At 53.0% G+C, this 922,746-nt stretch carries 882 protein-coding genes, 8 tRNA genes, 3 rRNA genes, 1 other RNA gene, 15 pseudogenes, 4 riboswitches and 1 other annotated feature (2 of these 914 cut by a window edge); of the genes and pseudogenes, 342 read left to right on the plus strand and 567 right to left on the minus strand.

Annotation, left to right across the window (positions count from 1 at the left end; all coding sequences use genetic code 11):
- The 11 genes from pheT to araD (B1H56_RS07700) all read right to left on the minus strand — a co-directional run.
- A protein-coding gene (gene pheT, locus B1H56_RS07650) for a phenylalanine--tRNA ligase subunit beta (RefSeq protein ID WP_066521900.1) crosses the window boundary here: on the minus strand, positions 1 to 1,143 show its 5' portion. The gene continues 1,230 nt to the left of window position 1, outside the view; 1,143 of the gene's 2,373 nt are visible here — the first part of the coding sequence; the start codon lies at positions 1,141 to 1,143; its stop codon lies off the left edge, out of view.
- A gap of 79 nt (positions 1,144 to 1,222) precedes the next feature.
- Positions 1,223 to 2,239 carry a phenylalanine--tRNA ligase subunit alpha gene (gene pheS / locus B1H56_RS07655; RefSeq protein ID WP_066521899.1) on the minus strand — a complete coding sequence of 339 codons (1,017 nt, stop codon included), beginning with the start codon at positions 2,237 to 2,239 and terminating at the stop codon, positions 1,223 to 1,225.
- Between the two features lie 44 nt (positions 2,240 to 2,283).
- Positions 2,284 to 3,045, minus strand: coding sequence for a TrmH family RNA methyltransferase (locus B1H56_RS07660; protein ID WP_147554710.1), 762 nt, complete (start codon positions 3,043 to 3,045; stop codon positions 2,284 to 2,286).
- A 165-nt stretch (positions 3,046 to 3,210) separates the two neighbouring features.
- Complete coding sequence (gene rplT / locus B1H56_RS07665) at positions 3,211 to 3,570, minus strand: 50S ribosomal protein L20 (RefSeq protein ID WP_066521896.1); 360 nt, start codon at positions 3,568 to 3,570, stop codon at positions 3,211 to 3,213.
- A 27-nt stretch (positions 3,571 to 3,597) separates the two neighbouring features.
- On the minus strand, positions 3,598 to 3,795 hold the full coding sequence (gene rpmI / locus B1H56_RS07670; RefSeq protein WP_066521889.1) for a 50S ribosomal protein L35: 198 nt from the start codon (positions 3,793 to 3,795) through the stop codon (positions 3,598 to 3,600).
- A 45-nt stretch (positions 3,796 to 3,840) separates the two neighbouring features.
- A complete protein-coding gene (infC, locus tag B1H56_RS07675; protein WP_066521887.1) occupies positions 3,841 to 4,353 on the minus strand; it encodes a translation initiation factor IF-3 in 513 nt (170 codons plus the stop codon).
- Between the two features lie 199 nt (positions 4,354 to 4,552).
- Positions 4,553 to 4,678: a sequence feature (ribosomal protein L20 leader region), on the minus strand.
- A gap of 79 nt (positions 4,679 to 4,757) precedes the next feature.
- Positions 4,758 to 6,695, minus strand: a complete 1,938-nt coding sequence (gene thrS, locus B1H56_RS07680) for a threonine--tRNA ligase (protein WP_066521885.1) — start codon at positions 6,693 to 6,695, stop codon at positions 4,758 to 4,760.
- Positions 6,696 to 6,761: 66 nt separating this feature from the next.
- Positions 6,762 to 8,138 carry a GTP pyrophosphokinase gene (locus tag B1H56_RS07685; RefSeq protein WP_066521882.1) on the minus strand — a complete coding sequence of 459 codons (1,377 nt, stop codon included), beginning with the start codon at positions 8,136 to 8,138 and terminating at the stop codon, positions 6,762 to 6,764.
- Between the two features lie 54 nt (positions 8,139 to 8,192).
- Positions 8,193 to 9,377 (minus strand): NAD(+) synthase, encoded by a 1,185-nt coding sequence (gene nadE / locus B1H56_RS07690; RefSeq protein ID WP_066521879.1) that lies wholly within the window; start codon positions 9,375 to 9,377, stop codon positions 8,193 to 8,195.
- Positions 9,378 to 9,380: 3 nt separating this feature from the next.
- Entirely contained in the window at positions 9,381 to 10,376 is a 996-nt protein-coding gene (locus B1H56_RS07695; RefSeq protein ID WP_066521876.1) for a helix-turn-helix transcriptional regulator, read from the minus strand.
- Entirely contained in the window at positions 10,366 to 11,043 is a 678-nt protein-coding gene (gene araD, locus B1H56_RS07700) for an L-ribulose-5-phosphate 4-epimerase AraD (RefSeq protein ID WP_066521870.1), read from the minus strand. The genes B1H56_RS07695 and araD (B1H56_RS07700) overlap by 11 nt, the downstream gene beginning before the upstream one ends.
- A gap of 179 nt (positions 11,044 to 11,222) precedes the next feature.
- Between araD (B1H56_RS07700) and B1H56_RS07705 the strand changes: the two genes are divergently transcribed.
- Positions 11,223 to 12,431: an OFA family MFS transporter gene (locus B1H56_RS07705; RefSeq protein ID WP_066521867.1), complete on the plus strand. Its 1,209-nt coding sequence runs from the start codon at positions 11,223 to 11,225 to the stop codon at positions 12,429 to 12,431.
- A 65-nt stretch (positions 12,432 to 12,496) separates the two neighbouring features.
- On the opposite strand, the gene B1H56_RS07710 is transcribed toward B1H56_RS07705, so the two are convergent.
- Positions 12,497 to 12,901 carry a PaaI family thioesterase gene (locus B1H56_RS07710; protein ID WP_066521865.1) on the minus strand — a complete coding sequence of 135 codons (405 nt, stop codon included), beginning with the start codon at positions 12,899 to 12,901 and terminating at the stop codon, positions 12,497 to 12,499.
- A gap of 286 nt (positions 12,902 to 13,187) precedes the next feature.
- Here B1H56_RS07710 and deoC (B1H56_RS07715) point away from each other — a divergent pair, with 286 nt between their 5' ends.
- Entirely contained in the window at positions 13,188 to 13,895 is a 708-nt protein-coding gene (gene deoC, locus B1H56_RS07715; RefSeq protein WP_066521863.1) for a deoxyribose-phosphate aldolase, read from the plus strand.
- A gap of 111 nt (positions 13,896 to 14,006) precedes the next feature.
- Here the strand turns inward: deoC (B1H56_RS07715) and B1H56_RS07720 are convergent, their stop codons facing one another.
- The 8 genes from B1H56_RS07720 to B1H56_RS07755 all read right to left on the minus strand — a co-directional run bounded on the left by B1H56_RS07720 (position 14,007) and on the right by B1H56_RS07755 (position 21,799).
- Complete coding sequence (locus tag B1H56_RS07720; RefSeq protein ID WP_066521862.1) at positions 14,007 to 15,269, minus strand: O-acetylhomoserine aminocarboxypropyltransferase/cysteine synthase family protein; 1,263 nt, start codon at positions 15,267 to 15,269, stop codon at positions 14,007 to 14,009.
- A gap of 98 nt (positions 15,270 to 15,367) precedes the next feature.
- Positions 15,368 to 16,102 carry an elongation factor P 5-aminopentanone reductase gene (gene ymfI, locus B1H56_RS07725; protein WP_066521860.1) on the minus strand — a complete coding sequence of 245 codons (735 nt, stop codon included), beginning with the start codon at positions 16,100 to 16,102 and terminating at the stop codon, positions 15,368 to 15,370.
- A 76-nt stretch (positions 16,103 to 16,178) separates the two neighbouring features.
- The gene (locus B1H56_RS07730; protein WP_066521858.1) at positions 16,179 to 18,074 is read right to left on the minus strand and encodes a DUF2207 domain-containing protein; all 1,896 of its coding nucleotides are present in this window, start codon (positions 18,072 to 18,074) and stop codon (positions 16,179 to 16,181) included.
- A 60-nt stretch (positions 18,075 to 18,134) separates the two neighbouring features.
- Entirely contained in the window at positions 18,135 to 18,707 is a 573-nt protein-coding gene (locus tag B1H56_RS07735; protein ID WP_066521856.1) for a LemA family protein, read from the minus strand.
- 36 nt (positions 18,708 to 18,743) lie between these two features.
- The gene (locus B1H56_RS07740; protein WP_066521854.1) at positions 18,744 to 19,088 is read right to left on the minus strand and encodes a cupin domain-containing protein; all 345 of its coding nucleotides are present in this window, start codon (positions 19,086 to 19,088) and stop codon (positions 18,744 to 18,746) included.
- Between the two features lie 23 nt (positions 19,089 to 19,111).
- The gene (locus tag B1H56_RS07745; protein WP_066521853.1) at positions 19,112 to 20,389 is read right to left on the minus strand and encodes a homoserine dehydrogenase; all 1,278 of its coding nucleotides are present in this window, start codon (positions 20,387 to 20,389) and stop codon (positions 19,112 to 19,114) included.
- Between the two features lie 18 nt (positions 20,390 to 20,407).
- Positions 20,408 to 21,169 (minus strand): type III pantothenate kinase, encoded by a 762-nt coding sequence (locus B1H56_RS07750; RefSeq protein WP_066521851.1) that lies wholly within the window; start codon positions 21,167 to 21,169, stop codon positions 20,408 to 20,410.
- Between the two features lie 39 nt (positions 21,170 to 21,208).
- Positions 21,209 to 21,799: an ECF transporter S component gene (locus tag B1H56_RS07755; RefSeq protein ID WP_066521848.1), complete on the minus strand. Its 591-nt coding sequence runs from the start codon at positions 21,797 to 21,799 to the stop codon at positions 21,209 to 21,211.
- A gap of 130 nt (positions 21,800 to 21,929) precedes the next feature.
- On the opposite strand from B1H56_RS07755, the gene B1H56_RS07760 reads away from it, so the two are divergent.
- Positions 21,930 to 22,526 carry a TspO/MBR family protein gene (locus tag B1H56_RS07760; protein WP_066740046.1) on the plus strand — a complete coding sequence of 199 codons (597 nt, stop codon included), beginning with the start codon at positions 21,930 to 21,932 and terminating at the stop codon, positions 22,524 to 22,526.
- Between the two features lie 117 nt (positions 22,527 to 22,643).
- Here the strand turns inward: B1H56_RS07760 and B1H56_RS07765 are convergent, their stop codons facing one another.
- Positions 22,644 to 22,943, minus strand: coding sequence for a hypothetical protein (locus tag B1H56_RS07765; RefSeq protein WP_066521846.1), 300 nt, complete (start codon positions 22,941 to 22,943; stop codon positions 22,644 to 22,646).
- Positions 22,944 to 23,244: 301 nt separating this feature from the next.
- Here B1H56_RS07765 and B1H56_RS07770 point away from each other — a divergent pair, with 301 nt between their 5' ends.
- A complete protein-coding gene (locus tag B1H56_RS07770; RefSeq protein ID WP_066521844.1) occupies positions 23,245 to 24,627 on the plus strand; it encodes a glycine--tRNA ligase in 1,383 nt (460 codons plus the stop codon).
- Between the two features lie 132 nt (positions 24,628 to 24,759).
- Here the strand turns inward: B1H56_RS07770 and B1H56_RS07775 are convergent, their stop codons facing one another.
- From B1H56_RS07775 to B1H56_RS07805, 7 genes are all read right to left on the minus strand, one after another.
- Complete coding sequence (locus tag B1H56_RS07775) at positions 24,760 to 26,097, minus strand: hypothetical protein (RefSeq protein WP_066521841.1); 1,338 nt, start codon at positions 26,095 to 26,097, stop codon at positions 24,760 to 24,762.
- A gap of 2 nt (positions 26,098 to 26,099) precedes the next feature.
- Positions 26,100 to 27,071: an ABC transporter permease gene (locus B1H56_RS07780; protein WP_066740048.1), complete on the minus strand. Its 972-nt coding sequence runs from the start codon at positions 27,069 to 27,071 to the stop codon at positions 26,100 to 26,102.
- Positions 27,040 to 28,599, minus strand: a complete 1,560-nt coding sequence (locus B1H56_RS07785) for a sugar ABC transporter ATP-binding protein (protein WP_066521839.1) — start codon at positions 28,597 to 28,599, stop codon at positions 27,040 to 27,042. Before B1H56_RS07785 ends, B1H56_RS07780 begins: the two co-directional genes overlap by 32 nt.
- A gap of 64 nt (positions 28,600 to 28,663) precedes the next feature.
- Positions 28,664 to 29,650 carry a sugar ABC transporter substrate-binding protein gene (locus tag B1H56_RS07790; protein WP_066521836.1) on the minus strand — a complete coding sequence of 329 codons (987 nt, stop codon included), beginning with the start codon at positions 29,648 to 29,650 and terminating at the stop codon, positions 28,664 to 28,666.
- Positions 29,651 to 29,703: 53 nt separating this feature from the next.
- Positions 29,704 to 31,134 carry an aspartate aminotransferase family protein gene (locus B1H56_RS07795; protein ID WP_066521833.1) on the minus strand — a complete coding sequence of 477 codons (1,431 nt, stop codon included), beginning with the start codon at positions 31,132 to 31,134 and terminating at the stop codon, positions 29,704 to 29,706.
- 3 nt (positions 31,135 to 31,137) lie between these two features.
- A complete protein-coding gene (locus B1H56_RS07800) occupies positions 31,138 to 32,427 on the minus strand; it encodes an ArgE/DapE family deacylase (RefSeq protein ID WP_066521831.1) in 1,290 nt (429 codons plus the stop codon).
- A gap of 390 nt (positions 32,428 to 32,817) precedes the next feature.
- The gene (locus B1H56_RS07805) at positions 32,818 to 33,834 is read right to left on the minus strand and encodes a LacI family DNA-binding transcriptional regulator (RefSeq protein ID WP_066521828.1); all 1,017 of its coding nucleotides are present in this window, start codon (positions 33,832 to 33,834) and stop codon (positions 32,818 to 32,820) included.
- 350 nt (positions 33,835 to 34,184) lie between these two features.
- On the opposite strand from B1H56_RS07805, the gene cobT reads away from it, so the two are divergent.
- Both cobT and B1H56_RS07815 read left to right on the plus strand, forming a co-directional pair.
- A complete protein-coding gene (cobT, locus tag B1H56_RS07810) occupies positions 34,185 to 35,234 on the plus strand; it encodes a nicotinate-nucleotide--dimethylbenzimidazole phosphoribosyltransferase (protein WP_066521826.1) in 1,050 nt (349 codons plus the stop codon).
- Positions 35,235 to 35,241: 7 nt separating this feature from the next.
- Positions 35,242 to 35,733, plus strand: a complete 492-nt coding sequence (locus B1H56_RS07815) for a hypothetical protein (RefSeq protein WP_066521824.1) — start codon at positions 35,242 to 35,244, stop codon at positions 35,731 to 35,733.
- A gap of 155 nt (positions 35,734 to 35,888) precedes the next feature.
- Here the strand turns inward: B1H56_RS07815 and B1H56_RS15225 are convergent.
- The 4 genes and pseudogenes from B1H56_RS15225 to B1H56_RS07835 form a co-directional block, all read right to left on the minus strand.
- Positions 35,889 to 35,957, minus strand: a pseudogene (locus tag B1H56_RS15225) (IS200/IS605 family transposase); the annotation flags it as partial.
- Between the two features lie 178 nt (positions 35,958 to 36,135).
- On the minus strand, positions 36,136 to 38,151 hold the full coding sequence (locus tag B1H56_RS07825; protein ID WP_066521822.1) for a heavy metal translocating P-type ATPase: 2,016 nt from the start codon (positions 38,149 to 38,151) through the stop codon (positions 36,136 to 36,138).
- A 158-nt stretch (positions 38,152 to 38,309) separates the two neighbouring features.
- Positions 38,310 to 38,606, minus strand: a complete 297-nt coding sequence (locus B1H56_RS07830; RefSeq protein ID WP_066521821.1) for an ArsR/SmtB family transcription factor — start codon at positions 38,604 to 38,606, stop codon at positions 38,310 to 38,312.
- Positions 38,599 to 39,219, minus strand: a complete 621-nt coding sequence (locus B1H56_RS07835) for an NUDIX domain-containing protein (protein ID WP_242862040.1) — start codon at positions 39,217 to 39,219, stop codon at positions 38,599 to 38,601. Before B1H56_RS07835 ends, B1H56_RS07830 begins: the two co-directional genes overlap by 8 nt.
- 95 nt (positions 39,220 to 39,314) lie before the next feature.
- On the opposite strand from B1H56_RS07835, the gene B1H56_RS07840 reads away from it, so the two are divergent.
- The 3 genes from B1H56_RS07840 (at position 39,315) to B1H56_RS07850 (ending at position 43,302) form a co-directional block, all read left to right on the plus strand.
- Positions 39,315 to 41,516, plus strand: coding sequence for a bifunctional metallophosphatase/5'-nucleotidase (locus tag B1H56_RS07840; RefSeq protein ID WP_066521816.1), 2,202 nt, complete (start codon positions 39,315 to 39,317; stop codon positions 41,514 to 41,516).
- Positions 41,517 to 41,923: 407 nt separating this feature from the next.
- Positions 41,924 to 42,712, plus strand: coding sequence for an alpha/beta hydrolase (locus tag B1H56_RS07845; RefSeq protein ID WP_162938976.1), 789 nt, complete (start codon positions 41,924 to 41,926; stop codon positions 42,710 to 42,712).
- A 74-nt stretch (positions 42,713 to 42,786) separates the two neighbouring features.
- Positions 42,787 to 43,302 (plus strand): ferritin, encoded by a 516-nt coding sequence (locus B1H56_RS07850; RefSeq protein WP_066521813.1) that lies wholly within the window; start codon positions 42,787 to 42,789, stop codon positions 43,300 to 43,302.
- Positions 43,303 to 43,363: 61 nt separating this feature from the next.
- Here B1H56_RS07850 and B1H56_RS07855 read toward each other — a convergent pair whose 3' ends face one another.
- Positions 43,364 to 43,987 carry a TetR/AcrR family transcriptional regulator gene (locus B1H56_RS07855; protein WP_066521809.1) on the minus strand — a complete coding sequence of 208 codons (624 nt, stop codon included), beginning with the start codon at positions 43,985 to 43,987 and terminating at the stop codon, positions 43,364 to 43,366.
- 14 nt (positions 43,988 to 44,001) lie between these two features.
- Complete coding sequence (locus B1H56_RS07860; protein ID WP_066521806.1) at positions 44,002 to 45,399, minus strand: MATE family efflux transporter; 1,398 nt, start codon at positions 45,397 to 45,399, stop codon at positions 44,002 to 44,004.
- Positions 45,400 to 45,571: 172 nt separating this feature from the next.
- Between B1H56_RS07860 and B1H56_RS07865 the strand changes: the two genes are divergently transcribed.
- The 3 genes from B1H56_RS07865 (at position 45,572) to B1H56_RS07880 (ending at position 50,017) form a co-directional block, all read left to right on the plus strand.
- On the plus strand, positions 45,572 to 46,423 hold the full coding sequence (locus B1H56_RS07865; protein ID WP_066521804.1) for a sulfide/dihydroorotate dehydrogenase-like FAD/NAD-binding protein: 852 nt from the start codon (positions 45,572 to 45,574) through the stop codon (positions 46,421 to 46,423).
- Positions 46,424 to 46,425: 2 nt separating this feature from the next.
- A complete protein-coding gene (gltA, locus tag B1H56_RS07870; RefSeq protein ID WP_066521802.1) occupies positions 46,426 to 47,820 on the plus strand; it encodes an NADPH-dependent glutamate synthase in 1,395 nt (464 codons plus the stop codon).
- Between the two features lie 514 nt (positions 47,821 to 48,334).
- Positions 48,335 to 50,017 carry an outer membrane protein assembly factor BamB family protein gene (locus B1H56_RS07880; protein ID WP_082771185.1) on the plus strand — a complete coding sequence of 561 codons (1,683 nt, stop codon included), beginning with the start codon at positions 48,335 to 48,337 and terminating at the stop codon, positions 50,015 to 50,017.
- Between the two features lie 48 nt (positions 50,018 to 50,065).
- Here the strand turns inward: B1H56_RS07880 and B1H56_RS07885 are convergent, their stop codons facing one another.
- The 4 genes from B1H56_RS07885 to B1H56_RS07900 all read right to left on the minus strand — a co-directional run bounded on the left by B1H56_RS07885 (position 50,066) and on the right by B1H56_RS07900 (position 52,702).
- A complete protein-coding gene (locus B1H56_RS07885; protein ID WP_066521792.1) occupies positions 50,066 to 50,779 on the minus strand; it encodes a lysoplasmalogenase family protein in 714 nt (237 codons plus the stop codon).
- A 16-nt stretch (positions 50,780 to 50,795) separates the two neighbouring features.
- On the minus strand, positions 50,796 to 51,536 hold the full coding sequence (locus tag B1H56_RS07890; protein ID WP_066521786.1) for a cation:proton antiporter regulatory subunit: 741 nt from the start codon (positions 51,534 to 51,536) through the stop codon (positions 50,796 to 50,798).
- Positions 51,537 to 51,654: 118 nt separating this feature from the next.
- Positions 51,655 to 52,164, minus strand: a complete 510-nt coding sequence (locus tag B1H56_RS07895; RefSeq protein WP_066521784.1) for a DNA-deoxyinosine glycosylase — start codon at positions 52,162 to 52,164, stop codon at positions 51,655 to 51,657.
- A gap of 34 nt (positions 52,165 to 52,198) precedes the next feature.
- On the minus strand, positions 52,199 to 52,702 hold the full coding sequence (locus B1H56_RS07900) for a GNAT family N-acetyltransferase (protein ID WP_066521939.1): 504 nt from the start codon (positions 52,700 to 52,702) through the stop codon (positions 52,199 to 52,201).
- Positions 52,703 to 52,951: 249 nt separating this feature from the next.
- Between B1H56_RS07900 and B1H56_RS07905 the strand changes: the two genes are divergently transcribed.
- Genes B1H56_RS07905 through B1H56_RS07915 form a run of 3 tightly spaced genes read left to right on the plus strand, consistent with a single transcriptional unit; the run spans position 52,952 to position 55,416 of the window.
- Positions 52,952 to 54,046, plus strand: a complete 1,095-nt coding sequence (locus B1H56_RS07905) for a ligand-gated ion channel (RefSeq protein WP_066521781.1) — start codon at positions 52,952 to 52,954, stop codon at positions 54,044 to 54,046.
- Positions 54,047 to 54,059: 13 nt separating this feature from the next.
- Positions 54,060 to 54,848: an ion transporter gene (locus tag B1H56_RS07910; RefSeq protein WP_066521778.1), complete on the plus strand. Its 789-nt coding sequence runs from the start codon at positions 54,060 to 54,062 to the stop codon at positions 54,846 to 54,848.
- The gene (locus tag B1H56_RS07915) at positions 54,838 to 55,416 is read left to right on the plus strand and encodes an ECF transporter S component (protein WP_066521777.1); all 579 of its coding nucleotides are present in this window, start codon (positions 54,838 to 54,840) and stop codon (positions 55,414 to 55,416) included. Before B1H56_RS07910 ends, B1H56_RS07915 begins: the two co-directional genes overlap by 11 nt.
- 54 nt (positions 55,417 to 55,470) lie before the next feature.
- On the opposite strand, the gene xylB (B1H56_RS07920) is transcribed toward B1H56_RS07915, so the two are convergent.
- The 5 genes from xylB (B1H56_RS07920) to B1H56_RS07940 form a co-directional block, all read right to left on the minus strand.
- Positions 55,471 to 56,970 (minus strand): xylulokinase, encoded by a 1,500-nt coding sequence (gene xylB, locus B1H56_RS07920; protein WP_066521775.1) that lies wholly within the window; start codon positions 56,968 to 56,970, stop codon positions 55,471 to 55,473.
- A 14-nt stretch (positions 56,971 to 56,984) separates the two neighbouring features.
- Positions 56,985 to 57,818, minus strand: coding sequence for an HAD-IIA family hydrolase (locus B1H56_RS07925; protein WP_066521774.1), 834 nt, complete (start codon positions 57,816 to 57,818; stop codon positions 56,985 to 56,987).
- On the minus strand, positions 57,805 to 58,869 hold the full coding sequence (locus B1H56_RS07930; RefSeq protein WP_147554708.1) for an iron-containing alcohol dehydrogenase family protein: 1,065 nt from the start codon (positions 58,867 to 58,869) through the stop codon (positions 57,805 to 57,807). Before B1H56_RS07930 ends, B1H56_RS07925 begins: the two co-directional genes overlap by 14 nt.
- 66 nt (positions 58,870 to 58,935) lie before the next feature.
- Positions 58,936 to 59,907 carry a 6-phosphofructokinase gene (pfkA, locus tag B1H56_RS07935; RefSeq protein WP_066521771.1) on the minus strand — a complete coding sequence of 324 codons (972 nt, stop codon included), beginning with the start codon at positions 59,905 to 59,907 and terminating at the stop codon, positions 58,936 to 58,938.
- Between the two features lie 309 nt (positions 59,908 to 60,216).
- The gene (locus B1H56_RS07940; protein ID WP_066521769.1) at positions 60,217 to 63,663 is read right to left on the minus strand and encodes a DNA polymerase III subunit alpha; all 3,447 of its coding nucleotides are present in this window, start codon (positions 63,661 to 63,663) and stop codon (positions 60,217 to 60,219) included.
- Between the two features lie 194 nt (positions 63,664 to 63,857).
- On the opposite strand from B1H56_RS07940, the gene B1H56_RS07945 reads away from it, so the two are divergent.
- The 7 genes from B1H56_RS07945 to B1H56_RS07975 all read left to right on the plus strand — a co-directional run bounded on the left by B1H56_RS07945 (position 63,858) and on the right by B1H56_RS07975 (position 69,539).
- Positions 63,858 to 64,646, plus strand: coding sequence for a Cof-type HAD-IIB family hydrolase (locus B1H56_RS07945; protein WP_066521767.1), 789 nt, complete (start codon positions 63,858 to 63,860; stop codon positions 64,644 to 64,646).
- Between the two features lie 13 nt (positions 64,647 to 64,659).
- Positions 64,660 to 65,580, plus strand: a complete 921-nt coding sequence (gene hprK / locus B1H56_RS07950) for an HPr(Ser) kinase/phosphatase (protein ID WP_066521764.1) — start codon at positions 64,660 to 64,662, stop codon at positions 65,578 to 65,580.
- A complete protein-coding gene (murB, locus tag B1H56_RS07955) occupies positions 65,577 to 66,491 on the plus strand; it encodes a UDP-N-acetylmuramate dehydrogenase (RefSeq protein ID WP_066521762.1) in 915 nt (304 codons plus the stop codon). Before hprK ends, murB begins: the two co-directional genes overlap by 4 nt.
- A 1-nt stretch (position 66,492) precedes the next feature.
- On the plus strand, positions 66,493 to 67,197 hold the full coding sequence (locus B1H56_RS07960) for a PHP domain-containing protein (protein WP_066521760.1): 705 nt from the start codon (positions 66,493 to 66,495) through the stop codon (positions 67,195 to 67,197).
- A gap of 245 nt (positions 67,198 to 67,442) precedes the next feature.
- The gene (gene rapZ / locus B1H56_RS07965; protein ID WP_066521758.1) at positions 67,443 to 68,306 is read left to right on the plus strand and encodes an RNase adapter RapZ; all 864 of its coding nucleotides are present in this window, start codon (positions 67,443 to 67,445) and stop codon (positions 68,304 to 68,306) included.
- Positions 68,307 to 68,319: 13 nt separating this feature from the next.
- Positions 68,320 to 69,261 (plus strand): DNA-binding protein WhiA, encoded by a 942-nt coding sequence (gene whiA, locus B1H56_RS07970; protein ID WP_066521755.1) that lies wholly within the window; start codon positions 68,320 to 68,322, stop codon positions 69,259 to 69,261.
- A gap of 14 nt (positions 69,262 to 69,275) precedes the next feature.
- A complete protein-coding gene (locus tag B1H56_RS07975; protein ID WP_066521753.1) occupies positions 69,276 to 69,539 on the plus strand; it encodes an HPr family phosphocarrier protein in 264 nt (87 codons plus the stop codon).
- A gap of 111 nt (positions 69,540 to 69,650) precedes the next feature.
- On the opposite strand, the gene B1H56_RS07980 is transcribed toward B1H56_RS07975, so the two are convergent.
- The 17 genes from B1H56_RS07980 to B1H56_RS08060 all read right to left on the minus strand — a co-directional run bounded on the left by B1H56_RS07980 (position 69,651) and on the right by B1H56_RS08060 (position 88,496).
- A complete protein-coding gene (locus B1H56_RS07980) occupies positions 69,651 to 71,588 on the minus strand; it encodes a sensor domain-containing diguanylate cyclase (protein ID WP_242862041.1) in 1,938 nt (645 codons plus the stop codon).
- A 103-nt stretch (positions 71,589 to 71,691) separates the two neighbouring features.
- Positions 71,692 to 73,518 carry an excinuclease ABC subunit UvrC gene (uvrC, locus tag B1H56_RS07985; RefSeq protein WP_066521748.1) on the minus strand — a complete coding sequence of 609 codons (1,827 nt, stop codon included), beginning with the start codon at positions 73,516 to 73,518 and terminating at the stop codon, positions 71,692 to 71,694.
- A 159-nt stretch (positions 73,519 to 73,677) separates the two neighbouring features.
- The gene (locus B1H56_RS07990; RefSeq protein ID WP_407920118.1) at positions 73,678 to 74,808 is read right to left on the minus strand and encodes a penicillin-binding transpeptidase domain-containing protein; all 1,131 of its coding nucleotides are present in this window, start codon (positions 74,806 to 74,808) and stop codon (positions 73,678 to 73,680) included.
- A 248-nt stretch (positions 74,809 to 75,056) separates the two neighbouring features.
- Complete coding sequence (locus B1H56_RS07995) at positions 75,057 to 76,307, minus strand: FtsW/RodA/SpoVE family cell cycle protein (protein ID WP_066521742.1); 1,251 nt, start codon at positions 76,305 to 76,307, stop codon at positions 75,057 to 75,059.
- Positions 76,297 to 76,755, minus strand: coding sequence for an FHA domain-containing protein (locus tag B1H56_RS08000; RefSeq protein WP_066521738.1), 459 nt, complete (start codon positions 76,753 to 76,755; stop codon positions 76,297 to 76,299). The genes B1H56_RS07995 and B1H56_RS08000 overlap by 11 nt, the downstream gene beginning before the upstream one ends.
- Before the next feature lie 116 nt (positions 76,756 to 76,871).
- A complete protein-coding gene (locus B1H56_RS08005) occupies positions 76,872 to 77,414 on the minus strand; it encodes a hypothetical protein (protein WP_066521735.1) in 543 nt (180 codons plus the stop codon).
- Between the two features lie 11 nt (positions 77,415 to 77,425).
- A complete protein-coding gene (locus B1H56_RS08010) occupies positions 77,426 to 78,010 on the minus strand; it encodes a J domain-containing protein (RefSeq protein ID WP_121418987.1) in 585 nt (194 codons plus the stop codon).
- Positions 78,011 to 78,020: 10 nt separating this feature from the next.
- Positions 78,021 to 78,869, minus strand: coding sequence for a DUF5685 family protein (locus tag B1H56_RS08015; protein WP_066521724.1), 849 nt, complete (start codon positions 78,867 to 78,869; stop codon positions 78,021 to 78,023).
- Between the two features lie 107 nt (positions 78,870 to 78,976).
- Positions 78,977 to 79,978 (minus strand): tryptophan--tRNA ligase, encoded by a 1,002-nt coding sequence (gene trpS / locus B1H56_RS08020; RefSeq protein ID WP_066521721.1) that lies wholly within the window; start codon positions 79,976 to 79,978, stop codon positions 78,977 to 78,979.
- 5 nt (positions 79,979 to 79,983) lie between these two features.
- Positions 79,984 to 81,474, minus strand: coding sequence for a threonine synthase (gene thrC, locus B1H56_RS08025; protein WP_066521933.1), 1,491 nt, complete (start codon positions 81,472 to 81,474; stop codon positions 79,984 to 79,986).
- A 183-nt stretch (positions 81,475 to 81,657) separates the two neighbouring features.
- Positions 81,658 to 82,068, minus strand: a complete 411-nt coding sequence (locus B1H56_RS08030; RefSeq protein ID WP_066521720.1) for a hypothetical protein — start codon at positions 82,066 to 82,068, stop codon at positions 81,658 to 81,660.
- A 164-nt stretch (positions 82,069 to 82,232) separates the two neighbouring features.
- Positions 82,233 to 82,433 (minus strand): hypothetical protein, encoded by a 201-nt coding sequence (locus B1H56_RS08035; protein ID WP_066521718.1) that lies wholly within the window; start codon positions 82,431 to 82,433, stop codon positions 82,233 to 82,235.
- Between the two features lie 114 nt (positions 82,434 to 82,547).
- Complete coding sequence (gene gpmI / locus B1H56_RS08040) at positions 82,548 to 84,083, minus strand: 2,3-bisphosphoglycerate-independent phosphoglycerate mutase (protein WP_066521716.1); 1,536 nt, start codon at positions 84,081 to 84,083, stop codon at positions 82,548 to 82,550.
- A 71-nt stretch (positions 84,084 to 84,154) separates the two neighbouring features.
- The gene (tpiA, locus tag B1H56_RS08045) at positions 84,155 to 84,898 is read right to left on the minus strand and encodes a triose-phosphate isomerase (RefSeq protein WP_066521713.1); all 744 of its coding nucleotides are present in this window, start codon (positions 84,896 to 84,898) and stop codon (positions 84,155 to 84,157) included.
- A gap of 107 nt (positions 84,899 to 85,005) precedes the next feature.
- Positions 85,006 to 86,187, minus strand: a complete 1,182-nt coding sequence (locus B1H56_RS08050; protein ID WP_066521711.1) for a phosphoglycerate kinase — start codon at positions 86,185 to 86,187, stop codon at positions 85,006 to 85,008.
- 202 nt (positions 86,188 to 86,389) lie between these two features.
- Positions 86,390 to 88,006: a Na/Pi cotransporter family protein gene (locus B1H56_RS08055; RefSeq protein ID WP_066521706.1), complete on the minus strand. Its 1,617-nt coding sequence runs from the start codon at positions 88,004 to 88,006 to the stop codon at positions 86,390 to 86,392.
- Positions 88,007 to 88,031: 25 nt separating this feature from the next.
- Complete coding sequence (locus tag B1H56_RS08060; RefSeq protein WP_066521705.1) at positions 88,032 to 88,496, minus strand: tRNA (cytidine(34)-2'-O)-methyltransferase; 465 nt, start codon at positions 88,494 to 88,496, stop codon at positions 88,032 to 88,034.
- Positions 88,497 to 88,863: 367 nt separating this feature from the next.
- On the opposite strand from B1H56_RS08060, the gene B1H56_RS08065 reads away from it, so the two are divergent.
- The 3 genes from B1H56_RS08065 to B1H56_RS08075 all read left to right on the plus strand — a co-directional run bounded on the left by B1H56_RS08065 (position 88,864) and on the right by B1H56_RS08075 (position 92,035).
- A complete protein-coding gene (locus tag B1H56_RS08065; protein WP_066521704.1) occupies positions 88,864 to 89,238 on the plus strand; it encodes a BlaI/MecI/CopY family transcriptional regulator in 375 nt (124 codons plus the stop codon).
- A complete protein-coding gene (locus B1H56_RS08070; RefSeq protein WP_066521702.1) occupies positions 89,235 to 91,742 on the plus strand; it encodes a M56 family metallopeptidase in 2,508 nt (835 codons plus the stop codon). Before B1H56_RS08065 ends, B1H56_RS08070 begins: the two co-directional genes overlap by 4 nt.
- Positions 91,743 to 91,828: 86 nt before the next feature.
- Positions 91,829 to 92,035, plus strand: coding sequence for a (2Fe-2S)-binding protein (locus B1H56_RS08075; protein WP_242862042.1), 207 nt, complete (start codon positions 91,829 to 91,831; stop codon positions 92,033 to 92,035).
- Between the two features lie 241 nt (positions 92,036 to 92,276).
- On the opposite strand, the gene B1H56_RS08080 is transcribed toward B1H56_RS08075, so the two are convergent.
- Both B1H56_RS08080 and B1H56_RS08085 read right to left on the minus strand, forming a co-directional pair.
- Positions 92,277 to 93,125: an aldo/keto reductase gene (locus B1H56_RS08080; RefSeq protein WP_066521925.1), complete on the minus strand. Its 849-nt coding sequence runs from the start codon at positions 93,123 to 93,125 to the stop codon at positions 92,277 to 92,279.
- Positions 93,126 to 93,301: 176 nt separating this feature from the next.
- Positions 93,302 to 94,477, minus strand: a complete 1,176-nt coding sequence (locus tag B1H56_RS08085; protein WP_066521697.1) for an iron-containing alcohol dehydrogenase — start codon at positions 94,475 to 94,477, stop codon at positions 93,302 to 93,304.
- A gap of 135 nt (positions 94,478 to 94,612) precedes the next feature.
- Here B1H56_RS08085 and B1H56_RS08090 point away from each other — a divergent pair, with 135 nt between their 5' ends.
- Together B1H56_RS08090 and B1H56_RS14515 are read left to right on the plus strand one after the other, a co-directional pair.
- Complete coding sequence (locus tag B1H56_RS08090) at positions 94,613 to 95,044, plus strand: MerR family transcriptional regulator (RefSeq protein WP_066521695.1); 432 nt, start codon at positions 94,613 to 94,615, stop codon at positions 95,042 to 95,044.
- 121 nt (positions 95,045 to 95,165) lie between these two features.
- A complete protein-coding gene (locus B1H56_RS14515) occupies positions 95,166 to 95,339 on the plus strand; it encodes a hypothetical protein (RefSeq protein ID WP_156515149.1) in 174 nt (57 codons plus the stop codon).
- Between the two features lie 87 nt (positions 95,340 to 95,426).
- On the opposite strand, the gene B1H56_RS08095 is transcribed toward B1H56_RS14515, so the two are convergent.
- The 14 genes from B1H56_RS08095 to iorA form a co-directional block, all read right to left on the minus strand.
- Complete coding sequence (locus B1H56_RS08095) at positions 95,427 to 96,251, minus strand: Cof-type HAD-IIB family hydrolase (protein ID WP_066521690.1); 825 nt, start codon at positions 96,249 to 96,251, stop codon at positions 95,427 to 95,429.
- The gene (locus B1H56_RS08100; protein WP_066521688.1) at positions 96,239 to 97,414 is read right to left on the minus strand and encodes a pyridoxal phosphate-dependent aminotransferase; all 1,176 of its coding nucleotides are present in this window, start codon (positions 97,412 to 97,414) and stop codon (positions 96,239 to 96,241) included. Before B1H56_RS08100 ends, B1H56_RS08095 begins: the two co-directional genes overlap by 13 nt.
- Positions 97,411 to 97,911, minus strand: a complete 501-nt coding sequence (locus B1H56_RS08105; RefSeq protein WP_066521687.1) for an Lrp/AsnC family transcriptional regulator — start codon at positions 97,909 to 97,911, stop codon at positions 97,411 to 97,413. Before B1H56_RS08105 ends, B1H56_RS08100 begins: the two co-directional genes overlap by 4 nt.
- Positions 97,912 to 97,967: 56 nt before the next feature.
- A complete protein-coding gene (locus B1H56_RS14960) occupies positions 97,968 to 98,102 on the minus strand; it encodes a hypothetical protein (protein ID WP_258106643.1) in 135 nt (44 codons plus the stop codon).
- Positions 98,102 to 98,323 (minus strand): DUF2589 domain-containing protein, encoded by a 222-nt coding sequence (locus B1H56_RS08110; RefSeq protein WP_066521685.1) that lies wholly within the window; start codon positions 98,321 to 98,323, stop codon positions 98,102 to 98,104. Before B1H56_RS08110 ends, B1H56_RS14960 begins: the two co-directional genes overlap by 1 nt.
- A gap of 84 nt (positions 98,324 to 98,407) precedes the next feature.
- Complete coding sequence (locus B1H56_RS08115) at positions 98,408 to 99,343, minus strand: alpha/beta fold hydrolase (RefSeq protein WP_066521923.1); 936 nt, start codon at positions 99,341 to 99,343, stop codon at positions 98,408 to 98,410.
- A gap of 81 nt (positions 99,344 to 99,424) precedes the next feature.
- Positions 99,425 to 99,766 carry a DUF1667 domain-containing protein gene (locus B1H56_RS08120; RefSeq protein WP_066521683.1) on the minus strand — a complete coding sequence of 114 codons (342 nt, stop codon included), beginning with the start codon at positions 99,764 to 99,766 and terminating at the stop codon, positions 99,425 to 99,427.
- Positions 99,763 to 101,016, minus strand: a complete 1,254-nt coding sequence (locus B1H56_RS08125; RefSeq protein ID WP_066521680.1) for an NAD(P)/FAD-dependent oxidoreductase — start codon at positions 101,014 to 101,016, stop codon at positions 99,763 to 99,765. The genes B1H56_RS08120 and B1H56_RS08125 overlap by 4 nt, the downstream gene beginning before the upstream one ends.
- A 68-nt stretch (positions 101,017 to 101,084) precedes the next feature.
- Positions 101,085 to 102,518: an NAD(P)/FAD-dependent oxidoreductase gene (locus tag B1H56_RS08130; protein WP_066521678.1), complete on the minus strand. Its 1,434-nt coding sequence runs from the start codon at positions 102,516 to 102,518 to the stop codon at positions 101,085 to 101,087.
- Positions 102,519 to 102,719: 201 nt separating this feature from the next.
- Positions 102,720 to 104,207: a glycerol kinase GlpK gene (glpK, locus tag B1H56_RS08135; protein ID WP_066521676.1), complete on the minus strand. Its 1,488-nt coding sequence runs from the start codon at positions 104,205 to 104,207 to the stop codon at positions 102,720 to 102,722.
- Positions 104,208 to 104,377: 170 nt separating this feature from the next.
- Positions 104,378 to 104,920 carry a cysteine hydrolase family protein gene (locus tag B1H56_RS08140; RefSeq protein WP_066521674.1) on the minus strand — a complete coding sequence of 181 codons (543 nt, stop codon included), beginning with the start codon at positions 104,918 to 104,920 and terminating at the stop codon, positions 104,378 to 104,380.
- Between the two features lie 175 nt (positions 104,921 to 105,095).
- A complete protein-coding gene (locus B1H56_RS08145) occupies positions 105,096 to 106,367 on the minus strand; it encodes a phenylacetate--CoA ligase family protein (protein ID WP_066521673.1) in 1,272 nt (423 codons plus the stop codon).
- Positions 106,328 to 106,930, minus strand: a complete 603-nt coding sequence (locus B1H56_RS08150; RefSeq protein ID WP_066521671.1) for an indolepyruvate oxidoreductase subunit beta — start codon at positions 106,928 to 106,930, stop codon at positions 106,328 to 106,330. The genes B1H56_RS08145 and B1H56_RS08150 overlap by 40 nt, the downstream gene beginning before the upstream one ends.
- Positions 106,927 to 108,696: an indolepyruvate ferredoxin oxidoreductase subunit alpha gene (gene iorA / locus B1H56_RS08155; protein WP_082771229.1), complete on the minus strand. Its 1,770-nt coding sequence runs from the start codon at positions 108,694 to 108,696 to the stop codon at positions 106,927 to 106,929. Before iorA ends, B1H56_RS08150 begins: the two co-directional genes overlap by 4 nt.
- Before the next feature lie 150 nt (positions 108,697 to 108,846).
- On the opposite strand from iorA, the gene B1H56_RS08160 reads away from it, so the two are divergent.
- On the plus strand, positions 108,847 to 109,635 hold the full coding sequence (locus B1H56_RS08160; RefSeq protein ID WP_066521668.1) for an NYN domain-containing protein: 789 nt from the start codon (positions 108,847 to 108,849) through the stop codon (positions 109,633 to 109,635).
- A gap of 186 nt (positions 109,636 to 109,821) precedes the next feature.
- Here B1H56_RS08160 and msrB (B1H56_RS08165) read toward each other — a convergent pair whose 3' ends face one another.
- Positions 109,822 to 110,310: a peptide-methionine (R)-S-oxide reductase MsrB gene (gene msrB / locus B1H56_RS08165; protein ID WP_066521664.1), complete on the minus strand. Its 489-nt coding sequence runs from the start codon at positions 110,308 to 110,310 to the stop codon at positions 109,822 to 109,824.
- Positions 110,273 to 110,791: a peptide-methionine (S)-S-oxide reductase MsrA gene (gene msrA / locus B1H56_RS08170; protein ID WP_066521662.1), complete on the minus strand. Its 519-nt coding sequence runs from the start codon at positions 110,789 to 110,791 to the stop codon at positions 110,273 to 110,275. The genes msrB (B1H56_RS08165) and msrA overlap by 38 nt, the downstream gene beginning before the upstream one ends.
- Positions 110,792 to 111,054: 263 nt before the next feature.
- On the opposite strand from msrA, the gene B1H56_RS08175 reads away from it, so the two are divergent.
- Entirely contained in the window at positions 111,055 to 111,954 is a 900-nt protein-coding gene (locus tag B1H56_RS08175) for an InlB B-repeat-containing protein (RefSeq protein WP_066521657.1), read from the plus strand.
- Between the two features lie 260 nt (positions 111,955 to 112,214).
- On the opposite strand, the gene B1H56_RS08180 is transcribed toward B1H56_RS08175, so the two are convergent.
- The 12 genes from B1H56_RS08180 to B1H56_RS08235 all read right to left on the minus strand — a co-directional run bounded on the left by B1H56_RS08180 (position 112,215) and on the right by B1H56_RS08235 (position 125,538).
- Positions 112,215 to 114,371: a DUF7657 domain-containing protein gene (locus B1H56_RS08180; protein ID WP_066521654.1), complete on the minus strand. Its 2,157-nt coding sequence runs from the start codon at positions 114,369 to 114,371 to the stop codon at positions 112,215 to 112,217.
- Positions 114,372 to 114,614: 243 nt separating this feature from the next.
- Positions 114,615 to 115,556, minus strand: a complete 942-nt coding sequence (locus B1H56_RS08185; protein WP_066521646.1) for a glycosyltransferase family 2 protein — start codon at positions 115,554 to 115,556, stop codon at positions 114,615 to 114,617.
- A gap of 162 nt (positions 115,557 to 115,718) precedes the next feature.
- The gene (locus tag B1H56_RS08190) at positions 115,719 to 117,482 is read right to left on the minus strand and encodes a DUF6020 family protein (protein ID WP_147554706.1); all 1,764 of its coding nucleotides are present in this window, start codon (positions 117,480 to 117,482) and stop codon (positions 115,719 to 115,721) included.
- Positions 117,483 to 117,680: 198 nt separating this feature from the next.
- Positions 117,681 to 117,797, minus strand: a 5S ribosomal RNA gene (rrf, locus tag B1H56_RS08195).
- Between the two features lie 108 nt (positions 117,798 to 117,905).
- Positions 117,906 to 120,827: ribosomal RNA gene (locus tag B1H56_RS08200) — 23S ribosomal RNA — on the minus strand.
- Positions 120,828 to 121,221: 394 nt separating this feature from the next.
- Positions 121,222 to 121,298, minus strand: a tRNA-Ile gene (locus B1H56_RS08205).
- 42 nt (positions 121,299 to 121,340) lie between these two features.
- A tRNA-Ala gene (locus B1H56_RS08210) sits at positions 121,341 to 121,416 on the minus strand.
- A gap of 132 nt (positions 121,417 to 121,548) precedes the next feature.
- Positions 121,549 to 123,084, minus strand: a 16S ribosomal RNA gene (locus B1H56_RS08215).
- Together the 16S, 23S and 5S rRNA genes with 2 tRNA genes alongside form the textbook arrangement of a ribosomal RNA operon.
- Before the next feature lie 278 nt (positions 123,085 to 123,362).
- On the minus strand, positions 123,363 to 124,061 hold the full coding sequence (locus B1H56_RS08220; RefSeq protein WP_066523107.1) for a hypothetical protein: 699 nt from the start codon (positions 124,059 to 124,061) through the stop codon (positions 123,363 to 123,365).
- 219 nt (positions 124,062 to 124,280) lie between these two features.
- On the minus strand, positions 124,281 to 124,439 hold the full coding sequence (gene rd / locus B1H56_RS08225) for a rubredoxin (protein ID WP_066523108.1): 159 nt from the start codon (positions 124,437 to 124,439) through the stop codon (positions 124,281 to 124,283).
- A 48-nt stretch (positions 124,440 to 124,487) separates the two neighbouring features.
- A complete protein-coding gene (locus tag B1H56_RS08230; protein WP_066523109.1) occupies positions 124,488 to 124,694 on the minus strand; it encodes a DUF1858 domain-containing protein in 207 nt (68 codons plus the stop codon).
- Between the two features lie 109 nt (positions 124,695 to 124,803).
- Positions 124,804 to 125,538 (minus strand): PHP domain-containing protein, encoded by a 735-nt coding sequence (locus B1H56_RS08235; RefSeq protein WP_156468723.1) that lies wholly within the window; start codon positions 125,536 to 125,538, stop codon positions 124,804 to 124,806.
- A 59-nt stretch (positions 125,539 to 125,597) separates the two neighbouring features.
- Between B1H56_RS08235 and B1H56_RS08240 the strand changes: the two genes are divergently transcribed.
- Positions 125,598 to 126,617 (plus strand): lipoate--protein ligase, encoded by a 1,020-nt coding sequence (locus tag B1H56_RS08240; RefSeq protein WP_066740081.1) that lies wholly within the window; start codon positions 125,598 to 125,600, stop codon positions 126,615 to 126,617.
- 56 nt (positions 126,618 to 126,673) lie between these two features.
- Here B1H56_RS08240 and B1H56_RS14520 read toward each other — a convergent pair whose 3' ends face one another.
- The 6 genes from B1H56_RS14520 to B1H56_RS08265 form a co-directional block, all read right to left on the minus strand.
- Positions 126,674 to 126,832 carry a hypothetical protein gene (locus tag B1H56_RS14520; protein ID WP_162938977.1) on the minus strand — a complete coding sequence of 53 codons (159 nt, stop codon included), beginning with the start codon at positions 126,830 to 126,832 and terminating at the stop codon, positions 126,674 to 126,676.
- A gap of 98 nt (positions 126,833 to 126,930) precedes the next feature.
- Positions 126,931 to 130,266: a UvrD-helicase domain-containing protein gene (locus tag B1H56_RS08245; RefSeq protein WP_169797796.1), complete on the minus strand. Its 3,336-nt coding sequence runs from the start codon at positions 130,264 to 130,266 to the stop codon at positions 126,931 to 126,933.
- A 60-nt stretch (positions 130,267 to 130,326) separates the two neighbouring features.
- Positions 130,327 to 133,545: a PD-(D/E)XK nuclease family protein gene (locus tag B1H56_RS08250; protein WP_066523112.1), complete on the minus strand. Its 3,219-nt coding sequence runs from the start codon at positions 133,543 to 133,545 to the stop codon at positions 130,327 to 130,329.
- A 448-nt stretch (positions 133,546 to 133,993) separates the two neighbouring features.
- Entirely contained in the window at positions 133,994 to 134,227 is a 234-nt protein-coding gene (locus tag B1H56_RS08255; RefSeq protein WP_046442406.1) for a hypothetical protein, read from the minus strand.
- A 144-nt stretch (positions 134,228 to 134,371) separates the two neighbouring features.
- Entirely contained in the window at positions 134,372 to 134,869 is a 498-nt protein-coding gene (locus tag B1H56_RS08260) for a hypothetical protein (RefSeq protein WP_066523114.1), read from the minus strand.
- 7 nt (positions 134,870 to 134,876) lie between these two features.
- Complete coding sequence (locus B1H56_RS08265; RefSeq protein WP_066523115.1) at positions 134,877 to 135,728, minus strand: substrate-binding periplasmic protein; 852 nt, start codon at positions 135,726 to 135,728, stop codon at positions 134,877 to 134,879.
- A 274-nt stretch (positions 135,729 to 136,002) separates the two neighbouring features.
- On the opposite strand from B1H56_RS08265, the gene B1H56_RS08270 reads away from it, so the two are divergent.
- Positions 136,003 to 136,716, plus strand: coding sequence for an SGNH/GDSL hydrolase family protein (locus B1H56_RS08270; RefSeq protein ID WP_066523116.1), 714 nt, complete (start codon positions 136,003 to 136,005; stop codon positions 136,714 to 136,716).
- Positions 136,717 to 136,900: 184 nt separating this feature from the next.
- Here B1H56_RS08270 and ispE read toward each other — a convergent pair whose 3' ends face one another.
- Positions 136,901 to 137,758: a 4-(cytidine 5'-diphospho)-2-C-methyl-D-erythritol kinase gene (gene ispE / locus B1H56_RS08275; protein WP_066523117.1), complete on the minus strand. Its 858-nt coding sequence runs from the start codon at positions 137,756 to 137,758 to the stop codon at positions 136,901 to 136,903.
- 116 nt (positions 137,759 to 137,874) lie between these two features.
- Here ispE and B1H56_RS08280 point away from each other — a divergent pair, with 116 nt between their 5' ends.
- Together B1H56_RS08280 and B1H56_RS08285 are read left to right on the plus strand one after the other, a co-directional pair.
- The gene (locus tag B1H56_RS08280; RefSeq protein WP_066523118.1) at positions 137,875 to 138,732 is read left to right on the plus strand and encodes a class I SAM-dependent methyltransferase; all 858 of its coding nucleotides are present in this window, start codon (positions 137,875 to 137,877) and stop codon (positions 138,730 to 138,732) included.
- On the plus strand, positions 138,729 to 139,400 hold the full coding sequence (locus tag B1H56_RS08285) for an RluA family pseudouridine synthase (protein ID WP_066523120.1): 672 nt from the start codon (positions 138,729 to 138,731) through the stop codon (positions 139,398 to 139,400). Before B1H56_RS08280 ends, B1H56_RS08285 begins: the two co-directional genes overlap by 4 nt.
- Before the next feature lie 45 nt (positions 139,401 to 139,445).
- On the opposite strand, the gene B1H56_RS08290 is transcribed toward B1H56_RS08285, so the two are convergent.
- Entirely contained in the window at positions 139,446 to 140,354 is a 909-nt protein-coding gene (locus B1H56_RS08290) for a pseudouridine synthase (RefSeq protein WP_066523122.1), read from the minus strand.
- Between the two features lie 159 nt (positions 140,355 to 140,513).
- Between B1H56_RS08290 and B1H56_RS08295 the strand changes: the two genes are divergently transcribed.
- The 4 genes from B1H56_RS08295 (at position 140,514) to B1H56_RS08310 (ending at position 142,436) form a co-directional block, all read left to right on the plus strand.
- The gene (locus B1H56_RS08295) at positions 140,514 to 141,029 is read left to right on the plus strand and encodes a nitroreductase family protein (protein ID WP_066523123.1); all 516 of its coding nucleotides are present in this window, start codon (positions 140,514 to 140,516) and stop codon (positions 141,027 to 141,029) included.
- 105 nt (positions 141,030 to 141,134) lie between these two features.
- Positions 141,135 to 141,467, plus strand: coding sequence for a PadR family transcriptional regulator (locus B1H56_RS08300; protein ID WP_066523124.1), 333 nt, complete (start codon positions 141,135 to 141,137; stop codon positions 141,465 to 141,467).
- Entirely contained in the window at positions 141,464 to 141,997 is a 534-nt protein-coding gene (locus B1H56_RS08305) for a permease prefix domain 1-containing protein (protein ID WP_066523125.1), read from the plus strand. Before B1H56_RS08300 ends, B1H56_RS08305 begins: the two co-directional genes overlap by 4 nt.
- A 19-nt stretch (positions 141,998 to 142,016) precedes the next feature.
- Positions 142,017 to 142,436, plus strand: a complete 420-nt coding sequence (locus B1H56_RS08310; RefSeq protein ID WP_066523126.1) for a hypothetical protein — start codon at positions 142,017 to 142,019, stop codon at positions 142,434 to 142,436.
- A gap of 107 nt (positions 142,437 to 142,543) precedes the next feature.
- On the opposite strand, the gene B1H56_RS08315 is transcribed toward B1H56_RS08310, so the two are convergent.
- From B1H56_RS08315 to rsxC, 24 genes and pseudogenes are all read right to left on the minus strand, one after another.
- Positions 142,544 to 143,032, minus strand: coding sequence for a GNAT family N-acetyltransferase (locus B1H56_RS08315; RefSeq protein WP_066523130.1), 489 nt, complete (start codon positions 143,030 to 143,032; stop codon positions 142,544 to 142,546).
- Positions 143,029 to 144,408: a replicative DNA helicase gene (dnaB, locus tag B1H56_RS08320; protein ID WP_066523131.1), complete on the minus strand. Its 1,380-nt coding sequence runs from the start codon at positions 144,406 to 144,408 to the stop codon at positions 143,029 to 143,031. The genes B1H56_RS08315 and dnaB overlap by 4 nt, the downstream gene beginning before the upstream one ends.
- Positions 144,401 to 144,844, minus strand: coding sequence for a 50S ribosomal protein L9 (gene rplI / locus B1H56_RS08325; RefSeq protein WP_066523132.1), 444 nt, complete (start codon positions 144,842 to 144,844; stop codon positions 144,401 to 144,403). Before rplI ends, dnaB begins: the two co-directional genes overlap by 8 nt.
- A gap of 4 nt (positions 144,845 to 144,848) precedes the next feature.
- Complete coding sequence (locus B1H56_RS08330) at positions 144,849 to 146,804, minus strand: DHH family phosphoesterase (protein WP_066523133.1); 1,956 nt, start codon at positions 146,802 to 146,804, stop codon at positions 144,849 to 144,851.
- A gap of 257 nt (positions 146,805 to 147,061) precedes the next feature.
- Entirely contained in the window at positions 147,062 to 147,316 is a 255-nt protein-coding gene (rpmA, locus tag B1H56_RS08340) for a 50S ribosomal protein L27 (RefSeq protein WP_066523135.1), read from the minus strand.
- A gap of 35 nt (positions 147,317 to 147,351) precedes the next feature.
- On the minus strand, positions 147,352 to 147,948 hold the full coding sequence (gene rplU / locus B1H56_RS15160) for a 50S ribosomal protein L21 (protein ID WP_066523136.1): 597 nt from the start codon (positions 147,946 to 147,948) through the stop codon (positions 147,352 to 147,354).
- Between the two features lie 113 nt (positions 147,949 to 148,061).
- Entirely contained in the window at positions 148,062 to 149,591 is a 1,530-nt protein-coding gene (locus tag B1H56_RS08350) for an Rne/Rng family ribonuclease (RefSeq protein ID WP_066523137.1), read from the minus strand.
- An 18-nt stretch (positions 149,592 to 149,609) separates the two neighbouring features.
- Positions 149,610 to 150,275 (minus strand): TIGR03936 family radical SAM-associated protein, encoded by a 666-nt coding sequence (locus B1H56_RS08355; protein ID WP_066523138.1) that lies wholly within the window; start codon positions 150,273 to 150,275, stop codon positions 149,610 to 149,612.
- Positions 150,276 to 150,347: 72 nt separating this feature from the next.
- Entirely contained in the window at positions 150,348 to 152,159 is a 1,812-nt protein-coding gene (locus tag B1H56_RS08360; RefSeq protein ID WP_242862046.1) for a TIGR03960 family B12-binding radical SAM protein, read from the minus strand.
- Between the two features lie 161 nt (positions 152,160 to 152,320).
- A complete protein-coding gene (gene rodA, locus B1H56_RS08365) occupies positions 152,321 to 153,517 on the minus strand; it encodes a rod shape-determining protein RodA (protein WP_147554731.1) in 1,197 nt (398 codons plus the stop codon).
- A gap of 176 nt (positions 153,518 to 153,693) precedes the next feature.
- A complete protein-coding gene (gene minE, locus B1H56_RS08370; protein ID WP_066523145.1) occupies positions 153,694 to 153,981 on the minus strand; it encodes a cell division topological specificity factor MinE in 288 nt (95 codons plus the stop codon).
- A 15-nt stretch (positions 153,982 to 153,996) separates the two neighbouring features.
- A complete protein-coding gene (gene minD, locus B1H56_RS08375; RefSeq protein ID WP_066523146.1) occupies positions 153,997 to 154,788 on the minus strand; it encodes a septum site-determining protein MinD in 792 nt (263 codons plus the stop codon).
- A gap of 64 nt (positions 154,789 to 154,852) precedes the next feature.
- Positions 154,853 to 155,542, minus strand: coding sequence for a septum site-determining protein MinC (minC, locus tag B1H56_RS08380; RefSeq protein ID WP_066523148.1), 690 nt, complete (start codon positions 155,540 to 155,542; stop codon positions 154,853 to 154,855).
- Between the two features lie 108 nt (positions 155,543 to 155,650).
- Positions 155,651 to 158,215: a penicillin-binding transpeptidase domain-containing protein gene (locus tag B1H56_RS08385; RefSeq protein WP_066523149.1), complete on the minus strand. Its 2,565-nt coding sequence runs from the start codon at positions 158,213 to 158,215 to the stop codon at positions 155,651 to 155,653.
- 16 nt (positions 158,216 to 158,231) lie between these two features.
- Complete coding sequence (mreD, locus tag B1H56_RS08390) at positions 158,232 to 158,765, minus strand: rod shape-determining protein MreD (RefSeq protein ID WP_066523152.1); 534 nt, start codon at positions 158,763 to 158,765, stop codon at positions 158,232 to 158,234.
- 4 nt (positions 158,766 to 158,769) lie between these two features.
- Positions 158,770 to 159,711, minus strand: a complete 942-nt coding sequence (gene mreC, locus B1H56_RS08395; RefSeq protein ID WP_066523154.1) for a rod shape-determining protein MreC — start codon at positions 159,709 to 159,711, stop codon at positions 158,770 to 158,772.
- Between the two features lie 319 nt (positions 159,712 to 160,030).
- Positions 160,031 to 160,612 (minus strand): annotated as a pseudogene (locus B1H56_RS08400) (recombinase family protein); the annotation flags it as partial.
- A 103-nt stretch (positions 160,613 to 160,715) separates the two neighbouring features.
- Positions 160,716 to 161,303 carry a Maf family protein gene (locus B1H56_RS08405; RefSeq protein WP_242862161.1) on the minus strand — a complete coding sequence of 196 codons (588 nt, stop codon included), beginning with the start codon at positions 161,301 to 161,303 and terminating at the stop codon, positions 160,716 to 160,718.
- Positions 161,264 to 162,247 (minus strand): 4Fe-4S binding protein, encoded by a 984-nt coding sequence (locus tag B1H56_RS08410; protein ID WP_066523159.1) that lies wholly within the window; start codon positions 162,245 to 162,247, stop codon positions 161,264 to 161,266. The genes B1H56_RS08405 and B1H56_RS08410 overlap by 40 nt, the downstream gene beginning before the upstream one ends.
- 266 nt (positions 162,248 to 162,513) lie before the next feature.
- Complete coding sequence (gene rsxA / locus B1H56_RS08420) at positions 162,514 to 163,098, minus strand: electron transport complex subunit RsxA (protein ID WP_066523163.1); 585 nt, start codon at positions 163,096 to 163,098, stop codon at positions 162,514 to 162,516.
- Positions 163,098 to 163,757: an electron transport complex subunit RsxE gene (rsxE, locus tag B1H56_RS08425; RefSeq protein WP_066740147.1), complete on the minus strand. Its 660-nt coding sequence runs from the start codon at positions 163,755 to 163,757 to the stop codon at positions 163,098 to 163,100. Before rsxE ends, rsxA begins: the two co-directional genes overlap by 1 nt.
- 5 nt (positions 163,758 to 163,762) lie before the next feature.
- The gene (locus B1H56_RS08430; RefSeq protein WP_066523165.1) at positions 163,763 to 164,359 is read right to left on the minus strand and encodes an RnfABCDGE type electron transport complex subunit G; all 597 of its coding nucleotides are present in this window, start codon (positions 164,357 to 164,359) and stop codon (positions 163,763 to 163,765) included.
- Positions 164,352 to 165,296: an RnfABCDGE type electron transport complex subunit D gene (locus B1H56_RS08435; RefSeq protein ID WP_066523200.1), complete on the minus strand. Its 945-nt coding sequence runs from the start codon at positions 165,294 to 165,296 to the stop codon at positions 164,352 to 164,354. The genes B1H56_RS08430 and B1H56_RS08435 overlap by 8 nt, the downstream gene beginning before the upstream one ends.
- A gap of 79 nt (positions 165,297 to 165,375) precedes the next feature.
- Positions 165,376 to 166,761: an electron transport complex subunit RsxC gene (gene rsxC / locus B1H56_RS08440; protein WP_066523166.1), complete on the minus strand. Its 1,386-nt coding sequence runs from the start codon at positions 166,759 to 166,761 to the stop codon at positions 165,376 to 165,378.
- Positions 166,762 to 166,982: 221 nt separating this feature from the next.
- On the opposite strand from rsxC, the gene B1H56_RS08445 reads away from it, so the two are divergent.
- Positions 166,983 to 167,648: a TM7S3/TM198-like domain-containing protein gene (locus B1H56_RS08445; RefSeq protein ID WP_066523167.1), complete on the plus strand. Its 666-nt coding sequence runs from the start codon at positions 166,983 to 166,985 to the stop codon at positions 167,646 to 167,648.
- 164 nt (positions 167,649 to 167,812) lie between these two features.
- On the opposite strand, the gene B1H56_RS08450 is transcribed toward B1H56_RS08445, so the two are convergent.
- The gene (locus tag B1H56_RS08450) at positions 167,813 to 168,769 is read right to left on the minus strand and encodes a zinc dependent phospholipase C family protein (RefSeq protein WP_066523168.1); all 957 of its coding nucleotides are present in this window, start codon (positions 168,767 to 168,769) and stop codon (positions 167,813 to 167,815) included.
- 29 nt (positions 168,770 to 168,798) lie between these two features.
- Positions 168,799 to 169,332: a DNA-3-methyladenine glycosylase I gene (locus B1H56_RS08455; protein WP_066523169.1), complete on the minus strand. Its 534-nt coding sequence runs from the start codon at positions 169,330 to 169,332 to the stop codon at positions 168,799 to 168,801.
- An 83-nt stretch (positions 169,333 to 169,415) separates the two neighbouring features.
- Between B1H56_RS08455 and hisC the strand changes: the two genes are divergently transcribed.
- The 5 genes from hisC to B1H56_RS08475 all read left to right on the plus strand — a co-directional run bounded on the left by hisC (position 169,416) and on the right by B1H56_RS08475 (position 173,490).
- A complete protein-coding gene (gene hisC / locus B1H56_RS08460; RefSeq protein ID WP_066523171.1) occupies positions 169,416 to 170,507 on the plus strand; it encodes a histidinol-phosphate transaminase in 1,092 nt (363 codons plus the stop codon).
- Positions 170,498 to 171,319: a prephenate dehydrogenase gene (locus B1H56_RS08465; RefSeq protein ID WP_066523173.1), complete on the plus strand. Its 822-nt coding sequence runs from the start codon at positions 170,498 to 170,500 to the stop codon at positions 171,317 to 171,319. Before hisC ends, B1H56_RS08465 begins: the two co-directional genes overlap by 10 nt.
- A gap of 2 nt (positions 171,320 to 171,321) precedes the next feature.
- Positions 171,322 to 171,444, plus strand: a complete 123-nt coding sequence (locus B1H56_RS14965) for a hypothetical protein (protein ID WP_258106947.1) — start codon at positions 171,322 to 171,324, stop codon at positions 171,442 to 171,444.
- The gene (locus tag B1H56_RS08470; RefSeq protein WP_066523175.1) at positions 171,441 to 173,075 is read left to right on the plus strand and encodes a GGDEF domain-containing protein; all 1,635 of its coding nucleotides are present in this window, start codon (positions 171,441 to 171,443) and stop codon (positions 173,073 to 173,075) included. Before B1H56_RS14965 ends, B1H56_RS08470 begins: the two co-directional genes overlap by 4 nt.
- A gap of 121 nt (positions 173,076 to 173,196) precedes the next feature.
- Complete coding sequence (locus B1H56_RS08475) at positions 173,197 to 173,490, plus strand: hypothetical protein (RefSeq protein ID WP_147554732.1); 294 nt, start codon at positions 173,197 to 173,199, stop codon at positions 173,488 to 173,490.
- Positions 173,491 to 173,544: 54 nt separating this feature from the next.
- Here the strand turns inward: B1H56_RS08475 and B1H56_RS08480 are convergent, their stop codons facing one another.
- The gene (locus B1H56_RS08480) at positions 173,545 to 175,125 is read right to left on the minus strand and encodes a ClC family H(+)/Cl(-) exchange transporter (RefSeq protein WP_066523179.1); all 1,581 of its coding nucleotides are present in this window, start codon (positions 175,123 to 175,125) and stop codon (positions 173,545 to 173,547) included.
- A gap of 312 nt (positions 175,126 to 175,437) precedes the next feature.
- Between B1H56_RS08480 and B1H56_RS08485 the strand changes: the two genes are divergently transcribed.
- From B1H56_RS08485 to B1H56_RS08500, 4 genes are all read left to right on the plus strand, one after another.
- Positions 175,438 to 176,403 (plus strand): AAA family ATPase, encoded by a 966-nt coding sequence (locus B1H56_RS08485; protein WP_242862047.1) that lies wholly within the window; start codon positions 175,438 to 175,440, stop codon positions 176,401 to 176,403.
- Positions 176,400 to 177,383 carry a DUF58 domain-containing protein gene (locus tag B1H56_RS08490; RefSeq protein ID WP_066523181.1) on the plus strand — a complete coding sequence of 328 codons (984 nt, stop codon included), beginning with the start codon at positions 176,400 to 176,402 and terminating at the stop codon, positions 177,381 to 177,383. The genes B1H56_RS08485 and B1H56_RS08490 overlap by 4 nt, the downstream gene beginning before the upstream one ends.
- Positions 177,384 to 177,410: 27 nt before the next feature.
- Positions 177,411 to 179,855, plus strand: coding sequence for a transglutaminase TgpA family protein (locus B1H56_RS08495; protein WP_066523182.1), 2,445 nt, complete (start codon positions 177,411 to 177,413; stop codon positions 179,853 to 179,855).
- Positions 179,856 to 179,927: 72 nt separating this feature from the next.
- Positions 179,928 to 180,320: a MerR family transcriptional regulator gene (locus B1H56_RS08500; protein WP_066523183.1), complete on the plus strand. Its 393-nt coding sequence runs from the start codon at positions 179,928 to 179,930 to the stop codon at positions 180,318 to 180,320.
- 60 nt (positions 180,321 to 180,380) lie between these two features.
- Here the strand turns inward: B1H56_RS08500 and leuD are convergent, their stop codons facing one another.
- The 8 genes from leuD to ilvB all read right to left on the minus strand — a co-directional run bounded on the left by leuD (position 180,381) and on the right by ilvB (position 190,854).
- Complete coding sequence (gene leuD / locus B1H56_RS08505) at positions 180,381 to 180,872, minus strand: 3-isopropylmalate dehydratase small subunit (protein WP_066523184.1); 492 nt, start codon at positions 180,870 to 180,872, stop codon at positions 180,381 to 180,383.
- A gap of 13 nt (positions 180,873 to 180,885) precedes the next feature.
- The gene (gene leuC, locus B1H56_RS08510; RefSeq protein ID WP_066523203.1) at positions 180,886 to 182,142 is read right to left on the minus strand and encodes a 3-isopropylmalate dehydratase large subunit; all 1,257 of its coding nucleotides are present in this window, start codon (positions 182,140 to 182,142) and stop codon (positions 180,886 to 180,888) included.
- Between the two features lie 145 nt (positions 182,143 to 182,287).
- Positions 182,288 to 183,865 (minus strand): citramalate synthase, encoded by a 1,578-nt coding sequence (cimA, locus tag B1H56_RS08515; protein ID WP_066523186.1) that lies wholly within the window; start codon positions 183,863 to 183,865, stop codon positions 182,288 to 182,290.
- A 152-nt stretch (positions 183,866 to 184,017) separates the two neighbouring features.
- The gene (locus B1H56_RS08520; protein WP_066523188.1) at positions 184,018 to 185,523 is read right to left on the minus strand and encodes a 2-isopropylmalate synthase; all 1,506 of its coding nucleotides are present in this window, start codon (positions 185,521 to 185,523) and stop codon (positions 184,018 to 184,020) included.
- A 170-nt stretch (positions 185,524 to 185,693) separates the two neighbouring features.
- Entirely contained in the window at positions 185,694 to 187,343 is a 1,650-nt protein-coding gene (ilvD, locus tag B1H56_RS08525) for a dihydroxy-acid dehydratase (protein WP_066523190.1), read from the minus strand.
- A 139-nt stretch (positions 187,344 to 187,482) separates the two neighbouring features.
- Positions 187,483 to 188,472, minus strand: a complete 990-nt coding sequence (gene ilvC / locus B1H56_RS08530) for a ketol-acid reductoisomerase (protein ID WP_066523205.1) — start codon at positions 188,470 to 188,472, stop codon at positions 187,483 to 187,485.
- Between the two features lie 153 nt (positions 188,473 to 188,625).
- Positions 188,626 to 189,123, minus strand: coding sequence for an acetolactate synthase small subunit (ilvN, locus tag B1H56_RS08535; protein ID WP_066523207.1), 498 nt, complete (start codon positions 189,121 to 189,123; stop codon positions 188,626 to 188,628).
- 66 nt (positions 189,124 to 189,189) lie between these two features.
- Positions 189,190 to 190,854, minus strand: a complete 1,665-nt coding sequence (gene ilvB, locus B1H56_RS08540) for a biosynthetic-type acetolactate synthase large subunit (protein WP_066523192.1) — start codon at positions 190,852 to 190,854, stop codon at positions 189,190 to 189,192.
- A 341-nt stretch (positions 190,855 to 191,195) separates the two neighbouring features.
- Between ilvB and B1H56_RS08545 the strand changes: the two genes are divergently transcribed.
- A tRNA-Arg gene (locus B1H56_RS08545) sits at positions 191,196 to 191,272 on the plus strand.
- Between the two features lie 618 nt (positions 191,273 to 191,890).
- Here B1H56_RS08545 and B1H56_RS08550 read toward each other — a convergent pair.
- From B1H56_RS08550 to B1H56_RS08605, 12 genes are all read right to left on the minus strand, one after another.
- Positions 191,891 to 193,369 carry an L-fucose/L-arabinose isomerase family protein gene (locus tag B1H56_RS08550; RefSeq protein WP_066523194.1) on the minus strand — a complete coding sequence of 493 codons (1,479 nt, stop codon included), beginning with the start codon at positions 193,367 to 193,369 and terminating at the stop codon, positions 191,891 to 191,893.
- Positions 193,370 to 193,381: 12 nt separating this feature from the next.
- Positions 193,382 to 194,284, minus strand: coding sequence for an ROK family protein (locus B1H56_RS08555; RefSeq protein ID WP_162938978.1), 903 nt, complete (start codon positions 194,282 to 194,284; stop codon positions 193,382 to 193,384).
- A gap of 4 nt (positions 194,285 to 194,288) precedes the next feature.
- Positions 194,289 to 195,254: a transketolase family protein gene (locus tag B1H56_RS08560; RefSeq protein ID WP_066522872.1), complete on the minus strand. Its 966-nt coding sequence runs from the start codon at positions 195,252 to 195,254 to the stop codon at positions 194,289 to 194,291.
- Positions 195,255 to 195,264: 10 nt separating this feature from the next.
- Positions 195,265 to 196,107: a transketolase gene (locus tag B1H56_RS08565; protein WP_066740095.1), complete on the minus strand. Its 843-nt coding sequence runs from the start codon at positions 196,105 to 196,107 to the stop codon at positions 195,265 to 195,267.
- A gap of 20 nt (positions 196,108 to 196,127) precedes the next feature.
- The gene (locus B1H56_RS08570; RefSeq protein WP_066522284.1) at positions 196,128 to 196,586 is read right to left on the minus strand and encodes a VOC family protein; all 459 of its coding nucleotides are present in this window, start codon (positions 196,584 to 196,586) and stop codon (positions 196,128 to 196,130) included.
- On the minus strand, positions 196,559 to 197,677 hold the full coding sequence (locus tag B1H56_RS08575) for a PfkB family carbohydrate kinase (RefSeq protein WP_066522286.1): 1,119 nt from the start codon (positions 197,675 to 197,677) through the stop codon (positions 196,559 to 196,561). Before B1H56_RS08575 ends, B1H56_RS08570 begins: the two co-directional genes overlap by 28 nt.
- 80 nt (positions 197,678 to 197,757) lie before the next feature.
- Positions 197,758 to 198,618 carry a class II fructose-bisphosphate aldolase gene (locus B1H56_RS08580; RefSeq protein WP_066522288.1) on the minus strand — a complete coding sequence of 287 codons (861 nt, stop codon included), beginning with the start codon at positions 198,616 to 198,618 and terminating at the stop codon, positions 197,758 to 197,760.
- Positions 198,619 to 198,636: 18 nt separating this feature from the next.
- Positions 198,637 to 199,686: an NAD(P)-dependent alcohol dehydrogenase gene (locus tag B1H56_RS08585; protein WP_066522290.1), complete on the minus strand. Its 1,050-nt coding sequence runs from the start codon at positions 199,684 to 199,686 to the stop codon at positions 198,637 to 198,639.
- Between the two features lie 175 nt (positions 199,687 to 199,861).
- Entirely contained in the window at positions 199,862 to 200,959 is a 1,098-nt protein-coding gene (locus B1H56_RS08590) for a sugar ABC transporter substrate-binding protein (RefSeq protein WP_066522292.1), read from the minus strand.
- Positions 200,960 to 201,029: 70 nt separating this feature from the next.
- Positions 201,030 to 202,001, minus strand: a complete 972-nt coding sequence (locus tag B1H56_RS08595; RefSeq protein WP_066522300.1) for an ABC transporter permease — start codon at positions 201,999 to 202,001, stop codon at positions 201,030 to 201,032.
- Between the two features lie 19 nt (positions 202,002 to 202,020).
- Complete coding sequence (locus B1H56_RS08600; protein ID WP_066522303.1) at positions 202,021 to 203,523, minus strand: sugar ABC transporter ATP-binding protein; 1,503 nt, start codon at positions 203,521 to 203,523, stop codon at positions 202,021 to 202,023.
- Positions 203,524 to 203,551: 28 nt separating this feature from the next.
- Positions 203,552 to 204,316, minus strand: a complete 765-nt coding sequence (locus B1H56_RS08605) for a glucose 1-dehydrogenase (protein ID WP_066522306.1) — start codon at positions 204,314 to 204,316, stop codon at positions 203,552 to 203,554.
- A gap of 315 nt (positions 204,317 to 204,631) precedes the next feature.
- On the opposite strand from B1H56_RS08605, the gene B1H56_RS08610 reads away from it, so the two are divergent.
- The gene (locus B1H56_RS08610; RefSeq protein WP_066522309.1) at positions 204,632 to 204,997 is read left to right on the plus strand and encodes a helix-turn-helix domain-containing protein; all 366 of its coding nucleotides are present in this window, start codon (positions 204,632 to 204,634) and stop codon (positions 204,995 to 204,997) included.
- Between the two features lie 88 nt (positions 204,998 to 205,085).
- Here the strand turns inward: B1H56_RS08610 and B1H56_RS08615 are convergent, their stop codons facing one another.
- Together B1H56_RS08615 and B1H56_RS08620 are read right to left on the minus strand one after the other, a co-directional pair.
- Positions 205,086 to 206,351, minus strand: coding sequence for an L-rhamnose isomerase (locus tag B1H56_RS08615; protein WP_066522312.1), 1,266 nt, complete (start codon positions 206,349 to 206,351; stop codon positions 205,086 to 205,088).
- A 305-nt stretch (positions 206,352 to 206,656) separates the two neighbouring features.
- Positions 206,657 to 207,709, minus strand: a complete 1,053-nt coding sequence (locus B1H56_RS08620; RefSeq protein ID WP_207667485.1) for a LacI family DNA-binding transcriptional regulator — start codon at positions 207,707 to 207,709, stop codon at positions 206,657 to 206,659.
- A gap of 274 nt (positions 207,710 to 207,983) precedes the next feature.
- Between B1H56_RS08620 and B1H56_RS08625 the strand changes: the two genes are divergently transcribed.
- Positions 207,984 to 208,829, plus strand: a complete 846-nt coding sequence (locus tag B1H56_RS08625; protein ID WP_066522318.1) for a tyrosine-type recombinase/integrase — start codon at positions 207,984 to 207,986, stop codon at positions 208,827 to 208,829.
- A gap of 60 nt (positions 208,830 to 208,889) precedes the next feature.
- On the opposite strand, the gene B1H56_RS08630 is transcribed toward B1H56_RS08625, so the two are convergent.
- Positions 208,890 to 210,359: a carboxylesterase/lipase family protein gene (locus B1H56_RS08630; protein WP_162938980.1), complete on the minus strand. Its 1,470-nt coding sequence runs from the start codon at positions 210,357 to 210,359 to the stop codon at positions 208,890 to 208,892.
- Between the two features lie 314 nt (positions 210,360 to 210,673).
- Here B1H56_RS08630 and B1H56_RS08635 point away from each other — a divergent pair, with 314 nt between their 5' ends.
- From B1H56_RS08635 to B1H56_RS08645, 3 genes are all read left to right on the plus strand, one after another.
- Complete coding sequence (locus B1H56_RS08635) at positions 210,674 to 211,204, plus strand: CarD family transcriptional regulator (protein ID WP_066522332.1); 531 nt, start codon at positions 210,674 to 210,676, stop codon at positions 211,202 to 211,204.
- On the plus strand, positions 211,197 to 211,658 hold the full coding sequence (locus tag B1H56_RS08640) for a hypothetical protein (protein WP_066522338.1): 462 nt from the start codon (positions 211,197 to 211,199) through the stop codon (positions 211,656 to 211,658). The genes B1H56_RS08635 and B1H56_RS08640 overlap by 8 nt, the downstream gene beginning before the upstream one ends.
- Before the next feature lie 89 nt (positions 211,659 to 211,747).
- Positions 211,748 to 211,824, plus strand: a tRNA-Met gene (locus B1H56_RS08645).
- A 761-nt stretch (positions 211,825 to 212,585) separates the two neighbouring features.
- Here B1H56_RS08645 and B1H56_RS08655 read toward each other — a convergent pair.
- The 6 genes from B1H56_RS08655 to B1H56_RS14525 form a co-directional block, all read right to left on the minus strand.
- Positions 212,586 to 212,834 (minus strand): hypothetical protein, encoded by a 249-nt coding sequence (locus B1H56_RS08655; protein ID WP_066522342.1) that lies wholly within the window; start codon positions 212,832 to 212,834, stop codon positions 212,586 to 212,588.
- Positions 212,835 to 212,848: 14 nt separating this feature from the next.
- Positions 212,849 to 213,727: an Abi family protein gene (locus B1H56_RS08660; protein WP_066522346.1), complete on the minus strand. Its 879-nt coding sequence runs from the start codon at positions 213,725 to 213,727 to the stop codon at positions 212,849 to 212,851.
- Positions 213,728 to 214,007: 280 nt separating this feature from the next.
- Positions 214,008 to 214,286 (minus strand): phage holin family protein, encoded by a 279-nt coding sequence (locus tag B1H56_RS08665; protein ID WP_066522349.1) that lies wholly within the window; start codon positions 214,284 to 214,286, stop codon positions 214,008 to 214,010.
- 19 nt (positions 214,287 to 214,305) lie between these two features.
- On the minus strand, positions 214,306 to 215,127 hold the full coding sequence (locus B1H56_RS08670) for an N-acetylmuramoyl-L-alanine amidase (protein WP_066651297.1): 822 nt from the start codon (positions 215,125 to 215,127) through the stop codon (positions 214,306 to 214,308).
- 92 nt (positions 215,128 to 215,219) lie between these two features.
- Entirely contained in the window at positions 215,220 to 215,450 is a 231-nt protein-coding gene (locus tag B1H56_RS08675) for a phage distal tail protein domain-containing protein (protein ID WP_066522354.1), read from the minus strand.
- Entirely contained in the window at positions 215,447 to 215,650 is a 204-nt protein-coding gene (locus tag B1H56_RS14525) for a hypothetical protein (RefSeq protein WP_066522355.1), read from the minus strand. The genes B1H56_RS08675 and B1H56_RS14525 overlap by 4 nt, the downstream gene beginning before the upstream one ends.
- Between B1H56_RS14525 and B1H56_RS08680 the strand changes: the two genes are divergently transcribed.
- The 7 genes from B1H56_RS08680 (at position 215,616) to prfB (ending at position 223,947) form a co-directional block, all read left to right on the plus strand.
- Positions 215,616 to 216,194: an ATP-dependent Clp protease proteolytic subunit gene (locus B1H56_RS08680; RefSeq protein ID WP_278287622.1), complete on the plus strand. Its 579-nt coding sequence runs from the start codon at positions 215,616 to 215,618 to the stop codon at positions 216,192 to 216,194. The two genes, B1H56_RS14525 and B1H56_RS08680, sit on opposite strands and share 35 nt — an antisense overlap.
- Positions 216,191 to 216,880, plus strand: coding sequence for a phage major capsid protein (locus B1H56_RS08685; protein ID WP_066522368.1), 690 nt, complete (start codon positions 216,191 to 216,193; stop codon positions 216,878 to 216,880). Before B1H56_RS08680 ends, B1H56_RS08685 begins: the two co-directional genes overlap by 4 nt.
- Before the next feature lie 234 nt (positions 216,881 to 217,114).
- Positions 217,115 to 217,462 (plus strand): hypothetical protein, encoded by a 348-nt coding sequence (locus B1H56_RS08690; protein ID WP_066522371.1) that lies wholly within the window; start codon positions 217,115 to 217,117, stop codon positions 217,460 to 217,462.
- A 414-nt stretch (positions 217,463 to 217,876) separates the two neighbouring features.
- Positions 217,877 to 218,569: a hypothetical protein gene (locus tag B1H56_RS08695; protein ID WP_066522373.1), complete on the plus strand. Its 693-nt coding sequence runs from the start codon at positions 217,877 to 217,879 to the stop codon at positions 218,567 to 218,569.
- A gap of 610 nt (positions 218,570 to 219,179) precedes the next feature.
- Positions 219,180 to 220,583 (plus strand): amidophosphoribosyltransferase, encoded by a 1,404-nt coding sequence (locus tag B1H56_RS08700; RefSeq protein WP_066522375.1) that lies wholly within the window; start codon positions 219,180 to 219,182, stop codon positions 220,581 to 220,583.
- A gap of 267 nt (positions 220,584 to 220,850) precedes the next feature.
- Positions 220,851 to 222,515: a bifunctional diguanylate cyclase/phosphodiesterase gene (locus tag B1H56_RS08705; RefSeq protein WP_243108742.1), complete on the plus strand. Its 1,665-nt coding sequence runs from the start codon at positions 220,851 to 220,853 to the stop codon at positions 222,513 to 222,515.
- 328 nt (positions 222,516 to 222,843) lie between these two features.
- Positions 222,844 to 223,947 carry a peptide chain release factor 2 gene (gene prfB / locus B1H56_RS08710; protein WP_187161459.1) on the plus strand — a complete coding sequence of 368 codons (1,104 nt, stop codon included), beginning with the start codon at positions 222,844 to 222,846 and terminating at the stop codon, positions 223,945 to 223,947.
- Positions 223,948 to 224,220: 273 nt separating this feature from the next.
- On the opposite strand, the gene def is transcribed toward prfB, so the two are convergent.
- The 7 genes from def to secA all read right to left on the minus strand — a co-directional run bounded on the left by def (position 224,221) and on the right by secA (position 229,892).
- Positions 224,221 to 224,670, minus strand: a complete 450-nt coding sequence (def, locus tag B1H56_RS08715) for a peptide deformylase (protein WP_066522565.1) — start codon at positions 224,668 to 224,670, stop codon at positions 224,221 to 224,223.
- 82 nt (positions 224,671 to 224,752) lie between these two features.
- A complete protein-coding gene (locus B1H56_RS08720; protein WP_066522380.1) occupies positions 224,753 to 225,544 on the minus strand; it encodes a MerR family transcriptional regulator in 792 nt (263 codons plus the stop codon).
- Positions 225,545 to 225,625: 81 nt separating this feature from the next.
- On the minus strand, positions 225,626 to 226,051 hold the full coding sequence (locus B1H56_RS08725; RefSeq protein WP_066522383.1) for a hypothetical protein: 426 nt from the start codon (positions 226,049 to 226,051) through the stop codon (positions 225,626 to 225,628).
- Positions 226,041 to 226,250: a helix-turn-helix transcriptional regulator gene (locus tag B1H56_RS08730; protein ID WP_066522385.1), complete on the minus strand. Its 210-nt coding sequence runs from the start codon at positions 226,248 to 226,250 to the stop codon at positions 226,041 to 226,043. The genes B1H56_RS08725 and B1H56_RS08730 overlap by 11 nt, the downstream gene beginning before the upstream one ends.
- 136 nt (positions 226,251 to 226,386) lie before the next feature.
- Positions 226,387 to 226,599, minus strand: coding sequence for a hypothetical protein (locus B1H56_RS08735; RefSeq protein WP_066522387.1), 213 nt, complete (start codon positions 226,597 to 226,599; stop codon positions 226,387 to 226,389).
- Positions 226,600 to 226,749: 150 nt separating this feature from the next.
- Positions 226,750 to 227,025, minus strand: coding sequence for a hypothetical protein (locus B1H56_RS08740; RefSeq protein ID WP_066522390.1), 276 nt, complete (start codon positions 227,023 to 227,025; stop codon positions 226,750 to 226,752).
- A gap of 137 nt (positions 227,026 to 227,162) precedes the next feature.
- Positions 227,163 to 229,892: a preprotein translocase subunit SecA gene (gene secA / locus B1H56_RS08745; RefSeq protein WP_066522393.1), complete on the minus strand. Its 2,730-nt coding sequence runs from the start codon at positions 229,890 to 229,892 to the stop codon at positions 227,163 to 227,165.
- Between the two features lie 626 nt (positions 229,893 to 230,518).
- Here secA and hpf point away from each other — a divergent pair.
- From hpf to B1H56_RS08765, 4 genes are read left to right on the plus strand one after another with little or no spacing between them, the layout of a single operon-like run.
- The gene (hpf, locus tag B1H56_RS08750; protein WP_066522396.1) at positions 230,519 to 231,049 is read left to right on the plus strand and encodes a ribosome hibernation-promoting factor, HPF/YfiA family; all 531 of its coding nucleotides are present in this window, start codon (positions 230,519 to 230,521) and stop codon (positions 231,047 to 231,049) included.
- Between the two features lie 2 nt (positions 231,050 to 231,051).
- Complete coding sequence (locus B1H56_RS08755) at positions 231,052 to 231,249, plus strand: hypothetical protein (RefSeq protein WP_066522400.1); 198 nt, start codon at positions 231,052 to 231,054, stop codon at positions 231,247 to 231,249.
- A gap of 38 nt (positions 231,250 to 231,287) precedes the next feature.
- Positions 231,288 to 232,769 carry an AlkA N-terminal domain-containing protein gene (locus B1H56_RS08760; protein WP_066522402.1) on the plus strand — a complete coding sequence of 494 codons (1,482 nt, stop codon included), beginning with the start codon at positions 231,288 to 231,290 and terminating at the stop codon, positions 232,767 to 232,769.
- On the plus strand, positions 232,759 to 233,304 hold the full coding sequence (locus B1H56_RS08765) for a methylated-DNA--[protein]-cysteine S-methyltransferase (RefSeq protein ID WP_066522404.1): 546 nt from the start codon (positions 232,759 to 232,761) through the stop codon (positions 233,302 to 233,304). The genes B1H56_RS08760 and B1H56_RS08765 overlap by 11 nt, the downstream gene beginning before the upstream one ends.
- Positions 233,305 to 233,592: 288 nt before the next feature.
- Here B1H56_RS08765 and B1H56_RS08770 read toward each other — a convergent pair whose 3' ends face one another.
- The 4 genes from B1H56_RS08770 to B1H56_RS08785 all read right to left on the minus strand — a co-directional run bounded on the left by B1H56_RS08770 (position 233,593) and on the right by B1H56_RS08785 (position 238,335).
- Positions 233,593 to 234,240: a ComF family protein gene (locus B1H56_RS08770; RefSeq protein ID WP_147554714.1), complete on the minus strand. Its 648-nt coding sequence runs from the start codon at positions 234,238 to 234,240 to the stop codon at positions 233,593 to 233,595.
- Entirely contained in the window at positions 234,224 to 236,407 is a 2,184-nt protein-coding gene (gene recD2 / locus B1H56_RS08775; protein WP_066522414.1) for an SF1B family DNA helicase RecD2, read from the minus strand. The genes B1H56_RS08770 and recD2 overlap by 17 nt, the downstream gene beginning before the upstream one ends.
- Positions 236,404 to 237,576 (minus strand): methionine adenosyltransferase, encoded by a 1,173-nt coding sequence (gene metK / locus B1H56_RS08780; RefSeq protein WP_066522417.1) that lies wholly within the window; start codon positions 237,574 to 237,576, stop codon positions 236,404 to 236,406. The genes recD2 and metK overlap by 4 nt, the downstream gene beginning before the upstream one ends.
- A gap of 279 nt (positions 237,577 to 237,855) precedes the next feature.
- Positions 237,856 to 238,335, minus strand: a complete 480-nt coding sequence (locus B1H56_RS08785; protein ID WP_066522419.1) for a COG2426 family protein — start codon at positions 238,333 to 238,335, stop codon at positions 237,856 to 237,858.
- A gap of 107 nt (positions 238,336 to 238,442) precedes the next feature.
- Here B1H56_RS08785 and B1H56_RS08790 point away from each other — a divergent pair, with 107 nt between their 5' ends.
- Complete coding sequence (locus tag B1H56_RS08790) at positions 238,443 to 239,168, plus strand: tRNA 2-thiocytidine biosynthesis TtcA family protein (protein WP_066739882.1); 726 nt, start codon at positions 238,443 to 238,445, stop codon at positions 239,166 to 239,168.
- A gap of 58 nt (positions 239,169 to 239,226) precedes the next feature.
- On the opposite strand, the gene B1H56_RS08795 is transcribed toward B1H56_RS08790, so the two are convergent.
- From B1H56_RS08795 to mreB, 3 genes are all read right to left on the minus strand, one after another.
- The gene (locus B1H56_RS08795; RefSeq protein ID WP_066522422.1) at positions 239,227 to 240,312 is read right to left on the minus strand and encodes an LCP family protein; all 1,086 of its coding nucleotides are present in this window, start codon (positions 240,310 to 240,312) and stop codon (positions 239,227 to 239,229) included.
- Between the two features lie 195 nt (positions 240,313 to 240,507).
- Positions 240,508 to 241,593, minus strand: a complete 1,086-nt coding sequence (locus tag B1H56_RS08800; RefSeq protein WP_066522425.1) for an LCP family protein — start codon at positions 241,591 to 241,593, stop codon at positions 240,508 to 240,510.
- Between the two features lie 248 nt (positions 241,594 to 241,841).
- Positions 241,842 to 242,891: a rod shape-determining protein gene (gene mreB, locus B1H56_RS08805; RefSeq protein WP_066522428.1), complete on the minus strand. Its 1,050-nt coding sequence runs from the start codon at positions 242,889 to 242,891 to the stop codon at positions 241,842 to 241,844.
- A gap of 354 nt (positions 242,892 to 243,245) precedes the next feature.
- Between mreB and B1H56_RS08810 the strand changes: the two genes are divergently transcribed.
- Entirely contained in the window at positions 243,246 to 244,733 is a 1,488-nt protein-coding gene (locus B1H56_RS08810) for a phosphohexomutase domain-containing protein (protein WP_066522432.1), read from the plus strand.
- A gap of 161 nt (positions 244,734 to 244,894) precedes the next feature.
- On the opposite strand, the gene yfcE is transcribed toward B1H56_RS08810, so the two are convergent.
- The 8 genes from yfcE to B1H56_RS08850 form a co-directional block, all read right to left on the minus strand.
- On the minus strand, positions 244,895 to 245,440 hold the full coding sequence (gene yfcE, locus B1H56_RS08815) for a phosphodiesterase (RefSeq protein WP_066522434.1): 546 nt from the start codon (positions 245,438 to 245,440) through the stop codon (positions 244,895 to 244,897).
- 63 nt (positions 245,441 to 245,503) lie between these two features.
- Complete coding sequence (locus B1H56_RS08820) at positions 245,504 to 246,790, minus strand: hypothetical protein (RefSeq protein ID WP_066522442.1); 1,287 nt, start codon at positions 246,788 to 246,790, stop codon at positions 245,504 to 245,506.
- A gap of 79 nt (positions 246,791 to 246,869) precedes the next feature.
- Complete coding sequence (locus B1H56_RS08825) at positions 246,870 to 247,871, minus strand: ribose-phosphate diphosphokinase (protein WP_066522445.1); 1,002 nt, start codon at positions 247,869 to 247,871, stop codon at positions 246,870 to 246,872.
- A 74-nt stretch (positions 247,872 to 247,945) separates the two neighbouring features.
- On the minus strand, positions 247,946 to 248,776 hold the full coding sequence (locus B1H56_RS08830) for a PHP domain-containing protein (RefSeq protein ID WP_066522449.1): 831 nt from the start codon (positions 248,774 to 248,776) through the stop codon (positions 247,946 to 247,948).
- A 115-nt stretch (positions 248,777 to 248,891) separates the two neighbouring features.
- Positions 248,892 to 250,898, minus strand: a complete 2,007-nt coding sequence (ftsH, locus tag B1H56_RS08835; protein ID WP_066522452.1) for an ATP-dependent zinc metalloprotease FtsH — start codon at positions 250,896 to 250,898, stop codon at positions 248,892 to 248,894.
- 413 nt (positions 250,899 to 251,311) lie between these two features.
- Positions 251,312 to 251,860 (minus strand): hypoxanthine phosphoribosyltransferase, encoded by a 549-nt coding sequence (hpt, locus tag B1H56_RS08840; protein ID WP_066522454.1) that lies wholly within the window; start codon positions 251,858 to 251,860, stop codon positions 251,312 to 251,314.
- 1 nt (position 251,861) lies between these two features.
- The gene (gene tilS, locus B1H56_RS08845) at positions 251,862 to 253,268 is read right to left on the minus strand and encodes a tRNA lysidine(34) synthetase TilS (RefSeq protein ID WP_082771123.1); all 1,407 of its coding nucleotides are present in this window, start codon (positions 253,266 to 253,268) and stop codon (positions 251,862 to 251,864) included.
- A 203-nt stretch (positions 253,269 to 253,471) separates the two neighbouring features.
- Positions 253,472 to 254,362 (minus strand): LuxR C-terminal-related transcriptional regulator, encoded by an 891-nt coding sequence (locus B1H56_RS08850; RefSeq protein WP_147554715.1) that lies wholly within the window; start codon positions 254,360 to 254,362, stop codon positions 253,472 to 253,474.
- Between the two features lie 372 nt (positions 254,363 to 254,734).
- Here B1H56_RS08850 and B1H56_RS08855 point away from each other — a divergent pair, with 372 nt between their 5' ends.
- Both B1H56_RS08855 and B1H56_RS08860 read left to right on the plus strand, forming a co-directional pair.
- Positions 254,735 to 255,985: an oxidoreductase gene (locus B1H56_RS08855; RefSeq protein ID WP_066522471.1), complete on the plus strand. Its 1,251-nt coding sequence runs from the start codon at positions 254,735 to 254,737 to the stop codon at positions 255,983 to 255,985.
- A gap of 69 nt (positions 255,986 to 256,054) precedes the next feature.
- Positions 256,055 to 256,225, plus strand: coding sequence for a 4Fe-4S ferredoxin (locus B1H56_RS08860; protein ID WP_066522473.1), 171 nt, complete (start codon positions 256,055 to 256,057; stop codon positions 256,223 to 256,225).
- A gap of 382 nt (positions 256,226 to 256,607) precedes the next feature.
- Here B1H56_RS08860 and B1H56_RS08870 read toward each other — a convergent pair whose 3' ends face one another.
- Complete coding sequence (locus tag B1H56_RS08870; protein WP_066522477.1) at positions 256,608 to 258,056, minus strand: C40 family peptidase; 1,449 nt, start codon at positions 258,054 to 258,056, stop codon at positions 256,608 to 256,610.
- A gap of 243 nt (positions 258,057 to 258,299) precedes the next feature.
- Between B1H56_RS08870 and B1H56_RS08875 the strand changes: the two genes are divergently transcribed.
- Positions 258,300 to 260,678 carry a glycoside hydrolase family 3 C-terminal domain-containing protein gene (locus B1H56_RS08875; RefSeq protein ID WP_162938982.1) on the plus strand — a complete coding sequence of 793 codons (2,379 nt, stop codon included), beginning with the start codon at positions 258,300 to 258,302 and terminating at the stop codon, positions 260,676 to 260,678.
- A 213-nt stretch (positions 260,679 to 260,891) separates the two neighbouring features.
- On the plus strand, positions 260,892 to 261,425 hold the full coding sequence (locus B1H56_RS08880; protein ID WP_066522479.1) for a DUF2284 domain-containing protein: 534 nt from the start codon (positions 260,892 to 260,894) through the stop codon (positions 261,423 to 261,425).
- A 78-nt stretch (positions 261,426 to 261,503) separates the two neighbouring features.
- Here the strand turns inward: B1H56_RS08880 and B1H56_RS14970 are convergent, their stop codons facing one another.
- From B1H56_RS14970 to tsaA, 7 genes are all read right to left on the minus strand, one after another.
- Entirely contained in the window at positions 261,504 to 261,632 is a 129-nt protein-coding gene (locus B1H56_RS14970) for a hypothetical protein (RefSeq protein ID WP_258106493.1), read from the minus strand.
- Positions 261,633 to 261,645: 13 nt separating this feature from the next.
- The gene (locus B1H56_RS14530) at positions 261,646 to 261,813 is read right to left on the minus strand and encodes a hypothetical protein (RefSeq protein WP_156468713.1); all 168 of its coding nucleotides are present in this window, start codon (positions 261,811 to 261,813) and stop codon (positions 261,646 to 261,648) included.
- A 156-nt stretch (positions 261,814 to 261,969) separates the two neighbouring features.
- Complete coding sequence (locus B1H56_RS08885) at positions 261,970 to 262,782, minus strand: family 1 encapsulin nanocompartment shell protein (protein ID WP_066522483.1); 813 nt, start codon at positions 262,780 to 262,782, stop codon at positions 261,970 to 261,972.
- A 14-nt stretch (positions 262,783 to 262,796) separates the two neighbouring features.
- A complete protein-coding gene (locus B1H56_RS08890) occupies positions 262,797 to 263,147 on the minus strand; it encodes a demethoxyubiquinone hydroxylase family protein (protein WP_066522485.1) in 351 nt (116 codons plus the stop codon).
- A gap of 251 nt (positions 263,148 to 263,398) precedes the next feature.
- Positions 263,399 to 264,751: a UDP-N-acetylmuramoyl-tripeptide--D-alanyl-D-alanine ligase gene (locus B1H56_RS08895; RefSeq protein WP_066522489.1), complete on the minus strand. Its 1,353-nt coding sequence runs from the start codon at positions 264,749 to 264,751 to the stop codon at positions 263,399 to 263,401.
- 5 nt (positions 264,752 to 264,756) lie between these two features.
- Positions 264,757 to 265,794: a D-alanine--D-alanine ligase family protein gene (locus B1H56_RS08900; protein WP_320864343.1), complete on the minus strand. Its 1,038-nt coding sequence runs from the start codon at positions 265,792 to 265,794 to the stop codon at positions 264,757 to 264,759.
- A gap of 197 nt (positions 265,795 to 265,991) precedes the next feature.
- Positions 265,992 to 266,681: a tRNA (N6-threonylcarbamoyladenosine(37)-N6)-methyltransferase TrmO gene (gene tsaA / locus B1H56_RS08905; protein WP_066522492.1), complete on the minus strand. Its 690-nt coding sequence runs from the start codon at positions 266,679 to 266,681 to the stop codon at positions 265,992 to 265,994.
- A gap of 634 nt (positions 266,682 to 267,315) precedes the next feature.
- On the opposite strand from tsaA, the gene B1H56_RS08910 reads away from it, so the two are divergent.
- The 8 genes from B1H56_RS08910 to B1H56_RS08945 all read left to right on the plus strand — a co-directional run bounded on the left by B1H56_RS08910 (position 267,316) and on the right by B1H56_RS08945 (position 277,018).
- Positions 267,316 to 268,134 carry a ParA family protein gene (locus B1H56_RS08910; RefSeq protein WP_066522494.1) on the plus strand — a complete coding sequence of 273 codons (819 nt, stop codon included), beginning with the start codon at positions 267,316 to 267,318 and terminating at the stop codon, positions 268,132 to 268,134.
- Complete coding sequence (locus B1H56_RS08915) at positions 268,091 to 269,029, plus strand: ParB/RepB/Spo0J family partition protein (RefSeq protein ID WP_066522498.1); 939 nt, start codon at positions 268,091 to 268,093, stop codon at positions 269,027 to 269,029. Before B1H56_RS08910 ends, B1H56_RS08915 begins: the two co-directional genes overlap by 44 nt.
- A 404-nt stretch (positions 269,030 to 269,433) precedes the next feature.
- Positions 269,434 to 270,042 carry a hypothetical protein gene (locus B1H56_RS14535; protein ID WP_147554716.1) on the plus strand — a complete coding sequence of 203 codons (609 nt, stop codon included), beginning with the start codon at positions 269,434 to 269,436 and terminating at the stop codon, positions 270,040 to 270,042.
- A 79-nt stretch (positions 270,043 to 270,121) separates the two neighbouring features.
- Positions 270,122 to 274,546 (plus strand): VaFE repeat-containing surface-anchored protein, encoded by a 4,425-nt coding sequence (locus B1H56_RS08925; protein WP_066522503.1) that lies wholly within the window; start codon positions 270,122 to 270,124, stop codon positions 274,544 to 274,546.
- Positions 274,547 to 274,746: 200 nt separating this feature from the next.
- Positions 274,747 to 274,932, plus strand: coding sequence for an antitoxin VbhA family protein (locus B1H56_RS08930; RefSeq protein WP_066522506.1), 186 nt, complete (start codon positions 274,747 to 274,749; stop codon positions 274,930 to 274,932).
- 27 nt (positions 274,933 to 274,959) lie between these two features.
- Positions 274,960 to 275,670, plus strand: coding sequence for a Fic/DOC family protein (locus tag B1H56_RS08935; RefSeq protein ID WP_066522507.1), 711 nt, complete (start codon positions 274,960 to 274,962; stop codon positions 275,668 to 275,670).
- Positions 275,671 to 276,139: 469 nt separating this feature from the next.
- The gene (locus B1H56_RS08940; RefSeq protein WP_066522511.1) at positions 276,140 to 276,619 is read left to right on the plus strand and encodes a hypothetical protein; all 480 of its coding nucleotides are present in this window, start codon (positions 276,140 to 276,142) and stop codon (positions 276,617 to 276,619) included.
- Between the two features lie 27 nt (positions 276,620 to 276,646).
- The gene (locus B1H56_RS08945; RefSeq protein ID WP_046442529.1) at positions 276,647 to 277,018 is read left to right on the plus strand and encodes an LPD28 domain-containing protein; all 372 of its coding nucleotides are present in this window, start codon (positions 276,647 to 276,649) and stop codon (positions 277,016 to 277,018) included.
- 414 nt (positions 277,019 to 277,432) lie between these two features.
- Here B1H56_RS08945 and B1H56_RS14540 read toward each other — a convergent pair whose 3' ends face one another.
- Positions 277,433 to 277,606, minus strand: coding sequence for a hypothetical protein (locus B1H56_RS14540; RefSeq protein WP_156468715.1), 174 nt, complete (start codon positions 277,604 to 277,606; stop codon positions 277,433 to 277,435).
- A gap of 307 nt (positions 277,607 to 277,913) precedes the next feature.
- Here B1H56_RS14540 and B1H56_RS08950 point away from each other — a divergent pair, with 307 nt between their 5' ends.
- The 27 genes and pseudogenes from B1H56_RS08950 (at position 277,914) to B1H56_RS09080 (ending at position 304,469) form a co-directional block, all read left to right on the plus strand.
- Positions 277,914 to 278,213, plus strand: coding sequence for a TnpV protein (locus B1H56_RS08950; RefSeq protein ID WP_330383217.1), 300 nt, complete (start codon positions 277,914 to 277,916; stop codon positions 278,211 to 278,213).
- A gap of 1,706 nt (positions 278,214 to 279,919) precedes the next feature.
- Positions 279,920 to 283,279: pseudogene (locus B1H56_RS15165) on the plus strand (DEAD/DEAH box helicase family protein); the annotation flags it as partial.
- A gap of 47 nt (positions 283,280 to 283,326) precedes the next feature.
- Positions 283,327 to 285,447, plus strand: coding sequence for a recombinase family protein (locus B1H56_RS08960; protein WP_055173296.1), 2,121 nt, complete (start codon positions 283,327 to 283,329; stop codon positions 285,445 to 285,447).
- Positions 285,372 to 285,743, plus strand: coding sequence for a TnpV protein (locus tag B1H56_RS08965; RefSeq protein WP_066522516.1), 372 nt, complete (start codon positions 285,372 to 285,374; stop codon positions 285,741 to 285,743). The genes B1H56_RS08960 and B1H56_RS08965 overlap by 76 nt, the downstream gene beginning before the upstream one ends.
- Before the next feature lie 173 nt (positions 285,744 to 285,916).
- Positions 285,917 to 286,336, plus strand: a complete 420-nt coding sequence (locus B1H56_RS08970; protein ID WP_003864537.1) for a nuclear transport factor 2 family protein — start codon at positions 285,917 to 285,919, stop codon at positions 286,334 to 286,336.
- A gap of 258 nt (positions 286,337 to 286,594) precedes the next feature.
- A complete protein-coding gene (locus tag B1H56_RS14855) occupies positions 286,595 to 286,774 on the plus strand; it encodes a hypothetical protein (RefSeq protein ID WP_226845240.1) in 180 nt (59 codons plus the stop codon).
- On the plus strand, positions 286,761 to 287,783 hold the full coding sequence (locus B1H56_RS08975; protein ID WP_407920135.1) for an AAA family ATPase: 1,023 nt from the start codon (positions 286,761 to 286,763) through the stop codon (positions 287,781 to 287,783). Before B1H56_RS14855 ends, B1H56_RS08975 begins: the two co-directional genes overlap by 14 nt.
- Before the next feature lie 180 nt (positions 287,784 to 287,963).
- Positions 287,964 to 289,229 (plus strand): plasmid recombination protein, encoded by a 1,266-nt coding sequence (locus B1H56_RS08980; RefSeq protein ID WP_066522518.1) that lies wholly within the window; start codon positions 287,964 to 287,966, stop codon positions 289,227 to 289,229.
- A gap of 118 nt (positions 289,230 to 289,347) precedes the next feature.
- Positions 289,348 to 289,536, plus strand: a complete 189-nt coding sequence (locus tag B1H56_RS08985; RefSeq protein ID WP_055173307.1) for a transposase — start codon at positions 289,348 to 289,350, stop codon at positions 289,534 to 289,536.
- Positions 289,537 to 289,615: 79 nt separating this feature from the next.
- Entirely contained in the window at positions 289,616 to 291,187 is a 1,572-nt protein-coding gene (locus tag B1H56_RS08990; protein ID WP_066522524.1) for a helicase-related protein, read from the plus strand.
- 14 nt (positions 291,188 to 291,201) lie between these two features.
- On the plus strand, positions 291,202 to 292,206 hold the full coding sequence (locus B1H56_RS08995) for a DUF3991 and TOPRIM domain-containing protein (RefSeq protein ID WP_066522527.1): 1,005 nt from the start codon (positions 291,202 to 291,204) through the stop codon (positions 292,204 to 292,206).
- Positions 292,203 to 292,406, plus strand: a complete 204-nt coding sequence (locus tag B1H56_RS09000) for a DpnD/PcfM family protein (protein WP_066522530.1) — start codon at positions 292,203 to 292,205, stop codon at positions 292,404 to 292,406. The genes B1H56_RS08995 and B1H56_RS09000 overlap by 4 nt, the downstream gene beginning before the upstream one ends.
- The gene (locus B1H56_RS09005) at positions 292,403 to 292,759 is read left to right on the plus strand and encodes a DUF7768 domain-containing protein (protein WP_066522532.1); all 357 of its coding nucleotides are present in this window, start codon (positions 292,403 to 292,405) and stop codon (positions 292,757 to 292,759) included. The genes B1H56_RS09000 and B1H56_RS09005 overlap by 4 nt, the downstream gene beginning before the upstream one ends.
- A gap of 158 nt (positions 292,760 to 292,917) precedes the next feature.
- The gene (locus B1H56_RS09010; protein WP_066522534.1) at positions 292,918 to 293,688 is read left to right on the plus strand and encodes a Fic family protein; all 771 of its coding nucleotides are present in this window, start codon (positions 292,918 to 292,920) and stop codon (positions 293,686 to 293,688) included.
- Positions 293,689 to 293,722: 34 nt separating this feature from the next.
- Complete coding sequence (locus B1H56_RS15170; RefSeq protein ID WP_066739679.1) at positions 293,723 to 294,094, plus strand: plasmid mobilization protein; 372 nt, start codon at positions 293,723 to 293,725, stop codon at positions 294,092 to 294,094.
- Positions 294,094 to 295,521, plus strand: a complete 1,428-nt coding sequence (locus tag B1H56_RS09020; protein ID WP_066522539.1) for a relaxase/mobilization nuclease domain-containing protein — start codon at positions 294,094 to 294,096, stop codon at positions 295,519 to 295,521. The genes B1H56_RS15170 and B1H56_RS09020 overlap by 1 nt, the downstream gene beginning before the upstream one ends.
- Positions 295,463 to 296,266, plus strand: coding sequence for a PcfB family protein (locus tag B1H56_RS09025; protein ID WP_066522540.1), 804 nt, complete (start codon positions 295,463 to 295,465; stop codon positions 296,264 to 296,266). The genes B1H56_RS09020 and B1H56_RS09025 overlap by 59 nt, the downstream gene beginning before the upstream one ends.
- A 5-nt stretch (positions 296,267 to 296,271) precedes the next feature.
- A complete protein-coding gene (locus B1H56_RS09030) occupies positions 296,272 to 297,123 on the plus strand; it encodes a hypothetical protein (protein ID WP_066522541.1) in 852 nt (283 codons plus the stop codon).
- 4 nt (positions 297,124 to 297,127) lie between these two features.
- Positions 297,128 to 297,310, plus strand: coding sequence for a hypothetical protein (locus tag B1H56_RS09035; protein ID WP_066739682.1), 183 nt, complete (start codon positions 297,128 to 297,130; stop codon positions 297,308 to 297,310).
- A 60-nt stretch (positions 297,311 to 297,370) separates the two neighbouring features.
- A pseudogene (locus B1H56_RS09040) lies at positions 297,371 to 298,762 on the plus strand (VirD4-like conjugal transfer protein, CD1115 family); the annotation flags it as partial.
- A gap of 760 nt (positions 298,763 to 299,522) precedes the next feature.
- Positions 299,523 to 299,978: pseudogene (locus B1H56_RS09050) on the plus strand (type IV secretory system conjugative DNA transfer family protein); the annotation flags it as partial.
- A gap of 40 nt (positions 299,979 to 300,018) precedes the next feature.
- Positions 300,019 to 300,270, plus strand: a complete 252-nt coding sequence (locus B1H56_RS09055) for a glutamyl-tRNA amidotransferase (RefSeq protein ID WP_121418993.1) — start codon at positions 300,019 to 300,021, stop codon at positions 300,268 to 300,270.
- 5 nt (positions 300,271 to 300,275) lie between these two features.
- Positions 300,276 to 300,506 (plus strand): hypothetical protein, encoded by a 231-nt coding sequence (locus B1H56_RS09060; RefSeq protein ID WP_066522547.1) that lies wholly within the window; start codon positions 300,276 to 300,278, stop codon positions 300,504 to 300,506.
- Positions 300,507 to 300,524: 18 nt separating this feature from the next.
- Complete coding sequence (locus B1H56_RS09065; RefSeq protein ID WP_046442545.1) at positions 300,525 to 301,370, plus strand: VirB6/TrbL-like conjugal transfer protein, CD1112 family; 846 nt, start codon at positions 300,525 to 300,527, stop codon at positions 301,368 to 301,370.
- Between the two features lie 47 nt (positions 301,371 to 301,417).
- Positions 301,418 to 301,774 (plus strand): LPD28 domain-containing protein, encoded by a 357-nt coding sequence (locus B1H56_RS09070; protein ID WP_066522548.1) that lies wholly within the window; start codon positions 301,418 to 301,420, stop codon positions 301,772 to 301,774.
- 12 nt (positions 301,775 to 301,786) lie between these two features.
- Positions 301,787 to 302,128 (plus strand): PrgI family protein, encoded by a 342-nt coding sequence (locus B1H56_RS09075; RefSeq protein WP_066522549.1) that lies wholly within the window; start codon positions 301,787 to 301,789, stop codon positions 302,126 to 302,128.
- Positions 302,121 to 304,469, plus strand: coding sequence for a VirB4-like conjugal transfer ATPase, CD1110 family (locus B1H56_RS09080; RefSeq protein ID WP_066522551.1), 2,349 nt, complete (start codon positions 302,121 to 302,123; stop codon positions 304,467 to 304,469). The genes B1H56_RS09075 and B1H56_RS09080 overlap by 8 nt, the downstream gene beginning before the upstream one ends.
- Positions 304,470 to 304,523: 54 nt before the next feature.
- On the opposite strand, the pseudogene B1H56_RS15175 reads toward B1H56_RS09080, so the two are convergent.
- A pseudogene (locus B1H56_RS15175) lies at positions 304,524 to 304,703 on the minus strand (hypothetical protein); the annotation flags it as partial.
- 426 nt (positions 304,704 to 305,129) lie between these two features.
- Here B1H56_RS15175 and B1H56_RS09090 point away from each other — a divergent pair.
- The gene (locus B1H56_RS09090; protein ID WP_066522553.1) at positions 305,130 to 306,743 is read left to right on the plus strand and encodes a C40 family peptidase; all 1,614 of its coding nucleotides are present in this window, start codon (positions 305,130 to 305,132) and stop codon (positions 306,741 to 306,743) included.
- A gap of 12 nt (positions 306,744 to 306,755) precedes the next feature.
- Entirely contained in the window at positions 306,756 to 306,914 is a 159-nt protein-coding gene (locus B1H56_RS14545) for a hypothetical protein (protein WP_156468693.1), read from the plus strand.
- A gap of 27 nt (positions 306,915 to 306,941) precedes the next feature.
- Here the strand turns inward: B1H56_RS14545 and B1H56_RS15230 are convergent.
- A pseudogene (locus B1H56_RS15230) lies at positions 306,942 to 307,179 on the minus strand (transposase); the annotation flags it as partial.
- 483 nt (positions 307,180 to 307,662) lie between these two features.
- Between B1H56_RS15230 and B1H56_RS14550 the strand changes: the two are divergent.
- Positions 307,663 to 307,959 (plus strand): hypothetical protein, encoded by a 297-nt coding sequence (locus B1H56_RS14550; RefSeq protein ID WP_162938938.1) that lies wholly within the window; start codon positions 307,663 to 307,665, stop codon positions 307,957 to 307,959.
- Positions 307,960 to 308,069: 110 nt separating this feature from the next.
- Here the strand turns inward: B1H56_RS14550 and B1H56_RS09095 are convergent.
- Positions 308,070 to 308,168 (minus strand): annotated as a pseudogene (locus B1H56_RS09095) (IS200/IS605 family transposase); the annotation flags it as partial.
- A gap of 178 nt (positions 308,169 to 308,346) precedes the next feature.
- Between B1H56_RS09095 and B1H56_RS14555 the strand changes: the two are divergent.
- The 5 genes from B1H56_RS14555 (at position 308,347) to B1H56_RS09115 (ending at position 311,891) form a co-directional block, all read left to right on the plus strand.
- Positions 308,347 to 308,574, plus strand: a complete 228-nt coding sequence (locus B1H56_RS14555; protein ID WP_147554717.1) for a hypothetical protein — start codon at positions 308,347 to 308,349, stop codon at positions 308,572 to 308,574.
- A gap of 131 nt (positions 308,575 to 308,705) precedes the next feature.
- On the plus strand, positions 308,706 to 309,110 hold the full coding sequence (locus tag B1H56_RS15180) for an IS3 family transposase (protein ID WP_407920137.1): 405 nt from the start codon (positions 308,706 to 308,708) through the stop codon (positions 309,108 to 309,110).
- A 261-nt stretch (positions 309,111 to 309,371) separates the two neighbouring features.
- Complete coding sequence (locus B1H56_RS09105) at positions 309,372 to 309,617, plus strand: RNA polymerase sigma factor (protein ID WP_242861994.1); 246 nt, start codon at positions 309,372 to 309,374, stop codon at positions 309,615 to 309,617.
- Entirely contained in the window at positions 309,544 to 311,247 is a 1,704-nt protein-coding gene (locus tag B1H56_RS09110) for a hypothetical protein (protein ID WP_147554719.1), read from the plus strand. The genes B1H56_RS09105 and B1H56_RS09110 overlap by 74 nt, the downstream gene beginning before the upstream one ends.
- Positions 311,244 to 311,891 carry an InlB B-repeat-containing protein gene (locus tag B1H56_RS09115; RefSeq protein WP_066522560.1) on the plus strand — a complete coding sequence of 216 codons (648 nt, stop codon included), beginning with the start codon at positions 311,244 to 311,246 and terminating at the stop codon, positions 311,889 to 311,891. Before B1H56_RS09110 ends, B1H56_RS09115 begins: the two co-directional genes overlap by 4 nt.
- 127 nt (positions 311,892 to 312,018) lie before the next feature.
- Here the strand turns inward: B1H56_RS09115 and msrB (B1H56_RS09120) are convergent, their stop codons facing one another.
- Positions 312,019 to 313,131, minus strand: a complete 1,113-nt coding sequence (gene msrB / locus B1H56_RS09120; RefSeq protein ID WP_066522562.1) for a peptide-methionine (R)-S-oxide reductase MsrB — start codon at positions 313,129 to 313,131, stop codon at positions 312,019 to 312,021.
- A gap of 284 nt (positions 313,132 to 313,415) precedes the next feature.
- On the opposite strand from msrB (B1H56_RS09120), the gene B1H56_RS09125 reads away from it, so the two are divergent.
- Positions 313,416 to 314,627 carry an IS110 family RNA-guided transposase gene (locus tag B1H56_RS09125; protein WP_066523776.1) on the plus strand — a complete coding sequence of 404 codons (1,212 nt, stop codon included), beginning with the start codon at positions 313,416 to 313,418 and terminating at the stop codon, positions 314,625 to 314,627.
- Between the two features lie 135 nt (positions 314,628 to 314,762).
- Here the strand turns inward: B1H56_RS09125 and B1H56_RS09130 are convergent, their stop codons facing one another.
- From B1H56_RS09130 to B1H56_RS14565, 3 genes are read right to left on the minus strand one after another with little or no spacing between them, the layout of a single operon-like run.
- On the minus strand, positions 314,763 to 315,713 hold the full coding sequence (locus B1H56_RS09130) for a TlpA family protein disulfide reductase (RefSeq protein ID WP_330382398.1): 951 nt from the start codon (positions 315,711 to 315,713) through the stop codon (positions 314,763 to 314,765).
- Positions 315,710 to 316,612 carry a 4Fe-4S binding protein gene (locus tag B1H56_RS09135; protein WP_187161466.1) on the minus strand — a complete coding sequence of 301 codons (903 nt, stop codon included), beginning with the start codon at positions 316,610 to 316,612 and terminating at the stop codon, positions 315,710 to 315,712. Before B1H56_RS09135 ends, B1H56_RS09130 begins: the two co-directional genes overlap by 4 nt.
- A gap of 25 nt (positions 316,613 to 316,637) precedes the next feature.
- Complete coding sequence (locus B1H56_RS14565; RefSeq protein ID WP_162938984.1) at positions 316,638 to 316,790, minus strand: CD1871A family CXXC motif-containing protein; 153 nt, start codon at positions 316,788 to 316,790, stop codon at positions 316,638 to 316,640.
- A 141-nt stretch (positions 316,791 to 316,931) separates the two neighbouring features.
- On the opposite strand from B1H56_RS14565, the gene B1H56_RS09140 reads away from it, so the two are divergent.
- Both B1H56_RS09140 and B1H56_RS09145 read left to right on the plus strand, forming a co-directional pair.
- Complete coding sequence (locus B1H56_RS09140) at positions 316,932 to 317,609, plus strand: response regulator transcription factor (RefSeq protein WP_046442388.1); 678 nt, start codon at positions 316,932 to 316,934, stop codon at positions 317,607 to 317,609.
- Complete coding sequence (locus B1H56_RS09145) at positions 317,606 to 318,739, plus strand: sensor histidine kinase (RefSeq protein WP_066523565.1); 1,134 nt, start codon at positions 317,606 to 317,608, stop codon at positions 318,737 to 318,739. The genes B1H56_RS09140 and B1H56_RS09145 overlap by 4 nt, the downstream gene beginning before the upstream one ends.
- A gap of 150 nt (positions 318,740 to 318,889) precedes the next feature.
- Here B1H56_RS09145 and B1H56_RS15185 read toward each other — a convergent pair.
- Positions 318,890 to 319,078 (minus strand): annotated as a pseudogene (locus B1H56_RS15185) (TetR/AcrR family transcriptional regulator); the annotation flags it as partial.
- Positions 319,079 to 319,559: 481 nt separating this feature from the next.
- Between B1H56_RS15185 and bsh the strand changes: the two are divergent.
- Positions 319,560 to 320,537, plus strand: coding sequence for a choloylglycine hydrolase (gene bsh / locus B1H56_RS09155; protein ID WP_066523564.1), 978 nt, complete (start codon positions 319,560 to 319,562; stop codon positions 320,535 to 320,537).
- A 484-nt stretch (positions 320,538 to 321,021) separates the two neighbouring features.
- On the opposite strand, the gene B1H56_RS09160 is transcribed toward bsh, so the two are convergent.
- Complete coding sequence (locus tag B1H56_RS09160) at positions 321,022 to 322,410, minus strand: response regulator transcription factor (protein ID WP_243108743.1); 1,389 nt, start codon at positions 322,408 to 322,410, stop codon at positions 321,022 to 321,024.
- Positions 322,411 to 322,684: 274 nt separating this feature from the next.
- On the opposite strand from B1H56_RS09160, the gene B1H56_RS09165 reads away from it, so the two are divergent.
- The 15 genes from B1H56_RS09165 (at position 322,685) to B1H56_RS09230 (ending at position 334,506) form a co-directional block, all read left to right on the plus strand.
- Positions 322,685 to 323,239 carry an FHA domain-containing protein gene (locus tag B1H56_RS09165; RefSeq protein ID WP_059109319.1) on the plus strand — a complete coding sequence of 185 codons (555 nt, stop codon included), beginning with the start codon at positions 322,685 to 322,687 and terminating at the stop codon, positions 323,237 to 323,239.
- 3 nt (positions 323,240 to 323,242) lie between these two features.
- Positions 323,243 to 324,202, plus strand: a complete 960-nt coding sequence (locus tag B1H56_RS09170; RefSeq protein WP_066523562.1) for a PP2C family protein-serine/threonine phosphatase — start codon at positions 323,243 to 323,245, stop codon at positions 324,200 to 324,202.
- Positions 324,174 to 325,493, plus strand: coding sequence for a trypsin-like peptidase domain-containing protein (locus tag B1H56_RS09175; protein WP_066523560.1), 1,320 nt, complete (start codon positions 324,174 to 324,176; stop codon positions 325,491 to 325,493). Before B1H56_RS09170 ends, B1H56_RS09175 begins: the two co-directional genes overlap by 29 nt.
- A gap of 3 nt (positions 325,494 to 325,496) precedes the next feature.
- The gene (locus B1H56_RS09180) at positions 325,497 to 325,820 is read left to right on the plus strand and encodes a hypothetical protein (RefSeq protein ID WP_059109316.1); all 324 of its coding nucleotides are present in this window, start codon (positions 325,497 to 325,499) and stop codon (positions 325,818 to 325,820) included.
- Complete coding sequence (locus tag B1H56_RS09185; protein WP_066523558.1) at positions 325,817 to 327,997, plus strand: serine/threonine protein kinase; 2,181 nt, start codon at positions 325,817 to 325,819, stop codon at positions 327,995 to 327,997. Before B1H56_RS09180 ends, B1H56_RS09185 begins: the two co-directional genes overlap by 4 nt.
- A 31-nt stretch (positions 327,998 to 328,028) precedes the next feature.
- On the plus strand, positions 328,029 to 328,349 hold the full coding sequence (locus tag B1H56_RS09190) for a hypothetical protein (RefSeq protein ID WP_046442380.1): 321 nt from the start codon (positions 328,029 to 328,031) through the stop codon (positions 328,347 to 328,349).
- A 61-nt stretch (positions 328,350 to 328,410) separates the two neighbouring features.
- Positions 328,411 to 328,773: a hypothetical protein gene (locus B1H56_RS09195; protein ID WP_066523551.1), complete on the plus strand. Its 363-nt coding sequence runs from the start codon at positions 328,411 to 328,413 to the stop codon at positions 328,771 to 328,773.
- 40 nt (positions 328,774 to 328,813) lie between these two features.
- Positions 328,814 to 329,410 carry a radical SAM protein gene (locus B1H56_RS09200; RefSeq protein ID WP_197502994.1) on the plus strand — a complete coding sequence of 199 codons (597 nt, stop codon included), beginning with the start codon at positions 328,814 to 328,816 and terminating at the stop codon, positions 329,408 to 329,410.
- 29 nt (positions 329,411 to 329,439) lie between these two features.
- Positions 329,440 to 329,640 carry a transposase gene (locus tag B1H56_RS09205; RefSeq protein ID WP_160295573.1) on the plus strand — a complete coding sequence of 67 codons (201 nt, stop codon included), beginning with the start codon at positions 329,440 to 329,442 and terminating at the stop codon, positions 329,638 to 329,640.
- Between the two features lie 324 nt (positions 329,641 to 329,964).
- Positions 329,965 to 330,372 (plus strand): hypothetical protein, encoded by a 408-nt coding sequence (locus tag B1H56_RS09210; RefSeq protein ID WP_207667486.1) that lies wholly within the window; start codon positions 329,965 to 329,967, stop codon positions 330,370 to 330,372.
- A gap of 451 nt (positions 330,373 to 330,823) precedes the next feature.
- Complete coding sequence (locus B1H56_RS14570; RefSeq protein ID WP_156468699.1) at positions 330,824 to 330,985, plus strand: hypothetical protein; 162 nt, start codon at positions 330,824 to 330,826, stop codon at positions 330,983 to 330,985.
- Between the two features lie 516 nt (positions 330,986 to 331,501).
- Positions 331,502 to 331,864 carry a hypothetical protein gene (locus tag B1H56_RS09215; protein ID WP_066523547.1) on the plus strand — a complete coding sequence of 121 codons (363 nt, stop codon included), beginning with the start codon at positions 331,502 to 331,504 and terminating at the stop codon, positions 331,862 to 331,864.
- A gap of 17 nt (positions 331,865 to 331,881) precedes the next feature.
- Positions 331,882 to 332,679 carry a sensor histidine kinase gene (locus B1H56_RS09220; protein WP_066523545.1) on the plus strand — a complete coding sequence of 266 codons (798 nt, stop codon included), beginning with the start codon at positions 331,882 to 331,884 and terminating at the stop codon, positions 332,677 to 332,679.
- Between the two features lie 17 nt (positions 332,680 to 332,696).
- Positions 332,697 to 333,887: a hybrid sensor histidine kinase/response regulator gene (locus tag B1H56_RS09225; protein WP_147554747.1), complete on the plus strand. Its 1,191-nt coding sequence runs from the start codon at positions 332,697 to 332,699 to the stop codon at positions 333,885 to 333,887.
- A gap of 187 nt (positions 333,888 to 334,074) precedes the next feature.
- Positions 334,075 to 334,506 carry a sigma-70 RNA polymerase sigma factor region 4 domain-containing protein gene (locus B1H56_RS09230; protein WP_066523541.1) on the plus strand — a complete coding sequence of 144 codons (432 nt, stop codon included), beginning with the start codon at positions 334,075 to 334,077 and terminating at the stop codon, positions 334,504 to 334,506.
- Between the two features lie 697 nt (positions 334,507 to 335,203).
- Here the strand turns inward: B1H56_RS09230 and B1H56_RS09235 are convergent.
- Complete coding sequence (locus tag B1H56_RS09235) at positions 335,204 to 336,415, minus strand: IS110 family RNA-guided transposase (protein ID WP_066523776.1); 1,212 nt, start codon at positions 336,413 to 336,415, stop codon at positions 335,204 to 335,206.
- Between the two features lie 286 nt (positions 336,416 to 336,701).
- On the opposite strand from B1H56_RS09235, the gene B1H56_RS09240 reads away from it, so the two are divergent.
- A complete protein-coding gene (locus B1H56_RS09240) occupies positions 336,702 to 336,908 on the plus strand; it encodes a helix-turn-helix domain-containing protein (RefSeq protein ID WP_066523257.1) in 207 nt (68 codons plus the stop codon).
- A 3-nt stretch (positions 336,909 to 336,911) separates the two neighbouring features.
- The gene (locus tag B1H56_RS09245) at positions 336,912 to 338,351 is read left to right on the plus strand and encodes a site-specific integrase (RefSeq protein ID WP_066523256.1); all 1,440 of its coding nucleotides are present in this window, start codon (positions 336,912 to 336,914) and stop codon (positions 338,349 to 338,351) included.
- A gap of 170 nt (positions 338,352 to 338,521) precedes the next feature.
- Here the strand turns inward: B1H56_RS09245 and B1H56_RS09250 are convergent.
- Positions 338,522 to 338,597 (minus strand) — tRNA-Thr (locus B1H56_RS09250).
- 297 nt (positions 338,598 to 338,894) lie between these two features.
- Between B1H56_RS09250 and B1H56_RS14740 the strand changes: the two genes are divergently transcribed.
- The 3 genes from B1H56_RS14740 (at position 338,895) to B1H56_RS09265 (ending at position 340,176) form a co-directional block, all read left to right on the plus strand.
- The gene (locus tag B1H56_RS14740) at positions 338,895 to 339,299 is read left to right on the plus strand and encodes a DUF4190 domain-containing protein (RefSeq protein WP_197502988.1); all 405 of its coding nucleotides are present in this window, start codon (positions 338,895 to 338,897) and stop codon (positions 339,297 to 339,299) included.
- 18 nt (positions 339,300 to 339,317) lie between these two features.
- On the plus strand, positions 339,318 to 339,752 hold the full coding sequence (locus B1H56_RS09260) for a hypothetical protein (RefSeq protein ID WP_066523255.1): 435 nt from the start codon (positions 339,318 to 339,320) through the stop codon (positions 339,750 to 339,752).
- 145 nt (positions 339,753 to 339,897) lie between these two features.
- Positions 339,898 to 340,176 carry a GNAT family N-acetyltransferase gene (locus B1H56_RS09265; protein ID WP_066523254.1) on the plus strand — a complete coding sequence of 93 codons (279 nt, stop codon included), beginning with the start codon at positions 339,898 to 339,900 and terminating at the stop codon, positions 340,174 to 340,176.
- Positions 340,177 to 340,930: 754 nt separating this feature from the next.
- On the opposite strand, the gene B1H56_RS09270 is transcribed toward B1H56_RS09265, so the two are convergent.
- The 6 genes from B1H56_RS09270 to B1H56_RS09295 form a co-directional block, all read right to left on the minus strand.
- Positions 340,931 to 342,028, minus strand: coding sequence for a DEAD/DEAH box helicase (locus B1H56_RS09270; RefSeq protein WP_207667487.1), 1,098 nt, complete (start codon positions 342,026 to 342,028; stop codon positions 340,931 to 340,933).
- 225 nt (positions 342,029 to 342,253) lie between these two features.
- The gene (locus tag B1H56_RS09275; protein ID WP_066523252.1) at positions 342,254 to 343,276 is read right to left on the minus strand and encodes a zinc-dependent alcohol dehydrogenase; all 1,023 of its coding nucleotides are present in this window, start codon (positions 343,274 to 343,276) and stop codon (positions 342,254 to 342,256) included.
- Between the two features lie 12 nt (positions 343,277 to 343,288).
- The gene (locus tag B1H56_RS09280; protein ID WP_066739623.1) at positions 343,289 to 344,332 is read right to left on the minus strand and encodes an NAD(P)-dependent alcohol dehydrogenase; all 1,044 of its coding nucleotides are present in this window, start codon (positions 344,330 to 344,332) and stop codon (positions 343,289 to 343,291) included.
- Between the two features lie 55 nt (positions 344,333 to 344,387).
- Entirely contained in the window at positions 344,388 to 345,353 is a 966-nt protein-coding gene (locus B1H56_RS09285; RefSeq protein WP_066523251.1) for an ABC transporter permease, read from the minus strand.
- A gap of 14 nt (positions 345,354 to 345,367) precedes the next feature.
- The gene (locus tag B1H56_RS09290; protein WP_066523250.1) at positions 345,368 to 346,858 is read right to left on the minus strand and encodes a sugar ABC transporter ATP-binding protein; all 1,491 of its coding nucleotides are present in this window, start codon (positions 346,856 to 346,858) and stop codon (positions 345,368 to 345,370) included.
- Between the two features lie 93 nt (positions 346,859 to 346,951).
- Positions 346,952 to 348,115: a sugar ABC transporter substrate-binding protein gene (locus B1H56_RS09295; RefSeq protein WP_066523249.1), complete on the minus strand. Its 1,164-nt coding sequence runs from the start codon at positions 348,113 to 348,115 to the stop codon at positions 346,952 to 346,954.
- An 804-nt stretch (positions 348,116 to 348,919) separates the two neighbouring features.
- Between B1H56_RS09295 and B1H56_RS09300 the strand changes: the two genes are divergently transcribed.
- Positions 348,920 to 349,687, plus strand: a complete 768-nt coding sequence (locus tag B1H56_RS09300) for a GolD/DthD family dehydrogenase (RefSeq protein WP_066523248.1) — start codon at positions 348,920 to 348,922, stop codon at positions 349,685 to 349,687.
- 134 nt (positions 349,688 to 349,821) lie between these two features.
- Positions 349,822 to 350,538, plus strand: a complete 717-nt coding sequence (locus tag B1H56_RS09305) for a GntR family transcriptional regulator (RefSeq protein ID WP_066523247.1) — start codon at positions 349,822 to 349,824, stop codon at positions 350,536 to 350,538.
- Positions 350,539 to 350,635: 97 nt separating this feature from the next.
- Here the strand turns inward: B1H56_RS09305 and nifJ are convergent, their stop codons facing one another.
- Entirely contained in the window at positions 350,636 to 354,139 is a 3,504-nt protein-coding gene (gene nifJ / locus B1H56_RS09310; RefSeq protein WP_066523246.1) for a pyruvate:ferredoxin (flavodoxin) oxidoreductase, read from the minus strand.
- Positions 354,140 to 354,400: 261 nt separating this feature from the next.
- A riboswitch (THF riboswitch) is annotated at positions 354,401 to 354,496 on the plus strand.
- A gap of 104 nt (positions 354,497 to 354,600) precedes the next feature.
- Here nifJ and B1H56_RS09315 point away from each other — a divergent pair.
- Positions 354,601 to 355,155, plus strand: coding sequence for a folate family ECF transporter S component (locus tag B1H56_RS09315; RefSeq protein ID WP_066523245.1), 555 nt, complete (start codon positions 354,601 to 354,603; stop codon positions 355,153 to 355,155).
- Positions 355,156 to 355,377: 222 nt separating this feature from the next.
- Here the strand turns inward: B1H56_RS09315 and speE are convergent, their stop codons facing one another.
- Together speE and speD are read right to left on the minus strand one after the other, a co-directional pair.
- Positions 355,378 to 356,247 carry a polyamine aminopropyltransferase gene (speE, locus tag B1H56_RS09320; protein ID WP_066523244.1) on the minus strand — a complete coding sequence of 290 codons (870 nt, stop codon included), beginning with the start codon at positions 356,245 to 356,247 and terminating at the stop codon, positions 355,378 to 355,380.
- Positions 356,225 to 356,989 (minus strand): adenosylmethionine decarboxylase, encoded by a 765-nt coding sequence (speD, locus tag B1H56_RS09325; RefSeq protein ID WP_066523261.1) that lies wholly within the window; start codon positions 356,987 to 356,989, stop codon positions 356,225 to 356,227. Before speD ends, speE begins: the two co-directional genes overlap by 23 nt.
- A gap of 239 nt (positions 356,990 to 357,228) precedes the next feature.
- On the opposite strand from speD, the gene B1H56_RS09330 reads away from it, so the two are divergent.
- Positions 357,229 to 357,678 (plus strand): RrF2 family transcriptional regulator, encoded by a 450-nt coding sequence (locus B1H56_RS09330; RefSeq protein WP_066523243.1) that lies wholly within the window; start codon positions 357,229 to 357,231, stop codon positions 357,676 to 357,678.
- Between the two features lie 41 nt (positions 357,679 to 357,719).
- Entirely contained in the window at positions 357,720 to 361,358 is a 3,639-nt protein-coding gene (locus B1H56_RS09335; RefSeq protein ID WP_066523242.1) for an InlB B-repeat-containing protein, read from the plus strand.
- Between the two features lie 220 nt (positions 361,359 to 361,578).
- Here B1H56_RS09335 and B1H56_RS09340 read toward each other — a convergent pair whose 3' ends face one another.
- The 3 genes from B1H56_RS09340 to B1H56_RS09350 form a co-directional block, all read right to left on the minus strand.
- Positions 361,579 to 362,550 carry a polysaccharide deacetylase family protein gene (locus tag B1H56_RS09340; protein WP_066523241.1) on the minus strand — a complete coding sequence of 324 codons (972 nt, stop codon included), beginning with the start codon at positions 362,548 to 362,550 and terminating at the stop codon, positions 361,579 to 361,581.
- Positions 362,551 to 362,671: 121 nt separating this feature from the next.
- Positions 362,672 to 363,592, minus strand: a complete 921-nt coding sequence (locus tag B1H56_RS09345; protein ID WP_082771009.1) for a polysaccharide deacetylase family protein — start codon at positions 363,590 to 363,592, stop codon at positions 362,672 to 362,674.
- A gap of 153 nt (positions 363,593 to 363,745) precedes the next feature.
- Positions 363,746 to 365,338: a polysaccharide deacetylase family protein gene (locus B1H56_RS09350; protein ID WP_147554734.1), complete on the minus strand. Its 1,593-nt coding sequence runs from the start codon at positions 365,336 to 365,338 to the stop codon at positions 363,746 to 363,748.
- A gap of 238 nt (positions 365,339 to 365,576) precedes the next feature.
- Between B1H56_RS09350 and B1H56_RS09355 the strand changes: the two genes are divergently transcribed.
- A complete protein-coding gene (locus B1H56_RS09355; protein WP_066523238.1) occupies positions 365,577 to 366,503 on the plus strand; it encodes a DUF3089 domain-containing protein in 927 nt (308 codons plus the stop codon).
- Positions 366,504 to 366,555: 52 nt separating this feature from the next.
- On the opposite strand, the gene B1H56_RS09360 is transcribed toward B1H56_RS09355, so the two are convergent.
- Positions 366,556 to 368,346 carry a diguanylate cyclase domain-containing protein gene (locus B1H56_RS09360; protein ID WP_066523237.1) on the minus strand — a complete coding sequence of 597 codons (1,791 nt, stop codon included), beginning with the start codon at positions 368,344 to 368,346 and terminating at the stop codon, positions 366,556 to 366,558.
- Between the two features lie 249 nt (positions 368,347 to 368,595).
- Here B1H56_RS09360 and B1H56_RS09365 point away from each other — a divergent pair, with 249 nt between their 5' ends.
- Positions 368,596 to 368,775 (plus strand): ribbon-helix-helix domain-containing protein, encoded by a 180-nt coding sequence (locus tag B1H56_RS09365; protein WP_066523236.1) that lies wholly within the window; start codon positions 368,596 to 368,598, stop codon positions 368,773 to 368,775.
- A 53-nt stretch (positions 368,776 to 368,828) separates the two neighbouring features.
- Here the strand turns inward: B1H56_RS09365 and B1H56_RS09370 are convergent, their stop codons facing one another.
- Positions 368,829 to 370,901, minus strand: coding sequence for a sodium-translocating pyrophosphatase (locus B1H56_RS09370; RefSeq protein ID WP_066523235.1), 2,073 nt, complete (start codon positions 370,899 to 370,901; stop codon positions 368,829 to 368,831).
- 509 nt (positions 370,902 to 371,410) lie between these two features.
- Here B1H56_RS09370 and B1H56_RS09375 point away from each other — a divergent pair.
- The 3 genes from B1H56_RS09375 to B1H56_RS09385 all read left to right on the plus strand — a co-directional run bounded on the left by B1H56_RS09375 (position 371,411) and on the right by B1H56_RS09385 (position 373,723).
- On the plus strand, positions 371,411 to 371,782 hold the full coding sequence (locus tag B1H56_RS09375) for a GntR family transcriptional regulator (protein ID WP_082771008.1): 372 nt from the start codon (positions 371,411 to 371,413) through the stop codon (positions 371,780 to 371,782).
- Between the two features lie 187 nt (positions 371,783 to 371,969).
- Positions 371,970 to 373,454 carry a carboxylesterase/lipase family protein gene (locus tag B1H56_RS09380; RefSeq protein WP_066523234.1) on the plus strand — a complete coding sequence of 495 codons (1,485 nt, stop codon included), beginning with the start codon at positions 371,970 to 371,972 and terminating at the stop codon, positions 373,452 to 373,454.
- 35 nt (positions 373,455 to 373,489) lie between these two features.
- Entirely contained in the window at positions 373,490 to 373,723 is a 234-nt protein-coding gene (locus B1H56_RS09385) for an acyl carrier protein (RefSeq protein WP_066523233.1), read from the plus strand.
- Here B1H56_RS09385 and B1H56_RS14575 read toward each other — a convergent pair.
- The 9 genes from B1H56_RS14575 to mgtA all read right to left on the minus strand — a co-directional run bounded on the left by B1H56_RS14575 (position 373,704) and on the right by mgtA (position 384,017).
- A complete protein-coding gene (locus tag B1H56_RS14575; protein WP_162938986.1) occupies positions 373,704 to 373,910 on the minus strand; it encodes a hypothetical protein in 207 nt (68 codons plus the stop codon). The two genes, B1H56_RS09385 and B1H56_RS14575, sit on opposite strands and share 20 nt — an antisense overlap.
- 26 nt (positions 373,911 to 373,936) lie before the next feature.
- A complete protein-coding gene (locus B1H56_RS09390) occupies positions 373,937 to 374,791 on the minus strand; it encodes an ABC transporter permease (protein ID WP_066523232.1) in 855 nt (284 codons plus the stop codon).
- Positions 374,792 to 374,793: 2 nt separating this feature from the next.
- On the minus strand, positions 374,794 to 375,708 hold the full coding sequence (locus B1H56_RS09395; RefSeq protein WP_066523231.1) for an ABC transporter ATP-binding protein: 915 nt from the start codon (positions 375,706 to 375,708) through the stop codon (positions 374,794 to 374,796).
- Between the two features lie 117 nt (positions 375,709 to 375,825).
- On the minus strand, positions 375,826 to 376,527 hold the full coding sequence (locus B1H56_RS09400) for a DUF554 domain-containing protein (protein WP_066523230.1): 702 nt from the start codon (positions 376,525 to 376,527) through the stop codon (positions 375,826 to 375,828).
- Positions 376,528 to 376,646: 119 nt separating this feature from the next.
- On the minus strand, positions 376,647 to 377,054 hold the full coding sequence (locus B1H56_RS09405) for a DUF3021 family protein (protein WP_066523229.1): 408 nt from the start codon (positions 377,052 to 377,054) through the stop codon (positions 376,647 to 376,649).
- A 14-nt stretch (positions 377,055 to 377,068) separates the two neighbouring features.
- Positions 377,069 to 377,506 carry a LytTR family DNA-binding domain-containing protein gene (locus tag B1H56_RS09410; RefSeq protein WP_066523228.1) on the minus strand — a complete coding sequence of 146 codons (438 nt, stop codon included), beginning with the start codon at positions 377,504 to 377,506 and terminating at the stop codon, positions 377,069 to 377,071.
- Positions 377,507 to 377,600: 94 nt separating this feature from the next.
- Positions 377,601 to 380,816, minus strand: coding sequence for a UvrD-helicase domain-containing protein (locus B1H56_RS09415; protein ID WP_121418995.1), 3,216 nt, complete (start codon positions 380,814 to 380,816; stop codon positions 377,601 to 377,603).
- The gene (locus tag B1H56_RS09420) at positions 380,817 to 381,062 is read right to left on the minus strand and encodes a hypothetical protein (RefSeq protein ID WP_162938987.1); all 246 of its coding nucleotides are present in this window, start codon (positions 381,060 to 381,062) and stop codon (positions 380,817 to 380,819) included.
- A 273-nt stretch (positions 381,063 to 381,335) separates the two neighbouring features.
- The gene (gene mgtA, locus B1H56_RS09425; protein ID WP_066523225.1) at positions 381,336 to 384,017 is read right to left on the minus strand and encodes a magnesium-translocating P-type ATPase; all 2,682 of its coding nucleotides are present in this window, start codon (positions 384,015 to 384,017) and stop codon (positions 381,336 to 381,338) included.
- A gap of 193 nt (positions 384,018 to 384,210) precedes the next feature.
- A riboswitch (M-box (ykoK) riboswitch) is annotated at positions 384,211 to 384,370 on the minus strand.
- Between the two features lie 146 nt (positions 384,371 to 384,516).
- On the opposite strand from mgtA, the gene B1H56_RS09430 reads away from it, so the two are divergent.
- The 3 genes from B1H56_RS09430 to B1H56_RS09440 are packed head-to-tail and all read left to right on the plus strand — an operon-like array spanning position 384,517 to position 386,378.
- Positions 384,517 to 385,680, plus strand: coding sequence for an aminotransferase class I/II-fold pyridoxal phosphate-dependent enzyme (locus tag B1H56_RS09430; RefSeq protein WP_066523224.1), 1,164 nt, complete (start codon positions 384,517 to 384,519; stop codon positions 385,678 to 385,680).
- Positions 385,677 to 386,045, plus strand: a complete 369-nt coding sequence (locus B1H56_RS09435; protein ID WP_066523223.1) for an MmcQ/YjbR family DNA-binding protein — start codon at positions 385,677 to 385,679, stop codon at positions 386,043 to 386,045. Before B1H56_RS09430 ends, B1H56_RS09435 begins: the two co-directional genes overlap by 4 nt.
- 3 nt (positions 386,046 to 386,048) lie before the next feature.
- Complete coding sequence (locus tag B1H56_RS09440; RefSeq protein WP_066523222.1) at positions 386,049 to 386,378, plus strand: cupin domain-containing protein; 330 nt, start codon at positions 386,049 to 386,051, stop codon at positions 386,376 to 386,378.
- A 58-nt stretch (positions 386,379 to 386,436) separates the two neighbouring features.
- Here the strand turns inward: B1H56_RS09440 and B1H56_RS09445 are convergent, their stop codons facing one another.
- From B1H56_RS09445 to B1H56_RS09470, 6 genes are all read right to left on the minus strand, one after another.
- Positions 386,437 to 388,230 carry an autotransporter outer membrane beta-barrel domain-containing protein gene (locus B1H56_RS09445; RefSeq protein ID WP_066523221.1) on the minus strand — a complete coding sequence of 598 codons (1,794 nt, stop codon included), beginning with the start codon at positions 388,228 to 388,230 and terminating at the stop codon, positions 386,437 to 386,439.
- A 136-nt stretch (positions 388,231 to 388,366) separates the two neighbouring features.
- Positions 388,367 to 389,407, minus strand: a complete 1,041-nt coding sequence (locus B1H56_RS09450; RefSeq protein ID WP_066523220.1) for an NAD(P)H-dependent amine dehydrogenase family protein — start codon at positions 389,405 to 389,407, stop codon at positions 388,367 to 388,369.
- Between the two features lie 146 nt (positions 389,408 to 389,553).
- Positions 389,554 to 390,903, minus strand: coding sequence for an ABC transporter permease (locus tag B1H56_RS09455; RefSeq protein WP_066523219.1), 1,350 nt, complete (start codon positions 390,901 to 390,903; stop codon positions 389,554 to 389,556).
- Positions 390,890 to 392,566 carry a COG1361 S-layer family protein gene (locus B1H56_RS09460; protein WP_066523218.1) on the minus strand — a complete coding sequence of 559 codons (1,677 nt, stop codon included), beginning with the start codon at positions 392,564 to 392,566 and terminating at the stop codon, positions 390,890 to 390,892. Before B1H56_RS09460 ends, B1H56_RS09455 begins: the two co-directional genes overlap by 14 nt.
- Positions 392,563 to 393,315, minus strand: a complete 753-nt coding sequence (locus B1H56_RS09465; protein WP_082771007.1) for an ABC transporter ATP-binding protein — start codon at positions 393,313 to 393,315, stop codon at positions 392,563 to 392,565. Before B1H56_RS09465 ends, B1H56_RS09460 begins: the two co-directional genes overlap by 4 nt.
- 322 nt (positions 393,316 to 393,637) lie before the next feature.
- Positions 393,638 to 395,104 (minus strand): rhamnulokinase, encoded by a 1,467-nt coding sequence (locus B1H56_RS09470; RefSeq protein ID WP_066523217.1) that lies wholly within the window; start codon positions 395,102 to 395,104, stop codon positions 393,638 to 393,640.
- A gap of 209 nt (positions 395,105 to 395,313) precedes the next feature.
- Between B1H56_RS09470 and B1H56_RS09475 the strand changes: the two genes are divergently transcribed.
- On the plus strand, positions 395,314 to 396,306 hold the full coding sequence (locus tag B1H56_RS09475; protein ID WP_066523216.1) for an aldo/keto reductase: 993 nt from the start codon (positions 395,314 to 395,316) through the stop codon (positions 396,304 to 396,306).
- 84 nt (positions 396,307 to 396,390) lie between these two features.
- On the opposite strand, the gene B1H56_RS09480 is transcribed toward B1H56_RS09475, so the two are convergent.
- Positions 396,391 to 398,787: a cation-translocating P-type ATPase gene (locus B1H56_RS09480; protein ID WP_066523215.1), complete on the minus strand. Its 2,397-nt coding sequence runs from the start codon at positions 398,785 to 398,787 to the stop codon at positions 396,391 to 396,393.
- A gap of 143 nt (positions 398,788 to 398,930) precedes the next feature.
- Positions 398,931 to 399,959 (minus strand): aldose epimerase family protein, encoded by a 1,029-nt coding sequence (locus B1H56_RS09485; RefSeq protein ID WP_066523214.1) that lies wholly within the window; start codon positions 399,957 to 399,959, stop codon positions 398,931 to 398,933.
- A gap of 133 nt (positions 399,960 to 400,092) precedes the next feature.
- On the opposite strand from B1H56_RS09485, the gene B1H56_RS09490 reads away from it, so the two are divergent.
- Positions 400,093 to 400,169 (plus strand) — tRNA-Val (locus tag B1H56_RS09490).
- A gap of 161 nt (positions 400,170 to 400,330) precedes the next feature.
- Here the strand turns inward: B1H56_RS09490 and B1H56_RS09495 are convergent.
- From B1H56_RS09495 to B1H56_RS09720, 52 genes are all read right to left on the minus strand, one after another.
- Positions 400,331 to 400,615, minus strand: a complete 285-nt coding sequence (locus B1H56_RS09495; RefSeq protein WP_066739610.1) for a phage holin — start codon at positions 400,613 to 400,615, stop codon at positions 400,331 to 400,333.
- Between the two features lie 14 nt (positions 400,616 to 400,629).
- The gene (locus B1H56_RS09500) at positions 400,630 to 401,472 is read right to left on the minus strand and encodes an N-acetylmuramoyl-L-alanine amidase (protein ID WP_066523213.1); all 843 of its coding nucleotides are present in this window, start codon (positions 401,470 to 401,472) and stop codon (positions 400,630 to 400,632) included.
- A 102-nt stretch (positions 401,473 to 401,574) separates the two neighbouring features.
- Positions 401,575 to 401,844 carry a hypothetical protein gene (locus tag B1H56_RS09505; protein WP_066651227.1) on the minus strand — a complete coding sequence of 90 codons (270 nt, stop codon included), beginning with the start codon at positions 401,842 to 401,844 and terminating at the stop codon, positions 401,575 to 401,577.
- Entirely contained in the window at positions 401,841 to 403,091 is a 1,251-nt protein-coding gene (locus tag B1H56_RS09510; protein ID WP_066651218.1) for a tail fiber domain-containing protein, read from the minus strand. The genes B1H56_RS09505 and B1H56_RS09510 overlap by 4 nt, the downstream gene beginning before the upstream one ends.
- A gap of 1 nt (position 403,092) precedes the next feature.
- Complete coding sequence (locus B1H56_RS09515; protein ID WP_066523567.1) at positions 403,093 to 404,082, minus strand: hypothetical protein; 990 nt, start codon at positions 404,080 to 404,082, stop codon at positions 403,093 to 403,095.
- Between the two features lie 4 nt (positions 404,083 to 404,086).
- Entirely contained in the window at positions 404,087 to 405,688 is a 1,602-nt protein-coding gene (locus tag B1H56_RS09520; RefSeq protein ID WP_066523568.1) for a phage distal tail protein domain-containing protein, read from the minus strand.
- Positions 405,685 to 407,538, minus strand: coding sequence for a hypothetical protein (locus tag B1H56_RS09525; protein WP_121418996.1), 1,854 nt, complete (start codon positions 407,536 to 407,538; stop codon positions 405,685 to 405,687). Before B1H56_RS09525 ends, B1H56_RS09520 begins: the two co-directional genes overlap by 4 nt.
- On the minus strand, positions 407,529 to 408,707 hold the full coding sequence (locus tag B1H56_RS09530; RefSeq protein ID WP_121418997.1) for a phage tail tape measure protein: 1,179 nt from the start codon (positions 408,705 to 408,707) through the stop codon (positions 407,529 to 407,531). The genes B1H56_RS09525 and B1H56_RS09530 overlap by 10 nt, the downstream gene beginning before the upstream one ends.
- 351 nt (positions 408,708 to 409,058) lie before the next feature.
- Positions 409,059 to 409,667, minus strand: coding sequence for an SHOCT domain-containing protein (locus tag B1H56_RS09535; RefSeq protein ID WP_066523572.1), 609 nt, complete (start codon positions 409,665 to 409,667; stop codon positions 409,059 to 409,061).
- Between the two features lie 195 nt (positions 409,668 to 409,862).
- Positions 409,863 to 410,165: a hypothetical protein gene (locus B1H56_RS09540; RefSeq protein ID WP_066523576.1), complete on the minus strand. Its 303-nt coding sequence runs from the start codon at positions 410,163 to 410,165 to the stop codon at positions 409,863 to 409,865.
- A gap of 49 nt (positions 410,166 to 410,214) precedes the next feature.
- The gene (locus tag B1H56_RS14975; protein WP_278287608.1) at positions 410,215 to 410,349 is read right to left on the minus strand and encodes a hypothetical protein; all 135 of its coding nucleotides are present in this window, start codon (positions 410,347 to 410,349) and stop codon (positions 410,215 to 410,217) included.
- Positions 410,350 to 410,351: 2 nt separating this feature from the next.
- Positions 410,352 to 411,230 carry a major tail protein gene (locus tag B1H56_RS09545; protein ID WP_066523578.1) on the minus strand — a complete coding sequence of 293 codons (879 nt, stop codon included), beginning with the start codon at positions 411,228 to 411,230 and terminating at the stop codon, positions 410,352 to 410,354.
- Positions 411,231 to 411,632, minus strand: a complete 402-nt coding sequence (locus B1H56_RS09550) for a minor capsid protein (protein WP_066523579.1) — start codon at positions 411,630 to 411,632, stop codon at positions 411,231 to 411,233.
- Positions 411,629 to 411,961: a hypothetical protein gene (locus B1H56_RS09555; protein WP_066523584.1), complete on the minus strand. Its 333-nt coding sequence runs from the start codon at positions 411,959 to 411,961 to the stop codon at positions 411,629 to 411,631. Before B1H56_RS09555 ends, B1H56_RS09550 begins: the two co-directional genes overlap by 4 nt.
- A complete protein-coding gene (locus tag B1H56_RS09560) occupies positions 411,958 to 412,257 on the minus strand; it encodes a hypothetical protein (protein ID WP_066523585.1) in 300 nt (99 codons plus the stop codon). The genes B1H56_RS09555 and B1H56_RS09560 overlap by 4 nt, the downstream gene beginning before the upstream one ends.
- A complete protein-coding gene (locus B1H56_RS09565; RefSeq protein WP_330547090.1) occupies positions 412,244 to 412,672 on the minus strand; it encodes a DnaT-like ssDNA-binding protein in 429 nt (142 codons plus the stop codon). Before B1H56_RS09565 ends, B1H56_RS09560 begins: the two co-directional genes overlap by 14 nt.
- Positions 412,606 to 412,770 carry a hypothetical protein gene (locus tag B1H56_RS14580; protein WP_162938988.1) on the minus strand — a complete coding sequence of 55 codons (165 nt, stop codon included), beginning with the start codon at positions 412,768 to 412,770 and terminating at the stop codon, positions 412,606 to 412,608. The genes B1H56_RS09565 and B1H56_RS14580 overlap by 67 nt, the downstream gene beginning before the upstream one ends.
- 15 nt (positions 412,771 to 412,785) lie before the next feature.
- On the minus strand, positions 412,786 to 413,901 hold the full coding sequence (locus B1H56_RS09570) for a hypothetical protein (RefSeq protein ID WP_066523593.1): 1,116 nt from the start codon (positions 413,899 to 413,901) through the stop codon (positions 412,786 to 412,788).
- Between the two features lie 14 nt (positions 413,902 to 413,915).
- Positions 413,916 to 414,503 (minus strand): hypothetical protein, encoded by a 588-nt coding sequence (locus tag B1H56_RS09575; RefSeq protein ID WP_066523596.1) that lies wholly within the window; start codon positions 414,501 to 414,503, stop codon positions 413,916 to 413,918.
- 110 nt (positions 414,504 to 414,613) lie between these two features.
- Positions 414,614 to 414,838 (minus strand): hypothetical protein, encoded by a 225-nt coding sequence (locus B1H56_RS09580; protein ID WP_046442643.1) that lies wholly within the window; start codon positions 414,836 to 414,838, stop codon positions 414,614 to 414,616.
- Between the two features lie 45 nt (positions 414,839 to 414,883).
- A complete protein-coding gene (locus B1H56_RS14585; protein WP_162938989.1) occupies positions 414,884 to 415,057 on the minus strand; it encodes a hypothetical protein in 174 nt (57 codons plus the stop codon).
- On the minus strand, positions 415,044 to 416,507 hold the full coding sequence (locus B1H56_RS09585) for a phage minor capsid protein (protein WP_066523598.1): 1,464 nt from the start codon (positions 416,505 to 416,507) through the stop codon (positions 415,044 to 415,046). The genes B1H56_RS14585 and B1H56_RS09585 overlap by 14 nt, the downstream gene beginning before the upstream one ends.
- Positions 416,458 to 417,861 (minus strand): phage portal protein, encoded by a 1,404-nt coding sequence (locus B1H56_RS09590; RefSeq protein ID WP_066523600.1) that lies wholly within the window; start codon positions 417,859 to 417,861, stop codon positions 416,458 to 416,460. Before B1H56_RS09590 ends, B1H56_RS09585 begins: the two co-directional genes overlap by 50 nt.
- 174 nt (positions 417,862 to 418,035) lie before the next feature.
- Positions 418,036 to 419,394 carry a terminase gene (locus B1H56_RS09595; protein WP_066523602.1) on the minus strand — a complete coding sequence of 453 codons (1,359 nt, stop codon included), beginning with the start codon at positions 419,392 to 419,394 and terminating at the stop codon, positions 418,036 to 418,038.
- Entirely contained in the window at positions 419,384 to 419,764 is a 381-nt protein-coding gene (locus tag B1H56_RS09600) for a terminase small subunit (protein WP_066523605.1), read from the minus strand. The genes B1H56_RS09595 and B1H56_RS09600 overlap by 11 nt, the downstream gene beginning before the upstream one ends.
- A 4-nt stretch (positions 419,765 to 419,768) precedes the next feature.
- Positions 419,769 to 419,972 (minus strand): hypothetical protein, encoded by a 204-nt coding sequence (locus tag B1H56_RS09605; RefSeq protein WP_066523606.1) that lies wholly within the window; start codon positions 419,970 to 419,972, stop codon positions 419,769 to 419,771.
- Between the two features lie 555 nt (positions 419,973 to 420,527).
- Positions 420,528 to 420,608, minus strand: a transfer-messenger RNA (tmRNA) gene (gene ssrA, locus B1H56_RS09610).
- Between the two features lie 220 nt (positions 420,609 to 420,828).
- Positions 420,829 to 421,272: a sigma factor-like helix-turn-helix DNA-binding protein gene (locus tag B1H56_RS09615; RefSeq protein ID WP_066523607.1), complete on the minus strand. Its 444-nt coding sequence runs from the start codon at positions 421,270 to 421,272 to the stop codon at positions 420,829 to 420,831.
- An 85-nt stretch (positions 421,273 to 421,357) separates the two neighbouring features.
- On the minus strand, positions 421,358 to 421,651 hold the full coding sequence (locus B1H56_RS09620; RefSeq protein WP_066523608.1) for a hypothetical protein: 294 nt from the start codon (positions 421,649 to 421,651) through the stop codon (positions 421,358 to 421,360).
- 18 nt (positions 421,652 to 421,669) lie between these two features.
- Complete coding sequence (locus tag B1H56_RS14980) at positions 421,670 to 421,795, minus strand: hypothetical protein (protein WP_278288631.1); 126 nt, start codon at positions 421,793 to 421,795, stop codon at positions 421,670 to 421,672.
- Positions 421,796 to 421,863: 68 nt separating this feature from the next.
- On the minus strand, positions 421,864 to 422,682 hold the full coding sequence (locus B1H56_RS09625) for a DNA adenine methylase (RefSeq protein WP_066523774.1): 819 nt from the start codon (positions 422,680 to 422,682) through the stop codon (positions 421,864 to 421,866).
- A gap of 13 nt (positions 422,683 to 422,695) precedes the next feature.
- Positions 422,696 to 423,313, minus strand: coding sequence for a 3D domain-containing protein (locus tag B1H56_RS09630; RefSeq protein ID WP_066523773.1), 618 nt, complete (start codon positions 423,311 to 423,313; stop codon positions 422,696 to 422,698).
- Positions 423,314 to 423,499: a hypothetical protein gene (locus tag B1H56_RS09635; protein ID WP_066651212.1), complete on the minus strand. Its 186-nt coding sequence runs from the start codon at positions 423,497 to 423,499 to the stop codon at positions 423,314 to 423,316.
- Positions 423,496 to 423,684: a hypothetical protein gene (locus tag B1H56_RS09640; protein ID WP_066523752.1), complete on the minus strand. Its 189-nt coding sequence runs from the start codon at positions 423,682 to 423,684 to the stop codon at positions 423,496 to 423,498. Before B1H56_RS09640 ends, B1H56_RS09635 begins: the two co-directional genes overlap by 4 nt.
- Positions 423,681 to 423,893: a hypothetical protein gene (locus B1H56_RS09645; RefSeq protein ID WP_066523754.1), complete on the minus strand. Its 213-nt coding sequence runs from the start codon at positions 423,891 to 423,893 to the stop codon at positions 423,681 to 423,683. Before B1H56_RS09645 ends, B1H56_RS09640 begins: the two co-directional genes overlap by 4 nt.
- Positions 423,890 to 424,240 (minus strand): hypothetical protein, encoded by a 351-nt coding sequence (locus B1H56_RS09650; RefSeq protein WP_147554751.1) that lies wholly within the window; start codon positions 424,238 to 424,240, stop codon positions 423,890 to 423,892. The genes B1H56_RS09645 and B1H56_RS09650 overlap by 4 nt, the downstream gene beginning before the upstream one ends.
- Before the next feature lie 5 nt (positions 424,241 to 424,245).
- Positions 424,246 to 424,416 (minus strand): hypothetical protein, encoded by a 171-nt coding sequence (locus B1H56_RS14590; protein WP_156468679.1) that lies wholly within the window; start codon positions 424,414 to 424,416, stop codon positions 424,246 to 424,248.
- Positions 424,413 to 424,694 (minus strand): hypothetical protein, encoded by a 282-nt coding sequence (locus tag B1H56_RS09655; RefSeq protein WP_147554752.1) that lies wholly within the window; start codon positions 424,692 to 424,694, stop codon positions 424,413 to 424,415. Before B1H56_RS09655 ends, B1H56_RS14590 begins: the two co-directional genes overlap by 4 nt.
- A 64-nt stretch (positions 424,695 to 424,758) precedes the next feature.
- Positions 424,759 to 425,037 carry a hypothetical protein gene (locus tag B1H56_RS09660; RefSeq protein WP_066523758.1) on the minus strand — a complete coding sequence of 93 codons (279 nt, stop codon included), beginning with the start codon at positions 425,035 to 425,037 and terminating at the stop codon, positions 424,759 to 424,761.
- Positions 425,024 to 425,338 carry a putative PDDEXK endonuclease gene (locus B1H56_RS09665; RefSeq protein ID WP_066651263.1) on the minus strand — a complete coding sequence of 105 codons (315 nt, stop codon included), beginning with the start codon at positions 425,336 to 425,338 and terminating at the stop codon, positions 425,024 to 425,026. Before B1H56_RS09665 ends, B1H56_RS09660 begins: the two co-directional genes overlap by 14 nt.
- Before the next feature lie 62 nt (positions 425,339 to 425,400).
- Positions 425,401 to 426,555 carry a DnaB-like helicase C-terminal domain-containing protein gene (locus B1H56_RS09670; RefSeq protein WP_066523762.1) on the minus strand — a complete coding sequence of 385 codons (1,155 nt, stop codon included), beginning with the start codon at positions 426,553 to 426,555 and terminating at the stop codon, positions 425,401 to 425,403.
- Positions 426,556 to 426,860: 305 nt separating this feature from the next.
- Positions 426,861 to 427,208 carry a DUF6291 domain-containing protein gene (locus B1H56_RS09675; protein ID WP_162938990.1) on the minus strand — a complete coding sequence of 116 codons (348 nt, stop codon included), beginning with the start codon at positions 427,206 to 427,208 and terminating at the stop codon, positions 426,861 to 426,863.
- 8 nt (positions 427,209 to 427,216) lie between these two features.
- Positions 427,217 to 427,597, minus strand: coding sequence for a single-stranded DNA-binding protein (locus B1H56_RS09680; RefSeq protein ID WP_066523769.1), 381 nt, complete (start codon positions 427,595 to 427,597; stop codon positions 427,217 to 427,219).
- Positions 427,594 to 427,809, minus strand: coding sequence for a helix-turn-helix domain-containing protein (locus B1H56_RS09685; RefSeq protein WP_066523768.1), 216 nt, complete (start codon positions 427,807 to 427,809; stop codon positions 427,594 to 427,596). The genes B1H56_RS09680 and B1H56_RS09685 overlap by 4 nt, the downstream gene beginning before the upstream one ends.
- Complete coding sequence (locus B1H56_RS09690) at positions 427,806 to 428,126, minus strand: HNH endonuclease (RefSeq protein ID WP_066523766.1); 321 nt, start codon at positions 428,124 to 428,126, stop codon at positions 427,806 to 427,808. Before B1H56_RS09690 ends, B1H56_RS09685 begins: the two co-directional genes overlap by 4 nt.
- Positions 428,123 to 428,455 carry a hypothetical protein gene (locus tag B1H56_RS09695; protein ID WP_066523764.1) on the minus strand — a complete coding sequence of 111 codons (333 nt, stop codon included), beginning with the start codon at positions 428,453 to 428,455 and terminating at the stop codon, positions 428,123 to 428,125. Before B1H56_RS09695 ends, B1H56_RS09690 begins: the two co-directional genes overlap by 4 nt.
- Positions 428,452 to 429,162: an ERF family protein gene (locus B1H56_RS09700; RefSeq protein ID WP_066651236.1), complete on the minus strand. Its 711-nt coding sequence runs from the start codon at positions 429,160 to 429,162 to the stop codon at positions 428,452 to 428,454. Before B1H56_RS09700 ends, B1H56_RS09695 begins: the two co-directional genes overlap by 4 nt.
- Positions 429,162 to 429,563: a hypothetical protein gene (locus B1H56_RS09705; protein ID WP_066522568.1), complete on the minus strand. Its 402-nt coding sequence runs from the start codon at positions 429,561 to 429,563 to the stop codon at positions 429,162 to 429,164. The genes B1H56_RS09700 and B1H56_RS09705 overlap by 1 nt, the downstream gene beginning before the upstream one ends.
- A gap of 57 nt (positions 429,564 to 429,620) precedes the next feature.
- Positions 429,621 to 429,779: a hypothetical protein gene (locus B1H56_RS14595; RefSeq protein WP_156468688.1), complete on the minus strand. Its 159-nt coding sequence runs from the start codon at positions 429,777 to 429,779 to the stop codon at positions 429,621 to 429,623.
- On the minus strand, positions 429,776 to 430,066 hold the full coding sequence (locus B1H56_RS09710) for a hypothetical protein (protein WP_066522569.1): 291 nt from the start codon (positions 430,064 to 430,066) through the stop codon (positions 429,776 to 429,778). The genes B1H56_RS14595 and B1H56_RS09710 overlap by 4 nt, the downstream gene beginning before the upstream one ends.
- Positions 430,067 to 430,071: 5 nt before the next feature.
- Positions 430,072 to 430,566, minus strand: a complete 495-nt coding sequence (locus tag B1H56_RS09715) for a helix-turn-helix domain-containing protein (protein ID WP_082771006.1) — start codon at positions 430,564 to 430,566, stop codon at positions 430,072 to 430,074.
- The gene (locus B1H56_RS09720) at positions 430,563 to 430,742 is read right to left on the minus strand and encodes a hypothetical protein (RefSeq protein ID WP_046442466.1); all 180 of its coding nucleotides are present in this window, start codon (positions 430,740 to 430,742) and stop codon (positions 430,563 to 430,565) included. The genes B1H56_RS09715 and B1H56_RS09720 overlap by 4 nt, the downstream gene beginning before the upstream one ends.
- 145 nt (positions 430,743 to 430,887) lie before the next feature.
- On the opposite strand from B1H56_RS09720, the gene B1H56_RS09725 reads away from it, so the two are divergent.
- The 4 genes from B1H56_RS09725 to B1H56_RS09740 all read left to right on the plus strand — a co-directional run bounded on the left by B1H56_RS09725 (position 430,888) and on the right by B1H56_RS09740 (position 433,811).
- Positions 430,888 to 431,478: a hypothetical protein gene (locus tag B1H56_RS09725; RefSeq protein WP_066522572.1), complete on the plus strand. Its 591-nt coding sequence runs from the start codon at positions 430,888 to 430,890 to the stop codon at positions 431,476 to 431,478.
- Between the two features lie 323 nt (positions 431,479 to 431,801).
- Positions 431,802 to 432,128: a helix-turn-helix domain-containing protein gene (locus B1H56_RS09730; protein ID WP_066522574.1), complete on the plus strand. Its 327-nt coding sequence runs from the start codon at positions 431,802 to 431,804 to the stop codon at positions 432,126 to 432,128.
- Positions 432,129 to 432,192: 64 nt separating this feature from the next.
- Positions 432,193 to 432,681, plus strand: coding sequence for an ImmA/IrrE family metallo-endopeptidase (locus B1H56_RS09735; RefSeq protein ID WP_066522576.1), 489 nt, complete (start codon positions 432,193 to 432,195; stop codon positions 432,679 to 432,681).
- Complete coding sequence (locus B1H56_RS09740; protein WP_066522578.1) at positions 432,681 to 433,811, plus strand: tyrosine-type recombinase/integrase; 1,131 nt, start codon at positions 432,681 to 432,683, stop codon at positions 433,809 to 433,811. The genes B1H56_RS09735 and B1H56_RS09740 overlap by 1 nt, the downstream gene beginning before the upstream one ends.
- 303 nt (positions 433,812 to 434,114) lie before the next feature.
- Here the strand turns inward: B1H56_RS09740 and B1H56_RS14865 are convergent, their stop codons facing one another.
- Positions 434,115 to 435,566 (minus strand): LuxR C-terminal-related transcriptional regulator, encoded by a 1,452-nt coding sequence (locus B1H56_RS14865; protein WP_242861989.1) that lies wholly within the window; start codon positions 435,564 to 435,566, stop codon positions 434,115 to 434,117.
- A gap of 22 nt (positions 435,567 to 435,588) precedes the next feature.
- Positions 435,589 to 436,671, minus strand: coding sequence for a winged helix-turn-helix domain-containing protein (locus B1H56_RS14870; protein WP_242861990.1), 1,083 nt, complete (start codon positions 436,669 to 436,671; stop codon positions 435,589 to 435,591).
- A gap of 146 nt (positions 436,672 to 436,817) precedes the next feature.
- Here B1H56_RS14870 and B1H56_RS09750 point away from each other — a divergent pair, with 146 nt between their 5' ends.
- The 5 genes from B1H56_RS09750 (at position 436,818) to B1H56_RS09770 (ending at position 445,024) form a co-directional block, all read left to right on the plus strand.
- Complete coding sequence (locus tag B1H56_RS09750) at positions 436,818 to 437,108, plus strand: hypothetical protein (protein ID WP_066522583.1); 291 nt, start codon at positions 436,818 to 436,820, stop codon at positions 437,106 to 437,108.
- 60 nt (positions 437,109 to 437,168) lie between these two features.
- Positions 437,169 to 437,378 carry a hypothetical protein gene (locus B1H56_RS09755; protein WP_066522584.1) on the plus strand — a complete coding sequence of 70 codons (210 nt, stop codon included), beginning with the start codon at positions 437,169 to 437,171 and terminating at the stop codon, positions 437,376 to 437,378.
- Entirely contained in the window at positions 437,375 to 437,887 is a 513-nt protein-coding gene (locus B1H56_RS09760) for a hypothetical protein (RefSeq protein WP_156515129.1), read from the plus strand. Before B1H56_RS09755 ends, B1H56_RS09760 begins: the two co-directional genes overlap by 4 nt.
- A 191-nt stretch (positions 437,888 to 438,078) precedes the next feature.
- Positions 438,079 to 444,354, plus strand: coding sequence for an InlB B-repeat-containing protein (locus tag B1H56_RS09765; protein WP_066522587.1), 6,276 nt, complete (start codon positions 438,079 to 438,081; stop codon positions 444,352 to 444,354).
- Positions 444,355 to 444,616: 262 nt separating this feature from the next.
- Entirely contained in the window at positions 444,617 to 445,024 is a 408-nt protein-coding gene (locus B1H56_RS09770; protein WP_066522588.1) for a hypothetical protein, read from the plus strand.
- A gap of 70 nt (positions 445,025 to 445,094) precedes the next feature.
- Here the strand turns inward: B1H56_RS09770 and B1H56_RS09775 are convergent, their stop codons facing one another.
- The 36 genes from B1H56_RS09775 to B1H56_RS14600 form a co-directional block, all read right to left on the minus strand.
- Positions 445,095 to 445,691 carry an SIS domain-containing protein gene (locus B1H56_RS09775; RefSeq protein ID WP_242861991.1) on the minus strand — a complete coding sequence of 199 codons (597 nt, stop codon included), beginning with the start codon at positions 445,689 to 445,691 and terminating at the stop codon, positions 445,095 to 445,097.
- Positions 445,688 to 447,262 (minus strand): response regulator transcription factor, encoded by a 1,575-nt coding sequence (locus tag B1H56_RS09780; RefSeq protein ID WP_066522591.1) that lies wholly within the window; start codon positions 447,260 to 447,262, stop codon positions 445,688 to 445,690. Before B1H56_RS09780 ends, B1H56_RS09775 begins: the two co-directional genes overlap by 4 nt.
- Before the next feature lie 14 nt (positions 447,263 to 447,276).
- A complete protein-coding gene (locus B1H56_RS09785) occupies positions 447,277 to 448,755 on the minus strand; it encodes a sensor histidine kinase (protein ID WP_066522593.1) in 1,479 nt (492 codons plus the stop codon).
- Positions 448,752 to 449,486, minus strand: coding sequence for a sugar ABC transporter substrate-binding protein (locus B1H56_RS09790; protein ID WP_066522595.1), 735 nt, complete (start codon positions 449,484 to 449,486; stop codon positions 448,752 to 448,754). The genes B1H56_RS09785 and B1H56_RS09790 overlap by 4 nt, the downstream gene beginning before the upstream one ends.
- Positions 449,462 to 449,710 carry a hypothetical protein gene (locus B1H56_RS09795; protein WP_066522596.1) on the minus strand — a complete coding sequence of 83 codons (249 nt, stop codon included), beginning with the start codon at positions 449,708 to 449,710 and terminating at the stop codon, positions 449,462 to 449,464. The genes B1H56_RS09790 and B1H56_RS09795 overlap by 25 nt, the downstream gene beginning before the upstream one ends.
- Before the next feature lie 3 nt (positions 449,711 to 449,713).
- On the minus strand, positions 449,714 to 451,978 hold the full coding sequence (locus B1H56_RS09800) for a pyruvate formate lyase family protein (protein WP_066522597.1): 2,265 nt from the start codon (positions 451,976 to 451,978) through the stop codon (positions 449,714 to 449,716).
- Between the two features lie 17 nt (positions 451,979 to 451,995).
- Positions 451,996 to 452,877 carry a glycyl-radical enzyme activating protein gene (locus B1H56_RS09805; protein WP_066522599.1) on the minus strand — a complete coding sequence of 294 codons (882 nt, stop codon included), beginning with the start codon at positions 452,875 to 452,877 and terminating at the stop codon, positions 451,996 to 451,998.
- Positions 452,874 to 454,376, minus strand: coding sequence for a xylulokinase (xylB, locus tag B1H56_RS09810; protein ID WP_066522601.1), 1,503 nt, complete (start codon positions 454,374 to 454,376; stop codon positions 452,874 to 452,876). The genes B1H56_RS09805 and xylB (B1H56_RS09810) overlap by 4 nt, the downstream gene beginning before the upstream one ends.
- Positions 454,376 to 455,536, minus strand: a complete 1,161-nt coding sequence (locus B1H56_RS09815; protein ID WP_066522602.1) for a sugar ABC transporter permease — start codon at positions 455,534 to 455,536, stop codon at positions 454,376 to 454,378. The genes xylB (B1H56_RS09810) and B1H56_RS09815 overlap by 1 nt, the downstream gene beginning before the upstream one ends.
- Complete coding sequence (locus B1H56_RS09820) at positions 455,533 to 457,056, minus strand: xylose ABC transporter ATP-binding protein (RefSeq protein WP_066522604.1); 1,524 nt, start codon at positions 457,054 to 457,056, stop codon at positions 455,533 to 455,535. Before B1H56_RS09820 ends, B1H56_RS09815 begins: the two co-directional genes overlap by 4 nt.
- A 115-nt stretch (positions 457,057 to 457,171) precedes the next feature.
- Positions 457,172 to 458,320 (minus strand): sugar ABC transporter substrate-binding protein, encoded by a 1,149-nt coding sequence (locus B1H56_RS09825; protein ID WP_066522605.1) that lies wholly within the window; start codon positions 458,318 to 458,320, stop codon positions 457,172 to 457,174.
- Between the two features lie 50 nt (positions 458,321 to 458,370).
- Positions 458,371 to 459,051, minus strand: a complete 681-nt coding sequence (locus B1H56_RS09830; RefSeq protein WP_066522606.1) for a cyclase family protein — start codon at positions 459,049 to 459,051, stop codon at positions 458,371 to 458,373.
- Between the two features lie 458 nt (positions 459,052 to 459,509).
- Positions 459,510 to 460,076: a hypothetical protein gene (locus B1H56_RS09835; RefSeq protein ID WP_066522608.1), complete on the minus strand. Its 567-nt coding sequence runs from the start codon at positions 460,074 to 460,076 to the stop codon at positions 459,510 to 459,512.
- 70 nt (positions 460,077 to 460,146) lie between these two features.
- Positions 460,147 to 461,331 (minus strand): LCP family protein, encoded by a 1,185-nt coding sequence (locus B1H56_RS09840; protein WP_066522609.1) that lies wholly within the window; start codon positions 461,329 to 461,331, stop codon positions 460,147 to 460,149.
- The gene (srtB, locus tag B1H56_RS09845; RefSeq protein WP_066522610.1) at positions 461,324 to 462,130 is read right to left on the minus strand and encodes a class B sortase; all 807 of its coding nucleotides are present in this window, start codon (positions 462,128 to 462,130) and stop codon (positions 461,324 to 461,326) included. Before srtB (B1H56_RS09845) ends, B1H56_RS09840 begins: the two co-directional genes overlap by 8 nt.
- Before the next feature lie 10 nt (positions 462,131 to 462,140).
- Positions 462,141 to 463,442, minus strand: a complete 1,302-nt coding sequence (locus tag B1H56_RS09850) for a VanW family protein (RefSeq protein ID WP_066522611.1) — start codon at positions 463,440 to 463,442, stop codon at positions 462,141 to 462,143.
- 11 nt (positions 463,443 to 463,453) lie between these two features.
- Positions 463,454 to 464,344 carry a CpsD/CapB family tyrosine-protein kinase gene (locus B1H56_RS09855; protein ID WP_066522613.1) on the minus strand — a complete coding sequence of 297 codons (891 nt, stop codon included), beginning with the start codon at positions 464,342 to 464,344 and terminating at the stop codon, positions 463,454 to 463,456.
- A gap of 25 nt (positions 464,345 to 464,369) precedes the next feature.
- On the minus strand, positions 464,370 to 465,041 hold the full coding sequence (locus tag B1H56_RS09860; RefSeq protein WP_066522614.1) for a YveK family protein: 672 nt from the start codon (positions 465,039 to 465,041) through the stop codon (positions 464,370 to 464,372).
- A 23-nt stretch (positions 465,042 to 465,064) separates the two neighbouring features.
- Positions 465,065 to 465,766, minus strand: coding sequence for a tyrosine-protein phosphatase (locus B1H56_RS09865; protein WP_066522615.1), 702 nt, complete (start codon positions 465,764 to 465,766; stop codon positions 465,065 to 465,067).
- A 10-nt stretch (positions 465,767 to 465,776) separates the two neighbouring features.
- Complete coding sequence (locus B1H56_RS09870; protein ID WP_066522617.1) at positions 465,777 to 467,183, minus strand: MATE family efflux transporter; 1,407 nt, start codon at positions 467,181 to 467,183, stop codon at positions 465,777 to 465,779.
- Entirely contained in the window at positions 467,176 to 468,549 is a 1,374-nt protein-coding gene (locus B1H56_RS09875; RefSeq protein WP_066522618.1) for an O-antigen polymerase, read from the minus strand. Before B1H56_RS09875 ends, B1H56_RS09870 begins: the two co-directional genes overlap by 8 nt.
- Complete coding sequence (locus B1H56_RS09880; RefSeq protein ID WP_066522619.1) at positions 468,546 to 469,478, minus strand: WaaS/CpsH family glycosyltransferase; 933 nt, start codon at positions 469,476 to 469,478, stop codon at positions 468,546 to 468,548. Before B1H56_RS09880 ends, B1H56_RS09875 begins: the two co-directional genes overlap by 4 nt.
- Positions 469,475 to 470,485 carry an SDR family oxidoreductase gene (locus tag B1H56_RS09885; protein ID WP_066522620.1) on the minus strand — a complete coding sequence of 337 codons (1,011 nt, stop codon included), beginning with the start codon at positions 470,483 to 470,485 and terminating at the stop codon, positions 469,475 to 469,477. The genes B1H56_RS09880 and B1H56_RS09885 overlap by 4 nt, the downstream gene beginning before the upstream one ends.
- Positions 470,486 to 470,488: 3 nt before the next feature.
- Positions 470,489 to 471,811 carry a nucleotide sugar dehydrogenase gene (locus tag B1H56_RS09890; RefSeq protein WP_066522621.1) on the minus strand — a complete coding sequence of 441 codons (1,323 nt, stop codon included), beginning with the start codon at positions 471,809 to 471,811 and terminating at the stop codon, positions 470,489 to 470,491.
- Entirely contained in the window at positions 471,804 to 472,970 is a 1,167-nt protein-coding gene (locus tag B1H56_RS09895; RefSeq protein WP_066522623.1) for a glycosyltransferase family 4 protein, read from the minus strand. Before B1H56_RS09895 ends, B1H56_RS09890 begins: the two co-directional genes overlap by 8 nt.
- The gene (locus B1H56_RS09900; RefSeq protein ID WP_066739656.1) at positions 472,967 to 474,139 is read right to left on the minus strand and encodes a glycosyltransferase family 4 protein; all 1,173 of its coding nucleotides are present in this window, start codon (positions 474,137 to 474,139) and stop codon (positions 472,967 to 472,969) included. Before B1H56_RS09900 ends, B1H56_RS09895 begins: the two co-directional genes overlap by 4 nt.
- 21 nt (positions 474,140 to 474,160) lie before the next feature.
- Positions 474,161 to 474,394, minus strand: coding sequence for an acyl carrier protein (locus B1H56_RS09905; protein WP_066522624.1), 234 nt, complete (start codon positions 474,392 to 474,394; stop codon positions 474,161 to 474,163).
- A 13-nt stretch (positions 474,395 to 474,407) separates the two neighbouring features.
- Positions 474,408 to 475,982, minus strand: a complete 1,575-nt coding sequence (locus B1H56_RS09910) for an amino acid adenylation domain-containing protein (RefSeq protein ID WP_082771025.1) — start codon at positions 475,980 to 475,982, stop codon at positions 474,408 to 474,410.
- Positions 475,927 to 476,556, minus strand: a complete 630-nt coding sequence (locus B1H56_RS09915) for a NeuD/PglB/VioB family sugar acetyltransferase (protein WP_066522625.1) — start codon at positions 476,554 to 476,556, stop codon at positions 475,927 to 475,929. Before B1H56_RS09915 ends, B1H56_RS09910 begins: the two co-directional genes overlap by 56 nt.
- A 13-nt stretch (positions 476,557 to 476,569) precedes the next feature.
- The gene (locus B1H56_RS09920; protein WP_066522627.1) at positions 476,570 to 477,031 is read right to left on the minus strand and encodes a GNAT family N-acetyltransferase; all 462 of its coding nucleotides are present in this window, start codon (positions 477,029 to 477,031) and stop codon (positions 476,570 to 476,572) included.
- Complete coding sequence (locus B1H56_RS09925) at positions 477,021 to 477,644, minus strand: sugar transferase (RefSeq protein WP_066522628.1); 624 nt, start codon at positions 477,642 to 477,644, stop codon at positions 477,021 to 477,023. Before B1H56_RS09925 ends, B1H56_RS09920 begins: the two co-directional genes overlap by 11 nt.
- Positions 477,645 to 478,775 (minus strand): DegT/DnrJ/EryC1/StrS family aminotransferase, encoded by a 1,131-nt coding sequence (locus tag B1H56_RS09930; protein ID WP_066522629.1) that lies wholly within the window; start codon positions 478,773 to 478,775, stop codon positions 477,645 to 477,647.
- Positions 478,776 to 478,880: 105 nt separating this feature from the next.
- Positions 478,881 to 480,749 (minus strand): nucleoside-diphosphate sugar epimerase/dehydratase, encoded by a 1,869-nt coding sequence (locus B1H56_RS09935; RefSeq protein WP_066522631.1) that lies wholly within the window; start codon positions 480,747 to 480,749, stop codon positions 478,881 to 478,883.
- A 95-nt stretch (positions 480,750 to 480,844) separates the two neighbouring features.
- Positions 480,845 to 481,354: a transcription termination/antitermination NusG family protein gene (locus B1H56_RS09940; protein WP_066522634.1), complete on the minus strand. Its 510-nt coding sequence runs from the start codon at positions 481,352 to 481,354 to the stop codon at positions 480,845 to 480,847.
- 318 nt (positions 481,355 to 481,672) lie between these two features.
- Positions 481,673 to 482,275, minus strand: coding sequence for a recombinase family protein (locus B1H56_RS09945; protein WP_066522635.1), 603 nt, complete (start codon positions 482,273 to 482,275; stop codon positions 481,673 to 481,675).
- 218 nt (positions 482,276 to 482,493) lie between these two features.
- On the minus strand, positions 482,494 to 482,661 hold the full coding sequence (locus B1H56_RS14600; protein ID WP_156468692.1) for a hypothetical protein: 168 nt from the start codon (positions 482,659 to 482,661) through the stop codon (positions 482,494 to 482,496).
- A 134-nt stretch (positions 482,662 to 482,795) separates the two neighbouring features.
- Here B1H56_RS14600 and B1H56_RS09950 point away from each other — a divergent pair, with 134 nt between their 5' ends.
- The 4 genes from B1H56_RS09950 (at position 482,796) to B1H56_RS09965 (ending at position 484,823) form a co-directional block, all read left to right on the plus strand.
- A complete protein-coding gene (locus B1H56_RS09950; protein ID WP_066522637.1) occupies positions 482,796 to 483,149 on the plus strand; it encodes a cupin domain-containing protein in 354 nt (117 codons plus the stop codon).
- A gap of 174 nt (positions 483,150 to 483,323) precedes the next feature.
- On the plus strand, positions 483,324 to 483,515 hold the full coding sequence (locus B1H56_RS09955) for a ferredoxin (RefSeq protein WP_066522638.1): 192 nt from the start codon (positions 483,324 to 483,326) through the stop codon (positions 483,513 to 483,515).
- Positions 483,516 to 483,612: 97 nt separating this feature from the next.
- Positions 483,613 to 484,296 (plus strand): DUF2461 domain-containing protein, encoded by a 684-nt coding sequence (locus B1H56_RS09960; protein WP_066522640.1) that lies wholly within the window; start codon positions 483,613 to 483,615, stop codon positions 484,294 to 484,296.
- 89 nt (positions 484,297 to 484,385) lie between these two features.
- Entirely contained in the window at positions 484,386 to 484,823 is a 438-nt protein-coding gene (locus B1H56_RS09965) for an Hsp20/alpha crystallin family protein (protein ID WP_066522641.1), read from the plus strand.
- Positions 484,824 to 484,964: 141 nt separating this feature from the next.
- Here the strand turns inward: B1H56_RS09965 and B1H56_RS09970 are convergent, their stop codons facing one another.
- From B1H56_RS09970 to B1H56_RS10015, 10 genes are all read right to left on the minus strand, one after another.
- On the minus strand, positions 484,965 to 486,017 hold the full coding sequence (locus tag B1H56_RS09970; RefSeq protein WP_066522644.1) for an aldose 1-epimerase family protein: 1,053 nt from the start codon (positions 486,015 to 486,017) through the stop codon (positions 484,965 to 484,967).
- Positions 486,018 to 486,074: 57 nt separating this feature from the next.
- Complete coding sequence (locus tag B1H56_RS09975; RefSeq protein WP_066522645.1) at positions 486,075 to 487,607, minus strand: xylulokinase; 1,533 nt, start codon at positions 487,605 to 487,607, stop codon at positions 486,075 to 486,077.
- A 22-nt stretch (positions 487,608 to 487,629) separates the two neighbouring features.
- Positions 487,630 to 489,891: an extracellular solute-binding protein gene (locus tag B1H56_RS09980; RefSeq protein ID WP_147554721.1), complete on the minus strand. Its 2,262-nt coding sequence runs from the start codon at positions 489,889 to 489,891 to the stop codon at positions 487,630 to 487,632.
- Positions 489,892 to 489,922: 31 nt separating this feature from the next.
- Entirely contained in the window at positions 489,923 to 490,657 is a 735-nt protein-coding gene (deoC, locus tag B1H56_RS09985) for a deoxyribose-phosphate aldolase (RefSeq protein WP_066522647.1), read from the minus strand.
- Positions 490,658 to 490,778: 121 nt separating this feature from the next.
- Positions 490,779 to 491,462: a deoxyribose-phosphate aldolase gene (deoC, locus tag B1H56_RS09990; protein ID WP_066522648.1), complete on the minus strand. Its 684-nt coding sequence runs from the start codon at positions 491,460 to 491,462 to the stop codon at positions 490,779 to 490,781.
- Positions 491,463 to 491,478: 16 nt separating this feature from the next.
- Positions 491,479 to 492,246: a GolD/DthD family dehydrogenase gene (locus tag B1H56_RS09995; protein ID WP_066522650.1), complete on the minus strand. Its 768-nt coding sequence runs from the start codon at positions 492,244 to 492,246 to the stop codon at positions 491,479 to 491,481.
- 167 nt (positions 492,247 to 492,413) lie between these two features.
- A complete protein-coding gene (locus B1H56_RS10000; protein ID WP_066522651.1) occupies positions 492,414 to 493,952 on the minus strand; it encodes a sugar ABC transporter ATP-binding protein in 1,539 nt (512 codons plus the stop codon).
- A 73-nt stretch (positions 493,953 to 494,025) separates the two neighbouring features.
- Positions 494,026 to 495,141 (minus strand): sugar ABC transporter substrate-binding protein, encoded by a 1,116-nt coding sequence (locus B1H56_RS10005; protein WP_066522654.1) that lies wholly within the window; start codon positions 495,139 to 495,141, stop codon positions 494,026 to 494,028.
- 70 nt (positions 495,142 to 495,211) lie between these two features.
- The gene (locus B1H56_RS10010; RefSeq protein ID WP_066522655.1) at positions 495,212 to 496,210 is read right to left on the minus strand and encodes an ABC transporter permease; all 999 of its coding nucleotides are present in this window, start codon (positions 496,208 to 496,210) and stop codon (positions 495,212 to 495,214) included.
- Positions 496,211 to 496,298: 88 nt separating this feature from the next.
- Positions 496,299 to 497,078, minus strand: coding sequence for a glucose 1-dehydrogenase (locus B1H56_RS10015; protein WP_066522656.1), 780 nt, complete (start codon positions 497,076 to 497,078; stop codon positions 496,299 to 496,301).
- Positions 497,079 to 497,650: 572 nt separating this feature from the next.
- On the opposite strand from B1H56_RS10015, the gene B1H56_RS10020 reads away from it, so the two are divergent.
- Positions 497,651 to 498,436, plus strand: a complete 786-nt coding sequence (locus B1H56_RS10020; RefSeq protein ID WP_066522657.1) for an SDR family NAD(P)-dependent oxidoreductase — start codon at positions 497,651 to 497,653, stop codon at positions 498,434 to 498,436.
- A 270-nt stretch (positions 498,437 to 498,706) separates the two neighbouring features.
- Here the strand turns inward: B1H56_RS10020 and lepB (B1H56_RS10025) are convergent, their stop codons facing one another.
- From lepB (B1H56_RS10025) to rpsJ, 46 genes are all read right to left on the minus strand, one after another.
- A complete protein-coding gene (gene lepB / locus B1H56_RS10025) occupies positions 498,707 to 499,261 on the minus strand; it encodes a signal peptidase I (protein WP_066522658.1) in 555 nt (184 codons plus the stop codon).
- 134 nt (positions 499,262 to 499,395) lie between these two features.
- Positions 499,396 to 501,222 (minus strand): glutamine--fructose-6-phosphate transaminase (isomerizing), encoded by a 1,827-nt coding sequence (gene glmS / locus B1H56_RS10030; protein ID WP_066522660.1) that lies wholly within the window; start codon positions 501,220 to 501,222, stop codon positions 499,396 to 499,398.
- Positions 501,223 to 501,367: 145 nt separating this feature from the next.
- A complete protein-coding gene (gene glmM, locus B1H56_RS10035) occupies positions 501,368 to 502,714 on the minus strand; it encodes a phosphoglucosamine mutase (protein ID WP_066522661.1) in 1,347 nt (448 codons plus the stop codon).
- Between the two features lie 33 nt (positions 502,715 to 502,747).
- Entirely contained in the window at positions 502,748 to 503,686 is a 939-nt protein-coding gene (gene trxB / locus B1H56_RS10040) for a thioredoxin-disulfide reductase (protein ID WP_066522662.1), read from the minus strand.
- Between the two features lie 68 nt (positions 503,687 to 503,754).
- Entirely contained in the window at positions 503,755 to 504,330 is a 576-nt protein-coding gene (locus tag B1H56_RS10045) for a YcxB family protein (RefSeq protein WP_066522663.1), read from the minus strand.
- 403 nt (positions 504,331 to 504,733) lie between these two features.
- Positions 504,734 to 505,129: a 30S ribosomal protein S9 gene (rpsI, locus tag B1H56_RS10050; protein ID WP_066522664.1), complete on the minus strand. Its 396-nt coding sequence runs from the start codon at positions 505,127 to 505,129 to the stop codon at positions 504,734 to 504,736.
- A gap of 19 nt (positions 505,130 to 505,148) precedes the next feature.
- A complete protein-coding gene (rplM, locus tag B1H56_RS10055; protein ID WP_066522666.1) occupies positions 505,149 to 505,577 on the minus strand; it encodes a 50S ribosomal protein L13 in 429 nt (142 codons plus the stop codon).
- Between the two features lie 259 nt (positions 505,578 to 505,836).
- Positions 505,837 to 506,097, minus strand: coding sequence for a hypothetical protein (locus B1H56_RS10060; protein WP_066522667.1), 261 nt, complete (start codon positions 506,095 to 506,097; stop codon positions 505,837 to 505,839).
- Positions 506,094 to 506,399: a DUF2089 family protein gene (locus B1H56_RS10065; RefSeq protein ID WP_066522669.1), complete on the minus strand. Its 306-nt coding sequence runs from the start codon at positions 506,397 to 506,399 to the stop codon at positions 506,094 to 506,096. Before B1H56_RS10065 ends, B1H56_RS10060 begins: the two co-directional genes overlap by 4 nt.
- A gap of 146 nt (positions 506,400 to 506,545) precedes the next feature.
- Positions 506,546 to 507,031, minus strand: coding sequence for a GNAT family N-acetyltransferase (locus tag B1H56_RS10070; RefSeq protein ID WP_066522670.1), 486 nt, complete (start codon positions 507,029 to 507,031; stop codon positions 506,546 to 506,548).
- 93 nt (positions 507,032 to 507,124) lie between these two features.
- Complete coding sequence (gene truA / locus B1H56_RS10075; protein WP_066522672.1) at positions 507,125 to 507,883, minus strand: tRNA pseudouridine(38-40) synthase TruA; 759 nt, start codon at positions 507,881 to 507,883, stop codon at positions 507,125 to 507,127.
- A 16-nt stretch (positions 507,884 to 507,899) separates the two neighbouring features.
- Complete coding sequence (locus B1H56_RS10080) at positions 507,900 to 508,694, minus strand: energy-coupling factor transporter transmembrane component T family protein (protein ID WP_066522674.1); 795 nt, start codon at positions 508,692 to 508,694, stop codon at positions 507,900 to 507,902.
- Entirely contained in the window at positions 508,688 to 509,545 is an 858-nt protein-coding gene (locus B1H56_RS10085; RefSeq protein ID WP_066522675.1) for an energy-coupling factor transporter ATPase, read from the minus strand. Before B1H56_RS10085 ends, B1H56_RS10080 begins: the two co-directional genes overlap by 7 nt.
- Positions 509,536 to 510,375, minus strand: coding sequence for an energy-coupling factor transporter ATPase (locus tag B1H56_RS10090; protein ID WP_066522677.1), 840 nt, complete (start codon positions 510,373 to 510,375; stop codon positions 509,536 to 509,538). The genes B1H56_RS10085 and B1H56_RS10090 overlap by 10 nt, the downstream gene beginning before the upstream one ends.
- A 330-nt stretch (positions 510,376 to 510,705) precedes the next feature.
- The gene (gene rplQ / locus B1H56_RS10095) at positions 510,706 to 511,194 is read right to left on the minus strand and encodes a 50S ribosomal protein L17 (protein WP_066522678.1); all 489 of its coding nucleotides are present in this window, start codon (positions 511,192 to 511,194) and stop codon (positions 510,706 to 510,708) included.
- A 33-nt stretch (positions 511,195 to 511,227) separates the two neighbouring features.
- Complete coding sequence (locus tag B1H56_RS10100) at positions 511,228 to 512,172, minus strand: DNA-directed RNA polymerase subunit alpha (RefSeq protein WP_066522679.1); 945 nt, start codon at positions 512,170 to 512,172, stop codon at positions 511,228 to 511,230.
- 68 nt (positions 512,173 to 512,240) lie between these two features.
- A complete protein-coding gene (gene rpsD / locus B1H56_RS10105) occupies positions 512,241 to 512,867 on the minus strand; it encodes a 30S ribosomal protein S4 (protein WP_066522682.1) in 627 nt (208 codons plus the stop codon).
- A gap of 15 nt (positions 512,868 to 512,882) precedes the next feature.
- Complete coding sequence (rpsK, locus tag B1H56_RS10110; RefSeq protein WP_066522684.1) at positions 512,883 to 513,278, minus strand: 30S ribosomal protein S11; 396 nt, start codon at positions 513,276 to 513,278, stop codon at positions 512,883 to 512,885.
- Positions 513,279 to 513,291: 13 nt separating this feature from the next.
- A complete protein-coding gene (gene rpsM, locus B1H56_RS10115) occupies positions 513,292 to 513,660 on the minus strand; it encodes a 30S ribosomal protein S13 (RefSeq protein ID WP_066522685.1) in 369 nt (122 codons plus the stop codon).
- Between the two features lie 182 nt (positions 513,661 to 513,842).
- Positions 513,843 to 513,956: a 50S ribosomal protein L36 gene (gene rpmJ, locus B1H56_RS10120; RefSeq protein ID WP_046444730.1), complete on the minus strand. Its 114-nt coding sequence runs from the start codon at positions 513,954 to 513,956 to the stop codon at positions 513,843 to 513,845.
- A gap of 46 nt (positions 513,957 to 514,002) precedes the next feature.
- Positions 514,003 to 514,224, minus strand: coding sequence for a translation initiation factor IF-1 (infA, locus tag B1H56_RS10125; protein WP_046444729.1), 222 nt, complete (start codon positions 514,222 to 514,224; stop codon positions 514,003 to 514,005).
- Positions 514,225 to 514,226: 2 nt separating this feature from the next.
- Positions 514,227 to 514,511, minus strand: coding sequence for a KOW domain-containing RNA-binding protein (locus tag B1H56_RS10130; protein WP_242861992.1), 285 nt, complete (start codon positions 514,509 to 514,511; stop codon positions 514,227 to 514,229).
- A 15-nt stretch (positions 514,512 to 514,526) separates the two neighbouring features.
- A complete protein-coding gene (map, locus tag B1H56_RS10135) occupies positions 514,527 to 515,276 on the minus strand; it encodes a type I methionyl aminopeptidase (RefSeq protein ID WP_066522687.1) in 750 nt (249 codons plus the stop codon).
- Positions 515,273 to 515,896: an adenylate kinase gene (locus tag B1H56_RS10140; RefSeq protein ID WP_066522688.1), complete on the minus strand. Its 624-nt coding sequence runs from the start codon at positions 515,894 to 515,896 to the stop codon at positions 515,273 to 515,275. Before B1H56_RS10140 ends, map begins: the two co-directional genes overlap by 4 nt.
- An 88-nt stretch (positions 515,897 to 515,984) precedes the next feature.
- On the minus strand, positions 515,985 to 517,247 hold the full coding sequence (secY, locus tag B1H56_RS10145; RefSeq protein ID WP_066522689.1) for a preprotein translocase subunit SecY: 1,263 nt from the start codon (positions 517,245 to 517,247) through the stop codon (positions 515,985 to 515,987).
- Complete coding sequence (gene rplO / locus B1H56_RS10150) at positions 517,247 to 517,687, minus strand: 50S ribosomal protein L15 (RefSeq protein WP_066522690.1); 441 nt, start codon at positions 517,685 to 517,687, stop codon at positions 517,247 to 517,249. Before rplO ends, secY begins: the two co-directional genes overlap by 1 nt.
- A gap of 15 nt (positions 517,688 to 517,702) precedes the next feature.
- Positions 517,703 to 517,882 carry a 50S ribosomal protein L30 gene (gene rpmD / locus B1H56_RS10155; RefSeq protein WP_066522692.1) on the minus strand — a complete coding sequence of 60 codons (180 nt, stop codon included), beginning with the start codon at positions 517,880 to 517,882 and terminating at the stop codon, positions 517,703 to 517,705.
- A 17-nt stretch (positions 517,883 to 517,899) separates the two neighbouring features.
- The gene (gene rpsE, locus B1H56_RS10160; RefSeq protein ID WP_066522694.1) at positions 517,900 to 518,406 is read right to left on the minus strand and encodes a 30S ribosomal protein S5; all 507 of its coding nucleotides are present in this window, start codon (positions 518,404 to 518,406) and stop codon (positions 517,900 to 517,902) included.
- A gap of 18 nt (positions 518,407 to 518,424) precedes the next feature.
- Positions 518,425 to 518,793 (minus strand): 50S ribosomal protein L18, encoded by a 369-nt coding sequence (rplR, locus tag B1H56_RS10165; RefSeq protein ID WP_066522695.1) that lies wholly within the window; start codon positions 518,791 to 518,793, stop codon positions 518,425 to 518,427.
- Between the two features lie 15 nt (positions 518,794 to 518,808).
- The gene (gene rplF, locus B1H56_RS10170) at positions 518,809 to 519,345 is read right to left on the minus strand and encodes a 50S ribosomal protein L6 (RefSeq protein ID WP_066522696.1); all 537 of its coding nucleotides are present in this window, start codon (positions 519,343 to 519,345) and stop codon (positions 518,809 to 518,811) included.
- A 16-nt stretch (positions 519,346 to 519,361) separates the two neighbouring features.
- Positions 519,362 to 519,760: a 30S ribosomal protein S8 gene (rpsH, locus tag B1H56_RS10175; RefSeq protein WP_066522697.1), complete on the minus strand. Its 399-nt coding sequence runs from the start codon at positions 519,758 to 519,760 to the stop codon at positions 519,362 to 519,364.
- Positions 519,761 to 519,883: 123 nt separating this feature from the next.
- Positions 519,884 to 520,069, minus strand: a complete 186-nt coding sequence (locus tag B1H56_RS10180; protein WP_066522698.1) for a type Z 30S ribosomal protein S14 — start codon at positions 520,067 to 520,069, stop codon at positions 519,884 to 519,886.
- An 11-nt stretch (positions 520,070 to 520,080) separates the two neighbouring features.
- Positions 520,081 to 520,620, minus strand: coding sequence for a 50S ribosomal protein L5 (gene rplE, locus B1H56_RS10185; RefSeq protein ID WP_066522700.1), 540 nt, complete (start codon positions 520,618 to 520,620; stop codon positions 520,081 to 520,083).
- Positions 520,621 to 520,643: 23 nt separating this feature from the next.
- A complete protein-coding gene (rplX, locus tag B1H56_RS10190) occupies positions 520,644 to 520,958 on the minus strand; it encodes a 50S ribosomal protein L24 (RefSeq protein WP_066522701.1) in 315 nt (104 codons plus the stop codon).
- A gap of 15 nt (positions 520,959 to 520,973) precedes the next feature.
- A complete protein-coding gene (gene rplN / locus B1H56_RS10195) occupies positions 520,974 to 521,342 on the minus strand; it encodes a 50S ribosomal protein L14 (RefSeq protein ID WP_066522702.1) in 369 nt (122 codons plus the stop codon).
- Positions 521,343 to 521,408: 66 nt separating this feature from the next.
- Positions 521,409 to 521,672, minus strand: a complete 264-nt coding sequence (gene rpsQ, locus B1H56_RS10200) for a 30S ribosomal protein S17 (protein ID WP_066522703.1) — start codon at positions 521,670 to 521,672, stop codon at positions 521,409 to 521,411.
- A gap of 20 nt (positions 521,673 to 521,692) precedes the next feature.
- The gene (gene rpmC / locus B1H56_RS10205; protein ID WP_066522705.1) at positions 521,693 to 521,899 is read right to left on the minus strand and encodes a 50S ribosomal protein L29; all 207 of its coding nucleotides are present in this window, start codon (positions 521,897 to 521,899) and stop codon (positions 521,693 to 521,695) included.
- Positions 521,889 to 522,332 carry a 50S ribosomal protein L16 gene (rplP, locus tag B1H56_RS10210; RefSeq protein WP_066522706.1) on the minus strand — a complete coding sequence of 148 codons (444 nt, stop codon included), beginning with the start codon at positions 522,330 to 522,332 and terminating at the stop codon, positions 521,889 to 521,891. The genes rpmC and rplP overlap by 11 nt, the downstream gene beginning before the upstream one ends.
- A complete protein-coding gene (rpsC, locus tag B1H56_RS10215) occupies positions 522,310 to 523,011 on the minus strand; it encodes a 30S ribosomal protein S3 (RefSeq protein WP_066522708.1) in 702 nt (233 codons plus the stop codon). Before rpsC ends, rplP begins: the two co-directional genes overlap by 23 nt.
- 11 nt (positions 523,012 to 523,022) lie before the next feature.
- Complete coding sequence (gene rplV, locus B1H56_RS10220; RefSeq protein WP_066522710.1) at positions 523,023 to 523,409, minus strand: 50S ribosomal protein L22; 387 nt, start codon at positions 523,407 to 523,409, stop codon at positions 523,023 to 523,025.
- A gap of 21 nt (positions 523,410 to 523,430) precedes the next feature.
- Complete coding sequence (rpsS, locus tag B1H56_RS10225) at positions 523,431 to 523,703, minus strand: 30S ribosomal protein S19 (protein ID WP_066522712.1); 273 nt, start codon at positions 523,701 to 523,703, stop codon at positions 523,431 to 523,433.
- 22 nt (positions 523,704 to 523,725) lie between these two features.
- Positions 523,726 to 524,559: a 50S ribosomal protein L2 gene (rplB, locus tag B1H56_RS10230; protein WP_066522713.1), complete on the minus strand. Its 834-nt coding sequence runs from the start codon at positions 524,557 to 524,559 to the stop codon at positions 523,726 to 523,728.
- A gap of 25 nt (positions 524,560 to 524,584) precedes the next feature.
- The gene (gene rplW / locus B1H56_RS10235; RefSeq protein WP_066522714.1) at positions 524,585 to 524,881 is read right to left on the minus strand and encodes a 50S ribosomal protein L23; all 297 of its coding nucleotides are present in this window, start codon (positions 524,879 to 524,881) and stop codon (positions 524,585 to 524,587) included.
- On the minus strand, positions 524,881 to 525,501 hold the full coding sequence (gene rplD / locus B1H56_RS10240; RefSeq protein WP_066522715.1) for a 50S ribosomal protein L4: 621 nt from the start codon (positions 525,499 to 525,501) through the stop codon (positions 524,881 to 524,883). The genes rplW and rplD overlap by 1 nt, the downstream gene beginning before the upstream one ends.
- A gap of 26 nt (positions 525,502 to 525,527) precedes the next feature.
- Positions 525,528 to 526,157, minus strand: coding sequence for a 50S ribosomal protein L3 (gene rplC / locus B1H56_RS10245; protein WP_066522717.1), 630 nt, complete (start codon positions 526,155 to 526,157; stop codon positions 525,528 to 525,530).
- Positions 526,158 to 526,183: 26 nt separating this feature from the next.
- Positions 526,184 to 526,492: a 30S ribosomal protein S10 gene (rpsJ, locus tag B1H56_RS10250; protein ID WP_066522718.1), complete on the minus strand. Its 309-nt coding sequence runs from the start codon at positions 526,490 to 526,492 to the stop codon at positions 526,184 to 526,186.
- A gap of 491 nt (positions 526,493 to 526,983) precedes the next feature.
- Between rpsJ and B1H56_RS10255 the strand changes: the two genes are divergently transcribed.
- Together B1H56_RS10255 and B1H56_RS10260 are read left to right on the plus strand one after the other, a co-directional pair.
- The gene (locus B1H56_RS10255; protein WP_066522720.1) at positions 526,984 to 527,334 is read left to right on the plus strand and encodes a NifB/NifX family molybdenum-iron cluster-binding protein; all 351 of its coding nucleotides are present in this window, start codon (positions 526,984 to 526,986) and stop codon (positions 527,332 to 527,334) included.
- 243 nt (positions 527,335 to 527,577) lie between these two features.
- Positions 527,578 to 528,864, plus strand: a complete 1,287-nt coding sequence (locus B1H56_RS10260) for a hypothetical protein (protein ID WP_066522721.1) — start codon at positions 527,578 to 527,580, stop codon at positions 528,862 to 528,864.
- Between the two features lie 63 nt (positions 528,865 to 528,927).
- Here the strand turns inward: B1H56_RS10260 and B1H56_RS10265 are convergent, their stop codons facing one another.
- Positions 528,928 to 529,209 (minus strand): hypothetical protein, encoded by a 282-nt coding sequence (locus B1H56_RS10265; protein ID WP_066522723.1) that lies wholly within the window; start codon positions 529,207 to 529,209, stop codon positions 528,928 to 528,930.
- 191 nt (positions 529,210 to 529,400) lie between these two features.
- Between B1H56_RS10265 and B1H56_RS10270 the strand changes: the two genes are divergently transcribed.
- Positions 529,401 to 529,733, plus strand: a complete 333-nt coding sequence (locus B1H56_RS10270; RefSeq protein ID WP_066522725.1) for a helix-turn-helix domain-containing protein — start codon at positions 529,401 to 529,403, stop codon at positions 529,731 to 529,733.
- 337 nt (positions 529,734 to 530,070) lie between these two features.
- A complete protein-coding gene (locus tag B1H56_RS10280; protein WP_066522728.1) occupies positions 530,071 to 530,862 on the plus strand; it encodes a ZIP family metal transporter in 792 nt (263 codons plus the stop codon).
- A gap of 57 nt (positions 530,863 to 530,919) precedes the next feature.
- Here B1H56_RS10280 and B1H56_RS10285 read toward each other — a convergent pair whose 3' ends face one another.
- The 6 genes from B1H56_RS10285 to B1H56_RS10310 form a co-directional block, all read right to left on the minus strand.
- Positions 530,920 to 531,372, minus strand: a complete 453-nt coding sequence (locus B1H56_RS10285) for a hypothetical protein (RefSeq protein WP_066522729.1) — start codon at positions 531,370 to 531,372, stop codon at positions 530,920 to 530,922.
- 268 nt (positions 531,373 to 531,640) lie between these two features.
- Positions 531,641 to 532,852, minus strand: coding sequence for an elongation factor Tu (gene tuf, locus B1H56_RS10290; protein WP_066523778.1), 1,212 nt, complete (start codon positions 532,850 to 532,852; stop codon positions 531,641 to 531,643).
- Positions 532,853 to 532,996: 144 nt separating this feature from the next.
- A complete protein-coding gene (locus tag B1H56_RS10295; RefSeq protein WP_066519335.1) occupies positions 532,997 to 534,628 on the minus strand; it encodes a VanW family protein in 1,632 nt (543 codons plus the stop codon).
- A 246-nt stretch (positions 534,629 to 534,874) separates the two neighbouring features.
- Positions 534,875 to 536,773: a VanW family protein gene (locus tag B1H56_RS14985; protein WP_066519337.1), complete on the minus strand. Its 1,899-nt coding sequence runs from the start codon at positions 536,771 to 536,773 to the stop codon at positions 534,875 to 534,877.
- A gap of 29 nt (positions 536,774 to 536,802) precedes the next feature.
- Positions 536,803 to 537,195, minus strand: coding sequence for a secondary thiamine-phosphate synthase enzyme YjbQ (locus B1H56_RS10305; RefSeq protein ID WP_066519343.1), 393 nt, complete (start codon positions 537,193 to 537,195; stop codon positions 536,803 to 536,805).
- A complete protein-coding gene (locus B1H56_RS10310; RefSeq protein WP_330383173.1) occupies positions 537,192 to 537,833 on the minus strand; it encodes a redox-sensing transcriptional repressor Rex in 642 nt (213 codons plus the stop codon). Before B1H56_RS10310 ends, B1H56_RS10305 begins: the two co-directional genes overlap by 4 nt.
- Before the next feature lie 145 nt (positions 537,834 to 537,978).
- Here B1H56_RS10310 and B1H56_RS10315 point away from each other — a divergent pair, with 145 nt between their 5' ends.
- Positions 537,979 to 538,818, plus strand: a complete 840-nt coding sequence (locus tag B1H56_RS10315; RefSeq protein ID WP_082770997.1) for a prepilin-type N-terminal cleavage/methylation domain-containing protein — start codon at positions 537,979 to 537,981, stop codon at positions 538,816 to 538,818.
- A gap of 132 nt (positions 538,819 to 538,950) precedes the next feature.
- On the opposite strand, the gene B1H56_RS10320 is transcribed toward B1H56_RS10315, so the two are convergent.
- A complete protein-coding gene (locus B1H56_RS10320) occupies positions 538,951 to 539,454 on the minus strand; it encodes a DUF4190 domain-containing protein (protein ID WP_066519349.1) in 504 nt (167 codons plus the stop codon).
- Between the two features lie 133 nt (positions 539,455 to 539,587).
- On the opposite strand from B1H56_RS10320, the gene B1H56_RS14605 reads away from it, so the two are divergent.
- Positions 539,588 to 539,746, plus strand: a complete 159-nt coding sequence (locus B1H56_RS14605) for a hypothetical protein (RefSeq protein WP_156515113.1) — start codon at positions 539,588 to 539,590, stop codon at positions 539,744 to 539,746.
- Positions 539,747 to 539,831: 85 nt separating this feature from the next.
- On the opposite strand, the gene B1H56_RS10325 is transcribed toward B1H56_RS14605, so the two are convergent.
- The 33 genes from B1H56_RS10325 to argS all read right to left on the minus strand — a co-directional run bounded on the left by B1H56_RS10325 (position 539,832) and on the right by argS (position 573,448).
- Entirely contained in the window at positions 539,832 to 540,752 is a 921-nt protein-coding gene (locus B1H56_RS10325) for an AEC family transporter (RefSeq protein WP_066519356.1), read from the minus strand.
- A 203-nt stretch (positions 540,753 to 540,955) separates the two neighbouring features.
- Entirely contained in the window at positions 540,956 to 541,303 is a 348-nt protein-coding gene (locus B1H56_RS10330) for a cupin domain-containing protein (protein WP_242862004.1), read from the minus strand.
- A complete protein-coding gene (gene deoC / locus B1H56_RS10335; RefSeq protein ID WP_066519362.1) occupies positions 541,300 to 541,956 on the minus strand; it encodes a deoxyribose-phosphate aldolase in 657 nt (218 codons plus the stop codon). Before deoC (B1H56_RS10335) ends, B1H56_RS10330 begins: the two co-directional genes overlap by 4 nt.
- A 15-nt stretch (positions 541,957 to 541,971) precedes the next feature.
- The gene (rbsK, locus tag B1H56_RS10340) at positions 541,972 to 542,895 is read right to left on the minus strand and encodes a ribokinase (RefSeq protein ID WP_121419000.1); all 924 of its coding nucleotides are present in this window, start codon (positions 542,893 to 542,895) and stop codon (positions 541,972 to 541,974) included.
- Positions 542,896 to 542,906: 11 nt separating this feature from the next.
- Positions 542,907 to 544,460 (minus strand): xylulokinase, encoded by a 1,554-nt coding sequence (locus B1H56_RS10345; protein WP_242862160.1) that lies wholly within the window; start codon positions 544,458 to 544,460, stop codon positions 542,907 to 542,909.
- Positions 544,461 to 544,532: 72 nt separating this feature from the next.
- Positions 544,533 to 545,492 carry an ABC transporter permease gene (locus tag B1H56_RS10350; RefSeq protein WP_066519365.1) on the minus strand — a complete coding sequence of 320 codons (960 nt, stop codon included), beginning with the start codon at positions 545,490 to 545,492 and terminating at the stop codon, positions 544,533 to 544,535.
- 18 nt (positions 545,493 to 545,510) lie between these two features.
- Positions 545,511 to 547,016 carry a sugar ABC transporter ATP-binding protein gene (locus B1H56_RS10355; protein WP_066519367.1) on the minus strand — a complete coding sequence of 502 codons (1,506 nt, stop codon included), beginning with the start codon at positions 547,014 to 547,016 and terminating at the stop codon, positions 545,511 to 545,513.
- Positions 547,017 to 547,111: 95 nt separating this feature from the next.
- A complete protein-coding gene (locus B1H56_RS10360; protein ID WP_066520020.1) occupies positions 547,112 to 548,185 on the minus strand; it encodes an ABC transporter substrate-binding protein in 1,074 nt (357 codons plus the stop codon).
- Positions 548,186 to 548,362: 177 nt separating this feature from the next.
- Positions 548,363 to 549,391, minus strand: a complete 1,029-nt coding sequence (locus tag B1H56_RS10365; RefSeq protein WP_066519372.1) for a LacI family DNA-binding transcriptional regulator — start codon at positions 549,389 to 549,391, stop codon at positions 548,363 to 548,365.
- Positions 549,392 to 549,983: 592 nt separating this feature from the next.
- Positions 549,984 to 550,277 (minus strand): phage holin family protein, encoded by a 294-nt coding sequence (locus B1H56_RS10370; RefSeq protein ID WP_066519375.1) that lies wholly within the window; start codon positions 550,275 to 550,277, stop codon positions 549,984 to 549,986.
- An 86-nt stretch (positions 550,278 to 550,363) separates the two neighbouring features.
- A complete protein-coding gene (locus B1H56_RS10375) occupies positions 550,364 to 551,197 on the minus strand; it encodes an N-acetylmuramoyl-L-alanine amidase (RefSeq protein WP_066651125.1) in 834 nt (277 codons plus the stop codon).
- Positions 551,194 to 551,514, minus strand: a complete 321-nt coding sequence (locus B1H56_RS10380) for a hypothetical protein (protein ID WP_066519385.1) — start codon at positions 551,512 to 551,514, stop codon at positions 551,194 to 551,196. The genes B1H56_RS10375 and B1H56_RS10380 overlap by 4 nt, the downstream gene beginning before the upstream one ends.
- Positions 551,515 to 551,570: 56 nt before the next feature.
- The gene (locus B1H56_RS10385; RefSeq protein ID WP_066519389.1) at positions 551,571 to 553,088 is read right to left on the minus strand and encodes a phage tail protein; all 1,518 of its coding nucleotides are present in this window, start codon (positions 553,086 to 553,088) and stop codon (positions 551,571 to 551,573) included.
- Positions 553,089 to 553,097: 9 nt separating this feature from the next.
- Positions 553,098 to 554,231: a hypothetical protein gene (locus tag B1H56_RS10390; protein ID WP_066519392.1), complete on the minus strand. Its 1,134-nt coding sequence runs from the start codon at positions 554,229 to 554,231 to the stop codon at positions 553,098 to 553,100.
- A 10-nt stretch (positions 554,232 to 554,241) separates the two neighbouring features.
- Positions 554,242 to 554,703, minus strand: a complete 462-nt coding sequence (locus B1H56_RS10395; protein ID WP_066519399.1) for a hypothetical protein — start codon at positions 554,701 to 554,703, stop codon at positions 554,242 to 554,244.
- A gap of 45 nt (positions 554,704 to 554,748) precedes the next feature.
- Positions 554,749 to 555,483, minus strand: coding sequence for a hypothetical protein (locus tag B1H56_RS10400; protein WP_066519402.1), 735 nt, complete (start codon positions 555,481 to 555,483; stop codon positions 554,749 to 554,751).
- A gap of 15 nt (positions 555,484 to 555,498) precedes the next feature.
- Positions 555,499 to 557,433: a hypothetical protein gene (locus B1H56_RS10405; protein ID WP_066519408.1), complete on the minus strand. Its 1,935-nt coding sequence runs from the start codon at positions 557,431 to 557,433 to the stop codon at positions 555,499 to 555,501.
- Positions 557,434 to 557,498: 65 nt separating this feature from the next.
- Positions 557,499 to 558,101 (minus strand): hypothetical protein, encoded by a 603-nt coding sequence (locus B1H56_RS10410; protein ID WP_147554684.1) that lies wholly within the window; start codon positions 558,099 to 558,101, stop codon positions 557,499 to 557,501.
- 75 nt (positions 558,102 to 558,176) lie between these two features.
- Positions 558,177 to 559,202, minus strand: coding sequence for a phage major capsid protein (locus B1H56_RS10415; protein WP_066519410.1), 1,026 nt, complete (start codon positions 559,200 to 559,202; stop codon positions 558,177 to 558,179).
- 25 nt (positions 559,203 to 559,227) lie between these two features.
- Positions 559,228 to 559,614 carry a hypothetical protein gene (locus B1H56_RS10420; RefSeq protein ID WP_066519417.1) on the minus strand — a complete coding sequence of 129 codons (387 nt, stop codon included), beginning with the start codon at positions 559,612 to 559,614 and terminating at the stop codon, positions 559,228 to 559,230.
- A 1-nt stretch (position 559,615) separates the two neighbouring features.
- The gene (locus tag B1H56_RS14610; protein WP_156468706.1) at positions 559,616 to 559,756 is read right to left on the minus strand and encodes a hypothetical protein; all 141 of its coding nucleotides are present in this window, start codon (positions 559,754 to 559,756) and stop codon (positions 559,616 to 559,618) included.
- 62 nt (positions 559,757 to 559,818) lie between these two features.
- Positions 559,819 to 560,613 carry a hypothetical protein gene (locus tag B1H56_RS10425; protein ID WP_066519421.1) on the minus strand — a complete coding sequence of 265 codons (795 nt, stop codon included), beginning with the start codon at positions 560,611 to 560,613 and terminating at the stop codon, positions 559,819 to 559,821.
- Between the two features lie 280 nt (positions 560,614 to 560,893).
- On the minus strand, positions 560,894 to 561,079 hold the full coding sequence (locus B1H56_RS10435) for a hypothetical protein (protein ID WP_066519427.1): 186 nt from the start codon (positions 561,077 to 561,079) through the stop codon (positions 560,894 to 560,896).
- A gap of 323 nt (positions 561,080 to 561,402) precedes the next feature.
- Complete coding sequence (locus B1H56_RS10440) at positions 561,403 to 561,729, minus strand: hypothetical protein (RefSeq protein ID WP_066519428.1); 327 nt, start codon at positions 561,727 to 561,729, stop codon at positions 561,403 to 561,405.
- A 30-nt stretch (positions 561,730 to 561,759) separates the two neighbouring features.
- On the minus strand, positions 561,760 to 561,966 hold the full coding sequence (locus B1H56_RS10445; protein WP_066519429.1) for a hypothetical protein: 207 nt from the start codon (positions 561,964 to 561,966) through the stop codon (positions 561,760 to 561,762).
- Positions 561,967 to 561,985: 19 nt separating this feature from the next.
- Positions 561,986 to 565,348 carry an AAA family ATPase gene (locus B1H56_RS10450; RefSeq protein WP_066519431.1) on the minus strand — a complete coding sequence of 1,121 codons (3,363 nt, stop codon included), beginning with the start codon at positions 565,346 to 565,348 and terminating at the stop codon, positions 561,986 to 561,988.
- A 13-nt stretch (positions 565,349 to 565,361) separates the two neighbouring features.
- On the minus strand, positions 565,362 to 567,647 hold the full coding sequence (locus B1H56_RS14615) for a hypothetical protein (protein WP_162938993.1): 2,286 nt from the start codon (positions 567,645 to 567,647) through the stop codon (positions 565,362 to 565,364).
- Between the two features lie 164 nt (positions 567,648 to 567,811).
- Positions 567,812 to 567,973 (minus strand): hypothetical protein, encoded by a 162-nt coding sequence (locus tag B1H56_RS14620; protein WP_156468708.1) that lies wholly within the window; start codon positions 567,971 to 567,973, stop codon positions 567,812 to 567,814.
- Entirely contained in the window at positions 567,946 to 569,619 is a 1,674-nt protein-coding gene (locus tag B1H56_RS10460; protein ID WP_066519438.1) for a terminase large subunit, read from the minus strand. The genes B1H56_RS14620 and B1H56_RS10460 overlap by 28 nt, the downstream gene beginning before the upstream one ends.
- Entirely contained in the window at positions 569,616 to 569,990 is a 375-nt protein-coding gene (locus B1H56_RS10465; RefSeq protein WP_066739856.1) for a terminase small subunit, read from the minus strand. The genes B1H56_RS10460 and B1H56_RS10465 overlap by 4 nt, the downstream gene beginning before the upstream one ends.
- Positions 569,963 to 570,118, minus strand: a complete 156-nt coding sequence (locus tag B1H56_RS10470) for a hypothetical protein (RefSeq protein ID WP_156468709.1) — start codon at positions 570,116 to 570,118, stop codon at positions 569,963 to 569,965. Before B1H56_RS10470 ends, B1H56_RS10465 begins: the two co-directional genes overlap by 28 nt.
- Positions 570,119 to 570,310: 192 nt before the next feature.
- Positions 570,311 to 571,585 carry a serine--tRNA ligase gene (gene serS / locus B1H56_RS10475; protein WP_066519442.1) on the minus strand — a complete coding sequence of 425 codons (1,275 nt, stop codon included), beginning with the start codon at positions 571,583 to 571,585 and terminating at the stop codon, positions 570,311 to 570,313.
- Between the two features lie 171 nt (positions 571,586 to 571,756).
- Positions 571,757 to 573,448: an arginine--tRNA ligase gene (gene argS, locus B1H56_RS10480; RefSeq protein ID WP_066519445.1), complete on the minus strand. Its 1,692-nt coding sequence runs from the start codon at positions 573,446 to 573,448 to the stop codon at positions 571,757 to 571,759.
- A gap of 196 nt (positions 573,449 to 573,644) precedes the next feature.
- On the opposite strand from argS, the gene B1H56_RS10485 reads away from it, so the two are divergent.
- From B1H56_RS10485 to B1H56_RS14625, 4 genes are all read left to right on the plus strand, one after another.
- The gene (locus B1H56_RS10485; RefSeq protein WP_066519448.1) at positions 573,645 to 574,643 is read left to right on the plus strand and encodes an FAD:protein FMN transferase; all 999 of its coding nucleotides are present in this window, start codon (positions 573,645 to 573,647) and stop codon (positions 574,641 to 574,643) included.
- 61 nt (positions 574,644 to 574,704) lie between these two features.
- Positions 574,705 to 575,076 carry a NusG domain II-containing protein gene (locus B1H56_RS10490; RefSeq protein ID WP_066519451.1) on the plus strand — a complete coding sequence of 124 codons (372 nt, stop codon included), beginning with the start codon at positions 574,705 to 574,707 and terminating at the stop codon, positions 575,074 to 575,076.
- Positions 575,057 to 575,575: a Gx transporter family protein gene (locus tag B1H56_RS10495; RefSeq protein WP_066519453.1), complete on the plus strand. Its 519-nt coding sequence runs from the start codon at positions 575,057 to 575,059 to the stop codon at positions 575,573 to 575,575. The genes B1H56_RS10490 and B1H56_RS10495 overlap by 20 nt, the downstream gene beginning before the upstream one ends.
- An 88-nt stretch (positions 575,576 to 575,663) precedes the next feature.
- Entirely contained in the window at positions 575,664 to 575,837 is a 174-nt protein-coding gene (locus B1H56_RS14625) for a hypothetical protein (protein WP_156468710.1), read from the plus strand.
- Positions 575,838 to 575,992: 155 nt separating this feature from the next.
- Here B1H56_RS14625 and B1H56_RS10500 read toward each other — a convergent pair whose 3' ends face one another.
- Positions 575,993 to 576,712: a tyrosine-protein phosphatase gene (locus tag B1H56_RS10500; RefSeq protein ID WP_066519455.1), complete on the minus strand. Its 720-nt coding sequence runs from the start codon at positions 576,710 to 576,712 to the stop codon at positions 575,993 to 575,995.
- Positions 576,713 to 576,747: 35 nt separating this feature from the next.
- Between B1H56_RS10500 and B1H56_RS10505 the strand changes: the two genes are divergently transcribed.
- Positions 576,748 to 577,017: a DUF1294 domain-containing protein gene (locus tag B1H56_RS10505; protein WP_082771099.1), complete on the plus strand. Its 270-nt coding sequence runs from the start codon at positions 576,748 to 576,750 to the stop codon at positions 577,015 to 577,017.
- Between the two features lie 57 nt (positions 577,018 to 577,074).
- Here the strand turns inward: B1H56_RS10505 and B1H56_RS10510 are convergent, their stop codons facing one another.
- The 9 genes from B1H56_RS10510 to B1H56_RS10550 all read right to left on the minus strand — a co-directional run bounded on the left by B1H56_RS10510 (position 577,075) and on the right by B1H56_RS10550 (position 585,471).
- On the minus strand, positions 577,075 to 577,776 hold the full coding sequence (locus B1H56_RS10510; RefSeq protein ID WP_066519464.1) for a zinc metallopeptidase: 702 nt from the start codon (positions 577,774 to 577,776) through the stop codon (positions 577,075 to 577,077).
- A 54-nt stretch (positions 577,777 to 577,830) separates the two neighbouring features.
- Positions 577,831 to 577,971 (minus strand): hypothetical protein, encoded by a 141-nt coding sequence (locus B1H56_RS10515; protein ID WP_162938995.1) that lies wholly within the window; start codon positions 577,969 to 577,971, stop codon positions 577,831 to 577,833.
- Positions 577,972 to 578,141: 170 nt separating this feature from the next.
- Complete coding sequence (locus tag B1H56_RS10520; protein ID WP_066519470.1) at positions 578,142 to 578,930, minus strand: ABC transporter ATP-binding protein; 789 nt, start codon at positions 578,928 to 578,930, stop codon at positions 578,142 to 578,144.
- The gene (locus B1H56_RS10525; protein ID WP_066519471.1) at positions 578,927 to 579,946 is read right to left on the minus strand and encodes a FecCD family ABC transporter permease; all 1,020 of its coding nucleotides are present in this window, start codon (positions 579,944 to 579,946) and stop codon (positions 578,927 to 578,929) included. Before B1H56_RS10525 ends, B1H56_RS10520 begins: the two co-directional genes overlap by 4 nt.
- A gap of 3 nt (positions 579,947 to 579,949) precedes the next feature.
- Positions 579,950 to 581,137 (minus strand): ABC transporter substrate-binding protein, encoded by a 1,188-nt coding sequence (locus tag B1H56_RS10530; RefSeq protein ID WP_066519472.1) that lies wholly within the window; start codon positions 581,135 to 581,137, stop codon positions 579,950 to 579,952.
- 39 nt (positions 581,138 to 581,176) lie between these two features.
- On the minus strand, positions 581,177 to 582,331 hold the full coding sequence (locus B1H56_RS10535; protein WP_066519474.1) for a nitrogenase component 1: 1,155 nt from the start codon (positions 582,329 to 582,331) through the stop codon (positions 581,177 to 581,179).
- Between the two features lies 1 nt (position 582,332).
- Positions 582,333 to 583,628, minus strand: coding sequence for a nitrogenase component 1 (locus B1H56_RS10540; protein ID WP_066519482.1), 1,296 nt, complete (start codon positions 583,626 to 583,628; stop codon positions 582,333 to 582,335).
- On the minus strand, positions 583,621 to 584,394 hold the full coding sequence (locus B1H56_RS10545) for a nucleotide-binding protein (RefSeq protein WP_066519484.1): 774 nt from the start codon (positions 584,392 to 584,394) through the stop codon (positions 583,621 to 583,623). The genes B1H56_RS10540 and B1H56_RS10545 overlap by 8 nt, the downstream gene beginning before the upstream one ends.
- 258 nt (positions 584,395 to 584,652) lie before the next feature.
- Positions 584,653 to 585,471 (minus strand): histidinol-phosphatase HisJ family protein, encoded by an 819-nt coding sequence (locus B1H56_RS10550; protein WP_066519487.1) that lies wholly within the window; start codon positions 585,469 to 585,471, stop codon positions 584,653 to 584,655.
- A gap of 130 nt (positions 585,472 to 585,601) precedes the next feature.
- On the opposite strand from B1H56_RS10550, the gene B1H56_RS10555 reads away from it, so the two are divergent.
- From B1H56_RS10555 to B1H56_RS10590, 8 genes are all read left to right on the plus strand, one after another.
- Complete coding sequence (locus B1H56_RS10555) at positions 585,602 to 586,093, plus strand: QueT transporter family protein (RefSeq protein ID WP_066519490.1); 492 nt, start codon at positions 585,602 to 585,604, stop codon at positions 586,091 to 586,093.
- A gap of 106 nt (positions 586,094 to 586,199) precedes the next feature.
- Entirely contained in the window at positions 586,200 to 586,784 is a 585-nt protein-coding gene (locus B1H56_RS10560; protein WP_121419001.1) for an LOG family protein, read from the plus strand.
- Between the two features lie 223 nt (positions 586,785 to 587,007).
- The gene (locus B1H56_RS10565; protein WP_066519499.1) at positions 587,008 to 587,913 is read left to right on the plus strand and encodes a DUF7847 domain-containing protein; all 906 of its coding nucleotides are present in this window, start codon (positions 587,008 to 587,010) and stop codon (positions 587,911 to 587,913) included.
- 83 nt (positions 587,914 to 587,996) lie between these two features.
- Positions 587,997 to 588,269, plus strand: a complete 273-nt coding sequence (locus tag B1H56_RS10570) for an ACT domain-containing protein (protein ID WP_066519502.1) — start codon at positions 587,997 to 587,999, stop codon at positions 588,267 to 588,269.
- 31 nt (positions 588,270 to 588,300) lie between these two features.
- Entirely contained in the window at positions 588,301 to 589,653 is a 1,353-nt protein-coding gene (locus B1H56_RS10575; protein ID WP_066519504.1) for a PFL family protein, read from the plus strand.
- 376 nt (positions 589,654 to 590,029) lie between these two features.
- Positions 590,030 to 591,907: an oligoendopeptidase F gene (pepF, locus tag B1H56_RS10580; protein ID WP_066519505.1), complete on the plus strand. Its 1,878-nt coding sequence runs from the start codon at positions 590,030 to 590,032 to the stop codon at positions 591,905 to 591,907.
- Positions 591,908 to 592,087: 180 nt separating this feature from the next.
- The gene (locus B1H56_RS10585) at positions 592,088 to 592,720 is read left to right on the plus strand and encodes a GNAT family N-acetyltransferase (protein ID WP_066519507.1); all 633 of its coding nucleotides are present in this window, start codon (positions 592,088 to 592,090) and stop codon (positions 592,718 to 592,720) included.
- A 59-nt stretch (positions 592,721 to 592,779) separates the two neighbouring features.
- Positions 592,780 to 593,586, plus strand: a complete 807-nt coding sequence (locus B1H56_RS10590) for a sugar phosphate isomerase/epimerase family protein (RefSeq protein ID WP_066519509.1) — start codon at positions 592,780 to 592,782, stop codon at positions 593,584 to 593,586.
- A gap of 267 nt (positions 593,587 to 593,853) precedes the next feature.
- On the opposite strand, the gene B1H56_RS10595 is transcribed toward B1H56_RS10590, so the two are convergent.
- The 5 genes from B1H56_RS10595 to B1H56_RS10615 all read right to left on the minus strand — a co-directional run bounded on the left by B1H56_RS10595 (position 593,854) and on the right by B1H56_RS10615 (position 597,191).
- A complete protein-coding gene (locus B1H56_RS10595) occupies positions 593,854 to 594,561 on the minus strand; it encodes a DUF5131 family protein (RefSeq protein WP_066519511.1) in 708 nt (235 codons plus the stop codon).
- A gap of 121 nt (positions 594,562 to 594,682) precedes the next feature.
- The gene (locus B1H56_RS10600; RefSeq protein ID WP_066519513.1) at positions 594,683 to 595,297 is read right to left on the minus strand and encodes a TMEM175 family protein; all 615 of its coding nucleotides are present in this window, start codon (positions 595,295 to 595,297) and stop codon (positions 594,683 to 594,685) included.
- A 108-nt stretch (positions 595,298 to 595,405) separates the two neighbouring features.
- On the minus strand, positions 595,406 to 596,230 hold the full coding sequence (locus B1H56_RS10605) for a nucleotidyltransferase domain-containing protein (RefSeq protein ID WP_066519515.1): 825 nt from the start codon (positions 596,228 to 596,230) through the stop codon (positions 595,406 to 595,408).
- Positions 596,231 to 596,256: 26 nt separating this feature from the next.
- Positions 596,257 to 596,556 (minus strand): DUF6506 family protein, encoded by a 300-nt coding sequence (locus B1H56_RS10610; RefSeq protein WP_066519518.1) that lies wholly within the window; start codon positions 596,554 to 596,556, stop codon positions 596,257 to 596,259.
- Complete coding sequence (locus tag B1H56_RS10615; RefSeq protein WP_066519520.1) at positions 596,553 to 597,191, minus strand: GyrI-like domain-containing protein; 639 nt, start codon at positions 597,189 to 597,191, stop codon at positions 596,553 to 596,555. The genes B1H56_RS10610 and B1H56_RS10615 overlap by 4 nt, the downstream gene beginning before the upstream one ends.
- Positions 597,192 to 597,539: 348 nt before the next feature.
- Between B1H56_RS10615 and B1H56_RS10620 the strand changes: the two genes are divergently transcribed.
- Positions 597,540 to 599,387, plus strand: coding sequence for a flavin reductase (locus B1H56_RS10620; protein WP_066519522.1), 1,848 nt, complete (start codon positions 597,540 to 597,542; stop codon positions 599,385 to 599,387).
- A 127-nt stretch (positions 599,388 to 599,514) separates the two neighbouring features.
- On the opposite strand, the gene dut is transcribed toward B1H56_RS10620, so the two are convergent.
- The 3 genes from dut to nrdD are packed head-to-tail and all read right to left on the minus strand — an operon-like array spanning position 599,515 to position 602,634.
- Positions 599,515 to 599,961: a dUTP diphosphatase gene (gene dut / locus B1H56_RS10625; RefSeq protein WP_066519523.1), complete on the minus strand. Its 447-nt coding sequence runs from the start codon at positions 599,959 to 599,961 to the stop codon at positions 599,515 to 599,517.
- 15 nt (positions 599,962 to 599,976) lie between these two features.
- A complete protein-coding gene (gene nrdG, locus B1H56_RS10630; protein WP_066519524.1) occupies positions 599,977 to 600,504 on the minus strand; it encodes an anaerobic ribonucleoside-triphosphate reductase activating protein in 528 nt (175 codons plus the stop codon).
- Positions 600,505 to 600,507: 3 nt separating this feature from the next.
- The gene (gene nrdD, locus B1H56_RS10635) at positions 600,508 to 602,634 is read right to left on the minus strand and encodes an anaerobic ribonucleoside-triphosphate reductase (RefSeq protein ID WP_066519527.1); all 2,127 of its coding nucleotides are present in this window, start codon (positions 602,632 to 602,634) and stop codon (positions 600,508 to 600,510) included.
- A 422-nt stretch (positions 602,635 to 603,056) separates the two neighbouring features.
- Here nrdD and B1H56_RS10640 point away from each other — a divergent pair, with 422 nt between their 5' ends.
- On the plus strand, positions 603,057 to 604,619 hold the full coding sequence (locus B1H56_RS10640) for an ABC transporter permease (protein WP_066519529.1): 1,563 nt from the start codon (positions 603,057 to 603,059) through the stop codon (positions 604,617 to 604,619).
- Positions 604,620 to 604,655: 36 nt separating this feature from the next.
- Here the strand turns inward: B1H56_RS10640 and B1H56_RS10645 are convergent, their stop codons facing one another.
- The gene (locus B1H56_RS10645; RefSeq protein ID WP_066519531.1) at positions 604,656 to 606,149 is read right to left on the minus strand and encodes an L-fucose/L-arabinose isomerase family protein; all 1,494 of its coding nucleotides are present in this window, start codon (positions 606,147 to 606,149) and stop codon (positions 604,656 to 604,658) included.
- 36 nt (positions 606,150 to 606,185) lie between these two features.
- On the minus strand, positions 606,186 to 606,806 hold the full coding sequence (locus B1H56_RS10650) for a DUF4867 family protein (RefSeq protein WP_066519538.1): 621 nt from the start codon (positions 606,804 to 606,806) through the stop codon (positions 606,186 to 606,188).
- A gap of 219 nt (positions 606,807 to 607,025) precedes the next feature.
- Here B1H56_RS10650 and B1H56_RS10655 point away from each other — a divergent pair, with 219 nt between their 5' ends.
- From B1H56_RS10655 to B1H56_RS10665, 3 genes are all read left to right on the plus strand, one after another.
- A complete protein-coding gene (locus B1H56_RS10655; protein ID WP_066520027.1) occupies positions 607,026 to 608,045 on the plus strand; it encodes a LacI family DNA-binding transcriptional regulator in 1,020 nt (339 codons plus the stop codon).
- A gap of 298 nt (positions 608,046 to 608,343) precedes the next feature.
- Entirely contained in the window at positions 608,344 to 608,688 is a 345-nt protein-coding gene (locus B1H56_RS10660) for a PadR family transcriptional regulator (protein WP_066519539.1), read from the plus strand.
- Positions 608,675 to 608,908: a hypothetical protein gene (locus B1H56_RS10665; protein ID WP_066519541.1), complete on the plus strand. Its 234-nt coding sequence runs from the start codon at positions 608,675 to 608,677 to the stop codon at positions 608,906 to 608,908. Before B1H56_RS10660 ends, B1H56_RS10665 begins: the two co-directional genes overlap by 14 nt.
- Here B1H56_RS10665 and B1H56_RS10670 read toward each other — a convergent pair.
- A complete protein-coding gene (locus B1H56_RS10670) occupies positions 608,853 to 609,422 on the minus strand; it encodes a chromate transporter (protein ID WP_066519544.1) in 570 nt (189 codons plus the stop codon). The genes B1H56_RS10665 and B1H56_RS10670 overlap by 56 nt on opposite strands.
- On the minus strand, positions 609,406 to 609,984 hold the full coding sequence (locus B1H56_RS10675; protein WP_066519547.1) for a chromate transporter: 579 nt from the start codon (positions 609,982 to 609,984) through the stop codon (positions 609,406 to 609,408). Before B1H56_RS10675 ends, B1H56_RS10670 begins: the two co-directional genes overlap by 17 nt.
- 88 nt (positions 609,985 to 610,072) lie before the next feature.
- Between B1H56_RS10675 and B1H56_RS10680 the strand changes: the two genes are divergently transcribed.
- The 3 genes from B1H56_RS10680 to B1H56_RS10690 all read left to right on the plus strand — a co-directional run bounded on the left by B1H56_RS10680 (position 610,073) and on the right by B1H56_RS10690 (position 612,723).
- Positions 610,073 to 610,954 carry a LysR family transcriptional regulator gene (locus tag B1H56_RS10680; RefSeq protein WP_066519549.1) on the plus strand — a complete coding sequence of 294 codons (882 nt, stop codon included), beginning with the start codon at positions 610,073 to 610,075 and terminating at the stop codon, positions 610,952 to 610,954.
- Positions 610,955 to 611,080: 126 nt separating this feature from the next.
- Positions 611,081 to 611,944 carry an ATP-binding cassette domain-containing protein gene (locus B1H56_RS10685; protein ID WP_066519552.1) on the plus strand — a complete coding sequence of 288 codons (864 nt, stop codon included), beginning with the start codon at positions 611,081 to 611,083 and terminating at the stop codon, positions 611,942 to 611,944.
- Positions 611,941 to 612,723 carry an ABC transporter permease gene (locus tag B1H56_RS10690; RefSeq protein ID WP_066519554.1) on the plus strand — a complete coding sequence of 261 codons (783 nt, stop codon included), beginning with the start codon at positions 611,941 to 611,943 and terminating at the stop codon, positions 612,721 to 612,723. The genes B1H56_RS10685 and B1H56_RS10690 overlap by 4 nt, the downstream gene beginning before the upstream one ends.
- A 71-nt stretch (positions 612,724 to 612,794) precedes the next feature.
- Here the strand turns inward: B1H56_RS10690 and B1H56_RS10695 are convergent, their stop codons facing one another.
- A complete protein-coding gene (locus B1H56_RS10695) occupies positions 612,795 to 613,211 on the minus strand; it encodes a MerR family transcriptional regulator (RefSeq protein WP_066519562.1) in 417 nt (138 codons plus the stop codon).
- 123 nt (positions 613,212 to 613,334) lie between these two features.
- On the opposite strand from B1H56_RS10695, the gene B1H56_RS10700 reads away from it, so the two are divergent.
- The gene (locus B1H56_RS10700; RefSeq protein ID WP_082771100.1) at positions 613,335 to 614,183 is read left to right on the plus strand and encodes an aldo/keto reductase; all 849 of its coding nucleotides are present in this window, start codon (positions 613,335 to 613,337) and stop codon (positions 614,181 to 614,183) included.
- An 82-nt stretch (positions 614,184 to 614,265) separates the two neighbouring features.
- Here B1H56_RS10700 and B1H56_RS10705 read toward each other — a convergent pair whose 3' ends face one another.
- The 3 genes from B1H56_RS10705 to B1H56_RS10715 all read right to left on the minus strand — a co-directional run bounded on the left by B1H56_RS10705 (position 614,266) and on the right by B1H56_RS10715 (position 619,513).
- A complete protein-coding gene (locus B1H56_RS10705; RefSeq protein ID WP_066519567.1) occupies positions 614,266 to 614,967 on the minus strand; it encodes an MIP family channel protein in 702 nt (233 codons plus the stop codon).
- 54 nt (positions 614,968 to 615,021) lie between these two features.
- Positions 615,022 to 615,294 carry an HU family DNA-binding protein gene (locus B1H56_RS10710; protein ID WP_066519569.1) on the minus strand — a complete coding sequence of 91 codons (273 nt, stop codon included), beginning with the start codon at positions 615,292 to 615,294 and terminating at the stop codon, positions 615,022 to 615,024.
- 139 nt (positions 615,295 to 615,433) lie between these two features.
- Positions 615,434 to 619,513: an MSCRAMM family protein gene (locus B1H56_RS10715; RefSeq protein ID WP_207667488.1), complete on the minus strand. Its 4,080-nt coding sequence runs from the start codon at positions 619,511 to 619,513 to the stop codon at positions 615,434 to 615,436.
- A 126-nt stretch (positions 619,514 to 619,639) separates the two neighbouring features.
- Positions 619,640 to 619,723, minus strand: a riboswitch (cyclic di-GMP riboswitch).
- A 291-nt stretch (positions 619,724 to 620,014) separates the two neighbouring features.
- On the opposite strand from B1H56_RS10715, the gene B1H56_RS10720 reads away from it, so the two are divergent.
- From B1H56_RS10720 to B1H56_RS10735, 4 genes are all read left to right on the plus strand, one after another.
- Positions 620,015 to 620,695: a TetR/AcrR family transcriptional regulator gene (locus B1H56_RS10720; protein WP_066519573.1), complete on the plus strand. Its 681-nt coding sequence runs from the start codon at positions 620,015 to 620,017 to the stop codon at positions 620,693 to 620,695.
- A 13-nt stretch (positions 620,696 to 620,708) separates the two neighbouring features.
- On the plus strand, positions 620,709 to 621,305 hold the full coding sequence (locus B1H56_RS10725; protein ID WP_066519575.1) for a TetR/AcrR family transcriptional regulator: 597 nt from the start codon (positions 620,709 to 620,711) through the stop codon (positions 621,303 to 621,305).
- A 76-nt stretch (positions 621,306 to 621,381) separates the two neighbouring features.
- Positions 621,382 to 622,143 (plus strand): adenosylcobinamide-GDP ribazoletransferase, encoded by a 762-nt coding sequence (locus tag B1H56_RS10730; RefSeq protein WP_066519577.1) that lies wholly within the window; start codon positions 621,382 to 621,384, stop codon positions 622,141 to 622,143.
- A complete protein-coding gene (locus B1H56_RS10735) occupies positions 622,140 to 622,430 on the plus strand; it encodes a GIY-YIG nuclease family protein (protein ID WP_066519578.1) in 291 nt (96 codons plus the stop codon). Before B1H56_RS10730 ends, B1H56_RS10735 begins: the two co-directional genes overlap by 4 nt.
- A 291-nt stretch (positions 622,431 to 622,721) precedes the next feature.
- On the opposite strand, the gene B1H56_RS10740 is transcribed toward B1H56_RS10735, so the two are convergent.
- From B1H56_RS10740 to B1H56_RS10825, 18 genes are all read right to left on the minus strand, one after another.
- Positions 622,722 to 623,138 carry a hypothetical protein gene (locus B1H56_RS10740; RefSeq protein WP_066519581.1) on the minus strand — a complete coding sequence of 139 codons (417 nt, stop codon included), beginning with the start codon at positions 623,136 to 623,138 and terminating at the stop codon, positions 622,722 to 622,724.
- 27 nt (positions 623,139 to 623,165) lie between these two features.
- Entirely contained in the window at positions 623,166 to 623,603 is a 438-nt protein-coding gene (locus tag B1H56_RS10745; RefSeq protein ID WP_066519583.1) for a cell division protein SepF, read from the minus strand.
- A gap of 28 nt (positions 623,604 to 623,631) precedes the next feature.
- A complete protein-coding gene (locus B1H56_RS10750; RefSeq protein ID WP_121419002.1) occupies positions 623,632 to 624,816 on the minus strand; it encodes a C40 family peptidase in 1,185 nt (394 codons plus the stop codon).
- A 58-nt stretch (positions 624,817 to 624,874) separates the two neighbouring features.
- Positions 624,875 to 625,639 carry a class B sortase gene (gene srtB, locus B1H56_RS10755; protein WP_066739862.1) on the minus strand — a complete coding sequence of 255 codons (765 nt, stop codon included), beginning with the start codon at positions 625,637 to 625,639 and terminating at the stop codon, positions 624,875 to 624,877.
- Position 625,640: 1 nt separating this feature from the next.
- Positions 625,641 to 627,614 carry a bacterial Ig-like domain-containing protein gene (locus B1H56_RS10760; protein WP_162938996.1) on the minus strand — a complete coding sequence of 658 codons (1,974 nt, stop codon included), beginning with the start codon at positions 627,612 to 627,614 and terminating at the stop codon, positions 625,641 to 625,643.
- A 97-nt stretch (positions 627,615 to 627,711) separates the two neighbouring features.
- Complete coding sequence (locus B1H56_RS10765; protein ID WP_066519590.1) at positions 627,712 to 642,441, minus strand: DUF7601 domain-containing protein; 14,730 nt, start codon at positions 642,439 to 642,441, stop codon at positions 627,712 to 627,714.
- 123 nt (positions 642,442 to 642,564) lie between these two features.
- The gene (lepB, locus tag B1H56_RS10770) at positions 642,565 to 643,065 is read right to left on the minus strand and encodes a signal peptidase I (RefSeq protein ID WP_207667489.1); all 501 of its coding nucleotides are present in this window, start codon (positions 643,063 to 643,065) and stop codon (positions 642,565 to 642,567) included.
- 126 nt (positions 643,066 to 643,191) lie between these two features.
- Positions 643,192 to 643,902, minus strand: coding sequence for a hypothetical protein (locus B1H56_RS10775; RefSeq protein ID WP_066519591.1), 711 nt, complete (start codon positions 643,900 to 643,902; stop codon positions 643,192 to 643,194).
- 26 nt (positions 643,903 to 643,928) lie between these two features.
- Positions 643,929 to 645,032 carry a hypothetical protein gene (locus B1H56_RS10780; RefSeq protein WP_066519592.1) on the minus strand — a complete coding sequence of 368 codons (1,104 nt, stop codon included), beginning with the start codon at positions 645,030 to 645,032 and terminating at the stop codon, positions 643,929 to 643,931.
- The gene (locus B1H56_RS14630; RefSeq protein WP_156468711.1) at positions 645,032 to 645,190 is read right to left on the minus strand and encodes a hypothetical protein; all 159 of its coding nucleotides are present in this window, start codon (positions 645,188 to 645,190) and stop codon (positions 645,032 to 645,034) included. The genes B1H56_RS10780 and B1H56_RS14630 overlap by 1 nt, the downstream gene beginning before the upstream one ends.
- 12 nt (positions 645,191 to 645,202) lie before the next feature.
- Positions 645,203 to 646,165, minus strand: a complete 963-nt coding sequence (locus tag B1H56_RS10785; RefSeq protein ID WP_147554686.1) for a hypothetical protein — start codon at positions 646,163 to 646,165, stop codon at positions 645,203 to 645,205.
- Between the two features lie 26 nt (positions 646,166 to 646,191).
- Positions 646,192 to 646,905, minus strand: a complete 714-nt coding sequence (locus B1H56_RS10790) for a LytR/AlgR family response regulator transcription factor (protein WP_066519596.1) — start codon at positions 646,903 to 646,905, stop codon at positions 646,192 to 646,194.
- A gap of 20 nt (positions 646,906 to 646,925) precedes the next feature.
- Positions 646,926 to 647,345, minus strand: a complete 420-nt coding sequence (locus tag B1H56_RS10795; protein WP_066519599.1) for an RrF2 family transcriptional regulator — start codon at positions 647,343 to 647,345, stop codon at positions 646,926 to 646,928.
- 1,060 nt (positions 647,346 to 648,405) lie between these two features.
- On the minus strand, positions 648,406 to 650,301 hold the full coding sequence (locus tag B1H56_RS10805) for a DUF2207 domain-containing protein (protein ID WP_066519603.1): 1,896 nt from the start codon (positions 650,299 to 650,301) through the stop codon (positions 648,406 to 648,408).
- Between the two features lie 30 nt (positions 650,302 to 650,331).
- A complete protein-coding gene (locus B1H56_RS10810) occupies positions 650,332 to 650,607 on the minus strand; it encodes a hypothetical protein (RefSeq protein WP_147554687.1) in 276 nt (91 codons plus the stop codon).
- Positions 650,608 to 650,705: 98 nt separating this feature from the next.
- Positions 650,706 to 652,802 carry a M13 family metallopeptidase gene (locus B1H56_RS10815; RefSeq protein ID WP_066519607.1) on the minus strand — a complete coding sequence of 699 codons (2,097 nt, stop codon included), beginning with the start codon at positions 652,800 to 652,802 and terminating at the stop codon, positions 650,706 to 650,708.
- An 80-nt stretch (positions 652,803 to 652,882) separates the two neighbouring features.
- On the minus strand, positions 652,883 to 653,248 hold the full coding sequence (locus tag B1H56_RS14990) for a LytTR family DNA-binding domain-containing protein (RefSeq protein WP_082771105.1): 366 nt from the start codon (positions 653,246 to 653,248) through the stop codon (positions 652,883 to 652,885).
- A gap of 376 nt (positions 653,249 to 653,624) precedes the next feature.
- Positions 653,625 to 655,133, minus strand: coding sequence for a hypothetical protein (locus B1H56_RS10825; protein WP_066519612.1), 1,509 nt, complete (start codon positions 655,131 to 655,133; stop codon positions 653,625 to 653,627).
- 281 nt (positions 655,134 to 655,414) lie between these two features.
- Here B1H56_RS10825 and B1H56_RS10830 point away from each other — a divergent pair, with 281 nt between their 5' ends.
- On the plus strand, positions 655,415 to 657,349 hold the full coding sequence (locus B1H56_RS10830) for a sensor histidine kinase (RefSeq protein ID WP_066519615.1): 1,935 nt from the start codon (positions 655,415 to 655,417) through the stop codon (positions 657,347 to 657,349).
- Positions 657,350 to 657,372: 23 nt separating this feature from the next.
- On the opposite strand, the gene B1H56_RS10835 is transcribed toward B1H56_RS10830, so the two are convergent.
- The 5 genes from B1H56_RS10835 to B1H56_RS10855 all read right to left on the minus strand — a co-directional run bounded on the left by B1H56_RS10835 (position 657,373) and on the right by B1H56_RS10855 (position 661,634).
- A complete protein-coding gene (locus tag B1H56_RS10835; RefSeq protein WP_066519617.1) occupies positions 657,373 to 658,086 on the minus strand; it encodes a LytR/AlgR family response regulator transcription factor in 714 nt (237 codons plus the stop codon).
- 156 nt (positions 658,087 to 658,242) lie between these two features.
- Positions 658,243 to 659,634 (minus strand): ABC transporter ATP-binding protein, encoded by a 1,392-nt coding sequence (locus B1H56_RS10840; RefSeq protein ID WP_066519618.1) that lies wholly within the window; start codon positions 659,632 to 659,634, stop codon positions 658,243 to 658,245.
- On the minus strand, positions 659,631 to 660,329 hold the full coding sequence (locus B1H56_RS10845; protein ID WP_066519621.1) for an energy-coupling factor transporter transmembrane component T family protein: 699 nt from the start codon (positions 660,327 to 660,329) through the stop codon (positions 659,631 to 659,633). Before B1H56_RS10845 ends, B1H56_RS10840 begins: the two co-directional genes overlap by 4 nt.
- Complete coding sequence (locus B1H56_RS10850; RefSeq protein WP_066519629.1) at positions 660,330 to 660,932, minus strand: MptD family putative ECF transporter S component; 603 nt, start codon at positions 660,930 to 660,932, stop codon at positions 660,330 to 660,332. It lies immediately after the preceding gene.
- A gap of 81 nt (positions 660,933 to 661,013) precedes the next feature.
- Positions 661,014 to 661,634, minus strand: a complete 621-nt coding sequence (locus tag B1H56_RS10855) for a TetR/AcrR family transcriptional regulator (protein WP_066519631.1) — start codon at positions 661,632 to 661,634, stop codon at positions 661,014 to 661,016.
- A gap of 237 nt (positions 661,635 to 661,871) precedes the next feature.
- Here B1H56_RS10855 and B1H56_RS10860 point away from each other — a divergent pair, with 237 nt between their 5' ends.
- Together B1H56_RS10860 and B1H56_RS10865 are read left to right on the plus strand one after the other, a co-directional pair.
- Positions 661,872 to 662,189: a metal-sensing transcriptional repressor gene (locus tag B1H56_RS10860; RefSeq protein WP_066519634.1), complete on the plus strand. Its 318-nt coding sequence runs from the start codon at positions 661,872 to 661,874 to the stop codon at positions 662,187 to 662,189.
- 12 nt (positions 662,190 to 662,201) lie between these two features.
- Positions 662,202 to 664,805, plus strand: coding sequence for a heavy metal translocating P-type ATPase (locus B1H56_RS10865; protein WP_082771106.1), 2,604 nt, complete (start codon positions 662,202 to 662,204; stop codon positions 664,803 to 664,805).
- A gap of 217 nt (positions 664,806 to 665,022) precedes the next feature.
- On the opposite strand, the gene B1H56_RS10870 is transcribed toward B1H56_RS10865, so the two are convergent.
- The 7 genes from B1H56_RS10870 to B1H56_RS10900 form a co-directional block, all read right to left on the minus strand.
- On the minus strand, positions 665,023 to 665,658 hold the full coding sequence (locus tag B1H56_RS10870; RefSeq protein ID WP_066519635.1) for a class I SAM-dependent methyltransferase: 636 nt from the start codon (positions 665,656 to 665,658) through the stop codon (positions 665,023 to 665,025).
- 18 nt (positions 665,659 to 665,676) lie between these two features.
- The gene (locus tag B1H56_RS10875) at positions 665,677 to 666,195 is read right to left on the minus strand and encodes a flavodoxin (protein WP_066519636.1); all 519 of its coding nucleotides are present in this window, start codon (positions 666,193 to 666,195) and stop codon (positions 665,677 to 665,679) included.
- Positions 666,196 to 666,247: 52 nt separating this feature from the next.
- The gene (locus B1H56_RS10880; RefSeq protein ID WP_066519638.1) at positions 666,248 to 666,733 is read right to left on the minus strand and encodes a flavodoxin; all 486 of its coding nucleotides are present in this window, start codon (positions 666,731 to 666,733) and stop codon (positions 666,248 to 666,250) included.
- Entirely contained in the window at positions 666,730 to 666,978 is a 249-nt protein-coding gene (locus B1H56_RS10885; RefSeq protein ID WP_066519640.1) for a tautomerase family protein, read from the minus strand. The genes B1H56_RS10880 and B1H56_RS10885 overlap by 4 nt, the downstream gene beginning before the upstream one ends.
- On the minus strand, positions 666,979 to 667,407 hold the full coding sequence (locus tag B1H56_RS10890) for a cupin domain-containing protein (protein WP_066519641.1): 429 nt from the start codon (positions 667,405 to 667,407) through the stop codon (positions 666,979 to 666,981).
- An 18-nt stretch (positions 667,408 to 667,425) separates the two neighbouring features.
- Positions 667,426 to 668,598 carry an iron-containing alcohol dehydrogenase gene (locus B1H56_RS10895; RefSeq protein ID WP_066519648.1) on the minus strand — a complete coding sequence of 391 codons (1,173 nt, stop codon included), beginning with the start codon at positions 668,596 to 668,598 and terminating at the stop codon, positions 667,426 to 667,428.
- 200 nt (positions 668,599 to 668,798) lie between these two features.
- The gene (locus B1H56_RS10900) at positions 668,799 to 669,839 is read right to left on the minus strand and encodes an alcohol dehydrogenase (RefSeq protein WP_066520036.1); all 1,041 of its coding nucleotides are present in this window, start codon (positions 669,837 to 669,839) and stop codon (positions 668,799 to 668,801) included.
- Positions 669,840 to 669,967: 128 nt separating this feature from the next.
- Here B1H56_RS10900 and B1H56_RS10905 point away from each other — a divergent pair, with 128 nt between their 5' ends.
- A complete protein-coding gene (locus tag B1H56_RS10905) occupies positions 669,968 to 671,431 on the plus strand; it encodes a hypothetical protein (RefSeq protein WP_066519650.1) in 1,464 nt (487 codons plus the stop codon).
- Positions 671,432 to 671,485: 54 nt separating this feature from the next.
- Here B1H56_RS10905 and B1H56_RS10910 read toward each other — a convergent pair whose 3' ends face one another.
- The 17 genes from B1H56_RS10910 to B1H56_RS10995 form a co-directional block, all read right to left on the minus strand.
- Positions 671,486 to 672,781 (minus strand): ABC transporter permease, encoded by a 1,296-nt coding sequence (locus tag B1H56_RS10910; RefSeq protein ID WP_066519652.1) that lies wholly within the window; start codon positions 672,779 to 672,781, stop codon positions 671,486 to 671,488.
- Positions 672,768 to 674,240, minus strand: coding sequence for a COG1361 S-layer family protein (locus B1H56_RS10915; RefSeq protein ID WP_066519655.1), 1,473 nt, complete (start codon positions 674,238 to 674,240; stop codon positions 672,768 to 672,770). Before B1H56_RS10915 ends, B1H56_RS10910 begins: the two co-directional genes overlap by 14 nt.
- 111 nt (positions 674,241 to 674,351) lie before the next feature.
- Positions 674,352 to 675,230 carry an ABC transporter ATP-binding protein gene (locus B1H56_RS10920; protein WP_082771107.1) on the minus strand — a complete coding sequence of 293 codons (879 nt, stop codon included), beginning with the start codon at positions 675,228 to 675,230 and terminating at the stop codon, positions 674,352 to 674,354.
- A gap of 54 nt (positions 675,231 to 675,284) precedes the next feature.
- Positions 675,285 to 675,929, minus strand: a complete 645-nt coding sequence (locus tag B1H56_RS10925) for an ATP-binding cassette domain-containing protein (protein WP_066519657.1) — start codon at positions 675,927 to 675,929, stop codon at positions 675,285 to 675,287.
- The gene (locus tag B1H56_RS10930; protein ID WP_066519659.1) at positions 675,926 to 676,831 is read right to left on the minus strand and encodes a hypothetical protein; all 906 of its coding nucleotides are present in this window, start codon (positions 676,829 to 676,831) and stop codon (positions 675,926 to 675,928) included. Before B1H56_RS10930 ends, B1H56_RS10925 begins: the two co-directional genes overlap by 4 nt.
- A gap of 144 nt (positions 676,832 to 676,975) precedes the next feature.
- Entirely contained in the window at positions 676,976 to 677,797 is an 822-nt protein-coding gene (locus B1H56_RS10935; protein WP_147554688.1) for a hypothetical protein, read from the minus strand.
- 13 nt (positions 677,798 to 677,810) lie between these two features.
- Positions 677,811 to 679,448, minus strand: coding sequence for a DUF6034 family protein (locus B1H56_RS10940; RefSeq protein WP_066519664.1), 1,638 nt, complete (start codon positions 679,446 to 679,448; stop codon positions 677,811 to 677,813).
- Positions 679,449 to 679,474: 26 nt separating this feature from the next.
- The gene (locus B1H56_RS10945; RefSeq protein ID WP_066519666.1) at positions 679,475 to 681,016 is read right to left on the minus strand and encodes a DUF6034 family protein; all 1,542 of its coding nucleotides are present in this window, start codon (positions 681,014 to 681,016) and stop codon (positions 679,475 to 679,477) included.
- Positions 681,017 to 681,114: 98 nt separating this feature from the next.
- Positions 681,115 to 682,737 carry a DUF6034 family protein gene (locus B1H56_RS10950; protein ID WP_066519671.1) on the minus strand — a complete coding sequence of 541 codons (1,623 nt, stop codon included), beginning with the start codon at positions 682,735 to 682,737 and terminating at the stop codon, positions 681,115 to 681,117.
- A 350-nt stretch (positions 682,738 to 683,087) separates the two neighbouring features.
- Positions 683,088 to 683,636, minus strand: a complete 549-nt coding sequence (locus tag B1H56_RS10955; RefSeq protein ID WP_066519674.1) for a flavodoxin family protein — start codon at positions 683,634 to 683,636, stop codon at positions 683,088 to 683,090.
- A 117-nt stretch (positions 683,637 to 683,753) separates the two neighbouring features.
- Positions 683,754 to 685,268 carry a UDP-glucose--hexose-1-phosphate uridylyltransferase gene (locus B1H56_RS10960; RefSeq protein WP_242862021.1) on the minus strand — a complete coding sequence of 505 codons (1,515 nt, stop codon included), beginning with the start codon at positions 685,266 to 685,268 and terminating at the stop codon, positions 683,754 to 683,756.
- A 33-nt stretch (positions 685,269 to 685,301) separates the two neighbouring features.
- On the minus strand, positions 685,302 to 686,573 hold the full coding sequence (locus tag B1H56_RS10965) for a galactokinase (RefSeq protein WP_066519677.1): 1,272 nt from the start codon (positions 686,571 to 686,573) through the stop codon (positions 685,302 to 685,304).
- 376 nt (positions 686,574 to 686,949) lie between these two features.
- Positions 686,950 to 687,588: an ATP-binding cassette domain-containing protein gene (locus B1H56_RS10970; protein WP_066519679.1), complete on the minus strand. Its 639-nt coding sequence runs from the start codon at positions 687,586 to 687,588 to the stop codon at positions 686,950 to 686,952.
- A 10-nt stretch (positions 687,589 to 687,598) separates the two neighbouring features.
- The gene (locus tag B1H56_RS10975; RefSeq protein WP_066519680.1) at positions 687,599 to 688,966 is read right to left on the minus strand and encodes an ABC transporter permease; all 1,368 of its coding nucleotides are present in this window, start codon (positions 688,964 to 688,966) and stop codon (positions 687,599 to 687,601) included.
- Positions 688,967 to 688,970: 4 nt separating this feature from the next.
- Positions 688,971 to 690,476 (minus strand): ABC transporter permease, encoded by a 1,506-nt coding sequence (locus tag B1H56_RS10980; RefSeq protein WP_066519681.1) that lies wholly within the window; start codon positions 690,474 to 690,476, stop codon positions 688,971 to 688,973.
- A gap of 286 nt (positions 690,477 to 690,762) precedes the next feature.
- Positions 690,763 to 691,917 (minus strand): cation diffusion facilitator family transporter, encoded by a 1,155-nt coding sequence (locus tag B1H56_RS10990; RefSeq protein WP_066519690.1) that lies wholly within the window; start codon positions 691,915 to 691,917, stop codon positions 690,763 to 690,765.
- Positions 691,918 to 692,633: 716 nt separating this feature from the next.
- Positions 692,634 to 694,103 (minus strand): AcpB/EbpR/MafR family transcriptional regulator, encoded by a 1,470-nt coding sequence (locus B1H56_RS10995; RefSeq protein WP_162938998.1) that lies wholly within the window; start codon positions 694,101 to 694,103, stop codon positions 692,634 to 692,636.
- Positions 694,104 to 694,378: 275 nt separating this feature from the next.
- Between B1H56_RS10995 and B1H56_RS11000 the strand changes: the two genes are divergently transcribed.
- From B1H56_RS11000 to B1H56_RS11015, 4 genes are all read left to right on the plus strand, one after another.
- Entirely contained in the window at positions 694,379 to 695,494 is a 1,116-nt protein-coding gene (locus B1H56_RS11000) for a M20/M25/M40 family metallo-hydrolase (protein ID WP_066519697.1), read from the plus strand.
- 25 nt (positions 695,495 to 695,519) lie between these two features.
- On the plus strand, positions 695,520 to 696,368 hold the full coding sequence (locus tag B1H56_RS11005) for a YitT family protein (protein ID WP_066519699.1): 849 nt from the start codon (positions 695,520 to 695,522) through the stop codon (positions 696,366 to 696,368).
- Positions 696,365 to 697,528 carry a hypothetical protein gene (locus B1H56_RS11010; RefSeq protein WP_066519701.1) on the plus strand — a complete coding sequence of 388 codons (1,164 nt, stop codon included), beginning with the start codon at positions 696,365 to 696,367 and terminating at the stop codon, positions 697,526 to 697,528. The genes B1H56_RS11005 and B1H56_RS11010 overlap by 4 nt, the downstream gene beginning before the upstream one ends.
- 130 nt (positions 697,529 to 697,658) lie before the next feature.
- A complete protein-coding gene (locus B1H56_RS11015; RefSeq protein ID WP_147554689.1) occupies positions 697,659 to 697,952 on the plus strand; it encodes a hypothetical protein in 294 nt (97 codons plus the stop codon).
- 55 nt (positions 697,953 to 698,007) lie between these two features.
- On the opposite strand, the gene B1H56_RS11020 is transcribed toward B1H56_RS11015, so the two are convergent.
- Entirely contained in the window at positions 698,008 to 698,391 is a 384-nt protein-coding gene (locus tag B1H56_RS11020; RefSeq protein WP_066651127.1) for a helix-turn-helix domain-containing protein, read from the minus strand.
- A 218-nt stretch (positions 698,392 to 698,609) separates the two neighbouring features.
- Between B1H56_RS11020 and B1H56_RS11025 the strand changes: the two genes are divergently transcribed.
- Together B1H56_RS11025 and B1H56_RS11030 are read left to right on the plus strand one after the other, a co-directional pair.
- Positions 698,610 to 699,089, plus strand: coding sequence for an SLOG family protein (locus B1H56_RS11025; protein ID WP_066519713.1), 480 nt, complete (start codon positions 698,610 to 698,612; stop codon positions 699,087 to 699,089).
- A 30-nt stretch (positions 699,090 to 699,119) separates the two neighbouring features.
- Positions 699,120 to 699,362, plus strand: a complete 243-nt coding sequence (locus B1H56_RS11030; RefSeq protein WP_147554690.1) for a hypothetical protein — start codon at positions 699,120 to 699,122, stop codon at positions 699,360 to 699,362.
- Between the two features lie 80 nt (positions 699,363 to 699,442).
- Here the strand turns inward: B1H56_RS11030 and B1H56_RS11035 are convergent, their stop codons facing one another.
- From B1H56_RS11035 to B1H56_RS11050, 4 genes are all read right to left on the minus strand, one after another.
- Positions 699,443 to 700,189 carry a hypothetical protein gene (locus B1H56_RS11035; RefSeq protein WP_066519717.1) on the minus strand — a complete coding sequence of 249 codons (747 nt, stop codon included), beginning with the start codon at positions 700,187 to 700,189 and terminating at the stop codon, positions 699,443 to 699,445.
- A gap of 361 nt (positions 700,190 to 700,550) precedes the next feature.
- Positions 700,551 to 701,624, minus strand: coding sequence for a relaxase/mobilization nuclease domain-containing protein (locus B1H56_RS11040; RefSeq protein ID WP_066519719.1), 1,074 nt, complete (start codon positions 701,622 to 701,624; stop codon positions 700,551 to 700,553).
- Positions 701,612 to 701,917, minus strand: a complete 306-nt coding sequence (locus tag B1H56_RS11045; RefSeq protein WP_066519722.1) for a plasmid mobilization protein — start codon at positions 701,915 to 701,917, stop codon at positions 701,612 to 701,614. The genes B1H56_RS11040 and B1H56_RS11045 overlap by 13 nt, the downstream gene beginning before the upstream one ends.
- Before the next feature lie 174 nt (positions 701,918 to 702,091).
- Entirely contained in the window at positions 702,092 to 702,298 is a 207-nt protein-coding gene (locus B1H56_RS11050; protein ID WP_066519725.1) for a helix-turn-helix domain-containing protein, read from the minus strand.
- 244 nt (positions 702,299 to 702,542) lie between these two features.
- Here B1H56_RS11050 and B1H56_RS11055 point away from each other — a divergent pair, with 244 nt between their 5' ends.
- Together B1H56_RS11055 and B1H56_RS11060 are read left to right on the plus strand one after the other, a co-directional pair.
- Positions 702,543 to 703,685, plus strand: coding sequence for a DUF6076 domain-containing protein (locus B1H56_RS11055; protein ID WP_066519726.1), 1,143 nt, complete (start codon positions 702,543 to 702,545; stop codon positions 703,683 to 703,685).
- 4 nt (positions 703,686 to 703,689) lie between these two features.
- On the plus strand, positions 703,690 to 704,889 hold the full coding sequence (locus tag B1H56_RS11060) for a site-specific integrase (RefSeq protein WP_082771212.1): 1,200 nt from the start codon (positions 703,690 to 703,692) through the stop codon (positions 704,887 to 704,889).
- A 36-nt stretch (positions 704,890 to 704,925) separates the two neighbouring features.
- Here B1H56_RS11060 and B1H56_RS11065 read toward each other — a convergent pair whose 3' ends face one another.
- The 17 genes from B1H56_RS11065 to B1H56_RS11140 form a co-directional block, all read right to left on the minus strand.
- The gene (locus B1H56_RS11065) at positions 704,926 to 706,125 is read right to left on the minus strand and encodes a hypothetical protein (RefSeq protein ID WP_066519727.1); all 1,200 of its coding nucleotides are present in this window, start codon (positions 706,123 to 706,125) and stop codon (positions 704,926 to 704,928) included.
- A gap of 14 nt (positions 706,126 to 706,139) precedes the next feature.
- Complete coding sequence (locus B1H56_RS14745; protein ID WP_197502976.1) at positions 706,140 to 706,322, minus strand: hypothetical protein; 183 nt, start codon at positions 706,320 to 706,322, stop codon at positions 706,140 to 706,142.
- Positions 706,292 to 706,981 (minus strand): serine/threonine-protein kinase, encoded by a 690-nt coding sequence (locus tag B1H56_RS11070; protein WP_197502977.1) that lies wholly within the window; start codon positions 706,979 to 706,981, stop codon positions 706,292 to 706,294. The genes B1H56_RS14745 and B1H56_RS11070 overlap by 31 nt, the downstream gene beginning before the upstream one ends.
- Positions 706,982 to 706,991: 10 nt before the next feature.
- Positions 706,992 to 707,714, minus strand: coding sequence for a hypothetical protein (locus B1H56_RS11075; protein WP_066519728.1), 723 nt, complete (start codon positions 707,712 to 707,714; stop codon positions 706,992 to 706,994).
- Positions 707,715 to 707,863: 149 nt separating this feature from the next.
- A tRNA-Ser gene (locus B1H56_RS11080) sits at positions 707,864 to 707,957 on the minus strand.
- A gap of 65 nt (positions 707,958 to 708,022) precedes the next feature.
- Positions 708,023 to 708,113, minus strand: a tRNA-Ser gene (locus tag B1H56_RS11085).
- Between the two features lie 843 nt (positions 708,114 to 708,956).
- Positions 708,957 to 710,015 (minus strand): substrate-binding domain-containing protein, encoded by a 1,059-nt coding sequence (locus tag B1H56_RS11090; protein ID WP_066519730.1) that lies wholly within the window; start codon positions 710,013 to 710,015, stop codon positions 708,957 to 708,959.
- Complete coding sequence (locus B1H56_RS11095) at positions 710,012 to 711,025, minus strand: ABC transporter permease (protein ID WP_066519731.1); 1,014 nt, start codon at positions 711,023 to 711,025, stop codon at positions 710,012 to 710,014. Before B1H56_RS11095 ends, B1H56_RS11090 begins: the two co-directional genes overlap by 4 nt.
- A gap of 142 nt (positions 711,026 to 711,167) precedes the next feature.
- The gene (locus B1H56_RS11100; protein WP_066519732.1) at positions 711,168 to 712,400 is read right to left on the minus strand and encodes a M24 family metallopeptidase; all 1,233 of its coding nucleotides are present in this window, start codon (positions 712,398 to 712,400) and stop codon (positions 711,168 to 711,170) included.
- Between the two features lie 144 nt (positions 712,401 to 712,544).
- Positions 712,545 to 713,714 carry a sugar ABC transporter substrate-binding protein gene (locus B1H56_RS11105; RefSeq protein WP_066519733.1) on the minus strand — a complete coding sequence of 390 codons (1,170 nt, stop codon included), beginning with the start codon at positions 713,712 to 713,714 and terminating at the stop codon, positions 712,545 to 712,547.
- 50 nt (positions 713,715 to 713,764) lie between these two features.
- The gene (locus B1H56_RS11110) at positions 713,765 to 714,745 is read right to left on the minus strand and encodes an ABC transporter permease (RefSeq protein WP_066519734.1); all 981 of its coding nucleotides are present in this window, start codon (positions 714,743 to 714,745) and stop codon (positions 713,765 to 713,767) included.
- A 12-nt stretch (positions 714,746 to 714,757) separates the two neighbouring features.
- The gene (locus tag B1H56_RS11115; protein ID WP_066519736.1) at positions 714,758 to 715,717 is read right to left on the minus strand and encodes an ABC transporter permease; all 960 of its coding nucleotides are present in this window, start codon (positions 715,715 to 715,717) and stop codon (positions 714,758 to 714,760) included.
- Positions 715,714 to 717,240 carry a sugar ABC transporter ATP-binding protein gene (locus B1H56_RS11120; RefSeq protein WP_066519738.1) on the minus strand — a complete coding sequence of 509 codons (1,527 nt, stop codon included), beginning with the start codon at positions 717,238 to 717,240 and terminating at the stop codon, positions 715,714 to 715,716. The genes B1H56_RS11115 and B1H56_RS11120 overlap by 4 nt, the downstream gene beginning before the upstream one ends.
- Before the next feature lie 89 nt (positions 717,241 to 717,329).
- Positions 717,330 to 717,731, minus strand: a complete 402-nt coding sequence (locus B1H56_RS11125) for a hypothetical protein (protein WP_066519740.1) — start codon at positions 717,729 to 717,731, stop codon at positions 717,330 to 717,332.
- Positions 717,732 to 717,743: 12 nt separating this feature from the next.
- The gene (locus tag B1H56_RS11130) at positions 717,744 to 717,932 is read right to left on the minus strand and encodes a hypothetical protein (RefSeq protein WP_066519743.1); all 189 of its coding nucleotides are present in this window, start codon (positions 717,930 to 717,932) and stop codon (positions 717,744 to 717,746) included.
- Positions 717,933 to 718,003: 71 nt separating this feature from the next.
- Positions 718,004 to 718,405 carry a DUF302 domain-containing protein gene (locus B1H56_RS11135; protein WP_082771109.1) on the minus strand — a complete coding sequence of 134 codons (402 nt, stop codon included), beginning with the start codon at positions 718,403 to 718,405 and terminating at the stop codon, positions 718,004 to 718,006.
- Positions 718,406 to 718,476: 71 nt separating this feature from the next.
- Positions 718,477 to 719,937: a sugar ABC transporter ATP-binding protein gene (locus B1H56_RS11140; RefSeq protein ID WP_066519746.1), complete on the minus strand. Its 1,461-nt coding sequence runs from the start codon at positions 719,935 to 719,937 to the stop codon at positions 718,477 to 718,479.
- A 228-nt stretch (positions 719,938 to 720,165) separates the two neighbouring features.
- Between B1H56_RS11140 and B1H56_RS11145 the strand changes: the two genes are divergently transcribed.
- Entirely contained in the window at positions 720,166 to 720,981 is an 816-nt protein-coding gene (locus B1H56_RS11145; protein ID WP_066519748.1) for an AraC family transcriptional regulator, read from the plus strand.
- A gap of 41 nt (positions 720,982 to 721,022) precedes the next feature.
- Here the strand turns inward: B1H56_RS11145 and B1H56_RS11150 are convergent, their stop codons facing one another.
- Entirely contained in the window at positions 721,023 to 721,433 is a 411-nt protein-coding gene (locus B1H56_RS11150; protein ID WP_066519750.1) for a MarR family winged helix-turn-helix transcriptional regulator, read from the minus strand.
- A 228-nt stretch (positions 721,434 to 721,661) separates the two neighbouring features.
- Between B1H56_RS11150 and B1H56_RS11155 the strand changes: the two genes are divergently transcribed.
- Positions 721,662 to 723,077: an MATE family efflux transporter gene (locus tag B1H56_RS11155; protein ID WP_066519752.1), complete on the plus strand. Its 1,416-nt coding sequence runs from the start codon at positions 721,662 to 721,664 to the stop codon at positions 723,075 to 723,077.
- A 114-nt stretch (positions 723,078 to 723,191) separates the two neighbouring features.
- On the opposite strand, the gene B1H56_RS11160 is transcribed toward B1H56_RS11155, so the two are convergent.
- The 7 genes from B1H56_RS11160 to dnaA form a co-directional block, all read right to left on the minus strand.
- The gene (locus B1H56_RS11160) at positions 723,192 to 723,743 is read right to left on the minus strand and encodes a sugar O-acetyltransferase (protein ID WP_066520055.1); all 552 of its coding nucleotides are present in this window, start codon (positions 723,741 to 723,743) and stop codon (positions 723,192 to 723,194) included.
- A 311-nt stretch (positions 723,744 to 724,054) separates the two neighbouring features.
- Entirely contained in the window at positions 724,055 to 726,538 is a 2,484-nt protein-coding gene (gene gyrA, locus B1H56_RS11165; RefSeq protein ID WP_258106328.1) for a DNA gyrase subunit A, read from the minus strand.
- 235 nt (positions 726,539 to 726,773) lie between these two features.
- Positions 726,774 to 728,696: a DNA topoisomerase (ATP-hydrolyzing) subunit B gene (gene gyrB, locus B1H56_RS11170; protein ID WP_066519754.1), complete on the minus strand. Its 1,923-nt coding sequence runs from the start codon at positions 728,694 to 728,696 to the stop codon at positions 726,774 to 726,776.
- Between the two features lie 21 nt (positions 728,697 to 728,717).
- The gene (gene remB, locus B1H56_RS11175) at positions 728,718 to 728,987 is read right to left on the minus strand and encodes an extracellular matrix regulator RemB (protein ID WP_066519755.1); all 270 of its coding nucleotides are present in this window, start codon (positions 728,985 to 728,987) and stop codon (positions 728,718 to 728,720) included.
- Positions 728,988 to 729,216: 229 nt separating this feature from the next.
- Entirely contained in the window at positions 729,217 to 730,296 is a 1,080-nt protein-coding gene (gene recF, locus B1H56_RS11180; protein WP_066519756.1) for a DNA replication/repair protein RecF, read from the minus strand.
- A gap of 273 nt (positions 730,297 to 730,569) precedes the next feature.
- Positions 730,570 to 731,670 carry a DNA polymerase III subunit beta gene (dnaN, locus tag B1H56_RS11190; RefSeq protein ID WP_066519760.1) on the minus strand — a complete coding sequence of 367 codons (1,101 nt, stop codon included), beginning with the start codon at positions 731,668 to 731,670 and terminating at the stop codon, positions 730,570 to 730,572.
- Positions 731,671 to 731,893: 223 nt separating this feature from the next.
- A complete protein-coding gene (gene dnaA / locus B1H56_RS11195; RefSeq protein ID WP_066519761.1) occupies positions 731,894 to 733,294 on the minus strand; it encodes a chromosomal replication initiator protein DnaA in 1,401 nt (466 codons plus the stop codon).
- Positions 733,295 to 733,481: 187 nt separating this feature from the next.
- Here dnaA and B1H56_RS11200 point away from each other — a divergent pair, with 187 nt between their 5' ends.
- The 20 genes from B1H56_RS11200 to B1H56_RS11300 all read left to right on the plus strand — a co-directional run bounded on the left by B1H56_RS11200 (position 733,482) and on the right by B1H56_RS11300 (position 749,688).
- Positions 733,482 to 733,763, plus strand: a complete 282-nt coding sequence (locus B1H56_RS11200; protein ID WP_066519763.1) for a hypothetical protein — start codon at positions 733,482 to 733,484, stop codon at positions 733,761 to 733,763.
- Between the two features lie 19 nt (positions 733,764 to 733,782).
- The gene (gene rpmH / locus B1H56_RS11205; protein WP_066519766.1) at positions 733,783 to 733,917 is read left to right on the plus strand and encodes a 50S ribosomal protein L34; all 135 of its coding nucleotides are present in this window, start codon (positions 733,783 to 733,785) and stop codon (positions 733,915 to 733,917) included.
- A 12-nt stretch (positions 733,918 to 733,929) separates the two neighbouring features.
- Positions 733,930 to 734,259, plus strand: coding sequence for a ribonuclease P protein component (rnpA, locus tag B1H56_RS11210; RefSeq protein WP_162938999.1), 330 nt, complete (start codon positions 733,930 to 733,932; stop codon positions 734,257 to 734,259).
- Positions 734,260 to 734,305: 46 nt separating this feature from the next.
- Complete coding sequence (yidD, locus tag B1H56_RS11215; protein ID WP_066519774.1) at positions 734,306 to 734,515, plus strand: membrane protein insertion efficiency factor YidD; 210 nt, start codon at positions 734,306 to 734,308, stop codon at positions 734,513 to 734,515.
- 261 nt (positions 734,516 to 734,776) lie between these two features.
- Complete coding sequence (locus B1H56_RS11220) at positions 734,777 to 735,778, plus strand: YidC/Oxa1 family membrane protein insertase (protein WP_066519776.1); 1,002 nt, start codon at positions 734,777 to 734,779, stop codon at positions 735,776 to 735,778.
- A 17-nt stretch (positions 735,779 to 735,795) separates the two neighbouring features.
- A complete protein-coding gene (jag, locus tag B1H56_RS11225; protein ID WP_066519779.1) occupies positions 735,796 to 736,431 on the plus strand; it encodes an RNA-binding cell elongation regulator Jag/EloR in 636 nt (211 codons plus the stop codon).
- A 144-nt stretch (positions 736,432 to 736,575) separates the two neighbouring features.
- Entirely contained in the window at positions 736,576 to 737,931 is a 1,356-nt protein-coding gene (mnmE, locus tag B1H56_RS11230; RefSeq protein WP_066519780.1) for a tRNA uridine-5-carboxymethylaminomethyl(34) synthesis GTPase MnmE, read from the plus strand.
- A 248-nt stretch (positions 737,932 to 738,179) separates the two neighbouring features.
- Positions 738,180 to 740,054 carry a tRNA uridine-5-carboxymethylaminomethyl(34) synthesis enzyme MnmG gene (gene mnmG, locus B1H56_RS11235; RefSeq protein ID WP_066519781.1) on the plus strand — a complete coding sequence of 625 codons (1,875 nt, stop codon included), beginning with the start codon at positions 738,180 to 738,182 and terminating at the stop codon, positions 740,052 to 740,054.
- Between the two features lie 515 nt (positions 740,055 to 740,569).
- Positions 740,570 to 741,139, plus strand: coding sequence for a GNAT family N-acetyltransferase (locus tag B1H56_RS11240; protein ID WP_121419003.1), 570 nt, complete (start codon positions 740,570 to 740,572; stop codon positions 741,137 to 741,139).
- A 142-nt stretch (positions 741,140 to 741,281) separates the two neighbouring features.
- Entirely contained in the window at positions 741,282 to 741,872 is a 591-nt protein-coding gene (locus tag B1H56_RS11245; protein ID WP_066519790.1) for a DUF1349 domain-containing protein, read from the plus strand.
- A gap of 5 nt (positions 741,873 to 741,877) precedes the next feature.
- Positions 741,878 to 742,576, plus strand: a complete 699-nt coding sequence (gene rsmG / locus B1H56_RS11250) for a 16S rRNA (guanine(527)-N(7))-methyltransferase RsmG (protein ID WP_066519797.1) — start codon at positions 741,878 to 741,880, stop codon at positions 742,574 to 742,576.
- A 67-nt stretch (positions 742,577 to 742,643) separates the two neighbouring features.
- The gene (locus B1H56_RS11255) at positions 742,644 to 743,306 is read left to right on the plus strand and encodes an MmcQ/YjbR family DNA-binding protein (RefSeq protein WP_066519799.1); all 663 of its coding nucleotides are present in this window, start codon (positions 742,644 to 742,646) and stop codon (positions 743,304 to 743,306) included.
- 100 nt (positions 743,307 to 743,406) lie between these two features.
- The gene (locus B1H56_RS11260; protein WP_066519801.1) at positions 743,407 to 743,799 is read left to right on the plus strand and encodes a TFIIB-type zinc ribbon-containing protein; all 393 of its coding nucleotides are present in this window, start codon (positions 743,407 to 743,409) and stop codon (positions 743,797 to 743,799) included.
- 334 nt (positions 743,800 to 744,133) lie between these two features.
- On the plus strand, positions 744,134 to 744,901 hold the full coding sequence (locus B1H56_RS11270) for a ParA family protein (protein ID WP_066519805.1): 768 nt from the start codon (positions 744,134 to 744,136) through the stop codon (positions 744,899 to 744,901).
- A 13-nt stretch (positions 744,902 to 744,914) separates the two neighbouring features.
- Positions 744,915 to 745,775 carry a ParB/RepB/Spo0J family partition protein gene (locus B1H56_RS11275; protein WP_066519807.1) on the plus strand — a complete coding sequence of 287 codons (861 nt, stop codon included), beginning with the start codon at positions 744,915 to 744,917 and terminating at the stop codon, positions 745,773 to 745,775.
- A 35-nt stretch (positions 745,776 to 745,810) separates the two neighbouring features.
- On the plus strand, positions 745,811 to 746,755 hold the full coding sequence (locus B1H56_RS11280; protein WP_066519809.1) for a DUF2971 domain-containing protein: 945 nt from the start codon (positions 745,811 to 745,813) through the stop codon (positions 746,753 to 746,755).
- A 347-nt stretch (positions 746,756 to 747,102) separates the two neighbouring features.
- Complete coding sequence (locus tag B1H56_RS11285; RefSeq protein ID WP_066519810.1) at positions 747,103 to 747,474, plus strand: GntR family transcriptional regulator; 372 nt, start codon at positions 747,103 to 747,105, stop codon at positions 747,472 to 747,474.
- A gap of 32 nt (positions 747,475 to 747,506) precedes the next feature.
- Positions 747,507 to 748,364, plus strand: coding sequence for an ABC transporter ATP-binding protein (locus B1H56_RS11290; RefSeq protein ID WP_066519813.1), 858 nt, complete (start codon positions 747,507 to 747,509; stop codon positions 748,362 to 748,364).
- Entirely contained in the window at positions 748,361 to 749,002 is a 642-nt protein-coding gene (locus B1H56_RS11295; protein ID WP_066519815.1) for an ABC-2 transporter permease, read from the plus strand. The genes B1H56_RS11290 and B1H56_RS11295 overlap by 4 nt, the downstream gene beginning before the upstream one ends.
- A gap of 23 nt (positions 749,003 to 749,025) precedes the next feature.
- The gene (locus B1H56_RS11300; protein WP_066519817.1) at positions 749,026 to 749,688 is read left to right on the plus strand and encodes an ABC-2 transporter permease; all 663 of its coding nucleotides are present in this window, start codon (positions 749,026 to 749,028) and stop codon (positions 749,686 to 749,688) included.
- A gap of 49 nt (positions 749,689 to 749,737) precedes the next feature.
- On the opposite strand, the gene B1H56_RS11305 is transcribed toward B1H56_RS11300, so the two are convergent.
- From B1H56_RS11305 to B1H56_RS11325, 5 genes are all read right to left on the minus strand, one after another.
- Positions 749,738 to 751,930, minus strand: coding sequence for an ATP-dependent helicase (locus tag B1H56_RS11305; RefSeq protein WP_187161454.1), 2,193 nt, complete (start codon positions 751,928 to 751,930; stop codon positions 749,738 to 749,740).
- Between the two features lie 76 nt (positions 751,931 to 752,006).
- A complete protein-coding gene (locus B1H56_RS11310) occupies positions 752,007 to 753,416 on the minus strand; it encodes an MATE family efflux transporter (RefSeq protein WP_066519819.1) in 1,410 nt (469 codons plus the stop codon).
- Between the two features lie 11 nt (positions 753,417 to 753,427).
- Complete coding sequence (locus B1H56_RS11315) at positions 753,428 to 753,871, minus strand: MarR family winged helix-turn-helix transcriptional regulator (protein ID WP_066519821.1); 444 nt, start codon at positions 753,869 to 753,871, stop codon at positions 753,428 to 753,430.
- A gap of 148 nt (positions 753,872 to 754,019) precedes the next feature.
- Positions 754,020 to 754,724 carry a CvpA family protein gene (locus B1H56_RS11320; RefSeq protein WP_066519824.1) on the minus strand — a complete coding sequence of 235 codons (705 nt, stop codon included), beginning with the start codon at positions 754,722 to 754,724 and terminating at the stop codon, positions 754,020 to 754,022.
- A 12-nt stretch (positions 754,725 to 754,736) separates the two neighbouring features.
- A complete protein-coding gene (locus tag B1H56_RS11325) occupies positions 754,737 to 755,852 on the minus strand; it encodes a hypothetical protein (protein ID WP_066519826.1) in 1,116 nt (371 codons plus the stop codon).
- A 239-nt stretch (positions 755,853 to 756,091) separates the two neighbouring features.
- Between B1H56_RS11325 and dapF the strand changes: the two genes are divergently transcribed.
- From dapF to B1H56_RS11360, 7 genes are all read left to right on the plus strand, one after another.
- Positions 756,092 to 756,892 (plus strand): diaminopimelate epimerase, encoded by an 801-nt coding sequence (gene dapF, locus B1H56_RS11330; RefSeq protein ID WP_066519829.1) that lies wholly within the window; start codon positions 756,092 to 756,094, stop codon positions 756,890 to 756,892.
- Positions 756,893 to 757,067: 175 nt separating this feature from the next.
- Positions 757,068 to 758,435 carry a CCA tRNA nucleotidyltransferase gene (locus tag B1H56_RS11335; RefSeq protein ID WP_066519837.1) on the plus strand — a complete coding sequence of 456 codons (1,368 nt, stop codon included), beginning with the start codon at positions 757,068 to 757,070 and terminating at the stop codon, positions 758,433 to 758,435.
- A gap of 40 nt (positions 758,436 to 758,475) precedes the next feature.
- Positions 758,476 to 759,390, plus strand: coding sequence for an alpha/beta fold hydrolase (locus tag B1H56_RS11340; RefSeq protein ID WP_066519843.1), 915 nt, complete (start codon positions 758,476 to 758,478; stop codon positions 759,388 to 759,390).
- Positions 759,391 to 759,393: 3 nt separating this feature from the next.
- The gene (locus B1H56_RS11345; RefSeq protein ID WP_066519849.1) at positions 759,394 to 760,833 is read left to right on the plus strand and encodes a DnaD domain-containing protein; all 1,440 of its coding nucleotides are present in this window, start codon (positions 759,394 to 759,396) and stop codon (positions 760,831 to 760,833) included.
- Positions 760,823 to 761,740: an ATP-binding protein gene (locus B1H56_RS11350; RefSeq protein ID WP_066519859.1), complete on the plus strand. Its 918-nt coding sequence runs from the start codon at positions 760,823 to 760,825 to the stop codon at positions 761,738 to 761,740. The genes B1H56_RS11345 and B1H56_RS11350 overlap by 11 nt, the downstream gene beginning before the upstream one ends.
- On the plus strand, positions 761,689 to 761,958 hold the full coding sequence (locus B1H56_RS14995) for a thiamine pyrophosphate-binding protein (protein WP_207644461.1): 270 nt from the start codon (positions 761,689 to 761,691) through the stop codon (positions 761,956 to 761,958). Before B1H56_RS11350 ends, B1H56_RS14995 begins: the two co-directional genes overlap by 52 nt.
- Positions 761,959 to 762,176: 218 nt before the next feature.
- The gene (locus tag B1H56_RS11360; RefSeq protein ID WP_066519865.1) at positions 762,177 to 762,821 is read left to right on the plus strand and encodes a CDGSH iron-sulfur domain-containing protein; all 645 of its coding nucleotides are present in this window, start codon (positions 762,177 to 762,179) and stop codon (positions 762,819 to 762,821) included.
- 107 nt (positions 762,822 to 762,928) lie between these two features.
- Here the strand turns inward: B1H56_RS11360 and B1H56_RS14645 are convergent, their stop codons facing one another.
- Positions 762,929 to 763,120 (minus strand): hypothetical protein, encoded by a 192-nt coding sequence (locus B1H56_RS14645; RefSeq protein WP_147554691.1) that lies wholly within the window; start codon positions 763,118 to 763,120, stop codon positions 762,929 to 762,931.
- A gap of 292 nt (positions 763,121 to 763,412) precedes the next feature.
- Here B1H56_RS14645 and B1H56_RS11370 point away from each other — a divergent pair, with 292 nt between their 5' ends.
- The 3 genes from B1H56_RS11370 to B1H56_RS11380 are packed head-to-tail and all read left to right on the plus strand — an operon-like array spanning position 763,413 to position 765,797.
- Complete coding sequence (locus B1H56_RS11370) at positions 763,413 to 763,805, plus strand: Fur family transcriptional regulator (RefSeq protein ID WP_066519869.1); 393 nt, start codon at positions 763,413 to 763,415, stop codon at positions 763,803 to 763,805.
- A gap of 1 nt (position 763,806) precedes the next feature.
- Positions 763,807 to 764,349 (plus strand): rubrerythrin, encoded by a 543-nt coding sequence (gene rbr / locus B1H56_RS11375; RefSeq protein WP_066519872.1) that lies wholly within the window; start codon positions 763,807 to 763,809, stop codon positions 764,347 to 764,349.
- Positions 764,350 to 764,378: 29 nt separating this feature from the next.
- Complete coding sequence (locus B1H56_RS11380) at positions 764,379 to 765,797, plus strand: glutamate synthase-related protein (RefSeq protein WP_066519876.1); 1,419 nt, start codon at positions 764,379 to 764,381, stop codon at positions 765,795 to 765,797.
- A gap of 66 nt (positions 765,798 to 765,863) precedes the next feature.
- On the opposite strand, the gene B1H56_RS11385 is transcribed toward B1H56_RS11380, so the two are convergent.
- The gene (locus B1H56_RS11385) at positions 765,864 to 766,118 is read right to left on the minus strand and encodes a TfoX/Sxy family protein (protein WP_066519878.1); all 255 of its coding nucleotides are present in this window, start codon (positions 766,116 to 766,118) and stop codon (positions 765,864 to 765,866) included.
- Positions 766,119 to 766,267: 149 nt separating this feature from the next.
- Between B1H56_RS11385 and B1H56_RS11390 the strand changes: the two genes are divergently transcribed.
- Together B1H56_RS11390 and B1H56_RS11395 are read left to right on the plus strand one after the other, a co-directional pair.
- Positions 766,268 to 766,660, plus strand: a complete 393-nt coding sequence (locus B1H56_RS11390) for a hypothetical protein (protein ID WP_066519880.1) — start codon at positions 766,268 to 766,270, stop codon at positions 766,658 to 766,660.
- Positions 766,661 to 766,788: 128 nt separating this feature from the next.
- Complete coding sequence (locus tag B1H56_RS11395; RefSeq protein ID WP_066519882.1) at positions 766,789 to 767,616, plus strand: MerR family transcriptional regulator; 828 nt, start codon at positions 766,789 to 766,791, stop codon at positions 767,614 to 767,616.
- A gap of 52 nt (positions 767,617 to 767,668) precedes the next feature.
- On the opposite strand, the gene B1H56_RS11400 is transcribed toward B1H56_RS11395, so the two are convergent.
- The 4 genes from B1H56_RS11400 to B1H56_RS11415 all read right to left on the minus strand — a co-directional run bounded on the left by B1H56_RS11400 (position 767,669) and on the right by B1H56_RS11415 (position 770,955).
- On the minus strand, positions 767,669 to 768,676 hold the full coding sequence (locus B1H56_RS11400; protein WP_066739880.1) for a helix-turn-helix domain-containing protein: 1,008 nt from the start codon (positions 768,674 to 768,676) through the stop codon (positions 767,669 to 767,671).
- Between the two features lie 90 nt (positions 768,677 to 768,766).
- Positions 768,767 to 769,003, minus strand: coding sequence for a putative signal transducing protein (locus tag B1H56_RS11405; protein WP_066519896.1), 237 nt, complete (start codon positions 769,001 to 769,003; stop codon positions 768,767 to 768,769).
- Between the two features lie 23 nt (positions 769,004 to 769,026).
- Entirely contained in the window at positions 769,027 to 769,494 is a 468-nt protein-coding gene (locus tag B1H56_RS11410) for a zinc ribbon domain-containing protein (protein ID WP_207667490.1), read from the minus strand.
- A gap of 87 nt (positions 769,495 to 769,581) precedes the next feature.
- A complete protein-coding gene (locus B1H56_RS11415) occupies positions 769,582 to 770,955 on the minus strand; it encodes an MATE family efflux transporter (protein WP_066519903.1) in 1,374 nt (457 codons plus the stop codon).
- A 513-nt stretch (positions 770,956 to 771,468) separates the two neighbouring features.
- Between B1H56_RS11415 and B1H56_RS11420 the strand changes: the two genes are divergently transcribed.
- The 9 genes from B1H56_RS11420 to B1H56_RS11460 all read left to right on the plus strand — a co-directional run bounded on the left by B1H56_RS11420 (position 771,469) and on the right by B1H56_RS11460 (position 780,981).
- Entirely contained in the window at positions 771,469 to 772,317 is an 849-nt protein-coding gene (locus B1H56_RS11420; protein ID WP_066519904.1) for a MurR/RpiR family transcriptional regulator, read from the plus strand.
- Between the two features lie 151 nt (positions 772,318 to 772,468).
- Complete coding sequence (locus B1H56_RS11425; protein WP_066519907.1) at positions 772,469 to 773,488, plus strand: sugar ABC transporter substrate-binding protein; 1,020 nt, start codon at positions 772,469 to 772,471, stop codon at positions 773,486 to 773,488.
- Positions 773,489 to 773,570: 82 nt separating this feature from the next.
- Positions 773,571 to 775,079: a sugar ABC transporter ATP-binding protein gene (locus B1H56_RS11430; protein ID WP_066519909.1), complete on the plus strand. Its 1,509-nt coding sequence runs from the start codon at positions 773,571 to 773,573 to the stop codon at positions 775,077 to 775,079.
- Entirely contained in the window at positions 775,069 to 776,037 is a 969-nt protein-coding gene (locus B1H56_RS11435; RefSeq protein ID WP_066519911.1) for an ABC transporter permease, read from the plus strand. Before B1H56_RS11430 ends, B1H56_RS11435 begins: the two co-directional genes overlap by 11 nt.
- 31 nt (positions 776,038 to 776,068) lie before the next feature.
- Positions 776,069 to 776,773 carry an L-ribulose-5-phosphate 4-epimerase AraD gene (araD, locus tag B1H56_RS11440; protein ID WP_066519914.1) on the plus strand — a complete coding sequence of 235 codons (705 nt, stop codon included), beginning with the start codon at positions 776,069 to 776,071 and terminating at the stop codon, positions 776,771 to 776,773.
- Positions 776,770 to 777,369, plus strand: coding sequence for a KpsF/GutQ family sugar-phosphate isomerase (locus B1H56_RS11445; RefSeq protein ID WP_066519920.1), 600 nt, complete (start codon positions 776,770 to 776,772; stop codon positions 777,367 to 777,369). Before araD (B1H56_RS11440) ends, B1H56_RS11445 begins: the two co-directional genes overlap by 4 nt.
- Positions 777,370 to 777,423: 54 nt before the next feature.
- Entirely contained in the window at positions 777,424 to 778,584 is a 1,161-nt protein-coding gene (locus B1H56_RS11450; RefSeq protein ID WP_066519922.1) for a Gfo/Idh/MocA family protein, read from the plus strand.
- A gap of 106 nt (positions 778,585 to 778,690) precedes the next feature.
- Positions 778,691 to 780,355, plus strand: a complete 1,665-nt coding sequence (gene araB / locus B1H56_RS11455) for a ribulokinase (protein WP_066519924.1) — start codon at positions 778,691 to 778,693, stop codon at positions 780,353 to 780,355.
- Between the two features lie 17 nt (positions 780,356 to 780,372).
- Positions 780,373 to 780,981, plus strand: a complete 609-nt coding sequence (locus tag B1H56_RS11460; RefSeq protein ID WP_066519926.1) for a KpsF/GutQ family sugar-phosphate isomerase — start codon at positions 780,373 to 780,375, stop codon at positions 780,979 to 780,981.
- Between the two features lie 68 nt (positions 780,982 to 781,049).
- Here B1H56_RS11460 and B1H56_RS11465 read toward each other — a convergent pair whose 3' ends face one another.
- Positions 781,050 to 782,063 carry a hypothetical protein gene (locus B1H56_RS11465; protein ID WP_066519928.1) on the minus strand — a complete coding sequence of 338 codons (1,014 nt, stop codon included), beginning with the start codon at positions 782,061 to 782,063 and terminating at the stop codon, positions 781,050 to 781,052.
- Between the two features lie 367 nt (positions 782,064 to 782,430).
- Complete coding sequence (ychF, locus tag B1H56_RS11470) at positions 782,431 to 783,528, minus strand: redox-regulated ATPase YchF (protein ID WP_066519930.1); 1,098 nt, start codon at positions 783,526 to 783,528, stop codon at positions 782,431 to 782,433.
- 165 nt (positions 783,529 to 783,693) lie between these two features.
- Here ychF and B1H56_RS11475 point away from each other — a divergent pair, with 165 nt between their 5' ends.
- Positions 783,694 to 784,503 (plus strand): undecaprenyl-diphosphate phosphatase, encoded by an 810-nt coding sequence (locus tag B1H56_RS11475; RefSeq protein WP_066519932.1) that lies wholly within the window; start codon positions 783,694 to 783,696, stop codon positions 784,501 to 784,503.
- A gap of 430 nt (positions 784,504 to 784,933) precedes the next feature.
- On the opposite strand, the gene B1H56_RS11480 is transcribed toward B1H56_RS11475, so the two are convergent.
- Positions 784,934 to 785,347, minus strand: a complete 414-nt coding sequence (locus B1H56_RS11480; protein WP_066519933.1) for a hypothetical protein — start codon at positions 785,345 to 785,347, stop codon at positions 784,934 to 784,936.
- A 198-nt stretch (positions 785,348 to 785,545) separates the two neighbouring features.
- Between B1H56_RS11480 and B1H56_RS11485 the strand changes: the two genes are divergently transcribed.
- The 11 genes from B1H56_RS11485 (at position 785,546) to B1H56_RS11535 (ending at position 798,013) form a co-directional block, all read left to right on the plus strand.
- Positions 785,546 to 786,508 (plus strand): DUF1848 domain-containing protein, encoded by a 963-nt coding sequence (locus tag B1H56_RS11485; protein ID WP_066519936.1) that lies wholly within the window; start codon positions 785,546 to 785,548, stop codon positions 786,506 to 786,508.
- Positions 786,499 to 787,338 carry a prenyltransferase gene (locus tag B1H56_RS11490; protein WP_066519939.1) on the plus strand — a complete coding sequence of 280 codons (840 nt, stop codon included), beginning with the start codon at positions 786,499 to 786,501 and terminating at the stop codon, positions 787,336 to 787,338. Before B1H56_RS11485 ends, B1H56_RS11490 begins: the two co-directional genes overlap by 10 nt.
- A 104-nt stretch (positions 787,339 to 787,442) precedes the next feature.
- The gene (locus tag B1H56_RS11495) at positions 787,443 to 787,817 is read left to right on the plus strand and encodes a DUF488 domain-containing protein (RefSeq protein WP_082771115.1); all 375 of its coding nucleotides are present in this window, start codon (positions 787,443 to 787,445) and stop codon (positions 787,815 to 787,817) included.
- Entirely contained in the window at positions 787,814 to 788,164 is a 351-nt protein-coding gene (locus B1H56_RS11500) for a DsrE family protein (RefSeq protein ID WP_066519943.1), read from the plus strand. The genes B1H56_RS11495 and B1H56_RS11500 overlap by 4 nt, the downstream gene beginning before the upstream one ends.
- Before the next feature lie 241 nt (positions 788,165 to 788,405).
- On the plus strand, positions 788,406 to 788,861 hold the full coding sequence (locus tag B1H56_RS11505) for a TM2 domain-containing protein (protein WP_066519945.1): 456 nt from the start codon (positions 788,406 to 788,408) through the stop codon (positions 788,859 to 788,861).
- 164 nt (positions 788,862 to 789,025) lie between these two features.
- Positions 789,026 to 790,354 carry a DUF1015 domain-containing protein gene (locus B1H56_RS11510; protein WP_066519948.1) on the plus strand — a complete coding sequence of 443 codons (1,329 nt, stop codon included), beginning with the start codon at positions 789,026 to 789,028 and terminating at the stop codon, positions 790,352 to 790,354.
- A gap of 18 nt (positions 790,355 to 790,372) precedes the next feature.
- Positions 790,373 to 791,689, plus strand: coding sequence for an aspartate kinase (locus B1H56_RS11515; protein WP_066519952.1), 1,317 nt, complete (start codon positions 790,373 to 790,375; stop codon positions 791,687 to 791,689).
- Positions 791,690 to 791,767: 78 nt separating this feature from the next.
- The gene (locus tag B1H56_RS11520; protein ID WP_066519954.1) at positions 791,768 to 792,727 is read left to right on the plus strand and encodes an AEC family transporter; all 960 of its coding nucleotides are present in this window, start codon (positions 791,768 to 791,770) and stop codon (positions 792,725 to 792,727) included.
- Positions 792,728 to 793,054: 327 nt separating this feature from the next.
- Complete coding sequence (locus B1H56_RS11525; protein WP_066520068.1) at positions 793,055 to 796,765, plus strand: phosphoribosylformylglycinamidine synthase; 3,711 nt, start codon at positions 793,055 to 793,057, stop codon at positions 796,763 to 796,765.
- Between the two features lie 107 nt (positions 796,766 to 796,872).
- Positions 796,873 to 797,163, plus strand: a complete 291-nt coding sequence (locus B1H56_RS11530; RefSeq protein WP_066519956.1) for a hypothetical protein — start codon at positions 796,873 to 796,875, stop codon at positions 797,161 to 797,163.
- 160 nt (positions 797,164 to 797,323) lie between these two features.
- Complete coding sequence (locus B1H56_RS11535) at positions 797,324 to 798,013, plus strand: IS3 family transposase (RefSeq protein ID WP_121419005.1); 690 nt, start codon at positions 797,324 to 797,326, stop codon at positions 798,011 to 798,013.
- A 173-nt stretch (positions 798,014 to 798,186) separates the two neighbouring features.
- Here the strand turns inward: B1H56_RS11535 and B1H56_RS11540 are convergent, their stop codons facing one another.
- Entirely contained in the window at positions 798,187 to 798,588 is a 402-nt protein-coding gene (locus B1H56_RS11540; protein ID WP_066519958.1) for a pyridoxamine 5'-phosphate oxidase family protein, read from the minus strand.
- A gap of 220 nt (positions 798,589 to 798,808) precedes the next feature.
- On the opposite strand from B1H56_RS11540, the gene B1H56_RS15190 reads away from it, so the two are divergent.
- Positions 798,809 to 799,012, plus strand: a complete 204-nt coding sequence (locus B1H56_RS15190) for a winged helix-turn-helix transcriptional regulator (RefSeq protein ID WP_320864003.1) — start codon at positions 798,809 to 798,811, stop codon at positions 799,010 to 799,012.
- Here B1H56_RS15190 and B1H56_RS11550 read toward each other — a convergent pair.
- The 4 genes from B1H56_RS11550 to B1H56_RS11565 form a co-directional block, all read right to left on the minus strand.
- Entirely contained in the window at positions 799,003 to 800,334 is a 1,332-nt protein-coding gene (locus B1H56_RS11550) for an MATE family efflux transporter (RefSeq protein WP_066519960.1), read from the minus strand. The genes B1H56_RS15190 and B1H56_RS11550 overlap by 10 nt on opposite strands.
- Before the next feature lie 109 nt (positions 800,335 to 800,443).
- Complete coding sequence (locus tag B1H56_RS11555; protein ID WP_082771118.1) at positions 800,444 to 800,896, minus strand: MarR family winged helix-turn-helix transcriptional regulator; 453 nt, start codon at positions 800,894 to 800,896, stop codon at positions 800,444 to 800,446.
- Positions 800,897 to 801,034: 138 nt separating this feature from the next.
- Positions 801,035 to 802,042 carry an aldo/keto reductase gene (locus tag B1H56_RS11560; protein ID WP_066519965.1) on the minus strand — a complete coding sequence of 336 codons (1,008 nt, stop codon included), beginning with the start codon at positions 802,040 to 802,042 and terminating at the stop codon, positions 801,035 to 801,037.
- A 321-nt stretch (positions 802,043 to 802,363) separates the two neighbouring features.
- Positions 802,364 to 803,233: a D-psicose 3-epimerase gene (locus tag B1H56_RS11565; protein WP_066519968.1), complete on the minus strand. Its 870-nt coding sequence runs from the start codon at positions 803,231 to 803,233 to the stop codon at positions 802,364 to 802,366.
- 244 nt (positions 803,234 to 803,477) lie between these two features.
- Here B1H56_RS11565 and hxlB point away from each other — a divergent pair, with 244 nt between their 5' ends.
- The 8 genes and pseudogenes from hxlB (at position 803,478) to B1H56_RS11605 (ending at position 812,837) form a co-directional block, all read left to right on the plus strand.
- Entirely contained in the window at positions 803,478 to 804,053 is a 576-nt protein-coding gene (gene hxlB / locus B1H56_RS11570; RefSeq protein ID WP_242862024.1) for a 6-phospho-3-hexuloisomerase, read from the plus strand.
- A gap of 292 nt (positions 804,054 to 804,345) precedes the next feature.
- On the plus strand, positions 804,346 to 804,435 hold the full coding sequence (locus tag B1H56_RS15195; protein ID WP_066519970.1) for a K+-transporting ATPase, F subunit: 90 nt from the start codon (positions 804,346 to 804,348) through the stop codon (positions 804,433 to 804,435).
- On the plus strand, positions 804,432 to 806,123 hold the full coding sequence (kdpA, locus tag B1H56_RS11580) for a potassium-transporting ATPase subunit KdpA (protein ID WP_066519972.1): 1,692 nt from the start codon (positions 804,432 to 804,434) through the stop codon (positions 806,121 to 806,123). Before B1H56_RS15195 ends, kdpA begins: the two co-directional genes overlap by 4 nt.
- A gap of 13 nt (positions 806,124 to 806,136) precedes the next feature.
- On the plus strand, positions 806,137 to 808,194 hold the full coding sequence (gene kdpB, locus B1H56_RS11585) for a potassium-transporting ATPase subunit KdpB (RefSeq protein WP_066519978.1): 2,058 nt from the start codon (positions 806,137 to 806,139) through the stop codon (positions 808,192 to 808,194).
- Positions 808,195 to 808,284: 90 nt separating this feature from the next.
- Entirely contained in the window at positions 808,285 to 808,884 is a 600-nt protein-coding gene (kdpC, locus tag B1H56_RS11590) for a potassium-transporting ATPase subunit KdpC (RefSeq protein ID WP_066519979.1), read from the plus strand.
- A 21-nt stretch (positions 808,885 to 808,905) separates the two neighbouring features.
- Positions 808,906 to 810,513, plus strand: a pseudogene (locus B1H56_RS11595) (GAF domain-containing protein); the annotation flags it as partial.
- A 149-nt stretch (positions 810,514 to 810,662) separates the two neighbouring features.
- The gene (locus tag B1H56_RS11600; RefSeq protein WP_066519984.1) at positions 810,663 to 812,144 is read left to right on the plus strand and encodes a DUF4118 domain-containing protein; all 1,482 of its coding nucleotides are present in this window, start codon (positions 810,663 to 810,665) and stop codon (positions 812,142 to 812,144) included.
- Between the two features lie 6 nt (positions 812,145 to 812,150).
- Positions 812,151 to 812,837 (plus strand): response regulator, encoded by a 687-nt coding sequence (locus B1H56_RS11605; protein ID WP_066519992.1) that lies wholly within the window; start codon positions 812,151 to 812,153, stop codon positions 812,835 to 812,837.
- Positions 812,838 to 812,913: 76 nt separating this feature from the next.
- Here B1H56_RS11605 and B1H56_RS11610 read toward each other — a convergent pair whose 3' ends face one another.
- Positions 812,914 to 813,429: an O-acetyl-ADP-ribose deacetylase gene (locus tag B1H56_RS11610; RefSeq protein WP_066519994.1), complete on the minus strand. Its 516-nt coding sequence runs from the start codon at positions 813,427 to 813,429 to the stop codon at positions 812,914 to 812,916.
- Between the two features lies 1 nt (position 813,430).
- Complete coding sequence (locus B1H56_RS11615) at positions 813,431 to 814,030, minus strand: 4Fe-4S binding protein (protein ID WP_066519997.1); 600 nt, start codon at positions 814,028 to 814,030, stop codon at positions 813,431 to 813,433.
- A gap of 92 nt (positions 814,031 to 814,122) precedes the next feature.
- On the opposite strand from B1H56_RS11615, the gene B1H56_RS15000 reads away from it, so the two are divergent.
- From B1H56_RS15000 to B1H56_RS11625, 3 genes are read left to right on the plus strand one after another with little or no spacing between them, the layout of a single operon-like run.
- The gene (locus tag B1H56_RS15000) at positions 814,123 to 814,254 is read left to right on the plus strand and encodes a hypothetical protein (protein WP_279221297.1); all 132 of its coding nucleotides are present in this window, start codon (positions 814,123 to 814,125) and stop codon (positions 814,252 to 814,254) included.
- Complete coding sequence (fabV, locus tag B1H56_RS11620) at positions 814,244 to 815,413, plus strand: enoyl-ACP reductase FabV (RefSeq protein ID WP_066519999.1); 1,170 nt, start codon at positions 814,244 to 814,246, stop codon at positions 815,411 to 815,413. The genes B1H56_RS15000 and fabV overlap by 11 nt, the downstream gene beginning before the upstream one ends.
- Positions 815,414 to 815,433: 20 nt before the next feature.
- Complete coding sequence (locus tag B1H56_RS11625) at positions 815,434 to 816,111, plus strand: transaldolase family protein (RefSeq protein WP_066520001.1); 678 nt, start codon at positions 815,434 to 815,436, stop codon at positions 816,109 to 816,111.
- A 392-nt stretch (positions 816,112 to 816,503) separates the two neighbouring features.
- Here the strand turns inward: B1H56_RS11625 and B1H56_RS11630 are convergent, their stop codons facing one another.
- Entirely contained in the window at positions 816,504 to 817,370 is an 867-nt protein-coding gene (locus B1H56_RS11630) for a hypothetical protein (protein ID WP_066520003.1), read from the minus strand.
- A 188-nt stretch (positions 817,371 to 817,558) separates the two neighbouring features.
- On the opposite strand from B1H56_RS11630, the gene B1H56_RS11635 reads away from it, so the two are divergent.
- The 4 genes from B1H56_RS11635 to B1H56_RS11655 all read left to right on the plus strand — a co-directional run bounded on the left by B1H56_RS11635 (position 817,559) and on the right by B1H56_RS11655 (position 820,778).
- A complete protein-coding gene (locus tag B1H56_RS11635) occupies positions 817,559 to 818,212 on the plus strand; it encodes an HAD family hydrolase (RefSeq protein WP_066520006.1) in 654 nt (217 codons plus the stop codon).
- Positions 818,213 to 818,355: 143 nt separating this feature from the next.
- Complete coding sequence (locus tag B1H56_RS11640; RefSeq protein WP_066520008.1) at positions 818,356 to 819,129, plus strand: DeoR/GlpR family DNA-binding transcription regulator; 774 nt, start codon at positions 818,356 to 818,358, stop codon at positions 819,127 to 819,129.
- Between the two features lie 53 nt (positions 819,130 to 819,182).
- Positions 819,183 to 819,863 carry a deoxyribose-phosphate aldolase gene (deoC, locus tag B1H56_RS11645; protein WP_066523788.1) on the plus strand — a complete coding sequence of 227 codons (681 nt, stop codon included), beginning with the start codon at positions 819,183 to 819,185 and terminating at the stop codon, positions 819,861 to 819,863.
- 261 nt (positions 819,864 to 820,124) lie between these two features.
- Positions 820,125 to 820,778 (plus strand): HAD family hydrolase, encoded by a 654-nt coding sequence (locus tag B1H56_RS11655; protein WP_066523537.1) that lies wholly within the window; start codon positions 820,125 to 820,127, stop codon positions 820,776 to 820,778.
- Positions 820,779 to 820,922: 144 nt separating this feature from the next.
- On the opposite strand, the gene B1H56_RS11660 is transcribed toward B1H56_RS11655, so the two are convergent.
- Entirely contained in the window at positions 820,923 to 822,029 is a 1,107-nt protein-coding gene (locus B1H56_RS11660) for a Gfo/Idh/MocA family protein (RefSeq protein ID WP_066523536.1), read from the minus strand.
- A gap of 1,027 nt (positions 822,030 to 823,056) precedes the next feature.
- Between B1H56_RS11660 and B1H56_RS11665 the strand changes: the two genes are divergently transcribed.
- The 13 genes from B1H56_RS11665 (at position 823,057) to B1H56_RS11725 (ending at position 838,464) form a co-directional block, all read left to right on the plus strand.
- The gene (locus B1H56_RS11665; RefSeq protein ID WP_066523535.1) at positions 823,057 to 824,544 is read left to right on the plus strand and encodes a sugar ABC transporter ATP-binding protein; all 1,488 of its coding nucleotides are present in this window, start codon (positions 823,057 to 823,059) and stop codon (positions 824,542 to 824,544) included.
- Positions 824,541 to 825,617: an ABC transporter permease gene (locus B1H56_RS11670; RefSeq protein ID WP_066523534.1), complete on the plus strand. Its 1,077-nt coding sequence runs from the start codon at positions 824,541 to 824,543 to the stop codon at positions 825,615 to 825,617. Before B1H56_RS11665 ends, B1H56_RS11670 begins: the two co-directional genes overlap by 4 nt.
- Positions 825,618 to 825,733: 116 nt before the next feature.
- Positions 825,734 to 826,942 (plus strand): sugar ABC transporter substrate-binding protein, encoded by a 1,209-nt coding sequence (locus tag B1H56_RS11675; RefSeq protein WP_066523533.1) that lies wholly within the window; start codon positions 825,734 to 825,736, stop codon positions 826,940 to 826,942.
- Positions 826,943 to 827,652: 710 nt separating this feature from the next.
- Positions 827,653 to 828,642 carry a sugar phosphate isomerase/epimerase family protein gene (locus tag B1H56_RS11680; protein ID WP_066523532.1) on the plus strand — a complete coding sequence of 330 codons (990 nt, stop codon included), beginning with the start codon at positions 827,653 to 827,655 and terminating at the stop codon, positions 828,640 to 828,642.
- An 84-nt stretch (positions 828,643 to 828,726) separates the two neighbouring features.
- Positions 828,727 to 829,878, plus strand: coding sequence for a Gfo/Idh/MocA family protein (locus B1H56_RS11685; protein ID WP_066523527.1), 1,152 nt, complete (start codon positions 828,727 to 828,729; stop codon positions 829,876 to 829,878).
- Positions 829,879 to 829,995: 117 nt separating this feature from the next.
- Positions 829,996 to 830,841, plus strand: coding sequence for a sugar phosphate isomerase/epimerase family protein (locus B1H56_RS11690; RefSeq protein ID WP_066523526.1), 846 nt, complete (start codon positions 829,996 to 829,998; stop codon positions 830,839 to 830,841).
- Positions 830,842 to 831,108: 267 nt separating this feature from the next.
- The gene (locus B1H56_RS11695; RefSeq protein ID WP_082770986.1) at positions 831,109 to 831,216 is read left to right on the plus strand and encodes a LacI family DNA-binding transcriptional regulator; all 108 of its coding nucleotides are present in this window, start codon (positions 831,109 to 831,111) and stop codon (positions 831,214 to 831,216) included.
- A gap of 74 nt (positions 831,217 to 831,290) precedes the next feature.
- Complete coding sequence (locus B1H56_RS11700) at positions 831,291 to 832,160, plus strand: substrate-binding domain-containing protein (RefSeq protein ID WP_258106739.1); 870 nt, start codon at positions 831,291 to 831,293, stop codon at positions 832,158 to 832,160.
- 200 nt (positions 832,161 to 832,360) lie between these two features.
- Positions 832,361 to 833,254 (plus strand): sugar phosphate isomerase/epimerase family protein, encoded by an 894-nt coding sequence (locus B1H56_RS11705; protein WP_066523524.1) that lies wholly within the window; start codon positions 832,361 to 832,363, stop codon positions 833,252 to 833,254.
- A gap of 11 nt (positions 833,255 to 833,265) precedes the next feature.
- Positions 833,266 to 834,456, plus strand: coding sequence for a cupin domain-containing protein (locus B1H56_RS11710; protein WP_066523522.1), 1,191 nt, complete (start codon positions 833,266 to 833,268; stop codon positions 834,454 to 834,456).
- Between the two features lie 135 nt (positions 834,457 to 834,591).
- Positions 834,592 to 835,671, plus strand: a complete 1,080-nt coding sequence (locus B1H56_RS11715) for a zinc-dependent alcohol dehydrogenase (protein WP_066523521.1) — start codon at positions 834,592 to 834,594, stop codon at positions 835,669 to 835,671.
- Positions 835,672 to 835,888: 217 nt separating this feature from the next.
- Complete coding sequence (locus tag B1H56_RS11720) at positions 835,889 to 836,803, plus strand: class II fructose-bisphosphate aldolase (protein ID WP_066523520.1); 915 nt, start codon at positions 835,889 to 835,891, stop codon at positions 836,801 to 836,803.
- A gap of 179 nt (positions 836,804 to 836,982) precedes the next feature.
- Complete coding sequence (locus tag B1H56_RS11725) at positions 836,983 to 838,464, plus strand: FGGY-family carbohydrate kinase (protein WP_066523515.1); 1,482 nt, start codon at positions 836,983 to 836,985, stop codon at positions 838,462 to 838,464.
- 131 nt (positions 838,465 to 838,595) lie between these two features.
- Here B1H56_RS11725 and B1H56_RS11730 read toward each other — a convergent pair whose 3' ends face one another.
- A complete protein-coding gene (locus tag B1H56_RS11730) occupies positions 838,596 to 839,603 on the minus strand; it encodes a carbohydrate kinase family protein (RefSeq protein ID WP_066523514.1) in 1,008 nt (335 codons plus the stop codon).
- Positions 839,604 to 839,765: 162 nt separating this feature from the next.
- On the opposite strand from B1H56_RS11730, the gene B1H56_RS11735 reads away from it, so the two are divergent.
- From B1H56_RS11735 to B1H56_RS11745, 3 genes are all read left to right on the plus strand, one after another.
- On the plus strand, positions 839,766 to 840,689 hold the full coding sequence (locus tag B1H56_RS11735; RefSeq protein WP_066523513.1) for an AraC family transcriptional regulator: 924 nt from the start codon (positions 839,766 to 839,768) through the stop codon (positions 840,687 to 840,689).
- A gap of 127 nt (positions 840,690 to 840,816) precedes the next feature.
- Positions 840,817 to 841,848, plus strand: coding sequence for a TIM barrel protein (locus B1H56_RS11740; protein WP_066523512.1), 1,032 nt, complete (start codon positions 840,817 to 840,819; stop codon positions 841,846 to 841,848).
- A gap of 116 nt (positions 841,849 to 841,964) precedes the next feature.
- A complete protein-coding gene (locus B1H56_RS11745) occupies positions 841,965 to 843,113 on the plus strand; it encodes a mannitol dehydrogenase family protein (protein ID WP_162939002.1) in 1,149 nt (382 codons plus the stop codon).
- Between the two features lie 120 nt (positions 843,114 to 843,233).
- On the opposite strand, the gene B1H56_RS11750 is transcribed toward B1H56_RS11745, so the two are convergent.
- Entirely contained in the window at positions 843,234 to 843,416 is a 183-nt protein-coding gene (locus tag B1H56_RS11750; protein WP_066523510.1) for a hypothetical protein, read from the minus strand.
- A gap of 284 nt (positions 843,417 to 843,700) precedes the next feature.
- Between B1H56_RS11750 and B1H56_RS11755 the strand changes: the two genes are divergently transcribed.
- Positions 843,701 to 843,859, plus strand: a complete 159-nt coding sequence (locus tag B1H56_RS11755; RefSeq protein ID WP_330383170.1) for a hypothetical protein — start codon at positions 843,701 to 843,703, stop codon at positions 843,857 to 843,859.
- Positions 843,860 to 843,881: 22 nt separating this feature from the next.
- Here the strand turns inward: B1H56_RS11755 and B1H56_RS11760 are convergent.
- The 5 genes and pseudogenes from B1H56_RS11760 to B1H56_RS11790 all read right to left on the minus strand — a co-directional run bounded on the left by B1H56_RS11760 (position 843,882) and on the right by B1H56_RS11790 (position 852,215).
- A pseudogene (locus tag B1H56_RS11760) lies at positions 843,882 to 845,500 on the minus strand (recombinase family protein).
- Between the two features lie 111 nt (positions 845,501 to 845,611).
- The gene (locus tag B1H56_RS11765; RefSeq protein WP_066523509.1) at positions 845,612 to 845,833 is read right to left on the minus strand and encodes a tRNA wybutosine-synthesizing protein 3-like protein; all 222 of its coding nucleotides are present in this window, start codon (positions 845,831 to 845,833) and stop codon (positions 845,612 to 845,614) included.
- Between the two features lie 941 nt (positions 845,834 to 846,774).
- Positions 846,775 to 847,989 (minus strand): annotated as a pseudogene (locus tag B1H56_RS11780) (replication initiation factor domain-containing protein).
- A gap of 428 nt (positions 847,990 to 848,417) precedes the next feature.
- Positions 848,418 to 851,324: an immunoglobulin-like domain-containing protein gene (locus tag B1H56_RS14880; protein ID WP_066651186.1), complete on the minus strand. Its 2,907-nt coding sequence runs from the start codon at positions 851,322 to 851,324 to the stop codon at positions 848,418 to 848,420.
- A 282-nt stretch (positions 851,325 to 851,606) separates the two neighbouring features.
- Positions 851,607 to 852,215, minus strand: coding sequence for a recombinase family protein (locus B1H56_RS11790; protein WP_066520734.1), 609 nt, complete (start codon positions 852,213 to 852,215; stop codon positions 851,607 to 851,609).
- 346 nt (positions 852,216 to 852,561) lie between these two features.
- Here B1H56_RS11790 and B1H56_RS11795 point away from each other — a divergent pair.
- Both B1H56_RS11795 and B1H56_RS11800 read left to right on the plus strand, forming a co-directional pair.
- Positions 852,562 to 853,155 (plus strand): annotated as a pseudogene (locus tag B1H56_RS11795) (AzlC family ABC transporter permease); the annotation flags it as partial.
- Positions 853,152 to 853,484 (plus strand): branched-chain amino acid transporter permease, encoded by a 333-nt coding sequence (locus B1H56_RS11800; protein WP_066520736.1) that lies wholly within the window; start codon positions 853,152 to 853,154, stop codon positions 853,482 to 853,484. The pseudogene B1H56_RS11795 and the gene B1H56_RS11800, both read left to right, overlap by 4 nt.
- 29 nt (positions 853,485 to 853,513) lie before the next feature.
- Here B1H56_RS11800 and B1H56_RS11805 read toward each other — a convergent pair whose 3' ends face one another.
- Positions 853,514 to 854,125, minus strand: coding sequence for a TetR/AcrR family transcriptional regulator (locus B1H56_RS11805; protein ID WP_066520737.1), 612 nt, complete (start codon positions 854,123 to 854,125; stop codon positions 853,514 to 853,516).
- Positions 854,103 to 857,903, minus strand: coding sequence for an efflux RND transporter permease subunit (locus B1H56_RS11810; RefSeq protein WP_066520738.1), 3,801 nt, complete (start codon positions 857,901 to 857,903; stop codon positions 854,103 to 854,105). The genes B1H56_RS11805 and B1H56_RS11810 overlap by 23 nt, the downstream gene beginning before the upstream one ends.
- Before the next feature lie 228 nt (positions 857,904 to 858,131).
- Here B1H56_RS11810 and B1H56_RS11815 point away from each other — a divergent pair, with 228 nt between their 5' ends.
- Positions 858,132 to 858,632, plus strand: a complete 501-nt coding sequence (locus B1H56_RS11815; RefSeq protein ID WP_066520739.1) for a hypothetical protein — start codon at positions 858,132 to 858,134, stop codon at positions 858,630 to 858,632.
- Between the two features lie 148 nt (positions 858,633 to 858,780).
- Here the strand turns inward: B1H56_RS11815 and B1H56_RS11820 are convergent, their stop codons facing one another.
- The 4 genes from B1H56_RS11820 to B1H56_RS11835 form a co-directional block, all read right to left on the minus strand.
- Positions 858,781 to 859,116 (minus strand): P-II family nitrogen regulator, encoded by a 336-nt coding sequence (locus tag B1H56_RS11820; RefSeq protein ID WP_066520742.1) that lies wholly within the window; start codon positions 859,114 to 859,116, stop codon positions 858,781 to 858,783.
- Complete coding sequence (locus B1H56_RS11825) at positions 859,091 to 859,486, minus strand: hypothetical protein (protein WP_066520743.1); 396 nt, start codon at positions 859,484 to 859,486, stop codon at positions 859,091 to 859,093. Before B1H56_RS11825 ends, B1H56_RS11820 begins: the two co-directional genes overlap by 26 nt.
- A gap of 16 nt (positions 859,487 to 859,502) precedes the next feature.
- A complete protein-coding gene (locus B1H56_RS11830) occupies positions 859,503 to 861,026 on the minus strand; it encodes a DUF1538 domain-containing protein (RefSeq protein WP_066520744.1) in 1,524 nt (507 codons plus the stop codon).
- A gap of 259 nt (positions 861,027 to 861,285) precedes the next feature.
- Positions 861,286 to 862,266, minus strand: coding sequence for a Gfo/Idh/MocA family protein (locus tag B1H56_RS11835; RefSeq protein ID WP_066521198.1), 981 nt, complete (start codon positions 862,264 to 862,266; stop codon positions 861,286 to 861,288).
- A 235-nt stretch (positions 862,267 to 862,501) separates the two neighbouring features.
- Between B1H56_RS11835 and B1H56_RS11840 the strand changes: the two genes are divergently transcribed.
- The 16 genes and pseudogenes from B1H56_RS11840 (at position 862,502) to B1H56_RS11910 (ending at position 879,917) form a co-directional block, all read left to right on the plus strand.
- Entirely contained in the window at positions 862,502 to 863,734 is a 1,233-nt protein-coding gene (locus tag B1H56_RS11840) for an LL-diaminopimelate aminotransferase (RefSeq protein WP_066520746.1), read from the plus strand.
- Positions 863,735 to 863,751: 17 nt separating this feature from the next.
- Positions 863,752 to 864,822 carry a glycosyltransferase gene (locus B1H56_RS11845; RefSeq protein ID WP_066520755.1) on the plus strand — a complete coding sequence of 357 codons (1,071 nt, stop codon included), beginning with the start codon at positions 863,752 to 863,754 and terminating at the stop codon, positions 864,820 to 864,822.
- A 279-nt stretch (positions 864,823 to 865,101) separates the two neighbouring features.
- Complete coding sequence (locus tag B1H56_RS14655) at positions 865,102 to 865,740, plus strand: hypothetical protein (RefSeq protein WP_066520757.1); 639 nt, start codon at positions 865,102 to 865,104, stop codon at positions 865,738 to 865,740.
- A 145-nt stretch (positions 865,741 to 865,885) separates the two neighbouring features.
- Complete coding sequence (locus B1H56_RS11855) at positions 865,886 to 867,547, plus strand: AMP-binding protein (protein ID WP_066520761.1); 1,662 nt, start codon at positions 865,886 to 865,888, stop codon at positions 867,545 to 867,547.
- Between the two features lie 195 nt (positions 867,548 to 867,742).
- Entirely contained in the window at positions 867,743 to 868,003 is a 261-nt protein-coding gene (locus B1H56_RS11860) for an acyl carrier protein (protein WP_066739844.1), read from the plus strand.
- Positions 868,004 to 868,184: 181 nt separating this feature from the next.
- Complete coding sequence (locus B1H56_RS11865) at positions 868,185 to 869,225, plus strand: glycerol-3-phosphate dehydrogenase (RefSeq protein WP_066520764.1); 1,041 nt, start codon at positions 868,185 to 868,187, stop codon at positions 869,223 to 869,225.
- A complete protein-coding gene (locus B1H56_RS11870) occupies positions 869,222 to 870,379 on the plus strand; it encodes an MFS transporter (protein WP_066520767.1) in 1,158 nt (385 codons plus the stop codon). The genes B1H56_RS11865 and B1H56_RS11870 overlap by 4 nt, the downstream gene beginning before the upstream one ends.
- 169 nt (positions 870,380 to 870,548) lie before the next feature.
- On the plus strand, positions 870,549 to 871,091 hold the full coding sequence (locus B1H56_RS11875; RefSeq protein ID WP_066520773.1) for a DUF308 domain-containing protein: 543 nt from the start codon (positions 870,549 to 870,551) through the stop codon (positions 871,089 to 871,091).
- Positions 871,092 to 871,819: 728 nt separating this feature from the next.
- Positions 871,820 to 872,935, plus strand: coding sequence for an ROK family protein (locus tag B1H56_RS11880; protein WP_162939003.1), 1,116 nt, complete (start codon positions 871,820 to 871,822; stop codon positions 872,933 to 872,935).
- A 231-nt stretch (positions 872,936 to 873,166) separates the two neighbouring features.
- Complete coding sequence (locus tag B1H56_RS11885) at positions 873,167 to 874,261, plus strand: substrate-binding domain-containing protein (protein WP_066520779.1); 1,095 nt, start codon at positions 873,167 to 873,169, stop codon at positions 874,259 to 874,261.
- 115 nt (positions 874,262 to 874,376) lie between these two features.
- Positions 874,377 to 875,840, plus strand: coding sequence for a sugar ABC transporter ATP-binding protein (locus tag B1H56_RS11890; protein ID WP_066521206.1), 1,464 nt, complete (start codon positions 874,377 to 874,379; stop codon positions 875,838 to 875,840).
- Between the two features lie 17 nt (positions 875,841 to 875,857).
- Complete coding sequence (locus B1H56_RS11895; RefSeq protein WP_066739831.1) at positions 875,858 to 876,847, plus strand: ABC transporter permease; 990 nt, start codon at positions 875,858 to 875,860, stop codon at positions 876,845 to 876,847.
- Positions 876,848 to 876,869: 22 nt separating this feature from the next.
- The gene (locus B1H56_RS11900; protein ID WP_066520782.1) at positions 876,870 to 877,709 is read left to right on the plus strand and encodes a transketolase; all 840 of its coding nucleotides are present in this window, start codon (positions 876,870 to 876,872) and stop codon (positions 877,707 to 877,709) included.
- 92 nt (positions 877,710 to 877,801) lie between these two features.
- Positions 877,802 to 878,224: pseudogene (locus tag B1H56_RS15005) on the plus strand (transketolase family protein); the annotation flags it as partial.
- Positions 878,225 to 878,263: 39 nt separating this feature from the next.
- Positions 878,264 to 878,695: a transketolase C-terminal domain-containing protein gene (locus B1H56_RS15010; protein ID WP_278287604.1), complete on the plus strand. Its 432-nt coding sequence runs from the start codon at positions 878,264 to 878,266 to the stop codon at positions 878,693 to 878,695.
- A gap of 28 nt (positions 878,696 to 878,723) precedes the next feature.
- Positions 878,724 to 879,917 carry an RpiB/LacA/LacB family sugar-phosphate isomerase gene (locus B1H56_RS11910; RefSeq protein ID WP_082771092.1) on the plus strand — a complete coding sequence of 398 codons (1,194 nt, stop codon included), beginning with the start codon at positions 878,724 to 878,726 and terminating at the stop codon, positions 879,915 to 879,917.
- A gap of 278 nt (positions 879,918 to 880,195) precedes the next feature.
- Here B1H56_RS11910 and B1H56_RS11915 read toward each other — a convergent pair whose 3' ends face one another.
- Entirely contained in the window at positions 880,196 to 881,401 is a 1,206-nt protein-coding gene (locus tag B1H56_RS11915; protein ID WP_066520785.1) for an MFS transporter, read from the minus strand.
- A 170-nt stretch (positions 881,402 to 881,571) separates the two neighbouring features.
- On the opposite strand from B1H56_RS11915, the gene B1H56_RS11920 reads away from it, so the two are divergent.
- From B1H56_RS11920 to B1H56_RS11950, 6 genes are all read left to right on the plus strand, one after another.
- Positions 881,572 to 882,411 (plus strand): aldo/keto reductase, encoded by an 840-nt coding sequence (locus tag B1H56_RS11920; protein WP_197502983.1) that lies wholly within the window; start codon positions 881,572 to 881,574, stop codon positions 882,409 to 882,411.
- Positions 882,412 to 882,536: 125 nt separating this feature from the next.
- Entirely contained in the window at positions 882,537 to 883,481 is a 945-nt protein-coding gene (locus B1H56_RS11925; protein ID WP_066520791.1) for an NAD(P)-dependent oxidoreductase, read from the plus strand.
- A 137-nt stretch (positions 883,482 to 883,618) separates the two neighbouring features.
- Positions 883,619 to 885,772: a PTS sugar transporter subunit IIC/EAL domain-containing protein gene (locus tag B1H56_RS11930; RefSeq protein WP_066739829.1), complete on the plus strand. Its 2,154-nt coding sequence runs from the start codon at positions 883,619 to 883,621 to the stop codon at positions 885,770 to 885,772.
- 326 nt (positions 885,773 to 886,098) lie between these two features.
- Positions 886,099 to 886,635, plus strand: a complete 537-nt coding sequence (locus B1H56_RS11935) for a DUF1836 domain-containing protein (protein WP_066520795.1) — start codon at positions 886,099 to 886,101, stop codon at positions 886,633 to 886,635.
- A gap of 316 nt (positions 886,636 to 886,951) precedes the next feature.
- Positions 886,952 to 887,743 (plus strand): NfeD family protein, encoded by a 792-nt coding sequence (locus B1H56_RS11945; RefSeq protein WP_147554697.1) that lies wholly within the window; start codon positions 886,952 to 886,954, stop codon positions 887,741 to 887,743.
- A gap of 104 nt (positions 887,744 to 887,847) precedes the next feature.
- A complete protein-coding gene (locus B1H56_RS11950; protein WP_082771091.1) occupies positions 887,848 to 889,299 on the plus strand; it encodes a flotillin family protein in 1,452 nt (483 codons plus the stop codon).
- A 136-nt stretch (positions 889,300 to 889,435) separates the two neighbouring features.
- Here B1H56_RS11950 and B1H56_RS11955 read toward each other — a convergent pair whose 3' ends face one another.
- Positions 889,436 to 890,929 (minus strand): sugar ABC transporter ATP-binding protein, encoded by a 1,494-nt coding sequence (locus B1H56_RS11955; protein WP_066520814.1) that lies wholly within the window; start codon positions 890,927 to 890,929, stop codon positions 889,436 to 889,438.
- Between the two features lie 20 nt (positions 890,930 to 890,949).
- Positions 890,950 to 891,717: a DeoR/GlpR family DNA-binding transcription regulator gene (locus B1H56_RS11960; protein ID WP_066520815.1), complete on the minus strand. Its 768-nt coding sequence runs from the start codon at positions 891,715 to 891,717 to the stop codon at positions 890,950 to 890,952.
- A gap of 403 nt (positions 891,718 to 892,120) precedes the next feature.
- Between B1H56_RS11960 and B1H56_RS11965 the strand changes: the two genes are divergently transcribed.
- The 5 genes from B1H56_RS11965 to B1H56_RS11985 all read left to right on the plus strand — a co-directional run bounded on the left by B1H56_RS11965 (position 892,121) and on the right by B1H56_RS11985 (position 897,448).
- Positions 892,121 to 893,158 carry a substrate-binding domain-containing protein gene (locus tag B1H56_RS11965; RefSeq protein WP_066520817.1) on the plus strand — a complete coding sequence of 346 codons (1,038 nt, stop codon included), beginning with the start codon at positions 892,121 to 892,123 and terminating at the stop codon, positions 893,156 to 893,158.
- 81 nt (positions 893,159 to 893,239) lie between these two features.
- Positions 893,240 to 894,730: a sugar ABC transporter ATP-binding protein gene (locus B1H56_RS11970; protein ID WP_066521213.1), complete on the plus strand. Its 1,491-nt coding sequence runs from the start codon at positions 893,240 to 893,242 to the stop codon at positions 894,728 to 894,730.
- A 3-nt stretch (positions 894,731 to 894,733) separates the two neighbouring features.
- Positions 894,734 to 895,741 (plus strand): ABC transporter permease, encoded by a 1,008-nt coding sequence (locus B1H56_RS11975; RefSeq protein WP_066739827.1) that lies wholly within the window; start codon positions 894,734 to 894,736, stop codon positions 895,739 to 895,741.
- A 73-nt stretch (positions 895,742 to 895,814) separates the two neighbouring features.
- Entirely contained in the window at positions 895,815 to 896,288 is a 474-nt protein-coding gene (locus B1H56_RS11980) for a VOC family protein (protein WP_066520823.1), read from the plus strand.
- A 239-nt stretch (positions 896,289 to 896,527) separates the two neighbouring features.
- Positions 896,528 to 897,448 (plus strand): AraC family transcriptional regulator, encoded by a 921-nt coding sequence (locus B1H56_RS11985; RefSeq protein WP_162939005.1) that lies wholly within the window; start codon positions 896,528 to 896,530, stop codon positions 897,446 to 897,448.
- 56 nt (positions 897,449 to 897,504) lie between these two features.
- Here B1H56_RS11985 and B1H56_RS11990 read toward each other — a convergent pair whose 3' ends face one another.
- Positions 897,505 to 899,010 (minus strand): rhamnulokinase, encoded by a 1,506-nt coding sequence (locus B1H56_RS11990; protein WP_066520828.1) that lies wholly within the window; start codon positions 899,008 to 899,010, stop codon positions 897,505 to 897,507.
- Between the two features lie 261 nt (positions 899,011 to 899,271).
- On the opposite strand from B1H56_RS11990, the gene B1H56_RS11995 reads away from it, so the two are divergent.
- From B1H56_RS11995 to B1H56_RS12010, 5 genes are all read left to right on the plus strand, one after another.
- Positions 899,272 to 900,327, plus strand: a complete 1,056-nt coding sequence (locus B1H56_RS11995; RefSeq protein WP_066520832.1) for a transaldolase family protein — start codon at positions 899,272 to 899,274, stop codon at positions 900,325 to 900,327.
- Positions 900,328 to 900,489: 162 nt separating this feature from the next.
- Entirely contained in the window at positions 900,490 to 902,286 is a 1,797-nt protein-coding gene (locus B1H56_RS12000) for a M3 family metallopeptidase (protein WP_066520835.1), read from the plus strand.
- A gap of 167 nt (positions 902,287 to 902,453) precedes the next feature.
- Positions 902,454 to 902,606, plus strand: a complete 153-nt coding sequence (locus tag B1H56_RS14660) for a hypothetical protein (RefSeq protein WP_156468705.1) — start codon at positions 902,454 to 902,456, stop codon at positions 902,604 to 902,606.
- Positions 902,607 to 902,731: 125 nt separating this feature from the next.
- On the plus strand, positions 902,732 to 903,211 hold the full coding sequence (gene ybaK / locus B1H56_RS12005; RefSeq protein WP_066520838.1) for a Cys-tRNA(Pro) deacylase: 480 nt from the start codon (positions 902,732 to 902,734) through the stop codon (positions 903,209 to 903,211).
- Positions 903,212 to 903,245: 34 nt separating this feature from the next.
- Positions 903,246 to 903,695, plus strand: a complete 450-nt coding sequence (locus B1H56_RS12010) for an aminoacyl-tRNA deacylase (protein ID WP_066520841.1) — start codon at positions 903,246 to 903,248, stop codon at positions 903,693 to 903,695.
- Positions 903,696 to 903,978: 283 nt separating this feature from the next.
- On the opposite strand, the gene B1H56_RS12020 is transcribed toward B1H56_RS12010, so the two are convergent.
- The 6 genes and pseudogenes from B1H56_RS12020 to B1H56_RS12040 form a co-directional block, all read right to left on the minus strand.
- Positions 903,979 to 904,326 carry an arsenate reductase family protein gene (locus B1H56_RS12020; RefSeq protein ID WP_066520848.1) on the minus strand — a complete coding sequence of 116 codons (348 nt, stop codon included), beginning with the start codon at positions 904,324 to 904,326 and terminating at the stop codon, positions 903,979 to 903,981.
- Positions 904,326 to 904,877 (minus strand): GNAT family N-acetyltransferase, encoded by a 552-nt coding sequence (locus tag B1H56_RS15200; protein WP_258106738.1) that lies wholly within the window; start codon positions 904,875 to 904,877, stop codon positions 904,326 to 904,328. Before B1H56_RS15200 ends, B1H56_RS12020 begins: the two co-directional genes overlap by 1 nt.
- Before the next feature lie 36 nt (positions 904,878 to 904,913).
- Positions 904,914 to 905,405: pseudogene (locus B1H56_RS15205) on the minus strand (YbaK/EbsC family protein); the annotation flags it as partial.
- The gene (locus B1H56_RS12030) at positions 905,353 to 905,787 is read right to left on the minus strand and encodes a hypothetical protein (protein ID WP_066520851.1); all 435 of its coding nucleotides are present in this window, start codon (positions 905,785 to 905,787) and stop codon (positions 905,353 to 905,355) included. The gene B1H56_RS12030 and the pseudogene B1H56_RS15205, both read right to left, overlap by 53 nt.
- A 93-nt stretch (positions 905,788 to 905,880) precedes the next feature.
- Entirely contained in the window at positions 905,881 to 907,758 is a 1,878-nt protein-coding gene (locus B1H56_RS12035) for an ABC transporter ATP-binding protein (protein WP_066520854.1), read from the minus strand.
- Positions 907,755 to 910,064, minus strand: a complete 2,310-nt coding sequence (locus B1H56_RS12040; RefSeq protein WP_066520856.1) for an ABC transporter ATP-binding protein — start codon at positions 910,062 to 910,064, stop codon at positions 907,755 to 907,757. Before B1H56_RS12040 ends, B1H56_RS12035 begins: the two co-directional genes overlap by 4 nt.
- Positions 910,065 to 910,257: 193 nt before the next feature.
- Here B1H56_RS12040 and B1H56_RS12045 point away from each other — a divergent pair, with 193 nt between their 5' ends.
- The 4 genes from B1H56_RS12045 to B1H56_RS12060 all read left to right on the plus strand — a co-directional run bounded on the left by B1H56_RS12045 (position 910,258) and on the right by B1H56_RS12060 (position 914,984).
- Complete coding sequence (locus B1H56_RS12045; RefSeq protein WP_066520858.1) at positions 910,258 to 910,971, plus strand: TetR/AcrR family transcriptional regulator; 714 nt, start codon at positions 910,258 to 910,260, stop codon at positions 910,969 to 910,971.
- A 29-nt stretch (positions 910,972 to 911,000) separates the two neighbouring features.
- Positions 911,001 to 911,768, plus strand: coding sequence for a 4Fe-4S binding protein (locus B1H56_RS12050; protein ID WP_066520864.1), 768 nt, complete (start codon positions 911,001 to 911,003; stop codon positions 911,766 to 911,768).
- Positions 911,769 to 911,909: 141 nt separating this feature from the next.
- Positions 911,910 to 912,074, plus strand: a riboswitch (cobalamin riboswitch).
- Between the two features lie 154 nt (positions 912,075 to 912,228).
- Complete coding sequence (locus B1H56_RS12055) at positions 912,229 to 914,328, plus strand: ribonucleoside triphosphate reductase (protein WP_066520868.1); 2,100 nt, start codon at positions 912,229 to 912,231, stop codon at positions 914,326 to 914,328.
- Positions 914,325 to 914,984 carry an anaerobic ribonucleoside-triphosphate reductase activating protein gene (locus B1H56_RS12060; protein ID WP_066520869.1) on the plus strand — a complete coding sequence of 220 codons (660 nt, stop codon included), beginning with the start codon at positions 914,325 to 914,327 and terminating at the stop codon, positions 914,982 to 914,984. Before B1H56_RS12055 ends, B1H56_RS12060 begins: the two co-directional genes overlap by 4 nt.
- A 60-nt stretch (positions 914,985 to 915,044) precedes the next feature.
- Here the strand turns inward: B1H56_RS12060 and B1H56_RS12065 are convergent, their stop codons facing one another.
- The 3 genes from B1H56_RS12065 to B1H56_RS12075 all read right to left on the minus strand — a co-directional run bounded on the left by B1H56_RS12065 (position 915,045) and on the right by B1H56_RS12075 (position 918,592).
- Positions 915,045 to 917,546, minus strand: coding sequence for a transporter substrate-binding domain-containing diguanylate cyclase (locus B1H56_RS12065; protein ID WP_066520872.1), 2,502 nt, complete (start codon positions 917,544 to 917,546; stop codon positions 915,045 to 915,047).
- A 121-nt stretch (positions 917,547 to 917,667) separates the two neighbouring features.
- Entirely contained in the window at positions 917,668 to 918,144 is a 477-nt protein-coding gene (locus tag B1H56_RS12070) for an ImmA/IrrE family metallo-endopeptidase (protein ID WP_066520875.1), read from the minus strand.
- Positions 918,145 to 918,265: 121 nt separating this feature from the next.
- Positions 918,266 to 918,592, minus strand: a complete 327-nt coding sequence (locus B1H56_RS12075; RefSeq protein ID WP_066520878.1) for a helix-turn-helix transcriptional regulator — start codon at positions 918,590 to 918,592, stop codon at positions 918,266 to 918,268.
- 293 nt (positions 918,593 to 918,885) lie between these two features.
- Here B1H56_RS12075 and B1H56_RS12080 point away from each other — a divergent pair, with 293 nt between their 5' ends.
- Both B1H56_RS12080 and B1H56_RS12085 read left to right on the plus strand, forming a co-directional pair.
- Complete coding sequence (locus B1H56_RS12080; RefSeq protein WP_066520879.1) at positions 918,886 to 919,134, plus strand: hypothetical protein; 249 nt, start codon at positions 918,886 to 918,888, stop codon at positions 919,132 to 919,134.
- Positions 919,135 to 919,150: 16 nt separating this feature from the next.
- The gene (locus B1H56_RS12085) at positions 919,151 to 919,600 is read left to right on the plus strand and encodes a sigma-70 family RNA polymerase sigma factor (protein ID WP_066520882.1); all 450 of its coding nucleotides are present in this window, start codon (positions 919,151 to 919,153) and stop codon (positions 919,598 to 919,600) included.
- A 54-nt stretch (positions 919,601 to 919,654) separates the two neighbouring features.
- Here the strand turns inward: B1H56_RS12085 and B1H56_RS12090 are convergent, their stop codons facing one another.
- A complete protein-coding gene (locus tag B1H56_RS12090) occupies positions 919,655 to 919,864 on the minus strand; it encodes a hypothetical protein (RefSeq protein ID WP_066520885.1) in 210 nt (69 codons plus the stop codon).
- 196 nt (positions 919,865 to 920,060) lie between these two features.
- Between B1H56_RS12090 and B1H56_RS12095 the strand changes: the two genes are divergently transcribed.
- The 3 genes from B1H56_RS12095 to B1H56_RS12105 all read left to right on the plus strand — a co-directional run.
- Positions 920,061 to 921,383: a putative DNA modification/repair radical SAM protein gene (locus B1H56_RS12095; RefSeq protein ID WP_066520888.1), complete on the plus strand. Its 1,323-nt coding sequence runs from the start codon at positions 920,061 to 920,063 to the stop codon at positions 921,381 to 921,383.
- A 140-nt stretch (positions 921,384 to 921,523) separates the two neighbouring features.
- Positions 921,524 to 922,327, plus strand: a complete 804-nt coding sequence (locus B1H56_RS12100) for a TIGR03915 family putative DNA repair protein (protein WP_066520891.1) — start codon at positions 921,524 to 921,526, stop codon at positions 922,325 to 922,327.
- A 93-nt stretch (positions 922,328 to 922,420) separates the two neighbouring features.
- On the plus strand, positions 922,421 to 922,746 hold the 5' portion of the coding sequence (locus B1H56_RS12105) for a VOC family protein (protein ID WP_066520894.1). Its footprint extends 142 nt past the window's final position; 326 of the gene's 468 nt are visible here — the first part of the coding sequence; the start codon lies at positions 922,421 to 922,423; its stop codon lies off the right edge, out of view.

Genomic DNA, 922,746 nt, shown 5'->3' on the forward strand with positions numbered 1-922,746 from the left:
CTGCATGGCAAACATCGTCGTGACCGCATCCACTCCCTTGGAAAAGCGCATGGAGCTTTCCGTAGAAAGGCCCAGGCCGCGCGAGGTCTGGCGGATATTTCCATACATGAATTTGGCGGATTCAAATACGACCGTTTTCGTCTCGTCCGTAATTTCCGAATCGAGGCCGCCCATCACGCCCGCAACGCCGATCGGTCCTTCCTGATCGCAAATGAGCAGCATATTTTCCGTAAAGGTGCGCTCTTTATCGTCGAGCGTCTTCATTTTTTCGCCATTCTCCGCACGGCGGACGATGATCTCGCCGCCGCGGATTTTGGAGGCGTCGAACGCGTGCATCGGTTGTCCCGTTTCGAGCATGACAAAGTTTGTGATATCCACGATATTGTTGATCGGACGTATGCCCGCTTCGCGCAGGCGCAGCTTGATCCACTCGGGGGAAGGTTCGATCTTAACGTCCGTTACTGCCGCCGCAATGTAGCGCGTACACAGGTCCGGCGCCTTGATCTTGACACTGACCAGTTCCTCTGTTTTGGTTTCGTGTTCTTCGTATTTCACTTCCGGCAGGCGGAACGCCACCTGGTCGGCGGCGGACGCCTCGCGCGCCGTGCCGATCATCGAAAGGCAGTCGGGCCGGTTCGCGCCGACTTCAAAATCAATGACCGTCCCCGATAGGTGCAGCAGCTCGCGGATATCCATCCCCACCGCCGGCTCTCCTGCGAGGATCATGATACCGTTCACGCCTGCGCCCGGGTAGTCCTCTTCCTTTAAATTCAACTCCCCGCCCGAACACAGCATCCCAAACGATTCCACGCCCCGCAGCCTGCCCTTCTTGATCGGCCCCGCGGGAAGCATGGCCGGCGCTTTTGCAACCGGGACGCAGGCGCCTTCGAACACATTATCCGCGCCCGTAACGATTTGCAGGAGATCTTCGTCTCCCACGTCGATCATGCAAATCTGTAGCTTATCCGCATCCGGGTGCTTGGTGATCTTTTCGATCCTGCCAACTACCACGTTCCGGATATTCCCGCCAAGCTCGACAACCTCTTCCACGCCGTTTCCGGTCATAACCATTTTATCCGCCAATGTATACGGGTCTGATTTTACGTCTGCGTAATCGCAGATCCATCTATATGGTGCTAACATATACCTAATCCTCTTTCTATGGGTCTCGATACGGAAGCAGTCCGTGCGTTCCATATCGTCTCAAATCGATTCCCTACACTTAAACAAACTGCCCTAAAAACCGCGCGTCATTTTCGTACAACAGGCGGATATCCGTAATGCCATACTTTGTATTTGCCAGGCGGTCAATCCCGAGCCCAAAGGCAAATCCCGAATATTCATTTGCATCGAGGCCGCAGTTTTCAAGGACGACCGGATTCACAAGCCCGCATCCCAGAACCTCGATCATTCCCGCGCCCTTGCACGCGCCGCAGCCCTTGCCGCCGCACACCGTACACGTTACGTCCACCTCTGCGGACGGCTCGGTGAAGGGGAAAAAGCCGGGCCGGAATTTTGTCTTCACATGCTCGCCATAGAAATTGCGGATAAATGTGTTGATCGTCCCCTTAAGATCGGAAAAACGGATATTTTTATCTACAACGAGCCCTTCCATCTGCATAAAAACAGGCGAGTGCGTCGCATCTACATCGTCCGTCCGGAATACGCGGCCTGGGCACACCATGCGGATCGGCGGCTTTTGAGAAAGCATCGTGCGTACCTGTACCGGGGAAGTGTGCGTTCGCAGCACCACGTCCTCACTGACATAAAACGTATCCTGCATATCGCGGGCAGGATGGTTTTTGGGGATATTCAGCAGCTCGAAATTATATTCGTCAAGCTCTACCTCCGGTCCCTCGTTTACGTCAAAGCCCATACTGAGGAAGATATCCCGCACCTCGCGGTACACCTGCGTCAGCGGATGAAGAGCGCCAAGCGCCTGCTTTCTGCCGGGCAGCGTAATATCCACACGCTCCGCCGCCAGCTTTTCCGCGCTCTCTTCTTTAGAAATTTTCTCCATTGCCTGCGCCAGCGATTCTTCTACGGCCTTCCTTGCCACGTTGACCGCCTGCCCGAACGCCGGACGCTCTTCCTTTGGGAGCGTGCCCATTTGCTTCATCAGCATCGTGATCTCGCCTTTTTTACCGAGATACTTCACGCGAATGCCGTCAAGCTGTGCGCTCGACTGCGCCGAAGCCGTCTCGTCCTGCGCTTTTGCTACGATTTGCTCACATTCCATGTTTGTTTCCTCTCAAATTCAGAATACTATATAAATTGAATGATTTATCCTTTCAGTGCACGACGCACGTCATACATCATTATACCTGCCGCGACGCTTGCGTTCAAGCTTTCCGCCTGACCGTAAATGCGGATTTTGTAGAGTACGTCGCTTAAAACGGCCACCTCGTCCGATATCCCGCGCGCTTCATTGCCCACGACCACGCAGGCCGCCGTAATATCTTTGGGAAGCGCATCACCGCCCTGGAGCGAACCCGAGACGACCAGGACCCCCTCGTCTTTGAGCTCCGCGAGACGCTTTTTCAGGCCGCAAACTTCGATGGGCACATGAAAGGTGCTGCCCATGGCCGCACGCTGCGCCTTGGGGCCATAGAAATCCGCGCTGGTTTCCGAGATGAATACACCGTCCGCGCCCGCCGCATCCGCTGTGCGGATAATCGTACCCAGATTTTTAGGGTCGTTCACATCGTCCATCGCCACATAGAACTTTCCACTGAAATCGGGCAGGTTCTCCTGCTTTTTGAGGCAGGCAAGCTCTTTCGGCGGCGATTTTGTATCCGCAATTTGCTGTACTATTTCATATGGTACAGCTATTATTTTGGCATTATGCTGCTTCGCAAACCGCATAACAGCGCTGTTTTTATCCGAACTGACGATGCACTCGATCTCCTGTCCGGAGGAAATCGCCTCTTCGATGGTTTTCATGCCTTCGACGATATACAACCCCTGCTCATCCCGCGATTTTTTGCGTTTCAGGGACTTCAGCATCTTGACGTACTCATTGGAATGGCTCGTAATCTCTTTCACCACGCATTTCCTCCTGTTCCGAAATCAAATCCCATTAAAAGCCGCGCCCCACGACGGCAAGTCCCCGGCCGTGGGCCAGCACGGCAGCGGGCGCCGCTATAATCGCGCGGTAATAAAAGGGGGGATAGTACTTTAGCTTACTATCCCCATAACGCGCCTCTTTGTTTACGCCTGCACTTTTTTCTTTGCCGTTTCAGCAAGCTGCTTAAATGCAGGTTTGTCGTTGACAGCCATATCAGCCAGTACTTTTCTATTGAGATCGATCCCGTTTTGTCTGAGACCGTTCATAAACTGGGAATAGCTGATTCCGTTCTGCCGTGCTTCCGCATTGATCCGCACGATCCACAGCCGGCGCATGTCCCGCTTTTTGAGCTTGCGGCCGGTGTACGCATAGTGCATGGATTTCATAACCTGCTGTTTTGCGGATTTATATTGTTTGGATTTTGCTCCAAAATAACCTTTTGCGAGTTTAAATACTTTTCTGCGCTTTTTATGTGAGCTTACTGCCCTTTTTACTCTTGCCATTTCTAAAACCTCCTCGTTTCTTTCCGATTACTTATACGGGATCAGAACTCTTACGTTCTTCTGCTCTGCCGTGCTGATATAAGTACCCTTGCGGAGATTTCTCTTCCTCTTGGAGGATTTCTTATTCAATATGTGGCTTTTGTACGCTTTGGCTCTCTTAACTTTTCCCGATTTTGTGAGGCTGAATCTTTTTGCCGCGCCTCTGTGTGTCTTCATCTTAGGCATCTTGACGCCCTCCTTCTGTATAGAAACTTTTCGTTTGGCACTTTATTACTGCGCTTTTGGGGACAGGATCATAAACATACTCCGTCCTTCCATCTTCGCATTCTTTTCGACCGTGGCAACATCGCCGAGCATTTCAAGGAATAATGCCATCACCTGACGTCCCTGGTCCGTATGGGAAAGCTGACGGCCACGGAAACGGATGGAGATTTTTACTTTATCTCCCGCTTCCAAAAACTTTTTGACATTCTTGGCTTTGACTTCCATATCATGCTTGTCGATCGTGGCGGAAAGGCGCATTTCCTTTAAGGTGATAACCTTCTGGTTTTTCTTCGCTTCCTTCTGCCGTTTATTCTGTTCAAAGCGGTATTTGCCGTAATCCATGAGCTTGCACACGGGCGGCTTTGCCTTGGGCGAAATGTTGACAAGGTCAAGATCGGCCTCATCCGCCAGCTTCTGTGCTTCCCTCGAAGACATCACGCCAAGCTGGCTTCCATCTTCGGCAACTAACCTTACTTCCGGTTCTCTAATCTGCTCGTTGATGAGCGGTTCGTTTGCGATTGGTTTTCCCTCCTATCGTCGCAACCCGCCTTACTGGCGTTTGCTCCTCTTCCCCACAAACCCCACAGCCCTGCATAGCTTCAGTCGGCCGACCGCACTTCGGTTTTGCCTGCGCTCTTGGAACTTCACCTATTCGTTCGGGTTTTGCAGGGGTCCTTTTTCCCGGCTTTGTACTCCGGCGCCCCATTTGTCTTCTTATCCGCCAGTAAAAAAGCGGGCAGCATACGCTACCCGCAAAAATACCAACAAATACGCTATTTGCTCGTTATTTGACCATGCACACCCTTGCGTGCAGGTGAGAAGCGGGCAGCTTCTGCTTTGTTTTAGCTCTATTAATATACCACGCCTGTCCGTGCTGTGTCAAGCAATTTCTGGCAGTATGAACGGCTTTCCATGCCCGGCGGTCAGAAAATCACCTTGTCGCGGTCCTGCTGCACCGCCATCCCAAGAAAATCGTCCTGCGACATATTTCCGATCTCGCCTTCGCCGCGGCGGCGCACCGCAAAGGTTCCGTCCGCAATTTCCTTTTCCCCGGCAACCAGCATATAGGGAATACGTTCGTTCCTCGCTTCACGGATCTTGTAGCCGATCTTTTCCTGACGGTCGTCCACCGTAACGCGCAGGCCGGCGCTCCGGAGGCGCTGTGCGTATTCGTGGCAATAAGCCGCGGCCGCTTCCGTGATGTTTAAGAGCCGCACTTCCTCGCTCATCATCCACATCGGCAGCGCGCCCGCATATTTCTCAATCAGCATGGCAAGCGTACGCTCGTAACAGCCGATCGACGAACGGTGGATGATATACGGCGTTTTCTTCCGGCCGTCCTTATCCACATAAGTCATCTGGAACCGCTCCGCCAGCGAGAAATCGATTTGGATCGTAAAAAGAGTATCCTCCTTGCCGAACACATTTCTGAACTGGATATCGAGCTTTGGCCCATAAAACGCGGCCTCGCCTTCCTCTTCTGTATATTCGAGGCCGGTATGGTCGAGTATCTTTCTCATCGCGTCCTGTACGCGCTCCCATTCTTCCGCGTCGCCTACATATTTATCACGGTTGTTCGGATCCCACTTCGAGAAACGATAGGAAATATCATTTTCGATGCCAAGCACCTTCATATTATATTTAATCAGATCGAGGACGCCCATAAACTCGTCCTCAAGCTGTTCGGGCATACAGATGATGTGCCCTTCCGCAAGCGTGAACTGGCGCACCCGAATCAGGCCGTGCATTTCGCCCGACGCTTCGTTGCGGAATAATGTGGACGTCTCCCCATAGCGGATGGGAAGGTCTTTATACGAATGATGCTCCGCATTGTAGATCGTGTACTGGAACGGACAGGTCATCGGCCTCAACGCAAGTACTTCGTCGCCGCGTTCCTCGTCTCCCAGGATAAACATGCCGTCCTGATAGTGGTCCCAGTGTCCGGAAATCTTATAGAGGTCGCTTTTTGCCATGTATGGCGTTTTGGTCAGCACATAGCCGCGGCGTTCTTCTTCATCCTCTACAAAGCGCTGCAAAAGCTGGATCGTTTTCGCGCCCTTGGGCATCAAAAGCGGCAAGCCCTGACCCACAATTGGGCTGGTAGTGAAGTAATGGAGCTCGCGGCCAAGCTTGTTATGGTCTCGTTCTTCCGCCTCTTTTTGCTGCTTTAAATATGCGTCAAGCTCCTGTACGGACGGGAACGCGGTTCCATAAATGCGGTGCAGCATCTTGTTTTTTTCATTGCCGCGCCAATACGCCCCAGCCGTCCGCAGGAGCTTTGGGACCTTGACCTTGCCCGTGCTGACCGCATGCGGGCCTGCGCACAGGTCGGTAAAATCTCCCTGCCCGTAAAAGCTCAGCACCGCGTCCTCCGGGAGGTCCCCGATAAGTTCGACTTTATACGGCTCGTCTGCATCCTTCATCTTTTGGATCGCTTCCGCGCGCGGAAGGGTATATTTCTTGAGCGGTATATTCTCCGCCACGATCTTTTTCATTTCCTTTTCGATCTTGGCAAGGTCCTCGTTCGTGAACGGTTTTTCCGTATCAAAATCGTAATAGAAGCCGTTATCCGTCGCCGGTCCGATCGCAAGTTTTGCGTCCGGATACAGGCGTTTCACCGCCTGCGCGAGTACATGGGATGCCGTATGCCAAACTGCCTTCCTGCCTTCTTCGTCATCGAACGTCAGGATTTCGAGCGTCGTGCCGTCCGTCGGAACCGTGGTGAGTTCCGTTACCGTACCGTCCACTTTTGCCGCAACCGCGGTTTTGCCCAGTTTCTGACTCAGCTCTTTTGCAATCTCAAGAGCAGTCATTCCATCCTTGAATTCTTTGACGTTGCCGTCAGCCAGTTTGATTTTCATTGCCTTTCTGTCCTCTTTTTCTAATAATTATTATTCTTACATCTTACTTCCACCGGGGTGCTTTTGTCAATTTCGCGTTTCCAGGTTGACGCTGTTGTTGAGATACAGGAAATAGATGGATTTTTCCTTGTTCCAGTCCGGATTGTCCTTGATGATGTTGGCCACCGTCTTTTTAAGTGCGCGCGTCATTTCTATGATTCCCTCCTCGTGCAGCAGCGTGATGTCCGCATGGCGGCGGAACACATAACCCATTTCGCAGAGCAGGTCCGCTTTGATCTTCTTTGCCGTTTCCGCCGGGAACACCTCTTCGAGGCGGTGCAGCTGCGAATTTGCCGTCAGGCGGCCTTTATAATAGCGGATAAACGTCTCGAGCGCATCGATTTTGCTGCCGCGCTCGAGCTCGAACAAAATCATGCAGTAAAGGTGCCAATTGAAATCAACGTTCATCAGCTTCTGGATCGTCGTGCCCACCGTATCGATGAAGGGATCGCCCGTATTAAACTGATGCTCCAGCTGAAGCGATTCGCGAAAACTCAATTCCTCGCCGCTCATCGTCCCCGTGATATAGAACATTTCCGTCATGACGCGCCCGTAATCCTCCATCTGCGCAGCGTTATTGACGATAAAGATGTAATCCACGATGCTGTCGCAGCTGTCCTTGAACTGTACGACAAAGCCGAGGTCGTTTTTCATCTTCCGCGCTATGGTATCGTGGATCAGCTTGCTGATGATGTTCTGGATATTCTCCTTGCGGTAATGCAGCTTGGAGCTGTTGTCGCGTTTATAACGCTTATAGAGCACATGCAGCTGGTGGTCGACGAGGTTCAGGTTTTCCTTAATTGACACCATGTTCTCGATCACCTGCTGCTCCACCATAAAATAAGATGGGTTTTTGTAGATGATCTTATGCTCGATATCGCCCCAGAACATGTTGACCATAGACTTGATCTGCACCTCGAAATTGACGCGGATTTCTTCTTCCTCTCCCTTGTGGTCTTCATAGCGTGCGTCGATCTTATAGATGTCAAAGCCATTTTTCTGCTTGGCGGGCTGCTTTTCATTCAGCTTGAAGCGCATCTTGGGGAATTTTTCATTGTAATAAAAAATCTGGTCGTCCGTCTTGTTGAAAAGCTTGAGCATCAGCGAATAAACATAGGCCTCGTCGTCGTTGAATTTGCATTCGACGCGCAGGCCGATGATATCCTGGATATTGGCGACGATCTCCTCTTTTGTGGTGTGCAGCCGGTAATAGCTGTTGCGGATCAGTTTTTCACGCACGCTTTCCGGCTCTTTCACGCGGTAGGAAACGTTCAGCGTATATTCCGAATTTTTACACACGACTTCCTCCATCATGTGCTTTAAGTCGTGCGCAATATTCTTGTACTTGTATTGGATGGTCTCGTAATAACCGACCACTCCGTCCACATATTTAAAAATATCCATAGCTTACCCCTTTATCATAGAGCGTAAGAACCTCCGTGCCGCACACGGATACGCCTATTTTTTTATTTTTGTCAGGCAGTCTTTCAGGAGCGTCACCTGGAACCTGCTGTTCATCAGGTGCAGGAGAATGCGCTGGAAGGTTTCGTCCACCCGGCCTGAAACGACCACATCCATTTCAAGGTTGTGCGCAAGCCTGCCGTACGCTTCATTTACGCCGCCATCGCCCTCGGGCGCAAAGCGGTTGTACCGGGATATGGGCGTGTTGACCGTTTTTTTGATATCTTCGTAAAACGTATCCGCAAGGGCTCCGTCCGTCACGTAAAGCACATCCTGCTCCGGATGCGCGTTGATATAGCCGACCGTGGAACTCAGGACGCGCTCTTCCTCCACGCGCCCGATATGGATATGCGTGACCGGCTTCCTGCAGGAATATTCGTCCTTCAGGGACGCTGCCAGCGCGCGTTTGTGCATAGAGCAGGCATACGCCGCTTCGAGTTTTTCGCGCACTCCGTCCGGGATAATATATCCTTTCAGGTACGCGCAGATGTCCGCATAACGGATACCGAGCTCTTCCTCGTCCGTAGCTGAAATGCCCAGCCCCGCGGCAGGCTGTTTCATGAGGACCGCCTGCGGCGCGCCGTATGTCCTTGACATTTCATAAATATCGTCTTTTACAAGCTCCTGCAACGGATTGAAGTCGCTGCCCCCGTCGCCGTATTTGGTATAAAACCCGGTGATCGCCTCTGTCGCGTGATCCGTCCCCGCAACAAGCATGCCCTTCGCGAGCGCGTACTGGTACATCATCCGCAGCCGTGGCTGGAGATTCCCCAGCGTGTAAGCATCCTGCGAAAAGCCCTGTGCGCCTTTGAGGTCGCTGAGCGCGCCCGCATAGCCTCCCGCAATGGAGACCGTATCGCACATCGTCTGCGGATTCAGCCGCATGACCTGCCGCGCGCAGTCCTCAGCGTCCTTAAAATCGCTCTGTACGCCGTTCGGCAGGAGCACGATATACATCTGTTTGCTTTCCGCAGCGCACGCTTCCGCACACAGGGAAGCGCAAAGAAAGCTGTCTACCCCGCCGGACACGCCAAGCACCACGCCTTTTGCGTTCGCGCGGCTTAGGTACCGCCGGATGAAGTCCACCGTCTGAGCTTTCTTTGCCGCGATATATTCTTCCTGTTGCTGATGGTCCCGTTTGAAATCAGGAGAGATATCATTTAAAATCCGCCGCTGTTTCATCGCCTATTGTTCCTCCCTGTAAAGCGCGCTCATGCGCCTTATTTCCTCTTTCAGGTTCTGTTTCAGCCCTTCCGGCGCAAGCACCTCTGCCTGCGCGCCGAACGAAAGCAGCCAGCTTTTGATGTCCGGCGTAATAGCCGCCTTTTTTTCAAACAGCACCGCGCCGTTTTCATCCGCCAGCCGGTCGGCTTTGCGGGCATGATATTCCTTCACAAGCCGCGCCGCATCCCCCGTGAATCTGACCCGGATATCCGTGAGTTCCTCACCGGCAAGCTTATCGAACCTCGTTTTGCGGTAATCCTCATAAAAACGCCGGGGCACAGTGAACGTCTCCCCGAGCAGTTCCGCATCCTCGATCCGCGATACGCGCAGGTCGCGCACCGCACCCCGCAGGTGACAGAATCCAATGGTATGCCAGCACCCTTCACGCACCTCGAGCACATATGGGTCGAAGACCCGTTCCGCCGTCTCGCCCGAGGAAAAAGAATGATAGCGGAGCCGGAGGCTGCGCGACGTTTCGAGCGCTTCCTGCACAAGTGCAAGGATTTCCTCGTCCGTTTCGCTGTCTGCCGCAGCCTCGGGAACGATCTTTATCATCTTTTCCACATTCTCCATCGCGCTGCGCGAAAGCTCGGGCAGTTTGCCCAATATCCGCCGCACGATCTTCAGGGCATCCTTTGCCATGCCGAGAGACTCGTAGGTTTGCAGCACCTGCTGCGTAAAATACAGCGACACAACCTCAGCCATAGAAAAATCCATATCTGAAAGGGCATATTTATCCGCTTTGTACACGAGTTTTCCGTCATGCTCTTCCTCGTACACAAAAAAATTCTGCGAGATGTAGTCCATATCGCGCGCGACCATGCGCCGCGTTGCGTCGATATCCGCCATGCGCTTCAGGCTGTCGATGATCTCGTTTATGGTATATCCGCTCTTTCGCTGGGAGAGCAGCGAAAGGATGAAAAGCTGGCGTTCCGTGGAAGTGGATTTATTGCTCATTCTTCCCTCCCTGTTTTCTCTGGACGTGCTTATCGATCAGGTATTTGTTCATATCGGCGTCCGTGTTGAGGCGAAGCGTGTAGAATGCCATTTCCGCCACATACTCGAGGGCGACGGCATTGTCCACCGCGTCTGGGATATCCCTGCCCCACACGAAGGGGCCGTGGCTTTTGACGAGAACCGCAGGCGTTGTCATCGGATCCTTCAGGGTGAAGGCGTCCGCAATGATGCGCCCCGTATTTTTTTCATAATCCCTGGCGATCTCTTCCGGACGCATGGTGCGTGTGACAGGGATGTCATATTTAAAGTAGTCCGCATGCGTGGTGCCGAGGTTGGGAATGCTTTCCCCCGCCTGCGCAAACACCGTCGCCCACTTGGAGTGGGTGTGCGCGACGCTCATAACCTGCGGGAACGCCTTATAGATCTCAAGGTGCGTAAACAGGTCCGAAGAAGGCGTATGCGAGCCTTCGAGTATCTTTCCTTCCATATCGCACACGATAAGGTCGTCCGGCTTGATCTGCGCACTTGCGATACGGCGGGGTTTGATGACAATATAACCCGTGCGCTCGTCCTTGGCGGAAATATTTCCCCAGCGCAGGGTTACAAGGCCGTGCTTTGCCAGCTCCTGGTTTGCCTTGTATACTTCTATTTTAAGTCCTTCCAGCATTTTGTTTCTTATCCTCTTTCACAAAGCGGCTGTATTTTACGGCCATCCGGGAAACGGCCGCCGCCTCACACCTATTTTACATCCTGCCGTCAAAATCCACAAGTACAGCGTTGATTTTCGCAGTGAAATCGTATACTATTATGTTAATACATTAAAATCCGGTTTGGAGGACGTTTCCTATGGTAAAAAAACAGAATAAGGCATTGCCGCTCGTCGCGGGGGCGGTCATTCAGCTGTGCATCGGAATCATTTACATTTGGAGTATTTTCCAGCCTTCCGTCATGGAGTATTATGCGTGGAGCGCGGCGGACGCATCGGTCACTTTTTCCATCATGCTTGCCACCTTTGTGCTCGGCATCGTGTTCGGCGGACGGTTAGGCGACAAAAAAGGGCCCCGGCCCGTCGTATTCCTCGGCGGCCTCCTGTTTTGCGCGGGTATTTTTCTGTCCTCCCTCGTGCCGCAGGATATGCCCCAGTTGATCTGGCTGTTTTACGGCGGACTCGCGGGCTTTGGCGTAGGCGCGGCTTACACGTCTACCATATCATGCGCGCAAAAGTGGTTCATGGATAAAAAAGGCTTTGCAACAGGCGTGATCGTGTGTGCGTTCGGTGCGTCCACCGTCGTGTTCACTCCGGTCGCGAATACGCTCTTAAAAAGCGTAGGGGTCTCGCAGACCTTCCTCACGCTGTCCCTTATTTTCCTTGCCGTGATCCTGATTTTCGGGTGGTTTGTCAAAAATCCTTCCAAGGAATATATGGACCAGTTTGAAACGCGCCTTCCCGACCTTTCCGCACAAAAACAATACACGCCCGGCGAGGTCCTCAAAACGAAATATTATTACTTCATTTTCCTCAGCATGCTGCTTCTGACTCCCGCGTATTTCATCATCAATCCGCTGCTGAAATCACTGGGAGAACTGCGGAGCCTTACCGAGACTGCGGCCCTTGCCGGGGTCATGGCTACGGGTATGGCGTCCGCCGCGGGAAGACTGCTCGCCCCGTGGCTTTCCGACCGCCTCGGGCGCAGGAACGTGCTTTTCCTGCTTTATGGGATCACCCTCGTGAGCATCCTGCTGCTGACGTTTGCACAGAGTTATTTCTTTATTATATTGATCGCGCTCGTTTCCTTTGCCTTTGGCGGGAGTGCGGGCGTATACCCGGCTGTGACCGCCGATTATTTCGGTATCAGGAACAACGGTGTGAATTACGGGCTTGTGATGATCGCCTTTGCGGTCTCCGGGCTGCTTTTCCCCGCGATTGCAAAGGTGGTAACGCCGGACGGTATCCCCACGGCATGGACATTCCTCGTCCCCGCCATTGCCGCCGTAGCGGGTATTTTGGTAACGGTAGCCCTCAAGAAGGACAACGCCGGAAAATTGAAAGCCTGAGCCAGAAAATTGCCAAAAAAGGCAGGAAGCTATTTCTTCCTGCCTTTTTTGGCCGCAAATCAGGCTCAGAGCCCAAGGCTGCCGTTCTTGATAAAGCCCGAAACCGTCATGAAGGCCACCGGCGTGCCCAGGTCGTCCGTAATCTCGACCTCGTAAAGGCATGTTTTCCGCGTAAACGCGGTTTCCCTTGCCCGCGCGATCAGCGTCTTGCCCTTCGGGGGCCGCACATACGTGATATTATTGTTCAGGGACACCACGTTTCCGTGCTTGCAGTTCGCCGCGACTGCAAACGTAAAATCCGCAATGGTAAAAATCATCCCGCCCTGCACCACGTTGCCCGCATTGAGATGCTGCTCCACAATTTCCGCCGTACATTCGCAGGTTCCTGCATCTGCGCTTTTGATTTCAATCCCGAGCGCCTGCACGAACCTGTCCTGCCTGAAAAAACCTTTTACCCGTTCAATGTCCATAGCTGCCACCTCATTTTGATTATTCACACAAAAAAATTATACAACAAAATATCGAAAAATTCTTCTATTTATTCATTGACAATACATCGCTTCCCGGTCTATGATAATACTGTTTTACAACAGCCCAACGATATTTCGCAGACGGCGGACCGGTGCCGGGCGGGGCTTACGCAGAACATCCTATGGGGAACGGCGGTTTTCCGCAGCAGGTTCGTGCCGGGCCGTGCGGCAGGCTGCGAAATATCATCAAAAAATAAAACTGTTTGAATCATCGGAGGTTCACATTATGGTTTCTTTGGAGACGCTATCGGACATGATCGATATCACGGCAGTCGCCGCGGATACGCGCCTTGCGGACGTCGACCGCATTTGTGATATCGCGAAGGCGTATCACTGCGCTTCCACAATCACGCTGCCGTGCTATCTTGCGCGCACTATGAAAAATACGATCGGCTACGAGCTTCTTCACGGGTCTGTGACGGGATTCCCTTACGGCGGGGAGCTTACGTCCACAAAGGTTTATGAAGCAAAGCAGCTGGAGCTTTTGGGCGCCCAGGAGATCGATATGGTCATGAACATAGGAGCATTCCTTTCCGGAAACCTGAAATATACCAAGCAGGATATCACGGCGGTATGCGAGGCTGTGAAGGTTCCTGTTAAAGTCATTATCGAGACGGCCCTGCTTGACAATACTCAGATCGCCAAGGCATCCGAACTTGTCGCGGGCGCGGGCGCGCCCTGGGTTAAGAGCAGCACCGGCTTCCACGGCAAGCCTACGACGGCGGAAATCGTCCGTATCATGAAGGATGCGGCCGGGGAAGCTGTGAAAGTGAAGGCGGCAGGCGGTATCCGCGACCTCGATACGATGCTGGAAATGGCGGAAGCCGGTGCCGAACGGTTCGGCCTTGGCGTACGCAGCTGCGAAAGTATTTTTCTCGAGCTCGATAAACGGCTCGGGCGTGAAAACCTGATGGAATATATTACGGCCAGCTGACCGGGCCGGCGCACGTGCCCGCAGCCCCCCGCGTAAACGGCGGCTAATGCGGCTAATAATGAAGCGAAAAAAATGACCGGCCCTGTGCCGGTCATTTTTTTATTGCTTTTTTTACCGAATCGACGCAAAGCCCTTTGACAGGTCTTCGATGATATCGTCAATGTCTTCGATCCCCACCGAAAGGCGGATCATTCCCGGCGTGATGCCCGCGTTTGCAAGCTGTTCGTCCGAAAGCTGGCGGTGCGTTTCGCTCGCCGGATGCAGTACGCATGTTTTCACAGTCGCCACATGCACCACGTTGGAAGCCATCTCAAGGCTGTCCATAAACTTCACGGCCGCGTCCCTGCCCCCTTTCAGCGAGAAGGAAATAACGCCGCTCGCACCGTCAGGCAGGTACTTTTGCCCGAGGCTGTAATACTTGTCCCCTTTGAGGCCCGGATAATTCACAAATTCCACTTCCGGCTGTTCTGCGAGGAATTCCGCCGTTTCCTGCGCGTTTGCGCTGTGGCGCTCCATTCGCAGCGCAAGCGTTTCCAGCCCGAGGTTCAGGAGGAAAGCGGCATGTGCCGTGGGGCTCGCGCCGATATCACGCATGAGCTGTGTGCGCGCCTTGGTGATATAGGCCTGTCTGCCGAAGGTTTCCGTATACACAACGCCATGATAGCTCTCGTCCGGTTCGGTAAGACCCGGGTAGTCCTTCCAGTCAAAGGTGCCGCCGTCAATCAACACGCCGCCGAGCTGCACCGCATGTCCATCCATATATTTCGAGGTCGAATGCGTGACGATATCCGCACCAAACTCAAACGGCCTGCACAAAACCGGCGTTGCAAAAGTGTTGTCCACAACCAGCGGAACGCCGTGCCTGTGCGCAAGGTTTGCAAAGCGTTCGATATCGAACACGGAAATCGCCGGATTGGCGACCGTCTCACCGAAAACCAGTTTGGTGTTCGGGCGGAACGCTTTCTCGATTTCGTCATCCGGCGCATCCTGGTTCACGAACGTGCACTCGATCCCCAGTTTCTCCATCGTTACGCCGAACAGGTTGATCGTCCCGCCGTACACCTCGGAAGCGCACACCATATGATCGCCCGCGCCCATAATGTTGAGTACCGCGATCATATTCGCGGCCTGCCCGGAAGACGTGCACATTGCGCCCACGCCGCCTTCGAGCGCGGCCAGCTTTTCTTCCACATAGCCTGCCGTCGGGTTTGCGAGCCGCGTATAGAAATATCCCGCGGCCTTGAGGTCAAAAAGGTCCCCAATGTGCTCCGTGGAATCGTAGTTAAAGGTCGTGCTCTGGTAGATCGGGAGCGCGTGCGGTTCCCCGTCCTTTGGTTTCCAGCCTTCATGCAGGCATTTGGTCTTTATCTTCATGCTGTCCTACCTCCCAATAGCTAAAATATAAATGCTTATGGATAACGTGCGTCCGGCATGCCTCAGGGCCGTACGGAAGACACGTTTTCCTTTTTATCCTAGATGATGATCCCGCCGTTCGGGCTTATTACCTGTCCGGTGATAAAGCGTCCCCCCTCTCCCGCGAGGAACAGGACGGCACGGGCAATATCCTCCGGCGTCCCGATGCATCCGAGCGGCGCCTCTTCCGCCAGCTCCCGGCGCGCATTCCCGTCAACCCCTGCGATCATATCCGTTTCGACCACGCCGGGCGCGATGCAGTTGACCCGCACGCCGGAAGGCCCCACCTCCTTTGCCAGAGCTTTCGTGAAGCCGATCACCGCCGCTTTCGAGGCGGAATAGGGAACCTCGCATGATGCGCCCGCCATTCCCCAGATGGAGGAAAGGTTGACGATACATCCGCGTTTCGCGCTGATCATGCCTGGAAGCACGGCGCGCGTGCACAGGAACATGCTTTTCACATTGACGTCAAACATACGCTGCCATTCCGCTTCCGTAACGTCTGTAAATAACTTTTGCTGTGCGATGCCCGCATTGTTCACAAGCGCGGTCACACTGCCAAAGCGAGCCTCGGCTTTCCCGAGCATCTCCGAAACCTGCGCCGCATCCGATACGTCCGCACGGAAAACGTCCGCGCTTACGTGCATCCGGCGCAGTTCATCCAGAAGCCTCTCCGCTTCCTGCCCGCTCTTGTTATAATTTGCCGCAACGCACCAGCCCGCCTTGCCAAACGCGAGCGCACACGCCCTGCCGATCCCGCGCGACGCGCCGGTGATGAGCACAGTTCCGTTCATACCGCCACTCCAGAGTTATGATTATTTGTTTGCCGCAGCAGCCAGCGCGGCAAAGCGAGCCAAAAAGCGGATCGCGTCACCAGCTTCCGCCTCCTCCGCCAAAACCGCCGCCGGAAAAACCGCCGCCGGAGAAACCGCCGCCCCCGCCGATTCCGCCCCCGCCAAAACCGCTGCCGCCGGAGCTTTTGGTCGCCATCATATTTTGCTGCGTATAATACAGGCTGTTAGAGATCATGCTGGCGAACCATATTGTCGTAAATACGGAACCGTCGTAGCCATAATACCAGCTTGGCGGCTCGACGGCGATGCTTTCAAACTGCTTCGCCCACTTGTCCGTTACGCCCAGCACATACGCATAGGGCAGGATACTGTAAAAATATTTAGGATCGCTTTCTACCAGCATCTTAAGCTTGTCCGCCTCCACCGTTTCGATGAAATGCTTGAGGCCGAGTATCCTCCCCGACCACTGCGCGCCGCGTGCCGTCCGCCGGCGTATTTGCGTGGCAAGGATCACCATTACGACCGACGCCGCAATGGGCACGACGGTCCACATCCCGAAGCTGTCCATGCTGAACAGCGCCGTCACCCCGAAAAACAGTGCAAACAGGCTCACGTTCACGATCATCGAGCCTGTCTTGGTCGAGAGTTTCTCCGACTTCCATTTATTGACGTTCACGCACAGCATCAACGTAAACATGCCGCCGAACACCCATGCAACCGCTCCGGAAAAAACCGCCGCGAACCAATCGTAAGATTCGAGGTAATTGCTGAACGAGAACATCAGGACAGCGGGGAGCACGGCCGCTATGCTGGCAAATTTCTGCCGCCTCGTGGATTTTTTGGTGAAGACCAGGTTCTGTTCCATCTGATACTTATCCTTGATGCGGTCTTCCACAGCGGATATCGTGGCCGCAAACTTATACTGCATATCTTTGATACGCACGCTGTCCCTGCCCGCAAACATCTTATCGAACAGGATACGCTCGTAATCGTTTGCCGTATCCGGAAGGTCCTTCAGTTTCTGGAACAGTAGATTATTTTTATCCTCCTGATGAATCTCGAGGTTGCCCTGGTCCGCCCAGTAGATAAGCAGGGAGACCGCATCCTTATCTTCCACGACGCCGTCCACGATATAGCCTACATCCGCAGAGTTCATGCCCTCGGGCGGATAGAATTCAACGGTTTGTATCTCCTGCTTTCTTTTCCCTGCGGTCAAATACAGCACAATGACAACGGCAAGCACCGCAAGGCCGCCAGTAATCCACGGGAAAATCTCGCTGTGCGGGTCGCGCGCCCCCACGTAATATCCGTCCGGGAGTTCGAGGCGGATATTGACGCCTTCGTATGGGGCGATCTGCTGATCGATTTCTCCCGTGATCGTCGTCCCGTCCACCTGGTATTTGAGCGCGTCCATATTATATCCGGAGGTTCCGTAGGAACCCGTGGAAAAGCCTACGTTTGCCGCGTCGAATTCCTTTGGCATATTGATGGTAAAGGAAAAGTGCTCGATCGGGGCGGCCCAGGACGGCGCAATGAGGTTGAAGTAGAATTCATCGAATTCCGGGCGCCCATCGTCTCCCGGGTCGAACAGGTAGCTAAATCTATACACCTGCTTCCCCGTTAAATAAATGTCCGGATCGCCGAGCTTGATTATAAAGGTATCGCCGTCTTTTTTCGTGTCGTACTGCCCGTCCGCAAAGACGCCGCTGACGACCACCTGGTAGGTATCGTTATAAACTTCCCCGTTGTGCCTGCGGGAAATTTCCGCGCGTGTCGGGATATCAACGCGCAGGCCGTGCGCCGGGGTCAGCCAGTCGACGGTCATCGTATCTTCCACACTGTAGGTGTTGTTTTCGTGCACCGTGATCTCCCGGCGGTAGTCTTCGATGACATAATCCGCATCGGCGGCAAAGCCCGCCGCGGGAATCAGGAGGACCGTCAGGGCAACCAGGAGCAATAGAAATTTTTTCATAATCCCTCTTTAGCAAAATCGCAGCCGCTTAAGCGGCTGCGTATTTTGTTTCTGTTTTGTTTAGAACTGCACCTTTACGTTTTCGCGCTCCGCTGCGTTTTCCACCTCGTACATCGGCTGTTTCGTGAAGTTGAACTTCTTGGCGATCAGCCGCGTCGGGAAGGTCTCCAGCTTGGTGTTGAACATCCTCACGTTGGCGTTATAATATTTGCGCGCGTTTGCAAGGTCTGTTTCCACCATATTGAGCTGGTTCTGCAGGTCGAGGAAGTTCGTGTTTGCCTTCAGGTCCGGATATGCTTCCGCTACCGCGAACAAGCTGCGGAGCGTTCCGGAAAGGATGTTTTCATTCGCGAGGCGTTCTTCCGTCGTGGAGGAATTCGCCACGCTGTTGCGGGCCGCCGTTACCTCGTCGAGCGTGCCGCGCTCATGCGCCGCATAGCCCTTGACCGTCTCCACAAGGTTCGGAATCAGGTCAAACCTCTTTTTGAGGTATACATCGATTGTCGCAAACGCTTCTTCGATACTGTTCTTCATTTTGATAAAGTTATTGTAAGCAACAATGTACCAGATGACAATAATGACGGCGATCGCCGCCACAATACCGATCAAAATCCAAAGCCATGTCAGATCCATCAGATTTCTCCTTTCGGGAAAGTTCCCATGTGAGCGTTAACCTTTTACAATAATCGCGTGGAACACCAGTTCTCCGTCCCCCGTATTCCTGAGCCCGTGCATTTCCCCGTCGTAGCAAACCGTTACGTCGCCCGCTTTTACGGGCACGGCCCTTCCGTTGTCGTTATAATCTCCGCTGCCCTGCGTCAGGCAATATATCTCCGCCTCACCGTGGTGTGGATGGTCGCTTACCGTTGCGCCCGGCTCGAGTGTGATCGTCGTGAGCAGGGAAAGGTTGGGGCACAACTCCGCATCGCCCAGCCAAGACATAAGCTGCGCGCTGCCTTCGCCGTTTCCGCCGAGCTTATCCGCCTGTACCGCTTCATGTTTTCCAATAACCATTCTTTTTCCCCCTATGCTTAAAATTATTTTTCAACGCGGATGCAGTTCGGAACGCCGACCACCGCGTCAAGCTCCTTGATTTCTTCAATCGCCTGGCGCAGGTCTTTTTCATGCGCCTGGTGCGTCACCAGGATCAACGGAGCGCTCATGTCGCCCGGCTTCGCGCCTTTCTGGATCACGCTCTCGATGCTTACGCCGTGTTTGCCGAAAATTCCCGCGATTTTCGCGAGAACGCCCGGTTTATCCTGCACGTCCGTGCGGATAAAATATTCCGTGAGCCAGTTGTCATTGAATTTGACCCCGTCAGCCCCGTAGGTGTTCTCAAACGTCGCATAACGCGGATAATCTGCATTGTGCACCGCATATACCATATCCGATACGAGCGCGCTCGCCGTCGGGAAGTCGCCCGCTCCCTTGCCGTACCACATCATTTCGCCTACGGCGCTGCCATTGATAAAAATGGCGTTGAACGAGCCCTTGATGCTCGCGAGCGCATGGTCCTTGCGAATCATCGTCGGGTGCACGCGCACCTCGATACTGCCGTCCGCATCCTTTTTGCCGATGGCCAGCAGCTTTACCACATAACCGAGTTCCCGCCCAATGGCGATATCTGCCTTGGTGATCTTCGTAATCCCCTCGCAATAGATTTTATCCACAGGTACGCGCGCATGGAACGCCATCGACGCAAGGATGGACAGCTTATAACGCGCGTCGTAGCCTTCGACGTCGCTTTCCGGGTTTGCTTCCGCATACCCCAGCTCCTGCGCTTCCTTCAATACATCGGCAAAGTCGCGTCCCTCGTCGTCCATTTTGGTCAGGATATAATTTGTCGTCCCATTGACGATACCGTAAATCCGGTCGATGCTGTTGGCCTGCATGGAATCATTGAGCGCCCTCAGTATCGGGATCCCTCCGCCTACGGCCGCCTCGAAATAGAACCCTGCGCCGCTGCGCTTTGCCGCCGCTTCAAGGTCAGGCCAGTTCTGGGAAATCATGTCTTTGTTGGCGGAAACCACCGTTTTCCCCGCTTCGAGGGCTTTCAGGATGAATTCCTTGGATGGATGCTGGCCGCCCATGACTTCTGCTACAATGGATATCTCCGGATCGCTTACGATCTCGTCGATGTTCCCCGCTTTCTTCTCTTCCGGCACGTCTACCGCATAAGAGAGAGCCAGCGTTTTTTTGACCTCGAGCCGGATCCCGTCCTTATGCTCGATGTTCTTTCCTTCCTGTTCAATCAGCTGATAGATACCGCCGCCCACGGTACCCATGCCGAGAATTGCCACTTTTACGTTTTTCATAGCTGTAACTCCTTTTCCTCAGCAGTTTTTCATGTAAATTTTATTGAGACCGATCAGCGTAAGTGTCGGTATGATCTCGTCGATGCAGTTTGTCTCCTGCGCGATCAGCTCGGAAAAACCGCCTGTTGCCACAACCTTTGCGCCGCCCATTTCCGCCTGCATTTTTTCGACGATATACTGCACCTGCCCCACATAGCCGTAAATGATGCCCGACTGCATGGACGTGACCGTCGTTTTGTTAATCACCGTCTCCGGGCGTTTGAGCTCGATCCGCGGGAGCTTGGCCGTGTTTTCCGTGAGCGCATCGGACGCGATCCGCAGGCCCGGGCAGATCGCTCCGCCAAGGAAATCCCCTTTCGCAGAAATCGCCCCGAAACTCGTCGCCGTACCGAAATCGATGGTGATGACCGGCCCCCCGAACAGTTCGTACGCGCCTACCGCATTGACGATACGGTCCGTGCCAAGTTCCTTCGGATTATCGTATTTGATGTTGATGCCCGTTTTAATGCCCGGGCCGACAAACATCGGCTTTTTCTTGAAATACTCACGCGACATATGGTCGAGCGTGTAGTTAAGCGACGGAATTACTGAGGAAACGATGATCCCTTCAATATCCATCGGCGTATGCTCGAGGTAGCTGAAGAAATCGATCATCTGTATTCCGTACTGGTCGGACGTCGCGTCGATGTCCGTCGTCATGCGGAAGGAATGCACGAGCACATTTCCCTGGAACATCCCACATTTGATGTTGGTATTGCCAACATCCATCACAAATATCATCTGCTGCACAATCTCCTTTGGGCGCGCATGCCTGTGCGCTTATTCTGCCTGCGTCTGCTTTGCGGATGCGGCCTTGCCAAGCGCCGGCACCGCTTTTTTCAGTGCACGCACGATAGGCGGGCACAAAAGCGCCGCGACCACCGCTTCGATAATACCATTGAGCAGCGCCACCGAAAGGATGATGCCACTGGCCACAATGCCGGAAAAGAACGCATACAGGAACCCAAGGTACAGCACGGTGTTCGTGAGCGACCCCGCCACCGCCGCAGCCCCGATATTCACGAGCTCCTTTTTCGAGCGCACCGCGCGGTATACGAGCGTGACCACGAGAGGGATCAAAAGACGCGGGACGATGATGTTGACCATCAGCAGCACCGGATTCGCCGCGAGCAGCGTCGGACCGAATACATCGGACGGGATCTTTGCAATGCTTGTGACCGCAAAGAGCGCCGCGAGCGCAATGCCCGCTTTCCATCCGAGGGTAAGCGTACCGATGATTACCGGCAGGCACATCAGTGTAATCACGATGCCGAAAGGCGTCCCGATATAGCCGATAGGCGTGAAGCCGAAGATCAGGGTAACAGCGATTAAAATCGCTGTCAGGGTCAGCGTTCTTGTTTTTGTTTTCATGTTTACCTCCGCTCGAGTTCCGCATACCGCGGATACCCTACCTTAGTGAATTTTAATGGACCGCCAGTTTATCCGTGCGCTTCGCGGGTATCATTAAACTACGAATGCGATAGCGCCGGATGCGTTCCTAATGATTTATTATATCGCAGGCAGCCGCCACATTGCAAGGAATTATGAAAGGTTCCGGGATTCTTTTCCCGGCAGTAAAGGGGAAGACAGAGTTATGTTTGTAATGACTTATAAGATGGAAGAAGAAAAACACGAAAAAAACAGGCGTACCGCAAGGATCATAGCGGCAATTGCCGCCACGCTTGCGGGAGCGGTTTTCGCGAGCCTTGCCACGGACACATCGTCCGCATGGTATGAGGGGCTTGCACTTTCACCGCTCCAGCCTCCGCCGTGGGCATTTGCGGCGGTGTGGACGGTTTTATACGTTCTGATCGCGGTTTCGTTTGCCCTCGTAGTCTCGAAAAGGCGCGTGTGCGGCGCGGCAGTTATTGGTTATGTCGTGAACCTTATCCTGAACGCGCTGTGGTCGCCCATTTTTTTCCTGGCATATGCGCCCGGACCTGCGCTCGTGATTATGATCGCGCTGATTATAAACCTTGTGGTCCTGATGCGTAATGTTTCCGCCGTCAGCCGTCCCGCCTTCTATATGCTGGTCCCTTACATTGTGTGGCTTGGGATCGCGACGGTTCTCAACGTTTCGGTCATCGTTCTGAACTAACCGCTCTTTCGGAGGCGGTTTTCCGGATATCCGGAACAAAAGCCCTGCCTCTGGCAGGGCTTTTGCCTTAGCGGAATACGGCGCCCGCAAAGCTGCCCGCGCCGCCGGGAAGGACCGTCATTCCCCTTCTTTCCGGCGGCGCTCCAAATCCGCGCGGCGCAGCTCTTCCGTGTATTCTTCGTCCGGGATATTCTCCATATAGCAGCTCATTCCGCACTGCGGGCAGGAGAGCAAGCGGTCCGTTCCCTGCCGCGAGGCAAAAAATGTACGCATTCCGGGAACCTTGAACCGTGCGCCGCAATGCGGGCATTTAAAATGCCTCTTCGTTTGTATCCTGCAATAAAGCGCAATACACACGATGAAGACCGCAAGCGTCGAACATACCGTAATGATGCCAAACAATCCAATTCCGTTCATGGAATTCTCCTTATCGTATTTTTCCCTTAATCTTTATATAGTATAGCACAGCACAGGCCGCTTCGAAACGAGTGGGAAAAACTTCCGTTAAAAATATGCTTGAATTCCGTTCTTAAACTTGATATCATTATGCCAGAAACTGGATAGAGCGCGTTTTGCGGGTGTGGCGCCCCGCGTTGCTAAAACGCACAGAATGAAGGCGGGTTTTTTGAACCAATCAGGGTGGAACCGCGGAAGGTATTCTTTCGTCCCTATTCCAAGGGAACGAAAGATTTTTTTTATAAATTTTGGAGGGAAAACGATGGAAAAAACAATGGATAAAATCGTGGCGCTCGCAAAGGGGCGCGGTTTTGTGTATCCCGGCTCGGAGATTTACGGCGGACTTGCAAACTCGTGGGATTACGGCCCGCTCGGGGTGGAATTCAAAAACAACGTAAAGCGCGCGTGGTGGCAGAAATTCGTACAAGAGTGCCCATATAACGTGGGCCTCGACGCGGCGATCCTGATGAATCCCGAGGTGTGGGTCGCTTCCGGCCACGTAGGCGGCTTCAACGATCCGCTGATGGACTGCCGGAATTGCAAAGAGAGGTTTCGCGCGGATAAGCTGATCGAGGATTATGCAGCGGAAAACGGACTCGATATCGGCCCGGTGGAAGCCATGAGCAAAGAAGAGATGGAGGCGTTCATCGCGGAGCACATCGTGTGCCCTTCCTGTGGAGAAAAAGATTTTACGCCCATCCGCCAGTTCAACCTCATGTTCAAGACCTTCCAGGGTGTCAACGAGGACACGGCGGCGCAAATTTACCTGCGGCCCGAGACAGCGCAGGGCATTTTCGTCAATTTTAAAAACGTACTGCGCACGACGCGCCGCAAGATGCCCATGGGCATCGGCCAGATCGGAAAATCGTTCCGCAACGAAATCACGCCCGGGAACTTTATTTTCCGTATTCGTGAATTTGAACAGATGGAACTGGAATTCTTCTGCAATCCAAAAGAGGAATTTGAGTGGTTCAATTACTGGAAGGATACCTGCCACAATTGGCTTCTTTCCCTCGGCCTGAGCGACGAAAACCTGAAGCTGCGCGACCATGCGCCCGAGGAGCTTTCGCATTATTCCAACGCGACGACGGATATCGAATACCGCTTCCCCTTTGGCTGGGGCGAGCTGTGGGGCATTGCGGACAGGACGGACTTCGACCTCAAGGCGCACATGGGCCATTCCGGGGAAAGCCTCGAATACCTTGACCCGGTAACAAATGAAAAATATGTTCCCTACTGCATCGAGCCGTCGCTTGGCGCGGACCGTGTGGCGCTCGCATTCCTGTGCGAGGCATACGATGAGGAAACGCTGGAAAACGGCGATACGCGTACCGTAATGCATTTTCATCCGGCGCTTGCGCCCTTCAAGGCCGCGGTGCTGCCCCTGCAGAAAAAACTTTCGGAAACATCGGATAAGCTGTTCGCCGGCCTTGCGAAGCATTTCAATGTGGACTACGACCTCGCAGGCTCGATCGGCAAGCGTTACCGCCGGGAAGACGAGATCGGCACGCCGTATTGCGTGACGGTTGACTTTGAATCCCTCGAGGACGGCTGCGTGACCGTGCGTGACCGTGATACGATGGCTCAGGAACGCATTTCAATGGATTCGGTAAAGCAGTTTATCGAGGATAAGCTCGTATTTTAAATTATCTGCTGCAAAGGGCCGCGAAACGCGGCCCTTCTTTTTTTGAACAGAATAAAACGCACAGGCGCGCCGTTACGATCCCCCAACCGATGCGGCCTGCCCGTGCGTTTCCAAAAGATGAATAGATGTTTTTTATTTTATGTTGTCGTAATATCTGATTTGCTTTAATTTACAGAACTCCACCAGTTCCTTTTTCCAGTCGCCGTACGCCATCACGCTATGGTTGCTGAGAATGTTCCCGTAAAAGCTTTCAGGATCGCAGCGAAGCTTAATAAATGCCTGCGCCCATGTCCTTACTTCCGCAAGCTCTTCTTTCGGCTTCATAAACGCTTCCCCCTGTGCGAGATTCATCACATATGTCCCGTTTTCCCTGCCAAGCGTACCGAACGTAACTTCCCCTTCCCTGCAACAGAACATTGCGCATGCGCCGCGCCCCGCGCCCATATATTCATATTGGGGCACCCAGCTCACATCCCGATAGCTTCGTGCGAGCTTTGTGGGAATCACGCCGCAATTAATCAGACGTGCAGTACCGTTTCTTATGTCGATCATATTGACATCGCCAAAAAATGCCGGGGCTCCAGATAATGTCGAAAACAGAAAGGATGAAATACCGGCATTGACACTGCATTGACATCCTGTGGTAAAGCCTGCGTCGTTGAGAAGCGCGACCGCAAGGCAGCAGGATGTATAGGTATCCATAAATTCCCCTATACATTTCACCGAACAAAAATCAAGCGCATGTTCTTCCTTTATTTGCCGGAGGGCCAGGTATACATTTGCCGATTTCAGTAAAATTTTATCCGGCACCGTAACCATGCCAAAATTTTCCCTGACATACCCGCAGACCTCTTCCGCTTCGCTTTTCCGAATACTGCGGGCTTTTTCGAGCAATACCATCTGGTCGATCTGCTCCGTTTCGATTCCGAACAGCGCTTTGATCTGGTTGGCATCCCCCGTCGTTGGATAAGCGCTGATCGTCCGGCCGCCGATCATACCGAAACGGGCGCCTCGCATCACGCGGCTTACGCGGCACGCACGCGCATAAGCGCAAATATCCTCCATCACCGCAGCGTCTGCGGGCATACCGTAAAACAAGCGGTGCGGTATACCCATTTCGGTGAGCGCTCCATGGACTACGTTGGCTCCCACGGAAGAAAATGACGCTGCCTCCGGCACGCCCCACACTGCGGCCGGCACTCCGGCAGACGCCTGCAGGGCATCCACAACATGGTCCGCTAATATCCAGGTCCCGATCAGGTAAAGGATACAATCCACATTTTCTTCGCGGTATTTTCCGGCCTGTTTCGCTACCTCGCCGCGGCTGGTGGTGTAATTTTCCGCACCTTCCGCAACACGCATCCCCTTCTCCCGCAGAGCATCCTTTGCCTGCCGTAAAAATAATTTCGCGAGATCCGTCCGTTCTCCGTCGAGACTCACACATATCAATCCAATTTTCGGCGATTCCATGGTCAGGCTCCCTTTCTCCTCAATTTATCATAGATTACGGCAATAATAATGATCGCGCCCTGAATAACGTCCTGCAGCCAGTCCGCAAGTCCAAAAAGCACCATAGCGTTTAAGAGTACGCCAAGCAGGATAACGCCGATTACGGTCCCCGCGATATTGCCGTCGCCCCCCGTAAAGCTTGTCCCGCCGATGATAACTGCTGTCACAGCCTGGGTCTCAAGACCGACTGCAGCGGACGGAAGGCCCGAAAACATACGGGATGCAAGGATCACCCCTGCAAGTGCCGTCAACGCCGAGCAAATCCCAAAAGCGAAAACGGATGTCTTGACAACGCTGATTCCCGAAAATTTAGCCGCCTCCTGATTTCCGCCAATCGCGTATACATTGCGTCCCACATTGGTTTTTTTGAGGATAAACCAGCAAACGATAAATGCAATGATACAAATAATAATCGTATTTGAAAGCCCTGCCACATTGCCGTTGCCAAAGTTGATAAAATCACTTCCCATATCAATCGGGATCGGGTAACCGCCGTTTAGGGCCACTGCGAAACCACGCAGGATCGTCGTCATGCCAAGTGTAACCACAAAGGAATGTACCTTTGCAACGGATACGATTAGTCCATTGACGATCCCTACGCCTGCGCCAATTGCAACCGCAAGCATGATTGCCGGCGCTACAGGGATTCCCATGCTGATGAACAGCGCCACCGTCATCGTGGAAAACGCCGCAAGCGCTCCCTGCGAAAGGTCGATCCCTCCGGCAAGAATTACGAACGTCATCCCAAAGCCCGTGAGGAAAATGCTGTTGTTATTTACCAGTATCTGCATCAGGTTGCTGCCTGTAAGAAATACCGGGCGGAGAATTGAGGTGATGACCATTACGATAATGATGACTGAGATCAATCCCCCATAGGATGTCAAAAATTTCTTAAAACCGCCCTTACTGCGTTCGTTCTTCTTTACCATTTCCATGTTCCATTCCCCCTGCCGTATAATTCAGAATCCGGCTTACCGTTGTCTCTTTCCCGGCAAGCTCGCCTACGATCTCTCCATTGTTCAGGACGATCACGCGGTCGCACACAATCGGTATTTCTGCAACGTCCGATGAAAACAGGATCACTCCGACCCCACCGTCGCGCAGCTTGCGGATCAATTTATAGATCGTCGTTTTTGCGCCAACGTCAATGCCGCGCGTTGGTTCGTCGAGCATCAATATTTCTGGACCCGTGAGCAATGCCTTCGAGATGACACATTTTTGCTGGTTCCCACCCGACAGCCGTCCAACCCGCTGACCAAGCCCCGCAATTTTGATTGAAAGCTGCTCCACGCTTCGCTCCGCGTCTTGCTTTTCTTTTTTTGAGTTTACGATCCCCAGTTTCGCAATGCTCTGGCGGTAAGGCTGTGCAAGGGCAATATTATCCTTTACACTGCGCATGAGTACAAGTCCCTGCAATTTCCGGTCTTCCGGTACAGTGCTGATCCGGTATTTATAGGCGTCTTTCGGGCTTTTGATCTCCGCCTCCTGCCCTTTGACAAAAATTTTCCCTTCTGCAAATTTATCGATTCCAATCAGATTCCGGAGCAGCTCCGTCTTTCCCGCTCCTACCAGACCTGTAATTCCCAATACCTCTCCTTTTTTCAACACAAATGAAATCTCCGGGCCGCCCTCTTTCCGCTTCAGGCCCTTCACCTCTAAAACGGTCTTTTTTTCATTAATATTCCCCGCCTCCGCTTCGATCTCTTTTCTCAGCGTCTCCTGCGTTTGCAGCAGCCCTTCGCCCACCATCAGTGAAATGACTTCCCGCTGGTTGGTTTCCTCTTTCCTCTTCGAGTCGATCAGCATGCCGTCGCGCAGGATCGTAATCGTATCCGCAACTTCAAAGATTTCATCCATCAAATGAGAAATATAAATAATAGCTACGCCGCGTTCTTTCAGTCGGAAGATGATCTTTTGCAGCCGGATCACTTCTTCCCTGGAGAGCGACGACGTCGGTTCATCCATGATGATGACCCTCGCGTTTTCCGCCACTACCTTGATAATCGATACAATCTGCCGGTAAGAGATCGGCAGGCTGTCAAGCCTTGCCCGGGGATCGATATCGAATTCAAGATCATCAATGACCTCCTGCGCCTTGTCATACATTGTTTTCCAGTCAATGGCACCGCTCTTCGAGGTGCTGCGCGCACCCAGCATGATGTTTTCCGCCACAGAGATCGCCGGTACGAGCGCAAGTTCCTGCGGGATAATCGTTATGCCGTTTTTGCGGGCGATCTGGATATTGTAATCGTCCATCACTTTGCCGTCGATCTCAATTGTCCCGCCGTTTTTTTGATGGACGCCCATCAATACATTGACCAGCGTGGATTTTCCCGCGCCGTTTTCACCCATCAGCGCCAGTATTTCCCCCCGCCGGAGCTTGAGGTCGACCTTTTTTAAAACAGGTACGCCGGAAAAACCTTTTTCGATTCCCGTCATATTGACGATATAATTGTTTTCCATTCTGCTTCTCCCATTCCTTTGTCCTGGGCGGTACGCTGCACCGCCCAGGACGTCAAGTTCTTTTTTATAACTCCGTGGGAAGTTTATAATCTCCGTATTTTTCAAGGAACGCCGTCGCGTCTTCCTTGAATTCGGCAATGTTGTCCTTCGTGACGGGCAGTACCGGGATCGCTTCGATCTCCGGCGTTTCTTCGCCGTTGATCGCCCTGATCGTTTCATAGACCGACATATATCCCATCGCATAAGGGAACTGCGTCACTCCGCCCTTAATTGCCGAGCCCTGTTCGATCGCGGCTGCTACTTCGTCCTCAATGTCATAGCTGACGATGGCCACCTGATCCTGCATACCTGCCGTCGTAACCGCGGAAAGACAGCCGATGGCCGGGTCACCCTGCGAACAGAATATGCCTACCAGGTCCGGATAATTTGTTAGCATGGGAGTGATTTTATTGAGGGTATCTTCACGCGTCCCATCCTGCTCGATCGAGCCCACCAGTTCAAGATTGGAATCGGCAATCGAATCCTCAAAGCCTTTATACCGGTCGTCCATCGCAACCGAGCTGTAGTTGAATTTTGTCATCATAATTTTCCCGCCCTCCGGGATAAGCTGTTTCATCAGCTCGCCTGCCGCGTAGCCGCCGTTGTAATTATCGGATGTTACCGTAGAAGCTGCGAGGTCTGTTTTATCCGGAACCGTATCGACTGCCACCATCGGGATGTCCGCTTCCTGTGCACGGGAGAGGCAGCCCGTGATCGCCGAGCTGTCTACCGTCTCCAGCACCAGCCCCGAATAACCCTGGGAAATAAACGTCTGGGTAAGGCTCAACTCTTTCTCAATGTCGCGACCCGTATACTGGATATCTACCGTGACCCCGAAGGCTTCCCCGGCCGCCTCCATTCCTTTGGCCAGCTCCTGGAAGAAGGAAATGTTGGAATCGGCAGGCATCGCGCCGATCTTAATATCCTTAGTCCCTGCGCATCCTGCAAATACGCCGAGGCAAAGCAGCGCCGCCATTGCAACGAGCAGAATCCTTTTGACTGTTCTTTTCATGTGTTTGTCCTCCATTCTTATTTTAAATATATCTGGGATATATTCAGGCTCTGTTAAAATTTCGCTTCCGCCTCCGCAAGGCACCTGCCGAGCACCTCCGTCACGAGGTCAATATCCGCTTCCGTAATGACATACGGCGGCATAAAGGTCATCCTGTTCCCGTAGTAGCTTGAAAGATTGATGAGGACTCCATATTCCAGGGCGCGTTTCACGATGTATTCCGTCTCCTGCGCCGCGGGCTCCTTGGTCTTTCTGTCTTTCACGAGTTCGATGCCAAGCCCGAGACCGATACCTTCCACGCTTCCAATCAACGTATGTTCCTTTTGCAGCTGCTGCAGGTTTTCCTTGAAATATGCGCCCTTCTTTGCCGCCGCTTCGAGCAGATTTTGCTTTTTGATCTCACGGATCGTTGTCGTCGCCGCTTTGCAGCCAATCGCGCTTCCATGCCACGTTCCCATATGCTTATCGGGATGGCCGGCCCACGCTTCCATGATCTCCCGTTTCCCAAGAACCGCGGAAAGAGGCCACACGCCGCCCGAAAGTGCTTTTGAAGTTGTAATCAGGTCGGGCGTGACTCCATAGTGTTCAATGCACCACCACTTGCCCGTCCGACCCATGCCGATCGCGATTTCGTCCGCGACAAATACGATCCCGTATTCATCACAAATTTCGCGAATCCCTTTGAAATATTCCATGGGGGCATATACGCCGCCGCCGTGGAACTGCGCCGGCTCCACAATCAACGTAGACACAAGGTTTGTTTTCGTGCGTGGGTCGTAAAGGCCGTATTCCGGGGAACGAAACATTTCGCGAAACGCTTCAAGGCAGTAGAGATCGCAGGAAGGATACTCTTTGCCATAGGCGCACCGGTAACAGTACGGAAAAGGGATTCTGGTGATATCGTTTTTTATGGTGGGGACCTTTTCCCTGTAATATGCGCACGGCGTTGCGGAAAGTCCCGCCGACATCCTTCCGTGATAGGCGCCATAGAAGGAAATAATTCCATGCTGTGGGTCGGGCGTATAATATTCCGCGACCTGAAGCGCCAGCTCCACCGCCGCGCTTCCGCCCACCTCGCTATGCACCACCGCATTCCCCTTCATTTCGCCAGGCGCGATCCCCGCCAGTTCTTTTACAAATTCTGCGCGCGGGATGGTCGGCATATCCGCAACATGCATCATTTTTTTTGACTGTTTATAGACTTCATCGATTACGGCCTGCGGCGTATGCCCAAGGCAAGAGGCTGCGAAAGGTCCGTAGGTATCAATATATTCGTTCCCATCTACATCCCACTGCCGCACGCCAGACTGCCGTTCAAATACCGGTATCCTCTCTTCTCCGTCAAACGTCGCCCGCCAATAAGTCCCGCCGCCTTCATACTCGAAAAGGTCCTTTTTGATCCCGGCCGATTTTGGTCCCGGAACCTGGCGCAATTCCCCGCATTTTTTCCCCATACATTCGCTACAGCTTTCATTCGTACACACTTTTTATACTCCCTCCTTTTTCTCCTGCCACCCGCACCATTCGGTGATGAGCAGCAGCAATACCTTTGCCGCTTCGACCAGTTTCCCAATCTCCACATATTCATTCGGCGCATGCGCCATTGCGATATCTCCCGGCCCGAACATAATCCCCGGCACACCGAAATTATTTGCCAGTACACGCATATCCGTCCCCGCTTCAAATCCATTGATTTCAGGATCCCTCCCAAGCATTTCCCGGTAACAGCCTTCCGCTGTTTTCACAAAGGGATGATGCGGATCTGTCTCTGACGGCTCATAGCGCAGGCCAAACCATTCGACGCGCGGTTTATGGGTGAGAAGCCATTCGTCTCCTCGGCACGCCTCCCACACTGCGCCTTCCAAGGATTTGCATACATCCCGGCTCGCCTCTCCGGGTACATATTCGATGCAGCCCTCCAGTATGCACGTCTCCGGGACTCCACTTGTGAATTGCCCGCCCCGGAATATTCCGAGAGTCACCGGTGCGGACAGCGGATAGTCCCCGTACATCGGATGCTTGCTGCAGATTTCCCGGTGCCGCTTCCATTCCAGTTCTTCAAGCGCGCGCGCAATTTTCATGCCCTTCTCCACCGCGCTCACTCCCTGGTACTTGGTCCCCCCATGCGAGGCTTTCCCCTCGATATACACCCTCCAGAATGCAGCGCCGCGATGTGCGGGCTGTATTTGATTGGACGTTGGCTCCGGATATATGGCGGCATCAAAATCCGTATATCCCCTAAGTACGGATGCAACGGTGCCATTTCCTCCATTCTCCTCTCCCGGCACGCTCACGATCGTAAAATCTCCTTTCAGGACTATCCCCATATCCCTGATTATCTTTGCCGCGAAAAGCGCCATCGCAACACCGCTCTTCATATCGGATGCACCGCGCCCGTAAATCCTCCCGTTCCTAATAACGCTGTGAAACGGATCGCTGTCCCACTTCTCGCGCGGATATTCGTTCACGACATCCACATGCCCGTTTACCAGCAGGGATTTACCACCTCCTGTTCCATGAAGTCCGCCCACAACAACGGGCCGTCCGTTAAAACTCTCCCCCGTTTCCGAAAATAGGCTGCTCTCCCTCATTTCACGGTCGTCCGGTTCCCACATGTCAATATCCATGCCGATTTCAGTCATAATGCGGGAAACCTCCTGCTGTACCGCCCCTTCATTTCCGGTTACACTGGGAATATCGATCAATCTCCTGCAATACTGAATCAATTGCTCCTTGTTCTCTTCAACACTTTTCTCGATTTTTTCTTTTATTTGCATTGCGCCTGTAACTCTCCTTTACGTAAACGTTTACGTTGTGCTGAAAAAAATTGATAGGACACGTTTACTGTTTTTCTTTCTTTTTCTTACATGGAAAACCTTATGCCAACTTCCCGGGAATCCGGAAGATGTGTGTGACTCCAGCTGTTTTGTTCTCAGCTGTTCCAGCAACCAGGCCTCAGGCATCCGCAGAGATCGTCCACAGCGCCCTTGCTGTATTGCATGTTTGGATTATAGAACCCCTTGCCATAAAAGTCAAGCAATTTTTTTCGCAAAATGCAATTTAATTTATTTGTTTTTTCTTTTTTTCGCAATATAAACCATTCGCACACTATAAACTCATAGATTTATGCAATTTATCCATAAAATATTTCGTTTTGATTCGAGCTATTATTCTTGTATTATTCGTTCGGCCCGTGCACATGAATGATTCACGCGCAGTTTTGCCGGAAAGACAACAAGTCTCGCCTTCCCGCTGTATTTCCCTTCGATTCGTTCAATCAACATTTTCCCTGCAATTTCGCCCATCGTTTTAAGCGGCCTGTCGATCAGGGTCAGGCTTGGCTCCAAATAATCGGCAAAATCAAAATCATCGAACCCTATCAGGGAGACATCCTGCGGGATTTTGATATTAAGGTCCTTGAGTGCTTTATACGCACCGATACACATCAGGTTATTATGCGTGATTAACGCCGTTGGGCGCGGATTCTGCCCCATCAGCTGAACCGTGGCGGCGTATGCCTCCTCTTCATTGAAGAAACCCGAGGCAACATAATTAGGCAGCACTTCAAGGCCATGTTCTTCCATTGCGGCCATATATCCGTTCAGGCGTTCTTCCCCCGGCAGATTGGTCGTCGTACCATGGATCACGGCAATCCGTTTGTGTCCCAGACCTGCAAGATAATCCACCTGCATTTTCGCGCCCGCAAAGCTATCCATTGTGACGGTATCCGCCTCGATATTCTTTTGTTGTCGGTCAAGCGCGATGATATTGGAGCCAAAATTTTTAATTTTTCTTAGCGTTGTTTCCTGCGGATCGACAAAACTTGCGACAATTCCCGCCACTCTGTAACTCAAAAACAGATCGATCGCTTCCTGCTCCTGCCGGATATCTTCGTTGGTATTGCCGATGATAATATTATATCCGTTCTTCCGGCATACGGCTTCAAGTCCCTGATACATAGAGACAAAAAACGGATTTTCAAAATTTGAAATCAGAAAACCAATGGCTTTTGAACGTGAGGTGCGCAGGTTTTTTGCGTTAATATCACGAACATAAGCATATTTATCAAGCAATTCCAAAATTTTTTGCCGTTTTTCCTGGGAAACGCCTTCTTCTCCATTAATCACACGCGATATTGTGGCTACAGATACTCCGGCCTTTTTTGCGATTTCTTTCTGATTCACCAGAACACTCCTCTTGCGCCATGATATGAAATCAATTTTTTTCGCAATCGTTTTCTCTATTCTGTTTTGCTTTTTTATTTTTATTAAGCGTTTTATTATGTGGGGAATAATTTTTGCAAACCAGATTTACGTAAACGTTTAATCTTTGTTTTTATATTATCTCTTTTTTCCCCGCCTGTCAATTACTTTTTCCCAATTTCTAAAAATTCTCTTTCAAATTTTCTATTGGCTTAAAGGAAAAAGTTATGTCATACTATTATGGGAGAATTTTAAGCTGACAGGCAGAGTACAGGCGGCGGGTTTCATTCAGGCGGTCCGCCGCCGGATATGCAAAAGGAGAATAACAGAATATGGATTATACAGATATACTGCCTTTGGACGAAAGCGCTATGACCGCGGCTCGCGGGCGCGTGGATTCCCTTTCAAAGCCCCTTGGCAGTCTTGGGCAGCTCGAAGAATATGCCGTGAGGCTGGCCGGTATCCGCGGATTTATGGGAGGCACCCTTTCAAAACGTGCCGTGCTCGTATTCGCGGCGGACAACGGCATCTATAAGCAGGGCATCACTCCCGTCCCGCAGGAGGTCACTCCCATGCAGACCGTTAACATCGCAAACGGGATTGCCGGTGTGAACGCGCTGGCGGCACAGGCGGGCGCGGAAGTCTTCGTCTATAACGTAGGCGTCGCGCAGGAGCTGAAACGCAAAAACATCGTCGATGTGCTCGTAATGCACGGAACAAACGATATGACGCAAGGCCCTGCCATGACGCGCGCACAGTGTGAAGCGGCCATGAAAGCCGGTTACGAAGCCGCGGCGGCACAGGCGTCCTGCGATGTGATCGGCCTTGGGGAGATGGGCATTTGCAATACGTCCACCACGGCCGCCGTCGCGTCAGTTTTGCTGGGAAAGTCCGTTGCTGAGATGACCGGCAGGGGAGCCGGCATTACCGACGGGCAGTACCGCAAAAAGGTCGCCGCGATCGAAAGGGCAATCGCGGTAAACGGACCGGACGCGGAAAACCCCGTTGATGTGATCGCCAAAGTGGGCGGTCTCGATATTGCGGCCATGACGGGCGCATACCTCGCCTGTGCGCACTACAGGATCCCGGCCGTGATCGACGGATTTATTTCCGCCTGCGCGGCGCTGTGCGCAATGCGCATCGCCCCTGTGAGCGTATCTTACATGTTTGCGTCGCACAAAAGCGACGAACAGGGATATGCGGCGATTTCCGAAGCCCTCGGCCTTTCGCCCGCGCTTACGCTCGGGATGCGCCTCGGAGAAGGAAGCGGCTGTCCGCTGATGTTTTATATTCTGGAAGCGTCCCTGCGTATGCTGGAAGATATGGGAACTTTTGCGGAAGGCAGTATCGATTCCTCCGAATTTATCGATCTAAGGAAATAGGAGTGCCATGAAACGTGAAATCCGGCTGAACGTCCTGCGCAACTGGCGATTTGTACTTGAATGGGCGACATTTGTCAGTATTATCTGTATGATCGTGACGTTTGCGCTTACGGCAAGCGTCCTGCCCATGCCCGCTCCTCCCGCGGATGCTGATGGCCTCATTGCAAAATACGGAATGCGCACCGTATTGTTCATCCTGTTTGCCCTGGGCGGCGGCATATGCGGGTTGTTGTTCTTATTATCCCGCTTTCCACGCCTGTACAAATATCCGGTGAAGATCAACGCTGACAATGTGGAAATCCAATACCATATTGCGAAAATCGCGCTGTGCGCTGGACAACTGATTACCGTAGTCGTAACGTGCGTCCTGATGATGCGCGTATACAACCAGAACATCACAACCGATTCCGTCGACTTCCGGGATATGCTGATCCATTCCGGAATCGCGGGCGGCGTGGTATACATGGTCTATTTTTTAACCGCGCGCCATTATAGATAACCCGGAAGGCCGATATGAAAAAACCTAAAAAGGCATGATATAAGCCAGCATCTTTAGATGCTGGCTTTCTCTTCGTTCAAGCCACATTGCATTTGTTCTTATCTACCCCTGAAGGTACCTTCCATTTCCCGCACACCGACTTTATCTATTACCTGATCCTGCAAATACTGTTCCGCATATATTCTTCGATACTTTGGGGTAAATATAATATGATATTTACATATCCGTTTACTATACGCTAAACTTTTATCCGTTTGAAAAACTCCTTGCTGTAAGCTTTGCTTTCCGCCCGTCTAACGGATGGTTTTGTTTCGAACGTTTCTCGTTCTCAACTAGTTAAAACTGTAAAAAAAAGCGGTCTCTTCACAAGCAATTGAAGCACTCTCTTCTTCATTCGTTTATTTACGATCTCAGTGCGCGCAGGGCGTTTACAACGGCAATGAGCGTCACGCCCACGTCCGCAAATACCGCCCACCACATATCCGCAAACCCGGCAATTCCAAGCACCATGACAACCGCTTTGACCGCAAGGGCGAACACGATATTCTGCCATACGATCCGCCGGGTCTTTTTCGAGATACGCACCGCCCGGGGAACGGAAGACGGTTCATCCGTCATCAGCACGATATCCGCCGCTTCGATGGCCGCGTCGCTGCCCGCGCCGCCCATCGCGATCCCTACATCCGCCCGGGCGAGTACGGGCGCGTCGTTGATGCCGTCGCCCACAAACGCCGTACTGCCGTTTTTGGCCTGGATGTGTTCCAGCGCTTCTACCTTATCCTGAGGCAGCAGCTCACAATAGGCTTCGTCCACGCCCACCTGCCGCGCGATTGCGTTTCCAATATTTTGCGCGTCACCCGTGAGCATAGCAGTGCCGATCCCCATACCGCGCAGGCCTTTGACTGCATCCTGCGCGTCCGCCTTCACTTGATCCGCGATTAGCACGCTCCCCAGGAATTTGTTGTCTTCCGCCACATAGAGCACAGTTCCGGGCTGTTCCATTTTTTCATAGGCAATGCCCTCTCGCTCCATCAGTTTTGCGTTGCCCGCAAGGACCGTGCCTTCCTCCGTTTCGGCCTTTACGCCATGGCCGGGAATTTCCTCATAGCCCATGCGCGCGCACGGCTCCCCGCCATATGCCTGCAGCACCGAGCGCGCAATGGGATGCGAAGAATCCGCTTCCGCGCACGCCGCCGCTTCCAGCACCTCTTCGCACGTGAACCCGCCAGCCGGATGCACCTCCTTGACCGCAAATTCGCCCTTCGTAAGCGTACCTGTCTTGTCGAACACCACTTCCCGCACATTCGTAAGCGCTTCGAGATAGTTTGCGCCCTTGATCAAAATGCCCTTTTTCGACGCGCCGCCAATCCCGCTGAAATAGCTGAGCGGCACGGAAACCACAAGCGCGCACGGGCAGGAAATCACGAGAAACAGTAACGCACGGTAAATCCAAACGCTCCACGCGCCCGTCACAAGTGACGGAACGATTGCCACGATCAGCGCTGCCGCACACACGACGGGGGTATAATAGCGCGCGAACTTGGTGATAAATTTTTCAGCCCGCGCTTTCTTGTTGCCCGCATGTTCCACGAGATCAAGTATCTTTGCGGCAGTGGACTCCCCAAATTCCTTCTCCACGCGAAGCTCGATCGTACCGCCGCCGTTCACGCTGCCCGCAAGCGCTTCCGCACCCTCGGAGACGTCGCGCGGAAGGCTTTCACCTGTCAGCGCGCTGGTATTGAGGGCTGAACTGCCGGATACCACGATGCCGTCAAGCGGTACCTTTTCAAACGGCTTCACAACGATAACATCGCCCACAGCAACGGCGGCAGGGTCGACCCTCCGTACCTGCCCGCCTGCTTTCAGGTTGGCGTAATCGGGCCGGATATCCATCAGCTCGGTGATCGAACGGCGGCTTCTCTCCACCGCCATATCGGAAAGTGTTTCACCTACCATATAGAACAGCATGACTGCCGTTCCCTCGGCAAAATCTCCGCTGCCCGTATAGATCCCAAGTACAAATGCCCCAATGGTCGCGACAGTCATCAGGAAGTTTTCATCAAATACTTTGCCGCGCAGGATATTCTTTCCCGCCGCTGCCAGCACGTTCGCGCCAAGCACCAGATAGGCCGCAAAAAAAATCACAAAACTGACCCACAGGTCAAGTTCCATCACGCTTTGCAGAATATAGCCGAACACAAAGACCGCCACCCCGATGATAAGGCGCGTCAGATAGCTTTTCTTTCCTTCTTCCGCATGCGCATGGTCATGGCCGCACGCACACCCGTGCTCATGTTCATGCTCATGGCCGCAGCATCCATCTTCATGGTGCTCATGGCGGTCGCGGCGGTCATGGCCGCTGTGAGCTCCGCATGCGCATGCTTCATCCGCCTGAATGTGTACATGTTCGCGTTCCATTGCCGTCCTCCTTCATATGAATACATGTTCATTTGTTCATATGTATTATACCACATCCTCCCCGTTTGTAAACCCATTATTTGCTTTTTTCCGCAAAAATTTCCCCTCAACAAAAAAAGGCGGTGATCCGTCTTTTTTTTGTGATTTCAAAATGCCTTCTAATGCCTTACATGCTCGAGCACCTGGTCGATCACATGCAGGACGTGCTCGTCGTCGAGGCTGTAATAGACATTTTTCCCATCCTTGCGGTTTTTGATAAGGCGCGCAGCCTTGAGGTTCCTGAGCTGATGCGACACCGCGGATTGTTCCATCGCCAGCGCCTCGCACAAATGGGCCACGCACAGTTCCCGATTATGCAGCGCAAGCAATATGCGAAGGCGTGTCTGGTCGCTGAGCATTTTAAAGATCACGCTCATAGTTTCCAGTTCCCCGTCCGTCACCCTTCGTTCACTCATGAGCTTCCGCCTCCGTCCTGCCGGCCTCGCGCTGGAGCTGTTCAAGAATAATATATGCCTTGAGCACGCAGGCCACCGTTTTTGCATCTTTAAGCTCCCCCTTCAGACACATTTCTACTGCCCGCCCGAGCGGTATTTTTTCCACATTGATAAACTCGTCTTCGTCGAGGCACTGTTTTCCCTGTTCGATATTGACCGCGAGATACATATGTATGGATTCGTCGCAAAAGCCTACACTGGAATAAATTTCGCCAAGCGGCATCATGTCCGCCGCGATGATCCCCGTTTCCTCCCTTAGCTCGCGCAGCGCTCCATCATAAGCATCCTCCCCTTCCACGTCGAGCTTCCCGGCCGGAAGCTCGAGCATGGCTTCCTGAAACGGATAGCGGTACTGCCTTACAAAAAACAGGTTTAGGTCTCCGTCGACCGCACACACGCATACGCCGCCCTGGTGCCGCACAACCTCGCGCAGCGCTTCCTTTCCGTTTGGCAGGCGCACCCTGTCCTTCTGTACCTTGATAATTTTCCCGTCATATACCGTTTCCGAAGAAATCGCCGTCTCTTTCAGTTCCATCGTTTCCTCCCGCCGTTCTTTTTTTCTTAATCTTACCATGCCTTTTACCGAAAATCCAGCGACATGAAAATTGCATAGCGTACGCTTTTTTGATATAATGCAGGAAACGCTTCATCATTGAATATGGAGGCATTATGCGTCTTGATAAAGTGCCGGCCTTGCTGCTGGCGTTCCTGTTTTTTATTATGATGGTTCCCGGCCTTGCGTCCGCGGCTCCTGCGGTAGATGAGACCGTCATCAATATTTACCATACAAACGACGTCCACGGCCATGCCGTCGGCAACGAAACGTCTATCGGCTATGCGCGGCTCCGTACGATGCTGAAGGGAGACGAATCCGACGGCCGTCTTGTGTTCGACGCAGGCGACGCTTTTTCGGGTACGGCTTTTGCCAACCTCAGCGACGGCAAAAGCATCGCTGCCCTGATGGAGCAGGTCGGATATGACGCGATCACCCCCGGAAACCACGATTTCGATTACGGCAGCGAAACCTTACAGCGGCTTCTCTCGGATTCCGAGATCAACGGCCTTGCCATCAATATCCTCAAGGACGGGCAGCCCATGTTCGAGCCTTACCGTATCTTCCAGGAGAGCGGGATCAAAATCGGCGTGATCGGTATCGCGACGCCGCAGACGGCAGAGACGGCAGACCCGCGTGATCTTTCAGGCGTCACTTTCCTCGACGGAGAACCCCTTTTCACCTCGGTCCAGAGCGCGGTCAACGACCTGCGCGCACAAAATGTGAACGCCGTCATCGTACTTTCCAGCCTTGGCACGGCGGACAACGCGGGAACGAGCAGCGTGGATATTGCCACCGGCGTAAGCGGGATCGACCTTGTGATCGACGGACACTCCCACGATACTTACGCCAACGGTTATATTTCTTATCCCGGCTATATACAGGGCAGGACCCCCCTGATCGTTCAGGCCGGGAAAAATTTTGAAAACTTCGGGATCACCAGCCTCACCTTCGATTCCAAAAAAGTGTTGACCGGCGTGAACAGCCGCCTAGTCGACGCCGGGGAGGCTTCGGGTTTTTCGCCGGATAAGAACGTCGCAGAAACAATTATTGAATATGAAAAGGAACAGCAGCCTATCATGGGGGAAAAGATCGCCGCTACGCCTGTTTTCCTCAACGCGGAGCAGGCGTATATCCGCACTGGAAGCACGAATTTCGGGCAACTGTGCACGCAGGCAATGCTGGAGGATACGGGGGCCGATTTCGCGCTCGTGAACAGCGGCATCATTTCCGGATCCATTCCGGAGGGTCCGGTTTCCTTCGGTACCCTTTACAACGCCATCCCTTATGATAACCTTATCGTTACCACGGAAATGACGGGAGCGGAGCTTAAGACGATGCTCAACGCGCGTATGCTGATTGGAGAAAGCGCGTTTCCCCAATTCGCGGGTTTTGAGGTCACGGCACGGAAATATTTGAACGACGAGGGAAAATCTGCAGCGGTGGTCCAGACGCTTACGAAGAATGGGAAAGAGGTGGCAGATACCGACCGTTTCACCGTCGCCGTGATCGATTTTATCTATTACGGTGGGGACGGCTATGAATTTACCTCCCCCGTTTTAGAGGAAAGCTCCACACTGTTCAGCGTCGTTGCCGATTATCTGAACAGCAAATCTGATGAAGAGCTTCTCGCCCTTTCGGATGCCTCCAACCTTACGCTCTGGGAGGAAACCATCGATACGGACAATGTGATCGCCAAACTGGAAGCAAACGTACCGGAGGATGTGCATGTATTCCTTAACCAGACGACGGTTGTGCCGGAAAGCGTCGTTTACCCATTGATCGGACAGGACCGGAACCTGGTATTCACCATCAACGGCGAACGCCCTTATTCCTTCAGCTTTAACGGGCTCAGGCTTTCCGTGCCCATGAACATTAACCTCTCCGCCAGTGTTTCGCAGGAGCCGCCGCAGGGGAAACGCACCGCGTCGTCCGCGGATAAAAATGCGGTATTCCTCAACCTTGCTCGAAACGACGCCCTGCCCCCGGATACCAATATCAGTATTTATGTTGGCGACGTTTATCCGCCTGGATCCTTGGTGTACCTGTATTATTATGATATCAACCGGGATATCCTTCCCCTGAACGAAAGCGGAATCGAGGTGGATCAAGCAGGCAACGCGGCTTTTCCCGTAAACGCGGGGGTCACGTATCTTCTGAATTCAAGGCTGCTCAATGCCGCCACAATCTTTGAGAATCCAACGGCTGAGCACCCGTTTTTTCTTGGAGTTGCGGTTCTAGTCCTTGTATTCGCCGCATGGGTCATATTTTTCCTGATTACCAAAAAAGGAGCGCAGAAAAATAGGAAGCAGCAATAGGGCCGTTCATTGGGCCGTATGTTTTTTTGCTGAAATCCCAAATTCCGCGTATTCGGCGGCGCCGGGCTCCGTATAGTATAGGCCCTCCGTGAGCGCAAGTTGGCCTCTATCACAGAAAAACGGCCTTATTTCAACGATTGAATGCTACGTGACGTAAACGAAAACGCACAGGACGGGAGTGTACACCAGGCATCGTGAAGACAGTATTCAAGTGGATTGCAAAAGCGTTATCGACAGGGCTTTCTTTTGTGTTGCTTCTTTGGCCTTTTTCTCCCCGGCCCGCGTGCTGGTTTTTAAGGAACGTATTCCGCTTTGGTACTTATATACGGCCAAAGGACTATTCCACTCTTCGCGCGCGTGTCAAAATCACGCGCAGTCTCCGTTATGCTTCCTCCTGTCAGAAATGCGTGCTCGACGTAATTTCCCCCGTTGCGCCTGCGACGGGGCCGCTGCCCGTGGTGTTTTGGCTTCATGGGGGCGCATATATCGGGGGCGACAAAGCGGATGTGGAAGGCTACTGCGTTCAGGTCGCCGCGCAGGGGTACCATGTCTTGAACGTCAACTACCCCCTTGCGCCCGAAGCAAATTATCCGGCCGGGGTGCGTGCCGTGGCAGATGCCTGTTCTTTTGCCGCCGCCCGGGCGGACACCCTGGGGCTGGACCTTTCCCGCGTCTATTTTGCGGGCGATTCCGCCGGCGCGCAGATGTCCGCGCAGTTCGTAACGGCGCAAATCGATATGCAATATGCGCGGGATGCCCAAATCCCGCAGATCGTGCCCCGGGAGAGCATCCGCGGCGTCGGCCTTTTCTGCGGTCTTTACGACGTGGCGGCATATGCCGGGAATTTTGATTCGCACACCCCGGTCTCCTATGTCGTGAAACGTATCTTTTGGGGCGTGATCGGAGACGCAGAGTGGCGGCACGGACCGGAGCTTGAGGAGGCCTCCGTCCTGCGGCACATCCCGCCCTGCGGATTTCCGCCCGTTTTCCTGACAGACGGCAATATCGGCACCTTTACCGAACAGGGAATGGCTTATGCCGACGCGCTCCGCGCCTGCGGTACTCCTGTCGAAGACACCTTTTACCCGCGTTCCGTGACGCTCCTGCCTCATGAATACCAGTTCAATATGCGGCGGGCGGCAGCGCGGGACGCCTTCCGGCTTTTCATAGAATTTCTGGAGCGCACAAAAAAATAGTTTTCGTTTTTTCCCGTGTGGTATTATAATAATATCGAATCAAATTTACATTATTTTTAGGGGGTAAGTTTATTATGATTAGCAAAAAAATGGAAGACATGCTCAATGAACAGGTGAAAAACGAATTTTTTTCCGCCTATTTTTATCTCTCTATGGCCGCATGGTTTACGTCCAGGAACTTAAGCGGGTTTGCGAACTGGTATACCGTGCAGGCGCAGGAGGAACGCGACCATGCGACGATGCTGATGAATTATATTCTGCGCGTAGGCGGAAACGCGGAATTCCGCGCAATTGAAGCTCCCGATACGGACTTCAAATCTCCCATGGATGTTTTCGAGAAAACGCTGGCGCACGAGCAAAAGGTAACGGGCATGATTAATGACCTAATGGCGGGCGCACTCGATGAGCGCGACTTCAAAACGCAGCAGTTTCTGCAATGGTTCGTAAACGAACAGGTCGAGGAAGAAGAAAACGCAAACGGCCTGATCGAAAAGCTGAAGATCAGCGGCAACAGCGAAGCAGGCATCCTTTATATGGACAGCGAAGCGGCATCGCGGGTATACACTCCCGCGACGCAGGCCGCGAACTAAGAAATATCAAAAAACAGCGAAGCGCGGCTTCGCTGTTTTTTATTTTTTGTGCTTTTCCCGGTCAATTTTTTTCTTTCTTTGCCCGCCTTTTGCGCACCGTTTTCTTCACCTTGCTTTGCTTTTCCGCATAGGCGATAAACATATCGTATACAAGGGCCGACCGCCTGTCGATATCGCCCGCTCCATAGAGGGAAACGGCATTCAGCATCCCGAACAGCAGCTCGGAGAGCACAGTGCCTTCCTCCTCCGTAAGCTCCGTCCCACATTCGGAAAACACGCGGGTAATGAGTTCGATCAGAAGCTCCTGCACCTGCCGGCGGATGCCAAACAGCGTACGCTCGATATATTCCTTGTCCGACTCGAAATTTACAACCTGGTTGATTACATCCTGCGGCGTTTCCACCATGCGCGCGATAAAGCAGTAAATCGCCCCATAGAGCGCTTCCTTTGGTTCTTTGCCGAACACATTGCGCATAAAATCGTTCATGATCTGTTCGATTTCCCCGGCAAGCACCTGGGCGAGCAGCGCCTCCTTATCGTCGAAATGCGTATATACCGTTCCTACTGAAAGCCCACTGACCTCGGCGATCCGGCGCATGGAAAGGCTATCATAGCCTTCCTCATGGTAAATTTCAAGCGCCGCATTGATAATTTTTTGCGTAACATCCTCTATTTTCTTGGGCATAACCGATTCCTTCCTTATTGTTCCGCGCCGGGATCCAGGATTCCCAACACATATTCCTCTTTTGTTGTCCTGATAAAGCGAAATATCCTTACAGCCAGGATCGCGGCGATCATGCCGGAGATTATATCCGCCACAAGCGGGGACAGCATAATGCCGAAAAGTCCCAGTACATTGGCCAGCACGAGCACTGTGGGGATAAGGCATACGCCCTGCCGTGAAATAGACAGGATCAGCGCGCCGCCCGCCTTGCCGAACGCCTGGTGCGTCATCAGCATGATAAGCGTAAACGCCGTGATCGTAAAGCCTGCGGTGAACCACCTGAGCGCGGGTACACCGATTTCCATTACATATGCATCCGTGGTGAACAGCCCCATCAGCTGCGGTGCGAGGGTATAACACGCGAGCGTTACCAGCGCCCCGATGCAGAGCGCAACCGCAATGCCGAATTTCATCGCAGTTTTAAGGCGTTCAAATTTGTGCGCCCCGAAATTATATCCCGCCACAGGCTGGTAGCCCTGCGAAAAGCCAAACATCAGGGCAAACCCCAAAAACTGGATACGGTTCACAATGCCGAAAGCCGCTATTGCCGCATCTCCGTACGGCTTTGCGCATACGTTGATAACGGCGAATCCGATCGCCGCAAGAAGCTGCGTCAAAAACGTGGACGACCCGACGCGCACGATATACGAAACGATCTCCCGCTCGAACCTGAAGCCCTTCAACCGGAATTTTGCAACCGTCTTTTTCCGCCAGTAGTTGGACGACAGGATCGCGAATGAAACGGCCTGCGAAATCGCCGTCGCGACGGCAGCCCCCATAACGCCCATGTTGAAGGTGAAAATAAAGACTGGATCGAGAATCATATTGAGCACCGCGCCGATTACCATCCCCACCATGGACTGCACCGCGCTGCCTTCCGCACGCAGCAGGTTGTTAAAGGCCATATTGGTCAGCTGCACCGGCGAGGCAATGAGCAGAACCAGCGCGTAATCGAGTGCAAGATCGATAGTATCTCCCGACGCGCCGAGCGCAAGCAGGATCGGTTCGGCAAAGATTCCCCCGGCTACGGCGACAAGGATCCCCGACAAAAAGGAAAGGATGATGGTGGTAGTCGCCGTGCGCCCCGCTTTTGCCTTTTCCTGCGCGCCGAGAAGCCGCGAAAGATAGGCCGCGCCGCCCGCCGCAAACAGAATCGAGAGCGCCTGCGTAAGAAGCATGATCGGCATATAGACTGATACCGCCGCCGTACCGAAGTAGCCCTCCGGCGACATGCTGACAAAATAGGTGTCCGCCATGTTGTAGATCGCCATCACAACCATGCTGACAATGGCCGGAACTGCAAGTTTCACGATTGCGCCGGGTACCTTTGCCGTACCCATCATCTCCGCGCGCTTGTCTATTGTTTGCTCCATCTCGTTTCTCCCGCGTCATTTGCAAACTGAACGTGCGTTCATTTACATTTACAATATTATTATGCCCGTCTCCCGATGTCAACCGTTTATTTGACACTTGTAACTCCCCAGCCCTTTCGTTTATAATATTTAAGTACGAAAATTCAGACTATTATGTAATGGGGAGATCATTATGTTTAAAATTTTAAAGAAAGAAACACTGGCAAACGGCATCACCAAGATGGTCATCGATGCTCCGCTGATCGCCAAAAAGGCACAAAGCGGTCAGTTCCTTGTCCTGCGCACGCACGATAAGGGCGAACGTTTCCCGCTCACCATCGCGGATTTTGACCGTGAAGCCGGAACCGTAACCATCATCTTCGCACAGGTCGGCAGGTCCACCAAGCAATTGGGCGCCTTACCGGAAGGCGGGGAAATCCTCGACGTGGTCGGGCCGCTCGGGGTCGCTTCCCACTTCGACCCGTCCATCAAAAAAGCCGCGGTCATCGGCGGTGGGCTCGGCTGCGCGATCGCGCTTCCGCAGGCAAAGCATTTGAAGCAGATGGGCGTTTCCGTGGATATGATCGCCGGCTTTAAGACCAAGGATATCATCATCCTCGAAAAGGAAATGACAGCGGCTTCGGACAACCTTATCATCACGACGGACGACGGTTCGTTCGGGATGCACGGCTTTGTGACGGACGCCCTCAAAAAACAGATCGAGGACGGCGTAAAATACGATATCGTGGTCGCGATCGGCCCGATCCCAATGATGAAATTTGTCTCCCAACTGACCCGCGAATACGGCATCAAAACGATCGTCAGTATGAACCCGGTCATGATCGACGGCACGGGGATGTGCGGCGGCTGCCGGCTTACCGTGGGCGGCGAGACTAAATTTGCCTGCATTGATGGCCCGGACTTTGACGGACACCAGGTGGATTTTGACGCGGCGATGCGCCGCCTTTCCATGTATGACGGCATGAAAGAGCGCGAGGAAGACTGCAGGCTGATCCAAATGGCAGATAAGGCGGAGGACAAATAATCATGGAAAGAAATATGTCGCTTGAAAAGGTAAAAATGCCTGAACTTGATCCGAAGGTGCGCGCGACCAATTTTGAGGAAGTCGCGCTTGGATATACGCCCGAGATGGCACAGGAGGAAAGCAACAGGTGCCTTGAATGCAAGAATAAGCCGTGCGTATCCGGCTGTCCCGTACAGGTCAATATCCCCGAATTCATCCACGAAATCAAAGAAGGCAATTTTATGGCCGCATATCAGAAGATCGTGGAGACGAACGGCCTGCCCGCCGTATGCGGCAGGGTATGCCCGCAGGAAAGCCAGTGCGAAAAATATTGCGTGCGCGGCAAAAAGGGCGAACCCGTGGGGATCGGCCGCCTTGAACGTTTCGCAGCGGATTTCGCAATGAGCCAAGGCGCGCTCGGCGCAAAGGACGCCGCCCCCAAAAAAGGGAAAAAGGTTGCGGTTATCGGCAGCGGTCCGGCGGGGCTTACCTGTGCCTCTGACCTCGCCAAAAAGGGATACGACGTTACGGTATTTGAAGCCTTCCACACCGCAGGCGGCGTTCTGAAATATGGAATTCCTCAATTCCGTCTTCCCAAGGAGATTGTTGACCTCGAGATCAACGTTCTCAAGGAAATGGGGGTGGAAATCAAGCTGGATATGGTCATCGGCAAAATCCTTACCATCGACGAGCTTAAGGAAATGGGTTATGAGGCGATCTTTATTGGCAGCGGCGCGGGGCTGCCGTCTTTTATGAACATCCCCGGCGAAAATCTGAATGACGTTTATTCCGCAAATGAGTTCTTAACGCGCATCAACCTGATGCACGCTTACCAGTATCCATCCTACGATACGCCGATCAAGCCTTACCAGGGCGTGGCTGTCATCGGCGGCGGAAACGTGGCGATGGATGCGGCGCGCTGCGCGAAACGGCTTGGCGCAGGACATGTGTACATCGTATACCGCCGCAGTGAAGCGGAAATGCCTGCGCGCCTTGAAGAGGTGCATCACGCGAAGGAAGAAGGCATCGACTTCCGGTTGCTCGAAGCACCCGTCGAAATCCTCGGGGACGAGCATGGCAATGTTGTCGGTATGAAGGATGTGCGCATGGAGCTTGGAGAGCCTGACGCTTCCGGACGGCGGCGCCCCGTTGTCATAGAGGGCAGCGAATATGTTCTTCCGGTGGATGCGGTGATCGTTGCGATCGGGCAATCCCCCAATCCGATGATTAAAAATTCCACACCTGCCCTGAAGACACAGCCTTGGGGCGGCATCATCACCAACGAGGAGACGGGCGAGACTTCTATTCCCGGCGTTTATGCGGGCGGCGACGCCGTGACTGGCGCGGCGACGGTAATCCTTGCAATGGGTGCCGGCAAGACCGCCGCCAATAGCATAGATAAATATTTAAGTAAATAGTTTTTTGTTCCTAATTTGAAAACTGCGGCTTTTTGCCGCAGTTTTTTTATTCATTTCTGTGCATAAAAATTACTGTTCCACAAAAAAATATTGTTTTTTTCATTTTTTTTGCTTTTCCCTCTTGACATGCTGTTTTCCGCATAGCCGCGCGTTTTTCACATTTGTGGATAACTTGCCTTTCGCGCTTCGCCTCCATTCCCAAAAAACGCCTTCACATAGCCGTTTTTTGTATGGAAAGTTATCCACACTCTTCTGTGGATAACCTCATTTTCTCCCGGAAATATGCGGGTTTTCCGCCTGCGGAAAACGCCGGTGGATTTCTCAAAAAGCTGACCGGAATTTTTCCCGGGATTTACAGGAATCCAAATGTATATTTTTTAAAGTTTATGCATAATACGGCTGTTCCTTTTTTTGATGCGCGCCTTTGCCGGCAGAGTTTCCGACACAATACTTTATCCGCTTGGGTATTTGAGGTATAATAGCACCATAGTGCAGCAAAGGAGTTATAACACGCATGTCTCATCATTTTAAGCGTTACCACACTCACTCCAGGGGTTACCGGCCACGGCGGCACAGGGGCCGCCTGCGGGTCGGGCGATTGATCCTCCTGGTTCTGATTTTTGCCGCAATTATTTTCGGCATTGTTTTAGGCGTTATGTTCCTGACCAAGACCGGCTTTTTTGCGGAAAAAGACGCGTCCGCGTCCGTCCCTGCCGAGATTCCGGCAGGATACGAAGCGCCGGTCCAAACGGCGGAGGCGGAGGCGCTTCCCGCAGCCGTGGACGCGACGCAGCCCGCCGCATTCGGTCTTGCTTCCGAAATCGAGCAGGACGGCACGGCAGCAACCGGCTTTGCGCGGGCCAAAACAATCGCCTTCCCCATTGCAAGCGATTATACGCCGCTTTCCGGAGTTGTGACCGCAAATGGGAACAATTACCGGAACACCCGGAGTTACGGCGGTTTTTCCGCTGGCAGCAGCACGCTGGAAAAAGCATGGCCGCTGGAAGGAGGCCTTTCCGCTTCAGCTGCCCAGCCGCTTGCCGTCAGTTGGGACGACGATATGAGGCAGATGATGAACCTGTACCCGGAAAAATCCGCAAAAGAAGGACTGGTGGAGGTGCTCATACCGGGAAGCGGCGGAACGCTTTCCTTCGTGGACCTTGCCGATGGGAGCGCGACACGCGACCCCATTGTACTTGGCTTTACGCCCGGGAGCGCGATGTCCCTCGATCCGCGCGGTTATCCGCTCCTGTACATTGGCGGGAATGCAGAAAACGCCTGTATGAACATTTACAGCCTGATTAGCGGGGAGCTTCTTTATAAATACGGCGGCGAAAAAGATTCTTTTTCGCTGCTCGATTCACAGGAGGGCTTTTCCTGCGCACCATTGATCGCCGCTGACGCGGACGTCCTGGTCTGGGCGGGGGAAAACGGCCTCCTCTATACAATGAACCTGAATTCCGATTTCGACCGGGCGGCAGGCACCGTCTCTGTCAGCCCCGATACGCCTGTGAAATACCGTTACACAGCGACGGGAGGAGCAGACGGCGCTTCTTCCGCGAGCTTTGGCATCACAGGACTTGCGGCGTGGCGCAGTTACGCATTTATCACGGATGACGGCGGTTACATACAGTGTATCGATTTGAACACGATGACTCCCGTTTATGTGCAGAAAACGAAAGGCGGAATTGTCTCTTCCCCGCTGATCGAGGAAGCGGCTGACGGGATCTACCTCTATATCGGCAGCCGGGCGGCAGACGGCAGCACCGCTATCTGCAAGGTCAAGGGTCTCTCCGGTGAAATCATCTGGCAGCGCGATTTCCCCTGCGGCACGGAGGGCGGCGTCCTCTCGACCCCGGTACTGGGTAACGGCTCGCTTGGCAATATGGTCTTTTGCACAGTCGCGCAGGGAGAGGGCGAAAATGCGGTCGTCCTTGCGCTCACGACAGATACCGGCGAGATCAAATGGCAGCACGGCACAGGCCGGCCGTCCCCTCTCGCTCCCACGGCAGGATATTCGTCCGACGGAACCGGCTTCCTGCTTGCGGCGGGCGGTGGGAACGCAGCTTTGCTTGACGGCGGCTCCGGCGAGGTTCTTGCTTCGCTCGACGGACTGGATGGCGCGGACAGCGCTTCCGCTCCTATCACCTGGGGCAACACGGTAATCCTCGGGGGTGCGGGAATAATTGTTAAATAAGGAGCGCAAAAAAGCGGGATGCAAAGGCATCCCGCTTTTTATGGTATTTTATGCAAACGCAGGCTGCAGGCTGAGCGCGATCAGAAACGTTCCGATAAAGTAAGTGATGGAATTCCAGGCTGTGATTGCATTTTTCCTACTGTGATAATTCCAGATTCCAAGCAAAAGATCGGATATCCAGAATAGTATGGCGCCGGCGGCCATCAGCACATAGGAGGCAAGCCACGGGCCGACAGGCAGCATCCAGCCCCCCGGCGACGCTGCCGTAGGTACAATCGCCGTAACGACCGCTTTCGCCATCATCAGGGATAGCAGGACCATATAGACCGTAAGCGGCCCCTGCGCCCTCCCAAGCTGCCAATCCTGCTTTTTCATCAGGATCAACGCGGCTATGAGCAGGACCGCAGTGAGAATAAATTCAACAAAATCAACCCCCTGCACGGAGAACATGGAAGCAAGGAAAAACGCCTGCGCTCCTGCGAAAAACAGGATGCCGCAGTTAAATTTTTTTGCATCGAGCTGTATGAAACGAAGAAAATAGTCTCCTGCCAGCGCACAGATAAGTCCGCACAGAATGAGCGCCACCCCCGCGGTGACTTCCGCTCCCCACGAAAACACGCCCCACGCTCCTATGAGGCAGAAAATACTGCTGAGCGTCATTTTAAGCCCGGTAGCCCGTTGAAAGCTGCCGGCAAGGTCCTCCCGCACATAAAAACCGAGCAGTACAAAATAGGCTGCCGCAACGATAATCCATCCTGCCATGACAATACTCCTTTCCCTATTTAGCCTCCATCTCTTTCGGGCCTTCAATTTGCCGCCCGTCCTTCGTGACGGTAAACAGGTCCATGATTTGCTCCAGTTTTCCAAATACCACGAGTTTATCACCCTTTTCGATCTCCGTATCCCTGGTGATATAGTCAAGCACCTTGTTTGCCCGCTGGATCAGGATAATGCGCACTCCAAAATCCGCAACGAAATTGAGTTGCCCAAGCGTCTTTCCCCGGATGCGGTCCGGCACTACCGCGATGCTGATTCCCGCCACGACGCCTTTTGCGTACTGGTCGACTACGCTCACAATATTCACATTGCCGCGAAACATTAGCTTCCGGCCCATTTTTTCAATGATATCATTGAATTTCTGCCTGACTCCGGGCACGCGTTTAGCAATCATAAAGATGACGAAAATGATTGCCAGGATCACCGTAAGCGTCCAAAAATCCTCCTGAATGGCTTTAGGCAAATTCAATACGACGTTGACAAAGGCCGTAATGATCGTCACGGAAAAGATATATCCAAACAACATGATCGTGCGGGCCAGCCGGCGGCGCACGAGCTTATCCACTACAAGTTCGCTCTCCTTTGTGGTATAACCGCTGTTTGTAAGCAGAGAGATCACTTGAAATTTCGCTTTTTCCTCCGTCATGCCCGACATCCGGAACAGGATGGTAAAGACATCGATAATTAAAATATAGAGGACAGCCACCGCAAAAAACAATGAAATGGAAACTGAAAGGGTCATAATACTCCTCCTGCCGGCCAATTTTTTCAAACTTCGCCCTGTATGCCCCGGCCCCGCGGTTCCTTCGGCCGGTCAGTCGGCTTCCTCCGCAAAAACGGGCCCGCTTGTCGGCAACGCGCTATTTTTCCTGAAGCGCTTGCAGCACGACCGTCCATGCGGCAATAAGCTTTTCAAGCGACACTGCCGCGTTGGCCGGACTGGTGGACGGAAGACAGACGCTCTCCCTTCCCGTATCCGCAAGGCAATAGCGCGTATAATATTCATACGCTTTTTTTCCGTTTGTAAACACCGCACGAATCTTTGCCGCGCGAAAAATTTCCGAAAAATCATTGGGCTCCGGCTTCCTGATCGACGCATCCGAACTTCCCTTTATCTCGCACGATTTCAGCACGTCGAATACGGCGATCCCGTGCTTCAGCAGGAATTCCTTTTTCTGCGAAACTTCCTGCGGGCAGGGTTCGCGCAGCAGCGCAGCCAGGACCTCCCAGAAACGGTTGCGCGGATTTCCATAATAGAACGCAGTTTCCCGTGATTTCACCGAAGGGAACGTTCCGAGGATTAATATTTTAGAAGCTTCGTTCCATACAGGCATAAGGGGATGGCAAAGCTTTTCCGTTTTGCTTTTCATACCCTTTTATTATACCATGGCCGTGCGGATTCCGCTATTGCCTGAGCAGCGCATACATGCAGGAATCCTGTAAGGTTCCGTTTTTATAAACGCTGTTGCGCAGGATGCCTTCGAGGGTGAACCCCGCCTTTTCGAGCACGCGCCGCGAGCCCGTATTGCAGGCAAATGGTTCCGCAAAAATCCGCTCGATATCGTATTTGGCGAACACATAGCGGCACACCCGCATGACCGCCCCGCTCATAATCCCGCGGCCCCAAAACGGCTCGCCCAGCCAATAGCCGATCTCCGCGCTTTTTTTATACACATCACTCCCGAAGAAAACGCCGATGCTGCCTACTGCGCGCCCCTCCACGATGATTGCACGCGTCACCTGCCGTTCGCTGTTCTCCGCACATGAATGGATATACGCCTTTGCATCGTCCATCGTATAGGGATAGGGAAACGCATTCCTCAGGGCCGCCGCGATCTTTTCATTGTTTGCGTATTTCTGGACATACGCAACATCGCCCTCTTCCCACTTCCTCAAAACAAATTCCATCCTGCCACCCTCTTTTACGTTTTTTCCATCGTAACACCCGGCGCGGCCGCGCGTCAACCTAGAGTCCTCCCGCCGCTTTTTGACAATTTTTTGGTCTCCGAGTGATTGACAATCCCGGGCAATGTGACTAAAATAATATTTTGTAACCAATATATACTTGTTTTGTAATGTATTTTTTGTTTAATATCAAGGATCTTTGGATATACACTGGAAACGTTTTAATGCGCATTTGTTTTTTGGGGGGAGTATATGAAGCTGAAAGAAATGAAGGATTGGCAGAAAAATAAGCTTCTGTTCAGCGTAATTGCGATTCTGGTAATCGCGGGAATTTTCCTGAGTTTCACCTGCACCTCGCTGTATCAGGATAAGGCCGCCGAGGACGGTTACTGGTATGACGCGTTGGAGGTGCCGGAAGATCTGGCGCACGACGTTGACGAATTGGGAGCGGACGCAACCAGGGTTACAGTCGGTACCTATATCGAAAATCTGAAGGAAATCAATCTGAAAGCCTGCAACTTCCGCGTTGTCTTCCTTGTATGGTTTCGCTGGGAGGGCGACCCGGAACTCGATATGATGAACAATTTCCGCGTCTACAAGGGTTTCATGAATAAAATGGAGCCTGTAAAGGAACTGCATGACGGAGATCTCAACTATCAGCTGGTCCGCTGCGACGTAACAATCACCAAAAATTACTGGACGATCCGTTTTCCGCTGGAAAGCCACCAGCTTCGTATTTACATCGAATCGGACTATATGATTAACGACGTTGTATTCGTTCCCGATATCAAGGACAGCGGCCTCAACCAAAACCTAGGCATTTCCGGGTTTGACGTGATCCGTACTGCAACCGGATCCTACGCGATACGTTATGAAAATGCCCACGGCGATCCCGAAGTGCCCAAAGATGGCGTCCTGATTACATCCGAACACGTTACTGCAATGGAAATCAACCGGACGGACACAGGGCTTTACGTGAAATGCTTCATCGCCCTTGTCGGCACGCTTACCTGGGTATTGATTACACTGTTTATCTGCACCTACCACCATGTCGATCCGCTGGCCATGATCCCTGCCGCGCTTTTCGGCACGGTCGCCAATATCATGGTGGGCGCCAACCTGCTGCCTGACGCGCTGCAGATGGGGCTGTTGGAATTTGTCAACCTTTGGGGCGTAATGATGATTCTTATGTGTGCGATTGTGATTATCAACATCAATCGAATCCGCAAAAAATATGAAGACAGGGAATTTTCGCAACAGTACGGCCGGATCCTCTTTTATATCATCCTGGGACTGACACTGGCGGGGAATTTCCTCCTCCCCTTCTGCGCCTATATGCTCGTTTAGGAGGCGGGTACCTATGCTAAGAGAACAGCTTTACCGGATCGTCAGGAAGGCGGAGCCGGGAGACCGGCTGGGAAAAGCTTACGACATCTTTATCATGCTTGTGGCAATCGCGAGTATTGTCCCGCTGATGTTCAAGGAATCGAATGCCTTTCTCGACCGCCTCGACATCATCACGGTCTATATCCTGTTTTTCGATTATATTTTTCGTTGGATATCGTACGATTATATCAGCGGCCGAAAGTCTCCGCAGGCGTTTATTCTTTATCCTTTTACCCCATTCGCGATCATCGACCTCATATCCCTGCTGCCGTCGCTCGGCCTTATTGGGCAGGGATGGCGCATCCTGCGTATGCTGCGAATTTTCAAGGCATTTCATTATTCCGACAGCTTTACCTATATCATTAATGCCTTTAAAAAGGAAAAACGGACGCTTGGCTCCGTGCTTATCATTGCACTGGCATATATCTTCGTTTCTGCCCTCGCGATGTTCTCTTATGAACCCGAGACCTTCGATTCCTTTTTCGACGCTCTCTATTGGGCAACTACCGCACTCACGACAGTAGGTTATGGTGACGTTTATCCTCTTTCCGATGTCGGCAAGCTCATCAGTATGATTTCCTCCCTCTTCGGCGTGGCAGTAATTTCACTTCCGGCGGGCATCATCACCGCAAGCTTTGTTGAAGAGATCAATAAGGCCAAGGAAAAACGTGCCCGTGAAGGAAAACCGCCGCAGGATGACAATACGTCTATCGTAGAACGAGTGCTCGGCGCCGAGAAGGAGGAATCCGTCAATGAACAATAAAACACGCTACCTGACCGTAATGGCAATTGGCGTTGCCTTGAATATTATCCTCCATCAAACCGCCGCCCACCTTCAGCTTCCCATGTGGCTCGATATGACCGGAACCGCGCTCGCGGCCCTGATGCTCGAGCCTGCGGCCGGGCTGCTTGTGGGTCTCGCCAATAACTTCCGCATTGCCGTATTCGATTATACCGCAAGCTCCCTTTTTTATTATGCGGTCAGTGCCGCAGTCGCCCTGATCGTCGGCCTCAATATGCGCAGGAAGGGCAAAAGCCTCGCCAAGCGGATTATCTCGACAATTGTCCTTGCCACTGTCGTCTCGGCAGTCATTTCCACATTGCTTACCCTGTGGCGCACAGGCGGCACTTCCGAATCCACATGGGAGATGTTCTATTCCGGCATAGCATCCTCATGGGGCTGGCCGCAGGCCCTCTCCTGTTTCTTCGGTACCTTTGTCATTAAAATTTATGATGTTCTGGCATCGGCAGCGATTGTAACAGGGATGTATGCGCTGCTTCCTAAAAGTCTGCGGACACAGGAACCCCCGCTGCTGGACGTAAGTGGGTAAACAACAAAAAGGCCTTTCCTTTTGGGAAAGGCCTTTTTGTTTCCAAACGCTTATTTACTCCGCAGACATCTCAAACGTATCCTTAAGGTCATAATACAGCTTGTCATAGATTCTCTTTATCTTTTGATATTTCTCATGGCTGCCTGCGGCAGGCTCCACGATTTCCTTCACCGAGTGTACCTTTTCCGCATCGTCCAGGTTCTTGTAAATCCCCTCGCCCACGCCAGCCACGAGCGCGCCGCCATATGCGCCGCCTTCCGCCGCCCCCGCAAGGATCTTAACCGGAAGGTTGAAAATATCGGCAACGATCTGTTTCCACAGCTTGGAATTTGCTCCGCCGCCCGAAAGGATCACTTCCCTGATCTTAAGGTCCGGATTGGTGTTAAGGATCAGCTCATACATCTGGTATAGGCCAAAGGTTACGCCTTCCATGACCGCACGGGCCATATCCCCCTTGTTCGAGAGCAGGGACAGCCCATAAAACACGCCGCGCGCGTTCGGATCCGGATAAGGACACCGCTCGCCCGAAAGGTAGGGCAGGAAAACCACCCCGTTGGAGCCAATGCTCGACGCCTCCGCGCCTTCGTTGATTTCCTTGAACGGCTCTGCACTTTCCGCGTAGAACGTATTTTTATACCATTCCATCGATCCGGCGCACGAAAGCTGACAGCCAAACGCCATGTATTTCCCCGCCGCGTTATTGCAGAAGAACTGGAGTTTCCCCCCCTCGTTCTTTCCAAAGCTGTTCATCGCCGTCGCCACCACGCCGGAGGTACCCATTACAACGCCGAGCGTTCCCTCCTTGATGATGCCCATACCCGTATTCTGGATGACCGCATCTCCGCCGCCGCCATAAACCGGAAGCCCCTCCGGGATCCCCGTTTCCGCCGCCGCCTGCGCCGTCACATGGCCCGTTACTTCGTCGGATTCATATACCTTGGGAAAAATGGAACGGTCAAACCCAAGCTTCTCGATCAGGCCGTCTGCCCATTTGCGTTCCTTTACGTCGAAGAGTCCCGTGCCCGAAGCTTCGGAGGCGTCCGTCGCGATTTCGCCTGTCAGACAATAGCGGATATAATCCTTGGGCATCACAAATTTTGCGATGCGCGCAAAGTTCTCCGGCTCGTGCTTTTTGACCCACAGAATCTTGCCGCCCGTAAACCCGGTAAGCATCGTATTGTTCGTATAAGCAACCAGCCCGTCTATACCGCCCGCCGTTTCAATGATCTCTTCGCATTCCTTTCCCGTGCGCTGGTCGTTCCACAGGATCGCGTTGCGGACTACTTTATTATCTTTGTCAAGCGCCACAAGGCCGTGCATCTGTCCCGAAAGGCCGATTGCCACAATGTTTTCTTTCTCCACACCGTCAAGCAGCTCCTTGAACGCTTCCTTCGTGCCTTTCCACCAGTCCGCCGGCTCCTGCTCCGACCACGCTGGCTTAGGCGTATAAAGCGGGTAAGCTTTCGTTACCGAACGAATGACCTTCCCTTCCTCGTCTATAATCAGGCATTTCACACCGCTCGTCCCTACGTCGATTCCCATTAAATATTTCATCCTGGTATCCTCCTCTATTTGATTGCCGTATAGATATCATACACGCTGTCCAGGATATAATCCGGGGCAACGTCGCCGTCTTCAATGTCCTGATAGGTAATTTCGCCGGAAAGCACCGCTATGCCCACGATGCCGCCGTTCACCGCCGTTTTTACGTCCGTATACAGGCGGTCGCCCACCATCGCCGTTCTTTCCCGCGGGGTCCCTGTCTTTGCAAGGATATAATCCACCGTTTCCTTAAACGGCTTCCCCACAAATTTAGGTTCAACGCCCGTCGCGTGCGTAATCATGCACGCCATGGACCCGCAGTCCGGGCAAAACTTTCCGTCCTCGAGCGGGCAGACCCTGTCGATATTGGTCGCAAGGAAGGGCACGCCCCCGGTGATGAGACGCGAAATCGCATCCGCTTTTTCAAAATTAAAGGTCTTGTCAAAGCCAAGTACGGCAAAATCTGCCGTTTCCGTATCGGAAGGCAGCAGCGTAAAACCCGCTTTTACGAATTGCGCCTCAAGTTCAGGCGTTCCCGCAAGGTAAATCCGCCGTCCGCCGTGGGTTTTAAGATAGTGGATCATCACGTCGCCGGATGTCATGATGTTTTCACGCGTCATGCCCGTAAATCCAAGCCGCTCCAGCTTTTTGACATAATCCTCCGGTGCTTTGGAGGAATTATTGGTAAAAAAGTAAAACGGCACGCCGCTCTGCTGCATATATTCGATGTATTCCTTCGCTCCGGAGATCAGATTCTCCCCCAGATTGATGGTTCCGTCCATATCAAGGACAAAGCACTCGATATCGCGAAGCTCCGCCGCATTGGGGTTTACCCGCCCCCGCTTTTCACTGCCTGCCATTCGTTCCTCCGTAAACCGCATCGTAAATTTTTTTCAGGTACGCGCCGTCGTAGGAAATCTCGTCAAGGATGGTATACCTGTTTTTACGCGTCGTGCGCGCTGTGCGCATAACCTGCACGTAATCTTCATAGGTAAGCCCAAGCTCCTCAAATGTGGTCGGGAGCCCGGCCTGCCTGAGGTAATCGCGGATAAATTCATAATTCCCGCCGTAAAGGTATTCCACAAGGATGCTCGCCACCGCGGTCTGCAGCCCGTGCAGCGTCCCTTTCCCAGCCGCGTCGATCGCGTGGCTTAAAAGGTGCTCCGCGCCGCTTGACGGCCGCGTATTCCCCGTGATGTTCATGGCAAGCCCGGAAAGGACGACGGATTCCGCAAGCTGGGTGAGGAACGCCGTATCCCGGATATCCGGATGCGTATACTGCAGGATCGCGCGCACCGCCGTGCCCGAAATGATATAGGCAAAATCGTCCATTTTTGCTTTGCCCGCCTGGACCGCCCGCTCCCAGTCCCGCAGGGCCGTAATGTTGGAGACAAGGTCCCCAAGACCTGCAAGGATCAGCTTTTCGGGCGCCGTTTTGATGATGTCGAGGTCCATGATGATATAGGACGGTATTTTACAGTCGAGGCTGCGCACCGAATTATGGTCGCATTTCAGCACAGCGATCGGCGAAGCGACACCGTCATGGGAAATGGACGTCGGGACGCTGATAAAGGGCCTTTTTGACATCGAGGAAGCATATTTCCCCACATCGAGCACCTTGCCGCCGCCCATCGCGATGACCGCGTCGAAATCGCGGTTCACGATATAATAGGACTTTAAGAACGCCTCCCGCAGGGACCCGGCGTGAACAAATTCCCGCTTTACCTCTTTGCAGCAGCCCTCCAAAAACGCATAAACGTCCTGCCCGTAGAGCTCATCGACAATGCGGTCGACAATGAGCATCACGCGGTCCGTCGGTTTCAAAAATTCCTTAAGGCGCGGGTACAATATCCCGCTGCCTATTTTTACACTTTCCGGTACTGCGAACGTATTGATGGCATTCCACCTCACAAAAAAACTTACATAGTCAAAAAAGGCTTTTTCAAAGCCTTTTTCGATCTATTCTCTGAAGCTTGCTTACTGCATGTTCTCCGACATGATTTTGAATTCATCATAGAGGTCTTTGCGGAAAATCAATTCCTTGCTGAGCGCCTCGTCGATATCTTCGTCGATGATCTTGTTATCCCGGATTCCCACAACGCGGTTGCCGATCCCTTTCTCAAGCAGCTGCACCGCGCGCATACCCATACTGGTCGCACGCAGCCGGTCCGCCGCGGACGGGGTCCCGCCCCTCTGGATATAGCCGAGCACGATCGCCTTCGCGTCGAGCTTGGCTTTGGCGCGCATATAGTTCGCAACTGCTTCGCCCTTGCCCGCGCCTTCGGCGATGAGCACAATGCTGGTCATATTGCCCTTGATGCGGTTGCCGATGATCTTATCACAGATATAATCGATATCAAATTCAACTTCCGGGATGATGATATGCTCCGCGCCGCCCGCGATGCCCGCGTAAAGCGCGATATCCCCGCATTTATTGCCCATGACCTCGATGACGCCCACGCGCTCATGCGAATTCATGGTGTCGCGGATACGCGACATCTCGCCCACAACGCCGTTGACCGCCGTATCAAAACCGATGGTAAAGTCCGTATAGGCAAGGTCATTGTCGATCGTGCCCGGGATGCCGATGGTTGGAACGCCGAGATGCGAAAGCACTTTCGCCCCCTGGAACGACCCGTCGCCGCCGATCACAACCACGCCCGAAATATCGAACGCCTTGATGACCTGAAGCGCTTTCTGCTGGCCTTCCTGCGTTTTGAACTCCTCGCAGCGCGCCGTTTTCAGGATCGTACCGCCCTTTTCAACGATGCCGGCCACATCCTCCGTTTTGATGCGGTCCACACGGCCCTCAATGAGGCCTGCGTACCCTTTTGTGATCCCCATCACCGAGAAGCCCGCCGCATCGGCAGCCATTACTACCGAACGGATTCCCGCGTTCATGCCCGGCGTATCCCCGCCGCTTGTCAGTATTCCAATTCTTTTTTTCATAGCACAGTCACCATTTATTTAAACTTTCTTTTAAAATGCATTTGTCTTCGTGTGCGCGAGCACACGCTTATTCTATCCACCGCGGTTTCCTTTTCCATCCCCTGAAAAAACCGGGATTTATGCCGTTTTTCAAAACATCCGCAATCAATACGTATTCTAACAAAAAAATCAGAAAAAAACAATATAAAACGACCGAAATTGTAAAATGTATCACCGCTTTTTATCCTTTTTGCGGTTTTGTTCACCCCCGGCGTACAAAAAACGCCCCTCCGCCGCACGCGGCAGAAGGACGCCTAGTCCCTTTTTGCGCTATTTTACGACCACATTCTCCTTGCCAAGATACCGCTCGAGTTCTTCTACCAGCTCGGCCTTATAGGCCACGCTGCGCGCCCCGCACAGCTTATATTTCTGTCCGGTCTTTTCCACATAGACCACCGCGCTGCTCCCGCCCGGATAACGGCCCATGATGCGCATCAGCCCGTCGATATCGCAATTTTTATCCTGGGCGACCTTCACATACAGCTGCTTGCCCGCGAAAAAGGCATCGTCCGGCACGTAACGCGTGATCCTGCCCGCCAAAAGCTCGATTCCGTTTTGCCCCACCGTCACCTTGCCGCTCACGTTTACGATCGCATCCGTCTTCAAAAACGCCTCGGCTTCGGAATACACGTTGGGAAAAGCGATCATGTTCATCTGCGCGTACAGGTCCTCGAGCACAAAATTCGCCATCATCTTTTTTTGCCGGGTCGGACGCGCGCGCACTGAGGTCACGATCCCAAGCAGTTCCACCTCCCGGCCATCATATTCATACATCGTCATCTCGTCATCCGCAGTCTGCATGATGTCCGCAATGGAAACAGGACGATTTAAGAGCACGCCCGCAAGCTCGTCCAGGGGATGTCCGCTGATATAAAGGCCGGTCATTTCCTTTTCATAGGAAAGCTTTTCCGCTTCGCCGTACTCGGGGATATCCGGCAGCTGCACCGTAAGCGGGGCAAACTCCCCTTCCATGCTGTCGAAAAGCGACATCTGCCCGGTTGCCTGCCGCTTTTTGAGCTGCGTCGCATCTGCAAGCACCTGTTCGTACACGGCAATAAGCTGCGAGCGCCTGACCCCGAAGCAATCGAAACAGCCGGAGAGAATCATGCTTTCAAGGCGCTTTTTATTGAGCACGTCCGTATTTTTTTCCACAAAATCGGTAAAATCCTGATACCCCGTCCCGCGCCGCGTAATAACTTCGCCCACCGCTTCGCCGACATACGAAATAGCCGACAGCCCAAAACGAATGCAACCATTTTCCGTGGTGAAGTGCATGCCCGACTGGTTGACGTCCGGCGGCAATATCCTGATACCCTCGTTTTTGATGGTCTGGATATATTCGCCAAGCTTCTGCTTGTTTGCGATAAAGCTGTTGAGAAGCGCGGTCATGAATTCTACGGGATAGTAGCATTTGAGGTAGGCCGTTTGGTAGGCGACCACAGCGTACGCGCACGCATGAGATTTATTGAACGCGTAATTGGCAAACGCCATCATCTGGTCAAACAGTTCATTCGCTGTTTTTTCATCCATCCCGCGGCGCACGGCTCCGTCTACCGTGACAGTCCCGTTTTCCTCTTCGCCATGGATAAATACTTTCCGTTCCTTTTCCAGCACGCTTTGCTGTTTCTTGCTCATGGCGCGGCGCACAAGGTCGCTCCGGGCCATGGAATAGCCTGCCACGTCGCGCACGATACGCATGATCTGTTCCTGATAAACCATGCAGCCGTAGGTATCCCGGAGGATCGGCTCGAGCATTGGGTGCAGGTAATGCACGCTTTTCGGATTGTGCTTGCTGCGCACATAATCCGGGATGCTTTCCATCGGGCCCGGACGGAAGAGCGCGTTCGCCGCCATGATGTCGTCGAGGCACTCAGGCCGGAGCTCCTGCAGCAGCCGCCGCATGCCGCCGCTTTCAAACTGGAAGATCCCCAGCGTATCACCGGAGGACATCAGTTCGTAGACTTTTTTATCGTTGAGGTTAAGCTGATCGATATCGAGCTTTACGCCGTGGTTTTCTTCGATCATGCGGACCGCGTCGCGGATCACCGTCAGCGTCCGCAGGCCAAGGAAATCCATTTTCAAAAGCCCCATACTCTCAAGCTTTTTCATGGTATACTGCGTCATGACGCTCTCGTCTTTGGGATTCTTTTGCAGAGGCACGTAATCCGTAATGGGCGCGTCCGCAATGACTACGCCCGCGGCATGCGTGGACGCATGCCGCGCCATACCCTCGAGCCTGCGCGCTACGTCGATCACCTGCTTCGCATCCGGATTGTTTTCGTATTCCGCTTTCAGCTTCGGGTTGCGGTCGAGCGCCTTATCGATCGTCATCTTGAGTTCGAAGGGCACCATCTTGGCAATGCGATCCGCGTCCGCGATGCTCACGTTCATCACGCGCGCCACGTCGCGGATCACAAGACGGGCACCCATTGTGCCAAACGTGATGATCTGCGCCACATGGTCGCTGCCGTATTTTCGCGTCACATAATCGATGACTTCCTGCCGCCGTTCATAGCAGAAGTCGATGTCGATATCCGGCATGCTGATGCGCTCCGGGTTCAGGAACCGTTCAAACAGCAAATTGTACTGGATGGGATCGATGTTCGTAATTCCAAGGCTGTACGCGACAATGCTTCCCGCCGCGCTTCCGCGCCCCGGGCCGACCATGATGCCGTTTTTCTTGGCGAAATTTACAAAATCCCAGACAATGAGGAAGTAATCCGTAAAACCCATATTATCAATGGTGGAAAGCTCGTAATCGAAACGTTCCCTGATTTCATCCGCAGGGTCTTGATAGCGTTCCCGAAGTCCCGTCTCCGCAATATGCCGCAGGTATCCCCGGTTCGTATACCCTTCCGGTACTTTAAACTCGGGCAAGTGGTTATTGCCGAACTCAAATTCAAGGTTGCACTTGTCGGCGACCTCCCGCGTGTTGCTGACCGCCTCCGGCACATAAGAGAAAAGCTTGCTCATTTCCCTGGGGGATTTCAGGTAAAATTCCTCCGTCTCAAAGGCCATTTTGCTGGGCTGGTCGATGGTGGTGACAGTCTGGATGCACATCAGCACCTTTTGCGCGTAAGCGTCTTCCCGGTTTACATAATGTACGTCGTTGGTCGCGACCACCTTAACGGAAAGCTCGTCCGCAAGTTTTAAGATTAGCGGATTGATGCGCTGCTGTTCCGCGATTCCGTGGTCTTGCAGTTCAAGGTAAAAATCCCCGCCAAACATATCTTTCAGGCGCTGTGCCATACGCTTTGCGCCCTGGTAATCGTTCTGCATCAGCAGGCGCTGCACGTCGCCCGCAAGGCAGGCCGACAGGCATACGAGTCCTTCGCTGTGCGCCGCCAGCAGTTCGTAATCGATACGCGGCTTGTAGTAAAAACCTTCCAGCGAACCTGCCGAAACGAGCTTCATCAGGTTTTTATAGCCCGCCATATCCTTGCACAGCAGCACAAGATGCGCATATTCCCGCGAAAGGGAGGTCTTCTCAAAGCGGCTGCCCGGAGCCACATACACCTCGCACCCGATGATCGGCTTGACGCCCTCTTTTTTCGCCGCCTCGTAAAAATCAAGCGCGCCATACATTACGCCGTGGTCCGTAATGGCGAGCGCATCCATCCCGTGCTTCTTCGCACAGGCTACAAGGTCGCCGATCCGCCCCGCGCCGTCAAGCAGGCTGTATTCCGTATGGACATGCAAATGTGTAAAATCAATCATTTTGTGACTTTCCTCCGTCCGTGAAGCGCCGGATTTTCTTCACTTATTTTAGTATAACACGCCCCCTTTCCAATTTGTGTAAAAATTTCTTTAATGTTTCCACCCTGCCGCCGGGGGATTTTGCGCTTTCCAATCCCATGCGGTTATTGTATAATGGAAGTGTGATTTTACAGAAAAAGGAAGGCAGATTTTTTATGGCTTACAAGCTGATCGCACTTGATCTTGACGACACGTTGCTCGACTGTGAGAAACACATTTCCAAGAGGAACCGGGAGGCGCTTGCCGCCGCGCGCGCGAAAGGCGCGCATATTGTCCTCGCGTCCGGCAGAGCTTATGCCGGCGTAAGCGGATTCAACGAAGCTCTCGGCAACAGGGATTATACCATCGTCTGCGGCGGAGGACAGGTCGCCGACCCGGACGGGAAGGTGATCTATTCCGCATACCTCTCCCCCATTACCACAAAACAGGTGATGCGCTGGGCCGTGACGCACGGGGCGTATTTCCAGGTTTACACAGACGAGGGCTACTTTTTCCTTCAGAGGAACGACTATTCAGACTATTATGAAAAGCTGTGCGGTTACAGCGGGATCGAAGACCCGGACCTCATGAATAAGGAAATGATACTTGCGGCTAAAATATTGCTGATCGATACGGAAGAAAAGCTGGAAGAATACCGCAGCGAACTTTCCGCGATGTTTCCGGAACTGGTGATTAAGAAATCCCAGAGCGACTTCCTCGAGATCATGGATCCCACCGCAACCAAGGGCAACGCCCTCGAATATCTGGCGAAGAAACTGGGCATTGAGAGGCAGCAGGTGATGGCGGTCGGGGACAGCGAGATTGACGAGAGCATGCTCGAATGGGCGGGTCTCGGGATTGCTATGGAAAACGCATGCAGCGCCTGCAAGGAAGCTGCAAATGACGTAACCGCCTCCTGCAACGAGGACGGCGTCGCGCTCGCAATTGAAAAATATATCATATAAGGGTGGATACGAAATGAAACGTACGATCAAAATCACGGACCTCGCAAAGGCGATCAGCCTGAATATTGTCTATATGGGGACCCGTGACACGGCGGAAATCGATTCAAGCGACCTTAACCGGCCGGGGCTCCAGATGAGCGGATTCTTTGAATATTTTGCAGTCAACAGGATTCAGCTCTTTGGTATGGTGGAGATGACCTACCTGCAAACCCTGGACCCGGAAACTCGGCTGGAACGCCTTGACCGGTTCTTTTCCCATCCGATCCCGTGCGTATTGATCGGGCGCAACCTGACGCCTCCGGACGAATTCCTCGAATGTGCGCGCAAATACGACGTTCCGGTGCTGATGTCGGGCCTTACGACAACCAAGCTTTCACATAAAACGGCGATCTACCTCGACGCGCTGCTCGCACCTGTCATTTCCCGCCACGGCGGCCTGATGGACGTTTATGGCGTTGGGATGTTCATCACTGGGGACAGCGGCGTCGGCAAGAGCGAAACCGCGCTTGAGCTGGTAAAACGCGGCCACCGGTTTGTCGCGGACGACGTGGTGGAGATTCACAAGCTGTCCGACGATACGCTGATCGGCCAGTCGCCGGACATCATCCGGCACATGATGGAAATACGCGGGCTTGGAATCATCGACGTCTCGGTGCTGTACGGCATGGGTTCGATCCGCCGCGAAAAATCCATCGAGCTTGCAATCCATCTCGAACCGGGCGACGTGCGGGATATCGACCGTCTCGGCACGGCGGACAACCACATTACGCTCCTTGGCGTAAAGGTACCGCAGATCACGCTTCCGGTGCGTCCGGGCCGTAACCTTGCGATCGTTATGGAGGTCGCGGCCATGAACTTCCGTTTAAAAAGCATTGGACAGGGCGGCGGCGAATGGCTCGCCCAGAATATTATGGATGTGATTTCCCAGGCATGAATTCAGAACTCCTTACCGCCCGCTTTGTCTCCCTGCTCGGAGAAGCGGGCGTTCGCGAAAATGAACCGATGTCCGCACATACGACTTTTAAAACAGGCGGACCCGCGGACCTGATGCTCCTCCCCCGGACGGAGGAAGGGCTTGTTTCCGTTTTGCGCGTCCTGCGTGAAGAAGGAACCCCTTATGTCGTGATCGGCCGCGGCTCCAATCTCCTCGTCTCCGACGAGGGCATACGCGGTGCGGTCGTGAAGCTTGCCCAAGGTATGGACGATATCGACGTGCGGGAGGGCCGCATAATTGCCCAAACGGGCGCATCGCTCAAGGCGCTGTGCCTGGAATCGATCCGCGCGGGGCTTGCGGGGCTCGAGTTTGCGGGTGGCATTCCGGGAGCCTTAGGCGGCGCGGTATACATGAACGCCGGCGCATACGGCGGCGAGATGAAGGACCACATGACATCCGTGCGCGTGGTGGACCGTGCGCTTGGGATCCGGGAAATCCCCGCTGCGGAGATGGATTTTTCCTACCGCCACAGCGCGGCGATGGAAAAAGGATATATCGTGCTCGGCGCGGCATTTTCCCTGCCGGCGGGCGACCCGCAGCTGTCCTTAGATAAAATGAACGAATTCAACGCCCGGCGGCGCGAAAAACAGCCGCTCGCCTATCCAAGCGCAGGCAGCACCTTTAAACGCCCAAAGGGAAATTACGCGGGCACGCTGATCGAGTCCTGCGGACTCAAGGGCTTCAGCATCGGCGGAGCGCAGGTTTCGGAGAAACACGCCGGGTTTATCATTAATACAGGAAGCGCTTTTTCACGCGATATCTACGAGCTGATCTTGCATGTAAAAGAGGTCGTCTTACAGGAAACCGGCGTTGTACTCGAGCCGGAAGTGAAAATGCTTGGAGAGTTTTAAGGTGAAAATTATTGCGGATACACACACGCATACAGTGCACAGCCACGGTACGGGTACTGTGGAAGACAATGTAAAAGCCGCCATTGTCCTGGGGCTGAAACGAATCACCATCAGCGACCATGGCCCGCTCCATATGTGCTACAACATCAAGGATGTGGAGGCATACCTGCGGGATATCGAAAGAATGCGGGAGAAATACGCGGGGGACATCGAGGTGCTCGCAGGCGTGGAAATGAACCTGCTCTCCTCCGAGGGCGACGTTGATTTCCCGGAGCAATGGAAGGACCGTTTCGACGTATTCCTGATGGGATATCACAAGCTGGTGCGGTATAAGACGCTTGCCGACCGTATGAACATGATGTTTGTGAGGCGCAGTACGGAAAAGGCGGTAGAGCGCAATACGCGGGCCTATATGAAGGCGTTGGACCGTTACCCGATCGACATTATCGTACATCCGGGCTACGGCCTGCCTGTCGATCTCTCGCAGCTTGCCGAATATGCCGCAAAAAAAGGCGTCGTAATGGAGATCAACGCCAAGCATCCGGAATTTACGCCAGAGGAGCTTTCCGCCTGCGGCGAAACCGGGGTGAAATTTTCCATCGGCAGCGACGCGCACTCGCCCGGGCGCGTAGGCGATTTTCTGCCGGCCCTTCATAAGGCGCAGGCAGCAGGAATTACGGCGGAACAGATCGTCAATGCGGAATAAGACGGCTTTTTCCGCAATCGGGAAATGATCCCGCTAAAGCTTAATGCGGCGCAAACGAAGCGGTTTCGGCGGGCAAAGGATTCCTCTTGGTTTCCAAGATGCCTGACAGCGCACAGCGGGCAAGGAGGCGGGAATTGGGCCTTCGCACGGCTCAGGAAGTGAGTCTCGCGGGGAAAAGGAGAAATGCGCCTGGAAACTGTGAAGCGCACAGCGGGCAAGAAGGCGTCTTTCGACGTGGAGGTTTTATGAAGTTTACAATCGTAACAGGCTTATCCGGCGCCGGCAGGTCTTCGGCGCTCCGGCGGCTCGAGGACCTCGGGTATTATTGTGTGGATAATTTAATGCCCGAGCTGATTCCCCAGTTTGCGCGGCTGTGCATGGAAAGCACGCATATCCGGGACAAGGTTGCCGTCACAGTCGATACGCGCATGGGCGATTTTTTCGATTCAATTTATGCGACCATCGACGAATTGAAGACTATGGACCTCGATCTCGATATCCTGTTCCTTGACGCTTCGGACGCGGTTCTTGTAAAGCGCTTCAAGGAAGTACGCAGAAGCCACCCGGTTTCGGGAAGCGGCGAGATTTTGTCCGGTATTCACATGGAGCGGCGCAAGCTCCAGCAGCTTAAAGACATGGCGAACCATGTGGTGGACACCTCTTCCTATAACGTCATGAAGCTGAAAAAAATGATCGATACCATGTATTCGGGCGACCACGATACCCGTCTGCTGATTTCCATCATTTCGTTCGGTTATAAACGCGGGATTCCGCTGGATGCGGATATGGTGTTCGACATGCGTTTTATTGAAAATCCTTTTTATGTGGAAGGTATGCGCAGGCATTCCGGCCTTGACAAAGATGTGCGCGATTTTGTACTTTCCTTCGGCCAGACGCAGTTTTTCCTCGCGGAGCTGGTGAAGATGGTTGAAACGCTTGCGCCGAGCTTTGTGAGCGAGGACAAAAACCAGCTCGTTATCGGCATCGGCTGTACGGGCGGCATGCACCGCAGTGTCGCGGTCGCGGAAGAGCTGCATCGGCTTCTTTCCGAAAAGGGTATGCGGGTAACGCTCGAGCACCGCGACCTTACCCTGGAAAAAAACTGCTGACAGGGAGGGCGCTATGTCGTTTTCAATGGCCGCAAAAGATGAAATATGCACGCAGGCGGAGGAACGGGGCTGCTGTATTATCGCGGAGCTTTGTGCCATTACCCTTATTTGCGGAAACCTTTCCATTTCCCATGGCGGCGTGCGTATCAAATACAATACCGAGAGCATGACGGTAGCCAAGCGCATCTACGATACGGTAACGCGCATTTTAAAACTCGATTCCGCAGTCGAGATCAAGGATAACCTCCTTAAGAAAAAACACAGCTACACGATCGTTGTCGAGGACGCAGCTTTGCTGCTGACTGTGCTGGGCCTTGAAGGAAACCTGCTCACGGACGCCGTTCCCCCGGGGGAAATGCTGGACAAGGAATGCTGCCGGGCAGCGATTTTGCGGGGTGCGTTTCTCGGGGGCGGAACGGTCTCCAATCCCAAGAAAAATTACCACGCAGAATTTGTTACGAACTCTGAAGCGTTTGCAAAAGTGCTCCTTTCCATCCTTGAAAAAAACGAAATTCGGGCAAAAATAATTCACCGCCGGCAGAATTTTGTGGTATACTTAAATGAAGGAGACGGAATCGCCGCATTGCTTGCGATTATTGGCGCTTATTCTTCTATTCTGAATTTTGAAAATGTACGCGTGTTAAAAGAAATGCGCAATAATGTCAACCGGGCTGTAAATTGCGAGACGGCCAATATCAATAAAACCGTTAATGCTGCCATGACGCAGGTTATGAATATTCACAAAATAGAACGGACGATTGGCCTTAAGCACCTAAGCGATCCGTTGCGCGAGGCGGCGGAGCTCAGACTTGCCAACCCTGAGGCGACTCTCGGCGAGTTATGCGAGCTTGGCGGTACGACTAAATCGGGGATGAATCACCGGCTCCGCAAGATCAACGCGATTGCGCAAGAGCTTAATGAAGCGTTCCCGCGGCCAACCGACACTAAGCAATAAAGGGAGGATTTGAAATGATTTACAAAGAACTCATCATCAAGAACAATGACGGCCTTAAGGCCAAAGCAGCTGCCAGCTTCGTGCAGGTTGCAAACCAGTTCGATTCGCAGATCCTGATCGAATTTTCCAACAAAAAAATCAACGCGAAGAGCATTATGGGGCTTTTATCACTCGGGGTGAAAAAAGGCGAATCCATTTATGTATTCGCAAACGGCGGCGATGAAAAAGACGCCGTAGAGGCTCTTGCGGAGCTTGTAGAAAATAATTTTGGGGAATGAGTGTTTGATTAATTCAAAAAGCCAGCCTTAGGCTGGCTTTTTTTATATGCGGCGAAACAGTGCTCACGGCTCTGAGGCTGCCGCCTGTAAATTCAAGTATACCGCGGCGTCTTATCTTCCATTAAAAATAGTGAAGCCGTTCTTCCCCTGCTTCTTTGTCCGGTACAGGGCATAGTCGGCATTTTTATACAACGTTTCAAAATCCTTCCCCGCCCCGGGAGCAACGGCCACACCGATGCTGGTAGTGATCTCGCAAACACCGGCCTCCTCTACAGTCAGCGTCCGGTGCAGGGCCTTTACCAGCGCAGCTGCCTTCCGCTCTGCCGCATACCGGTCCGGAACCGGCATAAAGGCGACAAACTCATCCCCGCCGATGCGGCCGACGATGTCTCCGTTCCGGAACTGTGCCCGGAGGGCCTGCGAAAAGTCTATCAGTACGGTATCCCCCGCCGCGTGGCCAAAATGGTCGTTGATGCCTTTAAAGTTGTCTATATCCAATATAAAGAACGCAAACAGCTTCCGGGGCTGTTCCAGCAGCCTTGCACGAATCGTTTCCTGTGCGGCCACCTTATTGAGCAGACCCGTCAGGGAATCCTTCTGCATGCGGTCGTACAGGTAAAGCTCACGTTTTTTCTCTTCATCGATATTCTGCCGGTAAACCATCATCCGCACGGAATCATCCTCGTCCCAGTGGAAAAGCTGTGCGGTAATCCGCATCCAATAATAGGTTTCTCCGTCGGAGCGGATCATAAAATCATAGCGGAGGTTTTCCACACCTCTTTCATACGCGGCCAATACGGATTCCGGCAAAAAAGCATCAAGGTATCCCTGCCGGAATTCTTCCTTAATCTGCTTTTCGGCAATAACATGCAACGCCGCGTCATACGGTGTGTTTTCCGGCGCGCCCAAGCTCTCAAAGTAACGCTCTGTCGCCTCGCTTGCCGCCCTGTTGTGGGTAATATCTATTTCATAGATGTTTTCATAAAGCTGCTCTGTCGCCTTTTGGAACGCGTTCCTGTGCTCATGCTCCTTTGCCACCGCGAGTTCGCTGATCTTTTGATTGTATTTGCGGATCACGCTGGTGATGATAATCAGAACGGCGGCAATAATCGCGATAATAACCAGAAGCTCCTGGACAAATTGTCTGGCCAGCACCTGGTCCATAACCGTCGTGTCATAGTCAACAACCAAATGCCAGCCTAAATTTTCCACATAGACGCTTATCAGGTATCCGCTGCCCTTGGCAGAAGAATACCAAACGGCCTGCGTCTCGGCCTTGTTTTCAAGGATCTGCTCCTTAAGCTCTGGATAGGGGCAGGAACTGAACAGGTTTTCCGCCTGATATCCTGTCCGGCTGGTGGAAATTTCTACCGTTCCATTTCCATCAATGAGGGTAACCCCAATTCCGAATTTATCCTCATAGCTTTGAAAGAGCTCCTGCAGCTCACTCACACGAAACCCGACGCCCACTACGCCAATGGTTTCTCCGTCCGCTCCATAAATCCGGCAATTGATAAAAACGGTAATTTCATTTCCGGCTTTATCGACCTCGTCATTGTCAATATTAAGCGAATATTCTTCGTCCGATTGCAGGAAACGATAAAACCAGACATTCTCGGGGTCGCCCTCGGGCAGCATCCGGTCTAATCCATTGAAATTATAGTACCTTTTTGACTGCGCGGATGCGAGAAATACCGAATCATAGTCATACTTATCGCGGTAGGCGTTCAGGTAGGTGCGCATATCTTCGATGAAGCTGTCGTCGTTCATGCGCGCTTCCTCCTCCGCAAGAAATTTCTTCAGCAGGCTGTCGTTCGCCATTGTAAGCGAAATATTGACCGGTTTGATAAAGGTGGAATCGATCTGATGGTGGATCCCTTCGGAGGTAAGTGCGGCCACGCTCTCCACATCCTTATAGAAAATCCCCTGATTGGATTGATAGCTGATGATGGAGGTGGTCAGGAATCCCAAAACGATCACGACGCATACCAAAATATTGGTGCGCATCAGTACATTTTTTTCATTATGTGCTCCCCTTCCCTGCATCATACCTTTCCTTAAGTATACACCGGAAATCATATCGGCGCTATATTAAACGATCTCTATCCGGTATTATTTTAGCCTTGCACTGTGTTTTGCTTCAGGCAGGATTTCACCCTTCCGGATGGAAGTGCCGGTAAACTGCCTGCGCGACGTTTGCGGGCACGCCCTTTGCGTTCATCAGCTCCTCGCACGTCGCCGCCCTGACGTTCTTCACGCTGCCGAACGCCTTTAAAAGCGCCCGCTTACGCGTCTGCCCGATTCCTTCGATTTTATCCAGTTCACCCGTATGATGCCGTTTCTCGCGCAGTTTGCGGTGATAGGAAATGGCAAAATGGTGGGCCTCGTCGCGAATCCCCGTCACAAGCCGGAATTCCGGACTTCCCACCTGCAAAAGAATGCTCTCGTCCCGTCCGGGCACAAAGATTTCCTCCTGCTTTTTCGCAAGGCTGACGATCGGTATTTCCTCACATCCCAAAGAAAAAAGGGCGTCGCGCGCCGCGTGGAGCTGGCCCTTGCCGCCGTCGATAATAATCAGGTCCGGCATGGGCAGGAAGCTCTCATCCCCCTGCAACCCGCGTAAAAGCCGCCGCGTAAGCGCTTCGTTTAAGGAAGCAAAATCGTCCGCGCCTTCAAACGATTTAATGCGGAAACGGCGATTTTTCTTGCGGTCCGGTTTTCCGTCCGTGAACACCACCATGGAAGCGACGTTATCCGTCCCCTGGGTATTGGAAATATCATAGCATTCGATACGGCGAAGGTCCGCATCCAGATTGAGCGCCTTGGCAAGATTCCCTGCCGCAGCTTCGCGCTGCGCCTGCATGCCCTCTTTTATCTTGACCGCATCGCCCGCGTTTTTCTTCGCAAGCTCTGCGAGCTTGCGATTATCCCCGCGCGCCGCCTCTTTGATCGCCACTTTAGACCCCCGTTTTTCGCTGAGCCACTGCATGAGCAACTCTGCATCATCAGGCCGGGGCAAGGTATAGATATGCTTGGGAATTCCGCTTTTTTCCGCGTAATACTGCTGCAAAAATTCACCCATGAGTTCGGAAAGCGGTTCTCCCTCATAGTCGAAATAATATTTCTGTGCGTAATTGAGTTTTCCGTCGCGAAATAAGAAAGCCTGCACAACTGCTGTTTTGAGGCCTTTTTCCACAGCGAATATATCTTTGTCATCAAGGTTAGGAAATCCGGCGCGCTGTTTTTCACGGATGCGGTCGATAAGCGCAATGCGGTCGCGCAGCAGGGCCGCCTGCTCATAGTTCATACTCTCGGCGGCTTCGTTCATCTTACGTACGAGCTCCCTGCGTACCGTGAGATTATTTCCCGACACTACACTGATTACTTCCTTCACCAGCTCGCCGTATTCTTCCCGGCTGACTTTCCCGGTACACGGCCCGATACAGCGCCCCATCTCGTAATTGAGGCACGGCCTGTCGCCCCGCGCGATCATACGCGGAATATCATTTTTGCAGCTCCGCAGCGGATACAGGCGGTATACCTGGTCGAGTACGTCGCGGATGACATGCGCGGCGATAAACGGCCCGTAATATTTTGCGCCGTCTTCCTTCACGCTGCGCACCACCGTAACGCGCGGGAAGTCCTCGTTCAGGTCTACGCGCACATAGGGAAAGTGTTTATCGTCCTTCAAGAGGATATTATAATAAGGACGGTATTTCTTGATGAGGTTGCACTCGAGGATCAGCGCCTCCAGTTCCGTATCCGTAATGATATATTCAAAGTCCGCAATGTGGCTGACCATAGCCGCGACTTTCGGGTATTTCTGCGCTTCCCTGCGGAAATACTGGCTGACGCGGTTTTTCAGCACCCGCGCCTTGCCGACATAGATCACCTCTCCGTCCTTATCGCGCATGATGTATACGCCCGGACTTTGCGGCAGGTTTTTAATTTTTTTTTGCAGGGTTTCTGTTAATTCCATAATTCTATTATAACCCAGTTTCTTTTCCCCGCGGAAAAAATTCACATATCATTCAATAAATTTACAACAAAGCTTTGCGGGGGAAAGAGCGCCCGCCTGACCGGCGGAATAGGGCCGCAGGACGACAGGGAAAACGAGCCGGAGGCACGAACTGCGACGTCAGTAGCCCATCTCGATCGCATGCCCGAGGATCTCCCCGGCAAGCGGCGTCGCATATCTCGAACCGAAGCCCGCGCCTTCGCCGATCACCGCAATGGCAAGCGGATGCGCCGCGTCTTCTACAAAGCCGACAAACCACGAATGGTTCTTTACTTCGCCGTCTTCCACATATTCGGCCGTACCCGTTTTTCCGCACACCGTCGCATTCCCGATATTCGCGCTCGCCGCCGTACCGTGATCCACTGTATTCCTCATATACTCCGCGACCTGCGCCGCGATGTTTTGCGGCATAATCGTGCGGAATTCGGTGGGCGTATAGTGGAAGGAGCTGTTGCCGCCGTACCGCACGTCCTTCAGGGTGTTCGGCTGCATAACAATTCCGCCGTTCGCCACACCCGCAGAGATCATCATGTTGTGCATGGGCGTCACAAGGTCTTCGTATTGTCCGATCCCCGCCCATGCGAGGTCTCCCTTGTTGCCGGATACGTTGAGCTGGCTGTTATACAACGTGAAATCCGGAAACTGGAAATTGTAATTGTACCCGAATTTGTTCGCCGTCTCCAGCATTGCGTTGTCGCCAAGCTCTACCGCAAGCTGGCCGAAATAGATATTGCACGATTTCTCAAAAGCCGTCCCGAAATCCACATGGCCGTGCTCCGAGGTGCAGGTGACCTTCTGGCCTTCGATGATCGCCTCGCCCGTGCAGTCGGCCTCAAGGTCCGTGACCCCGTTTTCAAGCGCCGCAGCAGCCGTGAGTATTTTCATCGTCGAGCCCGGCGGATATAATCCCTGTGTCACGCGGTTAACAAATTTTGCTCCCGATTCCTCCGTGTCCTCCTTTGCCGTATAAGGATCGAAGGTCGGTTTGGAAACGCTGGCCAGTATCTCGCCCGTCTCGTAATTCATCAGCACCACCGCGCCCGGGTCGGCGTTCATGTGGTCGTAAATATATTCGCACAGCTCCGCGTCGATGGTGAGGTACACATCCCCGCCCTTCTGCCCGCTCTGTACGCTGTTGAGCTTATCTACCACGTTTTGATCGTATCCGTAAAGGTATTTCGCAAACAGGGTCTCCGCCCCGAGGGATTTCCCGTAAATATCGCCTACGGTATGGCTGACTGCACGGCGCATATCCTCGCTTTCCGCATATTTGCGTTCCCCGTTCTCAGTGTAGGCCAGCGGGATTCCGTTCCGGTCATAGATCGTTCCCGCGTTTTCGATATTTTTGGACGCTGAAATGCGCGGATTATACGGCGTCGTAAACCATTGGTCTCCATACACTACCGTAGAATACAAAAGATAGGAACCGAGCAGCACAAACAAACAGCAGAAAACGCCGAGCATGACGCGCATATTCTTTTTTAAGTTCGGTTTTTTCTTCATGCCACGCCGCCTCCCATCTCTTCCAGTTCGGCTTCCTCGTATTCGCCGTTTTTGAGGGCCACCCCCTCGATGATGCCAAGCTGCATCATGGCGGACAGCATCGAGCTGCCGCCCGAGCTTACGAAGGGCATCGTGATACCTGTAAGCGGAATCAGCTTAATCACGCCGCCGATAATAATAAAGCTTTGCAGCGACAGCATTGCCGTCGCACCGAATACGAGCAGCTTATCGAATTTCGTACGGGCATCCATCGCGATCAGAATACCACGGACAATGAACACAAGGTACAGGGCGATAATGCCGATTGCAACGATTATGCCGAATTCCTCGGCGATCGCCGCAAAAATATAGTCGGACGTACCCACAGGAATCACCTCCGGCATCCCGAGTCCAAGGCCGGTGCCAAGAAGCCCGCCGCTCGCAATCGCCAGCAGGCCCTGCACGATCTGGTAGCCCTTATCATTATAGGTTGCCCACGGGTCCTGCCACACTTCTACGCGCGTCCTCACATGGTCGAAAACCTTATAGGAAAGAAACGCGCCGCCCGCGAACGCCGCGGTTGCGCCAAGCGTAATCCCTATGCTGCCCGTTCCCACATAAAACACGATCAGGAAGGTGCCCGCGAAAAGGAGCGCCGCGCCGAGATCACGCGATAAAACGAGCAGGCCTACACACGCGATCGTAAAAACAAAATACGGCCACATGTCGCGTTTCCTGTCCCGCGAGGAGAGGAAGTACGCGGTCACGATCAGAAACAGTATTTTTGCGAATTCACTCGGCTGGAAGGAAAACGGGCCGATATTGATCCAGTTTTTAGCGCCGCCCACCCTGCTTGCAAAAATCAGGGTCATTCCAAGCATACCGACGGCAAGAATCATAAACACCCAGTTCAGTTTTCCAAAATCGTGCGATCTCTTGATGACCAGCATCGCGATTACCATGCACACATTGCCGATCAGGACCCAGATCAGCTGCTTCTGCGCTACTTCCGGATCGATACGGTACAAGATTACGATGCTGATGATGCATAGAAAATCGGCGATCAGGAGCGAAAACCGTTCGAGATGCTTGAAGATGCCCTTCAATACATTGTATTGCACGATAATAAACACGGCAAAAATAACGCCGAGAACCGCCGTCTCCATGTTGAACGCACCGCCCGAAAACGAAAGCAGAAACATTCCCGACAATAAAAACAATATCATGAAAGCGAGGATGATCCCCGCTCCGAATCTCTTAATTATCATGCTCTATCCTCGTCCTCTTAAAGTAGATGCGCAGCTCCACGTCGCCAAACGATACCGAGTCCCCCGTTTTCAGCTTGTGCGCGTTGACCGCCCTGCGCCCATTGATTTTGGTGGGCGCTTTTGCCGCAGGCTCAAGGTAATAATCGTCCCCGTCCTGGAAAATGGCTGCGTGGTTTTTTTTCACCGTCCTGTCCGGCAGGACGATATCGCAGCGCGAATCGCTGCCGATGGTGTTGTTTTCGCGCAGGCCGAAACGGTCGCCTATAAACTCGCGCGGCCCGCCGATAATCTTCATATAGCCGCCGAACTGGCTGATCTCCGTCATCACAAATTTCTTCTGCTGGTATTCTTTGTAGGAAATATAAATTACCGCAATGAGGATTACGAGCACCGCGGCAATAAACCAATACCGCAGGGCATATGCCGCAACTTCATAAGCCGATTCCATAAAGCACTTCCCTTCTTCCAGTCTGGTTGTCCGCGTCCTGAGACAGGCCGTTCAAAACGCTTCCTGCGCGCGCCGCGCCTGTTTTCCTCCCTGGCCGCCGGTCTTGCGTACGCCCGTCAAAACTCTCCCGTATTTAAAAGTTTATTCCTCAGGGCTCCGTAATACCATTGTGTAATTTTAGTAAAAAGCCAGTCGTAGAGCAGGAACGCGAGCTCCCCTGCGATCACAAGCCCCCACCACGGCACCGCGAACGGAAACTGCTCCGTCATCCATCCGCCCGTCTGGAAATAAATCAGGGCTGCAAATACATTGAAATACACCAGTTTTTTCAGCAGGTTAAGACTTCCCCTGCGGTCCGCATCTACAAAATATTTAAAAATCCCATAATGCCCAAAAAAGAACAAATACGGCAGCACGCCCGTTTTAACAGGCAGGATCAGGAAGCCCAAAAACACAACGCAGATAAATGAAATGACCGCCGCCGCGGGCATGCGCTCCACCATGATCCCCATAACAAACAGCGAGGAAATAAAATACATCGTGATGCGCAGGATGGGAAGCGTATCCGCCAAATATAATGCCAGCAGCGTAAACGCCGCAAACATGACCACAAGGCTCCCCTTGTTCGTCCTTTTTCCGTAACCCCTTGCTATTGCCATAATTTACCCTCTTAGATGTAACAGCACAACGCCGGCCGGCAGCACATTCCGCCCGCCACGCAACCGAGGCACAGGCACGTCGAGCAAATGCCCCACATCTTCCTTGAGCCGTCGCTTCCTTCGTTGTCCCCAAAATCCATATACATACCCGTCGCCTGCGTCATCGTACGCATCGCCTGCTCGTATTCCGCGTTGCCCGGCTCCATTTGGTAGGCGATATTAAAATGCTCCGCCGCGCCGTCATACCATCCGCGGCGGAACAAAATCACACCCATCAGGTAATGCCATTCCGCTGTGCGCCCGGACATGCGGTTCAGCATTGCTTCCGCATTGGCAAGCTCGCCGCGCTGGATCGCCATGCGCACAGCCGCAAACTGCGGCGAACTGCCGGCCTGGGTATAATTCCCCTGCTTTATTTTGGTAATCATCTCGTATGCCGCGTTGACCTGCTTTAACTTTTCGCTTGCGGCCGCTTGCTTTTCCGGGTCGTTCGCGAAGCGGTCCGGATGGTATTTCTTAACCAGCCTGCGGTATGCCGCCTTGATTTCTTCGTCTGTGGCGTTCTCGGACACGCCGAGCACTTCATATGGATTCATTCCGTATCCTTTATATCTTATTTTCTACCGGAGCGGTGAGCCTGCGCCCGTCTACAAGAACCGCATGCGTCTGCTCCCTGCATCCCAGATAGATGATATTTTCCAATAATTCCCTGTTCCGTTTCAGGTCCAGGCGGGAAAGCGCTTCCGCCGCCTGGGCCAGCGTATAATATAAACTCTGTTCGATCCGCTCACGCGCGGCCTTGTCCGGGCAGCCGTACCTGCAGGCGTAAACGTTATAATTCCCCCGTTTTACGTCTTCTTTCCAGTCCTCTGCCGCGTCGATGAGGTATATCCAGCGCCCGAGGCTGTAGCCAAGGTCGTACAGGATATGCGATTGCAGCACGTCCGCATCCGTCATGACCGTCCCGAGAAGCCGCGCATACGAATCCGCCGCGGCATCCGTATTCGGGGAATTCTCGCGTTCCAGCGCGACCAGCTCCGCGATCGTTTCATTCGCAACGCGCACCACGTTTTCATGCCGTTCCTTTGCCTTCGCATATGCTTTCTTCAGGAACAGCCGCGCAAAACGCATGCTCCGCCTGCCGTCGCGCACATGGTCTTCCGCGCTGTAGTATGCCATCAGGATATTGATATCAGCGGCATAACGGGCGGCGGGCGTAACGATCGCCGGATGCTTTTTCACCGGATGCAGCACGCACCGCTCCATCTGCGGCCCTCCCGCTTCCACGCGCAGGCCGTCCGCCAGCAGATATAAAAAAACGCTGTCGAAATTGAGCACCGCCGTCTTCCTGTATTCGCTTTTCAGCGCTTTGCACAGTCCGCAGTAGTACGCACGGTACACATTCAGCTCACGCACTTTCAGCTCTCCGGTGAGAGGCACGACATATCCAAACATAGAGTTATTATATCATCAAAAAATCGGCGTTTCCACTTTTCAAAAAAAAATGCGCTGTATTCGCGCATTTTTTAAAAGATTGTTCATAAATAAGGGTCTTCCTCCGCTTACAGCTTCCTGGGCGCGAGCCCGATCTTGCGTTGCACCTTAGAAAGCGTCTTGCGTGCCGCATAGGCGGCTTTTTCCGCATTTTCTGTCATCACGCTTTCAAGGAACGCTTTATCGCCGCGCACCTCCTGATAACGCTTTTGCAACGGCTCGAGCGCCGCAACCACAGCGTCCGTCACACCCTGCTTAAGCACGCCGTAGCCCTGCCCCGCGAAATCCTTTTCGCTCTCCGCGACCGTCTTTCCCGTGAGCACGGAATAAATGGTCAGCAGGTTGGAAACGCCCGGTTTTTCTTCCGCATAGCGAATCTCCCCATCCGAATCCGTCACCGCGCGCCGGAGCTTCCGCGCGATCGCGTCAGGCGGGTCGAGAAGCGAAATAAACGCATTCTCGTTCTCATCCGATTTAGACATCTTCTTTTCCGGCTCCTGCAGGCTCATGATCTTTGCCCCCGCCTTGGGAATATATGGTTCCGGTACCGTAAACACGCCGCCATAAATATTGTTGAAACGAATGGCGATATCGCGCGTGAGCTCAAGATGCTGTTTCTGGTCGACCCCGACAGGTACAAGGTCCGCCTGATAGAGCAGAATATCGGCCGCCATCAGCACCGGATAGGTGAACAGTCCGGCATTGATATTATCCCCCGCTTTCGCGCTTTTTTCCTTGAACTGCGTCATGCGGGAAAGCTCACCCATATAGGTAAAGCAGTTTAAAAGCCACGCAAGCTCCGCGTGGGCGCTTACGTGAGACTGCATATACAGCACATTCTTTTTCGGGTCGATTCCCGAAGCAATTAATATAGCCATGGTGTCCAGCGTGCGCCGGCGAAGCGTGGCCGGATCCTGCCGCACGGTGATCGCGTGAAGGTCCACCACACAGTAGTAGCAATCATATTCGTCCTGGAGCGCCACCCAGTTTTTTACCGCTCCAAGATAGTTCCCTAGCGTCAGGATGCCCGAAGGCTGGATACCGCTGAAGATCGTTTTCTTTCCGTCCATACGCTTTAGTCCCCCATCCGGCTGATAAATTTTTCCACCGCCGTTTTGAGCCCGGTCCGCTCTACGCAGTCCGGATGCAGCACCGGTTTTTCGTGCAGGCCGGCGATCTGCGGCGGGATCTGCGTTCCCGTGATCTGCGACAGCTGGCGCGCCGCCTCAAACGCATCCGGCACGTCCTGCCCGGATACGCAGCGAAGCACATCCTGCGTAAATTTATAGGGATTTGCCGTGGAAACTACGACGGCGGGCGCACCGTCGCCCGTCTGCCTCCTATATTTTTCGCCCACGCACCGCGCCACCGCCGTATGCGGATCAATGAGGTAGCCGTAGGTCTCGAAGACCGTTTTAATCGTTTGCGCCGTTTCCGTTTCGTCGCAGAAATCCGCCCAGAACGTCTCCCGGAGGCCCGCCTGCGTTTCGGCCGGGATCTCATACCTGCCGTTTTGTTTCAGCGCGTTCATCCATGCGCGTACCTGCACGTCGTCACGTCCGGCGACCTCGAACAGCAGCCGCTCGAGATTGCTTGAGATCAGGATGTCCATCGAGGGGGACATCGTCTTGTGGAAGGTCCTGTTTGCGTCATACACGCTTTTATTGAAGAAATCCGTGAGCACGTTGTTTCCGTTGGACGCGCAGACCAGCTTTTTCACGGGCAAGCCCATGCGTTTTGCGTAATAGCCCGCGAGTATATTGCCAAAGTTGCCCGTAGGCACGATAAAGCTGATCTCCTGTCCGTTCTCGATCCTTCCATCCGCCGCCAGCTTTGCATAGGCATAAATATAATAAGCCACCTGTGGGATCAACCGGCCGAAATTGATCGAATTCGCAGACGAGAATGTATAGCCTGCTTCCTTCAGGAACGCCTTCAGGGCATTGTCCGCAAACAGTGCCTTTACGCCCGTTTGCGCGTCGTCAAAATTTCCCCGCACGCCGCACACCGCGACGTTGCCGCCCTCCTGCGTGACCATCTGCAGCTTCTGCATCGTCGCCACGCCGTCCGCCGGGTAAAACACTTCGATCGCCGTGCGCGGGACGTCCTTGAAGCCCTCGAGCGCAGCCTTGCCAGTATCCCCCGAGGTCGCGGTCAGGATCAGCACGTTTTCCTGCTGTTTATGGATGTCGAGCGCTTTACGGATAAGACGCGGCAATACTTGCAGCGCCATATCTTTAAATGCGAGCGTCGGTCCATGCGTAAGCTCCATCACATAATCTACGGAGGTGAGTTCTTTTATGGGCACGACCCGCGAGTCGTCGAACGTCCCGTATGCCTGCTGGGTGATCTCCGCAAGGGCCGCCTCGTCCATATCAAAGAAATACTGCAATACGCGCGCTGCAAGAATATCGTATTCGTGCGCCGCATACGCTTTCATTTCTTCAAGGTCGATCTGCGGGAACGATTCGGGCACAAACAGCCCGCCGTCCGCCGCGATCCCCTGGAGCACCGCCTTTGTAGCGGGGATGGAATTCATTTTTCCGCGCGTGCTTAAAACCTGCATTGTCTTTTCTTCTCCTTCATTTGAAACGTGAAAAGCGGACAGCCGCACGAATCTGCTGCGGAAGAGCGCTCTCCGCCGCCCGCACATGCTACATGCTGTCCGCCTTAAGCCAAACGGCTTAACGCAATTCTTTCCGTAACGACCCGGCCATACTGCTATCCGGTGAAACAAAAAGACGCATCCTCAGATGATGTATTGTTTGAGGAAATCCGGCGCCTGTGCCGGATCCGCGCTGATGATGATAACTGCCTTGAAGCCGTTTTTCTCGGAAAGCGCTTCAATCTTTCCAATCAGCTCCTTGAGTTCTTCCACATCCAACTTTACAATCTTGAGGAATGCGTCGATAAATACCGCTTCTATATCATAATTCTGAGATACCATGCCGCATAACATGCCATAAAGGGCGTCGCCCGAATCGATTCCGAAGTCCTTTACGTCCACGAAGCGTGCCTGGTGCGCGACATCGTACATGTAGCGCTTGTCATCATCGATGAAAACGACATCTCCTTTTGTGGAGTTCAGCTCCGCGTTTGCAAGATCGATCAGTCTTTTTGTTTTCCCACTGCCCTTTTTCGCATAGATCAATTGTATCATGGTAAAGACCCCCTTGTTTTTTGAATAGGTTCCGTTTAAGACTATTATAATATATATGTCCTGTTTTATCTACATCAAAAAATTATTTTTGGGAAGAAAAAAGCCGCCTGGGGAGGGAAAATGCGCCTGTGCGCATTCTCCCCCGTCCGGACGGCGGATTCCGCTCAATCGTTGATATAAGTATTCGTCACATTCCCGCATTTTTTGCATTGTATGACCGGCCGGGCATCGTGGACCTCCAGTCCTTTGCGTTTCTCACATGCCGCGAAGCTGCTCCAGCCCAATTTTCCCGGCTTTGAGACCTGTCCCCCGCCGTTTGCCTGTTCCAGCTGTTTCCCGTTCAAAGGCGTTTTCCTGTCTTTCATGACCGTTCGTTCCTCCTTCTTCCATCCTCTGCATCTATATACGGAAAGCTCCTATCTCAATTTTGGGAATTCAGGCATAAAAAAACTGCCCCGGAGGACCGGAGCAGTCTTGTCCTATTTTTCAAGCAGGCTTTTGCCTTCCATTTCTATAGGTTGCGGAAGTCCCATCAGGTCAAGCATTGTGGGCGCGAGGTCCGCGAGGATACCGCCCGTCCTCAGCTTGTCAAGCTGGTGTCTCTGCGAAACCAGGATGCAGGGAACCGGATTGGTGCTGTGCGCCGTGAAGGGTCCGCCCGTCTCCGGATCGACCATAATTTCCGCGTTGCCGTGATCCGCAGTGATTAGCACCTCGCCGCCCACCTTGAGGATCGCGTCCACCACCTTGCCCACACATTCGTCCACCGCACGGACGGCTTTCACCGCCGCCTCGAAGATTCCCGTATGGCCGACCATATCGCAGTTCGCAAAATTGAGGATCATCACGTCATACTTCTGCGATTCAATCAGTTCTACCGCCTTTGCGCATACCTCGGGCGCGCTCATCTCCGGCTGGAGGTCGTAGGTCGCGACCTTCGGGGATGGAATGAGCACCCTATCCTCTCCTTCGTTCGGCTGCTCCACACCGCCGTTAAAAAAGAAGGTAACATGCGCATATTTCTCCGTTTCCGCAATGCGGAACTGTTTCTTGCCCTGTTTCGCCAAGTATTCTCCTAGCGTGTTTTGGAGCACCTGCGGCTTATATGCCACATGGATGTTCTCGAATGTCTTATCATACTGCGTCATGGATACAAAATACGTCGGGAAATATTCATGCTCAAAGCCTGTAAAATCTTCCTGGGTGATGCTCCGCGTGAGTTCCCGCGCCCTGTCTGGCCTGAAATTGAAAAAGATCACCGAATCGTTCGCCTTGAGCTTCGCCACCGGTTCCCCGTTTTCCGTGATGACCGTGGGTTTCACAAATTCGTCGTATTCTTTCCTGCCGTAGGAGTCCTGCATCGCCAAGACCGCATCCGGCGCGTCGAGCCCCTCGCCTTTTACGATTGCGTCATAGGCAAGCTTCACGCGTTCCCAGCGGTTGTCCCTGTCCATTGCGTAATAACGTCCCATGACCGTTGCGATTTTACCCGCGCCAATCTCCTCGATCTTCGCTTCAAGCTGCTCGATAAAGCCTTTGCCGCTGTCCGGTGGAACGTCGCGGCCGTCCATCAGGCAGTGCACGTACGTCCTGTCGCCGATCCCGTTCTCCTTTGCCAGCCTGAGGAGCGCGTACAGGTGCTCCTGATGGCTATGCACGCCGCCGTCCGAAATGAGGCCGATAAGATGCAATGCGCTGCTATTTTCTTTTACGTTTTTGACCGCGTCCATGAATTCCTGCTTGCTGAAAAAATCGCCGTCAGCGATGGACTTCGTGATCCGCGTAAGCTCCTGGTAAACGATCCGGCCCGCGCCGATATTCAGGTGCCCGACCTCGGAATTTCCCATCTGTCCGTCAGGCAGGCCGACGGACATACCGCTTGCGCCAAGCTGCGTGGCGGGGTATTTCTCCATCAGCTTTTTAATGTTCGGCGTCCCTTCCGCATAAATCGCGTTCCCTTCCGTCTGCGACGTAAGGCCGAAGCCGTCCATAATAATTAATGCTGTAAATGCCATATATGTCACCTTTTTCTATCAAGATTGGATTTTCCCATACGCGCCTGCGGCGAAAAGCGCCGCGTACGTCCTTAGTAATTTACCACCTTGGAAAAATCTTCCGCCTTCAGCGAAGCGCCTCCGATGAGCCCGCCGTCGATGTCGCTCATCGCCATCAGCTCGGACGCATTTTTGGGGTTCATGCTGCCGCCATACTGTATTCTTACCTCGTCCGCCGCGCCGCCAAACACTTCTTTTACCGCTGCGCGGATCTCTTTGATGGTGTCGTTGGCATCGTCCGCCGTTGCCGTTTTACCCGTGCCGATCGCCCAGATCGGTTCGTACGCGATCACCACCTTGCGGACGTCGCTTTCCGCCACGCCGAGGAGGGCGAGTTTCGTTTGCTTACGCACTACTTCTGCCGTCACGCCGCTTTCACGCTCTTCCAGCTTTTCTCCCACGCATACGATGGGAGTAAGACCCTTTTCGAGCGCTTTCTTGACCTTCAGGTTCACGGTCTCGTCCGTTTCGGCATAATATTCACGGCGTTCGGAATGTCCGATGATAACATACTGTACGCCGAGGTCAAGCAGCATATCCGCAGAAATCTCGCCCGTGAACGCGCCGGCATCGTGATAATCGAGGTTCTGCGCGCCGAGGCCGATTCCAGAGCCTTTCAACGCCTGGGCCGCCGCCGCGAGATCCGCCGCAGGCGGGCATACCACTACGTCCGCTTTCGCATCCGCAACGAGGGGCTTTAATTCGTTAATCAGGCTGACTGCTTCGCCCGCAGTTTTGTTCATTTTCCAGTTTCCCGCAATAATCGGTTTTCTCATTATAAAACTCCTTTTTGAATTGTAATCTTTTTGAAAAGGACGGAGAATCTCCGTCCTTTTGACCGTCATTTTTCAAGCATGGAACGCACCCGCAGCCACCCCATACATTATTTGTCGTTGAGGGCTGCTACACCCGGCAGTTCTTTTCCTTCGAGGAATTCGAGAGAGGCGCCGCCGCCCGTGGAGATGTGAGACATCTTGTCCGCATAACCGAGCTTTTTCACAGCCGCAGCGCTGTCGCCGCCGCCGATGATGGTGATCGCCGAAGAATCCGCAAGCGCTTCTGCGATGGCTTTCGTGCCGTTCGCAAATGCGGGCATTTCCGCAACGCCCATCGGCCCATTCCAGATAACCGTTTTCGCGCTCTTGATTTCGTTGGCGAAGATGATCCGCGTCGACGGTCCGATATCAAGCGCCATCGCATCCGCCGGGATGTTTTCCGCCGCAACGATCTGCGTTTCCGCGTCCGCCTTGAACTCCTTGGCTACGACAAAATCAGACGGGAGCATAATCTTGATGCCTTTTTTCTTTGCCTGGTCCATCAGGTCGCGCGCAAGGCCGAGCCTTTCGTCATCCACAAGGGATTTGCCCATTTCATAGCCCTGCGCCTTGACAAACGTATTCGCCATGCCGCCGCCGATAATCAGCCCGTCCACCTTTCCGAGCAGGTTTTCGATCACGCCGATTTTGTCCGACACTTTGGCGCCCCCGAGAATCGCGATAAAGGGACGCGCCGGGTCTTCAAGCGCCTTGCCCATGATGGAGAGTTCCTTGCCGATCAAAAAGCCCGCGACTGCCGGGAGGTAATCCGCAACGCCCGCCGTAGAAGCATGCGCGCGGTGCGCGGTGCCGAATGCGTCGAGCACAAAAATATCGCCGAGGCTGGCCAGCTGTTTTGCAAACTCCGGATCGTTTGCCGTTTCCTCCTTATGGAAACGCAGGTTCTCAAGCAGCACGACCTGCCCCGCTTCCATGGAATCCACTGCGTCCTGCGCCTCTTTGCCGATGCAGTCTTTTGCAAAGATCACTTTGGTGTTCAAAATTTCGCTAAGCCGTTTCGCAACGGGCGCGAGCGAAAACTCGGGCTTTACCTCCCCCTTCGGCCGGCCGAGGTGGGACATCAGGATTACCTTTGCGCCGTGGTCCAGAAGATACTGGATAGTCGGGAGTGCCGCCCTAATCCGGGTTTCGTCCGTAATTTCCCCATTTTCGTTCAGCGGAACGTTAAAATCCACGCGCACGAGCACCTTTTTGCCCTGGACGTCGATATCTTCAATCGTCTTTTTCATGATCTTTACTCCTTTTTGAATGATTATTCACATACCCTTTTATTTTAATCAATAACCCCCTAATAATCAAGCATAACTTGCTGGCCGGATAAATCTGTGCGCTCCCGGAGGAACAAGTAAAAGGCCGCGGACGCGGGCGCGTCATGCGCCCCGGCGCGGCCTTCCAAGCTGTCGGGCGGGCGGCGTGCCTGCGGCCTCCGGGTTACTGCATTTCCCCGCGCAGATATACCGCCGCGATATTCGCCACATGGTCGGCAACGCGCTCGCACATGGTGATTACATCCGTAAACACCGTGCTGGCCTGCGCGCTGCACTCGCCCTTTTTAAGGCGCTTGACATGGTTCTTTTTGATCTTGGCCTCATAACGGTCAACCTCATCCTCGATCTCGATCACGCGCTGCGCGCTTTCGAGGTTGCCTTCCTTGAGCGCTTCGCGCAGCAGGCGGAACGCTTCGCCTATCTTATCGGCCATAAACTGGATTTCCACCGCGCCCTTCTTGGACATTTTAATCTTTTTATCCAAACGGATCGCCGCGATATCGGCGATGTTCTGGGCGATATCCGAAATGCGTTCAATATCCATAATGACGTGCAGCAGACCCGTCACCGTACGCGAATCCACCTCGGAAAGGCCTGTCTGGCTGACGTTTGCCAGCGCATCCGTGATTTCATGGTTGAGGTAATTGACGACCTTTTCATTTTCCCCGACCTCGTTGATTAATTTCTCATCCCGTTCAAGGAAGCTCCTGATCGCAAGGTTGAAGTTTTCGCCGGAAAGCCGTTCCATCCGTGAAACCTCGAGGATTGCCTGGCCGACCGCGACGGGCGCGCTGTCCGCATTCTTGTCGATATATTTGAGCTTCTTGCCTTCGAGCTGTTTATCTTCGCCGCGCACAAAGAAGTAGGATAGCTTCGTCAATACCTGCGGGATGCCGATAAAGATAAACGCGCAAACCACATTAAAGAAGGTATGGAAGTTGGCGAGCTGGTTGACAGGCGAGCCGGGCGTCCACGATTTGATCCAGTCCACAATGGGCAAAAACCGCATCGCGACCATAAAGATAAATGCGCCGATGATGTTAAAGAACAGCAGGGCGACCGCCGTACGCTTGGCCGTCTTGGTTCCGGAGATGCTTGCCAGGATCGCTGTGACGCAGGTCCCGATATTGAGGCCGAGGATCACATACACCGCGGAATCGAGCCCCATGACTCCCTGCATGGCAAATGCCTGGATGATACCCATCGTCGCCGATGAGCTCTGGATAATGGCCGTCACTGCAAGCCCCGCCGCAAGCCCGATCCACGGATTCTGGAAGGAAGACAGCAGGTCGATAAAAGGCTGGTACTCCCGCAACGGAGCGACCGCCTCCGACATCAGTTCCATGCCGAAAAGCAGGATACCAAGGCCTCCAATGATCTCGCCGATGCGCCGTACCGAACGTTTCTTCACGAACAGCATGATAACCACGCCCGCAAAAAGGACGATCGGTGCAAACTGCGTCACCTTGAGGGCCACGATCTGTGCGGTGATCGTCGTACCAATATTGGCGCCGATGCCAACGTTGATCGCCTGTGTGAGCGACATCAGCCCGGCATTCACGAAGCCTACGACCATAACCGTAGTCGCCGATGAGCTTTGGATAACCGCCGTTACGCCCGCGCCAAGCCCAAGCGCCGAAAAGCGGTTCTTCGTCATCAGCTCGAGCCCCGTCCTCAGCTTATCGCCCGCCGCCGCTTCAAGGCCGTCCGACATCAGCTTCATGCCGTAAAGGAACAGCCCGAGACCTCCGATGAGCATTAGAATACTCCATAAATCCATATAAAGTTCCCCCAATAAGAAATTTTCATTTCATATGAAAATAGCCGTTCTGGCGCAGCGCTTCATAGACCCCCACGCACACTGCGTTGGAAAGGTTCAGGCACCGCTGCCCGCTTTGCATTGGAATGCGGACCGCCCGGGCCGCATTCCGGTCCAGAAGCCCCTTGGGAAGCCCTGCCGTTTCCTTGCCAAACACCAAAAAACAGTCCTCCGAATAAGCCGCCTGATCGAAGTTCTTTTGCACCTTGGAAGAAAAATACCAAAAATCTCCCTCCGGGTATTTTTGGTATAACTCCTCAACACTTTCGTACATATATAAGGTAAGGTCCTTCCAATAGTCAAGACCGGCGCGGCGCACATGCTTTTCATCGAGTGAAAAGCCCATTGGCCCGACAATATGGAGCACGCTCCCCGTAACAACGCAAGTGCGTGCAATATTTCCCGTGTTCTGCGGGATTTCCGGTTCAATGAGAACAACCTGAACTGCCATCTTAAACCTAGCTTTCCATGCCTTCTAAACAGTCCGGAAGCAAATAAAAACGCTGCCGTCCGCTTAAAATTGATATTAATCCGAAGATCAATCCATGATAATTATAAGGTAAAATCCATGTGTGCGCAATGTAAAAATTCGGCAAAAGGATAATTTATCATTTTCCGCTTTGCAGAGCGGTTTTCAGCCCTCTGCGTTCCCAAAACGGCAGTAAGGAACATACGATGCGCTGCCTTCGTAACATTATTTTTTATTTTTCATTGACAAATTCCATTTTATGATTATACTTATAGTCATAAGCTTGCTTTTATAATCATTGGATTGTTCTCTACGCAAAAACAGAATGGAGCCAGCGGAGGGCCGAAAAATGACGGAAACTTTGACTTACAGCGAATGGATGGTTATGAATGCGCTCTGGGGCAGGGACCCGCAGCCTCTTTCCGGCGTGATCGAGGCAATGGGCGGGACCGTCGCCTGGAGCTACCGCACCTATGCTTCCTACCTGAAGAAGCTTTGTGACAAAGGCTTCGTCGGCTTTGAAGCCAAGGGCCGCGATAAATTTTATTATCCGCTCGTGCGGCGGGAAGACTGCATCCGCGCGGAAAGCCGCAGTCTGCTCAAGAAAGTCAGTTCGCGCAGCCGGAAGGACCTGCTCCTGTGCATGATCGAAGAAAGCGGACTCCGGGACGAGGACCAAGCCGAACTCAAAACGCTGATCGACCGTTTGGGGGAATCAAAATGAGCATACTGCGGATATTGCTTGAAATCACCGTTTATTCTGCTCTCCTTATGGCGCTGATCCTTCTCTTGAAACGCCTTTTCAAAAAACAGTTTTCCCCCTCGCTGCAATACTTCATATGGTTCCTGCTGATCGCACGGCTCGCAATTCCCTTTACCGTCCAAAGCAGTTTTGGACTGGTCACCATCCCGCAGGAGGCGGTTCCTGCCGCGGCACAGGCAGAGGAGACGGCGGAGGCACCCGCCGCTCCGCGGGAAGAGCCTGCCGCGGTACGGCAACAGGCGCAGGCTCCCGTCTCCATAAACGCAAAGGAGGCAGGTATGGGGAACAGCGTCACGGCTGATCCGGGAAATTTGCCGGGCACGGCTGATCCTACATTGTCCGCCGGGGACACATCGCCCGCCGGTCCGGCCATAAAGCCCGAAACCGTGTTTCTCGCCGTCTGGCTTGCCGGTATCGCAGCTGTAGCCTTAAAGACAGCCGGGGGCTGTCTTTCCCTCTCGCGGAGGATCAGGCGTTCGTGCGTACTTCCGCCGGCGGATGTTATGCGAACCATAAATAAAGTACGGCGCGAGCTCGGTATCAGGCGGCGGCTGCGCGTGCTTGTCCAGAATTCCGCTTCTTCCCCCGCGCTTACCGCTTCCTTCCTTCCCAAGTTGATCCTGCCCATATCCCTTTTGGGCCATCCCGCCCGGCTGCACTTCGCCGTTCGCCACGAGCTCGTGCATTTTAAGCGAGGCGACTATATCGTATGCCTGCTGATGCTTATACTGCGCGCCGTTTACTGGTTCAACCCGGTTGTATGGCTCATGCAGAAGCCCATCAAAACAGATATGGAGGCGGCATGCGATAATATTGCCACCGCCGCCCTTCCCCCGGAGGCAAAGAAGGCTTATGCCCGTACGATATTGGAAATGTTCTCCTGCCGGATGTGCCCTCAGCCTGTTTTGGGGATGTCTCTGCAAAACAACAAAAAAACCGCAGAAAAGCGAATTCGGGGAATCTTTATGAAAAGCAATACGAAAAGAGGAATCCGGTTCATTTCCGTATTCGCCGCCGTCCTGCTGGTCGCGGTATGCTTTACAACCGCGTGCCAGCCTTCCCTTGAAGTCTATTCCGGTATCACGGACCACGATAAATTTGCCAAGGGAACCTCCGTTGCCGGGATCGCCATGGGCGGTCTGACCTTCGAGGAGGGAAAACGCGCTCTCCAGCCTGTCGTGGACGACTTCCTCTACCGGCAGGTGGAATATACCGTAAAAAATATCGAAACCCCTTACCGGCATCTCCTTTCCGAGCTGGGCGTTTGGATGGATGCGGAAGCCGCCCTCGCACACGCGATGAAAAACGGCGGTGAAGAAAAGAATTTCCCGATGGAGCTGACGGTTGACGACGCCCGGATCAAAGCGGCGATCGCTGAGGACAGCGCCGACTGGAATCAGCCCGAGGCTTCTTATTCCGTAGAAAAGGAAGCCGATGAAGACGCCCTTACAACCTCAGGACGGATCGTGCGGAACGAACCCGGAACCTTTTTCCGTGTGGACGAGGACGCGCTTCTGGAACAGATCAGGAAGCAAATCGAAAACCAGGACCTCCGTTCCTTCGCCGCGCCGGGGAAAACGGAAACAGCCGTTCCGGTGGCAGGGCGCGAGCTGGTATTGATGGGGTCCGCCACAACGGCAGTCGGCAGAGGTTCATCCGAAAGCAGGAAATATAACATCTGGAAAATCAGCAATATCCTCAATGGTGCGATTATCCATCCCGGGGAGACGTTTTCCATCAACGACACCGTAGGAGACCGGACGGTGGAAAACGGCTGGGCGCTTGCGCCCGGTATTGAAAACGGTACTTATACACAACAAGCGGGGGGCGGAATCTGCCAGGTGTCATCCACCATGTACAACGCCGCGCTCAGGGCGGAAATGAAGATTGTGGAGCGTGTTCCGCATACCATCATGGCGAGCTACGTTCCCCAAGGTATGGATGCGACGATTTCCACGGGCGGCCCGGATTTCAGGATCGGCAATCCTTATGACTGCGATATCATATTGATTGTAAATTGCGATATTCCAAGCTCTCAGGTTACTGTTGATTTTTACGGGCAGGTACCGAGGAATTATTCCCTTTTATTTGAATCTGTCCTCGACAGCGAAGAACCTCTGCCGGATGTTCAGTATAAAACAAATTCATCCCTTGATAAGTATGCGGTAAAACTTACGAAGGTAGGCCAGCCGGGCGAGCAGTATACGGTTTACGCCCAGAAATACGGTAAAGAAACCGACCAGCCGATAGGCGAAAAATACAAAGTGACCACCTCGACGTACAGTGCAACCGCGCCGGTCGTGGAAGTGGGCAGCGGCATTCCGCTCCCCGCCGACGGAACGCCTCTCGAAGATGTAATGGCGCAGGCGGCGGAGCTTCAGGCGGCGAAGGAAGCCGCAGATCAGGTCCCTTCGCCCGCCCTCCCCACGCCCGTACTGCCGGACGGGTCCGCTCCCGCGGCGTAAAAATTCCGCTCCCGGCGAAATTCCTGCATACTCTTTGCCAAAAAGGGTATATAATGGATAGAAGAACGATTGGGAGGTAAGATTCTATGGCAATGGAAAACAAGGTAATCTGCAACTGCAAGCAGGTAACGCTCGCGGATATCGAAAGCGCTCTGCGGAATTCAAAAAACATGACGGATGTTACGTCCGCATTTGACGACGTGCAAAAGGTGACGCATTGCTCCACTGGCTGCGGCCAGTGTCACGATAAGATCATGGACGTGATTTCCGATATGATGTACAACATTATCTAGGCAAACCGAAAAGCAGCCATTTGGGAAGCCGCCCCATAAAGCAGCCTCGTCAATAAACTGAAACAGGACAACTGGTCCATACCGGGTACAAAGCAAAACGGGCGTATCGCCGCTTAGACGATACGCCCGTTTGTTTTGCAACAGAACGCCGTTTTCGGGGCGTGCAGCGTGTGGAAAACGGCTTTACAATGAGCGTGAAAAGTATCCAATATGCTCCACGAATGAATTATTTGAGTTGCCTTTAGTACCAGTCGTGCTTCTCGTTTCGGTTTAGAGCATTAATTTGTTCCATTTCCGCGCCGGTCAATTCAAAATCAAATAACTCCGTATTTTCTTTGATGTGATCGGGATTACTGGAACCAGGTATGACTGTCACACCTTTTTGCAAATTCCAGCGAAGAATGACCTGCGCTGATGACTTTCTGTGCGCTGCGGCAATTTCCGCAATAACAGGGTCGTTTAATAATTCTTGCGTATGTCCCCTGCCGCCAAGCGGGTACCATCCCTGTACTACAATTCCAGAATTTTGAATATACTGGATCACATCATTTTCTTGATAGTAAGGATGTATTTCGTTTTGTACCAATGCGGGGGTAATGCTGACCTGTGGTAAAAATTCTTCCAGCTCCTCAATATACCAGTTAGATAAACCTATGGAGCGGATTTTGCCCTCTGCTACAGCCTTTTCCATTGCATGATAGGCGTCTGCGTCTTTATCCCCCGGGTGATGAAGCAGCATGAGGTCGATATACCCTATATCCAGTTTATCCAGCGCTTCATCGATGGCAGCTTCGGCATTTTCAAACTGGTTTGGATATAGTTTTGTGGTTACAAAAATTTCTTCCCTTGCAATGCCGGAACTTCTAACTGCTTCTCCAACGCTTTCTTCGTTATGATATATGTAGGCGGTATCAATCAGGCGAACGCCATTTTCCAAGGCTGCCGAAACGGAATTTACACATTCTTCATTCAAAAGGCTGTAGGTGCCAATTCCATAAACCGGCATTTCATAACCACTGTTCAAAGTTACCGTTTTTGTTTCAAAGTTAAAATGATTTGCCTGTGGTATTTCGTCTGTTTCGGCAATCATTTCAGTCGATAAAGATGTTCCGGCTTGCCCTGCCTGGCTCTCGAATACACTGTTTTCCCTTGCGGCGGCGCAAGCGGAAAGCCCTAAAGAAAGCAAGAATGTACAAAAAACGGCTGCAAGTTTACGCATTTCCTTCCCTCCTCATCAGGTTTTACCTGCGATCGTCCGGACTTTTATTAGCGATAAGATTTTTTAAAAATTCCGGCGCAATCCTCGTCTGTCATTTCACAGGGATTTGCCGCAAACAGTCCTCCTTGCATGAACCGCGCGCCTTTCGCCAGTGTCATGGCTTCATCTGGCGCAAATCCAAAGCTGCTCATTTTCAAGCCGGATACGCCGCACTCTTCCTGTAATTTCATAAGGGCCGTAATAAAGTCCTCCGGCTTAGCTGCATTTTCCAATCCCATAGCCCGCGCCATTTTAATAAACTGCCCGTCGCAGGCGTGTCTTTCGATAAAAAATTCAGCGAAGGCTTTTGAAATCATAATCAGGCCGGCACCGTGCGGAAGATTATGATGATACGCGCTCATAGAATGTTCCATGCTGTGCTGTGCCGTGGTAGAGGTAAGCTGCATCGTAACACCCGCCATAGTGCTACCATAAGCAACATGTTCTCTTGCTTCAATGTCCTTTCCATCCTTTACAGCGCGGGGCAGGTATTTTGCTATATTTTCAATCGCAGACAGGGCAATTGCTTCGCTCAAAATATTCACGCCCTTCGACATCATAACTTCGGTATTGTGAAACAGTGCGTCAAATCCCTGATAAGCCGTATATTTAGCAGGTACAGTCGTCATGAGTCCCGGATCAACAATCGCCAATACTGGGGTAAGCCCCGGGTTGCCGAACCCAATTTTCTCTTTCGTTTCCAGATTTGAAATAACCCCGAATCCGTTCATTTCCGAACCGGTACCGGAAGTGGTTGCAATCGCAACAATCGGAAGTCCTTTCTTGCCAAGCGGCTTGCCTTTCCCTGTTCCACCGAATACATAATCCCATAAATCCCCTTCGTTCGTAGCCATTGCTGCAATTGCCGCAGATGAGTCGATTACTGCGCCGCCTCCAAGCGCAACAATGAAATCGCAGTTGGTTCCTCTCGCAAACGCGGCACCTTCCATAATAACTTCTTTTACAGGGTTTTCCATAATTTTGTCAAACAGCGCCGTTTCTACTCCTGCCTTTTGAAGCTGCTCCAGCGTACGGTCAAGATAACCGTTCGCTTTCGTGGATTTTCCGTTAGAAATCAGCACCATTGCTTTCTTTCCGGGCATTGGGAGCGTTCCCAATTCATTTAGCATTCCCGTGCCGAAATAAAGATTTGTAGGGTTGTTAAAATTGAAGTTCATGTTCATTACAAATTTTCCTTTCCTTGTTTAATCAAATTGGAGCTTAGATTGACAAACCCGTTTTTCAGGTGTAGTATCATTATAGAAGCTAAAGTTAGGTTTAGGCCAAGAGGTATTTTAAAAAATTTTCAGGAGAATGTTATGTACTATTCAATCGGCGAAGTAGCAAACGCTACCGGAATTGCTATATCTACTTTGCGATACTATGACCGCGAAGGTATGTTTCCACATATGGAGCGAAGCAACGGCGGTATTCGTGTCTTTTCCGATAAAGAGATTGATACGCTTAAGGTGATTGAATGCCTGAAATCTTCGGGTATGTCGATAAAAGCAATTAAGGAATTTTTGATCTGGTGCCAAGAGGGTGATAGCTCTCTCCATAAGCGCCGGGAAATGTTCCATGCCCGTTTAGAAGAAGTGGAAAAGCAGATCGAGGCATTGCAGGCAACAAAAAATATGCTGAAATATAAGTGTTGGTATTATGATACTGCCATTGAGGCAGGAACGGAAGAGACCGTAAAAAATATGCTGCCTGAGGAAATCCCGGAAAATGTCAGGGATTACAAAATATAGTTATATTCCTGCGTTCTATATACGCTATGGGTAAGTGAGCACTCCTGGCGTTTTCTTTTGAATATTCTGGCATTTCCAAAAATCCGCCCCACGTTTAAATTGAAGAATTTTTTGAAAACTTGTGCTGAAACAGCTCAGCTGGGACGGGTTGACTCCTGCTGTGCTCAACGGCGCAGAGGCGGTGTATGTTCACGCTCCCTACAAGCCAAACGGGCATAAGGAGCGGCAGATTGATATTTGCTGTGATCTTGTTGGAATACTCCCCGCGTCCCTGCTCTATGGCCTGCAAACCTGAGAAACGGCATAGCCGAAGCTGCGCCGTTTCCAAAATAACTCTATGCCGTTTTATTAAGCCGTCTTTACAGAACGCTTTTTAGTTTCCTTATTTTCCAAACACAAACCGGTCGATAGCCTGCGCAACGCCACATTTCCTCACATCCGCCGTAATATAGTCCGCCGCTGCCCGCGCCTCTTCCATCGCGTTTTCCATCGCAACGCCCACGCCCGCCGCGCGAAGCATCTCTGCATCGTTGCCGCCGTCGCCGATGGCCATTACGCACTCCATCGGCACGCCGAGAAGCTCCGCCAGTTTTTTGAGGCCCGAGCCCTTAGAGACGCCGAGCTTGTTGAATTCCACATTGCGTTCCTCGCCGCGTACAACGTTATATTTCCCCGCGAAAGTTCGGGCTATTTCCCGCAGCTCCGGTTCAAGTTCGATAACGGGAGACCAAACAAGCACCTTCTCCGCATCCGCATACATCTCCCGGTACATTTCTTCCTCCGTATCCTTGATGACTACGGGAAACACCGCTTCTTCCCCCTGCTGCCACTTGTCGAACAGAACCTGATAATAATCGTCCCGTGTGCAATAGATCTTGTTGTCGCTGAAGATATACCGCTTCTGCCCCGTCCCACGGTATGCGGACATAATATCCCGCGTCGCCTCTTTTGGTATACTGTCGCGGAACCATGACTTTTCCTCGTCGCGTATATCCGCCCCGTTGCATATGATGACGGGAATATCGATCCCGAGCGCGTGGATCCACCGCTTGGCCGTTTCGAGGATGCGCCCCGTTGCGATTGTTACAAAAACTCCCGCTCCGCGCGCACGCTCGATCGCCTCCATATCCCGGGGCGCGACGTTCATCCCCATGTCCGCGATCAGTGTTCCGTCTATATCCAGTGCCAATAGTTTTATTTTCTGCATTCGTCTACAAACTCCGCGATTCTTTTCAGCGCTTCCTTCAGGTTGTCCATGGACGACGCATACGAACAGCGCATGAAGCCCTCGCCCGCCGCACCAAACGCCGTTCCCGGCACGCACGCCACATGCTTCTCATGAATCAGCTTATGGCAAAATTCCTCAGACGTCATTCCCATTCCCGAGATGTTCGGAAATACGTAAAACGCACCGCGGGGTTCAAAGCAGGAAAGCCCCATTTTTTTGAAGGCATTGTAAACAAAAGTCCGGCGGCGGTTATAGTCCGACACCATTTTATTTACCTGCGCAAAATCCGTATCTAGTTCGTGCCTGAGCGCTTCCTCGCCCGCGTGCTGGCTGGCCGTAGGCGCACACAGCATAAAATATTGGTGGATTTTGACCATGGCGGCGATCATCTCCTCGGACCCGGCCGCATAGCCGAGCCGGAAGCCCGTCATGGCAAACGCCTTGGAAAACCCGTTAATGACCACCGTACGCGGATACATCTCCGCAAACGAAGCGATAGAGCAATGCCGTCCGCCGTAGGTGAGCTCAGAATAGATTTCATCCGAAATTACAAACAGATCGCTTCCTTCGATTACCGGTACGATGGCCGCAAGCTGTTCTTTCGTCATAACCGCGCCCGTCGGGTTGTTTGGATACGGCAGGATGATCGCTTTTGTTTTCGGCGTGACCGCCGCTTCAAGCGCCTGGGCCGTAACCGTAAAACCGTCGCATTCCTTTGTTTCGATGGGCACCGCCACCCCGCCCGCAAAGGCGACTCCCGGCATATACGAAACATAGGACGGCGCAGGCACGAGGACCTCGTCGCCGGGCTCGATGACCGCACGAAAAGCAAGGTCCAGCGCCTCACTGGCGCCCACCGTCACAATTGTCTGTGTTTTCCAGTCATAGCTTGTACCGTAACGCTCGCGCAGGTAACGCGCAATCAGCCTGCGCAGCGCCGGGTTGCCGTGGTTGGACGTATAATGCGTATAACCGCGCTCAATCGATGCAATGGCCGCTTCCCGGACGTTCCACGGCGTTACAAAATCAGGCTCGCCCACGGAAAGGGAAATAATGTCCTTCATTTCACTCGCAATATCGAAGAACTTCCGTATTCCGGAAGGCGGCATCTCTTCCACTGTTTTCGCAATAAACTTTCTCACGGGGTGACCACCAATCTTTCATCCGTTTCATCGCCCACGAGAATCACGCCCTGTTCCTTATATTTGCGCATAATGAATACGGTGACCGTCTTTGTGACCCCGTCGATGACCGAAAGCTTTTCAAATACGAACTTGGAAATATCTTTCATGCTGCGGCTCTTGATACGCACGCACAAATCGTACGTACCCGCCATCAGGTAGACCGCGCGCACCTCCTCAAAGCGGTAGATACGTTTTGCCATATCGTCGTAGCCGTAATCGCGCTGCGGCGTGATCTCCACCTCGATCAGCGCTTCCGCGCCCGCATCCTCATCTACTACGTCGCGGTTTACAAGCGCGCTGTATTTGATGATGGCCTTTTCGTCCTCAAGCTCTTTCACCGTTTTTTCTATTGTAGCGGCGTCCACATTCAGCATAAGTGCCATTTCGTCTGCCGTCGTCTTGGCGTTGTCTTCCAGTATGTCGAGAATCTCCAGCTTTAAATCCTTCTCCATCATAAACCTCCCTGTCGGCGTTCGCGCTCACGCGCGTATTCTTCCGCAATTAAATGTCATTATAGCATGTTTTTACAGTTTCCTTCAACCTTACCATAAAGAAAAGCGCTTTGGATCATATCAAAAAGCAAGCGCGCGGGCGCCTGCTTTTCATCATTTTTTGCATATACTGCTTCTTTCAATGCCGCTGCCATTATTTCTTGCCGTCCGTACCGGCCGTTTCCACGCCAACCCGTTTGATAAATTCCTCTGTCGTGCGGGCGAGCTGCTTCTGCGCGTCACATACCGCCCGAAGCGGCCCGCCGACGAGCTTCGACATGGGGAGTTCCGCAAACTGTTCCGCTATTATTCCGCCTGCCGCTTCATCAAGTTCCGCATCGGTCAGCTTTTTCCGAATCTCCTTATCGTTCTTCATGGAATGTCCCTCCTGTTTTCCTGTTATCAATAAGCTACGAAAAACTCGACAAAATATCTCACATTTTTCAGAACAAACGGACGCTCAAATGTGTTTTTGTATCCATGTGAACAGGTCGGCAAATACTTCTTCCCGGTTCGTTTCGTTCAAAAGCTCGTGCCGTGCTCCCTCGTAAAGCTTCATCTCTACGGGAAGCCCCTCCTCTTTCATCCAGCCAAACACCTCTTTTACGCCCTCTCCATAGTTTCCCACCGGGTCCATACTGCCGGACACAAGCAGACAGGGTCTATCTTTCGGCATGCGTCCGGCCCACTGTATTCCCGATACGTCGTCGACAAGGTTGGCAAAGTCATAGGCTGCGCGGTCGGTAAACAAGAAAGTGCACTGCGGGTCCGCGTTATACCGACCGACGCGCTCCCGGTCGCGCGTGATCCAGTCGTTTTTGGAACGTACGTCCCCATACCTGTCGTTATATTTGGAAAATGCGAGATGCGAAAGGAGGGTGGCGGGCTTTTTCGCACGGCCAGAAAGCATGCCTGCGTTCGCAAGGAAGCGGATGAGGCCTGTCAGCCTGTTCGCGCCCGACGTTCCCATAAATACCGCGCATGCAGGCTCGCTGCCGTACTTCGTCATATAGCTGCGCGCCACCATGCTGCCCATGCTGTGTCCCATCAGTATAAAAGGAATACCGGGATAGCGCCCGCGTATCAATACGGTCAGGGAATGCACGTCCTCCATCACCAGTTTTTCACCGTTTTTATCGGCAAAATAACCGTAAGAGCTGTCTTTATTGCGCTGTTTGGTGAATCCATGGCCGAGGTGGTCGTTTCCGCATACGACGCCGCCGCGTTCCACGATATATTCCGCGAATTCCGCATAACGGTCGATGTATTCGCACATCCCGTGGCAAATTTGCAGGATAAATTTCGGCTGCGCATGATCCGGCCTCCATATACGCGCAAACACCCCGCTCTTTCCGTCCGCCGATAGAAAAGTCAATTCTTCACTTAAGCATGCCATTTCCCTCACCTCATTCTTTCCATCCGCCCCGCACCGGGCCGTTCCCATGCGGGCCAACCCAGATCCCGGTCCGCGGTTTCTTCAACACACGGACTTTGTCGCCACGAAATCTACGCCCGTATCAAGTATGTTTTTCAAGATCACGTCGCCGCACCTGACAGGCGCTTCCACCGTTACATCGTTTAAAAGCGCGACTGCCCGCAGCATCATCTTTTTTGGAATGGGCGCGCTCGTCTTAACGGGCAGCCGGGGAAGCTCCCCGCCGCGGATTCTTACCGTGGAAGTAATCATGCGCGTGGGGTTCTCCATCTCGGATTCCACATAGCGGATTCCCCGCTCGCATCCCGCGCCCGTAAATTTTCCGTCCCCGTCTACAAAGATGCGGCATCCCTTTGGGCATACAATACAGGTGAATTCCTTCATTCCTGTTCGCCTCCTTTCAGAGAAACCTCGATTTCATCTCCTGTCAGCAGCTTTTTGGGAATACGGATTTTCTCCATTTCCCCAGGCACCGCATAATCGCGCCTGAAGCGCGCAATTTCGCCGCCGTTCGATTTGACTACGATGCTGATATCCTTATAGATGTCATTCACGCGGAAAAACACATCGAGAAATTGGTCGATATGATCCATGCGCGCGCGCTGCGGCAGGATATAATTCAGCCCCCGGCTCGCGTACAGCTCAAAACAGGGCGCTTCTTTTTCGCCGTGCGCCGCATATTCGGCGGCCGCCCTGCCCGCCCGTATGCTTTCCATCGTCACAAAATCTACAAGGTCATGTACCTGCGCCACATTGCCGCACGCAAAAATACCCGGTATGCTCGTCTCCATGTTTTCATAGACGATCGGCCCTTTTGTGCGCATATCCATCTCTACGCCCGCATTTTTTGAAAGCTCGTTTTCGGGGATCAGGCCGACCGAAAGCAGGACCGTATCGCACTCGATCTCCTTTTCCGTCCCCGGAATCGGTTTCCTGTCCTTATCCACCCGTGAGATCACCACGCCTTCCACACGGTGTTTTCCCCTGATCTCCGTGATCGTGCTGGAAAGGTACAGCGGTATATCGAAATCATCGAGGCACTGCACGATATTGCGCCGGAGTCCTGCCGAATAAGGCATCAGCTCAACGCACGCCGCCACCTGCGCGCCTTCGAGCACCATGCGCCGGGCCATAATAAGCCCAATGTCGCCCGACCCGAGAATCAACACCTTTTTGCCTACCATACAGCCTTCCATGTTAACATAGCGCTGTGCCGTCCCCGCGGTAAAAATTCCCGCCGGGCGCGTTCCCGGAATCCCGAGCGAGCCGCGCGGGCGCTCCCTGCAGCCCATTGCCAAAACGACTGCGCCCGCATCGATTCCGAGCACACCCTCCTGCGGGTTAACCGCAATGATGTGCTTCGCCTGTGAAAGACCGAGCACCATCGTATTGAGCTTCAGCTCGATATCCGTCTTGCGGAGTTCGTCTATAAACCGTTCCGCATATTCCGGTCCGGTCAGCTCCTCCTTAAAATAGTGCAAGCCGAACCCATTATGGATACACTGGTTGAGAATCCCGCCCGCCTCAAAATCGCGTTCCAGGATCACTACCTTTTCCGCACCGTTTTTCCTGGCCTCAAGAGCCGCTGCCAAGCCCGCCGGACCCGCACCGATCACCGCTACATCATATTTCATAGGATAAAATCCCTCCATTATCGCCAAATCCCTGCCGCACTTCCGGAACCTTCCGCATATGCGCGCCGTCAGTCCTCTTTTGTCTCCCCGGTCACGATATAGCTTCCTTCGGTATCCTGCAAGATGTCTCTCATGGGGATTCCGAGCGTCCGTGCCATGATATCGTGGATACGCGGCTCACAAAACCCGCCTTGACACCTGCCCATACCTGCCGCGCACCGCCGCTTAATGCCGTCGATGCTGCGCGGCGCGACCGGCCTTTTCAGGATATCCACGATCTCCCCTTCCGTGATCGTCTGACAGCGGCACACCACACGCCCATAGGCAGGATTTTTCCGGATCAGCGCGTCCTGCTCTTCAAAGGACATTTCATTCATGCGCAGCACCCGGCGTTCCCCCTGGAACTCCGGCTTCCTGTGCAGGGCGAGACCGCAGCCTTCCAATATCCGCACAAGGTCTTCCGCGATTGCGGGTGCGGAAGAAAGCCCGGGCGATTTGATCCCCGCGGCGTTGATAAAGTTGGGAATCTCCGACTCCCCGACCACAAAATCGTCTCCCGCCACGGCTCGCAGGCCCGCAAAGTTCCGGATGTTCTGCGAAAAATCGATCGTCGGCACGGATTTCACCGCCATCTGCCGGACATATTCCAGCTCGTCCATATGGGTCGCAGTATCGTCGCGGGCCTCCGCTGTTTTGCTGTCTGGCCCGGCGTATAGGTTCCCGTGCACCGTGGGCGCAACGACCACGCCCTTTCCCAGCTTGGTCGGGCACTGGAACACCACCGTGGAAACGATGCCGCCCATGGTCTTATCGAAGAGGAAATATTCCCCGCGTACGGGCGTAATACGGAGGCCTGAGCCGCCCGCCATTTCATAAACCTTGTCCGCATATAATCCGGCGGCGTTGACAATATAGTTCGCGCGGTATTTTTCATGGTTGCCCGCGGTTATTTCAAACATGCCGTCCTGCCGGCTCAGGCGCTTCACGCCGCTCGAAAGATAGCAGTCCACACCGTTTGTGACAGCCGTTTCGATCAGGGCGGCCGCAAATTCCCACGGACTGATGACCGCCCCCGTGGGCGCCCACAGCGCACACCGCACCCGGTCTGAAATGTTCGGCTCCCGCCGCAGGACCTCCTTCCCGGAAATGATCTCCACTGGTACGCCGTTGGCCACGCCGTTTTCATAAAGCTTACGCACCTCGCGTACTTCCTCGTCCGAAAAGGCAAGCACAAGCGAACCCGTCTCACGGAAGGGGATATCCAGCTTTTTTGCCAACCGGTGAGCCAGCGCGTTGCCGCGTACGTTGTATTTCGCCATCAGCGTCCCCGGCTCGGGATCGTAGCCCGCGTGGATGATCGCGCTATTGGCCTTCGTACTGCCGCATGCCACGTCGTTTTCCTTCTCCAGAAGCGCCGTTTTAAAATCATATTTTGAAAACTCATATGCAGCGGCGCAGCCGGTAATGCCGCCGCCGATGATAATCACGTCATAATATTGCATAAAATTCCTCTTTCATAGAAGATTCAGGGCTTCGCCTCAAAAGCCCGCCTGGTGTTCCTCCCCCAAGGCCGCTTGCCTGGCCCGGTCCTCAGGGCGCTCATTCATTTGATATTGATGGAATTCTTTTCTACTCTCCGGGCAGGAAAAGAACCGCTGGCTATCACAATCCGACTTCGCCCGTGCCCGGTTAAATTGGATATTTCACGTATCCTGCCAGTCCTTTGCGCGGGACACCGCCTTATACCAGTGCTTTGTCAGCCGCTCCCGTTTTTCCGCGGGCATGGCCGGATCAAACCGCTTGTCAAGCGTCCACTTGCCGGAAATTTCCTCCGTGTCCTCCCATACGCCCGTCGCAAGCCCTGCAAGATAGGCCGCGCCAAGCGCCGTCGTCTCACGTACCCGGGGACGCATGACCGGAGTTTCGGTGATGTCTGCCTGGAACTGCATAAGGAAATTGTTCGCGGAAGCTCCACCGTCCACCTTCAGCCTGCCGAGCTTTATTTTCGTATCCGCCTGCATGGCGTCAAGCACGTCCTTTGTCTGGTAGGCGATGGATTCAAGCGCCGCACGGATGATATGCTCCGCCGTCGCCCCGCGCGTAAGGCCGATGATCGTTCCCCGCGCATACATATCCCAGTAGGGCGCGCCAAGGCCCGTAAACGCAGGCACAAGATACACCCCGCCGTTATCCGGCACTTTCTGAGCAAAATATTCGCTGTCGGCGCTCGCCTGGATGAACCGCATTTCATCACGCAGCCACTGGATTACCGCGCCGCCCATGAATACGCTCCCCTCGATCGCATAATGCACCGTTCCTTTGGGCGTTGCCGCAATAGTCGTCAGCAGGCCGTTTTTGCTGCGGCACAGCTTTTCCCCCGTGTTCATCAGCATAAAGCAGCCCGTCCCGTAAGTATTCTTAGCCTGTCCCGCGCCAAAACACGCCTGCCCGAACAAAGCGGACTGCTGGTCGCCCGCGATGCCTGCAACGGGAATTTTCTTCCCGTAGACCTCCGCATAACCGTACAGTTCGCTTGAGCTTTTTACCTCGGGCAGCATTTGGCGCGGGATACCGAGCGCTTTTAAAATGGTTTCGTCCCACTTAAGGCTGCGGATATTGAACATCATGGTGCGCGACGCATTGGTGTAATCCGTCACATGGGCCTTCCCCTTGGTCAGGTTCCACAGCAGCCACGTATCCACCGTGCCGAACAGAAGCTCTCCTTTTTCCGCACGCTCCCGTGCGCCGTCCACATGATCTAATATCCACTTTATCTTAGTCGCGGAAAAATACGCATCGATCACAAGGCCCGTCGTTTCCATGATATAATCCGCCATGCCGTCCCGCTTCAGCTGTTCGCAAATGGCGGCTGTACGCCTGCACTGCCACACAATAGCGTTATAGACGGGCTTCCCTGTCGCCTTTTCCCATACGATCGTCGTTTCCCGCTGGTTGGTAATGCCGATCCCGGTCACTTCGTCCAAAAAGATCCCCGCCGTATCCACCGCCTCCTCGAGCACGCCGAGCTGGGACGACACGATCTCCACCGGGTCGTGTTCCACCCATCCATCCTGCGGGAAATACTGCGTAAATTCACGCTGCTTCACACATATGATGTTGCAATCCTGATCGAAGATGATACACCGGGAACTGGTCGTCCCCTGGTCAAGGGCAATGATATAACGTTTCATTTCACGCACCCTCCAATATTAGTTCTATTTTACCCCATTTCCACGCACATGACAATGTGCCGCACCTATTTTGGAGATATCCTCTTCCTTCCAGTGTCAAAACTCTTTTTTCTGTCTGCTTATTCAAAAAAACCGTCCTTCCCGCAGGAAGGACGGCTGCCATGCTTCGGTCAGAATGTTTCCACGAGCTCGTCCACCGTCGTGAGCTGCGCGCCGTAAATATCTTTCAAATACCGGATGCCGTATTCATAATCCTCTTTGGTAAAGGAATCTGTCGCATCTGTGGGCACGATGATCCCATACCCCCAGTAATACGCATCCGCCGCCGTGTGCCGCACGCACATATGCGCGTGCAGGCCCGTCATGATGACCGTATCCACGCCCAGCTCAGTGAGGAGAAGGTGCAGGTCCGTCTGGAAAAACCCACTGTACCTGCGTTTCGGGACCACAAAATCTCCTTCCTGCGGCGTAAGCTCCGGGATCACTTCCGCGCCTCCTGTGCCGATAATCGCATGGTCGCCCCATAATTGAAGCTCACGGTCGACCCCTTTGATATGCGCGTCGTTCGCGTAAATCACATATACTCCCTTTTCCCGCGCCGCCTTTACCAGTTTTTCGAGCTGCGGTACGATTGCCTTTGCCCGGTCGCATGTGAGCGCGCCCGTCACAAAGTCGTTCAGCATATCTACCAGAATAACCGCTTTCTTTCCCATAACAAGGCCCTCCATATAAATTTTAATGAGTTCCCCTTCATTCTACGTCACCCTGCGCGGAAACGCAAACAAAAAAGCCGCTGCCCCGTTCATCCGTCCGCGCCCGCCTTTGCGAAACGGAATCCGCGTATTTTCCAGAATAAAGCAAGGCCGCCCTTCCCGAATGGCCCTTGGCTCACTGATACCGCAGATCATGGATCCGCTTGGTCTTTTTCTCGCTGCGCGGGAGCGCGCCCAAGGGCACGGCTTCCACATTGATACGGATGCCGATCCTTTGTTTGAACGCATGGCCGACAAGCTGCTCGAGGCCGCGCAGGTCCGCGCCCTCCTCCGCTTCAAACCGCAGGATCATTTTATCCTTGCTTCCTTCTTTGGTAAGAGATACCATGTATTCGCTGCTCACGCCTTCCACGCCCTTCAGCAGGATATCGATCTGGCTTGGGTGAATGTTGACCCCCTTCACCTTGACCACATCATCCGTACGCCCAAGAATCCGGTCGTGGCGCGGATACGTCCTCCCGCAGGCGCATTTTCCCGGGAGCAGGCGGGACATATCGTGCGTGCGGTAACGCAGCAGCGGCGCACCCTCCTTGCGGAGCGTCGTGATGGCGATTTCCCCATATGCTCCATCCGGCACATTCTCTCCCGTCTCCGGGTCGATAATCTCAAAATACAGGAAATCGTCGAAATAATGGAGACCTGAATGCTGCCCGCAGTCAATGGAAATTCCCGGCCCGTAAATCTCCGTCAGCCCGTAAATATCGAAAAGCTCGATATCCAGGCCTTCGCGGATGCGTTTGCGCATTTTGTCGCTCCACCGTTCCGAACCGATAATGCCTTTCTTCAGCGCCAGGCTTTCCAAAAGTCCCCGTTCCTGTACCTGCTCGGCAAGCAGCAGGGCATAGGAGGATGTGGAGCCAAGCACCGTCGTCTTCATATCCACCATCATTTTGAGTTGCTTTTCCGTATTGCCCGGACCCATAGGCACCGCCATCGCCCCCAGCGCCTCGCAACCTGTCTGGAACCCGATGCCGGCCGTCCACAGGCCAAACCCCGGCGTGATCTGCACCCGGTCGGCCGCGGTCACCCCGGCGATCTCATAGCAGCGCTTGAACATTTCGCACCAATCCGCCACATCCTGCGCCGTATACGGGATGATGACCGGATCTCCCGTCGTACCCGAGGTGGAATGGATGCGCACGATCCGTTCCTCCGGTACGGCCATAAGCCCCAGCGGATAAGCCTTCCGAAGGTCTGTTTTATCTGTAAACGGAATTTTTTTAATATCCTCCGGCGACTTGATATCCTCCGGTAAAAGCCCGCAGTCCGTAAATTTCTGTCTATAAAACGCGCTGTTTTCGTACGCGTTCCTAAGCTGTTTCAAAAACAACCTGTATTGTGTCTCCGTCACTCTTTCTCTCCTCCTGCCCCGCGTACATAATCGCATCCTGCGCGCAGCGCCTTTCGGTTAACCGGCAGCAGCTTCTCGGGGAGCCTCCGGCCGAGCAATTCTTCCATACATTCCAAGCTGTACCCGATCGCTCCCACGCCGATCCCCGCGCCAAGCATCACCATATTTGCCGCTTTTGCGTTGCCACACGCTTCCGCGATGCCCGTCGCATCGAGCATCCACACCTGCGCCCCATGTTTTAAGTATTCAAAAATTTCTTCCGTTTCATAGGCTTGCCCGGAAAGGGAAGCCGTTACCGGAATGACCCGCGCCGTGTTGACGACTGCCTTTCCGCCCTTACGCAGGCGCGCCAAGCTGCGCGCCGCCTCCGCGGGTTCGAAACCTAGCAGCAGGTCCGCGCCGTTCAGGGGAATCACGCTGCCTTCATCCTTGGCGCCGATACGCACATGGCTGACCACACAGCCGCCCCGCTGCGCCATACCGATCGTTTCGGAGGTACGCACAAACTGTCCTTCCTCCATGGCCGCCTGCGCGATCAGCTTCGAGGCAAGGACCGTCCCCTGCCCGCCGACGCCGGCGATCAAAATATCATGTTTCATTCCTGCACCTCCACGATTGCCGCAGCCGGACATACATAGGTGCACAGGCCGCAGCCGTAACACAGGGAAGGCTCGATTCCCACCGCGCCGTCCTTCACGGAAATAGCCGGGCAGCCGATCTCCCGGATACATTTTTTACAGCCGATGCAGCTTTTATTGATTTCATAAACCGCTTCCGGTTTGCGCAGGGCAATGCACGGCGCCCGGTAAATGACCGCCGATACGCCGTCAAACTCCGCCGCCTCTTTTGCCGCAGCAACCGCCGCATTAAAATTGAATGGATTGACGGTCTTTACCCACCCTGCGCCGCTCGCGCGAAGGATCGCCTCTATGTCGATTTGGGGCGATTCCGTCCCCATCATCGTCCTTCCCGTTCCCGGATGGGGCTGCTGCCCGGTCATCGCCGTCGTACTGTTGTCGAGTACCACCACCGTGATTTTCGCCTGGTTATAGGCCGCGTTCACGATGCCCGGGATGCCCGTATGGAAAAAGGTCGAATCCCCGATAAAGGCAAAATATTTCTTATCCGGCTCCATGTGGTAAAGCCCCTGCGCCACAGTGACTCCCGCGCCCATGCACAGGCAGGTGTCTACCATGTCGAGCGGCTTCGCGTTTCCAAGCGTGTAACAGCCGATATCGCCCGTAAACACCGCCTCCATACCCTTCATTGCCGTTTTTACCGCATAAAAGGACGCTCTGTGCGGGCATCCTGCGCACAGCACCGGCGGGCGGGCAGGCAGAGCCGGCGGAGTGCTGGCCGCTGTCTCCTTTACCGCGCCGCCGAGGAATCCCGCGATCGCGCCGCGCACAATCTCATGCGTATACTCGCCCGCTGCGGGAAGATTCCCCGTTTCTTTTCCATAGATATCGAGCCTTATTTTATGCTTCCCCAAAATGTCCGTCAGGCTGCGTTCGATGACCGCATCAAGCTCCTCGATTACCAACACTTTATCGAGGTCCTTCATGAATTCCAGGGCGAAGTCTTCCGGGAAAGGATACGGCGTGCCGATTTTTACAAGCGTTACGTTTGCCCCTAATTCTTTCACCGCTTCCTTCGCATAGGTATAGGCCGCGCCAGACGCCACAATGCCGATGCTGCCGTTCCCTTCCGTGTCGTTGAAGGCACTGTGCGAGAACTCTTTCCCAATCTCCTTTTGTTTGCGTTCAAGTTCCCCGTGGTTTTTCAGGGACAGGCTGGGAAAAATGACCCAGCGCGGATCCTTTTCAAAACCCGGATATTCATGTTTTTCCCTGCGCGGTTCCGCTTCGATCGAAGCGGACGCGTGGCAAATGCGCGTTGTCGGACGCAGGATCACCGGCAGACCCCACCGCTCGGAGAGGCCGAATGCTTCCTGCACCATCCGGTACGCCTCCTCGGGCGTGGACGGATCGAGCACGGGCAAGTTGGCGAATTTGGCAAAATGCCGCGTATCCTGCTCTGTCTGCGAAGAAATCGGCCCCGGATCATCCGCGGCAAGTACGACGAGGCCTCCCTTCACGCCAAGATAGGAAAGGCACATCAGCGGATCCGCGGCCACATTGAGCCCCATCTGCTTCATCGTCACCAATACGCGCGCGCCTGTGAAGCTGGCGCCCCCGCCAACCTCCACCGCCGCCTTTTCGTTGGACGCCCACTCCACATGGATATCCCCCGGATTATGTTTCGCAACCGTTTCCAGCACTTCCGTAGAAGGCGTGCCCGGATATCCGCACACAAGATTGACCCCCGCACGGATCGCGCCGAGCGCGATTGCTTCGTTCCCCATCAATAATTTCAAAATTGCCTCCTTGTGGCCTGTCAAAACTCTTTCCATTATACAAAAAAGGGACGCTTTTGTAAACGAAATGCGCATAGCCGCGCCCCTTTGTGTTATAATAGGGTTATATTATTTCAATCGTCAGGAAAGAAGAAGTTTATGGAAAATGAAAATGATAAAAGGATTGCAGTATTAATCGACGCGGATAACGTTTCCGATAAATATATCTCTTTTATTTTTGATGAGATATCCAACTATGGAATCCCTACGTATAAACGTATTTATGGGGACTGGACAACGCCGCAGAACGCCGCATGGAAAAAGGTCTTACTGAATTATTCGATCGCCCCGATTCAGCAATACAGCTATACTAAGGGAAAAAACGCGACCGATTCGGCGCTCATTATCGACGCGATGGATATTCTGTATTCGGGCAATGTGGACGGTTTCTGTATCGTCTCGTCGGACAGCGATTTCACCCGGCTGGCGGCGCGCTTGCGGGAAGCAGGTATGTTCGTAGTCGGTATGGGGGAACAGAAGACTCCTTCTCCGTTCATTGCGGCGTGTGAAAAATTTAAATACCTCGAGGTCCTTGCTTCCAGTACGGAGGATGCGCAGAAGGCCCCCGCCGAACGGCCGGCTGCAGAAAAAACAGGGCAGAAATCTTCTATGGCAAGCCTTTTACAGGTCACGCGGGCAATGGAAGCCATCGTCAAAGACATTTCAGACGATGACGGCTGGGCATTCCTCGGCGCAGTCGGAAATTTGCTGAATAAACGCTACCCTGATTTTGACTCGCGCAACTATGGTTATCCCAAGCTGTCGCAGTTGGTGGAATCCTTAAAGCAATTCGATATCGACCGGCGGCCGACGAGCAATCCGCATATCAGGCATGCCTTTATCCGCTTGAAACCTAAAAAGGGAAGAAAAGCAGCCGCAGGGGGCTAAATCTATGAAGAAAAAATTGGCGGCGGTCCTTTCCGCCGCCTTGTGCATTTTGCTTCCCCGGCTATCCCGATTATTACGGTAACCGGCGTATCAAGGCAAAGCTAAAGGACTTGCCCTCTGCTGCTCACAGACTGCAAACCCTCCTGCCTGCTTAATTCATTCCTTGCCTGGCTGTTTGGGGGCAGTTCAATCTTCTTCCCCGGCTTTTTTCTTTCTGTCCTTCAGATATGGCACCAGATACCCATATCCTTCTTCCCCGAGACGGTAATCAGGAATGAACCGGAGCGCCGCTCCGTTAATGCAGTAACGCTGCCCGCCCATCTCATCCGGTCCGTCGTCAAATACATGCCCCAGGTGAAAATTTCCTTCCGCGCTTCTTACCTCCGTCCGAATCATGCCGTGGGAAAAATCCTTGTGCATGGTAACATGCTCCCCGCACAATGGTTTTGAAAAACTGGGCCATCCGCATCCCGAGGGAAATTTATCGAAAGAAGAAAATAACGGTTCGCCTGTTATGGCGTCCACATAAATCCCTTCTCTTTCGCAATCCCAATATTCGCTCGAAAAGGGACGTTCCGTTCCGTCCTCCACCATGACATAATACTGTTCCTGCGGCAAATTTTGTTTTAGCACGCCATTATCTGGCCGTTTGTAACGGTGTATACGTTCCAGCATATTGAAACGCCTCCTTTCCAATATGACAATATCCCTCCGGATGTTTTTCCAGATAATTCTGATGATACGGTTCCGCCGTATAATAATTTCGCAGCTTTTCCACCTCCGTCACAACCGGACGCGCATACTTCTGCCGGAGTCCTGCAACATACCTCCTGATTTCCGCCTCATCCGCTGCGGAAATGTAATAGATCCCCGTCCTGTATTGCGTTCCAAAATCGTTTCCCTGCCGGTTGCGCACCGTAGGATCAATCACTCGAAAAAACAAATCCAGTATCCCCTTTAGGTCAATTATATTTTCGTTGTAGCGCACCCATACGGTTTCCGCAAAATTCGAGTCGCCGCAGCATACTTCTTCATAGGTTGGATTTACTGTCCTGCCATTGGCGTACCCCACCTGAGTAGTAATTATGCCAACCACCTGATCGAAATATTTTTGCAAGCCCCAAAAGCATCCGCCGGCCAAAAAAATCTCTCTCATCCCAGGCCTCCTTTTCTGTCTTCATTTTAGATTATTAAGAGACGCAAATACGCCCGTTTTCCCGCAGGCATAAAATTAGCTATCCTTCATCAAGCCAGCTTTTTTTACATTCACGCATTTATATGTACCCCATTTACCATGACGCATAATCATTTTTTCGGTAAATTAATGTATATTATTAACTTTTTTTGAAACGTTACCCCAAAAGATTGACACTTTTTCCGATTCTGGATAGAATATTATGTATTAGTTAGGAGAGTTTTATGAAGAAAATTGTTGTCTTTCTTGTAACCATAGTATTGGTGCTCACATATGCTGTTCCTGCCTTTGCTTATACGGTGGACGTTACCGCCGAACCTGCGGAGGGCGGTGACGTCTTTGTCAACGACGTTGCCGGCGGCGGAGAAATCGCATCCGGGACAAACGCTACGATAAAAGCGGTCCCCAGGGACGGATATATTTTCGCGGGCTGGTTTCGTTCGGATGGAACCCAGGTGGATGAGTCCGGTGCCGAATTTACCTATACGCTCGAGGAAGACCGTTCCTATGTTGCGAAATTCGAGAAAAAATATACCGTCGGATTGGAAGCCTCTCCGCAGGACGGAGGTACCGTCCAGCAAGACGGCACGGAATATATGCTGGGCGCCAGCGTTACCGTAACGGCTACCCCGGCGGAAAATTATAATTTCATGGGTTGGTTTACAGACCCCTCATCGGAAGAACCGGTCAGTACGGAGCAGAGCTATACGTTTACGATCGCCGAGGACACGCCCGCAACGCTGACCGCAAAATTTGCGGCAACCTACCAGCTTGACCTCACTGTCAGCCCGGAAGGTACGGGAACCGTGACGGGCGAAGGTGCGTTCCCCGGCGGAAGCGTTGTAACCGTAGGGGCGTCGCCCGAGAAGGACTGGCGTTTCTCCGGCTGGTACGACGCGGCAATCCCGGGTAAAATCATCAGTACGGATGCCGAATATACGTTCAACCTTGATGAGAACCGCACATTGGGCGCTCTCTTTGAACGCAGCTATACTTACATTCTGATCTGGGTCCTGATTTGGATCGGTATCTGCTTTGGGGTGTTCGTAGTTGTAATGCGTACGATCCGCCACTTCCGCATTGCGCGCCGCCGGAACCGCAGAAGGCGTCCGCGGAGATATTAATCGCTTTAAAGAATCAAAGCCGGTATCCCTGTGGATACTGGCTTTTTTGTTTGCCGCCCGCAATATTGGAGCGTGCTGAAAAACTCTCCGAAATATTTTGTTACCCAAAGCGAGTATATCGTATCTATCTATTTGCTTCGGAAAATCCTACTTATTGACAGCTGAAACTGTCCTAAAGAAAAAGATGGAAACGCCTTTTTGTTTAAACCACAACCGCTTTATCTCTCCAGGGTAAAGTGTCATCAGGGAAAATGTGCCGGTTACTCCATGGGATTAACGCGGTAAATTTTTGCATTTTGATCCTCATAAAGAACCGTCAGGCTTCCTCCGAAGTTTTCCATCGGGATCACGTGACCGGGCGAGGCACAAATATAATTCACGCCTAGCCGATAAAGATCGTTCGGATTTAAATACAGGGAAAACGTATCCCCGGACGGTCCCGGTCCAAGCTCCGTTTCTCCCTCTGTAAAATATAGGAATATATGTGCATATCGATTATAGATATCCTGCTTTTCCCCATTTTCATCAAACATTTCCCACCGCTCAAGCGCTGGGAAAATATTAGTCGAAGTAATGGTCGGCGCTCCATTCGCAATCAAAAAATTGGAGGTCATATCCGCACCAATCCAGATGCCGGGCTCTTTCTCCTGTATTTCCTGTACTGCTTTCGCCAGAGGTTTATCATAGATTGCATCCGTTGTCCGCATAACCGGATTTACGAACATCCCTGACAGGAACGCAAGTAAACATACGCATATGATAAATATCGTTTTTAATTTTTTTCTCCGTTGAACGAAGAAATATAGCATAAATGCACTCATAACAGCTACAAACCCAACCCAATACGCCATTGGCATACTTTCCGGCAAAATGGAGGTATAATAGGAATGGGCCGCTGAATAAACTGCTATAACCGAAATCCCTACGCCTGCAGATACCAAAACGATTCGCAGCCATTTTTTCTGGACCAGAGGATTGTCTGTGACCGACAGAATCCTTAAAAAGACGAATATTTCAATCAGGCATATGATCGGAATAATACGTACTGTCGTATTTGAAAGCAACGTTATTTTAGCAAGCGCCACCGGAAATCCGGCTACAGCGAAAATAAGAAAAAACATATCTAACGCCAACAGCAATGCAACCAGTAAATCCTTAAATTTTTTCTTCACTAAATATGTAAAAGCAATAATTTCTGTTAATGGGAAAAAGCCATACATCATTGCCCCCTCACATGGATTGGCTGTTGCAAGGTATGGCGTTGCAAGATTCGTTGTATAGGAGAACAGGAAATCTGCTCCATCCCCGCCGGTATATACCCTGCTTCCCGGATATACCGTGTTCATCGTCAGCGCAAACGCCTCCTCGGACCGCAAATACCAAAAACCGGCGATCCCTGCAATCACAAGAAACGCACCGGCGATATAGAACCATTCGGCTTTCCGCCGCTTTCCATTCTTAAAGTTCGTAACGATGACCCAAACAGCAAGGACGGCAAATACATATAAAAGCGGAATCATCCATGCCGGATACAGTGCAAAAATATATGCCAGGCCGCACAGCGCAAATACAAACGCATAAAGCGCCTTTTTCAGCAAATGGTCCGTATTCATGAAGTGATAGATCATCAGGACCGCAAGCTGGCCCGCCACTAGCATCTCTATAAGGAAATTGATCGCAAACCACCACTGCACCACCGGTGCAAATGCAATAAGGAATGCCGCCATTACCGAATAGCCTTTTTTTCCCTTAGTCAGCATCATGAACATTTCAAAGGTGACAAGGAACAGCGCGATCATTCTGCCCGCCCAAAACCAAGAAAGCCCATATGCCGGCCCAAGCAGAAGATAGCCCCAATAAAAGGGTTTTGCTATTAATGTGATATCCCATACAGGCTGATTGTAAATCGTCAGCATATCCGTCGGCCATGCCCGGGAGATCGAATTTGTGATTCCATAATCATTAAATTCCTGCGACATGGCAAGCGGTGTAAATACATTCCATTCATCCGAACGGATCCCTCGCGTTAGCCCAAACAGCGGCTCTTGAAATCTGCTTGGGTCATCGCCCTTAAAGAGATACGTATTCCAGATGCTCATAGATGATCCATGCAGCTGCAGGGCTACACAGATTAAGAATGCCGCCAAAGCAAGTGCAAAACGGTATTTGTAAATAAAACTATAAATAATTTTCGGCTGGATTACAAAGTGAAGAAAAATATAATAACAAAACAGAAAAAAGGCGAGAACACGTTCCGGGCTTTGCAATAAAATCTGCTTCTCGTTTACGATATGTGGAAACAGACGTGTATAAAACATTTCCAATCCGCAGGCCGCAAAAATACAAATCCCTACTCCCAGCAGCATCCACAGCAGCGGATGTGCTGTTCTGTAAGTCTTCTTCAGAATACGTTCCATATCGTATCTCTCCTGTTTGTTTTACTATCAATGCCAAGCGATCAAACATTTGCCGCTATTCGTACCATCCTGGGGAATCTCTTCCAGGATGATTGCCCTCCGGCATCAGGTATGATAATAGTCAATAAAAGTAAGCGGGATTAATTGCAGAATAATCTTAAAAAAGCCACTCTATATAGAAGCTGAGCGGCGATAGCATCAGCAATATCCCATTTTCATTCTTATAAAAGGGCACTCCCAGGTTTAATCTTTCTTTTCCCGCCCAAAACGCTCCTGCATATCATTAAGACGCATTTCAAAATCATGTCTGTCCTTCTGCCGCAGAACATCAAGCGTAAGCCCAACAAAAATAGATTGAAGGGCGGCAAGCACGAAGAACCCGCTGGCAATAAACGACGGGAATTGCGGAACCGTGCCTGTATTAAGATATGTAACCAAAACAGGCAGGAAAAAGCATACTCCTATTGCAAATAAAACAAGGCCGATAATTGAAAAGAAAGCCAGCGGCTTATAGTTTTTGTAAAATTTAAAAATTGTCTTCAATACCTTAAAACCGTCTGAATAGGTATTGAGCTTAGATTCGCTTCCCTCAGGCCTGTCACGGTAATCTATGATAACATTGGTAACACGCATATTTTTATCTACTGCATGGATCGTCATTTCCGTCTCTATCTCGAACCCTTTCGATAAAACCGGGAACGTCTTCACAAACAGATAGCTAAATGCACGGTAGCCGGTCATAACATCCTTAATATCGCTCTTAAAAAGTGCATTAATCGATTTTCTCACCAAAGAATTTCCCATATTATGGAACGGACGCTTGTTCTCTGTGAAATAAGTGGAGGACAGGCGATCTCCGACCACCATGTCCGCCTGTTTCCCGAGTACTTCGGCCACCATTTGCGGAGCATATTCCGCAGGATAGGTATCGTCTCCATCAATCATCAGATAGCACTCCGCCTCAATTTCACGGAACATCCTCCTGATTACATTGCCCTTTCCCTGCTTATACTCATATCGTACGGTTGCTCCCGCCTCCCGCGCGATCTCATCCGTATGGTCTGTGGAATTATTATCGTATACATAAATAGCCGCCTCCGGCAGGACGGCTTTGTAATCGAGAACCACTTTCCTGATCGTTTTGCTTTCGTTGTAGCAAGGGATCAATACCGCAATCTTATCCATTGGATTTCCTTCTTTCCTAAATAGTGGGCTTTAAGATTTTATCATATTAAATTGATTAGGTCAACGAAGAGACCTTTATTTCAACGTGCTTCGCTGCGGGCTTTTGTATTCCATAAACGCCGCAAACCAATACGCCACTATATAGGAGCTGCCGAATCCGGACTATTCCCGGCGCTGTATGGGGAAAATATACGGAAGCGATATGATAAGCGGAATAAGGTATAAGAGGGGGATTATATACCGTATGCACATTACGGGAGCCAAAAACAGGCTGCACAGAAAGATAAAAGCGGCGAGCAGCGGCACTAACGCTTTGTACTGCCGCCGTTTAAATAGAAAGGCCGCAACTAACACCATAATCCAGAACGGCACAGCAGGACTTACCAACGTGGAAAGAATGGGAACCCCGGAAAAAAATGATTGCCCGACATCGTCCAGATACTCTGTATAGGCCGGAAACATGCTGTTGCGTTCTATGGGCAGGTCGTCTATCGTATAAAAATCCATCATAACAGCCCATTGATGCATCAGGGCCGGTGAAGGATAAAGATAGCCCATGCTGCCATATAAGAAAGAATCTACATACATTCCGGGAGTTTTTTGCCCCACCTCCGCCCATATGCTGAAGAAGCCTTCCGGGTCGCGGGCATACGCGTCTTGATTAAACTTATCTTTTACAGGATCAGATATTTCAGCTATATAGGAATCCAACGCTTCCTGCGGAATGTATTCCAGAATAGCCGCCCTTTCCTCCTCTGTTATTTTTTCAGGAGGTGCGTAGTTAATGGCACGCGCCAACTGCTGTATGGGAACACTCAATACTTCCTGCGGCGGGCTTGGTATAACTCCGGCCGCAGTGGAGACTGGCCCTGTGACCACTAGAGACAAGACTATACCCACGACTATGGCGATGGCCTGTTTTACCAGGTGTCTGCGGTTAATCACCAACATGACAGGCACGAATAAAAGAAGTACATATAGGCCCTGTTTGCGGAGTAGGCACACCAGCAGCGTTACTATAATAAAAGCGAATATGCGGGCCTTCTTCTCAAAAAAAGTTTCCGGATCCAAAAGCATATCGGTTATCATCAATATCGCCAGCAGAAAAAAGGCCCCAAATAGAACGTCTTTTGCAGTTGTGAAAGCAAAGTATTGGACGAACGGATTGAGCGCCAAAAACAATATAGCCAGCAGTACCACCAGAACAGGCACCTTTTTGCAAAGCAAAAAAGCGCCCATATAGGAAAGGCACGCGGCGACTATAAGCGCCTGTATAACGCAATACAGCGTTAACCCAAGCTGATAATCGCCGGATATGAGTTTTCCCAATTCAAACAAGGAGGTCATAAAAAGCGTATGCGCCACAGGATGGTGCGCGTTCAGCCTGCCATCGGTAAATATCTGTGCCGCCTGTATGGGCCCGTCATAGGAAAAATGTCCCGGATATGTAGCAAGGAATGCAGGCAGCCAGCAAATAGCCAATACGGCAAAAAAGGTTAAAAAGGCCCGCCATTTCGTTCCAAATAGGCGATTGTATATTCCGACTGGAGGGGAAACTTTTTTTATGGCGCCATTCAGTTTAGGGGCATGTTTGAATAGCAGAAGGAAGAGCGCCGTATAAATTATAGTCAACGCTGCCAAGTTCAGCAGGAAGTATCTATCCGTCAATGCAAGTGAACCAAATTGTATAAAATTAGCCCCTGCGCTTGTACAGGCGGCCAAAACAAAACCAGCTATAAGGCTTATCACCGTGTCACGTCTGTAAAGAGAATGAAAGGCGAAATAAAACAACACATAAAACAATACAAAAAAAAGGACAGAGAATACATTGTCGGCAGGCACAAGCGGCTGCCCTCCATTTAAATATCCTCTAGAAAGCGCGACCGTACAGCACAAGCTTAAAAGAGCGTTAACGATAAAACGCATAGCTTCCCTCAATTAAATAGTATTAAAATATTATAGCAATTTCTGAATTTCCAGTCAAGGAAATACATCTTTGGTAACTTGTTTAATGATATGTTACACATTGGAGGCACAATCATGGAAATTTCATTTTTCAGTAAAGTAAAAAGCCCTTAAGCACTAAGCAAAAGGACCCTCTACATAGGATATTGAAAAAATGGAATCCGGCAGCTACCAATCCTCCCACACCGTCACCAGTGCAGTACTTTAGGCGTATAAGGGCTTAACTTCTGTGTTCGGAATGGGAACAGGTGGATCCCCTTAGCTATCGCCACCGGAAATTTTATAAACTTTTTAAAGAGGTGCCCAGCACACTCAAAACTGAATAGTAAATCATGAAAGAGAAAGTCTTAAGTCATTTGTGTTAGACTGCTGTTTCAACTTTCGTTGATCAAGCCCTCGACCTATTAGTACTGGTCAGCTAAATACATTGCTGCACTTACACCTCCAGCCTATCAACCTTGTAGTCTTCAAGGGGTCTTACTCCATAAAGGATGGGAAGTCTTATCTTGTGGGGGGCTTCACGCTTAGATGCCTTCAGCGTTTATCCCGTCCGTACGTAGCTACCCAGCCATGCCGTTGGCACGACAACTGGTACACCATTGGTACGTCCATCCCGGTCCTCTCGTACTAAGGACAGCTCCACTCAAACTTCCTGCGCCCACGATGGATAGGGACCGAACTGTCTCACGACGTTCTGAACCCAGCTCGCGTGCCGCTTTAATTGGCGAACAGCCAAACCCTTGGGACCTGCTTCAGCCCCAGGATGCGACGAGCCGACATCGAGGTGCCAAACCTCCCCGTCGATGTGGACTCTTGGGGGAGATAAGCCTGTTATCCCCGAGGTAGCTTTTATCCGTTGAGCGACGGCAATTCCACTCTCATACCGCCGGATCACTAATCCCGACTTTCGTCCCTGCTCGAGGTGTCCCTCTCGCAGTCAAGCTCCCTTATGCATTTGCACTCTAATGAATGATTTCCGACCATTCTGAGGAAACCTTTGGGCGCCTCCGTTACTCTTTCGGAGGCGACCGCCCCAGTCAAACTGCCCACCTGGTACTGTCCCCGAGCCGGTTCACGGCCTCGGGTTAGAACCCTAGTATTGGAAGGGTGGTATCCCAACAGTGACTCTGCGTCAACTGGCGTCAACGCTTCTCAGTCTCCCACCTATCCTGTACATCCAATACCAAAATCCAATGCCAAGTTGCAGTAAAGCTCTACGGGGTCTTTCCGTCCTATCGCGGGTAATGAGCATCTTCACTCATACTACAATTTCGCCGGGTACATTGTTGAGACAGTGCCCAAGTCGTTACGCCATTCGTGCGGGTCGGAACTTACCCGACAAGGAATTTCGCTACCTTAGGACCGTTATAGTTACGGCCGCCGTTCACTGGGGCTTAAGTTCCCTGCTTCGCCTTACGCTAACAGTTCCCCTTAACCTTCCAGCACTGGGCAGGCGTCAGCCCGTATACTTCATCTCTCGATTTCGCACAGACCTGTGTTTTTGCTAAACAGTCGCTTGGGCCTATTCACTGCGACCTATTTTACTAGGCACTCCTTATCCCGAAGTTACGGAGTCATTTTGCCGAGTTCCTTAACAATGCTTCTCCCGATCGTCTTAGGATTCTCTCCTCGCCTACCTGTGTCGGTTTGCGGTACGGGTACCTACCATTCTCCTTAGCAGCTTTTCTTGCCAGTGTGGATTCACAGACTTCCATACTTATTTTCTGTCCCCATCACACCTCAGGCTTCGCGGAAACCGTACTTCACTAATTTCCACCCTCAGTGCTTAGACGGGCTCTACCATCAGCCCGCTCCTGCTATCCTCCTGTGTCACTGCGTCAGTCAAACGAATGGTCGGTAGTACAGGAATATCAACCTGTTGTCCATCGCCTACGACGATACTGTCCTCGGCTTAGGTCCCGACTTACCCTGGGCGGACGAGCCTTCCCCAGGAAACCTTAGGCTTTCGACGGTGAGGATTCTCACCTCACTCTCGCTACTTATGCCAGCATTCTCTCTCGTATTAAGTCCACCACTCCTCCCGGTATGGCTTCAATCCTAATACGATGCTCCTCTACCGCGCATCTTACGATGCACCCATAACTTCGGTGGTAAGTTTTAGCCCCGGACATTTTCGGCGCACAATCACTCGACTAGTGAGCTGTTACGCACTCTTTAAATGAGTGGCTGCTTCTGAGCCAACATCCTAGTTGTCTCTGCAATTCCACATCCTTTTCCACTTAACTTACACTTTGGGACCTTAGTTGATGATCTGGGCTCTTTCCCTTTTGACAATGAAACTTATCTCACACTGTCTGACTCCCGAGTAGGTAATATATGGTATTCGGAGTTTGATAAGATTCGGTAAGCCGTGAAGCCCCCTAGTCCATTCAGTGCTCTACCCCCATATATCTTCACTCGAGGCTAGCCCTAAAGCTATTTCGAGGAGAACCAGCTATCTCCGAGCTCGATTGGAATTTCTCCGCTACCCACAAGTCATCCCCGCATTTTTCAACATACGTGTGGTTCGGTCCTCCACGGTGTTTTACCACCGCTTCAACCTGCTCATGGGTAGGTCGCCCGGTTTCGGGTCTACAGCATGCAACTTATTCGCCCTATTAAGACTCGGTCTCCCTTCGGCTCCGTGACTCCAGTCACTTAACCTTGCTGCATACCGTAACTCGCTGGCCCGTTCTACAAAAAGTACGTGGTCACACTTTCCAATAGTGCTCCCACTGCTTGTAAGCACAAGGTTTCAGGTTCTCTTTCACTCCCCTCCCGGGGTGCTTTTCACCTTTCCCTCACGGTACTATTTCTCTATCGGTCATCAAGGAATATTTAGGCTTGGAAGGTGGTCCTCCCGGCTTCCCACGGGGTTTCACGTGTCCCGTGGTACTCTGGTGCCCATCTCGCTGACTCGTATTTCGCTTACGGGGCTTTTACCCTCTTTGGCTGCACTTTCCAATGCTATTCAGCTATATTCGTCAGATCGATTCTATGGGTCCGCAACCCCGGATGTCCGAAGACTTCCGGTTTGGCCTCTTCCCATTTCGCTCGCCGCTACTTTGGGAATCACTTTTGTTTTCCTTTCCTCCGGCTACTTAGATGTTTCAGTTCACCGGGTTCCCTCCATATACCTATGAATTCAGTATATGGTAACATCCTATTACAGATGCTGAGTTCCCTCATTCGGATATCTGCGGATCAATGTTTGCTTGCAACTCCCCGCAGCTTTTCGCAGCTTGACACGTCCTTCTTCGGTTCTTGATGCCAAGGCATTCACCCTGTGCTCTTCATAGCTTGATCTTTTCGTCTACTTTTCTTTTTCCCTAAGACTTTCGCAAAATTATATCTTACCCTTTTTTCATCTTTGCAGATTAGTTTTTAGATATCTTTTCGCTCTACTCTTTCGTTTCTACTATTCAGTTTTCAATGTGCTTTGAGGCTATGCCTCAATCCCCTCATGCGCTCGCCATGCTCACACATGGTGCTTTCTGTCTTTCCTATGCTGCCGCTTTGGGGCTCCCTTTCTTAGTTTTCAGGGATCGCGCCCCGCAACCTTTCGGTTGCTTTGGTGGGCTCAAGTGGACTCGAACCACCGGCGAGATAACTTATGCGCTCACTCTCGTTCGCGCAACCGCTTCCGGCCGTCACCTTTCTTAGTTTTCAGGGATCGCGCCCCGCAACCTTTCGGTTGCTTTGGTGGGCTCAAGTGGACTCGAACCACCGACCTCACGCTTATCAGGCGTGTGCTCTAACCTGCTGAGCTATGAGCCCATTTTCAGTTAGCTGCTCCGGTGTCTCCCGCTTTCCCCCACTTGGTGGAGATGAGCGGAATCGAACCGCTGACCCCCTGCTTGCAAGGCAGGTGCTCTCCCAGCTGAGCTACACCCCCATTTTAAATCACATACATCTCTGTATGTGCTCTAAAAGGCTTACTATGCAGTTTGCTGTTTCAAATCATACAGTACCGAAAAGAAAATACCTTACTCGCGCTTTCCTAAATCTTCTCTTTTCTACACCCTAGAAAGGAGGTGATCCAGCCGCACCTTCCGATACGGCTACCTTGTTACGACTTCACCCCAGTCATTGATCTCACCTTCGACAGCTCTCTCCTTACGGTTAAGCCACTGGCTTCGGGTGCTCCCAACTTCCGTGGTGTGACGGGCGGTGTGTACAAGGCCCGGGAACGCATTCACCGCGACATGCTGATTCGCGATTACTAGCAACTCCGACTTCATGTGGGCGGGTTGCAGCCCACAATCCGAACTGGGACCGGCTTTTTGAGATTCGCTTCCCCTTACGGGTTCGCTGCCCTTTGTACCGGCCATTGTAGCACGTGTGTAGCCCAAGACATAAGGGGCATGATGATTTGACGTCGTCCCCACCTTCCTCCGAGTTGTCCCCGGCAGTCTCACTAGAGTTCCCGCCTTTACGCGCTGGCAACTAGCAATAAGGGTTGCGCTCGTTGCGGGACTTAACCCAACATCTCACGACACGAGCTGACGACAACCATGCACCACCTGTCTCTCTGCCCCGAAGGGAAACTGTATCTCTACAGTCGTCAGAGGATGTCAAGCCTTGGTAAGGTTCTTCGCGTTGCTTCGAATTAAACCACATGCTCCGCTGCTTGTGCGGGCCCCCGTCAATTCCTTTGAGTTTCAACCTTGCGATCGTACTCCCCAGGCGGGATACTTAATGCGTTTGCTTCGGCACGGAACCCTATCGGGCCCCACACCTAGTATCCATCGTTTACGGCGTGGACTACCAGGGTATCTAATCCTGTTTGCTCCCCACGCTTTCGTGCCTCAGTGTCAGTTACAGTCCAGAAAGTCGCCTTCGCCACTGGTGTTCCTCCTAATATCTACGCATTTCACCGCTACACTAGGAATTCCACTTCCCTCTCCTGTACTCAAGTCACACAGTTTCAAATGCAACCCCGGGGTTAAGCCCCGGTCTTTCACATCTGACTTACATGACCACCTACGCACCCTTTACGCCCAGTAATTCCGGACAACGCTTGCTCCCTACGTATTACCGCGGCTGCTGGCACGTAGTTAGCCGGAGCTTCCTCCTATGGTACCGTCATTTCTTTCGTCCCATAGGACAAAGGTTTACAATCCGAAGACCTTCTTCCCTCACGCGGCGTTGCTGGGTCAGGGTTTCCCCCATTGCCCAATATTCCCCACTGCTGCCTCCCGTAGGAGTCTGGACCGTGTCTCAGTTCCAGTGTGGCCGATCACCCTCTCAGGTCGGCTACCCATCGTTGACTTGGTGGGCCGTTACCTCACCAACTATCTAATGGGACGCGAGCCCATCCTGCATCGAATAAATCCTTTTACCTCAAAACCATGCGGTTTCGTGGTCTCATGCGGTATTAGCAGTCGTTTCCAACTGTTGTCCCCCGTTGCAGGGCAGGTTGCTCACGCGTTACTCACCCGTCCGCCACTCGGTATACCCACAGTTCCTCCCGAAGGATTCACAAAGGGCAACCTCGTTCGACTTGCATGTGTTAAGCACGCCGCCAGCGTTCGTCCTGAGCCAGGATCAAACTCTTAATTAAAATCTTAACGCCCTCTCGGACGTTTTTAACTAACATATTGATCTAGGCTCCGCTTTCAAGCATTTCCTTTTCGTTCTTGGTACTGTATTGATTTTTCAAGGTTCGCCGCGTTTTTTGCGGCTTATTTATAATACCAAACTCCCTTCCCTCTGTCAACATCTTTTTTCAGAATTTTTTTGTTTTTTTTAGAGACCGTGTGTTTATCATATGGATGCGGTATTTATACGCAAAAAAGGCCCCGGCAAAAGCCGGGGCCTTTCCCGTGGAAGCAGAGTGTTCTATCCTGTCGTAAAACTTTTTACGATCTTTGTTACGATTTCCTTCATCGTATCCATCTCCCCGCCGTGGGACGAAACCGTAAACGTATAATTATATTCTTCCGCCAGAAAAAACACCTGTACCGAATTCAGCGTGGAACTCCCTTCCTTCATCTTCATTTCAATGAGCGCGTTGTCGTAGGGAAAGCCCTGCACTGTCTCCGTTCCCACGATCTCGTTCCCCTGCTCCTCCAGCGCTTTTTTGTAAACCGGAAGGGCCTGCTCGAGGGTAACGTCTTGCCCGCTGAGGTTCAGCCGCGTGACGTTCAGGGCATATTCCTGTCCCGGAAGCAGGAAAGATTTTACCGTTTCTTCATCGCCGATGAGCTCCGTCCCCTGCGGATAGCGGAACGAATATCCGTCTCCTTCGTAACTCCCGCCGTAGGTAAAAGACGCGGCAGGTATGGGCGTGGCGGACGGATCCGGCAATTCGGAAGCCTCCGTGCTGTACTCCCCGGTCACCGTTGTGCTTTCAGCATCCGCATTCTCACGCTCCTGTGAGCCCTCCGCCTCAGGTGCGCGAGGAGCCGAAGCCCCTTTCCCCTCCTGCACGGTGGAGACCGATGCGGAGGCAACCGGTTTCTCCGCTTCCGCCGCACAGCCGCAAAACACAAACGCCAGAAGGACAGCGTACATGATACAGCATTGTTTTACTTTCATAAAATTGTTCCCTCAATATATATTCGACATTTCTGTCCGGCAAAATGATGAGTATTTGTATCCGTCATATGTATTGTTTATCATACCGTTCCAAAAGATATGTGTCAAGCCGGGGCTCTGCCCCGCCTTCGCGCCCCTCCCGCACACAGCAAAAAACCGGCCACACTTGGATGGCCGGCCTTTTTTGTTTTCCGTTACGTCCTGAATACAGCCTGCGGCTTATTCCTTTTCAAAAGCGGATTTGTCCGCACCGCAAAGGGGACATACCCAATCAGCCGGGACATCTTCCCACTTCGTGCCCGGAGCAACGCCATTATCCGGATCGCCTGCTTCCGGATCATAAACATAACCGCAAACTGTGCATACATACTTTTCCATTCGCCTAACTCCTTTAGATTTTGTAATGTAAAACGGTGTCGCCGTCTTTTATTTTGCTGCCAGATACTCGTTGAGTTTTACTTCAAGCGCATCCGCATCGATACCATGTACCGCGCATGCCTGCTCAAGATTTTCAAAGTGCGCCGCCGCGCAGCCGAGGCAGCCCATGCCGGCTTCCATAAAAATCGGCGCAAGTCCTTCGTCGATCTGCAGGATGTCCATGATGTTCATGTCCTTCGTAACTTTTTGTGCCATTTCTCTTACCTCTTTTCCCTCAATCATTTATCCATAATAGATGATAAATATCGTCTACAATGTGATTCATTTCATTGATACCCATTGAAATAACCGGGTAAACTATTTTTTATGCCCCAAACGTAACAATCAGTTCCGGCGATCCGTTCTCCTTATAATATTGTATGAAATCCTGCGTACCCGTAATTCCGTCCGGCAGCATCACGCCGCCCCGCCCGATATCTTCCTCGCCGTGCGCGTCGCTGCCGCCGATCACCCAAAGGTTGTGCTTTGCCGCAAACTCCACCGCAAGCGCATTGCGCGAAAAATGGCGCGGATGGGTATTGACCATTTCAATTCCGTCATAGCAAATAGGCTCAACCGGTTGGAGGCCGTAGCGGTAAGGATGCGCCTGAAATACAAGAAAGCCGTTTTCGTGCATCTTTTTATAAAATGCCTGATAATCGAGACGGTAAAGATAAGGCTCGTCCTTGAGGAATTCCCTGGTAACTCCGTAAACCAGGAAATCGTCGCCAAGACCGGTATCTTCCCGGATATTCAGCGCTACCTCCATTGCGGGCAGCACAACCAGTTCCGTTTCTTCCATCGCCCGCCTTGCCGCTTCATATCCGCTCCAGAAAAAATCGATGCGCTCCGACCATGATTTTCCATGCAGCTCCGGTTTTTCCAGAACGATCGGATGATAGTGATCGGTGACGATCATATAGCGGTATCCCGCCTCCGCATACCCCTGTGCCAGATATTGCGCCGGTATGCGCGAGCACGGGCTTACCTCGCTGGTATGGCAATGCGTTTCCGCCTGATAATATTTCACGTCCTTTTCCTTCCTTCCAATCTCTATCATAGTATAAAGAAGCGGAGCGCGCAACGGAAAACTTGCACCGCTCACGCTTTTTTTCTATAATGGAAAAAACGCCAAAGGAGAACAGCATGCAGGAGCAACATTATTTTTACGTATCCGACAGCAACAACCCCCACCACACCCTTGCGGTAGAAGAATACATCCTTACCCATATAAATCCGGGAGAGGTCGTGCTTTATTTGTATACGCACAGGGATTCGGTGATTATCGGCAAAAACCAGAACGCATGGGGGGAATGCCGGCATGAAAAGCTTGAGCGCGACGGCGGGAAGCTCGCGCGGCGGATTTCAGGCGGCGGCGCCGTCTTTCACGATACAGGGAACCTTAACTTTTCCTTCATTGCGGATAAAAGCCGATATGACCTGCACCGCCAGCTAAAGGTCATGCTGGATGCGGCAAAAATGTTTGGGGTCGACGCGGAATTTTCAGGACGGAACGACATTCTGGCAGAAGGCCGGAAGTTTTCGGGCAACGCTTTCTGCATGCGTAAAAGCAGCGCGTTCCATCATGGGACCATATTGATTGATTCCGATATGGGCAAACTGGCCGGATATCTTGCCGTTCCCAAAGATAAGATCGAATCCAAGGGCATCGCGTCTGTGCGTTCCCGGGTGGTAAACCTTGCGGAGCTGAATCCGGAGATTACCCCCGCAAAAATGACGGAAGCCCTGAGGCAGGCGTTTGCGGAAGAATATGGACAGCCGCAGGATTATCCGTTTACGCAAGCGGCATGGGATGAAATTGCCGCTATTGAAAAGCGTAACGCAAGCTGGGAGTGGATTTTTGGGGAATCTCCAAAATTTGACATCACGACCAAAACGCGGTTTCCGTGGGGTGGCATAGAGCTGCTCCTATCCACAAAAGACGGAAAAGTGACGGACGCAAAGCTTTACTCCGATGCAATGGATGCGGATTTCATTGCGGGGATCGCCCCCGCGCTTTCCGGCTGCATCTTCCGCAGTACGGACCTGGCAAAGCGGCTGCGCACCCTTCCAAAGACGGAAGATCAGCAAAAAATAGTTGAAGACATCGCGCAATATATCGAACAGCAGGGATATTGATACAAAAGGCCGTTCCGGGCGGGCCAGGAATAAAAAAGGAGGCGCTCCCTCCTTTTTTATTCTCCGTTATCCGTCTTATCCAGCAGCTCTTTCAGCATACGCTGCGGCTGGTCTGAAAAACGCTTGGTGATAAAATAGCGTTTGCCCGCAAGGCGTTTTTGAACGCCTGATTCGTTAAGCACGAAAAGCTCCGCGTCCGCCCCGCTCCGCTGCAAAATCCACGATAAACCTCGTCATTTCGTTTTTCCTTCGCTACCCGATTAATTTTCCTAAAAGCGCAGGCCGCTTTTACACGGTGATGTCCCGCACTTTACTACAACTCCATGCACTTTTGCAGCCGCAGGAAATACAGGTATTTTTCTTTTACAGGGATCCCTGTGATTTCGTGCAGGGCACGCGCGTACAGCTCGAGCTGCACCGCGTATCCCTGCGCCGTTTCATCAACCGTTTTCTCTGTCACGCGGTCCGTCTTATAATCCACCAGCACCCATGCGTCCTCCAAAAACGCAAGATCGAGTATGCCTTGCACAAGCATTTTTCCAGTTCCCTCGTAGCCGATGCTGTCCGCTTCTACCTCAAGGTTGAAGGGCTGTTCGCGCAATACCTTGCCCGCCTTCTCGATCCGCGCATAGAGCGGCGTCTCGAGAAAGCCGCGAATCCAGTCCTGGTGGCTCATTACCGCTTCATATTCCTGCCGGGTGAGCAGCTTTCTCGCCAGCATGTCCCGCGCGGCCTCCTCTATTCCGGCCGCTGAAAACACGGCGCGTTCCATCATGCTGTGCACAAGCGTGCCCAGGCGTGCTCCGGTGATCTCTTCGTCTTCGTCCGGGAGCACGGGCGTAAGGAAATGCCGGATGCTTTTCGCCTGCTTCACCGCGCTGACCGATACCTTGGCCGGCACTGCGTCATAGGGTCCCGCGCTCAAAAGCTCCGCCTGGGCTCCAAGGCCGCGCAGGCGCTCTATCTCCTCGGACACGTCTGGCAGGCCGCGCTCATCTTCTTCCCGCTTCCCGTCTATGGCCTCCACCGGTATCACATCGTCCGCATTGGCCGCCATGATCCAGTCGAGCATGGATTTCGCGTCTTCATAATTCCCCATATCGCGCATGAGCTGCCACCGCTCCCGCGCGCGCTCCATATCGCCCACGCTGCCTGCCAGAACCAGCCGTTCCCGCGCGCGCGTCATCGCCACATAGAGAACGCGCAGTTCTTCCGACAGATATTCACGCCGAATTTGCCGTTTGGCAAGCTCAAGCTCGGCTGTCGGACGGCGCAGCAGTTTTTCTTCGTCGATATATTGCGCCACGAGGCCAAAATCCGCATGGATCAGCATTCTGTTTTTAAAATCCTGTACGGTAAGCGTACGCTCAAGGCCCGCCACATAGACGATGGGATATTCGAGCCCCTTAGAGCCATGAATGGTAGTAATATGTACGCAATCCGCGCTCCCCGTGCGCACCGCCGCCTTGAGGTAAGCTCCGTCCTTCTTTTTGATCTCACGCAGCGCCCGCAGCAGGAGATAGAGACTATTTTCCTGCCGCCCAAGCTCCGCCGCCATCGCGAGAAATTGTGAAAACACCGCCTGCTTCATCTCCCCGCCCGGAGTACACGCGAGATAGGTTTCAAAATCGAGCTCTTGCGCCATCCGGGCAAGGAACTCCGGAATGGAAAGCGAGACCGCACATGTACGCAGGAAGCCGAGCCGTGCATAAAGGAAGCGCAATTTTCCCGCGAGCGGATCGTCCCGCTGCGCATAGCGTTCCGCACTCCTGTAGAACGGCTCCTTTGCCGGGCCGTCCGCAACGCGTATCTGCGCAAAGTCCTGTTCGTCCATACCTCCGATGAACGAACGCATCACGGAAAGCAGCGGCACGTCCTGCTGCGGGTTATCCACCAGCCGCAGCACGTTGACAAAAAGCTCGATTTCCTTTAAGTCCTTTGCCTGCTCAACGTCTACGGCGCACGGGATCCCACGCTTGTCAAGCTCAGACTTCAAATGGTAAATAAGCTCTCCGCGCGAACGGAAGAGCACCGCGATATCGCCGCATGACACCGGCCGCGGCTGTCCTGTCTTCTTATCCGCTACCGTGCCGGAAAGCTCCCGCTCGATTTCCGCAGCGATCATTTCCGCCTGCACGGCATGCTTGCCGCGGTCCTTGCCATCCTCCACTTTTTCCCCGCACAAAAGGATACGTGCACCGCCGCCGTCCGCGCTCCCGCACAAGCGTTCGCCGTCGTCATAACACACCTCCCCGAGGCGCTCGCACATCACGCGCTCCATGATCCCGTTCACCGCGTCAATCACGCCTTTTTTGCTGCGAAAGTTGTCATTCATCAAAATGAGCTCGCCGCCTTCGGCTTCCCTGCGGAATTCGCGCGCCTTTTCGCGGAAAATAAAAGGGTCCGCCAACCGGAATTTATAGATGCTCTGCTTGATATCCCCCACCATGAACAGGCTTCCCTCGCAAGAGACCGCACGGACAATTTCCTCCTGCACAGGATTGGTGTCCTGATATTCGTCCACAAAAATATATTGATAAGTAGCCGCATACAGCGCGCGCACGTCTTCGTCCTGCAGGGCCCTGAGCGCAAAATGCTCCATATCGGAATAGTCGAGCACATTCGCGTCCGTCTTGTTCCCCGCATAGCGTTCATGGAAAGCGCGCACCAGCCGGATCATGGCGCGCACGTCTTGCTGGGTGTGGGAAAGCTCTTCCTGCACCCGTTCGGCAAAGGGCTCCGCAGCAGCAAGCAACGCTTCCTTCAGCAGCTTGCGCGCTTCGCCATACATTTTCTGGATGCGCGCCTTGCAGCTTTCGTGCAGGCCCTTGACCACATTGGGTATTTTCGCGCCGCCATATCGCGCGAAAAAAGCCTGCGCGCCTTCCGTGCGCACACATTGCCGCATTTCCTTCAGCAGGGCGATACAGATCATATCCTGCGCAAATTGTTTTTCCTCCACGCTACCGGAGACCGCCGCCGCGGCGGCGATCCAGGCCTCCGCACGCGAAAGGCCCTCCGCAATACTTTCGTCGTGCTGTCTTCCCAGCCAGGCAATATAGTCCGGATTATTTTTTTCTTCCGACCACCGCGCCCATCCGAACGGATCGGGCTTGCTCATAAGGTAATCATAAATGCGGAACAAATAATCCGCCAGCGTCCGGTCGTCGCCGCGCCGGGTATACCGCTTCAGAAGCTGCAGGAATCCCGCGTCCTCCGCCTCATACAAGTCATCGAACAGTTCGCGTGCCGACGCAGACTTTATCCGGTTCATTTCGCCCTCGTCCATGATACGAACGCCGGGCGAAAGGCCCAAAAGCGCGTAATTCCTGCGCACTACCTTGCCGCAAAAGCTGTGGAAGGTCGAGATATCCGCCGCCGCCACAAATTCCGCCTGGTCGTACAGGCGGCGGCCTCCGCCGCGGGCGCCCTCCTCGCGCAGCTCGCGTGCGATACGCTGGCGCATCTCCGCCGCCGCTGCGTTCGTAAACGTCATGACAAGCATCGAGCGCACGTCGCCCCCATTTTCTATGATGCGTACTACGCGTTTTGCAAGGACGCTCGTCTTGCCGCTGCCCGCTGCCGCGGACACAAGTACGTTCTTTGTCTGTGTTTCGACTGCCCTTGCCTGTTTTTCCGTTAAATTCACGTTTCTCTCCACACCGCTCTTCCCGAATTCCCGCATATTGCCGCTGCGGGCTTTGCCTGCTTATTCCGCTTCGCTGCCTTCCGCCCCGCCGAGCAAATCCTCCCGGGTTACTTGTTCAATGACGCGCGGCCTGTTCCCCGCGTAGGCTTCGTCAAACATACACACGCCGGAAAATTCGCAATAGTCGCAGCCCGTCCGCCCATCCATCAGGTAAGGCCGTATCTGCGTGTTGCCCTGCCGCATTCCGTGCACGGCGCCCTCCACCAGTTCTTTCGTAAAGGAAAGAAGCGTGCCGACCTCCCGCGCGGAAAACATCCTTTCTTTGGTGCCCTGCCTCATTTCGCCGTCTTTTTTCCGTCTGAGGGCGATGGTCACGACCACGTCCCCCTCTCCGCCGTAAAGCTTTTGCGCGGTATCGAAATCCACACCGCATATGCCCTCCATATCAAAATCCTCTTCCGGCACTTTCCCTTCTCCGCTGAACGAAGGAAGATGAATCCTGAAATAATTCGCGCCCGCAAATTGCGCGTTGCCCCCCAGCAGCTCCGCCCCTGCCATGATATAAATCATCAGCTGCAAAGACAGCCCCCCGGCGAGCTCGCGCAGGGAGAAATGCGGTTCCCCCGTCTTATAATCCACAATTTCAAAATAAAGGGTACCGTCCATCTCCGCCGCGTCGATCCGGTCGATTTTGCCGGTGAGCGTAAGCCCGTCCGCAAACTCTTTTTCAAACCAACATTCGCTTTCCCGCGGCTGCAGCGCCGACTTGCCCGACTGCCTGCGGATGGCATGCGCCGCCAGCCGGACTTCCCGCTCCACCGCGCGCAATACGTTTTCGTTGTGCTTATTGAGCGTATATTTGCTCTGCTCTTCCCGTGCCTGCGATGCACTGTGCGTAAGATATTCGTCGAACCTGCCGTCCGGGACGTCCGCCCACCGCTCCCCCGTTTCGCGGAAGCGGCTGGTCAGCGTCTCGAGTATTTTATGCGCATAGTTGCCTACGTCAAGCGGATCAATGGTGTATTCCCGCGGCGGGACAACCTTAAGCCCATAACCGATAAAATGCTTGTACGGGCATTCATAATACTTTTCAAGCCTGCTTGCGCTTCCCTTCATTTCCCGATACAGCTCCGCCGCCGTTTCCGGCTTCAGCTGCCGCGCGGCATTCGCGCTGCGGACTCCCCACAGGATCGCGCGCTGCCGCTGCGGGAATTCCCCATCCCGCAGCACAGCGGAAGCAACCTCCTCCGCGCACGCCAGTCCCTGTCCGCTGCCAAAGGAACGAAGGGCCTGCGCCGTTTTTAGGTAAGCGTTTTGCTTGAGCGTCAGGGCAAGCTTCCCCGCCTCATTCTGCCGGATTCCGTCGAACAGCTCGCACACCTTGCCAAGCAGGGGCGATGGCTTTTCCCGCCCGTCGTCTACAAAGCTCAGAAAAAGCTTCTCCTCCGGTTTGGTGAATGTCTTCAAGATCGCCAGCTTTTGTTTTTCCACGTTGCCCGTGAAGCGCAGCCCCGCAAGCTGCGAGAGCAGTAGTTCGCGTTCATAGTCCGCAAGGATGTCCGAGCTCTGTTCGTAATTGGGCAGAATACCGTCGTTTGCGCCAAGCACAAACACCGCCTTTACATCCCCGATACGAATATAAGATATCTCGCCCACGGCAACCTCGTCCGCTCCCGGCGGGATCACCCCCACCTTCTGCGCCCGCAGCCCCGTCTTCAGCAGGCCCACAAGCTGACGCTTCTTCATAGATGTACCGCCAAGTATCTCCCGCGCCTGTGCCAGGATACGCATTGTCTTATCCGCCACCTGCGCATTCCATTCCGCGCTTTCCATAAGTCCGGCCTTCTGCGCCCGGGCAAACTGCCTGTTCAGCTTTTTGGCTGCCTCCAGCCTATCCATATAGTCTGCCGCACAGCCAAGAAGCTGCCCTGCCGTTTTGGCTTTCTTCGCATCCTCCCGCAGTTTGAGGAGCGGCTCCATAAGTTTCTCCCGCGCCTGTTCCGCCGCCGCTTCCCGGAATGGAAAGGTAAAAGCAAACCCATCGCGCACATTGGAAAATACATAGTTTTCCATCGCGCAGACCTCATATTCCGTAAGATCGCACAGCCCTGTCTTTGCATGGGCGATTAGGGTGTCTTTTTTCAGCTTGCCCTGCATGAGTTCTATCGCTGTAAGCAGAAAGGTGCTGAACGCGCATTGGTCAAGCGTCCGTTTCTCCCCGGCAAAGCAGGGCACGCCCGCCTGCCTGAAGACCCGCGCGATTGCTGGAACATACCGTTCCGCGCTTCCGCAGACCACTGCCATATCGCGGTAGGCATACCCATATTTTTGGTTCAGCCACACCACCTGCGCACACACCGCCCGCACCTCTTCCTCCACGTCTGCGGCGCGCGTGATGCTCACGTCCCGTGCGCGCCCGGACTGCTCGGCGGGGTAGGCATACAGATTTTTTTCAATATGCAGGATATCCGGCGAAACATCCCGCTCCTCCGTTACGATTTCCGTTTTAAGGCCAAGCTTCATGGCATCCGCAAGGAATTTATCCCGGTTCTCGTTACAGATTTCATAAGTCCCAGCGTCCGCCGCACCGGCAGGCGCATAATAAAAAGACATCACCGTATCCTTTGCCGTGCGCATCAGCGCCTTTATAAACCGCACCGTCTGTGCGTTGTAAATGTCGAATCCATGGATCACAAGGTGCGAACGCCTGACAAAATCCGCTTCCGGGATATGGTCGATCACGAGGTTGATCTTATCCTCCGTATCGAAAAGCCCTTCCGATTTTTCATTGAACCGCTCGTATAAACGGGCGATATCCTTCAGCTTCTCGCGCGTGGCGGCGTGCTCCGTTGTTATCCCAAGCAGCATATCAGGCATAACGTCGAGTGTTTTCAGTTCGGAAATCAGGTCCGCAAGCTGTACCGGCAAGTCGCTTTTTCCCACGCAGCGCGCAAGCGCCGAAAGCTCCGGCGCTTCTTCGTCCAGAATCGTGCGCAGGAGCATACTTTTCCCCGCCGCGTCGATGCTTGTAACCGTCCTGCCGTACGTGCTTTCCAGCACGCGGTCTGCAACGCGGGCCGGGCTTTGCACGCATACGCCCATCAGCCCCTTTGCGTGCAGGGCGCGCATCAGCTGCTTCTCCGTAATATAAGTGGATTGCGGCGGTACCACAACAAGGACTTCCGCAAGCGGGTCCCGTTCCGCAATTTGTTTGATTTTTAAAGCGACCCGTTCGTCCCGCTGCGACGCAGTACGCCCGAGCACAAAGGTAACGCCCATAAACGTTCTTTCTCCTGATCCCGGTTTATTTTATCTCAATGCGGTCCCGGCACCAATTCAGCGGCCCGCAGGCATACCGCAGATCAAACGAAAAACGACTTCCGTTTTTTGTTGTTCTGTAATATTATAGCATGGACCCGCGCCAAATTTTGTGAAATCATGTAATTTTTCCCTGCCGCTTTCCGCCGGGGTCTGGCAATACCGGTTGGCGGCCAGGAGACGCGCGGGCAGGCGGTACGGCCCGCCGCGGAACGCTTTTGCCGCGCTTCCTCCCGTTTAAAGCCGCTGCCGGCGGGCCTCCTTGCGCTCCCTCCGCCCCGCGGATTTTATGTCTCCCGCAGCGCCGTGAACGGGGGGCCGAAATGCCCGCGCATACCCCCAAACAAATATAAACAAAAAAGGCTATTGTCTTTTAAAAGACTCTAGCCTTGGTGTTTCGTAAGGGTTTTTAACCTCTTACCAGATAGTTCAGCAAGAGATTTAAATCCTCGGGCTCGGATACGATCAGATCCAGTTCGTCGATCTGTGCGTCCTTGAACATCTGCGTCAGTGCGATGTACTGGCACAACGTCGATTTCAGGTTTAACCTGTCGCCTTCCGACGTAACCAGTTCTACCTTGCCCTTGCAGTCTTTGAGAAGCTCAAAGAATTTCTGCGGTTCGCTAATGTTTTTAATCTTCACTCCGTTTGTCCTCCTGACACATTTTATTTGTGGGTTCCGGGGAGTTTTGGAGCTCACCCTATGTGCTAATAGTAACACACAGCCCTACCTAATGTCAATATAACCACTTTCGCGGCGCGCTAAACAATTTAATGAAAATTCCGCTTATAAAAAGAAATGAAAGAGAATCAGCAGCGCCACAATAGCGCTCCCGAAGACCGCGACCAGCACCTTCACGGCCCGCAGGCCGGAGCGGTTCTTTTTTTGTCCCGCTTTTTCCTTTTTTTCGAGCTTGCTAAAGAAGGAAGCCTGCGTTTCTTCTTCCTTGCGCGCACAGTCTGCCTGCTGGCGTTCGATGGCCGCAAGCCGTCCGTTCGTTTCCTCCGAGTAAAGGTCGATTCGTTTTTTCAGGTCTCCTGTTTTTTCAAGCAGCGCATAACGAATCTGCATCTGCTCCCGCTGCATTGATTCCATGACGGCAATCATCCCGCTGACGAGCCGCGCCGAATTTTCCACCAGTCCGCGCATCCTGCTTTCCGCCTCCGCCATGCTCCTGCTCTGCGTACGGATTTCCTCGATCAGCGCCGGAAGCTCTTCCAGCTTATTCATTTGCCGGGCAAGCCTTTCCAGCTCCGGCTCGTATCCCTGTTCCATGTCCCTCATCAACGGATCATATCCCCCATTTTTGTTCCAGCGCGAACGTAGTCCCGTCTTCTGCAAACTGGTCGATCACGCGGTTGAATTCTGCTTCCACCGCACTCTGCCCCGTAGGAAGCATAATGCTGTATCCCACCTCATACGCCGGCTCCGCAAGGATTCGGTAGCCCGCGTTTTCAAACTGTTTCGACATAGCGCGCGGCATGGCGATCGCCGCGACGCGCCCCGCGTCCAGATCGATCGTCGCGCTTTCAAAATCCGCATACCGCAGGATTTCAAAATCAAGCCCCTGGCTTTCCAAATGATCCGCGAAGTCCGAGGAAGGGACCGCCGTCGCGAAAAGCCCGATAGAGTCGCTCTCGATGTCGGCAAGCCCCTGGGCACGCGAATCCGCCCGTGTCACGACTACTACGTCATCCGTATAATACGGCTTCGTCAGCGTAAAGCCCTTCGTTTTATCCGTCCCGTTCGTAAGTAGCCCGAGCGCAATATCCACCGTTCCATATTTGATGGCCCCGCCCGCCTCCTGCGACGTGAGCGGATAATATTCGTACATTTTCGTCTGCCCGCCCAGCAGTTCGTTCAGGATCGTATCGATATAATCCCGGTCAAAACCGACAAGGTTACCATTTTCGTCCACACTGCCAAAGCCTTCGATATCCGTGCGCAGCCCCACCTTGACCGTATCGCGCGTCATCAGGAAACTGGATTCAAAGCCCTGCCTGGCCGCGAGGTTCATCAAAACAAGTACCACAGCCACGACTGCAAGCGCAGCGCACAGGAGTGCGGTCAGTTTTTTCTTATTTGCTTGTACAAACCTGCGCGCCGGCGTATCGCGGCGGCGGTCCCTGGAGTATTTTTTCAAACCGTATCTCCTTGATTTATTATAATGATTATAATGATTTTTTCTTCCTTTTTCAACAAACGCGTACAAATGAAATTCTGAATTCTTTTTGAACGCCCTCCCGTTTTCGGCGCAGAACCCTGCCCCAGACACTTTTTGTCCGTTTGCCCTTGTAAAAATACTTTTAAAATGTTAAATTGAGGTTACTATTGTTAGGAAACGACAGGCCGCGCCGCACCCTGGAAAACGCCTGGCATGGACGGCCGTGTGCGGTTAAGCAGAAAAGGACAAATCGATGGCTCAAAAATTTGTTGAATCTATTCTGGTGATGGGGGATTCCGTCGCCAAAGGCGTTGTATTCCACCCGGAAAAGAAACGTTATGTTTTCTCGAAGGACGGATTCATCCGGCGGCTGAAAGCCATTCTTCGTCCGAGCGTCCACGACCTTTCAAAGTTCGGGACGACGTCGGATTATGGACAGCGTATCCTGTCGGAAAAGCTTACCGACCTGAACCCCGACTTGGTGCTGATCGAATACGGCGGCAACGACTGCGACTACAAATGGGATGAGGTCGCCGAAGACCCGATGGCGGTGCACCTGCCCAATACTCCTTTGAAGGTGTTCGAGGATAATATCCTGCGCATGGTGCAGTCGCTGAAAAAACTGAATAAAGTTCCCGTGCTGATGAACCTGCCTCCGCTCAACGCCGCCTCCTATTTCCGCTGGTTCACAAAAAACGATCCGCAGCGCGCGCATAACATTTTAAAGTGGCTGCACGACGTATCCAAAATTTACTGGTGGCAGGAAAAATACTCCTATACCATCGAAAAGATTGCGCAGGCAACAGGGGCGCATATGGTAAACGTGCGCGGCGCGTTCCTGCGGCAGCCGAAATACCAGGCGTTAATCTGCGAAGACGGCATTCACCCCAACGGGGACGGGCAGGCGCTGATGGAGAAAACCTTCGTGGACTATATCGTAAAACACGCCGCTTATATGATGGCATGAGGTGAGGATTGCTGCATGCCTGCGAGACACTACACCGTGGTCATTCGCATACTGCAATGGATACCCGCGTCTTTTTCCGCTTATTCCTGCCGGGGAAGGCGCGTTTTTTATTGTCCGGCTGCGTCTGCGCCTTTTTCGCGGCGGCATTTCCGGGCTTTGGGACCCTTTGCACCACACGCGCTGTTCACGGTCCGATTACCCGGAACGCCTCTTTTGTATTCCGTGCGCGTACACAGAAAGCATACCGTCCCAAAAAGGCCGCATACGCCCGTTCCTCTTCTGCCGCATCGGAAAATACTGCAAATACGCAGCTTCCGCTGCCCGTCATCATTGCAAAGCTCGCACCATACTCCATACACTCCTCCAGAAGCGTACCCACTTCGGGGCACAGGGCAGCGCCCGCCGGCAAAAGGGAATTGCCCGCCGCATTGAAATACGCCTCCCGGTCTCCCGCCTCGAGCGCCGCGGCAGCGGTTCCAATATCCGGCGTTACGGCGGGAAGATCGTGGTATTTTGCGTAGGCTGGCCCGGTCATGACGCCCCCTTCCGGTTTAACCAGCAGGTAGGAAAAATCGCAGGCATTGCGCACCGGACTGAGGATCTCGCCGATCCCCCGCGCCCGCATGCAGCCGCCTTTGAGGAAAAACGGAACATCCGCGCCGATCCGCGCCGCGATCTCCTTCAACTGTTCCTGGGAAAGCCCCGCGCCATAAATTTCATTGAGCGCGTTTAACACGGCGCCCGCATCACTGCTGCCCCCGCCGAGGCCCGCCTGCGCCGGGATATGTTTTTTAAGCGTCATCCGTGCGCCGCCGCGTATTCCCGCCGCTTCAAAAAACAGCCGGGCCGCTTTGACGGCGGTGTTGCTTTCATCCGCCGGAATTCCTTCGCATTGCAGGGATACGGCGTCCGCCGGAAATATCTCGAGTTCGTCCGCAAGCGAAATATTCTGCATGAGCATATCCAGCTCGTGCATTCCGTCCGCACGCCTGCCGGTCACCGCAAGAGACAGGTTCAGCTTTGCAAATGCTTCCAGTTTCATAAAACGCCTCCGTTAAATTGTGGCAGAAATATTATAGCATACATGATAGTATCCATGCGCGGGTTTATGTTAAAATAACAGTAATTATAAATTTTAGTTACGTACGAGGTGAAAACGTGTTTTTAACAGATGGATGGCAGGATTATACGGTGCTCGATACGGGCGACGGCATGAAGCTTGAGAAGTGGGGGGATGTGATTCTTTCCCGTCCGGACCCGCAGGTCATCTGGGCAAAGCAGGCCCCGGAATTGTGGCGCGAGGCACACGCGGAGTATATGCGCAGCGACCGCGGCGGCGGCCAGTGGAACTTTTTGCGGAAGCTGCCCGAACGTTGGATCCTTTCATACGGTTCCCTCAGGTTTTACGTACGGCCTACCGGGTTCAAGCATACCGGCCTTTTCCCCGAGCAGGCGGCAAATTGGGATTTTATGGCGGGGATGATCGGCAGGGCCTCCTTCAGGCCGCGTATCCTCAACCTGTTTGCGTATACCGGCGGCGCAACGCTTGCCTGCGCGCAGGCAGGCGCGCAGGTCACGCACATCGACGCGGCGAAAAGCATGAACGGCTGGGCAAAGGAAAACCTCGCGCTGTCCGGCCTTGAAGACCGCCCCGTCCGCATCCTTGCGGACGATTGCCTGAAATTCGTGCTGCGTGAGCAGCGCCGGGGCAACCGCTACGACGGGATCGTGATGGACCCGCCCAGCTATGGACGGGGCGCAGACGGAAAAGTCTTCCGTACCGAGGACGACCTGTTCCATCTTGTAGAAGAGACCGCAAAGCTGCTTTCCGATACGCCCCTCTTTTTTATCATCAACTCCTATACCACCGGTCTTTCCTCCGTGGTATGCAAAAACCTGCTCCGCATTTGTCTGCCCGGATGCGGCGGAACGGTCGACGCGGGCGACCTGTGTCTGCCCATCAAAGGCCAGGAGGTCGTGCTCCCCTGCGGCACGACGACAAGGTGGCATATATGATTCCCCATATCCTCTATGAAGACAACCATGTGATCGTCGCGGTGAAGCCGCAAAATATGCCTTCCCAGGCAGACGCCTCGCGCGATATGGATTTTCTTACCTTACTCAAGCAATATATAAAAGAAAAATATGAAAAGCCCGGCGCGGTTTATCTCGGGCTTGTACACCGTCTCGACCGCCCAGCGGGCGGGGTTATGGCGTTCGCGCGCACCTCCAAAGCCGCGGCGCGGCTGTCCGCGCAGATAAAAGGCCGCTCCTTCCAAAAGGGTTATTATGCGGTCGCCGCAGGCAAGCTGCCGCGCGCAGGAACGCTTGTGGATGAACTTTTAAAGGACGGCAGGACAAATACTTCGCACGTCGTCCCGCAGGGGACGCAGGGCGCAAAGCACGCCGAGCTCTCCTACCGCGTCCTCTCCGAAAGGGAGGGCTATTCCCTTGCCGATATTTCCCTTAAAACAGGCCGCCCCCACCAGATCCGCGTACAGTTTTCCCATGCGGGCGCGCCTCTTGTCGGCGACGCGAAATACGGCGGCGCGGAAAATCCGCTGCTGTGCCTGTGGTCGTACCGTCTTTCCTTCCTGCATCCCACAAAAAAAGAGCGGATGACATTTACGTGCCTTCCGCCCGACCGTTTCCCATGGAATTTATTTGAGCTTCCCACCCTATGATTTTCCTTTCCGCAGGCTCACATGCCCTGCCGCTTTCCCCGCCGCCTATTCAAAGTTTACAAGGGGAAAATCGATATCCCCAGTTTCAATGGTCCTGCCGTTGAGATACTCCAGCATATTATTCACGCCTGTATTGAAGCTGATCTTGTTGGCCCACAGTGCCTGGTATTTGATTCCCAGCTTTTTATTGGTGCGCGCGTCGCCATATAAATGATCCCCCAGAACGGGAAACCCTGCCGCCTCCATATGGGCGCGTTCCTGGTTCAGGTATTGGGTCACCGGCTCGATCTCCACAACGCTGAAAATACCGTTGCTTTCAAGCACGCGGTAGCGCGTATAGATCGGCACCGAGCCCCGCATCTTCTTGGCCGAAACGCGGTACTTGCCGTCGCCGTCCTTCACGTAAAAGTGCTGGAATTCGCCGCGTTCATAATCCGGGCATCCCTTGATAATGGCGCGGAAGGTACGCTGAAGCCGCCGCTGGCGGACAGCCTCGCGGATCGCTTCAAAATATTCCGCATTTTTCGCAAACAACACGAGCCCTCCCGTATAAACGTCGAGTTTGAAGCAGGCAAAGGGTATACAGCCCGATTCCTCAGAATATTCCCCCGCATCGCGCATATAGTTGATGACCATAGACATCAGCTCGGGTGTATTCCTGTCGACCCGGCCCACGACCACGGTGCCCGGCTGTTTGTTCAGCACAACAAGGTTTTTGTCTTCATAAACGATATCGAGCAGCGGAAACCGCTGGAACTCGACGGGAACATACACTTCCACGATATCGCCCGCCTCTACCTCAAAATCCTTTTTTATCAGGCAACCGTTCAGCTTGATGTCCCCGGACTTAATCATTTTCTTCAAATTGACAGAGGCAAGCTCCGGCAAAAAGTCCGCCACGCACTGTGTGATGCGGTACCCCTGGTGTTCCTGCGTGATTTCCAGCTTAATCATGTATGTTTCCCCTTTACGCCCCTAATTGTGCTGCGGCGTTCTTCATCTATACTACATATTGTATTATAGTACCTGTACATGAAATTTGCAAATTGTATGGAGATAAGTTATAGTAAATTTGTTTATGAATAATTCACAGCAGCTTAGGAGGTTTTGATTATGGAACAGTTATCCTGTGTTTTAGGCCGGAGAAGCGTGCGCAAATATACGGATGAGCCCGTATCCAAAGAGCACGAAGATTTATTGCTTTCGGCAGGGTTCAGCGCGCCAAGCGCCAGGAACGCCCGTCCGTGGGAATTCATTGTAGTACGCGACAAAGCGCGCCTTGAAAAATTATCAACGGTACGGCAGCATTGGCCGATGTTGAAAAACGCGGGTCTGGCGATCGTCGTTTGCGCCAACCTGCGCGGTTATCAGGGCTCCAACAAAGACTTTTTTGTTCAGGACTGCGCCGCCGCCACGCAAAACATCCTCATTGCGGCGGAGGGCCTCGGCCTCGGCGCGGTATGGCTGGGGTGCTATCCCACAGAAGAGGGACCCGAAGGGGTGCGCCGCATACTCGAGATTCCCGGGGACATCATTCCGTTCAGTGTGATTTCGGTCGGTCATCCCGCGGAGCATGCAAAGCCGCATCCGCAAATCGTAGCCGAGCGTGTGCATTACGACCGGTATTAAGTCCGTTCTGTAAAAACGCTTGACATACCTTGAATATCTATGTACAATTCAAGCATAGATATTCAAGGTATTTTTATGTTCTGTCAGGGAAAGGAATGGCGGCTTATGAAATTTGATAAAAATATGACCTCGGTAGGAACTTCTCTTTTGATTCTGCACCTTTTGGAAAACAGGGATATGTACGGCTACCAGATCATCAGCGAGCTTGCTGACCAGTCGGACAATATTTTTGAATTCCAAGAGGGTACGCTCTATCCCGTCCTGCACGCCATGCAGAAAGACGGTTATATCGAATCTTATGCGGTTAAAGCAGAAAACGGCAGGCTGCGCAAGTATTATAAGATCACGGAGCGCGGCAAGAAACAGCTGTACGCGAAAAAGCGGGAATGGCGCACCTTCTCCGCGGCAATAGAACAGATGATAGGGAGCAAGGCATGATGAAGCTGCAAAAGACTGCCTGCGATTACATCGATTCCGTATGCCGCAGCATCCGTTCATGCAGGGAGCGCGAGCTGTTCCGCGCGGAACTTTTGGATCACATTGAGCAAAAAACGGCAGAGCTCATGCGCGGCGGAAAGACCCAGGAGGAAGCGGAACGCGCGGCCGTCGGAAGCCTCGGCCCGGCAGAAGCGATCTCAAAGGGCATGAATGCGGTCTACCGTCCGTCGGCAGCCAAGTATATTTTTCTTGCGGCCACACTGTTTCTCGCCTTTTTGAACGCTGCCCCGTGGCTTGCCTTCCTGTTCAATATCCCGAATATGCCGCTCGCGGTTTTTCCCGCTGAAGGCGCTACTGCGGTCATCGGCGGAGCGGACGGCCCAACCAGTATTTTTGTTTCTGCCGGAAGCTGGAGCATGGTCTCTTTTATTCTTCCGCTCCTGCTCATCCTATTCGCGGGCATCACGGTCCGGCTCTTCCTTCGCCCAAAATTTGGCGGTAGGAATAACGGTATGCGCCCGCGCACCTGACAAAGAAAGGACTAACCGTATGAAAAAAATATTTTTATCGCTCTGCTGTATGCTTTGCGCTGTATTCCTCACAGCCGGATGCGGGCTTTCTGCTTCCGTACCGCAGTCCTCTTACCCGCCCGGCACCGTGCGGGAGGCGATCGACGCATGGCCGGAAAACAAATATACGGAAAATATTCCCCGGCCCGAATATGGCACGCCCGATTTTGTTCTTTCCGGAGAATCGGACGGTCATGATTACTATTCCGTTTTTCTTTCCGATATCACGCGGGAGCAGGGAGAGCAATATGTCAGCGTACTCAAGAAAGGCGGGTTCCGCGAGATCGCGGCGGACAGCGAGCCCGCTTCCGCGGGCATCGCATTGTGCAAGGATACTATCCACCTTGGCGTATCCATATCAGACGGAGCGCTTGGACTTTATATCTCGTTCGCATCCTGAAGATTATATGTATGCCGGTATCAGCAAAAATGATGCCGGTTAAAAAAACCGGGCGTTTCTCTGAACCGTCCGGTTTTTTATTCTTCCTTGTCCGCTTTCAAGCTGTTTTATCCCTTTTCCGGGAATATTTCCTTGAAATGCATTTCTTTTCCGCAGCCGCTCTGGAATACAAGTGTTTCTTTCGTAACGCGCATCGGGATATGGATGACTCCCGAGTCTTCCGTTGCCTCTCCGTCCTGCTCGAATCCAAAACCCTCGTAGAATTCCTTTGCGTGCACCTGTGCGAGGATACGCACCTGGGACGGATCAAACTCAAAGGCTTTAACAAGCAGCACCCGCATCATAAGGTCGCCGATCCCCTGTCCGCGTTCTTCCTTCAGCACACACAGCCGGCCTATCCGGAACGTTTTCCCGTCGTGATACACGCGCCCCGTGCCGACCGGCCGCTCCCCATCGTAAATCACGACGTGCATCGCCTGGCCGTCGAACACGTCAAATTCTTCCTCCGGCGGAAATCCCTGCTCTTCTACAAATACTTTTTCGCGGATCATACGTGCGTCGTCCGCAAGCCCGCAGAACCACTGGTTTGTAATCAATACTCCGGCGCCTCCTCTTCATCGTGGACGTAATCCACTTCCATATATTTCGTATATTCGCCCTGCCACTGCATAGAGATCGCGCCTGTTGGGCCGCTTCTCTGTTTGGCAATGATGATGCGCGCTTTGCCCATGTTTTCCGGCGTTTTGTCTTCCGGATAATAATCCTCCCTGTGCAGGAAAATAACCACGTCTGCATCCTGTTCGATCGCGCCCGACTCGCGCAGGTCGGAAAGCATCGGATACCGCGATTTCTTGTCCCGTTTTTCCGACGCACGGGAAAGCTGGGAAAGCAGCAGGATCGGAACATTCAGTTCTTTAGCCATGATTTTAAGTGTACGTGTGATCTGCGCGACCTCCTGCTGGCGGCTTTCCGTCCGGCCGCCAGCCTGCATCAGCTGCAGGTAGTCGATGGCAATCAGGCCGAGGCCCTTGCTCTTTTTGAGGCTCTGCGCCTTGGCGAGCATTTCCGTCGGCGTAATAGACGCGGAATCGTCGATATAGATTTCCGTACCCGAAAGCTCCTTCATCGCTTCGGCGAATTTATTGATCTCTACCGCGCCGATCTTACCCGTACGGGCGTCCTGGCTGTCCACTTTCGCCTGCGAACAAAGCATGCGCGTCGCAAGCTGGTCCGCCGACATTTCCAGCGAAAACACAAGGCAAACCGCCTTTTGCGTAAGGCCGATATACTCCACCATATTCATCGCAAAACTCGTTTTGCCCATGCCCGGACGTCCTGCAATAACGATCAGCTGCCCCCCCTGCAGGCCGGACAGCATCTTGTCCATCAGGGGGAAGCCTGCGGGCAGGCCCATCAGGCCGTCCTTGTTTTTCATCGCTTCACTGATGATGACATAGCTTTGCTGAAGAGCCGCCGAGAGGTGCTGCATCGAGCTTCGTTCATCCTTAAGCGCAAGCCGCAGGATCGCCGTCGCGGCCGTATTTGCGATCTCGCGCGCGTCCTGTTCCCCGCGGTAGCAGTCGTCGGATATCTTCATACAGACGTCGATCATCTCGCGAAGCGACGCTTTTTCCTTTACGATATGGATATAGTGCTTCAGGTTTGCAACCGAAGGAACGGTCATCGTTAGCCCCGAGAGGTATTCCATGCCTCCCATCGGCATATGGCCTTCCTGCTCCAGCTTCTGGCTGACCGTCACCATGTCCACGGCGACGCCTTCGCGTACGAGCTCGTCCATGGCACGAAAAATATTGCGGTGCTGCTGCTGGTGGAAGTCTGTTTCATGCAGCGCTTCCATTGCCTCAAACACACATTTTTCATTCAAAAGCATACTGCCGAGGATGGATTGCTCCGCTTCCAGATTATGGGGGGCGATCCGTCCCTGCGGCGCGTGCACTGCTCCGTCAGCCATCGACAACCTCTATTTTGAATGCGGTGCTTACCTCCGCATAGACCTTGACGCTCACATCATATTCTCCGAGCTCCTTAATATTTGGGGCCGAGATTTTTTTCTTATCGATCGCAACGCCGATCTTTTCTTCCAGCGCGGCCGCGATTTCCTTCGCTGTGATCGCACCGAACAACTTCCCGTTGCCGCCATGCTTGGCGGGAATGGTAAGCGTCATTCCGGAAATGCGCTCCGCGAGTTCCTTCGCGTCCTGCTTTTCCACGTCTTTTCTATGTTTTTCCGCCGCGTGCGCAATCGTCGCAGCGTTCAGATTCTGTGCCGTCGCCTGCTTCGCAAGCTTTTTGGGAAACAGAAAATTACGCGCGTAACCGTCGCTTACATTTACGATATCTCCCGTTTTTCCCTTGCCTTTTACGTCTTCCGTCAAAATCACTTTCATTTGCTTAGCTCTCCTTTTTATATTCTTCAACCGCCTGCCGCAGCTCATGGGCCGCGGTCTGTTTATCGATCCCCTTAAGCTGTGCGCCCGCAATGGTCGCATGCCCGCCGCCGCCAAGCTTCTCCAAAATACGCTGTACATTAATTCCGCCGATCGACCGTCCGGAAATGATGACCGTATCGCCCTGCCTGCATAGCACAAACGAGGCGTTAATTCCGCGGATACCAATCAGCGAATCCGCCGCCTGCGCCGCGAGGAGCTGCGGGTTTTTCACATTATCCGGGCACCATGAGATCGCGATGCCGTCCCTTACTTCCGCGTTCTGCACGACGCTCGCGCGGGTGGAAAAGGTTTCAAGGTCATCCTGAAAAAGGTGGCGGATGGTTGTGGTGTCCGCCCCCAGCTTGCGCAGGTAAGAGGCCGCTTCAAAGGTGCGCACCCCCGTCTTAAACGAGAATCCTTTGGTGTCAATGGTAATTCCTGCCAGCAGCGCTTCCACCTCCAGCGGTTTGATATAGATTTTGTCGGAGAAATACTCGATGATCTCCGTAACCATTTCCGCCGTGGACGAGGCATAAGGCTCAAACAGCGAAAGGGTGGGCGCTTCAATATGCGTGGTCCCGCGTACATGGTGGTCAATCACCACAAGCGTACCTGCCTTGGGAATCAGCTGCGGCGCGATGGTAAAGTCTTCGATCTGCGTATCCACCACGACCAGCATCGCCTGGTCTTCCAGCAGCCGTTCCGCTTCGGACGGAGTCACAAGAACCTCCTTATAATCAGGGTCCCGCTTCATTTCGTCTACCAGCCCCTGCACCGCGGCATTGGATTTATCGAGGACGATATATCCGCGCTTGCCCGCCTGCCGCGCGCACGCATAGATACCAAGGGCTGCGCCCATGCAGTCGAGGTCGGGCACCGAATGTCCCATAATGACGACTTTCTCGCACTGCTCCATCAGGTTTTTCAATGCGTGCGAGAACATGCGCGCCTTTACGCGGGTACGTTTTTCAATGGCCTGCTGTCCGCCTCCATAGAATTTATAACCGCTTTCGTCTTTCAAAACAGCCTGGTCGCCGCCGCGTCCAAGCGCAAGCTCAAGCGCCGCGCCCGCGTTCTTGTTTGCGTCGTCCGGGCTGTTTCCCACGCCCGCGCCGATACTGAGGGTGGGCGTAAAGGCGGCGTTTCCAGTATCGATCCCCTTCACCTGGTTCAGGATCGCAAATTTTCCCTGCATCAGGGAAGAAAGATACCGCCGTTCAAAAAACATCAGATATTTGTCGCGGTCGTACTTCTGGTAAACCCCGCGCAGACCCGCCGCCTGTCCCGCGATGATGCGGTCGATTTCCGCATCGATCTTCGCATGGTCGTTCTGCGCCGTCCCGCGCAAAAGGTCGCCGTATGCGTCCACCTGGATATGGCATACCGCTGTGGTAACGATACGGTACAGGTCGGACGCCTCGTAGGTGTTGTTAACGTCAATCAGCCGGTAGATCGTATAATCTTTCCCGTTGAGTTTGGCCGGGATAACCTCCTTCACATAGGTAACGCTGCCGATCTTCACCTTCCGGTCGGCGGATGGCTTTAAAAGCTGCGGAAATATCCGGAAGATATTGCGTCCTTCGCAGCGCATGTCCGCAAGCATGGAAAAAGCCGGATTGTGCCAGCCGATCGTACCGTTTTTCTTTGTGATGGCAGTAGGCATGGTAACGGCGTTGACATATTTATCGATCTGGTCCGAGCAGTCCGTAAGAATTCTGCCTGCAATGGTGAACCAGCGCTCCTTGCGCAGGGTGGACACAACAAAATAAACCACCACGACCACAAAGATCGCGCTGATGACCGCCGTCCGCACCTGGTGCGGCTCCATCAGCATCGTGATAAGAACCGCGGCTGCAAGCAGTACCAGAATCAAAACCAATTCAGTTGAGATATAAATGCTGCGCTTTTTTTTGCCCATTTTCCCGTTTTCGCCTTTGCATGGCGGCACTTCCCCATAATATAGATAATTCTATCTTATAGCTTTTCCTCCGTTTCGTCAACTCTCGCGGAGGCTTCCTTCACAGCGCAGGATGCCGCGTACGGAGCAGTAAAAGGCATCTGGTCCGTCCTTCGGCAGAGTGCGCTTTTTCCGGAAGCCTTCCGCCCGTTTTCCGCACCGGGAGGGTTTTGCGCATGAAAAAAAGGCACCCCCAAGGGATGCCTTTCCGATGCACTTTAGTTTGCGTAAACGCTGACCTGTTTCTTGTCTCTGCCCTTGCGCTCGTATTTTACGATACCGCTCTCGAGTGCAAACAGCGTATCGTCTCCGCCGCGGCCTACGTTGTTGCCGGGATGGATCTTCGTACCCCTTTGGCGAACCAGAATGTTCCCCGCGAGTACGTACTGTCCGTCCGAACGCTTAATGCCGAGGCGTTTGGATTCAGAATCACGTCCGTTTCTCGAACTACCTACGCCCTTCTTATGTGCCATTGGAATAACACCTCGTTTCTACGTAAATTCCGGGATTATTCTGCCGTCTTTTCGGCAGTCTCTTTTACTTCTTTCTTTGCAGCGGGTTTCTTTTCCGCAGCAGGCTTTTCAGCTGTTTTCTTTGCAGCGGGCTTCTTTTCCGCAGCAGGCTTTTCAGCCGTTTTCTTTGCAGCGGGCTTCTTTTCCGCAGCAGCCGTCTTTTTCACGGCGGGCTTTTTCTCTTCCGCTGCTTTCGGCGCCGCTTTTGCAGCAGCCGTCTTTTTCACGGCAGCTTCCGCCGTCTCGTCCGCTTTCTTTTTCGCAGCGGGCTTCGCCTTTGCCACTTCGGAACCGACCTGCGTGATCTCTACCTTTGTATACGGCTGTCTGTGTCCCTGCTTCTTGCGGTAATCCTTTTTCGGCTTATACTTGAACACAATGACTTTCTTTGCCTTATCCTGCGCAAGAACTTTGCCTTTGACCACCACGTCTGCAAGTACCGGCTGTCCTACCTGGACCGCTTTGCCGTCGGACGTCATAAGCGCCTCAAACGATACCTCGGAGCCAACCTCCGCATCCAGCTTTTCAACCTTGACTACCATGCCGGGTTCCACTTTATACTGTTTCCCACCGGACCTGATGATTGCATACATGACCTTTACCTCCCTTACCCAGTCTCGCCGCAATCGGCCCGTATTCTATGAATACGCGTTTACGCCTATGCGAGCGGCTCAATTAAATATGTTACCATAAGGCATCCGTGCTGTCAACAAAAAACCTGCGTATCGGAAAGCGCGTTTTTGTCGGTCACACGGCTGATAATGATCTGCTCCGGATGTGCGTTTTTCGTACTGCGGATAAAGAAATGCGCATTTTCAAAATGCGGTAGGACCGCCTGGTTCTGGTTGTTGCGCGAAATAATATAATCTGCAAGCGTATCCGAAACATCCACGATGAACATTCCCTGCTCGTCCGGCGCCACGGTGCGGATGATCTCCCTGCGCACGCGCATCGCCATGTTTTCAAGGTTATACACCCTTCCCGAGCCATTGCAGCACGGGCAGGTGGTCTGCGTCAGGGCTGAAAGCTTGCGGCGCGTCTTTTTGCGCGTCATTTCCACAAGGCCAAGCTCCGTCATGCCGAGCACATTTGATTTGGTGCGGTCGTTTTTCAGCGCATCCTTCAGCGCATCCACCACTTTATGCTTATTCTCCTCGGATTCCATATCGATAAAATCGATGACAATGATCCCGCTTAAGTCCCTAAGCCGCAGCTGTCTCGCAATTTCCTCCGCCGCTTCGATGTTCGCGTTCAGGATCGTATCCTGCAAATTGTCTTCCCCGATATATTTTCCGGTGTTCACATCCACCACGGTAAGCGCTTCCGTCTCGTCGATCACAAGATAACAGCCGTTCTTCATCCATACCTTACGCTGGAGCGCCTTGCCGATCTTGTCTTCGATCTCGTAATAGTCGAAAATATTCCCTTCGTGCTCGAACAGCTTCAGACGCTTCTCCATCCCCGGCGAAACGATGTTCACGACCGCGAGGACTTTCTCATAATAATCCTTGTCGTTGATGACAAATTCATCCACATCCGGCGTAAACATATCGCGCACCGTGCGGAACAAAAGCGTTTCTTCCGCATGGACAAGACGGGGCGCCGTCACGAAATCTGCCTTTTCCTGCACCTTCTGCCACAGGCGCACAAGGAATTTCAGCTCCGTTTCGATCTCTTCCTCCGTCGCCTGTTCCGCGAGCGTACGCACGATCACGCCCATGCTGCGCGGTTTCAAACGCGTCAGGAGCTCCTTCAGCTCCTCCCGCTTTTTCTCATCCTCAATCCGGCGGGAAACGCCCACATGGTCGACCGTCGGCATCAAAACAAGAAGCCTGTTCGGCAGGGTGATGTGCGTCGTAACGCGCGCGCCCTTTGTGCCGCCCGGCTGCTTTAAGACCTGTACCATGATCTCCTGGTTGGGTTTCAGCAATTCCTTGATGTTTGGAACTTCCAGCTTTTTTTTGATCGGGGCTTCATCCGCGCCCTCTTCAAAAATAAAGTCCGATTCGTCGCACAGGATGTCGCCCGCATATAAAAATGCGTTTTTATCCAAACCAACATCAATAAACGCCGCCTGCATTCCAGGAAGGATATTGGCGACCCTGCCTTTGTAAATATTGCCGACAAGCCGCTCCTTGCCGCGTGTTTCGACCTGGATTTCCACCAGCTCCCTGCCCTCCATGAGGGCCACGCGCGCTTCGTGCGCATTGGCGTCGGCGATGATTCTTTTCACCATCGTAGGCTCCTTCAAAATTTAAAAACTATATTCCTGAAACGGGATTCTTTTCCCGTTCTCTACCGTATAACATTCTGTCCGGCAAACGCTGTATTCCGCGTCCACGCCCGCTTCCAAAAGCAGGGCGTTTGCAGCCACCGCAGGATTGAGCGCGCCGTCGCTCGCATTTTTCAGAAGCAGCCTGACTTCGTCCCCGTCCATCCCGATTTCAAGGATCAGCGGACGGATATCAAGCTCCCGCCCCTTCCTGTCCTTTGCAGCATACTCCTGCGCAGTCCGCAGCTTTTCTGCCGCATTCCTTATTTTATCACAATCCCCTTCATTTTTAAAATGAATTTTTATCCGGTAGGCCGCGCTCTCGTTCTGCGCCATCAGTTTTTTCGTCCCCGCCGCCTCATGTGCGTCCAGAACACGCAGTTCATGCGGCAGGACGGCGTTGAGCGCTTCTTTCACCCTTCGCGGGTCCATTTCCCGCGCAAGGGAAAGCTCAAGGTAGTCGCCTTCCGTCTCGTAGCCCACGGAAAGAGGGGATGCGAACGACATGATGATATGCGGATTGAACCCCTGCGAATATTCCGCGGGAAGGCCCGCCCGCCGCACCGCACGTCCGAAGGTGCGCTGCATATCGAGATGCGAAATGTATTTGACCGCTCCGTGGCGGCTGTATTTAATAATCAGTTTCATGTCATTCTGTCCTTCGTCCTTTAAGACCCGTCAAGGACGGGCAGTGTACCGTTTGTCCGGCAAAAACCACGCTCACTTTGCGAATCCGCAAAACTCCTGTATTCCACACATATTGCACTGCTGCCTGCATTCCTTTGTGGTCTTCTGCTCATAGGCCCGGTCCCGCTCCCGCCGCAAAAACGCTTTGCTGATCCTGCAATCAAGATGCTCAAACGGCATCACCTCGTCCGCCGCCCGTTCGCGGTTCGCGTAAAATGCGGGATCGATGCCGCAGGCGCGGAATGCTTCCATGTAACGTTCCAGCGAAAAAAATTCGTACCACGCATCCATGACCGCTCCGTTTTGATACGCCGCCAGCAGCGCGGGTGCAAGCCGCCGGTCGCCCCGGGCCAGCACCGCCTCCAAAAACGAGGTCGACGCATCGTGGTAATTGAATTTCACGCCCTTAATTTTCAGTTTGCCGCGAAGATACTGCTGCTTCTGCGTCAACGTCTCGATCGTGTCCTGCGCTTCCCACATGAACGGCGTGCACGCCTTGGGCACAAAGCACGACGCCGACACGGTAATATTCAGGAATCCGCGGCGTTTTTCCTTGGGCACGCTGTAAAACGCTTCGCGGATACTCTTTACCATATCCGCAATACCGTCAAGGTCTTCCACGGTCTCGGTGGGAAGCCCGATCATAAAATACAGTTTGACGGTGGAAACGCCGCTCTCGAACGCACGCACCACCGCAGCGAGGATTTCTTCCCGCGAAATGTTTTTGTTGATTACGTCGCGCAGCCGTTGGCTCCCTGCCTCCGGCGCAAAGGTAAGGCCCGTTTTCCGAACCTTCTGCAGCCCCGCCGCAAGGTCTTTCTCAAAGCTGTCGATGCGCAGGGAAGGAAGCGATACCGATACGCGCTGGGCGCTGAATTCCTCCACAAGGCCGCTTACCAGTTCGTCGATCTGTGAATAATCCCCGGAGGAAAGCGAGGAAAGGGAAATTTCATCATACCCCGTCGCGGCGATTACGTTGCGCGCAGCCGCGCGCACCGTCTCCGCCCGCCGTTCACGCACCGGGCGCATGGCAAACCCCGCCTGGCAAAAGCGGCAGCCGCGCGGGCAGCCGCGCATGATTTCAAGCGTACAGCGGTCATGCACCGTATTGATGTAGGGCAAAACAGGCTTTTGGACCGTCTGCTCCGCATCGAAATTTTCCACAATACGCTTTTTAACCACAGCGGGCGCGCCTTCCCGCCTCACCGCGATCTCGCGTATCGTTCCGTCCTCATTGTAAACAGGCTCGTAAAAGGAGGGGACATAGACGCCTTCCAGTGCTGCCGCATCCCGCAAAAAAGCTCCGCGGGAAAAGCCCCCTTTTTTATGCCGTGCATACAGGGTGCAAAGCTCCCGTGTGGCCTCTTCGCCCTCTCCCAGTACAAACAGGTCGAAAAAGTCTGCGATGGGTTCCGGATTCACCGTGCACGCGCCCCCGCCGACTACGACCGGATCACTGTCCCGCCTGTCTTTGGCAAAAACCGGAAGCATTCCGAGGTCCAGCATTGCAAGTACGTTGGAATAGCACATTTCATAGGAAAGGTTAATACCCACGATATCGAAATCACAAAGCGGCATCCCGCTTTCCAGGGAACACAGAGGTTCGCCGCTGGCGCGCAGCGCCTCGATCATATCCGTCCACGGGCAAAAAACGCGCTGCGCCCATATTCCGGGAAGCGCATTGATTACTTCATATAAAATATTGATACCGAGATGGCTCATGCCCACCTCGTACGTATCCGCAAAGCAAAGCGCGAAATTTACATCCGCGTTTTCCTTGACGACACTGTTTAGTTCCCCGCCTGTATAACGCGCAGGCTTTTCCACATGATCGAGTATGCTCAAACAAACACTCCTTACAATCTAAAATGCGGATATGCTCCGCAGCATTCTCTTCAATGAACTCCCGGAAAACAAAGCGAGCCGGGTTCCGCAGGACATGCCCGCAGCCCGTAAGGCCGCATTCCCGCCTTTCGGCGGAATCGAGCCATAAGGGCGTGTCTTGCCTATTGTCCCTGCCATCTCTGCCTGCGCATATCCACGCTGATTACCATGCCGATGGCAATGCAATTCGTCACCATGCTCGAACCCCCATAGGAGAAGAAAGGAAGCGGGATGCCCGTAACAGGCAATATCCCGACATTCATACCAATGTTTTCCACTACATGGAAGAGCATCATTGCCGCAACGCCAATGATGATATACGCCCCGAAATCATCGCGCGCGCGCAGGGACAGCATGAATGTGCGCCCGATCAGCAGGAAATACAGTATGATGAGCACGATGCCTCCCAGGAAACCGAAAGCCTCCACCGTAACCGCGAAAATAAAGTCATTATGGCTTTCCGGCACATAGCCAAGCTGCGAAAGCGAACCGGGCGTAAACAGCCCCTTTCCAAAGAACTGGCCCGAACCGATCGCCATCTTGGCCTGATCCACCTGCAGGGTCGCATCCGCGTCCTGCACAGCCTGCGCATCCGGGCTGAAAAAAGAAAGCAAGCGCGTCCACTGGTAATTGCCCTCTCCGCCTTCCGCCTGTGAAATATAGAGGAGAAACAACAGGCCGGCCGCCACTGCGATCAGTATCAGCCAGAGCACAACTTTCCAGTTCACCTTTGCCATAAACAGCATCACAATGAAAACAAATACATACACCACCGCCGTGCCGAAGTCAGGCTGGACCGCGATCAAAACGACGGGAAGCAGCATCCGCCACAGCATGGGGAACACATCTGCGAAGGTCTGAATGCCATCATCGTTGCCTTCGGTTTTATCGGCAAAAATTTTAGCCAGCACAATAATGATAAGGATCTTACATACCTCCGCCGGCTGGAAGCCGCGGCTGCCGATCATAAACCAGCCGGACGTACCTTTCTGTGTGCTGCCGAAAAAGAGCACCGCCACCAGCAGCGCAATACAAATCCAGTAGATCCATTCCGTAAAATGGGCAAGGGTATGGTAATCCAGGAGCATCACAAGGAACATGCAGCCAAGGCCGATCAGGAAAAAGATCATTTGCCAGCCCGCGGTTCCAAGGTCCAGGTTCGCCATAAATTCCGAGAATGTGCTCTCATCGCCCGTAAACGGGGATGCGGTTGCATTTAAGATGGAAAGCAGGCTGTACCCGACCAGGATCACAATGATCGCGACCAGGAACCAGTCCACGTATTTCCACATGTTTTTATTGACCAGTTTTCCCTTCATATACGCTCCGTAATTCCTCTGCTGTAACAAAAACCGTGCATGCAAGGCCGCCGCCCCGCATTGCGGCGCGTCCGGCGCGGCGGCAGGTATGCCGCCTGTTTCCTTCCAGGCACGGTTTTCACATACAATCTCCGCCTTTCCCCTAAAGCGGGGCAAGCGTCCGGATCATGCAAAAGTCATTTCCCAGCGTTCTTCACCATCTGCTTAATCTTCTTGATGGGTATATTCATCGCGAGCTGCGAAGATACGCCTTCCTCTTCCTCATTCTGCACGTTTTTGAAATCGATCTCAAACTCCGACTCGTCGATCTCTACGTATTTCGAGATGACCGCCATGATATCCTTCTTAATCATATTAATCATGTCGTCGTTCGAGGTCGTTCCCGCACGGTCATAAATCAGGACGAGCTTAAGCCTGTCTTTTGCGACCTGGCTGCTCTTTTTTCTGTTAAAAAACCATCCCATGTCAAATCCCCCCGCTTATTTTGAAAAGAACCGCTTGATCCGGCCGAAGAATCCGGTCTTCTGCTCGAGGTCGAGCATCGGAACGTCTTCGCCCAAAATGCGCTTCGTGACATTGCGGTACGCTTCTCCCGCAAGGGAAGCGTTGTCCGTCACGGCCGGTTCTCCAAGATTGGAGGAACGGAAAATCATTTCATCCTCCGGGATCACGCCAATGAGGTCCACCCCTAAAATCTCCAGCGTGTCGTCAATCGCAAGCATATCGCCCTTGCGTACAAGGTCCGGGCGCAGGCGGTTGATAAGGAGCCGCACATCGTCAATGCCGTTCGCCGACAAAAGGCCGATGATCCTGTCCGCGTCGCGCACGGAGGAAACCTCCGGGACCGTGACCACGATCGCAGATTTTGCCCCCGCCACCGCGTTCTTGAAGCCGCGCTCGATGCCCGCCGGGCAGTCGATCAGCACGTAATCGAATTCACTCTCCAGCTCGGCGACCAGCTCCTTCATCTGCTCGGGCGCGACCGCCATTTTATTCCTTGTCTGGGCCGCCGGCAGCAAATACAGGCCTTCATAGCGTTTATCCTTAATCAGAGCCTGTTTTAATTTGCAGGTGCCTTCCACCACGTCCACAAGGTCGTACACAATCCTGTTCTCGAGGCCAAGCACCACGTCAAGGTTGCGAAGCCCGATATCGGTATCCACCAAAACCACCTTTTTGCCCTGCATCGCAAGGCCCGTCCCAAGATTCGCCGTCGAAGTCGTTTTACCGACCCCACCCTTGCCGGATGTAATCACAATTACGTTTTCCATATATCAAAATCCCTCTCATATATAATACTTCCGAATGAATCGCTTTACTTTCGTGTGGCCCGGCTTATTTGACGCTTACAGGGCGGATAACCACCTTTCCGTCCCGCAGCTCCGCGACCTCCGCGCCATGCACTTCCTCGCGTTCCTTGGGGAACGTCACGACGCGGCCGGAAAGCCGGAGCTGTTTGGGGCACATATTCACCGCAGCCACGCACACGTCCTTCCTGCCCGAGCAACCCGCATGCGCAAGCCCGCGCAGCCTGCCGAACACCGCAATACTCCCCCCTGCGATCACTTCGCCGCCCGGATTGACGTCGCCGATTACGACGATATCGCCTTCGCACTCGATGCGCTGTCCGCTGCGCACCGTATTGTTGATGAAGATCGACTGCGCGTCGAAATATGCGTTGGATACAAGCTCCACCTCGTCCATATACTCGTCTTTTGCAGCCGGATGCGCCGCCGGGGGTTTTTCTATTTTAAGCTCCGCCTCGCGCATCAGGTCCGCCTCGTCGCCGTACATCACGTCACGGATCCCAAAATCCATCGAAAATACACGCCGGAGCTCCTTGCGCTGCGCCTCCGAGAGCTTTTTGCCGCGGATGATGACCCTTGTCTCGCTGTCCCTGAAAAAATCCTGGTTCTTTTTCAGTTTTTCCATCAGTTCTTCACGCAGAACGGGATAAGTAGATCGTTCATCCAGATAGATTTCCAATCCTTTTTCTTTCCCTTTGAACGTAATGATGCCCTGCATGTTAAACCCTCCCGCTTGTTCTTCAGGCCACGGCTGCACGCCCACGGCCACGCAATACATTATACATGATTCACAGTCCGTGCGCAAATACTCATTCGGCCGGAACCTTTAAGGAACCAGCGTATTTTCCGACGGGAGCGCCGTGCCCGTTTCCTCAGTTTTCCCGTCGAGGTAATATTCAATAATTTCCTTTGCCGCAGGCTCCGCATGCGAGCCGCCGATGCCGTTCGGGATATAGATCACGACCGCGATCTCCGGGTTCTCGCGCGGCGCGTACGATACGAACCACGCATTGTTTTCAAGGTCGATGTTGGAAACCGTACCGGTCCCCGTCTTCCCCGCGATCTGGTCTTCATACTTCCATCCGTTAAAAATCGACGTAGTCGAGTTTGCCTGCTCTGCCACCATCTTGGTCATACCTTCCTGGATGGCGTTGAAATAAGAATCGCTCGCCTCGATCTTATTGAATACGACCGGCTCCTGCTGCTCGATCACATTGCCGTCGTTGTCGACGATGCTGTCCACGATATGCGTTTCATATACATACCCGCCGTTTGCAACCGCCGCAATATACCGCGCGACCGCGATCGGCGTTACTGCCGTCGTGCCCGAGCCGATACCGGTAATGATCGTTTGGCGCTTGTTCCACCGCAGCTCGGAAAGATATCCGTTGACGTCGTTGTCCCAGCCGATATTCCTTGAATACGTCTGCGATATTTGGAGTTCCTCATACAGGATGTCTCTGATCTGGGCGCCAATCTCATAATTGGTAAGGTCTTTGCCCGCCTCTTCGATCAGGCGTTCCGCTGTTTTTTTGAGCTGTTCGTCCGTATATTCCACGCCCAGCTTGTCTCCGCAGCCGCGCAGGTAATTCATCAGCGTGTTGCGGATCAGGAGGGGCAGGGAGGTTTTTTGCGCCGTCACCTCCACGCCTTCCGAATTTGTGGCGGCAATCGGCTTGGCCGGGTCGTACAGCACGTTCTGGCTCCCGACCTGCCCGACCACCTCGCCCGTCAGCTCGATGCCGGTGGAGGAAGTCAGCCCGAATTTCTCGCCCCACTGGGCAAGTGTGTCCGTACTGCCCGTTGTCTGTGCGATCCTGTCGGCTACGACATAGAAGAAATAGTTGCAGCTGTTTTTGAGTCCCTCAGCCACATCCTGGTCCGCGTGGCTGTGCCACGGCCCGTCCGGGTAGGCCCAGCAAGCAGGGATATGCCCGGTGATCTGTTCTTCCTTCCGCTCGTCGTCGGTAAGCGGGTACGGTCCCTCGTCGGTAATGCGCGTATCCAGGTTGATCGCGCCTTCCGCAAGCCCTGCCATGCCTGTGACCATCTTGAAGATAGAGCCGGGAATTCCCTTGGAGGAAATGGCGTTGTTGAAAAGCGGTCTCGCCGGATCGTCGTTCAGCGCCTGCATCGCCTCTGTGGAAATCCCGCCCGTAAATAGGTTCGCGTCATAAGACGGATAGCTCGCCATGGCCAGCACCCGGCCCGTGTTGACGTCGAGTACCACCGCCGCGCCGGATTTTGCCAGATTCATTTTTTCGAGGGTAGAATTCCCTTCCCGGTTTTTCAGGGTCGCCTGCACATCCTCGTTTTCATCATATTCGTCGGGCTTCGCGCTGTTGTACGCCTCGATCTGTTCGCCATGTACGAAGCTTATATTGTCTTCAAGCGCCTGCTCCACCACCTGCTGCAGCTGCAGGTCAAGCGTCAGGCGCACGTTGTAGCCGTCGGTGGGCGCCGTATACGACCGCTCGTTGATTACTTTGCCTTTGCTGTTTACCTCCACGACGCGCTTGCCCTGTTTCTCCGAGGAATTGCCCGTGAGGTATTGCTCCATCGTACTTTCAATACCAGACGCGCCAATGAGGTCGTTCTGGGAATATCCCTTGTCCCCGTAATCCTTGATTGTTTCCTCGTCCGTCATCTTTCCGAGATAGCCGACGATATGCGCCGCCACCTCGTCCTTTGGATAGATGCGAATCGAACTTTCGCCTACCTGTATCCCGTCCAGATGATCCGATTTTCCCTCGATCAGCGCGACCGTATCCATATTCACGTCCTCGCTGATAGTAATGGGAACATAGGCAAGGTAAGAAGAAAGCTGTACCTCCTGCCAGATTGAAAGCAGCTTGCGCGCCTGTTCGTAGGTATACTCCTCGGGAATGCGGTAGCGAATACGCAGGTCACGGTAGATTTCGTCCGCCGTCGCCGTTGTGGACACATACATGTTTTTACGCCAGTTTTTTTCTCGCTTGGCAATGTCCTCCGGGTTCGTGATGCCAAAATCAAAACCGAAAGTGCCGTCCTCGTTGCGCACGATATTAAACGTATCGATTGTCGTGCCGCCGCCTTGCTCAATAAGGGCAATGGCTTCGGAGAGGACGCTCGTGTAATATGCCTTATCCGTGGTGCTGTTGCGGGTGGGGTCCCGCAGGAATTCTATATCATAGCTGCTTTGGTCGTAGGCGAGCGGGATTCCCGTAATATCGGTAATCTGCCCGCGCGTCCCTTTCAGGGTCAGCGTCCTGATCTTTTTGCTCTCGGACTGCGAGGTAAGCTCACCGCCCTGCGTCAGCGTCAGGTTTCCAAGTCCCGTGCCGAGCGCTATAAAAGCCACAAGTACAATCGCCATCACGACGAAAAACCTGTTTTTTAACTTTTTAAACATTCTATCCTTTCCTCACTCAAAGCTCGTCCATAAAATGGGACGATACACGCGGACGCATCCACGCCTTCCTGTATAAAAGAGAAACCAACAGGTATGCCAAAAGAAGAAGTCCCCCGCAAAAAGCGGCAGAGGGCAGCATATCCCGAAGAAAAATCGCACCCAGATCGAACTGGCGCGCACCCTGCGCAAATACAATCAGCGCCATCACCAGCTCCTTGACAACATAACCGCCCACCCCAATCAGGAAGATATGGAGCGAATTGAATTTTTCCATCCTGTGCGCCACGATGCTTGCAGCCGCCGCAGCGACCGTGTAAGACAGCGCGTACATGCCGAGCGTCGTGGAAAACATCATATCCATCAAAAGCCCCGCCGCCGCTGCAAAAATAATAGGCGTAAGATTTTTTTCAACAAGCACAAGCGCGAGCACAAGCAGCAATACAAGGTCGATCTGTATGCCGAGGCCCGCAAGGTCGAATGATGCGCTGAAAACCGTGCCCGATAAGATCGTACCAATGACGCCCATCAGGATAAAAACCACATATCTCATGGCGCTACTCCTGCGACTGCGCTGCGTCCGAAGGCTGCGCGGACGGAGACGGGGCCGCCGTTTCGCCGACCGCAGCGCTGCCGATCACTTCATTGGCAGCGGAAATCGTGCCCGTTTCTTCGCCGTCCACCGCCGTTACTACAAACACCTCTTCCAGCCGGCGGAAATCCACCGCCGGTTCGATCCTGACATTCTTTCCTTCCGCTTCCGTATCCGAAGAAGACGCCACCTCCCCAATCAGGAATCCCTTGGGATAAACGCCGTCAAGGCCGGACGTAATGATCTTGTCGCCTTCCGTAATATCGGCGTCGAGAGGCAGGAACGTAATATACAGGGAATCGTCGAGGGAATTGCTCGAGATCGCGCCCTTGACGATCGCCTGCTCACGCGTACGCTCCATAATGGACGAAAGGCTGCTGCGCGCGTCGATGATCGCCATCACCTTGGAAGAGTTGAGGCTTACCTCTTCGATACGGCCCACAAGGCCGTCGGCCGTAATCACCGGCATATTCTCCTTTACGCCGTCCGCCCGTCCAAGGTTGATCGTAAACACGTCAAACCAGTTGCCCGGATTCTTCCCGGTGATCCGCGCAAGCTTCAGTTCCTGGTTGGTATTGCTCTGCTTATATTCAAGAAGCTCGGCAAGCCTCTCGTTCTCTTTTTTCAGTTCCTCATATTCGCGGGACTTGCTTTTGAATACCTCAAGCTCACTCTGGAGCTCCTGGTTTTTCTGTTCCTGGTCATCCTTATTGACGAGTCCGTCAAAGAAGCCGCCGATCCCCGACGATACCTGATAGAAGAACTCCTGCACAGGAGAAAAAATTCCTCCCGCCTGCCCCGCGCTCTGTGAAATGGTGCCGTTGCTGCTGCTCGCAACCAACAGGATTACGAGAACGATGATGATAATGACCGTTATAATCAGCGGTTTGTTCCTGAATATGCCCACAACCCGTCTGCCTTTCGTATTTACTGAACGCGCCTGCGCGCCCCTGCGGGCCCGTTCTGCCCGCGAATAAATAATTTGTTCAATTATACCATAAACACAGGAGGTTTGTCATATTGCGAAGTAAACTTTTTGTAACAATTCCGAAACATGATGATTGTGTGTGCGCCGCTGTCCTCAAGGCCCGTCAGCACATTTTGGGGCTGTCCTGTGCAAGAATACATTGCACGGCAGACGCCTCTCTGCGCGCGCCGCCTTGGCCCGGTCCGGCCGTCCTTTCGCCCTGCTTCCGGCTTTTCCCGGCCATTTCCGCCGCTTTCCCCGCCCATTTAAAAAATGTGGCGTGCGTAACATGGAGCCTGCGCGCAGCCTCCCGGCCGCTGATACGTTTTTCCTTCCACATCTCGTACACGCCCGGGAATTCCCCGGGAATCGGTTTTCGGGGCCGCCCAAAGCGGACGCCGCGCAGCTTGGCGGCGGCGATTCCTTCCGCCTGGCGCTGGCGGATATTCTCCCGTTCCTTCTGCGCAACATAGGAAAGGAGCTGCAGCACGATATCCGCGATCAGCGTCCCGGTAAGATCCCGCCCCTGCCGTGTATCGAGCAACGGCATATCCTGCACCACAACCTGCGCGCCCTTTTCTTTGGTGATGATCCGCCATTGCGCAATGATTTCCTCGTAATTACGTCCCAGGCGGTCGATGGAATGGATCACCAAAAGGTCCTCGCGTTTCAGCCTGCGGAGCATTTTCCGGTACTGCGGGCGGTTAAAATCTTTGCCGCTCAGTTTATCAAGAAAAATATTTTTTTGTTCCACCGGGAACTGCATGAGTGAAATCATCTGCCGGTCTTCATTTTGCTCTCTTGTCGACACCCTTGCATAACCGTAAACGTTCATATCCAATCCTCCTGTAGATGGTTTGCCTTCCCAGAATAACACGTTTTTTAACGAAAACACAAAAAATACCCGAAGTATCACTTCGGGTAGCTCTTTTCACTGATTCGGATCAGACCGCGCCCAACTCTCCCAGCATGCCGTACAAACCGGAAACAGGGAGGCCCACTACATTGAAAAAACAGCCTTCGATTCCCGTCACAAACTTTGCGGCTGGTCCCTGTATGGCATACGCGCCTGCCTTATCCAGCACCGATTCCTCCGCAAGATAGGCATCGATCTCCCCCCGTTTCAGCGGCCGGAAAAACACCTTCGTTGTGAAGGTTCTCGAAAGGCTCTCGCCGCCGCGCACCACGCATACGCCCGTATGTACGAAGTGCACCTTGCCCGAAAGCGCCGCCAGCATACGCCGTGCTTCGTCCAAATCCGCCGGTTTTCCAAAAATCTCACCGCCTGCCTCCACGACCGTATCCGCGCCGATCACCGTCTCTCCCGGATAATCCCGCGCGACGCTGCACGCCTTCTTTTCCGCGAGGAACCGCACCATTTCACGCGGCTCCCTGATGCCGCATGTTTCGTCCGCGCCGGATACCACCACCTCAAAATCCGGGGTAATCAGGGACAGTAGTTCCTTCCTGCGGGGCGAAGCGGAAGCGAGGATCATGATTTCGGCACCATGGTAATGGCTCCAAGCTTGCACGCTTCCTCACACAAGCCGCAGCCGCGGCAAATATCCGTCACCGTATGCGTCATTTTAAGTTCGCCCTCGATCGCACCGAACGGGCACGCCTTAGCGCAAAGGGTGCATCCCACGCATTTCTGGCGGTTTATTTTTGCCTTAAGGTCTGATTTTGTCGTCAGGATACATTTGCGCGGACACTGCTCCACGCACAGCCAGCAGCTCCTGCATTTCTCCGGATCGATCACCGGGAGATTATTTTCCATCGTAATCGCGCCAAACGGACACAGGCTTGCGCATTTCCCGCAGCCGATGCAGCCCGCGCTGCAATTTTCCATCACCTCGCGGCCGCGTCCCGTATTGGTGCAGCCCACGTAAACATCCACGTTTTTTGGCAGCACCGCGATCGAACTCTGCGGGCATTGTTCCACGCAGCGTCCGCAGCCCGTGCATTTGTCCTCATCGATAAAGGCAATGCCGTCCGGGCCCATAGTGATCGCGTCGAACTTGCATACCTTGGCGCACGTCCCAAGCCCGAGGCAGGCAAATTTACATGCCTTGAAGCCGCCCGCAATGGCATAAGCCGCACGACAGTCAAGCGCGCCGTCGTATTCAAATTTATTTTTACAGTGGCCCTCGCTCCCAAGACACATGATACGCGCGACCTTAGGCACCAGCTCCCCTACGGAGATGCCGAGTATCCCGCCAATTTTTTTCGCGTCGTCCTGCGAAAGCACAGCACAGGCCGAAACCTCCGCTTTGCCTGCCACAAGGGCGTCCGCAAGGCCGTCGCAGCCCGGATATCCGCAGCCGCCGCAATTTGCTCCCGGGAGGTTCTCCCGCACGGCAACTACCCGTTCATCTTTCTTTACCGCGAATTTCCTGGACGCAGCGCCAAGCATGATCCCAAATACCGCGCCGAGTCCCCCCAGCACAACAATAGACCAGATAATCGGTTCAAACATACTCATTTCCTCTTTTCGTCGCAATCCGCTCTTTTTTACCCGCTCCACCCGCAGGAATGGAGCCGCCGGGCGATTGCAGCTTTGCCGGTCCGGCTGCATTCCGCTTTGCCGGCGCGTCCGGAATCTCAGCCGTCTTGTTCCCCGCGGGGCCGGCCGCACCCGGGCCTTGCGGACGCCTTATATACGCCGCACCTCGCATACGCGCAGGGACGGTATTCTCTCTTATATATACGGCCGCGTATACATGCCTTATACAGCTTTCGCTTTTATACCAGGCCGGAGAAGCCCATAAACGCCACGCTCATCAGCGACGCCGTGATAAGGGCGATCGGGAACCCCTGGAAGGGCTTGGGGATCGCGGAAAGCTCAAGCCGTTCGCGGATTCCCGCAAAAAGCACGATGGCAAGCGTAAACCCAAGCGCGCCGCCCACGCCGTTCACCAGCGATTCCACAAGATTGTACTGCTCCGTGATGTTAAGGATCGCTACACCGAGAACCGCGCAGTTGGTCGTAATCAGCGGCAGGTAAACGCCGAGGCTCTGGTACAGGCCGGGGCTCGTCTTTTGCAGCACCATCTCAACAAGCTGTACAAGCGCTGCAATGACGAGGATAAACGCGATCGTCTGCATATATTCCACGCCCAGCGGCGCCAGGATGTAATACTGCACAAGCCAGGTGATGAGCGAGGCCATCGCCATAACGAACGTAACGGCCATGCCCATGCCCACCGCCGTTTCCACCTTTTTGGAAACGCCGAGGAACGGACAAATGCCGAGAAAACGCGAAAGCACGAAGTTGTTGACGAGAATCGAGCTTAAGAGGATCGTGAGAATGCGAATGAAGGTATCCATTATTCATGCACCTCCTCTGCCTGTGCCGGTTCTTCCTTCGGCCCTTTTTCCTTTGCCTTTTCGCGTTGGAGCACGATTTTATTAATGAGCGCAAGCAGCAGTCCCAGCACAAGGAAGCCGCCTGGTGCAAGGATAAACATCAGCGCCGGAGGATAATCCGCGCCAAATACCGAAATACCAAACAGCGATCCATTGCCGAGAAGCTCACGCACAGCGGCGATCATGACGAGCGCTGCTGTAAAGCCGACGCCGATACCAATGCCGTCCATCATGGATGGAAGCACGTTGTTTTTAGCGGCGAACGCTTCCGCCCGCGCGAGAATAATACAGTTTACTACGATCAGAGGGATAAACAATCCCAGGGATTCATAAAGCGAGGGAATGAACGCCTGCAACACCATCTGCACCACGGTAACAAACATTGCGATCACCACCACATAGCAGGGAATTCTTACCTTGTCCGGAATAAAATTCCGCAGCAGGGAAATCAGCATGTTAGAGCATGTCAGCACGAAAATAACCGCCGCGCCCATACCGAGCGCATTGGTAACGGAAGTTGTGACCGCAATGGTCGGGCACATGCCGAGGACCAGTCGGAACGTTGGGTTCTCGTTGAAGACGCCGTTTAAGAATACGCCCTTCATTACCTGTTTATCCATTCCCGTCACGCTCCCTTCCCGCCGAGGTATTGCTCGCCGAATTCGCGCGCAAGGTTGACCGCGCTTGCAACGCCCCGGCTCGTAATCGTCGCGCCCGTCAAAGCCTGTACCTCGTTTACCGCGCCGGTGGGCGATTTTGCCACCACCAGCGGCCCGTCTGTTTCCTTGAATTGTTCGAGCCACTCCGGGTCCGTGGCGTTCGCGCCAAGACCGGGCGTCTCGTCGTGCGCGGTGATCTCCACACCGGTTACTCTGCCATCCGAAGCGATCCCGACGGTAAGCGTAAGGCCTGCCTTATATCCCTTGGTAACGATGGAATACGTATGCCCGACAGCCGAGCCATCCGCCGTTCCCTCGTATACTTCCTGTATCTCTCCGTATTTTTCATGGTCGTAATCAATGCCGTCAAGCGCGACCTGTTTGAAATCCTGCGCCGAAGGAAGTACCGCCTGGCGCGCTTCCGTAGCCTTTTTAATATTCTGCTGTTCGATCGGCTCCTTGGTGACGGCGTAAACAAGGCCTAGAATCAGGCCCGCACATACGGTAATAATTACGAGGCGAAGCACGAGATTCAGTATGCTGTCATTATTTGCCTTATTCATTGACCTTCTTCACCTCCCCGAATACTTTTGGACGGAGCGCCTTATCAAGCAAAGGCGTCAAAAGGTTCATGAACAGGATCGAGAAGGACACGCCTTCCGGATACCCGCCCCACAAGCGCACAACCATAGTAACCACGCCGCAGCCGATGCCAAACACAAGCTGCGCCTTCGGCGAAGACGGCGAGGAAACATAATCCGTCGCCATAAAAAATGCGCCGAGCATCAGGCCGCCCGCGAAGAGCTCGAAAAGGATCATTCCCGGTTGTCCCGAGAGGAGCGTAACCAGCGCGACCGTTCCGAGATATGCACACGGGATGCGCCATGAAATCACGCGGCGTACCATCAGGTACGCCCCGCCGATTAAAAGCGCGAGAACGCTTGTCTCTCCCATGCTGCCGCCGATGTTGCCGATGAACATATCCCACAGCCCGGGAACGGCGTTGCCGCCCTCCTTTAGTATACCGAGGGGCGTCGCCGAGGCAACCGCGTCCACCCCGGCGTGCGGGGCAATGAACGTCGTCATGGCAACCGGCCACGAGATCAGCAGGAAGCACCGCGCTGCGAGCGCAGGATTCATGAAGTTGTGGCCGAGGCCTCCAAAACACTGTTTTACAATAATGATCGCAAATGCACTGCCGCATACCGGCAGGTACCACGGCACGTCCGCCGGCAGATTGAGCGCAAGCAGCAGGCCCGTCACAACAGCGGACAGGTCGCTGACCGTAACTTCTTTCCTGGTGAAGAACTGCACCGCGGCTTCGCAGCCAACCGCGCTTCCAATGCACAGCGCGATTGTCATAAGGCAGCCGGTCCCAAAGAAATACACGGCGGCAATACACGCGGGGATAAGTGCGATAATAACATCGAGCATGATGCGCGTGGTGCTCTGCGTCGACTTGATGTGCGGCGACCCGGACAAAATCAACTCTTGTTGCATAGCCTTTCCTTTCAAAGAAATATTGGTAAAATCCTTTTTTTCGGTAAAAAACAAAGAAACCCAAGCGAAAACGTTCGGCCTACTCCGCCTTTTCCTCCGGCGTTTCTTCCTGTTTGCGTTCCGCTTCCTCCGCAGCCTGCTTCGCCCGTTCCTTCATGCGCTTTGCCGCGATCATGTCCTTGGCAAATTTAATGTTCTGGGCAATCGGCTTTTTAGCAGGGCAAATATAACTGCAGCAGCCGCAGCTCATGCAGTCCATCGCGTGGTTCGCCTCCGCGCGGTCAAAATCCTCGTGCAGTGCGGACGCCGAGATCATCATGGGCATCAGGCGCATAGGGCATACCTCCGCGCATTTGCCGCATCTGATACAATTTGTCTCTTTTTGTTTTTTGGTATATTCCTTATCCAGCACAAGAAGGCCGGAAAACCCTTTGGTAACGACGCAGTCAAGCGTCGGCAGGGGCAGGCCCATCATCGGTCCGCCGGATATGATTTTAAGAGGCTCGGAAGAAAAACCTCCTGCGTAATCAAGCACCTCCTGCGCGCTTACGCCAAACCGTACGAGCAGGTTTTTAGGCTCTTTGACTGCGCCGGAAACCGTAACGACGCGGCGGATCAGCGGCTCCCCTACATAAAACGCGTCCGCAATCGCTTTCGCGGATGCAATATTCACCACCACCACGCCCGCATCCATCGGCAGCCCGCCTGCGGGCACCACACGGCCTGTGATGGCGTTAATCAGCTGCTTTTCAGAGCCCTGCGGATATTTTGTCTGCACGGGCACTACGCGGATCGCGTGCGTATCGACCGCCGCCGCCATTTTCTCAATGGCCTCCGGCTTATTGTCTTCTATTCCAATGATCGCTTTTTTCACGCCCGTCGTCCGCATCAGGATTTTCACCCCCGCCAGCACGCGCTTCGGGCATTCGACCATCAGCCGGTAATCGGCTGTGAGAAACGGTTCGCACTCCGCCCCATTTAAAATGAGCAAATTGATATTCTTTCCTTCCGGCGGTGAAAGTTTCACATGGGTCGGGAAGGTCGCTCCTCCCATGCCCACGTTGCCCGCGTCACGGATGCATTCAACCAGCTGCTCCCGGGACAATTCCTCGAAATTTTCCGGCACGGTGAACTCCGCCTCGTCCTTGCCATCGTTTTCGATAACGACCGCCTGCACCGGATGTCCGCTTATACCCGGAATTTCCGTAATCGCCGTCACAACGCCCGACACGCTTGCGTGCACCGGTACGCTGACAAAGCCTTGTGCTTCGGCGATTTTCTGACCCATCAGCACGCGGTCTCCGGTCTTTACGATCGGTTTCGCGGGCGCACCAATATGCTGGGAAAGCGGGATTTTGACGATATGCCCCGCGGGCATCTCCTCGATCGCGCACTTTTCCGTCAATTTTTTCCCTTCGTATAAATGATGGAGCGGATGAATTCCGCCCGCAAATGTCAGGCTCATTTTTTACCCCCCGGATGTCCTGCGTAGCGCAGATTTCCCGCGCCTGTTTACCAACTTGTATTATAGCACACCCTGTTTTTTTTCAAAAGTATAATTATTTTTTTCACAGGCGCAGGACAGGCATACCTCTTAAATTTTTATTACTTTTAAGCAGGCGATTTGCATTTGCCGTTTTCCATGTCTATAATAATGGATAAGAAAATCCTGTAAAGGAGAGCGCTATGGCTGGAATCATTCCCATCATTATACTGCTTGTCATGCTTGTACTGGGAATCCTGTACTGTTTTTGGGGCTATAAATACCTCAAGGTAATTTTATTTTTGTACGCCTTCTTCATGGGCGTATATTATTCGTATACGTACCTTGGCGCCTACGTCCCCGCGGTCGCGGACTGGCTGTGGCTCGTGAGCCTGATTATCGGCGTCGTTTTCGCTCTGCTCGCGTTCTTCTTTGTAAAATTCGCCATTTTCGTAGTGGGCGGCATGGTCGGCCTGATGATCTTCGATCTGCTGAAGCAGGCGTTCCCCTCCACCTTCGCGGGGATGGAGCCCGTCACCCTGTTTTTCATCGGCCTTGGCCTGTTTGTCGTCCTCGGGGCGATTACACTTGCCTCCCGCAGGCATTTTGTGATTATTTTTTCCGCGATCTACGGCGGATATACGATCGTCAGTACCGTTGGTATCATCATCGGCCTGCTCTTCAATATGGATGTACTCAGCGCCGTGACGCTCGGAAATTACAAACAGGTGCTCGCCTCCGTCAGCGTTTTCAACCAGGCGGCGACATGGATGCTGATCCTTCCGGTCGCGGTCTTTGCCATCGCGGGCATGATCGCGCAATATAAATTCACCGCTCCGGGGACCCGCCGCGGCAAACGCACGGCGTAAAACAGGAAATCAGAAACGCGCACCGCCGCTCCGGCTGAATCCGGGGCGGTTTTTCGTTCCCCGTACCCGGGCGGCCCGGACGGCGGGATACAGGCGCCCCATGCCGGATAAAACGGACACGCGGCAAAAAAAGGGCTGCCCCGGTTTTTCCGGCGGCAGCTCCTTTACACTTTACAATTCGCGTCTCTCATTCCCGTTTCCCTTTTCGGCCGTTTCTTCACCCGAACCAACGGCGCTTTTTTATAGAGCCGCTTGAAAGGCTTGCGCTCCTCCTGCGGTACGATCGCCTTGCCATGGAAAGAAATATTGTAAAACTCGCTCTGAAGCCGCGTGATATCCACCCGGTCTTCAAAAAAGGCTTGCACAAGCTCAATGCGGCGCACCGCCCACATGACCGCCGTATCGAGCAGCCTGAAATAAAAATCGTAATCGTAAAGCCCCTCGTAGGTCCCGATCGGCCGGTACAGCATGGTCTTAAGCTTCAGCTGGGAAATGACGTTCAGCATTTTCAGCTTTGCGAGGTCCGCCCTCGTCGGCTGCGACACAAGGCCGTTATAGTAGACGTAATAATTGGCCGCCTTGGTATATGGATGCTCGTCCACCTTGAGGCCTGGAAACAGGTAAGACATCTCTTTGTAAAAAGTATCGATCTCCTCCCCTGGCACTATGGTGTCGCGCGCAAACCGTTGCTTGTCGAACGCATAGGCATCTACGCCGTTCCTCTTCGCGTAGAGGATATCAAGCGCGCATTCCAACGTATTGTGAGTAGACATCGGCTTTGTTTCCGCATTGATATGCGGGTGCAGGAACATATCGAGGCAGTAATGCGTGATATAACCGTAAAAATAACTTTTCAGAGTATCGCTCCCCTGCTTTTTCACATATTCCGCTCCCTCGCAGAAAAAACGCTGGGGCCGCGTATAGTGCAGTGCCCAGCCGAGCATTTTCATCTTCGCGCCGCATAGGAAGAAATAGAATTTATAGAGCAGGAAAATATCCCCGCCCTGCGAACCGGAATAGTACGCAGGCAGGTTTTCCGTGATAATCTTTTTCGCCTGCGGATCGGCGATCCTTTCAAGGATATTGTCCGCGGCAATTTTGTGTGTCAGCGATGTGGGCATAGATTCCCGCCTGTCTTAACCTATCATTTTTATCCTTCGGGCGCCGACGTATACAAAAAGCACCCCGGCTCGTGCGCCTCTAATATTCCAATGCTCTGCATGAAGGCTTCCACCATCGTAGGGCCTACGAACACATATCCATACCCCTTGAGGGAGGAAAGCAACGGTTCCGGTTTCCTGAAGGAATAAACATATTTAAAAAAACTGCCGTGCTCGCGGCAGACGCGCAGCGTAGCGCGCGCGTTTTCACGCACCGCAAAAATCTTCCTGCGGTTGCGGATGATCCGCGGGTCGAGCATCAGGGATTCAAGGTGCCCGTCCTCAAGCTCCGCGCACTTTTGGATATCGAAACCAAAGAACACCTCGCGGAAAGCATCACGCTTCGCAAGCACCGTGCGCCATGAAAGCCCCGCCTGGAAGCTCTCGAGGCACAGCTTCTCAAACAGGGACGAATCGTCCGTTTTCAGCCTGCCGTATTCATTGTCGTGATATTCCCTCAGCAGCACATCCGTGACCCAGCTGCACCTTCTTTTTTCCGTTCCCGGATTCGCTAATTTTTCCATAGAACATATATTAACACATTTTACGAAGGTTATGGTAGAATTATATTGAATTTACACAAATTTAAGAAAAGGTTTTTAATACGATGAAAGAATTCTGGAGTGAAAAAGCAAAGAGCCTGACCCCGTATACGGCGGGTGAGCAGCCGAGGGGGAAAATGGTCAAGCTGAACACCAACGAAAATGCCTATCCGCCAAGCCCGGCGGTGGCGGAAGCTGTCCGCCGGGCGGCGGAGGCTCTGCGTTTGTATCCCGATCCGGATGCCCGCAGCCTGTGCGTTGCCATCGCGGAATACCACGGCGTACGGCCACAGCAGGTATTCTGCGCCAACGGTTCAGACGAGGCGCTTGCGCTTTGCTGCGCCGCGTTTTTCCAGAATGGGACGAACGGCGCGGACGGCTGGTTCCCCGGCGTCTCCATTCCCCGCAGGGTGAAAACGCCGGACGTGGGCTACAGCTTTTATCCGGTCTGGGCCGAGCTTTTCGACGTGCCGCTTGAGATGGTCCCCTTAAAAGAGGACTATTCGGTGGATGTGGAAAAAATGTACGGCGGATGCGGCATGATCCTCGCCAACCCAAACGCACCCACCGGCGTTGCGCTTTCCATATCCAATATAGAAAAAATCATACAAAGGACCAACGGGGTCGCCGTGGTCGACGAGGCCTACGCTTCGTTTAGCCGGGCTACCGCCGTTCCGCTCATCGATCAATACAGGAACCTTGCGGTCGTCCGCACGCTTTCCAAATCGCACAGCCTCGCAGGCCTGCGCGTGGGATATGTGGTGGCGGATGAAAACCTGATCGCCGCCTTGCGGACGGTAAAAGACAGCTTCAACTCCTATCCGCTCGACGCGCTTGCACAGGCGGGCGCGGAGGCTGCGGTGCGCGATGCGGGCTATTGCCGGAAGGTGACCGAAAAAATTCTGAAAACACGCGCCTATACGGTCAGCGAATTGGAGAAACTGGGAATTCTCACTCTTCCCTCCGAAGCGAACTTCGTCTTTGCGCGGTTTGACGGCCCGTCCGCGGAGGCTGTCTTTACGGCCCTGCGCGAACGCGGCGTGCTGGTGCGGTGGTTCTCCGGCAGACGGACGCGGGATTTCCTGCGCATTACTATAGGAACGCGCGAAGAAATGGATACGCTCCTTTCCGCGCTGAAGGAGATTCTATGCAAATAGGAGTGGTTGGCCTCGGGCTGATCGGCGGTTCCCTCGCCCGGGCGGTAAAAAAATATACGGGACATACGGTGTGTGGCGTGGACCGCGACAAAAGCGTCCTCGCGGCGGCATACGCGGCGGGAGCCATCGACTGTGATACGGACGTTTCCGGCTGCGCCCTCGTTTTTGTGTGCCTGTATCCGCGCGACTGCGTCTCATATATGCTGCATACGGACTTTAAAAAAGGCGCCGTGGTCGCGGATATCTCCGGTGTCAAACGCTTTATCGCACAGGAGGTTGCCGTCCCCCTTCTGGAACGCGGCGTGCGCTATGTAGGCACGCATCCCATGGCCGGAAAGGAAACAAACGGTTTTGTGAGCAGCGACGCAGACCTTTTCCGCGGAGCAAGCTTCATCATTACGGAGGACGAAACCACGGACGCGGACGCCGTCCGCCTCCTGACCGTACTCGCGGAAGAGCTTGGCTTTGCGCGCGTCACCAAATGCAGCGCAAAAAAGCACGACGAGGTGATCGCCTACACCTCGCAGCTCGCGCATGTGGTCTCGAATGCCTATGTGAAAAGCGAGGCTTCCCAGAGCTTCAGCGGATTTTCGGCAGGCAGCTTTATAGACCTTACACGCGTAGCAAAGCTCGATCCGGCAATGTGGGCGGAGCTTTTTGTGCTCAACGCCGACGAGCTCGCAAAAGAGATCGACGAGCTCCAGCGCAATATCGCCGCGCTGCGCGGCGCCATTGTGTCCGGAAACGAGGAAGCGCTGCGCGGTCTTTTGAAGGATGGCAGCGACAAAAAGAAGCGCTTGCTGGGCGAATAGTCATGAAAAAATATAAGCGGCTCGTCATCTTACTCATATTGGCTTTGCTGCCCGCAGGCTGCGCACAGGCAGTCCAGGCGGACGAGCAGGTCCTGTTTAAAAGGAGGAAGGTCCTGCCCCAATGAAGCAATCCGCCTCAAAAAAATTGTACGTGATCCTGCCCCTTCTGCTTATCCTGTGCGTCGTTTGCGTCCTTTTATACAACGCAGGCTCGCCGTCCGCGCTATCTTCCGCCTCCGGTGATGCCATCCCCCTCGACAGCGAATGGACGCTTCTTTCCGCCGGCGAGGCAAAGGAAGATGTTCCGCTTCCCATTTCCATGCTGCCGGATGCCCCCGGACAGGTTTCCCTTACGCACACGGTTCCAGCACAGCGTCCGGAAAACAGCGCGCTGTGCATATTTTTCTATACCGCTCCCTTTACAGTTTCTTTCAACGGGGAGGAACTTTATAAATACGGGACTGCCGCCGCGCTGGACGGCTATCAAAGCGTGGGCAGCGGCTTCCATATCATCGAGCTGCCGGACGGCGCGGGAGAGCTCCGCATCACCGCCTATCTTGCGGACAACATGCCCGGGGCGATCCTGTCCGAAGCGTCTCTCATGCCCGGCGCCGCTTTCCTGTCACAGTTTTTGCGCGGTCATATTTTTACCATTGCCGCTGTGTTCATCCTGTTCGCAGTTTTTGTTTATACCCTGATCTCCGGCGGTTCGCGGCTTGGGAAAAGCGCTGGCAGTACACAGCCGCTGGCGCTCCTTGCCATCACGGCCGCAATCTGGCTTTCGGCACGTTCCGGTCTCCTTCAGCTTTTTATAAACGACCTCGTCCTCATCAACGGGATCGATTTTTTGTCCTTTTTTTTCCTGCCGGTCTTCGCGCTGAGCTTTGTACAGCGCAGGCTGCTGCTGCCCGACCGCCGCCTCACCGTCTGCCTGGCCGCGAATCTGCTGTTCATATTTGCGTCCTGCACCCTGCATGTGCTCCGCATTGCCGATTTCACGCAATCCCTGTTCATTTTCCACCTGCTGCTCGCCACAAGCATTGTCTGCATCGTCATCAGTGTGTTCCGTGCGGGTCCTGCGCGCGTCCCTCATATGAATGTCCTGCGGGCGGGCGTCGTCATCCTCGCATGCGGCGGAGCCCTCGAACTCGTGACCTATTACGTTATGTCCTTCCAATTCCTCCGTTTCTCGTTTTTTGAATTTTCGCTCCTTGCCTTCACACTGTGTATGCTTTATGTCTGGAACAGCGAATCGCGGGAAATTCGCGAGCAGCTCATCAGTCAGTCAAAATTCCGCAAAATGGCTTACCGCGACGAACTGACCGGCATTTTAAACCGGGCCGCTTACGAACGTGAAGCGGAAAAATGGGCGCAGGCCCAAACTCCTTTCTATTTGTTCATGGTCGATCTCAACGGGCTCAAACGTATCAACGATACGCGCGGGCACCAGGCGGGAGACGTATTCATCTGCAACGCCGTGAGCCTGCTGAAACAAGTAGCCGGCGCTCCCGGCCAGCTGTTCCGCTTCGGGGGCGATGAATTTATTATTATACTTCCCGGGAGCGAAGAATCCGCGGAAGCGCTGTACCGTTTTCTGCAGCCGTATATCCGGCCGAACGACGGTTCCCTCCGTCCTTGCTTTTCCGTGGGCTATGCCGCGTTCGATCCGGCGGACGGAGAGGACCTGCATTCCGTGCTGCGCCGTGCCGATAAACGCATGTATGCCTGCAAAAGCAGACTCCGCGCCAGCGAATAAATTTAGTTTACGGGCGCAGCCCGTTTGATTTTCCCTTCTTTTCCAGCGCATCATATCGTATACTATAGGCAGAAATATCTGAAGCAGAAAGGAATTACGCCTTATGTCGGAAAAAACAACAATGGAAAAATTTGGAGGATTCCTCGGTAAAGCCAAAGACGGCATCGTCTCCTTCGGAGAAACAGTCGCATCGAAATCCAAGGAAATGGTGGATGTTACCAAGCTGAGTTCAAAGCGAACGCAGGTCACCAGCGAGATAGACAGCTGCTACCGTGAACTGGGCATGATCGTGTACCAGCAGCGTTCTGTCGGCACGGACGCGGAAGCCTTATTCGCGCGGATCGCCGAATGCCAGAAAAAAATCCAGGAGCTGACCGCGCAGATCGAAGCGGCAAAAGCAAGCAAACAGGATTAGGCCGTTTTGTTCCGGCAAAAAGCCCCGCCCCAAACGGGCGGGGCTTTTTGCTTTTTACACCGTCTGCGCAAGCTTTACGACCTGCTCATGGACCTCAAATGAATTCCCTTCGTTACACAGGATAATCAGGATGTCCCCCGGCCTGATACGCACCGTGCCTTTGGGGATAATCTCGTGGTTTCCCCGCCGCACCGCGACAATCAGGCTGTTTTCCGGCCACTCGACCTGGCTGATCTTCTTCATGCAGATCGGCGTCCCAAAGTGCACGGGAACCTCGAGCAATATCTTGGCCTCCTCTTCCTCTTGCAGCTTTTCGTCCCGTTCGCGGGCGGCCAGCCGCTCCAGAAGCTGTTCGTATATGGGCTGCGACTTCAGAAGGTCTGCAATGATATAGGCGGTCAGCGAAATAAGCGTCAGGGATAACAGTTGGGTAAACGATCCGGTCATTTCACAGATCAATATAATCCCCGTGATAGGAGCGCGTACAATCGCCGCGAAAAATCCCGCCATCGCTAAAACGATAAAATTTTGCAGCAACGCCTGCGGAACGCCGAACGTCTGAACCATCAGCGTGCCGATCCCGCCGCCAAGCAGCGCCCCCAGCACCAGAAGCGGCAGGAAAATACCGCCCGGCGCTCCCGAGCCGAAGCTGACCATGGAAAATACAAATTTGACCGCAAATACGGCAAAAATCATTGCCAGCGCAAATTCGCCGCCCGCAAGCATGGGAATCAGCTTATGTCCCCCGCCCAGCACGGCGGGAAAAGTAAACCCGAGGAAGCCCGCGCATAAAAATGGGATCAGCAGCCGCACTTCCTTCCTTCTGATTTTCCCATACAGCTGCTGCGACTTCCTGATGCAAAAATTATAAAAAGCGCCTACCGCTCCAAGCGCAAGCCCGAGCAGGATCACCACCCAATAGAGGTCCAGCGGGATGTTCATGGCGATGTCGAAGCTGAATACGGGCGCAAGGCCGAACACGTTGCGCGAGATGAAGTCCGCCGTCACCGAAGCTGCCATAGTGGATAAAAGCACCTCCACGGAAAAGCTTTTGTGCAACTCCTCAAGGGAAAACAAAACCCCCGCAAACGGTGCATTGAACGCCGCCGCAAGCCCCGCCGATGCGCCGCACGTCATAAGCAGCTTCTCTTCGATCTTTACACGTTTTGAGATGCGGGAGATTCCTTTTCCTGCCATTGCGCCAAGCTGGATGGACGGCCCCTCCCGGCCGAGCGACAGCCCCGCGCCGATGGAAAGTACGCCTCCTGCGAATTTCGCGGCCAGCACCCTCCGCCATTTCTGGCTGAATAAGCCGTGCAGTTCGCCTTCCACCTGCGGAATGCCGCTTCCGCCGATCATCGGTTCCCATTTCACAAGCCGCGCCACCACGACTGACAGCACGGCAAGCGCCGCAAACCATATTACTTTAAAAATGACCTGCCGGGTTCCCGCGTCCAGCATAAATTCCAAAAAATCACCCGCACGTTCGACCGCAAGACGAAACAGCACGGAAACAAGGCCCGCTGCCGCTCCTACGATCACTCCCTGCAGGATCAGTCCGTATCTGAAATTTTGAAACCGTTTAAGCACGGTATGGGTATCGTTGCGTGATTCCACTTTCTTTTCCCTTCCCATTTTATATTATCCCTCCGGCCGCGGACTTGCAAGGGCCTTTGCCCGGCCCCGGCGCAAAAAAAGTGCTTGACCTGGAGTCCACTCCAGATGTTAAGCTTTGAATATCCGGGGCCCGGCACAGCATGGCAGGACCTGCCGGAAAGGCCAGCCCTTTTTGTAAAGAAAATGTAACAATTTTCGGCGATACTTGACCCGGACGGTCCGCAGGTGTTTAATAACAGTAACATCACTTTGTCCGGCACCCGATTGAAACCCGTTTTCTTCCATAACCCGGGACCGCCTATCCCGATCATTTGACTGGAGGCACGCTTTATGCCAGAGACAGACCCAAGACTGAACCATATGGAGATCAGCGAACTGATCGTCGCAGAAGTCGGCAAATCCTTTGTGGGCAACGGTGTCGCAATCCGCAAGATACTTTTTGCATTGCTTGCGGGCGGGCACGTTCTTTTGGAGGACCTCCCGGGCGTGGGAAAAACCACACTTGCCATGGCCTTTTCCAAGGTACTCAAGCTCTCCTGCAACCGTATCCAGTTTACCCCGGACGTAATGCCTGCCGACGTAACGGGCTTTACAGTACTGCTTAAGGATGCGCACACCATGGAATACCGGCCGGGGGCCGCAATGTGCAACCTGCTTCTCGCCGATGAGATCAACCGTGCATCCACACGCACCCAGTCCGCCCTCCTCGAAGCCATGGAGGAAAACGCCGTCACCGTAGACGGTGTGACGCACGCGCTGCCCCAGCCGTTTATGGTGATCGCCACGCAGAACCCCTCTGGCTCCGCGGGTACCCAGCTTCTTCCCGAATCCCAAACCGACCGTTTCATGATGCGTCTTTCCCTCGGATACCCTGATGAAAAAGCGGAAATGGAAATGCTGCTGAGGAAACACGGTGAAAACGAAGCGGAACCGATCGTCCGCATCACAAGCGCGGCAGGATTGCTCGAGATGCGCCGGCAGGTGTCGGAGGTCTATGTCGCGGGGGCGATCTACCGCTATATCCTGCGGCTTGTGCGTTCGACGCGCTCGCACGAATCCGTCGCACAGGGCGCGAGCCCGCGCGGCAGCGTCGCGCTCACCGCCCTTTCGCAGGCGGCCGCATATGTTTCCGGGCGTGATTTTGTCATCCCCGAGGATGTGCAGGACATTTATGCCGACTGTATCGCACACCGGCTGATCCTGACGGCACAGGCAAAACGCGGCGGAATCTCACCGGAGGCTGTGCTCGCCGATATCCTGAATTCGGTTGAAGCGCCAAAACTGAGGATAAAATGATCTTTTTACGCAGGCTGCTTTACCTGCTGTTTTGCACAGCGGCTTTTTTCTATTATATTTTCCATACGGGCTACCTGTCGTGGGTCCTGCTCACGGTCGCCGTTTCCCTTCCCATCCTGAGCATTGCGGCCACATTGCTCATACGCCGCGGTTTGCGCGTGCAAATGCGCGCGGACGCTTTCCGGTCCGCCGGTTTTTCCCTAATTCTGCAGATCACGCCCGCTCTGCCATATACCGCGGTGCGTCTGCGGCTGTGTTTTGAAAATCTTTTTACGCAGGAAAAAACATACGAAGAGGTTTTCGTCCGGCCCGGCCAGCACGAAAACACGATCGTCCTGCCGTATGACAACACCCTGTGCGGGGTAGTCCGCTGTACCGTAAAGGGCGCGCGCATGCTCGACCTGCTGGGCCTGTTTCTCCTTCCGCTTCCGAAGCCCGCTCCGCTTGAACTTCTTTCTCTGCCGAAAGAGGTTCCGTTCTCCGGCGAAGGACTCGGCCTGCAAGGCCTTGCCGCCACATCCGTGCAGCGTCAAAACGCCGCAGGCCTCGCGGGGGAACGGGAACTTTGCGACATCCGAGATTACCGGCCGGGCGATTCCCTGCGCGACGTCCACTGGAAACTTACCGCCCGCACGGGCCGTCCCATCGTCCGCGAATACGGCCTCTTTGCGGATTCCGTGAGGACCGTTGCCCTCCATTGGGCCGGTACGCCGGAAAATCTCGCGCTTTCATTGAGCCGTTTCCTTGGCGTGGTCCGGTTCTTCTCCGGCCATGGCCCTTTCGCGGTCCTGTGGCTCACGGGCAGCAGCCCGCCCCCGGCGTTATGTGTCCCCGGACACGGAGACGCTGGCGGCCGTCCTCTGGGATGCGCTTTCAAAACCCCCTGCCGGGAACGGCGGCCCATCCGGTTTTCCCACGGATTCGTCCGCTTGGGAAGATCCCTTCCTCCTGGCCTGTCCGGAAGCAATCTTCCTCTATGAAGAGGGCGCACGCAGGGAGGTGGTCTCATGAAGGGGGGGCAGCAGGCCAAATGGGCCAATTCCGCTGTACAGATCGTGCTGCTGTTTCTCGGCCTCGTTTCCACACTCGCCCTTTTCTTCGGACAGTCCGGGTTTCCGGAACCCAGCTTTCTCCTGTTTATGAGCGCTGTTTTTGCCGCGCTTTTTTCCGCTGTCTTTTTACTTTTCAAGGGCCGGACGCGGGCGTTCCTGTTATTGGGCATTTTCGGCGCATGGCTGTTGGCCGGGGTCTTCGCGCGCGGGTATTTCTCCTACGGGATGGAAGTTGCCTCCGGATATATCGCCCCTTACCTTGCACAAGTCGCAAATCTTGAGCTTGGCGCGGCGGCGCCCACGCAGGAAGGCGCGCAGGCTTGCGCCGCTTTCTGCCTCTATTGCGTGTTTCCCTATGCCGGTTTCCTCGCATGGGCCGTAGTGCTGCGCAGAAGCGCGCTCTTTTCCCTGCTGGCCACGATCCCCTTGTTTGCATTTTCCTACGGCAGCCTCACCCAGCCCGCCGGCGTCCCCCTCGCCCTGCTGTTCGTGTTTTGGGTTTCCATGATTCTTCAATCAAGGGTGCTGCGCACCGCTAAGGAGGTGAAGCCCGGTTTTTCCCTCCTGTGCGCCGCGCTTGCCGCCGGAGTATTCTGTACCCTGTTTGCCGCATTTCCGCAAGAAACTTACACCGCGTCGAAGGACGCTGTCAATCTGCGCCTCGATATTACCAATACGGCCCTCGATTTCGGTTATTCCATTCGCGGCCTGCGCGGTTTTCCGGCCGGCACGCCGCTTTCAAGCTCGGACGGCACGGTCAGCCTCGATACTACGGGCAGTGTACAGTTTGCCGACCGCGAGGTCATGCGCGTACATTGCGACCAGCCCGAAAGCCTCTATCTGCGCGGATATTCCGCCTCCGTCTATACCGGCCACGAATGGCTCCAGCCGGACGAGCAGGCCTTTGCGGAATCGAATGCCGGGATTAAGCCGCTGCAATATCTGGGAACGGAAAACCTCCTTCCCGCTGACAGTGTGACCACCACAGTTACCGTCGAACCCGGCCGCACCGACTCCAATTTTCTGTTCACGCCTTACCTGCTTGTGGATATCACGTCGGCCGATCCGGCGCCATCGTGGTACGGCGACGCATACCTCGCGGCGGACGGACAGGCGTCCTATACCTTTGAGACCTACAATACCTACGGTAACGCGTTTATCTCCGCCGACAGCGTCAGCAACCTGTGGCATCTCAGCATGAACCTTCCCCAATACAGGGGCAGCATGGAGTTTGAAGGCTATACCTTCCAGTATGAAGTGTTCTCCATCGGCGGTATTCTCTATCCGGAGAAAAGCGGCGTTCCCTCCGCTGTAATGGAAGGGGCGCAAGCGTTCCTTACCGATGTTTTCTTTATGGGCGGCACGGATCCGGACGGGCTTTTACAGCCGCAGGAAAGCCCCGACGCCGGATACCGGGCCTATATCCAGAGCGAATATACCCAGCTCCCGGTTGGCCTGCGGGAAACGCTCCTCGCGTGGTGGAGCGACCGGCGCAGCGGGGAGAACCTGTCTCCTGAGATGCAGCCGTTTTACGAGCCCTCCGGAGATATTCCCCCCCGCTACTGGGAAACGGCCGCGAAGCTCGTCGCGTCGGAGGTTTCCAAAAACGGCGCTTATACCGCAAATCCCGGCCCACAGCCTATAAACCGCGATTTTGTGGAATATTTTCTCACCGAGGGAAAGCAGGGATATTGCATCCACTACGCGAGCGCCACCACCGCTATGCTGCGCGCTCTCGGAATCCCCGCCCGCTATGTGGAAGGGTATGTGGTCGGAAAAGATTCGTTCGGGGAAGACGGCTGGGCGTCCGTATCCGCGAACCAGGCGCACTCCTGGGCAGAAATCTGGATGCCGGGAATCGGCTGGGTTCCGGTCGAATCGACACCGGGCGGGACGGCCGCCGGCGAGGTTGCGGCTGCGTCCGCAGCACCCGCAGCCGTGGCCTCGCCCTCCACGGCTCCAACCCCGTCTCCAGCCGGGCCGCCCGAAACGCCCGCTCCCTCCGCCTCCTCCCCGGAAGATGCGCAAACCAGTCCGCAGGAAGTTGTGGAATCCGGCAGGGCAGGGTTCGCTGTCCTTCTTATCGCCGCCGCATTCCTTGCCTGCGTCCCGTTTATCTGCCGCCTGATGGCAAAAAGAAGGCGCGCCCGGCTGATGGACGACCCCGACCCCAACCGCGCCGCACTTGGAATTTACGCATACCTCGACGATCTCCGCGCGTTCGGCGGGGAAATTTCGCAGGCAGCGGAAGCAATCGCGCTCAAAGCAAAATTCAGCCGGCATGCCATTCGCCCGGAAGAGCTCGCGCAACTGCGCGGAGAACGCCAGGCGGAACGCGCCAAAGCCGCGAACCGCCTAACGTGCGGCAAAAGGTTCCGGTTTTGGCTGAGCGGCCTGTAAACTTAACTAAAAATATGCTTGACTTGGAGTGGGCTTCAGGTGTTACAATGAGCCTATCGGAGGCGGATGATTATGACGATTGCAGAAGTAAGTAAAAAATATGGGCTCTCGGCGGACACGCTGCGCTACTATGAGCGTATCGGGCTGATTCCCGGCGTACGGCGTAAGGAAAACGGCATACGGGACTATTCTGAGTCGGACTGTAACTGGGTCGAATTTATCAAGTGCATGCGCGCCGCTGGGATACAGGTGGAAGCGCTGATCGAGTACGTGGCCCTGTTCCAGCAGGGCGACGATACGCAGGAGGCACGCAAACAAATTTTGCTGGAGCAGCGCGAACAGCTCCTTGCCCGCATGGAAGACATGCAGCGGACGCTCGCTCGCCTCGACAAAAAAATCGCCCATTACGATGAATGCTTGCGTTTCACGGAAAAAAAACTGCGGAAACACAACCCATCTCAATAAAAAAACGGCAACCGGAGTTGCCGTTTTTTTATTCGCAACCGCGCAACTCTAGGCTGCGGTTCAAAGCTTATTTTGCTTAACCGCCTCGATCAGCCCGCCCGATGCGATGATATCCTGGATAAATTCCGGGAAGGGCTGTGCCTTGAAGCTTTTCCCGCTTGTGAGGTCCCGGATCTCGCCCGTGGAAAAATCGACTTCCACTTCATCGCCGTCCGAAATCGCTTCCGCCGCTTCCGCACATTCGAGGATGGGCAGACCGATATTGATGGCGTTGCGGTAAAAAATACGTGCAAAGCTCGCCGCGATCACGCAGCTGATGCCCGATTCCTTGATCGCAATGGGCGCGTGTTCGCGCGAAGAGCCGCAGCCAAAATTTTTTACGCCTACCATAATGTCTCCCTGTTTCACCCTGTTCACAAATTCTGTGTCAATATCCTCCATGCAGTGGGCCGCGAGCTCCTTTGAATCCGATGTGTTGAGGTAGCGCGCGGGGATGATAACGTCCGTATCGATATTGTCCCCATATTTAAAAACCCTGCCTTTTGCTTTCATTCGTATTCCCTCCTCAAATATCCGCAGGCGAAGCAACCTTGCCTGCAATCGCACTGGCCGCCGCTACTTCCGGGCTCGCCAGGTATACTTCCGATTTCACATGGCCCATCCGTCCCACAAAGTTCCTGTTCGTGGTCGCAACGGCGCGTTCACCCTCCGCGAGGATGCCGCAGTGCCCGCCGAGGCACGGCCCGCATGTGGGAGTGGAAACAGCGCAGCCCGCTTCGATAAATATCTTCAGGAGGCCCTCCTCCATCGCCTGCAGGTAAATCGCCTGGGTCGCGGGGAAAATGATCGCGCGGACGTTCGGCGCCACCTGGCGTCCCACCATGATCTCCGCCGCCGCACGCAGGTCGCTGATCCTCCCGTTCGTGCACGAACCGATTACCACCTGGTCGATCTTCACGTCGCCCACCTCGTCGATGGTCTTGGTGTTTTCCGGCAGGTGCGGGAAGGAAACCGTGGATTTAATTTCACTGAGGTCGATGTCAATCACACGCTCATAGACCGCGTCCGGGTCGGGCGCATATACTTTGAATTCACGGTCCGCATGCGCGCGGATATATTCTATCGTCTGTTCGTCCACCTCAAAGATGCCATTCTTGCCGCCCGCTTCGATCGCCATGTTGGCAATGCACAGGCGGTCGTCCATCGTCAGGGACGCAAGGCCTTCTCCGCCGAATTCCATAGACTGGTAAAGCGCGCCGTCCACACCGATCATGCCAATGATGTGCAGGATCACGTCCTTGCCGCTGACATATTTCTTCAGTTCTCCCCGCAGGTTGAAGCGGATGGACCCCGGCACCTTCAGCCACACCTTGCCCGTCGCCATCCCGGCGGCCATATCCGTGGAGCCGACGCCCGTGGAAAACGCGCCCAGGGCGCCATAGGTACATGTATGCGAATCCGCGCCGATCACCGCGTCCCCCGCGACCACAAGGCCTTTTTCGGGCAGCAGCGCATGCTCAATGCCCATTTGTCCCACGTCGAAAAAATTCACGATGCCGTGCTTTTGCGCAAATTCGCGTACCAGCTTGCACTGCTCCGCCGCTTTGATATCCTTGTTCGGCGTAAAGTGGTCCATCACAAGGGCGATCTTATTTTTATCGAAGACCTCTTTTCCGGTCTTGCCCATTTCCCGGATGGCAACCGGCGACGTGATATCGTTCCCGAGAACCATATCGAGATTCACGGAAATGAGCTGCCCCGCGGCCACGCTCGGAAGTCCCGCATGCGCCGCCAGTATTTTTTGCGTCATTGTCATACCCATATCATATTCCTCGCACCTTTTTAGGTGCTCCGGAAAAGAGATGCCCCCCTTTTCCGACCTTTCCCTGTTTAATGTTATTTCGTTCGCAAACACGCGCTTACGAAATAGATATTCCCGACGAACACCGTCAGGTAAAGTTAACTTGTTAGTTGCTTTCGTCCAGAGTCAGCTTATACTCGATCGAATCCGTAAGCGCGAGAAAGCTCGCCTCGATGATGTCTGTCGACACCCCTACGGTGTTCCATGTATGTTTTCCGTCCGTCGATTCGATCAGGACGCGCACCTTGGCAGCCGTGGTGGCCGAGCTTTCAAGCACACGCACCTTATAGTCCGCGAGACGCATGGTCTCAAGTGCCGGATAAAAACCCTTGAGCGCGCCACGGAGCGCAAGGTCAAGCGCATGCACCGGGCCGTCGCCCTCCGCGCCGGTGATCCGCGACTGCCCGTCCACCTGCACCTTGATGATTGCGGAAGACGGATACTCCTGCTCCTGCAAAGGCTGTTCGCCGATGATTTTGAAATACTCGAGCTCAAAATACTTTTTGTGTTTTCCAAGCAGCCTGCGGATCACCAGCTCGAAGCTCTGCTCTGCCGCCTCGAATTGATAACCCTCGAATTCAAGCTGTTTGAGCTTGCCAACAAGCTCGGCCACCACGGGGTCTTTTACCGTGACCGACGGCTCCACCTTCTGTATCTTTTTAATCAGCGTCGCCTTGCCCGAAACCTCGCTCATCAGGAACCGGCGGCTGTTGCCCACCTTCTGTGGATCGACATGCTCGAAGCTCTCGCGTATTTTTTTCACGCCGTCAATGTGCATGCCGCCCTTGTGCGCAAACGCGCTCGACCCCACGTAGGGGGCCCCCGAGGGCAGCCAGATGTTGGAAATATCCGCGATCCGCCGCGCAGTCTCCGTGAGGCGCTTCAGGTTTTCCTCCCCCAGTACGTCATAGCCGCGCTTCAGCTCCAGGTCCGGGATGATCGTGGAAAGGTTTGCGTTCCCGCACCGTTCCCCGTATCCGATAAACGTTCCCTGCACCTGCGCTGCTCCCGCGTCCACCGCAAACATCGTCTGCGCGACCGCCATTCCCGTATCGTTATGGCAATGGATGCCCACCTGCACGTCCGGGAACCCTTTTACCACCTGTCCCGTTATTTCATAAATATCCGTGGGATAGGTGCCGCCGTTCGTATCGCACAGGCAAAGGACGTCCGCGCCGCCGGCCGCCGCCGCTTCGAGCGCTTCCATCGCATATCCGGGATTCGCTTTGTATCCGTCGAAAAAGTGTTCTGCATCGAACACCACATACTTACCGTTCCGCTTCATATAGGCAAGCGTGCTTTCGATCATCGCAAGGTTTTCCTCAGGCGTTGTATTGATTACCTTAAGGACGTGCAGGTCCCAGCATTTTCCAAAGATCGAAACCGCAGGCGTCCCCGCCTCCATCAGGCTTTTGACGTTCGAATCCTCTTCGGGCAGGATGTTCTTGCGCCGGGTGCTGCCAAAGGCGCACAGCTTCGCGTGCCTTTGCGTCTCGCTTTGCAGCCTGCGAAAAAATTCCAGGTCTTTTGGATTGGAAGCAGGATTCCCTGCTTCGATGAAATCGATCCCCAGCGCGTCGAGCGCCCGGACAATCTTGAGCTTATCCTCCACGGAGAAAGCGATGCCTTCTCCCTGCATACCGTCGCGCAGCGTGGAATCGAAGGTGTATATTTTTTTACTCATAAATTTTTTCCTTTTCAACGTGTCCGCATATTGGAAACGCCTGCTGATCGTGCACAGGATGGACGCGGTTTAAGGCAAGCCGCGCGGCTTGCCGGATACGCCGCATGGGAATCCCGGAGCCTGACGCAGGAATACGCCCATATTGTATGCGATCAGGCCCCTAAGAGTTTGTTTACCGCATTGATATACGCCAGCATGGACGCCTCAATAATATCGGTAGACAGGCCGCGGCCCGTAACAGTCCTGCTGCCCGACGATACCTTGACCACAACTTCGCCCAGCGCATCTTCGCCGTGCGATACCGCGTTGATCTTATAGTTGTTCAGGACGAGCGGCATCTGCACGATCTTCTCGATCGCCTGATAGGCCGCATCGATCGGGCCGTCGCCAAGCGCCACCTGTTCCTGCGAAGCGCCGCTCATATCCTCGAGCGTGATATTCGCCGTCGCCTGGATGGTATTGCCGCTGTTGACAACAAACTGCTTCAGGCGGAAATGCTCCACAACCTTCGCGGCCTTCTGGGCGACCAGCGCTTCCACGTCGTATTCCGTCACTTCTTTCTTCTTGTCGCACAGCTCTTTGAACTGCCCAAACGCCGTGTCCAGCTCTTCCGGCGTTAGGTTGTAACCCAGCTCTTTGAGGAAGTCATCGAACGCATGGCGGCCGGAATGTTTGCCCAGCACCATCTTATTCGTTGTCAGCCCGACCGACTCGGGCGTCATAATTTCATAGGTTTCGCGCTTCGCCAGTACACCGTGCTGGTGGATGCCGCTTTCATGTGCAAATGCGTTCGCGCCTACGATGGCTTTGTTCGGCGGAATGGATACGCCGATAATCTTCGAGAGCAGGCGGGACGTGCGGTACAGCTGTTTGGTGTTGATGTTCGTGTCCGCGTCGAGCAACGCCCGGCGCGTATGGATCGCCATGACGATTTCTTCGAGGGACGCGTTGCCCGCTCGTTCGCCGATACCGTTGACCGTGCATTCCACCTGCGTTGCGCCCGCAGAAACGGATGCCAGCGAATTTGCGACCGCCATGCCGAGGTCGTTGTGGCAGTGGACCGCCAGGTCGATCTCGTCGACGCCCTCCACGTTCTGCTTCATGTACGTAATCATGTCGTACATTTCCTGTGGCAGGACGTAGCCCACCGTATCGGGCAGGTTGATCGTTTTCGCACCCGCGCCGATCGCGGTTTTGACCGCCTTTGCCAGAAACGCCATGTCGCTTCTCGACGCGTCTTCCGCGGAAAATTCCACGTCCGGCACAAGGCTTCTCGCGTAACTCACGGATTCCCTGATATGCTCCAGTACCTGTTCCTCCGTCATCTTCAGTTTATACTGCATATGCAGCGGCGAGGTTGCCAGAAAGACGTGGATCCTCGGCGCCGCCGCCTGCGACAATGCCTCGTAAGAGGCGTCGATATCCTTTTTGACCGCACGGGAGAGAGAGGCGACGGTGCAGTCCTTGATGGTTTTTGCAATAGTTTGCACACTCTCGAAATCCCCGGGCGACGATACCGCGAATCCCGCTTCAATAATATCTACTTTCAGCAGCTCCAACTGTCTTGCGACTTCGATCTTCTCGGACAGGTTCATGCTGCATCCGGGGGATTGCTCTCCGTCGCGCAGCGTCGTATCAAAAATTTTAATGGTTTTCATATCTTATACTCCTTTTCGTCGCAACCGCCTTTCCTGCTCGCTTTGCCATGCGGCGGTTGCCGCTCTGGCGCCTTCGCTGTCCAACCGCGCTCCGTTTGCGCTTTCGGAAACCCAGGCGCCCTCTTCCCCACAAACCCGCTTCGCCTGCGGGCTTTCGCGGGGCTCCGCACTTACTTCAGTACTGCGCCAGTATCTGCGCTCTGTACCATTCTTGAATACCTCGCAAGCCATCCCGTCTTGATCTTCGGCGGCAAAAGCTGCGAGTTCGTAAGTCGTTTTTCAAGCTCAGCCTCATCCACTTTGAGGTTGATGGAGTATGCGTTGATATCGATCTCGATCACGTCGCCTTCCTGCACATAAGCAATTGGGCCGCCTGCCGCCGCTTCCGGCGACACATGTCCGACAGCCGCTCCGCGCGACGCACCGGAAAACCGTCCGTCCGTGATAAGCGCCACTTCCTTGTCGAGTCCCATTCCGGCAAGGCTTGCGGTCGGCGCCAGCATTTCGCGCATGCCCGGGCCGCCTTTAGGTCCTTCGTAGCGGATCACGACTACATCGCCTTTTTGAATCTTTCCGCCGAGGATCGCTTCGTTCGCTTCTTCCTCGCTGTTAAAGACCCGGGCCGTGCATGTGCTCTTCATCATTTCCGGGGCGACCGCCGCACGTTTCACCACACACCCGTTAGGTGCGAGGTTGCCGTATAAAATAGCGATGCCGCCGTTTTCCGAATAGGGATCGTCCACCGGCCGAATCACGTCGCCGGTCCGCTTCGCGTTTTCAATCCGCTCCATTACGGTGCCGTCCACGGTCCGGTTGTCCTCGACCAGCCCTTTTTTATGGATCTCCGCCATCACAGCCGGGATTCCGCCGCATTCGTTCAACTCCTCGATATAATGGCGGCCCGCCGGAGCCAGATGACAGAGATTCGGGGTCTTCTCGCTGATCTCGTTTACCTGGCGCAGGTCGATCCTGATTCCGCATTCATGCGCGATTGCCGGAAGGTGCAGCATGCTGTTTGTACTGCAGCCAAGCGCCATATCCATAGTAATCGCATTGCGGAACGCCCTTTCATTCATAATATCGCGCGGCCGCAGGTTTTGCTCGACGAGCTTCATAACCTGCATGCCCGTATGCTTCCCCAGCGCGGTCCGCGCGGACATCACCGCCGGGATCGTCCCATTCCCGGGAAGCGCCATGCCAAGCACCTCCGCGAGGCAGTTCATGGAATTTGCCGTATACATACCGGAGCAGCTGCCGCAGCTCGGGCACGCCTTTTGCTCAAAGGCCTCCAGCTCCTCGTCCGACATCGTCCCGTTCGCGTGCTGTCCGACCGCTTCAAACATGCTGGACAGGCTCGTCTTATGGCCGCCGAACCTGCCCGCGAGCATCGGCCCGCCCGAACAGACGATCGCCGGGATGTTCACCCGCGCCGCCGCCATCAGCATTCCGGGGACGATCTTATCGCAGTTGGGGACCATCACCGCGCCGTCAAACGCATGGGCGACGAGCAGAGTTTCCACACTGTCCGCGATCAGCTCACGCGAGGGCAGCGAGTAGTGCATCCCCATATGGTTCATCGCGATACCGTCGCATACGCCGATCGCCGGGACCTCGATTGGGGTCCCGCCTGCCATGCGGATACCGTCCTTAACCGCGCGGGCCACCGTATCCAGGTGCAGGTGTCCGGGGATTATTTCGCTCTGCGCGTTTACCACCGCGATCAGCGGCCGTTCCAGTTCTTCTTTTGTCAGCCCCAGCGCATACAGCAAGGACCGGTGCGGCGCTCGCTGCGCGCCTTTTTTGATGTTATCGCTATTCATACCTAATGCTCTCTTTCATTCGCTCCCGCAAGGGCACTTGCAGTTCCCCTTGCGGGAGTCCCTTGCCCAGGATCGTTTTGCCCGCGCAAACAGGCGCCAAGCCAAAAGCCGCCCGCCGCGAACAGGCCTTGGCTGTTTTTTATTTCTCCTTGTGCCAGCTCATCTTTCCCCGCAGCTCTTCACCTGTTTTTTCAAGCTGGGATTCGCGTTCAATGTTTCTCATCGCAATAAAATGCGGACGCTTCACCTGGTTTTCCAGCATCCAGTCACGCGCAAACGTGCCGTCCTGAATTTCGGAAAGGACCTGTTTCATTTCCTTGCGGGTATCTTCCGTAACGATCCGCTTGCCCGTCACATAATCGCCGTATTCCGCAGTGTCCGAAATGGAGTAGCGCATCCTCGAAAGCCCGCCTTCGTTAATCAGGTCGACGATCAGCTTCATTTCGTGGCAGCATTCAAAATATGCCATTTCCGGCGCATACCCCGCTTCAACCAACGTTTCAAATCCGGCCTTAATCAGCTCGGAAACGCCGCCGCACAAGACCGCCTGTTCACCAAAGAGGTCCGTTTCCGTTTCTTCGCGGAAACTTGTTTCAAAGATGCCCGCACGTCCGCCGCCGATCCCGCTCGCATACGCAAGTGCAAGGTCGCGCGCCTTGCCCGTTGCATCCTGATGGATCGCGATCAGGCAGGGAACGCCTTTCCCTTCCTGAAACTGGCTTCTTACCGTATGGCCGGGGCCCTTTGGCGCAACCATCCAGACGTCGACGTCCTTCGGAGGCACAATCTGTCCAAAATGAATATTGAATCCGTGTGCAAACACAAGGGATTTGCCTTCCGTCATATACGGCGCGATCCCCTCGTATATCTTGCCCTGTTTCTCATCCGGCACAAGGATCATCACGATGTCCGCCGCTTTCGCCGCTTCCTCCGAAGTCATGACTTTAAGACCGGCTTCTTCTGCGGATTTCCACGAACGGCTTCCTTCATACAGGCCGACAACTACATCTACGCCGCTGTCCTTCAGGTTCTGCGCGTGTGCGTGTCCCTGGCTGCCATATCCGATGATCGCAACGGTTTTGCCCTTCAGGAGAGAAAGATTGCAGTCCCTGTCATAATACATTTTCATTTTCATTTGATTGCCTCCAAAATTTATTTATTGCAGTTCCATGCCGGCAGCGCATGCGCCTTTTGCCGGAATCTGCTATACAACACTCATTATTTGCCCGCGCATCGCAGCAGGCCATCTGCTGCGGAAGATGCGGAGCTCCTTTCGGGAACGTCAGTCTTCATGGATGGATACCGCTCCCCGCTGCAGGGCGGTGATGCCCGTGCGTGAAAGCTCAATAATACCGTACTCATCCAGCAGCTTTAAAAGCGCGTCGTTCTTTTCCGGCGAACCCGCCATCTCGATAATCATAGTCTCCGCGCAGATATCCACAATCTTGGTGCGGAAGATGTCGCACAATTCAATGATGCTCGCGCGTTTTTTCGCGTTCGATTTCACCTTCACCAGCACCAGCTCCTTATAAACCGAGCTTTTGGACCGCAGTCCCGTAATTTTCACCACATCTACCAGCTTAGCCAATTGTTTCTGGATTTGTTCCAGGATGGCTTCGTCCCCGATCAGTTCGATTGTGATACGGGATATCTTGGGGTCGTGCGTCTCTCCGACGGAGAGAGACCGGATATTGTACCCCCTGCGGGAGAACAGACCAGTGACCTTCGATAGGACGCCGGATGTATTTCTGACCAATATGGACAATACGTATCTTCTAATCATTGTTTATCTCCTTCGTTCCTGCTTTCCTACTTTATTATATAGCGCCTGCGATTCAGGGTCCAATTACTTTTCCAGGTCGAGGATGATATCGTCGAGCGGCTTCCCTCCCGGCACCATAGGCAGCACGTTTTCATCCTCGTGTATATCACACTTCACGATCACCGGTCCCTTGTGGGAGAACGCCTTTTTAAAGGCGGCATGCAGGTCGCGTTCCTTGGAGATATCCACGCCGTATGCGCCGAACGCCTCCGCCAGTTTCACATAATCCGTCGGATTATTGAGCGTGGTTTGGGAATAGCGTTCCTCATAAAACAGCTTCTGCCACTGGCGTACCATGCCAAGCACGTTATTGTTCAAGACCAGCACCATAATGGGAAGCCGGTGTTTTACCGCGGTTACGATCTCCTGCAGGTTCATATGGAAGCTGCCGTCCCCCGCGATATTCACGACCTGTTTGCCCGTGCCCACGGCTGCGCCGATCGCTGCGCCCATGCCGAAGCCCATTGTGCCAAGACCGCCCGAGGAAATGAATTGTCGGGGCTGGTCAATGCGCAGAAACTGGGCCGACCACATCTGATGCTGCCCCACCTCGGTAGTGAACACGGTGTCCTCCGGCGCTTCGTCCTGCATGGCTTGCAAGACCTTTTTGGGAAAACGCGCGTTTCTCGTCGCGCGGTCAAGCGGATAACTGCGTTTCCAATGCCGCACCTGCTCCATCCATGCGTCGTTTTCCTTCTTTTCCACACCGGGCAGCAGGGCTTTTAAAGCATCTTTTGCATTGCCCATCACTTCATAGTCCGCATTGATATTTTTATTGATCTCGGCAGGATCCACATCGATATGCAGGATCCTGGCCTGTTTGGCAAACTTTGTCCGGTCCGAAGTTACCCGTTCGGAAAAGCGCGCGCCGATTGCGACCAGCAGATCGCAGTGGCTGGCACACAGCGCGGATGTTTTTGTCCCGTGCATACCGATCATTCCCGTATATTGCTCGTCCTCCGCCGGAAACGCCCCCAGCCCCATCAGCGTCATCGTCACAGGAGCGTTCAGCTTCTTCGCCAGCTCATTCAGTTCCTTCTCCGCCCCGGCCGCAATCACGCCGCCGCCCGCAAAGATAAAAGGCTTCTCACTTTCATTGATGGCGCGCACCGCCTCGGCAATATCGTCTTTTTCAAACGCATTCTGGTGCCCGATCTCTTTCGGCTTCCTGGGTTCGTATTCCCCCTCCATCATCGTAATGTCTTTGGGAACGTCCACGAGCACCGGGCCGGGCCGCCCGCTCTGCGCGATATAGAAAGCTTCACGGACCGCATCCGCCAGCTCGGAGATTTCTTTTACGATCACATTGTGCTTCGTGATTGGGATCGTTACACCCGTGATGTCGATCTCCTGAAAGCTGTCTTTACCGAGATTCTTTTTCTCTACGTTGCCGGTGATGGCCACCATGGGGATAGAATCCATGTAGGCCGTTGCGATCCCTGTTACAAGGTTCGTCGCCCCCGGGCCGCTCGTCGCGAATACAACGCCCGGTTTTCCCGTGGCCCGTGCATAGCCGTCCGCGGCATGCGCCGCATGCTGCTCGTGGCAGGTCAGGATGTGATTGATTTCGGGATAATCATAGAGCGCGTTGTAAAGCGCGATGACGGTCCCGCCCGGGAATCCGAATACGGTATCGACATCCTGCTCCTTCAAACACTCCATGATGATTTGTGCTCCTGTTAATTTCACTGTGCTTTCCCTCTTTCTTTCAGACTTTTCTTCCCTTGTAACAAAAAGGGCCTGCGCTTATCGCGCAGGCCCTTGAATTACTCCCTAATCCGTAGTCCCTATCGTGCCCCTCCGGCACAACCGCAATAAGCCTTATTCGCTCTGCCAATAATGACGAGGCTAATAAGGTTAATAAGGACTACGATGAAGTTGTGAGAAGACGTTTGATTCATTTTCTCTGCTTCCTTCACTTTACTGGTACTTATGATAAAGCGATTCCTCTCCATTGTCAACATTTTTTTGAGATTTCAAACAAAATAATTGCAAAACATGTGCATTTATATTAGAATAAAATGCATGATGCACCTATAGCTCAGTAGGATAGAGCGTCCGCCTCCTAAGCGGAAGGCCACAGGTTCGAATCCTGTTAGGTGCGCCACTAAAGTGGACAATTCTGCATAAAGAATTGTCCACTTTATATGTCATAATACGATAAAGGCAGACAAAGTTTAAATAAGAAATGTACATCTTTTTCACAGCGGGTAGTATATAATGATTTGTTTTTCACTCTTGGCATATAGAGAATGCTATTGTATTATGATATAATTCTAACCGTGATACACTATAGCTACGAGATAAGAGAGGTTTGTTCGGCTGACTGCTAATTATAGTAATGTGCTTAAGTATTGCATTGCTTAATGTAGGCGTTGTTTTAAATGTAATATTGCAGATATTAGCGATGATTAATTGCCAAATTTATGCTTAAGAAGATATATATTAGGAAAGTTTATAGTTCGGTAATTACAATGCCATTGCTTATAATAGATTTTGACGATCAAAGATAAAATTAATGGATTATCATCCTTTCGATCAAACGTGAAGATCACGTTGCTCCGATCTATCTGTTGTTCCCTCCGGCCCCTGTATTTCCGGCCGCGCAAATTTCCTTCCCAGCGTTTCTCCCTTGCCTTTGCCAGCGCGTGCACGGGGAATACGGCAGGAGGCCTCCGTATTCCCGCACGCTTTCAGACGTTCCGGAAACCCGATCTATATTTTTTCATACAAACGGATTTTCCCGCGGATAAAGCATAGATTTAGGCTGGTTGAACGCAATGTCTTCCACACCCAGATAATCGAAAACGGTAAAGAGCGCTTTTCCCGCGTGCCCGAAGGCAAGCGCGCCATGATGCGGATAATGTTTTCCAACCAGTATGTGGCGGTAGAAACGCTCCATTTCCGGGACTGCAATCACACCGATCCCGCCAAAGGAATGCGTAGACACGGGCAGTACCTCGCCCTGCGCAACATAAGCCGCGAGGGAGGAATCCGCATGCGCATGCACCCGGAACAGCGTAACCGGACCTGGCAGAATATCTCCCTCCATCGTACCCCGGGTGAAATCCGGTGTCCCGCCCTGTTCGTGCAAGCGGTTCTGGATCAGCTGGTAGCTCAGTTTCCCCTCCGAAAGCTTGCAGCTCGGGGTATTGCCGCAGTGGAAGCCCATAAATGTCTCGCGCAGGCGGTAGCCAAAGCGTCCCCTGACCGCTTCATCGTAAAGGTCCTGCGGAACGGTGTTGTTGATATCAAGAAGCGTGACTGCGTCGTTCGTTACGCAGGTTCCGATATATTCGCTGACCGCCCCATAGATATCTACCTCGCATCCGACGGGATAGCCCTTTGCGGTGAGTCTGCTGTTCACATAACAGGGTACGAATCCAAATTCCTTTAGGAACGAGGGCCAGCACTTGTTGGCAAAGGCAACATAATCCCGCGCTCCGCGGTTTTCTTCCGCCCAGTCGAGGAGCGTGAGCTCGAACTGCGCCATACGCGGCAGCAAATCCGGGTAGGGCGCGCCGCCCAGCTCTTCCTTCATCTCTTCCACGATCCCGCCGACCCGTCCGTCATTTTCGTGGGCGCGAAAGGCTGCCAGGAGGTCGAGCTCTGAATTTTCCTGTATTTCGATCCCCAGATTGTACAATCCCCTAATGGGCGCGTTACAAGCAAAAAAATCCTGCGGGCGCGGGCCGAAGGCGATCACCTTGAGCGACCTTACCCCCAGCAGGGCGCGGGCCACCGGAAGGAATTCTTCTATTTGCCCTGCGGTCTCTTCCGCCGTTTCCACGGGCGACTCCGGGATCACCGCGCGCAGCCCGCGCAGGGCCAGGTTATAAGAACAATTGAGCATCCCACAATATGCGTCGCCGCGGCCGCCGATCAGGTCTTTCCCCGTTTCTTCCGCTGCGGCAGCATATAGTACAGGCCCCGGGAACCGCTCCGCAAGCAGTGTTTCCGGTGTCTCCGGGCCAAAATTCCCCAAAAATACAACCAGCGCATTGCATCCTTCCCGCCGCACCTCATCGATGGCTTTTTGCACATCCCGCTCGTTTTCCACCAGCGTTTGGGCTTCATAGAGCCCGATCCCCTTTTGCCCGCAGGCTTCCGCTACCGCCTTACGGCGGCGTTCCGAAAGGCTTGCAACAAAACAGTCCCTGCTTACGGCTATGATCCCCAGCCGTACTTCCGGTATATTTTTCATATCATTACCCCTTTAAAGCGCATGTGAAAGCGCATACCACGCCGCGCCCCGGATGCCCGCATCCGCTGCCGCGGCCCGTTCAATCACCATGTTTTCCGCAGGATACGGCTTTTTCACATGCTCGTAGATTTTTCCCGTCAGCTCTTTGTACGGGAAATGATCCATTTCAAGTATGCCGCCCCCAAGGATCACAAGCGTCGGATCGAAAATCGCGACTTCAGCCGCCACGGGGATGGCGCAGGCCTCTACGAATGCCGCCAGCTCGCGGGCGCCTTTATGCACCCGGAAAAGATCGGCAAGGGCGCAGTCCGCGAAGCGCTCCTTCCACAGGGAGACAAGGTACGCTCCCGACGCATAGCATTCGATGCAGCCTTTCTTGCCGCAGCCGCAGGTCCGCATTCCCCCGAGCACCGGGATGTGCCCCGCGTCGCAGCCGCTTCCATGCGCGCCGCGCAGCAGGCTGCCGCGGTAATACACGCTGTTCCCAACGCCCGTTCCAAAATAGAACGCCGTCACAATATCCTGCGGTCCCGTATGCCGTTCCATGATCTCCGCCTGGAGCAGCATATCCGTATCCTTTGCAATGGCAACGGGCAATCCCAGTCCTTCCAGCCTGCTTACCACATCGATGCCGTCAAAGCCCTCGTCCGTGTTCTTCAGGTTCGGACAGGGAAATACCCTTTTCCCGTCCGCGCAGACCGGCGCGGGAAAACCGATGCCAATAGCCCGCGCATCCCGCACCTCGTTCGCATCCATAAACGCACGTATCTCCCCGGCCAGCAGGTCCGCCGCTTTCCCGCCTTCGCCCAGAGCCTTGCTCGGCTTCTTGTCCGAACAAAGCACGGCGCCGTCTTCGCGCACCCATCCGATCCGGAAGTTGGTGCCGCCAATATCGATCCCAATTGCGCTTCTCATCCTTCTATTTGTGCTCCAGCACATCTTTCACAGCCGCAATGACGCCCGCCGCGTTCAGACGGAAGCGTTCCCGCAGGTAATCCATCGGGCCGACCTCGCTGAATTCGTCGCGCACGGCCAGCTTGCGCATTACGGCAGGCTCCTCTTCCGCAAGCACGGACGCCACCGCGTCCCCAAGGCCGCCGTTTATATTATGGTTTTCCGCCGTTACGACCGCTCCTGTTTTTTGAGCGTACTCCACAATCAGCTCCCGGTCGATCGGTTTGATGGTGAACATATCGATCACCGCCGCGGAAATCCCTTCTTTCTCCAGCTTTTCCGCCGCAACGAGCGCCTCGCTTACCATGATCCCGCAGGCAATGACCGTCACGTCGCCGCCATCCTTCAATACAACGCCCTTCCCCGGCTCGAATTCGCTGGAATCACCATACACCTTCACGGCCGGCGCGCGGTCAGCGCGGAAATAGATGATCCTGTTTTCGTCCCTGGTGGCGCGCATCAGGTTTTTGAACATCGCGCTGTCCGTGACTTCAAACAGGCAGATGTCCGGGATCGTCCGCATCATGGCGATATCTTCAAACGCAGTATGTGTTCCGCCGTTAAATTTCGCGCAGATTCCCGGATCGCTCCCATAAAGGCGGATCGGATTTCTTCCGTAAGCCGAAGAAATGAAAATCTGGTCAAAGACCCGCCGTGTAATGAACGGCGCAAACGTATGCGCATATACCTTTTTCCCCACGCGCGCCATGCCCGCCGCCATCCCGATCATATTCCCCTCCTGGATGCCCACGTTAAGCACCCGCCCCGGGAACCGTTCCTGTATCCGGTCGATCTTGATCGCCTTCATCAGGTCCGCGTCAAGAGACACCACATCCCCGTCGCTCTCCATCAATTCCGCAACGGTATCCGTATAGGCCGAGCTCAGCGGCGCGGCTTCCGTCTCGTTATGAAATGCAAATTCAATTTTCATACCGCTTCTCCTATTCATATTGTTTCATTTGCTCCTCGAGCTCCGCCATGCAGCGCCGCGCAAGGTCTTCCGGCATATCCATATGGTGGCTCAGGCAGCCGAGCGCCGCGATTTCGCTGCATCCATATCCCTTTACGGTGTCGAGCAATATCGCGCTCGGGCGGCCCGCTTCCTTCTTTGCAAGCTCCACCGCCGCAAAAATCGACGCCGGATCGTTCCCGTTCACCTGCTGCGTATGCCAGCCGAAGGAACGGAGCTTCATGAACAGGCTTTCGAGCGGCATGACCTCCTCTACCGCGCCGTCCAGCTGAATCTTATTGTAATCTACAAAGCAGATAAGGTTATCGAGCCCGAATTTCGGCGCGGCAAGCGCAGCCTCCCAAATTTGCCCTTCCTGGCATTCCCCGTCCCCCAGGATTGCATAGACCGTATTTGACAGGCTGTCGAGCTTAAGCCCGTACGCCATACCCGCCGCAAGGGATAGGCCCTGGCCGAGCGACCCTGTCGTGCAGTCGATCCCCGGCGTCTTATTCCCATCGCAGTGGCTCGGGAGGCGCGTCCCGCCCCGGTTGAGCGTATCCAGCCATTCCATCGGAAAAAAGCCCTTAAGGGCCAGCGCTGCGTAAAGCGCCGGGCCCGCATGCCCCTTGGAGACCACCAGCCTGTCCCGCTCCTTTTTCTGCGGATCCTTAGGGTCCACATCCATGATTCCCCCGTAAAGGGAAGCGATCACATCCGCCACAGAAAGGCAGCCGCCCGCGTGCCCAAAGCCCAGCTTTGACAGTTGGCGGATTATCTGCATGCGGATTTCTACCGCAAATTTTTCCGTTTCCCTTATTACCTCATTTTCCATAATTACTCTCCTATCGCCTTCTATAACACTTCCGTCAGTTCCAGGTGCTCATTGTCCGGTCCGCGGAATAAAATCCATTTCGATCCATTCGGGAAAACATCCGCATTGCAGACGGCCTCTTCTGTCTCAAACGTAATACCACGCGCGGCCAGCGTCTTTTTTACCGCTTCGATGTCTTCCGCCTTCATTGCGATATGGTCAACCAACCCATCCGTCCGTTTTTGCGGTTTTTCAAGCCGTACGAGCTCAAGCGTAAGACCGCCGTTCTGCACGAAAGCGACGGCCGTAGTCGTTCCGTCCGCTTCCTTCACCCGGCATTCCCATACCGTTTTGAAATCGAGCGCCTTCTCATAAAACTCCTTTGATCTTTGCAGGTCGGATACGAATACGCCAATGTGCGCAAGCCCTTCCAATTTCGCCATGTTTTTTCCCTCCGTTTCGTCCGCCGCATTCAGCGGTCCAGCTTTCCTTCTTTCCATTCCATCAGGAAACGTTCCATTTCCTCCGCAGTACCTGTGCGTCCGTTCCGTACATAGAAGCCGGATGTCGCCGTTCCGAGCATCAGCGAAAGCGCAGGCTCGAAGCCGCACAGGTATCCATAGGCAAATCCTGCGTTGAAATTGTCCCCCGCGCCTGTGCTGAGGACGGGATGCGCGCAGAACGGTCCGTTCACCTCGTAATAATTCCCGCCCGTCATACACGCCGCTTTTTTGACCGGATGCACGACCAGGCAGTCGATCTTAATCTGCCCCGCGACAAACCGTGTAAGCTCTTCCAGCGGATATTCGCGGTAATCTGTGATCTTCCTGCCGAATAGCTCCGCAAATTCGCATGCTTCTTTTTTGTTAAGCCCAAGGGCCGTTTTGAGTCCCGCCTCCTCGAAGCGCTCCATCAAACGGACCGCGCCGAGGATTTCTTCCCCGCCGCGCTTTTCCGGGTCGGCAAAGTCGATAAACAGCGTTTTCCCCACCCTGTTTTCCACATGGGGGAGGACCTCCGTCAGCAGGCCTTCCCATATTTCGCTCATGCGCATAATCATCGACCAGTTGCTGAAGCTCAGAAGCTCGGCTTCGCGCACCAGCCGGATCAATTCTTCCAGGCCCGCCGCGCGTTTTACATCGTCCCAGCTCATAAGGTTCAAGGGTATGAGCTTGCAGCGGATGATCTTCCCGTCTTCAAATTCCACCGCATCCGTCCGCCCGGGGTCTGCCACGCCGATAATGCGCGAACCGTCCGCAAGCGGTTCATAGACCGGATCAAGCGGCCCGGTCCCAACCGTTCCGATATAGGTGAGTCCAATCCCATAGTTTTTGAGCCCGATCGACATATTCGGCCCGTTTCCGCCAAGCTTTTTCGCAACCGTCACGATCTCCATGCTGGTGCTGAGTCCCGCGCCGTTGCGGACCATCGCCGCATAATCCTCTATGGTACGTACGCGCGCATAGTGTCCGGGATCCATGCGTTTATCCACCACATGAACCACTTCGTCGATAAATCCATCGAATCCAATCACAGCAGGGCGGCGTTTTTTGACCGCATTTTTCAGTTTTTCTGCCAGTTTTTCCTGCATATTGGCTCCTTTCCCGTTCTCAAAAGAAACGCGCGGAGTTCACAAAGGCGCGTTTCCCGCCGCCCGTACAGCGGTGCTTGTCACCGTTTTCCCGCAGAGCCGAACAAAATTATTTTTTTCTCCGCTTCCGCGCAGACCGCCTCCGCCACTTTTGCACACAGGTCAAGGTAGCCGAGGTATTGGCCTTCCTCTTCCATACAGTTCTCCCGCAGACATTTTTTTGCCGCAATATTGAGGTCCGTAAAAATATTTGTTTTTGTGATCCCGTTTTGGACTGCGTCCCTGAAATCCTTGTCCGAAAGGCCGCTGCCTCCGTGCATCACAAGGGGGACCGGCACCTCCCGCCGCAGTTCTTCCAGCCGTTCGATGTTCAGCCTGGGTTCCTTCCGGTAGACCCCGTGCACCGTTCCAATGGCTACCGCAAGCGCGTCCGCCCCAGTCTCACGAATGAATTCCACAGCTTCACGCACGTCCGTATATTCGTCCGCGCTCTCCGCGTAACCGTTTTCATAGCCTTCCAGTCCGGCAACGTGCCCGAGCTCCGATTCGACCGTTACATTTTTCGGCGCGCACAGCCCGACCACTTCCTTCGTGCGCCGCACATTTTCCCCGAACGCCTGGTCTGAAGCATCGATCATGACCGAAGTAAAACCCGCGTTTACCGCACGTTTGATATAGCCAAACGATTTGGAATGGTCGAGATGGACGGCGACGGGTACATGCGCCGCCTTTGCCGCCGCGATCATAGCCGGGGCAAATTCTTCGATCTTCACCAGCTTCTCAAACACCTCAGCAAAGGCGAGAATGATGGGAGAATCTTGCTTCTCTCCCGCCATGACCGCGCCGCGCAGCATCTCGATATTAAACACATTGAAATGTCCGACCGCATATCTGCCTTTCCGCGCATGTTCCAGCATTTCCTTCATATTTACAAGCGACATCCTGTTTCCTCCGCTGCTTTAGTCCGCGATTTTCACGACCGCCTTGACGATATTTGCCTTGTTTTCCACGCTTTGGTCCATCGCGTTCTGGATATCGCTGAACGGGAAAATATCCGTCACGATGTTCCTCAGGTCGACCTTGCCCGACGCAACCGCTTCGATCGCCATCGGATAGATGTTGCGGTAGCGGAAGATCGTCTTGAAGGTCAGTTCCTTATCGAGAGCAAGGTTCATGGGGATGTCCGCATTATCTTTCAGGGAATAACCCACAAAAACGACTGTGCCTCCTTTTTTCGCCCCTTTAATTGCCTGCTGCATGGTGATCTCGCTGCCGGCGGTCTCAATGACGAGGTCGCATCCTCTTCCCTCCGTCAGGTCCATAATTTCTTTTACTACGTCCTGCCGCGCGCCGTTGACCACGCCCGTTGCGCCGAGTTCGACCGCTTTCTCCAGCCGCTTCGGCATGATATCCACTACATAGACCTTTGAAACGCCCTTGGCCCTCAGCGCCATCATGGACACCAGGCCGATGCAGCCCGCGCCCATTACAACAGCCGTCTGACCAAGCTCGGCGCCGCCCTGGTTTGCGGCATGGAAGCCGACTGCCAGCGGCTCGATCAGCGCGCCCTCGAGGGTGCTCACATTATCCGGAAGCTTGAAGCATAGGTCTGCCTCGTGCGCCACATATTCCTGGAACACGCCGTCCACAGGCGGCGTCGCAAAGAAGATCACGTCCGGGCAGAGGTTATAGCGCCCGCTTTTACAGAATTCGCAGTGCCCGCACGTCTTGCCCGGTTCCAGCGCGACGCGGTCTCCCACTTTGAGGTGCTTTACATCCTTGCCGACTTCCACCACCGTGCCGCCGGGCTCGTGCCCCAGGACAAAAGGCGGCTCCACCACATGGCCGCCGATGGCGCCCGCTTCATAAAAATGGAGGTCTGAACCGCAGATTCCCACATATTCCAGCTTCACCAATACTTCATCGTCCTTCGGCTGCGGGATCGGCCGCTCCGTATAACCCATTTTTCCTACGCCGTTCATAACGGCGACTTTCATTGTTCCCTTCAATATCCCTGTCTCCTCTCATTGCTTGGACCGCTGCGCAAAGGCGGCTATACAACAGCCGCCTTTCGCACGCGATCCCAAGCTTTCCAATCACCCACGCACATCATCTTTCAGTTGGGCCGTGCCGCCATTCCCGCGGCACGGCCGGATGTTCCGGTTGCAGATGTTTTTCAAATGGTCAGGCAGCAGCGTCCTGATGCTGTTTTACTTCGCCTTCCGTAAGCTGTCCGTTGTCAATATAAATCTTGATGTATTCATCCACGTTGCCCGAATCCACGAGGATCGCTTCGATTGCATAATCTTCCTGCTCGGTTTCCCCCGTAAGGAGCTCGTAAGCCAGTTTCGTATTCAGTTCGCCGAGTTCGATCGCGTTCTGCAGGCAGGTTGCCGTCTGCAGGCCGTCGATTACGTTGAGCATTCCGCCAGCCGTGCCGTCTACGCCATACACGAGAGTGTTTTCAAACGCCGGATTGTCTTTTGCCATGTTGATGAAGCCCTGTGCCAGCGCGTCGGATGTGGTCAGCGTGCAATCCCAGGTGCCGTAAGACTGCGCCCAGTCTTCGAATACCGCCATTGCGTCCGCTTCGCTGCCCTGCTCGATAATCTGGTCGCCCAGCACTTCGATATCGGGGCGCTTTGCAAGCAGTTCCTCCTGGAACGCCTTATAACGGGTCGTCGTGTGCAGGTTGCCCGGCAGGCAGTTCAGAATAACGATTTTTCCGTTTTCCGGAATCTTTTCCGCCGCATCTCTTGCGAGGACCGCACCCTGTTCGTACGGATCCGCGTCGACGCTGGAAGCGCCTTCGAGATCCGGAATCTTTGCGTTCGTGGTGATTACCTTGATGCCTGCTTCCACCAGTTTTTCCGCATACGGCCGCTGAAGCTCACCGTCGTTCGGCTGGATAATCACGCAGTCGTACCCCTGGGTGATGCAATTTTCAAGCAGGGAATTCTCTTTTTCCGGGTCGCCCTGGGAATCGAGAACATCGAGCGTGTAGGTGTCGGAATATTCTTCTGCCGCTTTCTGCATCTCGGATGCGAGCCAGGAAGCGAATACGTCGGAAAGGGTACGGGCCACATAGGCGACCTTGTATTTTCCACCCTCGCCGTCATTGCCGCTGTCTGCGGCTGCGGACGATTCGGCGGGAGCCGCGGACGCCTGCGTGTCCGTTCCGGCGTCCGAAGAAGCCGCCGGCTGTTCGGTGCCTGCGCAGCCCGTAAGGGCAACTGCCGCAAGCATCACGCTTACCAGGATAATGCTGACTAATTTTTTCATACTTTCCTCCTCATAATTTTATATTTCATTTTTTCTTCCGCTGCGTAGGTATCGGAACCGGAAGAAAACTTTATTTATTTGATTTGCTGGTTTGCCGGTCCTTGGAGTAGATGTCGATGATGACGGCAAACGCGATGATCGCGCCGCGCACGATCTGCTGGATATACGAGTCGACGGACATCAGGTTCATGATATTGCCGAGGAAGCCGACGATCAGCGCGCCGAGGAGCGTCCCGACCGGGTTGCCTACGCCGCCTGTAAAACTTGTGCCGCCGATGATCGTCGCAGTAAGGGCGTCGAATTCATAATCTTTCGCGCCGTTCGGCAGGCCGCCGTTGACGCGGGACATGAACACCAGCGCCGCGACGCCGACGAGCACGCCGTTGACCAGGTAGGATTTCATTTTGACGGCGTTCACCTTGATGCCCGAGGCGTTTGCCGCTTCCTCGTTTCCGCCGACTGCGTAGGTGGAGCGCCCGAAGCGCGTATAGCGCATAATATAAATCATGATCGCCAGCGCGATAAGCATGATGACGACGGGGATCGGGATCGGTCCGAAGGAGCCCTGGCCGACCACGTTATAGTCGCCGATCTCATAGACGTTTTGCCCGCCCGTGATATAGAGTGCCGCGCCGCGCGCAATCGCCTGCGTCGCAAGGGTCGCAATGAAGGGCGGCGTTTTGAATTTCGTTACCATCAGTCCGTTGAGCGCGTTGATCGCGAGTGCTACGCCGATCGCTACTGCAAAACCTACGAACAGGTTGGGGACCGCTTTATACGCAAGGACCGATACCACGCCGGCAAACGCGACCACAGAGCCGCAGGATAAGTCGAGCAATCCGGCGATAATCAAAATCATTTCGCCGAGGGCCAGCATAATGACGACCGACTGCTGGCGGAATACGTTGATTAGGTTGGTCGACGTTAGAAAGTTTTCGTTGGCAAACGTACATACGACCATAAATATAATCAGGATAAAAATGAGGCTATATTTGCTAAAGAAATTTTTCTTTCCTTGATTGAGTGTAATTTGTTTTTCCATTGCTTTGCTCCTACTCCTTCTATTGCACAGATTTTACAGCCAGCTGCATAACAGCCTCCTGCGAAAGTTCATCCTTTTCAAGCATGCCCGTCATATAGCCTTCGTGCATGACGTAAACGCGGTCGCACATTCCAATGAGCTCCGGGAGCTCGGACGAGACCATGATGATGCTTTTTCCCTGCTTTACAAGTTCCATCATCAGCTGGTAGATTTCGCTCTTGGCTCCGACATCGATGCCGCGCGTAGGCTCGTCGAGGATCAGGATGTCGGGCTCCCGCACCATCCATTTCGCGAGGATGACCTTTTGCTGGTTTCCGCCGGAAAGCGAGAATACCTTGGTGTCGAGCGCGGGCGTTTTTACCCGCATTTTTTCGCACATGGAACGCACCGCGTCGAATTCTTCCTTTTTATACCACCGGCCTTTGCGGATGAATTTATCGAGAGCCGCAAGCGCGATATTTTCTTCTACGCTCAGCAACGGGACGATGCCGTACCTGCGGCGGTCTTCGGACAACATGGCGATGCCGCTGCGCACCGCGTCCTGTACGCTCCTGATTCTGACCTCCTGCCCCTTCACGAAGATCGACCCGCCGTCGTAGCGGTCGAGGCCAAAGAGAGCGCGCATGACCTCCGTCCGTCCCGCGCCCATCAGGCCGGCGAACCCGACTATTTCCCCTTTTTTCACATGAAAATCCATATTGTGAAAAATTCCTTCGCTGGTAAGGTCCTCCACGCGGAGCATTTCATCCGTGACCGCGACCTCTTCCTTGGGATACTGGTTTTCAATCTTGCGCCCCACCATCAGTTCGATGACCGTTTTTTCGTCGATGCCGGACGCTTCATGCGTTTCGATCACATTGCCATCCCGCAGGATGGTGATATCGTCCGCGATTTTAAAAATCTCATCCATTTTGTGCGAGATATAGACGATGCTCGCGCCGCGCTGTTTGAGCTGCTCGATCTTTTCAAACAGCCGCTCCACCTCTTTGGAGGTGATCGCCGAGGTCGGCTCGTCCATGATGATGATGTCTGCGTTGAAGGAAACCGCTTTGAGGATTTCGATCATCTGGATGTCCGAAACGTTAAGGCTGCGCAGCTTGGTATCCGGCGCATAGGGGAGCCCCTCCTGCTCTAAAAGCTCCGTGGTTTTTTTGCGGACCGCCTTCCAGTCGATCACGCCCTTGCCTTTCATAGGCCAATGCCCGAGGCAAATGTTTTCTTCGAGCGTAAGATCCGGCACGAAAGACAGCTCCTGGTAGATCATCGCGATCCCCAAGTTCCGCGCATGCAGCGGATCGCGGATTTTGACCTTTCGGCCGTCCACGAAAATATCGCCTTCGTCTTCCTTGTAAATCCCGTTGATGATTTTCATCAGGGTGGATTTCCCCGCCCCGTTTTCTCCGCATAATACATGGGTCGTACCGCGGCGGAGCTGGAAGCTCACGTTGTTCAGAGCCTTTACCCCGGGAAATGATTTTGAAATGTGTTTCAGTTCCAACTTAATTGCTGTAGTTTCAGCCATAATTCCCTCCCCCTTGTTAAAATTGAAATTAAATACATGTATAGGCGCCGTCCACGACCACGTCGCTGCCCGACGTGTACCCGGCCGCTCCGCTCGCCAGATAGAGGACCGCCGGCATCAGTTCCTCGGGATCGCCCATACGGTGCATGGGAATCAGCGGCATCCATGCGTCCCGCAGTTCCTTTGGCGTATCAGCCGACATTGGCGTTGCAATATAGCCCGGACTCAAGCTGTTTACGCGGATGCCCGTCCCGGCAAATTCTGCCGCGAGAGAACGCGTCATATGGATTACGCCTGCCTTTGAGGCATTGTAGGAGACCTGCCACTGGGGCACGTTTGCGATGCTGCCGGACATAGACGCCATGTTGATGATACTGCCGCCCGTTCCCTGTTCCAGCATGATCCGGATAGCGCTGCGCGCCACAATGAATTCGCCCGTCAGGTTTACGTCCACTACCTCGCGGAATTCCTCCACAGACGCGTCCATCGTATCCTGATGCATACAGATGCCCGCATTATTGAAAACGACATCGAGCGGCCCGGACCGGGCCACGACTTCCTGTAAGGCCTTTTCCACTTCGTCTTCGCTGGTCACATCCGTTTTGAGAAAATAGGCTTTCCCGCCGTCCCGCCCGATGAGCGCAACTGTTTCATCCGCGCCTGAGCGGCATAAAACGGCGACCTCCGCCCCAGCTTTCGCAAGTCCGCGCGCAACTGTCTGGCCGATCCCACGGCCTCCGCCCGTTACGACAGCCACCTTGCCTCCAAGGCCAAACAAATCCTCCAAGTACATCTTCAGTCCCCCTCCGATTATTCATTCGTAAGCTCTATTCAGTTCGCTTTTTTCAGATACAAGCCGCTCGATTGGATGCGGCCATGAACATGGTTTCGAGCGGGAGCTTCCTTCCGCCCGGTAGAATTTCAAATCCAATTCGTATTATAGTTTCTTATTAGGAAATTGTCAATATAAATATTTCTTATTAGGACATTCGCTATTTATTTTCATCTATTTTCCCTATAATTTAATGGGGATACCCTATCGATTGAGATATCATAATAACAGGACCGTCTTTTACGGTGAAAACATGTATAAGCAAGGGACGAAACAATGAACCGAATTCGGGATTTGCGGCAGAAAAACCACCTGACCCAGGAAGAACTGGGACGGCTTTTAAATGTACAAAAATCCGCGATTTCCAAATATGAAACAGGTAAAATTCCCCTGACGGATGAAACGATCCGGCAAATGACAAAAATTTTCGGCGTGAGCGCGGACTACCTGCTGGGGCTCGACAGCGCCCCGGAACGTTCCTATTGGGAAACACGGCTTGCCGCCCTTAAGGACGACAGCCTCCGCGACCTGGAAAAATATATTGAATTGCTGGAGCTGCGCGACCGGCAGGCAAAAAGCTCCCCCGACAAAAAATATGGAGCCTCGAATACGTTCGCATCACAAAAGAAATCCGCGCTATGAGGGGTTCCCTGAAAAAAAAATAAAAGAGCTGTTTACACCGCGTAAACAGCTCTTTTTGAATTGTTTTCGTTCGAAGCCGCCTTTTCCGTCAATCGCGGCCCAATAAAACGTCTTTTTCGTATTGCTTTACCTCGCCGTACCAGTCCATCCCGACCGGTACGCCGCTTTTCTCGCAGTAATAATCCCATACCGCATTCACCGGCATATTTTTCATCTCTTCCACCAGCGCCAGGCGGTAGGTCGTATCGCCCGCGCGTTCCGCCGCGAGCAGCCTTTCCCGCGGTTCCAACAGCGCAGACAGGAGCGCCTTTTGCGTCGCCCGCGTCCCGATCACCCAGGCTGCGATACGGTTGATGCTCGCATCAAAGAAATCCAGCGCGATATACACGCGGGAAAGCGCATTTGCGCGCACCACCTCCTGCATCAGCGCCATCGTATCGTCATTTTGCAGTACGACATGGTCGCTGTCCCAGCGCACGGGGCGGCTGGTATGCAGCAGCATCTTGTCTGTGAACTGGAGCACCGCCGACACCTTGTCTGCAACACTTTCCGTCGGATGGAAATGCCCGAGGTCGCACGTTACCATGATGTCCCGCGTAACCGCATATCCGAGCGCGAGTTCGCCCGAGCCTACCGTAAAGCTTTCAAGGCCGATGCCGAACAGCTTACTCTCGATCGCATCCAGCACATGGTCCTTGGAAACGGCTTTGGAGCGGATTGCGTCCAAGCTCCTGATAAAAAGCGCACGCCTGTCGTACCGGTCTACCGGCGCGTCCTTGCTTCCGTCCACCATCCAGTGGTTCAGCACGCACGGACTTCCCTGCCGTTTGCCCATCTCTTCCGCAATATCTCGGCAGCGCCTGCCGTGCTCGATCCAGAAACCACGGATCGTATCATCGTAGCTTGCGATCGTATAGCCGCCCTCCGATTTCGGATGGGAAAACATCGACGTGTTGAAGTCCAGCTTGATCCCAAGCTCCTGCGCCCACTGCATCCAGTTTTCAAAATATTTGACCTCCACCGCGTCGCGGTCCACACGCTTCCCGCCCGTCTCCAGATAGAACGCATGCAGGTTTGCGCGTTGCCTGCCCGGGATCAGCGAGAATGCTTTTTCATAATCCGCGCGCAACTCGTTTGCGTTGCGCGCCCGGCCCGGATAATTGCCCGTTGCAAGGATACCGCCGGACATTCCCTGTTCGCTCACCTCAAAGCCTGTTACGTCGTCTCCCTGCCAGCAATGCATCGATATCTCCACTTCATCGATCGCCCGCAGCGCCGTTTCCGTATCCACGCCGTACTCCGCAAACCGTTCCCGGGCTGCCTCATACTGTTTCATTACACTTTCTTTCCTCATTTTTCTATGATCCTTTCCGATATTTTTCCCGGCATTTCTGCCGTATTGTTTTTATTCGCTTATTAAAACGTTTTAATAATTTGCTGTAAACAACTTTATCCGGAAATATTTTATATTCGCCTCCTATGAAAACGTTTTAATTGTTTTGTAAGCACTTCCGCTGCCGGAATACCGGCAGGCACCATTTGACTGCGTTTTATACTGCGGGAAATATACTTTTATTATATCGGATCATACGCAGGAAGCAAGGGGAAAATTCATTTTTCTTTTAAAAAACCTGAGAACCGGCGAAAAAAACGTTTCGCCTAGCAAGATCCCTTGAGGATAATCTTCTGCGGCAGGACCACGTGCCGTGCTTCCCCGCTTTCCCCGGCCAGCGTTTCTTTCATGATCTCCCACGCGACGCGGCCCATTAACACCTTATCCTGCTCCACAGTGGTTAGCTTCGGCTCAACGAAATCCGTAAAGGAGATATTGTCGAAGCCGACCACCCCGACCTCTTCCGGGATGCGGAAACCCGCTTCCTTGAACGCGCGCGCCGCCCCGATTGCCAGAAGGTCAGTCGTTGCAAAAATGGAATCGGGCAGGTCTTCCCGCTTGGTATCCGCGAGCACCCGCTTGATATAGGAATATCCCTTTTCAAGGTTGTCCATTTCCATATCTTCGCTGATATAGATAAATTCCGGGCGGACCTCAAGCCCGTTTTCCGCAAGGCCCTCCAGATATCCTTCGTACCTGTCCTTCAGGTTTTGCAGGCGCGTAGACTCGGCAAGGAACCCAATCCTGCGGTAACCCCTGCGGTGCATCAGCCCGACAACCTCGCGGGCAGTTGTAATGTTGTCAAACTCGACCGTCGGAAGGTCTATCCCTTCCATCCGGCGGTCCGCAAGCACGACCGGCATGCCATCTGCCTTCATCTGGCGGAGCAGGGCAAGGTCGTCGGCGCCGTTAAAAAGGAGTATCCCATCCACATTTTTGTCCGCCAGGCGTTCCATTTCAACCGCTTCGCGCTTCCCGCTGTACTGGTAGCTTACCACAAGAACCGTATAGCCATCCCGGTAAGCGCTGTCGATAAAGGAGCTCAGGACCGGCGAATAGAAATCGTTCGTTACGTCGGGAAGTAAAAAGCCGATCACATAGGACTTTTTGGTGCGCAGGGCGCGTGCAATGGAATTCGGCTTATAGCCAAGTTCTTGGATCGCTTCCAGCACCCGTTCCGTCGTTTCCTCGGAGATGGAAGCGGTTTTATTGATGACATGGGAAACCGTTCCGATCGTCACGCCCGCCTTTGCCGCAACGTCGACCATCGTCGGTTTTTTCAATTTTCCCTTGCGCTCCGTCATTTCCGTATTCTCCACGGTTCCCGTAAAAAGTTTTGTTAAAACATTTTAGCTAAAGTATATGGAACATCCCGTTCTTTGTCAAACCGGTTCTCCCAGCCCGCGCAGGCCGCCCGCTTCCCCTTGGAATCGGGCGGCTTCTTTGCATATCCGCGTATTTTTCACACAACCGTCAATTATTTCCAGTGAAATTTCTATCCAGCCTCTGGCGGGAATATCCAGACATGCTATAAATAGAGATAGCAATAATTTTATCACCAATATATATATTCCCACGACCAAAGGAGACATTATGGAAATCACATTAGAAAAGCTCAGGCGGGGAACACAGGAATATCTGGATGCGCTTGAGGGGAAGGGGCTTTCCAGATCCACCTTCAATGTTTACGCACGCAACCTGTCTTACATGAACAGTTATTTCGAGCATGAAGCCGGCCGCCGCGGGATCACCCCCGGGGACGTCGCCGATTTTCGCGACCATGTGGAGGCGAAATATAAAAATGCTACCGCAATCAATATCATCGGCATCACGAACCGCCTATTCCGTTTTATGCACGAGGAGCGTTTCTGCATTAAAAACATTCGCAAAAAGCAGCCGGACCACCTGCCCGACGTGCTTACGCGCAGCGAATACAAAAAGCTTCTTGCCGTTGCCGCGCGCGAAGACAGCAAGCTTTACTATATTATCCGCACGATCGCGGGCACCGGGATCAACTACAGCGACCTTGAATTCATTACGGTGGAGGCGGTGAAGAACGGTTACGCAAAGGCGCAGCGCAGCGGCAAGACGTGGGACATCGTGATCTCACGCAACCTTCAGGAGGTGCTCAGCCAATACTGCCAGGAAAACGGCATTAAGAGTGGCATCATTTTTTACGGCAGAGGTATGAACCGCATTATCGACCGCGCTTACATCTGCCGCCAGCTCAAGGTTTTGGGCGGTATGGTGAAGATCGACGAATCCAAGCTGACTATGCGCGCACTGCGGCTGTTCTTCTCTTATATGTATTTACAGAGCGAGAACAATATTTTTGAACTGAACGAGCTGCTCGGAAACAAGATGTATGCGGCGAGGCAAATCCTGCCTTCGCGCAGCATCCACGAAAAAAGCCGTACGCTGACCAAGCTGGGGCTATAAAGTCCCGGTTTCCCATACCCCAAATGCAAAAACGCACTGCCTCCGCGGTGCGTTTTTGCGTCAGTCTTCCTTACAGCTGGAAAAGCTGGTCCGCTTGAAATGCGTATCCTCATATTGGCGGACGATCTCATCTTCCACGGCGGGGAGAACCGCGCACTGTTTCCCATAGCACTTTGCCGGGATATCCGCCTCCCGGCACCGGGGCCATCCAGCCCGTCCGGTGCGCGCGAAGGCCACAAAGTCCCGCTGCATCTCGTGCGAGAGCTCCCGCACTTTTTTCATCGACGGGGACAACAGGAAAATAAGCTTACCCATTCCCGCCTTGAAATTGCCGAATACAAAGGGTATATCGCTTGAGTGGAACGCATGCAGGCCGCTTATCTTCATAGCTGGGGTCTCATAGTCAAAGCGGTACATCCATACATCGCAGTGGCGGCCGTATTCCTGCACATACCACACGTTTCCCATGCGAAAGACCATATCTGAAAACATCATCGCCTGCCCGCGGCGCTTTCCATAGCGCCGCCGGTAGGCCAGCGGGATCCGTTCCTTGCATTCATCCGCTTCATGCTCCACCCCCGCCTGCATAATACCGTCCACATCGAGCGCTTTTGCCAGGGGTTTTATGAGCAGGAAGGACATCTCTTCCCGCGTCGTACCGATCAGCATGGGGATTTCCCGGGCGATCCCAGTCCGCGCGGCGGCAATCGGGTAATCGGGTACAAGCGCCTCATCCACGGAAATACGGAAGGTGCCCGCGCCCAGCCCACAACGCGCTACAAACTCCCGCTGGCAGGCCGGGAGCTCTTTTTCGGGGACAGAAAGGAGCTCCTGCGCATCCTTGACGCCCGCTGTTTCAAGGAAGGCGCGGGCGGTGCGCCGCCCCTCTTCACGTCCCTGCAGGAGCGTGGGCCCTCCGCTCATTACGATACATTTTGAAAAAAGCCCCCGCGCTGCCGGGAGCACGGGAAGCACGCTTGTGATCGTCCCCCCCGCCGACTGCCCAAACACGGTGACGTTATCCGGATCTCCCCCGAAGGCGGCTATATTCGTTCTGACCCAGCGCAGGGCCTCCAGCACGTCGAGCAGGCCGCAATTGGCATGAAAATCGCTGTGCACAAAAGAGAAATCGAGAAACCCCAATATCCCCACACGGTAGTTGAAGGTTACGACCACGACATCGCCGTTCCGGGCAAGGTTTGCACCGTTATATGCTTCCTCGCTGCCGCTGCCGCCCGCAAACGATCCTCCGTGAATAAAGAACATAACCGGACGTTTTCCCGCAGTTCCGGGCGACCATATATTAAGGTACAGGCAGTCTTCCGCCATCGGTGCGCGTCTTATATCCTCCTGCGGGCACGAAGGGCCAAATTCCAAAGCGTCGCGCACACCAGTCCACGGCCGGACAGCCTGGGGCGGTGAAAAGCGGGCTGGCGGCTGCGCGTATGGGAGCCCTTTCCACGCAGCCGTACCCCCGTCTTCCATTCCCCGGGCCATTCCGCAGGGAGCCTGTGCTATAAATTCCTGCAACGAAAACATCTCCTTCAAATGTCGTTTTCCTTATAATACACCACGGGATTGCAAATGGAAACATTTGTCTGCATTTTTCCAAACTGCATAAGCATTGGCAAAGAGACGACGGCACAACCGCACGGAGCACCGCCTTCCTCCCGCAGGCGCGGGGAAAAAACATCTTCGAAATTTCCCCTGACATTTCCGGCGGAAAATGGTATAATAAATATATAAGGTCAGCGTGCAGTTTGCTTTGCGGAACGTAAGTCCAGCTTGTGCAAACGGCGCGCTTTTTTATCAGAGCTGTTCGGAAACAAATAAAGGAGGATATCATGTTTCAGGTGAACGAATCGGTCCTATATGGCATCCAGGGAGTTTGTAAGATCGTTGAAATCACAAAAAAGAATTTTGGCCAGACCCCTGTTGAATATTATGTTTTGCGGCCGGTTTACGATGGCAAGGATACGCGCGTGTTCGTACCTACGCAAAACGAGGAGCTGACCTCCAGGATGCGGCGCGTGCTGTCTCCCGAGGAGGCGCACAAAATCGTCAGCCGGATACCGCGCGAAGAGCCTATTTGGGTCGAGGAGGAAAACGAACGTAAGGTCCGCTATAAGGAAATCCTTGCAGGCGGGGATTGCCGGGAGTTAATTCGTATGATAAAGGCGCTGTACCTCCACAGCCGCAGCCTGCAAGAAAAGGGTAAAAAGCTCCATCTGTCCGACGAGCATTTCCTCAAGGACGCGGAAAAAGCGCTGTATGATGAGTTTGCCCATGTGCTGAAGCTCCAGCGCGACGAGGTGCTGCCGTTTATTTTTGAGCAGATACAGGCTCCTGAGGAGGAAAGTAAAAGCCATGTATAAAACAGGCGATTATGTGATCTGCAGGAGCGGCGGCGTATGGCACGTCGGCGGGGCAAATACGGGTCAATTGAAACTGGAATCGCACGAAGCGCCCGGCGAGACGCAAACGGTTTCTGCGGACAGCGGAGAAATCGTACGCAGGATCGTCCCGAAGGATGAGCTTTTGGATGTCCTCAGCCGCATTCCGTATACGCGGACCATCCAGGCCCCCGGGGCCAAGGTGCGCATGGAATTCTACAGGGATGCTATGGAGAAATATGACGAGCTTGAATGGATCAGGGTCATTAAAACCGTGTACATGCAGGAACGCGAAAAACGCCTGGCGCCGGGTGAAGGTGAATACGGCATCAGGGCAAAGCGGTATTTGCACGGCGAGATTTCTGTGCTGCTGGGAATCCCGTTCGACCATGTGGAAGAATACATCGCCGCTTCTATCGCTGACGACGTTTGGTGAAGGCTGCAAATATTTTTGAAATCGCGCGGGAAAATTGTTGCTTTTGGAATGCGCGTATGATATTATATTGCAAGACAATTTAATCAGATGGCGGCGTAGCTCAGTTGGCTAGAGTACTCGGTTCATACCCGATTGGTCGGTGGTTCGAATCCACTCGCCGCTACCACATTGCAAGGCCCTACAACTTAAATTGTAGAGCCTTTTTATTTGCCTATAGTTGGCAGTGAATAGTGGTAATTATAGTTAATTATCAATACATTTTGTCGTACAAATGTCGTACAAGTTATCCCGTAAATCTAAAGCAATCGATCTTTCTGTAACGAAACATCGGTTTTAGAACAGAGCTCTTACAAAAGAGGCAAATACTAGATACAGCACGAGTGAGGGTAGGCTCCAAATTCTGAAAAACTCTTTTAATAATTTAAAAGTGGCGGTGGGGGATCAATAACGTTTCAGGCTTTCGTGTAATAAATCACTGTTTTGAGGAAATAAAAAGCCACTCTGGTTAGAGCGGCTCAGGCGTTCAATAATCAATTCCTTGGCAGCGCAGAAAATGACCCCCGTATCAATTCCCTTACAGCTTTTTTAAAATCCTTACATGGAAAAAGTTTCTGCTCGTACCGATCATTGTCTTCTGGAAAATCTTCTTTGCGGAAGTTATCACGTTCAATGATCTCTGCCTCGCATGCTCCATTACTATAGCGTCGCTGTACAACCATAAATCTCCACTCCATAAGGACCTTCCTTTCGTTGGCGTCATCAATGGCAGCCGTAGAGCTTAAACACTATTCTGTTTTGCTTTGTGTAGGTAGATATTTTTGCACCTTTATTCTAATACTATATTTTAATGAAATCAATATAAAGTTATCTACATAGGTTTGTAAAATCAAAAAAAGACCGCCCACACCATTCCGATGCAGGCGGCCTTTAGTTGTCTAATCCGGTTCCCCATCCGTGGGAGGTGAGCCAGTCGATGGAGCGTTGCTTGTCCTCGTTGGAGATCGTCGTGATATGTAAAATCAGACGGTGAACCGCCATGAAGAATATCTCATCCGGCACAGGATTGCCGTCGTCGTCCAGCATGGGCGGAACGCCGTGTTCACGATCCCATTGTTCGATAGCAGAACGGTTGAGGGATAAGAGTATGCGGTTGCGGTCGGAGTGGTTCTTCACCATAAAAATGCTTACACTTATTGTTTCAAAAGTTTCTGCCAGTCTTCCGGAAAGCCAAGATGCCTTATATCAATGTCTTTTTCAAAATTTTTGACTAATTTAGTTAGGTCTGTCAAAAATGTGCCCCATGTATTAACATCAACGCATAAATCTTTTAGTATATATAATTGCGAAAACAACCTTTTATTAGTAAAATATTCGTTTTCCAAACCCTTTTCTCTATACCAAAAGGCCGGAACCTGCGCCTTAAACATTCGATAATAAATTCTACTATGGTGTGCACATTTATTTCTTAAATAGGATACGGCTTTTAGGTATCCGATCAATCTGCTATGATGTATATTATTATAGCACCCTGCAATATCTCGCTGAATATTCTTATTTAATATTTCGTACATTCTGGAAAGTTTTCCGATGGATACAACTTCCAGAATAACCCATATTGGATATTGCCCGTTATATTCTCTTCTATAATGTACCATAAACGGTTCATCACTTTGTGCAGCTGCTTCATCAATAGAAGCAATCCATTTTTCAAATTTTTCTTTACTACGATAAAAGCAAGGGTTTCTATATGATATGCCATCCTTATGCTCTTTAAAAGCCAAACTTTTCACGATAAATGTACGCAATGAAATTTCTACATGCTCAATATACTTCAGCAATAATCCGCGTAAGCGCTGGTCAAATGCCAATACGCGCATTACCCTTCTGAAGTGTATTTTTTCTCCGTTTTTTAAATTTTGCTTGAATGGTAAAATGTAACCTAATATTCTATAATAATTGATTCGATTAAGTATTTGAGTTGCATATTCTTTATTATCGACAATAATTCCTTTTGATTCCAACTCAACTATTTGATCGCTGATACTTATAGCACTTTTTAATTTTTTCATTGCATACTCCAGCAAAAAAAAGGATCCGCCAATTTGAGCATAAAAATTCACCTTAGAATTTTCATAGGCTTGACGGATACGGTTAATTATATATAACCATTTTTAGCGGAGCTTTGTCAAGGGAAATGACAAAAAATCGTAAAAGTTTTTTTGGAATTATCTCTAAAAAAATAGCAATTTCTTTAGAGATAAATACTTTTTTACGGCGTTGCTCTATTGACTTTCCGTTTTTCTTATACGCAAACAAAAAAGCGGGAGCTTTCGCCCCCGCCCTTTCTTGTTACTCTTTCGTGCTAAATGTATTTTTCACCCGGTCGATCAACGTCTTTGCCGTCTCGAAGAGGCCGACGCTCAAAAGGCCACTTGCAATCCCGCCGATCAGGATTTCCGGCGTGAACGTCCATGCTTCGATCCAAGAATTGACGATAACACCAATAATCACCAAAAGCGCGGGAATCCAGTTGTTCGGCAGCTTCGTGACCGCGTGCTTCAGCACAAAGCCGAGACCGAAGCAAATACCCATTACAATCGGGATTGCGTACTGTTCTAATACTTCCATTGTTTCATTCCTCCTTTCCTCATTCCCCCGGTGCAGGCTCATGCAGAATCGCCCACGTCAGCTCCCCGATCTTCCCGTCGGGTTTATTGTCGTTGTAGCGGCATCCCACGTCGCGGCCTTCGTTGATCCGTGCCTGCTGAAAACGCAAAACCGCGTTATAGGTATTGGTACCGAAAACACCGTCCACTTTTCCAGCGTTCGCCTTGTGATGGTTAAGCCGCTCTTGCGCCTGCATTACGTCATCACCCTTGCACCCACGCTTAAGTACCCGCGTAAGCTCCGGCACATTCGCGGACGGGCTGGGCGGCGTTGCCGTGTTCGGCACAACGTCTCCGGCAATGGAAAGAATCGCGTCCGTGATCCCCTGAACGATCTCATTAAACTTGCTGTCAAACAACACGTTGTCCCCAGCATTATCTACGAATCCGCACTCGATGGTCGTTGCAGGCATGGTCGTATGGGAGAGCACATAGGTGTTCCTGTCCTGCACCTTTACGCCCCGGTCACGGAACCCAACACCAACAAGCGCGCTTTGGATCACCTGCGCCATTTCCCGCGACGTTGCACTTGCGCCCGTTACAATTAGGCATTCCGCGCCCTCGCCGCCTCCCGCGTTGCGGTGAAAGGCAATGAACAGGTCCGCACCCCACAGGTTCGCGTTTTTTGCAATGTCTTTCACATTGATAAGGTAGTCCGCGTTCCGCTCCAGTTCTACAGTGTGTCCCGCCGCTTTCAGCTTGTCCGCCACTGCGGACGCATAACGCAGCGCGTCGTCCTTTTCCTGCCGTCCTCCGATGCCTACGGCCCCGCTGTGCCCCGGGTTGATATAAATTTTACTCATTGTTCTTTCTCCTCCTTTAAATTCGAGGCGCTTCCGCGCCTTATTTCACCTGCAACTTTTTCACATCTTCAACCAATTTTGCGGCCATTCCATTACCTTTGATAGGTTTGATACGGCTCCTGCACATCCGGCATAAATACCATTGTCCCGCTGATGCTCGGCTGCGCGTAATCCCGCGGGGATTCCGAGAAAAATCCGTATTCCACCTGCGCGAAACCGATATCCTCCGCATAGCCGAGGCCGGACGGCTCCCACACAAAACGTTTGTTGTCCTGCAAGGAAAGCCGCCGCCCTGTATTGTCCTCTAAGAAAAACTTTCTCAATTTAACCTCCTGCCCGCCCATTTGCTGAAGTTCTTGAATAGCCGTACTTGAGCGCCGTCACTTAGATCACTGGTATATACATTAAGTTGATATGTGTTGCCGCCGTTGCCGCCTCCGTTGTTATCCAGCACGCCCTGAATGATACCGCCTAAACGGTCAAGCGGAATGATCGCTTCCGGGCCGCGCTCAGCTACACGCACAATCTGTTCACGCGAGATAATTCCGCCCGTCGCAAATCCACGTACGCGCGCGCCGCTTCCCGTTCCTTCTATTGATACATTGAAATCAAGCGTTATATTATGCGCTGGGAAAAGCGATATAACACCCGCCGGAATGGTAATGATTCATAATGTTTCCGTTGCCGCTGACGGAGATTATCGTGATATGGATGCGGCAAGCGAAATGCTGAAACAGGCGAATGATTCAGTTGCGGCGGCGTATCAACTAAAAACGGGTAAGAGCCGCGCGGAGATATTAAGGGCGATGGATAGTGAAACATGGATGAGCAGCGCGGAAGCGGTGAGGTTCGGTATTGTGGACGGCATAGCAGGGTCCATGCGGGATCAGCCCCAGCTGGCAGCAGCAAACTCCCCGCTTATGCCAAAGGCCATGATAGAAAAAGCAAGGACACTAATCCCGAAAGGGTATAATGTAAGCAATCCGGCTGAAAAGCCGGATTTTTATATGCGCGAAAAAGCGCAGCAGCAATTAAATATCTTAAAAATGGAGGAATTGAACAAATGAATCGAGACGAGTATTTGAAAAACCGTGCCGCGCTCCTTGATGAAGCGCAGGACAAGCTTGACAGCGGCGATATAGAAGCGAGCGCCGCAAAACAGGAGGAAGTAAAAGCGCTGGATAAAAAATACCAGATGGAGGCAAAGGCCCAGGAATCGCTTTCCGCTCTTTCTGAGATTCCGCGCGTGGGTTCGCAGTTTGAAACAAATATGCAGAACGCAACTGCAGCGCCCGGAGCAGAGGTTGATATGGACGAGGTAACGAATTCAAGGGACTATCGCAAGGCGTTCATGAATAATGTGCTGAAGGGTACGCCCATGCCTGCAAGATTCCGCAATGCGGACGCGAATACGCTTACGACAGATATTTCCACGGCTATTCCTACAGTTGTCGTGGATCGAATTGTCGAAAAAATGGAAAGCATCGGTATGATTTTGCCATTGGTAACGCGTACGAGTTATGCGTCCGGCGTAAATATTCCTACGTCTACAGTAAAACCCGTTGCAAAGTATTTCGATGTTTCGTTGGACTATCTGCTAGACTTTGAGCGGTCTGAAATAACAAACACCCAAAATGAAAAAGAGCTTTTGCGTATTTTTCGCACTTTGACCCCAGAGCAACAGGAATTGTATATTGAGCAAGGTAAGACTTTTGTACGTATTAATCAAAAAAGATATCTGTCACAGCGATAAACGGATTTATCATAGCCTTAACTAGGCAATTAAGTATCAATGGCGTACATAAATTTGAGTATTATGCGGAGATGTTTAAAGGGTGGGAAATGGATTTTTCTAAGGAATTTTTCCCGTATACTTCTAGCCAATATCGTAAGTTTTCCAACCAGATACTTAAAGACGCTTTTAAGTTGCCAGTGACAATAATTAATGATATATAAATAAAATTTATTATTGGAGGATTAACTATATATGGCAAAACATTGGTGGGGTAAATATGCTAAAGCAAGGGAAGAAGGGCGCTATAAGCAAGAATGTTTTATACATCTGAAGCGATATGTTAATGATACCAATATTTCCCTTCAAGATTTAAGTATTAAAACAAAAATATCGGAAGAAAAATTAGAAGATTTCTTGAACTCTAAATGTGTCACACATTTTGCATTTGCTAGAGTAAGAGATTTTTTGGAAAGCAATGGTTATTTTTTATATACTAAACCATGTAAAATATGCGGAAAATACTTTTACCCCAGCGGTAATCAATTATATTGTAGTGAGGACTGCAAAAGCTATCACAAAAGGAATATGCAGAAGCGATAATATTGAGTTGTAGGCTAAAGCATAGTGTATATTTTTTCGACTATGAATTATCAATATTGGGCTTTCTGGAAACAGTTGATTTCTACTAATGTTTTAGTTAAACGCCACTATCAACCGCCCAAAAACCTTTATTTAATCACGTTTTCAGAGTGGTTCCTTTAGGAACACCCTTACCAACGAAACGTATCTTCGGATACGTTTTTTGTTTTTGTTATGCTGTTTTTCGACATTTTATATCAATAAAACGAAATGGGATATCGGCGTTGATAAAGGAACTACTTATCAATTATTCTAAGAATGAAAAAACAAAATCTTTCAAAAAAGTATATACTCAAAAGATTGTTCAGCAGGCAGTAGATATTGAAATCTATAATTTGTAATGTTACACTTTTGTTGAAAGGTGGAGAATTATTGATGAAAAAAAATTTGATATCGATGTTATTGATTTTATTAGGGCTTTTCTATTTAGCTGGTTGTGCAAAAAACACGATGATTGATGCTGTGATGACGGACAAAGCAAATGAATCAATCAAACAAATGGAAACAGGCGAGGCATCACCAAACAAAGAAAATAGCGAGAACGAAACAAGCGAACAGGTGCTGTTGGAAGCTATTTCAGCCTATATAGATATCCCAAATGGATTTGATACATATTTGTTAAATAATACCTCCGAGCAGGTATTGAAAGAGCAAAATGTAACACAAGCACAGATTAATGAATATTTGAATTTGGCAAAAAAAGAAGTGGAGATACTTCCCTGCGGAGATGATATAAGAAATCCAAGTTATGCAATTTCAGTGCGGTCAAAAGAACCGAAAGCTCCATATAATGAGATTGATAATTTGCTATCGCTTTCGGAATCAGAGATTGCGAATTTTGCAGAATCGTTTGTAGCAGAGTTTGGAGTAAATGAATACAATATTCTTGAAACACCGAATGCTCTTTTTATCGGCTTTCGATGGAATCCAGCAGGAGACGAAATGAGATACCTAACTCTGGCAGACAAAAAATTGATTTACATATTTGGCAATAAGCAAAGCGGTAACTTGTCGGAACAAGATTTAGTCGATTTGGAGCAGGTTGCGACCAGCTTTACACTAAAATAAATGGTGCCGCCGAATCATCACACCACAAGTTGATTATCATAAATCACTAAAATAAAAATTTGTTTTCAGTTAAACGCTACTATCAACCGCCCCAAAACCTTTATTCAATCATGTTCTTTGAGTAGTTCCTTTATGAACACCCTTACCAAAATGAAAACCTATACGTTAGTATGGGTTTTTGTTTTAGTTGGGTGAGAGAATCGAACCGCCGGTGGTTCATGCAAGCACGAGCCATTAGGCGAAGTGCGCGTTATCCACTCGCCGCCCTTCGTGCATCTTTCATACTTAGCAGCAAAACAAATATACGCCAAGCAGTCTCCTTAGGTGTACCTCCGAAATTGACGCATTTGCAGCGGCACATGGGATATCATAAAAGCAGCGTACTGTTTTTCAAGGCAATCTGTAACTGAATATCGTTATCAGACGTATTAAAAACTTTTATTTGATTCTGTTTCGCAATAGTTTTTGAACGCATTGCTTTTATCCCTTGTTTTCAGGAATATAACGATATAGAGCCAAATCTTTAACGGAGAATTTTCCTTTTTGTATAGTCCCCCCTCCGCCGAGATGATATAATGGAATAAAGAAACCAACAACGGAGGATAAGTAATTGGGCGGTGTATTTGGTGCGGCTTTAAAGGGAAATTGCGCATACGATCTGTTTTTCGGGACAGATTATCACTCACATCTGGGCACCTATCGCGGTGGTATGACGGTATATTCGGACGGACGGTTCCTGCGTGCGATCCACGGGATCCAGAACTCTCCTTTCCGGACTAAGTTTGAACGGGACGTGGAAGACCTGACCGGACCCATGGGCATCGGCAGCATTTCGGATACTGCGCCGCAGCCGCTCACCGTGCGCTCTCATCTCGGCACCTATGCCGTCGCTACAGTGGGGCGCATCAACAATGCCGATGAAATCATCGGGCGGTGTTTTGAGAACCATTTCTCCCAGTTTTCCGAGATGGGCAACGGCCACCTGAACCCCACCGAGCTGGTGGCGGCGCTGGTGGGAAGCCAGGCTACGCTTGCGGACGGAATCCGTTATGCGCAGGAGTTGATCGACGGCTCTATGACCATGCTGGTGCTTACCAAAGACGGCATTTATGCCGCACGCGACAACGTAGGACGCACTTCCCTCGTATTAGGCCAAAAAGACGACGGCTATTGCGTTGCCTCGGAGAGTTTTTCTTACCTGAACCTTGGATATCATGATTTGCGGGAGCTGGGCCCGGCTGAAGTAGTGCTGATTACGCCGGACGGCGTGGAGCAAATATTGCCCCCAAAGGAGCCGATGAAAATCTGTTCCTTCCTGTGGACGTATTACGGTTACCCCACCACTTGCTATGAGGGCGTGAATGTAGAACAAATGCGCTACGCGAGCGGCCGTATTCTCGCAACGCGCGATAACGTGCAGCCCGATTCGGTGGCGGGCGTGCCGGATTCCGGAACGGCATACGCGATTGGCTATGCCAACGCATCGGGCATTCCCTTTGCGCGTCCGTTTATCAAATACACCCCTACATGGCCGCGTTCATTTATGCCGCAGAAGCAGGACCTGCGCAACCTGATCGCACATATGAAGCTGATCCCCGTCGCGGGATTGATCCAGGGTAAAAAGCTGCTGATGATCGACGATTCGATCGTCCGCGGGACGCAGATGCGTGAAACGACCGAATTTTTATACCAAAGCGGCGCGCGGGAGGTGCACGTGCGTTCGGCATGCCCGCCCATACTGTTCGGCTGCAAATATCTGAATTTCTCGCGTTCCACTTCAGACCTCGATCTGATTGCCCGCAAGATAATCGCACGGCAGGAAAAAAATGTTTCTATGGAGGCATTGCAGGAATATGCCGACCCGGACAGCGCGCGCCATGCGGCTCTCTCCGAAAAAGTCTGTCAGGAATTGAATTTCACTTCTCTGCGCTACCACCGCCTCGATGATCTCCAGGCGTCGGTGGGTATCGATCCGTGCAGAATGTGCACCTACTGCTGGAACGGAAAGGAATAATGCCGGAAATCCGGAGAACATTTTATACCGACCCGCCTGCGGAGCAAAAGACCTTTTTGCTCCGTTTTTATGTTCAGATCCGTTTTCCCAGCCGCAAAGAATAATTTTTAATGACCCGCAAACTTGTTTTTTGGTTTACGCATCCCCGTTTTTTCGTTATAATAGAAACGTCCGGTTTTACTAATCTTATGATTGCACCCAGACTACATGGAAAATATTTACGGATCGAGGCAACAGTGAATGCATTCTGGTGATGGGGATTCATTTTTGAGCGATATCCCTGAAAATTTCGAATACGATCAGAACTACCTGTACGATGCGTTGGTTCAGAGTACCGACGACTATATTTACGTTTGTAATATGGATACGGGCGTTTTCCGTTACCCGAAAGCAATGGTGGAAGAATTCGGCCTGCCGGGGGAAATCGTACCCGATGCGGCCCGCGTTTGGGGGGCGAATGTGCATGAGCACGATAAACAGGCATTCCTCGAATCCAATCAGGAAATCCTCGACGGCGTGACCGACTGTCACTTTGTGGAATACCGCGCGAAAAACCGCGATGGAGAATGGGTGTGGCTGCGCTGCCGCGGCCATCTCGAGCGGGACGAAAACGGCAAGCCGCGTATTTTTGCGGGAATCATTTCAAATCTCGGAAAAAAGAATAAGGTCGACCATATTACGGGCCTGTTCAATAAATTTGAATTTGAAAACGAAGTCAGCCGCCTGTTGGATTCCGGCGAATGTCCTTTCTCTATTCTGGCGTTTGGGATCGACGATTTCCGGCATATCAACGATCTGTACGGCCGTCCGTTCGGTGATGAGGTGATTCGTATCGTCGCCCAGAAGATACAATCTCTGCTGCCCTCAGACACCGCGCTATACCGCTTGGACGGCGATGAATTCGGTACGATTTTCCGCGGGTCCGCCGCAAAGGAGATCGAAAAACGCTACCACAAAATACAAAATTCGCTGGACCACCAGCAGACCTATGACGACAGGAAATATTTTTGCACCGTTTCCGCCAGCTGCGTATCTTCAGCAAGGGACGGGGCAACTTATTCCGATTTGATGAAACGAGCGAGCTGCGCGCTTGAATATTCAAAGCGCGGCGGAAAAAACAGGCTAGTTTTTTTCAGCAGCGATATGCTCGTGGGCCGCGAACGGGACCTTGAACTGACGGAGCTGCTGCGGGCAAGTGTGGAAAACGGCTTTTCCGGTTTTTCCCTCCGCTTCCAGCCGCAGGTCGACGCCGTGAGCGGGCGGCTTACGGGCGCGGAGGTCCTTACCCGCTGGTCCTGTGCGGAATATGGCGAGGTGCCGCCGCTGGAATTCATTCCCCTCCTTGAGGAAAGCGGGCTGATCCTGCCGGCCGGAAGGTGGATTTTCGAGCAAGGCGTGCGTGTATGCGCGAAATGGCTGCAAAAGAAGAAAGATTTTGCGCTCAGCATCAATCTTTCATGGCTCCAGCTTGAGGATCCGGACTTCATTACGTTCATGCAGGCCTGTATGCAGCAATATGGAGTAGACCCCAGGCACATTGCCGTAGAAATTACAGAGAGCTATATCGCTTCCAATATCGGTTTCCTCCAGGACCGTTTTTCCCGCATGCGAAAATTGGGACTGAAAATTGCCATGGACGATTTTGGGACCGGATATTCTTCCCTTGGAATCCTCAAGCAACCCCCCGCCGATATCGTAAAAATCTCCCGCATGTTTGTGCAGGAGATCAGGAACAATTCCTTTGACGCGACGTTTATTCGTTTCGTCGTTGAATTATGCCATAACGTGGGAATCCATGTCTGTCTTGAGGGTGTGGAAACAGAGGAAGAATACGGTATTGTAAAAAGCATGAATCTCGACCTGATCCAGGGCTTCCTGTTTGGCAGGCCCATTCCTGAAGAGGAATTCGAGCGGGATTTTCTAGACCGCTGATCTTTTCCCTGCCGGGTACCATTTACAAAATTTTAAAGGGTCATTCAAAACAGGAATAACGTCCGGCGCGTATTGCGGTTCAGCGGAGGGCCAATCCGGTCCCGCGTTTCTTTTCCACCGGCTTTGCCAAACAGGGCGGGGAATAAAACAAAAATTTTTGCGGAAAAGACTTGCCGCGCGACAAAAAATCCGCCCCTTTCGCGGCTGTGCACTCCATCCTATCGGCGAACATCACCGCCCCGCTGATTCGGTTGACAGCCGGGCTTGGAATTGATAAGATTATCAGGTGGTGAATGCCGCGGTAATGAAACAAAAACGGGGTTTTGAAATGATCATAACGGACGACCAAAAACAAAGAATACAGGATGCCGGACAAAAGCTTGACGAAGCAACCGCATCGCTCGATTTGCCCGCGCTCAAGGAAGAGCTTGCGGGGCTGACGGCGCAGATGGAAGCGCCCGATTTCTGGAATGATGTGGAAACGGCAAATAAGATCACAAAGCAGGAGAAGCCTTTAAAAGCCAAAATCACCTTGTGTGAAAAGCTTCATTCCGCGCTTGAAGACCTTAAGGTGCTGGTGGAAATGGTGGACGAGGAACAGGATGAGGAGCTTCTCGGCGAATTGAACAGTGAGCTTTCGGATTTTGAAAAGGATATCACCGATTTCCATTTGCAGACGCTCCTTTCGGGCACCTACGATGCAAATAACGCCATCATCTCACTTCACGCCGGCGCGGGCGGGACAGAGGCGCAGGATTGGGCCCAGATGCTGATGCGTATGTATACGCGCTGGGCGGAGCGCCACGGATACGATGTAAAAGTGCTTGACTACCTTGACGGGGACGATGCGGGCATCAAGAGCGTGACCATGCGTATCGAGGGCGATAACGCATACGGCTATCTACGCAATGAAAAAGGCGTGCACCGGTTGGTGCGCATTTCCCCTTTCGATTCCAACGCGCGGCGGCATACTTCGTTTGCCTCCCTTGACGTCATGCCGGAGATCGACGATGCGGACAACGATATCGAAGTCGCCCCGGATGATATCCGGGTGGATACCTACCGCTCCTCGGGCGCGGGCGGGCAGCACGTCAACAAGACGTCCTCCGCAATCCGCATCACGCACTTTCCGACCGGAATCGTGGTGCAGTGCCAGAACGAACGTTCCCAGCTGCAAAACAGGGAAACCGCAGTGCGTATGCTGAAATCCAAGCTTGCGGAAAAGCGGGAGGAGGAACGGATGGCGCAGCTCGCGGAAATCAAGGGCGACCAGAAAAAAATCGAATGGGGAAGCCAGATCCGTTCGTACGTATTCTGCCCGTATACCATGGTCAAGGATCATCGTACTAACGTGGAAACTGGCAATATCAATGCCGTGATGGACGGCGATATCGACGATTTTATCAAAGCCTGCCTAATCCAAGGATTCTAAGGATCATGTAAGCGGTGCGCGTCCGGCGCGCCGCTTTTTTGTTGTACGCATCCGCTTTGCCAAGATTCACAATTTATTCATAAATGGACGTACTTGTTTCGTATCCCTGAACTTTTCATAATAGTGGCATTGAAATTTTTTCGGAATGGAACCGGGTCTGCCGCCGCTTCGCCGGACGGCAGGGAAAAAACGGCGGCAAAAGCCCGAAGCCGCAGGGCCAGCCCGTACTGGACGGCCCGCCGGGAGCCTAAGAAAAAAGGCCTTGCGGCCTTTTTATTCCGTAAATTCGATGATCTTGTCCTTGAAAACGATCCCATCCAGATGGTCAAGCTCGTGACACAGGCATTTTGCAAGCAGTCCCGTCCCCTCCACGGTGATCTCTTTTCCGTTCTCGTCAAGCGCCCGCACGACCACACGTTCCGGCCGTTTCAGCCTGCCCCATACGTCGGGGAAACTGAGACATCCCTCTTCCACGATCTGCTCTCCCTTCTGAAGCACAAATTCCGGATTTACGAGCTTCAGCAATCCCTCGCCTATGTCGATCACGACCAGCCTTTTCAATATGCCCACTTGGCACGCAGCAAGGCCCCCGCCCTCCGCATGGTACATTGTCTCCGCCATATCGTCAAGGATCGTACGGACACGGTCCGTAACTTCCTGTATTTCCCTGCTCTTTTTGCGCAGTATTTCATCGCCCGATTTTCTGATTTCCCTTAATGCCATCTCTCTCACCTCCGGCATATTATACCATATTTCCACAAAAAAATAACCCCGCGGAAGCATATCCGCGGGGCCGCCCATCGCTTTATTTTTCTATAGGAAAATAAATTTCCGTGACCAGTTCCTCTTCCGGGACTTCGCATGGATTATTAAGGTATTTCTCGTACGGCTGCGCCGTAATGCGATAGCCCTTTTCCTCGATCCATTTCACCAGCGTCGCATACGCTTCGGGCAGACCGCTGTAGGCGCCGAGATGCACGCCCATCACACAGGCGCCGCCGGGCAGGGTACGGGTCAAACTGCTTTTCGCCGCCATGACAGCGCCCACCTCCACGTCCGTACTCTCCGGGTCAAATTCGTCGCAGTGGTAAAGCGCCACCAATCCTCCCTCGCACTGCAGATTGTTTTCCTGCAATTTCTTCATCACCTTGCCATACAGCTTGTCAAAATCCCTGATCGCGATCACCGCGCGCTCGCTTACGATTTGAAGCGGCTGTGTGTCCACAACCTTAATCTCCGTTTTCATTGTGCTCATAATATCGATTCCTTTCTTTAAGAGGTCCATATCTTCCTTCATTTTTACTAGAAGCTTGCGCTGATGCGTGAGCTCATCCTTCCGCTGTGCATATTTCGCCGCGAACCGCGCCGCAACGATGTGCGCGTCCGCATGAAGCAGTCCGGCCGTCTCTTCCAGGGTGAACCCATAATCTTTGCACCGCAGGATAAAAAACATATCCCGGAACTGGGACGCTTCATAATACCGGTAGCCCGTTTCCCCGCTGGTATGTGCGGGTGCGAGAAGGCCGATCCGGTCGTAGTGCCGCAGCGTTTTTGTCGTGACCATGCACAGTCTGGAAAATTCCCCTATTGTAAACATCAGCTATTCTCCTGTTTTTTGTTAGAATCGATTCTATGCCCTTAGTATAGGGCTTGCCCCGGGGGCAAGGTCAAGCGTTTTTCACATCCTTTTAAAATAATAACTGGAGAAGGCGGCCGCCAGTACCAATTGGGCGGCCAAAAGCCCCGCCGCCATCAGCACAATGCCCTTATCCGCGCCCATCAGCGTCAGCACCAGCAGGAAAATACACAGCACGTATGTCATAACCTTCGCAACCATGCTTCCCGTTTTTTCACGGATGCGCACGTTGCGTTCGTCGTTCACTTCGATTTTCTTTTGTTCCTCTGTCTTCCGCCTTTCCCCGGGCGGTACACGCAGCAAATAGACAAGCCCTGAAAGCCCCAAGGTAAAAAACGCCGTGCCAAATCCGATACATATGCCGAATTGTGCCCACATCCCCTCTTTTGGGAAAATGAGCAGGCCAACGGCGGCAAGGACTGCTCCGGCAATGGTCTGAACGAGACAGCCCGCTTTTTTATTGTTCATTTTCTTCCTCCTCATAAAGAAACAGCTCTTCAATTCCCATCCCAAAATACCGTGCGATTTTAAACGCCAGCAGGATGGAGGGATTATACCGCCCGTTTTCGAGCGAGCTCACTGTCTGCCGCGATACCTTAAGCGCCGCGGCGAGCTCTTCCTGCCGTATTCCCCTTTGCTTTCTGATTTCTTCCAGCCAGTTCTTCAAATCTGCTTCCTCCGCATGGAAAGTTTGCTTTACATTATGATACACCGTTCCCAATGCGATGTCAAGTTTGCTTTACATCACATAGAAAAACAGGGGCGCTTACCGCGCCCCTGTTTCCGTCGGATGAATTTTTCCCTTATTTTCCAAGCCCCGCCAGCACACGCTGCGCCTTCCCATAATCCACATCGCGGACATAAAGATGGTGCATCCCGCCCGGCCTGCCCGTATGATCGCAATAGACGATACTGTAATCGCACAGGATACTGCTGCCCGTAAGCAGCCTTTTTGCTTTGGAAAACGTTTCGGCAGAAAGCGTACCCAGTACCTCCCGCCGGCTTAGTGGGATCATGTTGCAATCTTCCTCCTTGGCCCTTAATGCCGCGGATTCGGCGCTCCGCAGCGTACTCCGATCCGTCCGGATCGTGTATTGTCATTGTAGGACCCGGCACCGCAATTTTCAAGGGGACCGCCGCAATTTTTATACAATTTTAACGCCGTCTTAATACGGAGCATTGTTCCGTTTTTGTATCATGCGGGCAGACTTTTCATATTCATATTTATGGACGTAGATATAATAGGCGTTCAGCTGCGCGGCGCCTTCCCCCGCACGCATCATCCCTGCGCTCCGGTCCCCAAGGCCGCGCCCGCCCGGCCTGCTTGTGGATCTCACATTGAAATCATAGGGAATCCCGTTTTCCGCAAGCAGGTTTTTGATTCGCAAAAATTCTTGTTGGGAGGTTCCCATCCACAGCTCCCGCCGGTTCCATGGCATCATCGTCTTTCCCTCCGCAATAATCTTTTATATTTTATGTGTATTACCATAGCACCTCCCTGTTTGAAATGCAAGACTTCATTTTGCAACTATTTATAAACAAAAACCACCCGCTTTCCGGCGGGTGGCCATATGCTTCATTATGCGTTTTTGCCGCAGCAGTTCTTATATTTCTTGCCGCTGCCGCACGGACAAGGCTCGTTGCGGCCTACCTTCTTTTCCACGCGTACGGGCATTTGTGCCTGCCCCGCGCCGGCGTTGGTATTCATCCGTTGCTGCGGCGCCGCTCCCGTTGCGACCGGATTCCCGTCTGCGTCCACATTAGCGCGCACATTTTTTACCTCACGCTGTTCCACCTTGCTTTCCACCTTGATATGGAAGAGCATATAGATGGTCTCCTCGCGGATCGCATCCACCATGGCATCGAACATATCGAAGCCCTCGAGGCGGTATTCATTGATCGGATCGCGCTGGCCTAGCGCCCTCAGGCCGATGCCCCGCCGAAATTGGTCCATTGCGTCGATGTGATCCATCCACTTGGAGTCAACCACGCGCAGCAGCACCATACGCTCCACGTCGCGCATACTGAAGCCCGCGCCCGACATCTCTTCTTCCTTCGTCGCATAGAAGGACTTCACTGCATCCATGATCTCTTGCTGCAGCTGCTTCTCCTCCGCCTGCTCACGCTGCTCGTCCGTATAGGGCACGAGCTTGATGCCAAAGATACGCTCGATATACGCATAAAGGTCATCCCAGTCCCATTCCTCGGGATATTTTCCCTTCGGGCAGTAGACCGCCATTGCCTGCTCGACAAGCGATGCGATCATGGACTTGATATTATCCGAAATATCATCGCCCATCAATACCTGTTTACGCTGCCCATAGATCACTTCACGCTGTTTGTTCATGACATCGTCGTAATCGAGGACGTGTTTCCTGAGGTTGAAGTTGTTGCTCTCGATGCGTTTCTGGGCATTCTCGATCTGCCTGGTCATCATGCCAAACTCAAGCGGGATATCGTCGTCCCCGCCGGACAGGCGGTCCATCACGCCTTTCACGCGGTCTCCACCGAAGAGGCGCATGAGGTCGTCCTCCAGCGCGATATAGAATTTGGACGAGCCAGGGTCTCCCTGCCGTCCGCTCCGGCCGCGCAGCTGGTTATCGATCCGGCGGGATTCGTGCCGTTCCGTACCGATGATGGCAAGGCCGCCGAGGGCCACTACCTCGTCATGCTCCGCATCCGTGACCTTTTTATGTTTTTCCACGAGTTCCGCATATTTCTTGCGTGCCGCGATGATCTCAGGATCCTTTGTCGCCGCATGGCTGACCGCGTTCTCGATCATTTCCTCTTCCATGCCGTCTGCACGCATCTCATTGCGCGCAAGATAGTCCGCATTGCCGCCAAGGATAATATCCGTACCACGGCCTGCCATGTTGGTGGCAATGGTAACAGCATTTTTCTTGCCGGCCTGCGCAATGATCTGCGCCTCGCGCAGGTGGTTTTTCGCATTCAGGACTTCGTGCTTCACTCCCCGCTTTACCAGCAGCGAGGATAAATATTCACTGTCCGAAACGGATACCGTACCCACAAGGATCGGGCGGCCAGTTTCGTGTACCTTGACAATTTCCTCTACGACCGCGTTGAATTTTCCCTTTTTGGAGCCGTAGATCACATCGTTCTGGTCCTTGCGCACCATAGGCCGGTGCGTAGGAACCTCCACGACCTGGAGGTTGTAGATGCTCTGGAATTCTGCTTCCTCCGTCTTCGCCGTACCCGTCATACCCGAAAGTTTATGGTACATACGGAAAAAATTCTGGAAGGTGATGGTTGCGAGCGTCTTGGATTCGCGTTCCACCTTAACGCCTTCCTTGGCCTCGATCGCCTGGTGCAGGCCGTCGGAATAGCGGCGGCCGATCATCAGGCGGCCGGTGAATTCGTCTACGATCACGACCTCCTTATCCTCCGTGACCACATACTCCCTGTCCCTCACAAACAGCCTATGCGCTTTCAGCGCCTGATTGATGTGGTGTACGATCTCCGTGTTCTCAATATCGGTCAGGTTGTCAAGCTTAAAAAACTTCTCCGCCTTTCCTACGCCCTCTTCCGTCAGGTTAATGGCTTTCATTTTCTCATCGACTTCGTAATCGTCTTCCTCTTTCAGGCGGCTCACGAATTTATCCGCCTGCTGGTAGAGGTCCGTGCCTTTATCGCCCTGGCCGGAAATAATCAGCGGGGTGCGCGCCTCGTCGATCAGGATACTATCCACCTCGTCCACGATTGCGAAATTAAGCTCCCGCTGCACAAGATCGCTTTTCCGCACGACCATGTTGTCCCTCAGGTAATCGAACCCGAGTTCGTTATTGGTGGAATATACGATATCACACGCATAGGCCTTCTGTTTCTGTGCTTTGTCCATCTCCCGGGTTACAAGGCCGACCGTATAACCGAGGTAGCGGAACACCTTGCCCATCCATTCGCTGTCGCGCTTTGCGAGGTATTCGTTTACCGTGACGATATGGACGCCCTTCCCGGAAACTGCATTCAGCACTGCGGGCAGCGTCGCGACCAGCGTTTTGCCTTCGCCTGTTTTCATCTCGGCGATGTTGCCCTGATGCAGGACGATCCCGCCCAATACCTGTTCATAAAAGTGCTTCATCCCAAGCACGCGCCAACTGGCTTCACGCACCTGTGCGAACACCTCGGGCAGCAGGTCGTCGAGCGTCTCTCCGTCCTGATGGCGTTTCCTGTATTCCTCTGTTCTGGCGACAAGCTCTTCATCGCTCATCCCTTCAAATTTTGAGGAAAGCGCCTCTACCTTGTCCGCAAGCTTTTTCACTGGCCGAAGCGCCGAATTTCCAAATAATCCCATGTTATTTAAAACCTTCTCCCTTATTTTCGATATTAATCCAATTCTTTTTATTTTATCAAAGACGGTCACCTAAGTAAACAAATACGCCCAAATTCCGCGAATTGTTCACAAATTATTGTTATTTGGAGCGCCCCGCATTATAATCAAAGACAAGCGGAAAAGGATCCGCGCCTGTGGTTGAAAGCCGATGCCAGTCGCAGGCAAAACGGTCCACGTAAGCAGCGCTCCGGCGCGGCGAGCATAGTGCGGCTAGACGTAAGCCCGCCCGCCCGGCAAAGGGCGAGAGGAGTAAGAGTGGCCTAAACGGCTGCGGGGCTTCCAGGCGGCGGATGTGGGGGAAAAGACCAGGTCAGGCGGATCCTTGGGCCGCTCATTTTTTTACTCTCATGAAGGAAAACGAAGCTCTCCCGGCGAATTATTAAATAGGGTATTTTATCCTTTAGGCACGGGATTTCCCATTGCCGCAGCACCTCTTTTATTGCCCCGGCCGCGCGGCGGTATACCGCGCGGGTCACCATCGACCGGCCGGGAAGGGAGGCCGTTTGTTTCAAGCGGCCCGCATGGGTGTATCTGTAAGTAACGGGCAAACCCGTACCACATTACATATCACGGAAGGGGCGAACTAAATGAACATCAATATTTCGGGGAAAAACATCACTGTTTCAGGCTATCTGCGCCGTGTTGTCGAAAAAAAGGCGGGAAAGCTGGAACGTTATTTCAAGCCCAATACCGAAATGCAGGTAACGCTCTCGATTGAAAAATCACGGCATATCGCAGAGATCACCGTAGTCGCGGAAGGCGTTGTGCTGCGGGCGGAGGAAGCGACGGGCGACCTGTACTCTTCCATCGACGTCGCTCTTAAAAAGCTGGAGCGGCAGATGCGCAAACACCGTACAAAGCTCGAAAAACGGCTGCACGAAGAAGCGTTTGCGGAAGAGACTGTATACGATTATTACGACGAGAATTTCGACGAAGACGCACCGCAGATCGTGCGCAACAAGAAATTTGCGCTGCGGCCGATGGAGGAAGAAGACGCCGCCATCCAGCTCGAGCTTTTGGGACATAATTTCTATGTGTTCCGTAACGCGCATACGAGCGAAGTGAACGTTATTTATAAACGGGCCGACGGAAATTACGGCCTGATCGAACCGGAATAAGCATGAAGCAGGCCGCTTCGGCGGTCCATGTGAAAGAAACGGCGGGCGTCCTGCCCGGCTGGACAGTAAATGAAACAGAGCAAACGAAACGGGTGACCGGCACTGGGCCGGCCGCCCGTTTTTTGTATACCGCAGCGAAAACAGCGGACCTTAAGACGGATAAAAAAGGAGGTCCGAAAATGGCGAGAATACTTCATTGAATATGGTATAATCAAAATCAGGCGGGAGGTGAAAAGAAATGATCGAAAATGTTAACGCCCTGTATGCTGCATTCAAGGCGAAAGACGCCCGCTTTGACGGCCGCTTTTTTGTGGGAATATCGTCTACGGGGATATACTGCCGCCCGGTTTGCCGGGCGAAGCAGCCCAAAGCAGAAAACTGTACCTTTTACAGGACCGCGGCGGAGGCCGAGCAGGCCGGATACCGTCCCTGTCTTTTATGCCGGCCGGAGCTTGCCCCCGGCGCTTCCGTCACCGACGCAACCGCCGATTTGATTTGCCGGGCTGCACGAATGCTGGAAGAAAATTGCGGGAACGGCTTAAGCCTGGAAGAGATAGCCGGACGGCTTGGCTGCAGCAGCCGGCATTTGCGGCGCGTATTTACTGCGGAATATAATGTTTCTCCCGTCCAATACCTGCAGACATGCAGGCTGCTCCTCGCAAAGAACCTGCTCACAGATACAGACCTGCCAATATTGGAGGTTGCAATGGCGGCTGGTTTTCAAAGCCTGCGGCGTTTCAACGATCTTTTCAGGAAGCGGTACCGCCTTTCGCCTACGGCCCTGCGAAAACATGCGGCGGAAGGGAAAAAGCGCAATGACAACATGATTCTGGCGCTCGGATACCGTCCGCCTTACCGTTGGGAAGAAATGCTGGCCTTTCTTGCCGAACGCGCGATCGCCGGGATCGAAACGGTGAAAAACGGCGAATATGCGCGCACCGTGCATTTGGCGGGCGCGGACGGGAAGCGTGTGCGCGGTTGGGTGAAGATAGGCCACAAACCTGAAAAGAACGCGCTGAGCGTTGCAATCAGCGAAAGCCTGTTGCCCGTGCTCCCACAGGTATTGGCGCGGGTCCGGCATTTGTTCGACTTGCATTGCTCCCCCGACGCGGTATACGATATCCTCCAGGGAATGAATGATATCCGGCCCGGCCTTTGCAGGCCGGGAATCCGTGTGCCCGGATGCTTTGATGCCTTTGAGACGGCGGTACGCGCCGTACTTGGACAACAAATCACCGTAAAGGCGGCGGGCACTCTGGCAGCAAGGATCGTTGAAAGATATGGGTCCCCCGTTCAGGCGGGGTTCAAGGGGCTGACCCATATTTTTCCTCTTCCTGAGGATCTATTGGCCTTGGGCGGAGATATTGCGAAGCATTTTGGCGCGCTGGGCGTTACCTCCGCGCGGGCAAATACCATTTATATGCTGGCGCATGCCTTCGCACAGGGGAAAATCGATTTCGGCCTCTGCGCCGATCCGAAAAAGGAAATGAGGAAGCTGATGATGATCCGCGGCATCGGCGGCTGGACCGCACAATATATCGCCATGCGCACAATGGGATGGCCGGACGCTTTCCTGGAGACAGATTCCGGGGTAAAGAAGGCGCTTCCGGGCCGTACCGCAAAGGAGCTGCGTGTGATGGCGCAGGCCTGGCGGCCGTGGCGAAGCTATGCCACAATGAATCTATGGAACACATTACAGGAGGAAAGAGATGTATTATAAGACGGTCTATCAGTCGCCTGTAGGAACTCTTACGCTCGCCTGCGATGAAACCGGCGGCAGTCTTGTCGGTTTATGGATAGAGGGACAAAAATATTACGGGGGCGCTATCCGCGAAACGATGACAGAAAACAGCGGCCTGCCGGTATTCGGCAGCACCAAAAAATGGCTGGACCGGTATTTTGCGGGCGGCCGCCCCGATTGCCATGAATTGCCTCTGGCCCCGGTTGGCAGCGAATTCCGGCAGGAGGTTTGGGCCATTTTGCGTGAAATTCCTTATGGCAAAGTAACCACCTACGGCGATATCGCCAAAAAAGCAGCGGCAAATATGGGCCGGAAAAGCATGTCCGGGCAGGCGGTCGGCGGCGCGGTCGGTCACAATCCGATTTCCATTATAATCCCCTGCCACCGGGTGATTGGCGGGAACGGCAGCCTGACGGGCTATGCCGGGGGCATCCAAGCGAAAATCCAGCTGCTCGAACTGGAGGGGGTGGATCTCTCCCGGATGTCCGTACCAAAAACAGGCAGCGCCTTATAAACTGCCCGTAAGAAACAGCAAACCGGTTATGCCGGAGCCAAATCTTCCAACATAGAACCGCCCTCTTTTTAAAAATCCTCGACTGATGGTCGCTTCCGCCTGCTCTTCTGCGGATGCCATTGCCATCAGCTCGACGATCTGTTCCCTGCGATTTTGCCGGTCGCAGCTTCGCGGATCAATGCGGTATCCGCATGCTTTCCCGTCAGTTCCGGCACAGCGCTTACCGCCGTTTTCGCAAAAAAAAAGAACCCGCAACCAAAGAGCAAAATCTTCGGACGCAGGACCTGGTTACTGTTCCTGCCGTGGAAATTCCTTTGCGTATGTAAACACCATCACGTTCGCGCCCGCGTCCGCGAGCACCTTCATACACTCTCCGGCCGTCGCGCCCGTGGTGAATACATCGTCGATCAGCAGCACATTTTTTCCTTCCGGACGCGCATCTTTCGCACATATGAACGCACCGCGCACATTGCGCCGGCGCTGCTGCGCCCCGAGCTTATACTGCGGCTTTGTCTCGCGGCAGCGCACGAGCATTGCCTCGCACGGGATATCGAGCAGCATCCCCAAGTGATAGGCCAGCAGTTCCGACTGGTCGTAGCCGCGCGCCTTCCTCCGCTTCCCATGGATGGGCACAAACGTAACGGCATCCGCGTTCACTTCGTACCCGCCAAGGAATTCCGCCATGCGCTGTGCGATAAACAATGCGCAGTGCGGAGAATCGTCATACTTCAACCGGTGAATCAGCATACGCACGGCGCCGCCGTAGCGGTAGGCATATAAAATACCGCCCGCAAAGCCTTCCGCATTACGCAGCTCTTCCTCCCCGCGCGCGCATTCCTCGCAGACTGCTTCCCCTTCCGGAAGTTCCCGTCCGCAGTATACGCATTTTTCGCCCATGCGCACTACCTGCCGCACAAAATCATTCCATCTGCCCATTTGTCAACCTGTCAAGATACATCAGCTCACGCTTCAGCACCGTTGCACGCCTCCCCTGCCACGCATTGCCGATCATATGCTCGAAGGTGCGCATGCTGCCGGCGACCAGCACCTTCCTTTTTGCCCGTGTAACGCCGGTATACAGCAGGTTCCGCGTAAGGAATGGCTGTGCGCCGTACATCATTGGCATCAGGATTACATCGAACTCGCTGCCCTGCGATTTATGGATGGTGTATGCGTAAGCCCCGTCGAGCTCGGAAAGCGCCATCGTTTCGTATTCGCAGCGCTTCATATCCTCGAAAAGCACATCCACCGTTCCCGCTGTGATCCCTGCCACGGTGCCGATATCGCCGTTGAACACGCCCTCGCCCAGGGTAAGGCTCGTATCGTCGCGCCACTCGCGGGCATAATTATTTTTAATCTGCATCACACGGTCTCCCTCGCGAAAGGTCCGGTCCCCGAACGTTATTTCCGCTTTGCCCGTTTTTGGCGGATTGACCCGCTCGCGGATCGCTGAATTGAGCGCAATGGTGCCTAGATCGGTCCGTTTGATGGGCGCGATGAGTTGGACGTCCACGCCTTTTTTCGCGTAGGCTTCGTATTCCGCGCATAAAAGCTCGCGCACCTCGTCAACGCTTGAGCATTCCCGGAACTCGAAGGAGTCGTCGCACAGTTCCGGAACCTTTCCGCTTAAGATATCGTAGGCGGCGTCCGCAATGCTGCCTGCGTTGCGGAACCGACGCGTCAATTTTACGCACGGAACAACGCCCGAGTCGATGATATCGCCCATCACGTTGCCCGGACCGACGGATGGAAGCTGGTCCGCGTCGCCCACCAGAATAAGCCGCGCGCCCTCCGGGAGCGCTTTGAGAAGGTTGTGGAACAGAAACACATCCAGCATCGATACCTCGTCCACAATGACCGCGTTCGCCTCAACGGGATTTTCCTCATTGCGGCGGAAATAACAATTGTATTCATCCTCGTCGTAGGAATATTCAAGCAGGCGGTGGATGGTTGCCGCCTGTGTGCCCGCCATTTCCTGCATTCTCTTGGCTGCGCGGCCGGTGGGCGCGGTGAGGCTGCATGTGAGGCCCAGGCCGCCGAGAATGTTCAGCACCGCCTTCAAAATCGTCGTTTTCCCCGTCCCCGGACCGCCCGTGATGACGCATACGCGGTTTTCCACCGCGGCCCTGACCGCGCTCTCCTGTTCGTCCGTCAGCGAAAATGCACCGCTTTGCTTTTTCACCAGCCGGTCTAGGTTTTTAATGCTGTCCGGTGCGGAGGTCTTCACGAGCGCGACGAGGCGTGCAGCGCAGCGCGTTTCCGCACGGTAAGCGGACGCAAGAAACACGACCTGCTGGTCCGGATAGTATTTTTTGAGCACGACGTCTTTCGCGAGCGCGAGCGCAAGGAGCGCCCTGTTTACTTCCGGCTCCGCTACATTAAGGTTTTTCGCGACATGGGGAATCAGTTGTTTCCTGCGCACATATGTGCTGCCCTGCGCGAGTACCTTTTGCAGCACGTTCAAAATGCCGTTCTTGATACGAAACGGCGAATTTTCGCCCACACCGATATGGAGGGCGATCCGGTCCGCAGTGAGAAAATCGATCCCGCGCACATGCTCGATGAGAATATACGGGTTTTCCCGCACCAGCCTTGCCGCATCGTCCCCGAGCGCCGCCGCCGCGGCTGTCGCCTGCCGGGCAGTGAGACCCATGCCCATAAGGTCTGAATAGACATATTTTTTCCGCGCGTATTCCTTCATGGCTTCGTGCACGCTGTCCGCAAGGCGGCGGGACACGCCGCGAATACGCGTAAGCTCACGGTGGTCTTTTTCGATTACCTCAAAGGTATCTTCGCCGAATTCCTCTACGATGCGCGTGGCCAGCACTTCGCCCAGTCCTTTGATGAATCCGCCCGCCAGAAAAAGCACAATATCGTTCAAGTCGTGCGGCAGGGCGCTCTCATAGGACTGCACCGCAAACTGGGTGCCGTATTTCGCGTGATTTTTGAACATACCAAAAAAGCGCGTACGCTCACCTGGCTTCAGGCCGGGCATGTTGCCCACCACAATGGTGGGCTCCTCCGCCTCGATCTCCGCCACGGTATAACCATCCGCGCTTTCATAGATAATGCTTACGACCGTACCTTCAAGTTCTTCGTTCAAATTTCCTTCTTGATGGCCTCAACCATATCAAGCCTCTCCCACGGCAGGTCCAGATCGTCTCTTCCAAAGTGGCCGTATGCCGCGGTCTGGCGATAGATAGGCTTTCTGAGCTGCAACTTTTCGATAATTGCCTTGGGGCGAAGGTCAAACAGCTTCGTTACGATATCCGCGATTTCCGTGCTGTGCTTTTTGCCCGTGCCGAACGTTTCCACGAATACCGATACCGGGCGCGCAACGCCGATGGCATAGGCAAGCTGAATCTCGCAGCGGTCCGCAAGGCCCGCCGCAACCACGTTCTTCGCCACATAACGCGCCGCGTAAGCCGCGCTCCTGTCTACCTTCGACGGGTCTTTGCCCGAGAACGCGCCGCCGCCGTGGCGCCCCATTCCGCCGTATGTGTCGACAATGATCTTGCGGCCCGTAAGTCCGCTGTCGCCCTTCGGTCCGCCGATAACGAAGCGGCCTGTCGGGTTGACGTAAATTTTCGTATCGTCATCCATCATGTCCGCGGGGATCATAGGATCAATTACCTGCTCGATCATGTCGCGCCGGATCTGTGCCTGCGTCGCCTCCGGATCATGCTGCGTCGAAATAACGACAGCGTCCACACGGACCGGTTTCCAGTTCTCATCGTATTCGACCGTCACCTGGGACTTTCCGTCCGGGCGGAGATAATCGAGCGTGCCGTTCTTCCGTACTTCTGCGAGGCGGCGGGAGAGCTTGTGCGCAAGATAGATCGGCATCGGCATATATTCGGGCGTTTCGTTGCACGCATAACCGAACATCATGCCCTGGTCGCCCGCGCCGTTTTCCGCGTCGTCCTGATTTTCGCGCGTTTCGAGCGCTTTGTCGACGCCCATTGCGATATCCGGCGACTGTTCGTCAATGGACGTAATCACGCCGCACGTTTCGCCGTCAAAGCCATAATCCGCCTTGTCAAAACCAATTTGCTTGATCGTTTCGCGGGCGATTTTAGCGATATCCACATAAGCGTTCGTCGTGATTTCACCCATGACGAGCACAAGGCCCGTATTGACTGCCGTTTCGCACGCCACACGCGCATTGGGATCCTGCTCTAAGATTGCGTCCAGTACGGAATCCGAGATCTGGTCGCAGACCTTATCCGGATGTCCCTCCGTAACAGATTCCGAAGTAAATAATCTTCTCATATTGTTCCTCCATTTATTGATACACAAAAATGTATGATTTCACTAGTAATTTATTATACCAAATGGATTTTGCCTTTTCAATGGTAAAAATGCCAAAAATCCCGCTTTCCATGCCGCTTTTCCTCCTTTCGGTGCATTTTATTTGAACGCACGTTCTAATCTCCGTTTAAAATCACGGAAATTTGTTGAACGGCAGGCAGGGACGCGTCCCTGGCCTTTTTCAAAAATATTTGCGGAAAAATAAAAAAGGCGGCTTCCGCCGCCCCTGAAAAGACAATTTTACGCCGCCCACGGAACCATGCCCGGGAAAAAGATGCTTGAAAGCATCAGCATGATAAACCCGGCCACGCAGTTACCAAGGATAACGAGCGGGATGGCCTTCGCGGGTTTCAGGCCGAGGACGCTCGCAATGAGGGACCCGGTCCATACGCCCGTACCGGGCAGCGGGATAGCAACGAAAATAAACACGCCGAGATATCCGTATTTCTCAATCTTCCCCTTGTGCTTATCCACCTTGCCCATCAGCCAGTTCGCGAAGCGGTTGAACAGCTTTACCTTGCTTCCCTGCATCCAGCGGATGATTTTCTCGATAAAAAATACGATGAACGGCGCGGGAAGGCACGAGCCTAAAAGCGCGATAAAATAAGTCGCCCAGAACGGTACGCCAAGCCCGAGGCCAAGCGGGATCGCCCCTTTGAGCTCGATGATCGGCAGGATAGACGTTCCAAAGACGGTCCAAAGGCTGCTTGCAGGAACCATGAATTAAATTACCCCTCTTCTACAAAATCAACACCAATGATACTATATCTGTGGTATAATTTCAATGAAATAAGGATTATGTTTAGAAACTATTAAGGATTTTGCCAATGAGAAAAATTTTAGGCGCGCTGCGCAGAGCGGATGAACGCTTTTCCATGATCGGCCCGGGAGACAAAATCGCCGTTGGGCTGTCCGGCGGAAAGGATTCGATGCTGCTTTTATATGCGCTTCACCTGTATCAAAAATATGCGAAGAAGGCTTATGATTTGCTGGCCGTCACCGTCGACCTCGGCTTCGGCAACTATGCCACCGGCGTCATGCAGGAATATGCGGACGGTTTGGGCGTACCGCTCCATATCCTTAAAACGAATATTTCAGAGATCGTCTTCGATATCCGCAAAGAAAAAAATCCCTGCTCCCTGTGCGCCAAAATGCGCAAAGGAGCCTTCTACGAAAAAGCAAAAGAGCTTGCGTGCACCAAGGCGGCGTTTGCGCACCACGGCGACGATGTGATCCAGACGCTGCTCATGAGCCTGATGTACGAAGGCCGTATGAATACCTTCTCGCCTAAATCCTATCTCTCGCGGCGGGAGATCACTTTGGTTCGTCCGTTCGTATTCCTGCGCGAGCGTGATATCGTCTCCGCCGTGGGACGGCTTCATATTCCCATTGCAAAAAATCCGTGCCCAATCGATTTTTCTACCAAGCGCGAGCAGGCCAAGGAAATCGTGGCCTACCTCAATTCCCTGTATCCCGGCGCGGCGGATAATATGCTCGGGGCGGTCAAAACGACGGAGACCTATAATCTATGGAATAAGAACTGGAATTTTTGAAATTAATTCCCCACAGCAAAAAAGAGCCGCAAAGATAATGCGGCTCTTTTGCCGTCTTTTACCGGGCAATATAATAGAGGTCGAGCATTTTTCCCAGGAGCTCGTCTTCATCCATCACAAAATAGTCGAGCTTGGGCGGTGTGCTTACGATCGGATCGGGGAATTTCTGCCAACTGTCGTCTCTTTCCTCGAACGTATCCATTTTGATCTCGTCGATAGAGCCTATTTTATCAAGGACTCCCGCCATCGCAACGATCTGGTCGAGGTTCAGGTTTGTCTGGATCACATTGTTCGCAAGCTGCGGAAAAAGCTTAGTGGCCGCCTGCACTGCGCCCATATTTTTGATCTTCTTGGCAAGCGCCATCATGAAATCCTGCTCATGGCGCTGGCGGTCCATCTCGCCGTCGTCCATCTGTTTGCGGTTCTGCAGGTACAGGCGTACGTCATTGCCTTCGAGGTTGATCGTCTCTCCCTTGCTGCCAATATCCGGATAATCCTGGTCGAGCGTCACCTCTACCCCGCCGAGCGCGGCCGCAAGGTCGGACAGGTGCTCAAGGTCGATAGACACGTAATAATCCACCGGGATATCAAGCTGCCCGCCGCATTCGATAAGGTCCTTCACGGCAAGCATGGAGTTATCCGCGCCGTGCTTGGCCGTATCGTTCCCGCCTGCAAGCACGTAGGCATGGTTGATCTTTGTAATGCAGGTTTCGTCTTCGATCTCGCCCGTCTTTTTATCCGCATAGTGTACCTTGGTGCGCGTATCGCGCGGGATCGACGTAAACGTGATCTGGTTGTTCTGCACATCGAGCGTGCACAGCATCAGCATATCGGTGCGCGCGCCCGTCGCGTCTTTCACCTCCGTGCCGTCCCAGTCGACGCCCAGCATCAGGATGCTGATGGTATTCGCGTTTTTCTGGTAGGTTTTGCCGTCTATTTGGATCGTTTCGGCCGGCGTATCCCCGGCCAGCGCCACGCCTTCCTCCGGCGCGGCTTCATCCGGCCCCGCCGAAACGAACGCCGACATCGGGTTTTCCTTCAGGCCGGAATAAGTGCCGATCAATGCGTAGCCCACTCCGCTCGCGCAAATAATTAGCACGATCAGCACCGCAAGCAGCGCTTTGATCTTTTTATGATGATTCAAGGTCTTTCCCCTCCAAAATGGTTTTCATTTCATTTGTAACTCAGCCTTATCTATCATAATCCATTTTTTCATGAAATGAAATTTTTTTTTTCTTTTTCACAAAAAATTCACAAATTTCAACCCATTAAAAAAGGACCGCATAACGATTCTATGCGGTCCTTGTATCCTTTTTGTATCGCAATTTTTTCCCGAAGGTCAAGCGGGCGTGTAATACATGCCGAGCATTTTATCCATTAGCTCCTGCTCGTCCATCATGTAGAAATTCAGGTCCTGCCCCATATATTCGTCATACGCGTTTTCATATCCGCCCTGCTCCATAACGGAATGCTCGATATCATCAAGCGACACCTTGTCGAGCACGCCCGCCATGGCGACTACCTGATCGAGGGAAAGGTTCATATGCACCACATCCTGAAGCTGGGTAAACAGCTTGGAGGCGGACTGCACCGCGCCCATTTCCTTGATCTTTTTGGCGATTGCCATCATGAAGTTCTGTTCGTGGCGCTGACGGTCCATCTCACCGTCATCCATCTGCTTCCGGTTCTGCAAATACAGGCGCACATCGTTGCCCCGCAGGTTCACCACGTCTCCTTCGCTGCCAATATCCGGGTAATCCTGGTCGAGCGTCACCTCTACGCCGCCCAGCGCGTCGGCAAGGTCCGAAAGGTGCTCGAGGTCGATCGATATATAGTATTGGACGGGAATGCTCAGCTGCCCGTTACACTCGATCAGGTCCTCCGTCGCGCGCATTGCGTTTTCGGCGCCGTACCCCTTCGTCATGCCGCCGATATTGTAAGCGTGGTTCAGCTTGGTGATCCAGTTTTTATCAAGAATCTTTCCCGTATCTTCGTCTACGTCGTGCACCGTAGTGCGCGTATCGCGCGGCAGGGAAGTCAGCGTGATACTCTCCTGTCCCTCTTCCAGGTTGACAGTGCACAGCAGCATCATATCGCTGCGTTCGCCCTGCGCCGTTTTGGCCGCGCTGCCGTCCGAATCAATACCCAGCATCAGAACAGTGATGATATTGGGATTGACGATATATTCCTTCCCGTCGATGGTTACAGTTTTTACATCCGCGTTTTTATCAAAATTGATGGCGTCCGTTTCCGCCGCCTGCGGCGCCGTCGTATGAAACGCCGCGAGCGGATTGGCCCGCAGATTTTGGTAGGTTCCGTAAAGGGAAGCAAAGATAAATACGGCAGCGGCGATGAGTGCGATCAACACAACCAGCAGCCCTTTGATTTTTTTGTGATGGTTGACCCTTTTTGTCTGTTGGTTCAAAACCCTGTTTCCTCCGGTTCTTTTTTACAGCGTGAAGCAAATGGCAGGCGGCACCGTCCCCGTGTGGCCGCGCTTGCAGCCTGCAGGACGCCTCTCCAAATGCACGCTGTACGGCACTTTCTATGTTAATCCATTTTACTTCGCCTGGCGCGGCTTTTTTCCAATATTTACAAAAAATTAAAAAAAGGCCGCCGCCGATACAAGAAGAGTTGCCCTCCAAAGGAGGACAACTCCTGTTTTCGTTTGGTTCAGTATCCCTGGTTGTAGTAATCGCCGCGGCGGTAATCGTACACCGCTCCCGCGCTGTATACGTCGATGCTCTCAAGCGCTTTTCCAGTACCTATAGCGACGCACGAAACGGCATCCTCCGCAACATAGCACGGAATCTTCGTGCGCTCCGTGAGAAGCCTGTCAAGCCCGTACAGCAGGGACCCGCCGCCCGTCATGCAGATACCGTTCTCCGCGATGTCTGCCGTCAGTTCCGGCGGCGTGCGTTCAAGCACGCTGTGCATCGTTTCCATGATACGGTTTAAAGGCTCCTGCATGGCCTCGATCGTCTCATTTGAGCTGATTGTGATGGTCTTGGGCAGGCCGGAAATCAGGTTGCGGCCCGTCACTTCCATATAAGCCTCTTCTTTTCTCGGGAACGCGCTGCCGATATTGATCTTAATCTCCTCCGCCGTGCGTTCACCAATCAACATATTGTATTTCTTCTTGATATATCTCGAGATATACTCGTCAAAGGTATCGCCCGCGATTTTGATGGAGTCGCTGATAACGGCCCCGCCGAGCGAAATAACAGCCATATCCGCCGTGCCGCCGCCGATGTCAAGCACCATATTGCCCTGCGGCGCGCCGATATCGATCCCCGCGCCGATTGCCGCCGCGATCGGTTCCTCGATCAGGCAGGTATGGCGCGCGCCCGCTTCCTCAGTCGCCTCAATGACAGACCGTTTTTCCACCTCGGTCACGCCCGAGGGCACGCACACGACGACGCGCGGCTTGAAGAACAGCCGCTTGCCAATCACCTTGCGCAGGAAATAGCGAAGCATCCTCTCCGTATCGTGAAAGTTTGAAATGACCCCTTCGCGCAGCGGACGAACCGCCACGATATTGCCCGGCGTACGCCCAAGCATGATCCGCGCTTCCTCGCCAATCGCAAGCATCCTGCCCGAAAGCCGGTCTACCGCGACCACGGAAGGTTCGCGCAGCACGATTCCCTTGCCCCTGACGTAAACAAGGACCGTCGCCGTGCCAAGGTCGATTCCTATATCGTTATAATTACCGAATAAACCCATTCATCGAAGCCTCTCTTCTCGATTACTGGCCCTGACAGGATTTTCAAACGCATACGAAAAAAACATCATGGGCCTACATATCATATATGATAATACATTGGCGCTTTTTTTTCAACTGTTTTGTTACGAAAACGTCATATTTCCGGGCTTTATGGCCTGTCTTTTGTACTGTTTGGCGAGCAAGGCACACCTCTCTTGACCAAAACCCGTATTATTGTCAGGCAGATTTCTCCCGCGCCCGTTTTTCCCGCAAAAACCCTTTTGCCGCCGTCCGCTGCCCCTTGAACATCTCCCGTTTTACCGTTACAATAAAAGTATCTCGTCAAATATTAATAAGGAAAGAGTGGTAGGAAAATGGATTATCAGAAACTGCAAAACGGCAGCGATATACGCGGAGTTGCTTTGGGCGACAACGCAAACCTCACACAGCAGGCAGCGCGCGACCTTGCGGCGGCATTTGCCGAATGGCTTTCCGCACGCGGGACTGTAAAGCCCAAAATCGCGATTGGTATGGATTCGCGCGTTACCGGCCCATCCCTGAAGCAGGCCTGTATCGGCGGATTTACTGCCGTGGGCGCAGACGTCGTTGACTGCGGCATGGCTTCCACTCCTGCAATGTTTATGACTACAGTGACCGAGGGCTTCCTGTGCGACGGCGCGGTGATGGTAACGGCAAGCCACCTTCCCATGAACCGCAACGGCCTTAAATTCTTCACCAGGGACGGCGGACTTGAAAAGGGCGATATCGCGGAGCTGATCCGCATCGCTGCGGATATCGATTCTTCCGGCGCGGCAAAAGGCAGCGTCTTTGCGGCGGACTTTATGAGCGTATACGCCGGGATTTTGGTGGATAAAATCAGAAAAGCCACCGGCGAGGAGCGGCCGTTCGAGGGCTTTAAAATCATCGTGGACGCCGGCAACGGCGCAGGCGGCTTCTATGTAGATAAGGTGCTCGCCCCCCTCGGCGCGGATACCGAAGGCAGCCAGTTCCTCGACCCGGACGGGACCTTCCCCAACCACATCCCGAATCCGGAAAATAAAGAGGCGATGAAAAGCATCGTGGAAGCCGTGGTGAATACGGGAGCCGATTTCGGCATCATCTTCGATACGGACGTCGACCGCGCGGGCGCGGTCGATAAGGGCGGCAGCGTGCTCAACAAAAACCGCCTGATCGCCGCGATTTCGGCAATCCTTTTAAAGGAATTCCCGGGCACCACTATTGTGACGGACTCCATTACGTCAAGCGGCCTTGCGGAATTCATCGCCAGCCGCGGCGGCGTACACCACCGCTTTAAACGCGGCTATAAGAATGTAATCAACGAGTCGATCCGGCTCAATGAAAGCGGGACCGATTCTCAGCTTGCCATCGAGACGTCGGGGCACGCGGCGCTCAAGGAAAATTATTTTCTCGACGACGGCGCATACCTGGTAACGCGCCTGCTGATCGAGATGGCGAAGCTGAAAAAGCAGGGCCATACAATCTCCGATCTGATCGCGGATATGAAGGAACCGCTCGAGAGCGAGGAGTTCCGCCTGAATATCGGCGCCGATGATTTCAAGGCGTACGGCAACAGCATGATCGCCGCGCTGGAGGCCTATGCAAAGCAGCAACCGGAATTCAATATTGCACCCGACAATCATGAGGGCATCCGCGTTTCCTTTGACAAGGAGAATGGAAACGGCTGGTTCCTCGTCCGTCTTTCGCTGCACGACCCGCTGATCCCCGTCAACGTAGAAAGTGATGAAAAAGGCGGCGTGCGTATCATTACGGAAAAACTGTACGCGTTTCTAAAGGGATATGATAAGCTTGACCTCGCCCCGATTGAAAGCTATTTGAAGTAGCAAAATTGAAAATATACGAAACCGCAAAAAAGACGGCCTGCTATGCCGTCTTTTTTAAACGCCTGTGTTGGGAAAACGGGCTGTTCCAGACGACCAGATCCCGCCAGATGACCGCCGCCCTGCGAACGGCTCGTGATCCTGCTGTCATCAGTATGAGCCTTTTACAGCATGATGGACTCCATATATGGTTTTCCGGCAAGGTCCTTCCAGGTGAAAACGCCGTTCTCATAGACCATATAGCTGTGTGCGCTTCCCTCCTTGGGGATAGAAACGGACCCGGGATTCATATACACGTAGGCCCCGTGGTCCGTGCATCTGGGAATATGCGTATGCCCGCAAAGCAGGATATCCCCCTGCTTTAGAGGCGGCAGGTTATCCTCGTTCCACACATGCCCGTGCGTTGCGTAAACCGCAAGTCCATCAAGAAAAAATACGCCGTAATCCGCCATTACAGGAAATTCGAGCACCATCTGGTCGACCTCCGCTTCACAGTTGCCGCGTACACATAAAAGGCTGTCTTTCCTACCGTTAAGCATTGCAATCACCTCTTTGGGCGCATAGCCGTCAGGCAGGTCGTTGCGGGGGCCGTGGTATAAGAGGTCCCCGAGCAGGAGCATACGCCCTGCTCCTTCCCGCCTGCAGGCCTCCAAAAGCTGCGCGCAATAGTGTGCCGAGCCGTGGATGTCCGATGCGACCAGCAATTTCATTCGTTTCCCTCCCGATCAAAGAGTGCGGCGCATTCCTGCGCCGCACTTTGGATTCTTACCGTTTTACAGCCGGCTCCGGTCGCCCATTTTATTGGCTCCGCCAGTCTGTTTGGGGCGCGGAGGCTGCCTGTCGTCCTCGTCGTCCCTTTCGTCGTCTTCAAGTTCAAACTCGCGTTCGCGCCCGCGCGGCTCGTTATAAAGCTTCTCGATCTTGCGCTTTTTCTTCTTGCTATGCCGTACCGCGGCGATGACGATAACCACCACGGCAATAATCACGACAATCATGATAATGCCGAGCATGAGGGAGCTGATCCCCCCCGGCACCTGATCCGATACCTCTTTCAGGGTAAAGCTGTCGCCGTTTTGTTCAAATTTCAGGTACAGATCCCTCGCCGTTCCCGGCGTTTGCACCACGTAGGAATCTCCGTCTGCGGAAACAATTTTTGTCGTTGCCCCCTGCTGCACCTCGATGCCGAGGACCTTGCCCTCTTCAACGGATGCCCCGGGGGCGAGAAGTCCCCATTGATAGGCGCCGGTCCCTCCCTGGTTGAATACAAAACGCCCTTTGCTGTCGCTTAGGCCGGTGGTAAGAGCCGTATCCCCCTGGTTGATCTGCACGCCCACCCCGGCTACTTCCTTGCCTGCGGCGTCTACAAAATCAGCCGTAAACTTAATTGTTCCGGCGATTCCCGCGGAAGCCGTTGCCGTCGCTTCGGGCGCCGGCGTTTTGCTTTCTCCCACAGCTGTAATCTGCAAGGCTTCTTCCGCCATGAAGACGACGGTCATATGCAGGTTCTGCGCACCGTTTGCGATGGAGATATCGTATTTACCGCCCATCGCCATATCTACAATGGTCGTACGGTCACCACGCGAAAGCATAATGCGGCCCGTGCTCTCTTTTCCGTCTTTGCCCACGATCGTTACATTGTGGCTTTCCACCGTCACGCCCGGGAACGTAACTACCCCCTCTTTATTGCTCGTCTGTGAAAGGTTGTCCACCTTCACCGTGTAACCGGAAGCAACCGCGCCGTTATCGTAAATATACATCGTCAGGTCAATATAATTCTGGCTGTCGTCCGGCGTTGCCGTGGGCGAGGGCGACGCCTCCGGCGTCTGGGTAGGGGCCTGCGTCGGCGCCTGGGTAGGGCGCTGCGTTGGGTCGGGCGTCGGTTCCGGCGTTGGATCGGGCGTCGGTTCCGGCGTTGGATCGGGCGTCGGTTCCGGCGTGGCTGTGACCGTTGCCGTTGGCTCAGTAGTCTCTCCCTCCGCGAACGCCGCCATTGGCAGCATCATCGTCAGCACAAGGGCTATTATGACAATAACACCCATAAATTTCGTATATTTCTTCATACATTTCCTCTCGATCTAAAAAAATCCCCTGTCTTATTATAATGCTACAACAAGGCAGGGTTCTTTTTTATACTGTCGATTATTTTCCGCAGGACTCCTTGAGGTCGTCTTTCAATTTTTGCGGTACGGTGGAAAACAGCGTGCTCACCGATTCGCGTTCGTGAATCCTGTAAACCGCCTCCGCAAAAAGCGGAGCAACGGAAACCGTCTGGAATTTTTTCTGGCCGATGATAAACGGATTTTCTACGCTGTCCGTGGAAATGACCGTTTCGATCGGGCTTTCATTGATAGCCTTCACGCCCTTTTCGCGCAGCATAATGTGCCCTAATACCGCGACGATGCGCTTTGCGCCGCGCGCCTTCAGCATGTGGGCCACGTCGATCAGCGTTCCTCCGGAAATGGAGAAATCGTCCACGATCATGCAGTTTTTGCCCTCCACATTACCGATCAACTCGAGGATATGCGCATTTTCGTCATGGTCCGTACGCGTTTTATCTCCAATGGCGACGGGCAACTGCAGGTAATCCGCGTATTTCCTCGCCGTCTTGGCAAAGCCCGCATCCGGCGAAACGACTACAAGGTTCTCCATGATGTCCATTCCTTTGATGTATTCGCACAGGATAGGCAGGGAAAGCAGGTGATCGACCGGGATTTTGAAGAATCCCTGTACCTGGGCGCTGTGCAGGTCCATCGTGATGACCCTGTCCGCACCCGCTGTTTCAAGGCAGTCCGCGCACACGCGCGCACGGATGGAAACCCTTGGTTCATCTTTCTTATCGCCTTTGGCATACCCGAAATATGGAACGATAGCCGTGACCGAGCTTGCGCTCGCGCGTTTGAAAGAATCCATCCAAAATAAAAGCTCCACTAATTCGTTGTTGGGATCCAAACCAATCGGGAGCACTACATACACGTCTTTGTCTCGTACCGTTTCTTTGATACGGATAAAAATATTTCCGTCGGAAAAATGGATTACTTCCGACGCCCCTAAATCTGCCCCAAGATAGGCGCACATTTTCTTCGCGAAAGCAACCCCCGATGAGCCGGCAAAAATTTTTATGTCCGGGTTTCCATTCAGCATAAATACCTACCATCCTTGTCAAAATCGTTTTAACACCTATTACTGATTATAGCACCCACCCGGGGCCTTTTCAATCATATTGCATATTTTTCAGTTAAAATTTTAATCGACTCGTTAAGATACGGACCCGTCCGTTTCTCGCATGCGATGGCGGCGTAAGGCCGCATCGCGCCGTGGTAATCGCTGCCCTGCGTGACAATGAGCCCATGACGTTTCGCAATCTTCAAGTAGCGCTCCACATCGGCGTCCGAGTGGGCGGGATAATAGGCCTCGATTCCCCCAAGCCCCATTTTTCTGAGCTCCGCGACCAGCGCTTCGATGTCGTCCGTGCGCACGAATTTCGGATGGGCGAGAACGGGGATGCCTCCCGTTTTCAGGATCATTTCGATCGCCTGCTGCGGGCTTAATTTCCTGCGCTGCACATAGCAGCTGCCTTCCTCATTCAAATAGCGCGTAAACGCATCCTGCAGGTCGCTCGCATATCCTTTTTCGATCAGCGCCAGCGCCACGTGCGGCCTCCCCAGGGTGTTTCCCTTCGCAAAGCGTTCCACATCCGCAAAGTCAATTTTCATGCCGTGCTCCTGCACAACCCGGATGATTTCGCGCACACGTTCGACACGCGAGCCGCGCAGATCGTCCATCATGCCAGCGAGTTCTCGATCCGCCGTATCCATCCCGTAACCAAGAATATGCAATTCCCCCGTGTGGCGCACGGAGAACTCCACGCCAGTAAGATATTTCAGTTTCAGTTCCTTCGCCGTGGCGATCGCCTCGGTTTGAGAGTCCATCGTGTCGTGGTCCGTGACGGCGGAAAGCCTGAGTCCAAGCTTCCTGCACTTCGTGATAATTTCCTTCGGCGTATCCGTTCCATCGGATGCCGTCGAATGCATATGTAAATCGATCATATTTTTGCTCCGCAACTACGGAAGGCGCGATATACCGCGCCTTCCGTTATTGATTCATTTCATCCTGTGCCGGCGGGCCGCCGCCCGCGCCTCCGGCGCAGCTATCCTCCGCGCTTCAGGCGTCTTCCTCCGGTTTGGGCGGTTCCACGATAACCGTTTCCACCGCTTCCGCATCCGTCGGCTGTGCAGGCGGCGCGATCCATTCCGGTTCCTTCTCCGTTTTCTTTTCCTCGATCTCCCAGGAGTCGGGATCGTCGACCGGGATTTCATCCTCAAACAGCTTCTGGAACTCTTCGCCCGTCAGCTTTTCCTTGCGCATCAGCACCTCTCCGATGTTGACCACCTTGCGCAGATTTTTGCTGAGGATGTCCGTCGCCTTGGCGTACGCACTTTCGATGATACGCGTCACTTCCGCGTCGATGCGCGCGGACGTGCTTTCAGAATACTCCGGCGTCTGCCCGAAATCTTTTCCGAGGAACACCTCGTGGCCGGAGGCCAGGAATACCGGACCGAGCTCGTCGCTCATGCCGTATTTAGTGACCATATCTTTCGCCGTTTCCGTCGCGCGCTGCAGGTCGTTAATCGCTCCTGTGGAAATATCCTTCAAGGTCAGCGATTCCGCTACACGGCCGCCAAGCATCATTGTGATCTCGTCCATCAGGCGGGATTTGAATACATGCTGCTTGTCTTCCTCAGGCAGCGTCATGGTATAGCCTGCCGCCATACCGCGCGGAATAATGGAAACCTCGTGCACCGGATCGCACTTGGGAAGCAAATGCGCAAGGATGGCATGGCCCACCTCGTGGTAAGCGGTACAACGCCTGTCGTCCTCGGTCATGACCCGGCTCTTCTTTTCCGGGCCCGCAATGACCCTCGTGATCGATTCCTCGATCTCGCTCATACCGATCTTCTTTTTCCTGCGGCGTGCCGCGAGGATCGCCGCCTCGTTCAATACGTTTTCAAGATCCGCGCCAATGAAACCCGGAGTCCGCCGCGCGATCACCTTGAAATCCACCTCGGCCTCGAACGGCTTGCCCTTCGCATGTACCTTGAGGATCTCTTCCCTGCCCTTGACGTCAGGGTAATTTACCGTGATCTGCCTGTCGAAGCGGCCTGCCCGCAGCAGCGCCGGGTCAAGGATGTCGCGGCGGTTCGTCGCCGCCATAACGATAATCCCTTCGTTAACCTCAAAACCGTCCATTTCGACGAGCAGCTGGTTCAGCGTCTGTTCGCGTTCGTCGTGACCGCCGCCGAGGCCCGCGCCTCTTTGGCGTCCTACCGCGTCGATCTCATCGATGAATACGATGCAGGGCGCATTTTTCTTTGCATTTTCAAATAAGTCGCGTACGCGGGACGCGCCCACGCCTACGAACATCTCCACAAAATCGGAACCGCTGATCGAGAAGAAGGGAACCTTCGCCTCGCCCGCGACCGCTTTTGCAAGCAGGGTTTTACCGCCGCCGGGAGGCCCGACCAAAAGCACGCCCTTGGGAATACGCGCGCCAAGCTCCTTAAACCTCGCCGGATTTTTCAGGAACTGTACGATCTCCACGAGCTCTTCTTTTTCTTCATCCGCGCCCGCAACGTCGGCAAACGTCTTATTGGTGTCGCCTCCGTCCGTCATGCGCGCTTTGCTCTTGCCGAACGCCATCGCGCTGCCCGTGCCGCCCGCGCCATTCTGCGCGCGCCGCATAATAATGACCCACAACACCAGCAAAAGCACGATCGGGATCAGGTAGGGCAGCAGCTGCACGAAAAAGTTTGGTTCCGGCGTGGGAACGTAATTCAGCTTGAAGCCGTAGTCCTCCGGGTTGGTGCTTCCGGTGACCGCCGCCATATCCTGGTTAAACTGCTGGATAGACGCCGGTATCGTCGTGGAAAAATCATATTGCTGTGCCGGGAAAGCTTCGTCCGGCACCTTTGAATCCGTATACCGCCCGACGAGGGTGCGGTCCTGGATCGCTATATCTTTAATGCCATCTTCCTGCACCTTTTGCAGGAATTCCGAATACTGCAGCTCATCCACCGTTGTCGTCTGTGGATTGCCCAGAAACTGTGCCGCTAATATGATTACTACAATAATGATAATATAGATCAGCGGCCCTCTGAAAAATTTGCCCAAATTTCTATCCTCCTTCGTCGAAATCCGCTCTCTTGCTTGCCCCGGCCATATGGCCGGGGCTACGCGGGCCCGAGCGATTTCTCCTGCCGCTTCGCGGCTTTACTTCACTTAGCCAATCACGCCGCGCTGCCGCTTGCGTTCTTGGAAATTCACCTGTCTTTTCCGCAGCCTCATTCCGCTTTCGCTTTATTGAGCTTTGCCGGACCCCCTTGATTCCTTCCGGCCGGCAGCCATAAAGGTATCGGGGCTTTTATATGCTGCATTTTATCCGCGCCCATTCCTGCCCGCACGTCCGTACGGCCGGGGCTACGCGGGCGGAGCCTATGCGGCCATTTCCAGCGCGCCGCACATTCACCGCAATACTTTCCTTTATATTATTACCTACTTTTCGCGGGTTTCAAACCGCTTGCGCTTCATTCGTAAACCGAACGCTTCAGCACGCCGACATGCTCGTAATTCCTGTATTTCGACGCATAATCGAGCCCATAGCCGACCACGAATTCGTCCGGAATATCAAAGCCGATATATTTTACCGGCACCTCCACCTCGCGGCGGTCGGGTTTGTTGAGCAGGCAGCAGATATTGATGCTTTCCGGCTTCCGGCCCCGGAGCTGCTCCATCAGGTTGTGCAGCGTCCATCCGGAATCGATGATGTCCTCGATAATCAAAAGATGCTTTCCGCGGATGTCCTCCTGCATATCGTATTTGATCTGTACGCTGCCCGATGACGTGCTGCCCTTGCCATAGCTTGAGACCGCCATAAAGTCGATCTCCATGGGAATCTTGACCTGCCGCATCAAATCGGAAAAGAACACGACGCTCCCGCGCAGGATTCCCACCGCAATGAGGTCCTTCCCTTCGTAATCGTTTGAAATTTGCTCGCCAAGTTCCCCCACGCGCGCCTCGATTTGATCTTTTGAAAGCAATATCTTTTCGATATCCCGTTCTACATAATGCTGCATGTCAGCCTTCTCCCCTATCAGTTTCTTCTTTTATATTACCGCAGCGGATATAGTTCATCCGCAGAATACGCTTTGTTGTACCGTCCACCTTGTAATCATCCCCGATCACATGGCCCACCGCCCAGATGATGCGGTTGCCGTCCGCGAGCAGCGGCGTCCTTTCCCGCTCTTCCCGCGTTAGCTTTTTATCGATAAAGTAATCCTTCAATTTTTTGCTCCCACCGCTTCCAAGCGGCGTGATACGGTCTCCCGTGTAACGCGTACGGAACATAAAGTGCGCGGGCAGCTTGTCCCGGTCCACATATGCCGTATACGGATCTTTATTGTTAAAATCGCACGCCTCCGCCCGCTCGCATACGATATAATCTCCAAACGGCGTTTCATTTTTCGCCTCGATATCGAATACGATACAAAAGCTGTGGTTGACGCGCCGCGCCGCGAAGCAGATAACGAGTGTTCCATATTCCACTTCCGCGCACAGCCCTCCCGAGAGGTTTACCCGGGTTCCTGTCCTGTTTTTCTGCGCGAGCCTTATGACCGCGCCCACATGCGCCTTTTCAATATCCTGCGTTACAAAAAGCTTCGCACAGGCAAGCCTTATGATCCGGTACTCTACCGCCGGGGAAAACCCGAGGAAGTGCCCGATCTCGATCTCCACACGGTCGCCCTTTTGCTTGGCGCACTCCGGAAATACGCGTTCCGCCTCCCCGAGGATAAAGGAGGAATCCTCCTGTGCGATCGCGCTCAGGCGGTTGAGCGCCCCCGAAACATCAGGGTTGATCCGCTCCCGGATCTGCGGGAGCAGCGTATTGCGGACAAAGTTGCGGGTATATTCCGCGTTATCGTTTGTCTTATCCTGCATATAGTGCAGGCCCTTATCACGCACATATTCCATCACGTCTTCCCGCGATACGCACAAAAGCGGGCGGATAAAATTTCCGTTACGGGCGGCGATCCCTTTAAGGCCGTCGATTCCGCTGCCGCGCAGGATATGCATGAGCACACTCTCCGCGTTGTCATCGCTGTGGTGCCCTGTCGCGATTACGTCAACATCCTCGTTTTCTACAAGCGTATTGAAGTACGCTTCCCGCGCGCGCTTTGCCGCCGTTTCCTCGCTCATCCCCCATTCCCGCGCAAGCGCGGGAACGTCCGCGGCGCTCATATAAAATGGGATGCCCTGTTCTTCACAGAAACGGCTGACAAAATCCGCATCATCGAGGGATTCTTGCCCGCGGATACCATGCTCAAAATGTACGCACGCCACGGAGCACGAAAAAAACGGCACAAGGGACCGAAGGCAGGCAAGAAGCGCCATGGAATCCGGTCCGCCGGAAACCGCGACGCCGACCGTCTGTCCGAGGCCGATCAGCCCGTTTTCTGTTATGAAGTCCCTCACTCGTTCTTCCATATCAAATTCTATCCCTAGTATATATAATATACTGAAGCGCCCTACTTTACAACCTCTAAGCGCAGGGATTTCGCGTGAATATTTTGTTAATATTACTATACTGCGCGCACATGAACGCAATATGAATCGGGCGGCCGGTCGGAACTAAAGCTCCGCTCCCGGCGCCGGCGTCCACGGCGCGCCGCATTTCCTCTGGCCGTTGTTCACAAGTGGGTTTCCAGGTAGACGCGCAGGTTCTCATTCTGGAGTCCCAGCTTCTTACGGATGCTGCTGCGGTGGTAGTCCACCGTTTTTTTGGTAATAAACAAGGCGTCGGCGATCTCCTTGCTGGTATAGCCTTCCTTAATCATCGTGCATACCTGCAATTCGCGCGGGCTGAGCCGGTCGAACACGGACGGCCGCTTTTTGGTGATCGGATAGACGATCTCGTCTATCAGCCCCGCTACAATATTCAGGTCGCGCTCCTTGACGTTTTTCTTCAGATAGTTGAGGGAAGGCCGGATATATTTTTCCACATTCTGCGTGATGGTCTGCTCCAAGTCTTCCTTATAGCGTTCCCTCTGATTCAGGATTTCCATCAGCATATCGTTCTGCGCTTCCAGGTTTTCGTACAACTCCGCCAGTTCATTCATATTGGTTTCCACGCGTTTTTGGAAGGTAATGTCGCGAATATACTCGATAACCAGCACAACATGGCCGTTTTTATCGAGGACGGGAACCGCATACAGCTTCTGCCACCCGGAATCCTCTCCATCCGTTGTATATGGCACAAGGTCCATCTGCGGCGCAGCCGTACGGACGGCGCGGATCGTGGGACAGCAGACACACGGCTCGGTGCGGCCGTGGAATACCTCGTAGCATTTCTGGCCGAGCACATTATCCTCGCCCGGATACCAGTGCAGCATGGACTTATTGACATAAATAATTTTAAAATCCGGCTTCAGGACGCTGATGCCGTCCTGAATACTGGAAAGGACCGCTTCGTAAAGCTCCGTATTGGACAGGAACTCGTCCTCCGTATCGACGGAAATCGCGGTTGGTACATCGGGCTTGAATACCCATCCTGTGCTTTCAGCCATTTTATCATTCCTCATTCGCCAATATTTCGCCGGGGCCGAAGGGATACGCCGCAAACGGTGGCTTGCAGCCGTACAGCCCGCACCCTTGCGGCGCTCACTCCCCGCACGGCCCGCGTTTCCGGCGCGTTTTATCGGCGCTTTCAAATATATGTGGCCCTCAGCTCCTACCAGCTATTGGACCGCAGGACGCGCACCTCGTGAACTATAATAGTATCAGTATAGGCCGCCCCTGGACAAAAGTCAATCGAAATACTAGTTTTGCACTGGTATAAACAATGGATTTTTCCGGGATTGTATGATTGCCCCCACAGGTTTATGATAGCAGTATCGAGGGGTAAATTTCACAGTTTCAAAACCAAAATAACTAAATATGGAGGGTGTTTAAGAATGGAAGAAAAAGAATTGTTGTTTACACCGATAAAAATCGGTACGAGAACAGCACCAAACCGCATCGTGCTGAACGCAATGGAATGCTGCGACGCACTTGACAACGGCGATCCAAGTCCGGCAACCTATAAGCGCTATGAAGATTATTTCAAGGGTCAGGCGGGCCTTGTTATATTGGAGGCAATCACGCCGCAGTATGATTACATCGCCAGAAGGAATCAACTCTCAATCAAGGAGCATAACCTGCCGGCGCTGAAAAAATTCATCGCCCACCTGAAAGAGATCAATCCCGACACGCTGATTTTTTTCCAGATCACTCATTCCGGCGAAATCAGCAACAACGTATATTCGCAGCGCATCCGCGTAACGGAAGAACCGCTTCCGGGGTATGAGGACGCCAAACTGGTGCGCGAAGAGGAAATCGAACAGGTTATCAAAGACTATGTTTTAGGTTCCAAATATGCTTACGAAGTGGGCGCGGACGGCGTAGACCTGAAACTTTGCCATGGTTATCTCGGCAGCCAGATCCTTCGTCCGTTCAATAAAGACAACTGGAAGTACGGCGGAAGCTGGGAAAACAGAAGGCAGTTCGCAATCGATATTTACGACCGCACCCGCGCGGCAATCCCGGACGAGAACTTTGTGCTGGGCTCCAAAATTTCTATTTACGAAGGATTCCCGGGCGGCGTAGGTACGGCAGGCCCGGATACGGCGCTGATGGATCTGACGGAATCGATCGATCTTGTAAAACAGCTGGAAGCGCACGGCGCCAGTTATATTCTCCAGTCTGCCGGTTCTCCGTCGCACACGCTGGACCTCGCGCATCCGGACAGGCGGACGCCCGATTATGCTTATATGCATTTCTATTTCCAGAAGGTTTGCCGCGACGCCCTGAAACCGGAAACGGCCGTGATCGGCTCCGCGTACAGCATTTACCGCGACGGCAAACAGCCTTTCTGCGCTGTAAAGCCCGAAAAGAACAATCTGCGTTTCTGGGGCAACAAAAACATTAAGGAAGGCATCGTAGACGCGATCGCGATCGGACGTCAGGCGTTTGCAGACCCGTACCTCCCGAAAAAAATGATGGAAGGAAACGAAAAGGATATCCATTGGTGCACGCTTTGCGACCATTGCGTGGAATTCCTGATCCGCCAGCATCACGTAGGCTGCGCAACGTATGACCCGCACTTCACGGAAGAATACGTCAAGATGATTAAGGAAGAAGGAAAGCTGAAAGCGAAACACACCTGATCCCGGAACGAAAGCCGGTAACAGGAGAAATGCGAAACGATTTATAATGAGCAGAAAGGTGGCAATATTATGGCAAGAACAATAGACGATGATTGCATCAACTGTGGAAGATGCGTAAAATTGTGCCCCGTGCACGCGATTTACAAAGGCGAGAAGCACATGGAGATTGACAGGGATAAATGTATTGATTGTTATGCATGCGAGATCGAATGCCCGACCCACGCGGCATATCCTGAATAAGAAGCAGGAAAAGGGCCCTGTGCCCCAAAGGAAGAGGCCGTATATCAACGATATACGGCCTTTTCCTTTGTCTTTCCCGTCCACTGCTGCGTATATCCGCTCCTTTCCTTCAGGGCCACGTACCGGCCCGCCCGTTTCCTTGCGGATAGAAGGCAGACTTTCCATGCACGGCGCCGTAAGGCGTAATATCCGGCCCGCTTCGGTTTAACACGTCTGGATGGAGCCTGCTTTCTGTTGATCGCCGGTAGAATAAACAAGTTTGTATTGTGCTCCTCCGGCTCCCGGCTGCTGCCAAAAATTCAGCACGCGCCGGGCCGTACAAAAACCCCCGCTTTAAAAAAGCGGGGGTTTGGGTTAAGCTTTAAGTTTATTCTGTTCCACCTTATAGGGGACGCTTCGCACAAATGAAGCCGTTCCTGAACCAGGAACCAAATTCCCTCGTTACCATCGCATTCTGGCTCGAAGATGCGTCGAGAACCATGTTGTCGCCAAGATAGATCGCTACGTGACCGTTCATGCAGATAATGTCGCCGCGCTGCAGGTCGCTGATGCTGGTAATCGTCGGGTAATCCGTGCTTCTCCAGCCTGCCGACGTCCTGTAAGGAACGTCATTGCCGCTTTCCCTCAGTGCATAGTAGATCAGTCCCGAGCAGTCGAACGAATTCGGTCCTTTTCCGCCCAGCACATACGGTTTGCCGAGCTGCGCTTCCGCAACTGCGATAAACGCTTCTACGGAACCCGCATCCGCCGTATAGGAAGGCGAACTGTCCCCGGAATCCTCAGCGGACGAAGAGTTGTCTTCCACGGGAGCGCTGTCTTCCTGCTGGGAACCGTTGCCGCTGCTCTCCTGGCTGCCGGAATTATCTTCCTGCTTGCTGTCTTCCTTACTGCTGTTATCTTCCTGTTTGCTGTCTTCCGCAGGCTCGCCCGGCTGCTGTGCCTCCGCTTCCTTATCCGCCTGCATCTGTTCGTATTCAAGTGATTTTTCCGCTGCGCCGGAATAAAGCAATTCTTCGGTCATGTGTCCAACGCTGCCGTCTTCCGCAAGGCCGCTCATTCTCTGGAAGTAGCGCACTGCTTTTTCGGTCTCTTCCCCGAAATAGCCGGTCGCCTCAGAGATCGGGTAGCCAAGCTCGATCAGGCGTTCCTGCATGTTCTGCACGTCCGCGCCTGCCGCACCGAGCGCCATGGAATACTCCTTCGCGTCTTCGGAGAACAGAAGCGCCATAGTCTCAGGCCCTGCTGCGCCGTCTACCGTAAGGCCGTGCTTACGCTGGAAATACTTAAGCGCCTGATTGGTCGCCGGACCAAAGTAGTCCGTCGTCTCGTCCTGACCCATGTAATAAAGATCCATCAGCCTCTGCTGAATTTCATGCACCTTTGGGTCGGTCATCCCTTCCATGTAAGTAACGGCGGCCGCCGGTTCTTCCACCACAGGCGTCTGCGCAGACGCCTCCTCCGTTTCTCCCGCCGCTGTTACCGACGAACTTTCGGGCGCAGCGGATGCTGCCGCCTGAGTCGTTTCCGTCAGCTTGGGCGCTTCTGTGGAAGAGGGCTGGGCCTCTTTCGTTTCCTGCGGCTGGGCCGCCGCCTGTACCTGGGCCGTAGGCTCCGGCTGCGGAGTCATGTTCATGTCTCCGGTTGCGGCTGACGCGATCATGATCGGAATCATCACCGAGGCTACAGCAACCGTAACCACCGTAAACAACCGTTTCTTCTTTCTAACGCGATAACGCACCGCTGCGCGGGATACGCCCTCGCTATTCGAGGAAACGTCGCCGTTACGTCTGGCTCTGACAAACGTTCTGTGTTTCCCAAATGGCTTAATCATGTTGGTCTCCTTTTTGTTCGCTTCCGCGAATTTGTTATGAGTATACTACATTTTTTCTGAGTTGTCTATAGTTTTTTAACTTTTTTGTAATATTTGCGTAATAAATAACCCATAATCCCTAAGTCTAAAAGGTTTTTTTTAATTTTGTAAAAAATTTTTTCTGGAATTCCCGCAAAGCTTTCCCCGCCTGTTTCCCGGGCGGCGGCTTATGGTATAATAATGTAAATCAGAAAGGATATGGTTATGGAGCAGATCGACACAATTATTTCGCAGCTTTCGCTGGAGCAAAAAGCGGACTTGTGCTCCGGGCTCGACGCCTGGAATACGTTTCCCATCAAGGACTGCGGCGTACCCGGCGTTTTGATGACGGACGGGCCGCACGGCCTGCGCAAGCAATACGACGAGAGTACGGCTATGCTCGAGCAGTCCGTACCCGCGACCTGTTATCCCGCAGCCTCTACGACGGCGTGCTCCTGGGACAGGGAGCTTCTGTATGAGATGGGCGCAGCCCTCGGCAGCGAGGCGCGTGAGCAGGGAATTTCCATGGTGCTCGGCCCGGGGATCAATATTAAGCGCTCCCCTCTGTGCGGCCGGAATTTTGAATACTTTTCCGAGGACCCCGCGTTGGCCGGGGAGCTTGGCGCAGCTATGATCCGGGGAATCCAGAGCACAGGAACAGGCGCATGCCTGAAACACTTCGCGGCGAACAACCGCGAATATTTCCGCATGGTCTCCAACTCCATCATCGACAAAAGGGCCCTGCGCGAGATTTACCTTGACGGATTCGAGCGCGCCGTAAAAAAGGGAAAGCCCTATGCCGTCATGAGCGCTTATAATATGCTGAACGGGACCTATTGTGGGGAGGCGTCCGCGCTGATCCGCGGGGTGCTGCGCGGCGAATGGGGGTTCGGCGGCCTGGTGGTATCTGACTGGGGCGCTTGCTATAACCGCGAAAAGGGGATCGCCGCCGGACTCGATCTCGAAATGCCCTATTCCGGCGAAGAAAATACGAACCGCATTATCCGTGCCGTGAAAAACGGCACGCTGGACGAGGCGGACCTTGACGCATGTGTGCGGCGCATCCTTTCCTTCGTATTCCGCTGCGAAAAAAACAAAAAGCTTCCTTACCAATGTGATATGGAAAAAAACCACGCGCTGGCCCGGCGTATTGCCGCAGAAAGCGCTGTGCTGCTTAAAAACGACGGTTTACTGCCGTTGAAGCCTGGTGTAAAAGTGGCCCTTCTCGGTGAATTTGCCGAGCATCCGCGTTACCAGGGGGCGGGAAGCTCGATGATCCATCCCGCGAATCTTGAGAACGCGATCGGCGCTTTCCGCAGCCATGGCATTCATTATACCTATGCGCCGGGCTTTTCCATCTCCGGCGATACCGTTGATGAAACAATGCTCGCCGAAGCGGAATGTGCGGCGCGGGATTGCGACGTTGCCGTTATCATCGCGGGCCTTCCCCCGCAGTATGAGGTGGAGGGCATCGACCGCACGCATATGCATATCCCGCAAAATCAGATCGAGCTGATCGAACGCATTGCAAAAATAAAACCCGTGGCCGTCCTGCTGTGCGGCGGCGCGCCTGTTGAAATGCCATGGCTTTCTTCCGTCTCCGCCCTTGTGAACTGCTATCTGGGTGGTGAAGCGGGCGCATCCGCCATGGCGCAGATCCTGACGGGCGAAGTGAATCCGAGCGGCAAACTCGCGGAGACCTATCCGCTCCGTCTCGCGGACAACCCGTCTTACCATTTCTTTTCGGACGACCGCCACAATGTGGAATACCGCGAAAGCGTTTACGTCGGCTACCGTTATTACGACGCGGCGGAAAAGGAAGTCCTCTTCCCCTTCGGCTTCGGGCTTTCATACACTACTTTTGAATACTCTGATATGCAGACGGACGCCGGGAGCTTTGCCCCCGGCGGTACGGTCACGGTAAGCGCCCGGGTCGAAAACACGGGAGGCGCCGCCGGGGCGGAGGTCGTGCAGTGTTACGTCCGCGCGGACGAAGCGCCTTTCAAGAAGCTGTGCGGCTTTGAGAAAATATTCTTGCAGCCCGGTGAAAGCGCCCGTGTTTCCTTTACGCTGACAGAACGCGATTTTTCTTTTTTCTCCGACGGCTGGCAGCTTATGCAGGACGTACACGTTTTGATCGGCGCTTCGTCGCGTGACCTGCGTATGGGGATCATTGTGGAAATTCCGGAGGGAAAGCCGCTGCCGGAATATCCGGTGTCCACTGACGGCCATTGGAACGCCATGCAGTATTACGGGCTGTTTGAAAAAATCCCGCATATCACCTTCAGCATCCATCCGTTCACCATCAACGCTACTTTGAAGGATTTTGATTCCGTCACCATTGGGCGAACGGTGCACCGCCTGGTCGCTAAATTTGTGGAAAAACATATAGACCCGGGCGGATATATGGGGCACGACATTATGCTCCAGCTTTTGGAGGAAAACCCCATGCGTGTGCTGGTTTCCATGTCGGGCGGTTTTTTCACCTACGGCATGGCGCGCGGCGTACTGATGATCGTAAACGGCCAGGTGTTCATGGGCCTGCTTGCGTTCTTCTCCGCTTACCGGAAACGAAAGAAACAAAAAATAAAATCGAAAAAATAGTGTTTACCCCCAAAATCGCAGGGTATATATATTATGTCACAGACGCCTTCGGGCCGAAGTGGCGCCAAAACAATACATACCCCCAATCAGCAAAAAACCGGCCTCGTGCCGGTTTTTTGTTTACATGGCGCGGACGGAACGCGCGTCCCGCTTTACCAGCACTTATGTTATAATGTAGAAAATTCGTTTTTATCCGCACGGGGGAGATCGGCTATGGAACAACGGATCATTGAAGAATTGCAAAAGCTAGGGGCAATGTATACCGCGCTCATCGCGGTTTCCGAGATCGGCTTTTTTCCCGGGCTTCGCACATTGTGCGAAATGAACAGCTGCGGTGCGTACGCCACAGGCTGGGGCTGCCCTCCCGGCTGTGGTACGGTGGAAACGCTTGCACGGCGCGTACGGAAATACCGGCGGGGCGTTGTCTATCAATATGTTGGCGTGCTTGAGGATTCTTTTGACTACGATGGCATGATGGCCTCCGAGCACTTTTTTGGGAGCATATCGGACGGCATCCGCATATTTGCAGAAAAAAACGCGCTGGACGCATGGGTTCTCGGCGCAGGCGGATGCAGGGTATGTGCGGAATGCACCTATCCCGGCGCCCCCTGCCGTTTTCCCGGCCGTAAAAACATTTCCCTCGAGGCATGCGGGATCAATGTGTCCGTATTGTGCGAAAGCTGCGGGCTTGCCTATATCCACGGTCCAAATACCATTACCAATACGGGCTTAGTGCTGCTCGGCTGATTTTTCCGCTAATCCCGCACCTGTATTTTTGTCCGGCCGCAGCAAAAAACCGCGGGAACTATCTTCCCGCGGCAGCGTTTATTCTTTTTTCTTCCCATAGTCCGGAAGGAGCTCGAGCGCTTCTTTTTCATTCGCCCCCGCCGTGACCAGGAAGACCGTCCCGATCAGTACGCCCGCCGTATACAGGGCTTTTTTCATTTTTTCCATTCTATGCCTCCCGCTATTTAATCATCGCGTACCTTGCATCCCGCATAAGTCCGCTTGCCCGTTCGTTCTTTTCGTTTTCTTTCCTTCGTCCGGACCTGCGGACAATTGCCGTGATCCCCGCATAGATAAGCGTCATGAGCACCGTCGCTCCTATAATCAACCAAAACAGTATGCGTTTCATGATTTCGTCCTCCTTACTTTTTCTGATTCTATCGTACTTCTTTGGACGAAATCCTGCTATTTCCCTTGCTTACAATAAGATTACGTTTTTGTAAGCCTTCTTTCCGGCAATCACAAAAAGGGCCTGCCCTGAGGCAGGCCCTTCTGTATGCTCCTTTTATTCAAACACCACGACCGCTTCCTGCTCTTTCAGGCGCGGAAGCGCCGTCTCCAGTACGCGCATATGGTGATTAAGATCCACAAGCTCAAGATATGCCGTCTGTATATCCTGTCCGATCACAAGGTCCATATACTGCGGTTCGCAGCATACGAGCACCGCCTTCTTGATCCCGAGGACCGGTGCGCGGAACACCCTGCCTTCCACCATCGTGGAAACACGGTCAATCTCCATCAGGCCTGTACCCGGCTGAATCCGCTGGAGGTCAAGGTAGAGGTCCGGACTCAGCACCAATGCATAACGCCCGATAAAACCCTTGTCGTTCAGCATGGTGAGGCCTTTTGCGATATCCGCAAACGCATTCTCGCCGGCCGCCCAGTCCCCGCGTTTGATCTTATTGGCGTGCGGCGCGTTGATGAGGCCCGTCAGCCCAAGCGTCTGGCTGCCGAAGAAGATCAGTTTGTCTTCCCTGCGGGCCACGGATTCCGCCGCCGTCATGGCAGAGGAGACGTCCACTGGATAGCCTTCCTTGCCGCTCGCCTCGATGTCCCTCCACAAAAGGATAAAATCGTCATAGACCTGCGGGATTTCCGCGTATTGCCTGCCTTCCGTCCGGACGATCCCATCCTCAAATACTTCTTCTTTCTTTTTGCTGTCGACCGTGATGCTCTGCGCACCCGCGCCAAGCGGCCCGAACACGGTCAAAAAGCGGCGGCCCACCAGGTTCCTGCGCGCAGACTCAACGACCGCACCGTCTATCTTATCCCAAAGCGCCTCGTCAAAAGGCGCGCTTTCCCTCGATAAATAATCCATAACTGCTTCCTCCCTTACCTGTCAAGAAGGCTGCCCACAGTAGCCTTGACCGCCGCTTCGTCCGGGGTGCCCAATTTTTCCATCATTTCCTTGACTTCCTCTACGCCGGAAGCAAAATGCTCCGCTTCGTCCGGGTCAAGGTGCTGCAGAAGCGTCATCAGTTCCCCAATGTGCGCCTTTTCCTCATCGCGAATATCCGCGAGCACCGTTTTCGCAACGATATCGTCTGTCGCCATGACATGGGCATCGTAGAGGTAGATGGCTTCCAGTTCTCCCGCGATATCAAGGCGTACCGCCTGTATGAGCTCTCCCTTGGTAATTTTTCTTTCTACATTCCCCGCAAACGGGTTTCCAAAACTTGGCATAATATCAGCTCCTTTTTTCTTGGTCAATGGCGGCGCTTTCCGTTTTCCCGCGCGCCTCTTTGTAGGTCTATAGTTAAACTGGATTTTTGGCGATAAAACAAAAAGCCGCGAATTTTAATGAAGTTTTGCTTTTCCGCGGCGGGATACTATGGAGACTATAATGTGCTGATATGATATTGCAGGGAGCGAATTGTGGATATCAAACTGGTTTTTGCAAAAAACCGCATAAAATGCGGTTTTCTATCTCTTTTCTATTTTAATAAAAACTCAACCGTCTTTTCGAGCCGCATTCCGCGCGAGGCTTTGACCAGCACGGCGTCGCCTTCGCGTACCAGCCCCCGTATTTTTGCAAGCAGTTCGTCCTGCGTTCCGAAACAGAACGCTTCCGCACCCGCCTCTTTTGCGCCGGTGTAAATATGTTTGGCGAGTGTTCCCACACACAGCACGCGGTCGGCCCTCCGCGCCGCATAGGCGCCAAGTTCGCGGTGATATTGCTCCGCCTTTTCGCCAAGCTCCAGCATGTCTCCGAGGACACACACCCTGCCGCCTTCCGCATAGGCGAGAACGTCAAGGGCCGCACGCATGGATCCCGGATTCGCGTTATACACGTCGTTTAAAACGGTAATCCCGTTCCTGGTTTCGATACACATGCGCCCCGCAATCGTTTTATATGCCGCGAGGCCAAGCGCGATCTCGTCCGGCCCCATGCCGAGCGCAAGCCCCGCTGCCGCCGCCGCAAGCGCATTATACACCATGTGCCCGCCCGGCGAAGGAACGTGTGCCGGGAATTCCGTATCCGGCGTATGAATCACAAAATCCGTGCCGTCAAGGCCCTTGCTTTTGATCTTTTCGGCATAAATATCATTTTGCGGGTCTTTGCCGAAGGCAGTCACATCCGTCCGCGCCTCTTTAAGCGTCCGCAGGTACGGATCGTCGCCATTCACAAACACACGCCCGTCCGGCTTTATGTATTCCAACATTTCGGATTTCGCTTTCAATATCCCTTCTTTTGAACCGAGATGCTCGATATGCGCTTCCCCGATGTTGGTCAGGAAACAGAAATCAGGCCGCGCGATTTTGGCAAGATTGCGTATCTCACCGAAATGGTTGGTACCCATTTCCACCACGGCGACATCGTGATGGTCTTCCAGGCGAAATACCGTCAGGGGAACGCCCGTTTGGTTGTTCAGGTTCCCTTCCGATTTCAGCACGCCGTATTTCTGCGAAAGTACGGATGAAATGAGTTCCTTCGTCGTCGTTTTGCCCACGCTGCCCGTAATTCCGATGGTTTTGACGTCAAACAGTCCTTTATAGAACTCCGCAAGGCTTTGGAAAGCCGACAAGGAATCCTTCACGAGGATATACGGCCGTTCCGTTTGAAGTTCCCGTTCCGTAATGCAGGCAAGCGCGCCCGCTTCATAGGCGGACGGGATAAAATCATGCCCGTCGAACCGTTCTCCCTTGATGGGGACAAACAAAAAGTCCGGCTCCACCTTGCGGTTGTCGATCACAACGCCGCGCACCCGCTTCAAAAGCGCGGCGCCGTCTCCGTGGTAGGTTCCATGCACCGCCCCTACAGCCTGGCTCAGTAAAAATTCTTTCATACGGTTCACCTGTATTTCTCAAGGGAAAGCTCGATAATGCGTTCACACAGCTGTTCGTAGGAGAGCCCGGCGGCGGCCGCCTCCTGAGGCAGCAGGCTGGTGGGCGTCATGCCGGGAAGCGTATTCATTTCAAGGAAATAAAGCTCGCCGTCCTCCGTCAAAATGAATTCCCCGCGCGCGTAAACCTCAAGCCTCAAAAGGCGGCATGCCTCCCGCGCCATGTCCTGCATCGCCTGTTCCGTTTTTCCGTCAATCGCCGCCGGGCATACTTCTTCCGTCCACCCCGCCTGGTATTTATGCGCATAATCGTAAAATCCGCCGCGCGGAATGATCTCGATGGGCGGAAGCGCCACACCGCCCAAAACGCCGACCGAAAATTCGCGGCCTGTAATGAACTGCTCCACCATGATTTCATCTTCGCAGCGGAACGCATCCGCAAGCGCCCGTTCCAATTCACGTTGGTCACCCGCTTTAGCAATGCCGATACTCGACCCGCCGCAGCACGGTTTTACAATGCACGGAAAACCGATCTCTTCGATTCCGTCCATATCTCCACCTTTGCGAAACACCTTGCTTTGCGCGGTTTTGAGAATGCCCGCGACCATCTGTTTGCTGATCCCCTTGTGCATGGCAAGCGCGCTTCCCAGATAACCCGCACCCGTATATTTGATGCCCAATACGTCAAAAAATGCCTGCATCCGTCCGTTCTCTCCGTCTTCGCCATGCAGGCCCATATAAACGATGTCCGCAGCGCGGCATACCTCGATCACGTTTTCGCCGACCGTTCCAAAACCGCTGTCTCCACGGGCGGCTTTTACCTTTTCAAGGTCCGGCGCCTGTTCTTCCACGCGGACGGCTTCCATCTCGCCCTCCACGTTGAACACATCCATCACTTCCCCGGGGATATCGAGGCCAAGAAAGGAATCCACCAGCACAGCGCGGTGCCCCGCCCGCCGCAACGCGTTGGTTACCATCGTTCCCGAGGAAAGGGACACTTCGCGCTCCGAGCTCATCCCGCCTGCCAAAACAACAATATTCATCATGATTTTTTAAATGCTCCAATCCGTATTTTCGCAACTGTATGTGTTTTTATTCCGCCGTTTAAAAACCCTTTTAAGCCGTGATTTATTGTAACACATGAGCCCTTCTCCCGCAATAGAAAACGCGTGGCTAAGAGGAATCCCGGCTGTGTACAGCGTCCCGGAAGGCGGCTTTGAGCCGCTTATCCGGCGCGGCCTTTTCACTCCCGCCTATCCGCCGTACGAATGTCCGTCACCTGCAGGACGTTTCCCGAAACGGTAAATTTTATTTCATAATCCTTGTATTCCATGCCATAGGTCCGCTCCGGGTCGTTATGATACGCAGGCCGCGGGTCCTCGCGCAACAGGGCGCAAATCACCGCAATATCCCCGTCCGGTATTGCGCCCAGCTTTTCCCGGTCCATTTGCACCTGCAGGCGCACGCCGTTTGGAGCCGCCGCGAAGCCCGTAACCGCCTCCGGGTGGCTGTCGGTCGGCACATAGGGTTTGATATCGTAGACGGGCGTCCCGTCCATCATGTCAACGCCCGAAATATGCAGGATCGGACCTGCTTCCGCATTGTATTCAATGGCTTCCAGCTTCACCGGCGATATGCCGATGGGATTTGGCCGATAAGGAGAACGCGACGCGAAGACCCCGACGCGAACATTGCCGCCAAGCCTCGGAGGACGCACCGTCGGTGACCATCCATCCTGTTCGGATGCGGAAAATCCCCACAATATCCAGATATGGGAAAACCCCTCGAGGCCACGCAGGGCTTCCGGATTCCTGTAGCCCTCTTCAAATACAACGGAGGCCTCCGCTCCGCCGACAAGGCCGCTCTGGCGGGGAATCCCGAATTTTGCCGGAAAATCGCTTTTGATATGGGCAATCTTTTTTAATCGTACCATAAGCGCATACCTCTCTCCTGAAAATCTTCTATCACACCGCAGGCCTTCTTGCTCCGGGCACGAACGAAAGCATAACGCTGCAAAACATAAAAAAACCCCGCAGGTTTCCCTGCGGGTTCCGTACCGCGGAGTCTGCCGCGACGTGGAGCTGATGGTGGGAATTGAACCCACGACCTCATCCTTACCAAGGACGTAGTTGGCACTTTGTTTCGTGCAAAAACTGTTAAAAGAATAATTTAATTGCAATACGCGACGTTCCGCGAAACGCATGGTTGAGGCGTTTTTGGACATCGCGTATATTTTTTGCGTCGAATTGTGCAATAGATGAAAAATTTGTGATTTATGAGCAAAACCTAGTTTTATGAGCAAAATTTATGAGCAAAACAAGAGCGAAGAAAAAAATGAGTAATTTTTGCTCATAAAATCAAAAGGCAGTAGTCAGTGGCTCAAAAATATAGATATTGCATATTTGCACATATACCTTATTTAAAACATATTCTGGTTTGAAATTGAATGTAATAGGCATAAGGAAACAAATAAACGGAAGGAATCTCTTGATAATAATGTATAATACAAAAGCCGTTTGCGAGAGCAAGCGGCTTTTGCATATATTTCAAGCAAAGGAGGAACGAATATGACGAAAGTGATCGCCCTTGCCAATCAAAAGGGCGGCGTGGGCAAAACGACGACAACAGTAAATCTCGGGATCGGGCTTGTACGACACGGGAAAAAAGTACTTCTTGTAGATGCGGACGCACAGGGTAATCTAACGGACAGCCTCGGCTGGCATGAACCGGACAATCTGCATAAAACCCTTGCAACCGTAATGGGAAAAATCATCACGGACGAACCGCTCCAAAAGAGAGAAGGTATCCTACATCACGCTGAAGGCATAGACCTGCTCCCGGCAAATATCGAATTGTCCGCAATGGAAGTATCGCTTGTCAACACGATGAGCCGTGAGACTATCATGCGGAATTATCTGGAGGAAGTCAAGAAGGATTATGATTATGTCCTTATCGACTGTATGCCGTCTCTCGGCATGGTAACGGTCAATGCCCTGACTGCGGCGGACAGCGTATTGATCCCGGTGCAGGCACATTATCTTCCTGCAAAAGGGATGAGCCAGTTATTGCAGACGATCAGCCGTGTAAAACGGAATACGAACCCTGATCTCAGGATAGAGGGCGTCCTGCTTACGATGGTAGACGGACGCACGAACCTTTCAAAAGATATTTCTTTTATCCTGCGGCGGGATTTCGGGGATAAACTCAAAGTATTCAAAACAGAGATACCAATGGCGGTAAAAGTCGCGGAAACGAGTGCAGAGGGAAAGAGTATCTATGAATATGATAAGAGCGGACGCGCGGCGGCAGCATACGAAGCCTTAACGAAGGAGGTAATGAGAAATGGCAAGCAGCGTGAGAAACATCAAGCTGGCCTCAGTCGATGACCTATTCTCCAGTGAAGCAGACAGGCAAGACGCGAAACACGAAAAAGTAATTGAGATTCCAATGGAAAAAATCAGCGAAAACCCGGACAACCCATTTCAGGTGCGGAACGATGAGGAAATGGCGAAAATGGTGGAGAGCGTAAAAGAATACGGCATTTTGAATCCCGCGCTTGTCCGTCCCAAACAAGACGGCGGTTATGAGCTTGTGGCAGGCCACCGCAGAAAATTTTCAGGGCTAAAAGCAGGATTGCAAACCCTTCCCTGTATCGTGCGAAACCTCACAGATGATGAAGCCGCGATTGCCATGGTGGATAGCAACTTGCAGCGTGAAAATATCCTGCCAAGTGAACGGGCAAAGGCATATAAGCTGAAATTGGAGGCAGTCAAAAGGCAAGGAGCACGGACGGATTTAACTTCGCCGCAAGTTGCGGCGAAGTTTCGCAGCGATGATTTAGTAGCGTCCGATGCAAAAATTAGCGGCGATACATTACAGCGATATATCCGCTTAACCGAACTGATCCCGCCATTGATGCAAATGGTAGATGATAAAAAGATCGCCCTTAACCCCGCCTATGAGTTGTCCTTTCTTCCTTTACCGTTGCAGGAAAATTTACTGGAAGTAATAGAACAGGAAGAAAGCACGCCGTCCCTCGCGCAAGCCCAGCGTCTAAAAAAGGCGGCGCAGGCTGGAAAGCTTGACCGAAACGGCATAGAGCTTGTATTGCAGGAGGAACGCCCGCAGGACTATAAGCTCACCATTGCGGGAGATAAGCTTAATAAATACTTCCCAAGAGATTACACGCCGAAACAAAAGGAGGAGATCATCTTCAAGGCGCTCGACCTGTATTACAGGAAACTGGAACGGGCGAAACAGGCGCGGGAATATGAACGGTAAAAGCCTTGTGTTATGCGCAGACGCAAGGATTTTTCTATGCCCTTTTCACCGGGGAGGTGATGAAACGTGTATTTTACAGAGGGCAAAGACTTAGAATACGAAAAAATGATGCGGGAAATCCCGGGATTTAACCGCGGGGAAATTAAACCGCAAGAAAAGAAACAGCGTTCCTCCCGCCTTACATATAATCGGAAAAAATGCCTGCAAAAGAGAAAAGGTAAGCCCGGGGAGAAGTCTGTCCTTTTGCAAAAATGAGGTGACATAGTTTTTCCCCCTTCCCCTTACAAACCCCAACCCTGTTACCTGCCGTATTACCAGCCGAAAGAAGAATTTCAGGCATTAGACAACAAAGCAGAATCAGAATATAATGGTGGCAAATACGAGGGAAAGGGGCAGCAGTTACAATGAAGCGTAAGAGAATTGTCATTATAGCAGCGGCAGGGATAGCCGCAGGTATGATAGCGGTCAGTATAGCAGGAGGCCAGAACAAACAAGCGGAAATTATATCCTGTCCTACAAGCGCACCTACAACAACAGCTACAGTAGGCGCGTTGGCAATCCCGTCTCCTGAACCAAGCCGTGGTCAGTCATTTGCTCCAACGGCCTCCGCATCGGTGACAGGAAACAATGAGGAAAGCATACAAAGCATTGGACAGGGAAAAGATAACACGGTGAAAAGCAACGAAAGTTCAAGCACGTCAAATTCCAAAGGTACGCAAACCAGAACAGATCATTCTTTGTACGAATCACAATCTACTTCCCAATCGGCTGCTGTACCGGAAAATGAGCCTACTTCGGAATCAAATCCCGATCCGCTTCCGGCATCTACTCCACAGCCTACGCCTGCCCCAACTCCAGAGCCTACGGCAGAACCTACGCCACAGCCAACAGCCCCCAAACAAGATATTGCGGTATGTAATACCTGCGGAGCGGAAATGACGATAGACACAATCGTTGCACATGGGAAAAGCCATACGCTAAATGGAGAAAACTTCAGTTACTATGTAAAATAATAATATATAAGTAAAAAAGGCTTGCAAAAAGATGCAGGCCTTTTTGTTTACCCTTTTATCTGAAAAACAGGAGGTAGTTATGAAAAAGATATCAAAAAAGGCAGTTTGCCTCATATTGGCAGTCGCGGTCTGTTTTTCCCTGATACCCGTTTCGGCATCAGCGGAAAACGGTATACCAAGCCCAGAATTGCCGGAAGTATCCATATCATCATCGGAACCAACGAAAACGCCTGTTGTTGAACCGACGCCAGAGATTACTTCCACACCGGAACCGGAGAAAACACCGATTCCAACGGAAACGCCAAGTCAGGCGAATGAACAGGAACCGGAACCAACACCGAAACCACGGACGGCAGATATCAGCGGTATTCAGCCGATCCTGTTCCGAACAGTAAAGCAGCCTTTGGTACAGGTAACGTACCATTATTACGCCCATGATGTCAGCGAAATACAATCTAGCCATTCCTTTTATGCAGAATTTGAAACAGATGGACGAGCCATCATGGTTTCGGCAAACAAATACCCGGACAGGATCCCGGTCAGCACAGACCGTTTCCGTGTGACGCTGGACGGTGGCATAGACGTCACAGGCCATGCAGCCTATGACGCTGAAAGCGGGATCATTTCGCTTCCGGGCAATCTTGCCGGGCATGATCTGCATATTGAATTGTATTGCCCTGTTTCCGAAATCACGGAACTGCCCGTTACCGTAACGGTCAGTACCAACAGGCACGATGTGTATGAAGACAGCGCCGTGGAACTCACTATGCCCTCCAATGCAGATACGGTCAGCATTCCGCTTACAGGCGTTTCAGGAGCCTCTGTCTCTCAAAACGGCGTAGACCTGCCGGACAGGGATTACAGCATAGAGAATGGAACGCTTACCATTTGCACCTCGCCGCTCGGCGGAAATATCCGGGTGAACGCCGCAGGCATTTTCCCCCAGACGCGCGGACGGGATAAGACCACGATCACCAGCATCCGCGACGAAAACCAGATCTATTACGGCTACTATACCAAATATTATTGGGCTGACGGCAATCAGGCGTTTTGTCTCGATCCCACTGTTAAGGGAGCTTCCAACGGAGAGTATGCCATCAGCAGATACCTTGACCGTAACGGAAGCGATCAGGATAAAACCTTAACAAAGATCGCGTATTACGGTTTCGGCGGCCCTGGATGGGACAGCGTAAAGGAGGGCTTGTTCGGAGATAACGACAACAATGATTCCATGTATGCCCTGTGCCATGTAGCGGCGGCGTATGTATACCTCAATGACGAATCCGCGTTTAAGGGACTTGGCGATGATATGATCGGCCATGTCAAAGGAATGATAGCTTCGTTTGAGTCACAGGCTATGCCACCGGAGGGTTTTGACGCCTTCCTCTACAACGAGGGCCGCGCGAATGGCCAGCAGCCCATCATGAGCTGGGACTATACACCCACAGGTAACCTCGAGATCGTCAAAGTTTCTGCCGATCCCGCTAAAACGAACGGGAATCCCTGTTACTCTCTTGCCGGTGCGGTCTTTGATGTGTATTCCGGCAGCGGGCAGAAAATTGGCACAATCACCACAAAGGAAGATGGCAGAGGCAGTCTTACAGGCATCCCGGCAGGAACAGGATATTACCTCGTAGAGCGTACCGCGCCAAAAGGGTATGCAGGACATACAGGGCAAATTTCTTTTGCCATTACCTCGGGACAAACGACGGCATTGGAGGTCAAAAATATCCCGCAGAACGATCCGGCAGATATCCTGCTCCGCAAGCTGGACGCAGATAACGGAACAAATGTGCCGCAGGGCGGCGCGGGACTTATGGGAGCAGAATTTACCATACGCTACTACAAAGGGCTGTATTCTACAGAAGCCGATTTGTCCGGGAAACAGCCGGAGCGGACATGGACTGTCAGGACAGACGCAGACGGCTATGCCCTGCTCCACCCGGACTATCTCGTTTCCGGCGATCCGCTGTATTACGGAAGCAATGGGCAAATACCCACCCTGCCTCTCGGAACAGTAACAATTCAGGAATCCAAAAGCCCGGAAGGATATTTGCCGAATGATGAACTGTTTATCCGGCAGATCAGCGCAGACAGCCAGGGCGTGGAATCGGTGTGGACATACAATGCGCCTGTCGTTCGGGAATCCGTCATACGCGGCGGTGTTTCCGTACAGAAATGGGATAACGAACTGGACGGGAATACGCCGCAGGGAGACGGAACTCTGGAAAATACTGTACTGGAGATCGTCAACCGCAATGCGAAAGCAGTGATCGTAAACGGAAACTCCTTTGAGCCCGGGGAGGTCGTGCATACGATGATGACAGACGAAACAGGCACGGCAAGTACGGCAAATGACCTGCTCCCCTATGGGAGATATGAGGTGAGGGAATCAGAAAACGGACAGCCGGAGGGGTATTTGCATGAGGGTGTACTTCAAAGAACGTTTGAAATCCGGGAAAACGGGAAAATAGTTAATCTGAACGCCTCCGGCACAGGAATCAAAAATGATGTGATCCGCGGCGGCGTCCGTATTGAGAAATGGGACGCGGAAATTGACGGAAACAAACCGCAGGGCGGCGGCACGCTTGCGGGCGCGGTGTTTGAGATTATAAGCCGGAGTAAAATGGGTGTATTGGTAAACGGGACGCTGTATGCGCCCGGTGAAGTGGTATATACCATGAAAACGGACGAAACAGGCGCGGCAAGTACGGAAAATAACCTGCTTCCCTATGGTACATACGAAGTGCGGGAAACTGCTCCGCCGGATGAAGGATATCTGCATACGGGCGTACTCGCCCGTACTTTTACGATTCGTGAAAACGGAGAAATTGTGAACCTGAATACGGCTGATACGGCAATCAAAAACGAGCCGATCCGCGGCGACCTGAAAGGCGTGAAGATCGCAGACGGAACGGCGCAGCGGCTTGCGAATATCCCGTTCAAAATAACGTCCCTTACCACGGGAGAATCCCATACCATCATCACCGATAGGAACGGACAGTTTGATACCTCCTCCGCGTGGAACCCGCATAGCCAAAACACCAACCGGGGAACGACAGACCGGGACGGTATCTGGTTTGGAGATATTGATACGCTGGACGACAGCGTGGGCGCGCTCCTGTATGACGATTATCTGATCGAAGAACAGCGGTGCGAGGCGAACAAGGATATGGAGCTTCTTTCGTTTGAGGTCTCCATTTACCGCCACAATACTACTATAGATTTAGGAACATTGACCGACGATTATGGAAAGCAGCCGGAAATCTTTACGACGGCAAACGATGTGGAAACAATGCTGAATGACGCCTATGTGTCTGAACAAACGACACTTCAGGACACGGTGTATTACAGCGGTTTGTCCGTTGGGAAGATATATACGGTCAAAGGCGTGTTGATGGACAAGGAAACAGGACAGCCGCTCCTCATAGGCGGCGAGGAAATAACGGCGGAAACAGTGTTCCGGGCAACCGCGCCGGAAGGGACAGTTACCAATGAATTTACGTTCAACTCCCTTGACATGGATGGAAAGTCCGTAGTTGTTTTTGAGACGCTTGAACTGGATGGAAAAATAGTTGCGGAACATAAAGATATAGCGGACGAAAACCAGACGGTTCGGTTCCAGAAACCGGAGATCGGTACAAATGCGGCTGGTCCGGATGGAGAAAAGGAGCTGGATGTGCTTCCCGAAGTAACGCTTGTGGATACGGTAACCTATCATGGATTGCTCCCGGGCGAAACATACACTTTGCAAGGCGTGTTAATGGACAAAGAAACAGGCGAACCGTTACTTGCGGATGATGAGCCGATCACCGCCTGGGCTGAGTTTGTGCCGGAAACGGAAAACGGGACAGTAGAAGTTATCTTTACATTCAACTCTGTTCCGCTCAAAGGCAAGACAGCCGTTGTGTTCGAAAGCCTGCAATACAAAGGCCGGGAGATTTCCGTACACGCAGACATCGGGGACAAAGGGCAGACAGTACGTTTTCGGAACCCGGAGATTGGCACGACGCTCACCGGACAAGAGGGAGACAAAGAGATTGCAGTGAGTGAAGAAATATCCCTTGTTGATACAGTCTCGTATCAAAATCTTATGCCCGGAAAGGAATATGTGCTGAAAGGTATTCTGATGGCTCAGGAAACGGAACAGCCGATTCTTGTAAATGGTAAGGAAATTACGGCAGAAACAGTATTTACGCCGGAGGAATCAGCGGGAACAGCAAAGGTTATATTCACGTTCCCTGCCATAGACCTTACCGGGAAAACGCTGGTAGCGTTTGAGTATTTGGAGTGCGGGGGGACGGAGATCGCCGTACATACGGACATAAACGATGAAGCGCAGACGGTAACGTTACTGCCGCCGCCGGAGAACCCACCGAAAACGGGAGATACCCGAACCGTGCTCCCCTATCTCGTTATATGTGCGGCAGCGTCAGGGCTGATCGTGCTTACAATATGGCTGAAAAAGAAACGCTCTAAAAAAATACGGAACGGAGGCAAATAATGGAACCGAAAACAATTTTAGCAATCGTATTATGTATCGGCATTTTAGCAGGAGCTGTTTTCCTACATAAGAGGAAAAAGAGCAAACAATAAGGACAAGGCGGCAGGGGGCTATACAAGCCCCCTGATCGCGGTTCTTTGGTTTACTTTTTCCAGTATTTTGGTATAATATATATAACAATACGAAAGGAGCGCGTTACTATGACAAATCAGGAAAAAGCATTGCGGTTACGGCGTGTTAATAACGCGCTTGGCATTGCAATGGTAGAAGGCCGACGGCCATCGAAAACAGCCACAGATATTACCAAACGATATATTAATGGTGAAATAAGCGCAGAGCAAATGAAACGTGAGTATCTTAAAAAATCTGGATTGGCGCTCAAATGAGCGTCATTTTTTTGTAAGGAGGTTATTATGCCCGATCCATATACTTATCCGGGTACGAATATATTAATCAATAAGTTTGATATACGCGACGGTCAGTTACTTACCGAAAAGGAAAATGACCTCGTATATATAAACCTCGTAACGGCAGAACAATATTTATCCGGGAAAGAGTTTACCGTAGATTTGTTAAAGAAGTTACATTATTATTTGTTTGGAGATATTTATGAGTGGGCCGGACAATTTAGAACAATCAATATCAGGAAGGCAGAGCGTGTATTAGACGGAATGTCAGTAGAATATACCGACTACACGCTGCTTGAGAAAGAAACTGCAAGAATTATAGCCGCCTTGCAGAACATAGAATGGGAACACCTTGAAACGGAAGACTGCGCGGATACATTTACCAAATGTTTTGCAGAGTTGTGGAAATTACACCCATTTCGCGAAGGAAATACTCGTACCATAACTACCTTTATGCTTAGTTTTTTAGGCAGTAAGAATATTGATATCAATGTCGCTTTGTTTTCAGAGTACAGTTCATACGTCAGGGATTCCCTGGTCATGGCCTCTATCCAACCTTATCAAGAATATCAGCATTTATATAAAATCATTTTAGATGCAATGACAAATCATGCGGAACCCGAACGAATGGACAATAGCAAAAGGCAGGATTATTCTCATATCAATGACTATGACGTAAAAGAATACCATTACGAGCTTTTTGAAACAGAAGAATAAAATAATGTATTGCTGAAACACATGGGAACCTATCTCATGTGTTTTTTTGTACCTATTTTTAGAAACGGAGGAGATGAGGAAGCGAGTGGAACGTAATCAGGGATATACCATTCTTAAGAAACGGTGTATTGGAAATACGGGTTTTGCGCTGGGATATAACTTAGGCAAGATGCCCCCCCCGCCTTTAAAGGCGGCGGGTTCCATTGGCGCAATCAGGAGGAGAGCAATCTCTCCCTGATTGCGTGGACGGCTGATCGCCGTCCCTTGCCACGTTGAATGACGGGGCAAGCCCCTTATTGAACAGCAAAGCCCCGCAGCCTTATGTAACGTGGCAGTTTCGCAGGAGTACGCCCCGCGAATACTTTTGGGGCCATTATTACACAGACAAAAGCGCTGCGCACAAGGATTACAGGCGCAGGATCGCTGAAAGACGGCGCGAGCCGGAAAGATAAGAACGGAGGGAACAAGTATGGAGAAACAGGAATTTATGGAAAAAGCGGCAAAAATGATGGCAATGGCGGCAGCGGCCCTGTTCGGCAGAGACGACGGGCTGACTGCCGAATCGGCATTGGACGAACGCAGCACAAAGATCCGGCTGCGCGAGGGCGGCAACTATGTTGTATGGCATATTTCAGATACAGGGCGCATCACATATTTTTACGGTGGTCTTAAGCTCCCTGTCGCCGTATACGAAAAATACTATTCTTACCATGCAGGAGACGACCATGCGCTGATCTTAAATCGTCTCAGTCAGGACTTTATTCTGTTTTCCTTTATCCTGCCGCATCTTGCGCTGCTGGAAGAAAACAGGTTTGAAATTACGGCACAGGACGACAATTTGGAGGCCTTCGCCGCTGTGATGTGCCTCAAAACACTTCTGGAGCTGCTGAATGAAATGAACGGTACAAAGGCAGACATGGAAGAAAGCGGACAGTACATTTTAAGCTGACCATATTGAGAAGGCAGGAGATAAAAAATGGCATATCCATATAATGCGTGGGAGGAAACTTACGAAGAGGTAACTGTTTTGGGAAAAACCATGTTGTTCACAAACGCCCGTATAGACCGAAGTACGGTTCCGAAAGGCATGTATCTGTACGAAGTACGGCATGATGACGAAGGCCGCGGCGATCCGTGCGAGATCGCCCGTGCGGTCATGGTGAACCATTGGGGAACGCTCATTACGAACGAGCCGATCCGCTTGAAAAAAAGTCCCGTCACACAAAACGCTTACCGTGAGATCGATCCTCAAAAAGACTGGAATTATGAGGGTGGGAGCTGCAATCTGCAAGAATATATGAAAAAATATCCTCCGCAGAAAGAAAAGCAAAGAGGAACAGAACGATAGGAGGTACATATCTTGGCAGGAAAGGTACAAAGTATTATAGAGCTTGCGCAGGAGACGCTCCTGCGGATCACAGGCAGCGTACAGGAATGGGAATCCTTTCTGGATTCCGCCGCATGGCTATATAAATACCCGTTCCACGAGCAGACCCTTATATACGCGCAAAGGCCGGATGCTCGCGCCTGCGCGTCATTCGAGCTTTGGAACGACCGTATGAGGCGTTGGATCAACCGTGGAGCTAAGGGGATTGCCCTGATCGACGACAGCGGCGAAAAACCATCGCTGAAGTATGTTTTCGACGTGTCGGACACCCGGCCTATGGCCAATCTCCCGTTCCGTCTATGGGAGATGCGGGAACAGGACGAAGAAAAGATACTGGAAGAACTGGTAAACCATTTCGGAGAGATCGAAGAACGGTCAGAGCTTCCCTTTTCGGACCGTCTTTTCGGCGTTATATCCAATACCGTCACAGATAATCTCGGAGACTACTTTGACGGACTGCTCCGGGATATTGGCGGCAGTATGCTCGAGGGACAGGACGAGCTTGAAATTAGCGCAGACTTTCAACGCCTTGTGGAAAACAGCGTCCATTACTGCCTACTTGCGCGTCTTGGATATTCCCCGCGCGAATATTACGCACCGGAAGAATTTGGGGACGTCATCGAATTTCATACGCCCGCGCTTGCGGCCCATCTTGGGAGCGCCGCAGGAGATATATCAGAAATGCTGCTCCGGCAGATTGAGCGGACAGAGCTTTCCCTCCTGCGGGAAGAACGCGACAAACTTGCCAAACCGGAAGAAGTATCGGAGAATGAAGAAAAACAGGAAAATGAAAGGAGTAAAGAATATGGAGATCACATACAAAGAGAAGAACGGACAAATGATCCCCGAACTCACGATGCCGCGCCAGCCGCAGGAGAAGATCGGGAAATACGGGAGGATGCGCAGGACATTCCTGAAAGACCACAGGAAAGGGCTGTACAACAGCCTGCTCCTGAACGGGAAACTGACGGAACACCTGATCGAGGTAGACCGGAAAGTCCGCGGGATCGTGGAACTGACCATAACGAAGATGGCGCAGGACGGGGGCGTGACGGAGGAACTGAAAGCGTCCGATCCCATGAAATGGACGGGCCTGATGAACAATCTGAAGCAGGCGGCGGAGGAAGCGGTAATCCACGACCTCATATACAATTAACCGAAACCGAAAGACCGGAGGATAACGAATCCCCCGGTTTTTTATTGCGGGAAAACAGTCCGCAGGAACAGCTGTCCCTGCTCAAAACGGAGCCGGGATTCACTTTGCCGCAGCAAATAGTGGACGAAGCTCTGTGCCTTGGCGGGAACAAAAGAAACAGCGTCCTGCGCATTTGCGCCAAATTCAAGAAAGACAAAGGGCTTGCAGAAAATACCGCATTTCTGCGGGGGGAATACGGCACGGGCGGCCGCGGATTTTATACGGACGATCAGCCTGTATCCATGTGGTTTGACGAATCGGGCCTTCGGATCGTGCAGGGCCGGAGCGTTGAGAAAGCTGCCGGGCATATTTCGCTTACTTGGGAACAGGCGGCAAAGCGCGTGATGGAGCTTCTCACGCTTGGGCGTTACCTGCCGAAAGAAGAACTGGAGCGGGCGGATGAAACGGAGCGCGCTGAAATCGCGGGCAGCCTGTATTTCTTTTTCCGGGACGATCACCAAAATCTTCCGCAGGAATGGAAAACGGAAGGCTCCGGCGCGCCGGAAGTACAGGCGCACATCATAGATATGCTGTCGCGGGAAGAAGGCATAGAAGATATTCTGCAAAGGCTGAGAGCCGCCATCGAAGATTTCAGACAGGATCCTCCCGCGCGCCGCATTCTCCATGATCCCGAGCGCCTTTTGCAGGACGTTTCCGACCTGAAGCGTATCCCGCTTGCTTTTGAGGCGCAGGAAACTGCGCGGGAACTTCCCCGGCGCTTTATTACCGACGATGAGATCGCGGGATTTTTTCAAAATTTTATTCACGTTACAGATAATAAGTACCGCACATACCTATACTTTCAAAAGGAAAGATCCAATCAGGAGCGCGGAAAATTCCTGAGCGAAATATTCGGCACAGGCGGAAGTTATCCGGGAATGTCCGGAACAGACGACAGCGGCGAATGGCACGACAGGAAAGGCATTGCCCTCTCCCGCGGCAGCATTGCCGCTCCGTATGACAAAGTGCTCCTCTCATGGACAAAAGCAGCGAAGTATATCGGCAGCATGATCGAGCAGGACAAATACCTCACCCCGGAAGAAAAGGCATACCTACCGGAATATGAACGCAAGGAGGCGGAACGGGAACAAAAACAGGAGGAAGCCCGCCTGCTTCGCGAAGCGGAAGAACGTATCGCAAAGCGGACGCGGGAACAGGAACGGGAAAGGCGGGAATCTGCAAGTTACGATTATTCGCTTGGCGCGGAAGTGTTCCTTCCTACCGGAACTCACACCATCCTCGGGATCACGGATGACGCAGTAACAGTCAACGATGAGAAATATCCGCTTTTGACCAAAGAGATCCCGCGCGGAGATTTTGACCGTATGCTGCGGCAGGACAGCCGCAATGATGGCCTTATGGCCGAATCGCAGGAGGCAAAAGAAAGCCCCTATGCGTATGCTGTGAATGATACGGTGTATCTCGACGGGACTGCTTTCCGAATCACACAGATCACGGACAATGAGGTACAGCTTCTCGATCCTGCGCTTTCCCCCCCTGTTTTCCGTGCAGAAAACAAAGAGACATTCCAACATCTTTTGGAGCAGGACGAGCGCAATGCCAAATATATGCCGGAGATGTCCCATCGGGCAATCACGAAAACAAATCTTGCCGAAGCCCCGGACGATGTACCGGAATCTACGCCCCCGCAAAAACAACAGGCGGAAAATTACCGTATTACAGATGACGAGCTTGGCTATGGCGGCAAAAAGGAGAAATTCAGCAGGAATATTGCCGCGATCCGTATCCTTCAGACGATTGAGAAAGAAAACCGCGCTGCCACGCCGGACGAACAGGAAGCGCTGGCGCAGTATGTGGGCTGGGGCGGGATACCGGAAGCGTTTGACGAACACAACGATTCCTGGAAAACCGAATATACAGAACTCAAAGAGCTGTTGCCCGAAGCAGAATATGAATCCGCACGCGCGTCTGTCCTGAACGCCCACTACACCTCTCCTACCGTAATACGCGCCATCTATGACTGCATTGCGGGAATGGGATTTGAAACCGGGAATATTCTGGAGCCGTCGTGCGGTACGGGAAACTTCTTCGGTATGCTGCCGGATTCCATGACAAACAGCAAGCTATATGGGATCGAGCTTGACAGTATCACCGGGCGCATCGCAAAGCAGCTTTATCCGAATGCGGAGATCACGGTACAGGGCTACGAACACACCAACCTGCCGGACAGCTTTTTTGACCTTGCCATTGGCAATGTCCCGTTTGGAAATTACCGCGTACCGGATAAGAGATACGACAAAAACAAGTTTTCCATTCATGATTACTTTTTTGCCAAAACGCTGGACAAGGTGCGCCCGGGCGGGATCATAGCCTTTGTAGTCAGCCGGTTCACGATGGACAAGAAAGACTCCTCCGTCCGCAAATATATCGCGGAGCGCGCAGATTTTCTTGGAGCTGTAAGGCTGCCGAATAACGCTTTTTCCAAAAATGCAGGAACAGAGGTCACGGCAGATATCCTGTTTCTGCAAAAGCGCGACAGGCCGCAGGTACCAGGGCCCCCGCAAAAGCCCAACGAAGTGGGTTTTGCGGGGAGGAGGAGCGTCAACGGAGCAAGCGAGTCTTTGGGCTTGCCCAAAGACGAAGAAAGCGCAGTTTGGCGCGACGAAGCGGGTTGGATACATACACAGAAAACGGAGGACGGATATTCCCTCAACGCATACTTCATAGACCACCCGGAAATGATACTCGGTATGTTATCCACCGAACATACGCAATACGGCGGAAAAGATGTAAAGTGTGTGCCGATCCCCGGCGCAGACCTCAGGAAGCAGCTGAAAGAGGCATTGTCGCATATCGACGCGCGCATCACAGACTACGACGTAGAGTTCCCGGAACAGGACGAAACGGAGTCCATCCCAGCCGATCCGAATGTGCGCAATTACAGCTATACCCTGCATGACGGAAAAATATATTTCCGGGAAAACAGCCGTATGAACCGCGTGGATGTGTCTTTGACCGCTGAAAACAGGATACGCGGCATGATCGGGATACGGGACTGTATGCGCCGCCTGATCGACGTCCAAATGGAAAACGGAACAGAGGAGGAAGTACAGCAGGAACAGCGAAAGCTCAATTCGCTGTACGACAGTTACACCAAAAAATATGGGCTGCTCAATTCACGCGGCAACAGCATGGCGTTTTCAGACGATTCGGCGTACTTCCTTATTTGCTCCCTTGAAATACTGGACGCGGACGGAAAACTAAAACGTAAAGCAGACATGTTTTCCAAACGCACCATCCGTCAGCCGGAAGCCGTTACTTCGGTGGATACCGCGCAGGAAGCCCTTACGGTATCCCTTGCCGAAAAAGCAAAGGTGGACCTTACATATATGGAGCAGCTTACCGGAATATCCGGCAGCGAGATCGTGCGGGAGCTGCGGGGAATCATCTTCCGGGATTTCGGAACGCTGATTCCCGAGGAAATGGCATGGGATTTCTTTGATCCCGAACAATTCCCGCTTGTAACAGCCGACGAATACCTGTCCGGCAACGTGCGGGCAAAACTCAGGCAGGCGCGCGGTATTTACAAGGTTTTACAGGAACACGGAGCGGAAGCGGGCTTACTGGATACTGTGCGGATACAGGTGGAAGCCCTTGAAAAAGTACAGCCGAAAGACCTGTCCGCAAGCGAGATCGACGTGCGGCTGGGCGCAACGTGGCTCCCGCCGGAACATGTCGAGGAGTTTGTTTACGCACTGCTGAAGCCGTCCCCTTACCTCAAAACCAAGATCCATGTGCGGTATTCCCCGTCCACCGCCCTTTGGAATATCTCAAATAAGAACTGGGACGATAAAAACATTGCTGTGACCAATACATACGGGACGAAGCGCGTGGGAGCATACAAGATCATCGAGGAGACGCTTAACCTGAAAGACGTGCGCGTCTTTGATAAACGCATCGCTCCGGACGGAACGGAAAGCCGTGTACTGAATGTGGAGCAGACCATGATCGCACAGCAGAAACAGCAGACGATCAAAGACGAATTTCACAAGTGGGTATGGGCGGATATAGACAGGCGGGACGCGCTTATCAGGATATATAACGAAAAGCTCAACGCCATTCGTCCCCGGGAATATGACGGGAGTCATCTGAGGTTTCCCGGCATGAACCCGGAAATCCGGCTGAAAGAACATCAACTAAACGCAGTGGCGCGGACGGTCTACGGCGGGAATACCCTGCTCGCGCACGTCGTGGGTGCTGGCAAAACCTACGAGATGACCGCCGCGGCAATGGAACTCAAACGGCTCGGGCTGTGTCAGAAGAGCCTGTTTGTCGTACCCAACCACCTGACCGGACAATGGGGCGCTGAATTTTTGCAGCTTTATCCATCGGCCAATATCCTTGTGGCAACGAAAAAAGACTTTGAAACAGCGAACCGAAAAAAGTTTTGTGCGCGTATCGCGTCCGGGGATTACGACGCGGTTATCATCGGACATTCCCAGTTTGAAAAGATACCGCTTTCGATGGGACGGCAGATCATGATGATCAAGGAACAGATTGCCGAAATCGTCGCCGGAATCGCGGAACTGAAAGAGGCAAACGGCGAACGCTTTACCATCAAGCAAATGGAAAAAAGCAAAAAACGCCTGGAAGACAAACTTGTGAGGCTCACGGATACCAGCCGGAAAGACGACGTCGTAACGTTTGAGGAATTGGGCGTGGACAGGCTGTTTGTGGACGAGGCGCATTTTTACAAGAATCTGTTTCTGTTTACTAAAATGCGCAATGTAGCGGGGCTTTCCCAAACGGAAGCGCAGAAATCCGCAGACCTCTTTGGAAAGACGCGGTATCTGGATGAGATCACCGGAGGCCGGGGAACTGTATTTGCCACGGGTACGCCGATCAGCAACAGCATGACGGAACTGTATACCATGCAGCGCTACCTCCAGTATTCATTACTTCAAAAAAATGATCTGGTACATTTTGACGCATGGGCGTCAACCTTTGGCGAGACCGTAACGGCGCTTGAACTGAAACCGGAGGGCTATACTTTAATAGGACGATAAAATTAACTGTCCTAAATTGAAAATACATAAGGAAGGAGGTTAAGAGAATGTCAAGGACTTCAAAGATTACAGCACTTTATGAGAGATTATCAAGAGATGATGACCTGAATGGCGAGAGTAATTCCATTACCAATCAGAAAAAATACCTCGAAGATTATGCCCGTAGAAATGGCTTTGAGAACATCCGCCATTTTACTGACGATGGTTTTTCGGGTGTAAATTTCAATCGCCCAGGCTTTCAGTCTTTGATAAAAGAAGTTGAAGCAGGCAATGTCGGAACATTGATTGTTAAGGATATGAGCCGATTAGGGCGAAACTATCTGCAAGTCGGATTTTATACGGAAATTCTGTTTCCGCAGAAAGATGTCCGTTTTCTTGCAATCAACAACAGCATTGACAGCAACAATGCTTCGGATAATGATTTTGCTCCGTTTTTGAATATTATGAACGAATTTTATGCCAAAGACACGAGCAATAAAATCAAGGCTGTATTTGATGCCCGAATGAAAGACGGAAAGCGTTGTAGCGGTTCAATCCCTTATGGATATAACCGATTGCCGAGCGATAAGCAGACGCTTGTTGTTGACCCTGTGGCTTCTGAGGTGGTAAAGCGTATCTTTCTGCTTGCCAATGAGGGCAAAAGTCCACGAGCCATAGCGGAAATACTGACCGAAGAAAAGGTTTTAATTCCTGCCGCATATGCAAAGGAATATCACCCAGAACAGTACAACGGGATTAAGTTTGCAGACCCTTATATTTGGGGCATATCTGCCATTAGAACGATTTTAAGCAGGCAGGAATATCTTGGACATACTGTTTTGAGAAAGTCGGTCAGCACCAATTTTAAATTGCATAAGAGAAAGACTACCGATGAAGATGAGCAGTATGTGTTTTATAACACCCACGAGCCTATCATATCGCAGGAACTTTGGGACAGTGTTCAGAAGCGAAAGAAACGAGTGAACAGAGCTGCGGCAAGAGGTACACATACCAACCGATTAAGCGGTTATCTGTACTGTGCCGACTGTGGCAGGAGAATGACTTTGCAAACGCATTATAGCAAGAAAGACGGTTCTGTTCAGTATTCTTACCGTTGCGGCGGGTATGCAAGCAGGGTTAATTCCTGTACTTCCCATACGATTAGTGCTGATAATGTTGAAGCCTTGATATTATCGGCAGTTAAACGCTTTTCAAGATTTGTTCTGAATGATGAAAAAGCCTTTGCTTTGGAACTGCAATCCCTTTGGAAAGATAAGCAAGAGGAAAAGCCGAAGCACAATCAATCGGAGTTGAAACGCTGTCAGAAACGCTATGACGAACTCTCTACGCTCATTCGTGGCTTGTATGAAAATCTTATATCGGGATTGCTACCCGAAAGACAATACAAGCAACTGATGAAGCAGTATGACGATGAACAGGCTGAATTGGAAGCGAAAATGGAAACTATGAAAAAGGAACTTTCTGAAGAAAAAGACAGCACTATGGATATTCAGCATTTTATATCGCTGATACGCAAGTACAAAAATCCTACGGAAGTTTCTGATTTGATGTTTACCGAACTCATTGACAAGATTGTGGTGTATGAAGCCGAGGGTGTGGGAAAAGCAAAGACACAAAAGGTTGATATTTACTTCAATTATGTCGGACAGGTCGATATTGCCTACACCGAGGAAGAACTTGCCGAGATAAAAGAGCAGGAAGAACAGGAAGAAAAGAAGCGATTGGAGAAACAGCGTCAGCGTGAAAAAGCCTATCGAGAGAAGCGAAAGGCAAAAAAACTTGCTGAAAACGGTGGCGAAATCGTCAAAACAAAGGTATGTCCTCATTGTGGGAAAGAGTTTACCCCTACAAGCAACCGACAGATTTTCTGTTCAAAGGATTGCTGCTATCAGGCAAGGCAGGATAAGACAAAAGCCGATAGAGAAGCGGAAAAAGGAAGTCATTATTATCGTCAGCGTGTATGTGCTGTGTGTGGCAGTACTTACTGGCCTACACACAGTCAGCAGAAATTCTGTTCCGAGGAATGTAAAAAGGTAAATCACAATAAGAAAACCTTGGAGTTTTACTACAAGAAGCAAAAGGAGAAAGAACTATGCAAAGATTTATTACAGACGAAAGAACAGGTATCCGATACGAACTCATCGGAGATTACTATTATCCCTGCCTGACAGTAGAGAAAAGTCCTCCCCTTTCAAAATATGGTCGATTGCGGCAACGATATTTGAGGGAACATAAGCGTGTGCTATATTTTAATCTGCTGACAAGCGGAAAGTTATATGAACACCTTGCCGAAATTGATACTTCGGCTCGTGATATGGCGGAATATCTGATAAAGGAAATGGCAAAGAAGCAGGGTGTAACGGAAAAACTGAAAGCAACGGATATGATGAGATGGATAGGATTGATGAATAACATTCGAACCTGTGCCGATGAGATTGTATTGAATGATATTGTGTATTCCTAACGGATACCAACCGAAGAAGAACTGCTGTCAAACCGATGGCAGTTTTTCTTTTTCGGCAAGTATTCAAGAAGTCATTAAGTCGTGAGTATAATCGAAGTGGTAGAAAAATTCGTAAAGATGTGGTACAATACTTTTGCTTGTGAGCGACAAATCGGAAGTTATGGAGGTACTTTATGAACGAAAGAGAAAAAATTATCCGATTATGGTTTGATATGTGGATTAAGAAAGCAGATTTAGGAATTGACAATATTTTTACAGATGATGTTGTATATACTGAGAGTTGGAGTCCTAAATATGAAAACCGCAAAACGGTAAAGCACTGGTTTGACGAATGGAATACACGCGGAAGTGTTCTTGTCTGGGAGATTAAGCAATTTTTTCATCAAGGCAATCAAACAATCGTGGAGTGGTATTTTAAAAGCAAAATGAATAATGGAAATGTTGAAGAATTTGACGGAATATCTTTAATTGTATGGACACAGGATAACAAAATAAAATCATTAAAAGAGTTTGGTTGCAATCTTCATAATTACAATCCATATCGAGATAGTGATATTCCCGTATTTCGAGAAGAAAAAGCAAATTGGTTTTGAGAGGACTATAAATTCCAGTTTGCCAGTATCTTAGACAGAATATGAACAACGAAAAACATCGTAGCAATACGGTGTTTTTTTGTTACCTAAAACCAACAAATTCATACATAACCACAGGTTGGTACAAATACCTTGTGTGATTTTTTGAAAGGCTTAGAACGGGGATTTTCTCCGATTTTCGCCCCTAAAAGATACACAAAAAGGTTTCAAGTATCTTTCCTGTGGTTTTTTTATTTTCAAACGGAAAGGTGGATTGATATGCCAAGAATGAGCAAGAAACGCAAACAAGAATGGGCATTGTTTCTGAATGACCGTAATCGCATTACCTACAACGAACTTTGCAGAAAATGCAGGAATGACTGTAAGCAGAGTTTCCGCTGTATCGTGGTGCTTTGCCCGAAATATTTATCGAAAAGGAGAACAAATAAAAATGATTGAAAATGAAATGACTGTCAGCGTACCTCTTGAAGTTGTCAAGGCAAGCGAAATCGAGCCGAAGGAAGTGAAATGGCTGTGGTATCCGTATATTCCGTTTGGCAAGGTTACGCTGTTGCAGGGCGATCCGGGCGATGGAAAAAGCAAGTTAATGCTGTCAATCGCCGCACTGCTCTCTAAGGGCGAACCTCTGCCTTTTACTGAAACGGAAGAAAATGAGCCTATGACTATCATCTATCAGACAACGGAAGATGATGCAGACGATACGGTAGTACCCCGATTTAACTCTGCCGGTGGGAACGGAGAAAACCTTATCTTCATCAAGGAAGATGAAAAGTCTTTATCCTTTGGAGATAACCGTATTGCTGAAGCAATCGAAAAGTATCACGCAAAACTTTTAATTCTTGACCCGATGAGTTCCTATATCGGAGAGAACTGTTCAATGAACAATGCCAACGAAACAAGGGCAGAGTTTAATCACTTGATTGCAGTTGCAAAAAATACTGGCTGTGCCATCGTGATTATCGCCCATATGAACAAGATGAGAGATATAAATCCTCTTTATCGCACCAACGGTTCGATTGATATTGCGGGTGCTGCAAGAAGTATTCTTGCAATCACACGCACACCGAACAAAGAAGCACCAGCGGAACGATATATGGTGCAAGTGAAATCTAACCTTGCCCCGACAGGCTCGGCAATTCTTTTTGAGGTGGCAGAAAAGGGAGTGGACTTTATCTCTGAAATGGAAATGACAGCAGAAGAAGCGTTCCAATCCCTCGCACCCAAAATGGGCAGACCGAACGAAAAGGAAATCAAGGCGAAAGAATTTCTTTTGGAAATGCTGAAAGACGGAGAAATGCTTTCTTCGGATTGCGAAGAAAGACTTGAAGCCGCTGGGTTCAAAAAATCGACCATCAAAAAGGCAAAGAAGAAAGCAGGAGTTATCTCCCGAAAACAAGGCTTTCTGTGGTACTGGTCTTTGCCGATGGGCGATATACCGAGAGAATAAAAGCAGGCTGTCTGATGGCGGGACAGTCTGTTTTTATGATGGAGGTATCAAAAGGAGGTCAAGGGGGAACACCCTTGCCCACGACATCTTTGCAGACGAAGTCTGAAAGTGTCATAGTGGGTTACACACATTCAGAGAATGTTGTGTAATGGCTTCGCCCTGTCTGGAAAGGAGAGAAAAATGGCAAAAACCAATAAGGCGGATATGAGTTGTGCAAGGGTAAAACAGTACACCGCTTTTGATGTGAGCAAGGCGGAAAGGCACAATGAACGCAAGAATGAAACCTATGAAAATATGAATGTGATTACGGAACGCATAGCCCTTAATGTGCATTTCAAAAAACCGACTGTCCCAACCTATATGGAGCAGTTAAAGCAGATGGAAACAGACGGGTTAGTATCGCTTCGTGGACTGAGGAAAGACGCTACCCTTTTCAATGAGATTGTGATTGATGTGAATACGATGTACTTCGAGCGTAACGGTGGTTATGAATATGCAAAGCAGTTTTATGAAGAAGCCTATCATTTCATCGAAGAAAAATTCGGTGCTGATAATGTTATATCGGCAGTAATGCACGCTGATGAAATCAATGTAGCCGCAACCGAGGAACTGGGAAAAGAGGTTTACCATTATCATCTTCACGCAATGGTTCTGCCTGTTGTGGAGAAAGAAATCTTATGGAGTAAGCGTTGTAAAAACCCCGAACTGCGAGGAACGGTCAAGGAAGTGGTTAATCAGATAAGCCATTCAAAGAAATGGAAATCGGATATTCCAATGACCGATGAAAAAGGAAATCCATTGTTAAAGAAGAACGGCAAGCCGATGTTTCGAGCTTCGTACAGCATACTGCAAGATGAACTGTTTAATTATATGACGGAACGAGGGTTCAAAGGCTTTCAGCGTGGCGAATACGGAAGTACAGCAGAGCATTTAACTTCCCTGCAATATCAAATCCAACAGGACAAAGAACGATTGGAGAAGTTGCAGAAGCGTATTCAAAAGGAACAGGTTAAATATGAGCCTGCCCGTCATATCTCAAAGACCTTAAACGAGATTGACGGTATGGGACAGAAAACCTTTACGGGCAAGATGGCAATATCCAAAGAGGACTACTCACAACTGACTGCCCTTGCAAAAGAGGGAATTACCAGTCGTGCGGAAATCAATAAGTTGGAGCAGAGTGCAAATTATTACCGACAGAAATATTTTGACAGTGCAAACGCATTGGAGAGAATGAAAACCAAATACAACGAACTGAAAGAAAAGTGCAGACCTTTTCTTCAAGCGTTGGAGCATTTCCCCGAAGTTGCTAAACTTTTTACCGAAAAAGTGAAGCAACTTTTTTCTTTTAAGGAAGCACAGGAACGAGCCGAAAAAGAAGCAAGGGAAAAAGAACGACAGGAGCGTATCAAGGCTCGAAGAAACAAGCGTGGTATGGAAAGATAACCATTTCCATTATACTCACGACTTAATGACTTCTTGATATATTGAAAATCTGCGGTTACTGGGTGCTCTAATGTGAATGCCCAGCAATCAAATTTTATGAAAGAGAGGAACTGACTATATGAAAGAACAGAAATATTCTTATTCACAGCGAATTGGAAAGACAACATTCATCGTAAATGTAAAGCAGTCCGAAAGTGCCAAAAAGCCTTTGAATACGGTGTTTCAAGACATCTGCAAGCACGAGGTTTTGGGCGATTTCTTTACGGACAAATCATTTAATTTAGAAAATCCACAAAAAGTATCTTGACAAACTCGACCCCGAAGGAACGGGATACAGGCTGCGCACACGGTTCGCCCGCTTTTATAATCTGCCGGAACTGCTTGCCATGTTCAAGGAGTGCGCGGATATACGGACGGCGGACACATTGGATTTGCCTGTTCCGGAAGCAAACTATCATACGGTAGTGACAAAGCCAAGCGACTTTCAAAAAGAGATGGTAGCGGAATTTGCGGATCGTGCCGATGTGGTGCGGAGCGGAAAAATGGATCCGACAATAGACAATATGCTGAAAATAACCAACGACGGGCGCAAACTCGCGCTTGACCAACGCATCCTGAACTCTATGCTGGAGGACGATCCGCAAAGCAAAATAAATGCCTGCGTGGAAAATATCTTAAAAGTGTACCGGGACACAGCGGATCAAAAAGGAACGCAGCTTGTGTTTTCCGATCTTTCCACGCCGCAGGGAGCTTTGGAACTGACCAAAGACGAAAACGGCGTATATTCCCTGCCGAACGGCTTTTCCAATGTCTACGAAGATATACGGGTAAAGCTTCTGAACAAAGGCATACCGCGCGATGAGATCGCCTTTATTCACGAGGCGAATACGGACGCGAAAAAAATTGACCTGTTTTCCAAAGTGCGGAGCGGAAAGGTGCGTATCCTCATGGGATCGACTTCTAAAATGGGCGCCGGGACCAACGTACAGGACAGGCTTGCGGCGCTCCATCATGTCGATGTGCCGTGGCGCCCCGCTGACATCGAGCAGCGCGAAGGGCGCGCGATCCGGCAGGGAAACAACAACGAATCCGTAGATATTTTCCGGTATGTGACGGAGAATACGTTCGACGCATATATGTGGCAGACCATAGAAAGCAAACAGAAGTATATTGGGCAGATCATGACTTCAAAGGCTCCTGTCCGCTCATGCGAGGACGTGGACGAGGCCGCCCTTTCCTATGCGGAGGTCAAAATGCTCGCAACGGGCAATCCCTACATCAAAGAGAAAATGGACCTCGACATCGCCGTATCGAGGCTGCGGCTGCTGCAATCGGATTATTTGAGCCGAAAGTATGAACTCGAGGACAAAGTGGCCAAACATTACCCTGTGATGATCGAACATACGAAAGAAACGGTTCGGGGGCTTAAGGCGGATATGGATCTGCTCAGGCAGCATCAGAGCGAGGACTTCCCCGGTATGGAGATCGAGGGCGTACTGTTCAAGGAAAGAGCGGCGGCAGGCGCGGCAATCGTGGAACTCTGTAAACGGGCAAAAGATTCAAACGAACGGGAGATCGGGACGTATAAGGGATTCAAAATGCTGCTTTCGTTTGATACATTTGACCGTCATTTCAAGCTGAACTGCAAAGGAACGATGTCCCATGTCACAGAGCTTGGAGCGGACGCGCTTGGGAACATGACGCGGATCGAGAATACCCTGAAAGGCGTCGCGGACAGAGCCGAGGCCAACGAGGAAAAATTGCAGGAGCTTCGGCGGCAGATGGAAAACGCGAAAGAAGAGATCGGGAGGCCGTTTAAGCAGGAACAGGAACTCAAAGAGAAAACGGAGCGCCTCACGGCGGTAAACGCACTGCTTAATCTCGGTGATGCGACGCCCGAAGCGGTGGACACGACGCCGGAGGAAACGCAGGAAAAGACACAGGAAATACAACGATAGATGGAGGAAGCGATATGGGAATACCAAAACAGGTACATCCTGTAACACGGGAGCAGATCGAGGCGGCGAAACGTCCCGATCTGTTTTCGTATTTGAGTCAATATGAACCGGACGAATTGGTACGGGTATCTGGGAATATCTACTGCACCCGGACGCACGACAGCCTGAAAATCTCCAACGGAAAATGGTTTTGGTGGTCGCGCGGGATCGGCGGCAGAAGCGCGCTGGATTACCTCATCAAAGTACGCGGCATGGGATTCATACAGGCAGTGGAACATCTATGTGATAAAGACAAATATCTTGCCCCGATGCCCAGATATACAAGCCGGCCTAAACCAAAGCCGCCTTTCATTCTTCCGGAGAGGAATATAAATAACGACCGGGTGATGCGTTATCTCACTGCACGCGGTATTTCCCCTGCCCTGCTTCGTGTTTGTATGGAAAAAGGAACGGTTTATGAGGAACGGAAGTATGGAAATTGTTGTTTCGTCGGATACGACGATATGGGTACGGCACGGTATGCCATGCTGCGGAGCAGCGATCCTGCTTCGACATTTATGCGGGAAGTAGAGGGAAGCAATAAGGAATATTCGTTCCGCATCCCGTTCCCGTCTGGAAACGATACGGTATATGTTTGTGAAAGCGCCATCGACTTGCTGTCTTTCTCAACACTGCGCATGATGAAAGGCATAGACATAAGGCAGGAACATTATCTCTCTTTGTCCGGCGTTTATCAGCCAAAAGAAGTGATACAGGAAACGCCGCTTCCTGCCGCCCTTGCCCGTTTTCTCAAAGAAAACGGAAATATCCGCAATATTTCCCTGCGGCTGGACAGCGACCTTGTAGGGCAAAGAGCGGCGCACACCATACAGATATTGCTGGAAAACAGCGGATATACCGTAACGTACGATCCGCCGGAATGTGGAAAGGATTATAACGATATGCTGATGAAAAGCAAAGGATTATCTAAAATCCGTACAAGGCAGTCAAATCATGGTGTAAGGGAGGCAGCCAGATGAAGCAGCCATATAAGGTAACAATAACCGAAACATTGTCCATGACAGTAGAGGTAGCGGCCGCAAACAGACGGGAAGCCGAACAGTTCGTATCGGATCAATGGTATAGGGGGGAATACATTTTGGATGCAGATCATTTTACAGGTGTTGAATTTCACGGGCAAAGAGCACATAAAAAGTTGTCGCGGGAGGATGCAAGATGAAAAATAAGGTATTTGCGTATGTTTGTGCCCCGTTTGAAAAGGACGGTTTCCCGGTACGGGAAACACAGGAATATTCACAGTCTTTGTTTCGGTTGGGGTATCTCCCCATCTGTCCAAATGTAATGTTCGCAGGATTTCTGTCGAATACGGTTCCGAGTCAAAAACAGGCGCGGCAGGATATGTCGCTGGAGGTGCTGCGGCGCTGCAGGATACTGGTCGTGTGCGGAAACAATATCACGGAAGAAATGACACAGGAGATATTGCTTGCAGAACGGCTCGGGATCGTGACCGTGACTTTTGACGGGCTTAAAGAAGTATCTGAATATACCGGATCCAAAACACCGCGCGGATAGATGTTTTCTTTTCGGCAGGGATCGGGACAGCGCGTCTGCGCTGTCCTACCAAGCACTGAATCATGATAGCATTCGCCATCATGATTCGCTTGTAAGGGGAGGCCCTTATACCCCATTGCTAAACAGATATGATATAATGAGAAAAAAGGAGCAGCGCTATGGATCAATACAATGAAACCGTACATCTATGGAAAAAATATCATATAAAAACAGAGGCAGATATTGACCTTCGGCTTGATTCGTTCCGTATTCTGTTTGCATACAATTCCGGTAAGATAGAGAATCAGGAAATTACTTATCACGACACGCGGGAGATCTTTGAAAATGGACGGATCATAAATTTTACGGGAAATCCCCGCGCTATTTTTGAACAAAAAAACCAAAAGCTCTGTTATGATTTTCTGAAGCCAAAACTCATTGCCCGGGAACCAATCACGATTGAACTCATCAAAGAGATCCATGCGATCCTGACAGGTGGAACGTATGACGAAAAGCGGTATATTGAAAAAGGAGAACGTCCGGGTGAATTTAAGAAGCATGATTATGTAACTGGAATTGAAGAAGTCGGTTCTCTTCCTCAGGACGTGTATCAAGATATGAGAGAAATGTTGCAGGTGATACACGAGTTTGAGGACAAAGATGTACTGAAAGTAGCGACTTATCTCCATGTACGGTTTGAGTATATCCATCCATTCGCGGACGGAAATGGGCGCGTAGGGAGGGCGCTGATGAATTATTACCTGATGACGCACGATCATCCTCCTATTATCGTTTATGATGAGGACAAAAAGGAATACTATTCGGCGCTCGAACAATATGACCGTTCACAGGAATATGCCGCAATGTATGGGTTTCTGAAAAAAGAAACGGTTCGTACTTGGGAAAAGACTTTAGAGCGTGAACGGAGGAGAAAGGAATTAGAACAGTAATAAAACTGAATCAGTTAGAAAAAGCAGTCATAGAATGGCTGCTTTTTTGTTGCAGAAAATAAGGAGGTGGATCACTACGCTGAAACGAAACATACAAGTAATTTTCCGCGTTAACGAAACGGAATGCAGAATGTTGAAACAAAATGCCGCAAAATCCAAATTTTCTCAGGCGGCGTATCTCCGTTCTCTCATTATGGGATATGTGCCCCGGGAGCCGCCGTCCGCAGATTTCTATACTATGACAAAGGAACTGCGCGCCATTGGAAACCGTATGAATCAGATCGCCGCCCGTGCCAATGCAACGGGCTTTTTTCTTGCCGAAGAATACGCGGAAAATGCCAATCGGCTTTTTAACAGCATCGTCAAAATACGCGAAGCGGTCGTACTCCCGGACAAAATGACGTAATGGCAGCAACGGCAATTTGGGATATCCGCGGCAGGCTCGACCATGTGCTCGGCTATGCGGAGAACCCGGAAAAAACGAAAAATCCGGATTGGGGCAAAACAAACAGCGCAGATATGACAGACGTAATGGAGGAAGCTATGCGGCAGGCGCAGGCGCGCGGACTTGCGGACGTGATCGAATACGCGACAGAAGACGCTAAAACGGAGCAGCAATATTTTGTATCAAGTATCAACTGCGCCAAGCAAACCGCCCGGAAGGAGATGATACTCACCAAAAAACAATGGAAAAAGGAAGATGGGATCGCCGCATACCACGGTTACCAGAGTTTCGCGCCGGGAGAGGTAACGTCGGAGCTTGCGCACAAAATAGGCGTGGAGCTTGCGCGGCGGCTATGGGGCGATAGGTTTGAAGTTATTGTGGCGACACATCTCAATGCCAGGTGTATCCATAATCATTTTGTGCTCAATTCCGTGTCGTTCAAGGACGGGAAACGGTATTACGACAATAAGGCGAGCTATGCGCTCATGCGGCGGACATCGGATGAACTTTGCCGGGAATACTCCCTTTCCGTCATCCAGCCCAAATATGCAGGCCGGAAACATTATATGGAATGGAAAGCGGAGCAGGAAGGCAGGCCGACATGGAGAAGCGCGGTCCGCAGGGATGTGGACAAGGCTGTCATGGCGGCAATGAGCTTCCCCGCTTTCCTCCGTGCCCTGCGGGATATGGGGTATGAGGTCAAAACAGGCGTGAAACACATGGCGGTGCGTCCTCCCGGCAAAGAACGTTTTGTGCGGCTCCGCAGCTTAGGACAGCAATATACGGAAGAAGCGATCCGCGCGCGCATCCTGCGCCAGCAAAAACAAGAATACGCCCCGGCAAAGCAAACGATCCCCCGCAGACGGTACCTCGGCCTCTTTGTTCTTTCCCACCGCATCACATGGCGGGGCCTCCGCGCCCTGTATTATTACTATCTCCACAAACTGCGGCAGGCTCCCCATGTTCCGAGTGCTCCATACCTCCTGCGGGAGGATCTGCGGCAGATAGATAAACTGTCCGGTCATGCAAAATTTTTAAACAGATACAAGCTCGAAACCGTTTCGAGCCTTGAGGCACATAAAGCGCGGCGGCAGAAAGACATTACCGCCTTATTGTCCGAACGGACGGACATCAGGAACGAACGGCGGCGCACAAACACCACGCCGGAACGCGACAAAGAATTATCCGGCAGGCTGCGGGAGATCGCTTCCCTGCTCGGGCAATACAGAAAGGAGGTGCGGCTATGCGGTGAGATCCCCGCACGGGCAGACCGCTTGCGGGAAACCATAGAAAAGATCCATGCAGAACGCAAAAAGGAGATGATAAAGCATGAACCATTCAGGAGACGCGGCGGATCAGGTCGTGAACATGACGGTACGCGGCGTTGAAGTAGCGGCAAATATCGCGGGAAAGGCGGCGCTTTCCCTTGCAGCGTTCCTCATCGCGGCCTCAAAGAGTCAAAAACGCACCAGAGGGCGGACGCGGATGCGTGCGTTCAACGGAAAGCCGACCAAGGTATTCGTTATCAGGAGCGAAGATATGAAGGTCTTTGCAGAGGAAGCCCGGAAATACGGCGTGTTGTATGCGGCGGTCATCAACAGAAAACAGCCGGACGGCCTCGTTGACGTTGTGGTCAACGCAAACGACGCGGCAAAGGTCAACCGGATCGCAGAACGGTTCGCCTTATCCACCGTAGAGGTAGACAAAATACGGGAAGATATTCTGGAAAAGCGCAAAGCGCAGGAAAACGCTCCGGCAGAGGAACGTGAAACGCCGCCGCAGGATACGCATACCATCGACAACGATACGCTCGATGAAATGTTGGAAGGCTCCCCAAAAGAACAGGGACAAAAACAGCCGGAGGAAGTATCACAGGAAAACCCTACGATGGCGGGGGCGGAGAAACAGAGAACGGAAAACTCAAGTCCGTCCGCGCCTATCTCCGAGAACAAAGACAATACCGCAGCGGAGGATATTGAGCGGAAACCGTCCGTCCGCAGTCAAATAAAGGAGCTGCGCGAAGAGCGCAAAGCAAAGGTTCAGGCGGAAAAACAGCCGCAGAAAGCAATTCTCCGGCAGACCGCCCACAGGCAGCCGAAACGAAAGAGAAAATCCAAAGGAAAAGCGAGGTAAAACGAATGGAAAATTTTGACGAATTGCTGGAAAAGCAAGAACAGCAGTATTCCAAAGAGGAATATGCCGCATACAAACAGCAGGAACGGGATGAACTGCACCAGACCGTAGAAGATATGACGGAGCGGGTATTCTCCGATCCAAAACAGTTAGGCGAGTATCTGGAAATGCAGGCGCGGCTCGGAAAAACATCGGTAGGCAATACCCTCCTTGCGATGGCGCAAAATCCCAAAGCTACATATATCCTGACCGCGGAGGAATGGGCGGAACGGGAACGAGGAATACGAAAAGGACAAGGGCGCAGCGCCATCAAGCAATTCAAGCAGGATAAGGAATATGAGCGTGAGGACGGAACAATGGCGATGGGATACAAGGTGGAGCGGTGTTTTGACGTATCCCAAACGTATGGACGGAAAGTACCGGAACGCGCGACCAAGTCCATGCCAATCAAATCCAAACTCAAAGCCCTTATGACAGGTACGCCCGTTCCGGTACGGCTGTCTGATTCTTTAGATCAAAATGCAGGAGCCGTCTATTCGGAAGAAAACAAGGCGGTGGAAGTGGCACGCGGCCTTGATGGGAACAAACTCTTTTTCTGTATCGCGCGGGAGCTTGCCCGTGCGGAACATAATCTCGCCCCATTTTCATGCGGCTGTGCCGCAGCAGTTACTTGTAAACGGTTTGGAGTCTCCGCGCCCCTGCCGGATCAGATACCGCAGGAATATGCGCAGCTTGAAACACAGGACAAACGGCTTGCGATGAGCCAGATCCATAAAGCGGCAAACGATACGATTGACCGCATAGACCGCACCCTGTATGCAGAACTACGCAGGCAAAAAGAACAGCCCGCGAGGTGAGCGTATGGAAAAACGGCTGATCGAGGTAGACGAATATGAACGCAGGCTTATCATAGCTTCCCTGAACGACACACGGAACGAACTCATGGCACAAGGACGCGATACGGGATTTGTGGACGATACCCTTTTGACCGTCATCGACGCTCCTGCAAAAAAACAGAAGAAAAAAACGGAGGCGCATAGATAATGATACAGTGTATTGAATCGCTCGGAAGGGCGGAAAAAGAGCAATCCGGAGATAACGACGATGAACCCGAATGAATCCCGGAATACGCGCCTGATTCTGATTGGGATCGGATGCGCTTTTGTCGTATGGGCGGCTGTTATAGCCGCCCCTTTTTTATCCAACGGATTGATCGGGATCATAAGAGGACTTGCGGCAGGAATGGCGCATCCGTTCCGCGTGGCATGGTGCGATGATACGCCCCGCGCAATCCTCATTTTCCTGCTCATTTACGGGTTGTGTATCGGCATTTTCCTGTCTACACGGCGCAATTACCGCAGGGGTGAGGAACACGGTTCCGCAAAGCTGGGGGACGCCCGCTTATTGTCCAAAAAATATGCGGATAAAACTTTTGCGGACAATATTATTCTCACACAAAATGCGCGGATCGGACTTGACGGACGCAGGCACAGGCGCAATCTCAATGTGCTCGTGGTCGGCGGCAGCGGAGCCGGTAAAACACGGTTCTATGCCAAGCCGAACATCATGCAGGGAAACACGTCTTTCGTAGTGCTGGACTGCAAGGGAGAAATTTTGCGGGATACCGGAAAGCTGCTTGAACAGCAGGGATATATTATCCGTGTTCTGGATTTCATCAATATGGAGAAAAGCCACGGGTATAACCCGTTTGCCTACCTCCGCGACGAGAAAGACGTGCTGAAGCTGGTAAACAATCTGATCCGCAATACTACGCCTAAAGGCTCCAATTCCAACGATCCCTTTTGGGAACGCGCGGAGACCGCTTTGCTGGAAGCGCTGATCCTCTATCTCAGAAACGAAGCCCCGCCCGAAGAGCAAAATTTCCCGATGGTGATGGAAATGCTCGCGGCAGCGGAAGTGCGGGAGGAAGATGAGGAATATGCAAGCGTTCTGGATGAACTCTTTGAACGCCTTGCAATGCGCGATCCCGACCACCTTGCCGTCAAGCAGTACCATATTTTCAAAATGGCGGCGGGCAAGACTGCCAAATCTATATTGGTATCGCTGGGCGTCCGTCTGGAAAAATTCAATATCCCGCAGATCGCGTCCCTCGTGACGCATGACGAGCTTGACCTACCCTCTGTCGGCAAGAGAAAGACCGCGCTGTTCGCGCTTATACCGGACAATGACAGCAGTTTAAATTTTATCATTGGCATGATGTATACGCAGCTTTTTCAGGAACTGTTTTATCTCGCGGACAGAGAGCACGGCGGGCAGCTTCCCGTCCATGTGCATTGCATGATGGACGAATTTGCGAATGTTGCCCTACCCGATGAGTTTGACAAGCTGCTTGCGACCATGCGCTCGCGCGAGGTATCCGTGTCGATCATCCTGCAAAACATCGCGCAGCTCAAAGCCCTGTTTGAAAAGCAATGGGAATCTATCATCGGAAATTGCGACGAATTTTTGTTTTTGGGCGGAAACGAACGTGCGACACGTTCCTAACTGAAAAGGTTAGGCACAAGGTCAATGTTAATAATTTCAGAGATTGAAAGGAGCTTTGAAAAACAGACTTGGAGAACTAATAACTCAATGGGTGGAATGAAGGAGTAACGCCCTGAAACGCTCGCCTAATACTCCGACTGGCGGTATCAACTGCAATTACGATGCGGTCAGAGGCTCGGTGAAGTCGGCAGAGAGTGATCGTAAATTGGCTTGCCAAGACGAAAGCTGTCCAGAGGTGGATGGTATCACCTATATGCCGGGGTTCTATAAAATGCCCACGGTGAGAATGTTGCTTGGCGGCAACTGACGAACTTGCGAATGTACGGGTCTAAATGCCGAATAAGTCGAAAGGCTTTACAGTTTCATTACTGGTATGTGTGGTGGAGTAAGAATGTTCGTTATGAAACACCATACGCCGTTATAGGCGGCGTCCTGCATACAGGCTCATAGCAAGCACCTAAAGGTATATGCAAAGATTGAGTTATTGGAACGTGGTAAGCAACCTAACGCGGAGGACTATTGCAGTCTGTTGACACGGTGGCGGCGAAGAATAATAAGCGCCTTTAATGGTTGTGAAAGTGGTGGCACAGTACCGATGAAGTTATGGAAATATGATGGAGGGATAGCCACCAGTCGGAAATGATTCAATCAATCATTTTCGATGGAACGCCGTGTGCGGTGAAAGCCGCATGCACGGTGTGAAGCGGGGGAAAATCTGGAGATGACTTCAAAGGATTACCTATCGTTATAAAGCACGCACAAATATGTTTCGGAACTGCTCGGCAAAGCAACGATAGATACCAATACCTACGGCAAGAGTACAGGCCACAGCGGGAACTATTCCACGAACTACCAACTGACCGGGCGCGAGCTATATACCCCGGATGAGGTGCGTATGCTCGACAACCGCTACGCCCTGTTGTTTGTCCGTGGGGAACGTGCGGTACGCGACGAGAAATATGATATCCTGCGCCACCCATTTCTTGCCCTTACGGCGGATGGCGGCGCGCCGCCTTACCTGCATGGAACAGCGCCAAACGCAATGGAGGCGGAGCAGATCCTGCTTGACGGAGAACAGGAAGATTACGAGGTAGTGTCTGAAGAAGAAATACAGGAATGGCTGGAGGAACAAAACAAGGAGGAATCTGAACGTGAGGAAAATACAAAAGAAACAAAAAACACAGTTAAAGGCAATCAGACCGCCTAAAATAGTACAAGTATTATACTGTGCCTTTATTGTGCAGGCAATGATCGTATCATTTACAACCGCTGCATACGCGGCGGACGATCCACTTGCTGTAGTAAACAATCTTTCCACTTTTATCTTTGGATTGATCCGGGCAGTTGGAATGATCCTGCTCGGCTGGGGGATCGTGCAGGTTGGGCTTTCCCTGAAGAGCCACGATCCGTCGCAGCGCGCCAATGGATTTCTGACGCTTGCGGGCGGTATCATCATCACATTTTCCAAAGAAATACTCGATCTGATTACAGGAGGCTGAAAACGATGTTTGAACTGGACTATCCCCATACGGAAGAGATGCGGATCCACTCGCTAAACGGTGAAATGCGGGAAGCGACTTTGCTGGCAAAGGTCGGAGATAACGATTACATAGCCGAATACAACGGGAAAAAATGCCATGCCATATATAACCCTTTCCGGGGGTGTTTTTATGTGGACGATAAATACAGCGTCATCAAAGAAAAACAACATAAGAGGAACGAGCCGTGCAGATGACGGGAAGGAGGCGTCTGATTGAATAGCGGTAACTGGATCATAGACAACCTTTCCAACGCCCTTTCCACATGGAACGCAAAACTGGCGGAAATATGGAACCTGCTCACGCAATCCCCGGAAACGTTCAAAGGCGGCGGGATATGGGAGATCATTGTAAACATAAACGGGGCGCTGCAAGCCGTAGGCTATGCCCTGCTCGTTCTGTTCTTCCTGATCGGCGTGGTCAAGACATGCGGGAGCTTTGTGGAGATCAAGCGCCCGGAAGTGGCGCTTAAAATGTTCGTCCGCTTTGTCCTCGCAAAGGCAGCGATCACCTACGGGCTGGAACTGATGATGGCGCTGTTCCGTATCGTTCAGGGCGTAATCTCTACTGTAATGGATACGGCGGGCGTCGGCGGCGCAATGCAGGCTGTTACCCTGCCGCCCGAGATGGACGCGGCTGTACGCGACCTGCCGTTTTTAGACAGTATTCCCGTATGGCTCGTGTCATTGATCGGCGGTCTTATTATTACGGTATTGTCGTTTATTATGATCATGTCTGTATACGGGCGTTTTTTTAAGCTCTACATGTATACGGCGATTGCTCCGATCCCACTCGCCGGATTTGCAGGCGAACCCACGGCAAGCATTGGCAGGAGCTTCATCAAGTCCTACGCGGCGGTATGCCTTGAGGGAGCGGTCATTGTACTCGCCTGCATTATTTTTTCCGTGTTCGCCGCGTCCCCGCCTGTGGTCATAGAGGGAGCAAGCCCCACCACAATGGTATGGACATATATGGGAGAGCTGATCTTCAACTTATTGGTGCTGGTCGGTTCGGTCAAGATGGCGGATCGGGTGATTCGTGAAATGATGTTTGGAGGGTAAAACAGAGAATTTAGAAATCAAAACATATCTTGAAGGGAGAATACAATATGATGAATCCAGATGATACAGAAATCCAGAACAGGATATTCAAACAAGCAAAATTATTTGGAAAGGAAGTGCTTTTTACCGATCAGAGAGTGGATAAACACAGCGTACCGGAGGGGCTTTACTGCTATGATATCCGGCACAGCGATCATTCTTTTTCCCGGCCTGCGACCATAGAGCCGTTTGTATTGGTGAATTGGTACGGGACGATCCTGTCCAGAACACCATTGGAGTTTACCGGGGACGATCCGTATCTTCCTCTTCGCAAGGGAGATTTACGGATCGGGCGAAAAAAGATACCGCTTGGTCAATGGATGGAGCATACTCCCGCCAAAAGGCGAAATGAACCGGAACGGTAAAGGAGGAGAAAGATGGAAGTTAAAATCAACCGTGAAATACGGGAATATCAGGAAAGTATCTTTTTCGGGCTGAATCTGCGTCAGCTCGTTTTTTCGATCCTCGCAATGGGCGTTGCCGTTGCCATATATTTTGGACTGAAAGATATGCTCGGCGCTGAAACGGTATCATGGCTGTGTATTTTAGGCGCGGCTCCGTTTGCCGCCGTCGGCTTTATCAAGTACAACGGCATGACCACCGAACAATTTGTGTGGGCGTTTATCAAGTCTGAAATTTTAACGCCCCGCTGCCTCACGTTCCGCAGCGGGGACATCTATTACAACATCATATCTGAGGGAGGAAAAAAGTATGATTAAGGCGCTGATGCGCATATTGAAGCAGGACAAAGAAAAACTGCATATCCCCCGCTCCGTCCAGCAGGTCATACCCGTAAAACGGGTGTGGCCGGACGGCGTGTGGATGGTCGGCAACAAGTATAGTAAATGCTGGAGATTTACGGACATCAACTATGAAATCGCATCCAAAGAGGATAAGACTGCTATGTTTCTGGATTACAGCGAACTCTTAAATTCCTTGGATTCTTCTGCCACAACAAAGATCACGATATGCAACCGCAGGATCAATAAAAAAGAATTTGAAAAATCTATTCTGATTCCAATGCAGGATAACGAACTGGACGGTTACCGCCGGGAATACAATCAGATGCTGATGGATAAGGTGACGGACGTGTCCAATTCTATTATGCAGGACAGGTACATCACTGTGTCCGTCGCAGCGAAAGACATAGCGGAAGCACGCAGCTTTTTCAACCGTGTGGATGCGGAACTCACGACACATCTCGCACAGCTTTCTTCTTCCTGTGAACCACTCGATACCGTAGACCGACTGCGGCTCCTGCATGGGTTTTTCCGTGAGGGCGAGGAAACCATGTTTTCTATGGACCTGCGGGCGATGATGAAAAACGGGCGTAGTTTTAAGGATACGGTCTGTCCGGATTCCTTCCGCTTTGAAAGCGACTATTTCCAAATGGGCGAACGGTTTGGGCGCGTCCTCTTTCTGAAGGAATATGCCTCTTATCTCAAAGACAGCTTTGTTTCCAAACTGTGCGAGTTGAACCGCAGCATGTTCTTTTCTATCGACTTTATTCCTGTTCCCACAGATGAGGCGGTGCGTGAAGTGGAGAACCGTATGCTTGGTGTAGAAACGAATATTACGAACTGGCAGCGCAGGCAGAACCAAAACAATAACTTTTCCGCCGTCATTCCATACGATATGGAATTGCAGAGAAAGGAAACCAAAGAATTTCTGGACGACCTTACGACGCGCGACCAACGCATGATGTTTGGGCTTGTTACACTCGTGCATACCTCCGATACCAAAGAGCAGCTTGACAGGGACACGGAAACGCTGCTTGCCATCGGCAGGCAAAACCTGTGCCAAATCGCGGTGCTGCGGTATCAGCAGATGGACGGACTGAATACCGCCATGCCGTATGGTCTGCGGAAAATAAATGCCCTGCGCACCCTTACCACCGAATCGGCTGCGGTGCTCATGCCGTTCCGCGCACAGGAAATTATGGAACCGGGCGGCGTTTACTGCGGGGTAAACGCCCTGTCCGGCAATCTTATTATAATAGACCGGAAACAGCTGATAAACGGCAACGGTTTTATCCTCGGCGTATCGGGCAGCGGGAAGTCTTTCTTTGCCAAACGGGAGATCATTTTCCTGCTTCTCTTTACGAATGATGAAATCATCATTGCTGATCCGCAGAACGAATATACCCCGCTCGTCATGGCAATGGGCGGCGCTGCCTTTGATATGTCCCCTACTTCGCCGTTCCACTTGAACGCAATGGACTTGGCGCTCGGCTATGGGGATAACGCCAATCCGCTGATTGCCAAAAGCGAATTTACCCTGTCTTTTCTGGAACAAATCATGGGCGGAACGGGCAGGCTCACAGCGATGGATAAATCCCTCGTGGACAGATGTCTTTCTAAAATTTATGCGGAGTATCTCGGAAGCAACTACACCATTCAGCCGCCCACGCTCGTTGATTTACACAAGGCATTGAAACAACAGCGCCTCAAACGCGCGGACGAACTGGCTCTCGCAATGGAGATGGTATCGACCGGGAACCTTGATATGTTCGCGCACCAGACGAACATTGATGTGAACAACCGCCTGATCAGCTTTGGCATACGCGACCTCGGCAAACAGCTTCGTACACCGGGCATGCTCGTGATGACCGACGCGATCCGCAACCGGGTAGCGCGGAACCGGGAACGCGGGATCCGTACCCATGTGTTTATTGATGAAATGCACATCTTCTTTGCCAATGACCTTTCCGCAACTTTTTTCTCGGAAAGCTGGAAGCAGTTTCGCAAAGACGGCGCGCTTGCGACAGGAATTACGCAGAATGTAGAGGACTGCCTGAAGTCCGTTACTGCCCGCACTATGCTGGCGAACAGCGAGTACCTTGTCATGCTCAATCAGGCTCCGACAGACAGGGCGGAACTTGCAAAGCTCCTGCACATTTCGGATAACCAGCTTTCGTATATTACCAATGCGGGATACGGCAAGGGGCTTTTGAAATGCGGGAGCAGTATCGTACCGTTCATAGACCAATTCCCAAAAGATACCAAAATGTACCGACTGATGAGCACCAAGCCGGGTGAGATCGAGGAGATTTTGGCATAAGTTTTGTGTAGAAAAAGATACGCTTGCTTTTTAGTTGTTTCGCTGTGCTTTATGCTTCGCGCGGCGTTCCGCGCAAAGCATGGAAGCGCATTGTTTACAGATATGAGCTTGACGCCCTTTTCCGGAAAATCGCTCGTTTGCAAGATATCTCTCGCAAACTTTACAGTAATGGCCTTTCCAGTTCCTAAGAACGCCTTGCTTTTTTTTGCAGGTGGGAACGGACGAAAAGTCCAGGAAAAAATTTCCAGAATCATGTGACTCCTCATATTGCCATTCGGATGACTCAGCAGTAAACGCAGGCTCGCCGGGAGTATCTTCCGGTTGTCTGTCTGGAATCGGGCGGCCAAGCTCGGATAGTTCCCGAATGGCACACGTTTGATCTACATTAAATTTTTTGCAGTATGCACGCACAACATGGGAACCTGTATAATCTGCAAGCCACATGACAGCTTTTTGTTTACGGCGTTCCCGTTTCTGTACTTTCGTCAATTTTTTCTTTGCCATATTTATCTCCCGGATTTCAGTATCCTTATTATATCACAACAATATGAAAGACATATGTTTTGTTTTCTTCGGGCAATGTTAATCGAAAAATCTTAGCATACGCAATACTCCAAGGCAAAAATAAAGGTGATATATCTTTATTAACTATAAAAAAGGATGAGTGAGAATATATTGAAAAACATACGAACCAAACCAACAATAAAAGCTCCGCGCGTCTTGTCCGAAGCGGTGCGGATTCCCAAAGAACTGCTGCATAAAATTCATGGTAAAGCAGAAGATACAAGCGGCGGACGGAACGAACAAGAGGAATCCCCACAGCAGTACGCCGAGAACCGGATACAGGAAACCGCGCAGCGTTCCGGCAGAAAGGCAAAAGAACATGGGAAGCAGGCGATACGGAAAATACGCGATGCGGTGAAAAAGAATACCCCATCGCAAACAACGAAAACAAGAGCGAACAGCGCGCGCCGCTCCGTCCGCAGTGCAAGACATGCGGCAAAACGAACGGTGAAAACAACGGCAAAACGGACAGTCAAGTCGGTACGGCATACTGTGAAAACCGCGCGGAATACCGTTAAGGCTTCCCGCCGTGCAGTCAGAACCGCAAAGGCCGCAGTAAAGACGGCAAAAATGGCGGCAAAAGCGGCTGTTACCGCCGCAAAGACCGCCGCTAAAATAACGATGGCTATCGTAAAAGCTGTGATCGCGGCAGTCAAAGCGCTCGTTGCAGCAATCGCGGCGGGTGGCTGGGTAGTCTTGCTCGTTATTTTGATTGTAGTGGTCGTTATTATTCTTGTTGTGTTCCTGATGGGGATATTTTTTGCGGACGAATCCGGAGGGCTGTCCGTCAGCGAGACCGCCGCACAGGTCAATGAAGATTTCCGGCTCGCCATTGATACGCAGATCAGCGGCCTTTCGGCTGGCGGAGATTATGATAAAGTCAATATCATTTACGACGGAAATATGGACGGAGACAGCGATGCCGTCAATAACTGGCGGGATATCCTGATCGTGTTTTCCGGCAGCCGTATGGCGAATGGCGAGCCGTCTATTGAGCTTACGGAAGAATCCCTCGAGGAGTTGCGCCACATCTTCTATGCCATGAACACCGTATCATACAGAACAGAAGTGGTGCAGGACACAGAACAGGGAAACATTCTCAATATCTATGTAACCATAGACAACAAAACATGGCAGGAAGGCGCTGAACTGTTTGCTTTTGATAAAAACCAGATGCAGATCGCAGAGGAACTTGCAAGGCCGGACTATTATCCCCTGCTTGCAGAACTGCTCGGCACGGATATTTACGGCGGTATGACGAACGGAGAGATGACAGACATCATTTCCGGTCTGCCGCAGGGAACAAAAGGAACCGTGATCGTACAGGAAGCGCTCACACGCCTCGGTCATCCGTACAGCCAGCCTTTGCGCGGTCAGGGCGATTATGTGGATTGCTCATACCTCACATGGTGGGCATATAAGCAGGCGGGGATCGACATTCCCACGACTTCCGTGGAACAGGCACGATATTGTCAGGAGAACGGACGGAACGTAGGACGATCAGAGCTTCAGCCCGGCGATCTTGTGTTTTGGTCAAAAACGACCTGCGGATGCGGGCGCTGGAATGAAATTCATCATGTCGGGATCTATGCGGGGAATAACCAAGTGATCGAAGCGAGCAGCTCAAAAGGCTGCGTTGTGATTCAAAAACTTTGGGGGCTTGACGGCGGAAAATGGCAGGTCTATTCTTTTGCCCGGCCCGACATATAGCGGAGGTACAGGATGGGACATAATAAATATATTGCGGTGTGGGTTGCTGCGGTCGGCAGCGCTTCAAATTTTGTGTATTCTCAGAAAAGAAAAGCAGAATATCGAACAAGATTTTTGATTGGAAGGCTGGGACTAAAACCAGCTCCTGCTTTATGTACTTTATCGGTCTAGAATCAGACTGTCAAGTCAAAATCTTTTTTATGGACAGGTGCTCTGCAAAAACACTGGAAGCTGACTGTGGATTTTCACCAGTCTTTGTGCTTTTCGGTCCATTTTAGATAACATCTACCATAGCCAGATAAAGCATCTTAAAAAGAGCGGTATCGCTCGGAAAAGAGTCCTTATTTGGGGGCACCTTTCGTAACTAGCGATTATAACCTTCAATAGCATTTGTAGTGTAAATCAGCGTGCGGACAGTCTGTGAACACTTGAAATATACTATGTAGTGTAAGTACTAATAGTATGTTACACTATGAAGAGTTACAGGAGCAGACAAAGGATTTCATGATGGTACTCAAACAAACGCACGAGCGCCCCCCAGGTGAAGGAGTTTGCTTCACGCCGAGCTGGAGTAACCATAGCAGTCCAAAAGCCGGGATGTACAGCATCGCAAAATTCACAATATGGAGCTATAAGGTGGATGTGGTATAGCGTCGGAAAGTCCGAAAATATCTGCAAAGTGTTCTGTTCCGGCATAAAAAACGCTTTTCTTACGAAGAACGTGCGGCTTATATGGTTATTTTTGAATTATCCTGTGCTTTTTGGTAGAGTCGCTATAATAGTATTATTATTGCAGATTCTCTTGAACCGTTGAGGGGCAGACATTCGGCATATAGTATTTACAGAGCCATATTCGACATATGATAAGACCGCGCCGCCATTGAATTCGATATGAAAGTATGTTAAAAAGGAGGCCAGTATGATACAGAAAAAAATATTGAAACCGTTTTTATGTCTTTTATGTATTCTCGCTATTCTTGCATCTGCCGGATGTGGTATGATGGGGGAGCTATTGAACGTTCTTGAGGAAGAACCGAAACCCACGAAAGAGCTGGAATCTACGGAAGATTTAACTCAGCCGAGCAGAGAGCCGTATACTAGACGATATTATTCTAGCGATGTCGAGCGTTTTGATGTCCCGCTTGGGGAACGCTCCAGGGAGTTTTTGACAAGGATGCTTTTGTCATCGTATTCTTTGAATTCAAGGACATTATAGAAGCCCAATACACTGAAGAAAACGAAACGAGGCTTCTCGAGCTTTATGAGGAAATTAGGTCCGGCCTGCTGGATGTTAAAACGGACGTTAGCCTTGCGAAGTATGATTATTACCTTGTTATAGATGATTTTTTTTCGATACTTTGGTGTAAATGTAAATATGATATGATACTTACATATCCACTTGCTATGGGCTAAACTTTTATCCATTTGAAAAACTCCTTTCGAGTAGAATGTAGATGTTCAGGCTACATGAAAACGAGAAAGGAGTTTTTTGCCCTGTAAGCTTTGTTTCCCACCCGTATATAGACCGTACCGGATAAAAAGGACAGTTTCCGAAAAGCCACCCCCGCTGTAGGATAGAACTACAACGGGGGTGAAAATGTGTATGTCAAGAAAATACACACAAATCAAAGGATATTATGAAGAAATGGAACGCCAGCACCAAGAAGGCTGCAGCTGTCGGGAAATCGGAGAAAAGTTAGGCTTTACAAAAGAACAGGTGAAAGAATGCCTAAGAAGACCAAGACGCAAAGCCCAAAAACAGAACGCCAGTATCCCAAATCGGCGTGGTCGACCGGCTAAGCAAATGCCTTGCATTCTCAGTGCATTGTAAAAAGAGGTCAGGCAGCTTCGGATGGAAAATGAATTGCTGCGGGATTTTCTGAAAACAACCGAAAGGAAGTGAGAACGTCTGCCAAATATCAGGTGATACAAAAATACGCATCGAAGTATCCAATCATTCGCATGTGTGTATTCTTTGGGGTATCCCGCAGCGGATACTACAGCTTTCTAAAGCGGAGGATACAGCCAAACCGGGAATCCGCATTACTGGGGCGAATTCAAGAATGCCGCGGCAGTGGAAGATATATGAATACCTACGGCTGTCATCGGGTACAGATTTGGATCAAACGCCAGTACGGTGAATACTACAATTACAAGACGGTGTGGCGTGTTATGCACAAATACGGGCTGCTATCTAAGATTCGCCGAAAGAGATTCTTTCATTGCGGTGAGCAGATCCGTACCTACCCCAATCTATTGAATCGGAACTTCCACGCCGACAAGCCTAACCAGAAATGGGTAACAGACATCAGTTGCATCCCAACCAGTCAGGGCCCCCTACCTTTCCATCATTCGGGATTTGTTTGATTTAAGCATTGCCGCTTACAAAACAAGTATCCATCAGAGCATTAAGCTGGTACTTGATATGATACGGTTGGCGATGGAAAAAGAAACAGTCACCGCAGAGTTGCAGCTCCACAGTGATCTTTTCTTTGCGTTTGACATCTTTGAGCGTCTTCAATACCAAGTTGATCGATTGCTCTGTGCCTGTGCGATGCGCTACGATACTTAGGTCGTAAAGGCCTCGTATGACCGACAGGTACACCGTGCCTTGTTCTGTGGGGGTATATGAGTGAAATGAATCCGGACTATCGGGAGGCGCTCTATCTCACCTATTTTGAGGATATGAGATATGCGCAGGCGGCGGAGGTCACGGGAAAGACGGTGAAGCAGATTACCAACATGGTATATCGCGGAAAAGAGAGCTTGCGCAAACTGCTGGAACGGGAGGGGATCACAAATGCGGAGTCATGCGGAACGGGTCGCGGATACCGGCGCCGTCGTTCCCGGCTCGTTCAGCTTCAAGAAATATGAAGACGGCAGAGTATACCCGGACGAAAACCGCATGGAAATCCTCTTTACCCCTGATGATACGGAGGCATACGCCACTGCGGAATGCACTGTTACCGTGACCGGAATAAAATACACAATCACAAGCGTCCCCTACGACATCTACATCAACGACAAGCTGCCGGGGACGGCGTTTGAGAATTTAGGGCTTCCTTCCGGCATCAACATAGAGGTCAGCACCGGCGCGAACTTTAGTTCCGTTCCCGTGACATGGGACAGTTCCTCCTACGGCCCGGACTCTTATGAGGAGCAGATCATTACCGGCGATCTGCATGTTGAAAAGAGTTCATACGCGGATCTTCTGGAGCCGACAAGCACAGTCAAGGCTACTGCCAGGATAAAGCTCATTGATAACCGTGTCTTTACGCCCACGCTTGAGCCGCCCACCTACTCCAAGCAGCTCTACGGAGGCGATTTGTGCTTCCTTGTCTTTTCTGACAACTACCTCTCCGGCGGAAAGGCCACGGTGAACGGCGAAACGGTTCCCGGCACGTTCAAGCTGGACAAAAATCAGAAAATATACGGACACTCATTGACGGCGAGCCAGCTCCTGCAGGCCGAGCCGCTGCAGCTGAAGGGCATCTTCACTCCCAACGACCAGAAGCGGTACACCACGGCGGAATGTACCGTCGGTGTGAATGTCATTCCCCGCAGATTTGTCAAACCCAGTTACAACAGGGTGCTTAACAACACAAAGATCGGCATGACCTTTGAGGAGCTGAACCTGTCGGAGTCGTTCAGTTTCTTCGTGGTTAGCGACGAAACTCCCCCCGGAGAGCTCGAGTCGTATTCTATGAATGTTGTCACCTCGTGGGACGCTTCAACTTATGACCCCAATTCGTATGATATGCAGACGATCTACGGTGAAGTCGACCGCGCCGAATTGGAGAAGTATTTCACCATACCAGAGGATGCCAACCTCAGGGCTGTGATCAAGGTTCAGCTGCAGCCCGACCCAGCCGAAACGGAGATCACGCAGGCACCCGTATTCCGCTGGAAAAACGGTGATTTTACGCTGTCCGACAACACCATCTTCTCCCAGCGAAGGTTTCAGGTGGGAACCTACAACGCGGAAGTCGGCAGTCTCTTTGGCGGCGTGGTAAAGGTCAAGGGGACGGATACCGTCGTCCCCGGCACATTCTCATTTAAGAAGGGTACGCCGCTCTACTCCTCGTCTCCGGGCGAATACGACATGACGGTGGTGTTCACGCCGACAGATCCGCGCCTCCACAAGCCGACGGAGACCAGCATCAAAATAAACGTCATCAAAAACACCCTCAAGGATGCCGATGAGCCGGAACCCATTACCGATAAGCCGCTCGGCACGCCCTTTACGGAGCTTGGGCTGCCGAAAGATGTGGTCGTCAATGCCGTTGACGGCGCTTGGCGCTGGATTGACGTAGCATGGGATGCGGCGTCCTATGACGCGGAGTCCCCGGATTGGCAGACCATCACCGGTACGTTGGTGTTTGATGAATATGACGAAAGCACCTACCAGCAGCCAGGCCCTGTGGTAACGGCCACGATCAGGGTAAAGCTCATCGTCCCGGATTCCGCGCCTACCGTCACCACCGGAACCCTGCCGACGGCTTGACGCTTAACGCGGATACAGGCGAAATCAGTGGCACGCCCACTGCGGCGGGCACTGCGGTCTTTACGGTCAAGGTGGTCAACGTTTTGGGTTCGGACACAAAGGAGCTGTCCCTTGCGATAGTCAAGGCCGAGCACACCGCCACCTTTGACGGCAACGGTGGTATGCCCTCTGTCGGCAGTATGACCACCACGAATCAGAAGCTGGTCTCTCTGCCCGATGCTTCCCGCAGCAAGCACAGCTTCGACGGCTGGTACACCGAAAAGAGCGGCGGCAGCGACAACCCGCCCGTCACCGATTATGCGCTGCGCTTTGAAATAGGAGGCGGCAGCCATATTGCCGACGTGCGGGGAACGTACAACACCTACATTGACCTGACAAAGTACGTTCCGATCCGGCGCGGCTATACCTTTATCGGCTGGTACAGCGACCGCGATCTGACAAACAAGGTTTCCGGCGTTTATCTGACGAACGATATGACCGTATATGCAGGCTGGCGCGTGACTGCAATCCCGCAGACCGGTGACGGCAGCCAACTGGGTTTGTGGAGTATTACGCTATGTGCGTCTCTTGCCGGATGTCTCGCGCTGACCACATGGCAGCTCAGACGGCGCAAGGGCGCATCACGGGAAACTGCAGAAAAGTAATCAGCACACCTTTGTGGCACGGGTTTGTTCCCCCGTGCCACATTCGCTATCTTCCCAGGAAAAAGACGGCTGTCCTTTTGAAGAACAGCCGTCCTGCTTTTACTGTTGATGTGTATGCACCTGGATATCATTCCTCAAACAGGTACAGGAGATAGCCGTACCCATCGGACTCCATCTTTGCATAAGGCACAAAGCGGAGGGACGCACTGTTGATGCAGTAGCGCACGCCGTTGGGCGATTCCGGATCACCGGTAAATACATGACCGAGATGAGAGTCTCCAGCGCGGCTTCTGACCTCCGTGCGGCGCATACCATGGCTCAGGTCCTCCAGCTCCACCACGGCAGGCTCCTCAATGGGCTTGGTAAAGGCGGGCCAGCCGCAGCCGCTCTCGAACTTGTCCGTGGAGGAAAAGAGCGGTTCGCCGGTAACGATGTCCACATAGATGCCTTTCTCGAACTGGTTCCAGAACTCATTGCTGAAGGGACGCTCCGTGCCGCTCTCCTGGGTGACCCGGTACTGCTCCGCCGTCAGCTTGTCCCGGACGGACTCCGCCGCGGGCTTTTGGTAGTCGCCCGGATCGATGCGCAGCTTGGAGAACAGCTCCATCTCCGCTTTTGGGATATGGCAGTAGCCGTTCGGATTCTTCTCCAGATAGTCCTGGTGGTACTCCTCGGCGGGATAGTAGTTTTTCAGCGGGCCGATCTCCACGAAGAACTTCTCGCTGCGTCCCCGCTCAATCTCGGCGATGCGTTCCACCGTCTCCTTCGCGCTTTCGTTAGTGTAGTAGACGCCGGTCTGGTACTGGCTCCCGATGTCGTTGCCCTGCCGGTTTTCTACCGTAGGGTCGGTGACGTAGAAGTAGGCCAGCAGCAGGGCGTCGAGACTTATCTGCTCGGGGTCGTATTCCACCCGCACGGTCTCCCGGAAGCCGGTGTTCCCCTTGCAGACGGTCTGATAGTCGGCGTCCGCCTCGCAGGTACCGTTGGCGTAGCCGCTCTCGGCATCCAGAACGCCGGGGATGGACTGCATCAGCTGTTCCAGTCCCCAAAAGCAGCCGCCTGCCAGATAGATGACATTTTCCGTGGTATCCATAAACATGCTCTCCTCGCCGGACATATCAGAGGGATGCCCGGCCATTTCCTTCGATTCCGTTTTCTGCGGCATATTCTTATGTGCTGCGGCGCAGCCGCTCAGTAGCAGTGCCGCAGCAAGCAGAAGCGGTAATACTCTCCGATACATGGTGGTTTCCTCCTTTCTACTACAATAATTTATGGATAGGATATGGCAGCCAGCCATACGCCTTTCCATCCCATAGTCTAAGCTACAATAAGGGGAGTAATTGGTCTGACGACTCCTTTCTTGGGTCTACACGCCCGTACGTGAGACAGTCAGCCATCCTCTTGTTGCAGCGTTCGTTTTGCAGGTAGAGCCACCACTCGTGCGTTCGTGTCACTCAGTAGATTGAATAGGCAATGGGTAAGAGATGGGCACCGATTACAATACATCAATCAGGAGGAATACTTATGAACGCTGTCGGTATCGACATTTCCAAAGGCAAGTGCATGGTTGCTATCCTGCGTCCCTTCGGTGAGGTGGTTGCTTCACCTTTTGAAATTCAGCACACCGCTCATGAACTCAGACGTTTGGTTGAACGTCTGAAAAGTTTGGACGGTGAAACCCGCATTGTTATGGAGCATACTGGCAATTACTATCTGCCTGTCGCCAGGCATCTGCACGAAGCCGGCCTCTATGTGTCCGTTGTCAATGCTATTCTTGTACATGACTACGGTCAAAATTCCCTTAGACGGGTCAAAACGGACAAGATAGATGCTGTTAAAATCGCCAGCTATGCTCTAAGCCATTGGCTTGATCTTCCGCAATATGCGCCGGAAGAAGACGTTCGCCACATGCTTAAAACCTGCGCCCGCCAGTGCAACCAGTACGTTAAGCAGAGTGTTATGCTTAAAAACAGCCTCATCGCTTTGCTTGACCAAACCTTTCCGAGTGTCAACATGCTGTTCTCCAGCCCGCCCCGCAAGGGGGACGGTCACGAAAAATGGATTGACTTCGTGGGTAAATTTTGGCATTTTGAATGCGTCAACAGCCTTTCCAAAAACGTTTTTACCCAGCGCTATCAAAAATGGTGCAAAAGAACAGGTTACAACTTTCTTTCCACTAAGGCCGCTGCCATCTACGATTTCGCCTGCATACAAGTCAGTACACTGCCTCGAAGCACCTTTGCCAAACAGCTTATTACTCAAGCTGTGTCGCAGCTTAACTCCCTATCGGAAACGCTGGCTCTGATTCGGCAGCAGATGCTTTCCCTTGCCTCCGGCTTGCCGGAATTTCCTGTTGTCATGGCTATGCAAGGGGTCGGCAATGTGTTAGGACCTCAACTCATGGCTGAAATTGGCGATGTGCGACGTTTCAACCGTAAGCAGTCGCTGGTTGCTTTTGCCGGTATCGACGCACCGCCTTTCCAGTCCGGCGCCTTTGAAGCACAGAGTACCGGCATTTCCAAACGAGGTTCTTCCTCACTCAGAAAGACGCTTTTTCAGGTCATGGACTGCCTGCTCAAACACGCGCCCTCTCATGATGCTGTATTCCAATATCTTGACAAAAAACGCGGCGAGGGTAAGCATTATTACGTCTACATGATGGCAGGAGCCAACAAGTTCCTGCGTATCTACTACGCACGGGTTAAGGAGCATCTAGGCAGTTTGGCGGTTCAGTAGCCCACATATTCTTTTTGCTTGGCTTACCAGCTTATTTCAGGGTGGTTTTATTTGATGTTCCATTTTTTACCTTTCATTTTTTATTCATTTCCGGCTTGACTTTTCTTTGCAGGTCTGAGGAGATAAATTCGCTTGTCAGCCCATATCGGCGGCAAGAGCCTGGTCGATGAGCTTTTGCAGCGTCTCCGCCTGCTTTTTTTCCGTGACGGCACCTGTGATGGGCTCTCCCACGATGTTGCCGTTGCGGTCAACCACATAGGTGGTGGGATAAGCAAAGATGTTCGTGGTAAACTTTCCCGCCTCGCCGTCGGAAGCGAAATACACATTCTGATAAGTCGCGCCTTTCTTGGCGAGTACATCTTTCGCCTCAGAAATTGCCGCTTTGTCGCCGTCCAGTGTGAAGGTGTTGACACCGATGAGCGCGCCGCCCTTCTCAGTAAGCTCCTTGTTCAGCGCATCCAACTCGGCAAGCTCGCCCACGCAGGGATTGCAGGTGGTAAACCAAAAATTCACTACGGTGACGGCGTTGCCGGAGAATAGCTCATCGCTCTTCACCGCGTTCCCATCCAAGTCTTTACCCTCAAATGCAGGGAACTTCTGCATACTGCCGTCATCGGGCGGCGTGGTCATGTCGCTGCCCGCAGGCATACTCATGGTTCCATCCATGGATTGCTGTGCCGCCTCGGGGTATTTTTTCTCAATCATGGTCAGCTTGTTTTCGATGTCGCGGATTTTCTCCGCTTCTTCCTGAAGCAGTTTCAGCTCATCCGCCGTAAACTGATCCTTGGCGGATTCGATTGTACTGAGCAGGAAATCACCGTAGTTTTTGCCGTCTTCCTGCATGGTCATGCCCTTGTCGGCCGCCATGAATACCTTTTCCCAAAGCGCTGTGTTCTCCGAGAGAATGGCATTTTCCTGTGCCAGCAGATCTTTGTGCATGGCAGCCGCTTCCTCGGCGTTCTTCGGCTCATTGCTCATCCCATCCATTTTGTCGCCGCCCTTTGCGCCGCAGGCTGCCAGAGACAGCACCATCAGTGCGAGAAGCAACAGCGCCAGCAATCGGCCGGCAGTATTCATTCTATTCATCCGTTTTGTTCCTCCTTGTTATTGTTGTTTTTCTGCGGCTGTTCTGCCGCCTTTGTTTTATCTTTACCGTTTCCGAAGCCGTAGCGGAAGCACACGGCGTTGGTCGGACAGGCTCGGACGCACATCCCGCAGCGAATGCACTCTGTATGGTTGGGCGTCTTTGTCACATCCACATCCATTTTGCAGGCTCTGGCGCATTTTCCGCAGGAGACGCACTTGTTTTTGTCCACCTTCATCTGGAACAGGGACACCCTGTTGAACAGCGCGTAGAACGCGCCCAGCGGGCAGAGCCACTTGCAGAAGGGACGGTAGAATACGATACTCAGCGCAATCACCGCCAGCAGGATGCTGAACTTCCATGTAAACAGGCTGCCCAGCGCCGCCCGAATGCCGGAATTGGCAAGGGACAGCGGAATGGCCCCCTCCAGCACGCCCTGCGGGCAGAGGTATTTGCAGAAGAAAGGGTCGCCCATGCCCACATCGTTCACAAGGAATGCCGGCAGCAGCAAAACCATCACCAGCAAAACGGCGTACTTGAGGTATCGCAGCGGCTTCAGCCTTTTCGTGGACAGCTTCTTCGTGGGAATCTTGTGCAGCAGCTCCTGAAACCAGCCGAAGGGACACAGAAAACCGCAGATAAAGCGTCCCAGCAGGACTCCCAGCAAAATGAGGAAGCCTGTGATATAATAGGAGAAGCTGAACTTGGAAGACCCTACCACCGCCTGAAACGCCCCGATGGGGCAAGCGCCGGAGGCCGCCGGGCAGGAGTAGCAGTTCAACCCCGGCACACAGACGGTTTTCCCTGCGCCCTGATACAGTCCACCCCTGAGGAAATTCGGCAGGTGCAGGTTGGTCAATAAAGTTGCCCCCGCCTGTATCCAGCCCCGGAAGCGGGACATAGTCTGTGACACGCCCGAAAACTTCTTACCCAATGCCCACACACTCCAGACATAATTTGATTGCTTTGCTCAGCACCGCCGCCGCCTCGCCGCGCCATACGCCGAAGCACAGCATGGCGATTCCCGCAACCAGCAGCAAGGCCTGCGCCGCAGTCTTTTTTACATGACTCAATTCCATCACCCTTTCGTTTTTTCTGCCACCATCATAACGCGAGAAAGTTAAAATCCCTGTTAAGAACGAAAATTTAACGCAAACCTTATCTGTTTTTGCTATAATTTAAGAACAACATGAAAATGAAGAATAAAAAGGAGGGCTCTCATGCACCTTTTAGTAATTGAAGATGAACGCGCCCTGTGCGAGACCATCGTCCGCAGCCTGCGGCGGCTGGCCTACAGCGTAGATTACTGCTACGACGGGGAGAAGGCGCTGGAGCTGATCGCCGTTGAAAAATACGATCTCATCCTGCTGGATCTGAACCTGCCGGGGAAGGACGGCATGACGGTGCTGCGCACCCTGCGGCAGACAGACCGGGAGACGAGGGTGCTGATCCTCTCCGCCCGCAGCGAGGTGGAGGACAAGGTGGAGGGGCTGGATGCGGGCGCCAACGACTATCTGGCAAAGCCCTTTCACTTAGCCGAGCTGGAGGCCCGCATTCGCAGCCTGACTCTGCGGCAGTTCACCCAGCAGGATGTGCTGTTGACCTGCGGAGCCTTGACCTTTGACACGCGCTCCCGCACCGCTTCCGTCAACGGGCAGACATTGACGCTGACCCGCAAGGAAACGGGCATTCTGGAATATCTGATGGTGCACCAGGGGCGGCCTGTGAGTCAGGAGGAGCTGATGGATCATGTCTGGGACAACAGCGTGGACAGCTTCAGCAACTCCATTCGGGTACATATCTCCGCCCTGCGCAAAAAGCTCCGGGTCGCCCTGGGTTACGACCCCATCCGCAACCGTATCGGCGAGGGCTATCTGATGGGAGGCGAGGAGACATGAGGAAGATATCTTTGAAATGGCGCATCACCCTGATGACCGTCCTGCTTATCGGCATCACCTGCGTCGCCATGAATCTGCTGCTCTGCTCCTCCGGTGTGTACTATATGGACACGATCGCAGACACCCTGCAGGGCGGCGGCACTATTATTATGAACGGTGAAGGGGCAGAGAGCTTTGATCCGCAGCTCATAACGCCTGACGAGGATCTGACCATCGTTGTCAATGGAGCACAGGGGCGTTTTCGTACGACCAACTGGTACATCACGGCTGTGGTGACACTGCTCAGCGGCATTCTGGCCTATTTTGTCAGCGGGCGCGCCCTCAAACCCCTGCGCAGCTTCGCTTCTCAGGTGGAGAAGGTGCAGCTGAATAATCTGGCGGATATGAGAACCAATGAGGATGTTCTGCCGGAGTTTCGGCAGCTGAGTCACTCCTTCAACCAGATGCTGGAGCGGCTGAACAACGCCTTTGCCGCTCAACGGCAGTTCACCGGCAACGCCGCCCACGAGCTACGCACGCCGCTGGCGCTGATGCAGGCGCAGCTGGATCTGTTTTCCGCGGAGCATCCCGATGTGCTGCCGGAGACGGCGGAATTTCTCTCCCTGCTGCAGGAGCAGACGGAGCGGCTGGCGCAGATGACAAAAACGCTACTGGAAATGAGCGACCTTCAAACAGTAGCGCGTACCGACCAAATCCAGCTGGGACCGATGATCGAGGAGATCTTCGCGGATCTTGCGCCGCTGGCGGAAAAAAACGATATCATGCTGGAGCGAAAGGGCGACGGCGCCATGACCGGCAACGACACGCTGATCTACCGAATGCTTTTCAACCTGACGGAAAACGCCATCAAGTACGACCGTCCCGGAGGCGCAGTGCGCATTTCCATATCCCAGGAGGAAAAGCGCCTTCTCATCCGCATCATGGATACCGGTTGCGGCATCCCGAAAGAATACCGGCAGAGTATCTTCCAGCCCTTCTTCCGGGTAGATAAGTCCCGTAGCAGGGAATACGGCGGCGCAGGGCTGGGGCTGTCGCTAGCATGGGAGATTGCCAATCTCCATGGTGGTTCCGTATGGGTCGAGAAGAGCACAGAGGAAGGAACCACCATTGCTGTGGAAGTCCCAGCGTAATAAATCAAAACTCCCCATTAAACAAGTGGTTTGATCTAGCCTTATAAGAGCTAATCAGCTATGGCAGTTTCCTTAAGGAGACATCGAATAGCGCGGTGACCACATTTTATCCTTTGGCGGCCCCTACCCAAGGGCCTCTTTGTTTCTATTTCAGATTGATCGAGCTTTCCCAGATAATCTGTCGCCAACTAAAACGTACTGCTCTAAAAAGGCTTTACACACTGGAAGAGCAAGTACCGAAAACAAATCATCCTTATCTTTGAAATACCGATAAAGGGCACCTGTTGTAAGGTTAGCACCGGCCATGATCTGGCGCAAGGATACTCCGGTAAAACTATATTCTAAGAATTCCTTTTGGCACTTTTAAGGGTATCGCCATGTGTTTTATCATATTCTGCAATCAATATAACTTCCTCCCCGTAATGTTGTTATCTTGATCTTTATTGTCAAGATTTTGAGTATGAAATGTCTCATAATAGTGCCTAAAAATTTCCCCACGCCCTTATCTAAAAATTACACATGCAAAAGAAAATAGCCCTTTTTAAATCGACTCTATAATTTGAATTAACAGCTTGTCCTCATCAAACAATTCGTATAGATTATTTTGGAGGACAAATAATAAATAATATAGAAAAATTTAATATTGTATTGGAAAAGCTATTGCAAAATATGTCGATTATTTTCATTTGCGTGACAGTTTAAATAATTATAAAGCGTTTATAAAATATATTTAGATAGAGCATAGGTTGTTCCAGAATTTACAATAGATCTAAAAGGATCGAACATGTTGTAGTAAAAGGTTATTGAGGAGGCGATACAAATGTGTACAGCAATAACGTATTATACAAAGGATCACTATTTTGGAAGAAATCTGGATCTGGAATTTTCTTATAATGAAACAGTAACGGTTACACCAAAATATTATCCGTTTCATTTTCGTAATGGAAAAGTGCTCAATCATCATTATGCAATGATAGGGATGGCTTATATAGTTGATGACTTTCCGCTTTACTACGATGCAACAAATGAAAAGGGTCTCAGTATGGCAGGACTGAACTTCCCGGATAATGCGGACTATAAAGAAGTGAAGGAAGGATACGATAATATTGCTCCCTTTGAATTTATTCCATGGATACTCGGTCAATGTGCAAGTGTGAGTGAAGCAAGAATTCTCTTAGAACAGATTAACTTGGTAAATTTGAACTTTAGTGAAGAGCTGCCGCTTTCTCCATTACATTGGATGATTTCTGACCAGCGAGATTCCATTGTAGTAGAATCAACAAAAGATGGTTTGAAAGTTTTCGAAAACCCTGTAGGAGTTCTGACAAATAATCCTACCTTTGACTATCAGATGTTTAATCTCAATAATTATATGCATTTATCGAAAGAACCCCCTGCAAATACATTTGCTGCCGAATTGGAACTTGAACAGTATAGCCGGGGTATGGGGGCGATAGGCCTTCCCGGAGATTTATCATCCGCTTCGAGATTCGTGAAAGCAGCGTTTACAAAGATGAACTCGGTTTCCGGTGATTCGGAATCGGAAAGTATCAGCCAGTTTTTTCACATTCTTGGCTCGGTAGAGCAGCAACGAGGCTGCGTACATCTTGGTGAAGATAAATATGAAATAACAATTTATTCTTCCTGCTGTAACATGGACAAGGGAATTTATTACTATACAACTTATGAAAACAACCAGATCACAGCAGTTGATATGTATAAAGAAAATCTGGACGGAAACACTATAATAAGCTATCCGCTTATGAAAGAACAGCAGATTAACTATCGGAATTACTAATACCCTTAAACATAAGTTTTGTAAATAATCTTTGCATAGCTTTTATATTATTCTTTTAGGTGCGAGATAGTGGTATATCTAAAAATTTTCTAATATTTTGAATTTGAACAGGCTGCCTCAGAATGAAAGTCGGGGCAGCCTATTTGTGCTTGAAATAGGAGCATTCCTGCGTTGCAGTAATGGCAAATAACAAGTGTAGAATAAGCAGGTACTGAATTAAGAGTTAAGGTTATCTTATGGCACGGATTATGAAGAACAGAAAATGTAAAATAGCCGTTGCGATGTTTTTCGTTATTCTTTTTTTGGTGTACCACTCCTTCACGCGGGACATGATTGCAGCGGCGAAGACTGCCCGATTTATCACTTCATACAAATGGCACTCTGACAAATTATCGGGGCTTTAAGTATTGCTACGACAGTGGAGATATTTTTTGTTTTCTTTATAAACGAAATGTTGAAACTATGCTTTGAGCATAGAGAGATTTCATTCGTAGATTTGTGGTTCTGCCACATAATCGACATAAAGCCGGTATAGGCCTAGCCGGGACTTCGTCCCTGTTTTTTCATAAATCGACGCAATATATCGCTGCAAGGTGCGACGCGACATATAAAGGGCATCCGCCATTTCCTGCACACTCTCTTCGGTAGAAATCAACCGCTCAAATACTTCATGCTCTCTCTGCGTCAGCGAAAAGGATTCTGCAAATTTTTGAGAGTATTCTCCCCGGCTTTTATTTATGGATTTATCCGCCAATGTATTCTTTATCACGTTATTCCTGCGGTTTATATAGACAAACATTACAACGCTGACAGCCATAAACAAAACCAGCGCAGAGATAACCGTTGCAAAGCGATCATCTGAAACCAGCAGCGCAATCGAAAAATTAGTAATCAAAACAGCGCTGATATTATTTGCGGTACGCCCCATACCGGCCCACAGTGCCGGAATCCTCATATAGCGTGAAAGCTCCATGAAACTGGCGGTAAAGAAGACGACGAAAAAACCAGAAGACAAGTAGAATATAAATAATCCGCCCAAGAATGGAATACCGAATTTAGGAAATACGACACACATGACTGACATCAACATAATGCAGTACATTATGATAGGCATATATTTCCTGTTTTTCAAATCAAACAGAAAACCTGCCGTAAGCCCGCTTGCTGCCAGAAGAAGGCGCGGCCATTGTCCGATATCCGTACCTGCCGCGTGTTCAAGCGTAACCGCGTTATCGAGCGTACTAAAAATACATGCCATAAGCGCAACTAACAGAGCGAGAAAAATACCGGTCGTAAGCCTGCCTGTTACCCGTGCCGGAGAAACAACCATTTTTTCCCGTTCATTCTCTTGCGAAGCAACAGGTTTCCTGCGCGCCCGCTCTGCCCTCATAAACAGCAAGGCAAGAATACTCAAAAAAGCAGAAAGCACAATCGCCTCTGCCAATTCCGCGTTAATTAGATTGTTATTGATAAACTGAATCAGTATTCCAAGCGCATACGATATCCCTACCAAACGGGCAAGACAATTGTTTTCCCCTATTGCACAGGCGGCCATATCGTAGACCTTGCCGCTGAATATACCAAGCAGCAAGAATAAAATGATTCCGAATATCAACGTTGTAAAGTAAGAGACGCACTGCTGGATCACAAAGATACATACGACTGATGTCATTACTACGATAAACAGGAAAATGATTCGGTATGTTTTTTTGATCAAGCGGTCCAGAAATGGATAAACGAAAAAACCGGCTGCGCTTACTCCCAATATGTAATTTTGTGCGTTAATAGCCTCTGACGGCTTTGCCAAAAGAGAAACCATATCGACATACAAATATTCCGCGCCCAAAAATACAAAAGTAAAAATAGCCATCATCAGTACGGCGGTCAGCGACGCTGGTTTTCCCAGTTCCGTTTTTGTTTCATTCCACATACTTCGATTCCTTGTTAATATCATATCTACATCATTTATTATACATTGAAATTCAGTTGATTCCTACCGTCTGAAAACAGTTTGGCGCTGTTGTGCCACATACTTTTGATAGTTTGGCGCTCATGTGGCCTACCATCTCATCATACGAAAAGCAATAATAAGGGAAAGCATTTTTTAAGATATTCAAACGACAAAACCAATATTTTAGGAGGGAAAAATGAAACAGTGCGATAATGGTCATTTCTATGACGAAGCAAGATTTGATTCCTGTCCATATTGTCAGGAAGGCGCAGGAGTAGGGAAAACGGTAGCTGCGGGCGCTATCGGAAAAACGGTAGCCGCAGTACCCGGATACGGCACAGGAGAGGCTGATCGCGGAAAAACGGTAGGGATCATCCAGAAAAAAATCGGCATCGATCCGGCGGTCGGCTTTCTGATCTGCATCAAAGGCCCGCATCGCGGCGAAGATTTCAAGCTATGCGCTGGGAGAAACTTTATTGGCAGGGCTTCTGCTATGGACGTGTCGCTGACAGATGACGACACGGTTTCCCGTGAAAGCCATGCGCTTGTGTCATACGACGCGAAGCATAACCGTTTTACGCTTTCTCCCGGTCAGGGGCGTGGGATCACCTACTGCAACGACGAGCAGGTTGAAGTAGCCAAACCTCTCCATGCATACGATATTATAGAAGTTGGAAAAAGCCGCCTGCTGTTCCTGCCGCTATGCGGTGAAAATTTCCGTTGGGACGACGAAGAGCAGAATGAGGATTGATCAATGGAAAATATAATTGCATGGCTGAATACGCCTCTGACGGAGGACGGCTCTTTTCGGCTATGGATGCTTGTCGCGGCATGCGCTCTCGCCGTTATCATCCTTTTAGCTTTCCTAAACAGGAAGCACAGACAGAAAAAAACAAAAAGAATAGAACGGAAAACGGCTTCTGTTACGGAGAAGCCAAAGGTAAAGCCCAATCTTGAGATTGCTAATCTTCAGGGGCTTGGAAAACGGGAGGAGCAACAGGACGCTTTCGGTGCAAGTCTGTTGAAAAATTATGAGGAAAACGGGCTGCTTGCGGTGCTATGCGATGGTATGGGGGGGATGGCCGAAGGCGGCATGATTGCCGGGTATGTTGTGTCTGAGCTATTGCGTATATTCCCATGGCAAGATTGTAGCGAACCGGAAGAGAAAATCAACAGGATAAGTTCCCATGTTTATCGTCAGTTCCGCGGACATGGAGGTACGACGCTCGTCGCGGCGTTGGTGAAAGGTGGGACCTTGTCTTTCTGGTGCGTGGGTGACAGCGACCTTTTTTTGCTGCGCGAAGAAAAGCTCTACGCACTGAATATGAGACAGGAATATAAGAACGATCTTTTAATCCGTGCATTAGAAGGAGCTTTCCCGCCAGAAGAGGCATTTATAGATCCACAGGCTGCGGCGCTTTCCGAATATATTGGGAAGGAAACCATAGTGTGTGAACATAACCGCATGCCGTTGCCGCTTAGGCCGGAAGACACGCTGCTGCTTTGTTCGGACGGCGTAAGCGATACGCTGACATTGACGCAGGTTCGGGAAGCGATGGCTCTTTCGTCCGAAGAATGTTGCAAAAAGCTGGAAAGGGATATTCTTTCGGCAGATATCCCAAATCAAGATAATTATACGGTGATTGCCATCAGGTATCACGGAAAAATAACGGAGGAGTATAAAGATGGAAACGAAAAAGAAAATATCGACTAAAAAAATTATGGCAATCGCCTTGTTCTGCGTTTTCGCGATAAGCTGTGTATTGTGCGGAATATCTGCTGCCAGCAGCATGGGCATGACACCTGCTCAAGCGCGTAATGGCGTGGCCTATGTGCAGCAGGTATTATATGACGTTTCCGGTAGCCCTGTTGCGGCTGGAAGCGGAACATGCTGGGCTGTCGGTAAACCGGGAGAGCCCGTGGAATATTTTGTAACAAACGGGCATGTGGTGCAGTATGCGTATATCGTTCCCAAGCAAGATCCCTCGTATAGCGGGAAGGTAACGGTAGTTTATTCCGGTGCCGAGAATGATTTTGTAGATGCGCAGGTTTTATATTATTCCGGCCCGGAGGAAAAGGATATCGCTATTTTGAAAGTTCCAAGCCCGACAGACAAACGCATCCCGCTTCCCATCAGACCGTCTGATACTGTGCAGCCGGGAGAAACAGCTTATGCTCTGGGATTTCCGGGTGTATCGGATACACTGGCAGAGAATATCCGCTATGATATCGACGACGTTACCATAACAGACGGTGTTATCAGTAAGCGCGCGTCGGTTTCGGGAACGGGCTACGAAGCGTTCCAGATGAACGTAGACATCAATCCGGGCAATTCCGGTGGACCTCTGGTGGACGCTGACGGCAATGTGATTGGTGTAAACACGTCGGGGCTCGTTACTCAGATCGGTACGGAGGAGCAATCGGTAAATATCAACACTAGCGTAAACTACGCCAGCGTTGCGGATCAGCTTATCCGTATTCTGGACGAGGAACGTATCGAATACACGCTGATGGGTGAAAAAAACTGGATGTTGTATACCTTTGTCGTAATTGGCGGTGTAACGCTTATCCTCGGAATTGTATTTCTGGTTATGGACAGAAAAAAAACGTCGGTTCTGTCAGCGGCGGATACCGAGGGAAGTTTTGTTGCCGGAAAACCGGCAAAAAACAGCCCGTCAGGCAAAAAACCGCTGCTACGCGGCGTCACTGGGAAATATGCCGGACAGAGCTTCGATCTCTCCAAAGGAAAGGTTACGCTTGGACGCGATCCAAACCTTTGTAATATTGTGTTCGATAAGAGTACGCCGGGGATCAGCGGGAATCACTGCCAAGTTTCCTATGATGCAGCCGGGGATTATTTTCTGTTGATGGATAACGGATCTTCCTACGGAACGTTTCTTGGAAATGGAAAGAAACTGCCTGCATCCGTCGCTGAAAAGCTGGCAACGGGAGATACGTTCTATCTGTGTAACAATGCCAATAAATTTATTGTTGCAAAGGAGTAGAAAATGGCAGCATATTACTTGGAAAATGGGAAAATACAGGAGGCATGCGCTGGATATGCCTCCCGCGAAGACGCGGAAATATATCATCTTAGTGCCAACGGAGAAATTACAACAAAAGAGATTGTACCGGATCTGAAACCTGGCGAAGGTCTGCTGATGTGTACTGAAGGTTTTTATGTGGAGTCGCTGGAAGTACAAGTAGACTTCCTGAAAGCTGCGGATGCGGAGCATTGGCTTAAATATATGGCCCTGCGCCATATCGAACGAGCGAGATATATTGATGACAGGCTTTGGGTGTTGGCAGAAATGATGGAGGAAAAAATATGAATCTGGAAAAAGTATGTTACGGCTGTTTCCGGGAAAAAGAGCCGGGAGTCTGCCCATACTGCGGATATGACGATACAGAGGAACAACCGTTTTTAGCGCTGCCGCCGGGGACAATTTTAAACGGACGGTATATGGCGGGAAAGGTGCTGGGAGTAGGCGGTTTCGGGATTACTTATCTTGGGTACGACCTGACGCTGGAAATTAAGGTAGCAATCAAAGAATATATGCCGTCAGGGATGGCGACGAGGTATAAAGACGGATATACGGTTACACTCACCGGGCGCGTGGAAAAGGAATATGCGGCAGGAATGGAACGCTTTTTGGATGAAGCACGTATTCTGGCCAAACTTCAAAATTTGCCTAACATCGTATCGGTACAAAATTATTTCAAGGAAAATAATACTGCGTATTTCGTAATGGAATATATCGAGGGAATGAGCCTTAAAGAATATGTTGCAGAGCATGGAGGCAGTATTTCCTATACTGAGGCGCTTGCAATCCTGCTCCCTGTCATGGAGGCCCTGTGCGAAGTTCACTCCCTGAATCTGATGCACCGGGATATTAGCCCGGATAATATCTACATTACAGCATCAGGAGAAAGCAGATTGCTTGATTTCGGCGCGGCACGGTTTTCCATGGGTGACAACAAAAGCGTATCTGTTATCTTAAAACATGGATATGCGCCGGAGGAGCAATATTCCAGCCACGGAAATCAGGGGCCGTGGACGGATATCTACGCGATGGGAGCTACGCTTTACCGATGTGTAACTGGAATAGTGCCGCCGGACTCAATCGAGCGCATTCACAACGATACGATCAAAAAGCCCTCCGAGTTGGGCATCAGCTTGCCTACATCAATGGAAAATGCAATATTGAAGGCACTCTCCGTCAAAGCAGAGGATAGGTATGCTAATATGCGTGCGTTTATTGATGCGCTGTCCGGTAAAAAAGCGGTATCGGTAACGGAACGCGTAACGGCAGGCGTAACGCAACGTGCCTCGACGATAGCTCCTGCGGACGGTAGAAGCGACTTTTGGGATTTTATGAAAACAAATCCGTTGATACGTTGGATGATTGTAGGAGCTGCCGCGGCTATTTTAGTATTTGCGGTGATTTTCCCTGCGGCGGGAGTATACAATGGGAAGAACACGCCTATAACCTCTAACGGTGGAACGAATGCCCCTGCCGCTACACAGGAATTGGTCGTGCCAAGCACAGAGGGCAGCGCCCCGGTGACAACACCGGAAACGGACGCTCCGGCTATGGAGATGACAACCCATGATATTACTGGTTATGGCGCTGAAATCTCCGTCCCGGCTGACTGGACGGAAGATCCGGAAAGCTGGGCTTTCACGAGCCCGGATTCGCGTATGGCTCTTGGCGTTGAGCTATACTTCTATCAGCCCTATATGGCTTGTTATTCCATAAACGACGTCGAGAACAATGTAGAAACGATCGCAGCGTGGGCATCAGAGGAAATGGGGACAACAGGATATGAAATCAAAACGGCGGGGCCGCAACAAATAGGAGACGTGCCTGCCTACCAGATCGACCTCCGCGCAACAAAGCAAACAGGCGGAGAGATTGACGTGGTACTCCTTTTTGCTGAAACGCAAAATGGTTTTGGATTATATGATATCATGGGAGCTTGTACGGCAGATGATGAAGAAGCGTACGCAGCGCTTCGCGGATATATGGATACTTTCATGATTACAGGCCCTGTCGATACGACGTTCAGGTTGTATTCAAACCAAGAGCTGGGCTTCAAATTTCTGTATAGCGCAGATTATATACAGGAAGAACCGGCTATTGTTAATGTGAAATTCGATGGGCCGGTTATATCGTGCGTCGCTCTATATCCTTTTGCAGGAGATGAAACACAATTTGTAGAGGTGGAAAATGTTTCTACAATTGCGGCGACTGCACAAGAAGCGAGTAATTTCTTTTATAACACCCACATAAACTTGGGAGCGGCGTTGAACGAGCCATATATAGATACATGGGGCGGCGTTGAATGGACAATGTGGGAAGGAACATTACAATCTTCTTCCGTTGCATTCGGTGCAGCAGAGATCAATGGGCAGATATATGTCGTTGCCAGCAGGGTTCAGGAATCAAATGTAGAGACAGCAAATAGTGTCAGACGTGATGCAATGTCTTCCCTGCGTCCGGTTTGACCGGACGCAAGGGACGGAAAGGAGCTATGATATGGCAGTGGTCATCAAACAAACGGTAAATTGCCCGCGGCGTATGGCGGTTTATGCGATTTTTGATACATTAGATAAACTAAATGGTATTTATGATCAGGAACTTGTGGGAGATATCAAAGCGCAAATAAACGTATTTGATAACTTGAGTGAGTTTGCTTTTGCGGTGACGGAACAGGGGGATGCCTCTATCATACATATTTCCATACTCTACCCTGCGCCGGAATTGACGGAGGAAGGACAGCGACGCACCCTCGTCTTCTTGCGGGATAGTATTATTCAGCATATTGAGAATGAACTCAACACCACAGCCAGAGAATAAAAATCATAAGGCAGATGTGGTTGTCCGCTGTTTCGGATAAACAAACATGGAGGAAACGAAAATGAACGGAAAAGATAAGTGCAGGATTTTAAAGGAAATACGGCAAAAAATAGCAGATGAGAACGAAATCGAATATGTAACGAGGGATTGTAAATTTCAGGGTGAATGTAGAGGCACATGTCCGCGTTGTGAAGCGGAAGTACGATATTTGGAAGAACAACTTGAACGGCGTAAAAAGTTGGGAAAACGTGTCGCCATAGCCGCACTGGCGACAGGACTGGTATTGGGCAGTATCGGCTGTACCGAAAGTGACTCTCGGTTTCAAAGAGGCTGCGCGCCCGTAGAAAGTTATGATGATGAAGAATGGACGTCGCTTGAGGGAGAAGTTCCTGCGGACAGCTTGATAAATGAACAAAACGAATAAAAAAACGGTTTTTCCAACGATTGCTTTGGAGCGTCATCGGATGACAACAGATGGTATTGGTGTTACGACGCTTGTTGCGGCCTACGGCTGTCTACTCCGATGTCAGTATTGTCTGAATCCGCATTCGCGGCAGCAAGAAACGAATCAATGCGAATATACGCCGGAAAAACTGTTGAATGAGGTGAAGCAGGATAATCTGTATTTTTTGGCAACAGGCGGCGGTATTACGTTTGGGGGTGGAGAACCGTTGCTTTACCCGGAGTTTATCAAGATGTTCCGCACACTCATGCCTGCCGGATGGAAACTAAATATAGAGACTTCCCTTTATGCCCCGGCAGAAGCTGTTATTACCGCGGCGCAGGTAGCGGATAGTATGATTATAGACATAAAGGACATGGACAATAGAATCTACGAACGCTATACCGGGCAGAATGCCGAAGTAATGAAGAGGAATCTTGCCATACTTCGGAATACGATGGATATGGGAAGCGTCCGTATCCGTGTCCCCCTGATTCCTAAATATAATACGGAACACGATCAAAAAAATAGCGCATATATACTTCAAAAGATGGGGTTCTCCAACTTAGAATTTTTCCGGTATGTCATAAAGCAACCGGGAAGGCTAAATGCAGAATAAATGAACATACCGAATCAATGCAGAATCAAATGATTCAAAGATTACTTTACGTAGGTTTCCGTTTTATCTGTGATGAAGTCTGGGCTTTATACAGCTCGGACAACGGCAGGCTGAGTATTGGTATTGAGCCGGTGGTGTTGGGGAAGTATTTGCTGGTGGGATACTTGCATGGCATAGAGTCGAAGCGGCGCATCGAGCAGGAGATACAGGTAAATATGGCCTATCGTTGACTTCTGGGGCTGGATTCAGATGAGCGGGTGCCGGATCATTCAACGATTTCATAAAACAGATGCAGCCCGCTTAATGGAACAAATCTGTTTTGTCGCCTGCTTGAGCATATCTTGCGGCAATGCATAGAAAAAGGATTGGTTGATGGAAAGATCACTCTGCCCCACTCCGCCCATGCAAAAGCGGATGCGTCATTTAAAGTGAATGTCAAAGTATTGGTGGAACGTAAAACCATCGATTACATAAAACGGTTGGATCGATACGAAGAAGCGGAGAATATCAGAAATGTCGGAAGTTATCAAGCCCCAGCGCGTACCGCACGGGAAATGGAAACCAGCATTGGTGAAGAAAACAATCAATACAATATGACCGACCCGGACGCGGGAATGCTGAGACATCCGGGGAAACCTTTGGGGATACATTACCTGCGTCACCAAAGTGTGGACGCGGCACATGGGATCGTGGTGGACGTGGCGGTGACGGCAGGAAATGTAAACGATTTGGAACCGTACCTTGAGCGTGTGGAATATATGTGTAACCACATCGGATTAAATATTCAGGACACGGGAGCTGACACGAGTTATGGAACTAGCCTGATCTATCACGAAATGAAGCGCATGGGAATCAGGCTGCACACACCCAAATCAACAGACGGTGAGACATACAAGGCAGAGCTAAAACGTGAACATTTTCGATACGATGATGAAGAGAATGATTACTTTGTTTGCCCATAAGCCGGATATTGAAATTGAAGAGTCTGGAGCGAGAGTGCTACAATATCTGCAAGGTCTATCGGGCGATCCGCAAAGATTGTTGAGATTGCGTGATACTGGAGCAATGCGTAAGCAGTAGCCAACATAGCCGGAGCATCCGGGTAAATATCTTTGAAGAAGCGGTGAGTCAGTAACGGAAGACAGACGACACGCCTGCCCATAAACGAGTTTTAGATTTAAGACAGATATGGTGCGAGGGAAATTTTGTGGTGCAGGAGTTGATACACAGGTTAAAGTGCCTGACAAGGCGAGGTAAGGAAGCGGCAGAAGACCATTGCCTCCTATCCGCTACTGCCTTGAACATCAAACGCATGATAAGGTATCTGGGATAACTCCTATGTCATTATTTTTTGCTTTGATTTTCTAAGTATCATCACTTCGCCTGAGAAAAAAGAAATAGAGAAAAAGGCCAATGGCTATGATAAAGATGTGGGATTTCTACCTGCGGTACACAGAAGAATGTGTGGAAGTACCGGACAGGATCGTGGAGGCGATGTATGGGCACAAGCGTCAGGAGGAATCCGGCGAACGGTATATCTGCCGTTATCGCGCAAAAAAGTGTATCAAGCTTTAGGGGAGGTCTAAAAGAATGTATTTGCGCTAATGATGTTTGATAAGTATACAAATTCAAGCTGTGAATCGGGAGAAAGCTAAAGCATGGTCAAAAGAAAAAATACAAAAAAGAGAAAAAATCAGCCTCATTAAGGGGTAAATAGTCCAGAAAACAACAAGACGTTTACCAATATTACAAATAGAAGATTGAACGCAAGTAAAATATTTGTCATATTGAAGCTCTTGAAATTTACGTTTAGACATTGTATTATAAAGAAGTAAAAATTGTTTTTAGAAGCGGATTATATTCCGCTTTTTTGTAAAAAGAATTCTGTGCGGCAAGAGGCATCAGCAGGTACCATTATAATTCATTCACGCTACAAAATTTGCTGTAAAAATAGATAACAAGTATAGATTATTAGAAAAAAGCATTGCAAAGCTAAGTGGTTTCTTTCATATGGGGGCTAATTAGTTGGTAAAAAAGAAACCAACTTTGCACAGGTAGACGGTTTTTTATTTGTGAGGTAAAGGAGGCCTCATGGGAAAGAAAATTCGGCGCTTTTTGTGGAGTAGCTTGGTAGGCATATTAATCTTATGTATTGCTATATTTACTTGGATAACTTTCTATATGGTCAATGAAAATGACAGGACGATTAGTGATATAGGGAAAATTTATATGTCCGAAATGGGCAAGCAAATCTCGTTGCATTTTTCCACTGTAATTGATCTGTACCAGTCCAAGCTGAAAGGCGTTGTATGGAGCAATATGCGCAATGATATAGGCGCGGCGAAACTGCGAGAGAATTTGGCTGCCAGTGCCCAAAGCCTTGGATTCAGTTATCTTGGCCTTTATGCTGATGACGGCAGCTACGAAGCTATTTATGGGAACCCATACAGATAGACGAAGAAAGTGCCTTTATGGATGCGCTAAGCGCAGACGTGCAAAAGGTAACAGAAGGCACGAACCAGTCAGGCGATGATCTTCTTTTACTGGGAACGGCTGTTTCTTTTCCCATGGAAAATGGTGAAAATAGCACTGCGCTTGTTGCAGGTATACCCATACAGACTCTTATAGATATACTCTCGCTCGATATCGGTGAAACCCGTGTTTATTCTCATATCATCCGCAATGACGGGACATATGTAATAAAAAATGCCGATGCAACAGAAGAAGATTCCGATTCGTATTTCGCCCGTGTGCTCAATTACGGTCATTTCGGCAATGGTACCCCTGAGGAAGAAGTACAGAAGATCTCAGAAGCGATAGAAGCGGGGGAGAAATATTCCATGGTTGCAGAGATCAAAGATGAAATCCGCAATACACATTTTACCCCGCTGGGATATTCCGACTGGTATTTGGTATCAGTTCTTCCTTATGAATTGCTGCATGAACCTATATCTCATCTGCTTGATCAACGTATTTTTACTGCCATCAGTGGCTGTGTCATCATTTTATCGGTAATGCTTTTAATATATTATAAGTTTTTCCGAATGTCCCAGCGACAGATAAAGCTTTTACAAGAGACACGGCAGGAAGCGGAGCGTGCAAATAGAGCCAAAAGTACATTTTTTTCAAGTATGAGCCATGATATGCGAACGCCGATGAACGCCATTATGGGAATGACAGCTATAGCTTCGACACATCTTGACAACCGGATACAATTGCAGGACTGCTTGAAAAAATTGCCCTGTCTAGCAAGCATCTGCTGGGGTTGATCAATGATGTGTTAGATATGTCGAAGATTGAGAGCGGCAAGATGATGCTGAATGTGGATATACTTTCTCTGCGTGAAGTGATGGATAATATTACAAATATAGTGCAGTCCCAGATCAAGGCAAAGAAACAGATATTCGATATTTTTATTAAAAACATACAGACTGAACATGTATACTGCGACGGCACGCGACTGACCCAGGTGCTTTTAAACATACTTTCCAATGCAATCAAGTTTACGCCGGAGAGAGGAACTATTCATGTAGCATTGACACAAGAGGATTCGCCGTTAGGAGAATTCTATGTGCGCAACCATTTTGGGGTGAGAGACACTGGAATCGGTATGTCGCCTGAATTTCAAAAGAATATTTTCGATTCTTTCGCGCGTGAGGATACCAAGCGCGTACAGAAAGTCGAAGGAACGGGTCTTGGCATGGCGATTACCAAGCATATTGTCGACGCGATGAAAGGAGCGATAGAATTAAAAAGCGAAGTAAATAAAGGCACGGAATTCCACATTATTTTGGATATGGAAAGGAATACGGAAAAAGAAGAAGATATGCTTCTCTCGGCTTGGAATGTGCTGGTGGTAGACGATGACGAGCAGCTTTGCCACAGTGCCGCTTCTTCGTTAAAAAAGATTGGCGTGAAGGTGGATTATGCCTTAGACGGCGAGACTGCCGTTGAAATAGCGGCGACGCACCATAAAGAGAAACAGGGTTGCCAGATTGTATTACTGGACTGGAAAATGCCGGGAATGGATGGGATTGTGACTGCTTACGATTGGAATGAAATCGAGGAAGAAGCGCGCAAGGCTGGAGTCAACGGTTTCCTTTCCAAGCCGCTATTTAAATCTACACTTTTCTACGGGCTCAGGCCTTTTATAAAGACTACCCTGCTGGAATCAAAGCCGCTGGAGAAAAGGATTAATTTCATCGGTATGCTCGGCGACACAACGGCCACGGGCTTTGTGCTTGCGGTTATGATGTCCAACTCAGGCAGCGCGTGGGATAACGCGAAGAAATATATCGAGGGCGGTGCGCACGGCGGAAAAGGCAGTGAAGCGCATAAGGCCGCCGTTGTCGGCGATACGGTAGGCGATCCTTTCAAGGATACGCCCGGCTCGTCCCTTAATATTCTGATTAAGCTGATGTCCATGGTGGCGGTCGTTTTTACGGCGGTTATCGTAAATTACGGTATACTACAATAAATTCGACCTTCAGAGTATTAAATATATTATAAACAATATATTCTTAAAAAAATACATATAAAATATAGCACTTTTGCAATCTTAAACCGCAAAGGTGCTTTTTGTATGTCCTTTTATAGGGCACGAGCACCTCCATTTCTCCATTTTGATCGGGCGTTTTCAAACAAGCGACAAAATGGAGGTTACTATGAAAAAAGTGAATCTAAGGGAGTTTTATCCATCTCTCTATACGAAAGATACTTATGTCTTTCTACCGGATGATGTAGTTACTGCTTTATGGGAAGAAACAAAAAGAGAAAGGGCGGGATATGCAAAAATACGGTATCACCGCGCATACTATTCTCTTGACCGGGAGGATGGGATTGAGCGATTTGCCCTGCACTCCCCTATGCTGCCGGAAGAGATCATGCAGCAAAAGGAACTGCGCGAATTTCTTTATTCTATCATTATGGAATTACCGGAAAAGCAGCTGAAAAGGTTCTACGCCTACTATGTACTGAGAATGAAACTGAAAGATATTGCGCGGATTGAAGGAACCGATGCCGCTGCTGTATTACGGTCTGTTCAAAAGTCAGAAAAAACGATCCGCAAAAAAATAAAAAATTTTTTAGAAGATTGAGACAAAAAACGGTGTGTTTTTCTACTGAATAATAAGGGAGTATTTTTCTTCCGATAAAAACGAAATATCCAATCGTCTGAATACGTTAGCTGCATAGCGAGCAAAAGAACGCACACGCGAGGACTGCCTGCGGGAATATTCCCGTCAATAAGATAACATCAAAGGCACGAGCGGGAATGTCAACGTCCGGAAACTTCCGTGGCTGGGAGTATGCCATGACCTATACAGCCTATCATGATACTTGCGCGTAGTCGAGATCAAGTTCCAGAGCGTGCCCCTGCCGTTGGCAGGGTGGTGAGATTCCAATGTGGCGCTGCCCGCGCCGGTTCAGACGGTTGCCCGTCCGTTATGGGAAGTAGTGTCGAATGATAACGGAATAGAATATGGAAAGTGGGGGCAGATTTTCTGATCTGAATATCAGCACGAATAGTCTGCCCCAACTTCTGAATTTATCAAACCTCTTTGTTGTAATTTGGAAATATGAGTTTTTTTTGCATGGAGATTGTTTCGGACTATAATAAGAGCATCCGCCAAATCTTTGAAAGGAGGTGCCTATTTGTACGAAACAAAGTTGCCATGTGAGACCTGCAAAGAAAAGTCAAGCCGGAAATGAATAAAAAATGAAAGGTAAAAAATGGAACATCAAATAAAACCACCCTGAAATAAGCTGGTAAGCCAAGCAAAAAGAATATGTGGGCTACTGAACCGCCAAACTGCCTAGATGCTCCTTAACCCGTGCGTAGTAGATACGCAGGAACTTGTTGGCTCCTGCCATCATGTAGACGTAATAATGCTTACCCTCGCCGCGTTTTTTGTCAAGATATTGGAATACAGCATCATGAGAGGGCGCGTGTTTGAGCAGGCAGTCCATGACCTGAAAAAGCGTCTTTCTGAGTGAGGAAGAACCTCGTTTGGAAATGCCGGTACTCTGTGCTTCAAAGGCGCCGGACTGGAAAGGCGGTGCGTCGATACCGGCAAAAGCAACCAGCGACTGCTTACGGTTGAAACGTCGCACATCGCCAATTTCAGCCATGAGTTGAGGTCCTAACACATTGCCGACCCCTTGCATAGCCATGACAACAGGAAATTCCGGCAAGCCGGAGGCAAGGGAAAGCATCTGCTGCCGAATCAGAGCCAGCGTTTCCGATAGGGAGTTAAGCTGCGACACAGCTTGAGTAATAAGCTGTTTGGCAAAGGTGCTTCGAGGCAGTGTACTGACTTGTATGCAGGCGAAATCGTAGATGGCAGCGGCCTTAGTGGAAAGAAAGTTGTAACCTGTTCTTTTGCACCATTTTTGATAGCGCTGGGTAAAAACGTTTTTGGAAAGGCTGTTGACGCATTCAAAATGCCAAAATTTACCCACGAAGTCAATCCATTTTTCGTGACCGTCCCCCTTGCGGGGCGGGCTGGAGAACAGCATGTTGACACTCGGAAAGGTTTGGTCAAGCAAAGCGATGAGGCTGTTTTTAAGCATAACACTCTGCTTAACGTACTGGTTGCACTGGCGGGCGCAGGTTTTAAGCATGTGGCGAACGTCTTCTTCCGGCGCATATTGCGGAAGATCAAGCCAATGGCTTAGAGCATAGCTGGCGATTTTAACAGCATCTATCTTGTCCGTTTTGACCCGTCTAAGGGAATTTTGACCGTAGTCATGTACAAGAATAGCATTGACAACGGACACATAGAGGCCGGCTTCGTGCAGATGCCTGGCGACAGGCAGATAGTAATTGCCAGTATGCTCCATAACAATGCGGGTTTCACCGTCCAAACTTTTCAGACGTTCAACCAAACGTCTGAGTTCATGAGCGGTGTGCTGAATTTCAAAAGGTGAAGCAACCACCTCACCGAAGGGACGCAGGATAGCAACCATGCACTTGCCCTTGGAAATGTCGATACCGACAGCGTTCATAAGTATTCCTCCTGATTGATGTATTGTAATCGGTGCCCATCTCTTACCCATTGCCTATTCAATCTACTGAGTGACACGAACGCACGAGTGGTGGCTCTACCTGCAAAACGAACGCTGCAACAAGAGGATGGCTGACTGTCTCACGTACGGGCGTGTAGACCCAAGAAAGGAGTCGTCAGACCAATTACTCCCCTTATTGTAGCTTAGACTATGGGATGGAAAGGCGTATGGCTGGCTGCCATATCCTATCCATAAATTATTGTAGTAGAGAAAGGAGAGTGCATTTATGGAAAATCTTTCCTCTCGCGTCTATACGGTCAAAGAAGTAGCAAAAATGTTAAATATGAAGCCGAGGACCGCTTATGCCTTTTGTGAATCCACAGATAAATTTCAAGTAGAACGTGTAGGGCAAAGAGGGCTTCGTATCAACAAAGCATCATTTGACGCATGGATGCCCAGCGGAACCCAATCGGCTAATACGAAAGAGGTATAGAAAATGGCAATTTCAATAAAACAAAGAGGTAAAAAATATACGTTCACATTCTATTATAAAGACGAAAATGGAATAAACAGGCAACAATATGAAGCATATAGCAACCTGGATAAAGCCGATGAACGAGCAAAGATGATTGAATTTCTGAAATGGAAGAATGATGATAAAACGCTGCTACAGTTAGTAAATGAGTATAATGCGAATAAAGCAGGAACAAAAACAAAGCATTATTCTAAAAATGATAATATGTGCAAAACATTCTCAGAGTTTATTTGGGCATGGGCACAGCGGCATGCGCATAAAGTACGAATGAAGCCAAGTTCGTACGCAGGTTTGAAGCGGAATATTAGGAATCACATCGAGCCATATTTCGGAAAAATGATTGTGAGCAAGATTACACCGGAAACAATAGAAGATTTTTTCTTTCAATTAAGCCAAAAGAAATGCAGGGGCGCAAAGAGTTATAAAAAGAGTGAAGATCAAATACCTACTCTTAAAGGAAGTTCGCTAATGAAAGTATTTAATATTATCCGGCCTGCTTTTCGGGATGCGGAAACATGGGGATATACGAAGCGAAATCCAATAAGCAGTGATCAAGCCCCGGCATATAAGTATGCAAAACGAAAATTCTGGAAAAAAGAACAGGTGCAGCATGCTTTGGAAAAAATTAATGATCCCGTTTTGCATTTAGCTGTACATCTTGCATTTATGTGCAATATGCGACCGGGCGAAGTTGTGGGAACGGATGCTGAAGGTATTGATTTGGCAAATAAATACTTCCAAATCAGTCAAGCGCTTCAGCGTGTTGAAACAGAAGCCCTTGAAGAGCTTGCTCAAGATGATATTATCCGTATTTTCCCGAAAAAGAAACCGGACGCAAAGACTGTGATGATCCTAAAAAAGCCAAAGACAGAAAAAAGTGAGCGCAAAGGATTCCTAAACATGAAACTGTGTGAGGAAATCGAGAAACGTTTGCAACAGATCGAGCAAGATAAGCGATATTACGGCAAGGATTATCATGACTATGGCTTGCTCCTTTGTTTCCCAAACGGTGATCCGATTGAACCCCGGACAATGGATAAGCGATTTAAGAAGTGGCAAAAAAGTGATGGGGTGAGTGCGGAAGATGTAATTGATATGCAAGGATTACGAAAATCTGCAACAATGTATAAATTGAGGTTAACAAACTATGATGTGCAGGTTGTCGGAGGCGAAGGCGGACAGACATCGGCTACAACGATTCTTGACCACTATGACGAAGTTCTCGAAGAAGATAGAAGAAAGTTATCTATACAAGTGGAAAATGATTTTTATGGGCGGCTGAAACAAAAACGGGTAACAGAGGACTTTGACTTGCGAAGGTTATTTAAGGAGTTAGTCGAACAGCCGGATTTAGCAAAAAAACTTTACGCTTGTTTACCCGTGTTGCAGAAAGCGACCTGAATTGCACTCAAAATTTATGAGCAAAATTTATGAGCAAATGATTTTTGCTCATAAATAATAGATATTGGCAGAACAAAAATAGTAGAAAAACTGAAGACCTCGATAAAGATGGTAATGGAAAAGCGGTTTCCTACAAACTCGTAAAAAACCGCTCTACCAAAGGATTTCTTTGGAGCTGATGGCGGGACTCGAACCCGCGACCTATACCTTACCAAGGTATTGCGCTACCGCCTGTGCCACATCAGCATTATGAAATTTTTAGGTGAAACGCAAATCCTTACCAAGGATGTGCTCTACCCCTGAGCCACATCAGCATAATAAAACTGTGACTTAAATATTATATGATACTCCGGCAGATTTTTCAATCCCTTTCAACGGAAGAAATTTTCGCTTGCCCCTGGGGGTAAAAACATGTACCAAACTATTAAAAAAGCATAAATACTTTCACATTTTGTTTTTCTTACGCTATAATGAAATTATTCTGAATTAATTTTATGAAACCCTCCCGTTTCATAAGAAATAAAGGGAAAGAAGGATTTTACAATGATTTGTAACAACTGTAAGCAAAGCTACGACGACAATTTGAACGCATGTCCTTATTGCGGCGCAGCCAAGGCGGTTACTGATAACATACCGCCGCAGCAATACGGACAGGTCCCGCCGCAGGCATACCAGGCTAATTCTCCGGCAAAGGGTACGGCGACGGGCAGCCTGGTCTGCGGTATCATCGCCATCGCGATAGGCGTTTTCGTCCCGCTCGCGGGCCTCATTCTCGGCATTATTGCGCTTACCCTGGGGAATAAGGCCAAGTGCATGCTCCCGGCGGACCAAAGAGGTATGGCAACGGCGGGCTTTATCTGCGGTATCATCGGCATCGTAATCGCGGTCATCTTTTGGATCATAAATGCAGTTGTGGCGGCTTCCATGTTGTCTTACTTATACTATTGATCGGAGTGTAAAAATATCATGAGAAATAAACGCGGAATTTTTGCTTTACTCTTACTGTTCATGATATTGCTTGCAGCCGGATGCGCGTCCAGCACCGCTCCGACGGTTGAAATAGGCGGCGAGGTCCTCCCCTCCTTATATTCCGTGGTGGGAGAAAAGAAAATTACCGGCACATCGAAAAGTATCAGCACGGGACTTGCGGAGGTAGAGCTTACCTATCAGGGCGTATCAATCGACGAGCTCAATTCCTATATCGAGTCTCTGATTTCGGACGGTTACCTGGTTACGCAGGAAGCGTCGGCAACAGGAAGCGGCCAGGGCTACCAGATTGGAAAGGAAGCATCCACAGAGGGAAACATCATTCTTATCAGCTTTTACTTTGAAGACGGCGGGTCTACGGTCATCAATTATGCTGTAGGCGCGGGCACCATTACGCCGGAAACCAGAGGCTAACATTTCCCGCTGAAAACAGTCTCCCAAAACCGCACCGAGGCGCTGCCGCGGTGCGGTTTCTATTTCGGCACTGCGATTATTTTTGTTTGGTCCGGCCCTTTTTTCCGTATAATAAAAGAAACAAATCCTTTGGGAAGGAGCCTCCATGATTTTACATTACGAGAAAGAACGCGTTTATGCGAAAGATGAAAACGGAATGCTGCTGGCCGAGATCACATTCCCGGAGACAGCGGACGGATGGGCGGATATAGACCATACCTTTGTCGATCCTTCCCTGCGTGGGCAGGGCTTAGCCGATAAACTCGTACGCGCCGCCCTCCAGCAGATCGCAGAGGCCGGAAAACGGCCCGTCGCCACATGCCCTTATGCGGTCAATTGGTTTGAACAGCATCCGGAGGAATTAAAAGATTTGTTCGGCCCATAAAAAGGCTTTTAAATGGGTGCTTTTGAACAGCGCGGCCATAACCAAACATTTTTTTTGAAAATTTTAAAAAATACTTGCAGGATTTTGAATTCGGGTGTAGAATACATATAATAAGAAGATCATACAAGGAATCAGTAAAAAATGGTTTGAGGAACTGATTTCAGGGTATGATAATAGTAAAGACAGATGGACTTCGGCGGATGGTGGTCCGGAAGAACGTCTGAATCGAAAAAGAAAGGGCGTGATACCAATGTACGATTCCGAATGCGTGACGTTGGGCACGCACGCACAGTCCCAGAAGTAGGCTTTAAGGTCGCACGAAAGGGATCACGGAACAGGATTTTTGAATTGGCAGTTGACGGTTTGAAAATATCCGTGACAGTGGAGCAAGGTTCCCGGAGATGTTGTGAAGAAAGCGGAGGGAAAAACCGGATTCCACGGCAGAGTTGTAAAGAAAGCTCAGTGGAGGCGCCGAAAAAGCAAACGTATCGCGGGCGTTGTAGCCGCAAGGGAGTCTGGAACAATTCCAGACCAAATGTGTGTGGTGCCGAAGGTGTAGCTTGTTCGCAAGAAATGCGGTACCGGAGCAACCGGTTGGTACGTAAATACAAATACTGCGTATCAATGTGGCGGTCGGCAGAAACCGATGGGGGATGCATGACCCGAAGGTATAGGCAGAGCGCAGGCGCACAAAAGTAAAAATAAATGTAAATATGGCAATGGGGTTTCCGAATGGAAACCCCATTTTTTCGTTTTACGATACCGCTTCCCGATTCGCCTCTTCCTCGTTCTTTTCGCGCGAAATCCTGATGTGGAGTTTGCGCTCCAGATCTTTTATTTTCCCGTGCTCACGCGGCGTAATCAGCGTATATGCTTTTCCATCCTTGCCCGCGCGTCCGGTTCGCCCGATACGGTGTACGTAATAATCCGGTTTGTCCGGCACGTCATAATTGATGACCAGATCGATCTTATCGATATCGATTCCCCGCGCCGCGACATCCGTTGCGATCAGCACCCTTGTTTTTCCTTTGCGGAAGGTATTCATGATCGTATCCCGTTCCTTTTGCCGCATATCGCCGTGCAGGCAGGCCGACGCGAGTCCCCTATGGAAAAGCTCTTTTTGCAGCTCTTTCACCTTACGCTTGGTGTTACAAAAGACAAGCGTAAGCCGGGGAGCGCACCGGCCGATCAGCCCGCATACCGCATTTGATTTCCGTTTGGTCTGCATATAGGCCTGCGAGACCGTTTCGACCGGGCGGTTCTGTCCCCCGATCTTAACACGGACCGGGTCTTTCTGGAACTGCCCCGCAATCGCCGTGATTTCCTTGTTCATCGTTGCCGAGAACAGCATGGTCTGGCGCTGCTCCGGCACAGCGGACAAAATTTCTTTCATATCTCCGAGAAATCCGTAATCCAGCATTTCGTCGGCTTCGTCCATCACGACCGTGCGCACATTTTTCAGCTTCAGCACCTTGCGGTTGATAAGGTCTTTCAGACGCCCGGGCGTACCGACAACGATCTGCGCGCCTGTCCGCAGGGCTTTGATCTGGATTCCCGCAGGCTGTCCGCCGTAAACGCTCACAATCCTTACCCCTTTCAGGTGGGCCGAAAGTTCAGCCGCAACCTTAGCGGTCTGCATCGCAAGCTCGCGTGTCGGGCACAGGATCAATGCCTGCACCTTCCTGTTGGGCGGAAAAATATTCTCCAGGATCGGGATCATAAACGCCGCCGTCTTCCCTGTTCCCGTTTGCGCAAGGCCGATCAGATCCTTTTTTTCCAATAGCGCCGGAAGCGTCTGCTCCTGAATCGGCGTCGGTTTTGTGTACCCTATCCGGTAAAGCGTTTTGTTCATTTCTTTTGATAACTGCATCGAAAAACTCAAATAACTACCTCTTTCCCACTCCGGCAAAAAATAAGACTTTGCCTTTCAAAGCAAAGTCTTTTCATCAATCTACTTTGTGTACGTCTGAAGTATAGCACACTTTCTTCCATTTGTAAAATGGAAGAAAGCTTCAGCTGTCCCTCCTTACCATATTCTGCAAAACAGGACTGCTTATAACTTATTTTGCATATTGGCTCAGATATCAAGGACCACTTTCTGAACCCGATCTTGATTTTGCTCGATATACCGGAACGCATCCGCCATCCTGTCCAGGCCAAACTTTTGTGTAATCAGTCTTTTCAGGCATATTTTCCCCTGCTTTACCAGGTCAATCGATTCCATATAATCTTCCTCTACATACATCAAAGTCCCCAAAAGCGTATATTCACGGTCCTGCACATTTGCCAGATTGATATGCGGCATCCCAGCAAAAACACCTGCGACCACAATCGGGATCCCTTTCGGCGAGAGGAAAAGCGCTTGATTAAGTGCGGCTTCATTTGCCGTGCATTCATAGACCGCGTCTATCCCATCTTTTCCAAACACTTTTTCTATTTCTTCGGCAAGCTCCTGCCGGGATATATTCACAGTATGCCCGATCCCGCATTGTTTTGCAAGATCAAGCCGGAAATCCGAGATGTCGGTAATCATTACCTTCCTGGCTCCCATTCCTTTTACGCTTTGCGCAACCAGATTGCCAATCGTTCCCGCGCCGAGGACAAGGATATTTTTTCCTTCCACTTCCCGAAACGCCCTTTTTACAGCATGTACCGCAACCGCAAGCGGTTCTATCAACGTTCCTTCGTCAAAACCGACGTTATCCGGCAGGCGGTAAAATAAATCCTCATCCGCGACATAATAGTCCGAAGCTCCCCCCGGGCATTGGCAGCCAAGCACTTCCAGCTTTTCACAAATATTGTATCTGCCTGCCCGGCAGGGTTTGCAGGCTCCGCATACCCTCTGCGGCCGTAAAACAACCCGGTCGCCTTTTTTCAGCTTTGTATTTTCGCCTGAAATTTCTTCTATAATTCCGGTACACTCATGTCCTAACACAATCGGGAAGTCCATAAACGGATGCTCTCCGTAATAGGCATGGATATCAGAGCCGCATATACCGATGGCTTTGACCGCGATTTTAGCCTGTCCCGGACCTATCGCAGGCTGTTCGACTTCGCGGCATTCAAAATTTTTAATCCCGGTTAATTCTACCTGTCGCATCTTTCGCCTCCCTTAAAAATCAACCACTACTTTAATAGAATCCTTTTTGCCGGCAACCGCTTTGTCGAAAGCTTCTTGTGCCTTTTCAAACGGAAACTGATGTGTCATGACCGGAAGGATATTTGCCCGCCCATAATGGATCAGTGTCATCGCTTTCTCAAACTGGTTCACATAACGAATCACTGTTTTATAAGTAAGGCCGCGCATAACCGCACTCGACATCGGCATAGGGGTCCCGTCGTCGATCAAAAGGCCCAGTAATGTTATCGTCGCCCCGTCCCGCACATATCCTGATATATCATAGAATGTCTTCTCGGTTCCAACCGACTCAAACGCATATCGCGCCCCATAACCATCCGTTAACTCCCGGATTTTTTCCGCAACATCCCCATCCCTGGGATTGATGGTATCTGTCGCTCCCATTTTCTTGGCCATTTCAAGCTTAAACGGCTCCATGTCGACTGCAATAATGGTTCCGGCGCCAATTGTTTTAAGCGCATGTATGGTCATCATTCCAATGGTTCCGCAGCCGACAACGACCGCGCTGTCCGCGTATCCGATCCCGCTGTTGGTCACGCCCTGCAGCCCGACGGTGAACGGTTCGATTAACGCACCTTCCTGATAGGACATATCCTCCGGCATTTCATATACCAAAAATTCGGGCCACGCTACATACTCGCACATGCATCCATCCCAAGGCGGCGTACCCATAAAATACATATTATGGCAAAAATTATACCGGCCCGCGCGGCATTCGTCGCAGCGCATACACGGTTTTCCCGGTTCCACAATCACCCGGTCGCCCACGGACAGGCGGCTGCATCCTTCCCCGGCCTTGACAACCTCACCTGCGCATTCATGCCCGAGAATCAACGGTTTTCCGTTCATGGCATAATCGCCGATTTTTCCATCCGTATAAAAATGCAAATCCGAGCCGCATATCCCCATGGATTTAATGCGCACCAATACTTCTCCCTCTTTTACGTCGGGCATCGGCAAAGCCCGTATTTCCATCTTCCGCGGCTCTGTCAGCACCCATGCTCTCATTGTTTCCATTGATATCCACCTCATTATTTAAAGTTTGTTTTTCCGCGCTTCCTTATCACTCCTGTCAGGCCGCCATTTCATTTTTGGCCAATTTCCCTCTCCGCACATTATCCAGCAGGAGTGCCAGAAGAATAATCGCTCCCTTTGCAACATCGCGCAGGAATGGATTTACGTTCTGGAGAGTCATCCAGTTTGAGATGACCTCGATAATCAATGCCCCTGCAACCGCGCCAATAATATAGCCGTTGCCCCCCGAAAGGCTCGTCCCGCCGATAACAACCGCCGCGATTGCGTCCAGCTCAAGGCCTTCTCCGAGGGTTGCGGACGCAGACATAAGTTTGGAGCTCAAAATAACAGAACTGATTGCCGAAGTAATCCCCGCAATCACGTAGGCAACAATTGTAGTCTTTGCAATACTGATTCCGGAGTACCACGCCCCCTTCGCATTGCTGCCAACAGCCAGAATGCGCCTGCCAATCGTAAACCGCTTCATCAGGAGGATTGCTACTACGGTTACCGCCGCAAATATCCAGATCGGCGTCGGAACCTCCCCCAGCTTGCCCAAGCCGAAGAAATCAAAGCCTTCCGCCACAATTGGGAATTGGCGTCCCGATGTGATGTAGAGTGCAATTCCATACGTAACCAGCTGCATCGCCAGCGTGACCATAAAGGGCGGAAAATTCAACTTTGAAATCATCAGGCCGTTGCAGGCTCCAATCGCAATCCCCGTTGCTACGGCAATCAATATGACGACAGGAATAGATAGGCCCGCGGAAAAGCATAACGCGCTGATAATTCCTATAATCGTAACTTGTCCGCCGACAGAAAGGTCAATACCTCCCGTAGCGATAACAAAGGTCATTCCAATCGCCAGAATTCCGGTAGTAGCTGTCCGCTGCAAAACGCTGACCATATTCGTTGGAGAGGCGAAAAGCGGCGTTACTATCGTGACTACGAGGCACAGTACAACCAATATCAAAATAATTGAAAACTCGGATGCCAATATCTTTTTTACTTTTTCTCTCGTCATTTGTTTGTCCTACCTTACATATAGATTTGCATTTTTGCTTTGTCTATTTCTCTTGCCATGAACGTCCCCGCAATCTTTCCCTCTTTCAGTATGATTATTTTATCCGACATGTTGAGAACCTCTTCTATTTCTGACGACATAACGACGACTCCCACTCCTTGTTCCACGAGGGCATTCATCAGTTCGTATACCGCAACTTTGGCGCCTACATCTATGCCTCGCGTAGGCTCGTCGAATACGACGATCTTTGATTGGGCCGCTATCCACTTTGCGAGTACAACCTTTTGCTGGTTCCCCCCCGAAAGGCTACTGACCGGATATTCGACCCCGGCGCACTTAATTTGCAGGGCTGCAACCATTTCATCCATAATGCCTTTTACTTTTTTCCGGTTAATCCATCCCAGTCTGGAAACATCCTTTAGGGACGCGAGGATTATATTATCTAAAATGCTCATTTCCGTAACGAGCCCCTCTTCCGCCCGGTTTTCCGGAACCAGCCCTATTTTTCTGGCAATTGCCTCCGACGGCTGCCGGGCGGTAATTTTTTTGCTATCAAGGTAAATATCTCCTGCCACGCGGGGATGCCCCTTGCCAAAAACGCCGAACAACGCCTTGGCTGTTTCGGTCTTTCCGGCCCCCAAAAGTCCTGCGATGCCCAGGATTTCTCCCCGGTGTACCGAAAATGAAATGTCCTCCAGCAGCCCTTCTACGGAGATATGCTCAAAACGCAGTAATTCTTCCCCCCTGGGGAATACCTTTTTCGGATATTTATTCTTCAGCTTCCGCCCTGCGATAAGTTCTGCCAGTTTTTCTTCGTCCAGTTCCGCCGACCCGTATTGCCCGATTTTCTGCCCATTCCGAAATACGATGATCTCATCCGTCACTTCGAGGACTTCTTGGAGCTTATGGGAAATATATATAACGATATATCCGAGGTCTTTTAGCCGCTTGACAGCACGAATAACGGCTTTTCCGTCTTTATCCGTAAGCGCAGACGTCGGTTCATCCAAAATAACCACCTTGCAGTTCTGTGAGAGCGCACGCACGATCGCGACCAGCTGCTGATGGGCAACCTTCAGGTCTCCCAGGCGCGTATGTGTGTCGATATCGATTTCCATCATGTGCAGTAATTCTTTCGCTTGTTTATGAATTTTTTTCCAATTGATATAGCCTGCTTTGCTGCCCGTTAAATGAGAGATAAAGATATTTTCCGCGACGCTTAAATCGGGGAGCATATTGAGCTCCTGATATACAATCCCTACCCCCAAATGCTGTGCGTCCAGCGGGGATGAAATTTTTACCGGTGTTCCATCTGCAAGAATCTTTCCTTTATCGGCAATGTAGGCTCCGTTGATAATCTTCATTGTGGTAGACTTTCCCGCACCGTTTTCGCCGGCTAAGCCATAAACCATTCCGCTGTGCAGCCGGAAACTGATATCATCCAGAGCTTTAATACCCCCAAAGCTTTTACAGATCCCTTTTAGCTCCAGGCTTTCCTGTATCATCTATATTCACCACTTTCTCCCGATATCCGTCTTGTTTCCCTGTTCCCATCAGGGCGGCGATATACGCACCGCCGCCCCGCTTGCAAAATTGCTTCAATTCATAAAGCTATTCCAGATATCTTCCGTACCAGACCACAGCTCTGTCTCCGTTTTTACATCATACAGCGCCCACAGGGTCGGGTCGCTTGTATCCGCGCCTGTAATGACCCGGGTTTCCATAGGGATCACTTCGCCGTCCAGTGTCTCTCCTTTAGAAACGATCTCAAGACATCCTTTCGCCGCTACTGTCGCCAGCGCAAGCGGACTCTGTTCCACGCACACATCCATCAAACCGGAATTCAGGGCGTCTACGCCGCTGGGATCACAATCGATTCCAGACCAGTAGATATGATTCTCCTCGCCGCCTTTCCCGGTTTTTCCGTTTTGGCGCAGGGCGGAAATCACGCCGGGGTCCATAGAGTCACAGTGCGTAATAACACCGAACAGATCCGGATTCGCCGTTAAAACGTCATTTAACGACTTTTCCGCCGTATCGCTTGCCCAGTCGCATGGACTTTCAATCAGCTGCATTCCCGTTTCGGCCGCTACCTCGTCGATTCCATCCTGCCGGAGATAGGCGTCACTCTGCGTCATCGTTCCCTGCATGACGGCTACCTTCGGATTTTCAACGCCCAATTCTTTTGCTTTATCAGCCAGCCACTGCGCCGCACTCGCACCTGTGGCCACATTATCGCTCGATACGACCGCAAAATTGAGGTTGTCGCCTGAAATTTCTTTATTAAAACCGATGCACTGTATTCCCGCATTTACCGCTTTTTGTACTGCCGGAGCCAGCGCTTCGCTGTCTGCTGCATGGATCGCGATAATGTCACAGCCCATATTGATAAAATCATCGATTTGGCTGGATTGTTCGTTTGCATTTCCATCGCAGTTGACTAACGTAACTTCCGCACCTGCGGTCTCCATTAATTTCACAAAATACTCGGCTGCGCTTACAATATAGGTGGACGATAGGTCGCTGACCGTTAATCCGACTTTTAGTCCATCGCCTTTGCCCGCCAGCTCTGCGGCAAAACCATTGCCTGCCGCCGCGCCGTCCCCTTCGGAAACCTGGGCAGATTCTTCTGCCGGGGCTGCCGCGCTTTGTTCAGCGGTTTCGACCGGCTCCGCAGATGTCTGCGCTGCCGGAGCTGCACACGCGGCAAGCATTGCTGCCGCCAGTAAAAGTGCCACCACAACCATTGATAATTTTTTCATGTTCTCCTCCTGATATATTGGATTATTTTCTTTTGCCCCAATGAGGCAAACTTAATTTTTTTCGATAGATTCCGGACATTCCTGCTTTTTCAAAGCCCGCCGTACCGAGATACGCCGGTCTCCGATCAACTATGCGGTCACATAGGTGTGAAATTCTAGCCATTAGAAAAAGGCACAAAAAAAGGCGCCTTTTCCAGCGCCGATAAATAAAAATACAAAAAAAACGATTGGTTAAAAAACTACACTTTTTTCACCAACGTTCCGTATATTCTGATTTCATAAAGCTTTGATACAGGGTAGTATAAATAGCCGATATCCTAAACAGGATCGTTTTAAAGTTAATCCCCTTTGCTTGTACTTTAACACAGTCCAATATACATGTCAATATTCTTTTAGCGCGTCCATTCTCCTCCTGCGCTGGCCTGCTGCCCACAAAATTGCATAATCTGCGCCTTTTTGCCATTTTTTCCGCTTTTTGGATCTTCCGGTAAAATTTTATGCCCTGAGGTTTTGTCTTCAAAGGTATCTTCTGTGGGCAAGGGTTTGACAAAGATGATTATCTATAATATAATCCTGTGTGTAGTAGAAGCCAATCGAAAACATTCCTGTATCTTTGCATGTAAAGGATAAATTTTTATCCTGCAGCAAATCTTTATTTGTTTTTCATCTTTTTTCGATAGAGACCGGATTTTGCCGGGCTTTTGTTTTATCATGCTTTCTTTTGAGGATTCATGCCGGGGGCGCGGTAATACGCATGCATTTTATACAGAACATACATATTACAAAAGGAGATTCTAATTTATTATGATTAGCAAACCATATTCAACAGATTTCAGGCTCGACGGAAAAATTGCACTGATCACAGGTGCCGCTTCGGGCATCGGTCTCGCTATCGCCCAGCTCTTTTCGGAACAGGGCGCTACTGTATGTCTTCTCGATCGGAATATAAAAAGCGCGCTTGGAGCTTCGGCCAACATCCCCGGTTCTTATGCTTACGGTGTGGATATTGCCGATTCGGCATCCATCGAAGAGGCGATCAGCCAAATTCTAAAAGCCCACGGGAGAATCGACATTCTCGTAAACAGCGCGGGGATCGGTACGGTCGAATGGGCGAAGGATTTCCCGGAAGAAGATTGGCGCAGCGTAATCGATATAAACCTGACCGGGACCTTCCTGATATCTCAGCGGGTAGGCCGTGAAATGATTGCCATGCAGGAGGGCGGAAAAATTATTTGCCTCGCTTCTCAGGCAGGAATTGTTGCCATCGACAAGCATGTCGCTTACAGTGCCAGCAAGGCAGGCATCATCTCTATGGTGAAATCCCTTGGCTATGAATGGGGAAAATATGGCATTCAGGTGAATGCGATCTCTCCCACTGCTACGGAAACGCCAATCATCGTCGGATATTGGGATGTCGGCAAGGTTCATGAAGATGCGATCGCCAATACTCCCGCCGGGCGCTTTTGCAAGCCCATGGAAGTTGCGCTGGCAGCCCTGTTCCTGGCCTGCGGCGCTTCCAATATGATTACGGGCTCCAATCTCGTAATCGACGGCGGTTATACCATTCATTAACGGTACCGTTCCTCCTCCCAGGCGTGTTCTGTGCCGTCTGTCCGGAATACGCCTGGGATAGAATATCCAAACCTATTGCATTTATCTTCTTACAATCCGCTGTCCAATAGTATGCGCAGTGTCAGGAGGTCTCTATGACAAAAATACCCGAATACCGGAAAATATATTCCGAACTGAAAAGGGAAATCAAGCGTGGCACCTATAGCCCAGGGATGTTTCTGCCCACCGAAACGGAGTTGGAAAACATGTTCGGCGTAAGCAGAACTACCATACGAAAAGCAATCAGCCTTTTGGTACTCGAAGGATTCATTTCCGTACAGCAGGGGCGCGGAACGGAAGTTCAGGAAGTCTCCACATCGCAAAGGCTGAACCAGATCACTTCCTTTTCGGAAACCTTGTCTCAAAAGGGCTATATCGTAACTACGCGCGGATTTTACCTCGAACATATTCCCGCGCCTGCGTTTGTCCGCGAAGCGCTTGGATTGGAGAAAGATTGCACGGTTCATCATTTGCAAAGAGTGCAATGTGCCGATGGGCGCCCGATTTGTATTATGGAGAATTATATCAGTGCCCATATAATCCCCGATTTCGAGATTCGCAACAGCAATTTTGTCAGCCTGTACGAGCTTTTGGAACATGAATATAATCTCGTTCTGCGTGAGGCTGTTGAACGTATTACCGCCATAGGCGCCTCCTTCACAGAATCTCAAATACTTCTTGTTCCTTCAGGCACCCCACTCTTATTCAGCAAGCGTATCACCTACTGTGATAAAGGACCTTTTGAATATGTAATTAACAAAGTGCTTGCAGAGCAGTATGAATATGCAATTCATCTTTCGGGAAGGGCTTAGGACCTAATTTTCCAGCTTGGTCCCAGAAAAATATGATTCGATAAAAAAACCGCCCCAGCCAAATGGCTGGGGCGGTTTTTACCTATAAATGATTGATTTATTTTCCTTCCGCGAGGTTCTTGTAGTATTCGTACCGTTCCTTCGCTTCCTCTTCGGATTTTGCAAACAGCTTGTCCGCCATTTCCGGGAAGAGTTTCTTCAAGGATTTATAGCGGGTCTCGCTCATGATGAAATCCTGGAAGCTTGCCGTTGCCGGTTTGGAATCGAGCGTGAACGGATTCTTACCCTCTTCCTTGAGCGCCGGGTTGTAACGGTACAGCTGCCAGTAGCCTGCTTCCACCGCGCGCTTTTCTTCGTGTTGTGATTTGCCCATGTTGATACCGTGGTTAATGCACGGAGCATACGCGATGATGAGGGACGGACCCGGATAGGCCTCCGCTTCCTGCATCGCCTTCAAAAGCTGGCCCTGGTTCGCGCCCATTGCAACGCTTGCAACATAGACATAGCCATAGGTCATAGCGATCGCGCCAAGGTCTTTCTTCTTGACCTTCTTTCCGGATGCTGCAAACTTCGCGATGGAACCGGTAGGCGTCGCCTTACTTGCCTGGCCGCCCGTGTTGGAATAAACTTCCGTATCGAGCACGAGCACGTTCACGTCTTCGCCGGAAGCGAGCACGTGGTCGAGGCCGCCGTAGCCGATATCATATGCCCAGCCGTCGCCGCCGAAGATCCAGACGGACTTCTTAATGAACAGGTCTTTCTGGTCCAATATCTTCTTGCAGGTATCGCACTCCGCCGCAACCTTCCCAAGGGCCGCCTCGAGGTTCGCAGAAGCGGCCTTTGACTCGTCGCCCTTGTCTGCTGCTTCAAGCCATGCTTTCATTGCTTCCACAACTTCCGCGTCCTTCTCACCGGGCGCGTCGATCGCAGCCTGCACCTGCTCTTTGAGGGCGTTCCTGCGGGCCGTGAAGGCAAGGTTCATACCATAGCCGAACTCCGCGTTGTCTTCAAACAGCGAGTTTGCCCAAGCCGGGCCTTTGCCCGCGTCGTTTACCGTATAGGGGCACGTCGGAGCGCTGCCGCCGTAGATGGACGAGCAGCCTGTCGCGTTCGCAATCGTCATCCTGTCGCCAAAGAGCTGGGTAACGAGTTTTACATACGGCGTTTCGCCGCAGCCTGCACATGCGCCCGAGAACTCGAACAGCGGCTTTAGGAACTGGCTTTCCGGAACCGTATTCTTTTTGATCTCGATCTTCGGTTCGGGCAGCGCCGCTGCAAAGTCCCAGTTCTCTTTCTGGAGTTTTTCCTGCTCTGCAAGGGGCTTCATAATAAGGGCCTTTTCCTTTGCGGGGCAAATATCCGCGCAGTTGCCGCAGCCCGTACAGTCGAGCGTAGAAACCTGCATACGATAGTTGTAGCCGGCCTTGCCGCGTGCGGGCTTCGTCGCATAGTTCGCCGGCGCGTTCTTCATGTCTTCGTCTGTCGCGAGGAACGGGCGGATTGCCGCGTGCGGGCATACATACGAGCACTGGTTACACATAATGCAGTTATCAATCTGCCACTCCGGAACCTTGACCGCAATGCCGCGCTTCTCGAATTTCGTCGTTCCCGTCGGAACGAAGCCGCGCGGATCGAAGGCGGAAACCGGAAGCTCGTCGCCCTTCTGCACAAGGATCGGATGGATCACGTCGCAGTAATATTTGTCGTCGGGAAGCGTCAGGCAGGGAGCGCCCTGCGTCGTGGCCGCCCAGCTTTCCGGATAGTTTACTTCCTCAACAGCCATGCCTGCGTCGACCGCTTTGTAGTTCATGTTTACAATCTCGTCGCCCTTCTTGCCGTACGTTTTCTTGATTGCCTGCTTCATGTACTCGATGGCGTCAGCCTCCGGGATGATGCCCGCGATCTTGAAGAATGCAGACTGCATAACCATGTTGGTCCTGCCGCCGAGGCCGATCTCGCCCGCGATCTTGATTGCGTCGATATTATAAAATTTCAGTTTCTTCTTGGCGATTACGTTCTTCATGACCGCCGGAAGCTCCGTTTCCATCTCTTCGAGGGACCAGGGGGAGTTGAGGAGGAACGTGCCGCCTTCCTTGATTCCTTCGAGCACGTCATAACGGATGACGTAGGACGGATTGTGGCATGCAACCATATCGGGATGCGTAATGAGGTATGCCGACTGGATCGGGGATTTACCGAAACGCAGGTGCGAAATCGTGATGCCGCCCGACTTCTTGGAGTCGTAGGAGAAGTAACCCTGCGCATACATATCCGTATGGTCGCCGATGATCTTGATAGAGTTCTTGTTTGCGCCTACCGTACCGTCGGAACCGAGGCCGTAGAATTTCGCGCTAAAGAGGCCGTGCGGCGAAGAATCGATCATGTCTTTCACTTCGAGGGACGTTCCCGTCACATCGTCTGTGATACCGACCGTGAAGTGGTTCTTCGGCGTATCCTGCTTCATATTGTCATAAACCGCTTTCACCATGGAAGGCGTATATTCTTTGGAGCCAAGGCCATAGCGGCCCGCATAAACCTTGATACCCGCCCGGCCTGCTTCAAAGAGCGCCGTTACGACGTCTTCATACAGCGGTTCGCCAAGAGAACCGGGTTCTTTGGTCCTGTCGAGGACGGTCACTTTTTCAGCCGAAGCCGGAATCGCATCCACAAACGCGCTTGCATCCCACGGCCTATACAGGCGGACTTTAATGACACCGAGTTTTTCGCCCTGCGCGTTGAGGTAGTTGACGGCTTCTTCCGTTACGTCGCAGCCGCTGCCCATGATAACGACAACGTGCTTCGCATCCGGTGCGCCGACATAATCAAACAGGTGATACTGGCGGCCGAACACTTTCGCAAATTCGTTCATCGTTTCCTGAACGATTGCCGGCGTCGCCACGTAATACTTGTTTGCAGCTTCCCTGTTCTGGAAGTAGATATCCGGGTTCTGCGCCGTACCCTGCTGGTGCGGATGATCCGGGTTCATGCCACGTGCGCGGAACTCCTCGATCGCTTTCCAGTCAACCATCTCGGCCAGTTTGTCATAGTCGAGGAGCTCGATTTTGGAAACTTCGTGGGACGTCCTGAAGCCATCGAAGAAGTGCACGAACGGAACCTTCGCTTTCAGCGTGGAAAGATGGGCCACCGCAGCCATATCCATCGTTTCCTGTACGGAAGCGGCAGCCAGCATGGCAAAACCGGTCTGGCGCGCAGCCATTACGTCGGCATGGTCGCCGAAGATGGAAAGCGCGTGTGCCGCAAGCGCCCTTGCGGAAACGTGAAACACCGCAGGAAGGAGTTCCCCGGAGATTTTATACATATTCGGAATCATCAGCAGCAGGCCCTGGGACGCCGTAAACGTGGACGTAAGAGCGCCCGCAGCGAGCGAACCGTGGACAGCGCCGGCAGCGCCGCCTTCGGACTGCAGCTCGGAAATTTTCATCGTCTGTCCGAAGATATTCTTTCTTCCTGCCGCGGCCCATTCGTCGCAGGACTCCGCCATCGGCGAGGAAGGAGTGATCGGGTAAATCGCGCCGACGTCGGAAAATGCATAGGCGACGTGCGCGGCAGCGGTATTACCGTCGATTGTTTGTTTTGCCATTCTTAGTGACCTCCTAATTTTATAATTCATTTAAAAACATTCGCAACATTATAATTATAGTATTACGGGCACTAAAAAGTCAAGGCAGAGCGCCGCTATATCCCCTTTTTTTGTAATTTTGGCAGCATGCTCCGGGGGCGTATAAATTCATCCGTATGTACGTACATTTTTTATTTTAGAGAAAGAGGCGTTTTCTTTTCCAAAACCATGCCTTGTACTCCATCCTTTCCTGTGCTATACTTAAGGCCACAACAAAAAATGTGCAGAGTAGATTTTGCGCGTCAAGTGTATCAGGATGGGATGTCGCCTGATAACGAAAAGGCCCTTGCCTTGCGGTGCAAAGTCGCGTCCGCTGCTCACAAAAGAAGATTCTTTGAAGCGGCTTTTGCTTTTTTGCATTTTGGCCGACAGCCTTTCTTTTGTAGAAGCGTTGCCATTTTTACGAAAGGGAGGTTATTTTTATGTCCAAAATCAGTCCCAAAACCCTGCGCCTCGTGTATTGCGCAACCTTTATCGCCATTGCCGTTGTAGTCGGCAGTTTTCTGTCTTTTTACCTGACGGAAAGTATTAAATTCAACCTTGCGCCCGTAGTTATCATGCTGACCGGCGCGGTGCTCGGCCCCATTTGGGGCGCGGCGGCCGGCGGCGTGACCGACCTGCTGTCCTTCCTCATCGGCACGGCCGCAAAACCCGGTCCTTATTTTCCCGGCTTTACGGTGACGATGATCCTTTACGGCCTGATATCCGGCCTCATCTTTTACCGGAAAAAGCGCCCGTCCGAGATACCGTCGATTGCAAAAATTTCCCTCGGCACGGCGCTTACGCAGACGGTTTGTTCGCTGCTCATCAATTCCTTCTGGAATTACCTGCTGTACGGGCCGACCTACCTCGTGGTGCTCACTACGCGCCTGCCCTCCACATACATTATGTGCGCAGTGTATATCGTCCTGATGTGCATCTTGCTGAAAAACAAACAAAAGATGTTCAAATCCCTTTACGTGCCCGTTGCGGCGTAAGCAGGAAAAAAGCGGCACATCCGCCGCTTTTTTTGTTTCCTTTTTTGGCAGAGGATTTCGAATTAAAACGTGAAAAGCCGGTTCCTGAGAACCGGCTTTTCAAAAAATAATAAAAGGGTGGGGATTGACATATCCTAGTCTCCTAAGATACAGTCTCATTTTATACTACATCCGGCAGGATTGCAAGTGATAATTTGTTAATAATTTATGAACCCTGCCTTTTCACTTTTCCCGCGCTTTCCCAAGCCTCCTGAGCACATAATTCGGCAGCGCGAAGCAGCCCCGGTGAAGCTCCGTATTGTAATAATCCGTATGGAGGCCAAGCGCGTTCCACGCCGCCGCATCGAACACAAGCGGATCGCGGTCCTGGGACGCGAACCCGAACAGCCAGTGGCCGGACGCGTAGGTGGGCATATGGAACTGATAGACCCGGCACACGGGAAATACGGAGGAAAGTTTTTTATGCGCGCGCTCCATCTCGACCGCGTCGCCTTCATAATAGGGACTTTCGTGCTGGTTGACCATTACGCCGCCTGGCGCGAGCAGCCTCGCGCAGTCTTCATAAAACGCCTGCGAAAAAAGCCCTTCCCCCACGCCGACCGGGTCCGTGGAATCGATCAGGATCAGGTCGTATTTTTCCTGCGCCTCCCGCACAAAGGCAATCCCGTCGCAGAAGTGAAGAGAAACGCGCGGGTCCCCGAGCTTCGACGCAGTCTGCGGAAGGTATTCGCGGCACAGGTCCACCACCATCCGGTCGATCTCCACCATATCGATATGGCGGACGCCCGGATAGCGTACAAGCTCGCGCACCGCGCCCCCGTCGCCCCCACCAATGATAAGCACGTTTTTTGCATCTGCGTTCACCGCCATCGGCAGGTGCACCAGCATTTCATGGTAAATGAATTCATCCCGCTCGGTCAGCATGATGAAACCGTCGAGCGTAAAAAAACGTCCGTATTCGTAGGAATCGTAAAAATCGATCTTTTGGAACTCACTTCTCGTATCGATGAAATGATCCTTTATTTTAATGCCAAATTTCGCATTTCCCGTAAAATATTCATAAAACCAGTCATTTTTCAAAATTTCTGCCATAAAAAATCTCCTTCATCTCCCGCTCCAGGTTCCGCTCGATGCGCGCGCGCGTCTTCTCCTTCAGGTCCGCCGCGTCGAGATTGAACAAATAATTGTCAAGATCATATTTCTTCAAAACCATGCTCGTGTGGAACACGCGTTCCTCATACAGGTTGACGTCGTATGTGTCATATTTTTCGAGGATATGCCTGGGGATAAAATCCTGGATGGACATAATATCGTGATCCATGAACACCTTGCCTCCGTTTTCCGTGCGGGTGAATCCACGTACGCGGTAGTCCATAGTAATAATATCCGAATCAAAGCTTGTGATTAGCTTCTCGAGCGTTTTCAGCGGCGATATTTCCCCGCAAGTGGAAACGTCGATATCCGCGCGAAAGGTGCAAACCCCGTTCTGCGGATGGCTTTCCGGATAAGTATGCACCGTCAGGTGGCTTTTATCAAGATGTCCCACCAGGCTCGCGGGCACCTCTTCCTCCGCAATCAGCATCGTGACAGACGCGCCCTGCGGTTCGTAATCCTGTTCCGCGATGTTCAGAACCTGTGCGCCGATGCGGCGCGCCACGTCTGTCAGGATCTCCGTCAGACGGCGCGCGTTATAGCATTCGTCGATATATTCGATATAACTTTGCCGGTCCTCTTTTGTGTTGGCATAACAAATATCGTATAAATTGAAGCTCAATGTTTTTGTGAGATTATTGAATCCGTATAATTTCAGTTTTTGCAAACCATTCCTCCGCACCAGAACTGTTTTATTTATAGTTTCATTATATATCAACGAACGGGAAATGGGAACCATTTATCCCGGCATGGGGATCACACTTTTGTCACTCTTTCGTCGTGCTTCCTTATGCAGGACGTATATTTGCCTTTCCCGGTCATCTATTATAAATAGTACCGGATAAGAATGTATTCGCAGCCCAAGGAATACCTGATAAATCAAGATTGGTCTGCCAATACAGCTAAATAAGGAGGAACAACATGAAGTTTCAACTCGCAACAGATTACGCAATACGCATCCTGTGCTACCTCTATGAAAACAACAACAGGCTTTCCACCGCGACCCACCTGTCCGAAAAGCTTGGGATCACATACCTGTATTTCATGAAGCTGACGGGCGTATTGAAGCATGCCGGACTGATCCAGTCTGTCCAGGGCTGCAACGGCGGCTACCAGCTCGCCAAAAATGCGGAGGACGCGACGCTTTATGATGTGGTGAAGGTGATCGAGGGCGGTATTAAGATCAACCGCTGCCTCGAGGAAGACCGTTTTTGCAGCAGGGACGCGGCGGAATGGTGCACCGTGCACACCTTTTTCCAGGAACTTCAGGACGGTTTCATCGAGCGGCTTGACAGCGTCCGCATCCGCGACCTGTGCCAAAAACCGGAAAAGCAGACTGCCGCCCGTGAATACGCGGCCCTCGAGGTTTAACGGCAGGCATCCATTATAACGACAGGAGGAACATTGTACCTATGAAAAAAATACGGCGACTAACCACGGCTTTGCTCGTGATTATTTTCCTGTTCTCCATAACCGCGACGGCGATGGCGGACGGTGCGCCCAGTCTTGTTGATTTACCAGTTACAGGCTTATTGAACACAGAATATACGGAAACAACAGATACGGAAGATACGGAAACAACAACAGATGCGGAAGAAGACATGGGTGCCGGGTCTGAAGCGCCCGGTGCGGCAGAGGAATCCACGACGGAGGGCGCGTCCGCACCGGACGGTGATAATCCTTCGCCTTCCCCTTCTCCCTCCGTCCCGGAGGACGGCACGGCGGCGGAAGCCCCGGTGGGAATTTCGCTTATGTCGCTTATTCCCGGCGCGGACGTTACGGCAACAACCTGGGAGGACCTAAAGGACTCCGTGGAGCAGGCAGAGGTCGACGGAAAAATAATCGCTCTCGACCCGGCCCTTGCGGGGACCATGTCCGCCACGGCAGAACTGGTGATCGGCCACAATAACAGCGTGGTAATCGACGGCGGCGGCCTCACGCTTGGCGCGCCGTCCGGCGGAGCGCATTTCCGCATTACAAATTCGGGCACGGGTACCGTTACCCTGAAAAACATGACGCTTGACGGCACCGGCGGCACAGGCAGCGTCGTCCTTTCAGGCGGCGGCGCGAAGCTCGATACCGTAACGGTCAGCAGCGTTTCCGGTACGGCTGTCTCCGCCACCGGCACAGACAGCTTAACGCTTACAAACGTAAGCGTTGCAAACGCGGCCGCAGGAGTTGCGGCAAGCGCAGGCGCGCTTACCATTTCCGATTCCTCCTTCCAAACGATCTCAGGCACGGCCGTAACGGCATCCGGCACGGCTACGCTTGATACTGTGACGGTAGACGGAGCAAAAAACGGCGCGGCTGGCGGGAGCGGCCTGCTGACCATCGACGGTTCGGAATTCAGGACGGTCGCCACCGCCGCCATTACGCTTGGCAGCGGCGGCGCGGAGGTTACGGATACCATCATTGACGGTGTGACGAACGGCTCCGGCGTCGTGACGGGGGCGAATACACTCAAGCTTACGGGTTCTGCGATCACGAATGTTACAGGTACGGGCATCGCTGGAAACAGCGGCAATATTACCGTAGACGGCTGCACATTTTCGGAAACCAACGGTCACGGCATCAGCGAAGGAAAAGACGTCACCGTCAAAAACACATTGTTTGAAAATGTGCGCAACCAGCGCGGCGGCCATGGCAGCGCAATCTATGCCGGCACGAACCTCACGGTAGAAGCTTCAAGCTTTGTGAACAGCGCCTCCACGCTGGACAGCGGCTATATTCAGGGAGCGATCGTCGGCTACGGAGGCAGCGGGAAAACGATCAACGTAACGCGCTCGTACTTCAAGGACAACAAGGCCTCCCGCTACGGCGGCGCGATCGGCCTTTACCAGTACGGCGGCACTGTGAACGTCAGCTACAGCTATTTTGAAGGCAACGGCGTTTCCGGCAAAAGCGCAAACAGCGACGGCGGTGCGATCGGCGTCTACAACAACAGCAGCAGCGTACTTTGTACGGTGAACGTGGATAACAATACGTTTATCGGCAATACTGCGGGCGACGACGGCAGCGCGCTCTTTTTCGAGGGCCGCAACGACATGGTGGCTGCAAACGTAACCCATAACACGTTCTATGGCAATAAATCCACCAAATATTTGCTGGCGGCCGCGGACAGCGGCGGCGTGGTGCAGCTTTCCCTCGATGTGGTCGGTACTTTTACCAATAACACGTTCATCGGCAACACTGCTCCCAATTATGCAAGCAAGCATGGGGCCGGGGCGGCGGTCGGCGAGCATATCGACTCCGCGAACGCGGCGGTGCGTCCCACGGCCACCTTCAAAAACAACATTTTCGTGGGCAACGGCGGAAACGGCGGCAATAGCTACGCCTCCCGCAATATCGACGTCACGGACGGCACCGACCTTGGCGGCAACGTAGGCTACGACAACGGCACGGCTGTTGCGGCGAATATCACGGCGGAGAGCGTATTCGGCACTTCCCCGCAGCCGCGCGCGAACAACACGCATCACGGCGCGGCGGGAAAAGCGGGCAGCGGGTATACGGGTATCCTCACGACCGTCGTCATCCAACCGAACGACGGGGTAACGGGACAGGCGGATAACACAGCCGGCGCGCCCGCTTACGGCACGGATGCAAGAGGATTCACGCGCGGCGCCTCCAATTCCGATGCCGGCGCGCTGGAGATCAAATTCGTGAAATTCGACGCCAACGGCGGCGCGTGGAGCGGACTGCCCGGCCTTACCTACGACGGCTCCAAATATTATGCGGACGATACGGCTTCCACGGGTTACTTCCTCGTAACGGACCCGGGCGGCAGCGTGAGCGTACTCAGCGGCGACCTTCCCACCAATGGTCCGCTTGTCTTTGACGGATGGTATACACAGGCAGACGGCGGGACAAAGGCCACCGGCGATGTGGCCGCGGCCGACCAGACGCTGTATGCGCACTGGAAATCCGCAGCGGCGGAATACACCGTGACATACGTGGGCAACGGCGCAGATGCCGGTACGGTCCCTGCCCCGGACACCGTGACGGAGAATACGCTTTACCAGGTAAACGCCACCCCGCCCACGCGCACCGGCTTTACGTTCGGCGGCTGGAAGGCGGACGATGCTTCGGGCACGGTCTACCAGCCCGGCGGCTCGTTCATTATGCCTTCAAGCGACGTAACCCTGACCGCCGTGTGGGCGCCCGTTCCGGTCACATATACCATAACCTATCACGGCAACGGAAGCGACGGCGGCACGGTCCCTGCCCCGGGCACCTATAACAGCGGCCAGACAGCTGCTATTTCCGGCCCCGGAACGATGTCCCGGACGGACCACAGCTTCCTCGGCTGGAACACCGATCCGGCTGGGAACGGTACGGGATATACGGAAGGCCAAGGATTCCTGATCTCAGGAAACCTTGACCTGTACGCTCAATGGCAGGATAACGGGCGGCCGGCCGTACTCTATACCCTGACTTTTGATTCGCAGGGCGGTACATACGTCGGCCCGGTCACAAACATCGCTGCGGGAAGCAAGGTTGCAGCCCCCGCGCCGCCTGCACGCACAGAATATACGTTTGATGGGTGGCACCATACTGCGGACTGTACATGCGCAAGCGACGATCCGTGCTGGGATTTTGACCGCGACACGATAAATGGCCATAAAACGCTGTACGCCCGGTGGATCCCGGCGGCACAAACACTATATACGGTGACGTTTGACGCACAGGGCGGCAGCGGCGTCGCCCCGGTTACGGGAATCGTACCCGGTTCACGGATCGCGGAGCCAGCCGCGCCCACGCGGGACGGCTATGTGTTCCGCGGTTGGTATCAGGAGAGCGAATACTCCAGCCCGTGGGTATTTACGGAGCACACGGTGAATGGCAACCTGACGCTGTACGCAAAATGGGAAGCATCACCTGGCGCCGGTACGGATGCCGGCGCCGCGGATACCCCAAACGGCGGCGGTAAAGTGGAAAGCACCGCTAAAACAGGCGATGCCTCCGCCCCATTGGCGGTACTGATTCTTGCCGCGGCGGCGGCAGCTGCGGTGATCTTCCGCGCGGTATCGACGCTAAAAAAACGCAACAGTTAACAGCCTCTGCCCTGTTCCTCTCCGGGAACGGCGCGGAAAAGCCCCGGACAGTGTGCCCGGGGCTTTTCGTATATGTTTCACATTACTAATCCCCCTGCCGTGCAGCATCCGCCAGGGGGATTTTTTCCGTTTCACCGGCAGCGCCTTCCGCTCCGGACGGTTTGGATGACAGTAAAAAACGGATGCGCTTCTAGCACATCCGTTTTAGAATCCCAGTCAGTTATTCCCCGGCCGGTGCCGAAGACTCCGAACCGCTTTCCGCCGCTTCCGCCGCTGTCGGCGCGTGGCCGAAGCGGTACTCAATATCCTTGCCGCGGATCTCGGCGATCTGCATCATCTGCGTAACCGTCACAAATTTATAGCCTTCATCCTTCAGCGCCTTGATGATCCTGTCGTACGCATCCACGGTTGTGGCATGGATATCGTGGGACAGAACGATAGCGCCGTCCTGCACATATCCGCCATCCGGGGTGCCGTTGACCACATGGTCGTACACGGTATCCGGGTCGCGGTTTTCCTTCTTCCAGTCGTTCGGGTCCACCGACCACAAAATCTGCTCGCGGCCAATCTGCTCCGCCATGTCCTCAGACATAGAGCCATACGGCGGACGGTCGATCAGCGCACGCAGGCCCGTCGCCGCTTCGATCGCATCGTTGGCCTTCCCATACTGGTTCGTCATGATTTCATCAAGCGAAAGCTTCATCAGGTCTTTATGATCCCAGCTGTGCGTGCCGATCTCGTGTCCTTCGTCATACACGCGCTTCACAATATCCGGATACTCGGCTGCGTTGGTCCCGACCATGAAAAACGTCGCGACCGCATCGTTTTCCTTCAGGATATCAAGTAGCTTCGGCGTGTTTTCGGGATGCGGACCGTCGTCGAAAGTAAGCGCCACTACTTTGTCATTTAACGGATCGATCCCGTCAAGGCTCTTCGGGGCCATGTATCCTTCCTTTGCCTGCAGCTGGGCGAGGCTAGTGGTTACCTCGGGCGTGGGCTCGGGCGTCGGTTCCGGCGTTGCCGTTGGTTCGGGCGTCGCCGCCGCGGACGGTTCCCCGGTGGGGGTCGTGGTAATCACCGTGGGCGCGGCGGAAGATTCCGCCACGCTGCCCGTGCCGCCGCATCCTGCCGCAAACGCGGAGGCCACCAGCACCGCAAGTATCATAGAGATCAATTTCATTTTTTTATTCATTCGTTATTCCTTTCAGCGGTCTTGGGGGAACCGCCGCTTCAATTATAATACACATACTGATATGTTGCAAACACCAGCGGCCAGCGTGTATCAATAAATTCCCGGTATGCGGCTCTTTCCGTCATTCCTCCCCAACAGCTTCACCCGCAGCTGGAGCGCTCCTGAACAAATATGCGGGCGTTTCTCCTCTGAGCTCCGCGATCTGCATCATTTGCGAGACCGTGACGAATTTATAACCCTTTTCCTTGAGCGCGGGAATAATACGCGCATACGCGTCCACCGTGGACTGGTAAATTTCGTGGGACAGGATCACAACGCCGTCCTGCACCACGCCGCCGTTCCATCCGTTCATTACATGCTCATAGATGGCATCCGCATCCTTATACTTCCAATCCTCCGGGTCCACCGACCAAAGGACCTGCTCGCGGCCAATCTCTTCCGCCTGCTCCTCCGTCAGGTTGCCGCCCGGCGGGCGGTCGAAAAGGGTACGCAGGCCCGTCGCCGCTTCGATCGCGTCGTTGGCCTTCGTGTATTGCTCCAACTGCTCCGCTGTGGACAGGCCCTTCCATTCCGACGCTTCCGGATGGGTATAGCTGTGCGTAGCGATCTCGTGTCCTTCCTCATATTCCCGCTTCACAACGTCTGGATACTCCTCGGCGAGGTTCCCCACCACAAAAAACGTCGCGACTGCGCCGTTCTCCTTCAGGATGTCCAGCAGCTCCGGCGTTTTGACCGGATTCGGCCCATCGTCAAAAGTGAGGGCCACCACCTTGTCGTTCATCGGATCGATCCCGTCAAGGCTCTTGGGAAGCATAAAGCCCTCCTTCGCCTGCAATTGCTCAAGGTCCGTTACTTGCCCGGGAGTGGGCTCGGGCGTTGCCGCCGGTTCGTCTTCTTCGGGCATATGGGATGCGGCGGCAGTTTGCCCGCTCGTAATCACTGTTGGCTCTGCGGCGGCCGCCGCATCCCCCGCGCCGCAGCCTGCAAGCAGAGCCATGCAGGCAAGGACGGACAGGGTAATACAGACCGTTTTCCTCATCATTTTTTATCCTTTCAGCAGTCTCTGAATACCGTTCTTTAGATTATAGTGTACTTGTAACAAAGTTGCAAACTCCTTTTCCCCGGTACCGGCGTATACAAAAAGATAACCGCAGTATACTGCGGTTATCCGGTCATTTTATCCTGCTGCTTTGCATCATTCCTCTTCGCCCTGTCCGGCGGAATCAGCCGCGGGCGCACTATAGAACTTAAAGCCGCCCATATCCTGGCCGCGGGCTTCGGCAATCTGCATCATCTGGGTGATCGTGACAAACTTGTAGCCCCGGCTCTTGAGTTCCTTGATGATACGGTCATACGCGTTTACGGTCGTCTCATGGATGTCATGCGACAGGATGACGCCGCCGTCGGAAAGGTAGCCCTCCACTTCCTTTGCTCCGCCGCCGTCCCCGCCGTTCATCACGTTGGAATAAATGATATCTGGATCGCGGTAATCGGTCACCCAGTCTTTCGGGTCCATGGACCAGATGATCTGCTCCCGGCCGATGGACGCGGCTTCCTCCTTTGTGATCGCTCCGCCCGGCGGACGGTCGATTAGGGTGCGCAGGCCCGTCGCCGCTTCGATCGCGTCATTGGCCCTCGTGTATTGGTCCAATTTCTCTCCTACCGATAAATTGGGCCATTCTTTCGTATGGTTCCAGCTGTGCGTGCCGATCTCATGTCCTTCGTCGTAGACACGCTTTACGATATCCGGATATTTCTCCGCATTCTGCCCCAGCATGAAGAACGTCGCAACCGCATCGTTTTCCTTTAGGATATCCAGAAGCTTCGGGGTAAGCGTCTCGTGCGGGCCGTCGTCAAAGGTCAGGGCGATCACCTTGTCGCCCATCGGATCGATCCCCTCGATACTTTTTGCGGTCATGAAGCCGTCCCGCTGCCGGATCTGGTAGATATCCGTTTCGGCTGGCCCGGCCGGGGCCGTTTCCTGCGCAGTTCCGGCTGCGGCTGCCTGCTCCGCCCCGAGGACCGCTTCCTTGTTCCCGGCATTCAGTATGCCCGCAAGCCTTGCAAGCGGGACTCCCACCTCAAAGCTTCCCGCCCCGGAAGGCGCGATCGTCCCGTCGCCGAAGAAAAACAGCACTTTATCCGGCGCTAACACGAAATTCGCATAATTGGCTTCCTCGGGAGCCGTTCCCTGTGTGAACAGGCTTTCATCCATATTTTTCAGCAGTACTTCATTCCTGCGCAGATATTCCTGCGCAGCCTGCGCAACCTGCGTGAGGTAATCCTGTGACGGATCGAACACATCCGAAAGCGCGAGCTTTTTGCCTGCCGCGGGGTCGTACACAAACGCATCGACTTCCTCCGCCGCAGCCTGCCCCGCCAGCTCCGATTCCGTCGTAAACTTTATACTGAGCAGGTTCCCTTCCGTAACATACGGCTTATAGGTCATCGTCAGGCTGCACAGCCCATCTTTGTTTTCCCCGTGCGCAGCGTCCGCAGACGCGCGGAATTCTGCGAGCTTATTTTCCGCAAATGCTTTCAGCTCTGCCGAGATATCCGGCGCGTTCGCGACCACCGGATAATCGACGGATACCAGGGTATCTCCTTCCGTTTCCAAAATATGTCCGCTCGTTATCCCTTCCGCCGAATCAAGCTGCCTGCTCACCGCCGCCGCTTCAAACCGTCCCCGGTAGGCTTCCATGTCCCCGGTTCCATTTCCCGCGCAACCCGCCGCAAGCGGAAGCGCCAACGCTGCCGCCGCAAAAAGCGCGATCCATTTCCGTTTCATACTTTTTCCCCCGCGCCGGACGCCCAATACCCGGCCTTTGTTCCTATGCTTGCCGCTCCCAGACCTGATCCGCGGTTTTGAAGCGTCTTTCGCCACCAAAATTATTTTCCCATATTATACCACAGAACCTATATTTATCACAATTTGTTTCCGCATGCCGCGTGTAACCTTCCACGACGGAGTTTGTAATCCCTTTCCCAATATGATACGATACTAGGTACGAGCAGGCGGGTGCGTTATGGATTACTCAAAAAAGAGCCTTTGGGCTTTTTTGCCAAACAGGAAAAGCGAAACGAAACCAGTGGATGTCTTTTACGTATATCCCACTATTTACGCGCACCCATTCCAGAAAAAACGCCATCATATGAGCATGAGGAATCCGATCTACCTGTGGGTCGCCAAGGGGATGTCTGCCTGGCAGGGCCAGCTTTTTGCGCGCCATTGCAATTTTTACGCGCCGCATTACCGGCAGCTTGGCACAGAAAGCTTCAAAATGCCCCTGCCTGAAGTCATGCGCGCGGAACGGATGCCTTATGAAGACGTACGCGATGCATTCTACTATTACCTTGAGCATTATAACAACGGACGGCCGTTCATCCTTGCCGGACACAGCCAGGGGAGCGCCATGCTGCTCCAGCTCATGCGCCGGGAATTTTCCGATCCGCGGCTGCAGAAAAAGCTCGTCGCCGCCTATTTGATCGGCTTCTCGCTTACCCGGCGCGATTTCAAGCGTTATCCGCATCTCCGCCTTGCCGGGGCGGCGGACGATACGGGGGTCATTATTTCTTATAACACGACCGCGCACGGCCTTCCCCTGATGCGGTTTATCCGCCCGGATTCGCTTTGTGTCAACCCGCTGAACTGGCGGCACGACAGTGTATATGCGGATAAATCCAAGAACGACGGCGCGGTGCTGTTCCAATTCGGGAAAAGGTTCAAATACGAGGTGCCCCACTATACGGGCGCGTATGTGGATGAGGCGCGCGGCGTGCTGATGATCGACGACGATGCGGCTTACGAGCTTTACAAGGCGCGGTGGTTCTTCAAAAAATTTCTGATGAACCGTGGATCGCTGCACATGCTCGATATCGCGCTTTTCTATAAAAACCTCGAGCGAAATGTGGGGGAACGAATCGCCGCATATTTGTCCCGGCCTTCCGAATGACGGCGCTGCGCGCCCCCGCAGGATAAATCCGCAGTAAAAAAACCACGGATACTCAATCCGTGGTTTTTAGCTCTTTCGGCTTTGTGATGATGCCCGCGAACAGTTCCGCCTCGCCATTTTCGTCCCGCGATACCCGGCCCCGGCAATGGATCCACACCCATTTTCCGTCCTTATCGCGCACCCGGTATTCCAAATCATGCGTATCGGTGGCCCCGTCGCGTATTTCCTCCATCGATTGTGCAAAGGCAGGGCGTTCGTCCTCATGGATCAGCATGCTCCATATGGAATCTCCGCCATACACAACCTCTCCCGGAAGCGCAAATTCTTCCACCATTTTCGGCGGAAAACGGAACATATTCGTCTTCATATTGCAGATATAGATATAATCGTCCGTACTGGCCGAAAGCGCCTCGTAGAGGTGCTCCTTATCGTAGGAAAAATTCCCCGGCATGCCCTTTTCCGCCCGCTCACGTCCCATCCTGCCGTTGTGGTATATCCGCTTCTGCCGGTACATCCGTTCGTCCACTTCCGTGGTGATCTTGGTTATATCTTCCATGTCCTGCGGGCCGACTTCCAGCACTCCATAGCAAAAGCTGATCTCATACGGCTTTTTTTCCCGTTCCCGGATCCTTGCCAGTTCCTCGAGCGCATGCTGCATGACCCTATCCGCCACCCGTTCTCCGCAGCCGTAAAACACGACCATAAATTCGTCCCCGCTCATACGGAAGGCGAACTGGCCTTTTTCCAGCGAACCCGTAACCACCTTCGCAATCGTGGTGAGCAAATTATCTCCCTCTACATGTCCGTAGGTATCGTTTACCGTTTTCAACAGGTTCACATCATAGAGGCACACCGTAACCGCCGCGCTTTCTTTTTTGGCCCGCGCAAGCACTTCCGAAAGCCGCTCCTTGCCTGCGCGGCGGCCCATCATCCCTGTGAGCTCGTCGAGGCTGGCCTCCCGCGACATCTTTTTTGCGCTCGTAATATCCACGGATTGCTGGAAATGCACGATGCGCCCGTCCAGCCAGCGCATCGTGCTGTCATAATTTTCATAATGCCTGTGCGTGAGCGTATTGTATTCCTCCCACAGGTAGGATGGCTTTTCCGCCGGATTGTTCCGCAGCTGGTCGATCGGGCAGAAATCACAACGCTGCGTCTTATCCGCCTGCAAAATCTTCCAGCATATTTTACCGATAGGTTCCTCCACGCCAAACTCTTTGCGCATGGTCTTATTCATAAAAAGAATTTCGTCCGTATCGAGATCCGTTACATAGATATTCGCCCGCATATTATCCATCAACTCGTTAAACACCCACGTCTGCTCCATCTGGTTCTGGCAATAGATCCGGTTGGCAAGGGCGATCCTCGAGGTCTGCGCGAGCATTTCCAACAGCCTTTTTTCCTCTTCCGTCCATTCCTGTTCTTTTTCCGCCATGATTACGCCCTGGATGCGGCTGGAATAAGAAACGGGAACCACCAACAGGGGCGCGTCTTCTTCCGTCCGGCAGTCCAATTTCATGATCCTGTCAAGCTTCTCATCGTCTGCGGCCTCGTCCGTCCGGGCAAAATCCTTCCATTCACTGAAATCCAGATCAAAAAAATGACGGACCGCCTCCTCCGGCAGGATCCTTCCATTGCGCCACACCGCGGCTTCACGGACCCGGTAGTCTTCGGAGAGGCCAATGAGCCCCACGCCGCAGACAGGCAAAAAACGCCGGATAAAAACGGCAAAGCTTTCGATGATTTCCGCAAGCGGGCCCTGCCCGATCACAAAGGGTTCCAGTTCTTCGAGCGCTTCATTCAGGATGTTTAAATATTCTGTTTTCCCACAGTTGCCGCTCATTAAAAAATACCCTTCCACGCTAGTATGTTTTAAAGATATTGTGTTTATTATACGCCTTCGCTATATGAAAAACAATCATATTTCTTATTTTAACAAAATCCATCCCGCCCGCTGAAACTTCCGCTTTTTATCACTGCTTGGGCGTTCCGTCCAGTCATTTTTAATTGTAATTGTTTTTCAATTACATTATTGTACATTATAACGCTTCCTCAAATAAATTACAATATTAATTACAGGAGAAGCAGCGGTATGGAAAAATTCAAGGTCAATACAAACGACGGCAAAATTTCGTCCATCAACCGGACGATCCGTTTGAAGCCGGAATATTTTGAAAAAATTATGGAGTTGAGTGAAAAGACCGGCGTTTCCTTCAACAAAATCGTGAACCAGTGTATTGAGTATGCCTTAAATAATATGGAAGAAAAATAATGCAGATATCAAAAAAGACGTTGCCGGAGCAGCGTCTTTTTTGATGTTTCCATTTACTGAAGAATGCCGTACTGTACGATAACCGCCGCAAAAACGACCGCCACCATAGACATCAGCTTAATCAGGATATTGAGGGACGGACCGGACGTATCCTTGAAAGGATCGCCTACCGTATCGCCGACAACAGCGGCCTTGTGGGCTTCACTGCCTTTTCCGCCGTGCGCACCGCCCTCGATGTATTTCTTCGCATTATCCCATGCGCCGCCGGAGTTGGACATCATAACCGCAAGCACAAAGCCCGTAGCGGTCGCGCCGCCGAGCATACCGACTACGCCGTTCGCGCCGAGGATAAGGCCCACGATGATCGGGGCAACGAATCCGAGGATCGCCGGAGCGAGCATCAGGTGCAGCGCGCCCTTCGTGCAGATGTCCACGCACGATTCGTAATCAGGCTCTCCTTCGCCTGTCATGATTCCCTTAATCTCCCTGAACTGCCGCCGCACTTCGACAACGATCTTCATCGCCGCCTTCCCGACCGCGCTCATTGTCATGGACGAGAACAAGAACGGAAGCATCGCGCCGATCAGCAGGCCCATCAGGACCGTCGGGTCGAGCAGGGAGAGCGCCGACATATCGATCTGGCACTGGTCCGCAAACGCTGCGATCAACGCAAGCGCCGTAAGCGCCGCACTGCCGATGGCAAAGCCCTTGCCCGTTGCAGCCGTCGTATTTCCAAGCGAATCGAGCGCATCCGTACGTTCACGTACCACCGGATCCTGACCGCTCATTTCCGCGAGGCCGCCCGCATTATCTGCAACCGGGCCGTAAGCGTCCGTCGCAAGCGTGATGCCGAGCGTGGAAAGCATGCCTACCGCAGAGATCGCAACGCCGTAAAGACCGACTTCAAAGCTGCCGCTGCCAAGCGTTCCGCCCGAAGCAAAATAGCTGATGAGCACGCTCGCAACCACTACGATGACCGGAACCGCCGTGGATTTCATGCCAAGAGCAATCCCGCTGATAATTGTGGTCGCCGGGCCCGTTACCGTAGACTCCGCAAGGTCTTTGGTGGGCTTGAAGTGGTCGGACGTGACGTATTCCGTATAGTAGCCGATGATAATGCCGGCAACAAGACCGGAAAGGATGGCCACATACACGCCGACATGGTCCGGCCCGAGGATTCCCGTTACCAGGAAATAACCCGCTACGGCAACGATCGCCGCTGCAATATACACGCCCTTATGAAGCGCGGAAAGCAGGTTCTTCTGCGAAGCGTTCTCCTTTGTTTTCACAAAAAAGCTGCCGATCACGCTGGCAACGATGCCAAGCGCCGCGAGAACCATCGGAAGCGCCAGTCCGCCGCCGCCGAGGCCCGCCGCAACCGCGAGGGCGCCCGCCGAAATAATGGACCCGACGTAGGATTCGTAAAGGTCCGCGCCCATTCCCGCAACGTCGCCGACATTATCGCCGACATTATCCGCAATGGTTGCCGGGTTGCGCGGATCGTCTTCCGGGATGCCCGCCTCCACCTTGCCGACAAGGTCTGCGCCTACGTCAGCCGCTTTGGTGAAGATACCGCCGCCCACACGCGCGAACAGCGCCATGCACGAAGCGCCCATGCCGAACATCAGCATGTTGCTCGCGATCTGCGCCGTATCGCCCGCAAAATACGCGTTTAGTATAAAATACCAGATCGTGAGATACAGAAGGCCGAGGCCTACGACCGTCATCCCCATAACCGCGCCCGAAGAGAACGAAACGCGCAGCGCCGAATTGAGGCTCTTCGTCGCGCCCGTGACCGTACGGGAATTCGCCGCCGTGGCGATTTTCATACCGATGAAACCCGCGAGCGCGGAGAATACGCCGCCCACGATGAATGCGATCGGTACGAAGAAGGTCATGAAGCCTGTTGCGGCCAAGATCGCCAGGACGATGGTTACGATGACGAAAAAGATCGCAACCGTCTTATACTGGCGTTTCAGGTAGGCGTTCGCGCCCCGCCTGATGGCACCGGCAATTTTCTTGATCTTTTCGCTGCCTTCGCTTTTTTTCAGCACACCGGATGCAGCGACCGCTGCGAACACAAGTGCAATGACAGCGCCGATCAAGGCCCAAAACATAATGTCCATTGGTACTTCCTCCTTATGATTGCATATATTTGTAGAAACTCTTATACAGGCGCGCCCGCACCGCCCAAACCGGATATGGCAAAAGCGCGTCATCTATTTCAAATATGGAAATCGGCCTTCCGCGTCCTGCCGGAGCAAGGCCGCCTTTGCTTGCTTCTTCTTGTTGCTGAAAAGTTCTACCCGCTGCCCGCGCGGCTTTTCCGCCGGGTTTGCACGGAGTCCCGGGCTGTCTGTCTTGATGAAAACCCGTACCGGGAGCGGCACCGTAAAAGTAGTTCGAAAACCTGACCAGCTTCATTATAATACTTTTTTTGTTTATTTGAAAGTAAAATTGGCAATTTATTCCCGCTTTTTTTGAACAATTTCAATGAAATTCTCAATTTTTTCGAACATTGCTGAAAAATATGCACGATTTCCCATTTTGACGGGATTTGACAGGTGGATTTGGATAAATTATAATTGAATTGTACTAATACACTTAATACAGAGATAGGAGACGCTGCCGCGCTATGATGGTAAAGCTTGACCCGGCATCCAAAAAGCCGATCTATGAACAAATCGTCCAGGAGGTAAAGTCGCTTGTCATGACGGGAAAGCTGCTGCCGCATGAGCAGGTGCTTTCTGTGCGCAAGGCGGCAAAGGAGCTGGGCGTCAATCCCAATACGGTCCAAAAATCATACGCGATCCTCGAGCGGGAAGGCATCCTTTACTCTGTGACGGGAAAGGGCGATTTTGTGGCGGACAACGCCGCCCGCATCAAGGAGATGAAAAAGCAGGAAATCCGTGATATGTTCATACAGGTCACGCGGGAGGCGCGCGATTCCGGTTTGTGGATCGATGAAATATTCACCATCGTGGACGAGGCCTACTCGACAAACTGAGAACGGGTTTTCCGCTCTTGCGCCGTTCCGCACGATCAGACGTCCACAGCCGCCCGAAGGGCGGCCTTTTTTATCCCCGGCCCCGGAAACCCACGTTCCCGGCGGCCTTATTTTAATTTTCCCGGCGGTTTTGGAGTCTTGCGGAAAGCGTATAAAATAATTATCAAACGGAAAGGACAAACAGAAAATGCTCGATGCGGTTCGCCGTACAACATGCGGAAAAATATGCGGGACGGTGGAAAAGGACGTCCATGTATGGCGGGGCATTCCTTATGCGCAGCCGCCCATAGGTCCGCTGCGGTTTCGCCCCGCGCAGCCTGTCTCCGCATGGGACGGGGTTTATATGGCAACGGCATTCGGACCCGCCTGCCCCCAGCGCAAAAGACGCGTCGGGACGAGCGAGGACTGTCTCTACCTCAACATCTGGTCTCCCCGGCCGGACGGTAAGAAGCGCGCGGTGCTTTTCTTTATCCACGGCGGTTCGTTCGCGGGCGGGGCGGGCAGCGATCCCGAATACGACGGGACGTCCCTGGCCAAAAGCGGGGACGTAGTGGTCGTGACGGTCAATTACCGGCTGGGCGTGCTCGGTTTTCTCGATTTCTCTTTCCTAGGGGAAGATTTCTCGCCGAACTGCGGGCTTTCCGATATCGTTGCCGCGCTCGCATGGGTGCACGGGAATATCGAAGCATTCGGCGGAGACCCGGAAAATATCACGGTGTTCGGCCAGTCTGCCGGGGCGATCGCCGCCTCCGTACTGCCCGTAATGCCTTCTGCGCGGAACTATGTATCTAAAGTTATCATGATGAGCGGCGGACCGTCGCTTTTGTATACGAAGGAGCATTACCGGGAAACCGCACGGAAATTCCTTTCATTTATGAATATCTCCACGCCGGAGGAACTGCGCCTGATCCCCGCGGAGAAGCTGGCGGCAAAACAGAAAAAATTTGCTTCCTGCTGCGGCCTCGGCGACGGAACCTTTATGATCGAGGTAGACGGAGCGCTGGTTCCCGATTACCCGATTCCCGCGGCGGCGCAGGGCGCCGCGAGGGATATCCCTATCCTGATCGGCACGACCCGGGAGGAGCTTTCCTTTTCCTGCAAAAAGCTTCTTTCCAGGGTGCTCGATATCGGAAGCATCTTAAAATCAGACCGCAACAGAGAAAGCGCAGAGACCCGGCAGCGGATCAGGGAGGCCTACAGACGGTATGGACGCCGTGCGGAAGCCATGATGCTGACAGACCGTGTTTTCCGTATGGCAAGCGTATGGTATGCCGAGGTCTACAGCCAATATGCGCGCACATGGATGTACCGTTTCGATTATGAAACCCCGGCCATGCAGCTTACCGCCCTGCATGCCTGCCATTCTTCGGATATCCCGTACGTCTTCGGCAATCTCCATGCCCGGCAGTATAAATGGATGTTCCTTCTGCCCGCGCCGCGTTCACGCCGCAAAGTGCTCGCGGAGATTCAGGGGGATTTCATCCGCTTTGCCAAAACCGGGCTTCTCCCGTGGCCGCGGTGCGGCAGCGGTATGACCCCGGCAAAGTGCTATGACAAACGCTGCCGCATCCTGCCCATGGTGGAGCCGGAGATCAAGCGCGAATATGAAAAAAGCGAATTCAAGCGCCACAGCTTTAAAGGGCTTGACTATACGGGAGCCGGTCAGCGATAATAGAGGGAAACAAGCTGAAGATCGGAGGATGCCGTATGACAGATCTATCGGAAGTCCGGAAGCTCCTTGCGGAATATTCTACGTGCGAGATAAGCGAAATTACGCCGGAAAAGCGTTTAACAAGCGACCTGGAGCTTGATTCCTTTTCCCTGCTTGACGCCGTTGCCGCCTGTGAAGACCACTTCCGCCTTTCTATCCCGGACGAGGATTTAAGGCGCCTCGATACCGTCCAGGATGTGGTGGACTATATCAACGCGAAAGCAAAATAGCGAAAAGAGCCTCAAAAGCCGTATTGCGTCTCATGCGCAGGTACAATCTTTCCTGGGCAGGTTTCGCCGCCCAAGGCCATTCTGTCAGCGGCAGCAACATTTTAAAACTTATACAAATAAGTTTAGCCGTGATTTCAGGGCTGACAACCCTAACCAGAAACGGACGACGGACATCATCTGCATACATACGAAAGAGGTTTGATCCGCTTTCCCCTATTTTTTCTTTCTCGAGAGGTTCCAGATGGAAAGCGCGTAAAACGCAGCCGCCGTAATTACCATGACCGCAATACATGCCGCGGGCGTCGTCATTTCCCCGCCGAATTCAAATTTCACGCCAAGCGCCGTATCGAAGTCCCGCACCATGCTTTCGGGCGCGCCGGCAAAGGAAACCGCGGCAGGTTGCTCTGTCATCACTGTGCGGAAAAAAGACGCGGAGTAAGAGACCGGAAACGCCCGGATGATCCCCTGCACCGCCTCGGGCAGACTGCCGATGGGAATATAGACGCCGGTAAGAAAGCCGATCAGCGTGCCGATGACAGTGCTCGCCGTTCCGAACGCATTCTGGCTTTTGAAAAACGAGACGATAAAAAGCACGATGGAGCTCGACGACAGGACCGAAAGAAAAATCCCGCCGATCACCTTGAGCATATTCTCCATGGAAAGCACCTCCCCGCCGGACGCAACGATAAAAATCTCGCCGGCAACCAGCGCAAGCAGGCTCATGATGACGCCCACGGCAAACGCGCAGAAAATATAACCGCCCGCGAGGCTGCCCCGTCCGATGGGGGACACCGTAAAATCCTTGACGATCTTTTTCGCGCGGTCCTCCACCATGATGCCGAACGCGCCCAGCGTGGACGTCATGGAGATCACTGCGAGGATCCCCGCGATGATCCAGCTGTTCATCAGAAAGTCGATCCCTTCCACATCTTCCATGCCGCCTGTAATCGTGTCGCCGAGGAACACCGCATACAGCGCGATGATGATAAATACGGCGAGCAGGGAAAAAAACACCGAGCTTCTGTCCCTGAAGAATACTTTTAAGTTGCGTTTTGTCATTGCCCACATAATCAGTTCCTCACTTCCGCGCCTGTAATGTTCAGGAAAACGTCGTCCATCGTTCCCCGCCGTACCTCGAATCCGGCAATCTCTTCCCGGCATTTATCGATAATGCCGATTGCCTCCGCTGTGTGCCGCAGCCGGATGATAAAATCTCCGCCTGTTTTTTGGAAAGCGATCCCTTCCCGCTTCAGGAGGCCGGAAAGCTTCTCTTCCCGTTTGGGCGTGATCTTAAGCATATCCCGGGTATAATTTTCCTTGAGCTCCGCGGGCGTTCCCTTGGCAAGAATGCGTCCGCGGTCCATGATGGTGATGTAGTCCGCCTGCGCCGCCTCTTCCATGTAGTGCGTGGTAAGGAAGATTGTCATGCCGCGCTCCCTTTGCAGCAGGCGGATCGTATCCCATACCTTGCGGCGGGTCTGCGGATCAAGACCCGTTGTCGGTTCGTCAAGGAATAGTATTTGCGGCGTATTAACAAGAGCGCGGGCGATATCCGCACGCCGCCGCTGCCCGCCGGAAAGCTTTCCGTACGGGCGGTTCCAAAACCCCATCACATCCGCTGTAAACGCCGCGGATGTGACCGCGTCCCTGAGTGCGTCTTTTCCCATTCCATAGAGGCTTCCCCGCAGCAGCAGGTTTTCGCGCACGGTAAGCAGTGCGTCAAGAACGCTGTCCTGGAAAACGATGCCGATTTCCGCCCGGATGGCCCCGTCTTCCCGGCCTAGCTCGCGGTCGTCCACCAGGACCCGCCCCGCATCCGGCGCGAGCTGCGTAGATATTATGTCGATCGTCGTCGATTTTCCCGCCCCATTCGGCCCTAAAAACGCAAACAGCGCTCCTTTTTCCACATAAAAGTCGATTCCATTGACAGCCCGTACATTTCCATAGGATTTTTTCAGGCCTTCCACCGTGATAATTTTTGTCATGCTTCTCCCGTCCTTTCGGTTTTTACAGGGTTTACGTTATCAATAAAAAAAGACCGCTTCAAGCGGTTTTGCGCAAGGTGCATTTTTTCTATGCTAAAGTGCAGAAAAGCCGCCCGGCTACAGGGACAGGTGGAACAGGCAGGACACCGGGAAAACAAGGATAAGCGCGGGCAGCATATTAACAGCCTTGACGTCCTTGATTTTGGCGATGGCAAAGCCAAGCGCAAGTGTCATCAGCCCGCCGACGGCAATAAAATCGGCCAACATCGGTTCGCTTATAAGGGGCATGATAAACCGGCTGGCGTAAAAGCAGGCGGTAAGGATCAAAAACTGCGGGAGGACAATGATAAGGATCGCAGAGCCGAGCGCCGTGGCAAAGATAAGGGACGCGAAAATATCCATCGCGGCCTTGGAAAGAAGCACCGTGAAATCCCCGGTCATCCCCTCGGTGAAAGCGCCGAAGATATTGGTGCCGCTGGCGCAGAAGACCGTCGCCACAACCACGTAAAAATTCATGTACTCCTTCCGGTCCCCTTCGATCTTAAAATGCATGCGGGAGATCGCTTTCCCAAACAGGGCGCGGACCCGGCCGTCCAGCCGCAGTAATTCCCCCGCCAACGTTCCTAGGATAAGCGACAGGATCACGGCCGGAAGGGAAGACAGCTTTGTCAGGGAGATCACCCCGATGGCAATCGCGCAAATCCCGAAAACAGTATTAAGGGGCTGCGAAATGCGCTGGGGAACCTTGTCCTTTATTTTAGCCCCGGCGAGCCCGCCCGCGACGATACACAGGCAATCGATTATTACCCCTACCGGCATGAATGTTTCCTCCCTCGTATGGTTTCAAAGACGGTGTAATATAACATACCGGGCTTTGGAAGTCAAGCGGAAGTACAAATAAAAAGGCGGGCTTCCGCCCGCCGGACCGGCAGCTCCGGTCATTTCCGTTTCATTTTTTTGATCTGCTTATTGATATCCTCCGCGTCCGCTTTGTTTTTGATAACAAGCACACCAAAGGTCGCGAGGTATACGACGCCGATCATCCCGAGAACAATTGGCACGTAGGGCATTTCCATGGGAATAAAGCCCGTGGGCCCGCCGATCAGGAACACCACCGCGACAATATCGGCCAGGTCGACAATCATCTGCAGCGCCGGGCTGCTGATCGGCAGCCTGTCGGTAAAAGAAATCATCACCGCGATACACGTCGTCATCAGGAACAGGACCAGCACCGCTTCCGGCACCACGGCCGCAAACCCCACCGTAACCGAGAGTATCGTAAACAAAAGCATCAGTACGGTAAAGGAAACGCAATTCATGGTAACGTAAAACTTAAATTTCGACATCTTCCTTTTCCTCCTTACAGGCCAAGCTTTTGCTTGAGCGTTTCTACATAATGGCGTGTGACGATGACTTTTTCGCCATTCTCAAGCTCCGCCTCCATTTTTCCGTTCAGCAGCGCCCGCACATTTTTGAGCGTCATTACGTTCAGGATGCACGATTTGCTGATGCGCACAAAATTAGCCTTTGCGACCTGGCTTTCCAGCTCGTATAATTTCAGGCCGCATTCATAGACCTCTTGTTCCGTATAAACGAAGGTGCGGTTATCCACCGACTCAAAATAGAATACATCCCCGAGCCGTATCTGGAAGGTCTTTCCGTCCCGTTTGGCTATGACGGAAAAGGAATACAGCCTGATCTGCTCGATCAGTTTTTCAAGTCCGGGATCGATAAGCCCGCATTTGATGGTGACCTCCACCTCTTCATTGTCCGGCGACTGGTCGATCAGAAGTTTCAACCCATTCCCTCCTCGTTACGGCCTGTACGGCGCACCGTCCCGCATTCGCCTGCGGGGCATGCGTCCCTTTTGCTGCTCCTTGCGCGGCCTTCCGTCAATTGGTAAAAAATCCAAGCTGCCTGCCCGCCGGTTTTTTGCGCGTATGCGCGGGGCCTTCGGCAAGAAGTCCGGAAGGAATATCCGCAAGAAAAGGCGAGCGTTCTTCTTGCCTTGTGAGCATAACAAGCTCGTCCTGTGCGCGGGTCATGCCCACATAAAACAGCCTGCGTTCCTCTCCTTCGCTGCATTCCCCATCCTTCCTGCGGAAGGGAATCAGGCCGTCCGTTACGCCGCACAGGAATACGGCCGGGAATTCGAGGCCTTTGGCCGCGTGCAGTGTCATCAGCGTGACCGCGTCCGCGGTATATGCCTTCTGCCCGCTGCGCTTTAGGTCGCCTTCCGTTCCGAGCGTCAGGGCGGTTAGAAAGTCTGCCATGCGGTGATGGAACACCGCCATGTTCCTCAGGCGTTTCAGGCACGCGGGCGCTTCTTCCCCATATCCTTGCCCTGAAATCCATAGATCGAGAAGCTCCGCAGGAGCAGCCTTGCGCATCAGCGGCGCGCAGGTTTCAAAATGTCCGGCAAGCTTTGTTCCCCCCGCATCCTCCAAAACAGATACAAGCGAAGCTGCCGTTTGCTTCCTCCGTCCGTAAGCGTCCAATATTTTTTCCGCCACTGCCGGGGCGACGCTGTCCGCCCGCAGGCAGGTCCCGAGGGAAACGCTGTCCTTCGGGTCGCACAGGATGCGGAAAAACGCGAGCGCGCCGCGCACGCGGCGGTCAGTGAGCGTATTATCCTTTCCCAGCACCACATAGGGGATTCCCTCTTTTACGAGGCATTCCTCGATCAGCTCCGCCTGCCGGTGCGTGCGGTAAAGCACGGCAATATCGGACAGGCCATAAGCGGTGTCCGCGCTTTTTTTATGCTGCGCATGGGCGGCAAGCATGTCGACCCCGCCCACCATAGCGTTAATTTCCTTCGCAATAAACAGCGCCTCCGAGAAGGGAGAGTCCGCCGCTAAAAGCCGCGTTTTTACACCGCTTTCCCGCTGCGCTTCCAGCACAGGTTCACTGCGGCGGAGCACCGGGAGGGCGCAGCCGATGATTTCGGGCGTAGAACGGTAGTTCTTTTTCAGGCGTATTTCACGTACAGGCCGGTCCTCTTTGAGGCGCTCAAAGCAATGCGCGTCCGAACCGCGGAAGCCGTAAATAGATTGGTCCGGGTCGCCGATCACAAAAATTCCTTTGCTCTTTTTCCCCCATGCGCGGATCAATTCGAGCTGTACGGGATTGATATCCTGAAATTCGTCCACAAGCAAATGCTCAAAGCGCGGACAGAGCGTTTCGCACTTTGCGCCGCCAGCACGGAATTTCTCCAGCGTATCGGCCAGGATATCGTCGAAGTCGAGCACGCCGAGCGAGCGCAGCCGAGCGCAGTAAGCGTCGTACACCACCTGGGGAATATCGCCCGCCGCGCCGTTCTTGATTTTAGAAACCGCCTGTATTGCGTCGCGGGGTTTCATGACACAGTTACACGCGGTAAGCGTTTCGGAAAGAACCGCCTGCGCTTCCTGTCCGTCGATCACCGTTATATTTTTATCCCATTCTTTCAGCAGGCTGAGCCCAAGGGAGTGGAACGTGCCGATGTGCATTGCCCGCACCGCCTTTTTATCGCCGAATTGCGTCTCCAGCCTCTCCCGCATTTCGCTTGCGGCTTTATTCGTAAAGGTGACGGCCGTGATCGCTTCCGGCGCTACGCCGCACTGCTCGACAAGCCATGCGATGCGGTACACAAGCGTACGTGTTTTGCCCGTACCCGGCCCCGCCAGCACGGCGACCGTGCGTTCCGGGGCAGATGCGGCTGCCCATTGTTCTTCATTGAGGCCGTAAGGGTTTCCGCCCGTTTCCACGGGTGCCGCCTCTTTTGGGCTTTCGTCCGCCTTAGGCGGTGCCGCCTGCGCGGACGCATGTTTTTCCGGTTTCTTTTTGGGTTCGTTCGCAAGCAGGGAAAGCTGGCCGGACAGCGCCTGCACCTCGCTTTTATCCATCACGAGAATCTTTCCGTATTCGCCGTCGTAGCCCGGATGGATTTCCACCTCGCCGCAGCGCAGGCGGCGGATTCCCTCCGCGATGCACACGCCTGCCGCCCGTTCGATTTCCGCGAGCGGCGTTTTGCGCAGGATGGTAAGCTCCGGACCGAGCGTCCCGATAAGCTCCAGATATTGCGCGCGCACCTTCTTGCTCGCAGGCGTAAGCCCCATCGACGAAGCTACCACCTCGGGCAGCGGCACGATGCTTTCAAAATGCTTTGCATTTTCCGGCCGAAATCCTTCCGCGCGGTCCGCAAGCTCCACCACACGGTGGTAGACGCCCACGGTGATGCGCCGCCCGCAGACCGGGCATTTGCCGCCCGCGGCGGCCGTCTCCTCCGGCGTCATGCACACCTTGCAGTTCCGGTGTCCGTCGTTATGGTATTTCCCTTCCTCCGGGAAAAACTCGAGCGTCCCGTAAAATTCATCCGTATCATGGTTTTCGAGCGCCGCCGCAATGGCGGGATAGCTCATTTCCGTATTGAAGAGATTGGCTTCCCGCGCAAGGTTCGCGGGAGAATGCGCATCCGAATTGGATACCATCGTGAATCCGTCGAGCGCAGACAGCCGCCAGTTCATAGGCGGATCGGACGACAGGCCCGTTTCGAGCGCATGGATATGCGGCGTCAGGTCTCTAAAGCATTCTTCGACGGCGTCAAAGCCCGAATAGGCTCCGAACAGCGAAAAATGTGGCGTCCAAATATGCGCCGGGATAAAGACTGCCTCCGGACAGATATCAAGCGTGATCTCAAGCAGGTCCCGGCTCGGAAGGCCGAGGATGGGCCGTCCGTCCGAATGCAGGTTGAACGAGAGCTCGAGCTTCCCCGCCAGCGCCTCTGCCGCCTCGAGCGAGGGCAGCAGGATCACATTGTGGATTTTGCGTACCTTGCCGTCCTGTTTATAGATAGAGCTGATCTCCCCCGAAAGGATAAACCGCGGCGATGCGGGATTGCCTCCCACCTCATCCGCAAGGCGGTATTCCTCTTTTAAGCGGTACAGGCCTTCTTCGGCAGGAGCCAGCTTTTGCTTCAGTTCCTCCCGCCATGCGGGATGCGTAAAGTCACCCGTTCCCAGAAGGTCGATTCCCTTACGGCGCGCCCACAGGTCGAGATGCTCAGGCACGCATTCCCTGCTGGTCGCACGGGAATATTTGGAGTGGATATGCAGGTCTGCTATAAACATTTAATATTCCGTTCCTTTTCTCGGTTCAAAATGATCGCATTTGTTCCTCTCGCCCGTCAGCATATCGGGATCGATATCCCCGTACACCTGGCAGGACCGTATTTCCGGCATGCCGGGCGCAAAGGTCAGCACGCCGTAGTGCACGCAGTTATAGCACAGCACGTTTTCCTCGTTGACATAATTCTGCTTTAATTGGATTCCCAACTGAATTCTCTCCTTTATGATTACATGTTCGTTATTTTTCATACCCGTGGTCTTTGGAAAGGTATACAGCTTTTTATAGAAGCCGCCGGCAAGATAAACCGGCACGAGCGGGTTATGCCCCGGAAAGGCCGCTTTCCGCTCCAAAGGAAGGGCAGCTCTCCGGCGCATGCTCCGCATCGTGCCTGAGGCAGTAGCCCTTCGCGCAGTCCGCACAAAAATAAGAAGACATAGGCGGTTCCCCGTTTCCATAGAATAACTTTATTATACCACGAAAAAAGCGGCGGTGAACGCTCCCGCCGCTTAAAATATCCGTAATTACAGCAATTCGCCGTACTTTCGGATAAACATTTTCTTGAGCGCCGTCACGAGCGCCATATATGCGATTACCGTAACGAACAGCAGCAGGAAAAAGCTGCCTGGCATCGCCATCATCCCAAGCTCGCGCCCCACGATCGTGTAGGGAATGACCGTGCCCACGGCAATCCCGATGGATGTGAGCAGCGAAAGCTGCCACGAGGCGCGGCTCCTTATAAACGGTGTATGCGGCGTGCGGATCATGTGGATGACGAGCGTCTGCGTCCACAGCGATTCCACAAACCAACCCGCATGGAACAGCGCGACAAAGCCCTCCTGCGCCGTTTCGCCAAGCGTGTGGTACGCCCCGCCAAACACCATCGGGCACAGCAGGAAATACATTGCGAGGTACGTCGTGATGTCGAACACCGAGCTCGTCGGCCCAATCCATACCATGAATTTGCTGATGGAGGAAGCGTCCCACGCGCGGGGCACGCGAAGGTAATCCTCGTCCACATTGTCCCACGGAACGGCAAGGCACGAAACGTCGTAAATCAGATTCAGCAGGAGAATCTGCACGGGCATCATGGGAAGGAAGGGCAGAAAAGCGCTCGCCGCCAGCACGGAAAACATGTTCCCAAAGTTGGAGCTCGCCGTCATCTTAATATACTTAATGATGTTGGCATACGTTTTGCGTCCTTCGATCACGCCCTGCCCGAGCACCGTCAGATCCTTTTCGAGCAGGATAATGTCTGCGGATTCCTTGGCAACGTCTACCGCCGTATCCACCGAAATGCCCACGTCCGCCTCCTTCATGGCGACCGCGTCGTTGATGCCGTCGCCAAGGAAGCCTACCGCGTGCCCCGAGGCGCGCAGAGCACGCACGATCCGCGCCTTTTGCTGTGGGGAAAGCTTGGCGAACACATGCGTCCGTTCCGCCGCCGCTTCAAGCGCCGCGTCGTCCATTTCTTCCACGTCCGCGCCGAGCAGGACGTGCTTTGCCGGGATGCCCACTTGGCGGCAGATATAGCGTGTGACCGCATCGTTATCTCCTGTCAGCACCTTCACGTCCACGCCGTAATCTCGCAGCATCTCGAGCGCCCGCGCTGTGCTTTCCTTGGGCGGGTCGAGGAAAGCAAGGTAGCCAATCAGCACCATATCCGTTTCATCATCCACAGAGAACGCGCCGCCCGTATCCTCGCTCAGTCTATGCGCGATTCCCAAGACCCGCATGCCATCCGCGTTATATCCGGCGACGGTCTCAAGTATCTCCCGCCGCACCTCTTCGGTAAGCGGGATCACTTCCCCTTTGTATTCCGCATATGCGCTCACCGCGAGCATCTCTTCGATAGCGCCCTTGGTGATGATCTGTGTTTTTCCCTTTTTATCAGCGACAACCACGCTCATGCGGCGGCGGTTGAAATCAAAAGGAACCTCGTCCACCTTGCGGTAATCCTCCGCGAGTTCCGCCATCCCCACATCCTGCGCATGGTTCATGACGGCGACGTCCATCAGGTTCCGCAGGCCTGTCTGGTGATAGCTGTTGAGAAACGCGTGGCGCAGCACGCGCGCATCTTTTTTGCCATGGATATCGAGGGAATATTCGAGCACCACCTTGTCCTGCGTGAGCGTTCCCGTTTTATCCGTGCACAGCACATCCATCGCGCCGAAATTCTGGATCGCACCCAGCTGCTTGACGATGACCTTTTCCTTCGACATTGCCACCGCGCCCCGCGCGAGGTTTGCCGAAACGATCATGGGCAGCATCTCGGGCGTGAGGCCCACGGCCACGGAAATGGCGAAGAGAAACGCCTGCATCCAGTCGCCTTTGGTAAAACCGTTCAGAAACAACACGATGGGCACCATCACCAGCATAAAACGGATGAGCACCCACGAAACGGAGTTCACGCCCTTTTCAAAGCTGGTCTTGGGTTTGCGCGCCGTCACCTGCCGCGCGAGGGAACCAAGCACCGTATCGTCGCCTACGGCGATCACGATGGCCGCCGCCGACCCGCTGACCACGTTGCTGCCCATAAAGGCGAGGTTGTCCCGCCCGAGCACGTCCGGCCCGCCCGAGCGCACCGTGCGTCCAAATTTTTCCACCGGCTCGCTTTCGCCCGTGAGGGAGGATTGGCTCACAAACAGGTCTTTCGCCTGCAGCACCCGCAGGTCGGCGGGAATCATATCGCCCGCCGCGAGGCGCACGATATCCCCAACGACAATTTCGTCAAGCGGAATTTCCTGTTCCATGCCCCCGCGCACCACGGCGGCAGTTGTCTCTACCAGTTCTGAAAGCCTTTCCGCCGCCCGGCCCGAGCGTGTTTCCTGCACAAACTGGAGTGTTCCCGATACCGCAACCATCGCAAGCACGATAATAACGGCAAGCGCATCCTGTTCGCCCGGCTCGGCAAGCACTACGTCCGTCACAAACGAGATGACGGCGAGCACCAGCAGCACGATCGTAAACGGATTTAAAAACGCCTTGACAAGCCGTTTTAAAAGGGAATCGCCTCCGCCGTAGGTGATGCGGTTTTCCCCGAAGCGTCCGCGCATATCCCGTACCGCTTCCTGCGCATATCCCCCGTACGTATTGGAATACCGTTTCAAAACGCTGTCCTGGCTTTTGCCTGAAGCGAGGAGCAGCCTTTCTTTTACTTCCTGCGCCCTGCACGTTTGCAGGGCAACGTTTACTTTTTTGTTCATTGGTCCTTACCTCCTGTTTGAAGTTCCGGACCCGGAGAAACGAGACGCAGTGCGCCGCCCTCCTGGGCCCTGGTCTGGTTTTTGGTCCGCCATGTCCACGTTTCTCACTTCCTTTCGCAATCAAATCATAGAAACAAAAAATCCCGCCGAAGCATGAACGCAACAGCGGGACTGTTCCCACAGAAACACACGAAAAAACGCGCTACCGTTCAAGCTTCAGCATCGCAGGGCAATGAAATTGCATTAGTCTATGCCTTGGTTTCGACATAAACTGCTGACCCTCTCATAGTGTCTCCACTATTTTGCGGCAGCAATCCGTATCCCTGCGGTAACCTCGCCTACCGAAATCGAACTATTCATTTCCGGTTTCCAGTATACCCGCGCGCCGCGCCGTTGTCAACTTTAGTCCCGATAATACCGGAGGATTACGCTTGCAGGCACAGCACGTTTGCGGTAAGATATCCATATATCAATTAACCACAACTTGCGGAGGCGGAACATGAAATTTGCGAATAAAATGAAAGTGTTCGATTTGAATATTTTTTCCAAACTGGAGGAAAAGCGCGCGGAACTCCTCCGGCGGGGCATGGAGGTCATCAACCTTTCGGTGGGTACGCCCGATTTCAGGCCGGATGACCACGTAATCGCGGCGCTGAAAGAAGCGGCGGGCATAGCGGGTAACTTCAAATATTCCCTTGCCGATATCCCCGAACTGATCCAGGCGGTGATCGCGTGGTACGGCCGCCGCTACGGCGTTTCCCTTGAGCCGCGGCAGGTGATGTCCGTCTATGGTACGCAGGAGGGCATGGCGCATGTAGCGCTCCCGATCTGCAATCCCGGCGACCTTGTGATCGCGCCCGACCCGTGCTATCCGGTGTTTATGTTTGGCCCGCGGATGGCGGAGGCGGAAATTTATTATACGCCGCTAAAAAAGGAAAATAATTTTCTGATTGATTTTGACAGCATCCCCGAAGATGTTGCCCGGCGGGCAAAGATGATCGTCGTTTCTTATCCCAATAACCCGGTGACGGCGGTCGCGGATTACGCCTTTTATGAAAAGCTCGTCTCATGGGCAAAAAAGTATGGCGTGATCGTGATACACGACAACGCATATTCCGAGCTTGTGATGGACAGCGAACCGGGGATGTCGTTCCTTGCCGTTCCGGGAGCGATGGATGTGGGAATCGAGTTTAATTCCCTCTCCAAATCCTACAACCTGACCGGGCTGCGGATCTCTTTTGCTATGGGCAATACGGAAATCATCCGCAACTTCCGCTGCCTGCGTTCACAGATCGATTATGGCATTTCTTTCCCGGTGCAAAAGGCGGCTATTGCGGCATTAAACGGGCCCCAGGATATTCTTGAACGCAACCGCAAGGGATACCGCGAGCGCAGGGACGCGCTGTGCGGCGGCCTGCGGAGCATCGGCTGGGACGTTCCCGATTCCCCGGGTACCATGTTCGTATGGGCGCCGCTGCCAAAGGGCTATGAAAAGTCGTGGGAGTTCGCGCTTGAGCTAATGGATAAAACGGGAGTGATCTGCACGCCCGGCGAAAGCTTTGGCCCTGCTGGCGAAGGGTTCGTGCGGCTTGCACTGGTGGCAGATGTGCCCACCATCGAGCGTGCGGTGTGCCTGATCCGTGAAAGCGGAATGATCCGATGAGTTATGGATGGCTCGGCGGTTATTTGCTCCAGAAAGCGGGCGTGACCACAGACTACCAACCCGAATGGCAAGCCACCCGTTATTTCGTAGGCGGAAAAATGTTTGCCATGCAAGGCGGCGACAGGAACAAAAGACCTATTTTTACGATGAAACTCGAGCCTTCGCTGGGGGATTTCCTGCGAAGGCAGTATCCCGGCGCGGTCGTTCCCGGCTATTATATGAATAAGGTGCATTGGAATTCGCTGTACCTTGAAAGCCGCGTCCCCGAAGAAACTGTGCGCGAAATGGCAGATAAAGCGTATGAAGCCGGCCTTTGCGCATTATCGAAAAAAAAACGGAGCGAGATCGAAAACGGGAAGGAATAGAATATGCTGATCGATTTTGAACAACTGGACGAAACGGAGATCAAAAACTTCTATGGCGGCACGCAATCCACTTATGCGCGGATGTTTGCGGACGAAAGCAACCGTATCATGCGCGGACGGCTTGCGCCCGGCGCGTCGATCGGTCCGCACACCCATGAAACGGGCAGTGAAATTATTTTCATCCTTTCGGGAACAGGAAAGGCGTTTTGCGGCGGAGCCACGGAAGCCCTGACGCCCGGTATGTGCCACTATTGCCCGAAGGGACATACGCACAGCCTTACGGCGGACGGCGCCGAGGCGTTGGTCTTTTTTGCAGTCGTCCCGCAGCAATAACAAGCAAAAGAGGCGCTTCCGCGCCTCTTTTTTTGTCTTTTTTCCGCGTGTGAATCCGTTATGCCGGCATCAGGCTGCCGCCGCCCGCGAGGGCGATTGTCTGTGCGCCGAGCCATTCGTTTCCTGCCGCGTCCGCATCGTAATACAGGTTATGCCCTCCGCTCACAATATTTGCGCACGTCTCGTCCGCATTTGTGAGGACCGTCACATAGCTGTCTCCGGTCAGCGTCCATGCGCTGTCCGCATCGAGGGATACCGCCGCCGCCTGCGCGGTGTTCTCCGTGTTGACCGCGCCTGTAAAGGTGCTGCCCTGCGTAAGTGAAAGCGCAAAGGTGCTGATCTCGTCGCACGTCACGTCGCCTTCAAAAACCTGGTTTATACCCGTCAGGGTAAACTGCCCGCCATTTGAGCCGGGCGTGCCCCAGTTATTGGTCTCGTTGCCCGCCACATTCGCAAGGACGCCGCTTGTGAAGACGAGTTCCGTATTTTCAAAGAACGCCTCCGCCTGCGTATTGGTCACATAGATCATCGGGCCGTCCGACGTCGTCGTGAGCCTGCTGTCCGCCGCTTCAAAGCGTGCGGTCCCCTCTGCCGCGTCGCCGGAGGTGCTCTGATAGAGCATGATACCGTTTTCCCCCGCCCCGGTGAGGTCCGTATCCGTCATGGTGATGGAGTTCTTTCCTTCCACCACTGCCGCCTGGCTGCCTGCCGCCGTTCCCGTGAGGCTATTTACCGTGATGTCCCCCGTCGAATAGATGCATGGGCTGCCGTCGCCCGCCGCGAAGACCGTTCCGGTGTTTACCGTGATGGTTCCTTCGCCGCGGTCTGTAGCGATGGGCGCACAATGCGCACCTTGCGTCGTAATATCTACATTTGTGGCGTTGACCGTTCCGCCATAGGTGGCGTCAAGGCCGCGGGAGGAATTCCCGGTCGTATGGATGGTGACGTTATCCGCCGTGACCGTGGAGTCCTCACCCGTTGCAAAGATGGCGTTCGAGCCTTCCGCCGAGGAAGTCAATACCGTATCCGAAATCTCGGCTGTGCTGCCGCCTGCCGCCGCGAATACGGCGTTTACCGCATAAAAATTACTTTCATCCGTACTCGACGTATCGCCCGTTTTATCGAGCGTCCCATTTTCGAGGATCAGGCTGCCGCCGTTTTTTACGAGTACGGTATTTTCGTCTGCAGACGAGGAAGCAATTTCTTCGCCGTCCGAGGTCCCGCTGGTGCCGTCCACCGTAAATACGCCCGCAAGCTCGATACTTCCCGTCTCCGAGCCGCTCAAATCCCCGCCGGGGCCGCCCGCGCCGCCGGCATTTATAATCTCAAGGGTCGTGGGAACAAAGGATTCGCTTTCGCCCGATCCTTCCATCTTAACAACCGTACCTTCCGTAAGGCCGGCGGGCGACGCCTCTGTCTCGCTGCCGCCGTCCTGTTTTGTGATGGTGACCGCAGTAAGGTCGACGGTGATTTCCGTTCCGTCTTCATCCGCGGTAAAGCCGCCCGCCCCGCCGGGGCCGCCTTCGCCCAGATCAGGTGGTGTGCCGCCGTTTCCTGCGTCTTCGGACGGCGCTTCACCGCTTGGCATATCCGGCGCCTCCCCCGACGGCATTTCTCCGCTTTCCAGATCGGGCGGTGTGCCGCCACTCATTCCGCCTGTCACCGTCCCGAGGGCAATCGTCGCTTCATTCCCGCTTACCGCGGTTACCTTCCCATATATCGCGTCATCCTGAACCTGCGCGCCCGTTTCCTCCGCCGGGGCAGCGGACGAAGTCTCCGCCGCCTGCTGCGCACAGGCGGTAAACCCCATCGCCAGAACCGCGCACAGCAGGACCGTTAATATTTTTTTCATACCAGTTGTTGCTCCTTTCTTGGTCTGGTCCCATTATGGAAGCGTAACGTGAAGGCTGTGTGGTGAAAGGATGAAAAATCTGTAAACGCCAAAAAACGCCCGCGGGGAAATTCCCCGTGGGCGTTTTGCGCATAATTTACCATTCTTCCGTATACATATGGATCGGATAGGAGAGGTATTCCAGCGGATCAAGCTGGTCGACCGTCACATATCCTGCCGGTGCGTTCAGGATTGTCGGAATACGGTTCACAACGGTCGCGCAGGTGTGCTCCACTGTCGCTGGTTTGACCACGTGAAACTCCGTATCAGGTTCGCCGACAATCTTCCAGTCGCACATATCGCCGTCGTCCGGCCCGTATACCTTGCCAATACACTGGGTCTCGATCACCGGGCCCTGGTGCGTCTGCGTCGTGACGACCGCGCTCATTCCGATACAGTTGCCCTTCGGGATCGTCTCCCCGGTGGTTTCAGAATACAGGTCTTTACCGTAAAAATACGGTACGCTCTTTTGCGTCTGGGATTTGATCGTCCAGCCCATTTTGGCGCACAGCGCCTCGTTGGAATTCCACACATAACTCGGTTCGAGAACTTCCGGGTGGGCCAGTTGCTTTTCAAATTCTTCCGGTGTGAGTCCTACGCCGTGCGCCTGCGCGAGCGCGAGTCCGTAATCCTCCACGTTATAGCTGACCGCTCCTTCGATGCGGTCTATAGTATGGACGCCGCCCGCAACGCCCGCGATCATGTTCACCCAATAGATATCCTGCATCCCCGAGCCCACAATAGTGCAGCCCGTTTCCTTGGCGAGGACGTCCAGCTTATTCGTAAGGGCGGGCGAGGTCGTCCACGGATAGATCGCTTCTTCACATGTCGTCACTACGTTGATGCCGCGCGCGGCGCATTTTTCGATATGCGGATACATATCGTCCATGAAGCTGAACAGTGTAAGAACCGCAATATCCGCATCACATTCGTCTAGGACAGCATCCGCGTCACTGCGGATCGGAACGCCGAGGCGCACGCCAAGGCCTGCCCATTCCCCTACGTCCATGCCAACGATGTCTGGATTCACATCGACCGCGCCCACGATATCCGCGCCCTTCTCATACAAATACCGAACCGTATACTTTGCCATTTTTCCGCAGCCATATTGTACGGCACGAATTTTTTGCTGATACATATTTTCTCCCTCTTTTCAAAAATTTCCACCGATGTCCGCTTGTGTTGTTTTCCCCCTGGATACTATCAATATACCACCCATAAGACACCTCAAACCTTTTTTTAATCAAAAGCGCCCGGCGGGATCGCCGGGCGCTGCTTTTCACTTTAGCTGGAACTGCGGATCGCTTCAAGCGGACTCATCTTCGTTGCCTTCCATGCAGGATAAATGCCGGACACAATGCCGACGCCTACGGCGATCGCAATCGCGCCGAGGCTGAGCCACCACGGGATGGAAAGCTGTACCCCGTTCTGGAAATACATGCCGAGGAAGCTGATCTCGCTGCCGCCGAAATTTGCGGCCGCGCCGAAGATATAGCTGACCCCGAGGCCGATCAGCCCTCCTATAAGGCCGATCATTGCCGCCTCCACGAGGAACATCAGGTTGATCTTGCGAATGGAAAGGCCGATAACCTTCATTACGCCGATCTCCCGCGCCCGTTCAAGGATGCTCGCGAGCATGGTATTGGCGATACCGATCGCCGATACCAGCAGGGAGATGAGGCCGATGGCGATGAGCTGCGACTGCTGGCGCGCCTGTTCCTCCTGCATCTGGGTGATCCATTCGGTGGGGCTGTAGGCCTGGAATCCCATTTCCTTGACCGCCTTGAGGATGTCTTCCACCGCGTCAACATCCACCGCGTTCACATAGCCCTGCGAATATTGTCCTTCTTTGATTCCTGCCTGGTCCATCAGCTTGCGGTTTTCGCGGATAAGCATATTGGCGGCGGGAATACTCATATAGATATTATAGCTCTCCTGACTGTCCGACTGCTTAAGAATGCCCGTAATTTTTCCGCGGTATTCCTTGGGCGCCGGCTGGTCAGGGGTGGATGGGTCTGGATTTTCGATCAGGTATCCGCTGCCCGGGTAATACTTCACGTTCGTCCCTACCCAGTCTACATCCGGCCCGGCCGGTTCCTGGTATTCGCCGTCGTCGGCCACGGCGACCGCGTAGCCGCCAGCCATCATCACGCCGCCCATCATGCCTCCGGAGGCATTCGGGTCCTGGAAATACTGCCGGGCGTTCGCGCCCACGATAAGCTCCACGTTAGGGCTGTCCGAGAAGACATTTCCCTCCATGAATTTAAAATCCATAGTTTGCGGGTCAACCGCATAAATATAGGTATCCGCCTTATATTTTCCCATCACAATATACGAGGGGATGCTCATCAGGCCGCTCGCGTTTTTCACCCCCGGAATGGCCCGTATCTGGTTCAGCTTGGCATCCGTAAGCTTGGCGTTTTCCCCCGAGCCCATGGGGGATATCTCGATCCGCGTAAGGTCCGTACTCTGCATGATGCTCTGGTTGAACTGCTCAAGGTTCCCGAGACCGAGCGCCACCATGATAACAATGCACGCCGTTCCGATAATCACGCCGAGGACGGTCAGTATGGTCCGCATCTTGCGCCGCCACAGATTGGATGCCGCAAGAAGAACAATATCAATAAATGTCATCGTCTTCGAGGTCCTCCGAAAGCTCCTGCGCGCGTTTTTTTCTTTTCCTTTTTACCACAATTACAATGGCCACGGCTGCCGCAGCGCCTGCGGTGATCCCCCAGCCCCACCACGGGAAACCTGCTGGCTCCTCCGGCGGGAGCTCTTCGCCGGGATCCATGCCGCCATAATCCGGCATAGGCGTGAGGACTGTTTCAACCGGCACCTTCATCTCGTATTCTTCGCCGTACTCGTCTTCATAAGTGACGACAAAATTTCCTTCCACCGGACCGGGCTGGACGGCATCTTCCGCGCCTGCGCCGCCTACAGCCTGCACCGTGCCGCTTTCCCCCGATACAACAATCGAGTCCGGTCCATCCGCACCGCCGGTTATTGCGCCGTCCGCCGCGGGAGCCACTTCGGCATTCCCGGTTTCCGCGCCGCTCATGCCGCCCATCCCCGCATTCGGGTCCTGGGCAACGGACGCATAGATATCCGCCGTCTTCGCCGTGCCGGATTCCATATTTCCAAGAAAAGCGCTCGATTCCGGCGTAAGACCGGGAACGTCAAGCACGACCGTTACATTATAAAGGGTGTTTTTTCCCTTGTTGTATAAATTGAGGCTCGCGGAGGTGGTATCGCCCATATAGACTTCCGATGGGAATTTCGGCGGATCATATTCAAGACGGATCTTCTGGTGCACCTCCACGCTGATCTCATCCGCCGCCGTAAGCTGCGCCGCCTGGCTGTCTTCGTAGGCGATGGCGATATCGATCTTCTGCGGCCCCGCTTTGGCGTCGGCGCGCGCTTCCATCGTGAAGCTGAAATCCGCCGTTTTCTTCGGGCCGATCTTTTCAATATACGCCGTATTGGTATTGTCGCCGGGCATCAGATCGGTCGTCTGGCTTTTGAAGGTGACTGTGATGTTTTTGACGCTCGTCGATTTGCTCGTGTTGGTAAGCGTCACCTTTACGGTAAACTTTTCACCCGCGTTGACCGGATCGGGACTGATCTCGTAATTGCTGATGATGACCTTGGGCTGAGAACTCACTCCGCTCCCCCCGCCACCGCCGCCCGCGCCGGGATCGATCCCCGGGTCTGTTCCCGGGTCTGTTCCCGGGTCTTCCGTCGGCTGACCGGACGGCTCCCCACTTGGTTCGGCCGTCGGCTCAGAGGGGTCTTGCCCGTCCGTTACCTTGACGAATACCGTAAACTCCTGCGTTTTAACAGTGCCGTCCATAAGCGGGTATTTCGCGGTGACGACAACCGGATAGTTCCCATTCACCCTGTTTTCCGCAAGCGGCAGGCTGAGGTCCACCAAATAAGACTCCTTTGTTTTCCCGTCGGCCAGCTTATTTTCCTTAAGGGATACGGCCGTATCGTAATTATTGAATATAAAGGGAGCGGTCTTGGGATCGCCGAGGCCAACCGAAATATTGACCTGTTCCCCATTTTTCACCTGTTCTGTTCCCGGGCCGGGGACCAGCGGAAGGAGAATGCGCGCCGTTCCCCCGGATACGGCGGGGCTATATCCCTCCTGATAGGAGGCGTTCATGCCCCCGTATTGACTTTTGCCGTCGATCCGGAGCGCCGTTCCGCGCATATCCGCAGCAAATGCGGTTGGCAGCGCAAACGAAAACGCGAGTATAACGATGAGTGCGATAATTGTGATCCGTTTCTTCATTTTTCCTCTCCCTGTATTCCTAATTCCGCCTGTATGATCTCTTCGGTACTTATTTCGGCAGGTCCGTGCGTTTCGCGTTTCGCCACTTTCCCGTCTATGATATGAATAACCTGGTCGGCATATTCCGCCTTGGCTGGATCGTGCGTCACGAACAGGAGGGTCGCGCCGCGTTTTTTTGCCTGTCCGCACATAATGTCCATAATCTGTTCCGCGGTCACCGAATCGAGGTTGCCCGTCGGTTCGTCCGCAAAGATAATCTCCGGCTTTGCGATAATGGCGCGCGCGATCGATACGCGTTGCTGCTGGCCGCCTGACAGCTGGTTTGGAAGATTTTTAAGCTGCTGCCTGAGGCCCATTTCCACAAGCAGTTTTTTTGCCGCTTCCATGCGCCTGGCGCGCGGCACGCCCCGGAACATCAAGGGCAGCGCCACGTTTTCCACCGCCGTCATGGTGGGCATCAGGTTGAACGATTGGAAGACGAAGCCGATATGCTTCAAACGGAAATCCACCAATTCGCTTTCATTCATTTTATAAGTCGGTTTTTTCTTGATAAAAATCCTGCCCGCGGTCGGATGTTCAAGCCCTGCAAGCAGGGAAAGCAGCGTCGATTTTCCGCTGCCCGAGGTGCCGAGAATCGCGCACACCTCTCCGGGCATCACATCAATGTCCACACCGTCCAGTGCATGTATTTTTGCACTGCCCATGCGGTATATTTTTTTCAGATTCCTGGCTGCAATGATCGGTTCCAAAGACTTCCTCCAAAAATGGCGTCTTTCGGGCATAAAAAAGCCCTGCACGAAGTGAAGGGGAAACGGCAAAGATCCCACCCCTAACCTACGTCTTTCATTATAGCATAAAGAATCTTTCCGTTGGGCGGCACTTTATGAATAAATTCTTACAAATAATATGGTTTTTTAAAAATTATTATCGGGACGGCGGAAGGCCGCGAACCGTCCTCCGCAGAATATAGAGAAGGGAAACGCGGATGCGTTTCCCTTCTCTAATTTTATAGTCCTGCGGTTTCCGTTCTAAGTATACGGCAGGCTCGGTTCTCAAGCGAACGGCGCTGTTTCAGCCCTCGATGATCTTGACGAACGATTGGTACTGCGCAGCCCATTCCGCCGTATCCCGGGGGGTATACGTCTTCGGCGCACAGGACGCGGCCACCACGCGGCGCGCCTCTTTGATGTCCTTGATTTCACCCGCGGCAATGAGCTGTACTACGATGTTACCAAGCCCGGTTGCCTCGTCCGGTCCGGCAATTACGGTCATGCCTGTCGCATTGGCCGTCATCTGGCACAGAAGCGCGCTCTTTGTGCCGCCCCCAAGGATATGCACCGTACCGTATTTTTTGCCCGTGCATTCCGCGAGGCGTTTGATGCTGTAATGAAACTTCATGGCCAGGCTTTCGTCGATGCAGCGGATGATTTCGCCTTCCGTCTGCGGAACAGGCTGCCCCGTCTTTTCGCAGTAGGCGCGGATACGCCTGGGCAGGTTTCCAGGCTTTCCAAATTCCGGGCTGTCCACATCGATCAGGCTACGGAACGGCGTGCATTCTTTCGCCATCTGCTCCAGCTCTCCAAAGCCGAACTCCTTGCCCTCGCGGATCCACTGGCGGCGGGACTCCTGGATCGGCCACGTACCCATTATATTTTTCAGGAAACGGTAAGTGCCTTCCACCCCGCCCTCGTTCGCGAAGTTGTATCCCGCTGCCTTTTCGTTGATGCAGGGTTCGTGCAGCTCGGTGCCAAGCAGGCTCCATGTACCGCAGCTGATGAAAATAAAATCATCTTCCTGCGTGGGGGTCGCCGCGACCGCCGCCGCAGTGTCGTGGCCGGCAGTACACATCACTTTGGCTTTGGGGGCGCCAAGTTCTTCGCAGATGTCGTCGCGCAGCAGGCCGCACTCGGTTCCCGGCTGGACGATATCACATAATTTTTCGCGCAGAATGCCCGAAAGCTCCAGCACCTTTTCACTCCAGTCCCTGCTTTTCGCATCCAGCATTTCAGATGTGGACGCAATGGTGTATTCCGTATGCATTTCCCCCGTAAGGAAATAGTTGTAAAGATCCGGCGTAAAGAGTATTTTTTTCGTCGCCGCCAGAAGCTCGGGCTTCTGCTCCTTCAGGTAAAGCAGTTGGTAAAGCGTGTTGATGGCTAGATGCTGCAGGCCCGCCGTCTGATACAGCTCGTCCGGATCAATCCGCTTCATGAATTCCTCAAACGGCTGTTCCGACCGCCCGTCGCGGTAATGAACAGGGTTCTGGACAAGCTGGCCGTCTTCCCCGATCAAGCCAAAATCGACGCCCCATGTGTCGATGCCGATCATATCGAAGCCTCCCGCAAGCGCCGCCTTGCTGATGCCCTGCTTGATATTGTAAAACAGGCGCAGCGCATCCCAGAAAAGCGTCCCGTTCAGCGAAACCGGATCATTGGTGAAGCGGTGGAGTTCTTCCATTGTAATTTTTCCATCCGCATACTGGGCGATCATTGCACGGCCGCTGGAAGCGCCGAAATCGAATGCTAAAATTCTGCTCATGCTCTTTCCCCTTTACTATTTCTATTATATTAACTATACTGAAAATAAGAATCGGAATCAATGAAGAAAACAACAAATTTTTGTAAATTTTCAACACTCTTTGTTTGGATATGCGGTTTTTTTGTTTTTCCCGGAATTGATGTCACGTTTCGTTTGTGAGATAATAAAAATATAATCATCACCCAGCCTGAGAGGACGGAGGAAAGATCATGGACTATGTAAAGCTCGGCAGAACGGATCTGAAGATAAGCCGGATGGTAATGGGCGGAGACGTGCGCACACCCCGCGAGGAATTTGCCGCCGCGCTGCAGCTTGCGGTGGATCATGGCGTGAACCTCATCGATACCGCGCCCGCCTACGGGAACAGCGAGGAGGTCCTTGGCACGATTCTCCCGGAGATCAGGGGCGAGTTGTTTGTATCTACTAAATTCAGCAACGACCCGCAGCCTTTTTTGCCGCAGGACCGGGACTGCCTGATGCGTGCCGTGGAAAACAGCCTCTCCCGCTTGAAACGCGATAAGATCGATATCTGGATGGTGCATGAGCCCGACCGTCCGTATCAATACGACTGGTGGGAACGCCCGCAGGACCTTAATCATCCTGAAGCGTATTATGGGCCGGTCATGGATGTGCTGTCCGACCTGAAAAGCCAAGGCGTTATCAAATATACGGGCATCGGCGGGACGACGGCATATGAGATCGTGCCGATCATCGAAAGCGGCTTTTTCGATGTGATACTGACTGCCTTCAACTACAGCCTTTTGTGGCAGGAGGCGGCCATCGAGGTAATCCCCGCGGCGAAAAAGCAGAATATGGGGATTTTGCTTGGCTCCGCGCTCCAGCAGGGCGCGCTCGCGAAGCGCTACGACGAACAGGTAAGGGCAAAGCCGGCATGGCTTTCAAAGCCCCGCCAGCAGCAATACCTGAAATTATACGAGCTGTGCGACGATTTGAAGATCGATATCGCAGACCTTGCGATGCGGTTTGCATTTTCAAATCCGGATATCCACGCCGTCGTAACGGGCGCGGGCAAGGTGAAGAATGTGCAGCGGAACCTTGAGTCGTACCACAGGGGCCCGCTGCCGCAGGATGTGCTCAGGCGTATCGGTGAAATTTACCGGATGGTACCCTTCCGCCCATTCGAGGAATCGTTTTTCATGCCCTTTACGCGCCCCTATAAAGGGCCGCGGGCGGTGCACTGAACGGCTTCGGCTTTCCGCACATCCGCCAAATAATTTTTGTATTAAAAAAGGACAGGCAACCGCCCGTCCTTTTTTGATCCCGGTTTATTTCTTCTTCAGCTCGTCGTCCGTAATCTGCAGGCTCCTGCGTACGATCTTCTTGGAAAGGAACTTGTCCGCGCGTTTTTCCACAATGCGTTCAAAGCCCCGCATCATGAACGGCGCGACCGCCGTGAAAACACACACTACAACGGCCTGCGGAAGGCTGATTGGCGCCACATCGAAAAAGCCCCTGAGGAAAATGATGCACAGGATGAACAGGCCAATGGCGCTGCCGAGGATCACCTTGCGCGCCGTGGTAAACGGCATGCTGACCTTAGCTACCACCCACATACCGACCGCAACCGCCATGAGCATGCACATCGTGGAGACCGCCGCCGGGGTGTATTGGAAGATTCCCGCAAGCACGTTGACCGCAAGGATTCCGATAATAACGGAAAGCCCTCCGGGCAATGATTTTTTTAAAATATTAATCAGGAAATGCTCCTTGATCGGCGCAAAATTCGGCTCCAAAGCAAGGAAAAACGCCGGGAAGCCAATGGTCACAAAACTGATTAGCGTCATCTGCAGGGGCGTAAACGGATAACTGCTGTCGAGCAGGATTACCGTCGCGAACGCAAGGAGCACCGCATACACCGTTTTGGTAATAAACAGAGTGGCCACGCGTTCTATGTTGTTGATTACCTTGCGCCCTTCATTTACAATATCGGGCATCGTCGCAAAATTAGAATCGAGCAGCACAAGGTTGGCGATATTTTTAGCCGCGTCGCTGCCCGACGCCATAGCAATGCTGCAATCGGATTCCTTCAGGGCCAGCACGTCGTTTACGCCGTCGCCCGCCATGGCGACCGTATGACCCTTGCGTTTCAGCGCGGCAATCAATTCCTTTTTCTGGGAAGGCGTTACCCGCCCAAACACGCTGTACTTTTCGGCAGCCGCCTCAATATCCTCCTTCGTTTTGAGCAGGGTGGCATCCACCGCTTCATAATTTTTTACGCCCGCGCGTTTGGCGATCGCGCCGGCCGTGACCGGACTGTCCCCGGATATGATCTTAAGCTCTACCTGCTGCTTCTCAAAAAATTCAAGCGTCTTTTTCGCATCCGCCCGAATCCGGTCGGAAATGAGCAGGAACGCGATGGGGCGCATTCCCCCGGGGACCTTGTTATCCAGCACGTCGGTGGCGTCGCTGTGCGCAAGCACCAGCACCCGGCTTCCTTGTTTCGCGTATTTTTCCGCGTCGAGGCCCGCATACCCGTTGGGAAAAATAAACTCGAAGGCCCCGAGGAAATAGGTCCCTTCCCCTTCAAAGCTTACGCCGCTGTATTTACGCGCCGAAGAAAATGGCACGATGGTTTTTACTTCATGGTCAAAGCTCTTGCCGAATTTTTCCACTACGGCATGGAAAGTCGCGTTATCGTCCTGAAGCGCTCCGGCCATATTGGAGAGGATCCTGTCCAAGTCTTTTGCAGCGCCTACGGGAATGACTTCCTCCACATGCATCTTTCCCTCGGTGATCGTTCCCGTCTTGTCAAGGCACAGGATATCTACACGCGCGAGCGTCTCGATGCAGTAGAGGTCCTGCACAAGCGTCTGCTTTGTCGCGAGGATCACGGCGCTGGTTGCAAGGGAAATACTGGTGAGCAGGATAAGGCCTTCAGGGATCATGCCAATAAGGGCCCCCACCGTTTTGACCGTATTATCCGGTATGGGCAGGCCCACCACAAGCCCCTGTTTCAGAAACAGCAGAATACCCACCGGCACGATGATGATGCTGATAATTTTAAGGATGCGGTTGAGGGAATTGCGCAGCTCGGACGTACGCTTTTTAGATGCCTTCGCATCATAGGAAATTTTATTTGCATAGTTTTCAATTCCCACGCGCTCCACACGCGCGTAAGCGTTGCCCGATACGATAAAGCTGCCCGAATAAAGAAAGTCGCCCGGGCCCTTGGCCACAACGTCGGATTCGCCCGTAATCAGGGACTCGTTGACCTCCACCGATCCTTCAAGCATCACCCCGTCCGCACATACCTGGTTGCCGGGCCGAAGCTGCATCACATCGTCAAGGACGATATCCGCAACGCCGATCTCCTTTTCGGCTCCGTTCCGTACCACCGTGACCTTGGCCGCCACGATCACCGAGAGCTTATCGAGCGTTTTCTTGGTTACGATCTCCTGTGCAATCCCAATGACAAGGTTCCCCACGACAACGAGCAGGAAAACAAGTTCCTTGATGTAGCCCGTCATCACGATAAGGACCGTGAACACCATATTCAGTATATTAAAAAAGGTTACAAGGTTATCCTTAAAAATCTGCCGGTACGATTTTGTCGTATTCGTATTATACGCATTTGTGAGACCCGCATCAATACGGCTTTTGACCTGTCCGTCCGTAAGCCCCGTGCGGCAGTCCGAATCATAGCGCTGTTGCCCGTCGTCCATGTCGTTCCTTCCCCGTCATTACATAGTGACTTTATTATATCATATTTACCCTATGCTCCAATGATTATCCGCCAAAATTTATAAATTCCTAACAAAAACGACGGATTTCTTCATCCGCCGTTTCAAAAGTCTTAAGAATTCCCTTATTTCGTGAGGAACCGGTATTCCGTTACGTCGTGGTAGGTCTTTCCCTTCTGCAGGATGCAGGAAGGAAATTCATCGTGGTGCACGCTGTCCGGGAAAAGCTGCGTCTCAAAGCAATAGGCCGTACGCGGGCCGTATTGCACTCCGTTCTTCCCCTTCATCTCCGGCACGAAGTTCGCCGTATAGAGCTGCATGCCCGGTTTGTCCGTATAGACCTCCATCACGCGGCCGCTCTGCGGGTCTTCAACCCGCGCCGCACGCCGGAAGCCCGCGCCCCACAAAACAAAGTTGTGGTCGTATCCCCCGCACAGCTTCATCTGCGGGAATGGATCTTCGATCCGCTCGCCGATCAGGTGCGGATGCGTGAAATCGAGCGGAGTGCCCGCAACCTCGGCAATCTCTCCCGTGGGGATCAGGTTGCCGTCCACCGGCGTATATTCCCCGGCGTCGATGGTCAGCACATGGTCGCTGATCTCGCCCTCCCCCCGCAGGTTGAAATAAGAATGATTTGTGAGGGACAATATGGTGTCCTCATCCGATTCTGCAAAATATTCGAGGCGCACTGCATTATCGTCCGTAAGGGTCATTTCAATGCGCACATCCACCGCGCCCGGGAAGCCGCCTTCCCCGTCCGGACTGTGATAGGAAAGGGTCAGCATATTGCCGTCTGCCGTACCGTCCCACACCTTGCGGTTAAAGCTGTTGTCTCCTCCATGAAGAAGATTTACCCCGTTTTCGTTGCACGGGATGGCGTAATCCTTTCCGCCCACCGTGAACCGGCCGTTTGCGATCCGGTTGGCATACCGCCCGACTGTTGCGCCAAAAAAGGGATGGCCGCCAAAATACTCCTCCGGCGTTTCAAAGCCGAGCACTACATCCGCCCTATTGCCGTCTGCGTCCGGCATTTCGACCGACATAATCGTCCCGCCATAATTCGTGACCTTCATGCATCCGCCGGCTTCACTCGAAAATGTATAAACAAAAATATCCTTACCGTCTTTACTGCCAGTTTTTTGAGTTTCAATCATGATCTTTACCGCCCTTTTGATTTGCTATTATTATTCTACATCAAAAGCGGCTTTTTTCCTATCCGTTATCAATCAATTTTTTGTGAAATTTTCTTTTGCAATATGAAGGAGGTGTGCTATAATAGTTAGCAGTGGAGGCATAGCTCAGTTGGTCAGAGTACCTGCTTCACATGTAGGGGGTCGCTGGTTCGAGCCCAGCTGTCTCCACCAAACACCAAATAGACCCGCTATTTAAGCGGGTTTTCTTTTTTCCATACACGTTTTTTACACGTTTTATGCGATGTCGGTGTTCCATCCTCCATATATTTGGGTTTTTCACACCTTCGCAAAAAAAGGGCCGCCCACGCATCAGCGCAAGCGGCCCCACATCCTCAACCTTTCGGCTCTGTATACCCCTGCGCTTGCTCGCTGTCCTTAATCCCTTTTGTGGTCGGGTCGGTCAGCACGCCAATAAACGACAACGCCGCCATCGCCACCGTGCCAATCAGGAACGGGTTTGTGAAGAACTGCTGCAGCACGTTCCCGATGCTCTCCCACGTCGTCATGTCCGCGTACGACAGCCCGTAATACGCAAGCACAGGCGATGCGATCACGCCTAACAGCCCTACCCAAAACAGCGGGCTTTTTGCCCGTACCTTCCAATTAATTTTACTCATAGCTTTCTCCTTTCTTATTCCCCCGGCGCGGGCTCCCACAAGATCGCCCACGTCAGTTCGCCGCACTTACCGTCCGGCTTGTTGCCGTTGTAGCGGCATCCCACGTCCCTTCCTTCGTTGATCCTCGCCTGCTGGAACGCAATCACGGCATCTCTGGTCTTATCACCAAACTCCCCATCTATTTTTCCCGGATCGGCAAGATGTGCCTTGAGCCGCTCTTGCAACTGCCGCACATCGTCGCCCGTCATCATCGGGCTGGTGCGTTTTAATACCCGCGTAAGCTCCGGCACATTCGCGGACGGGCTGGGCGGCGTTGCCGTGTTCGGCACAACGCCTCCGGCAATGGAAAGAATCGCGGCCGTGATCCCCTGAACGATCTCATTAAACTTGCTGTCAAACAACGCGTTGTCCCCAGCATTATCTATGAATCCGCACTCGATGGTCGTTGCAGGCATGGTCGTATGGGAGAGCACATAGGTGTTCCTGTCCTGCACCTTAACGCCCCGGTCACGGAACCCAACACCCACAAGCGCGCTTTGGACCGCCTGCGCCATTTCCCGCGACGTTGCGCTTGCACCAGTTACGATCAGGCACTCCGCGCCCGCACCGCCTCCTGCGTTGCGGTGAAAAGCAATGAACAGGTCCGCACCCCACAGGTTCGCGTTCTTCGCAATGTCTTTCACATTGATAAGGTAGTCCGCATTCCGCTCCAGTTCTACAGTGTGTCCCGCCGCTTTCAGCTTGTCCGCCACTGCGGACGCATAACGCAGCGCGTCGTCCTTTTCCTGCCGTCCTCCGACGCCTACGGCCCCGCTGTCGCTCCCGCCGTGACCCGGGTTGATATAAATTTTACTCATTGTTCTTTCTCCTCCTTTAAATTCGAGGCGCTTCCGCGCCTTATTTCACCTACAGCTTTTTCACATCTTCAACCAATCCAAAATAAAAACGGCTCTCGCCGCCTAGTGGTCTTTTTGTATATGATCGATTCTTTTGTGCGCTTGCTTTGCGCTTTCTTCTACCGCCGTAATTCTGTGTTCGTGGTCGTCCACCTTGCAATCGAGCTTTTCGACGTCGCTTTTTATGCCAAGTATCGTGTCGAGCTTTGCGTCTACACCGCCCCGCCACTTGCTGTCATTCGCTATTTTTTTGTCCCGTCCGGTCAGCCACCCCGCAAGGCCGACAAAGCACCCGACTGCGGCAATCAGGATTGTGATTTCTATTTGCATCATGCCTTATCCCCCAATCCGTCAATTTCTTCCTGCGTGAGGATTCCTTTGGAAACGAGCAGCGCCGAAAGCGCGTCAAATTTTGCAGCTTTCGCTTTAATCCCATTTATCTCCATTTCATGTATCTGCCACCCGGCCACAGTACGCGAAATCAATTCGTTGCTGTCAAATCCTTCTACTTGCTCATTTCCATCATCATCCGTGCCATACGTTGCCATGCGCCGGTCTATCTCTGCAAGCTGTTCTGCAATAAATCCCGTGTGTACCTTATCTGGATCGTCGCATTCACACAATGATGTAAAGTTGACCACAAGGATTTTTAATAATACTTTTCTGATCTCTTCCAGGTCTGCGGCGTTGATATTCGTCTTCCACCGCTGTGATGATGTAGAGCGGTAAAAATGATGGCCGCTTGCGCTGTCGGAAATATGAGTGTTCGCCGCCGCCGTCGTTGTACGGTTATATGTACCCTGCGATTTCAGCGCACCCGTCGCGTTTATCGTTGGTGCGACAACCTCTCCCGCTGCCGATATATACAGCGGCGTCGCCACAACACTTGTCCCATCGGCATTATATACGTGAAAATATAGATTATTTCCGCTGTCATAGTGAATCCTGAACCGCCTTGACCCGCCCGTAAACCACATAGAACCGTCCGCTACATCTATCCTGAAATTAGGCGCTATGATGTTTCCACTTGCGTCAAGACTTCCATCTAATACTTGTGCTCCGCTATTTTTCAATACATCCGCGGCAAGCGCATACAACACTGCGGCTTTTCCGCCCAGCTTCTCCGCGTCGATCTCCGCAGCGCCGATCTGCCGCGTGATGCCTGTGATGTTGCCGCTCACGATCTGCAACACCGCGATCTCGCCCTCATAGACGCTCCCCGTGCCGTTGATATCCTCCTGTACCAGGGCCGGGAATGTCGGCGTTGCGGAAAAGTCCGTTACCCACCCAACCTGGCCCGGCCCCGTCTCACTCGCTTCCTGCGTTAGGTCAATCCTGCATATGAGGCGCACATATCCGTCTGTAAGCGTTGGCGTGACAGGGATTGTGTCCGCCCCGTTGTTTTCGATCACAGCGCCTTTCAGGATAAAGTGCCCGCCTCCTACAGTGATCGAATTCGATGTAGATGTGACCTCACACCCGCTTCCGATGATCCCATCTCCCATGATCTCCGCAAGAATGCTTCTCCAGTTTTTCGCCGTATTGTTCCGCCTGTCAAAGATCAATCCGTTTAATGCCATACTATTTCCCTCCAAGCCTCATGTTTATTTTTTCATCCAGCATAATCCGCAGTTCTCCACTTTTGTATACCGTTTTGGTTCGTTCGCTGCTTTTACGGATTGCGGAGATGTAACTGTTAAGCACCCGACCTTCCTTCGTTCGGATGGTCAGGTTATCATAAAATTCGTAATCCTTTCCGCATGCAAATTCAATCAAATGCGAATCGCTGTTTTCCGTAAACTTGTTTTTGACTTCCTGCGCCGCGTTTGCCGCCTCGCTCACGCTTAAGACTTCCCACGTACCGTCCACCCGGTTTTCATCAGTATAGGTGTTCGTGATCGTCCCATCCTTGAGCAAATACCAGTCCCGCCGCGCTCCGGTGTCTTCCGCAACCGTCGTGATCTTCCCGATGGCCTCATGCGCAAAAGATTCCTCCAGAATCTCGTAGTCCGACAAATCCAGGAATACCTTGTGCGTCTGCCTGTCCCGGTAATAGATACGCATCACCAGCTTGCCGTTCACCACTGAATAAGATGTGTGGATGTTGTACAGCCGCCGCACCTTGGATAGGTACGACTTTACATTCCACACCCCGTCTTCTACGTCAGGAAGGGCGCTTCCAGCCGTAGACGTAGAGGCGGCCACCGTTAGGTACGGCGTGGCATACACTGCGTCCGGCTGATTCACATAATACTTGTCGATCAGCGACTTGATATATCCCTCGATACTCCCGCTGACCGTTCCGGGCGCGTCCGGGATATCCCGTGAAAAGAGCGTGTCAATATCACTGCACGTGACGCTTAGCGTCTCCCGGTCTTTATCCACCTCCTTCACGACCCCGAAAAATTTCCCGGCAAAGAAAAAGTCCCCCGCTTTTGCGGAAGACCCTGTTCCCTTGACCGTAAATTCCGATACCTCATCGTAAATGGACTGCACCGTCATGTCATAGCTAAGCGCCGTGGCATGATGCTTGAGCTTAAAGGTGTGCCTGTCCCGTATATATGCGATCATCTTCTTACCCCTTGAAATATTCGTGGACGTGTAATGTGTGTATGATTGGCTCCACGTCAAATGTAACCGTTTCCCCGGAATAGGTTGTATTTCCCGCCTGTACGGAAAGGGTTCCTTTCACGCCGTCCGTCTCCACAGTGTTTGTCCCCTGTTTGGTCTCAAATATCCCGGGGGCTTCTATCGACGTTCTCGTCGGCTCCGCAAGCCCGTATTGCACCTTAACGGGCGTTCCCGCCGCCTTCTGCGCGGCAAGCCACGCCTTGATAAGCGCTGCTTTCTCCGCGTCCGAAAAGGATTCGTCCCACTCATCCAGTGCCGCCTTCGCGATAGACAGATAGACCGCACTGGAGGAATTCGCCCCGCGCATAAAATTAGACTGCGGGTTCGTAACGCCCATCTCTTTTATCTGAAAATGGCTCGACATCAGATTCATCATTCCGGCCTTTTTTTCCGGGATAACAATATATGCCGCGATATAGTCCGTTGAGGAAGCTCCCGCGACTGCCCAATTCTCTGTGCCGTTAAATTCCACGAACTCTACGTTCCGCACGGTCCCGCCCGCGTCCGCGTCCACATGATCCTGCGCGGTAATATTCCCGTCCGCATCCCGCAGGGCGCGTAACGGTTGGTCTATTGGGATGCTCACTGCCTTAGAACCGTTGACCGTAATGTCTATTGCGCCGCCGTCTCCCACGCTCTCGATCTCACTCGGATGCTCTGGGGATGGCATATTTTCCCCGGCTTCCTGCACAGAGTTCCCACCGATCCGCGTAACCTTGCCATAGGCCGGAGCCGTGTCTGCCGCCAGTGTCGCCCGCACTTCTTTTCCGACTGGAAGCGTAAAGAAATTAGCCACATTCTCGTTGAGAGATTCCACAAGGTCAGTGCGTGTGTTCCCGCTCACTTTCCACACCCCGTCTGCGTTTGGCCGGGAGGAATAATATATGCGGTCCCCCGCCTCCACCGACACGCCGGACAGGTCAAGCGCCCCAATCAGCTCCCCCGTTGCGTTGTCCTCTGCCTTGAAGTAGATATTTGAACACGGCCCATTGACCGTCAGCTCCATCGCGGCTGGAAAATGCCCCTGCGGGGTAAATACCTGCGCGTCGCCCGCTCCGCTGTCCGAGAACTTAAACGGGAATTTGAACGTGAACCGCATTGGGTTTACCGTGGAATCCGTTTGGAACAGAAACGTAAGCGGGTTCTTTTTGTGATACGGGCTGGTGCCATGAAAAACGACCGGACATTCCAGCGTACCGTACAATGTTTTTTCCGTGCGCTCCAGCCCGTCCAGGCTCACATCCATGTACAGTTCCCGCCCCGGGTAGGGAACATATTTTAGCTGCATGTCTTGCGCTCCCTGTACCCAATCCACAAACTCGTGATAGGTTTGGTACGGCTCTTGTGTTTTGGACCAGAACACAAGCGTGCCGCCTATTTCCGGCTGCTCAAAATCTTTTGAGGATTCAATGAAAAATCCGTATTCCACCTGCGCATATTCCCGGTTTTCCGCAAATCCGAGGCCGGAGGGTTCCCACATAAACTCAATATCTGATTGCAGGGACCGCTCCCGGCCTGTTCCGTCTACAAGATAGAGTTTTCTCAATTCATTAGCCTCCCTACTTTTTTCCGTACCGTATAGACCATTTGGTCCGTCATGCGCCTAATTTCCGCATCTGTCATTTTGCCTTTTACTGTGACTGGCATAGAGATATTTACCTGCATATCTCCCGTTCCGGAATTTCCTAAATTCATGTTAGGCAACGGTTGAGTGACAATCGGATCAACACCTATAAAGGCGTTATTTACCGCTTTGCTGATGAAGGATTCCAGATCATCCGCTGCACCGACGAACTCCGGGCGTTTTTCCGCTATCTGGATAAGTTGTGGCCTGTTGAAATATCCGCCAACATCGTAGGCCCGTATCTTTGCGCCACTCGCTGTTGTTGCCGCCTCAATGGTGACAGACAAGCGGCTTTTTAGGCTATCCATGATTCGATCAGCTTCGCTATAGAGATTCCCGGACACGGTGCGCATTCCGCGTGCCATATCATTGATGATCCCCATGCCCAAATAATAAAAGTTCCCGCCGTCGATGATGCCGCGCATGGATTGGATCGTGTCATCCATTTGATTGACCGTTTCGGCTTGCAGCGCGGTATTATCTGCTACACCTTTGCCGGATGCTGTCTGTGTGTCGGAGCCAAAGGCGTATGAGGCCGCTTCGGCGGGAGACTTTCCGGCGTTTAGCGCCGCAAGATAAGCGTTTACAAACCGTTCCGCAACCTCGCTTCCGCCGCCCTCCATTTCATCTGCAAGCTGCGAGATTAATTTCGCTTGATCCGTCCCAGCTTCTTCCAGATAGGTATATAGGGACTCCGGTATTTTTCCATACAGAGAATCGAGATTCGCAACCATATTCTGCGTAACTTGTGTGTTGTATTCGAGGTTTTCCGCAGCTTTCTTCAGCGATACTTGGTTTGACAGGTCGATCTTGTCGTTCATGTTTGTCGCCGCATCTACACGTTTCTGGTAAAGCTCCGCTTCGCGCCTCACTTCTTCTTCAAGTACCTCCGCGCGTTCCGCGTTATTGGCCTTCCAAAGCTCGAGGTTTGCCGCGTCTTCTTTGTTGAGCTTCTCTCCGTTTTCTTGGCGCTGCATAAACAGACGAGCCTCGTCTTCTGTTATCTGTTTGGTTGCTGCCGACAGTGTCTCAATAGCTTCTGTCTCCCCCTGTGTTGATATGATTAAGGAATCGATATCTATTCCAAGGTCTTGGGCGGCAGCTTTAAATGTTTCCATTTCGTCATCTGCTTTGGCTAACGCATCCCCAGAATCTCTAAGTGTCCTTGCGTAGGATGCTGTGTCATTATCCGCGGTAGAAATAATAGTATTTAATCTTCCTTGCTCTCCATGAAGCTTTCCTGATAGTTCAATGTTTTTTTGCAAATCTGGATGTAGCTTTGCTACCCCTTCTTGTACTTTCCTCGCCGCAATCGCATTGTCTAGCTGCAGATTATTTGTATCAGTTAATAGCTGGTTGTATCGTTCTAAAAATGCTTGCGTTTTCGCCTGTTTCGTGTATGCTTCAATTGCATCATAAATACTTCCAACATTTTCGTTAATTGCTCCTGTTTGGTCATTGATCGTAACAACTGTTTCCCCCAATACAGAGTTTAGCTCATTTGCTTTTTGCTTTAGCAACTCTTTTTGTGCAATAGAAGCACCGTCAGCCTCGTTCATGGTAATAATATCGTTGTTGAGGCTTTCGATCTCTCCCGCAAGCGTGTTTGCCATAGCAGCCTGCGCATCGATTTTTGCCGTTGAATTTTCGAATTCTGCAGCACTTTTGTTTAGGGATTCTATCAATTCTTCCGTATTATCTTTAAGGGCTTGCGCCTCCTCTGATGGTTTGGAAAGTTCGGAAAAAACGCCAATAAGCGTTGTTACTGCCACCCCACAAGACCGATTATTCCCAACGCAGAGTTGAGCGTTGCGCCAAACGATTTTACGCCTGGTTCTGCTGCTTTTGCCCCTGCTCCTATCGCTGGTATTGCAGTGCCGGTGTTTTGCGCGGCGGTCTGCGTATGAGTAAGGCTATTCCCAAATTCGTCCACAAAGCTACTAGTCTTCGTCAGTGTCTTTGGAAGCTCCTCAATAGGTTTTTTAAATTTCTGTACAGCGGAATAAAGCTTCTGAACCGTTGTTATCGCGCCGGAACCGATTTTCATGACCGGGCCCGCTGCGATTGCAATTCCGCCCAAGGTAATGATGAGCTTTTGCGTCCCCTTGTCCAGACTATTAAATCCTTTCAACATCCCGTTTACGGTCTTCAATATCCCTGTCGCCGCCGGGAGCAAATTTTGTCCCAGCATGGCAGCGGCTTCCTTGAACTGCTCCTTTGCCATCCTCGTTTGGTTGGCAACGCTGTCAGACGTTCGCGCAAAATCCCCCTGCGCATTTGTTGTATTGGCGAGTACATAGTTATACCGAAGCTGCACCTGTTCTGCCTGCGTCATACTCTGGATATTCTTTGTGATTCCCTGTTGCATGGCAAACTGCTGTAGGTTTGTTTGCGTCATGACAATGCCGTATTGCTTAAGGGTTTCTGTCTCACCCGTAAACACGCTGTTAAGGGCAATGCGCGCCGTTTCCTGCGAAGTATTGTTAAATGATGCGAGATCAGCGGATAACTGCGTCAGGCTCATTGCCATTTCGAGACCTGTATCGGAAGCAATCCCCATTCCATCAGCCATATTGCCATAGGTAGAAGCCGCAGACATGGCCGTCTCTTTTGCAAGGCCCATTTGCTCAACAGCCGTCCCCGCCCATTCTTTCACAGAATCTGCGCTCTTTCCAAATACAACATCCACCTTCTGCGACGTTTCTTCCAGGTCAGATGCGTATTTAATCGCCGCAAGGCCTCCGGCAACAAGCGGCGCAGTGACCCCAAGCGTAAGCTTGTTTCCAATGGAATTCATTTTTTGCGCTGCCGTCGTCCAGCTATTTTGCATTTTATTTTGGGAATTTTCGCTTGCCTTTTCCGCTTTCTGTAATCCGCTTTGCAGCCCGTCCATATTTGCAGTTATTTCAACAAGCAGGCGCCCAACGATTCCGTTTTGCATATTTCCTCCACGTAAAAAAGACACCCCTTCGAGTGCCTTAAATTGCTGTTTACTTTTGATTTCCGCGTGGTATAATATAAGCAGGGAAAGCGCTAAACGGCGTTGCCCCCTTAAGTGTTTACAACTTCAAGAGGTTGCCTAATTCGCGGTTAGGCAGCCTCAGTGTCTTTTTATCGTAACTACTATCCCGTAAGTAAATACGAGGGCAATCACTACTAAAAGCAATTCAGCCATAGGCATTACCCCCTTTCGCTTGATCGGGGGATTTTGCCGCCTAACATTCTTTCCCTGCTATGCTATTATATCACTCATTTTTCCAAAATAAAACCGCCCATTGCTGATCGGCCTTACTCATAATCCTAACAGTTGTTTCTTCTTTGCCTCAAATTCTTCCTGCGTTATAATTCCATCATCTGCTAATTCTTTAAACTTTCGTATCTCATCGGCAGAAGATAGGCTGTCTGGCGATGAGGCAATCGCAGACTTAAGTTGCGCATATATTTTTTCAGCCGTCAAAATAACAACTTGATACATATCGCTTTTTATTCGTACAGGGTCATCAATGAGGTCAATCCTCATGTGGGCATCTCTTGTACTTTTTAATACGATATCAAGATGCAAATCATTTACTTTTCCACCTTTCCCTAGCCCGGTTGCCAATGCGCCGGGTGCCCCAAGCAGAGCGTTTCCGACCATCATATCATGCAACCCCTGAACTTGGGCATTATTTTCACTTATGGAAACATCTACAACATCATCTAACTTTTCCACGCGAAATATTGGGTTACTCATAATTGGAGTACAATAAAATCGGCGGTCTTTACTAATCAAAAAACATCGTGTAAAAGATTTTTCATCGGTAAATTCCAATCCAAAATCTTCTACAAAATTGACTTTTTTTAAAAAATCATTTTCTGCCTTTTGCATATCTGCCACAGTTTTGATTCTATTACTTTCCATAACGTATTCCTCCCTTTCCCATATAATACCACATACGGCGAAAGGGGGACAACTATCACAATTCATCAATAAATGTAAATTCTGGCTGGTCCGCCGCGTGGCTTGCGCGTAATAGCCATTCCAAATCTTGTGACAGGAAGTCATCTATCCGCATGCCGTGATGCATCATCATGTCATGCGCCAATTTTAAAAAGCCTATTCTTGCGTCGCCGGGGCTTCGTTTTCCGTCGCCACCGGAGTACCGAAAAAAGCGCTTGAAATACCACTCTCTATTTCCTTAAACGCCGCAGTCACTTCCTCGAGGTCTGCTTTTTCCAGTTTCTTCCTGTCAATTTTCATTACGTCGGACAAAAAATCATATCTCGCATCAAAAAACTGCTTTGTGAGGATTTTATCGCCTGCCGCCTCGATGTAATCCAATAGCCTAAGCCAATCTTCCCCCGTAAATCCTTTTTTTACATAGTCTTTGCCGTCAATAACAATTTTTATCTCTTTCATGTTCCCTCCGTATTCAATAGGGAGGGGGCAGCTTGCGCCGCCCCAATCCTTATTCAGCCTCTTTTTTCTTGGATTCTTTCTTTTCTTCTTTTTGCAGCACAAACCCCAGCTTAATAAACTGATCCTTTTTGTCCGCGTCATCGGTCACGGCGGTATGGCCGCCTTTCTTCAACCTATAAATCACGCTCACGCACCTGCCTTCGCCGCGCTTACGTTCGAGACGCCCGCTTTTGTGCCCCCGGTTACATACAGGCGCACAAGGTAGTCCTTGCCCGCTTGCAAGCCCGTGAGCGTTGCCGCGCTGTCCGAAGCAGTCTTGTTGTCTACCGTGATCCAATCGCTGCCCTGCGATACCTGAATGGCCACATTGGACGCGCCCGTTGCAGCCGTCCACGCAAGCGTGATTTCGCCCGCCGCCGATCCGGCAGATGCCACAAGGTCAGATACCGGCGTTACCGTGTTGTTATATCCCGCAACCGTGAAGTTGGGTGAAGAAAACCATCCGTTAACCGGATCGGAAAGCTGCGCCAATGTTAATGTATGCAAGGGATCGTCGCTGTCGAGAATATGCCGCCGTTCCCCGTCAGAGATACGTTTAAGCGCAGTATGCATGATCGTTTTTCCCTGATATGTAACGCCGCTTCCGCCTTTGGTGTTATAGTCCTCTTGCTGTTTTGAGAATTTTCCTTTTAATACCCAGATAAAGCGGTATTCCCCGTTGGACTTTTGCGATCTGAACCCAATAGCGACCTCCGGCGCGTTATCGGCCTCCCCTTCGATCACCATTCCGTTCGCATCCCTTTGCAGCCCCAATAAGTCGGCATATATGGCGGGCAACAGATCGGCCACTGTAATTGTGGTCTGTACCTCTCCGTCTGCCGCATAGCTTTCATATGTCCCGTCGTCTGCGTCGTACGATCCATTCTGCGTGTTGGGGTTATACCCAACCGTATTCACGCCCTGCATCCACACGGGCGCAGAATAAACAGTACCTTCCGGTGTATCGGAAAGCACCTTTGCATAATACAACTGGTCTACGCCAATTCTCGGTCTTGGTTTACTCACTTATTCTTCCTCCTTTGTGATGTAATAACTTCTTTTCAATAAGAGATTCCCGTTTTCGTCGCGATCCTGAATGATCCCGCTCATGGCGGGCTGGGCACGGAAATATTGGACGTCGTTTATAACAACGCCCTCCGGGAGTTCTCCATCTTCAAATCCAATTGCTTTGAGCGCATTGTGCGCCTCTTTTAGTTTTGCGTACCCATCAGGATAACGCTTTGTCCGCACGCATATTTGCAGGCCCGGTACTTCCGTACCTGCGATCTGATTCCCCGGCTGTCCCTGGTACTCGTAAAGCGCCATGCACTCAACAGGCGAATCAGGAAGCAGCGACAGGAATATATATTTCCCAACCGCTCCAATCCCGCGCTCCTGTAAATACCTTCCCATATCCTGAATCATCATCTGATTGCATCGCCTGCCTTTTTCCTGATATGTTCGACATACCTTTCGGCATTTTCATTGAACGGATCTTCTAGATATTTTGCTTTGCCGCCTTTTGGATGGTTGTAGCCTAGTTCTTCGTGCTGCTTCATCGCATACGGAAGATCATAGCCCACGGTCACATCAAGCAGCTCCTCCGTCACCGCACAATCGGCGCGGAGATCGCCAGTATCTACCGGGGCCTCCTGTACGGATTTGCTTTGCAGGTCAACACCGCAGTCCACAAGCCCGTCCTGCACTGAATTTGTAATAGCATCAAGCGCCTGATCGCCGTACCAATTCAAACTCATAGATACGCCTCCCATCCGCATATTGTGCCGTCGCGTTCTATCCACTCGCCAGCGCTAATCACTTCCGACCCATCGATCTTGTCGTTCGGTCTCACTTCGACCGTGCTGTAAACCGTGGTATTGGAAACGACCGTGTTTCCTTCCGCGTCGCGTATCATCTTACGATTCGCCTCTTTTCTGGCTTTAATTTCTACCGCTGGCTCGTATCCTGACGCGCCCCACTCGTCCGGCCCGGCCGCGCGCTCCAGCGTCACAGTCTGATTGCAATATTGCCCCAATCTGTTACCGTACCTCATAACCGCCTCCCGTGTATGGCCGGATCAATTCCTGCGCCCTCACGCTTGCAAGAGCAGATTGCAATGATCCAACCGAAGCCTTATCGAAGCTCTCGGACAAATGTCCGATGGAATACGACTGAACCGGGCCATTTCGTATTTCCCGGTTTTCCGTTGCCTCTGATGGGCTTATGATCTCTAAGGCTTCCTCGATCTGCGCTGCTTTTATGGCCTGCGGCACCTCTCTTAATTCTGGGTACCGGTCAACCTCCGGCGCATACAGAACGCCATCGATCATGGCGTAATTCTCCCCAAAGTAACGCGGAAACGCCAAAGGCTGTGGAAAAGCAAATTTTACGCCCCGGAACGTCAACGAATCCAGCGCGGCACAGGCGCGGCGGAGGGCGATTTCCTTATCGTCCCCGCGTTTTCCCACGCCATGCGCTGTTCATCCGTGGATAGGTAATGCATTGCGATATATGCGCCCGCTTCTTCTGTGGTCACATATGTGTCAATGCCCGTTGTAAGGCCCATGCCAGACCACCCGCCTTATGCTTTTGACGCGACTGTTGCCTCGCCGTACTTCTTGCATTTGTTACTTCCGTCTACTTCGGCAATCCCGATCTTATTACCAGTGGTTGCCGTGATGTCCGATGTTCCGTCCCAGACTGTCCAGCCGGATGTAAGGCTCTGGTCGTAGGTCGGGGCTGTAATGGATGCACCCGTCTTATACTTATAGCTGTTTCCGCTGCTAATCGACGGCTGCACTGTTACTTTTGTATTCCCAGATGCAGTACCCTCTACCGATGTAACCGACAGGGTGCCGGGCGCAATGTCGCCATAATACTGGATCAGGTCAGGCATGACCTCTTTGGTGCCGTAATAATAGAACAATTCCAACGCATACGCATCAGCAAGGCCAATTTTTTCCGCCGCATACGGTTTCGGAAGAACCGGCTGCGCAATCGAGCCATAAACCATGACCACGAATTTCGCCCCTGCCGGAAGATACACGGAACTATCCACCCTTACTCCGTGGAATGCGTTGAACGATTCCGCCGCAGTGTCGATATTTGAGTTTTCCACCGAATCCAGATACTTTCGGATTTCACCATAGAATTCCGGGCTTGCTGTTACGTGGATCATATCACGCGGCACACCATCAACATAATTATTTTTTGTTGTTTCCACGCTCTGTATCGCTGCTTCAAGGATATCCTGTGCGGCGCTTTCGCTTGTAGAGAACTTTGTCCCCGTTTCAACCGCTTTGTCGAAAAATGCGCGTTCCAGCTCACGGGACATTGAAAGCGTATGGTTTTGAGTCCTTCTCACAATAAGGCCTTCCACTCCATAAAGCTTCGTGTCCTTTTCTTCAAGTTCTTCCACGATTTCGCGGTCAACGTCAATCTGTACCGTAACAGGCTTCGCCTTTACGAGATCGCCCTTTGCTGCCGCCCGCGCTGTGCCGTATTCTTTAGACTCCGAATTTGCAAACCGTTTTGCTTCCACGCTACCCGTTGTCGGATCGCCACTTAGGTCTTTGTTTTTTAGCATCGACGATATCATCCTGTGCTGGATATTGTCGATTACAACGCCATAACGTTCCGCAAGGAAATCTTTTCCTTCCGGGTCAAGTAGCATGCTTAAACTTGTGATTCTTGCCATTTGTATTTATCCTCCTAAATCATTGTTGGCGGCGTTTTTTTATCTTCTTCGTTTTTCGCCGGATTTCCGCCGCTTCCCGGCAGTTCTACGCCCGCTACCCATGCGGGATTGTTTTTTGCTACCGTCTGGATAGCATCTTCAATAGATGTGTCATCATTTACACGCGCCATTGCGAGAATCACAGCGTCTTCCAGATGCTCAGTTTTGATGCCTGCGCTTATCGCAGCAATCATGGCGTTTGCCTTAGCCTCTTTTGCCGCTGCACCGCGTAAGGCTTCCTCCGCCTTGCGTTGCGCTTCGCTTACTTTGTCAGCTTCAGACTTTTGGGAATCCATAAACTTGATGAATTCATCCTTGTGCGCCTTATATAGCTCTATGTCCTCTTTCTCAAGACCTTTAAGTCTTTTCCTGACAATCCCATCCGCGATCTTTTGCGCTTCCGATTTCACATCCCCCGTTTTACGCTCGTCAGCGCCTTCTTGTCCGCTTTCGCTTTGCGCCTGTGGGTTTTCCCGTTCCGCGTCTCCCGCGCCGTCTTGTGCGCTTGCAACGCCCGTTCCTGCCCCGTCTGCGTCCATAAAAGGAAATAAATATTTCAGCATAATTGCCTCCCCGTTTTAGGGCCGTCGCCCGTTATCTCCCGGTTTTTCCCAACTCCGTAAAAGGGTATTAAAAAACCACCCTCGAAAGAGTGGTATTCATTCAATATTGCTTATCTTTCAAGCAGAAGCTTGGTTGCTATCTTTTTAAGTTCTTCATTGCTTTTTGATTCTAATGTCTTTTCACGCCACGGCATTATATGTTGTTTCGAAAAAGGCATTCTAAATCCCCAATCGAATTCACTTACCGCGAACGGCATTTCGGCCCCGTACCAGAAATCATCCGTTACCGGAAAAAAACCGAGTTTTAAAAGCAATTCTCTCCGTTCGTTCGACATCTATATTTCCTCCCAAACAAAAAGAACGCTATTTCAGCGTTCTGCTTAGTCGTTTATTATTTTTTCTATTTCGTCGCGCTTCACAGTTATGGTGTCCCAATCCTTTGGCGACGAGCCGACATCTACGTCAAAAACATCCTGATTCCCGTATATTTCAACAACCGCAGCCCGCCGACCATCTTTCAGCAGTACGGCATCATATTGTTTAATTTTTTCCATGTCTTTCAACCTCTTTTATATATGCGCTTGTCATCCATGTTTTATCTCCCTGAGTTTTCCAACCGACAATCACATTTGCAGGCTTACCCTTATTTCCATACAAGATAATCTTTTGCGTATACGCCGTTCCGTATTCGTCTAAATCGCGCAGCGTCGCCGGGTATTTCGTCGCCCTTGTCAATATCTCTTGTTGCAGGTCTTCCCAGCTATCTATATTATACCCTAAACGGCTTTGGAGCGCACGACCTTTTGCCAATCCGTCGGCATTTGTTCCCCCAAACAGGTATTGAGTGAATTTATCTTTTGCAGCCGTCGTTTTATCAGCATTCGGCAAGGCCAAATCAGGATGATCAATCAGTTTTTTCCTACGCCTATAGTCAAGCTGCGTATACTGCCACTTATCGTTTCCTGATTGCTTCATCCTGCGGAACCCTGAAAATGATTTTGGCGCGTCGTCTCCCAAAACCGCCTTATATCTTTGCCATTGTTTGCGATCAGTATACAGCTTGCGCTTTCTGTCCTGTCCGGTCCGATAGTTTGCTAGGCTCCTTTTTGCCTGTGCAGCCTGTTCCTTTGTCCATCCTTTCCCGCCGATGTCAAACGATCGGTTCGAGTAGTCGCGCATCTTCTGGATTTCTTCCGGCGGTTGCAGTTCTTCGATATATTGTGTCAATATGTGCCGGCAGTGCTGATGGAAATTCTGGTAAGCGCTCGACCACGGGGTATCGTAAAGCGCCGGATAATTCGGATCATTCCCGCTTACGCTGAATACCCGTCCCTGATATGGTTCGCATATTGGGCATGAACCAAAATGCGAGGACATTTTTACTAAATCGTTGCCAATCCGTACGCCTAAGTTAATGTTTGCTGTGTTTTGCGCCTCGTGTACCGTTGACCGGGCCACAAGCTCCGCGTAAGCGTCGAGGCTCATATAGCACTTCTTGCCACCGCGCATATACTCAAGCGCAGCAACGCCTTTTTCTTCAAGCATTTGCACAAGGTTGCGCTGCATCTGCCTTACAGTCTGCCCTGATGATACCTTTTCGAGAGAAGCCTTTATTCCGGCCTTTCGTATCTCATCATCCATCATGCGCCCTACATGGCCAACCGCGTTTGTAAGGTCGGCATTCAGATTCCTTTGCAGGATGGATACTGCGTCAAAATCTGCCGATGTCGCCTTTCCAATATTTGGCGGTGTTTTTCCCGCCGCCCTGTATTGTGCATTTACCCCACGCTGCGCCTGCTGAATGCCTTCGCTGTATATTTGTGGGATATGCCGGACGCTCCATGCTTCCGTTGCGGCGTACAACCCAGCAAGGATTGCGGATATCCGCGCCATCAGTTTGTGCTTGTACTCTCCTTGTGTTCCTTTAGCCTCTTTTCCAATTTCCTGCGTTATCTCATCCTGGGCCTGTTTGTACTGCTGTATTAATTCCTTCGCTCTGTCCATCGGTTATCTCCATTGGCCGGTACACTGTAGGATTCTGCGCCGCTTCTTCCGTTTCGATCCTGTCAATTTCCTCCTGTGCTGCCTCGTCGTCAAGATCGCCCCATTCCTTAACTGCCGTCGTTTGGCTCATGAACGGTTTGTTTCCTGTTGCCATCGCTAGGATTTCCGCATTCTCGCGCCTGTCGTCCGGCAAGCCGTCCTTCCAGGCAGCCGCTATGTCTTTTGTATCTATCTTCATATTGTTTGCCATCGCCACAAGCCGCACAACCCGTTTTAGCGTCTGCGTGTTGATCCCTGCGACCCTTCGGGCTTTAATCAACGGCGAAGTCATGCGCAGTCTTAACGCGGTTCCGCTATTGGCCTCGCCTTTCCCCGCTCCCTCTAAAAAGGCCGCGCCCATTTCCGACAGTGTATAAAGTTGATTCGTTAACCAATCAATCTCCCATTGCGTCGCCTGTAAATTCCCTTCCCACGTCATATACTCCGGCTTGGCGTCTGTTTCACGGTCTCTCGGGAAATAGTTTCCAGGCACAAATATTTGTTCCCCGGTTATGGGGTCCTCCCTCAACGCGGTGCGTGGGCCTATTACAGTCGGCACGCTATGCTTGTCTAGTATTAAATCCATGCAATACAACCGCCACATTAATTGCCGCAGGATATCCGCTATTACCCCGTAATCGTCAATACCGTATATGCTTTTAGATTGCCCAACGTTGGAAAACACTTTGACCGCGTAATCGTCCGCGCCCGTCGTTTTCATTTCGCTGCTTAACAGTTTTCCGAACTTCATCGGAACTTTATCCCCAGCCCCCTTTTGAGCTTCGTAGCGCCGTATTTCATACTTCCCAATGTCGTGTATCTCGGCATATATTCCCCCGTTTGCGTAAAAGGCAATCACATGCTGCGTGACGTGTTTTGTGTCATAAGCGTCTACAACCGGATACCAGTTTTCGGGCGGAACGATGGATATACGGTCGCCGAGGACTTTAACGGGCGAATTGCCGAACCTCGAAACGTCCATGATTGCTTCATACAGTGTGTTCGCAAATCCCATATTATCCAGAACATCATTCAGCTCATCCGATTTTTTCTTCCCAACTGTGATCGTCGGCATTTCACCGCAAACAAAATCCGCAGTTTTCTTAGTTAATAACTGCGGATAGTTGATTACCGTATTCACATCGACATTTCGCTTTTTCAAGTAGTCCGCTAATTTCTGGAAATCCGCCCCGAAAACATCTTTATGTTTCCCTTCAAACAGCTTTTCGTTTGCTTCGTACCGTTCAAGACGTTTCTTTTCACATTCCGGCGGAAAAGGTTTCCCGGTTCCGATCCAATCTAAATTTGTAAGCATTTTTACTCTTTCCCCGTCGCTTTCAACTTTTCGTTTAAGTATAGTTTTGCGAATAGTTGAGCTCCTTTTTGCATAATTTCTATTTCATATTCACAAAACATTGCTGAATATTCAGTTTTTCAAGCAAAATATTCAGTTTTTCTTCCTCATTTATGACCGCATAAAAATACAGAATCAGTAATATACGTCGATAAACCGTCCGCCTAGTGGCTCGTATACCGCCAGCGCAAGAGCGTCCGCAAGGTCGGGCGAATGCAAACCGCGCTTCTTCATTTCTTCTTTGCGTTCAAGCTCGATCTCCCCGTTGCTGTTGATCCTGTACTTGCGATCCGATAGCTGGATGATCTGCTCATCATCGTAAAACAATTCTATTTCGCCGCATTTCAGCATATTGCGAACTGTGCCCCACATTAGACCTGTTGAATTCGCCATTTCAACCGGGTCTTCTCCTCGAATTTTGCCGCCCCGTCCTCCGAAATGGCATTCCCGGAGAACGCAGGGCAGGCCCTGTTCCCGTAAACGGTCATATACGCCGACCCCGAGACCGTCGCAATCAATTTTTACCCGCGTTTCAACCCCCGGATATTCATCGTTGTACCGCTTCACCATAGCCGCTATATGCCCTGCGATTTCCATCGTGTCATTGTGGGCGTATATCTCCGGTCTTTGCTGGTATCGTCTGTCAAACAGCGGGCATATGACGCTCTTGTCGTCGCCGTACCGCGCCACATCAACGCCAATGTCTATTACTTTCTCGGCTTTTGTTACCACGGACTTCTTGCTACACTTCTCCACCCACTCCAGAGCGATGAAACTATCCGCAGCCTGCTTCGGAAACTCACCAGCCACGCGCACCCGGAAGACATCTGAATCCTCGCCGTACATCTCTATAATCATACGTACGAATTCAGCGTCTACGCGCGGCGACTGTGCGCTTGATACATGGAATCCGTTATATAACTTCCGGCTCCTATTGTGAGAATCAAAAAAGAACCCCGAGAGGTTCGTAGGATTCCCGCACATCAGCAGTTTTGCGTCCGGCGTTGATAACGCTCCAAGCACCGGTTCGAATATCTTATCCGGTACGCCGCTTGCCTCATCGATAATATACAAGATATGCTCGGCATGGAAGCCTTGCAGCGCATCGGGCTTTGTTGCTGTCCTGGGCACCGCGAACCAGTTTTCCGGATGGCCTTTCATATACACCCGTTCATACGTCCACTCTATTTCAGTTTTCAGTTTGGAGCCGTTCAGCCATTTTGCCACTTCCGCCCAAAGGATATCATAAAGTTGATGCTTCGTTGGTGCCGTGCATGGTATCTTTGGAGATGGCCGCGTACACAAAAACCAAAGAATCAGCCACGATTCCAGCGCAGATTTCCCAATACCGTGCCCACTTCGGACCGTGGTTCTTGGGTTATTAGCCACACTGCGCATGATATCTGCCTGTACATCGTCAGGCGTTACGCCGATTAAGTCAACGGCAAATTCTACTGGGTGATCGACATAATAGTTGATTGCGTCAGCGTTCATTTCTTCTACTTAGCCACGCTTGCTCTACAGCAGCCGCCAAACTGTCCCCTGCTTCAATCTTGGTTTCCTGCTTGTCTTTCCATCCAAACTGTTTCAATGCAAATATGTCCCCACCGTTGCCTCTTCCGATCAATCTTTTTTCGTATGCATTCTCAATTTTGAGCTTCGCCTTTTTTACCGCGTTGGAATATTCGTCTTTCCCTTGGTAATCTATGAGGACATCCCGTGTTGTTTCCAACGCAAGAGCAAGGCCCGTGACTGTCAACGGTTCGCCCGTTCCTTCGCAATCCGCAAAGTATTTATCTATTGCATCCTGCAATGCCTTAACAGTTTTAAATTTTAACGGCCTTCCCCGTTTGTTCTCTGACATATTCTCACCTATACTCTTTCCCCGTCTGCTTATCCAGAAATACAATCCGGTCTGTTATGATATATCCTGCCGCCTTTGCCATCCTATGCAGAAGGCTGACAAACTCCATTGCCTTTTTGTCCGCGAATAGGTATTTATCTGCATTGTCTATTGCTTCTTTAGCCGTTGTATCAAGACAGTGGCTTTCGTTGTATACACTGCTTCCCATATTTTCTCCTTAAACAAAAACGCCACCCATCAGGATGACGCTATTCCCCGCATGGCTCCCCGGGCGCTGGTTCATTCGCCACTTGCGCACCTCTGGTACTGCATACGGATTATTAACTTCATGCCACACCATTAGCATTGAGCCTATTAGCGTGGAAGGACATCATCCTACAACATGGTAGGTGATTTCAAGCCCGCTATTTATATGTCGCTGCGGGCAAGCGGCAATCATTTAATCCTATTCCGCTCTAAAACCTGCTCTTATCTGTGCAGGAAACCTACGGCTTGGTTTTTTCGGGTATCAGCCAGCTTGGGCGCACGGCTATTCCCGTTGGCACTCGACAGCTTCCCAAATGCCGCCTGATTATAGCGGTATGCGCCTACCCGCTTTCACGTGACTTTATTGACCTCTCCGCATGGAATCTTATAAAAGGGGCCGCTGATCTCTAGCCAGTCCGCTCCAGCCCGCCCCCGCGCAATTCTCCGCAGGCATACGGTTCACTGCATTTTATTCGCGGATTTTCGTGCGTTTCCATGCCTACCCACGCACTGGCACTGGTGGAGATGACGAGAATTGAACTCGTGTCCGCGAATTTCCTCTTCGGGCTTACATCGCGTCGAAACCATTCACATCCCCATATTGCTATGCCTACAGTCCCGCATCCCCCGTTAATATAGTTTTTCTTCTTGGGAAAGGAGATTCTCAAACATTCCCGCCTCACACGTCCTCGGCATAGCTAACCAGAAAGCTCTGGCTTATTTCATTGGCAAAACAAAAACGCCACCCATCAGGATGACGCTTTTCATATTTTCTCACAATGTCATACTATCACAAAAAATCGGACATTACCTTCCCTCTAACGGTCATGTTTCATTTTTTTTAATGCGCTTTGCTTTAATCTCCAAACTTGTTTTTCACTATAATCCATTCGCGCCGCTATTTGCGACACTCTCAGTCCTTCAAAGTATCGGTACTGAATATATTCCCTTTCTTTCTCCGTCAGCCATGCTTCATTGATCATCCGCATGATATCATCCGAAAGATAGTAGAGGTTTACGATCTCTTTTCGGATAGCGTCTATCCTCGTTCCGTATACATCGACCATTTTTTGTACAGCAGCAAACACGGGATCGGAAGTAAGGCCGCCCATAACCCGGACGGCATCAAGATTTTGGCCGCGCAGCATGCGCTCCGCCAGTGCGTCCTTTTTATCCATAAGTTCCGCAATCTGCTTCTCCTGTTCTTCTATTCGTTTTTTATATTCCGAGTACTGATACAACTTGTTTTCAACCGCTTCCAAATCCGCCCCTCCTGTGGTATACTATATTTAGCGAAAATCAATACCCGGAAAGAGCAGTTCCGCAGCCCGTGGGCTGTTCTTTTTTTTACCTCCTCGCCTTATACGCCATAGCCGCTATCTGGATACATTCAGCGGCTGCTTGGATTGCAGATTTCTCAATATAAAGAGGCCATTCTCCAACTTCATTATTTTTAACGCAATCCCAATATTCTGCCAAATATCCTCTTATACAATCAAATTCATCGCCCGCTTCCTCGACCTCTTCGAGAATCACCGCATACACCTCATGCGGGCTATTAAAATTTCCACCGAATTTTTTAGCCGCTCTCTCGTATTCCTCACGTGCCAGTGCCTTTACCGCTTCAATCAATTCGTCCATATTTTTACAATCCTTTCTTTACTTCAACAATACAAATTTCCACCAGTCAGGTAAATCAGACTGGATGATCACATTGGTCAAAAATATTCCGCCTATGATAAATGCAATTAAAACAATTATTGCTATTACACCTGTTTTATTCATTTTCATATCTCCTTTCCTGATACTTCGGTGTTGGGGATTTCGTGATTTCTTCTCTCGCGCCTATGCGCTTATAGTCCCATGTTCCATAGCGTTATTTGCTGATCAAAATTCATCCAGAGTTTTTCAGTCCGGATTGCTCCGCTGTTTGCATTTGCCTGTTTTGTTTCCGTGTGCCATCCCGTCAGCATGTCGTTGTAAAGTTCATTATCGTACCCGGATAGCACCACCATACCGCAATGATTCAAAAGCAGCCGTAAAAGCTTTTCGTGCTCTTTCGGATCAAGCATTTCGTAACTATAAATCCTTCCTTTTCTCACATCAGGGGTGTAAGGCGGGTCGGCATAGATAAGGCAATCTTGATGATTATATTTTTCTATGAGTTCCACAGCTGGTCGGTTCTCAATCTGCGCTTCTTTCAGCCGTTTGCATATTGGGTATACATATTCCGGCATTTTCCCCCATATTTGTGCATTAATCGGCCCCGCACTGCTCTTAGTGTTCTTCCATCCTACGCGGTCGGCAAGCTTGCATCCAAATCCTTGATTGCATCGAATCAGGAACCGCCGCGCATCTTCAACATCGTTCCCCGTCAGCTGGATTTGATCCCCTGCGTGCGGTTCATGTACCGATTCAAATTCCCGCCTTGCAAACGGTGTGCATTCAAGTGCATAGGCCAATTCATCAGGTTTATCCCTGATAACGCGGAAAAGATTGTAAATTCGACCGTCAATATCATTTATCGTTTCGTACGGAACAGGCGTTTTGCAGAAAAACACGGCTGCACTCCCGCAGTATGGTTCCAGATATACTTTATGCTCCGGGAAAAATGACGTGATCCACTCTGCCAGCTTCCATTTTCCTCCCGGATATTTCAGTATTGCGTTCATTATTCCGTCCCCTTTACCCCATCACCTCGACCGCGATCTGCCGCCTGCCCCACTCGCTTCCGCAAGAACATACATCGCGGTCTCCTAAGTACACATCTACCTTGCCGTTGTCCCTCATACGATCTTCAACCACGCACTCCCCGTAGCCGTCGATGTAAAGCCTTGTCCCTATCGGGTAATCATTGCTTGCCACCCTGCCCCATGCAAGAGGTTTTCCGCTTGCTGTGATACCTGTTGAATCGCAGGCCGAGCAGTACGCCGTGACCGTCTTGATATCCCCGCCAGTGGAATCGGATGTACTTGCCGCCGCCTGATACCCCGTAAACCCGCCCCACAGCCACCGCAGGCCGTTATCTGTGTTGCATAAGACGTATTCCGTCATACCCGCGCAGCCCTCGTATTCCATCGTGCTGATCACATAGACGGTATCGCCTGCCTTGACCTCTTCTGCCAACTCGCCCATCGGCCGCATGGTATAAGCGCAGTCCGTTGTAGCGATCCGCAGCTCCGTGACTTCCGCCGTGTCCAGGGAGGCGGCAGAGGCATGCATCGCATTGATTGTGAGTATCAGCATAAATACTAGGACGCATAATATGATAATCAGGATCGTTTGCTTTGTTTTATTGGTCATCTATTCTTCCCCCTGCTCCTGCGCTTCCCGCTCTTCGACATTTATGTAGTGCAACGGGCAGTCCACACACACGCTGTACGGCTCATCATCATATTCAGATTTTTGGAACCCATCACACGTTCCGTTCGTTTGGCGTGGGTGTCCATATTTTGTAACCAGCTTGCAATTATCTAATGTTCGCTTCATTCCCTCTCCCCCTCCTTTGCCGCCAGTGTCTCAAACTTCACACAGCCCTTGCACGTCGTTTCAGTGTCCTCGGGTACTTCTTCGGTCGGCAACGACGCCCATTTTCCGCACTCGCACATAACGTAGATGTCTCCCCACGAACGGACAATGTGAACCTTCCCCCGCTTTGTTCTGATCTTTTTCATTCCCTCTCCTCCTGCGCTTCAAGCGCCTCAAACGGCCTTTCTTCAACTCGCCATTCGTCAGGTCTTTTTTGCCTGACAATAAAATCGTCAAGCGGTTTCCTGTCCTCACACATTGCATAATCTTTCCATCGGTGCGTCTGGTGTGTCCTGTTTTTACGCATCTGTTCTTGTACTATATGCAACTGCTTATATTGCAGAACAAACATCATTCCCGCTCTCCCTCCTTTGCCGCCAATGCTGCCTCGGCTGCTTCTAAAATCGTGATATATGCTCCTTGTCTTTCTTCAAGAATGAGCGTCCGTTTGGTTTCATCATGGTAATTATCTCCTGCTCTCGCATCTATGCGGTCTTGGATTTCTTTTACCTTTGCTTTAGCGTAATCGACCGTCTGCTTATACGCCGCAAATTCTTCTACTGTGCCGATATCCTCGTAGGCTTTCAGCCGTTCCCACACTCTGCGCTGATCGCAATAGCCATATTCGCAAAACGATCCGCCCGACACATCTTTGCACTGGGCGATGTCACAAAAATTGCCTTCAAATGTCAGTCTCTCCATTTTATTCACCGCACCTCTTTATAGACTGTTATCATATTTCCACAGATAGGGCACTCCACTCGATAATCTCCCCACATATACTGTTTGATATCATCAACATCATATTTCAGTAGAGCATCACATTCAGAGCATTTAACTTTTCCCGGTTTGATTTTTCCATATTTTCTTATTATCATTCCTCTTCTCCTTCCTGTCCGCCGCGCCGCTCAAAACACTTTTCGTGTCCTACATCTTCGTTTTTGCATGGTTGTTTTCCGTTATGCTTGCATAATGAGCAAGGCGCTATGCGTCGTATATCTTCTATTGCCGCCGCAAGCTTCTCCCGCAGGGCGGCGTTCTCGGCTTCCAGATTCTTAATCACTTCCTCGGCAAGCGCCACCTCACACTCCAAACAAATTGTCGTCCTGTCTCGGTCAGTAAGTTCTTTTCCGTATCTATCACATGTCTTGCTCATTCCCCGCTCCCTTCCGGCCTTAGCTTCCGCCCGCAGTTCGGGCAGCGTTTTAGTTTTTCAGCCATCACCTTCCACCTTTGACCGTGTTATTATAAAATCTCACTTTCTTTCCCTTAACCCTGTCCATCCCGCCGTCGCCGCCGCCTTCAACGTAATGCGTGTAGCAGCAATACCACTTTCTCGGCTTCCGGTACGCCCACCCGGGCGTTGCATTAAAGACCTTTCTACAGACCGGGCACGTCCTAAGATATGGATTGGTCGCGTAATATTTGGACTTGTTATCTTCCTCGACCGGAACTGTTTTCATTTCAGAAACGCTTGCTATCATCTCATTTTCCGTCATTTTTCCATATCTCCATAAAATTCTTAAGCCGCAGTGTGACCTTCCATTCCTCCCGGTTCGCCCGGTGCATCACAACGGGTATTTCTCCCGCTTTTGCGTCCGCCTCCGCTTGCCGCAGGGCATTTTCCACATTTAGCCGTTCGACACGCTTGCACTCGATATGCAATCCAGGAATCCCTACAACGTCCGCATCTCCATTTGCTCCGCAATATTGCTGTCCCCGACGGGCCTCGAAACCATATTTCTGCAATTCTTTCGCGAGTTCAAGTTCCCCGCGTTTACCCTTATTTCTGCTGTCCATAGATCATATCATTCAGCGCCTTTGCCTCGAGCGCCGCCTTAATCGTTTTCTTAAGCCGCCTGTCACACGGATGCTTCAAGCCTATCTCCTTGATCCTCTTCCGCCTCTGCCGCTTTGCCTCCATCATCATACTTGCCGTTATCAAAAGGCGTTTCACCCGTCCATTCCTCCTGTTCTGGTTCCCAGCCGTAATGCCGGTACTCGTCCATGTGGTTCAAAAACAACTTTGACGGCTGGTCGAAATACGATTCCGCAAAAATGTCCTGCACTCCAAGGTCTCTGTTTTTGCATATTTCCACCACATTTGAGCAGTTATAGATCGCCGCGTCAGCCTTCCACTTAAAAAAGTCCATTGTGCGGTTCTTGAAATCATTATTCACTCGGTGTACGATTAGCACATTGTCAGCTGCATTGGTAATATCGGCTGTCCCAGAGATGTCCTCCTTTCTCAGCAGTCCCATGCTTTTACGCGGATGGCAGACAAAGAAAATGTGAACGTTGCGCTTTTTTGCAAAATTAGAAAGCTCCATTGTCAGCGCAGTTTGCTTCTCGTATTTGTCCCCTGGATACTCTCGTAAATCCATACTCATCAGGTTATCAAGAACGATCACGTCCACGTCCATAATCAGCGTGAAGAATTCAAGCGCCTTCATGATCTGCTTTACCGCCAGGCCAAAATCATTGTTGTACACGTAAATCTTTTCGTCCATCCAGTTTTCAATTTTCTCCCGCGCGCTGCTTTCAACGTGATACATCCATCCATCCTGCACTAAGTTGTCGCGGCCTGCCGCCTGTAGCATCAGCCATTCCTTTACCCTTGGAGCTCTCAGTTCCCCGGAAAATATTACCGAGCTAAATCCTTGCGTCGCCGCTTCCAATGCGATCTGTGACAGCCATGTCGATTTTCCGCTGCCGTTCGTGCCGCTCACGATTGATAATTCGCCCTTGTTGAACCCGTGTATCCTGCCATCCACACCGTTAAGACCGCTTTTCACCGATACGATTTTGCTCCGGTCTGCTTGCCGGATGTGCTTCATACGGTAAAACATTCTGGGCTTTGGGTTTAACGCGTCGCCGCCAAACAGCGAAACCGTATCGAGCAGCTTCGCGAACGTGTTGCTGTAGCTCACAAACTCGCTCATTTCAGCGTCGGTCATATTCTCAAAACCGGCGTTCGCATATTTTTGTTTCAGCTGAAAATATTCGTCCCTCGTCATATCTCAAATCCTCCTGCCACTCGCTTTGGCTCATTGGTTCCTGCGCTTGGCTCACCACGCGGAAGCCGATCCCATATAATCCCTTGCCAATTCGAAGCCATACACTCGGCGATCAGTGCCACAACTGCATCCTCTCCATGCCGATCTACCTGACCGGAAACTTGAGCAATTAAACTTTTAAGCCCTCTGGCTTTATATGCCTGTCTCTTTTCTTTCTTGTACTCTATCCAGTCTTTTAGAGCACATTGTATTTTTGAAGGCAGTCCTCTAAAGGTCTCGTCAGTCTCAAGGATGTCCTCCCCCGTTTAAGGGGGTAGGGGGATATCTTTATTTGTATTTGTATTTGTATTTGACTTTGTATTGGTATCATTCGTATACGGTGGTATACGGTCGTATACGGTCGTATCTTTTTTATTCCAACGCTTACGAATATTCTCCCTGTTTTTATCACATTTTTCCTGATATTGCAGATCGTCGTACTCCATTTGCTCCTGTATCGACGTAAAAGCAATGTCCGTTACCTCGTCAAGCTCTTCATGTTCTCCGCTTTCGGCATAATCAAACATGGCAAGGATTAACGCCTTAACGCGCTCAGGGTTTAGCTTCTCGATTGTTCTTCTATATCTTTGATGTAATATTGCCTCTTTTGCCATCTCTCACCTCAAAACGGAAGTTCGGAATCATCCAACGGCGCATATTCTTCCAGTCCTTCCAGCCCGCCCGGTGTTTCGTTTGCTTTTGCTTCCCTACTTCCACAGAATTCGATCCTGCTTGTCAGTACATACGTCTTGTACCGCGTTCCAGTCTCCGTCTCGTACTTGCTTACCTTAACAGAGCCAGTTAGTAATATCTCCTTGCCCTTGGAAAACCATTTCCCGATCAGCTCCGCTGTCTTATCCCATGCCGTGCAGCTGATAAAGTCTGCCGGGCGGTCTTTTCCCGCGTCGCACGCAACCGTGAAATGTGAAACAGTCTTTCCTGATCCGGTCGTCCTCACTTCCGGGTCCATTGCAAGCCTTCCTTTCAAAACCACTAAATTCATGCCGTTTCCTCCAAGCTATATTTAAAATAAACCTTCTTCTCGCCGTATCTGTTGCGTCTCTTAACCGTTTCCGTCTTGATCTTGTACCCTAATGCCTTAAGATCGTAAATACGCGCTGAAAGCCGCGTAATGTCTAAATCATCGAACGCCTGCATAGTTGTTATGCTTCCAAAATCCTTCATATATCTGATGATTTTTTCACATTGGCTCATAATCTCAATTCCTCCGGGTATTTGTGGTATACTCTGTCCTCGTCCGGGAATCCCGGATATTTTTCCTCCAAATATTCCTTCATCCTCCGCCGCACCAGCTCGCCGCAACCCCGCGCATGCTGTTTTTCGTGGCACTCCCGGCAGATGCAGACGATATTTTCCGGTATTCCCATTCCCAGTTTAGAGCGCGGGACATAATGCCCCTCCGGCAGCCCTACGTTCCGTCCGCATACCACGCATATACCGCCGTCCCGCTCCGCTACCGCACGCTTTACCTCCGGCGATATCTCACACGCTTTTGTGCTCGCCTTTTTCATCCGCGCCACTCCCGTTCTATTGTGCTTTCAAGCGTCTTGATCTGTATCTTGTAAACATTGATCGCTTCAAGCGCCGCCTTATATCCCGTCTCCTTACAATCCCGTTCAAACTTCTTTTTGGCGATCTCCCGGTCTCCGCGGCAAATATCTGAAATGATGGTGACGGGCGTTCCCTTGTCCCGCTCGGTCAATATTTTCTGCGCAAGCGCTATACGGTAATCCTGCTCCGCCTGCGCATACTCCCTGCCGCGCACTCCAAGCTGCTTTAAGGCGCTGTCAAGAAGGGATACTTTGCCTGACAGCTCATTTACTAAATCCTGTCCGCTCATACCGCACCTGCCTTACTGTTTAACAGGTCAAGAAAACCGTTTGCCTCGACGTATGTCAGATCATGTAATGATTGCTTTTGCTTTGATTTCAGGGTAGTGATTATATTAACCTTTGCTTCTTTTGCAGCCGCTTTGATTGCTTCTATCTGTTCTTCTGTCGCCATTGCCGTTTTACCCGGATCAAATCCTTTGTTGATTTCATTGGCCTTTTTGCTGTCAGCTTCCCGGCGTTCTTTTTCTGTGGGCTCGCCGTATAGTCCCGCGTCGTATAGATCGCTCGACAGCTTATCCGCATCATCGCCCGTGGGGATCGCAAACGTGCGCAGGAGCATATACTTATATGCGTATGTCATGGCTTTCCCAACTCCTTTGTCCTGCGTGTCTACCCCCGTGCCGGAAGACGGAACGTCGATATACTCTTCCGGCTTTTCTGTGTTTACAATGCGGTAAGTCACATTTACAGTCGTGATCCTATTGATCTTTTCCTTTCCATAGCTGTCTGTTATCCGCTCGTCCTCCCGTTTATGCTCCTGTGCAATCGGAAGAATGACCAGTTTGTTTTTCAGCAGCGATGTTCTCACTGTAGAAGTCACCTTCTCTTCACTTATGGCCTTGTAAGACCTTCCGCCACCAGTAGCGACATTGTCATCTTTCGCCAAATATGCAACGTCGCTCATAACAGCCGCTATTTTTTCATATAAATTCATCACGCGCTCCTCCTATAAGGGATGGGTTCCCGGTTTTCGTACCAGTCCGCAAAGGCGTAAAGGTCATCCTTTGCATATTCCCTGAAGATTCCTGCCCACATATCCCGCGCCGACTCCGCTCTGTCGAGTTTTTCCCGGATAAACTCCTGTTCATTTGCTTTGAGATAGTCCAGGAATTCATCCCATTCGCTCAACGCAAACGTCTTGAAGTCATCAGCCGCAGCGTCTTCAAATACCGCCCTGTTTTTGCACTCGTCCGAGCAATACCACTCCCCGGCGTACTTAACCGCTTCGTCGGCGTATGCCTCATGCCCGCATGCGCAAGATATGATATCGTCGTCTGCCGGGGCTGCTGCATCATATATTTGCATGTCCGGCCACTGGTCCACAAACATTGCCATTGACTTTCCGTCCTTTCTGCCTCATAATGGAGGCGAAGATAATCTTCTCGGTTATTTTCACCGCCCGTCAGAGCTACAACTCCGGCGGGTATTTTTATACGTCCGTACTCTCCGCTTCCTCCACACCCACAGGATCATGAGCCGCAGACTGTACACTCCATAGCCCGCGATCACTGCGCCTATGCCTAACATCAGCGCTTCTGCGATCAGTTTCATGCCTGTACCTCCAATCCTAACTTCTTCATCTTCAAATAGCTCCTCTCCACCGCCGCAATGTCGATGCCCGCATACTCATACGTCGTTTTGGTATCTACATTTTGCGGATTCCACACTTTTACACCTTTTTCAATCATCAGCTTGCGGACTTCCTTTTTGATGGACAATACTGTCGAATTGGCCGAAACGTCGAACAATTCTTTGAGTTCTGGATTGCCTATTTCGTTTGGATAGGCGTAGTAAATCCGAAGTGCTGTTTCTGCGTTGAATGGTCTTTTTTTGTTCATTCCTCTCACTCACTTTTCATAATGTCCAGTAGCTGTTGGATTGCCGCTATTGCTTCGTGCGATTCTTTGGGAAATTCGCGCTTTAGATCGTCATTGTCCACATGCCCGTCAATCGCGTCCCTTTCAAGCTTCTTAAAATACGGGATCAGGTCTTCTACCTCATATTTCATTCTGATTACTGAAGCTGCTAAATGCCCTGCATCTGGCACGTCCGTATATCGTTCACGGTAACTTTCATAGTTGCTCAACATCCATCGGTGCCATAGTCCCGGTGCGTCAAGAATTCTTTCAATATTGCCTACGTCGTCAGGTGTGGGCTGTGTTTCTCCGATTTCCCACCGCCTTACGGTGTCTTCTGATACGCCTAGTTCATTTGCCAACCGCCAACGTTGGATTTTCCGCGCCTCTCGCGCACTTCTTAGGTCATTATGTGTAAATTCTGCCATGTTGGATTCTCCTGATTCATGTAAAATAGATTTGTACCTTGAAAAATGAATCATGCCGAAATAATCTTAGAAATCGCTTTGCGCACTTTGTCTTTTTCCTTGTCCGGCATTTCACGGCGAAGCTTCCGGCTGAAAGATTCTTCTGCAATCCCGAGCGCCTCCGCAACTTCCCAATTATAGATACGTGCTTTTCTGATTTCTGCGCGAATGTCTTGATTAGCAAGAGCCATTGTTTTTTCCCCTCCTATACTGTATAATTTAATGTTAGGTTAAAGCTTGTTATTAACCTTTGTTGGTTTTATTATAATTCCGATTTTGGAATTTGTCAATTCTTTTTTCGGAATTTTTAGGAACTTTATTTTATGGGAGGGTTTTATGACCACAAACGAAATCGCAAACGAGTTGCTAAATGTAATGTTTGCTCGGTATGAAGAAGAAGGCGATCTTGATATGTTTAATTTTGAATCGCTGGTTGAAATGCTTGGCGAACCGGAAGGAAAAATTAATCGTGCTTTATGGTTGCTGAGCAAAGACGGTTACACAAAGGTTTGGAAAATCGACAACATCGCTTGGGAGTCAATGCTAAACAGCAAAACGATTTCATATATGGAAAAATGCCCGCTGTCTACTGACGGGAAGCGGATAACGAAATATATTGAGCCGGAATCTAAGCCCGCACCTGCTGATTCTACTTTCATTATAGCTAATGCAAACAATTCTATTATTGGGACGCAACAAAACGCTACAATCAATATAAGCAGTTCGCTTGATGAAATACGCAAGCTGATTCATGAACAGGCGACACCAGAAGATGCGCCAGCCATGAATGAATTGGTGGATACAATAGGCAAAAATAAAAGATTCTCCATCAAGGATATCCCTGAAAAAATACTTGGATTGCTTAACAAATACCCCGTTATATTGCAATCTATTATTACAGTAATTGCCGCTCGATGCACAAGATAACAGGACTGCACTTAGTATAACAAAGTGTTTCCAAGCATCCGTCTTTTAATACGGCTCTGCCATCGGACATAAAATCAATATATTCTCCGCTGATTATGGGGTTACCATTCGTGTCTTTCATGGCACATTTGATTTTAGATGTTGCGTTGCATGTAGCATTCTTAAATTCAGCATCAGGGTTGAGATAGCAATACTGCTTGGAACAGTCAGTATTTTTCTCTGGGTTACAGCAATAAAATACATGCTTCATAGTCTTTCCTCCTATGGTAATTATGTATATATTATAATTCCGAAATCAGAATTTGTAAAGAAAGGTTTTGAAAATGATTTTTTGGGAAAAATTAAACCATCTATGCACCGAACAGAATACAACTGTCACCGCAGTATTAAAAGAGCTAAAAATAAGCACATCAAAAGGCACGGCATGGAGAAATGGTTCTGTTCCAAATGGTGTTATCCTTGATAAACTCGCAGACTACTTCGGCGTATCCACCGACTATCTTTTAGGCCGCACGGAAGAACGCGGCTTCGTTTCAAAACACGCCGCCTCCACTATCGACGGTACTGAATATGACGATCTGCCGGAGGAAGCAATCGAAGAAATGGAAAATTACCGTGCGTATTTAAGGGAAAAGTACAGAAAAAAATAACCCGGTGTACCTCATTTGTCATTTTGAAGTAATATGATATTGATGCAAAAGGGTGGTAACAGAAATGACATTGAATGAAAGATTGGATCAGTATATTTTTGATGAGGGAATTGCCGTTGAGGAAATCCCCTTGTTTTACTATAATGGCTTTTACGACTACGAAAGCGACTGGGCTTGTCCTGTTATAACATTAAACAGCAACATTGCTTCCGAGCGACAAAGGGCGGCTATAAAGGGACACGAGTTAGGGCACCATTTCACGTTGAGCGCCGATCTTTTCTTTGCTCCTTACCTTGTAAAGAGCCGTGACGAATATAGGGCCGACCGCTGGGCGGCCGAATATTATATGCCTGTTAAAAGATTGATCGAACTGTATGAGCAAGGCTGTCGCACTCCGCTTGATATGGCGGAGCAGCTTGAGATACCAGTCGAATATTTATATAAGGGTTTAGGCATATATTATCGAAAATATGGTCTATATGAAGACTTCGGCCAGTATCGGATATTCTGGAATCCCTTCAACATCAAAAAAGATCGCCGCAGGAGAAAGTAATGCCAATCTATAAAATGAACGGACGGCGCGACGGGAAGCAAAAATACCGTGTGCGGATCAACTTCATAGACGCTCTCGGAAAGGCCCGACAGGTAGATCGGGTTACTTACGGCTCTGATGAAGCGAAAATTCTTGAATTGAAGCTTTTGCAGGAGATACGCCATGAAGCACCTGCAAAACGCATTACCCTGCGTGAGCTTTTTGACGAGTATTGCGAGGTGCGAAAAAACGAGATCAGAGAATCGACGCTGGATAAATTCAAGCGTATCATGGAATACCACATTATGCCGGAGCTTGAACATATTAAGCTGGAAAAATTAGATACGAGGCTTTTAGCACAGTGGAAATTAAACATGGAAAATAAGGATATTTCCCTGCATACCAAGCAGGCGGCATTTTCCGTGTTTCGCACACTCCTTAACTACGCGGTCAAAATGGAGCATATTTCAAAAAATCCGTTGGTAAGAATCGGTAATTTTAAAAGTTCCGGGGAAATTAAAAAGGAAATGGACTTCTACACTGCGGAAGAATTTAAGAAGTTTATTTCAGTAGCCCGTCAGAATGCGCAGGAGGCCGAGAAACGCGGTTTTCTCTCCGAATGGGATTACTATGTGTTTTTTGCCATAGCCTTTTACACAGGGCTTAGGAAGGGCGAAATACATGGTTTGCAATGGAAGGATATCAGCAAAGGTTATTTGTCGGTCAAGCGGAGTGTCACACAGAAGCTTAAGGGCGAAGACCGGGAAACGCCGCCTAAAAACACCGCATCCATTCGCACCCTGCAAATGCCAATCCCATTGAAAAAAATATTGGACGAGCATAAAAAACGTTGGAAGCAATACGATGGTTTTACTTCATCGTTCAAGGTGTGCGGCGGCACAAAGAGCCTGCGCGATACATCTATAGAAAACCACAACAAGAAGTTTGCGCAGCTTGCCGGAGTGAAAAAAATACGAATTCACGACTTCCGGCACTCCCATGTTTCGTTACTTGCGAACAGTGGCATCAACATTCAGGAGATCGCCCGAAGGCTGGGCCACTCCAAAATAGAAATGACCTGGAACACCTATTCCCACTTATATCCAAAAGAAGAAGAGAAGGCGGTAGAAATTCTTAACAAAATTAAGTAGCCCTGTACACGTTTGGTACACGATTTTTTAAAACTTCGATATTTTTGGGCCATCCTACGAAATATGAAAACCGCTAAAAACAGCGTTATAATGCGGTTCTTCAAATTGCATTGCTCGCCTAAAATTCGTAAAAAATGTCCTTCTCAACTCCAGCTGTCTCCACCAAATCGGTCATATCCGAACCTTTTCTTTTTAGATGGAGTATTCGGAATGACAATTAGTTTAAAGGACAGGCGGTGAGCCTGTCCTTTTTTTGCATAAGCGAATATCTCAACGAAAACGCTGAGGGCATAACTTTATTTTCTATTCGATCAGGCCCAGCTCCCGTGCCTTTAAAACCGCGTCCATCGCGTTGTTGACGTCCAGCTTCTTGTAGGCAAGCGACGTGTGCGTTTTGATGGTGGGGATGGAAAGCCCGGTCATTTCGGAAATCTCCGCGTTTTTGTAGCCTTGGGATAAAAGCTCCAGCATATGCTTTTGCTGCCCTGAGAGCTTCACCGGCTTATCCTTTTTGCCAATCCCCGCAATGTAACCAACGTGGCTGCCCGCAAAGCTGTGCGCGGCAAGCATAACCTCGCTTAAGTACGCTCGGGTGAGCGGGCCTTTGTAACCGTTATCACTCAATTTAGATAATATCCGTTTCAATATGGGAACGACGCCCGCCCCTTCGTCGGCAACCACACGTATGAAACCATACGGCTGTAATACCGCAAGCGTTTCCATAAGCTGGGTTTCGGCTTCCTTTTTGCGGCCAAGCGCCCAGTAAAGCGCCGCGAGGATGGCCCCTGCCTCGCACCTGTCCAGAGGGCGGCTTAAGTTTTCGCCAAACTTCTTCAGGAGCAACAGGTAATGCAGCGCGCGCTCGGTATTGCCCGTCGCGATATATGCCCGCGCCGTGGTGAAGTGCTGGAAGGAACGGAAAAACTCGATGTGGTTCGTCTCCGTCACATAATAGCTATTCAGCCATTCGTGCGCGGCGGCTTTGTCGCCGTCCAGCAATTTCAGTTTGGTTTGATAGGCCGTCAGGTTGGGAATGAAGTATTGCGCGGAAGCATCCACAAACGCGCACAGTCCGTCCATCAGGCTATCCGCTTCTTGCCTGCGCCCAAGCTGCCAAAGTGCACTGTGCTGGAGTATCATTACGCAGATTCGACCGTCTGCTTTGCTTTCCTTAGTGAGCAGGCCCATGACGCTTTCGTTTTCGCAAAGCGTCTCATTAAGACGATTTTTCTCGTACGTAAAGCACGCAAGGATGCCCGGACGCAGGTATTCCCATTCCGGGCCGAGCAACGGCGCAAACGTGCCGTCTATTTTGGAAAGTATTTTAGGATCGAGCGCGATCTCGGAATAGTCCCTGTTGCTGCGGTGCATATACGGAAGGTTGTGTGTAAAGGAAGCGATATTGGTCGCAAGCCCCTCCTGCGTAAATTTTTTCAGCACTTTACCGAATACGGTATATAGCTGCACCTGCTTTTTCAGACTTTTGCGGTAGTCAACATGGAAGGCCAGCATGGCAAACTCGACAAACTCGTTTCCCGCCCTGGCAATGCGCGGCAGGTTGCGCATGATTGCGTCCATGTGGAACGCATATTCTTCGTGGCGGCTGGTGAGGTAATAATACCATGCGTACAGCACATGCAGCACCGGCGCTTCGCGGAACGCCCGCTCGGGAAGCGTTTCTCCGCAAAATGTGCGCAGGAAATCCGCATAGGTGGCAACGCCGTCCTTGTGACCGCGGAACAGGAACAGGAACAAAAAGTTATCTGTACCCTTATAGTCAGTCGCCGCTCAAAAGCCAATAGCGCAGCGCGCGGGAATAGTCGCCGTGCTCCCTGTAATATCCTGCCACAGTCTTATACAACCCGTTCGTATCGATGCCCGATTGATCCAACCGCCCCTGCAAAAACTCCTGGAACAGGTGGTGGTAGCGGTAGGTGTCTGTGTGCAGGCGGCTCAAAAACGAGTTTGATTTGCTCAGCTCGTCCATGATCTTAGGCGCATCGGGCCGGCCGGAAAGCGCGGCGGCAAGCTCCGTATCGAATTCGTCCGCCACGGAGGTACGCATACAGAAGTCCTGAAGCTCACTGTCCCACGTGTTCCAGCCCTGAGCCTCAAAATAATGTGCGAAATCATGCCCGCCCCCCTGCGTGACCGGCCCGGACATCGCGACGGCGTTCACACCGATTGCCCAGCCGTCCGTTGCCATATAGGCGAACCTGGTCTCGTCCGGCGTTAAAAAAAGGCCCAACGAATTGAAGTACTGCCTGATCTCCGCTTCCGAGAAGCGCAGGCGTTCCCGGCGTATGATATCCTTTTCTTCATTTTTTACAAGCGGCGCCAATTCCTCCGGGATATCGCCGCGGGAAAGGAGAAAAACGGTAAAGCTGCGCGGTACCCTTCGCAGCACAAGGGGCAGCGATTTTAGGATCTCGCCGCTGGTGATCATGTGGAAATCATCCAGCACGACCGCATAGAGTCCTTCCGGGGGCCTCATCTCGCTCAAAAGCCTTACCATATGCTCAACGGGCGTCGCTGAAAAGGCGGGGTCGGTCAATACCCCGCGCATATTTTCATTATCCGGCTGTAAGGAATAGAAGCCGGTCGCGAGCTGCTTATAGAAAACAGCAAGCGAATTATCGTAGCTGTCAAGTCCAATCCATATGGGCGTGCGTCCGCTTTCCCTGAGCCAGAGCAGCGTGGTCACCGTTTTGCCGCTGCCTCCCTGCGCGGATACGAACACAAATCCGTCCTGCGCCGCATCGCCCACGCGCGCGAGCAGGGCCTTGCGCGGCGCGCATACCTCAGGCAGCCTCGCAGGCATAAATTTATCGCTTAAAAAAGCCGATGTTTCTTCGGACATCCGTCATTTTCTCCAATCCACCGTATGATGTTTCCATTATAACACAGGATTGAAAAAGAATATTTAAAAACCTCATACCGTATGATTTTATCATTCGCGGCGCTGTGCTATCTTGAAGCCATAACAAACCGGAAGGCGGTGTTTTTATGGATATTGCGGAACGCGCGTACGATTATTCCGTGCGTGTTGCGGAGCTTGTTCGGTATTTGAAAGCGGAGGAAAAGGATTTCCCCCTGAGCGATAAGCTGCTTGACTGTGCGGTCTCGGCAGGGCTTTCGACACGGACTCCCGATCGGAAAGCCGCTGCGGACAGCGTGAGAGAGGCGGACTACCTGATCGAAATGGCGGCGAAGGCCGGTTATCTTACGCAAAGGCAGGCTGCGCATATCCGTGAAGATGGAAAAGCGCTTCTGTCGATACTGAAGGAAAATGGCTGACCTTGTCAGGTACTGCATCAATTATGTCTATTCAAGCAGAAAAATAAAGGAGAACAGAAAATGAAAAAGGGTTGGGGTAAATATTTTTTGGTGTTGCTCGCAGTGCTTCTCGCGCTTTCGCTTACGCCTGCGGCGGCTTTGGCGGAAGAGATCGACGATATCCTGGGGCCGCTGACGCTTGACAGCGGAAGCGTCGCCGTGGGGGATACCACGGGCGCGACCATCACGTCACTATCCGTACAGAGGACGGCATGCTGCCGGACGGAATGAAGATACTCTGGTCGGTGAGCGACGAAAAAACGGCGGCGATCAAGCAGGACCCAAACGCGGCGGATTCCGCGATTATCACGGGCAAGGCGTCGGGCGAGGTCATGATCACCGCGCAAATTCAGGATACGGACGGTTCCTTTTCCTATAACGTCAGCAAGGCCACCATACAGGTGAAGGACGGCGCAATCAGCGACGGCGGCAAAAGCATCGCGTGGACGAGCGGCGACGAAACGCTGGCAACGGTCGCGCCCAAAGAGGGTGCGCCGGAAGAAGCAATTATAACAGGGATAGCCCCTGGAACGGATGTCGCGATCACCGCGCAGTTGCTTGATGAAACGGGCGCGTTTACCAATGAAATATCCAATACCGTCATCGAAATCACGGGCGAAGCGGCGGCCGCTTTCCATCCGTATTTCTGGATACTGATCGTCGTTATCATCGCGGTGGTGGTTATTATGGTGGCCGTGCTCGTGACCAGATCAAGGCGCGTCCGGGGCGGTAAAAAATAATTCCATCCATCAAGGCATACAAAAAAGGAAAAACAGGCTGTATACCGGAATATTTACCTCTTCCGGTATATCTGTTTCGCAATTTCTTGCAGGCGGTTCCGGAAATATCCGTCTGCAAGAAATTACAGCAGGATAAAAGCAAGCCCCGCGCATGACCGGGGAAACTGGCGATAACATAGGAGGAAAAAAGGATGAAAACACGTTTTGGGAAAAGGATCGTTGCGCTGGCAGGCGTAATCGCGGTGACACTATCTTTGCTGCCCGCCATGGCAAAAAGCGGTGAGCAGAAACTTGAGCCGCAAGCCGTGGGCGCGCCGCAAGTGACGCAAGGAGGAACGGCGCAGCCCGAGAACGCGCTTTCGGACGATGCGTACCGCGACTTTGGCTTTCAGTCCCTGCCCGATCAGGATGCCTTCACGTCGAATGAAAATCCCCTTAATGGCTTCGAGGGCACGGCCATGTCCCAGCTTTACGTGGGCTATATGAACAAGAACAAATCGCAGCAGGGCAGCTACGCGGTGTACGGCGCCATGCCCCGCCGCAGCGCGCAGGGCGCGGCCATCAGCGGAAACGGTTCTTCCGGGTACCTCGACGCCAACCCCGTCAGTCGGCCCATGGATTACCAAAGCCTTTCCGGCGGGCCGGTAGAGGACGGCGAATACCGCACGCTCAATTCCGTCTCCCTCGACATGGGCACAAACAGCGACGGTTCGGGCGGCAAGCGCGAGGTGATCTGCGAGTCCATCCTTTTAACAGGCAAGGAGCGGAACGTACAGAACGCCAAAACGGCGAGCTGGCTGTGCGTGCGCACCCTTGTCAACACCGGAAACGGATATGTTCCCGTAAAAACCGATTATATCAAGCTAAAGGAAAACGACAAGAGCATCGGCTCGATCGACGTGCGCGCCGCGCAGGGGCTCACCGCCGCAGCGGCGGGTGACTACGACGGCGACGGCGCGGACGAGCTGGCGGTGTACGTGCCGGATTTTTACGAGCCTTACATCCGGCTGTACGACGTCGGGGAAGACGGGGGCTTAACGCCGGGAGCGAAGATCGAATTGAATGAGCTTGCCGCGCCGAACGACCCGTTTCAGTACCGTTTCGGCTTCAAAAACGGGAACCTGCCCATCGTAAACCTCACCACAGCGGGCCTTTCGCGCGGGGTAACGGGCAAGGACAGCCTCGTTATCAGCGCGTGCCTGCCGCGCACCGAAGATAAAACATATAAAGCGCACAGCCAGCTTCCCGCCTTCGCCGTCTATGAAAATGACGGAAACGGCATGAAGCAGGTGTTTTTGGATCATCTCGCTTACGGCGATTATTATCTGCGCTTTCCCGCCGCCGTAGAGGCGGACGTGAACGGCAGCGGCACGAGCGAGATCGTGGTCGCGGGCTACGCGGATACCTGGAGGGACACGCGCAATGAAACGTCGAAGGATCATCCGTTCGGGAAGTACTGCGTCAACATGCTGACGTACGACGAGGAAGCGAAAACCTACCGCATGGCCTACACTAAGCCGTTGGAATTCACGCCCGCGCGGGACGTCAAAAAGGTGATGGCCGCGGACAGCGGCTACGCCATGAGCGAGCCTGTGGCCCTTACGGCGGCGGCCTTAAGCGAGGCCGCGAATCACGACTATCTGTTCCTTGAGGGCGCGGTATTGAGCTTTAACGAGGGGGCGAATGTAAAAAAGGACGACAGTGAGCAAATGCGGCTTGCGGGCGGAACGCTCACATCCCACATGGAAATGAACATGACGCCCAGCGCGGTCACGGTCAGCCACGCCGTTTCCGGCCGGTTCGCCGCGGACCGCCCTGAAAGCGAGCAGATCGCGCTCGTGTGGAACGACAATTACAGCCAATCAAACGCGGTGGCAGACGCAAGCATCACCTGGATCTGGATGGAAAACAACGCGCCCCGGCAGTACGACGCCAACTGCCAATATCTGAAAGGGCGCGACGCGGACGGAAGCGGCACCTTCCTTTCACTGGCAAAGGTGAACGATACGGCGAGCCGCGTGTCCTACAAATACAAGTCGAAAAGCTACGGCTGGAGCGCGCCGGGCGCGCTCGCGGCGCTGCCTGCGGTTCCTTACTGGGAGGAGCTGCCCTACGAGAACGGCGTGGGCGGCGTCACTTTCTCCGTTGGGAACGAGCGGGAAGGCTCGCCCGGCGCGGACATGGGCGTATCGTTGGGAGCAACCGGCTCGATCACCGCCATGGCGGGCGCGGGCGCGCTTGGGAATAAAGCCCTTGGGGGCCTCACCGTGGATTTAGACGCTTCGGTCGAGTCCGCCGCGCATATGCAGGACGCGCTGTCGGTGGACAACACACAGACCTTTCGCGCACCGGGCGATAAAAACCATGTGCTGGTATACGCAACGCCCATGGTGACCTACCAGTATGAAGTGTGGCTTCCCGCCTTTACGGTGACGGAAGAGACCGCGCAAAAATACAAGGAGCTGACAGGCAGCGACACGCTGAAAAACGAGGACGGAACGGTATATGGCGTCGGCGACACCGTGCCCGCCGGCTGGTACAGCTACAACCTGCACGTGCCCTATTCGCCCGCGTTTTCGCTGATCCCCATGGACCAGTACAACGAGGCGTATACGAAGCACGCCCTTGGCACGGGCGAGATCGATATGAGCGCCTACGACTTTACCGTGGGCGACCCCACCACCTACAAGACCGAGTTTTCGGCTATCCCGCACTACGACAGCCGGCTGAGTATGCGGTCGCGTGAAAAATACGTCATGGTGAGCGGCACAAATAACCAGATTGATTTTACCGGCTCCGGGGGCCTCAGCGGGGGCCTGACGGCAAATCTGGCGTTCGACTCCGAGGTCAAGGGCAAAATAGAGGAAGAGGTCCAGCTCGGCGGCAGCGAAAAGATCGAGTATGAATCAGGCGGAACGCAGGGATTGGAAGAAAACGTGGCCTTTCATGCCGGCTTCAACGTCAATCTCGGCACGGGCGCTTCCACCGGCCTCCTGCCCACGGGCTACGGCCAGTACACTTTCACTACAACCATGGGCGTGTGGCCGTGCGTCGGTTCTGGCGCGCTGCTTACCACCGGCTTTATCGTGAAGGAAAAGCCCGAAATCCCGCCCACACCGCCGGAAAGCCCGTATGTGTACGAAACGGGCGTGCAGGAGGACGGCAAGGCATTCATGACGCTGGCGTGGGAGATGCCAAAGGGCACGGAATACCGCCTCGCCCAGGCGTATGAGGTGTTCTATAAGAACGCGGGCGCGGATGCACATGATTACAGGTCGTTCGGCACGGTGGAGGCGCTGAAGCAAAACTTTATGCGAGTCACCGGCCTCACGCCGGACACAACCTACGATTTCGCGTTCAAGCCCCTGCTCCCCGGCGGGAAAGACGGCGGGCTGTCAAGGCCGCTGACCGCCACCACGGCAAAGGTGGGCACGCTGACGCTGACAGCCACAAAGCCGGAAGACACCGACGTCGATGCGGGCGGAACCGCTGCGTTTGCGGTGGAGGCCATAGATTCGGAGGCGGGCACTGCCATCTCCTACCAGTGGCAGCGTTACGAAGCGGACGGCGGCTATCTCGGCGCGTGGCAGGACATTCCCGGCGCAAACAATGCTTCATACGACGTAAACAATGCGGCGCAGGCGATGGACGGCGATAAATACCGCTGCGTCGTGACCTCCGAACAGGGCGGTTCGCCCCACAGCACGGCGGTGCAAACGGTGATGTCGCGTACGGCGACCCTGCATATCGGTTCAGACCCGCGCTTTTCCGTATCGCTTACGGCGCAGGCAGCGGACGGCGGCGCGCTCCCGCGGGAAAACGGCGGCGCGTATTTCCTGTCCGCGGGCGGCAAAGTGGCGCTGAAAACAGAGGTGACCAAAACGGGCGTGCCAAGTATCAGCGACGGAACCGTCTCCCTGTACTGCCGCATGGACGGCGGCGCGGAGACGAAGATTGCGGACAATCTCGTACCCGTAAACGGCGAGGTATCGCATGAGTGGACGCCGGCCCAAACGGGGAAGTATGATTTGATCGCGGTCTATACCGCCCCCACGACCCGCGGCGCGGCGATAAACAACGGCACAAACGCGGAACAGGATGCCGCACCCACGGGCGAGCCTCCGGCAACGCCCACGCCCGCGGAGACGTCCTCCCCAACGCCGGAGCCGACAATCGCGCCGACAGAACAGCCGGAAGCGACAGCCGCGCCGACAGCTGCCGCGGATACCCTTGCTGCGGCTGCGGAAATGCAGGCGCTGTCCGCGACAGATGGAGCGCCCGAACCAACGGCGGCCGCGACGGGCGAGCCGTCGGCAATACCCACGGAAACGCCGACGGCGGCGCCGACAGAACAGCCGACAGCGGTGCCGACAGAGCAGCCAACGGAAACGCCGAAGGCGGCTCCCGGGGAAAACAACGTTCTGGGAAGCAGCGCCGGGAGCGCGTCAAATATCGCGGTATCCGATTCCCTGTCCGTCCATGTCGGGAAGATCGGGGACGAGGTATATGTTGTCCAATATAAGCTGGACGGCGGCGAAAACAGCACGGTCAACCCGCACGCCATCGGCAGGAACGCCATGCCGCACGAGCTTGCCGCGCCATCGCGGGTGGGCGCGGCGTTTGCCGGTTGGTTCGAGGACGCCGGGCTAACAACAGAGGTGACAGCCCTCGACCCCGCACATATCGCGAGCGCTCTGGGCGGCGAAAACAAGCCGTATGTGCTTTACGCAAAGTGGACGCCGATAGAATATGATATTACGTATGATCTGGACGGAGGGACGGGCCACGCGAACAACCCGGCCAAATACACGGTGCTCGATGGCGTTACCCTGCGCGAGCCGGAGAAAGACGGCTACCGCTTCACCGGATGGTATTTTGACAGCAGTGTTCCTGCCGCCGACGCAGACAAAACCAAACCCGTTTATTCCCTGCCGCTGATGGACAAAAAGGGCGGCTGGGTGGCTGCGGACGTCACCCTGTGCGCAAAGTGGGAGGCCATAGAGTACCCCATCATCTACTACACCCCGCTGGCGGCGGGCAAGGGCGCAAACCCCGACACATACACCGTGAAGGATACGGTGACGCTGAGCCCGGCGGATTACTCGGGCCGTCCCTTGACGCCCGGCGGCTGGTATACGGACAGGACATTTACAACCGCGGTCACGCAGATCGGCCCGCATGCCACCGGGCCTGTCTCCGTGTACGCCAAGCCCGGGTTTGACGACGCATACGTCTTTTTCGACGCGCTGGGCGGCGAGTACGATGGTGATAACCCGCATCTTACAATAAACCCTGGTACTGTCACCCTGGGCGGGGCCAACCGCCAGGGGTTTGACTTTTACAGATGGAGCGAGGCGGTTACCGTCGTGAACGGCGAGCGGGTGGCGGACGTAAGCGACCCTGATAAAATACACGCGAGTGGCGACGAATATAAAACAGGGGAGGCAAACGTCAGGCTGTTCTCCACGCTGTACGCCGCGTGGACGCCCGCCGCCGGGCAGGTGGAGATCCACTGGCTCGACCCGGCGGACGGGGAGGAAATTCACCTGAACCACGGCGTAAAGGGGGACAAGATCGCCGACCCCGGCCTTGCTCCGGGCCATTACGGCTATGCGTTCGACGGCAAGTGGTACAAGGACAAGGCGCTCACCCAGCCGTGGAATTTCAAAGGCGACACGGTGCCCACAAACCTCACGGGCGCGCTGACGCTGTACGCGGGGCTTCGTGAGGTGTATTACACAGTCTCCTTCGAGCCGAACGGCGGCCCGTCGGTGCCCGCGCAGCAGGTGCGGGAGGGAGCCGCCGCGGCAAAACCCGCCGACCCGGTCATCCAAAGCCAGATTTTCCTCGGCTGGTACGAGGACGAGGCGGGCCTCACCCCCTACGACTTTGCCTCGGAGGTGCAGTCGGATATCACGCTGTACGCCAAATGGCGCACCCGCAGGTCGGTGAGGCCCGCTCCGGGCGACGACAAGATTCTCGGCGTCGAAGACGGCAAAGAGTACCTCCACGGCAGCAGGATCGATTTCACGGCGGAGGGCGCGGGGCTTGACAACACGTTCCCCATGGAGAACGACGAACGGCACGTTCCAAAGGGCTGGTCGGTCAACCCGTCCGGCACGTGGAGCGAACCGCCGTATGCGGCCTCGTTTGAAACAAAGGATATGGCGCTGGGCGCGCATACGCTTACCGTAACCTTTGCGGTGGAGCGGTATGAAAACGGCGCTTGGAAAGATACTGGTGACACGGCGGAGGCGCAGGTATCGTTTATGCTTTCGGAAAAAGCGCCCGAGCCTTCGCCCACACCCGGCGGAGAGCCTACGGCCAACCCCACGGACGGAGTATCCAGCGGTGGCGGCGTAAAGACGGGCGATGAGAGCCTGCCGATCTGGATTTGGCTGGTGATCGCGGTGGCCGCCGCGGTATGCCTTGTTTGCCTTGGAAGAAAGCTGCTAAAAAGACAGTAAGACTCTTTACCGGACGAGAAAGAGCGCCGCGCGAGCCTGTGAAACCAGCCTGCCGTCTTGACAAGTGCGGATGTGCTTGCAATACTGAAAGTGAAGAAAAGAAAAAGCGTGGAAAAAGCCATATGAAAAAACGTGTTTTGTGTTGATTACCGCATTGCTTTTGTTCGGCATGACGGCCTGCGGGGCGTAGCCTCAGCAGGGAGAAATCGCGAATGAAACGTCCGTTCCGCCTGCGCAGTCGTCGCAGGCGGAACGGGAAAACGTGAAGGTAACGGACGTGTCCGCCAAACAGCCGACCGAACAGACGGTTGCCGCAAACGAAGAGGTTTACGCCCTGCTCGATCTTTCCGACGAACGGGAAAAGGAGTGTGCGCAGAAAGGGCCTCTTGCCGCGCCGGACGCACTGGAAATCAAGGATGAAAACGGCAAAATCGTGTGGAGTCAGACGGCGTACGCATTCCTCGAGGGAGACGCGCCGGACACGGCGAACCCCAGCCTGTGGCGCAACGCGCAGTTAAACCACATCTACGGCCTGTTTGAGGTAACGGATGGCGTCTACCAGGTGCGCGGGGTCATCACCTACAACTACAAAGGAAAACGAAAAACGCTCAAATTAAAAGACATCAAGGATGGTTCGGATTTGAAAGAGTCTGCTCCACCACACGCCTAAACAGCCCGCTTATACAGCGGGTTTTGTTTTTCCCGCACACGATTTTTACACGATTTATGAAAAAGCCGCCCTACCTTCCTCCCGCGAGCTTTTCGCCGACTGCTCCTCCCGGGTGAATAAGATGAAATTGTTCCCGCGTGTATCCGCTTTTTTCCATAATATGAATAGCAATCGCATCAAAAAGGGCAATCACCGTAATGGTGCTGGCCGTTGCCAGCATCCCGAGAGGACACGGTTCCTCTTTAATTTCCGTTTTTAAAAACAAATCCGCGCCGCAGGCAATCCGGGAAGCTTCATCCTCTGAAACGCCTATGAGAAACGTTTCCTTCTCTTTCAGAACTGGCATCAGCCGTACAAGTTCTTCCGTGTTCCCTCCTTTTGAGATCAGTATAGCGGTATCTCCATGCCGCGCGATTCCAAGACCGCCGTGCACCGCGTCTGCCGGTGAAAGAAACACGGCCGGTATTTCTACACAATTCAGGGTGTGCGCGATTTTTTTTGCGGCAGCCCCCGAGGTTCCGCATCCGCAGAGGATAACTTTGCCCCCGCGGGCTTTCGTTTCAAGCATGCGGTCTGCCGCCGCCGCCGCTTTTTTCTCATCGACTTGTCCGCAGGCGCGCGCCGCTTCTTCCAGTTCTTGTTTCAAAATTTGTGATATCTTCCTCATTTGCATTCCTTCTCCTCCTGCCGCCCTTTGGCCTTCAGGGCGCGTCTGAACGCTGTAGGCGACTGCTTTTCAATACTTTGGAACGCCCGGCAAAAATATTTCGGATCATTATAGCCTACCTCGTAGCAAAGCTCTTTGATCTGGACAGCCGGATCCTTCTCCATGATCTTTTTTGCGTTCTCGATGCGGAGCGACGTAAGATACCGGACAAAGGTCATCCCAAGTTCGTTTTTGAATATCTTGGTGAAATAAAAGGAGCTCAGTCCCACATGGTCCGCAACGTCGCACAGCGAAATATTATTTCTGTAATTCTCCCGGATATAGCCGATCGCTTTCCTGATGCTCTCGTTTGCGGTTTCCTTATCGGGCTGCACCGCTGTATGGCAAAGCGTTTCCACTTCCTGCAGGCATCTGTTCATCAGCTCAACCGGATCTGTGAACAGGTCAAACGAATCCTCTGTTCCTTCCTCCGACTCAACAGACATCCGAAAACGAATCAGCGCCGCGACAAATTTCTGGATTTCTCCTACCAGTTTTTTCTGCGACCCCTGTGAAATTTGCGCGAACACTTCAAACAGCTGGACCGTTTTTTCGTGGGCTGCCGTCACGCATCCCCGCCGAATCTCCTGAAAAACCATTTCCTCCAGTTTAAAAGGGTACTCCGTTCTCTTTTCCACAGAAAAAGAATCCCACGTTTTACAAAAGACCGTACCCTCGTTCCCATTTGAGTTTTCCAGTACCGCCGCTACCGTCAGATAGGATTCCCGCAGCTCGTGAAGCGATGTGGAATACGGCGCCACGCTGAGAAAGACATGCTCGCAATGCGTTGCCTGCGCAAGATTTTTCGCACATTCATGCAGCCAGAACTCCCGGTCTTTCACCGTAATTTCCTCAAACAGGAATACGATCATCTTTCCATCCTGCAGCGAACTGGAAAGCCCGCGGTAACGGTTTTTAATATACTGCTTGATCCGCTGTGCAGCCCGCTGCGCTTCCGCTTCATCTGCGGCATCGATCCGTAATCCAAAGCACCCGCCGCATTCTGTTTTGATTCCAAGCAGGCCCAGATATCCGTAATCATATATACGCGCAATATTGCCGATAAACAGCGTATAGATCAGTTCCTTCTCAAGTTCCGGCATCAATTTTGATACCGTATCCTTCAGGTTCAGAGCTTCCTCGCGTTCGTCCTGACGCTGCATAATCTGTCCGATGGCCTTTTGGAGCGAGCGGACCAGATCGTCAATCTTGATCGGCTTCAAAAAATAATCCTGTACTCCCAGCTTCAGGGCCTCCACAACCGTATCGAAATCATCGAATGCCGTGATTACGATAAAAATCATTTCCGGATAGCGGCGCTTCAGTTCCCGGATGGTTTCGATTCCGTTCAGGCCGGGCATACGGATGTCCATGCAAACGATATCCGGCTGCAGTGTCCCGGCTTTTTCTACCGCCTCGCGTCCGGACTGCGCCTGCGCGATTTCTATTTTTTCCAAGAAATGCTTTTTGATGATGGTTGCAACCGCTTCCCTGGCAATCGGTTCATCGTCCGCAATCAAAATTTTGAACATGCTCTTCTCTCCCGTCAGTTATCATTCTTCCCGGTTTTCGGTAACAAAAATGTAATCTTGGTCCCGACGCCCGGTGCGCTTTCGATCCGTATGATATCATAATTCCGGTAATAGAGCCGAAGGCGTTCCACTACGTTGCGCACCCCGATTCCCGTTGTATGGCCTTTTTTCCCCGTCTCTCCCAAAAGCTCACTGCGCGTTTGCGCATCCATGCCCACGCCATTGTCGGTGATCTCAATACACACCCGTCCATCCGCTTCAAAAACACGAATCAGGACAATCCCTTCATTTTCGCTGTTTTCCAGGCCGTGTATAATGGAATTCTCGACAAACGGCTGAACCGTAAGCCGCGGAATCTCAAACTTGCGGAGTTCCGGGGTTTCGATATTGATTTGATAATTCAGGCGTTCGCGGTATCTCGCTTTTTGGATATAGAAATACCGCTTCACGTTTTCGATTTCCTGTCCTATTGTCGACTGCCTGTCAAGGCTAATCAGGTTGTAACGCATCATGTCGGAAACTGTGATAAGCAGCGTATAAGTATCGTTTGCATCCTCGAGCATCGCCGTTTGAGCGATGCAGCTAAGAGTGTTATAGAGAAAATGGGGATTGATCTGCGACTGGAGGGCCAGCATATTTGTCTGATCGAGCAGGTTCTTGATTTTCAGGTTCTCCATTTCCTTATTTTGCAGCTCCCCTTCAATCTTGGATTTATACTTAAGCTCCTGGATATAAACTTCAATGCGTGTAAGCATGGAGTTAAAGCCGCCCGCGAGAATCCCAATCTCGTCATTTGCCTCCACCTTTACAGGCGTCAGGTTATCCTCTTTCATAAACACCCGGGACACATGATCCGTCAGCTGTTCCAGCGGATGGACAAGCGATTTTGAAAAACGGAACGCAATCAGCGCGGAGGCGCCCGCAAGCGCGGTCAAAAACGTAATCATCATGGACTGCAATCGTTCCGCACCCGCAACAAGCTCATTATAAATTTCCTCGCTCAGCGCGGCATGCACGAGAATCAGCGCGCTGATGCTTTCCTTCATCTGCCCGACAATATTTTTCCCAACCTCGTAATGGACGCGCGTTTCATATGGATTCCGCCCCCGGCTGGCCCGAATCGCGCTGTCCATTTCCGCATTAAATGAAAGTAATTGGGAGTTGATATTCTTATAAATAACCTGTTCCTCTTCCGTATAAAAAACGATGGACATGGAATTGATCAATTGGTAGAGTTCATCATATTTGGAGTTGAACCGGTTCAGGGAATCGGTCGTTTTCAGAGTCAGGTATTCCTCGAAATCGTCCAGCATCTCATCCACTGTACTATTTACGTTGCTGATCGCTACAATATCGTGCATGAGAATCCTGTATTCGTCCGAAAGCTGGCCCATCTTCGCATATGCAACGGACATAAACACCAGCAGCCCAATAATCAGGGTCAGGGAAAACGCGATGATCTTGGTTCCGATGCTGTGGTATTCGCGTTTCATGATTCCATCTCCGAAGCCGTTTCAATCGTATAATCCGTGTAGCATCTCTGCCGCGGAGCCATTTCATTTCGCTGCTTATACAGCTGTAAAACCGCCTCGTATCCCATTTCATAGGGCATGGGATCAATGGTAAAACGAATGATCCCTTTCTTAAGATAGTGCTCCACATCTGCGCCCACTCCCACACCCGCAATGGCAATATCCGGCACACGGTTCAGGTCTACGACCCCGCGCGCAATACCGGTAAGGATCGTTTCATCCGTTCCAATAAAGCAATCGATATCCGGGTATGCAAGAATACTTTTTTGCGTCTGGTCCATCGCATCAAGTACATTGGAAGAAACATAAATCGTTTCCAGCACATTGACCTCCGGCCTCTTCCCGAGCGCCTCCATCATACCCTGATAGCGCAGGTCGCCAAGTTCCTTTTCGACTATGTTCACCATAATAACAACATTATAAGCCTCATATCCCTCCGTATCGAGGTTCTGAATGACCGCTTTCCCTTCAGCGTTATTATCCGGGCCAACATACGACATCTCTTCGGTAGTGCATTCATTGTTGACACAAAGGACCGCGCAGCCGCTGCCGTCTATCAGAGCCAGTTCCTGCGCGTCCATGCTGCGCCCCATATGGATAATGCCGTCTACCCGTTCAAAAATCCCTTTTTCGATCAGCTTTTCATCTCCGCTGGCTAGCGCTGAATTCAGTCCGGCAACCTCAAGGAGCACATTTTTTCCTTCGCTGCTTCCCGCGCCCCGGCAACAAACTCGCTGGAAAAATATTCGGAGGGAGCGCCGGCGTCAACCAGTATGTGGAAACGGTAGCCTTCAACGGTTTCCGCCGCGCCTGCCTCCAGTTCCAAAGGAAGCATTCCCAGGAAAAGGATGAATATAAATATGATTACGGCAATCGCCAGCATATATCCGCCTTGTTTCCCGAGCAGCTTCTTCATTGTTTACAGTCCTTCATATCTTGATATAAACTCTTCCTGTACGTCGAGGGGAAGATTGACAAAATGTGCGCTCACTCCCCACATCCGGATGATAAGATCCTTGTATTTTTCCGGTGTTTTCTGTGCCGCGCGAAGATCGGACACATTGACTACGTTCGGTTGGTGCTGTACGCCCCCGATCCTGAAATAGGACTTCAGCAGATCGGTAAAGGTCTCGGCCCCGCTCTCGCCTTCCAGCGTTGAGCCTACGTATTGCAGCATTACGCAATTGTTCCATTGGTAAAGTTCACTGTCGATCTTTGCTGCGGACTTGAGCGCCGCGGTGGGTCCATACTTCAGCGTCCCGTTTTCCGGAGAGAGCGTGACCGGAATTGGCGTACCCGCTTTCCGGCCTTCCGGCGTAGCGGGAATCAGCCGTCCGGCAAAAACCGGATGCGGTTGATGAATGCCCGCAAGATGCCTTCCGCCGCCCGGCGTCCGGTATTTCAGTATTTCGCGGCAGGCAAATTCCAAAATTTTCCTGGCCTCGTCATCTACATAATCATCGTCATTACACCATTTCGGCGCATTCCACAGCCATTGCCGCAACTCTTCCTTGCCTTCGTAATCCGCAGCGCATGCGGCCGCCACCTCCGCAAGTGTCGCACGGCGCTCCTCGAATACAACCTTTTTAACAGCGGCAAGGGAATTGACCGCAATCACAGGACTTAATACCATAAAGCCTTTATCGGCGCGCTCACATCCGCAGCGGGTAATATCCGTCCCTTTCTCCATGCACCCATGATAGAGTGCTGATGTAATCGGCAGCGGCGACATGAGCGACTGGATATATTTTTCTTCCTTCCTGTCCGCCGCTTCATTGCGTGCGGCCTGTGCAACGTCCATCCCCTGCGCAGGCGTATCCGGATCAAACCGCCCTTCACGCATTCCTTCAAAAAACAGGGCGTCATCTCCATTTTGGAACGCGCGCACCGCTTCTTCCCATGCATTATATCGTCCGATATTTTTTTCAATTTCAGCGGCGACCGCCTGTTTGAACAATTCCCTGAGTTCCTCGAACGATCTGGCATCCGTATGCTTCTCGATAACATCCAGGAGCACAATCGTCAGGTTCACGCCTCCGCTGCAATAATGGTCCCCACGGCCCGGAATCAGAACATCCTGGCATAATCCAAATCCATAATCCCGTGCATCCTCAGCCGGGACGCCGGCTTTTACCATGCTGGCAACGTACCGGTCGTCATTATAATACGCCATACAGTTCAATCCGCCCACCGTAAGCTCGGCAGCCCCACGGAACAACCAATCGGGCGCGTTTTTATGGGTGCGGACCGAAACAAGGGGCTCTGGCAGCCGCGTTTTTTTGAGTGCAGAAAGAATCATGCGCGTCACCTCATTGCAGCCATCCGCTCCATCGCGCCTGAGCCCTCCGATCGTAATGTTATGCTGCGCGGAGTATTTGCCCATCAGGTTTTTATCCAGCAATACTAAATCTGCCTGGTCATACATTTTCAAGAGCAGGCATTCCAGCAATTGCTGTTCTTCCACATGGTGGCGTGCATCGTAATATTCATATAATATTTGGTCGATTCTTCCAAAATTGATAAACTGGAAATTTTCTATCAGGGAAGCCAGATAGCCAAACCAAAAGAGCTGGCAGGCCTCCGCAAAATTCCCAGCTGGCCGAATACTGATATTTTGACATATTTCTGCGATATTTTCAAGCTCCGCCTTCCGTGTGGCGTCTTCGCACTTTTCGGCCTGTGCCCGCGCAAAATCCGCATACCGCTTAACCATACGCGAAAACCCCCTGTACGCGATCACAACCGATTTATAAAATTTAATGGCTTCGTCCTTCTGTTCATTCTCCAGCCGCTCCTGCGCTTCCCGGATGATTCCGCCGATTCCTTTCTTAAGCAAAATCCCAAAATCCGGCGCATAATGCGCCTGCGAAACGGCTTCCTGGTCCAGCTCAAAATATTCCCGGTCTTTTTCGTTTACATAATGCGGCAGCGCATTATAGTCAAAAAATGATTTATCATCGCTGTCCTCTCCCGGATATCCATAAACCGTCCGTGTGCCCACGATCAATTCTTCTTCCCCGATATAGAGCGGCATACGTTCCAAAATTATTGCGATTGCACTGGCCTTTCGTTCGGGCAGGCTCAGGGGAAGGTCCGAGACATCCCAGTCCGGCATCACGATGCGCGCCTGCTTATGCACGCTTTCAAGCGTACGTTCCCGTAACCTCTGTGTCCTTGTGCTCATTTTCCTACTCCATTCTCTCAAAGTGTCCGTATTCCCTTTTGGCGAAACAGCTGACGATATCCTTCCATCATCTCCGGGCTGGGCGCCTCGAAAAGCTCCGGCGGCGGACAGCCGATCCGGCGGTATTTGCTTACTCCAATCCTGTGATAAGGAAACAGCTCCACACATCCTATGCCAAGCGTTTCAAGCTCCTGCGCAATCAATTCGAGCTCTCCATCATTCACATCCCTGATGACCGGTATCCGGATGCGTATTTCGGCTCCCGCCTGTTTGAGGCGCCTCAGGTTTTCCCGGATCATCCCGTTGTCCCGTCCCGTATATTTTTTATGCTGTTTGCTGTCAAACAGTTTATAATCATATAAAAACAAATCCACAAAACCGGTCACTTTCCGGAAATTGTCCCAGGGAGCCGCGCCGGACGTTTCCACCGCGGTATGATATCCTTTTTGCTTCAGCAGATACAGGGCCTCCCTTAAAAAATCCGGCTGCAGCAACGGTTCTCCGCCCGAGAAGGTAACGCCGCCTTCCTTGCCGAAAAAAGCACTCTCTTTTTCCGCTTCCGCGCATACTTCCCCGGCCGACATCAGCGCGCCAACCAGCTTCAGCGCCTGCGCAGGGCATTCTTCCGCACACCTTCCGCAAGCCCGGCAGCGTTCAAAAAATATCCGCCGCAGACCGTCCTTCTGCACATATACGCCGTGCGGACATACCGCAGCGCACCGCCCGCAGCCGATACAGGCTTCTTCATGAAACAAAAGCTGGCTTTCCGGACGCAATCCTTCCGGATTATGGCACCACCTGCAGCGCAGAGCACAGCCCTTCAAGAAAATATTCACGCGAATTCCCGGTCCATCGTGGACGCTGAACCGCTGGATATCGAAAACCATTCCTTTTTTCATATTGCTCCAAGCTCCCGGAATTTTTCTTTCAACACCGGATAGAAGCTGCGGTACAATCCATATCCCTTACGGTATAGCTCCGCCCTCTCCCGGCTGTATTTCATCTCCCGCAAAGGAAAGACCGGTATTCCGGCTGCTTGCGGAATGTCCCGGTACACCCCCGCGCTTACACCCGCAATCAGCGCCGCGCCTAACGCGGAGGCGTTGCTGCTGTAGCTCAGAATAAGGTCTCTGCCAAAAACATCCGCGGCAATCCGCGCCCAAAGCATGCTTCGCGCTCCGCCGCCTGCAAGACGGATTTCAGATGCTTTCCCGCTCAATTCCTCTACTGCATCAAGACACTCCTTCAGGCTGTAGCAAACTCCCTCCATCACACTGCGGACCATGTGTGCGCGGGTATGTTTTGTTGCGAATCCAATGAAAGCGCCCCGCGCATACGGGTCCATATGCGGGCTCCGCTCGCCCATTAAATAAGGGAGGAAAACAAGGCCTTCCGACAACGCCGGCACCGTCTCCGCGAGCGATGAGTATTCCTGAAAACGGTTCGGCGTCTTATCCTCGAATATGGTCTCTACAAGCCATTTCATCGAAAGTGCCGCACTCTGCGTGACCCCGAGCGCTTCCCATGCGCCTGTCATTGCATGGCATTTTGTGTGGATGCGGTGCTTTTGGTCTGGTGCCGGCCGGTCCAGGAATGCCAATACCACGCCCGATGAACCAAGCGTAACGCACACCTTCCCCCGGGAAACGATTCCATTCCCAACTGCTGCCGCCGCCGTATCCCCCGCGCCTGCGGCAACCGGAATGCCCGGGGCCAGGCCGCATGCCCGCGCCGCCTCTTTTGTCAGGGTTCCCGCAATTTGCACGGATTCCATGACCGGAGGCAATAAATTCTTTTTAATCATTAAGCATTCACATAATTCATCCGACCAGCGGCTTTCCGCAATATCAAAAAGCTGCGTACCCGTTGCATCTGTCTGTTCCGTCCCCAGCCTGCCAGTCAGCCGATAACGGATATAGTCCTTAGCCAGCAGTACCGTGGCGGTTTTTTCAAATATATCCGCCCAATTGTTCCTGATCCAGAGCAGCTTAGCCGCCGAAAATCCTGTGTTCGGAAGGCTCCCCGTAATTTCGGAAATACGCATGTCTCCCACAAGGGCCGTCATTCCGGCGGCCTCCTTTTCGCTGCGCTGGTCGCACCACAGGAGCGAATCGCACAACACGCCGCCCGTCTCATCCAGCAGGACGACGCTGTGCATTTGCCCGGTTATGCCGATGGCGGCGATTTTTTTATCCCCCGCCATTGCAGCCGCTTCCCGCAGGCACATACAGGCCGCATCCCACCACAGGGCGGGCTGCTGCTGCGCCCAGCCCGGCTTTTCCCCTGCCAGAGGATAGGGATATTCCGCGGTTTCAAGGCATTCCTTCCCATCTGTCCGCAGCAGGACAGCCTTCGTTCCCGAGGTGCCGATATCAAGACCGAGGAGGTAAGCTTCCATTACTGCTCCTTCTTTTTACTTGCGATATCGATCCAAACCGCTACGATAAGGATCAGTCCCTTTACAATATATTGCCAGAAATTCTCCGTATTCATCAGGCTCATTCCGTTGTCGAGGCTTGCCATGACAAGCGCGCCGATAACCGCCCCCGGGATGGAACCAACGCCCCCCATCAGGCTCGCGCCGCCGATAACACAGGCTGCAATCGCATCCATTTCGGCCATCATTCCGGCGTTCGCCGTCGCTGCATTCAGGCGCGCCGTGAGAACGATGCCCGCAAGAGCCGCCAACATCCCCATGACGACGTACATTACGAATATAATCTTTTTATCTTTGATGCCGGAAAGCTGTGCGGCCTCCGCGTTGCAGCCAATCGCATAGATCGATCGGCCATAGCGCGTTTTCCCGGCAACAAAGGTCATTAATATAGCGAGCACCAGTACGATAACGACCGGGATCGGTACGCCTTGATATTGATTCATAACAATTGTAAATACCGCTACAAAGGCGACAATTGCAGCCGCCTTCAAGACCGTCACCTTCATTGTCGGCGCCTCAATCCCATATTTAATTTTAGACGCGCGTCCCTTGAATGTCGTATAGACGGCCATTGCTCCAAGAATAATCGCCAGCCCCCAGCCGGCAACCGATGGTAGGTAGCCCTGTCCAATGGCGATAAAACTATCCTGAAGCGGTGCAATCGACACGCTTTTCGTGAGACCGAGGAGCATGCCCCGGAAGATCATATAGCCACCCAAGGTTACGATAAACGCCGGAACCTGACGGTATGCGATCCAAAAACCATGCCACATGCCGATAGCCGCGCCTACCGCAATTGTAATAATTACCGCCCATACGGTATCAACTTCCCCCCATACCTGCAGGCAAGCGGCGACGCCGCCGCAAAATCCCATTACCGAACCGACCGACAAGTCAATATTTCCGCTGATGATGACAAATACCATACCGATACTCAGGATCGCCGTGATACTTGTCTGCCGCGCCAGCATCGAAAGGTTCCTCGGCAGAAAGAAGACGCCTTCCGTCATGCAGCCAAAGATCGCCCAAATAGCAATCAACGCGATAATCATTGTATAAGAGCGGATGTTGCCCTTGAAATTTCCAAAAATTGATTTTTTCTGTTTTGCCAGCTCCATCATTGCTTTTTCCCTCCTGTTGCTAGGTGCATAATTTTTTCCTGATTTGCCTCATCGTGTGACAGTTCGCCCGTGATTTTTCCTTCGTGCATCACGATAATGCGGTCGCTCATACCCAGCACCTCAGGAAGTTCCGAGGAAATCATAATGATCGCAACTCCTTTTTTCGCAAGATCCATCATGATATTATAAATTTCATATTTCGCACCCACATCAATTCCACGGGTCGGTTCATCGAGGAACAATACGTCCGGTTCCGTCATGAGCCATTTCGCCAGCACCACTTTCTGTTGGTTTCCGCCCGATAGGCTTTTTACGTCTGCCTGGAGCGATGGCGTTTTGATCTTTAATTCTTCTTCGTATTTTTTTGCAAGATATATCTGTTCGTTTTCATCGATCACGCCGCGCCTGCTGATTTTTGGCAGGCTTGCCGCCACAATATTTTTTACCACGCTTTGGTCAAGAAACAGCCCCAGGCGTTTTCGGTCCTCCGACACCATTCCCAAGCCCTGGCCGATTGCGTCGGAAGGGGATGCAATATGTGTTTCCTTTCCCCGGAGCCTGACTGTTCCACTCTTCTTCCCATTCAAAAAACCAAAGAGCGAAAGCGCAAGCTCCGTACGGCCTGACCCCATAAGCCCGGCGATCCCGACGATCTCGCCCGCACGGATGCTGAAGCTGATACCGTCAAGCATCTTTTTATTTTTTTCTCCTTCTTTTGCCACGCTGTATTGTTCCACCTCAAAGATAGTCTCTCCAAGCGCACGCGGCTTATAAGGAAAACGGTCGGAAAGCTCCCGCCCGACCATCTGCCTAATCAGGAAAGATTCGTCGAGCTCTGCCGTTGGATAGGTTCCGACTGTTTTTCCATCACGCAGAACGGTAACATTATCTGATACATTCAGCACTTCGTCGAGCTTGTGGGAAATGTAGATACAAGTAACGCCCTTGCCCTTCAACTCTTTTAAAAATTCCATCAGAACCTCTACTTCGCTTTCGGTCAGCGAAGCCGTTGGTTCATCCAAAACAAGAATGTCCGCTTTTTTTGCCAATGCTTTCGCAATTTCAATAAGCTGCTGTACGCCGACGCCAAATTCCCGTACCTTCCTCGTCGGGTCAATATTCATTTTCAATTCCCGGCAAATCTGCTTGGTATGGTAATAGATGGACGGAAAATCAATCAGTCCGTTTTTCATATGCCATGCATTGAGGAATACATTTTCGCCCGCGTCCATTTCGCTTACGAGGGCAAGCTCCTGGTAAATAATGGCGATTCCTGCCTGTTCCGATTCCCGAACGTTGTGAAACTCGCATTCCTTTCCATTAAGTATGATTTTCCCTTCATAGCTTCCGCACGGCCAAACGCCGCTCAGCACTTTCATCAGGGTAGATTTTCCAGCCCCATTTTCCCCGCACAGTGCATGAATCTCTCCTCTTTTGATCGTAAAATTCACATCCGCCAGGGCTTTGATGCCGGAAAAGCTTTTTGTAATATCCCTCATTTCAAGTATGTTGTCTGACATAGCCACTCTCCCCTTCATAATCGGGGCGGCCCGGTATGCGGGGCGCCCGAATGCCGTTTATGAAATCATGCCTGCGCAACCGGAATCACGCAGGCATGATTTTGGCCTTATGCTTTTATTCCGGCCATTCGCCTTCCGGAATATTCTTATAAATTTCTTCTTTTGGCAGCCAGCCGTCTTCGATGGCAACATTCATGTTGTCCTTTGTAAGCGGGAACATATCTTCCTCGCTTGTCATCAGTACGGATAGCACATCTTTCTGTCCGTTTTCAACCGTAGTGGTATCAAACAGCGTAGAGAGGTCTTCTCCCTTAGCCATTGCGACCGCAGCCTCGACCGTCATATTGTCAACGATTGCAAAGCGGCGGTATACCGTCATGCTCTGCGTACCCTCTACGATCCTCTGGCACGCCGCAAGGTCCGCGTCAAGTCCGGTCACAACTACGTCCCCGGCAAGGCCTTGCTCGGAAAGGGCCTGGATTGCCGCGCCCGCACATCCGTCATTGGAGGTAAGCACGCACGCTACGTCATTATTATTTGCACTGAGTCCGTCCTCCACATACTTCAGCGCTTCTTCCGGATTCCAGCCTGTAGCCCATTGGTCTACGACAACCTTGATGTCCCCGCTGTCTATATACGGCTGCAGAATGTTCATCTGCCCATTGCGGATCAGGTGTGCATTGTTATCCGTCGGCGACCCGCCAATCAGGAAATAGTTGCCTTTGGGTGCATGTTCAATCGCATATTGAGCCTGGATTTCGCCAACTTTGGTGCAGTCAAATGTGATATAGAAATCAAGGTCGCAATCCGTAATCAGGCGGTCGTAAGCAATGACCGGGATCCCCGCATTATGGGCGGATTCGACGATCGGTGCGGCGGCAGCGCCATTCTGCGCTATAACGACTAATACGTCAATTCCCTGCGTAATCATATTTTCCGCCTGTGAAATCTGGAGGTTCTCGTCTCCGTTTGCAGACTGGGAAACAATCTCTACGCCCAGCTCTTTCGCTTTTGCTTCCATGATCCCAAGGTCCGTCTGCCAGCGTTCTTCCTGCAGGGTTGCAAAGGAAACTCCTATCTTAATTCCATCTCCATCCGCCGGGGCGGCAGCCTCGCCGTCTCCGCCGCTTTCCGCCGGCTGGGCGGAGGCTTCCGCCCCTTGGGAAGCAGGCGTATCGCCTGTCCCCGCATCCGAAGGACCACAGGCAACCAAACCAGCAATCATCGTTGCAATCAGCAGTACCACTAAAATTCTTTTTTTCATAACTTCCTCCTATCTATTTGTTGGGGGCTTTCCCCCTTTGGCTCTGTTTTTCACACGCAAAGGCCGCTTTTTGCAACCGCCGTTACCCGGACCGGGCTTGCATCGCCATGTACGATAGGCAGTGGCAAAATAAATACCATGTACTCCCCGTCCTTCACCGCGTCAAGGTTAGTAAGTGACTCCACCAACGGTATCTCTGCCCGGAAAAGCGCCACGTGAGCCGGTTGATTCGGGATATCGTTATCTTCAATGCCGGCTGCATCCGTACCAAGACATCCGATTTTTTTATCAATCAGATAGTGCACCGCATCAAGGGCCACATAAGGATATTTCACCCAGTTCCCAGTGCGAAATAAGCTGTCCATTCCCGTCTTGATAAATACGATATCTCCTTCCTGGATTTTGCCATCATATTTCCTGACCTCTTCCAGAGTAATTTCTTCTCCTATTTTCTTATGGGAAAAATCCATTAGTACCATGCTCCCGATCATTTGATGGAGCGGAAATTCCGCAAGATCCATTCCCTCTTGCAAATGATGGTACGGAACTTCTACATGCGTACCGTTATGGGTACACATACTTACATAGCCGATCTTATACCATGCATCCGCATCATGCTCTAATTCGGGCATCGATTCCGTCGCATCTTTTAAATCGATAGAAAAAGGGAAATTCACCTCTTCTTCCGGCCTCATCTGTTGACTTAAATCAACGACATACTTTTTGTCCATTTCTTTCCTCCTTTTTTATTAATTGTGTGTAAATAAAACCGATTGTCCACGCCTTCGGGATTTATGTTTCTTTTGTCTTTTAGATTTCTTTGGTTTATGAATCTTTTAAAGTGTTTTGCAGATTGTATTTTTATGATACTCGTGCGCATATCTTCCTTCAACTCATAGAATTGTCACAAAGGTTTCAATTTTTGCCATCCACAGGACGGAGCGCAAAAAAATACACCCAATGCCAGCGCCGGTTGGATGATACCGTTTGTGCGGTTTTAGATATAGTATAAGGCGGCTTTCCGTTTGGCAGGCGGGCGGAATTGAGAAGCAGTCATAAATAAAACGCATAGGGAATAAGGCGGCATGGACTGCCGCATCCGGCCCGAAAAAGGGATAAAAAAAGACCTATCCAAAGGATAGGTCTTTTTTTCGCATTTTCATGCTTCAGATAATATTCCCCGGGAACATTATCTTTCGGACTTCTTCAGCTGTCTGCCAGCTGCGAAGACCGTTCCTGCAGCAGCGACCGCGATCAGCGTGAGGATCATTGCCAGGTCCGCGCCGCCCGTTTTCGGGGACGTCGAATCCGTCGTTGCCGCACCTGCGCTGTCGGCCTGTTTTACAACAACGCCGACCGGCGACAGAGAGGACAACGTAACGACAACCTGGCCGTCACTGACGGAATCCGGCTTCACGTATTCCCATGCGCCATTTACATAATGGATCACGGTTACCTCGTCTCCCGTTTTCACGCCGTTGACTGCGAGTGTCAGGGTAATGGGCCCTCCGGCATAATCTTCAACCGTCACATCCTGCAGCCAGGCAACCGTGCCCGGTGCTTTAGCGGTATCGATCTGCGCTTTCAGTTCATCCGCATTGCTGACTGCCGCAACCGTAACCTGTACGGGATTGCCGTCCGCGTCTTTCGCGGCAACGCTTCCGCCTGTCGGGCTGGGCGCTGCGAAAGCAACGCTCCCGATTGCCAGACATAGAATGACGATCACTGCCACAACCAATATTTTTCTCTTTACCATTGGATCATTTACCTCCTTTCCCTGGTATTTTAATTAACGTCCGAAAAACGGATGCAATCAAGCAACATTATTATTCCGCCACAGCCGGCGCTGCGGCGGAAGGCTGTTTGAGATAGAAAGTGTCGAGGATCATCTGATACAGCGCTTCATCATCTGCCATATATTCCGCGTACACTTCCCCCTGCTGCATTTTCCCTGGAACCGTCATAATATTCTCGTCGGCAAGCCCCGAGTCCAGCGCCGCCCGCGCGACATAAGCAATTTCGCTCAGGCTCATATCTGTCGATGCGTAATTTCCGATTTCCTGATACAGGGTGACCGGGAAAAGCACGTTGTTTTTCGTATTCTGTTTTACCGCATTAAAGAATCCTTTCAGATAACTTATCTGCCGTTCCATACGCGATAAATTGGACGTCAGTTCAGACTTGTCCCTCTGCTTTACATAGGATTCCGCCTGCTTCCCGCCGAGCGTGACCTGCTTTCCCTTTTCCACCGTTTCCCCGGCAATTTCCACCGTTTCCGGCACCGTCACGGTAACCCCGCCAACGGCGTCCGTCGCCACGGGAATCCCCGCAACATCGAGCGTAATATACCGGTAGACAGGCAACCCGTAGAACAGGTTGCTCACGGCGTCCACCGTAAGCCGGTTGCTAAGCTCTGCGCCGTCTCCATAGGCATGTGAAAGGGCGATCTGCGCAACCGCATCTCCCGTATAATTGCGGTTCAGGTCGTATAGTTTGATTTCCGTCATCGTATCGCGCGGGATATTGAATAACGTCATCTTGTTATTGTTTGTATTGATCGCGATCAAAAGGAGAGTGTCCGCCTGTCCGCCGCCCAGCGTTTCGCCTTCAGCTCCTTCATGCTTTTCATAATCGATACCCATAAAGACCACGTTCACCATATCCTGGTTATACTGGTAGACTTCCCCGTTATAGAGCACCGCATCGTCGCCGATATCCGGCCCACCCTCATTTGCATCCGCCGCATCCGGCGGCGTACTTGCCGCCGCATCCGTTTCTTTAGGCCGGAACATCGTCCGCGGATCATATTTATCCGAATTCAGCAGGATGGAAGCGGCATAGCCGAGAAGCGCCAGCAGGATTCCCGCAATACACAGCACGCAGATCAGGATGACCCGCTTTTTTTTGCTTTTCCTGTGTCTATGGTGATAATCCTTGTTTTTGTTATACCGTTTGTTGTACCGCTTATCGTTGTGCGTGCTTTTCCGCACCAAAACATCTTGTTTACTCATCAGTCTCTAGCACCGCCTGTACCAAATATCGTTTTTCGTCCTGTCCTTTAACGCAGGTGGAAAGCGTCAGTATTTTATCCCGGTCTGTGACCGTCATGCCGCTGTCGATATTGGCCTTCATATCCCTTATGTTGAAAATCCCGTCAAGATACCGCGTAAATACGGACTGGTCGGTAAAATCATATGCTTGCATGATGTGCTCGTTTCCGGACGCATAAGCCGCAAAAATCCGGTAGGTCAGCTTTTTTTCCGGCGTATAAACGACTATTTCCCGGTTTTCATCGAAAAACGCCTTGTCTTCATATTGGTGCAGCCCTGCAAACATCGAACCGTTTTTCATATTGTGTCCGTAGATAACGGTGTTAGGGTCTGTAAAATCCTTGCTGTTGAACCGTTCCGTATAGATCGCTCCTTCCACCGACTCCTGGCCTGCCAGGTTATGGGTCAGGTAAAAGGAATCGTCCAGCGGATTCTGCACGATAGGATAGTCAACATCCGTACCCGGCACTGTAATCCATGCGTAAATATCTTGGTTTTGGGTCCGTAGGGCCGCAAAATCAATGGGGACATTCGGCGCCTGCGAAGCCGTTTCTGTTATTTCAGGCTGTCCGGTGGGCGATGGCTCCATCGTTCTTTGCGCGATTTGCTGCATCTGTTCGTTAAGCGCCTCATCCCGCCGTTCCCAGTCCGAAAGGACCAAGAGACCGATAACCGCCGCCGCCAGTATAATCATAGCGGTCACCAGGATTACGACCAGCGTTCTTCTTTTTACCGAATGCCGTTTCGTTTCTTTTTCCATATGAATTCCTCTATCTTGATGTCCCGTCCGCCTGGTAGTCCACTTCAAACAACGTTTCCGTAACGCCGCCCTTCTTCAGCGACACCTCGGCGGTCACGCCGCCAAGGTCTCCATTTTCCGTCACCGTTTCGCTTTCGACCTGCCGTTCCAGTCCGTCTTCAAACGGCTGGCCAAGAAATGAAACCGTCAGGCTCTTACCCTCCGCGTCACATTCGATGACGAGGTAAACCGGGTGGTCCGAGGCATTCCGCAATGCAAGATCCGCTCCTTCGGAAAAAATATCCGCATCCAGGCCCGCGTCGATATAATCCGCAGGCCACGGCCTTGAGGTATGTTCTTCGATCTCCAGCCCGGCTGTAAGCGCCGCCGCATAAACCGTGGACGCCAGGTGATTGAGTCCGCCGCCCGGAACCTTTTCGATCTTTTGGCCGATCAACTCGTTGGCCAGTTTCCAGCCGTCCTCTTCCCCGAGCGTTCCGAACGCTTCCTTCATGGACCAGGTTTCGCCCGGTCCGATCTTCGTGGTGTTCAGCAGGTCGCTTGCTTTCCAGATATTGTAAGCGCTGTCAAGCTCCGGGTGCTCTATTGCGGTCCCGTAGCTGCCCCGCACCTCTATGGCGTTTGCACCCGGGCCGCCGGCCTTTTCCTCCGCGATCACCGGTCCGCGGCCGGAAACCGCTATTTCCGCGGCGATTCCCTCCGCCAGCTTATCCACATCGACGACGGGCGTCTCCGCGAATTGCTCATTGAGTTCATATCCCGTCAGTTTCTTTTCTTCATCCGCGGTTTTTTCAAGAGCGCCTTCGGCGCCGTTCGTTTCGGTATCCGGAACATTTTTCGCGACTTCTTCCCGAATCAATACCGGGTCAGCCGAGACGGTGCAATCAAATATGCGCTCCGGTCCGGCGTTTCCGTTTTTTCCGTACGCAAACGCATCCGCCAGCGCCTGGCTGTAATCGATGACCATCCCCGCTTCCCTGCCGGTGACCGTATATTGTTTCCCTGCGATCTCGTAGGCTACGGTTTGTTCATCTGTTTTACGCTCCGCCGCACTTTTCACCGATGCTTCCCCTTCCGCATAGCTTAGGCCGGATAGGTCGCAGTCAAGCACAACGACGCCTTCCGCGAAGGTGTCCGGATTCGCCGGCTGCATCCCCGGAAATAGTTTCAGTATAATAAAAAAAGCCGCCGCTACGGCAACCGCTCCGATGATGACCGCGATCCATTTCCGGGAAGGTTGGCCTCCCCGGAATCCTTTTTCCTTTTCTTGTAATACGAGCAGCTCCGGCTCTCTGTTTCCCTGTCCTGTCATGGTTCTCCCCGTTAATGTAGTTTTCTTTTCGTCCTGTCGGCCTGCCGTTGAAAGCCCTGTCCGGAAGTATTCGCCTTCCGTATGAACTCGGGCTCCGCAGGCTCCGCACCGTGGATGTCCTTCCGGCTGTGCGGTTCTTTCGCCTCCTTTGCAATGGAGGTATACATATCCTTTTCCTGCCGTTCTTCCCGTTTGATGACAGGCTGCCTGCGGTTCTTTCCCCTGCCCTTCGCGGGCTGGGTCTCTTCGTAGTCATAATATCCATAATAAGAATAACGCTTCTGCATATCCGGGATCGCGTTCAGGATGCAGGCCGACGGCTTGGTGCCCGCGACCTCCCATGCCTTTTTGCAGTCCTCCAGCACTTCCTTTGTTGTGTATCCATGCCGTACGACCAGAAGTATCCCGTCCACATAGGGATGCAGGGCGATGGCGTCCGGCACCAGGAGCACAGGAGGCGTATCGAGGATAACATAATCGTATTGCCCTGAAAAAAGGCCGATCAGCGCTTCCATTCGTTTAGACCCCAGCAGCTCGGTTGGATTGGGCGGCCGGTGGCCGGCGGTCAATACGTCAAAATACGGGCCATAGTGGGTAATGTAGTCCCCCGCGTCCTGCCCTTCCCGTCCAGCCATGATAAGGTCAGCGAGGCCCTTGCGGTTGGGCAGCTCCAGTACCCGGTGCACCGTCGGGTTCCGCATATCGCAATCCACCAGAAGCACCCTCTTTTGGGAAAACGCATAAGAGTTGGCAATGTTGCTGGTAACCGTGGATTTTCCCTCTCCCTTAATGGAGCTTGTGACCATGATCGTCCTGATGTCATGATCGATCCCCAGAAAGCCAATATTGGTCTGTATTGTGTTGAACGCTTCGAGCGCTTGTTTTTTATAATCGATATCCATAATTTTTCTCCTTATATTCGCGCGGTCAGTTAAATTTCGGGATGCTGCCGATCACCGGTACGTCCATAATCTCCGTAATGCTGTCCACATCCTTGACCGTATCGTCGAGGATATACCGCAGCACCGCGATGATAAGGCCGAGAATCAGGCCGAGAATGCCCGCAACCGCCGTATTCAGCATGACGTTCGGGCTGGAAGGCACAGTAGGAACGGTCGCGTAGTCGATCACCTGTACGTTGTCCATCTTCATGATATTCATCACTTCCTGCTGGAACACGTCGACCAAAGTGTTGGCAACTTCCTGCGCAAACTGCGGAGAGGTATCCGTCACGGAAATGTTGATAATGTCCGTATCGGATTTTGCGCTGACGGCGATCATCTCGGAAAGATCCTTTTTGCCGGGGTCGATATTAAGCTTCTCCTCCACCTGCGTGAGCACTTTTTCCGACTTGCACAGTACACTGTATGAATTGACCAGCTTTGTGTTCAGGTTATAATCGTTGATCGTCATTTGCGCGCCCGATTCGGCGCTTGTATTTGTGGAGCTCACGATCATCATAGCGGTCGCCTCGTATTTTTTGTCGATTACGTATTCGGATACGAAATATCCCGCCATCGCTCCCAGTATTGCCAGCGCCACCACAATGATCCAGCTCTTTTTGAGCATCTTCCCAACGTCGCGAATTGTAAATTCCATTTGCCTGTTCTCCTTCTGTTTTCCTATTCCGTTAAACTTTTGTTATTCTCCAACAGCCGGCTCACCATGGATTGCCCGAAGCGCTTTCCGCATTCCGCAAGACCGCCTTTTATAAGCGGAGCGCGCCTGCCTGCCGAGTGCGCATCCGTCCCGATAAAATCCGCATATCCTTTTTTGAGCAGCTTCCGTGCTGTTTTTTGCGCAGTGCCGCCGTATTGCCCGGTCAGGCTCCCGGCATTGATTTGAAACAGCATACCGCCGCTTTTCCACACCTCGCAGGCCGCAATATCTTTTTTGAGGTAAAGATACCGTTCCGGATGGGCCAGAATTGGAGTCAGGCCCGTAATCCGCAGTAAATAAAGCACCTCTTCCATGCAAGCCGGGATCCGCTCGAAATCCGTTTCGATCAGAATATGCGTTCCGCCGTTCATCGCGAGGCGCTCCGGATACTCGTAATCCAAAAAGGCTTCGCCTACATATACTTCAAAGCCCTGGTAAAGCCGGAGGGGAATGCCGCGGAAATCGAGCCGCCGCTGCAGTTCCTCCCTTTGTTCATTTGCCTCTGATATCAATTCGTCATACCCCGAAATCGCGTGCGGCGTGCAAACGATGCTCTCAATTCCTTCGGAAACGGCAATCTCTGCCATTTCAATACTGGTTTCGATGTCGTCCGCCCCGTCGTCAATATAAGGGATAATGTGGGAGTGGATGTCTGTGTATTTCATGGTTCCTTTCTCATGCAAACCGCTTTATCGTAACTACGGCCTGTTTTATATCTTCTTTCTTCAGAAACAGATAGAGTATGTAAAGTAATGCATATAACACCGTGCTAATCCATGAATGAATCGCCCAACTGAAAATCATAAACCCAACAACCAGAACTAATTCATAGAGAGTATCTTTTAAAATATTTATGTTTATGACTTTGGATAGCATATATTCCGCCAATATGCTTTTGAACGCTAATAATATAACGATAGCAACAATTGCAACGGTTAAATTCCGCATAACAAATACTGTAATAATTGTAAAAGCGATACTGAGCAAAAAAGAAACTAAATTTACATACAGAATCCATTTTTCTTTTCTCACAGTCTTCAGATATGTATTGGTCAGCATCGATACCTTGCTTTCGAAAATACAAACAGGAAAAAGAAGCGCCATATATTTCAAACTTTCCGCATATTGGGGAAGCCATAAGGACAAGCCTTCTTTAACCGGATAATACAAAACCATAACCCCTAAGAGAATAAGCATTAAACACGTTCTCAGGGAAGCATATATATCATTTATCGCATCCTGGCTCGCACGTCTGAGCATTGGAAAAAGAACCATGGCGATTGCGCTTATAAAGGTCAGCAGCATGCTTGAAATGCTTAACGTCAACGATATCTTTCCAAAAACCTCGATGCTCCATTGCTTCTCAATTCCCAGTCGGACAACTCCAACAATAAGATTCCCCGCTATATTGGCAAACATTAACTTGCTTCCTGCTGATATATTCTTTTTTGCTTCTGCCAGGGCCGGTTTTAAGGGGGTCGGTTTGCCAAAAACAATTTCTTTACATATTATAACTGCGTAAATCATAGATACTATTCTCGCAAAAATATCAGCATATATTAAGAGTTTAAAATCCCTGCCTCCGCATAAAAGAACAACAGCCGTAGCGGCACAGTAAACGACACGGTCCAGTATAATGATTTTGGCATATTCTTTGATAAGATTGGTTCCTTGAAGCGTGAACAGCAGGAAGTATCTTGGATTTATAACCAGCCCGTATATGACTGTCATAATAAGTACGAACTCCTTATTACCGTCCTGCAGCATCGAAGTTGCAAAAATAACAATTGTTCCTAAGATGCACTCCATAAGGAAAAGCAGCCAAAATTGCGTTACAAATTTCGGTTTGTCCAGCTGCTTATAGTTTCGCCCTCCATAGCGCAAATAAACACCGTCGCACCAACCCAAATGAAAAAGACCAACATACGACATGTAAAAAACGTATAATTGCCAATATCCATATTCTTCTGGTCCCAAAAGCTTGGGGACGACCAGCGTTAATACGCCGGAAATCAGTAAAATAATAATATTGGCTGAAAACGTATACGATATATTTTTTAAGGCATCAGATAATCTACTCATATAATGTCCTCTTTTTTGCAGTACTGATCCCTTTTCTTCCGGAACGCTTCGCAGTATTTGACATGTAGATCAAAATATTGAATATTACAGCGGTGCTTATTACTTTTATCAGCATTGTGCTGGTCAGGAGGCTTGTCAAAAATTGTTCGTCTATACTTTGCATAAAAATTGGATAACTTAGGCTGGCGTATAAGATGACCGCCAAATTTGTATTGCGAAATTTTCCGTTTTTAATTGCCATATAGCAAGAAGTATAAATAAAACCAATCAGGAACTGTAACGTATATAGACCTGCATAATTAAAGTCATGTAAATAGCGTCTGAAACTTGTATAAATATTAATGCGCATATTCCCTGCATTGATAAATTCCAAATGTCTCGGAATCGCATCTACATCCGAATATCCTATCGATTGCGCAATTCTGTTCAGGCCTTGCATTGTTTCCTTTCCCATCTGCCCAATATCATAAGTGAAGGAAGTTAAGAAACGGTCCAGTGCCGGAATCGCTCCTCCCGTATAGCCCGCAATATTTTGCATTGAGTCTTCCAAACTGTCAACACGGTTCATAAAAAATCCCATCAGGGAAAATATCAAAAAGAATATTGCTATTCCGCTTATCCCTGCGATTAAAATTTTGCGGTTGGGACGCTTTGTCCAATTGTTTTTCATCCCATACAAAATTGCCATAACAACAATGATAAAAACAATATAATGTATAAAGGGAGATCGATTTCCCGAATAAATCGTTAGGATCAAAAACAATAAAACAGGCAGAAATAAGACAATACAGCTTTTTTTCCACCGTAAAAATATAGCATTATACAGTAGAATAAATGTATATATACTTGCAAAAACCTCGCACAAAAGCGTCCCTATTTTTAGCAGGGAGCTCGTTGAATACTCATCACTCAGGGACTGCAATCGATAACTGTTCAAAATATCTCCCTGCGTACCCACCCCTCCATAAGCAGTTCCTATTGTATTGACTTGGTAGATACAATATAGTAGTACAAACAACATAAAGCTCGTTATAGCAACTGTCGCAAAGGCCGGTACTATGATTTCACTTTTTTCCTTGCCGCACTTTGTATCATCTATGCCTTTCAGTGCAACAACTTTTTTAGGTTCGATAAGTCTCCTTGCAACAAGTTCCCCCACGCCGAGGGCTGCAATCCCGGTAAAAATAACTATGACCGTAAGAGCACTGATTTCCACCTCCCATTTCGTTTTGTTAAACATAACAAATGTCGCACTGACAATGAAAACAATGCATGTATCTACCCAAGGAGAAAGCAAGTCGCCGTTCGTAATAAGATATGCTAAAATAAACTGCATTACAAGCAGAATTAATAAAATATATATCAAATATCAATCTCCTTGAAAAACCTGTCTTTCCATGCTTTAAAATCATATTTCTCTAATAAGCCATCGTCTGCTTCGTGCATTGGCAGCTTCAGAAAATCACAAATTTGCGCTGCATTATCAGCATTTAAAAGAAAAATATTGTTGGGATGATAAAAATCACAATCTATGATACTCCTGTTATTTGTAATCAGTTTCTTTTTGTAAAACAGGGCTTCCAGCGGTCTTAAAGTTAATCCTTCCTGCCCTTCCGCCGTTATATCCAGGATTGCTTTGCTTCTGGATATATACTGCAAAATTGTTTCATATGAGATACGTTCTCGATATTGTTTGTTCGTATGCGTTCCCCAACGGTTGTCTGCCGTTATATGAAAATATGTTTTCAATCCCAAGGTTTCCATATTGACCTTTATTTCTAAAAGCTTTTTCAAGCGGTTTTTATCTGCTCCTATAAAAAGAATATCAATATCCTCTGTCTTGCATCCGTCTTCCTGCACAGAAATATTATTGAAATAGAATTGTGTATTATACCGCATGTTATACTTTATGCAATCCTTAGGGTCGAAAGACCATTTTTCTATTTTTTCGTCTGTAATCAAATCGGGATTTACGCATGCTTTTGCCGGATTCCAATACCAAAAAATAACTCTTATACCGGGATAATGTTTTCTGATAAATCTTGCTGCCGGCAACTTAATAACCGATGCAAAAATAATCGCTGAATCATAGCTTGGAAGCTCTTTTTTCCATTCCCCAAACCAAATGCTATATCCTGGGAGCTTGCTATACATATGTACTCTTCTCAAAAACTTGAGCACAGTTGGGATTTTTTTGTATATCCTTTTTACCTGCACACCCCGCTTTGCATACTCTTTTGCAAAAAATGTGTTTTCATCGTCAACTAATATAAAACTGTTTGCTTTCGTTTTCATGCCTTAAAATTCTTTTCCTGAGTTTGGCTGCAACGCGCGGCCTGCCTGTAATATTCAACTGCGCATTTCAATCCGGTATAAAAATCATATTTCGGGTGATAGCCCAGTTTTTTCCGCGCTCTGGAAATATCAGCATTAGACAGAATGATATCTCCCGCTCTCTTCTCAGCAAACAACGGCTCCCTTTCAATATCCAATAAATCGCATATAGTCCGGTAAACCTGAAGCAGGGAGATTGTATCCCCGCACGCAATATTAAAGCATTCTCCCGCAGCATTTGTGCCTGCCATACATGCGCGCAGGTTCGCCTCAATTACATTATCAATATAGGTAAAGTCTCTCGATTGCATCCCATCCCCATAAATGGTGGCTTTCTTCCCGTTCATCAACAGATTGATAAATTTTGGAATGACCGCAGCATAGTCGCCCTCTGGATTTTGCCTTCTCCCAAACACATTAAAATATCGCAGACCATAGGTATCTAATCCATATAATTTTGTATAAAGCCTTGCATACTCCTCTACTACTCTTTTGGTGAGCGCATACGGCGAAAGAACCTTTCCTTCATTCCCTTCTTTTTGGGGAAAAATATTTGTATCGCCATAAACAGAAGAACTTGATGCGTAAACAAATTTTTTCACATTGTTTTGCCTTGACGCTTCTAACATATTCAGGCTCCCGCTTATATTAATCTGCTCATACAGCAGCGGCATTTTTATGCTGCGCGGAACACTTCCCCAGGCAGCTTGATGCAGCACGTAATCTACCCCTTTGCAGGCTGAGAAACATGTCTCATAATCCCGGATGTCTCCTTCCAGGAGAATAAAGGCTTCATGTTTTTTAAATGGTTCTATATTTTCAGTTCTCCCCGTTGAAAAATCGTCCATGCATTTAACGCGGCAACCCATCCTAAGGATTGCCTCGCAAAGATTCGAGCCGATAAACCCGGCTCCGCCCGTCACCAAAAAAACAGATCCCGGTTTGAATGTCAAATCGCTAAAATCCATTTGTTAAAGTCTCCTATAAATATAGCCTGCATCCAAAAATTTCTCTTGTTGTAAAGCGCTTTTCACATCGAATATTATTTTGTTGCCGGTAGTATTTCCCGTGTACATCCTATCAAATTGTTTCGGCTCTATTTTTACAAGGCTATCATGGGAAACAGCCAAAATCACAGCATCGGCTCCTTCTATGCGGCTCAATTCACTCAGTGAAATTCCATAGCTCCTTTTTGTTTCTTCCTCATCCGCCACAGGATCAGCCACTATAATTTCCACTCCATAATCCTTTAATGCCTCGATTATTTTGATGACTTGCGTATTTCTTACATCGGGACAATTCTCTTTAAAGGCAATCCCTAATACAGCTACTTTCGCCCCTTTGATCTTTATATTTGCATGGATCATCATTTTAATCAAAGTTTCAACTACAAAAAATCCCATTCTGTCGTTTATCTTACGTCCTGCAAGAATGACATTCGGCATATACCCTACTTGCTGCGCTTTGTAAGTCAGATAGTATGGGTCCACCCCGATACAATGACCCCCTACAAGCCCCGGTTTAAAATCCAAAAAATTCCATTTCGTTGCAGCCGCTTTTAATACTGCATTGGTATCGATCCCCATTCGGTTAAATAGAATTGCTAATTCATTCATAAACGCAATATTGATATCTCTTTGTGTATTTTCAATCACCTTCGCCGCTTCTGCTACTTTTATGCTCTCAGCGCGGTATATTCCCTGATCCACGACCAGTTCATAAATATTGGCGATTAATTCTGCCGTTTCTTCGTCCATTCCGGCGACTATTTTTGTTATACTGCTCAGTCGATGCGCCTTATCCCCTGGATTAATCCGTTCGGGCGAATACCCTATCTTAAAATCAACTCCGCATTTCATACCAGATGTTTTTTCCAGAACCGGAACACAGATTTCTTCCGTTACTCCAGGATAAACCGTCGATTCATAAACAATAACGGAACCTTTTTTTATATTTCTCCCTAAAATTTCATTTGCTTTTTTAAGCGGCTCCAGATTCGGTATATTATCCGAATAAATCGGAGTAGGCACCGCAACAATAAAAAAGGCGGCCTCTGCCAATTCCCGCTCATCGCTCGTAAAATGCAACGAAGTGTGTTGGATTTCATGATCCCCTACCTCATTGGTAGGATCAATTCCGTCTAAATAAGTTCTTATTTTGTCTTCATTTATATCAAACCCAATCGTTTTTGTTTTTTTAGCGAATTCGACAGCAAGGGGCAATCCTACATATCCTAACCCAATAACCGCCATCTTTGATTCTTGATTTTTGATACTATGGTACAAACTATTCATTGGATGTCCCCTTTTCCAGCGTTTCGGAAAATTCCCGATAAAATTGATTCCTTCTGTTTTCCAGCACCTCTTGCCTGTAATCCTTTGCACGCTCGTAATTTGCGCGGCTGCACTCTATCAAGTCCTCTTTACGGATAGAACGCAAAAGCTTCGTTAAAGCTTTATCATCCTTTTTAGGGAACATATATGATTCCGTTAATAGTTCTCCGATTCCACCCGCATTAGAGCCAATACACGGGCACGCACGGCTCATGGCTTCTATCAATGCCCTCGGCAACCCCTCCGTTATACTAGGCTGGATATAAATATCTATAGTATCCAGCCATTCAAATACATGGTCATGTTGAATTGGGCCCTGAATCATCACGCTCCCTTGCAGCTGATACCTGTTTATAATTTTTTGGAGCCATTCCGAGTTTCCCGGACCAGCTATCCTGTATTGGATGGCATAACCTTCGTTTACCAATTGCTTTATTGCCTTTATCGCGGTTTCAAAGCCTTTATACTTCAGATCGACCGCTGCAAGCGTTCCCAGGGTTATCGTTTTGTTTTCCATACCATCAATTTTCTTAATCCGCTTATCCACAATACTGTTATCAGTCTCGCCGAGTTCAACATTTGAGCAGGCTAATGTCTTTGCGCCTGACGGATATCGTTTTTGCAAAAAAAACTGCGTCACATATAAAACATAATGAGCGTTTTTCACCATTTTTTTCTCTTTTAAAAAAGAAGGGACCGCCAAAAGCTTTCCCTGAAGGCTATGGTGCCACAAGGCATCCCGCGAGCAACCAACCACTTCTACCAAAACAGGCTTATTAAGTTGTTTTGCATATTGAGTTGCGTAAAATCCAAGATCACTCACCCTGGCCACAATAAAATCAGCATCTTCCACCGTACGCCGTACCGTCTTCTTAACTTCCGAAAGGTTCCTGAGGCCTTTAAGCGATTTGAAATTTTTTACACCTACAAACTTGAATCCTGGTTCATCTAAAACATTATACTGTCCATCATTCCCCAGTGAGTTGTCTTCCCTGCTTAAGAAAACTACTTCTTCTGCTATCGCTTTGTAGCGTTGGACGGTTTTTTTACTATATGCATAGCTGCAAACATTTCCATTTTTCCTGAACAGGTATCCTTCGTGCACAAATAGTACTTTCAAGAATCGTTCCCTCCGTGCAGAATTTCGTGGTAGATTTCCAGCACCCTTTTCGCAGTCGCCTGAATATCAAATTTTTCTTTGCTCAGGCGCTGGCCGCACCGTGCTATTTTTTGCGCTTCCTTCTTATCCCCCAACACCCTGGCAACCGCTTCGGCAATTTTATCAGGCCTTTTCACTGGAACAAGAAATCCTGTTTTTCCATCTTGTATAATATCCGGGAAACCGCCAATATCAGTAGTAATTGTGGGCACGCCCGCGGCTAGAGATTCGCCTGCGCCTCCCAGGTTTTCGCTCAGTGATGGATGCACGGCGACATCCAGCTCCCGGTAAATATCTTTCATATTGGTTTTGAATCCTGTAAAAACAATTGAGTCCCCACATTTTTTCCCGGCATAGTTCCTAAGCCGTTTTTCGTATTTCTTTGATTTATCCGCAGGGCCGCCGATAATAACGCCCTGGCATTTCACTCCCTGCTCTTTTAATATTTTGATTGCATCAATGAAATCTTCATGGCCTTTCAGACCTCTTTTTTGCAGCATATACCATTTAGGTTTATAAAAATATGAAACCGTCGCTACGATGGGAATTTCCTCCGGAATGCCGTATTCTCCCCTAAGCTTTCCAGTCGGTTCACGGTAAGCGTTCTCCTCTCCGGCAAACAGCCCCCCATAGTAAGCAAGGAAAACCTTGCTTTTTTCAATTCCGCTTTCTAGATATATTCTTTCTGTCTTTTGGCAGCTCCCAGCCCAATAATCGTATTGATTTGCAAGCTTGATTTCAGCTTTTCTGTAAAGGGCATTTTCTAAATGAAGCGGCCCCGGCACCTGGAACAGCCTTGGTATCACTGATTTTTTTAACGCCAATCTCAGCATCATTGTAGTCGTCACAAAATGTGAATGAATAATGTCCGGCTGTTCCTGTGAGATGATTTGAGCAATTAATTTTTTTCGTTTTTGAAAAAACCACGGCCTGGTTACCGGAAGCGAAAAATCCACTCCAATGACTTTCATACCTTCTTTCTTATAATTTTCCGCAAAACCATCCGTGTCGTTCGGCAGAACCGCTACAATTTCAACGCCATGGGTATGCAGCCATTTCGCCTGATTGAAAGCCCAGCCTGCGCCCGTATTTGTTTTAAGAACATATAATACTTTCATGGATCCCCGCATTTTATAATTCCAACTGCTCTCTTATATTATTCCGCCGCATTTCTGTACAAGGGCGGCGATTCCGGCTGCACTTGAAAAATTTTCCGGAATGACGTCTTCCGCTTCTATCGCAATGTGATATTTATTTTCTAATTCCGCAATGAGCATGATGAGATCATATGACTCCAGCAAGCCGTCCTCAATATAATTTTCGCTGCCGCAAAAATTGCATTCAGGCCTCAACTCTTCTAAGATCATATAGATTTTTTTTTCCATATTTGCCTCCTGCTTAAAGCATCTCTTTTAATTTAACGCGGTCAATTTTGCCGCTTTGATTCAGCGGCATTGTTTCGATTGAGACTATGCGGTTGGGGAGCATGTATCGAGGAATAACTTGCTTCATATCTTTAATCAATTTCCTACTGTCAATCTGACCCGTCACAAAAAGTACAATTTGTTTCTCCTTATCGTCATAAAGGCAGCAACAAATTGGAATATCAGGAAACGACATTGCTGCCGTTTCAATTTCTCCCAACTCGATTCGGTAACCCATATGTTTTATTTGAAAATCCTTCCGTCCGTCAAACACTAACTCGTAACGTTCGTTATAATGTACGAGGTCCCCCGTTCTATAGATGGTTTCTTGGTAAAATTTGTTAAGGGGGTTCTGAACAAATGCTTTTCGTGTTTTTTCCTTATTGTTCCAATAGCCAGGCGACAAGCAGCTTCCCCTCACACAAAGCTCGCCTTTCTTTAACGGCTCTGTAATCCTTTTATTCCGATCATCCAGTATCAATAAACCCGTGTTGCCGCACGGATATCCCAGCGGCAACAGTTCGTTCTCCCCGAACTCCCGGTCAATCGGATAGTAGGTAATATTTACTGTCGCTTCCGTGGGTCCATACACATTCATCGCCAGCAGGCCAGGGATACTCTCCTGCCATTTTTTCAGATGCTTAACCGGCATTACTTCGCCGCCGAAAATAATTCGCTTTACACACGATATATCCACTTTATCCAGCGCATCTTTCATCGATACGTTAATAAATGCAGATGGGACCCAATATAAATAATTGATATTATGTTCCCGTATAAATTCCAGCGCTTTAACAGGAAACATAAAATAAGACTCCGGAATGATCGCCAGCGTGGCCGAAGTTTTAAAGCATGAATAGATATCTTGCGTAGAGATATCAAAATGGAACGGTGACTGATTGCCCATAATCGTATGTTCGTCGATATGGCATGCATCAACGGCCCAATCAATATAATCAATAATGTTCCGGTGGTTAATAATGACTCCTTTCGGTTCCCCTGTGGAGCCTGATGTAAACAAAATATATACCGGATCAGTATCAATAGTATTTTGCCGTATTGCGCGTATAGCGATTTCATCGATTTCTGTCTTGTCGATATCCTCTATCATAATAATTTTGCCATGGAAATCCGTTCTTTTAATAATGGCGCTAAATTTGCCGTTTGTGATAACACAGGCTGGGTTTAGAACGTTAATTATCTTGTTAATACGCGCTTCAGGCATCGATACGTCAATCGGCGTATAAAAATTGCCGCTATAAACAATGCCGGCAAATGCAGCGACACAGTTAATTGATTTTGGTAAGAAAGTAATAACTGACTGGCCTGATAGTCCTGTTTTTATAATAGTTGTGGCAACCGCTTTAGCAAATTTTTCCAGCGCGCTGAATGTAATCCTTGAATTTTGTTCCAGGATTGCAATTTTTTGGGGGCTTCTTTTTGCAGTTTCCTCTAAATATTCACCAACATTTTTTATCATGAAATAACCTCGCTTAAAATGCAGAAATTCTTGCCGGGTTTCCGAAAACTTTTGTTCCTGCTTTAACATTCTTTATAACGACGCTCCCCGCCCCGACGTAAGCGTTTTCTTCCACTACAATATTATTAACCAATACAACGTTGCTGCCAATATAAGCATTTTTTTCTATCCTACAGCCGCCAACCAAGGTGCAATTCGGTGAGATAACGGCATAATCCCCTACTACCACGTCATGGGCAACGGTGGAAAGCAGAAGAGCAAAATCACCTACAACCGCATTGGGTTCCACCCTAACAAAAGGAAATATGACACATCCTTTGCCGATTTGGGTGTGATCCCATATGATAGCCGTCGGATGAATAATATTAACAAAATTAGCCCCTTTATCTAATAGCTTTTGAATACACACATTTCTCACATTCGGATTTCCGACTGCTATTACAAAATTCTGCGTATCCTCAACTTGCCAATCTTCTATTGTGCCCATCACTTGTTCCGCGAATCCCATTCCATCCAAAGAATGTGGATTGTCGTCAATGAAGCCAAGTACATTCCACCTTGCCCTTGACTGGTTGATATCTTTTATTATCTGCAGCACCACCCTTCCCATGCCGCCGGCTCCAACAATGATTAAATCTTCCAATTTCTGTTTCTCCTCATTTCAAATCTTTCGCAAAATATATTCTTTCAGCCTCATAATCCATAGTTTCATACATATGAATCGCCGCCTCGTTTCCCCGGGAAGCGATCAGGTCTATCTTGGTTATATTCCTGTGTTTTGCCCTGCATTCAGCTTCATGGATTAACCGTTTGCCCAATCCTGTTCTTCGGTTGTTTTTATCTACCACAATTTGATTAATATGCATCCGTTTTTCACCCATGAATTCATGCTCAAACATCCAAAGGAAAGCGACTAATTTTCCTTTTTGTTTTATGCCTAATACTTCCGCTTGCTCTTTTTTCAAATGCTCATATAAGGATTGAACCTTTTCTTTGCATATGGCAATGCAGAATTCTTCCGATACTTTAAAATTGCTCCTGTAAGTTTCATACAAAAGCCGGAAAACAGTCTCTTCATTTTTCTGAATTTCTTCAAGACAAAGCCCGTCAACAATCAATTTTGTCCTGCCTTTCCACATCGAGATCCTTCATTACCATTTCATTTCCAGACTTTATGTCCTTTTTTCTCACAGTATAGGCAATCGTACGAAATAAAACCTCCGAATCCAACCTGAAGTTTACATGTTTGATATACTGAATATCTATATGAAACCTAGCCTTCCATTCAAGGTCATTCCTTCCGTTTATCTGTGCCAATCCAGTAAGCCCCGGCCGCATATCGTGCCTGTGATGTTCTTCCTTTGTATAATATGGCAGATATTCTTTAAGCAACGGCCTCGGCCCCACAAAGCTCATCTCGCCTTTCAAGATATTGAGCAATTCCGGCAATTCGTCAATGCTGGTGCTTCTCAATTTTTTCCCAAAGCCTGTCAGCCGTTCGCCGTCGGGCAACAGTTCCCCGTTTTCATCCTTCCGGTCCGTCATTGTACGAAATTTATACATCGTGAATATCTTTTCATCTTTTCCCGGACGCCGCTGCCGGAAAATAACCGGACTGCCTAATTTTGCCCGTACCAGAATTGCCGTTACCAAAAACACCGGAGATAAAATTCCCAGCGATAGGGCTGAAAATATGATATCCAGCAGCCTTTTGATGTATTTCCGGTACATTCAGAACAATCCTTTTATGATCCCGCAGACCCGGGCCATATCCTTTTCCGTCATTTTCGTATCGCTGGGCAGACAGACGCCCCGGCCGAACACATCTTCCGATACCGCAATGGCGTCACTATTGTCACTGAAAAATTCATAGTGTTCATAAAACGGCTGCAAATGCATCGGCTTCCACACCGGACGGCTCTCAATATTCTCTTTTTCCAGCGCGAGCATAATATCCAGCGGTTTTATCTTTGAATCCGGTTCCAGCAAAATAATGCTCAGCCAGTAATTCGGCTTACCCCATGAAGCAATCGGGCACATTTCTATTTCTCCGATCTCTTCAAAGGCGTTTTTATAATATTCATAAATAGCTTTTTTTTGCTTAATCCGTTCGGAAAGTATCGTAAGCTGGCCGCGCCCGATCCCTGCGACGATATTGCTCATCCGGTAATTATACCCAAGCTCACTGTGCTGGTAATGCCGCGCCTGGTCCCGTGCCTGAGTCGCCCAAAAGCGCGCCTTTGCGATCGCTTCTTCATCATCTGATACAAGCATTCCGCCGCCGGAAGTCGTGATGATCTTATTGCCGTTAAAAGAAAAAACGCCAAACTTCCCGATTGATCCGCTCATCTTATCTTTATAGGTTGCGCCCAGGCTTTCCGCCGCATCTTCAATGATCGGAATATTTCGCTTATCGCATATTCTTTTGATTGCAGCCATATCCGCACTTTGCCCGTACAAATTAACGGCGATTACTGCTTTGGGAACCTGCTTCTTGAACGCTTTTTCAAGTGCGGCCGGCGACATATTAAGGCTTTTCCTCTCACTGTCGATGAACACTGGGACCGCTTGTTCATATATAATCGGATTGCAGCTTGCGGCAAAGGTGAGATCGGAACAAAATACGATATCGCCCTGTTTTACGCCACAAGCTTTCAAGGCAAGATGGATCGCCGCCGTGCCGCTGGAAAGGGCGGCCGCCGCTTTCACGCCTGCGTATGCGGCAATTTCCCGCTCAAAGTAATCGACATTTTTCCCAAGCGGAGCAATCCAGTTCGTATCGAACGCTTCTTGAATATAATCCATCTCTTTTCCGCACATATGCGGGGATGACAAATAAATTTTTTCCCTCAATTTACCGATTGCTCCGTAATATCTCCGCTTAACGCAGAAGAGTGCGCCGCATCTATTGCCGACATCATAAAGATAACTATCATCTGTGCAATTAAAAAACTAGCTATGGCCTTCTCACCGATCCCTGTCACACCACGGCTGGTAGGTCGTTACAATCTGCTTGAGCCGGCCGATAGCATCCATATCATTATTATTTGCAAGGGTCAGCATCTGCTCAAACAATTCAAGGTCAAAGGATGTTTCGCCCGGACCCAGCTTAAATATCCGGTTATGCGCCGTCGTATCGAGCCGCTCTTTTTCCTCAGCCATAGCAAGCTCCTCATAAAGCTTTTCACCCGGGCGCAGCCCGATGATCTCGATGGGAATATCCACATCCGGCTCGTATCCGTAAAAGTGGATCAGTGTTTTTGCAAGCTCCATGATCTTGACCGGCTTGCCCATATCCAGCACATAAACCGAACCGCTGTTGGCAAGGGCGCCCGCCTGCAGCACCAGCTGCGCTGCTTCCGGAATCGTCATGAAATAACGCACGATATCCGGATGGGTAACGGTGACCGGGCCTCCGTTCCTGATCTGGTTTTCCATCAGCGGAATGACGCTGCCGTGCGAGCCGAGCACATTGCCAAACCGCACGCTCATACATTTCATCCCGGTCTTTTTCGCGAAGGACTGCACCGCCATCTCCGTGAGGCGCTTGGTCGCGCCCATAATGCTGGTCGGGTTCACCGCCTTATCCGTCGAAAGGTTTACAAACCGCTCCACTCCAGCCTCATTTGCCGCCTGCAGGGTGTTCAGCGTGCCCTGTACATTGTTTTTGATGGCCTCCAGCGGGCAGTCCTCCATCAACGGCACATGCTTATGTGCCGCGGCGTGGAACACGATCTGAGGATGCACCTCGCAAAAAACCTGCTTCAGCCGTTCAATCTCCCGCACCGAGCCGATCCGTATTTTGACATCCAGCGCATCTCCATACTGCCGTTTCAGCTCGCAATGCAGTTCATAAGCCGTATTTTCATAAATATCGAAGATGGTCAGGCTCTTGATGTTGAAGCGGGCCGCCTGTCTGCATATTTCGGAACCGATCGATCCGCCGCCGCCTGTTACGAGAACATCTTTTCCATTGAGATATACGCCGATGCTGTCCATATCAAGCTGGACTTCTTCGCGGAACAGGATATCGTTCACCCGGATCTCCCGCAGGGGCGGCGCTCCTTTTTTCTTTTCCGTGTCCATTTCCTGAATCAGCGGAAGGATCCTGACCCGGCAGCCGGTCTTCCGGCACAAGTCGAGGATCTCCGAGAGCTTTTCTCCCTTCAGCGAGGGGATCGCCACGATGATATCCGATACGCTCCTCTGGGTCACGATCCTGGGAATATCCCGGACAAAGCCAACGACCTCGACGCCCTGGATCCGCATTTTCTGCTTATTGGCGTCATCGTCTACGGCGACAATATCCCGGTACCTCCCATAGCCGCGCATTTGCGCAATAATCATTGCCGCGCCGGAACCCGCACCCACAACAAGCAGACTGGCCCGCGCGGGCGATTTACTGTTCTTCCGGATCGAAAGGTGCCGGACCGCCCGGTAACCAAAGCGCGAAACGCAGAGAAAGACCATCAGCAGCAAGGAAAAAAGCATCTGTATGGAGAGCGGGATATGCAGGTCAAAAGCCAGGTCACATCCAAAACAGATCGCGCTCCCGATCACAACGCTGGCGATAATACGCAGGCCCTCCGAGATGCCGCTGTACCTCCACATGCTGTGATACAGCCGGAACAGGTAAAACAGCACGCAGAACAGCACCGATAGGAGAGGCCAGGCAAGCCACAGCAAATTTGTACCAAAAGCGGGGCTCAGGCTTTCAAAACGAATACATACGGCAAAATAAAGCGAAAGAAAAACGGACACGATATCGCACAATACCAGGAACACAATGATCGAATTGCGTGTCCTGTGAATTTTATACGTCTTTTTTTCCTGCATGGCCCCTCACCCCCTTAGATGCAATTAATTATTTTTAAATATTTCAGCCAAATAAAAAGCCGAACAATTGTTCAGCTCCCTCAGCTTTCTTTCTTTTATATCTGCTCTGGTGCGTCAAACCACTGAAACGACATCCAGACATCCTTGACATGGCTCCCGACCTTAATTTCCACCATGGCGCTGCGCCTGTGTTTATTTACCTTTTTTATCATGCCCTCGTAATCCGCAAGCGGCCCGTCTATGATCTTGATATGGTCTCCCTCCATAACAGCCTGAGACAGGCGGATCACCCCATGATAACGCAAAACCCATTCCGCAAACTTCAGGTCGTCCCCGCGCAGCTCAAAACCATCGTCGTATTTCAGACAGCCGGTCAGCTGGCTGATCCCATAAAACAAACCGAAATTCAGAGGTGTTTCCGAATATAAAAAAATATACCCCGGCAGGAGCACATGCCGGCGTTTTTCCCAGGTTCCTTTTTTCTTCTCCTCCCGCTCATACCTTGGGACAAGCGAATAACAGCCGCAAATACGCCTGATTTTATCCGCTACTTTCTCTTCCTCCCCGGAATAGCAGGATACGCAATAGCAATAGGGAAATTTCATCACCCTAACCTACACCGCCTATAAGTCTATGCAGGGATCACGCCACGCTGCCTGCGTTGTACGCTCCCATACACGGATTGTATTCAAGCTGTCAACTTTGTAAGCAGATGTAAAGCCATGGATGAGATAGCTGCATTTAAATTATACAGTACGTCAAAGTATAGTAATACGCACTTGTTTTTTGGTGAACTTTCATTATAATAAAAGATAGAGGAAATCGCTTTCTGTAAGGAAAGCGGTAAGCTGGTCAACTGTGATATCGTTAGTACTTTTGAGTATACTTTTGAGTATAATTTTGCGAATTATTTTTTCGGGCTGTTATATTTGAAATTCTTTTATCTTCTTAAAAAAATAGGTCCGGCCTATCTCTAATTTTTCAAGCGCTTCCCTGAGCGGGATTCCCCCATTCCTCCAAAGAGCTGCCACTTCCCGGAAATTTGAGGGAACCTCCATTTTTTGCCTGCCGAATTTTACTCCCCGCGCCTTGGCGGCGGCAATTCCCTCCGCCTGCCGCGCCCGGATGTTTTCCCGTTCCTTCTGCGCGACATAGGACAATATCTGTAATACCAGATCGGCAATGAATATCCCCGTCAGGTCGTCTCCCTTTTGCCGCGTATCCAGCAGCGGCATATCAAGAACCACAACGTCCGCCTGCTTTTCGCGTGTCATGATCCGCCACTGGTCCATGATTTCGGCATAATTCCTTCCAAGCCTGTCAATAGAGCTGATGAATACCACGTCGCCCTTTTTCAGCCGCCTTAAAAGTTTCTTATATTTAGGCCGCTCGAAATCCTTCCCGCTCTGTTTGTCGATAAAAATGTTCTCCTTTTGGATTCCTTCTTTCAGCAGGGCGGAAATTTGCCTGTCCTCATGCTGCTCTTTTGTCGATACTCGTGCATATCCATATTCTCTTTGTTCCATACTGTTCCCCTATTCATATTTTCTGATGTTTTTTCACTAATATTCATTGTAGAGGAACATTCCTTTTCATCCGATTAAAATTTGTAAATGAAGAGAGAGCATAAAAAATTCATTTTTGCGCTTGCAGGGATTCAGAAACGCTTTTTTATGGGAAAAGGGAAACCGCAAAAAGCCCCGCCTGAGTATACCAGGCGGGGCCTAAAATTCCGGCAGTATTTTTATCGATTCTTCGGCTCCGGTTCGTCTTCGTCTATATCGTCAAAGCGCAGAAAGGCCGCAGAGACGCCGTCGTCTTTGAATTCTTCCACATCCGCGGGCTTCGTATCCGTCATCACGACTTCATCTTCTTCCACGAATTCACCGGGATTGATATCTCTTTTGCTCATAACAATTACCTCCTTTGATTGTGATTTATTGTTAAACCCATTTCCCGCAGTTAAACCGTTTCCCGCCAAAATATGTGGTTTGGCCGGCCGGGAAAGGCTTATTAAAATAAGAGAAACAGAAGGAGGCAAAACTTATGGATCAATTGATGAAAAATATTGAAACCGCGACCGTTCTGCCCTTTGCCGGCCTTGTAGATTACGCGCCCGGCCAGGTGGCGAGCAAAACGCTTGCACAAAACGACGCGGTAAGCCTTACATTGTTTGCGTTTGCCAAGGGAGAAGAAATCAGCACGCACGAATCCCACGGAGACGCGCTCGTGATCGCGCTTGACGGTATTGGAGAAATCACGATCGACGGGGAAAAGCACCCCCTGCGCGCCGGCGAGGCGATCCTGATGCCCGCTCGTCATCCCCACGCCGTTTATGCTGTGGAAAAATTCAAAATGTTTTTGGCCGTCGTTTTTCCGTCCAAGCCGGAAGGCGAATAAACAGTCATCGGCGCGCATAGCCGGTTTATAAGGGGAATATTGGGTTTATCCCATAACAGGCGCCGGTTGGAAAATACCGCGGCGTTATCATGCAATGTTTTCTCCCGGCACGGCGGGGCGCCCTGTAGGGAAACCCGGAAAAGGAAACAATGCGACAATAAGGAGGTCTAAGGTATGAAAAAAGCGGTAATCGAAGATGGCTGCATTGGCTGCGGCCTTTGCGAAAGCGTATGTCCGGAAGTGTTCCGTATGACGGATTGTAACGTCGCGGAGGTTTACGGCGAAATTACGCCGGACAATGAGGAAAGCGCTTTTGAGGCGGAAAGCGGCTGCCCGGTGAGCGTCATCTCCATCAACGACGATTAAGGCACGACGATTTTATGCAAAAGCCTGCCGCAGGCGCGGCAGGCTTTTGCTGTTTTTTCCCTCCTTGTGTTAAAATAAATACAGGAGGGAAAATATCATGCCTATTTCAAAGCAAACGCTTAATTTCTTAGCGCAAAATAAATTCAACAACAGCAGGGAATGGTTCCGCGCGCATAAGCCGGAATACCAGGAATATGTGCTTGCGCCCATGGCAGAGCTTGTGAACCTGCTTGCCCCTACCATACAAAAGATCGATCCGCTGATTATTACTGAACCCAAGGTGGGAAAAGCCATCTCGCGTATCTATCGTGACACGCGTTTTTCCCGTGATAAATCCCTGTACCGCGAGGTAATGTGGATTGTGTTTGCGCGCAGCAAAAGTGAATTTGGCTGCCTGCCGGGGTTTGTGCTCGAATTTTCCCCGCAGGGCTTCCGTTATGGCTGCGGATATTACGGCGCTCCACCGCGTACCATGGAAATGATCCGCAGGATGGCCCTCGAAGGCGACAAGGCGTTCCAAAAGGCGTTCCGTGCCATGAAAAAGCAGGACATTTTTACGCTGGAGGGCGAATTTTATAAACGAAGCAAATGTCCGGACGCACCGAAGGACATGCGCAGCTGGCTTGACCGCAAAAACCTTGACTGGATGCGAAACAGCACGGATGCGAGCCTTCTGTTTTCGCCGGATTTATACAAGACGCTTTCGGATGGTTTCACGCTGCTCGCGCCCTTTTATGATTTCCTGTGCAAGGTGGAAGAACGGCTTTTGGCCGAGGCCTGAATTCACACTTTTTTTACAAATTCAGACGTTTAAAATCCTGCTATGTTGGTATTATTTAAATAAGAAGCAAGAAAAGGAGATGGATAAAAATGGCAGGATTAATTCCATTTGGTCACCGGCATGGTCTTTCAAAGGGATTTGACGATCTCGGTTTTTGGGACGGAAGTTTCATGCGCAATTTCTTCAACGGATCGGATGGATTCACCAATTTCAGGGTGGACGTCAAGGATAAGGACGACCGCTATGAGGTTGACGCCGATCTTCCGGGCCTTCACCGGGAGATGATCGACGTTTCCTATGACGATGGAATCCTTACGATCAGTGCAGACATGAATGAGGAGTCCAAGACCGAAAAAGACAATTATGTGGTGAATGAGCGCCGTATGGGCCGTGTTTCCCGTTCGTTCTCGGTGAGCGACGTCAAAGAAGACGACATCACTGCGGAATACAAAGACGGCGTTTTGAAAGTCGTTCTTCCGAAGAATGGCGAAGAAAAGAAAAAATCCAAAAAAATTGACATCAGGTGACAAAAAGAAGCAAAGAGGCCTGCATCATTTCTGTGATGCAGGCCTCTTTGCAACTAAGTATATTATAAGGAAGAAACTTAATCTCTTTACAAACGCATCTGCCGTGAAGGATGGCGGCGTACCGCCCGCTTCCGGCCTTCCTCAGAGGATTTTCCCGATCCCATCCTCGCCTTCAACGACCCCGATGGTAAACTCGAACTCCTTCGTTTCGCCCGGTGCAAGCATGACCAGCTGTCCGCGTTCACGCGCGGCGGCGCGGCCCTCCGGCAGGCTGTTCGACGGCTCGAGGCCTACCACATAGTCACCCTCTCCCATCATTTTCCATTCGCCGAAATTTGTGAACTGCGCACGGTTGAATTTTACGTATCCGCCCAGACCGAGCTTTTTATTATACAGGCAGGCATAGCTCTCGTCGCCCTTTACCTTGGGGATATCATGATAGAACACCTGCTCGTTATAGCCATGCGCAGGCGCTTCAAACTTCATGTAACGGTCAATATCTTTTTCACCCTCCGCGTCCCGCGCGCGCACCTTTGTGCCCTCCGGCTCGATCAGCACAGTATCCTCGCTGACGAGCGGATAGCCAAAGTTACAGTGGTAAAGCAGCATCAGCGGCGCTTGCGTATGGCCGCAATTTTCCACACGGTCGCGCACATGCACGCACGCTTCGCCCATTTTCACCATGAATTCACGTGTCAGCACCATGTTTTCGCCAAACACAGCACTTTCTGCAACTTTCCCGCGGATGCGGATCACATAATCGCCGTCCTCCCATTCCCTGCTGACGCCTACGTCGCAGGCGGGCGTATTGCTGATCCTTCCGTGCAGACCAAGCGTATCACCCGCGTCTGTGCACGGCGCGCCCATATAGGTAAGACCGCAGGTTGTCATAAGCCCCGCGAAAAAACCGCGCAGGAAGCCCAGCCCGTCTTTTTCAAAATAGGCCGGATTTACGACCCCCGGTTTTCCGATATACGCGATGGGCGTTCCCTTATATTCCGCCCATGCAATATCCATCCCCCGCGAAGGAAGGATCGAAAACGAAAATCCGCCGCCCGTTTTCACATCAATGACGCGCACGCCATCCGCTTTGCCCGCGGTCAGCATTCCCTCGCGCGCATCCGCGATCTGCGACATATCCCCTACGTATTTACCCAATTCCTCTTTTGTCACTTTTTTCCCGAATAATTCCATTACTTGCCTCCTGTTTAAAACGGCGGAACAGAATCCATTCCGTTCCGCCGCCGCGCCTCAGATTTCCATAAGCATATCGCCAAGGTCGGACAGGCTGTCCGAGGCCTTGTGATATACCTTCATCATTTTATCATAGTATGCCATATTTTCGGGGATTGGCGCAACATCTTCTTCGATCTTATGCAGGGAATCGATCTTGTCGAAATCGGACCAGATGCCCGTCCCGACTGCCGCGCACGCAGCCGCGCCGAGCGCAGCCGCCTGTTCGTCAATGTTGGACTTCAAAACATGCATCTTGTAAACGTCCGCATAGATCTGCCGCCAGAGTGGGCTTTTGCTCCCGCCGCCTACGAGCAGCATCTCGTCCGCGATATCCGTCAGCTCACGAAGTTTATCGAGACACGCGCGAAGCCCCATAGAGATACCTTCCATCGAGGCGCGGATCACATCCGCGCGCGTATGAATGAGGTCAAGTCCCATAAACGCGCCGCGCAGATTGTAGCTCTTATCCATCGGCATCCCTCCGCCAAGGCTGGGGTTGAAGAGCAATTTGCCCGCACCAACCGGGGATTTTGCCGCCTCCTGCGTCATCAGGTCGTAAGCGTCGCTCCCCGTTCTTTCTGCTTCTTCGACAAACTCCCGGCACATCTGGTCGCGCATCCAGCGGAAACATGTGCCGCCCGCCGTAAGGCACAGCGCGGAAGCAAAATAGCCGGGGACTACATGGGTGAAAACATAAGGACGGGAATTCGCCTCGAGCAGCGGCTTTTGAGAGGAGACCGCAATCCACGAAGAGGAACCGAGGGAATTATATACCCTGCCCTCCTTAAACGCTTTTGCGCCAAGCGCCATACAGGAATTGTCCACGCCGCCCGCAACGACATTTACCTTCGTCGTGAGGCCGAGCTCGTCCGCCGCTTCCTGCGAGATTTGGCCGATCACATCCGTGGAAGCGACAACCTCGGGAAATATCTCTTCCGGCAGCCCCATCGCGGCGATAAGCCCGGATGAATACCGCCAGTTTTCAAGGTCCCATACGCCGCTGCCCGAAGCATACGACGGATCGGTGCATAAACGGCCCGTCAGCTTATAATTAATGTAGTCCTTGGTGCCGATCACCTTGCCGATGTTGCGGTAGACCTCCGGCTCGTTGTCCTGGTACCACAGGATCTTGAATGCGGAATAAAACGCAGGGGTAAAGCCATTGCCCGTCGTCATATACCATTTTTCTTCGCTGTAATTTTCAAATACGTCCGCAACCTGCTTTGTCGCGCGTCCGTCGGACCAAATGGGCGTAAACTCCCGCAGGAGCGTACCATCCCTGCCGACCGGTACCGCTCCGAGGCTGTGGCCCGAAATACCGCAGCAGGTAATATCGTTTTTATCCACTTTTGCTTTTTCCAGCAGAAGGCGCGTACTCTTTACGATCGCCTCCCACCAGTCCTCCGGCTTTTGTTCGTGCCAGCCGTGCGCCGGATAGGTCGTATTATAAGACATAAAGGCGGCCGCGATGCAGTTGCCATCGCTATCGTAAAGGGAGGCCTTGTTTCCGCCGGTTCCAAGGTCCCACGCAATTATTTTCTGTTCCATTTTCCTAAGGCTCCTTCGATTCTTATTCCACTTTCTGCAATTCGTCTGCCGCAAGCAGTATATTTAGTTTTTCGGTCGCGGCCGCAAGCGCCGCACATGCGTCTGACCGGCCTGTGACGGTATCGTATACCGCCTTCCCAAGGATATCCTCGAACCTCTGTTCCGAAAGACAGGTCCCGTCTGTTTTTAGGGGAAGCTCTCTTGTACGTCCGAATTCGCTCGCTTCCACCGTCCTGTGCAGCCACGGATAAACGTTTGCCACCTCAAGGTTCTCCACCGCCGTACGGCGCGGGACGAAGCCCCCAAGAATGGTGTTCAAAACCGAGATTTCCCGGTCCGTCGCCCACTTGATGAACTCGAACGCCGCATCCTTCTGTCTGCTGCCGGCGTTCACGGCAAGCGCCCAGCCGCCGTCCACGCTGACTTTGCCCGGCATAAAGCTGAAGCCGATTTTTCCGTTAACCCGGGATTTGCTCCATTCCGTTACGGTGGACATATTATCCGTAAACAGCGTAATCATCGCCGTCTTGCCGCTGCGGAATTCCACCGCCTGCTCTCCCCACCAGTTGTCGCACGATCCGTCCGAGGCATAGCGGAAGCTTTCCCTGTAATTTTCCAGCGCGCGGACAGCCTCTTCACTGTCGAGCGTAAAACGGGTGCCGTCGTGCACCTTGCCGCCGAACGACCATAGCCGAGGCAAGTATTCGCATACACCGCCCGACGACATGCGGCTTCCAAGCGTCGTCCCGAATTCCGTCGGGGAATCCGGATTATATTTACGTGTGAAGAACTGCGCGACCAAATTAAATTCCTCCCACGTATGGGGCGGCCGAAGCTCTTTTTTATGCTGTTCGTAAAACATGCGCTGCATGCGGATATCCGCGAAGCAATCCTTACGGTAGAAAAGCAGTTGGGTGCAGAACGTGAAGGGGATCGCGTAAACGGAACCCTGCCTGAGCGAATATTTTTCAAAAATATTGGGCAGCATATCGTCATAATAATCCGGATCCCGCGCGATATACCTGTCCAGGTTTTCCACGACCTTTTTCTGGGCAAATTCCGCGAGCCACGGGATATCTACGTCAAACACATCGTAGTTGTCCTTATACCATTCGTCCCGGATCGCCCAGTACATCTTCGGATAGGCTTTGGCGTCGATCTCAAGCTCCATCCCGGTTTTCTGCTCGAAATCGGATTTCATCGTTTCCATCGCATAACGCGCCCGGTCGATCGTAAGCAGCACCCGCAGCTTCCTGCGCGGCTCCGTCACCTTGATTTCCGGCTTTGGGTCAAGCTCCTTCAGATGCTCCGGCTTAACCTTCAGGAAAACGGTGCGCGCCGAAAATTTCGCGCCCCTTTCGATGTAATCCAGCATCATTTGGAACGCCGCCTCCACCAGCTCGATATAGGGATGCGGCACATAGATCACGCCTTCACGCGAGGTAAGCGTCCATGAGGTCGGCATATTGGCCACCACGAGCGGCCGCGCATGTTTCGGGATGTGGAGCACCTCGCACGCCTTGAGCACAGCATCCATCGCCTGGGAGCAGATCACCAGGATCACCTGCGGCGGCTTTGCCGACGCAACAAGGCGCAGCGCCTCCTTCAAAAGTCCTTCCCTGTCGTAGCTCGATACTGCGCACAGATGCTGCTGCACCGTCAGGTTGTGGTCGCGGTGCGCTTCTACATAGCCGTTGAACGTCTGCTCCTCAAGCGTATACTGGATCGGACTCAGGAGAATGCCGATATTCCCGTATCCTGCCTTGAGCAGCTGCGAAACCGTGCTTCTCGCCTGCCGCCGCGCGTCAAGGCCGACATAGTGGCGCTTTTCGTCGTCAGGCTCACGCTGTAGGAAGACAATTTTAAGCCCGCTTTGCCGCAGCCTGCGAAACAGCTCAGTATTTTGGGGCTGGCAGGTCGCCAGCATCACCCCATCCACATTATGCATCAGGGACATATTAAGCAGGCGGGTCTCAAGCTCGGCGTCCTCATTGGTAATATGCAGGTTGGTCACATAGCCCTTTTCCGCAAACAGCGCCGAAAGGTTCGTATACATCTGGGCCATAGCGGCGGCAACGATATTGGGCAGGATCACATCGATCTGCATGGATTTGCTCAGCCGCAGGCTGCGCGCAATTGCGTTTGGCTCGTAAGCAAGCTCCTTCATTGCTTTTTCAACGCGCTTCACCTTGTCAAGGCTGACTCCCTTTGCCCCGTTTATTATGTTAGAGACCGTACCGTGGGAAACCCCGGCCAATCTCGCAACGTCTTTCATCGTTGCCATAAAATTTTTCACCAACCTATATTTATTTGGGTCAATATCCTGTTCCAAGCTCTCCTTCGTCGCTTAGGAACAGTTCGCCCTTTTCATCGCGTTTTACCGCTTCCTCGAGAATATTCTTCGAGGAGCGCGTCCCGATACGCACCGTGCCCGTCGCAAGGACAGCCAGCGCCGCATCCAGCGTTTTCACTCCGCCCGCGGCTTTTACCTTCATGCCGTCCGCGTGCTCTACCATGATCTTAAGGTCGTGGATCGTTGCGCCGCCGCCCGCGTAGCCGGTAGACGTCTTGGAAAAATCCGCGCCGCCTGCCTTCGCCAGCTCGCTCGCTTTGATAATCTGTTCATCCGTAAGGTAATAATTTTCAAAGATGACTTTGAGCTTCGCGCCGCCGTCGTGCGCGGCCTTTGCGACCTGCTTGATCTCATCCAGCACATAATCGTACTCGCCCGAGAGGAACCTTCCGATGTTCATAACCATATCGACTTCCACAGCGCCTTTCAGGATCGCATCCTTCGTTTCGAAAACCTTTGTTTCCGTCGTGCAGGTGCCGTGCGGGAAACCAATGACCGTAGTTGGGAGCACGTCCGTGCCCTCAAGCTCACGGATCACAATCGGCAGGTCGGAGGGGCGCACGCATACCGAAACACATTTGTACTGTTTGGCAAGACCGCAGCCTTCCTTCAGTTCCTTTACCGTGATATCCGGACGCAAAAGGGAATGGTCGAGCGCGTCCGCGATTTCCTGTACTGTGATTTTTTTCTTTTCCATGGCAGCTTTTCTCCTATATATTATATTTTAAATTGACAGAAAATGAAATAGTTTCATTGTGTGCGGTCCGGAGGGGCGGCAGCAACGCCCCTCCCATCCGCGCTGAGGAAAAAAATGAGAATTACTGATTTCTGATAGATTCCAAAATGTTGATCGCCGATTTCATACCGATCCCGAATCGCTGCGCGCCCGCATCATAGAATGCCTTCAGCATGGCAAAATCGCGCACGCCGCCGGCAACCTTGATCTTAACGTGGTCGCCCACCGTCTGTTTCATCAATTCAACATGGCGCACTTCGGTCGGCTTTGCCGAATATCCGGTGCCCGTTTTAACGTACTGCGCACCGGACTGCGCCACGATTTCGCTTCCCCTCCTGATCTCGTCGTCCGTGAGATAGGTCACTTCAAGGATTACCTTGACCGGATAACCGTCCGCGGCATCAACCACGGCGGCGATATCGTCTTTGACATAGTCGAGCCTGCCGGATTTCAGCTTTGATACGCAGAGCACCATATCAAACTCAGTACATCCAAGTTTTTTCATCTCCCTCACCTGGAACACCTTATCCTGCGTGAGGTCCGTACCCGTCGGGAAACCGATGGGTGCGCCGATAACAACCTTGCTCTCCGGTCCGAGCCGTTCTTTCAGGTGTTCGATATTGCATGGCATGACAAACGCCGCAATAAAACCGTACTTGTTTGCCGCATCCGCAAGTTCCTTCACGTCCGTTTCCGTTGTGGGAACGGAAAGGGCGCTGATGTCCACAATGCCGGGCAGGGTTTCAAATGTCAGTTGACTGTTCATAGTTCTTCCCTTTCTGCTATTGGATCGTATAGCCGCCGTCAATCACGAGGTTTTCCCCGTTGATAAGGCTTGCCGCGTCGCTCGCAAGGAACACCGCGCAGGCGGCGACCTCTTCAGGATATCCGAAACGCCGGGCCGGAATGGTTTTTTTGAACGCCTCGCCCACTTCGCCTTCCCACGCGGCTTCGCCCATGGGGGTGAGGATAACCGTCGGAGAGATCGCGTTCACATTGATATTATACTGCGCCCATTCAAAGCACAAGAGTTTTGTCATATAGATCACGCCCGCCTTCGCGACGCCGTAGGCGATATGCTTATCGAGCGCGACGATACCAGCCTGGGACGCCATATTGATAATTTTACCGCCGCCGTTTTCAATCATAGTGCGCCCCACGGCCTGATTGAGCATGAACATTCCCTTAAGGTTCACATTCATTGTGAGGTCCCACATTTCCTCGGTCATGTCTACCGCCTTGTCGATGAGCCCAACGCCCGCGCAGTTGACAAGAATATCAATCTTTCCGAAACGCGCGACCGCCGCGTCCGTAACGCCTTGCCGGTCGCTTCCTTTTGTGATATCGCCCGTATATCCGAGGTATTCGCGGCCGAGTCCTTCCACATACCGCTTCAGTTCGTCCGACTCTGCGCGGTCGAACACGATGATGTCCGCGCCCTTGCGCGCATACATTTTTGCGATCTCAAAGCCGATACCGCTTGCGGCGCCGGTAATGACCGCCCGTTTCCCCGCAAGATCAAAATTTTCATTGAATTCCCTGTGTGCCATCTTTCATTCTCCTTATCGTCCCGTCCTGCCTGCGGGCAGGCACTGAAATTGTCTTCCCGCAGTGCAGACCTGCCTGCGGGCAGGCATCCCCATGCGGCGTAAAAAAACAAGGCGGTGGAAAATCAGGTCATAAAGCCGCCTTGCTTTCTTGTGAAATCCTGTCTTAGTTAAGCGGTCTGACCCTCTTTTGTGTCGTTCGCCGCTGAATCCAGCGTATAAGACATAATCTTTACCTGGTCCGCTTCGTCATGTCCGAGGACTCCCCTGAGTTCTCCATGGTGCATAACCATGATCCTGTCGCACAGCGAGAGCACTTCCGGCATTTCCGATGAAAGCAGGATGATCGACACGCCCTGCTTCGCAAGATCATCGATGATACGGTAGATTTCCGATTTTGCCCCGATGTCGATCCCGTGTGTAGGTTCGTCCATGAACAGGATTTTCGGCCCGTTCATCAGCCAGCGCGCAACGATCGTTTTCTGCTGGTTGCCGCCCGAGAGGTTGTTGACGCATTGCTGGAGGGATGGCGTTTTTACATTCAGCTTCTTGACGTATTCGTCCGCGATCCCTTTCACTTTATTTTTATTCAGCAGTCCGAGGGTGCTCTTAAGCCGTTTCAAGTACACCATCGTCATATTGTCTTCCACGGACATCTTGAGGAACAGGCCCTGTATCTTCCGGCCCTCCGGGATCAGCGCGATGCCATAGTTGATCGCGTCTTCCGTATCCTTGATCCTCACTTCTTTGCCGCCCAGCTTAATCGTGCCCGCTTTTCTCAGGTGCGCGCCGAAGATCGTCTCCAGCAGCTCGGAACGTCCCGCACCTACAAGACCGGTGAGGCCCAGCACTTCGCCTTCATACAGCTTAAAGGATACGTCATTTACACGCCCGCGCACGTCGGAAAGATGCTCTACCTCGAGGATCGGCTTACGCGTCTCATACCCGCTCATAAATTCGCGGTGTGCGGACTGGTCGAACTCACGGCCAACCATGAGGTTAATCATCGTCTGCTCGTCCATGTCTTTGCGCTCGCGTGTTTCGATGTGTTTGCCGTCGCGCAGGACCGTAATCTTGTCTGCAATCTCCATGATCTCTTCCAGTTTATGGGAAATATACAAAATCGCAACGCCGCTGCGGCGCAGATCATCCACAATCTTGAGCAGGAATTTAATCTCGCCTTCCGTAAGCGACGCCGTCGGTTCGTCCATAATCAGCATTTTGGAACGAAAGGACATTGCCTTTACGATCTCGAGAAGCTGCTGTTCGGATACGCTCAGGTTTTTGACGATCGCGTTCGGGCTGATGTAATCGATCCCCAGCTCGTCGAGAAACGCCTGCGTATCCCGGTACATCTTTACTTTGTCGATGAACAGTCCCTTTTTGGGCATCCGTCCAACATATACGTTTTCCGCGGCCGTCATATGCGGCGCGAGCGACAATTCCTGATGAATCATCGCGATCCCCGCGAGCTGCGCTTCCTTCGGCTCCCGGAAGAGGACCGGCTTTCCTTCAAATTCCACAGTTCCTTCGTCCGCCGGATAAACGCCGGACAGTATATTCATCAGCGTGGACTTGCCCGCGCCGTTTTCACCAACGACCGCGTGCACTTCTCCGCTGTAAATATCAAAGCTTACATTGTCAAGAGCTCTAACACCTGGGAAGATCTTAGATATGCCGTTTAATTTGCAAATCAGCTCTTTGCTCATAGTTTAATAACCTCCGTTTTTTGAAGGATGGGGACTGCGCGCCGCGCAGTCCCATCCTCAAACACTTTTCTGCTTAGAACAGTTCCGGGAACAGTTCCTTTACGGTATCGGGCGTAGCCATCACGCCTTCGTACCAGTTTACTTCTTCTTTCGGTCCTTCACCGGCAACGAGCTGATTGAACGCGTCGATAACCGGCTGCGCGCCCTGGTTGAACGGATCCTGGTCCATGCAGCCCTTGATCGTTCCGCTTGCGATATAAGGAGCGGTCTCTTCAAGAACGTCGTGGCATACCAGCATTACCTGATCCTGCAGGCCCATATCTTCGAGGGCTTTCGCAGCGCCGGACGGGCCGCCCGCCGTTACATACAGGCCTTTGAGGTCCGGGTTCGCCGTCAGGATGTTCTGGGTCTGCGTGTAAGCTTCCTCTGCCTTGTCGTTGTTTTCGACTTCCGCTACCAGCTCGAGCTTGTCGTTCGCGTCGAGGATGCTTCTTGCGCCCAGGCGCCGTTCTTCATGGCCGAGGACCGTGAAGTCGCCGGTGATGATGGCATATTTGCCTTCGCCGCCCATCAGTTCTTCGAGCTTCTTGCCGCATTCTTCGCCGCCGTACGTGCCGCTCTGGCCGTAATAAGCCTGGCGTTTCGAGTTATTGCCCGGTTCCGTATTGAATGTGTACATCAGGATCCCGGCTTCAACGCCTTTGTCCGTGACCGGCTGCAGGGCTTCGGAAATACCGAAGAAGCAAATCGCGTCGTAACCGGCGGCGATGTCGTTCTCGATGATGCTCGCCCATTTCTGCGGGTCGAAATCCTCTACGGACTGGCAGTCAACCGTGCAGTTCCTGTCGGCAAGCGCTTCCTTGGCCCAGTTCTGACCTACGAGAACAGCCGCGCCGAAGGGGTTGTTCTGAACCATGATCGTCGCGATCTTGATCGGTTCTTCCGCAGCCTGGTCTACAGGCAGGGACAGCGGCGTTTTGCCGGCAGGTATCTCGAGATCCGCCGCGGGCGTGAAATCGCCGGCAGGTTCAGCATCAGAAGACGCTTCCGTGGATGCTTCGCCCGACGCTTCCGTGGATGCCCCGGCCGAAGCTTCCGTGCTCGGTTCCGTGGCAGGCGCAGAGCAGCCAACCAACATCGCTACACAGAGAATCACTGCAACGAGGGTTACTAAGGTTTTCTTTAACATAATCTTTCCTCCCAGATTTTTTTATTATCCAACCGGCTGGGCCGGTGTGAATACGTGAATGGGCCGCCGGTTAGCGGGCCGCGCGTTTTTTGCGTACGCTGTCGAGCGCAACCGCGCCGATGATAATCAGGCCCAGGATAACCGTCTGCCAGTAGCCGGAAACCGCAAGCTGCGTGAACATATTTTTCAATATGCCCATCAGTGCCGCGCCGACGACTACGCCGAGTATATTTCCTTCGCCGCCCGTCATCGAAATGCCGCCGATAACCGCTGCAGCGATAACGTCCAGCTCGTAGCCTTTGCCAAAGGACGGGTCCGCGCTGTTCATTTGCCCGACGAGGAGCAGCGCGCATACGCCGGCCAGGAAGCCTTCGATCACATATACGAGCGTCAAAATCTTATCTACGTTAATACCGGACAGTTTTGCCGCCGGAGCGCTGTTACCGACCGCGTAGATGTTCCTGCCGGTCATGGTATTGTTCGCGAATATGAAGCCGATCACGACGATCACGGCCATCACGATGACGGTAACCGGAACCGGCCCGATATAACCGCCGCCAAATACGGAAATCCATGTGGGTTCATACCGAATCGGCGAACCGTTGGTGATGAGCAGCGCGACGCCCTGCCCGACGCTCATCATGCCCAGCGTGGCGATGAACGGCGGAAGGCCGACTTTGGAAACGAGCAGGCCGTTTGCCAGGCCGAACGCGGTACCCATGCCGAGGATCAGCAGCAATACCACGATGCCGGGAAGCGCGTAATCGGTCGCACGGGCAAAATATGTGCCGAATGCAGCCGACGCCGCGATGACCGACCCGACCGAAAGGTCGATGCCCGTCGTAATGATGATAAGGCCCATACCGACCGCGAGGATTGCGTTCAGCGAGAACTGCCTGATGATAACAAAAATATTCGTTGTCGTCGGAAATGTGGCTGGCCGCAGGATGCACATGATTACAAACAGTGCGATCAGCGCGACGAGAGCCGTCATTTCCGGCTTTGCCATTAGCTTTTTGAATGTACCGCTTTTTCTCGCGGCAAGTTCCGTTCCGGTTTGATTCCTCATAATTTTCCTCCCTATAATGCCAGGGCAGACCGCCCTAATATATCATCGTACGGCAGAGCGCCGCAGTATGAACAAAAAATGCCTGTGCTTACCAGCAGGTATAGGCGCCGTCCACCGGGATAGCCGCCCCCGTGGTAAAGGTGGACGCGTCGCTGGCGAGGTAGAGCACTACGCCCTGCAGCTCGTCGGGCGTACCCGGCCGCTTCATCGGCGACATTGCCATCCACCGGTCGACCCACTCGCCTCCGTCTGCAAAAAACTTTTTCGTCATTTCCGTTTGCATATAACCGGGGCAAATCGCGTTCACGCGTATATTGCGGGGCGCCCATTCGCACGCAAGGCTTTTTGTCAGATGGATCACGCCCGCCTTGGATGCGTTGTAGGAGGTTTGCGGCTGCGGCGTATTGACGATCAGTCCGGACATGGACGCCGTATTGATAATATTGCCGTATCCCTGCTTAATCATTGCGCGTCCCGCCGCCTGTGCGCCGAAAAACACGCCGTTGAGGTTGATGTTAACCACCGTGAGCCATTCCTCCGGCGTTACGTCTTCAGCGGGAATATGCTTTACGATGCCCGCATTGTTAATCATCACATCGATTTTGCCGAATGTATTTACCGTATATTCCACCAGTTTTTGGTTGTCTTCCGGCGAAGCGACGTCGCACTTCACCGCCTCGGCCCGTACGCCGTAGGTCTTCGCGATCTTCTTTGCGGTCTCGGCCGCCAGATCCATATTGATCTCGCCGATCACGATATCCGCCCCCGCCGACGCGAGCGCTTCCGCCATCGCCTGCCCGAGGCCTTGCGCGGCGCCGGTCACAACACCGGCTTTTCCCTTCATCGAAAACCTGTCGATTACGTTCATGAATTTGATTCCTCCAAATTTTTTGTTTTCTGCCCTTACGTACGGTAAAAAAACTACACATTATTTACCATGCTGAATTGCGCGGAAAATAAAAAAAAGCAATAAAAAAACGCAGGATTTCCTGCGATTCTTCATTGCCCCGGTACCCAAATTGTTATGGACAGAAATCTGTACTTAATCGTTCAGGCGTCATACCGGACACGATCTTCCGGACCGCGGCGGCCTCCTCAACTTTTGGCGCCGGTATGTAATTTGTTGCTTTCTGGTTTCTATCTATAAAATAAAAAATTTAAATACTTCATCATCGAACGGCCATTCGTTTGGAACGTTCCATTCGTTTTGTTGGTTGTATTCTATCACACGGTTTTTTTAAAAGCAATAGCTTTTTAGAAATTTCCCAAATTTTTTTGGAACGTTCAAAAAAGTAATTGACAAGCCCTATCCCCCCTTGCTAAAATGAAATAAATTTTAAGAGTTATGTTCTAAATTATCATTTTTATGTGAAAACATTGTTTTAATCGCGGATAGTCAGAATCTCTCTTAGAGTAAATCAATTCGACGAGGTGAAAAAAATGAGTGAACAAAGGGTTGCAATCATAACAGGCGGAACGCGCGGTATGGGTAAGAGCATGAGCCTTGCGCTTGCGGAAAGAGGCGATATCGTAATCGCGGTTTACCGTTCCGACGGAAAGAGCGCGGCGCAGGTGAAGGGCGAGCTGAAAAAGCTTTCGCCGAAGTCGGACGTAATCCAGGGGGACGTAAGCAAAAAAGCGGATGTGGAAAGGATCGTAGGGACGGTCGGCGAGCGCTTCGGACGCATCGATATCCTTGTCAATAACGCGGGTATTTTTGATTTTGCCTTCCTTGAGGATATGACGGAGGACGACCTCGACCGCTATTTGAGCATTAATTTCAAGAGCCAGTTCCTGATGACGCAGGCTGCCGCTCCCTATATGAAAAAGCACCAATATGGCAGAATCGTGAACGCATCTTCGATCTCCGCGACGATCGCGGACGTCGGCCTTGTGGGCTACGGATGCAGCAAAGCGGCGGTCAACATGTTTACCAAGATCATGTCTGCTGAGCTTGCGCCTTACGGCATCACGGTGAACGCCTATGCACCTGGAATCATCCATACGGATATGACGGATGGGATGATCCGCGAGCGCGGTGACGAGCAGGTAAAGCAGATTGCCCTCAAACGCTTCGGCACAGGTGAAGAAGCTGCGGCGCTGGTCGCGTTTCTCGCCTCTCCCGAGGCAGGCTACGTGACGGGAGAGATTATTGGCGTGGACGGCGGCTTTTTTAAGGTACAGAATCCATACCGTGCGCATGAATATGCAAGCACAGGGAAATAACGGCTGTTCTTCCCGGGCCGTTTTTTGGCTGCACGAAAAAAGGCAGGCTCCGCTTATACGGCCGCCTGCCTTTTTGTATCGCTTATTTTGTTCATCGCGCCAACAGGCCCGCCCGGTAACCAAGGTGTTTTCCCAGCGCCTCCTTGAGACCCTCCGCACAAGCCGCCTTTGGTAATGCTGCTTATATTCGTGCCCGCCGATATACTTCCCGCGGCCAAATCGCAATTAAAAAGACCGGATCGACCGGTCTTCCATCGTTCCCGGTAAAATTTATGCGCCGTCAAGGCCGCGGATCTCATCGAATGGGAAAATCACCGCCATGGCATGCCCCACGATCTGGTCATGACGGATCGGCCCTACCATCCGGCTGTCCATAGAATTCGCGCGGTTATCGCCCATGACAAACACCGTATCCCCGGGCACGGTGACTGCCTCCATATCCGCATAGGGCTGCTCGCCGGTGTATTCCTCGCTCAGCGCTTCCCCGTTGATATAAACCGTGCTGTCCCGGATTTCCACCGTTTCCCCGGGCAGGCCGATGGCGCGCTTCACGTAATTATTGTTCGTCCCGTCCGAATAGTGCACGATGATAATATCGCCGCGCTCGGGAAGCCCCGCATAGCGGCTGACCTTTTCGACCGCGAGCCGTTCGTCCGTGTGCAGGGTGGGCTGCATGGAGGGTCCGTCCACCAATATGATCTCAAACAGGAATGCCCGCACCAAAAACGCCACGGCAACAGCGATCCCGATCGCAAGCACCCAACCCCATATGTTTTTTGATTTCTCCTGACGTTTTTTGGCCACTCTCGACTCGGTTTCTGTCATAACATCCGTCTGCCTTCTTCATCTGTTTTCTTACGTCTGATTATACCACAGAACCGGCGGGGCCGGCGTGAATAATTTGTAAAAACCGCCGAAGGCGTCTGCCCCCGGCGGTCCGGTTCTCCAAAAGGCCGTATTTATTCCACAGTCACGCTTTTCGCGAGATTCCTCGGTTTATCCACGTCGCAGCCCTTCTGCACGGACATATAGTAGGCGAAAATCTGCATCGGGATAATAGATGTGATCGTCGCCTCGAAATCGATGGCGTCGGGCACGGTAACGATCTTATCCGCCACGTCCTTGACCAGGTCCTGATATTTCTCCTGGGTGACCACCATAACGACCGCACCGCGCGACGTAACCTCTTTTACGTTACTCAGGCATTTTTCGATCAAGTCGCCCTGCGTGAGAACCGCGACAACCAGCGTTCCTTCTTCCACCAACGCGATGGTGCCGTGCTTAAGCTCTCCGCCCGCATATGCCTCGGAATGGATATAACTGATCTCTTTGAGTTTCAACGAGCCTTCCATAGCCATCGCATAATCGAGCCCGCGGCCGATATAGAACACGCTGTGCTCTGTGAAATGCTCGTAGGCAAATTTTTGCAGCAACTCCTTGTTTTGGATCACCTTCTCCGCATTTTCCGGAACTTTCTGAAGTTCCGCGACATACGTGTGGTATTCTTCCTTCGTGATCCCGCCCTTTGCATATGCAAGCTTTAACGCAAACATGTAAAGCGCCATCAGCTGCGTTGTATATGCCTTGGTGGACGCGACCGCAATTTCAAGCCCCGCGCGCGTATACAGCACCTTATCCGCCTCACGCGCAATGGTAGAGCCAACGACGTTCGCAATCGCAAGCACGAACGCCCCGCGGCTTTTCGCCTCCCTGAGCGCGGCGATGGTGTCCGCCGTTTCGCCCGACTGGCTGACCACAATCACAAAATTGTCCTGATCTATGATCGGGTTCTTATACCGGAATTCCGAAGCGATCTCCACCTCTACCGGGACGCGCGCAAACCGCTCGATGATATATTTTCCCACATAAGACGCGTGGTATGCGGTGCCGCACGCAATGATCGTAATTTTCCTGATCCCCGCGAGCATAGCGTCGTCGATCCCGATCTCGTCAAAATTGATCTCTCCGTCTTTCACGCGCGGATTGAGCGTATCCGCGAGTGCGCGCGGCTGTTCCTCGATCTCCTTGAGCATGAAATGCGGATAGCCCGCTTTTTCCGCCTGCGAGACATCCCATTCCACGGTGAACACGTCGCGGTTGACCGGGTTCAGCACCTCGTCGTACAGCATGACCTCGTCCTTCTTCACAACGGCGATCTCGCCGTTGTTCAGGAAGTATACGTCGCGCGTATATTCAAGAATCGCGGGAATATCCGACGCGATCAGGTTCTCGTTCTTGCCCACGCCCACAACGAGGGGGCTGTCTTTACGGACCGCGACGATCTCGTCCGGGAATCGTTCGCATATGACGCCCAGGGCATAGCTCCCCTTGAGCTTGGAGATCGCCTGGGAAACGGCCTCCTTGAGGTCGTCCTTCAGGTAATAAGCAATCAGGTGGGCAATGATCTCCGTATCCGTTTCCGAAACAAAAGAAACGCCCTTTCTCGTAAGCCATTCCCGCAGTTGCAGGTAATTTTCAATGATGCCGTTGTGCACGATGGCGAGGTCTCCCGCCTCATTGATATGGGGATGGGCGTTCTTTTGGTTGGGCTCACCGTGCGTCGCCCAGCGCGTATGCCCGATGCCGACGGTGTGCTCCGCACATTTGCCCGCCACCATTTTCTCAAGCCCGGCAAGCTTGCCCTTTTCCTTATAGAGGGTCATTCTCCCATCGTCAAGATACGCGATCCCCGCGCTGTCGTAGCCGCGGTACTCGAGTTTCTGCAAACCGCCGATCAAAACCGGGATAACGTTCCTATCCCCTATATATCCAACTATTCCGCACATAATACCTCTCCTGTTTTTACCGATTGAAGTCAATACATATTGTATTATATCTTATTTGAAATAAAAAATAAATAAAAATCCGTGCCTGTGCGGCAAATGCCGCGGCATAAAAAAGGAACGCCTCCCGGCGCTCCTTCCGTCGCTTTTATTTCAGGCGCTTTTCAATCAGCTTGGCCACTGCCACGGCCTGCTTCGTAATCGCCTCTTTATCCTTGCCTTCAATCATGACGCGAACCATGGGCTCTGTGCCCGAAGTACGGATCAGCACCCGGCCCTCGCCGTGAAAATCCTGCTCCAGCTTTTTGATCGCTGCAAGGATCTCCTCGTCTTTATCGTAATCGTGCTTTTTCTCGTCGCTGACATAGGCGTTTACAAGCACCTGCGGATAGGTGCTGACCGGCCTCGCCAGCCGCGCGAGCGGTTTATCCTGCCGTTTCATTACCGACATCAGCTGCACGCCCGAAAGGATCCCGTCTCCCGTAGTGTTGTGATCGAGGAAAATAATATGCCCCGATTGTTCACCGCCGAAATTATAACCGTTCGCCAGCATTTCTTCGAGCACATAACGGTCGCCCACACCCGTACGCACAAGACTGATCCCGTTTTCCCGCAGGGTCGCCTCCATGCCCATATTGCTCATAACCGTCGCAACTACCGTATCCTTATTGAGGACGCCGCGCTCTTTCATGTCGATTGCACAGATCGCCATCACCTTGTCGCCGTCTACAATACTGCCGTGTTCGTCCACCGCGATCAGGCGGTCTGCATCGCCGTCAAAGGCGAGCCCCACGTCCGCGCCAAGCTCGGACACCAGCCTGCACAACTGGTCCGGATGGGTGGACCCGCAGTTCTCATTGATATTCGTACCGTCCGGCATGTTGTAGTAGGGGATGACCTCCGCGCCGAGCAGCTTAAAGATCCACGGAGCGACTTCGCTTGCCGCGCCGTTGGCGCAGTCGAGAACCACCTTCATTCCATCGAGGCGCACATCCGTCGTTTCCACCACAAAGTCCATATAGTCCTGTGCCGCTTTTTTCAGGCGTACCCGCCGCCCGATTTTCTTGCCCGTAGGCTGCGGGATGGTCTCCGAGCCGTTCATGATGATATCTTCGATACGGTCCTCGATTTCATCCGCCAGTTTGTAGCCGCTGGAATTGAAAAATTTGATTCCGTTATACTCCACCGTATTGTGCGACGCTGAGATGACGACCCCCGCGTCGTAGCCGGAATGCCGGGTCAGATATGCGATTGCCGACGTAGGCAGCGTACACGCCACCACCGCCTCCGCACCCGCCGAACAAATACCCGCCACAAGCGCGGATTCCAGCATATCGCCCGAACCCCGCGTATCTTTTCCGATCAATATCCTTGCGCTGTGAAGCTCGTTAGTCAGGCAATACGCACCCGCGCGCCCCAAGTCGTACGCCAGCCTGGATGTGAGTTTTTCATTCGCAATGCCGCGCACTCCGTCCGTACCGAATAGTCGTGCCATAAATTATATACCCCTTTGATCCTGATTGAATATTTATTGTTCCTGCGCCTTTGCCGCCTGCAGTACGCAGCCCAGCCCAAGGCTGTTGTCCGCCGCGACTGCGCCGTCCGCAACCGCCGTGACGATCTGCCGCAGCCGCTTCGTGCGGATATCGCCTGCGCACGAAACCCCCGGAAGGTTCGTCTTGCAGGACTCATCCGCCTTGATGAAGCCCGCTTCGTCAGTCTCGACCTGATCCTTCACAAGGTCCGTTTTGGGCGTCTGCCCGACCGCGATGAACACGCCCGCAACCGGCAGGTCCTTTGTCTTTCCTGTCTTCACGTCCCTTACCGTTACGCTTTCCACCGTGTTTTCCCCGTTGACCGATTCGGGCGTATGGGAAAGAACAAACTCGATGTTCGGCACTGCTGCCGCCGCATCCACCATGCCCTTCATGGCGCGGAACTGATCCCGCCTGTGTATAACATAAACCCTGCTGCAGAATTTCGCAAGGTAGAGCGCATCTTCCACGGCCGTATTGCCGCCGCCGACCACGGCGACATCCCGCCCGCGGAAAAAGGCTCCGTCGCATGTCGCACAGTAGGAAACTCCCGCCCCGAGGAGAGCGTCTTCCCCCTTCACGCCAAGCTGTTTGGGCGAAGCGCCCATCGCCAGAATCACGGCCTTTGCCTGATAGGCAGTTTTTGTCGTGGTGATCTTTTTTACCGGTTCCCGGAGTTCAAATTTTGTAATTTCCTCCGTAACGATCTCCGCGCCGAGGTTTTGCGCCTGCAGCTTCATGCTGTGCGCAAGAGCAGCGCCCGTCACTTCGTTCTCAAATCCCGGATAATTGTCGATAATATGGCTGATCGCCATCTGTCCGCCCGCAAACGCCCGTTCCAGCACAAGCGTCCTGAGCCCGCCGCGGCACGCGTAAATCGCCGCCGTAAGGCCCGCGGGACCCGCTCCCGCAATGATAACATCATACGTCATAGGAATGTCCCCTTTTTATTTGTGATATCTTACCAATAATACCATAGATACCATTTAAACACAAAACCTCAGCTTCTTTTGCTTTTGAAAAAGCGCCCGTCCAGCTTTGCGGCAAGGAAAGCCGCAAATTTCCCCATGTCCACATCCGTAAGCTGGCTTTTGGGGATCAGAAACGCTTCCGCCTCGCTGATAAAAAGATAAAACGCTTTGTGCGTTTCATACCCGCCCACGATCTTTTCATATGGGAACTCCGCAAGGGATTCCCGGTTTTCTTCCGGAATATCCTCGCGCACTTCCATCTGCGCGTCCGTGAAGGTGTAGCTCTGAGGACTTTCCACAGCTTCCTGCACCAGTTTATACTGGCGTTTCGGCTGGGACCTCGTCGCGGTAACAAGCGCAGAGACGAGCGCCGCGCCAATTCCAACCAGCAAAATGAGCGGAATCAGCCCCAGCGAATAATTCAGCAAAAGCGCGTTGCATATGCACAGTACGGCCAACGCCGCCACGATCACAAGGAGGATCGTCATATATTTTACAAAACCGCTCCGTCCGCCGTTCGCACTACGTTTTTCAAAAAGTGTAAACATCCAATAGTCCCGGAACACCTCGAAATCTGTTTTCGTCGTAAACTTGAATTCTTCCATGCAAGCACCTCCGTCATTGGATATTATTGTACATCAAAAAAGATAAAATTCCAAATCGGAGGTGCGGCCGGAGCGCAAAGGACAGTCGTTGCCCGATTCCGCTCCATCCCCGGACGTCCTGCCCCGTTTTCTGCGCACAGCTCATTTTCAAAGTTTGTTCTCCGTTTCCCCTAGCGTGGTATATCCATATTGTCGCGGTGTTTTGCAAAATCATTTTCCCAGGTTCCCGTACCCGCCGCTGCCGTGACGGCCAGCGCATCCATGAAACAGGCAGCCGTACATTTTGCCCGTGAACTCCTTAGCCGCGGTTTCGCCCGGAACCTATAAGGGCGGGCTGTGTGCCATTTTCCAACAAAAAACCCGCATTCCATACGGATTTGCGGGTTTTGTAAGTGTTTTTCTTTTAACGCTTGGAGAACTGCGGCGCTCTTCTTGCTGCTTTGAGGCCGTATTTCTTTCTTTCCTTCATCCTTGGGTCGCGCGTCAGGAACCCTGCGGATTTCAATGCCGGACGAAGCTCAGGCTCCGCCTTGATGAGCGCGCGGGCGATTCCGTGGCGGATCGCGCCTGCCTGGCCGGTATAGCCGCCGCCCTTAACGGAAACAAATACGTCGTATTTGCCTGCCGTATCCGTTACGGCGAAGGGGGAACGCACAAGCATCTTCAGCGTTTCATAACCGAAGAACTCTTCAACATCCCTCTTATTTACCGTGATATTGCCTGTGCCCGACATGATACGGACCCTGGCAATGGATTTTTTTCTTCTGCCTGTTCCCAGGAACTGTTCTTTCTTTGCCATTTAAACCTTCCCCTCCCTCTTAAAGCTCTATTGCTTCGGGCTTCTGGGCCGCGTGGTCGTGCTCTGCGCCTCTGTATACGCGCAGCTTCTTGAGCATTTTCCGGCCGAGCTTGTTTTTAGGAAGCATTCTTCTGACTGCTTCATACAGGGCAAATTCCGGTTTGTTTTCCATCAGGTCCCTGTACTTCGTCGTCTTCAGGCCGCCCGGGTATCCCGAGTGTCTGTAATATAATTTCTGATCCAGTTTTTTACCCGTAAAAACGAGTTTGTCCGCATTGATTACGATGACGTAGTCTCCCGTATCGACATGCGGAGTATATTCCGGCTTGTTCTTTCCGTGAAGGATATTGGCAACTTTGCTTGCCAGTCTGCCGAATACCTGTCCCTCAGCATCGACAACATACCACTTCTGCTCCACTTCGCCGGGTTTCGCCATATATGTTTTCATTAGGCTTTCCTCCCATGGTATCTTCAATTTTATGTTCCGGGCACAGTATCTTCCTTTCCCGGGAGGTCCCAATTCCCGGTGCTGAAATCCACCGCTTTCGCGCGTGCACAGGGCTAATTGTGCATACAGGCGCATAAAATAGTTTACTGAAAATCCGCACGGTTGTCAAGCTTTTTCATGAAAATATCCGTTCCCGGGGCAAAATAGAAGAAATTAACCGGCTTGCACGAACTGTCCGGAATTTTTCAGGCAGCTTTATTTACAGGTCCTGTATGTTCATTTTATCGATTTCGCTTTGCTTTTTCTGTTTTTTAAACATCACAATAAAGATGACGAACTGGATCGCCGCGCCGATGAGGAATAGAAAATTCAGGAAGGTCAGAAAGCAGGAGACAATTGGGATTACGATCCCCCAAACGCCGAGCCTGCGAATCATATACCACTCGGCAAGGCTCATCGCCGCGATCACCGTTATGAGCACTGCCAGAAAAATCAATGAAGAGCCCGTCATTGCCATCATAATTGCCTGCCTTTCCTGCTTTTCTTGTATTCCGAAATCAGCACCTTGGCCGTATCGAAATCCAGCTTGTCGTTTACTGCCATACGCTTAATCAGCGCCACATACGGCTCTTCGGCGTAATTGTCGCTGATGGCAATTTTCTGGATCAGCTTGTCGAGCCGCAGGCGCACCGTCGGATAGGTAACGCCGTACCGCTTTGCCATTTCCTTGAGGGACCCGGACGCGAGCACAAAGTTTTTGATGAAGGACACGTCTTCATCCTCGAGCGCCGCCATCCATTCCGGGATGATTTCAACCGCCATTGCAATCCCTCCTTTAATAATATTAAATATATCATTTAATATTATTAAAGTCAATGTTTCATTTTATCCTTATTATTATTTATGCCGCCCAACAGAAAACCCGCTGCCTCAATGGCAGCGGGCCGGCCCGGCTTTGAAACTTCAGGTCACAGTTCACTGTAATACAGCAGGATATCTTTATACTCGCCGTTTTTGGCCTGGAAACCTTCGCACACACGGCCAATCTGGCGGAACCCGATTTTCTCATAAAGATGAATCGCCGCAAGATTGTCTTCAACGACGGCATTGAATTGGAGGATGCGGAACCCAAGCTCCCGTGCCTGTACCATGCAGTCGCGCACCAACTGTTCGCCGATCCCTTTGCCGCGGCAACCCGAGTTCACCGCAAAGGAGGCATTGGCAATATGCGCACAGCGCCCGACGTTGTTCGGATGCAAAATATAGAGGCCGACAAGTTTTCCGTCATCTTCCGCCACGCCGCAGTAAGACTGCGAACCGAAAAACGATTTCGCGCCCGATTCGCTGAGCATATCCGCCTGCGGGAATGCTTCGCCCTCGTCGACAACCGCATTCCAAATATCCATCATGACCGGAATATCCTCTCCGGTATACTTCCTGATTGTGACGCCCATAAAATTTTACCTCGCCAATTTAAATTATTAATGCGGGATTTCTCCCGTTATGATCCGCATTGTTACCATCATACAATACTCCGGCGTCAATTTTCAATATGAATTGTGAAAAAATTCATAATATACTTCTATAAGGAACAGCCCCTGCGCCTGCGCAGTCGCCCCGGCGAGCTTGCGGTCCTTCGCCGCGATGGCGGCCCCCACTTCCTCCGGGGTCAGTTTTCCCTTGCCGACCGCAACCAGCGTGCCCGCAATGATGCGGACCATGTTATACAAAAAACCGCTGCCTTTTACATCGATCGTGATATAATCCCCGTCTTTCGCGACGTCCACGGAATAAACGGTACGCACCGTCGTCCCTTTGAGGTCCGACCCCGCCGCGCAGAACGCCGCAAAGTCATGCTCCCCCTCGATATACGCCGCCGCTTCCCGCATCCTTGCAACGTCGAGCGGCACAGGAACAAACATGGTGTACAAGCGGTCTACCGCGCCTTTTTCCCGCGTATTCCGTATCCTGTATTGATAATGCTTGCCTTTGGCGGAGAAGCGTGCGTGAAAGCCTTCCGGCGCCGCAAAGGACTTCTTGATGCGGATGTCGTCTGGGAGCAGCGTATTCAGTACGTAAAAGAATTTATCCGGCGGGATATCGGTCTCCGCGTCAAAGTGCGCAACCTGCCCGAGGGCATGTACGCGCGCGTCCGTGCGTCCTGCGCCCACGGCCGGCGTTTTCGCGCCCAGTGCTTTTTCGAGCGCTTCCTCCAGTTTTTGCTGTACGCTGACGCCGTTTTTCTGTATCTGCCAGCCGCAGTAATTTGTTCCGTCATATTCCACAATGAGCGCGATCCTCTTCATCCCGTTTCCTCCCCGCTCACAGGAACACCATAAACAAGATGCTTGCCGCAAGCATAAGGATCAACGCCCAAATATCCATCCGTTTAAGGTGCAGCACCTTCATACGGGTCCTGCCTTCGTCGCCGTGGTAGCAGCGGCTTTCCATCGCGAGGGCGAGTTCGTCTGCGCGTTTGAACGCGCCCACAAACAGCGGAACCAGCAGCGGTATCATATTTTTCGCCTTTTTCAGCAGGTTCCCGCTGTCAAGCTCCGCGCCTCGCGCAGTCTGCGCTTTCATGATGCGGTCTGTTTCCTCTACCAGCGTAGGAATAAAGCGCATGGCAATGCTCATCATCATCGCCATCTCGTGCACGGGAAATTTAATCTTTTTCAGCGGCGAGAGGAGGCTCTCCATGCCGTCCGTTAATTGCATGGGAGATGTGGTAAGGGTCAGCAGGCTGGTCGCCACAATCAGCAGTACGAGCCTGATCGCAATAAACACCGCTTTCTCGATCCCTTCTTTCGAGATAGTCAGGAAACCCCACTGCCAATAAATGGTCTGCCCGCTGTAAAACAGGATATTCAGCACAAAGGTAAATATGATGATGAAAAGGAGCGGCCGGATACTGCGCAAAATAGTAACCGGTCCGATCTTCGCCAGTGCAATAATCAGGATAAACAGCACAGCGAGAGCAAAAAACCCCCACATCGTGCGGACCACGAATACGGCGACCAGAAAAAGAAGCGCCACGAGTATTTTAATGCGCGGGTCCAGCCTATGGACGACCGTATCGCCGGGAAAGTACTGGCCCAGTGTGATATTTTTCAGCATTTGCCGTCCTCACTCAGTTTCAGGATCGCTGCAACGAGCTCGTCCTTCTTGATGATGTCACTCGGGATATCCCATCCGCGTTCTTTGAGCATAGCCGCCGCTTCACGCGCTTCGCTTGCCCCAAGCCCTACTTTTTTGAGCTTATCGAGGTCCGCGAACACTTCCTTCGGCGTTCCGTCCGCATAGAGCTCACCGTGATCCATGGCAATGATCCGGGAAGCATAATCCGCAAGGCCGTCCATATTGTGCGAGATCATGATGATCGTAACCCCGCAGTCGTTGAGCTTTTTTACGAGCTGCATAAATTGTTCGCGCCCCAGCGGATCAAGTCCTGCAATGGGCTCGTCGAGAATCAGGATCTGCGGGTCCATGGCAAGCACGCCCGCGATCGCCACCTTGCGCTTTTGCCCGCCGGACAGGTCGAACGGCGAAAGCGGTTTAATCTTTGCGGGCTCAAATCCTACAAGCTCGAGCGCGGTATCCACGTTCTTTTCCGCTTCGGCCTCCGTCATGCCCGCTTTCAACGGGCCAAAGGCCACATCCTTTCCCACCGTTTCTTCAAAGAGCTGGTATTCCGGATACTGGAACACCACGCCCAGGGTGCGGCGCAGCAGCTTGCGGTCGTAACCGGAGGCGTTAATGTCCCTGCCGTTCACAAGGACCGTGCCCGAAGCCGGCTTCAGGAGCCCTGCCATCAATTGGATCAGGGTCGACTTCCCGCAGCCTGTGTGCCCTATGATGCCTACGAACTCTCCGTCCGAAACGTCAAGGCTGACGTCCTTTAAGGCCTGTACCTCAAAAGGCGTTCCCGTCATATAAAAATAGTTCAGTTTTTTTACACTCAGCGGCATAACTCGTCCACCAGTTCTTTAAGGGTCACAGGACACTTGCCGAGGTCCAGCCCCTTTTCTTTTAAATCATAATAGACCTGCGTTGCGAGCGGGGGCAGCAGGCCTGCCTCTTCCAGTTTATCTTTATGGGAGAAAACCTCGCGCGGCGTGCCCTCGTCCGTCACAGCGCCGTCCGCCATGATAAATACACGGTCGGCCTCCGACGCTTCCTCCATATAATGCGTAATGAGCACGATTGTTTTGCCTTCCTCTTTATTGAGGTAACGGATCGTGTCCATAACCTCCGCGCGGCCTTGCGGGTCCAGCATGGCCGTAGGTTCGTCAAACACGATGATATCCGGATGCATAGCAAGCACGCCCGCAATTGCGATGCGCTGCTTCTGGCCGCCGGACAGCATATGCGGGGCGCGTTTTTCAAAACCCTGCATGCCTACTGCCTGAAGCGCCTCCGTAACCCGTCCCCGGAGCTCGTCGTGCGGCACGCCGAGGTTTTCCGGACCAAATGCCACGTCTTCCTCGACCACCGTTGACACAAGCTGGTTATCCGGATTCTGGAACACCATGCCTGCACGGCTGCGGATGCCCCACACGTTGGCTTCGTCCGCCGTGTCGAGCCCGACCACCGTGAGTGACCCTTCCTGCGCGCGCAGGAGCACATTGATGTGCTTCGCAAATGTGGATTTCCCACTTCCGTTATGACCCAGCACGGCAACGAACTGTCCCTGCCCTACTGTGAGCGTGACGCCCTTGAGCGCGAGCTTAGGCTCCGAACCTTCGATGGTCGGATATGCGTATTTTATTTTTTGTGCGTCAATTACGTAATTGTCCATGATAGCGAATTCTTTTTTATCAAGAAAAAAGAACCAAAAAAGAAAGCAGCGAAATACCTTGATGCAAGCGTATACGGGAGCGGATAGTTTGACGATGCAGCGAGCAAACCGCGGGAACGCGCATAGACGCGTGCGGCACATACATAAAATATCGATTAAATCGAGCCGAAGGCATAAACTAAATTGCGATAGTTCAGCGAAAAAACTCTTCCGCTTATCATCCCTTTTAAAATAGCCGTTCTGGCCGCGCACTCCCTGTTAGCGAAAGAAGGAAACTTAATAGCTTATTAAGTTTCCTCCCCAATTTCAATATAATGTTTCCACTCGGCCTTATACCAGCTCAAGAATCACGACCTCGGCTGCGTCGCCGCGCCGCGGTCCTTTCTTAATGATGCGGGAATATCCGCCGCCCTGTCCTTTGTCCTTCGCACGCTGTGCATACTTCGGCGCGATCTCGCGGAACAGTTTCTCTACAACGGGCATGTTGACGTCGCCCGTGCGCTTCTTATAATCGTATTTGCTTTCCTTTTCCAACTTTGTTTCCGGAATGTTGTACAAATAGGAAATAATCATGCGGCGCGCGGCCAGCTTCGCGGGCGAATCGTTCGTGACTTTTGTCTTGGTGCCGTCGACCGTTTTTTCGACCTCAACCGTATTGTCATACTGCTTGATCGCCTTGGTAATCAGCTTTTCCGCAATCCTCTGCGTTTCTTTTGCACGCATCATTGTCGTTTCTATTTTGCCGTTCCAGATCAGCGACGTCACAAGGCCACGAAGCATCGCTTTTCTCTGGTCGGAAGGCCTGCCTAATTTTCTCATAGCGTTTCTCCTTCGTACTTTTCGTTACTGCAATCAGTCGTCCTTGCGCAGCGAAAGCCCCAAAGCTTCCAGCTTCTGCTGCACTTCCTCGAGTGACTTTTTACCCAAATTGCGCACCTTCATCATTTCTTCTTCGTCGCGCATAATGAGTTCTTCCACTGTATTGATCCCCGCGCGTTTCAGGCAGTTGTACGAGCGCACCGAGAGGTCCAGTTCCTCGATCGTGATTTCCAGTATCTTTTCTTTTTTGTCTTCTTCTTTTTCGACCATGATTTCTACGTCGCTTACGTGGTCCGTCAGGTTGATGAACTGCGCAAGATATTCGCTCATGATCTTTGCGGCAAGGGAAGTCGCCTCGTCGGCGTTCACACTGCCGTTTGTCCACACTTCAAGCGTCAGCTTGTCAAAGTCCGTGATCTGGCCGACACGCGTGTTCTCCACCGCAAAGTTGACTTTTGTCACAGGCGTGAACAGCGAATCCATAGGAATCACGCCGATCGGCATGTTCGGATCCTTATTCTTGTCCGCCAGTACATAGCCGCGGCCTTTCTCCAGCATAATCTCCATATAGAGATTTGCCGTTTTGTCGAGCGTCGCGATGTGCAGGTCGGGATTTACAATCTCAACTTCCGAATCAGTTTCGATGTCAGCCGCCGTTACATCCTTGGGTCCTTTTGCGTTGACGATCAGCTTTTTAGGTTCATCCGTATGCATCTTCGCGCACAGGCCCTTTAAATTCAGCACGATATTGGTGACGTCCTCATGGACGCCTTCGATCGTTGAAAACTCGTGCAAAACGCCGTCGATCTTTACGCTTGTTACTGCCACGCCGGGCAGGGAAGACATCAGTATCCGCCGAAGTGAATTCCCAAGCGTCGTGCCAAAGCCGCGTTCAAGGGGCTCCATGACAAATTTGGCATACTTTTTGTCTTCACTCATGCTGACACATTCTATATTCGGTCTTTCGATTTCAAGCATATTTAACCTCCCTTATGGTAATGATTACGCGCACGCGGAGCGCGCGCACGCAACTGAAGGAGTTCCCATTATTTGGAATACAACTCGACGATGAGATGTTCCTCGATCGTAAGGTCGATGTCGTCCCTCTCCGGAATCGCGACAACCTTGCCCGTAAGCTCGGCAACGTCGAATTCCAGCCATTTCGGAACGCCTTTTCCGCCCTCTTCTTTGAGCGTTTTGAAGTATTCCTGCGAAGCGGAGCGCTGCGCGACCGTGATCGTGTCTCCCGCGTTCACCAGATAGGAAGGAATGTCTACTTTGCGGCCGTTGACCAGAACGTGACCGTGCATCACGAGCTGGCGCGCCTGTGCACGGCTGTCGCCGATGCCAAGACGAAAGCACACGTTGTCAAGACGCCGTTCCAAAAGCTGGAGCAGGTTTTCGCCCGCTTTACCCTTCATTTTTTCTGCGATATCAAAATATTTTCTAAACTGGCTTTCCAGAATGCCATATGCACGTTTAACCTTCTGCTTTTCACGAAGCTGCGTGCCGTATTCGGACATCTTCCCGTGGCGTCCCGCTCCGTGCTGTCCGGGAGCGTTCGGGCGCAGCGTGAAAGCGCATTTCTGAGAATAGCAACGGTCGCCCTTCAAAAAGAGCTTTGCGCCTTCCCGGCGGCACAAGCGGCAAACCGGTCCTGTATATCTTGCCATAATTTACGTACCTCCTTATACCCTTCTGCGTTTCGGCGGACGGCACCCGTTGTGCGGGATGGGCGTCACATCCTTGATGAGCGTTACTTCAAGACCAGCCGTTTGCAGCGCGCGAATCGCGGCCTCCCTACCGGAGCCCGGTCCTTTTACGAACACTTCCACGAATTTGAGGCCGTGTTCCATTGCCGCTCTTGCAGCCGTTTCAGAAGCAACCTGCGCAGCGAAGGGCGTGCTCTTCCGCGAGCCGCGGAAGCCCATGGCTCCGGAGCTCGACTGGGAAAGGGCATTTCCCTGCATGTCGGTCATGGTTACGATCGTATTGTTAAAGGAAGAACGAATATGCGCCTGGCCTTTTTCAATGTTCTTCTTTTCTCTGCGTCTTCTGGACACTTTTTTCTTAGGTGCAGCCATTATTTATTCCTCCTTATTTCTTTTTACCCGCAACTGTCCGTTTCGGTCCCTTGCGCGTGCGTGCGTTCTGCTTCGTGCTCTGGCCGCGGACAGGCAGTCCTTTTCTATGACGGATGCCGCGATAGCAACCGATCTCCATCAGGCGTTTGATGTTGAGAGATACTTCTCTTCTCTTATCGCCTTCCACCTGAAGGTTTTTGTCGATATAGTCCCTGATCTTGGAAAGGTCGTTCTCGTCGAGGTCTTTCACTCTGATGTCAGGGTTCACATTTGTCGCGGACAAAATCTGCTGAGACGTCTTAAGGCCAATACCGTAAATGTAGGTAAGCCCGATCTCAACGCGTTTGTCTCTAGGCAAGTCTACGCCAGCAATACGTGCCATACTTCTCTTTCCACCTCCGTGAATTTTAAGCGGGGTCGCCGCCGATATCTTTTGTTTCCAAAAGGATGACAATTTAAATATTATATCATATCATCCGGGTTATATAAAGCTTATACGTAATATTTGCGCGTCCCTCTCGTGGACCGTGCGCAAACCAGCCGCGCGTATAAACGTTATTTTCCTCAGCCCTGTTTCTGTTTGTGCTTTACATTGGGGCAGATTACCATTACTTTCCCTTTTCTCTTGATGATCTTGCACTTTTCGCAAATGGGTTTTACCGATGGTCTTACTTTCATCTTAAAAGCCTCCTCTTTTCATTCGTATCTATCATCGCGCCGCACGTTACGCTTTGCCGCGCCACGTGATCCTGCCTCTGGTGAGGTCGTAGGGTGAGAGTTCTACCGTCACCTTGTCGCCGGGCAGTATACGGATATAGTGCATACGTAGCTTGCCGGAGATATGTGCCAGTACCTTGTGTCCATTTTCAAGCTCTACTTCAAATGAAGCGTTGGGATACGTATCCGTAACGGTCCCTTCCACTTCGATTACGTCGCTCTTAGACAAATTTACTCCTCCTTTGCCTGCATCGTGTTCTTAAGCGCGCTCCGAAGCTCCGCATCGAACACCTTTGTTCCCTGTTCCAGCTTGTCCCTGATTCCTTCGAGCACTGTGCCCGTAAGCTCCAGGTGTTTCAGTTTCTTTTTCTTCGGCTGCTTCAGCCGCCGAAGGGCTCCGTCCGCGATCAGCACATAGGGCTCTTCGAGAAGCTCTACGACCAGGAACGGCCTTCCTTTGTCCCTGCCGGATTTACTTATCACGACCCGGCCTGTCTCCACGGGGTAATTGTCCAATTTATCGCTCCCCCATTACGGTGCTGTCAATATCTCCGGCCCGTTCTCCGTGATTGCCACGGTGTTTTCATAATGGGCCGCAAGACTTCCGTCCGCCGTTTTTACCAGCCAGCCGTCGTCCATCCAGCATACTGCGTCGCCGCCAAGCGTTACCATCGGTTCGATCGCAAGCACCATGCCCACGTCGAGCCTTGGATTCGGCCCGCGGAAGGAAAAATTCGGAATTTCCGGAGCTTCGTGCATCTCCCGGCCAATGCCATGGCCCACAAGCTCCCGTACGATTCCCATATCGTTCCTGAGAATGACCTCTTCAATCGCACGGCTGATATCCTTAAGGCGGTTGCCTGCGCGCGCCTCGCGCATTCCCGCGAAAAAGCTTTCCCGCGTTACGTCGATCAGGAGCTGCTCCGTGGAGGTAATGTCGCCTACGGCCACCGTGCGTGCCATGTCGGACTGCCATCCATTAAGGATCGCGCCCATATCGATACTGAGGATATCCCCATCGCGCAGAACCTTCCGGTCGGAAGGAATCCCGTGAACGACGCCGTCGTTGACCGACGTGCAAATACTGCCGGGAAAGCCGTTATACCCTTTGAAAGAAGGGGTCGCCCCCGCATCTCCCAGATATTGTTCGACGATCCGGTCGAGCTGCATGGTCGTTACGCCCGGCTTCACATGGCCGAGAACCTCCTGCATACAATTGAAGAGCAGCCGCCCCGATTCGCGCATCAGCTCAATTTCGTGCGGCGTTTTGATATTAATCATACCTTTTTCAGCACTTCCACGATATAGGCAGCTTCTTCTTCGATCGGCATTGTCCCGTCTACATTAGATACAAGGCCGCGCCTGGAATAGAATTCGATCAGCGGAGCCGTTTGGTCTTCGTAAACACGGAAGCGTTCGCGCACCGTCTGTTCGTTATCATCCGCGCGGGTGATAAGGTTTCCGCCGCATTTGCCGCATTTATCACTGCTATGGGTCTTTGTGCTGTGCACTTCGCCGCAGTCTTCGCATACACGGCGCGCAAGTACACGGTCGACGATCACCTGTACATCCACTTCAAGATTGACCACGGCATCGATCGCCGCGATTGCGTCGAGCGCTTCCGCCTGCGCAACCGTACGCGGGAAACCGTCAAGCAGTACGCCGCCCTTCGCATCGTCCGCCTTCATGCGCTCGCCCATCATATCGATAATGACCTGATCCGGGACAAGCGCGCCCTTGTCGATGTAAGACTTCGCAAGCTTCCCGAGCTCGCTGCCCGCCTTCATTTCGGCCCGCAGCATATCGCCGGTCGAGATGTGCGCCAGGTTCATTTCTTTGCCAACCCTTACCGCCATCGTGCCTTTGCCCGATCCGGGAGGGCCTAAGAAAATTACATTCATGGTAATTCCCTCTCTGCTCTTTCAGGAGCGTTTCTATCCAAACGTGCACAGAACCGGACCATGCCCGGCACTGTGCGCGCCATTTATGCTAGTTGAGGAATCCTTTGTAATGCCTCATCATCATCTGTGCCTCGAGCTGCTTCGTCGTTTCGAGCGCCACGTTGACCATAATGAGCAGGCTCGTTGCGCCGAATACGCTGGCGACCCCGGTAAGGCCGGTAACAAACGTCGGAACCGCAGCCACGACCGCAAGGAAAATCGCTCCGAAAAGCGTGATCCTCGAGAGAATCTTGGCGAGGTAGTCGGACGTTGGCTTGCCCGGACGGATACCCGGGATAAACCCGCCGTTCTGCTGCAAATTCTTCGATACGTCCACCGGATTGAATGCGATCTGCGAGTAGAAGTAGGAGAAGAACAGGATCAGCAGCGCATATACAACAGCGTAAATCCACGTGTCCGGGCCAGCGTATTGCAGGTACCACTGGTAAAAGCCGCTCTCCGGCCAGAACTGGCCGATCATGCCCGGAAGCATGAGGATCGTAACCGCAAAGATCAGGGGCATAACGCCGCTCTGGTTGACTTTCATCGGGATGTGCGTGGACTGGCCGCCGTACATTTTGCGTCCCACCACCCGTTTTGCATACTGCACCGGGATTCTGCGTTCGCCGAGGTCGACGAACGTAATGCCGAGAATGATGACAAACGCAAGCGCCGCTACGATCAAAACCGACCAGAATGTAATCGTGCCCAGCTCTACCTTGGTGATGATATCCTGGATCATCGCCGGTACGCGCGAGATGATGGAAATGAAAATCAGCAGGGAAATTCCGTTGCCGATACCCTTCTCCGTAATGCGCTCGCCGATCCACATGATGAGCGCCGTGCCCGCGGTAAGGCATATGATAATCGTGATATAGTCGAACGGGTTGTCCGGATTCTGCACTGCCTGCGAGCCGAACCCAAGCAGGATTCCGATCGCCTGCACAAGGCCAAGGATAACGCCGAGGTATCTTGTGATAGAGGCAATCTTTTTCCTTCCATCGTCCCCTTCCTTCGCCATGCGCTCCAGCTTCGGGATCGCAACGGTGAGGAGGTTCATAATGATGGACGCATTGATATACGGAACGATACCAAGCGCAAAGATCGTCATATTGCCGAGCGCACCACCCGAGAACAGATTCAGGAATCCAAGCACGTCATAGTCTGCAACCTGATTTGCAATGAACTCTACATTCACGCCTGGAACCGGGATATACGCGCCGATGCGGTATACGAGAAGCATCAGCAGCGTGAACAGGATCTTTTTCCTGATATCCGGCATTTTCCATGCGTTCGCAATGGTTTTAAACATTATACCACCTCAATGCTGCCGCCAGCGGCTGTAATTTTCTGCTCAGCCGTTTTCGTGAACTTCGCAGCTTTTACAGTGACCTTCTTCTTCAGTTCGCCGTTTCCGAGGACTTTCAGGCCGTCATATGCCTTTTTAATCATGCCGGCATCGATCAGCGTCTGAACATCTACGCTTGCGCCGTCCTCAAGTTTTTCAAGATCAGAAACGTTGACTGTCGCATATTCCTTCGCAAATATATTGGTGAAGCCCCTCTTTGGCAAACGCCTTGCAAGCGGCATCTGGCCGCCTTCGAACCCGGGACGGACACCGCCGCCGCTGCGGGATTTCTGGCCCTTCTGGCCTCTTGCGGAAGTTTTGCCTACACCGGAGCCGCATCCTCTGCCCACGCGCTTGGGCGCCTTTTTTGCACCCTCCGCAGGACCAAGTTCATGAAGTTTCATAAGCTCTCTCCTTCGTTATTTCGTCTCTTCAACCGATACCAGATGTTTTACCTTGAAAACCATCCCGCGAATCGGCGGATTGTCCGGCCGCTGTACTACCTGGCCGATTTTACGCAGCCCGAGCGCCTTTACGGTGTCTTTCTGATCCTGCGCATAACCAATGGGGCTTTTGACAAGTTTGATTTTAAGTTCCATGAGCCTCAAGCCTCCCTTTATTGTAATTGATCTACACTGATCCCGCGAAGGCGTGCCACCTGTTCGGCACTCCGCAGCTCACGGAGGCCTTCAAGCGTAGCCTTTACGCAGTTGATCGGGTTGTTGGACCCCTGTGATTTTGTCCTGATATCCTTAATGCCCGCAAGTTCAAGGACCGCACGCGCCGGGCCGCCCGCGATCACGCCGGTACCTTCGGAAGCGGGAAGCAGCAGCACCCTGCCGCGTCCGAATTTTCCGATGACCTCGTGCGGGATGGACGTCCCTTTTCTTGCTACCGTGACAATATCATGCTTCGCAGCCTGAACAGCCTTGCGAATCGCTTCCGGAATTTCAGCGGCTTTGCCCATGCCGACGCCAACGTGGCCGTTTTCGTCGCCAACCACTACCAGCGCCGAGAAACGCATATTACGGCCGCCCTTTACGGTTTTCGCAACACGGTTGATCGAAACCAGTTTTTCTTTGTATTCGACTCCGCCTGCATCATTTGCTCTATCTCTCTGCAATGTTTCCGTACCTCCTTATCAAAGCTTGAGGCCGGCAGCTCTGGCGCCTTCCGCAACCTGTGCTACTCTGCCCGTATAGAGATAACCCCCGCGGTCAAAGACGGCTTCGCTGATACCAGCCTTCACTGCGCGCTGCGCAGCAAGTTCTCCCACCATCTTTGCGGCTTCGGTTTTTGTTGCCTCCTGGCATTTCGCTTTGATCTCGGCATCCATCGAGGAAGCGGAGCAAAGCGTGTTTCCCGCAACGTCATCAATAAACTGAACATAAATGTTGCTTAAGCTCCGGTAAACATTCATCCGCGGACGGCTCGCCGTACCGGAAATCTTGTTGCGGATTCTCTGATGACGCTTTTTTCTGATTTCATTTCTGTCTTTTCTGTTAATCATAATCCACGTCCTCCATTACATGCCAGTCTTACCGACTTTGCGGCGGATATATTCGCCCTCGTACTTGATGCCCTTGCCCTTATAGGGTTCCGGCGGACGAAGGGAGCGAATGTTCGCTGCGCACTGGCCGACCGCCTGTTTGTCGATTCCCTTGACGATCACGCTGTTCGGGTTTGGAACCTCGAACGTGATGCCCGCCGGGGGCTCGACTTCGACCGGGTGGGAATACCCGAGACCGAATACAAGCTTCTGGCCCTGCAGCTGTACCCTATAGCCAACGCCGACGATCTCCAGATTCTTCTGGAAACCTTCGGAAACGCCTTTTACCATATTCGCGAGAAGCGCACGCGTAAGACCGTGCAGCGCCCTCGATTCCTTTTGATCGCTGTCACGCGTCAGAACGAGCTGCTCACCCTCCTGCGTGATCGTGATCTTATCACTGAACTTCGATTGCAGTTCGCCATTTTTGCCCTTTACCGTTACGATGCCGCCATCCTGCGTTACTGTCACGCCGGAGGGTAAATCGATGGGCAGTTTTCCTATTCTCGACATAATGTTTAACCTCCAACTACCAGATATAGGCGAGCACTTCTCCACCCACACCGTCGCGGCGCGCCTGCGCGTCGGTCACGATGCCCTTGGATGTGGAGATGATCGCGATTCCGAGGCCGTTCAGGACGCGGGGCAGCTTATCGTGCCTTGCATACACCCGAAGGCCGGGCTTTGAAATTTTCTTCAGGCCCGAGATGACTTTTTCGCCATTGGGACCGTATTTCAGTTTGATTTTAAGCGTGCCCTGCACGCCGTCATCTATGAACTCGCATCCTTTGATATAGCCCTCCTGGAGCAATATCTGGCCAATTGCCTTTTTCATATTGGACGCAGGTACTTCCACGACTTCATGCTTTGCGGTAAGCCCATTGCGGATGCGTGTAAGCATATCTGCGACAGAATCTGTAACCGGCATATTGTTTCCTCCTTGTTTTATCCTCTTGGTAAGACGCCGCGGCTTAAGGTGTCTTCACCTCCCGGCGCCCGCCCTTGTCCGTTCCGCCGGCGGCGGTGGTCACAAGAGCTTAAACTTTCTATATTACCAGCTTGCTTTTCTGACACCCGGTATTTGCCCGCGATACGCGAGTTCCCGGAAGCAAACGCGGCAGATTCCGTATTTTCTAAGGACAGAGTGCGGCCTTCCGCAGATACGGCAACGCGTATAATTGCGGGTAGAAAATTTGGAGCCTCTCTGCTGCTTTATAATCATGCTTTTTTTTGCCATTGTTCTCCTCCTTAGTGCGCGAACGGCATACCCATCTGGGTTAAGAGCTCTCTTGCTTCTTCGTCGGTTTCCGCTGTCGTGACCACGATGATATCCATACCGCGGATCGCGTCTACCTTATCGTATTCGATTTCAGGAAACACGAGCTGTTCCTTGAAACCCATTGCAAAATTGCCCCTGCCGTCGAACGACTTCGGGGAAAGGCCGCGGAAGTCGCGCACACGCGGGATCGCAATGCTGATGAGCTTATCGATGAACTCATACATTCTGTCGCCCCTAAGCGTTACTTTCGCGCCGATTTTCATTCCTTCACGCACTTTAAAGTTTGCGACGGATTTTTTCGCTGTCGTAACGACCGGCTTTTGGCCTGCGATAACCGTGAGGTCCTCCACTGCGGAGTCAAGGGCTTTCGGGTTATCCTTTGCTTCGCCAAGGCCCATATTGATTACAACCTTTTCGAGCCTGGGCACCTGATTAACGTTCTTGTATTCGAACTTCTGCATCATAGCGGGAATGATTTCCGCCTTGTATGTGTCTTTTAATCTCGGCATATCAGATAATTACCTCCCTTCACTCACAGCGTAGCGCCGCATTTTTTGCAGATGCGGGCTTTTTTGCCGTCTTCGATTTTGTGACCGACCCGCGTTGCTTTGCTGCACTTGGGGCAAACCACCATCACATTGGATGCATCGAGCGAACCTTCCTGCTTGATGATCCCGCCCGGGGTCGTCTGGTTTTTCGGTTTTTTATGCTTTGTGAGCATATTCGTGCCTTCGAGAACTACTTTGTTCTTCGCCGGCTCGACGCGGAGCACCTTCGCCTGTTTCCCTTTTTCTTTTCCGGAGATCACTACTGCGGTATCGCCCTTTTTGATATTGATCGTATTCATATCCGTGCCTCCTCCTTAAAGAACTTCAGGGGCGAGCGACACGATCTTCATGTAATCGCGGTCGCGGAGCTCCCTTGCAACAGGCCCGAAAATACGGGTGCCTTTTGGCTGTTTATTGTTGTCGATAATCACTGCTGCATTTTCATCAAATTTTATGTGCGAGCCGTCCGGCCGCCGCACTCCGGAAACGGAGCGTACGACAACGGCTTTCACCACGTCTTTTTTCTTGACCACGCCGCCGGGCGTCGCTGTTTTTACAGACGCAATAATCACGTCGCCGATGTTTGCCGTCTTTTTGACGCTTCCGCCCATCACGCGAATGCACTGGATTATTTTAGCGCCTGAATTGTCTGCAACCTTGAGGCGTGTTTCTGGCTGTATCATCCTGACTCCTCCTTTACGCGCGGGCCATTTCCCTGCGGAGCCTGCCTGCGCATCATCTCATCGTCCTTATTTCGCCTTTTCGACGATCTCGACCAATCTCCATCTCTTATCCTTGGAGAGGGGCCGCGTTTCCATCAACCGCACCGTATCGCCCACGCCTGCTTCGTTGTTCTCGTCATGCGCTTTCAGCTTGTTGGTATAGTTGATCGTCTTTCCGTACAAGGGATGCGTCTTTCTGCTTCTAATCGCAACAACGATCGTCTTGTCCATTTTATCGCTTACTACCGTTCCGACTCTCTCTTTACGGTAACCTCTCGTAACTTCACTCATCCGAAGACGTCCTCCTTATCTTACTCGGCAACCTTCTGGCCTAGTTCCATTTCCCTTAAAACCGTCTTCACCCGTGCAATATCCTTTTTCACGTTCTTGATGCTGGAAGGATTATTGAGCTGGCCCGTTGCGAGCTGAAAACGCAGGTTGAAAAACTCGGTTTTTAAGTCGCCCAGCTTGGCGACCAATTCATCTTTTGAAAGTTCACGTATTTCTTTAGCCTTCATCCTGCTCACCACCTGCTTCGTTATTTTGCTCCCTGATCGCAAATTTGCATTTGATCGGCAATTTATGCGCTGCACGCGTGAGGGCCGCCCGAGCGGTCTCCTCGGATACGCCCGCAAGCTCGAACATTACCCTGCCCGGCTTTACGACCGCTACCCAGTATTCCGGAGAACCTTTACCGGAACCCATACGGGTCTCGGCCGGTTTCTCTGTTACCGGCTTATGAGGGAAAATTTTGATCCAAACCTGTCCGCCCCTCTTGATGTATCTTGTCATGGCGACACGGGCCGCCTCGATCTGGTTTGACTTAATCCAGCCGGGCTCCGTGGCTACAAGGCCGTAATCGCCGTAATTGATCGTGTTTCCGCGAAGAGCCTTGCCCTTCATACGGCCCCTGAACTGTCTTCTGCGCTTAACCCTTTTTGGCATTAACATTTTTTCTGCCTCCTTCCACTGCTGAAGGTTTTGCTCTTTCCGCTAAAGGATTCCCAAGGATCTCGCCTTTGTAGATCCATACTTTAACCCCGATTTTACCATACGTCGTATTTGCTTCCGCAAAACCGTAGTCGATGTCCGCACGAATCGTTTGCAGCGGGATGGAGCCTTCGTGATACTGCTCTACCCGGGCGATTTCCGCGCCGCCGAGACGTCCGGAGCACATAATCTTAATTCCCTTTGCGCCGGCTTTCATCGTCCTGCCGATGGACTGCTTCATCGCACGGCGGAACGAAATACGCTTTTCAAGCTGCTGCGCGACGTTTTCCGCAACGAGCTGTGCGTCTACGTCCACGCGCTTAACTTCGATGATGTTTACGGCAACCGCAACGCCTGTAAGCTTCGCGAGGTCTTTCTTCAGAAGCTCTACGCCCGTGCCGCCCTTGCCAATCACGATACCGGGCTTACCGGTAAAGATATTAACGGAAATCTTCTGCGCCGCACGCTCGATCTCAATCTTCGAGATGCCTGCGGCATACAGCTTTTTCTTTAAAAATTTTCTGATCTTATCGTCTTCAACGATGTAATCGGCAAATTTGGATTTTTTGGCTGTCCACCTGGCGTCCCAGTCTTTGATGACCCCAACCCGAAAACCATGCGGATGTACTTTCTGACCCATCGTATTCCTCCTTACTTAACCTGATCCAAGATAATTGTAATGTGGCTCGTACGTTTGCGGATGCGGGACGCCCTGCCCTGCGCGCGCGGCCTGAACCGCTTAAGCGTAGGCCCCTGGTCCGCGAACGCCTCGGCAACAAACAGCGTGTCGGCCGAAAGGTTCATATTGTTTTCCGCATTTGCAATCGCAGAACCTAAAACCTTGGAAACAGGTTCCGTCGCGCCGTTCGGCGTATTCATCAGAACCGCCTTGGCGTCCTGTACGTTAAGACCTCTGATGAGGTCGATGACAGCCTTTACCTTGCGGGAGGAAATGCGAACGTATTTCGCGATGGCTTTCGGTCTTCTATCTTTCTCTTCCTGACGTTTTGCAGCTTTTTCTCTTTCTCTTGTAGCCATAAGTCTTGCCCTCCTTCCAGGTTATTTAGACGATTTCTCGCCCGCGTGGCCGCGGAACGTTCTCGTCGGGGCGAATTCGCCCAGCTTGTGCCCGACCATATCTTCCGTGATATAGACCGGAACGAATTTCCTGCCGTCGTGCACGCCGATCGTGTGACCAACCATATCCGGGAAGATCGTCGACGGACGCGACCAAGTCTTCAGCACTTTTTTTTCGTTCTTTTCGTTCATTTCCTGAACGCGTGCCAGAAGCTTTTCATTTATAAACGGTCCTTTTTTTACTGACCTACTCATATCTGCAAACTCACTCCTTCGATTATTTAGCGTTCCTGCGTTTTACGATAAATTTATCCGTCGGGTTCTTTTTCTTGCGCGTCTTATACCCAAGAGCAGGTTTGCCCCAGGGAGTAACAGGACCCGGGCGTCCAACGGGGGATTTGCCCTCGCCGCCGCCGTGCGGATGATCGTTCGGGTTCATGACGGAACCGCGCACCGTGGGGCGAACGCCCATGTGGCGCTTGCGGCCCGCTTTGCCGATATTGATGTTTTCCTGGTCAACGTTGCCGACCTGACCGATCGTCGCTTTCGCGCCGATGAGGATCATCCTCACTTCGCCGGAGGGGAGGCGCACCTGCGCGTACCGTCCTTCCTTTGCCATCAGCTGTGCCGCGTTGCCCGCGCTCCGTACGAGCTGAGCGCCCTTGCCCGGCTTTACTTCCACATTGTGGATCATAGTGCCGACCGGGATGGAAGCCAGCGGAAGCGCATTGCCCGCTTTGATGTCTGCTTCCGGCCCGGAGACCACTTCGTCGCCCACCTTAAGGCCCACGGGGGCGATGATGTATCTCTTTTCGCCGTCTTTATAGTGCAGCAGTGCGATATTCGCACTGCGGTTGGGATCGTATTCGATCGTCGCTACCTTAGCCGGCACGCCGTCTTTGTCGCGTTTAAAATCGATGATCCTATATTTTCTTTTTTCGCCGCCGCCGATGTGACGGACCGTGATACGACCGTGCACATTGCGTCCGCCGGATTTCTTCAGCGAGACGAGCAGCGATTTTTCGGGCTTTTTCGTCGTGATTTCTTCAAAGGCCGAAACCGACATGAACCTTCTGCCCGGAGAAGTTGGGTTATATTTTTTGATTGCCATAACTTAAAGAACCTCCCTTACGCGCTTACTGCGCCATGCTCTCGAAGAATTCGATTGCTTTGGATTCTTCCGTGAGCGTCACATAAGCTTTTTTCGTTTCGGGGCGTCTGCCCTCCGTGCGTCCCTGTCTTTTCAGCTTGCCTTCCTTACGGGATGTGGTGACCTGTTTCACCTTTACCTCAAAGATTTCTTCCACCGCAGCCTTGATCTGCGTCTTATTGGCGCTTTTTTCCACTAGAAACGTGTAGGTTTTCTTGGGGATCAGGTCGTAGCTTTTTTCTGAAAGAATAGGCTTTATGATGATATCATGCGTGTCTTTCATTATGCGTAAACCTCCTCGATTGCTTTTACGGCGTCCTTCGTTACGATGAACTTGTCGTATTTCAGGATGTCATATACGGAGAGCGTTGCAGCCGGCATCGTTTTGACCCCCTGGATGTTCGCGGCGGCGCGGACAACGTCCTCGTCCTTCCCGTTTGTGACGATCAGCGCTTTTTCCGCTTTCAGGTTCTTCAGGATCGCCGCCATCTCTTTCGTTTTGGGGGCCGTCATTTTGAGGTCTTCCATCACGATGAGGCTTTCATCCTGTACCTTCTGGGAAAGCGCGGAGCACATCGCAAGCGCGCGCACCTTTTTATTGAGCTTCATGGAATAATCCCTCGGCTTGGGCGCGAATACGACTCCGCCGTGCGTCATCTGGGGTGCGCGGATCGTACCCTGGCGCGCCCGGCCTGTGCCCTTCTGGCGAAAAGGCTTGATGCCGCCGCCGCGCACTTCGCTGCGGGTAAGTGCGGACTGCGTGCCCTGGCGCCTTGCCGCCAGGTGCGCGACAACCGCGTCGTGCATTGCCGATTTGTTTATCTCTACGCCGAAGACTTCGTCTTTCAGCTCGATTTTGCCTGCTTCTTTGCCGTCGGTCTTATATACTGATACGTTTGGCATAATTACTTCCTCCTTTTCAAGCGGTCTTACAGCGACTTAACGCTTTTTCTGATGGTCACAAGGCCGCCCTTGGCACCGGGAACCGCACCCTTGATGAGGAGCAGGTTTTTATCGGTGTCAACCTTGACAACTTCGAGATTCTGCACGGTCACTTTATCGAAACCGCCGCGTCCCGGGAGGCGTTTGCCCTTCATGACTTTCGCCGGGGATGCGCACGCGCCCATGGAACCGGGGCGCCTGTGGTACCGCGAGCCGTGGCTCATGGGGCCCCTGTGCTGGCCCCATCGCGCAATTACGCCGAGGAAGCCTTTTCCCTTGGAGATGCCCGAAACGTCGACTTTCTCGCCCGTTTCAAATACGTCCACTTTGATTTCGCTGCCCGCCTCGAGTTCTTCCGCTTCGTCTGTGCGGAATTCGCGCAGGTAACGCGTAGGAACCGCCTTCACCTTCGCAAAATGTCCCTTTTTCGGCTTAATCACGTTCTTTTCCTTGACTTCTCCAAACCCTACCTGCACCGCGTTATATCCGTCGGTCTCTACCGTTTTCTTCTGAACGATAACGCAAGGTCCGGCTTTTACTACTGTTACGGGAACGACTCTGCCGTCTTCTGCGAAGATCTGAGTCATACCGATCTTTTCACCCAGTATAGCTTTCATGTTTTCTCCTCCGTCTTATCGCTTGTTTACAGTTTAATTTCGATGTCCACGCCCGCGGGAAGGTCGAGACGCATCAGCGCGTCCGTCGTCTTTGCGTTTGCTTCGAGGATGTCGATCAAGCGTTTGTGTGTTTTGATTTCAAACTGTTCTCTCGAATCTTTGTATTTGTGCGTCGCCCGCAGGATCGTTATGATCTCTTTGCTTGTGGGAAGCGGAACAGGGCCGGAAATCTTCGCGCCTGTACGTTTCGCCGTGTCTACGATTCTCTGAGCGCTCTGGTCGATCAGATTGTGGTCGTAAGCTTTCAGTTTGATTCTAATTCTTTGGCTTGCCATTTGTTTCTCCTCCTTCAAGTGTCGCGGCTGGAGCCGCCTTCGCTGACACACATAGCCGGGTGTGTCGCTTTGCTTTTTTGGGACAGAACGTTTTCGTCCTGTCCTTTTTGGAGCCGCCCGGGTCACTGCCCGGACCTTTGTCGGCGGGAACTATCCGCTGGCTTACGGTAACCTCTCGCCTCATCCCAAAAATACGCCTATAGCGCAACGTACTAAATTATACATGACCAAATCCGCAATTTCAAGGCCTTTCCCGAACTTTTTTATGCTTTTTTTAAAAAATTAAAAAATAGTGGTTTTTAGAAAATACATGCACAAGATGTAGTGAACGCGGGCCCCGAAAAATTTCCCTTTCCACATTATGGTTGCATTTTATTTTTGCAGATTATTGACATATGCTAAAAATGTGGTATGCTAAATAATGGATAAAGAACATATGTTCATAAATAATTTTCTGCTTTTTACAAGCAGCCGCACAAAGGAGGATCATCATGAAAATTGCAGTTGCAAGCGAAGGTTCAAACGTTTCCGGGCATTTCGGGCATTGCTCCGACTTTAATATCTTTACGGCCGAAAACGGAAAAATCACGCACAGCGAGCGCATCCAGAGCCCCGGTCACGACCATAACCTGATCGAGTTTTTGGCGGAACGCGGCGTGGACGTCATCATTTCCGGTGGCATGGGCGCGGGCGCGCGGGAAAAATTCGATGCAAAGGGCATCCGCATCGTAACGGGCGCAGAGGGCGCGGCAGCGGATGCCGCACAGGCCTGCCTCGACGGTTCCCTTGTGTCCGACGACACGGTATGCTGCAAACACGAGCATGCGGGAGACTGCCACTAAGGACCGCCCCACCGGGAGCGCATTCGCGCTCCTTTTTTATTTCCTTTCAAAGGCGCACGGGTGAGTATTTTAAGCCCTGTGTAATCTGCACGGCCGGACGGCGATTTACGCGGGAGTCGGAACAGCTGCGGCGGCGCACCCTTTCATATTTTAATCTTTTCCCCCGGTGGTTTTTGTTGTTTCGGACACGTCCCGATGATACAATGATTACGAGACTTTCAGAACACAGAAAGGATAGAACCCATGCTGAAAACAAATGACAATCCCGCCCTAACGCTGGATGCGAACGGGAAGGTATACCTGTACGGTTCGCACCTGTCGTGCGGCTGCGTGCCCCGTTTCACCGTGCGTCTTGACCGCCGGGTGGACGGTGCGGCGCTTGAAAAAGCCGCCGGGGAAACCCTCGGGCGCTTCCCGCAAATGGCGGTGGGACTTGCCTGGGACAAATCGAATTATTTTTATATTCCCATCGACCTGCCCGTTCCCGTTTTCCCGGGGGACGGAACCACGGTGCGCGCGATGGGTACGGACGATACCAACGGTTACCTCTTTTGCATCACCTATAAGGACGACACCATCCACGCAGACTGGTTCCACTCCCTCGCGGACGGCATCGGCTTTCTTGCGTTCCTGAAATCCCTGTTGTACCATTATTTCCGAATCCTGGGACTTTCGGTAGAGGCAGACGGCATCCGCACCTCGGATACGGAATTTGAAGCGGAGGAGGCCGAAGACGCGGTGATGAAGATCGACCTGGCGGACGGCAATGGATATCCGCGCGTTCCTGCGTTCCGCGTGCCCGGCGTAACCACCCAGGGCGATCCCGAGGATACCGTCGTGCAGATTCGCCTGCCCTTCTCGAAGCTTCACGGCATCGTGAAGGACTACCAGGCGAGCCCGGTGACGTTTATTTGCCCGCTCTTCTCGAGCGCGGTGCGCGAAAAACACTGTACGGCAGAAGAGGAGCGCCCGGTGATCGCCTCTGTCCCCGTGAACCTGCGCCCGTATTTCCCAAGCAAAACGACACGCTGCTTCATTGCGGGCGCGGGTATCCCCTACGACCAGAAAATGGCAAACCTATCCTTCGGGGACATCCTGGACATTGAAAAAGGACTGCTCGATTTCCAGACCCAAGCGCATGAGCTTGCGCGGGACGCGAAAAGGACGGCGGTGGAAACGCTCCAGCTTTTGGACGCAGACCTTCCCATCGAAGAAAAATGCAGCCTGGTACGCGCATCTATCGAACAAACCTCGAAGCAAACGACTTACGTCATTACCAATATGGGACGGGTAGACCTTCCTTTCTCCCTCGAGCAGCACGTGAAGGAACTTTATCCCTGCCTGCCCACGGCGGTCAATCCGTTCACCCTCGCGCTCGTCTCTTATAGGGGAGAGCTGGTGCTGAATGTGGCGCAGCGTTCCCCCGACACGGGCGTATGCGAACGTTTTGTGGAGCTTTTGAACGGATTTGATATCCCGGCGGAAATTTCCAAGGTATATTCCTTCCACACGATGCGTTACGGGGAATAATGAGGCACTATACAAAAAACCGTGCCGCAGGCTTTGCGGCACGGTTTTTAACGGCCTTTTCCTTTACCGGAAACAATGCGTTTCCATCTTGCAGGATTTGGGTGCGGCAACCTCCCCGGGCGCGGTTTCTACTTCGCCCGCGGTACGGCCCGCTTCATACCCGTATTTGTACTCCATCTCCAAAAGGTTTTCCAGTTCCCAAACCAAATTGTTGCATTCATCGAGCACTTCGCCCGAAAGCGTTTTGCGCAGCCTTACAATGGAATTCCGGACAATACGGCAGGAAAGACAGTATATCCGGTCGCCTTTTCGTTTGCATTTCCTGCACAGGTTTGGTTCAAGCATCCTTTTCACCGCCTTGTAAAACCGGATGTGTTATGCTAAAATCAAAATACAAGTAAGCGAAACGGCTTCTCACTCCAGTCCGCTTACCTGTGGAAGCAACGCCACTTTTTCATACGGCTTGCTTTTCATTAAGTATACTACATTTAAATGTATGTGTCAATACTAAATTATAATTTAGAGAAGAGCTTCCTATGGAAATATCTGACAGAATATTAAAAATATTGGAGGATTTTAAAATTACTCCATATCAGATTCATAAAGATACCGGTATTTCCGAGGGCACATTTACGAATTGGAAAGCGCGCCCAACTTCCAAGGTCAAGAGCGATACGGTAGTTACCTTAGCGAAGTATTTAGGTGTATCTTGCGATTTTCTTTTGATTGGCGAAAATGATCCTTCTGTCAAAGAGCGCGAAGCAAAAGCTTTGCTTCCTTATAAAGAGATTATTGATTCTTATAAAAACGCTACTATAAAATCAAGAAACTTAGCGCGCGCAGCGCTCGACCTGCCGCCGGAGAAATAAATATTCCCGCGAACTGAAAAATTAGGTTTCGTTCCTACGGTTGAACGCGCCTGTTCAGCCTTTAGAACGGGAAATATACTATGCAAATTTCTATGCAGATCAAGAAAAGGGAAACCGTCTCCGGCTTCTTTTTCCGCACGAATGCGTTTTTACGCGGCGAAAAACCCCACCCAGAGGCCGAACAGAAACTATATAATATAGAAACAGGCAGCAAAACAGGCGGCTCCTTTACGGCGCTAAAGCGAAAACGGCCGCGGATTTTTTAATGAAAACGGTTTGCCGCCTTGCCGTGCGGCTTATGAATAATAGGTATCGTTTATTTTCAAGGAGGACAGCTATGAATCCATTCCTGCTTGCCCTTGCGGGCTCGGGTCTGATGTTTGCGGCGACCACGGCGGGTTCCGCGTCGGTCTTCTTTTTCCGCGGCGAAATCAATCCGAAGGTACAGCGCGTGATGCTTGGTTTTGCCGCCGGCATCATGATCGCCGCTTCCGTATGGTCTTTGCTGATCCCTGCCATCGAAATGGCGGAGGAGCAGGGGACGACCGGGTGGATCCCGGCGGCAGGCGGTTTCGCGCTCGGAGGCCTGTTTCTGTTTGCGCTCGACCACCTCCTTCCCCACCAGCATCCGGGCAGCAGCAAACCGGAGGGACTCCATGCGCACCTCGGGAAACGCACGATGCTGGTGTTCGCGGTCACGCTGCACAACATCCCGGAGGGACTTGCCGTAGGCCTTGCGTTTGCCGTCGCGGCGCAGGGCGGCGGAGATACCGTGACGCTCGCCTCCGCAATTGCGCTCGCCATCGGCATGGCGCTGCAAAACGTGCCTGAGGGCGCGGCCATTGCCCTTCCGCTGCGGCAGGAGGGCCTCACACGCGGAAAAGCCTTTTTATGGGGGACTATGTCGGGCGCGGTAGAACCGATTGCCGCAGTGGCCGCAGTAGCCCTGATCGGCCTTATTTCCGGCATCATGCCGTGGCTGCTCGCTTTTGCCGCGGGCGCGATGATCTATGTGGTGGTGGAAGAGCTTATCCCCGAGGCACACCTTGGGGAGCATTCCCATTCGGGCACGGCGGGCGTGATGGTCGGTTTCATCCTCATGATGATCCTCGACGTAGCGCTCGGATAACAGCAAATCAAAAAACAGGCTTGCGCTTCCGCACAGGCCTGTTTTAGTTTATATTTCTTATTCTGCACCGCTGTTCACAACCTGCTTGCTGGCTTCCGCCAGATCGCCGATCGTCGCGCCCGGGGTGCTGTCAAGAAAAGTCTTGATCTGGGACTTCAGGCTCTCTATCTGGCTGTCTATCTGTTCCTTTACGGAGTCGTTCGTCTTCGCCTGTTCCACCAGGTCGGAATACCCGTCCATCATATAATCTCCGATATCCAGAAGCAGGGCTTCCGCCGCTGCCGTCTGGTCGCCGTCGGACGCAGCCGCCCATTCTTCGCTCGTCCAGGAGGCATAATCTGCGTTCGCCGTCGGAGCTTCCGCCGACGCTTCAACAGAAGCGGATTCCGTCGCTTCCGCAGATTCCGTTGCCTGAGCGGACTCTGAAGGAGTGGCCGTCTGTGCCGTACAACCTGCGGCAAATGCTACGCATAGCACCACCGCTACCATTACAAGTACAATTTTCTTCATGTTCTCTCCTCTAGGTGATAAATATTTTGCAAAGCCTCCGCGTTCGCCGCCGCCCACTTTGCAGCCTGTCAGTAACTATATCAAATACCGGTTCGCTCAACAATCCCTTACCGCTTTACAGCACACCCGTTCATTGACAGATGTGTGACAGCAAAAGGAGCGGTTTTTCGCTCCCGCTCCTTTAACCTGCTTCTGATAATACATGGGCTTGATTTATCACCGCAAGGGATAATATGGCGCCTGCCATTCCTTTTATCTGCGGTGCCGCTTATTCGATCACACCGGATACAACCCCAGAGCCTACCGTTCGGCCTCCCTCGCGGATTGCGAACCGAAGTCCTTCTTCAATCGCAATCGGCGTAATCAGCTTGATCTCCATCTCGATATTGTCCCCAGGCATTACCATTTCCGTTCCACCCGGAAGCTCGATCACTCCCGTTACGTCCGTCGTCCTGAAATAGAACTGCGGACGGTATCCGTTGAAGAACGGCGTGTGGCGGCCTCCTTCTTCCTTCTTCAGCACGTACACGCTGCTGTTGAAGTGCGTATGCGGATGGATCGATCCCGGCTTCGACAATACCTGCCCTCTTTCGATCTCGTCCCTCTGCACTCCCCTCAGAAGTACTCCGATGTTGTCTCCCGTGATCGCTTCGTCAAGCAGCTTCCGGAACATTTCTACGCCCGTTACCACTACGCTCCGCTTCTCGTCCGTCAGTCCGACGATCTCTACCGTGTCCTGTACCTTTACCGTCCCTCTCTCCACGCGCCCCGTTGCTACCGTCCCGCGCCCCGTGATCGAGAATACGTCCTCTACCGGCATCAGGAACGGCTTGTCGATGTCTCTTTCCGGTTCCGGGATATACGTGTCTACCGCTTCCATCAGCTCGAAGATGCTCTGGCAGTCCGGATTGTCCGCTATGTCGTCCGACGCCTGCGCTGCTTCCAGCGCCTTCAGCGCGCTTCCCTTTATGATCGGGGTGTCGTCTCCCGGAAAGTCGTACTCCGAAAGCAGCTCCCTGATCTCCATCTCTACCAGCTCCAAAAGCTCCGGATCGTCTACCTGGTCCGTCTTGTTCATGTAGACGATGATGTACGGTACCCCTACCTGCCTCGCAAGCAGGATGTGCTCCCGCGTCTGCGGCATCGGGCCGTCCGCCGCCGATACCACCAGGATCGCTCCGTCCATCTGCGCCGCTCCCGTTATCATGTTCTTTACATAGTCCGCGTGTCCCGGGCAGTCTACGTGCGCATAGTGCCTCGTTGCCGTTTCATATTCCACATGGGCCGTATTGATCGTGATCCCACGCTCTTTTTCTTCCGGCGCCTTATCGATTTCATCATATTTCGTCGCTTCCGCCTGGCCGTTCTTTGCCAGCACCATCGTGATCGCCGCTGTCAGCGTCGTTTTCCCGTGGTCTACGTGCCCGATCGTTCCGATGTTTACATGCGGCTTCGTTCTTTCAAACTTACCCTTTGCCATTGCTTTTTTCTCCTCCCGAAAATCTTTTTGTTGAATGAAGTTTTTACCTCAAATTAGATTTCAATTGACCTAATACGCTATATTACACTATTTTAAGGTTTTCACAGCCTTTTGTCAAGCAGTTTACCCGCTCCGCGCGCGGCTTTATCCCGCCTGCGGGACAGCGCTTGGGTCTGCCGCCGGATCGGTCGTTTCCGTCGGCTGCGCAGACGGCTCCGCAGGCTGGCTTGGCTGTGCGTTCGGATCTTCCGACGGCGGCGGATTGTTTGCCGCTTCCTCCGCTGCCTTAAGCTCCGCCGCCTGTGCCTGTACCTCTTCGAGGGACGTTCCCTCCGCAGGAAGCGGAATACCGCTGCCAAGTTCCACCACCGGGGCAATGGCATGGTAGGTGGAGGTGGTCAGTTCGTACCAGTCGCCAATCGGTTTATCCGTCTCCTTATCTACCTGCCGCGCATAAATCGTATACTGCTCGTATGTCTGGCCTACCTTCGTGCGTTCCACCTGGTATTTTTCCAGCGCCGAATTCGTCTTGTACTGAATCGCGGGCATGGCCTCCTCGCCCGTGAGCTTCTGGTCGAATTCCAGATAATAGTCCCTGTCTACCGGGCCGTAAATCTCTACCGTGAGCTTGGAGTCCGGGATATTGCATTTGATAATCATTACCATATTCGACTCGTACGGATTTTTAACCTTGAAGTCAGGGCCGCCCGTGGAGATCGTCGCGTCCATCCCCTTGGGTACATATTTCGCCATGATGGTATGCGGCACGCGCGCCACAATATCCATCTCTGCCTTGAGCGCGGCGTTATACATAGTGGACGAAACCTGGCAGATACCGCCGCCCGGCTGGTCCGTATAGGTACCGTTTTCGATTCCCGGAGCCGCCTTCCATCCGGATTCCAGCGTCCGGTCGCCCGCCGTATCGTTGATCGAGAACACCTCGCCCGGCTTAAAGACCGCGCCGTTCAGGATGTCGCTCATTTTCCATACATTATATTTCCTTGCGGCGCTGCCGCTTACGGTTGTGGTCGCAGAGCCCATAAGCACCAATTCCCCCTGCGGCGCCTCCGCGCTTCCCTTTATCACTTCGACCTGCGCCTCGAAGGGAGCAAAGTTCCTTGCTTCGATTTGGTTTTTCGCAGTCTCCTTGATTTCGTCCACATTGACCGTCCAGCCATCCTTCGGTTCTTGCTTGACAAGGCTTCCGCCTGTCGTAAGGTCGTCCTCGTCAAAGGTTTTATCTACCGCATAGGAAGCATCCACCGCTTCCTCGCCCCAGGCGGCACTGTCCGTATCGATACGGGAAACGAGCTTCGTTTCGTCAAAGGTATAGTCCAGCGGAAAATCCTTCGCTTCCGGCTCGCCGAACATCAGGTCCCAGCGTTTGCCTTCCCGGCCATACAGCATAGCCGCCTTAAGCTGGTCTTCATATCCCACGGAAACGCCCACGTCCGCCAGGGGATAGGAATATTGCTCGTCCCTTACGGTAAATTCGATCTTATTATCGTTCATCAGCTCTTCCGCAACGGGCTTTACTTTTGCTTCGCCTTGCGCGTACGTCAGGCCTCCAAGTTGGATTCCCTCAACGGAAACGCCCTCCACAAACGTTCCCGTGCGGAAAAGCTCCTGTTCGTCTTCGGCCGTCAGCTTCACATCCGAAAACATATAGACACAAAAAACAATCGCAATAACCGCTGCGGCAACCGCTACACCGAAGATTGCGACCCTCTTTTTATTCACGACCCTGCGCCCCCGCACAGGCTTGTAGTTCCTCATCCGCCAATTCTCCAAACTGCTCTTTAAAGCTCTGATTTTACGATATTATTAATATAACGCATCACCCGGATATTGTAAACCGGTCTTCCGATTATTTACATCATTTTAACAAATTATGGCGCATAAAATGCGCCGCTATAAATGTACCGCCGCACAGGACGAATTTGCCCGATAAAATATTGCCGTCCGCCGCCGGGCCGAAAAGAAAAGCCGCCTCGTCAGAAGGCGGCTTTCCGCAATATGCTTTTATGCGCCCGCGGCGGGATCGGTTGCCGGGGTTTCCGGCACTGCCGGGGGCTCGGGCGTCGTTGGCGTCGGGTCCGGCGTTACCGGGGTTTCCGGCGTCGTTGGCGTTGGCGTCGGATCCGGCGTTACCGGGGTTTCCGGCGTTACCGTGCCCGTACCGCGCCTTACCTTAGCTGGTTTGTTATCGTACGTTTCGACGCTGAATTTCTCGACCTTCACTTCGTTGCCGTCCGCATCGTAGTAGTGCTTATAAGTCTGGTATTTCTTACCAATGTGCTCCTTGATAATCGTCTGTTCCGTACCGGCAGGCAGGCTTGGGTCGTCGATATAATTGACCTTGCCGCCCCCGAAGGTGCCGATCAGCTCGGAGGTGAACTCGCGCGTAAGGCCGTCCGCAAACTTCGGCCCGTAGATCTGTACCTGTATGGTCTTCGCTCCTTCGCCGTCGCATTTCGCAATGATATAGATGGGCACGTCATAGTTGTTCTTGATTACAAAATCCGGCGCGCCTGTGGAGATCGTCGCGTCGAGGCCCCCGGGCACATAATCGAGCGGCCACGAGTGATGCGAACGGTCGACCACTTCCACCTCGCCGCGCAGTACTGCACCGTATAAAGTGGACGATACCTGGCAAATGCCGCCGCCCGCTTCTTCCTTATACTCGCCGTCCGAGATTCCGGGCGCTCCCTTCCAGCCACGCGAATAGGTACGCGGGCCGGCTTCCTCGTTGATGGACCATGTCTCTCCCGGCAGTATTTCCACGCCGTTGATGATATCCGCCATCTTCCAGATATTATACCGCCGTCCGAAAGCGGAGGACGCGTACTTTGTGGAAAAATCGCCGATGACCGCATATTCGTCCTTGATCTGGTCGATCGTAAGTTCGGGCTGCGTCACCTGCGTGTTTGCCGTCACAGGCTCGAAATTATTCTGTTCAAGCTGGGCATACACCGCATCCGCAAGCTCCTGGCCGTTAACCTCAAGTCCTGTTACGGATTCTTTATAGTCGATCCCGGCATCCGTAAACAGCTTGTCTTCGTCAACCTGTTTGTTGATGACCACGGAAGCATTCTGAGCCGGAATGTTGATCTTTTCGTCGTTTGCCTGAATGGATGCGAGGATCGTAGCCTGGTCGTACGAAAATGGCATCTCGATCTCCACGCCCTGCATCCTGGCAGTCTCGATAGCCTGACTGCGCTGCGCAAAGGTTCCTTCACGGCCGTAAAGCATCGCCGTCCTGAGCGCTTCGTCCACATCCGCTTTCGCGCCAAGCTCAGCGCTGGTAAGCGTATAAGTGTCTTCGTTGACCTTGTAATCAATCGAAACATCTTTCAGGGCTTCGTCTACCTTGGTCTCGATTTCCGGGCGCGCTTCGTCTATTGTTTTTCCCGAAAGGTCTACCCCTTCTATGGAGACGCCTTCATAAAACGTGCCGTTGTCCATGATTTGCCGGAGGTCGTCGCCCGCAAGCCCGCGGCTCTGCCCCAGAAAAAAATAAGTGAGCACGGCCGCGGCAGCCACGGCGGCGATTATCACGATCAGGATCACCTTCTTTTTGGTGCTCCACGGTTTCCGTTCCCGTTCTACCCGAAGCGGTTCTTCCAGTTTATTTTTCCCAAACGTCCGCTGGTCCCCGGGCTCGCTGCACGTTTCACAGTTCAGCTCCGGCTGCGCCGCGGCTTCCGCCGTCTCCTCGTCCGCCGCCTCCGGCCCTGCGCCTGACGCCGATACGTCTGCCGCCGGCGCATCTTCCGGCTCTATCATGCTTTCGGGCTGCGCGCCTTCCCCGACGGCGGCAGCGTTTCCCGTTTCAGGTGCATCCTGCGCGGGTTCTTCCCCGATCTTGCGCGCCGTATGCCTCCTGTTTTCTTCTTCGTTGTTTCCTAATTCCCTGGACATAAATTACCCTTTCATGGTTTCTATCAATTCTATTTGGAACTCGTCGTGATGGTATATTGGCGGTTTCTCGGCCCGTCAAACTCGCAGAAATAAATTCCCTGCCAGATTCCAAGGCAAAGCTCTCCGTCCTTTACCGGCACGCTGACGTTATTTCCTACGATGATGGTCTTCAGGTGCGCGGGTGAATTCCCCTCCGCATGGCGATAAGAAATCTGGGGCACCATTGCGTCCAGGGCATGGATCATGTCCGCACATACATCCGGATCGGCGTTTTCCGTAATCGTCACCCCGGCCGTCGTATGCGGCGAATGCACTAGCACGATCCCTTCGCGCAGCCCGCTCCGCAGGACTTCCTCGCGCACGCTGCGCGTGATGTTCACAAAAGCCTCTTTTTTATACGTTTGGAGTTCAATCGTTTTCATATCCCCGTTCCCTTAATCTTCTCTTTCAGTTTATAGGAAAGCACATAAAGGCTGTCCGAAAGGTGTACGTTTTCGACCGCCACCCCGCGGCGCACCGCTACGTCCGCCGGCGCGAAATTCCAGACCGCTTTGATACCAAAGCTTACCAGAAGGTCCGCGGACTGCTGCGCATATTCCTTGGGCGTACAAATAATGGCGATATCGATGCTCTTGTCCTTCAGGTAAGAATCCAGCATCGCAATATTCTGCACCTCGCGTCCTTCGATCTCCGTTCCCACCTTAAGCGGGTCGTTATCAAAGATATCCACCACATTGAATCCCTCGAGCATAAAATTTTTGTAGCCCATCAGCGCCTGGCCGATCCGCCCTGCGCCGATGATGATGACATTGTACCGCTGGTCAAGGCCCAAAATATGGGATATCTCTTTTTTAAGCTTTCCGACGCTGTATCCGTACCCCTGCTGGCCGAAACCGCCGAAGCAGTTGAGGTCGCGGCGGATCTGCGATGCGTTGAGGCCCATTTCCAAGCTCATCTGGGACGAGGAAATTTTGTCGATCCCCTTGCCTTCAAGCTCTTCCAGATACCGGTAATATTTTGGCAGACGGCGAATTACCGCCGGTGAAATCTTTTCACTCACAGACGCACCTCCCGTAATCATACATATATTCTATTTTATTATACTACACGCAGACTTTCTTGTGTGAAAAAAATTTGCAATTATTTCACATTTTCATATTTTGCGCTGCCGCGCCACGATTATGGATTGAGAAAACCTCAAAAAAATGCTACATTTAAAACAAGATATTTTCAGTCAGGTTTCAGAGAGAAGGGAGATCGTCATGCGCAGGCGGAAAAGAACACGGGGATTTACACTGGTCGAGCTTATTATTGTCATTGCCATCCTTGCGATATTGGCAGCTATTCTAATTCCCGGACTGATCGGTTATATCTCCACGGCGCAGGAAAGCACATGCCTTGCCAACCGCGCGACCGCAAAGCGCCTCTTGCTTTCGGAAACGGCCCTTCATGGACTTGATGAGACGGAGGCCGCACAGTTCCTTTCCCAAAACAGCCTGCCGCCCGGCAAAATCTGCCCCGCCGGAGGAACGGTCTCCCTGAAAAAAGACGGAGATACATGGACGGTTTCATGCAGTATCCACCAGAACGGCAATACCGCGAAAAGCACCGTCGAGATTGTAAATGACCATGTGCAGGACCTGATGGACAAAGCCTTTGCCGATTATTTCAAAGACCGTCCGTCTTCCAAAGAATTGGATTCCACCGGCACGAATTTTGGCACCGCCATCCGCCGGGATCTGGCGGAGCTGCTGAATATTCCGCAGGACCAGGCCGACCAATACGATTTCCGTGTATACCGCCAAACCGTAAATGGAAAAAACGAGTATTACGTTTACGTGTTCGATTCGCTGGGCAATCATTCTTCGGGTGACAGAATCGCGGCCACCCGCTATGTGTTCCGGTCCGGCGCGGACGGCAGTCCCGTACTGGATGACAGCGCGACGGCTACGGGCACGGGGCAGGTAGCGACCAAGCTGATCGACAATAAGGACGAGGTCAAGTACCTCAACACCTCCGAGGCTTTCTGGCAGCAGGATCCGTAAATCCCACCGTTCCCTAAACCGCTGCGTAAAGGTCCTGCCCCCACTCAGCCGCAAAAAGCCTCCCGCTGTGCACAGCGGGAGGCTTTTTTGTTTGCATACTGTTTTCCACTTCCGCAGAAAATGATCGTTATATCAATACCAATACCACGGGCTTGTTACGGCACTCCAGACCACACCGACCAATATCGTCATAATAAGGGCGACCACAAGGCCGATAATTCCGCAGACGAGGCCTGCCGTTGCCATGCCGTTCGGCGTTTCTTTCCTTGACAGGATATAGAAGATAATTGCCATTGCATTAATGATGAGGCCGACAAACGGAATCCAGCAGAGAACGAGGCCGATGATCCCGCAGACCATTGCCGCAATGGACATCCCTTTCGCTCCGCCCTGCGGCTGCTGCGCATACTGCGGCTGATACTGGGGCGGCTGCTGCTGATAAGACTGCTGCTGGTAGGACTGTTGCTGGTAGGACTGCTGCGGCTGTTGCTGATATTGCGGTTGTTCCGGCTGCGGCTGCTGCGGCTGCTGCTGATATTGCGGTTGTTCCGGCTGCGGCTGCTGGGAAGCGTTTCCGCAATAGGGGCAGGCGGTCATATTGCCGTCGTACTCCTGATGACATTTTTCACAAATCATATTTGATATGCTCCCTTCTTGTATTCCCTTTATTTATAACACATTTACAGTGCATTATCAAAGGTATATTCTTAAGATTTTCTGACAAACAAGGGGCGGAATCCTTAATTCGTTCTTTTTCGCAAAAAAGCGTATGTTTTACGCCAGCGGCGGGGAGCTGCACAGGCAGGGCGGGACGACCCCGGTTCCCCGCCGGACAGGCGCCGGGAAAGGGGCGGCCTCTTCGGTTTCGGTTATCATTGGTACGGCGATAGAAACGGATGGCCATAGGAAAACTGGACTCCTTTGCTAAAAAACCGAATCCTTTTGGACCCGGCCTTTTGCGTCTTACCACAAAAAATGCTTTCCCGCCGCTCAAGCCTCCGCAATATGCTTTGCTATCCCGCGGCCTGCATGCCCATCAAAAGTATTGTGATAACCACGGTGCTGATTATGATCGAAAGGGAATTAATCATGCTGGCAAGCGCCACATTTCCCTTGCTGCGTTCCGTGAATACGGGCGCCAGCGCTGCGATCGGCCCAAATACAAGGATCACCAGGACTTGCCGCACTTCGAGCGGAAAGGGTGCGCAAAAAAAGAGCAGGACGGCAAATACCGACGCCATCCCATACCGCCAAGCGAGCGTTTTCGCCGTATCTTTCAGATATTGTTTCTCAAGAGCCGGTTCAAACATCATCCCGATCATCAGCATCGCGACAAACGCATTCGCCGCGCCTACCGTAGAAGATACCGTCACGACGAACTCCGGTATCCCTATGTTCAGGAATGCCAGTACGAGCATAAGAATATATACGTCAAACGGGACGGAGGAAAACAGCGTTTTGAGGAAGCCGCCGAGCCCTCGTTTTTGCGTTTCACCCGAAACCGTTTTGGCGAGGGCATACGTTCCGCCCGTACACATGATCGAATTGCCCGCGTCGAACATGCAGGTGGCGACCACTCCGTACGACCCAAGGAAGCTCTGCACAAAAGGAAGGGTGAAACACCCGATGTTATAGCCTGCAAAGTTAATCATGGAAAAGGCCTGCATCTCCCGTCCCCGTTTCCGCGCCGTCAGATAGCCGATCATAGACATAATGAGGTTCCCTCCGAGCCCGATGAAAACGAGCCACAGGAGGGAGGCCTCGAAATCAAACGCGGCAAAACTGGTAATCACCGCGCCCGGCAGTGTAATATTGAGGGCGATCTTTGAAATGAGCACATAATCCTTCGGCTTGAAAAAGCCTGCTTTTTTCAGCACATAGCCCAATATAATGATACAGATGAGCCCCAGCGCTTTTAACAATACCTCGAGCATGCAGCCAAATACTTCCTTTCCCCGCCAGTCACATTTCTTTATTATATACCCTTTTCGAGGCGGCGCGCAATAACGGAGGTTCGGCCGAAGCGAAGGTTACGGGGACCGTTTTAAAGAAAGCGGCGGGGACCCAGCATCCCCGCCGCTTTCACAGCACGTTTTGTTATTTGTAGGAGGAAACAAAACCCTTCCTTATTTCAAGTTTACCTGATAATCAGCGCCAGGAACTTCAAAGGATCATCCCCATACTGCTTGATGCCGTGCCACTCTCCGTCGTAGGTGACGGATACGTCCCCCGGTTCGAGAATCACGGTGGAGCCATCGTTATCCGTGTACTCCGCTTTTCCGCTCAGGATATAATAAAGCTCGTTATCGCCCTGATGCTGGTGGTATTTTGCGTAGGATGCCACCGGTGCATCCACGGCCACCATTTTGACGATCGTGGAAAGCTCGTGGTCCTTCACAAGATTTGTGAGGGTAAACGTCCCTTCCCCGCCGCACGGGTTATACTCGGGTTCCCGGTCAATCTGCGCATCCCTTTTAATCATCATTTTTCTCCTTCTACAATCGCAATCCCGTTACTCGTGCCAATACGGTTTGCTCCCGCGCTTATGACCTTCATGGCCGATTCGTAGTCGCGAATCCCGCCCGCGGCCTTCACGCCCATATCCGGGCCGACCGTCCTGCGCATCAGCGCAACGTCTTCCGGCGTGGCGCCGCCCGTGGAAAATCCCGTAGACGTCTTCACAAAATCGGCTCCCGCCTCTTTTGCCATCCTGCATGCTTCCACCTTCTCCTCATCCGTCAGCAGGCACGCCTCGATGATGACCTTGACATGCGCCCTGTCTTTCGCCGCTTCCACTACCGCGGCGATATCGGCCTTCACCGCATCCCATTTGTGGTCCTTGGCCTGTCCGATGTTGATAACCATATCCACTTCCTGCGCTCCCAGCTCTACTGCGCGCTTCGTCTCGTATGCTTTTACCTCCGGCGTGACCGCCCCAAGCGGGAAACCTACCACGCAGCACACCATCACGCCAGAGTCCGCGAGCAGCTCCGCGCAGAGCGGCACGTTGGTGAGGTTCACGCATACGCTCGCAAAGTGATATTTCTTCGCCTCTTCGCACAGCTCCCTGACTTTGCTTTCCGCTGCATCCGGTTTCAAGATCGTATGGTCAATGTATGACGCCAATGGTTTATCCATGATTCATTCCTTCTTTCACAATATTTTTTCGATTTCACTGCGCATCGGCATGGACGGCGCCGTGCCGAATTTCTGTACCGCGAGCGACGCCAGCGCATTGCCGAATTCGACCGCCTCAAACAGGTCCTTCCCTTCAGAAAGCGCCGTTACAAAGCCGCCGTTGAACGCGTCTCCCGCGCCGGTGGTGTCGACCGCCTCCACGGCGCGCGCGCGGACCATGCGGGATTCGTCCGGCGTGCTTGCGAACACACCCCGCCTGCCCATGGTAATAACGACCTGCGGAATACCCCATTCATGGAACACAGCCGCCGCTTTTTCCGCGTCCGCCGCATCCCCGACAGATACGCCCGTAAGGGCCGCCGCCTCTACTTCGTTGGGTGTGACGATATCGGCCTTGCAAATAAACTCGCGCGAGACCTTCCGCGCCGGCGCGGGATTGAGCACAACCATAACGCCTGCCGTCCGGGCAATATCCATTACGCGCTCGAGGGCATCCATATTCACCTCAAACTGTACGAGAAGGATATCCGCCGCCTCAATCGCCGGCCGCAGCGTTTCAATATCCGCATCCGTAAAATTTGTGCACGCCCCGGGCACCACCAGAATCTGGTTTTGCTTCGATACCTGGTCCACACAGATAAGGGCGATTCCGGTGCCTTTTTCATCGTCGGTCAAAACGTAATCCGCCGCAATATCCTCCTGAGTATAAAAATCACGCGCGAGGTCCCCGAATACATCCTTTCCAAGTTTGGTCGCGAGGATGATATCCGCCCCCGCGCGGTGCGCGGCCACAGCCTGGTTGCTGCCCTTGCCGCCCGGCCCAATCTTGAATAGCTCACCGAATACGGTCTCCCCCGCGCGGGGAAGATGTTCCGCGGTTCCCGTCAGGTCGGCGACATAGCTCCCGAACATCACGATTTTTTTCTTCATAATCCTCACCCTTTATGGCCTCATTGGTTTGCCATCGCGGCGATCTCCTCATATACTCCGCAAAGTGCGTAATAAGAATGGTCAAAAACCTGAAGCATCTTCTCATACAGCGCGCTGTTTTCAGCGGCCGGATCGAACACGCCGACCGGGTAGACAAATTTATCCACTTCGTCAAAGCTCTTCAATTCGCCCACACCCACGCCCGCGCATACTGCCGCACCGATGGACGTCGCCTCTTCCAAATGGTTGAGGGGCTCTACCCCGATGCCAAAAATATCCGCGAAAATCTGCAGGCATACATCCGACTTTGCCAGCCCGCCAAGCACAATGATGCTCTTTACATCAATATGCGCACGCATAATATCGAGGATCAGCCTGAGGTTCATTCCGATGCCTTCCACCACGCTCCTGAGCATATCCGCATGCGTATGCTCCATCGTAAGGCCGATAAAGGCGCCCTTCGCATTCGGGTTCCACCGCGGCGACCGTTCGCCGATCAGGTAGGGCAGGTAATACAGCCCGTTTGCGCCTGCGGGTGAATCCGCGATCTTGCCGTTAATCAGGTCATAGACGCTTACGCCCTCCTGCTTTGCGCGCAGCGCCTCTTCGCCGCACATCTGTTTTTTCATCCACGCGTAGGAATTGCCCGCCGCCTGCATCGTTCCGCAGGGGGCAATCAGCCCCGGCACCGCATGCGCCCAGTTGAAGATACGCATCTCCTCATCGAACGCAGGCTTTCGGGTCGTCGTCGCGATCCACGAAGAAGAACCGAGGCAGTTATAGGTAATCCCCTCGGAAACCGATCCCGCGCCCACAGTGGCCGATGTTCCGTCGCCCGCGCCGATCACGACCGGGATCCCGGGGATCAGCCCGCATTCCTCCGCAGCCGCTTTCTCAAGTTCGCCTACCACATGCGTAGAAGGCACCGCCTCCGGGAAAAGCTCCCCGTCCACGCCGACGGCATCTAATATCTTGTCCGACCAGCGGAAGGCGTTCAGGTCGTATGCGTTCGTTCCCGTTGCATCCGAATAATCGGTGAGAAAACGTCCCGTCATTTTATAGGCGATATAATCCTTTGCATTCAGTACCTTGTAGATATTTTTATAGACATCCGGTTCGTTATTTTTGATCCACAGCAGCTTTGCAAGCGTATAGGACGCGCTTGGCCTGTGGCCTGTGATATGATAGAATTCCCGGGTATCAATATGCGTCCGTATGAACTCTTCCTCAGCTACGGCGCGCATGTCCGCCCATATAATATGGTCCCGGAGCGGCACGCCGTTTCGGTCGAGGCAGAGACAGCCCATCATTTGCCCGGAAAACGAGATCGCGGAGACGCTTCCCGCATCGATTCCCTGCATCAGCTCCTTCGTGGACAGACAGACCGCTTTCCACCAGTCATCCGGATTTTGCTCCGCCCAATTTGCATTAAAAAAATTTGTGTCATAGCTGGCGACCTTACTTTTCACATGTTCACCATCCACTGTGAACAGTGTTGCTTTGTTGCCGGATGTCCCTAAATCGTGTGCGATCAAATACTTTGGCATATCGATACCCTCATCCTCTTTTCTCATGTTTTTTGCAATATCTTACCGTATATTACTTCTTTATATATTACATATATTACTCTTTTTTCTTTATTTATACTACTTTTTCTTTGCCTTATCAATCAATACAGCAATGATAATCAGCGACCCGATACAAATCTCGAGAATAAACGAGTTGACCCCGAGGAGGTTGCCGCCGTTCCGCAGCGTCTGCATGATTAGGGCGCCGATCACCGTACCGACGATGCTGCCTTCGCCGCCGGACAGGCTCGCACCGCCGACAACGGAAGCCGCGATCGCATCGAGCTCATAGCCGTCGCCGCCCTTCGGCAGGCCGTTGCCGACGCGTGAGGCGAGCATGATGCCCGCAACCGCCGAACAGAGCGCGCTTACGAGGTAGATGCCATAAATATTGAGGCGGATGTTGACGCCCGAAAGGCGCGTCGCCTCTTCGTTGCTGCCGATGGAATACACATTCCGCCCAAACACCGTAAATTTCAGGATCAGCAGCGCGATGATGATGGCAACGATCCAAATGATGGCCAAAGCCGGTATCCCCAGGATCGTCGAGGTGGCAAAATTAATGAAGTCGTCCGGCATGCCGGAGATCATGCGCGCATCGGTAATCAGCATAATTACGCCGCGTACAATGGTCATTGTGCCAAGGGTCGCAATGAACGGAGGCACCTTGCCGTCATGCACAAGTACGCCGTTGGCAACGCCCACGCCGCAGCTCGCCGCCACCGATACGAGGACCGCCGGAGCGATGCCCCAGCCGCCTACCATCAGCATAGAGGCCAGGATTCCGGAGAAGCCGACGATCGCGCCGACCGAAAGGTCGATGCCGCTTGAAATGATAACAAATGTCATACCGATTGCGACAACCCCGTTGATGGAAGTCTGCTTCATCAGGTTGGACATGTTGTCCCATGTCATGAATTTATTCGATGCGATCGACAGGACGATAAACATTGCAATAAGGATGATGAGGATCATCATTTCTCCCGGCAATGCACGCTTTTTCTTTTCCATAGGATTGATTGCTGTTTCTTTATTCATAATCCCTACTCCTTTTTCTTATACCATGCCGGATGCAAGACGCAGGATGCGCTCTTCGTCCAGCCTGCCGCCAACCATAAACTCGCTGCGGTCGATGGTCGCCATCTGCTTTCCTTCCGATATGACCATCAGCCGGTCCGCAAGGCTCATGACCTCCGGGAGATAGGACGAGATGAGCACAATTGCTTTTCCCTGCTTAAGAAGCCGCTCAAACAAACGGTAGATTTCCACTTTCGCGCCAACGTCGACGCCTACCGTGCATTCGTCAAAGATAAATATTTCGCTGTCCGCGCACAGCCATTTTGCAATCACTACTTTTTGCTGGTTGCCGCCCGAAAGGTTCTGCACCTTTTGCTTGATCGACGGCGTTTTGATACGGATTTGTTCCTTATAATACTCGGCCCGTTCCCTCTCTCTGTTAACATTGATTACTCCGGCTTTCGATATTTTTGAATAGGAAGCCAGGTTTGTATTTACTTCAATGGAAAGCCCCATTGAAAGTCCCTGCGTTTTTCTATCCTCCGGCAGCAGGGCGACGCCGCTGTCGATCCCCTGCTTCGGCGACTTGTTATGAGCTTTTTTTCCGAGTACCTTTACCCCGCCCGAATCGTACGGGTCCGCGCCAAACACGCCGCGCATGATTTCTGTGCGTCCTGAACCGACCAGCCCGAACATGCCGAGAATCTCCCCCCGGCGCACCTCGAAACTGATACCTTCGTACACGCCTTTGCGGGTAAGTCCGCTTACCTCAAGCACCGTTTCGCCGGGCTCAAAGTGCTCAATGGAATACATGTCTCCCACATCCCGGCCAACCATCATGCGTACGAGGTCGTCCTTATTGGTATCCGCGACGTTAACCGTTTCCACCAACGCACCGTCCTTTAAAACCGTTACGCGGTCGCCGAGCTCAAAAATTTCTTCGATCCGGTGGGAAATATAGATGATGCCGCAGCCGTTATCGCGAAGCTTGCCAATAAGCTCGAACAGGATTTCGACTTCCTCATTCGCAAGGAGCGCCGTCGGTTCGTCGAATACGATCACCTTTGCTTTTTCATGCACGATTTTTGCAATCGTCACCATTTCCTGCTGGGCGATGGGGAGGTCTTTGATCCGTTTTTTAGGGTCCACCTTGATATCAAGCTCCGTAAGCGTTTTGGACGTCTCGGAGTTGATTTTCTTCCAGTCCACGATACCCGCTTTCCTGGGCAGCTCGCCCAGGAAGAAATTTTCAGCTACGGAAAGGTGCGGCGCAAGTGTGATGTCCTGATAAACGGCCCCGAGGCCAAGTCTCTTCGCCTGCTGTGGATTCCTGATCTGTACTTCCTGTCCGTCTACGAAAATCTTGCCCGACGAAGGCTCATGGACGCCCATAAGCGCTTTAATCAGCGTGGATTTTCCTGCGCCGTTTTCCCCCATCAGCGCATGGACCTCGCCTGCCCTTACATCAAAATCGACGTCTTCAAGAGCCTTCACACCCGGAAAAATTTTCGAGATTTTTTCCATTTTTACCAGTACGTTTTCCATAGACTAATCCATCCCTTTCATTCATTTTGCGGCATTCTGCCGGAGGGAAGGAGCGATCCCTCTCCCGGAAATGCCGAGTTATCAGAGAGTTCTGCTTAGCCTATTTTTTTGATAGTTGGATCGAGCAGTCCTTTGATCTCCTCTTCGTCCATGTTGTCCTTCGTTACAACCGTAACACCGGTGTCTACATAGGATTCGAGCGTCTCACCGGCGATCGCTTTCAGAGCGTCTTCAACGCCCTTATAGCCCATTCCATAGGGATCCTGCAGGATCAGGGCGTCAACAGCGCCAGTTCCAAGGCCTTTGATCTCCTCCGGGTCGGAGTCGAACGCAACCAATACGAGGTCATTTTCCTTACCCGCTTCCGTGATGGCGCGCGCTGTGCCAGAACCAACAGTGTTATTGTCGGCAAAGAAGCCGAGGAGATCGTCGTTTGCCGAAATCTGGTCGGCGGCCGCGTCCATCGCCTTAGTCATATCGCCGTCAACGTATACCGTTTCTATCAGTTCGATGTCGGGGGCGATTTCTTTTATCCTGTCGATAAAGCCCTGGTCTCTGTCGGTCAGGACCTGCACGCCCGCCATATTGCTGATGACGCCAACTTTGCCCTTCAGTTCCTTGCCTTCAGCCTTGAGTTTTTCAACCAGTGTATCGGCCGCCTGTGCGCCTCCCTTTAGGTTATCCGTCGCGAGAAGGGTCGCAACCTTATCCGTGTTAACCTTGTTGTCAACCGTGATGACCGGGATACCCTTGGAAACCGCATCCTCGATTGCCGGAACCGTAGCGTCCGAGCTTGTGGAAGCGATCACGATCGCATCAGGCTCTCTGGAGATGATCTGCTCCAGAATGGAGACCTGCTGATCGATATCCGATTCATTCGGAGGTCCGTCCGTCGTCACCTTGACCTTGTCCGGATTCTCAGCCGCATAGTTCGTTGCACCAATCAGAACATACTGCCAAAAATCGGAGTCCGTCGCTTTAATCAGGACCGCTACGTCTTTGACCCCGCCGTCATCCCCTGCGGGTTCAGCCGGGGCCGTGGAGGCGTCCGTTGCGGCAGACGATTCCGCCGGAGCCTGCGAAGCCGTGTCGCCTTCTTGTCCGCAGCCAACGAGCGCTACGCTCAGGAGCATGACTGCAACTACCAGGATTGCTAACATCTTTTTCATCTTTTTTTCCTCCATTTTTGATAGATATATTTTGGCCATATGATTGGGGGATATGGCCTTCTTTTGCGGGAACGTTCTGCTCCCGCAAACTTAATATTTTATTGATTCGTCATTGATTCGAGAATGTATTCGTATACATTAAAATGTATACGAATACATTTTTGTGTAAATAAAAAACTATTTATTTTTCAAGCTGCTGATTTGGGTGCAGGATTCCCTGATGCAGAGCTGTGTCGGCATCACGATGCTCCTTGGTTGGATGTCTTTGCCTTCCTCACCCTTGCTGATCCGTTCCAACAAGAGTTCGGCGGCAATCCGTCCCATGTTTGTATTTGGCCTTTTGATGACCGTAACCGGCGGCTGCAAATGTGCCGCAAATGGAAAATCGTCAAAACCTGCAAGCGACACTTCCTCCGGAATGCTGACCTTGTAATCGACCAACGCTTTATATGCGCCCATCGTAGTCAGGTTGTTTCCGCCGATCATAGCCGTTGGCCGGTCCTTCAGTTGTAAAAGTTCCTGTACTGCATGATATCCGCCCTCTTCCGTGAACAGTCCCGGAATCAGATATTCTTCTTTGACTGGGATTCCGTTTTTTTTCATTGCCTTCCGGAACCCGTTCAGGCGTTCGACACCGGGCGTCAGGTCCTGCGGACCATAGATCATTGCAATATCCGTATGCCCGAGGGACACGAGGTAATCCACAATCTGGCCTACCCCGCCCATATTATCAATCATCAGATAGTCGTTTTTCTGTACCCCGCTGGACTTCCTGTCGATCATAACGACGGGAATGCCCATGTTGCCGAATACGTCGATATACTCATTATCCGAATCGACAAATACCGCCAATAAGCCTGCTACACGGTAACGCAGCAGCGTTTCAAGCGCTTTCTTTTCTTTTTCAGGATCGTCCGCCGCGTTTTCAAAGATAATGTCATAGCCTTGCTTGAAGCACATCTCCTGGAATCCGGAAAGCATTGCAATGAAAAAAGGATTTTTGATGTCGGGAACCAAATAGCCGATGGTTTTGGTATTCGCCATACGCAAATTGCGCGCCATGGCGTTTTGTACGTAACCATTCTCTTTGATTACCTGTAATACTTTTTTCGCTGTTTTCGGAGAGACTTTTTTGTCCTTGTTGATGACTCTTGAAACTGTGGCAGAAGATACACCCGCCAGCTTAGCGATATCTCTTTGATTCAATCTTCTACACCAATTGTATTCGTATACATTCCCTTATGGGTTAATCATAATCTCTCTCATTTTATTTGTCAACATCTTTTTCATGAAAAGTATAAATTGGGAAAAGAGGTGATCTGCGGCATCAAGAGGGTAACGCCCTTAGAACAGCAGGTTGCCGTATCCCCGTTCAATATTTGATGATATAGTGACAGACAAGGTAGGGCTGGAGGTTGTTGTGGGGTTGGCCTTCGCCTGCAGCTTGGTTTGTTGCTGTCGTAGAATTATTTAATGCTGTAGTATTTGCGGTTGCAGCATCCAGATATATATCTTGTCCACTTACTTGATTAAAAGTCACTATGTAAAACCGCTTAACCGTGTGTAAGATTAGGCTTGTACGACACTTTGTACCTTGTAACATCAGATTTAGTACGGATATTTTTGGATATTTGCGTCCTACTTTTCAGATCGCCTCAGGCGTTCAATAATCAATTCCTTGGCAGCGCAGAAAATGACCTCTTAGCATTATAGCAGAAAAACATGGCCATTTACATGACATCCACCCGACAAAATAAAAAGAGCCGTCCGCGCTCCTGCGCAGACGGCCCTTTCTCCATTACTCCGTTTTCTTTTCCTGCTTCAAGAGCTGATTCGCATACACAGCCGCAGCCGCAACAAGTATGCCTTGTACGATTGCCGTAAACATAGCGTCGAATATCGCGCTTGCCGTCTCAAACGGTATGCTGCCAACGAGCACCCACAAGAGCGACAGCACTATGCCGACCACTCCGAGGCAGACCGGAATGAACTTGTCCTGCAGCCACTCCGCTTTCTTGAAGCCACAGCCAATCGCTACCAGTACCGGAATCAGTATGAGAAGCTCCGGTTTGATGTATTCCTGAAAATCCATTGTTCAGTCCTCCTTATTAAAATTCGTTTGCATAAAAGAGCCTTGCAGGGATTCTTATTAAAAAATCCCTGTTTTTTATAGATAACTTATTCCCCCGGCGCAGGCTCATGCAGAATCGTCCACGTCAGTTCGCCGCACTTACCGTCCGGCTTGTTGCCGTTGTAGCGGCACCCTACGTCGCGCCCCTCATGAATACGCGCCTGTTGGAACGCATGAAGCCCCCGCCTTGTCTTATCTCCAAACTCACCATCTGCTTTTCCTACATTTGCCTTGTGCGCATTTAGGCGTTCCTGCATCATGCGTACATCGCCGCCCTTACAGCCGTATTTCAGCACCCTGTTCAGCTCCGGCACATTCGCGGACGGGCTGGGCGGCGTTACCGTGTTCGGCACAACGCCTCCGGCAATGGAAAGAATCGCGGCCGCGATCCCCTGAACGATCTCATTAAACTTGCTGTCAAACAACGCGTTGTCCCCGGCGTTATCCACGAATCCGCACTCGATGGTCGTTGCAGGCATGGTCGTATGGGAGAGCACATAGGTGTTCCTGTCCTGCACCTTAACGCCCCGGTCACGGAACCCAACACCCACAAGCGCGCCTTGGATCGCCTGCGCCATTTCCCGCGACGTTGCACTTGCGCCCGTTACAATTAGGCATTCCGCGCCATCGCCGCCTCCCGCGTTGCGGTGAAAAGCAATGAACAGGTCCGCACCCCACAGGTTCGCGTTTTTTGCAATGTCTTTCACATTGATAAGGTAGTCCGCGTTCCGCTCCAGTTCTACAGTGTGTCCCGCCGCTTTCAGCTTGTCCGCCACCACGGACGCATAACGCAGCGCGTCGTCCTTTTCCTGCCGTCCTCCGATGCCTACGGCCCCGCTGTCCGCTCCGCCGTGCCCCGGGTTGATATAGATTTTGCTCATTTTCTCTCCTCCTTTAGATTTTCAATACATTTTTGTGATTCGTCGATGCGTTTCCACATCGTCTTTTGCTCTTTCTCCAGCATCGTGACCCGCAGGTTCAATTCATTTTGCGCCTGCATCAGGTCTACCATCTGCTTTTTCAGGTCGTCGATTCCTGCCTTGATGTACCCAATATCCGTCATCAGCACGCCCCTCTCTTCTCCGCCCTCTGTGCTGCGCTTTTTCAGGCCGTTCTGGTACCCTATAAATCCAGTCACGACGGCAGCGGTCACGCCGATTGCCGAAATGACGACCGTTAAAATTTCATGTGGATTCATCCTCCCCCTCCTTCTCCTCACAGCCTGTTTTTGGTGTTATGAACATTTTAGCCTCCTTAGTTAGCCCCTTTCGGGTAAATGATGAAAATACCAATAGATTTTACAGGCTGGTTTACATTGTGGGAGGTCCGTATTTCTCCCGTCGGCATCAGCACGGAGTCCGTCATAATAAATGTGCCGTCAGCCTTTAGTCCAACATTCCTGATCCCCCATACTTCAACCTGTGGAATCTCTATTCCGAGGCCGGCGATACTTGCCACCTTCATTTGGTTGGCTATCCCATCATTATCTTTTGACGCCGAGATACGGATAAATACTGTTTTTTCGTCTTCCCATATATAATTTGTTCCTAACGTTACGCCGTTAAGCGGCGCAGCTTTCTTGATTTCCGGTTGGGCCAGAACACTTGTCATATCGGACTGTTTTGCGTAATAGCCCGGCAGCTCCCCGCCCAGCTTCTGCGCATTCTCCACTTCTGCAGCCGTCACATCCCCGTCCACGTCCGGGCTTTGTCCGTTTACCGTCAGCACGCGCCCTGCCGGAACCATATACACCCGGTCTATATATGCCTTGCCTGCGAATGCCGTATCCGAATAGACCGTAATGTTCCCTTCCGCATCCTTTGTATTTTCAGACAGCAGAGACTTCATTACGCCCGCTTCGCCTGTGTCGTACAGCGCCGTCAGCACACAGTATTCCCCGCGCCTGTGTTCGCTCTCCGGGATGGATAGAATGTATTTTCCATCCTGCTGCGTCCAGTCTGCCGCTGAAAACTCCCATATGCACGGCGGAGCCGTCACGCCGGTCTCCCCGTAGGTCTTACCGTACTTGATGATGTAATTACACACCAGGTAGGGCTGGAGGTTGTTGTGGGCTTCACCGCCGCCAGCTGCATTAGTACTGGATTTTACGTTATTTGTTTGCGATACGGTATCGCTTGGCCCATACTGTGCGCCTGATCCGGGAGAATTGACCGGATAGGTATGCACGTGCGCGGGAAGTTCGCTTGTTTTCAATATATGCGTCTCTTCTCCGCCCGTCTTGCCGAGCGCATCAAACGTCCCCGTGTTTTTTCCGACCGTAACGCGCCCCCGCAGGTCAGGTACGCGGAACGTTCCCGCCGCGTCGCCCGCTTCATTGTAGGCCGTACCGACCACCTCATACAGCTTCAGGTAATCCCCGTTCGCCGGATAGCTCGCGCCGTCGCACCACAAATACCCGTCCGGCAGCGTTTCCCCGGCAAACGGCTTAATAACGCCGACCGGTTCTGCGTCGTCCGCACCTCCGCCGCCTCCGCCGCCTCCCGCGTCGATTGCGTCTGTTACCGCCTTCTGGCTCATGACCTTCGTTTCGCTCCGTCCGCGAACCTGGACAATGTCTGCCTTCGGAATACTATCCTCAACGCCCTTCTCCAGTTTCCCGATCGCCTCCCCCGCCGTATCCGCCGCTGTGACAGCGCCGCCCGCCGCCGGTTTTGCATATCCTGCCATCACAACCTGCCCTGCTTCCGTTTCCGGATGCAGGACATCATAGCCTCCTTCTGTTTTTACATTGATCCTGACATTCTTTGCCATAGTTTCCTCCTATACCGTCTGATACCAAAAATCTCCGGTCGCCGCTCCGGCCGGTTCCGCCGCCGCAACCGTGATCCGCGCTTTCGCGTCCGTCTTCGCCTCTACCTTGCCGATCGCCTCCGAAACTGTATCCGCCGCCGTCACAGCCCCTGTTCCTTTGGCATAGCTCCCTACCTTAATGTCCGTCCCCGCCGCATTCTCTCCCTTTGTCACAAGCCCCTTTGCGTCAAAAGTAATCCTGGTACCGGTTCCCGCGGTAATTGCCGCATTGCCGCTCACCTTGCCGTCCGTCTTCCTCTCCACCTTGCCGAGCGCCTCCATCACCGTGTCCGCGCCCGTAATATCCGCTTCCGCCGTTGCTTTTACATATCCGGTCATTTTGACGTCCGCCGCCGTTGCATCCCCGCCTCCGGTCACCAGCCCTTTCCCATCATATGTGATCTTCGTCTTCGTCCCAGCCGTCATTGCTCCATTGGAAACGACGTAGTTCCCCGCGGCCTGTTTCCCCTCGAGGCCCTTTTCCAGCTTGCCCACCGCCGCATTCACAGTGTCCGCCGCCGTAACTGCGCCGGCCGCAGCCGGTTTTGTATACCCCGTCATTGCAAGGTTCGCTCCGGCAAGCTCCACGGCTCCCGTCATTCCGTTTACACTCGCCACCTCGTCCGTATTGTCGATCTTGGCCCAGCCCGCCGCCGTGCCGTTATATACCGCCCAGTCGCCCGTATTGTATTCCGTCCCCGAGATCGTCCCCGCCGCCGCAACGATATAGAAATCTCCCGTTTCCGGTGCGGACGGATATCCCGCGGAAGCGTCCAGCGTTCCCTTGTAATTGAGTCCGCCGCCGCTCGACTGCGGCAGCAGGCTCGACGGGAGCTTCCCCGACGCATCCAGCCCCGCATATCCGTTCGCCTTTCCCTTGTTCGCCGTATTTTCCGGCGTATAGCCGATCGCGTTTTGCTTCGCGTCCAGTCCCTTTTCCAGTTTGCCCACCGCCGCGTTCAGCGAATCCGCCGCCACGACCGCGCCTCCCTGTGCCGGTTTGACGTATCCGTCCATATAAACGGATTCCCCGTCCGTCCGGGGGTATAGTGTGTCCCATGAAGTCCCGTTCCAGTTCTTCATCACAAACTTTTCTTTTGCCATATCCCTCTCCTTAGGTATCCATCCACAGGTTTTCCCTGTTTGGAATCTCCATCCGCGATACGGTCGCGTTTTTGATGACCGCCGTCCCGCTCTGCGGATTTTCCGTTATTTCCTGCACCCAGATCCCGCCCGCGGGCTGCTGCGGCATCGGTATCTCCGCCGAATACGCAATGTGCGCCGGGGCCGCCAGATGAATGTTCAGCTTCCCGAGCAGGTATTCCAGGTTGCTTTGTACCGTCTGCCCCGATCCGCTCTCGATCTCCTCCGCGCCCGTGTTCCCCGCGCCGCCCGTACCAACGGATGCGTCCACAAACGCATTGTGTTTTGGGACGATCACTTCCTTGCCCAGCTTGTCAAACGCCGCCTTCAGTTCCGCGGCGCTCATCCCCGCCTCGCTCGGTTCGTCCGGCAGGCTCGCCACGTCTTTTCCCGTATAGTCCGATTCCCTGATTTTGTAATCATTAAGCGACATATATTGCCTCCTTTCCCTATAAGATATCAATAGATATCTTTTCCTTTATCTGTAAGACACAGTACCATCTCTATAGATAATCTTCTGTTTTCCATTGCCAAGAGACATAATCGATCTTATCTCCTTTGTTGTACTTTTGCTATCATGTACACGGCCTAACCCGCCATTATATAATCCATTTCCCGCATTCCCTTGGGATACTATATAGGTCTCCGTGTTTTTTTTCGTCCTTCCGCTGCTGCCTCCACTCGAACTTCTCGCCTGCTGTCTCTCCAGCTCCCATTGCTCCTGTGCCCTTCGTTCCGCCTCCTGTTGCAAATAAGCGTTCCAGCTGTCTCCCGCGCGCGCCCATGCGTCCGCTTCTTTTGCGGTATTAATATTGTTGATATTTGTGCGGTACGAATTACCCAGGCTGGTCAGGTTGCTCTGGTAGGTCTGCCCCAACTGGCCAAACTGCTGGTTATAGCTCGATGTCGCCGCTCCGCGCGCATTCTGGTAAGTTTTAAGTAGATTCCCGTAAGTACTTTCCGTCATGCCTCCGCGAATCCCTTGCGCGGCCAATGCCGTTGGCACATCCCGCATCGCCTTTTGCTGGCTGATATACGCGTCGCGCATCGCCTGTTCCCGTGTCCCCGCCAGCGTCTTTGCATTCTGATTATAAGCGTTTGTCAGGTCTGTCTTATTCGCATTGTAATTTTGGGTTTCCGTATCGATCTGTCCTTGATATTGTGTGGCCAGATCGTTCAGGTATTGTTTGTAATATTCATCTCTCGATGCCATTTTTTGTCCCTCCGTTTATTTGATCCTGCTTTTCGTATTATAGTGTGCAGTAATACCCTGCAATCCGAATCCCTCTTTTGCCGCGCCATTTTCAAAGCGGAACTGTGTCGTAATGATCTTTTTTGCCTTTACTGTCGTCGTCGCCGTCAGGTCGTCCACATTTGTGTTGAACGAAAATCTCTGGAAATCCATATCCATGAAAGATATAATATCCACGTTTCGCTCGTCTAAGGTCTGCCACGTTCCGTCGATCCGGATATACACCTGAAAAGACGACCGTGCATACGGCTGCAGCCGCGTAAAAAGATAACGCAGCGTTTTATAAAGGTCCCCATACGAAAAGTCGATCGTTGGTGTCGTCCAATAGGCTCGGATCGGTTTGCCGTCGTCCATATAACTCGCCGATATCTTTTCCCGGAACATCCGCATCACTTTACCGTCCGGCGTTCCGAATAAAAGTTCCTCCCCGTCGGTTCCCGTGTTCCATACGCGCACCGGCATATTGTCCCAGTAATACCATTCATATTGGTATTGTTCCGTGCCCTTTCCGTCATAATGCTTCTGTGCCGCATCCGCCACGAAACACACGCCGTCTGTTGCGATATACAAATATCCTCCCCGCACGGTCCCCACGGCGTTTTTTAAATCGTGTCCTTTCAGCCTCCTGTCAATCAGTGCGCTTCTCGTTTGTGCATATTTTTCCGCCGTCACCGCATTTGACGTAATGGCGAATACGCCGTCCGAAGACAGAAATAAGTGGTCGTCGCGCAGGTCACAGAAGCAATGTTTGGAAACAGCGCCCACGCCCGCGATTCCCTGCCGCACATAATACACAACTTTTTGTTCGCCGTTTATTTCCTTCAGTTCACCGTTCATCAGGAACGCCGTCGCATCCTGATAATTATTTTCCTTGAGGATCACAAGATGCTCTCCCAACTTCCGGTATCCCATGATCGCTGTGTTTTCCTGCCCAATCACCGAATAATTAGAGTCTGGGAAATACGTCGGGTCGGATGGCTGTGAATAATAGTGATAGTTAATATACTGCGGGTTCCCCGTCAGGAACGCCTGGTCATAGCTCGACAATCCAAATAGCGTCTGTACCGTGCACGTACCGATACTGTCCGCATAACCCGCCACAGTTTTCGCCGCCGTGATCCGCACATTGTCCGCGCCTTCCTCGGGCGATTTTCCCGGTGCCGTCTTAAATGTAATAGTCCCCGTCGGCCTGTCAACCGTGAAATCCGTCCCTTCCTTTTTTTCCACCCAGCTGCCGTTCGCGTTCAGGACTTCCACCTTCACCGCGCTGTCCGTATCCAAAGGTGAGAAATCCAATACAAACACCTTTTCAGCCGCTTTTGCCTCCGTTACCAGAAACGAATTCTTCCGCCACTTGTTCATCCTGTTCGTCGGCTCATATCCTTCCCCACCCTGGTCTTTCGTGCCCGGGTTCCGCGAAATCGCCGTAGTGGGAATATAGGTGTCCGCGCCATTCTCTGTTTTTTCCAGCGTTTTTCCATCGCACCAGTAATAATTTTTCCCGTCCAATATCCAAAGCTTGGAAGCCATCTCCGTTTTCCCGTTTTTCTTCACCGGGACGCTCATCTGGAACACGGCCGACCGCTCGTCGTTCATCCCTTCCGAAAGTACAACGTCTTCTTTCTGCGTTTCTCCGCATAAAATAAATTTTGTCCCCGCATGAATAAACCGATACCGCTTTTCCGGTGTAATCAGCTCAAATATCCCGTTGATCCTGTTTCCATACTCCGCGACCTTTTCATATCCGAACCGTTTCACGGCCTGTCCGTTCCGGTCTGATATCATGTTCAACACGTCGGGCGACCTCCGAAGGTCAACATTTCCGCTGTAAGTCGAAAAATCCGCCCCTTTGAATTTGTCGATCACGACCCGGCCCGGTCCTCTTTTCTGCGGTACGTTTACCGTCCTCATTCTCATCCTCCTGCTCTCTCGCTGCTTTTTCCCTGCCGGGCAGCGGCAGTGCCCTGTCCTGCCGTTTATATCCAGCCCGTCGTGCATACATATTCCGCTTTTCCTGCCCGTGCCGCATCGCTCCACAGTGCTTCCAGCCTTTGCGCATATTCGTTCCATAACATCGATGAAATGGAAGCGTCGTCGTCCTTGAACAGCGAAGACGCCATACACACCGGAATCAAGTTCGCCGCTCCCGGCGGCAGCCCCGGCTCATAATCATCCGGCGTACTGCTTGTAAATTCCTCAGGTGCGGCATGGTAATATATGTTGAATTTCCCTTCAAACGCGCCGTCCACCCATAGCGTGTGTCCATCCGGCAAGATCGTGCACGGAACGCCGCTGTCCACATATTCGTCCGCAAACCGCATAAACGCAATTTGCCCGTCCCGCCGTGTCAGCTCCCGCAGGTCGTATTCATACGCCGTCCCGCTTTCCGCCTGCACAGCGGTATATTTCCGGATATCCGGCAGTACCCGCGCAATATCGTATAATGCGATATTTGCCGCTCCTGGCATCGCAAGGGTGTAATCCTTCAGGTTGCCGTCCGTCTGAGGAATCACACTTCCTTTTTTTGAATAGGAATACATCAGTTTCAGGCATTCGTCCCTGATTTCTTTCCAAGTCATTTCCTTCATTCCTTCCTTTGGCAGGAACGGAAAACGGGCGAAACCGCTCCACCCGTTTCCTCCCTGTCCGTCCTGTTATGCCGCAGCCGTTTCGATCAGCTTTGCCGCGTTTGTGTCGGAAGCAATACCGCCCACTGCAAACGCACGCCAGTCGTTAAAGCCTGCGATAAACCTCGAACGGCCTTTCCAAATGTTGTTGTCCGTGTTTTCGTCCACATAGGATTTCACCGCCAGTTTGATGCGGTCAAGCCATACCGCTCCGCCGCATTCCTTGTTATAGTTGCTGTCCAGCATGATCCACGGCTTGTCCTTCCCGTTTATGAACTGGTTCAGGTACTGCCATGTCACAATATGGAACCTGCCGAAAGTATAGTTAAACCCATTGTTCGACGTGTTCGGGTCCTTATCCGCGCCCAAGGCCGCAAACAGGTCCTTTTTCAGCTTCCAGTCGTTCGGGATAATGATCGTATCCGGTGCGATTGCAAGCACCTGTCCGTTGTCATCCCGGAAATCCTGCATCCTGCATTCCATCGCCGCCAGTGCGTCCGCTGAAAATTCATCCTGGAAAATATTAGACTGTGCATCCCCCTTCACCTTAGCGGTGTGGTTGTGGGCGAACAGTTTTTTACCGTCCGCGCATGCCGTGGAAAACTTCATCCCGCGGAACTTGATGCTCGTTCCGTTGATGCCGCCCGCCAGCAGCGCCGCGCCAAACTGCTCACGCGTGCGGTGATATCCGCTCACAAACGCATACGGTTTGCTTCTGAGATCAATGGTCTTGCTGTCCTCCACCATCTCCTGCGTCACCGTAAACGCGTCCTTCCACGTCACATGCTCAAGGATTTTTTCGTATCCCTCCTGCATTTCGTCCTGCGGATACGCCCCGCCTTCGCCTGTGGGCTGGAACCCGTTCATCGAAGTCATCCCCGTCAGCTTCTCGGAAAAGTTTTTGGAATCTGCGATCATAAAGACGTGTTCCAGCGCCGATTTTTCCTCGAATGCTTCTACCTGTTTTTCTACAAACAGCCTGATTGGGCACTGGCTTTTGCCAAATACGCTGTCGTTTATGCCCGAACTTTCAGAAAATATAATCCCTGCCATAAAATAAATCTCCCTTCACTCTTTTTTACAGTACCCGGCCATATACGGTTTCTCCGGCTGCAACTCCCTCTTCAAACCCGGTCACCGTAAATACGCCGCTTGTCGTCGTCGCCGTCACGCGGATGCCGTCTGCCGCCAGCGTCACCGCATCACCGATCTTCAGCGCCGTCCCCGCCGCCGCAAGTTCCGCCGCAAGCTCCATCTGAGGGTTCACGCGAACCACAGGCAAATCGTTCAGATCGTCCGCCGCGCTCTTTGCCATGCAAAGGAATACCGGCTTGTCTGTCGCGCCGCACGCCGCCGCAGCGCCGTTTGCGAGTTTCAATGCCTGCCCGATCTCAAATTCACTCGCCGCATTCGGGATCAGTTCAAGCGGCGTTGCGCTCGTAAGGTCATACTTGTGTAATTTCATATTATCTGCCTCCCTTTGTCCCGTTTCTCAGGTCGTTTCCTCTCTTCACGACGGACTTTGCCTTTTTCTTCGTCGTGAAAAGCGCCTCTGCCTTCTGTGTGCCGTTATTGTTGATCCTTCCGGCATACGTGTCTTTTTTCATCTTGTTTCTCCTTCCTTTTCTGTGCCGGTTTATCCGGCTTGTGTCTTTCTTTCCATGTGGTTTCAGTCCTGCCTGCGCCAGTGCGCAAGTATTTCAGCATCCGTCGCATCCGGGTTGATTAGGCGGTATTGCTCCAGAACCTCTTGGGGCATCGTTCCGCCGGCCGCGCTTCCCGTTCCCCCAAACCTGCGGAGATGCTCCTTGCTCTGTGCGTCCAGTGCGGCGCGTTTCGCCGCCTCCGCTCGCCTTTGCGCTATGGAATCGGCGGCATATGCCGCATAGGCGCGGTATAAGGGAACGCCCGCCTGCACCATCTTCACCATTTCCTGCGCGTTTTCTAATGCAAAAAAATCGTCTGCCGACCATGTGTCGGCCTCCGGGAAATGTTCGTTCAGCTCCCTCAGCTCTTCTTCAAACCTTCGTTTGCCCTCTTGGTACGCAATTTCCTGCTCTTTCAGGCGTGGCACTTCCTCGCCCCGCATACGCCCGGTCTCTCTTTGCATCTGCCCGAAATCCCGATAGCCCAACCGCTGTGCAAAGTCATCGTTCTCCCGCTGAAGGCGCTCGTTCTCCTGCTGGAGCCGTTCCATCTGCCTGCGCGCACTCGCGGCGATCCTGTCCGCCTCGTAATTTCTCAGCGGTTTTTCCTTTGCCCGGCGCGCGTTTTTCTTTTCCCTGCGTTGCTCTGCGCGCTCCTGTGCGGCCTCGTCCGCTTCGGCTTGCTTCGCTTCCATCTCCTCGTGCGTAGCGTCCAATGCTTGCGAAATCGCCTCGTCAAACTCCTTGTCTGCGTTTGCTTCGCGTGCTTCTTCCCCGTCGTCCGTCCATTCCATTTCAGTCATCTCTTCGCGGTCCATTTTGTTCCTCCTTTTTCCGCTTGGCAGCGTAAAAAAGCAAAGGCCGCGAAAATCTCCCCGCTGCCTTTGCTTTTTCTGCCCTTTTTCCGCTCGGGCACAGCGTATTTTGTTTTAGAACGGTTTTATCCCGTCCTGTCCGCCCCGTTTCCGCTGGGACCCGCGTATAGCTTTCCTCCGAATATTTTATTTTTCCAGAGAATATCATCAGCGAACCATTCATTGGATTTCAAATATTTTGCTATTTCGTGTAGTGCCAACAATTATGGTTCGTGATTGCCTGTCAGGTAAGTTTGTGCCGGATTTCATCCACCACGTTGCTTGCCTCCGATATCTTCTTTCCCGCATAATTTTCACACTGTGGGTTTGCGCAGTATTGCCGCTGTAATAAAAAAGCGTCGCCACCTTCCACAACAACGCCACCGCTTTCAAGCCTTAGATCATTTCCACATTTTGGGCATTTGTCCATCCTTCTCACCTCCTTCTTTGCAATTTGGGGCAACAAAAAAGAGCCCGGTTTTCCCGAACTCTTTTCACTTCTTCCACAATAGCATTATACCACAAAAATACGACCATTTACATGACATCTACCCGACAAATCTCGCCATTTTAACTATTACACCCCGGTCCTGTGCCGCTTTTCATTCTTGGAAAGAAAGTATATTCCTATACTCCCTTTTCCTATTGTTCTTAATATTTCAATTTTTCTATTGTTCGTCTAATATCTCAATTGTTTTAATCTCACTTTCATCTACTACTTCAATATAAGAATCATAATCAATATCTAATTCATCATATTCTGCTTCTGATTTCTTGTTCTATTATTATATCATTCGAATCAGCGGAGGCAAACTTCACTTTTTTCTCTCCGTTGCTCCACTCTCCCCTCCTTTCCATCTCTCCTCTCACCTGTCCGGCCTGTACGTCTCCTATCAGCCGCGCGATCGTTCCGTCCTGCGCCCATGTCCGCAATAGCCCCACTGCCACGCGCTCGTTCCCCGGAAGCCCCAGCTTCTCCCGCAGCTCCGCCGTCACCCGGCCGCTTTCCACTGCCTCCTGCACTTCCCGGCACAATGTCTGCTCCTCCGCCGCGTTTTTTCCACACAAAAAAGGGAGCATATCCCTATGCTCCCTTTCTTGTATCCCTATTTAATTGTTATAATAGATGCTGTCATAAACCCGCTGCGCTTCCCGTCCGAAATCATTCAAATCATAGTTCACATCGAAGCCTTTATCCATGATCAGGTCATCAATAACTCTTAAAACCTTTTTTATATCTTGTTCGGCCAAAATATCTTTTGCATTTTCAAAGTTCTCCATAATGAACTTTTTATCTTGTTCGCTGAATTGAATCATTTTTATTCTCCTTATCAATTTAATTGGGATTGCATTGTATTAGCATTCCTGTGTCCGGATTAACTCTTGCGATACAATTCCTTCCTTCATATGTTACAGATTTTAATCCATTACTGCTCATTTGAATTTGGCCAACAGAAACAGGATTCCTTAACGCCTCCAGCGCGTCTTCTATCGCAACGCCCCGGCGCATTCCGGGCATTGGAATATCATTTGCCGCCTGCTGCCCTATGATCCTGTCCACAAAGTGCGATACAAACCCTTTGATCTCTGTTCCGTCCTGCGTCCGCTGCCCTACGAGCCATTCGTCTATTTGCTCCCCTACAGCTTGGTATTGCTCATATCCTACCAGAACCGATATATCTCCCTTGTCAACTGCCCGTATATATTTGTCCAGCAGATACGCTTCTTTTGGGTCAGTATAACGCAATTCGCTGTATTCGGCAAGGCTTTCCGGCGCTCCTTCCATATTATATTCTCTTATAGCGGCCTCATACTCCGCTTCATCTCCAAACTGTTTATAGGGCTGGTAGGTCTCCGACAGCACGATTTCCCTGTAAACAGTGTCGTTCGAAGCTTTCCTTTCGATGTCAATCGGCTTCAATCTATCTGTATGCGCCTCTCCGTTGCTCCACTCTCCCCTCCTTTCCAGTTCTCCTCTCACCTGCCCGGCCTGTACGTCTCCTATCAGCCGCGCGATCGTTCCGTCCTGCGCCCATGTCCGCAATAGCCCCACTGCCACGCGGTCGTTCCCCGGAAGCCCCAGCTTTTCCTTCAGCTCCGCCGTCACCCTTCCGCTTTCCACTGCCTCCTGCACTTCCCGGCACAATGCCTGCTCCTGCGGTGCGAGCGTTCCAATGTCCTGCTCCAGCCCTATCGTCTCATTCAGCCTCCCATTCTCCGCCCATATCCGCACCTGCGCCGCCGCGATGCGCTCATTTGCAGACAACGGCAGCGCCTCCCGCACCTCCGGCCCGATTCGTCCCGTCTCCACCGCCTCCAAAAGTCCGCTTTGCAGTGCCCGTTCCTGTGGCGTAAGCGTCTCCTCCCCGCTTTGCAGGATCCGCTGTGCGTCAGATATCGCAAGCGCCGCCTCTCCGTCTCCGGCGCCCCGGCGCCCCGCCACATACGGCACGTTCATCACCATAGAGGTCAAATACCCCACCATACCGTCATACAGCGCGTCCTCGCTTAAAAAGCTTACTTCATTGTTTTCCCCAAAGGCCGCGTTGCGCAGAAAAGGCGTCATCACGCTTTGCAGGTATTCCTCCACAAACTCCCCGCCGTTCTGCCCGATGTTTTTCAGTACCATTCCCGCAAACCGCTGTCCCAGATTTCCCGAGGCCAGCTTCCCCAGCACCCCATCGAGTTTTTTCCCGAGCGTGCGCGAAAGCGCGCTCCCGCCTAATGCTTTCACGCCCGAAAACCCATATTGCAGCGCCGCTTCGCTTGCCGCCGTCAGCAGGGCGTAAGAGGCCGCTTCCCCCGCCTCCTTTCCCTCCCGCCGGGCTTGTGAATAGGTCGAACCAAAGGAGGTGCCCGCCGTCACAAGCGACGAGACCGCGCTGCCCACCGCAGCCGGAACGCCCGCGCCTCCCGTTGCGATGCCTACCGCAACGGCCGGCAGCATTTCGCCTATTCCATAAAGAATATCGTTCACCACGGCCTCCACGCCGTCCATATCCTCGCGGAATAGTTGCTGCGTTTTCTGGAGATAGCTCTGCGGAAGCGGCGCTTCTTCCCCCAAGAATGCCATCCGCGCGGTTTGTCCAAGCCCCTGCACAGCCTCCGTTCCCCCTGCCAGGAAGGAAGCGCCCCCTTTTATGGTCTGCACTGTGCCTTGCTGCGCCGCCCGCATGAACTCCGGCAGGCCTGTTTGCTCAAAGACCTCATCCGTTCCCATCATGTTCGTTATTTTTTCGCCAAACTGCGCGGTGCGGCCGCTCAGCCGCTCCCGGATCGACTCAAAATATGCGTTCGCCTCCTGCTCTCCCCCGCGCGCAAGATGCGCGTGATAGACGTCCTGCTCCTCCTGCGTCATCGCTCCGTAAAGCGGGGCGTCTGCCGAAAGAAACGCGCTCCCCACCGGGTTTTTTTTGACAGCCTTCAGCTTCCCGCCCTTTGCCGCGCCCGCCACGGCAAGCTCCGCAAAATCCGCGTCCTGCGCGATCTGCTCATATTCTCCGGCGATCCTCTCCTGCGCATATTGGGTCAGCTGTACTCTCCGCGCATCCAGCTGCCTGGTCAGCTCGTCCTTTTCTTCCTCCAGCTTCTGTTTGTTTCCCTCCGGGGCCGCTTTGATCTGCATATCGAGCGCTTCAATCCTGCCCTCGAGGTCGTTTACCGTCTGGTCTTGTCTGATATAGCTCTGCGCCCGCGTATATGCGTCTTCCGGCTGTCCGTTTTTCCAGTATTTATAGGCGGTGTGCGCCGGCAGGACGAAATATTCCCACCACTCCGGCTGTTTATTCTCCCGTTGCACCTGCTCCTGCGCGGCAACCTTGTCATATTCATCCAGCCGGGCGTAATCCGCTTCGAGTTCCGCTATCTTCTTCACATAATCCCGGTAACCTTCGTCCGATTGGTCCGGCATGCCCGTCACTAGATAACTCCCCATCCCGTTTTCCTTCATCATTTCCCGGAACCATTTATCCCGTTCTTCCTGTGTAGGCCTGTTGATAACGTATCCCGGCTTCAGGCTTTTTTCCTGCTCGGCAAGCTGCGCGTCAATCTGGTCGTTGAACGCCTTATAGCTTTGGTCGACAATATACCATTTCTCATAAAGCCCCGGCTGAGTTGCCGCGTCTACGCTTTTCGTGCTTTTGGCCTGCGTATCGTTTCCCGTCCCCAGCTGGTTCGTGTAATCCGCCCAGTCTTTTGCTTTCTCTCCCTCCGCGGCTTTTGCCGTCATCTCCGAAAGTATTTTCGTCTGGTCCGGGACTGCACCCGCCGCAAACGGTTGTTCCCACGCCGAAACTCCCCCCTTGCGCCCGCCTGCCCAGCCCGCCGCCAGCTTTTCCTCGGGGTCCAGCTGTAAAAACGGCGCAATACTTTCCGCAGGCCCGGGCGCATACTGCGTCACCTTTTCCCATGGCGCGCTGTTTTGCGCCGCCGGTGTGCGCCTGCTTGTATACGGCCGCCATACGCTCCCCGCGTTCCTGATATTCCCCGCCGTCACCCATGCGCCGCCCGCCTCTTGTTTCTTTTCCGGCTTACTGCCCGGCTGCCTCTGCGTGCTCCCCGCGTTCCTGATGTTCCCCGCCGTCACGCGCACTTTCTCCGTATGTTTCCCTTTATCTTCCGTATCCCGCCATGTACTTCCGGAATTTTTGATGCTTCCCGCTGTTACGCGCACTTTTTTCTTTCCATTATAATTTGCCATTCCCTGCCCTCCTTCAGTGCTCCACACCTGCCTGTATGATTTTCCGCAATATTTCCTTTTCCTCTTCACTGATCGGCATATTCTCAATCATCTGCATTGCCGCCTCCGGTTCAAATGCTCCGAGTTGTTCAAGGACCTCTCTCATTTCTTCTTCCGTCATACTCCCTTCTGTCCCCGGTTCTTGAACGCCCGGTCCGGCCGCTTCTTCCGGCAGGCCCATAGCTCCGGCTTGTTCCGGCTGTGCTTCGGCCCCATGCAAAATAGCGGCAGCCTGCGCCTCTTCTTCAGGCGTCATGCCGCCGTTCGGCGCCGGGTCTTCATTCGGCAGGGCAATAGGCTGTTCCCATTCCCGCATCGCTCCTCCATCGCTCGCGCTCATGGAAAGCCCTTGCCGGGGCGCCGTTCCCTGGATCATAGATTCAGGCAGCGCTCCCTCCTGCCGCTCGATCTCCTGCTGCCATTCCTTCACCATCTGCTTGGCGTTCGGGTAATTAAGGCCCTCCTTCACCCTCCAATACCGCAGCATAGAACGCGGGTCCTGCGGGTTGCCGTATGCCCCAAGCCCGAAGTCCGTCCGCAGGTCCTCCAAAATAAATTGGCGGTTGCGCTGGGCCGTGCCGTTTTCATCCACCGAAAACAGGAATCCATCCTCGTAATACCAGTTTCCAGCTTCATCCTGTTCAAGAAAATCATAGCGGTTAAACACGCTCTCCTCGGGTTCCCCCTGCTCGTTTCTCGACGCATAGGCCCGCGGCTCGTCCGCATAGGCCAGCATGAATTTGAACATGATCTCGTAAAGCTCAGCATAGGCCGTATTCTTCATCACCTGCTTGCTGTTCTGCCGCCCCGCCGCCTGCGCGATCTGCGCTTCCTTCGCGCGGCCGGATGCCGCCGTCGGGTCGGGTTTGCCCTGGAACGTGTCCGTGATCCCAAGCGTGCTTTTTGCCATCTGGTAATATTGCTGCACGGAGTTAAGGTCCTGTCCCACGTCAAAATTCATCGTGATGGATTTCAGCATACTCAGCTGGTCCGGGCTTGTGATGTTGATCGGCTTCACATCCTCATCCGAAAGCGTGATATCCATATTCTTCGGCTTCGTAAGGTAAGACCCCGCCCCCAGCAGCTTTTTGTTCACCTTCGTCAGCAGCTTGTTTGCCGCCGTTTGGAAATCCCGGACCGCGTCGCAGTCCGAATCCCCCAGCACCTGCCCGCGCGCCGAAACGTTCTTGCGGACCGCAACCGGAAAGCGCCGCGGGTAATAATATGGGATTTTTGTAGCCGCTTGACGTACTCTTTGTTTTACCTGCATAACCGGCTCATCCCCTATCGGCAGGCCCATCTCATCGAATTGGCGTTCGTAAACAGGCAAGCCCGTTTCCGGGTCTTTTGCCTGCTCCTCATACTCCTCCATCACATACGCGCCGTCTTCCATCACAGGCGATACCGCCGGGATCACCGTCCCGTCCGAACGCACGATGTCCTCCTTCAATTCTTCATATTTCCGGCTGCGCTGTTCCCATTTTGTGCTCCCGCATACGCATATGTCCTCGCAGGGCGGCTTTGTCCGCCCGCATTCCGCGCACACCTTGTCCTTGCGTGCTTCATAATCCTCGTCGTCGATCAATACGGTGTTCCCCGCCCACGAAAAACACCCGAGGCCGCCGTTCTTATTCCGGTAATAGCAGACCACCTGCGTGCATGTGTCGTTTGAAAGCGTCTGTTCCCCTACCTGCGGGTCCACGCCCTCATTGGAAACGTCCACGCCGTAGCGCTCTGAAAGCCGCTCCTTTGTGTCTTCAAACATCAGGAACAAATAATCCATATACGGCAGAAAATATACCCCCTCCTGCGGCACAAATTCCGTCGGGTCAAGCAGCCGCACATTCAGGCCGCCCACCGCGTCATGCGTCCGCAGGGCGTTGTCCCACTCCACAAGGTACGCGCTCCCGCCAAGCGTTTTCACCGTGCGCTCGTCCTCGTCGTTCAGGTATTCAAACGGCATTCTGTCGATCTCGTTTTTCAGCATATCCTCGATCACTGCCGCCAGGCGTTTATTTTTTTCCGTCGGCCGTTTCGGCGTCACCTTCGGCTGCGGAATATAGCTGTCGATCTGGCTCTCGATCAGCTCCATCGTAAAATTCCATACCACGTCCGCATCCTTGCCGCCGCAAATCGTATGATCGCCCTCATATTGCGCCCTGCGGCGGAAAAACGCCTCCCGCTGCTTGCCATACGCCGCATATGCCGTTTCATATTTCTGTCTGAATTCCATCAATCTTGCACCACTGTTTCTTTTCATCTGCTTCCATCCTTTTTTGTTTTTCGCATAACAAAAAAAGAGCCCGTTTACGTGGCTCTTTTCCGTTTTCCTGCTATAATTTTTTCATAATATTATTTTATCACAAAATCCCGGCCATTTGCATGACGTCTGCCCGACAACTATTCCCCGCGGCCTCTCTTTGGCTAAATGCCGTCCATGCCCCCCACGCGCCTGATCCGTTCTCCTCCCGCGGAGGTTTTCGCTTTTCCGCCGCGTCCTCCGGTTTCCCCGTTCACCCCCCGGAAACTTGCACGGCCATCCTCCTTTTCCTGCTCCGTCATTCCCACTGCTTCGGCCTCCCCCATAGCTTCACCATCCTTTTTTGTTCCTCTTCGTCGGCACGGTAATAATCCTCAAACATATCCTCCGTCCACCATACATATTCTCCCTTTCCGTTCGTCTCCCACGCAGTTTCCTGCTGTCCCCGAATCTCCCCCGCTACCATGTCCGAAAACAGCAGGTCGTCATGCTTTCCCGGAATTGCGTCCGGCCGGCCTCGTTCGTCATATACGAATGTCAGCGCTTCCCGCAGCGTCGGGATGTCGTGGAATAATTCCGTATGGTTGTTGATGCTGTCTATCTCCCGGTCAATAATCAGCGGGCGCGTATTCCCGTCCGTTTTCCATCCATATTTTTCTTCGATGGTTTTTTTGTAATCGTCATATTTCCTTCGTACATACTGCTTCGGATACCCCAGTCGTTGCAGCTCCTCGATGGGCGCGGTATTAAAATTCATTTCCACGCCGATCAACGCGCCGTTGTAATATTTCCCAAGGCAGTAAAGCTGGTAGGTAAACGGCCTCGATTCGTTCACCTGCATGTGCAGGGTCGCCACCCGCTCGCCGCTCGTATTGTCAAGCACCGTTGCCGCATAAAAATCCTTTCCTTCTCCCTTCGTATCCGCGCCGATCACATACGGCACGCCCGCCTTCGGCGCCGTATAGAACCGGATGTCCGTTCCCCTCCCCAGGCGGAACCCCTCAATCCTGTCCCGGCTGTCCGCGTCATGCCAGCGAATATGGAAGCTCCCTTGCAAAGGCGGTTTCTCCTCCTGCCGTTTCATAAGCTCTGCGATCCGTTCCGTCACACGCCTGTTGTCGAATACGGGCCGCCCGCTCATCAGGAACGCTTCCTCCGGACAGGACGGATACTCCTGCCGGAAGATGTCTTCGTTCCCCCGGCAGTTGTTTTTCAGGCACCACCGCCGCCACGCAAGCTGTTCGTCCGAAAGTCCATACGTCCTCTTCAGCCGCTCCTCCTCTTTTGTAGGATGAAGCCCTTCCGCAGGCATCGCATATTCCCCGTGTTCCCACCATGCACAAAATACGGGCACAAAATCGTTCTTTCCCGCCACCGCCGCATCCCAGATATCCTTAAAATCGTCATATCCGTTTGCCGTGGATTCGATCACCACCATCGTGTTCGCCTCGTTCGGCACCGCCTGCAAAAGCCCGGTAAGGATTTCCGCTTTATCTTTCGGCCAGAATGCGTATTCTGAAATATGCAGGTTCTGGAACGTATCCGAACGCCCAATGCTTCCGTTCCCCGCCGTCATACACTTGATCGAGCTGTTCCCGTCCGCAAAATCGAAAACCAGTTCCTTCGCGTTGCTCGCCAAAAGCTGCGGCTTGAGCGCTGGCTCAAGATGCTCGTAATACCGTTTGCTCATGCGGAACAGGTTGTTCGTCGCCGCAATCTCGTGGGTCACGATGCCGCTCGAAATGTTCGCCTGCGTCACCGTGTCCTTGAAGATCATTCCTTCCGTCAGGGTAGAAAACCCCATCTGCCGCGCCTTAAGGATGATCGCGCGGATCGGTCTTCCTTTCCGGTATTGCCGCGCGATCGCGCCATATAGCTTCATCTGCGCCGCATTCAGCTTGAAATCGATAAGCCTCGCCTTCTTATCGCGTATTTTCAGGTTCTGCTCGATAAACGCTTTCGTGTTAATCAAAACTTTTCTCCCATCATCTCTTTCAGTTTCGCCTCAAGCGAAAGGTCGCCCGTCACTTCGACCGCCCGCTCGGATTTATCCTTCCAGCCGAAATTTTTCAGGGCAAATACATCCCCGCCGTTTCCCCGGGCAATCAGGCGCTTTTCATATGCGTTTTCGATCTTCATCTTCGCGCGGCGCACTACGTCTCCATATCCGTCCCGCTTCTGGTAATTAAGCAGCGTCTCGCGCGACGTGTCGAGCGCCAGCGCGAGTCCCGTCACAGTCAGCGGTTCTCCCGTTTTCTCGCATTCCTCGAAATATGCGTCCACCTTCTCCTGCAATGCCTTTACACTTCTGAATTTTAGCTTTCGTCCCATATTTTCTTCCACTCTCGTTCCTCCTTTTTTTGATCTTCCGTTTTCTTTTGGCGCCCAATCCCCGGGATTTCCCCGCGCCCAATGAGCGCCATGCACAACACCCCTGCCATCACTGCCGCTAAAATTTTTTTCATCTTCATTTTCCTTCTCCTCCCGTTTTCCCGCATAAAAAAAAGCCCCCAAGGAGCTTCCTTCACTTCTTCCATACTAGCATTTTACCATAAATTCCCCGCCGTTTCCCCGACCTCTTCGCGACATCTTTTCCCGCATGCGGTCTCAGGCCAATTAAAAAGCCGCCGGAACGAATAGATTCCCGGCGGCTCTGCCGATCGTTATTTTATCCCGCGGATCACTTCGCGCCCCATATACGGCCGCAGTGCGTCCGGCACCTTGATGCTGCCGTCCGCCTGCTGGTAGTTTTCCATGATCGCAGCGACCGTGCGTCCCACGGCAAGCCCGCTGCCATTGAGGGTATGCACATATTTCAGCGAACCATCGCTGTCGCGGAAGCGGATGTTCGCGCGCCGTGCCTGGAAATCCTCAAAGTTCGAGCAGGACGAAATTTCCACATAGCGCCCATAGCTCGGCATCCATACCTCAATATCATATGTTTTCGCGGACGAGAACCCGAGGTCGCCGCCGCACAGCAGCACCACACGGTACGGAATCTGCAATATCTGGAGGATGCTCTCCGCGTTTGCCACCAGCTTTTCAAGCTCGAGATAGGATTCCTCCGGGCGGGTAAACTTCACCAGCTCCACCTTGTTGAATTGGTGCAGGCGGATAAGCCCCTTGGTGTCGCGTCCCGCGCTGCCCGCCTCCGCGCGGAAGCACGGCGTATAAGCGCAGCGGTAAATGGGAAGCTCCTCCCCGTCGATAATGGATTCGCGGTACATATTCGTAACCGGGACCTCTGCCGTCGGGATAAGGTACAGGTCCGTGTCCTCGATGTGGTACATATCCTCCGCAAATTTCGGAAGCTGCCCCGTACCCTCCATGGATTTCTGGTTTGCCACGAAAGGCGGGATCACCTCGGTATATCCATTCTGCTCGGTATGCGTGTTCAGCATAAAATTCATAACCACGCGCTCAAGGCGCGCGCCCAGCCCTTTATAGAACACAAAACGGCTCCCCGCGACCTTCGCTCCAATCTCCGGGTCAAGGATTCCGAGGTCGTGCCCAATATCCCAGTGCGCCTTCGGCTTGAAATCAAATTTGGTCGGCTCGAGGAATTTACGAACCTCCTTGTTGTCGCTGTCGTCCGTGCCCGCCGGAACGCTCGCGTCCGGGCGGTTCGGGATCGTCATCATCAGTTGGTTCAAATGCGCCGACATGATCTGCAGCTCCGCGTCGTAATCCTTGATCTGTGAAGCGAGCACCTTCATCTCCATCATGATGCCCGTAACATCCTCCCCCTTTTTCTTCATCATGGGGATTTCTTTAGAGATCCTGTTGCGTTTTGCTTTCAGCTCCTCCACCTTTGTCATCATCGCGCGGCGCTCTTCGTCCAGCTTCATGACCGCGTCAAGCTCGATCTGTTTGCCCCGCTTTTTGAGCGCGTCCGCAACTGTCTTGAAATTATCGCGCAATACTCTTAAATCCAGCATAGTAAACTACCCCTTTTGGTAATAAATTGATATTCTTTTTTGTATTTTTTCTCGATATGCACAGGGCCGGTCCGCTTTCTCGGTATAGCATACGCCCTCAAAGGCCTGCTTGATGCCGCGCCCCTTTCAGGCGGTTGTTCCTCCTTCCGCAAAAAAGGTCGGCGCCCGTCGTCACATCTTGTTCGGCGCCTTGATTCCCAACAGCCTGAGGCCTGTCTTCAGCGTATCCTTCACCGCCTGCGTAAGCGCCACGCGCGCCTTCGTCTGCGCCGCGTTATCGTCAATGATCCTGTATTCATAATAATACTTGTTGAACGCCTGGGCAAGGTCCAGGAGGTAGCGCGTCACATAAAACGGCTCGTTCTTCTCGCTTGCCGCCACAAGCGTCTGCGGGAAGGAGGCAAGCAGCTTCAGGACCGCAAACGCGTCGTCGTTTTCCAAAACCGTAAGGTCCGCCTGCGCGCCCGTATCCTCGTGCCGCGCAAGCACGGAGGCGCACCGCGTGTGTGTATACTGCACATACGGGCCCGTTTCCCCGTCGTAATTCAACACCCGGTCAAAGGAGAACGTGATGTCCTTGATACGGCTTTGCGATAACGTCGAAAAGATCACCGCGCCGATGCCGATATCAGACGCGGCCTTTTTCTTGTCGGCAAGTCCGGGATTCTTCTCCTCGATCACCGCCAGCGTTTTTTCCACCGCCTTTTTCAGTACGTCCTCGAGCAGTACGATCTTGCCCTTGCGGGTAGACATCGTCCCGTCCTCGAGCGACACCATCCCGAACGCCACATGTTCGCAGCCGTCCGCCCACGCGTGGCCCATCTTCTTCAGCACAGCAAACAACTGCTTGAAATGCAGGTTCTGCTGGTATGCTACCACATACAGGTTCTTATAAAAGTCATACGTTTTCTTACGGTATTCCGCCGCCGCAAGGTCGCGCGTCGCATACAGCGTCGTGCCGTCCGATTTCAAAATGATCGCCGGGGGCAGCCCCTCCTCGTCGAGACGCACCACGAAGGCCCCTTCGCTCTGCTCGAGCAGGTTCTTCTCCCGCAGCTCATCCAAAACCGCCGGGATTTTGTCATTATAAAAGCTTTCGCCCGCAAAGCTGTCGAACTGTACGTCCAAAAGCTCGTATACGCGCTTTGCCTCGCGCAGCGTGAGTTCCTTGAACCATCCAAAGATACGCAGCGCTTCTTCGTCCCCATCCTCGATCTTTTTGAACCACGCCCGTCCCTGTTCGTTCAGGCTCTCATCCTGCTCCGCTTCCTCATGGAAGCGCACATACAGCTTCAGCATAGCAGATACGGAATCCCGGTTGATCTCGTCGTCGTTTCCCCACATCTTATAGGCTGCGATCAGTTTGCCGAACTGTGTTCCCCAATCGCCGAGGTGGTTCACGCCCACCACGTTATAGCCAAGGTGCTGATATATCTTATACAGCGCGCTGCCAATGGCCGTGCTCGAAAGATGGCCGATATGAAACGGCTTTGCGATATTGACGGAAGAATAATCGATCACCACCGTCCTGCCCGCGCCAATCTCCGACCGTCCCCAGTCTTCCCTGGCTTTCCCAAGCATTTGGAGCACGCTTTCCGCATAGAATTTCCTGTCGTAAAAGAAATTAAGGTATCCGCCCGTCACTTCCGCGCGCGCCACAAAATCCGGCGCCTCGATTTTTTCCGCCAGCTCCTGCGCGATCACCGGCGGCGCTTTTCGCAGCTCCTTTGCAAGCTTGAAACACGGCAGCGCCGCGTCGCCCATCTTCGGGTCGGGCGGCGTTTCTATCATTTCCAGAACCTCGCCTGCGGGAAGTCCCGCCGCTGCTGCAATTGTTTCCGCAAGTGCGGTTTTCAAATCCATTTCCATTCCTCCGGTACATTTCACAATAACTTTAAATATATCATAAAGGCGCGGTTTTATCAATGCGCGCGTTATGATATAATGAGCAAAGATTTACGAATATTAAGGGGGCATTTATGAAGATTGGACTGAAACGTTTCCTGTTTTTATTGCCGTTCCTCGCGGCGGCGGTTGTATTTTTGGTGCTTTCTGCAAAATGAGGCGCATTTTTTCCGTATTGCTTGCGGCCTGTTGTCTTTTCGCGTTTACCTCCTGTGCCCCCGCACAGAAAACCAGTGAGATTTTCGCGATGGATACCTTCATCATCCAAACGGCCTATACGGATAACGGCGACGTCCTCCGCCAAAACAATGAAATCGCCCGCAGGCTTGAGGACGAAATGTCGCGCACCATCAAAACAAGCGATGTCTGCAGGCTGAACGCCGCACCTGGGCAGGATGTGGAGGTTTCAGGCGAAACGGCGGAAGTGCTGGCTGTCTCGCTCGAAGCGGCTGCGGATACCGGCGGGGCGTTTTCGCCCGCGCTCGGCAGCGTCATTGCCGCGTGGGGCTTCGGCACCGAAAATGCGCATGTACCGGAAGAAGCGGAGCTTGCTTCCGCGCTCGCAGCTGCGGATTACCGCACGGTAACGCTCGATGGGAATACCGTGAACACGGGCGGCGCGATGATCGACCTTGGCGCCGCGGTCAAGGGCTATGCGCTTGATAAGGCCGCCGAAAACCTGAAGGCAGGCGGCGTTGAGTCCGCCATCATCTCCTTCGGCGGAAGCATTTACGCCCTCGGGAAAAAGCCGGATGGGAACAGTTACAAAATCGGCATCCGCGACCCGGAGGGCAGTGAGAACGATTATATGGCGACGATCCTGCTCGACGGGAAATTCGTTTCGACCTCCGGCACGTATGAGCGCGGCTTCACAGAGGATGGTGCCTATTACGACCATGTGCTCGACCCCAAAACAGGATACCCCGTAGATAACGGCCTCGTGGCGGCGACGGCCCTCTGTGAAAGCGGTATCCTTTCGGATATCTATTCCACGGCCCTGCTTGTGATGGGTGCGGAAAAAGGCGTTGCTTTTGCGGAGGAACGCGGGATAGACGCGCTTTTCCTCACCGGGGATAAGCGGATCGTCACTACGGACGGCTTCGCGGAAAAGTACGGGCTTACGGTCAAAAACAGGGAATACAGCCTCGACTGACTCTTTTCCGGGTGTGTCCGGCCCCGTTCAGGATGTATTTCCGCCAGGCGGATAAAAAGCTATGCAAAAAAAACTGGTTACCAAAAGCGATATCATCTTCACTGTGGTCATTGCCGCAGCCGTTCTTTTGGTATGGTTTTTTACCCTGCCGCGTGCGGAGGGCAAAACGGTGGTCATCCGCCGGGGCGGAGAAACCGTAGCCATCCTGCCGCTTACGGAAGATACGACCTGTGAGGTGGACGGGCTTTATCATAATGTTTTCGAAATCGAGGGAGGCTCCGTGCGCGTTGCGGAGACGGACTGCCCGAACCGCCAATGCGAAAAAACGGGAAACATCTCCCGCGCTGGCGAGGCTATTGTGTGTGCGCCCAATGGCGTGACCGCGACGATCACGGGAGGGGAGGCGGATGTCGATGGCATTACAGGATCATAAAACCTCGCGCTTCGTGCTCGCGGCAGTGTTATGCGGCATTGCGCTCGCGCTGTCCCTGCTCGACGGCGCAGTCTCTTCCCTTTTGCCCCTTCCCGGCCTCAAGCTCGGCCTCGCGAACGTGGTATCCCTGTTTGCGCTTTGCTGTCTCGGCCTTCCATGGGCCCTGCTCATCTGCCTTGTGCGCAGCCTGCTGGCTGCAATGCTCTCCGGCAACATGGCCATGCTGTTTTTCTCGCTCGCAGGCGGGCTCGTTTCCATCCTGATTATGTATTTTGCGTTAAAGCGCCTGTCCGTCATCAAGGCAAGCGTTCTCGGCGGCATTTCCCATAACCTGATGCAGCTTGCCTGTGCGGCCCTTCTGACCGCCACCCCCCAGGTCTCCTATTATTTGCCGGTGCTCGTCCTTACGGGGACAATGTGCGGTTTTTTCGTGGGCGTGCTGTGTGCGCTCGTCTTCCGGCGGATACGATTTCCCTTTGCGGCCGTTTCGTCAAAATAGAATCTTTTTTGAAATATGACTCAAAAGGTTCCCTTTTTGTTGTATAACAGATCTGTCAAATTAAATTCTTTTGTGGATGGAGCATATTATGAAAAAAATTTTTTGTGTGTGTTTTGTCCTCTTGGATGATTACAAAGATTCCCATTCTCTTGCAGTTAATATAGCTGTTGAATCTGCTAGAAAATGGATTGATGACTATAATTATGTAAAAGCATATGATATTTTAGAACCACTTACTGAGACAGTGAAGCGGGACAACTAATGGACGAATTGATGGCGTTAGTCAATGAGCGTGGATGGCTGCGCGGAAACGACGGTCCTTTCGATTATAATGATGGTCACTGGTAGGGCCGCGCATGGGTTGCTGACTATTAACAGTTGGAACAGAAGGAAGGCCCGTCAATGGCGGGCCTTCCTTCACACTATCTTCCCTTTCAGCCGCCCGATCTCGCCGCCGGAAAGCCCAATCGCCTCGAGATAGCCCTCTGCCGCACCATATTTCCCGGCAATATGCTCCATCAGCTTTTGCATATATTCGGGCTTCGAGCGGAACACGTAATCCGGCACGTTTACGCCCGCCTTTTCGACCATCCTGCGCTGTTTTTCAAACATATCCTTCATATAGGTTTCGGAAACCGCATAGTCCGCAAGGACCGCGTCGTCCGCCACCCCCGCAAGCTTCAAAACCAGCATGGTGATGATGCCCGTGCGGTCTTTTCCCGCCGTGCAGTGGTAAAGGGTCACGCCCTCTTCCCCTGCCATATTGGCAAAAATTTCTTTGAGGCCGTCTTTGCTGTTTTCCACAAGGCCGATATACATCCCGCCCATGTCGTCCGGCAGTTTTCCAAGCATCGCTTCCGACTGAATATGGTCGAGGAGCGGAACGTGGAGCCGCTTGATCCGTTTTTTATCGATATGATCGGGATGCAGGAATGCCTCATTGTTCCCGCGCACGTCGATTACAAGCCTCACTCCGTAGCCGTCCAGATATTCCTCATCCTCTTTTGTCAGCCCATGCAGGCTGTCTCCGCGCAAAAACGCCTTATACTTTGTTGTCTTTCCGTCTTCCGTAGGATATCCGCCGAGGTCGCGTACATTGTGCGCACCCGCCAGCGGCAGCGGCTTCGATACATTCATTTTCCAAACCTTCCTTTACGTGCTATAATCTGCACATGGATTATTTTGTCGTTTACTTTCTGGCAATCAATCTGGTTGCCTTTACCGTCTGTTGTTATGATAAACGCGCCGCACAGCGTTCTAAACGCCGTATCCCGGAAAAAACATTGTTTTTGTTGTCCGCCGTCGGCGGGGCCTACGGTATGCTGCTTAGTATGCTCGGATGCCGGCATAAAACGCGGCATCCCTCTTTTATGATCCTCGTACCGCTTTTCTGCGTACTCTGGGCGGTGCTGACCGCATTATTTCTAAAATATATTGCATAAAGGAAACGAAGCGCGATCCCCGCGTTCTGCAAACTATGATCCGAATAAATTCCGGATTTATCTTCTCCGCGAAAGCAGAAACAGCCGCAGAAAGGACAGGAAGGACGCTAGCATCGCCGCCACATACGTCATAGCCGCGGCGGAAAGCATGCGTTTTGCTTCCGTCTGCTCCTGTACGGTCAGCACCCCGGAAGCAGAGATGTTGGCCATCGCCCGCTTGCTGGCGTTGAACTCCACGGGCAGGGTGACGAGCTGGAAAATCACGACCGCAAAATACACCCATGCGCCGATATCCACCAGCACTTCCAGCCCGGGGACCCGGGCGGAAAATAAAATCCCGATCAGGATCAGCGGAAACGCAAGCTTTGTCGCAAAATTTACCACTGGAACGATTGCGTTCCGTATCCGCATCGGTCCATATTTCTTATCTTTCTGCAGCACATGCCCGCATTCGTGCGCGGCGATGGAAACGGCAGCGATCGAATGCTTCGCATAAACGCCTTCCGAAAGGTTCACCGTGTTATTGCGCGGATCGAAGTGATCGGTCATATCCCCCGCGACAGGCCTCACAGCCACACCGTCGACGCCGTTTTGCCGCAGCATGGATTGTGCGAACTCACGGCCCGTCACGCCGCTTTTCGCCGGAATCTGCGAATACTTCTTATATGCGTTGCTGACACGTGCCTGCGCCCAGATCGTAATAATAAATGCCGGAATCAGAATAAGCCATGTCCAGTCAAACCACAATGGAAAAAACATCTTTTCTCCCCTTCGTTTCTTTTTTTATTATAATAACATGATAATAACACGTATTTATGAATTATTCATAAACTTTGGCCGCCTCCGCGAAACGCTGCGCTTGCGCACAATCCACGGGAACAGCGACAGGTCCGTATGGGTCAACGTATCCGCATCCATACCAGCTCCCGCGCATACGCCGGAATACGCCTGCATATTGATTGTTGGCGGCGCCCTTCCGCGGCGTCCTTTTAAAGGCAAACAAAAAAGGGGATGTCCTCCCCCTGTCCGGATGTTTGGAATACGAATATTCCAGAACTGCAGCCTTCTTTAGCCCAGCCCGGAAAATCGATTATGGCTGGCTGTATCCTCTGCCGAAGCGGCTCCTATAGAATGGAAAGCGGCACCACGGAGGCAATGCTTGCCCCGCCCACGTCCAGGTGGTCAATATAGACCTCCACCTCAAACGACCGTTCCATGTTCTCGCAGTTGATGACGTCTGCGCTTTCCCCGAATATATATCTCCCAGACTTATCCAGCAACAGCGCCTGATTCGAGATTTTGAGCGCATGATCGGGATAGTGCGTATTGAACACGCAGGAGATTCCCTGTTCCGCCGCCAGACGCTGGATAATATCCAGTATAATCAGCTGGTTTTTGAAATCGAGGTTCGATTCCGGCTCGTCGAGCACAAGCATGGAGGGCTGTGTGGTAAGTGCGCGCGCAATGAGGATCATCTGCAGCTCACCGCCGCTCATCTGGGAACACAGCTTTCCGCACAGGCGCGAGACTCCCACCATCTCAATCGCTTCCCGCGCCAGCTCGAGATCCTTTTTTTTCGGCTGCTGCATCATACCGAGGTGCGCGCACCGCCCAAGCACCACCATTTCCTCGGCAGTATACATCAGCGCGTTGCCCTTTGCCTGCGGCACATAAGCGATCCTTTTCCACAGCTCCCGCACCGGGATATGGTGGATGTTTTTCCCGTCGATACGGCTTTCTCCTTTTCTCCAGTGAAGCAGTCCCATCATACACCGGAGCAGCGTGGTCTTTCCCACGCCGTTCGGCCCGAGTACGGAAAGTATCTTTCCCTCCGGCACCCGGAAATTCAGGTTGCGCAGTATTTCATTGCCGCTGCCATAGCCGAAGCATCCGTTCGCAACTTCAAAGATCATAAATTAGACCCTCCCGTCTTTTTGAGCAGGATAATAAAGAACGGCGCGCCGATCACCGATGTCAGGATGGAGATCGGTATTTCCGCCGCGGTCGCGCTGCGCGCCACGGTATCCATAACCAACAGGAACACCGCTCCGAGGCTGATGCTCGCCGGAACGATATTCTGGTTGTTGCTGCCAAAGAGCATACGGCAAATATGGGGAATCAAAAGCCCTACCCAGCCAACCTGTCCGCACATGGAAACGCAGGATGCTGTTATCATCGTCGCCGCAAGTGCCACGATGACCCGCATCACGCGGATATTTACGCCCATCGTCTTCGCTTCATCCTCGCTGAGCATCAATACATTGAGTTTCCACCGCAGGACGAAAATGATCGCGATCCCCACAGCAATAAACGGCGCGCCCAGCGCAAGGCTGTTAAAGTTGGTGTTCGCCAGACTGCCCATCAGCCAATAGGTAATGGCCGGAAGCTGCGATTCCGTATCTGCGATGAATTTAATGATCGATATCCCCGCTTCAAACAGGGAAGCGATGACCATACCCGAAAGGATGACCATCACTGTGCTCGCCCCGCTTTTCTGGCGGCTGATGAGATATGTCATCAGTACGGCGGCAAAGCCGACTGCCAGCGCAGAGACCTGTACCGTAATCAGCCCCAGGCCCAGCAAAAGCGCGAGGGCGGCTCCAAAGCTGGAGCCTGCCGCCACGCCCAGGGTATCCGGCGTTGCCAGCGCATTCGAGAAAATGCTCTGGAACGCCGCGCCGGATACTGCCAGTCCCGCCCCGCACAGCACCGCAAGGATGATCCGCGGCAGCCGCACGTTAATCAGCACGCTGTATATCTGTGGATCTACGCTGTCCGGACCATGTGCCGCGATATCAAACAGGTTCGCCACGATCTCGCCCGGCCCCATAGACATACGCCCAATCCCCATACAGGCGATTGCCGTCACAACGGGCAGGAGTATCAATATGATATTTCTGAAAACATGATTCTGTTTCAGGCTTGCCATAGATTAGAATGCCGCCACCGATTCCGGTGTCGGGTTCAGGATCAGATCCACCTGGTCGTCCGTAAGCTCAAGGCCGTAGAACCCGCTGTAATAATCCTTGATCTCCTGTTCGATATCAAGGTCTTCAAACAGCTCGGGATACATTTGTTTCGCCATCCACTGGAGCATCAGCGGGGAGTCGGAGGATGGCGGGAACCAGTAATACATCCCCAGCGGGATTTTGTATACGCGCTTATCCTGCACTGCCTTGATGCCGCTCCAGTCGTGTCCGTCCGCAGCCGTGTTGTTGTAAAGGTCCTCCGGCGTGTAGGCCGAGAAGCTATTGAGGAACAGCACGTCCGGGTTCCATTCGTAGATTTGCTCCATGTTCACTTCGCCCACGAATGCTCCCACGTCATAACCGAGGTTTTTACCGCCGGTAGAGGTGATCCAGTAGTTCGCGAAGCTGGTGCCGCCCGCAGTGATCGCGGATTCATTATAGTTGGAGAGGATCAACGTATTCGGATATTCCTCTTCCGGAATTTCCGCCAGCTTGTCCGCGACAGTTTTCTGCACTTCCTCGCCGTATGCGATAATGCCGTCGGCCCTGTCGGACGGTCCCATAACTTCCTTCATCAGTTCGATCCACGCGTTGAAAGTGTCGATCGTATTGTAATCGTCAAAGAGCGTGGTCGAGAAGCCGACTGCCGGAATACCGGCGGCCTCGAGCGCGTCATAATTCGCCGTTACGTCCGCATTATAGAATACCACGTCCGGATCGAGCTTGATGAGTTCTTCCATGTTGATGTCGTCGCCGCTGGCCCAGCCGTCCGGCAGGTCTTTCAGGCCCGGATACGCTTCCCCGAGAATGGAATTTACCGCCGCGTTCTTGGAATCCGGATGGATGCCGACAAGCCCGTCCGAAGACCCCATGAACATGCAGTATACGGACGTAAGGGGCGTAAGCCCGCCGATGGCCACGCGCTCCACCTTCTCAGGCAGCACAACTTCATGACCGGCGTGGTCGGTAATGGTTCTTGTTCCCTCCGCTTCTTCCGAAGCCGCCGCTTCCGCGCTTTCAGAGGGCTGTGCAGACGCGCTCTCCGCAGGCTCCTGCGAGGCCGCAGGCTCAGGCTCCTGCGGGGCGCATGCCGTAAGCATGAGGGACAAACACATCAGGACAGCAAGCAGTATCGCTATACTTTTCTTCATTTCTTTACCTCTTTTCTTTAAAATATTGTAAGGATAGGATTATCCTTGGATGCGTTTTACAAGTTCTTTTATATGATCCCCAATAAACGGGATGCATTCATTCCAGTGCAGCTTGCTCGACACCGCCGGGCTCGGAAAATCCACGAACCTCGTGCGGCTGCCCGGTTCAAGCAGCGCCTTCAGCATGGGGTCGCCGATCACGATATCGTAACCGGCATTCACCTCCGCCGCAATTTCCGCCTCGCCCGCCGCCTGCAGGTCGCCCGGCTGCATAAGCTCGGCATTCGGGGTAAATAGCCCCGCTGCGGTCGCTCCTTCAAATCCATAGTCCCGCACAAGGCAGCGGTGAATAGAATCGGAGATCACCTTCTCTCCCAGGATCAGCGCCTGTTTTCCCGGCTTCTCCGGAGCCGCCATACGGTTTTTCCCATCCCGGCAGGTCTGCCCAAGCAGCTCAAGCAGCTCTTCCGACGGCTTTTGCCCTACCGGAAGGCCGACGACGTAAGGGATTCCCAGCCGCTCATACATGTCGTTCGCTGCAGCCAATCCGCTCTGCGAAACAACCACATTTGCCCGCGCGCGTCCGCATGCCATAATCTCGTCCAGCGACGCGCCCATCGCAATGGATGCGCCTACCGTATAGCCCGCCCGTTCCAGAAATATGCGGATCGCTTCCGCGTTTCCGTTCGTATAGAAATCAAGCGGGGTCAGGCCAAGCAGGTTGACCCGCTTTTCCTCTGCTGCTTCCTCTTTTCCAAAACGCCTTACGAGCGCGAGAAAGGCGTCTGAAGCGCCGCTGTCGTAAAGGCGCAGGCCGGTCGTTGCAAATCCGAACGCGGGCAGGCCGGTGCGTTGTTCGATCTCGTCCGCGATCCCCTGAAAATCGGTGCCGATTACCATAGGCACGGGACTTCCGGTCACGCAGATAAATTTCGGCAGCATCTCCTCAGCCGCTTCCATGATGCGCCCGACCAGCTTTTCATCGTCGCCTAAAATAGCGTCGATTTGGCGCAGGGCCGAGCAATATACCCCGCTCGACGATCCATACCAGCGCGGCTCGTCAAAGCCCGTGTAATTTCCCGTGCATCCGCACGCATCGTGTATCACAATCATTCCGCCCAGCTCAAAGAGCGCCGAGCACACGCCCGAATAATCCGGCGCAAAGGGGGGTAGGTTCAAAGATAATTGTTTCATGTCACACCACCAATCCGCTGTCTTTCACAAGCTGCTCCAGGTCATATTCATGCCCGCATTCCCGGCGCATCTTTTCCATCATGGAAATAATGCCCGCATAACCGTAATGTCCGCCGTCCGCGGCAAGGGGCACCACATGGGGCGAGCCCGTGAAATAAGCCGCTTCAAAGCCGATACACAAATGCTGTTTGCTGCCCGCGAACTGCCCGGGCATCGAAAAATGCTCAGGCTGGAGGACCTTCACCCCGCGGTGGTTTTTCAGAATCCAATTCATATCCTCCCGTTCGACGGGCAGGCATTCGGAGGAAAAAATGGTGTCGACTCGGAAGCCGTACTCCAAAAGAAGGCGCGCAAGCCCAAAGGGACGGTAGGTCGCCGCATAGTCGATGGAAACAGGCCGCCCGGCAAGGCTTTTCAGCGTTTCCAGTATCTTGCCTTCCGCTTTTTGTTTTTCTTTTGAAAAATCCGGCGCCGGTATGCCAAGCTTTTCGCATACCCCAGCCGCATCCCGTTCAATCTCGTCAAAGGAATAACTGACCGGGAAATATCCGTAATCGATCCCCTTCCGGAGCTTCATCTGTTTCGCCGCATAAAGCGCGAGCGGGGAAGTGACGATGTTAAGTGTGCTTTTCCCCATTTCCCTGAATTCGTCAAATGTCTTGTACTGGCTGATATGCCGGGATTCGATCCCGTTTTGTCCAAGCCAGCCGATCAGCTCGTTGTCCCGCTCGATGGCGAGGTTGCTGCCAATAAAGTTTACCGCGCGGTCCTTTTGCTCCGCATCCCCGGTAAGGGAGTAAATGGTATCCTGTATCGTAACGGCGGGCGGCGCGGGGCCGTCCCCCGTAATCGGGTTCATAAAACATACGATCGTCCTCGTGTCCGGGTACTTTTCGTTGAGCGGTCCGAGGAACACCTCGTGGTCCGTTCCGAGCAGGTTGTCGATGCACGTCACAAAGATCATGAGCACGCGCGGCTGCGGATCCATTTTCCCGAGCAGCTCGTCCGCATTTTCAAGGATCAGCTGTTCATAGCTGCCCGAAACGATATCCGCCTCGCGGATCGGAAGCCACGAGATACGGTCGTCGATTTTAAGCTCCATGGAAGAAAGCATGATGTGCCGCATACATGCCGACGGGCCGACAAAGAGCTGATAACTTTCAGGAACCTGCATTGCCATGCGCACAATGCTCCAGCCGCCGCGTGCGGGGGACGAATACTGAAGGGTGGTAACGAACTCGCATCCGGATTCCCTGTCTGCGCGCGCCAAAATGCTTTTCGTGTCCCGCTCACGCATCCTTCCGTTCCTCCTTTGCGCAGATGGAAAGCACGCGGTCCGCAAGATCGAGGTATTCGCGCGCCATATCGCTTTTGGGATATGCCTCCACCACCGTTTTCTTCTGTTCCTCAGCACGCTGCACGAAACTGCTGCGGGGGATCGCCTTCACGACCTGCGTTCCCGCATCCCGCGCGAATTCTTCCACAAGCTCGTTTTCCCGCTCTACATTGCGCGCATTGAGGATCACGCCGCCAAAAGAGGCATAGCCCCGTTTCTTGAAATTTTCAATGGCAAGGGCAATATTCGCCGCTGCGTAAAGCGCCATCTTCTCGCCCGAGGTCACGACAAAAACCTGGTCCGCATAACCACCGCGGATGGGCATCGCAAAGCCCCCGCAAACCACATCGCCGAGAACGTCGTATAGAACAATGTCCGGTTTGAATATTTCATACGCTTTCAGCTCCTCCAATTTTTCAAACGCGGTGATGATCCCGCGGCCGGCACAGCCGATCCCCGGCGTAGGGCCGCCCGCTTCCACGCACAGGATGCCTCCGTAGCCCTCCTTGACAATATCGTCAAGCGTCACCGCCCCGCCTTTCTCGCGAAGCGCGTCAAGCACCGTACGCGGCCGCTCTCCTCCCGCCACATTTTGCGTGGAGTCCGCCTTGGGATCGCAGCCGATCTGCATCACCCGCCAGCCTTTTTGTGCAAAAGCCGCCGACAGGTTGGATGCGGTCGTCGATTTCCCGATCCCGCCTTTTCCATACAAGGCAATCTTAATCATTCCAGTCTTCCCTTCCATTCTCATATGTTAGCTTAAGCTAACTTTTTGGAAAATAATAAGGAGCGCCCATTTAAGTGCCCCTTTGCCCTTTTGGTTAGCTTCTGCTAACCGTTGATAACTTTATCATTTTTTCATGAACATGTCAACAGGATTTATTCTATTTTTAATTTTTTCGCGAAATTTTTTAACCGGAAAAATATGCGGCCGGTAAAAAAACGCCCGGCCACCGCGGACCGCCGCGTTTCCCTTCCGCATGTTTCAAAACTTTTCGAGCGGCACGAACTCCGGTACGCGTCCGGAAAATCTGCATACATACCGTGCGCCGCATTCCTTCATATATTCCGCCGCGTCCGCGAACCGCCAGCCGACCTTGTCCGCCACGTGCGCGTCGCTGCCTACCGTAACGACCTCGCCTCCCAGCTCGTAGAAACGCTTCAGCACACTTTTTATGGGCGTCGGCCACTCGTATACGGAATAGTTGCTGGTGTTGACCTCAATTCCCTTCCCGCGCAAGATCACGGATTTCAGGATCGCGTCCAGCAGGTCCGGAAAATCCCGGTATTCAAACGGCGTTTTCTCCTTCAGGCTGTCAATATTGGGCAGGTATTTATCCAGATATCCGATATGTCCGGCAACATCGAAATCCTCATAATGCTCGAGATCAAAAAGCATCTCCTCCAGATATTCGCGCTGCGCCTGCCGCAGCGTCTTTCCCTCGAAGCTGTCGCCGAAATATGGGTCTTTTTCCTTAATGGTATGCTGGGATGCGATCACAAAATCGAACTCCCTGCTGCCGATATACCCGGCGATCTTTTGGAGGGACCCCGGCATCAGCGATACCTCGACCCCTTTTTTGATCCCGATCCCGGGTACGCGTTCCCGCGCCTTCCTGAGCTCACGGTCGTAGAGCGCGTCGTCAAGCGTCACCATTCCCTCCTCCGGGTACGGATAGTCGATCTCCTGGTGCTCTGTAAAACAGATCTCCGCAAACCCTTTTTCCTTTGCCGCCATAGCCACGCGCACAGGGCTGTCGTACGCATCATGGGATACGTTGGAATGGATGTGGTAATCAAACATGGTGGTTCCCCGCTTTCTTCTCGCAATGCTTCTATCCTCATTATACCGGGCGGCGCGTTGTTGTCAATCGGAGCCCGGGTATGCTATACTGTACTGTAAATTATTTTTGGTTGAGGGATGTAAAGGTATTATGGAAAATCCGTCAAAGACGCGTTTCATTTGTGAAACGGCCGCGATTGCGGCAATCTACGCAGTGCTCACGCTTCTGTTCGCGCCATTTGGATTCCTGCAGTTCCAGGTGCGTATTTCGGAGGCGATGTGTATTTTGCCGTTTTTCACGCCTGCGGCAGTGCCCGGCCTCTTTATCGGCTGCCTGATCGCCAACATTTTCGGCTCGGGGACGCTTGGACTCATGGATATCGTTGTCGGAAGCCTTGCGAGCCTGCTGGCCGCGTTTGTCACATGGAAAATCCGCGGCAAAAGCAAGTGGCTGCTTCCCCTCCCGAGCGTCATCGCCAACGCTTTTTTGGTATCTTGGACGCTTAACGTGATGCTCGGGCTTCCCTATTGGCTCAATGTCGCGACGGTTGGGATCGGCCAGGCAATCGCGTGCTACGGTATCGGGATGCCGCTGTGGTTTCTCTTAAACCGCTATAGGCGAAACGTTTTCCAGAGAATCTAAGATATCTTCTTTCCGGGCCTTTGCCGCACCCGGGAAAGAATTCAGCGGCAGCGGCTTTGCCGGAAAACCAAAGGGTTTTCACGTCTATTTGTTGAAAGGCAGTATTATGAAAAAAATATGTATATTCGGTTCCTCCTCCGCCGCAATCGGCCAAAGCTATTTCGATGCCGCCTACCGGCTCGGACAGCTTCTTGCCGAAAAAGGATGGGCGATGGTGTTCGGCGCGGGAACAATGGGCATGATGGGCGCCGCCGCGCGCGGCGCGCATAGCCGGAACGGCCATGTGATCGGGGTGATCCCGGAATTCATGGACATCCCGGGGATTCCCTACGAAAAATGCAACGACTATATCGTAACGGAAACCATGCGTGAGCGCAAACAGAGGATGGAAGATATATCCGACGCGTTCATCGCAGTGGCGGGCGGTTTCGGCACCTTTGAAGAGCTGTGCGAAGTTATTACGCTCAAGCAGCTGAAACAGCATAAAAAATCCATCGTAATTTTGAATACGAACGGTTTTTTCGACGAACTGCTTGCCATGTTTGAAAAAATGGTAGCGCAGAAATTCGCCAAAGAGGAAGCGTTCAGCGTATTTACGGTTGTGGATACGCCCCGGCAGGCCGTGGAAGCCGTCGAAAAATATCATTATACGGAAACCAGCAGCAAATGGTTTACGCCGGAAGCGCCGTAAGGGAAGGATCGTAAGCCTGTGTGCAAAATGGGGGGTATGCAGGGGGAAGGATATCGGACCGGCAATCAGGAGCCCCGCGCAGTCCCGCAAGGCAAATTCCGCCGCCGGCGGAAGATTGAAGAACATACCGGGCGAAGCGAATGCGGAAGCAGGCCTGTCGGGAAGAGGAGAAGCAAGGCGGACTTTGCTTCGGCGCAGTCCCGGCAAACAGAGGTAATTGTTAATGGAAAAGATCCCCATGAGCTTCAAGACCATGTTCCGGACATCCGGAATCGTTTATAAACGGAATTTCGGCAGGCTATTTTTGCCCTTGCTGCTCTTCCAGCTTGTGCTGCTCGTCCCGCTGATGTTTTTCACTATGCCGGGAACCGTTTCGGTGGCGCGGTCGCTGCTGCTTACGCTTTCGCAGACGGGTGGAAGCAGCCTTTCGAGCGTCGTTACGGTGCTTGCGATCGTTGCCGGAGTCGCTGTTTTTGCGTCGCCGCTGATGGTTTCAAACGTGGTATATGTCATCGACAGCGATTATTCGGGGAAAAACGTGTCCTTCCGGGATGCAAGCGCGCACGCGAAGCGCCGGTACGGCAGTATGCTGCGGTCATACTTTGCCGCCATCGCGCTGCTGATCCTGCCCGTGGCCGGGATCGTCGCGGCCATCGTGGCCATCGCGCTGCCCGGCGGGGTTCCGGCAGCGGTATTGCCCGCATGGCAGATCGCGGTCATCGTGGTCCTTGCGCTCGCGGCCCTGCTGCTCTTTTTTGGGATCGTATTTATCCCGTATACGGTTGCCGTAGAGGGCCAAGGCGGATTCCGGGCGGTCCTCAGTTCCTACCGTTATGCGTTTTTGGGAAATTTTTGGAGCAACTTTACGCGCGTGCTCACCGCCGCGGTGATCGTGGCGCTTGCCGGGGTCGTCATCAACTGGCTGTCCCAGCTGCCGTTTAAGGAGCTTTATGAACTGTACCTTGTGGACCCGATGCTTGCGCTGCAAAATCCATTGATGGTCTTTGTGATTTTGTTCGCCCTGCTTGCAATCGTCGTCGTTACATTCGTATTTCCGTTCTGGTACGCGTTCACTTACCATACCTACCGGAATGCAAAGTATGAATATGAACAAAGGAGCCGCCGCTGACCGCTGCCGGAACAGTTCAATCGTCGTAAATCAGCCGCCCCGGCCGCGTGCCGGACGGCAGGCAGAATATAAGGAGTATATCTATGAGAGCAATCGTAAGCGTACTCGGGCAGGACAAGCCCGGCATCATCGCCCACATTTCGCATGCGCTCTATGAGGCGAACGCGAACATCCTCGACATCACGCAAACCGTCCTGCGGGACGAAGTGTTTGCAATGACCATGCTTGTCGACCTTGCCGCCATGAAGGTATCGTTTGAGCAATTAAAGGAACAGCTCGGCGCGGCGGGAGCGAAGATCGGCATCGAGGTCCGCCTGATGCGCGAAGAGATTTTCAAAAGCATGCACCGGGTATGAAACTGGGAATATAAGGATAAGGAAACAGGTTATGATAGACCAGAAAGATATCTTAAAAACTATCGACATGATTGCGCGGCAGAACCTTGACATCCGTACGATCACAATGGGCATCTCGCTTTTCGACTGTGTTTCGGACGATGCGGACGTATGTGCCGGACGAGTGTATGATAAGATCACGCGTAAAGCAAAAGACCTCGTCAGGACGGGCGAGGCAATTGAAAATGAATTCGGTATCCCAATCGTCAACAAGCGCATTTCCGTAACGCCCGTTTCCCTCATTTCACAGGGCTGCGGGGATTATGTGAAGTTTGCCCGCGCGATGGATAAGGCCGCGCATGAAATGGGGGTGGATTTCATCGGCGGTTATTCCGCGTTCGTGCAGAAAGCCGCAACCGCCGCGGAAGCACAGTTCATCGATTCCATCCCGCAGGCACTCAGCGAAACGGGAATCGTATGCTCTTCCGTCAACGTGGCGACCACGCGCGCGGGAATCAATATGGACGCGGTTAAGCGCATGGGCGAGATCATCAAGGAAAGCGCCGCGCTCACCGCCGCGGAGGGCGGCATGGGCGCCGCAAAACTCGTGGTGTTCGCCAACGCGGTGGAGGATAATCCGTTCATGGCGGGCGCGTTCCACGGTACGGGCGAGGGAGATTGCGTCATCAACGTAGGGGTTTCCGGTCCCGGCGTAGTCAAGGTCGCGCTCGAAAGTAAAAAAGGCCGGCCGTTCGACGAGGTGGCGGAGACCATCAAGACGACGGCATTCCATATCACGCGCATGGGCCAGCTCGTGGCGCGGGAAGCCAGCAGGAAACTTGGCGTGCCCTTTGGCATCGTAGACCTTTCGCTTGCCCCTACCCCGGCCATCGGCGACAGCGTGGCCTATATCCTTGAGGAAATGGGCCTTGAGACATGCGGCGCGCACGGTACGACCGCCGCGCTCGCTCTCCTCAACGACGCGGTAAAAAAAGGCGGCATCATGGCCACCTCGCATGTAGGCGGGCTTTCCGGCGCGTTTATCCCGGTCAGCGAAGACGCGGGTATGATTCACGCGGCGGAAACGGGCGCGCTCACGCTGGAAAAGCTCGAAGCGATGACGTGCGTATGCTCGGTCGGCCTCGACATGATCGCGCTCCCCGGCGATACCCCGGCGGAGGTGCTTTCAGCCATCATGGCGGACGAGGCGGCGATCGGCATGGTTAATACCAAAACGACGGCGGTACGCCTCATTCCCGTGCCCGGCAAGCAGGTGGGCGACTATGTGGATTTCGGCGGGCTTCTAGGGCGCGCGCCCATCATGCCCTACAACCACAATTCCCCAAAAGAATTTATCGCGCGGGGCGGACGTATTCCGGCTCCCTTACACGCGCAGAGGAATTAAACCTAAGACGTCATTAGCACGCGGATGCTGCGCGTACACATAATTATCAGCCTGTCTTTGCTATGTAAATCTAAATGGGGCGAAGATATGCATAGCACATGTATTTTACGCATATAAAAACACCGTTCTGTTTCGAACGGTGTTTTTATTGTTATCCCGGATGAGCTTACAGCATTAAAATTCTCCAATAGATGGACGTCCACAGAAGACAAAGCAAACACGCTGTACTCTGCCTTTCACTGCACTGATTGCCTCTCCGTAATGAAGTTGCGAAACAAAGCGTCTCTTTTTTATGTTATAATTATTTTTATAAACGTTATAATAGGATCAGAGGTTTTTTATCCGCCTGCCTGGCAGGCAAAAGGAGCGAATCAATATGGAAGAAAAAACAAGAGAGCAAATCGGCCGCAAATATAAATGGACCTTGGAGGATATCTATGCCACGGACGAGGCGTGGGAACAGGACTACGAGAAGCTTGAAAAGCTGATGGAAGACATCCCCCGCATCCAGAAAACGCTGACAAGGGACGAAAAGAGCCTTGCCGGGGCGCTCCATGCCATGGAGCAAATGGAGCATATCGCAGGCAACCTTTTTGTGTACGCGCGTATGCGCCGTGATGAAGACAATTCAAACACCACGTACCAGGCACGGACCGCGCGCGCGATGGATATAAACGTGCGCCTCGGCAGCGCGCTTTCCTTCGTAAGCCCCGCTCTCCTCGCTTTAAAGCCGGGCGTGCTGGAGGGCTATATCGAGGCGGCGGCCCCTCACTGCAAAAAAGGCCGCGACCCCAAAACCTGCAAGAAGGGCGGCCGCTGCTCGAAATGCAGCAACCATACGCATGGAAACAAACTGCTTGCACCGTATGATTTCATGCTCAAAGAGCTCGTGCGCAGCAAAAAGCATGTGCTCTCTAAAAAGGAAGAGCGGCTTCTTTCCATGACTGCGGACATCGCGGGCGCGCCCAAAGATATTTTCACCATGATCGACAATGCGGATATGAAATTCGGTACGGTGAAGGATGCGGACGGTACGCGCGTCCAGCTCTCCCACGGCAAATATATCGTGATGATGCAAAGCCCTGACCGCAGGGTGCGCAGGAAAACCTACGAGACCTATTACAGGTCTTATAAAGACATGATTAACACGATCAGCGCTGCCTATTCGGCAAGCGTCAAAAAAGATGTATTTTATGCGCGCGCCAAAAAGTTCGGCAGCGCGCTTGAAAAATCGCTTTTTTCAGACAATGTGCCCGTCGCGCTGTACGACAACCTGATCGAAACAATTCACAAAAATCTGCCCACCATGTACCATTATGTGGACGTACGCAAAAAGGCGCTCGGGCTTACGGACCTTGCCATGTACGACATCTATGCCCCCCTTGCCAAAGAGACGCACGGGGAATATTCTTACGAGCAGTCTATGGAGCTTGTGAAAAAGGGTCTTTCCGTTCTGGGTGAAGAATACGGCAATCTCCTGCAGGAAGCGCAGGATACCGGCTGGATCGACGTATACGAAACGCCGGGTAAAACGAGCGGCGCATATTCGTGGGGCGTCTTCGGCGTGCATCCGTACGTGCTTTTAAACCACCGCGGCGACCTCGACAGCGTGTTCACCATCGCGCACGAGCTTGGTCACGCGATGCACACCTACCATTCCAACAAAAACCAGCCTGAGGCAAAGGCGGGTTACGAAATTTTCGTGGCGGAAGTCGCAAGCACGGTGAATGAGGTCCTGCTCACGCATTACCTGCTTAAGACAGAGCAGGACGCGGATGCGCGCAGGTATATCCTCAACCATTACCTCGACCAGTTCCGCACAACTGTGGTGCGGCAGACTATGTTTGCCGAGTTTGAAAAGATGACGCACGCGGCTGTGGAGGCGGGCGAAGCGCTGACCCATGAAAGCCTGTGCCGGATGTATGGCGACCTCAACGCGCTGTATTATGGGCCGCAGATCGCGCGGGACGATACGATTTCCTTTGAATGGTCGCGCATCCCGCACTTCTACAATGCCTTCTATGTATATAAATATGCAACGGGCTTCTCGTGTGCGGTAAAAATCGCGGCGGATATCCTCAGCGGCAGGAAAAACGCGGTCAGAGATTACATCCGCTTCCTGTCCTCGGGCGGCAGCGACTATCCGCTCGAGCTTTTAAAGCTCGCACATGTGGATCTTGCGGGCGGCGAACCCGTAAATGTCTGCATGCAGGAGTTCGCAAGGGCTTTGGATGAATTTGAACAAATGTTGTGACGGGTCTGTGATAAGAAGAAAGCTTTATCGGGGCTTCGTCTGAAAAATCTATCCGGTCATTGCCCGGGTCCTTCTTCCGGGAAAGCAGGCGCGGGGCATGGATTTCCGGAAGAGGCACAGCGCCGGTCACGCGGGAACAGGAGGCCCGCGGGAAATTCATACGAATTTCCGCTTATTATCATGGAACCCATCAATTATAGAAACGTTACGGAACAGGATTACCCGCAGGTCAGCGAGATGCTCTGCGGAATTTGGCAATTTGATAAATACTTAAAGGATGCGGAGATCGTCCGCCGGGCGGGTCTGGCGTTCTGGTATGCCTACCTTGCGCGCCAGAATTATGCCGAGGTTGCGGAACGGGGCGGCAGGATCCTCGGCGTGTTGCTCGGGCATTGCGTTTCCCTTCCCTTTCCCGCGGAACACAAGGGCTTTGAAAAGGAAGCGCGGCGGTTCCTGCGGGAGTTTTCACGCTCCGGGGAAGGCCGGAAGTTTTACAGGGCGCAGATGCGCACCGCAAAATATGAGCGTCAGCTCCTCGCGCCCTATGAAGACCGCTTCGACGCGGAGCTCGTTCTTTTTGCCACTGCGCCGGAGGCGCGCGGCCTCGGGATCGGAAAGGGTCTTCTTTCCCGCTTCAATACTTTCCTGAAAGAACGGGAAGCGCGGCACGCATTCCTTCTTACGGACAGTTTTTGCAACTTTGGTTTTTACGACCATCTCGGATACGAGCGTCTCGCGGAGGTAGAAGGACTCCTCGGCGTCGAGCAGGATGGAAAACCGCTGCATTTTTATCTCTACGGATACGAAGTGTAAATTGCAAACAAATATTGGTTATGTTAAAATAGCAATATCAACAAGCGGAGGTTTTTGTTATGAAACTTTGTTTTTCCACATTGGGTTGCCCCGAATGGAGTTTTTCAGATATTATTTCGACAGCATGCGACATGGGTTACGACGGAATTGAAATCCGCGGCGTGGGAAATGTGATCGACGGAACGCGTATTCCGCAGTTCTCGCCCGAAAACGCGCCGAAGACTATGGCGCTCCTCGCGGACAAAGGGCTTACTATAGCATGCCTGACCTCCGCATGCTACATGAACGACTCGAACCACCTCGACGACGTGCTCTATCTCGCCAAGGCATATGCGGATACCGCGCATGATATGGGTATTAAAAACATCCGCGTTCTCGGCGATTTCGGTCCCGAGCAAAGCGGAGAGCTCAACATCGCGGAGATCGCCGCCCGCGTAAAAGAGGTTGCGCAGTATGCAAAGCCCCTCGGTGTGAACGTACTTGTGGAAACGAACGGATTCTTTGCCGATTCCCGTAATATGGTAAAGCTGGTGAACTGCGCCGATGAAGAAAATATCGGCGTGCTGTGGGATATCCACCACCCCTACCGTTATTTTGACGAGACCCCGGAATATACGGTCGACACGATCGGCGACCTGATCCGCCATGTGCATATCAAAGATTCGGTATATGACAATAATAAACTTAAATATACAATGGTCGGTTATGGGGATCTGCCGGTACGCGAATGTATAGAGCGTCTGAATGCAATCGGCTACGACGGCTTCTATTCCCTCGAATGGCTCAAGCGGTGGGACCTTTCCCTTGAAGAGCCGGGGATCGCCTTTGCGGGATATGCGGGCTACATGAAATCGCTGGTGAAATAAACCAAGGGCGCGGACTCTTCCCCCGCTTCCGCAGAGGAAGAATATTACCGCGTAACGGGCGTTATTATAGTCCTGGTACAATCGCGCAGGCGCTGCGGGCATGGTCTGCGGGATGGCCGCCATTGTCCTCGCGGCCATCGCCCTTACTGCCTCAATGTCGTATTACCTTTACTGGTCCGGCTGCCTTCCGCGGGCCGGGCAGAGGCGTGCCCGGGCGTAAATTCAGAAAAAACAGAAGCGTGGAGTCCCACGCTTCTGTTTTTTGGTTCAGCAGTCGATGCCCGCCTTTCGCGCCTGTCTGCACAGGTCGCGGACAGCAAGGGTATATTTTTTTCCATCCTTCACAAAATGAGTTCCGCACTGCCGGAATTCAAAGCGCACGTCCTGCCGGATACATTGTCCGCGCAGGTCCAGCACCCAGTCATAATCAAGCGCCCGCGCCTGCCTGTCGGATTCGCCTCCCACGACCACAAGCTCCACTCCGGACAAATAGGGTTCAATGCGGACCCTCTCGATCAGGGGCTGGCAAATGATGTTTTTATGCCGGATCGGCAGCTCCGAAAACAGGGAGAGGCGCTCGTCCGCCCTCTTTTGGTTTTCCACCGTACAGCCGACCGTAACGTTGCCGTATCCCTCTCCCCAGTCGTCAGGAACACATTGCGCGAACCTCTCGATCCGCTTGGTCAGGAAAAGGAAGTTCAGGTCCGGACGGCTGCGCATCATAGCCCAGCATTCCCCGCGCCACGGATCCGCCTCCTCGATCAGAAAATCCGTAGAAAAACAAAGATATACCGTTTGTCCCGGCTTCATTTTATAATTCCCGTCTTTATCCCGTTCGGAGGGCGCCCCAAACTGTTTCGTGCGCACGATGCGCTCCGTGTCTACGCCGCGTTTTCCATCGCCCTTATGGATATAGCAAAACCGGCAGCCCTCGCTGTACCTATGGCAGCCGCGCCACGGGTTCCACATTGCCATCGCTTATTCTCCCTCCGTCCGAAAGCCCGCCGTATCCTGCGGCTTTGTGCCGCTTCCCGCATGCTTGCAGCAAGACCGGCGTCCCCCTTGAAAGTGGTTTTATTATATCATAAAAAAGAACTTACCGCGCCTTTTTCCCCGGCGTGCCACAGGAAACGTCTTCGCCGAAGAGCGTGCGCTCGATCCGCTTGTCAGGCATAAACCACAGCACGAGGGAAAGCGCGATGGAAACGACCACAGCAACCGGGAAAAATATCCCGGCGGCAAGCCCCGCGCCCACGATCAGGAAGGTAATCTTGGATTTGCGGAAGCCGCACAAGGCCCGCGCAACCCCGGAATCCTCCCCATTTACCTTTACGAGCGCGCGGGCGAGCGCCGCATAGCTGATATCCGCGAGCAGAATAACGACGCCATATGTGATTTCAGGCGCCATATCGAACAGGTGCTCGTCCACCCACGCCGTGGTGAACGGAAAAAAGGACAGGCAAAGGATGAACGCCATATTATGCCAGAGCACGCGGCCGTTTATCTTTTTTGAAATTTGCAGGAGATGATGATGGTTGTTCCAATAGATGGCAAGGGATATAAAACTCAGGATATAGATCAGGAATTTGAACCGCATTTTCCACAGGGCCGCGAACGTCGGCTCGGCGGGCACCACAAAATCAAGTACCAATATAGTCATTATAATGGCGATCACCGCGTCAGTGAACGCTTCGAGCCTTGTTTTTGACACCGGTCTTCCTCCTTTTCCCCCGCCTTTAAAATTTACACCAATCCATGCGCAGGCAAACAAAAATCCCGGGGCAGCGCCCCGGGACCGGTTCCGGTAATGACTGCGCGGTTATTTTCCGCACAGCTCCGCGGCTTCTTCGATCAGCCCTTCCATCTCGATACAATTTTCTTTTGCAGACCCGGAAGGCAGGGAAAAGATACTGTTGATCCTCTTTTCATACCGTTCCGGACTGACCGGAAGCGCCCCTGCCCGCATAACGGCTTTTTTCTCGTTCAGGCAATATTCCCGGTTATATGCAAAAAGCACCTGGTTGAGCGCCGAAACCGCCCGGAAGAGATGCCCCGCCACATAATACAGGTCTCCTCCTCCCTGCGCCTGCTCCTTCGCCAGCGCGCACGAAAACCGGGCCTCGAATAAGAAGGAATCCATCAGGGCGGCCCGAAGCCTGTCCGGGTAGGTCCCCGCCCATTTTTTCAGTTCCATAAAATCGTTGTCACGGCTGTACAGGACCTTGCAGGCGGCCAGTTCTCCCCGGTACATCACATTCAGGTAGGCATGCGGATGTCCCGCCTGGTAATGCGGCGATATCTTTCCCTGCTCACATTCCCCGATACATTTCCGTACCCGTTTTACGTCCCGCAGAATAAGGTCTGTAGGGGTTCCCCCGACCACAAGCCATCCCCCGCAGTTCACCCAGCTCCCCCACGCTCCTTCCGGGTAAATGAGGCCCGCCCGGTGCTTGTCGTCCAGCTTTTGGGCGATCCGGTTGAGCGCCTGCAGGTCGGGGCCGCTTTCATCGTAATAGACGCCGATGTCGATATCCGAATCGGGGCCGGACACTCCTGTCGCGCGCGAACCGCCGAGCACGACTCCCTGAATAAACGGTAAAACGGCCAGTTCTTCCGCAATCGATTCGATCAGGTCTTTCGTCATCTGATGTTCCTCCTTCTTCCCGCCCGCTACTTCTGAAAAAAGCGCGCGAATATTTCATCCTGTTCAGGCAAATGTACTACAAAACCAACGGCAATCTTCCCCTCCGTCATATCAATGATCCTCCGGGCCATTCCTTCGCCAAACGCGCCGCACAACTCGATCGCGCCCACGCCCGCTTCCTTTAGCTCCGCCACCTTTGCATAGGCTTCCTGCGGGTCTTTTACAGTATAAATATATGTGACCTGCTTTTCCGTTTCAAACCGCGCACTGTGCTGCTGCGGGTCATAATGCGCCCCCATCAGTAAAAACGCAAATTTCTTTTTCATGCTTCCTTCCTTTCCACGGGCAGGCGCAGCACTGTCTTAAGGCGTTCCGGCGCTGTACGCCGCGGGTCTCCAAGATAGATTTCATGATGCTTGCGCTCCATACCCGTCATGTCCTTCAGTCCATTTTCCTCAATATACCGGTGCAGGGTTCCGATCGTTTCCGCTTCCTTTGCATAAGGACCGATGTGCATCATCTGCACACACAGCCCTTCCCGGAAGGTTTCAAGGCGTGCCCGGGAAACATCCACATCCGGCTTTTTCCTGCGGCACTCCCCGGCCGCCCAGGCGAATACGTCCGGCGTTACAAATTCAGGCTGGCGGATCATGGAGGTCCACAGCCATTCCTCACGCCGGTTCGTTTCAAACCGCTCCTTGTCTCCGTACCAAAGTCCCTCCAGCGGCGGAACCACATATTCAAAATATCCTTCCGGCTGCATACCGCCCATCTTGCTCATCTTGATCGTAAAGGTAAGCGCATACAGCGCCTCCACCGCGTTCTGGTATTCTTCGCCTTCGGGCGCGCCCTTCCCATCGACCATAATGAAACTGATGGACGGCACCTCAACCAGCATTGGTTTTGCCTTCGGCAGGTACAGGTCCTTATATTCTTTTTTGTAATCCAGCTTATCCGGCATGGCACATCCTCGCTTTCTATATATAATATAATTGTAGCTGAAAACGCGCCAAAAGCAATAGCATTTCCCGATTAAGAAACGCGGTCCCTCCCCCGGTCTCAAAAAAAGGAAAATAAGAGATTTTTCATTCATTTATTGCACCAAAGCCGCGTTTGCTGTAAGATAAAGATGCGCCTGTGATAAAACAGACAAGCGGCGGCAAACGCCCGGCGCAGTCCCAGCTTTCAGGTTGCGGAGCGAAAAAGGACAGGGTCCATAAGGCGGTGTGAATTGCAGACAGTATGCAGAGCGGAACGCGCTTTATGCCCTCTTCATAGATTAAAAAACTTGAATGAACGGAGGATCGATATGTATTGCACAAGAAAAGTAACGGATGATTTGACATGGGTCGGCGCGGATGACCGCAGGCTGGCGATGTTCGAGGGCGTCTATTCCGTACCGGACGGCGTATCCTATAACTCCTACCTGCTGGCGGACGAAAAGACGGTTCTTTTCGACACGGTAGACAAGGCTGTCGCAAAGACGTTTTTTGAAAATTTGGAGCATGCCCTGGGCGGCCGGAAGCTCGATTACCTGGTGGTCCAGCATATGGAGCCAGACCACTCGGCAACGATCGACGAGCTGCTGCTGCGCCACCCGGAGGCGACGATCATTTGCAACGACAAAATTAAAAAAATGATCGGCCAGTTCTTCAGCGCGGACCTTGAGAGCAAGGTCCGTACCATTAAGGAAGGCGATACGCTTGAAACGGGCCGCCACACCCTGACGTTCGTCATGGCGCCGATGGTCCACTGGCCGGAGGTCATGGTCACCTACGACTCCACAGACAAAATCCTTTTCTCGGCCGATGCATTCGGCACGTTCGGTGCGCTAAACGGTGCGCTTTTCGCAGACGAGGTGGATTTTGCCCGTGATTTCATGGACGAAGCGCGCCGTTATTACACGAACATCGTTGGTAAATACGGTGTACAGGTGCAGGCGCTCCTGAAAAAGGCGGCTGCGCTCGATATCGAAATGATCTGCCCACTCCACGGCTTCGTATGGCGGAGCAACCTCGGGGACTATATTGATAAATATGCAAAGTGGAGCGCTTACGAGCCGGAGGATACCGGTGTGATGATCGCCTATGCGTCCGTTTACGGCAATACGGAAAACGCGGCGAACATCCTTGCGTGCCTCCTGCGCGACCGCGGGATCAAAACGGTGATGTTCGATGTTTCCGTCGTTCCCGCCTCAGAGATCGTCGCTGCTTCCTTCCGATGGAGCCACCTCGTATTTGCTTCCACCACCTATAATGCGGGCATCTTCGTCACTATGGACGAGCTGCTGCGCGATCTTGCTTCGCACAACCTGCAAAACAGGACTGTCGCCTTTATCCAGAATGGATCGTGGGCGCCCACCAGCGGCAAGCTGATGCGTGAAATCATCGCGCCGCTCAAGAACATGACAGTTTTAGATGAAACCGTCAATATTTCTTCGTCGCTCAAGCCCGGACAGGGCGCCGACATGGAAAAGCTCGCGGATGCGGTCGCCGCTTCCATACCGCGCTTCGGGGCGGCCGAGAACCCGAAGGATGCTGCCGTCGATATCAACGCGCTGTTCAAGCTGAGCTACGGACTGTTTGTAGTGAGTGCACAGGACGAAAACGGACGTGACAACGGCTGCATCACAAATACGGTCATGCAGATCACCGACGCGCCAAACCGCATTGCGATCGGCGTAAATAAGGCCAACTGCACGCACGACATGATCCTCAAGACCGGGAAATTCACCGTGTCCGTGCTGACGGAGGACGCGCCGTTCAAGCTGTTCCAGCATTTTGGTTTCAAGAGCGGTAAGGATGTGGATAAATTCCAGGAGTTCAAGCATATGGACCGCTGCGCGAACGGGCTTTACTACCTTTCCAAATACTCAAACGCGCTGATTTCCGGCAAGGTGACCGCCGCGCAGGACTGCGGCACGCACACGCTGTTCGTGGCCGACGTAACGGAAGCGTGCGTCCTTTCCGACGCCCCGTCGGTAACGTACGAATATTATTTTGAGCACATCAAGCCCAAGCCGCCGGTGGGCGGCGGCATCAAAACCGGCTTCGTATGCAAAATGTGCGGCTATGTTTACGAAGGCGATACGCTTCCGGCAGACTTTATCTGCCCGCTGTGCAAACACGGCGCGGACGCGTTCGAGCCGCTGAGCTAGAACAACTTCCGGGCAAGGAAAAGGCAGGCTCTGAACGCCTGCCTTTTGTAGGAATACAGTAAAGGCCGGAGCCTTTTGGCTCCGGCCTTTACTGTATTCTTTCCGCTTGCCATCCCGGATACTTTTCCTATTTCCGCCCTGTGGAGCCAAAGCCCCCGCCGCCGCGTTTTGTTTCTTCCAGCTCCTCCACCTCATGAAAAGATACCGCAAGAACGGGCGTCACCACCATCTGGGCGATCCGCTCGCCCGGTGCCACCGCCTGCGGCTCATCCGAATGGTTGTGCAGCGCCACCATGAATTCCCCCCGGTAGTCGCTGTCCACCACGCCTACCTTGTTGGCGGGCGCAAGCCCGCGCTTTGCGGCAAGGCCGCTGCGTGCGTAAATAAGCCCCGCATAGCCCACCGGAATTTCCATCGCGATCCCCGTATGGATCATCTTCGTCTCGCCCGGCGCGATCACGGTCTCTTCCTCAAGGCATGCATAAAGGTCCGCACCCGCGGAGTATTCCGAGCCATACGTTGGGATAACCGCTTTTTCATCCAGCTTCTTGATATTAATTTTCTGCTTTGGCATTTGTATTTTTTCTCCTTATTCCTGATTCTCGTCCCACAATACTGTCTTTCCCGCTTTGAGGGATTTTGATACTAGAATGGTACGCTGGTTTTCCGATCCTTTGAACCGGAGATTTGCGTTTTTCAGCGCCGCCACGAACTCCCCGTCTACAAGCACATCAAGGTAGGAAAGAAATTCTTTCATGTCCGGATCGTCCGCCCACACACCCAGCACGTCCCGCTCAAAGCCGTATCCAGTGAAACACCATACGTCCTTTTCAGGATATTCCGTCTGCATCCGCCGCATCAGCGGCAGCAGCGCTTTCCTGTTCTCCGGCTCCAGCGGATCGCCGCCAAGCAGCGTCAGCCCTTTCACGTAGGACGGCGCAAGATAGGAAAGGACGGCTTCCTCCGTTTTCTCGGTAAATTCCGTTCCGTAGTGAAAATCCCATGTTTCCGGATTAAAGCAATCCTTACAGCGGTGCTGGCATCCGCTCACAAAGAGGGACACCCGTATCCCGGGGCCGTTTGCCACGTCATATTGTTTGATGTCCGCGTAATACATGGCTTACAGGTGCAGCACGCGGGCTTTGATCTCTTTTGTCTTGCCCACATTCCAGAAATTCTCGCCAAGATAGCCGCAGGTGCGCCGCGTAACGTTCATCTTGGCGTGATCCTTATTCCCGCAGTTCGGGCATTCCCATTCATTGTCGTCGTTGATAACGATCTCCCCGTCGAACCCGCAGACGTGGCAGTAATCGGATTTCGTATTGAACTCCGCATACTGGATATTGTCGTAAATATATTTGACGACCTCCTCGAGCGCTTCCAGGTTGTGGCGCATATTGGGAATCTCCACATAGGAGATCGCGCCGCCGGAAGAGATTGTCTGGAACCTGCTCTCGAAATCAAATTTGCTGAACGCGTCGATCCGCTCGCGCACGTCCACATGATAGGAATTGGTATAATAGCCCTTGTCCGTCACGTCCTCGATGGTGCCGAAGCGCTCCTTGTCGATACGCGCGAAACGGTAGCAAAGGGATTCCGCCGGACTTCCATACAGCCCGAAGCCGATCCCCGTTTCCGCCTTCCAGCGGTCGCAGGCCGTGCGCATGCGGTTCATCACCTGCATGGCGAATTCCTGTCCGCGCGGGGTGGTGTGGCTTTCGCCCTTCATCAGCTTAGTGACCTCATAAAGCCCGATATAGCCGAGGGAAATCGTGGAATAGCCGTCCTTCAGGAACGGGTCTATTTTTTCGCCCGGGGCAAGCCGCGCGATCGCGCCGTATTGCCAGTGCACGGGGCTCACGTCCGAGGTAGTCCCAAGCAGTGCGCGGTGGCGGCACATCAACGCTTCGCGGCACAGGTCCAAACGTTCGTCCATCAGCTTCCAGAATTTTTTCTCGTCGCCCTTGGCAAGAATGCCGATCTGCGGCAGGTTGAGGCTCACTACGCCCTGGTTGAAGCGCCCCTCGAATTTATACCTTCCGTCCGCATCCTTCCACGGCGTAAGGAAACTGCGGCAGCCCATCGGGCTGAATACGTTGCCTTCATAGTGCTCGCGCATCTTCTTCGCGGAAATATAGTCCGGATAGAGGCGCTTTGCGGAGCACTTCACCGCCAGCTCCGTGATATAGTCGTACTTCCCGCCCTTGAGGCAGTTGTGTTCGTCCAAAACATAAACGAGTTTGGGGAATGCGGGGGTCACGTAAACGCCCTTCACATTTTTGATTCCCTCGAGGCGCTGGCGCAGGATTTCCGCAACGATCATCGCGTTTTCTTCGAGATATTCGTCGTCTTTATCAAGGTTCAAAAACAGCGTGACAAACGGCGACTGCCCGTTGGTGGTCATCAGGGTGTTGATCTGGTACTGGATGGTCTGTACCCCGCCCCTCAGCTCCGAACGCAGGCGCTCGTCCGTCAGTTTCGCGATCATTTCTTCCGGTGCGTCCGGCCCCATGATCTCGCGGAAGCGTGCTTCAAACTTTTTTTTGCTGCGGCGCAAATATTTTCCAAGGTGCCGTACGTCCACAGACTGTCCGCCATACTGGCTGCTGGCTACGGAAGCGATAATCTGCGTCATCACCGTGCACGCCACCTGAAAGCTCTTGGGGCTTTCGATCAATTTGCCGTTCATCACCGTACCGTTATCCAGCATGTCCCCAATATTGATTAGGCAGCAGTTAAAAATAGGCTGCAGGAAATAATCCGCATCATGGAAGTGCAATACGCCCTCGTCGTGCGCCTTGGAGATTTTTTCGGGCAGCAGCACCCTGCGGGTCAGGTCCTTTGACACCTCTCCGGCGATCAGGTCGCGCTGCGTCGCCGCGACAACCGCGTTTTTGTTGGAATTTTCTTCCATCACGTCCTTATTGCTGTTTTTAATCAGGCTGAGGATGGAATCGTCCGTCGTGTTGGCCTTGCGCACCAGCGCGCGCGAATACCGGTAAATAATATAGGTTTTGGCAAGGACGAACTTCTTCTCGTCCATCAGCTTTTGTTCGATGATGTCCTGGATATCCTCCACCAGCATCCGCTTACGGTTCTTCTTTTCGATGCAATCAATGATTGTGCCGATCTTTTCTTCCGATATTTTTTCGCTGTCTTCCACTTCGGCATTTGCCTTGCGGATCGCGGTCGCAATCTTGCTCCTGTCGTAATCCACGCAGCTGCCGTCTCTTTTGATTACCTGCATACCGATTTTCTCCTTCGTTTTGTTCATGCCAGAAAATATAATATCATAGATAAACCAATATGTCTACCATATATCGTGTTTATCCAGACAATCATACACTATATTTAGTCGAATCCAAAAAAACGGAGAAAACGGCTTTCCCGTCGGATTTTGCGCGCTTTTCCCCCTGTTTTCCCTATCCGTCGGCCGTCGTCCCAGACAGTCCCCGGCTCTTTTGCGTTCCGCATGCAGCTCTTCCCCCCCGGTAAAAGGGCGGCGGAAAACAGCGTTTTTTTAAATTTGTCCCGTATTTTTCTATACACGCGTCCGCAGGCGGTGCTATACTATGGATAAAGCAAATTACTGTTTCCATTCACCAATCGGTTCTCATCGTAACGGCAGCTGTTAAAGCCTCAGGGCTTTTAAGGACAGGGGGTGTTGCAATGAACCCATTTCAAAGGGCCGTAAAATATATCGGCAGAAAAAAGGTGCGGACGATTATTTTGTTCTGCATCTTGTTTGCTATGGCGTTATCCATGCTTATCTGCAGTTCCATCCGCGGCAGCGCCGTTTTTGCGGCGGAGGAGGTACGGAAAACATACGGCTCCGGCTTTCGCCTGTATATTGATTTCGATCTTCCCGAGGAGATGCTGTGGGAGGATGCTGTGCACGAAGACGGCATGCCCTACAAAAAATTCATCGGCCCGAACATAACGCCCGAAGCGCTTGACGAGCTTCTGGCCGTAACCGGAATCGAGGAATATTGCTCCGGCGAGGGTGCGCTCGCGCTCTATACCAGCCTTGAACTTGTCCCGGGATTGTGCGCCTTTTGGTACGACGAAATACTCGGCGAGGGCAACCACTACCCGGAATATATCTCAGAAGAAAGCTACTGGAAGCAGGCGCAGCTTTACCGTGAAACTCCTTATCCGGAGGAAGAGATCCCCGGGATCTACACATGGCGCAATTATACGAATATTTATTTCTGCGAAAACAGCGGCCTGCATCCTTTCTTCCGCAACGGCTCCCTTACGCTCGCGGAGGGGCGGCACATCGGGCGGAACGACGCCTTTTGCGCCCTCGTTTCCGAGACGCTCGCCGGGCGGAACGGCCTTTCCCTTGGGGACTCCTTTACCGTCGAGCAGCGGCAAGATACCGTTATTCTAAGCGGCGACCCGGAAACTTGCGTGGGCAGGCCCATCCCGCTCACGGTGGTGGGGATCTTCCGTGTGAATTTTGCGGATGAGCCTTCCCGATTTACAATGGAAAACGAGCTCACGGACAACTTCATTTTCACCGATATGCAGACGGATGAAAAATGGCGGGAATACTACAGCGCGGCGGTCGGAAAGACCTATACTCCCGGACAGAGGAAATATAACGACCTGACGCTTTTTGTCGAGGACCCCGCCCTGCTGGACGACGCCATCCAAAAGGTACGCTCCCTCGACCTGATCGACTGGAATTACTATACCATCGAAAAGGATGACTCCGCCTACCGCGCGCTGGCAAAGCCGCTCGATATGATGACCGGTATTACGACCTTTCTCACCGTGCTGCTGGCGGCAGGCTGCCTTATTGTGCTCATGCTGCTGTTCTTCATGTGGATACGGGGCAGGCGGCGGGAAATCGGCATTCTGCGCGCGCAGGGCGTACGAAAGGGAAACATCCTCTGCCAGCTGCTCCTGGAATGCCTGCTCGTTGTCGCAGCCGCTTTTTGTTCCGCCGCCCTTGTGGCCGCGCCGCTTTCTCAGCCGCTTGGCGACCTGCTGGCCGGTTCCGTGGTGGATGAAGCTGCCGGGCCTTTTGAAAAAACGTTCGACCGGTTTCAAAATGTCGTGCTGGAACGGGTCTCGAGCGAACCCGTCACGCTTCTATATCCTGTGGAAGGCGGGGGACTCGCGGCGGTCGGTATCCTGTTGCTTTCGGTTTCGTCGGGAACCGTCTGTATTGCCGCCGCGCCTATCCTTCGCCAAAAACCCCGGGACATTCTTTCCGGCAAATAAAAAAGCCCTGCCGCAGGCAGGGCTTCTTCTTTGCTTTTATTCGGCAAACGGATTTTCCGTCGGATACAGCATCCCTTTCGGCTGGTTGAACGCAATGTCGTCCACGCCAAGGTAATTGAAAATACTGAAAAGCGCTTTGCCGACATGGCCGAACGCGACCGCGCCGTGGTGCGGATAGTTCTTTTCGATCAGCACATGGCGGTAGAAGCGGCCCATTTCCGGAATGGCGAAGATACCGATGCCGCCGAACGAACGCGTCGCAACCGGAAGGACCTCGCCCTGCGCGATATAGCTGTGGAGCGTACCGTCTGCCGCACCGTGCAGGCGGAAGAAGGTAATCTGTCCCGCCGCGATATCGCCCTCGAGCGTGCCGCGCGTGAAATCCGGCTCGCCGCCGTTTTCAAGCAGGCGGTTCTGGATCAGCTGGTATTTCACCGCCGCGCCCTTTGCGAGCTTGCAGAACGGCGTATTCCCGCAATGGAAGCCCATGAACGTATCTTTCAGCGTATAATCGTATTTGCCCTTAATATCCTCTTCATAGATATCGCGCGGAACAGAGTTGTTGATGTCGAGCAGCGTAACCGCGTCGCCCGTGATACACGCGCCGATGTATTCCGAAAGCGCGCCGTAGATATCCACTTCGCACGCCACCGGGATTCCCCTTGAAGCAAGGCGGCTGTTCACATAGCAGGGTTCAAAGCCGAATTCCGACGGGAATGCCGGCCAGCATTTGTCCGCAAACGCGACATATTTGCGCGCGCCCCTGTTCTGCTCCGCCCAGTCGAGCAGCGTAAGCTCAAACTGCGCCATACGGGGCAGCAGGTCGGGATATTGGTTTCCTTCCATGCCAAGCTCGTTTGCCATATCCGCTACGACATCCGCGATGCGCGGATCGTCCTTGTGCGCGCGGTATGCCACCAGCAGGTCCAGCTCGGAATTTTCCTGTATCTCCACGCCAAGGTCATACAGCGGTTTGATCGGCGCGTTGCAGGCAAAGAAATCCTGCGGGCGCGGACCGAAGGTGATGATTTTGAGGTTCGCAAGACCGATCAGCACGCGCGCTACGGGAACGAAGTCCGCGATCATGTCCGCGATCTCCTCCGCGGTACCCACCGGATATTCCGGGATATACGCCTTGAGGTTCCGCAGGCCGAGGTTATATGAGCAGTTGAGCATGCCGCAGTATGCGTCGCCGCGTCCATTAATCAGGTCTTTGCCTGTCTCTTCGGCTGCCGCGGCATACATCACCGGGCCGTCGAAATATTTCGCGATCAGCGTCTCCGGCGTTTCCGGGCCGAAGTTGCCGAGGAATACGAGGAGCGCGTTGCAGCCGGCCGCCGTTACTTCTTCGACCGCCTTTTGCATATCGGTCTCGTTTTCCACCGTGGTTTTCGCTTCAAAAAGATCGATTCCCTTCTTTCCGCAAGCGTCCTTTACTGCCGCGCGGCGGCGTTCGGACAGCGAGATGACAAAGCAATCGCGGCTTACCGCGATCACGCCAAGCTTTACTTCAGGAATATTGTTACCCATTACTTTGACCTCCAAATAGTTTTTTGCTCGCATAATTTATAATGTAATATTTTCACCCGTAAGACCGATGAATGCACCGTCCTTTTCAAGACCGCTTTCCGGATGGGCAATTAGCCATTTATTCCGTGCGAAGAGCAGCGCCTCCTCACCTTCCCTGCCGGGTGTGAACGGCAGCGGTTCGTTTGTTTCCTTCGGCAGCACAATCGCTACGCGGAATTTTCCGCCGGAGCTGATCGGCGCATAATGCAGCGTGGTCGCGTATATTTCCACCGCCGTCCCCGCAGGCACAAGGAACGCTTCCATCTTAGACGTATCATACTCATAGGTGTCCGGGTCGATATCCTGCTGCATACCGATCAACAGGACCATATCCGTGCATGCGATGTTGATCTCGCTTGAACGGTGGTATTCCAGCGCGTTCAACGTATGGTTGTCCCCGTTGCAATAGCCGACCTGGACCGGCAGTCCGCCGTATACCGAATCGCGCAGCCTGCTGAATACACGGGTCGCCTCGAGCTGCGGAATGCTTGGCTCGTAAACCACCCCGTCCGGCGTCGGCGTGCTTTCCATCGCCTTCAAAAGTTCATCGAAATCAATCCCCTTGACGATCCTTCCGTATTTACGGAAAGCCGGCGAGGTGACCGCTTGAATTTCCATCGTGATTCCCCCCTTGAAATTCATTTTTGAGTTGCGTAGCTGTTTTGCTTGTGCACGAGCACACGTTTATTACTTTTAGAATACCATTGCATTTTGCTCCCGTCAATGCTTTTTTCTTTATTTTCAAAGGCTGTTGACAGGAAACGCGCAAAGCATTATCATAAAATCATATATTATGTGCTCGTGCACATAAAAATAGTATCTGGATTCGGAGCAATCATGGCTACAATTAAGCAAATTTCCGAACTGAGCGGCGTTTCCCGCGGCACGGTGGACCGCGTTCTCAACGGCCGCGGGCACGTTTCCCCGGAAAAAGAACGGCTGGTGCGCAGTATTGCCGAGCAGGTTGGCTATACGCCCAACCGCGCGGGCAAGGCGCTTGCCGCCCGTAAAAAATCATATATCATCGGCGTTCTTTTGGCGAGCGAGGGCAATCCTTTTTTCGGCGAGGTCATCCGCGGCGTACACGAAGCGGAACGCGAGCTTCACGACTATGGCGTTAAGGTGGTCCTGCGCACCCAGAAGGGTTATGACGTAGCAGCCCAGCTTGCGGCCATGGATGAAATGGGCGAGGACACGAACGCCCTGATTTTGAATCCTATCAACGACCCGGCGGTCGCGGAAAAAATCAACGCGCTTTCCGACCGCGGCGTGCAGATGTATACGCTCAACACGGATATCGAGGACTGCCGCCGCCTGTGCTATATAGGCAGCGACTATTTCGAAGGCGGACGCATCGCCTGCGGCATGCTTGGGCTTCTTACCGGCGGTGTGGCCAACGTGGGCATCCTCACGGGCTCGGTGCACATCCTTGGGCATAAACAGCGTATCAACGGCTTTTTAGACGTCATGTATAAAAAATATCCCAAGTTCCGCTTCCTGTCTATCATGGAGACGGAAGACGACGATATGATCGGTTTTGAAAGCACGCGCAGGATGCTCACGGAGTATCCCGAGATCGATACGATCTTCCTTGCCGCGGCAGGCGTATACGGCGTGTGCCGCGCTGTACAGTCCTTCCTGCCGGAACGCAGGCTGCACATCGTTTCGTTCGACCATATCCCGCAGACCGAGGAACTGATGCGTGCGGGGCTGATCCAGGCGACGATCTGCCAGCAGCCGTTTGCGCAGGGATATGAAGCGGTAAAGCTCGCATTCAATTCACTGATGAACGGTATGCCTCCTGCGGAGCAGCAGTTCATCGTTAAAAACGACATCCGTATTTTGGAAAACCTGTAAACGAAAACTGCCGAAAGGCGGCCAAGTCACACCGCAGCCTATTTGTTCGCTTTCTTGCTCTGCTTTGAAAACTCACTTTTGGCCGGAGTCCCCTTTTTACCCGCGCGGCAGTGCCGCGCTCGGTACTTATTGCCGATCCTTTATTATTTGTCTTTTTAGGCGTGCTCCTTACCGTTCTTTCTCCCTTGCTGCCTAACTCTTTACTTTCTGCTGTTTGTTTTTATATTTTTCTTGACATATATCGGCCGCCGATCTATTATTTATATATCGATAACCGATATATAAGGAGGATGGAGCAATGCCCGTTGACAGAAGCCTGCTGACCGGAAGCACTACGATGCTTGTTTTGAAGCTATTGGAAAATAAAGATATGTACGGATATGAAATGATCGAACAGCTTGGGAAGCGTTCCCAAAATATATTCTCCCTCAAGGCGGGGACTCTCTATCCCCTGCTGCACGGCCTTGAGAAAAAGGGTATGGTTCAGTCCTATGACCACGAAGCGTGGGGGCGGACACGTAAATATTACAAACTCACAAATGACGGACGCAGGCTGCTCGTGGAAAAGCGAAAAGAGTGGGATACCTTTTCCTCCGCGGTGGCAAGCGTACTGAAAGGCGGTGCTTTGTGTGAACAAGTATGACGATATCAAGCGGTATATCACGACCGTCTGCGAGCATATCCGGTGGAAAAAAGCCCGTCTTACGGCCGCGGACGAGCTGGAAACGCATATCCTCGACCAGCGCGGCGCACTGATCCTCACGGGCATGGAAAGCGACGCGGCTAAAGCGCCCAGCACCGCTTCCCTCACAGGCCGAACGCCCCGAACAAAAGCAGCCCTGCGCCGCCCGAAACGAGCATGACGAGCATCGGGCTCCATTTCCATTTGCGCAGCAAAACCAGCATGCCCGCAAAGATTCCCGCCGTGGCGAGGCTCACCTGCGTACCTTCCCCAAACCCGGAGGCTCCCGTGAGCGCGATCATCAAGATGGTGCACGCGGAAGCGGCGATCAGCCCGACCGACGTAGCGCGCAGTCCGGCAAGCACATCCGTCACGCCTTGAATGCCGCTGTATCTGCGGAACAGGTAATAAAGGATCGTTGCCATCAGAACGCCCGAAATCACGCAGCCAACCGTAGCCACCACCGCTCCGGGCAGGCCCGCGATGCGCGTGCCCACAAAGGTAGACGTATTGACCGCAATGGGGCCGGGCGTCATCTGCGAAATGGTCAGGATATCCGTCAGCTCTCCATATGTCAGCCAATGTTGCGTTTCCACGATATATTCCTGAATCAGCGGAATCGTAGCATAACCCCCGCCGAAGCTGAACAGCCCCACCTGGAGGAAGTTCCCAAAGAGGTTAAACAGCAGCTCCATCGCGTTTCCTCCTTCTTGAGACAAGGCCCGCGGCAAGGGATACCGCCGCGCTTCCCACGATCACGAACACTACGTTGACCTGCAGGAAAAACACGAGTACAAACGATGCGGGCAGCAGAATGTTCAGCAGGCGGTTCTTCTCCCGGAAGACCGCGCGCCCCATGTCAAGCACCACATCCACAACCAGCGCACACACCCCCGCTTCCATGCCCCTGAGGACCGCGCGGACGATCTGGTTTTCACTGAACGCGGCATAAAAAAACGAGATCGCCGTCAGGATGATAAGCGGAGGGATGACCGCGCCGACACAGCCGATCAGGACGCCCTTTTTGCCCGCCACGCGGTAACCCGTGACCGCCGCGAGGTTGACCGCGATGGCCCCGGGGGAGGATTGTGCGCACGCTGCGAGATCCATCAATTCCTTTTCGTCGAACAGGCCTTTTTTCTGTACATAATATTTACGGATCATAGGGACGACGACATAGCCGCCCCCGAAGGTGAAGGCGCTGATAAATAAATTGATTCCAAACAGCCATAAAAGAGATACTTTCTTTTGTTCCATACCTCTATTATATGGATTGCATCTCCATAAATAAAATGCTATTATTTTATTTATTTCATTACTATATAGTAATATATTTGGAGGAGCTATGAACCTGCGGCAGCTTTCTATTTTCTGCGCCGTGTGCGAGGAAATGAGTTTTACCCGGGCCGCGAAGCGGCTGTATATGACCCAGCCCGCGGTATCACATGTGATCGCCGGGCTTGAACGGGAAACCGGATGCGTGTTGTTTGACCGTATTTCCCGCGGCATCCATCTCACGGGTGCGGGCCGGGCGTTTTATGAAAAGGCCGCGCGCATCGTGGAGCTTATGGGCGACCTTGAGCGCAGCCCGGGAGAGCTCGATTTCGCGTCTCCGCTGCGCATCGGCTCGAGCATCACCATTGCCAACGTATTTTTGCCGGATATCCTGCATGCTTTTTCCGCATCCTTCGCCACGCCCGTCTCCGTCGGCGTGGATACCGCCCGCCATAATACGGAGAGGCTGCTCGCCAATGAGATCGATGCCGCGCTGATTGAAGGCGCGGTGACGGACAGCCGCCTCGTCGCGCGGCCGTTTTCCTCTTTCACCATTGCCGCCGTATGCGCGCCCTCCTATCCGGGGCCGCGTTCCGTTTCTCCCACTGCCCTCATGCGCGAAACTTTGCTGCTGCGGGAAAAGGGCAGCTCTGTGCGCGAGCTGTTCGACAGCGCGATGATGCTGCACGGCCTCGTTGCGAAACCCGCGTGGACGAGCGTGGATTCACAGGCGCTCGTTGCCGCGGCCAAAAGCGGCCTTGGCGTCAGTATCCTTCCCGAAGTGCTCATCGAAAGAGAGCTTGCGGCAGGCGAGCTTAAGCGCGTCCATATCCGCGGGATGCAGCTCAAAAATATAAATTACACCGTTTACCATAAAGATAAATACCTTTCACCGCCCCTCGCCGGATTCCTTGAGATCGCCGGAAGAAGCAAAGGCGGCGCCCGCAGGTAAATTGTATGCGTATGCATCCTATCCTCTCTTTTCCACCGCTTACCCGGTAAAAAAAGCGCCTCGCCGAAAATAGATAGACGGCGCTTTTTTTGCGCCCTATACTGGGGGGAAAGGAGAGTGATACCTATGCTGGCCATCGACAGGTTGCAGGTGCGGTACGGAAAACAGACCGCCCTCCTTGTAGAGCGCCCGCTTGTGATCGGCGCGGGCGACCGGATCGGCGTCATCGGCTCGAACGGCGCGGGAAAAACTACGCTTTTAAAAGCGGTGCTCGGCCTCGTGCCATACCATGGCCGCATCCGCACGAGGCTGCGTCCGGAAGACATTTCCGTGCATATGCAGCAAAATAGTTATGTCGGCACGGTGCCTGTGAAACATATTATGTCGGCCATCCTCAATACCGATGTAAAAACAGATAAAAAATTACGCGGCCTGGTTGATTTTTTTGAATTCCAGGGCTGCATGAGCAAAAAATATACGGCGCTGTCCGGCGGGCAGAAGCAGCGCCTGACCATTATTTTAGTGCTGTATCAGGACGCGCCCCTGACTTTTTTTGATGAAGTGACCTCTGGCCTCGATTTTGAGACGCGGCAGAAGCTGATGGAAAAAATGCGCGCATGGTACGCCGGAAAGGAAAACGCCCTTGTGGTCGTTTCACATTATTACGACGAGCTGGAACGCCTTGCAGACAAGCTGCTGATTTTAAACCGCGGGCATGTGGCGGCGTTCGGCAGAACGGAGGAGCTGTTCCGCCGCTACTGCGGGCGGGCCGTCGTCACCATTCCCGCAAACGGGAAAAACCGCGCGCTGGCCGCACGCCTGAAAACGATCGCCGCGCCCGGACACCTGCTCGCTTTCCCCTGTACGGACGAAGCGGAGGAGTCACGGCTCACGTCGCTCTTCATCAGGGAAAATATCGACTACCGGCGAAGCGGCACGGATATCGAGATTCTCTGTAGCAACGTACTTTCAGGAGGTGGACCGTTATGAAGAGATTGACCCTGCGGTTTGTGGGCTATGAGCTGCGCAATGCGGCGGGAAACTGGTTTTCCGTCTTCTTCGGGGTGGCGTTTCCCATCCTGATGTCGCTGCTCATCTCAAAGGCGTTTGCGGGCGAAATGCCCGTGGAGGCCGTCCCCTCTTTTGAAACGGGCGTCTTTATTTCCATGAGCCTGATCGTGCCTATGGCAACGCTTTTGATCGGTTATGCCGCAAACTATTCGCAGGAGCTTGAAAAGGAGGTTCCCCTGCGGCTGCGGCTGTTCGGCTGCCCTGAGGGCATTCTGCTCGGAGCCAAGATGCTCGCAAACCTCATTTTCATGACGGCCGCGCTTGCCATTTATACGGCTGCCGATCTCCTGCTCCTGCGCATCGAGCCGCCCGCCGCGGAAAGCGTCCTTTTGCTGGTCTCTTCCATCTACCTGCTCGCGTTGATCCTGTTTATGCTGGCGCACGGCATTGCCACGCTGTTTGGCAAATTCGGCCCGGCCTACGCCGTCACTATGACACTGTATTTCGGCTTCATGATCGTTTGCGGCCTGATGGGCGTACCGGTGGAACGCCTGCCTGCGGGCGTGCAGTCCGCTGCCAGCGCGCTCCCGATGACCTATATCGGCAATGACTTCGCCGGGTTCTGGCAAGGCGGTTCCTACGATTTCGGTCCGCTCATCCTGTCCTTTGTAATACTTGGCTCAATCTCCTTCGCCGTGCTCCTCCTTGGGCTGTGGAAACGGCGCAGGAGGGGATTCCCCCGGAATATCCCCCGGTGATAAAAGAAACTGTCCCGCAAGGCCATGCGGACAGCTTCTTTTCGTTCACAGAATAAACTATGCGCGCAGCCTCAGCAGGCCTTCCGCGTTTTTTTTGCCCATTTTCCCGGATTTGTGTCGTCCGGGATGCTGCGGCTCGCAACCGCCGCATAATGCTCCGCCTTCTTCTCGAGGTAGCGGAGCCGCTGCTCTGCCTCTCGGAGCTGTATCTCTGCAGCGGCCTTTTGCTCGAGGATAATCTTCTGCCGCCGCTCGATGGTCGCGTCCCCTTCAAGGCACAGGTCCACATATTCCTTAATGGAATCGATGGGCATCCCGCACGCTTTCAGGCACTTTACGCCCGTAAACCAATTGAGCGCCTCTTCGTCGAACGACCGGTTATTATTTTTGTCGCGTTTTACACAGGGAATCAGCCCCCGGTCCGTATAATACCGCACAGTGTGCTCGGACAGCCCGGCCAGTGCGGCGATCTCTTTTACCGTATACAAAAATGTCTCCTCCTTTTAAAAAAGCCCTTGACTTCGAGTAACTCTAAGGTGTTACCCTGAGTATATCATAAAAAAGCGTTCCGCACAAAGCGGATATGCTTGAACAAAAGGAGGTTTCATACGATGCAGACCGTAACGCTCAATAATGGTATCACGATGCCCCTCCTCGGATTTGGGGTCTATCAGGCAGAGCCAAAGGAATGCGAAGAGGCGGTGCTGGCCGCGCTTGAAACGGGCTACCGTTCCATCGATACGGCCGCAGCCTACATGAACGAGGAGGCCGTAGGCCGGGCAGTGAAAAAAAGCGGCATCCCCCGCGAAGAACTTTTTATCACCACGAAGCTCTGGATTCAGGACGCCGGCTATGAAAGCACCAAAAAGGCGTTTTCAAGGTCCCTCGAGCGCCTCGGCCTTGACTTTCTCGACCTGTACCTCATCCACCAGCCGTTCGGCGACTATTACGGTTCCTGGCGGGCAATGGAGGAGCTTTACAGGGAAGGACGGATCCGCGCGATCGGCGTGAGCAATTTCTATCCCGACCGCCTTACGGACCTCATCATGCACAATGAGGTTGTGCCCGCCGTGAACCAGATTGAGACCCATCCTTTTTTTCAGCGTACGGAATACCAAGCGCTGATGAGGGAAAAGGGCGTGCAGATCGAGTCCTGGGGTCCGTTTGCCGAGGGCAGGAACGGCTTTTTCCAAAACGCGGTGCTGGTGGAGCTCGGTAAAAAATACGGAAAATCCGCGGCGCAGGTGGCGCTGCGCTGGCTTACCCAGCGCGGCGTGGTGTGTATTCCAAAGTCGGTGCATAAAGAACGCATCGCGGAAAACTTCAATATCTTCGATTTTTCGCTGACAGGGGAAGATATGAAGAAGATCGCCGCGCTCGACACGGGAAAAAGCTGTTTTCTCGACCACACCGATCCCGAGGTGGCCGGGTGGCTCGGAAGCGCCGTATATGATATCTGACCGCCGCCCGCTGCGGAAAGGAAGGCAGAAAAAAAGCAGGCACCCTGCGTTTTTCGCATGGTACCTGCTTTTTGTTTCTTCTTTATGCAAGCTGTTCCTTCTTGCTTTTTATGAGGAACACCCACACGAGCGCCGCAAGCGCCGCGCCGACAAGCGGGGCCGCGATGAACAGCCAGACCTGCTCCAGCGCCTGCCCGCCCATAAAGATCGCCGGGGCAAGGCTCCGCGCCGGGTTTACGGACGTACCCGTCAGCGGGATGCCCATGATGTGCACAAATGCCAGCGTAAGGCCGATCACAACGCCCGCGACTGAACCCATCTTTTCCGAGGCAGTCACCCCCATGGCCGTCAGCACGAACACAAACGTCAGGATCACTTCCACGAGGAACGCGCCGCCCATGGAAAGACCGACCGACGACGCTTCCCCGAAGCCGTTCTGTCCAAGGCCCGTCGCCGCGATACCGCCGAGGTCAGCGTTGTTTACGATGGCCATCAGCACTGCGCTTGCAGCGATTGCGCCAAGCACCTGCCCGATTACATAGCCCACGAAATCCTTGCCGCTCATGCGCTTGGAAATCAGCATCGCAAAGGATACCGCCGGGTTGATGTGGCAGCCCGAAACGTTCCCGATGCAATATGCCATCGCAACGATGGAAAGACCGAACGCAAGCGCGATGCCCACGATCCCGGTCACGCCGCCGATGCCGCCCGAAAGCGCCGCCGTACCGCAGCCGAATAATACCAGCACAAACGTACCGATAAATTCCGCAACATACTTCTTCATAAATAATACCTCCGATTAATTGATTATATGAATGAATGTAATTAGGAAGCTTTTTTACCTGACCGCATCCTTAAGCAGCTTCCCCGCCTTGAATGCGGGAAGCTTTACCTCCGGCATACGGATTGTTTCCCCAGTCCTCGGATTCTTGCCGTTGCGCGCCGCGCGGCTCCTTACCTCGAATGCGCCAAACCCCATCAGCTGCACTTTTCCGTCTGCGGCAAGCGTTTCCCTGATCTCTTCAAGGATCGCGTCCGTCACGGTTTCGACATCCCTTTTCATAATTCCCGTTTTTTCCGCCACTTTACCCACCAGTTCTTTTTTGTTCATCTGTTCTTCCCCTTTCAATAGACAACGGAAACCCTGCCTTCGCGCTTTGCAAAAGCTCCCGTTTGTATACATTGGTTACTGCTTTATGAGTATTATTTTAGGTTCATGAAAAGCAAAAGTCAATATACACTGGTAGCTTTCATGAAAATCTTTTTCCTTTCCGCAGGGAGTGCAGCGCCCATCCTGCCGCGCTTGCAGACAGGGCCGCGAGCAGCGGCAGCGGAGTGGCCTCCGCGTCCCCCGTTTGTGGGGCGCGGGTATTTTTTCCGGCCTCCCGGATCCCTTCCCCGCCCCGCGGCGGCGCTTGCCCGGGGTCTTCCGCCGTTCCTCCGTTTTGGCCGGGCTGCCTGTTGTTGATAACCAGAACCGACTGGAGCGCACCATCCGTCTTTACGGAAAAAGAAATCGGCTGCGCCGCCTCATAGCCTGCGGGCGGCGAAAGCTCACGTACCGTGTAGGAAGCGCCCGCCTCCAGCCTGCCGGTAAAAGTTTTTGCCTCCGTCCCGCTCACCCATGTTTCCACAACGTTGCCCCGCGCATCCTCGAGCGAAAGCCGCGCGCCCGGAAGGAGCTGCCCTGTTTCATCTGTTTTGAGGACTTCCACCTTTGTGGGATCGTTCAGCACCGTGCCAACGGCCGATATTCCCGAAGCACTGTCGAAGGAGGCGCTTCCAGCGGGGTTCACCGTGATTGCATACCGCCTTCCGATATCCGCGAGATACCCCGCCGCCGCGTGTGTTTCGCACAGAAAATATTCGTCCCACGGCAATCCGTCAAGGATCAATCTGCCGTCTTCTCCCGTGTAAAGGCCGGTTCCATCCACGCCGCATCCCACATAGGTATAGACGCCGGCAGAACCGGAAAACTCAACGGGAACGCCGTCCGGCACAGCGCCGTCCATCGTGCGGTAAAGCGCGAATACCGTCCCGCCGATACCTGCGGAAGGATCCTCTTTGCTCGCCTTGCGTATCTGCACCGTGGCCGCCGTGCGGCGTTCGGGTACGGGCTGGGAAGCCACGCGGGACGGATCGTAGGTGTCCGCCGAGGTGGTGAACGTATAGACCTCCGGATCGCATACGTAGCCGTCCGGCGCCGTAATTTCACGGATATCATAGGCCGTATTCTGTTCGAGACCCCAGAACATGATCTTGCCTTCCGAATCCGTGATCCCGGTCTTAAGCGGTACGCCGCCTGCTCCTCCCCGGGGGAACAGGCCGTAAACCGCACCCGGCACGGGTACGGCTTCCCCTGCGTCGGCGTCATATTTATAAATCTGGTGCGCGGCCTTCCATGTCAGATTCGCCCACGCGTTCTCGCCGGCCATTTGCAGAGCATAGTCTTCCGCGAGGGGCGAACCTCCGGAAAGAAGCGCCGCGTCGTTTTTCACATTCATATCCGTGAGCGTCCCGGTGATGTTCGTCCGGTAGCGGAGCGTATACGCCCTGCCGTCCTGCGGCGGGGTCACCTTCATGGTGGACGAGCCGTCCGCATGCGCCGCGACGTCCACTCGGTAGCCTGTCTTCGGGACCTTCGCGCCTGTTCCCGTCACCGTACCCCCGGTATGTGCGCTTACGTAAAGTTCGACCGAATCGTAATCAAATTCCATCCCTGCCAGCACCGTATCCTCTACCGCGCAATAGCCGAGCGCGGCCCCGTTGGGGTTGAAGCGGACTTCCCACAATATGTTCGCGGGAATGCCGTCCCCGTCGTACCCGAGGCTTTTTTTATCGATCAGCTTGTTTGCAAACGCATCCTGCGCCGCGGGCTGCGCGGCCGATACAGAAAATGTCTTTTGCGGGCAGGTAAACTCGTCCGCCGCCGCCGTCGCGGTATTCCCGGTAATAATTTTCACGTTGCGGGCCAGGAACGCATCCTTGTTTTTCAGCTCCATATAAATATGGATACGGTATTTTTTTTGCAGCTCGCCGAGCGGCACATGCAGCAGGCCGTTTTCAAAGGTTGTTTTCCCTTCGCCGATTCCGTAGCCCTGCATGCTGTCGATTCCGTCCGTAACGTTCTCCACGCGGAATTTTTCGGCTGCGAACTCCCAGTCCGGCATGGGGAATTCATCCGTGATATCGTTTCCGGCCAGGTCGTTAATGCGCGTGGCCTCATTATATCCGGCCAGGTCGTCGCTCACGGTCACGCCGCCGAGGTTCGTCCCGTCGCCGTTTACGGTCACTGCATAGTGCATGTATCCCCTGTTTTCTCCGTCGTCAAACTCATAAGCCGCGGTTTTCGCAAGAATGTGGTTGGCGATCCATTTGTCTGCCGTATCCGTTGCGCCGTAGGAGGTTTCCCCCGCCGTAACGGAAAGGCTTGCGCTGTTGCTGTATTTATGCGCGATCCCATTTTCGGAAAAATAATTCAGGGCGCGCGTGCGGTATTCGATTGTAATATTGTCGATATAGTCTTCGGCCGTATCTTCCGCGGCCCCAAAGGTGAAGGTAATTTCTTTTCCGTTCACGCCCAATATGCCTTTGACTTCTTCGGGCGTAAGCTCCTGCGCGCCTTCGGGCCGCGCGGCATTGCGGATTACGGCGCTTCCTTCCACAAATTCCTGGTCGTCCGGGATTCTGTCCGCAACAACGGCCTGGTCGTAACGCTCCATCCGCGCGGAGGGTTTGATGCTCCAGCGAAGCTCACCGGCGGCATAATCGAACGCACCCGCGGTCTTTGCCACATGGACCGTATTGAATGCGGAGGAGACCGGGCCGACCCTTCCCTGCACCACATAGGGTTCGTCTCCGTCCCCAAAGGGCAGCCGCCCTTCCAGCGACGCGCTGTTTTCAAGCGTGGGAGATGCGCCGGTACCCACCCCGTTTTCTACCAGCGTCTCAAAGTGAAGGGTATATTTTCCGTTGATATCGCCCAGATAAACCACAAAGTGATTGTCGCTGTCAAGCGTAGCATAGGGCGTGCCCGGCAGCGGCGTGGGATTTACGGGAAGCTTTATTGCTTTCCCGCTGCCTATCTTTAACGTGGGCGACGCCTCGTCCAGTTTAAGGTCGGCGGAAAGCGTATCCCGTATGACTGCCCCGAGGATGGTATTCGGGGTGGGATTATCGTTCACTGTGATCGTCCAGCCCATCTTGTTGGCACTCACCTGTTCGCCCGTTTTATCGATCCTGCCCATAGGCACCGTCACTTCACCCACCGCCGTCCACTCAGCGTCCTGCGGCGGCGCAGCCGCGCCGTTTGACAGCTCCGCAGTGTTGGCCACGCGGGGAAGGGCAGCCTGACCGGCCGCCGTAAAGACGTCTTTTGTCACCTGTGTCACCACGCGAAGCGTTTGCGGCGCTTTGTCGTCCGCCCCGAAGGTATACGAAAACCCCTCCGCCGCAAAATCCGCGAGGAGTTCATAAGCGCCGTTTTTCTCGATCTCCGCAGAAACGAAGGACTGTCCCTCACCCGCCGTATCCGTCACCTTATAGCCCGCGAGGGACGCCCCGGGCGTTTTAGTTCCGACCTTTACCGTCCACGCGACCCGCCCGGTCTGCGGGTCGTATTCGCCTGTTTTCTCTACGCCGTCCGGTACGGATACCTTGGGGAAAAGCACTTCCACTCCCGTATCCCCCGACGGCGTCTTTTGCAGGGGGATGCCCACGCTTGTAGTGCTTCCCTGGCTCAGCACGCCGTTTTCCAGCATAAAATCGAGCAGGCAGCCGCCCGTGATGTCCATTGCGCCGGGGTTCCCGACGATTTCCCCGAAGGTCGCCGTCAGCACGCCGTCACGAATCTCATAGGTGGCGACAACCTGCCCGCCGCCTGTCATCTCCTTGGGTCCGGCGGTATCGCCTACCGTGAAGGCCGCCGGGAATTCAAAGCGGAACGTATCTCCCGGCGCGACGGACCGCTCATCCGCGTTTTTGAGGATACTGAAATCAAGGCGCAGCCGCAGCCCCCTGATATCTTCCGCTTTTACGCCCGAAAGATCGAATATCCCGTCCTTTTTCAAAACAGCGGCCGCTTCTCCCGCAGCATTCACATACCAAAACTCCGGGATGCTGAGGCCAAGCTGGTCAATGTCGTCGGTTTCGTCCTTCGGCGCATCCGGGGATGCGGCAAAGCCGCTGGTCTTAAATCCCGCAAGTTCCGGTCCTGCCGGGGCTTCCGGTTCCTCCGTCCGTGTTTCGGCCGCAACCGGCTCCTGCGAGGGACCGCTCCCGGCCGGCTCCTGCGCGTACGCGGCGCACGCCCCCGCAAAAACAGCGCACATAAGGAACAGGCAAACACCTTTCTTCAGCAGCCGCGGCCTCTTTTCTCCCGATCGCATCATTTTCCTCTTTCCGTTCCCTTTTCTGCCGATGGAACAAATTTGGACCGTTTCTTTTGAGCAGGCTCAAAAGGCAATCGGCTGCCGTGCTGCAAGCAGTTTAGGCCCCTGACTTTGCGTCGCCGTATTTCTACGGTTTTGCCCTGATCGCGCCGCATGCCTCTTCCGTTTCCGCGGGAGAATCCCTTATAGCGCATTCTTATACTTTTCTAAAAATGTATTATATCGGATCGCTCTTCCATTTTCAATATACAATGGTAACTTTTTTATCGTTCCCCGTCGTTCCCTCCCTGCGCCCATCCGTCCGTCCCGGTTGTCTCCCATGTAGAAAACGCAAGCTCTGTAGCCATTTTCGTTGATGATTTGGATTGTAACTTGCAGGCGAATATTGTATAATATAAAATTAACTGACCAAGGATTATCTGAATGGACGGGAGGCTTGTTTTGAAAAGCCGTGACACGAAAAAAGGATCATTACGTGACGAACTGATCCGGGCCGGGCTCGATTTCTTAAATGAGCACACCATGGACGAGTTTACTATGCGTAAAATGGCCGAACTGTGCCATGTAACCCCGCACGCGATTTATAATCATTTCCGGAATAAAGACGAATTCCTGAGCGCGGTCGGCGACCGGATTGAAAAAATGATTTCCGAATACTGTATGGACGCCCTATCAAGGGATTCCGCTGATTTTGCCGTCAAAATGAACCGGTTTGCCCAGGCATACCTGGTACTTTTTGAAAAATATCCGCACCACTTTCAAATATTGCTGAACCAGAACAGGGATCCCTACTACCTGATCGAATCCGACGGAAAAGAACTCTCTTACCTGGTGAAATATGCGGGAATGCCGAACCTGAAGGCATTGAATAAGCTCAGTACCCTTCCCGCCCCGCTCCTGAAGGGGATACTTAAGGTGGGAAAGGTAATGGAACATATCAAAAAGACTCCGCCCGGCCCTCCCGGGAAAAAACAAGAGTCTTCGGTGACGGAGGGGCAGATTCTGCTGCTCTGCTTTATTAACGGCCTGCAATACGCCCTGCACAGCGGATTCCTGCCGAAGGAAGGCCGTGACGAGGCGACGCTTTCCATGCTCCGCCTGCTGCTTGGCAGAATTCTATGAAAGGAGCGTCCCGATGGCTGCAAAGCGAACAAAAAGCCTCAAAGACCGCCTGATCGACGCGACGATCCGCGGGATCGAAAAAGTCGGCGTGGAGAACCTTTCCCTGCGCAAAATAGCCGCAGACTGCGGCGTGACGCACGCCACGGCCTATAAATATTTTGAAAACAAACAGGACCTGATCTCTGTATGCTGCGGCCGTATCGCCGTGCGGGTTCAAGCCTATCTCGCCCGTTCTATGCACGATGCGCCCGAACCTTATGTCGCGATGTGCAAATCCTATCTCCGTTACATGGTCAGGCACCCGCAGTTCCATGCCCTGCTTCACATGTCGCCGCTGACAAAGCAGGCCGGAGACCCGGTCATCCGGGCGCTGCCCGGCAGCCGTTACGCAGCCCAGTCGGAGATGATCCGGGATTTCCTTGGCCGCTGCGGCGTGCCTGCGGAAGAACAGTTTTCCCTCATACAGCTGATTTCCATCCTGCTGAACGGACTGATCGCCGTTCTCACCAGCCGGACAGCGGTTTACCAGGGAGACGACGTCTCAGAGCTGGTCGACGTGTTCGTGTTCGGTCCGCTCGGCCTCCATCCAAAGAACCTGCCGGGCGTGTGAGCCGCACGCCCTTTTTTTTTTGCGCCGCCAATGGTATGATGGAGTGAGAATTCCCGCAAAAGAAAGGCTTCCTGCCATGAAATCAGCGCTCGGCGGTCTTGCGACTGCATTTTCAATGTATTCCATATTGCCTATGCCCCAGCTTGGCTGGAGCCCGTCCACCATGAAATACGCCATGTGCTTTTTCCCGCTGGTTGGCGTGCTTTGCGGCATGGCTGCGTGGCTGTGGATATGGTTGTGCGGCGCTGCGGGTTTTGGTCCCGTGCTGTTTGCCGCCGTACTGACGCTGCTGCCCGTCATCCTGTCGGGCGGCATCCACCTCGACGGCCTGATCGATACGGGAGATGCGCTGGGTTCGCACCAAAGCCCGCAGCGCCGGCTGGATATCCTCAAAGATCCGCATGTGGGCGCGTTCGGCATAATCTTCTGTGCGGCCTGCCTCCTGCTTACTTTTGGCTTTGCCGTACAATTTTCCGCAAATCCTTCTGCGCCACTGGTGCTGTGCCTCGGCTATGTGCTCGCGCGCGGATACGCTTCATTTGCCATCGTCTCCTTGCGCCTCGCACGCAGCACCGGCCTTGCGCATGCCTTTGCGGACGGCGCAGACAGGAAGGCCGTGCGGGCGGTGAGCGTCGTGTGGACCGCCGCAGCCTCGGCCGCAATGATCCTGGCTGCTCCTCTCGCAGGGACCGCCGCAGCCTCGGCCGCCTTCCTGTGGTTCCTGATCTTCCGACACATCTGTTACGGCAAATTCGGCGGGCTGACCGGCGACCTTGCCGGGTTCCTGCTCTGTGTGACGGAGCTTATCGTGCTTGCGTGCGCGGCGGTGGCGGGATGAAGGGAATTTGCGTTTATATGCTTTTATGTGCGGACGGCACGCTATATACCGGCTGGACCAACGACATTGCCAGGCGCTTTGCTGCCCACCAGTCCGGCGCGGGCGCGAAATATACCAAACCCCGCCGTCCCGTGCGGCTCGCTTATGTCGAACCGGCTGCGACAAAGCAGGCCGCCATGAAGCGCGAATACGCAATCAAGCGCCTGTCCCGCAAGGAAAAGCTTGCACTGGCGGACGCGTGGGCAAGAAAGGACTGGCGCAAAGACGGCCCTGCGGGAGGAAACTAAACGGCCCTGCTGCAACAGGCGCCCCTGCGTCCGTTTTTTGTCTCCTGGTTCTATACGGCGGCTAATTATTCCCCATCCGCGAAGCTGCATATCTGCGTGGCCACGCTGCTTCCGTGCGCCGGAAGCCGTGTTTTTCACAGGACCCGGCGGTCTTTTCCCCCGCATGATGTTGATATAAAGGGATTTCCCATGCCATGTCCGCCGCTCCGGCAGGGCAGTCCTTTGCGCATATAAAAAGCTCCTGCCCCCTTGGGCAAGAGCTTTCGTCTTGTTTTGCTTTGCTGGCGCGCCTTATCCAACGACTTGGTAGGTGATGACCGTTTCCTGTCCGTCCACGAAATAGAAATCGATCAGGAGCGCTTTCCCATCGTCCGTCTGTTTCCCAATCTGGTAAGACTGCCCGGTTCCGTCGTTCTGCACCTCCTGCGTTACTATGAACCCGTCTTCGTTTACCAGCTTCGCAAGATAATTGTTGATGTCCTCTACGGTCACTTCGCCGTTGCCGTAGGTCACTATGGTTTTTTCGCCGTCAGTCCCCGTGCTCTTGGACGTTCCCGTAATCGGCCGCTCCCCTGCGACGGAATACAGCGTGACGACTTTCTGTCCTCCTACTTCGACAGTTTCCGCCGTCTGCGGCATACAGCCCGTAGCCACTGCAAGCATGGCCGCCACAAGGACCATCATGACCAACATTTTCCTTTTCTTCATACTCCTGTTCCTTTCCTCCCTGATCTATTACCAATTCAATTTCGTTTTTGCATCAAAATTCCCGCCGTCCGTTTCAACTTCTACCTCCGCGGGCACGGCAATGAAAAGGGTAGGCGTCACCCAGTTGATCTGTCCTTTCAGGGCATAGGCCGCCCCGCCTACAAAATCGGCGATGCGCTGTGCCGTTCCGTTTTCCAGTCCATCTACATTGACGACGGCCTGCCTGCCGTATTCGAGGTCCATCGCGATCTCCCGGGCGTCTTCATATTCCTTTGGCTCGTAGATGAGAATCTTCGTTTCCCCGTCGTACATACGGATAATTTTGCCCTTTTCCTTTTTCCCGGAACGTACGCGCTCCCGCGGCCCTGCCTGAACCGTCTCCTCATAACCGCCTTCGCCGTATGCGGCGGCTGGTGCTTCCTCAAATCCGATTGCGTTTAAAAACCTGTTGCCAAACCTTCCCATATACGTTCTCCTTGCTTGATTTAATCCGTCAGTTGACTGTCCACCCATTGAGGATCGCTCCTTCATAGGCCTGTTCTTCCGTCAACATTAACGGTAACCCGTTTGGCGCGGTTGAAACCTTGATTTTCGCTTCTTCCTGCTGATTGTGAGCGGTTTCCCGCCCGTCCAGATACGCCAGGCGGCGGACATAACAAAAGCCCGAGCCTTCAAGGGAACTAATAACGACATTGTTTTTGGAGGAAGAGCAGTGGGCCACAAGCGTCGCCCCTTCCTCGTCTGTGCCGACGAGAATGCCGACATGATTGATCCCCGCATCCTGCGGGTTTTTATAAAATACGATATCTCCCGGCTGTGCTTCTTCCCATGGGATCTCATAGGAATGCGCCCACTGGCCCGCCGTACCGTAGCCAATTTGATTGGTCAGGCCGGCCTTGTCAAACGGCCATGCCGGATTTTGCTGCGCGGTAAAGGATTCCTCCGCATTGAGCATGCACCAGAGCACGTATCCGCTGCAATCCAGGCCGTAGGACCGGATGGTCCCCGTCTGGCTGCTGCCCGCGCTGCCCACGACCGCGTCGTTACCCCAGCGTACATCCCAGCCGCTCGCCGTGCTTTTGCCGCCCCAGAAATAATTTACCCTGCCCACGAGAGAGTATGCTTTGAGGACGATCTCCCGGCGGTAAGGGCCGAGGCCGGCCGGCAGGTTTTTTTCGATCTTCTCCAGCTGCTTTTCCGTAAGTGCCAGCGTATCGTCATTCCCCTTTGCGGAAATATCCGAGAGAAAAACGGCGGGAACGTCATAGCCCGGTGTTTCATCCCGGCTGCCTTCCGCAGGAGCAAGCGCCTGCGTTTCGTCCTGCGGCGCGGGTGCATCCGGCTGCCGCTCTGCCGGGGGTTCCTCCGGTTCCGGCTGTGCCGTCTCTGCCGGAACGTTTTCTGCAGGCAAAGAGGGCTCCGGGGCGTTCGATTCAGCCGCGGATGGGGTGGGTTCCGGCGTTTCGGACGCCTCCGGGGCGGAAGTGGGCAGCGTGGGTTCCGGATTTGGTTCCACGGATGGCTCTTCCGCCGACGGTTCCTGCACCGCCGGTTCAGCTGCAGCTGCCGGCTGGCTTTCTTCCGCCGACGGTTCCTGCGCCGCCACCGTCACCGCCATAGCCAGCATCATAATTCCTGCCACCACGACTGCCAGTATCCCCCTAAACTTTTTCTTCATTGCTTTCACAAAATTTACCTTGACCTTTCTTAATCTTTTTTATCCATGCTGCCGGCCGTCAAATTTCCGACAGCTTCCCCACCACCGCATAGCGGGCATTTTTAAAATCGTATGTACAGGTGACCATTGTCACGATCCTGTCCCCCGCGCCGACGGTTACGTCAGAGGAAAAAGTCGATTTGCTTTTTGCTTCCGCCGCGAAGCTCTGGAGGGCTTCGTCGTCCGGGTTAAACTCAATGTCGTTCGCCGTGCCGTCCACTACATATCCCGCAAACAAGTCGATGCGGTAAGTCCTTCCCTGCGTGTACAGGAAAAGGTGGGGATGCCCGTTATAATAGTCCTGGTCTTTATATCCTTCCAGACTGGCGAACATTTTGCCGCTCTTCATGTGGTGCCCGTACAAAACCGAGTTTTTATCCGAAAAATCCGCAGAGTTCCGGTAATCAAGGAAGATCGCCCCAACTTTATTGTCCGTCCCGTCGTACAGGTGGGTGAGGTAGTAACTGTTGTCCGTGCCCTGCATCACAGGATAGTCGATCACCGTGTCTTCGGAATAGATCCACGCCACCGCACCGCCGGAAATCCGGCGCAGCTCTGCAACGTCGATCCTACCGGCCGCAGCGTCTTCCGCGGATATCTGCCCGGTTTCCGCATCCTGCTTCACCACAGCGTCCTGCAGGCTGCCGTATAGTTGGTCGCCCTGCGCGTATTCCTTTGTCTGTGTGTAAATCGCAGCCCCGGCATAGAGCATTACGCAGATGCACGCTATGATCCCAATCCAGAGCCATGCGCCTTTTTTTGATTTTCTTTCGTGTCTTGCCATTCTACTCCTGTTTTTTCACTATGCGGCGCATCCGCACCGCCAGCATGACCGCAAGCGCCTTGCCAAGAAGCGTATTCCTTATTTTGCGGAATATACCGCCCTTAAGGAGAACCGCCGCGCCGTCTTGTATGCCAATCTCGTTTTTCTTCGCCATTTGCGCCAGAAGCAGGAACATTGCCAGCGCCGCCGCAAAGAACAGAACCGTCATTGCCGCCACAGTATCCTGTGCTCCTGTTTGCGGCATGGAACCGTCACTGCCTGAGCCATTCGTATTTGTTTCGGGCGTATCCGTCGCCGTGCCCGTTGTACTGCCGCCATCCGGTCCGGAATCCGGCCCGGGTGCGGGCGCGGGGGTCGGCTCCGGCGCAGGCGCCGTTTTCACGTTTACCGTGATGGGCAGCACTGCCGTATGCCCATCGTGCGTGACAATAATCTGATTCTCGCTGACCGTGAGCGCACCATCCGGCGTATGGGTATATTCATGGTCGGCAAGCTCCCTTGTGCTGCCGTCTGAATACTTCGCCGTCACCTTCATTCCCGTCCGGTCAAAGGCTTCCCCCACCGTGTATTCCGTCTTTGTTGGCTGTGCCGTGATCTCGATGCTGGCAAGGACGGGCGCGGGCGCGTTCACCGTAATATCGAACGCCGCCGTCTTCCGCACTCCGCCTTCCTCATAGGTGACGGTGACGGGTTTCGTCCCCGCCGTCCCCATGTCCGGGGCCGAAAGCGTATACTCTCCGGGGGCAAGGACCTTGTCCGCCCCGCCCTCTGAGTACTTCGCCGTCACACCCAGCCCGGCCGGGTCAAAGGCTTCCCCCACCGTGTATTCCGTCTTTGTTGGCTGTGCCGTGATCTCGATGCTGGCAAGGACGGGCGCGGGCGCGTTCACCGTAATATCGAACGCCGCCGTCTTCCGCACTCCGCCTTCCTCATAGGTGACGGTGATCTGGCTCACGCCCGCCGTGAGCGCCCCCGCCGGACTGCAGGTATACCCTGTGACCACTTTGCTCGAACCGTTGGAATAGGTCGCTTCCACGACCATCCCCGCTGTTTCAAAGCTTTCGCCCTCGGTATAAACAGTTTTTAATGGCGGCGTCTTCACCGTGATGCCACTCAGTGTCACTGCTGCGGAACCGGTTTTTGTCAGGTTCACATAGTAGGTACCCGCCTCGGTCAGCGGGTCCCCCTGGTTATACGGATATTCGCCCACCGTATCGTTTTTCAACGGATCGCCGAAGGTAACCGTATATCCTTCCGGTACGCCGCTCACAATAAGCTTTTTCGATCTTGCGATGAGGATGTTGTCGAACCATCCGTTAAAGCTGTTTTCCGCGTTGAGTGTTTCCGTATTTTTCGACGTATTGTACTGCGTTTGCGAAGGCGTCCAGTCCGTATAGGAATTTTGCGGTCCCTTATCCATCAGCGTAACCGTAATGGATGCTCCCGCCGGTGCGGAGGTCTCGTTCCCACCTGTGTCGAACCAGACCGCAACAACGTCCGGATACATAAGCGCGGGGCTCCAGTCGCCCAGCGCAAAGGGCGAAATGCTTTCCACCCCCGGCACCGCCAGCGGCGTTCCCGGCGACAGGTCCGGGCTATACAGCTCAAACGTGGATTCGTCCGTTTGTTCTTTTATGCCAAGGGTTCCCGTTTCATCCTCCGGATCGCCCTCTCCGGGTTCCGGCGTTCCGGAGGGCTCTGGTCCTTCGGATCTCTCCGCCTCTTCTTCACCGCTTCCCCCGGCATTTGGTTCCGGCGCTTCTTGCACCGGATCCTCCTGCGTTTCGGGTCCGCCTGATTCCTCTCCGTCCGTATCGGAAACAGAAGCCTGTTCTATCGTCGTTATTTCCTCCGCGGCCGCTTCGTTGCCTTCCATCGCAACGGTTGGAACCGTCATTCCAACCATAACGGCAATCGCGGCTACAATTGTAATGATCCGCTTAAATCCCTTGCTTACTTTTCCGCTGTTATCCATAATCCTCTTCTCCATCTGTACGCAAGCGAACGTTTCTTTGATTATAAGGCTTCCGGGAAGGGATGCGTACATCCCTTCCCGCGCCTCTCTTTTTAGGCTAACGCCTGCGCATTTCCCGGTAGGCCTCATAGGCCCTGACCGCCTGCTGCCTGCGTCTGCGGATCACCACGATTGCGATGAGCGCCGCAAGTACCGCGCCCGCCACGATGAACAGCGTCATCATACCCACCGGCAGGCCGCCTTCGTCGCCCGTTTTCGGGAATGCTCCCGCATAGGTCTGCGACTGGCTGTGCGTTACCTTGTTGGTATCCTTGAACCCATCGTCCGTCGGACTATTTGGGTCTTCGCCCGGTGTGGGTTCCTTCACCTGCGCAACGTTGTCGATGCTGACGGTTCCGGCCTGCTTCAGTTCGTTTACCGTGACCCCAAAGCTTACGGTTACGGTTTGTCCCGGACCGATCTCGGGGATCACCCACAGAAGTCCGTCCTTGCCGCCTACCTGCGTGCTTGCGGCTGTTATACCGGAAACGCTGCACTGAGCAGAGCCTGCTGCAAGCGCCGTGCCGTCCGGTACCGCGTCGCGGATGACTACGTTCTTTGCCGCGCCTTCGCCCTTGTTCGATACGCTCACCTTATAGGTGATCGTATCTCCGGCCTTCACTTCCGTTCCGCTTTCCGGGTCGGACGACTTCACTGCTTCAAGCACCGGTTCTTTGACCACATGGTACGTGGTCTCCGTTACCTTCGTGGTCTCTTCGCCTGCGTAGACCGGATCTCCCTTCTTATGGCCGTCCGTATCTTCCTCGTAGAAGAGGCCCGCGTTATTCTTGTCTTCGAGCATACCGGTATTTTCAAACACCTTGGAAAGCTCGTATACCGAGGTGGCCGGGTCGTCCGTCGTTTTAGGCGCCGTCACACGGAACGTGAGGTACGCCGTTTCTCCTTCGGAAAGCCCGCTTACAATCCATTCGACCCCGTTTCTCAACTGGCCCTCAGGCGTAGCCACCTGTTTTACAGCCATAGAGGTCACTTTGGCCTTCGAGCCCGTGACTGCGTTTTGGATGCTGCCCGCTGCCGAACCTTCCACAAAGGCCGTGCCCTCCGGGATCGCGTCTGTAACGGCGAGGTCTCCGCTCGCCGCGCCTATGCGCGTCACCCGCAGGCGGTATTCTATGGTCTGCCCGCGCTCCGTTTTTACCGGCGCGTTTTGCGTGCCGCGGTCTTCAGCCTGCGCGGTGCCCGATTCGATTACCGCCGCCGTCTTGGTGATGGCGGAAGCGCCTGTCCCGGTCTTATGCGTTACCACATTCGATTCTTCCGTTACCGGTGTCCCGGTGCCCGGGTCGTATGTGACGGCCGCCTGATTTAAGAACAGCTTCGCCGTCTCGCCGTCCGCGAGCTTTTCGACGACTGCCCTAAACCGGAAGCCCGTAACGCCCTGCGGTACGCTTTGCGCCGTCCACGTGATTTCACGCGTCGTGCTGTTATAAGCGCTGTCCGCAACCGCCGTGACCGTTCCATCCGGGCTGATGATCTGAATGCTGCCCGGTACGAAGGCAAGGCCCTGCGGTACGGTATCCTTCACCGTCACGTCATTTACCTTATCCGCCGCGCTCATCTGCATCGTGTAGGTGATCGCCTGTCCCTGCCTTACCTCCGCCGCATAAGACTCTCCGCTTCCGCCCATCGGGTCCGAAGTTTTTACGAACGTATGCGTCTGGTGCTGCACCTCGTTCGACGGGTCGTACGCGTCTACCGGCGGCGTCTCTTCAGCCGGGTCTACCGGCGGGTTCGGATCGGTTGGATCGGGCACATAGGAGTAGCCAACGTTCGTGATTACGCCCGGATCGCTGTCCTTCACTTCATTTACCGTGACCTTGAAGCTCAGTTCGATCGTGTTCTCGCTGCCTGCCAGTATCTCGGCGATCTTCCAGTCGATCCGGTTCTCGCCGGCCGTGTACGTGCCGCCCGTCGCTTCCGCGGAGCCTGCCACATACGTCGTTCCTTCCGGAATAAAATCTGCGACGCGCACGTCTGTTGCGGCTGCCTGGCCTGTGTTTACAAGCGTCAGCCTGTAGGTGATTTCGCCGCCTTCCCTCACCACCGGGATCAACCCGTTTGCTGCCGGGCTTGCCGGATCGGAGGACTTGGTCATCGTCACCTTCGGTTCTTTTACCTCATGATAGGTGATCTCCGTGGGTACTTCGTACTCTTCTGCCGCAAAGACGTTGTCTCCTGCCGTATACTGCGTCCTGTTGCCATCCTTATCGACAACCGTTACCGTTTCCGTATGCGTCGTTTCCTTCATTGCCTGGTCGGTCATGGCCGCCTGGTTCGTATACGTCTTTTGCAGTTCGTACTCTTCCGTTGCCGGGTCGTCGCTCGTTTCAGGTGCGTTCACACGGAATGTGAGGTAAGCCTGTTCGCCGTCCGAAAGGCCGTTTAATATCCACCGTACGCCGCCTGCCGTCATCTCCGCCGACTTCACCGCCGCCGTCGATCCGCTGGCTGCGTTCTTGATCTCGCCGGTGATAGAGCCTTCTACGAGCGAGCAATCCTTCGGGACCGGGTCTATAACCACGATGTCCCCGCTCTTCATTCCATCCGCGCCGGTATTTGTCACCGTCAGGCGGTATTCCACCGTCTGCCGCCGCTCCGTATAGACCGGAGCGGCCTGCGTGCCGCGGTCTTCATCCTTTGCAGTACCGGATTCAGATTCGATAACTGCCGCCGTTTTGGTGATTTCCGCCCAGCGGCTGCGCACCTCGTGCGTTACCTCCTTCGTCGGAGGATACTCCACGTCTTCCTCTTCGCCCGGGTTGTCCTGCTTCATGACCGCATGGTTTTTCAGTTCCTTCTTTGTTTCGCCTTCGGCGAGGCGGTCTACCTTCACCTGCACCTGGAAGTTTGACGTTCCCCAAGGGAGGTCAACCTGCGGCCAGGTAACGACGCCGCCCGCATAAGCGGTATCCTCGTCCACAGTCACCCGTTCCGCACCCGCCAGCTGGTAGCTGACCGATCCGGCGACCAGGCTCACGCCGTCCGGCAGAGTGTCTGTGATGACTGCGTTTTTCACGCCGCCCGCAGGCGCCGTCGCCGTAATGTTGTACGTGATGATATCGCCTTCTGAAACCTGCCCCGGGTTTACGAGGCTGCCGTTTTCATCCACCGTGCCGCCCGCAGGGGTACTCGTCTTTTCGTAGTACGCCGTCGGGTTGTTAACCTCGTTGGTCGGCTTATCCGGATCTTCCGGGTCGCCCGGGTCTTTCGGGGTTTCGTTGCCGTTGTCATGCAGCGCCGCGTTCACAATTCTGGCCGGGACGTCCTCCGGACTGAACTCGTCTACCGTTACCGTAAAGGTAACAGAGACCGCGTTTTCTTCACCCATCAGCACCTCTTCGAGGTTCCAGTTCAAGCACTGTTTGCCGTTCACCGTTTTGAGGGAACCGCTGTGGCTCGCGCTGCCGTCCTTGTACGTCGTACCTTCGGGGATATAATCCCTCAGCGTCACGTTCTGCGCGTCAGCTGTGCCCGAATTCACTGCCCTGAGCGTATAGGTAATCTCTTCGCCCGGCGCCACCAGCCTTCCCTGAACGTCCGGGTCGCCGCCGACCATCTTGTCGCTGGTCTTCGTGACGACGATCTTCGGCTCCGTCACTTTATGATAGGTTGTTTCCGAATCCTTATCGTATTCGTCCTTGCCGTATACCGCGCTGCCGTCTTCATTCACGGCGTCTTTTTTATCTTCGTCCACCAGGTTCGCTGTGTTTTCAAAGATATATACGCCTCTTTCACCTGCCGTAGTAGGCGCCGTTACACGGAAGGTAAGCAATACTTCCTCACCGGGGGACATGCCGTTTATGATCCACTGCATGCCGTCCGCCGTCAGCGTACCCGCGCCCACGGTCGCCGTGGAGTCTGCCGCCGCCGTTGTAAGAGCGCCTGTCGCGCTGCCGTCCACATAGGCTGTGCCGTCCGGAATCGGGTCTGTCACGATGAGGGGCCCGCTCTTAGCGCCCTTTGCGCCCGTATAGCTCACGCGCAGGTGGTATTCCACGGCCTGCGAAAGCTTGGTGTCTACCGGAGCCTCGGCGGTGCCGCGTTCTTCGGCGCCTGCCGTACCGCTGACAATAAGCGCCGCCGTCTTGGTGATATCCGCATTGCCTTTCAGCACCTCGTGCGTAATCGTGTTGGTGTCTTCGTCGATGCGGTTGCCGTTGCCGTCATTCATCGAGGCATGCGCCGTATTTTCATACAGCATGTAGCTTTTCCCCGGAAGGAGCTTATCTGCCGCCGCGCTGAACACGAACGCCGTCTGTCCTGCCGGAACATCTGTTTTTGGCCATGTGATTACGCGGGTATCCGCATTATAGGCGCTGTCCGGAACCGGCACCTTAGTGCCGTCCGGCGTTACGTAATAGATGCTGCCCGGCACAAGAATCATGCCCTCGGGCACGGGATCCGTTACTTCAAGTTCCGTTACCGGCTGCTCCGCATTGAACTGCACCGTGTATTTCACGAGCTGCCCCTGCTTTACCTCTGCGGCGCTCGACGCATCGTTCCCGCCCATCGGGTCGGATACCTTCACCAGCGACGTGAGCTGGTGGTTTACCTCGTTGGTCTTATCATACGATTCGTCCGGCCGATCCGGGTCTTCGGGATTTTCTTCACCTGGCCCCGGCACGCGGAAGAGTGCGCCGTTTGTCACGATGCCCGAGGTCTCGCTTTCTGCAAGGCCTCCGACCGTCACCTTGAACGATACTGTGGCTTCGCCGTCCACGGCGATCTCCGGAATCACCCAGTCGATCTGCGTTTTGCCCGCATCCGCCGTGCCGCCCGCCGTGATGCTTCCATCCACAAGCGTCGTGCCCGCCGGTACGTAGTCGCGCACCTGCACGTTCTTTGCGGCCGCGAGTCCGCTGTTCCCAAGCGTGATCTGATATTCGATCGTATCGCCCGCTTTGACCACCGGGATCAGTTCTCCCGGCGCGGGGCTTGCCACGATGCTGCTCTTCACAGCCGTCACCAGCGGCTCTTTCACCTCATGCCATGTTTTTTCCGAAGATTTCTCGTATTCTTTTTCTTCATATACCTTGTCCGCCGTGGTGCGGCGCGTTTCATTGCCGTTCTCATCCACTATGGTCACGGTTTCGGTATAGGTCTTTTCGCTCATCGCCTTATCCGTCATGTGCGCGATATTATCGAACACGCGGGATAGCTCATATGCTTGCGTAGCCGGATCGTCCGTCGTTTCCGGCGCGGTCACACGGAACACGAGCGTTGCGGTCTCGCCTGCCGACATGCCGGAAAGCGTCCATTTCACGCCTGTCCCCGTCACTTCCTTCACGGAGGTTGCCGTACTGGTCCCGCTGGCGCCGCTGAATACAGCGTCCGCCTGCGAGCCGTCAACATATGCCGTGCCTGCCGGGAAGTTGTCCGTCACCACGATATCGCCGCTTTGAAGCGCTTTTGACCCGGTATTGGTCACGCTGAGGCGGTATTCCACCACCTGCAAAAGCTTCGTTTCCACCGGTGCGGTTTGCGTACCGTTGTTTTCCGCAAGCGCGCTTCCGTCCTCGATCAGCGCCGCCGTCTTATGAAGCTCCGCACGGCGCGTATTCACCATGCTCGAGGTTTCCGTCGTCTGCCTTGGCTCCGTACCCGGCGTACTAACGACCGCCGTGTTTTTAATCTCGAGGCTGTCCGTTCCTTCCGCGAGTTTATCGGCCATTGCCCGGAAGACAAAGGTCGATTCTCCTGCCGGAACGTCTACCGTCGGCCAGTAAACCACGCCGTCGAGGTATTCGCAACCTGTCGATACGGGCCGTCCGCCTGCGAGCGTGTAGCGGATGCTGTTCTTCACGAGGCTGAGGCCGTCCGGAAGCTCATCCGATATTTCAACCCCCTTGACGCTTTCGGAAGCGTAAAGGCGGATCGTGTAGGTGAGGATATCGCCTTCGCGGACATCGCCTGCGGGGCTTACTTCCTTCACCATCACCATCACCGGGTTCTTTACCTCATTGGTGGGAGTGCCGGGGTCGGGGTCCTCAGGGTCCTTCGGCTCGCGGTTTCCGTTATCGTGCAGTGCCGCGTTCCGAACCGTGACGGGCGTGCCGCCTTCCGGGATCTCGTCCACAGTGACCGTGAACGTCACCTCCACCGTTTCTCCGACCGCGATGGCCGGAATGTTCCAATTCACATACTCCTTGCCGGACGCGCCCGCTTTCAGCTCACCGCCGTTAGAAGCGCTGCCGTCCCTGTACGTCGTCCCGTCCGGGATATAGTCGCGTACCGTCACGTTCTGCGCGTCCGCTGCGCCCGTGTTCGATACGTGGACCGTATACGTAATCTCGTCGCCGGGTTGTACGTATTTGCCCAGCACCTCGCTGCGGTCCGTCTCGTCGAACATCTTATCGCTCGTTTTATAGGCTTCGATGTTTGCCTTAAGGTAACCGTTCACAAACGATGCGTTTGCGCCGTCCGTGCCGATACTGCCGGAAACCGTCCCGCCCGCTGGGCTTTCCTGTGCATAGTTTGTTTTTGCGCTTTCCGTCACTTCAAACGTGCTGCCAAGCGCAATGTTCCCGAATACGGCCTTTTGGCCGCCGGCGAGGGTAAGCTTGCCTTCACTGTCCGTCGCAAAGGGTCCGCCCGCCGTGATCTCCGTGCCGGCCTGCTTGTCGTACAGCCTGTAGGCCTGGTTTGCGTACGCCGTGCCGCCCACCTTGACGGTAAACTCGAACGTATCGCCTTCCGGCGCGCCTTCGCCCGTCACCGTCTTATCGATTTCGAGGCTGCGCTTCGGCTCGTAGCTGTTGGTGAACGCCGCCAACGCGCCGCCCTCCGTCACCGTGCCGTCATAGCCAGCTGACGGCGTCGTCACATAATCCTCCGCGGATGCTTCCATGATTTCATACGTACTGCCCACCGGGATGTTGCTGAATACAGCCTTCCGGTTGCCCGTAAGCTTCATCTGTCCGCCGTCGTCCGTTGCGTACGTTCCCGGTATCTGCACGCCTGTCGTAAGGTTATAGAGCTTGTATTCCTTGTTGGCATACTCTGCTCCGTTCACCTTCACTGTGAAGGTGAATTCATCGCCCGACGGTGCTCCGTTGCCCGTCACCGTCTTTGAAACCACGATCTCCCTTGACGGTGCATAGTGGTTTGTAAATACCGCCGCCGAGCTGTTGTCCGCGGCGACGGTGCCCCTGCCGCCTGTCTGCGTCGCTGTATAATCGCCGTTCGGCGTCTCTTCCACTTCGTAAGGCGTCCCCGCGGCGATCCCTTCAAAGACCGCGTACTGCCCCGCCGTAAGCCGGAGCCTGCCTTCGCCGTCCGTCGCGTAGGAACCCGCGACCTCAACGCCGTCCGCGCCATAGAGCTTGTATTCCTTATTCGCGTACGCGCTGCCGCCTACAGTGACCGTGAACTCGAACGCCGCGTCCGCCGGGGCATTTTCGCCCGTCACGACCTTTTTCACCGTCAGGCTGCGCTTGGGCCCGTAACTGTTGGTAAACGAAGCCGTAGAGCCGCTCGCCGATATATTGCCCGATGCGGCTGCGCCGCCCTCCGGATTCGTCTGCGCGTAGTCCGCCTTGGGCGTTTCCGTCACTTCGTAAGGCGTGCCCACCGTGATGCCGGTAAACACCGCTTCCTGGTTTGCTTTAAGCGCAAGCTTTCCTTCGCCGTCCGTCTGGTATACGCCGATCTGCTCTATGCCGCCTTCATACAGCTTGTATGCCTTGTTTGCATAGGCGCTGCCGCCCACCTTGACGGTGAACTCGAACGCATCGCCTTCCGGCGCGCCGCTGCCCGTCACCGTCTTCTTGACGGTAAGCCCCTGCTTCGGTTCGTAGTTATTGACAAACGAAGCCTGGCCGCCGTTTTCGGAGATATCTCCGTCTACGGTAGTCTGTTCCGACGTATAATTGTCCTTCGCATCCTCCGTCACTTCATACGTGCTGCTTACGGCAATGCCGTCAAAGACTGCTTTCTGGTCCGCTTCAAGCTGAAGCTGGCCGCCCTTGTCCGTCATATAGCTGCCCGGGATGAGGACCGGGCTTGCCGGGTCGCTCACGTCGTACAGCCTGTATTCTTTATATTTGTATACCGCTCCGTCCACCTTCACGGTGAAGGTGAACTTGTCGCCGGACGGAGCCGTAAAGCCCGTACTTGCCGTTACGCTCTTGCCGACCTCGAGGCTGCGCCTCGGCGCATAATGGTTCGTGAATACCGCCGCGGAACTGTTGTCCGCAGCGATGCGTCCCGAGACGTCTGCCGCGGACGTCTGGTAATCCGCAGCCGCGGCTTCCGTCACCTCATATTTAAGTCCCGCGACAATGCCCTCAAAGACCGCCTTCTGCCCCGCCTTGAGCGTGAATTTGCCGTCCGCGGACGTCTGGTAGGCGCCGGAAATTTCGTTTCCGTCCGCGCCGTACAGCTTGTATGCCTTGTTCGCGCAGGCTTCTTCCGAAACCTTAAGCGTGAACTCAAACGCATCGTCCGGGGCTGTAAGGCCTTCTTCCGCCGTTACCGTCTTTTGCACCGTAAGGCTGCGCAGCGGTTCGTAATTGTTCGCGAACTGCGCCACGCTGCCCGCGGAGGAAATGTTCCCGCCCGCGCTTGTCTGGTCCTGCACATAGTCCTCTTTTGCGTCCTCGGTTACTTCATAGGCCGAATTTAAGAGGATGCCGCCGAATACCGCATACTGGCCGCCCTTAAGGCTCAGCTTGCCTGCACCGTCCGTCATAAACGGTGCGCCGTCCGTCATCTCCGTGCCATCCGCGTTGTACAGCTTGTATTCCTTGCCCGCATATGGGGCGCCGTCCACCTTGACCGTAAAGGTGAACGCGTCTTCCGCCGGAGCGCCTGTGCCCGTAACGACCTTTTTGACCGTGAGGCCCTGTTTGGGCGCATAGGTGTTGTCGGCATAGATGCTTACGTCGTCCATGCCCACGGTCCCGGCGGCGGAATCGCCGGAGGGCAGGTACTGGGACGTATAGCCGTCCTTTGCGCTCTCCACGAATTCATAAGTGGTGTTCACCGGAAGGTCCGCAAACACGGCCTTCTGGTTTGCCTTCAGCTTCAGCTCGCCGCGTTCGTTCGTCGTATAGGTACCCGGGACCTCGATCCAGTCGGTCGCGTCCCCAAGCTCCGCATTTTCCGCATAATACAGCTTGTAGGTCTTATAGAGATACGTCTTTCCGTCCACCTTGACAGTGAACGTAAATTCGTCGTCCACCGGCGCGGTCAGGCTGCCCGCCGAGCCCACCAGCTTAGTAAGGCTGATATCCCGCTTCGGGTCGTATTTATTCGTAAACGTGCCCTTCGAGCTGTCGTCGCTTGCGACCGTGCCCTTCCCGCCTGTCTGCGTAGTGGTATAGTCCGCCTTGGGCGTCTCTGCGATCTCATAGGAAGCTCCGCGCAGCGCCATCAGCACCGCTTTCTGGCCCGCCTTGAGGGTCAGCTTGCCCTCCGCGTCCGTCTGATAGCTTCCGCTGACCGCGTTCCCGTCCGCACCGTAAAGGGTGTATGCAGTGTTCGCAAGCGGCTGCCCGTTCTGCGTGACTGCAAATTCAAACGTATCGTCCGGGGCCGTAAGGCCAAAGACCGATTCCACCTTCTTTTCCACGGTCAGCGTATTGCGCGGCTCATAATGGTTTAAAAACGCAGCTGTCGCGCCGTTTTCATCCGTCGGGACCGTTCCTTTTGCGGCCGCGCCCGAAGTCACGTAATCCGCCTTCGCTTCTTCCGTCACTTCATATGCATACCCCGCAAGGATGCCCGAAAATACCGCGCGCTGGCCCGCCTTCAGCTTCAGCCGCCCGTTTGCGTCCGTCTGGTATACGCCGATCTGCTCGGCCGGGTTTTCCGGGTCGGTAATATCGTAAAGCTTGTATACCTGATTCGTATACAAAGCGTTCCTCACCTTCACCGTGAACGTAAATTCATCGTCTTCCGGCGCGGTGTATCCCTGCGCGGCAGTCACCGTCTTTTCCACATTCAGCGGACGGTATGCCTCGTAGCGGTTGGTGAACGAAACGTTTGTGGTCGGCATTAGGGCCGTGCTGGTCGTGATCGTGCCGCTGTACGTGCCCGAGCTTGGGCTTGTGATCGTATAATCCGCCTTGGGCGTTTCCGTGATCTCGTACCGCCAGCCCTTCACCACCTGCGGGAATTCCGCATACTGGGCCGCTTTCAGGGTAAGCTTTCCGTTTTCGTCCGTCGCAAACGGGCCGCCCTCCGTGATCTCTGTTCCGTTTGACCGGTACAGCCTGTATTCCTGGTTTGCGTACGGAGCCATCGTATTCGCCGTTTTGCCCAGCTTAACGGTAAATTCAAACGTGTCGTCCGTGGGTGCGTCCGCCCCGCCCGAAAGCTTGGTCACGTTCTTGGTGAGCCGCAGCTTGGCAAGGTTCCCGATATAGTCGTTGACAAATTCCGCGTTCTGCGGATTATCCTTGTCGAGCGTTCCCGCCGCGGCGCCGCCCTCCGGCGAAACGATGGTATTGCCCGTCATCGTTGCTTCCGTCACGCTGTATGCCGCCTTGTTGTCCATGCGGCTGAATACGGCCATCTGGTTATGTTTGAGCGTAAAGATGCCGTCCGAATCCGTTGCCCATGTGCCTGAGACCGCCGTGGGGCTTGCCGGATCGCTGATATCATACAGCGTATATTCCACGGGGCCATATGGCGCGCCGTTCTGCAGCAGCGTGAAAGTAAAATTCACGCCGTCAAGATCAAGGCCCTTCGCCTGCTTGGAAACACGCAGCTCCGCCGCCTCGAACAGCTCCACGGTCACGGCGTTGCCGAGCGTAGTCTCTGTTTTGGTTTCCCCCGTCGACGCGGTGAATTCGTTGATCCACGCCGGGTTGTTGTATGCGTGGATGGTCGGTTCCGTAAGCGTATCCGGCGCCTTCATATTGAGCGCGATATACGTGCCTTCAAGAGGCGCGAATACATATTCTGAGCCGTCCACCTTCTTGGAAAGGTCTACGGCCACCGCCTTTACCGCGCTCATATCATCGGGTTTTGCCGTCGTCCATCCGGAGGCAGCGTCGGAAAGGTCGTACGCCGCGTCCGCCTTGGTGGAATAATAGACCACCGGGTCGATCCCCTTGCGCCTCGGCATGGTGGTATCTACAGAATCCAGCGTGCCCTGCCAGTAGGTGCCGTCGAACACGATGTCGTCCACGCCTGCGCGGTCGAGCGCCGCGCGCTCCAGGCGGTCAAAGATCACAACGCTTTTCATCGTGCCTCCGTCTGTATTCTGTACCTGCAGGCGGTAGGTATACGCTTCACCCGTCGCCACGCGCGCGCTTTCATCATACACCGCGAACTTGTCCGCGGCCTCTTTCACCGTTTTGGTAATGCCCGTCGCCGTCGCCACCGTGATGTCGATCGTCGAGCTGGCGTACGCGTACTGGGTATTCATTTCCTCCGTATCGCCGTTTTCATTCAAATCGGCAAAATACGAAGTTCCGCTGTCGTCCTTGCCCACGCCGGAGGGAGCGTTCGCGCCGCTGTCCGGCCGTACATATTCGCTGCTGCTGTATTGATTGCCTACGCCAAGGAAGGCGCCCTCCTGCGGCTGCCACGCCGAATCGTTTTCCTTGCCGTTCGCCGTCTTGTAATCCGTGTAGCGGTAATAAGCCCCCAGCTTTACGGAAAGATTGAAGAACAGGCCGTCGTTGTAATAAGCCTCGCCATTATAGGTCGGGTTCGGGTTGAATTCCGTATGCACATACACTTTGACCATTGTGCGCCCGGTGCCCTTGTAGTCCTCGATTACATCGTACGACGTGACGGTCACGTCGTCGTTCGAGAGGAAATAGGTCCGGGTGCTGGTGTTGTTGTAGCCGCTCGTCGCCGTAATGGCCACGTTCGGGTCGAACACATACCCCTCCGGCAGCAGGTCGTAAAACACCCAGTCCTTCTGCGTCCAGCCAAGCTGTTCCAAGGTTGCGCCGCCCGCGTCCTTCAGCTGCTGAAAGGTCACCGTGTTGTAATACGAAGACGAGTTTGCGTAATAGTTATACCGCATCGTCTGCGACCCGGTCAGCGTGATGTTCGCCTTGACCTGGCTGTTTGTTTTATCATTCGTCAGGCTCACCGACTTGGTGTGCCCGTTCACCGTATACATCGGCACAAAGTATTTATTCGCGTTGTATTCACGCGAATATACCTGCGAACCGTTCAGCTCGATATAGTTATCGGAATAGTTCTGGAAGGTGATACGGTTGCCCGTCGCGACGGAATCCTCCACCAGCGACTGGAAGACGGGCGAATCGCTCCTGATCGTCGTATGGATATACATATACACCTGCGACGACCACCCGTGGGAGGAATCCGACGCGTGCTCCGCTTTTACCTTGTAGATACCTTCCGCTTTGAGGGAATCCGGCACATAGGCCATCGCGTCGATCGTACCCTTTGAGGTATACCGTTCATGCCCGTTCAGGTCCGCGGCTTTTTGCACGAAATTTTCATAGGGAATTTCCCCCGCCTCCTGCCATGTGCCCGGAGCCGCCCCCGTCTGCACGTAAAGCTTGACCGGGTTTCCCGTCGGGGAATAGAAGTTGGAGTAATCCGACATCTCCTGGCTTTCATCGATAATCCAAAGGAGATCTGCTATACTGACCGCCCAACTGGAAATATAGTAATCCTCAGGCCCGAGGGCCACATTGTTGGCAAACATCCTCCCGTCCTCGGCCACAACGTTCATCTTGCTGTTTTCCGGGGTGGGGATGCTGTTTTCATTTAAATATTTCCGTCCGTACGCGTACGTATAAAAATTTGTTTTGCTGTATCCGTTGTTGACCGTCGAAACGTTGCTGTACGACATGTCAAAGTCCTGGCCGTTGTCCATAGACGTTTTCAGCACCGGGACGATATCGTTGTTGCCGTTGGTGCTTTTATACGTGTAATACAGGCTGCCCGTAGGCCGCGGCGGCGTCCATTCCACGATCGGCACCGTCACGGATTTTTCCTGCGTACTGGTGATTCCGTCGTCCACGCCGGTCAGCTCCACCTTAAAGTTGTTTTCCACGCTCGAACCCGTCTGGTATTGGTCCTTGGGAAAGCGGACGACGGCATAGAAATACGCGGTGCTGTAAGCCGAATTCGTGAGGTAATCGCGATAGCTTGAGCTATATGTGCTCAGCAGGCGGTTGTAATCAAATGTTAATGTATCATCGGTCAGGTCCCACCAGCCCGCTTGGGCGCTTGCCGAAGTCCCCGAGCCCAGCCTTCCCGTATAGCCGCCTACCAGCTCGCCGCCCGTACCCGGGAGCTCCGTCAGCTTAACGTTATAGGGCTGCGTGAAGTTGACGTTATAGCGCATCTGGTATACCACATACCAATAATCGTCGAAATCGTCCGGCTTATCCTGCCCCGTGAGGTTCGGCGCATAGCTCTGCACCGTGCTCCAGTTCGCGACCTTGCCGCCGTTTGCGACTACCTTGGCGGCGGACGTTACCTCCGCTGACGTATCGATGCTGCCCGTGATGGCATTGCTGTCCGGCCGCTCTTCGCCCTTGGTCGTAAGCTTTGCCGCAAAGCCGAAGTCCGTCTCGTCCACAACGCCCATCGCATCCACCGACCACGCGATCTGGATCAGGTTGTTGCCTCCCGCCTTGATCGCCTTGCAGTTGGTGAGGAGCACGTCGCCCGTCTCCGGGTCGACCGTATAGTTGAAATCCGACGCGGCGATCATGCCTGGCGCCAGCGGCACGCCGATATCCGTAAAGTTGCAGTTCGCGCCGTTCATCGGCGTGCCCGCGCGGTAAGTAAGCAGGGTCTGCGGGATGCGGATCACAACCTCGCCGACGGCGTAATCCGTATTATTGGAAAACGTCACCTGTGCCTTGATCGTCTTTTTCGTCGTATTATTCCAGCCTTCAAGCGAAAGATCGTTATCCGACTTGGTACCCGGCAGGCTGTCGTACGCGATCCACTTAAGTTCAAATTTATAATTTTCCGTTTCTCCGCCTTCGGCAGGTTCCTCCTCCGGCGCTTCCGCAAGCTCATTCATTTCCGGCGCTTCCGCCGCAGGGGATTTTTCCTGCTGAGCTTCCGTTTCCGGCTCCGCCGTGTTCTGCCGCAGCTCAAGCTGCGCCGTCCCGCCCTCCTGCGTCACGGTACCCGTTGCGGAAACGCCGCCCTCCGTATTCAGCGCCAGAACCGCCGTATTCTCCAGCGTTCCGTTATTTTCCGGGACGACAAAGGAGAAGCCCTCTTTCGCGCTTCCTTCAAGGACGTATCCGGTTCCGTCGGCAATGTTTTCAAACAGCGCCGCGCGGCCCGTCTCCATGACGAGCTTTCCTTCCGGGCTGGTATAATATTCCCCTTCCAGCTCCTCGGCCGGGTCCTTCGTCACGTCAAACAGGCGGTATTGCCGGCCTGCGTACGCTTCGCCGCTTACCTTGAGCGTATACTCCGCCGTCTCTCCTTCGGGAACGGTTTCGCCTGTGATGGTATTGTAAATCCACAGGCTGCCCACAGCAGGCTCCGTCCCGTCCGTTTCCCCGGACGCTTCGGCGTCTGCCTGCGCGGAAGACTGCGGTTCCTCCGCGGCTGGCTCTTCCTCTGCGTCAGGCACCTGCTCGGCCTCTCCGCCGTCCTGCGCGGAAGCCTCGTTCGCGCTTTCCTCCGCCACGGGCGTAGGGATAGGGCCGGTGTCCGTCTGTGCAAACACCGTAATCACGCTGCTGGCCGCAATGATAACCGCCAGGATCAGCAGGATCAGATTCCGCACCCGTTTTTTTGTGGAGACCTTCTTGCTTTCCTGGATGTATTCTTCCTTCTTCGATTGCCAGTTCCCGTTCATCGTTTCTCTCCTTTGTCCTCTCGAACCTGAATCTATCGCACTTTCTTACTTATGGCAGGCCGTGCCCGCCGTGTATTTCTATCATCCGTCAGGCAATGCCTGCTGTTCTTTCCTCCCGGCCGCTCACATCGGCCCGAAGCCTTCCAGGGGCCAAATCCGAAACACCACTTTCCCAAGGATCGTCGATTCCGGCACCATGCCCACAACCTCCCTGCGGCTGTCTACCGAATGGTTGCGGTTGTCCCCTAAAAGAAACACCCGTCCCGGAGGCACCACAGCGGGAAAATCTATTTCTGCTTCCTCGCGTATTGCTTCCGTGATATAAGGCTCGTCGACCGCCTTGCCGTTGACGCTCACCGCGCCTGTCGCGGGATCGATGTCCACCGTGTCCCCCGCGAGCGCGACTATCCGCTTTACAAGATCGCCCTCCCCGATATCCAGTTCCGTCACGACGATATCGCCGTAATCCGGTTCATATCCGAGGGGGGAACACAGCACTACGTCGCCGCCGTGAAGCGTGGGCTTCATCGACGCACCGGATACGGTCGCGATACGCAGGACGTAAATGTTGACCAGCACCACCGCCATAGCGACAAAAAGGATGCGGCCTATGATTTCCCCCACCTCTTTTCGCCGCTCCCGGCGCTGCTCGATCCGTTTTATTTCCGCATGTATTGCTTCAAGGCTTGGCCGCCTTTCGCGTCTTTCCTGAACCAAATATCAATTATCCCTTCGTAAATTCGTACCGGATCACAGCGCTTCTTCCTCCGGCTGCCTGTTCAGCCTCTTGATGACCTTCAGCAGCTGCTTCAGCTGATCCGTACTGAGACCCGGCTGGCCGCCGCCCTCCGTTTCAGGCCTCTTTCCATCGGCTTCCGCCTGCTGTGGCTCTTCCGCCGGCACCGCCGGAGGCTTTTCGCATCTCCCCTCGGCGCCGTATTCCTGGTGGGCCCTGCTGACGGCCGCCTGTATGCTGGAGAGCATCTCGAGGTTCTTCACCTTTACACGCTGCATCATAAGGGACGCTTCCTGCTGCGCCGCCTCCACGATCCGCGCGGCTTCACGCTGCGCCGTTTCCCGTGCCGACAAGGCTTCCTCCCGGCGTTTTTGTTCCAGCTGTTTCAGTACCGAGACCTGTTCCTTCGCCTGCCGCGATGCTTCGCTCAGCTCCCGGGCAAAGCTTTCCACCGCCTGCCAGTTCGCAGGCTGGCTCTCCCGCTCGACCAGCCGTTTGTTGACCGCCTGAAGTGTGTCGACAAGTTCGCCGTTCTTGCGCAGCAAACTGTTTTTCTCCTGCTGAAGGGCGCTGTTTTCCGCCTCAAGGCCGCTTATCTTGTCTTTCAGGCGTTCGTTCTCCTGTTCCGTTTTTTCCAATTCCTCTTCCAGTTGTCCAAGCAGGATCATCAAGTCTCCCCGGTTCAGCTTTTGGAGTCTCTTTATTTCGTGCATTATCTCCGGCATGGAAATCTCCTTTCATGCCCCTGCGGTCAATTCCCGGGCTGCTGTGTTTTATTTGTGATATCGTCCATCGCGCTTTTGATCTCGTCGTTTAAATTTGCCGTGAATTTATCGACCTCTTCCAAAAACGCCTCGTATTGCGCATATTCCTGCGTGCCCGTTCCCAGGGCCGGGCTGGCGGGCTGGCCGGTGTCTGCCGCCGCGGACGGGACCGTTTCCTGAATGTCCAGCCTCTCGGATACGGCCACCGCGGACGCGGGCGGCGGAGTTTCCGCCGCGTTTCCTCCGGAGCCGAGTATTTCGTTCAGGTGCGGCACCCTCCCAAGCTCTTCCGTCTGCGGCTGCACAGGCGCTCCCGGCAGCTCTTCCATTTCTCCCTTTTGTTCAAAGGCCCCCCGCGCACCGACGAGCATCCGGTCGATCTCGTCCTGCAGGGTCTTCAACACATTTGTACTCGCCGCCTTCATCCGCTGTGCGCCCGTCTTTGCCTGGGTAAGGATCTGTTCGGCTCTGCCGCGCGCCGCTTCGACGATTTTGTCCGCTTCACGCTGCCTGTCCGCCTCCAACTCCCGGATACGCGCGATATATTGGTCGGCGGTTTTCTGCGCCGCTTCCATTACGCCGTTTACCTGAAGCATGGATTCCGCGAGTGATCCCGGCTCGGTATAGCTGGTCCGCAGCTTTCTTTTTTCTTCTTCCAACTCCCCAATCAGATTTTTCAGCTCCTGTATCTTTTTTTCCCCCGCCTCATTCTCCGCTTTCAGCTTGCGGTTTTCGTCGTCGCATTCCTGCAAGAGGCGAAGCAGGTCGTTTTTCCCTATTTTTTTTAATTGTTGAAATTCCATCCGTTCTTTCATACCGAGTCCCTTTCCTGATTGGTTTATTGTGGCGGCGGGGCGTGTCTTCTCCTCCCTGCCGCTTATTTCCCATGCGATCTTCCGCGCAAATTCTTCCTTTAGTTCGGCAATCCTGCTTTTATATAGTCCGTCAAGGCATTGCAGGGCGTCGATCACACGTTTTTTGTTATATCCGAGCAGCGCTGTCGGCAAGACGAGCATCCTGAAATACTGTGCGATTTCCGGATAATCTCCCGGTTCCTGCGGCACCTGCGGCGGCCGGGGCCTGCCAGCCATCAGAATTTCCCCACGACGTTCTCGTCCTGCCTGCTGGTGAAAACGCCGCTGATCCCGTCCATGTCCCCGAGTTTCCTGCGGGTGATGTATTTTATAACCACGCCTGCCGCCGTAATGCCCGCAAGCAGCAGCAGTCCGATCATTTCCAGTTGATTCATCCCTGTTTCCCCTTATTTCTTTTTGCTGTTATACCAACGGATCGCTCCGATATCCTTTGCAATACTGATGCCGAACAGTGCTCCGCTCGCCCCGGCTCCGCCAAACAACATGATCGCAAGCGGCGTCCATTCGTCCGGTTCCCCGTTTTCTTCCTGTACGGCGGGTTCCGGTTCCTGCTCCGCCGCCGGCGCTTCCTCCGGCTTCGCGCCGGGAACGAACGGCGGTTGCGCATCATGTGCCGGATCCTGCGTCCCTGTCGGCTCCTGTGTCCGTTCCGGTATTGGTTCCCGTGCCGTCCGCGGTGGCGGGGCCTGGATTGGCTGCGGTACCGCCGCTGGCGTTGGCTCCGGCGTTCTCTCCGGTGTTGGCTCCGGCTCCGGCGTCGGTGTTGGCTCGGGCGTCGGTGTTGGCTCGGGCGTCGGTGTTGGCTCGGGCGTCGGTGTTGGCTCCGGCTCCGGCGTCGGCTGCGGGCCCGGTTCGGTGATGTGAACCGTGATTTCCACATAATTCTGCTGTCCGTCGTCCGCGTGCAGATAGAGCGTCACCGGATAATCCCCCGGCTCCTGCCCGTCCGCCAAAGCGCCGAGTTCCGCCCGTTCAAAAGTCCCTTCATAAGGAGCGAGGCCTTCCATATGCCGGATGACGGCCCCCGACCGTTCAATTACCGCTTGGTCCAGCAGTCCTTCCCGTTCCAGCTCATATGCTTCCTGCCCGGTCATCGCAACGTCCCATACCTGGAAACAAAAATCCGGCCAGTCAACATGGTGATAGCCATCCTTCTGCATTGCCAAGGCGGAAAACGGAAAGCCCAGGCATAACAGGAATGCGATGCATACCGCGATGAATTTATAATGCCTTTGCTTTTTGATCGGAACCGCTCCCTTCTGCAAGCACGCCGCTATTTTTGTGTAGTATAGTTTTACAACAAAGCGTTCCTTTTTTGCACGAATCTGCCACAGACGACCTGTTTGCACACACGAACGGCATTTTTCCCCTTATGTCACAGCGTGCACACCGCCCTGACAGCTTTCATATAGGCCCTTCCGACCGGCACCAGCGCACCGTTCAGCAGTACGATCTGCTTAAGTCCCGCGTTGAACTGCGCGATCTTTTCCACCGCCACAATATATGAGCGGTGCGTCCGGATAAAGCCCTGGCTTGCGAGCATATTCTCGATCTTGCCAAAGGTGGAATAAAATCCGAAGCTTAAGTCCCTGTAATATACGTTGATGCAGTGGCCCTGCGCCTCGAAATAATGGATGTCCCTCACAAACACCTTGCGGCTCTCCCCCGCGCAGGAGAAGATCAGCGTTTCCCGTTTTTTCTTTCCGCATTTTTCATGCGCCCGGAGGAAAATCTGTTCAAACCGTTCCCGGGGCGTATCGTCCTTGACTACATAATGGAACGCATCCACGTCGAACGCCCGTAAAATGACGCTGGCCGTCCTGCTGGAAGTGAGAAAGATAATCTCGCTCTCAATCCCGCCCGCACGCAGCCTGTTTGCCGTTTCGATCCCGTCCATGCCCGGCATATCGATATCAAGGTATATAAGGTCCGGCTGCCTTTGTGGGTCTTCCAGTTCAAACAGCAGCTCTTTCCCGCTCAAATATGGATCTATCTTGAGTTCGATCCGGTGTTTCCCGCAGATGGAACTCAAGAGGTCTGTATACAGGAGGATGTTTTCCCTGCAATCGTCACAAAGCGCTATGTTCACTGGCTCTCTCCTTGAAAAGTTTATTCGGGCTTCTTTGCCGCCCTGTCCAGCAGCTGCCGGATTGTCACGCTGGCAAAGCTCTCCTCCAGCTTTTTCTGCAAATCGCAATAAAATTCATGTACCGGACAATATTCCGAAAGAAAGCATGAATTGATTTTTCCATGCTCGAGGCAATGGTTGATCTTGATCGACCCCTCCGTCACCTCCATGATGTCAAGAAGGCTGATATCCTCCGGCCGCCGCATCAGGCTGTAACCGCCGGATACTCCCATGTGTCCGGCAATCAGCCTTGCGCTGCGCAGTTTGTTGGCCGTCGCCAGCAAAGATTTTTTGGCGATTCCAATCTGCCCGGCAATCTCTCCGGCAGACGTAACCCGTCTGGTTTTGGAAAGATACATAATGATGCGGATTGCATAATCGGTTGTTCTTGTCAGTTGCATCTTTTTTTCCTCTTCGTGTGAGAGCCCTTGTTTCTCGCCGGCAGGAACGAATATAACCCACTGCTTATATTCATTCTGGAGTTTTTAAAACACATTCCCGCGAATGTGTCCCGCCTCATAATTCCTTGTATTGCCGGATATCCGTTTCCCTTTTATGCAGCTTTGGAAAATTCAATTTCATTTTTATCCAAAACAAATTTTCCAGCCCTTGTCTTTACTCTCGAAAACTTATGTTTTTATCTTATGGGAAAGGGTTTCTCATTTTAAGCCGAATTTCGAGTCCCCACACGGAAGGTGTGACATATATGTGATTTTGCAAGGCGCGGCACGCGCCTTGCAAAATCGAATTACCGTGCTTTTTCCGTACCGGGCCGGCCGCGCGGGCTGCGCGCCCCGGATCGGTTTCCCGCCACGTTCCGTCGTCGTTTCTCTCCCCTTGTTTCCCCGGACCGCACACTCCCGGATGCCTGTTTTCCCTCCATTGTTGACATAATGGAAAATTTGTTTATATTTAATGAAAACGCATGTTTTTCTCCCTTGGGGAACAGACTGCGCGCCATCTCTGCGCCAAATGAATTCATGCCCTCTATACCGCCGTTTCCGCCTTTGCTTCTTTACGCCGCACCTGTTGCGATAATTGTCGTTATGTATGGTAAAAAAGCAAAAAAAAAGGCTTCCGCCTGAAGCGGAGACCTTTTTCCTCTTTTTTTACCGTAGACGTATGCTTTTTTTCGCGTAAACAACGATTTTTATGGCCGGCTGGTTGACAAAAACAACTGCGGGATGCTATAGTACCCATAGAAATAAAATGCGGTATGCATCACAGTGTTTCCTTAACGACAATTATCGCAAGCAGGCATGCGGTCCGGAGCGTTCCGGGCTGTTTTTTTGTCTTCTCCCGCAGCCCGGCCATGCGCCTTAGCCTATCTTTTTTACCTTTCCATGCAACGGCACAGGCCTGCAAAAAACGGGCTGTACGGCAAACTATGACGTTTGCGGTCCATCCTGCGTGTGCGCCGTGGCAAACAGATACCGGTCCTTCTCAGGAACGGTACGCCCGTTACCACCTGCCGAAGCTGCTGCCTCCCGCGCCGCCGCCGGAGAAGCCCCCGCCGCCATAGCCGCTGCCGCCGCCCGAACTCTTCGTCGCCGTCATGCTGGCGAGCGCATTGTTCATGCCCCGATAGAGCGACCGCGTGAAATACAGCGTAGACCATGTGCCGCCGTAATACCCGTAATACCAGCGCGGCGGCTCCAGCGCGATGCTCTCAAAGCGCTTCGCCCATGCGTCCGTCACGCCCAGCACATACGCGTAAGGCAGGATGTGATAAAAACTGGCCGGATCGTTTTTTACCATCATTTTGATCCTGTCCGCTTCCGCCGTTTCGATAAATCTCTTGAGCCCAAGGATGCGTCCGGCCCACTGCGCGCCCTGCTCCGTCCGCCGGGGCATCAGGCCGGACAGGAGGGCCATAACGAGCGCCGCCGCCGCGGGCACTGCGATCCACCAGCCCAAATAGGTGGAAAACAACAGGCAGGAAGCCGCCGCGAGCCCAGCGAGGATCAGAATTCCGCCGGCCATCTTTCCGGCGCGCGCGGATTTCTTGTCCGACTTCCGTTTGCTGACCGAATCGCTGATCAAAAGCGCGCCCAGCCAGCCGATCAGCCCCATAAACACGCCCCCCATAATGATTGCGGCAAACAGCTCCATGCTGTCGAGATAGGCCGCGACCGCCGCGACCGCCGCAATGGGAACCGCCGCAAGCAAAGTCGAAACATATCGGAACGCAACCGACTTTTTCGTGTAAACACGGTTTTGCGCGGTATTGTATTTTGCCTTGATCCTCTTTTTTGCGCTGTTTATTGTATCGGCAAACTCATACCGCATATCCTTAATGTCGATGCTGTCCGAAAGCACGAACATCTTTCCGAACAATATCTTTTCGTAGTCGTTCGCGTCTTGCGGAAGGTCCTGGAGCTTCTTGAATGTCATATTTTTTTCATCGGGCTGGTGAATTTCGAGAAAGCCCTTGTCCGCCCAGAAAATGAGCAGGGAAACGACGTCCCTGTTGTCCGTTTCGCCGTCGATAATATAGCCGACGTCCGCGCTGTTCATGCCCTCCGGCGGGCCGAATTCCACCGTTTCCACCTCGGCACGGCGCTTGCCCGAAGCCGCGAGCAGGATAAGCACGAGTACCAGGGCCGCTCCGCCTATGCAGAAAGCCGGAACAAAATAGGAGACCGGCAGCCGCGCGCCCGCATAATATCCCTCCGGAAGCTCGATACGCACGCCTACGCCATAGCCGCTTTCGACTGTTTTTGCCATTTCCCCGCGAATGATATTTCCCTCTACCGTATAGGTAAGGGCGCTTTCGTCATAGGTGCCGCTTCCCTCCGCTCCGGTGGTAAAGCCGAGCTTTTCCGCATCGAATCCCTCCGGCATTTCAATCGTAAAGGCGAGCTTTTCAATGGGGACCGTATTGTCCGGACTCACCAGGTTGTAATAAAATTCATCTGCGCCCGCAAGCGTGTCCGGCCCCATATCGTAACGGTAGCTGTATACATAGTCCACCGTGCCCGTCACGGTCTCGTCCGGGTCGCCGAGGCGGATTACCATGTTGTTCCCGTCCCGGGAGGCCTCGCTGGGCACGTTGGCCTCGAGATTCGTCAGCACCGCATGCGCGCCCGTTTCTTCATATTTCCCGTCCGCCATGCGCTGCAGCTTCATATCCACCGGAACCGTTTCCGTAATCCCGTGGGTCTCGCCTACGCTCTGCGAGAAATCCGCCGTCACCTTCTTGGAAATATCATACGTATTGTCCCTGTTCACCCGGATCGTGATCTCTTCGCTTTTGATTACATAATCCGGCGCCGCCTGCGCAATGGCGGTAAGCGGCATGAGCAGGATAAACAATCCCGCGAGAAATAAAATGGCGTTTCTGACCAGTTTTTTCATATTCATATTCCTTTACTGTTTATTGGGCGCTTATCCCTGCCTGGCGGCGGCGTCCGCCATATCTGGATGGAGTACCGCCGGAACCGGAAGGAGCGCTAAACTAATCCATTCCGCAATCCATGCGTCAAGCATAATCATAAAAACGGCTATCCCTATTTTATAACATTTTTCCCCTGCCGCATAGCCCTGTCTAAAAACGGCCTGCATGCCGCCGCACGGTATAGGCCGCCATAGCTGCCCATTTACCGCAAGCACTGCGGTCGGCACCGCCGCGAAAGCGGTCTTCGCGGCCATCCTTCCCTTCATACTCCCGGCCGCTCTGTCCGGCGCCGCTTTTTTAATTATAGTATATACCTTGCAGTCCGCCGCCGTCTATCTAAAATTCAAGCCGGAATTCCGCTTCCTTACCACACGGAAAGCCTGTCCTCCGGCGCAAGATACATCCCGTCGCCCTCCTGCACATCGAACGCCTTATAGAATTCCTCAAACTGCTGCACGTTTACATTTGCGCGAAGATAACCCGGCGCGTGCGGGTCGGTCTGCAGCATATATTCCGCAGTCGCTTCCGACTCCTGCACTTTCCACACCTTCGCCCAGCTTTCAAAAAACGTTTGGTAATCGAAACCGTCTATTTTCTTTGCAAGCTCGAGCATACAGGACATTCCGCCGAGGTCGGCCACTGTCTCGCCGATGGTATAGTCTCCGTTGATGTATTTTCCGGGCAGAACCTCGATGCTCGCATAATACGCGCCCACCTTGTCTGTGTGCTCCTTGAACGCCGCGCGGTCTTCGTCCGTCCACCAGTTGGAAAGGTTTCCGTCCTTGTCGTAAAGGCTGCCCGTATTCGAGTCGAACCCGTGCGTGATCTCATGCCCGATGATGACGCCTATTGAACCCATCTGCTGCTCAATCGTACCGTTCGAGTCATAGAAATCTCCGCCGAGGATACCCGCCGGAATGTTGATGGAGTTATCCGTAGGCATGTAATAAGCGTTCACCGTCTGCGGCGCGGTCATCCACAGGTCCTTATCGATCTCCACCTTTGCTTTGTCCACCTTCTCCGACATGTCCTTTTCCCGCACCGCGAGAACGTCGTCTATGATCCCGCCGTCCCTGGGCAGCGCGTAATCTGAATAATCGTACAGCGACCAGTCGTCCGGATAGGCTACGCGAATCTTGAGAGTATCCAGCTTTTGGAGCGCCTTCGCTTTTGTTTCACTGCTCAGCCATTCGTTTGCCTCCAGCCTCTGGCGGAACACCGCAACGGCCTGTTCCACAAGCTCCGTCACGTCCTGCTTCGTTTCCTCCGTCACATAGTTTTCCACATAAAGTTTTCCAATCGCCATATCGAACATCGCGGAACACATCTGATAGGCGAGCTGTTCCACTGGCAGCTCCATCTGCGCGCTTCCCGTTGCCGCGCCGCTGTACTCCGTCATGATATCGAGGCATTCCTGATCCAGCATTCCCGCCGTAGCTGTCAGCGTCTGGTAAATCAGCCACGCCTTAAATGCCTCCAGATTCTCTTCCGTATACAGCTCGTTCATCTTCGCGAGCCATTCCGGTTCCGTCAAAATAAAACGGTCGATCCCGCCGTCCGTGTAAGGCTTTAATATCTCCGTGACCGGGAAAACAGGGGAAAGCTCCGCCAGCTCCGCCGCGGTTTTTGGGTTATACGCTTTCTCCCGTATTTCCGGAGACGATCCTTCTGCGTTTCCCACAGACGCCTGCCCGATCTGGCTCTCGAGGCTGAAGAACGCTTCCCAAAGGGCAGACGCTTCCTCTTCTGAATATCCTGCGCGGGTAAGCAGCTTTTTAAGCATCACTTCCTCCGCGTCTTTTGTCCGCTGGCCTACGTCCGTCATGCTTTTATATTCGTCCGCGTCCGAGAGCGAGAAGCTCGGCGGTCCGATGTAAATGGCGTTTTTCGTGCTGTCCTTCCAGTCCGCCGCGATATCCGCTTTCACAGGCGCGCCCGCGAGATTCCCCCAGTCTGCGATGTAGGCCGTAAGGCCGTCCATATCCTCTATGGCCCGTATTTCCTCCAGCAGCGGCAGGACAGGCTCCATGCCGAGGGTGTTGCGGCTTTCCATATCGATATAGTCATTATAGAATTCCCGCACGAGCTCCGCCTCATGGCTCGTCTGCGATTCGTCCGTAATCAGCGTCATGACCTCCGCCATCACCTCATCACCGCGCTCGGTAAAGGTGCTGGCCTGCACCTGCGTACCAAGTTCCGTTCCCGCCATCCATTCCTGGTTGACCGCCGCGTTGAAATCCTCTTTGGGATCTGTCTCCAGTTCCGCCGTTACATTTCCGGAAATATCCGAATTCACCCATGCCGCGCCCGGCGCGCTTTCCTCCGGCGCCGCCGTTGCGTCCGCTTCCGCCGAAACGGACGGGGACGCGCTTTTCTCCCGCTGTTTCGGCGCGCTGCACGCCGCCGCAAGCAGCAGTGCCGCCGCAAGCAAAACGACTAAAATCCTTTTGGTAATATTCACGTAATATCCTCCTTATATATTGATCGATATCGGTCCGTTCTTCCTCTTCTATTCGCTGAAGCCGGACGGCCCGTCGCCCGTCATTCCCTTTTCCCTTTTGACTCTATGATTCCCGCGATCTCACTGCGTATTTGAGTATCCCGCATTTTGGGTACCGGAAGCTCGTCCCCTGTAATCAGCGTCAACCTATACCGCTCTATCTTTGCCACGTAACCGCAGTTGACGAAATAACTCCTGTGCAGCCGGTAAAACTGGGGCGGCAGCACTGCTTCCTGCTCTTTGATCGAAGCCTGTACCTGCCTGTGCTCGTTCACCAGATACAAGATGCTTTCCCGTTCCAATTTGCCGGAAGCTTGGCTCCTCCAGTTCAAAGGACGGCATGAGAAAGCCGTTTTGGAATTGCATCCTGATCGCCTCCGCGCCCGAAACGAGGAGGTTTCCGACACTCAGCCAAACGCAGTCGTCCGACAGGACGGAAAACAGCGGCTCCGTATTAGGACGATAGTATTGTCTGATGATATTTAGGGTATCTTCACATACGGTTTCTTTTCTGATTTCCATAAGCGCCGTCCGTATCTATTTTTCTATCTGTATTATAACGATTTTAAAAATACTCGTCCATTAAATCGTATGAATCGGTCATATAGTGCGTTGAATGTGCAAGCACCCGGTTGTTTCCGAGAGCTTCCTTTCCGCCGGAAAAAACGCCCCCTTTTCTCCGTGCGCTCTGCGGAAATGCTGAAAAAACATACGGCGGTATGAGCGTACCGCCCATACCGTCGTCTTGTTTGTTCTTCCTTATTGCTTTCCCTGTTCCGTTAGCTACCTTGCTTTCCTGCTTTTCAGCCTGCGGGACGCGCAGCCAATCATGCCCGCCGATACCGCCGCAAGGATGATAAGCAGCGTCACATTTTCCGCATCTCCCGTTTTCGGCGCTTTATCCGCATCCGTCGTTCCTCCGGAAGCGCCGCCTGTCTGCTGTGAAGAATCCACAATCACGAACGTGCTGAAACCATTTACTTGCGTTTCCAGATAGTAAGCTCCCGCGTCGTCCTGCCCGATACCAAACTCCAGTTCCTCCACAGAACCGTCCGAAGCAATGTGGAGCAAATGAATATCCGCGGCGTTTTTGCTGTATCCCTCAGGGAGCGGGAATTTCAGCATAACGGGCACATTCGGCTGATAGGCTCCCGTGCCGTTCATCAGCGTGATGCCGTAGGCCGTGAACACCGTTCCATAATTCGAAGCGGCGGCCTTTGCCGCCCCGTAGGAAGCGCCGCCCGAAAGCGGAGCGATTTCCAGCCACGAATCGGGCGTGATGTTGCTGCCTGCGATGATGGACGTTCCCGGCAGCAGATAGGAAATATCGGTCTTCTCATCTGTTTTCAGCACGCCGATGTCGATGGTCACGAATGCAGCGCCGATGCTGTCGCCGTCCTGAATGTTTTCCACCGTGAATTCATAGCCGCCGTCTTCCTGTTTTTCCGCCATCACCGGCTTGTCGTTCACAACGGCGAGCACGATGGGCATGCCTTGCCCCGCCGGATATGCGCGGAACGTATAGGTCCCTCCGGCAAGCACCTCGATGGTGTTTTCACCCGGCATAACGCCTTCCCATTTTCCGTTCTCATACATCTGGATCGTGCCCTCGCCCTCAATGCGCACGCTGACCCGTGCCAGTTCCGCGAATATGACCTCTATGCTCCCTCCGTCCGTCAGCTCCGCCTCAAAGAAATAACCATCCTCTTCTTCCCGTACAGCGACGGGCTGCCCGTTCACCCTGACGCCCGCAAGGCCGCAGCCGTCCGCCGGATCCGCACGGAACGTATAGGTTCCGGCAGGCTCTTCAATGCTTCCTTCGTCTGCCACCACGCCGCCCCATCTTCCGTTCTCCAGCATGTGTAGGTATCCTTTGCTTTCGTCGAACGCCACATCGACTTTCGCCATTTCGTATTTTCCGAACACAGCCTTTACCGCGGCCTGGTCTCCCTCAAAGGAACCCATATTGAACGTATAGGATGCTGCTTCCTCTTCCGTGACCTCTTCCCCGCCGACAGAAAGGTTTTGCAGGTATGTGTCCGCGGGAAGATCGTTCCATTTGATGGTGACTTCCGCATCCGCCGGAACGCCGCCCAGCGCCTGCGTTCCCGTTACAACGGTCGATTGTTCGCCGTACAAAACGGTCAGCCCTCCCGCGCCCTCCATCGTGAAGTTAATTGTCTTTACGGCGTTTTCAGGTCCTTCGGGCGGGTTTTCCGCTCCCGCCGCCATAGGAAACAGCGCAAGCACAAGAAGCGCTGTCAAAATCATTGCCAATAGGTTTCGTTTCATTCGTTTTTTCCTCCTGAATTGCTGTCCTTGCAGGCGGCGCCCGCCCCTGCTTCCACGGGGATTTTATTCCGCCGCGCTGTTTTGCCGCGGCAGTGCGCCGCAGGCATTTTACAAAATTAGTTAACTTATTATACGATGGACGCGCCCTAAATGTCCCGCCCCCGGAACAAGCGGTACGCCGCAGGGCACAACTGGTAAATTCCTTTTCCCGCAGCGGATTGACACCCGGCAGCCCGTCTGCTACGCTTGTAATAAAACCAGTTTATATCGGGATATTTCATATGAAAAAGAGCTTGGGGAAATTTATTGCGGAGCATCTGGTATTCTTCATCTGCGCCGCGGCGGTCGCCGGCGGCGTGGTTTTCTCTTTGTTTATCCTGTCGGCCTATACGGCGCCGCTTTCCTCCGGCATTGCCGACCTTTCCGTGCAGGACGGGAACACGAACGGTTGGGAGGTATACGCCGAGGAAAACGGCAAAAAAACTCCCCTCGCCTACGAGGGGGGCGGTTACTGTTCCGGCCTTTCCTATCCGGGGCAGGCTTTTTATGCATCCCGCGTGATGAAGGAGGCCTTTGACGAACCCATCCTGCAAGTGGAAGGATCGAGCGTCGCTTTCAGTATTTTTCTTGACGGCGAACTTTTGTATACCGACGACCCTGCCGCAGGGAACCAGATCGGGGCCCTTAATTTTTCCGGAAAGATCGTCAGCCGCATTATGCCGCTGCAGCTGACGCTGCCTCCCGGCTATTCCGGCAAGACCCTTACCATTGCGCAAAGCCAGCCGTTTTCGGAAAAACAGGACTGGGACGGTTCCGTCTTTTTCGGCCCCGTCGCCTTGTACGGCAACACGGCCCTGCAAAGCATCTACGTGGCGCAGGCCACGCAAGCGGCCTATCCCGCGATGCTTCTCGCCGTGCTCGGGTTCTCGCTCGCCGCGCTTTTCCTCTACCAGCTCTATCATAAAAAGGTGGACCCGGGCGTCCTTTTCCTCGCGCTGTTCGCGCTTCTGTGGATGGCGGACACGCTCCTGCGCTCCAAACTTTCCTATTATTACTACGGCTCGTCTACGGCAATGGCGGAGCAATACCTGTATTTTGGGTGCTTTGTGTTCCTGTCCCTGTTCCTCGCGGACAGGATGCGGCGCTGCCGGCGGTTTTTCCTGCCGTTCGTCATCGCGCAGGCCGCCGCTATCGTGCTTTGCGCCGTTTCACCGCTCCTTCCCTACGGCGATTTTTCCGTATTCCTCATGACTTTTCCGCAGCTCGTAAGCTTTATTTCGATCCTGGCGGCTATCGGTCTTTCCATTGTGGAAGCTTGCCGCGGCACTTCGTTTTTCCGCCTGTTTGTAAAACTCCTGATCGTTGCCGCGGCCGCTTTCGGCGGCGTTTACCTTGTTTCCCTGATCGGCGGGACAGATTTCCACCGGGAATTCAACCAGAACATGGCGGCGTCTTTCCGTACCGGGCTGTTCTATTATCCGTTGGTGTTCCTGCGCTATTTCCTTATTTTCTCCTGCTTCCTCGTAACCCTTGTGGAATTCATCCGCTCCATCGTACAGCGGAATGTAACCCTGCGCATGCTGGAGCTGAAAAACAGCATGGCAAAGGAAAGCTACGACCAGCTGAACCGGTATACCGAGCAAACGATGATCCTGCGCCACGACCTGAAAAAACACCTCGCGGTGGTGGACGCCTTTTTGCAGGAGGGAAAAGAGCAAAGCGCGCGCGATTATCTTCGCGGGCTCAACGCATCCTTCGGGGAAAAGGCGCATATCTCGAATACGGGCAATTACCTCATTGATACTATTCTGGGCAGTAAATTCGCGGAAGCGGAACAAAAAGGGATCCGCACGAAGATCACGTGCGGACCCATTCCCGAACGCCTGCCTGTCGCCGATATGGACTTGTGTTCCCTTTTGCTGAACAGTCTTGAAAATGCGGTCCACGCCGCGCAAAAAGCGGAAAACCGCTTTCTCGCGGTCAATATCCGCCTCAAAAACGGTTTCTTATATTATTCCTGTGAAAACGGGGCCGGTCATCCCGCGCACGCCGCGGGGTCCGCAAGGCCTGCGGACGGCACGCATGGCTATGGGCTGCCAATCATGGAACAGATCGTTGAAAAATACCGGGGTGTGATGAACATCGAATCCACAGACGTGAGTTTTAAGCTTAGTGTGGCGGTTCCCGCTGAGGACTTTCCTTCCGGCCGTCTTTAAAAACAACGGTGACAGGCCTCGTTTCAGCGTGCAAGATAGCCGATCAGCCTGTCCTTCATCTCCGTCCATTTGGCGCGCCCCACCGGCACGACCGCGCCGTTTTTCAGCGTGGTTTCATACCGGCAGATGCTCGCGATTTGGCGGAGGTTCACAATGAAGCTTTTCTGACAGCGGAAAAACAGGTTGTCCGGAAGTTCGTTTTCCATCTCTGTAATCCCGCGCACAGAAGGAATCCTGCGGTCCCCAAGCACGATCACGGAAGATTTCCCCTGCGCCTCCACATAACAGATATCACGAAACTGGATTTTATGGATCACTGCGCCCGCGCGGACCAAAAGCTCTTCCGGCTGCGCCGCGTTTTCCCGGCACACACGCAGCACCTCGCGAATCTGTTCCTCCCGGAAAGGCTTCATCAGGTAGCGCAGCGCCTCCACCTCGTAGCCCTCGAACACAAAGTCGGGGCTCGAGGTCACAAAAACGATCCTTGTACGGACCCCGTCCGCGCGCAGCTTCCGCGCCGCCTGCATCCCGTCCGTGCCTTCCATTAGGATATCGAGGAAGACCAGGTCGAACACCGTCTGTGCCGCCGCCTCTATTAGCTGCTCCCCCGTGGAGTATCCGAAAACGGCGCACTGCCTGCCCGGGTCTTCCCACTGGCTGCGCAGGATGTGCTCAAGCTGTTCCCTATGCACTTTTTCATCGTCGCACACCGCGATTCGGAACACCGGTTTTTCCATAAAAGCTCTTTGCCTTTTCTTTCATCCTAAAAACGGGGCCGTCCCGTATGGAAGGCGGCCCGCCGGTTCCTGTCTTTTGCGTTCCAGCCCTTTTTTTATACTATATCGTTTTCCCCACGCAATTTCAAGAATCCGCCGCCGCTTCTTTCGGCGTTTTTATTCCGCACCAAGGGAAAACCGGCGCGTGCAGCACGCCTCCATTAATTCGGGATCGTGCGTAATTACCAGCACCGTTTTCCCGCATCCGGCCTGCCGCCCCAGCACATCTGAAATGATCTTCATGTTGCCTCCGTCAAGGCCGCTGGTCGGTTCGTCGAAAATCAGGACCTCCCGTCCGCTCAGGACCGCGCAAGCCAGCGAAAGCCGCTGTTTCTGCCCGCCGGAAAGGGTAGCGGGATGCCGGGTACGGTATTCAAACAGCCCGAGCTGCCGAAGCGTCTCCCTCGCCCGCTCCAGGTTCTCTTCCCGGCGGGGCAGGAGCAAAAGCACCTCTTCCTCCACGCTGGGCGTAAAAAACTGGGTATTGGTGTCGTTGGCGCTGTAGAAAACGCGCGCCCTGCGTCGGTGCGGCGGTATCTTTTTTCCGCTGAAAAGCACGCTCCCGCTGCTTTCACGGCGCAGTCCGCACAATATTTTAGCCAGTGTCGTCTTGCCCTTCCCGTTGCGCCCGGTGACCGCCACGACCTCGCCCGGGGAGGCGCTGAAATCCACATCCCGGAATATGGTCTTTCCCTTCAGCAAACAGCAGACCTGCCGCACCTCCACCGCCGCACCGGAACGATAATCCGCCCGGGGCAGGGGAGGCTGTTTTGTTTTACACGGACGGCGCAGGCCCATCCGCGCGGTTTCGCCGGCGGAAAGCGCGGCCAGCTCCCGCGGGGAAAATTCCCGCACGATCCTGCCGCCGTCCACATACAGGAAACGGTCCGCAATTCCCATCAGCCACGACAGCCTGTGTTCGGCGACAATCAGCGTATGCCCCTGTTTTTTCAGCTCCGCAAGCGTCTCCGAAAGCCGGCCTGCACTCTCTTCATCAAGATTGGCGGTAGGCTCGTCAAGCGTAAATACCCGCGGCCCCGCCGCGCGCGCCGCGGCAATCGCCACCTTTTGCTTTTCTCCGCTGGAAAGCCGGTCAAGGGGCGTCTTCCGCAGGCCGCCAAGCCCCATCGCGCGGATCACCCCGTCTGTGCGCATCCGGATTTCGGGCACGGAAAAGCCGAGGTTTTCGCAGCCGAACGCCACTTCCCCGGCAAGCTCCCCCGAAAAAAACTGGGATTTAGGGTCCTGGAACACGCAGCCAACCCGCTTTGAACGCTCCCATTGCGGCATGGCCGCAAGGTCCGTCCCGCCCAGCCGGACTTTCCCGTCCAGCGTCCCCTCGTAATAATAGGGCGCAAGGCCGCTTGAAAGGCGCGTCAGCGTAGTTTTCCCGTTGCCCGACCGCCCTATGAACACCACGCACTCTCCCTCCGCCGCCTTAAGGTTCACGCCTCGGATGCACGGCTCTTCCCCTGCATAGGCAAACGATACGTTTTCAAACTCGATCATTTGGTTCCTCCGATCAGCAGGAGCATCAGGATCCCGCCTGCATACAGCGCCGCCGCGAGGACGTCCCGCGCGCGGAGCTTCCGTTCGTAATAGCTGTACCGCGGCCCCGGCGTATCGATCCCGCGCGCTGCGGCGGACACCGCCAGCTGGTCGGAAATCTGCAGGCAGCGCAGGAGCATGGGAACAAGAATATATTCAAAGGTGTTCCCCGGATGGCGGAACACCTGCCCCGGTCCGGTGAGTCCCCGGTTGTGCATGGACTCCCGCAGCCCACGCAGCTCGGCGCGTATAGTGGGAAAAAAACGGAAGATGACCAGCATCCCCAGGATCGCCCCCGTGGGCGCGTGGACGCGCGCGAAAAACGCGCTCAGCGCGCCGGGCGGCGTGGATACGAGGTCCCATGCCGCCATGAAGACGGGCGTCATCCACCAGAACAGGAACACATGGAACTCCGAAAATACCATCATGCGTATCCCGTGGAAGCGAATCAGGTACAGCAGCAGGGACAGTATTCCGTAAAGAGCGGCAAACCCCGCGCATTGCTTCCATGCCCTCTGTGCCGCAAGGATTAAAAACAGCATCAGCGCAATGACCCATGCCCGGTCCGTGCCGCCCGGCAGGAACACGCCCGGCAGGGTCGCGGCAAACACGCACAGCTTGGCGGCAACGGAAAAACCCGCATCCTTTTTTTCCATTTACAGGACGCCCGCCTTGCCAAAATGCTTCTTCATCATACGGCTGCCGATCAGGCTGCCCGCAAAGCCGCAGGCCACAGTGAATATGAGGATGAACGCCAGCCAGCCCGGCTGCGTATAATAGGACAGGTAGGAATCGATATACTCCTGCGTCATGCCGGAGGCGAGCGCATTGGAAGAGAAGGTTTCCCAAAACGCAAGGATGGGCAGCAGGTTCACGCCCTGGTAAAGCCCGCTGTAAACCGTCCACGCGGCGGTGATCCGCCACGGGTCGTCATACGCGCCCGTTTTCCACAGGATTGCTTCGCAGACGAGCCCCACCACAATGAAATAGGGCAGCAGGAACCAGTCGCCCATGATTAGGAAAACGATGCCAAGCAGCGTCATATAAAGCAGGGAAACGAACCGCTTGCGCACGCGGCGCACCATCAGGAAATAAACAGGCGCGCACACAAGGCAGGTAATCCCCACGGAAAGCACCATGCTGACAAAGTGGCTGGCCATGCAGATCATGTTAATCAGCAGTTGGATCACAATCAGCAGCACGCTCAAAAGCACAGTCGTGATCACGTCCTTCGCGGACCATTTAGCATTGGTTTTCATCTTGTTTTATCCTCCTCAAATGTTTGGTTTATATGTTTTTTCCATACAGTTAGCAAAAGCTAACTTCTGCCCGAAAAAAAATCATTTCCACTGCGCCAGGCTGTCCCACCCGGCATTAAAAAAACGCGCGATCTGCCCCACATAAGCAAGGGCCTTCTCCTTGGGCATATCGTGCGCCACTACCTCGAACACCGCAGTAAAATACGCGCTCGTCAGCATATGGCGGACTTCTCTGCCAGGCGTTTCCCCGATCTTTCCCACCTCCCGGAGCTGCCTGTAATACTCCCCGCTCCGCTCCACCTCGAGGCGCACCAGCCCGTGCAGGAAATCCTGGTATTTGGTTCCGTCGGAACGGCATACCAGCAGCTTGAATGCATCGAAATTTTCGTAAATATAATCGATGAAGCGGTAGAGGTAAGCCGTGGAAAGCTCCTGGCTTGTTTCGGCTTTGCCTTCAAAAATCAGGTCGAAATGCTCGTCCTGCGCGGCGCAAAAGCGGCTCATAAGGCCCTCTGCCACGGGCTTTACCAACGCGCTGAAAAGAGCGCTTTTATCCGGGTAGCGGACATAGATCGCCCCTGTGCTCGTGCCCGCCTTCTCCGCGATTTCCCGCAGGGATGCTTCTTTGTAACCCTTTTCCAGGAATTCCTTTTTTGCGCATAAAAGAAGGTTTTCTGTAATCCCTTCTTCCCGTTTCGCCATGCCCGCGCCTTTCCCGATGCATCAAAAACATCGTTATCAATAACACCGTTCTTAAAATATCATTCTTTGTTTTATTTGTCAACCACGGAGGAACCGTAAAAATTTCCCCGGACATATCATTTTGGTTTGACAAATACCCCATGGGGGTATATTATACCCATGGGACATAATTGTTGTTATAAAATACCATATGGGGTATTTATAGAATGCCAAACCATTGCAGGACGGAGGGAAACGATGGAAAACAAACAAGCCGCTGGCGCACGGTGCGCATGCCACCATAAATCCACACCGCGCAGCGGGCAGGAGCTTCGCCTTTTGAAAAACCGCCTCAGCCGGATGGCCGGCCAGCTCTCCGGAATCGGCAAGATGCTGGACGACAATCGTTACTGCGGTGATATCTTAACGCAGATCGCCGCGGTGGAAAGCGCGCTCCAGTCCTTCGGGTACCTGATTTTGCAGGACCACATGGAAACGTGCGTGGTGGAAGAAATCCGCAGGGGCAACACCGGCATTGTGGACGAAGCGGTGGAACTGGTCAAAAAGCTGAAGTAAGGAGGGGTTTCCTTGAAGACAGAAAAATTCAACATCACCGGGATGACCTGCGCGGCGTGCCAGGCCAACATCACCCGCACCGTACAAAAGCTTGACGGCGTGAGCGATGTGGACGTCAGCCTGCTAGCGAACCGCATGACGGTCACCTATGACGAAGCCAAACTGACCCCGGAAAACATCATAGAAGCCGTGGAGGGCGTGGGCTATGGCGCTTCCCTGCCCGGCGGCGCTGCGGAAAACGCGGCGGGCGGCTTCCGCAGCGAATGGGAGGCCCGGCAAAAGCTCGCCGACGAGGGCCGCGAGAGCATGAAGCGGCGGCTCATTTCCTCCATCATTCTGCTGATCCCACTGATGTATGTGGCGATGGGGCCGATGATGGGGCTTCCCGCGCCCGATTTTCTGGTGGGAATGGAAAATTCGCTGATCTCGGCGCTGACGCAGCTTCTAATCACCATACCGATCATCGTCATCAACGGGCATTTCTTTCAAAACGGACTCAAGGCGCTCATTGCCCGCGCCCCCAATATGGACTCGCTGGTAGCGGTCGGCTCGGGCGCGTCGCTTGTTTACGGAATTTTTGCCATGTACCGCATGGCCTACGGTCTCGGCCACGGGAATATGGCGCTGGTGCACGAATATGCGCACGCGCTGTATTTTGAATCGGCGGCCATGATCCTGACGCTGGTCACCGTGGGAAAATATCTTGAGGCGCGTTCCAAATCCAAAACCTCGGACGCGCTCGGCAAGCTCGTCGACCTTGCGCCGAAAACGGCGTCCGTCATCCGCGGCGGCGAAGAACTTGTGATCCCAGCGGAGCAGGTCCAGACCGACGATATCGTCGTCATCCGCCCGGGCGAAAGCATCCCTGTGGACGGCGTCGTCACCGAAGGCTATGGCTATGTGGACCAGGCCGCCATCACCGGGGAAAGCATCCCTGTGGAAAAGAACCCCGGCGACACCGTCATTTCGGCAACGATCAATAAAAACGGGACGTTCCGGTTCCAAGCGTCCAAAGTGGGCGAGGATACGACGCTCGCGCAGATCATCCGGCTGGTGGATGAAGCGGGGAATTCCAAGGCGCCGATCGCGCGCCTTGCGGACCGTGTGAGCGGCATCTTCGTGCCCGTCGTCATCGGTATTGCCATTGTGACGGTTATCGTATGGCTAATCGCGGGGCAGAACTTTGAATTTGCCTTTTCCAACGCCATTTCCGTGCTGGTCATTTCGTGTCCGTGCGCGCTGGGGCTGGCAACGCCGGTCGCCATCATGGTGGGTACCGGGAAAGCCGCCGAGCAGGGAATCCTGATTAAATCGGCGGAAAGCCTCGAGAACCTGCATTCTATAGATACAATCGTGCTCGACAAAACCGGAACCATCACCTCCGGCCACCCGTCGGTTACGGATATCGTGATGCTTGACACGTCCCTCACGGAGCAAGAATTCCTTACGCAGGCCGCGGCGGCGGAAGCCGGGAGCGAACATCCGCTTGCGCAGGCAGTGGTGGAAAAAGCGCGGGAAACGGGGCTTTCCATCCCCCGCGCTGAAGAATTCGAGGCACAGGCGGGGCGCGGCATCCGCGCGCTGGTGGACGGACGGCGTTATGTGGCGGGCAACCTCGCCTTTATGGAGGAATCCGGCCTCGCCGAAAACGCACAGGCAAAAGAAGCCGCACACCGCCTCGCGGGCGAGGGCAAAACGCCTCTGCTGTTCGCGGCGGACGGCGCCCTTCTCGGGGTGATCGCCGTGGCGGACACCATCCGCGAAGACAGCCGCGCGGCCATCGAACGGTTCCGCAAGATGGGCCTGCACGTCGTGATGCTGACGGGCGACAACCGCATAACCGCGGAAGCCATCCGCAAAGAGATCGGCGTGGAGGAAGCCATCGCGGACGTATTGCCCGCAGATAAGGAAGCGAGCGTGCGCGCGTTGCAGGAAAAAGGCCACAAGGTCGCTATGGTCGGCGACGGTGTGAACGACGCGCCCGCGCTTACCCGTGCGGATATCGGCATCGCTATCGGCGCGGGCACGGATATTGCCATCGAGTCGGCAGACGTGGTGCTGATGAAGGATTCCCTGTTCGATGTGGCGGCGGCCATCGACCTCAGCAAGGCGGTGGTACGCAACATCCACCAGAACCTGTTTTGGGCCTTCTTCTACAATGTCCTCGGCATCCCGCTCGCGGCGGGCGCGTTGTTCCCGGCGTTCGGTATCCGCCTGAGCCCGATGATCGGCTCCGCCGCCATGAGCCTGAGCTCCGTGTGCGTCGTGCTGAACGCGCTGCGGCTGCGGCTGTTCAAGGACAAGAACAACACGGCCAGGATTGCCGCGCCGGACCCGGCTGCGGAGGAGATACAAAATACCGGCACAAACGTGCCGGAACGCAAGAAAGGACAAAATGAAATGAAAAAAATACTGACGATTGACGGAATGATGTGCGCGCACTGCCAGATGAATGTGCAGAAAACGCTCTTGGCGCTCGATGGCGTTACGGACGCGGCCGTTGACCTTGAAAAGAAGCAGGCCGCCGTTACCCTTTCCACGGACGTTCCCGAGCAGGTATTCCGGGACGCTGTTGCGGACGCGGGCTATACGCTCGTAAGCTGCGAAAGCGCCTAAACCGCAAACCGCAGGGCCGGGACGGATAAAATGATCCGTCCCGGTTTTGGGTTCCCTGTCTATGCGGGGGTCCGCCGAGGTGTGGCAGGCGCCTTGTAACCTGCCCGGGGGATCCGTCCTCAGGCTCCCCTGCGGCAAAAAATCCGAACCGCAGCCGGCCGGCACTGGGTTCGGATTTTATTTGCAGTAAATAAACAATCCGTTTCAATTCTTTCACTTACGCTTCATTGGTATAGCATTCGTAGCGAAACCACCTCACGGGGTGTCCCCTGCGGAACAGCAGGCGGAAAACGCCGGTCTCCGTCAATAGCTCGCGGCATACGGGGTTCAGGTAAATGAAGTATACCTTCCGCGGCTTCCTTGCGATGCTGCACAGGATGTAATTAAGCATCTTGCGGAACACAGCCGCGGGAAAGGAATTAAACACGTAAAAATAGTTGTAGGCGTCGTAGTGCTCGAATACCGCGGCATCGTCCTGCAGAACCCTGCAGCGCTCAAGGCCGAGCGCCGCGAAGTTTTCATGCGCCGTCCGGCACAGCTCCGCCGACAGGTCGATTCCGTCGATCTGCCGGAATGGGAAGGCGCTCATCAGGTGCATTGCTTTTCCTTTCCCGCAGCCGATGTCTATGATCGCGTCCTCTTTTTCCACCGGCAGACGTTTCAGCACTTCGCGCAGGCCGTCGGTAGAGGGCTGGTAGCGGTTCCCGCGGGCAGGATCGAAGCCCGCCTGTTCAGGTTCTTCCCAAAGGGAGAAATCGACCCCCAGCCGTTCGTCTTCCTTTTTCCCGCGCTTCATCCACAGATTGCGCAGGACCCCATACGCCTTGCTTTTTTTTATTGCTGTAAAATCCATTGGCCTCCTCCGAACGGTTCAGCGTATCATGCCGATCCTGCGGAGCCATTTGCCGGTCTGCCGTTTCACGGCCCCCGTTTTCGCCTTTGGTCCATACGCCTCAAAAGCGCTCAATACGCGGGCCTGCGGGCACAGGCGGGCGACCGTCCCGCAAAGCTCCTCGATTCCGCTGCCGCCGTATGTGCAGAACGGCACGACTATCCTGCCCGCCAGGCCGTGCTCCGCAAGGAACGCGGCAGCCGGGGGCGCAAGCGTCCCCCACCAGTTCGGCGAACCGATAAACACCGTTTTATATGGCTTCATGCCGCCCGCCCGTTCTTTGAGCGCGGGCAGATATCCCCTTTGTATCTCCTCGCGTGCCTTTGCCACCGTCTCCTCATATGACGGCGGATAAGGCGTCCGCGGCTGTATTTCAAACAGCGTTCCCCCGGTCTGCCGGCAGATGGCCTTTGCAATCCTGCGCGTATTTCCCGAACGTGAGAAGTATGCGACAAGGATATGCGGGTTTTGCAGTTTTCTTTTCTTCGTGAACAGCATGGCCGTCTACTCCGCTTTCTTTCGCCTGCTTTTTTCTATACGGTCCACCGTTTCACCTTCGCTCCTTGAGGCTGATCCCCCGCAGCCATGCGTCCACCTCGCCCCGCGCGCGCGGGACGCTGTTTCCATAGGCGGCAAAGCCATCCATAACCTCGCTGTCCGGGCAGAGGGCCTTTGTGTCGCGTGCCAGCCCGGCCATTCCGCCGCCGCCATGCGTGCAAAACGGCACGACGGTCTTGCCCGTAAGGTCGCAGCGTTCGAGGAACGACGCCACCGGGGGCGCGACCGTGCTCCACCAGTTCGGCGAGCCGACAAACACAACGTCGTAAGGCCCCACATCCGCGGGTTCCCCGATTTCCGGACGGAAGCCGGCGCGTATTTCCTCTTTTGCCTGGCCGACCACCGCCTGGTAGGCGGAAGGATATGGAACTGCCGGTTTAATCTCAAACAGTGCCCCTCCCGTCTCCGTGCGGATCAGCTCTGCAAGCTCCTCCGTATTTCCCGAATGGGAATAATATGCGATCAATATATTCTTCATATCTGTTCTCCTCCTTTTGTGCCGTCCGGGCCTTTGGGCGCACCCGGCTCCACAAACACCGTTCCCGCGGGAATTTTCCGCATCGACTCTTCCCAGCGTTCCTTTTCGACGTCCTCCACCGATACGGAGACGTATTCCGCCCCAATGCCGAGTTCTTTTGAAACGGCCTCCCGTACGGTCAGGGCCAGCTTTGCTTTTACCGCTTTATCCCGCCCCGGAAGCATCGTAATTGCGATGTGCGGCATCTACCTTTCCTCCCGTTCCAGTTTTTCGTATTCTTCGTCCGTCACCGGCTCCAGCCATTGCGCCGGGCCCATGCTGCTGTTGGTTTCGATGGAAAGGTGTACGAACCAGCTGTCCTTCGCCGCGCCGTGCCAATGCTTTACGTCCGGCGGTATCTTCACCACGTCTCCGGGGCCGAGCGGCCGGGCGGGCCTGCCTTCTTCCCGGTACCAGCCCCGCCCGCCGGTCACGAGCAATATCTGACCGCCCGGATGCCTGTGCCAGTTGTTGCGGCAGCCCGGTTCAAAGGTCACGTTGCCGATCGGACAATTGAATCCATCGCCGCCCCCGGAAAGCATCTCAAGATAGGCCTGCCCCGTAAAATTCTTGCTGAATTCCCCGGGCAGCTTCCCGCCCCGGGGAAAAATCACACTGTTTGAAAGATCGTCCATGTTTTAACCTCCGTTTTCTTACCGGTACGCCTTTTGGTAGATTGCCGTACAGTCCTCATGCGAAAGCTCACACGGATCAACGGCAAACAGGCCGCCCATGGTGGCGCGGGCGTTTTCGGCAAGCGTTCCGAGCTCCTCCCGCGTGATCCCATAATCGGACATCTTAAGTTCCGCGACCCCGCAGTCCTCCTGCAGTTTCGCAAGCGCCGCAAGGAAATCCTCCGGCCTGCGCGCCGTTTCCATGCCCATCGCCCTTGCCATACGGATGAACCGGTCCCCGCAAATGTGCTTTTCAATAAAATATCCGTAATACGCGCGGGAAAGCATGATGAGGCCCGCGCCGTGCGGAAGTTCCTGGTGGAACGCGCTCATGGCTTGTTCCATGGAATGCTCGCTCGTACAGCACGAAAGGCTCATCACATACCCGGAGAGTGTGTTGCCGAAAGCCACCTGTCCGCGCGCCTCTAGGTCTTCCCCATTCCTTACGGCGGACGGCAGGTTTTTGGCAACCGCTTCGATGGCGGCCAGCGCCACTATGTCGCTCATGGGGTTCGCCGCCTTGGAGATATAGCATTCCGTGCTGTGGAACAGCGCGTCAAACCCCTGATATGCGGTAAATTCCGGCGGAACGGTGGTCATCAGCTCCGGATCGACGATTGCAAGCACGGGGAACAGGCTATCCATCCCGCCGCAGCCGATCTTTTCGTGGGTGTCCGGGTTGGTGACCACGCCCCACGCGTCCACCTCCGAGCCGGTCCCAGCCGTAGTGGTAATGCAAACGACGGGCAGCGGCCTGTTTTCAAGCGGTTTGTTTTTTCCCGTCGCGCCCGCCACGTAATCCCACAGGTCGCCGGGGTTTGGGGCCATCATGGCCATGATCTTTGCCGCGTCCATCACGCTGCCGCCCCCAAGCGCCACCACAAAATCGCAGCCGTTTTCCCGTGCGAACGCCGCTCCTTCCATCACGGTGTCCTTGAACGGGTTGGCCTGCACCCTGTCGAACACCGCAGTCTCCACCCCTGCGAGGTGCAGCTGTTCTTCCGTGCGTCCAAGCGCGCCGTTTGCGCGCGCAGAGTTCCCGTTTGAAATAACGATCATAGCTTTCCTGCCCGGCATTTCCTGAATGTTGAGGTTATTCAGCTCTCCTGCGCCAAACAGCGTCCTTGTCGGTAAATACATGTGATAATTCATATCGCTTTCCTCCCTGTCTTTATTTAAACTCTACTCCTTGGAGTGAACTCTAAGTCAAGGTCCCCTTTTTGTTGTTTACAAATTGTTCATATCCATTTTTTCCACCAAAAACACCCCTTATCCACAGGATAAGGGGTATTCCTTATAATGTCTAATACCTATATTCTATTACTTTTCATGCTTTTAGGGCATCTTTCTTCCTACGGCTTCAGCGCAATCTTCACTACGCCGTCCGCCCCGCTTTCAAAAAGCGCGTAAGCCTCCAGCGCGCGGTCCAGCGAAAAACGGTGGGTAATCAGCGGCGTGGTATTAAGTTTTTCCCGCCGGACCAGCTCTAGGATTTTCCCGCAGGAATTGGCATCCACACCGCCCGTTTTAAAGGTCAGGTTTTTGCCGTACATATCGGGCAGGGGAAGGACCTGCGGCTTCTCATACATGGCGATCACGCATACCGTCCCGTTCGGGCGCGCCGCTTTCCACGCGGCCTCGAAGGTATCCGCTCCGCCCGCCGCTTCAAACACCACGTCCGCGCCCCGTCCCTGTGTAAGGCTGCGCGCCGCAGCGCCGGGGTCTTCCCGTGCGGGGTTCACCGTAAGGTCCGCAATCCCCATGCGCCGCGCGAGCGAGAGCCGTTCCTCGGAAATATCCGCGGCAATGATGCGGGCCGGGCGGCACAGCCGTGCGCAGGCCATCGTGCACAGGCCCGTCGGCCCCGCGCCGATCACCAGCACCGTATCTCCCTCTTCGATCCCGCCGATCCCAGCGCCCCAGTAGCCGGTGGCAAGGATATCCCCGGTGAAAAGCGCCTGTTCGTCCGTTACCCCTGCGGGGATCACATCGAGCCCATGATCGGCAAAAGGCACGCGGACATACTCTGCCTGCCCGCCGTCGATCCGGCAGCCAAGGGCCCAGCCGCCATATTCGTGCGTACAGTTATTGACAAACCCGCGGCGGCAAAAATAGCATTCGCCGCAGAAGGTCTCCACGTTGACCGTCACCCGGTCCCCCGCGCGGACCTTGCGCACGCCGTTCCCAATTTGCTCCACCACGCCAACCATCTCATGCCCCACGACAACTCCGGACTTCGCACGGGGGACGCTGCCGTGCTTTATATGCAGGTCGCTCGAGCAGATGGAAGCCAGCGTCACCCGGACGATCGCATCCGTGGGCGCGTGCAGCGCCGGAACGGGCCGCTCCTTAAGCGCGAACCTTCCCTTTCCCTCAAAAACAACCGCCTTCATCGTTTGATTCATCTCAACGCGCTCCTTGTAAGATTTCCCTTTATTATACCGGATGCGGAACGCTTTGTCATTTCATCCCGTCCGGCGCGCCGCAACCCGTTTAAAGGGAGGAATTTCTGTTTAAAGCCATGGTATACGAAACAAAAAATCCGGCAAACCGCCGCCCTTTGGCGCCTGCCTTTTTCGTCGGGGAGGGAAGTCTTATCAAAAAAGCAAAAACATTCTTTGAAACCATCGCGGGACCGTCCGCCTTTCTGCTAAACAGCTCTCTGATCGCCATTCCCTATCTGCTGTTCCTCCAGCTGGCGGACGGGACCAGCCTCACGGCGATCCTGCCCCTTGTAATCTTTTATACGCTCCGCATGACGGGTATATTTTTACTGCGCAGCATCCGTGCGGGCGCGGACAGTTATTTTGTAATGATGCTTTCGCTGGCCCTTGGGGCCGCCGGTGCGCTCTGCGGGGTGCTGGGCGTTTTCTGTTTCCCGTTTTTCACGGCCTCTGCGATCCTTCTTGGGCTTAGTACGGCATTCATCCAGCCCGCCTTCACCACCCTGCATTTCCAGCGGCAGGAACAAAACCAAAAGTCCGGTACAGCGGGCAAGCCAAAGAAAAATTTTGCGCCCCTCGCATTCGCCGCCGTGTTTCTGCTTGCCCTGACGGCCCTGCCCTCTCCCATACGGACGGGCGGCGTGATGCTGCTTTACCTTGTCCTCTTCCTGCTCGCCTTCTATTCCACCTCCCGCGGCCGGGCGCACGCCTTCCGTTTTATCCATTTAAAAAACGTGACCGTATCCCCGCGGTACGCGGCCGTTTTCCTCGTGTTTTTTGTTTTGCTGATCGTGCTGCGTATCGCGCGCCTGACCCTTGACGCGCAGGAACTGGACGTTGTGACCATTTGGTTTGCCGTCGCCTTCCTTGCCGCCATGCTCCTTGTTTGGCTGCGCAGGAAACGGGCCCGGCTGCCCCTATGGCTCAACCTCCTTTCCTTCGCCAACGGCATGTGCGGGAATTTCCTCTTTATCTTCGGCTCCTTTTATGTCGGCGCCGTTTATGGAATCGGGGAAGCGGCCGCTTACGTATACGTCCCGTTCGTCCTCGGCATGGGCTGTTCGATGGCGTTTGCTTCAAAGCTATGGCGGCTTGCGGGAAAGGCGTCCCCATTTACGGTGCAGGCCGCCGGCGCATGCGCGGGCCTTGTTTTGCTGATGACGCCCTTTTATTTCCCGGCCGGCGTTTTTCTCGTCAGCTTTTTCTTCAGCGGCACAAGTTCCCTGCTCAACCGGGAGTATTACCATACGCAGTCCATTCCCACGGACAGGCGGCTCGTCAGTAAATTTACCATACAGGATATCGGAAGCATAACCTGCCAGTTTATCACCGCCGCCTTCCTCCTCGCCCTTTTCAGTTTTTACCGGCTGCCCTCCGCGGCGTTTTTCACGCTGACGGAACAGACGGCCCACCCGGAAACGCTGGTCCATGTGGTGCGGATCGTCAGGTTCTGGGGCTGTCTGACCCTTGCGGCGCTCTACGCGGGAGTTCTTGCCGCGCGGAAAAAGGGCGCGGCAAGAAAAACGCCCGCAGCGGAATAGGGTTCCGCCGGCAGGCGCGTGTCCTTTTCACTTTCGGCAAAAATACTGCGTTCCTCAGTTCCCGCTGCGCATGGCTTCAAGCGGGCTCATTTTCGTTGCCTTGCGCGCCGGGTAAACGCCTGAGGCGATCCCCACCAGCAGCGCGATGCCGAGCGCTCCGAGCGCCACCCACATGGGAATTTCCACCTTCATCCCTTCGGAAAAAACCATCCCGAGGAAGCTTGTCTGCTCGGTGCCCGTGTTGATCGCAAGCACCACGATATAGCTGATCCCCAGTCCGACCAGCCCGCCAAGGAGGCCGATCATTGCGGATTCCGTCAAAAAAAGCTGCCGGATCTTCCGGATCTTCATCCCCACGACCTTCATGATGCCGATGTCCCGCCGCCTTTCGAGTATGCTTGCATACATGGTGTTTGCAATGCCGATGGCGGATACGAACAGCGAGATCAGGCCGATGGCAAACAGCTGTCCCTGCTGCCTCCCCTGCTCCTCCTGCATCTGCGAGATGTATTCCGTTTCGCTGTATGTCTGGTACCCGAGCTTCTTGATCTCATCCATGACGCTTTGCACGTTGTCCATGTCGTCCACGCGCACGATCACCTGCTGGTAGGAATTCAGCGGCACGCCCATATCGTCCGCAAGCTCCCTGTTGTCCATCAGCATTCGTTTGGCGACGGCAAGGTCCATGTAGATGCTGTTGCTTTCGCTGCTCTGCGCCTTTTTCGTCAGCCCGGAGACCGACGCGCGGTAAAGGCTGCCCCGGGGCGCCTCAGGGTCGTCCATGCCGTACCCGAACTGCAGCTCCAGCTCCGTTCCAAGCCAATCGATCTGCGGGGAATATTTGCTGAACTCTTCCCAGTCCGCGTAATTGGGCGGGTTTTTCGGATCGACAAATTGCTGTACCGCGTCTCCGCCCACCACCAGCACCGGCATGGTTCCGCCCTGCCCGAACATCCCGCCCTCCTCAAGCTCGAGGTCCAACACGGCAGGCTCGATCCCCGTTACGCTTATATTCGCCTCATAAGCGCCCGTGCGGATCACAGCGGGAACCTGCACCACGGGGGACGCCGCTTCCACATGCTCCATCGCCGCGATGGACTGCACGGTGCTGTCCGTAATCCCGCCGCGCCCCGACACCGCCGACGAGGAATAATCGTTGATCTCGATCCGCGTGAGCGCCGTGTTGTTTGTCAGCAGTCCCTCGAACTGCTTATAATTGGAATAGCCGATAGACAGCATCAGCACGATGCACGCCGTTCCCACGATCACCCCGAGGACAGTAAGGAAGGTGCGGGATTTGCGCCTGCTTAAATGGACCAGGGCCAGTTTGAATAAATCAGACGTCCTCATTGTCTTCCGCTTTCTGCTTTCTGCGTTTGAGGGCGTACCGAATACCGAGGATACCGCCGATGACCGCCCCGAGGATCAGAACCGAAATCCACCATTGGCTTTGCGTCTCCGGCTTTTCTTCCTCTTCTTCCTCCTGAGGGGCGTTTATGACAGGCGGATTGATATTGGTCGAGAAATCAAACTCTTGTGTGGATACCTCCCCGAATTCATCCTCATAAGACAGCGTCATTTTTCCATTCGTGTAGCCGTACTTCGCGTCCGCGCCGCTGGAATCGAGCGTGCTCACAAATACGTACAGGTCTCCTTTTTTTGCGGCCCCGCTCTCCAGGTTTCCAAGGAACAGGCTGCCCTCCGGCACCAGCCCCGGCGCCTCGACCTCCGCGCGCACATTGTACACCGTCCCCTTGCCCATGTTCATCACGTTCATGGAGACGGACATCGTATCCCCCGCGTTCACCTCCTGCGGAATCTCCGGCTCGTCGTATTCGATGCGGACCGGCTGTTTGACCTGAATCACAATGGATTCGTCCGATGTGACCTCCGTTCCTCCGTCCCCTTCGTATTCGACATGCAGCAATATTTTCTGTGGCTTGGGCTCCGCCGTCTGCTGCACCATCAGCCTGGTATCGATCGCGGCGCTTTCCTGTTTGGCCACCTTTTTGAAGTAAAAGGAATTGGTCTCCCCCATGGGGATGATATCCGCTGTCTCCCCGCTGACCGTAACCTTCATGTTTTTGATCGGCTGGCTGTCGCTCGTATTTTGCAGGGTGACGGAAAGACCGAACTCCTGTCCGGCGAGTACGGGGGATGGGTTTACGGAATATCCGCCGAGCATAACCTTGGGCTTGGGCTTCGCTTCCCCTCCGCCCGCGCCGCCTCCGCCGCCCGTACCGCCCGCGGGCGCGTCGGCGTCCCCAGGGTCCTGCGCTGCCGGCGCGTTCGGGTCAATGCCGTCCGTAACCGTAACGTACAGGGTAAACGCCTGCGTAAACTGTGCGCCGCCCTGTACCTGTCCCTGGACGCTTACCGTCACCGGATAGCGTCCGCTAAGCCTACCCTCCGCGAGCGGCAGGTTTAGCTCCACAAGGCAGGCCTTCGCCCTGCCCGCCCCATTATTGACCATATGCTCTTTCAGCCCGACTGTCTTATCGTAATTCTGGAACACAAAGGGGGAAGATGAAGCGTCTCCGAGGTCCACCGTTATGTTGATGCTGCCGCCCTGCAATTCCTGTGCCGGTACGAGCGGAAGGACGATAGAGGCGCTCCCGCCTGCCACGGCGGGCATATATCCGCTGCTGTACGGTTGATCCATCCCCGGGTATAGGTTTTCGTTGTCAATGGCAAGCACGGTCCCCGCGTCCTGCGTCCCGGCTGCAGGCGTATCCTCCGCAGCCAGCGCCGTCCCTGCCGGTAGAACCGTCATGATTACCGCAAGCAGTATAACCAGTCCTTTTCTCATTGCTGTCCTCCTCTGTGTTGCGCCGCGCCTTTAAGGCGGGCTTTTTCCCGCGCGGACCATTGCCGCAGGGTCCCCGCGGAAGCCTCTTTTGTTTCACCGTTTTTTTCGGCCTCATGCGCGCCGTTGTTGCCGGTCCCGTGCACAGGCCGCTTTTTGCCCGCAGTTCTCCTCGATCTTTACGACCTCCCCGTCCGCGATATACACGATCCGGTCCGCATACCGCGCTTTCTCCATGTCGTGGGTAACCATCAGGAGCGTCGTCCCGTTTTCCTTCACAATGTTCTGCAGAATCTCCATAATCTGTTCGGCTGTTTCACTGTCGAGGTTGCCCGTCGGCTCGTCCGCGAACAAAATTTCCGGTTTGGTGATGATTGCCCGCGCAATCGACACACGCTGCTGCTGTCCACCCGAAAGCTCGTCCGGGTCGTGCGCAAGGTGCCCCGCAAGCCCAAGCGCGGAAAGCACCGCCTTTGCTTCCTTTTCCCGTTTAAGCGGCGGGATGCCGCGCAGCATCAGGGGAAACGCCGCGTTTTCAAGGGTGGTGAGCGTATCCATCAGGTTGAAACTTTGGAAAATGAACCCCACATGATTAAGACGGAACTCCACAAGGTCGTCCTCTTTCATCTTATGGATCGGTTTTTCGCGGATAAACACCTTGCCCGCGGTCGGCTTTTCAAGGCCCGCGGCGAGGTTTAAAAGCGTGGATTTCCCGCTCCCCGAGGTCCCGGCCACGGCCACAAATTCGCCCCGCCGGATGTCGAGGTCCACGCCGCCAAGCGCCCGGAAGCGCACCTTTTTCGTCTTATATATCTTGACCAGGTTCCTGATACTGATAATTGGCTCCGCGTCGTCGCTGCGCCCTGCCGCAGGGGCCGCCTTTTCCGTCTCCGGCGGAATTCCTCCTGCGGGCGCGCCGGAGCTTCCCGCCTTTTGGCCCGCGGTTTTGCGGCCCGCAAGCCTGTTCCCTGTTTTATTCGTTGCTTCCAGCATACTCTTTTCCTTCGCCTCCGCTTCCTTCGGGTTCCGTGCCGCCCGTAACCGTCCTTACCTCACTTCTGTTAAAATCCCGGCGTCCATTTCGCACACCGTATCGCACAGCTCTTCAATGTCGCCCGCGTTGTGGCTCGCAAGCAGGATCGTCTTTCCCTTCGCGCGCAGCCCTTTGATAAGCTCGCGCATTTCGCGCACGCCCTGTTTGTCGAGGCCGTTGAACGGTTCGTCCAAAACCAGCAGCGAGGGGTCTTCCATGATGGCCTGCGCAATGCCAAGCCGCTGCCGCATCCCGAGGGAGTATTTGGCGACGTGCTTTTTAAGGTCCGGGTCAAGCCCGGCCCGCCGAATGGTCTCGCGGATTTCCTTATTTCCAACCCTTCGTTTAAGGGACGCCAGAAGCTGAAGATTTTTAAAGCCTGTAAGTGCCGGCAAAAAACCGGGGGTCTCAATGATGATGCCCATGTCTTCGGGAAAATCCATATCCCTTCCTACCTGCTCGTAGTCCACCATGATTTTCCCCTTTGATGGAAACAGAAACCCACAGATACACTTGAAAAGCACCGTTTTCCCAGAGCCGTTGTTGCCTACGATCCCGTGGATTTTACCGGCCTCAAAATCGTGGTGCACATCCCGCAGCACCTCTTCGCCGTTAAAATCCTTGTACACATGCTGGACGCTGATTGAAATATCCTTCATACGCTGTTCCCCGTAAAGTTAAAATTATATTTTTTCATCCCCCGGAGCGCTGCCCAGAACAACGCGGCGGTCGCCGCCCCAAAGATCAGGCAGGTCTGCCATAGCCGCGGGAGCAGGTCGTAGCCAAAATTGTGCATATGGTACGTCGCCTGGTTTAAGGGCGACATCCATCCCACCGCCACATTGGCCTGATACATCAGCTCCTGCGGCAGGCTGAACATTTGACCGAATATCTGCGGGTTTAGCAGCAGCCCATACAGGCTGAATAAAAATACGCTCACCACGCCCCAGAACTGCCCCCTGCGGATATTGACCGCGAGCATAATAGACGCCATCAGCAGCGTGTACAGCAGCATCAGCAAAAAGATGGTTGCCATACAGGCATAGGGCGTGCTCATTTCGAGCGTCTTTACGAACGCGGGCAGGGCAACCGCTTCCCCCGCCCCCGAATAACCGAGCATTGCCGCCGTTTCGCTCCACTGGTCCCCGATAAACGAGTTGTGGGCGCACAGCGTGGAGGTCGCAAGCAGAATAAACGCCATGTAGAGCGCCGTTGCCATACAGATATAGATGATCTGGCCCCAAAGCCACGCCCCGCGCGTAGTGCGCATCAGGTAAAAGGGCGTGCCCTCGCAGATAAAGGGCATATCCGCAAACAAAAGCACGAGCAGCAGGGAGGAAATGAGGATATTGTTGGCGTCTCCGAACGTCCACACGAACGCCTCTACAAGCTGCATGACCGTGCCCTGCTCCTGTGCGAACTGCACCGCCTTGTTCGAGAGCAAAAAACACAGGATAAAGGCCAGTGCAAAGGTCACCGCAATGCGCGGATTGCCTTTCCACTGCCTGAAATTGTAAACCGCCACAGACCATGATTGGCGCGCCGCAACCCCTGCCGTCATCCTCTTTCCTCCCCCGGGGCCGGGAAACGGGCCTTCGCGCAGCCACGCCTTCTTTCCGGTCCCGTTTGGCTTCGCCCGTTCACGCCTCCCGGAATCCCCGGTTTTTCACGCTTTCTTTTATTCCCGCCTGTTCTTTTTATACCGTCACGCATCACGCATTCTCCTTTGCATCAAAAAGCCATAGGAAAGCCCGACAAGGATCGCCAGTTCCCCCACCAGCAGGGCCGCTCCCCAGATGCCCGCGTTCCACAGCCCGGACGGGTTCAACCATTCCTGCGGGCTCAAAACATAGGCGTTCCGGAAATACCGCTGCGAGAGGATCACGAGCACATAATAGAAGATGAACGGCGACGCATACGCCATATAACGGCTTTGGGTCAGGGCGGCGAACATCCCGCCGACCAGCGACCATAGCGCTCCCGAAAGAAAAAACAAGAACGCCCGGCCCATCAGGTCCGTAAAGGTAAGCTGCGCCGCTGTATCAGCCTGTCCGCCCATTTCCGCCGTCATAGCCATCTCTCCCGCAAGCTTTTCCGCCTCCTGGGGCATAAGTTCCATCGGCGTAAACAGCAGGGCAAACGCAAAACAGGCGAGAAACACGCCCAAGAAGAGCGCCAGCCCGCCCGAAAGCGCGGTCGCCGCCACGCGCGAAACAAGGTAGGGCCGTTTGCCTGCGCGCGGAAGATACTCGCGCAAATAACGGCTTTTGTGGTCGTCTACAAAGGCGGTCGTGAAGGGCAGCGCGGCGAGTATGGGCAGCACCAGCAGCACCACATCCGTTTTCAGCGAGTCGATGGAAAGCTGGATAGAATATCCCGCCGCAAGGCCGTCCTCCATTTGTCCCTGCAATATGGGCAGAATTTGGCCCGCCACGCCGAAAAATGCCGCCACTGCAAACCCGATGACCGCTGCGATGAACCCCCATGAGCCAAAGGCGCGTTTTAAGTCTGTCTTCAATGCCTGCACTTCGCTGTTCTCCTTACCCTGCGAGCCCCATTTTCTCATCCTCTTCCATAAACCGCTGTACGCCCGGCATCATGATCGGCGATCCGTCCAGCGCGTTGACCATGACCTCCTCGCTGTTGGATTCATATTCGTCCCCATACTCCGCCGTTTCCCGATCCATCGTACTTACGTATCCCTGCGCCCTGACATACCAGGCGGGCACCGCCAGCACCTTGTCCGGCTCGTCTTTGACGTTGATATAAGACATCACAAGCTTTGCCTCTTCAACCTCAAAACGAAATTTGTTTTTGGGAGCATCCTGCCCCGCCGCATCCGGATCCTGCGGCACACTGTACCAGTAAAGATGACCGACAAGGCGCTCTTTGGCCTCGTCAAACGGTATGATGGCGCTGTCCTGCGCGCTTGTTTCATCGGCCTGCGCCGCATTCGTCCAGGAGAAGTCGCGCACGTTTCCGTCCGCATCGAGCAGCAGGTACCCGCTTTCCGGATAAAATGGAGCGGAATATCTCCCCTCCAGTGACATTCCCGGCCCCCAGTGCCCGCCGCCCTGCGCAACGCAGGGAATGCCGCCGCATTCCCGCTGGAATTCGATACAGCAGCCAGGCTGTGTTGGCTCGGTATATTCGTATCCCCATGCACTCGTCAATTTCTGTGTGTTCGGTTCATATACGGCTTTTTCGCAGTTCTTGACCTGCACCCCCACAATCCCCAGTTCCTTTAGAATCTCCACCGCCTTTTGCTGCATGGCGTCCATGTCGATCTCATTTTTTGCGTATTTTTCTTTGAGCGAAGCGATACGCGCGGCCTGCTCGTCGAGCCGCTCTAATTCTTCCGAGCGTGAAGGTTCTTCATAGTGCTGGGCCCATTCACGCTCCTGCGCATTGGCTTTTTCCTGCATTTGCGTTGTGGATTCCGTATTAAAATCCGAACATTCCCTGTAAATAAAATAGGCCGTGCCGTCTGCGGCGTTCGCGCGCGACGCTGTAATCGTCCGGTTGATCCCATCGTTGCTTTTCACCGCAAGATCAATATAATTCTTACCCTCCTCTGTCGTCGGCCTGCCCGTTTCGTAATCGAGCCGATAAGTGAATTTGGTATCCGCAGCTTTCATTTCATTTTCTTCAGGCGCGTTCGCCCAGCCTTCCTCCGCTTCCTTGATATAGCCGTGAAGCAATTCCGGTTCTTCTCCGTCGCCGCCCGCCTCTGCCTGTGCAAGGCTTTGCTTAAGCTCTAAAATCCGTTCCTCCCAGTCCTCCTTTGTCATAGGGAGGGGCATCTGGTAAAACTCCGCGTCACTGCCCACAAAATATGCGATCAATTCATCGACGCGCTCCTGGGTCATATCCATTTGCGAAAGCTTCTGCACCGGATAAACCTCCGCTTCCGGCATCATCACGTCAACATCCGCATTGATAATGAAATCTTCGCTTTTAGTAATGTTCTCTTTCCAGTGCTCCGATGCCTTGTACGGCATCGGCTCATAATGCTCTGCAGTTTCCGCCGGACCGTCCGCTTGCTTTATGGCCTCGCTGGGAATATCTTCTTTTTTCTGTACTACGGCCTGCTTTTCCGGCGTCGCCTGGCAGCCGATAAGCAGCAAGCCGCACAGTATAAAAGCAACTGTTGTTGTCAAACACCTTTTGGTTTTCATTTGCATCCCGCCTCCTTGCCGCAAGATCAGGAATATGCCCGGTTAATCACGCTGCCGTCGGCCGCGTTCAGCGTGACAAGCGAAACAGGCTGCTGTCCCCAGATTTCATCCATGTTGTATTCCGCCCGTTCCCGGTTCTCGTCCACAACATAATGGTTGCTCGTATTGTCGGGATAATCATCCGGATAATGGTAAAATATGTTGCCGCATGCGTCCCATACGGGAACAAAATAATATTCGTCCGGATTGTCCGGCTTTCGGGTCATAAGGTAGGAAAGCGTAATCCGATTAACCAGTATGCGCTGCCCGTCGGACTCCGGATCGCCCATGGAAAGGCTTGCCGTCGTATTCTTGATTTGTTCTTCCATACGCTGCGAGACCTCTTCAAAAGGCAGGAGCGGCGTATTTTCATTCTCCACCGCTACGACTTCCATCGGATTGTTCCATGAAAATCCGACAATACCGTCGCCGTTCACGCGCACGGTGATCGTTTCATTGGGAATGCGCGCGGCAAAATCATACTCCTCCGCATACTGGTTGGCGGGGGAAACGCCTCTTTGCAGGGTGCCCGGAACATTGTGCTTAAAAGTAACGGTATAACACGCCGCGCCGCGGTCGGTAAAGCCGAACGCCCCGTCTTCGGTTTCCTCCCAGTCAAGGATCACGTCCCGCTGTGCGGAGATCAGCACCGCGTCGATTCCCATTTGCTCAAGGGCGTCCTGCGCAATTTTTTCCGCGTCTTCCTGTGTAAGGCTGGCCGGCACCTGCGGAATCCCGCTTGCGTACGGCTCGCAGTACAGATTGGATTCCAGCCCGTTCCCCATGCCGGTCATATGGTTGCTTGCGACAAACCGCATCTTGGTCGGCATACCGCCGATTTCCTTCCAGAATACGCCCGTTACGCAGGCATTTCCCGCCGCTTCTGCGCGCTTTTTCCCATCCTCCGTCAGCACGGTCTGGTATTCCCCTTCATTTTCCATGGGTTGCTGCTCACCGTAAAACATCACAATATTCGGATCGTTTTCGTTGAATTTCAGCGTACGTTCTGCTTCCTTTAAATCGAGCTGTTCGGGCGCATTTTCGTATTCGATCATAAAATCCTTCAGCCATTGCTTATAGGTTTCCGCCGCAGCCGCGAATTCGGGGTTATCCCCGCAGGCCTCGAGCTCCTTTGTGTAATAGTCGATGTCGTGCTGGATTTCATCCCTGCTGCGCTGCTGCGTGTTGTCCTCGTACAGTGTTTCTCCCTCAAGCAATACGTCCAGCACGCGGTCTACCTGTTCCTGTGTAAAAAGGGCGGGGCGCACGGAATACACCGGATATGCGGACAGCCCGGGCATTTCCACGTCCGCCGCAAAGCGGATCGATACGCCGGCCGCTCCCGCGAGCTCATTTTCATAACGCGCGGGCGCTTCATATGGCAGGCCCGCCGTTTCGCCGGCCGTTTTTTCAAACGATCCATTATTTTTCTGTACCACGGCCCGCTTTTCCGGCGTCGCCTGGCAGCCCGCGAGCAGAAACGCCGCGCACAAGGCGCAAACGCATATGGTATTCAAACGCTTTTTCATTTCAACGGTTCCTTTCGGCCGGTAAAAACAGCGGCCTCAGAATTCAGCATAAAGGGGAGTTGTATCATTTTTGCGTCCAGTCCGGTCCGTTCGTTTCCTTAGGCGCCTTCATCCCCGGTCCCCGGCATCATCCGCTCCATCCCCGGCATCAGTATCGGCGAACCGTCGAGCGCGTTGATGAATACCTCTTCTTTGTTATACAGGCTTTCTACGCCGCTCATGATGCCGTCTTCCCCGAGGTAGGTGCCGTAGCCCTGCGTCTTGAAACGCCACGCGGGCACAGCCATCACCAGCTCCGCTTCGCCCTTGACGTTGATATACGCCATCACAAGATCGGCCTGTTCCACCTCGAAGCGCAGTTTTGTCTTCGCATCTTCCTCCGTATAGCCGTCCGTATACTGCGTGGTATTGTTCCAGTACAAATGATCGGCGGCCTTTTGCTTTGCCTCGTCAAAGGAAAGGATGTCGCTGTCTCCGGCCACCTCTTCCGTTACCCTTGAAGCGTCGCTCCATGAAAACATCCTCACGTTGCCGTCCGCGTCGAAAACGATACTTCCCTGTTCCGGGTAAAAGGGCGCGGAATACATTCCCTCCATCGACATATCGTCGGACCAGCTTCCGCTCGTCTGGTTGAAGCAGGGCACACCCCCGCACTGCCGGGTAAATTCGATGTAGGCCCCCGGCTGGTCGTTCACCGCAGCTTCATTGCTGGATTCCTCCGGGAGCGGCCCCAGCAGCGCTTTTTCACAGACCGTGACCTGTACGCCCGTGATGCCAAGCTCCCGGAGCAGCCCGGCCGCCTTATCCTGCATCGCGTCTAAATCGATATTATTCTGCGCATACAGCTCTTTTTGACTGTTGATCCGCCCGGCCTCTTCCGCGAGACGCGCCGCTTCCTCCGACTTATACGGCTCGTCCTCAATATATTGCAGCTTTCCCTGGTCTTCCGCATACCACTGTTCCTGGTTGACCAGCCTGGATTCGTTTTCAAACGAGCAGTCGCCGTATGAAAAATAGGAGCCATAGCCGTTTTTACCCGGGCGCGTGGCGCTGATCCGCTTATTGAGGCCGCTTCCATCCTCGACCGATACGTAAATAAAATCCTCGCCCATAGACGTATTCGCTTCGCCCGTTTCATAATCGTACTGGTAGGTAAAGTTCGTATCCGTTTCCACGGGCGTTACTTCTTCCGGTGCGCTCGCCCATTTTTCCTCTGTTTCCGCGATATAGCCGCGGATGGATTCCGGGGTCTCCCCGTCTCCGCCCGCTTCCACCCGGGCAAGGTCTTCCTTCAGCCGGACAAGCTCGTCTTCGTAATACGCCTTGGTCATCGGCAGCGGCATCTGGTAGAACTTCGAGCCCGGCTGTGTGAAATAAGCGACCAGTCCGTCCACACGCTCCTGCGTAAGGTCGTCCTTTTCCAGCTTTTGCACGGGAAATGCCTCCACCTGGGGCACCATCACGTCCACATCCGCCTGCACGGTGAAGTAATCGCTTTTGGAAATTTCCTCTTTCCAGTGCTGGGATACGGTGTAGGCCACAGGCTCGTACCGTTCCTCCGCATCGTCCCCGGCAGGCGCTCCCGTCTCCTTCAAGGCCTCCTGCGGAATTCCCTCCGCGCGGTTCACCACCGCCTGTTTTTCCGGCGTCGGCTGGCAGCCTGCAAGCAAGAATACCGCGCACAAAATACAAATCAGGATCATATTCAAAATTTTTTTCATTGGAACGGGTTCCTTTCGGTCTGTCGTTTATCGTGACGTTTTATTTCCTGCAACTATCATAAAAAGGATTTGTATCATTTTTGTTTCGCTGCGGACCGTCTCCGCAAAACCTTCCGCGCACAGGCAAGCCATCAGAATGTTCACCGCCCTTTTCATTTGGCAGCCCCGTCCGGCAAACAAAAACCCGGGAAATTTTTCCCCGGGTTCATCCTATAAAACACTTGTATCATTTTTGTTTCAATCCTTATCCTCTTGCAAAAACCGGAAACGGTTTCAGATCACGCTTCCGGCGGCGCGGCAAAGGACCTTTTTCGTTCCTGCCCCGGCAAAGAAAAGCCCTTTGGGGCTTCTTATAAACCCCTTCCCATCCCTTCTGCTTTTTGCAGCGCATCGGGACTGATATCGCCCGGCGCTCCCGTGCCGCCCTGCCATAGGACGCCGCGGTCCCGCCAGCCCAAAAAGGAAAGGATCATTTTATACCCCTGCGCCACGTAATCGTATTCCGCCGCGGCCGGATCTCCCCCACACAGCAGCAGCGCGCTTTCCTTGATGGCAAGCGGGCGCAGCCCGCCGCTGCCGCCGTAAGCGTAAAGCTTATCGATGGCCGCCTTCATCTGTGCTGGAAACCCCATCCAATAAACAGGCGCTGCAAGCACCATTACACCACAGCTCTCCAGCAGCGGCTCCAGCTCGTAGAAATCATCCTGGTCAACACAGGCATGTCCGTTCGTCCAGCATTGGTCGCACGCCGTGCAGCCTCCTATTTTCTTCTTTCCCGCCTCGAACTTTACAGCCGAATGCCCGCTTTCCTCTGCTCCCTTTATAAACGCGTCGGCCAGCATATCGCTGTTTCCGCTCCCACGCGGGCTGCCAGTCAGTACCAATATCTTTTTCCCCATTTTACAACGCTCCTTTCTCTAGATACAACAATTGTACTCTCCTTAGATCGGTCTTCAAGTATAGGGGGCGCTTTGCACCATTGTAAAAAAACACCGGAATCGGGCGCATAAAGAATGCTATCCCCCCAGCCGGTCTGAAAACCGCTTCGCGGCGGCCGCGCCCTCCGGCGTATCCTTGAACACGCCCGCATCCTCCAAAACCGCTTCAAACACAAGGCCGATCTCAGTTTGCAGGATCTCTCCGACGGTTTCCGCGCTGATCTCCGGATATTTTTCCGCAAAACCGCCGATCCATTCCCGGTGCGCCGCGAGCGGCCCGTTCTTTGAAACAGGTTCCCTGCGCAGCAGCGCCCCGCGGATCAGCTCCATGCTTTCCTTCAGGCGGGGCGGCAGGACCGCGAGGCCCATCGCCTCGATGAGCCCGATGTTTTCCTTTTTGATGTGCTGCTTGTCCGCATGCGGGTGGAAAACGCCCAGCGGATGCTCTTTCGTCGTGATATTGTTGCGCAGGATCAGGTCCAGCTCGAACATTCCGTCCCGAAACCTTGCGACCGGCGTTACCGTATTATGCGGGGCGTTTTCCGTACGGGCATAGATGAAGGCGGATGCGTCCGTATAATCCCGCCATACCGAAAGCACATAGAAGCCTGCTTCTGCAAGCCGCTCCCCATCCCGGCAGCGCAGGCGCAGGGTGTACATCGGCCACTTGATCCTGCATGCGCGCACATCTCCGAATCCTTCGATCTCAACTTCGTCAAGATCCTCCGCGCGCTCGATCGGCAGCTCGTAGCGGCCGCCCTGGAAATGATCGTGCGTCAGGATCGACCCGCCCACGATCGGCAGGTCCGCGTTCGACCCGATGAAGTAATGCGGGAATTGCCTTACAAAATCGATCAGCCTGTAGAAGGTGCGTTCCGTAAGCTTCATCGGTACATGTTCCTTTTTCAGTATGATGCAGTGTTCCCGGTAATAGGAATAAGGGGAATACTGGAAAAACCACTCCTCCCCGTCAAGAGCAATGGGAATGATCCTGTGGTTCTGCCGCGCGGGATAGCCGGCGCGCCCCGCGTAGCCTTCGTTTTCCGGGCACAGCAGGCATTTCGGGTAGCCCGCCTGCGCCTTGTTTTTGGCCGCCGCGATGGCCTTGGGATCCTTTTCCGGCTTGGAAAGGTTGATCGTAATGTCAAGCTCCCCGTATTTCGTCGGCGTCTTCCACTTGATATCCTTTGCGATGCGGTCGCGGCGGATATAATTCGTGGCCTCGCTGAAACGGTAGAAATAGTTCGTGGCCCGCTCGGGGGATTTATGGTATTCCTCCCAAAAACGCCCGGTCACTTCAGACGGCCGCGGCGTAAGCGCGCCCATCAGCTCCGTATCGAAGCGGTCGCGGCACGCGCCCGTATTCTCGCCAATCAGTCCTTTTTCATACGCAAAACCGCATAGCCCGCCCAGCGTTTGCGTGAGAAATTCCTCTTCCGGCACGCAGGGCTCCTCCGGGCCGTCCAGCTCAAGCAGGGTGTACAGCCTGTTTCGTGTATATACAATATCTTCCCGGCCGATGAGTCCGTTATGCATCCCGTATTGCACAAGGGCCTCGACCCGCCTGTAAGCCATACCTTCTTTTTGTTCCATTCCGCTGTCCTTCCGTCCGGATATACGCCATCGCTATAAAACCCGGATTCCTCCTTCATTTCTGACCTCGAGCACCTGGCACGCCCCGCCGCCAAACACGCCGTCGAGCGCGCGGCGGTAACGTTCCACATATCCGTTTTCTACAAATGCCTGTATGGTGCCCGCAAAACCGCCGCCATGAACCCGGGCCGCGCCATGTCCGCCGAGCACGCTCTCGCTCACCGCCAGGCCAAGGGATACCTCCTGTCTTTGCGGCTCGCGCACCGTATATACATTTTGCAGGTATTGAAACGACGAGCCGCCCGATTCCCCCACCATCCGCAGGAACGTCTTAAAATCCCCCTGTGTAAGCGCCGCGGCCTGCCGTTCTACCCGCTTTTCCTCGTTGAAAAAATGGATCGCGCGCAGGACCGGACGGTCGCCGAGGCGCGCGCGCAGCGCCGGGATATTTCGATAAAACGCCGCTTCATCCACCTGCCTCAGCACCTTCTTCCCAAAAAACGCCGCCACGCTCTCCATTTCCGACCGGAGCGCCGCGTAATCCGCCGTCAGGCTGCCGTGCGAGCCTTTCGTATCGACGATGCAAAGGCTGTACCCGAAATCCCTGAAATCTACCGGAAGCTTCCTCACCGCCGGGGCTTCCGGATGTTCAAAATCAATGAATACAAGGCCGCCTGCGGCGCACGCCGTCTGGTCCATCAGGCCGCACGGCTTTCCGAAAAAGACATTTTCCGCATACTGGCCCGCCTTCGCGATCTCAAGCGGGGCAATCCCCATGCCGTTGAACAACCCGGAGATTACCGTCCCCAGCAGCACCTCAAACGCCGCCGAAGAGGAAAGCCCCGCGCCGATCAGCACGTCGCTGGTGATATAGGCGTTAAAGCCTCCGACCCGGTATCCCTTTTCTCTCAGGCCAAACGCCGTTCCCCGGATGATGGCGGCGGAGGTGTCCGCCTCGCTGTCCTTTTTCTCCAGGCCGCCCACGTCTACCTCGATCATTTCATATCCTTCCGATACAACCCTGATCTTGTTTTCCCCATGATATCCCACGACGGCAACCGCGTCCGTGTTGACGGCCGCCGCCAGTACCATGCCCTGCTGGTGGTCGGTGTGGTTGCCGCTCACCTCGCTTCTTCCCGGCGCGCTGTATACCCCGGCCTCTGCCCGGCCGAAAAGCGCTTCATACCGCTCCACCGCCCGGCGGTACCGCAGCCGCGCCGTTTCGGTCTCCGGATACAGCCTCCGGAGCGTTCCGTCGTGCGCCCCGCTTTCCAGTTCCCCTGCCAGCAAAACCGTGTCTTTCATTCCATTCCACCTTTACGTTTCCTTATGCGGCCCGGCGCAGTCCCAAGCCGCCCCGTTTGTCGTCTCACAACATTTTATATTACTTCATGGATGCTTGTACAGTATTATAGCGTCCCTCGCGCCGCGAAACGGTAAAGATTTTATCCGTTTTCCCTCTTTTTTTATCCCTTTCCGCTCCCGCGGTAATTTTCTGCCTTTGCGGTTTTATTTATACTTCGTTTCCATTGATGATGGGATACTGTAAAAATCAAAGCAGGGGAGAAAAGCGGCTTATGAACAAAATTCTGATCGTGGACGACAGCAGAAAAATAAAGGCCGAAGGGCCGGGCCGCGTGCCTGCGGTTTCCGGAAAGGAGCGTTCACCGTTCGCGGGATATCAGGCGTTGCTCTGCTCCCTGATCTTTCCGCCCTTCAGCTCGAACACCACGTCCGCCTCGTTTGCGACTTCCCTTGAGTGGGAGACGATAACGACGCACCTATTATAGCTTTTTGCCGCGTCCTTCAAAACCGCCGTGATCTCCCCTGCGGTTTCTTCATCCAAATTGCCCGTCGGCTCGTCGGCAAGGATCACCGGGTTTTGGGACGCGAGGGCGCGGGCGATCGCCACGCGCTGCTGCTCGCCGCCCGACAGCTTCAGCACGTTCCGTTTGGCTTCCTCCTCTTGCAGGCCAAGCTTCCCGAGCACCGGCATGGGCGCTTCTTTTGCCGTCAGGAGAACGTTTTCCACGGGTGTCATATAGTCGATCAGGTTATAATTCTGGAACACAAAGGCCACTTTCTCCCGCCGCAAACGTTCCAGGCCGATCTCCTGCACGTCGCGGCCGTCAAACAGGATATGGCCGGCTTTAGGTACGTCCAGCCCGCCCAGGAGGGATAAAAGCGTCGTTTTTCCGCACCCCGACGGTCCGAAGATCACATACATCATGCCCCGGTCAAGGCGGAGATCGATCCCGTCCAGCACGGGATGGCTCTTGGAATAATAGTACGTCACTCCTTTGGTTTCGATCATGCTCATTCGTTTCCCCTCACTCCATAATCGTCAGCAGGTCCTTCGGTCTTTTCCGGAGGATCACCAGAAAGCCAAGCCCCTCGGAAACCACGACAAGGGAAATACCGACCGCGCACGCGGCGGCAACCGCTTCAGCCGAAGGCCGCACGGTAAATTCGGCGGCTTTCCCGGCCTCGTCCAGGCCGGCCGGCTCCATGTCCCACGGCTCATGTTCCCTTTCGGCGGGTTCCTCCCGCACCTCTGTGAGCGTACTGCGGTAAAGCATCCCGCCCACACGCTCCGAAACGGGTACGGACACGCCCCAGGCGGCCGCAAACGCGATCAGGAAGATAAGCGTGCATTCGGCCAGGTGCTGGAAGAAAATCCCGCTTTTTCGTATCCCTACGGACATCAGCACTCCGGCCTCGTGCACGCGGTCCCGCGTCCACATGACAAGCAGCAGGGATATCAGGACCATACCGGTGATGGCAATAACAGCGACCATCATAAACGTCATGCCGCCCAGCCGGGTAAGCGGTGCCATAGCCTTTTGATAGGCCGCGTTGCTTTTCGTCAGCTCGTATGAATCCCAGTCGATCCCCGGCAATTGCAGTACGTCCGCCGCAATCGCGTCCAGTTCCTTCGGATCGTTTACAAAAAACGAGGCTCCCGCATGATACCGGTCTCCGTCGCCGCCGCTCATCGCGGCGGCGATCTCGCGCCCGGATTCCTCATCGATAAAAATAAAATTCGCAGGGAGGTCGCATTCCGCTGTCATCACCCCCGCTTGCTTTGCGTTTGTTTCCCCGAAAATGCCCGCGATCTCGAATCCGTATTCCGTTCCCAGCGCGCCGCTTCCCGGGGCGGCGTCTTCCGTAATGGAAGCCAAAACCGTATCGCCAAGCTCAAGCCCGTTCATTTCCGCGAACTCCCGGGAGACCACCGCTTTGCGGTGGTCTCCCGGGGCAATGTGCCTTCCTTCCTCCAGCGAAAGAATATCCAGGATAAAATATTCGTGGAGGCTGCTGTCCGTATTGCCCAGGAAGCGCGCAAGGCTCGCCTTGCTGTCGTTTTCCGCAGTAAAGCGGGCCGGCTTCAGCCGGGAGGATGTGGCCAGGTACAGCGTATCCATCGAGTTATGGCCCTTGATCCCTTCCCGTCCAAGGACCGCATCAACGAGGGCGCCGTCCACAAACTGCGGGACGCCGTCCGTCGTGTACCGGCTTGTTATCTTGAAATATCCGCCGATGGATTCCCTGACCCGCGCGGCCGCTCCTTCCGCGGCGTTATAGATCACCATGCCGGTCAGAATCAGCAGCGAGATCACAAAAAACAGAAGCAACAGCAGGATCGTTTTGCCCGGCTTCCGCCTGATATACAAAAGTGCCCGTTTCACCGTCGGCATCGTATCACCTTCTTCCCAGTATTTCTCGCGGCTTCAGCCGCGTGACCAAGCGCGAGGAAAGCAGGACTGCAACGCCAACAATGCCCAGCAGGATCAGGAAGACCGCCAAAAATTCTCCGGGCGCAATGCCGTAGCTCAACGCGATAGGCTCCCCCGCTGTTTTGAAAACCTGTATTTTGCTTGTACCCGGTTCGATGGAAACGCTGAACGGCTGCGCACCTCCGGAAGGCCCGACGGCCCTTGCGGCCGCGTTGCCAAGCGCGGCGGTGAGCGGGCCTGCCGCAAGCCCCGCGATCAGGAAGGCGGCCAGCGCGACCAGCGCGCATTCCAGCAGCAATTGCAGCCGGATCATTTTTGCGGTAACGCCCACAGACAGCAGAATCCCAATCTCGTGCCTGCGTCCGCGAATCCACATGGCGCTCAGGATCGACAGAATCGCAAGGCAGCCGAAACCCACGATGAAAACCAGCCCGCCCGAAAGGTCCGCCATCGTCTGAATCGGGCCGGCAGAGGTCTGATAGTCGTCGTCTTTGCGTTCGACTGTAAAATAGTCCCAGTCGACGATATCCATTGCCTGGACTTGCTCCATAACGGATTCCAGCTGGGCAGGGTCTTCCACATAGAACACCGCGCCGTTATAGAGCGGCTCTTCGTCCACGACGGGTTGGCCTCCATAGTGCTTTTTATATTCGGCCATCCCCCACCGCCGCACTCCCGGGTCCGTAAAAATACAGTTCGCCAGGATGTCGGGTTCCGCAGTCCACCGCGACATATCCTGCTCAAAATTCACGTGGAACAATCCGACGATCTCCACCTCATACGGGCTGCTGTACCGTTCTCCCGTCACAAAATCAAACTGCCGTCCGGTGACCGTATCGCCGAGGGAAAGTCCGTTCCGTTCCGCCAGCTCGTCCGATATGACCGCTTCCCGCCGGTCTCCGCTGCGGATGTGCCGCCCGGATACAAGCTCGAGCGCGCCGTTCATGAAGAATGGATGCCACTCGCTGTCGTCCACGCCCAGGAAATTATTGGATTTTGCGTTCGATTCGTCCGACAGGAGGCCGTTTTCTATGCCGTCCGCCTGGGGTTCCGCTTCCCCCTCCTGCGCAAGCCGCTGTTCCCAGCCCTGCGAATAGCCGCCCGGGACCACGTTGAGCCCGGTGTACAGCGTTTCCGTGCCTTCACCGCCAAAGCAGCCCTTTACGCCGTCCAGCGCAAGGACCCGGTCCACGCCGTCTTTGGTAAGAAGTTTTACTTTCGGCCTGCGGACCAGCTCTCCCTTGTCGTTCGTATACAAAGCAAATACCTTTTCGCCTGCCACGGGAAGTCCTTCGACCGCAAACCCTGTCGTCATGCTCTTGCGGACATCCCCGGCCGCCTCCTGCGCCCGCGCACGGATGGAAAGCCCGGCCAGCATCAAAAGCGACATGGCGGTCAGGATCAAAAGAAGAATCAAATTCCTGGAATATTTTCGCGTTATATAGAGAAATGCACGTTTTAGGACACTCATGGGGAACACACCTCCAGAAACCGGAGTGGAAAGCTGACTTGTTTAGTATTCATTATAGGATAATTATTGTGCCCTTTCAACCATTTTTCCGGCGGATTGCGGCGCACAGCGGCATCGGGCCTGCAAGCGTGTTTCCCGGCGGCAGCCGAAAAAGCGCCGTAAGGCGGAGCCGGAATGGACGCAGCCAAAAAAAATGCGGGCTGCCGCATTGCATTATATCCGCGGCAAATAAAAACGGCTGCGCCTTTACGCGAAGCCTTTGCCGCAGGAACGGCTTGTGCAGAGATCAGGCATAATCCAAATCAACATTGATATCAAAAGTAAAACCGGGATAGGATTCTGAAAGCTTTCTAATCAGTTTATTCCGAAATTCCATAAAATCATGTACGCCGAAATCCACAATAATGTCAAAGCGGATCAGCTTATTGTTTTTATCATAATTGAATGCGTGGATACTTATTGCGCCTTCTGTGCCTTTTACGATTGCCGTTACCTGATCGCGCGCCGAAATAACGTCATCATCGTACGTGTTGACCGAGTATAACCCGAATGTAAAATAGATGTGGTGCTTTTGGTACACTTTCCGCTGGGCTTGTTCCATTGCCATGTAGGCCTGCTCGACGGTGGTGTAATCCGGCATTTCCAAATTCAACGTACCAAGCTGCGTTGCGGGACCGTAATTGTGGATAATCATATCATATGCGCCCCTGATCGGCTCGATACCGAGAATATCCGCCTTCACCTCATCGACAACCTTTTTGTCGGCCCGGCTTCCAATGATGCTGTTTACCGTATCTTTTATCAGGCTGATTCCGTTAAACATAATGAAAAGCGACATTGCAACGCCCGCATACCCATCGATTACGATACCGGTGGCCATAGTGATAACGGCCGTGATAATTGTAAGCGTGGAAACCAGCGCGTCCATCCTGGCATCGGTGCCGGAGGCCACCAGCGCGCCGGATTTTGACCGCAGCCCAAATTCCTTATCGAGTCTTCCCAATATAAGTTTACCCACGACAAAAACACCCAGCAAAACAAGCTGCAACACGGAAAAATCGACCGGCTCAGGGTCTGCTATCCTTCCAACGGAGGTCTGGAAAAACTCGACGCCTGTTATCAGAACGATTGCCGCAACGATCAGGCCGGAGATATATTCGATACGTCCATAACCGAGCGGGTGTTTTCGATCCGCAGGCTTTTGGGATAATTTCAATCCGGCAAGCGTGATAATGGAGGAGGAAGCGTCGGTCAGGTTGTTGACGGCGTCGGACGTGATCGCTATTGAGTTTGCGGCAGTACCGATCACAAATTTAATTGCCGCGAACAAAACGTTAGCCAATATGCCGGTCACGCCAGCAATCCTTATCAGTGCCGCCCTCGACTTGATTTTATCATCCCCGTATTTTTTTTCTGTTTTGGTAATGGGGGTTTCAAACATAGGACGCCTCCTGTACTGCCGTTTTTTATTGCTTATATTGGTTTATAAACTATGCAAGAGAGCGGCAAACACAGGGCCGCCCGGTATCGTTTCATAAAAATTTGAGAAAGCTATAAAATTATTTAGCCGAAAAAGAAAAGGCAATGACATTAAATGAAACTTTGGCAAATTTTTAATTGACCGTGCGGGGAATGTTGCGGAGCGTTACTCCCCCGCCTATACAGGTGAGATGTTGTCTGAAGATATAGAAGCATTGCTGGAAAAGCAATAGCCGGAGCCACCCGAAACCCCTGTTGCCTAAAAAGGCTCTACGGCGCTTTTTAGGCAGAATCCTACAGATTCCGTATTTGCGCTATAATCCCCATTCCTCCCTGATTTTTGCTTTTACACTTACCGGATAGTGTTTCATCCCTTTTTTCCCTGACATACTAAAAACCTTCTATTGCAGTTATCCTACATCAGGAGGCCCTTTTTCTCAATATTCGTTTTATCGGGTTCTGCCTGGTTTGTACATTAGGGCCTTTTTTGTTCCCTAAAAGGCAGATGGGTTTTATTGCAATTAATTTATCGGGGGTTCCTGCGATCCGCGCAGAAACCGATATATTAAAAATACTTCCGGGCAATAAGCCTGCGGCTGCTCTGCCGCAAATGCGGAGGTGTTAAAATGCAAGCTATACATTTCCTGCCGTATTCAAACGGGGAAGCCCCCGCCCGGGTCAGGCCGGGCCTTGGGCTTTCATGATCTTTTGACGGTAAATCCGTTCTTCGGCCAGCAAAACGTTCCGCCAGTCGCGGGAGGTAGGATATTCCTGGATACAAACCGTTTCACGGCAGGGGGTATCCAGTTCTGGAATATCCGTGACCAGCAGGTCTATTCCTTTGCATAGCATAGAAACCGGATTCATATCTTCAAGCTCCGGGATCATGATTTGCAAGCTGACCTTGGAGTATTGCCGGATAATATCTGCGATCATCTGAGCATGTTCGATATCCGAATCGAAAAGCAGTCCGATGGTGATGCCCGGGGCCTCTTTTTTCAACTTTTCTATGAGGCTTGGCCAGTGTGTGACCAACAGGTAAAATATTTCATACATTGCGCTGGAGCTCGCCTGCCCCAAAACCGTTTCGATATTTTTCCGTATAATGGGGGCAATTGCTCCGTGGCTGCGCATAAATCCTTCGGTGAATACCTTTTCCTTGCAGTAAAGGATATGCGTCGGCTGGTCTGCAAACTGCGTGATGTTAAAAAGATCCAGCCGGAGGGGCGCAGTATCCTTGCTGGAAATTTCCAGGGATTTCGCTACCCGGCCAATCAGCTCATCAATCCCCGCAAGCAGCAGCCTGTGAACGGAAGATGCGGCTGCGATTGCCTGCATATGGCCATAATTTTTAGCAAAGCCCTTTCTTAAAAACAGGCGGAACAGCTCAAAAAGCAATTCATTCGTAAGGGGAACACCAAACACGGAATAGAATTTTTCGCACAGCGCGGCGTTTTCTATAAGTTTGCTTTGGAAATAAGCCGCCTCTTCTTTGGCATAATTCGTATGATGGCCGTGCTTAATACGGCCAAGGCGCACATAGACCCAGATGGTTATTCTGATAAGGTCAGGGTAATTCAGCTTCATGCCGATTTCCTCTGTCATTCCGGCGCATAATTCAACCAGCGTCTCCCGTTCCCGCGCTGTTATGAGACTGCCGCCGTCATAGGACAATTCGGAAAACAAACCGATATAAAGCTGCGAAATGCGGCTTTCATCGCCTTCCACACGGAACGGCGCGCTATGGATATGCATATCGCGGCTTTGCAGGGCATGGTTCATGGCGCCGATCATCCTGCGGAGTGTGGAAACACCGATAAAAAGGTCTTCGGCAATTTCTTCCTGTGTTTTTCCCTCGTTAAAAAACAAGTAAGATATCAGCTGGTATTCCCTGCTTTGCCTGAGCAGAAGGGAATATGCCTCGCGGATCGAGCTGCCCGGGGGAATTTCAAGGGTAACGCCTTCCGCGCCGGTTACCACCTGTATAGGCCACAGGTAAGCGTTCATTTGCTTGATATCGGCGGAGAGCGTACGGATCGGATAGTTTGTCTCTTCGCTGATCCGGCTCAAGGCGACAGGTCCGCAATTCATCAGCAGTTCCAAAAATTCCAATTGCCGCAGGTCTCGCTTGGATAATACAGAACGCATGCCGGCTCCCCTCTTTTCTGTCATTTTGCTGTTTGAATTCCTTCCTTCTATATATAATGCCATGCTCCATCCGTTAAACTTCCTCATATTCTATGGCGGCCGCCGAAACTTTTTGCCGGCGCGCCTAAAGGCTACCCATCTTTTTTTATTTGAAACAGTCATTTTTTGCATCTCCCCATGACATTGGTGAACTGGCGGAAGGGCCGGTATGTGCCCATAATAGGAATATAAAAAAGACAAAAACACTAAAAATACTTGACAGGGAGAGGTTGATAATGAACAAAAAGAGATTGTTGGATACATTTATGGAACTGGTGAAAGTGGGGTCGGAATCGGGAAAGGAAAAAGAGTTTCAGGGATTCCTCAAGAAGAAATGCGAACAATTGGGGATGTTGGCTTATGAAGACCACACGGGCAAGAAGACAGGCCTTAGCGCCGGAAACCTGATCTGCGCGCTGGAGGCTACGGCCGATATGCAGCCGCTGATGTTTTGCTGCCACAGCGATACGGTGAAGCCGGGATCCGGAATCGAACCGGTGGCGGCCGACGGTATCGTCCGGTCCGCCGGAGATACTATATTGGCAGCCGACGATAAGGCGGGCGTCGCAGTCCTGCTGGAGCTGGCGGAAACCCTGCGGGAAAGCGGCGCCGCACATGACAGGATCGAGTTTGTATTTACCGTAGGGGAAGAGATCGGCCTGCTGGGCGCTAACGCGATGGACATGAACGGGTTTGAATCCAAGCATTGCTATGTGCTCGACAGCGCCGGGCCGGTAGGTGGGATCATCCTTTCCAGCCCAACGATGTATACGATCGACGCCGTATTCAAGGGCAGGGCGGCGCACGCGGGCGTCGAGCCGGAAAAGGGCGTATCCGCTATCGAAATGGCGGCCCGGGCCATCACAAAAATGGAGCTGGGGCGGCTTGACGACATTACCACCGCAAACATCGGAACGATCAGCGGAGGCACGGCGACCAACATCGTCGCGGACGAGGCCAAAATAACTGCGGAAGTGCGCTCCGTCTGTGATGAATACAGCCGCGAAGTGCTGCACAATATGCTTGATGTGATGGACGAGGCCGCCCGCGAGATGGGCGGCACAGTGGAATGCCAATACCGTAAGCGTTCGCAGGGATATTCCCTTGAACAATCCACCGCAGTTGTAACGCTGGCGGCCCGGGCATTCCAGGCAGTGGGCCGAACGCCGGATTGCCAGGCAAGCGGCGGGGCGAGCGACGCAAATGTTTTCAATGCCAGCGGCATAGAGACTGCAAACCTCGCGGTCGGCTATGAAAACATTCACACAATCGATGAATACATTCCCATTGCGGAACTGGAGAAGGCTGCTGATGTGGCATATTACCTCGCCACAAATCCTTTGGACGGATAACAGCGGCAAAGAAAGAAGGTGCTGAATGAAAAATATACTGAAACAATTACCGGTCGTCATGATCGCCATTGCAATCATGGCGGCTTCCATCAATATGTTCCTTGCCCCCCACAACATCGCTGCAGGCGGCGTAAGCGGGATTGGGGTGTTGCTGGAATGGGCTGTGGGAATAGACCGGGCGGTTGTCGTCATGGTACTTAATATCGGCATGCTGGTATTGGCCTTCTTTTTTCTGGGCCGGCCGGTATTTATCAAGTCGTTGATCGGCAGCTTGCTTTTGCCTGTAGGGCTGGCGCTCATGCCCGAGATGATGCTCGTGCAGGACCGCATGCTGTCCGTTATATTCGGAAGCATATTATTCGCTATCGCTGTGGCAATCCTGTACCGGCGCGAGTCATCCAGCGGCGGCACGACGATTCCGCCGCTGATTATGAAAAAATATGCCGGGGTTAATACGGCCGTTGGACTGTTGGTCACAGATATGGTCGTTGTGGTATTCAACATATTCGTATTCGGAATGGAATCCTTCCTGTTTGCGGTGCTGTCGCTGATTATCACCTCCGTTGTCATGACCTACATTGAAACGGGCATGAACCGAAAGAAAGCGGTGGTGATTACCAGCAGGAGCGCAACGGAGGACATCCGACGGGACATTTTCGGGGAAGGCGGCCACAACATCAAGACGCTGGGCACAGAAGAGGGAGACAGGGCGCTCGTCGTATTGCTGGACGACAAGGATTATCCTTCGCTGCTGAAACTCGTGGATGAGCGTGACAAATCCGCGCTGGTGGTAGCCTATAACGTTGCGGAAGCACACGGCATAGGCGGGGAACGGAGTCCTCTCGATAACGAAGAAAGGAAAGGAAACATATGAATCCCGTATTGGCATTTACAATCATCATGCTCGTCTGGGCATTTAGTGAATTTGTGGCAAAAAAGACCAAGTCTCTGATATCGTCGCTGCTCGTTGCGTCCATCATATTCCTGGCCGGGTTCAAGACAAACCTTTTTCCGCAGGATATGCTGGAATCGTCGTCCCTGCTGACGCTGGGGACCGTCATCGTCGGTTTTGTCATCGTACATCTGGGGACGACGATCAGCTTTAAGGAACTGAAAAAGCAATGGAAAACATTCCTGATCGGGGTAATTTCCGTCGGCGGAATCGTCGCTTTTTTGTTCATCTTCGGGTCCCTGTTTGAAGACCGAAACTATGTGATCGCGGCAATCAGCGCGATAAGCGGCGGAACGATTTCCGTCGTGCTGGCGCAGGAGGCGGCGGTCGCGGCAGGGCTGATGAGCGTGGCCGTACTGCCGGTGCTCATCGCCGGTTTCCAAGGCATCATCGGATTCCCTATCAGTTCCGTGCTGCTTCGCAAGGAAGCGCAGCGGCTCAAGACAGAGTACCGTGCCGGGCGGCTGCCCGGCGAAAGCGCGGAAGAAAAAAAGGCGACTGAAAAAGGGAAGCTGCCCAAAATATTCCAGGGTACGTCGGGAACGTTGTTTGCGGTAGGCGCGGTTGTCCTTATTGCAACGTTGGTGAGCAACCTAACGGGGGGTATGGTCAACACCTTCATTATCGCGCTGATGCTGGGAATTGTGCTGCGCAGCACGGGTGTGTTCAAGGCCAACGTTCTGAGTGGGATCGACGCGTTCGGCCTGATGATGCTGGCCGTTATGCTCATCATCTTCGGGCCGCTTGCAAGCCTTTCGATGAGCGACCTTGCAGCATTGATTGTTCCGTTGCTGCTGTCTTTCGCAATCGGCGTAGCGGGAAGCATTGTGTTCGCTATCATCTCCGGCAAAATCATGGGCTACAGCGTACCGATGTCCGTATCTATTGGCCTCACCGCGCTTTACGGATTCCCGGGCACAATGATCTTGAGCCAGGAAGCCGCGAAAAGCGTAGGCGAAAACGAGGCGGAAAGAAAGGCAATTGAAGCGGGAATTATGCCCAAGATGGTTATTGCCGGTTTTTCCACGGTCACAATCACGTCCGTTTTTGTCACCAGTATACTGGTCGGCCTGATCGGATAAAAGCAAAAACTAAATTCTCTGCAGTATGGAGGAATAAAAAACGAAGGCTTGTTTGGCTCCCGCTCCGGCAAAATACCGTGCCCAACGGAACCGCCCCGTACTGCTTGCTTCGGTGGGCTCCGGAAAGAATTTGACTGAGGAGACAGCCGTTCCGGCTGTCACAGACGGCATTCCTCGCGGGAAATCCCGCCGCACCGCGATCCCCCGTCTGTTGGGTGCAGGGAAGCAAGCGGGCGAAGTTTTTTACGAAACAAAAAACGGAGCAAAGTTCGCTTTGCTCCGTTTGGCGGAGAAGGAGGGATTTGAACTCGCTCATAGTCATTTCAGCTTGTTTTATTTCATATTATCTTGTCAAAAACTTGTGTCTTTAAGCCATTCTTTGTTTTATCCTGTAACACATGAATTTCCTGTTCGCATTCTCTAAAGGGTAAAATAAAGGGTAGTAAACCGATTGAAAAAGGCCTTTAAAAAAAGGCTTTTCAGCCCTTTTTGTTGTGGTAATCTGAATAAGTAGCAAACAAGGTTTTGATCTTATTTCGATCAACGGTATTAAGAACATCATAAATCATTGTAATATCTTCAGCCTGATATTTTTCCAGTAATAAATGTAAAAGCATTTCAGCCGACTTGTTTCCACTGAAATCGTCTTTAAAGAAATCAGAAAGCGTTAAATCAAAATGTCTGCATAACGCATCTAATTTATCCACACTCGGCAATGACCTCTCATTAACCAAATTGCTAATAAAATTCGCGCCAAAACCTAATATCTGACTCAAAGCAGTTTGATTCTTGATATTGTTCGTTTTTAGTAATTCGCGCACCCTGTTAGCAATAAAATGCTTTAATTCATTACTTCTATCCATAATTCAAGTATAATTTTATAACAAGCAACAATAACACAGCTAACTGATTGAATAAATTGTGTTTGCACACATAATTGTGTGTTATAATTATTTTGTGCTTGATATTAAGTTTACATTATATTATGGCAATAATGGGTTAAAATGCCTTTGCAAAGCTAATTTTAATCTAATATACCAATACTATTATTTGTTTAGTAAGAATTAAGGATCAATGTGTCATGAATGAAAAAAACACAGTTTGCGGGGTATGGGGTAATAGCACAATCCCGCAAGAGAAAACTGGAACTTTCAAGCAACAAATCAAAATGCAACTGTTAAAAAAAATTGAACAGCACTGCAACGATTTTTTTGTTATCTTTACAAATCAAGCAGATATGATTTTTATGGATGTGGCGCTTGAACTGCAAAAAGAATATCAAATCACGATCAGAATATTGCTCCCATTTTTCAAATGGATAGATACATTAAGCGAAAGTGAACGCCAACAACGGGAAAAATACTTGAACTTAATAGATGAACCATGTTGCTTTTGCGCCGATAAAGCATATCACGATATTATGTCTATCTGTTCCTGTTCACTTGTTGATTACTGTGATAATTTGCTGATCATTTGCGACGGGCAGCCAAACGATGCAACAGTCGGCATGATCACACTTGCGGAATTTCTTGACTATAAAACCGAATATATCAGGCTGTAAAATAATGTGCTAGAGAAATAAAGTGAGGAAATGACCGACGATAAGCACAGAAAAATACTGGAAGCGCGTATGAATGCCGCATATAACGATATGGAAAAAAAGCGGACTAAGCTATCGCGGATCATCCAAAAAATAAAAGCTGATCCAAGCCTCAATATATGTGAAGATGAAAAAGTATTGAAAGCCAATATGATCCTGAGCAATGCCATACAAAAATATATGCGTTTGGAAAAACTTGTTATGAAAGACAAATCCAAATTCATAACAAAGTGAAGCGAAGTCATTAATAAACGCTCGTTTCAGTATGTCGAAAAAGTAATCAAAGTCTATTTTTAATTTGATAGGGTGACAGATCACTTTGTTTCATCATTATTATTGACTATGCTATTTTCAACACTAGTAAAGACAATGGGATATTTCTGATCAAATTTTTGCTCGTTATTCGGGATACACATTTGCAAAGCGAACTCAAACTTTTGTGAATATATATCTGCTGAGTTTACATTCTTAATCTTAACTGTCAATTTACATGTCAACGATAAGAGACCTTGAGTATATTTTCTTTCCGACAAGTCAATAACAGGTGCTTTTTCTTTTTCTGATTCGCGAAAAAAGTTAAACTCTCTTGTTTGACGTGGCAATATTGAAAAATGTTCGGTCCATTGCTTTGCAAATCCAATCTCGATGTTCTCTGTGGAAAAAAATGACTCCATATACAATGGTGTAACCGAGATAATATTAATTACGCTATCTGTCTCATTTCTAAACCCAAGTAAAATACTAACCTCGTGGTCTTTGAAACAGATAACTTCGCATGAGGTTGTGTCTAAGTGCAAATAAGGGGTTAAGCGAATTTCTTCCATTTTTAATAATTTATCACTTATTTTATTGGCGCGATCGCTTTGCGTAATTGCGATTATTCCAATAAAAATTGTTCCTATTGCTCCAATAACAGCACCAAAATATGAAAGCATTTCTTTTGCTCCCCACAATGTTGTATAACCTTCCCCTGCTTTATAAGATTCATTTATAATAAAAGGAATTATAACAACTAATATGCAAAAGAGACACAGCATTATAATAATGTTCTGCTTCTTCACCTCATATACTCCAATCGCTTTGACATCTTTGTTGTATATTCTTTATTTTTATAATTATTATATCATACTTGCTTATAATTGACATGGCCTTAACCTAAGGCTCAAATGCATTGATATACATTGAAAAACGAGGTCATTTGTTTATGACCTCGTTTTTCAGCCTTTGAATGATTAGAATATTTTAGAAAGAATATCCCATAGCCCTGCAATCGTAGGTATGATCCAAAGTGTTAGAAACAGCACCTTGCAAGCTTTCAGCGTATTGAGAGACCTTTTGATGTCTTGCGTCACTACCTGTATATAGGATTTTGTGATTCCCCTAATCTGCTTCATGGATTCATCAAAACCGCTTAAATGCTGATCACAAACATCGGTCGTCGTCTCGGCTAACGTGTCGACGGTTTCGTCGATCTTTTGCTCCAGAACCTCGTTGCTTTGTTTCATTCCTTTGATCTGGCTTTGCATTTCTTCGAGCGATTGATTGATCCGGCTGAACTCCGCTACGGCTGATTCCTGAAATTTCAGCGATCTTTCTTCGGATTTGATCAACTGATCTTTCAGCACCTTGTTCTCCTTTGTCAAAACGTCCACGTTGAGCCTCGTATCCAGTAGCGCGTCCGGATTCGTAATGGTCACTTTCAAGTTTCCATTCTCCTCGATTTGTTTCAACACATCTTCGCATTTCATTCTCTAATCCCTCCTTGCTAATATCCACCTTGAAGACTTTGGACAGGCGGCAATCGCGTACCTTATGCCCGTCCTGATCTACAAAGACGATATATTTCCTGCTGTCCGTCCACCTTGCCTCAATCCCTTGATCGCGCATTTTCTGAACGAAATCCTTGCGGCTTGTCGCTTGGGCTTTACTCTTCGTAATCGCTCTCACAATATTGAGCATCCAACTTTGATAGGTTCCCTTTGCCGCTTTTTCTATCGCCTTATACGTTCCCATACCAAAGGCCGTGATTTCCTTGTTCTTTTGGCAGATCGTTTTGCCGTACTCCCTAAGAATGCTATCTGAGAAATCCTTTAATTCCTGCAATTTGGCTTTTGAGTAACGGAATTTGTAACCATGCTCGAAGCTGACCGAGTTGACCACGATGTGCGTATGAATGTGATCCCTGTCCTTGTGCGTTGCATAGCACACCTCATACCCTTGAAATAACGGGCTGCGGGTGATCAGTTCGTAGGCGATCCGGCTGGCTTCCTCCGGCGTAATAGTTTCATTTTTAGAGAAGCTTTGTATAAAGTGCTTATACTGCCTGCCCCCTGTTTTCCGCCATGCGCGTTTGGTCGCTTTCATCTCGTCGATTGCATCAAGCGGGTTGCAGTTATACCCACCAATCAATTTCTTTTCAGTCTTTTCATGCTTCATAATGTAGTTTATGATCTTGCCGATACTGGCTTTTGAATTAACGGCTTTCAGGATTGCCAAACTGTCATCAACTCCTTTATCGCGGAATACATATTTTCAAGTTGCGGCGTACAGTCTACAATCAATCCGGCGTTTACCTGATACGCGATTTGGTTCACGTTGTTTCCAATGGCTTTCAATTCCTTCACGACCTCTCTGCCTCCTTCCTTTACGTGGATGTCTTTGCCGAGCATACTACGCAGGGCATATTCCCGAAGCGTCAATCCTGAACGTTCGACCTTTGATTGGATCAAGACAAGCTCCTTGTCCGACACCCTGAAACTGACACAATTTTTTCTGCTGCGGTTAGCCATGTTCCACCTCCCTCGAATGTGTTCTGACGGGGGTTCAAAGGGGGATTCCCCCTTTGCAAGCGTCCAAGTGGCGTGCCACTTGGGGAGCTTGCCTTCCTCTGTACGATACGGAGCAGGAGTACCGCCGAGAGGGCGGTATTCCTGTCTGCTGTATCGTTCGGGGAAGTGAGGCGCTTATCCGGCCTTGCCACTGTTTGTATCGATCCACTTGATAAACTGCTCTTTTCCTACGATCATCCGTTTGCCAATATACAAGGTTGGGAAACCGTTTGCGTGCATAAGCGTATATGCACCTGCTCTGGAAATGCCCAACACTTGCGCTACCATATCGGCGGTCAATGTGACCGGCAACTGGTCATACGATGTTTGATTCTGCTTCATGCGCTCCTCCTTATTCTGTTGTCAATGTGCGATGGTCTAAAAACCGTATCGATTCACCTCCATTCATTCAGACAATATTTATTTATAATAAATATTGTCTATCGCAACATCATAACATAGGAATGGATGCGCCGTCAATATATTAATGTATAATAATATTGTCTTTTTATTTTGCGGAAAGCATTGACAATATTTTTGGAATCAATTATAATGATGATATTAAATTGTCTAAGCGGAGGACCTTATGCAGATTTTGACAGCTATGCTGTTTTCACTGGAATATTCACAGGAAAACGAAAAACGGATTTATCAGTATGTGGAAGATACAAACCCTGAATACAGGGAATTACAGAACGATGTCCGCAAAAGCTTTGAATACGGTAGTATGTTATTGGATTTTGCGGAAACTGATCCGAAACTGTTTGAGCAAATATCCCTGCCTGCCGCTATGTTATTGGGAAAAATGAATCTTTCTCACGTCGAGGAAGCGAAAAACGAACTGAGAACACTGGCAAAGCAAACAAAGAAACGGCTTGCGGAAGTGCCTGAACTTTTCAGTGTATACAAGGCAAAGGGATTAAGGGCGATAGAAGCTGTGCTTGAACAGGAGCAATGGGAGCAACAGGAACGTCAGCAATATATTTTAGAGGGTTTCAAAGGAATATTCCTGAGCGCCCATGTGATTGCCGCATATATTGAACAACTCAATATCCTGCTGAATGCAAATGTATTTGCGGAACAGATATATAACCAAAAAGCAACGGCAGAAATACGGATGGATATGATCTATCATCTGCTTGGCGTGCATGACGAAAGCGTCAATGATTATTTTTATGCACCGCAAGCCGCATCAGGCAGCACAATAGATGGAATATCTGTAAGCCTGCCACCTGACATCATGGCTCCGTCGGATTATTCTTTCCTGCACGATGCGGAAATACGGCAAAAGATGATGATAACAGTGGATAACGACCTGCATCGATTAGAATATTATATCCATGCGGATGATACCATGCAAAGTATGATCATGGGATATATACGGGATATGATCGAAAATGACGCTGTGATCCGAAAATGCAAACATTGCGGAAGGTATTTTGTCGCGCAGGGCAAAACGGTTTATTGTAACCGCACTGTGGACGCGCAAGGTAACACCTGTCGGAAGAAGGGCGCAATGGCGCAATACACACAGAATTTAGACAACGCACCTGAAAAGAAAGCATACAGGCTGACCTACAAGAACAACTTTGCAAAGATGAAAAAGGGTGCTTTATCCGAAGCGGAATTTGAGCGGTGGAAGAAAGAAGCAAAGAAGCTGAAAAAAGATGTGGAAAGCGGCGTGATGCCAGTGGAAGCGTTTCTCGACTGGCTCAAATATGGGGAGTGATCACATGGATAGGAAGGAAAACAAAGATAACCGTAAGGCAAAGAGAGGCGCACAGGGCGGCGGATCGATGCGCAAGCGTGCTGATGGTACTTGGGAAGCGCGTTACACCGTTGGACGCGATCCTGGCACTGGTAAACAGATTCAGAAGTCTGTTTATGGGAAAACGCAAACAGAGGTTCGCAAAAAGCTACGTCAGGTCACGACGGAAATAGATAACGGTATTTATATAGAGTCTGTCAAAATGATGTTTGGGCAGTGGCTTGATATTTGGTTGAAAGAGTACACGGGCAATCTAAAGCCGTTGACGCTGAAATCTTATGTTACGCAAATAGAAAAGCACATCAAGCCGTCACTGGGAGCGGTTAAGCTTCAAGCGCTAAATACACCAACAATACAAGCCTTTTACAACAAGGTTCATAGGGGAACAAATGATACAGTAGGTCTATCGGCGAAAACAATCAAAAATTTGCATGGTGTCGTTCATAAAGCGCTTTCACAAGCTATGGAAATTGGATATGTGAAGTTTAACGCTTCTGACGCCTGCAAGCTGCCCCGTGTCGAGAAAAAAGAAATCAAACCGCTTGAAAATGATGAAATGAGCGCATTTTTGCAAGCAATACAAGGACATCCATATGAAACGATCTATCTTGTCGATCTGTTTACAGGTTTACGGCAGTCAGAAATTCTTGGGCTGACGTGGGATTGCATCGACTTTGACAAAAGAACGATTTATGTGTACAGGCAGCTACAAAAAATACAGGGAGTTTATCAGTTCCTTCCGTTGAAAAACAATAAGGCGCGAACGATCTCTCCTGCATCTACTGTTATGCAAGCACTAAAAGCGCAGAGACTTCGGCAAAGTGAATGGCGCTTAAAAGCCGGAGCAGCTTGGCAGCCGTGGGAAGGGAATCAACTTGTGTTCACGAACGAAATCGGCGGACATCTTGCCCACTTTACGGTTTATAAGCACTATAAGAAGATTGTGCGTGATCTTAATATTCCAGATGCGCGGTTTCATGACCTGCGGCATACCTACGCAGTCGCTTCCCTGCAAGCGGGGGACGATGTGAAAACGGTGCAGGAAAATCTTGGACACCACACCGCCGCTTTCACACTCGATCAATACGGGCATGTTACAGAGCGTATGAAGAAGGAAAGTGCGGATCGGATGGAGAAGTTTATTCGTGAAATAAGAACAGAATAACCCGTTGCCGGTATCCAATTCAAATAGAAATAGTATTTACATTTTATTCCATTCGTTCTTCAGGACATATCCAAACTCCATATCATGCGCTGCAATGGCTGCTCTATTCACATCAATGATATCACTGAAATCTCTATCTTGGCCTCGAATACCTTTGCTGCGTAGCCCTGAAATGATACGTTCGGCAGTTTCTAACAAGATTATATGAGCGTCTTTCGTTTCTTCATAAGAGGTTCTGGATGACATTAAACATTGCATTCTTAAACTATTTAGATAATGTCTGTGCGCTTCTTTTTCACCATAATTTGATGACGATGGGAGCCCTTCACTAAATAACATCTCGCAGTATGGACTCATCATATCATAAGAAGGTTCCATATTTGACAAAATCCCCATACGTTTTGCAATATCTAAAAAGGGAATTTTATACTCTGATAAAGATTGTGGACAATAGTACCAAACTGCACGACGACTAATTTCATCATTCTCTAACGTTTCGAATAATTCAGGTTGAAACCATCTAACGTTCAAAAAATTTCCTGAAGCAATAGCATCACACTTCGCCAACGCAAGACATAACATTTGATGGCTAGCGTAGCCGACAATTACTTTTTTACCTAACCTTTTTACTCCAGCCACCAATGCCAACATATTCTTCATCCATAATGGTTGGTTAATCAAATAGAAACGCTCTGGATGTTCACAGACAAGGTAAACCCCATCAATGCCCCAAGTACCTACATACTGTATGATCATCTCAATTTGTTCGTCATCCATCATTACATCGCCAGAAAGCGCTATTGTTTGAATTAGTGGCATTTTAGGATCAACCCTTTTGGCATTGTCTACACGCTGCCGTTGACATTTATCCCAAATTGTATCTATTCGATGTGTGGTTGAAGACGGTAAGATATATTCTTCTGCACCGATAAGCTGATTAATGTCATACAGTCGTTCAATTGTTTTTAAACAATCGCCATTATCAACGCTTGTAAAGTCATCGGTAGGCCAATAATCATATTTTACTAAAGTTTTATGGTGTTTTCTGGGGAAATAAAGTTGTGGATCAAATAGCACTTTTCCGTTGCACTTTACCATTTCTTTGCTAAATTTGGATAAACTACCGGGAACCATATTTCTAGGGCTAATGATCACAGTAGTATCGTTATCCCAATATGAGGATAATTCTTTACAAAGAGCTTGCATGCCGTGTCCCATTTGAATATAAAAATCCATTTTACTACCTCCCCTTAATATTCAAAAGTGCTTTTTGCTGCATTCAGCCAACCTAATGCCTGATTTGCGCTATTTGGTCGCCGTGATGGATATTTTGCCATTAGCGAACTTAATAAAGCCATAAATTGTTTCTGCATATCACCCATCATAGAAAAAACAATAGGAGTTATAGTCTCTGTTCTCTGAAGCACTTCCATCGCATTTCCAGCTCCTTCGCGAAAGGGATTATGACCCGTTCCGTTATACATTCGTAGGTTACAACTCCAATCGAAAACAAATCGGTACGTGAGTCTATATTGCTCTTCAAATTGTTAAATTGTTCTGGGGCAGCATATCCCGGCGTGTGAGGACCAAACATTGCTTCTGTCTGTGTTAGAGAAGGTTGGCCCAATACGCGCGCTATTCCAAAGTCTAAGAAATAAACAATCCCATTATTATCAACAATTATATTTTCTGGTTTAATATCTCTATGAACAATATTTTCTTTTTCCAACTGTTCAATAAATGTTAAACCTTGCTCCAAAAATATCACAGCTTCTTTTAAATTAAGATAATCATTTCGTTGAATTTTAGCGCGAAGCAGTTCGCCATTAACCCTCTGCTCAACAATATAAAGCGTTTTTTCACCTTCTATTTCTAGATACCCAGTTTCAAATATTTTAGGCACATTATTAAAATTTTTATTAAGTCCTATATCGATTTCACGCTCTGACCGAGGATCGCCTACATTAAAATACAACTTTACCACGACGTTACCATATTTTGAACTTTCAGCCTTATATACTTGTTTTTGCCCACCACGCGCTAGAGGTGTAAAATCAAGATACTTTTTTTTGAAATTCTGAAAATTTTCCAATTTTATCTCCCTAATGAAAACTACTATTGCCTATCCATTCATTAAACAAAATAGATTGATAACTAGATGGCAGTGGTAACTTTTCAGCTTCAACTATTTTTCTAAATCCTTTATGGGTACAGTATAATCCTATTCCATGCTTCGAAAAACTTTTCACAGTAGAATTTTGTGGTCTAGAAGAATTTATGAGCGCATAAGACTGCGAAACGAACCAAGTATTTAGTAATGATTGTTCTGTAACCTTACCAATATCATTTAGCTTCGCTTCAATTGAGACTAATTTGCGAATGCTAAATGCTTCGCTTTTTTTTAAGGCATACCAACTTTTATTTTTATACTCAACTAATTTTGCATCCATCAACTTTTCCAAAGAACGCAAAGTATGTTTTTCGGGGAGCCTTAATGAATCAATTAAATCCTGCCCTATTACTTTTCCAATATGCAATAAATGAGCTAATACTTTCAAATCGTCTACGCCTAACTCTGTCCTTTCCTTTGTCCAACGATCTAGAATTGATGGGTGATAAGATGCAAAAACTACATCAGGAAATCCTGATACAACTCGTGGTTCCATAAAAATTGCAAGATTGTTCACCTTATTATCACGCAAAAATTTATTACAATAATAATCAACGAAAGACAAAACCAATTCACACTCGGCACCCTGAGTAGCATTCCGAGTGTAAAGTCCTATTCTTTCATTATCTTCTGTAAAGTAAGTTATGCGATTCATGTTGTAAGTCCCCCTTTTCATTATCATATCATAAAAATGTTTGGCTTGTAATATATTCGTAGTAAAACCTTTAAAATTCTCTAAAGGGTAAATTAAAGGGTAAAAATATCACAAAACGCAAAAGAACCGCTTTGTTAAGCGGTTCTTTTTGGCGGAGAAGGAGGGATTTGAACCCTCGCGCCGGTTACCCCAGCCTACTCCCTTAGCAGGGGAGCCCCTTCAGCCGTACTTGGGTACTTCTCCAACTGAACTGTGCCGCATCATTCACTTGTATGCCGGGCCGCTTCCCACCTTCCACCGATAAAAAATGGCGGAGAGAGTGGGATTTGAACCCACGGATGGGGTAAACCATCGCCGGTTTTCAAGACCGGTGCCTTAAACCAACTCGACCATCTCTCCATCCAAATACGCTTTAATAGTATAGCAAAACCAAAGGTGCGTTGTCAAGCGCAAATTGCACGGTTAAGGCATTTCAGGGCGCTTGGGGCAGGTCGCTGTCTATCAGGGACACGACCGCGCATATCTGGCCGGCTTGTTTAACGGCTCAAGAGAGATCGCCGCTGGCCAAACGCTTGCTCCTTTATTTATGTATGCGGCTCATATTCCTGTTTTTTATAATATTGGCAAAATTCAGTGCTTTCACTGCCTTTTCAAAATGTGGAGCACGGATAAAATTCTTGCCTGTATTCCTCCTTGTTTTCAGGAAAATCATCCCTGCAAAAGTCTTCCCGTGCTACAATTTAAGCCTCATAGCCGCCTCTTCGGTAATACCGTCGAACAACCGTGCAGTTCCATTTCATGTAATTTGCTATCCTTTTTTAACAACCCAGGTTCATATGCTTTTTGCAGTTTACAGGCTAATAACTCAGCATATTCGGTACTTCAGTCTATACCTTAAATTTTTTAGCACGGCATTTTAATGAACACAATAGGAACATTCCAAAATGGCTTAATAACGCAATTTTAATACAACACGACAAAGGCCGTCCCTATTCAGGGCGGCCCTTGATGTTGGCATCCTTTATTTAGGAGGCGGCCTGTATCGGCATTGCTGTGTTTGATAAGCTTCGGCTGGCCGTTTACATCCGTGCATTTGGCCGCGGACACTCTCCGGCGCTATGCTCCCCTTCCGGTGATTTCAAAGATTCAAATTATAGTTTTAGACCAGCATAATCTTCCGCATTTAAAGAACGGCAGGCCAGCGGCGTGCCGCGAAGCAAAGCTCCCATCGGTTCGTCCGCCTCAGTAGCCCGAATGACCGATATACTCCCCCACATTTTCCGTTGTGATTACCGGGCACTCGAGCTCGATATAGCCGGGGATTTCCTCCCCCTCCATCACCTTCACACCCGCGAATATCCCTGCGGGCATGGGGATGGGATAGGCCACCACCGCGTCGATATCCCCCGCCTGCACCGCGCCAAGCGCCGATTCCTGCGCGTCGATGCTCACGATGGGGATATCCCTCCCCGCCGCTTTTAGGGCTTGGATAATACCCATCGTCATGACGTCCGACTGGCTGAAGATCGCGTCGATATCGCCGTCATCCGGAAAGCGCTGCAGCAGGTCTTCCATCTCCCCGAGGCCGCGCGTCTGCAAAAAATCCGCGTACGGCGCGGCGATTACCTCGATTTGCGATCCCGCGATGCCCTGCGCGAAGCCGATGTGCCTGTCATTGGTGTTGGAAGCCGCCGGAGCGCCCTGTATCTCCACCACCTTTCCCTTGCCCCCGAGAAGCTCCACCATCGCTTCGCCCGCCTTTTGGCCGATCTTTACATCGTCTGCCTTGACCACGGATTCAAAGTCCGCGGGCACATAGCGATCCACGCATACCACGGGAATTCCCGCCTCTTTCAGCCGCTCGAAGGCGGGCACCATCGCTTCTTTTTCCACCGGGTCGATCACCAGCACGTCGATGCCCCGGGCAATGTAGTCGTCAATCAGCGCGCTTTGCGTAACCGGGTCCCCGTCGCCGTTGCCGATCACATAATCCATGTTGGGGAAATACTTTTCCAGTGTTTCCTCGGCCATGACCTTCGTGCCCCCGCCATAAGGGAAGCGCATGGACGAAACGATCACGCCCATCGTTCCGGTATATTCGCCGAGCGGCTTTTCGGGCACCAGCGTCCCTGCGGCGGTTTCGCTGCAATAGATACCGAAATCAACGGATTCGCCGTTCACAGTGTAAAGCACGGTCTCTCCTTCGTCCGCAGGGTTTCCTACCGGCGACCGGGTCATATGTCCGCAGGATGCCAAAAGCAGCGCCGCAGCGGCGAGGAGCGCAGTCACAGTTCGCCTCATAATCCCCTCCACGCTTCCTTGATGCGCCCTTTGAGCCCTTTGGTGGAAAGCAGGATCGCAAGGATGATGATAACTCCCTTAACGATCTGCTGGATATACGTAGGCACGCCTGTCAGGTTCAGCAGGTTTGCGACCGCCGTCATCAGCAATACGCCCACCACCGTGCCGATCACGCTTCCCTTGCCGCCCGAAAGGCTGGTGCCGCCGATTACAATGGCGGCGATGCTGTCGAGCGCCGCCGTGCTGCCCGCCACCGGATGCCCCACATACAGCCAGCATGCCGTCACAATTCCTGCCAGCGCCGCGCACACGCTGCATACGATATAAGTGACCATAATAATCCGCGTAGTGCGCACGCCCGCAAGGCGTGCGCCTTCAAAGCTGCTTCCCACGCTGTATACATACCGCCCGAAAGGCACGTAGCGCAGCACCACGGCCGAAAGCACGGCCAGCGCTGCAAAGAGCACGAACGGGCCGGGCACCGGCCCCACGTTGCCGTTCCCAAAAAAGTCGATCACCGGGCTCGTCACTGTGGTAAACTCCACGGGAATCCCGTCGCACAAAAGCAGCGCGAGCCCCCCGGTGACCGAAGAAGTCGCGAGCGTCATGATAAACGGCTGGATGCCGAAAAAGATGGCGCCGAACCCGTTGACGATTCCCACGATCGCACCGAGAAGCAGGGCGCACAGCACGGCAGCCCACAGCTCGTAACCGAATTTTGTAAGGATGGAAAAAACGATACCGGTAGCCGCAAGCACGCCGCCCACCGAAAGATCGATGCCGCCGGTGATGATGACGAACGTCATGCCGATGGCAATGATGCCTGTGGTGGAAGCCTGCCGGGCAACGTTCGTAATATTCTGTACGCTGAAAAACTGCGGTGCGAAGAGGGCGATCAACAGCAGCACGATAATGAGGAGCGCGATCATCGCGGCATTGTCCTTCAAAAAGCCCGTTACATTTTTTTGTATTTCCGCTCCCCCGCTGGTTGCTGCGCTGCGCCTGTTCATGATATGGCTACCCCTTTTACGCTCCTTTTTTGCTATTGTAGCAAATAAAATCCGGTAAAAAAACTAACATTCTTGCGGTCTTTCTCCTGGGCAAAAAAACAGCCGCTTCAGGGAGCGGCTGTTTTTAAGGAAAAAAGTAATCTTACGGCTTATAGCTGAACCGCGGGAAATTCGTCAGCGGTTCCATACCGTCCTTGTGCACGACGATCGGGTCTTCCGTGCGCACGCCTGTCAGGTTTTCGTCGATGGCGGACAGCTCATACGCGAACGTCTGTCCCTCCACGAGCACGTCGTCCGAATCCGGCCCGATAATCGGCATGGCTTCCTCGGGGTCCATGCCCGTTCCGTGCGGCCCCAGGCGGCCTTCGCTCGGGGATACGATGAATTGCGTGATGCCCTCCTTGTCGGCCGCCGCGCGGATGACCGCATCCGCTTCGCGTCCCGTCATGCCCGCGCAGATTTGCTCGAGTCCCGTTTCAAACACGCGGTTCAGCTTTTCAAGCAGCTCTACCTTTTCCTTCTGCACATCGCCAAACACATACGTCCTTGCGGAATCGGAGCAGTAATCGTTGATCCGGCAGCCGTGGTCCATCATCACGATATTGCCGCGCGTGATCTTTGTGTCCGTAGGGCGCTTGAAGAGGGAAAGCAGGTTGTCTGCCGTCTGTACCATAATATCGAAAGCGATGCTGTGCGCGCCGGACGCGAACATGGCCGCATAGACCAGGCTTTGCGCCTCTTTTTCGGTGATGCCGTCCTCCATCACGTCGTAAAGCATCTGCGCGCCAATATCCGCCACGCGTCCCGCCCTGCGCATGGTGCGCAGTTCCTTTTCCGTTTTGATGGATTTGTAGTATTCGATCATCTGGCTCTGTTTTATGTCCGCGTCCGGGATGCCCTTTTTGATTTCATCCCATATCTCAAGGTCGCAGTACGTATAGCCGCACAGCGCAACTTTTTTGAGCGGCTTTTTGGCGTTATAGTCCGCAAGGAAACGGCTCAGCTCGCCGCGTATCTCGCGGATATCGTCGCCCATGTACTTCATTGCGGATTCCTCGTGCGCCGAACGGATCTGGCTGTCAGGCAGGAAAAACACCGGGTCTGCCCCGGGGGCCAGGAATACGATCTCCGGCTGCGGGTATACCCCGTCGATAGTGCGGTAGTTGACCAGCCAGCGGATGTTGCTCATGCGGTAGCAGTCACCGAACACAAGCATCGCGTCCCAGCCCTCCTCTTCGATCTTACCTTTCACCTTCTCGGTGCGCGCTTTATATTCCGCGCCCGTGATCGTTTCGCCAAACCCATCCCAAATGCTCTCATTGATGAGCTGCTCGAACTTCGCGGGTAACATGTCTCTCGTTTTCTTTGCAATCATTTGTTTGCCTCCTGTTAGATTTTTTTTTATGATTGTTTGCTCAATGCAAATTGTTTGACAGAAGCGGTTTTCTCCTTTCCTTTCGGGCGGGGCCGTGCCCGGGTGCACAAAGGCCGCACCCGGACGCGCCCTTCCGCCTGCCGGTTAGTTGTAGCTTTCCTCCGCTGCAAGCGCCCAGTCCACATATGCCTCGGGGATATCGATGTTTTCGCTGTCCACAAGGATGGTGGGCACGTTGATGACCTTGTCGATGCTGTAGCCGAGAAGCTCGTGCATGAAGATCGCCTTGACCGCCTCGCGGCCCTGGTCCACGCTTCCCACGTCCACCGTCGCGGTGAGTCCGCCGCTCCTGATCTGTTCAAAGCCGGATTTCAGGCCGTCCGCGCCGACTACGATGATGCCTTCGCTGCCGTCCCACATTTTGAGACCCATCGCCTGCACCGCCTGTACGGCGCCCTGCGCCATCTCTTCGTTCTCGCCGTAGATGAAGTCCACGTCCGGGTTTGCCTGCAGGAGGTTTTCCGCCGCCGCCATACCTGAATCGCGCACATACTCGCCGCGCTGCTCACCGACGATCGTAAGGCCCGGATATTCGGATACCGCTTCCATGAAGCCCTCGCGGCGCGAGGTCGTCCAGTGGCCGTCGTTGCCGGAGATAAAGAGTATCTTGCCTTCGCCGCCGAGCTTTTCAGCCGCGTACTGGCCCACGAGGTAGCCCGATTGGCGCGCATTGTCGTAGCTGATGACGGAAGTCGCCTTGATGGTGTCAACATCCCACAGCTCCGCGGGCATGTTGAACAGGTACACTGCCGTGCCCGCCGCCGTCGCTTTTTCGTACACGGCGTTCATCGAATCGAAGTCGCCCGCCGTGCATACCAGCACCGCGTCGAATTCCTTGGTCGCCCAGTTTTCGATGGTCGAGACCTGCGATTCCACCGCGTCGTGCTCGCTCGGCGCCACGAACTCGAATTCAAAGTTCACGCCGAAGCGGTCGTGCAGCTCGTTCATCATGGTATAGGCCCCGTGCATGATGATATCGTAAAACTCGGATGCCGCCGGCGGAGTGAAGCCGATCTTGAAGGTCTTGCCTTCCACCTTGGCGCGTACCGCCGCTTCCCATTCCGGGTCGCCCCACTGCCATGTGCCGTCCGCAGCGGAAACGGCCGGTGTACCCGCGCCGGCCACGCCGCCGTCCGCAGCCGCAGCCGACGTCTGCGCCGGGCTGTCTACATTCCCGCAGCCCACAAGCGCTGCGCTCAGCGCCATGAGTACCGCAAGGGCAAGCCCTACCACTTTAAAATGCCTTTTTTTCATGTTCTTCCATTCCTCCTGTTATTTTATGTGCATACGCCGTATGCAAAAGCCTATCCTTTTTTATTGCGGTGGCTCAGGAACTCCACCGCCACCACGATCAATATGATGATGCCCTTTACAATCGTTTCCCAGTCCGGGTCCACGTTCAGCAGGTTCAGCGCGTTGCTGATAAGATAGATGATGAACGCCCCCAGCACCGTGCCGACAAGCGTTCCCCTGCCGCCCGAAAGGCTGGTGCCGCCGATAATCGCCGCCGCGATCGCGTCGAGCTCATAGCCCTTGCCCATTTCAGGATGCACCGTTTCCAGGCGGGACGCGAGCGTAATCCCCGCGATTGCCGCCATCAGGCCGGACAGCGCGTAAACCTTGATTAAAAGCTTATCCGTATCGATGCCCGACACCCTTGCCGATTCCTCGTTGCTGCCATACGCCGTCACATGCCGTCCGAACGCCGTACACCGGTACACGAATTGCAGGATCACGAAAGCCACGATGGCAATCACGATGGGGAACTGCAGTCCGAAGACGTCCCCCTGCCCGATGAAGCGGAAGCCGCCCACCATATAGTTGCGGAAGGGGATTGAGTTCGTCCACACATACATGACCCCGCGCCCGATACTCATGGTGGCGAGCGTGGCGATGAAGGGCGTGATGCGCAGCTTGGTTATCATCAGGCCGTTACCCGCGCCCACAAGGATGCCCACAAGGACGCCCGCAATGATCGCCGGAACGATATTGACGTTCATGGAAAGCAACCAGCCTGCCATGCCGCCCGAAAGAGCGAGCATCACGCCTACCGAAAGGTCGATGCCGCCGGTGGTGAGCACGAACGTCATGCCGAAGCCCAGGAGCATGATGAATACCGACTGGCGGAATACGTTGGTGAGGTTCGACACCGAAAGGAAGCTGTCCGAAAGGAAGGACATCACAACCATCATGACGATGACGAAGATCAGCAGGCCGAGAAGCTGCCGGTCTATTTTCTTTTTTGCTTTTACTGCAAGAGGCGCAGCCGTTTCATTGTTTTTCATATGCCCTCCTTCCTAGACCCGCTGCGCTTTGCGCGACGTAAACCGTTCAAGCGCCACGGCGATGATGATGATCGCGCCGACGATGATCTGGCGGTAGAACTGGTTTACCGATAAAAGGTCGAGTCCATTTGAAATCATGCCGAGGATCACCGCGCCGATGATCGCGCCGACAATGCTGCCCTTGCCGCCCGCCATACTGGTGCCGCCGATGACCGCCGCCGCGATCGCGTCCATTTCATAGCCGCCGCCCATTTCGGACTGCACGGCCGTAAGCCGCGCCGCAAGGAGAATTCCGGACAGCGCCGCGAGCAGGCCGGAAAGCATGTATACGCCCACCGTAACCTTGTCGCACGATACGCCGGACAAAAACGCGACTTCGCGGTTTGAGCCGATGGCCGTCACATTACGTCCGAAGCTCGTGAATCTAAAGAGGAACAGCAGGATCACGAAAACGATGATGGTGATGAAGACCGGAATGGGCAGCCCCGCGATATAGCCCTGCGCAAGGTAGGTGAACTCCGGCACCGCAAATCCGCTGACCGCGCCGTTGGTGGTGGACAGCAAGAGGATGCCGCGCACCACGCTCGACATGGCGAAGGTCACAAGGAACGGGGCGATCTTAAGCTGCGTGATTAACAGTCCGTTCAAAATGCCGAACGCTGCGCCCGTCCCGAGCCCCGCCAGTATCCCGAGAAAAATGTTGCCTCCCGCCGCGATAATCATTCCCGTTACCGCGCCCGAATATCCGAGGATCGAACCCACCGAAAGGTCGATGCCGCCGATGGTAAGCACGAACGTCATGCCGAAGCCCACGAGCATCACGAACACCGACTGCAAAAGCAGGTTCTGGATGTTCTCCACCTTCAGGAAAAAGGGCGAGGCAACGGCGAGGAACACGAACAGCGCGATCATGACGACCAGGATGCCAAGCTCGTCAAATTTTTTGGTCTGTGCGACTGCCTGCTTTTTCATGATTCATGCCCTCCCGACGCATACAATGTGATGTTTTCTTCCGTCGCCTGCGCGCGGGTAAATTCGTTCACAATCCTGCCCTGGTGCATGACATAGATGCGGTCCGCAAGGCCCAAAAGCTCGGGGAGCTCGGAGGACACGAGCAGGATTCCCCCGCCCTCTTTTACGAAATCCGCGATCAGCCTGTATATTTCGTGCTTGGCTCCCACATCGATGCCCTGCGTCGGTTCGTCGAAGATCAGCACCTGCGGTTTTGTAAACAGCCATTTCGCCAGGATCACCTTCTGCTGGTTTCCGCCCGAAAGGGACTTTACCTTCTGATAGATGGTCGGCGTTTTTACGCCCAGCCGCTGCACATACTCCTTCGCCGTTTTGACCTCTTTGTTTTTCCGGATGACAAAATTTCCCGCCAGCACTTCCTTGAGGTTCGCAAGCGTAATATTGTCTTTTACGTCCTGTTCGATGAGCACGCCCTGCAGCTTCCTGTTTTCGGGAAGCATGCCGATGCCGCAGCGGATCGCGTCCTTCGGGGTCCTGATGCGGCATTTCCTGCCGTCCACAAACACCGTGCCCGAAGACGTCTTATCCGCTCCCACAATGGCGCGTACGGTCTCGGTACGGCCCGCGCCCGCAAGGCCCGCAAGCCCTACGATCTCTCCCCGGTTCACATGCAGGCTCACATCCTCGAGCACGCCGCGGCGCGAAAGGCCGTTCACGCGCAGGATCTCGCCGCCCACGGGAACGTCTTCTTTTACGATGTAATTGGTGATGGTACGGCCCACCATGCGCGCCACGAGGCCGCCCTCATCCGTATCCTCCGGTCCGACCTCCGCCACATTTTTGCCGTCGCGCATGACCACAATGCGGTCGACTAGCCCAAAAAGCTCACGCAGGTGGTGCGTGATGTAGATTACCGCGATACCCTGCGATTTGAGCATATGCACAAAATCGAACAATACCTGCCGTTCGTGCTCCGCAAGGGCCGCGGTAGGCTCGTCCATGATGACGAGCGAACATTTTATCGACAGCGCCTTCACGATCTCAATCACGCGGTTCTTAAGCGCCCCCAGCTGCCCGACCGGGACGAGCACGTCCTCCACGGTCGGGAAAAATTTTGCATACAATTTCTGTGTTTCTTCGAGCATGGCCTTTTCGTCGAGGCGCTTCACCGCCCTGCCTATTAGCCCCTTCTGCACCTCCCGTCCAAGGTACACGTTCTGCACCGCGGAAAGATGCGGCGCGAGCGAAGGCTCCTGGAAAATCGTGCTGATACCGAGTTCCTGCGCGCGCTTCGGGTCGGTGATGCGGGCGGGCTGCCCGTTTACCCTGATCTCCCCTTCGTCGGGATGATAGAGCCCTGAAAGCATCTTCATCAGCGTGGATTTTCCCGCGCCGTTTTCCCCGACAAGCGCTACGGCTTCGCCCCTGTTTACGCTGAGCGAAACGTCCGAAAGCGCGACCACGCCGGGAAAACGCTTGGTGATGCCCGTCATCTCGATGAAAGCATTGCCGCTGTTTCCCATATTCTTCCCCCCTGTTCTGTTTGATTGCTGCGTATTCGATGGAAGCCGGCCTTCCAAAACCGCATCTGGATTCACCGGCTGGCTTTATCTTAACGGCCTTTCCTTTGCGCCACAAGAAACAAGCTTGTTCCCCTGTCTTCCAATTCTTGCGGTGGCCGGGGCCGCGAAAAAAGCACAAAAAAAGGCGGTGTAAAAGGCTTTTTCTCCTGGCTGGAGGCTCCTTTTGCACCGCCGGGGCAATATCTCTTTCTTGCGCCCGCCCGCAAAAATGTGTAGGTTTTATAACTGATTTTTGTTTCGCTTGCCAGCCTGTCTTTCGCCGTTGTCTTCTTCTTATAAGCCACAGTAAAATGAGCGCTGTTTTTTGATAGCAAGCTATAACAGAGGCGAGTCGTTTTTATTTTGTAAGGCTGCGGGTCTTCAGAACCGGCCGGAACCTGGCGCGGCGGCTTCTCCGCTGTTTCGGCGTTGGCGCGGCAGCTCTTTTTCACATAAAAAAAGGATCACTTGCGCGATCCTTTTTTCGTGCTTTTTTTGCCGTCCTTTTCATTCCCATCCCACTGCGAATAGCAGATAGCGGCGCGCTGTTTACGGTCCGGAAATTTATCCGCGTCCTCTTTTGTCACCTTGGCGATACAGCGCGAAATAAAGGGCTGCTTTTCCTCGTTTTTCTTTGGTTTTGGCAGCGGCATCTTTGCTCATCTCCCGTCTTTCCTCCCCGTTCCCTTTTAATACCCGCGCGGGTATGCCAAAAACATGAAAATCAGGCGGCGCTTTTTGCCAGGTCTTCCAGAAGCTCCTGCATTTTTTCAATGACCGGATCGAGCGCGAGGCCGTAGGCCTCGGCAATGTATGACATACGCGGAAACGCGAGCCACACTTTGCCCTTTTCATCCTCCCACACAGAGATGCGCAGGGGAAGCTCGATGGAAACGCTTTGGTTTTTCTGCATCAGCCTCGTGCCCGCCTCGGGCGAACCGAATACCAGCACCTCGGTGGGCCGCAGGAGCAATCCCGCTTCCTCGGCGTTCCTTTCATGGTCGAATCTCGCAAATATGGGGATGTTCCGTTTTTCCAGTTCCCGTTCTACGCGGGCTACCGTTTCCCTCGAATCAAACGCGCTCTGGTAAATGCACAGCCGCCCGTTCTTTTTTGTTTCCGTCATGGCTTCGTTCTCCGTTTTTTCTTTCTTACCCTATTGATAACACGGAAAGCGCTTCCGGAAACATCGCGCGGCTACATATATTCCGTAAGCCGCGGCAGCTCTTCCTCGGGAAGCTCTGCGACCAGCCGTCCGTTCCTCATCACGAGAGCCCTGTCGCACAGGCCGGCGATCTCGTCCATATCCGAGGAAACGAGGATGATGCCCTTGCCGTCCGCGGCAAGCTCGTTCATCACAATATAAATCTCGCTGCGCGAGACGATGTCGATTCCTTTGGTCGGCTCGTCGAGGAGCAGGATGCTCGCGTTGGAAATAAGCGACCGCCCTACCATCACCTTCTGCTGGTTGCCCCCGCTCAGGAAGCGTATTTCCTGGTGGAGGCTGTCCATTTTGAGATTCAGCTCGATGGACTGGTCCACAACCTCCTCCATCTCCTGCCGGAGGTCGAGAAAGATTCCCCTGCGGATATCCTCGAGTGCGGAAATGGTAAGGTTGGCCGCGACCCCCATGTCAAGGAACAGTCCCGCGTCCATACGGTTTTCGTTTACATACCCGAAGCCGTGGTTCACCGCGTCCGTCGCATTTTTTAGCTCAAGCTCCTCCCCGCGCAGCTTGAGGCGGCCGGAATCCATCTCGAATTCACCGAAAATGGTCTTGATGAGCGCCGTGCGCCCGGAACCGGTTAGCCCCGTGATGCCAAGGATCTCGCCCGCGTACAGCCGCAGGCTGATATCGTGCAGTACGGAACCCATGCTGAGATGGCTGGTCTCGAGCAGTATTTTATCCTGCCGTGCCGCCTTCGGCGGATACAGCCGCAGGGATTCGTTGCCTGAAATAAGGTAGCTGAGCCGCCCCGCGGACAGGCCCTTCGTGCTGCATACCGCCACGTTTTTGCCGTCGCGCAGCGCCGTCACCCGGTCGCACAGCGAAAGCACCTCGCCGATGTTGTGCGTGATATAGATTATGGACCTTCCCTGCGCGCGCATCTCCTTCATAAAGCGCACGAATATCTCCTTTTCCGCGGCCGCGAGGTTTATCATCGGCTCGTCCATGATAAACACCCGGGCGTCTGAAAGGTAGGCCCGGGCGGTGGAGACCATATACCGTTCGCTGGTGCTGAGGTCCCGCACCTTCCTTGCTGCGTCGAGCGCATATCCCATTTTTTCAAACTGGGCGCGCGCATCGGCATACATTTTTTTATAGTGAATGAGCCCGCCCCGTTTCTGCATATCGTTGAGGAAGATATTTTCCGCGACCGTGAGGTCGGGGAGCAGGTTGGTGGCCTGGTACACCGTGAAAATCCCCTCCGCAAGGGCTTCGCGCGGGCTTTTAAACTGCACCTGCCGTCCGCCGAAGGTAATGGTGCCGCTGTCGGCGGGGAACACGCCCGAAAGGATGTTGATGAGCGTGGATTTTCCCGCGCCGTTGAGGCCCACGAGCGCGTGGATTTCCGCGTCGGCAAGCTCGAACGCCACATTTTTCAGAACCGGGTTGCCGACGAACGATTTGTTGATGTTGTTCATGGTGAGCAGCATTTTTGATCTCCCCTTTACACGCCGCGTTTTTAATACATTGCCGCGCCTGTTTGGTCTATACTATAATCATATTCTCCCACGGTCAAGTCTAGCGGGATACCGTATTTCCAGATATGAACAAACTTGTGGAATCAATGCACGATTATTGCGCATTTCCTCCCAGTTGTTGTTTTTCATTGTTTTCACATGCTAAATTAGGGATGGTGTAGCAAACAAGAGGTGCAAATAATGAATTTAAGCCATCCGGTTTTGGTAAGGCCGCCTCAGATACTCTCAAACCAGGTCACCCTGAAAAACAATTTCGATATAGAACGCAAGGACCTCACGGAAACGGAGATTGTTTTAGTGCAGCAAGGGAATGTCAACGCATGGTTTGACGGTATTTCCTATTCCCTTGGGAGCGGCGATATCGTTTTAATCCCCGGGCTTTCGTACCGGCTGTCTTCCCTTGGCGAAAATCCGTGTACGCTGATTACGCTTTATTTGTCATCCTTCCAATACGCCGGCCAGGAGGAGGGCCGCCTGCCCTACGCCCTGCGCGAGACGCTCCTCCCGTGCAGCAATTCAACCGTGCCCATGACGGGGATCATTACGCAGGTGCACGGCGAATTGTCGGAAAAGCGCCCGGATTACAGGATCGCAGCCGGAAAGCTCACGGAATACCTGCTTATCCTCCTGCAGCGCAAGCTGATGGACAACGACGTAAGCGCCGAACCTGCGTCGCTCCTTTCAGGGATCAAGGAATATATCGAAAACAACTATGAGAAAAACATCACGCTTTCCAGCCTTTCGGACGTTTTTTTTGTCAGCCCGTTCCATATCGCGCACCTGTTCAAGGAAAAATACGATATTTCACCGATCCAATATCTAATCAAGACGCGCATCAAGATCGCTGCCGAACTGCTCGTGCAGACGAGCTATACCGTGTTCGAGATTTCAAACCTCGTCGGCTATCCGAACGCCAATTATTTCAATATTATTTTCAAGCGTTTCACGGGCATGAGCCCCGGTAAATACCGCAAAAAGATGCAGCGGAAGCTGTAGCGTCCGCGCCGGACGGCGCCGCCGCTCCAAAAACCGGCCCGTCACTCCATATCCTCAAGCAGCTTCTCAAGCAGCATATCCAGCATCTTTTTCTCTCCGGCGGAAAGGTTCCGCGTCATGCGGGCCTCCCAGTCCGCCTCAACCGCGCGGATCGTTTGGTAAGCCTGCTTTGTCTTTTCTGTGGGATAAAGACCGTATTGCCGCCTGTCCTTTTTGGAAAGGACGCGAGTAATATAGCCGTCCTTTTCGAACCTGCGGACCGCGCGCGCCACCGCGCCCTTGTTGATCCACAGCTCCTCTGAGAGCTGTTCCTGAGACATCCCCTCGTGGTCGCAGATACACATCAGGTATACAAGCTGTCCACGGGTAAGCCCGAGGTCCTTCAGCTTCCTGTCCAGGTCGATCCCCGACCTGCGCGACAGGATCGAGAGCTTTTTCGCGAGTTCGCGCATATCCCTTCCCCCTTTAAGGCAAACGTCCGCTGCACACGGTCCGGCCGCGCGCAGACCGCGTGCCGGTGCTTTCCATTTTAAGCGCCCCGGGCCGCGCTGTCAAATGTCCGAAAAATACTTGACTTGGTTTTTTTTTCGCATTATAATAGTTGCACAGGCAACTAATGGGTTGCCTCTTATTCTGTATTGAAGGTTGCCCGGGCAACCATAAAAGGAGTTTGGAGAATTATGGAAACAGCATCGGAAACAAAGCTTTTGGGTACTGCGCCAATCGGCAGGCTGGTGATGAAATACGCCGTCCCCAGCGTTATTTCGCTTTTGGTGAACGCGCTCTATAACATCGTGGACCAGATCTTTATCGGGCAGGGCGTGGGATATCTCGGCAATGCCGCAACCAACGTGATCTTCCCGCTGACCGTGATTGTAATCGCCTTTTCGCTGCTCGTCGGCGACGGCGCGGCGGCCTACCTCTCCCTCAAGCTCGGCGAGGGCCGCAAGGACCAGGCGCAAAGGGGCGTTGGCAACGCGGTAACGCTGCTTGTCATCTTCGGCGCGGCGTTCCTGCTGCTCGGTATCTTTTTCCTCGAGCCGCTTGCGCACCTGTTCGGCGCGACGGAAAATTCGCTGCCCTATGCGCTTGATTACGGAAGAATTATCATCCTCGGATTTCCCTTCGTGGTAATCGGCACGGGCCTCAATTCGTGCATACGCGCCGAGGGAAGCCCCAAGGTGGCCATGATCTCGATGATCGCCGGAGCGGTCGTGAATACCATCCTTGATCCGGTTTTTATTTTTGCCTGCGGCTGGGGCGTGGAGGGCGCGGCGCTCGCGACGATCCTCGGCCAGGTTCTTACCTTCCTAATCAGCGCGCTTTACCTGCGTAAGCCAAAGGTCCTACAGGTTTCCCGAAGAGATATGAAGCTGTCTTTTCGCACGGCAAAAACGGTGATGGGGTACGGCGTCTCCAGCTTCATCACGCAGATCGCCATCACGGTCTCCATCCTCGTTTCCAACAACATGATCGTGCAATACGGCGCGGCGTCCGTTTACGGTCCCGATATCCCGCTCGCCGCATTCGGCATCGTGATGAAGGTCTACCAGATATTGCTTGCCTTTATGATCGGCTTCGGTATCGGCGCGCAGCCAATCGTCGGCTTTAACTACGGGGCGCGCAATTTCCTGCGGGTGAAAAAGGCGTACCTGCTTGCCGTCCTTTGTGCGACTGCAGTCGCCGCCGTGGGCTTCGTAATGTTCCAGTTTTTCCCGCAGGGCATCATCAACCTGTTCGGTTCCGAGGACGCCCTGTATAACGAATTCGCGCAGAAGAGCTTCCGCATCTTCCTGATGCTGTGCATCCTCGCCGGCTTCCAGACCGTGACAGGCATCTTCTTCCAGTCTATCGGCAAACCGGTAAAGGCAGCGGTCGTCACCCTGTCGCGCCAAATCCTCGTGCTCGTCCCCGCGACCCTGATCCTGCCCATCTTTATCGGCCTCGACGGCGTTTTGTGGGCGGGGCCGGTCGCGGACGCAATTTCCTTCCTGATCGCCCTCGTCCTCGCGCTTCTCGAGCTGAAGCACCTTACCAGCCAGCACGCGCGCGAGCAGGAGGCGGCGCTTTGCGCGGAGCAAGGGCAAGCCTTCTAGCGGCGTTTCGTCCGGATATTCGCCGCAGCTGAAGACCGCGCGGTTCTTTTCGTGCGGCGCGGACCAATTAAAAAGCCATACGTCCTTGGGGACGTATGGCTTTTTGGGCCTCTTTTATACTTTTTTCAACACCCGGCACGGGTTCCCCACGGCGACGCAGTTCGCTGGGATATCCTTTGTGACGACGCTGCCCGCGCCGATCGTCGTATTTTCGCCGATGGTCACGCCCGGGCAGACGGTCACGCCCGCGCCCAGCCACACGTTCGCCCCGATGGTCACGGGCTTGCCGCATTCAAGCCCCATAAGCCTTATCTTCGGATCGGTCGGATGCGTCGCGGCAATGATCTGCACATTCGGCCCCAGCAGCACATTATCCCCGAGGCGCACATCGCACACGTCGAGTATATTCACACCGTAATTGATGAACACGTTTTCCCCGAAGTAGGTATGGCAGCCATAGTCGAAGCGAATGGGCTGCTTTACCGTGACCTGCTTTCCCTCCACGTTTACCAGCTCGCGGATCACACGGTCCATTTCCGCGTCGTCCATCGGGTCGATGTCGTTATATTCCCGGCACAGGCGAAGCGCCCTCCTGTGCTCCGCCACCAGCTCCGGATCGGACGTCCGGTACAGCTCGCCCCGGAGCATTTTTTCTTTTTCCGTCATATCTGTTTCCTTTCCGCCTGAAAGCCCACTCCGCACATAGCCGGCCTCTTTCCGCCGTTTTATTATATCATACGGCCGGCCGGCTTTGAAAGCGGTTTTACTCTTTTCCACGCTTTAGGCATATCCACCTTTCCGTCTGCGTTTGCACGCCGCCGGGCATGAAAAAGACCCGTAGCATTGCTTCCGGGTCTTTGCGTAAGCTGCTGTTTACTTGTTTTCCAAGGTATAGGCCGTTCCGCATTTTTTGCACCGGATATAGACCCTTGTATTATCCTCAGGAAGGTAGTCTATGATGAATTCGATTCGGCCGCTTATTCCCCCTGCGGGGCGCAGCCGCAGCCTTCCGGCTCCGCGCTTTCGTCCTCCTCGGATTCCACGATCTTCGCCACGCATACGACTTTCGTATCCTCGTCCACACGCATCACGCGCACACCCTGCGTCGAGCGCCCGATGAGCGATATCTCGTCCACGCTCATGCGGATCACCACGCCCGCGTCGTTGATGAGCATGATGTCCTCCGTACCGTCTACGATAAGCAGCCCGCACATCTTGCCCGTCTTTTCCGTGATATTCATGGATTTAAGGCCAATGCCGCCGCGCGTCTGCAGGCGGTATTCCGCCGCGTTTGTGCGCTTGCCATAGCCCTTCTCCGTAATTACAAGCACCTGCCGGTCTCTTTCGCAGATGCACGCGGATACCACTTCATCGCCGGGGCGCAGCTTGATGGCGCGCACCCCCGTCGAGACACGGCCCATCGGCCGCACGTCCCCTTCGCGGAAGATGATGGACATACCGTCCCGCGTTCCGACAATAATATCCTTTTCGCCATCCGTCTCCATAACCGAAATCAGCTCGTCGTCCTCCCGCAGGTTCACGGCCCGAAGGCCGTTCTGCCGGATGTTGGAATATTCGCTGAACGGCGTCTTCTTTATGATCCCGCCGCGCGTTACGATCACAAGGTTGGAATTCTTTCCCGCCTCCGATGATTCGATCGGGAATACCGCCGATACCTTTTCGTCCGGGTCAAGGCTTAACATGTTCACGATGGCCGTACCCTTTGCCGTCCTGCCCGCCTCCGGTATCTGATAGCATTTTTTCATATAAACCTTGCCCTTGTTGGTGAAGAAGAGCAGCTGGTTGTGCGTGCACGTAATGAATACCTGCTCCGCAAAGTCTTCCTCGCGCGTTGACATCGCCGTCACGCCCTTGCCTCCGCGTTTCTGCGCGCGGTAGGTTTCGAGGCTGATGCGCTTGACATACCCGTAATGCGTGAGCGTCACCACCATATCCTCGCGGGCAATGAGCTCGTCGATATCGATATCGTCCTCGTCGAAGGTAATTTCCGTGCGGCGGGCGTCCGAGAACTTCCCGCGGATCTCCATCAGGTCCGCCTTGATAATATCGATGACCATCTGTGGCGTGGAAAGCACGGAATTATAATAAGCGATGCGTTCCTGCACTTCCTTGTACTCCGCTTCGATCTTATCGCGTTCAAGGCCGGTCAGTCTCTGCAGGCGCATATCGAGGATGGCCTGCGCCTGTATTTCCGTGAGGCCGAAGCGCCCTATAAGGGCCGCGCGCGCGGAAGCCGCGTCTGCCGAGCTCCGGATCAGGTTTACGATTTCGTCGATGTTGTCGAGCGCGATAATCAAGCCTTCCAGAATATGGGCGCGCTTCTTCGCCTTTTCCAGCTCGAATTTCGTGCGGCGCACAATCACGTCCTTCTGGTGCTCCACATAATACTCGAGGACCTGCTTTAAATTCAGTACGCGCGGCTCACCGTCCACAAGGGCCAGCATAATAACGCCGAACGTGTCCTGCATTTGCGTATGTTTGTAAAGGTGGTTCAACACCACGTTGGCATTGGCATTGCGCTTTAATTCGATCACAATGCGCATGCCGGATTTGTCCGACTCGTCGCGCAGGTCGGAAATGCCGTCGATGCGCTTGTCGCGCACGAGCTCCGCAATTTTTTCCACCAGTGTTGCTTTATTGACCTGGTACGGTATCTCCGTGACGATAATACGCTCGCGGTCTTCCCCGTGCTTTTCGATCTCTGTTTTCGCGCGTACGCGGATACGCCCGCGTCCCGTTTTATATGCCTCGCGGATTCCCGAAACGCCCATAATAATGCCGCCCGTCGGGAAGTCCGGCCCGGGAATGATATCGATCAGCTCTTCAATCGAAATATCCGGATTGTCCATCAGCGCGATGGTCGCGTCGATCGCCTCGCCCATATTGTGCGGGGGGATGTTCGTCGCCATACCCACGGCGATCCCGCCCGTGCCGTTCACCAAGAGGTTGGGGAAGCGCGCGGGAAGCACGGCAGGCTGCTCCAGCGTTTCATCAAAGTTCGGGTAGAAATCCACCGTGTCCTTATCGATATCGCGCAAAAGCTCGAGCGTTAATTTCGACATCCTCGACTCCGTGTAACGCATAGCGGCCGCGCCGTCGCCGTCCACCGAGCCAAAGTTTCCGTGACCGTCCACCAGCGGATAACGGATGGAGAAGTCCTGCGCAAGGCGGACCATCGCGTCGTATACGGCTGAGTCGCCGTGCGGGTGGTATTTACCGAGAACGTCACCCACCAGGCGCGCGCTTTTGCGGTACGGCTTGTCCGGATACATATTGAGCTCGCTCATCGAATATAAAATACGCCTGTGCACAGGCTTGAGGCCGTCGCGCACATCCGGCAGCGCACGGTTAATGATGACCGCCATCGCATATGCGATAAACGATTTCTGCATTTCCTTGTTGAGGTCAACTGGTACGATGCTGTTTATGGGTGTTTCCACTATTTTTACCTCTATCTTTTATCCTGATTCTTTTTTCTTTTAAAAAAGAAAAAAGCTAAAAAAGAAATCTGTTTCAGTTCCTGTCCGCTCCGCACCTCATAGGCCGTTTCCCGGCCCGCTTGCTGCGGTCCGGGGCCGGTTCTCCCCCCTCTATTTCCAAATCCGGAACCCCGCAAAGCTTCGCGGGGTGAACCGCCGCCAGGCGGCGGAGGGAAGCGCCCTAGGCACGCTTAGGCTATATGTCGAGGTTCGCGACTAGTTTCGCATTCTCTTCGATGAACTCCTTACGCGGTTCCACACTGTCGCCCATCAGCACGGAGAAGGTTTCCTCCACCTCGATGGCGTTATCCATATCCACCTGCAAAAGCGTACGCGTTTCCGGATCCATCGTCGTCTCCCAAAGCTGTTCGGGATTCATTTCCCCAAGACCCTTATAGCGCTGGATCGCCGCGCCGTCGCCCACTTCCTTCAGGTATTCCTGAAGCGCTTCGTCCGTATACAGGTATTTATCTTCCGTCCCCTTTTTGCTCACCTTATAAAGCGGCGGCTGCGCGATATACACATATCCGTTCTCGATCAGCGGCCTCATATAGCGGTAGAAGAACGTCAGCAGCAAAATCCTGATATGGCTTCCATCCACGTCGGCGTCCGTCATGCAGATAATTTTGTGGTACCGCAGCTTCTCTACGTCGAAATCCTCGCTCATGCCCGCGCCGAACGCCGTAATCATGGCTTTGATCTCCGCATTTGCCAGCGCGCGGTCGTGGCGCGCCTTTTCCACATTCAGTATTTTCCCGCGCAGCGGCAGGATCGCCTGGAAACGCCTGTCGCGTCCCTGCTTCGCGCTGCCGCCGGCGCTGTCTCCCTCAACGATGAATATCTCGCATTTGCTCGCGTCTTTTTCCGAGCAGTCCGCCAGCTTGCCGGGCAGCGACGCGGATTCAAGCGCCGTTTTCCGGCGGGTCAGCTCCCTCGCCTTTTTCGCCGCCTCGCGCGCCCGCTTTGCCGTCAGGCATTTATCCACAATGATCTTTGCGGTCGCCGGATTTTCCTCAAGGAAGGTATTCAGTCCCTCCGCGACGGTGCTGTCCGTAAGGGCCCGCATCTCGCTGTTCCCAAGCTTGGTCTTGGTCTGCCCTTCAAACTGCGGTTCCGTGAGCTTGACGCTGATAATGGCCGTCAGCCCCTCGCGGATATCCTCGCCCGAAAGGGAAGGCTCATTTTCCTTTACCAGCTTCATGCGCTTCGCGTAATCGTTCACCACGCGGGTCAGCGCGTTTTTAAAGCCGGAAAGATGCGTGCCTCCTTCGTGCGTGGAGATATTATTCGCAAACGAGAAAATATTTTCCGCATATCCCTCGTTATACTGCATGGCCACCTCTACCATTGACGTGCCCTTTTCCGCACAGAAATATACCGGCTCGGGGAAGAGCGGGTTTTTATTTTTATTGAGGTACTGCACGAAGGACTTGATGCCGCCTTCGTAGCAATACACATGCTTTACGGGTTTTTCCCCGCGCAGGTCCTCGAGCGTGATGGAAATGCCTTTGTTGAGGAAGGCCATCTCCCGCAGGCGGACACGCAGCGTATCATAAACAAAGTTTACATCCTCAAAAATTTCAGGATCCGGCCAGAAGCGGATTTCCGTGCCCGTTTCCTCTTCCGGGCAGGTATCCACGACCTCGAGGTCCGTCACGCGGTCCCCGCGCGAAAATTCCTGCCTGTGCACCTTGCCTTCGCGGCGCACCGTTGCCACCAGCTTTTGGGAAAGCGCGTTAACGACGGAAACGCCCACGCCGTGCAGGCCGCCCGAAACCTTGTAGCCGTCGCCGCCGAACTTACCGCCCGCGTGCAGCATAGTGAGCGCCACTTCAAGCGTGGAAACACCCGCCTGCGGATGCAGTCCTACCGGGATGCCGCGGCCGTTGTCGCGCACATAAACGCTGCCGTCTTCCTCGATTCCCACGTAAATATCCGTGCAGAAGCCGGCCATCGCTTCATCGATGGAGTTATCCACAATTTCATACACCAGATGGTGCAGCCCGCGCAGGTCTGTAGACCCGATGTACATACCCGGCCGTTTACGGACCGGCTCCAGCCCTTCGAGAATCTGTATCTGGCTTTCGTCGTAATGTTCGTTTTGGTTGCTCAAATTCATCCCTCTTTTTTCTGTCCAAACTTATCCCTGCGGGTCTTGCCGCAGAAAAGCGTCCCCATCCCCGTTGCTCCGCCGCAGCAGTGTGCGCGGCGAAATCGGCGACAGATACGCTTTTTTCGTTCCATATTCTTCCGTGACAACCACGGCCCGGGGCTCCCCGGAAAGCGCCGTCGTTTCAAGGCCCTTTAAAAAGAGGCTCGTATCTTTGTTGCGCGCGGCCTCTTCATAATCCAGTATCACCAGGATTTCTTTTGTTTTTACGAAGTAATCGCCGCCCAGATGTAAAATCATAAAACACCTCTTCAAAATCTCTCTTTATTATACCACAAAACGGCTCGTTTTTAAAGGTATTTTTCGTTTTTTCCGCGATTCTGCAGGCGGGTTAATGGGGGGAATGGGAAGAGCTGTTAAAAACGGTTTCAGGGCGCGTGAGCATATTAAAAAGCGAAAGTAATAGAAAAATATCTTTTTTGCCGCAAAAATTCAGCCTGTCTCTGGCCGGTTCCCCGATTCGCGTTGTTCAGCCCGGCTGCCTCTCCCGCACGGTTCCGTTTTCAACATAAAAAAGATGGGCGCGCGCAAGGAGCTTAGCGTCCGCGTCGTCCGCGGTGGTAATGAAGGTCTGTATCCCTTTCAGGGTCCTTAAAAGATTTTTTTTGCGCGTCTGGTCAAGCTCGGAAAACACATCGTCCAGCAGCAGGACCGGCGTATGGCCCGTGCTTTCCTCGAGTATCTTAAGACACGCCGTTTTGACCGCGAGCATCAGTGTGCGCAGCTGCCCCTGCGAAGCAAACACGCGGATATCTTTTCCGTTGAGCAGTATCTCGAGGTCATCCCTGTGCGGGCCGGCGGTGCAACTGCCCTCGAAAAGTTCCCTTTCGCGCAGTTTTTTCAGCGTTTCCGCGATCCCCGTTTCCGGGACCGTCTCCTTATAGACGATGGATATTTCTTCCGTACCGCCGGAAATAGCGCGGTGCGTTTCCCGCACATATTCCCCCAGCTTATTCACATAAGATTTCCTGTTTTTAAGGATTATGCGGATATAGCCCGCAAGCTGTGCGTTGTACGCGTCGATCACAGCGCCCGTATCCCTGTTTTCCCGCCGCCGCAGCGCCGCGTTTTTCTGGGCGATGATCTTCGTATAGTTTTTCAGCGCGTCCACATAAGAAGGCCTGATCTTTGAAATTTCCCCGTCCAAAAAACCGCGCCGCAGGGAAGGCGCCTCTTTGGCCATTTTCATATCCTCCGGGGAAAAGACCACCACAAAAAGGTTCCCCAGCAGCTCTTTCAGGTTTTTGGCGGGAATCCCGTCTATTTTCAGGCTTTTTTTTCTGTCCCGGCCGATCAGTACCTCGACGGAGCGGTCCATGCTTTCCACATATTCCGCAAAGAGGTACGCTCCCTCCTTGCCCTCCATCACTGTCTTGCTGTCCGCGTTCACGCGAAAAGATTTTCCATTCCCGCAGATATGGATGGCCTCAAGTATATTCGTCTTCCCCTGCGCATTCCTGCCGTAAAGCACATTCACCCCAGGATAAAAAGAATGATTCAATTGTTCGTAATTCCTGAAATGGATCAGCTTCAGCCTTGTCAGATACATAGGGATCCTTTCAAAAAAAGCGCCGTCAAAGGCGCTTTTAGCTCATTCTTTTGCCTTAATACGGAACACATCAAACCCTGTCCTCCCGCCTTCATAAAACACAAAGCCTTCCTGTCCCGGGCCTCCGGCATATTGCCGGGGGCCGTATTACCGGTGTCCTGCTTCGTGGTTCCATTATCCGGCAGGCCGCTGATGAAAGCCGTTCCTAGCCTTTTTTCTCCCATCCCCTACAAAAAACGGACAGGCCAAAAAAGATGCGGCTGAACTCCCTTTTTATTCCTCCCTCAGCTGCACGGGCAGGATCAGGTATTCGTACGCATCCGAATTTTCCTGTTTGACCACACACGGACTGACCCCTGTGTTGTACTGCATCAGTACTTCGGATTCCTCCACATTTTTCAGCACATCCAGCACATATTTCGCATTAAACGCGATTTTAAGGTCCTTTCCCTCCGTCAATACGGGAATCTGTTCGTCGATGTTGCCCATTTCGGAATTAGATGTGATCTCGAGGTTTTTTTCGCTGATTTCAAACTTGACCACGTTATTGTTTCCCTCGCGCGCAAGGATGGACGCGCGCTCGAGGCTGTCCTTCAGCATATTCGTTTCCACCTTCACGCTGGTCGCGCAGTCCGCGGGCAGGAGGTTCCTGTAATTAATATATTCCCCTTCGAGCAGCCTGGTATAGATTTCCGTATTTCCCGCTTCAAAAAGCGCCATATTGCCACTGATGGAAATTTTGACGTTTTCCTCCGTCTCCGATATGATCCGGGAAACCTCCCGCAGGGTACGGGCGGGAATCACGCACTTTTTACTGATATCCGAAATAGCGGGCTGTTTCCTTACGGCCATACGGTAGCCGTCGAGGGCCACGATCGTAAGGCTGTCTTTTTCAATATCGAACAGCAGGCCCGTAAGAATCGGCTTATCCTCGTTGACCGCCGCCGCGAACAAAGTCTGGTTAATCATGGTGCGAAGCGCGCACTGCGGAAGCTTGATCTGTTCCTTGTTCTCGAGCTCCGGAAAAACGGGAAACTCGTCCGCGTTCATCTGCTGGAGCACTACCTTGGAATTGAGGCAGCTGATCTCCACGGAATTTTCCCCTACGCTCCTGAAGGTTACGTCGCTTTCCGGGAACCGGCCGATGATCTCATAAAGAAGCTTCGCGGGAATCGCCGCGTCTCCCGTCTTTTCGATCTGGGCGTTCATCTCTGTTTTGATGGAAAGCGCGATATCCGTCGCGCGCAGGGTAATGACGTCCTCTGCGCAGGAAAACAGGATGCATTCCAGTATGGTTTTCTGCATTTTAGAAGCCGCACGGTTTACGGTTCCGATGGCTGTGAGTAAATCTTCTTTCGCACAAGTAAATTGCATGTCGTATTCCTCCATGTTTTTATTCTAATAGATAGGCAGTAATGGCTGTATTAGGGGCTGTGGATTCTGTGGAAAACCCCTTTTTTTATAGGAGCAAAGCCATTTTTTTATTTTTGTCCGGGCGGATAACCGTTGCGTAAAAAAGGAAAAACGGTTGACGGGCTGTGGCCTTTTTGTGCACGGATAAAAAACGCCCGTTTCTGCCTGTTTTTTTATCCACAGGTTATCCCTTGATTTTTGCCTCGATATCCTCCACCACTTTTTTCAGCTCGGGATCGTCCTTCATCTGCTTCTTGATCTTTTCCTCCGCATGCATGATGGTGGAATGGTCCCGGTCAAAGAATTCCGCTATTTTGGAATAAGAGCTGTCAGTCAGGTCGCGCAACACAAACATGGATATCTGCCGGGGAAATACATATTCCCGGTTCCGCTTCTGGCCGCGGATATCTTCTTCACGGATATCGAAATATTCGCATACCACGTCGACTACGCCCTTTGGCGTGATGGCCCGTACAGAGGGGGAAGCAAAGAAATCTTCCAAAGCCTTCTGCGCGACGGAAGCGTCGATCTCCCCGGAGGGGAGGGACTCCTTGTGCAGCTCCGCATACATAATGACCTTTTGCAGCGCGCCTTCGAGCGTACGGATATTTGAATTTTTCTGTTGTGCTATATAATGTAAGGCGTCGTCCCGGATGGGCAGGGCGGACGGATTTACCGACCGAAGCGCCTGTACCTTTTTCAGCAGGATGGCGACCCTCGTTTCGTAGTCCGGCATCTTGATGTCGGCAATGAGGCCCCATTCAAACCGGCAGCGCATCCGCTCTTCCAGCTTTTCCATCTCCTTTGGAGGGCGGTCCGAGGAAATGACGATCTGCTTGTTCATATCGCGCAGCGCGTTGAACGTATGGAAAAACTCGTCCTGCGCCACGTCCTTGCCTGCGATAAACTGAATATCGTCGATCAGCAGGACGTCGATATTGCGGTATTTCCTGCGGAACTGTTCGCGCAGGTCGATATTCGCACGGTTGTTCGTCAGCTGGATCATGCGGATCAGCTCGTTCATAAAGGTTTCGCTCGTCACATAGACAATCTCCGCCCCGGGATTGTCCTGCAAAATATGGTTGCCCACCGCGTGCATCAGGTGCGTCTTCCCGAGGCCCACGCCGCCGTACAAAAACAGCGGGTTGTAGGCGCGGCCGGGCGCCTGCGCGACAGCGAGCGCCGCGGCGTTGGCAAATTTATTAGCTTCTCCCACCACAAAGGTGTCGAACGTGTAGTTTGGGTTCAGGTTTGTTTTTTGTTCGCGGGCCGGCTGCGGCTCCGCCTTTTTTTCGTTAATATTCAGCTTCGAGGAATCCTGGGGAGTGATAAACTCCGGACGGATGTCCGCGCCCGGGACGCCGTAAAGCTCCTCATAGGCAAGCTGCATCGTAAGGCGGATTTTTTCCGCATATTTTTCTTCCATCAAGCTTTTGTGCATAGGGCTGGAGACCTCAAAATAATAAGTCCCGTCTTCCTCGTGCACAGGCTTGAGTTCCTTGATCCATACATTAAACTGAAACATAGGAAGGTCCTCTTCCAGATAATTCAGCGTTTTTTCCCATAAAACATTAAAGACGCTCATGTACTGCTTAACCCCGGCTCCGTATTTGATCGATTGTGGATAACTTTTTACACAAGCAGGATGCCTGCCTAGAAACCTTTTTGAAAAACAAGTCCGAAATTATCCACAAAGTTATCCACAATAAGCGCGAAAATGTGCATAAAATAAGGCTTTCCGCGAGGTTTATTATACCACAGGAGGCGCTAAAATGGTAGATGAAAAAAAGGTTTTTTGTTTTTGGGAGAGCTTCAAAAAAATAAAAATACTAGATATAGTTGCCAAATTGTGGAAAAAAGGGAAGGAGCGGGAGAGACACCCCAATATCTATGGACGAAAAGGAAAGGAAATCCGCTCTGAAAGCTGTCTGCGGGCGGTATTTACCTTGACACTTGACAGTAAAAATTATATAATAATAATCGTCTTTTTATCGGAAAAAATGTGGAGGCTCCAGGTAAAAAACGATGGAGCGGCCGCACTATATTATATGTAGAAAATGGAGAGATGTAGCTATGAAAATGACGTATCAACCAAAAAAACAGAAGCGCAGCCGCGTTCACGGCTTTATGAAGAGAATGAAAACGAAAGCCGGCAGGAACGTTCTTAGGAGAAGGCGGGCAAAAGGCAGGAAAGTGCTGTCCGCGTAAGCAAAGTTGGACGTGCGCACGTTAAAAAAGAACAAAGAGTTTAACTTTGTTTACAGGCGGGGAAAACCCGCGGGGTCCCGCGATATGACGCTCGTTGCCGCGAAAAGCAGGTATGGCGGCATTCGCGTAGGCTTTTCCGTCAGTAAAAAGGTCGGAAACAGCGTGGTAAGAAACCGTGTCCGGCGGCGTATGAAAGAAGCATACCGTACGATCCTGCCGGAGTTAAGCGGAAACCACAGCCTTGTTTTCGTAGCAAGGGCAAGCATCACGAGCGCGGAATTCAGCGACATCTGCACGCAGATGCGCAGGCTGCTCGAGCGTGCGGGAATACTTTCAAGATGACCCGGGCGGCCGGGCCTTCCAGAGGCAATCTGTGGGAGGAAACAAAATGAAAAAAGTGATATTGGCGATGATCCGCTTCTATCAGAAAGCGGTCTCGCCGTATACGAGGCCCTGCTGCAGGTTCACGCCAACCTGTTCGCAGTATGCCGTCGAAGCAGTGACGAAATACGGAGCGCTGAAGGGTACGTTTTTGGCGGTTAAGCGTATTTTGCGCTGCAATCCGTTTTTCAAGGGCGGATACGACCCGGTGCCGTAAGCATGGAAGGCGCCTTCTCCGGCCTTTTAAAGAAGAGGGGGGCACGGGCGTTTTATGTGCAGGGTGCGGCGGCAGGGATAAGCGGCCTTATTTAAAAAAGCAAGCAGGAAGCCCGGCGGCCCGCAGGGATTGAACCGGGAACCCTTCAAAACCAAAGAGGCGCGCGTTTTGCGGGGAAGAGGAGGAAGCGGCAGCGGTATTTCCGGCACAGAACGGGGATGCGCAAAAGAGCCGTGTTCCGACTACGGGAGGATGTAAATTTTGGATTTTCTATACAATAACTTTTTATCGGATTTCTTTGTAATCTGCATGAAGGGAATGCACAATATTTTTGCGGATTATGCGCTGGGCATCGTTGTCCTTACGATTCTGATCCGCCTGTGCCTGCTGCCGCTTGACTTAAAGCAGCGCGGAAACCAGGTAAAGATGGCGGCGCTGGGGCCGGAAATCCAGTCCCTGCAAAAACGTTATGCGAATAATCCGGGGCAGATGCAAAAAAAACAGCAGGAGTTGTACCGTAAAATGCACATCCATCCGATGCTCGGATGCCTGCCCATGCTGATCCAGTTGCCGATCCTGTTCGCGTTCTTCGGCGCGATGCGGGTCATCGCCAGCGAACAGACGATCGCTTTGATGCTCGATGCGGCGCAGAACGGCGCGCAAAGCGTACAGCTTACCCCGTTCTTCTGGGTACACAACCTCTGGCAGCCGGATTCGTTCATTGGCGGAAACGCGAGCATCCTGCCGTCGGCGGAAAGTTTCCTTTCCTATGTGCAATCGAACCAGACGTTTATCCAGCCGCAGACGCTTGCGCTGCTGCACAGCCAGGGCCTGCTCGACTTTTCGACGGGCGTGATGCAGGTGCCGGCCGATACGTATAATGCGCTTACGACGGAGATACTCAAAGCAAACGGCTATTGGAACACCGTGACGAATTCCGTGACGAATATGAACGGATACCTGATCCTCCCGGCGCTTGCCGGCGTGGCCTTGTTCCTGCAGCAGAAGTTTAACCCCGCGGCCGCGCAGAACGCGATGACTTCAGCGACGGCCCAAACGAAGGAGCAGCAGGAAGCGCAGGGCTGCACCAACAAGATGATGATGTGGATGATGCCGATTTTTTCGGTGTTTATCTGCGCCACATCCAATACGGCATTTGCGCTTTACTGGTTTGTATCGAGCCTGTACGCATTCAGCCAGATGAAGGTTGTTGATCTGGTGAAAAAGGCAAAGGCGAAAAAACAGGAAGTTTCTGTTTCTTAAAGCAGGAGGAAATAAAAGTGGATTTTGTGGAAGCAAAGGGGAAGACCGTTGACGAGGCGATCTTTAAAGGCCTTGAGCAAATGGGGCTTTCGCTTGACGAAGTAGAGATTGAGATTGTGCATGAAGGCGGAAAAGGAATTTTCGGGCTTGGAAAAAACGCCGTCGTACACCTGGCCAAAAAGCAGCCCGTGCAGGCGGAAAAAGGCGCGCCCGAAGCATTTTTGAGCGGGCTGTTCGAGCGTATGGGAGTTGAAGCGGAATGCGCGGCCGTTGAAGAAGACGAAAAGGCGCTTAAAATCGAAATTACGGGTAAGGATACGGCAGTGCTGATCGGCCGGCGCGGCGATACGCTGGACGCCCTGCAATATCTTACGGGACTGGCGGTAAACAAAGGCCGCGAGGATTATAAGAAGATCATGCTGGACGCGGAGAATTACCGCGAAAAGCGTGAACGGACATTGGAAAAGCTGGCAAAGCGGCTGGCAAATACGGTTGCGAAGACCGGCAAGCCGATTACGCTTGAGCCGATGAATCCGTACGAGCGCAGGATCCTGCATGCAACGCTGCAAAACCATCCGCGCGTGGAAACGGTTTCCGAAGGAGAAGAGCCGTACCGCCGCGTGGTCATCAGGAGAAAGCGGCGCGAATCATAGGCGTGGAGAAAAAACAAAAACACCCGGTGGGAAACCCGTCGGGTTTTTTTGAACTCCGCCGCGTGGCCGGGGGGCCGGATATTTACGGGCGCGGACGGCTTCCCTGCCGCAGAAAGCGGCGCCAGGACCGACAGGAGAGAAGAAATGACGAATGACACGATCGCCGCGATCGCTACGCCGCCGGGAACGGGGGGCGTGGCGGTGATCCGCATCAGCGGGCCGGACGCGGAGGCTGTTTTGAAAAAAGTGTTTCCCCGTGCTTCGTTTACGCATGGACAAATGGTTTATGGGAGCGTCAGGAGGAACGGAGAGCTGCTCGATACGGTGATGGCGGTGCTGTTTTATGCGCCCAAATCTTATACAGGAGAGCAAACGGCGGAGCTACACTGCCACGGAAGCGCGGTGGGTGTGCGGCGGGTGCTCGGCTATGTGCTGGAGTGCGGCGCGCGTCCGGCGGAGCCGGGAGAGTTCACGCGGCGGGCGTTCCTGAACGGAAAGATGGACCTTTCGCAGGCCGAGGCGGTGTGCGATTTTATTTCTGCATCCTCGCAGGCGGGAGCAAAAGCGTCGCTTGGGCAGCTTGCAGGCAAATTGAAAGAGCGGGTGCTCTCCTATCAGGACCGGCTCACGGACGCGCTTGCGCGGGTGGAAGCCGTAGTGGAATATCCGGAAGAGAATCTGGAGGAAGAGGTTTCGGAAGAACTGCTTCCCGTGTTGAAAGAACTGCAGAAGGGGCTTCTCGGGCTGGCGGACACCTACCGTGCCGGACGGATCGCAAAGGAAGGCCTGCGGGTCGCGATCGCGGGAAAACCGAATGTGGGGAAATCCTCCCTTCTAAATGCGCTTGCGGGTATGGACCGGGCGATCGTGGCGGATGTTCCGGGCACAACGAGGGACACCATCGAGCAGGGCGTAGATATTGGCGGAATCATGATCTATTTAACGGATACGGCTGGAATCAGGAGTACAAGCGACGAAATTGAGGCGCAGGGCGTAAAAAGATCGGAAAACGCGATAAACGAGAGCAAGTTGGCAATTTTTATGCTCGACGGAAGCGGCAAAATTACGGAAGAAGATCATTTGGCCATGAGAACGCTTAAAAAAAGCAAAGCCGACCTTCTGGTCGTTTTGAACAAATTAGATGCACGTGAGAGGCTCTCAGAAAAGGACGTAAAAAAGGAATTTGGCGTATTGCCGCTGCGTATTTCAGCAAAAACCGGAGCAGGGATCGATGAATTGAAACAAAAGCTGCTTAAGTACGCGGAGCAGGATAAAACAGCGGGTGAGCTTTTGATTACGAACGAGCGTCACGTATTTGCGCTCCGCCGCGCGGCCGGGGAAATCGGCGAAGCAATGGAAGCGATGGAACAGGGAATCGATATGGACTGCGTGACCATTGACCTCAATGCGGCATGGGCAAGCCTTGGAGAGATTACGGGAAAAACGGTAAGCGAGGAAATCATCGACAGGATTTTTACAAAGTTCTGTTTGGGAAAATGACCTCCCGTCATTCCGCGCCCCTGTGCTTGTTTTACCGCAAAAGACAGGACATCGGTTTGCGGCGGAAACTTTTTTCCTTATAAAACCCACGATATCCGGGTTCCATGGGGCCCGTTTTGTGAAGCCTTCGACGCCCGGCTTTCTGCTGGAAAGATGAGAGCGGCGGGATCGAGGAACCAGGCGGACGGGAAGCCTGCCGGGACTGGTTGGAAAAGAAGGCAAAGCCTCGATAGGAGAAGAAAAGAAGTATGACGGATTATTCGGGCGGAAGACATGACATCATCGTTGTGGGCGCAGGCCATGCGGGCGCAGAGGCGGCGCTTGCCTGTGCGCGTATGGGTAAAAAGACGATGCTCGCGACGATCAACATGGACGGAATCGCCTTAATGGCATGCAATCCGGCCATCGGCGGCACGGCGAAGGGACACCTTGTACGCGAGATCGACGCGCTGGGCGGACAAATGGGCCTTGCGGCGGACGCTACGTTTATCCAGATCAAGATGCTGAACACGAAAAAAGGCCCGGCGGTTCATTCCCTGCGTGCACAGCAGGATAAAAAGCTGTACCAGCGCTATATGAAGGAAACTCTGGAAAACACGGATAACCTGCTCCTCGTGCAGGATGAGATCACGGATATTTTGACAGACGATAAGGGTGTGGCCGGCGTGCGCGGCGCGATGGGCGCGCGCTATTTTGCCCGGGCGGTGATCCTTGCGACGGGGGTCTATCTCAAGGGAAAGGTGATCGTAGGCGAATATACGAAAAGCGCGGGGCCGAGCGGCCTCTTCCCTGCCGACCATTTGAGCGCAAGCCTGAGCGGTCTCGGCTTTTCCCTGCAACGGTTCAAAACGGGAACGCCCGCGCGCGTGGATGCGCGCAGCATTGATTTTTCCAAAACGGAGCCGCAGTACGGTGATGAAACGATCGTCCCCTTCTCCTTCCTGAGCGGAAGGATCGAGCGGGAGCAGGTTCCCTGCTTCCTCACCTATACGAATGAAAAAACACACGGGATCATCCGGGAGAATATTCACCGCAGCCCGCTTTACAGCGGAATGATCGAAGGGATCGGGCCGCGCTATTGCCCGTCCATCGAGGATAAGGTGGTGAAATTTCCCGATAAGGAGCGCCACCAGCTGTTTCTGGAACCGGAGGGCCTGCATACGAACGAGATTTATGTGCAGGGGATGTCGTCAAGCCTTCCGGTGGAGGTGCAGGTCGCCCTTTACCGCACGGTTCCGGGCCTTGAAAACGTGCATTTTGTGCGTCCGGCCTATGCAATCGAATATGATTGTATCGACCCAACCCGCCTCCGGCCTTCCCTTGAGACAAAGGAAGTAACAGGGCTATTCACCGCCGGGCAGATCAACGGAACCTCTGGTTATGAGGAAGCGGGCGCGCAGGGGCTTATCGCGGGGGTCAACGCCTGCCGGTTCCTGGACGGTGAGCCGCCCATCATTCTGGGACGCGACCGGGCCTATGCGGGCGTACTGATCGACGACCTTGTGACCAAGGGAACGAAAGAACCCTACCGAATGATGACCTCACGGGCGGAATACCGCCTGCTGCTGCGGCAGGACAACGCCGATACGCGCCTGACGCAGATCGGGCGGGACGTGGGGCTTGTTTCCGACGAACGGTACGACCGCTATATGTATAAGATGGAAAATGTTTCACGTGAAACAAAGCGGCTGGGGGCGGTGACGGTAAAAAAAGCCGACGCGAATACGTTTTTTGCAGCGCACGGCATGGAACCGCCGGAACGCGGCATGAAACTGGCGGAAATACTTGCGCGGCCGGGGATCGCTTACCGCGATCTCGCGGAGGTGGACGGCGGGATATTGGAGGCGGATGGCGATATCACGCTCCAGATTGAGACGAACATCAAATATGCGGGCTACATCGAGAAACAGCAAAAACAGGTGGAGGCCGCCGCCGGGCTGGAAAAAAAGCAAATCCCGGCGGATATAGACTATCGGCAGATCAGCGGCCTGCGCCTCGAGGCGCGCGCGAAGCTAAACGATATCAGACCCCGAAATGTGGGTCAAGCGTCGCGGATATCGGGGGTGACCCCGGCAGACATTTCGGTGCTGCTGGTGTACCTGGCGGCGCAGCGCAGGAAATAGTCTGGGCCGCACGGCCGGGGCCCCGCGCCGCGGATATCGGGAGTGGCCCCGGCAGACATTTTGGTGCTGCCGCACATAAAAGCGCCAGCGTTTACCTCAGAATAAGTATAAAGGATGCGGAACGGTGTTTCACGTGAAACATTGGAGGGGACAGGAAGGCCTCATGATTTAGTTAGGGCTCGTATCCGTGATCTTACTGGCAGCGCATACGATCCCCGGGAGAGCTCCTGAAGACCGCCCCCATGGGGAGCAAAACCTGCCCGCGGGATGCGGGCGGAGACAGCGCGCGCCCTGTCCGGGGAGAGCCTGGAATATATATAGACGGACGCTTTGCGCGGCTGCTTTCTGTCGGCGGCCCCGGTCCTTTTTAATTTGATTTTATCTTTAAGCCCGGATATACTGGTGCTGATGGATATTGCGTGCGAAACAGCACGCCTGCCTTTTCCGGTTGCCGAAGGGAAAAGGAACTGAAGCTGAGGCTTGGCAAAGAAGGACGCAGAAAGGCGGGATAAACGATGGAACCCATTTTATTTGAGACAGAACGGATGACTTTTCGCCGCTTTACGCCGGACGACCGCGAGGCGGTAAGCGTATTCCTTATGGACCCGGAGGTCATGTACGCCTGGGAGCATGGTTTTTCCGAGGAAGAAGTGACCGGCTGGATGGAGAGGAATTCCACCCGCTACGACCGGTACGGATACGGCTGGCTGTACGCGGAGGACAAAGAGACAAGCGGAAACATCGGCGCGATCGGGCTCCTTTACACCGGGGATATTGCGGGCGAGGACGGTTGGGAACTCGGCTATATCGTCAATAAAAGATTCTGGGGCAAAGGATATGCGGCGGAGGGAGCGGGGGGGTGTATCGAGCACGCGTTCCGCGCCATAGGGACAGACCGGGTGTTCTCGCAGATGCGTACGAGCAATGCCGCTTCGCGCGCGGTTGCCGAAAGGATCGGCATGGAATACGTGACGACGTATGACCGCCTCTACCACGGGGAAACGCTGCCCTACCATGTTTATGTGATGAAAAAGACGGAGGACCGGCGCTCCGGAAGGAAAAGGACCGGCGCTCCGGACGCATGACGCCCGGCAAAAGAAAGGATACCGGAAAGGCAGGCGGGCCTGCCGAAAGCGGCCGCAGGGAAAGGCCGCGTGAGAAAGAAAAGGACCGCTCCCGCGGGACGGCAGTAAAATAGGCAAAGAGAAAACAGGAGGGACAAGTAAAATGCATCTGGCAGGAAGAACAGCAAAGTGGCTTAACATGCCCCATCAGGCAACGGTAACGGATAAAAGGATCGTGATCCACGCGGAACCTGGGACGGACCTCTGGCAAAATACCTATTACAATTTCACAAAAAACACCGGACACGGCCTTGTCGCCGAGGCAGACGAGGAGTGCTCGTTCACGGTAAAGGCCACGCGCGAAGGCAGCAGCCTTTACGACCAGTGCGGGATACTCGTCTACCTGGACGAAAAGAACTGGGCGAAGGTCTGCATGGAATATGAAGACGAGACAACGCAGAAGCTTGGAAGCGTTGTGACCTCCGGCGGCTATTCCGACTGGGCGTGGGCGGATATCCCCGGAGAAAACCGGGTGATGTATTACCGCGTAAGCAGGCTGAAAGACAGTTTTTTGTTCGAGGCCTCGCGCGGCGGGAAGGAATACGAGCAGATGCGGATATTCCACCTGCGCTGTAAAAACGCGGCGGTGCGCATCGGCGTATTTGCCTGCTGCCCGACGGGCGACGGAATGAAGGCGGTGTTCGAGGGGGCGGCGTTTACGCCGCCGGCGTGGAAGCCGTATAAGGGAGAATAACATACATGCCGGAATTTACGCAGGAGCTGAAAAGCCTGTTTGAACAAAACGGGTTGGCGCTCACGCAGCGCCAGCTCGCGGAAATGGAAACGTATTACCGCGAGCTTGTGGAAGTGAATAAGATACACAACCTGACCGCGGTCACGGAACCGAAAGACGCGGCCCTGCGGCACTTTTTCGACAGCGCCGCGCCGCTCGGACGAATCCCGGAAGGAGCGGCGGTGGCGGATATCGGCAGCGGCGCGGGGTTTCCTATCGTACCGCTGAAAATCATGCGGGAGGATATCCGCGCGACGGCGGTGGAATCCGCCGGAAAAAAATGCGCGTTTATCGAGCGGGGCAGCAAGGCCGCGGGGATCGGGATAGAGGTGCTGTGCGCCCGCGCGGAAGAGCTTGCCCGCGGACAGCGGCGGGAAAGCTTTGACGTATGCGTTTCCCGCGCCGTTGCGCAGCTGCGGGTTCTCGCGGAGCTGTGCGCGCCGCTCGTGCGCCAGGGCGGTCTGTTCCTGGCCTACAAGGGAGAATACGGGCAGGAACTTGCGGAGGCGGAAAATGCGCTCGGCGCGCTGAACCTTGAGCTTGACGAGGTATTGAAGCTGCCGTGCGAGGGCTATGCGCACCATGTGCTGGTGTTCCGGAAAACGGCAAGGGTTTCTCCGAAATATCCGCGCAGGTATGCACAGATCGCAAAAGCCCCGCTGTAAGTATGCCGCACCTCCCGGACAGGTTCCGGGAAGCCCTTTCTGGCGGGCTCCGGCGGAGGGAAAAAACATGCAGGAAGCGCCATTTTCCATGAAAAAACCCAATATTGCGAAGCTGGTTGAATTCGGCTTTGCCGAAAAGGACGGCGCGTATACCTACGAGACCCGTATCGCGCAGGGGCAGCTTCAAATGACCGTTACCGTCTCCGGCGGGAACGCCCATGCGCGGGTGATCGACCCGGCGACCGGCGAAGAATACGTGCTGCACCGCACGGCTGGGGCGGTAGGAGCCTTTGTCGGCATGGTAAGGGCGGACCACGAAGCGGTTCTTACGGAGATCGCCGAAGCCTGCTTTGAACCGGACGTATTCAAAAGCGCCCGCGCCCAGGAAGCGATCTCTTATGTACGGGCAGTCTACGGCAGCGAACTGGAATTCTTGTGGAAGCGCTTCCCGGGAAACGCGGTGTGGCGCAGGGAAGACACCCGGAAGTGGTATGGCGTTCTGCTCGCCGTTCCCGAACGAAAGCTGGGGATTGCTTCCGATGGAACGGCGGAGATCATCGACCTGCGGGCAGACCCGGGGGTGCTTGCGGCTCTCGTGGACGGCGAACGGTATTTTCCCGGCTACCATATGAATAAAAAGCACTGGCTCACGATCCGGCTCAACGGCTCCGTTTCCGCGGAAGAAATCTTTTGCAGGATCGACGAGAGCTACCGGCTGGCTGTGAAGTGAAGCCAGGCGCGTTTTTTCTCCAAAAAGGGAGCTTTGTTATAATCAGTTCATATTCCTGTGGTAGAATCAATTAAAATGCAGAAAAAAGAAGGCTTATTGAATGAACGGCTTTAGAAAATTTATGATGGGGCGGTACGGCGGCGACCAGTTTGGAATGTTCCTGGTCATCCTGTCGATTATTTTATGCGTGATATTTTTGTTTATTCCTGTCCCGTATATCAGCCTGCTGAGCTGGGTCCCGCTGGTTTTTGCGATCTACCGTATGTTTTCCAGACAGATTGGGAAGCGGCAAGAGGAAAATTATGCGTGGCTGCGTAAATGGGGCGCGGTGCGCACATGGTGGTGGAATCTTAAAAACCGCGCGAAGGACAGCAAGACCCACCGCTGCTATAAGTGCCCGGGTTGCGGGAAGAAATTGCGCGTTCCCAGGGGAAAAGGCAAAATCAGCATTACCTGCCCCCAGTGCGGAAATAAATTTATCAAAAAGACCTGAGGCCAAGATTTAGACAGAAAAGTGAAAAGAAGCCGCGCGGTGGTACAAGATGTTGTACCACCGCGTTTTTTGATATACAAGCAGGCGTAAACAAAACTTTTCAACCACGCCTTTTTCCGATATAATATACGGGAGACGGGCAAACAGGCCGGAAGCGGGGTTTGCCGGGCGGACGGCAGCGCGCATCCATTTTAGGAGCGCCCGTTCGCTGCAAGAATAGAAACGTTGGTAAACGGCGGAAAACCGCTCCGGCATCCTGCCGGGGCGGCGCTTCGCCATAGCAGGCAAGAGGCCTGGAAAAACCGCCGTGTCTTCAAACAGGGAGTGAACAATTTTGGGCAAAACGATTGCGATTGCAAATCAAAAGGGCGGCGTCGGAAAGACGACGACGGCCATCAATTTAAGCGCGTGTATTGCAAACCGCGGGAAACGGGTGCTTCTCATCGACATCGACCCGCAGGGCAACAGCACGAGCGGCCTCGGCGTGGAGCGCGTGGGGCTGAAAAAATCGTCGTACGATGTGCTGGTGGGCGGCGTCTCAGCGGTGGAGGCGATCCGGCCGACGATGATGCAAACGCTGGACCTGATGCCCGCGAATATCGACCTTGTCGGCGCGGAGGTGGAGCTTGTCTCCCTGATGGCGCGCGAAACAATCTTAAAACGGGCCCTCGAGGATGTGAAGGGCCTATACGATTATATTTTTATGGACTGTCCGCCTTCCCTTGGGCTGATTACCCTCAACGCGCTGACAGCGGCGGATAAAATCCTCGTACCCATCCAGTGCGAATATTACGCGCTTGAAGGACTCACGCAGCTGATGAGTACGGTAAAGCTTGTGCGCCAAAGCCTCAATCCCTCGCTCGAGGTGGAGGGCGTGGTGCTGACGATGTTTGACGGGCGTACCAACCTTTCGCTGCAGGTGGTGGAGGAAGTGCGTAAATTCTTTAAAAACAAGGTATATGAAACGGTGATCCCACGCAACGTACGCCTCGGGGAAGCGCCGAGCTACGGCCTGCCCATCCTTTTGTACGACGATAAATGTCTCGGTACGGAGGCGTACACCGAGCTTGCGGTGGAATTTTTGACCAACGATATGAAGTAGGAAAGGCACGGAAATGAAAAGAGGACTCGGAAAAGGCCTTGGGGCGCTGATGGCGGACGCGCAAGCCGGGGCAACGGAAAAAGAAGGCGCGAGTGAAATCGATATTTTCCTGCTGGACAATGACACCAACCAGCCGAGGAAAAAGTTTGACGAGGCGAAGCTGAAGGAGCTGGCACAGTCTATCAAGGTGCACGGCATCATGCAGCCGATCATCGTCTATAAAAACGAAGGACGTTACACCATCATCGCGGGGGAACGGCGTTTCCGCGCGGCTAAGATGGCGGGGCTTTCCAAGGTGCCCGTAATCGTCAAGCAGCTTGAAAAACGTGAGGTCCTCGAGCTCTCGCTGATCGAAAACATCCAGCGCGAGGACCTCAATCCGCTGGAACAGGCCGCCGCCCTCCAGCAACTGATGACGGATTATAGTTTAACGCAGGACGAGGTTTCAAAGCGCGTTGGCAAAAGCCGCAGCGCGATCGCGAACCTTTTGCGCCTGCTGTCCCTGCCGGAGCCAGTCAAAAAACTGGTGACAGGCGGGAAACTGTCCGCCGGGCACGCGCGCTGCCTGCTGCCGCTCGAGGATAACAAAAAGATCGGCGAAGGCGCAAAATATATCGTAGAGGGCGACCTTTCCGTGCGTGAGGCGGAAGCGATGGTGAAGGAATGGCTCAATCCCGCCGCACCCGCGAAAAAGGCACAGAAAACGAAAAAAGCCGTGCCGGTGGAACTGCGCGACGCGCAGGACGAGCTTTCCCGTGCCCTTGCGACAAAGGTGCAGATCAAGGGCTCGCTGGCAAAGGGCCGGATTTCTATCGAATATTATACCGCGCAGCAGCTCGAGGAGCTGTACGAATTCCTGAAGAAGACGGAATAAAAAACCATTTTCCGGTCTTGGAAAGAAATCCAGCCATGAATGCAAATCAAATTGAAACCGTATACCATTATTGCAGTGTGGAGAGCTTTTACAGCATCATCTCCAATAAGACGCTGCGCCTTTCGGATATCGGCAAAAGCAACGATTATATGGAGCGGCGGTGGCTCCAGCAGTTTATCCTCGAAACGACGATGGAGGAATATGACAAGGCCCCGTTTTCCATCTGGTTTGAATATGAGGGAAAGGAATACAGGGACCACGAGGCGGTGGAAGAGCTCATGCGCTATGAGCTGAAAACGATGGGCCAGCACTGGTATGACGATTATATTACCTACGCGATCTGTTTTTCCGAACGGGGCGACAGCCTGAGCCAGTGGCGTGGTTATGCGGACGACGGCTCGGGCGTGTGCATCGGCTTCCGCGCGGACCGCATCAGCGGTATGCTGGGCAAAAACCGCGAATCGAAAGAGCCGGGACATACCTTTGAATTCGCGCGCATCCGGTATACCCCGGCAGCGCAAAAGGCGCTCATACGGCCGCACATCCGCAAAATCTTCCGGCATCTGCACACCCTCGTCGACCAGGAGCAAAAGCCGTCGGGAGAGATCGTCAAACTGCTGCGCGCGGTGAACGGAGAAAGCGCGTTCTGTAAAAACCCGGCGTTCAGCGAAGAACACGAATGGCGGCTGGCCGTCAATTTCCCCATCCCCACAACGGACGCTTATGCGAAGTTTGTGCAGCGGCAGGGGCATGTCGCCCAGAACGATCTGTTCAGCAAGCTCAAAACCGTAGTGGTGGGCAAGACCATCAAATCCTATGTGGAGCTGAACCTCAGGACCATCGGTCTGGATGCGCTGACGAGCGTGCGCCTTGGGCCAAAATGCCAGCTCAGCAAAAACGACGTGAAGCTGTTCCTGTTCAGCGAGGGCGTGGGCCTTACGGATGAAAACATCCTGCCCTCCTCCGCGACCTACCGGTAAAAGAAACGGTCCGCCACACACGCGAAGACGACCGGCGCGCGGCGGTTTCAGTGCAAGTGCTGTATGCATAAGCCCGAAAAGAATGTTTAAGCAGACGGGCGGTGGTTATTGATAGAGTAACAACAACTCAAATGATCTATATAACCGGAGAAAGGGAGCCTCGGCTCCCTTTTTTCGTGCCGCTTTGTTTTCATAGCCGCCGGATAGGCGCGCACCGCGCAAAAAGCAGACGGAAAACGCTTCGTCCGCGTTTTTTGGGTCCTGCTTTTTCCCTGTTGACAAGAAGGAGTATGGGTGTTATATTGTATATGTTGTATATATACAATTTTAACCAGGAGGGTTGATGAGTGGATATCATCATCAGCAATTCCAGCGGAAAGCCGATCTATGAACAGATCACCTCGCAGATCAAGAATATGATAATCAGCGGGGAGCTTCAGGAAGGGGACGCCCTTCCGTCTATGCGGCTGCTGGCAAAGGAACTGAGGATCAGCGTCATCACGACGAAGCGCGCGTACGACGACCTCGAGCGCGACGGATTCATCGAAAGCTTCACCGGACGGGGGAGCTTTGTGGCGCAGAAAAATGTGGAGTTCTTAAGGGAAGAACAACTCAAAATTGCCGAGGAGCACCTGAAAAACGCCGTCTCCGTGGCAAAGAGCAGCGGCATCTCTCTCGACGAGCTGGAAGAGATTTTGCACGTACTGTATGAAGAATAGCCCCGGCGGGCCTCCGCGTGAAAGGATAGGACATGGACAGCATCATTTTTAATAACGTAAGCAAGGAATACCGGGATTTCGCCCTCAGGGACGTGAGCTTTTCCGTGCCGCGGGGCAGTATCATGGGCCTGATCGGTGAAAACGGCGCGGGCAAGACGACTGCCATCAAGCTGCTTTTGAACATGATCCGTGCGGATAAGGGAACTATTGAAGTTTTCGGCCTCGGACATGTGGAAAACGAGCGTAAGATCAAGGAGCAGATTGGCGTGGTCATGGAGGAAGATTGCTTTTACGAATCGCTGAAATGCAAAGACGTGGCGGCCATCATGCGCAATATATTCAAAACGTGGGACGATGCGCTGTTCCACTCGCTCACGAAAAATTTCGGCCTGCCGGAAAACAAAAAACTCAAGCAGTTTTCCCGCGGGATGAAGATGAAGCTGTCGATCGCGGCGGCGCTCAGCCACCGGCCAAGGCTGCTGGTCCTTGATGAAGCGACAAGCGGGCTTGATCCCATCGTGCGCAGCGAGATACTGGACGTCTTTCTCGATTTCATCCAGGACGAGGAACACTCCATCCTCATTTCCTCCCACATCACGAGCGACCTTGAGAAAGTGGCGGACTATATTACCTTTCTCCACGAGGGGCGGGTCGTCCTTTCCGAGAACAAGGATAAGATGCTGTATGAATACGGCGTTCTGAAGTGCGGGGCGGAGGCCTTTGACAGGATCGATGCGGCGGATATCGTTCGTTACCGCAAATCTGCTTTTGGTTATGAAGCGCTGACTGCGGACAAAAACGCGGCGGCGCGCAAATATCCGGATATCGCGCTGGACAGCGCCGGCCTCGAGGACGTCATGCTGCTCATGATTAAGGGGGAAACGAAATGAGGGGACTTTTGCGAAAGGAATTCCTGGGGATCAGGAGCTTTTTCAAAATGTATGCATTTATTATCGCCATTTGTATCATCCCGGTTGCGGCGGCGCAGGACGGCACTTTCTCGGCAGGCTTCGCCGTCGGGATCTGTACGTTCATCGGCATCATGATGTGCTTTATTTCGTTCAATTACGACGTGAGCAGCAAGTGGAATAAATTTGTCCTCACCCTCCCTTTCACGCGGGAACAGATCGTCCGCTCCAAATACCTGTTCTCCCTCATTATGGTGGGCGTAGGCATGGGGCTTGGCCTCGCGCTCTCCGCCGTGCTCGCGGCTGCGGGACAGGCTAAGCTCGATACGGGACTCCTGCTTGCGGCGGGCTTCCTTACGGCGTGCGCCCTGCTGTCCGTCAGCATCATTATCCCGCTGGTTTTCAAATTCGGCGTGGAGAAGAGCCGCATCATCGTAATCGTGATCTTCCTTGTGCCGTTCATGACGTTTATCGCGCTGTCCGGAAACGGAGCCGTGGACGAAGCGGCAATGCGGGGGGCCCTTCCCCTCCTTGCGCGGCTCCTGCCCCTGTGCGGCATAGCGGCTCTTGCCGTTTCCTACTTTGTTTCAGTGCGCATCTACCAGAAGAAAGAAGAGTAAAGCTCCCTTCGGAGGAAAAGCCAATGAAAGGCCTGATCGTAAAAGAATTTCTGTTTACCAGAGAATATCTGTTTTTTTGCCTTGCCATCCTGCTTGCTTTCGTGATTATGATGAATCTTTCGGGAATGCCGGTCGCGGCGGGTTTTTCGATTGGGCTTTGCGCAATGTTCGGAGGAATGATGAGCCTTGTGTCGTTTACCTATGACTGCAACGCACATTGGGAAAGCTATGCGCTGACCCTGCCCCGTACCAAAAGACAGATTGTTCTGTCAAAATACCTGTTTGGGTTTATCCTGATGAGCGCGGGGGCGGCGCTTGGGTTGGCCTGTACGGCCCTATTCTCTTTCGCGGGGTTTATCGAACCCGCCAGTGAAGATGCAAAAACAGCACTTGGGATCATTTGTACGACGCTTATCGCAATTGCGGCACAGCTGCCGTTTGTTTATCGGTTTGGCATTGAAAAGAGCAGGATTTTTGTCACCGCGCTGGGAGTGTTCCTGTTTATGGCGCTGGCAAAATACTTTTTAGAGATGCCGAAGGATGGGACCGGTACGCTGCTTGTCATTCTGCCGTTTGCGGCGGCGTGCGCGCTGCCTTTTTCGTTTTTTCTTTCCTGCCGTATGTTTGAACGCGGGAAGATGGAACGGAAGCCCCTGCGAACCAAACAGATCCGGAGCCTGCGCTGAATATAACCAGAACCACTGTTTTCCCGCTGCGGACAGCGGTTTTTTACGTTCAGCACTTGTCAAGCTTTGCCCGGAAGGAGATCGCGCGGGGGGTCCCTATTTTGTCGAACTGGACGATGTGGGCTGCCTTTGCAGCGTCCACATCCACGACCACGCCGCAGCCGAAGATGCTGTGCTTTACCCGCTGCCCGACGGCAAGGGGCTGCCTTTGCGCATCTTCCTTAAGCCAGCGGCTGCTGAGGGCGATATAGTCGCGCGCCTCGGCGATGAGTCCTTCGCGCGGCGGCTTCGTAAAGGAAAGCAGCGCCGGGTCGATATCCAGCAGGAAACGGGAAGGATAGCGGGGCGAGCCGTCAAAATTTCTGCCGCCGGCTCCTGAGAGGTACAGTGCTTTTTCCGCCCGCGTCATGGCCACAAAGGCCAGCCGCCGTTCTTCCTCCATTCCCTCTAAGGAATTTGTTTTCCTCGAGGGGAAAATGCCTTCGTTCATGCCGCAGAGGAAGACATAAGGAAATTCCAGTCCTTTGGCCGCATGAACGGTCATCAGCTTAACCTTGTCGCGAATGTCCGCCGCGTCGCCGTTTGAAAACAGCGCCACGTGGGCAAGGTAATGCTCCATTGTGCATTCCTCACCGCAGGAGGTTTCGTATTCATAGACGGATTGCTTCAGTTCCGCTAAATTGTCGAGACGTTCCTGGCTGCCCTCGGTGCGGAGCATTTTCTCGTAACCGCTCTCATTGAGGATGGCCGACAACACTTCCGAAATGGGCCGTCCTTCCTGCCCGGAGGAAAATGATTCAACCAGGGAAATGAACTGCGCCGCCTTCGTTCCCTTGAAGACGTCGTGGTCGATAGTCCGGCGGAGCGCCGTATAAAGGGAGCACTGGTTCTGCGCCGCATATTCCTGTAAAAATTCTATCCGCCGCTGTCCCAGGTTGCGCCGCGGCGTATTGGCGATCCGCAGGAAGGAAAGATCGTCCTGATAGGCGGCCATACGCAAATAAGAAAGCGCGTCCTTGATCTCCATTCGTCCGAAAAACTGGATGCCGCTGTAAATGACATAAGGAATTTTTTCTTTTATAAACACCTCTTCCAAGGTGCGTGTAATATAGTGTGCGCGGTAGAGAATCGTGATCTCCCGGCAGGCCGCGCCCCTGGCCGTAAGCGCGCCGATCTGCTCCGCGATCCATGCGGCCTCGGCCTGCGCGGTATCGGCATGGTGGCAAACGACAGGCGCGCCCGCCGGCAGCGTCGGCAGCAGGTCCTTTTTGATGCGGCTCCGGTTGCGGCCGATGAGGGAATTGGCAACGGACAGGATTTGCGGCGTTGAGCGGTAGTTTTGCATCATCAGGATGGTCTTGGCCTGTGGAAACGCTTTGTCAAAATCCAGAAGGTACCGCACGTCGGCTCCGCGCCAGGTATAGATCGTCTGGTCTGGATCGCCGACGATAAACAGGTTTTTGTGGTGGCCGCACAGCACCTCCATCAGCTGGTACTGCAACGCGTCGATATCCTGGAATTCATCGATCATAATGTATTCCAGCCTTTTTTGCCATTTGAGGCGGATATCCTCGTTCTGCCGGAAAATATAGAGCGAAAAATTAATCAGGTCGTTGTAATCGAGGCCAAAGCACTTCCTTTCCTGATACAGGTAGCCGTAGAATATAATGTCGGAAGCCGAGACGGCGTCGTCGTATTTTTGTTTCAGGGCCGCAAGGGACATAGGAATCATGTCCAGGTAATAATCCTTTTCCGTGAAGGTCTTGCGGAGCTCGATCATATCCCGCGCCTTGCCGAAGGTCATGTTGCGAAGCGTCAGGCCCCGCTCCTCGTAAATGATTTTCAGCATCGCATCGATATCGGAATTGTCCAGTACCAAAAAGCTTTTGGGATACTGCACGGCATGGCTGTCTTCCTGCAAAACGGAAACACAGAAGCCGTGGAAGGTGTTGATGTATCCGGTGTCGTTATCGCCGGTCAAATTATGGATGCGCTGGCGCATTTCGCCGGCGGATTTGTTGGTGAAGGTAACGCAAAGGATATTGCCGGGCAGGATGCCGATCTCGTTCACAAGGTAAGCAAACCGCCGGGAAAGGGCGCGGGTCTTGCCGGAACCGGCCCCCGCGATCACGCGCACAAAGCCCTCCGTTGTCGTCACGGCCTCACGCTGCGCCTCGTTCAGGCCGTGCAGCAAATCTTCCACGCAGATCCCTCCCTTGTCCTTGGTAATCTTAAATCTCATTATACTGTATCCCGGCACGGGACGCAAAGGGCGGCTGGAATTTTAATCGGCGGAACTGGGCGGACCGCCCGCGTACCTACTGCGCAGGCGCGCCCTTAGGCTCCTGCGGAAGGGTGCCCTCCGGCTCCGCCAGCCGCTTCATTGCCCGGCGGAACTGGACGGCAAATAGGACGGCGGTTGTCGCCACGGCGATCGCGTCCGCCACGGGCTCCGCCGAAAAGACGGCCGTCACCGGGTCGGGCAAAAGCATGGGCATGATGTAAATGAGCGGGATCAGCAGGATAATCTTGCGCAGGACCGCGAGGAACAGCGAAGTTTTCGCGTTGCCGATGGCAATAAACGTTTGCTGGCAGGCAATCTGCACGCCAAATACTACCGATACGCCCATATAGATACGCATGGCGTAAACGGCGGCCTGCGAAAGCACCGGATCGTGCGTAAAGATGGAAACGAGCGCCTGCGGCGCAAGCATGGCGGCCGCCCACAACGCCGCGGAATAAGCGACGCTGACGATCAAAAGAAGCTGGAAGGCCTTTTTTACCCGCGCCGCGCTGCGTGCGCCGAAGTTAAAGCTGATGATGGGCTGCGCGCCCTGCGAAAGCCCCATCAGGGGCAGCATGGAAAACTGCATCACCGTTGTAAGGATGGTCATGGCGCCGACGGCGGTATCCCCGCCGTACGTTTGCAGTGACGCGTTGAAACACACGGCGATAATGCTTTCCGTCGCCTGCATAATGAAGGGCGACAAGCCGAGCAGGATGCACGGCAGGATTACGGAAGCACTGAGCTTCATGTTGTTCGGACGCAGGCGAATGACCGCGCGTTTTCCCGAGAGGAAGGACAGCACCCAGAAGCAGGACACCGCCTGTGAGATTACCGTTGCGACGGCCGCGCCGCGGACTCCCATATGAAAGCCGAAGATAAAGACGGGGTCGAGAATGATGTTGATGACCGCGCCGATCAGGACCGTAATCATGCTCGTTTTGGCAAAGCCCTGCGCCGTGATAAAGGAATTAAGCCCGAGGGCGATCTGCACGAACACCGTACCGCAGGCGTAAATGGGCATGTATTGCATCGCATAGCCAATGGTATCGCCGCTCGCCCCGAATGCGAGCAGCATATCCCGCCCGAAGGCAAGGAACACCGCCGTAAGCGCTCCCGCGAGGACCAGCATCAGGGTTGTGCAGTTGCCGAGAATCTTTTCCGCCGCCGGATGGTCGCCCCGGCCCATCATGATGGATGCGCGGGGAGAACCGCCCATGCCCGCCAGCGCCGCAAAGGCGGAGATAATCATAATCAGCGGCATGCACACGCCCACCCCTGTGAGCGCCTGCGCGCCGATCCCTTCGATGTGGCCGATATACATACGGTCCACCATATTATAGAGTACGTTTACGACCTGCGCGGTTACCGTGGGCACCGCAAGCCTGAGCAGGAGCTTGCCGACGCTGCCCTGCCCAAGGTCGGTCTCGATCCGGTTTTCCATGTACTGTCCCCTCAATCGTTTTCAAATTTTTGACACAGCCGGCCCAGGACGGCCGCCATCACGGCACGTTCCTCCGGCGTGGTCTCGTTTTTCAGGATTTCCACAAACGCCGCCTGCGCCCCCTGCAATGCGCGCACCGCGGGCGCGGCTTCGTCCGTGAGCACAAGATGCGTATACCGCCTGTCCCCCGGATCGGTGTGCGTCCTGAGGTAGCCCCGCGCCGCAAGCGATTCCACAGCCTTGGAAACAAGCGCCTTGGAAACGGAGCGGTACTTCACCACGTCCATCGCCGTATCGAACCCCCTGTTGTTGGCGAGGAAAAGGAGCACGTCCATTTCACACTGTGCAAGGCCAAAAGCGCTTCCCGCCTCCGCGCATTTCTTCCCGTACAGCTTTTTCAGCTTGCGGCTTAAATAAAGCAGCGGCCGCAGATGTTTTTCATCATACCCGGTCATGCAGGGTTCCTCCAAATAGTTTCAAAAAAAACGGTTCATTAATGAACTATTTTAGTAAAAAAAGATACGCCTGTCAAGCGGCTTCGCATGTGGGGCGCATAAAAAAGACCCTGCGGCGGGCGCAGGGTCCGGAAAAGGCAAGCTTTGCCTAAACCATCCCCGAAATTCCGCGCAGTAAAAAGTTCGAGTGGTAGAAAAAGGCAGCCATGGAAGAATCGTTCAGGATGGGAGTCATAAAATCCGCGGGCATGGAGATCAGGATCACGGGGATCACCATGAACAGCGCAAACATGCCAAAGAACCCGCGCACCGCGCCAACCGCGCCGCCTGCAAGGGAATCGCACCTGCGCAGGACGGGAAGGGGCGACGCATAGTTAACCGCGTTGACGAGCAGCGAGATTACGATGCGCGCGACAAGGTAAATGACCAGGAACGAAAAGATATTCACAACGACGCTGGTGATGGTATGGCCGAAATATTCCGATACGGTGTGGAAGCCCTGCGCCTCGAACACATGGTTCGTCATGTTATCCGCCACCAGCTGGTCGAACGGGAACGGAAGCCCCGCATTCGTTACGATATCGCCGATCTGTGTCTGCGAGAGGCTGGTCACCGCAAGGTTGCCCGAGGCCTGCAATTGATCGACCCCGTTGGTAAAGTAATACAGGAACTGGTAAAAAGAGCCCTTTGCAATGGCCTGCGACATAAGGGGCGAAAAGAGGAAGCCCACGAGCCACGAAACGGCCATTCCCACCGTGTTTGCGACCGAGATCAGGAAACCCTTGTGGAGCCCCTGCAAAATATAGATTGCGATCAAAAATAATATGATCCAGTTGAGGTTGATGATATCCATGCGTCCTCCGGTTTAATTAAGCTGCATCAAATAGCTTTTGCCTTCCTTGTCCCAACAGACGGCCAGGGTATCGGAAAGCTGTTTTGCAGCTGTTAAAGTATAATCCAATTTTGTCGTTTTCACAAGTTCGCCCGAAAGCTGATACGTCATGACCGCGTTTGGCGTGTAGACATAAAACTGGTTCTGCGTGACGGCAACCGCAAATGCTTTCTGCGGCAAATAAAGGATCCTTTCCGCGAGGTCGCCAGAGAACAGCTTTGCCGCCGGAAGCGAAACCTCCTGGCCGCGCGGCACATAGGCAAGCTCCAGCGCGGCGCCCCCGGTGCTCCACGCCTCGGGCTTCCAGCCGTAGATCAGGGCCTCTCCCTGCTTTTCCCCGAAATAGTTGTAGGAAAAGAGGTTATTCGTCCCGGAAGCAAAAATTGTGTCTGATGTAACGTACACGTGCTCGATCACCTGCGTATTGTTTTCAATGCTGCTGGTGGGCGAGCCGTCGGATTTATAGGTAGAGATATACGAAACGGGGACCACGTTCGAGGTGTCGAGCGAAAGCGACCACAGCATATCGCTGTCCCCGGTAAAGCCAAAATCGATCACCTGGCGCGTTTTGAACTCGATCTGCCCGGCCTGCTCTCCCTTGCCGTTAAACAGCGTAAGATAGTAGAACGTCTGGCCCGACGATTCGTCCGCCGCACCCGTTAAAACGGCGACCGTTTCTTTTCCGCAGCGCACGTCTATGATATCCGAGGCGACCGCCGCAGTGAACAGCTGTTCCTTGGTGTAAGAGAGCGCCTGCAAATTGGCCTGCGACCAGGTGCAGATAAGGGAGGGGGATTGGGTATATTTCGCATCTGCAGGCTCAAGCTTCAGGTCCCACAGGGCGCCGCCCTTCTGGTCCTTTAAATAAAGCGTGCCATCTTCCTCGTAGAGAATGCCGTTCTCGTTTGCCTGTACGCTTTGCGGCAGGACGGTCTCGGTCTCTTTCAGCAGCGGGCTGAACAGCTCGATATCCGTAAAGTTGGACAGCAGGAAAAACACGCCCACTGCCGCAGCCGCGATGATTGCAATTAAAATGATGAGGTTTGCGAGTCTGCGCCGCTTCTTCCGGCGCGAAGGTCTCATGTACATGTGTCTACCCCGTAAAACGGAATCTTCCGATTTTAATCTATTGTACCATAAAACGCGGCGGGAATGTGATATAATATGAGAAGTTAAAGAAGAATTCACAATCGGCCGCCGCGCGTCCCTCCTCTTCGTTTTGGCCGAAGGGCCAAAACTCCGCGTGGGGCGATTGCCCCCTGCCCTTGTGAAGGGCTTCTTATTTGAAAAGAGCGGGGAATCAGGTTAAGAGCAGTGAGGTGTAAAGCATGCATATCACGAAAATGCACGGACTGGGAAATGATTTTATTGTAATTGAAGAGCGGGCTGCGGACCCCGCCGGATTGGCGCGCGGCCTGTGCAGGCGGCGTCTTTCGGTAGGCGCGGACGGACTGCTCCTGGTGGAGCCGAGCGAAATTGCGGACGTAAAGATGCGCATCATCAATGCCGACGGGTCGGAAGCGGAGATGTGCGGCAACGGCGTGCGCTGCTTCGCCCGCTATGTATATGATAAAGGAATCGTAAAAACGCCGGACATGGCGATCGAAACGCTTGCGGGCGTAGTGCGGCCGCGGCTTGTCGTAGAAAACGGCGAGGTGGCGGCGGTGCGGGTGGATATGGGCGTGCCCTCCTTCGCGGCGGCGGACGTTCCCGTGCTGGCGGACGATCCGCTCGACTTTGAGGTGTGCGGGCAGCGCGCGGCGAGCGTGCTCTGCGGCGTGCCGCACACGCTGGTCCTGACGGACGAACTTGAAACTGCGGAGATCGGCACCGCCGGCCCGCGCATCGAAAAAGACCCGCTGTTCCCGCGCGGGACCAATGTGAACTTTGTACGGCTCATCGACCGGCACACCGCTCAGATGCGCACATGGGAACGCGGCGCGGGCAGGACGCTCGCCTGCGGCACAGGCGCGGCGGGGTGCGCGGCGCTCCTGCACAAAAAGGGCCTTGCCGCAAACGAGATCGATATGCACGTACAGGCGGGCGTGCTGCACATCGAGCTTGCGCCGGACGGACACGCCTTCATGACGGGCGCGGCGGCGTATGTGTTCGAGGGGGAAACGTTTTAAGCGGGCGGCTTACAAAGAGGCCCCTGCTTTCCTGCGGTGCATGGAAAGTCCAATTTGACTGAACTTGACCGGGCCGGAGGCGAGAGGGAGGTTGCGGCCGTCCGGCGGCTGCCTTGCGAAGCGAAACAGAACCCTTAATGTCCAGCCCACAAGGAAAAGAGTCAGGCGGAAGGAAATGGAAGCACACATCGAACGTTTTTTTACAATCTGGAGCGAAGCGGGCCTGCCTCCCTGCTATCTGGTAGGCGGCTATCCCCGCAACAGCCTGCTCGGGCTTGCGGGTACGGACCTTGACCTTGCCTCGCCCGCCCCGCCGCAGGCGCTTTGCGCGCTGCCCGCTCCCGAGATCGCCCTTGAGGAACGGACCTATGGCCTTGGGACGGCGGTCGTGAAGCAGCGCTTCGGGGATGCGCTTTATGTGTATGAATATACGGCGTTCCGCTGTGACAACTACGGACGCGGGGGCGGACACAAGCCGCGGAACGTGCGCTTTACGGAGGACATCCGGGAAGACGCGCTGCGCCGCGATTTTACGGTGAACGCGCTTTACATGGGGGCGGACGGCACGGTCGCGGACCCGACTGGACGCGGGATTGCGGCGCTGGCGGGAAAGCTTATCGAGCAGGTGACGCCGGAGACGCTCACGCAGGATGCGCTGCGCATCCTGCGCATGGTGCGCTTTGCGGCGGAGCTTGGCTTCACGGTAGGGCGGGACACATGGGAGTGCGCAAAGGCGCATATAAACGGCCTTGCGGATATCTCGCGGGAACGGGTCCGCGACGAATTCGTGAAGATCCTCATGGCGGATGCGAAGTACGGCGGCAAAGACGGCGTACTCCGCGGTCTGCACATGCTGAAGGAGCTGGGAGCGCTTTCCTGTATCGTCCCCGCGCTCGCGGAGGGAGACGGCATGGAGCAAAACGCGCAGTACCACGCATACGACGTGCTGGAGCATTCGCTGCAAGCATGCGCGTGCGCGCCCGCAGACCTTGTGACCCGGCTTGCGGCGCTGCTGCACGACATCGGCAAGCCGGCGGCGCTGCGCGAAACGGGAAAAATGTACGGGCACGATCAAAGGGGCGCCGCGCTTGCGCGGTCGGCCCTTAAAGACCTGCGTTTCGATAAAGGGACGGCGGACGAAGTATGCGCGCTGGTGGGCGCCCACATGTTCGACCTCGATAACCGCGCCGGGCGCAAGGCTGTGGTGCGTATGATCGCACGGCTCGGGGAACGGCAGTTTTTACGTCTCGCGGATGTGCGCGAAGCGGACTTCTGCGGTTCGGGAAAAGGGAATCCGGCGCCCTCCGCCGGGAAGTGGCGGGAAACGCTGCGGGAGCTTAAGGAAGCGGACGCGCCCATCTCGCGGCGGCAGCTTGCCGTGAACGGCGGCGACGTGATGCGCGAACTCCATATCCCGCCCGGAAAACGTGTGGGCGAGATTCTTTCTGCCCTGCATGCGTACGCTTTGAAAAAACCGTCGCAAAATAGCTACAAAAATCTAATCAGATATGCTAAAATAATAAATACTCATGGAAACGAATAACCGACAGGAATGCCTGCATTAATATTGGGAGGAAGCAGCAGTGTTTGAACCGATCAGCATCAAAAAATTTCTCAACAGGGAGCACGTTGGCGAATATGCCGACGTGGAGTTCGATACCTATATTGACGACCACGGGAAAGAGGAAGTAGAAGACATCCGCCTGCCCCTGCATTATTTTGAAGGAGGCGAAGGCGAGCCTCTGATCCTGGTGCATGGCATCGGCCAGTCCCTCTACGCCTGGCGCAACAATTTTGAAGAGCTTGCAAAATCCTTCCATGTTTATGCGATTGACCTTCCGGGGCATGGATTTTCCGGGAAACCGCAGATGAGCTACAGCATCGAGGAATTTGCGCTTGCCCTCGAATCCTTTATGAACGTGCAGGAGCTTCCGGCGGCGCACTTCTGCGCCTTTGGCGAAGCGGCGGCCTATGTGCTGGATTTCGTGATGCACAATGTGAACCGTGCGGGCCGGCTGGTGTTTATTTCGCCCATGCTCACGTCAAACGGCGGCGGCGTCGCCAAAACAAAGGGCCTGCCCTCCATCCTTGGCCTGACGGCGGGCAAGATGATGCTTTCGGAGAACGGGGTGCGCGGGGTGCTCGAGGACTGCTATTTCGACAGGACCCTCGTTACGGACGAGGTTGCCAAGGAATACGCCATGGGCCTTTTGGACCGCGACTACAAGGTGATCGCGAAAATGTGCGTGGGCAATTTCATCGACGACGATATCAAGCAAAATATCCATAGCGTAAAAAACCCGCTGCTTGTGATCCTCGGGGCGGAAGACAAGATCACCGGCGGCCAGAAGAGCGAATTCCTCCAGTTTCCGCTGGCGGCGGCAAGCTCGCTCACCGTGCGGAACTGCGGCTTCTTTGTAAACGAGGAAAAGCCGGATAAGGTAAACGAGGCGATCGTGGAATTCTGTAAGCCAAAAAAACAGGGCAAGGAAGCGTAGTCAATGATTAAGTTCACGCTGGACGAGCAGGCAACGACGCCCGTTCCGACCATATTTTTAAAAAAATATATGTGCGACGCGCCGGCGGATTACGTAAAGGTCTACCTGTACGGACTGTGTCTCGCGAACGCGGGTACGCAGCTTTCGGACGTGGAGCTCGAGGCGGAGCTGCACATGACGGCTTCACAGATCGAGGCGGCGCTCAACTATTGGTGCCTCAAGGGCCAGATGACAAAAAGCGGCGCCAAATATGCGTTTGTGATGCCGGACAGCACCACAAAAGAGGACGAGCCGAAAAAACGGCGCGCGCCCCTTTATGAGATGCAGAATTTCAACAACATGCTGCGCACGGTCCTCGCCCGGGACCTTTCACCTGCGGAGTTGAACAAAATTTACGACTATACCGACGTGTTTGGCCTGCCGCAGGAAGTGGTGCTCGCATTGGTGGAATACTGTGTGGCGGAACGCGGAAACCGCATCAGCGTGGCATACCTCGACAAGGTGGCCGAGGGCTGGAGCGAGGAAGGCGTCAACACCCTGGAAAAAGCGCAGCAGAAGATCGAAGGCTATAAAGCGGTATCGGGCGGGGCAAACCGGCTGATGCGGCTGATGGGCCTGCACGGAAAATACCCGGGCAAGACCGAGATGGACCTTTACAATAAATGGACAGAGAAATGGGGCTTCACGCACGAGGCGATCGAATTCGTGATGAAGGGCAAGGAGTTTTCCAAGGACCAGCCCTTTAAATATCTCGACGCGATCCTGCGCTCCCTTTACGACAGGGGCATCACATCCTCCCGCAAGATAAATGAATTCTACACCGCGCAGAAGGAGCGCCGGGCCAATATCAAGGAAATATTGACCGCGCTCAAATATTCGCGCATCGTGGTCGCCCCCAAGCACGAGCAGTTTTACGACGAATGGCGGTCGGCGGGCTTCCCGCAGCAGATCATCCTGCTTGCGTGCGCGCAGTCCGTGAAAATCGGCAGCCGCCGCTTCGAGTCCGTGGACGGCTTCCTGAAGGACTGGAAGCAGCAGAACCTCGGGACAGAGGACGAGATCAAAAAATACCTGCGCAAGCAAAACACCATCGACCGCAAGATCACGCAGGTCTACGAAAGCGCGGGCGTGGAGCGCGCCGTGGGCGAGGCAGACCGGCGGACCTATTTGCGGCTGACGCAGGAAAAAGGGCTTTCGCACGATGTGCTTTTGTATGCGGCAGAATACAGTTCCTTAAAAGACCGGCCGTTTGAATACATGATGAAGGTTTTAAACCGCTGGGCGGAGGAAGGCGTGGATACGCTTGAAAAGGCACAGAAACAGAATTTGAGCAACCTGTTTGCCAAAGCGCCGGGTACGATGGAGCGCGAATATTCCGACGAGGAAAAGAAGAAGCGCGAACAGGACGCATATGCGGATATGGAGCGGCTGTATGGCGAATAAGACTGTGATCGACCTGCTGGAGGACTTTTCTTTCCGGCACGCGAAGATCGACCAGGAAAACGAGCGCCGGATGAAAAGCGACGCACAGATCATGGGGCTTGAGGAAAAAAAGCGCGCGCTGCTTGCGGAAAAGCTGAAGCGCGCTTTTTTGGCGGAGGATGCTACCGGGTTCGATGCGGAGATCATGGAGCTCGAGCGCAGGCAGGAGGAGATCGCCCGCAAAAAGGGGCTGATGGTTCCGTATGCGTGCGCGGCGTGCCGGGATACGGGCCTTGTGGGCAGAAAATACTGCACCTGCTTTTTGCGCGAGGTCTATCAAACCATTTATGGCGCGGTGGATGTGGACACGGTTGCCGAATGCTTCGGGCGCGCGGACATGTCCGTGTTCGACGGGAAAAAGGAGCTTGCCATGGGCAGGACGCAGCGATCGCTCGCGGAGCTTGCCTACGGCATCTGCAAAAAATATGTGGACTCGTTTCCCCAAACCCCGCGCCTGAACCTTCTTTTGCGCGGCAAGGCGGGGCTGGGGAAATCCTATTTGCTGCGGTGCATCGCGGCGGCGGCGCGGGAAAAGGGCGTGGACGTGTGCCTCATCCGCGCGGGCGAGCTGTTCGGCGCGTTCTTCCGGCACCGCATGGGCGAAGAGATGCCGCTTTCCTTCCTGCAGGACGCGCAGCTGCTGCTGATCGACGATCTCGGCACCGAGCCAATGACGCAGAACGTGACCACAGAATATCTGTTCGACCTTTTAAACCGCAGGATAGAAGCGGGCAGGCACACGGCGGTGGCCACCAATGTCGAGGACCTGCAAGCAAGGTACGGCGAGCGCATCTCGTCGCGGCTTGAATCGCGCGAGTGCGCGGTGCTCATGCTCGACGGAGAGGACCTGCGCCTGCGGCGGGCGTAGCGCTCGGTTCCCGGCTCAGGGACAACGGGGCATACACCTATGCGGTGATCGGCGACGGAGAAACGGACGAGGGCCTCGTGTGGAAAGCGGCGATGCATGCGGGGCATAAAAAACTGGAACGGCTGATCGCTTTTACGGATTACAACAAAATGCAGCTTGACGGGAAGATCACGGAAAGCAACGCGCTCGAGCCGCTGGCGGACAAATGGCGTTCCTGATGGAAAAATTCGGGATGCGCGCGGAAGATATCGCGGAAGCGGCGCGGCAGGCGGTTGCCGCGAAATAAACGGGACGAGGCAGGAGCCGCGGGCGGGAAACCAAAGCAGGCTCCTGCTTTTTTGTTCCGCGCTTTTCGCGCGGGATACGAATGTTTAGCCTGCTTTTTGCAAGGGTATAGGTAATAAAATATAAAAATAACGTCCAAGGAGTCAGGCATATGCGTATCAAAGTATTGAAGGACGGGCCGTACGAGGTCACGGGGAACGTACCGCTGCGGGAAATGAAGATCGGCGCAAACGAAGCGGGCGAATCCACGCGCTGGGTGGATGGAAAAACGTTCAAAACGGAAGAGACCTATCACCTGTGCCGGTGCGGGAAATCTAAAAACAAGCCCTTTTGCGACGGCAGCCACACGCACGGCTTCGACGGCACGGAAACGGCGGACAACATGAGCTACGACGATACGGCGGTCGTTTACTGCGGCGACGGAATGGAGCTGATGGACGACGAAGGCCTGTGTGCGGTGGCGCGCTTTTGTGACGCGGCAGGAAGCACATGGAGGCTCATTAACGGCGCGGAAAACGAGGCGCTTGCCATCCGCCAGGCGTGCGATTGTCCGTCCGGGCGGCTCACAGTCGTGAAGGACGGGAAAAAAATCGAGCCCAAGCTGCCCAGGGAGATTGCAGTGGTCGAGGACGAGCCGGAAGGAAAACACGGCCCGCTGTGGGTGCGCGGCGGCATCGAGATCGAGGCAGAGGACGGCACGGTATACGAGGTCAGGAACCGCGTGACCCTTTGCCGGTGCGGAGGCTCTGGCAATAAGCCGTTTTGCGACGCCATGCACATGGAGGACGGGAAATAAAACGCGCCGTTCCGTGCAGAAAACAGAAAAGCATCCGCATGGAACGGCCGCCGCAAAAAAAGAAGAGGCGCGCAAGCCTCTCCTTCAGGAAAACCGGATAAAGCCGCTTATTTCAGCTTACCGGCGATCGAATGCTCGGTCAGGGAAGAGAGGGAAAGCAGCCTTTCATTGACCATATCATGAAAACAGTTCGGCAGATGGTCCCGGTGGGCACGGTGCATAGCAACGCAGGATACACAGTCGCCGTGGTGCCTGCACGGCTCTTTGCAGGAGCAATGGTCCCCGCCGGACGCTTTCATTTTTTCAGCTGACCGAGAAACTTCTGCTCGAGTTTACGGGCTAAAGCCTGTCCCCGGCGTTAAAAGCAAGCATTGCCTGCGTTTCTTTTTCATTTCCATCGATAACCATATGAAATAACCCCTATATAAAGATTAAATAAGTATAGAATTATCCGGCAGGAAGTACAAGCAGAAGCGCAGCAGACAAGGTTCGCGCTCTTTTTCATTGATATAATATGGTTTCAGGGCTTGACAAAATCAAATTATTGATATATCTTATTAGATAAGAATTAATATCAATAACGGAGCAGAAATGAAGACGCGCAACACACTGCAAAAAAATATCATATTGGAGCAGGCGAGGAAGCTGCATCATCCTACGGCGGAAGAGGTGTATGAGGCGGTCGTTCAGGATCACCCGTCCATCAGCCGGGCAACGGTCTATCGGAACCTGAAAAAGATGTCGGAGGACGGGCTCATCGCTCATGTGCGCCTGCCCGGCGGTGCGGACCGTTTCGATTCCATGACGCACAGGCATTACCATATCCGCTGCAAGGAATGCGGCAGGGTTTTCGATGTGGATATGCCGTACCTTTCCGGGCTGGAAGGGCGGATCGCGGACAAGCACGGGTTTGATGTGGACGATCACGAGATTGTATTTGTCGGGCTGTGCCCTGACTGCAAAATAAAGAAAAGGGGTCAATAAGATGGAAAATTTAAAAGGAACGAAAACGGAAGCCAACCTGCAGGCGGCATTTGCGGGGGAATCTCAGGCAAGAAACAAATATACCTATTATGCGTCCAAGGCGCGCAAGGAAGGGTATAATCAGATCGCCGCTATTTTTGAAGAGACGGCGGGGAACGAAAAAGAGCACGCGAAAATTTGGTTCAAGCTCCTGCACGAGGGGGATATCCCGGATACGGCGGCCAACCTGAAAGATGCGGCTGCCGGGGAAAATTATGAATGGACGGATATGTATGCGGCCTTTGCGAAAGAAGCAAAGGAAGAGGGCTTTGACCGTATCGCGTTCCTGTTCGAGATGGTCGGGAAGATCGAGAAGGAGCATGAGGAACGCTACCGCAAGCTGGCGGAGAACCTTGAAAACGGGCTGGTGTTCTCGCGCGACGGAGACAGTATCTGGCAGTGCGCAAACTGCGGACATATTGTGATTGGTCCGAAGGCGCCGCAGATGTGCCCGGTATGCGCGCATCCGCAGGCATATTTCCAGATCAAAGCGGAAAATTACTAATCGTCCGGGAAAGGGGAGGATTGAGAATCGTGGCAAAATATGTGTGCGCGCTTTGCGGCAATATCTATGACGAGGATGCGGAAGGCGTTTTGTTTTCCGAGCTCCCCGACGGCTGGGAATGCCCCGTTTGTATGGGGCCGAAAGCAATGTATAAAGGGCAGGACGGAGAGCCTGCGGGCGGCCCGGACCATGCGTCCGCAGCCAAACCGCCAAAGAAAAACCCACTGAACCCGCTGGCGTGGCCGGAGGAATTCGTGCACCACGACGGAGGACTGCTGGATGAGATCCACACGCTCGCGGAAACGGGGAAATCGGTCACCGAGCCGATGGAAACGCAAATGCCGGTGCCCGGCTTTGACGATATCGTGCTTCTTGGGGCGCAGCTTGCGACGCCGCCGCTTGATGACGGCGCGCCGGTAAGTCTGCGTACTGTGATCGGCAAACACGCGAAACAGCCGATGGTGCTCGAAAGCCCCGTCTATGTTTCCCACATGAGCTTCGGTGCGCTTTCGCGGGAAACGAAGATTGCTCTCGCAAAGGGAAGCGCAATGGCAAAGACTGCCATATGCAGCGGCGAGGGCGGCGTCCTTCCGGAGGAAAAGGCGGCGGCATACAGGTATATCTTTGAATATGTGCCCAACCGTTATTGTGTGACGGATGAGAACCTGCGCGGCGCGGACGCGGTTGAGATTAAAATCGGGCAGGGGACCAAACCGGGAATGGGGGGCCATCTGCCCGGCGACAAGGTAACGCCTGAAATTGCCGCCCTGCGCGGGAAACCGGTGGGACAGGATGTCGTAAGCCCGTCCCGCTTTGAAGAGATCAATACGCCGGAAGATTTGAAGCGGCTGGTGTCGCAGCTGCGGGAACGCAGCGGCGGACGGCCCATCGGCGTGAAGATCGCAGCGGAGCACATTGAAAAAGACCTCGCGTTCATCACGCCCGCGCAGCCCGACTTTGTGACGGTGGATGGGCGCGGCGGGGCGACGGGGTCTTCGCCTAAGTTTTTGAAGGACGCGAGCAGCGTCCCCACCGTGTATGCGCTGTACCGCGCGAAAAAATACCTGCGGGAAAACGGGCTCGATATCGATCTCGTAATCACAGGGGGGCTGCGTACCAGCCGGGATTTTGTAAAGGCGCTGGCTATGGGCGCGGACGCAGTTGCCGTCGCATCGGCGGCGCTGATCGCGCTTGGCTGCCAGCGGTACCGCGTGTGCCACAAGGGCACCTGCCCGATGGGCATCGCCACGCAGGACCCGGAGCTGCGCGCGCGGCTTTCGGTGGATAAGGGAGCGCAGCGCGTAGCAAATTTCCTCGACGCTTCGGCAGAGGAATTGCGGGTGTTTGCGCGGTGCACGGGGCACGCGGATATCCACGGGTTTTCCGTGGAAGATATTGAAACGACGAGTTCCGGGCTTGCAAGCTATACCAATGTAAAGCATGTGTAACGGATCGGCCAGAGCACGGGGGAATCAAAAACAGGACGTCCTTTTGGACGTCCTGTTTTGCTTCACTTATTTTGCTTGCTGGTAAAAATCTTTCAGCTCCGCCTTTACCCCGGACGGCAGGTCGTGCCAGCGCACGCCGCGAACCGCGCCCTCAAGCGCGCACAGGCGGTTATAACACGCGGAAGGATCGGCCGACCGGATACGCAGCCACGCTTCGCGGCTGCCGGCCTCCTCCAGCTCTTCCGGCGTATGGATGCCCGCCTCCCCGAGCTGGCGTTCCAGCACGCTGCCGATGTTGATACATTGTGAAAGTTCGCCCACTGTCTCGTACCTCCTTTTGCAAAGCATAACACGTTCTGCAGGATTGCGCAATCCGCCGCGCCTTTTCCTTCCCGCAAGAACGGCGCCGGCCGGAAATATTGATATCTTTTTTATATGACTCCTGCGGGGAAGTATGATAGAATAGACCTATGGATCAGAAAACCTTTTGGCGGGAGCAAACCCCGCAGAAAACAAAATCATATATCATATGGGGCGTGCTCGGAGGGGCGTTCTTGTGCTTGAACGCGCTGATTTCGATGGCGCTTTACGGCGCGCTGGCGCTGATCGACGTGGCGCTGGTGGGCGGCCTTACGCTTGGCATGTACTTCAAGCAGAGCCGCGTGTGCGCGCTGGTCCTGCTGGCCCTGTTCGTATTTTCAAACGGGGTAAGCGCCTACTTTATAAAGCTTGGCGTGATGGAATGGATTTTGATCGTGGTGTTCGGCTATGCGCTTGTGTGCGGCGCGCTCGGGACGTTCGCGTTTCAGAAAGAATGGCGGGCGTATAGAAATAAAAACGCGCTTCCGCCCACGCAGGGCTAAGAGGAAACGAGGAATCCGGCGCAGCGGTGCGCCGGATTTTTTAACGAAAAAGAACTTGACTCTCCCCGTGCGGAAGGGTTTACGGTAAGATTACCCGGAAATACGCGCGTTTGAAAGGGAATTTATCAATGTACAGCATCGGAATGTTTTCAAAAATCTATCAGGTTACGCCCAAAACCCTGCGTCATTACGACGAACTCGGCCTGCTTGCGCCCGGCTATGTAGACGGTGAAACAGGCTACCGCTATTACGGACACGGGCAGGCGGTGCGCCTGCGGCGAATCCTGGAATTTAAGCGGATGGGGTTTTCTCTGCCCGAGATTCTTGAGATCATCGATCTTGCGCCGGACGGCGCGGAGCTTATGCGCCGCATTAAGGACAAGCAAGGGGAAATCAAAGAACGGATCAAGGAGGAAAACCGCAAGGCGGACAGGCTTGGACACTTCCTGCTGTACGGAACAGGAGAAACTATGCAGAACTATAAACCGGTCGTAAAACCGCTGCCCGGATGCGTCGCCGCATCCATGCGGCGGGTGATCCCGGACCACGGCGCACTGTTCGACCTTATGCCGAACGTCATGGGGCCTGAAATGATGCGCCTCGGCTGCGAATGCGCGGTCCCCGCATACTGCTTCAATATTTGCCGTGACGGCGAATACCGGGAAACGGATATCGATATGGAAATGTGCGAGGCGGTAGTGGAGGCGAAGGAAGATTCGGACATTGTGACCTTCAAGACCATCCCCGGGGTGCCGGAAGCGGTGTGCGTCAGGCACTACGGCGGATACGATACCTTTGCCCCGGCTCATGCGTTCGCTGCGGAGTGGGCTGCGCAAAATGGATACGAGCTGTGCGGGGAACCGCGCGAAAGCTATATCGACGGCATTTGGAACAGGGAGACTGTGGCCGAATGGATGACGGAAATCCAATTCCCCGTAAAAAAAGCGGGACGGTAAACAAAAAGCTGCCCTTTCCAGTGCCTGTGAATGCCTTTGCATAAAACGGGCGCTATTCCGCCGCGCCGGAAAAACCCGCAAAGGGAAGGGGGAACCTCCTGTATTCCAGGGGACGGCAGCCCATTTGCCTGCGGAAGGCTTCGGAAAACTTACTCGCGTTTTCATAGCCTACGCTGTCCGCGATATCTGCAATGCTGCGGTCGGTCTTGCGCAGCGCCTGCGCGGCGGCGTACAGGCGGTATTCCCGGTGCCAGGCGTAAACGGGCTTTCCGTAGATCGCCTTGAAGCAGGTCTTGAGCGCGGTGGTGCTGAGTCCGTATTTTTCCGCGAGGTCGGCGAGCGTAATATGCTGGTCGAGCTTTTCCATCAGTTCCGCGCGGATGCGCTTGACGCTTTCCACCTGCGCTCTGGGAAAATACGGACGGTCCTCCCCATTCGTTTCCAACGGCGCTATGCTGAGGAAAAGCAGCAGTTCCAGGATCTTCACCTTGAAATACCCGCTCCGGATGTTCTTTTCCACATCATACAGCCGGTCGAAAATATCTCCGATCCGTGGGGCAGCGCGCATCATAAAACACGGCCGGCTGCCGATGATCCGCTCTTTCAGCGCCCGAAGGTCAATGCCGATGCCGCCCCATATGCCGGAGAGCGCCGCCTGCGCTGTTTCGATGCGGATAAAGACCTCCGCGCCCTGGTAGTAGCCGAGGGGAAACCCGGAAGAAATGCGCTGTACGCTCCAAATATTCGCGGAAAGGTCTCCCTCCCCGAGGTATCCGTAAAAATTGCCGCTGAGCCTGCACTCGAAACGCCCGCTGCGGCAGTGGTTGATCTCCAAAATATCATCCCTGCCGCCCGTTTGTGCTTCGGCGCAGTGGAATGCATGGAAATCGTTGAAGATCAGCTCGATACCCGGAAAAACCCGGTAAATGACCATTGTACCATCACCGTCCCGGCAGTCCAGGTGGAACACTGTTTTTTCCCCGGTCTGCTCGAGGATATCGGCCTTGCCGCCGAACAGGCGGTCTTCCCCGATCATTGCACTCAAAGAATGGTCCTTCATTTTGTCCTCCCGGGGAAAGCATAGCATAAAAATAAAGTGTTAGCAATAGCTAACTTTCCGGAAATACAAAATATGCAGCCCGGAACAATTTCAATTTTCGCCGGAGATCATGCCTTCCACCGCATCCTGCGCGGCGGTAAAATCGGCCTCGGAAACAAAGATATCGTCTCCGTAAAGGGACGAGCCTGTATAGGCGTTCATAGCTTCGCCAAAATACCTTGACCTTGGCTGTGTAATGACGGGAATACCGTTCTGGTCGAGAACGTCTGTAATCATTGCGGTTTCAACTGCGCTCGCAGTCGAGGCGAGCAGAACGCGTTTTTCCATAAGGGATCATCCTTTCAGATTGGTTAATTGGAAAAGACAACGGCGCAGGCAATAAGCGCCCTAACAATGACGGCTGCAAGCAGGATACGTATATGCCGGGCCGGATCGGGCGAAGCCTGTTCCTCCTGCGCGCCGCCTTCCTCATCTTCGGCGCAATTGCCGTCCAGGATGGAAGCGGCGATCTCCATAGCGGAACCGTAATCCATACGGTCCACAAAAATATCGCGGCCCTCCGCCTGCCCGGAGGAAGCGTCCTGCGGTTCGCGGGCAAACGCGGGAATGGCGCTATTGTTCAGCATATTGATGAGCATGGCGCTTGATTCGCGGCTGCAGGCGGAAACGAGGAACACGCGGTTCGCTTCGCCGCCATAGGCGGACGGGGCAGCCTTTTCCGTCATCTGGGAAAGTTTTTCCACCAAACGCGCGCCGCAGTCGGCGCATACGGTATAGCCTTCGTCATATTCCGTCCTGCAATTGGGGCAAAACGGCATAACGCTCACCATCCTTTTTTCCAATAGTAACACAATAAGAGGCTGTATAACAAGAGAAATGTTCTTTTTAGGAAAAGACAGCGTCCGTTATTTCGGGACAGCGCCGCGTTGCACGGACGGCCCGGGCCGCCCGGCCCTTTTCGCCAGCCAAAAGAAATAACCCGCGCAGAGGATAATTTGCACCACTGAAGAGGCAGGGGTCGCAAGGCCGATCATAAAGAGGGATACGCCCGGGATACGGCTTACAAAGTAGGAAATGGGGATACGCACGGCAAACGCGCTGGCAATCCCCTGCACCATCACGAAAAACGTCTTGCCGCAGCCGTTGAAATACCCCATGAAGCAAAAGAGGAACGAGGTCAGCAGGCAGTCTATGGCATAGGCGCGCAGGTAATCCGCCGCCGCGGAGATTACCGCCGCGTCCCGGGCAAAAACGGCAGCCAACGCGCTTCCGTGAAAAAAGGAAACGTATGCGATCAGCACGCCTGCGGCAAGGGAGGAAAGGATTCCGTACAAAAGCGCTTTCCTTGCCCTTCCGGGCTCGTTCGCGCCGATGTTCTGCGCCACGAATGCGGACATGGACTGCATATAGGCCGAGGGTACCAGCATGATAAAGGCGCACAGCTTTTCCGCCACGCCGATGCCCGCCGAAGCGGTGAGGCCGAGGGCGTTCACGATCGCGAGGATCACGAGGAAGGAAATACTCACAAGAAGGTCCTGTAGAGCAATGGGCGAGCCCAGCTTTACGATCTTGCCGATCAGCCTGCGGTCGAAGCGAATGTCCTTTTTGGAAAAGGAAAAAGGCAGCGCGCGTTTGCGGATGATGAGCAGGGAAAGAAGCACGCTCACGGCCTGCGCCGCCACCGTCGCGATCGCCGCGCCCGTGACGTCCATGCGAAGCGCTCCCACCAACAAAAGGTCGCCGCCGATATTCACCACGCACGCGATGGCCACGGTAATGAGGGGCATTTTGGAATCGCCGATCCCGCGGAAAATGCTGCCGATGACATTGAAGGCTACGATGAAAATGCTCCCCGCCGAACAAATCTGCACATAAGAGACGGTGCCCTGCGCAGCCTCGGACGGGGCGCGCATTAAAACGGCAAGGGAGTCTGCGGCGAGGATCATAACGACGGTAAGTCCCGCGGCGATTGCCGCAAACAGGGCGATGCCGCTGCCGATGGCACGGCCTGCGTCGCGGAACCGTTTTTCGCCGATCCTCTGCCCGACAAGTATGGTGATCCCCATGGAAAGGCCGACAATCACAATCGTCAGCGTCTGCATAATCTGGCTTCCCGTGGAAACGGCGGATACGCCCGCCGCAGTGCCGAATTGGCCGACGACAAGCAAATCGACCGCACCATACATGGCCTGCAAAAACAGCGCCAGCAGTACGGGAAGCGCAAAACGGATCAGCGGTGAAAAAATTTTCCCCTGTGTGAAATTGCGGGTCTCAGGCATTGCTAAACCTCCTTAAAACAACAAAAAAGCCGGACAGCATACCGGGCGCACCCGACATCTTATCCGGCTTTGCAATTGCGATCACAAGCCCTCCGATGAACAAAAAAATTATAATATGGAACGGGCGGCCTTGTCAATGAGGCCCCCCGGGAGTTTCCCTTCCAGGAAATGGGGCGGCCGCCCGTACATAGGCCGGGATTACGTCAAATTTAATTAATAAATCCGAAGTTAAACTTCAAAAAAATAATTAAAAAATGAAGTAAAAACGCAGAGAAAAATTAAAAATTCGGCGGAAAGAAAATTCAAAAAAGGCAAATAAATCCAATTAAAAAGGGGATTATTATAAAAACGAGCAAATATAAACAAAAATAATTTTTTAAATAAAACTTCAAATTATAAAAAATATATTGACACTTAAACTTGAAGTTGTTATCATGAAGGTGAAGTTAAGAAGGACATTATCCATCCATTCACGAATATAAATAAGAAAACAATAAAAAGGTGGACGTCTGTATGACATCGATTGATAATGATATTTTTGTAAAGGTTAGATTCCTCTACCCCTCCCTGTCCAAATCGGAAAAAGCCGTTGCGGACATCCTGCTGGACGAAGGGGAGAACGTCACGAATTATACGATTGCGGAATATGCCGAAAAGGCGGGATGCAGCGACGCTTCCATCCTGCGCTTCTGCCGGCGGCTTGGTGTGGAGGGCTTTGCGGACCTCAAGCAGCAGCTTGCTGACGTTACCTCATACACTTATGACCACGGCGCATACCGGATTTCAAAGGAGGACGGCCTGCGGACGATTTTCCAGAAAATTATCTGGTATTACGAGCGGACCCTCAAAGATACGCTTACATTATATAACGATGATTACGATAACGCGCTGGAGGCGATGCGCAAGGCCAAGGCGATCCATTTCTTCGGCGTGGGGGACGCGCACCTTGTGTGCCAGGCGGCCCAGATGAAATTTGCCCGGATCGGCATCAACTGCACTGCCTACAGCGATACGGCCCTGATGCTGGCGACGGCCAGCCTGCTCGGGGAAGACGACGTGGTAGTCGGTATTTCCTTCTCCGGCGACACGCGCGTCGTTGTGGACGCCACAAGGATCGCCCGGGAAAACGGCGCGAAAACAATTTGTATCGTACATTTTGAAAAATCAAAGCTGGCGAAATATGCGGATATCAGGCTCTTCACGGCCACGACCGACATGACGGCCGGGCACGATGAAATTGCGAGGAGGGCCGCGGAGCACGCGATCATAGAAACCCTCTATATGGGCATGATTACAAAGGATGCGGAGAAATATAAGCCCCGGATCAAAAAGACGATCTCCGCGATTATTGCAAACAAATAAAACCTGAACGAAACTGAATCCCAAACATCATTTTAAAACGGCAAAGCCTTGGCGGAAAACAGGGTGTCTTTCCTATTGCCTGATATACCCCCGATTGCGTACGAATCGGGTCTATATAAAAAATCTGAAAAGGAAAAAAATGGAGGTAAACATGAAAAAGAAGTTTGTTTGTATGTTGGCGGTTTTCGTGGTTGGCATTTTAATGTTCACGGCATGCGCACAGCCTGCGGCACCTGTGGAGAGCGGAAGCGCTTCGCCGGAGGCTTCAGCGGAGGAAACCCCGGCGGAAACGGGAGACGGGGGCGGCGCCCCGCAGTATAAAATGGCCTTTTCCGGGTCGGAGCTTGCCAACCCGTGGGTCGCAATGGTAAAAGACGGCTTTGAAGCGGCGTGCAAAGACAACGGGATCGAATTCGTATCCCTCAATGCGGGCAGCGACGTAGACCAGCAGGTCGCGGATGTGGAAAACGTGATTGAAAGCGGATATAACGCGCTGGTGTTCAACCCGATCGACGGAACGGCGCTTGATACGGTGCTGAACAAAGCGACGGACGAAGGGATCGCCAGCGTAACGATCGCCCAAACGGCGGACGCGGCGACGGCGGGCATCGTGCTGGACGACGCCGCATACGGCGCGGTCATCGGGCAGAACGCAGTCGACTGGATCAATGAAAACCTTGGCGGCAAGGGCAAGGTTGCGGTTTTAGCGGAAGACAACATCCAGTCCTCCATCGCCCGCGGCGACGCGATCGTGGCGGCAATCGAAAAGGGCTGCCCGGATGTTGAAATCGTCGCGCGGCAGCACGCGAACACGCCCGAACTCGGACTCAGCGTTACAGAAAACCTGCTGCTCCAGCATCCCGACCTCAATGTGGTTGTGGCCTGCAACGATTCCGGCGGCGTAGGCGCGTTCCAAGCATTTGAAAATGCAGGCATCTCCGGCGACGACCGCGCAATCTTCTCGGGCGACAAGACCGACGAGGCGGTTGGATATATGAAGCAGGAGAACAGCATCTACCGCGGAACGGCGGACCTGCATCCCTACGAGAGCGGCTATAATGCGGTCCTGATGGCGCTCGAATACCTCAAGAGCGGGCTTCCGGCGGAGCAGGAGCAGGTGCCTCTCGAAATGGAGCCGATTACCCAAGCGCAGATTTTGGCGGAAGGGTAAAAAATCCGGCGTATAACCCCGTCCCGCACCTTTCAAGCGGGACGGGACGCCGGATTTGAACCGGCCGGAAGGGAGAAAAAGAATGGACTTACTAAAGATCGATCACCTGTCGAAATATTATTCCGGCGTAAAGGCGTTGGACGACATTTCGTTTTCCGTGCGGGAAGGGGAAATCCATGCGATCTGCGGGGAAAACGGAGCGGGAAAATCCACGCTGATTAAGGTACTGACCGGGGCGATCCATCCGACAAAGGGTGGATTTGAATTTGACGGAAAGGCCTACGATAAAATGACGCCGCACCAGGCAATGGAGGCGGGAATCCGCGCGATTTACCAGGAATTCACATTGATCCCCTATCTTTCCATCGCTGAGAACCTGTTTTACGGACATGAATTGATGAAGGGGATGGTCCGGGACAGCGAGGCCATGAACAGCCGCACGCGCGAGCTGTGCGAGGAGATCGGTGTGGATCTGAACCCCAGGGCCAAGGTGGAAACGCTCGGGATCGCGCAACAGCAGATCGTGGAAATCTTGAAGGCGGTGTCGCAAAGCGCAAAGCTGTTTATCATGGATGAACCGACCGCGCCGCTTACGCTCAAGGAAACAAAGATATTTTTCAGGATCATTGAAAAGCTGAAAGCGGAGGGTGCGACGATTATTTATATTTCGCACCGTCTGGAAGAAATTTTTGAACTGTGCGACAGCATTACGGTGTTTTGCGACGGAAGGTATGTCGTAACGAAAAAAACGGAAGAGCTGGACAAAAAACAGCTGATCGCGTATATGGTGGGCCGGGAGCTCGGGGAAAATTATCCGCGGGCGGCTCAGCGGCCCGGCGGGGAGGCCCTGAGGGTGGAGGACCTGGAGGGACCGAGGCTCCATGGCGTAAGCTTTTCCCTGCGGAAGGGCGAAATCCTTGGCTTTGGGGGTCTTATCGGCGCGGGACGCACCGAGCTTGCCCGGGCAATTTTCGGCGCTGATAAGATTACCGGGGGGAAAATTATATTAAATGGAAAAGAATATAAACCCAAGTCGCCTGCAGCCGCCCTCAGGGCCGGCATCGGCCTTATCCCGGAGGACAGGAAAAATCAGGGGCTGATTATGGAAATGTCGGTGAAACAGAATATTTCCATCGGCGTGCTTGACAAGGTAGCAAATAAAAAGCCGTATCTCAGCAAAAAGCGCGAGACGGATTATTCGGATCAATATATCCGTGAGCTGAAAATTAAAACGCCGGCCGATACGCAGCTGGTCAAAAACCTTTCGGGGGGCAACCAGCAAAAGGTTGTGCTTGCGAAAATGATGGCGGTGAACTGCGATATCCTGATCTTTGACGAGCCGACGCGGGGGATCGACGTAGGGGCGAAACAGGAAATCTATACCCTGATGCGCGCGCTGGCCGACAACGGCAAGGCGATCATCATGATTAGTTCGGAAATGCCGGAGTTGATCGGCATGTCGGACCGCATCGCCGTCATGAGCAACGGGTATCATGTGGCGGAATTGGAACGGGAAGAATTTTCGCAGGAAAAGATACTGGAGTATGCTTCCAGCAAACTGGTTTTGGAGGGGAACAACAATGATAAATGATAAAAGAAAGACGATGGTTAACTATTTGCTGGATTATGGCATCGTGATCGTCCTTGCCGCCCTGATGGTTGTGTTTTCCATCACGTCCGATAAATTCCTGAGCGCAAGCACCCTGTTCACGATCCTGCGGCAGGTGGCGGTAACAGGCATTATCTCGGTCGGTATGACGTTTGTCATGCTGACAGGGGGCATCGACCTTTCGGTCGGTTCGGTCGCGGGCGTGGTCAGCGTGCTCGGCGCGGTGCTGATGGTTTCGGGAGTCCCGATCTTTGGGGCGGTCGTCATCTGCTTAATGATCGCCGCAGGCTTCGGCTTCGTAAACGGCGTCTGTGTGAATGTATTCAATATCCCGCCGCTCATCGGTACGCTGGGCGTTATGACCTCCCTGCGCGGCGTGGCCTACCTCGTTTCCAACGGCGTTCCGGTTTATGGTTTTGACGAGGGATTCAAGCAGTTTGCACAGGGGTCGCTCGGCCCGATTCCCTATCCCGTGCTGCTTATGGTGGGCGTGTTCCTGGTGGGCGCGTTTATTCTCATGAAAACACGGACGGGACGCTATATCTACGGCGTGGGTGGAAACGAGGAAGCAAGCCGCCTTTCGGGCGTGGGTGTAACCAAAACAAAATACCTTGTTTATACGGTCAGCGGACTGCTCTCCGGGCTCGCAGGGCTCGTGCTCCTGGCGCGGACCAACAGCGGCCAGCCAAGCGCGGGCGACGGCTATGAGATGGATGCGATCACGGCGGTAGTCCTGGGCGGCGTCAGCATTGCGGGCGGCAAGGGCAATATCTGGCTGGTCGTCGTGGGCGTTGTCATCATGGGAACGCTTTCAACAGGTATGGTTATGAACAACATCAACGATTACGTACAGCAGGTCATCAAGGGAATCGTGCTTGTCGCAGCCGTTGCGTTCGCACAGTTTTCACAGAAGGTGAAGGCAAACAACATCGTGGTATAAACGGAAATACAGCAAAGGACAGGATAAATCTATGTTAGAGCAACTGAAAGAAGAAGTACTGAAAGCGAATAAATTGTTAAGCTCCGAACACCTTGCAATCCTCACGTGGGGGAACGTTTCGGGATTTGATCCGGAAAAAGGGCTTGTGGTTATCAAGGGCAGCGGCGTGGAATACAACATTATGGAATCCCAACACCTGACGGTGCTCGATCTCGGCGGCAATGTGGTAGAAGGAGAATGCAATCCCTCGACAGACCTTGACACGCACCTCGAGATTTACCGGAATTTCAAAAATGTGCGGGGAATCGTGCATACGCATTCCACCTACGCGACGGTATGGGCGCAAATGGGCCGGGCCATCCCCTGCTATGGAACGACGCACGCGGATTATTTCAAGGGAGATATCCCGTGCACCCGCAAAATAACAAAGGAAGAGATCGGCCGGGACTACGAAAAGAATACGGGAAAAGTAATCGTGGAAACCTTCTGCGGGCTTGACCCGGACGTCATGCGCGCGGTGCTGGTGCGCTGCCATGGTCCGTTTGTGTGGGGCAATTCCGCGCTGGATGCTCTGCATAACGCGGTTGTGCTGGAAAATGTGGCAAAAATGGCATTTTTGACCGATGGGCGGGTCCCGGGGCAGGAACCGCTCGTGGACGACGAACTGCTGAAAAAACACTATAACCGTAAATTTGGCGCGGACGCCTATTACGGGCAATCAGGAGAGACGAAATGACGGCAACAATAAAGGAATCCGTGCGCGGCACGCTCCGGCAGGAAAGTGAATCCGTCGGGAACATTTTTGAAAAGCTGGATATGGGTGCGGTGGAACAACTGGTAGAAATGCTGTGCTCACTGGAAGGGCGCGTTGTAACAGCGGGCTGCGGAACGTCGGGCGCGGCGGCAAAAAAAATCGCGCATACGCTGAACTGCGTCGATTGTCCGGCCGTTTTTATAAGTCCCGCCGACGCGGTGCACGGCGGGATGGGAACCGTGTGCGCGGGCGATGTGGCGATCCTGCTTTCCAAGGGCGGGGAAACGCCGGAGATCACCCAGTTGGTTCCCGGGCTCAAGAAGCGGGGCGCGAAGATCGTCGCGGTTACGGAAAATGAAAACTCTGAACTCGCGAGGGAAAGCGACCTCCTGCTGAAAATCCATGTGGCAAGCGAGCCCGACCGGTTTAATATGCTGGCCACGTCAAGCACGCTCACCGTAATCGCTGTAATGGATGCGATCGCAATCTGTGTGATGGACCGTAATGGGTTTACCAGAGAAACATTTGCGGTGATCCATCCGGGCGGCGCGGTCGGGCGGCGGCTGCTGGACAGATAAACGGGCCGCGCCAAGGCGCGGGTTCGATCAAAGGAAAAAGGAGTAATAACGAAAATGACGAAAAAGAAACGGAAGCTAAGATACGGCATGGTGGGCGGGGGCGCGCCCACGAGTGTCGGCGTAATCCATAGAAACGCCCTTTGCCTCAACGGGGATGCGGAGCTTGTGTGCGGAGCGTTTTCACACAGCTTTGCAACCTCCCAAAAAGAAGGCGCGGAATTCGGCGTCGCGGCGGACCGCATTTATCATTCCCATGAGGATATGGCGGAACAGGAAGCGAAAAGGGCGGACGGCATCGATTTCGCGGTGATTTGCACGCCGAACGCGTATCATTATCCGGCGGCAAAGGCATTCATGGAAAAGGGCATCAATGTCGCGTGCGACAAGCCCCTGTGCCTTACGCCGCAGGAAGCGGAAGACCTGAAAAAGACCGCACAGGAAAACAACGTTTTGTTTTGCCTGACCCACACCTTCACCGGGCATCTTGTGTCGCGCGAAGCGCGGGCGCTGTACCGCAAGGGCGTGATTGGCGAGCTGCGCACCGTGGTTGTGGAATATCCGCAGGATTGGCTGGTAGACGCACTCGAGAAGGAAACGGAGGAGACGAAAACCTGGAGGTCGGTTCCCGCGCTGTCAGGGCGCGGAGCCGCCATCGGCGATATAGGCTCCCACATGGAAAACTGGGTTCACTTTGTAACGGGCCTGCGGGTGAAAAAAGTGCTCGCAAATCTTGAAGCGGTCGGCAAGGGCACCATGCTGGATAACAATTTCCAGGTGATCGTGAAATACGACAACGGCGCTTCCGGTTTTTTCTGGGGCTCGCAGGTGGCGATTGGGTACGACAACGCATTCAAGGTGATGCTGCTCGGTGAAAAAGGCTCGATCGAGTTCTGGCAGGAGAACAACAATTACCTGATCTTGCGCCTGCGCAACCAGCCGATGCAGGTCATATCGCGCGGGAGCTCTTACTGCCAGCCGGAATCACTGAAATATGTCCGCACGCCAAAGGGGCACCCGGAAGGACTGACCGAGGCGTTCGCCAATATTTACAAATCCTTCACCGACGCGGTTTATGACAAGCTGGATGGTAAAACAATCGACGAGGACAGCTATGGGTATCCGACGATCGATATGGGTGCGGACGGCGTAAGGTTTTTCAACGCCTGCGTAGACAGCCAGGAAAACGGCAATATATGGATTACAACCGGGAAATAACCGGAAAACAGGTTTCCTCCCTGAACTATGATTTTATTGTGCGGCGGAAGATGCAGGGGAAGGGTTCCCCTGCATTTCCCGCTGTACGGCATAAAGGAGATAAACGATGTCAAACTACACAATTGGAATCGATTTTGGCTCGCTTTCGGGAAGGGCCGTGCTGGTCAACGTGGCGACAGGAGAAGAGGTCGCGCAGAGCGTGCTCGATTATCCGCATGCCGTCATGGACGAAACGCTTCCCTCCGGGAAAAAGCTGGGCGTGGACTGGGCGCTCCAGCATCCGCGCGACTACCTTGAGGTGCTTTACGGTACGATTCCCGGGGTGCTCGCAGAGAGCGGGGTGGAAAAAGAGGATGTCATAGGGATCGGGATCGACTGCACCGCCTGCACGATGCTTCCCACCCTTGCGGATGGAACGCCGCTTTGTTTCCTGCCGGAATATGAAGACGAGCCGCATGCCTATGCCAAGCTGTGGAAGCACCATGCGGCGCAGGAATATGCGAACCGGCTGAACGAAGCCGCGCATGTGCGCAAGGAAAAGTGGATCGCGCGTTACGGCGGAAAAATTTCCTCGGAATGGACGTTCCCCAAAATCTGGCAGGTTTTGGATGAAGCCCCCCATATCTACGAAAAAATGGACCGCTTTATCGAAGCGGCGGATTGGATCGTCTGGCAGCTGACCGGCACGGAAAAACGCAGCGCGTGCATCGCCGGATATAAGGCCGTCTGGCATAAAAAGGACGGCTACCCGACGGATGATTTTTTTGCGTCGCTTGATCCGCGGCTCGAACATGTGGTAGACGAGAAACTGGCGCGGAGGGTTTATCCGCACGATACGTGCGCCGGATACCTCACGAGGGAAATGGCGGAAAAAACGGGGCTTGCGGAAGGTACGGCGGTTGCGGTCGCCAACACGGACGCCCACGTCTGTATGCCTGCGGTGCGAATCGGCGGCCCGGGAAAAGTACTGGCGATCATGGGTACGTCGACATGCATGATGCTGCTCGGCGAAGAGGAGTGCGCGGTGCCGGGAATCTGCGGGTATGTGGAGGACGGCATGCTGCCAGGGTTTTACGGCTATGAAGGCGGGCAGTCGTGCGTGGGCGACCACTTTGCGTGGTTTGTGGAGAACTGCGTCCCGGCAGAATATTTTGAAGAGGCGCAACGGCGGGGGGAAAACATCCACACCTACATGCAGGAGCTTGCCGCCGGGCTGAAGCCAGGGGAAAGCGGGCTGCTGGCGCTCGATTGGTGGAACGGTAACCGCAGCGTACTTGTGGATGTGGATCTTACCGGGATGATGCTGGGCATGACGCTCCGGACGAAGCCGGAAGAGATGTATCGAGCGCTTGTGGAGGCGACGGCCTTCGGCGCGCGGAAGATTATTGAAAATTTTGAAAAGAACGGAGTGCGTGTAGACGAATATTACGCCGCGGGGGGTATTGCGGAAAAATCTGCCTTCATGATGCAGCTTTACGCCGACGTTATCAAAAAGAAAATACGGATTTCGGGCAGCCCGCAGGGGCCTGCGCTGGGCGCGGCGATTTACGGGGCAGTCGCGGCGGGCGCGGAAAAGGGCGGCTACCAGAATGTGTTTGATGCGGCGGACGCAATGGGGAAGCTTAAGGACACGGTATATACGCCGAACCCCGCCTGCACGGATATATATGACCGGCTGTATATGGAATATGAAACGCTGCACGATTACTTTGGCAGGGGCGGAAACGATGTAATGAAGCGCCTGAAAGCAATTAAAAAAGAAATGCACTGACCTGAAAGGAGGATTTTATGGCGAAATACGACCAATCATACGAAGAGGTGCTGCGCATCGAGCGCGATACGCTGGACTCTCTTTTAACAACGGTGGACAGGGATGTTCTTGACCGGATCGTCGACCTTTTGTGCACGGTAAAGCCGAACAGTAAGAAGGTAATTACGGCGGGCTGTGGTACGTCGGGGATGGCGGCACAGAAAATCGCGCATACCCTGAGTGTGGTGGAGGTACCGGCCTTTTTCCTGTCGCCCGCGAACTCCATCCACGGCGGCTTGGGCGCAATCCAAAAGGGCGACGTGGCGGTGCTGTTTACCAAGGGCGGAAATACGGGCGAGATTGTGAACTATATTCCCGTGTGCAAGGAAAAAGGCGCGGTAATTATTGGTGTAACGGAAGATGAAACTTCCATATTGGGTAAAAACTGCGATATCCTGCTGAAAATTGCGGTAGAACGCGAGCCATGCCCGTGGAAGCTGATCGCTTCGGGCAGCATTGTGGCGGCGATCGCCGTATGGGACGCAATCGCGTTTACCGTAATGCGGCACAACGGGTTTACCAAGGAACAATTTTACCTGACGCACCCCGGCGGATCGGTGGGAGACAAGCTGCGCGCGGGAAAATAGAAACTTACACTCAAAAAACGGCGGAGTCATCTGCGGCAAAAGCAGGAGGCCTATCCGCCGTCTGTTTTTTACTTGATGGCAGCGGTTTCCTCCGGCAGGAGCTCATACCGGGAAAACAGCTCCAGTCCGATGCGGCCCGCCAATGTTTCGGGCACAGGACCAAGCGCGCAGTATTGCTTCCTGTGCCCGTGCGGGACCTTTTCATCATTTGAAACCAAAATAACGGCGGATGCCGCGCCGTTTGTCCGTTCGGGTGCGGCGCTGAGGTATGCCGCAGTGTAGAAAGAAAGCTGGACGTCCCCTTCCGATTCATATTCGAGGACGAGGATTTTGTGTCCTGCGGGGCAGACGTCCCGCTGGCTTTTTTGTATTTCCATGATATGCCGTTCCGAAAGACCCTGTGCGCGCATTTGTTCGGCGGCCTCCCGCTCGTGCCGCGGGTCCGGCCGCGGCGGCGTATACAGGAAAAGATCGTTTAAGTAATACCCGCATTCCGTTCCGTCCGGCTTTTTGAAGGCAAACCGCTCTTCCTTTGGGTTTCCGCCTATCGTCATGATATGCGTCTGGTGGATAGGCAGCTCTTTGCTTTCCGGCCCGACGGTCAGGGAGAGGTCGAGCGGAAACGCCGGGTCGAATGCGGAGAAGAGTCCGCCGTCCTCGAATTCACAGTGCATGACGGAAATATCCTGCTCAGGAACATCCGCAAGCGGGCCAAGCGCAACGCCTTTTCCAAGGAAATACCGGAAGGGCAGGAGCACCTCCGGATCGTGGCCCAGCAAGGGAGCCGCGCCGCCCGAGGTGAAAGAAAGGGTTCTTCCCTGTACACAGAGGGACTGTGGCCAAAAGCAGTTCAGCTCTGCGTCCAGCAGGGCAAATTCCCGTTCCTCCCGGTGAGTAGACGCTTCAGACCCACCGTCTAAAAGCCTTTGTGGGATGGGACGGTGGTAAAAGAGCCACAGGCAGTTTTTTCCGCCGTACGAGGCGAGCCCCGCAAGCACCGCATCCTGTCCCCGCACACGCAGAGGCCTGTTTAGAATGATCTCCCGTTCGGGCACAAAGGGTTTTTCCGGTAATTCGTTCATGGCTTTCCTCCCATAATTGTCATTCAATAGTATACGTGCGTGCGGGCGGGGCAGGGAACTGTCAAACGCCGGACGGACGTTTGCGGAGGGGAAAAAGGAGCGTGAGGAAATCGGCGGCTGCAAGCAGGGCGGGGATTCCGGTTACCGGAAAGATCCTCCATACAAACGGTCATATCGGCCTCCTTTGCGGAGCGTGAAGGAATCTGGAAACGGCGCATGAAACGGGAAAAGACTGATAAGATACGGGGAACGCGAAGTTGTTTCGCACCATTATCATAGCAGAACCTTCGGGCTGCGGCAAGGAACAAAAAAGCTGTTCCGGGAGATAGGCCCGAAACAGCAGCGGAAAGCGGTGCCCGATGGCGTGTCATACGTTGAACCGGAACAGCACCACATCGCCGTCCTGTATGACGTATTCCTTGCCTTCCTGGCGTACAAGGCCCTTTTCCTTGGCGGCCTGCATATCTCCATTGCATTCGTTTTTCAGCGTATCGAAGGCGATGACCTCGGCCTTGATAAACCCGCGCTCAAAGTCGCTGTGGATTTTACCTGCGGCCTGCGGCGCCTTGGTTCCCCGCGTAATGGTCCACGCGCGCACTTCCTTTTCCCCTGCGGTCAGGTAACTGATGAGGCCAAGGAGCGAATAGGATTTTTTGACCAGCCTCATAAGGCCGGATTCCCCGATGCCAAGCTCCTCGATGAACAAGGCCCTTTCCTCCTCGTCCATTTCGGAGAGGTCTTCTTCTATTTTCGCGGAAATAGTCACGACCTCGCTCTTATGCTCGTCCGCATATTGGAGCAGCGGCTGCAAAATGGGCAGGCCGTCCTTGCCCGCCTGGTCTTCCGCGATATTGCCCACATAAATGATAGGCTTATCCGTAAGCAGGAACATGGAACGCATGATCTCCGCCTGTTCCTCGTCAAATTCAATGTTGCGCGCAAAGTTGCCCTTTTCAAGCTCCGCGAGGACCGCCCCGCACACCGCGGCCTCGAGCTTCCATTTCTTGTCGCCCGTCTTTTGCATTTTCACGGCTTTGTCGAGCCGTTTTTGCACGGTCTCCATATCCGCAAAGATCAGCTCGTAGTTGATGGTCGTCACGTCGCGCAGCGGGTCGATGCTGCCGTCCACATGGGCGACGTTGTCGTCCTCAAAGCAGCGTACGACCTCGATGATCGCGTCCACCTCGCGGATGTGCGATAAAAATTTATTGCCGAGGCCCTCGCCCTTGCTCGCGCCTTTTACAAGCCCGGCGATATCCACAAACTCGATCGTCGCGGGCGTGAATTTCTGCGGATGGTAAATCTCCGCCAGATAATCCATACGCGCGTCCGGCACGGATACGATGCCGAAGTTCGGCTCTATCGTACAGAACGGATAATTTGCGCTCTGCGCTCCCGCCTGCGTGAGAGCGTTAAACAATGTGCTTTTGCCGACATTCGGCAATCCGACGACACCTAATTTCATGAAAAACTCCTCGCTACAAACATGTTAAATCTGGACCCATCTTATTATAATCTGTAATGTAATCTTTCGCAAGCGCGGTTGTGAAAACCAGAAAGGCCTGTTATAATAAAAAGGCTGGAGGAACTCATTATCGTCTGAAAAGGCTACTATGTAAGGAGCAGAACTATGAGTTTTTTGGATACGATCATCTTGGGGGCGGTCCAGGGCTTCACGGAATTCCTGCCCGTTTCAAGTTCGGGACACCTTAACTTATTGCAGGCCCTGCTCGGCGTGGGCGAGGTGCCGATTTTTTATGATGTGATGCTGCATGTGGGCACGCTCGTGGCGGTGTTCATCGTGCTTTGGCCGGAAATTGTGGCGATCATTACGCATCCCATCAAAAACAAGCTGGGAATGCTGATCCTCGCGACGGTTCCGGCGGTCGTGGTCACGCTGATCGCGGAGAAGGCAGCCCCCGAGACGTTTGCGAACGTGCTCGACGGGAAATACCTTGCCTTCGGGTTTTACGCGACGACCGGCGTGCTTGTCGCGTGCGAGCTTGTCGCGCAGCGCATCGAGCGCAAGCGCGGGGTGGAGCTTCCGCAGGCGATGGCAATGGGCCTGATGCAGGCGGCGGCAATCCTGCCCGGCCTTTCGCGCTCCGGGTCGACCATCGCGGGCGGCCTCTTCTCAGGCGTGGGCCGCGAACGGGCCGCAAAGTTCGCGTTTCTGATGTCTATCCCGGCGATCCTCGGCGGCGTGGTGTTCGGCGCGAAAGACCTTGCGGAGACTGGTATGGGCGACGTTTCCGTCCCGGCCGTCATCGTAGGGACCATCGTTGCGGCGGTATGCGGCTTTATCGCCATCAAATTCATGCTCAAGCTCATCAGTAAATATAAGCTTTACGGCTTTGCGATCTATACGGCCGTCATCGGCACCATCGTGCTGGTCGAATCTCTCACCGCGGGACACTACTTCGTGAACCCGTTTGCCTGAGGATGCGTTATGGAAACAAAGCGGCCTTCCGTGTATGCGGGATGCCCCGTGTGAAAGGGAACGGAAAAATAGGGGGCTCCTCCCGTCACTCCATGTAAAAAAGGAAGCCGCTGCCGGAAACAGCTTCCTTTTTTGTCTGCAAATTTCTACAGTTCTCTATTTTTGGGAACCTTAAAACAAAATGCCTTGAGACCATAATTCTTTGCCCATATCCTTTTGCCGTTTTTAGTGACGTATGGGCTGAAAACAGTCTTGTATTGTTTAGCCATAAGCAATCCTCCTTCCCTTTTCCCCTTGAAGGCGGATGGCCCGTATGATATATTAAATATGGATATCCCGGCAATACGGATCATCCGTTAGCCAGCGTTGCCGCGCTGGTTACAAAGGGCAGATCACTCTTATGGGTGGTCTGCTTTTTCATCATAAAAACTTATTTCAGCTTACTGCTGATTATTTTTAAAGTCCTGCATAGCTCTTTTAATTCCATAAATGATAAAACATCTTCTTTTTCCATATCGAAGAATTGAAGATTGTGGGCGAGTTTTGTTATAACACGGCAAAATCGTTCGATCTCGGATTGCGTTTTCCGCTTGGTTTCTTCAATGATGGAAATTTTATCATCGTTTGGGGCAGGAAGCGCATTTTCTGACCTTGCTGTTTTATAAACCCCCCGCCCCGTATTGAGCAAATCTCCGGATTTTACCAAATATGCAAGAGCGCCCGACAGCTGGCCGGAGGTAAAAGAACCAACGATAGAATTTTTGATTTCTGAAACGGAATGATCGCGAAAATCAGAAGTAATTTTTCGGATTTGGTCTTTGATTTCGATACTTGACAGGTTCATTGGATTACCTCCATAAATGAATTTAAAACCAGTATAATCCATGGAGCTGGAAAAGTCAACAAATAATATTAGTTTGTTTAAAACAAAACAAACAAACAAAACAAACACAAAAAGAACAAAAAAGAAAACAATTAAATTAGGGAAACTACATATTAACCGGAGATATCTGGTGTATAATGAAGTAAAAGGAGCAGGCCCATGATTATCAGCGCGAGCAGGCGTACGGATATCCCGCGTTTTTATTTTGACTGGTTGTTGAACCGCCTTGGGGACGGTTTTGCTTTGGTGCGCAACCCGATGAATTTCCACCAGGTGAGCCGCGTACTTCTTTCGCCGGAAGTGGTGGACTGCATTGTTTTTTGGACCAAAAATCCGGGGCCTATGCTCGGGAAACTAGATTATATAAAGGATTATCCCTATTATGTACAATTTACTATCAATCCCTACGGGACCGAGATGGAATGTGCCCTGCCGCCAAAAGACAGGCTCGTGGAAACGTTCCGCCGTCTCGCGGACCGGACGAGCGCGCAGCAGGCGGTATGGCGCTACAGCCCCGTGCTCTTAAGCGGGACCTATCCGGCGGAGGCGCACCTTGAATTTTTTACCAAAACGGCGGAGGCCCTCCGGGGCTATACGGAGCAGTGTAAACTAAGCTTCATCGACTTTTATCCCAAGATCAGGAAGCGTATGGAGGCGCACGGGGTTTCCGCGCTTACGGAAGGAAAGAAGGCGGACCTTGCACAGCAGCTTGCGGAGATTGGCCGGAAAAACGGCATCGAGGTGTCGGCGTGCGGAAACCTTGATCTTGCCGCGGCAGGCATACCGCGGGCAAAATGTATTGACGATGCCCTGGTCTCGAGGATCACGGGCTGGCGGCTGAGGCTGAAAAGGGATACCGGGCAGCGGGACGACTGTTATTGCGTTAAAAGCGTGGATATCGGCGCATACGATACGTGCGGCAACGGCTGCCGGTATTGTTATGCCAATGCGTCGGACGGAGCCGTGGAAAGAAACCGGGCAGGCTACGACCCAGCCGCGCCCATGCTGTGCGGTACGCTGCTGCCGGAAGACAGGGTGGCGCAGCGGGCGGCGAAATCCGACCGCTGCCGGCAGGTGAGCCTGTTTGACCTGGATGCGGAACAGGGGGAGAAATGGCAATAGAAAAACAATATTTACCGGATGCGGAGGTCATCCTGTCGCACCGGCATGATAACGGGGCAGACCTCTGGACCACGCCGGACAAGCGTCTTTTCAAGGGTGCGCCGTGGTCGGCGCTCGAAAGCGCCATGTTCCTGACGGAGCTTGGAATGGATCCTGCGGACCCGTTGATGCGGGAAATGGCGGAGCTGTTTTTCAGCGTGTGGCGGGAGGACGGACGCTTCAAAACAGCTCCCTCGGGCGGGATTTATCCCTGCCAGACCATCCACATGGCGGAGGCGCTGTGCCGCATGGGTTATGCCGCAGACCCGCGGCTGCGGCAGACGTTCCGGCACCTCCTTGAAACACAGCGGGAGGACGGCGGCTGGAAATGCAATAAATACAGCTTTGGGCGCGGCCCGGAAACAGAGTATTCCAATCCATTTCCCACGCTCACCGCGCTTTCTGCGTTCCGCTTCAGCGAACACCTGAACCGGGAACCCGCGCTCGACCGTGCGGTGGAATTCCTGCTGTGGCACTGGACGGTGCGAAAGCCCGTCGGTCCGTGCCATTACGGGATGGGCACGCTGTTCATGCAGGTGGAATATCCGTTCCGCAATTATAATCTTTTTGTATATGTATATATTCTCTCGTTTTACGACCGCGCAAAGAAAGACGAACGGTTTCTGGCGGCGCTCTCCGCGCTGGAAGGAAAACTCGCGGACGGGCGGGTGGTGGTGGAGCGTGCCGTCCCCAAACTTGCAAAGCTTTCCTTCTGCGCGAAGGGAAAGCCGAGCGCCCTTGCAACAAAGCGCTACCGCGAGGTTCTTTTCAATCTCGGAATAAAAAAATAGAGTGTGCGGTGCGGGCTGCAGCGCCCTACACAATCAATTAAATTTCGGTAGATTCGGTTAGAAAACCCGCTAAGATGCTTATCAATAGGAGCGAGGTGAGAAACATGCTGAAACTCAAACGTGTGCAGCTCGGCGCGGACAAAGGAGACGGGTTCCGTATCCTTGTGGACCGGCTGTGGCCGCGCGGCGAAACGAAAGAAAAAGCGGCGATCGACCTGTGGGAAAAGGAGGTCGCGCCCACGTCCGGGCTGCGTAAATGGTTCGGACACGAGCCGGAGAAGTTTCCTGCATTTCAAAAGAGGTACCGGGCGGAGCTCGACCGGAACCCGGCGGTGGAGCCGTTCCTTGCGCGGCTGGAAAAGGAGCTTGCAAAAGGCGGCGTAACGCTTGTCTATGCGGCAAAAGATTCCGTCCACAGCAACGCTGTGGTGCTGAAAGAATATTTGGAGGAACGTTTGAAGGAAGGAGGAGCACGATGAAAGCAGTGATACACGTAGATGAAACGAAGAAATGGGACCTTGCCCTTACAAATGCCGAGAACATTATGAGATACGGCGAACAGACAGGCATGGATTTTACCATTGAAATCGTGGCGAACAGCGAGGCTGTAAAAGACTTGCGTGAAGAACAGGCAAGGAAAGACGGACGCTACGACACGATTCGCGACCTCGCGCTGGATACCGTTAAATTCGCGGCGTGCAGGAACGCGCTGGCAAACGCGGGAATCCGCGAAAGCACGCTGATCCCGTTTGTGGAAGTCATCCCATCGGGAGCGGTGGAACTGATTAAAAAACAACAAGAAGGGTTTGCCTATATCAAACCATAACGTTTCAGAGAGATCAAAAAAGCACACGAAGCGCCGTGTGCTTTTTTGATGCGTTCCCAAGTGGCTTTCAGGTGCCGTGCAATGCCTTAACAGTGTGAAAAACACACGATAAGCAGACGAATTAGTTAAGAGTTTATGAAGATAACCTTAAGTCCGTTGACTTGCCGGTTTCCCGCCCATATACTGGAACCATGAAAGGAAGAGCATGCGGGAAGAGCCGCATGTTAAGGAGGTTTTTCAGATGGCAGAGTTCAAATATTGCAGGAATTGCGGAAAACAGCTCCAGCCCGGCGAGACGGTGTGCATGGGCTGCGGTGTTCCCGTCGGAAAAGGACACGATTATTGCTGGAACTGCGGAGGCAAAACAGACCCGGAGGCCGTGGTCTGCGTTACGTGCGGTGCGGGAGTGATCCCCAAAAGCGGACAGCCGGGGCAGGCGCAGGCCTGTGCGCCGCAGGCGGGCAAATCCAAGATCGCAGCGGGCATCCTCGGCATTTTCCTCGGATGGCTGGGCATTCATAATTTCTACCTTGGATTCCAGTCCAAGGCGGTCGCCCAGCTGGTCCTCGGTATCCTTGGCATCGTGACGTTCGGCATCACAACGTGGATATCCGCGATCTGGGGCTTTGTGGAAGGCATTATGATCCTTGTGGGAAGCATCCCGGCGGATGCGGACGGGAAACCGCTCATCAATTGATCCGGAAGAAATAAACAATCTGTAAAAAAGCGTCTGAAATGGCTCGTTCGGGCGCTTTTTTCATGCGTTCCGCTTGAAAAAACAGTCCTAAAATATTATACTATTGTATCGGCATCTTTATGCCGAATCTATTTCCGGTGGGGAGACAGAAATTGGAGGAGACGATGGAAGAAAGAAAAGAGCAGGGCTTCAAAATACCGCGCGTGCTTTTGCCGGCGGAAAATATCAACCTTGCAAAATGGGCCTGTATCGCATGCGACCAGTTCACGTCCCAGCCGGATTACTGGAAGGCGGTGGAGCGGCTTGTGGGAAACGCGCCGTCCACCCTGCATATTACGCTTCCCGAGATTTATCTTGAGGATGAGGATGTCGGGAGCCATATTGCGGACATGAAGGAAACCATGCACGCCTACCTTGAGGACGGCGTGCTGCAGGAGCTTCCCCAAGGCGTAGTCCTGACCGAACGGCATATCGGCGGGAAGGTGCGCAAGGGCGTCTTGCTGGCGATGGACCTCGAGCAATACGATTACAGGATCGGGCATAGGCCGCTTCTTAGGGCGACCGAGCAGACGGTGCTCTCGCGGATCCCCCCGCGCGCGGAGATACGGCGCGGCGCGGCGGTAGAACTGCCGCATGTAATGCTGCTGATGGACGACGAAAAGGACAGCGTCATCGGCCCGCTGCATACGCAGAGGAACACCCTGCCGAAGCTCTATGATTTTGACCTGATGATGGACGGCGGACGCATCGAGGGATGGTTTGTGGATAACCCAAGACTGCTCGAAGATTTGACGGCGGCGCTTATGGAGCTGCCCCGGAGGGACAATATGCTGTTCTGCGTGGGCGACGGAAACCATTCGCTGGCCACAGCCAAGGCCATCTGGGAGGAAGCGAAGGAAACGCTTTCCATAGAAGAACAAAAAGACCATCCGCTCCGCTATGCGCTGTGCGAGATTATCAACCTGCGCGACCGCGCGGTGGAATTCATGCCCATACACCGCGTGATGTTCGGCGTCAACGCGGCGGGCTGCGTGCAATATCTGGTGGAACGCCTGCGCGAAAAGGGCAAAAAGGCCAAGCTGGTATTTGGCCGCTGGCGCAGTGAGATCGAGCACGACGGAACCTACCAGATTCCGTTTCTGTACCATGACGGAGCGGGGCGCATCATCATCGAAAACCCGGAGCACCCGCTGGCAATCGGCGAGGTACAGGAGGTATTCGAGGACTATATCCGCGAGAATCCGTCCGCAAAGCTTGATTATATCCACGGCGACGAAGCGTTCATGGAGCTTTCGCGGCAATACGACAATATCGGCTTTTATTTTGAGGCGATGGAAAAGTCCGAGTTTTTCGATCTGATCGTGAAATGCGGCGTGTTGCCCAAAAAGACGTTTTCGCTCGGGGAAGCGGAAGAAAAGCGGTATTACCTCGAAGGGCGGCTGATCGCTCCTTATGCAAAAGAAGAAGAACCGGCAGCGCCGGAAGAAGAATAAATCGGTGGGGGAATGAACATGGCAGTCAAGGTTACAAAGTTTGGTGGAAGCTCACTTGCATCCGCAGAGCAAATCCTGAAAATGAAGCAGATCGTGGAGGCGGACGAGGCAAGGAAATTTGTCGTGCCCTCCGCGCCGGGGAAACGTTTCAAGGACGACGTCAAGGTCACGGACCTGTTGTATTCCCTGCACGATGCGGCGGCACATTTTGAGGAGACGGACGGGATTTACGGCCAGATCGTGCGCCGCTATACGGATATCCGCGACGAGCTCGGCCTTTCCATCAAGATCGAAGAATACCTTGAAAAGATGTACCGGGATATCAAAACGGGCGCGAACGAGGATTACGCGGCCTCCCGCGGCGAGTACCTCAACGGGCTGCTGATCGCGGACCTGCTGGGCTACGATTTTATCGACGCTGCCGACGTGATCTTTTTCGACGAGACCGGAAGCTATGACGCGAAAAAAACGCTGTCCGTGCTGCCGGGGGCGTTAAAGCTGCACGAACGCGCGGTAATCCCGGGCTTTTACGGCAGCCTGCCGAACGGCAGGATCAAGACCTTCTCGCGCGGGGGCAGCGATATCACGGGCTCCATCGTATCGCGCGCGGCAAACGCGGACCTTTATGAAAACTGGACGGACGTTTCCGGCTTCATGATGGCCGACCCGCGCATCGTGGAAAATCCCAGAAAGATCGATGTAGTTACCTACCGTGAGCTGCGCGAGCTTGCGTATATGGGCGCGACCGTGCTGCATGAGGACAGCATCTTCCCCGTGCTTGAAGCGGCGATTCCCATCAATGTAAAGAACACCAACGACCCGGAAAACAGCGGCACTATGATTATCCCGGCTATCGAGGGACGGGACGGCGCGCGGGACGGCATCACGGGCATTGCGGGCAAAAAGAATTTTACCGTTATTACAATTGAAAAAGACGGAATGAATACGGAGATCGGCTTTGGCCGCAAGGTGCTTACCTGCCTCGAGAAATTCGGGCTGTCGTTCGAGCATATGCCTTCTTCCATCGACACCATTTCCATCGTGGTTGCGGATATCCGTATTCGCCACTGTATCGAGGAACTGATCGACGAGATCCATGCGGTCTGCCAGCCGGACAGTGTGGAAGTTTCCTCCAACATGGCGATCATAGCGACGGTGGGCCGCGGTATGATCCGGCAGGTGGGCGTTTCGGCGAAGCTGTTTGCGGCGCTTGCGCAAAGCCATGTAAACGTGCGTATGATCGACCAGGGGTCGAGCGAGATCAACATCATCGTAGGTGTGGAGAACGACGATTTTGAAAAAGCGGTGCAGGCGATTTATAGCGCTTTAGTATAATCAGAAGAAGTCTCCACCAGGCTCTTAAAATTCTTTCATGGATCGGCATAAGCGCCGATTCCTGCGGAGTAGGGAACAATGATTTTCGAGGCGGTACAGGCAGTGCTTATGGTGGTCATTATCATTGCCGCCGGATATTTCATCGCGCGCGCAGGCTGGGCGGGAAAAACCGTCACGGACTTTATCAGCAACCTGATCGTAGGCGTGACCCTGCCGTGTACGGCTGTAATGGCGTTTCTTACGGGCTTTACGGCAAAGACCCTTGCGGATTCGTGGATCTATATCCTCGCCTCCTTTGCGGCCATCGGCGTCACATGGCTGGCAGCGAAGCTGGTCGTTAAAATCGCAAAAATCAAAAAAACACAGCGCGGCGTTTTCACGGCGCTGTTTTCGTTTTCCAATTCGGTATTTGTGGGGCTTCCCGTGGCAACGGCGATCTTTGGAGAAGAGGCTCTCGTGTTTGCGCTTTTTTATTACGTGGCGAACACCACCTTCATGAACAGTCTCGGCTTTGTGGAGATCGCGCGGGACGGCATGGAGCTTTCGTGCGGGGGGAAGGGCGCGTGCTTCAGCGCGAAGGATATTCTAAAGAAGATTTTCAAGCCGCCCATGATCGCGGTCCTCGTAGGATTTCTCCTCGTGATGCTGAATGTCCGGCTGCCCGTGTTCCTTTCTTCCGCGCTTTCGTACATCGGGGATGTGACTTCTCCGCTCGCGCTGATGTTCGTGGGCATGATCCTTCAGCGCACGGGGATTTCCCGTATCAGGAAATTCGATAAGGGAATATCGTGGGCGCTTGTAGGGCGGTACCTCGTGTCGCCGCTCGCAATGCTCGGGATAACGGCGTGTATGGGCCTCCCGGCCTTCCCCTCCGAGGTGCTCACCATACAGATGAGCCTTCCGGCGATGGTTACGACAACGATCTTTGCCGAAATATCGGGCGCAGATACGGAGCTTGCCGCCCGTGGCGTCGCGGTCACGACGCTGCTGTCCTTCCTGACGATCCCCATTTATATTCTGCTGTTCACTTATGTATGATTTTTCGCTTTGGGTTTCGTCGCGGGAATAAGTTATGATATAATAAAAAATGGAAATGATAAAATGAAAGGAGCCTGCCATGCGTGTAAAAGCGGCTGTGCGGGAGAATTGGGATCATGGAGCGGCGGCTGCGCCGGAGGGCCGTCCAGGGCCCCGTGCGGCAGGAGCGCGGCAAGCTTCATAGGGAACGAGACGTATCCGGGTGCGCGCAAAGCGCGGCTGGAAAGCAAAGATATGGAAAGCAGGCGCAAGGGGGCGGCGAAGGATTCGCGCAGGCGAAACCGGAGCAAAGCGAACTGTGCGGCGACGGAGGGAGCGTTACAGGGTATGAGCGTAAGAAGACTATTTGTGGAAAAGAAAAAAGGCTTTGACGTGGAGGCGCAGGAAAAGCTGGCGGACTTCACGCAGAACCTCGGCGTGCCGGTGAAGGAAGTACGGATATTGAACCGTTACGACGTGGAGGGCATGGACGATGAATCGTTTGCCGCCGCCGTGCGGGGCGTATTTTCGGAGCCTGCCGTCGATACGGTCTATATGGATGAGCTGCCGGACACCAAGGGCTATACGGTGTTCGCGGCGGAATACCTGCCCGGGCAGTACGACCAGCGGGCGGACAGCGCGGCACAGTGCGTGCAGCTCCAGGCGCACGGGGAACGCCCGGATGTGCGCACGGCAAAGGTATACCTTTTAAAGGGCGTGACCAAGGCACAGGCAGGGACTATCAAAAAATACGTTATCAACCCGGTCGATTCGCGCGAAGCCTCCATGGAACCTTATGATACGCTTAAAATGGAGCTCGATATCCCAACCGGGGTAGAGACGGTCAAGGGTTTCATCAAAATGACGAAAGCGCAAATCGCCGGTTATGTCACGGAGAACGGCTACGCCATGACGGCGGAAGACATGCTGTGCGCGCAGGATTATTTCAAAAGTGAAAAGCGCGACCCCACGGTAACGGAATTAAAGGTGCTCGACACCTATTGGTCGGACCATTGCCGCCATACGACATTCCTGACGAAGCTTGACGAAGTGGAATTCGGCAGCGGCCCGCTTTCCAAGGCGGCGCAACGTGTGTACGAGGACTATCTCGACACGCGCAGGAAATTGGGCAGCAAAAAAGACGTGTGCCTGATGGACCTCGCGACTATTTATGTAAAGGAAGCAAAGCGCGCGGGCAAACTCTCGCATATGGATGAATCCGAAGAGATCAACGCTTGCTCCATCCGCCACAAAATACAGACATACGACGGGGAGCGCGATTACCTCATCATGTTTAAAAATGAAACGCATAACCACCCCACGGAGATCGAACCGTTCGGCGGCGCGGCAACGTGCCTTGGCGGGGCGATCCGCGATCCGCTTTCGGGACGGTCGTACGTTTACCAGGCGATGCGCGTAACGGGCAGCGCGGACCCGCGTGAAAGCCTTGCGGACACGATGGAATATAAGCTGCCGCAGCGCAAGATCACACGCGAGGCGGCGCACGGTTATTCCTCTTACGGCAACCAGATCGGTCTTGCGACGGGCCTTGTGGAGGAAGTGTACCACGAGGGTTATAAGGCCAAGCGCCTCGAGATCGGGGCGGTCATTGCAGCGGCCCCGGCAGAGCAGGTGAAGCGCAAGGAGCCTTCGGAGGGCGACCTTGTGATCCTGATCGGCGGGCGCACCGGGCGCGACGGCTGCGGCGGAGCGACGGGCTCTTCCAAGGCGCACGACGAAAAATCCATTGAGAAATGCGGCGCGGAGGTGCAGAAGGGCAACCCGCTCACCGAGCGCAAGCTGCAAAGGCTGTTCCGCAATAAAAAGTTTTCCAAGCTTGTAAAGCGCTGTAACGATTTCGGCGCGGGCGGCGTGTGCGTCGCCATCGGAGAACTGGCGGACGGGCTCGATATCAATCTCGATGCGGTTCCCAAAAAATACGAGGGCCTCGACGGGACGGAGCTTGCGATCTCTGAATCGCAGGAGCGTATGGCGGTGGTGATCCGTCCGCAGGACCTGGATAAGGTGCTTAAGCTGGCCGAGGACGAAAACCTTGAAGCGACGCTCGTTGCGCGCGTGACGGATGAAGGCCGTATGCGCCTCATGTGGAACGGCAAGACCATTGTGGATATCACCCGCGAATTCCTGAACTCCAACGGTGCGACACAGCACGCAAAAGCGAAAGTGGCGGACGCGGATACGGAAAACCTGTTTGCGGAAAAGACGGAGGATACGGTGGAAAAAACGCTGCTGTTCCTGCTTTCCGACCTCAATATCTGTTCGCAGAAGGGCCTTGTGGAAATGTTCGACGGCAGCATCGGCGCGGGCAGCGTGACCATGCCGCTCGGAGGCAGGTACCAGATGACGCCCGTACAGGCGATGTGTGCAAAGATACCCGTGCAGGATACGGACAGCAAATCCGCGACCCTGATGAGCTACGGTATGGACCCGTACCTGATGGAAAAGAGCCCCTTCCTCGGCGCGGTATACGCCATCCTGCTTTCCGAAGCGAAGCTTACGGCAGGCGGCGGTGCGGTAGGTGATTCCTGGCTGACCCTGCAGGAATATTTCGAGCGGATGACGAACGATCCCGCGCGCTGGGGCAAGCCTCTCGCGGCGCTCCTCGGCGCCTATTATGCGCAAAAAGAGCTTGGCGTCGCGGCGATCGGCGGAAAGGATTCCATGAGCGGCACGTTCAAGGATATCGACGTACCGCCCACGCTGTGCGCGTTCTGCGTGGCGCCTGTGCTGGCGGCAAACGTCATCACCCCCGAATTCAAGCAGGCCGGCAACAAGCTTTATCTGCTCGATATCGTGCGCGACCAGGACGGCATGCCGGATTTTGAGGATGTCAAACAGAAATACGATAAACTGCACAAGATGATACAGGATAAAGCCGTGGTCTCCGCGTATGCGGTAGAACGCGGGGGCATGCTGGCGGGCGCGGCGAAATGCGCGTTCGGCAACGGCCTTGGCGTGAAGCTGTTCCCGCAGGATATTTCGGAGCTTACGCGCAAGATGTACGGTGCGGTGCTCGTGGAGGCGGCGGACATTGCCGATCCGGATTTTACCCTCGTGGGCGAGATCCGCGAAGAGCCGTTCATCGAGGCAATGGGAGAAAGCGTCCCGCTCGCGCGTGCACTCGAAGCCTACACCAGCACGCTCGAACCGGTATTCCCTACCAAAACTGCGGACGGCGGACGGGTGGATACGCCCATCTACCAGAAAAAAGACATCTTTGTCAGCAAATATAAGACCGCAATCCCGCGCGTCGTGATTCCTGTGTTCCCGGGCACCAACTGCGAATACGATACGGCAAAGGCGTTCGAGAAGGCGGGCGCGGTCGCCAGTGTGGTTGTCATGCGCAATCTTTCGCCGCTGGCGATCGAAGAAAGCATCAAGCTGCTTGCCAGCGAAATCGCAAACGCGCAGATGATTATGCTGCCCGGCGGCTTCTCGGGCGGCGACGAGCCGGACGGCAGCGGGAAGTTCATCGCGACGACCTTCCGCTCGGGCCGCGTGAAGGATGCGACGCACGACCTTCTGAAAAACCGCGGCGGTCTGATGCTTGGCATCTGCAATGGTTTTCAGGCGCTCATCAAGCTCGGGCTCGTGCCCTACGGCGAGATCCGGGAAATGCGGGACGATTCTCCTACGCTTACGTACAACAATATCGGACGGCACGTTTCGTGCATCGTGCGTACGCGCATCACCAGCGCGAATTCCCCGTGGCTTCTGCTTTCCGAGCCCGGCGAGATACAGTCGGTCGCCGTATCGCACGGCGAGGGCCGTTTTGTGGCAACGGAAAAAGAGCTGAAACAGTTGTTTAAAAGCGGTCAGGTCGCCACGCAGTATGTGGACTTTGACGGCAATCCGACGATGGATGTGGAATTCAACCCCAACGGGTCGATGGCAGCCGTCGAGGGCATCATGAGTCCGGACGGCAGGGTGCTTGGCAAGATGGGCCACTCCGAACGCGCGGGGCTCAATATCGCCAAAAATATTCCCGGGGATTACGATCAGAAGATTTTCGAGAGCGGCGTAAAGTATTTCCGGTAAAAAACAGATCAAAAAGGCCCCGCCTACTGCAGAGCACCAGGAAAAAAGGACATTGAAAGAAAAGACCTCCAATTGTAGGATAGAAACTATGATAGGAGGTTTTTTGAATGTCAGGAAAAAAAGGAATGCATCACTACAGCGAAGAAATGAAGGCACAAGTGCGAAAAGAATATGAAGAAGGGAAAAGCACGCATGGATTGAGCCGAAAATATGGCGTTAGCCGATGGCCAGTTCATTGCTGGTGCGGATTAAGTGAAAAGGTGAATCAGCGTCAGTCCGTACTGCTGCAAAGGGGGAGACCACGAAAGAATCCTAAAGACCCGGAACAATTGATCCGAAGATTGCAGATGGAGAATGAATTGTTGCGAAATTTTCTGTCAGCCGTTGGAGGAAGGTGAGACCAAGAGTAAAGTACCGTATGATTGAGCAATGTGCGTGCAAATATCCGGTCACGCAAATGTGTGCCTTTTACGAAGTATCGCGCAGCGGATACTACAGATACCTGAAATACAAACATTCCCCGGACAGGGATGCCATGCTCGCCCAAATGATCGCTGAATGCCACAGAAACGAGGAAAAATTCACGGTTACCGCTACATACAGCTGTGGCTCGAACGATACAAAGCGATCCACAGAAATCCCAAAACGATTCTTCGGGTGATGCGAAAATACGGGCTTAGCAGCGAAGTTCGCCGCAGACGTTGGCAAGGATGTGGGCACACGCTTCACCGCTATAGTAATTTGCTCAATCGTGATTTTAGGGCAGACAGCCCAAACCAGAAATGGGTGACCGACATTTCCTATATCCCTACTGGACAAGGCTTTGTCTATCTTTCTATCATCCGTGATTTATTTGACAACAGCATTGTCGCTTACAAGACCGATCGGCAACAGACAGTGTCTGTGGTGCTGAATACCATCCATGCAGCAATGGCACAAGAAAAGATCGCCGGGGAGCTGACCCTCCACAGCGATCAAGGGTTTCAATATACATCGCAAGCATACTTTAACCTAACTAAAGAGTATGGCATAACGCCCTCAATGTCAAGACGGGGAAATCCATACGACAACGCCCCTGCTGAAAATTTTTTCTCTATACTTAAAACGGAATGTATTGGTCGCCAAAAAATCCAGTCATTCGAACAGGCTGTGCAAATGATTGACGACTACATACATTTTTACAATTACGAGCGTTTCCAACTAAAATACCGTCTGACTCCGTTCGAAAAACGAAGTCAGACGGCGTAATCCTTTGATATTCTACGATTGGTCTTTCTTTTTCTTGTCTATTCCTCCTGGTGCCCTGCCTACCGGGCAGGGTCTTTTGATGCGAATGTCCCGCCGGCGGCAAACGCCGGCACCACTTTCCCAATATCACCCTCGATACAAATGGGATGGTCCGCAATCTCCTTCTGCAAGCGTCAAACAGGGTATGTTTTGGGGCCTTCCGCGAAGCTGAAGGTCTCTACCTCCTCGACATTGATATAAAAAAGCTCGAACACGGGGTTATCCGGGGCTTTATAGATGCCCTTGATGCCGGGGTTTTCGTCCAGCGCGCGTGTTTTCAACGCAAGGTCGTCCACAAAAACCGCTTTTCCATTGACGGAAACGACGGGTGAAAAATTGGGCGTATAGGTGCAGAAGGAAACGTAAGGGTTTGCCTTGATCTGCTTGTAGACCGGTTTTTCGTTGCTCGTGCAAAAATACACCTTGCCCCCGTCGGAAAATAAATACTGGAAGACGCGCGTCTTCGCTTTGCCCGCTTCCTGCGTCGCCAGTACGCCGTTGGGGTTTTCCTTTAATACTGCCGCAAAATCATACATGGTGTTAGTCCTCCATTTGTTTTTTTGGCGGGAAGGCTTGCGCTTTCCTGCCTGCAATTTTATAATAAAAGCATTAGTATCAAATGTAAAGTAGACACTTTAAAGTAACGTAGATTCCTTTTGGAAACTATTGGGAAGGGCAGTATGAACTGAAAAAACCGCTTGCGGGTATCTCGCAGAAGGTACTTACGCAGTATCTGCGCATTTTAGGGGAGAGGGGATCGTAAGCCGCAAGGTCTATGCGGAGGTTCCGCCGCGTGTGGAATATTCCCTGACCATCCGCGGCCGCAGCCTAAAGCCCATCCGCGGCGCGGTGGGGCGGGGAATACCAGCGCAGGGCAGGGAAAGGAGTAAATGCATAACGGGAGATACGGCGGTATGGGATCGAAAAAGGCTTCCACTGGAAGCCTTTTTTCAAGCGTAATGATAGCGCTTCTTTTTTGTCGCAAGGAAAAAAATGGTAACCGCCAAAGCGAGCGCTTCGGCAACGACGACCGCCAGCCAGATGCCGCTTACCCCAAGCAAAAGCGGCAGGACCAGCACGGCGGCAATCTGGAATACGAGCGTGCGCAGGAAAGAGATCGCCGCGGATACCGCACCGTTATTGAGGGCGGTAAAGAAGGCGGAGCCCCACACGTTGATGCCCATCATCAGAAAGGCGAGGGCATACAGCCGGAATCCGTGGCGGGTCATCTCAAACAACCCGGCATCGTAACTGACGAAGATACCCACCAGCGGGCCGGAGAAGACCTCCGCCAGCACCGTGAGAATGATGCCGGCTCCGCACACGAGAAGCAGGCTTTTTTTGAACAGGTTTTTCAGCTCCGCATGGTTCTGTGCGCCGTAATGGTAGCTGACGATGGGCGCGCTGCCGATAGAGTAGCCGAGGAAGATCGCCATAAAGATGAAGTTGACATACATGATGACACCATAGGCCGCGACGCCGTCCTCCCCCGCGAGCTTCATCAGCTGGAAGTTATAAAGGATGTTGACGATGGACATCGAAAGGTTCGTCACCATCTCTGAAGCCCCGTTCGCGCATGTTTTCAGCAGTACCCTGCCGTCAAAACGGGTCCGGGTCAGGCGGAGCAGGCTGTTGTTTTTTCGTGAAAAATACAGGATGGGAACCACTCCGCCGATTACTTCGCCGATCGCCGTGGCAATGGCCGCGCCTGCGATCCCCCAGCGAAAGACGGCGATGAACACGTAGTCGAGCACGATATTTGTAAGCCCGGCGGCGAGCGATACCCGAAGACTGAGCCCGGGCTTTTCCGCAGCGATAAAAAAGCTGTGGAATACGCTTTGCAGGATAAACGCCGTCATGGAGAGGAACAGGATCCTGCCATAAACGATACAATGATCGAGCAGCTCGCCCGTCGCCCCCAGAGCCTCCGAGATCGGGCGGATAAAGATGAACCCGGCTGCAGACAGCAGCCCGCCGAGTATAATTGCGGTATAAACCAGCATAGAAAAATAGCGCTGTGCCAGCTCGCGCTTTCCCTCGCCGAGGGTCTTAGACACGATCGCGCTGCCTCCGGTGCCGATCATAAAACCAACCGTCCCGATCCCCATCATTACAGGCATGATTAGGTTTACGGCGGCAAATGGCGTTTTCCCTACGTAGTTGGATACGAAAAAACCGTCCACGATGCTGTACAGGGAGGTAAAGATCATCATCAGGACAGGTGAAATAACAAAACGGAGCAGCCGTTTGTAGGTAAAATGATCCGAAAGCTTGATTCTCATTTGCGCACTCCTTTCAGATGATATAAAAAGTGCGTCTGGTTACTCTGAATAACCGGGCGCACCTGTTTTTTCCGATAAACCTATCGTTTCACTTGCAGGGAAGCAAACGTTACTTCAGGTGCTTTTGCAGTTCCGCATTCAGCAGGCCGTTGTATTTGCGGGTAAGCCGCGTCAGGAGCACGCGCTCCTCCGCCGGGAGCTCCATCCAGACCCGTTCCTCAAGCCGGAGCATATCGTCGATATACTGCCGCGAAAAGCGTTCGCCCTCCTCCGTAAGGACGATTTGCTTCACGCGCAGGTTATCCTCCTGCGCCTTAAGGCGCACCAGTCCCTTCTTCACAAGCTGCCGGAACGCGGAATTCACTGTCTGTTTGCTCATAAAGAGCCGCTCGCTGATCTCATGCTGCGTCAAGGCCCCCTCGCGGATCATCAGCAGCGACCAGTATTCGGCGTCGGACAGGCCGCACGTTTTGGACAAAACGGACCAAATCCGGTCAAGGTCCTTATAACCTGCCCGGTAGGCCTCGATGGTTCCATCTTTCAGCGGTTCTTTTTGCATCATAATCCTCCTGCTAGATAGTCCGAAAACAGAATGTATGAAGTCGGACTATTGTAGTATAAACTTTGAAATTTGGAATGTCAACAATAGGATAAAAAAACCGGAAAGAATTTCTTTCCGGTTTTAAGGGCAGCATCTGGCTTAGAAAAAACGGCTCTCTTCTTCGGACATCCACATATCCGGGTTTTTTCCAAGACAGGCCTTGAGCTTGTCGGTCGCGGCCGTCATCTGCTCCGCCAGCCTGGGGGAAAGCCTTGTTTCGAGCGCTTCAAGATTTTCAACCAGGCGCTGGGGACAGCGCGGCCCGGTAAGAACGCATTGTACGCCCGGCTGGTGATAAAGCCATGCAAGCGCTGCCGCAGGCATTGGAACGCCAGCCTCGGCGCAGATTTCCTTTAAGCTGCGAATGGCCTCGAAAGTTTCTTTTTCGCAGCCTTTTTCGCCGTGGGCCGCTTCCACACGCTCGCTGTTGAAAAAACGCAGCACCTTGAAATTGGAAGGGACGTCCTCCGCCTGATCGAACCTTCCGGAGAGAAGCCCCTGTGCGAGCGTGCTGTAACAGATGATTCCCACGCCGCTGTCCACGGTCTCCTGCTGGATGCCGTATTCGATCGCGCGCCATAAAAGGCTGTAAGGAAGCTGATGAATGGCGATTTCGTCCATGAGTCCAAGAGCCGCGACTCTGCGGATAGACCGAACGCCAAAATTGCTCATACCGATCGCGCGGATTTTTCCCTGCCGTTTAAGCTTTAACAGCGTGCCGAAGGTTTCTTCGAATGGAATCTCTCTGCTGGCAAAATGAGGGTAAAAAAGGTCAATATAGTCCGTCCCCATACGGCGGAGGCCGCGTTCCACCGTTTCGGTCAGGTCTTTTTCACGCAGCATATCGAGGTATGCCTTAGACGCAATGACGAATTTGTCCCGGCGGCCTTTCATGGCGCGGCCGAGCACTTCATCCGAATGGCCGCCGCCGTAAGAATCCGCAGTATCGAAAAAATTGATGCCAAGATCAAGCGCACGATCAATGGTGGCAAGGGATTCCCCGTCGTTTTCGCTGTTGGCCCAGTAATCGCCGCCGCCGAATGCCCAGCAGCCGAGCGCTATCACAGATACGTTTTCCGTCGTTGTTTTCAATTTAAAATAATTCAAGCTATGTCCCTCCCGATGTTTTTTGGAACAGTCTATTTTTAACCATAAATCCGGAATTTATGATTAAAATATGGACCGGGCAATGTCCCGGCGGGAAGATTCCTGAGGAATCGGGAGGCCTCCAAACGGGCCGGCGCAACAGGCCGCATGGGAAAGGAGCAGGAACGGACAAAGCGCCCGCACCTTGCAAGATGCCATGCCTGCGGCACAGGAGAATAAGCCGGCAATTGCTAAACAGGGAAAATGGGATCGAATGCGGCCAGGGGCTGAACCGGCCATGATACAAAAAGCGGGCGGGAATTTGATCCCGCCCGCTTTGGCCTACGCCTCGAAATGCTGTTTCAGGAAGGCGAGTGAATCGGCCAGCATCCGGTCCATCTCCGCTTCCGTAGCGCCGGGGAAGAAATCGTGCCACAAGTGTATATCCTTTGCGATCTGCCCGCCGTAGCGCATGAAAGGCTCGATGACCGCAAAACCGTCGAAATGCGCGTCGCGCAGGGCCTGGCCGATCTCCGCCCACGGCAGGGAACCGAGGCCGGGCAGCTTGCGGTTGCCTTCCCCGAGGTGCATATGCCCGAGCCGGCTGCCTGCAAGGCGGATTGCTCCGGGAAGGCTGTCCTCCTCGATGCTCATATGGAAGGTGTCAAGCAAAAGCTTCATGCTTGGGCTGCCGATACGCTCGAGGTACCGAAGCCCCTCTTCGCAGGTGTTGAGGATATAACCCTCATAGCGGTTCAGGATCTCGAGGGAACAGGTGGAGCCAAGATCCTCCGCGGCCCGGGCGAGTTCCCGAAGGGAATCGATGGAACGGTCCCACGCACGTTCCTTGTCGTTTTCGACGCTGAAATCCGCCGGCCAGAAGGTATACAGCGCGCCGATCATCATCCTGCAGCCGATGCCGTCCATCCGCTTCAGCACGTCCGTGAGGTAAGCGATCCCATGCTCCCGCGTGGCTTTGTCTTCGGAAGCAAGGTCCTGGTCGCGTGCCGGACCGATATTGACGGACAGCTCGAGGCCAAGGTCCACGGCCGCCCGCCTGAGCGCGTCCATCTCCGCCGCGTTCATCCTGCTCAGATGGTCTCCGCCGATCTCCATCACATCGAACCCGGCCTTTTTGATCTTTTCCGCGGTCTTCGGGTAATCGCAGGACCAGCCGTCCGACCAATAATGGTACAATAAACCGTATTTCATATCCTTGCTCCTTTATCTGATTATTATTGACAATTGATCCGGGAAATGCCTCCTGTCCGGAAAATCCGGCCGCCCGGCAGGCATTTTCTTTACCATAACGTATGGACGGTTAAATGTCAATGACAGTAAAAACAAATAAAAAACAATAAATCCAATAAAATTCCAACAATATGCAATTGACAACAAGATAGGCGGGTGCTATGCTGAAACTGGTTCCGTTCCACGCTGAACGGAGTGGAAAACAGTGGCGAAGGATGGTAAGGAAATGGATTTCAGGCTGGAGGCAATGCTCGGCGAACTGAAGGGAACGCTTGGTAAAATTGGCGGGGAACAGGCGGCGGAGTTTGCGCAGGCGGTATATGGGGCGCCGCGCGTATTCCTCGCGGGCTGCGGGCGCAGCGGCCTTATGGTACGGGCGTTTGCCATGCGCTGCATGCATATGGGCAAGACGGCGTATGTGCTTGGCGACGTGACTACGCCGGCAATCGCCGCGGGAGACCTGCTGGTGGTCGCGAGCGGCTCGGGCGAGACGGAAAGCCTTGTCTCCCACACGAGGAAGGCGAAAAAGCTGGGCGCAAAGGTCGCGGCGGTAACGATCTATCCGCAGGCGGCGATCGGCAGACTGGCAGACTGTACGGTATGGATCAACGCCCCCACCGCCAAATCCGAACAGGAAACGGGCGTCACATCCATCCAGCCTATGGGCTCGCTGTTCGAGCAGAGCCTGCTGCTGTTCCTCGACGCCACGATCGTCCGCATGATGGAGCTTGCCGGGGTAAGTCCGGCAGAAATGTTCCAAAACCACGCCAATCTTGAATAGGCAGGAAACGGGAAGGCCGCACCGCATATATGGACAGGCGGGCATAGAGGATGAAGCGTGGAATCCACCGTGGTGATAAAACCGAATTCCGCGCCCTCCTGTTTAACACATAACATAATAAGGGAAAAACTTGTCAAAAAACCGCCGAGAGGCGGTTTTTTGCTGCGCCCGGTTTGCGCACGCAGCAATCTTAACACCGTCTTAACACCGTTCCTTTCATCTTAACACCGCATTTATGGGAAACAAATTATAATCATCCTGTGACAAAATTTAGAGAAAAGGAGATAAAACTATGGGAACGGTTATGGTTGTTGCGGGCATAGCGATGCTCGCGATGCTCGGCTATCTTTTCTATGTTTTATTCAAAGGTGAGAAGCTATGAGCAGCGGGGTGATTCAAGACATCGTATATGTGATTGCCCTGATCGGCATCGGAATACCGCTCGGGATTTACATTTACAAGGTAATGACGGGGAAGCTTACCTGGAAGCCCATTGCGGCCCTTGAACGCTTCACCTACAAAGTTATGCGCATCAATCCGGAGGAAGAGCAGATCGCCGGGCGGTACGCGCTCTCGGCGCTGACGTTCTCGCTCTTTGGGTTTGCGGTCCTGTTTGCGTTGAATATGCTCCAGGGCTACCTGCCCTTTAACCCGGAAGGACTTCCGGGCACAAGCGCACACCTCGCGTATAATACGGCGGCAAGCTTCGTATCCAACACGAACTGGCAGGCGTATTCCGGGGAATCGACGCTGTCGTATCTCACGCAGATGGCAGGACTCACAGTACAGAACGTGGTGTCGCCGGCAGTCGGAACAGCGGTGCTGTTCGCGCTCATCCGCGGCTTCCAGCGCAGGGAAGCGGGGACGATCGGAAATTTCTGGGTAGACCTCGTACGCGCCACCTATTACGTGATGATCCCGCTTTCCATCATCGTAACGCTGATCCTCGTTTCGCAGGGTGTGATCCAGAACCTCAGCGCTTACGTGCATGCGACTACGCTCGAATCGGGCGCGGAGCAGATCATTCCGATGGGGCCGGCCGCAAGCCAGGTAGCCATCAAGCAGCTTGGCACCAACGGCGGCGGTTTCTTCGGTGTGAACTCGGCGATGCCGCTCGAAAACCCGACGCCGTTCTCAAACTTCGTGGAATGCCTGTCGTTGCTTCTCATTCCGGCGGCGCTGTGCTTCTCGTTCGGGCGGGCGGTTAAAGATTCAAAACAGGGCCGCGCGATCTTCATCGTTATGCTGGTGATCTTTCTGCTGGCCCTCATCGGAATGACCATGAGTGAAAACCTGGCTGCGCCTCAGTTTGACGGCGTTGCGCAGTCCGGCAGTATGGAAGGCAAGGAAGCGCGCCTTGGCGTCGATACGTCGGCATTGTGGGCGACGGCAACGACGTCGGCTTCCAATGGATCGGTCAACTCGATGCATGACAGCTATACGCCGCTGGCCGGCGGCATCCAGATGTTCCTGATGATGCTCGGTGAAGTCGTATTCGGCGGCGTGGGCTGCGGCCTTTACGGCATGCTGGCATTCGCCATCCTCACCGTGTTTATCGCGGGCCTGATGGTAGGACGTACGCCGGAATACCTTGGCAAGAAGATACAGGCGTTCGATATGAAGATGGTGTGCCTCGTCATCCTGACGCCTCCGCTCTGCCTGCTTTTGGGCACAGCGCTCTCGACCTTTGTGCCGACGGTTACGGACGACTTTACCAACACGGGCGCGCACGCGTACTCTGAACTGCTTTACGCGTATACGTCCGGCGCGGGCAACAACGGCAGCGCGTTTGCGGGCTTTAACGCAAACACGGTCTACAGCAACATGGGAATCGGTACGGTGATGCTGCTCGTCCGGTTTATTCCGATGGTAGCGGTGATCTTCCTTGGCGGAAACCTTGCGAAGAAGAAGCTGATCCCGGCCTCGAGCGGTACGCTTTCCACCTCGAACGCGATGTTCATCATCCTTTTGCTTCTTATCGTGTTCATCGTGGGTGCGCTCACGTTCCTGCCGGCGCTGGCACTCGGGCCGATCGCAGAGTTCTTTAAGACGCTGCCGACGTTAGGATAAGGGAGTTGAGACGATGAAAGAGAAAAAGACAAATCATTCGATTGGGCGCGACGCGTTCGCCCAGTCGTTCAAGAAACTTGCGCCGCGGACGCAGATCAAAAATCCGGTCATGTTCGTGGTATACATCGGCGCGATCTTTGTAACGGTCCTGTATTTCCTCGGATTCGCGGGGATGCGGGAGGAGGCGCCGTGGTATGTGCTGACAATCGCCGTTATCCTGTGGGCGACGGTGCTCTTTGCAAACGTCGCGGAAGCGGTCGCCGAAGGGCGCGGGCGCGCGCAGGCGGACAGCCTCAAAAAGGCGCGGCGCGACGTTGTGGCAAGGAAGCTGAAAACGGCGGACGTGAATTCCGAATATACGGAGGTGCTGTCTAAGGACTTAAAACCGGGCGACATCGTGCTCGTTAAGGCGAACGAGCAGATCCCGATGGACGGCGAGGTTATCGAGGGCGTGGCCTCCGTGGACGAAAGCGCGATCACGGGCGAATCCGCCCCGGTGATCCGCGAATCGGGCGGCGACAGGAGCGCCGTTACGGGCGGCACTACGGTGGTGTCCGACTGGCTGGTCGTCAAGGTGACGGCCAGGGCGGGCGAAAGCTTCCTCGATAAGATGATCGCCATGGTCGAGGGCGCGGCGCGCAAAAAGACGCCGAATGAGATCGCCCTCCAAATACTTCTCGTAACGCTCACGATCATTTTCCTGATCGTATGCGCGACGCTGCTTCCCTTCTCGAGCTTTGTCAGCAGCCTCGAGGGGGCGGGACACGCGATCAGCCTTACAAACGTAGTTGCATTGCTGGTCTGCCTTGCGCCGACCACCATCGGCGCGCTGCTCTCCGCGATTGGTATCGCTGGTATGAGCAGGCTGAATCAGGCGAACGTGCTCGCGATGAGCGGACGCGCGATCGAGGCGGCGGGCGACGTTGACGTCCTGCTGCTCGACAAGACGGGCACCATTACGCTCGGCAACCGCCAGGCAAGCGAATTTTTGCCGGTGAAGGGCGTGACCGAGGTGGAGCTTGCCGATGCGGCGCAGCTTTCCTCCATCGCGGACGAGACGGCGGAAGGCCGCAGCATCGTCGTACTGGCAAAAGAACGCTTCAATATCCGCGGACGAGACCTTTCCGCGGCGAATGCGGAATTCATCGAATTTTCGGCAAAAACACGCATGAGCGGTATCAACCTCGGCGGAGACGAGATCCGCAAGGGCGCCGCCGAAGCGGTCAAGGCGTATGTGGAAAGTAAAGGCGGTGCCTATCCGCAGGATTGTGCGGATTTGGTGCGGCAGGTCGCGGAAAAGGGCGGCACGCCGCTTGTCGTTGCCAAAAACAGCCAGGTGATGGGCGTCATCTACCTGAAGGATATCGTCAAGAACGGGGTCAAGGAAAAATTCGACGACCTGCGCAAGATGGGCATCAAAACCATCATGATTACGGGCGACAACCCGACGACAGCCGCGGCGATTGCGGCGGAAGCGGGTGTGGACGACTTTATGGCGGAAGCGACCCCGGAAGCAAAGCTGGAGCTGATCCGCAAATACCAGGCGGAAGGGCACCTCGTCGCCATGACGGGCGACGGTACGAACGACGCGCCCGCGCTCGCGCAGGCAGACGTTGCAGTGGCGATGAACTCGGGCACGCAGGCCGCGAAAGAAGCGGGCAACATGGTCGATCTCGACTCCAGCCCCACAAAGCTGATCGACGTCGTACGTATCGGCAAACAGCTGCTGATGACGCGCGGCTCGCTCACGACGTTCTCCATCGCCAACGACATCGCAAAATATTTCGCGATCATCCCGGTGCTGTTCGCCGGTATCTTTCCGCAGCTCGAGGCAATGAACTTCATGGGCCTTACAAGCGCGACGACGGCGATCCTTTCCGCGATCATCTATAATGCGGCGATTATCGTGGCGCTGATCCCGCTGGCACTCAAGGGTGTAAAATACCGGGAGAAGCCGGCAAAGACAATCCTTGCGCACAACATGCTGGTTTACGGCCTTGGCGGCGTGGTCGCCCCGTTTATTGCGATCAAGCTGCTGGATATGCTGCTCACGGCCTGCGGGATTCTGTAAAAAACGGACGGATTTCCGGGCGCGGGACCTTCCCGCGCCCGCGGGGGCCGGAACGCGGCAAACAGACGATAAAGGAAGAAGGAGTCTGAAATGGAAGAGAAAAAAAGTACGAATACAAAACCGAGGATATGGATCGCGGGCCTTATATGCGCGGTGTTCATGACGGTGTTCTGCGGGCTTATTTACCCGCTCGCCATGACGGGAATCGCGCAGCTCACCATGCCCCGCCAGGCAAACGGGAGCCTCATCTATGTAGAGGAGGACGACGGGAGCGTGGTATGCTACGGCTCCGAACTGGTCGGGCAGGAGTTTACCGGGCCGCAGTACCTGATCGGCAGGCCGGACACGGGCAGCGCGGCGGCGTCCAACCTTTCGGCTGTTTCTGAAGAACAAGCGGCGCTCGTACAGGAGCGCATCGACTGGTGGCACGAGCTCGACCCGCAAAACACGGCGGATATCCCGATGGAGCTCGTAACGGCGTCGGGCAGCGGCCTTGACCCGCACATCTCGCCTGCGGCGGCGGAATACCAGGTGCCCCGCATCGCGCGCGAACGCGGAATGGGCGAGGATGAGGTGCGCGCGGTCATCGCAAAGCACACGGACGGAAAAGATTTCGGCTTCATGGGCGAAGACCGCGTGAACGTGCTGATGGTGAACCTTGAACTGGACGGAAAAAAGATTATCAGCTGACCTGTGAAAGAGGGAAAGATTATGTATGACGAGAGTGAAAGGCCGAACCCGGATGAACTGCTGCGGCAGATCGGTACGGAGGAGGCGCCGGACCGGATGGGAAAATTAAAGATATTCTTCGGATATTCCGCAGGCGTTGGAAAAACCTACGCAATGCTGCGGGCGGCGCACGACTGCCTTGACAGCGGGATCGACGTAGTCGTCGGTTATATCGAGCCACACACGCGTGCGGAAACGATGAAGCTGGTGGAAGGACTGCCTGTCCTTCCCACCAGGCAGGTGAGCTATAAAAATATCGTCCTCAATGAATTCGACCTCGACGGCGCGCTGAAACGCCATCCGCAGCTTATCCTGGTGGATGAACTCGCGCATACGAACGCGCCGGGCGTGCGCAACAAAAAGCGTTACCAGGACGTGGAGGAGCTGCTGAACGCTGGAATCGACGTCTATACGACGGTAAATGTACAGCATCTCGAAAGCCTCAACGATATCATCAAGGATATCACGCACATCGAGGTGCGTGAAACGATCCCCGATTATATCTTCGACAAAGCGGACAGCGTAGCTCTCGTGGATATCGAGCCGGAGGAGCTCTTAAAACGCTTCGAGGAAGGCAAAATCTATCGGCCCGAGCGGGTTGTGACGGCGATGAACAACTTTTTCACGCGGCAGAACCTCTCTACCCTGCGTGAAATATCGATGCGCCGCACGGCGGACCGTATCTATGGGCGGGATGGGAAGGCGATGGAGAAGAGCGTGAGCGAAAGACTGCTCGTGCTTCTTTCTCCCTCGCCTTCTTCCGCTAAAAACCTGCGCGTAGGCGCGCGTATGGCCGAGGCCTACCACGCCAAGTGGGAAGCGCTGTATGTGGAGACGCGCACCAAGCTCACACCCGAGCAGGGCAAACTGCTGCGCGATAATATGAACCTTGCCGAGCAGCTCGGTGCCGAGGTTGTGACGATGTATGGGGAAAACCTTGCCGAGGTGGTCGCAGCGCACGCGAACCTGACAGGCGTGACCAACGTTATCATTGGGAAGACGCGGAATAAAAAGCACCTGAAAGATTTTTTCAAAGAAGACTTTGAGGACCAGCTCATCGGTTTGCTGAAAAGCGCGGAGCTGCATATCATCCCGGATTCGGATAACGCCGGGACGAAATATAAAAGACCGGCCAAACAGGGCAGCCGCAAGGATTTCGGCCTTCTCGAGCAGCGGACGCAGATACTCTATGAGATCAGCAAAAAACTGCTGGCGACGCGCGGCCTCATGAACATTATCTCCGGCATGAACGAATATATCTCGCGGATACTCGAACGCTCCGTCATCTTTTACCTGCCGGATATGAACGAGCCGGGCGTGTTCTGGCAGGCGGAATTTGACCAGGACGCTTCCTTTCTTTTAGGGGACGATGAAAAAGCGGTGGCCAAATGGGTGCTGCTTAATAAAAAGCGCGCGGGCGCGGGAACAGACACCCTGATGGGCGCGGGCGCGTTCTATATGCCGATCATGTCGCAGGGCGCCGTGCTCGGCGTGATGGGCGTATCGTGCAGGAAAGGCCTGCTTTCGCAGGATCAGCGGATGCTGCTGCGCATGATCGCCTCGCAGATCGCGATGGCTCTCGAGCGCCAGCGGCTGTCGGACGAACAGCTCAAATATAACCTTGAGCTCCAGCGCGAAAAACTCAAGGAAGACTGGATGAAAAACCAGGAATAGGGTTGCGGTTTCCGGAAAATCGTTTATGATAAGAAAAAAGACCGGAAAACGGATAGGAACGGGAAATGAAACAATCGAAAAAACAGACGGTAGCAACGAACATTCTGAAAACAGCTGCGGTTCTGGCGCTGTGTACGGCCGTGGCCTACCTGTTTAACCTCGCGGGGCTGCGGACGGAGAACATCTCCATGGTCTATCTCGTGGGGGTGCTTCTCATTACGATGGCAACGGAGCGGCTGTTATACGGGATCGCCGCTTCGGTCGCCAGTATTTTTGCCTATAATTTTTTCTTTACGGCGCCGACGTTTACATTCCGGGTAAACGACCCGAATTATATCGTGACGCTGGTGATCCTGCTTGCGGGCTCGTTTATCGTGAGCCTTCTTACAAGCAAGCTCCACAGGCATGTGGCCGAGGCGCAGTACCGGGAAAAACAAATGCGTTCCCTGTATGATATCAGCACGAGCTTTCTTGGCGTGTCCGGGATGGACGACATCGTGCGCTATGGCATGAACGGGCTTTCCAGGCTGGAAAACCGCCAATGTATCATCTATACCGCGCGGGACCTTTCAATGGGAAAGCACGCTGCGGCGGAGCTGGAGGAAAACGAGGCGGCGCGGTGGTGCTTCGAGAACGTGAAACCGTGCGGCTGCGGGACCGATTACTTTTCCGGGTCGCAATGGATGTACCTTCCGATCCGGAGCGGAAACGAGGTATACGGCGTCGCCGGGATACACTGCGGGGATACGGCTCCCGCTCCGGGGGAGATGCTGATGATCCAGACGGTCGTCTCGCAAATTTCCGGCGCGATGCAGCGGGAAACGCTGTACCGTCAGCAGGAGGAGAGCAAGCTGCGGATCGAAAAGGAGCGCCTGCGGAACAACCTGCTGCGCGCCATCTCACATGACCTGCGGACGCCGCTCACCGGCATCGCAGGCTCGGCGAGCTTTATCGCGGACAGCGTGAAGAATCTTTCGGAGGAGCAGATATTGAGCCTGGTTGGGGATATCCGCAGCGACGCGCAGTGGCTCAACAATATGGTAGAAAACCTGCTCAACATGACGCGCATTTCGGAGGGAGAGCTTGTCCTCAAAAAACAGCCGGAGGTGGTAGACGACGTCGTCAGCGAGGCCTACCGCCGCATCGAGAGGCTGAAAGGGGAGCGGGATATCTCCATCAATATGCCGGATACGGTGATGGAAGTGCCGATGGACGGAAGGCTCGTCATCCAGGTGCTCGTGAACCTGCTCGACAACGCCGTAAAATATACGCCCGAGCACGCGCACATCGACCTGCGCGCCTATCCGGAAAGCGGATATATGGTGTTTGAGGTCTCCGACGATGGAAAGGGGATAGACCCTTCCATTTTAGATAAGGTATTCGACAACTTTGTGACGGCCCCCGCGTTGAGCGGGGACGCGAAGCGCGGGATGGGCATCGGCCTTGGCATCTGCAAATCCATCGTGGAAGCGCACGGCGGCGTGATCGTTGCCATGAATAACGACCGCGGCGGAGCGACGTTTAAATTCGCCCTGCCCTTGGAGTGAGGAAAAATGGAAGATACGCGTATTTTGATTATTGAAGACGACCAGACGATACTCAATTTCCTGAGCATATCGCTTAAAACGAACGGCTACCGCTTTGAAGCGGCGAAGACCGGACTTGACGGCATTTCCCTTGCGCTTGCCAACAATCCGGATGTGATCCTGCTCGACCTCGGGCTGCCGGATATCGATGGGCTGGAAGTTTTAAGGCAGGTGCGCCAGGCGTCGGACGTGCCCGTTATCGTGGTATCGGCGCGCGGGCAGGAACGTGAAAAGGTGGAAGCGCTCGACGCGGGCGCGGACGACTATATCACCAAGCCTTTCAGCATCGGCGAGCTTCTTGCCCGGGTGCGGGTGGCGCTTCGGAAGCGCGCGCCGCGTCCGGCGGTAAAGGAAACCTTTGAACTGGACGGGCTGGTGATCGACTTTGAAAAGCGCAGGGTCACGGTGGACGGCAGGGACGTGCATCTTACGCCCATCGAATATAAACTGCTTACCCTGTTGGTGGAAAACAGGGGCAAGGTGCTGACGCACAGCTTTATCAACAAACAGGTGTGGGGCTACGAATATACGGAGGATTCCCAGTCGCTGCGCGTATTCATGGCGAACATCCGCCGCAAGATCGAGAAAAACACCGCCAAGCCGCGCTATATCATGACGGAGGTGGGCGTGGGCTACCGTTTCGCGGATGAATGAGGGCCGCTGAAAAAATCTGCCTTAAAGTAAAAAAGGATACCGTTTGCAGCGGTATCCTTTTTATTCATGCTTTATTTCAGCGGGCGGCTCCATATTCCGCGAGCGCCCTTTCATAGGCCGCCTTCGTGCGCTCGTCAAAGCACGCCATCGTAATCTCCATGTCCGGATGCTCCCGCAAAAAAGCGAGGATCGTTTCCGTGGCGGTCCGCGCCGCGCGTTCCAAAGGAAAATGGTAGACGCCAGTGCTGATGGATGGAAAAGCGACCGTTTTTGCGCCGTATTCCGCCGCAAGACGCAGGCTGCTTAAATAGCTCCCCGCAAGCAGCGCGTCTTCGCCTGCGGTTCCGCCCCGCCAGATAGGGCCGGGCGTGTGGATTACATAATTTGCGGGCAGGCGGTAGCCCTTGGTTATTTTTGCTTTTCCGGTCCCGCACCCGTGGAGCGTGCGGCATTCTGCGAGCAGCTCCGGTCCGGCTGCCCGGTGGATCGCCCCGTCTACGCCGCCCCCGCCGAGAAGAGAGGTGTTCGCCGCGTTGACGATCGCGTCCACATGCTGCTCCGTAATATCTCCCAAAATGATCCTGTAGCCCATATCAACGCCTCCTGATCGCTTCTGCGGGGCAGTTTTCCACACACAATCCGCAGTGCAGGCAGTTTTCCTGCCGGATCGCATAAGGCTCGCCCGCATCAATGCACTGCTGCGGGCACAGCCCGGCGCAGATGCCGCATGAGATACACGCATCCGTGATCTCATAGCCCTTTTTGTGTTCGGCGGGATGGCCAAGGAAAAATGTTTCCCGGTAAACGGGCGTCTCCGAGAGGTTGAAATATTCGCCCTGCCCTTCATACAGGCAAAACACTTCGAGGATGTTCCTGCTGTCCCCCGGATAAACCCCGTTCATAGACGGATTCGTCTCGAAGATGCGCGTGAGCAGCTCCTGCGAAACCCGTTTTACCCTGCCGCGCAGGGTCAGCATTTCCCAGTTTTTTGTCAGCCCCGTCACAGAAACAAACTGTTGCTCCATGAGCTGGCTGTAAAAGTCCTTGCCGCGCGCCGTGAGGAAATACAGACCGTCCTCCTCCACGCGCATCACGTCAATGATGCGCGTCGCAGGCCTGCCCTCCCCGTCCAGCGTCGCAAACGTGCAGTCCTTTATTTCCCGCATCATTTGCAGGTATTCCTTTGTTCCCATGCGCTATGCCCCCTTTCTTTATAGGAAAGATAACACAATTTAGGGCGTATATTCAACCGCGGGAGATTATTTGCTGAAAAAAAAAACACGCTGTGGTAAAATATTACGGGGAAGGACGGGCATTTTGCCCGCCCGGACAGGGCATGCCGCTTTCGGCGCAGGCTTCCGGCCTGCACGGGCGGCGGAAAATCGTAATAAAGGAGAACGTTTTTTATGATCGTTGAACCGAAAGTAAGAGGATTTATCTGCACCACGGCGCATCCCACGGGATGCAGGGCAAACGTGCGGCAGCAAATAGAATATGTAAAAAGCCAGCCGAAGACGAACGGCCCGGGGCGGGTGCTCGTTATCGGCAGTTCCACCGGCTATGGGCTCTCGTCGCGCATCGATCTTGCGTTTTCATCCGGCGCGGCGACCATCGGCGTGATGTTCGAGCGCCCGGCAAGCGGCAAGCGCACGGCTTCCGCGGGGTGGTATAATACCGCTGCGTTCGAGGAATTTGCGCATGCGGACGGGCTGTATGCAAAGACCATCAACGGCGACGCTTTTTCGCGCGGGGTCAAGGAACAGGCGGCGGAACTGATCGAAAAAGACCTGGGGCAGGTGGATATGGTGGTGTATAGCCTCGCGTCCCCGCGCCGCACCCTTGCGGACGGGACGACGGTTTCTTCCACGCTCAAGACCACGGACAGCGATTACACGAATAAAACCATCGACCTTGCGACGCGCAGGATCACAGAAGTGACGGTTCCGCCCGCGACAGAGCAGGAGATCGCGGACACGGTGAAGGTCATGGGAGGGGAAGACTGGAAGGAATGGATCTCCCTGTTGTCTGAAAAAGGGCTGCTCGCGCCGGATGCGGTAACGCTCGCTTATTCCTACCTCGGGCCGGAGCTCACGCATCCGATATATATGGACGGTTCGATCGGCCGGGCAAAGGAGCATTTGTTCCGCACCTCGCAGGAGATCACGCAGGAGGTTCCGGGCGTTACGGCCTATATTTCCGTCAATAAGGCGCTGGTCACGCAGTCGTCCGCGGCGATCCCGATCGTGCCGTTGTATATTTCCATCCTGTACCATGTGATGAAGGAAAAAGGGACGCACGAGGGCTGTATTGAGCAGATGCACCGCCTGTATGCGGAGAAGCTGCCCGCGCTTAAGACGGACGAGCGCGGCATGCTGCGCCTTGACGACTGGGAGATGAAGCCGGATGTGCAGGCGGCTGTGCTTCGCGCATGGAACGAGATTACAGACGAGAATCTCGGGCAGCTTGCGGATGTAGAGGGCTATTGGGAGGATTTCTACCAGATGTTCGGATTCCGCATGAAGGGCGTGGACTACGCCGCGGATGTGGAAGTGGACGTACCGGTTGAAAGTATTTAAGAAAAGAGGGGAGCTATAGCATGCTGGTATTGATCGACAATGCGAATTTGAAGGAGATCGAGTCGCTCTACCGGGATTATCCGTATGACGGGGTTACGACGAATCCTTCCATCCTGATGAAGGAGCACAAAAATCCGTTTAAGGTTTTAAAAGATATCCGCGCGTTCCTGCCGGATGATTCGATGCTGCACGCGCAGGTGGTTTCGGAGGGCACGGATAAAATGGTGGAGGAAGCGCATTTCATGCTGAATGAGATACGGGAAGACCTTTTCATCAAAGTGCCAGTGACGACGGACGGCCTGCGGGCGATCCATATCCTGAAAAAAGAAGGAATCAACGTTACGGCGACTGCGGTCTATACGGCGATGCAGGCGTTTATGGCGGCCAAGGCCGGTGCGCGCTATACCGCGCCGTACGTCAACCGGCTCGATAATATGGGCGCGGACGGCGTACAGGTGGCGAAAGATATCCATGATATGTTCCGCATCCACAATATGGAGGCGGACGTGCTTGCCGCGAGCTTTAAAAATTCCCAGCAAATCCTGAACCTGTGCAAGCATGGGATCGGCTCGGTAACGGCGGCGCCGGATGTTCTGCGCGCGCTTACCTACCACGACGCCACCTTTACCGCGGAAGAAAATTTCACGCATGATTTCTATTCGCTGCTCAACGAGGTGGAAGGCACACATTTGAAATGACGGCGCTTTCCCGGCAGGTGGGAACAGGAATGAAAATGATCCCTCTAGCGCCCCCGTGCACGCGAAGGAACATGCGCGGCAAAAGATGTCGCGAAGAGGTTGGGGAAAAGACGGGAGGAGAAGGAAAATGACAATGGAAAAAGCAAGGGCGCAGCAGGAAGCATGAGGTCTGCCGGTCTGACAGCATAATGCGGAAGATAATACTGTATTGATAGACGGAGTTTTGTACGAAGGGGGTAGAGGAGTTCCCGGAAAAAACTTCGCAGGATAGGCCGGGGAGGTCTTTGCGTAGATATCAGATAAAGGAAAGAAAAAACGGACGGCCTGCTTTGAAGGCCGCCCGTTTTTTCTTTTGCGCAGTCAAACGGTCCGGAATCCTTTTGCGCCCGGCCTTAGCCGATCGCTTCGTTAATTTGGTAAGACGCGGTGGTGAATGTTTTTCCTTCGGCCGTCATGCTTTCGGGGAGGGAAAACGTAAGCGTTGCCGTCCGGCCCGGGCCGATCGTGGTTTCCGACGAGGTCATCTGTGCGCAGATAATGCCCGAATCGTCAGAAAACAGCGCGGTCGCACTGATCCTCTGGCATACAAGCGTCGACGAATTCGTAATCGTCAGCGTATATTCCGTATCCGTGCTGTTTTCCGCGACCGCCAGGTCCTTTGAGATATCCGTATACTGGTTGGCGTTCATGGTGACGGATATGCTCGCCGTAACGGCGGGGGGCAGGTCTCCGCTTCCCTTTTCGACGGGGACGATGATCTGGCTGCCAGGTGAAAACTGGTAAAAGTCGTATGGCTTTTCGCCCTCCGGATAATTCACATGCACCGTAACCACAGGGATCGTAACATCGTTTCCGTTCTGCACCTGGACGATCATGTTGTTTCCGCTGATCATCGTGGTTTTACAGCTGATGCGGTCTGCATACTTCTGCAATGCGTTATTAATTTCCTGCTCGTCATAGACGGAAGCGCCGTCCTCTTCCTTAACGGCTTCCTTGGGAACGATTCCCTCTTCCACCAACTCCTGCATCTGCTGCTGGTCAAGCGTGGAAGTCGCTTCTGCGGAAGGCTCCTCTGCCGGGGCTGCCGCCGCTTCGGACTGGTCTGCGCTTTCCGCTTCCCCTTCCGTCCCCCCTGCCGCCGCTTCGGCGGGCTCGGAGGTCCCCACAATTTCCAGCTTTCCCATGCTTGGAACAGCGCAAGCCGTAATGCCAAGGGCCGTAACGAGCAAAACGGCCGTCAGCACAACAAATTTTTTCATAAGGGCTCCTATACTGTCGTAAGCGCTAAAACCACAAGGGTTTTCGGCCAACGGTACTCTTTGTAATGCAATTATAACAGATACAGAAATTTTGTGTTACAATAAGGAGTGGATTTTACAAATTATTCACGAATTAGGCTTAGTAAAGCCTTTCGGCCTTCGCGCCTTAAGGAAAGGAAAGAGGCATAATGGTATACGATACGGTAATCTTTGATTTGGACGGCACGCTGCTTAATACGCTCATGGACCTTAAAGACAGCCTGAACTATGTGCTTGGAAAAAACGGGTTCCCTGAGCGCACCGCGCGGGAAGTACGCGGCTTCCTCGGAAACGGGGTCAGGGTCCTCCTCAAATCTTCGCTGCCGGAAGGAACGGGCGAAGCGGATATGGAAAGGTGCCTTGCCGAATTCAAGGCGCGTTACGCCCTGCACCTGCGGGATAAGACCTGCCCGTATGACGGCGTGATATCCGTATTGAAGGCCCTGGCAAAAATGGGCGTGCGCACGGCCATCGTATCGAACAAATTCGATCAGGCGGTAAAGCTGTTGAGCAGGGAATATTTTGACGGCCTCGTGGAAAGCGCGGTAGGAGAAAGTGAAACAGTACGCAGGAAACCCTCGCCGGACGGTGTGCTTGCGGCAATGAAAGAGCTTCGCGGAAAGCGCGAAACCACGCTTTATGTAGGGGATTCCGAGGTAGATGTCGAGACCGCAAAAAATGCGGGGGTGAAATGCGCGGGCGTGACATGGGGGTTCCGGGACCGCGGCGTGCTTGAGGCGGCGGGCGCCGATTATATCATAGACCGCCCGGAAGAACTGCTGGAAATCGCGGCGGCAGGCTGAATATTTCGGGCCGGGCAGGCGGTTTGCCGCGGGCGGCCTTTTTTTAGCGACAAAGTGAAAATATATTTCCATATTGACATTTTATTTTTAAAAAGGTATCATAAAAATGACGGAAAAGTCCGTAAAAGAAAGAGTGGAAAGCCATGAACGGTGAACTGATACAGCTACGGCAGAATGAAATTTATGAATATATTAAAGGCCGCAACCTGACCACGATCCAGGATATCAGCGAAGCGCTCCATATGTCCCAGTCCACGGTGCGGCGCGACCTCAAGAAGCTGGAGGAGGAGCAGAAAGTGGTCTCCTTCCACGGCGGCGTTTCCGCGCATATCGGCGACGAACCCTTTACGGAACGGAAGGTGCGCCATGCCCGGGAAAAAGAGACGGTCGGGCGGCGGGCGGCACGTCTGGTGGAATCCGGCGATATCATCTACATCGGGGGAGGGTCTTCCACTTACGCGTTCGCGTCCGCGCTCTCCTGCCGAACGAATCTTGAAAACGTGGCGGTAGTGACCGCCGCCATGAATATCGCGAATTGCTTTATGGGAAACGCGGGCTTCCAGGTGATCGTACCGGGAGGGATCGTGAAGACCTTCGACGAGAGCATGACCTCGCAGATGACGCTCGACGGCCTTTCCGCTTTTAATTTTACCAAAGCGTTCCTGGGGGTGCAGGGCCTCACGGTAGGGCGCGGCTATACGCTGCCTACCATAGAACTCGCGGAGCTTAAAAAAGCGGTGATCGCCCATACGGACCGGGTGATCCTGCTGTGCGATTATACAAAGCTCGGCAAGGTCGGGTCGTATAACATCTGCCCGGTTTCGCGGATCGATACGGTCGTGACGGACAAGCGGGGCCGGGGCGCGGGTGAGCAGGAAGCGATCGGCCGCGCGGGCGTAGATTTTATTTTTGCGTGAAAAGGAACAACATCCTTTCAAAATATGATTAAACCTAAAGGAGAAACTGGAATATGAATGCAAGAGAAGCGGCGCGCCTGATCGATATCAGCGCGGTAAGGACGCATCACACGATGAGTGACATCGAGGAGATCGTAGGGTACGCAAAGGAATATAAATTCATCAACGTGCACGTACTGCCGAACTGGATGAAGCAGCTTTCGGAAATGCTGAAGGACGTAGAAGGGGTGTATGCGGGAGGGCCGGTGGGATTTCCGTCCGGAGCGCATAAAACGGAGACGAAGGTCGTCGAGGCGAAGGGACTGATCGAGGACGGCATCGAGGAAATGGACATCGTGATGAACGTAGGACGATTCAAAAACAAGGAATACGGTTATGTGCTGAAAGAACTGAGGGAGATCATAGGGCTTGCGAAAAACGCGGGGCGTCCGATTCTCACGAAGGTGCTGATCGAGCTGAATTGCCTGACGGAAGAGGAAGCGGACAAGGCGTGCGAGATCGTCGTGTCAAGCGGAGCGGATTTTCTGAAGACGGGAACAGGCTGGGTGCCGGGAGACGCGAATATCGAACGGATCCGCAGGATAAAGAAGAACCTGGCGGGAACGGGGATGAAGGTAAAGGCGGCGGGAGGCATCCGCACGCGTGAGGAATTCGACGAGCTTCTGGAGATGGGAGTAGAGCGCTTCGGCATCAACACGCAGTCGGCGATCGAGATCGTAAAATCGTTTGAATAAGCAAGCTTGTTTTTAGCGCACGAACGGAAAAAGCGCAAAGTGAAAGCCCTGGCGCGGGACGCGGATGCGTTTGCTTTCCCAGCGGCGGTAAGGGACGCAGGGAAAGACGGGGACGCGCGGAAAAAATCCGGAGGGTCGAAACGGTTCCGGAGGATGTCCCGCGCCGGGGCGGGGCAAACTTGCCGGAAGGGCAAATAAAAGGTATCATGGAAAAATGGTCGGCCGGGGGCAGGGCCATTTTCGTTTTGGATGGGAGAAACAATGCGTAAATACGATCATATTATGTTCGACATGGATGGAACGTTCGTCGACTCAAGGAACTTTCACGGCCGCGCGTTCCAGCGCTATTTCAAACAATGCGGCAGGGAAGTGGATATGGAAGCGGTAAAGGACGCGCTTGGGGTAACGATCCTCGATATTTTCCACAGAATCGGGATCACCGGCGAGGAAGAGGACAGGGCCTTCGACCACCTGGCGGAATTTTACCAGACAGGCGCGGACGACCTGATTATGGAAATTCCCTTCGGGGAACAGGCCAAAGAGACCTTTTTCGCCCTGCATGAAAAGGGCTACCAGATGAGCGTAGTAACCAATTCCTTCACCGAGCTGACGGAGAAGGTTCTGCAGCTGCACGGCCTCAGGCACTGCTTTGTGGAGGTCGCGGGCGCGGACCGGCACTCGCTCGACAAGGAAGAGCGGTGCCGGAACCTGCTCAAAAAGTATGGGGTGGATGCAGGCCGCGCGCTTTACGTGGGCGATGCGGAGCGCGATATCGAGATCGCGAACATCATCGGCAGTGACTCCTGTTTTGCGGATGTGCCCATTGGCTGGGCAAAGGACAAACGGCGAATCTATGAAGAATTGAAGCCTACCTATACCGTAAAGGCGCTGGGCGGGCTGACAGATTTTCTATGACGGAGGAAGAAGGCGCGGCAAGCGCCACAGGCGCCGTATCCGGAAACCACCTGGCTCCGGATTCATGCTTCATACCGGCAGGAAACGAAATAAAAACAAACCGCGGCGGATTGCTTCCGCCGCGGTTTTTGCGTTTTGTCGAAATCAGAATTTTGGGATCATGATCTTTTCACCGCCCCGGAGGCACGATTCGTGGCCGCAGATGCCCGCAGCCGTAATATTGGCGGACATTTTTGCGTTCAGCAGAGGCTCGCGTTCCTCAACGATGGAGGCGATGAACTCCTGCACGAGGTGCGGGTGCGAACCGCCGTGGCCGGAACCCTGGATAAAGGAAACGTTGTCCTTATTAAGGATCACTTCCCGTTTCGTAAAGGGTTTCAGTTCATCGATCAGCAGGTCGTCCGTATCGGGCGCGTGGAACCTGCGCGCGGATTCGCCGCCCTCGAAGAGAACGGAGCCTTCCTCGGCAATCTGGTCCCATTCATAAGACATCTTTGTGCCGTATACGTCAAAGCTCTCGCGGTACTGGCGGACGGTTTCATAAAGGGAGCGTGTCGCTTCCGCAACAACGTCCGTGTCCTTAAGCCGGAATGTCAGCGTTTCACAGGCAAACGGCGAACCGTAGCGCTCTGCGAGGTCTTCGGAAATATGCCCCGAGCCGTGGCCGATAACAGACAGGGCTTCCGTCTTATTAATCATAAGCAGCGGGGAAATGGCGTGCGTGCCATACCAGAAAGGCGGGAAGCCAAGCCAGTATTCCGGCCAGCCGGTGAGCCCCATATCCTGCATATGGCTGCCGCGCACAAGCTGGATGCGTCCCATCTGTCCGCTTTCCACCAAGTGCTTTACATACAGGTATTCGCGCGTATAAACGGCGGTTTCCATCATCATATAAACCTTGCCGCTCTTCTCCTGTGCGTCGCACAGGCTTTTAAGCTCGTCAACCGTGGTCGCCATGGGTACTGTGCACGCGGTATGCTTGCCCGCCTCGAGGGAAGCGAGCGACTGCTTGTAGTGATCCAGAATGGGTGTGATGATGTGGATCGCGTCGATCTCCTTGGAAGCGCACACATCGTCGAAATTCGTGAACCGCATGGATTCCTCGATCCCCAGTTCCTCGCCCGTTTTGCGCAGCGCTTCCGGGCTGCGCTGGCAAATTGCAACCTTTCCGACATTCGGGTGTTTCTGGTAAAGCTTGACAAATTCCTTGCCAAAATTCATTCCGATTACAGCAACATTAACTTTTTTCATAAATCTCACCCCTACTCTAACAAAAATTAACTTTATTCTAGCACCAGTATTCCCCAAAGGCAAGGGACCGGCGGCATAAAAAAAGGAGTGAAAAATTTTTATGTCAAAAATAGAAATTTAAGATTGACAAGGAAAATGCAGTGTGATATTCTTTACTTAAACGATTAAGAGGGTTTACAACTCACATATTCAGATTTCTATTTCCATAAGCTCAGATGAAAAGTCCAGACGGTTTTGTGATACAGGATAGCGTGCGGCGAACAGGACGCGCCGGAACACAAAATGTTGACAGAAATCGTGCTGAGTGATATGTTAAGAAATGTGACCAACGTGTGCTCGTGCACACGAGAAAAAACGGCAGAGCGATTTTCATGGCATATGAAGCTTGGGCATGTCAAAGAAATCAGGAGGTATGGGCCGGGTATGGAGAAAAGCGGAGTTCCGGGAAACCATATGGAAAAAGGTATGGAGCGGGGACCGCAAAATCCATTTGTGACAAATCAATCTTTGAGAAAAGACAAAATTGTCATAGCCAGTTAGACTTTTAATGGTAGACTATAATACAACTAACTTTTATACGGAATTTGGAATTGAATGCTGGAATTTTAAACACCGGACTTATACCGTGGCGTTTCAGCCGACCTTGTAGACTGGAATAGAAACATAACATGCAGGATTGCCCAGTCTTAAACAGGGAGAGAAACAGGGAGGCAATCTACTGCAAAGAGGCTTGCCGCAATCGGCGATTATATATGCTCCTTGCCGCGCTGCAGTTTTTTCATGTAAAAATGTAAACGGAATGTGGAACCGGTGCAAACGGCGCCGGAAGGACAGGAATTGAATAAGTGCGGAAAAGCACTAAAATAAAAAAATATATACATTGCCAACCAACCCGGAAAGGGCGATATTAAGCACAAAAGAGTGGCTGAAAATAAAAAAAGCCACCCAGAATGAGTGGTTAATAATGTATATCTATATGACCAAGCCAAGTTAGTTTTAAACGAAAATTTTGTATGGAGGTGAGAAAATGGCACAAGAAATTTTGAAGCTGTCAAACATTTCTAAAACATTTCCCGGCGTGAAAGCCTTAAACGGCATCCAGTTCAGCCTGAACGCCGGCGAAGTGCATTGTATCTGCGGCGAGAACGGCGCGGGGAAATCGACGCTGATCAAAATTATTTCCGGCGCGTACCAGCCGGATACGGACGGAGCCATTTATTTTGAGGGGAAACAGGTGAAGCTCGATCCTTTTTCAGCGATGAATCTTGGTATTCAGACGATTTACCAGGAGCATAACGTGTTCGAGACCCTGAGCATAACGGAAAACATTTTTTCCGGTATGGAGATCACAAAAGGCGGGATCATGCAGAAGCAGGAGATGGAGCAGAAAACGCGCGACGTCCTCGAATATCTGCACAGCAACCTGAAGCCGGAACAGATCGTAGGAAAACTTTCCTCCGGCGAACAGAAGATCGTAGAAATCGCCAAAGCCCTGGTGTTTGACCGCAAGGTCATTATTCTCGACGAACCGACAGCGTCCTTCTCGGCGTCCGAGATCGACAACTTGCTTGAAATCGTGCACAAAATAAAAGCGCGCGGCATGGGCATCATTTATATTTCTCATCACCTGGACGAAGTATTCAAGATCGCGGACAAAATCACGGTGCTTCGCGACGGCCAGTATATCAAGACGATCGGCGTTGGCGAAACGGACGAACCGCACCTGATCCGTGATATGGTCGGCCGCGATGCTTCCGCATTCTACAGCCGTGAATTCTATCCCAAGGGAGAGACGGTCCTCGAGGTCAGCAACCTCACGGGCAACGGCGTAAAGAACGTGTCGTTCAAGTTGAACCGCGGCGAAATCGTCGGGTTTGCCGGGATGGTCGGCTCCGGGCGGAGCGAACTGATGACGCTGCTCTTCGGCGGCGCGGAAAAACTGACCGGCAAAGTGAAGGTGCTTGGCAAGGAGGTCAACTTCAAGAACCCCAGCGACGCGATCAAGCATAAAATGTGCTATATTACGGAAGACCGCCAGCATACCGGCCTGTTTCTGATCCACACCATTGCGCGCAATACGCTGATTGCCAACATGGTCAATACGAAGGGGTCCTATATCAATCCGAAGCAGGAAATGAAGGTAGGGGATGAATTCGTTAAAAAGCTGGGCACCAAAGCGAAAGACGCATCCGTCCTCGCGGGCAACCTTTCCGGCGGCAACCAGCAGAAGGTAGTTCTTGCGAAATGGTTCAACACGGATGGGGAAATCTTCATTTTCGACGAACCGACCCGCGGCATCGACGTCGGCGCGAAGCAGGAAATCTATCAGATCATGATGGACCTCTTAAAGCAGGGCAAAGCGATTATCATGGTTTCCTCGGATATGCCGGAGGTCGTTTCCATGAGCGACCGCGTTATGGTCATGAAAGCCGGGGAGTTGGTAGGCGAGCTTAACCGGGATGAAGTTTCCGAAGAAAATATTCTTGAGTATTCAATAGGGGGTAAAAAAATATGAAGCAGCCATCTTCTATTTCCGAAAAAAAGCCGTCCGTTTTCAGGAGCAGTGACCTGGCGATGGTACTCACCATCCTGATCGGCTTTGTGGCGGTCATGTTCGTGATCGAACTGGCCGGCGGACAATTTAAATTTTTCACAGCAAACAACTGGCTCAATATTTTGATGCAGAACGCAGTAATCGGCATCATGGCTATGGGCATGACGATCGTCATGATCTCGGGCGGCATCGACCTTTCGGTCGGGTATCTGGCGTCCCTCGGCGGTATCTTTATCGCGAAGGGCGTTGTAGACTGGGGTATTCCGATCGTCCCGGCCGTTATCCTCGGCATCCTGATCTGCGTGGGCCTCGAAGCGATGCTTGGCGCGATCATCGCCCGGCTGGAAGTGGAACCGTTCATCATCACCCTCGGCGGCAGCATCGCCTTCCGCGGAATTGCGCTTTTGATGTGCCAGTCCCGTGAGGTCGTTATGAGCGGCCAGCTCGAAGGGTTCAAGACCAACCTGATCGAGGGCGCAAAGGCGCCGGACGGCCTCAGCATGACGCTGCCCATCTATGTCGTGATCTTTATCGTCATAGCAGTTATTGTATGGTGGGTGCTGAAATATACAAAATACGGCCGCAGGATCTACGCGGTCGGCGCAAACCCGAGTGCCGCCTACCTCGCGGGTATCAATGTAAAGAATATCAAGCTATCATCTTATGTCATTAACGGCCTGCTGGTGGGCCTTGCCTCTGTCCTGCTGCTCTCGCGCGTCGGCACTGCGATCATCACAATGGGTGAACGTATGGAGATCGACGTCATCGCGGCGGTCGTTATCGGCGGCGTGGCAATGTCCGGCGGCAAGGGCAACGCGATGGGCACGTTCCTCGGCGTCATCCTTCTCGGGGCGATCACCAACGGCATGACGGTCTTAAAGCTCCAGTCCGAATGGCAGTTCGTCGCCAAGGGCGCGATCATTATCGCGGCGGTCGCTGCAGGCGCGATCTCTTCAAAAATCGCGGCGCGCGGCGAGGTTCGTCAGCAAAAACAGGAAGCGCTGGCGGAACAGGCTGGCGAAGGCAAAGAATAACGGTCTGATATTGGCAGGACATCCTGTTGATATAAAAGTGTGTGTATGAATTACATTATCCCTGTAATTTGTGTAAGTGAGCACACATGGAACTAAAATTATAGGAGGAAAAAAGTATGAAAAAAATTATTGCTATTGTCGTATGCGTAGCAATGTCGGTTGCACTGTTCGCAGCTTGTGCACCGGCAACAGAGACTCCGTCTGCGGAAGCATCCACGGAAGCATCCGCATCCACGGAAGCATCCGCGGAAGCGTCCACGGAAGCGTCCGAACCTGCTGCTTCCGGCGAAGCAAAGACGATCGGCTACTACAAAGATGCGGCTGATGACTATTACAAAGCTGGTTACGAAGTATTCCTGGAATGCCTGAAGGCAGATCCGGAAACTGCGGATTGGGAAGTAATCGACAAAGTTGGCCAGGGCACCGCTCAGGAACAGCTGGCTGCAGTCGAAGACTTCATCACGGCAGGCGTTGACGCGATCGTAGTGGTCCAGAACTCCCCGGAAATTACGGCAGAGTGCATCACGAAGGCGAATGAAGCGGGTATCCCGTACTTTGCCCTCACGCATGCCCCGAGCGTTCCGGCTGGCGGCGAGCTCGCTGGTTTCGTAGGCTATGACTTCGTTGAGACGGGCGTTATGGCGGGCGAAGATGCCCTTACCTACAACAACGGCGAAGGCGTTAAGAAACTGGTCATGGTAGAAGGCAAGCTCGGTCAGGGCACGGCTTCCGCTCAGTCCCTCGGTTTCCTGCAGGCTTATGAAGAAGCCGGCAAGGATATCGGCGGCACGGCAAACGATGTTGCTGTAAACAAGACCGAAGGCGGCGCAGACCTGCAGATCGTTCAGTGGTCTTCCGGCGACTGGATGGCTGATCCGGCGAAGAAGGTTGTTGCCGACGTAATCACGGCGCTTGGCGCTGACGGTTTCGACGGAATGTATGTACAGAACGACGAAATGATGGACGGCGCGATCCAGGCTCTCGAAGAAGCTGGCCTCAACCCGGCCGACTACTGGCTCGGTTCTTCCAATGGTAAAGAGAAATCCTGGAAGTGGGCTGAAGAAGGCAGAGTAACGATGGACGTTAACCAGACGCCCGCGCTCGAAGGCGACCTGCTTTATCAGATGCTGAAAGCATACTTCAATGGCGATGAGTACAGAAAGTATGTTTCCCCGTACCTGACCCCCTACAACTCCTCTAATGTTACGGAGCTGACGCTTGTTCCTTATGATGCAACTGCTTACATGGAACTGAGACCCGACATCGTTACGGACATCAATGATCCGAAGTTTGAAGATGCGGAAGCGCTCATTACGTTTAACTAAGGAAAAAGAATCTATTAGTTAGAAAACATAACGAATTGATTCACTTACAAAAGGGATAAAACCGGGTCCTTAGAGCATCCGCTCTAAGGACCCTTCTTTTGTAAGCACCGGCAGGGCAAACGGCCGGCGGGCGGAAGGGCGAAACCTGTCCGACGGCAAAAAAGACGGGAAAAGCGGAACTGCGGATTGACAATAAAAATGCGGTATGTTATTCTTTGGTTAAACGATTAAAAATAAACGGTATTACACAAAATCAAAGGAACGGCGTAAGGATGCGAAGGTCTGCGCGAACAGGTTTTCGGGAGATTGCCGGGACCTTTGGGACTATTCCCGGCAGGCCATTCCCACAGCAAGGTCAAAAGGCCGGGGCAGGCTGCCCGGGATCGTGCGGCCTAGACAAATTCATCTTGAAGAAAAGACAAAAATGTCATAGCTATTTCGTTTCCCGGTGCTACACTATAAAGTAAGAAAGAATAGGTTTATTTCCCCGGGGGCAGAATTGAATAGCAAAGGGCAGGAAACCAGGAGCGGAGCGTCCGTTCGAGCCAGCCGCCGTCCGGCGGAAAAAGTTTCCGTATCCGGGCAAAAAAGCGGGCGGAAACGGAATAATCTTGCTATAATAGAAGCAGGCAAAGCAATTCAAAAACAGGTTCCAACTTGAATTTTTCAAGCTGACGATAAAAAGACTAAAAACGAAGGGAGTAATAGTGATGGCAAGACCAGTTACATTAATGACGGCACAGTGGGGCGACATGGATTTTGAAACCCTGTGCAAGACGGCAAAGGAAATGGGATATGACGGGCTCGAAATCATGTGCTGTTCGCACATCGATCCCAAGCGTGCGGCGGAGGACATGGACTATTGCAATGAGCTCAAAGGCACGATGGAGAAATACGGCCTCAAGACGTGGGCGCTCGCGGCCCATATTGTGGGGCAGTGCGTGGGTGACAAGTGGGATCCGCGCCTCGACAACTTTGCGCCCTCGGAGCTTGCAGGCAAGCCGGAAGAGATCCGCAAATGGGCGGTCGAGACGATGATGTATGTCCCGAAAGCGGCCAAGAACATGGGCGTAGACGTTGTAACGGGCTTTATGGGCTCGCCGATCTGGGCATATTGGTATTCCTTCCCGCAGACAACGGAAGAAATGATCGATGCGGGCTACCAGGAAATCGTGGACCTGTGGACGCCTATTTTTGATGAATTCGATAAATACGGCATCCTTTTTGCGCTCGAAGTCCATCCGACGGAGATCGCATTCGACTATTACACGGCGGAGCGCCTGCTCGAAGAATTCGATTACAGGGAAACGCTGGGCTTCAACTTCGATCCGTCCCACCTGCTGTGGCAGGGCGTCAACCCGACGATCTTCCTGCGTGACTTCATCGACAGGGTGTACCACGTACACATGAAAGATGCGGCGGTCACGCTCGACGGACGTGCGGGCATCCTCGGCTCCTTCATTACCTTCGGCGATACGGCACGCGGCTGGAACTTCCGTTCCCTCGGCCACGGCGATGTAAATTTTGAAGAGATTATCCGCGAGCTGAACCAGTACGGTTACGACGGACCGCTTTCGGTCGAGTGGGAAGACAGCGGCATGGAGCGTATCTATGGCGCGACAGAAGCCTGCGAATTTGTGCGCGGGGTCGACTTCAAGCCGTCCGACGTGGCGTTCGACAAGGCGATCGCAAACGACTGAGAGATCTGAAATTTCATTTGCAGGGCGCATGGGGACGGCCCGGCCGTTCCCCCGGCGCGCTGGTGTTTTAAGGAGGATTGAATCATGGAACGTAAATTGAGATATGGTATGATCGGCGGCGGCCCCGGCGCTTTTATCGGCGGCGTACACCGCGCGGCGGTCCGCCTGAACGACGAGGCGGAGCTTAAGGCGGGCTGCTTTTCTTATATTGAAGAGGAGCGCCAACAGGCAGGACGCGAACTCTGCATCGATCCGGACCGCAACTATACGACGTTTGAAGAAATGGCGGAGGCGGAAGGAAAGCGCGAAGACAAGATCGACTGGGTGGATATTGTAACGCCCAACAGGTTCCACTATCCGGCAGCGAAGCTGTTCCTCGAGCAGGGAATCAGCGTTGTGTGCGAAAAGCCGCTGTGCTTCACGGTAGAAGAGGGCGAAGACCTTAAAAGGACCGCAAAAGAGCATGGCTGCCTTTTCTGCGTGACCTATACCTACACGGGCCATGTGATGGCGCGCCAGGCGCGGGCAATGGTGCAGAAGGGCCAGATCGGCGATATTCGCATGGTCATGGCGGAGTATCCGCAGGACTGGCTTCTGGATTCGCTCGAAACGATCACGGAAGACAACAAGCCGTGGCGTGCGGACCCGAAGCTTTCCGGACGCGGCGCGTGCGTGGCGGACCTTGGAACGCATATCGAAAACTGGGTCAATTATGTAACGGGTCTCAAGATCGACAAGCTGTGCTGCAACCTTGACGTATTCGGCAAAGGCGGCGTGCTCGACAATAACGTCGAGGTCATGGTGAAATATAAGGGCGGCGCGACGGGCATGTATTGGACGTCGCAGGTCGCGATCGGCTTTGACAACGCCCTCAAAATCCGTATTTTCGGCGAAAAGGGAACGCTCGAATTCGTACAGGAGGAAAACAATTACCTGCGCGTTTCCATGCGCCACGAACCGCCAAAGATCTACAGCCGCGGCTGCGGATACCTCGAAGAGGAAGCGGCGAAATATGTGCGCGTCCCCTGCGGGCACCCGGAGGGCCTCACCGAAGCGTTCGCGAACATCTATAAGGATTTCTGTGCTGCGCTGCGCGATAAGCTCGACGGCAAGGAAGTGGACGAAGCAAGCTATGGCTATCCGACCATCGATATGGGCATCGAAGGCGTGGAATTCTCCAACAAGTGCGTAGACAGCTCCGAAGCTGGTTGCGCCTGGGTCACGATGGAAAAATAACAAAAAACGATATGCGGTTGGCGTGCAGCGGCCAAGACCAAATGAGGCCGCCGGGAAGCGGGCGCGGCCCCCTTTCCGTCGCCCTGCCGCCGCGCTGAAAAGCAGGAGGACAACAATATGAAATTCGGTATGGTATCACTCGCTTGGCAGTCGCCGTTCAGCGACGCGCTCGGGCAATTCAAACTGGCAAAAAAATACGGCTGCGACATCTATGAGATCGTGCCCGAAGACTGGTCCACGATCGATGTAGATGCGATCAACGCCGCTAAAGCGGAAACGGGCATTGAAACGCCCACTATCACAGGTGCGTTCGGCGATACGCGGGATATGTCTTCGGACAATCCGGAATACCGTAAGGGCGGCATCCAGTATGTCAAAGACATGGTGGACTTTGCCGTCAAGATCGGCGCGAAAGTCGTTGCCGGCCCGATGTATTCAGCGGTAGGCAAGGCGCGCCAGATTACGGAAGACGAAAAGAAACAGGCTTGGGACTGGGCGACGGAAAACCTCAAAGAGTGCGCGCAGTATGCACAGGATAAAGGGATAAGGCTTGGTATCGAGCCGCTCAACCGTTTTGAGACGGATTTCATCAACACGGTGGAACAGGGCCTCGACCTCATTGGCCGCATCGGCTACGATAATGTGGGCTTCCTGCTCGACACCTTCCACATGAACGTGGAGGAATCCAATATCCCTGCTGCGATCCGCGCCGCGAAGGGTAAGATTTTTGACTTCCACACGTGTGCGAACAACCGTGGGACACCGGGCGAAGACAACTTCAACTGGGAGGCGATCGCCGCGGCGATCAAGGATGCGGGCTATGACGATTACTGCCTGATCGAATCCTTCACGCCGGACTGCAAGGAGATTGCGAAGGCGGCGTCCGTATGGCGTCCGTTCGCGGAATCACCGGAAGCGATTGCAGAAAACGGCATTCCGTTCCTGAAAAAAGTATTTAAATAAAATTGGATCGTTCCCGCGCGCCCCTTCGGAGGGATGCGCGGGAGCAAGAGAAGCAAACCGCGCGGATATTTCCTGTCCGCCTTTTTGCGGGGGGGCCGAAAAAAGCGGTCTCCCCGCAAAAAGAGAGCTAAAATGATTGACAAAGCCGAAATTGATATGGTATAGTCTAATTAAACGATTAAGAAGGCTTCGACTCAAACAATTTTCAGTCAGTACGCACCGGAAAACGGTCGATATAAGCGTTCGTACGATAGAGGAACCCAAACAATGGTAAGAATGAAAGATGTTGCGGAACATGCAGGAGTCTCTGTTGCAACGGTATCCAATGTAATCACGGGGAAAAATTTTGTCAGCCCCACAGTAAAAAAAAAGTAGAAAAATCGATTAATGAGCTTGGCTACAAGGTCAATTTACTTGCGCGGGGGCTGAAGGTAAAGCACACGCATACGATTGGCGTCGTACTTCCCGATATTACGAAAATATTTTTCCCGAATGTGCTCAAGGGGATCGAGACGGCGGCAAAAAAGGCTGGTTACCGGGTGAACTTCCTGTCGAGCAATTTTGATTTTGCGACGGAGCAGGAGAGCATAGAATATCTGAAGGCAAGCTATGTGGACGGGATCATTATCGATTCCTGCTGCAAGGCGGAATATCTGGCCCGGTGGGCCGGGGAATTGGCGGAGGAAAACAGCGGGGAGCGTTTCCCGGTGGTCTCTATGGAACAGGTCATGGACTCTTCCAAGATATCTTCGGTACTGGCGGACTACCAGCGGCTGAGCAAAGCGGCGGCCGCCCACCTGATCGGCCAGGGTAAGAGGAACCTCCTCTATATCAAGGTCGGGAAAGAGCTTACGCACGGCCAGGAGCGTTATCAGGGATACCTTGACGCGCTGGCGGAAAATGGAATCCCGTTCCGCAGCGAATTCGTACTCGAAGCGGACTTTTCGGCACTCTCGGCCTATGAAGCGACGAAGGCGGCCCTCGGAAAAGGGCTGTGCTTCGATGCCATCCAGACGCTGAACGACCAAATGGCCATCGGCGCCCTCAAGGCGCTGAAAGAAGCGGGGATCGCGGTTCCCGGGCAGGTGGCGATTGCGGGCTGCGACAACATTTTTGCAAGTACGCTCGTGAGTCCGCAGATCACGACGATCGACTTGCCAAAATATGAGCTCGGCTATACGGCGTTCGAGGAACTGAAACGGCTGATGGACGGGGAAGGCAAGACGGCCCCGCGTTCGATCATTTTGGAAGCAAAACTGATCGTGCGCCAGTCCACCGTTGCGGACCAGCCCGGCGACTGGAACCTTTCCATGTGGTAACATTTTATTTTCACATACAACATGTTTTTTCGGTATTGCATACGGGCGCGGAAGGCGGCGTGGGGACGAGTTTTTACAGGAGTCACTTAATCGATTAAGAAGGGGCCGGCACGGATAAACAAGGGAAAACAGCAAGGCTTTGGCATTTACGGGGCCTTGGATCATAGTTTCAAATAAATCTGAAAAGAGAGGTGGACAATATGAAAAAAGTATCGATTGGAAGCTGGGCATATGTATTTGGGGCGTTTGCAGACGATCCGGTTCTGCTCCCGCAACTGTGCGAGAAACTGAACGAACTTGGATTCGACGGGATCAGCATGGGCGGGTTCAAGCCGCACGCGAATCCCGAGCTGTATGACACGCCTGAAAAAAGGGAAGAGCTGAAGCAGCTTCTTCAAAAATACAACCTTGAAGTGGCGGATTTCGCCTGCGACCTGTGGAGCCTCGATTCCCTGAAGCAGCCCGAGGAATGGATCGCCCTGTTTGAAAAGAACGCGGAATTCGCGTCACAGATGGGCTTTAAGACGATCCGCGTGGACTCCGGCACGGAGCCGGTCCTGCCTGAGGGGATGACGTACGAACAGGCGCGCGCAAAAATTGTGGATAACTTCAAACGCATCGCAAAGATCGCGCAGAAATACGGCCTCGAGGTCGTTTGGGAATTCGAGCCCGGTTTCATGATTAACGAGCCGAATTATATTGTCGAGACATATGAAGCGGTGAACGAGCCGAACTTCAGCATCCTGTTCGATACCTGTCACGGGTATATGTCCGCGGTTATGGGCGCGCGCCACATCGAGCCGAATAAGCTTGAAGGCGGCCTTGTGGAATTTATCGAAATGCTGAAGGGCAAGATCGGCCTTGTACATGTGATCGATTCGGACGGCACGCTTAACGTGGCGAACACAAGCACGCATGCGCCGTTCGGCCTCGGCAAGGTAGACTTTGACGAAGCGATCCCGGCCCTGCTCGAAAAAGCGGACTATAAAGGCGACTGGTGGGCGATCGACCTGTGCGAATGGCCGGATGCGTGGAACGTGACAGCAGACTGCAAGGCGTTCGTGGACGGGTTCAACAAAAAATACTGCGGCTGAAGGGTGACGACATGGAAGCAAATGAAATCAGAAATATTCTGGAGCGCGGAGAAGGAATTCTTTCCCTCGCTCCTGCCTGGGTGCCCCGGCCGTTCAACCGTCCGGGAAAGCGGATCCGCCTGCACCCGGACGATTATTATGCGATGGGCCTTAGGCGCGGCGCAATCGTGGAACGCTGGTTCTCCTCCATTACGAAGGTAGAGACCGAGGGCGCGGAAGAATTCGAGGGCATGAGCTTTGTCAACGTGGACGGAAACGCGGACCATCTTGTTCTGTTCAAGGAGTTCGTGGAGACGCTGGGCGCCGAGCTGATCGGCGAAAAGCTGGTGCAGGATTATGGAACATGGCCGATGTATTCCAAATTTTATGATTACAACGAGCCGCTGTTCCACCATGTCCACCACCGTGAGGAGGCGTGCGCAAAGGTTGGCGTTATGCCTAAGCACGAGCACTATTTCTTTCCCAAGCAATATAACAACCACCTCGGCATCCGCCCGGTGACCTATTTTGGTTTTGATCCGTCGGTCACGAAAGAACAGGTAAAGGAACGCCTGTCGAAATTTGAGACGGCGGACGGACGCATCCTTGAGCTGTCCCGCGCGTTCCGTATGGAGCTCGGTACAGGCTGGTTCACGCCTGCGGGCGTGGTGCATGCGCCCGGTTCCCTGTGTACCTACGAGCCGCAGTGGAACAGCGACGTGATGGCAATGTGGGAAAATATCGTGGAAGGCGAAGTGTTTGGTTACGAGAGTCTGTGCGGCTATGTTCCTGCGGGCAGCGAACGCGACCTCGACGCGATTATGGACGCGGCGGACTGGGAGCTCAATACGATCGCGAACTATCGTGAGAAATTCTTCCGCCCGCCGGTCACGGATGAGGCCGGCGAAGGCTTCAAACAGGATTGGATTTGCTACGGCAACGATTTTGTCGCGGCGAAGGAGCTGACGGTCGATCCGGGCGCGGAAGTTCTCATCAGGGATGCGGCGGCTTACGGCTGCCTCGCAGTGCAGGGCCGCGGGCAGTTTGGGAAATTCGTCATCGAAACCCCCACGCTCATTCGCTACGGCCAGCTGACGGCGGACGAATTCTTTGTATCGAACGCGCGCGCGCGCGAAGGCGTGCTGGTGAAAAACACCTCGCCTGTGGAACCGCTCGTAATCCTCAAGCATTTCGGGCCCGACTGCGGGATGCCGCAGGTATGAATTACCCCGCTGGCTTAGGCCGTGGGCGATGAACAAACGGTGACCGTTCAGCGGTTTTTCCCAAAAGGGAAAAGACGCCATGGCGAGCGATACCTGTCATTTTTTAGATGTGTTATCAGACGGAAAGGAAAGCTTATGAAGGGAAAAATGAAAGTTCAGAATTTTTATGAACCGATGGTCATGAAGCTGGAGGAGCATGATATTCCCCAGATTGCTGACAACGAGGTTCTGGTTAAGGTAAAAGCCGTAGGCATCTGCGGCTCGGATATCTCTTACTATTATGGACACAGCCCGCTCGATACGCCCGATGGGAAAGGCCCGATGTACCTCGGGCACGAAGCGTCCGGCGTGGTCGCGGAAGTGGGAAGCATCCCGAAGAAGCTCGGGCTCTTCAACGAGGGCGACCGTGTGGCCTTAAACCCGGTCCAGCAGTGCAACGCTTGCCCGGCGTGCATGCGCGGCGAGTTCAATACATGCAGCCATGTGGAGACCATCGGCGTTTCCGTAAACGGCTGTTTTGCGGAATATGTCAAGGTGAAATATACCCACGTATACAAGATCCCGGACGAGGTGAGCTTTGAAGACGCGGCGCTTGCGGAACCGCTTGCCTGCGCGACGCATGCGGTCCAGCGCCTTGACGTACAGCTCGGCCAGACGGTCGTTGTTTATGGCACGGGCGGCATCGGCCTGATGCAGGTACAGCTTGCCAAGGCCGCGGGCGCGGGCAAGGTGATCGTGGTCGCGAGGAAAGACTACGGCCTCGGAAAAGCCCTCGAATGCGGGGCGACACACGTCATCAATAATACGGATACGGATTCCAAATATTATGCGGCGGATGTCGCTGCACGCGTTGCGGAGATCAATAACGGCGAAAAAGCGCCGCGCGCGATCGTCGCGACGAGCAACATGGATGCGCTGCAGGATGCGCTCAAGGTCACGGGCGCGTGCTCGACCATCGTGTATTTTGGCCTTCCGGGCCCGGACGACCTGCTCCAGGTGCCGGTGCTGGAAGCGATCCAGTCCGAGCGTACGCTGAAATTCGCATGGCTCGCGCCGCTGGTGTGGGATAATGTGTTTGCGGTCATCGCCTCCGGGCAGGTGAACCTTTCCCCCATCATTACCAACCGTTTTTCGCTTGAAGACGCGGAAAAAGGCATTGTGTTCATGAAGGAAGCAAAGGAGCCGAAGGTCAAGGGCGTGATCCTGTTCGATTAATACAGTCAGGAGAAAATAGGCGGCAGGGAAAGGAAAGGCGTCCAAAGGAAACGGCATCATGCTTCCCTGCTTCCTGTTACTCATATCGGTCTTTTTATCCGGGTCCGCATGGACCTTTGGGTAAAGATGCGGCGCCCGGTGCGCCGTTCTCATACCAGCCTTTTCTTTTTTGCAGGAGGATGGTATTTTATACGCACAATACTATAGGAGTATATGAATGGCAATCAATACGAAAGAAACGATGCTGCTGGCACGGCAGCATGAAACGGTAATCCCGGCATTTAACGTCCCGCATCTTCCGATGCTGAAACCGATCGTACAGGCGATCGTAGACGAAAATTCGGTCGCCATGATCGAGGTGGCGCGCGTGGAATGGGAAAAATTCTGTTCACAGAGCCTTGAAGCGGTTGCCGGGGAATACAGGAAATACGCGGATACGAAGCACACGATGCTGCATCTTGACCATGTCCCGGTGGTGGACGAGGACTACAAGGCCGTCGACTACCTGCCGATTATCGACCGCGCGATCAAGGCGGGCTTTGGTTCGGTGATGGTGGACGCTTCCCGCCTGTCCTTTGAGGAAAACGCTGCGGCGACCAAAAAGGCGGCGGATAAGGCACACGCGGCGGGCATTCCCTGCGAAGCGGAACTCGGTGCCGTGATGGGGCATGAAAGCGGACAAATGATGCCCTATGAAGAGATATTTGCGACCAAGGCGGGCTTTACGGACCTTGAAGAGGCGAAGCTGTTCGTGGAAAAGAGCGGATGCGACTGGCTTTCCGTTGCGGTAGGCAATATCCACGGAGCGATCGCGGACGCAACGCGCGACCAGAAGAAGCCTACGGCACGGCTTGATGTAGACCACATCGCGGCGCTGTACAAGGCGACGGGCATCCCGCTGGTGCTGCACGGCGGATCGGGGATCGACCCGGAATACATCCGCGCGGGCATCAAGGCGGGCATCACGAAGATCAACGTGGGTACGGAAGTACGCCAGGCGTACGAAGCGGCGATGCGGGAAAGCGGAGACGATATCGAAGCGGGCCGCAAGGCGGTCTACGGCGCGGTACGCCAGCTTATAAGCGAGACGCTGCGCATTGCCGGCACGCGGACTCTCCTGTTCGGCGAATAAAAGGGGATCGCAAAAGGGCGGCGGCCTGCCCTTTTGCGATTTTTTGTTCCGGGCCGGAATTTTCAAAGACGCATCATGCGGATGCGGCAATCTCTGTCATACATAAAAAATTGGGCGCGCAAGGGAGGGCCGGATGCACGGCTATTTTTTGTGCCGTCCATGAAACAAGGGGGCAAACTATGAATTTCTGCGGGCTTGACGTGGGAACGAGCGGCGTAAAAGCAGTCGTATTCGATGAAAAAGGGCTGCGCGCCGCGGACGCGTACCGCGCATATGAAACGGAATACGATCCGGATGGGCTGCGCGGCCTCGATCCGCGCGAAATGTGGAAAAAGACGAAGGAAGTGCTTCGCGAGGCCTGCGTGAAGGCCGGAAGGATCGACGCGCTGGCAGCGGCCTCGTTTGGCGAGGCGTTCGTTATGCTCGACGAAAAGGACGAACCCCTGCACGATATTATGATCTTTACCGATCCCCGCGGCGAGGAAGAATTTATCTCCGCCTCGCGCGGTATCCCGCACGAGGAGATCGCCCGCGTGTGCGGCCTGCCCTTTTCGCCCACCTACAGCATTTCCAAGCTGCTTTATTTAAAGCGGCGGCGGGCGGAGCTTTATGGCAGGGCCAAACGGATATTGTTTATCGAGGATTATGTGGGCTATATGCTCAGCGGCAGTGCGGCGGTGGATTATTCCGTTGCCTCGCGGTCCATGCTGTTTAACGTGCGCAGCTGTACATGGAGCGGGAAAATGATGGAACGCTTCGGCATCGAGGAAGGCCTTTTTTCGCGTCCCGTGCCCGCGGGCACGGTCATCGGCACGGTGTCCCCGGCTGTGGCCGCGGAACTGGGCGTACCCGAAACCATGAAGATCGTGGCAGGCATCCACGACCAACCCGCTTCGGCGATCGGCACCGGCCTTGGCAAGGGAAGCGTCGCCTGTTCGATGGGCACCTCCGAATGCCTGACCCCAATTTTTACCGGCATCTTCGAGCCTGCGGATATCGTGCGGAACGGCCTTTCCAGCGAACCCGTGTGGGAGGCCGGGAAATACTGCACACTTGCCTATAACCCATCGTGCGGCGTGTTGATCGAATGGTTTTTCAGGACGTTTGCCGCCGCGGAAACGGCAGCGGGCGGGCCGCCCTTTGCGTTGTTTGAAGAAAATTTCCCAGAGAAGCCGACCCGGCTGACAGTACAGCCGTATCTCGCGGGCAGCGGCACGCCGTATCTCGATACGCACGCGCGCTTTGCCGTTACCGGCGCGGGTCTTGAAACAACGCGCTTCGATCTGTACCGCGGGGTGCTGGAAGGGCTTGTTCTCGACCAATACCTGAACCTCGAGCTTTTATGCGCGCAGGGCGTTCCAGCGGAGAGCCTTATCTGCGTAGGCGGCGGCAGCAAAAGCAGGCCGTGGCTGCAAGTCAAGGCGGACGTGATGCAGCTCCCCGTTTCCACGCTTTTGTGCAGCGAGGCGGGAGCGCTCGGCTGCGCTGCGCTGTGCGCGGTTGCCCTCGGCGTATACGGCTCGGTGGAGGAGGCGGCAGGGAGTATGTCCCACAGAGCGGATACGCTGGAGCCAAACCGTGAACACAGGGAGTTTTACAAAGAAAAATTCGAGGAATACCGTACCCTTCACGCCCGTCTCAAAGCTGGCGGAGACTGCTGATCCGGCCGCTGTACGCGAAGGGGACCTTGGTAAAAAAGCATGCGAAAAAGGCTGCCCGGGGAAAGCGATCCCGGGGCAGCCTTTTTTACGGCAGGCTGGCCTTACGCGGCCCAAAAACGAAACGGCGGCAATTATTTACCCGACATGCTGCCATATAGCTCGATAGCTTCCTTTGCGGTGCGCATTCCTTCGGTGGAACCCTCGCGTGAAAGGGAACATGCGGCAGACGCGATTCCCAGCCGGATCGCATCCTCAAGCGAACGGCCCTCGTACGCGCCGTACAGCACGCCCGAACAGAACGCGTCGCCCGCGCCCACGGTGCCTTTGATGTAGCCCTTGGGAAGCACGAGGCTCGGAAGCTCGATGTAATTCCCGTCCGCGTCCATACCGAAGCCGCCCTCCGGGCTGTGGATCACGGCCCATGTGGAAACGCCCATCTCGAACAAGCGGCGCAGCGCCTTTTCGAGGTTTTCCCTCACGAGTGCGTCGTCTTCCGTGCGCAACGGAATTCCCGTCGCATTTTGCGCTTCGATCTCGTTGATGATGCAATAGTCCGTATACCTAAGGGCGGGGGGCACAAGCCGCGCAAAGCGGCCGCCCGTTTCGCTCACCACGTCGATGGACGTCTTGATCCCGCTGGCCTTCGCGTTATGCAGCAGCTTCGCCATTTTGGTACCGTATTCCCCATCCTCCTCGTCCAGCGTATCCAGCAGGAGGATGTATCCGATATGCAGGATTTTGCAGTCGATACGGCTCCAGTCGAAATCCTCCTCGCACAGCTGCGCGTTTGCGCCGCGGTACTGGAAGAAGGTGCGCTGCTTGGTGTCATTTTCGCACATCACGGCGGTGAAGGAGGTCTTTCCCTCATACACCATCTGGTCCGTGGAGATGTTCGGAAACTTGGCCAGCTCCTCCATGATAACCTTGCCCTCGGGATCGTTGCCGATCCGGCCGATCGCCGTCAGGGGAAGCGCCGGGTCAAGCCGCGCAAGGTCCATGATGACATTGCACATCGCGCCGCCTGTGGCCTGCATGATTCCCTCGGTGATCGTGGTGAGTTCTCCTTTGCCGGGATAACGCTCGATCGGGTATAAAATATCGATGATCGCGTTTCCGGCGACACAAATACCATTTTTCATTTTTTGCTCCTTCAGAGAGACCGGCGGAACCGAATAAAAAAAATTCGCATGCCGGTACAATAGTGTTATAATAATTATAACCTATTTTAATTTGGTAAGCGAACAAAAAGTATGACAGATTTGCCATTTTTTCAAGATGAATTTGTCACAGCGGGGAATCTTATGGAATATGAGTTTATAAAACATATTGCGGGAACCAGCCTGAAAACCTTTGTCGTCACCATCAATTGGCGGGAGCTGCACTTTCACAGCGACATGGAGATTTTTTTGGTGCTCCAGGGCAGCGTAAATATCGACGACGGCCAGCAGCGCCACCTGCTGAAAAAGAACGATATTTTCCTCAGCAACCGCAACGCCGTGCACAGCCTGCGCTGTACGCAGGAAAGCAACCTGCTGATGGTGCTCCAGTTCGACCCGACCCTGTGCAAGGAATACTATCCGCGTATCTCACGCGTACGGTTCAATAAAACGCATATCCTGAAAAGTACGTCGCCCGAATATTGGGGCATGTTCCGCGAATGCATGGACAGGATCGTCGCCTGCTACTGCAAAAAGGAAGACGGATACGCGATCGAGATGATGTCGCTTCTGAATCATATGCTGTTTTGCATGCTGCGGTATGATGACTATACGGTGCTCGACGAAAAAACGGCGGCGGCGGAAAACCGCAATATGACAAGATTGCGCCGCATCATCGAATATATGCGCGAAAATTATATGTATCCCATTACTCTCAAGGAGATCGCGGAACGTGAGAACCTCGATATGTATTACCTTTCGCATTTTATCAAAACGCATCTTGGAATCTCTTTCCAAAGCTACCTGAACCGCATGCGCGTGGAACGGGCGGAGTACCTCCTGTTGCATACGGACCTCAGCCATATCGATATCTGTATGGAGTGCGGATTCTCCGATTATAAATACCTCAACAAGACTTTCCTGCGGGAATTTGGCTGCAGTCCGGGCGAATACCGCAAAAAATACCGTACGGGCACACACCGCATCGACGAGCATAACGAACAGCATACAGTTATGGAAGTAAGCCGTGCGCTGGACTTTTTCGGCGGCAGTGGAGGGGCATTGTGATGCGCAAAGCTGTCCCAAAAAAATAGCAAAGATGTCCCGGACGGGAGGGAAGGGATTCCCTATAATAAACACAAGCAAGAGGCCAACATTGAAAATCCATAGACAAATGAATAGGAGGGATTGTAACATGGCTAAATTCAGATTTACAGTAGGACCGTGGAACGTTCACGAAGGAAACGAAACGTTTGGACCGGGGATCCGCCCGTCGATACCGCTTGAGGAAAAGATCAAAACATTTGCAGAGATCGGCATGGACGGCGTGCAGTTCCATGATGACGACGCAGTTCCGGATATGAACAACATGACCGAGCAGGCGATCATCGATTACGCAAAAGACGTAAAGGCGATGCTCGACAAATACGGTCTTTTTGCAGAATTCGTTGCGCCGCGCCTTTGGTTCGACGCGCATACGAATGACGGCGGCTTTACGGCAAGCAGGAAAGAAGACTACGATTTCGCGATCTGGCGCGCGCTGCGCTCCGTCGATATCGCAAAAGCGCTCGGCACCAAAAAAGTGCAGCTGTGGCTGGCACGCGAAGGCACGCTGTGCGCGGAAGGCAAGAACCCGGTAGAAAAGATTATCCAGATGCGCGATGCGTTTGATACGATCCTGAAATACGATCCGGACGTACAGATCCTGATCGAGCCCAAGCCTAACGAACCGATCGACAGAAGCTATTGCGGAACGGCAGGGCATGCCCTTGCGGTAGGCGCGCAGACGGTCGATCCGTCCCGCGTGGGCCTGTGCATCGAGAGCGCCCACTCCATCCTCGCAGGGCTCGACCCGGCGGCCGATATGGCGTTTGCCATCGCATGGGGCAAGCTGTGGGGCGTTCACCTCAATGACCAGAACGGGATCCGCTACGACCAGGATAAGACCTTCGGCGCCGAGAATCTGCGTGCGGACTTCAATCAGGTCAAGGTTCTGTATGAAAACAACTTCGGCGACAATGGCGAATGCGTAGGCCTCGACGTAAAGGCAATGCGCACGCAGCCTGCGGAAGACTGCTACCGCCACATCATCAACAGCAAGCGCACCTTCGAGCTGCTGCTCGAAAAGGTCAAGAAATTCGATTACAAGTTCCAGGAAGAATGCGTAAAGACTCAGAATTTCGAGAAGCTCGAAATGTACGTGATCGAGCTGCTGCTGAACGGCTGAACTTAAAAAACCAAACAAAAGCATTGGCCGCAAGCGGCCAATGCTTTTGCTGTTATAATGGACTTGCGGCAGGGCGAACCTGAATGGAATCGCAGAAACAGCGGAGGAAAAAGACAATGAAACAAGCGGTAATGTACGGTGCGGGGAACATTGGCAGGGGCTTCATCGGAAAAACACTTTCGGAAAGCGGATACGAGGTCTGCTTCCTCGATATCGTGCCGGAGGTGATCGAGGCGTTCAATAAGGACCACGAATACCGGGTGCGTATCGTCTCGAACGAAGGACAGCGGCTCGATACGGTAAAACATGTGCGCGCCGTAGACGCGAATACGAAGGAAGCGATCCAAACCATCGCGGCATGCGATATCATGGCGAGTGCGGTGGGTGTGAATGTGCTTCCGCATATCGCGGAAAACATTGCCAAGGGCATGCGCCTGCGGATGCGGGAAAGCGGCAGGCCGCTTGACATCATCCTTGCGGAAAACCAACTCGACGCAGACAAGATCATGCGGGGATATATTTACCAATATCTCAACGAGGACGAGAAAAAGTGGGCGGACGAAAATCTTGGCCTGGTGGAAGCGTCCATCGGCCGCATGGTGCCCCCGCTTTCCCCGGAAGAACGCGCGGGCGATCCGCTCCTCATTGCGGTGGAGCCATACTGCCAGCTTCCCGTCGACAAAGAGGCGTTCCGCGGCGGTATCCCGGACATCAAAGGACTCGTTCCATACGCTCCTTTTTCGTTCTATATCCGCCGCAAGCTGTTCGTGCACAATATGGGCCATGCGATCTGCGCATACCTTGGCTGGCTGAGGGGATATGAATATATCTATGAGGCGGTGGCGGACGATAGGATCAAAAGCACCGCGCAGGCCGCTATGGACGGCAGCGCGACGGCGCTTAGCAAGGAATACGGCGTGCCGGAAAGCGAACTTAAGGACCATGTACGCGACCTCCTTTCCCGTTTCGGAAACAAGGCGCTCCGTGATACGACGACGCGCGTAGGCGCGGACCCGGTGCGCAAGCTGCGCCGTGACGACCGCCTCGTGGGCGCGGCGCTCTACTGCATGGAGCAGGGGATCGACCCGGCCGCTATCGTGACCGGAATCGCGGCGGCGCTCCGGTTCGCGCCGGAAGGCGATAAAGCCGCCGCCGAGCTTCAGGCCGCGCTGAAGACGGACGGCATTGACGCTGTGATCGAGAAATACATGGGAATCCCGGCGTCCGGGGAGCTCGCACAGCTGATTAAAAAAGAAATGGCCTGAGGAAAAATGAAAAAGACTGCTTTCCTGACAATAAAAGGAAACAGTCTTTTTTTATTTCGCTATGAAAGCACGGTGCGCCCGCCTTGTATGCCTTCGGCACGCGTATGGGCGGCAAGCGCGTCAGTCCGAGCACGATTCGCTGCGCTTGCGGTTCAAAAGATAATCCATTTCCGCATCGGAGATTTCCACATTATACGCCTGCGCAACGCGGTTAATGTCTTCCGGCGTCTCGCACTCCTCGAGCGCGCCAAGGATCAGGTCTTTATTCACTTCGTTGATATGGTCGAATATTTTTTCAAACATTTTGTTTACCTCCGTTCCTCTATCATTCGTGGACACAAAAGGGCCGGTTCTAACAAATGTTTTTGGGATTTTTTCAGGAAATACGGTTTTCCCGCGCCCTTTGGAAGCGGAAGAAGGATGCAGGCTTTTTCCCGGGCGGGCCTGGCCGCGGCCGCCGGCCCTGTTCCCGGCGCCGCCTGCGGCAGGGATTATCACGCCCGGGGGGATGATTCTTTGGAAAACGCATTGAATTGCGGAGCAAACAACGGTAAAATAGTATCCGGAAAACGGAAGGATGCTGTTTTATGAAGTCGGTTCCCGGCAAAAAATTGAATATCCGTTTCGCAGGGACGGTAAAAAAGGCCTTCCTTACGGCGTTTCCCAAGACCCTCCCAATCTTTGCGGGCTTCTGGTTCCTGGGGCTTACCTACGGTATCTATATGAACGTATCCGCTTTCCCTTAGTTAAAGATATGAACCCTCATTATCAGTCTACTTTTCCAATAAATCGGTAGTATATCTCAATTTCCTGTATTCTTTCATTACCCTCATTCGTTGCTGCTTCGTGAATGAGGATTTTTTCTATCATTGCATTTAATAACGGTGCTGTCAGTTCCTTTGGTACAGAATACTCTTTGATTAACTCAATCCACTTTTCAGCACCTATCATATCCTGTTCCATTTTACTTAGTTCTTCTCTTATCTTAGGTTCGTTATCTGCTGTTCCAGTTCTATTTGTTCTTTTTGATACTTGCTAGACAACATCACAAAATTTCGCTCCGTTATCTTCTCACCGGCTCTATCTTCATACATTTTCACAAACAGACGGTCAATCTCATTTTGTCGGTTCTCAGCTTTCTTCAAGGCACTTGCTTTTTTCTTCTTTTCCCGTATTCGCTCTGCATTGCCGACTTTCTGTATCTTGTTCAATACCTTTTCTTCGTCCTGCTGTACTGCCTTAGCCCAATACTGCAAGCGTTCCAATACGGCTTGATACAATACATCATAACGGATATAGTGCATGGAACAATTACCTTTGCCAAACTGTCCATAGTAACTGCAAGCATAATAACTGTAAGGCGTTTTATTTGCCTTATTTGTCGCAAACCGCATAGACCAGCCACAATCCGCACACTTGACAAGCCCTGCAAATATCGGCGTTGCCTTTTCCTTTGTCTGTCTGCGTCTTGATTTTATCTGCTCCTGCACACGATAGAACACTTCCTTGTCAATAATCGGCTCATGCGTGTTTTCTACTCGAAACCACTCACTTTCGGGCTTACGCACTTTCTTTTTACTCTTGAACGATACCGTAGACTTCATATTGTGAACGCTGTTTCCTATATAAACCTCATTTTTCAATATCGCCTTGATATGAGCAATCGTCCACTCGTAACGCTTGCTTTCGGGTTTGCCCTCAAAGATGTGCGCAAAAGTATCATACCTTGTAAAATTCAGCCATGCTGGTGTAGGAATTTTTTCTTCTCGCAGTATCTTTGTGATTTTGGCACTTCCATAACCTTGAAAGGCTAGGGAAAAGATTTTTTCAACAATCCATTTTGTTTCCTCATCAATCAACAGTTTGCCTTTGATGTCAGGGTGTTTCTTATATCCTAACGGAGCATAAGCACCATAATGAGCACCTTCTGCAAATTTTGTCTTAAAGGCAGATTTTACTTTACGGCTTGTATCTCTAGCCACCCATTCATTGATAATGTTCTTAAATGGTGCAATCTCACTTTCGCCTTTTTCGCTGTCTACACCGTCGTCAATCGCTATGTAACGGACATTATGACTAGGAAAATACAATTCTGTATATTGTCCTGTCATAATGTAATTTCTGCCAAGACGGGAAAGGTCTTTCGTTACAACACAGTTGATTTTTCCTGCCTCTATATCCTCAATCATTCTTTGAAAGCTCGGTCTTTCAAAATTTGTTCCCGACCAGCCGTCATCAATATATTCATCAATGACATTCAAATGATGTTCTTTTGCATATAGACGCAACATACTTCTCTGTGTGGTAATGCTGGAACTTTCGCCCTGTAATTCATCATCTCGGCTCAACCTAAGATAAAGTGCAGTATTGTAAATCTGTTGTTTCATTGTCAGTTATCCTCCTTTATAACTAACCCGTGTTTACAATACCTGCTTGCAAGTAAAGTATAACACGGGTTCTTTTTGTCATTCAATCTATTTCTTACAACTGCACCTATTTTATGCGATTGTCTGCTTTGCTTTTTCCAGCATGACATCAGTTAAAAGTTCTTCCATTGTCTTTCCCTTTTCGGAAAAATGCTCTTTTACAACAATCTTTGTCTTTCCTCTGTTGCCAATGCCACATTTGTTATTTTTCTTTTGAATTGTTTTTACAGTATCAGCAATAACACATACCCCCTTTCCGTAAAATTTTTTAAGCAATTCAACGGCTTTTGTCATAGCCCACAGGAGTTCCACCTCTGCATAGTTCTTATGTAGCCGTACCCATTGCGTGCGACGACGCTCTGAACGCTCAAGCTGTGGCTGTACGGGGGTATCATTATTGACAGCACAGGTCATGGCGATAAAAGAAGACAAGTCTTTTACAAGAGTACAAATAGTTTTCGCTCGCTTTTGCAGGGGAAAGGTCATGGCGTATTTGTTTCAACGGCTCGCTGTCTGTCAAACGTATTGAACTGCTTTATTCAGTTGTCAAAGAACCCGAAAGAAGAAAATCATTCCTTTTTCACTACTATCTGTACGGCAAACGTCCATTGGCTAAGTTAGAATAGAAAAAAGTTCAAAAATCTTTTCCTGCACCATATAGGGATAGAAGTTGTCGTTTTGCTAAGTTGATGATGAAAAAAGATTGTTCTTCTTTTCACACCCTAACTACCCTTGCAATACCGTTACTGCCAACTATGGAATGAAATATTTTCTTTGCTCCATATAGGGAACGGAAACCATGAATTGTTAAGTTGAGAAGAAAGCATTTTCCTCTTTTCATAGAACACTGACCACTAATTATGAATTTCCGACATTTTTCACAATTTTTTTCTTCTATCAAATCATATAAGGACAGCAATCCCCGATTTAATGACTTGTTCCCTAGAAAAGTTTAGATTTCCTCAACTTCACTCCATATAAGGGATGGAAACCTTGTTTTGTTGCAGATTTTCAAAATAATTTCAATTTCTTCTTACACTCCGTATCTGTACACCAAATAAAGATTTCATGACCTCATTTCAAAAATAGTTAGATTTCCTTTTCTCGCACCATATCTGTACGCAAGTAGCCGTTTTGTTGCACATTTAATAAAATAGATTTATTTTTCTTTTTTCACTTCACATAGGGAATGAAAGTGGCTCTTTGCTGACTAAATCTGAAATTTTCCGATTACATTAAAAAATACCGTCATTCTCTTGTGGAACAGCGGTATCTATACGTTCTTCTATGGTTGATTTCTCTAATTGTAATAAATGTTTATGCTTGTCTTTGAGTTCTGCCTGCTCAATCATATCTTTCAATATTGTTGTATGATTTTCTCTGTCTAATGCCTGTACCATTTTTATCGTTGGTGCGACCTGTCTTTGTAGCCAATGCAATGCCTTTTGTAAGGTGTATGGCTCTGGCTTTGTGGTTAATCGTATCGGCTCTCTGTTTTCTCCTACAAACCACGCCCAATCATCATTTGTTTTCCATTGACTTTTTGGCTTATCGTCCTCTCTATCAACAAAGCGTACATAATGATTGATAATAGAAAAAGCGGTACGTTTAGCGTCCCGATAGGTCAGTAAATCTACAACCGCATAATAGGCTCGTTCATTCTTCATACGTATTTCAAAACGGTTCTTAATCTCCGTATCATCAATCTCTGTGCCATTCTTGACATACTGCTCATAATTCTTCTGATAAGCACACATATATAATTCGCTACTTGTTGAGCCTAAATATAAGGTTTCGCCTGTATTCTTCGGTGTATCATTACCGCATTTCTCCGTACCGCTGTAATCTTTCTGCATACGGAAGTAGGAAATACATTCGCCTGCCTTGTATTTTTCCTTTAATTTTGGAATATCTAATATCCCTACTCGGTCATTGATAGCCAAGTCAAGCCGTTTCATCACACTGCCAGCCGTCATACAATCCAGCATGAAGTCATATCATGAGCGTTCCTGTGCCAGCAGATAACTTTCCATTTGCCGACAACCTCTGCCTTTCAGTTCCAACAGAACCCCTAAATGCTCCTGCATGGAACACATGATGTTGATGTCGCCAAGCACATATTTGCTTTCATAGCCGTATTTTCCATAATCTTCATAAAGCATATAGTCTGCTTTCAGTTGTAATACATCACGGATAATCTTTAATGCGTCCGTAGTAGGAAAACGGACACGGAAGTAATCAATCAGCAAAAACAACGGTTCTTGCGGATTAAAACGCTCAATCTGTTTTTCTAATGTTTCTTTTAGTTCTTCCGTCAATGGAAGTTTTTCTTTTTCAATGCGGTTATAATGCTCTCGACTGATACCACAGGCAACGGCAAGTCTTGTTTGTGTAACTCCGTATTCGTCACGTTTACGTTTTAATTCTTCAATAAAATCTTTATCATTCATTCTTTAATTCCTCCAATCAAAAAAGGCAACTACCGTTTACTGATAATTGCCTGCATTTCTACAAAAGAAAAAGACAATCAATTTCTTATTTGAAATCAACTGTCTTTCTTAATGTTATATTCGATTTTTCAAAGTGATAATAACATAATTTATATCACACCATGTAAAATGCGGTTTTGCCTTGTAAATATAGCGTTTTCCGCTTGTTAGTGTATATTGTCTCTTGTTTTTTGTGCCCCCCTTGTTAGATAACGGGGGCTTGATATGCTCGCCACAGGCTCGCTCATGGTCGAAGCAATCCAGCCCTTTGCCAGACAAGCTGGCATGGCGTTATTGGCTAAAGCCACGCCACCAGAACTGGATCACTTCTCCCATGCGAGTGTGTCTGCATTTCCTCACTTTATCTTTCAAGGTTTTCAAGAAAATCCTTATTTATCTTCTAACGCTCTCTTTTTCTTCCATACCGCTAAGATTGCAACAGCTAATGCACTCATAATTGATAATGCTGTAAACAGTCCAACATTTGTCTGATCGCCAGTTTTTGGATTTTCATGTTTTGTATCAGTCTTTTCCTTATTTGGCTTGTTATTCTCTGGTTTTGGAGCTTTCTTTGCATTTACCGTAACGGTAATTGTTTTTGTCACAGAAGCCCCCTTGCTGTCCGTTACCATATAAGTCACTTCGTATGAACCTGCTTTTGATGTGTCCACGGTATTTCTAATCACATTTTTTATGGTCAGTGTAATATTGCCATCTTCTTTATCCGTAGCAGTTACATCTTTCAATGGGTCAAAGTTATCCCCAATGGTAAGCGTTTTATTCTCTGCATGAATAACCGGAACTTCATTCAATATTTCCATTTTAGGGTTGACTGTTACATAGATTGTTTTCATAGTAGATGCGCCTTGGCTGTCTGTTACCTTGTAGGTCACTTCATATGTGCCAGCCTTGCTGGTATCTACTGCATTCTTCACAACTTCGATGCTTGCTGTAATGTCTCCATCTTCCTTATCGGTTGCTGTGACATCGGCTTTCGGGTCAAACGTATCTCCGACAGTCAGTACTTTATCCGTTGCATTGATGACTGGTGCTTCATTCAGTGTTTCCATCTTTGGATTTACGGTAACCTGAATGGTAGTCGTATAAGATGCGCCTTGGCTGTCTGTTACCTTGTAGGTTACTTCATATGTGCCAGCCTTGCTGGTATCTACTGCATTCTTCACAACTTCGATGCTTGCTGTAATGTCTCCATCTTCCTTATCGGTTGCTGTGACATCGGCTTTCGGGTCAAACGTATCTCCGACAGTCAGTACTTTATCCGTTGCATTGATGACTGGTGCTTCATTCAGTGTTTCCATCTTTGGATTTACGGTAACCTGAATGGTAGTCGTATAAGATGCGCCTTGGCTGTCTGTTACCTTGTAGGTCACTTCATATGTGCCAGCCTTGCTGGTATCTACTGCATTCTTCACAACTTCAATACTTGCTGTAATGTCTCCATCTTCCTTATCGGTTGCTGTGACATCGGCTTTCGGGTCAAATGTATCTCCGACTGTCAGCACTTTATCCGTTGCATTGATGACTGGTGCTTCATTCAGTGTTTCCATCTTTGGATTTACGGTAACCTGAATGGTAGTCGTATAAGATGCGCCTTGGCTGTCTGTTACCTTGTAGGTTACTTCATATGTGCCAGCCTTGCTGGTATCTACTGCATTCTTCACAACTTCAATACTTGCTGTAATGTCTCCATCTTCCTTATCGGTTGCTGTGACATCGGCTTTCGGGTCAAATGTATCTCCGACTGTCAGCACTTTATCCGTTGCATTGATGACTGGTGCAACGTTTAAGTCAATCAGGTTCAAATCCCAAGTTGCGTTATAGACCACTGTTTTTGTTACGGTATCCTCAATTTCAGGTGACCATCCTTTAAAAGTATACCCATCTCTTACTGGTGTTTCTCCGTAATCTGGTGTTTTGGAACCCGTTATGCAATTTTCGAACACTTTGTCTTTAAATACTTCTTCACCATCGACTCCATCAGTATATGTGACTGTATAACGTGTCTTTGTTCCCTGTGCTGCTGGAATTGGAAATTTAACTTTTTTTCCATCTGGCATATTCAGTTCGGTCTTGCCATTAAGCGGATACCAGTTTTCTTCCTTAAAGTCAGCATTATCTGCGTCTAATTGGACAGTATACTTTAGCTGATAAGTATAATAAGTTTCTCCGTCTTTTTCTTCCGTTGTGGCATTCTGTAATTTCCATGTAAAGCCATTTTCGCCTTGTGAAATATCTGCTGGCAAGCCACTTACTTTAACAAATGGAGCAGAGCCATCCGTTACAGTTAGATTTTCACCAGTAATTCCACTAACAACACTTTCTGCAATGACCTCAAATACTTTCTCTATTGCAGATGCATCAGTAGCAATCAAAGCTGTTTTATCACTGCTGGCTATATTCTGTTGCAAAAACTCAGAAACTTTCGGACCCTTTTTATAGGTATAATCATTTTGCGCACCGTAGCACACCGTATAAACCGTCGATTCATTTTTCAATGTAGTGGCTTCTTGCGCCGTCCGTTCATTGATTGTTTGACTTCCGCTACTTCCAGAGCCTTCTTCATCATAGGTAACACCGTCAATGACAACATGCTTATGAAACCATGTTATTAATCCGCCAGAACATTTCTCAAGATAATAAGTTGGTGCTCCATCGGTTATAACGACAGTGTCTTTATTTTCTTTTGTAATATCCTTTACAGTATCGCTTTTGTACAAAGATGTTGCCATCTTTAATCCAGCCTGTAAATTGGTTCCTTCATTTGCTCTCAGATTGTTAATAGCATCTTTTGCAGACTTCTTTCCTTCTGCCGTGGAAACATCTGTCCAGTTTAACACAACATTTGCGCCTGTACTAAATTGAACGATTGCTAAATAACGACCTGAATTTTCTCCGTCACCTGCATAAGTATCAATCAATTTATCCGAAGAATTCTGAAACATCTTTAAACGCGAATCATCATTCATACTGCCTGATGTGTCAGCAACTAAAACCATTGCTGATTTAGGCGAGAGTTGCTCAATTTTTTGTTTCGTAACAACTTCCAAAGTGACATCATAAGTATTGTCACCTTTAGGCATGGCGGTTTTATTAACAGAATGTATTCCATCTGGCAATGTCTGCTGTAATTCGCCTTCCACCCATTGACCGGAATCGTTATAATAACCGTTTTTTACTGTACCGCTTTCGCTGGCAAGAGCAGAAGCATTAACAGGTGCTAATGTGAAACACAAGATAAACGCCAACGCAAAACTTGTGAATCTCTTTAAATTCATTTTTTTCTTTCTCCTTTCTTAAATTTACAGCAGGCGATTAAAAAGGGTCAATTTATCTGTTCCTCCTTTCATACCACCATTCTCAAAAAGTACACTTTTTGAAAAAAAGTGTACTTTTTGAAAAAAGCATGAGTCAGGGAAGACCATCAACCTTAGCAAGAGATTATGGTTAGAAAAACGGCTAAAAATACCACGAGTATTGAAAAAATAGGCATTATCGCTTATAATGGAGATGATACAACAGACTGTTAAAAAGTGTACCTTTTAAGAGTTCAGCACAAATTATTTTTGTTTTAATAAGCGATATTCCCTTAATTTCCTGTAAAATGTGGCTTCACTCATTTTGCATACTTCCAAGACTTCCGATATAGGAAGTCTTTTCTTTTCCCATTCATGGACAAGCTCCCCAAAGTTCTCTGGAAGCGCGATTTCTGGTCTGCCGAATTTTATTCCTTTTGCCTTTGCTACTGCAATGCCTTGTGCCTGTCTTTTTCTGATGTTTTCACGCTCATTCTGTGCCACAAACGATAGTATCTGTAATACGAGGTCGGCAATGAATGTTCCCATTAAATCTTTTCCATTCCTTGTGTCTAGCAAGGGCATATCTATAACGCATATATCAATCCCTTTTTCTTTCGTCAGTATTCTCCATTGCTCCTGTATTTCAAGATAGTTCCTGCCTAGTCGGTCAATGCTTAAAATATAAAGCAAATCGCCTTGTTTTAGCTTTCTTACAAGCTTTTTATATTGCGGACGTTCAAAACTTTTTCCAGACTGCTTGTCTATGTAGATATTTTTTGAAAGTACATTTCTTTTTGATAGTTCGACAATCTGTCGTTCCTCATTTTGGTCTATGCTGGAAACCCGTACATATCCATAAACCTGTGCCATTTTTTATCAATCCTCCTTTCCTATGGATATAGAGAAATATCATAAACAAAAAAGCACCTTACTGTAAAAGTAAAATGCTTGGTAATTTCTGCCATTAAGAAGATACGCCTTATCACACAGCTTGTAAAGAGTGCTGACGCATTGCGTTGCAACAGGTTCTTGACAAGCTATGAGCTAAGACGTTGATAACGAACAAGCAGAAATGAAATAGTGTGCTGTTTCGCAGTATAAAAAAAGAGATACCAACACACCTATGCAGTATCTCTTAGCTTAGTAGCAGTATTCTTTTGATTGCAAGCAGGCAAACACAGGTTATTTCTTAATATCCTTTTGTTTGGGAAACTCCGGCTTCAGCTTCTGGTATCCGATGCTGATGAGCCTGACCATTTTTGCCGGCTCGGTGGAATTTGTGGCGGTGAACCTGCTGCTGGGCGCGTTCAACCCCCTGCAGGCGCTCGCCATGACGCTGATGATTAACGCGCGGCATTTATTTTACGGCATCTCCATGCTGGACCGATATAAGGGGACGGGATGGAAAAAACCGTACCTCATTTTCGGGATGTGCGACGAAAGCTTTTCCATCAATTATACCGCCGAAATCCCCGCAGGTGTGGACCAGGGATGGTTCATGTTTTTCGTGACATTCCTCAACCATATGTACTGGTTCACCGGGTCGACCCTCGGCGGAATCTTCGGCTCGCTGATCCATTTCAACACCGAAGGCCTGGAATTTGTGATGACGGCCATGTTCGCCGTCATTTTCCTCGAGCAATGGCTGAAGGATAAAAACCACACCAGCGCGGTTCTTGGGCTGGGACTGTCGCTGCTGTTCCTTGCTGCGTTCGGAGCGGAGAATTTTATCGTTCCCGCTATGCTGGCGATTCTCGGCGTGTTAACGCTTCTGAGGAAGCCCCTTGCGAAAGGCGGTGATTCCGTATGACCATGACATTGACGCAGCAAGCCGTCACGATTGCAATGGTCGTCGCGGGCACGATGCTTACGCGCTTTCTGCCGTTTTTGCTGTTCCCGGCGGGAAAGCCCACGCCAAAATTTGTCAAATACCTTGGCAAGGTCCTTCCGGCGGCGGTATTTGGCCTGCTTATCGTCTATTGCCTGAAGGATGTCTCCGTCTTTGCGGGTAGCCACGGTATTCCGGAGCTGATCTCGATCGCGCTCGTTGTGGGCCTGCACCTGTGGAAGCGGCAGATGCTGCTTTCCATTGCGGGCGGTACTATTTGCTATATGCTGCTGGTGCAGCTGGTATTTTAAAGGCCGCGTCCACTTCCGTTTGTAATGTTCTAGCTGAGCGCCTTCAATAACAGCGTATAAGCATTATCCATCGCGCGGCCGAGCGCTTTGTCCGTCGGAAGGTCCATGCGGCAGCGCGCGTGCACGAAGCTCATAAGGGCGGCGGCAAACGCGCTGTAGGCATATTCCTCATCGCAGGGCGGCGGGAAAAGCCCCTCCGCCGCGCCCGTCTGCGCAAGCAGCATTACCTTTCCCCTGATGACGGAGAGATACCGCCGCACAAACGACATATCCCCGCCCGTCAGCTGCTTCATATCCTTGCCTCCGAGGTTAAAGAGGAGCAGGTGGAAATCCGAATGTTCATTGGACGCGATCTCATGCACGATGCGCAGGACGGTGTAGCATTTGCTTTTGAAGTCCTGCGCTTTGTTCATTTGCTCGAACACCGCGTGCAGCTGCGTGTCGATGCTGTAGATGATCGTGCGGGCAAAAATGTCCTCCTTGGTGTCGAAATAATTATACAGCGTACCCTTACCGATGCCCGCTTCCTGCGCGATATCCGACGTCTTGATCTCCGCGATGCTCATACCGCCTGACAAAAGCCGCAGCAGCGCGCGCATAATCAGAAGCTCTTTTTCCTTATAAGACGGGGATGTCATCATCAAGTCCCTCCTCGATCACGACCGGTTTCAGATCTTTTTTATTCAGGATATCATACAGCACGGGCACGAAGAACAGGGTCATAAAGGTCGCGTAAATAAGCCCGCCGATGGTCACGACCGCCATAGGCTGGAGCATTTCCGCGCCCTGCCCCATACCAAAGGCGAGGGGCACGAGGCCGAGCACCGTGGTAAGCGCGGTCATCAGGATCGGGCGGATACGCGCCTTGCCTGTTTTGATGAGCGCCTCGCGTTTTTCCATACCCGAAAGCCGCAGCTGGTTCGCATAATCCACGAATACGATGCCGTTGTTGACGACGATACCCGCAAGGATCAGGAACCCGAGCAGCGCGATCATGCTGAGGTCCGCGCCCGTCATCAGCAGGGCGAGGAGACCGCCCGTAAACGCCAGAGGAATGGTAAAGAGAATGATGAACGGAGATTTCAGGGACTGGAACTGCGCCACCATAATGAGGTAGATCAGCACCACCGCAAGCATAAACATATAAATGAGGCTTGAGAAGGTATCCGTGATCGTCTGGTTTTCCCCTTCGATCTCCACGGAATATCCCGCGGGCACGGAGTAATCCGCAAGTTTTGCCGAAAAATCCCTGCTCACAAGACCGATGTTGTGATCTGCGTCCACGCCCGCCGTAACGGACATCGTGCGCACCTGTCCGTCGTGGTTGATGGAGGAAAGGCTTTGCTCCTGCGAGATATCGGCGATCTCTGAAAGCTTCACATCCGTGTCCTCGCCGTCCTTAGTGCCCGTGAGCGTAAAGCTTTCGAGGGTGCCGAGCGAAACGGTGTCCGCGGGGCTGTTCCTGACGATGACCGGGTAATCCTCCGTTTCAAAGGTGACGGTGGTCGCCGTCGTCCCCGCGGAAATTTCCGCCGCCACCTGTTGGTAAACCTGCGCCGTGGTGAGGCCGTAATCCATCGCTTTGTTCTTATCGACCGTGATGCGCGTTTCCATCGTCGCATCCGAAAGACCGTCGTCCACCGCCGTCAGGCCCTCCGTTTCCTGCATCATGGCCGAAATATCCTGCGCGATCGTTTTCAGCGTATCGAGGTCGTCGCCCTTGATGGCCACCTCGAGGCCGGAACCGGAAAGCGCGGACAGGTCCATCGTCGAATCGCTCACATCCACCATGGCGGGGAGGCCCGCGACGGCGCTGCGCATATCCTCCGCAATCTCGGAGCTGGTGCGCGTGCGTTCGTCCTTCAGCAGGGCATACATCATCATAGTGGTGTTGTTGCCACCGCCGGAGGAAGATGTGCCGAGGGCAGACATAATGCCCCCTTCCATCGCGCCGATGGTTTCCACATCCGGGATTTCAGTCAGGCGCGCAAGGACCTCGTCGCTCATATCGCGCGTTTCCTGCGTCGTGCTGTCCTCAGGCATTTCCATGGTAATCATGATTTCCGAGCTGTCCATTTTCGGGATGAGGGACGTGCCCATGGTAAATATGTTGGCCACGCTGAACGCAAAAAGGCCGATCACGATCACAAATACGATCCATTTGCGCCTGAGCGCACCCGAGAGCAGCTTTTGGTAGCCCGCGGTGAATTTGTCGAACAGGGGATGCTTTTTTTCCTTTGTCTTTTTGAGCATGGTGGAGCCCATCGCCGGAACCAGCGTCAGCGCAATGATAAGGCTCGCGAGCAGCGAGAATGCGATGGTAAGGCCCATGTCTGCGAAAAGCTGGCGCGTAAGGCCTTCGGTAAAGACGATGGGCAGGAAGACGCACACCGTTGTGAGGGTGGAGGCGAAAATTGCGCCCGCGACCTGCTGCGCACCCTTCACAGCCGCTTTTGCGGGCGGAATGCCGAGCGAGCGCAGGCGGTAGATATTTTCGATGACCACGATGCTGTTGTCCACCAGCATGCCCACGCCGAGCGCAAGGCCTGCAAGGGAAATGACGTTCAGCGTTACGCCGCAGAAATACATCAGAGTCAGCGCTGCGAGCAGGCTGAACGGGATGCTGATCGCTACGATAACCGTGGGCCTCAGGTCTTTTAAAAACAGGAACAGGATTACGATTGCGAGGATCGCGCCGAGCAATAGGTTGTCGATGACGGAGTCGAGAACGATGCCGATATACACGCCTTGGTCGGAAAGGGCGGTCAGGTGCACGGAAGGATCGTCCGCCTGGATTTGCTCCATCACCTGGTTAATGCGGTCCGAAACGTCGGTGGTGGAAGAGGTGCTTTGCTTCTGGAAGGTGAGCAGGATGCCGTCGTTGCCGTTGATCTTGGCGTACATATCGCCGCGGTTGTCCGTCATCTCCACATCCGCGACGTCCGCGAGCGTCACCGCTCCGATGCCGCCCGCTTCGATATTGAAAAGCTCCAGGTCCTTAAGCTGGCCGATATCCTGGAACTGGTCGCCCACCTTGACCAGATAGCGTTGGCCGCCATCGCTGATGTAGCCGGCGGGCATGGAAAAATTCTGCGCGGCAAGGATCTGGCTCACTGTTTCCTGCGTGATCCTGCCATCAAGGCCCGCCTGCTTGTAAGCGGCGTCCTTTTGTTCTTCAAATTCCTGTTCCTTTTGGGAAAGCTGCGCTTCGCCGCCTGCAAGCTGCCCCGAGGCCTGGGCGAGCTCGCTCGTAAGCGTCATTTTGCCCGTTTCCAGCTGGCGTTCGCCCTCGGTGAGCTCGCTCAGCTTTGCCTCAAGCTGCGCCTTCTGGTCCGGAAGCCCGGAAAGGCCCGCCTCGATTTGGGAAATTCCATCCTCGAGCTGGGGGATGCCCGCTTCGGCCTGTTGTAGTCCCGCCTCCAGCTTTGGAATGCTTTCCTTCAAGGCCGCAAGCTGCGCGGTAAGCTCGTTAGGTACGGGCTGGCCCGCCGCTACCAGCGCGGCGATCTGCTGTTCAAACGCCGCCTCCGCGGTTTTGGCTTCAGAAAGCTGCACCGTCAGGGTGCTTTCCTGTGCTTCGAGGTCTGCAAGCTGCGTTTTGAGGTCCGCAAGCTGGGCTTCAAGGTCCTGCTGCGCCTGCGGCAGGCTCGCGAGGGCCGCCTCGATCTGTTCCCTGCCTGCGGAAAGCTGCAGGCCCATATCAACAAGCTGCTGCGCCTGCGTTTGGCTCATGGATTTCAATTGCTGTTTTCCGCTTTCAATCTGGGATTTTGCATTGTCGATCTTTTCCTGCGCCTCCGCAAGCTTTTCGTCTACCGATGCAAGCACGCGGCGGTTCAGTTCGTCGATTTTTTGCTGGCTTAGGGTGACTTCGACCGAATCCTCGACAAGTCCGGTCGCGGTCACGGAGGCCACGCCGTCGATGCGCTCGAATTCGGGCAGGATCGTATCGGAGACGATCTTCGACGTTTCCGTGATGTCCTTGCCGTCAATATCCACGCTGGCAACCATAACAGGCATCATGTCCGGGTTGATCTTGATTAGCGTGGGCGTGCCTGCTGCATCGTCGAGGTTCGCCTTGACGATATCGATGTTGCCGCTCATCTCGATCATGGCGCTGTCCATATTGGTGCCTTGGGTGAATTCCAGCAGCACCATGCTTGAGTTTTCGTTGGACGAACTGGTGACGCTTTTCACCCCGCTCGTGGTGGAAAGGGCCTGTTCAAGCGGCTTTGTTACCGTCTGCTCGATTTTTTCCGGGCTTGCGCCGGGGTAAGTGGTAAGGACCATCACATAAGGCAGGTCCATCCTGGGAAGCAAATCCGTGGTCATGCTCGTGAACGAGATGAAGCCGAGGATGCATACCAAAACGACCGCAACAAAGATGGTCATTGGTTTTTTTACACTGAATTTTGACATTGCCGTTCCTCCGTTGCCGTTTTCAAAATCTATTGGAAAATGATTGGTTTCAAAAATGACTGACTGGTCAGTCCTGTCACATTATATCGCATCAGGAACCGCACAGTCAATGAAATTTGGTGTCAGGACCGGAATCGAATCTTAAGATTATCTTCATAAAAAGTTTACAGCTTGGGTTTTGGATTATTGTTATAATGAAAAAGACATCAGGGAATCGGGAGAAAGAGTATGAAACGGATTTTAACTGTGATCGTTGGGGTCATGATCGCTGCGGGAGTCATGGTTGCATGCGCGCCTGCGGAGGAGACGCCCACGATCGCGCCTGTTATGGAGTTTACCTCGGAGGACGAAATGTCCGAGCAGCTTGGGTTTTCTATGGTCACGCTCACCCTTGGCGGCTATACGGCGAGGAACTACCAGGTGCTTGACGGGGAACTTGGACAGATCATCTATGAAAATGCGGACGGCAGAGTGCTCCGGCTGCGTGTGCAAAAAGTAAACGACGACATCTGCGGTGTGGAAGGCGCAAAGGACGGCGGGATGCATAAGATCGGGAAACACGAGGTGTGGCTTGGCTATCTCGACGGCACGCAGATCGCGCAGTGGGGCGACAGCGGCTTTACCTATTGCCTGATCGGCGAAGGCTTCGGCAGCTTCGGAAAGGAACCGTTCCGCGCGGCGGCAGCGGCGCTCGAAGAGCAGGTCGAAACGCAGAAAGAACAGCAGTAAAGACCGTAGGAAATGAAAAAACCGCTTTTCCGAAGCGGTTTTTTATTTGATTGCAAAACATTCCGTTTTTTTCTTCTTGTACGGGAAGGGACGGGACGGCAAACAAACGGCTGTTCCGAATCCCCGCCGTGAAACAGCGGCAGAGAAATCAATCCTCCCGGTTCATGTGCACGATTCCCATCACATCGTCCACCGGCAGAGAGAAGGAAAGCCCGTGACCCTCGGTGGTGAGGCCCGCGCCTTTGCAGATCGCCTTCATAATGGCGTTGCGGGTTTCATGCTTGGTCAAAATGAGGACAACCTCTTTTTCCGGCTGTATGGTAATGCCGAAAAACTGCTCCGCCTCATGAATGCCCGTTCCCCGCGCGTACAGCACGGTGCCGCCGGTCGCGCCCGCAGCCTTTGCCGCGTCCATAACCTCGTCGGCAAACCCACGGTTCACAATCGTGATGACCAGTTCAAATTCCCTTTGAGATGTTTCCATGGATACTACCCTCTTCTTTCAGCCTTTCCGCCAATTGTGAGAGAAATGCAAGGGTCGTCGGCCCGCCGACGCTGCCGATGGGCACGGTAAAAGCAATGCCGTTTCCCGCCTCGCGCAGCTCGTGGTCGCTTTCCAGCATACTCATGACCTGCCGGACCCTTTCCTCCGCTATAAAGCTCAGTATAACATATTTTTCCGTTTCGCCAAGCCCCAAAATATCGAGAAGCTCGGAAGACGCGGTACCGCGGCCCATGAGCATCATGTTATAATGCAGTCCTTCCCCGCGCAGGGCGCGCACCACATCCTCGCCGCTTTCCCGGTCGACGATGGTAATCAGCATTTTGATTTTCTTATGCACAGGTTCCGCCATAAAATTCTCCCCCTCATTAAAGGTCGATGATTTCTTCCTCGTCCGCAGCCGCTGCTTCCCTGATACCCTCGGCGAGCCGGGCCGAATCATTCTTTGTTTTAATTTTGTAATAAAGTCCCATGATCTGGATGGTGACAAGCGGGGTCATGGCGACCATGGCAACAATACCGAACGCATCCGTCAGCATGTTTCCGCCTACCGCGCTGCACGCTCCCATTGCAAAGGGAAGCAGGAAAGTGGCGGTCATCGGGCCGGACGCAACGCCGCCCGAATCAAAGGCGATCGCCGTAAAGATTTTCGGAACGAAGAACGAAAGGCCGAGAGCGATCGCATAACCGGGCACAAGGAAGTACCAGATGGAAAGGCCAGTCACAACCCGCACCATAGCAAGCCCCACCGAGACCGCAACGCCGATGGAAAGGCTCAAAAGCATGGATTGTTTGGAAATGGCCCCAACGGTAATTTCTTCCACCTGCTTGTTCAGTACGTGCACCGCAGGCTCGGCCATGACCACGAAAAAGCCCATAATCATGCCAAGCGGGATCAGCATCCAATTATAATCCAGGGAACCGATCTGCGCGCCGAGGTAATTGCCTACCGGCATGAAGCCGACGTTCACCCCCGTAAGGAACAGCACGAGGCCAATATAAGTGTATGCCATTCCCACGGCCATTTTTAAGAGCTGGGTCTTCGGTAGCTTGAGGAATATGACCTGAAAAACGATAAAAAATGCGATGATGGGCGCGATGGCAATGCCGACGTCGCGGAAATATTCGGGGAATCCTTCGCCGAAAGCATGCATAAGGCTGGAAAAATCGTTTACCTCAGGGATAGAGAGGTCGGCTGCGAAGCCGCCCGACGAATTGAAAAGCATGCCCATGATCATCACCGCGAGAATCGGGCCGACCGAACAGATGGCCACAAGGCCAAAACTGTCCTCCTGCGCGCTCCGTCCGCCGCGTACCGCCGCAACGCCCACGCCGAGCGAAAGAATAAACGGTACGGTAATGGGACCGGTGGTCACGCCGCCCGAATCGAACGCTACGGCAAGGAAATCCTCGGAGGTAAAGATCGCGAGGCCAAAAACGGCTGCATAAAGAAGGATCAGGATAATGGCGAGTTTTTTCTGGAAAATAATGCGCAGGAGCGCAAGAACGAGAAACAGTCCCACGCCCACTGCGACCGCAATGATAAGGACCATGTTCGGAACGGAAGGCACCTGGTCCGCGAGCACCTGGAGATCAGGCTCTGCGATGGTGATGGCAATGCCCATAATAAGCGCGACCGCAATCAGAAGGCCGAGCTTACGCGTCTTGGTAAGCTGTGAACCGATCCGTTCGCCCATGGGCATCATGGCGATGTCCGCGCCGAGAGAGAAGAGGGCCATACCCACGATCAGGAGCACCGAACCCACGAGGAAAAGGGCGACCGTGCCGCCGGTCATGGGGGCGACGGTGAAATGAAGCAGCAAAACAATGGCAGTAATCGGCAGCACCGATACGAGAGCTTCTTTAAATTTTGCCGCTAAATTTCTGTTCAAATAGAAAAACCTTCCCGTTCATTTTTTCATTCATAATAGACAGCAAACGGCTCGCTGAAACAGTTTGCTATGGATAACTTTAATGACAGTATAACAAAAAAATGCGTTTTTTACAACCGCGGTTGCCATAAAAACCGCACAGCCATGCGAAAAAAGGTCCCGGAAAAAGAAAAAGAGGGATTCCGGCGAATTCCTCTTCGCTGCTTTTTTCGGCAGGATCCCGGGGCCGGAGATAAGATGGCCGCCGGGGGAGCTTCCTTTATTCCGGGAAAACGACTCCCGCCTGCCTGCGCATTTCGGTGAGCGTCTCGAGCACGTCAAGGGAAAGCTGCTGCGCGGCGCCGAGCTCGTGCGCAGATTCCTGCGGGCGCTTGATATAGCGGACAAAATCCCTGGCTTCGTTGGCCATCAGCGTAAGGCGCGGCACGCCGCCGGTGATAGGCTCTTTTTTCCCGTCCAGGTATGTAATACCGATGTCCGAAAGCTGGAACAGCGTGCCGATGGTCATCGTGCCCCTGTCCCCGAGAATCTCCGAGCCGATTCTGCTTTCCGCGGCCTTGGAGGCGGTCAGCACGACCTGCTTGTCTTCATAGACGAACAGGCTGGTAAAACCGGCGTCCACGCCCGAAGAAAGCAGGCTGGCCCGCGTAACGATCTCCTTCGGCCGGCCGAACAGGTACAGGGCGGGATAAACGACATAAATGCCGAGGTCCATTATGCACCCCGCTGCAAATTCCGGGTTGAAGATATTCGGCAGGTCTCCCCCGAGGTATGCCGTGTAGCGCGAAGAATACTGTGAAAAGTCAAACCGCGCCAGCCCAATTTTCCCAAGCTTTTTGAGAGACTCCCTGACCGTCCCGAGGTGGGGCTGGTGGAGCATCATGATGGCTTCCATAAAAACGAGGCCGTTTTCCCGCGCAAGGTCGTGCAGCTCGCGGAGCTGGTCCGGCCATACGGCGGCGGGCTTTTCGCAGATCACGTGTTTGCCGTGCGTGAGGAACAGTCTTGCCTGCTCGTAGTGCAGGGAATTCGGGCTTGCGATATAAACCGCGTCCACGCCGCTCTTTGCAAGCGTCGTAAGGTCGTCGTAAGCATAATCGCAGTTGTTTTTGGAAGCGAATTCCACCGCATGCGAAAGGCTGCGGGAATAGACCCCCCCAAGCGTAAAATCCTTCAGCGTGTTCGCACTGTCGATAAAGGCCTGCGTGATCCACGAAGTGCCGATAATTGCATATTTCATGAAAAGCCCCGTCCTTTTTATCTTCGTTAAAATAAACATACAACATGCGCGTTTTTTTCGCAAGGGATTTTTGAGAAAGCCCGCCGGAATTTCGCAAAGGAATGCCGCAGGCGTGGTTCCGCGTGATAATTTCATGAAATCTATTGAGTTTTATGCGGAAGATAGGTTACAATAGCACTGTATCGGCTGAATAACCGGGCGTCCGCGTCCATGGAATTTTACAGGAGATGAAACTATGTTTAAGGTAAACGACAATTTCGGGCGGCTCCAGGGAAGCTACCTGTTCTCGGAGATCGCGCACAGGGTAAGCGAATATACGAAGGCGAACCCCGATAAAGAGATCATCCGTCTTGGCATTGGCGACGTGACGCGCCCGCTTGCGCCCGCGGTGCTGCAGGCGATCGACGCGGCCACGCAAGAAATGGCGGACGCGAAGACGTTCATGGGCTACGGGCCGGAGCAGGGCTACGAGTTCCTGCGCGCAGCCATCCGCGAAAACGACTATGCGGCGCGCGGGGTAGAGATCGGGACAGGCGAGATATTTGTGTCGGACGGCAGCAAGTGCGATACGGGAAACATCCAGGAACTGCTTGCCGCTGATTGCAGGATCGGCGTGACCGACCCGGTGTATCCCGTGTATGTGGACACCAACGTGATGGCTGGACGTTCGGGCGAATTCGACGAGGGGACCGCGAAGTTCACGGATATTACCTACATTCCCACCACGGCGGAAAACGGATTTGTTCCCGCGCTTCCCGAGGGAAAGGTCGACGTGATGTACCTGTGCTCGCCGAACAACCCGACGGGCACGGCAATGACGAAAGAGGAGCTCAAGGTTTGGGTGGACTGGGCCAACGAAACGGGCGCGCTGATTCTTTTCGACGGTGCGTACGAGCATTTTATTACCGACGAAAACGTACCCCACAGCATTTACGAGATCGACGGCGCAAAGACCTGTGCGATCGAATTCCGCAGCTTTTCCAAAACGGCGGGCTTTACGGGCACGCGCTGCGCGTATACCATCGTTCCCAAAGAGCTCATGGGCGAAAACAGCAAAGGCGAAAAGGTAAGCATGAACGCAATGTGGCTGCGGCGGCATACGACCAAGTTCAACGGCGTATCCTATATCGTCCAGCGCGGCGCTGCGGCAGTCTATACGGCGGAGGGTAAAAAGCAGGTGGACGAGACGATCGCGTTCTACCTTGAAAATGCCAGGATCATCCGTGAAGGCCTTGAAAGAATCGGCATCACGGCGTACGGCGGGGTAAATTCCCCTTATGTATGGCTGAAGACGCCAAACGACATGAAAAGCTGGGATTTTTTCGATAAGCTTCTTTCGGAAGCAAACGTCGTAGGGACGCCGGGCAGTGGTTTCGGCAGCGCGGGCGAAGGTTATTTCCGCCTGACCGCGTTTAATACCAGGGAAAATACGGAAAAGGCGATCGAACGCCTTGCAAATTTAAAGTAGGAAAGGATAGTATCATAATGAAAATCGCATTTCTGGCGGCGGCAAATTCGCCGCACACAATCAAATGGGCGAACACGCTGGCGGAGGATCACGACGTTACGGTCTTTTCCCTGCCCGAACAAAAGGACGAACAGGGCGAACTCAGTGAAAAGGTGACGGTCAAATACCTTCCGTTCACCACGGCGCAGGGCGGCTATAAGAAAAACGCGGCGCAGGTGAAAAGCGAGCTCGCATCCGGCGGGTTCGGCGTGGTAAACGCGTTCGGAGCGACAACCTACGGCGTGCTTGCGGCGAAGGCAAAGGCACCGAACGTACTTCTGACGGTGCTCGGCCCCGACGTATACGAGGGCGTGGACCGCGGCGGCAAGGGCCTTGTGAAAAAGAGCGTCAAGCATGCGTCGGGCGTACTTGCGGCAGCCCCGAACGTAATTACGCGCGTACAGTCCGTCTACAAAAAGGACCAGCAGTATTTTGTGGCTCCGTTCGGCGTGGATACGGAGGTATTCAAAAAAATCGGCGCGGAAAAGCCGGAGGACGCAATGTGCTTTGGTTCCCTCAAAGCGCTTGAATATGGAAACGGCGTCGACCTCGTGATGGACGCGTTTGCAAAGTATCTCGAAAAAACGACGGGCGCGGCCACCCTCAAGATCGTGGGCACGGGCTCCCTCGAAAACAGCCTTAAGCAAAAGGCGCAGAGCCTGGGGATCGCCGACAAGGTGGAGTTCACAGGTTATGTGAAAAATGCGGATATCCCGGCAATGCTTGGCACGATGGATGCGACGGTGCAGATGGGAAGCGCGGAAGCGTTCGGCGTACCGGGAATCGAATCGATGGCATGCGAAGTGCCGGTGGTGGCTTCGGACACGGTGGGTGCGAGCGAATATATCCTGAACGGCGTGACCGGATACCTCGTGAAAGTCGGCAATGTGGACCGCTGCTGCGACTGCATGATGGAGCTCAGGAACAAGGCGGCGCGCGAGCACATGGGCGAGCTTGCACGCGGGGATATCAAGGAAGAATACGAGCTTCGCGACTGCAAGGCAAAATACGAACATGCGCTGCGGGCGGTTGGTTCACGTGTAATGTAAGCCAGGAAAAGCAAGGGGCCGTACGATGGAGTGCGGTCCCTTTTTTTGTGCGGGCGCGGTCATTCTGCCTCCATACAATAGCATCCCGCACCCCGGCGGGGAAAAATAACAGCCGCTTCGCTGCAGGGTTTGCCTCGTCAAAGATTAAAATATCAAAAATCGGTTTCATGAAAAATAAGGCTGTGTATTTTAATGTAACCCGGTTCGGACGAAGTTCATTCCGGAACGCGGGGGAAAATTAAGATACGATACCGCAAGGGCGGGCAGGAGGTAACAAAAATGGCACAGACGAAAAAGGACAGCACGAAATCCACGCTGCAAAGCGCGGGGGAAAAGATCGGCGATGTCTTAAGCAAGGCAAAGGACAGCATCGTGGCATTCGGGGGAACCGTTGCAACACGGTCGAAGGAAATGATGGACGTCGCGAAGCTGAACGCGCAAAAGGCGAAGCTGACCGACGAGATCGACGAGAGCTACCGCGCGATCGGTAAAGCGACCTATGCCTCGGGACGGCTGAAAAAAGACCTCGCGGAGCACGGCGACCGCATCAAAAGCAACGAGGAGGAGCTGAAGAAGATAGAACAAGAGATCGAGCGGGTAAAATCCGAGGCGGACGACGAAGCCGCGGATAAGATGGACCGTGCGAAGGAAAAAGCTTCGGAAACAGGAACCGCCGCCAAAAAAGCGGGCGGAAACACCAAAAAAGCCGCCCAAAAAACGGCATCCTCCGCGAAAACAGCGGCCAGGAAAACGGGATCGGAAACAAAAACAGCGGCCAGGAAAACAGGCTCGGCCGTAAAGACAGCCGCTAAAAAGACGGGGACGGCCACCAAGACGGCAGCAAAGAAGAGCGCTTCCGCCGCCAAAACAGCAGCAAAGAAGAGCACGGCCGCAGCCAAAAAGGCGGCCAATTCATAAAAGTTTGCGGGAAAAAACAGGATGGAAACATCCTGTTTTTTTATGTGCAAATGGTATGCGGAGGATACGGTTTGCCCTATGGATGGAAATCTACCCCCGGGTATGCTATAATGGCTTGCAGATGAATGAAGGAATGAGATGAACTATGGAAAACTATCCGAATTATCCGTTGAGGAATGAGAAAAATATGCGGACGATGCTTGCCGCCGCAAAAAAGGCGTATGGCGCGCGGGATATGCTGCGCGTGCGCACAAAGGAAAAAACGGTGCGCGGGATTGGCGCAGGCGAATTCCTGAGCGATATGGACGCGCTTGGGAACGCTCTTCTGGGGCTTGGCCTTGCGGATGCGCACATTGCGGTGATCGGGCCGACAAGCTATGAATGGCTGCTTACTTATTACGCGGTACAGTGCGGCGTGGGCGTGATCGTCCCGATCGACAAAGAACTTCCGGACGGCGAGATCGCCAATATCCTTGCAGACAGCGGCGCGCGGGCGCTTGTTTTTTCAGGCGAATATGCGGATACGGTGGAAAACATCCGCGGCGGGCTTGCGGCTGTTAAATATTATATCGATATGCGCGCGGAGAAAAACGGCGGAAATACGCTTAGCTTCCGCGGATTGATCCGCGAAGCGAAAGACTGCGGGTATGAGCAGCGGGAAATCGACGAAAATGCGATGTCCGCCCTGCTGTATACGTCGGGCACGACGGGAAAAAGCAAGGGTGTGATGCTGACGCAGAAGAATATCCTTTCCGCTTCGGAAGGCGGGCTTTCCCTGCTCGACCTCGGGCAGGTCTGTATGTCCGTGCTGCCCGTGCACCATTCCTTTGAAAGCACGCACGGCATCACCATGATGATCCAGAACGGCACGACGATTTGCATAAACGACAGCCTGAGGCACTTCATGGAAAACCTCCAGCTTTTCAAACCGGACATGATCTTTCTCGTACCGCTGTTCGTGGAGATGATGCACCGCAAGATCTGGCAGAACGCGGAGGCGAACGGCCAGGCGGAAGCGCTGCGCGCGCTCGTCGAAAAGAGCAATGCGGAGCTGCGCGCGGGTGAAGACAACCGCGGCCGATATTTTAAGAATATCCGCGATGCGTTCGGCGGAAACCTGAAGCTTATCATCTGCGGCGGCGCACCGCTTTCCGCGCGGCTGATGCGCGAGTTCCGGGAGCTTGGTATCCTGCTTTTGAACGGCTACGGGATCACGGAATGCGCACCCCTCGTCTCAGTCAATAAAAACCGCTATTATTGCGACGGAGCTGTGGGAATCCCGATTGCCTGCTGCGACGTGAAGGTGGAAAACGCGGACGAGGACGGAGACGGCGAGATATGGGTCAAGGGTCCGAACGTGATGCTTGGGTATTATAAAAACGAAGAAGGCACGAGGGAAGTGATGAAAGACGGCTGGTTCAACACCGGCGATATCGGCCGTATAGACGGCGGCGGTTTCCTTCACATTACGGGACGGAAAAAGAACCTGATCGTGCTCTCCAGCGGGAAAAATGTTTATCCGGAGGAAATAGAGGAATACCTGATGCGCATTCCGTATATTAAAGAAGTAATCGTGTATGCGCCGCTTGCGGACGGCATGAGGGAAACGGAGCTTTGCGCGGAGATTTTCGTGACCGAGGAGTATACGGCAGTCCATAGCGCGCGGGAGATCGAGGAAAACCTCAGGAAGGATATTTCCGCCGTCAATAAAACGCTGCCCACCTTTAAACACATCGGGCGCTTCCATGTGCGCGACAGGGAATTCGAAAAGACCACGAAAAAATCGATCAAGCGTTTTGCGATGTAGGGCAGAGGCGGACGAAAGCCGTGCCACAAAGCGCAAAAAGTGGTATAATAGGACAGAAAGGCGAATAAAATACAGCCCGTCCGCGGCAGTGCACAGCAGGGCCCGCGCGGGCAAAGGAGAAGCCCGCGGCATTCTGCCCATGGGCCGGACCCGGCAGGCAGGGCTTGCTCCGACGACGGAAAGGAGGAAACCACAGTGGTAGAGCTGGAAAGGGTACAGCAGCTTCTGGCGATGGCCTCTCCAAAAGAGATTGAAGAGATCACGCCGGAAAAGCATTTGATTAGTGACCTGGAAATGGATTCGTTTGGACTGATGGAAGTCGTGATGGCGTTTGAAGACGAATTCGGGGTAGAGATACCGGACAGGGATTTGCGGCTGCTGGATACGGTAGAAGACGTATTGATATACCTCGAAGACAAAACAGGGACGCAGCATATGCCCGCAAGAGTGTTCTAAATATTTATCAGAAATTATACTGCACGGAAAAAAGACCGCAATGCGCGGCCTTTTTTCATGAATGGGCTTTCCATTGCGGAGGAATGGGAGTAAAATAAATAAGGCAATTTTACATTTCCGGGCCGTGAAACGCGGACTAGGGCTTTGCGGCGGGAAAAGGAAGGATAAGGGGGAGCAGGCAATGAGTATTATTACGATCGTAGGGGCGGGAATGATGGGTTCGGCTATCGGGTTCCCGGCAAGCGACAACGGAAACGAGGTACGGCTGGTGGGAACGCCGCTTGACCGGGAGATCATCAGGCACGCACGCAAGACGGGGGAACACCTGACCCTCCGGCGCAAACTCCCCACGGGATACAAATATTACCAGGTCGAGGAACTCCGCGAGGCGCTCGCCGGCGCCGATTTATTGGTGAGCGGAGTATCGAGCTTCGGCGTAGACTGGTTCCTTGCCAATATCCTCCCCGTGATTCCGCAAACGCTGCCCGTCCTTGCGGTGACGAAGGGCATGCAGGATACGGAGGAGGGGCAGCTCATTCCCTATCCGCATCTCTATGCGCAAAAGCTGGACCGGAAGCTTTCCCTGAACGCGGTGGGCGGCCCGTGCACGAGTTATGAGCTTGCGGACCACGACCCTACGGAGGTATGCTTCTGCGGGGAGGACATGGAAGCGCTGCGTAAGATAAAGGCGATGTTTGAGACGGACTACTACCATATCAGCCTCTCCACGGACGTTGTGGGCGTGGAATGCGCGGTAGCTATGAAAAACGCTTACGCGCTGGCGGTAACGCTGGCGGTCGGCCTTTCGGAACGGATCGAGGGCGTGGGCGGCACCCTGCACTATAATTCGCAGGCGGCGCTGTTCGGGCAAAGCGTCCGCGAAATGCGCAAACTGCTCGCACTTGTGGGCGGCGGAGACGACAACATCGTATACGGTGCGGGCGACCTGTATGTAACGGTATTCGGCGGGCGTACCCGTCTGATCGGCACGCTGCTTGGGCGCGGGATGAGCTTTCCCGAAGCCATGGAAGAGCTCGATGGCATTACCCTCGAATCCATTGTGATCGCCACGCGCACGGCGCGCGCGGTGCGGCGGCTGATCGCGCGGGGAGAGGCCCGCGCGGAGGATTTTCCGCTGATGCTGCATGTGGACGACATCATCAACAACGGGAAAGAAGTGGCGATTCCATGGAGCGGCTTTGAGGTGGAAACGCAGCTATGAAAAGAAATATCGTTATCATCAATCTCGTAGCGGCATTTTTGTGGATGTCCATGTATTCGTATGTGCCGACGCTGCCCGCATACGCGACGTCGCTGGGGGCGACGGCGGCGGTCGTAGGAGCGATCGGCGGCGCGTACGGCGTGATGCAGATCGCGCTGCGTGTGCCGCTGGGGATCATTTCGGATAAAATCGGCAAGGATAAATTTTTACTGCTGATCGGCTTTGTGATCCTCGCAGTCTCAGGCCTGATGTTCATTGTCGCCAAGGACACCTTCTGGGTGATGATGGCCCGCGGGGTGGGCGGCGCAGCCGCGGCGTGGTGGGTCGTGATCTGCGCGTCCTATTCGAAGTACAACGAAGAAGACAAGCAGGTAAAGGCGCAGGGGCTCCTCAATGCATCGTCCAATATGGGCAAGGTGGTCGCCGCGCTCGCTGGCGGACTTCTTGCGCAGGCGTTCGGCCTGCACGCACCCTTTTATTTCGCGTTTCTGGTCGCGCTCGTGGGCATCGGCTGCATCATGATGTTCAAAACGCCGAAGGAGGAACAGAAGATCGTTCCGCCGGGCGGAAGGGAGCTTGCGGCCCTGATGAAAAATAAGCACCTGATCGTTTTTTCCATCCTTGCCGTTTTTTCCCAGCTGCTGTGCTTTGCCCTGCCGAGTTATTTCACATCGGTCGCGGCGCAGAACCTCGGCGCGGATTCGTCGCAGCTGGGCTTCCTGATGGTGGTCTATTTCCTTGTGACGAGCATATCGTCGCTGTTCGTGGGGACGAAGCTGTATAAAAAGATCGGCGGAATCAAGTGTATCGCGGTCTCGTTTGCGATCGGCGCGTTCTCTTGCCTGCCCATGTTTTACCATATGGATATTACGGCGATCTACGTCATGCAGGCGCTTTCCGGCATCTGCTACGGCATCACATGCGGAGCGCTTGCCGGATTTGTCATCAAGGCGGTGGAGCCGCGCTACCGTTCCACCGCAACAGGAATCCTGCAATCCATTTTCGCGATCGGCATTTTCCTCGGGCCGGTGATCGTAGGAAATGTGATCGAGGCGGCGTCCATCGACGCGGCCTACTGGGTAATCTTTACGCTGACCGCGGCCGCAGCGGTCCTGAGCCTTTTGCTTATCCCGAAAGAATATGATAAGATGTGATTAATGAAAATGTTTTGGGGCGGTATTTGCAGGGTATCATTATAGCAGTTCCCGCAGGCGGCCGTAAGGCGCCGTTTTACCGGGGGCTATGGTTGCAGCATACTGGAATGGGTGTTTTTCATCCATTTGCTGTATAAATAATCCATATAAGAAACAGGAGGGGGAAATTATGAATTCTGAGTCTTGGAAATCCAGGGAAATGATACGGCTGATCCTGAGCATCGTTCTTCTGATTATTGGTCTTATCCTGCTCGGCGCGCCGACGTTCGCAATGGAAGTAATTGTAGTCATCATTGGCATCGTGGTGCTGGCCTATGGCGTGATCCAATTGTTAATCAATCTTTCAAAACGCAACCGGGGAGACGCGAATGCGGGCCTTGCCATTCCGGTGATTGCAATTATTATCGGCATCCTTCTGATTATCTTCCGCGGCGGCGTGGCCAATGTGATCCTGCCGTTTATCATCGGCGTGTGGGCGGTTATCACAGGCGTGATGAGCCTGATGGAAGCGTCGCAGGTGAAGGATTTCAGCCCGGGCGCGTGGAAGGTGGCGCTCATTAGCGGCCTTGCGGAGCTGGTGCTTGGCATCATCATGATCGTAGGCATCATTGCAGGTTCCAATGCGCTTGGCGTCCTGCTCGGCGTGTGCCTGACAATCTACGGCATCCTCAGCATCGTCGAATGGGGAATCGTGGCTTCCGCCAAAAAATAAGCGGTTTGGAAAATATGGCCAGGAAAATTCAATCAAACAATAAGGCTCTTCATCAATAACGCATAGTATCTCTATGCGGCCTAGGCTGTCAAAGAACCCTGCGCTCTAATCAAGCGGCGCGGGGTTTTCTTATTTGGAACAACAATCAATCTAAAAAATCGTAAAAGAAAGGCTTTGGCCTTCCATAAAGCTGCCTTATCGAGATTTATTGCGCGTATTCAGCCGGATCCCCGTCCGTTGTTTCAGCCCGCGGTGCCGTATATTAGATTATGGCAGTCGCACACATCGTATCTATTCTGCACACAAAACGCATTTATGCGCGCCCATGTAAAACAGATTGTCAAAAAGGCCGCCGCAGGCGGCCTTTTTGACAAATTGAGACATTTTACAGATAGGATCCCATGGGCAGTTTTTTCCGCGGAGGGTCAGCCGCAGCGTTATTAAAAAATTTAAAAAAAGATTAAAAAAATTGTTGACAAATAGCGCACATATGATATTATTATATTAATTCGATTAATATAAAACGAATTAATATAAACCCCCGTTGAAATTCTATTTATCCACTACATATAAAAGCGAATATGCTTAATTAACAGAAACGGAATGAATCCATGAATGTGAAAAAAACAGGAACCCAAAAGGGGAAAAATCAAAGTAATCTTCAGGAAATGAACCGCTCGCTGATTCTCCGGCTGCTCAAAAAAAATAATGTCTGCTCCAGAGCTAAATTGGCGAAACAGTCGGGGTTAAAGCAGGCAACGATTACAAATATTATTAATGATTTTTTGAATTGGGGACTGGTGAATGAAACGGGAATTATCAGCGGAGAAAAAGGAAGATCCAGCATCGGCATCCAAATCAATCATCAAAACTATTATGTAATCGGAGTACGGCTGGCGCGGGGATTTTTCCGAATCGGGCTGTTTGACATTTTTGGGATCAACCTCAACCAAAGCCGATTCGACCATGAAAAGTCGACCGGACCGGAAGTGGTTGTAGCGAAGATCAAACTGGAAATCTCACGTCTAATCGAAAAAAACAGGGACAAAAACATTATTGGAATTGGGATTGCGGTTCCTGGACCGTATTTCAGCCATGAGGGCAGGATTGTGGATATTACGGATTTTCCTGGCTGGAGCAAGATACAGTTTAAGGAAGAAATGGCCAGTGCGTTCGATTTGCCGGTTGTCATCGACCACGACGCAAACGCAGGCGCGGTTGCGGAATGGTGGATTGCGCCGAATAAGCAATTGACGGGAACCATGGTTTATTTAGCCGTAGAAGACGGCTTGGGAGCGGGAATTATCCATGATGGCGTGCTCTTCCGGGGCGCAATGGGGACGGCCGGGGAAATAGGGCATGTCAGTATCAATCTGGATGGGCCGCTTTGCGTATGCGGAAACCGCGGTTGTTTGACAAACTATGCTTCTTCCAAATATCTTATGGAGCGGACCCGCGAAGAACTGCCGGGATATCCGGACAGTATGCTGCGGGAAGGCTTTTCCTACCAAGACGTCGTACGCGCGGTAAAAGCCGGGGATCCCCTGGCGGTAGCAATGTTCCGCGAAACGGTACGCAATTTGGCGGCCGGTATGATTAATATCCTCTGTGCGTACAGTCCGAATGAAATCGTCATTGGAGGTATGATAAGTGAATTTGGAGAATACTTATTAAAGGTGCTGGAGGAATATGTCCACGGGCATACCTTCCCGAATTTTACGGAACAAGTAACCATCAATTTGAGTACCCTTGGGCCGGACCCATCCTTTGTGGGTGCGGCGGCACTGGCGATCGACTACTGCCTCAGGCAGGCCAGCATTTTTGAAAATGCCATAAGGACATGAGAATCCCAAAAAAACAGGTAAATTAGCAGAATAAAAAATTACAGCAAAGATACTGCAATATCTTTGCTGTAATATAAAAGCCGGATAAACATTGCAACTCTCTTGGAAAAAACTACAATAATTTTAACCAGCTTCTTAACGTTACCCTTCTTTAATATTATTGTAGTGGATACCAATATTTTTGTCAATCTTCATCCGGAAAAACACTAAAATTCCAAAGGAGGAAGAAAAATGAAAAAAAGTATTGGCGTTTTTATTGCCGCAATACTAGTGGTGTGTTTGTTTGCGGGGTGCGCGGAAACGGCTTCGACAGAAAATGCGGGCGCAGCCGAAACGCCTGCGGTGCCGGCAGCGGCAGAATCGGCAGGAACTGCGGCAGAATCGGCAGGAACTGAACCGGCCGCAGCGGAAAATGAGTATGCCTGGGATCCAAACATCGGGGCAAATCCGGAGAAAAACGAGTATTATTTCGTATTCGTTCCCAAATTGGTGCATCCGTTCTACGAGCCTCTCATCGAAGGGATGGAGCGGGCTGCGGCAGAATATGCGGAGCAGGGGATTACAGTTACATGGGACTGGGATGCCCCAGCTGCGGCGGACGCCGTTTTGCAGACGGAGAAAATGGAAGCGGCTGCGGCGAAAAGCCCGGATGTGCTTGGAGTTGCGGTACAGGATCCGGTTGTGATCGATCCGATTGTGGATGAAATAGAAGCGGCGGGCATTCCCGTCATGCTATTTGCAGACGATACGGCTTCAGGAGCGGGCTCTGGATTTGTCGGGCTCAAGGACTTTTATGGGCAGGGCTACATGGTAGGCAAAGAAATTGCTGAGGCGATGAACGGTGAAGGCGAAGTTGGTTTGCTGATGGGGTCCTTGGCTGCGGTTTCGCATCAGGGCCGCTTGGAAGGAATCAAAGGTGCGCTGGCGGAATATCCGGGGATTACCATCGTTTCGGAGCAGGCCACTGACGATGATCTGCAAAAGGCCGTAGAGGTGACAGAGCAGATGATGAATGCAAATCCCGGACTGAATGCGGTAATCAGCGCGGACGGAAGCGGTGCCGCGGGCGCCGCGAGGGCCGTAGCGGACAGCGGGCACGGTAAGATATGGATCGGAGGATTTGACGTTAATGACGAAAATATCGAAGGGGTTAAAGACGGGTCCATCTATTGTATCGCTGCACAGGACGGTATTGAAACCGGATACGATACGCTTCGTATGATGATTGACATTGCGGACGGCAAAATCACCCATGCCGACAAGAGGGAGGTTTGGGTAAACAATATGAAGCTGATGCAGGATACTTTGGCAGATTATGGCTACTGATCCGCAGCGGTAAGGCAGAATAAGGTCCAGGAGGGGATGCTGCTTTATTGCGGCGCCCCTCGGCGTGGGCCGCTTTGGGAAAGGAGATGGAATTGTGCCTCAGGAAATTTTACGTATGAGGAATATCAACAAAAGCTTTCCAGGAGTACAGGCCCTCAAACATGTCGATTTTGATTTGAAGGCAAATGAAATCCATGCGCTGCTTGGCGAAAACGGCGCTGGGAAAAGCACGCTGATGAATGTGCTGATGGGAATGCACCGGCCGGAAGAAGGGGAGATATGGCTCCATGGAAAAAAGACGGAAATCCCTTCGCCCGTCTTTGCGATACAAAACAGCATCGGGATTGTGCCGCAGGAACTGAATATCGTTCCGGAGGTCACCGTCGCGGAAAATATCTGTATGGGAACGCAAAAGAGGAAAGCAGGCGCAATAATCGACTGGAAAGATACGTTTAAAAGGGCGGAGAGTATTATGGACCAACTGGGGTCGCCGGTGAATGTGAGGAGCAAAGCGGGAACGTGCAGCGTTGCACAGCTGCAGATGGTGCAAATCGCGAGGGCGATCGCTTTTGGGGCCAAGATTATTATTCTGGATGAACCGACAGCCAGTCTGACTTCGCAAGAAACACACGATTTGTTCCGGGTAATGCGGCAATTAAAGGGGAACGGAGCGGGAATCATTTTTATTACGCATCATTTGGAAGAAGTGAAAGAAGTGGCCGACCGTGTAACTGTCATGCGCGACGGAGAGGTGGTGGACACAACGCTGATGGCGGACACCAGCATTAAAGAGATTATTGCGAAGATGGCAGGGCAGGAGGTCATTTTCAGTAAATTCGAAAGGGAATTCCAAGAAGAAGAAGTGGTGCTGCGGGCAGAACGCCTGACGCATAAAAAGAAATTCCGGGACGTTTCTTTCGAAGTGAAAAAAGGCGAAATTTTCGGCGTGGGAGGCCTGGTCGGCGCCGGACGTACGGAGGTTATGCTGGCCCTGTTCGGCGTAGAGCCGCTAGAGTCTGGCACGATCATACTGAAGGGAAAACCCATTACGGTCAAATCGCCAAAAAGCGCGATTGAGGCGGGAATTGGATACTTGCCGGAAGAACGGCGCGCGCAGGCGATCTTCCCGATTTTAAGCATAAAAGAAAACCTGACAATGCCAATTTTACAGCGGCTGTTCCGGCATGGAAAAATAGACCGCCGTCAACAGGAAAAGATTACGCAGTCCTACATTGACAGGTTGGAGATTAAGACGCCGTCGGGGGAAAAAGAGATCAGGGATCTTTCCGGAGGGAACCAACAAAAGGTCGTTTTCGGGAGGTGGATTGAAAAGGATTTGGATATCCTGATTCTGGACGAGCCTACGCGAGGAATAGATGTGCGTGCGAAAGATGAAATTCATAAATTAATTGAATCTCTTGCAAAAGAGGGCAAAACGGTGATCGTCGTTTCTTCCGAGCTTGAAGAATTGCTGAATATATGCGATCGGATCATGGTCATGAACGAAGGACAAGTAAAAGGGATCATGAATGCGCGCGAGGTTAACCAGGAAGAAATCTTAAGGCTTGCCTTAAGCTGAACAGGGGGAAATATAGAATGAAACAGAGCATCAATATTACCATGCAGGGACAGCCGTCAAAAATAAAAAAACTTTTCAGCCATACAGAATTTATTATTCTGCTGGCGACGGTCGTTCTGATGCTGGCATCCTATTTTGTTAATAATGCGTTCTTCTCACAATACAATATGTCCACGCTACTGCGGCAAATGTCGTTTGTAACCATCGTGGCGTTTGGGCAAACCATGATATTGATCTTAGGCGACATCGATCTTTCTGTTGGCGCGACAGCAGGACTGTCGGCGATTACGGCGGCTATTCTCATGGCGTGGCTCGGGCTGCCGCCTCAATTAACATTTGTATTATGTATTGTGCTGGGGGCCCTCTGCGGACTGTTTAACGGATTCTTTGTCACAAAGTTTAGGATTACGCCTTTTATTATCACGTTGGGCTCCAGTTATATTTTTGAAGGAATTATTTATGTGATAACGGAAGGACGGTCGATTACGAATATCCCGGCAAGCTTCCTGTCCCTGGGACAGGAAATGGTTGGCGGAGTCCTGCCGATTCCGGTACTTTTCATGATTATTATTGGAGCGGTCCTATATTTCGTGTTGAAACATACGCCGTTCGGACGCTATCTGTATGCGATCGGCGGGAATCAAACGGCGGCAAAACTGGTTGGAATCAATGTAAACCGAAGCCGTCGGACCGTATACGTATTGTCTGGAATTTTGTCCGCCTTTGCCGGTATGCTGATTATGGCGAGATTGGGGACAGCACAGCCGACAATCGGGAGCACATGGGTTATGCCGTCTATTACCGCGGTCATCCTGGGCGGGACGTCTATGTCGGGAGGCCGTGGGGGTGTGATCGGAACTGTCATAGGTTCCCTGATGATGTCCGTCATTTCAAATGCCATTGTTATTATGAGGGTCTCTACCTATATGGAACAAGTAGTCATCGGCGCGGTTGTAATTATCGCGGTGCTGATTGATGCGATCAGGACGAACATGAGCACGAAATAAGCGCGGTAAGAAAGGACGAGAAATGAAAACAATTGAAGAAATAAAAGAGTTTGCAACGAAAATTCGAATTGAAACCATCAGGTGCATCAAACAGCGGGGATTCGGGCATATAGGTGGAAGCATGTCTATCGCGGACGTATTGGCGGTACTGTACGGAAATATCATGAAATACGATCCGAAAGATCCGGCGTGGAAGGAAAGGGATTATCTGGTCGTATCGAAAGGACATGCCGGACCTGCGCTGTTCGCAGCTCTCGCGCTGAAAGGATTTTTCCCGGTGGAATGGCTTGCTACATTATCGAAACCGGGAACAAGGCTTCCCAGTCATTGCGACCGCCTGCGCACGCCGGGCGTGGACGTTTCCACCGGTTCGCTGGGGCAGGGGCTTTCCATTGCCGCAGGAATTGCGCAGGTATTTGGCATGAGGAAACAGGAAAACCGTGTTTATGCCGTTCTGGGAGATGGGGAATGTGCGGAAGGACAAATTTGGGAAGCGGCTCAGTATGCCAGCCACTATAAGTTAAACCGCCTGGTGGCATTTGTAGATTGGAATAAACGGCAGGTAGACGGCTATCTGGAAGATATTATGTCGGTCGGGGATATTGCAGAGAAATTTGAAGCGTTTGGATGGATGGCCGCTGTTGTAGATGGCGGCGACGTACGGGCCATACAGCAGGCGGTTCTGGAATTGCAAAAAAAGCAGGCAGACCGTCCGGCGGTTGTTGTGCTGGATGGAATCAAAGGAAGTGGCGTACCGGAGTTTGAGCAGATGGAATATAATCATCATTTCGCGCTTACGCCGGAGCTGGCAGATAAAGTGATTGCAGACTTGGAAAAACAGATGTCGAAAGGGGAAATATGATGTTTCGAGTAGACTATAACGGCGGCCTGGAGAAAAAATCCGTCAAAGAAGCGTTTGTAAAATTTATGAGATAGGCGCTTGGAGAAGACCGCGAAGTTGTGTATCTGGATGCAGACCTGATGAGCTGCACGGGCATGCTGGATGTAAGAAAAGAATATCCGGACCGCGTATTAAACTGCGGGATTCAGGAATGCAATATGGTCGGGGTTGCCGCGGGGATGTCCCTGATGGGGATGAAGCCGTTTATACACAGCTTTGCAGCGTTTGCCGTCAGGCGCCCGTTTGACCAAATATTCCTGTCGGTTGCATATGCAGATAAAAGTATCCATATTATCGGGAGCGACCCAGGGGTAAGACAGTCGTTCAACGGCGGAACACATATGTCGTTTGAAGATGTCGCGCTGATGCAGACCGTGCCGCATGCACACATTTTTGATATTACGGATACGACAAACCTGCTGTCCGTATTGCGGCAGACAAAAGACCGGAAAGGTGTGTTTTACTACCGGATGCCCCGGGAGGAAGTGGAAAAAGTGTATTCCAGCGATTCCGAAATGGAGATCGGAAAGGGGAATATACTGCGGGAAGGAGGCGACGCCTCTGTGATTGCCTGCGGGCTGCTGGTGCCGGCTGCGCTGGCTGCAGCGGAAATTCTTGAGAAGGAAGGAATTTTGATCCGTGTGGTGGATATGTTTACCATCAAGCCTCTTGACCGTGAATTGGTGATAGATTGCGCCAAGAAAACGGGGACGATCGTAACGGCTGAAAATGCTTCGGTTTACGGCGGACTTGGCAGCGTGGTAGCGGATGCGGTTGCACAGGAATACCCGGTGCATGTACGGCACATTGGCGTGAAGGACGAATTTGGGGAAGTTGGGCCGGAGGATTACCTGTGCAGGCGGTTTGGCTTTACGCCGGAAAATATTGCAAAAGTTGTGAAAGAGGCCGTCACAATAAAATTGCAAGAGGCTCTGACAATTAAATAAATCAAGAGATCAAAAAGGAGAAAAGAAAATGGCGGAAAGAATTATTGTAGGCGCGGATCCGTGCGGAATCATGATAAAAGAAGAGGTAAAAAAGTATTTGCAGGATACCGGATATGAAGTAACAGACGTAGGCAGTATGCCGGACGGGACGGAAGTGGATTATTATGAGGTAGGCGCCCGCGTGGGGGCGAGGGTTTCGTCGGGCGAATTCAAAAGAGGCTTCCTGTTTTGCGGAACGGGAATGGGCGTCAGCATTGTGGCAAATAAATTTCAGGGAGTTTATTGCGGGCTGTGCGAAAGCGTGGAAACAGCAAAGCTGTGCAGGACGATTAACAATTGTAACGTGCTTGCCATAGGCGGCTTTCTGATTGGCGGATTCAAGGCGGTTGAAATGGCGAAGGCGTTTTTGGAAACGGCGTTTACAGAAAATTTTTCTGCGGCGCCGCCGGAGTTTTTGCGGAAGGCGTACCAATGCATCGGGGAAATAGAAACGAATCTGTATAATCAAAATACAAGGCAAGGAGAAAATGAAACAGTGGAATTGATGCTAAATTGTGAAGACCCCAAAATTTTAGGCAAGTATTTTGACCTGTACCCCATTATTGACGGAGTGACAACGAACCCGCTGATGATTTCCCGTGCGGGGAAGGTGGATTTTTTTGACTACATCAGACGGTTGAGGCTGGCAGCCGGAGAACGCAAGCTGATGGCACAGGTCACCTCTTCCGATTGTCAGACTATGGTGCAAGAAGCGGAATTGATACGGCAGGCGGGCGGAGACGGTATGTTTGTTAAAATCCCGGCGATAGAGGAAGGAATCCGGGCGATGGAGATACTGAGCAAAAAAGGATATAATATCACCGCGACAGTCGTCGGATCGTTTGGGCAGGGAATGGCCGCCCTGAAGGCGGGCGCAAAATATGTAGCGGTATTTTATGGCCCGATGGAAAGCAAGGGAATGAATCCCTGTGCTGTAATCAAACGGTTGGCGGCCTATATTCAAGCCAGTGGATGCGAAGGAAGGATACTGGCCGCGGGCTGCAAGGACCTTGAGGCATGCGGGAAGGCGATGAAGGCAGGGGCCACCGCATTTACTGTAGATCCTGAAACATTGACAAAAGGTATGACGTCTCCTGTTACGAAAGAATACGCCGCGAATTTCAAAAAGGCATGGGAAGGCGTACATGGGATTGGCGTAAACATTACGGACCTAAAAAAATAATAAATAATAAAAGATGGCTGTCTTAAATTTCCGGTTTGAGGCAGCCATCTTTTATCGTTGTCATTATGCGTTCTGAGAATAATAAGGAAGTGCGGCCGGGACAAAAAAATATACCTGCGGGCGGTATGAAAATAGTACAGCCGTCCATGCTGCAGCTATATCTGGCCTGTTTTGACCGGAACTATTGAGATAGTTTCGGCCGTGGGATAGGAATGAATTTCAACTAGAATCGCTTTTGCGAAAATGTAGAAGCCGCCCCGGGACAGGGTAAGCGCATCCTACGCATCCGCAAGCTCCTTTTTACACTTGGCGCACAGGGCCGCCATCACCGCGACGCTAACCGCAAACACGGCAATAAACACGTTCAGCGGCAGCTGGAGGCCGGAAGTCTCGGCGAGAGCGCCGATCAGGGCAGGGGCCACCATCCCACCGATATTGAACGCAAACACGGCAAGGGAGGTTGCGGACGCCTTGCGCGTGGGGAAAAGCGCGGTAGAGATCATCACGACGCTGACCACGTTGAGCGCGCAGAATGCGCCGCCGAGGGCGGTCAGCACCATGGCAATGGGCGCGGATGCGATATTAACGGCGCCGAACATGCAAACAATGCTGATAATACTGAATAGTACGTACACGCGCTGCGGCTGGAGCTTGCGGAAAATGAAAGGTCCCAAAAGCCGCATGGCGAGCGTTCCCACATAATAAAGCGTAAGCATGAGCGCCGCCATTTCTACGGAAAAACCGCGGACGGTGGAGAAGAACGCCGGATACCACGCCGCCGTGGCTGTGGTAAAGCAGGAAAAAAGTCCGCAGCCCAAAAGGATCACCCACGACTTTGGGGATTTGAAAATTTCGGCCGGATTTTCTTTCGCATTTTGCGCAATGGAGGTCAGGTCTACCTTGGAAAGCTCGGGCGTTGCCTTTTTCAGGGAAAGCGTATATACCAGCGTAACGGCAAGGGAGAGGATTCCGACAAACAGGAAGGGATTCACAAAGCTATGCGAATCCCCGGGGGAAAGCATTGCGGCCATCATGATCGGCCCGATCATGGTACCCGCGCCAAAAAAGATCTGCACCATGGGGAGCAGCGTTTTGGTCTTATCCGGGAAGTATTCCGTAACGGTCGCCTGACCCATGACGTCGATTACCGTATAGCCAATGCCGGAAAGGAGCGCGCATACGCATACGATCAGGTAAGGCGGGGCGAATCCGACGAGCGTCGTTGCGATCCCGAGGATAAGGACGCCGAAGGCGACGATACGCGGCTTGAAAAAGCGCTCGCCCAGCAGTGCGCAGAAAAGCGCGGCGGCGATCCCGCCGATGCTTCCCACCATGGTAAAAATTCCCTGCGCGCTTGTACCGATGCTGTAAAAATCCATCATAGTGGTGGAAAGCGTGCCGAACAGCACGACGTACAGCGCGTAACAAACAAAGGTCGCAAGAAGGATGATCGTGTAAAACTGCGTTGTTTTCTGTTTTTGCATAAGTTGCTCCTGAAGTTTTTGAAAAGTTCCTTTTACTATTATACCCGCTGCGGGCTGTGATTGCCATTGATTTCTCGCTGAAAAACGTTTAAGATTAAAACAGGCAGGGTATGAATGACCCGTGCGACCGTATCGGGCACACAAAAGGAGGGGTTCAAGTGAAAGGTTTAATGGAGACGTTTACATTGACAAATGGCGTGGAGATTCCATGCGTAGGCTTCGGCACATGGCAGACGCCCGACGGCGAGACGGCGGTGCAGGCGGTCAAGGCCGCGCTGGAAGATGGATACCGCCATATCGACGCGGCGGCGATTTATGGGAACGAAGAAAGCGTCGGCAGGGCAATTGCGGAATCAGGCGTTCCGCGCGGCGAGCTGTTTGTGACCAGCAAACTGTGGAATGACGAGCATGGATACGAAACGACGCTGCGCGCGTTCGACAAGACTCTGAAGGACCTTGGGCTCGAGTATCTCGACCTGTACCTGATCCACTGGCCGGTCCCGGCGAAATTCAAAAACAATTGGCAGAAAAAGAACGCCGAGACATGGCAGGCCTTTGAAGAGCTTTATAAGGAAGGGCGCGTCCGCGCAGTTGGCGTAAGCAATTTTCTTCCGCACCATGTGGAAGAGCTGAAAAAGACAGCGGAGATTATGCCTATGGTAAACCAGATCGAATATCATCCGGGGCTGATGCAAAAGGAACTCGTGGAGTATTCGCAGAAGGAAGGAATGCTGATCGAGGCCTACAGTCCGCTTGGCACGGGCAAAATGCTCGGCAATGAAACGCTGAAAGGCATCGCGGACAAATACGGGAAGTCCGTAGCGCAGGTCTGCATCCGCTGGGTGCTCCAGAACGGCGTACTGCCGCTTCCGAAGTCGGTGACCCCATCGAGGATCGCAGACAATGCCAGGGTGTTCGATTTTGAGATCGCGGCGGACGATATGGCGGTGATCGATGCGATGGTCGATCCGGACGGCCCCACCAACGACCCGGATAATTTCCCGCTGTAAATGAAGCTTTCTATCCGGAAACGGGAGGAGCGGCGTTGGTTAGCCCGCTCCTTTTTCGCATACACGGGAAGCGGAGGTAATATGGTATGAATGGATGCAGAGGATTTAGTGCGGAGGAAACAGGTATGAAATTTGTTGCGGTCGAGCCGCTGGGCGTGGAGGAAGAAACGCTGCGGAAAATGGCGGAACGGGCGCTTCCGGACGGAGCTGAAATCGTGCTTTATGATACGCGCACGACGGATGCGGGGGAACTGATCCGGCGGGGCAAGGATGCGGACGTGATCGCGGCCGCGAACCTGCCGCTTTCGGCGGAGGTGATAGACGGGTGTGAAAAACTGAAGCTGCTCAGCGTGGCGTTTACGGGCGTCGACCACATTGCGCTCGATGCGTGCCGCAGAAACGGCGTTATGGTGTGCAACAGCGCGGGATATTCGACCGCCGCGGTCGCCGACCTTGTATTCGGCATGCTGATCGCGTTGGAACGGAAGCTCGTCGACTGTGATAAAGCCGCGCGTACAGGCAAAGCAGGGAATGGGCTTGTGGGAAACGAACTTGAAGGGAAAACCTTCGGCGTGGTCGGCACGGGGGCCATCGGCCGGCGGGTGGCGCGGATCGCCGCGGCGTTTGGCTGCGAGGTGCTCGCATACAGCCGCACGAAAAAGGAACTCCCGGAAGTCCGTTATACGGAGCTTCCGGAGCTGCTCGCCGCCTGCGATATTATATCCCTGCATGTGCCGCTTACGGACGGAACGCGGGGCATGATCGGGGAAAAAGAGCTTGGAATGATGAAACGCGGCGCGGTGCTGGTGAATACGGCGCGCGGGCCGATTGTGGACGGGGCGGCGCTTGCGCGGGCCCTGCGCGGGGGAAAGCTCGGCGGGGCGGCAGTCGACGTCTTCGATTCGGAGCCGCCGCTCGCGGAGGACGAACCTCTTTTGCACGCGCCGCATACGCTGCTTGCACCGCATGTGGGATTCGCAACCCAGGAGGCGCTGCTGAAACGCGCGGTGATCGCGATGGAAAATGTGGCAAAATGGCTGGCGGGAACGCCTCAGAACAGGATCATATAAAAAGCGGGAAGCCGCCTTGGAAATGGACAGGGCGGTTTTTTTGTTAAATTGACGCCAAAAAAGAGAAATGCGGCGCGGAAAGCCGGGTTCTGTGGTATACTGAAACAATACAATACAAGTATAGGTTGGTATACGGGGTGTTTCACGCAGCTGCAAAACTTTTCCAAAGGTTCCTGGATACGATCGAAAACAGCAAAGTATCCCGCGCGATCCGCAAAGGGCTTATTACTGCAATACCGGTTCTGATGATCGGCTCTATCGCGCTTATTTTGCTGAGCCTGCCGGTCGATACCTACCAGGCGTTTCTCGCTGCCTTTGGCGGAGGAGTCCTGGGGCGGGTACTGAGCCTCGTGCACAGCGCTGCGTTTGATTTTTTGGCAATCGTCTTTCTGATTACGATCAGCTACAGCTACGCGCAGCTTTGCAGCAATAAAATGTCGATGCGGATCGGCGTTCCTGTAGTGGCGCTGTGTTGCTTTATGATTATGTCGGGCGCGGGCACGGAAAGCTTTTCCCTGTCGAATTTTGGGGTCAACGGCCTTTTTATCGCGATTTTGACGGCTGTTTTTTCCAGTGTGCTTTTTATAAAGCTTTCATCCGTACCCGGGTTGGCCACGCAGGTTTATGCGGACGGAACGAATCACGATTTCAGGACGGCGTTTTCCATGATATTGCCCGGCGCGCTTGTGTTGCTCATATTTGCGTCCGTAAATTATGTACTGACAGATATCTTAGGGGCGGGGAATTTACCCGATTTGCTTGCTGACGCAATGATCCGTCTCTTCATGGGTCTTGGAAAGGGACTGCTCTCCGGGATACTGTTCGTGTTTTTCCTCGGGACATTCTGGTTTTTCGGGATTCACGGCGGCAATGTCATGGACAATGTTTCGCAGCAGTATTTTGCGGGAAACGTGGATATTAATACCGCAAATATCGCCGCCGGCCTTCCGCCTACGGAAATTTTGAGCAAAACCTTTTTTGACGTATTTGTATTTATGGGAGGCTGCGGGGCGATTTTGTGCCTCGTAATCGCAATCATCCTGTTTTCACGCAGAAGGAGCGTCAGGGATATCGCCAAGATGGGCGTTGCCCCGACGATATTCAACATCAACGAATTTGTAATCTTCGGTCTTCCGGTGGTGCTCAATCCTGTGTTTTTTATCCCGTTTGTCGTCACGCCGATCGCAATTACAGTGATCTCTTACCTGGCCGTTTCCCTCGGAATCGTGCCCTACGTAACGCAAACGGTGGAGTGGACGACGCCGGCAATCCTGAGCGGCTATGTGGCGACCGGCTCCGTTGCGGGAAGCCTTCTGCAAATCGTCAATATTGCGGTAGGGGTGCTGATTTACCGTCCGTTTATCAGGCTGTACGAGAAAAAGCAGGTCGTCAATATGAAAAAGGATATTCTGGAATTGACGGAACTCCTTTGCGAAACGGAAAAAGGGAACAAGCCGCCGTGGTTTCTAAACCGCAGCGGCCATCTTGGCTCGGTTGCGAAAATGCTGGTGACAGACCTTCGGCATGCGATCAAAACGCATCAATTGACGCTTTACTATCAGCCGCAGGTCAAAAGTACGGGAGAGTGCTTCGGGGCGGAGGCGCTGCTGCGCTGGAGGCATGAGATTGGAGGATTTATTTCACCGCCGCTGATGATAGAGCTGGCACGGGAAGCGGGATTCCTGGGCGAGCTGGAATGGGAAATACTGGATATGGCCTGCGCCGGACTCCGTGGCTTTTGCGAGAGGCTGGGCAGGGATTTCGGCCTTTCCTTTAACATCACGCCCGATACGCTGAAGGACAAGGACTTTTTTGGACAGCTGCAGGAGATCGCGCGGAGGAACGCAGCCGATCCGCATAATTTGTGGATCGAGGTGACCGAGCAGGCGGTCCTTTCGGATACGCCGGAGCTTGCGCAAACGATGGACCGGTTGCGCCGGGCCGGCTATAGGCTCTCCCTCGATGATTTCGGAATGGGACATACGTCGCTGCTTTATTTGCAAAACAACCAGTTCGATCAAGTAAAGCTCGATGGTTCGATTGTACGGGATATGCTGCAAAACAAGCGCTCCTGCGATATCATTTCGTCTATCGTCTATCTGGGGAAGTCGCTTCATTTCTCAGTGCTGGCGGAATATGTGGAGGTACCTGAGCAGCGTGAAAAGCTGCTTGAACTGGGTTGCAATGAATTCCAGGGATACCTGTTCAGCAGGCCGCTTCCGCAGGATGAGCTGGCAGGGCTGGTCCTGAAATGGCGGGAACGGCTGCAGGGGAACCATAAAGCGGATTAAGAAAGGGAAGATGCCCTGGAGCGCTGCGGCAGGCGGCGCTCCAGGGCTTTTTTGCGGCCCATGAAACCGTATGCGCGCGGGCACGGCGTGTTTGTGGAGTATGGAATTATTTATGGTAAGTCACGCGAAAACGTTTGACAGTCATATGACTGCGTGATATAATGTGGATATAAAAGGATAAAAGACATCTGCGCGGCCTGCCCAAAACGGCAAGCGGGCCCCGGGTATCAACATGATGGAAACGGTGGGCCGGACGGTACGCGCCCGCCGAAAGCTGCACCGGGCTGCGGGAAGCGCGGGTTCCGGCAGGGGAGGGCTGATCGCCAATGGTACGGTTTTTACCGGGCACAACAGTCGAGATGAATATAGATCACGGTATACAGGATTTCCTGAGCTCCCTGTTTGCGGCAAACGGCCTGGTGCTTTCACAGGTGCTGCAGCTGACGGGGCTTTCGGCGCACACGGTCCAAAACTGGGTCAAACGGAAATTTGTATCCCCGCCCGTGAACAAGAAATACGACTGCGGCCAGTTTTGTACGATCGTGATGATTAATATGATGAATGATATTTTCCAGATCGACCAGGTGACGCGGATGATCCGATATGTTGAAACCATATGCGGAAAGGGCGCCCCTGCCCTGATCTACACCTGCTTTATCGACCTCCTGCGCCGGGTGCCGGGAGATGCGATCCGTGAAGCGACGGGCATCGACGACATCATAGCGGAGGTGGTCGGCGGAAAGGTGCCGGACGGGCTCGAGGCGGGCGAGAGGCTGAAGAAGGTGCTGAAGGTCATGCTGCTCACGCATCTGTCCGCACAGATCAAGGCGGAAGCAAACCAGCTTCTGGGCGCGCTGGAATGAGAACCGGGCTTTGCGGGCCGGATTGCGCGGGAGTAGGAAAGGCGGAAGCTGCGTTTTTCCTATTCCCACGGTTAACCGCAAAAGACGGCGAAAGCCGTGCTGTGACGGGAATAAATAGGAAAGGCGCTCTTGCGCGGAATAAGAGGAATATGCGTTTCTTCTGGAAGCGGGTTTCTGCGGGCGCTTCTAAGGCTGGCCCCCGCAGGACTCAAACGCAGTGGGTTCTGCGGGAAGAAGGAGCAGCCGCACGAAGCTGCGCCCAGGGAACACAACGAGGAAAGAGGCGCGGGTTGCGCACAGGAAGGAGGTATAGTATATGTTGGCTTGGTGGGAGGCCATGACCCTGGTCGAGCAAATCTTTGCCGTGGTTGGCATTGCATCTACGGTGCTCCTTGTGATCGAAGTCATCCTGCTCCTCATCGGCGCAGGGCACGGCGGCGACGCAGACGTAGGTGCGGATGCCCCGGGCGACGTGCATTTTGATCCGGCGGGGGAGATTCATCCCGGTGTCCCGGGCGGTGCGGATTTTGACGTATCCGGGCATATGGATATGCCGCAGGATCTGGATATTCACATTGGCGGCGTCACGGCGGACGGCATATCCGATGTAGATATTTCCGCCGGAACGGACGCGCACGGCGGCATGGCCGATATGGGCGGCCCGGCGGGGACGCACGATACGCACACACATTTTGGCGCAAGCGGGCTGCATCTGTTCACGCTGCAGGGGCTGGTGGCGTTCTTTGCGGTGTTCGGCTGGTCGGGACTGCTGATGCTCAAATCCGGTATGCTGCCCGTGGCAAGCGTGATCCTCGCGATTGTGTTCGGTATCATCGCCATGGTGCTCATTGCGGCGGCGATGCGCGCAATGATGAAGCTTCAGTCCGACGGCACGCTCGACATCCGCAACGCGCTTGGAAAATCGGGCACGGTGTATCTGCCCATCCACGAAAAGCGGAGCGCGGCGGGGAAGGTGTCCCTCATGGTACAAAGCAGGCTCGTGGAAATGGACGCGGTCACGGACGGGGACGAGACCATCCCGACCGGCGCGGAAGTGACGGTCGTGGGCATTTCCAACGGCAATACGCTGATTGTGGTAAAAAAGTAGGAAAACGCCGCCGGAGCGGGAATGCGGTTCCTGCTGAGGGGCGCTGCAGCTGTTATTAAATAGGTTCTGAGTTTTCCGCAGGTGCGGAAGAAGGGATAGACAAAATGAGTATTGAATCACTGATCCTGATCGTAGTAATTGTTGTATTGGTGTTCATGTGCCTGCTGATCTTCCTGACGAGGTATAAAAAGTGCCCGTCAGACAGGATCATGGTCATCTATGGTAAGGTGGGGCAGAATACGGATGGGACGAACCGTACGTCAAAATGTATCCATGGCGGCGCGGCGTTCGTATGGCCCGTAATCCAGGCATACCAGTATCTGGACCTGACGCCGCTTTCCATTCAGGTAGACCTGAAAAACGCGCTCTCGCGCCAGAATATCCGAATCGACGTGCCTTCGATCTTTACGGTGGGGATCTCGACGGAGCAGGGCGTGATGCAAAACGCGGCGGAACGCCTGCTGGGTCTCGCGATGAACGAGGTACAGGAGCTTGCCAAGGATATCATCTTCGGCCAGCTGCGTCTTGTGATCGCGACGATGGACATCGAAGAGATCAATACAGACCGGGATAAATTCCTCGAGGCGGTTTCCCGCAACGTGGAATCCGAGCTGAAAAAAATCGGCCTGCGGCTCATCAACGTAAATGTGACGGATATCAGCGACGAATCGGGCTATATCACGGCGCTTGGTAAGGAAGCGGCGGCGAAGGCTATCAACGACGCGAAAAAGTCGGTTGCCGAAAAGGTGCGCGACGGCTCCATCGGCGAGGCAAACGCACAGCGCGACCAGCGTGTGGAAGTCGCGACAGCGAATTCCAAGGCGATCACGGGTGAAAATACGGCGAAGATCGAGATCGCCCAGTCGGACGCGGCAAGAAGGGAAAAGGAAGCCGAGGCAATGCGCCTTGCGACGGCGGCGGAAAAGGTACAGTCCGCAAAGGCGCTCGAAGAAGCGTACGCGGCGGAAAAGGAAGCCGAACTTGCAAGGTCGGCGCGTGAGAAAGCGACGCTCGAAGCGGATGTTATCGTCAAGGCGGAAATTCAGAAACGTCAGATCGAGCTGGCGGCAGAGGCGGAGGCAGAGCGCCTGCGCAGGCAGGCCGCCGGTGAAGCGGACGCCATCTATGCGAAGATGGAGGCGGAAGCGCGCGGCATGCAGGAGATTCTCAAGAAGCAGGCGGCCGGTTTTGCCGACATCGTGGACGCGGCGGGCGGAAGCGCAAAGGATGCGCTGATGCTGATGCTCGCAGACAAGATGGAAGACCTGATGAAGGTACAGGTGGAAGCGATCCGCGACCTCAAGATAGACAAGGTCACCGTGTGGGACAGCGGCGAAGGCAAGGACGGGAAATCGTCCACGGCAAATTTTTTGTCCGGCCTCTTAAAGAGCATCCCGCCCATGAATGAGATTTTTGAGATGGCCGGGATGGAGCTGCCCGAGTTCCTCGGCAAGAAAATAGGCCCAAAGGAACCGCCGAAGCTGGAAGGGCCGGAGGCGGAAGCGGCTCCCGGACCGGATGCAAAACCCGGGGAAAAGCTGCAGGATAAAGCATAACAAAAAGAAACAGAAAAACGGCGCGGCATTTGCCGCGCCGTTTTTATTTCACCTTGGATACACAGCGATGCTTGCGCAGGCCGCCTATAGCCAGGCAGATATTTTTATGCGGGCGAAGGATATAGGAAGAGAAATACTAATAGTAAAAAATTTTATGGATATCGGCTTCGTCGTATTCCAATTCATTTTTGACCTGTCCTTTATTCATGATGTAAATACGGTCGCACATACCGATTAATTCATGGATATCGGAAGAAATCAAAAGGATACCGCATTTCCTGTGGGCAAGGGTATTCATGATATTATATAATTCCACTTTTGAAGGAATATCCAGGTTGGCGGACGGATTTTCCAAGATCAATATTTTACGGTTGGTGAAAAGGATTTTGGAAAAAGCAACCTTTTGTTTATTGCCTGTGCTTAGAACACGAACCTTCTGACTTGGATCTACCTCGGCCTTCAATTTATGCAAATAGGATTCGGAAGCTTCTTGTACCTCGCGGGGGGAGAGATAGCCGGCATGGGTCAAACGGAACAGGTTGGATATCGTAACATTGAAATAAGAATCTTTTTGCAGAAACAAATTATTCGTATCATTGCCGCTGAAAAAAACGATACCGTTTTTCATAGCCTCATGCGGATTCTTTAATTTGACAGCTTTGTTATTGATTTTAAGGGTGCCGGATGAAATCTTTTCCATACCTACGAGCATCTGCGCAAGTGTTCCCTTGCCGGATTCGCGCAGTCCTGTAAGCCCCACGATTTCCCCTTCATGAAGCTTCAAATCCACATTCTTTACTGTGCCGGCGGCATTGGAGACGTGATTGACCTGAAGTAAAACACGGCCCTTGCGCGCGCGGGTTTTGGGGTAACGGTTACGAAAACTGTCGCCAGTCATAAGCTGCACGATTTTATCGGAAACGACTTCCTCGGTGTTTTCAATATCGGCTGTAATATTCCCGTCGCGTATAATAACGAGACGCCTAGAAATATTGCGTATCTCATCCATCTTATGAGAAACAAAGATAACGCAAACACCCTGCTGTGCCAGCTTCTTGATAATTCGGAACATCTTTTCAGTCTGCTGTTCATTGAAGGGCGCGGTAATCTCATCGAGCAAGAGGACCTTTGCGCCCATAATAATGGCTTTTGCCAGTTCAACATTCATTTTTTGGGAAAGACTAAGTTCGGAAACGGGGGTGGCGGGATCAATGTCCCATTCCATGAATTGCATCACCTGACGGTAGGCGTCAAGGTGCCTTTTTTGATCGATCAGCAAACCGCGGTTCATCTCATTGCCCAGAAAAACGTTCTGCTCTACATTGAGAAAAGGAACGAGATGAGGCTCCTGAAGCACGAAATGGACTCCCGTCCTCTTGGCAAGATGAGGACTTTTTAGCCGGACCCGATTGCCCTGTATAAAAATATCGCCCTCGTCCGGCTGGAGAATTCCAGCCATAATTTTGATTAATGTCGACTTCCCTGCGCCGTTTTCTCCGAGGATACTGCAAATCTGGCCCGGATAAAAATCCAAATTGATGTTTTTGAGCAATGGCCTGCCGTCAAATGATTTTGATATGCCGGACAATTTGAAAACCGGCTCATATAGTTCTGAATTTGCGGAAGACATTTTTTTTCTCCTAAAAATGTTTACAAATCAAAAGATGTTAACAGCTTAATGTCATTTTGGTATAAATAACGCTTATATTTTTCCGGAAGATCTCCCTCCGTAACAAGGGCTGAGATTGCATTGATAGGACAGAGAAGCTGAAGGGCAATCCTATCAAATTTGCTTTTTGACGCCAGCAGGATCGTCTGCCTGGATTTATCGAGAATCTTTTTGTAAACATCCAGAGAATAGGAATGATTGATCGTAAGGCCCGCCTCGAGATCCACACAATCAGTGCCGATAAAGGCTTTATTTACAAAAATATCTTCCAGATAAGCCAATGCTTTCTCTCCATGGGTGAACATCATATTGTTATAATTCACAACGTCGCCGCCAATAAAGAGCAGATTCACAGAGGAGCAGTCGATATAGGGCAGGGCGGAAGCATTGTTTGTAATAACGGTAAGGTTTTTTTTCTGGTTCAGCTTTTTCGCCAGCATCAAACAGGTAGAGCCGGGCCCCAAATAAAAGTTATCCCCATCGTCAATCAGGGTAATTGCAAGGTCGGCGATCATTTCCTTTTCTTGAAGCTCCGGGATATCGTTTTTAGGCATATCCAGGGGATCGTCTTCCAGCAGGATTGCTCCGCCATGGACCTTGCGTAAAAATCCATCGGTCTCCAAGCTGTCCAGATCCTTGCGGACGGTTACGTCGCTGACGTTCAGAAGGGAGGTCAACGTATTGATATCTACTTGCTTTTGCTCCAGTAATATCTTTTTTATAATATTAATGCGTTGCCCTGCAAACATTTACTACCATCACCACCAAATTGCATTCAAAATTTCCACTGTCCTTTGTAATAAATTATACAATAGAATAAGCATTTCGCCAAGTTATAAAAAAAAATTTAAAAAAATCAAATAAAAACAAAATAAAAACAGGGAAGGAAGATATCCCAGCATAGGAATCCTCTTGGAAGTGTAAAACATATATGTATAATTAAAATAAAATAAGCCGTTTCAAAAGTTAATGAAAGAAAAAATAAAATAATATAATTTTTATGTTGCAATATAGAAATTATTATGCTATTATTATAAAAAATCAAAGAATAAATAACAAATCAAAATTAAAAACCAATAAATCAAAATTAAATTAAATCGGTCTCTATTCTCCGCCCATAAAGCGGAATAAAAAAATATGAGGAGGAAAAAAATGAAAAAGCTAGTAGTATTGTCGCTCGCGCTGCTGATTGTTTTTGCAACGCTTTTAACAGGGTGCTCAGGGACGGCGCAGCCTTCAGCGGAATCTGAAGGGCCTTCGGCGTCGGCAGAAGAGACGGCGGCGGAAAAGGAAGCGGAAAGCTCCGCAGCAGCGGAAACGGGAGAAAAAAGAACGATCGGCACGGTCGTTTTGGATGGAACCAATCCGCACTGCACATTGTTTGAAGAAGGATTCAGGAGCATTGTGGAAGACAAATATGGCGACGAAGCAATCGTATTGGATGCGGTAGGAGATCCGGAAACGCTAATCAACTGCATTTCGGACCTGATGTCACAGCAGGTAGACGGTATTGTATTGGAGGCGTGCGACGATGAAGCGCCGATCGCCATTCTGAAGGAAGTCAAGGCAATGGGGATTCCGGTAGCGGCAGCCGATATGTATCTGCAGACAACGGAAGATGAAGGACTGGTTCTCTCGCAGACCATCTCGCAGAATTATGAGGCCGGCGTCGCCGTGGCGGAGGACCTGATTGAACGAGCGGGCGGCGAGGAAATGAACGTGTGCATCATGGAAATGAAGCAGAACAGCAGCGGAATGATGCGTATAGACGGTTTTGTCGATACCATCGCAGGACATGACAATATTAAAATCCTGGAACAGTCTCAGCCCAGCGAGGATTCCGTGGAAGCAAAACTGGAACTGGCAGAAATTTGGGTGCAAAAATACGATAATATCGACGCGATATTCGCGTACCATGACGTTGCTGCCCTTGCAGCCGTACAGGCTCTGAAAGCGGCAAATATGCTGGATGGGGTTCTGGTCTACGGCGTGGATGGATCGCCGGACGCAATGACGTCGATCAAAAATGGGGAAATGACTGGAACAAGCAAACAGCAGCCGGATCAAATGGCAATTTCCTCGGCGGAAGATGTGTATACCGTGCTGAACGGCGGGACCATCGATCATGAGTGGGAAGTATATATTCCTACGATCTTTGTGGACGCTTCCAATGTGGACGAGTATCTGTAAAAATCTAAAACTTTAGAAGAGACGGGAAAATTGTCCCGGCCGGAGGCTGTTCAGGCCTCCGGCCGGAAAAAGGTGGCTAATATGAATGAAACGATTTTGCGGATGGAATCCATCGTAAAAAGCTTTCCCGGTGTAAAAGCGCTGCAAGATGTAGATTTTGAATTGCGGGCAGGCGAGGTGCACGCATTGCTGGGCGAAAACGGGGCCGGAAAGTCCACGCTGATGAAATGCCTGAGCGGAGTGTACCCGGCAGACAGCGGAAAGATCACTCTGTTTGGAGAAAAAATCGCAATCAACACAGTAAACGACGCTATGGATCATGGAATCAGTATGATTCACCAGGAATTTGCCCTAAGCGAACAGCTCTCCGTGGCAGACAACATCTTTATGGGCAGGGAACCGGTTGGCAAATTTGGCCTCACCGACCGCAAGGCGCTCTATACGAAGGCCCAGGAATTGATTGATAAAGTAGGCGGCAACATCAGCGCCTATTCCCTGGTCGGCATGATCTCCACGGCGCAGAAGCAAATGGTGGAAATTGCAAAAGCGCTCAGCATGAATGTGAAGATTATTATCATGGACGAACCGACGGCGGTGCTTTCCAACCGGGAGGTGGATGCGCTGTTCCATCTGATAGGGACGCTGAAGGCCGAAGGAATTTCAATCGTATATATATCGCACCGGATGGAGGAAATTTTCCGTATTTGCGACAGGATCACAGTGCTGCGCGACGGGGCGAAGATAGACACCCTGGAGGCGAAGAAAACGACCAACGAACAGCTTATCAACATGATGGTCGGCAGAAAGCTGGAAGAATACTATACGCGCACCGAACACGAGATCGGCGGCACCCTGATGGAAGTGTGCAATATAACACGGTTGGACGAAAAGGTTAGAAACGCAAGCTTTGAACTGCGCAAAGGAGAAATCATTGGCTTTGCCGGACTCGTCGGCTCGGGCCGGACCGAGCTTATGAAGGTCATTTTTGGGATAGACAAAGCGGCCGCAGGCCAAATCAAAATCAATCATCGGGACGTCAGGATAAAACATGTCCGGGATGCGATGAAGCTGGGGATTGGCTTTGTTTCCGAAGACCGAAAGCTGGAAGGGCTCTTCCTCGAGCGGGACGTCGAGTTCAATATCACAATCGGCGTTTTGGATAAATTCTTATCGGCCTTCAATCTGAACCGGCAAAAGGAAGACGAAATAGCCGGGAAATATGTCGATATGCTTTCTATAAAGGCATCCTCTATACAGCAAAAGACGCTGAACCTGTCAGGGGGAAACCAGCAGAAAGTCGTATTGTCAAAATGGCTTGCGATCTCGCCCGATATCCTGATCCTCGACGAGCCGACGCGCGGCGTGGACGTAGGGGCAAAGGCGGAAATTTATGCGCTGATCGATCAGTTGGTGCAAAGCGGAGTCAGCATCATCATGGTTTCATCCGAAATGCCCGAGCTCATCAATATGAGCGACCGCATTTATGTGATGTGCAATGGAGAAATAAAAGCGTGCCTTGATAAAGATGAACTGGAACAAAATACCATACTGAAATATGCTTTGGGGGTATGAAGAATGAATCAGATTACAACGGGAAAAAGCGAATTCAATAATTTCAAAGTGCGCTTCATGGGGGCGCTGAAAACAAACGGAGGCGTAATTCTTGCGTTTATTATCGTATTTGTTATCGCCTCGATTGTCTCGTCAAAGTTTTTGACATTCAATAACCAGATGATAATCCTGAGGACGATCTCCACAACGGCGCTGTGTGCCTTTGCCATGACCTTTGTCGTGCTTACAAGCGGAATCGACCTTTCGGTGGGATCGTTTATGTCCCTTGCGGGGTGCCTGACGACCATATTGATTTCATGGTATGCGGTTCCCTCGTTCCTGGCTATATTGGTTTCGATCGGGGTAGGCCTGGCATTTGGCGCGGCAAACGGCCTGATTATAACAAAGATGAATATGCCGCCGTTTATTGCAACTCTGGCAACGATGAATATTATGCGCGGGATCTCGTATACGATCACTGGCGGCAAACCTGTTTCCGTAACGGCGGACAGCCTGTTTGAAAATATAGGCGCGGGATTCCTTGGGCAAGTGCCGATTGCCGTTATCTATGTCGTTATTGCATTTGTATTTCTGTGGATGCTTCTGAACAGGACGAGATTCGGCCGCCATATCTATGCGGTGGGCGGCAATCTTACAGCCGCTAAATATTCGGGAATCAACACGGATAAAACGATTTTTCTCGCTTATGTGCTGACGGGTGTTTTTTCCGCCTTCGGCGGAATCATATTGGTATCGCGCCTGAATTCGGGCCAGCCGACAATAGGCGAAGGCGCCGAACTGGATGCGATCGCCGCCTGCATTGTGGGCGGGACAAGCCTTTCAGGCGGCTCGGGCACACTGACCGGAACGTTGATCGGCGCAGTATTGATGGGCGTTATCAGCAATATCCTGAACCTAGTGGGAGTCAATGCCTTTGTGCAGCTGATCGTAAAAGGACTTATCATTATCTTCTCGGTATATATCAATACAATACGCAAGCCGGTGAAGAGGGCCAAAAGTGCGGAAAGCTGAGCCGAAAAGGGACGTGCCGGATGATCCCCAAAACGGATAATACGGAAAATATAAACAAAGGAGAAAAAACAGGATGAAAGATAATATTTTTGAGATCGACCACTATGCGATTACGGTGCGCGACTTGAAAAAGACCCGGGAATTTTATGAAAGCATATTAGGGTTCGAGTTTGCAGGCCAATTACTAACAGAGGATGGAAACGATGTTCTGGCGTATCCCTCCTATGAAGACCTGACGGGAGTTCCGGGCGTTAAATTTAAGATTATGTTCATGAAGGGCTATGGAATTACCCTGGAATTTCTGGAATATGTTTATCCGGAAGAGATCGTGATCGATACGAAACCATATATACGCGGAACGGCCCATCTTTGTTTCCATGCGAAAGATGCACAAAAAGCCTACGAAGAACTGAGCAGGAAGGGCGTAGAGCTTTGCGCGGGCAAAGCGGTTCGCATCGAAGGCGGGACGCATGAAGGAGTATGCGCCTTCTATTTTAAGGACCCGGACGGCTTCCTTCTCGAAATCAAGACGGAAGCCGGAGACTGAAGCAAAAAAGGCCGGCCCGGGAAAAAGCGAGCGGGTTGCTTGCTGCGGGACGCATACAAATATGGCGCCGGGCCGGGGGAAAATCAATTTCAATCAGGCTTTGGCGTCCTTTTGTATGAGCGCTGAAAGCCGGGCCGGAGGGCTTGGGCGGCTAGAAAAGAAAAGGAGGAGCATCCATGACGCAGGCCTTGGCCGATGCCTTGACGCAATTGAAGAGAGATGCCGTTTTTCTACAGCAAGTGTCAAAAGAAGGCCTTGTGAAAAACGAATATGGAGTCACGCGGAAGATGCCGCCGCCTGTTCCGCCGCATCAGAAGGATGACGTTGTGATTTGGGCCTATGACGGCGACAATATTTCAGGGATTCCGCGCGAGCGTGATTTCTTTGTATTCCAGTATATCTATAAAGGATATGTTTATGAGAACATAAACGGAAGGCTATTGCTGCTTCAGGAGGGAGACACCTTTCTCGCGCAGCCGAATGTCAGGCATTGCGTATCCAGGCAAAAGCTGTCCCCTGTTGCAGGAGATACCTGCGTCGTTTATTTTGCGATCAAAAAGGAGCTGTGCCTGCAGTCCTATTTATCCTATATACCCGAGGATACGGATATGCTGCACTTTTTTATCAATCCCCTGGGCAGCGGTAATATTGGTCAATATATGGTGGTAAAGGGGAAGAAGAACGTTGATATACGCCGGATCATAGAAAACATCCTGCTTGAATATACACGGATGGATCGTTTTTATACGCGTGTTCTCGACGGATTGTTTGTGACGCTGATTTCGCTGCTCGCAAGGAATTGCACGATATGCAGCGTACATATGCAGAGAAATAACGTGATCTCGCCGATCCTTAATTTCCTTCGCTGCAATTATGCCGGCGCAACGCTGAAGGAGACCGCGGAAAAATTCAATTACCATCCGAACTATCTTTGCGCACTCCTGCGCAAAGAAACCGGAAAGAATTTTACCGAGCTGGTTCGCGGCTACAGGCTGGAAAAAGCCTGCCTTTTACTCAACCACTCCGACCTTCCGGTCAGCGAAGTCGCATCGCTCGTCGGCTATTCCAATATCAGTCATTTCTATAGGATATTCAAAGAAAAATATAAAGTTATGCCCTCAAAATTCCGTACGGCCCCTTTTGGGCAGGCCGCGCTTTGAATTTAAACAGGGAAAGGGCGGCCCACAAAGGCGAATAATGATAGACTGGGGAAACCTTATTTCTCCGGCAGGTCCCTGCTCCCGGAAATCGCTTCCATTCTCTCGAACGCGTCGTTCCACATGGCGCTTTGTTTTGGCTCATATTCCTCAAGAATAAAAGAATTGCGGACAACTTCGCGCAGCTCGCCGATATTTGAGATCTCTCCCAGCGCCATCGCCTGGGTAAGGAGGTTGCCGACGCATGCCCCTTCAACCGGCCCCGCTGTAACCGGCTTCCCGGTGCAGTCGGCAGTCATTTGGTTGAGTAATTTGTTTTGTGTTCCTCCGCCGACAATATAAAGGCGTTCTATAGGCCTGCCGGTAATGGCCTCGAGGCGCTCTATGGTCCAACGGTATTTAAGGGCCAGGCTTTCGCAAATGCAGCGGGCGGTCTCGCCCTCCGTCCGGGGGACCGGCTGGCCGGTCCTTTTACAATATTGGGCGATTTGCGCGGGCATACTTGTCACGCCGAAAAAATCGCTGTGGCCCGGGTCGATCAGGGAACGAAGCGGCGCGGAACGTTGTGCCGCCGCCGTGATTTCGCCGTACGAAAGGTCTTTTCCATTGCGTCTCCATTCCTTGCGGCATTCCTGGAGGAGCCAGAGCCCGGTTATATTTTTAAGCGGGCGGAAGCCTCCCTGCACCGTTCCCTCGTTGGAAAAACCATTCTCATACATTTCATCCTGGAAAATGGGAGTATCGGTCTCAATACCAAATAAAGACCATGTTCCGGAAGAACAAAAAGCATAGTTTTCCTTGTTGTCCGATACCGGTACCGCCGCGGCGGCCGAAGCTGTATCATGCGAACCGACAAGGGCGCATGGAACGCGCTTTAAAGAAGCGGCAGCCGCAACCGAGGGCAGGAGCTCACCGCAAAGTGTGCCCGGCGCTGCGATCGGTTGAAGGATACGCTCGGGTATGCCGAGCCTGCGGATGGTCTCGCGGTTCCAGTCCTTTAAAGTCGGATTATACATGGCCGTCGTCGTAGAGATGGTATATTCGCTGTGCATCTCTCCGGTGCAGAAGAACGCCAAAAGATCCGGGATCATAAGCATGGCATTGGCATTTTCTATCCCGGGATCGCCTTCGCATACCCTGCGGTAAAGCTGATAGAGCGTATTGATCGTATAGCTGGAGTTACCGGTTTGGTAAAAAAGCTCGAGGCCCGGAACGATCTGATGGACGCGCTCCATATCTTCAGCAGTCGTATGCCGGGCGCTGCGCGCGTCGGAAAGCAGCCTGCCGTTTTTGTCGATCAGGCCATAGTCGTTTCCCCATGCGTCTATCCCAAAACATGCGAGCCCGCCGGTATTCATCAGGCTGAATTTTTGGAATGCGCGCTTGATATTGGAAAAAATGTGCAGGATGTCCCAATATACCATTCCGCCCATCTCGATATAGCTGTTCTCAAACCTGTGAATTTCTTCGAGCGTTATCTTTTCTCCGTCAAAGCGTCCAAGTATTCCTCTCCCGTTGCTGGATCCGAGATCCAATGCAAGCAGGTTCAACTGGTTTCTTTTCATCTTGTTTCCCCCTGTGTGTGTGAATCCCCGGCAAGGCGTTTCCTTTGTTTCGATCTTAATTCTCTGGCGGCGGCATGTCAACGCAGTCATTATAATCGGTCAATGCATTCCTTAAGACAGGACAATGTAATTGGAATGTCCCAAAGGTAAAATGGGTTCAAACCAACCGAAAGCCTGTGCAAGCCGGCAAATAGCATCGGCAGGCGGTTCGGAAGCGGAAACAAACGAATCCTATGAATAAACCTATACAGGAGGTATATTATGATTTATTCCAAACGTCTCGCACAAGAAAGCCCAACCCGTTTCTTTGTCAACAATCCAACGCCTTCCGAAGCGAAGGGGGCGCTGGAAATCGGAAATGTGATTGGTATGGTTACCAATGGGAATTATCTCCAGCGGATGCTGACAATGCCGGAGACACGGGACGATACGGTCGCCGTAATTGACAAATATATCAAGGAAGGCATCGATGACGATCAGCTGATCGTTGCGCTTGCGGCCCAGCATGCGGTCAGCAGGTGCGCGAAATATTTTATGCCGCTGTATGAGCAATCGCAGGGCGAGCTTGGCTGGGCAGCGATACAGGGAAATCCAAACCGCGATACGGATTATGATTTTATGGTGGAAGAGGCCAGGCGTTTTTATCAGGGCGTACCCAATATGCGCGTTAAATTTCCGGCGACGGCGGAAGCGGTGCAGGCGCTTGAAACCATGACCGCACAAGGCAGGGCAACGCTCGCGACCTGCGGATTTTCCGTTCAATATGGCGTGGAAGCGATGGAGGCCTATGCCCGCGGATGCAGAAAAGCGAAGACCGCCGTTCCGCGGCTGTACGTCACAATATTAGCCGGGCACGTCGATGAATACCTGGAAAAGTACGTTAAAGCAAATGGCGTTGCCATAGATCAGGATATCCTCGCGAACGCAGGATGCGAAATCGCAAAAGAGCTTTATAAAACGTGGTATGAGAATTATCGCGATATAAATTGCCGGATACTTGGGGGGTGCCGTGAGGCGTATCATTTTACGGAGATGGTTCCGGGGGATATGGCCGTTACCGTGAATTACGATTTCATTCAGAAGCTGAATGAACTTGATCCGCCTCTTACTCCCCGTATCGGCCAGCGCGTAAGCAAAGAAATATTTGCGGAGCTTTCGGACAAGCTTCCAGCCTTCGCTTATTCAGTGTCACATGCTGGCAAGGAATACCTCCATTGGTCCATGGTGCCAACCTCTCTGTATTTCAGAAACTATGTGCGCAAAGGCTGGAATAATGCCGCGGCAATGGTAAGGGAACGGCGCGTATTGTTCCGGTAGGACCGCGCCGCCTTCGCTGGAGGCTGAATATGGAGGGCTGCGCCCCAAGTGTAAAAAATCCCCGGCTGGCCGGGGATTTTTCTATTTTAGTGAAGAGATACGGAAGGCGGTTTCCCGCTTGCGCTGTTTTATGGTAGAATGATAAAATGGAGGATGCTTTTGATGAAAAAACAGGTTCGGATTACAGCGCTTGTTACGGCAATTCTTATTATGGCGGCGCTCATAAGCGGATGCAGCCTTGCGCGCACCATTATTACGGAGACGGTGGATGAAATAAGCAGCGGCGGCGCGCGGCCGGCCCCGTCTTTTTCCCCGCAGCCGTTTCCGTCGCTCGCCCCGCAGGACACGGACGCCACGCCTTTTTCCGAAATGGAATATGTGCGGCCCGATGCGGACGCTGCTGCCGCGCGCCTCTGCGGGCTGGCGGAAGAAGTTTACGCGTGTGAAGACGCCCAGGAGTTAAAGGCCCTGTTTGAAGAGGGAGAGGCCCTCTATGAGGAATACAATACGATGGTGCGCCTCGCCTCGCTGAAGAGCACGATGGACCTTACGGACGAGACGTGGCTGGCAGAAGAAGCCTATACCACGCAGGGCTTCACCGCGGTGGATATGGCGTACGAGGAATACTATGTAGCGCTGTATTATTCCCCGTTCAGCGAAGAGATCGAACAAAACTGGCAGCCGGGATATTTCGACGATATCGTCCAGGACGAGGACTGGTACGCGGACGGAACGCAGGAGCTTTACGGGCGGGAGTCCGCCCTGCTTTCCGAATATGCGCAGCAGCGGCAGGCCGCTGCGGTGCTGTGGGACGGGCAGGAGCTTTCCTACGAGGACATCAGCGGGATTGAAGATGCCGATGAATACTATGCGGCGCTTGCCGCGTGGCACGAAGCGTGCGCGCCCGGGCTGGAAGAAATCTATGTAGAGCTTGTCAGGACGCGGATGCAGCTTGCTGAAAAACTTGGGTTTGGAAGCTATACGGAAATGGTGTTTGCACAGAACCGTATCGATTATACGCCTGAAATGATGGCGGATATGACCGGCGGGATCGTGGAATACCTTGCGCCGGTCTATGCCGAGACGTTTGATTACCCGATCGAAGGGGAAGCGGAATATGAGGTGTGGGCCGATTTTGTGCAGCAGACGCTTTATGGCATGGATGACGAGCTCGGCGGCAATTTCCAGCTGATGCGGGAGTATGGCCTCATCGACTGGGAGCCGCGTGCGGGGAAAACCCCGGGGGCGTACACGACCTATCTCGACAGCTACCATTCGCCTTTCATACTGATGTCTTATACGGGCGATGAATACAGCATGACAACGCTGATCCATGAATTCGGGCATTTCAATAACTACCTTGAAACGGGTGTGACTGCGGAGGCGACAGACGTTTCGGAAATTTATTCCCAGGCGCTGGAGCTTCTGGTGGCAAACCACTACGGCGAATATTTCGGGGAAGAAATCGGATACGAGATGCAGTATAACGCGCTGTCGGATAAGTTGGATTCGTTTGTCCAGCAGGCCTATTATACGGCGGTAGAGCAGGAAGTATATTCCCTTGGGAAGGAAGAAGTTACGCCCGGGGCCGTGGAAGAGATCGCCGCGCGCCAGGCGGAGCGCTTTGGGCTTGCGGATTTTTTCTACGACGATTTGTACAGGTATGACTGGGTTACCGTGCCGCATATCTATGAATTGCCCTACTACACGTTTGCCTATGCGACGTCGGCCGATATTGCGGTCCAGCTGTGGGAGCTTTCCCTGACGGACGAACAGGCCGCCCTCGATGCTTATCGGGCGCTCCTCAGCCGGGAAGAGAGCACGGACTTTATCGAAAATGCAAAGGCGGCAGGGCTTGCAAGCCCGTTTGACGAAGGAGAGATGCGGCGCATGGCGGAGCTGCTGCAAACCTACCTGTCGGAGGAAGAATGGAGCGGCGCGCTGGTAGACGCGGCATGACTGCAGCCGTTTGCATGGCCCCGCGGATTTTAATGTTTCCGTCCGGGGGAGGGGTGTATCTTTATACCAAAGAAAACCGGCGGATCACGGATAATCGAACGTCACGAATCAACGTATCGCTGAATCTTACCGGTTTTTGAATTAATCAAAAACAAGAGGTGTTTATAATGGAAGCGATGGAAAAAGCTGGGAAAAAAGTAGACGAAGTCATGACAAAGATAGCGGACAAAACAAAGGAAGGCGTCAGCAAGGCGTCGTCCAAGATGCACCAGGCCGGAACAAAAGCCAACAACGCGGTGCAGCGCAAAACGTCCAAATAGTTTTTGGAAGCGATAGAAACCGTTTGCATGCAGGGATTGCAGGCAAACGGTTTTTGTGTGCGGCGCGGAGGGTGTTTATATTTGCAAAAAAATGCCGGCCCGGTATAATAATAGGGGAGGCTTTTATGGGCAACGTAAAGACAAACGCAATGCGCATGCTGGACCGCGCGGGGATTCCGTATAAAACGCATTCCTACGAGGCGGGGGACGGGCCTGTAGACGGCGTAACTGCCGCGGAAAAGCTGGGGATCCCGCCGGAAAAGGTTTATAAAACGCTGGTGACGCAGGGCGCGGACCGGCAGTATTTCGTATTCGTGATCCCGGTGGAGCGCGAGCTTGACCTTAAGAAGGCTGCGCGCGCCGTCGGAGAAAAAAATGTGGAGATGGTCCGCGTCAAGGATTTGAACCAGGTGACGGGCTATATCCGCGGCGGCTGCTCGCCGATCGGAATGAAAAAGGCGTATGGCACGGTCGTTGACGGCTCGTGCGGCGCGCTCCGGGAAATGCTGGTGAGCGCGGGAAAGATCGGGCAGCAGATAGAGCTTGCCCCAAAGGACCTGATCGCCGCGGTGCACGCACAGACGGCCGACCTTGTACGGGAATAAGGACAGACAGAATATTTGAAGGAACGATGCAATCATGATGAACTTAAAGCAGCTGAAGGAATATCTTGCGGAGAACAAAGTCGTTTTCGAGTTGCAGGAGCATGAAGAGCCGCTCACCCGGGCAAAGGACGCGGCAAAATATTTCGACGCGGAGCTGGTTGCCGCCGTTTATGTAATCAATACGGAGCGCGGCCTTGCGGCGATGGTCGTGAATGCCGGGCGGGACAGCATGGATACCGAATCTATCAACTATGTGCTCGGTTATAAGGTGAAGGGTATGGCGGACCCGAAGATCGTCAAGCAGGCGACGGGCTACGAGGCGAGGTTCCTGCCGCTGATCGGTCATGGGTTGCCGATCCTGTTCGATAAGGGGATGACGATACACGACTATATTTACGGCAGCACGGGCGACCCGCGTTACACGATCAAGCTGCGGCCGGAGGATGTGATCCGGCTGAACAATATGCTGGCATTCGTGGAATAAAGCGCTTTCCTTCCTTCGCTGCCGCCAAAGATGCTGGGTAATTATCATGCAAACGGCAGCGAATTTTTGATGAAATGCGAACATGGAAGCAGGGAAAAAGAGTACGGGAAACCGTGCCCTTTTTGTTTTCCCTTGAAACGCCGCAAGGCGGAAAACCAGGGCTGGAGGAGGGGCATGGCAATCGATATCAGTGAAAGAGGCAAGAAAAAAGAAAAGATGGCCGCGAAAGCAAAGAAACGGAGCATAGGCGGGGCACATCCTTTCCAGCAAGTTTAGGGAGCCGTCACAGCAGCGCTTCCCATTCTTCTTCGCGGAAACCGACGAGCACGCCGTGCGGACCGATCAGGACCGGCCGCTTCACGAGCATGCCGTCTGTGGCGAGCAGCGCGAACTGCTCGTCTTCCGTCATGGACGGCAGCTTTTCTTTCAGGTTCATGCTTTTGTAAAGCAGGCCGCTGGTATTGAAGAAGCGTTTTAAGGGCAGGCCGCTTTTTGTGTGCCATTCGCGCAGCTCCGTCTCGGTAGGACGCTGCGTCTTGATATCGCGGTACTCATAACAAAGACCGTGCTCTTCCAGCCATGCCTCCGCCTTTTTGCAAGTGCTGCATTTGGGGTAACAAACCAGTAACATTACAGATTTTCCTCCTTTTTGGAAACACAAAAAACCAGGTGCGGCATATCGATGCCGTAATAATGCTTGGTAAACGAGCCACAGGGCGACATGCCGTTTCTTTTGGCGACGCGCTGCGACGGGATATTCGTATCCCGGATGATGGAATAAACCCGGCTTATGCCGAGGGTATGGAATGCGTATTCCCGGCAAGCGGCCGCCGCTTCCGTGGCATAGCCGCGATGCCAATAGGCGCGCTCAAGCAGATAACCGATCTCCGGCACCTGCGCGCCGCCTGCGTCCTGCCATGTGATGCCGCATTGGCCTATCATTTGTCCCGTTTCCTTTAAAATAACGGCCCACAGGCCGAAACCGTCACGGCGGTAGCGGTCGAGCTGGCAGTCGAGCCAAGCCTGCGCTTCCGCCCCGCTGAACGCGTGCTCGTAGGCGTACATGGCCTTTTCGTCCTGTAAAGTGCGGCACAGGGCGGGAAGATCGTCCTGCGTCATTTCGCGCAGAAAAAGACGGGGCGTTTGCAGGATCCATTCCTGCCAGCCCTTGCATACGTCCACCCAGCCGGCGGCGTGTGCATATTGGAACAGCTCGTCCGGCGTGAGCTCGATGGCCGAATTCCCGCTTCCGCAGGCCGGAAAAACGGTGCCGAACCGCTTGAGGGAAACATCGAGGTAAGCACGGACGCCTTCCGGGTTGGCGAACGGGCATACCCCGCCGATTCCGTGGCCGGTCATCCCCTCGACCTCGTCTGCGCAGAGCATCCGTGCCTTGCACGCAAACTGCGCGCGGTATTTGGGATTGTCAATCTTCGCGTCGCCCGCACATACAATCAGCACACATCCTTCATCCACGCGGAAGGAGAGCGTCTTGGCGATGCGTGCGGGCTCGGTGCCGAGTGCCTGCGCGGCGAGCTCTACCGTCGCGCTGGAAGCCGGCAGTTCGAGAACGTCATCCTCCCGGCCGAATGTCCTGAAATACTCTTTTACCTTGTCGATTGCCATATGGTGAATCTCCTGATGAAAAATAATTGCGCTAGGAAAGGCGTTCCCGCAGCGTATCATACAAAGTGCGGGTCTTCTCCCCATCCGGATAGCCGATGTAGATATCTGTGGCGTCCTTTCGCACGATGCGGAGCATGGGAGAGGCGTCCGCGCTTCCGAACAACATAAAACCGCCGGCTTCTTCAGAGCTGAAATACCCCCTGAGCGTGCCGCCGAAGCCGCCGTAACCGTTGGTGCGCGCCGCATGGGGAATGATCTCCCCAATTCTCCGTTCCGCAAGGGAAACGGAAGCCACATCCGCAAACGGAACGGAAATGCCGTACATCCCGTGGATCACGATTTTATCTTTTTCTACGTCTACGGAAAGCGGCTGCTCGCCATAAACAAACATGCAGGCCACCACGGCAAGAATAATGGCCGTCACAAGTATGGTCGCGATCGTGATTTTGGGGCTGCGCTCTTCCATGCGGTTCTCCTTTTTTCCTATTATACCATTTGTTTCGCGGCAAAAAAACAGGAGAAGGGCAATTGCCCTCCTCCCGCATAAGATTGCTGCACTTTACGATGCTTCCACTGTGGGCGCCGCGAACTGGCTGTTGTACAGGTCGGCGTAAAAGCCGCCCTTTTTAAGCAGCGCGTCGTGCGTGCCCTGCTCGATGATGTCGCCGTCCTTCATCACGAGGATGAGGTCCGCGTCCTTGATAGTCGAGAGACGGTGGGCGATCACAAAACTGGTGCGGCCCTGCGCGAGATTATCCATTGCCTTCTGGATCAGCGCCTCAGTGCGCGTATCGACCGAGCTTGTGGCCTCGTCGAGAATCAGCATGTCCGGGTCGGCGAGGATGGCGCGCGCAATGGTCAGAAGCTGCTTCTGGCCCTGCGAGATATTCGATGCGTCTTCGTTGAGGACCATCTCGTACCCATGGGGCAGCGCCTTGATAAAGTGATGCGCGTGCGCGGCCTTTGCCGCCGCGATCACTTCCTCGTCGGTCGCGTCCATACGCCCGTAACGGATGTTTTCCATGATGGTATCGTTATACAGCCACGTATCCTGCAGCACCATGCCGAAGTGGCGGCGCAGGTCCGCACGGGTGAAATCCGTCGATTTATGTCCATCAATCAGGATCTCGCCGCTATTGAGGTCGTAAAAACGCATCAACAGCTTAATCATGGTGGTTTTGCCCGCGCCCGTGGGGCCGACGATGGCGATCTTCTGTCCGGGCTTCACCTTCGCGGAGAAGTCCTCGATGATGATTTTGTCCGGGTTGTAGCCGAAGTGCACGTCTTTGAATTCCACGTTGCCGTCCACATGTCCGGGTTTTACGGGGTCGCTTGTATCCGGCGGCTCCTCAGGCTCGTTTAAGAACTCGAATACGCGTTCGGATGCGGCCGCCGTCTGCTGAAGAATGTTGGAGATGTTCGCAAGCTGGGACAACGGCTGCGTGAAGTTGCGCACATATTGCACGAAGGCCTGGATGTTACCGACAGTGATGGTACCCTGCGCGGCGAACCAGCCGCCGAGGACGCACACTGCGACATAACCGAGGTTGCCGATGAACGCCATGATGGGCTGCATCAGGCCGGACATAAAGTTTGCCTTCCATGCCGCCGCATAAAGCTTCTCGTTTTCACCGTTGAAGACCTCGATGCTTTCCTCCTCCCCGTTATAGGCGGAGATTACGTTGTGCCCGCCGAACATTTCCTCCACATGCCCGTTGACCGAGCCAAGGTAGTCCTGCTGCTGCTTAAAAAATTTCTGTGAGCGTTTTACTACCTGGAAAATGAGCGCCAAAGCGATGGGCACGATGCATAGCACAACGAGGGTCATCACCCAGTTGATGGTAAACATCATCACCATCACGCCGACCACCATCGTGACCGATGTAATGATCTGCGAGAGGCTCTGGTTGAGCGTCTGGCTGATGGTATCCACGTCGTTGGTCACGCGCGACAGCACGTCGCCGTGGCTGTTGCGGTCGAAATAGGAAAGCGGCAGGGTATTGACCTTTTTGCTGATGTCCTTCCTCAGGCGGTAAGTCACCTTATTGGCCACTCCGGTCATAATATAGCCCTGGATATAGCCGAACAGGGCGGATATGCCGTAAAGTATAACAAGCATAATGAGAATCTGGCCGATGCGCACGAAATCGATGCCTTCGCCCGATCCGCTGATCTGGCCCATGACTCCCTCGAAAAGGACGGTCGTCGCGTTGCCCATCAGTTTTGGGCCAATGATGGAAAACACGGCGGAAGCGACCGCGAAAATGAAAACGACGATCACGGCAACCTTGTATTTGCCAATATATTTCAGCAGGCGGCCCATAGAGCCCTTGAAATCCTTTGCTTTTGCGCCGACTATGGGAACGCCGTGGCCCGGGCCGCCGGCAGGCCCGCGCCTTGCCCCCGACGGAGGCCGTTTCGTTGTATTTTCACTCATGACTGTAATTCCTCCTCCGAAAGCTGTGACAGGGCGATCTCGCGGTAGGTCTCGCAGGATTCCATCAATTCCCTGTGCGTGCCCTTGCCGACGATCTTCCCTTCGTCGAGCACGATGATCTGGTCCGCATCCATAATGGTGCCCACGCGCTGCGCGATAATCAGCACGGTCTTATCCTTGATCTGCTCGCGGATGGCTGCGCGCAGCTTCGCGTCCGTCTTGAAGTCGAGTGCGGAAAAGCTGTCGTCGAACACATAAATGTTCGGGTCCTTGACGAGCGCCCGCGCGATCGAAAGCCGCTGCTTCTGGCCGCCGGACACGTTGGCGCCGCCTTGTGAAATGCTTGCCTCGAGGCCGTTCGGATTTTTATTGATAAACTCCGAGGCCTGCGCCTCCTCGGCGGCGGTGCTGAGCATTTCATCGCTTGCATTTTCGTCCCCAAGGCGCAGGTTGGAAGCAATGGTCCCGGAGAACAGAATGGATTTCTGCGGCACATAACCGATCTGGTCGCGCAGCTCGTGGCGCGTCACGTCACGTATATCCACGCCGTCGATAGTAACGCTGCCGCACGATACGTCGTAAAAACGCGGGATCAGGTTTGCAATTGTGGATTTTCCCGAGCCGGTCGGCCCGATAAAGGCCGTCGTCTGGCCGGGGACTGCCGTAAAATCGATGTCAGTGAGCACGTTGTCCTCCGCGCCCGGATAAGCAAAGCACACGTCGTTGAATTTGAGCAGCCCTCTTGGGTCCTCAAAATGCTTCGGGTTCTGAGGATCGTGGATCTCCGGCTCCGTTTCCAGTACGTCCGCGATACGGTGGGCGGAAACGGATGCACGGGGCAGCATGATGAACATCATCGACATCATCAGGAAGGCCATCACGATCTGCATTGCATACTGCATGAAGGCCATCATGTCCCCTACCTGCATGGAGGACGTGGCGATCTGGTTTGCGCCCACCCAGATAATCAGCAGGGAAATACCGTTCATGATGATCGTCATGACCGGCATCAGCAGGGCCATGGCCCTGCCCACGAAAAGCTGGTTATGGGTCAGGTCCCTGTTGGCATTGTCGAAACGTTTGAGTTCAAAGTCCTGCGTATTGAACGCGCGGATGACCATAATACCCGAAAGGCTTTCACGCATGACAAGGTTTAGCCGGTCCACAAGAGACTGCATCTTCTTGAATTTGGGCATCACGATCGCAAAGATCGAGCCGATAAAGCCGAGCAGCACAATGACCGCAAGCGCGATGATCCACGACATGGATACGCTCTTGCTGAGTGCCATAAAGACCCCGCCAACGCCCATGATCGGCGCATAGATCACCATGCGGATCATCAGGATAACCACCATTTGGATTTGGGTCACGTCGTTCGTATTGCGCGTGATGAGGGACGCGGTGGAGAACTTGTCGAATTCCACATTGGAGAAATTTTCCACCTTGGTAAAGGTTTTCTGCCGCAGGTCGCGCGCCATGCCCGCGCCGGCCTTTGCCGCAAGCAGGCCCACCACAACCGTGCATGCCGCAGAGCCGAGGGCCAAGAGCAGCATGAAGCCGCCGTTCTGCCAGATATAGTCCTGCTGGATGGCCGCCAGGTCAAGACCCAGATTCTGGTATTCCTGTTTTACGGCCGGAATGGCGGTCTGCGTCAGCAGGCTCTCGTCCATGCTCCCAAGCTTTTCCTCTAAAAGGCCGGACAGCGCACTATATACGGCCTGCGAATCCGGATAGGAATTGAGCGCGGCAAAAAAGTCCGTTCCCTCGGGCTGCTGCGCGTAATAAGCCATGAATTTCAAAAGGTCCTCGGGAATCTGCGCGGTTTTTTCGGACCCGTCCGCATTCTGCTGTTTATCGAGCGCAAGGGTGTCCGAGCCCTCCTGCGACGCTCCCGCAATCTGGTCGATCGCAGAGACAGAGGCGAACGCCTTGGAAAAAGCCGTATTGAGGGAAGCGTCCGTTTCTTCGCTTATTTTGCTTTCCACATACACATTTTCCTCCGCAAGCGCGGGATATTCTGTCAGGTAGGCGTCGTAATCGGCGCTGTTTTTCGTGACGAGCGTGTAATTTTCCCGCACCAGGGACTGCTGGCCTTCGTCCATAAATCCAAGGAGCGTGTTCATTGTACCCTCGCTCACGGCGGCGGGGACCGCATTTTCTATCCCACCCTGCTGGATGCCCGTGTCTACAATCCTGGACATATAGTTGGGCAGCGATAAATCGCAGTATGCCTGCCCGAACAGGAGCAGGACCGCCGCCAGCACCAGTGCGGCATAGGGCTTCATATACTTGATGATGCGCCTCATAAAATGTCGTTTTTCCTTTCTTTCTATAGAGCCGTTTCCTGCCGTGGATATTCCGCGGCGATTCTTCCCGATACTTCCGTTCGTTTATGATACTGCGGTTGCATAAAAATGTCAATAAGATTATTAAATTTATTGACGAGGTTGCATAAATGTGATAATCTCGTTTTAGAATCTTGCGAAAGAAGTAATTAAAATGGCAGGCAAAGACACAAAAACAAGAATTAAGGAAATCGGGCTGAAGCTGTTCCAGGAACGCGGCTTCGAGAACGTGACGATCAATGAAATCTGCGAACAAAGCGGCGTAAACAAGCACACCTTCTATTACTATTTCAAATCAAAAGACGAGCTTTTGAAAGACTATTACGAGCTGCCCTACGACATTGGCACGAAATACTTCGTGCAGATGCTGAATGCGGAAAACTATGTGGAACAGCTCTGGCTTTCTTATAAACCTTTTTTGGACCGTATAAGCGAATCCGGGACGGAAATTTCCCGGCAGCTTTTTATCAAAAACATCAATCACGATGTGGGAACGTTCCGCGGCGGCCACCGCCGGAGCGAACATATGAAAATGCAGGCCGGGATTATCGAAAAGGGGCAGGCGGCAGGCGAAATCCGGAATTCCTCCGACCCGCAAACGCTGTGCATGATGATCCACCAGACGTTTGTCAGCACACTGTTTATGTGGTGCATACATAACGGCACGTTCGACCTGCCGCTTTACATCCGCAGCAGCGTGGAGGCAATGCTGGATGTAAAGCCCGAGCTGCGCGCCCATCCGGGCCTCAGCCTTACGGATATCTGGTGCCGCGACGAGGGGCAGGCAGAGCGGAACGAACGGCGGCCGGCAGGGAGCGGAAGAACGGCGCATGAAGCGGCCGGCAGGGAGCGGCAGGGAACGCGTTGACCGGCTGTCTAAATAAAGGAGTGGAAAAAATGGGGAACCTAACGGCAATTTATTTCAGCCCCACCGGGGGAACGAAGCAGTATGTGTGCGCGGTCGCGCGGGGGATCGGCAGCTACGGCGAGCTGAATCTGACCGACCGGGAAACGAGGGCGCGGGAGTACACGTTTTCCGCGGACGATCTTGTGGTGGTCGGCGTGCCCGTTTACTATGGACGCGTCCCACAGCTGCCTGACGATCTGCTGCGCGGCCTGCACGGAGACGGTACGCCCGCCGTCTTTGCGGCGGTTTACGGCAACCGCGAATTTGACGACGCGCTTTTGGAGCTTTCCGGCCGGTGCGAAAAGCAGGGATTTCGCGGCGTAGCGGCGGCGGCCTTCGTCGCCCAGCATACGTTTTCCGCGAAGATCGCAGCGGGACGGCCGGATGCGGACGACCTGCTGATCGCCGAAGAGTTTGGGAGAAGCGCGAAAGCGTCGATGGCGGAAAAGGACGGGAAAGGGCTTTCCCTGCCGGGGAACCGGCCGTACCGTTCGTTCCAGGTTGCGCCGTTTATCCCCAAAGGAGATAAAAAATGCACGGCCTGCGGGGCGTGCGTACGCGTGTGCCCGGCGGGAGCGGTTGCGCCGGAAATGCCGCGGCAGACGGACGCGAAAAAGTGTATCCGCTGTCTTGCGTGTGTGCACGCCTGTCCCGTCCATGCGCGTAAAGTGGGCGGACCGGTCTATGGTATGGTGACGCGCAAGCTGGAAAAGGAACTGGCAAAAACGGAAAAAGAAGCGAGGCTGTTCCTGCCCTGAGAAAGAATTCATAAATTTTTATGAAAGAAAAGCGCTCTGTGGAGCGCTTTTGTAATTGCAGAGAAAAATCGGGGATAGATTTGTATTGACTTTATATCGCCCGGGCAATACAATATATACGTATCTTAAAAATATTTAAACACAGCATCTTGTGTTTCGGGCAAGGGAAGTCGGGTGGAAATCCCGCGCGGTCCCGCCGCTGTAAAAGCCGAGCAATGCACGATATGCCACTGGAGGAAGCTCCGGGAAGGCGTGCGGCGCGCCTGAGGCTTGAGCCAGAATATCTGCCCGAAGCGTCAGCGCCACGGAGCATGGCATCAAAAGGCCCGGTCTTTTCCATCGGTATCGGTAGCATAAGGCCTGCACTTCGGCGCGTACAAATACGCGCCCGCTTTTTTTGCGCGGCAATGGATGCGGCACCTGTCAAACCAACTTTTATTCCGGAGAAGGAGAACCAGCTATGATTACGCAGATCAGAAAGAGAAACGGAAGCACGGAAAATTTCCAGAAGGAAAAAATCACATGGGCCATTTTTAATGCCGTTACCGCCGTAGGCGGGGACGATTTTGATACGGCGCAAAAGCTCTCGAACGAGGTGGTGGACCTTGCGAACCTGCGCCTGAAAACGGAGATCGCGGACGTGGAGGAGGTTCAGGACCTTGTAGAAAAGGTTCTCATCGAACGCGGACACGCGAAGACCGCGAAGGCCTATATCCTCTATCGTGAAAAACGCCGCGCGGCACGGGAGAGTAACGCCCTCATCGGCGCGACGATCGATATGTTCTCCGATTATCTCGACGATAAGGACTGGCAGATCAAAGAGAACGCCAACACGCAGAAATCTATCAACGGTATGAACAACTATGTGCGGGAAACGTTCACCAAGCAATACTGGCTGCACGAGGTATATCCGCAGGAGGTGCGCGAGGCGCACACGGGCGGCGCGTTCCACATCCACGACCTTGGGTTCTTCGGCCCGTACTGCGCGGGCTGGGATTTAAAGCAGCTTCTCTCGGACGGCTTCGGCGGCGTGCCCGGCAAGGTGGAGTCCTCCCCGGCCAATCACCTGCGCTCCTTTTTGGGGCAGGTGGTAAATTCCACGTTCACCACGCAGGGCGAGACCGCTGGCGCGCAGGCCTGGTCGTCGATCGATACCTATTGCGCGCCCTTTATCCGCTATGACAACATGACCAAAAAAGAGGTCAAGCAGGCATTGCAGGAATTTATCTTTAATATCAACGTCCCAACGCGCGTGGGCTTCCAGTGTCCGTTTTCAAACCTCACCTTCGATATCGTCGTTCCGCGCACCTTAAAGGACGAAGCCGTGATCGTGGGCGGCAAGGTGCGCCGCGAGACGTACGGGCAGTTCCAGAAGGAAATGGATCTTTTCAACGAGTGCTTCTGCGAAGTGATGCTCGAGGGGGACGCGCACGGGCGCGTATTCACCTTCCCCATTCCCACCATCAACGTGACGGGCGATTTTGACTGGGACAGCCCGGTGGTAAATAAATTCATGGAGATCACATGCAAATACGGTATTCCGTATTTCTCCAATTATATCAACTCCGACCTTTCGCCCGAGGATGCGCTTTCCATGTGCTGCCGCCTGCGGCTTGACACCAAACAGCTCCGCAAGCGCGGGGGCGGTCTTTTCGGCTCGAATCCCATGACAGGTTCGATCGGCGTCGTTACCATTAACCTGCCGCGCATCGGGTACCTCTCAAAATCCGAAGGGGAGTTCAAGGCGCGCCTGTGGCAGATGGTGATGCTGGCGAAAAACAGCCTCGAAATCAAGCGCAAGATGATCGAGCACCAGACGGAACGGGGCCTGTATCCGTTCTCGGCCCACTACCTGCGCAACGTGAAAATGCGCACAGGCCAGTATTGGTATAACCATTTTAATACGATCGGTATCCTCGGAATGAACGAGGCGCTTTTGAATTTCTATGGTGACGGCACCGACCTTACGACCGAAAAAGGACAGGAATTCGCGGTCTCCATCATGAACTATATGCGCGGCCTGATGACGGAGATTCAGGAAGAAACGGGGCATTTCTACAACCTCGAAGCAACGCCTGCGGAGGGCACAAGCTACCGCCTCGCGGAGCTGGATAAAAAGAAGTATCCGGATATTATCTGCGCGGGAGACGAGGACGTCGCCTATTACACCAATTCTACACAGCTCCCGGTCGGGTTCACGGACGACATTTTCGAGACGATGGACCTGCAGGACGAGCTGCAAAGCCTTTATACGGGCGGCACGGTGCTGCACCTGTATCTCGGCGAGCGCATTTCCGATGTCGAGGTGGCGAAAAACCTGATCCGCAAGGTGTTCACCAATTATAAGCTGCCGTATATCTCGCTTACGCCCACCTTTTCCATCTGCCAGGAGCACGGCTATCTCGACGGCGAACAGTTTACCTGCCCGGAATGCGGAAAGGATACGGAGGTATGGAGCCGCGTAGTCGGTTACCTGCGCCCGGTGCAGAATTTCCATAAGGGCAAAAAGAAAGAATATGACGAGCGGATCAAATACCAGATCAGGGAGCAGGGCGTTTGAACATCGCGGGACTGCTGAAAACGGCGACCATCGATTTTCCGCGCCGCCTTGCGGCGGTGGTGTTTACGGCGGGCTGTAATTACGACTGCGGATTCTGCCATAACCGCGGCCTGCTGGATGCCGCGGATTTCAAGGACAACGGCGAGGTGCTGCGTTTCCTTGAAAAACGCGCGGGGCTGCTTGACGGGGTCGTGATCTCGGGCGGAGAGCCCACCCTGCAAAAAGACCTTGCAGGGTTTGCGGCAACGCTGAAAGAGCTTGGCTACGACGTAAAGCTCGATACCAACGGAAGCAATCCACAAATGGTGGGCAGGCTGCTTGACGGCGGCCTTGTGGATTATGTGGCAATGGATTACAAAGCGCCGCTTGCCCGCTATCCGGAGGTCTGCGGGGCCGGAGCGGACGGCTTTTTAGAAACGCTCGGGTTGCTGTGGGATTCGGGGATCGAATGGGAACTGCGGACCACGGTGATTCCCGAGATCAGCGAAGCGGAGCTGCGGGAGATGGCGGAGGCTGTTTCGCCGCTGCCCCTTTATGCTTTGCAGCTTTACCGCCCGGTGCGGATCGAAAAGCTGCGGGTCTATACGCCGCAGGACGTCGCGCGGATGGCGGAGGGGCTGAAAGGCATCCAGCCGAACACCCTTGCGCGGTGCTGAAAAAGGATTGAAAAACGGCTGCGGGTTTATATCCCACAGCCGTTTTATTATGTTTTTTTGTTAGCCGGCGGAGCCATCTGAAAGGTAGAAGGTGTCGCGGCCCAGCTCTTTTGCTTTGTAAAGAGCACGGTCCGCGAGCTGATAAAGCTTGCTGTAAGTCATTCCCCCTGCGGAAGCCGCTGCGCCGATGCTGACCGTGAGGTGCTTCCCCGGCTCTATAGAGATACCGTGCATCTGCGCGCACAGGGAAGCGCATTTTTCCGTCAGCGTCCGGGTGTCGCGGATATTCTTCATATAGACGATAAACTCGTCGCCGCCCGGCCGCCCGACAATATCCTCCTTGCGGAAGCTGCCCTCCAGCAGGGAAGCCACCTCCCTGAGTATTTCGTCGCCGTGCAGGTGCCCGTAGGTATCGTTGATCGATTTGAAGTGGTCAACATCAATCAAAAGCAAGGCGCCCATGTCACCGCTGCCGAGGCCTGTAAGGGCTTCGCTGACCAGTTCAAAGCTGGTCTCCGCGTTATAGATATGCGTCAGGCTGTCATGCTGTGATTTTTTAAGAAGCGTTTCCTTTTCCCGCTTTTCTTTATCGATTACGTTGATCTTTCCGATGGCATAGACGGGCCTGTCGTTGTCGCATACTGTTTCAAGGGCGATACGCAGCCAATGCCGGCAGCCATCGGTACACAACAGGCGGACCTCGTGGATGCCGTCTTCGCGGCAACGGATGATATCGAGGAACGCCCGGTATTTTTCTGCGTCTTTGCCGTTTAGGTCCTTGGAATTAAATTCAAGCAGCGCCGGTTGGTTTTCACCCTCTTTTGGCGGGATGGAAACGAACATGATATCCGTATCGTAGTTATATTCAAAGAAATATTCGTTCATAAGCGCGTATACCTGGAAATGCTTTTTCAGCTCCAGCGCGTTCTTCCTATTCATCTTTGCCCGCTGGCGCAGGAAAATGAGCAGGATCGCAATGATCGCAATAGAAATACCCGCGATGACCGCCACGGATTCTACCGGATATTCAAACACGAAATCCCCAAGGGAGGCAGGCGGCTTCTGCGTGATGTTCTGGTTGATGATGGACTGCATATCCGTTTCGGAAATGGTAGAGTTGATCTTATTGAGTATGGACAAAAGGTCCCAATTGCCCGGCTTGACCACGCCGAAACAAATTTTGCGCGGTTCGTAGGTCTGGGGGACCAGCTTGAACTTGCGGTATTGGGGCAGGTTGGTATAATACTGCGCGGTGTAGGCATCCACATAGGTGTAATCCGCCTCTCCTCTGGTAATCGCCTGGATGCAGGCGAGTGTTGAATCGAAAGGAACGACGTTCCCGGCGAACTCTCCCTTATAGGTGCTGGTCGAAAGCAGGGCGAGCCGTTTCCCCTTGATTGAGTTCTCGCTTAGCTCCTTATCGATCATCAGCAGGTATTGGGAAGACACATAAGGCTGGGCGAGCGATACGCCGTGCTCACGGGCAAAATCGTAATTATAAGGAATTCCGGCAACGATATCAAGCCCGCCTTTTTGCGCCAGAGCATACATCTCGTCCCGCGAATCGAAGGGAATCAACTCGAATTCAAGGCCTGTCTGCTGCGAAATATAATCGAGAAGACCGATGGAAATCCCCTTAAGCTCACCGTTTTCATCCTGATATTGGTAAGGGGGCTGCCCAACAAGGACGCCCACCCGGAGGCGCTCAGCCGTACTGGCATACGCCGCTTCAGAGTCGGACAGGTACAGCGTATCGCTTGCGGGGAAAAAATATTTTTCGTAAAGCCCGGAGGAAAAAGAAGGATTGGCCTGCTCCACGCTGAGAATGGCAGAATTAAGTTCCTCCATCAGGCCGCTGTCGTTCCCCTTGGTGGTAACGAGGTAAAAGGGCTTGGGCGCAAAACGCGCTACGGTCCGCACTCCTTCAATATAATTCATGCTCACGTTGAGCATCATATCCGCCGTACCGTTTTTCAGGGCTTCAAGCTGTTCCTCGCTGCCTTCGCAGCGGACGTACACCGGAGTAATCATATTCATTTTACAATAATCTTCCAGCTCCTGTTCACGCTGTCCGCCCTTGCCGGCAACGGCAATGCGGAAGGTCTGGGGCGCCTGCGAATTGATGGTAATATCCTGCGGGGAATCGTGAAGCACCTGCAGGATCGTCTCCACAGAGCCGTAGCTGTAGCTCGCGTAGTCATACTGCTGGCCAAGTTCCTCGCTGTAAAGCATTCCGCCCATCAGGTCGATTTCTCCCTTTTCCAGCATGTCCATCAGGGTAAGGAGGCTCTCGTTAGGATCGCCGGAAACCTCAACAAATTCGTAATTCCACCCCGTATACTGGGCGATCTCCTCCAGATATTCGTAAGTATAGCCGGAGTAATTCCCATATTCGTCAAGCTGGGTAAGCCCCGTTTGGATCGGAAAAGCAACCCGCACGGTGCGGGTGCCTTTGGCCATGGCGTTTGCGGCGGGCGCCTCCATGAAAAGGAGGAGGGCGGCCGTAAGCAGCAGGCACAGGAACAGTTTCAATTTTGCCGAAGACCTTATTTGTGTTTGCATAATCTGTTTCCCGTAGGAGGCCGGCTCCGGTAGCGGGAGGGGCGCGGCTACAATAATAATAGCGGACAGGCAAACGCCTGTCCCATACAATACCTAACTTATATTATAATATTTTTGCTTTCTAACTACAAGAAGATAAAATATTATAAATTGTGAATATCGAAAGGGTCAAAGCGGAACAGGTACCCTTTGTAAACGTGCGATATTCCGTACATCCTGGAATAGACTGTGAGGCTGCGGCGGAAAAAAGTTCGTCGATCTCGAGAAATTCGCAAAATTCCTGCGCCGTGCGCAGGCCGCGCTTAAACCCGTCGAGAAGCCGCCCAATGGGCATGACCTTCTGCGCCGCCCAGCGGTCGGCCATGTATTCATATTTGTTCTGGATGTGCGGGTCCGCTTCCAATAGGTTAATGGCGCACGTAGACTGGTGGCCAAGCTCGTGCGCTGTGACAGCGTTCCTTTGAGCCGTATTATCGAGACTGCTGCTGAGAAAAATAGTCTTTCCCACGGTGAGCGCGTTAAAGTCGCTGCGGAACGTATAGGTTTCAAGGGAAATATCGTTTTTCCCCAGCTCTTCTTCCAGAATGTCGCTTAACATGGTCAGATTCCACCCCCTTGCTGCGGAAGACACGCCATGCCTGCCGCGTAATGCTGCAAATTCATTATAACAGGAGGGAATGCCTTTTCATGTCATGCGCGCCGCTGCGGAAAAATTTTTTTTAAGAATCCCTGCGCTTGTTATAGATCGCAATGATCTCCTCGATCTCACGGCGTTCGTCTTCGGTAAGGCGGTCGTAGCCCTTGGGCGCGGAAAGCGCCACAAGCGTTTCGTCGGCGGCGCCTTCGGAAGCCGGCTCGTCCGTCAGGCAGAGGATAAAGTCTACGGAGACGCCGAAAATTTCAGACATCTTTTTCAGGGCTTTGATGTCCGGCTCGTAATTTTCATTTTCCCAGCCGGATAACGCGCCCTGCGTTACGCCAAGCTGCCTGGCAAGGTCGGTTTGCTTCATACCCTTGCCCTTACGCAATTCTTTGATTCGATTCATGGGGGGAATACCTCGAATATTAGGAATACTTATATTAACTTTGCTGATATTTCTATTTTACTGAATCATGGGCGGTTTTTCAACGAAACAAATATTAGAAAAATTAATATTTAGTGTTGACAAATGCAAAATTCAGCGGTAATATTAAGTAAACTAATATTAAGGTTGCTAATATATGGAGGGAATATGAAAAAGAAGAAAATGGAACCGGATCTGCCGTTTGTCAAAATTGCGAAGCGGGAACAATGGAAAAAGAGGCCGGTCCGCAGGATACGGAAGGCGGGTGATCGCGGATGAAGGTCGCGGATGCGCCCTATATCAGGAATTATATAGCGGCAGGAGAGGAATATCCCCGTACGCTGTGCGCCCGGCAGGAGGAAGCGGAGGAACGCCTGTGCATGCTTGAGGACGAGCGCCGGGATGTGGAGGAGCTGTGCGGGCTCGGTCTGGACATCAAGGAAGATGTGCTTGATTATTACGACCGCGAGATCAGGGAGTGCGAGCGGCTGGTCGCTTATTTTGAAAACGCGCGGCGGCGCTGAACGGGGGAGAGGACAAATGGACGAAATGGAAAGAATGCTGTGCCGGTACGGCAGCTTGAAACGCCAGATCGATGAAAGCAGGAAAAACATACGGGAAATCGTGGCGGAAAAATACGCCTGCATGGACAGCCTCCTGCGGACACCCAGGCCGGAAGGGGGAAGCCAAAGGATGAAGCTCCGCGGCGATCCGGTGTACTGCGTCGTGCAAAAAATGGTAGACATTTACGATACGCGGCTTGAGAAGGCGGCAGAGGCCTTGGGATGGCTCTATACCGAATTTGACGGGCTGCAGCAGCGGATCGACGCAGCGGAACTCAGCGAAAGCGAAAAGGAATACGTCCGGTTGCGGTATATCGAGAGGGCTTCCATCGCGGATATTTCGGAGCAAATCGGCTATTCCGAGCGGCAGACGCAGCGCATGAAAAAAAGATTGCTGGGCCTGCTGCGGGCCGCGTGCGGGGGGTAAGGAAAAAACAGGGCGGCCGTATGGCCGCCCTGCGGGGAGATGACGCGTATTGTTTTACCAGGGCTCGCCCGGGCACTTATCCGTCATGCCGTCGCGGTTCAGGTAGCCGCTGCGGCCATTTGCGTCGGCCCAACTGATATACACCTGTTTTCCTGCGTCCCTTGCCTGCGTGAGCGCTTCTTTTTCCGAGTCGGCCCTATTCAGGCCCTTGATGTATTTTTCTTCGCCGGTCTCGCGGTCTCTTACAATCACTTTATATTCCATGATAATTTCTCCTTTACCTTTCGTTATGTGTTTGTATATACATACCCCGATATGGAAAGATTATTCCGGAAAATAAAAAATATTTGGAAAACAGTATACCGCAAAAATTAATTTCTGCATTTTAATGTGCGGATTTGCCCCCGGTTGTATACCTGTCGTGCTACGATAGAATATAATAAAGGACGGGAGGCGCGGAATGGACCTGTTTGCAAAGCTTGAATTACTTACCGATTCGGCCAAATACGACGTTGCCTGTACCTCGAGCGGCGTGGACCGCACCGCAAAGCGCGGGCAGACGGGAAGCGCCGCTTCGGGCGGCTGCTGCCACAGCTTCGCGGCGGATGGACGGTGTATTTCCCTTTTAAAGGTGCTGCTCACCAATCATTGTATTTTCGACTGCAAATATTGCGTGAACCGCAAATCAAACGATGTGAGGCGCGCAATGTTTTCCCCGCGCGAGCTGGCGGACCTCACCATGCATTTTTACCGCCGCAATTATATTGAAGGGCTTTTTCTGAGCTCGGGCGTGGTGAAAAGCCCGGATTATACCTGCGAGCTGATGATCGAGGCGCTGCGCATCCTGCGCCGGGAATACCATTTTTCCGGATATATACACGCCAAGGCGATCCCGGGCGCGGCGGACGGGCTTCTTACGCAGCTCGGCCTGCTCGCCGACAGGATGAGCGTCAATATCGAAATGCCCTCGGGCAGTAGCTTAAAGCTTCTCTGCCCGGATAAAACCAAAGAAGCGGTCTTAAACCCGATGGGCTTTATCCGCGACAGGAAGCGGCAGAATACGCAGGAACTCGCGCTTTATAAACACGCGCCGAGGTTTGCCCCCGCGGGGCAGAGCACGCAAATGATTATCGGTGCGTCGCCCGAGACGGATTTCCAAATCTTAAACCTCGCGGAAGGGCTGTATAAAAAATACCAGCTCAAGCGCGTGTTCTTTTCTGCCTATATCCCGGTGGTGGAAAATTCGCTCCTGCCCTCGGTCGGCACCAAGCCCCCGCTGCTGCGCGAGCACCGGCTGTACCAGGCCGACTGGCTGCTGCGCTATTACCATTTTACGGCCGGGGAGATTCTCGACGAACAGCACCAGACATTCAACCCGTTTATCGACCCCAAATGCAACTGGGCGCTGTGCCACATGGAATATTTTCCGGTGGAGGTGAACCGCGCTTCGTATGAAGAGCTTTTGCGCGTGCCGGGCGTCGGGGTCACGAGCGCGCGGCGCATCCTTTCCGCACGGCGCACGTGCGCGCTTACCTTTGAAGGGCTGAAGAAGCTCGGCGTGGTGCTGAAGAGGGCGAAATATTTCATCACCTGCCGGGGAAAGATGGAGGCGGGCACACGCTTTTCACAGGAGGAAGTGCTGTGCGCGATGATGTCCCAAAAAACGCTCTCACTATACCGGCAGAGCGGGTATTCCGCAGACGGCAGCAAGCAGGTCTCATTTTTTGAACCTCCGGCGGTCCTGACGGGCGAACTGCAAAAATGCCTCAGCGGGCAAATGTAACGCAGAGCGCGCTTAGAAACCGCCTGCCGCCGCTATGTAAAAAGTGGCGCGTAGGGCGCTGAAGACAAAACGGAGGAGCCGCCCGGGGGGAGAGGACGCCGCGCCGGAAGAACGGAGCGGCAGAGGCGCAGGAGGACGAGATGATCTATCGATACGACGGCAGCTTTGACGGCCTTTTATGCTGTGTGTTTGAAAGCATAGCCCGCAAAGAGGTCCCGGAAGGGGTTTCTGGCCCCGGCAATTTCCAAACGTCGGTGTTTGAGACGCGGACCATTGAAACGGACCTCATACACGCGCGGCGCGTGCTGGTTTCCATTCCCCAAAAAATGGGCGCGGAAGCGCTTGATTTTGTGCGCAAGGCATTCCTGACCTGTCTGCCGGAGAAAGAGAAATATATCGTGCTTTTTTTGCGTATGGGCTATGCGTACGGCCCCAAGGTGATGGGTATGCTGGCGGACGGCGTGGTAAATGCGCTCATGAAAGCGGTCAAGCACCTGACGGGCGAGGCCCACCTGTTAACGGGTTTCATCCGTTTTTCCATCCATGATAAGGTCCTCGCCGCGCAGATCACGCCGAAAAATTACGTGCTGCCCCTCCTGGCGCCGCATTTTTGCGGACGCTATCCGGATGAAAATTTCCTGATCTATGATAAAACACACGGCGACGTGCTGGTGTACGAACAAGGGAAGACGCAAATTTTTTCGGCGGAGCGGTTCACGCTGCCCGACCCGGATGAGGAAGAGCTCAGGTTCCGTGCGCTGTGGCGTATGTTTTATGGGACCATCGCCGTTCCCGGCCGCGAAAACCCGCGCTGCCGCATGACGCAGATGCCTAAACGCTATTGGGAAAACATGACGGAGTTTGCCGTGGAAAAAAACGCGCTTGTAAGGCAGGCTGCGCCGCCCGCAAAAATCCTTCCCGAGGCAAACAAGGCACATCCATAGGCGGGGCTTTGTGATATACTATATCCTACGGCCGGTCTTCTTATCCATAAGGGAGGGAGCTCCCGCCGAATATTCCATCTACGGAGGTTTTTAATGAAATTTTGCAGTCCCATGCTTGTTGTTACGGACCTTGCGCGTTCGCGCGCGTTTTACCAGGAGGTGTTCGGTCTGCGCGTCATCTCGGATTTTGGCGCCAACATCACCTTTACCGGCGGACTTTCCCTGCAAACAAAGGATTCGTGGGAAAGCTTCATCCACAAGCCCGCGGGTGAAATTGCGTTTGGCGGGAACGACGCGGAACTGTATTTTGAGGAAGACGACATAGACGCGTTTCTCGTACGGCTCGGCGGACTGGAAGGGATCGAATACGTGCATCCGCCGCAGGAGCATGGCTGGGGACAGCGCGTCGTACGGATATA

The sequence above is a fragment of the Christensenella minuta genome (assembly GCF_003628755.1).
GTDB classification, from domain to species: domain Bacteria; phylum Bacillota; class Clostridia; order Christensenellales; family Christensenellaceae; genus Christensenella; species Christensenella minuta.

Bases quoted from the DNA above. Each gene is read 5' to 3' on its own strand.
- pheS (WP_066521899.1), bottom strand. From the start codon at position 2,239: ATGGAATGTGAGCAAATCGTAGCAAAAGCGCAGGACGAGACGGCTTCG.
- rplT (WP_066521896.1), bottom strand. From the start codon at position 3,570: ATGGCAAGAGTAAAAAGGGCAGTAAGCTCACATAAAAAGCGCAGAAAA.
- rpmI (WP_066521889.1), bottom strand. From the start codon at position 3,795: ATGCCTAAGATGAAGACACACAGAGGCGCGGCAAAAAGATTCAGCCTC.
- thrS (WP_066521885.1), bottom strand. From the start codon at position 6,695: ATGAAAATCAAACTGGCTGACGGCAACGTCAAAGAATTCAAGGATGGA.
- B1H56_RS07685 (WP_066521882.1), bottom strand. From the start codon at position 8,138: ATGGATATTTTTAAATATGTGGACGGAGTGGTCGGTTATTACGAGACC.
- nadE (WP_066521879.1), bottom strand. From the start codon at position 9,377: ATGAAACAGCGGCGGATTTTAAATGATATCTCTCCTGATTTCAAACGG.
- B1H56_RS07695 (WP_066521876.1), bottom strand. From the start codon at position 10,376: ATGAGCAATAAATCCACTTCCACGGAACGCCAGCTTTTCATCCTTTCG.
- araD (WP_066521870.1), bottom strand. From the start codon at position 11,043: ATGCTGGAAGGACTTAAAATAGAAGTATACAAGGCAAACCAGGAGCTG.
- B1H56_RS07705 (WP_066521867.1), top strand. From the start codon at position 11,223: ATGGTAAAAAAACAGAATAAGGCATTGCCGCTCGTCGCGGGGGCGGTC.
- B1H56_RS07710 (WP_066521865.1), bottom strand. From the start codon at position 12,901: ATGGACATTGAACGGGTAAAAGGTTTTTTCAGGCAGGACAGGTTCGTG.
- deoC (WP_066521863.1), top strand. From the start codon at position 13,188: ATGGTTTCTTTGGAGACGCTATCGGACATGATCGATATCACGGCAGTC.
- B1H56_RS07720 (WP_066521862.1), bottom strand. From the start codon at position 15,269: ATGAAGATAAAGACCAAATGCCTGCATGAAGGCTGGAAACCAAAGGAC.
- ymfI (WP_066521860.1), bottom strand. From the start codon at position 16,102: ATGAACGGAACTGTGCTCATCACCGGCGCGTCGCGCGGGATCGGCAGG.
- B1H56_RS07730 (WP_066521858.1), bottom strand. From the start codon at position 18,074: ATGAAAAAATTTCTATTGCTCCTGGTTGCCCTGACGGTCCTCCTGATT.
- B1H56_RS07735 (WP_066521856.1), bottom strand. From the start codon at position 18,707: ATGGATCTGACATGGCTTTGGATTTTGATCGGTATTGTGGCGGCGATC.
- B1H56_RS07740 (WP_066521854.1), bottom strand. From the start codon at position 19,088: ATGGTTATTGGAAAACATGAAGCGGTACAGGCGGATAAGCTCGGCGGA.
- B1H56_RS07745 (WP_066521853.1), bottom strand. From the start codon at position 20,389: ATGAAAAACGTAAAAGTGGCAATTCTCGGCATGGGTACCGTGGGCGGC.
- B1H56_RS07750 (WP_066521851.1), bottom strand. From the start codon at position 21,169: ATGATATTTGTGATGGATGTTGGCAATACCAACATCAAATGTGGGATG.
- B1H56_RS07755 (WP_066521848.1), bottom strand. From the start codon at position 21,799: ATGAAAACAAAAACAAGAACGCTGACCCTGACAGCGATTTTAATCGCT.
- B1H56_RS07760 (WP_066740046.1), top strand. From the start codon at position 21,930: ATGATTTATTATATCGCAGGCAGCCGCCACATTGCAAGGAATTATGAA.
- B1H56_RS07765 (WP_066521846.1), bottom strand. From the start codon at position 22,943: ATGAACGGAATTGGATTGTTTGGCATCATTACGGTATGTTCGACGCTT.
- B1H56_RS07770 (WP_066521844.1), top strand. From the start codon at position 23,245: ATGGAAAAAACAATGGATAAAATCGTGGCGCTCGCAAAGGGGCGCGGT.
- B1H56_RS07775 (WP_066521841.1), bottom strand. From the start codon at position 26,097: ATGGAATCGCCGAAAATTGGATTGATATGTGTGAGTCTCGACGGAGAA.
- B1H56_RS07780 (WP_066740048.1), bottom strand. From the start codon at position 27,071: ATGGAAATGGTAAAGAAGAACGAACGCAGTAAGGGCGGTTTTAAGAAA.
- B1H56_RS07785 (WP_066521839.1), bottom strand. From the start codon at position 28,599: ATGGAAAACAATTATATCGTCAATATGACGGGAATCGAAAAAGGTTTT.
- B1H56_RS07790 (WP_066521836.1), bottom strand. From the start codon at position 29,650: ATGAAAAGAACAGTCAAAAGGATTCTGCTCGTTGCAATGGCGGCGCTG.
- B1H56_RS07800 (WP_066521831.1), bottom strand. From the start codon at position 32,427: ATGCAAATAAAAGAAAAAATCGAGAAAAGTGTTGAAGAGAACAAGGAG.
- cobT (WP_066521826.1), top strand. From the start codon at position 34,185: ATGGATTATACAGATATACTGCCTTTGGACGAAAGCGCTATGACCGCG.
- B1H56_RS07815 (WP_066521824.1), top strand. From the start codon at position 35,242: ATGAAACGTGAAATCCGGCTGAACGTCCTGCGCAACTGGCGATTTGTA.
- B1H56_RS07825 (WP_066521822.1), bottom strand. From the start codon at position 38,151: ATGGAACGCGAACATGTACACATTCAGGCGGATGAAGCATGCGCATGC.
- B1H56_RS07830 (WP_066521821.1), bottom strand. From the start codon at position 38,606: ATGAGTGAACGAAGGGTGACGGACGGGGAACTGGAAACTATGAGCGTG.
- B1H56_RS07835 (WP_242862040.1), bottom strand. From the start codon at position 39,219: ATGGTAAGATTAAGAAAAAAAGAACGGCGGGAGGAAACGATGGAACTG.
- B1H56_RS07840 (WP_066521816.1), top strand. From the start codon at position 39,315: ATGCGTCTTGATAAAGTGCCGGCCTTGCTGCTGGCGTTCCTGTTTTTT.
- B1H56_RS07850 (WP_066521813.1), top strand. From the start codon at position 42,787: ATGATTAGCAAAAAAATGGAAGACATGCTCAATGAACAGGTGAAAAAC.
- B1H56_RS07855 (WP_066521809.1), bottom strand. From the start codon at position 43,987: ATGCCCAAGAAAATAGAGGATGTTACGCAAAAAATTATCAATGCGGCG.
- B1H56_RS07860 (WP_066521806.1), bottom strand. From the start codon at position 45,399: ATGGAGCAAACAATAGACAAGCGCGCGGAGATGATGGGTACGGCAAAG.
- B1H56_RS07865 (WP_066521804.1), top strand. From the start codon at position 45,572: ATGTTTAAAATTTTAAAGAAAGAAACACTGGCAAACGGCATCACCAAG.
- gltA (WP_066521802.1), top strand. From the start codon at position 46,426: ATGGAAAGAAATATGTCGCTTGAAAAGGTAAAAATGCCTGAACTTGAT.
- B1H56_RS07880 (WP_082771185.1), top strand. From the start codon at position 48,335: ATGTCTCATCATTTTAAGCGTTACCACACTCACTCCAGGGGTTACCGG.
- B1H56_RS07885 (WP_066521792.1), bottom strand. From the start codon at position 50,779: ATGGCAGGATGGATTATCGTTGCGGCAGCCTATTTTGTACTGCTCGGT.
- B1H56_RS07890 (WP_066521786.1), bottom strand. From the start codon at position 51,536: ATGACCCTTTCAGTTTCCATTTCATTGTTTTTTGCGGTGGCTGTCCTC.
- B1H56_RS07895 (WP_066521784.1), bottom strand. From the start codon at position 52,164: ATGAAAAGCAAAACGGAAAAGCTTTGCCATCCCCTTATGCCTGTATGG.
- B1H56_RS07900 (WP_066521939.1), bottom strand. From the start codon at position 52,702: ATGGAATTTGTTTTGAGGAAGTGGGAAGAGGGCGATGTTGCGTATGTC.
- B1H56_RS07905 (WP_066521781.1), top strand. From the start codon at position 52,952: ATGAAGCTGAAAGAAATGAAGGATTGGCAGAAAAATAAGCTTCTGTTC.
- B1H56_RS07910 (WP_066521778.1), top strand. From the start codon at position 54,060: ATGCTAAGAGAACAGCTTTACCGGATCGTCAGGAAGGCGGAGCCGGGA.
- B1H56_RS07915 (WP_066521777.1), top strand. From the start codon at position 54,838: ATGAACAATAAAACACGCTACCTGACCGTAATGGCAATTGGCGTTGCC.
- xylB (WP_066521775.1), bottom strand. From the start codon at position 56,970: ATGAAATATTTAATGGGAATCGACGTAGGGACGAGCGGTGTGAAATGC.
- B1H56_RS07925 (WP_066521774.1), bottom strand. From the start codon at position 57,818: ATGGCAGGCAGTGAAAAGCGGGGGCGGGTAAACCCCAATGCGGCGGAG.
- pfkA (WP_066521771.1), bottom strand. From the start codon at position 59,907: ATGAAAAAAAGAATTGGAATACTGACAAGCGGCGGGGATACGCCGGGC.
- B1H56_RS07940 (WP_066521769.1), bottom strand. From the start codon at position 63,663: ATGATTGATTTTACACATTTGCATGTCCATACGGAATACAGCCTGCTT.
- B1H56_RS07945 (WP_066521767.1), top strand. From the start codon at position 63,858: ATGGCTTACAAGCTGATCGCACTTGATCTTGACGACACGTTGCTCGAC.
- hprK (WP_066521764.1), top strand. From the start codon at position 64,660: ATGAAACGTACGATCAAAATCACGGACCTCGCAAAGGCGATCAGCCTG.
- murB (WP_066521762.1), top strand. From the start codon at position 65,577: ATGAATTCAGAACTCCTTACCGCCCGCTTTGTCTCCCTGCTCGGAGAA.
- rapZ (WP_066521758.1), top strand. From the start codon at position 67,443: ATGAAGTTTACAATCGTAACAGGCTTATCCGGCGCCGGCAGGTCTTCG.
- whiA (WP_066521755.1), top strand. From the start codon at position 68,320: ATGTCGTTTTCAATGGCCGCAAAAGATGAAATATGCACGCAGGCGGAG.
- B1H56_RS07975 (WP_066521753.1), top strand. From the start codon at position 69,276: ATGATTTACAAAGAACTCATCATCAAGAACAATGACGGCCTTAAGGCC.
- B1H56_RS07980 (WP_242862041.1), bottom strand. From the start codon at position 71,588: ATGATGCAGGGAAGGGGAGCACATAATGAAAAAAATGTACTGATGCGC.
- uvrC (WP_066521748.1), bottom strand. From the start codon at position 73,518: ATGGAATTAACAGAAACCCTGCAAAAAAAAATTAAAAACCTGCCGCAA.
- B1H56_RS07990 (WP_407920118.1), bottom strand. From the start codon at position 74,808: ATGCGCCGTGCAGTCAGCCATACCGTAGGCGATATTTACGGGAAATCC.
- B1H56_RS07995 (WP_066521742.1), bottom strand. From the start codon at position 76,307: ATGATAATTAAGAGATTCGGAGCGGGGATCATCCTCGCTTTCATGATA.
- B1H56_RS08000 (WP_066521738.1), bottom strand. From the start codon at position 76,755: ATGGAATCGGCTTATGAAGTTGCGGCATATGCCCTGCGGTATTGGTTT.
- B1H56_RS08005 (WP_066521735.1), bottom strand. From the start codon at position 77,414: ATGGCAATAGCAAGGGGTTACGGAAAAAGGACGAACAAGGGGAGCCTT.
- B1H56_RS08010 (WP_121418987.1), bottom strand. From the start codon at position 78,010: ATGAATCCATATGAAGTGCTCGGCGTGTCCGAGAACGCCACAGACGAA.
- B1H56_RS08015 (WP_066521724.1), bottom strand. From the start codon at position 78,869: ATGTTTGGATATGTCGTGCCTCTCACCGGAGAGCTGAAAGTGCGTGAG.
- trpS (WP_066521721.1), bottom strand. From the start codon at position 79,978: ATGGACGGAAAGAAAACGATCTTCAGCGGTATCCAGCCTTCGGGCATC.
- thrC (WP_066521933.1), bottom strand. From the start codon at position 81,474: ATGCAGGTTTTAAGCACGCGCGGAAAAATGAATTCCATCCCCGCTACA.
- B1H56_RS08030 (WP_066521720.1), bottom strand. From the start codon at position 82,068: ATGATACAATTGATCTATGCGAAAAAGGGCAGTGGGAAAACAAAAAGA.
- B1H56_RS08035 (WP_066521718.1), bottom strand. From the start codon at position 82,433: ATGAAAGACAGGAAAACGCCTTTGAACGGGAAACAGCTGGAACAGGCA.
- gpmI (WP_066521716.1), bottom strand. From the start codon at position 84,083: ATGGCATTTACAGCATTAATTATTATGGACGGCTTCGGCCTTACGTCG.
- tpiA (WP_066521713.1), bottom strand. From the start codon at position 84,898: ATGAGAAAACCGATTATTGCGGGAAACTGGAAAATGAACAAAACTGCG.
- B1H56_RS08050 (WP_066521711.1), bottom strand. From the start codon at position 86,187: ATGAAAAAGACGATTGAAGATATCGACGTCCAGGGCAAAAAGGTGCTC.
- B1H56_RS08055 (WP_066521706.1), bottom strand. From the start codon at position 88,006: ATGGATTTATGGAGTATTCTAATGCTCATCGGAGGTCTCGGGCTGTTC.
- B1H56_RS08060 (WP_066521705.1), bottom strand. From the start codon at position 88,496: ATGGCAGTTCAGGTTGTTCTCATTGAACCGGAAATCCCGCAGAACACG.
- B1H56_RS08065 (WP_066521704.1), top strand. From the start codon at position 88,864: ATGACGGAAACTTTGACTTACAGCGAATGGATGGTTATGAATGCGCTC.
- B1H56_RS08070 (WP_066521702.1), top strand. From the start codon at position 89,235: ATGAGCATACTGCGGATATTGCTTGAAATCACCGTTTATTCTGCTCTC.
- B1H56_RS08075 (WP_242862042.1), top strand. From the start codon at position 91,829: ATGGCAATGGAAAACAAGGTAATCTGCAACTGCAAGCAGGTAACGCTC.
- B1H56_RS08080 (WP_066521925.1), bottom strand. From the start codon at position 93,125: ATGATTGCCGAAACAGACGAAATACCACAGGCAAATCATTTTAACTTT.
- B1H56_RS08085 (WP_066521697.1), bottom strand. From the start codon at position 94,477: ATGAACATGAACTTCAATTTTAACAACCCTACAAATCTTTATTTCGGC.
- B1H56_RS08090 (WP_066521695.1), top strand. From the start codon at position 94,613: ATGTACTATTCAATCGGCGAAGTAGCAAACGCTACCGGAATTGCTATA.
- B1H56_RS08095 (WP_066521690.1), bottom strand. From the start codon at position 96,251: ATGCAGAAAATAAAACTATTGGCACTGGATATAGACGGAACACTGATC.
- B1H56_RS08105 (WP_066521687.1), bottom strand. From the start codon at position 97,911: ATGATGGAGAAGGATTTAAAGCTGGAGATTCTCGACATACTGGAAGAC.
- B1H56_RS14960 (WP_258106643.1), bottom strand. From the start codon at position 98,102: ATGGCAGCGGCATTGAAAGAAGCAGTATATGCAAAAAATGATGAAAAG.
- B1H56_RS08110 (WP_066521685.1), bottom strand. From the start codon at position 98,323: ATGAAGAACGATAAGGAGATTCGGAAAAAGCTGACCGATGCGGAACTT.
- B1H56_RS08115 (WP_066521923.1), bottom strand. From the start codon at position 99,343: ATGGCATGCTTAAGTGAAGAATTGACTTTTCTATCGGCGGACGGAAAG.
- B1H56_RS08120 (WP_066521683.1), bottom strand. From the start codon at position 99,766: ATGAAGGAATTCACCTGTATTGTATGCCCAAAGGGATGCCGCATCTTT.
- B1H56_RS08125 (WP_066521680.1), bottom strand. From the start codon at position 101,016: ATGAAATATGATGTAGCGGTGATCGGTGCGGGTCCGGCGGGCTTGGCA.
- B1H56_RS08130 (WP_066521678.1), bottom strand. From the start codon at position 102,518: ATGCAATATTATGACGTGATTATCATCGGCGGCGGCATTACCGGCTGC.
- glpK (WP_066521676.1), bottom strand. From the start codon at position 104,207: ATGAAACGTTATATCATTGCCCTTGACCAGGGGACGACCAGTTCCCGG.
- B1H56_RS08140 (WP_066521674.1), bottom strand. From the start codon at position 104,920: ATGGGAAAGAAAGCGGTTATTCTGGTAGATATGCTGAACGACTTTGTG.
- B1H56_RS08145 (WP_066521673.1), bottom strand. From the start codon at position 106,367: ATGCGATTATGTACGCGGGGCAGGAGGAGAGAAAGAGTGACGGAGACA.
- B1H56_RS08150 (WP_066521671.1), bottom strand. From the start codon at position 106,930: ATGAAACATGATATTTTGATCGCCGGCGTCGGCGGGCAGGGGACGGTC.
- iorA (WP_082771229.1), bottom strand. From the start codon at position 108,696: ATGGGGAACGAAGCAATCGCGCTCGGCGCGATCCGTGCGGGGGTCAAT.
- B1H56_RS08160 (WP_066521668.1), top strand. From the start codon at position 108,847: ATGGAAAATGAAAATGATAAAAGGATTGCAGTATTAATCGACGCGGAT.
- msrB (WP_066521664.1), bottom strand. From the start codon at position 110,310: ATGCTGGAACGTATACACCGTTACAAACGGCCAGATAATGGCGTGCTA.
- msrA (WP_066521662.1), bottom strand. From the start codon at position 110,791: ATGAGAGAGATTTTTTTGGCCGGCGGATGCTTTTGGGGCTTGCAAAAA.
- B1H56_RS08175 (WP_066521657.1), top strand. From the start codon at position 111,055: ATGAAGAAAATTGTTGTCTTTCTTGTAACCATAGTATTGGTGCTCACA.
- B1H56_RS08180 (WP_066521654.1), bottom strand. From the start codon at position 114,371: ATGGAACGTATTCTGAAGAAGACTTACAGAACAGCACATCCGCTGCTG.
- B1H56_RS08185 (WP_066521646.1), bottom strand. From the start codon at position 115,556: ATGGATAAGATTGCGGTATTGATCCCTTGCTACAACGAAAGCAAAACG.
- B1H56_RS08190 (WP_147554706.1), bottom strand. From the start codon at position 117,482: ATGCGTTTTATCGTTAACGCTCTTTTAAGCTTGTGCTGTACGGTCGCG.
- B1H56_RS08220 (WP_066523107.1), bottom strand. From the start codon at position 124,061: ATGAAAGTAAAACAATGCTGTATCATGTACGCTGTCCTTCTGGCGTTT.
- rd (WP_066523108.1), bottom strand. From the start codon at position 124,439: ATGGAAAAGTATGTATGCACAGTTTGCGGTTATGTTTATGATCCGGAA.
- B1H56_RS08230 (WP_066523109.1), bottom strand. From the start codon at position 124,694: ATGGCACAAAAAGTTACGAAGGACATGAACATCATGGACATCCTGCAG.
- B1H56_RS08235 (WP_156468723.1), bottom strand. From the start codon at position 125,538: ATGATAGAGATTGGAAGGAAGGAAAAGGACGTGAAATATTATCAGGCG.
- B1H56_RS08240 (WP_066740081.1), top strand. From the start codon at position 125,598: ATGGAAAAAACGCCAAAGGAGAACAGCATGCAGGAGCAACATTATTTT.
- B1H56_RS08250 (WP_066523112.1), bottom strand. From the start codon at position 133,545: ATGGGCGTTACCTTTGTGCTCGGGCGTACTGCGTCGCAGCGGGACGAA.
- B1H56_RS08260 (WP_066523114.1), bottom strand. From the start codon at position 134,869: ATGAGGGACATGGAACAGGGATACGAGCCGGAGCTGGAAAGGCTTGCC.
- B1H56_RS08270 (WP_066523116.1), top strand. From the start codon at position 136,003: ATGGCTCAAAAATTTGTTGAATCTATTCTGGTGATGGGGGATTCCGTC.
- ispE (WP_066523117.1), bottom strand. From the start codon at position 137,758: ATGAAACTGGAAGCATTTGCAAAGCTGAACCTGTCTCTTGCGGTGACC.
- B1H56_RS08285 (WP_066523120.1), top strand. From the start codon at position 138,729: ATGATTCCCCATATCCTCTATGAAGACAACCATGTGATCGTCGCGGTG.
- B1H56_RS08290 (WP_066523122.1), bottom strand. From the start codon at position 140,354: ATGATTAAGCTGGAAATCACGCAGGAACACCAGGGGTACCGCATCACA.
- B1H56_RS08295 (WP_066523123.1), top strand. From the start codon at position 140,514: ATGGAACAGTTATCCTGTGTTTTAGGCCGGAGAAGCGTGCGCAAATAT.
- B1H56_RS08300 (WP_066523124.1), top strand. From the start codon at position 141,135: ATGAAATTTGATAAAAATATGACCTCGGTAGGAACTTCTCTTTTGATT.
- B1H56_RS08305 (WP_066523125.1), top strand. From the start codon at position 141,464: ATGATGAAGCTGCAAAAGACTGCCTGCGATTACATCGATTCCGTATGC.
- B1H56_RS08310 (WP_066523126.1), top strand. From the start codon at position 142,017: ATGAAAAAAATATTTTTATCGCTCTGCTGTATGCTTTGCGCTGTATTC.
- dnaB (WP_066523131.1), bottom strand. From the start codon at position 144,408: ATGGCTGACGGAGCAGTGCACGCGCCGCAGGGACGGATCGCCCCCCAT.
- rplI (WP_066523132.1), bottom strand. From the start codon at position 144,844: ATGAAAGTGATTTTGACGGAAGACGTAAAAGGCAAGGGAAAAACGGGA.
- B1H56_RS08330 (WP_066523133.1), bottom strand. From the start codon at position 146,804: ATGGGCAAAAAAAAGCGCAGCATTTATATCTCAACTGAATTGGTTTTG.
- rpmA (WP_066523135.1), bottom strand. From the start codon at position 147,316: ATGGCACATAAGAAGGGCGTAGGTAGTTCGAGAAACGGACGTGATTCT.
- rplU (WP_066523136.1), bottom strand. From the start codon at position 147,948: ATGTATGCAATCATCAGGTCCGGTGGGAAACAGTATAAAGTGGAACCC.
- B1H56_RS08350 (WP_066523137.1), bottom strand. From the start codon at position 149,591: ATGGTGAAAAGAATCATCGCCGACGCCAATGCGCACGAAGCGCGCGTG.
- B1H56_RS08355 (WP_066523138.1), bottom strand. From the start codon at position 150,275: ATGAAACTGATTATTAAATACAGCCGCCACGGAGCGGTCAAATACATT.
- rodA (WP_147554731.1), bottom strand. From the start codon at position 153,517: ATGAAGGGAAAACTGGTCAATAAAAACATGTGGAAATACGTGGACTGG.
- minE (WP_066523145.1), bottom strand. From the start codon at position 153,981: ATGGGATGGTTTTTTAACAGAAAAAAGAGCAGCCAGGTCGCAAAAGAC.
- minD (WP_066523146.1), bottom strand. From the start codon at position 154,788: ATGGAAAACGTAATTGTGATTACATCCGGCAAGGGTGGGGTCGGTAAA.
- minC (WP_066523148.1), bottom strand. From the start codon at position 155,542: ATGCAGGGCATCATTACGTTCAAAGGGAAAGAAAAAGGATTGGAAATC.
- B1H56_RS08385 (WP_066523149.1), bottom strand. From the start codon at position 158,215: ATGTTTAAAAAGTTAAAAAACAGGTTTTTCGTCGTGATGGCGATTGTA.
- mreD (WP_066523152.1), bottom strand. From the start codon at position 158,765: ATGAGATATGTGGTTTTTATCCTGATGGGCGTCATTGGTACGATCTTA.
- B1H56_RS08410 (WP_066523159.1), bottom strand. From the start codon at position 162,247: ATGTTTGAACCGATTATCTGGTCTATTGTTGTGCTGGGGGGACTCGGC.
- rsxA (WP_066523163.1), bottom strand. From the start codon at position 163,098: ATGGATACCTTCATTCGCATTCTCACGATCCTCTTAAGCTCGATTCTC.
- rsxE (WP_066740147.1), bottom strand. From the start codon at position 163,757: ATGGATAAACAGGTAATGAAGGGCGTATTCTTAAACGGCGTCTTCAAC.
- B1H56_RS08430 (WP_066523165.1), bottom strand. From the start codon at position 164,359: ATGAATAAGGCAAATAATGACAGCATACTGAATCTCGTGCTTCGCCTC.
- B1H56_RS08435 (WP_066523200.1), bottom strand. From the start codon at position 165,296: ATGCAACAAGAGTTGATTTTGTCCGGGTCGCCGCACATCAAGTCGACG.
- rsxC (WP_066523166.1), bottom strand. From the start codon at position 166,761: ATGAGCCTGACATTTGCGGGCGGAATTCATCCGCTCCATCATTTATAC.
- B1H56_RS08445 (WP_066523167.1), top strand. From the start codon at position 166,983: ATGGCTGGAATCATTCCCATCATTATACTGCTTGTCATGCTTGTACTG.
- B1H56_RS08450 (WP_066523168.1), bottom strand. From the start codon at position 168,769: ATGCCCACATCGCTGACACACAAAATTGCCGCGGACAATATCCTTGAA.
- B1H56_RS08455 (WP_066523169.1), bottom strand. From the start codon at position 169,332: ATGGAAAAATTAGCGAATCCGGGAACGGAAAAAAGAAGGTGCAGCTGG.
- hisC (WP_066523171.1), top strand. From the start codon at position 169,416: ATGAAAGAATTCTGGAGTGAAAAAGCAAAGAGCCTGACCCCGTATACG.
- B1H56_RS08465 (WP_066523173.1), top strand. From the start codon at position 170,498: ATGCAAATAGGAGTGGTTGGCCTCGGGCTGATCGGCGGTTCCCTCGCC.
- B1H56_RS14965 (WP_258106947.1), top strand. From the start codon at position 171,322: ATGAAAAAATATAAGCGGCTCGTCATCTTACTCATATTGGCTTTGCTG.
- B1H56_RS08470 (WP_066523175.1), top strand. From the start codon at position 171,441: ATGAAGCAATCCGCCTCAAAAAAATTGTACGTGATCCTGCCCCTTCTG.
- B1H56_RS08475 (WP_147554732.1), top strand. From the start codon at position 173,197: ATGGAAAAATTTGGAGGATTCCTCGGTAAAGCCAAAGACGGCATCGTC.
- B1H56_RS08480 (WP_066523179.1), bottom strand. From the start codon at position 175,125: ATGGGAAGGGAAAAGAAAGTGGAATCACGCAACGATACCCATACCGTG.
- B1H56_RS08485 (WP_242862047.1), top strand. From the start codon at position 175,438: ATGCCAGAGACAGACCCAAGACTGAACCATATGGAGATCAGCGAACTG.
- B1H56_RS08490 (WP_066523181.1), top strand. From the start codon at position 176,400: ATGATCTTTTTACGCAGGCTGCTTTACCTGCTGTTTTGCACAGCGGCT.
- B1H56_RS08495 (WP_066523182.1), top strand. From the start codon at position 177,411: ATGAAGGGGGGGCAGCAGGCCAAATGGGCCAATTCCGCTGTACAGATC.
- B1H56_RS08500 (WP_066523183.1), top strand. From the start codon at position 179,928: ATGACGATTGCAGAAGTAAGTAAAAAATATGGGCTCTCGGCGGACACG.
- leuD (WP_066523184.1), bottom strand. From the start codon at position 180,872: ATGAAAGCAAAAGGCAGGGTTTTTAAATATGGGGACAATATCGATACG.
- leuC (WP_066523203.1), bottom strand. From the start codon at position 182,142: ATGGGTATGACAATGACGCAAAAAATACTGGCGGCGCATGCGGGACTT.
- cimA (WP_066523186.1), bottom strand. From the start codon at position 183,865: ATGAGTAAAAAAATATACACCTTCGATTCCACGCTGCGCGACGGTATG.
- B1H56_RS08520 (WP_066523188.1), bottom strand. From the start codon at position 185,523: ATGAAAACCATTAAAATTTTTGATACGACGCTGCGCGACGGAGAGCAA.
- ilvD (WP_066523190.1), bottom strand. From the start codon at position 187,343: ATGAATAGCGATAACATCAAAAAAGGCGCGCAGCGAGCGCCGCACCGG.
- ilvC (WP_066523205.1), bottom strand. From the start codon at position 188,472: ATGAAAATGTATTATGACAGGGACTGCAATCTTTCTCTCCTGAAGGGC.
- B1H56_RS08550 (WP_066523194.1), bottom strand. From the start codon at position 193,369: ATGAAAAATATACCGGAAGTACGGCTGGGGATCATAGCCGTAAGCAGG.
- B1H56_RS08555 (WP_162938978.1), bottom strand. From the start codon at position 194,284: ATGAGAAGCGCAATTGGGATCGATATTGGCGGCACCAACTTCCGGATC.
- B1H56_RS08560 (WP_066522872.1), bottom strand. From the start codon at position 195,254: ATGAAAATTGAATTTGCATTTCATAACGAGACGGAAGCCGCGCCGCTG.
- B1H56_RS08565 (WP_066740095.1), bottom strand. From the start codon at position 196,107: ATGGAAAATGAGGTAATAAGGGAAACGGAAAAATTTGCGGTAGAAATC.
- B1H56_RS08570 (WP_066522284.1), bottom strand. From the start codon at position 196,586: ATGGAAAGAAGGAAAGCTGGACCGCTGAATGCGGCGGACGAAACGGAG.
- B1H56_RS08575 (WP_066522286.1), bottom strand. From the start codon at position 197,677: ATGCAGGAAAAACTGGCAGAAAAACTGAAAAATGCGGTCAAAAAACGC.
- B1H56_RS08580 (WP_066522288.1), bottom strand. From the start codon at position 198,618: ATGTCGCTTGTAAATATGAAGGAAATGCTGGAACATGCGCGGAAAGGC.
- B1H56_RS08590 (WP_066522292.1), bottom strand. From the start codon at position 200,959: ATGAAAAAATTAGTCAGCATTATCCTGGTAAGCGTGATGCTTGCGGCA.
- B1H56_RS08595 (WP_066522300.1), bottom strand. From the start codon at position 202,001: ATGGAAAAACAAATTACACTCAATCAAGGAAAGAAAAATTTCTTTAGC.
- B1H56_RS08600 (WP_066522303.1), bottom strand. From the start codon at position 203,523: ATGGCTGAAACTACAGCAATTAAGTTGGAACTGAAACACATTTCAAAA.
- B1H56_RS08605 (WP_066522306.1), bottom strand. From the start codon at position 204,316: ATGTACTTGGAGGATTTGTTTGGCCTTGGAGGCAAGGTGGCTGTCGTA.
- B1H56_RS08610 (WP_066522309.1), top strand. From the start codon at position 204,632: ATGAACCGAATTCGGGATTTGCGGCAGAAAAACCACCTGACCCAGGAA.
- B1H56_RS08615 (WP_066522312.1), bottom strand. From the start codon at position 206,351: ATGAGGAAAGAAAGTGTAATGAAACAGTATGAGGCAGCCCGGGAACGG.
- B1H56_RS08625 (WP_066522318.1), top strand. From the start codon at position 207,984: ATGGAAATCACATTAGAAAAGCTCAGGCGGGGAACACAGGAATATCTG.
- B1H56_RS08635 (WP_066522332.1), top strand. From the start codon at position 210,674: ATGTTTCAGGTGAACGAATCGGTCCTATATGGCATCCAGGGAGTTTGT.
- B1H56_RS08640 (WP_066522338.1), top strand. From the start codon at position 211,197: ATGTATAAAACAGGCGATTATGTGATCTGCAGGAGCGGCGGCGTATGG.
- B1H56_RS08655 (WP_066522342.1), bottom strand. From the start codon at position 212,834: ATGGTGAAGAACCACTCCGACCGCAACCGCATACTCTTATCCCTCAAC.
- B1H56_RS08660 (WP_066522346.1), bottom strand. From the start codon at position 213,727: ATGAAAAAATTAAAAAGTGCTATAAGTATCAGCGATCAAATAGTTGAG.
- B1H56_RS08665 (WP_066522349.1), bottom strand. From the start codon at position 214,286: ATGGAAGTATTAGAACAGTACGCAATCCCGATTGTAATGGGTATTTGC.
- B1H56_RS08670 (WP_066651297.1), bottom strand. From the start codon at position 215,127: ATGAGTAAAATTTATATCAACCCGGGGCACAGCGGGGCCGTAGGCATC.
- B1H56_RS08680 (WP_278287622.1), top strand. From the start codon at position 215,616: ATGATCGCTTCCGGGCCGCGCTCAGCTACACGCACAATCTGTTCACGC.
- B1H56_RS08685 (WP_066522368.1), top strand. From the start codon at position 216,191: ATGAATCGAGACGAGTATTTGAAAAACCGTGCCGCGCTCCTTGATGAA.
- B1H56_RS08690 (WP_066522371.1), top strand. From the start codon at position 217,115: ATGGCAAAACATTGGTGGGGTAAATATGCTAAAGCAAGGGAAGAAGGG.
- B1H56_RS08695 (WP_066522373.1), top strand. From the start codon at position 217,877: ATGAAAAAAAATTTGATATCGATGTTATTGATTTTATTAGGGCTTTTC.
- prfB (WP_187161459.1), top strand. From the start codon at position 222,844: ATGATCATAACGGACGACCAAAAACAAAGAATACAGGATGCCGGACAA.
- def (WP_066522565.1), bottom strand. From the start codon at position 224,670: ATGGCATTAAGGGAAATCAGAAAATCGGGCGATGAAATACTGCGCAAA.
- B1H56_RS08720 (WP_066522380.1), bottom strand. From the start codon at position 225,544: ATGTTTACAATAGGGGAATTTTCCAGACTGTGCATGGTCACGACAAAA.
- B1H56_RS08725 (WP_066522383.1), bottom strand. From the start codon at position 226,051: ATGAACAATAAAAAAGCGGGCTGTCTCGTTCAGACCATTGCCGGAGCA.
- B1H56_RS08735 (WP_066522387.1), bottom strand. From the start codon at position 226,599: ATGATCCCACTAAGCCGGCGGGAGGTACTGGGTACGCTTTCTGCCGAA.
- B1H56_RS08740 (WP_066522390.1), bottom strand. From the start codon at position 227,025: ATGATGCCATGGAACCGGCGGGAGCTGTGGATGGGAACCTCCCAACAA.
- secA (WP_066522393.1), bottom strand. From the start codon at position 229,892: ATGGGATTATTTGGAAATTCGGCGCTTCGGCCAGTGAAAAAGCTTGCG.
- hpf (WP_066522396.1), top strand. From the start codon at position 230,519: ATGAACATCAATATTTCGGGGAAAAACATCACTGTTTCAGGCTATCTG.
- B1H56_RS08755 (WP_066522400.1), top strand. From the start codon at position 231,052: ATGAAGCAGGCCGCTTCGGCGGTCCATGTGAAAGAAACGGCGGGCGTC.
- B1H56_RS08760 (WP_066522402.1), top strand. From the start codon at position 231,288: ATGATCGAAAATGTTAACGCCCTGTATGCTGCATTCAAGGCGAAAGAC.
- B1H56_RS08765 (WP_066522404.1), top strand. From the start codon at position 232,759: ATGTATTATAAGACGGTCTATCAGTCGCCTGTAGGAACTCTTACGCTC.
- B1H56_RS08770 (WP_147554714.1), bottom strand. From the start codon at position 234,240: ATGGGCAGATGGAATGATTTTGTGCGGCAGGTAGTGCGCATGGGCGAA.
- metK (WP_066522417.1), bottom strand. From the start codon at position 237,576: ATGAGAAGATTATTTACTTCGGAATCTGTTACGGAGGGACATCCGGAT.
- B1H56_RS08785 (WP_066522419.1), bottom strand. From the start codon at position 238,335: ATGGTTCCTGCAAGCAGCCTTTGGACCGTCTTTGGAACGTCTATCCTG.
- B1H56_RS08790 (WP_066739882.1), top strand. From the start codon at position 238,443: ATGAGAAAAATTTTAGGCGCGCTGCGCAGAGCGGATGAACGCTTTTCC.
- mreB (WP_066522428.1), bottom strand. From the start codon at position 242,891: ATGGGTTTATTCGGTAATTATAACGATATAGGAATCGACCTTGGCACG.
- B1H56_RS08810 (WP_066522432.1), top strand. From the start codon at position 243,246: ATGGATTATCAGAAACTGCAAAACGGCAGCGATATACGCGGAGTTGCT.
- yfcE (WP_066522434.1), bottom strand. From the start codon at position 245,440: ATGAAATTGCTGGTCGCATCGGACATCCACGGCTCGGCACACTATTGC.
- B1H56_RS08820 (WP_066522442.1), bottom strand. From the start codon at position 246,790: ATGAAGAAATATACGAAATTTATGGGTGTTATTGTCATAATAGCCCTT.
- B1H56_RS08825 (WP_066522445.1), bottom strand. From the start codon at position 247,871: ATGCTGAATGGAAACCCGGACATAAAAATTTTTGCCGGCTCATCGGGG.
- B1H56_RS08830 (WP_066522449.1), bottom strand. From the start codon at position 248,776: ATGATCGATTTACATATGCATTCGACGGCATCCGATGGAACGGATACG.
- hpt (WP_066522454.1), bottom strand. From the start codon at position 251,860: ATGCAGCATTATGTAGAACGGGATATCGAAAAGATATTGCTTTCAAAA.
- tilS (WP_082771123.1), bottom strand. From the start codon at position 253,268: ATGGAAGAACGAGTGAGGGACTTCATAACAGAAAACGGGCTGATCGGC.
- B1H56_RS08850 (WP_147554715.1), bottom strand. From the start codon at position 254,362: ATGAGGAATGATAAAATGGCTGAAAGCACAGGATGGGTATTCAAGCCC.
- B1H56_RS08855 (WP_066522471.1), top strand. From the start codon at position 254,735: ATGGAAGAAAAAGAATTGTTGTTTACACCGATAAAAATCGGTACGAGA.
- B1H56_RS08860 (WP_066522473.1), top strand. From the start codon at position 256,055: ATGGCAAGAACAATAGACGATGATTGCATCAACTGTGGAAGATGCGTA.
- B1H56_RS08870 (WP_066522477.1), bottom strand. From the start codon at position 258,056: ATGATTAAGCCATTTGGGAAACACAGAACGTTTGTCAGAGCCAGACGT.
- B1H56_RS08875 (WP_162938982.1), top strand. From the start codon at position 258,300: ATGGAGCAGATCGACACAATTATTTCGCAGCTTTCGCTGGAGCAAAAA.
- B1H56_RS08880 (WP_066522479.1), top strand. From the start codon at position 260,892: ATGGAACAACGGATCATTGAAGAATTGCAAAAGCTAGGGGCAATGTAT.
- B1H56_RS14970 (WP_258106493.1), bottom strand. From the start codon at position 261,632: ATGGAAAAAATGAAAAAAGCCCTGTATACGGCGGGCGTACTGATCGGG.
- B1H56_RS14530 (WP_156468713.1), bottom strand. From the start codon at position 261,813: ATGAAACGCATACTGTTTTGGTTGATTATAGGAGCGACGGTGCTCATG.
- B1H56_RS08885 (WP_066522483.1), bottom strand. From the start codon at position 262,782: ATGGATTATTTATCGAGGGAAAGCGCGCCTTTTGACGAGGCGCTTTGG.
- B1H56_RS08890 (WP_066522485.1), bottom strand. From the start codon at position 263,147: ATGCCAAGTTTTGGAAACCCGTTTGCGGGGAATGTAGAAAGAAAAATT.
- B1H56_RS08895 (WP_066522489.1), bottom strand. From the start codon at position 264,751: ATGAAAGAATTTTTACTGAGCCAGGCTGTAGGGGCGGTGCATGGAACC.
- B1H56_RS08900 (WP_320864343.1), bottom strand. From the start codon at position 265,794: ATGATGAATATTGTTGTTTTGGCAGGCGGGATGAGCTCGGAGCGCGAA.
- tsaA (WP_066522492.1), bottom strand. From the start codon at position 266,681: ATGGTACGATTAAAAAAGATTGCCCATATCAAAAGCGATTTTCCGGCA.
- B1H56_RS08910 (WP_066522494.1), top strand. From the start codon at position 267,316: ATGACGAAAGTGATCGCCCTTGCCAATCAAAAGGGCGGCGTGGGCAAA.
- B1H56_RS08915 (WP_066522498.1), top strand. From the start codon at position 268,091: ATGGCAAGCAGCGTGAGAAACATCAAGCTGGCCTCAGTCGATGACCTA.
- B1H56_RS14535 (WP_147554716.1), top strand. From the start codon at position 269,434: ATGAAGCGTAAGAGAATTGTCATTATAGCAGCGGCAGGGATAGCCGCA.
- B1H56_RS08925 (WP_066522503.1), top strand. From the start codon at position 270,122: ATGAAAAAGATATCAAAAAAGGCAGTTTGCCTCATATTGGCAGTCGCG.
- B1H56_RS08930 (WP_066522506.1), top strand. From the start codon at position 274,747: ATGACAAATCAGGAAAAAGCATTGCGGTTACGGCGTGTTAATAACGCG.
- B1H56_RS08935 (WP_066522507.1), top strand. From the start codon at position 274,960: ATGCCCGATCCATATACTTATCCGGGTACGAATATATTAATCAATAAG.
- B1H56_RS08940 (WP_066522511.1), top strand. From the start codon at position 276,140: ATGGAGAAACAGGAATTTATGGAAAAAGCGGCAAAAATGATGGCAATG.
- B1H56_RS08945 (WP_046442529.1), top strand. From the start codon at position 276,647: ATGGCATATCCATATAATGCGTGGGAGGAAACTTACGAAGAGGTAACT.
- B1H56_RS14540 (WP_156468715.1), bottom strand. From the start codon at position 277,606: ATGGACGCTGTTTTCCACAAGGCGTTGAAAGTCTGCGCTAATTTCAAG.
- B1H56_RS08950 (WP_330383217.1), top strand. From the start codon at position 277,914: ATGCCGCGCCAGCCGCAGGAGAAGATCGGGAAATACGGGAGGATGCGC.
- B1H56_RS08960 (WP_055173296.1), top strand. From the start codon at position 283,327: ATGTCAAGGACTTCAAAGATTACAGCACTTTATGAGAGATTATCAAGA.
- B1H56_RS08965 (WP_066522516.1), top strand. From the start codon at position 285,372: ATGCAAAGATTTATTACAGACGAAAGAACAGGTATCCGATACGAACTC.
- B1H56_RS08970 (WP_003864537.1), top strand. From the start codon at position 285,917: ATGAACGAAAGAGAAAAAATTATCCGATTATGGTTTGATATGTGGATT.
- B1H56_RS14855 (WP_226845240.1), top strand. From the start codon at position 286,595: ATGCCAAGAATGAGCAAGAAACGCAAACAAGAATGGGCATTGTTTCTG.
- B1H56_RS08980 (WP_066522518.1), top strand. From the start codon at position 287,964: ATGGCAAAAACCAATAAGGCGGATATGAGTTGTGCAAGGGTAAAACAG.
- B1H56_RS08985 (WP_055173307.1), top strand. From the start codon at position 289,348: ATGAAAGAACAGAAATATTCTTATTCACAGCGAATTGGAAAGACAACA.
- B1H56_RS08990 (WP_066522524.1), top strand. From the start codon at position 289,616: ATGTTCAAGGAGTGCGCGGATATACGGACGGCGGACACATTGGATTTG.
- B1H56_RS08995 (WP_066522527.1), top strand. From the start codon at position 291,202: ATGGGAATACCAAAACAGGTACATCCTGTAACACGGGAGCAGATCGAG.
- B1H56_RS09000 (WP_066522530.1), top strand. From the start codon at position 292,203: ATGAAGCAGCCATATAAGGTAACAATAACCGAAACATTGTCCATGACA.
- B1H56_RS09005 (WP_066522532.1), top strand. From the start codon at position 292,403: ATGAAAAATAAGGTATTTGCGTATGTTTGTGCCCCGTTTGAAAAGGAC.
- B1H56_RS09010 (WP_066522534.1), top strand. From the start codon at position 292,918: ATGGATCAATACAATGAAACCGTACATCTATGGAAAAAATATCATATA.
- B1H56_RS15170 (WP_066739679.1), top strand. From the start codon at position 293,723: ATGGCTGCTTTTTTGTTGCAGAAAATAAGGAGGTGGATCACTACGCTG.
- B1H56_RS09020 (WP_066522539.1), top strand. From the start codon at position 294,094: ATGGCAGCAACGGCAATTTGGGATATCCGCGGCAGGCTCGACCATGTG.
- B1H56_RS09025 (WP_066522540.1), top strand. From the start codon at position 295,463: ATGAACCATTCAGGAGACGCGGCGGATCAGGTCGTGAACATGACGGTA.
- B1H56_RS09030 (WP_066522541.1), top strand. From the start codon at position 296,272: ATGGAAAATTTTGACGAATTGCTGGAAAAGCAAGAACAGCAGTATTCC.
- B1H56_RS09035 (WP_066739682.1), top strand. From the start codon at position 297,128: ATGGAAAAACGGCTGATCGAGGTAGACGAATATGAACGCAGGCTTATC.
- B1H56_RS09055 (WP_121418993.1), top strand. From the start codon at position 300,019: ATGATCGTATCATTTACAACCGCTGCATACGCGGCGGACGATCCACTT.
- B1H56_RS09060 (WP_066522547.1), top strand. From the start codon at position 300,276: ATGTTTGAACTGGACTATCCCCATACGGAAGAGATGCGGATCCACTCG.
- B1H56_RS09070 (WP_066522548.1), top strand. From the start codon at position 301,418: ATGATGAATCCAGATGATACAGAAATCCAGAACAGGATATTCAAACAA.
- B1H56_RS09075 (WP_066522549.1), top strand. From the start codon at position 301,787: ATGGAAGTTAAAATCAACCGTGAAATACGGGAATATCAGGAAAGTATC.
- B1H56_RS09080 (WP_066522551.1), top strand. From the start codon at position 302,121: ATGATTAAGGCGCTGATGCGCATATTGAAGCAGGACAAAGAAAAACTG.
- B1H56_RS09090 (WP_066522553.1), top strand. From the start codon at position 305,130: ATGAGTGAGAATATATTGAAAAACATACGAACCAAACCAACAATAAAA.
- B1H56_RS14545 (WP_156468693.1), top strand. From the start codon at position 306,756: ATGGGACATAATAAATATATTGCGGTGTGGGTTGCTGCGGTCGGCAGC.
- B1H56_RS14550 (WP_162938938.1), top strand. From the start codon at position 307,663: ATGATACAGAAAAAAATATTGAAACCGTTTTTATGTCTTTTATGTATT.
- B1H56_RS14555 (WP_147554717.1), top strand. From the start codon at position 308,347: ATGTCAAGAAAATACACACAAATCAAAGGATATTATGAAGAAATGGAA.
- B1H56_RS15180 (WP_407920137.1), top strand. From the start codon at position 308,706: ATGTGTGTATTCTTTGGGGTATCCCGCAGCGGATACTACAGCTTTCTA.
- B1H56_RS09105 (WP_242861994.1), top strand. From the start codon at position 309,372: ATGAGTGAAATGAATCCGGACTATCGGGAGGCGCTCTATCTCACCTAT.
- B1H56_RS09110 (WP_147554719.1), top strand. From the start codon at position 309,544: ATGCGGAGTCATGCGGAACGGGTCGCGGATACCGGCGCCGTCGTTCCC.
- msrB (WP_066522562.1), bottom strand. From the start codon at position 313,131: ATGTATCGGAGAGTATTACCGCTTCTGCTTGCTGCGGCACTGCTACTG.
- B1H56_RS09125 (WP_066523776.1), top strand. From the start codon at position 313,416: ATGAACGCTGTCGGTATCGACATTTCCAAAGGCAAGTGCATGGTTGCT.
- B1H56_RS09130 (WP_330382398.1), bottom strand. From the start codon at position 315,713: ATGAATAGAATGAATACTGCCGGCCGATTGCTGGCGCTGTTGCTTCTC.
- B1H56_RS09135 (WP_187161466.1), bottom strand. From the start codon at position 316,612: ATGTCCCGCTTCCGGGGCTGGATACAGGCGGGGGCAACTTTATTGACC.
- B1H56_RS14565 (WP_162938984.1), bottom strand. From the start codon at position 316,790: ATGGAATTGAGTCATGTAAAAAAGACTGCGGCGCAGGCCTTGCTGCTG.
- B1H56_RS09140 (WP_046442388.1), top strand. From the start codon at position 316,932: ATGCACCTTTTAGTAATTGAAGATGAACGCGCCCTGTGCGAGACCATC.
- B1H56_RS09145 (WP_066523565.1), top strand. From the start codon at position 317,606: ATGAGGAAGATATCTTTGAAATGGCGCATCACCCTGATGACCGTCCTG.
- bsh (WP_066523564.1), top strand. From the start codon at position 319,560: ATGTGTACAGCAATAACGTATTATACAAAGGATCACTATTTTGGAAGA.
- B1H56_RS09160 (WP_243108743.1), bottom strand. From the start codon at position 322,410: ATGATGGCTATTTTTACTTTTGTATTTTTGGGCGCGGAATATTTGTAT.
- B1H56_RS09165 (WP_059109319.1), top strand. From the start codon at position 322,685: ATGAAACAGTGCGATAATGGTCATTTCTATGACGAAGCAAGATTTGAT.
- B1H56_RS09170 (WP_066523562.1), top strand. From the start codon at position 323,243: ATGGAAAATATAATTGCATGGCTGAATACGCCTCTGACGGAGGACGGC.
- B1H56_RS09175 (WP_066523560.1), top strand. From the start codon at position 324,174: ATGGAAACGAAAAAGAAAATATCGACTAAAAAAATTATGGCAATCGCC.
- B1H56_RS09180 (WP_059109316.1), top strand. From the start codon at position 325,497: ATGGCAGCATATTACTTGGAAAATGGGAAAATACAGGAGGCATGCGCT.
- B1H56_RS09185 (WP_066523558.1), top strand. From the start codon at position 325,817: ATGAATCTGGAAAAAGTATGTTACGGCTGTTTCCGGGAAAAAGAGCCG.
- B1H56_RS09190 (WP_046442380.1), top strand. From the start codon at position 328,029: ATGGCAGTGGTCATCAAACAAACGGTAAATTGCCCGCGGCGTATGGCG.
- B1H56_RS09195 (WP_066523551.1), top strand. From the start codon at position 328,411: ATGAACGGAAAAGATAAGTGCAGGATTTTAAAGGAAATACGGCAAAAA.
- B1H56_RS09200 (WP_197502994.1), top strand. From the start codon at position 328,814: ATGACAACAGATGGTATTGGTGTTACGACGCTTGTTGCGGCCTACGGC.
- B1H56_RS09205 (WP_160295573.1), top strand. From the start codon at position 329,440: ATGATTCAAAGATTACTTTACGTAGGTTTCCGTTTTATCTGTGATGAA.
- B1H56_RS09210 (WP_207667486.1), top strand. From the start codon at position 329,965: ATGGAAACCAGCATTGGTGAAGAAAACAATCAATACAATATGACCGAC.
- B1H56_RS14570 (WP_156468699.1), top strand. From the start codon at position 330,824: ATGGCTATGATAAAGATGTGGGATTTCTACCTGCGGTACACAGAAGAA.
- B1H56_RS09215 (WP_066523547.1), top strand. From the start codon at position 331,502: ATGGGAAAGAAAATTCGGCGCTTTTTGTGGAGTAGCTTGGTAGGCATA.
- B1H56_RS09220 (WP_066523545.1), top strand. From the start codon at position 331,882: ATGGATGCGCTAAGCGCAGACGTGCAAAAGGTAACAGAAGGCACGAAC.
- B1H56_RS09225 (WP_147554747.1), top strand. From the start codon at position 332,697: ATGTCGAAGATTGAGAGCGGCAAGATGATGCTGAATGTGGATATACTT.
- B1H56_RS09230 (WP_066523541.1), top strand. From the start codon at position 334,075: ATGAAAAAAGTGAATCTAAGGGAGTTTTATCCATCTCTCTATACGAAA.
- B1H56_RS09235 (WP_066523776.1), bottom strand. From the start codon at position 336,415: ATGAACGCTGTCGGTATCGACATTTCCAAGGGCAAGTGCATGGTTGCT.
- B1H56_RS09240 (WP_066523257.1), top strand. From the start codon at position 336,702: ATGGAAAATCTTTCCTCTCGCGTCTATACGGTCAAAGAAGTAGCAAAA.
- B1H56_RS09245 (WP_066523256.1), top strand. From the start codon at position 336,912: ATGGCAATTTCAATAAAACAAAGAGGTAAAAAATATACGTTCACATTC.
- B1H56_RS14740 (WP_197502988.1), top strand. From the start codon at position 338,895: ATGATTTGTAACAACTGTAAGCAAAGCTACGACGACAATTTGAACGCA.
- B1H56_RS09260 (WP_066523255.1), top strand. From the start codon at position 339,318: ATGAGAAATAAACGCGGAATTTTTGCTTTACTCTTACTGTTCATGATA.
- B1H56_RS09265 (WP_066523254.1), top strand. From the start codon at position 339,898: ATGATTTTACATTACGAGAAAGAACGCGTTTATGCGAAAGATGAAAAC.
- B1H56_RS09270 (WP_207667487.1), bottom strand. From the start codon at position 342,028: ATGAACAAAACGCTTTACCGGATAGGGTACACAAAACCGACGCCGATT.
- B1H56_RS09275 (WP_066523252.1), bottom strand. From the start codon at position 343,276: ATGCGACAGGTAGAATTAACCGGGATTAAAAATTTTGAATGCCGCGAA.
- B1H56_RS09280 (WP_066739623.1), bottom strand. From the start codon at position 344,332: ATGGAAACAATGAGAGCATGGGTGCTGACAGAGCCGCGGAAGATGGAA.
- B1H56_RS09285 (WP_066523251.1), bottom strand. From the start codon at position 345,353: ATGACGAGAGAAAAAGTAAAAAAGATATTGGCATCCGAGTTTTCAATT.
- B1H56_RS09290 (WP_066523250.1), bottom strand. From the start codon at position 346,858: ATGATACAGGAAAGCCTGGAGCTAAAAGGGATCTGTAAAAGCTTTGGG.
- B1H56_RS09295 (WP_066523249.1), bottom strand. From the start codon at position 348,115: ATGAAAAAATTATCAATGGTTGTGGTGGCACTTTTACTGGCGGCAGCA.
- B1H56_RS09300 (WP_066523248.1), top strand. From the start codon at position 348,920: ATGATTAGCAAACCATATTCAACAGATTTCAGGCTCGACGGAAAAATT.
- B1H56_RS09305 (WP_066523247.1), top strand. From the start codon at position 349,822: ATGACAAAAATACCCGAATACCGGAAAATATATTCCGAACTGAAAAGG.
- nifJ (WP_066523246.1), bottom strand. From the start codon at position 354,139: ATGGCAAAACAAACAATCGACGGTAATACCGCTGCCGCGCACGTCGCC.
- B1H56_RS09315 (WP_066523245.1), top strand. From the start codon at position 354,601: ATGTCCAAAATCAGTCCCAAAACCCTGCGCCTCGTGTATTGCGCAACC.
- speE (WP_066523244.1), bottom strand. From the start codon at position 356,247: ATGGCAGAAATTTTGAAAAATGACTGGTTTTATGAATATTTTACGGGA.
- B1H56_RS09330 (WP_066523243.1), top strand. From the start codon at position 357,229: ATGAAGTTTCAACTCGCAACAGATTACGCAATACGCATCCTGTGCTAC.
- B1H56_RS09335 (WP_066523242.1), top strand. From the start codon at position 357,720: ATGAAAAAAATACGGCGACTAACCACGGCTTTGCTCGTGATTATTTTC.
- B1H56_RS09340 (WP_066523241.1), bottom strand. From the start codon at position 362,550: ATGAATAAAAAAATGAAATTGATCTCTATGATACTTGCGGTGCTGGTG.
- B1H56_RS09345 (WP_082771009.1), bottom strand. From the start codon at position 363,592: ATGATGAGGAAAACGGTCTGTATTACCCTGTCCGTCCTTGCCTGCATG.
- B1H56_RS09350 (WP_147554734.1), bottom strand. From the start codon at position 365,338: ATGAAACGGAAATGGATCGCGCTTTTTGCGGCGGCAGCGTTGGCGCTT.
- B1H56_RS09355 (WP_066523238.1), top strand. From the start codon at position 365,577: ATGGATTACTCAAAAAAGAGCCTTTGGGCTTTTTTGCCAAACAGGAAA.
- B1H56_RS09360 (WP_066523237.1), bottom strand. From the start codon at position 368,346: ATGAGCGGCAACTGTGGGAAAACAGAATATTTAAACATCCTGAATGAA.
- B1H56_RS09365 (WP_066523236.1), top strand. From the start codon at position 368,596: ATGGAAAAATTCAAGGTCAATACAAACGACGGCAAAATTTCGTCCATC.
- B1H56_RS09370 (WP_066523235.1), bottom strand. From the start codon at position 370,901: ATGGACATTATGTTTTGGGCCTTGATCGGCGCTGTCATTGCACTTGTG.
- B1H56_RS09375 (WP_082771008.1), top strand. From the start codon at position 371,411: ATGATGGTAAAGCTTGACCCGGCATCCAAAAAGCCGATCTATGAACAA.
- B1H56_RS09380 (WP_066523234.1), top strand. From the start codon at position 371,970: ATGCTCGATGCGGTTCGCCGTACAACATGCGGAAAAATATGCGGGACG.
- B1H56_RS09385 (WP_066523233.1), top strand. From the start codon at position 373,490: ATGACAGATCTATCGGAAGTCCGGAAGCTCCTTGCGGAATATTCTACG.
- B1H56_RS14575 (WP_162938986.1), bottom strand. From the start codon at position 373,910: ATGTATGCAGATGATGTCCGTCGTCCGTTTCTGGTTAGGGTTGTCAGC.
- B1H56_RS09390 (WP_066523232.1), bottom strand. From the start codon at position 374,791: ATGTGGGCAATGACAAAACGCAACTTAAAAGTATTCTTCAGGGACAGA.
- B1H56_RS09395 (WP_066523231.1), bottom strand. From the start codon at position 375,708: ATGACAAAAATTATCACGGTGGAAGGCCTGAAAAAATCCTATGGAAAT.
- B1H56_RS09400 (WP_066523230.1), bottom strand. From the start codon at position 376,527: ATGCCGGTAGGGGTAATAATCGATTGCCTGTGTATCGTCGCGGGCGGG.
- B1H56_RS09405 (WP_066523229.1), bottom strand. From the start codon at position 377,054: ATGTCGAAATTTAAGTTTTACGTTACCATGAATTGCGTTTCCTTTACC.
- B1H56_RS09415 (WP_121418995.1), bottom strand. From the start codon at position 380,816: ATGTTTATAGCAGACCTGCATATCCACTCCAAATATTCCCGTGCGACC.
- B1H56_RS09420 (WP_162938987.1), bottom strand. From the start codon at position 381,062: ATGAAAAATAACGAACATGTAATCATAAAGGAGAGAATTCAGTTGGGA.
- mgtA (WP_066523225.1), bottom strand. From the start codon at position 384,017: ATGAACAAAAAAGTAAACGTTGCCCTGCAAACGTGCAGGGCGCAGGAA.
- B1H56_RS09430 (WP_066523224.1), top strand. From the start codon at position 384,517: ATGAAATTTGCGAATAAAATGAAAGTGTTCGATTTGAATATTTTTTCC.
- B1H56_RS09435 (WP_066523223.1), top strand. From the start codon at position 385,677: ATGAGTTATGGATGGCTCGGCGGTTATTTGCTCCAGAAAGCGGGCGTG.
- B1H56_RS09440 (WP_066523222.1), top strand. From the start codon at position 386,049: ATGCTGATCGATTTTGAACAACTGGACGAAACGGAGATCAAAAACTTC.
- B1H56_RS09445 (WP_066523221.1), bottom strand. From the start codon at position 388,230: ATGAAAAAAATATTAACGGTCCTGCTGTGCGCGGTTCTGGCGATGGGG.
- B1H56_RS09450 (WP_066523220.1), bottom strand. From the start codon at position 389,407: ATGTATCAGCAAAAAATTCGTGCCGTACAATATGGCTGCGGAAAAATG.
- B1H56_RS09455 (WP_066523219.1), bottom strand. From the start codon at position 390,903: ATGACATTTATTGATATTGTTCTTCTTGCGGCATCCAATCTGTGGCGG.
- B1H56_RS09460 (WP_066523218.1), bottom strand. From the start codon at position 392,566: ATGAAGAAACGGATCACAATTATCGCACTCATCGTTATACTCGCGTTT.
- B1H56_RS09470 (WP_066523217.1), bottom strand. From the start codon at position 395,104: ATGAGCAGAATTTTAGCATTCGATTTCGGCGCTTCCAGCGGCCGTGCA.
- B1H56_RS09475 (WP_066523216.1), top strand. From the start codon at position 395,314: ATGGACTATGTAAAGCTCGGCAGAACGGATCTGAAGATAAGCCGGATG.
- B1H56_RS09480 (WP_066523215.1), bottom strand. From the start codon at position 398,787: ATGGACGACGGGCAACAGCGCTATGATTCGGACTGCCGCACGGGGCTT.
- B1H56_RS09485 (WP_066523214.1), bottom strand. From the start codon at position 399,959: ATGATTGAAACTCAAAAAACTGGCAGTAAAGACGGTAAGGATATTTTT.
- B1H56_RS09495 (WP_066739610.1), bottom strand. From the start codon at position 400,615: ATGAGTAAAATTAATTGGAAGGTACGGGCAAAAAGCCCGCTGTTTTGG.
- B1H56_RS09500 (WP_066523213.1), bottom strand. From the start codon at position 401,472: ATGAGTAAAATTTATATCAACCCGGGTCACGGCGGGAGCGACAGCGGG.
- B1H56_RS09505 (WP_066651227.1), bottom strand. From the start codon at position 401,844: ATGATGCAAATAGAAATCACAATCCTGATTGCCGCAGTCGGGTGCTTT.
- B1H56_RS09510 (WP_066651218.1), bottom strand. From the start codon at position 403,091: ATGGCATTAAACGGATTGATCTTTGACAGGCGGAACAATACGGCGAAA.
- B1H56_RS09515 (WP_066523567.1), bottom strand. From the start codon at position 404,082: ATGATCGCATATATACGGGACAGGCACACCTTTAAGCTCAAGCATCAT.
- B1H56_RS09530 (WP_121418997.1), bottom strand. From the start codon at position 408,707: ATGCAAAACGGAATCGTTGGGCGCCTGCTTGTTGAAATAACTGCAAAT.
- B1H56_RS09535 (WP_066523572.1), bottom strand. From the start codon at position 409,667: ATGGAAAGTAATAGAATCAAAACTGTGGCAGATATGCAAAAGGCAGAA.
- B1H56_RS09540 (WP_066523576.1), bottom strand. From the start codon at position 410,165: ATGAAAGAGATAAAAATTGTTATTGACGGCAAAGACTATGTAAAAAAA.
- B1H56_RS09550 (WP_066523579.1), bottom strand. From the start codon at position 411,632: ATGATGATTCAGGATATGGGAAGGTATTTACAGGAGCGCGGGATTGGA.
- B1H56_RS09555 (WP_066523584.1), bottom strand. From the start codon at position 411,961: ATGAGTTTGAATTGGTACGGCGATCAGGCGCTTGATGCTATTACAAAT.
- B1H56_RS09560 (WP_066523585.1), bottom strand. From the start codon at position 412,257: ATGAGGTACGGTAACAGATTGGGGCAATATTGCAATCAGACTGTGACG.
- B1H56_RS14580 (WP_162938988.1), bottom strand. From the start codon at position 412,770: ATGGGCCTTACAACGGGCATTGACACATATGTGACCACAGAAGAAGCG.
- B1H56_RS09570 (WP_066523593.1), bottom strand. From the start codon at position 413,901: ATGGCAAGAATCACAAGTTTAAGCATGCTACTTGACCCGGAAGGAAAA.
- B1H56_RS09575 (WP_066523596.1), bottom strand. From the start codon at position 414,503: ATGCTGAAATATTTATTTCCTTTTATGGACGCAGACGGGGCAGGAACG.
- B1H56_RS09580 (WP_046442643.1), bottom strand. From the start codon at position 414,838: ATGTCGAACGAACGGAGAGAATTGCTTTTAAAACTCGGTTTTTTTCCG.
- B1H56_RS14585 (WP_162938989.1), bottom strand. From the start codon at position 415,057: ATGGAAAAAATTAAACAATATGATGCCGTACTGCTGAAAGATGGTCGG.
- B1H56_RS09585 (WP_066523598.1), bottom strand. From the start codon at position 416,507: ATGGACAGAGCGAAGGAATTAATACAGCAGTACAAACAGGCCCAGGAT.
- B1H56_RS09590 (WP_066523600.1), bottom strand. From the start codon at position 417,861: ATGCTTACAAATTTAGATTGGATCGGAACCGGGAAACCTTTTCCGCCG.
- B1H56_RS09595 (WP_066523602.1), bottom strand. From the start codon at position 419,394: ATGAACGCTGACGCAATCAACTATTATGTCGATCACCCAGTAGAATTT.
- B1H56_RS09600 (WP_066523605.1), bottom strand. From the start codon at position 419,764: ATGTCAGAGAACAAACGGGGAAGGCCGTTAAAATTTAAAACTGTTAAG.
- B1H56_RS09605 (WP_066523606.1), bottom strand. From the start codon at position 419,972: ATGGGAAGCAGTGTATACAACGAAAGCCACTGTCTTGATACAACGGCT.
- B1H56_RS09620 (WP_066523608.1), bottom strand. From the start codon at position 421,651: ATGGACGAATTGATTGAAGCGGTAAAGGCACTGGCACGTGAGGAATAC.
- B1H56_RS14980 (WP_278288631.1), bottom strand. From the start codon at position 421,795: ATGAATAAAACAGGTGTAATAGCAATAATTGTTTTAATTGCATTTATC.
- B1H56_RS09625 (WP_066523774.1), bottom strand. From the start codon at position 422,682: ATGAACGCAATACTGAAATATCCGGGAGGAAAATGGAAGCTGGCAGAG.
- B1H56_RS09630 (WP_066523773.1), bottom strand. From the start codon at position 423,313: ATGACCAATAAAACAAAGCAAACGATCCTGATTATCATATTATGCGTC.
- B1H56_RS09635 (WP_066651212.1), bottom strand. From the start codon at position 423,499: ATGAAGCGAACATTAGATAATTGCAAGCTGGTTACAAAATATGGACAC.
- B1H56_RS09640 (WP_066523752.1), bottom strand. From the start codon at position 423,684: ATGAAAAAGATCAGAACAAAGCGGGGGAAGGTTCACATTGTCCGTTCG.
- B1H56_RS09645 (WP_066523754.1), bottom strand. From the start codon at position 423,893: ATGATGTTTGTTCTGCAATATAAGCAGTTGCATATAGTACAAGAACAG.
- B1H56_RS09650 (WP_147554751.1), bottom strand. From the start codon at position 424,240: ATGGAGAGACTGACATTTGAAGGCAATTTTTGTGACATCGCCCAGTGC.
- B1H56_RS14590 (WP_156468679.1), bottom strand. From the start codon at position 424,416: ATGATAATAAGAAAATATGGAAAAATCAAACCGGGAAAAGTTAAATGC.
- B1H56_RS09655 (WP_147554752.1), bottom strand. From the start codon at position 424,694: ATGAGCAAGACATGTGATAGATACGGAAAAGAACTTACTGACCGAGAC.
- B1H56_RS09660 (WP_066523758.1), bottom strand. From the start codon at position 425,037: ATGACGGAAAATGAGATGATAGCAAGCGTTTCTGAAATGAAAACAGTT.
- B1H56_RS09665 (WP_066651263.1), bottom strand. From the start codon at position 425,338: ATGGACAGCAGAAATAAGGGTAAACGCGGGGAACTTGAACTCGCGAAA.
- B1H56_RS09670 (WP_066523762.1), bottom strand. From the start codon at position 426,555: ATGACGAGGGACGAATATTTTCAGCTGAAACAAAAATATGCGAACGCC.
- B1H56_RS09675 (WP_162938990.1), bottom strand. From the start codon at position 427,208: ATGGCAAAAGAGGCAATATTACATCAAAGATATAGAAGAACAATCGAG.
- B1H56_RS09680 (WP_066523769.1), bottom strand. From the start codon at position 427,597: ATGAATTTAGTGGTTTTGAAAGGAAGGCTTGCAATGGACCCGGAAGTG.
- B1H56_RS09685 (WP_066523768.1), bottom strand. From the start codon at position 427,809: ATGAGCCAATGTGAAAAAATCATCAGATATATGAAGGATTTTGGAAGC.
- B1H56_RS09690 (WP_066523766.1), bottom strand. From the start codon at position 428,126: ATGAAAAAGGCGAGCACAAAAGCGTGTGAGATATCGCCGGAGGTAAAG.
- B1H56_RS09695 (WP_066523764.1), bottom strand. From the start codon at position 428,455: ATGAGCGGACAGGATTTAGTAAATGAGCTGTCAGGCAAAGTATCCCTT.
- B1H56_RS09700 (WP_066651236.1), bottom strand. From the start codon at position 429,162: ATGAATTTATATGAAAAAATAGCGGCTGTTATGAGCGACGTTGCATAT.
- B1H56_RS09705 (WP_066522568.1), bottom strand. From the start codon at position 429,563: ATGGCAATGTTTGTGGACCAGTGGCCGGACATGCAAATATATGATGCA.
- B1H56_RS14595 (WP_156468688.1), bottom strand. From the start codon at position 429,779: ATGAAACTGATCGCAGAAGCGCTGATGTTAGGCATAGGCGCAGTGATC.
- B1H56_RS09710 (WP_066522569.1), bottom strand. From the start codon at position 430,066: ATGAACAAAAAAAGACCATTCAACGCAGAAACAGCACTTCGGATTTAC.
- B1H56_RS09715 (WP_082771006.1), bottom strand. From the start codon at position 430,566: ATGATTCATTTTTCAAGGTACAAATCTATTTTACATGAATCAGGAGAA.
- B1H56_RS09720 (WP_046442466.1), bottom strand. From the start codon at position 430,742: ATGGCTCTTGCTAATCAAGACATTCGCGCAGAAATCAGAAAAGCACGT.
- B1H56_RS09725 (WP_066522572.1), top strand. From the start codon at position 430,888: ATGACCACAAACGAAATCGCAAACGAGTTGCTAAATGTAATGTTTGCT.
- B1H56_RS09730 (WP_066522574.1), top strand. From the start codon at position 431,802: ATGATTTTTTGGGAAAAATTAAACCATCTATGCACCGAACAGAATACA.
- B1H56_RS09735 (WP_066522576.1), top strand. From the start codon at position 432,193: ATGACATTGAATGAAAGATTGGATCAGTATATTTTTGATGAGGGAATT.
- B1H56_RS09740 (WP_066522578.1), top strand. From the start codon at position 432,681: ATGCCAATCTATAAAATGAACGGACGGCGCGACGGGAAGCAAAAATAC.
- B1H56_RS14870 (WP_242861990.1), bottom strand. From the start codon at position 436,671: ATGTCCGAAGAAACATCGGCTTTTTTAAGCGATAAATTTATGCCTGCG.
- B1H56_RS09750 (WP_066522583.1), top strand. From the start codon at position 436,818: ATGGATATTGCGGAACGCGCGTACGATTATTCCGTGCGTGTTGCGGAG.
- B1H56_RS09755 (WP_066522584.1), top strand. From the start codon at position 437,169: ATGAAAAAGGGTTGGGGTAAATATTTTTTGGTGTTGCTCGCAGTGCTT.
- B1H56_RS09760 (WP_156515129.1), top strand. From the start codon at position 437,375: ATGAAGATACTCTGGTCGGTGAGCGACGAAAAAACGGCGGCGATCAAG.
- B1H56_RS09765 (WP_066522587.1), top strand. From the start codon at position 438,079: ATGAAAACACGTTTTGGGAAAAGGATCGTTGCGCTGGCAGGCGTAATC.
- B1H56_RS09775 (WP_242861991.1), bottom strand. From the start codon at position 445,691: ATGAGGAAGATATCACAAATTTTGAAACAAGAACTGGAAGAAGCGGCG.
- B1H56_RS09780 (WP_066522591.1), bottom strand. From the start codon at position 447,262: ATGTTCAAAATTTTGATTGCGGACGATGAACCGATTGCCAGGGAAGCG.
- B1H56_RS09785 (WP_066522593.1), bottom strand. From the start codon at position 448,755: ATGAAACGCGAATACCACAGCATCGGAACCAAGATCATCGCGTTTTCC.
- B1H56_RS09795 (WP_066522596.1), bottom strand. From the start codon at position 449,710: ATGAAGAAGCTGCTCGGGAAACAAGGCGGATATATGCTGGCGATTGCC.
- B1H56_RS09800 (WP_066522597.1), bottom strand. From the start codon at position 451,978: ATGAGCACAAGGACACAGAGGTTACGGGAACGTACGCTTGAAAGCGTG.
- B1H56_RS09805 (WP_066522599.1), bottom strand. From the start codon at position 452,877: ATGAAAAAAGGAATGGTTTTCGATATCCAGCGGTTCAGCGTCCACGAT.
- xylB (WP_066522601.1), bottom strand. From the start codon at position 454,376: ATGGAAGCTTACCTCCTCGGTCTTGATATCGGCACCTCGGGAACGAAG.
- B1H56_RS09815 (WP_066522602.1), bottom strand. From the start codon at position 455,536: ATGATGGAGCTGGCAAAACAGAAAAAATCAATTTTTGGAAATTTCAAG.
- B1H56_RS09820 (WP_066522604.1), bottom strand. From the start codon at position 457,056: ATGTCAGACAACATACTTGAAATGAGGGATATTACAAAAAGCTTTTCC.
- B1H56_RS09825 (WP_066522605.1), bottom strand. From the start codon at position 458,320: ATGAAAAAAAGAATTTTAGTGGTACTGCTGATTGCAACGATGATTGCT.
- B1H56_RS09830 (WP_066522606.1), bottom strand. From the start codon at position 459,051: ATGGACAAAAAGTATGTCGTTGATTTAAGTCAACAGATGAGGCCGGAA.
- B1H56_RS09835 (WP_066522608.1), bottom strand. From the start codon at position 460,076: ATGGTAAAGAGAAAAATATTGGTTGTGGCAGTGATCGTCATTCTATGT.
- B1H56_RS09840 (WP_066522609.1), bottom strand. From the start codon at position 461,331: ATGAGTAAACAAGATGTTTTGGTGCGGAAAAGCACGCACAACGATAAG.
- srtB (WP_066522610.1), bottom strand. From the start codon at position 462,130: ATGGAAAAAGAAACGAAACGGCATTCGGTAAAAAGAAGAACGCTGGTC.
- B1H56_RS09850 (WP_066522611.1), bottom strand. From the start codon at position 463,442: ATGACAGGACAGGGAAACAGAGAGCCGGAGCTGCTCGTATTACAAGAA.
- B1H56_RS09855 (WP_066522613.1), bottom strand. From the start codon at position 464,344: ATGGATATCGATTATAAAAAACAAGCGCTCGAAGCGTTCAACACAATA.
- B1H56_RS09860 (WP_066522614.1), bottom strand. From the start codon at position 465,041: ATGGAATTTACAATTCGCGACGTTGGGAAGATGCTCAAAAAGAGCTGG.
- B1H56_RS09865 (WP_066522615.1), bottom strand. From the start codon at position 465,766: ATGAAATACACAGACATCCACTCCCACATTATCCCTTATATTGACGAC.
- B1H56_RS09870 (WP_066522617.1), bottom strand. From the start codon at position 467,183: ATGAGTAGATTATCTGATGCCTTAAAAAATATATCGTATACGTTTTCA.
- B1H56_RS09880 (WP_066522619.1), bottom strand. From the start codon at position 469,478: ATGAAAACGAAAGCAAACAGTTTTATATTAGTTGACGATGAAAACACA.
- B1H56_RS09885 (WP_066522620.1), bottom strand. From the start codon at position 470,485: ATGGATTTTAGCGATTTGACATTCAAACCGGGATCTGTTTTTTTGGTG.
- B1H56_RS09890 (WP_066522621.1), bottom strand. From the start codon at position 471,811: ATGAATAGTTTGTACCATAGTATCAAAAATCAAGAATCAAAGATGGCG.
- B1H56_RS09900 (WP_066739656.1), bottom strand. From the start codon at position 474,139: ATGCGGGGATCCATGAAAGTATTATATGTTCTTAAAACAAATACGGGC.
- B1H56_RS09905 (WP_066522624.1), bottom strand. From the start codon at position 474,394: ATGGAAAAAAAAATCTATATGATCTTAGAAGAGTTGAGGCCTGAATGC.
- B1H56_RS09910 (WP_082771025.1), bottom strand. From the start codon at position 475,982: ATGTTAAAGCAGGAACAAAAGTTTTCGGAAACCCGGCAAGAATTTCTG.
- B1H56_RS09925 (WP_066522628.1), bottom strand. From the start codon at position 477,644: ATGTACCGGAAATACATCAAAAGGCTGCTGGATATCATATTTTCAGCC.
- B1H56_RS09935 (WP_066522631.1), bottom strand. From the start codon at position 480,749: ATGCAGGAAAAAAAGACGTATAAAATTCACAGGACACGCAATTCGATC.
- B1H56_RS09940 (WP_066522634.1), bottom strand. From the start codon at position 481,354: ATGAAATTTCCCTATTGCTATTGCGTATCCTGCTATTCCGGGGAGGAA.
- B1H56_RS09945 (WP_066522635.1), bottom strand. From the start codon at position 482,275: ATGGAACAAAGAGAATATGGATATGCACGAGTATCGACAAAAGAGCAG.
- B1H56_RS14600 (WP_156468692.1), bottom strand. From the start codon at position 482,661: ATGAGCAAAAGAGATATCAATCCCGGTGAATTCGTGGAAGAAGATGAA.
- B1H56_RS09950 (WP_066522637.1), top strand. From the start codon at position 482,796: ATGGATCAATTGATGAAAAATATTGAAACCGCGACCGTTCTGCCCTTT.
- B1H56_RS09955 (WP_066522638.1), top strand. From the start codon at position 483,324: ATGAAAAAAGCGGTAATCGAAGATGGCTGCATTGGCTGCGGCCTTTGC.
- B1H56_RS09960 (WP_066522640.1), top strand. From the start codon at position 483,613: ATGCCTATTTCAAAGCAAACGCTTAATTTCTTAGCGCAAAATAAATTC.
- B1H56_RS09965 (WP_066522641.1), top strand. From the start codon at position 484,386: ATGGCAGGATTAATTCCATTTGGTCACCGGCATGGTCTTTCAAAGGGA.
- B1H56_RS09970 (WP_066522644.1), bottom strand. From the start codon at position 486,017: ATGGAATTATTCGGGAAAAAAGTGACAAAAGAGGAATTGGGTAAATAC.
- B1H56_RS09975 (WP_066522645.1), bottom strand. From the start codon at position 487,607: ATGGAACAGAAAATAATTGCGTGGGACCTTGGAACCGGCGGAAACAAG.
- B1H56_RS09980 (WP_147554721.1), bottom strand. From the start codon at position 489,891: ATGGCAACGATGAAAGACGTTGCGAGATTGGCCGGGGTTTCCCACGGT.
- deoC (WP_066522647.1), bottom strand. From the start codon at position 490,657: ATGGAAAAGAAAAAAATCACAGTACAGGAAATCGCGGACGCGCTCGAC.
- deoC (WP_066522648.1), bottom strand. From the start codon at position 491,462: ATGAACAGTCAACTGACATTTGAAACCCTGCCCGGCATTGTGGACATC.
- B1H56_RS09995 (WP_066522650.1), bottom strand. From the start codon at position 492,246: ATGGCACACAGGGAATTCAATGAAAATTTTGATCTTGCGGGGAAACGG.
- B1H56_RS10000 (WP_066522651.1), bottom strand. From the start codon at position 493,952: ATGAGCAAAGAGCTGATTTGCAAATTAAACGGCATATCTAAGATCTTC.
- B1H56_RS10005 (WP_066522654.1), bottom strand. From the start codon at position 495,141: ATGTTAAAGAAAACCTTAGTAACCCTCGTTGCAGTGATTCTCTGTGTA.
- B1H56_RS10010 (WP_066522655.1), bottom strand. From the start codon at position 496,210: ATGAGGAATCAAACCGGAACGGAACTTGCCGCGAGAAAAAGCGGTACA.
- B1H56_RS10015 (WP_066522656.1), bottom strand. From the start codon at position 497,078: ATGAACGTAATCGACAGGTTTTCGATGAAGGGAAAAGCCGGTGTTGTG.
- B1H56_RS10020 (WP_066522657.1), top strand. From the start codon at position 497,651: ATGAGTGAACAAAGGGTTGCAATCATAACAGGCGGAACGCGCGGTATG.
- lepB (WP_066522658.1), bottom strand. From the start codon at position 499,261: ATGACAGAAACCGAGTCGAGAGTGGCCAAAAAACGTCAGGAGAAATCA.
- glmS (WP_066522660.1), bottom strand. From the start codon at position 501,222: ATGTGCGGAATAGTTGGATATATAGGGGATAGGAACGTTATCCCGGTT.
- glmM (WP_066522661.1), bottom strand. From the start codon at position 502,714: ATGGCACGACTATTCGGTACGGACGGAGTGCGCGGCATTGCGAATGAA.
- trxB (WP_066522662.1), bottom strand. From the start codon at position 503,686: ATGACGTATGATGTTATCATTGCGGGAGCGGGTCCCGCGGGCCTTACG.
- B1H56_RS10045 (WP_066522663.1), bottom strand. From the start codon at position 504,330: ATGGAAGAATTCAAGTTTACGACGAAAACAGATTTCGAGGTGTTCCGG.
- rpsI (WP_066522664.1), bottom strand. From the start codon at position 505,129: ATGGCAAAGAAAGAACAGTTCCTGGGAACAGGCAGAAGAAAAAAATCC.
- rplM (WP_066522666.1), bottom strand. From the start codon at position 505,577: ATGAAAACATATATGGCGAAACCCGGCGAAGTGGAGCAGAAGTGGTAT.
- B1H56_RS10060 (WP_066522667.1), bottom strand. From the start codon at position 506,097: ATGATGGCAATGACGGGCTCTTCATTGATTTTTCTGGCAGTGCTCATA.
- B1H56_RS10065 (WP_066522669.1), bottom strand. From the start codon at position 506,399: ATGGCGGTTGAAATCATCCCGGAATGGATGGCGGCGCTCGAGGATGAA.
- B1H56_RS10070 (WP_066522670.1), bottom strand. From the start codon at position 507,031: ATGGGCGTCACAATCAGGAAGTATACCGGAGAGGATATTCCGGTCATG.
- truA (WP_066522672.1), bottom strand. From the start codon at position 507,883: ATGAAGAGGATCGCGCTCATTGTGGAATATGACGGAACAAATTACTGC.
- B1H56_RS10080 (WP_066522674.1), bottom strand. From the start codon at position 508,694: ATGCTGAAAAATATCACACTGGGCCAGTACTTTCCCGGCGATACGGTC.
- B1H56_RS10085 (WP_066522675.1), bottom strand. From the start codon at position 509,545: ATGCCGCTGAGTGTAAAAAAACTGAACTATTTTTATATGACGGGAACG.
- B1H56_RS10090 (WP_066522677.1), bottom strand. From the start codon at position 510,375: ATGGACAATTACGTAATTGACGCACAAAAAATAAAATACGCATATCCG.
- rplQ (WP_066522678.1), bottom strand. From the start codon at position 511,194: ATGAGAAAATTAGGCAGGCCTTCCGACCAGAGAAAAGCGATGCTTCGT.
- B1H56_RS10100 (WP_066522679.1), bottom strand. From the start codon at position 512,172: ATGCTTGAAATCGAAAGACCGAATATAGAATGTGTCAGCATGAGTGAA.
- rpsD (WP_066522682.1), bottom strand. From the start codon at position 512,867: ATGGCAAGATATACAGGACCGGTTTGCCGCTTGTGCCGCCGGGAAGGC.
- rpsK (WP_066522684.1), bottom strand. From the start codon at position 513,278: ATGGCTGCACCTAAGAAAAAAGTGTCCAGAAGACGCAGAGAAAAGAAG.
- rpsM (WP_066522685.1), bottom strand. From the start codon at position 513,660: ATGGCACGTATTGCTGGCGTAGACTTGCCTAGAGACAAACGCGTTGAG.
- rpmJ (WP_046444730.1), bottom strand. From the start codon at position 513,956: ATGAAAGTAAGACCATCGGTAAAACCCATTTGCGAAAAGTGCAAGATC.
- map (WP_066522687.1), bottom strand. From the start codon at position 515,276: ATGATTAATATCAAAACGCCGCACGAAATTGAGCTGATGCGCGAATCG.
- B1H56_RS10140 (WP_066522688.1), bottom strand. From the start codon at position 515,896: ATGAATGTAATTTTCTTAGGCCCTCCCGGATCGGGCAAAGGCACGATG.
- secY (WP_066522689.1), bottom strand. From the start codon at position 517,247: ATGTTTAAAACCATTGCGAACGCATGGAAAATGCCGGATATCAGGAAA.
- rplO (WP_066522690.1), bottom strand. From the start codon at position 517,687: ATGAAACTTCATGAACTTGGTCCTGCGGAGGGTGCAAAAAAGGCGCCC.
- rpmD (WP_066522692.1), bottom strand. From the start codon at position 517,882: ATGGAACTTAAAATCAAACTTGTCAAAAGCCCCATTGGTTATGCGCAG.
- rplR (WP_066522695.1), bottom strand. From the start codon at position 518,793: ATGATTAACAGAAAAGACAGAAATGAAATCAGAAAAAAGCGTCATCAG.
- rplF (WP_066522696.1), bottom strand. From the start codon at position 519,345: ATGTCGAGAATAGGAAAACTGCCCATCGATTTACCCTCCGGCGTGACA.
- rpsH (WP_066522697.1), bottom strand. From the start codon at position 519,760: ATGCCGGTTACAGATTCTGTCGCAGATATGCTTACACGCATCCGCAAT.
- B1H56_RS10180 (WP_066522698.1), bottom strand. From the start codon at position 520,069: ATGGCAAAAAAAAGCATGATTATAAAGCAGCAGAGAGGCTCCAAATTT.
- rplE (WP_066522700.1), bottom strand. From the start codon at position 520,620: ATGCCGAGATTAAAAGACACATACAAGGCGGAAATCATTCCCGCTATG.
- rplX (WP_066522701.1), bottom strand. From the start codon at position 520,958: ATGAATACGATCAATATCAAAAAGGGCGATACCGCAGTAGTGATCTCC.
- rplN (WP_066522702.1), bottom strand. From the start codon at position 521,342: ATGATACAGCCAGAAACACGCCTCAAGGTTGCAGACAATTCAGGCGCT.
- rpsQ (WP_066522703.1), bottom strand. From the start codon at position 521,672: ATGAGTGAAGTTACGAGAGGTTACCGTAAAGAGAGAGTCGGAACGGTA.
- rpmC (WP_066522705.1), bottom strand. From the start codon at position 521,899: ATGAAGGCTAAAGAAATACGTGAACTTTCAAAAGATGAATTGGTCGCC.
- rplP (WP_066522706.1), bottom strand. From the start codon at position 522,332: ATGTTAATGCCAAAAAGGGTTAAGCGCAGAAGACAGTTCAGGGGCCGT.
- rpsC (WP_066522708.1), bottom strand. From the start codon at position 523,011: ATGGGTCAGAAAGTACATCCGCATGGTTTTCGGGTTGGGGTCATCAAA.
- rplV (WP_066522710.1), bottom strand. From the start codon at position 523,409: ATGGCTACAAGAGAAAGAGAAAAAGCTGCAAAACGTCAGGAAGAGAAA.
- rpsS (WP_066522712.1), bottom strand. From the start codon at position 523,703: ATGAGTAGGTCAGTAAAAAAAGGACCGTTTATAAATGAAAAGCTTCTG.
- rplB (WP_066522713.1), bottom strand. From the start codon at position 524,559: ATGGCAATCAAAAAATATAACCCAACTTCTCCGGGCAGAAGGTTCATG.
- rplW (WP_066522714.1), bottom strand. From the start codon at position 524,881: ATGAAAGACACGCATGATATCATCATAAAGCCTATTCTTTCAGAAAAA.
- rplD (WP_066522715.1), bottom strand. From the start codon at position 525,501: ATGCCAAACGTATCAGTATATAAGACCGACGGCAAAGAAGCAGGCAAA.
- rplC (WP_066522717.1), bottom strand. From the start codon at position 526,157: ATGAAAGCTATACTGGGTGAAAAGATCGGTATGACTCAGATCTTCGCA.
- rpsJ (WP_066522718.1), bottom strand. From the start codon at position 526,492: ATGGCAAGCCAAAGAATTAGAATCAAACTGAAAGCTTACGACCACAAT.
- B1H56_RS10255 (WP_066522720.1), top strand. From the start codon at position 526,984: ATGAAAATTGCAGTTGCAAGCGAAGGTTCAAACGTTTCCGGGCATTTC.
- B1H56_RS10260 (WP_066522721.1), top strand. From the start codon at position 527,578: ATGCTGAAAACAAATGACAATCCCGCCCTAACGCTGGATGCGAACGGG.
- B1H56_RS10265 (WP_066522723.1), bottom strand. From the start codon at position 529,209: ATGCTTGAACCAAACCTGTGCAGGAAATGCAAACGAAAAGGCGACCGG.
- B1H56_RS10270 (WP_066522725.1), top strand. From the start codon at position 529,401: ATGGAAATATCTGACAGAATATTAAAAATATTGGAGGATTTTAAAATT.
- B1H56_RS10280 (WP_066522728.1), top strand. From the start codon at position 530,071: ATGAATCCATTCCTGCTTGCCCTTGCGGGCTCGGGTCTGATGTTTGCG.
- B1H56_RS10285 (WP_066522729.1), bottom strand. From the start codon at position 531,372: ATGAAGAAAATTGTACTTGTAATGGTAGCGGTGGTGCTATGCGTAGCA.
- tuf (WP_066523778.1), bottom strand. From the start codon at position 532,852: ATGGCAAAGGGTAAGTTTGAAAGAACGAAGCCGCATGTAAACATCGGA.
- B1H56_RS10295 (WP_066519335.1), bottom strand. From the start codon at position 534,628: ATGAGGAACTACAAGCCTGTGCGGGGGCGCAGGGTCGTGAATAAAAAG.
- B1H56_RS14985 (WP_066519337.1), bottom strand. From the start codon at position 536,773: ATGTCCAGGGAATTAGGAAACAACGAAGAAGAAAACAGGAGGCATACG.
- B1H56_RS10305 (WP_066519343.1), bottom strand. From the start codon at position 537,195: ATGAAAACGATTGAACTCCAAACGTATAAAAAAGAGGCTTTTGTGAAC.
- B1H56_RS10315 (WP_082770997.1), top strand. From the start codon at position 537,979: ATGCTACATTTAAAACAAGATATTTTCAGTCAGGTTTCAGAGAGAAGG.
- B1H56_RS10320 (WP_066519349.1), bottom strand. From the start codon at position 539,454: ATGATTTGTGAAAAATGTCATCAGGAGTACGACGGCAATATGACCGCC.
- B1H56_RS14605 (WP_156515113.1), top strand. From the start codon at position 539,588: ATGTTTTACGCCAGCGGCGGGGAGCTGCACAGGCAGGGCGGGACGACC.
- B1H56_RS10325 (WP_066519356.1), bottom strand. From the start codon at position 540,752: ATGCTCGAGGTATTGTTAAAAGCGCTGGGGCTCATCTGTATCATTATA.
- B1H56_RS10330 (WP_242862004.1), bottom strand. From the start codon at position 541,303: ATGATGATTAAAAGGGATGCGCAGATTGACCGGGAACCCGAGTATAAC.
- deoC (WP_066519362.1), bottom strand. From the start codon at position 541,956: ATGGATAAACCATTGGCGTCATACATTGACCATACGATCTTGAAACCG.
- B1H56_RS10345 (WP_242862160.1), bottom strand. From the start codon at position 544,460: ATGAGAAAAGAGGATGAGGGTATCGATATGCCAAAGTATTTGATCGCA.
- B1H56_RS10350 (WP_066519365.1), bottom strand. From the start codon at position 545,492: ATGAATAAAGAAACAGCAATCAATCCTATGGAAAAGAAAAAGCGTGCA.
- B1H56_RS10355 (WP_066519367.1), bottom strand. From the start codon at position 547,016: ATGGAAAACGTACTGGTAAAAATGGAAAAAATCTCGAAAATTTTTCCG.
- B1H56_RS10360 (WP_066520020.1), bottom strand. From the start codon at position 548,185: ATGAAAAAGATGTTAGCAATCCTGGTAGTTGCAGTCATGCTCCTGAGC.
- B1H56_RS10370 (WP_066519375.1), bottom strand. From the start codon at position 550,277: ATGGATTTTCAGGAATACATCAAACCGGAGCTTCTCATACTGATTCCG.
- B1H56_RS10375 (WP_066651125.1), bottom strand. From the start codon at position 551,197: ATGAGCAAAATCTATATCAACCCGGGGCACGGCGGAGCGGACAGCGGG.
- B1H56_RS10380 (WP_066519385.1), bottom strand. From the start codon at position 551,514: ATGAATCCACATGAAATTTTAACGGTCGTCATTTCGGCAATCGGCGTG.
- B1H56_RS10385 (WP_066519389.1), bottom strand. From the start codon at position 553,088: ATGGCAAAGAATGTCAGGATCAATGTAAAAACAGAAGGAGGCTATGAT.
- B1H56_RS10390 (WP_066519392.1), bottom strand. From the start codon at position 554,231: ATGGCAAAAGAAAAGTTTGTGATGAAGAACTGGAACGGGACTTCATGG.
- B1H56_RS10395 (WP_066519399.1), bottom strand. From the start codon at position 554,703: ATGTCGCTTAATGATTACAAAATCAGGGAATCGGACTATACGGGAAAA.
- B1H56_RS10400 (WP_066519402.1), bottom strand. From the start codon at position 555,483: ATGGCATCGAGAGATGAATATTACAAACAATACCTGAACGATCTGGCC.
- B1H56_RS10405 (WP_066519408.1), bottom strand. From the start codon at position 557,433: ATGAGGACGGTAAACGTACCGCAGAAAAGAGGACCGGGCCGGGTCGTG.
- B1H56_RS10410 (WP_147554684.1), bottom strand. From the start codon at position 558,101: ATGACTTGGAAAGAAATCAGGGACGAATGCCTGAAACTGATGTATTCC.
- B1H56_RS10415 (WP_066519410.1), bottom strand. From the start codon at position 559,202: ATGGCAGGGATTATATTTTCTGAAAGTTCGGGCATAAACGACAGCGTA.
- B1H56_RS10420 (WP_066519417.1), bottom strand. From the start codon at position 559,614: ATGAAATTACACAAGTATGACCTTACGAGCGCAACGCCGCTTGAACTG.
- B1H56_RS14610 (WP_156468706.1), bottom strand. From the start codon at position 559,756: ATGAAAAAAGACACGTATGCCGGAAGGATCAACAATAACGGCACACAG.
- B1H56_RS10425 (WP_066519421.1), bottom strand. From the start codon at position 560,613: ATGGACCGCGAAGAGATGACTGAAATGGAATGGACGGACGACGGGGAA.
- B1H56_RS10435 (WP_066519427.1), bottom strand. From the start codon at position 561,079: ATGGACAAATGCCCAAAATGTGGAAATGATCTAAGGCTTGAAAGCGGT.
- B1H56_RS10440 (WP_066519428.1), bottom strand. From the start codon at position 561,729: ATGCTCCCTTTTTTGTGTGGAAAAAACGCGGCGGAGGAGCAGACATTG.
- B1H56_RS10445 (WP_066519429.1), bottom strand. From the start codon at position 561,966: ATGATTCAATTCAGCGAACAAGATAAAAAGTTCATTATGGAGAACTTT.
- B1H56_RS10450 (WP_066519431.1), bottom strand. From the start codon at position 565,348: ATGGCAAATTATAATGGAAAGAAAAAAGTGCGCGTAACAGCGGGAAGC.
- B1H56_RS14615 (WP_162938993.1), bottom strand. From the start codon at position 567,647: ATGAAAAGAAACAGTGGTGCAAGATTGATGGAATTCAGACAGAAATAT.
- B1H56_RS14620 (WP_156468708.1), bottom strand. From the start codon at position 567,973: ATGGGGGAGGCCGAAGCAGTGGGAATGACGGAGCAGGAAAAGGAGGAT.
- B1H56_RS10470 (WP_156468709.1), bottom strand. From the start codon at position 570,118: ATGAAGATGAAAAAAATTTTAGCGGCAGTGATGGCAGGGGTGTTGTGC.
- serS (WP_066519442.1), bottom strand. From the start codon at position 571,585: ATGCTGGATTTAAGAGTATTGCGCGATAATTTCAAGACAGTTGCGGAC.
- argS (WP_066519445.1), bottom strand. From the start codon at position 573,448: ATGGATTTGAAAACCGCACTTGCGGAAACAATTGCAGCAGCGGCGGGA.
- B1H56_RS10485 (WP_066519448.1), top strand. From the start codon at position 573,645: ATGAGGCGCATTTTTTCCGTATTGCTTGCGGCCTGTTGTCTTTTCGCG.
- B1H56_RS10490 (WP_066519451.1), top strand. From the start codon at position 574,705: ATGCAAAAAAAACTGGTTACCAAAAGCGATATCATCTTCACTGTGGTC.
- B1H56_RS10495 (WP_066519453.1), top strand. From the start codon at position 575,057: ATGGCATTACAGGATCATAAAACCTCGCGCTTCGTGCTCGCGGCAGTG.
- B1H56_RS14625 (WP_156468710.1), top strand. From the start codon at position 575,664: ATGAAAAAAATTTTTTGTGTGTGTTTTGTCCTCTTGGATGATTACAAA.
- B1H56_RS10500 (WP_066519455.1), bottom strand. From the start codon at position 576,712: ATGAATGTATCGAAGCCGCTGCCGCTGGCGGGTGCGCACAATGTACGC.
- B1H56_RS10505 (WP_082771099.1), top strand. From the start codon at position 576,748: ATGGATTATTTTGTCGTTTACTTTCTGGCAATCAATCTGGTTGCCTTT.
- B1H56_RS10510 (WP_066519464.1), bottom strand. From the start codon at position 577,776: ATGTTTTTTCCATTGTGGTTTGACTGGACATGGCTTATTCTGATTCCG.
- B1H56_RS10515 (WP_162938995.1), bottom strand. From the start codon at position 577,971: ATGCAGGCGTATTCCGGCGTATGCGCGGGAGCTGGTATGGATGCGGAT.
- B1H56_RS10520 (WP_066519470.1), bottom strand. From the start codon at position 578,930: ATGATCTTTGAAGTTGCGAACGGATGCTTCGGCTATGGCAGCGGCAAT.
- B1H56_RS10525 (WP_066519471.1), bottom strand. From the start codon at position 579,946: ATGGCAAGCCTGAAACAGAATCATGTTTTCAGAAATATCATATTGATA.
- B1H56_RS10530 (WP_066519472.1), bottom strand. From the start codon at position 581,137: ATGAAGAAAAGTATAGCGATACTGCTTGCTGTCCTGATGTGTTTGTCC.
- B1H56_RS10535 (WP_066519474.1), bottom strand. From the start codon at position 582,331: ATGAAACAATTATCTTTGAACCTACCCCCCTTTGCGCCGGATTATTCG.
- B1H56_RS10540 (WP_066519482.1), bottom strand. From the start codon at position 583,628: ATGCGTGAGCGGGACACGAAAAGCATTTTGGCGCGCGCAGACAGGGAA.
- B1H56_RS10545 (WP_066519484.1), bottom strand. From the start codon at position 584,394: ATGATTAAGATTGCCTTGTATGGAAAAGGCGGGATCGGGAAATCGACG.
- B1H56_RS10550 (WP_066519487.1), bottom strand. From the start codon at position 585,471: ATGTTTGATTACCACATCCATTCCAACGTATCCCATGATGCGTACGAC.
- B1H56_RS10555 (WP_066519490.1), top strand. From the start codon at position 585,602: ATGGAAAATCCGTCAAAGACGCGTTTCATTTGTGAAACGGCCGCGATT.
- B1H56_RS10560 (WP_121419001.1), top strand. From the start codon at position 586,200: ATGAAAAAAATATGTATATTCGGTTCCTCCTCCGCCGCAATCGGCCAA.
- B1H56_RS10565 (WP_066519499.1), top strand. From the start codon at position 587,008: ATGGAAAAGATCCCCATGAGCTTCAAGACCATGTTCCGGACATCCGGA.
- B1H56_RS10570 (WP_066519502.1), top strand. From the start codon at position 587,997: ATGAGAGCAATCGTAAGCGTACTCGGGCAGGACAAGCCCGGCATCATC.
- B1H56_RS10575 (WP_066519504.1), top strand. From the start codon at position 588,301: ATGATAGACCAGAAAGATATCTTAAAAACTATCGACATGATTGCGCGG.
- pepF (WP_066519505.1), top strand. From the start codon at position 590,030: ATGGAAGAAAAAACAAGAGAGCAAATCGGCCGCAAATATAAATGGACC.
- B1H56_RS10585 (WP_066519507.1), top strand. From the start codon at position 592,088: ATGGAACCCATCAATTATAGAAACGTTACGGAACAGGATTACCCGCAG.
- B1H56_RS10590 (WP_066519509.1), top strand. From the start codon at position 592,780: ATGAAACTTTGTTTTTCCACATTGGGTTGCCCCGAATGGAGTTTTTCA.
- B1H56_RS10595 (WP_066519511.1), bottom strand. From the start codon at position 594,561: ATGGCAATGTGGAACCCGTGGCGCGGCTGCCATAGGTACAGCGAGGGC.
- B1H56_RS10605 (WP_066519515.1), bottom strand. From the start codon at position 596,230: ATGACGAAAGACCTGATCGAATCGATTGCGGAAGAACTGGCCGTTTTA.
- B1H56_RS10610 (WP_066519518.1), bottom strand. From the start codon at position 596,556: ATGAAAAAGAAATTTGCGTTTTTACTGATGGGGGCGCATTATGACCCG.
- B1H56_RS10615 (WP_066519520.1), bottom strand. From the start codon at position 597,191: ATGCCGGATAAGCTGGATTACAAAAAAGAATATAAGGACCTGTACCTG.
- B1H56_RS10620 (WP_066519522.1), top strand. From the start codon at position 597,540: ATGTATTGCACAAGAAAAGTAACGGATGATTTGACATGGGTCGGCGCG.
- dut (WP_066519523.1), bottom strand. From the start codon at position 599,961: ATGCCAAAGCAGAAAATTAATATCAAGAAGCTGGATGAAAAAGCGGTT.
- nrdG (WP_066519524.1), bottom strand. From the start codon at position 600,504: ATGTATTACGCGGACATCAAACAATATGACGTGGCAAACGGCCCCGGG.
- nrdD (WP_066519527.1), bottom strand. From the start codon at position 602,634: ATGCAGGTAATCAAAAGAGACGGCAGCTGCGTGGATTACGACAGGAGC.
- B1H56_RS10640 (WP_066519529.1), top strand. From the start codon at position 603,057: ATGAACCCATTTCAAAGGGCCGTAAAATATATCGGCAGAAAAAAGGTG.
- B1H56_RS10645 (WP_066519531.1), bottom strand. From the start codon at position 606,149: ATGGGTAACAATATTCCTGAAGTAAAGCTTGGCGTGATCGCGGTAAGC.
- B1H56_RS10650 (WP_066519538.1), bottom strand. From the start codon at position 606,806: ATGGAAATTCAAGCGGTCACCTCGCCGGCTTTCCGTAAATACGGAAGG.
- B1H56_RS10655 (WP_066520027.1), top strand. From the start codon at position 607,026: ATGGCTACAATTAAGCAAATTTCCGAACTGAGCGGCGTTTCCCGCGGC.
- B1H56_RS10660 (WP_066519539.1), top strand. From the start codon at position 608,344: ATGCCCGTTGACAGAAGCCTGCTGACCGGAAGCACTACGATGCTTGTT.
- B1H56_RS10670 (WP_066519544.1), bottom strand. From the start codon at position 609,422: ATGGAGCTGCTGTTTAACCTCTTTGGGAACTTCCTCCAGGTGGGGCTG.
- B1H56_RS10675 (WP_066519547.1), bottom strand. From the start codon at position 609,984: ATGGAACAAAAGAAAGTATCTCTTTTATGGCTGTTTGGAATCAATTTA.
- B1H56_RS10680 (WP_066519549.1), top strand. From the start codon at position 610,073: ATGAACCTGCGGCAGCTTTCTATTTTCTGCGCCGTGTGCGAGGAAATG.
- B1H56_RS10685 (WP_066519552.1), top strand. From the start codon at position 611,081: ATGCTGGCCATCGACAGGTTGCAGGTGCGGTACGGAAAACAGACCGCC.
- B1H56_RS10690 (WP_066519554.1), top strand. From the start codon at position 611,941: ATGAAGAGATTGACCCTGCGGTTTGTGGGCTATGAGCTGCGCAATGCG.
- B1H56_RS10700 (WP_082771100.1), top strand. From the start codon at position 613,335: ATGCAGACCGTAACGCTCAATAATGGTATCACGATGCCCCTCCTCGGA.
- B1H56_RS10705 (WP_066519567.1), bottom strand. From the start codon at position 614,967: ATGAAGAAGTATGTTGCGGAATTTATCGGTACGTTTGTGCTGGTATTA.
- B1H56_RS10710 (WP_066519569.1), bottom strand. From the start codon at position 615,294: ATGAACAAAAAAGAACTGGTGGGTAAAGTGGCGGAAAAAACGGGAATT.
- B1H56_RS10715 (WP_207667488.1), bottom strand. From the start codon at position 619,513: ATGTGCGCTGTTTTTGCGGGGGCGTGCGCCGCGTACGCGCAGGAGCCG.
- B1H56_RS10725 (WP_066519575.1), top strand. From the start codon at position 620,709: ATGGCTGCAAAGCGAACAAAAAGCCTCAAAGACCGCCTGATCGACGCG.
- B1H56_RS10730 (WP_066519577.1), top strand. From the start codon at position 621,382: ATGAAATCAGCGCTCGGCGGTCTTGCGACTGCATTTTCAATGTATTCC.
- B1H56_RS10735 (WP_066519578.1), top strand. From the start codon at position 622,140: ATGAAGGGAATTTGCGTTTATATGCTTTTATGTGCGGACGGCACGCTA.
- B1H56_RS10740 (WP_066519581.1), bottom strand. From the start codon at position 623,138: ATGAAGAAAAGGAAAATGTTGGTCATGATGGTCCTTGTGGCGGCCATG.
- B1H56_RS10745 (WP_066519583.1), bottom strand. From the start codon at position 623,603: ATGGGAAGGTTTGGCAACAGGTTTTTAAACGCAATCGGATTTGAGGAA.
- B1H56_RS10750 (WP_121419002.1), bottom strand. From the start codon at position 624,816: ATGAAGAAAAAGTTTAGGGGGATACTGGCAGTCGTGGTGGCAGGAATT.
- srtB (WP_066739862.1), bottom strand. From the start codon at position 625,639: ATGGCAAGACACGAAAGAAAATCAAAAAAAGGCGCATGGCTCTGGATT.
- B1H56_RS10760 (WP_162938996.1), bottom strand. From the start codon at position 627,614: ATGGATAACAGCGGAAAAGTAAGCAAGGGATTTAAGCGGATCATTACA.
- B1H56_RS10765 (WP_066519590.1), bottom strand. From the start codon at position 642,441: ATGAACGGGAACTGGCAATCGAAGAAGGAAGAATACATCCAGGAAAGC.
- B1H56_RS10775 (WP_066519591.1), bottom strand. From the start codon at position 643,902: ATGCCGGAGATAATGCACGAAATAAAGAGACTCCAAAAGCTGAACCGG.
- B1H56_RS10780 (WP_066519592.1), bottom strand. From the start codon at position 645,032: ATGGCTGGCAGGCCCCGGCCGCCGCAGGTGCCGCAGGAACCGGGAGAT.
- B1H56_RS14630 (WP_156468711.1), bottom strand. From the start codon at position 645,190: ATGAATCAACTGGAAATGATCGGACTGCTGCTGCTTGCGGGCATTACG.
- B1H56_RS10795 (WP_066519599.1), bottom strand. From the start codon at position 647,345: ATGCAACTGACAAGAACAACCGATTATGCAATCCGCATCATTATGTAT.
- B1H56_RS10805 (WP_066519603.1), bottom strand. From the start codon at position 650,301: ATGAAAAAACTGGTCAGAAACGCCATTTTATTTCTCGCGGGATTGTTT.
- B1H56_RS10810 (WP_147554687.1), bottom strand. From the start codon at position 650,607: ATGAAGGGAAGGATGGCCGCGAAGACCGCTTTCGCGGCGGTGCCGACC.
- B1H56_RS10825 (WP_066519612.1), bottom strand. From the start codon at position 655,133: ATGAAACGAAACCTATTGGCAATGATTTTGACAGCGCTTCTTGTGCTT.
- B1H56_RS10830 (WP_066519615.1), top strand. From the start codon at position 655,415: ATGAAAAAGAGCTTGGGGAAATTTATTGCGGAGCATCTGGTATTCTTC.
- B1H56_RS10835 (WP_066519617.1), bottom strand. From the start codon at position 658,086: ATGGAAAAACCGGTGTTCCGAATCGCGGTGTGCGACGATGAAAAAGTG.
- B1H56_RS10840 (WP_066519618.1), bottom strand. From the start codon at position 659,634: ATGATCGAGTTTGAAAACGTATCGTTTGCCTATGCAGGGGAAGAGCCG.
- B1H56_RS10845 (WP_066519621.1), bottom strand. From the start codon at position 660,329: ATGGAAAAAAAGGATGCGGGTTTTTCCGTTGCCGCCAAGCTGTGCGTG.
- B1H56_RS10850 (WP_066519629.1), bottom strand. From the start codon at position 660,932: ATGAAAACCAATGCTAAATGGTCCGCGAAGGACGTGATCACGACTGTG.
- B1H56_RS10855 (WP_066519631.1), bottom strand. From the start codon at position 661,634: ATGGCGAAACGGGAAGAAGGGATTACAGAAAACCTTCTTTTATGCGCA.
- B1H56_RS10860 (WP_066519634.1), top strand. From the start codon at position 661,872: ATGGAAAACAAACAAGCCGCTGGCGCACGGTGCGCATGCCACCATAAA.
- B1H56_RS10870 (WP_066519635.1), bottom strand. From the start codon at position 665,658: ATGGATTTTACAGCAATAAAAAAAAGCAAGGCGTATGGGGTCCTGCGC.
- B1H56_RS10875 (WP_066519636.1), bottom strand. From the start codon at position 666,195: ATGCTGTTCACGAAGAAAAGAAAACTGCAAAACCCGCATATCCTTGTC.
- B1H56_RS10880 (WP_066519638.1), bottom strand. From the start codon at position 666,733: ATGAAGAATATATTGATCGCATATTATTCCCATTCGGGAAATACGGAG.
- B1H56_RS10885 (WP_066519640.1), bottom strand. From the start codon at position 666,978: ATGCCGCACATCGCAATTACGATGCTTCCGGGGCGGGATAAAGCGGTA.
- B1H56_RS10890 (WP_066519641.1), bottom strand. From the start codon at position 667,407: ATGGACGATCTTTCAAACAGTGTGATTTTTCCCCGGGGCGGGAAGCTG.
- B1H56_RS10895 (WP_066519648.1), bottom strand. From the start codon at position 668,598: ATGAATTATCACATGTATTTACCGACAAGGACGCTGTTTGGCGCAGGA.
- B1H56_RS10900 (WP_066520036.1), bottom strand. From the start codon at position 669,839: ATGAAGGCGGTTGTTTTTGAGGGAAAGGGAAGGTTCGCGCTTAAGGAG.
- B1H56_RS10905 (WP_066519650.1), top strand. From the start codon at position 669,968: ATGGTATACGAAACAAAAAATCCGGCAAACCGCCGCCCTTTGGCGCCT.
- B1H56_RS10910 (WP_066519652.1), bottom strand. From the start codon at position 672,781: ATGAGGACGTCTGATTTATTCAAACTGGCCCTGGTCCATTTAAGCAGG.
- B1H56_RS10915 (WP_066519655.1), bottom strand. From the start codon at position 674,240: ATGAGAAAAGGACTGGTTATACTGCTTGCGGTAATCATGACGGTTCTA.
- B1H56_RS10920 (WP_082771107.1), bottom strand. From the start codon at position 675,230: ATGCTGGAAGCAACGAATAAAACAGGGAACAGGCTTGCGGGCCGCAAA.
- B1H56_RS10925 (WP_066519657.1), bottom strand. From the start codon at position 675,929: ATGAAGGATATTTCAATCAGCGTCCAGCATGTGTACAAGGATTTTAAC.
- B1H56_RS10930 (WP_066519659.1), bottom strand. From the start codon at position 676,831: ATGACGGCAGGGGTTGCGGCGCGCCAATCATGGTCTGTGGCGGTTTAC.
- B1H56_RS10940 (WP_066519664.1), bottom strand. From the start codon at position 679,448: ATGAAAACCAAAAGGTGTTTGACAACAACAGTTGCTTTTATACTGTGC.
- B1H56_RS10945 (WP_066519666.1), bottom strand. From the start codon at position 681,016: ATGAAAAAGCGTTTGAATACCATATGCGTTTGCGCCTTGTGCGCGGCG.
- B1H56_RS10950 (WP_066519671.1), bottom strand. From the start codon at position 682,737: ATGAAAAAAATTTTGAATATGATCCTGATTTGTATTTTGTGCGCGGTA.
- B1H56_RS10955 (WP_066519674.1), bottom strand. From the start codon at position 683,636: ATGGGGAAAAAGATATTGGTACTGACTGGCAGCCCGCGTGGGAGCGGA.
- B1H56_RS10960 (WP_242862021.1), bottom strand. From the start codon at position 685,268: ATGGAACAAAAAGAAGGTATGGCTTACAGGCGGGTCGAGGCCCTTGTG.
- B1H56_RS10965 (WP_066519677.1), bottom strand. From the start codon at position 686,573: ATGAAAGACACGGTTTTGCTGGCAGGGGAACTGGAAAGCGGGGCGCAC.
- B1H56_RS10970 (WP_066519679.1), bottom strand. From the start codon at position 687,588: ATGAGCATGATCGAAACCAAAGGAGTGACGTACTATTATTCCAAGAGC.
- B1H56_RS10975 (WP_066519680.1), bottom strand. From the start codon at position 688,966: ATGCCGACGGTGAAACGGGCACTTTTGTATATCAGGCGGAAGCCGGGC.
- B1H56_RS10980 (WP_066519681.1), bottom strand. From the start codon at position 690,476: ATGAGTGTCCTAAAACGTGCATTTCTCTATATAACGCGAAAATATTCC.
- B1H56_RS10990 (WP_066519690.1), bottom strand. From the start codon at position 691,917: ATGTTTGAAACCCCCATTACCAAAACAGAAAAAAAATACGGGGATGAT.
- B1H56_RS10995 (WP_162938998.1), bottom strand. From the start codon at position 694,103: ATGCGTTCTGTATTATCCAAGCGAGACCTGCGGCAATTGGAATTTTTG.
- B1H56_RS11000 (WP_066519697.1), top strand. From the start codon at position 694,379: ATGAACAAAAAGAGATTGTTGGATACATTTATGGAACTGGTGAAAGTG.
- B1H56_RS11005 (WP_066519699.1), top strand. From the start codon at position 695,520: ATGAAAAATATACTGAAACAATTACCGGTCGTCATGATCGCCATTGCA.
- B1H56_RS11010 (WP_066519701.1), top strand. From the start codon at position 696,365: ATGAATCCCGTATTGGCATTTACAATCATCATGCTCGTCTGGGCATTT.
- B1H56_RS11020 (WP_066651127.1), bottom strand. From the start codon at position 698,391: ATGGATAGAAGTAATGAATTAAAGCATTTTATTGCTAACAGGGTGCGC.
- B1H56_RS11025 (WP_066519713.1), top strand. From the start codon at position 698,610: ATGAATGAAAAAAACACAGTTTGCGGGGTATGGGGTAATAGCACAATC.
- B1H56_RS11030 (WP_147554690.1), top strand. From the start codon at position 699,120: ATGACCGACGATAAGCACAGAAAAATACTGGAAGCGCGTATGAATGCC.
- B1H56_RS11045 (WP_066519722.1), bottom strand. From the start codon at position 701,917: ATGGCTAACCGCAGCAGAAAAAATTGTGTCAGTTTCAGGGTGTCGGAC.
- B1H56_RS11050 (WP_066519725.1), bottom strand. From the start codon at position 702,298: ATGAAGCAGAATCAAACATCGTATGACCAGTTGCCGGTCACATTGACC.
- B1H56_RS11055 (WP_066519726.1), top strand. From the start codon at position 702,543: ATGCAGATTTTGACAGCTATGCTGTTTTCACTGGAATATTCACAGGAA.
- B1H56_RS11060 (WP_082771212.1), top strand. From the start codon at position 703,690: ATGGATAGGAAGGAAAACAAAGATAACCGTAAGGCAAAGAGAGGCGCA.
- B1H56_RS11065 (WP_066519727.1), bottom strand. From the start codon at position 706,125: ATGGATTTTTATATTCAAATGGGACACGGCATGCAAGCTCTTTGTAAA.
- B1H56_RS14745 (WP_197502976.1), bottom strand. From the start codon at position 706,322: ATGGAAGTGCTTCAGAGAACAGAGACTATAACTCCTATTGTTTTTTCT.
- B1H56_RS11075 (WP_066519728.1), bottom strand. From the start codon at position 707,714: ATGAATCGCATAACTTACTTTACAGAAGATAATGAAAGAATAGGACTT.
- B1H56_RS11090 (WP_066519730.1), bottom strand. From the start codon at position 710,015: ATGAGGCGAACTGTGACTGCGCTCCTCGCCGCTGCGGCGCTGCTTTTG.
- B1H56_RS11095 (WP_066519731.1), bottom strand. From the start codon at position 711,025: ATGAACAGGCGCAGCGCAGCAACCAGCGGGGGAGCGGAAATACAAAAA.
- B1H56_RS11100 (WP_066519732.1), bottom strand. From the start codon at position 712,400: ATGATTGCAAAGAAAACGAGAGACATGTTACCCGCGAAGTTCGAGCAG.
- B1H56_RS11105 (WP_066519733.1), bottom strand. From the start codon at position 713,714: ATGAAAAAAAGGCATTTTAAAGTGGTAGGGCTTGCCCTTGCGGTACTC.
- B1H56_RS11110 (WP_066519734.1), bottom strand. From the start codon at position 714,745: ATGAAAAACAATGAAACGGCTGCGCCTCTTGCAGTAAAAGCAAAAAAG.
- B1H56_RS11115 (WP_066519736.1), bottom strand. From the start codon at position 715,717: ATGAAAAAGCAGGCAGTCGCACAGACCAAAAAATTTGACGAGCTTGGC.
- B1H56_RS11120 (WP_066519738.1), bottom strand. From the start codon at position 717,240: ATGGGAAACAGCGGCAATGCTTTCATCGAGATGACGGGCATCACCAAG.
- B1H56_RS11130 (WP_066519743.1), bottom strand. From the start codon at position 717,932: ATGCCGCTGCCAAAACCAAAGAAAAACGAGGAAAAGCAGCCCTTTATT.
- B1H56_RS11135 (WP_082771109.1), bottom strand. From the start codon at position 718,405: ATGACGGAAACAAAAAAGAACGGGCGGCTGTGCATTTACCAGAGCGCG.
- B1H56_RS11140 (WP_066519746.1), bottom strand. From the start codon at position 719,937: ATGCTGCTCACCATGAACAACATCAACAAATCGTTCGTCGGCAACCCG.
- B1H56_RS11145 (WP_066519748.1), top strand. From the start codon at position 720,166: ATGAATTTAAGCCATCCGGTTTTGGTAAGGCCGCCTCAGATACTCTCA.
- B1H56_RS11150 (WP_066519750.1), bottom strand. From the start codon at position 721,433: ATGCGCGAACTCGCGAAAAAGCTCTCGATCCTGTCGCGCAGGTCGGGG.
- B1H56_RS11155 (WP_066519752.1), top strand. From the start codon at position 721,662: ATGGAAACAGCATCGGAAACAAAGCTTTTGGGTACTGCGCCAATCGGC.
- B1H56_RS11160 (WP_066520055.1), bottom strand. From the start codon at position 723,743: ATGACGGAAAAAGAAAAAATGCTCCGGGGCGAGCTGTACCGGACGTCC.
- gyrB (WP_066519754.1), bottom strand. From the start codon at position 728,696: ATGAATTTGAGCAACCAAAACGAACATTACGACGAAAGCCAGATACAG.
- remB (WP_066519755.1), bottom strand. From the start codon at position 728,987: ATGATTTTACATCTGGGCGGCGATTACTTCGTAAAAACAAAAGAAATC.
- recF (WP_066519756.1), bottom strand. From the start codon at position 730,296: ATGTATCTGACAAGGCTGAAGCTGATCCATTTCAGGAATTACGAACAA.
- dnaN (WP_066519760.1), bottom strand. From the start codon at position 731,670: ATGCAATTTACTTGTGCGAAAGAAGATTTACTCACAGCCATCGGAACC.
- dnaA (WP_066519761.1), bottom strand. From the start codon at position 733,294: ATGAGCGTCTTTAATGTTTTATGGGAAAAAACGCTGAATTATCTGGAA.
- B1H56_RS11200 (WP_066519763.1), top strand. From the start codon at position 733,482: ATGGTAGATGAAAAAAAGGTTTTTTGTTTTTGGGAGAGCTTCAAAAAA.
- rpmH (WP_066519766.1), top strand. From the start codon at position 733,783: ATGAAAATGACGTATCAACCAAAAAAACAGAAGCGCAGCCGCGTTCAC.
- yidD (WP_066519774.1), top strand. From the start codon at position 734,306: ATGAAAAAAGTGATATTGGCGATGATCCGCTTCTATCAGAAAGCGGTC.
- mnmE (WP_066519780.1), top strand. From the start codon at position 736,576: ATGACGAATGACACGATCGCCGCGATCGCTACGCCGCCGGGAACGGGG.
- mnmG (WP_066519781.1), top strand. From the start codon at position 738,180: ATGACGGATTATTCGGGCGGAAGACATGACATCATCGTTGTGGGCGCA.
- B1H56_RS11240 (WP_121419003.1), top strand. From the start codon at position 740,570: ATGGAACCCATTTTATTTGAGACAGAACGGATGACTTTTCGCCGCTTT.
- B1H56_RS11245 (WP_066519790.1), top strand. From the start codon at position 741,282: ATGCATCTGGCAGGAAGAACAGCAAAGTGGCTTAACATGCCCCATCAG.
- rsmG (WP_066519797.1), top strand. From the start codon at position 741,878: ATGCCGGAATTTACGCAGGAGCTGAAAAGCCTGTTTGAACAAAACGGG.
- B1H56_RS11255 (WP_066519799.1), top strand. From the start codon at position 742,644: ATGCAGGAAGCGCCATTTTCCATGAAAAAACCCAATATTGCGAAGCTG.
- B1H56_RS11260 (WP_066519801.1), top strand. From the start codon at position 743,407: ATGAACGGCTTTAGAAAATTTATGATGGGGCGGTACGGCGGCGACCAG.
- B1H56_RS11275 (WP_066519807.1), top strand. From the start codon at position 744,915: ATGAAAAGAGGACTCGGAAAAGGCCTTGGGGCGCTGATGGCGGACGCG.
- B1H56_RS11280 (WP_066519809.1), top strand. From the start codon at position 745,811: ATGAATGCAAATCAAATTGAAACCGTATACCATTATTGCAGTGTGGAG.
- B1H56_RS11290 (WP_066519813.1), top strand. From the start codon at position 747,507: ATGGACAGCATCATTTTTAATAACGTAAGCAAGGAATACCGGGATTTC.
- B1H56_RS11295 (WP_066519815.1), top strand. From the start codon at position 748,361: ATGAGGGGACTTTTGCGAAAGGAATTCCTGGGGATCAGGAGCTTTTTC.
- B1H56_RS11300 (WP_066519817.1), top strand. From the start codon at position 749,026: ATGAAAGGCCTGATCGTAAAAGAATTTCTGTTTACCAGAGAATATCTG.
- B1H56_RS11305 (WP_187161454.1), bottom strand. From the start codon at position 751,930: ATGAGATTTAAGATTACCAAGGACAAGGGAGGGATCTGCGTGGAAGAT.
- B1H56_RS11310 (WP_066519819.1), bottom strand. From the start codon at position 753,416: ATGGAAAACCGGATCGAGACCGACCTTGGGCAGGGCAGCGTCGGCAAG.
- B1H56_RS11315 (WP_066519821.1), bottom strand. From the start codon at position 753,871: ATGACCGGGTATGATGAAAAACATCTGCGGCCGCTGCTTTATTTAAGC.
- B1H56_RS11320 (WP_066519824.1), bottom strand. From the start codon at position 754,724: ATGGATATCATCAACCTCAACTGGATCATATTATTTTTGATCGCAATC.
- B1H56_RS11325 (WP_066519826.1), bottom strand. From the start codon at position 755,852: ATGTACATGAGACCTTCGCGCCGGAAGAAGCGGCGCAGACTCGCAAAC.
- dapF (WP_066519829.1), top strand. From the start codon at position 756,092: ATGCATATCACGAAAATGCACGGACTGGGAAATGATTTTATTGTAATT.
- B1H56_RS11335 (WP_066519837.1), top strand. From the start codon at position 757,068: ATGGAAGCACACATCGAACGTTTTTTTACAATCTGGAGCGAAGCGGGC.
- B1H56_RS11345 (WP_066519849.1), top strand. From the start codon at position 759,394: ATGATTAAGTTCACGCTGGACGAGCAGGCAACGACGCCCGTTCCGACC.
- B1H56_RS11350 (WP_066519859.1), top strand. From the start codon at position 760,823: ATGGCGAATAAGACTGTGATCGACCTGCTGGAGGACTTTTCTTTCCGG.
- B1H56_RS11360 (WP_066519865.1), top strand. From the start codon at position 762,177: ATGCGTATCAAAGTATTGAAGGACGGGCCGTACGAGGTCACGGGGAAC.
- B1H56_RS14645 (WP_147554691.1), bottom strand. From the start codon at position 763,120: ATGAAAGCGTCCGGCGGGGACCATTGCTCCTGCAAAGAGCCGTGCAGG.
- B1H56_RS11370 (WP_066519869.1), top strand. From the start codon at position 763,413: ATGAAGACGCGCAACACACTGCAAAAAAATATCATATTGGAGCAGGCG.
- rbr (WP_066519872.1), top strand. From the start codon at position 763,807: ATGGAAAATTTAAAAGGAACGAAAACGGAAGCCAACCTGCAGGCGGCA.
- B1H56_RS11390 (WP_066519880.1), top strand. From the start codon at position 766,268: ATGGATCAGAAAACCTTTTGGCGGGAGCAAACCCCGCAGAAAACAAAA.
- B1H56_RS11395 (WP_066519882.1), top strand. From the start codon at position 766,789: ATGTACAGCATCGGAATGTTTTCAAAAATCTATCAGGTTACGCCCAAA.
- B1H56_RS11400 (WP_066739880.1), bottom strand. From the start codon at position 768,676: ATGAAGGACCATTCTTTGAGTGCAATGATCGGGGAAGACCGCCTGTTC.
- B1H56_RS11405 (WP_066519896.1), bottom strand. From the start codon at position 769,003: ATGGAAAAACGCGTTCTGCTCGCCTCGACTGCGAGCGCAGTTGAAACC.
- B1H56_RS11410 (WP_207667490.1), bottom strand. From the start codon at position 769,494: ATGCCGTTTTGCCCCAATTGCAGGACGGAATATGACGAAGGCTATACC.
- B1H56_RS11415 (WP_066519903.1), bottom strand. From the start codon at position 770,955: ATGCCTGAGACCCGCAATTTCACACAGGGGAAAATTTTTTCACCGCTG.
- B1H56_RS11420 (WP_066519904.1), top strand. From the start codon at position 771,469: ATGACATCGATTGATAATGATATTTTTGTAAAGGTTAGATTCCTCTAC.
- B1H56_RS11425 (WP_066519907.1), top strand. From the start codon at position 772,469: ATGAAAAAGAAGTTTGTTTGTATGTTGGCGGTTTTCGTGGTTGGCATT.
- B1H56_RS11430 (WP_066519909.1), top strand. From the start codon at position 773,571: ATGGACTTACTAAAGATCGATCACCTGTCGAAATATTATTCCGGCGTA.
- B1H56_RS11435 (WP_066519911.1), top strand. From the start codon at position 775,069: ATGATAAATGATAAAAGAAAGACGATGGTTAACTATTTGCTGGATTAT.
- araD (WP_066519914.1), top strand. From the start codon at position 776,069: ATGTTAGAGCAACTGAAAGAAGAAGTACTGAAAGCGAATAAATTGTTA.
- B1H56_RS11445 (WP_066519920.1), top strand. From the start codon at position 776,770: ATGACGGCAACAATAAAGGAATCCGTGCGCGGCACGCTCCGGCAGGAA.
- B1H56_RS11450 (WP_066519922.1), top strand. From the start codon at position 777,424: ATGACGAAAAAGAAACGGAAGCTAAGATACGGCATGGTGGGCGGGGGC.
- araB (WP_066519924.1), top strand. From the start codon at position 778,691: ATGTCAAACTACACAATTGGAATCGATTTTGGCTCGCTTTCGGGAAGG.
- B1H56_RS11460 (WP_066519926.1), top strand. From the start codon at position 780,373: ATGGCGAAATACGACCAATCATACGAAGAGGTGCTGCGCATCGAGCGC.
- B1H56_RS11465 (WP_066519928.1), bottom strand. From the start codon at position 782,063: ATGAACGAATTACCGGAAAAACCCTTTGTGCCCGAACGGGAGATCATT.
- ychF (WP_066519930.1), bottom strand. From the start codon at position 783,528: ATGAAATTAGGTGTCGTCGGATTGCCGAATGTCGGCAAAAGCACATTG.
- B1H56_RS11475 (WP_066519932.1), top strand. From the start codon at position 783,694: ATGAGTTTTTTGGATACGATCATCTTGGGGGCGGTCCAGGGCTTCACG.
- B1H56_RS11480 (WP_066519933.1), bottom strand. From the start codon at position 785,347: ATGAACCTGTCAAGTATCGAAATCAAAGACCAAATCCGAAAAATTACT.
- B1H56_RS11485 (WP_066519936.1), top strand. From the start codon at position 785,546: ATGATTATCAGCGCGAGCAGGCGTACGGATATCCCGCGTTTTTATTTT.
- B1H56_RS11490 (WP_066519939.1), top strand. From the start codon at position 786,499: ATGGCAATAGAAAAACAATATTTACCGGATGCGGAGGTCATCCTGTCG.
- B1H56_RS11495 (WP_082771115.1), top strand. From the start codon at position 787,443: ATGCTGAAACTCAAACGTGTGCAGCTCGGCGCGGACAAAGGAGACGGG.
- B1H56_RS11500 (WP_066519943.1), top strand. From the start codon at position 787,814: ATGAAAGCAGTGATACACGTAGATGAAACGAAGAAATGGGACCTTGCC.
- B1H56_RS11505 (WP_066519945.1), top strand. From the start codon at position 788,406: ATGGCAGAGTTCAAATATTGCAGGAATTGCGGAAAACAGCTCCAGCCC.
- B1H56_RS11510 (WP_066519948.1), top strand. From the start codon at position 789,026: ATGGAAGAAAGAAAAGAGCAGGGCTTCAAAATACCGCGCGTGCTTTTG.
- B1H56_RS11515 (WP_066519952.1), top strand. From the start codon at position 790,373: ATGGCAGTCAAGGTTACAAAGTTTGGTGGAAGCTCACTTGCATCCGCA.
- B1H56_RS11520 (WP_066519954.1), top strand. From the start codon at position 791,768: ATGATTTTCGAGGCGGTACAGGCAGTGCTTATGGTGGTCATTATCATT.
- B1H56_RS11525 (WP_066520068.1), top strand. From the start codon at position 793,055: ATGAGCGTAAGAAGACTATTTGTGGAAAAGAAAAAAGGCTTTGACGTG.
- B1H56_RS11530 (WP_066519956.1), top strand. From the start codon at position 796,873: ATGTCAGGAAAAAAAGGAATGCATCACTACAGCGAAGAAATGAAGGCA.
- B1H56_RS11535 (WP_121419005.1), top strand. From the start codon at position 797,324: ATGCCACAGAAACGAGGAAAAATTCACGGTTACCGCTACATACAGCTG.
- B1H56_RS11540 (WP_066519958.1), bottom strand. From the start codon at position 798,588: ATGTATGATTTTGCGGCAGTATTAAAGGAAAACCCCAACGGCGTACTG.
- B1H56_RS11550 (WP_066519960.1), bottom strand. From the start codon at position 800,334: ATGAGAATCAAGCTTTCGGATCATTTTACCTACAAACGGCTGCTCCGT.
- B1H56_RS11555 (WP_082771118.1), bottom strand. From the start codon at position 800,896: ATGATGCAAAAAGAACCGCTGAAAGATGGAACCATCGAGGCCTACCGG.
- B1H56_RS11565 (WP_066519968.1), bottom strand. From the start codon at position 803,233: ATGAAATACGGTTTATTGTACCATTATTGGTCGGACGGCTGGTCCTGC.
- B1H56_RS15195 (WP_066519970.1), top strand. From the start codon at position 804,346: ATGGGAACGGTTATGGTTGTTGCGGGCATAGCGATGCTCGCGATGCTC.
- kdpA (WP_066519972.1), top strand. From the start codon at position 804,432: ATGAGCAGCGGGGTGATTCAAGACATCGTATATGTGATTGCCCTGATC.
- kdpB (WP_066519978.1), top strand. From the start codon at position 806,137: ATGAAAGAGAAAAAGACAAATCATTCGATTGGGCGCGACGCGTTCGCC.
- kdpC (WP_066519979.1), top strand. From the start codon at position 808,285: ATGGAAGAGAAAAAAAGTACGAATACAAAACCGAGGATATGGATCGCG.
- B1H56_RS11600 (WP_066519984.1), top strand. From the start codon at position 810,663: ATGAAACAATCGAAAAAACAGACGGTAGCAACGAACATTCTGAAAACA.
- B1H56_RS11605 (WP_066519992.1), top strand. From the start codon at position 812,151: ATGGAAGATACGCGTATTTTGATTATTGAAGACGACCAGACGATACTC.
- B1H56_RS11610 (WP_066519994.1), bottom strand. From the start codon at position 813,429: ATGGGCTACAGGATCATTTTGGGAGATATTACGGAGCAGCATGTGGAC.
- B1H56_RS11615 (WP_066519997.1), bottom strand. From the start codon at position 814,030: ATGGGAACAAAGGAATACCTGCAAATGATGCGGGAAATAAAGGACTGC.
- fabV (WP_066519999.1), top strand. From the start codon at position 814,244: ATGATCGTTGAACCGAAAGTAAGAGGATTTATCTGCACCACGGCGCAT.
- B1H56_RS11625 (WP_066520001.1), top strand. From the start codon at position 815,434: ATGCTGGTATTGATCGACAATGCGAATTTGAAGGAGATCGAGTCGCTC.
- B1H56_RS11630 (WP_066520003.1), bottom strand. From the start codon at position 817,370: ATGAAAAAATTTGTTGTGCTGACGGCCGTTTTGCTCGTTACGGCCCTT.
- B1H56_RS11635 (WP_066520006.1), top strand. From the start codon at position 817,559: ATGGTATACGATACGGTAATCTTTGATTTGGACGGCACGCTGCTTAAT.
- B1H56_RS11640 (WP_066520008.1), top strand. From the start codon at position 818,356: ATGAACGGTGAACTGATACAGCTACGGCAGAATGAAATTTATGAATAT.
- deoC (WP_066523788.1), top strand. From the start codon at position 819,183: ATGAATGCAAGAGAAGCGGCGCGCCTGATCGATATCAGCGCGGTAAGG.
- B1H56_RS11655 (WP_066523537.1), top strand. From the start codon at position 820,125: ATGCGTAAATACGATCATATTATGTTCGACATGGATGGAACGTTCGTC.
- B1H56_RS11660 (WP_066523536.1), bottom strand. From the start codon at position 822,029: ATGAAAAAAGTTAATGTTGCTGTAATCGGAATGAATTTTGGCAAGGAA.
- B1H56_RS11665 (WP_066523535.1), top strand. From the start codon at position 823,057: ATGGCACAAGAAATTTTGAAGCTGTCAAACATTTCTAAAACATTTCCC.
- B1H56_RS11670 (WP_066523534.1), top strand. From the start codon at position 824,541: ATGAAGCAGCCATCTTCTATTTCCGAAAAAAAGCCGTCCGTTTTCAGG.
- B1H56_RS11675 (WP_066523533.1), top strand. From the start codon at position 825,734: ATGAAAAAAATTATTGCTATTGTCGTATGCGTAGCAATGTCGGTTGCA.
- B1H56_RS11680 (WP_066523532.1), top strand. From the start codon at position 827,653: ATGGCAAGACCAGTTACATTAATGACGGCACAGTGGGGCGACATGGAT.
- B1H56_RS11685 (WP_066523527.1), top strand. From the start codon at position 828,727: ATGGAACGTAAATTGAGATATGGTATGATCGGCGGCGGCCCCGGCGCT.
- B1H56_RS11690 (WP_066523526.1), top strand. From the start codon at position 829,996: ATGAAATTCGGTATGGTATCACTCGCTTGGCAGTCGCCGTTCAGCGAC.
- B1H56_RS11695 (WP_082770986.1), top strand. From the start codon at position 831,109: ATGGTAAGAATGAAAGATGTTGCGGAACATGCAGGAGTCTCTGTTGCA.
- B1H56_RS11705 (WP_066523524.1), top strand. From the start codon at position 832,361: ATGAAAAAAGTATCGATTGGAAGCTGGGCATATGTATTTGGGGCGTTT.
- B1H56_RS11710 (WP_066523522.1), top strand. From the start codon at position 833,266: ATGGAAGCAAATGAAATCAGAAATATTCTGGAGCGCGGAGAAGGAATT.
- B1H56_RS11715 (WP_066523521.1), top strand. From the start codon at position 834,592: ATGAAGGGAAAAATGAAAGTTCAGAATTTTTATGAACCGATGGTCATG.
- B1H56_RS11720 (WP_066523520.1), top strand. From the start codon at position 835,889: ATGGCAATCAATACGAAAGAAACGATGCTGCTGGCACGGCAGCATGAA.
- B1H56_RS11725 (WP_066523515.1), top strand. From the start codon at position 836,983: ATGAATTTCTGCGGGCTTGACGTGGGAACGAGCGGCGTAAAAGCAGTC.
- B1H56_RS11730 (WP_066523514.1), bottom strand. From the start codon at position 839,603: ATGAAAAATGGTATTTGTGTCGCCGGAAACGCGATCATCGATATTTTA.
- B1H56_RS11735 (WP_066523513.1), top strand. From the start codon at position 839,766: ATGGAATATGAGTTTATAAAACATATTGCGGGAACCAGCCTGAAAACC.
- B1H56_RS11740 (WP_066523512.1), top strand. From the start codon at position 840,817: ATGGCTAAATTCAGATTTACAGTAGGACCGTGGAACGTTCACGAAGGA.
- B1H56_RS11745 (WP_162939002.1), top strand. From the start codon at position 841,965: ATGAAACAAGCGGTAATGTACGGTGCGGGGAACATTGGCAGGGGCTTC.
- B1H56_RS11750 (WP_066523510.1), bottom strand. From the start codon at position 843,416: ATGTTTGAAAAAATATTCGACCATATCAACGAAGTGAATAAAGACCTG.
- B1H56_RS11755 (WP_330383170.1), top strand. From the start codon at position 843,701: ATGAAGTCGGTTCCCGGCAAAAAATTGAATATCCGTTTCGCAGGGACG.
- B1H56_RS11765 (WP_066523509.1), bottom strand. From the start codon at position 845,833: ATGACAAAAGCCGTTGAATTGCTTAAAAAATTTTACGGAAAGGGGGTA.
- B1H56_RS14880 (WP_066651186.1), bottom strand. From the start codon at position 851,324: ATGAATTTAAAGAGATTCACAAGTTTTGCGTTGGCGTTTATCTTGTGT.
- B1H56_RS11790 (WP_066520734.1), bottom strand. From the start codon at position 852,215: ATGGCACAGGTTTATGGATATGTACGGGTTTCCAGCATAGACCAAAAT.
- B1H56_RS11800 (WP_066520736.1), top strand. From the start codon at position 853,152: ATGACCATGACATTGACGCAGCAAGCCGTCACGATTGCAATGGTCGTC.
- B1H56_RS11805 (WP_066520737.1), bottom strand. From the start codon at position 854,125: ATGATGACATCCCCGTCTTATAAGGAAAAAGAGCTTCTGATTATGCGC.
- B1H56_RS11810 (WP_066520738.1), bottom strand. From the start codon at position 857,903: ATGTCAAAATTCAGTGTAAAAAAACCAATGACCATCTTTGTTGCGGTC.
- B1H56_RS11815 (WP_066520739.1), top strand. From the start codon at position 858,132: ATGAAACGGATTTTAACTGTGATCGTTGGGGTCATGATCGCTGCGGGA.
- B1H56_RS11820 (WP_066520742.1), bottom strand. From the start codon at position 859,116: ATGGAAACATCTCAAAGGGAATTTGAACTGGTCATCACGATTGTGAAC.
- B1H56_RS11825 (WP_066520743.1), bottom strand. From the start codon at position 859,486: ATGGCGGAACCTGTGCATAAGAAAATCAAAATGCTGATTACCATCGTC.
- B1H56_RS11835 (WP_066521198.1), bottom strand. From the start codon at position 862,266: ATGAAATATGCAATTATCGGCACTTCGTGGATCACGCAGGCCTTTATC.
- B1H56_RS11840 (WP_066520746.1), top strand. From the start codon at position 862,502: ATGTTTAAGGTAAACGACAATTTCGGGCGGCTCCAGGGAAGCTACCTG.
- B1H56_RS11845 (WP_066520755.1), top strand. From the start codon at position 863,752: ATGAAAATCGCATTTCTGGCGGCGGCAAATTCGCCGCACACAATCAAA.
- B1H56_RS14655 (WP_066520757.1), top strand. From the start codon at position 865,102: ATGGCACAGACGAAAAAGGACAGCACGAAATCCACGCTGCAAAGCGCG.
- B1H56_RS11855 (WP_066520761.1), top strand. From the start codon at position 865,886: ATGGAAAACTATCCGAATTATCCGTTGAGGAATGAGAAAAATATGCGG.
- B1H56_RS11865 (WP_066520764.1), top strand. From the start codon at position 868,185: ATGAGTATTATTACGATCGTAGGGGCGGGAATGATGGGTTCGGCTATC.
- B1H56_RS11870 (WP_066520767.1), top strand. From the start codon at position 869,222: ATGAAAAGAAATATCGTTATCATCAATCTCGTAGCGGCATTTTTGTGG.
- B1H56_RS11875 (WP_066520773.1), top strand. From the start codon at position 870,549: ATGAATTCTGAGTCTTGGAAATCCAGGGAAATGATACGGCTGATCCTG.
- B1H56_RS11885 (WP_066520779.1), top strand. From the start codon at position 873,167: ATGAAAAAAAGTATTGGCGTTTTTATTGCCGCAATACTAGTGGTGTGT.
- B1H56_RS11890 (WP_066521206.1), top strand. From the start codon at position 874,377: ATGAGGAATATCAACAAAAGCTTTCCAGGAGTACAGGCCCTCAAACAT.
- B1H56_RS11895 (WP_066739831.1), top strand. From the start codon at position 875,858: ATGAAACAGAGCATCAATATTACCATGCAGGGACAGCCGTCAAAAATA.
- B1H56_RS11900 (WP_066520782.1), top strand. From the start codon at position 876,870: ATGAAAACAATTGAAGAAATAAAAGAGTTTGCAACGAAAATTCGAATT.
- B1H56_RS15010 (WP_278287604.1), top strand. From the start codon at position 878,264: ATGGAGATCGGAAAGGGGAATATACTGCGGGAAGGAGGCGACGCCTCT.
- B1H56_RS11910 (WP_082771092.1), top strand. From the start codon at position 878,724: ATGGCGGAAAGAATTATTGTAGGCGCGGATCCGTGCGGAATCATGATA.
- B1H56_RS11915 (WP_066520785.1), bottom strand. From the start codon at position 881,401: ATGCAAAAACAGAAAACAACGCAGTTTTACACGATCATCCTTCTTGCG.
- B1H56_RS11920 (WP_197502983.1), top strand. From the start codon at position 881,572: ATGGAGACGTTTACATTGACAAATGGCGTGGAGATTCCATGCGTAGGC.
- B1H56_RS11925 (WP_066520791.1), top strand. From the start codon at position 882,537: ATGAAATTTGTTGCGGTCGAGCCGCTGGGCGTGGAGGAAGAAACGCTG.
- B1H56_RS11935 (WP_066520795.1), top strand. From the start codon at position 886,099: ATGGTACGGTTTTTACCGGGCACAACAGTCGAGATGAATATAGATCAC.
- B1H56_RS11945 (WP_147554697.1), top strand. From the start codon at position 886,952: ATGTTGGCTTGGTGGGAGGCCATGACCCTGGTCGAGCAAATCTTTGCC.
- B1H56_RS11950 (WP_082771091.1), top strand. From the start codon at position 887,848: ATGAGTATTGAATCACTGATCCTGATCGTAGTAATTGTTGTATTGGTG.
- B1H56_RS11955 (WP_066520814.1), bottom strand. From the start codon at position 890,929: ATGTCTTCCGCAAATTCAGAACTATATGAGCCGGTTTTCAAATTGTCC.
- B1H56_RS11960 (WP_066520815.1), bottom strand. From the start codon at position 891,717: ATGTTTGCAGGGCAACGCATTAATATTATAAAAAAGATATTACTGGAG.
- B1H56_RS11965 (WP_066520817.1), top strand. From the start codon at position 892,121: ATGAAAAAGCTAGTAGTATTGTCGCTCGCGCTGCTGATTGTTTTTGCA.
- B1H56_RS11970 (WP_066521213.1), top strand. From the start codon at position 893,240: ATGAATGAAACGATTTTGCGGATGGAATCCATCGTAAAAAGCTTTCCC.
- B1H56_RS11975 (WP_066739827.1), top strand. From the start codon at position 894,734: ATGAATCAGATTACAACGGGAAAAAGCGAATTCAATAATTTCAAAGTG.
- B1H56_RS11980 (WP_066520823.1), top strand. From the start codon at position 895,815: ATGAAAGATAATATTTTTGAGATCGACCACTATGCGATTACGGTGCGC.
- B1H56_RS11990 (WP_066520828.1), bottom strand. From the start codon at position 899,010: ATGAAAAGAAACCAGTTGAACCTGCTTGCATTGGATCTCGGATCCAGC.
- B1H56_RS11995 (WP_066520832.1), top strand. From the start codon at position 899,272: ATGATTTATTCCAAACGTCTCGCACAAGAAAGCCCAACCCGTTTCTTT.
- B1H56_RS12000 (WP_066520835.1), top strand. From the start codon at position 900,490: ATGAAAAAACAGGTTCGGATTACAGCGCTTGTTACGGCAATTCTTATT.
- B1H56_RS14660 (WP_156468705.1), top strand. From the start codon at position 902,454: ATGGAAGCGATGGAAAAAGCTGGGAAAAAAGTAGACGAAGTCATGACA.
- ybaK (WP_066520838.1), top strand. From the start codon at position 902,732: ATGGGCAACGTAAAGACAAACGCAATGCGCATGCTGGACCGCGCGGGG.
- B1H56_RS12010 (WP_066520841.1), top strand. From the start codon at position 903,246: ATGATGAACTTAAAGCAGCTGAAGGAATATCTTGCGGAGAACAAAGTC.
- B1H56_RS12020 (WP_066520848.1), bottom strand. From the start codon at position 904,326: ATGTTACTGGTTTGTTACCCCAAATGCAGCACTTGCAAAAAGGCGGAG.
- B1H56_RS12030 (WP_066520851.1), bottom strand. From the start codon at position 905,787: ATGGAAGAGCGCAGCCCCAAAATCACGATCGCGACCATACTTGTGACG.
- B1H56_RS12035 (WP_066520854.1), bottom strand. From the start codon at position 907,758: ATGAGTGAAAATACAACGAAACGGCCTCCGTCGGGGGCAAGGCGCGGG.
- B1H56_RS12040 (WP_066520856.1), bottom strand. From the start codon at position 910,064: ATGAGGCGCATCATCAAGTATATGAAGCCCTATGCCGCACTGGTGCTG.
- B1H56_RS12045 (WP_066520858.1), top strand. From the start codon at position 910,258: ATGGCAGGCAAAGACACAAAAACAAGAATTAAGGAAATCGGGCTGAAG.
- B1H56_RS12050 (WP_066520864.1), top strand. From the start codon at position 911,001: ATGGGGAACCTAACGGCAATTTATTTCAGCCCCACCGGGGGAACGAAG.
- B1H56_RS12055 (WP_066520868.1), top strand. From the start codon at position 912,229: ATGATTACGCAGATCAGAAAGAGAAACGGAAGCACGGAAAATTTCCAG.
- B1H56_RS12065 (WP_066520872.1), bottom strand. From the start codon at position 917,546: ATGCAAACACAAATAAGGTCTTCGGCAAAATTGAAACTGTTCCTGTGC.
- B1H56_RS12070 (WP_066520875.1), bottom strand. From the start codon at position 918,144: ATGTTAAGCGACATTCTGGAAGAAGAGCTGGGGAAAAACGATATTTCC.
- B1H56_RS12075 (WP_066520878.1), bottom strand. From the start codon at position 918,592: ATGAATCGAATCAAAGAATTGCGTAAGGGCAAGGGTATGAAGCAAACC.
- B1H56_RS12080 (WP_066520879.1), top strand. From the start codon at position 918,886: ATGAAGGTCGCGGATGCGCCCTATATCAGGAATTATATAGCGGCAGGA.
- B1H56_RS12085 (WP_066520882.1), top strand. From the start codon at position 919,151: ATGGACGAAATGGAAAGAATGCTGTGCCGGTACGGCAGCTTGAAACGC.
- B1H56_RS12090 (WP_066520885.1), bottom strand. From the start codon at position 919,864: ATGGAATATAAAGTGATTGTAAGAGACCGCGAGACCGGCGAAGAAAAA.
- B1H56_RS12095 (WP_066520888.1), top strand. From the start codon at position 920,061: ATGGACCTGTTTGCAAAGCTTGAATTACTTACCGATTCGGCCAAATAC.
- B1H56_RS12100 (WP_066520891.1), top strand. From the start codon at position 921,524: ATGATCTATCGATACGACGGCAGCTTTGACGGCCTTTTATGCTGTGTG.